This window comes from Bacillus sp. RZ2MS9, from assembly GCF_001816185.2.
In the GTDB taxonomy this organism is placed as follows: Bacteria; Bacillota; Bacilli; order Bacillales; family Bacillaceae_G; genus Bacillus_A; species Bacillus_A cereus.
Genome location: NZ_CP049978.1, coordinates 1,559,902 through 2,482,647 on the forward strand (window position 1 = coordinate 1,559,902; position 922,746 = coordinate 2,482,647).

Genomic DNA, 922,746 nt, shown 5'->3' on the forward strand with positions numbered 1-922,746 from the left:
CATGCTACTTTATTACGTAAGGCAAGAGAAGAAAATGAAACTGTAGTTTTAAGTGTATTTGTAAACCCACTACAATTTGGCCCAAATGAAGATTTAGATCGATATCCTCGTGATATTGATAGAGATGAAAATGTAGCAAAAGAAAACGGTGTAGATTATTTATTTTATCCGAGTGTAGAAGAAATGTATCCAGCAGAACAAACAACAACGGTAGAAGTTGTGAAGCGCACGGACGTATTATGCGGTCAACAAAGACCTGGTCATTTTGCTGGTGTTGCAACTGTACTAATGAAACTATTTAATATTACGCTGCCAAAGCGTGCTTATTTCGGTATGAAAGATGCTCAACAAGTTGCAGTAATTGAAGGGTTTGTAACTGATTTCAATATTCCAGTTACAATCGTACCAGTTGATATTGTAAGGGAAGAAGATGGTTTAGCGAAAAGTTCTCGTAACGTGTACCTATCACAAGATGAACGTGAAGAAGCTCTTCATTTATACCGCAGCCTATGTATAGCGAAAGAAAGAATTGAGGCAGGTGAACGTAATCCCGAAATCATTACAAATCTTGTGAAAGAGTATATTGAGACGCATACGAAAGGCACTGTAGATTATGCAGATTTATATGCATATCCGTCATTAACAATGGTAGAGAAAGTCAAAGGAAGAATCATTTTAGCTATTGCAGTTAAGTTTGAAAATGTAAGATTAATTGACAATATAACATTAACAGTTAAATAAGGGGGAGCATCTATGTTTCGCACAATGATGAGAGCAAAGTTACATCGTGCAACTGTAACGGAGGCAAATTTAAATTATGTAGGTAGTATTACAATTGATGAAGACTTAATGGATGCAGTAAATATTGTAGAAAACGAAAAAGTCCAAATTGTAAATAATAATAATGGTGCTCGCTTAGAGACATACGTTATTAAAGGGGAACGCGGTAGTGGTGTTGTTTGTTTAAACGGTGCTGCGGCAAGGCTTGTACAACCAGGGGACAAAGTAATTATTATTTGTTATGGGCTAGTTACGGAAGAAGAGATTCATAAACAAGAACCAAAAATTGCAGTATTAGACGATAATAATCAAATTATTGAAATGTTAGGTGCTGAAAAAGCGGGTACGATATTATAAGTAGAAAGGCTATCTCCATTGCGGAGATAGCTTTTTTGTGCATCTTTTCATTAAGATGAGATAAAACGTGGTATAGTAACATTATATAAATTATTGTTGTTTGAAAGGTAAGAAATTGAGGTGTTACATATATGAGTAAGCGTTATGTCGTTGTTGATTTAGAGACGACAGGGAACTCCTGGAAAGATGGGAAGGATAAAATTACCCAAATTGCAGCTGTTGTAGTAGAAGATGGAGAGATATTGGAGATTTTTTCGTCTTTTGTTAACCCAAAGAGAGAGATCCCACCATTTATTACAGAATTAACAGGGATTGATGAAAGTCTTGTAAAACAAGCCCCGTTATTTCAAGATGTAGCCCCGATGATTGTTGAGCTATTACAAGGTGCGGCTTTCGTTGCGCATAATGTTCACTTTGATTGGAATTTTTTAAATGAAGAATTAAGGCAAGCTGGATATACAGAAATACATTGTCCGAAAATCGACACGGTTGAATTGGCTCAAATTCTTTTGCCGACAGCCGATAGTTATAAATTACGTGATTTAGCTAAGAAGCATGAACTAGAGCACGATCAACCACATCGTGCGGATAGTGATGCTCTTGCAACAGCGGAATTATTTTTACAATTTTTAAATGAAATTGAAAAGTTACCACTTGTCACGTTGCAATCGCTTTATGAATTAAGTGATGTGTTCCAAAGCGATATAGCTGATGTGCTTTCTGAAAATATTTTAAAGAAAGTAATGCACGGTAAAGAAGATATAGCGGAGTATGAAATACATCGAAATATTGCGCTGAAAAAGCGGAACTATTCCTTAAACCTTGGAGAAACGTGTTCATCAAAGTTTGATGCTTTCTTGAATAAAACGATGGATAAATTGGAATCACATATGCCAAAGTTTGAAAGAAGAGAAAGTCAACAACTGATGATGAAAGAGATATATACGGCGTTAAGAGATTCTCGTTTTTCACTAATTGAAGCGGGTACAGGAACAGGAAAGACTCTTGCTTATTTGCTTCCTAGTCTTTATTTTGCAAAGAGAAAAGAAGAACCTGTCATTATAAGTACACAAACGGTACAACTCCAACAACAAATATTAGAAAAAGAAATTCCGTTATTACAAAAAATAATGCCATTTTCATTTGAGGCAGCTCTTCTAAAAGGAAGAAAGCATTATTTATGCTTACATAAATTTGAGTATGCTTTGCAAGAGGAAGAAAAAAATTATGATATGGCACTTACGAAGGCGAAGATTTTAGTTTGGCTATTGCAAACTGAAACAGGTGATCGAGACGAATTAAATATTCCTGAGGGCGGAAAGTTACTTTGGAATCGTATTTGTAGCGATGCCTATAGTCCAGGTGGTATGCAAAGTAATTGGTTTAGTCGTTGTTTTTATCAGCGAGCGAAGAATAAAGCTTTATTTGCAGATATCGTTATTACAAATCATGCGTTATTATTTCAAGATTTTTCAAGTGAAGAACCGTTGTTTGCTTCATGCGAACATATTATTTTTGATGAAGCTCACCATATTGAAGAAGCTGCGAGTAGAACATTGGGTGAACAGTTCTCTTGTATGTATTTTCAATTGGTTATATCTCGTCTTGGGACGCTAGAAACAGAAGATGTACTCTCCAAAGTATATAAAATGATGAAAAAATCAGAGCAAGCATCTCGTTCAACTTTCCGTATGATAAGTTATAGTTTGAAGGAACTTAAGTTTGATGCGGATGAACTCTTCCAAATGTTACGTACTTTTATATTTAAACAAACAAAGCAAGAGCAAGGAACGAATAATATGCCGCTCATCTATAGGTATAACGCAGAACTAGAAAAAGGTAAGTTGTGGGATAGTATCGTCGAATTAACAAATCGTTTTATATATGAATTAAGAAGGGTAGTAACTGCTCTTGAGAAGCAAGTGGATATATTGCAAAGTAAGTTAGAATGGGAGATGCATGTTGTAACAGGTGAATTTATGCATTTAATTGAGTTGCTGAGAAAGATGGCAGAATCATTACAGTTACTCGTATTAGAAAAGAATTCGTATGTAACTTGGATGGAGACTGAAACGAAAGGGACGATTCATTCAACAGTTCTATACGCACAGCCTGTCCATATTGGTGAAAGATTTGCTGATGAATTTTTAACAGAAAAAAAGAGTGTTATTTTTACATCCGCAACACTAACAGTTAACGATACGTTTGATTATATAAAAGAGGAACTTGGTTTACATGATTTCGCTCCAAATACTTTAAAGGTTCCGTCACCATTTCGTTATGATGAACAGATGAAATTAATGGTTTCAACGGATGTACCTTTTATTAAGCAAGTAAGTAATGAGCGATATATTGAATCTGTATCGGAACATATTGCAAAGATAGCAAAAGCCACAAAAGGCAGAATGCTCGTTTTATTCACTTCGTATGAAATGTTAAAAGAAGCGTATGCGAATTTAAAAAATAATGATGAATTAGAGGGTTATTTATTACTCACCCAAAGTGTGAATAATAGAAGTCGAAGCCGCTTAATTCGAAAGTTTCAAGAGTTCGACAAATCAATTTTATTAGGGACGAGCAGTTTCTGGGAAGGAATAGATATTCCTGGAGATGCCTTAAGTTGTCTTGTTATAGTCCGTCTACCATTTACACCTCCTCATCAGCCGATGATGGAAGCGAAAGGTGAGTGGCTAAAAAATCAAGGTGAAGATGTATTCGCTAAATTAGCGCTCCCACAAGCAATATTACGTTTCAAACAAGGATTCGGCCGCTTAATTCGAACGAATACAGATACAGGAACGGTAGTAGTGTTAGATCGTCGTTTGACGAGTTCTTCCTATGGAAAACGATTTCTACAATCGATCCCTAACGTACCTCTTTATGAAGGACCATTAGAAGAATTGTTAGTACAATTAGAAGAACCATTAAATGAATAAAAATGGAAGAAAAATACGCCTGAAGTACTTATAAACTTCAGGCGTAAAAAATGTGGGTAGGAGGAATTTTATTTTTCTTACTTCTTGTATACAAAATGTGTTGGTTTTCGACTTGAAACCTTTTTTTGCTGTACATGTCCTGCTATAATAGATGGGTGATGAAGCAGGGGTTGTAAAGAATGTACTCTTATTGTAACCGCATTGCGTTCTTCTATAATTAGAAATTTTTGTGTAACGGAGGAGTTTTTTCATGGATAAGAAAATCGAAGTACTATCAACGACGCGTATTAAATATTCGTCGGATTTGTATAAAATTGTTGATAGTTTAAATCGTACGTTAAAAGAGCAGGACCTCATGTTCGGACTAGCATTAGACGAAAAAGATAAAGAAACAGCTGTATTTACGATTTACAGAACGTAGTGATACAATGAAAAAGTGGATTTTTGCAATCATTATTGTTATCGTTGCTAGCGGAATATATGGGGCGTATGTTTATAATAAAGCGATGGGAAAGAAAATTCCAAAAGAGTCGAAATTTGTAGAAATTGCTAAAGAAAAAGCAAAGCTTACAAAGGTGAAATCTGTTGATTATTACAACGGAAAATCTGCATATATAGTCGTGCAAGGTACAGATGAAAAGGGAGAACAACTTATCGTTTGGGTGCCTGAGAAAAAAGGGGATACTGTAGTAAGGAAAAAGAGCGAAGGTATTTCTGAAAAAGAGGCTATACAAAGAACAATAGAGCAAGTCGGCAATGAAAGTAAGGAATCAAAAAGTAAGCCGAAAGAGATTATGAAAGTGAAATTAGGCTTTGAAAATGATGTACCACTATGGGAAGTTACATATATTGATGATGACAATCGTTATAGTTATTACTATCTTGAATTTAAAGATGGAAAATTTTTAAGACGATATAGCATTGAAAAATAGATGTAGGGGGAACTACAAATGAAATTAGCAAAGCGAGTAGCTGCTTTAACACCGTCTTCAACTTTAGAAATTACAGCAAAGGCACAAGCATTAAAAGCAGAGGGTCATGATGTAATTGCATTAGGGGCAGGGGAACCTGACTTTAATACACCAGAGCATATTATGGATGCTGCACATAAAGCGATGTTAGAAGGGCATACGAAGTATACACCAACAGGTGGATTACAATCGTTAAAACAAGAAATTGTGAAGAAATTTACTCGCGATCAAGGTATTGCGTATGATCCATCTGAAATTATTGTATGTAATGGTGCAAAGCATGCATTATATACATTATTCCAAGTATTACTTGATGAGGGAGATGAAGTTATCATCCCAACTCCTTACTGGGTAAGCTATCCAGAGCAAGTAAAGCTTGCTGGCGGTAAGCCGGTTTATGTAGAAGGTTTAGAAGACAATGAGTACAAAATTACAGCAAAGCAGCTGCGTGAGGCAATTACAGAGAAAACGAAAGCAGTTATTATTAATTCACCGAGCAATCCAACAGGAATGATTTATAGCAAAGAAGAATTACAACAGCTTGGAGAAGTATGTTTAGAACATGATATTTTAATCGTTTCTGATGAAATTTATGAAAAATTAATTTATGGTGGCGTAGAATATACTTCAATTGCCCAGCTTTCTAATGCATTAAAAGAACAAACACTTATTATTAATGGTGTATCTAAATCTCATTCTATGACAGGATGGCGTATTGGATATGCTGCAGGAAATAAGCAACTTATTAAAGCGATGACGAACTTAGCAAGTCATAGTACGTCAAACCCTACTTCAATCGCTCAATACGGCGCAATTGCGGCATACGCAGGCTCACAAGAACCTGTGGAAACAATGCGCCAAGCCTTTGAAGAGAGATTAAACATCATTTATGATAAATTAATTCAAATTCCTGGCTTTACTTGTATTAAACCGCAAGGTGCATTTTACTTATTCCCTAACGTAAAAGAAGCTGTAGCTTTATCAGGATATGCAACAGTTGATGATTGGGCAAAAGCTCTATTAGAAGAGGAAAAAGTGGCTCTTGTACCAGGTACAGGATTTGGTGCTCCAAATAATGTTCGTTTATCATATGCGACATCTCTTGAACAAGTAGAGAAAGCATTAGAGCGCATCCATACATTTATGAAAAGTAAAGTGCAAGCTTAATTTTATATTTCATTCATGTAATATAAAAAACCTCCCTATTAATGGGGAGGTTTTTTTGACGGATTGTGGCAAAAAGAAATAGCTAAAGGTGTGTTATACTAGAGAGCGAGGTGTTTGGTGATGAAAAAGAAAATGATGTTACAGTGGTTTGAGCAGGGAAGCATTGCAATTCCAAAATTGCTTATGATGCATTATAAAAAATTAGGTTTAAATGAGACGGAATTTATGGTTGTACTTCATGTACACACATTTTTAGAATCAGGTAATTCGTTTCCGACTCCTTCAGAGATTTCTGAACGGATGACGATAACGGAAATGAAATGTATGGAAGTAATTCAGGCGTTGATTCAAAAAGGTTTTTTATCACTAGAAGGTGGACAAAGATCAGAAGCGATGATGTGCGAAAGTTATTCTTTACAACCGTTATGGGAAAAAATATTACATTTCTTAATGGATGAATCAATAGAGGAAGAGCAAAAAGAAAAAAAACAGCTACAAGTAAATTTATATACAGTATTTGAAAAAGAATTTGGAAGACCACTTTCGCCGTTCGAATGTGAAACGTTAGGGATGTGGGAGGACCAAGATCAACATCATCCAAATTTAATTCAAGCGGCTCTTAGAGAAGCTGTAATGAGTGGAAAACTAAATTTCCGATATATTGATCGTATTTTATTTGAGTGGAAAAAGAATGGAATTAAAACGGTAGATCAGGCTCAAAATCAAGGTCAAAAATTTAGAGCGAATCAACAAAGGGCACAACAAATGACAAAACAAGAGACGAAATTTACTGGAAAAGTGCCTTTTTATAATTGGTTGGAGCAGTAATATAGGAGGAAAAATATGCTTAACAAAACGCAAATCCGTTATTGTTTAGACACAATGGCGGATATGTATCCAGAAGCACATTGTGAATTGGTTCATGATAATCCATTTGAACTTGTAATCGCGGTGGCGTTATCTGCACAATGTACGGATGTACTTGTAAATAAAGTGACAAGAAATTTATTTCAAAAATATAAAACACCAGAAGATTATTTAAGTGTTTCTCTAGAAGAATTACAACAAGATATACGCTCTATCGGATTGTATAGAAATAAAGCAAAAAACATTCAAAAATTATGCCGAATGTTATTAGATGACTATAATGGAGAAGTACCGAACGATCGAGATGAACTTACGAAATTACCAGGTGTAGGAAGGAAAACAGCGAATGTTGTAGTTTCCGTAGCGTTTGGAATTCCGGCAATTGCTGTTGATACACATGTGGAGCGAGTGAGTAAACGATTAGCTATGTGTAGATGGAAAGACTCTGTGTTAGAAGTAGAAAAAACATTAATGAAGAAAGTACCAATGGATGAGTGGGGAGTTACACATCATCGTATGATTTTCTTTGGACGTTATCATTGTAAAGCACAACGACCGCAATGTGAGGAATGCAGACTGTTAGAAGTATGTCGTGAAGGAAAGAAGCGAATGAAGGTGAAATAAAGGATGGAACGAGTTATAGAAATACCGAAAGAATTTCACTGTTTACCATTTTTTAAAGAAAGTGTAAATTTAATTAAGTATCATACAGACAATTCTTTTGAAGAGATAATACAAAATACTTACTTTATATTTGATATTGAAAGACAGTATGAGCCATGGAAGGAAATTGAAAACAGCATTCCAGTGATGTTGAATGTATGGAAAAATAAGCATGAAGACATTGCTATACTGTTTCGAAATAGAAATAAGCAAGAGGCTGAGGGACCAATGATTCTTTTTGCAGCTCACTTGTTATCGGTTGTCTATTGGCTAAATGAACAACCTGTTCATAGTTTGAATGAAATGCAAATAAATACGAATAAATTAAAAGTGCAACCTGTTAATTTTATGGAAAGATATTCATTCATTATAAAGAAACCGAGTAATTATCATTCTTATATTCAATTAGCGCAGTTGTATATCGAAATAGAAAAGCTGTATGTAAAGAAAATGATAACAAAAAAGAAGTCCGCTTCTCGTTAAGAGAAACGGACTTCTTTTTTGTATATTAGGACTCTGTTGTAACAACAGCACCGTCTGCGTGAGGTGTATCTCCTCCGGGATTTTGGTGTTGCTGTTCTTGTTGTTTCTTAGCCTCTTCTTCAGCTTTTTTCTTGGCCTCTTCTTCAGCTTTCTTCTTAGCTTCTTCTTCAGCTTTTTTCTTAGCTTCTTCTTCAGCTTTCCTTCTAGCTTCCTCATCAGCTTTCTTTTGAGCTTCTTCTTGCTGTTTACGTTGTTGTTCTTGCTGTTGCTGTTCTTGTTGTTTCTTAGCCTCTTCTTCAGCCTTTTTCTTAGCTTCGTCTTGTTTTACTTTATCTTCATTAGCCTTTTTCTGGGCTTCCTCATCAGCTTTTTTCTTAGCTTCTTCATCGGCCTTTTTCTTAGCCTCTTCTTCAGCTTTTTTTGCATCTGGAGTTCCGCCAGGCGCAGTGAAGGATGCACCAACTGCTGGGCTTGTTCCAGTGCCTTTTTTCGCTACTACAGAGAAGCTGTAAGTAACACCTGGTTTAATACCACCAAGAGTAGCTGTCGTACCACTTATTGATAGGCTACCACTTGAACCGTCAGTTGCTTTATAGCTGGCTGCATATGCATCAACTTCTGCTGGTCCAGACCAGTTTAGTGTAACTGTGCTAGCGCCATCAAAAGTGACATTCAGACCACTAGGAGCATCTACTTTAATTTGTTTAATTGCATCTTTTTTCGCACCTTTTACGTATAACTCTCCGTTTATTTCTTGTACAGAAGAAGGACGTTCAAAGCGTGATTTATCTGTAGCGAATTTGCTCATCATTACTTGGAACATTTGCTGTGCAATTCTAGTGGAGCGATCGCTAACATAATTTTTTGGACCATCTTTTTCGTAACCGGTCCAAACAGCCATTGTGTATTGTGGCGTATATCCAGCAAACCAGCTATCTCTGTTTGCATCAGCTGGGATGTCATATTTTTGAAGAACTGATTCATCAAAGTTTTGTGTTCCTGTTTTACCTGCTACGTCAACACCTGAAACGTATGCTGTTGGACCTGTACCACCAGAACCAGGTTTTACTACGTCACGAAGAACGTCAGTAACCATATAAGCTGTATAGTCTTGCATTGCGCGATGTTCTTTCGGTTTAAAGCTTTTCTTTTTCCCGTCCGGGAAGGTTACTTCTTTTACGAAGTGTGGTTTATTATAGTTACCACTATTACCAAAGGTTGCATATGCACCTGCTACTTCTAATGGAGAACTATCGTTACTACCGATTGCTGTTGATTCGTAGACTTTTCCTTCTTTAAAGGTCATGCCTAAACCTTCAGCAAATTCTTTTGACTTATTAAGACCAACTGTTTGTGCTGTCTTTAAAGCTGGAATGTTTAATGACTTTTTCAAAGCTTCACGTAGTGAAACGTCACCTTTGTAACTCTTTGTTGCATTTTGTATTTTCTTACCATTGGAATACGTATACTCTGAGTCGTTTAATTGATGGTATGTAGACCATTGTAAATTTTCAATTGCCGGACCGTAGTCGAAAATTGGTTTCATTGTTGAACCAACTTGGCGTTTTAAATCAGTTGCCATATTATGACCTTTGAAAGTAGACTTACTTTCTTTACGTCCAGCACCAATTGCTCGAACTTCTCCAGACTGTGTATCCATAAATACGAATGACCCTTGGAATTGATCGTCCGGATACTTAATAAGATTGCCATCCATAATTTTGTCGGCGTAATCTTGAGCATCTTGATCAAGTGTTGTATGAATCGTTAAACCATCTGAACCGATATTTACATCAGGATATTCTTTTTCAACTTCTTTTACAACTGCATCTAAAAATGCTTGATACTTCATCTCAGTTACTTCTGAAGACGGTTGAAGGCCCTCAGTTACTGGAATCTTAACGGCGTTATTCATTTCTTCTTTTGTTATATAACCATGTCGATTCATTAATGATAATACGACATTACGACGATTTGTTGCTCGTTCAACATTTTCCTTTTTTGTTGGATCATAAATGTTTGGACCTTGGGGTAAACCAGCGAGCATAGCAGCTTCATGTAATTGCAAGTCTTTTAAATCTTTACCATAATATTTTTGCGCTGCTGTCGCAATACCGTATGAACGGTTACCTAAATTAATCTTATTTAAGTACATTTCTAAAATCTCATGTTTAGAGTATTGTTGCTCTAATTTGTAAGATAAGTACCATTCTTGCACTTTTCTTTTAGCAGTTTTGTCCATCGTTAGAAAGTAGTTTTTAACGACTTGCTGTGTAATCGTACTACCACCTTGGGAACCGAAACCACCAGTGACATTTTCCATAACTGCTTTTGTAGTTCGTTTAAAATCAATTCCATTATGATCATAGAAACGCGAATCCTCAGTTGCAAGAAATGCATTTTCAACTACTTTTGGAATTTGATCATAAGTAACATGTGTTCGTTTTTCAGCACCGTATTCATAGAAGAAATTTCCGTTTTTATCGAGAAACTTTGTTGATAAAGGATTAACAAGTTTGGATTTGTCTAATTTTGGAGCGTCCTTTACCATAACAAAGAAAGCGGAAACGCCGGCTACAAGACCAACGATACCAAGAAGTAGACAACCTATAAGGAATTTCTTGAAAAAGGAGCCTTTTTTCTTTGGTTTTTCTTCTTTATGTGTTTTTTTCTCTTGATTTTTCACATGATTTCGTTCTGTACGAGAACGATAATTATCTGACATTATACTTTCTCCTACCTTTCATTCTCTCCCCCAAAAGTCGAAAAAAGAGCCTTAGTGATGACTCTATCACGAAAAATAAACCATGTCTAGTACACGGATATAGTCAATCCGAGGGTGATAACCGCATGATAATAAGGATCCATGCTCTTCTATTTCTTCTTTCGTAATCGACTTGCGTCCACCAGTATTTTGACGATTCCAAAATGCAATAATATGTTTTGCATCTAGTAAATAAAATTCATCAAAAAGTGTAAATTTAATAATAACAAATGCAATTCCATTATGAGCAACGACTTGCTTCATATGTTCAATTTGATGAAGGTGGAAGTTTTGAAGTGGGAAACTAGTTTTATTTTTGGTTTCCTTTGCTTCAAAATCGATGTATTTCCCTTTGTATACACCGTTGTAATCTGTTGTAGAAGGTTGTTTAAAATACGCTTCTTTTACCACTGCAGCACTTCGAGCGGGGTAATCTACTTTTACAATTTGAAGAGGTGTAGGCTTTTTATGTACACATGCAATATTATGGGTTAAGTAATATTGATTTGTTTCATTCAATTCCTCTTCAAGGGACATACCTCTATTACTATAAGTATGTGTTTTTATAGGTGTTTTTTGAGGTTGTGAAGCTTGATTATACCTTTTTCCATTTGGGTAACGAATGGTCATAGTGTGTCCACCCCCAACTTGCTAAGAATTACTTACAAAGGTGATTATATCAAAAAATGAAAAAAGATGTGACCTTTTTGATGAAAGGTATGATGACTTATTTATGTTTACATGGAATGATTATATGAAAATTAAACAAAATCGAGAAAAAAATTTTTGTACAGAGGAAGAAAAAGCAATCATTCACAATATTAAAAAGAAAACAGAAATAGCTAATGTGGACAATATTTCTCGGACACAATCTTATCAAGAATATTATTTAAGAAATAGTGAAATCAGGTGGGCCTTTTTAGCGAGTATGGTTTCGAGAAATGCGGGCTGGAATATGACTGATTTAGAAGGGAGATATTATGCTACTGTTTTACCTAGAACGGTAAAAAAACATTTATTTCTTCTGTACGAACAGGCTAATTGGATTATTTTTTTAGATGCATTTCCTCAGCTATTATTGTATGAGGAAAGTAAGAAGAGACATGCACCTCTCTTTCATTTGTTGCAATACTTCAACGTATCAATTTTTATGGAAAAAGAATGGTTACTTTTCTGGGAAAGAAGAGATACGAATAGACTTATGACAGCGCTTATTATAAATGAACAAAATAAAATTCAAAAACCAGTCATTGAGAATACATATTTTAAAAAACATGTATTCCATACTGCACTTTTTAAAGTACAAGAAAGACTTCATATTAGTGCAGTTATCTTCCCAACAATTGAAGGGAGAATGTATGGGTTTTCGGTTTATCAATTTGAAACGTTACAAAAGCGTATAGAACTAGGAAAAAAATTAGCATGGTTATTGTTTCATCCAATTTATAATGGTTCGTTTTATAAGTTTGCACTGCAAACTACACATACTGGGTCTAGAGAAGATTATGAAGTTTACGCAAAGGAAACTCGAAAGTCTTATACGCCAACACTTAGAGATATTTATCCTGTTATTTTACATGAAGAAATAAAAATGAGAGATTGGTTTTGTGCAAATATGAAAATGAATGTGCTATTTGTACTTGAAGAACCTAAAGGGGAAGTTAATATAACAGAATGGTATAGAAGAAAGAGAGAACAAATCTATAGGCTATCTATCGTAAACCGTTTTGCTAAAAGGATCGATGAGTTCATGATATAATAAAAAAGAAGTCCCGTCTTCCATTTTGAAGACGGGACTTCTTAATTTGAAAAAATCCTGCTATGCGTGCTACAACTTTAATTTCAAAACGTAATGCTAGTAGGAGATTAAGGATGATTTGAAATTTAAATGTTCGTAATAAAGTCTCGCTTTATGTAGCAGGGAAGTTTGGGCCATCTAGCTTTGGATTGCCAGTCTCGGGTTTATTTTGTTGTTTGTTTTGGTTTTTCTTTTTTTCATTTTTGTTCTTTGCCATGGTAATACACCTCCTTTTTGTATTGTTACCATTTCTATAAATGACATACGAAATGATTTCTTTGACGAATAACAACTAGTTTTGTCATGTGGGCAGGAGTGGTGAATCATTCGGCGAAATTACATGACAAAGGAAAAGCAAAGAAGGAGGCGTTTTGTATATGGCGATGGTTCAGAAGGAAGATGTAATGAAAAAAATGGATCAAATGTTAAGTTCTCTCGATTTGCTGGAAATGAATATAGGGATTAGAATGAATCATGCATTAAAGGATGCGAGTGAAAAAATATGTAATAAGATAGAAATAACAGAAATGCATATTGAACATATGGAAAATAAATTAGTGCATCACGAAGAAAAAGGGAATTGGGTGAAGACATTTCAAACCGTCGTAGTGAGTGCATAATAAGGTGGGAAAGAAATGAAGAATGAAGCATTAATACAGTCTTCAGAAAAACTCATGCAGTATAATAATGAAGCGAATGTAAAAAAAAGAGAACTAACTGAATACGACTTTTATAAGGATATGAAACCGTTTGTAGATATGGTAGATGAGGAATTAAAGAAGTGGAAAGAACTAGCTTATACGTGGATTAAAGAAGAAAAGCCAAAGTATATACATGTACAGCAAATTGATCAAGTATACGATAATTTACAAACGAATGTGTTGCAATGCTTTGTAAATAAAGGTAAAGGTAAACGATTCTTTGAAACACACCAAGCCATTTCGTATACTTTGCAAAATATAGTTGAGCAATGTAAATAACAAGAGGGAGAGCCCTCTTGTTATTTTTATGCTTCTGTCATTGTTGTAGGTTTTGTTGCGCCGTTTATTTCTAATTCTTTTATTAATGTTCGATAATCTGATATGCATATTTTTCCTTCGAGATACCAATGTCTCGCAAAGTCTAATAATTCATTTGCATTCTCTGTGCAATACCCCTTTTTTTGAGAAAACGCTTGTTTTAAATCCCCTAATACCATGTTGATTCCTCCCCCATGAGAATCTTCTTCTTAATTATCATAGCATGGAAGGGTTTTCTTTTTTAATTTTTTAAAAATTTAAACTTCCGACAAAAATAGACATATATTCCATCACACATATTATTTTATAGGTACATATTATATATGTAGAAACTTATGTGAAGGAGGAGAGAATGCATGTTTCAACAACCTAACGTATACCAGCAAACGAATCCATATGCACAGCAAAATATGTACCAATATAATACGGATACATATTTACGGTATAATATGTATCCTTTCGAGCCTTATTATGGAAATCAAAATTATTATCAACCGTTTGAAGTGTCCTTTATGAATCAAGCTCAACAACCACAACAGCAGCAACCTTATGTGAATCAAGCTCAACAATCACAAGCTCAGCAACCATACATGAATCAACCACAGCAGCAGCCTTATATGAATTCGCAATATTATATGCCACCACCATCGCCGTATGCTAATCAACAAGCGATGTTTTATCCACCAAAACAACCGTACCCGACGCAGGGTAAGCAAAAGCAACAACAGCCAAGCCAGTTTTCTAGTTTTGTTTCTCAATTTAAAACATCAGATGGTAACTATGATGTAAATAAAATGATGAATACAGCTGGACAAATGATGAATGCGATGAATCAAGTGACAGGTATTGTAAAGCAAGTTGGAGGCTTTTTTGGTAAGTGATGTTGAAGGATTGTCTATAAAAACAATGTAAATGAAATAAAGGACTAGACAAATTTCCTTGTAATAAATGGGTATATATAACAAACGGCTTTCTCTCTTTTCTCATACTGTAAAGTGTAATCAGATTTTTTTAACGAGAGAGGAGAGAAAAAACTATGCATCATTGTCATCCTTGCTTTGGAGGGCATAAGCCTACAGGACCTATTTGTACGACTGCTCCTGTCATTCATCCGACGAAACAATGCGTAACACACTCTTTTTCAACAACGGTGGTGCCACACATTTTCCCAACACATACAACACATGTACATCATCAACAAATTAAAAACCAAAACTTCTTCCCGCAAACAAATTCAAATGTAAATGTTGTGGACCCAATCGACCCAGGATTCGGCGGCGGATGTGGACCGTGTGGCCATGGTCATCATGGACATCATGGACATCATGGACATCACGTATCACCATTTGGTCCAGGACCAAATGTATCTCCGTTTGGACCAAACGTATCACCATTCGGACCGAATATTGGACCAAACGTATCACCATTCGGTCCAAATATCGGACCAAACGTTGGTGGAATGTTTAAAAAGTAAATGATATGTTAGAACTAGCGAAATGCTAGTTCTTTTTTTGTAATTGGAGTGTTGATATGAAAGTTATTGCAGTAACAGGATATAAGCCATTTGAACTTGGAATATTTAAAAATGATCATCCAGGGGTGGAGTGTATAAAGAAAGCGTTACACCGTAAATTAACCAATTTTGTAGAAGATGGTTTAGAGTGGGTTATAATAAGTGGCCAATTAGGTGTAGAATTATGGGCTGCTGAAGTTGTTTTTGAAATGCAAGTAGAATATCCAGATTTAAAATTAGCGGTATTCACTCCGTTTTTAGAACAAGAAGAAAATTGGAAAGAAGATAATTGTGAATATTATGAATTTATCCTTTCTCAAGCAGACCATGTTGATAGTATCACGAAACGGAAGTATGAAAGTCCAGAGCAATTTAAATTAAAAAATCAATTTTTTATTGAAAAAAGTGATGCGCTTTTAGCGGTATACGATGAAGAAAAACCAGGAAGTCCCAAATATATTGTAGAAGCAGCAAAGAAAAAAGGAGAAATAGAAAATTATCACAGTTATTTCATTCTTTTTTCTGATTTACAAGATATAATAGAAGAGGAACAGTGGAATAATGCAGAGTAAATATGTAATATAGTACTCGTATATATGATTGACAAAAAGCATTGTTTCTGAAAAAATTTAGTTAATGAAAGTTTTGGTAAAAATTTGAGGTGAAGAAAATGATTTCGGATAAAATTAAATTAACAGCGAAAGATATTTTAGAAAAAGAATTTAAAACAGGTATGAGAGGTTATCAGCAAGAAGAAGTAGACAAGTTTCTTGATATGATCATTAAAGACTATGAAGCTTTCCACAAAGAGTTTGAGCAATTAAAGCAACAAAATGCTCGTTTAAAGCGTGAATTAGAGGAACAAAAACTAGCAGTAACGCAAGTTCCACAACAACCTGTACAAACACCAGTTGCACAACCAGTTTATAACAACACGAATACGGATATTTTAAAACGCTTATCTAACTTAGAAAAAGCTGTATTTGGAAGTAAGTTATACGAATGATGTAAGGTGGGAAAAGGTTTAAGCATTTTACATAGAAAAAAACGTTGCAAAATCTTTTTGTTTCCACTATACTAATGGATGTCATAACGTTTGGGTAATCGCTGCAACGCCAACGTTGTAGAGGAAAGTCCATGCTCGCACGGCCTGAGATGGCTGTAGTGTTCGTGCCTAGCCAATTCATAAGCTAGGGTATTCTGGCTGTAAGGCTGGTTTAACGGCAGGGAAAAAACCTAAGTCCTTTCGGATATGGTTTGACTACCTTTAAAGTGCCACAGTGACGAAGTCCTTGAAGAAATGATAGGAGTGGAACGAGGTAAACCCCACGAGCGAGAAACCCAAATAATGGTAGGGGAATCTTTTCCAAGGAAATGAACGACGGGAAAGGACAGGTTTTATAACCTGTAGATAGATGATTGCCACCGGAGTACGAGGCGTGGGCCGTTTGTAGTACAAAGGAACAGAACATGGCTTACAGAACGTTATGAACCAACTATGAAATAACTCAGCTCTCCTTTGTTAGAGGAGGGCTTTTTATTTGTATGAAGTTATAAAGTATGAGTTAAAATGGTTAATGAGAAAATTTTTCGTAAAATGTAATGATTAATAGGACCAATTGCTATTAATTATTGTTTGAATATACATAAGAGGTGAATGCAAATGGGAAAAGTTACTTTAATTGCAACAGCGGCAATGGGTATTGAAGCGTTAGTTGCCCGAGAAGTTCGCGATCTTGGTTATGAATGTCAAGTAGAAAACAGCAAAGTAACATTTGAAGCAGATGAAAAGGCGATTTGTCGCACGAATTTATGGTTACGTACTGCGGACCGTGTAAAAATTAAAGTTGGCGAATTTAAAGCAACAACATTTGATGAGCTATTTGAAAAAACGAAAGCATTAAACTGGGGAGATTATATTCCAGAGAATGGCGAATTCCCTGTTATTGGTAAATCTTTAAAATCTGAATTATTCAGTGTTTCGGATTGCCAACGTATCGTTAAAAAAGCTGTCGTTGAAAAATTAAAAACAACATATAAACGTACAACTTGGTTTGAAGAAGATGGTCCGTTATTCCGTATCGAGATTGCAATGCTAAAGGATATTGCAACATTAACAATTGATGCGAGCGGTGTTGGACTTCATAAACGTGGATACCGTATGGATCAAGGGGAAGCTCCGTTAAAAGAAACATTAGCTGCGTCTTTAATTAAATTAACAAACTGGAAGCCAGATCGTCCATTTGTTGATCCATTCTGTGGATCAGGTACAATTCCGATTGAAGCAGCATTAATTGGACAAAACATTGCACCAGGATTTAACCGTGGTTTCGCATCTGACGAGTGGGGCTGGGTAGGTAAACAAAACTGGCGTGAAGCTCGTCAAGAAGCTGAAGATTTAGCGAACTATGATCAACAATTACAAATCATTGGATCCGATATTGATCATCGTATGATTCGAGTTGCTCAAGATAACGCAGAAGAAGTAGGCTTGGGCGATTTAATTACATTTAAACAAATGCAAGTAAAAGATTTCACAACAAAAGAGGATTATGGCTACGTTGTAACGAATCCTCCATACGGAGAACGTTTAAGTGAAAAAGCACTCGTTGAACAACTGTACAAAGAAATGGGACAAGTATTCCGCCCATTAGATACATGGTCAGCGTATGTATTAACAAGCTACGAAGCATTTGAGAAGTGTTACGGAAAAGATGCGTCGAAGAAACGTAAACTGTTTAACGGATTTATCCGTACAGATTACTACCAATACTTCGGAAAACGTCCACCGCGTAATTCATAGTATAAAACTCCTCCAGCGCGCATATACTGGCTATTATGTAATGCGTAAAGGAGGAAGTGATATGGATAATTTCCAATTATCAATGATTCAAAAAGCTATTCACCGTACGTATGATGAGCTCGGAAAAGAAGTGGATAGTCAAGGTGCGATTGTAGATGAAATACAAAAAGCACAAGAAGAATATTTGTCAGCTCTTTCACATGAAACAGCGATTGATAAACGGTATTTAAAGTCATTAATATAGAAGAAAATTTTCCTTTTTCGAAAGGAAAATTTTTTTTCGTGAATTTCTATGTATTGCAACAGGGGAAAGTGGCTGCACACATATGAGTAGCGGTTGCTATTATCTTTTTATAGAAAAACTTTTTGGTTGGAGGCTAAGGATGTTTACTGAGAAGAGATTACCATTTGAAGTAGGAAAACAAGATAATTTTTATGATAAGTTGAATGAGTGGATTGGAGATGTGTTTTACGACATCCTTCCGGAAAAAGGCTTTGAAGAGCGTGATGAACAAATTTTTATGGCGTTTCAGTTAGAACGCGCTTTCCAAGAAAAGAAAGTTATGTTCGCAGAAGCTGGTGTAGGAACAGGGAAAACAATTGTATATCTTCTATATGCAATTTGTTACGCGCGTTATACTGGGAAACCAGCTATTATTGCTTGTGCAGATGAAACGTTAATTGAGCAGCTTGTGAAAGAAGAAGGGGACATTGCTAAGTTATCTGAAGCATTAGGGCTATCTGTTGATGTAAGGCTTGCAAAATCAATGGATAATTATTTATGCTTACGTAAACTTGAAGATGTTATGAGTGGACGAGCTCCAGAAGTAATTGAAGACGTATATTATGAATTACCACAATTCGTATTTGATCATGGTACAATGCAAAACTTTACTCACTATGGTGACAGAAAAGAATTTCCACTTTTAAATGACGAAGAATGGTCAAAAGTAAATTGGGATTACTTCCAAGATTGCTTTACTTGTGATTCTCGTCATCGTTGTGGACAAACTCTTTCTCGTGAACATTATCGTAAAGCAGCAGATTTAATTATTTGTTCTCAAGATTTCTATATGGATCATATTTGGACGTACGATGCTCGTAAGCGTGAAGGGCAAATTCCGTTATTACCAGAAAGTAGCTGTGTTGTATTCGATGAAGGACATCTTGTAGAATATGCAGCTCAAAAAGCTTTAACATATCGTTTAAAGCAAACGATGATGGAGCAACTTTTAACGAGATTATTACAAAACGATATTCGTGAAGAGTTTGCACATTTAGTAGAAGAAACAATTTGGCAAACAGAGCGATTCTTTGATGTGTTACAAGAAAACAAAAAAGAAATTGCCGGTTCTGATCGTTTAGAAATTACTGTGACAGAAAAAGTAACAGCTGAAGCAAAACGACTTTATGCGAAAATTGGTGAAGTCGGTGATGCGTTAGTATTTGAAAGTGAAATGCATACAGTAAATACGTATGATTTAAATATCGTTGATGAACATTTAGATGTATTAGAACATTCACTTCGTCTATTCATGCATGAGAAAAATGTAATTACATGGGGTGAAGAAGGTGATGGGGCCTTCACGTTAGTAATTATGCCACGTGCAGTTGAAGAAGTATTACAAGAGAAAGTATTCTCGAAGAAAATCCCGTATATCTTCTCATCTGCTACATTATCTAATAACGATTCATTCGCATTTACAGCAAATAGCCTAGGGGTAAAAGATTACTTATCATTCTCAGTTGCCTCACCATTTGATTATGAAGAGCAAATGGCAGTAAACTTACTATCGCATACGAAAGAAAATGAGTGGGAAAGAAAGTGTCAATATACACTTGAAAATATACAGAAAACAAACGGACGTACACTTGTATTATTCCGTACAACGCAAGAACTTGCAGCGTTTAAAGAATATGTAAGTAAAGAACAAATGTCAGTTCCGTTCTTATATGAAGGGGATCAAGAAATTAGTCAGCTCGTTTCTCGTTTCCAAAATGAAGAAGAGACTGTACTTTGTGCCGTTCATTTATGGGAAGGTTTAGATATTCCTGGTTCATCATTATCACATGTTATCATTTGGTCATTACCATTCCCTCCAAACGATCCTGTGTTTGAGGCGAAGCGTAAACATGTAAATGATCCATTCTGGGATGTAGATGTACCGTATATGATTTTACGTCTTCGTCAAGGGATTGGCCGTTTAATTCGTACGAGCGACGATAAAGGTGCTATATCAATCTTCTTATCTGATACAGAAGATGAGAAAGTGATAGAAGCGGTGAAAAACGTACTACCAGTAGAAGGTAAAGAATTATAAGGAGAAAGCTTGGCGCTTGCCAAGCTTTTTTTCTATTATAAAAGGAAATTAGATTTTCATGTCGAATTAAGTTTGAGGTAGAAAAAGGAGGTTTTTATACAATGACAGTAGCTACATATGAAGTAGAAAAACAATTTTTAACATACGTGAAGAAGATACAAAATTACGGAGAAGCATTAAGCTTAATGTTTTGGGACTTAAGAACAGGTGCACCCAAAAAAGGTGTGGACCAGCGCTCAGAAGTAATTGGTATGCTTTCATCGGAAGTGTTTGCTATGTCGACTTCAGATGAGATGGGAAATTATTTAGCAGAGCTTGAAGCTTTAATAAGTGAAGACAAACTTTCTGAAACGACGAAGAAAATGGTTGAAGAGTGTCGGAAAGAATATGATAGAAATAAAAAAATTCCACAAGCGGAATATGAAGCGTATGTGAAATTAGAAGCGAAAGCGGAAAGTGTGTGGGAAGAAGCTCGTGAAAAATCTGATTTCGAAATGTTCCGCCCGTACTTAGAAAAAATTGTTGAATTTAAAAAGAAATTTATTACATATTGGGGTTACGAAACATATAAATACAATACATTATTAGACATGTATGAGCCAGGTATTACAGTAGAAGTTTTAGATCACGTATTTGGTCAACTTCGTGAGCGCATCGTGCCGCTTGTAAAAGAAATCTCTGAGTCTAAAAAAGGATTAAAAACAAGTGCTTTATCGGAAAAATTTTCAAAAGAAAAACAAAAGAACTTTACATTAGAACTATTAAAGCAATTGAATTATGACTTTGAAGCAGGCCGTCTTGATGAAACAGTACATCCATTCGAGATTACATTAAATAGAGGGGATGTTCGTATTACGACACGCTATGACGAAAAGGATTTCCGCATGGCTGTGTTTGGAACAATTCATGAATGTGGTCATGCTGTATATGAACAAAATATTGCAGAGAAATTTGAAGGTACACCGTTATGTAGTGGAACATCTATGGGTATTCATGAGTCACAATCGTTATTCTTTGAGAACTTTATCGGCCGTAATAAATCATTCTGGAAGAAAAATTATGATTTATTAAAAGAGTATAGCAATGGTCAATTTGATGATATGTCAGTCGATGAATTTTATGATGCAATTAACGAATCGAAGCCGTCATTCATTCGTATAGAAGCAGATGAGCTTACATACCCGCTTCATGTTATGGTGCGTTATGAATTAGAGAAAGAATTATTTGATGGTACATTACAAGTGAAGGACTTACCAGCAGCTTGGAATGATAAGATGGAAGCATATTTAGGAATTCGTCCGGAAAATGATGCGCAAGGTGTATTGCAAGATGTTCACTGGGCTGGTGGCTCATTTGGATACTTCCCATCTTATGCGCTTGGTTACATGTATGCAGCGCAATTTAAGCAAAGAATGTTAAAAGACATTCCGAACTTTGATGCATTATTAGAAGAAGGAAACGTAACACCAATTCGTGAATGGTTAACAGAACATATTCACCAATATGGTAAAACGAAAAAGCCACTTGAAATTTTAGAAGATGTAACAGGCGAAGGGTTAAATGCAAATTACTTAGCAGATTATTTAGAAGTGAAGTATAAAGAAATTTATGAGTTATAAAAAAGAGCTGCTTACTTGCAGCTTTTTTTATAGGGGGATAGAAGATGGTTTATACATATACAGTAATGACGCAAGAAGAGGCGGAAGAGATTGCATATAACTGGCATTATAAAGGGGAATATTCCTTTTACGATATAGAGGCAGATGAAGAAGATTTAGCTGAGTTTTTAGAGGGTGAGAGTAGAGGGAATCATGTGTTTTCTGTGAAAGAAAATGGTACTCTCATTGGGTTCTTTACGGTTTGTAAAATAAATAATGGAACGGTTGATATAGGACTTGGAATGAGACCTGATATAACTGGCAATGGATTTGGTTTACAGTTCGTGAATGCTGGACTAGCTTTTAGCAAAGAAAAATACGGATGCAAATATATAACACTATCAGTAGCGACATTTAATGAGAGAGCGATAAAAGTGTATAAAAGGGCGGGATTTGAAGCGGTTGGAACGTTTATACAGAAAACAAATGGTGGTTGTTTTGAGTTCTTGAAAATGAACTATATATGTAAACGTGATTAAAAAACAGAGGGATCTTCTGTTTTTTTATTTTGATTTAGAAATATATGATACATATTGTTTACTTGTTGTAATTGAGGCTTTTGAAATTTTGGTAGAGGGTGTGTATGATAGAAGTTTAGTAGTAAATAGTAGGTTTAGCAAGGAAAGGTAGAGGTAGTATGATTACAATTAAAACGAAAAATGAAATAGATTTGATGCATGAATCTGGAAAATTACTTGCTTCATGTCATAAAGAAATTGCGAAAATGATAAAGCCAGGTATAACGACACAAGAGATTGATACGTTTGTTGAAATGTATTTAAAAAAGCATGGTGCCACATCTGAACAGAAAGGTTACAACGGGTATCCATATGCGATATGTGCATCTGTAAACGATGAAATGTGTCATGCGTTTCCAGCCGATGTTCCTTTAACTGAGGGTAATATTGTAACAATTGACACGGTAGTACACTTAAATGGGAGTCTTTCAGATTCTGCTTGGACGTATAGAGTTGGAAAAGTTTCTGATGAAGCAGAAAAGTTGTTGTTAGTAGCTGAGAATGCTTTGTATAAAGGGATTGATCAGGCGGTAATTGGTAATCATGTAGGAGACATTGGCTATGCAATTGAAAGTTATGTAACAAATGAAGGTTTTTCTGTCGCAAGAGACTTTACGGGACATGGGATTGGTAAAGAGATTCATGAAGAACCAGCAATTTTTCATTTTGGGAAACAAGGACAAGGACCTCAGTTACAAGAAGGAATGGTAATTACAATTGAACCGATTGTAAATATAGGTATGCGATATTCTAAAGTAGATTTAAATGGGTGGACTGTACGAACGATGGACGGGAAATTATCAGCTCAATATGAGCATACAATTGCGATTACAAAAGATGGGCCAATCATTTTAACGAAGTTGTAATTGGGAATGAAAGAGTTTGCAAAACTCGAACAAAGATAGTGGTTTTTAAAAATTTGTACGTGTTTTTTTGATAAATGCTTTTCAAAGCATAAAAAGTACGTTATAATCCTTCTATAAAATAAATAGTTAGCTACACTCATATAATCGCGGGGATATGGCCTGCAAGTTTCTACCGAAGTACCGTAAATACTTTGACTATGAGTGAGGACGAATATAATTGCTTGTTTAGCATTCTTTTTTTGCGAAACTCCAAAAGCGCGTCTCTCACTTGTAACGAGTGGTGGCGGCTTTTGGAGTTTTTTTATTGCATAAGAGGGGGAACAAATATGAAAGTATTACAAGAAAAGATTTTGAACGAAGGAAAGGTTTTATCTGGTGACGTATTAAAGGTAGATGCTTTTTTAAATCATCAAATTGATCCAGTACTTATGCAAGAAATCGGAAAAGAATTTGCTAAACGTTTTAAAGAAGAGAACATTACAAAAATCGTGACGATTGAATCTTCAGGCATTGCACCAGCAGTTATGGCTGCATTAGAGCTTGGTGTAAAAGTAATTTTTGCACGAAAACGTAAATCGTTAACGTTACAAGATAATATGTACGTTGCAAACGTATATTCATTTACAAAACAAGAAACAAATGAAATTTCATTATCTCGAAATCATATCGATGAAAATGATCGTGTATTAATCATCGATGACTTTTTAGCAAACGGTCAGGCTGCTTTAGGTTTAATGAGTTTAGTAGAGCAAGCCGGAGCGAGTATTGCAGGAATTGGAATTGTTATTGAAAAAGCATTTCAAGATGGAGGAAAGAAGCTTCGTGAACAAGGCGTTCGTGTTGAATCACTAGCAGAAATTGCATCACTTGATAACGGCACAGTTACATTTGTACAGCAAGAAACTGCGGAGGTGAAATAAACGATGAAGCAGCATCCATTTAAAATTGCATCGCTCGGTATGCAGCATATGCTTGCAATGTATGCTGGAGCAATTATCGTTCCGCTTATTGTGGGCGGTGGACTTGGTTTGAATCAAAAAGAGTTAACATATTTAGTCTCAATTGATTTATTAATGTGCGGCGTTGCGACAATTTTACAAGCATTATCAAATCGCTTTTTCGGTATTGGGCTTCCAGTTGTGCTTGGTTGTACATTTACAGCCGTTGGACCGATGATTGCAATCGGGAAACAATACGGTGTGTCTTCAATTTATGGAGCAATTATTGCAGCTGGGTTATTCGTTGTTATTTTTGCGAAATTATTTGGAAAACTTGTAAAACTATTTCCACCTGTTGTAACAGGATCTGTCGTTACAGTAATTGGAGTTACACTTGTTCCAGCTGCTATTAATGATATGGCTGGCGGAGTAGGAAGCAAAGATTTCGGAAGTCTTGAAAACTTAGCGTTAGCATTTGGAGTGTTATTATTTATCATCATTATGTATCGTTTCTTTGATGGATTTATCCGTTCCATTTCTATTCTATTAGGTTTGTTGTTCGGTACTATCGTTGCAGCGTTTATGGGGAAAGTAAGTTTGCAAGCGGTTGGAGAGGCGGATTGGTTCCACGGTATTCAACCATTTTACTTCGGTACACCAACATTTGAATTAACACCAATTATTACGATGATTTTAGTTGCTTGCGTAGGGATTGTAGAAGCAACGGGTGTATACTTTGCATTATCTGATATTTGCAATAAAAAAATCGGTGAAAAAGAATTAACAAAAGGCTATCGCGCAGAAGGATTAGCGATGGTGTTGGGTGGCATTTTCAACGCGTTCCCATATACAACATACTCTCAAAACGTAGGACTTGTTCAATTAACTGGAGTAAGAAATCGCGTTATTATTTATACTTGTGGTGGTATGTTAATCGTTCTTGGATTTATTCCAAAAATTGCAGCCATTACAACGATTATTCCGAAATCAGTACTGGGCGGTGCGATGTTAGCGATGTTCGGTATGGTTATGGCATATGGTATTAAAATGTTAAGTAGCGTTGATTTTGGTAAACAAGAAAATTTATTAATCGTTGCATGTTCTGTCGGAATCGGACTTGGAGTTACAGTCGTTCCTACTTTATTCTCACAACTTCCTGAAAATATTCGTATTTTAACAGATAACGGAATTGTACTTGGAAGTGCGTCAGCAGTACTTTTAAATATCGTATTTAATATGGTGCCGCAGCGTAAAGTGAAAGTAAAAGAAGAGCCGGTGTCTATGCAAAGTGCGGTAAGAGAAGCGTAAAAAAGCAAGGTCTCATTATGAGACCTTGCTTTTCTTTTTAAGTGGCATCATTTTTCCGTACGTACCAAGACGCCAAATGTACTCAAGTGGCCCGTATTGATAACGTGAAAGCCACCAGCGGCTAATAAAGATTTGTAACGTGTAGAAACTAATGCAGAATATTGGTCCAACCCATAATGGAGCAGGATAATAATTTTTAAGGAATAGACCAAATACAAGTAATGTAACAATTGTATGCGAGATGTAATTTGTTAATGCCATTCGTCCAACGTATTGGAATGGACGTAATAACGTTTGCCATTGTTCTTTTTGTAATAAACGCATTAGTGTGAAAATGTAGAATATGAATAACGTTTTTCCGCTAAACATTGTAAAGACCTGCATATAAATTGGTTCATAAAATGGTTTTGATAAGAAGTAACGGACCATGAAGAACCACATTGGTAATGTAAAAAGGAACATAATAATTTGCCATTTTTTAAGCTTTGAATCTAACTCTTTCGCGCGGCGGAAAATATCCTTTTTCCCGGCGTATAAACCAAGTAAAAACAGCCCAACTGTTTCTGGAAGCATAAGTAAATTTAATCCAATTCCATCAGCGTAAAATGCATGGAAACGATTTTGTATTTGTGACAGCCAATCTTCTAATGGCATGATAGGTAAGGAAAAACCTAGCTCTTCCTTTGGTACCAATGCAACTGTAATACCAGCCATTAGCATAATGAATTGAAAAATACTCAATAAAACGATAGCCCATATTAAAATAGTACGAGGTTCTCTCTTATAAAATAAAAATAAGAAAAATCCAGCAATCGCATAAGTATGTAAAATGTCTCCGTCCCATAAAAGAACGTAATGTAAGAAACCAAATAATAATAAAATAAGTAAGCGGCGAACAAATAAAATTTTCGGATGATCTGTTTTTGCTTCAGCACGAGTCATAAAAATGTAAAAGCCTAGGCCAAATAAAAACGAAAAGATAGTATAAAACTTTGTTTGAATAAACATATCGTAAAATAGACGGATATAGCTATCTAGCCCTTCATAAACTCCTGAAATATCACGTGAGTCAATCCCAGCGATAACAGGCCAGTTCACAAGAAAAATACCTAGTACAGCTATTCCCCTAATAATATCGATGGAGTGGATCCTCTCGCCTTGTGAAATATTTTGTGTCATTTTTTTCCTCCTTGTTAAGTAATTCCCTTTTATTATACAAAATGTAAGATGGAGGGGATAGGGGATATTTCCATTTTTTTAAACTGTTAAGTTATGTAGGATGAGATATAATAAGAGTGCACAACAAGTTTTAACCTTTTTCAAAACAGGCAGTAAAGCTCCTTCTTATAAGGAGCTTTCTTTATGAAAAGTGTTGATAATGATTCTCTTTAATGATAAAATATATTTAAAATTGATAATCATTATCAAAAAGGTTGGTGTGTAAGTATGGTATATGCATTAGTAGCAGGTACAGTCGCTGTATATGCAGTTATTGCGAAGTATGTTTTAAATGGAGTAGGAACAGCAAAATGAGTGATATGACATAAAATCCCTTTCATTTGTAAAAAGAATGAAAGGGATTTTTTATTTTTAATGAGAATATGCTGAAAATTTAGTATGATAGTAAAGTGAAACTGTAATCAATGGGTAGGTGTAACTCTCACTGGTTATGAGCTCGCAAATAGCGGGGAAAAGTATATACATCTTGGATAAAGGGGAACAAGGGGATGACAAACATAGTACAGACAAACGGTATGAAAAAACTTGTTTGTTTTTATGAAGAGTGGCAAAAACACGGCGATGCAGAGAATAGTTTAAAGTTGTTTGAGGTGATTCAAAAATATAAACAAGAACAGCTTATGATAGCGTTCTGTGGTCACTTCTCTGCAGGGAAATCAACGATGATGAATCATCTATATAAAGCGCAGTTGTTACCAACAAGTCCAATTCCGACAAGCGCTAACGTTGTCAAAATTGAAAAAGGAATGGATCGTGTTGTTGTAACGGTTAAATCTGGAGAACAGTACGAGTATGACGGTGCATATTCAGCTGAAGAATTAAAACAAATTTGTAAAGATGGTGATGAGGTAATTGGTGTTCACATTTATCGGAATGATGCGCCAATTCCTGAAGGTGTTATGTTAGTAGATACACCAGGGATTGACTCAACAGATGATGCCCATCAATTAGCGACAGAATCAACGCTACATCTAGCAGACGTAATTTTTTATATGATGGATTATAATCACGTCCAATCGGAAGTGAATTTGCAATTTGTTAAAGAATTGAAACAACGTAATAAAACGGTTTATCTCGTTGTCAATCAAATAGATAAACATAAAGAAAATGAATTGTCGTTTGAGAATTATAAAGATAGTGTAAAGCAATCGTTCTCTAACTGGGATATTGAAGTAGATGGAGTATATTATACGTCATTACGAATGATGAACCATCCACATAATGAAATTGGAAGCTTAGAAACGTTAATTACTTCTATTATGAAAGAAAAAGAGCAGTATGTAAGGACTGGAATGGAGCGAGAAACAGAATATTTAATGGGGGAACATTTCTCGTTTATTGTTTCTGAAAATGAAAAAGCTCTTTTGAAATATGAGGAAGAGTTAGCATCACCACTTTCTATTTCAGAGGTAGTTGAAAAGAAGGAAGAGTTAACGGAAGCGAAAAATCGTGAGGCAAGTAAAGAGTCTCATGTGAGAAATGAATTTATAAAAGGCCTACAAGCTATATTAGATAACGCGTATTTAATGCCATTTGAAATGAGAGAATTGGCAAATGCGTACTTAGAAACGAAATTAACAAAGTTTAAAGTCGGTTTGCTATTTGCGAAAGGAAAGACGGAGCAAGAAAAACAAAGGCGTGTAGAGGCGTTTTATTCTGCCCTTCAAAAGACTGTTGAAACGCAGCTTGATTTTCATGTGAAGGAATTTATTGTAGCCTTCTTAAAAGAAGAAGGATTGTTCACGGAGGAAATTGGGAAAGACATATATGGGTTAGAAATTGCTTTCGGACCAGAAATGTTGGCTGAGGTAATTAAACAAGGCGCAGGTTTCACAGGTGATTACTTACTTCTTTATACAGCGGATGTAGCGAATGAACTAAAGAAGCGTTATTTTATAAAAGCACAGCAAATTTTTGATAAAAGTGCGGTCGTTTTAAAGCAAAAGGTGAGGGAAGCAGTTGCTCGTATTGAAGAAGAGATTGAAACATATACGATGTTGCAAACGGCGAAAGAAACACAATTACAATACAATAACAATTTGGCGGCATATGAAGACTATTTACGAAATGTTTGGCACGGTCATGTTGCTACGCCTGAAGGTTTGCAAATAGATGAGATATTGCAAAGGGAAAAGCAAATTGTTAGTGAGAAATTTACACTACAAGAGCAGAAAATCGTAAATGATAACGTAGCGATTCATGAAGAAGAGCTGAAAGGAACGGCGGCTTTAAATATTCAGCGGATATTAGAGAAAGTGAAAAAAGCTGAAACGATATTAGAGCCATTGCCAGCGCTGAAACATGTACAGCAAGAGGTAATAGAGAAAAGAAGACGTGTAGAAACAAAACAATTTACAGTAGCGTTATTCGGGGCATTTAGTGCTGGAAAATCATCATTTGCCAATGCCTTACTCGGTGAGAAAGTACTTCCTGTATCACCAAACCCGACGACGGCAACGATTAATCAAATTTTGCCGGTTACAGAGGAAAAACCACATGGAACAGTAATTGTTCAGTTTAAATCAAAGCAAGCGTTATTAGAAGATATGAAAGCTGTTTATAAGCTGTTTCATTATGAGATTGCTACGTTAGATGAAGCGTTAGCACAAATTGATAAAGTTATGAAATATCCTTCACCAACTGGGAAGCAAAAAACAACATTTAGCTTTTTACGAGCGGTACAAAAAGGGTATGATGCAGTTTCTACTTATTTAGGAGAACAAGTACAAGTTACATTAGAAGAGTTCTCTGATTATGTAGCGAATGAAGAGAAATCATGCTTCGTTGAGTATATGGAACTTTATTATGATTGTGCTTTAACAAGGCAGGGAGTAGCGCTTGTAGACACACCTGGAGCGGATTCTATCAATGCTCGCCATACGGATGTTGCATTTCAGTATATTAAAAACGCAGATGCTATTTTATTTGTAACATATTATAACCATGTATTCTCTCGTGCTGACCGTGAATTTTTAATTCAGCTTGGTCGTGTAAAGGATACTTTTGCCCTTGATAAAATGTTCTTCTTAATTAATGCTGCGGATTTAGCAGAGTCTGAAGAAGAACTTGAAATGGTAAAAGGTTATATCGCAGATCAGCTACTGCAATACGGTATTAGAAATCCGCGTTTATTTGCAATTTCAAGTTTATGTGCGCTTGAAGAGAAACAAGGAAAGAATGTTGAAAAAGAGAAGTATGGTATTTTACAAAACTCTGGGATTACTAAGTTTGAGGAATCATTTACGTCCTTTATGATGAGAGATTTAATGCTTGTTTCTGTGCATGCTCTATATGGTGCGTTGCAAGGGGCAGATCAGCTTTTAGTAAACATGATAAAGGGTGCAAAGCAGGGGAATGAAGAGAAAGAGAAGCAAACGAAAAAATATGAAGCAGAGCGTGATCAACTACTTCATATCATTTCTTCATATAGTGTACTTGCTGAAGAACAGGCGATGCAAAATGAAGTGAAAGAGTTGCTTTATTACGTGCAACAGCGTCTATTCCTCCGCTATAATGATGTGTTTACTGAATTTATTAATCCGGCATCACTTCGAACGGATGGAAATGTGAAAACACAATTGCAACAGTGTGTTATGGAATTAGTAGCATTTATTCAGCATGATTTATTACAAGAAATGCGTGCGACATCATTACGCCTTGAAAAATGGATAGACGAAGCGATGAAGCGTGCAAAGGATGAAATTGTAGTGAACTGTAAAGTAGAAAATGAATCAATTTCTATGAATGGAACAGTGGAGTATGAATACAAAGATATTACACATAAAGAACCGTTCCCTTCAGTTGAAATAAAAGATTTCAAAAAAGCACTGGCACATTTTAAAAATGAGAAAAGCTTTTTTGAAAAGAATGACAAGGCTTTTATGCAAGAAGACGCTAAATCTGTATTAGAACCGCTCGTATCAAACTATGTAGCTGATGAAAAACATTTATTTGTTCATCATTATAAGCAAGAGTGGGATATGAAGTGGAATTTATTCGAAAAAGTGATGCAGCAAGATGTGATGAACTATTATGAAAGTATATTGTTTGCATTGGCTGAAACGATCGATGTATCTCTATATGAACAAAGTAAAGAACAATTGCAAAAGCAGTTAGTAGAGATTGAAAAAGAAATTTATGTTATATAGTCGTTATGAGAAAAAGATTCGTTCAATTTTCTTTTGAAGTACAGTATCTAAAGATTTTACAAATCCAGCAAATTCATCGGTAGAAATCATATGAGTAAGAACGAGTCGTCTGCCATCTGGTGTTTCACCGCATAAGACGAATGAAGAAAATTCATATGTTTTGTTTTCAACTACTAATTTTGGATAGGAATACGTGTCGCTTTTCTTCTTCTTTCCATCAATAGAGATGACGTTGCATTTTTTCTCATTGTTGTCCATGGTGAATCCCTCCTTTCTATTATTTATGGTAGACAAGGAGGGTTTAGAACAATAGAGAAGGGGGAATTTTTTATGTCTGTTGTAATAGAACGTATTCCAAAAGAGGCTATACCGAAGGCTTTATTGTTACTTGCTGATCCAAGTGAACGGCAAATAGCTACGTATGTACAAAGAGGATTAACATACGTAGCTAAGCAGGGGGGGAGCGTTATCGGTGTATATGTTCTTTTGGAAACAAGGCCAAAGACGATGGAAATCATGAATATTGCGGTTGCAGAGCATTTGCAAGGAAAAGGGATTGGGAAGAAGCTATTAAGGCATGCTGTAGAAACTGCTAAAGGATATGGTATGTCAAAACTTGAAGTTGGTACAGGCAATTCTAGTGTTTCACAACTTGCTTTATATCAAAAATGTGGATTTCGTATTTTTTCTATTGATTTTGATTACTTTTCGAAGCATTATGAAGAAGAGATTATTGAAAATGGGATTGTATGTCGTGATATGATCCGGCTTGCAATGGAATTGAATAAAAACGTATAACTATTTAGGGGGAAGAGAAGATGGAAGTACATAAAGCAATTACAGCACATTCTCGTAAACAAAATGAAAGTGTAAAAGCATGTTTACAATTAGATGCACAGCGTGAAGCAGCTATTGAAGCTGCCGTATCTCTTGCGTCAAATGGGAAAGAATTTTCGGTTGATGTCATTAATTTTGTAACGAAGCAAATTAATGATCTTGCAAAAAATGGTGTTACCTTGCAGCGTAAATATGTTACAGAAGAAATGGTTATGGAGTATGTAAGTCGTTTGAAAGAGAAAGAAGGTCGTTAAAGATGATAGTTACAGTCGAATGGTTACGTGAGCATATAGAAGATGAGAATGTCCGTATAATCGATTGTCGTTTTGATTTAGCGAATCCTAATTGGGGTAGAGAAAAGTATGAAGAAGGACATATTCCTCATGCGTTATATTTTGATTTGAATTTAGATTTATCAAGTCCTATAGCAGAACATGGTGGCCGCCATCCTTTACCAAATATTGAGGAGTTTGCAGACAAGCTTTCGAAGGCTGGTATTGATGAACATACGACAGTAATTGCGTATGACAGTCAAGCTGGTGCAAATGCTGCTCGTTTATGGTGGTTATGTAACTATGTAGGACATGAGAAAGTATATATATTAGATGGTGGTTTCCCTGCTTGGAAAGAGAATGGACTACCGACAACAGCGGAAATTCCTGTTGCTATACGAAAAACATTCAAAGCTAATATACAAGATCATATGCTTGTAACGATGGAAACGGTCAGAGAGAATATCCGTGCAGGTGCGGATGTTACATTAATTGATTCAAGAGAGCCGAAACGTTATGCTGGTGTAGAGGAACTTGTCGATCATAAAGCAGGACATATTCCAACAGCGGTAAACCATTTTTGGAAGGATGGAATGTTGCAATCAGGACAATTTAAGAATAAAGCTGGGCAACAAGAACGATTCCAAAATCTGTCGAAAGATAAGGAAACCATTGTATATTGTGGTTCTGGTGTTACGGCATGTCCAAATATCGTTGCATTAAAATTGGCTGGATTCCAAAATGTTAAATTGTATGCAGGTAGCTGGAGTGATTGGATTTCTTATCCAGAAAATCAAATTGCAAAAGAAGAAGATTAATCACTTGCATGCAAAAATAATTTGTATTAAAATAAGGTCACAAGCAAGAGATTGCTCGAAAAACTTTGTATTTTACACATTGGAAACAATGTGATAATATAACGACAAGTAAATAATACATCCTGCGGTGTGCGTAACTTATTTATGTCTAAAACCGATGTTAGTTATACGGAAGCTCAATATTTAGCGACCATCATCAAGCCTTCCTTGTGGAGGAAGATGTACGGTAACTGTGAGGGCATCCACCTGCGAGTAGCGGGTTTTTGGACATTTACGAGGAGCGGCACGTGCGGGGGTCTTATTTCAACTAACCTTATATAAAATTCCTACGGTGTACGTAGCTTATGCATGTCTTAAACCAATAAGTTTAATATGGAAGTTCAATATTTAAATGTAGCTAACATGCCATCTTTTTAAGAAGGAAGTTACAAACATTTGTGAGGGCATCCACCTGTGAGAGCAGGTTTATGGACATCTAGAGAGAACGGCATATGTGGGGCTATATAAAAACCTTACGTTTTATACGTAAGGTTTTTTTGTTGCATAGATATATTAATATTATCTTGATTCACCTGTGAAGTTTCCGTAATAAATGTAGCACTTTCTGTCTTCATCAATCTCTCTTGAATCCAAGGAGAATTCCATAGAAATGCCGTCTCGCTGAATATATATAATATCTGAATGAAGAGATGGTAAAATTTCTTCGTAGTTCCATACATCTTGACTATCTACTAAGCTTGAACTCGTTTCACTTAGTTCTCTAATTTCAAAACCGATGTGGGAGTATGTAGGGTCTGAAGGGTCATTGGCGAAAACTTCTTTTTGAATATAAATAACTGCTGTTCCGTCTGGATCAACCGAAGTTGCAGTAACAACATAAGTATTTTTCTCTTTAATAAAATATTCACAAGTCATGCGTGCGATAATTTCAGAATTAGAAATATTGGCGTAGTTCCATAAAGCAGGATACCCTTTCGTTTCATCATTAAGTCGATATTCTAAGCGCATTTTATACCTCTTTTTCCTTTTTCTTCTACTTTATCATGCCATCCTATATAATAGGAATAGAATTTAAAAAGGGGAGTGCGAAGGTGACAAAAACGAAATGGCTAGTAGGTGGTGTCGTAACGTCTTTAATGACTGGCACTTTATTTGGTTGCGCACAAGATCTTCCCCCAAAACCGAATGATAATAGTTGTTCTGATTGGGATTGGGATGATGAACTTGGGGTATGGCAGTGTGATGATAGTAGTTCAGGTTATCGTGGGCATTATTTCTATGGTGGGCGATACTATCAAAATAAATCCACTTTTAAAAATTCATCGGCGTTTAAATCGTATCAATCGTCTGCTGAATTTAAAGGTGGAATTGGAAGCGGCTCAAAGGGAGGATTTGGGGGCTAAAATATGTCGCAATACATAAGGGATCGAAAAGAATTTTATTTAAAATATCCGAATTTTTGGTCGGATTTATATGAATGTGAGTATAGTTTGTTTCATGTTTTTTCTATAACAAATCAGACTTTGGACCAATTACACTTAGCGACTGAACGAATGGGCAAAATATTTTTTAAGACTGCTAGACTGCTGCGTAATCTAAGTGACGAACAGCTTCTAGATCTTGGCTTTCCATCCCCGAGTTTATCATTCATTAGAATGAAAGGGCTTTATCCTGAATCTGTAATTTCGCGATTTGATTTTGCTGTAACAGAGGATAACAAAATCAAAATGCTTGAGTTTAATAGTGATACACCAACTTTTATTGTGGAATGTTTTCAAATGAATGGGAAAGTATGTGAAAATCTAGGCTATGATGATCCAAACTCGGATCAAGAACGATTGCTATCTTCTGGTGTAACGAAAGCAGTAATGGAAGCGACAAAGGGATTAGATAATCCAAATGTTGTTTTTACAGCACATCATGAACATATCGAGGATTGGAATACCACTATGTATTTAAGTCAGCTATGCCATGTTGAAAATAAAGTAGTGCCAATGTCAGAACTTAGAATTACAAAAGATGCTCTAGTTGATAAAGATGGGGCGAAGATTGATGTTTTATATCGCCAAACATATCCGATAGAAGATTTAATTGAGGATCAAGATCCTGAAACAGGAGATTTGGTAGGTGTGGAACTGCTGCAACTTGTAAAAGCCGGAAAGCTTTTTATAATAAATCCTTTGTCAGCATTTTTACTTCAGCCAAAATCAATTCAGTGTCTTATTTGGGGGTTAGCAGAAGAAGAGGTCTTTTATACAAACGAGGAACAACAGTGGATTAAAGAATATATGTTACCTACATATTTAGAACCAGATTTATTTTTAGGAAAAGGTTCTTTCGTTCAAAAACCTTCATTTGGTAGAGAAGGAGATACAATTACGATTCGCGATAAGGATGAAAATATTATGCTTCAAAATGCACATCAAACGTATAAAACTGCACTGCCGATATTTCAAAAGTATACAGAACTGCCAGTCGTATCCTTGGAAACAGAAAAAGGGATGGAGAAACTGTCCTATGTGTTTGGTTCTTTTTTAATTGCTGGAAAAGCGAGTAGTATCGGTATTCGCGCGGGAGAAAAGATTACAGGAAATGAATCGTACTATTTACCGGTAGGTATAAAAAGGAGGGGGAAAAATGATTAATTTTTTATTATATTTAGCAGTAACACTTGGACTTTTATGTATTGGTCTGTTCTTGATGGAAGTGACAACGAAAGTTAAGGAATTTAAGTTAATGGCTCAAGGTAATAAGGCGGTAAGCTATGTGCTTGGAGGGCGATTACTTGGGTTAGCTATCGTTTTATATTCGACAGCAGCTAATTCAATTTCACTTCTTGATATGATTTCGTGGGGAGCAGTTGGGATTTTGGCTCAAATTATCGTCTTTTATTTAGCTGAGTGGCTTACACCACGCTTTAATATAAACAAAAGTCTCGAAGAAGATAATCAAGCAGTCGGTCTTTTTCTTATGTTTTTATCGCTTTCAATTGGGATTGTAATCGCTGGTTGTATAACTTATTAAAAACTTTACGTTTAAACGTAAAGTTTTTTATTTTATCCCGCTATTTGCCGGGCAGCCCGATTGGTGAGGGCTAATAATCAGTGGCGGATGAACAAAACCCCCACTGATTAAAGTTTCACTTTATATACGTTAGTTTGCCATACCATTTGAAAAAATTGTAGGCTACGGTTGACATCTATTTTAAATAAGAGTAACATTTTCAATGTAATGAAAATAAGTCTCTGTTAGGTGAGGCTCCTGTATAGAGAAATGCTACTGCCCAAAAATGTCGAGAGACGCCAATGGGTCAACAGGAATGATCGAATTAAGGTTTTTCTTAACGTAGCTGGTAATGTACCTATGCTATACAGTGCTAAAACTCGGTGAGGGAGAGGTCCGTAGATTTCTAATTATATTAGAAATCGTTTATTTGTGTATGTAATGGCCGCTACTCTCTTAAGGGTAGGGGTCTTTTTTGTTACCAAGCTATGAGTAATTTCATATTATAAACTATAAAATTAAACGAGGAGGTGAGGAGCATGTCAAATTCTGACTCGGTTCCGTTACCCATATACTTCAAATCAAAAATATATGATGTAGGCAGGAAACGATTTGTTCCTCCCTCTATATTTATCACAATATAGCGTTTATAAAGCGCGAGACACTTTCACAGTAAAGTGGATAAATTGAGAAACAAAGCGTTTCTTCCTATGTTGTAAAGGAGGAGACGATAATATGTTATATGCAAACAAAACTGTGGGTAACACGTCATATAAACTAAGTAAAAAATCAATAAAAGAACAAACAATGCTCCAAAAAAATAAAGATTTATTAATTGAAATTGCAACAAGAGATGTAAAATCTGTATTTGCATATTTTAAAACAACAAGAGACGGACTATCAATGAAAGAGGCACAAAAACGTATTCAAGTATATGGCCGAAATGAACTAACTTCAAAAAGAGCACTTCTTGCAGAAGTAATGATGAAGCTAGGTGACATGATTCCAGGTTTTTCAAAACAACGTGTGTGTGATGAATTACAACGTGAAACGATTACTGTATCTAGAGTAGAATGTTCTAGTAGTACAGGGCTAAATAGTGAACTGAAAATGATGGAGATACCTGTGCAAGAACTTGTACCTGGAGATATGATTTTTCTTTCGGCTGGAGATGCTGTGCCAGCTGATGTACGTATTATTTATGCAGATGATTTATTAGTGAATGAGTCTGTATTAACGGGAAACGAAGCGAATATAGAGAAGTTTGAGAGCTGCTATCACCTTGAACGTAAACGGTTTATTCCATTAAAACGGATGAAAGATTATAATCCACTTGAGCTTGAAAATGTATGTTTTAAAGGTTCGCATATCGTTAGTGGAAATGCAAAAGCTATCGTTGTTTCTACTGGAAAAAATACGTATTCAGGCATCTTGCATACTTGTTGTAGTAGAACGTCTTAATGTGTTAATGATGCTAAATATACAAAAACAATGTATAATAGACAAAGTTGAGCAAAAACGTAGAATGGTAATCTATTTATATAACCTTACGTGATAACGTAAGGTTATTATTTTTTTAATAGGAGAGGAATTATGAAAAAAGTATTATTAGTTGATGGTATGGCACTATTATTTCGTGCTTTTTACGCAACAAGTGTCTACGGACAATTTATGAAACGACAAGATGGAACCCCTACGAACGGGATTCATGGTTATATGAAACACTTATTAACAGCTACGCAAGCGATCGAACCAACACATATCGTTACATGCTGGGATATGGGAAGTACGACATTTAGAACAGAATCGTTCTCGAATTATAAAGCAAATCGTGCAGCGCCACCAGAAGAATTAATTCCTCAATTTGATTTAGTGCAAGAAATGACTGCAAAATTATCCATTCCAGTTATCGGTATGAAAGGCTACGAAGCCGATGATTGTATCGGTACGCTTGCAAAACAATATTGCAATGAAGCTGAAGTTTATATTTTAACAGGTGATACGGATTTACTTCAACTTGTTGATAAGAGCGTTACAGTCATGCTTCTGCGTAAAGGAATTGGAAATTACGAATATTACACACCGGAGAAAATCATGGAAGAAAAAGGTGTAGAGCCGTGGCAAATCGTCCATGCAAAAGCTTTCATGGGAGATACAAGTGATAATTATCCAGGGGTAAAAGGTATCGGTGAAAAAACAGCGTATAAGCTTATTCAAGAGCATGGAACAGTATCCGCTGTACTAGAAAATGTAGAATCATTAACAAAAGCGCAGCGTACGAAGATTGAAAGTGATTTAGAGAACTTAAATATTTCGTTACAATTAGCCCAAATTCACTGTGAAGTTCCAATTTCATGTTCACTAGAAGAAGGATTACACACAATGGATGAAGAAAAACTTAGATTTGTTTGTGAAGAAATGAATTGGGGAAGACCTGAAATATTAATAAATATGCTATAAAAAGTTTGGGAAGAGGGATGTTGCATAAGTCGAACTTTGACTTGGTGACACCTTCTTTTTGTTTTTGTAAACAGTATTATAATAAATAAAATTATGTCGAACTCAATTTTAAATATATAAATATTTCGACAAGATATAATGATAAAAGTTGATGAAAATAATAACTTTTATCATGAAGTGAATTAATTTCAGCATAGTTTTAGATAATCATTTTTTCGTGTTCACAAAGTTGTCAGAAAATAAACGAGATTTTCATATGAAGTTCAAATAGAATTCACAACAATCAATTATTATAAGAACACACAGATAATTCTTTATCTTTTATATAAACCATCCCCCAAGGAGGACAATGAAAATGAGAAAAAAAGTGAGAAAATCTTTTAAACAATTATTAATTGAAAATAAACAATCACTATTAAATAATAAAGAAAATATGAAAGAAATTGAAGAGAGAATTGAGAAACGACATGTAGCATATAGTGGTGCCAGTAATTAAATAAAATAAAAAAGATAGCCTATGTAGGCTATCTTTTTTATTTTATATTGAAAAAACCCTATTCAGCTCTTTAATTTTGTAAATATGCAAGATATTTTTATAGCGTTTTTCTATCAATATTACTCATTTTTCGAGGTTGAAATTGGTATATACCAATTTTTGAGATTTTCTATTCAAAATATTACAAAAAATGTTACAATACACTCAAATTTATACTATAAAATCATTTTAATATGAAAAATTGGAATGAAAAGAAAGGAGAGGAATATGAATAAAGATGTCGCTTTGAAATGATTATTATCATTTCATTAGGAGTTGATGTAAAAAGATGAAAAGATACGAAGAATTGGACTCTATAAGAGGGATTTCTTCATTAGTAGTAATGATTGGTCATCATTTAATGATTTTTTCAGCATTTCAAAATTACAGTTATGAAGATAATAAACCATTTGTTGTGTATCTATTAAAAGAAACGCCTGCTCGTCTAATTTTTAGTAGTGGTAACGAATCAGTTATTATCTTTTTTGTTTTGAGCGGATTTGTTTTGTATGAATCTATTCAAAAAAACTATAGTAGCTATGGGTCATACCTTTTAAAACGTATATGCAGAATATATATTCCTTATATTGTGGCAATAATTATAGCTATTGTATGCCAGATTACAATTAGTGAATATGGTATTTCTTATTTAAGTGAATGGTTTAATCGCTCATGGACGATTGAAAGTTCTTCAAGCTTAATCGCACAACATATTTTATTGGTTGGGAAATATAATACAGATGCATATAACGGTGTGATTTGGTCACTTGTCCATGAAATGCGAATATCAATAATTTTCCCGTTAATTTTGATGATTTGCTTACGAAAAACGTTAAGGTGTTCATTACTATTATTGTTTAGTTTTAGTATATGTTCTGTCGTAATATTATTTTTGTTTCGCTCGGGCTTAACATTAACAAGCTATGCATTAACGTTGCATTATACGGTGCTGTTTTTACTCGGAGCACTAGTTGCGAAGTATAAAAATAATTTAATAGTTTTTTATAGTAATTGTACTAAAAATACGAAAATTGCATGGTTTTTATTTGCGATTTTACTTTTTATGTATGAAGGACTTATTGGAGAAATTAAAGTGCTCAATAATTTTATATTTCGAGACTACGTAGTGGCGATAAGTGCATGTTTATTTGTCATATTAAGTTTGTCAATATCAACTTTGTCGTCCTTGCTACATAATAAATATTTGTTATATTTGGGGAAGATTTCTTACAGTCTTTATTTATACCATATTATATCGTTGTTTTCCCTTATATACATGCTCCATGAAATATTACCGTTGCCTATTATTTTAATTTTTTCACTTGTTTTTTCGTTTATACTTGCAATGCTTTCGTATGTATATGTAGAAAAATTTGCATTCGGAGTCGGAAAGTATGTAACAAAACAAGTGGATAGAAGAGAGAAAGGGTTATCTGTAAAGAGTGAATTGCAGGATGTTATTCAGAAAAGGGCGGTGAAATAATTGAAGCAAGAAATGAGTATAAAAGATTTTCAACAATTACTGAAAAGAAGATTCGTAACGATTATTTTAACGATGTGTTGTTTAACCGCTTCTTTAGTTCTTATCTCTATGTATGTTTTAAAGCCGTCATATCAATATTCAACGCAAATTCTTGTTGGGAATTTAGATGAGTTTAATAAGGAAAATTCAACAAATAAAACACAAGAAAATAAGCAACTAGTAACATCGTATGTTGATATTTTAAAAAGCCCATTAATTATTTCAACAGTCAAAAAAACTTTGAAATTAGAGCAATCAAGTTATGAATTAGCACAAAAAATCTCGGTTGTGAATACGGACAACTCACAAATTGTAACTGTTACAGTAAAAGATTCCAATCCGAAAATCGTGAAAGACATTGTAAAGACATTGGCAGAGCAATCACAAAAAAGCTTTCAACAGTACACAAATGTACAAGGGGTGAAAGTATTAACTGATCCTGAGTTACAGGAACAGGCTGAAAAATTGTTTCCGAAATTTCAACTGATCATTCCTATTTCTTTAATTGTTAGTTTTTTTGTTGGGATAGGTTTAGCTGTATTTCGAGATTATTTTGATGAACGTATATACACGGAACAGGATTTAGAGAAAATAACAACAGTCTCTGTTATTGGTCACATAAATATGGAACCAAATAGAAAAAAGAAACCTACAGAGGTTGATAAAAAATCATCTATATATCGAGGTGAACATGTCGATGTTTAGAACAAAGAAGCAGCTGCCATTCAATTTGCATGATGATCTGATGAAAGAGCAGTTTTATACGGTGTATCACGAGCTGAAAAAATCCGGAAAACAACTGTTCACAGTTAGTTCAACGAAGGACAGAGGTGTTGTTGCCTCGCTTATAGTAAATATGGGTCTAGTGTTTGCGGAAATGAAAAAAAAGGTGTTACTTATTGATGTGAATTTTTCTGACCCTAAACTACATGTATTATTACAAAGTGATCACATGATAACAGTAAACGATATAATAAGCTCTTCCTCCTGCAATTATGAATCTTTTTCTAGTAGTTTGTCTAATTACTTATATTGTATTCCTGCAAAAAAAACAGTACATACAGGGACGCCTTTAGTTGCTATGGATGAATTTGATAATGCGATTGCTAAGTGGAAAGAAGATTTTGATTACATTTTCGTTTATTCTTCTGAAGTATTTGAACTTCCTGCTACGCACATTATTGCAGGGAAATGCGATGGAGTGGTTTTAGCAGTTAAAAAGCAAAAAGATTCATTACGTACAGTGCAAAAAGTAATAGCGGATATAAATAGGAAAGAATGTGAATTAATAGGTATAATTTTATATTCTTGAATGTGGGGGTAACGATCCATGATTCGTGAAACAAATCAAGCCAAGTTGTATACGATTCCGGCTCAAGAAAAGCCTAGCATATTGAATCGAAGTGTAAAACGCTTGTTTGATATTATATTTTCAATCATATTGTTACTATTAACAATACCAATTATGTTGTTCTTTTGTATTATGATTACCTTAGAAACATCAGGGGCTCCAATATACTTTCAAGAACGTTTAGGTATAAACGGGAAGAAGTTTAATGTATTTAAATTAAGGTCGATGGTAAAGGATGCTGAAATGAACGGACCACAATGGGCAAAAGAAAATGATCAAAGAATTACAAAAGTTGGATTGTTTATAAGAAAAACGAGAATTGATGAATTACCACAGCTCTTAAACATTTTAAGAGGAGATATGTCTTTTGTAGGCCCTAGACCAGAGAGAGAGTTTTTTTATAATGAGTTTGATGCGTATATTCCAGAATTTAAGGAACGTTTAATAGTAAAACCAGGATTAACAGGATGGGCACAAATAAATGGAGGGTATAATCTTGATCCAAAGGAAAAGTTGAGGCTGGACATGGAGTATATTGAAATGAAAACATTTCGGATGGACATCCGTATTTTATGTAAAACCGTTTTAATTGTATTGAACGGTAATGGTGCAAGATAAATATATATGTAAACAAACAACATATGTAAGTAGGTTACTTGCAAAGGAGAACTTGTATGGGTAGATCTATTCTAAGCAATATTATCCATCTATTTTATAGTACGATTTTAGCTAACCTTCTTCAGGCCGTCAGTTTAATTGTTTTAGCAAACTTTTTTAACGCACAACATTATGGGATGTTTAGTGTTGCCATAGCAGTGACGTTTGTTATGTTATTTTTTACAGACTTAGGACTTAGTAATACGTTTCTTCGAGAAGGGGCAAAGGATGGAGCAGATTTAGAGCAGATTTTATCATCGTATATAAAAATAAGGATGATTCTACTTATTTTTGTTTCTATCATCGGTTATATTGCTATTCATTATATGTATGCGGATAAAAATTTAATTTATATGATGATAAACGTAATGTTTTTCATGTTAATAGGATTAACTTGGCAAAACATAGGGATTGCCTATTTTCAACTGACGGAACGTATGAAGTATATAGCGCTCATAAAAGTTGTATCAGCATCAGTTGTCATTATAATTACATGTTTTTGTATTTTCGGAGAGTTACCGGTGTATGTAACAGCTCGCTTATATGCTTTTGGGTATATGATTGGTGGTTTATTCAGTATATATATCATGAGAAGAAAGACGAAAATGAATATGAAAGTCGTAATTCATAAAGCGTTATTTTGGCAATTAACTCCCTTTATTATTAGCGGTTTTTTAATAATGAGTACGCCACAATTAGCGCCTATCTTGCTTAACTATACATTGCCATTAAGTATGGTAGGTGTTTTTGCAGTGGCGTACCGGATGCCGGCAGCTTTATATCAAGTACCAGGGGTAATTGCAGGTGCATTTTTTCCGGTGCTCTTTAAGCATTATAACCAGAATAATATAGAAGAGCATACGAAATTAAATTTGCTTCAAATTAAATCAATGGCGATTGTAGGAATATGTATGACGATCGGTTTATATCATTTAGCACCATACTTTATTTCTATATTTTTTCATGAAGAATGGAGCAATGCAGTAGAACCACTCAGAATATTATCATTTCTTATTGTGCTACAAAGTTTAAATATTGCCATTGCTGACGGTTTAACGACGAGTGGTTGTCAAAATAAGAGGACTGTTGTGCAGTGTGTAGCATTGGTGATAGGTGGGGTTATGCTTTATAGCTTTAGTAGTCTTGGTGGAGTGATAGGAGCGGCATACGCTATGGTTTTATTTGAAATAGTCGCTTTAGTGGGATATATAGCGGTAAGTGTAGTGAAGAAAAAAATTGTATTCCAAATTGTAATACCGTATACAATTTATTTTGGTGTAACCTTTATTGGAGTGCAATATATATTGCATACATATCATTTAATTGCGCTTGTTCTTAATATACTAATTGTAGTAGCTGCCATATTCCTATATGATTATGAGCTAAAAAAACTTCTTCTTTCTTTTATAAGAAAAATACGCAAAAAGGATTATATTACGAAACAGGGGATATAGCCTATGGAAAATAATATGAAAGTATCAATGGGATGGATTATTCTTCTAATATTATTTGTCATGTTAAGTAAATACAATTTATATATTGGATTTTCATTGAAGATATATATGATTTTTTTAGTCATATATTTTTGTTTAACAATTAAAGACTTTTATATTCAAAAGTTATATTTTCATGAAGTTATATTTTTACTGTTTTATTTCATTTATTGTTTAAGCGGAATTCTTTCTATGTATTTAAATGCTAGTATTCGTATGATTTTTGGCGTGCTACTCGTTTTAGGATGCTATTTTATAATGAGGAATTTATTGGGGAATACTGAAATAGTGGTACTTGAATCATCTATTGCTTATGTAGGAGTAGTATTTAATGTTGTAAGTCTAATACTATATATAATTGGTTTACAATACTTTAGTTTATACGGTGGAGAAGAGAGAGAAATTTTTGCTGGGTTATTAGTGGATAGAGGATATCCACGATTAATTGGATTGCTAGATGATCCTAACATTTTTATTTTTTATAATACAATATTTTTTATGTACTATATGACGAATTTACAAAATATTACTAACATCTTAGGATTGATTTTATGTGTTACGACAAGTCTATTAACCTTTTCAAGGGGCGGTATATTAGCGCTTGTACTTGTCGTTTTTGTATATATATGTATGTCTAGTTTCGCCAAAAAAATAAAAATAATTATGAGTTTAGTATTGTTTAGTGTAGTTATTTTTAGTTTATCGAATAGTGTAATGGGGGGCCAATTAGATGATATATTAAATAAACGAATTTCTGATTTTTCCCATGATAATGGAAGTGGTAGATTTACATTATGGGAAGCTGCTTTTAAATATTATTTATCCAATCCATATATTGGAATCGGTGCTTTTAACTTTTCGAATTATTATGAGTATCAATTTAATGAAAAATTATATGTACACAATACATTTTTAGAAATTTTGTCTGAATCGGGTACAATTGGTTTTCTTCTATATAGCGCGTTTTTATTCATATTAATGTTCAAGCTAGCGCAGCATACTTTGTTTCGTGAAAAACCATATCTTCTATTGACTATGATTGCATTTTTATTTCAGATGATGTCATTGTCACTCATTATTAACGAAGCGTTCTTTTTATTTTTAGCAGTTGTTGTGAAGTATATTTCAATATATGAAGGAAGGGGAAAGATAGATGGTAAAATGTCTATCAGCACATAACGAGCCGCCTTATGTTTCTGTAATAACACCTTCTTATAATAGTATACGATTTATAGGTGAGACAATTTCATCTGTACAGAATCAATCGTATGAAAACTGGGAAATGATTATCGTTGATGACGGTTCAACCGACCAATCTGCCGCAAAAATTAAAGAGATAATAGAAGGAGACTCACGAATTAGGTTATTATCATTAAAAGAAAATGTTGGTGCTGCTAAAGCTCGGAATTTAGCGATCCAAGAGGCAAGAGGAAGGTACATTGCCTTTTTAGATAGTGATGATATATGGTTGCCACATAAATTGAAGACACAATTGTTATTTATGGAAGAAATGAATATAGCTTTTTCATATGCGTCGTATAGTTTAATTGATGAAAATGGTAATGAATTAAATCGTGAAGTGAGTGTACCAAAATCTGTTGACTATCATTATTTAGTAGGAAATACAATTATCGGGTGTTTAACAGTGATGATTGATCGTGAAAAAATTCCGTATGTCGAAATGCCTAGTATACAGCCGGAGGATACAGCGTTATGGCTGAACTTATTACATGAAGGGTATGAAGCAAAAGGGATACAGCAAGTGTTAGCAAAATATAGAATTGTTACAAATTCTGTTTCGAGAAATAAAATTAGAGCAGCTTTTCGGTATTGGAAATTGTTAAGGGAACAAGAACGACTGAATTCGGTGCAAATTTTTTACTATTTTAGTAAGTATGCTTATCATGCTTATAAAAAAAATAAAATCAATGTAGTTGGGAAGACGCAATTATGAACATACTGTTGATGACAGATAAATTGATAACTGGCGGAGCCGAAAATTATTTCTGTAAATTAGAAAATAATTTGCATTATGAGGATTTTAAGATTTATACAGCTGCAGGTGATGGAGAACTATATGAATCCCTTACTAGAAAAGAAAATTTTATCTTACTTAGTCGATGGAATCATTTGAGAAATATTTATTATTTACGAAACGAAATTTGTAAACGAAAGATAGAACTTATTCATGCAAATAGTTTGCGAATGGTATTATATGCTTTTCTACTTCAAAAGTTTATAAAAAAAAAGATGAAAATTGTTTATACGAAACACAATGTAACGATATTAGAAAAGAAAATGCCAACGCTTTTTCGGTATTTCATGAATAAATATGTGAACAATATTATTACAGTAAGTGAGTTTGAAAAGAACAATTTAATTTCAATTCATGTAGCAGAAGAAAAAATAAATACAATTTATAACGGTGTTGATATTGAAAAGTTTTTATTCCAGCAGAAAAAGAAAGAATCTACATATAAAATAGGGATATTAGCTAGATTATCCAAAGAGAAAAACCATCAACTATTTGTCAAAATTGCAAATGTATTGAAAAAGAGAAATGATTTTATGTTTTATATTGCTGGTGATGGACCAGAGAAAGAATCGATTATGAAAGAAATAGAAAAATATGGATTGCAGCAAAGGGTGAAGATGCTAGGGAATATTTCAGAGCCGCATGAGTTTATAGGGAATATGGACGCCTTACTTTTATTATCTTTTCGTGAAGTGTTTCCAATGGTAGTAATTGAAGCGATGGCTACAGGGACACCAATTGTTTCAATAGATGTTGGTGGAATACATGAAGCGGTAATAGATGGAGAGTCAGGTGTTTTGATATCTGAATATTGCGAATCAGAATTCGCAAGTGCGCTTGAGGAACTACAAGGGAATGAAGAAAAGGTAACTGCTATTAGATTGAAAGCACGAGAGAAAGCAATGAGATATTTCTCGTTAACTAAAATGATAGAGGAAACGAAAAATATATATGAATTAAACAAATGACCGAGTAGGTCGTTTGTTTTTTTTATTATAGAAACTTTTAAGAGACAACTCACATATTATATGAAAAAGGTAATATGAGGAGTGAATTTATTTTGTCAGAATATATTTCATCCCAAGAAGATTGTGCGCCAGAAAGTAGCGTTCATATTGATTGTTTTGGCGCAGTTCCAAACTCGGGAAATGATAGCTCATTAGCAATTCAGCAAGCTATTGATTATTGTGTAGCGAATCGAATTTCGACGGTTAGAATTACAGGGATAAATACGTACAAAATTGTAAAGCCGATTGTTATTAAATCAAACGTAAGATTAGAGTTGGATCCTACCGTAACACTGCAAATTGATGGGGATTTTAATGCATTTGAGCTACAAAGTAACGCTTCGATAGTTGGTGGTACTCTTCAAGTTATAAATCCATTGTTTCAATCTGCTGTTATTTATGTTTCTGGTTCACAACAAATCGAAGTACCTAATCAATCTGTTATATCAAATATAAATATAATAAATACAACTCCATCGTATAAAGGAAAAGCTATATATTTTTATTGTCAAAAGGCATGGGATTTTATTAGTTTCTTTCAAGTTAAATTTATTCAAATTAAAAACTTTCAAACTGCAATACATTTGAAGACAGAATATATAAATGATATCAATACACCTTGCTGGATTAACGCCAATGTATTTCAATCTATATTTATTGATGGATGTGTGTATGGGATTGAAGTAGATGGAAATAGTGATTTGCCAAATGAAAGTTCAGGAAATACGTTTCATGATATTCAAGTGCAATGTAGACAACAAACGAACAAAGTAATTCGTTGTTCAGGTGCGTATAATACATTTGATTGTATGATCTGGGATACGTACCGAATGAGTAGTGAACAAATTGTCATTGAATTTTCTTCCAATTCTCATCGTAACTACCTTTTTTCAAATCTGCTTTCGACAACTATTGTAGATAAAGGACAATACAATGTTTGTAAGTCTACTTATGAAGAATCTCTACGAATTCAGTTACCTTTGACGTTAAATAGACCTCATTTAATAGGAAATCAAGATGATATTTTAGTAAATGCTCAGCAGAAATATAACGTTAAGCAAGTAAGTGGAAAAGTGCCGTACGGGGGAAATCTCACAAATTGCTTTAATTTAATAGATGAACAAAGTGTAAACTATATTGACGTTCCAGATAGTAATCCAGTTGTAATTGAACTGGATTTTACGAAAAAACCAATACAAATGTTAAATTGTTTTGGAATGTATTTTGGGTGGGGAGAGAGTCCAAAGAAAATTAAAATTGAATATGCATTAAGTGCAACTGGAAGTTGGGTTATCGCGTTGGATGTTCCATTAAATGTTGGCGATACAATTATATCGAATATGAAGGCGAGTCAGTTATATAAAGTTAGAATTACATTAAGTGGTTATTCTCAAGACCATAAGCGTTTTCGAATTAATCGTATCTTTGCAAGATCTTCTATGGAAAATGGGAGTGCTTGGTTAGCGACAACTGGAGGAAGAATGTTTGGAGATATTGAAATAGAGGCAAGTAAAGGTATAATCATGAAGACTGCTAGTGGAGTGAAATGGAAAGTTACTATTAATGAAGCTGGCCAACTTATTACGACTAAAATAACTTGAGATGGTGTTTAATCGTATATCATTGGACGAGTTACAACGTAGTGGAATATAGGTAATGAAAAAGAGATTGTAATTTGGTTTCAACCAAACTACAATCTCTTTTTTGTTTCAATTACTTCCACCAAATCCAAGTCCAAAGGTAATTTCGTACATTTCGAGGAGTAATACGAATGAAGCGCTCACCGTCAAAGAAGCAATTTAAATTTGGAAGTGTTTCATCTGGATTTTCTGAAACAAAGGTGACGATGTTTTCGTTACTTGTAACGGTTACTGTAATTGGTGGGTCGGTAGGTGAGACTTGAAGTTGTAACGAAATATTGGCTGTATTTTTAAAGGGATTATTAACAGGTGGACTTATTACTTGTACTGTGAATAACACGATAATTGTTTCGTTTGGTTCCAAATTAGTAGCGACTAGGAAACCGATATTCGGATTCGCTAGTGGAGAGCGTTCACCGTTAATAAAGACAGTGCCGTTTATAAATTGTAAACCTGCTGGAATAGTATCTTGTAATGAAATATTTGAGAGTGAAATTTCAGAAGTATTCGTAATGCGCACCGTGTAATCAAAATATTGATTTAAATAAGCAGAGCTGACGGAAGCATTTTTCGTGACTGTTGTAGTTATAAATTGAACTGGTATACGAACGATATTTGAATTAACAATGAAAGTAATAATTGGATCCTGTGGTGTCAATTGAAAGGCAGCGGTAACTGTTGCAGAATTTATAATTGTACTGTTTGAAGGAATAGAAGTTACGAGGACTTGAAATGTTATAGTTGCTACTGAATCTGCAGGTAAAGAGCCGATATTAATACCAGTGTCTGGACGAACATTTGGAACGGGAGTACCGTTAATTGTTACGCTGTTTTCTATAAATGTTGTACCAGCTGGAATTGTGTCTATAACAGAAGTGCTGATTGTCGGAATTGGGGAGTGATTAAATACCGCTAATGTGAATGTAATGATATCTCCTATAACGACAATAGATTTGTCAGTTGTTTTTTCAATACGAACCATTGGATCAATGACTGTCGTTGTAACGGTATTTGTTTGCTTTGTAATTGTAATAGGTGGTTTTGTTGGATCAATGATAACGGTATAGGAAACAGAAGCATCATTATTAATTGTAGATTGAAGAGTAGAAGAAGATATTGTCACTTGGAACGTAATAATAACAAATTCATTAGGAGCAAGATTTCCTAACGTAATACCATTTTCAGGATTCTCATTAGGCTGATTGATTCCGTTAATCGTAACACTACCAGCAACAAAAGTCGTATCTATTGGTACGGCGTCTATGGCAAGAAGGTCTTCAATCGTTACATTACCGCTATTCGTAATCGTAATTGTATACGTTAAAGTTTGACCAGGTAAGGCGTTTGTTACATCAGCAGACTTAAAAGCAATGACATTATCATTTTGGACAGTAGTTTTGACAGTATTTGTTGTAGTCGTATTTGTAACAGGTACGTTATTTGGGTTGACTATATAGTTAAAAGTAGTAATTGCGTTGTTGTTTAGTTCATTTGGTGTTGGAATAGAAGTCACAGTTACTTGGAATGAAACGATAGCATCTCCACCAATAGTTATAGTACCAATTGGTATGCCGCTTACTGGATTCACTCCTGGAAGAGTTTCTCCGTTTACAATGACGCTATTTTCTATAAACGTAGTACCTTGAGGAATAATATCTTGAATGATTACATCATTTACTGCAACATTACCGGTTTGATTTAGTGTAATCGTATACGTTAACGTATCACCAACCGTTGCAAATGCAAGGTCAACAGCTTTATTACTATTCAAATTCGCATGATTAATTTCTGTTAAAGCAGCTGATGAAATAATAGTTTCGGTAATAGGTGGTCGATTTGGTACCGTGTATTCATATTCAATTGTACTCGTGTTAGAGATTGGATTTGTTTGTGGAATCGAAGTAACCCGTACTTGGAATAGAATGGTTGCTGTCGTATTAGGCGGAATGTTATCAATTTGTATACCGTTAAGTGGATTGTCATTTGGCCGAGCGTTGCCATTCACGATAACACTATTCTCTATAAAGCTCGTATTTGCTGGGATGATATCTGTAACAATAATGTTTTCTACTTGTATATTCCCATTGTTTGTAATGGAAATAGTGTAAGGGATAATAGTTTGTAGGTCAGCATATTGGATAGGTGTTGTTTTTGTCGCAATTACATTAGCAGAAATAACTTCAGTGAAGGTAATATTGCTAGTGGATATTTGTTCTTCCACGTTTATTGTATAACGAGAAGTTGATTGATTTTGAACATGGCCACTAGCAGGAAGAGCTACGACGGTAACAGAAAATGTGACTGGGATAGAAATATTAGGAGCAATCGTTCCTACAAGTATACCTGCACTTGGGTTGGCATTAAGCTGAGGAATGTTATTTACTAAAACGCTACCATCAATAAAGGTTGTTCCATCAGGTATATTGTCTGTAAATACAACAGTAGTGGCATCCGTATTCCCTGTATTCGTTAAAGTTGTTGTATAAGTTAAAATGTCACCAATTGTTACAGAGGTCAAATCAACAGTTTTAAGTGAAATGATATCAGCATCATTAATTTGAACGAAAGTAGTATTGGAAGTAGTAGATTTTTGAATTGGCGCAAAGTCAGGATTGAAAATAAAGTCGTAAACGATGTTTGCAGTATTAGGTGTTGGATTTACAGCAGGTAAATTCGTAACGGAAACTTGGAATGTTATTGTAGCCATTTGACCTGCTACGACATTAGGAATGGAAAAGCCGATATTCGGATCTGCTGCAGGAAGTACAGTATTGTTAACTATTACACTTCCTGGAATAAATACTGTTCCATCCGCTATAGTATCTGTAAAAAAGATGGAGTTAGTTGTAGTCGATCCATTATTTTGAATGAATACTGTATATTCAATGGTTTCATCAATGTTAGCTAATACAGTATTAGCGGATTTTGTAGCAATAAGAATAGCATCAATAAATTGTATATTTGTACTATTGGAAGAGGTTGTTTCTGAAATTGGTGGTCCGCTTGGGTCTGGTCGATACTCATAGTGAATGACGGCGATATTATTAATGTTATTTTGTGGCGGTATAGAGACTACGCTTACTTGGAACGTAACAATAATCGTATTATTTGGAAGAATTATATCAAGATTAATACCGGTAATTGGATTTTCGTTAGGTCTTGGTACGCCATCTACAAGAATGCTATTTGGAACGAATGTGGTGCCAGAAGCAATTGCGTCAAGTAGGAGAGTATTTGTAATAGGTATTGTACCGGCGTTTGTAACTGCGACTGTATATGTGATGATTTGACCGATACGTGTAATGGATCTGTTAGCGGATTTAATTGCACTAACATTTGCCGTTCGCACTTCAGTATTTACTGCATTTGATAACGATCTACGCTGAATAATTGGAGAACTAGGGTCAATTTGGTATTCGTACGAAGTGTCTGAAATATTAATGACTGTATTGCCCTCTGGTATATTTGTAAGTTGTACTTGGAATGAAATAGTGACTGTTTCATTTGGTTGTATCGTGCCGAGAGTTACTCCGTTTTCAGGATTAGCGCCAGGCTGAGTTACATTATTTATTGCTAAGCTATCTTCAATAAATATAGTACCTTCCGGAATGTTATCAATGAACACGGTATTGTTAGCTGGAACGGTTCCTATATTTTGTAGTGTATTTGTGTAGGTAATAATTTGCCCGATTGATACAAAAGTTACATCCGCGCTTTTAACAGAAATAATATTTGCGTTTTGAAGTGATGTTGTAACAATGTTAGAATTTGCAGAGCGATTTACTGGTGGGGCTGTAGGGATACTTACATATTGGTAAGTTGCTGAAGATTGATTTACAATTTCGGTTTCAGTAGGTGGATTATTTGTTTGCACTTGAAATAGTATCGTTTTGGAACTATTTGCTGGAATTGTTCCAATCGGTATTCCGTTTTCAGGATTTAGACCTGGCTGAAGGACACCGTTAATTGTGACACTATCAGGAACGAATGTAGTCCCAGCTGGGATAGAATCTGTGAAAACAATATTTATTGCGTCAACATTACCGATATTTTTCACTTCAGAAATATAAAGTATAGTTCCGCCAATATCTACAGTTGTTGGATTGGATGTTTTTGTAATTGTCAATTGTGCTTGCACGAAATTTGTAATGACGATATTACTAGTAGATGTTTCAGTAATAGGCGGTTGCCCTGGGTCTGGTTGGATTGTATATGTTGTATTGGATTGATTTGTAATCGATTCTCGCGAGAATGAATCGTTAATAAGAATTTGGAACGAAATAAGGTGAGTATCGTTTGCTGCTAAGGTAGGTAAAGTAACACCTACATTTGGATTGGCATCAAGTATAGCTGTTCCATTAAGTGTAAAACTATTTTCTACGAATGTAGTATCTTGGGGAATCGTATCTGAAAATATGAGATTCGCAGCTGGAATATTTCCGGTATTTTCTAGTGTTATTGTGTAAGTCAAAATATCACCTGTTGTTGCTTGAGGTGCATTGACTGCTTTTAAAGAAAGGATAGTCGCATCCGAAATTTGTGTGAAAGCAGGATTAGACGTAATTGTTCGAGAGATGATAGGAGCAGTTGGATCGGCGATAAAAGTATAGTCAATACGGGCTGTATTAGAAATTGGGTTCACGCTTGGAATAGATTGAACGATAACTTGGAATGTTACAGTGACGTTTTCTGACGGTGCGATGGAGTTTAATGGTATTCCTACGTTAGGATTGGCACCTGGAACGGAAACACTATTAATAGTTACGCTATTCGGAATAAATGCAGTTCCTTCTGGGACCAAATCTGTTAAAGTAACTGTATTTGCAGTAGTATTTCCGTTGTTTTGAACGACTACTGTGTAAGTGATTGTACCGTCAGTAGATTGTACGAGAGAATCTGTACTTTTAATTACGGATAACGATGCATCAACAACAGCTGTATTAACCGTATTAGACGAGGATGTTGCTGTAACAGGAGGTTGACTTGGATCGACAATATACGTGTAACTTGTAAGTGCTTGATTTATAATCGCTCCTTGCGGTGGAATAGAACTTGCAAGAAATTGGAACGTAATAGTAGCGGAATCACCTGGTGCGATAATACCAACTGGAATACCGAGAGTTGGACTTGCATCTGGAAGTGAAATCCCGTTGAGCGTAACACTATTTGGAACAAATAATGCTCCTTCAGGAACTCCGTTAATGAGTAATACAGAGTTTGCAGGGAAGTTTCCAGTATTCGTTAATGATGCTGTATACGTAATTACATCCCCGATAGATACAATTGAACGATTTGCTTGTAAAACAGTTGTAACAGTCGCGTTATTAATTTGTGTTGAAGCGCTATTAGAATTTATCGTGCCTGTAACAGGAGGAGAGGCCGGATCAACGATGAATGCGTATTGAATAGATGCTACGTTTGTAATCGGATTTGAAGGTGGAGTAGATGTAACTATGACTTGGAAAGTAACGGTTAAGGAACTACCTGCGCTAACTGTTCCGATATTCACTCCGTTATTTGGATTTGCGCCTGGAATGGTACTTCCATTTACAGCAAAACTATTTTCAACAAAGGTCGTTCCAGTTGGAACTGGGTCTGAGAAATTTACATTCGTAGCGTTTGTATTGCCGTTATTTTGAATCGAAACTGTATAAGTGATCGTATCTCCAATATTTGCAAAGGCTGTATTAGCAGTTTTTACAGCTGAAAGTATGGCTGTATTAATAGAAGTAACGAAGACATTCGTTTCCACATTGCCAGGCTGAGCCAGTAATGCATTGCCTACGTTATATTGGAAGTTAACAAATCCTAAGTTTTGGAGTTCAGGTGTGAACGTTGTTGGATTACTTACGATTTGTACTTGGAATATGATTGTAACAGTTTGATTTGGATTGATTGTATTTATGCCAACACCGTTAATAATCGAAGCGGATGGTAATGGAGTGCCATCAACAATAACTGATCCTGCAACAAATTGTGTCCACGATGGTAAAGGGTCTGAGAATATAGCGTTGTTAGCAGGAATATTGCCTGTGTTCGTAATAGTCGTTGTATACGTAATCGTATCACCAATCGTTGCAAAAGTTTTATCTCCTATTTTAATAGTATTTAAAATAGCACTTTCAATTTTGGTTGTCACGTTGTTAGAAATAATATTTTTTGAAACTGGAGGATTAGCTGGATTAACGATATGTTGAAAGCTAACGCTAGCTTGATTAGTAAGTGGATTTATAGGCGGAATTTCATTTGCGATAATGTGAAATGCTACGATGACAGATTCGTTTGGCGCGATATCACCGATTGGAACGCCTGTAATGATGTCTGCATTTGGGATGCTAGTTCCGTTCAGTGTAAAGCTATTCGGTTCAAAGGAAGTTCCGTCTGGAATAAGATCGGTAAAAATAACATTCGTTGCACTAACATTTCCGCCATTTGTAATTGTAACGGTGTAGGTAATATCCTGCCCGATATCTACCGTTGATACATTTGAATTTTTTTGTGCAGTAAGGATAGCGCTATTAATTTGTGTTGTCGTTGTATTAGATTGATTGGAAGTTGTAATAGGTGGCTGGCTAGGGTCAACGACATAATGATATGTGGTAGAAGCAGAATTAGAAATAGAAATAGGATTAAGTGTTGGAAGTGTAATAACAGTTGCTTGGAATGTAACGATTGCCGTATTACCACCATTAATGGAACCAATATTTACACCAGTTGATAAATCGGCGTTTGGAATGGTTTGCCCATTAGCTGTGAAACTATTTGGAACGAAACTTAAATTGCTATCAAGAATATCGATAATAGTTACATCAGTTGCGGTCACATTCCCGGTATTAGGAAGGTTAAGTGTAAATGTTATTGTATTACCAATGTCCGCAAAAGTAAGATTTGCTGTTTTTGTGGTAATAATAGTTGCGTTGTTTATTTGAAGAAGTGTAGTGTTGGAAGTAGCTGCACTCGATGCCGGCGGATTACTTGGATTAACAGTAAACTCATACGTGGTTGATGCTGTATTTGGTGCAGGGTTACTAGGAGGAATGCTGTTCACTGTAACTTGAAAGACGATACTATATATTTCATTTGGTGGAAGTGTTGCAAGTAATACACCTGTATTTGGATTCGCGTTAGGTTGTAAAACACCATCGACAGTTAATGTGTTAGGAACAAATGTGAGTCCACTTGGTAATGCATCTGTGAATACAATATTAGTTGCATCGGTATTGCCTATATTGGTAATAGAAGTAGTATAAAAAGCAGTTTGCCCGATATCTGCAAAGGATACACTTTCATTTTTGGTCATAGATAATATGGCTTCTTTAATCTGTGTTGAAACAGGATTACTAATTGAAGTTTCTGAGTCAGGTGGTGAGACTAATTGATACGATGTTGATGAGAAATTTACAATTGGGTTTTCGGTTGGTAATGATGTAACAGTAACTTGGAACGAAACTGTTACTGTAGTCCCGGCTGTTATTATCCCAATATTCACACCGTTCGATGGATCCGCCTCACTTTGAGGAACTCCATTAATAGAAAATGTGTTTGCAATAAATGTAGTTCCACTTGGCACGGTATCTGTGAATATAACATTTTGTGCAGATGAGTTTCCATTGTTTGTTAAAGCGACAGTATAAGTGAGTGTGTCTCCAATACGACTAAAGGATTTATCGACTTGTTTTAATGAAAGAATGGTAGCTGTATTAATCGTAGTAAACACTGTGTTTGAAGTAACGTTTCTTGAAACAATAGGTGCATTGGGATCAGCAATAAATGTGTAAGAAGCAGTAGCGGAATTGGCAATAGGATTTTGAACAGGGGTAGAAGTAGCGGTAACTTGAAATGCTATAGATATTGAGCTGTTAGGAGCAATTGATCCAATCGTTATGCCTGTATTAGGATTCAATCCAATTTGTGTGAGTCCATTTATTGTAACGCTATCAGTAATAAATGTTGTACCATTTGGTATAAGATCCGTGAAAGTAATATTCGTTGCATTTGTATTACCGTTATTCGTTAAAATTGTCGTATAGGTTATGGTATCGCCTAGTGTTACAAGGGTTTGATCGACCGATTTTACCATCGTTATCATAGCATTTAATACAGGGTTTGTAGCAATATTCGTTGAAGTAGAGGTAGTAGCAGGAGCGCTGTTTGGATTAACAGTATAAGAATATAAAATTGTGTCATTACCCATAATTGAACTGGAAGGGGGAACAGAAATAACATTTACTTGGAAAGTAACAGTTACTGTTTCACCAGGAGCGATATTTGGTATGTTTACTCCAAGTGCTGGTTGCGCACTAGACTGCTGAACGCCATTTATTGTGACTGAATTTGGTATAAAGGTAGTGCTAGCTGGAATAGCGCTTGTGAAAGTAATATTCGTTGCGGCTGTATTTCCGGTATTTGTAATAGTAGTTGTATACGTAATCGTATCTCCAACTGAAACGATAGATTTATCAGCACTTTTTTGGGTTGTTAAAATTGCGCTATTGATAGTTGTCGAAACTGCATTAGATACATTTGTTTGTGATACGGCAGGTTGGCTAGGATCGACCACATGTGCAAATTGTACAGAGCTAGAATTAGAAATTGGATTTATACTTGGAATGTTTGTAACAAGTACGTTAAGAGTAATCACGGCCGTTCCATTTGGGTTTATATTTCCAATCTGAATTCCGTTAGCTGGATTTCCGATTTGCTGTGTACCAGAATCGTTTGTAAGAGTGCCAGATATGAATGTCGTTCCATCAGGTAAAGTATCCGTAAAAATTATATTTTGTGAAGTGACATTTCCAGGGTTACTTAATGTAATTGTATAAGAAATTGTATCGCCAATTGTTGCGAAAGTTTTATTTACAGATTTGATTGCCACAATTTCCCCAGAATTTATTTGTGTCGAAACTGGATTGGACGTCGTACTTCTTGAAACGAGTGGTAAGTTTGGACCTGTCATAAATTGATAATTAATGGAAGCGCTGTTTACAACCGGTGAGTTTGGTCCGCCTGGTCCAATTGTGAAAATTGGATTTGGAATGCTAACTACTTGCACACGGAAGGTAACGTTTATAAAATCTCCAGCAATAATATCCCCAATCGGTATCCCATTCGCTGGATTTACTCGAGGCAATAAAACTCCGCCTACTCGAACGCTATCTTCTATAAATACTGTGTTATTTGGAATCGGATCTGTAAAAATGATATTCGTAGCAGTTGCGTTTCCTATATTATCCAATAAAACAGTATACGTTAAAAATGAATTTCCAGGTGCTACGTCAGAAAATAGTCGATCTACACTTTTCGTTGCTTGAATAATCGCTTCGTTAATTTGAACTAAAGTTGGATTACTTGTAGCTGTTTCTGTCACCGGCGGCTGGGTAGGATCAATAATGATCGAGTATGTTGTGCTAGATTGGTTCAAAGTTGGGTTTGTAGCTGGTATTGAGCCAACGATAGCTTGAAAGCTAATTGTTGTCGTTCCTCCAACTGGAATTGAGTCTAAAGAGATTCCGCTATCTGGTCTAAATCCAAGTTGTGGGATTGTATTAATTTGTACGCTATCAGGAACGAATGAAAGTTCAGGTGGTAATATATCGATAAAAACAGGTGTGTTTGCTGAAGTATTTCCGCTATTGGTGAGGATAGTTGTATACGTAATTGTATCTCCAACAGCAGCAAAAGCACTGCTTGCAGTTTTTGTTGCGATAACGGAAGCAGTATTTACTTGTGTAAAAGTTTTATTAGATTGAACTGTTCGTGAAACTGGCGGTTCATTTATATCTACAATAAAGCTATATTGAAGCGATGATTTGTTCGGGATTGGATTAGGGTTTGGAAGTGTTGTAATGTTTACTTGAAAACTGAGTGTAGCAGATGCATTTGAATTCAAGTTACCAATATTGATACCGTTTTGTGGATTTGCATTAGTAATAGTTGTTCCATTTACCGTAAAACTATTTGGAATAAACGTTGTACCATTTGGAATTACATCTGTAAAAATAACATTGTTTGCGGTAGTATTACCGGAATTAGTAATGGTAGAAGTGAAAGTAAGTGTATCTCCAATAGTAGCGAATGTTGAATTGACAGTTTTATTTATAGAAAGAGTAGCATCAATAATTGGAGTAACCGTTGTATTCGTAATTGTACTATTAACAGCAGGTGATTGGTTGGGATTCACGGTATATTCATAATTTACAAGAGCATTATTTGTTAATGTGCCACTAGGTGGTATCGCTAAAATTTGTGCTTGAAAAGTAATGAATACAGTATCTCCTGGCGAAATATCTGCCAAGTGAATACCAAGTGATGGATCTAATCCTGGTTGTGGGACATTATTGATCGTTACGGAGTTTTGGATAAATGAAGCTCCTGCACCAAGCCCATCCGTTAAAACAGTCGCACTAGCAGGAGTATTACCTGTATTTGCTACTGCAATCGTATAGGTAACGATATCACCAATTGCAGCTGTCGGTGTATTCACAGACTTCGTAGCGACAATAGTAGCGTTATTAATTTGAGTTGTTATTACGTTACTTAACGTATTAGCGGATGCTGGAGGTAAGTTAGGATCTACGACGTACTGGTACGTTGTATTGCTTTGGTTCGGGATTGGATTTGGATTCGGGATGGAATTTACTTGCACTTGGAACGAAATTATCGTATTTGCATTCGGGTTTATTGGATCAATTGCTATTCCACTCGCTGGATTTACATTAGGTAGTATATTCCCATTTACTGTTACACTATTTGGAATAAAAGACGTCCCGCTTGGGATAGCATCTGTAAATACTATATTTGATGCAAGTGTGTTCCCGTTATTCGTTAAAGTAGTCGTGTACGTAATAATATCATTTACGTTAGCAAACTGTTTATCTACCGATTTCGTAGCGGCAATTGAGGCGTTATTAATAGTTGTCTGTACAGTGTTAGAAGCAACCATCTGCATTACAGCTGGTTTGGATGGATCATACGTATATTGGAATGTTGTGCCTGATTGATTTGTAATTGGATTTACAGCAGGGATAGTTGGTACAAAAACTTGGAATGCAACGGTGCGTGATGAATTCGCTCCTATCGTACCAATTGAAATGCCGGTAGCAGGATTTGCGTTAGCTACAGGGACATTATTAATCGTTACAGTATTAGGAATGAAGAGGGTACCCGCTGGAATGATATCTGTAAATGTTACATTAGCAGCAGGGATATTCCCGTTATTTGTTAAAATAGTCGCATATAGTATGACATCACCAATATCAGCGAAGTTTGTACTCGTTAGTTTTGTAGCAACGATATTAGCAGTATTAATTTGTGTAGTTACTATATTGCTAGCGGCGTTTCTAACAAGAGCAGGTAAGTTTGGATCAGTGATAAAGCTATATTGAAGTGAAGCGCTGTTTTGAATTGGGTTTGGTGAAGGTAGCCCATTTGCACTTATTTGAAACACAATCGTTGTAAAACCACCTGAAGGAATGGAGCCGACTTGAAGACCGGTACTAGGGTCTGCACCTTGTTGTAAAGTACCACCTATAAAAATACTATTTGGTACGATAGTGGAGCCATTAGGAATTATATCGGTAACAATAACATTATTTGCTATAGTATTTCCAAGATTAGCTAAAGAAATTGTATATGTGATTGGTTGCCCGACATCGGCGATAGTTAAATCTACTTCTTTGACAATCACTACATTTGCTAAATTAATTTGTGTACTTACAGTGTTACTTACAGATGTTTCTATAGTTGGTGGATCGCCCGGATTTAGAATAAAACTATACTGTGTACTAGATGAATTTAATGTTGGGTTTTGTGTTGGTAAAGAGGTGATGGTTACTTGATAAGAGACGGTAAGTGAGCCGTTAGCAGCAATGGAAGGTAGCGGAACACCTATATTTGGATCTGCGTTATTTTGGAGTACACCATTAATAAGAAAAGTATTTGGAATAAAGGTAGTACCGTCTGGATTCGTATCTACGAAAGTAGGACTATCAGCAGAAACACTTCCTGCATTCGTCAAAGTAACAGTATAAGTTAATGTATCCCCTACGGTAGCGAACGCTCGATTCACTGTTTTGGCTGAAATGACATTTGCATCGTTTACTTGAGTAAATGTAGTGGTTGAAGTAGTGTTTTTACTTACAGGTGAAGCGTTTGGATCAACGATAAAGTTGTAGGAGATAGAAGCACTATTCGAAATAGGATTTGGATTTGGAATGCTAGTTATTACTACTTGGAATGAAGCTGTAATTGTAGTATTAGCATTGATGCTACCAATATTGATGCTAGTTGGTGTAACGCCTGGTTGAGTAACACCGTTAACTATAACGCTATTTGGTACAAAGGCGGTTCCATTCGCAATTGAATCGGATAGTAATACATTGTTCGCTGCAACATTCCCATCGTTAGTAAGAGCAAAGGTGTAAGTTAATACATCGCTAACTTCCGCAAACGTTTTATCTACAGATTTATTAACGTGGAGATTTGCTAGTCTAATTGTTGATGTAACAGAATTAGAATTTGCTGTTTTTGAAGTCGGTGGCAAACTTGGATTTACAGTGTAAATATAAGAGGCGAAAGCATTATTAATAATAGGGTTTTGGGCAGTAATGTTAATGACTGTTACTTGAAAGGATAAGGTAAAAGTAGCTCCACCAGGAATTGTGCCGATAGGTAATGCAACGAGAGAATCTACATTTTGCAAAACTCCGTTTAGTGTTACAGTACCAGGATTTAATATCGTTCCATTTGGAAGTGGATCTGTTAGTTGTACGTTATTAGCGGCTGTATTTCCGCTGTTTGTAATAAGGATTGTATAACTTATCGTTTCGCCAATTGTGGCAAATTGTTTGTTAGTTGATTTTGTTAATGTTACATTCGCATTGTTAATTTGAGTGGAAACGAGATTAGAAGAAATGTTTTTTGTAACGGGTGATTGGCTAGGGTTGACGGTATATTGATAAGAAGCACTTGATCCGTTAGATACGACATTTGACGCGGGTATTGTATTTACTACTACTTGAAATGCAACATTTTTTGTTGTGCCGCTTGGGATGGATCCAATATTCACGCCGTTAGCGGGATTTGCGCCCACTTGTGTCGTGCCATCTATTGTTAAACTGTTTAGAACGAAAGTTGTTCCAGTAGGGATGACATCTGTAAAAATAACATTGTTCGCATTTGTATTACCGGTAGCTGTAAAGGAAACGGTGTACGTTAGTGTATCACCAATATCTGCAAAATTTTTATCTACTGCTTTCGTCATTGTTACAGTAGCATTATTCACTTGAGTGGAGACAATATTTGTCTTATCAGTCCCACTTACTGCTGGTTGATTTGGTACAGGAATGTATTGATATGTTGTTGTTCCACTATTTAATATTGGGTTTGTTTGAGGGATAGAAGGAACGAGTACTTGGAATGAAATAGTAGTAGTGGAATTTGCGGCAATTGACCCAATTGATATACCATTAGCGGGATTTGCGCCAGCTTGAGTAACTCCGTTCACAGTTACACTCCCTGGAATGAAAGTAGTCCCGCTAGGAATCGGATCCGTATATATCACATTCGTTGCAGCGATATTTCCTATATTAGCTAAGGCAATACTGTAAGTTAATGTTTCACCAATATCGGTAAAAAGTTTGTTAACTGATTTTGTTCCATTAATATCTGCGAGGTTAATTTGTGTTCCAGCAGAGTTGCTTGTTGCAAGACCATTAAAAGTTGTTCCTCCGGCGATTGGTGTATATTGAAATGTAATATTAGCAGTGTTAGAGATAGGATTTTGACTTGGAAGAGAAACGACAGTAGCTTGGAAAGTTACTGTACGAGAAGCACCATTATTAATTGTTCCAAGAGATATACCAGCCGCAGGATTTGCATTTGTTTGTGGTACGTTATCTACTGTTACAGTGCCGGGTATAAAAGAAGTACCGCTAGGGAGACTATCTATAAAAATAGCGTTATTGGCAGGAAGAAGCCCGGTGTTAGGGATAGTAACTGTATAAGTGAGAATATCTCCAATTGCAGCAACACTTTTATTCACGCTTTTCGTCGCTTGTATATTTGGTGAGTTTATATTAATTTGTAAGCCTACTGTATTTAACATATATGCGTCTCCGTTAGTAGTTAAACGGATTGCGGCGGATACTTGTGAGTTTGTTAAATAAGGAGAAATATCAATGGAAGTAATGTCCCAGCCCTGTCTTCCTGCGGAGATGTTTGTACTTGTAGAAGCACTTTGATTTCGCGTTCCGAATGTCCCTGTTGTATCTAAGTTTCCTGCAGCATTATTAACTTGAGAACCGAAGAAATTATTTATAGCATTGTTTGGTCCAGATAAAGCATTTAATGAACTGAAATTTGGTCCAAATAAAGCTTGATCCCCGGTTAAATCTGCATCTCCTTCGGTAGAACTTAAAAATAATCTCCCGCTTACTGGTCCTCCTGAAGGTGTTAAAAATCCAGAAACAGATACATCGGCACTACCAGTTTCTGCAGAAACACGGTTACCAGCTACATAAATGGTTAAGTTTCTTGCAGGTAAGGAACCATTTTGATAAGCGACAATGAGCGTCCATCCAGAAGAATTGATAGCCCCATTAGAAGCATCTAAAGGATCAACAAGTCCAGGGACAGAGCCGGTTGTATAAGAGCCAGATCCAGCAGCTTGAACGAGGGATGTTACATCTGCAGATCGTGTATAGAATCCAAATGTGACAGATCCAGAAACGAAAGTTTGATTTGAAGCTGTAATAGCCGAAGGGGTAATTGAGTATGTTGACACAGGTGTTGTGAAAGAAACAGGATTCCCTAAAATACTCGTAATGTTTTGATCACGAGATAAATAGTTTCCACCCCAAACGAGTTCTGCGTAAAGAATAGTACTACCAGCAGGGATATTTAAAATAGCGGTAGAACTATTTTGTGTATAGTTTAACGTTGTACCTGCAGGAAAAGTAGGTACTTGTAAAGCAGTATTCGTAGTTACGAATGCACCAATTGCACCGATTGTACCAGCACGGTTTTGATTACTAATTTTACTTAATCCTAAAGTATTACCTGTAATAGCGAGTGCGCCGTTAGTGGTGGTAGAAAATCGATTCGTAATGGGCATGTTGTCACCTCATTTCCAATATAGTCTTGGTCAAAATAGGATATGTGTGTGATAAATAAATGGAAACATGTACAAGTTGATTTGATAATAATGATTTAAATGTCTAGATAAGGGGATGGAGTATGATTGAATTGGAAATTAGAGTGGAGCGTCTTAGGGAAGCAAAAACAGGGAATATTGTATCATTATCTTCTTATATTGGGTGGGATTATAACAGAGAAGAAATTGAGACTATTTTTAACGCAGGGAATGTATACGGTGTTTGGAATGAGAGAGAGGAACTAATTGCTAGCGCGGCAATAATATTATATGGGGAGAAATTAGCGTCTATCGGAATGGTGATTGTACATCCAGATTATAAGGGGAGAGGGATTGGAAAGATAATAACGGAAGCGTGCGTTAAAAGCGTATCAGCTCATACCCCAATTATGCTTATTGCTACGGATGAAGGGAAACCTTTATATGAAAAGTTAGGATTTAGGGCAGTAAGTTATGTTTCTAAATACATATGTAACTCATACAATGCGAAAGATTATTGTGTAAGAAATGAAGATTATGTGATGAATTATGAAGAGGGTGATTTAGAAAAAATAATAAAAATAGATGAATATGCGTTTGGAACAAATAGAAAAGAGTTTTTAAAGAAAAGAATTATGCAAAGTGAACAGTGTATCGTTGTAAGGGACAAGGAACAAAATGTATTAGGTTACGGTTTAAGCATACAAACACCAGAAAATAAGATAATAGGGCCGGTTGTTGCTAAAAATGATGAGATGGCAATGAGAATTGTACATGATTTAGCAAGAGGGCATAATGGAAAATTAAGAATGGATGTACCAGAAGGAAAGAACGATTTCATGAAAGAATTAGAGGTTGCTGGTTTTAAAAAAGTGAATACACCACCAATTATGATGAAAAATAGTAATCGGTTATTAAAAAGAAATAGTGAACTATATAGTATTGCATCGCAAATTTTTGGATAAAAAAGAATCCTTTTAAATGAAGGATTCTTTTTTGAGCCAATTTAATCACGATATTGGTCATGAGTTGGCTGAAAGAGGTCTTCCTCGATATCTCGCACCATAGAAAAATGATCAACGTTATAATGACCGTGTAAAGTTTTATTGTGATGACCAATAATTTGTTCTGCAGACAATACGTTAGAATCAGTTGTTGAATGACCGTTTTTAATTAATGTAACGTCAAATCCTTGTACAGTTGCTGTCCTAACGGCAGTGTCAATGCAATGTTCTGTTTTACATCCGCCTATAACAATATGATTAATGTTTTCTTCTTTTAAAAGTTCAAGTAAAGAAGTACCGTAGAATGAATTGGTTGCTGCTTTATTAATAAAGATTGCAGACTGGGGTACTTGAATTTGATTATGTACTTCAAATCCTTCGCCACTACCAGAAGCAACATCGATATCTCTTACGAAAACAATAAGAGCATTTGAATCTATTGCTTTCTGGAGGGCTATATTTAGTGTAGATAATAGCTCGGTTTTACGAAAAACTTCATTTTCTTGCTCATTTCCATCAATTAATTCTTGCTGAGCGTCGATAATTAATAGTGCTTGTTTCATCGTGTCTCCCCTTTAATATGAAATAAGTTCCACTGTACATATTCCTTCAGATTATTAGAAAATCCTCCATTGTAAGAGAAGTAGAAGATTGATTTACAAAGTTGTCAAAGAAATTTCATTCTCATAGCGTGTAAAAACATGTATGATAGGAGATGGAGAATTTTTGAGTAGGTGGGAATAACATGCAAACAGTAGAAGATTATCTTTCATTCTTACATACGAAAGGATTTAAATTATCAGAGGAAGCACAAGGGTTTATTATGTTTGGACAAGGATATACTGGTGCGTCTGATGGGATTGTGAACGCAGCAATAGAAGCGACAATTAAACATCAATTGCAGTTTGATGGTAGTTATTTCGTTGCGTTATTAGAACGATTGAAAGAGGAAGAAATTACAGATAAAAAAAGCGCTAAGGCTTTTATGCGGAAGTTACAAGCGTAACTTCACGCAGCCTGCGCTTCTTTTTTTGTTTTGGAAGGTAATTCAACAAAAATCATGCCTAGAAAAATACATAGACATCCGATAATAGCAGAAATAGAAAGTTGTTCATTTGCAACGAGAACGCCTGTTAATGCAGCAAAAACGGGCTCCATTGCGAAAATAATTGCTACTCTCGTTGGAGAAGTGTGTTTTTGTGCCGATGTTTGAATGAAAAAAGCAATAGATGTTGCAAACAGGGCAGTTAGAAAGAGTGCGAATAAAAAGGATTGATTCGTCCATAGTGATACTGAAAATAACTTTTCCCAATCTTCAAACAAGAAAGCGCAAATAGAAGAAAATATACCAACAGCTAATACTTGAGATGTGCTTAATAATAAAGGTGATATTTTTTTAGAAAAGAAGCCGTTAATAAGAATATGGGCAGCGAAAGCGACTGCACAACCGAGAACAAGTATATCTCCTATATTTAATTGGAAAGAATCAGCAGCTGTTAATAAGTACAAACCTGTTGTAGCTACAGCAATACCAAGTACGATGAAAATGGTGGCTTTTTGTTTTAAAAAGATAAAGGATAAGATTGGGACCATAACAATGCTTAGCCCAGTTAAGAAACCTGCTTTTGAAGAAGTTGTATAGAGTAAGCCAAATGTTTGTAATAAATAGCCGACAAATAAGAAGAACCCAACTATTAATCCAGCTAAACTACTATGTTTTAATTCTTGTTTTGAAGTTTTCTGTGAGAAAATAATTTGAACGAATAATAAAATAATTCCAGCGAATAAAAAACGAATACCATTAAACGTAAATGGACCAACGAAAGACATAGCGTTTTGAACGACAACAAACGTAGCTCCCCAAATAAAAGAGACAAATAATAAAGCAAGAGGAGCAATCCACTCTTTTTTCACACTCATACCCCCGTTAATTTTGTAAGATAGCTTTTCTAGCTAATTCATCAGCTACTTTATTTTGACTACTTGGAATCCACTTAATAAAAAACAGATCGAAGTTTTTTATGTACTGTAGTGCTTCATCTAAAAGAGGTGCAAATATTTTATTTTTTGCGTATTCCTTTTCAAGAGCTCGCTCAACAAGCTGCGAATCTGTACGAAAAGAGACAGTGCTATAATTATGCTCAATGCAATATTTTAATGCTAGAAGTAAAGCGCGGTACTCTGCTTCATGATTGGACATTGTTCCAAGTGGTACTGATAATTGTACAGGCGGCTGAACGCCTTTAATAAACACTCCTGCACCAGAAGGACCAGGATTTCCTTTTGATGCACCATCAATATATACTTCAATCAAAATGAGAAACCTCCAAATTATAAGATTATCCCCTACTTAAATATTTTTTTGAAGTAGGGGATAGAGTAGTTATCCGATTGTGATGCTGTAACGACATGTAAATGTTTCATTCGCTTGTAAAGATTGAATTCCCTTTTTGTCCTTGAAATCTTTTGCTGGATTTACTTCATCAGCGATTCCATACCAAGGTTCAATACATAAGAAAGGTGCGTTATCCCCTGGTGTCCATACGCCGACAAATGGAAATTCATCAAATTCTACTTTTACAAATTTATTATGTTTATGAGAACGAATCGAAATTTCATTTGTATTCATATGTTCAAAAATAAGTGCATCATTTTTGAATAAATCGTATGTAAGTGGCAATTCAGTCGTATTTTCAGCGATTAATTGCTTTTTGTTTGAAAGATAAGGTCCTTCTAATACGCTTGTTTCTAAGCGTTCCGAACCATTAAACGATAAGTGATAATCTGTAAATGATTCACCGTCCAATAAAGGGAAGTTGAATCCAGGATGTGCGCCGATTGAGAAGAACATTTCTTTAGAAGTAGGATTGTTTACTTCATATGTTACATGAACACTTTGTCCATCTAGCTCATAAGAAACGAGTAATTCGAATTCGTATGGGTATTTTTTTAATGTTTCTTCATTACTAGTAACGATATAAGTGATCTTTGTTTCGCTTTGTTCTTTCACAGAGAAAGTAAGATCACGAGCGAAACCGTGTTGTGTTAATGAATATGGTTTACCGTCTACGTAGTATGTATTATCTACTAATCGACCAACAATTGGGAACAAAATTGGTGCACGGCGTCCCCAATAAGTAGAATCACCTTGCCATAAATATTCTATGTTGTCTTCTTTTAAGCGAACGCTCTGTAATTCTGCACCTTTGTCAGAAATGGAAACGATCACTTTTTCATTTTGAATTGTTGCTGTCATGAAGTGAAACCTCCTAAATTTTTCATATGTTTCATTATACGTTGTCTAAAAGGAAAAAGGTAGTTTATGATAGGAAATCTATTGACGAAAGAGGGGCTACCACGTAAAATATAATCTTGTTGCTTAAAAAACGAATAACGTGGTTCGAAACCATCCCACGTAAAAAAACTAAGGAGATTTTGTCATGAATATTAGAACATTAGTCGGTAATGGTATTTTAGCGGCATTATATATTGCTGTTTCTATGCTTATTCAGCCATTTGGCTTTACGAATGTACAGTTTCGTATTTCAGAGATGTTTAATCATCTCGTTGTATTTAACAAGAAAGCAATTTACGGAATTGTATTAGGTGTATTTTTAACGAATCTCTTTTTCTCACCTATGATCGCTTATGATTTAGTATTTGGAGTAGGGCAATCTATTCTTGCATTAGTTGCAACGATTATTTCTATGCGATTTATTAAAGGTGTTTGGGCTCGTATGATTTTTAATACAGTTATCTTTACGATTACAATGTTTATGATTGCAATTGAACTTCATCTTGCATTTGACCTACCATTTATGTGGACTTGGTTAACATGTGCAGCAGGTGAATTCGTAGTAATGGCGATCGGTATGCCTGTAATGTACTGGATTAATAAGCGAGTACAATTTGAAAGATTTATGTAATAGATGAAAGAGCTATTCCTTATATAGGATGGCTCTTTTTGTATGTGATTATATTGAATATAATACTGTGACTCTTGATAAAATATAATAAAATAAAGTGAGGCTTCAATTAGCCGGATAAATAAGAAGTCTTACATAAGGGGAATGTAGTATGAAATATAAAATTCATTGGTTGTATAAAACGAAGCGCGGATTGCAGACGGAATTAACGACAGAGTATATGAACATAGAAGAAGTACTTCAATTTGCAGAGGATTTTGAGAAAACAGGAAGAGTAAAAGAAATTTCATTTTATGATGAAATGGACGCAGAATGGTCATTAAAAGAGATGAAAAAGTTAAGTAAGCAAGTAGAGGAAGATCCCCAAGAAATACTCGTTTATTTTGATGGGGGATATGATGTGCAAACGAAAGAAGCTGGCGTTGGTATATGTGTGTATTATAAAAAAGGAAATACAAACTACCGGATTCGCCGCAATGCATATATAGAAGGTATATATGATAATAATGAAGCGGAATATGCATCGTTACTATACGGTATGAATATACTCGAGGAATTAGGGGTTAAGTATGAAGCAGTCACACTTCACGGTGATTCTCAAGTTGTACTGCAGCAATTAGCCGGAGAATGGCCTTGTTATGATGAGCATTTAAACCATTATTTAGATCAAATTGAACAAAAGGCGAAGCAAATGAAATTAAAACTTATATGTGAACCAATATCTAGAAAACAAAATAAAGAAGCACATCAATTAGCTACGCAAGCATTGGAAGGAACAGTTATTGATAGTCATAAAGAAATAACTGAATAGAGAGGTGCAAAGGTGGATAAAAAGCAACTCATTACAGAGGTAAATGACTTATTAGAAACGTATTGTGAAGGATGTTTCTTGCGAGAACATAATCGAAAGACAAATAGTAAATATTATGCCCATTCATTTTGTATACGGCAATGTACAGTTGGAGAAACATTGAAAAAGTATGGAGAACAGTTGTCATGAAAAAACATCCAGAGAAAATTCTCTGGATGTTTTTTAGTGTCTTGCTTCGTTTAGTTGATGCTCACATTTATTTAATTTCTTTTCCTCATTCATTAAAAATGGCTCATCTAAATCAGTTGCAACTGATTTCATAATTTCAAGCTGAGAGCGAGCTGCTTCTACAGCAGTAGTAGCATGCTCTAATGTATCTGGATCCATTGAAATTGTTGCTGATCCTACCATTTTTTGTGCTGTTTCTACACGGAATTTCACTTCTTCAAAATCATTTACTTCTGATCCCATTAATAATTCCTCCTTTGTATAGTGCGCATTTCACATAGTTTTTGCTCTGTAAAACGGAAATATACAAAGGAATAACAAAGGAGGTTACCAAGTAAGGCAACCTCCTGTTATATGTTGGATTAAAGTTTTACTACGTTAGCAGCTTGAGGTCCGCGGTTACCTTCAGTAATGTCGAAAGATACTTCTTGACCTTCTTCTAAAGCTTTGTAGCCGTCTCCTTGAATAGCAGAGAAATGTACGAATACATCGTCAGCGCCTTCCATTTCGATAAATCCAAAACCTTTTTCGTTGTTAAACCATTTTACTTTTCCTTGCATGTTACAATTCCTCCTAAAAGCGTTTACTATTTTCATTTAGTGAAATTCATTTTAAAAAATAATATAAACTAAAAATGCTATATTCTTGAATATTCTGCTAAATGATTAATTTAAATATACACGAATTGGGAGAATTTAGTCAAGTAAGCGATTTTATTTTTTTGTATTTTTAAATAATTTTCCAGTCAAATTTTTAAATAGGTATAGGACAGGCCTTGTACGTAATATTCTTAATTGAATGCTATACATAATGAGGTGAAAGAATGAATAAGTCTTACTTATTAGATAATGAAGGAATGAGAACGAGAACCGACATACCGGATTGGGTTGCAAAAGAATTTGAGATTTTTTCAAATGTTGTGTTAGAACCAACTTTTCCATGTTATTTCGGTTTAACAGCTTTGAAAAAGAATGAACTTCGTTATTCATTTCTTTCTCATAATGATTGGAGTCATTTGCCGCATACAATGTTATCTTTTTTAGACTTAATGAAAGAGAGACCGATTGTAAGAAGGGGCTTTTTCCTTTTTGTAGAACCGGAATGTGAAGAACGATCACTCGAATATTACCGTGATTCTTTTTGGAAAGTGTTACAGTATTTACATGAAAACGATAATCAAGCATGGCCAAAGCAAATTCCTGAAGACCCAGACCATTATTTATGGGAATTTTCATTTGGTGGTGAGCCAATATTCGCATTTGGAAATGCGCCAGCTTATAAACAACGAAAAACTAGACATTTAGGGAATTCTCTCGTTATTGGGTTTCAGCCACGCACTATTTTTGATGGATTAGAGGGAGATCGTCCTAAAGGAGCATATTCAAGACAAATGGTCCGTGAGCGAGTTGAAAAGTGGGATCAATTGCCGAAACATCCTAACATTAGTCATTATGGTGACCCAGAGCATCGTGAATGGAAACAATATTTCATAGGAGACGATGTAGAGCCAATAAAAGGGAAATGTCCTTTTCTTCATAGGATAGAAAAGTAAGAGCCATCATCTAGATGGCTCTTTTGTATATTTTGGATAAAAAAGGGTATTTTATTATGAAAGCTAGTCTATTTTTTAAAATTACATCATTAACTAGTAGTAAAGAGAGTAGAAAGGATAGAGCGATGATTGGAGCAATTATACAGCAAATTGTATTAGGTATATCATTAGCTGCGCCAGTAGGGCCGATTAATATTGAAATGTTAAAACGAGGAATTGAACGTGGTTTTTGGCACGCTTGGGTTGTTGGAATTGGTGGAATGACTGCAGATGTTTTATTTATGCTTCTCATTTATTTCGGTTTATCTTCTGTGTTTATGTATACATATGTACAAGCCTTCATGTATTGCACGGGTTTTTTCTTGTTATTTTATTTAGGATTTCAAAGTGTAAAACAAGGAATTTTCGAATCGAATATGGAATATAAAAAAGAAGAGGTAGGTGGCCTTAAGCAATCGTTTATGGCAGGATTTTTAATTGCGATATCCAATCCATTAAATCTTGTTTTTTGGTTTGGTATATACGGAAGTACACTTAGCTCATTACTTACGAAGGTAACGAAACAAGAAGCTTTTTTGTACAGTCTTTGCATTATTGTTGGTATTATTTTATGGAATTTAAATATTGCTTTTTCTGTACATTTTGGAAGAACTTTATTAAAACCAAAAGCGCTTGGCTACATAACAGCCGGAGCAGGTATTATTTTAGTAGGTTACTCTATACATTTTGCATACAAAGCTTTACAGTTGTTCACATAAGATTGAAGGGGAGATTTTTATGTATCGAACCACTATTGACGGAAAAGAAATTATAATTACGTTAGCGCCAAAAATCCGAAAAGAAATTACTGATAGAAATCCACTATATGAAGCGGTATTTCATAATGCTGCAAGATTGTTACAAACAAAGCAACCGACGTTTGCAGTAAATCATGAAATATTTGGGCTCATTATTGGAGAAGTGCAAAGAGGAGAAGTAACAGTGTTTGCAGTGGAACATATTATTCCGAAGCAAAATATATTTGGATCAAACAATTTTTTCTCGGCAATAGAACAGCAGGCAAATTTGTAAAGTGAATAGAATAAGAATAGAAAAGAAATAGTCGTAACGATATGTTGCGGCTGTTTTTTTGGAAAAGGGGGAAACAAGATGAAGAAAGTGGGGAAAGAGTTCTTTTTACAACATGATATTGTTATTATGTATAGCATTCTATTTATTTTCATTATTATTTTAAAAATGCAATTTTTTACGTGGTTTGGCATGTTAGCATGTATGTTTGGGATTGTTTTCTATACACTTAATGAATATATGACACATCGTTTTTTATTCCATATAAAGCCACCTAAAAACACATTTCTATTAAAAATGTTAAGAAGATTGCATTATGATCACCACGTATATCCAGATGATTTAAAACTTTTGTTTTTACCTGTATGGTTTAGTATACCTAGTTTTACTATATATTTACTTATAGCATATGGTATTACAAAAAGTGTTACTATTGCACTTTCATTTGGAATCGGAATGATTATTATGCTGCTCGTTTACGAATGGAAACATTATATTGCTCATAGACCGATTCGTCCCGTCACTAAGTTTGGAAGATGGCTAAAAAAACAACATATATTACATCATTATAAAAACGAAAAGTTTTGGTTTGGTGTTTCAAATCCAGTATTCGATTTTATATTTGGAACACTTAAAGACGGAAAAGATGTTGAGTTAAGCGAAACGGCTCGTAATTTAGAAAAGGAAAAAAAGACAAAAGTAGTGCGTTAAGCACTGCTTTTGTCTTAATGAGGATAAATAAGTAAGGTGTCACTTTATTTTGAAAAAGTATATTAAAAATTTAGGGGAAATTGCCGAAAAATGTCTATCAAAAAATCTTTGCATGAATGCATGGATTGTCTAAAATGAATATAAGTTTCTGAATATTTATAAAATTTAGTCTTTAGGTATGCAAGGGGTAAGTGTATTTTAAGTAAGAGAGGGGATCGGTTAATGAAACGAGACGATACGTCAGCACGTAAGTTGCAAAATGAGGTGAATTATACAGAGGTCGTTCAGTCGGAAGAATTTCAATTGTTATTAAATACGAAAAAGAAGTTTATCATTCCAATGAGTATTTTCTTTTTTAGTTTTTTTATCGCATTACCTATTCTAACATCGTATTCAAAGGTGCTTAATACACCTGCATTTGGAGACGTTACATGGGCGTGGGTATTTGCTTTTTCCCAATTTATTATGACATGGGCACTATGTATGATTTATAGCAAAAAAGCAGAATCATTTGATGAAATCTCCCGAAAAATTTTGCAAGATATGCAAAAAGGGAGGGGCTGAACTTGAATACTACTGCATTTGCACTATTTTTAATTATTGTTCTTGGTACGCTCGTCATAACCTATTTTGCATCGAAAAAAACGAAAAATGCGAGTGAATTTTATACGGCTGGAGGGGGATTAACTGGTTGGCAAAATGGTCTGGCCATTGCTGGAGATTACATGTCTGCTGCTTCATTTCTCGGTATAGCTGGAGCAATCGCATTAACTGGGTTTGATGGATTCTTTTATAGTATCGGTTTTTTAGTTGCTTATTTAGTTGTACTATATCTTGTTGCAGAACCGCTTAGAAATTTAGGAAAGTACACTTTGGCGGATATGATTGCAGCACGCTTTGACGCGAAAAAAGTTCGCGGAGTTGCAGCTCTTAATACGATGACGATTTCTATCTTTTATATGATTGCACAATTAGTTGGCGCGGGTGCACTTATTAAATTATTATTAGGGATTGAATATACGACATCTGTATTAATCGTTGGAACACTTATGACGGTGTATGTTATTTTTGGTGGTATGACAGCAACGAGCTGGGTACAAATTGTAAAGGCTGTATTACTTATGGCCGGTACGTTTATTATTTCTGTTATCGTTTTCGCAAAATTCAACTTCAGCGTGACTGAAATGTTTGCCCAAATGAAAACAGCTACACCATTAAAAGATTCATTTTTAAATCCAGGTGTAAAGTATAAGGATGGCCTTGATACACTTTCTTTAAATTTAGGACTAGTACTTGGTACAGCTGGATTACCACATATACTTGTCCGCTTTTTTACAGTACGTGATGCAAAAACTGCACGTCAATCTGTCGTATATGCGACATGGTTAATTGGTGCATTTTATATTATGACGATTTTCTTAGGATTTGGTGCGGCAGCGTTTGTAGGAAATGAAGCGATTATTAAAGCGAACCCAGCGGGTAATATGGCAGCACCTTTATTAGCCAAAGCGTTAGGTGGAGACTTCTTATTTGCTTTCGTATCAGCAATTGCTTTTGCAACAATTTTGGCTGTAGTGGCAGGTCTCGTATTAACGGCAGCATCAGCATTCGCTCATGATTTTTATAATGAGATCATTCGCAAAGGGAAATCATCGGAAAAAGAGCAAGTATCTATGGCTCGGTATGCATCTATTGGAGTAGCGATATTATCTATCATACTTGCATTATTTGCCCAAACATTAAACGTAGCATTTTTAGTATCATTAGCATTTGCAGTTGCAGCGAGTGCAAATCTACCAGTGATTTTATTTACAATATATTGGAAGCGTTTTAATACAACGGGTGCTATTTCCGGTATGATTGTAGGGCTCGTATCAGCAATTGTTCTCGTAGCGTTGAGTCCGAATGTTTGGAACCCTGTAGCTGGAAAAGCTATTTTTGTTGGGGAAGCGATATTCCCATATACGACACCAGGAATTATTTCAATTCCGCTCGGATTTCTTGCAGCATATTTAGGAACTGTTTTATCTAGTAAGAAAGAAGATGCAGCGAAATTTGATGAAATTCTTGTGAAATCTAATACTGGTCACGGTATTAGTGATGCGTCTTCACATTAAATAAAAGAGGAGCTTTTCGATAGATAAGAAAAGCTCTTTTTTCTTTTGTCATTTTCTTGTAAATATTACTGATTTGTAAGTAGGATTTGTCTTAATTTTGTGGAATGAAAATAGCAGGGAGAAATTTAAGTCATCATGGCACCAGCGCAGCTTTTGTGAAAAATAAGTTGTTATGGAAGGTGGAAGTAATGATGAAAACGAAGCAAACTGATGAATTATTAGCAAAAGATGAGCAATATGTTTGGCACGGAATGCGTCCCTTTAGTCCAAATAGTACAATGGTAGGGGCAAAAGCTGAAGGGTGCTGGGTTGAAGATATACAAGGAAAAAGATATTTAGATGGTATGAGTGGTCTTTGGTGTGTGAATAGTGGATATGGAAGAAAGGAGCTCGCAGAAGCGGCTTATAAGCAATTACAAACATTATCATACTTTCCAATGTCACAATCTCATGAACCAGCTATAAAGCTCGCTGAAAAATTAAATGAGTGGCTTGGGGGAGAGTATGTTATTTTCTTCTCAAATAGTGGTTCAGAAGCGAACGAAACAGCTTTTAAAATAGCAAGGCAATATTATGCGCAAAAAGGTGAACCACATCGTTATAAATTTATGTCACGTTATCGTGGGTATCACGGGAATACAATGGCGACAATGGCAGCGACGGGACAAGCGCAGCGTAGATATCAATATGAACCGTTTGCTTCAGGCTTTTTACACGTAACACCACCGGATTGTTACCGTATGCCTGAAATTGAAGGGCAGCATATTTATGATGTAGAATGTGTGAAAGAAGTCGATCGTGTTATGACGTGGGAATTAAGTGAAACAATTGCCGCTTTTATTATGGAACCAATTATTACAGGCGGGGGCATATTAATGCCACCACAAGACTATATGAAAGCTGTTCATGAAACGTGTCAAAAACACGGTGCCTTGCTTATTAGTGATGAAGTAATTTGCGGTTTCGGACGTACAGGAAAAGCATTTGGATTTATGAATTATGATGTGAAGCCAGATATTATTACGATGGCAAAAGGGATTACGAGCGCATATTTACCATTATCTGCAACAGCTGTGAAAAAAGAAATATATGAAGCATTTAAAGGGAAGGGAGAGTATGAATTCTTCCGACATATTAATACATTTGGTGGAAATCCAGCAGCTTGTGCATTAGCCCTTAAAAACTTAGAGATTATGGAAAATGAAAATTTAATTGAGCGATCTGCGCAAATGGGTTCCCTTTTATTAGAGCAACTAAAAGATGAAATTGGGGAACATCCGCTTGTTGGGGATATTAGAGGAAAAGGTCTATTAGTTGGAATTGAATTAGTAAATGATAAAGAGACGAAAGAGCCAATTGATAACGACAAAATCGCAAGTGTCGTAAATGCTTGTAAAGAAAAAGGGCTTATTATAGGACGAAACGGTATGACGACAGCAGGATATAATAACGTTTTAACATTAGCGCCGCCGCTTATTATTTCAAGTGAAGAAATTGCCTTTGTTGTTGGAACTTTGAAGACGGCGATGGAACGTATTTAATAAATAGAGAGAGGAGCGAGCTGTAATATAAGGCTCGCTTTTGTTTTTTAGTAGGAGGGGACTTTTAATGGAGAAATATGATCCTAACAAACATTATCACATCGGATATTATGAAGACGGATATGATTTAGAAGTGACGGCGTACAAAAGAATAAATGAACCAGTTTGGGATGCTTATCTTCCGCACTATGAGGTAGACGATTTTTACAAAAAAGTGGAGAAAATGAAGCTAGGTGAATATATAGATGACTATGGTATTAAAGTATATTCATTTAGTAATGACATCGATGATGAAGAAGCACGAACTATTTTTGAAAACTGGTTAAAAACGAATGGAATTGTTTAAAGATAAAATGAAAAAGGAGATTACTATCTTGTAAGATAGTAATCTCCTTTTCTTATTCTTATAGTAAATTTACTTACTTGCTTTCATTGCTTTATCTTTTGCACCAAAAGTGTATTTTAACATTGGTGGTGTAATCATTGTAGTTAAAATAACGACAATAACGATTGCTGTAAAGTAATCTTGTGCCAATAGACCTGAAGAAAGTCCTGTTCCTGCAATGATAAGTGCAACTTCACCACGAGAAACCATACCAGAACCGATAATTGCAGAAGACTTAGCATCAAATCCAGTCATGCGTGCACCAACACCACAACCAATTAGTTTCGTTAATACAGCGATTACTGTTAATGCTAAGATGAACCAAATTTGATTGCCAATACCGTCAAATGTAATATTCATACCGATACTAACGAAGAATACTGGAACGAACATAGCGTAAGCAATTGGTTCTACTTTCTTTTCTACTTCATGTTTGTAGTTTGTTTGAGAAATTGCAATACCAGCAGCGAAAGCACCGATAATACCAGCAATTCCTAATAGTTCGCCGAAATATGCGAATGAGAAACAGATGATAAGAGCTGCGCTCACGATAGACTCAGATACGCGCAGTGGTGACAACCAACGCATAATTGCTGGAACACCTTTCCATCCAATTAAAATAATAGAAGCGAAGAATACTACTTTCTTCAAGATAATCATTGTTAAGTTAACATCATCAGTGCCTAAGAAGCTCATTGCGAATGCTAATAAAATAACAACAAGAATATCATCAAATACAGCGGCTCCAAGCATCGTCGTACTTTCACGTGTTTTCATTTTACCTAAATCACGAAGTGTTTGTACGGAAATACTAACACTTGTCGCACATAGAAGTAATCCTAAGAATACAGCGTTTCCTTGTTCCATTCCCATAACAAGGCCGGAAACGTAACCACCTACGAATGGAAGAATAATACCTCCGAGTGCAACTGCTAAAGAAGAATTACGATTGGCGTTTAATTCTTCTAAGTCTGTTTCAAGTCCAGCCATAAACATTAGAAGAATAACCCCGACATTACTTAATTGAGTTAGAAGCTCTGAATTTTCAATCCAACCTAATACAGCTGGACCGATAACGATACCGACAATTAATTTACCTAGTACAGAAGGTTGACCTAATCTAACACTAAGATCACCAGCAAGCTTTGTACTTAATAAAATAAGTGCGATTTGAAAGAAAAATTCGAATTCCATCTGATCCTCTCCTCATCATTTTTAGTTTTATCATACGATTTCTCGGAATTTGCCTAATGAAAATATGTAAAACCCATTAAACAAAAGGGTCTGATTACGAGTTCTTTTGAACTTGTAATTTGAACCTGTAATTAATATATAATATATTTTGCAAAAAATCAATGAAAAAATGGGAGCTTTTTTAGAGAGAGACGGTGTTATTAGAGATATACATATAAGAATAGTGTGTGAATTTTTATATGTATGAAATAGTATGAAGTCCTTTTTCATTACAAATAATAAAGCCTAAATGCTATTTCACGAATTATAAATGTGAAAAGGAGGTTTTATCATTTGAATTCATTAAAAAATAACTTGTCTATTGTTGCTTTAGGTGGAGTAAATGAAATAGGAAAAAATATGTATGCTATCCAATATGAAAATGATATTGTCGTCATTGATTGTGGATCTAAATTTCCAGATGAAAGTTTATTAGGGATTGATTTAATAATTCCAGACGTCACATATTTGCAAGAAAATAAAGAAAAAATTCGCGGTTTAGTAGTAACGCACGGGCATGAGGACCATATTGGCGGAATACCATATTTTTTAAAACAACTAAATGTACCAATCTATGCAACAAAGTTAACGTTAGGTTTAATTGAAATTAAATTAAAGGAACACAATCTTCAAAATGATACGGAATTAATCGTTATTCATTCAGAATCAGAAATTGATTGTGGTTCTATTAAGGCAACCTTTTTTAAAACGAACCACAGTATTCCGGATTGTCTCGGTATTGTTTTTCATACACCAGAAGGTACTGTAGTACATACAGGTGATTTTAAATTTGATTTAACACCAGTAAATAATCAACATCCTGATATTCATAAAATGGCTAAAATAGGAAGTGAAGGTGTACTAGCTTTATTATCTGAAAGCACAAATGCAGAACGCCCAGGTTTTACTCCATCAGAAAGGTCAGTAGGAGAACGGGTAGAGGAAATATTTATGAAAGCAAATAGAAAAGTAATTATTTCTACATTTGCTTCTAATGTGAATCGTGTTCAGCAAATAGTTGAAGCTTGCATAAAAACAAATCGAAAATTGGCTTTGCTCGGGAGAAGTATGGTAAATGTAGTAGAAGTTGCTCTAGAGAAAGGGTATTTACATATTCCAGACGGCATGTTGATTGAAGCGAGTGAGATAAATCGTTTAGATCCAAAGCAGGTAGCGATACTTTGTACAGGAAGTCAAGGAGAACCGATGGCAGCTTTAGCGCGTTTAGCGAGTGGAAACTATAGACAAGTTGATATTTTACCAGAAGATACGGTTATTATAGCTGCGACTCCGATTCCAGGAAATGAACGTAACGTTTCAAGAATTATAGATAATCTATTTGCTTTAGGAGCAAAAGTAATTTATGGATCAGGTAGTTCTACTGGAGTCCATGTATCTGGTCATGCGTATCAAGAAGAATTGAAATTAATGCTCACTTTAATGAAACCTAAATATTTTATCCCAATTCATGGAGAGTTTAGAATGCTACATCACCATAGTTTGTTAGCAGAATCAATTGGTATTGAAAAGGAAAATATCTTTATCGTACGTAATGGAGATGTTGTAGATATTAGTAATGAAGTGGCAATTCAATCTAGAAGAATACAGGCAGGAAATATATATGTAGATGGATTAGGAATTGGAGATGTTGGAAATGCATTATTACGTGATCGTAAACAACTTTCAGAAGATGGAATGCTCGTTATAGTTATTACTTTTAATAAAGTGGATGGAGAAATAATTTCAGGTCCTGATATTATTTCTCGTGGATTTGTCTATGTTCGTGATTCAGAAGAATTTTTAAGAGAATTAAATAAATTAGCTGTTATTACAATTAATAATTTAAAGAAAGAGAATGTGAATAGCTGGGGTATTTTGAAAAGGGAGGTAAGAGAAGCGTTAGGGAAGTATATATATACAAATACAAAACGAAAGCCGATGATTCTTCCTATAATAATAGAGGTTTAATAGTAAAAAAAGAATTCTCGTATGGGAATTCTTTTTTGTTTTGAAGACAAAATGAACATATAATGAAATAAATAGAAATGGAAGGAAATAAAAGATGTTATTAAATAAACGTTTTACAATTGGAGAAATGGCAAAAATGCATAATATCGCAGAATCTACATTAAGGTATTATGATGAAAAAGGAATTTTTCATCCGTCCATTGTTGATCCTCAAACGAATTATCGTTATTATACAATCGATCAATTTTCACTATTAGATACGATTAAGTTTTTACGCCAATTAAACATTCCATTAAAGGAAATTAAAAAATATATTGATGAAAGAAATCCAGCATACGCACTCAATTTACTGGAAAAACAACAAGAGATGATGCTGAAGAAACAAAGAGAAATTGAGTATGCTTTAGCGAAAATGGAGCATAGAATTCATTTAATTAAGGAAGCAACAAAAGCAAAAGCTGAACAAATGGTAATAAAAGAGATCCCGCAGCGAAAAATAACAGCTATTGCGGTTGCCCCGAATACGACGGATGATATGTTTGAGTACTACATTCATTCGTTGCAAAAAAATATGAGGCAAATGGATGATAGCTTATTTTCTGGAGATATTGGTGTAACTGTTGCGAAAAAAGGGTTAATGCAAAATGAGTTTCAAGCATATAGCAGTGTATTTATTCTTTTGGATTATATGCCTTTTGAAGTACAGAGTTCAGATGAAATTAAAGAAGGTATGTTTGCCTGTGTATATCATCATGGGCCATATGAAGAAACTGATGAAACATATAAGAAGCTAATGAAATATATTGATCAAGAAGGATACGAAATAAGTGGAGATGCAATTGAGATTGCATTAATTGATTGGTCTGTAACAGAAGATCCTGAGGAGCAAGTAACAGAAATTCAAATTCCTATAATGAAAAAACAAAGCAATAAGTTATAGGACTCGTATAATTACAAATGAGCATCAAACGCGATAATTAAGTCACCTATTTTTTAATTCTCTATTGACCTTAAAGTTACTTGAAGGTTTAAACTAAGAAAAGAGAGTTGAAAAAAAGGAGCATATTAGAGTATGGAAGCAACAGAAAAATTAAGAGAAAAACCAATTAAAAGCTTATTTATTTCTTATTTAATACCAGCAGTTCTTGGAATGGTATTAATGTCAGTGAATATTGTAATTGACGCGGTTATGATTAGTAGAGGAGTTGGGGCGAACGGTTTAGCAGGAGTGAACGTGGCTATTCCAGCCTTTTCGATTTTCTTCTCTATTTCATTATGGATCGGAATGGGCGGGGCAACGTTATACTCCATTGCATTAGGTGAAAATAAACGAGAAAGAGCAAGGTCTATTTTTACTCAATCAATGACGGTAGCAGTTGTTATCGTAGGGATTTTAGCAGCGATTTGCTTATGGAGAATAGAAGATTTAGCATACTTATTTGGTGCAAACGAAGTGATTCTACCATATGCGTTAGACTATTTACACGTATTATTAACATTTGGAATGATATACGTTTTAGAAAATATTTTAAGTACATTTATACGAAATGATGGAAATCCTAATTTAGCAATGGCTGGTCTTGTTGTAACGGCTGTATTAAATATAGTGTTTGACTATATCTTTATTTTTATCTTTGGATGGGGCGTAACAGGTGCTGCCTCAGCGACTATTCTTTCGGCAGCGATTGGTTTCCTTGTATTATTAACCCATTTCTTTAGAAAAAGTAGTATTTTAAAGTGGACGAAATTTCATTTTGAATGGGATACGGTCAAACAAATTATGGTGATTGGTTTCCCAAGTTTTACAGCAGAAAGTACGGTTGCAATCGTAACGATTGGTTTTAATATCGCATTTGTCCAATATGCAGGAGAAGTAGGAGTAGCTTCCTATGCGATGGTGAATAGTATTCATGCAATGACATTACTATTATTCTTTGGTGTTGGAGCAGCATTACAGCCAATTGCTAGTTTCCATTACGGGGCAAATTTATCAGAGAGACTTCGTGAAGGATTGAAGTTTGCTGTGAAAATTGCAGTTGTCCTTGGAGGCGTTGCGATAATTGTCGGATTATTCTTCGGGAAATATATCATTGGTTTATTTGATGTTCAATCTCCAGAATTATTGGAGTTAACCTTAACAGGTATTAGTTTATTCTTTATCCAATACGTATTTTTAGGTTATAACATTGTGTATGGAGAGTACTTCCAATCAGTGCGACAAACGAAGAAATCAGTACTTATTATAATGAGCCGAGGATTACTATTTATTATTCCATTGTTATGGATTATGCCGAAACTATTTGGTATAAATGGAATTTGGCTCGTTATGCCAGTTGCAGAAGTAATGACAGCGATTATCGTATTTACGATGAATCGTATGAAACATCCTGTTCCATTAAATATGGCAGGAGAGAAAGAAGCGATATGATAAAAAATCCCCTTAAGCAATTAAGGGGATTTTCTTATTCCTTTAAACTAATAGCAAAAGATCCATCCGTTTCTTGAACAGAAGCAAAGGCAACGTTTTTAATATTTGTAATTCCTTTTTCTTTTAATTCTTTATATAACCATTTTTCATCTTTATGTATTAACTTTAAGTTATCATATTGAATTTGTGAATCGACGATAAGTGCAATTGGTAATCCAGCATACTTAACATCTATGTTTAAATCTTTTGGAGTTAATGGTACAAGTTCTCTTTTTGGTAAAATACTAATAGCGCCGTTCGCTTCTAAAATAGCGTATTCAATTTCATGAACACTTGGATATCCTGCAACGCGAAGATTAGAAAGCAGTTCTGCAATGGGGTATCTACTTTTTTGTAAGTTCTCAAAAATAATATCACCATGTTTAATTAAAATGATAGGGTGTCCGAGAATAAAACGATTTAGTTTGTTGAATAGGCTTAATTTTGTAAGGAGTAAATGTAAACATGTGATAACAACCATACCGAGAAATGCTTGTAAAGCACCAGAGACGGGTATGGCCTGGAAAGCTAAATAAGATAAAAAAATTATAGCCCCAAAATCATGAGGAGTTAGTTGCGCTAACGCGGATTTACCGAGTAACTTAAGCGATAGCAAAAATAAGATGAAAAAGAACGACACGTTACATAAAAAGAGAAGCAATAGAGACACTCCTTCGTGTAAAGTTGTACTTACTATTCCCGAAAGTAATATAAATATTACCTTTCAGAGGATAAATTAGGGTTTATTGGAATTTGTCTGTATACAAACAAATAAATGGATATTATCATGAAGGAAGTAAAAGAAAATAGGAGTATATGAATATGAGAAAGAAGAAAATAATGAAGGGCATTTTAGTTGTTATAATGATTTGCGCCGTGTATGCGGGGTTTTTACAATATCACATTTATAAGCATGGGCATATGAATGCAACATACGATGCTGATTACATAATTGTACTAGGATCGAAAGTAAATGGGACGAAACCATCTTATTCATTGCAATATCGTATTGATAAAGCAGCTGAATATTTAAAATCACATGAGAAAACAATCGCTATCGTATCTGGAGGACAAGGAAAAGGCGAAGACATTTCAGAAGCATTAGCAATGAAACAAGGACTAATAAAACAAAATATCGCAGAAGACCGCATTATAATGGAGGACAAATCTACGAGTACAGATGAGAATATTACATTCTCAAAACCGTTAATTCCAGCCGATATGAAAAAAGGTATGATCGTAACAAACGATTTTCACATGTTTAGAGCGAAAAAAATAGCGGCCAAACAAGGTTTACAATTAGAAGGTCTTCCGGCAAAAACACCGAAACCAATCATCATTCCATCGAATGTACGAGAATATTTAGCAATTACACAGTATTGGTTTATGAATCGAATATAGTGAAAGTGATCCCGTCTGAAACTCAGGCGGGATTTAGTTTGAGGAAAATCTTACAAATATGTCACGTTCGTGAAAGGTAAAGCGATAGTTTCTAGAATGATTTCCTGACATAATGAAGGTAACAAAAACTATTTAGAGGTGAATCGGATGAAAGGAAATAATATTTTATCTTCGTTATGTTACTTTAGTATCTTTTTTGCACCATTTTTACTACCAATTATCGTGTACTTTGTTGCAGAAGATGAAGTGAAGTATCACGCGAAAAAAGCATTTTGGTCACATGTTTTCCCATACGCAATCTTATTTGGAGGACTAGCAGTATCAGGCATGTACGGTTTAGGTTTCAATCAATCTGACGGTGCTGGAATTGGAATGGCTATCACATATGCAGTGTTCATTCTTGTAGGAATTTACTACTTCATTTGGAATATCGTAAAAGGTATTAAAGTTTTGAAAACGGCGTAATAAGATAATTATAATTTCATTTACCGTATCGATAAACGTTTTAAAAAAGGGCAATTCTTAAAGAATTGCTCTTTTTGTGCTTATAAGTTGTGAAAATTGAAAAAGATATGTTAATTTTTCATTATGAAGAGAAAAAAGGAGTGATTTTCATGAATGAGATCATACATAAGATGGAGCAACATGTTTCAGTTCGTAAGTATAAAGAAGAATCAATTCCGAAAGATGTAGTAGAAAAGATGGTGCATGCTGCGCAACATGCAGCTTCATCACATTTTGTACAGGCGTATTCTGTTATATATGTAACAGATCAGGAATTAAAGGCTAAACTAGCAGAGCTATCCGGAAATCGCCATGTGAAGGACTGTGCAGCATTTTTTGTTTGTTGTGCAGATTTAAAACGACTTGAAATTGCATGTGAAAAACATAGTACAGAGATAAAGTATGAGGGAGTAGAAGACTTTATCGTTGCGACGGTAGATGCTTCACTTTTTGCGCAAAACTTAGCACTAGCAGCAGAATCGTTAGGATACGGTATTTGTTATATTGGTGGTATTCGTAATAATCCGAGAGAAGTGAGTGAACTGCTTCATTTACCGGATAAAGTATATCCTGTATTCGGAATGACAGTCGGTGTACCAGATGAAGAACATGGAGTTAAACCACGTTTACCAGTAGCAGCAGTTCTTCATGAAAATGGATATGATGAACAAAAATATGATGAATTACTAAACGAATATGATGAAACGATGAACGCGTATTATAAAGAAAGATCATCAAACAAGAAAAACGTAACATGGACGGAATCAATGAGTTCGTTTATGTCTAAAGAAAAAAGAATGCATATGAAAGAGTTTTTAAGTGAAAAAGGATTAAATAAGAAGTGAGTAAAGAGGCAAACCTGTGATGCGGGTTTGCCTTTTTGAGAAGGAGAAATACCTAAGGCCAGAAAGTTGTTTATTCTTTCTGAACTTAGGTATTTTATTTGTTATCATATACATAAAAATAAAAATAAATAATTTTTTACAAAAGTGATAGAAAATGAGAATGAAATACCAATAGTAAGTAAAAGCGGCATAATAGCCGCTTTTTATCGTTTTATTTAGTATTTGATTTGAAATATTTTCCTTATGAAAGAAAGATTATTGCTAATTGTAAACTGTCAATAAAGTTATTTAAGTTTTGATATGGAATACCCCGCCGGAAAATACAGCAATAATTTCGTTTGAACATATCTGTTATTGCACGATCTAAAGCATCTTCTATAACAAGTTCAAACTTTCAATAAGAAGATAACCCCCTGTACAACTTAAAAGAATGTACGTAAATATTTTAAAAATCCGTTGATTAAGCCATTTAAAAATAATTTGACCTATAAACAAGCCTAAAAATACAATTGGAATGGCATAAAAACTTGATTCCCAAATGGTTTTGTTTGTGCCAGTAAAGAGTATTTGAGTTACTAGACTAATGAAATATATAAACAGATAAAAAGCTAATGTAGTTGCTCTTAACTTCTCTTTTTCAGTATTAGTTCCTGTAAAATAAAGTAACAGGGGTGGACCTGGCATACCGATACTTGTCGTTAAAAGACCAGATAATCCGCCAACTATGAAATCTCTAGATTGTGTTGATCTAACCTTAACGTTGCATATTAGCAACAATGTTAATAGTAAGAGTAGGATGCTAACTGCTAATTTAAAAGTGTTTATGTTAACGGAAATGAAAATTAAAATGCCAAAAGGAACACCAACTATACTTCCAAAAATAAACCTTTTCAGTAGAACAAAATCAACGTCCATTCTTATTTTCCAAATGAGTGAAATGGAGATAATTAAAGATAAAATAATGTTTATTTGTATAGCTTCTTGTGGTAGAAATAACATAAGTAAGAAAGGGGTTGCCATTATGGAAAAGCCAAAACCTGTACTTGCTTGCAGAATAGAAGCCACTAATATAATACATATGAAAAAGAATGTGATACCCAAAACAGCCCTCCTATTTAATCAAGTTTAACTAGTTAAAGTCTATTATTTAAGTGCAATGTTTCACAAACTTATTTGTATTTTAACATAAATATCTAGTTTTTTCTCAAATAGTGTTGCCATATAAGGCTCTTTAACTAAAAAATCTGACTTGTATTTTTAAACAATTTTATTATGGGGAAACAAATAATGAATGGGATCAAAATGTATTGATTATCATTAAATTATTCACTGAGATCCCCGCGATAAAACAAGAACAGCCATATAAAACTTACAAAAATACAGCATGTAGCTAATAAACAGCCAATCATTTGAGGAGAAAGAATTTCTAACAGCCCTCCTGTAAAAAACATCGATAACTGAATAAGAGATCCGTAAATGGAATAATGGAATGAAAAAACTTTACCTATCATATTTTCGTGTGTGTAAGTTTGAAGTAATGTCGTATCAAGTGGAACATTATCTCCTCTTTTATATAATTTTAGCCCTAGTGATTCATAAAAAGGTATTGATACTTTTAAGTTGCGGACAGGTAAATGTGCTTCGTAAAGACCTCTAATCATTGTAATCCCCCTTAGTAAAAATGTTTCTTATTCCATAGTAAACAATATGTTGCTAGTTGAAATTGCAAATAAGAGGGATATAAATTCATACGAAAGTATGAAAAAAAACAGCTCATATTTGAGCTGTTTTTCTATAGTTTTTAGTTCATTTTTCAAGGATAGGATATATTAATATCCGTATCCGCCGCCGCCCCAACAGCTACATCCGATGATGATTAGAAGGATGAATAGTACGATAAGCAAAGCAAATCCACCGCCGAAACCAGCGCAACTTCCACCATAACTCATATGTTTTCCTCCTTTTTAGTAAGTTAATCTATATGGTTCATGGACTACTATATACAGTATGTTTTTTGTATAGAAAACGAGCCAGTCTCATTTATAATTAGACAAATGCCTGTAGATTCATTAGGATTGCATGTTAGTGATTTGTAAATAAACCTTTACGTAATTCATAATTTAGGCATAAAAAATAAAAAATTGTAAAAAAAACCATTTTCTTATTTTTTTATGAGAGAATATGTACTATAATTTTACAAGTAATATTATGGGAAAAGGGAGTTTTAGTATAGAGATGGAGATGGGACAATTAAAAAATAAAATAGAAAACAAAAAGAAAGAGTTAATTCAACTTGTTGCGAGACACGGATTGGATCATGATAAAGTTTTGTTATTTAGTCGTGATTTAGATATACTTATTAATAAGTTTATGAACATAAAAGACAAAGTGCATAAATAAAAAATTTATAGTTTTTTATATTAAGATGTTTCACAGAAAGGAGAGGACAGTAATTGGAACATTTACAGGAAGAATTGTATAAACAAATAAAAGAAGAAAAAGGTACAGTTACAATTTTCTTAAAGAGTGGCGTTAGAATAGTAGGAGAAGTTGTTGGAGTGGATAAATTTACAGTTTTAATCTTAGTGGATGGAAAACAACAGCTTATTTATAAGCAGGCTATATCAACAATAATGAAATAAGACACTCTTGTTGAGTGTCTTATTTCATTATTGCTTGCATGCCTCAACATCAATGCCGGCAGCAATTAACTTCTTTTCTCCATCTTGTTCAATAATTTTTTGTAATTTAGATAGGAAAGAATCAAAGTTTGTATGCTTTGCTACTTGGAATGTCATTTTATGTTCAATTGGTAGCCACGTATCAATATCAGCTTCGTTATGTTGGATTTTCACCTCAAGTTTATCGAGTGCATTAGCAACTTTTGCTTCGTACGTTTTTTTCGCTTCAAACTCCATCCATAAGTCATATAATTCCTCGCCGAGAGAACCTGTTAACGTTTGTTTAATATTTAAAATAGCCTCCAGTTCATTTTTTTGTTTTTGTAGCTGTAATTCGTGACTATTCATTGTATCAAAAGCAGGAATATCACCAGCTTCGGCTTCGACTAGGTCGTGAATAATAACCATTTTAAGTAATTTCTCAATACTTACTTTTTGATCCAAATAAGGTTCAACTAAAATGGCCATTAGAGACATCCGCCATGTATGTTCGGCAACACTTTCTTGACGTCCGTTGGAAAGCCAGCTATGTCGCATTTCATATTTTAGTTTTTCTGCTAATGCAATGACTTGTAAAATGTTGTGTTCCATCGTGATCCTCCTCATTTATTCATACCATAATTCTAATATAGAAATGAAATGTGTCAATTTTATGAGTATATTGCGATAAACAGATGATAAGCGTATAATACATGTTATATGTGAAAACGTATTATTAAAATAAAAAAATGTTATATAAAAATGGAAAGGAAAGGGCAGAAATATGGGAGAGAAAAATCAAGTATTAGCTAGACCACAAAGAAGAAAAAGGAAGTTTGATATTTCTAGCCCAGTGGGCATTATAGTAGGTTTCATTATAGTGATAGCGGCAATTATGCTTGGTGGCGGTGGAATAAAAGCTTTCAAAAACTTTTTAGATATTTCATCTATTTTAATTGTCATAGGGGGAACAACAGCGACAATTGTTGTGGCATATCGATTTGGAGAAATAAAAAAATATACGAAAAGCATTTTTACTGTTTTACATAGAAGAGAAGAAGATTTAGAACAGTTAACGGATTTGTTTGTAGATTTTTCGAAAAAGTCTAAAAAGAACGGCTTGCTTTCTTTAGAGGTAGATGGAGAGCAAGTAGACAATCCTTTTATTCAAAAAGGAATTCGATTAATGTTAAGCGGTTACGATGAAGATGAATTAAAAGAAGTGTTATTGAAAGATATTGAAACGGAAGTGTATGAGTTAAGAAAAGGAGCAGCATTATTAGATAAAATTGGTGATTTTGCTCCAGCTTGGGGAATGATTGGTACGTTAATCGGTCTTATCATTATGCTCCAAAACTTACAAGATACATCGCAAATTGGTACAGGAATGGCAGTTGCGATGTTAACGACATTATATGGGTCTGTACTTGCGAATATGATTGCAATCCCTCTTGCGGAAAAAGTATATCGTGGTATTGAAGATTTATATACAGAGAAGAAGTTTGTAATAGAAGCAATTTCAGAATTGTATCGTGGACAAATCCCTTCTAAATTAAAGTTGAAACTGGATACATACGTATACGAAACAAAGGTAAGAAAGGTAAAAGGAGCAGCCTAATATTTCAAGGAGTGGTATGATGAGTAAAGGACCGCAAAAGGGATCGCCTCGTTGGATGACGACTTTTACAGATTTAACGATGTTATTATTAACTTTCTTTGTATTACTAGTTGCTACATCAAAGCAAGATGCAGTAAAATTGTCAAAGATGCTTGAAAAGTTTAGTGATACGGGGCAAGTAGATGCAAAAGTAATGGAAAATACAATACCGGATATTTCACATGAAAAAAATGATGAAAAAATGATTTCAAAAAAGAGAATGGATGAATTATATAAGAAGTTAAAAGCATATGTAGATAATAACGGTATTAGTCAAGTGAATGTATATCGAGAGGATACAGGGGTAAGCGTCGTTATAGTAGATAATTTAATATTTGATACAGGCGATGCGAACGTTAAGCCCGAAGCGAAAGGGATAATAAGTCAATTAGTTGGATTTTTTCAATCCGTACCTAACCCAATTGTTGTAGAGGGACATACAGATAGTAGACCTATTCATAACGAGAAATTCCCTTCTAATTGGGAGTTATCTTCAGCACGAGCGGCAAATATGATTCACCATTTAATTGAAGTGTATAATGTGGACGATAAAAGGCTAGCTGCGGTAGGATATGCAGACACAAAGCCAATTGTACCAAATGATTCACCGCAAAACTGGGAAAAAAACCGTCGCGTTGTTATTTATATAAAAGAGTAGTATATTATTATTTTAATAATAAAATAATAAAAACACGAAAATTCTTTTAAAAAAATATTAAATTTTATCATTTTATTTTGTATAATGAGTGAGAATGATAAGGTGAAATATTAAGATATATTTATACATAGAAGGAGAGAATTAAAAAGAATGGCACATAAAATTTTAGTAGTAGACGATGCGATGTTTATGCGAACGATGATTAAAAACTTATTAAAAAGTAATGCTGAATTTGAAGTTATTGGCGAAGCAGAGAATGGGGTAGAAGCAATTCAAAAGTATAAAGAACTTCAACCTGATATTGTAACATTAGATATTACTATGCCAGAAATGGACGGGCTTGAAGCATTAAAAGAAATTATTAAAATTGATTCAAGTGCAAAGGTTGTTATTTGTTCTGCAATGGGACAACAAGGTATGGTATTAGATGCAATTAAGGGCGGGGCAAAAGACTTTATTGTAAAGCCATTCCAAGCGGATCGTGTAATTGAAGCTTTAACAAAAGTAGCAAATAGTTAATATAGAAGGGGTGCCACAAGGAATCAAAACAGTGATAGCGGATCGACGTGTGGCCCCCTTTTTTCTCATTGTAAAACACTAAATTGTTATACATAAATGAAATGTTTGTTAGACAGGTAGGGGATAAAAATGCAAACAGATCTATTAAATATATTTTTCGAAGAGTCAGAAGAACATTTACAGTCGCTAAATGAAAATGTGCTAGTGTTAGAACAAAATCCTGCTGATATGGATGTTGTAGGAGAAATATTCCGATCCGCTCATACATTCAAAGGTATGTCTGCGAGCATGGAATTTACGGAAATGGCTGATTTAACGCATAAGATGGAAAATGTGTTAGATGAAATTCGTCATGGAAATATAGTTGTAAATGCGGATATTATTGATGTGATTTTTGAGTGCATTGATAATTTGGAGAAGATGGTTGCAGATGTGCAACAAGGTGGAATGGGCAATATTGATGTAGCCTCAACTAAACAGAAATTAGAAGCATTATTGAACGGCAATGTAGAAACTCCTACGGAACATATAGAGCAAAATCATATAGACACCGATGATGCAGTTTCGCATGAAGTGCATATAACAGTTGAACAGCAAGCGATTTTAAAAGCAGTACGTGCCATTATGTGTATTGAAGCATTGCAAAATATAGGGAATATACAAAAAACAGCTCCGAGTATTGAAGAAATTGAAGCAGATGCTTTCGGATTTGAATTTACAGTATTTATGGATACGGATTGTAGTATAGAAGAGTTGAAACAAGTAGTACTTCATGTTTCTGAAATTGAGAAAGTGGAAGTAAAGCAAGGAGAACCTATATCGAAGGAAGTAGCTTCTAAAAAAGTCGTGACACAAGAAGTTGTGCAAGTAGAAGAAAAGCTACAACCTGCTGTGGTTACGCAAGTAAAATCACCGATAGAGGCAACGAATCAACCTTCAAGTACTATGCCAGCTAAAAGTACTACAAAAACGAAAAATGCTAAAGTGGAGAATCGTTCAATTCGTGTTCAATTAGAGAAAATCGAAAGATTAATGAATATGTTTGAAGAAAGTGTAATTGAACGTGGGCGCATTGATGAATTGGCTCAAACGATTCAAAACAAGGAGCTAATTGAACATTTAAATCGATTAGGCGATATTTCAAAAGATATTCAAAATGTACTATTAAATATGCGTATGGTGCCGATTGAAACTGTGTTCAATCGTTTCCCGCGTATGGTACGTATGTTAGCGAAAGATTTAGGGAAAAAAATCGATTTACAAATTACAGGTGAAGGTACTGAAGTAGATAAAATTGTTATTGATGAAATCGGCGATCCGCTCGTTCATTTAATTCGAAATGCAATCGATCACGGTGTTGAAACTGTTGAAAAACGACGTGATGCAGGTAAAAATGAGACAGGTACGATTAAATTAGAAGCCTTTCATAGTGGAAATCATGTCGTTATTCAAATTACGGATGATGGAAACGGTATTAATAAAGGGAAAGTATTAGAAAAAGCGATTAAAAATGGCGTTGTAACTGAAGCGGATGCGAATAGATTAACAGATCGTGAAGTGTTTGATCTTATTTTCCAACCAGGATTTAGTACAGCTGAAGTTGTATCAGATCTTTCTGGACGCGGTGTCGGATTAGATGTTGTAAAACATACGATTCATAGTTTAGGTGGACATTTAATTATTGATTCTGAGGAAGGAAAGGGAAGTACATTTAGAATTGAACTTCCATTAACGTTGTCTATTATTCAATCTATGCTTGTTCAAACGAATGATAAGCGTTATGCTTTACCTCTTGGAAATATCGTTGAAGCAATTCGAATTAAGAGAGAAGACATCCAATCCTTACAAGGAAAAGATGTGTTAAATTATCGTAATCAAATTATTGAAGTGAAACATTTAAGTACTGTATTTGGTGAAAAAACAGTAGATGAGGCGTTTGCGTCATATGATGGTCAAATGGTTCCTGTGTTAATTGTTCGTAACACACATCGCAGCTATGGACTTATTGTAAACACAATTATCGGTCAAAGAGAAATAGTCTTAAAGTCATTAGGTGACTTCTTTGCAGAGAGTTCTAACTATTTCTCTGGTGCGACGATTCTCGGTGATGGACGAGTGGTCCTCATTTTAAACCCAGAAGGTTTATAATAGGAATGAAGGAAAGCTCCCCACTTGTATACAATTGGGGAGCTTTTTGGCTAATCATTACGAATCTAATAATGGGATACATAGTAACGTTTTATACTAATGAGTTTGCTAAAATAAAATAAGAGTTTATATTATTTGATAGAAAAACAGAAATGAGGAGGCAGGGAAAATGCCTGAGCAACACACAAAAGGGGATACGAGCACGATTGTGCTAGAAAAAGAAAATGAGCATTTAACGCCCCAAGAATGCGATATTCTTGGCGAAATTGCAAATATATCATTTGGTTCAGCTTCGACTGTATTATCAACAATTTTAAATAGGCAAGTAAGCATTACTGCTCCTCGTATAGAGTTGGTAGATTTATATGATTCAAGAGATGTCGAAGTTCCACATGTTGTATTAAACATTCATTTTACAAAAGGATTAGATATGGAAAACCTTCTTGTTCTTAAGCAAGATGTTGCATTGTCCATTGCTGATTTAATGATGATGGGAACAGGTGAAGTCGAGGACGGAAAAGAACTTGGTGAATTAGAGCTAAGTGCTGTACAAGAAGCGATGAATCAAATGATGGGATTCGCAGCTACATCTATGTCGGAATTCTTCCAAGATACAGTAGATATGTCTCCGCCGACGATTAAAGTTGTAAAGTTATCAGAAGAAATGGAGAAAATCTCTGAAATCGATGGGAATCATACGATTGTTAAAGTATCGTTTGATTTAAAGATAGATAATCTTGTAAACTCTAAACTTGTACAAATTGTTTCAGTTGAGCATGCGAAACAAATGGTAAATAAATTAATGCAATTATCTGGTGGAGTAGAAGAAACAGACGAACCAGCAGAAGTAGTGGAAACTGAGATTGTAGAAGAAGTTGAAAAAGAGCATTTAACACAAGAAGAGAAAGATGTGCTTGGTGAAATTGCAAATATTTCAATTGGCTCCGCTTCAACAGTATTGTCAACGCTTTTAAATCAGCCAGTTACAATTAGTACACCAAATGTGGAAGCAATCAATGTTCGTCATTATGATGGAGTACCAGTACCATTTGTTATTTTAAATGTCGACTTTGTTGAAGGGCTAAAGAATGAGAATGTATTCGTATTTACGAAAGATGTTGCCTTAACAATGGTAGATTTAATGATGATGGGAACAGGGGAAGTTGACCCAGAAAAAGAGCTTACTGAATTAGAACTGAGCGGTATTAAAGAAATTATGAACCAAATGATGGGTCATGCTGCTACGGCGATGTCAGAAATGTTTCAAGAAAAAATGGACATGACGCCGCCAAATGTTAAATTTGTAACGTTAAAAGAAGAAATGGAATATTTGGGAGAGTCAATGGAAGTGGACGAACTCGTTCAAATTACGTTCAATCTTGAAATTGGCGATTTGCTTCAATCGAAGATGTATCAAATTTTGCCAATTTCCGAAGCAAAAGAAATGGTAAGGCGACTTCTGTATCCGATGGTGGAAGAAGAAGAGATTGCCACAGAAGAAATTGAAGAAGAAAAAATTGTAGAACCAGTTGTGCAACCTATTGAATTTAAAGAAGTAAAACAAATGGAACCAGTATATATGGACACGTCCATTCTACAAAATGTAGAAATGAACGTGAAATTTGTATTTGGAAGTACAGTGAAAACGATTCAAGATATATTAAGTTTACAAGAAAATGAAGCAGTTGTACTAGATGAGGATATTGATGAACCGATTCGTATTTATGTAAATGATGTATTAGTGGCGTATGGTGAACTTGTAAATGTAGATGGATTTTTTGGAGTAAAAGTGACGAAATCACTATAAGGCATTGAAATAGGAGTTTGAACTAGTAGATGAAAAACGTAAAGTTTTTTCTAATGAGTTGGCTATGCATACATGTGTGCTTGTTCTTCCCCTTGCAAAGTCAGGCTGAGGAACAAATTGAGTCAGATCAAAAAATAAATGAAGTGAATGTACAAGAAGAAAATAAGGAATCTCAAGAATCGTCAGAACAAGTGGAAACGAAGCAAGATGAAGAGAAACAAAAAGAAGCAGAGCAACAAGAAGTAGAACAACAAGAAGTAGCAAATAAACAATTGAATGAAAGAAAGATAGAAACGGAACAGGGAATTATTACAGTAAATAAGCCGGAGCTTAAAGTTGGCGAAGAAGTGCGAATTGCTGTAGAACCAAATGGGAAAAACATTCAAAGTATGAAAGGTATATTGCAGCTACAAAAAAATGGCGAGCAATATGCGCAAGAAAGAATACTATCTTTTGAGTATGATGAAGAAACGAAGAGCTGGGTTGCTAACTATAAAGCAGGGAATTTTGATTTGCAAGGTGATTGGAATCTTCAACTCGTTCAAAGTTACAAAGAGAATGAGAAAGAAGAAATCGTAAAAAATGAAGTGAAAGTCCCGCTCATTCGTATTAAAAATGAAACGCCAACTATAGATAAAGAATTGCCAAAGTTACAGAAAGTTACTATTGATGAAGTAAAAGAGAACTTAGTTGAACGAAAACAGGGAGATTCTATACATATACGAGTAAAAGCGTTAGATATAGAATCGGTTGTAAAAGAAGTGCGCGTTACATTAAAAGGGAAAGAAAATAAAGAGCTTTCGTTTTTATTAGACTACAACAAGCATGATATGGATTGGCAAAAAGTATTTGAAATAACAGAAGCATTGCCGGCTGGGCCATACGAATTACTTGTAGAGATAATAGATGCAGCAGGTAATAAACTTGTTGAAGAAAGTGAATATACCATTTCTGTTTTGGCGCCAAAAAACGAAGATGATAAAAAGATAGAAGAGAAAGAGAAAGAAGAGAAATTAGATAATAAACTAGAAAATGAATTAGAAGATAAGAAAGAAAATGAGAAGCAAGAAGATTTGAAAATCAAAAACCCGCTTCTAGAAGAAAAATTGCCGGTTGTTCAAATTCCGAAGCAAGATGAGAAAGTAAATAAGTTTATAAAAGAACCGTTGAAAGAGAAAGAGGAATTTACTTACGTTATAAAAGAGCCGTTCGAAGACAACAAGGAAGTACATAAGGCGAAGGACCAAAAAGAGAAAAATAACAAACAAGTTGTCTCTAAAAAGAAAGAACAAAAAGAAGAAACGAAAGACAAGGAAGAAGAAAAAGGTGAACAGGGAGTACAAGCTTCGGATGTATTTACTATCATGTCAGGTTTGTTCGTACTGTTTTTAGTTTTAAAGAGTAATAAAGAATGGGGCTAATTATTTCATAGTAGTGGAGGCGCTTAAATGGAGATTAAACGTACGACAATTGAAGATAAGACGCTACAACCATTAAAACAGCCTGCAGCTATTTCGGAACATGAAATCCAGAAAGAACGAAAGCGTAGCAATTTAGTGTTTACTGGACAGTCTAAAATTATTTCGAAAAATAATGAGATAGGTATTTTACTTGCAAGTTTAAGTGATGGAAAGATTATGAAGGAAATGCTTTCTAAAGAGATGGATACAGTGTTACAACTTTTTAAAAAGTTACATACGTTATCTGAAGAAGGAAAGCAATCAGAAAAAGTGTTTGAACAAGTAATTAGAAGCCTGCAAGGACTTATTAAGCAGGCGCATATAAAAGAACTTCCTTTGTTAGATGGAACATATGATTTCGCTGAAGTGCAACTATCATTTGGTAGAAAAGTACATATTCCTTTACTAGATGTAAGTGCACTCATCTCTAGAGTGGAAAGTGATTCTTCAGAAGGAAATATAAATTTGATGGTAACGGTTATTACTGCTTATATAACGAAATTGTCTAACGAAACGATTTTAATTAGCGTTACAGACCGCATTGCTAAAGATCGGGATGTAAGTGTATGGAGAGCGCTTGCGGAAATGAACATGACACAATTATCACAGGCATTGAAACAAACGATGCAAGAACATAAATGGTCTATGACGTTTCTTTTTCTCTTCATATGGATTGTCGGTATTATTTTAATTCGAGTTATGTAAAAAGGTCGTCACTCCATTGTGACGACCTCTTTTATATTTTTTCGTAGAAGAATGTATCAAATCGCTGAAGATTGTAACGTTCGGGTGTTAAAATTTGTTCCGTACTACCAACAAATAGTACACCGCCTTTTCGTAAAGAACGACTAAATTTTTCGTAAAGTTTTATTCTTGCTTCTTCTGTGAAATATATCATTACATTACGACAAATAATCAAATCATAATTTGTATCGAATGACTGCATTAAAAGGTCATGTTGTTTAAACGAGACGTTTTGTTTAATGTTTTGATGCAATGAATATAGACCATTCTCTTTTGTGAAATGACGTTCTTTCAAATCAGTAGGTAATTCCTTTAACGAACGTTCTGTATATTGAGCGCGTTTTGCGGTTTCTAAAATATGAAAATCAAGATCTGTTGCTTGAATTTCAAAACGAAATGGAGCTAGATGCTTTGATAAAATTAAAGAGAGTGTATATGGTTCTTCACCAGCAGCGCAAGCGGCACTCCATACCTTTAATTTTCCGCTATTTTGTTCGAGTAATTTTGGTAGTGCTTTCGACTCTAAAGTTTGCCATCGTTCTTTATTTCTAAAAAACTCTGAAACGTTAATTGTAATATAGTCAATAAAATTTAAAAATAAATTTTGATCAGCGCGTAATTTGTTTAAAAAATTAGTGTAGTTTTCAAAGCCTTTTCTCGAAATGAAAGCATCGATTCTACGGCGCATTCTATCTTGCTTATACGAAGCGATATCCATATTGAATTGTTGTTTAAAACTCGCGATAAAATGATCATAATCTTGTTCAATTATCATATTTATAATAGGCACAATAATGATATTGTGCCTCCCCCTTTACATCATACGAATTTTTTGTTCAAAGCTTTTTTTCATTTGCTTTTCATGTAATCCTGGTAAATCATAAATGACAGCATCAATACCTGCTTCTTTTGCAACATCGACAGGGATGACAGATGTATGTTTGTCCCCATTATAAAAACAGAGAACTAAATCAGTGTCTTCAATAATTTGTTTAATAAAAAACATATAATCTGATCGGTAAATGGAGTCAGAAGGATGATCAAAAGCAATATATTCGGCTCCGTGTTTTTTTAAGTAATCAACGACTTCTTGAAATTCATCTGTTATTGCTTGCAATGGTTGCAGCGTGTAAAGGCATAAATTTTGAGCGAGTCTTTCATTCTCAACGAAAAAACGAAGAACCTCATTTTCGATAGATTTATAACATAATATGTAAATTTTATGTTTGTGAGCATAGTCAGTTAAAAATTTTTTAATTTCTTCTTGATCTAATGCTGTTAATTGATTTGAACCACAAAGGAAAATATTCATAGAATTGTGCCACCTCATGCTAAATTGTAACATATCTTTTATAAAAAATAACTGCAAAATATTACTGTTCAGAGTATAATTATAAATAACTGGATTTTACGATTAAGTTTAGGAAGAAATAAAAAAATAAATAGGTGATATATATGCTACGTTCTATCTCGCATAATCCAATTTTATCGCATATACCGCCTGCTACTCAAATGCCGAAAGAAGCAAATGTCAGGACAGGACTTGCATTTTCGGATAATTTGCATGCAGATCCGAAAAAAGATAAATTACTAGAACAAATGGAAGCTTTTGTCGATAATATTGGAGAAATTAAAGAGAAAATTGAAATGGAATTAACGCTTGATAATGTAATGGAATACAAAAATACAGTAAAATCATTTTTGAATTTTTACGTGGATAATGTATTGCAGTATAAAGATGTCATGTCTCGTCACCCGCGTTACGGATATTCACAGAAAATGACGATTGTGAAACAGGCAGAAATGGGATTGAATGAATTAGAAGATGTTATGAATTTAATTAATACGAAAACAGGACATTTAGAAATGTTAAATCAAATTGGAGAAATCCATGGTTTAATTGTGAATTTAGTCTTGTAAAAGGAAGGAAGCTATATGTACATACAATTATATGAAAAACTCGTTATTATTCAAAAAGCGTATGAAAATATTCAAGCGCTTGGAGAGCAAATATATGAGAATTTAAAAAATAAAAATGTAAATGCAGTTCAAAAATTGCAAGTAGAGCAATTGCAGTACATTGATGGTTTAAAAGGGTTATCAAGCTCATTAGAAGAAATGGTTGTTCAGTTCTGTAAAGAACAAGGAGTTGAAGCGTTTCGTGTAAGTGCGTTATTTTCGTATTTTTCTCAAGAAGAAATTGAAAAAATGGAAGAATTACAAAAAAACGTAACTGAATTAGAAGAGAATGTAAAAATGCTTCTTTTGAAAAATCAATATTACTTAAACGTACTATTAAAAACTACAGAAAGTATTGTGGATTCTGTTTCTGAATATAACTTAGAGCGAAACAATAATTCGCAAATCTTTATGAACGAACTATTGTAAAGGAGAAGTGAAGCTTTATGAGATTATCTGATTATAATACACCGCTATCGGGCATGTTAGCGGCTCAAATGGGGTTACAAACAACGAAACAAAACTTGTCTAACATTCATACACCGGGTTATGTGCGTCAAATGGTGAATTACGGATCTGTTGGAGCAAGCAATGGTCATACGCCAGAACAGAGAATTGGTTACGGTGTACAAACGCTAGGTGTTGACCGTATTACTGATGAGGTAAAGACGAAGCAGTTTAATGATCAATTATCTCAGCTCTCTTACTATAACTACATGAATTCAACTTTATCACGTGTAGAGTCTATGGTTGGAACGACAGGGAAGAATTCATTATCTAGTTTAATGGACGGTTTCTTTAATGCCTTTCGTGAAGTAGCAAAAAATCCAGAGCAACCAAACTACTACGATACATTAATTTCTGAAACTGGGAAGTTCACAAGTCAAGTGAATCGTCTTGCGAAAAACTTAGATACAGTGGAAGCACAGACGGCAGAAGATATTGAAGCGCATGTTAATGAATTTAATCGTCTTGCTGCTAGTTTAGCAGAAGCGAATCATAAAATTGGACAAGCGGGTACACAAGTGCCGAATCAACTTTTAGACGAACGAGATCGCATCGTTACAGAGATGTCTAAGTATGCAAACATCGAAGTATCTTATGAATCTATGAATCCTAATATCGCAAGTGTTAGAATGAATGGTATTTTAACAGTAAATGGACAAGATACATATCCACTTCAATTAAATAAAGAAAAAGACCCAATGTCAGTTGAGATTTACGGTTCAGAAATCTCTGTAACTAGCGGAGCGATAAAATCAGCGATTGATACGAAAGCAAAGATTGTTGATTATAAAAAAAATCTCGAAGACTTAATGAATTCAGTGAAAAATCAAGTGAATACAGTGATGGGAAAAGATTTCTTCGTTGGAGATTATGCAAAAGATATGAAGTTAAATCCAGAATTCCAAAAAGATGTTTCGAAAATGAAAATGTCTGCTGAAACAGCAAATAAACTAGCAGCAGTTACAGATGGAGATTATAAAGAAGGTCTTTCTTATAAACAAGCATTAGACCAATTTATAGTTCGTGTTGCATCTGATAAAAGTGCAGTAAATGGTTATCAAAAAATTCATGGCGATTTACTAGAAGGTATTCAGCAAGAAAAAATGAGCGTTGAAGGTGTAAATATGGAAGAGGAAATGGTAAATTTAATGGCCTTCCAAAAATATTTCGTCGCAAACTCTAAAGCTATTACTACGATGAATGAAGTGTTTGATAGTCTATTTTCGATTATTCGATAAGTGATAATAATTGATTGGAAATATATAAGGAGGAGATAGAAATGAGAGTATCTACATTTCAAAATGCAAACTGGGCAAAGAATCAGTTAATGGATTTGAATGTGCAACAACAATACCATAGAAACCAAGTAACTTCAGGGAAGAAAAATCTTCTTATGAGTGAAGATCCACTTGCAGCGAGTAAATCATTTGCGATTCAACATTCATTGGCGAATATTGAACAAATGCAAAAAGATTTAGCTGACTCAAAAAATGTATTAACACAAACTGAAAATACTTTACAAGGTATTTTTAAATCTTTAACAAGAGCAGATCAATTAACGGTACAGGCATTAAATGAGCCAAATGGTGAAAAAGAATTGAAAGCCATCGGTGCAGAGATTGATCAAATTTTAAAACAAGTTGTATATTTAGCGAATACGAAAGAGCAAGGTCGTTATATTTTCGGTGGTGATAGTGCAGAAAAGTCACCATTTACAGAAGATGGTACGTATCAGGGCGGAAAAAATGATGTGAACTGGCAATTAAATGATGGTTATGAATTAAAGGCATTTCGTAACGGAGAAGCATTATTATCACCGGTTATAAAAACGTTAAAACAGATGAGCGAAGCGATGCAAAAAGGTGACCAAAAAGCGTTACAACCGTTATTAGGAGAAAATAAGAAAAACTTAGATGGCATCATTAACCGTACAACTGAAGTTGGTTCAACAATGAACACAATGGAGACGTTTAAAACAATTTTAAGTGAGCAAAATTTAGCGCTTCAAGAAAACCGTAAAGAAATTGAGGATGTTGATTTAGCGGTCGCAATTTCTGACTTGGCATATATAAATGCGACGTATGAAGCGACGCTTAAAGCGGTTAGTACGATGAGTAAAACGAGTATTTTAGACTACATGTAATCTATAAGGAGTGAGAAAAATGGCAGGAACAACGATGACAGGTATTGGTGGTAGACAACAAATTTGGAACCTCGGAAATAATATGATCGATACTTCTAACTTCGTCGAATTAGAAATGAATGCTTTAGATATGAGAAAAACACCGTATACGAAAGAAAAGAATGACCTTACAAATGATAAACTACTATATACAAGTTTAAAATCAGAATTTAGTTCTTTTACACAAACTTTTAAAAACTTAGCGGCTTTTAAAGGAAATGAGAAAAAAGTAACGACAACACAAGACGGTTATATTAATGTAAAAGCTGATGGTGGTGCGATTGCAGGAACTTTTAATATGACGATTACACAGCTTGCACAGCGTCATCAAATAGCTTCAAATGACATTAAAGATATAAATGCGAAGCTTCCTAAAGATGAAACATTAAAACTAGGTGGTAAAGAACTAAAAGTAACAACTGATATGACATATAAAGATTTAATTAATAAGATTAATGATGGAGATTATGGCGTATCAGCTTATACACTTGGAAATAAAATTTTCATGACCTCGAAAAAAGAAGGAACAGATGGAGTAATTAAGTTTGAGGGGAACACATCTACACTATTTCAAGATATTGGTTTAGCTAATGCGGATGGCGTAGCACTTAATACAATCAATGAAGCGCAAAATGCTATGTATACTATTAATGGTATCAAAGGTGAAGGTTCTACTAATACAATTGAAGCTCTTCCTGGTGTGAAAATTGAGTTGTTAAAGGTAACTGAGCCGAAAGTAGAAGGAGCGCCAGATGCTGGTACAACAACAGATCCAAAAGCAAAAGGTATAGATCTAAAATTTACAGTAAATGACTCAAACGTAACAGATGCATCGAATGTTATTAAAAAAATGGTAGCTGATTATAATAAAGCTGTTTCTACAGTAGATATCTTTGCTGGAAAAGGTGGAGCTTTCCAAGGGCAAGCTATTATGCAAAGTGTACGTCAGGCAATGAACAATGTCGTAACATTTTCTCAAGATGGTAATTATTTATTCACATTTGGTATTCAATTAAAGCAAGATGGAACGATGGAAGTTAATGATGAAAAATTAACACAAGCATTAAAAGAAAAACCCGATGCAGCGAAGCAATTTTTCTTTAGTTCTAACGGTTTAGGAAAAATGATGGAAGAACCGCTTGATAAACTATTCGGTGATAAAGGTGTAGTCGGCGAGAGAGTTAAAAACATTGACTCACGTGTAAGTGATTTAGATAAAAAGATTAAAGATATTGAGACGCAAAACTTGCAAAAGCAAGATGAAATCGTGAAGAAGTATCAAAAGCTAGAGAGTACATTGGCGGCGCTTGATAGCCAACTAAAAACAATTAAAGCAATGACAAAACAAAAAAGTGATGATTAATGAAAGTTGAGGAAGTGATCGTATGCAAGCATGGCAACGTTATATGCAAAATGATATTATGACGAGTAATCCGATTAAAAATACAATTTTTATTTATGAAAGATGTATTGTAGAGTTTCGTAATTTAGAAGAACTTTTACATACTTTTAAACTTCAAGAAGGGGACGCACTTCTTGAAAAATTAGAACGTATTTTTGAAGAACTAAAGCTTCAATTAAACCCTGAGATTACGAAAGATTTATATGATAGTCTCTATGGTTTATATGATTGGATTAGCATTCAAATTCAAACGATGAAAGTAACGCGTGAAGCGAAAGATATTGATGCAATTGTGAAAGTGTTACAAGATTTAATAGACGGTTACCGCGGAGCACTTGAAAATGAACAATGATATTTATCGGACGTTTGTCAGCTGTTTTAATGAAATCGGTGAATTGCAAGTGTCAGACAGAGAGTTTGCTGAGAAGAGTGAGATGTTAAATCGCTGGATGATGACATTGGATGAAGAAACGCGTGCGCAAGTTGCAGCAGAAGTAAGCCCGTTCATTATTAAGGCAGCACAGCATATTCGGGATAAGCAAAAGATTTTGGAAGAAATGATTATGACAAATGATGGGCGAATGAAGGCTAATTCATTTTACGGTAAATATTAATAATAACGTCTGGAAACAGGTTCCCCTTTTAAAAGGGGGTCTATTCCTTCGTTTACACAAAGAACCCGCTGATTGAGGTTTCATTTTATGACTGTGATGAAATAATAATTGTAATCTAAATAATAGAAAAATGGAATTTAGTTTATATATTGAAATGTTCTATAGATTACTGTGTGTATACAGTTTTTTGCATTCTTTTTTATATTTTTGTATTTTTCTAAAGACAACAATGAAAAAATGGAATAAAATATGTAAGGGTACATAATAGTAAATATTTTAATAAACGCATATAAGAAAATAAATAATGAAGTGAAACTTCTATCAGTGGATCATTACGTTAGAAAAGGAAGGGTGTGGAATATGCCAGATTTAGTGAGTGATGTAAGCCATTATATGAATTATTTAGTAACGAAACGAAATACGGTTTCTAGTAATATTGCAAATGCGAATACACCTGGCTATAAAGCACAAGATGTAACATTTGCTGAGCAGATGAATAAAAGTAGTGCATTATATAAAAACAATGCGGCTGATTTAAAGAGTAATCCAGATTTATATCAAACGAATGAAATGCACTTGCCGACAGTAAATACGAAAAATACATATGCAAAGATTCAAACAAAATCAATGCAAACGAATAAAGACGGAAATAGTGTGGATGTAACGACAGAAATGCTAGATTTAATGAAAGCAAATCAGTTATACGGTATTTCAGTTAACGCAATTAATACACAATATGCAATTAACCAAGCGGCACGCGGACGTTAAAAGTAGAAGGAGAGACAACGGATGTTTCAGGCAATTAATGCAAGTGGCTCAGGACTAACGACAGCGAGAAAGTGGATGGAAGTTACTTCTAACAATATTGTAAATGCAAATACGACGGCGGCTCCGGGGGCAGATTTATATGAGCGTCGTAGTGTGGTGCTAGAATCAAACAATAGTTTTGCAAGTATGCTAGATGGGGCTCCTACTAACGGAGTAAAAATAAAAAGTATTGAAGCAGACAAAACGGAAAATTTAGTGTATGATCCGACGCATCCGCACGCAAATGAAGAAGGATATGTACGTTATCCCAATATTGATGTAACTGCTGAAATGACGAATGTAATGGTTGCTCAAAAAATGTATGAAGCGAATACGAGTGTATTAAATGCGAATAAAAAAATGCTTGATAAAGATTTAGAAATCGGCCGAGGATAAGGGGGAAGATAGTAATATGAAAATTCAACCAATGTTACATACACAACCATTTGGAGCAATTCAGTCAATTGGTGCACCGAAAACTGCTCAAACATCTGTAGCTCCGGAGAAAAAGTTTATTGATTTATTGGAAGATATGAATCAAACGCAAAACAATGCGCAAACAGCAGTATATGATTTACTAACTAAAGGGGTAGGAGAAACACATGACGTTTTAATTCAGCAAAAGAAAGCTGAGTCTCAAATGAAAACAGCTGCTCTCGTACGTGATAATCTTATTGAAAATTATAAGTCACTAATTAATATGCAAATTTAGGAAAGTGGACGGGTGTGTTTAAATGGAAAAGATGAAAAATGTTATTCAATCGTTAAAAACGTGGCATAAGTTAGTAATTGGTGCTGCGCTTTTAGCGATTGTAACAGGAGCACTTTTATACTTCACCTTGCCAGATAAATATGTTGTTGTATATCAAAATTTAAATGATGCAGATAAACAAGAGATTACAGCAGAATTATCGAAGTTAGGTGTCGATTACCAATTAGCGGCCGATGGTTCGATTCGTGTGCAAAAGAATGATGCTCCATGGGTTCGAAAAGAAATGAATGGGATGGGCTTACCGTTTAATTCGAAAAGCGGTGAAGAAATTTTATTAGAAAGCTCTCTCGGTTCAAGTGAACAAGATAAAAAAATGAAGCAAATTGTCGGTACGAAGAAGCAATTGGAACAAGATATTGTAAGAAACTTTGCGACAGTTGAAACGGCAAATGTTCAAATTACATTGCCTGAAAAAGAGACAATTTTTGATGAAGAAAAAGCAAAAGGAACAGCGGCGATTACGGTTGGAGTGAAGCGTGGACAATTGTTAACAGCTGATCAAGTTGCAGGTATACAGCAAATGATTAGTGCAGCGGTTCCTGGTGTGAAAGCAGAAGAAGTAAGTGTTATTGATAGTAAAAAAGGTGTTATCTCAAAAGGAGCAGATGAAGCACATTCTAGTAGTTCCTCTTCTTACGAGAAAGAAGTAGAGATGCAGCACCAACTTGAAGGTAAATTAAAGCAAGACATTGATGCAACGTTAATGACGATGTTTAAACCGAATGAATATAAAGTGAATACGAAAGTATCTGTAAACTACGATGAAGTTACACGTCAGTCAGAGAAGTATGGTGATAAAGGTGTACTTCGTAGTAAACAAGAGCAAGAGGAAAGCTCTACTGCGCAAGAAGGGGCAGATACGAAGCAAGGTGCTGGTATTACAGCTAACGGTGAAGTGCCAAACTACGGTACGAACAATAATCAAAATGGTAAAGTTGTCTACGATAATAAAAATGGCAACAAAATTGAAAATTATGAAATAGATAAAACAGTTGAAACAATTAAGAAACACCCAGAATTAACGAAAACGAATGTTGTTGTATGGGTAGATAATGATACGTTAGTAAAACGTAGAATTGATATGACAACTTTTAAAGAAGCAATCGGAACAGCGGCAGGACTTCAAGCTGATCCGAACGGTAACTTTATAAATGGTCAAGTTAACGTTGTAACTGTTCAGTTCGATCAGCCGAAAGCCGAAAAAGAGAAAGAGCCAGAAAAAAGTGGTATGAACTGGTGGTTATTCGGTGGAATTACAGCTGGCTTATTAGCAATCGGTGGTCTAGTATGGTTCTTATTAGCAAGACGTAAGAGAAAGAAAGAAGAAGAGGAATATGAAGAATACTTAGCAGAAGAGGAAATTGCTGCAAGTAATGAAAGTATCTTGGAAATTCCTGAAGAAAAAATAGTGCCAGAGCCAAAACCTGAACCAGAAGAACCGAAAGAACCGAAAGAACCTACGTTAGATGAACAAGTGCAGGATGCTACGAAAGAACATGTAGAAGGAACTGCAAAAGTAATTAAAAAATGGTTAAACGGACAGTAAGGGAGGAACAACGATGTTAGATGAAATCTCCTCCAAAGAAAAAGCTGCCATCCTTATTCGTACATTAGAAGAAGGGGTGGCAGCAAAAGTCATTGAATATATGACAGCTGAGGAAAAAGAAGTATTACTTCGTGAAATCGCAAAGTTTCGTGTATACAAACCAGAAACGTTAGAAAATGTACTAGGAGAGTTCTTATATGAACTAAATGTAAAAGAATTGAACTTAGTCACTCCAGATAAAGAATACATTCGTCGCATATTTAAAAACATGCCAGAAGACGAACTGGAAAAATTATTGGAAGATCTTTGGTATAACAAAGATAATCCGTTTGAGTTCTTAAATTCACTTACAGATTTAGAGCCACTTCTTACAGTGCTTAATGATGAGTCACCACAAACAATTGCAATTATCGCTTCTTATATTAAACCGCAACTTGCGTCTCAATTAATTGAGAGATTGCCAGATCATAAGCGCGTTGAAACGGTAATGGGTATAGCGAAACTAGAACAAGTTGATGGTGAGTTAATTAATCAAATTGGTGAGTTGTTAAAATCGAAATTAAATAATATGGCATTTAGTGCAATTAATAAAACTGATGGCTTGAAAACAATCGTAAATATTTTAAATAATGTTTCACGAGGTGTTGAAAAAACAGTCTTTCAAAAGCTGGATGAAGTCGATTATGAGTTATCTGAGAAAATTAAAGAAAATATGTTTGTCTTTGAAGACTTACTTGGTCTTGAAGATCTTGCGCTTCGCCGTGTATTAGAAGAAATTACAGATAACGGTGTTCTTGCGAAAGCACTTAAAATTGCAAAAGAAGAAATTAAAGAGAAATTATTTACATGTATGTCTTCAAACCGTAAAGAGATGATTCTAGAAGAATTAGATGGCTTAGGACCGCTTAAGATGACGGATGCTGAAAAAGCGCAGCAAACGATCACTGGTACAGTGAAAAAGCTAGAGAAAGAAGGAAGAATTATCGTTCAAAGAGGTGAAGAGGATGTCCTTATTTAAAAACAGAATTCCGAAGAATTCTGTTTCTTTTTCTGAAGAAACGTATGAATTACAATTTCCAAAACCAGCTTCAGTTCAAATAGAAGAGGAAGAATTACAAGCTGATCATGCAGAACTTCGCGCCCAGCAAGAATCGTTACATATGGAAATGAATCAGCTAAGGCAAGAGAAGCAAATGCTAGAACGAGAGCGGCAGCAGTTATTACAAGATAAAGAACAATTTCAAATGCATATTCATGAGCAAATGGAACAGATGGAAGCAGCGCGTGTGCAATTTCAAAAAGAACAACAAGAAACAGCGTATGAATGGACAGAGTTATTATGGGATCAATCTTTTCATCTAGCAGAAAAAATCGTGAATCAAGCGGTAGATTCACGATTGCTTGATGTGTTACCTATTTTAACTGGCATCGTGCAAACATTGCCAACTTCGTTTGAAAAATTAATCATTACAGTACATCCAGAAACGTTTGAACGTATTCAAGAAGAGAAGGAGAATACGAAAGAATATTGGTTACTACAATTAGTAGAATGGAAATATGATTTCTCCCTGCAGTTTGGTGAATTTGTTCTGGAAGAAGAGAAAGAGTTCTTTGAATTTAAATTTGCACCTATATTTGCGAAACTTCGTCAGAAATGGGAAGAAGAGAAGTTATTTGAGGAGCAAAATGTATGAGCCGCCTGTTAATGAATGAGAACGAAAAATGGAATAAGTTCATTGAAACACCGCTGTATACGAAAGTAGGCAAAGTTCATAGTGTACAAGAACAGTTTTTCGTAGCAAAAGGGCCGAAAGCGAAGATTGGTGATGTTTGCTTCGTTGGAGAACATAACGTCTTATGTGAAGTGATTGCCATTGAAAAGGAAAATAATATGCTACTTCCATTTGAACAGACAGAAAAAGTATGTTATGGAGATTCAGTAACATTAGTTTCAGAAGATGTTGTTGTACCACGTGGTAATCACTTGCTCGGAAAAGTGTTAAGTGCAAATGGTGAAGTGTTAAATGAGGAAGCTGAAAACATTCCATTACAGAAAATAAAACTAGATGCACCACCTATACATGCATTTGAACGTGAAGAGATTACCGATGTATTTGAAACAGGAATAAAATCAATTGATTCTATGCTAACAATTGGTATCGGTCAAAAGATTGGTATTTTTGCTGGGTCAGGTGTTGGTAAATCAACTTTACTTGGAATGATAGCAAAAAATGCAAAAGCTGATATAAATGTTATTAGTTTAGTAGGGGAACGTGGCCGGGAAGTAAAAGACTTTATTCGAAAAGAGTTAGGCGAGGAAGGTATGCGAAAAAGCGTCGTTGTTGTAGCGACGTCAGATGAAAGTCACCTTATGCAACTTCGTGCAGCGAAACTCGCAACGTCTATTGCTGAATACTTCCGTGATCAAGGCAATAACGTATTACTTATGATGGACTCTGTTACTCGTTTTGCCGATGCACGAAGAAGTGTTGATATTGCTGTTAAAGAGTTACCGATTGGTGGTAAAACACTGTTAATGGAAAGTTATATGAAGAAGTTGTTAGAGCGTTCCGGAAAAACACAAAAGGGATCTATAACAGGTATTTATACGGTGCTTGTTGATGGGGACGATTTAAATGGTCCTGTACCAGATTTAGCACGTGGTATTTTAGATGGACATATCGTATTAAAGCGTGAGCTTGCAACGCTTAGTCATTATCCTGCAATTTCAGTATTAGATTCAGTAAGTAGGATTATGGAAGAAATTGTTTCGCCACATCATTGGCAACTTGCAAATGAAATGAGAAAGATTTTATCAATTTATAAAGAAAATGAATTGTATTTTAAGCTAGGAACGATTCAACAAAATGAAGAAAATGCTTATATTTTTGAATGTAAAAATAAAGTAGAAGGCATAAATACATTTTTAAAGCAAGGTCGATCGGATAGTTTCCAATTTGATGATATCGTTGAAGCGATACAGCATATAGTATAAGGCCTCTGCATAAGAGGTCTTATTTTTTTGTTTTTTAATATTTCACAGATTTTTTTGGAAAAAAACTATATAATAGAAAAAGAGAACGTTATAATAGAAAGGGGTTATGAAAACAGGTGGATAAACAGCAGTACGACACAATAAAATTGCAAATAAACCAAGAAAAAGAACATATTTTAAAAGAAGTGTATGAATTAACAGCTGAAAAAAGAAAAATAGAACAAAAAAAAGAATATGATTTATATGTTGTGAAATCGCGTAGTAAAGTCGTACAAACTGGGCAACGTATTATGGCTGGCATGCTTTCTTCACATACGTTTTCACCTGAAAGAATAGAAGAATGGAATCGAAAAATTAAAAAAACGGAAGGTTTTATTCAAAAAAATGAAAGCCTTTTAGAGCAAGTAAAAGAAAAAGAACGTGTCATTGATGAGATGTATCAAGAAGATTGCAAAAAGCTTGCGAAAGCACAAGAAAAGCTGGAAGAAAAAATGCTTCTGGATTTGAAAATGTGTATGAATGGATGAGGTGAATGTAGTGATACAGTCTGTATTACCGGTGCAACAAAGTTTACCTCCGCAAAAAGAAAAAGGGCTAGAAGTACAATCAAAAAATGAAGATTCTTCATTCGATCGTACGATGAGAATGGAAAATAAAAAACAGCCGCAAACGGAGAAAATGAAACGAGAAGAAGCACCAAAAGAAGAGAGAAAAGATTATATTCTTTCTAAAAAATCGGTAACGGAAGAAGAACCTATTGTAAAGAAAGAAGAAAAAAAAGAGACAGAACAGTTGTTATTAGCTGTATCTGAGCAAATGGTTGCAATTGAGCAATTACATGTGCAGCCGGAATTGTTATATCAATACATACAAAAAATACAAGAGCTATATAAAGAATATGGCAATATTAAACTTAATGAATTACCTGCAGCTGAATTACAACAATTACAAGAACTTCTTTCAAATATGAATATCAAAAATGCCATATGTTTAGAAGATACAATGCAAATGGTATTAGACAAAATGAAGATGCCAGAGCAAACGATGCAAGCATTGAAGGTTGTAGAAACAGAAACTTGTAATATTGCAAAGGAACAAGAAGAGTTTAAAGACGTAGATCTTCCGAAACTTGAGAGCGATGATACAAAGGTAGAGTTGCCAGAAGTTGATGCATTAAACGATTCGAGCTCTGCAGGTGCAGAATTATTAAATAAAACGACGAGTACCGAACAAGTAGGGAAATCAAATAGTGGTGCTGAGAAAGTTTCATTACCTGACTTAGGAAAGAAAATGGAAGCGCAAGTAGAAGCGTTGCAAAAATTTGTAGTGAAACAAGAACGTGTTTTATTCCAGTTAAATCCAGAAAAACTTGGTACATTAACAGTGCTTATGAAAAAACACGGAGATCAAATTGACGTTCACGTAGAAATGGAAAAACACGATGCGAAAAAACGTGTTGAAATCATTTTTGATGAATTGAGATTAAAGTTAAAAGAAAAAGAAATCAATATTCAAATTAGCTATTCAGATAAAGATGAAAATCGCAAAGAACAGCGAGAACAAGACCAAAGGCAAAAACAGAAATTAGCAAATACAAATCATGAAAAACAACAATCAACAGAATTTGCGGGATTATTGGAGGAATAAAGCGTGCCAACAGTTGGATTAAATACAACGAGTACAAATCATATTCCGTTACAAGCAGGAGCGCAAAAAAGTAATGTACCTGTTAATGGTGTACAATCGCCAGTGCAACAAAGTAATGGAGTTTCAGCAGGAGCGCAAAAGACTCCTGGGGTAATGGGGAAAGATGATTTCTTAAAATTGTTTTTATCAAGTTTCCAACATCAAGATCCATTTAATGCGATGGATATGAATCAAATGATGAATCAGACAGCGCAGTTATCTCTTATGGAACAAGTACAGAATATGACGAAAGCAGTAGATAAGCTGCAATCAACGATGTATTCAACAGCACTTGATGGTGGAATGAAGTTTTTAGGGAAATACGTAAGAGGTGTTGACGGTGACGGAAACAAAGTAACCGGTCAAGTAGAAACGGTTCGTCTTGCGGAAAATAACGATGTACAGCTCGTTATTAATAATAAAGTTGTCTCTCTTCGTTTCGTTGAGAGAGTGTCTGATAAACCGATTGGGGAAACAAATCCAGAAGACGCAAAGAAAGACGATCAAAAAGTAACTGAAGAAGTAAAAAATACAAATTCATAAGGAGTGTCCATACGTTATGATTAAAGCGTTATATACAAGTATTACAGGGATGAATGCAACACAAAATGCATTAAGTGTAACTTCAAATAATATTGCCAATGCACAAACAGTAGGTTATAAAAAACAAAAAGCAATGTTTGATGATTTACTATATAACAATTCGATTGGTGCAAAAGGTGACGGTAAATACGCAGGAACGAATCCGAAAAGTATTGGTAACGGTGTGAAAATGAGTGGTACTGTTACGGATTATAGTGATGGTACAATTACGTTAACAGGTGGCAAAACACAAGCCGCAATGGAAGGTAATGGTTTCTTCGTTGTAGGTGATTCAAAAGGCGGAAATATGGAATTTACTCGTAAAGGCACGTTTGGGATATCTTCAGATTACTATATTACGAATACTGAAGGTCAATACGTATTTGCATACCCTGCAAATGAGGCAACTGGTGAAGTTGATTTATCTGGAATTCCAGGACCGTTGCAAATTCCAATGGGAACAGCAATTGGTGGTATTCGAACATCGAAAGGGACCATTAAAGGGAATATTCCAACTGGTGAAAAACAAATCACACAAGATTTACCTGTATATGATAATGCAGGGAATACATGGACAATGCGTGTAGAGTTTAAACAAACGAGCGAACATAATTATACATATAAAGTACAAATGCGTAATGACTCGAAAAAAGAAACAGAGTTTAAAGATGTTCCAGGTGCAGGTGGTAATATGACATTTGATGCTGTTGGAAATCCAAATCCGAAAGAGCAAGGAGCTAATATTCCATTTGATGGCGGCTCTATAAAATTAGACTTAAGCCATTTAACAAATCATCCAACAGATAAAACATTATCAGTAACAGACGTAGATGGTAGAGCAGCAGCGACGGTTAAAGATTGCTTCATTGCTGACGGTGGATACGTAATGGTAAAATATTCTGATGGAAGTATGAAATCTGCAGGCCAATTAGCTGTTGCGATGTTCCCGAACGAAGGTGGACTAATGAAAACAGGTAATGGTAACTATACGGCGACGAATACAACAGGTATTTTAGCTCTTGGTACATCTGGTCAAAACGGTGCAGGTAAAGTACGCGGTGGTGCACAAGAAGGTGCTAACGTAGATTTATCTGTAGAATTCGTTGACTTAATGTTATACCAACGCGGATTCCAAGGAAATGCGAAAGTAATTAAAGTTTCAGATGAAGTATTAAATGAAGTTGTAAACTTAATTAGATAATATATCGCATGGAAAAAATGTAATGGAGTAGAAAGGGTTTTTTATTCGTATGACAAGACAAGAGCGAATTTTACAATTGCCTTTTTTCGAAAATAAACGTGAACTTGCCGAGCAAGTATTAAAAATAGAACGAGAAGAGCATGTATATTTACCAGATCAATTTGAAATTAAGCAAGTGCCACCGTATTCATTTGGCGAAAAACAAGCAATCATTGGCCGTATCCATGAGTTTTATTTCATAAGTGTTGGTAGCGATAGTGTTTGGAAGTATCAACTGTTTAAGGATGAGATGAAGTGTCGTGAGTTTTTTGTTATGTTGCCTGATATTACGGATCAGCAGATAGCGTTTTGGTTTAATAACATAGAGTTATTGAAAAGTTCTTAAAAAGATCTAAAAAGCTCTTTTTAGGGTTGACGAGAGGACCCAGCGTTGTTTTTGAGCGGTTAGTGCCTAATAGGGCCTCGACTGGTGTGTAAGGACAAAGGTATGGAGAGTTACTAGGGTAGTATAAAAAGAGGTAAGCAAAGTTTAGTGTGGATAAACAGTTATGGTCCAGAAGAGCTCCTAGTTGTAAGAATAGAGCTATGGAGGCGTACTGAGATAGTTGGGGATGAGATAATCATTTCATAGTAGGACAGTGCCTTCTGGATAGTATGTGACAATAGATTTTTATAAAAGGAGAGGTGAGGAGGATGGCGCAAAATAAGTATCGCGTTACATTCATTTCGCCGAGTGAGGTTGAGCAGCGGACTGTAATGGCGGCGAATAGTTTGCCAGATTTAATTCGTAAAGTAGAAAGTATTATCGCAGATCCAAACGGTTATTTTGTGAATGATAAAAAAAATAATTGTTATTTTAAAGTGATTAAAGAAAATGTTACGTTTATTCAATATGAGTTACTATTTTCGGATAAGGAAATTCATATTGAAAAATTAAAACATATAGCACCGGTAGTATTAAAGCGATTATTCGAAAAAATAAATGACCCGGAATTATATGCACTCGCGCTACTTGATGTTGATATAGCAACGAAAGAATATGTGCTAGCAGAAATGAATTCTGAGCTGAGAATAAGAGTAGAGACGGAGCTTTCGAAAAAATGGGAAGCAATGCCGACAGAAATTGTAGGAGCGCAAGAAGTGTTATTAGAAGCACTTGCTTCGTTTATACAAGATTAATTGTTTTTTAATAAAATGAATCGTTCGACTATCTATATTTTTTATATAGGTAGTTGACTTTTTCTCTTTTATAAAGCTTAATAATTAGATATACGGAATTAATGGAAGGGGAGCGACACCTTTATGTCACAAGCACAAAGTATTTTATTAGAAAGCGGAACAAATGAATTAGAGATTGTTACGTATACTGTTGGTGAAAACCTATTTAGTATTAATGTTATGAAAGTACGTGAAATCATTAATCCATTCCCTGTTACAACTGTGCCAGAATCTCATCATGCAGTTGAAGGTGTTGTTCAAGTACGTGGTGAAATTTTACCTGTTATTAACTTGGCAATGGCTCTTAATTTAAAGTCAACAAAGCCACTTGATCAAACGAAATTTATCATCTCAGAATTAAACCAAATGAAAGTTATTTTCCGCGTGGATGAAGTACATCGTATTCAACGTATTTCGTGGGAACAAATTGATGAACCAGCTTCATTATCTATGGGACTAGAAGAAACGACATCTGGTATTGTAAAACTAGATGGAAAAATCATCTTATTATTAGATTATGAAAAAATTGTATGTGAAATTAGCGGCACTGGTTATGACAATAAATCAATTGCAGGGTTAGAACAAAAAACAGATCGAGCTGAAAAAGTAATTTACATTGCAGAAGATTCAGCGATGCTTCGCCAAATATTAGAAGAAACATTATCATCAGCTGGATATACAAAAATGAACTTCTTCAGCAATGGTGCAGAAGCGTTAGCGCAAATTGAAAAATTAGCGAAAGAGCAAGGCGAAAAAATGTTTGAGCATATTCACTTGCTAATTACGGATATTGAAATGCCAAAAATGGATGGACATCATTTAACGAAAGTGGTTAAGGATAGTGAAGTAATGAATCGTTTACCAGTCATTATTTTCTCTTCATTAATTACAAATGAATTATTCCATAAAGGTGAAGCTGTAGGAGCAAATGCCCAAGTAAGTAAGCCAGATATTCAAGAGCTAATTGGTTTAGTTGATAAGTTAGTGCTTTAAAAGCTTCTATTTAGCCGGAATAGAAGCTCTAGCCAAGTGTTGAGCGGTCAGTGCTTAATAGAGCCCTATGCGATGTTGAGATCAGATATATGGAGTGGTTATAGGTAAGTAGAAGAGCTGGTGTATAACATTTTTCTATTTAGTAGGAATAGAGGAACTACTTATGTAAGGAAGTTTTTCAGTGCTTAATAGAGTCTCATGCGATGTGAGTTCAGAGGTATGAAGTAGTTTTAGGTAAGAAGAAGTGAGACTTTGATTGAGGATTTGAAGACTGGGTTTATAACTCTATTCTGTTAGAGAGAGGAAGGAATTAGCCAATGCTACATATGGCTAATTCCTTTTTAGTATTCTATACTTTAAGCTGGTAGAAAAATGAAAGGTTTCTGGGGTGTTTGGTGCTGTATGTATGAAAATTCTTCATTTGAAGATTTTTGATTTAAAAATATAAGCAAACGTATTTTCGATTGTTATTTTAGTAATATTTCGTGGTAACGCAAATTTTTTCGGTGAAAAAACATTCGAAATACCATATAATATAATTAAATGTAATTAATATGCAATTTTGCATATTAATAAAAAACATTTTCCAAATTTTTATACTTTCTATACATTTTTGTATGTTTATTATTTGACAGATAATTTCGAACTGTTATAATATGGATATGTAAAAATTGCTATTTTCTTAAAAGACATGGGAGTCAGATGAGAATTGTGAAAGGATGAGGGGGAGTGGCACAGATTATGCATCACCACACAGCAATTAATGTATTAGGTCTTTTACAAAACATGTCAAATAATAAAATGAACGATATGCAACTAGAAGCGGAATTAAAAAAAATAGAAAAAGAATTCCAAGTAAAGTATGAAGAGTTAGTTGATTTACATAATAGAATGGTATTATTTCAAATAGATATAGAAAAAAATGGCGGGATGCGAGCATATGAAAAATCAGCAATTACATGGCTGAAGTCTGAACTAGAGCTACTGTATGAAGTGTATCAATTTTGTCAACGTCACGGGTTAAACATTTTAAATATTTCAAAATACGTAAGTAAAAATGAACTAAATCTTTTTCCAAAAACAGAAAGTCAATTGCAAAATACGTATTATAAATTGAAAAAACGTGAAATACCGTTTGAAAATATTGAAAAACAAAAACCAGGACGAAAGCGAAAATATATACCAGTAAAAGAGACAATCGTTGCAAGAAAACAAGAAAACGAGTACGAATTAAAAGAAGAAATCCAGCATAAAGAGGATGAAAAAAATCTTGTAACAGTTATATCTGGTATCGTTGATAACTTTGAAACAATTAATCAATGTAGTGAAAGGAAAGAAGACGAACTACATCAGTTTATGGAAGGTATTTATAAGCTTTCTAGCATGGCAGCAGGGCGTTCTAGAGAAGCAAAGAATACACGTAGTCTAGAAGGTGAATTGCAGTCGTTACAACTAGAAAATGAAAGGCTAAAACGAGAGAAAGAAGAGCTTGTACAAGATATTAAAGGCATGACGCAGCTTTTAATTCATTTCATTACAAGTTCTGATATTGATCAAATTCGTAAATTACCAACTTTCGTACAAGATTGTAAAATGGAATTACATAAACTCGGGCTATATAATGCACAAGACGGAAAAATGAAAATAATGGTTGACCGTAGCGGACAAGTTATGACGGTAACACAGTAATAAAATTTGGGTACAAAATAAAAGGGAGATACATAGTTTATATGTATTTCCCTTTTGTTTTGTATGGAATCGTTCCAAAGAAGGAAGATTCATTTTTATAATTGTAGTAGTTTAGAGACCATTTGCGGAATTTGGTTCGCTTGTGAAACCATACTAATTGCAACTTCAGTCAATAGTTTGAACTTTAAAAAATCACTCATCTCCTGCGCCATGTCTGCATCTTCAATTCGAGATGCAGCATCTGTTAACGCCATACTTTGATTATTTAAATTTTCAATATTAAACTGTAAACGATTTATCATTGCACCAAGGTCGGCACGATGAAGTGACACACTTTGCAAAGCCTCTTCGATTTTACGAATTGCCGCTCTTGCTTCTTGTTCCGTTGAAATCTTGATGTCATGTTGTGTAGGGGAAGGGGGAATATGTTTCGTCATATTTATTGTATGACCGATATCGTCTAATGTAATAGGGCGGTTTTGACCGTCAAATACGGATAAATCATTAAACTTAGTCGTCTCGCCAATATAGCCAATTTGTTCTGTTAAAGATTGAAACTCTTTATTCAGCGAATAACGGTTTTTATTCGAATTTGTACCGTTTGAGGATTGAACGGCCAAATCACGCATGTGCTGCAAAATATTCGTAACAGTTTGAAGTGCAGCTTCCGCCGTGCGAAGCATCGATATCGCATCCTCATTATTACGAATCGCCACGCGCATACCACTTGCTCTCGCATGCATACGAGTCACAACTGCAACATTAGCGGGATTATCCAAAGCGTTGTTCAACTTCTTACCAGTCGCCAAATGCTCCATTGACACATTCATACGTTTTTCATTCTCATACAACGACTGCCTAGCATTCATACTTAAAACATTCGTACCAATACGCATAATAGACACTCCTTATAGATTGATATAGTCAGTGTTCTAAAGCTAATAAACGGTTATGAAGAGAAAAAGAGACTTATGCTCACTTTATCTTTTTGTTTTCATACACGGAACGAGAATAAAATAGGCCCTGACCGCTACTAAATATGGCTAGAGCTTCTCTTTAAGCTAAAAAAAATCTTTCAATCTATCTATATAGAAAAAATAAACCTCTCTGCAAGCAGAGAGGTTTATTCAGGAAACTAACTCAAATGGCTTATTGTAATAATTTAGAAACCATTTGTGGAGTTTGGTTTGCTTGAGAAAGCATGCTGATACCAGCTTCGTTCAAGATTTTGAACTTAGTCATTTCAGACATTTCTTTCGCCATGTCAGCGTCTTCGATTTGAGAAGCAGCTGAAGCCATAGAAGAAGATTGGCTCTTCAGGTTGTTTACGTTAAAGTCAAGACGGTTTAATGTAGCACCTAGAGTTGCACGGTTAGATGCGATACTTTCTAATGCAGCATCAATTGACGCAATTGCAGTAGAAGCATCTGATGTCTCTTTTGTATAAGTACTATCTTTTTTAAATGCAGATGTATCAGTTGTAAGTGCATCACCAATTGCTTTTGCATTAGCAAGTGTTTGACCAGCAGGAGCATCAAATTTTGCTAATGCTTTTTCGATATTTTCAACTTCTGTAGAACCTAAGAATCCTTTTACTTTATCAAATCCTGCTTTGAAGCTTGCTACGTTAGCGATAGCACCTTTTAAGTCATCAGGATCAACAGAATCTTTATCTATACCCTTTAAAGCATCTGCAGCAGATTTTGTAGCAGTATGTGCAGTACCAAGTGCTGAAATATCTGCATCTGTCATTTTTAAGGTTTCTGCAGTAGTTCCTTCAATATCTAATTTATTAAGCTTTAGTGCCTCTGTAGAAACGTTAGCTAATTGAATATTCATCTGTTTGTTTGTATCAGCGTTATCCAACGTTTGAATTGCGATAGTTTCATTTGAACCATCTAATAGTTTTTTATCGTTGAATTCAGTATTTGTCGAGATGTAATCAATTTGTTGTTTTAAAGCACTGAATTCTTTATTTAAGGCTGCTTGGTTTTTATCTGTATTCGTACCATTTGCAGATTGGTTTGCAAGGTCACGCATACGAAGTAAGATGTTAGATACTGAGTTCATTGCTGAGTCAGCTGTACGGATTAATGACATACCGTCTTGAGTGTTGTTAGCAGCTACTCCTAAGCCGTTTTCACGTGCACGCATACGAGTTGCGATTGCAAGACCTGCTGCATCATCAGAAGCGTTGTTGATACGCTTACCGCTTGATAAACGGTCCATAGCGTTGCTCATTTTAGCTTGGTTTTGGCGCATGTACTCTTGAGTACGCATGCTGTTAATGTTTGTATTAATTCTCATGTTAAGAAACCCCCATTTTTTTATATTGACTTTTCTGCAAATTGAAAAACGGTAATATGCGAAAAAATCAATTTCGAGATTTATTGTAATCCCTGTCATAGCGGGTGTCAACTAAAAATTCGAATTAATAAATATAAAAAAATAACAGTTTAACAATATATTCATTTTTTTATTACATAATTATTAAAAGGATTATTGCAAACTTTAAAAAAAAACTCTAATATTAGATTATCTTTGTTTACCGAAAAGGTGATATTATGATAGTTGGAAATATAGTAAAAGAAGTGCTTGCATATAAGAAAGGGCAAATTCAGCAAAAGCTAAGTAGTCCACAAGCATTCGTTAGTAGTCGTTTTCAAGAGAAGTTGCAGAGTGAACCTGCGAAGGAGACGAAGGCTACTACGCAGCCGGCAAACATAGAAGATATGAGTCAGCCGGTACAATCTACGAAAATAGAAGCGGTTGTTAATAAACCCGTAGAAACTATTAATAAAGTAGAGGAAGCGAGTAAGTCTGAAGAAAAGGCTGAAACGAAGAAAGCAGATGAAGTGCAAGTTGCGCAAAAAGAGTTTGAACGACGTTTCCCAGAAACGAAAAATGAGGCTGCTGATACGTGGGAATTAACGAAGAAGTATAATATTCAAAAAATACGTTCTTCCAATGAAGGGAAGTATGAGGATATTATTGATCGTGTAAGTCGTACATATGGAATTCCGAAAACGTTAATTCAAAAAATGATTGAAGTAGAGTCTAATTTCAATCCGAAAACGGTGTCACATGCCGGTGCGATGGGGCTTATGCAGCTTATGCCAGCGAATGTGAAGGAGATGGGTGTGAAGAATCCCTTTTCACCAGCTGAAAGTATTGAAGGTGGCGTGAAAGAGTTAAGCGGTTATTTAAAGAAAAATAACGGCGACTTAGTATTGGCACTTGCTTCTTATAATGCTGGTCCTGGGAATGTGAGAAAGTACGGAGGCGTACCGCCATTTAAAGAAACGCAAGGATATATTAAAAAAATATTAAATATCGACGTTTCAAAATAAGAAGTTTCATATATAGAGAGAACATGAAATTTTCGTGAACATGATATGGGAGTTGGCTAGATTTGAAATTACAAGATGATATTCCGTTAACAATTTATTTTGAAATCGGAAATACGAAAAAGAAAATTGAAGATCTGCTTCATATTACGAAAGGTACATTGTATCGTCTTGAAAATTCAACGAAAAATACGGTGCGTCTTATGCTTGAGAATGAAGAGATTGGAACCGGAAAGATTTTAACGAAGAATGGAAAAATGTACGTTGAAATCGTTGAATTGAAAAGGTAGGGAAGGGGATTGTCATGAGTGGCGAAAAATTAAGCCAAGAGCAAATTGATGCCCTGCTGAAGGCGGTAAATGAAGGCGAGGAAATGCCAGCTTTCGCACAAGAAGCAGGAAAGCAAGAGAAATTTCAAGAGTATGATTTTAATAGACCAGAGAAGTTCGGTGTTGAGCATTTACGTAGTTTGCAAGCGATTGCTTCTACTTTTGGAAAACAGACGTCACAGACGTTATCAGCGCGTATGCGTATTCCAATTGAACTAGAGCCTTCAACAGTTGAGCAAGTTCCATTTACGAGTGAATATGTGGAGAAAATGCCGAAAGATTATTATTTATATTGCGTAATTGATCTCGGTTTACCAGAGCTTGGAGAAATTGTTATTGAGATTGATTTAGCATTCGTTATTTATATTCATGAATGTTGGCTTGGCGGAGATAGTAAGCGTAACTTTACGATGCGCAGACCGTTAACAGCGTTTGAGTTTTTAACGCTTGATAATATATTCTTGCTTCTTTGTAAAAATTTAGAGCAATCATTTGAAAGTGTTGTTGCGATTGAACCGAAATTTGTAACGACGGAAACAGATCCGAATGCATTAAAGATTACGACAGCGAGCGATATCATTTCATTACTTAACGTAAATATGAAAACAGATTTTTGGAATACGACGGTGCGTATCGGAATTCCATTCTTATCTGTTGAAGAAATTATGGATAAGTTAACGTCTGAAAATATTGTCGAACATTCTTCAGACAAGCGTAAAAAGTATACGTCTGAAGTGGAAATGAAAGTAAATCAAGTGTACAAACCTGTTCACGTTGCAATTGGTGAGCAGAAAATGACAATGAGTGAGATTGAACAAATTGAAGAAGGCGATATTATTCCGCTTCATACGAAAGTTTCGGATGAATTACTTGGTTATGTAGATGGAAAGCATAAATTTAATTGTTTTATTGGAAAAGATGGAACGCGTAAGGCGCTCCTATTTAAAAGTTTTGTAGAGTAGGAGGATCCATATGAAGCATGAAGTATCTCCCGTGTCATTAATGGGATTAGAAGATTTTGCAGGAAAGCGAAATGAAGCAGGCAAAGCACATATTGATACTGTTTCAGATATTTCGATTGAACTTGGTGTAAAGCTTGGAAAGTCATCTATTACACTTGGTGATGTAAAGCAGTTAAAAGTTGGCGATGTTCTGGAAGTAGAGAAAAACTTAGGACATAAAGTAGATGTGTATTTAAGTAATATGAAAGTCGGCATCGGTGAAGCAATCGTAATGGACGAGAAATTCGGTATTATCATTTCTGAAATTGAAGCTGATAAAAAACAAGCGGCGCTTATGAAAGCGCAAAGTCAAATGCAAGATAAAGAGTAGAGGAGGAGTCATATGTCGTATATGACGACCTTATTTCAAGTCGTTTTACTGTTTGGTGCGCTCGGTTACGGTGCATATTATATGACGAAAAAGACGCGCAAACAGCAGTTTTTTAAGCAGGGTGAAAATGGACATATTCAAGTAAAAGACGGCGTGTATTTAAATCATCAAACGAGTGCCTTTTTATTTGAAGTGGACGGAAAGCAAGTGTTCACTGTTATTAGTAATAACGGTGTGCAGTCTGTGCAATTAACCGGAACAGGAAATCAGTTTCAACAAGCACTAGAAGACGCGGTAAAGACTGAAACGAAAAAAGTAGAGGATCCATCATGAGAATAAAGAAACAGTTATCATTATTAGCCGTTATTTTCGTATTTTCTATCGTTTTTTCAATTATTTTTGTAAATCCAGCGTATGCGGCCCCGAACGGTTTTATTAATTTCGAAAATGGAAAAGAGTTTACGAGTAATTCAAGTGTACAACTATTTGCGCTCGTTACCCTTTTATCATTATCTTCTTCTATCGTTCTATTATTTACACATTTTACTTATTTTATGATCGTTCTTGGGATTACACGTCAAGGACTTGGGGTAATGAATTTACCACCAAACCAAGTGCTTGTTGGACTTGCATTATTTTTATCACTCTTTACGATGCAGCCTGTACTCGGGCAACTGAAGAGCGATGTGTGGGATCCGATGACGAAAGAGAAAATAACAGTAAGTCAAGCTGCGGAAACGACAGCTCCTATTATGAAAGAATATATGTCAAAGCATACGTATAAGCATGATTTAAAAATGATGCTGAAAGTACGCGGAGAAGAGTTGCCGAAAGATTTGAAAGATCTTTCACTATTTACGCTCGTACCATCCTTTACGTTAACGCAAATTCAAAAAGGTTTACTAACAGGGATGTTCATTTATTTAGCGTTTGTATTTATAGATTTGATTATTAGTACACTTTTAATGTACCTCGGGATGATGATGGTACCGCCGATGATTTTAAGTTTACCGTTTAAAATACTCGTTTTCGTATATTTAGGTGGATATACAAAAATCGTCGACATTATGTTTAAAACGGTCGCCTGAAGCGTTTGATGCTATGTGATAGGAGTCATATAAATGAATACGTCACCAATTATAGATATTTTTCAAACCTTTTTTTATAAAGGGGTTATGATTTTAATGCCGGTTGCCGGCGTAAGTATGATTGTCGTTATTATCATCGCTGTCATTATGGCGATGATGCAAATTCAAGAGCAAACGCTGACGTTTTTACCGAAAATGGCGAGTATTGTCCTCGTTATTATCATTTTAGGTCCGTGGATGTTTCAAGAGTTAACGACGCTTATTTTAGATTTATTTGATAAAATCCCATCGCTATTGCGTTCGTACTAAGATAGGTGAACTGAAATGAATATGGAATTATGGGCGGCGACGTTTTTTGCGTTTTGCCGCATTACTTCATTTTTATATTTTTTACCGTTTTTCTCAGGACGATCTATTCCAGCTATGGCGAAGGTTACATTTGGGCTCGGTCTGTCGATTACAGTTGCCGATCAAGTTGATGTTTCTCATATAAAGACGGTTTGGGATGTAGCTGCTTATGCAGCGACGCAAATTGTCATTGGATTATCTCTTTCAAAAATTGTAGAAATGCTGTGGAACATTCCGAAAATGGCTGGACATATTTTAGACTTTGATATCGGTTTATCACAGGCGAGTTTGTTTGATGTAAATGCGGGCTCACAGTCTACTTTACTATCAACCATTTTTGATATATTTTTTCTCATTATTTTTATTTCACTTGGCGGCATTAATTATTTCGTTGCCACGATTTTAAAGTCGTTTCAATATACAGAGGCGATTTCAAAATTGTTGACGACTAGTTTCTTAGATAGTCTACTCGCAACGCTATTATTTGCGATCACATCAGCGGTTGAAATTGCTCTTCCGCTTATGGGAAGTTTATTCATCATTAACTTTGTTCTAATTTTAATTGCAAAAAACGCTCCGCAATTAAACGTTTTTATGAATGCATACGTAATTAAAATTACGTGCGGTATTTTGTTTATTGCGATGAGTGTACCGATGCTCGGTTATGTGTTTAAAAATATGACGGATGTATTACTTGAAGAGTATACGAAACTATTTAACTTTTTCTTAACGAAGTAGGGGGACGCGCATGGCAAAGGATAATAAAACAGAAAAGGCCACCCCGCAGAAGCGTAAAAAATCGCGTGAAGAAGGGAATATTGCCCGGAGTAAAGATTTAAATAATTTATTTTCCATTCTCGTATTAGCAGTTGTCGTTTATTTCTTCGGAGATTGGCTAGGGTATGAGATTGCGAATTCCGTAGCGGTGCTGTTTGATCAAATTGGAAAAAATACAGATTCAACCGAGTATTTTTATTTAATGGGGATTTTATTACTGAAAGTATCGGCTCCGATATTAATACTCGTATACGCTTTTCATTTATTCAATTATATGATTCAAGTCGGGTTCCTATTTTCTTCTAAAGTCATTAAACCGAAAGCATCACGTATTAATCCGAAAAACTATTTCACGAGACTGTTTAGTCGTAAAAGTTTAGTAGATATTTTGAAATCACTGTTTTATATGGGATTAATCGGTTACGTCGCTTACGTTCTTTTTAAAAAGAATTTAGAGAAAATCGTGAGCATGATTGGATTTAACTGGACTGCGTCACTTACTGAAATTATTAGGCAAATTAAATTTATTTTCTTAGCAATTTTAATTATTTTAATCGTTCTTTCTATTATTGATTTCATTTATCAAAAATGGGAGTACGAGCAAGATATTAAGATGAAAAAAGAAGAAGTGAAACAAGAGCATAAAGATAATGAAGGGGACCCGCAAGTTAAAGGGAAACGAAAAAACTTTATGCATGCAATCTTGCAAGGAACAATTGCGAAGAAGATGGATGGCGCAACGTTTATTGTAAACAACCCGACTCATATTTCGGTCGTACTTCGTTACAATAAACACGTTGATGCAGCACCAATTGTCGTTGCAAAAGGGGAAGATGAGCTCGCATTATATATACGAACGCTTGCCCGTGAACAAGAAATACCAATGGTGGAAAACCGTCCGCTTGCTCGTTCTTTATATTATCAAGTCGAGGAAGATGAGACGATTCCAGAAGATTTATACGTAGCTGTAATTGAAGTTATGCGCTATTTAATTCAGACGAACGAACTTGAAGTATAATAGCGCGTTTGGAGGAGATCTCTTTGTTTAAGATAGAGTCTGCAAGAACCTATTTTTCTATCTTTTTAGCAGCGTCATTCGTAGTGGCGCTCTTAATTCCACTTCCACCATTTATACTTGATATCATTATCGTTTTTCTACTAAGTATGTCAGTGCTTATTTATATGCGAGCGACAAGTATTAACGAGTGGGATGAATTAAAGTCATTTCCAACGATGTTGTTATTAATCGGGATTTTCCGCGTATCGATTAACGTTTCGACGACGCGAGCGATTTTGACAGATGGAAATGCAGGTCATGTTATTGAAGAGTTCGGCCAGTTCGTAATTGGCGGAAACTTATTAATTGGTATCGTTATTTTTACAGTATTAATCATATTCCAGTTTATCGTTGCAAACGGTGCGTCTCGTACAGCTGAAGTAGCAGCTCGTTTTACACTTGATTCTTTACCAGGGAAACAAATGTCTATCGATGCTGATTTAAACCAGCGTATTATTTCAGAAAAAGATGCACAAGCAAAACGAAAAAAATTAAATATGGAAACAGAGTTTTATGGAGCGATGGATGGTGCCGGAAAGTTCATTAAAGGGGACGTTATTTTCGGGATTGTCATTTTATTCGTAAACATTATTTTCGGTTTAATTGTCGGAATGATGCAGCAAGGGATGAGCTTTGCAGATGCGGCTCTTCATTACACGCAGCTAACTGTCGGTGACGGAATCGTAAACCAAATTGGATCGCTAATGCTTGCAATTTCAACAGGTATTATCGTAACTCGTGTATTTGACGGCTCACCAGATACAGTAACAGAAGGTATCTTTAAAGAGTTATTAGCGCATGAAGTCGTTGTATATGCGCTCGGTGGTTTATTTATCGCAATGGGTATTTTTACTCCGCTACCGTTTCTACCATTCGCACTCGTTGGCGGAACAATTATCTTCTTAGGAATTCGTAATAAAAATCGAATAAAGAAAGAAAAAGAAGACGAGCTTCAAAAAGAAATAGAAATGATCCAAGGCGAAGATGAGCAACTGCAACAAGTAGAAGATTCATTTGGAGTATTTACGGATAAATATCCAATTATAGTAGAACTCGGTTTAGATTTAGCAGCACTTGTAAAGCAGAAAATTAACGGGGAAACAGCTCGTGATAAAGTTGTTCTTATGAGGAAGTCGATTATTACTGACCTTGGTATTAACGTTCCTGGAATCAACTTTAAAGATAATACGAGCTTTAGGCCACGCGGACGTTACATTATTCGTATTAAAGGTGCGAAGGCGGCTGAAGGTGTTTTAAAATCAGGTTATTTATTAGCACTGAAAACACCGAATGTAATGGCTGATTTAGATGCAGAGCCAGCGAAAGATCCAATTTTCGGTGAAGATGGATATTGGATTTTAGAGCATATGGTGCAAGATGCACAAATGAAAGGCTATCAAGTGTTAGAGCCACTTAGCATATTAATTACACATTTAGATGTTGTCGTTAGACGTAATCTTCATGAATTAATTCAGCGCCAACATGTAAAAGACTTAATTAACTCGCTTGAAAATGATAATGGCGTTCTATTAGAAGAGATTAAGAAAAAAGAAATTGATTTATCACTTGTTCAAAATGTTATTAAACAACTTCTAAAAGAAGGTATTTCTATTCGTGATTTACCAACAATTATTGAAGGTATTATTGACGGCAAAGAAATTTATCAAAACCACGTGGATGGTGTAACATCATTTGTTCGTGAATGTATTTCAAAAGTTATTTGTGAAAATGCGAAAAATCCGGACGGAAAAATATATGCAGCGCTCTTCTCTGATTCAATCGAGTTAGATGCGGATGTTGTGAATAATTCATATCAAGGTTACTTATTAAACTGGGATTTAGATTTAGAAACACGTGTCGTTGAGCAAGTGCAGCGCGTCTTTAAGCAAGCACGTTTAATGGGAAGAGAACCAGTGTTATTAACACGTAGAAAAGATTTTAGATTTGCGATTGTAAGACTGCTAGAACGTTATCAAGTGGAAGCACAAGTACTTTGTATTAGTGAATTAGCACCAGAAATTGTTGTGGATCAAATTGCCTATATTGAATAGTAGGGGGTGAAGTAATGGAAAGTACAGAAAAGAAAGAAGCGTTAATGCGAATAAAAGCAGCTTCGAAAAATGAATTGTATCGAAAGTTATTTGACCAATATGGTACAGATTATTATTACGTTGTCGATGAAAGTGTAAAACGAAATATACCGTTTTTTTGGAAAAAGGATTATGAAATGTTAGTTGCATTTCCAGAAGAAAAACAGGAAGAAGTGAATGAAGGTACAGCTCAATTTCATGAACAGTTAATGGATGTTGTGAATGATCCTTCAGAACAAATTGTGAAGGCGAATGGAATTCAATCAGTACTGCACAATTTAGAAAACGTAACGACTTCTATGTCATACGCGGCGATGCAAACAGGAAATAGTGAAGAATGGGCAAGAAAAAAAGAGAAACTATTAAAGCTGTTTGAAAAAGGAATTGTCGTGGTGAAACAGACGAAAGAAACGGAAGTAACGAAAAAGAAAAAAGTTGTGAAACAAGTCGTTCCGGTAAAGAAAGAAGAAGTAGTTACAAAGAAAGAAAACCAAGAATCTGTACCGTTTATTATTCAAAAAGTAATTCGGATGCTAGAACAAAACGATGTGGAACAATATTTCATTCATGCATATGCTGAAAAGTTAAAAATAAAGTTTGAAAATGCGACGATGATTACGGAAGAAGAAGTTATCAGGTACATATTGGAAGATATGAAATCTCATTTCAATACGGAAAACGTCTTTGAAAAAGAAGTACAAACAATTGCATTAATCGGTCCAACTGGCGTTGGTAAAACGACGACACTGGCGAAAATGGCATGGCAATTTCACGGTAAGAACAAAACAGTTGGTTTTATAACGACCGATCATTCGCGCATAGGGACAGTGCAGCAATTGCAAGATAACGTAAAGACAATTGGATCTGAAGTAATTGCTGTGCGTGATGAAGCTGCAATGACAAGAGCGCTTACGTATTTTAAAGAAGAAGCACGCGTCGATTATATTTTAATTGATACAGCAGGGAAAAATTATCGTACGTCAGAAACAGTGGAAGAAATGATTGAAACGATGGGACAAGTAGAACCAGATTATATTTGTTTAACGTTATCAGCTTCAATGAAAAGTAAAGATATGATTGAAATTATTACAAACTTTAAAGATATTCATATAGATGGTATTGTGTTTACGAAATTTGATGAAACAGCAAGTAGTGGCGAATTGTTGAAAATTCCAGCAGTATCATCAGCTCCTATTGTATTAATGACAGATGGCCAAGACATAAAGAAAAATATACATATCGCTACAGCTGAACATTTAGCAAAACAAATGTTACAAACATCGTAGAAAAGAGGTGAAGAATAAGGCGCTTGCCTTATTCAAACGAATATGAACGGTCTTTATATAGGTTCTATGGGCATGATGAATTACATGCAGCGCATTAATGTTCATTCGAATAACGTTGCAAATGCTCAAACGACAGGATTTAAAGCAGAAAATATGACGTCTAAAGTATTTGATGTACAAGACACATATCGCCGCGGAGATGGGGCGGTAACAAATATCGGTTCGGTCGATTACGCTGTAGTACCAGCTGCAACGCATGTTAATTTAGTACAAGGAAATATACAAATGACAAATAGCGCTACAGATTTCTTTTTAGATGACGGCGCGGCCGGCACAACATCATTTTTTGTTACTTCTAAAAATGATGAAACGTTTTTAACGAGAGATGGTAGTTTCACATTAAATAGTGATCGATATTTACAAACATCTTCAGGTGCTTATGTTATGGATGTTAATAATGAGCGCATTCGTATTCCTGAAAATGTTGAGTTCTTCGTATCTAATAATGGAGAAATTTATAGAGAAGTTAACGATGGAACTTTGCAAAAACCAGATATTAAGAGAATAGTAATTGCACAGTTACAAACAAAAACAGTAGATGCAGAAACGAATGCACGTCTCGTGCAACGTGAAAACAAAAGCTTTACACTAGCAGAAGGAAACATTGCTAATTTACCGAACGGAACAGGAATAGTAAAAAATCATATGCTAGAAAATTCAAATGTAGATATGACGAAAGAGATGGCCGATCTTATGACAGATCAAAAGATGATTCAAGCATCACAGCGTGTTATGACGTCATTTGATAAAATTTATGAAAAAGAAGCGAATGAAATATTGAGATAGTGGACTCCTAATAAAGGAGTCTTTTATTAATTTTAAATTTCAGAATTATCAATTGACTTCACGGAGTTTCTTTTTTATATTAGTAGGTATAACTATAACTACTAAAGAGGTGAGAGTATGACAACGGCATTATATTTAGAAGATGTATACAAAACGAGTTGCGAAACAGAAGTGATAAGAGTAGAAGGGAATAAAGTATTTGTAAAAGAAACAGTTTTTTATCCAACTGGTGGAGGACAGGAATGTGATACGGGTGTCATTGTACAAGATGGGTCTGTATTTGAAGTTGAAAAAGTAAAGAAGGAGCAAGGAGAAATAGTTCACTATATAAAAGACCAAGCACAAGTAAAGTTAGGTCCAGTTAAATTAGAGATAAATTGGGAAAGACGTCATAATTTAATGCGTCATCACTCTTTACTGCATCTTATCGGAGCTGTTGTTTATGAAAAGTATGGAGCTCTATGCACCGGAAATCAAATTTATCCTGATAAAGCACGTATCGACTTTAATGAGTTACAAGAGTTATCGAGCGTGGAAGTAGAAGAAATTGTTGAGGAAGTGAATAAACTTATTAAGCAAAATAAAGAAATTTCCACTCGTTATATGAGCCGCGAAGAAGCAGAAAATGCTGTAGGAATGATTAAAACAGCAATAAATCTCCTGCCAACTACTATCCAAGAAATCCGCATTGTTACAATTGAAAATTTAGACGAACAAGCTTGTGGAGGCACACATGTGAAAAATACGAGTGAAATAGGAACACTTGTTATTGATAAAGTAAAAAGTAAAGGGAAGCAAAATCGTCGTTTTGAAGTAAGAGCGATTTAGATTGTGAGGGGTTACCGATGGATGAAATTATAAAGGAATTACAAAAGTTGGGATTTTCCCAATATGAATGTAAAGCGTATATTGGATTGTTAAAACATTCCCCAGTAACAGGCTATGAAGTAAGTAAACAAACAGGAGTACCTCGTTCTATGATTTACGAGGTACTCGGTAAGTTAATGGATAAAGGAGCGGTGCATATTGTACCTTCTGAACCAGTTAAATATGTACCAGTACCAGCTACCGAATTAATGAATCGAATGCGAAAAGACTTTGAAAAGTCCTTTGAATTTTTAGATGAGAAATTAAATTGTTTAGAACAAGAGCGACAAATAGATGTAATTTCGCATATTCGCTCAAATGATCGTGTTTTAAAAGAAATATGCAATATAATTGGTAGAGCAAAGGAAGAGTTATGGATTTCTGTATGGGAAGATCAAGTGCATGAAATTGAGCCATACATACATCAAAAGGAAGAGGAAGGTGTGAATATATTCTCAATCTTATTTGGAGCTCCAGAAACAAAGATAGGAGCGACATTTCACCATAATTATATGACGCCCCACGTTGTTGAAAAGAGAATGGGTGGTCATTTAACTGTTATTGCTCGTGATGGAGAGGAAGTATTAATTGCGAACTTTTCAAATGATAGCACTTCATGGGCCGTTACAACGTATGACCCAGCGCTAGTTCTCGTTGCGACAGAGTATGTGCGGCACGATATTATGGTTGAAGAAATCACGAAGGAATTTGGGGCGGATAAGTTAGATACGTTATGGCGTGAAAATATAGATTTAGTTCATGTCGTAACAGGAAAACGAACTTTAGAAGGAATGGAGGATGATAGAGATGAGTAAAGCTCAGGCACATGTAGCTTTGCAGAGTGATGATACATTTCAGCAAGGAGTAAAAGATTGTTTACCAACTGTATTTGGTTACTTGAGCATCGGTATAGCAGCTGGTGTAATTGCAAAAACAGCTGGTTTCTCCATCATTGAAATTGCGTTTATGTCCACTTTAATTTATGCAGGTTCTGCCCAATTTATATTAGCTGGTATGTATGCAGCCGGTGCTCCTGCTTCCGCAATTATTTTTACTGTATTTTTTGTTAACTTGCGCCACCTTCTTATGAGTGCTGCGCTTGCGCCATACTTTATGAAACTGCCTCTATTTAAAAACTTACTAATCGGTTCTCAAATTACAGATGAAACTTTCGGCGTTGCAGTGCAGCATGCAGCGCAAAAAGGATATTTAGGTGAAAGATGGATGATAGGGCTTAATGTAACAGCGTATTTAAATTGGATTCTTGCTACTATTATCGGCGGGCTATTTGGTGAGTGGATACCAGATCCACATACATACGGCATGGATTATGCATTACCAGCGATGTTTATCGGATTATTTGTTCTTCAGCTCATAAGTAGTAAACCGAAACTAGCAATTCATTTAAGTGTTGCAATTGTAGCGATTATTATCGCATACGTTTCACACCTATTTATGCCAGATAGTATAGCGGTTATTATCGCAACCTTACTAGCTGCGACGATTGGAGTGTTGATTGAAAAATGGAAATGAGATTAGATGTATTATTACTTTTACTAGCAGCAGGAGCTGTCACAATCGTGCCACGTATTTTACCTCTACTCGTATTTAGCAAACTACAAATTCCTGACTGGGGTTTAAAATGGTTAAATTACATACCAATTGCGATATTAGCAGCGCTTTTAGCACAAGTTTTATTTATGCATGAAACGATGCAGTGGGATTATCTTATTGCAGCAATTCCAACATTTCTTGTAGCGATATATACTCGTAGTTTATTAGGTACAGTATTAACGGGAGTGGTTGTGATTATTTTGTTACGTTTCCTTTTCTAAAAAGGATTCAGCTCATATAATAGCGAAAAGTGTAATAACATGAAAAATATAGGGGTGGTGTTATGATACTTTTAACGATAGGAGCAATTTTGTTAACGTTGTTTATTTTCTTTATTATCGGTTTCGTTACGTTTATGATGTTTGTTGATAAGGCGACACCTCAAATATATTATACACCTTGTGAATCAGTGACAGTGAAAACTAAAGGTAAACATAGAAGGAAGAAAAGTTGAATGTTAGCTTTTCTTCCTTCTTCTATTACATCCCCGAAATAACTAACAACAATAATCCAAATAAAAAACTAGTCAAGGAAAGAAAACCGATACATATGGAGAATACACGATTATTTCCCCATTCACGCCAGAAAGTTATAAAACCTAAAATACAAAGGAAAAACCAAATGGGTAAGAATATGAACTCACTAATTTTCTCGGGAAGTAACGAATAAAAAGTTGTTACATATAAGATCCAATTAGTAAAAAATAAAATGCAAACGATAATAGATTGTAAGTGGGGGCGGTTGAAAAATCCTCCTTTTTTTACGGTTATAAAAATGATAGTTAGCGCTGAGATAAAGGCAATGAGTATGAAAACAGGTAAGAGTAATGTCAGCGTCATTTGAGTCTCCTTCATAAGCTTGTTTTTATCCTGCATTAACGGGCAGTAAGACCCCCTCCTCAAAATTCAGCGTAAGAAAAGAGGTTATGTGGGGGATGAACAACCCCCACTGATTAAAGTTTCACTTTACAAGAAATGAATCTATTAAATTGTATGCTTGTTTTGTAGAGTGCTCGTTATATTTTTCAGTGTACGGATTTAGAAATCCATGTTCACCGTGTAGTTGTTTTATTTCTAATAAAGGATTCTTTTGTTGCTGCAATGTGTGAATTAAAGAGGATACTGAAAAACTAGATTCTTTTTCAGGGAATATAAGTAATGTAGCGCATGTAGGCTTTATGTGGACATAGTCGCGTATACGAGAACCGTAACATCCGATAATAAAATCTATTTTCGGATTGTTACTACATAGCCATGAGATGGTAGCTCCAACACTAAAGCCTATAAGTCCAATATGTGTATAACTACTAGAAAGATGAGAAATGAATTCTTCAATTTGCTTTTTTCCATCATCAAATCCAATATGATTTACAAAATATTCATATGCTTTTTCTTCATCACGATAATGAAATGCATGTTGTAAGTGTAGAAGATTAGGACAGAATACATCTATATGAGATGAAGTAAAGTGCTGGGTAACGTGATGCATATGGTCGTTCACACCATATATTTCATGAACAATAACGAGAGCTAATTTTTCCTTCATAGTTATAAAGTACCTCTATGAAACTTAAATTCTTTCTCAACAAGACAAATACGCAGGTGGAAGTTTTCATACCATTGCTCACGACCTCTTTTTTTCGCTTCTTTATGTAAGGTGTTCTTTTTCCAATTTTCAATCGCATCAAGTGATTCCCAATAAGAAATTGTTATTCCGAGTCCAGAATTACCTCGTGCACTTTCTACACCTAAAAATCCAGATTGTTGCTTTGCAAGTTTCTCCATTTCTTCGGCAACGGTATTATAGTCAGTTGTATCATTTGATAAATTAGAAGTGAATATAACTGCATAATAAGGCTTGTTTTTTTCTAAATTAGATGCCATTATTTTTCCCCCTTAATGTATAGTACGAATAATTAATCCATAGTTTGTATTTTAGCAGGTCACAAAAAGAAAAGAAGTAGAAAATTCTTATTTTTTCAGCTCATGTAAAATAAAGGATTGAAGAACTTTATAATAAGTAATCTGAAAGAAGAAAAATGCCACTTCAAAAGAGAAGTGGCATTTCTTATATTTCCTCTAAGCTATTAACTGGAACAGTTAATTCGCGTCCTGGGTTTTTTACTTCATATATGCGGGCGGTTTCATTGCTTTCATCGACGTGTTGAATCATAACAGGCATGCCTTGAAAATTGACATTGGCTTGTTCTGCTGACATAGAAAGCTCTATTGCACGTTGTATATTCATTTATATTCCTCCCATCATTATTATCTTTGTTAAAAAAGAGGAATAATATACCATTTAGAGACATTCTTAAAGTTTTTGTATTATTTGTAATGTTTCTTTAATAAATGAAGTGAAGATGGAATCAGGATAGCTATCTATTGCTTGAACGGCTTCTTTTGCCTCTTTTAAGGCAGATTTTTTATCTTGAAGTTCTATATAGCAAAGGGCACGATAAGACCCAGCTGTTAATACCCACGATTGATCAAGTGGATGACTCATATAATCTGGTATGGTAGCGTGTTTTAATATTGCCAAAGCTTCCTTATAACTTTTTAAGCCATACAAAGATTTTCCTTTTTCAAGATAATATAATCCATCGTCTTGAAAGATTGGTTCATCTTTTAGTTTTTCTCGAAATTGTTCTAGATGTTTTAATGCGATTGTATATTCATTAGTAATTGTGTTGTAATAGTATGCTTTTAAAATATCAATAATTGCGATGGATAGAATATCTTCTGTAAAAATGGCAAATTGCTCAGATTTTTTTATGTAATATAAATATTGTTCTTTATCAGCTGTAATGACTTTTTGGTAAGATAAAATCCGGTAAAATTCATCTGTTTTATAATACACTTGATGCTTTTTTGAAAATGCAAGTGCATCTAAAATGACTTTTTCACATTTTTCATAATTGCCGTATGCGAGTAAAATAATGGCTTCTTTTAAGTATAGTTGTATATGTGTAATCAGATCCATTTCTAAATTCTTTGCTTTATATTCATCACGAATTGTAGCAATCATCTGTAAACATTCTTTATATTTTTTACGTTTGAAGAGCATATAGTAAAACAGTAGTTTCGTTTCAGTGCTTTCTCGATATAAAGTATATTTTTCAAATATAGAAACAGCAGTTTCAACGTAATATTCAATATGATAATCGTTCATAATAACTGCTCCTGTTAGGAACTGTTTATATAAGCGAGCTGTATTTAAAGTAGAAGGTAGCTCTGTTTGAACGATAGGTAGTAAAGTCTTGTATACTTCATCGCATTTATTTGCTTTTATTAATGGCTCCATTTTTTGAATGAGTTCTACAATTTCTCCTTCATCTTCTTCTAATAAAAAGCTCATTTCACATTCAAGTTTTTCAGCAATATATTGTAATGTTTTCATAGAAGGTGTAGCTTTTCCATTTTCAATTTGACTAAGCATACTTTTTGTCAGTTCCGAACCTACCAGCTCTGTTTGTGTAAGCTTTTTTTCTTTTCTTAATGTTTTAATTTTTTCGCCGAGAGTTGCCATATTATTGCTCCTTTATATTTAAAAAGTTAAATTATATTTAACTTTATGTTGTGGAAATCGGAAAATTGATTATATAATAAGTTTAACACAATTTAACTTTTAAGGGGAGAGAGTCAAAAATGGGAGATATAAGTATAGGACAACATGATTCAAGAATGAAGATTGCAACGAGAAACATCATTTTAATGATGATTGGAAAAATGACGTCTTTATTAGGCGCAGGTATTTATACGTTCGCAATGGGGTTATACGTATTAAAGACTACTGGTTCAGGGATGGGGTTTGCAACTACGCTCGTTTGCGGATCACTTCCAAGGATGATCTGTGGTCCAATTGCTGGTGCTGTAGCAGATCGCGTCAATCGAAAATGGCTTGTCATTGGTACTGATTTATTAAGTAGTTTAACGATGCTTAGTATGTTTATTCTTGCTACTATATTTGGACCATCACTTCTTTTTATTTATATTTCAGCAGCATTATTATCAATTTGTGCAAGTTTTTATTCCGTTGCATTAACTTCGTCTATTCCGAGTTTAGTAGATGAAGGACGTATTCAAAAAGCGAGTGCTTTAAATCAAACGGCGGCTTCTTTATCAAATATTTTAGGGCCGATTATTGGCGGGATTGTATTTGGTTTCTTTTCAATTCAGTCGTTCTTTTTGTTGAATAGCATTACATTCTTTTTAGCAGTTATTTTGCAATTATTTATTGTATTTGATTTATACAAAAAAGAAGTGGCTGAGAGTAAAGAGCATTTCTTGACGAGTATAAAAGAAGGTTTTTCATATATAAAACGAAAACATGAAATATATGGTTTAATGAAAATAGCATTGTGGGTAAACTTTTTTGCGTGTGGTCTAACCGTTGCACTTCCATACATTATCGTACATACATTGCATTTATCTTCAAAGCAACTTGGTACTGTAGAGGGAATGTTAGCAGTCGGGATGTTAATTGGTGCGATTGCTTTATCGGTGCGTAAAGAAGTGAATAATCCGTTTCGTTCAATTTATACTGGACTGTTTTTGTTTGCAGGTTTAAGTTTATGTACAGTCTTTCCGTTGTTAGTTATCATTCCAAAAGTAGCAAGTTTTATTTACTATATTGCTTTTATGATGTTAACTGGTATAGCAATTATGATTGTAAACATTCCAATGCAAGTACATATGCAAAAAACGACAGATCCGAGCTACCTAGGGCGTGTGTTTGGCCTACTTGAAACAATTGCGACTGCAATCGCACCACTTGGTATGATTGTATATGGACTACTATTAGATATGTTGCCAACTAGCATTGTTATGATGACATTAGGCGTAGGTTTATTGTTAGTTGTATTAGTAGGAGTAAAGAAGCATGTAATGAAAAAGCAAGTGGATGTGTCTGTCTAAAAGGAAATGTGACTTAATAAAATAAAAATGACTAAATTAGTATTTTAGTTTTTGAAACTCTTTTTCATGTATGTTAAAGTAAAGTGAGCTTGCAAAGAAAAGGAGACAACAGCATGAAAAAATTAAGTTTTGTTATGCTTTTTCTATTAGTCGTAATGGCTGGATGTAGCAATTATGACACATATATTGAAACAGGTATGCAATCATTGAAAGATGAAAAATATAGTGATGCAGCAATGTGGTTTGAAAAAGCAGAAAAAGAGAAACCCGGGAATGAAGCGAAATTATATAAAGAAATGGCCGAGAAAATGGATCACGGAGCAACAGCATTAAAAGACGGTAAGTATTTAGAATCGAAAGACATTGCAAATGAAGTGTTACAAAAGAAAAAAGATGATGAACTTGAAAAAGCTGTAACATCAAATGCAGAGAATATGCTTCAAAAAGCAAAAGATGTGGAAGAGAAAGTAAATGAAAGAGTGGCAAAGCGTAGAAAGGTAGAAGAAGAAGGAATCGATAAAATTATTAAAGCTGTCGATAGTATAGATGAAGTGAAAGAAAAAGAGAAGAAAGTATCAGAAGCATTAGATAAGGCTGAAGAGGCGCAAGCAAAAATTGAGGCAAAGAAAAATAAATAGATTTATAGTTTAAAAGGCTGTCGTGCATAACGACAGCCTTTTAATTTTTTGTTGCAAATGAAGTGATGCTCTGTAGTAAAAAAGAAATGATTTTAGAATTCCATCTGTCCTCATGATGAATCGTATAAATATTACGCTGAAATTCAAATTCAGGGATTGGTATATAGCATAGCTCATTTCGTTGTATTTCTTGTTCGATAGCAAGTTTAGAAATCAAGGCAATTCCATTACCATATTTTAAAATTTGTTTCATCGTTTCTAATGAATCTAATTCAATTTCTGATTGGAATGTAATGTTGTGCGCTAACGTCCATTGTGTAAGTAAATCTCTCGTTGTAGATGGGTTACGATGCAATAGTATGCGTTCCTTTTCTATATTTTGTAACGATACATTGTCTTTCTTTGAAAAATGATGTTCTTTGGAAAAAGCAAGAACAAGTGTATCGGGCATTATATTCGTTTGTTTTAAAAGTGGTTCATCAAATGGAGCAGCGGAAATTATCCCAAGATCGATTTCGTGATTTTGTAGCATCATTCGAATTTCAGGGGCTGTTTTCACTAGTAGCGTTATTTTTATATTGGGAAATTCACATTGAAATTGATGAACGACTGCTGGCAAAAGATAAGTCGCTGGTACATAACTAGCGCCGATTGTTATAGCGCCTTTATGAAAATCTTTAAACTCTTGCGTGACACGTCTAGCTTCTTTCATAAGTGCATCTATTTTACAAGCATAATGGTGCAAAGCCTCACCAGCCTCTGTTAAGAAATACCTTCCAGAACGTAATTCGAATAAAGACACACCGAGTTCTTCTTCTAAGCTTTTTATATGAAAAGTAATAGTTGGTTGTTTAACGCCAAGTTTTTCTGCAACGATTGTAAGCTTTTTGTATTTCTTAATAAGTACTACAATTTCTAATTTTAAGAGATTCATTATGAATTGCCGCCTTTTTTATTTTAACTATAGAAAAAATCTATAGAAATAAATAGTTTATTAGAAGTTTTTTAATTTAATCTTTACAGTACATTAACATTAAGTATAAATCTTCCATATAGAATGAAAGCAGGTTAAGAATGAGGGGAGAGAGGTGAGACGATGGATATTAAAATTAATGGATTAGAAAAAACATTTGGAAAAACACAAGCGTTAAAGCCGTTGCAGATTGTAATGAAACAAGGGGAATTCACTACACTTTTAGGACCTTCGGGATGTGGGAAAACGACTTTACTTAGAATGATAGCAGGACTTGAAGAACCGGATAAGGGAGAAATATATTTTGGAGACCAGTGCATGTATTCTGCTACAAAAAAGATAAAGACATCTCCTCATGAACGGGATATCGGTATGGTATTTCAAGATTTTGCTTTATGGCCGCACATGACTGTTTTTGAAAATGTTGCATTTGGTTTAAGGGCTACAAAGCAAACGAATCATTTACGAGAAAAAGTAGAGGATGCGATAAAGCGAGTTCGCCTGCAAGGTATGGAGAAAAGGTATCCACACGAACTTTCTGGTGGACAGCAACAACGTGTCGCATTCGCTAGAGCAATTGTAACAAAACCTCATTTTATTTTGTTTGATGAACCGCTAAGTGCACTCGATGCAATTTTGCGAGAAGAAATGAGAATAGAGCTTATGGATATCGTTCATTCCATTGGTTTAACTGCACTGTATGTCACTCACGATCAAACAGAAGCAATGTCAATGTCAGACCAAATTATTGTCATGAAACAAGGAGCAGTATTACAAAAAGGAACACCCGAAGATATTTATGTGAAACCGTCTCATGAATTTGTTGCCAAATTTGTTGGTAAGGCGAATTGGCTTGTAGAGGGTAAAAAAATGGTTCGTCCAGAGCATGTGAGCTGGACGAAAAATGAAGTGTGCGAAATGTATACAGGTGAAATTAAGCACGTTACATATGTAGGAGAACGGTATGAAATAAAAGTAAACATGGGGGCACTCGGAATATGGACAGCTTATCACAATAGTAAATTAAGCATCGGGAAACCAGTATCGTTATATGTACCAAAAAAATGTATTCATCATATAGGGGGAGAATCGTATGAAGAAATTCAGTTCGCTTAAGTCTTTATTTGTATGTACTTTACTATTTTCTACTGTAGTAACAGGTTGTAGTTCAAAGACAGGTAATGCAGATGCAAAAAGTAAAAATATGAATGAAAAGAAAATTGTTGTATATAGTGCAGGGCCAAAAGGGTTAGCAGAAAAAATTCAAAAAGACTTTGAAAAGAAAACTGGTATAAAGGTGGAAATGTTTCAAGGGACAACTGGTAAAATTTTAGCGAGAATGGAAGCTGAAAAGAAAAATCCAGTCGTTGACGTTGTCGTACTCGCTTCCTTACCAGCGATGGAAGGATTAAAGAAAGAGGGTCAAACGTTAGCTTATAAAGAGGCGAAACAAGCTGATAAGCTGCGTTCTGAATGGTCAGATGATAAAGGACATTATTTCGGGTATAGTGCTTCAGCATTAGGGATTGTGTACAATACAAAAAATGTGAAGACGGCACCTGAAGATTGGAGCGATATAACGAAAGGAGAATGGAAAGGGAAAGTGAATCTTCCAGATCCAGCACTTTCAGGTTCAGCTTTAGACTTTGTAACAGGATACGTGAAAAAGAATGGACAAGATGGATGGAATTTATTTGAGCAGCTTAAGAAAAATGAAGTTACAGTAGCAGGAGCAAATCAGGAAGCGTTAGACCCAGTTGTAACAGGTGCGAAAGATATGGTCATTGCGGGTGTTGATTATATGACGTATAGCGCAAAAGCAAAGGGTGAACCTGTTGATATTGTATATCCAAAAAGCGGAACAGTTATTAGCCCACGTGTAGCTGGGATTATGAAGGATAGTAAAAATGTTGAAGGTGCAAAAGAGTTTATTGATTATTTATTATCCGATGATGTACAAAAACAAGTTTCTAAAGCGTATTTATTGCCTGGTAGAACAGATATAAAAGCTGAAAATAGACCAAATGTAGAAGAGATTCCAGTATTAAATATTGATTGGAAAACAGTTGAGAAAGAGCAAGATGAAATAGGAAAACAATTTAAGAAAGTATTTCAATAAGATGGTGATTCCATGGTAAATCGATTCGTATCAGTAAGACAAGTTGGAATGACGGTAGCGTTATTACTTGTGGCGATGTTAATCGTCATTCCACTTTTTCTTATTTTATTTTCTAGTGTATATGAAAATAGCAGTTGGAATTTTTTAAAGCCTTTTGAAGTGATGCAGAGTGGTGGATTAGCTGGGATTTTTCTAAATTCGATGCTTCTAGGTGCACTCGTTGTAATAGGTGCTACAATATTTGCATTTCCATTGGCATTTATTATGAGCAAAACAGATGTAGGAAAGTATAGTAAGTTAGATATTGTTTTTATGATTCCATTTATGACACCGCCGTATATTGGATCGATGGGCTGGATTTTGTTCATGCAACCTAACGGCTATTTTGAACAATTTTTCCCGATGTTAAAGACAATTTCATCATCGTTTTTTAGTTTAGGAGGTATGGTATTAATTATGAGTCTGCATTTATTCCCATTCCTTTATTTCATGCTGAAAAACACGTTACTTCAGATTGGGAGTAGTAAAGAAGAAGCTGCAGCAGTTCATGGCGGAAGTTTTTTCTATCGCTTAAGAAAAATAATATTGCCGTTATTAGTATCAAGTTATGTAATGGGTGCTTTACTCATTTTCGTAAAGACGATTGCTGAATTTGGAACACCGGCTACATTCGGACGTAGAATAGGATTCCACGTGTTAACATCAGAAATTCATAAATTTATTTCGAGTTGGCCAATTGATTTCAGTAGTGCAACAGCATTATCTTCTTTATTACTTAGTGCTTGTATGCTCATTTGGTATATGCAAAATGTATTGAATCGAAAGTATTCATATGCAATGGTTAGTGGAAAAGGTGTGAAATCTAAAAGATATACTTTGTCTATATTTACGCGCGTTGTAGCATGGATGTATGTAGTTGGTTTATTAATCGTATCAATTGGAATTCCATACTTTTCTATACTTATTGCTTCTTTTTCAAAATTAAGAGGCGGCGGTTTACATGTAAATAACTTTACAACAAGTCATTATGAGGCATTGTTTACAATGGGGTCTCCGGGATTAGAGGCTTTATGGAATAGTTTTCTTTTTTCACTCGTAACAGCGATTATTGCGGTAATGATTGGAGTCTTTTTGGCACTTATGATTCGAAAGGGGAAAAAAACCTCTGAAAAATGGCTTGATATGTGCGGTATGTTACCGAATATGGTACCAGGAATCGTTATGGTTGTAGGTCTTATTCTATTTTGGAATTCACCATATATGCCTATGTCAATTTATAATACACCAATCATGGTTATCGTAACGTATGTTGTTCTGTTTTTACCTTACACGGTGCAATATGTAAAATCATCACTCGGACAAATTGATAATTCTCTCGTGCAGGCAGGAAGTATTTTTTCTGGAAATTATATTTATATTTTTAGAAAAATAATATTGCCTCTTATTATCCCAGGCATTCTTGCCGGATGGGCGATGACATTTACAATTTCAATAAGAGAGTTAGTAGCATCACTTCTCGTATTACCTCCATCAGTAGAAACGTCAGCAACGTTTATTTTTGCTCAATTTGAACAGGGTGAAGTATCTATAGGAATGGCGATGGCCGTTGTTTCTGTTGGACTTACAACAATGTGCTTATTACTGCTGCAACATATGGAGCAAAAGCGAAAAGGGGTAGCATGATGAGAGTGGAAGTATGGGGAGGAGCAGGAGAATACGGTCGCTCTTGCTATTTTGTAAAAAATAAAGAGACGAAAATAGTATTTGATTGTGGTATTAATCGATCTTATGAGGATGGTTATCCAAAAATAGAGAGAGAAGCTGTTCCATTTTTAGATGCGGTATTTTTATCACATATTCATGAAGATCATACGATGGGTTTACCTTTATTAGCGAAGTATGGCTATAAGAAAAAAATTTGGACGACTCGTTATACGAAGGAGCAACTGCCGTTATATTATGAAAAATGGAGAAACTATAATGTGATGCAAGGATGGAATTTACCTTATAGCGACCAACATATAAAAGATTTAAATTATGTATGTATTGATGAGATTAGCAACCCAAATGAATGGTTACAAATTACTCCTACATTGCGGTTTCAGTGGGGGTATAGTGGGCATGTATTAGGAGCTGTTTGGTTTTTAGTTGATATGTGTAATACATACGTATTTTATTCAGGCGACTATTCAGCAGAGTCTAATATACTACGAGCTAATTTACCTGAGAAATTGGGCCACAATATAAAAGTTGCAATTGTAGATGCCGCTTATCACACAGATGATGTTTCGCAAAATGAAAGATTAGACGATCTATGTGCAGAAATTGAACGAGTTATGCAAAATGAAGGAATAGCATTATTACCGCTGCCACAACTTGGTAGGGCGCAAGATATAGTATTGTATTTATATGAACGATATAAAGAATTTCCGCTTATAGTAGATAAAGAAATTTTGGCTGGATTTGAAGAGATGTTCATATATAAAGGTTGGATAAAAAATAATGAAGAACTTAAATGGATTATGGAGAGTTTAAAAAGAAACATAATAGTTATGGATAATGACATTAGTATGCAAAATAGTTGCGGAATAGTTGTAATGAGTGATGCGAATATGCAAACGAAACGAGCACAGTTATACTATGAACAACTTCGGAATGAAAAACGGAATGCCGTTATTTTTACTGGGCATATTGCGAAAGGGAGTTTTGCAGAAAAAGTTATGAAAGAACATGTAAGGAGTACATGTAGGGTGAAGCGAGTTCCGTATAAAGTTCACCAAAGTATAAGAGACGTTAAAGAGATGTTAAATACATTATTACCAGAACATACAGTGTTAGTGCACGCTTTGAAAGAGGATACGGATCGATTACAACAAAAGCTAAGTACAGCAGGGTATGAAAATGTATATTCACTTGGAATGGAACGTATAGAAGTCATTTGAAATGTAAAGGGGATAGGTATATGAAAAAAGTATTTGTATTCGTAAGCATTTTCTTTTGTTGTTTCCTTTATAACGTTAAGGAAGGGTTTGCAGCTAGTCCAATGAAACCTAGTTTTGAAGTAAAGTTATTATTGAAGCCAGAACAAGTATTAGGTGATAACAAAGAGATGAAGCAAGAGGTGCTAGAACATTTCCAGGCTGGTACAAAATATGAAAGAATACAAGTGCAATTTTTAGATACTGCGAATAAAAGTTTAAGCAAGGAAGGTTGGTTTGCTAGAATTCGAAAGAAAGAATTTAGTAAAGATTTTGAATTAACATATAAAAAAAGATATCCTATTCCAAATGGTGTAATTCAAGATGCACTAGAAGTAGCTAAAAAAGAAGGATTCGATAGTAATACGGATAGTTATGAGGCGGAAATAGATTGGGGATTTGAGAAGAAAACATTAAGCATTTCAAATAAGAAAAGTTACAGCGCTAAAGGATATGGGATACTTGATTTACCAAATGAACAAGCTGCTCAAAACATGTTAATAGAAAAATTACCAGGGAAAATGAACAAATGGTTGTATACAAATTGGGGAGAGGAAATGTTAAAGAGTTCCCGTATTTACGGTCCTGTATTAATGAAACGATATACAGGAGAGTTTGAAAACATAAAAGCAAATATTGAAATTTGGCCATTAAGTAATACCGGAAAATTAGAAGATGACTTCGTAATAGAAGTGTCATTTAAAACAAATGAAGAAAGTATTGCGACAAAGCAAAGGGAATTATTAATGGCGAGTTTAGAGAAAAAAGGCTGGTTGTTACCGAAAGATAGTTTGAAGACAGAGCTTATTTTTCAGTAAATGAGAAAAAAGGAATCCATATTTCGTGGATTCCTTTTTCCAATATATGAGTATTAAGCTAAGTCAGCTGACACGAACATATCACTATTTTGAAGGTTTTTAGAGCGTAAACTATAAGCAACTACCTTCTTTTTATATTGTTTTACAACATCAACATGCTCCTCGTGACTATAAATATAAAATGTAAAATTCTTTTTGCCACGTTTTGCATTGATAATTAAAGGCGTACCCTCATTGTGTGGTGGTGCATAATAGCGATCTAAAAATAAACCTTCGTTAAAATCATGAATAATTTTTGATTTCTGTTCGCCTTCTACGTTATTTCCATGAATTGTAATAGTCACATTCTCTTCTTCAAGTTTTGGATGTGTTTCGTACTTGCTAATAATGGATTCAATAACAGTGTTAGGAAGGCTAGAAACGATAATTTTAAATGCTCCAAATACAACTAACATTACAATAAACCAAGTCGTCATAGTATATCATCCCCTTTATTCTATTTAATAATATAACTCATATGGTAATAGTACATATGGTGAAGTTTTGTATAATTTGTGAAAAATATGCCATTTTCACGAACGAAATGTTAGAAAAATCAATTTTGTTACAAAAAGTTGAAATCGAAGTATTTTAAAAGAAAAAGGTTTATAATAAAAATATAACTAATAACCACATTACTAATTATAAGGAAGTGTAACTATGAGTACTGTAGCAATCGTATATGGTATTATTCTTTCCACAATTATTGTTTTGTTTTTCGTTGGGGTTTCACGTTATATTCATAAATGGAAAGAAGGCGTTGCGAAATTAAATCACATTGAAGAAGAACTTAGTGATTTAATGTTACATCATGGTAAGTAAACATTTATTTTTTAACTAAACAATGTGAAGAATATCACAAAACGTGCTTTCCTAATGAAGGCATGTTTTTTTGTTATGTGAAAGTTAGACATATTCATGAGAGTTTCCATACAATACAGTGTGAAATAAAAAAATGATTCTTTGTTTGTAGGAATATTTATTCGTTTTTGTATAATTTTGTAATTCGGTTCGGTATAATTATGATATAGAAGGAAATTTGTTAGAGGGGGTATATTGTGAACATATTAAAGATTATAGGAATAATTGCAGGAGTCATTATAGTAGCTGTTATAGCTTTCTTTGTTATTATGAATTACTATTTGTCAAAAGAAGATCCTGATTACGTATTAAAGTACATAAAAGAACATAAAGAAGATGAAACATGTTCATTACTTATTAAAAGAAATGGAGAAGTATTAACTTCTATAAATGAAAATAAAAAATTGCCATTAGCAAGTATGGCAAAAATCATAATAGCAGTTGAATTTGCTAAGCAAGTGTCAGAAGGAAAAATCAATCGTGATGAACAAATTTCATTGCAGGAGCTAGAAAAATATTATGTTAAAAACACTGATGGTGGGGCACATCCTGATTGGTTAGAAGATGCAAAAGCGAGAGAATTAGTGGAAAATGGACAAATCGCTTTAGAAGAAGTTGCAAAAGGAATGATTCATTATAGCTCTAATGCAAATACGACATATTTGTTAGATAAGCTTGGAATAGAAAGAGTAAATGATAGTTTAAAAGAGTTAGAGCTTACTAGTCATGACAAGTTCTCTTCGTATACTGCTTCACTATATATGAGAGGGTATGTAGAAAAAGAGCTTCATGAGCCAAAAAATCAATCGTTAGAAATGATACGTAACATGTCAAAGGAAGAATATAATAAACATGTGTTACAAATTCATGAATGGATGAAAGATGAAGAAGAATGGAAAAAACGGGATATTCCATTAAAGGTAGATATGGAATTTCAGCGAATTTGGTCAGATCGATTAGTGGGTGCAAACGCTAAAGATTATATGAGTATAATGGAAAAGATAAATAGTAGAAATTATTTTCCAAAATCAATGCAAGAAGAGATCGAGAACATTTTCAGAGGAACAGTTAAAAATAGTAAGTTCGAATATGCTGGTCAAAAAGGTGGTTCTACCGCATTCGTATTGACAAAAAGCTTGTATACTACAGATAAGAAAGGGGATAAAGTAGAAATTGTCATTATGTTTAACGATATAGAAGATCAAGTTTCATATCAAAAACTGAGAAATAATATAGATTATTTTATTCAAGATGCTATAACAGATGAAGAGTTTGGAAATAAATTATAATGAAATAATTTTATTATGTAAACAAAGGGGCACTTATGAAAAGTGCTCTTTTGTAATACAGGATTTTCCAATCTTATTATTGAATATAGATGGAAAATAAGATTGGAGGTTAAAAAATGACAACAATATATTTCGTTCGCCATGCCCATTCTACATATACAAAAGAAGAACGGGAACGACCTTTATCTGAAAAAGGGCACTGTGATGCAGAAAATGTAACGCATTTATTAAAAGATAAACATATTGATGTTGTTATTTCTAGTCCTTACAAAAGAGCAATCCAAACTGTACAAGGAATTGCGAATACATATAAATTATCAATACAAACTGAAGAAGATTTGCGTGAAAGATTATTGAGCACAGAGCCAGTATCAAATTTTAATGATGCTATGCAGAATGTGTGGAAAGATTGGAGTTTTGCATACGAAGGCGGAGAATCGAATACTGTAGCACAAAAGCGCGCTGTAATATGTATACAAAATATATTAAAAAAATATGAAGGTAAGAATATTGTAATAGGTACGCATGGAAATATTATGGTATTACTAATGAATTATTTTAATTGGAAATATGATTTGGAGTTTTGGAAAACACTTCATATGCCTGATGTGTATAAATTAAATTTTGATAAAAATCGTTTCATTTCTGCTGAAAGAATAGAGAAAACAGGTCATCGGTTAAATATTTTGTAAAAGTTTATCAAAAAAAGAGGAAAGAGAGAAGTTATTGTAGAAGTATGACTTTGTAACATAAAAATTATATGTTAAAGGAGGCTGTTTACATGTTTGAGAAAGAGAAAGAAGGGCTTATTGAAGTTCACAACGTATATGAAATTGCACCAGCAGATGGAACAATTATTGGTATGGCAACAGAAGAAGAAATGGAAATTGCTGCTGAACTAGAGCTGCAGTACTATGCCCATTCTCGTTTGCTAGAAGCAAATATTCAGTTAGACGGTTCCTCCTATAAAGAGTTACTTCAGGAGTTCCAGGAGTACGAAAGAAAATCAATGAGCTTTTGGCGAGCAATACATAAGCGTTTAGCTGTGCCATGGGCATGGGTATTACGTATTGATGTTGCGAATGGCCCTATTTATGTAAGTAATGGGAATGCTTATTACGAAGAAATCGATGATGAAGAAGATTATGAATAGATAAGTAAGGAAGCAACTTTAGTTGCTTCCTTTTTTTATTTATAGAGATTGAACAGCCCCAATAATAATATCAGGCCGATCAATTTCGATTCCGTGACCAGCATGTTCGGCAAGTATATATTGGCTATGTATTGAGAGTTGTAATTGTTCATGGATCAGTTCTTGCCACATTGCTTCAAGTTGTGTTGCTTCCTCTTTTGGCATGCCACCATTAGTCAATTGAGTAATAGAATATTGAGGATCTCTACCGATAACGATTAATGGTATTTCTAATGTTTTACATAGCTCTTTTAGTGAGAGAGCACAGTTTTTCCACTCCGATAGTTCAGAAGCTGTCGCTTTATATAATGAAGGCGAGGTAGAGAATCCAATTTGCTGTTTTGATTGATCGGTGAGAATAGGTTTTAGTTCATTATAAAGTGTGTCTACATCCATTTTGGAGTATGTATTATATTTTTCAAGCCACATATCATCCGAGTCAGTTTGATCAGAAATTGGTAAATGAAGTTCATCTAAACGGTGTAAGTTCATCGAAGTAGAATCAACTAAAATAAGTGCTTGCAGCTTATCTTCATGTAACATCGCAAAATGTTGTGCACATAATCCTCCATAGGAATGACCGATTAGAATAAATGGCTCTTGAATAGCTAGTTTGTTTAGTAACATATGTAGCTCTTTTGTAACTTGCCTTATTGTACGTGGCTGATTTCCTAGCTCACTTTTCCCGTAACCTGGGCGATGGTATGAAACGACTGTAAAGTGCTGTGAAAGCTTTTTTATAATAGGAAGCCAATCATAAAATGAGCAACTCATTCCGATTTGAATGACTACAGTTTGTTTACCACCTCCTTTTATATGTACTTCTATATTTTGCCCCATTATTTCTACAAATTTATGAATGTTAATTCCCCCTAAGCTTGAAATAATTTTTGAAAAGCAAAAACGATACACCAAACACCTATACCGAGTAGGGCAGATGTACTAAGTGTAAATGAATTTTTTAAACCAATATAGACGATAAATAATAGTAGTGCTGATGCGGGGAATCCATATAATACCCCTAAAGCAAATTGACTCAATTCTTGTTTATTCCCGCCTTCAAATGAAATCCAAAATAGACTAAGTAAACTCACGAGAGGAAGGGCAGCAATAAAGCCACCTATCGTACTGTAGTGTTTAGCGACTTCAGTGATAACGCCGATAATAAGTGCCGAAACGATTACTTTAACGAGGAAATGCATATTTTGCCTCCTTCGCTAATAACGAAAATGCTTTTTCAATTAATTGTTGTTCTTCTTTTGATAACTGTGATTCTAATATTTTTATCTTTTCTTTATCTAGTAAAGTATGTTTTTCTAATACTTCAATTCCTTCAATTGTTAATGTAAGGTTTACCACTCTTTCATCTTTTTTATTTCTCTCTTTAACGATGAACCCCTTTTGAATAAGGCGCTTTATATGTTCAGATGCTGTGTTATGAGAAAGGCTAAGCTCAGTAGCGACTTTTCCAATTGTTATATCTTTCTCACGAGAAACGATTTGTAAAATACGAATTGCTTGGTGGGAAAGATTGTCCTCGTATTCGTATCGTAAGTGATAATAAATGCTCTCCCAATGTTGATTAATGTTGTTCATAATAATAAAATCCCCTTTTTTATATCGTATAGTAAGATATATTCGTTGTTTTAGAAATAAAATCCTTTTATTTGGATAAAAAATGTTGAAAAAGTTTATTTTTATTGAAATATAAGGTAATCTATGTGTAAAGGTATACATTTAGCAAGAGAGAGGATGATAGTTGTGAATACATTCAAATGGATGAGTCATGAACAGATGTATGTAGATGAAATACATGTTGAAAAATGTGGTCCTCTTTCAGTCGGCGTATATGGGGGAAATCAAGAAAGTGATGCATATGAACGAGGAGATGCGGTACTTGCTTGGTGGGACCCTGAATTACAATTTGAATTTGTTATGATTTTTGATACACACCACAAAACAAAAAATATTGATTATATAATAGAAGCGATTTCAGAAAGAAAAGAGAAATTAAAAGAGTTATTTTCCTATCCAATACATTTAGCTTTTCATCATACACATATGTACTTATTAGCGTTATTTACAGATGAGTTATTTATTAAAAAGTGTGATCAAGATGATGAGGAACTCGCTTGCTTAATTTGTTTACGAAAAGGCGAATTTTTATATTGGTTATCAGTTGGTGATTGTTTCGCGTATTTATTCCATTCTGAGAAAACGAAAAATGGAAAAGGACGATTAAATAAACGGAAAAATTACGAATATATTGGCAGGAAAAATATTTTTGCAGCAAATACACCTTGCTTTACGTCAGGTGTAAGAGGATTAGAAAAAGGAATGAATCACATTGTAATGGCAACGGACGGTATTTTAGAGTGTGACAAACGAAGGTTTGATGATGATCAATCTTTAGTAGAAATATTACACGACGGAAATAGCTTGCAGATTGAGCCCGTATTAACAAATGTACTGCAGTGGAAAGGTAGAGACTGTGCCACGATTATTGGATGGTCTATTGATACTGATAATAAACAATGTGCTAATTAATATAAAAGGAGTTCAAGGTTTTTATCCTTGAACTCCTTTTTGTTAAGCAATATGGATGTGATATGTTTTCAACCATTCATTTACTTGTAGCATATACTCCATGGCACTTCTTGCTTCAAAATTGTTAATCACTTTATTACTTTGATCAGCAATTGAAAGTAAGATGGAATGGTTAATAAGTGAGAAAATAGGATTGTTTTTATTGTTACACATATCAAGTGTTAAATTACGGATTGTTTGTAAGTAGTGTGGATCTTGTGAAGTTGGATAAGCGCTTTTTCTTCTATTGCGTACATCGTCAGGTAAAGCTGGTTGTAGTGCTCTACGTAAAATGCCTTTTTCGATATTATCAATACTTTTTATGTTGAAAGGAACATTCCATAAATATTCAACTAATCTATAATCGCAAAACGGTACACGAACTTCAAATCCAACAGCCATACTCATACGATCTTTACGGTCAAGTAAGAAAGGAAGGAATCTTGTTAAAAATAAATAAAACATTTGACGTTGTTTCGCGGATTTTTTACTTTCGCCTTCAAGAGTAGGTACTTCAAGTATCGCTTCTTGGAATCGTGTATCAATATAGTCTTCTAGATTACATTGGTTACTTACTTCATTTAGTAGAAGAGGAGATGTATTTTTCCAATTTGTTAGCCAAGGAAACTTATCTACATATAGTAGTTCTTCTTGATGAAACCAAGGATATCCACCGAATACTTCATCAGCCGATTCGCCGGATAAAGCTACGGTCGCATCTTTTTTCATTTCGCAAAATAGTAAATATAGTGAAGTTTCCATTTCACCAGCACTCGGTAAATCTTTTGCATGAAGGGGAACGAATAAGTGATTTGCTAATTCTTCAGCATTCACAATGATATCATGATGCGCTGTCCCGACATGTTCAGAAACGCGTTTTACCCAAGGAGCGTCTAAACCAGTGCGAGCAAATGTCAGTTCGAAATCTTTTGCGCTATTTACAAAGTCAACAGAATACGTATGAAGTGTTTTATTTTCAGCAGCAAATTCTTTACCCGCAAGTGCAGTAATACCGCTAGAGTCTAATCCGCCTGATAACATACAAACGAGAGGAACATCGGCAATTAATTGTCTTTTTACTGTATCTTGTAAAATAGATAAAATATGCGAAGATGTATCTTCTATAGAGTCTGTATGGAACTTACTTTCTAAATTCCAATACTTAGTAACTACTTTTTTATGACGTGTAAATGTTATAGAATGTCCAGCACGTACTTCTTGAATATGTTTAAAGACACCACATCCTGGAGTGCGAAATAAGCCTAATCCAAATATTTCATTTATTCCATTCGCATCAATTTCAGCAGGGACAGATGGATGCGCTAATAATGCTTTAATTTCAGAACCGAAAATAATACTGCCATTTCTTTCTGTAAAAAAGAGTGGTTTTACACCTAAATGATCTCGTGCTAAAAACAATTGTTGCTTCTGATCATCCCATAAGGCAAAAGCGAAAATTCCGTTTAAATGTCGTACGCAGTCTTCTTTCCATTCTAAATAAGCATGTAGTAATACTTCTGTATCTGAATGGGTTTCAAATGCATGCCCACATTTTTGAAGCTGCTCTCTCAGTTCACGGAAATTATAAATTTCTCCATTATAAGTAAGAGCATACGTATAATCACCAGCACGAAATGTCTTAGGCTGTGTCCCGCCTTCTGGATCAATTACAATTAAACGCCGGTGTGCAAAGGCCGCATGAGGTGAAAACCAAAATCCTTCAGCATCCGGACCACGATGCTCAATACTATTTGCCATCTTTTTTAAAATAACATGTTGATTTGAAAGGTCTTCTTTCCAATCTACCCAACCTGTAATTCCACACATACACATCTCATCTCCTAATTTTTAAAATAGATTAATGAAATAAAATGTACACTAAATTAAAGAGTGACTATATAAATAGTGTACTACATGAATTAAATTACAGACTTGAGAAAGTTTTCTTTGAATGCATAGTTATGTGAGAAAATGGCTAAGGGAAAGTATTCCATTACATACAAAAAATAAAAAAGATGAGAGAAAAAATTTTCTCAGACGTTATATATGGTGTAAAAGCTTTTACAAAACAATAAGGGGAATCGCTACATGAAATCAAATGAGAAAAATTTTATAAAAAGATTACAGCGGCAAAAAGAAGACGCGTTAGAATTCGTTGTCGATACATACTTACCACTCATAAAGGGGATCACGCATAAAGTTCTACTTCCCATTCAAAATGATGGACTCATAGAGGAATGTATAAACGATATATTTCTTTCCATTTGGAATAACGCAAATAAATTCCATGGAGAGCCGAGTGATTTTAAAAAGTGGATTGCAGCGATTGCGAAGTTTAAAGCAATTGATTATTACCGGAAATCGACTAAAACAGTAGAAATCATTTCAGATGAGTTTCATATCAGTACAGAAAAATCAGCAGAAGACGAATTAATCGTTATGGAAGATAGGGAAGAATTATTGAAGCTCATTAATCAATTAGAACCGCTAGATCAAAAGGTGTTCATTATGAAATATTTACTTGGTATGAAGACAGAGGAAATAGGTGACAAGTTAGGATTAACTCGGGCAGCAATTGATAATCGAGTGTACCGGGGGAAAAAGAAACTACAACAAAATGCTACGAATATTAGTTTTGGAGGTAGTGCAATATGAAAGACATTTATGAACTATTAAATGATATTGATATAGATGAAAAAGAACTAGAAGAAATTGAGGCTTCTGAAATTGAAAAGGAAAAAGTAAAACGAAATGTAAAACAATCGATACGTACGAAGAAAAAGATGAAAAGTTGGAAAAAAGGTGTCGCTGCTGCATCAATTTTAGTAGGGTTATCGGTTGCAACTCTTGGTATCGGTTTTCCTACATATGCCGGGGGATTGCCAATTGTAGGTGACATATTCCGATTTTTAGATAATGGTAGAACGGGGTTATATGAAAATTATAAGGAATTTTCGACTGAGTTGAATATGACAAAAGAGAGTAATGGGGTTAAGGTTACAATTAATGATGTAATTTCTGATGGCAGAACATTATCTATAACGTATTCACTGGAAAGTGAGCAGGACTTAGGGGAGGATCCTATCATATTAGGTGGATTGGATATAATGGACGCTCATGGTAGTTCAGGCAGTGGTAAAATGACTAAAGTTACTGAAAAAAAGTATGTAGGTATGGTAACAACGACGCATCATGATAGCAATAAAAAGGACAAAGTAAACTTTAGATGGAATATAGAGAGAATAGAGATGCCAGATAGGAAAAAATCAATACAAGGTAATTGGAATTTCGCGTTAACTGTAAAATCAGTGGATAGTAAAGAGAGAACAATTGGTGGGAGTTCAGAAAAAGAAGGTATAAAAGCAAATATGGAAAAGGTCGCAATATCGCCAGTTTCATTTATTCTTTATTACAATCAAGAGGTTTCTAAGGGCGCGAGGAAAGAATGGGATAGTGTAGATGTTGAATTGACGGTTAAGGATGATTTAGGGAATATTTATTCGGGTGAAGGAAATGGGGGAAGTGGCAACGATCCTTACAATATCCATTGGAGTGCCACCTTCCAAAAACTAAACGAAAATGCAACAAAGCTTATCGTTACACCTCGCGTGCACTTGCGAGTACATACACCTGAAAATCATGGTGGAGTAGAGTATGTGAATGGGAAAGAGAAGAAAATAGAAGTGCCGAAAAAAGAAGCGAAGAGTAAAGATATTGTGTTAGATGATATTGTCATTGATTTAAAGAAATAAAAGAGAGACTGCCTAAAATCATTTAGGCAGTCTTTTTTCGTTAAGAACTAGTGACGAATAGTGCATGCGGATGCTGCGTTTTATACTCATCTTTCCACGGAATGTTTAGTTGTTCCCACGATTCGCCGCTATCATTGGATTGAAAGACGCCATTGTTATTTAACGTGTAAAACGTATGTGGTTCGGCTTCGTTTGTAGCAAACATCGAAATGACTGTACCGATTGCAGATGGTAGTCCTTGTTGTACTTGCTGGAAAGGAGTATCTTTCGTTTTTCGATAAATATAAGACTCATAAGGGATACGATGATGAGCGAGATCAGCACTTGGCGCGGCAGAAACGAGAATCGTATCACAATCAGCTGGATCAATAGCCATGCTGTATAAATAATGATGTTCAAGTCCTGCACTACATGAGATCCAGCTGTTTCCATTGTTATAACTCTCAAGATAAGCACGATCAGGTCCGCCCATAAATCCGTCACCACATGATGCATAAAGGCGATTTGGTGCTTCAGGGTGCATAAGTAATTGATGAGCATCGATAGGAGCACCGAATTTTTTATCAATCCATGTATGCCCTTTATCATTACTTTGAATAACAGCACCAGCTTCGATTGAAACGTGTATTGTATTAGGGTTGTTTGGATCAACTGTAATCCAGCGTACGTGATGGGTAAAAGGTCTAGGCGGGAAAGCCCATGTATAAGAAGATAATAATGATTTCATATTTTTAAGTTCAGTCCACGTTTCACCACCATTTTCAGAGCGAAATAAAGCGCTCGGTTCTGTGCCGACATAAACGACCCCATATCCGTTAACTTGTTCATTTGAGCTTATTGTTATGGAAGTGATAGAGGAGTGCAAAATACCATCTTCTTTAGGGAAATCAAAGTAACGATAAGAATCTCCAATTGGTCGCCATGAATCCCCACTATCGTCACTTAACCATAGACCTCGTCCAAATGTTCCGCAATATACACGATTCTTTTGAAATGGATCAACAGCGATACAGGTAGGTTGCATATTTTGTAAGTGATAAGTCGTTTCATAGTTATCATTGTGTTCTTTCACTACAACAAGTTCACGTTCCATACAGAGAAATAAACGTTTCATTTAAGTAACCTCCTTAAAAATTCTTTCATTAGTAAACAATATGAAAATAAAAAAGAAGTAGTCTTGTTTTATTTGAGAAAAAGGGATTGTTTAAAAAATAGCGAAGTGTGTATACAGAGGAAGCGGGCGTTTACAATCAGTCAATTCGGGATAAAGATGGGGAGTTTGTTTCATACTAACATACAGATATTGTACTTAAAGGAGTATAAGTATGGGACATTTGCATGATCATGGTCATTCAAAAAATAAAAAGGCGTTACTAATTGCCTTCCTACTAACAACAAGTTTTATGATTGCAGAAGTTGTTGGTGGATTTGTAACAAATAGCTTAGCACTACTATCTGACGCGGGGCATATGCTAAGTGATGCAGTATCTTTAGCTTTAAGTTTACTTGCGTTTAAACTCGGAGAAAAAACAGCAACAACTGCGAAAACATACGGGTATAAGCGAGTCGAAATGTTAGCAGCATTATGTAACGGTGTCGTTCTTATTGTCATTTCGGTATACATTTTTATTGAAGCAATCCGTCGTTTTAAAGAACCAGTTGAGATTGCTAGTAATGGGATGCTCATTATTGCAGTCCTTGGTCTGCTTATTAATATTTTATCAGCTTGGATATTAATGAGAGGCGGAGATGTGAAAGGTAATTTGAATTTAAGAAGTGCTTTCCTGCACGTACTAGGCGATCTATTGGGTTCCGTCGGAGCGATTATTGCTGCGTTACTTATTAAATTTTTCGGATGGACTGCTGCAGATGCGATTGCTAGTATTCTTGTGTCTATTTTAGTCATTATTAGTGGATGGCGTGTAACACGTGATACGGTTCATATATTAATGGAAGGTGCACCACAGCACATAAATGTTGAAGAGGTAAAAAGTACGTTATTAAATATTCCGATTGTCAAAGAAGTTCATGATTTGCACATATGGTCTGTCACATCAGATTTTCAAGTATTAACATGTCATCTTATTATTAAAGGGAATGAAACGCAAAGTGTATTAAAAGAGGCTACGTACGTATTAAAGGAGAAATTTCATGTAGAACATGTCACCATTCAAGTAGAAATAGATGGTGAATTTAATCATGATGAGACAACTTGCAAAGTATGAAAGAAAAAGGATAAGAAAAAGTGTCATAACATTTTTCGCACGGCATACATATATATAATGTGGCCACAAGTACTTTGCAAGGTAAATATTTCATGAAATTACTTTACTTATAAAGAGTCATCTTTTATAATCAAAAGTGGTAATTGATAGAGATTATCATTTTCAATGATCGTAGAAAGGAGTTTTTTAAAAGATGAGTAGTCAACTCCGTTTTGCTGTTGAAAATCGTAAGAGGCATTTAATTGATGAGTTAATTGGAGCAGGTGTGTTTAAGATTCGCGACCGACAATTATACGAGCTGTCTTTAGAGGAATTGGAAAAAGAGTACGAAGATATGGAAGATTATGCGAATATTCAGGTGTAGCTATATAGATTAGTAAAAGGAGAGCTGGTTACGATTTTGTGTAACCAGCCCTCTTTTTATTTCGTAGAAATTATTTTTTGTATTTCTTTCATGGGACGGAGCCAGTTTTGGGTCATTATTTGTTCCATTTGTTTTTCGTCCTGCTTCTGTAATGCTTGAATGATAGAGTGATGTTCTTCAATAGATTGACTTGCTGGAACAAAGTTTTGGAAAAACAAATATTCAAGACGTAAAACGTGAAGTTGCATATTTTCTAGAAAGGGTTCAATATATTGGTTTTTAGCAATAGAAGAAATTGTATTGTGGAATTGTATATCTAATTCTAAAGCTTGTTTTGCGTCTTTTTTCTCTATAGATTGCTGAAAATGCTCATTTATTTCAGAAAGTAGTTGAATATCAGCGTTTGTAATGTTTTGAAGAGCTTGCTTTCCTATAATAGAGTGAAGACCAGCCATCGTTTCATAAATGATAGATACGTCGTCTAACTTAATAGGAGCAATTTTCGTTTTTTGCCCTGGTACCATTTCCACTAATCCAGAAAGCTCTAATATTTGAAGTGCTTCTCTTACAGGTGTTCTGCTTACTCCTAGTGCCTCAGCCAATTCCCCATCATTAATTTTTTCATTGGGCTTCAGTACACCTTCAATAATCCAATTTTGTAGTTGATTTAAAACGAGTGATTTTGCTGAAACTCTTCCTGGTTTTTTATAATTTTGAGGGACAGGCATAGTGAATTCAATCCTTTCATTGTATATTTTCCTTTTTTGCATGAACAAGCTTTAATTTTTGTTTCCCTTCATCCGGCTTTTGGCTTAAGATGAGCACCATTACAATGACACAAAAAGCGCCTAATAACTGAAAAGATTGAAATGGCACGTGTAATATAAGTACAGAAGAAATAATAGCTGCGAGTGGTTCTGTGCAACCAAATAATGTTGTTTCTTTCGGAGTCAGGTATCTTATGCTGTCTAAGTATAAATAAAAGGCAATAAGTGTCCCGAAAATGACGACAAATGTGATGAGCGGTAGGGTACTTAGTTTTACATATTTCATAGTTGATAATAAAATGAATTCGTTTGTAGAAATAAAGTGTACAATCGTTACACCAATACCCCCAATAATCATGCCCCATCCAACGATAACGGAGGAAGAACATTTTTCTAACAATTCCTTTGAATATAAACTATAAAAAGCGAGAGATAATCCAGATAAAACACCCCAAATAATAGCTGGTGTAGAAACAGCCAAGTTATGAACAGACCCGTTTGTTAGTAAGAGAAAAGTGCCTACTAATGAAAGGGTAATTGAAATGAAATCAATTTTTGATGGACGAACGTTCCATTTGAAAAGTAAGTATACAGTGATGAATATAGGAGCTAAATATTGTAATAATGTTGCCACGGCAGCATTTCCTTCTTTAATTGAAGCGAAATACGTATACTGTACAGCAAGCATACCGAATAGACCAAACAAAATCATTTTAATAGCATCAGATTTTTGTTTCCAAATGCCAAATATCTCTTTTTTTCTCGTTCCGAATGAGGAAATAATGAGCAAAATAATTCCAGATATAAGTAAACGGATCGTAACTAACCATTCGGTTGAAACATTGTCATATTGAAAAAGTTGTTGTGCAGCTGTACCAGACAAGCCCCATAAACAAGCACCGATTATGACCATTATAATTCCTTTTAATCGATTTGAATCCATATGATCTAAAATTCTCCTTTCTAAAAATACAAATTGAATACAATATGCAATATATCACAGAACGACTCGTTAATAAACTGAAATTTCTAATTTGTTTTTTATGTATAGTAAAATATTGTAGAGGAGGGGGAGTATATGTTAGCTGGATTTTTAGTTTGTTTATTTGTTGGGTTACTTATCATTTTTTTAGGGTATCAAATACATGTGAAAAAGAGGTTGTTTTTGTTAGCAGGATATCAAGAAGAAACGTTTGTTGGAGATAAAAATAAATTAGCGAAGCTTTCAGGAGCATTTTCTTATATAGTTGGAGTTGCTACTATAATATTACCGCTTGGCTTAGAAAAAATAGGTAATGTAGTTGGTATCGTATATGCTATATTAATTGTTTTAGGTACAATTGTATTCATAATTAAAGCAAACTTATTAAATAAGAGTACTATAAAGTAAAAAGGCTTCATTCTACTGAAGCCTTTTATTAATTGTTATGAAGTATAAGTAAAAGCTGGAATAGGATCAACAAATATATCCCAATCTTGTTTCATTTCTTTCTCTGTTAATAGACAACTATCTAATGATTGTTCAATTAAAGAACGGTTCATATCAATTCCGATAAATACGAGTTCGGTTATTCGATCTCCATATTGTTTATCCCAGTTTTTCAATACTTCTGGTTCTTCTGTAATCATTTGATTTCTTTCAGTTTCAGGTAATGCCGCTATCCACTCACCGGCTCCTTGAATTGTAATAGAGGAACCTGCTTGAGATAGAAGCCCTATCATATTATTACGAGATGCCAGCCAGAAGAATCCTTTCGCTCTTACAACATCTAAAGGCCATCTTTCTAGCCAATTCATAAGGCGCTCGGGATGGAAAGGATATTTGCGGCGGTAAACAAAGGAATTGATACCGTATTCTTCCGTTTCCGGTGTATGATGGTCACTATTTAATTCTTGTATCCAGCCGGCCGATTGACTAGCTTCTTCATAATTAAATAGATTTGTGTTTAAAATTTCTTGTAATGGTACTTTGCTAAACGAAGATTCAAGAACTTTTGCATTAGGATTTAATTTTTTTAGTAAATGATGAAGCTCTATCACATCTTCTTTTTCTAGCAAATCTATCTTATTAAGAATAATTACGTTTGCAAATTCAATTTGATCTATTAATAAATCAATAACTTCCCGGGTATCATTCTCATCGATTGCTTGTTTTCGGTCTAATAAACTTTCTCCATCTGCAAAATCATCCCAAAATCTATTTGCATCTACAACTGTAACCATCGTATCGAGGCGACAATTTTTCGTTAAATCAATGTTAAGAACTTCGTCTGTATAAGTAAACGTTTGAGCAACTGGAATAGGCTCACTTATACCAGAAGATTCAATAATAATATAGTCAATATCACCATTTTCCACAAGACGATTCACTTCTATCATTAAATCTTCTCGTAGTGTACAACAAATACAGCCATTTTGAATCTCTACTAGTTTTTCCTCCGTACGTGAAAAACCACCCTTTTTTATAAGAGATGCATCAATGTTTACTTCGCTCATATCATTAACGATAACAGCTACTTTTAAGTTATTCTTATTAGTCAAAATGTGATGTAGTAAGGTAGTTTTTCCAGATCCTAAAAAACCACTTAATACAGTGATAGGTACTTTTTTCATGAAACGATCTCTCCTTTAAATCGTAATGATTACGTTTTATATTAAACGATAGGAAAAGAAAAATCAATAATAAATCATAATGATTACGATTTAAGAATAGAAATAGACTATAAAATTTGTGCTGTAGTATGAAGCATTTGGACAAGCACATGTTTACATGTAAATAAAATGGAGGCGAGAAGCTTGGTCTTTAATAGAGTTTCAAAAGAATTAGTAGGCATAGCTCTTATCGCTATGTTTCTCTTTTTATTATTTTTTGTAGATTTTACAAGTCTAGTAAATTTGCACACAAATATACCGCAGGAATGGCTGAATGTGAATACGGTATTTTTAAGTATCATTTTTGAAGCAATACCTTTTATTTTATTAGGGGTAATTGTTTCTTCATGTATTCAAGTGTTTGTGACGGAAGATATGATTCAAAAAGTCATGCCGAAATCTCCAATTGTTGCAATGATTCCAGCAGTATTTGTGGGAGTTCTTTTTCCAATGTGTGAATGTGTCATTATACCAATTGTAAGAAGACTCATTCAAAAAGGGCTACCACTTCATGTAGGCATTGTTATTTTATTGAGTGCACCCATTATGAATCCAGTTGTTCTTTTATCTACTGTATATGCGTTTCCAAAAAATGATTACGTTGTATATGCACGCTTTGGGATAACAATTTTAGTTGCTCTATTTATAGGGCTAATTGTGTATTACTGCTATCGCGAAAGAAATGTTTTAAAAGACGTAGAGGTTTCAGTTCAAATAAGCAAAAAAAAGAGTTGGAAAGATGTTATGAATCACACTGTAGATGAGTTTTTTGATACTGGTAAATATTTATTGATAGGTGCTTTTTTAGCAAGTGTATTTCAGACGTTTTTTGATCGGAATATACTGGATGCAGTAGCACATAACGAAGTAATTGCCCCTTTTATTATGATGGGATTTGGTTATGTTTTATCAATTTGCTCTGCAGCCGATGCTTTTATAGCTGCATCTTTTGGACATGTTTTCTCGGTAAAGGCACTTCTCGCATTTCTTGTGTTTGGGCCTATGCTTGATATGAAAAATACGTTAATGCTATTTGCGTATTTTCAAAAGAAATTTGTATTCTTTTTGATGGGAATTGTCATTGTATCTGTGTATACCATCCTGCAAATCATAATGTTATAGGAGGTGAGAAAGAATGGAGAAAGAGGAGCAGAAGGCGTATCATCGCTATATACGTGGCATTATTTTAATTGGTTTAGCAATGCTCTTATTTAAACTACTTGTAACAGGAAATATTTATAATTTTATCGCTCCAAAAATGATCAAATTTACGTATATAGCTTTTGTAGTAATTTTAATTTTTGGTATTGTACAAGTTTGGGGAGATGGAAGAGAAAAACAGCATGATTGTAATTGTTGTAAACATCATACAACATCAAAATCAGGGATAAAAAGTTTCTTTGTATATGTTTTATTTGTTGTTCCGATAGTTAGTGCTTTTCTCTTTGGAAGTGTAACAATTGATGGAAGTTTAGCAGGAAAAAGGGGTATGAATCAAAGTGTACAGGCGAGAAGTCTGGAAAGAAACGAAAAAGAGGGGAAACAGGTTAAGTTTGATGAGCGAGAAGTATTAGTTGATTCAGAAGAAACATCAAATTTAGCAACGACTTATAAAACGGAAGAGCAAGTAGTAAAAAGTATGTTAGGACAGCGTAAACTACAAGTAAAGGATAAGGATTATGTTCAAACAATGAATGTAATTGGTCAAAATATTAATTGGTTTAAAGGGAAAGAAATTACATTTTTAGGGTTTATATATAAGGATAAAGATGTGACGGGGAATAAAGCAGTAGTGGCTCGATATGGCATAACTTGTTGTATTGCGGATGCATCAGTCTGGGGGATGATTGTTACCGGGAAAAATATTGAAAAAATTCCAGAAGAAACATGGGTGAAAATAACAGGATTATTAGATGAAACGACATATAAAGGAACAGTCTTTCCACTTGTAAAAGTAAACAAAATCGAGAAAATTAATAAGCCAACTGACCCATATGTATATGATGCTTTACCTCAATAGAAAAGAATAAATTCTTCATATTTTCATGAAATAGAATCATAATCAAGGCGATAAAAAAATAAAGATAAGAGTAATTTGGTTTGTTAAAAATATGTGCAGAAGGAGTTATGCGATGAACTGGGTTACTCATAAACCATCATTTGAATTTGAAACATTTAGTCCTATTATTCGGTCACAATCTGCGTGGAGTGGACATTTAGATTTTGCATATGACTTAGTACGATTTGAAAAACCAGAAACTTTAGTTGAGTTAGGTACACATTTAGGAGCTTCCTTTTTTAGTTTTTGTCAGGGAGTAAAAGATGGAGGGTTATCGACTAAATGCTTTGCAGTAGATACTTGGGCTGGAGATGGGCATACAGGTCCATATGGAGAAGGGGTTTTTCAAATAGTAGAAAAAGTAGTGAGCGATAACTACCTTAATATAGGAAATTTAATTCGATCTACTTTTGATGATGCTGTAGACCGGTTTCAAGATGAAACGATAAATCTTTTGCATATTGATGGCTATCATACGTATGAAGCTGTTTCTCACGATTATAATACATGGCTACCGAAAGTCGCGAAAAACGGTATTGTATTATTTCATGATATTGAAGTTAGAAGTAGTGATTTCGGCGTATATAAGTTTTGGGATGAGGTAAAAGCGAAGTACCCTCATTTTCAATTTGCGCATTCATATGGACTGGGAGTGTTATTTCCGAAGGGTTGTAGTGATAAGTTTGAGGAAATACTTAAAAATAAAGAAGAAATACAAAATATGTATAAATAAAGGTAGGGCATGCATCATTTTAATGATGTGTGCCCTATTTTTTATGTAGAAAATAATGGTGTGAATTAAAAAGCGAAGATAGTTGTAAAAAGTTTTATTGCAGCAAATATTAAAAAAGTTAGTATGGGATTTTTCTTTGTAAATAAAGTGAAGCTTTAATACGTTCATATCAATTCGGAATTTTACAGTAGTTAATTTCTTACCTAAGTGCTTTGCACTTACTGAATTTTGAGACGGGGGTCTTATTGGCCGAAAATATCGGGATAAATAAAAATACAACATTTTTTATATTTTTCATTGCGAAAAACGTAATCTACTTTTACAATAGAAAGGGTTGTGAATATATTATACTGGAAAAATAAATCGAAATAATATGAAAATTTTGTTTTGTCTTCGCTAATTGTATATTACATACATGTAAGACGACATACGTCATGTTATCGACTTGTAAGGAGAGAAAAAAATGAAAAGTGTAAGATTACCATCGATGCTAGAAATCATAGTTCTTTTATTACTATTTCTTGCTGTTGTCTTTTCCTTCCAAACGATTTTTGATCTCCCAATTCAATTAGCGCTATTTATTTCATGGTTTTTAGTAATTGCGCTTGGATTAAGATTAGGATTTCGTTATCAAGAATTGCAAGATGCAATTACGAAAGGGATTTCTAACGGATTAGAAGCGATACTGATTTTAGTTGCAGTAGGTGCTTTAATTGGAACATGGATTGCTGGTGGGGTAGTACCAACATTAATCTATTATGGATTAGAATTTATTCACCCTAGCATATTCCTATTAGCAACATTAATTATTTGTTCTATAACTTCTATCGCAACAGGAACGTCTTGGGGAACAGTGGGAACAGCAGGTATTGCTATGATGGCGATTGGTGAAGGACTTGGTTTACCACTTCCGCTTGTTGCTGGTGCAGTTCTTTCAGGAGCTTATTTCGGCGACAAATTATCACCACTTTCTGATAGCACAGTTCTTGCAGCTTCTATGGCGAAAGTAGATGTTATTGCTCACGTTCGAGCTATGCTCGTATTAGATGTTCCAGCTTATATTATTACTAGTATTATGTTTACTGTAGCTGGTTGGATGTATGGCGGCGATAATGTAGATTTGAATCGAGTAGAATTTTTAAAAGAAGCTTTATTAAAGCAATTTGATATTAAAATATGGATGCTTGTTCCGGCGGTCATTGTTATCGTTCTATTAGCGATGAAGAAACCGTCTATGCCAACAATTGCAATGGGAGCTTTAATTGGTGCAATTTGGGCAACCCTTTTCCAAGGGATGAACTTTGGAGAGGCGATTGGAACAGCTTATAACGGATTCTCAATTCAATCTGGTGTTGAGTTTGTTGACAAGTTATTAAACCGTGGTGGAATTAACGGCATGCTTGGCTCAGTAGCCGTTATTATTTTCGGTTTAGGATTTGGTGGATTACTTGAAAAACTAGGTGTTTTAAAAGTAATCGTATCAAAATTTGAGAAGAAATTAAATTCTGCAGGTAATGTAACATTGTCTACATTAATCGTGGCATTCTTAGCTAATATATTTGGTTGTGCGATGTATGTATCACTAATTTTAACACCAAAAATTATGGAAGATAGCTATGATAAATTAAAAATAGACCGTCGTGTATTAGCGCGTAACTCAGAAGTAGGTGGAACGTTAACTTCAGGTATGGTTCCGTGGTCTGATAATGGTATTTTTATGGCTGGTATTTTAGGTGTAGCAACGTTCTCATACGTTCCGTTTATGTGGTTAAGCTTCGTATCGTTAATTTTAGCAGTTATTTACGGATATACAGGCAAATTCATCTGGTATGTAGATGATGCCGATAAAGGAAAGCAAGCATCATAAAATAAAAATCACCTTCTACAATATGTAGAAGGTGATTTTTTTATTTTTTAATAGCATTTGCTGAAGTTATTTCATTCTCATATTTAGCAATTTTTTGTTGTATCTTTTTTAAGTTTTTTTCAGTGTCTTGAATGAGCTGTAAGACATTGGTCTCCTGTTGTTTCATTAATTCTAACCTTTGAAGGATGGTAGATTCTCCTTCCATAGACCAGTCGATAAATTGTTTTATTTTTTGAATTGGCATACCAGTGTTTTTTAAACACAAAATCATCTCTAAATATTTCAGTGCTTCTTCATCAAAAACTCAATCTCCTTTTTCGTTTCTTTGCAGAAAAGGAAACAGTCCTTGTTTATCGTAATAACGTATTTGAGAAATAGTTAAGTGTTGCATTTTGGCGACTTGCCCAATTGTATAATACATATCATTCATCCTTTTATTACCAAGGTATAATGCCATCTTTGTTAAGTATTTTACCATTATAGTTTGTTTCACTTAATGCATATTTAATAATAATTTTAGCACTTTCAGTGGTTGTATGGCCACCGGGGGAATTTCCATTAAGATCCGTAGTTGTAAAACCAGGAGTTACCCCAAATACTTCTGGACCGTTAGTGGCAAATTCTTTACTAAAAGCTAATGTTATAGTAGGTTACAATGGAAAGGATACAGCCTAAACTTAAGTTTAGGTCAAGAGGAATTTTTTTAAATAAATATAGAATATCTATATATAAGAGTGAGAATTCTTATCATTTAAGAGAAAGTCTGTTATTATAAGAGATGTAGGTATTATATTTTCAAGGGGATGAAAACATGGAGTACAGAATTGAAAGAGATACATTAGGAGAAATAAAAGTTCCAGCTGATAAATTATGGGCAGCACAAACACAACGTAGTAAAGAAAACTTTCCAATTGGAACAGAGCAAATGCCGCTTGAAATTGTAAAAGCATTTGCAATTTTAAAGAAGAGTGCAGCGCTTAGCAATCAAAAATTAGGAAAGCTATCAGAAGAAAAAGCAGAAGCAATTGTAGAAGCTGCGGATGAAGTGATTGCAGGGAAATGGAATGAACATTTTCCGCTTGTCGTATGGCAAACAGGTAGTGGTACACAGTCAAACATGAATGTGAATGAAGTAATTGCAAATCGTGGGAATCAAATTTTGAAAGAGAAGGGATCTGACGTACATATTCATCCGAATGATGATGTGAACATGTCACAAAGTTCAAATGATACATTTCCAACGGCGCTTCATGTAGCTTGTGTAATCGCAGTAGAAAATCACGTATTACCAGCAATTACGAAATTAAAAGAAACTTTAGCAGAAAAAGTAACTGCATTTGAACATATTATAAAAATTGGTCGTACACATTTACAAGATGCAACGCCGTTAACTTTAGGGCAAGAAATTAGCGGATGGCACCGTATGCTTGAAAAAACAGAGCGTATGATTGCAGAGAGCAATACATATATGAAAGAGTTAGCAATTGGTGGAACTGCGGTTGGAACAGGTATTAATGCTCATCCTAAATTTGGTGAGATGGTATCAGAGGAAATTAGTCAATTTACAGGTAAACAATTTGTTTCTGCACCAAATAAGTTCCATGCATTAACGAGCCATGATGAAGTTGTATATACCCACGGTGCATTAAAAGCATTAGCTGCGGATCTAATGAAGATCGCTAACGATGTACGTTGGCTTGCAAGTGGTCCACGTAGTGGTCTTGGAGAAATTATTATTCCAGCAAATGAACCGGGAAGCTCTATTATGCCAGGTAAAGTAAATCCAACGCAAAGTGAAGCGTTAACGATGGTTGTAGCGCAAGTAATGGGGAATGATGCAACAATCGGATTTGCTGCGAGCCAAGGTAACTTTGAGTTAAATGTATTTAAACCTGTTATTGCTTATAACTTCTTACAATCAGCTCACTTATTAGCGGATGCAATTGTTTCGTTTAATGACAATTGTGCAGTTGGTATTGAAGCAGATGAAGAAGTAATTAATGAAAATGTGAATCGCTCACTAATGCTTGTAACAGCGCTAAACCCACATATCGGATATGAAAATGCAGCGAAAATTGCGAAGCATGCTCATAAAGAAGGATTAACTTTAAAAGAAGCAGCATTGCAATCTGGGCTACTAACAGAAGAGCAATTTGATGAAATTGTAGATCCAAAGAAAATGATTGCTCCAAAAGAGTAATAGAAAAAGCCAGGGTTCTTAGTATAGAATCTTGGCTTTTTTGATGTTCATTTTTATGTTTCATCTACTTGCAATACTACAAGCTTCAAAATATATTATTTGTTAGCAGGCGTATTCATTACTTTCATCTGTGGGCAGTTCTCTTTTAAGAGTGAAATGAATTTTTCTTCTTCTAGTGGTATGAAAGTGGTCACTGAGTCAAATAAATTGTAATGGATTTCTAATTGTTGTCTAGTCCATTTTTTTGAATGAAGTTTTTTACCAGAGTATTTAACGTGACGAATATCTTCAAATGGAATTTCAGTATGAAAAATGAAACCGTGTTTTACAACAAGAGATGATTCCGTTACGTTGTAGTGAGAGAAATAGAATGAAGAAAGATTCACGATATTTAGCAGCATCATGAGAGTGAAAAAAATAGAATTTTCATTTTGGAAGAATAACGAAACGAAAAAAATAATTATAAATAATGTAATGAAAATGACGTGAAATGGATTTTTTTTCGCTTTAAATTTCAAGTTAGTCACCTCGGTATACTTGTTCTTTAACTAAATTAAATCATAACATTGTGATAAAACGTGTGAATATGCAGAATTGCATATTCACACGTTTTATTATTCATGTAAAATTTCTTGATGGGATAAATTCAAAAGAAGTTTTGTAATAGTGGAGTGGCATAAAGTGACTTACAAGAATAGAAAGATAGCGTTAGTCATAATTAGTTTTATGATGATTATGAGTAGTTGTGCTAATAAATTTGTTGACGATAGAAATCGAAAGCATACATTTGTACAAGCAAGTAAGGTTTTAGTAGAGACTGTAAATAGAATATATAAAAAGTAAAGGATGTTTTCTTATACGAAAACATCTTTTTTGTAGTTAAAATTGAATACTGAAGTTTTGTAATGAGTGAATACCAGTTCCATATTCACTAATCGCATATGCGTTCTGTGCAATTTACTTAACGGTAAACCAAGGGTCTTGAAGAATATTCATGTTCTATTTTACATCCTATAAAATGAATTTGTATAAACATATTCGCTTTTCGTTGTATTAAATCCTTTCGATAGATGTTTTTATAAAAGTTTATAAAATGGGCAAACGAAACGTTGAAATGTTTGTTTGTGTTGTGATAAGATGATGAAGTAATAATAAACGATATAGCGATTTGTTTGGTTTTTAAATAAACATTTTGAAGGAGTGTTTAGTATGAGCGATATTTCAGAGAAGTTTTGGGATGCGTCAATAGAGGAATTAAAGAAAGGGTATGTGTTTGATGAAGAAAAAGAGGGGTACATTTGCTTAGCTTGTGGTGAAACATTTATTAAAGGTGTTATTTATCAAGATAATCAAGTTTTGTATGAAGCAGAGAAGTTCGTCCAATTGCATATTCAAAATGAGCATACGTCTATGTTTGATTATTTGCTAAATATGGATAAGAAATTTACTGGATTAACGGATTTACAAAAGAAAATGGTTCAGTTTTTCTATATGGGACTGAATGATAAAGAAATTGTAAAAGAGTTGGATGGCGGAAGTACATCAACAATTCGTAATCATCGATTTACACTGCGAGAGAAAATGAAGCAAGCAAAAGTATTTTTAGCGCTAATGGAATTATCAGAAGAAAAATCAAAAGTACAAACCAAATTTGTACCAATTCATAGAACAGCAACGATGGTGGATGATCGATACAATATTACGGAAGAAGAAAATGATGAAGTATTAAAAGCTCATTTTACAGAAGGGTTAGATGGACCTCTCTCTAAATTTCCGAAGAAACAAAAGCGTAAATTAATTATATTGCGTCATTTAGTGAAGAAGTTTGATAGTAATAAAAAGTATACTGAAAAAGAAGTAAATACAGTGATAGAAAATGTATACCCTGATTTCGTAACGTTAAGAAGATATTTAATCGAATATGGATTTTTAGATCGAACAGCCGATGGAAGTCAATATTGGGTGAAGTTATAATCATATGAAAAGAAAATGAATAGAAGCACAGTATTATAACAACTATACAAAGAGATAGATATTGAAAATAGATTTTTAAGAAAAGGAGAAATGAAATTTGAAACCACCTGCAGATAACAATAAAGAAGGTGCGGAGTCACATAAGTTGGAAAGTGAGAGTAAACCAATTTGGAAATCGATGTCGATGTTTTTAGTACCGTTATTATTAAGTAATGTACTACAATCAGTTGGACAATTATTTGGTATGGTAGTAGTAGGAAGATGGCTTGGAGTTAATGATTTAGCGGCCATATCAGCATTCTTCCCATTATTTTTCTTGCTCGTTTCATTTGTAATTGGTATCGGTTCAGGGAGCTCTATTTTAATTGGTCAGGCGTTTGGTGCTAAAAACGAAGATCGTTTAAAAGCTATCGTTGGTACGACGCTGACATTTACCTTTATTATTGGAGTTGTGTTGGCGATAATAGGAAGTATTTTTGCGATGGATATTATGCGTCTAATGGGAACGCCAGAAAATATTATTGAAATAAGTGTACATTATGCACGGATTTTATTTATATCGATGCCAGTATTATTTTTATATTTCGCATATACAACATTTATGAGAGGTACAGGAGATTCTAAAACGCCATTTTACTTTTTAATTGTAAGTACAGCACTAAATATGATTTTATTACCAGTTCTTATTTTTGGATGGTTAGGAGCTCCGAAATTAGATGTGTATGGAGCAGCCTATGCATCTGTTATATCTACAGTTATTACGTTTATTGTCATGCTTGTGTATTTAAAGAAGAAAAATCACCCATTACAACTAGATGGAACAGTTAGAAAATACCTTCGAATGGATGGAGAGTTATTAAAGCTATTGCTAAGGCTCGGTATACCGGCAAGTATAAATATGATATTAGTTTCATTATCTGAGATTGCCGTAATCGCATTTGTAAATCGTTACGGTTCGGATGCAACAGCTGCTTACGGCGTTGTGAATCAAGTTGCAAGTTATGTACAAATGCCAGCAGTTAGCCTTGGTATTACAGTTTCTATTTTTGCAGCACAATCAATTGGGGCGAATCAATTTGATCGATTGCAGAAAGTTGTGAAGGCCGGAATTATTATGAACTACGTCATCGGTGGTGTGTTAATATCTCTTATTTATTTATTCTCAAGAGACATTTTATCACTATTTTTAACGAGTCAAACTACAATTGAAATTGCTCATAGCTTAGTTATGATTACGTTATGGAGTTATTTAATTTTCGGTCATGCACAAATTATTAGTGCGACAATGCGAGCGAGCGGTACAGTACTTTGGCCAACTGTTATTGGAGTTGTTTCAATTTGGCTTGTAGAAGTACCCGTAGCATATTATCTTTCTTACCATACAAGTCTTGGAATAGAAGGTATCTGGATTGGGTATCCAGCAGCATTTATTGTCAGCTTACTATTGCAGTATGCATATTATAAGCTTTCATGGCAAAAGAAACGAATTACACGATTAGTTAGTTAAATAGAAAAATGTCCCTAAGTTATTAGACTTAGGGACATTTTTTCGTAAGTGCAGGTTTACAAATAGCTTTTTAAAGTTATATCAAAATGTTGTCTAATGAGTGTTTTATCACTCATATAAAACTCCCACGCTTTTTCCGGTTCACCGATAATCTCAAAGGATTCCTCTGTAATATATAAAGCGCAATTATCCTCCAGTGCAATTCCTTCTATATTCCCTTGATGATTTTGTAAAAAGGAATGGAAGGCGTTCATTCTGTTTAATTGATTATAATGTGGACAAAATCTTTTATTAACAATACCCCATCCGTTACTCTCTATATAACCAGAACCTTCATAATCTGATCGGATACTAGACGTGAACCAACACATAGCACCAGCGCTATAACCAGCAATAAGTGTTCCTTGTTGCAGAGCTAATAATAATTTTTCATCAAGTCTATGTTCTTTCCATTGCGTAAGCATGTGAATATAGTTTCCGCCACCTAGATAAATTAAATCGGCTGAATGAATCATCTCCTCTATTTCATACTTAGAAGGTGAATCTGTTGTAATGCGTAAAATTTGTACTTCACAATGTAATTGTTTTTCAAACGTGTCTAAAAATAATTTTATATAGCTTTCATCATCATGACTAGCCGTTGGAATAAACAATACTTTTGGATACTGTTTATTTGTTAATTCTATAAGGCGTTCATTAATAGGCAAGTGATTTGAATCTTGTAAATCACCGCCACCAATGACAGCTAATTTCATAGTAAAGCACCACCTAATCATTTTTGTTATATAAAAATTCGATAGAAGAGAGTTACATTCCTTCCGTAATGTAATCAATAATTAGAAAATGTAGCTTAAGTATATCGGAATAGTAAAGAAACTACTGACTATATATACCAATACATTAGAAACCATTCATTGATATATAATATTTCATACTAATGTTTCAAAAAATGGAAAAAATATGTTTAAATAGATGTAATGAAGCATTCATTCATATTGAATTTATACTTATATTTTAAAAGGGTATCGGAAATAATAGCGATTTTCTAAAACAGTTTTTACTTTTAATAGGAAGTTGTATTACAATATGGTAAAATTATTTCAATATATTTATTTAATATGAAATACAAAGAAGGAGCGTGAAAAAAGTGGATTTTCGATTTGAATTTACAACGAAGCTGAAAGAATACTTAGACGATGAGAAGGATGAAAAAATAATAAAAGATGGACATAGAGATGTAATTTTTCACTATTTATATGCGTTAGAGACTGAAATTGGCGTTGTTAAAAATCCTAATTTTACTTTTTTTGCATCAGGAAGACGTTCACATATAGTGTTAGAAAACGTTGAATTTAAAACAGAAGTAAATGTAAAAAGTAATATAATTGAAATTACAAAAATAGTGGATAATGTAGTTATTCCGTTAGATACTATCGTAGCGAAGGATCGGGAATTATTTGCCCTTGGGCGTAATGAGAAGTTTAGTGTACAAATATTAGAGCAGTATCTCTTTGATACATTTGGAGATAAGTTAGGCTTATAATGAATAGAATGAGGTACGTATTTATAGGTAGTGAATTTTAGTTTGTATTACTTGCGTTTGACCTCTCATTTAATTTGTACTACAATTCGTAGTGTGAAAGGAGTCATACGATGTTTACGCAAAACTATAGGTTAAATGAGCAAGGATTAAATCATTTCTTTGGACCGCTTGAAGCGAAGATTATGGAGATTATTTGGTCTACTGAAGGTATTACTATTAAAGAAGTCCAGCAGAAATTAAGTGAAGAATCGCCTGTGAATTTTAATACTGTTATGACAGTTATGAACAGGTTAGTAGAGAAATTACACTTAGAAAAACAGACTGTGAAAAGAAGTGGCATATATCGTGCTATACAAACGAAAGAAGAATTCTTATCCAATCAAACGAAGAAAATGACACAGGAATTAGTGGGGGAATTTGGAGATTTAGTTATAACACATATGATAGATGAGTTAGAGCAGGCTGATCCGAATTTAATAAAAAAATTAGAAGACAAATTGAATCAGTTAAAAAAAGAGGATCGATGAAATGAAATGGCAAATGCGTAAAATCGTATTGTTAGCGCTCATTGTTAGTACCCTCTTTTTCAGCTTGTTATTGTATTATGTTACATATCCATTTCTCTTTCAAAATAAGGCATTCTTCCTTTCAAAGTTTTGCTTGTTTCAGTTAGAAAAACATATGAAAGAACTATCAATGGTTCGTATTATAATAGCGGGGTTATTATTAATTACTGTATTGATTGTGTGTAAAAGAATTTGGCGGCAATTTTTCTATAGTAAAAAAGTACAAAAAGTACTTATCCCATTTATTAGAAAAGGGAAACAAATATATATACTGCCGACTGCGGAAGTTGCAGCGTTTACAATTGGATTATTCCGTCCGAAAGTTGTCATGTCGGAAGGTTTGCTTCAGATGTTTTCAGATGAAGAGATTGATGCGATTATTTTCCATGAAGAATATCATCAAAATAATTGGGATCCGCTAAAATTATTTTGTTTTACGTTATTAGCAGAAGGAATGATGTACATCCCGATATTAAAAGAATTGTTACAACGATATCATACGTATCAAGAGTTAGCAGCAGATAAATATGCGATGCAAAAAATGGAATCTTCATTTGAGTTAGGTAGCGCGTTATTAAAATTAATTAAAATAAAGACAATGGAAAATCGATGTGTTACAGCTTCATTTGCAAAAACAGCAATAAATTTACGAATCGAGCAAGTGTTAAATGAAAAGGTTGCTAAGCTTACTATTCCGTTACATACGAACTCGGTATATGTAACAGTAGGGTTATTCTGTGTATCGATTGTACTTATTGTCGGAGAGTGCATATAGCCTCTTTTTTTTAGGGTAAACACTACCCTATGTAGTGTGGATAGAGTGTTGTCATTTATATCATTATACTTTTTATCGCTATATATATCTTATTTATCATATATTACAGGTATTTTATTGTATACAAATCAAATGACGGAAATGACAGCATTCTTTATTCGTCTATTCGGTGGATTTACAGGTTTTTAAAAATGAGGAGGAAGAAAAGTGAAGAAACTAATTGCTATTATACTAGTAGGTGCTCTCGTTTGGGCGGGGGTTAACTTTTATAATTCAAAGAAAGAAGAAAAGGAAAGAAAAGCAAAGCAAGCAGAGTTACAAGAGAAAGAAGTATTACCACAAGTAGGTTTTAAAGCACCTGGCATCACATTAAAAGGATTAGACGGAAAGTTGCAGTCGTTAAATGATGCCAAGGGAAAACCATATATTATTAATTTTTGGGCATCATGGTGTGGGCCGTGTGAAATGGAGGCACCTGACTTAGTTCATATGTATGATAAATATAAAAAGGATGTTGAAATTTTTGCGGTGAATGCAACTGTTAGTGACCCAGTACAAGAAGCAAGCGCATTTGCTAATCGCTATGGATTTGAGTTTCCGGTTCTACTAGATATGGACGGAGTAGCTGGACTAGATTATAAAGTATTCTCTTTACCGACGACATTTTTTGTTAATAAAGATGGAATTATAGTAGATCATGTACGAGGTGTATTACCACCAGATCAATTAGAAAAGAAATTTAAGAAATTGATTGAGAGCTAAAAGGGGATTTCGTGATGATGGAGTGGATCGTGAGATTACAACCCGTATCTCTTATAATTGGAAGTCTATTTGGATTTATGTTGATGAAACGAAAGATGAGGCATCAAAATGCATCATATGAAAAAATGATGGATGCCGTAACAAATGCGTTTATTATCATCGTATTTGTATGGAAGTTTGCACCAGCAATTTTAAATCCTGTATGGGCTTTTAAATCGCCATTGCAAGCATTATTAGCTACAGGAAGTATGCAACATATTGTAGTAGGATGCGTAATTGCTAGTGTATACATTGTTTGGAAAAGTAAAAAGGAACAATTTTCGCTTCGTATTTTACTTGATGCATTGCCTTTTGGTCTGTGTGTAAGTATTATCTTTTATTTTCTATTACATCATGAAGTAGGTGTACAAACGACACTACCATGGGGAATGAATATATATGAATCTAAATTTTTGTATCATCCTATTTTCGTATATGAGATTATCCTCAACCTTTGTATAATGGGCTTGTTATGGATGAAAAATGAAAGGCTCGGAAATGGAAAGAATATAAGTATTTTTTTAATTGTTGAGGGGTTTGCTCAAATTATTATTTCGCTTGTTAGTGAACAAAATTCGGTACAGTTTGGTCTATCAGCACAGCAAATAATGAGCTTTTGTATTATTAGTTTAGGGATTTTGTTGGTGCCGAAAAAATAAAAGATATCCATGTACAGAGAGTATCTGTGTATGGATATCTTTTATAAGCGTATTTCTTCATCATATGCTAAATCATTATATTGTAGAAACCTAAAAACCCCTTTATTAGGGGTTTTTAGGTTTCTACAGGTCTGCATGTGTTTCTTGTTTATCTGTATCCCATTTTGGAAGTTGTTTTGCTTGTTGATTTTCAGTGAAATTATTAAAGCCAAAAGCAAGTATGCATGTAAAGGTTAAAATAGCTAAACTAATCTTTTTCATTATCTTAGTGCCTCCTTAGTTAATAATTTTTGTTTTGCTTCGTAAGTTTTGAAAAAATATTTTTGAGATTTCTCTATTTTATTCACTTTATGAAATTCTACTGCTAATAATTCGTAATATTCTTGTGCATAATCGTATAATTCTTTACTGTTAAAATATGTGGTGCCTGCAATGATTGCGTTTTCTAAGTCGTCTAGAATACCAGTGTGTTGTGTTTTTAAGATAGTGAAATGGTGTTTATATTCTTGATTATTTAATTCATTACAAATTTCTAAGCCTTTTTGAACCCAATCGTTTGCAAGTTCTTTTTCATTTAAACTAAAATGTTCTTTGGCTTGTAGAAAATTGGCTTTTAGGTGTTTAGGTAATTTGTTTGTAACTATTGTAAGATGTCTAATAGCAAGGGTTGATAGATTTTGAGAAGAGTAGAGCCAACCTAAGTTATTTCGAACTTTTAAGATTAGTGTATCGTCTTTCAGCTTTTGTAAAATATTGATTGCTGAATTATAGTTCTCTTCGGCTTGTTCGAATTGTTTTAAATAAACAGAACATGAGCCTAAAATGTTTTCGCATAGAGCTATTTTAATTTCATAACGTGGATATTTTGAGAAAATCTCTTTCGCTTGATTTGCATAATTGATTGCTGTAAGTGGTTTGTTTGTATGGTGATTAAATATAGCAAATTTATATTTATATTCAGCTTCTTCTAGTTCGCCTGGTACATGTTTTAAAAGGGATTCAGCTTTTTCGTATTCTTTTTTTGCTTCATCATAATTTCCAATAATGGTAGCATGTTCAGCTTTAAAAAAGTGATAATAATAAGTAATAAAGTCTTCAGTTATTGGATTGTCTAAACGAACAATTTGACTAAAAGTATCATACTTAATGTTTGTCCAATCGGTTAGGACCTTATATTTAAAGTTTAGTAGGGAGTAGTAAAGCGATAGATTTTGATCAGCTTCAATTTTATTAATCTGTTTCTCTATTTTTTCTTTTAATTGTTTCGCTTCAATTAATTGCTCCGCCACCATTACTTGATATAAAATGTTTAATTCGTTGACAATCTGTTCATGCCCTTTTAATAACACACTCATTATATATTCCCCCATCCGATAAAAGTATCCTAATTTAATTATTTCTATAATAGCAAAATAGAAGAAGTATAAGAGTAATTTTACCATATTTTTCAACAAAATTCTGAAAAAATAATTAATTTTTACGTATTTCTTATTTTTATGTGAATATTACAAGTGCCTCTGGTAGTGGTGGGATGAATCTGACTCATGATACGTTAGCATCAATGGGAGGGATAGCTTCACTTGTAAAAATGTTTTTAGGAGGATTGTTCGGATTGGGTCCAACTGTTAAGTTTTTAACAAAAATTTCACTTTCTTATTTAATAAAAACAGGATAATCCGCATTTTATAAGAATCATCCTGTTTTTATTGATACATTAAAAAATCGGCGGAGTAACAGAAAACAAAACAATGGCATTTTTTTTAAAATGATTCACCCATTTATGCTTTAAATAAGCAGGTATCTTTACACTGTCGCCAGTTTCTAATACGTATTCTTCCTCATTTAAATATAATGTGATTTTCCCATCTAAGACAAATGCTAATTCTTCTCCTTTATGTTCTAGCACATTTTCTGATGAAGCTGTATTAGGCGGGACGGTCATAATTGCTGTTGCTAAATTTCCAGTGAAATCAGGTGAAAGCATTTCATATGATAAATTATCGATAATCATTTTCTTTCGTTTATGGGAACGTACAATTAAATCGTCTGTATTTGTATCTTCAAGTAAAAAGCTAAATGTTGGCACATCAAGAGCTTTAGCAAGCACTTTTAATGTTTGAATAGAAGGGTTAGCGGACCCACGCTCAATTTGACTTAACATAGATGGTGTAATATCGGCCATCTTTGCTAGTTCTTTACTAGTTAAACCTTTTTCTTTTCTTTGTTTTTCAATTTTTTTACCAATATCTATATTTTCCATAATGAAAATCTCCTTAAGGATTATTAAATTATATTTAAATAAATTAAATTAAAATTAACTAAAGTTAACGATTTGTGTTAAACTATATTAAAATTAATTTAATTATAATTTATTATATGGTGAGCTACAAGGATATAAGGAGGAAACAAAATGAAAGAAATAGGGGCATTACAAGCAAAATACCCATTAGTGAATAAACTTATTGCAACAGAAGAAGTATTTTGGATAAATCCAAACATAGAAAAGTATGAAAGGGCAATAAAAGATTCACCACTTAATGAAGAGAATGTAAAAGATGCGGAAGAGAGATTAAAGCGTTTTGCACCATATATTGCGAAAGTTTTTCCTGAAACGAAAGGGACGAATGGCATAATCGAATCACCTTTAGTGAAAATATCTTCTATGAAAGAAGCTTTAGAGACAAATTACAAGCAACCTATTTTAGGAGAATTATTATTAAAATGTGATAGTCATCTTCCGATATCAGGATCAATTAAAGCTAGGGGCGGCATTTATGAAGTGTTGAAACATGCTGAACAACTAGCTTTGCAGCACGGTATGTTAACAGAAGAAGATGATTATTCCATTTTAGATAGTGATACATGTAGAGAGTTTTTTGCCAAATATTCAATTGCGGTCGGTTCAACAGGAAATTTAGGGCTAAGCATTGGGATTATGAGTGCGAATCTAGGTTTTAAAGTAACGGTTCATATGTCAGCAGATGCGAAACAATGGAAAAAAGATTTATTAAGAAGTAAAGGTGTAAACGTTATTGAGTATGAAGCTGATTATAGTAAAGCAGTAGAAGAGGGGCGTCAGCAAGCAGATGCCGATCCTAGCTGTTATTTTGTAGATGATGAAAATTCCCATGATTTATTTTTAGGATACGCAGTAGCAGCATCGCGATTACAAAAGCAATTAGAAGAGTTAGAGGTTGTAGTAGATGAAAATCATCCTTTATTTGTTTATCTTCCGTGCGGAGTAGGAGGCGGACCTGGCGGGGTAGCATTCGGTTTAAAGTTATTGTATAAAGACAACGTGCACTGCTTCTTTGCGGAGCCTACGCACTCTCCATGCATGTTACTCGGTTTAATGACAGGACTTCATGATAAAATTGCTGTTCAAGATATCGGGATTGATAATGTAACAGACGCGGACGGACTAGCGGTAGGAAGACCGTCTGGATTTGTCGGTAAAACGATGGAACCATTTTTGAGTGGGAATTACACAGTAAGCGATGAAGAGTTATATAGATTGTTAAAAGAACTAGCTGACACGGAGAATATTTATTTAGAGCCTTCTGCACTAGCAGGTATGATTGGGCCAGTGAAAGTATGTAAAGAAGATGAGTATTTACAAAAGCAACAGTTAACAGAGAAGGTGAAAAAAGGTACTCATATTGTGTGGGGAACGGGTGGAAGTATGGTTCCAAAAGATGTAATGAATGAATATTATAGGAAAGGTTTGGAGTTAACGGTATAAGAAAAATGAGGCTAATTGTAGCCTCATTTTTTCATGTACATAAAAATCTTTGTTATTTTCACAATAGTTCTTTATAGTATATATAAAGGATAACTAATATTGAATAAATACAACAAAAAAGCTTTATTTTACATAATAAGAGGATGTGTATACGATGTCATTACAGACTAAATATATAGCGGGTATTTCGCTTGGGGTTATGGGTGTAGGCTTTGCGGCTTCTATCCCTTTTCAAGGAACGATAGCTGGAGAGATTATACAAGGGGGATTTGAAGCTGGGTTAGTTGGCGGGCTTGCAGATTGGTTCGCAGTTACAGCATTATTCCGTCACCCGATGGGAATTCCAATTCCGCATACAGCTTTGTTACCTAAAAACCGTAAACGAGTAACGAAAGGGCTCATCAATACGTTAGAAAATGAGTGGCTAACGAAAGAAAGTATTACGAATAAAGTAAAAGAAATGCAGCTAGCACAAATGGTGCTACAAATTGCAGAGAGAGAAATGCAGTCTGATGCTGTGAAAAAAGGCATTGTAACGATTGCTGAGAAGGCGATTGTTTCAATCGATACAGAAAAATTAGCGGTTATTATTGAAAAAGAATTAAAGACGTATTTACATACAATTAATACAAATAACATTTTACAAGTGCTTGTTGATCAATTAGTTGTGCAAGAATATGATGAGAAGACACTTGATTACATATTAGTGAAGGTAAAAGAATGGACAGCGCAAGATGAAGCTCGTTACCAGCTCGGTAGCTTAGGTATGAAGGCGATGGAAAATATAAAAGTAGATGGATTCTTGCAGTTTACTTTGAAATCATTTATGAATATTGTGGATGAAGATAAAATTGGCGGCATTTTGCAGAAGTTTATCATTAGTAATATTAACAGCTTACAAGAGGCTGATAATAGCACAAGACAACTTATATTAGCGAAGATTCGTCAAGAGATTATCAATGTAAAAGAAAATGAAGCCTTATTACAGGAATTAGAAAATTGGAAAGAAAAGTGGCTTGCGAATTGGAATGCTACTGACAAAATAAAAGAGATGCTAGAGCAAGTACAGCAAAGAGCAGTTGCTTTTGTAAATAATGAAGAATTTGCTGATAAATATGTTATTCCATTTTTACAAAAACAAATGAATAAAATAAAAGAAGATGAACAAACTGTTCAAAAAATAGAGGAGTGGTTACAAAAGCAAGTTGTCACACTTGTGGAAAAGAACCATTCGAAAATCGGTAAGCTTGTACAAGAAAACCTTGATAAGTTAGATGATAAAACGTTAATCGAAATGATTGAAAATAATGTCGGTAAAGATTTGCAGTGGATCCGAGTGAACGGGGCGGTTTGCGGATTTATGATTGGATTAGTGTTAGAAGGAATTAAAGCGATTATATGAGAAAAACCTTCCGCAATTGCGGAAGGTTTTTTATTTTTCGAGAACACTCATATTCAAATTATAAGCTTTCTCAATATTTAACTTGTATGTCCCATTTCCAGTTTTAATCGAATTTTTATACCAATGTTCTTGGGTGTTTAATTCTGGATGTTCTTCTGAAGAAGTATTTTCGTTTTTCGTTAAATCTTCTACTTGTTCCCAAGGTGTACTTCCATGTGTTTCTTTTTGATTCGTTACTGCTGTTAAAGAAACATCACTCTCTTTTGCAAGATGGACAGACACTCTTGAGCTTTCCTGTACAAACCAATTATTTTGCAATTGACCTGGATAAAGAGATAGTTCGTTATTTGAAGCACGGATTTCCACATTTTTATTTTGCGGAAGAACAAGCGTTGGTTTCACCTGTGGTGCTGAATTAAATAACGTATGCTGAACAGGTAATGATTTTAAAGTGATATACATCGTTTCTCCAGCCGTTTGAACTGAAAGGAAATCATCTCGTTTTAAATTGAGTTTTTCATTTGCTTTCGTTGTCATTTCATAAGTTCCCAAAAGATGAATTTGATTTGTATTATTTCCCTCTATCGTTAGAGGCTGATGTCCTGCATCTACTACGATTTTTTTGATAGATTCAGGTATATCAAATTGTCCGTCTGGAATATTACTCGTTTGCCTCGTTGTATTAATAGAATGACGAACTTCTTCTAGTAATCCAGTTGATAATAAACAGTAAAAAGCAATCCCGACACTTCCTAAAACGCCGATAAAGAAAATACTAAAAATATCATATTTAATAAAAGATTGCTCTTTTTTAGAGAATAGAAGGTATAGTAAAACTTCAGCTCCAAGTATGATAAGTAAAACTGGCCACCATGCAGTTAGTGTATCTAATACTTGAATTCCTTTTACGACTGAAAAAAGTAAAAAGCATCCTAACGATATAATAGAAAGCCCCATTGAGAATGTTCCAACACGCCATGTTCTCATTCTTTTGTACCACCTTTGTTTTCTTTATTTCCAAGTAACAATTTAAAGCCGCCGCCAATTAAGAGGAGTGCAACGATAGATGTTTGGAAATAGCGATAATATAGCTCGCTAAGATGAATGTTAAATATAGTTGCAAAGTAATCATTCAAAATAGGAAGGACTGTTTGATCTAATAAATAATAACCACCGAGTGTAATTAACCCGATACCGATCCATCTTTGATGATTGATAAAATAATCAATGATAGGCTCGTCATTTACACGTTCTTTTCCATACTTTGCAGTTTGCTGTAAAGCGTCAAAGAAGCTATAGAACCAAATGATTGGAACTAAAAATAAAAACGCAGAAAGTCTTAATAAATCGAGTAAATATATTGAAAGTAAAAAGGCTGCCATAAGCTGAAGGCCGCGGCGTTGTAAGCCTAAATACATATGTCCTGCTCCGGGGAACATCGCTAAAATAGAAGCGAATGTTTTATTCTTCTTTCCTTGTTCACGATGTTCTTCAAACTCTTCGAAAATAGTACGATCATCTAGTTGCTCGCCACGTTCTTTTTTCTGTAGTTGCTGAACAACGTCAAAGAAATTATAAATCCATAAAACAGGTAACGTAATAAGGAAGATAAGAAAACTTTCTTGCGATGTTAAAAGTGCAACGAAAATGATCATACTTCCGATTCCTGTGCAAGCTACTAAAAATGTAAGTCCGCGTTGCATAAGTCCTAATTGGAAATGGCCAAGCCCAGGGATGATGGATAAGAGAATGATATAAAATCGTTCGCTCTCTTTAGAGGAATTTATCACTTCTCCAGCTTCTTGCTTTTTCGTTTGGTTTATAATGGTGATAACTAAATCTAGTAAGTTAATTACCCATAGAACAGCTAGTAAAAATAGAGAAAGAAAAGCAATATCACGTTCTCTTACTACTATGGTACAAAATACTGCAAAGGAGAATAGAAATAGTGATCCCCCGCTATATAAAATAAACCGTCCTAGCTTTTTTAAGTATAAATGTCCAAGCCCAGGAATTAGCCCTAATACAAGTGCTAAAAAGGGATTTTTATTCATGCTTTGAACCTCCGTCCTTTTTCGATGTGTCTACCGATTTGTTTACAATTTGTTGTGAAATAGAAGACTCGTTATGTTTTGAAGATTTCTCTAAATTTGATGTCGCTGTAAAAATATACTGAAATAAACCACTTACCATAAAAATAATTGTAGCCGCAGTCGCAATTATGTAATGAATGATCGTGCGCTTTAGTGAGGTTGTTTTTATATTTTCATTAGACTGTAGTGTTTCAAAATTAATTTGCGTCATAACTTCGTTCGTAAATGAATCATCATTTATCATTGGAAGGTTTTCATGTTGTTCATCAATACTTTCCATATAAAGTGCTAAACAATGATCACATTCATAAAGATGTTCTTCCATAGATTCACGTTCATTACTTTCTATAAAATCTAATGTATAATTGCGCCAATCTTCTTTTGAATAATGCATCATAGAAACTCTTCCTCCTTCCAATGTTTTTTAATCCATTTTCGTGCTCGATACAGTTTCATTTCGACTGTTTTTACTTCGATGTTTTCCTGTAAAGCAATTTCTTGATAGCTCTTTTCTTCTAAGTAATGTGCGAGAACGACGTCACGGTAATTTTCTGGAAGTTCTCTCAGTTTTTGAGCAATGAGTAATTTTTGCTCTTTCGTCAATAATAAAGCCTCAATATTATGAGAGGACTGTATATTTTCCTCAGCTTCTTTACATAAGGAGAGTTCTTCACTTTCTCTAGCTTTCTTTCTCTTATAATCAATAGCGTGATTGGTGGCAATACGTGCCATCCACGTTTTTAATCCGCGAAATTGATAATTTGGGAGAGAGGTGTGAATTTTTACGAATACTTCTTGTGTAACATCTTTCGCATCTTCTTCATGTCTTAAAATAGAAAAGATAACTTGAAAAATATAATGACGATATGTTTGTACAAGGATACGAAAAGCATGCTCGCTTCCTTGCTGTGCTTTTTCAATTAATTGTTTTTCCTCAATCGGTCTCTCCCTCCTTTTTGACGCATTCTATTATATAGACGTAAAGAATGATAAGTCACCCTACACATTTTGTAAAAAAAGAATAATATATTTTTTGCGGGAGAGCTAGATGAAAAAAGGTGTGAAAAAATGGTAAAGAGAAGTATATAATGAGCAAGTAGGAAATGTTACACGTAGAAAGGATGTGAATGTTAGTAGGGCAAGGTCCATACTAACAAACATGAAAATTAAAATATTAATAGCAGATGATAACTCTTTTATTAGAGAAGGCATGAAAATTATTTTAAATACATACGAAGAGTTTCAAGTAGTAGATACTGTAAATGATGGGGAAGAAGCTGTAGCGTATTGTAAAAAGCATGAAGTTGATATTGCTCTTTTAGATGTTCGTATGCCAAATATGAACGGGGTAGAGGCGACGAAGTTCATTTGTGAAGAGACGAAAACAAAACCGCTTATTTTAACGACGTTTGATGATGATGAATATATTTTGGATGCAGTAAAAAATGGAGCGAAAGGTTATTTATTAAAAAATAACGATCCGGAGCGTATTCGTGATGCGATAAAAGGAGTATATAACGGTCAAACTGTTATGCAAGATGTTATTCTCGATAAAATTAAGTCTAATTTAATGGAAAGTAAAGAGGAAGAATGTAAAATTGATAAGAGCCTTTTCACAGAAAGGGAGCTTAGTATTATCGCATTAATTGCAAAAGGTTTCTCAAATAAAGAAATTTCGAAACAGCTTTTTATATCTGAGGGAACAATTGCAAATTATATTACGTCAGTTTTAGGGAAAACTGGACTTGAACATCGCACACAAATTGCGATTTATTACTTAACAGGGAAAGTAGATTAATGATATGGAATTTTGGTTAACTGTAAGTAAATTAATTGTCTTTTTATATATTGTGTTCAGTTATATTTACGCAAATATAGCAAATTTACCGTGGGTTATATTTACTTTACTTATTTACCTCTCTGTAAACGTAATGATTTCTATATTTAAAAAAGATACGTATAAAAAAATATTAATCTGTATGTCCATTGGCGTAGTTATGTTATTTACATGGAGGGTTCATCCATTTTTTATTTTGTTTTTACCTTTGAACTTATACGAAATTACATTCTATTACATAGAAAAGAATTGGCCACGCTTTGTCGTTATGATGCTCCCAATTACGATTGCAGATGAAAGTATTCGAATGACTTATGGATTAATTGTTGCATTTTCTTTTCTCGTTTTAACTATTGCAGATCGATATATATCGCGTGTAGTAAAGCTTGAATCGCAAAATGATAAGATGCGAAAAGATATGCAACGACTTACGAAAAGCTTACATGAAAATAAAGAGTACATAAGACAATCTGAATACACATTTAAGCTAGAAGAGAGAAATCGGTTATCGCAAGAAATTCATGATAAAATTGGTCACTCGATGACGGGTGCGCTTATTCAAATGGAAGCAGCAAAAAGGTTAATGGAAATAGATAAAGAAAAATCTGCGGAGTTATTACAAAATGCAATTCACATTTCAAAAGATGGAATTGAAAGTATTCGCATTACATTAAAAAATATGAAGCCACCAACTGAGCAAATTGGTATTCATCGTATGAAATTATTCATAGAGGAATTTGCCGGTAAGAATGATGTGAATATTCCTTTTGTATATAAAGGGAACTTAGATATGATTTCTCCCATTCAGTGGAAAATTATCGGTGAGAATGTTACAGAAGCACTAACAAATGCAATGAAATATGCTGATGCTACAGTTATTTCTATAGATATTCATGTGCTTAACAAGATGGTTAAGGTGCAAGTGAAGGATAACGGAAAAGGGGCAGCTCTTGTTAAAAAAGGTCTCGGTATTATGGGGATGGAGGAGCGAACAGCTTCAGTAAACGGAAAAATTATTGTAGATGGAACAAGTGGCTTTTCAGTGACGATGTTGTTGCCGATATAAGAGAATGGGACGAAGATGAACCATCTCATATGAAAAAAGTGAATAATCTCATGTGAAAAGAATGAACTTCTGCACTGAGCAGGTTCATTCTTTTTGTTTATACTAAAAGCAGAGAAACCGAAATAGGGGTGAAATGATGAATACATTAGAAATTAAAAATTTAACGAAAAAATTTGGTGATTTCATCGCAGTTGATAATATGTCTTTATCTATTAAAGAAGGAGAAATATTTGGCTTTTTAGGATCGAATGGTGCTGGTAAGAGTACAACGATTAATATGATTGCTGGTTTGTTAAGAAGTAATGAAGGCGAAATTAGCATACTAGGAAAAAATATAAAGAAACATAACCGATTTGCGAAGATGAATATCGGTATCGTTCCGCAAGATATTGCGATTTATGAAGAGTTAACTGCCTATGAAAATGTGAAATTCTTTGCTGGGTTGTACGGATTACGAGGAGCCGAATTAAAAGCTAGGGTAGAGGAAGCTCTTCAATTTGTAGGACTTAGTGATAAACAGAAAAGCTATCCGAAGAACTTTTCTGGCGGGATGAAACGAAGACTGAATATCGCTTGTGCGATTGCTCATAGACCGAAGTTAATTATTATGGATGAGCCGACAGTTGGAATTGATCCACAGTCAAGAAACTACATTTTGCAGTCAGTACGTAAATTAAATGAAATGGGAAGTACGATTATTTACACGAGCCACTACATGGAAGAAGTAGAAGAGATTTGTACGAAAATCGCAATTGTCGACCACGGTAAAGTGATTGCAGAAGGTACGAAAGAACAGTTAAAAGCGATTATTACAGATACGAAAGATATTTGGATTGAAGTGAAGTCAGTAGAAAATTTAGATGTAGAAAAGTTAAAAGAGATAAACGGTGTGAAAGCTGTTCAAATTGAAGAGAACGTAATCAAGGTAAACTCGGATGCAGGATTAAATAATTTAAATCAAATTATTCAGCATTTCATTAATCATGACATTGAAATTCGTTCGTTAGAGGAGCAGGCTCCCAACTTAGAAACAGTATTTCTTACGTTAACCGGAAGAAACTTACGAGATAAATAAAAGGTAAATGAAGAAAAGGTAAAGGGAGGTTCATCAATTGAACATCTTCAATATTGCAATTATGCATATTAAAAGAGATTTCAGAGACGTAAGAACTTTAGTTTTTATGTTAGCATTTCCGATTGTACTTATGCTTGTGTTAGGAACAGCGTTAACCAACGCATTTAATAGTGATAGTCATTCGATTAAAGATATACAAGTGCTATATAAAGATGAAGCGAGTAGCACGTTTTCTCAATCATTTGCAGCATTTACGAAAGAAGTGGATAAATCAGGTATTCATTTTAAAAAAGCTTCCGGCAGTATAGATGGGAAAGAAGAAGTGAAGAAAAATAAATATGCTGCTTATGTAGAGTTAAATAAAGATGGTGCAAAATTTTACGGAAGTGACAAAAGTAGTATTGAGGGGAGTATTGTGGAAGGAATGCTTACAACATTTGTTGATAAGTACAATGTAGCGGTCGAAGTTGCAAAAGTAGATCCTACTAAGGTGAGCACAGTTATTTCAAACGGAAACCATAATGATTATATAAAAGAAACATCTTTACAAGCTGCGAAAAAACCAGGTTCTATGGATTACTACGCGGTTGTAATGACAACGATGATTGCACTGTATGCTGCGATGGGAGCGAGTTCTTTAATTCGAGGAGAACGAATACGTAAAACAGGAGATCGTCTCATTGCTGCACCTATAAGTAAAGCTGAAATATTCATTGGAAAAGTACTTGGTAGCCTAGTAGCAAATGCCCTGTGCATATTACTCGTCATGTTATTTAGTAAATTTGTTTTTCAAGCGAATTGGGGCGACCATCTTGGAATCATATTTCTTATTTTATTAACACAAGTCTTTCTAGCAATTAGCTTCGGTTTAGGAATCGGATATATCACGAAAACAGCTGAAGCGTCTAGGGCAATTATTATGGTTGTTGTGCAATTAGCTTCTATTTTTGGAGGTGCATATTTCGTAGTAGAAGAAAATTTCGTTACGAATTTATCGCCATTAACTTGGGCAAATACAGCTGTTATGAAAATTATTTATGCAAATGATGTAGGGGCAGCACTACCAGTCATTTCTTTAAACATTGGAATTTCAGCACTCTTTTTATTAATTGCAATTATTGCATTACGTAGACGGGAGGGGCTATAGTATGAAGGATATTTTATGGCTCATACAAAAAACGTTATCTGTGCTTTTGAAAAATAAAAAAAGTTTACTAATTATAATTAGCTTGCCGATAATAGGGACACTCATTTCCTTCTCGATATACGGAAATGCAGGGCAAGGAACGTTAAATATCGGGATTGTAAATAAAGAAAATGAGCCGATAGCAAATGATACGATAAAGTTTTTAGAAGGATTAAATCATGTGAATGTGAGTAAGGTTAAGGAGTCTCAAATAGAAGATAAACTCACTTCCAAAAAACTTGATGGAGTTATTACATTAGATTCTGGTTTTTCAAAAAGTGTTCGAGAAGGGAAACCAGAGCATATTGAAATTTCATCGATTAAAGGTGATCAAGTAACAGGATTTATAAAATCATATTTATATAATTATATTGATAATATAGCAGCTATTAGTAAAGTAGCCGGAACAGATCAAAGCACATTCGACAATATGTACGCAGGGTATCAAAAAAGTTCATTTAAAATGAAAACTGAGACACTAGAAGATACTTCGAAAAATAAAGATATGACAAATCAAACGATGGGTTACCTTATTATGTTTATGCTGTTTTCAGCAGCGAACTTATCAGGTCATATTTTAAAAGAAAAAGAGAATAGAACGTACTTTAGACTATTATCAACGCCGATAGATGGGAAGAAGTTTATATTATCTAATGTCGGAGTAAATATGATAATACTAACAGTACAAATTTTGATTACAATCCTATTCCTAACGAATGTTTTTCATACGAATATCAATATGCCTTTCATAGTGATGATGGGCGTACTAATGCTATTTGCATTAATCGCAATTGGAATATCATTAGTCCTTGTAGCTTTTTCGAAAAACTCAGCATCGGCAAATGCGATGCAAAATATGATTATTGTACCAACATGCTTACTTGCTGGATGTTATTTCCCATATGACATTATGCCAAGTGCAGTACAAAAAGTAGCTAATTTTCTTCCGCAGCGCTGGTTGTTAGATACGATATCAAAACTACAGCAGGGAATACCATTCTCGGAGTTGTATTTAAACATTTTAATTTTATTCGCTTTCGCAATTGCATTCTTCTTAATTGCTATTTATAAGTTTGGAAGAAATAATGACGCGAGAAATTTTGTTTAATGTGAAAAGGTGTGGCTTAATGCCATACCTTTTTTGTTTGAAACTTAGAGTATCTTTTGTAGTATAGGAATGCTTTTGTAGAGCACTTCGTTATGTGAAGCATGCAAAACATATTTATTTCCCTCTAGAAGAAAAACGCTATGTAGAACAGCGTTACCGTCACCATGTTTTGTAAGTAAATCACCGACGACTTTGCCGTCTGTCCATTTCAGTTTGGAATGTGAAGGGACGACTTGTAAATATTGAGTTGTTTCCTCTCCATCTCCGGCAATGAGTGTCGTTTCAATATTTCTTTTTTGTATAATAAATCTATTTGTATTTAATATATCGAGGAAAGGGTTTTTCGTTTTCATCTTACTATAAGGAAGAAATGTAATAGAAGAGTCGGATTTTATAAATAAATAATTTCCGTAATCTTTACAAGGAATAACATCTTGTAATCCTGGAAAGTAAATGTGTATCGCCTCAACTTTATTCATTTTATGTAAGATGCTTAAGTAACAAATATATTGTTCCATATAAAAATGAACGATATTTATTTTAGAAGAGGCATGGATAGGGAGACTGCCTCCAGTCCAATAACTATAATTTGGTGGAGATCCAGCGTTTGGTGTGCAGAGTATTATAAGTTGATTCACATCATTTTTATATTCGTCACTTTGAACGTAAGAACGTCCAAGAAGGCCGCCCATACTATGACAAATTAAATTTAGTTTATCGCAACCTGTAATCTTTTTAGCATAAGCAATCGTTTGTAATAAATATTTTTGTGTAGAAAGAACAATACGCTGCCGCCAGTCATAAAAACAGATGAACAAGTCTTTATTTCGTTCGTAGCCCATACTTTCTAGCATCATGATGAATGGTTCGTAAACAAATGCAGAAAGTCCAAAACTCCAATTACCAGTGCCGGGAATAATAATATTGCTCATTGAACCGAAAAGACCTGGGATAAAAACAATAGGAGTTTTTCTTTTTCTCATATTCATATCTCCTTTAACTGTTTAGTATCAATAAAAATAAGAAATACATTTCGTATGAAAACATATTTAAATGAAACACTACGAAATAGTAAGGAATATGATTGGAAGGAAACCAAAATGATTAAAAAAATATTAAGAGTTACTTCTATTATTATTGCTATTTTCGTTTTTATTGTAATTTGTATGCATATCGATGTTACCTTAGGTAGGAAAATGGAAGCTGGAAAAAACATGCCGACAGAGTATGCGCCTCATTATAGTGATTTTCAATTATATGTAGAAGGGAAATCATTATATGAGCAGCTATTTGAAGATATTAAAAAAGCGAAAAGCTCTATCTACACTTATTTCTTCATTTTGTCGGATGATAAAAGTAGTCATACTTTTTTAAACTTATTAAAAGAGAAGGCAAAAGAAGGAGTAAACGTCTATTTATCAGTTGATCGCATTAATGATTTATCATTTGAAAGAAAGATGATAAATGAATTACGGGAAAGTGGTGTGCATTTTACATATAGTAGAAAACCTGCATTGCCATTCGGATTTTATTCACTTCACCATCGTAATCATCGCCGTATTACGACGATTGATGGGGATATTGGCTATACAGGCGGATTTAATATAGGAGATGAGTACTTAGGGAAAGATAAGCGATTTGGATATTGGCGTGATTATCATGTACGGCTTAAAGGAGAAGGAGCAAAAGATTTAGAACAGCAATTCGCTTTAGATTGGAAACGAGATACGAAAGAAGAGATAAAGAGGAGTACGAATAAAGCTAGTAAAGGGAATACATTACATACTATGACTAGTTACAATGGGCATTACGTTGCTGAAAAATATATAGAGCTCATAAAACAAGCTCAACACTCCATTGTAATTGCAACGCCGTATTTTATAGCAAAAAATAAAGAATCCATGAATGCTTTAATCGCAGCAAAAAAGCGTGGTGTTACAGTAAAAATACTTTGGTCATATAAACCAGATCTACCTCTTATAAAAGAAGCGGCGTATCCATACATACGTCAAGCTGTTAATAATGGGATTACTGTATATGGGTATAAAAAAGGAATGTTCCATGGCAAATTAATGCTTATTGATAATGAATTAACCGTTATTGGTACAACAAACTTTACTTCGCGTAGCTTCAATATAAATGATGAAATGAATTTTTATATTTATGGTGGTCCTATTGTAGGACAAGTTAATAAGGCGTTAACAGAGGATTTTCATGATTCGAAAGAAATGACGAAAGAGTTTTTTGAAAAGTTATCTTTTTGGGAGCGTTGTAAGGAGAAAGTGGCGGGATTGGTTGAGTTCTATTTGTGATGATGGATTAGAAAAGGGTGCCTACAAAAGGCACCCTTTTTGGTGGGAAATCATTATTTTTCATGCACAAGCATCGTAACATCATCATTAATCAACGTCCCCACATGTTCACCTAAACATATTTTTTTCATCACTCCAGGCTCATCAAAGTTAAAGACATGTGCTGGTAAATTGTAGTCCCGGGCAAGCAGTAATGCCGCTTGATCCATGACTTGTATATTTTGTCTAACGACATCATTATAGTTTAGTTTGCTGTACATTTTTGCTGATTTGTTATGCTTTGGATCACTTGTAAAAACACCGTCGACACCTTGTTTTGCGACTAATATGGCATCACTATTCATTTCGATGGCTCTTTGTACACTTGGATAATCTGTTGTCACGAACGGTTGCCCGTTTCCGCCTCCAAAGATAACGATATAGCCGTTATCTAAATGGTGGACTGCACGTAAGCGAATGTATGGTTCAGCTACTGCATTAAATGGAATGGACGTCATAACGCGTACTTCTCTATTTGTTTTACTTGTTAAAACACCGCGAAGCATTAAGCTGTTAATGATTGTACCTAGTGTACCGATATTATCAGCTTCTACGCGATCAATTCCCCACTCTTCAGCTAGATGCCCCCTAAAAATGTTACCGCCACCGATGACGATGGATACTTCGATACCTAAATCAACAATGGATAAAATTTCGTTTGCGATATGTTCTAATCGTTTGGAGTTAAAGCTATTTCCAGTTTGATCGGCAAGTGCACCGCCGCTTAATTTAATTAAGACACGTTTATATGGCCTCATAACAATTCCCCCTATATAGATCGCAATAAAAAAGGAACAAAGGCGAATGCCTTTGTTCCTTTTTAAGAAAATGAAAAAGAAAAGAAGAAGATAGGACGAATTGCTTTGTATAGTTTTTCATAACATCCACTCCTTTTCATTTTGATTTGTTTTAAGTATATATCTTTTTGATTATACGAAACAATCTGATTACTTATCAAGTTTATTTTATCGTTTTTTAACAAAATGGTGTCAATGAAAAAAAGAAGAAAAATATTTGAATTTTTTGTGACGAACTTGTAGGTTTTTGTATGATTTTGTAGGTTCGCTTATAAGATGTGTGAGTAGCTTTTATAAATTCAAATTGAAAGCGTTCGCATGAAGGGGATGAACATAAATGAAAAAATTCGGATTGGCAACACAAATTTTTGTCGCGCTTGTTTTAGGGATTGTAGTAGGGGCAGTCTTTTATGGCAATAAAACGGCGATTTCTTATATCACACCAATTGGGGATATATTTATTCACTTAATTAAGATGATTGTAGTACCAATTGTTATTTCAGCATTAATTGTTGCAGTAGCTGGTGTAGGAGATATGAAGAAGCTTGGGAAACTGGGTGGTAAGACAATTCTTTATTTCGAAATTATTACGACGATTGCCATTTTAATGGGATTACTTGCAGCGAATATATTCCAACCAGGTACTGGTGTTGATATGAGTAATTTACAGCAAAGTGATATTTCTTCTTATAAACAAACTGCAGATGCAACAGAGAAGAAAGGTTTTGCTGAGACAATTGTTCACATTGTACCGAAAAACGTATTTGAATCGATTGCACAAGGTGACCTATTACCGATTATATTCTTCTCAGTATTATTCGGCTTAGGAGTTGCGGCAATTGGGGAAAAAGGAAAGCCTGTCTTTAACTTTTTTGAAGGCGTACTCGAAGCCATGTTTTGGGTTACAAATCAAGTTATGAAATTTGCACCATTTGGTGTATTCGCATTAATTGCCGTTACGGTTGCAAAATTTGGTGTAGCAACACTACTTCCGCTAGGAAAACTAGTGCTAGCTGTATACGTAACTGTTATACTATTCGTTGTGATTGTATTAGGTATTAATGCACGAATGGTTGGAGTAAACATTTTTACATTAATAAAAATTTTAAAAGAAGAATTGATTCTTTCATTTACGACAGCAAGTTCAGAAGCTGTTTTACCTAATATAATGAGAAAAATGGAAGAGTTCGGTTGTCCAAAGGCAGTTGCCTCTTTCGTAATTCCGACAGGTTATACATTTAACTTGACTGGATCGGCTATTTATCAAGCGTTAGCGGCATTGTTTGTTGCACAAATGTACGGTGTGCACATGTCACTAACGGAGCAAATAACGTTATTATTCGTTCTCATGTTAACATCCAAAGGTATGGCGGGAGTTCCAGGTGCATCGTTCGTTGTTGTATTAGCAACGTTAGGTTCAATGGGGTTACCACTAGAAGGTATCGCATTAATTGCGGGAATTGACCGCATTTTAGATATGATTCGCTCATCTGTCAATGTATTAGGAAATGCATTAGCGGCCATTGTTATGTCGAAGTGGGAAGGCGAATTCGATAATGAGAAAGCAAAACAATATGTAGAAACAGTCAAAGAAACAAAAGCAGCATAAGAAATCGTTAAGGAGTGAATAATCATGGCAACATTAACTGAAGTTAAAAATGGTGTTCGAATTGAAAAAGATTTTTTAGGTGAAAAAGAAGTACCAAACTATGCATACTACGGCGTACAAACAATGCGTGCAGTTGAAAACTTCCCAATTACAGGATACAAAATCCATGAAGGTTTAATTAAAGCGTTCGCAGTTGTAAAAAAAGCTGCAGCGCTTGCGAATACAGATGTAGGAAGATTGGAATTAAACAAGGGCGGTGCGATCGCAGAAGCTGCTCAAGAAATTCTTGATGGAAAATGGCATGATCATTTCATCGTAGATCCAATCCAAGGCGGAGCGGGTACTTCAATGAACATGAATGCAAATGAAGTCATTGCCAATCGTGCTCTTGAATTATTAGGAATGGAAAAGGGAGACTATCATTATATTAGTCCAAATAGTCATGTAAATATGGCCCAATCAACAAATGATGCATTCCCAACGGCGATTCATATCGCAACGTTAAATGCATTAGAAGGCTTATTACAAACGATGGGTTATATGCATGATGTATTTGAATTAAAAGCCGAACAGTTCGATCATGTGATTAAAATGGGACGTACACATTTACAAGACGCTGTGCCAATTCGCCTTGGACAAGAATTTAAAGCGTACTCACGTGTACTTGAACGTGATATGAAACGCATTCAGCAATCACGTCAACACTTATATGAAGTGAACATGGGAGCAACTGCAGTTGGTACAGGCTTAAATGCAGATCCAGAATATATTGAAGCAGTTGTAAAACATTTAGCTGCAATTAGTGAATTACCGCTTGTTGGTGCAGAAGATTTAGTAGATGCGACGCAAAATACGGATGCTTATACTGAAGTATCTGCAGCGCTTAAAGTATGTATGATGAATATGTCTAAAATCGCGAATGACCTTCGCTTAATGGCATCAGGTCCACGTGTTGGCTTAGCGGAAATTATGTTACCAGCTCGTCAACCAGGTTCATCTATTATGCCAGGGAAAGTAAACCCTGTTATGCCAGAAGTAATTAATCAAATTGCGTTCCAAGTAATTGGTAATGACCATACAATTTGCCTTGCTTCAGAAGCAGGACAATTAGAATTAAACGTTATGGAACCAGTACTTGTTTTCAACTTACTTCAATCGATTAGCATTATGAATAACGGTTTCCGTGCCTTTACAGATAATTGCTTAAAAGGAATTGAAGCGAATGAAGATCGCTTAAAAGAGTATGTTGAGAAAAGTGTAGGAATTATTACAGCCGTGAACCCTCATATCGGTTATGAAGCAGCAGCTCGCGTTGCGAAAGAAGCAATTGCAACAGGCCAATCCGTTCGAGAACTTTGTGTGAAAAATGGTGTATTGTCACAAGAAGACTTAGAGTTAATTCTAGATCCATTCGAAATGACACACCCAGGGATTGCAGGAGCAACTCTTTTAAAGAAAAATTAAAAGAAGAGGGGGACAATCCCCTCTTTTTTGTTTACAATATAGAAATGCTATATATGAATAGAGGTAGGGATGTTATGAGCAAGTTTACAGTAGCTTCTAATGGTGCATTAGAAACAACATTAAGAGGAGCAGAAGTATTATCAACACCACTTTTAAATAAAGGGGTAGCTTTCACACAAAATGAAAGAGAAGAGTTAGGTTTAAAAGGGTTATTACCGCCAGCGGTTTTAACGTTAGAAGAACAGGCACGCCGAGCATACGAACAATTTAGTTCTCAGCCGGATGATTTATTAAAGAATGTATACTTAACTGCGTTACATGATCGAAATGAAGTATTATTTTATCGTATATTAACAGATCATTTACGTGAAATGTTACCGATTGTATATACACCAACTGTCGGTGTAGCAATTCAAAGATATAGTCATGAATATCGTAAACCACGTGGTGTTTATTTATCAATTAACGATCCATCAGGTATCGAAGAAGCATTCACGAATATCGGTGCAACAGCTGAGAACATTGATTTAGTCGTTGTAACAGATGGAGAAGGCATATTAGGAATTGGTGACTGGGGCGTTGGTGGTATTAACATCGCAATCGGAAAATTAGCTGTTTACACTGCTGCAGTTGGAATCGATCCTAGTCGTGTATTACCGGTAATTTTAGATGTAGGTACAAACCGTGAGGAGTTATTAAACAATCCATTTTATATTGGAAATCGTCACCCTCGTATAACAGGTGAAGCTTACGATGAATTTATTGATACGTTTGTACAAGCGGTAAACAAACAATTCCCGAAAGCACTTTTACATTGGGAAGACTTTAGCTCTCGTAACGCACGAAAAATTTTAGATAAATATCGTCATGATGTTTGTACGTTTAATGATGATATTCAAGGTACAGGTGCAGTTTCACTTGCGGCAGTATTATCGGCAGTGAAAGCTTCTGGTGTACCGCTAAGTGAACACCGCGTTGTTGTATTTGGTGCTGGTACGGCTGGAATCGGTATCGCAGATCAAGTTAGAGATGCGATGGTCCGCGTAGGCGTATCTGAAGAAGAATCATATAAGCGTTTCTGGTGTATTGATCGTAACGGGTTAGTTACAGATAATATGGAAGATCTTCTTGATTTCCAAATTCCGTACGCAAGAAAAGAAGCAGAAGTAAGTGAGTGGAAAGAAAATGATGTGATCGGACTTGCTGAAGTTGTGAAACATGTAAAACCGACAATTTTAATTGGTACATCTACTGTTGCAGGTGCATTTAAAGAAGAGATTATTAAAGAAATGGCTTCTCACGTAGAAAGACCAATTATTTTACCAATGTCGAATCCGACGCCACTTGCTGAAGCAAAACCAGCAGATTTAATCGAGTGGACAGAAGGAAGAGCGTTAGTTGCAACAGGAAGTCCATTTGAACCAGTTACATATAACGGTGTAACGTATGTGATTGGACAATCAAATAATGCACTTATTTTCCCAGGTCTTGGTCTTGGAACAATTGTAGTACGAGCAAGTGTCATGACGGATGGAATGTTCGCAGCAGCTGCTGAGGCAGTTGCAAGTATGGTAGATACAAGTCAGCCAGGAGCACCTATTTTACCAGAGGTCGAAGAATTACGTAATATCTCAGAAATGGTTGCAATTGAAGTAGCTAAAGTTGCAGTTGCAGAAGGTGTTGCAAGAGTGAACTTAAGTGATAACGATATCAAGATGGCAGTGAAAGAAGCAATGTGGAAGCCAGAGTATCGCCAAATAAAAGCGGTAGAAAAGGTTAGAATATAGAAAAAAAGCCCGTTTATAACAATAAGCGGGCTTTCGCTTTTACTACTGAAAAAAAGTATAGGAAGTGTCACCTTTGAATTGGAATCAATTATGGAAGAAAGATATGTCCCTTTTAATTATATTAATGGTCGTTGTTCCGATTGCTGGGGAGCTGAACTTTCATCCCTTTAATGATACGTTTCGAGTTAGCTTCGGTACACCGCTATTCTTCTTTTTATTATTATTTTTAAGAAGAGTACCAGCAGGAGTTGCAGGTATTCTTGTTGGTATATCTGTAGTCTTATTCCGAGTATGTCTTGACTGGATCATGCAAGGTTCATTTCATATGACAGAATCATTTTATTTGCGTTATCCTGTGTTCTTCTATTATTTTATTTATGGCAGTTTTTTTTCGCTTTGCAGGGTAAATAAGTTCCATCAGAAACCAATCATTATTGGATGCCTTGGAATTTCAATTGAAATTGTTGCAAGTATGTCAGAACTTGCGTTTTATCACATGTTAGTACTAGGTACAATAATAACGATTTCTGAAGTAAATAAACTCATCATTATTGCTATTTTTCGTAGTTTCTTTGCACTTGGTTTTTTAAATATGATGAATTTATATGAAACGAAATTAAAAGAATCGCAAGTTCGAAAAGAAAATGAAAATATGTTAATGCATCTTTCTAATTTATATGTGGAATCTGTTCATTTGAAAAAGACGTTACAAAATGCGGAGTTAATTACACAAGAAGCATATCAACTATATCGAAATTTACAAGTAAGCGCTGATTCAAGTAGTAAAACAGCATTGAAAATAGCGGGGGAAGTGCATGAAATAAAAAAGGATAATCAAAGGATATTTGCAGGATTATCTAAACTGTTATTAGATAAAAATGTGGCTGAATATGTAGAAGGACATGAGTTAGCAGAAATGATTGTTAGAATAAACGAGAAGTATGCTGAAATGCTAGAAAAGGATATACGTTTTTCTAAACATATAGAAGGTGAGCATGCTGCATACCACGTGTATACAGTTCTATCAATTTTTAATAACCTCGCTGCAAATGCAGTTGAAGCAATTGAAGATAAAGGTGTCATTATTATTAAGCTATATAAAAGAGATCAACATATATTTTTTGAAGTAATTGACGATGGACCTGGTATTGCACAAAAATATAAGAAATTAGTATTTAAGCCAGGATTTACTTCTAAGTATGATCAAACGGGAACACCGTCAACTGGTATTGGGCTTTCTTACATAAATGAAATGGTAACAGAACTAGGCGGAGAAGTGAGATTAGAAGGCCGAGAAAATAAAAGAGGATGTAAGTTTATCGTTTGTTTACCAGAGGGTAGTTTAAAGCGGGAAGGGGAATAGATTTGTTTTATTATATCGTAGACGATGATGAAGTTTTCCGTTCGATGCTTTCGCAAATTATTGAAGATGGAGATCTTGGAGAAGTAATTGGTGAGGCGGATGACGGAGCTTTTATTGAGGCGGATCAACTAAATTTTAAAAAAGTAGATATTTTATTTATTGATTTGTTGATGCCGATGAGGGACGGAATTGAAACAGTTCGTCACATTGCGTCAACTTTCACGGGGAAAATCATTATGATTTCTCAAGTGGAATCGAAGCAGCTTATAGGTGAGGCATATACACTTGGTGTAGAATATTATATTACAAAACCATTAAATAAAATCGAAGTTGTATCTGTTGTACGCAAAGTGATGGAGCGTATTAGATTGGAGCGTTCTATACACGATATTCAAAAATCATTGAATAACGTGTTTCAGTGGGAAAAACCGCAATTGCGTACTGAACCAGTGCAAGAAGGAAAAAAGATAGGGGATTTAGGGCGCTTTTTACTATCAGAACTCGGTATTGCGGGAGAGAATGGAAGTAAAGATTTACTTAGTATGCTGGAATATTTATATGGTCAAGAAAAGGCACAGACATTTGAGTTTGGCTTTCCTGCGTTAAAAGAAATTTTCCATCATATTACGATAAGAAAATTAGGGGATTTAGCTTTAGAGGCGGATATTGATAAAGAGAAAAAAGCGTCTGAACAAAGAGTACGTCGAGCTATTTATCAGTCGTTAAATCATTTGGCTTCTTTAGGATTAACAGACTTTTCAAATCCAAAATTTGAAAGCTATGCTCCAAAATTTTTCGATTTTACCGTAGTTAGAAAACGGATGACAGAAATGATGAAAGATGAACTCGCATCTTCTGGTCATACGCGAATTAATACGAAAAAGTTTATTCAAGTGTTGTATTTTGAGGCGAAGAGGTTGATGGAGATAGAGTGAAGAAGATGCTTATAAATAAGCATCTTCTTTTGTTAAATCAACATTTTATATTTTCTCGTGGAGCATGTAAAATGTTAAGTAAGAGAAAATGGTTTTATATTAAGGAAGTGTCAAAGCAATGAGTTTCACATTGAATAAATCGATTATTAAAGAAGTGTGCGGAGAGACCTCATATAAAAGAGGTGAAGCCTATTATAAATCAAATAAAGTGATAATAGATCAGTACGATGAAAATAAAGAAATTTGTGAGGCGACAGTAAAAGGGAACGAGGATTTCCATGTTACAGTAGCAAAAGCCAAAAAGGGTGATGTTGTTGCAAAATGTAGTTGTCCTTCATTAGCGTCTTTTCAAACGTACTGTCAACATGTTGCAGCAGTATTAATACAAATAAACTATAATCAACAAACAGGTAGAATGAGCTCCACTAGTAGCAGAAATGATCAATTGACAAGTGGTATGTTTCAGCTGTTTGCAGACAAACCACTGAGGCCAAAAAGTAAACAACACCGTTTTGATACACGTGAAATATTAGATATTGAGTTTATATGTACACCAGTAGCTACGAGAAGTGGTGGGGCTCTTCTTGGAATTCAATTGAAACTTGCCAAAGTGTATTTCATAAATCATATTAGAGAATTTCTTTCTAAGGTGGAGAAAAGGGAATCTTTTCATTGTTCAAATGAATTTACATATACACCAGATGTACATAGTTTTAAACAAGAAACGGATGCGATTATTCAGCAGCTCATTAAAATGTATCATAACGAAAAAATGTATGAAGATACGCTAGAAGTACATGCGAAACAAGATGAAAGTATGATATTTATACCACCAGCTTCATGGAAAGATATGCTCTCTTCACTTTCTAAAGTTGAATATGTACAGCTGAAACAAAATGAACAACTGTTTCAGGGATTACAAGTTTCAAAAGGGTTGTTGCCGTTACACTTTGAATTTACGAAGGGAAATAATGGCGGATTTACACTTCATATAGATGGTTTAAATCGTGTACAAGTTATGGATATGTATAACAATGCACTTTACGATGGGAAATTATATCACTTACACATTGAAGATTGTATGCGACTTATTGAATTACAAAAGATGATGAGTCGCTCAAATAGTAATCAGTTTTATATTCCAGAAAGTAAGATGGAACATTTCGTCGCGAAAGTTGTACCAGGATTAATGAAGCTCGGAACTGTACACATTGATGAAGTAATATCGGATCGTGTTGAAACACCTTCGCTAAAAGCGAAATTGTATTTAGACCGCGTGAAAAATCGCTTATTAGCAGGTCTTGAATTTCACTATGGGAACGTCATGATTAATCCGCTAGAAGAGGATGGACAGCCGTCTGTTTTTAATCGTGATGAGAAAAAGGAAAAAGAGATTTTAGACATTATGAGTGAAAGTGCTTTTGCAAAAACAGAAGGCGGTTACTTTATGCATAATGAAGAAGCTGAGTATAATTTTTTATATCACGTCGTGCCAACATTAAAAGGTTTAGTTGATATTTATGCGACTACAGCAATCAAATTGCGAATTAGTAAAGGGGATGCAGTTCCTCTTATTAGAGTGAGAAGAAAAGAAAGAATTGATTGGTTGTCATTTCGTTTTGATATAAAAGGAATACCAGAAGCAGAAATTAAAGGTGTATTAGCGGCCCTTGAAGAGAAACGTAAATATTATCGATTGGCGAATGGTTCGTTTTTATCGCTAGAGAGTAAAGAGTTTAATGAAATTAATCAGTTTATAAAAGAATCAGGTATTCGGAAAGAATTTTTACATGGAGAAGAGGTAAATGTTCCACTTATTCGGAGTGTAAAATGGATGAACGGACTTCATGAAGGTAATGTTTTAAGTTTAGATGATTCTGTTCAAGAGTTAGTAGAAAACATTCAAAACCCGAAAAAGTTAAATTTTGCTGTGCCAAATACTTTAAATGCAGAAATGAGAAAGTATCAAGTATATGGGTTCGAATGGATGAAAACACTTGCTCATTACCGTTTTGGCGGTATTTTAGCAGATGATATGGGACTTGGAAAAACGTTGCAAAGCATTGCTTTTATAGATTCTGTTTTGCCTGAGATTCGAGAAAAGAAACTACCTATATTAGTCGTTTCACCATCATCTCTTGTTTATAATTGGGTTAGTGAATTGAAAAAATTCGCCCCGCATATTAGAGCAGTTATTACAGATGGAAACCAAGCAGAGCGCCGGAAAATTTTGAAAGATATAACGGAATTTGATGTCGTAATTACGTCATATCCATTACTGAGAAGAGATATAAGATTATATGCAAGACCATTTCATACACTATTCCTTGATGAAGCGCAGGCGTTTAAAAACCCTACAACGCAAACGGCAAGAGCTGTGAAAACAATTCAAGCTGAATACCGTTTTGGGCTAACGGGTACACCTGTAGAAAATTCATTAGAAGAGCTATGGTCTATCTTCCATGTCGTCTTCCCAGAATTATTACCAGGAAGAAAAGAGTTCGGTGATTTAAGGCGTGAAGATATAGCGAAGCGAGTGAAACCATTCGTATTAAGACGATTAAAAGGGGACGTATTAAATGAGTTGCCAGAGAAAATAGAGCACTTACAATCATCGGAGTTATTACCCGATCAAAAGAGTCTCTATGCTGCTTATTTAGCGAAGCTCAGGGAAGAAACGTTAAAGCATTTAGACAAAGATACGTTACGTAAAAATAAAATTAGAATTTTAGCTGGTTTAACGAGATTGCGACAAATTTGTTGTCATCCTGCTTTATTTGTTGATGATTACAAAGGAAGTTCAGCTAAATTTGAACAACTGTTAGAGATTTTAGAGGAATGTAGAAGTACAGGAAAGAGAATATTAATTTTTTCTCAATTTACGAAGATGCTTTCCATTATTGGTCGTGAGTTAAATCACCAAGCAATTCCATACTTTTATTTAGACGGGAGTACACCAGCGCAGGAACGTGTAGAGCTGTGCGATCGGTTTAACGAAGGAGAAGGGGATCTATTTCTCATTTCTTTAAAAGCTGGTGGTACCGGACTTAATTTAACTGGTGCAGATACAGTAATATTATACGATTTATGGTGGAATCCAGCTGTTGAACAACAAGCGGCCGATAGAGCGTATCGAATGGGGCAAAAAAATACAGTGCAAGTTATAAAGCTAGTAGCCCACGGAACAATTGAGGAGAAAATGCATGAACTGCAAGAAAGTAAGAAAAATTTAATTGCTGAAGTGATTGAGCCGGGAGAAGAAAAATTAGCATCCATCACGGAGGAAGAAATACGAGATATTTTAATGATTTAATATGAAAAAGCTATGCTTTCACATGTGAAAGCATAGCTTTTTGTTGTAATAATTATATTTTGTTTTGTGCAAAGTAAAGAAATCAAATGTTATTTAAATTACTTCTTTGTACCTTTACTTTTGTATGGCTTTGCAGCTGCCTTTTTCTTTGCACTTGATTGCCAACGGTTCCATCCTTTACTTCCTGTACCTTGTCCTACACCTTTTTTCGGTTTTGCCTTCGTTTTACTCATATGATCACTCCGTTATTTAAAAATCTTATTTGATAATAGTCAATGATTTAGAAAATACTCTTTATAAATGACTATGATTGCTTTAAGTAAAAATAAACTGCTTGAATGCTATAGTATATCATGAAATTGCAAGTAAACTGAAAGGAATTATAAAGAAAATGAAAATAATAAGAAATACTGCGGATTCTATATTCCGAACGATCACATTAATTATTGTGTATACGTTAGTTTCGGTCAGTGAAACATTTTTTGGATTGACGAGGCAGAAAAAGTAAAGATGTTAAATTAACAACAATCAATAAAGCCGTAAAATAAAGAATTGAAAAATATTTTAAAACTTTTTGTTGACTTTCTTTATTTTTTGTATAGAATAATCATTAATAAAATGTTTCAGAGATGTGACAACAAAACGACTATGAAAGGACGAGTAGTAGTAGGACGTAGTTTAAGCGAGTCAGGGGTGGTGTGAGCCTGATACGAAGCCTATTATGAAGAACCTCCTGGAGTTGCTAACCGAAATCCTTTATAGGAAAGTAGACTTAGCCGGGAACTTCGCCGTTACAAGAAGAACAGTATCGAGATATTTCATCTCCGTATTGTATAAGTGAGCAACCTCTGTTGCTAATTTGGGTGGTACCGCGGAACCAAAGCCTTTCGTCCCAGTTTTTTGGGAAAGAAGGGCTTTTTTTGTTGGCTTCTTTTCACAACATCCAAACATTTTAGGAGGAAACCACCATGTATCAATCATTAATGACAGTAAGAGAGACTCAAATTGCAATTAAGGAAGTTAAAACATTTTTCGAGGACCAATTAGCAAAACGCCTTGAACTATTCCGCGTATCTGCACCATTATTCGTAACGAAAAAATCAGGATTAAACGATCACCTAAACGGTGTAGAACGTCCAATTGAATTTGATATGTTACATTCAGGAGAAGAATTAGAAATTGTTCATTCACTAGCGAAATGGAAACGATTTGCATTACATGAATATGGATATGAAGCTGGTGAAGGTTTATATACAAACATGAACGCGATTCGTCGTGATGAAGAACTTGATGCAACGCATTCCATTTACGTTGACCAATGGGATTGGGAAAAAATCGTTCAAAAAGAATGGCGTACTGTCGATTACTTACAAAAAACAGTACAAACAATTTATGGAATATTCAAAGATTTAGAAGATCACTTATTTGAAAAATATCCGTTCCTTGGAAAGTATTTACCGGAAGAAATTGTTTTCGTTACTTCTCAAGAATTAGAAGATAAATATCCAGAATTAACACCGAAAGATCGTGAACATGCAATTGCGAAAGAACACGGTGCAGTCTTCATTATCGGAATTGGTGATGCACTTCGTTCAGGTGAAAAGCACGACGGACGCGCAGCTGATTATGACGATTGGAAATTAAACGGTGACATTTTATTCTGGCACCCAGTACTACAATCTTCATTTGAATTATCATCAATGGGAATTCGTGTTGATAGTAAATCACTTGATGAGCAGTTAACGAAAACTGGTGAAGACTTCAAACGTGAGTATGATTTCCATAAAGGTATACTAGAAGACGTACTACCATTAACAATCGGCGGTGGTATTGGACAATCAAGAATGTGCATGTACTTCTTACGTAAAGCTCATATCGGTGAAGTTCAATCTTCTGTATGGCCTGACGATTTACGTGCAGCTTGTAAAAAAGAAAACATTCATCTGTTTTAATAGAAGTGAGGGAATAGCTTAAATATAGAGCTATTCCCTCTTTTTTATAAAACATTACTTATTTATTACCGAGTTCTTCCGCTAAACCGATTAAAATTCCTTCGACTCCACGAATGTAGCAGAGACGATACGAGTTCTCATACTGAACTACTTCACCAACGAGCTCTGCACCATGCTTAGTGAGTCTCGATACCATTTCGTCAATGTCTTCAACGGTGAACATGACGCGTAGATAACCGAGGGCGTTTACAGGAGCATTTCGGTTATCTGATATAGTAGGTGGGGTGAGAAATCGCGAAAGTTCAATTCGGCTGTGGCCATCTGGAGTGACCATCATAGCGATCTCTACGCACTGAGAACCGAGTCCAGTTACGCGACCAGCCCATTCACCTTCGACATTGGCTCGACCTTCGAGATTCAAGCCAATCTCCTCAAAGAAAGAGATTGCGTTATCAAGGGATTCTACAACGATGCTGACATTGTCCATTCGTAGTAATTTGTTTTTTGCCATAGTCTTATCTCCTTATGTATAAAAGTCTATTATTTAATTATCCTCATAATTATACTACTAAGTAGTTACAAATTCCTTTCAGTCAAAAACACCTTGTCACAGTATAGGAAAATGTGACAAGGTGTTTTTTAATATGTCATATAGCATCGTGTTAACGAACAGCTTTTTATTTAATAGGAAGGTAATACATTAATATGATTTTTTTAGCATTACTAAATATATCAGATTAGCTCATTTGCACTAAAGGCTCAATTTTCGCCATAAATGATTGATGCAGCGCCTCAACGCCTGTTACTAAATGAAGGCGGTCAATAACGACAGACACTTTAATTTCTGATGTACTTACCATTTTAATATGAATATCTTCTTCTTTTAAAGTAGTGAACATATTTGCAGCGACACCTGGGTTAGATACCATGCCAGATCCTACGATTGATACTTTTGCTAAGTGATTTTCATGTTCTACAGATTCATAGTGAAGAGTTTCTTGATTTTGTTCCAAAACTTCTAAAGTTTCTCTTAAATCATTGGAATGAATGGAGAAGGAGAGGTGTACAGTTCCTTCATTTGTAATACTTTGAATGATGATATCTACATTAATGTGTGCTGCTGCTAATGTAGAGAAAACTGTTGAAAGCGAGCCTTGTTCTAATCCTTTAATTGTGACACGTGTAATGTTATCCTCAAATGCAATACCTTTAACGATTGATTGTTGTTCCATGTTACATTCTCCTTTTACAATTGTTCCGTTTTCTTGTTCCATACTTGAGCGAACTTCTAAAACTACATTATGATTTTTAGCAAACTCAACAGCGCGCGGGTGTAATACGCCAGCACCGAGATTAGCAAGCTCTAACATTTCGTCATAAGAAATTTCGTCTAATTTGTAAGCATCTTTTACAACTCGTGGGTCCGTCGTATATACACCTGTCACATCCGTATAAATATCACATTTTTTTGCTTTAAGTGCAGCAGCTAATGCGACAGCAGTCGTATCAGAGCCACCACGGCCAAGCGTTGTAATTTCATTTTCTACACTTATACCTTGGAAACCAGCTACGATAACAATCGTACCTTCAGCAAGATAAGATTGAATACGATCTGTATGAATGTCAGTAATCCGTGCACTACTATGTACAGATTCTGTCGTAATACCTGCTTGCCACCCTGTTAATGAAATTGCATGATAGCCTTTTGCTTGCAGTGCCATTGTTAATAATGAAATAGTTACTTGTTCTCCTGTAGATAGAAGCATATCCATTTCACGTTTACTTGGATTTTCTGTGATAGCGTTAGCGAGTGCGACAAGTTCATCTGTGCTTTTTCCCATTGCTGAAACGACAGAGACAATGCTATGACCTCGTTCATATTCTTCAATAATTAAATTTGCTACATGTTGAATGCGTTCGACGCTTCCGACAGAAGTGCCACCAAATTTTTGAACAATTGTTTCCATTACAAATTCCTTCTTTCGTCTATTTTTAAGAATAGATTAGGAAATATATAAATCCCAATACTCCTGTAGTTACCAGAAAGACAAACAAAAAACACCATCTCAAATAAGTGAGGATGGTGCTGTTACAGGAAAAGGGAAACAGAAAACGGAGCTAATAAAAAAACCGCCAAAAAAGGAATATCATAAAAAAATGATATCTCTTTTTTGTAGATAGCTCTTCATACGTACACGTCTGTACATATGACAGTTCTGTTTCTATTCGAAAACAGCCCCAATTGATAAATGCAGAGAAATTTATCAATTTCGGCAATACTTCCTTTCATCTAAGTTCATAGACATCTCTGTGTCTCCATTAGAATACTCATAAGTATCGCAACCTCTATCTCACGTTTTAGGCGAGAGTGTTTGATTTATGAAGTTGTTGGTAACATTTGTTTTATAATAATTTAAATTTTTCGTGGAATCAAGTGTTTTATATATATTTTAAAAATTCTTTCTTTTTTTGAGGAAGTTTGTGAAAAATGTAGCAAAATAAATTCATTGCATGTACATTAAACTTATAGTGCATAGGAGGTGGGGAGAATGAAAAGGAAACAGCCTATTTATGTTGCGACAAAAATGAACACGACGATGGAAAAATTATGGGAATATACGCAAGAACCAGATATACATACAGAGTGGGATGCTCGCTTTACTGAAATTTCGTATTTAGAGAAAAAAGAAGGAGAACCACAGAAGTTTTTGTATAAAACAAAGATTGGATTTGGGCTTGAAATAGTTGGAGAAGGGGAATCAATAGGTGAAATAAGAAAAGATATTTTAATGCAGTTATGCAGTTTGATGAAAACGAAAATGAAATTGTAGATTATTTTGGTGAACCACATTTACTCGTCTCTACACTGCATTTTCATATCGATGAGTTAGGGGCAATGCATATTTCTTCAAAGAAACAATGGTTTTATATGTTTGGAAGAAAAATGCCGTTACCAAAATTTTTGTATGGTGAAGCAAAAATTGTTGAAAGTTATGATGATGAACTACAATGTTTCCGAATTCATGTACAAGTACGAAACCCGTTAATTGGATCGCTTTTTTCATATAAGGGAACATTTGTGGAAAGGAAATAAACGATATGAAAAATATAATATTTGGGCTTGCTTGCTATGTTGTTTTTCTAATATGTGAGTGGTCGAATATAAATCCTGTTGAAGCAATTATATTATTATCTGTTTTATTATTTATACCAATGTCATTTTGTATTATTGATAAAAGAAAAAGAGATGGATCGCAATTATTATTTTATAAATCCGTATCATTTTTATATCCAATCGCAGCAATTTGTGCAATGCTAGCTTTCGTCACAAATCAATATGTATTTGCGCTAGTTTGGTTTGTATATACAGGAATTGTTGCGTTATTTGGTGTAAGTAGATTGCTAGAAAGAGGATGGAAGCCGTTAGAAGAGATCGCCATAGATAGTGCGTTTATTTATTTGTTTTTAGGTGGTTTTTGGTTTTCTGCTTCAGTAGCAAAACTTTCAATTATGCATTTTAGCTCTGACATTGTTTTACTCACAGCTGCACATTTTCATTACTCGGCGTTTCTATTGCCATTATCAGCTGGTTTAATAGGGAGAAAAAGAGAAAAGAGAAGTGAAGTGTATGATGTTATTATGTTTATCATCATGATTTCACCTATGACAGTTGCAATAGGAATTACATACTCAAGAATATTTGAATTTTTTGCAGTGTTCCTATATTTATGTGCAATTTATGGGTATGGATTTTACGTTTGGAGAGCAAAATTTAATGCTATCAGTGCAAAGATTCTTCTAATCGTTTCGTCTAGTACACTCATGGTTACAATTATGTTCTCACTTATATATTCATACGGGAATTTGAAGCATGTCTTGACGATTACAATTGCTCAAATGGTTTGGATTCATGGTGTTGTCAACGGAATTGGAGTAGCGTTACCGGCATTTATCGGCTGGGTGATTGAAAAGAGTGTTCCGAATTATAAATACTATGGGAAACCAATGAGTAAGTTAAGAGGAAATGTGGCAATTGGTGAGGCTTATTTATATAGCAGCAATTTAGTAGACAGTAAGGAATACAACGGTTTAGTTGATAAAGTAAATGACTTTCATAGTGAGGCATTTGATGTGACGAAGGTTCCTTTAAGTATTATTCATTTTTATGAAAATACAGTAGAGTATGAATTGCAATCGAATATTAAATGGGCTCGTTGGTTCCGTCCGTTCGCACTTTGCTATGAGAAAATGAGTAAGCGTGTAGAACAAATACATTTAGGAATGGGCGGCAATTGGGAAACGATGCATGGCTCTATCATTAGTGTCATAGATGAGAAAGATGGAAGAGAGAATGTAAGGGCTTGGCTAAGAAAAAATGAAGCAGGTAAATCTATTTTTGTAGCTCTTTATTCAAAGCATACAAATAAGAATGAGACATATATGAATATCGCCTTACCTTTACCTTATTCGAATATGACTGGTATTTTGAAACTATATAATGATAGTCATGATTTAATTATTACTAGTAAGTTAAGAGAAAATGGTCAGGGAGATGAGGGGATTTATTTACATACTCGGTTCTTGACAATCCGTTTACCGTTAGCAGAGACTTTTATTATAAAAGAGCGCACGGATCACATACTAGAAGCTAATCATAGAATGTGGATATTTGGAGTTAAGTTTTTAGAAATTGATTATAAGATTAAGAAAGTACAGGAGAAGTAAGAAAAGCTTGGAGAGATTCCAAGCTTTTTTACGTATGTGTAATTGTTATAGCAACTTGTTTATCTAGCTCATTATCCCAAACACGTTGAATTTCAAAGGTGCCTTTTTCAAAAAATAATGGGAATCTTTCTTTAAACCAATCTTGCATAGGAAGCTTTAGTGCTGTATCGATTGGTATCCATAAGAAAGACTAAGCCCTAAAGAAATTAGGACTTAGTCTTCATTAAATACAAATGTTTGTTTCATTTTTTTACCTTCATTTACCGGATGGCCATTGTAAGAGAAATTCTTTTCTTCCCAAGTGATTACAACTTTAAAATTATGACTATTAAAGTCTAATGGGAATACCATGTAGTCAAAGCTTGTATGACTTTTAGAAATATTTTCATTAGGTGTAGTAGGTTTAAAGGTAGCTTTAGAGGTAGGGTTGTTATCAAGTATTTCCACAGATACGTTTGATACATCATGACCGATGTTTTTTACGAGTAAACTATACGTATCAAATACACCTTGCTTTGGCTGGATTGCTTGCTTGTTTGAGTTATGAGATTTATCAATTTCGACATACCATTGTTTAGACTTTGACGCAATCGGTAGTGACTGAAATGTGTAAGCACTAGCTTGTATTGGTAGTGCTAAGCATAAAAGTGTAAAGAGAGTTAATATTTTTCGTTTCATTTTTTTAGAGCTCCCATTCTTTAATGGATTTACTTGTTATTATCTTCTTTTTACGAGTAAATATACCATATAATGTAAAGTGGCTATAAGAGTAGTGAATCAATATCTTATTCAATACTCTTATAGCCGGCATAATTACGTATGTAGTAAAAAAGAATAAATTTGTTTTTCTATACTTAGATTGCTGCCCTTTTTAAAAGGACTATTTTTACGTTTTAATAAAAAGAATATACTAAGAGTTCAGTATAAATTATTTATTTTAATGTAGTTAAATGTGCTTATATATGTGAAATTAGAGAAGGAAGCTGTGTAGAGATGTTTCTACACAGTTTTTTTAGGATATGAAAAAATTACCAAAAATATGTTAAAATAACATTGTCATACAACAAGGGGGATTTGTTTTATGGAAAATGGACATCTTGCTAAAGTAGACTTAACGAAAAAAATTGAATCAAAATCTAAGTACAATAAGAAATTAGAAAAATATCAAAGGCGCTTATTAGCATTACAGCAAATTTTGAAAGAAGAAAAAATCGCGGTTATGCTTGTTATGGAAGGATGGGATGCGGCTGGTAAAGGTGGGGCAATTAAGCGGGTGACGGAACATCTTGACCCGCGTGGGTTCCAAGTAAATCCAATTGGAGCGCCTGCACCTCATGAGAAACGTTACCATTATTTGCAACGTTTCTGGCGCAAAATTCCACAGTACGGGCAAATCACCATTTTTGATCGCTCATGGTACGGTCGTGTGTTAGTTGAGCGTGTTGAAGGATTTGCTACAAAGGAAGAGTGGATGAGAGCATATGATGAGATTAATGATTTTGAAAAACTACTAACAGATGACCATTACATAATAGGGAAGTTCTTCTACCATATAAGTAAAGAGGAACAGTTAAAGAGATTCAAAGATAGAGAGAAAAATCCTTTGAAAAGATGGAAAATTACAGACGAAGATTGGCGTAATCGTGAAAAATGGGATGAGTATGTTGAAGCAATGGAAGACATGTTTGAAAAAACAAGTAAGCCAAATGCAAAGTGGCATATTATTGAAAGTAACGATAAATTGTATGCTCGTGTGAAAACGTTAAAAATTATTATTTCATTCATTGAGGATTATTTCTTAGAACATGGTATAGAATTGCCTTCTTATTATTATGAAATGAAAGAGGATATTGAAGTTTTGCAAGGTGTAGGTGTTAAAGAGTAAATAAGAAAATGGCCCTGTGAATTGGTGAAACCAAATTATGGGGCTTTTTTATTTAGAAACATTTTACAATTAACAGAATAAGGTATATAATCAATAATCATATTAACAATGTTAATATGATTATTGATTATATACTATGTGGGGGTTTTACTTTGAAGGGAAGAGATGTTGTTTTAGGTTTATTAATGGAAAAGGAATTGTCTGGTTACGATATTAAAATTGTGTTTGAAGACGTATTTACTCATTTTTTTGATGGAAGTTTTGGAATGATTTATCCAACGTTACGACAATTGGAGAATGAAGGGAAAATAAAAAAAGAGGTTGTCATGCAAGAGGGGAAGCCAAATAAGAAAATGTACTTTATTACGGATGAAGGACGTGAAGAGTTTTATCAATACATGCAGACGCCTATAGAGAAGGATGTTTTACGTTCGGATTTTTTAATGAGAATGTATTTTGGCAACTATAGTGATGATGTAACAATAAAAAAATGGATTAAAGATGAAATTGAAAGAAAAGAAGCGTACATTGCAGATCTTCGATTGAAATATGAAAAGTGGAGAGTAGGTATTACTTTCGTCGAAGAAATTTCACTAGATGTAGGTATTGCATCGTATAGTGCACAAGTGGAGACTTTGAAGAAAAAATTAGAAGAGTTAGAGGCGAAAGAAAACAATAAAACAGAAGAATGAAAAACGCATTCACAATAAATAAAGGGGTATATAAAGATGGAGCAATCAAAGGGTATTAAGATTGTCTTTTTAATGTGTCTAGGTATCTTTCTTTGTATGATTGATACGACAATTATGAATATAGCTTTACCGGTAATACAATCGAGTGTAAATACTTCATTAGAAAAGATGTCTTGGGTATTAAATGTTTATACAATGACGATTGCAGTACTTGCCATTCCGTTAGGGCGGATAGCTGATATCTTTGGAAAAGCAAAGATGTATATTCTTGGTCTGGTGATTTTTGGGGGTGGATCGGTACTTTGCGCTTTTGCTAATACAGGTGATTTTCTTATTTTTTCTCGTTTTATACAAAGTATTGGGGCAGCAATTTTATTTCCAACAAGTATGGTAATTGGTGTATCAGCTATGCCGTTAGCTAAAAGGCATGTTGCACTTGCGATTTTAGGAGTAACACAAGGATTGTCAGCTGCTATGGGGCCAGTAATAGGTGGAATTATTACGCAAAATTTAGGATGGAGATGGGTGTTCTTCGTTAATGTTCCGGTTTGTATAATAGGAATCGTGTTATGTTGCATCATGCTACAAATAAAAAATGAAGAACGTATTATCTCAAAAATAGATTGGATAGGACTACTATTAAGTAGCACAGCAATTTTTTCATTTACTCTCATATTAGTAAAAGGTAATACATGGGGATGGCAAAGTAATATTGCTTTGTCTTGTTATGCAATTAGCACTATTTCTCTTATTCTATTTATTTTAGTAGAACGAAAGATTCATAACCCAATGGTGAATTTAAAGTTATTTCAAGATCGAATGTTTGTCGGAGCGTCAATCGTTGTTATATTGAGTAATTTATTTTTAATTGGAGTTACTGTATTGCTTCCAACGTTCTTGACGAAACTACAAGGTCGAACGGAAATTGAAGCGGCTTTTTTAGTGACACCTATTTCAGCGATGATATTTTTTGTCTCACCAGTTGCAGCAACTTTAATTAAAAAACTCGGAAAAGTAACTATTATTTTGTCAGGATTTCTTGTTATGGGGCTTTCCTACTATTGGTTGCAAATGATTGATGTTCATTCAACAAATATAGAAATTATTATTCCATGTATGATATTAGGTGTCGGATATGGCTTAGTAGTGGGGCCAATTACAGTTTTAAGTGCGTCTTCGTTTGAAGGAGAATTATTAACTGCTTCTCAAAGTGTTGTATCAATGTTACGACAGGTTGGAATTGTATTGGCGGTCGCAATATTTGTCTCTAACTTAACTCATAATTTAACTATAAATAAAGAAAAAGTATATCATTATGCAGAAGAAAAGGTGCGGAATATTCATGTGAATAGTACTGAGCAAACTGAAATTTTACAAATGACTAAAGAAAAAATAGAGAATCAAAGTTTAGAGTCGAATATAAATAAGAAACAAAATGCAATGACAATGGGATTAAGTAAAGAGAAAAAGGAAGAATTGATTCGCGACAAGACGGATGAAATATTAAGAAAAGTTCCAGTAGAATATAGGGATGTAAAAAGAGAAGAAGTTATGAGGCAAGTAACAAAAGAAGTTGAAAAACAAGAGGAAAGTATAAAGAAAGAGGTACTCACATTTTCGAATGATGTGAATCATTATGCCAAGAATCAGATGGCAATGAGTTTTACAGATTTATATAAAGCAAGTGTGCCAATTATTTTAATTTGTGCTTTCGTAAGTTTGTTGTTTTGGGAAGGAAGAGCTTTGAGTAAAAAGAGAAGGGGAAGGATAGTAGAAGAAGTGTAAAGGGAAACAGGCTGCTATTAGCCTGTTTTTTCATTGTTTTCTCCTTGCATATTGTGAATAGTAGTATTTTTAATATAGCATGGGATAAGTCGAGTATGATTAGAAAGTTTTTTAGAATGAAAGGGATGAATGGAAAATGCCATTGAATATGTAACGTTATACATAGTACATTAACAAGGGGGATTAATTTTAAAAGGAGGATGGGGAATTGCTAGATAAGGCAGGGGCTTTAATAGATAATTATGTGTACACAGAAGAAGAGCAACAAAAACTATACAAACGAACGTTAATAATCGTCAGCATTTCACAAATGTTTGGCGGTGCAGGACTAGCTGCTGGTATTACAGTGGGAGCACTTCTTGCGCAGCAAATGCTTGGAACAGATGCATTTGCAGGATTACCAACTGCTATGTTTACATTGGGATCGGCATTAGCAGCTTTCATAGTAGGGAAGCTTTCGCAACGATATGGACGCCGGATAGGTCTTGCAACAGGGTTTATAGTAGGTGGATTTGGAGCAATTGGTGTTGTAATGGCAGCTTTAACGAATAGCATTATTCTTTTACTTATTTCTTTACTCATATATGGTGCCGGTACAGCCACGAATCTACAAGCTCGTTATGCAGGTACAGATTTAGCAGATAAGAAGCAGAGAGCAACGGCTGTTAGTATTACGATGGTAATGACGACTTTCGGTGCAGTTGCAGGACCAAATTTAGTAGGAGTAATGGGTAGTTTTGCGCATTCAATTGGAGTTCCTAAACTTGCAGGTCCGTTCATACTATCGGCAGCAGCATTTATACTGGCGGGTCTAGTTCTTTTTGTTATGCTTCGTCCAGATCCGTTAATTATTGCTAACATAATAGAAAGATATAAACAGGAACATACATATAAAGGACAACCAATAACAGACGAAGCGAAAGAAAATAAACGAGGTATTACAGTTGGAGCAATCGTAATGATACTTACGCAAATCGTGATGGTTGCGATTATGACGATGACGCCAGTTCATATGGGACACCACGGTCACGGTTTAAGTGCAGTAGGACTTGTGATAGGTTTTCATGTAGGTGCAATGTATCTTCCATCTCTCGTTACAGGAATGTTAATTGATAAAATTGGCCGAACTACAATGAGCATAGCTGGTGGAGTGATTTTACTTGCAGCGGGTGTCATAGCTGCGATAGCGCCAAGTGATTCTTTATTACTATTAATCGTTGCTCTGTCTTTACTTGGGCTAGGATGGAACCTCGGATTGATTAGTGGTACAGCACAAATCGTTGATTCCACAACACCGTCTACACGTGCTAAAACACAAGGGAAAATAGATGTTTTTATTGCGCTAGCTGGAGCTTCTGGTGGAGCGATGTCAGGTATGGTAGTAGCGAATTCAAGTTATGCGGCATTGTCATTGGCTGGAGGCGTGTTAGCGTTATTACTTATTCCTGTTGTGATATGGTCTCGAAAAGGGGCAAGAAATTAAATGAAAAAGAGGTTCTAGTTACTGACTAGAGCCTCTTTTTATACACTTAAATTAAATTCCACTCTACAATAAGCCCTAAATGTGTAAGACCACCACCGAATCCGTATAGTAAAAGTGTGTCTCCATTATTTAACTTTCCTTCTTTTATAGCTAAATCTAGAGCGAGTGGAATGGTGACTGAAGAGGTATTCCCCATATATTCCACGCTCGTTAATGTTTTTTGTATTGGAATTTGAGATTTTTCGCAAATAGATTCAATCATTCGTAAGTTAGCGCTGTGGGGTATGAACCAGTCTATATCATCCCCTTGCATATTTGCGTTATGTAATAAATTTTTTATGCCTTTTGGCACTGTTCGTGTTGCCCATTTATATACTTCTCTTCCATTTTGAACGATTTTTTCATTTGTTTGCAGTGGTGTGCCATTCATAGTAGTAGATAAGTTTGTTCTATATAGATGAATGCCGCCATCACCGTTTGTTCCCATGTGAGCAGCGATAAAGCTTGGGGTGTCTTCATCTCTTTCTAATAAAATAGCTCCAGCACCATCACCGAATAAAATACAGGTCGTTCTATCGGTATAATCAGTAACTTTAGATAATGTCTCTGTCGCTACGACAAGTATTTTTTCATGTGATCCAGAAGTGATTAAGCTATTACCGACGTGTAGTCCATATGTAAAACCAGCACAAGTTGCATTTAAATCAAAAGCTAGTGTATGAGGTATGTTGAAGTATTGTTGTATTTGGCAAGCAACACTAGGGAAAACGTAATCAGCAGTAGTAGTAGCGACAATGATACAGTCGACATCTTCTAAGTTTTTCTTATATGTTGTACATAAATTTTTAATTGCTTTAATGGCTAAGTTTGAGGAATATTCTTCTTCGCTAGCGATTCTTCTTTCCTTCATTCCTGTTCTTTGTACAATCCATTCATCATTCGTATGGACCATCTTTTCTAAATCGTTATTAGACAATATTTGATCTGGAACATAAGTACCAATTGCAGTAATACGAGATTTAGAATGCATAGGAACATCTCCTAATTTTTATTTTTATAACCTGATACTAATATTAGGTTATAAAAATGTCAATATAGATTTTTGTTGTATTAAAACGATAATACTTAACTTACTATGAAGGAATTTGGCGAGTGCTGTAAAAATAATATACGAGAAGTTTCTAAAATTGATAATTGCTTTTGTTATTTTTATTGTGAGAAAAACTCGCAAAAAATGACGATTAAAGTAAAAAAATAACGATTTTCTTTAGTGTGATATAGGTTGTTAAACCTTGTGAAAGCGAATTACTTATGCTACACTTTATGTAACTTAAAATGAACGGAGGGGCTTCCTTTGATCTTAATCAGATTACGTCTCAATACTTTGTGCCAATAATTGAATAGCGCTCAAAGGCTCTGTCTGTGTACAGAGTGAACGGGATTGGTCTGCCTATTTTAAAGGAACCCTTTATTAAGCTTATATGTGAAAAAGAGGGAGGGACGAATACGCCCTCTTTTTGTTTTGCCTTTATAAATAGAATGGGATTGTATAGGTGAACGCTTATTGTGGATACGTATACGATCTTGGGACTTTTTGACTATAAAATAGGATGAAAGCATAGCTTTCTTCTATTTCTTTGGTGAACCCTTATCCGTTTACGAAAACACAGGCAGCGACCTGTGTTTTTTATTTTACGTAATCGAAATGGAGGAATAAATATATGGAAGAAGTATTACAAAGAGCAGTTTTAGTTGGAGTAAATGTAGGTAATGAAGATGATTTTGCATATTCGATGGAAGAGTTAACAAATCTTGCGGAAGCTTGTGATGTAGAGGTAATTGGGCAAGTAACGCAAAATTTACAACGAGTAAATCCATCGCATTATATCGGAAAAGGAAAGATTGAAGAAGTAGCAGCGTATGTACAAGAAATAGATGCGAATATGGTCATCTTTAATGATGAATTATCTCCTTCACAAATTCGAAATTTAGAAGAGGATTTAGATTGTAAGGTAATTGATCGCACCATTTTAATTTTAGATATTTTTGCGCAACGTGCGAAAACGAAAGAAGCACAGCTACAAGTAGAAGTAGCACACCTTCAGTATATGATGCCTCGTTTAATCGGTCTTCGTGAATCGTTAGGGAGACAGAGTGGCGGCGTTGGTACGAAAAATAAAGGTGTCGGTGAGAAGAAGTTAGAGTTAGACCGTCGTAAAATTGAAGAACAAATTTCAGTTTTGAATAAAGATTTAGAAGCGCTCGTTGCCCAGCGTCAAACGCAGCGAAAGCAACGTAAGAAAAATGAAATACCTGTTGTAGCATTAGTAGGCTATACGAACGCAGGAAAATCAACGACGATGAATGCAATGCTTGAAATTTATAATGGTACAGAAGAAAAACAAGTATTTGAAAAAGATATGTTATTTGCGACGTTAGAAACATCTGTACGAAATATTGATTTGCCAGATAATAAATCATTTTTATTAACGGATACAGTTGGATTTGTAAGTAAATTACCACATCATCTTGTGAAGGCGTTCCGTTCAACGTTAGAAGAAGTAGCGGAAGCAGATTTACTTATTCACGTCGTAGATTACGCAAATCCAAATTATGAACAATTAATTGATATTACAAATGAAACGTTAAAGAAAATTGGAGTAGAAAATATTCCAACGATCTATGCTTATAACAAATCAGATATGGTGGATGTTGAAATTCCGAAAGTACAAGAAGACCGCGTGTATTTATCTGCGAAGAAACATGTTGGAATTGAAGAGCTTGTAGAAATGATTCGTTCCCATATTTATAAAGAATATACGAAATGTGAAATGTTAATTCCGTACGATCAAGGACAGGTAGTTTCGTATTTCAATAATCATGCGCACGTTTTATCAACGAGTTATGAAAATGAAGGTACGAAACTAGAAGTGGAATGTAAGACGAGCGATTACGAGAAGTATAAGCGTTTTGCAATTTAATGTAAGAGGCAACCCAGTTTGTGATTGGGTTGCCTTTTTCTATAATGTTTTACTGCTGAAAGTTACAAGGATGCAAGTCAATGATGGGAGTTAAGTTATATTTCTGGAAAAAGAAATGAAAGCAGTATAGAATAGAAATGTTTCAAAAGTCAGAATTTATTACACCTACTGTAATAAATATATATTTTGTACAGAAAGGAGCGATTCACATATGCAGGCAGTTTCACAAAAAAACACAGTAGAAACACCGACAATATATCGAATATTATTTGCGATTAGTTTCGGACATTTTTTAAATGATTCAATGCAAGCAGTTGTGCCGGCGTTGTTTCCTATTTTGGAAAAAACGATGAATTTATCCTATATGCAAGTAGGGTGGATTGCGTTTGCGTTAAATATGACGTCATCGATTATGCAACCGGTGTTTGGTATGTATTCAGATAAGAAGCCGTCACCATTTTTATTACCACTCGGTATGTTTTCAAGTATGCTTGGAATGATTGGACTCGCGTTTGCACCAAACTTTATTATTGTTATTATTTCTGTTTTATTTATTGGCTTAGGTTCCGCAGTCTTTCATCCAGAAGGCGCTCGTGTTGCGTATATGGCGGCAGGTGCAAAACGAGGGTTAGCGCAAGCGATTTATCAAGTTGGGGGAAACACGGGGAATTCTTTAGCTCCTATTTTTACAGCGCTAATTTTCGTTCCACTCGGTCAAATTGGTTCATTAGGTTTTACAGCATTTGCAGCAGTAGGAATTGCATTATTAATTTTCGTATCGAATTGGTACAAAAATGAATTAGCAACCGGCGCTGTAAGAAGGAAGAAGAGAGCTGCGCTTGAGGCGGAAAATGCAATTGTAAGTACACACATTAAATTTGTTATTATACTTCTTGTTTTTCTTACTTTTGTGCGCTCTTGGTACGGTGCCGGTATCGGGAATTTCTATCAATTTTACTTAATTGAGCATTATGGTTTATCTATAAAAAATGCCCAGTATTTCGTATTCGCATTTATGATTGCTGGTGTGTTAGGCACTTTCTTCGGGGGACCGTTAGCAGATCGATTTGGTAAGAAAAACATCATCGTATTTTCAATGTTAGGTTCAGCGCCACTTGCGCTGTTATTACCACATGTCTCACTTGTGTGGGTCGTACCTTTATTTTTATGTATCGGTTTTATTAGTTCAAGTAGTTTTAGTGTAATTGTTGTATACGCGCAAGAGCTTGTTCCGGGAAAAGTAGGGATGGTATCAGGTCTAATTGTAGGTCTTGCGTTCGGCCTTGGTGCTCTAGGTGCTGTAGTACTAGGAAAGTTAGCTGATATATATAGCCTTCAATTCATTATGATATTATGTAGTTGTTTACCGTTAATTGGACTTACTTCATGGTTATTACCAAGTGATAAGAAAACGATAGAATAGGGGATGCACTATGAAATTATGTGAAAACGTAACAGAATTAATAGGAGATACACCTGTCGTCCGATTATCTAAATTTATTCCAGAAGACGCAGCGGACGTGTATGTGAAACTAGAAATGTTTAATCCATCACGTAGTGTGAAAGACCGTGCTGCTTATAATTTACTTCACGTTGCAGAAGAAAATGGTCTCATTAAACCAGGGGATACAATTATTGAACCGACAAGCGGGAATACAGGAATTGGTTTAGCGATGAACGCAGCAGCTAAAGGGTATAAAGCGATTTTAATTATGCCAGACAATATGTCAAAAGAGCGTATTAATTTATTGAAAGCATACGGGGCAGAAGTAGTTTTAACACCAGCAGAACAAAGAATGCCAGGAGCAATTGCGAAGGCGTTAGAACTGCAAAAACAAATACCGAATAGTTTTATCCCGCAACAATTTGAAAATCCAGCTAATCCGAATATTCACCGTTATACGACTGCACTTGAAATTTACGAACAAATGGAGGGAGAGCTTGATGCTTTTGTTGCAACGGCAGGAACAGGCGGAACGATTACAGGGACTGGTGAAACGTTAAAAGAGAAATTGCCAAACTTATATATTGCAGTAGTGGAACCGAAAGGATCTCCCGTTTTATCCGGTGGTGTACCAGGTCCTCATAAACTAGTAGGAACAAGCCCAGGATTTATTCCGAAAAACTTAAATACAGAAGTGTATAACGAAATTATTCAAATTGCAGACGAAGAGGCTTTAACGACAATGAGAAACTTAGCTAGACAAGAAGGATTATTAGTTGGGCCATCTTCTGGAGCATCTGTTTACGCTGCAATCATGATAGCGAAACGTCTAGGCGTTGGTAAAAAAGTTTTATGTATTGCGCCTGATACAGGTGAACGTTATTTGAGCATGGGGTTATTTGAATAAAAAGGATAGAAACACCTTAATAGTGAATAGCTGCTATTAAGGTGTTTGTTTTATCGAATGAAGAGGGGGAGAAGAACAATGAAACTATTAAAACCAATCCATGAATATAGTGAGCGTATTACGGCGTATAGACAAGCGTTTTTACACTCAGGGGAACAACCACATGGAAGTAGTTCTTTACAAAACTTTGATTCTCTTGATGAATGGTTTGAAAAAGTGAGTAAACAAGAACTAGGAGAAAATTTACTAGCTAATCGAGTGCCATCTAGTCAGTTTTTAAGTTTTGAAAAAGGGGAACTTATAGGTTTTGTGAATATTAGACATAGATTAAATCCAGAATTATTACGGGAAAGCGGTCATATTGGATATAGTGTCCATCCGAATAAACGTCGCCACGGTTACGCTACGAAACAACTACAACTTGCATTAGCTGAAGCGCAAAAATTAGGATTGCAGAAAGTATTAATAACTTGCGATAAATCCAATATCGGTTCTGCTAAAACGATTCAAAAGGTTGGAGGTGTGTTAGAAAATGAAGTAGTTTCTTCTCGTACTGGTGAAGTTATTCAGCGCTATTGGATAGAAATATGATTAAGTAGGAATTTGAAAAGGTAATGCAAGCTGTAATATCGAAATAGATAAATGAAATATAGGGGATTACTGCAATTTTAGGGGGAAATGAAATGGGATTAAAAGAGAGAGCGATAGAGATGTCAGAGATTTATAGGCAAAATCCGAAAGTAGAAGCTATTATTTTAGCGGGTTCAGTAGCTAGAAAGCTTGAAGATGAACATTCAGATATAGAATTACATATTTTATGGTCAACACCGCCGGAAGATGAGGATCGTAGGGCCCCTATTTATCATATTGATGGGAAAATATTATCGTATCATCCGTATGAGGAAGAAGAATGGTCGGAAACGTATTTAACGAAAGAGGGAATTAAATTAGAGATTAGTAACTTTTTAACAGAGACAGTAGAGAAAGTAATTTCGGATGTGGTGGATCAATATGATATAAATTATGAAAAACAATGTATTGTATCATCCATTCATGATGGTGTTAGTTTGTATGGAGAAGGGAAAGTGAATGAATTAAAAGAAAAAGTAGCGGCATATCCAGATGAACTAGCAAAACTGATGATTTCAGAAAATCTATGGTTAAGTAATCGTTGGCACAATCGAAAGGCGCTTTTAAAACGGAAAGATTGGCTTATGCTTTATGACGTTATTTGCGAAGTACAAAGGAACGTATTCGGTGTTTTATTTGGTTTGAATAAAATGTACGTACATCATCCAGCGTTTAAATGGATGCCTAATAATGTGGAACGAATGACTATTAAACCTGAAAAATTATATGAACGTATGGCGGACACATTAATAGGGAATCCAGAAAAAAGTGTGCAGGAGTTAGAGTTGCTAATAGAAGAAGTGTTGCAACAAGTTCATACATACGCGCCAGGAGTAAATGTGGATGAGCAAGAAAAATCTATTTTTTATTTTGTGAAATAGAAAATAGTAATAAGGGGGAAGTTATGGGTTTTTTTAATAGGTTTTTTAAAAAAGTTGAAAAAGTAAATGAGCAAGAAGCTACTCTTCATGAATTAAGTGAAGAATTGTATGTTGAATCACCGGTAGAGGAAGCGACTAGTTACTGGGTATCAATGGCACAAAATATAATTGTTAATGCTGTAAAAGCGGCTGACAATGATGTGGAACGTGCCTTCGTGTTATTGAATTTGAAGAAAGGTGAGGCTTCATTTGATATTTTTTATCAAATAAATGGGCAATTGTATTTCTGGGATCAGCTAGAAAATGAGACGATAAGAAATAGAATTCAGAACGAGTTGTTACCGCAAGCTCCAGAAGTTTCCAATGCAGTAAATGAGCAATTTCGTGGAGCTGATCACCCTATAATTTCGTTCGCACAATTGCAGTTTGAATGGGAAACGAAAGCCTGGTTCTCACATATAATTTGGGAAGATAGCCTTGCTGCTCAATTGCCCAAAACTCAAATTCTAAATGAATGGTTTCGTGTAATTAAAGAAGAAACGAAAAATAGACCACTGGATAGTGATGCGAAATTTTCTTGGTATCCATCAAACTCTTAAAAAATGAATACAGAGAGACAGGTTATGTTTCTAGATGATTTGTATTATTGAATAAGTATCAATAATACGTAATTCTTTTTCTATTGCCTGTTAGAATTCGCTATGTACTAAGCTACTTGTTTTCTAAACTAAAACTTATATTTCGAATTTTTAAATAGATTGTAATACATAAAAATTCGAAATATAAGTTGACACTATTTTTAATGTGTGATAAAAATGATAGTAATCAATTCGGAAAATAATATTTGGGCAATGAAAGGGTATAGTAGTGAATATCTCCCTATTTCAGAGAGCTGATGGTTGGTGTGAATCAGTATATAGATTATTCATGAAGTTCGTCCTGGAGCATCTTTCATAAATCTCATATTTTGAGGAAATGAAAGACGGTAGTTTATACCGTTATCAAATAAAGTGGTGAAGATTTTTTCACAACTAGGGTGGTACCGCGATATTTATCGTCCCTACGTATTTACGTAGGGACGTTTTTTATTTAGGTCCTAACTTTGGTGTGGCTTCATAACTAGGGTGGTACCGCGATATTTTATCGTCCCTACGTTTTTGCGTAGGGGCGTTTTTATTTAGGTGGTTTCTTAGTGTTCTTCACAACTAGGGTGGTACCGCGATATTTTTGTCGTCCCTACGTATTTACGTAGGGGCGTTTTTTTATTATTAGGGAGGAAGTGAACGTATTAGAAAAGAGTATTGATAGAACAATATAAATACCGAATTGTAACAAAGAAAAAGAGATAGAGAGGAGATTAACAAATGAATTCACAGCAATGGACATCGAAATTAGGTTTCGTATTAGCTGCAGCAGGTTCGGCAATTGGTCTTGGGGCGATTTGGAAATTCCCATATATGGCCGGCATTGGAGGAGGCGGAGCGTTCTTCCTAATTTTCATCGGTTTCACATTATTAATTGGTTTACCGCTATTATTAGCTGAATTTGTTATTGGAAGAAGTACACAAAAAGAGGCTGTTGATGCATATAGAGAGATTGCTCCTAAAACGTTATGGCCTTGGTTAGGTAAATTAGGAATTGTAACATGTTTCATATTACTTTCTTTCTACAGTGTTGTGGGAGGCTGGATTTTATTATACTTATGGAATGCAATTACAGGTAGACTATGGGAAGGAAATGGGGCATACGAAGCTACGTTTGGTGAAATCATTTCCAATCCATATTTAGCAGTTGGGTCACAGCTATTATTCATCCTAATTACTATTTTCATCGTAAGTAAAGGTGTACAAAATGGTGTTGAAAAAGTAAATAAATATTTCATGCCAGCATTATTCGTTTTATTCTTTGTTTTAATCGTTCGTGCACTTACGTTAGATGGTGCTGGAGAAGGAGTTCGTTTCTTCTTACAACCTGACTTCTCACATGTAACATCAGAAGTTATATTATACGCAATGGGGCAATCGTTCTTCTCGTTATCTGTCGGGGTAGCCGTTATGGTAACGTATAGCTCATACTTACCGAAAGAAGAAAGCTTACCACGTTCAGCATTTTCTATTGTGGCCTTAACTCTTGTTATTACATTACTTGCAGGACTTGCAATTTTCCCAGTTGTGTTCGCATTTGGAATGGAACCATCTCAAGGACCGGGACTATTATTTATCGTATTGCCAGCTATTTTCAGTAAAATGGCATTCGGAAAATTATTCTTCATCGTTTTCTTATTACTATTCTTCTTCGCTACGATTACATCAGCAATTTCGATGTTAGAAATTAGTGTTGCATCGTTAACATCAAAAGGTAAAGGGAAACGTGAAAAAATGGCCTTAATCGTAGGGTTATTAATCTTCGTTGTTGGGGTACCATCAGCGTTATCATTCGGTATATTAAGTGATCTGAAGATTTTCGGGAAGACAGTCTTTGATTTAGCGGACTATGCGGTAAGTAACGTATTAATGCCACTTGGTGTATTATTAGTTTCTATCTTTGTTCCTTTAAAAATGAAGAAAGATGTATTAATGAAAGAGCTAGGTGTAAGTAAAAATAAAGGTTATAAACTATTCATATTATGGTTATTCTTACTTCGTTATATCGCACCAATTGCGATTATTATCGTATTCTTAAATGTACTTGGCATTATATAAAAAAAGGTAGCGTATCATACAAAGATACGCTACCTTTTTATTTTGCTCTTTTTTGCAATTCATTTACTGTTACGAACTGATAGCCCTTCTTAGATAAAATTTCGTGCTTTAAGAAGGGTGTGGATGCAAGGAGAAGGAATTTATCATATAATAAAATGCAAAAGGTATATTAGGAGGTGTTTATATGGCGATTATAATTCAATTGCCAGACACTGCAACGTCTCATGCAAAGCCAAGTATGGAAATGGCGATACTTTGCGTGAGGTAGACAAGTAATATACAATCGCCTATATGAGCTCGTATCATTTTTTATATTTGGCTTTGCACCTTATTGAAATGAACCATAAAAAATAAGGGGCGAGCAGAAATGAAATACGTAAAAGCTAATGCTGTTTTACCGGAGAGTTTAATTACTGAAATTCAAAAGTATATACAAGGTGAAACAATTTACATTCCGAAACAAGAAACGAAACATTATAAATGGGGTACACGATCTGGCGGAAGAAAACAATTAGATGAAAGAAATAAAGCAATTAAAGAAGCGTTTAAAAGTGGGATTGCTATTCATCAACTTGCAGAAGAATATTTTCTTTCTGGGGAAACGATTAAAAAGATTGTGTATTCTAAATAAGAGGAAAAGAGTCTGATTCATATATTACTTTGAATCAGACTCTTTTTGTTTTATATGTATTGGATATATGAAGTGTGAACGGGCATGATAATAGAAAAAATGTGCCGTTTTTTTATTAAATGCTATACAGAACATTTGAAGAGTAGAAAGGTGAACATATATGAATCATATTGGACAAATAACGATAGAGCTTTTAATTGGTTTTTTTGTTCTATTAATTGCTACAAAAATATTAGGGAAAACACAAATATCTCAGCTAACGCCCTTTGATTTTATTTCTGCAATCGTCCTAGGTGAGCTCGTTGGAAATTCAATATATGATCCTAAAATTAAAGTATGGTCTATTTTATATTCAGTATTTGTTTGGGTAATTTTAATTTATACTATTGAAGTGATAACACAAAAAGTAAGAGGGACAAGAAGGTTTTTTGAAGGATATCCTTCAATTATTATTCGTAATGGAAAGATTGATCGTGAACAATTAAGCGTAAATCATTTGGATATAAACCAATTACAACAAATGCTTAGGCAACAAAAAGATATATTTTCAATCCGAGAAGTTGAATATATGATATTGGAACCTAACGGAAACATAAGCGTTTTGAAAAAAAGTAAATACGAATCTCCTACTGTAAATGATTTAAGTTTAAAACATAAGCCTGTATACTTACCAATTTCATTAATTAGTGATGGAAAAGTAGTTAAGGATAATTTGAGGGAAGCGGGATTTGATGAAGGGTGGCTTTATAAACAAATAAAGCAAAAAGGAATTACTAAATTTGAAGACGTATTATATGCGGAATGGAAAACGGATGATGGCTTCTTTTGTCAGGAAATGCAGCGGTAGAGAATGAGTGATATATGTAATGTTTGTTTCTAAGTTATCTTTTACATATCAAAAAACGTAATCATTGTATACAATAAAACTAGATCAACAATTTGTATGGAGTGATAAAGATGGAAGCGTTTATTAGAAGTGATCAATATAATTTTATAAAATCACAAGCTTATATTTTAGCAAACGGGCATGCAACGGCAAATGATAGAGGTGTAATTCAAGCGTTAAAATCGCTTGCGATTGAAAAGATAATACATGTATTTGAGAATTTAACGGATGAACAGAAAGAGTTAATTGATACGGTATTAACAGTTCAAAATAGAGAAGATGCAGAATCATTTTTAATGAAAATAAATCCGTATGTAATTCCGTTTCAAGAAGTTACAGCACAAACATTAAAAAAGTTATTTCCTAAGGCGAAAAAGTTAAAACTTCCTGATATGGAAGAAATAGATATGAAAGAAATATCTTATTTAAGCTGGATTGATAAGGGATCAAGCAGGAAATTTATTATAGCGAAAAATGATAAAAATAAATTTGTTGGTCTGCAAGGAACGTTCCAAAGTTTAAATAAAAAAAGCATTTGTTCATTATGTCATGGGCATGAAGAAGTAGGAATGTTTTTAGTTGAAATTAAAGGCGATGTACCAGGAACTTTCGTTAAAAAGGGAAACTACATTTGCAAAGATGGTGTAGCTTGCAATCAGAATATGAAATCGCTAGATAAATTGAACGATTTTATTGACCGCTTGAAGAAATAACGAGAAAACCTCTAGTATTTAAACTGGAGGTTTTTATTTTTTGAAGAAGTAAAATAAGCTTTCTTTGTAAATGTAGATTTATAATGAAATTTGATAAAAATATCTATTATGATACAGTTGCTTATATGCAAGGAGGTAAAACATGGATTACCTTTTATCGAAAGAAAAAGTGAAGCGATGGCCCAAAGATATGATAGCGGCGGGGCGTTGTCATACTGTTGGCCTTAAATCGGATGGCACGGTAGTCGCGGTAGGTAATAATGAATTTGGCCAATGCGATGTAGGTAGCTGGCGCGACATTCGGTTGCCTGGCAAATAGTCAATTTACAATAAATGATTAGTAATATTATTCTATTTTAGGAGTAATTATGGAATAGGATATGTAGAAAATAATTAAACTTAAATCTACTGAATAAGAATCTCTTTTGAAAAGGGATTCTTATTATTTTTCATAAAATGAGGGCCTAAATGGAATTTTTGAACAAACTATATTTCAAAATTACAGTAGAAGATATAAATAAAGTATAGAGGAGATAAAGGAATGCTTAAAAGGTTTTTACTTTCTTTACCGTTTTTACTTTCTTTACCGGATGTTTTACTTATATGTATCGTTCTTTACATAACGTACACAAATTCTTTTAGCTTTGGACAAATGTTAGTAATTTCAATTGCAATCGGAATCATTGGTGGTCTTGTTATAAGGATTGGTAACGATGTATTTATGTATATAAGGTGGACAATGAAAGAGAGGAAATCTTGAATACGTTGTATTGCTATTAGGAGGAGATGAAATGACTAAGAAAAAGAGTAGAGTGAAAAATGAAGTAGCGCTTTGGGCATTAACAGCGGTTGTTCTCATCATTGTATGGTACTTTTATCAAAAATAAAAACGCATCGTATTAAAAAAGCACGATGCGTTTTTATTATTTTTTTTGCCAATTTTCTTTAATAAAGTCTTCACGACCAGATTCCTTTTGCTCAGTAGCATATTTCTCTGGATTCTTTTTATAGAAATGTTGGTGGTATTCCTCTGCTGCGTAAAAAGGTGCAGCAGGACGAATTTCAGTCACGATTGGATCTTTAAACATACCGCTTTCTGTAAGAGCTTGTTTTGATTTTTCAGCAAGCCCTTTTTGTGTTTCGTTATGATAAAAAATAGCGGTACGATAAGATGGACCACGGTCAAAAAATTGTCCGCCATCATCAGTTGGATCGATTTGTGGCCAATATAAGTCTAGTAATTTCTGATAAGGAAAAATAGAAGGATCGAATGTAATTTGAACAACTTCTAAATGTCCAGATGTTCCAGCTTTTACTTGTTCATATGTTGGGTTTTCTACATGACCTCCTGCATAGCCAGAAAGTACTTTATGAATACCAGGAAGTTCATCAAATGGTTTTACCATGCACCAAAAGCAACCGCCTGCGAAGGTTGCGAGTTCGTATGTTTTTTCGGACATTGCTGTAATCCTCCTAAATGTATATGTTTTATATAGTATTATATAAATTGTTTTATTGCGCAATAAAAAAGATTTGAAAATATATGTTTTTTATAAACAAGATCCTCCGCTCACATCAATTAATTGTCCAGTTACCCAGCGGCTGTCTGGAGAAGCAAGGAATGCAGCAGTATCGGCAATGTCTTCTACTTCACCTAAGCGATTGAAAGCGGAAATAGTAGTAGCGTACTGCTTCATCATCGGGTCGCTCAAGAGTTCTGCATTCATATCTGTTTTAATAAATCCTGGAAGTATTGCATTCACCGTTATTCCTCGTGCTCCAAGCTGTTTTGCTAGCGTAAAAGTCATTGTATTAATAGCGCCTTTCGTCATGCTATATGCAACAAAATCAGGTAAAGAAATGCGGGTGGCAGCGGATGAAATATTAATAATTCGGCTATTGTCACGTAAACGTGGCAGTGCTTGTTGAATGATAAAGAATGGTGCTTTTGCATTTACTGAAAACATTCTATCAAAAAATTGTTCAGTCGTTTCTTCAATAAAAGCACCAGGACCAATGCCAGCATTGTTTATTAAAATATCAAATTGTGTTTCACCAGTGCGCTTTTGTAATTCAGTATCTAAAGCGTTATAAAGGTTTTCTACACCGTGTAAGGATTCTAAATTTGCGCCGATAGAAAAAGCTTGGCCACCATCTGATCGAATTTCATGAACAGTTTCTTCAGCGTCATCTTTTCGATTACCGTAATGAACAGCAACCAATGCACCGTCATTTGCTAAACGTTTAGCGATCGCTCGTCCAATTCCTCGGCTTGCTCCTGTAACTAACGCTACTTTCCCTTTTAACATAGTTTCCTCATCTCCTCATAAACTTTATAAGTTTTTCTTTATGTAGTAATGCAAACATACTTAAGTAATATATGAGCGTATGTAAGTAATGCATTCCAATTTTGATTTGAGAAAAATAAATAGAATGAATTTTGATTTTTTTGAGAAAACATGTTGACAACGAAAAGAACAACGTCCTATAATACGTGTAACAAATAAAAGTTAATTAAGAATTTTCTAACTTTATATGTTGTATATGCAAAGAAGAGGAAAGTAGATGATTATGATCGTTTCAGAGAGCTACTCCAAGGCTGTGAGGGTAGTAACAATCAAATCATTGAAGATCACCTCGGAGCATCGCTTGCGAAAGGGAAACTGAGTAGAGGGCGGCGGCATCGTCTCCGGTAAAAGGACGGAGGTCTGATTGGACCTACAAAGCTTATATTTCGTGAGAAGTATAAGGAAGCTGAGTGGTAACGCGAAACTCTCGCCTCAGCAATCAAAGCTACTAAACTGTAGTAGTTGATTGCTGAGGCGAGAGTTTTTATTTTTAAAAATAGAAGAAGAGAATGCGTAGAAGAGGAGAGTAAATGATAAAGATTGTTTCAGAGAGCTGCCCCGAGGCTGTGAGGGTGGTAACAATTCAATCATTGAAAATCACCTTGGAGCACTACTTTTGAAAACTAGTAAAAAGTAGCGGGGTTGTTCCCGATAGAAAAACAAAAGTCTAATTGGACTTGCAGAGCTTATGTTTCGTGAGAAGTATAAGGAAGCTGAGTGGTACCACGATTCCCTCGTCTCAGCAATGGATTGCTACAAGTATGTAAGTAATCGATTGTTGAGACGAGTATATTTTTAAGGTTTATATACTGAATATTCTGTTAAAATTACTCATCTCAGCAATCGATGTAGAAATAGATTGCAAAAATAGAGAAAAAAGAGGAGCGATGTGAGATGGGAAACCAGTACATTTACATGAATGGGGAATTTGTAGAAAAAGAAAAGGCAGTTGTTTCAGTGTATGATCACGGTTTTTTATACGGAGACGGTGTATTTGAAGGGATTCGTAGTTACGGAGGAAATGTATTTTGTTTAAAAGAACATGTGAAACGATTGTATGAATCAGCGAAATCTATTTTACTAACAATTCCAATGACGGTAGAAGAAATGGAAGAAGCAGTTTTACATACACTCCAAAAAAATGAATACGCTGATGCTTATATTCGCTTAATTGTCTCAAGAGGAAAAGGTGACTTAGGACTCGATCCGAGAAGTTGTGTGAAGCCGAGCGTAATTATCATTGCAGAACAATTAAAGTTATTCCCACAAGAATTTTATGATAATGGGCTAAGCGTTGTATCTGTTGCATCAAGACGTAATACGCCAGACGCGTTAGATCCACGTATTAAGTCAATGAATTATTTAAATAACGTACTTGTAAAAATTGAGGCGGCACAAGCAGGAGTGTTAGAGGCTCTTATGTTAAATCAACAAGGATATGTTTGTGAAGGTTCTGGCGATAATGTTTTCGTTGTGAAAGATGGAAAAGTATTAACCCCGCCATCCTATTTAGGGGCATTAGAAGGTATTACGAGAAATAGTGTTATCGAGCTATGTGAACGACTGAGTATTCCGTGTGAGGAAAGACCATTCACTCGCCATGACGTATATGTAGCGGATGAAGTATTTTTAACAGGAACAGCAGCGGAGTTAATTCCAGTTGTAAAAGTTGATTCGAGAGAAATTGGAGATGGGAAACCAGGAAGTGTAACGAAACAATTGACCGAAGAATTTAAAAAATTAACGAGAGAAAGAGGAGTACGTGTTCCCGGGCTGACGGAAAGCTTAGCATAAATAAGGAGAGGAGTTAATTGAAATGAAGCAGCAGTATACAGCGTATGAGAAGTTACAGTGTGAAGAAATGACAGGCGCTGGGCACGTGATTCAAGGTTTGAAGAAATTGGGTGTAACGACCGTTTTCGGCTATCCAGGCGGAGCGATTTTACCAGTATACGATGCGTTATACGAAAGTGGTTTGAAACATGTTTTAACTCGTCATGAACAAGCTGCCATTCATGCGGCTGAAGGATATGCGAGAGCTTCTGGGAAGGTCGGGGTAGTCTTTGCTACCTCTGGCCCAGGGGCGACAAATTTAGTTACGGGCTTAGCAGACGCTTATATGGATTCGATTCCTTTAGTTGTCATTACCGGCCAAGTTGCAACGCCTTTAATTGGTAAAGATGGATTTCAAGAAGCGGATGTTGTCGGAATTACAGTACCTGTTACGAAGCATAATTACCAAGTTCGTGATGTAAATCATGTATCACGAATTGTGCAAGAAGCTTTTTACATCGCCAAAAGCGGACGACCGGGACCAGTATTAATCGATATTCCAAAAGATGTTCAAAATGCAAAAGTCACCAGTTTCTTTAATGAAGAAGTTGATATTCCGGGGTACAAACCAGAACTTGTACCAGACAGCATGAAACTTAGAGAGGTGGCTAAAGCAATTTCAAAATCAAAGCGTCCACTTCTTTATATTGGAGGAGGTGTCATTCATTCAGGTGGATCCGATGAACTCTTCGAATTCGCAAGGGAGAACCGTATTCCAGTCGTTTCAACTTTAATGGGACTTGGTGCATATCCACCGGGAGATCCATTGTTTCTAGGGATGCTTGGTATGCATGGGACATACGCTGCTAATATGGCGGTAACAGAATGTGATTTACTACTTGCATTAGGTGTTCGCTTCGATGATCGTGTAACAGGGAAATTAGAACTTTTTTCTCCGCACTCGAAAAAAGTACATATTGATATTGATCCTTCTGAGTTTCATAAAAATGTAACTGTAGAGCATCCGATTGTTGGTGATGTGAAAAAAGCGTTACACATGTTGTTACATATGTCTATTTATACACAAACAGATGAATGGCTTCAGAAAGTAAAGGCATGGAAAGAAGAATATCCACTTTCTTATAAGCAAAAAGAATCTGAGTTAAAACCACAGCATGTGATCAACTTAGTAAGTGAATTAACGAATGGTGAAGCGATTGTCACAACAGAAGTAGGACAGCATCAAATGTGGGCTGCTCACTTCTATAAAGCAAGAAAACCTCGGACGTTCCTTACCTCTGGAGGATTAGGAACAATGGGGTTTGGGTTCCCAGCGGCAATTGGTGCTCAGCTTGCAAAAGAAGAAGAACTCGTCATTTGTATTGCAGGTGATGCTTCTTTTCAAATGAACATTCAAGAACTACAAACAATTGCTGAAAATAATACCCCTGTAAAAGTATTTATTATAAATAACAAATTTTTAGGGATGGTAAGGCAATGGCAAGAAATGTTTTATGAAAATCGTTTATCAGAGTCAAAAATTGGCTCACCAGATTTTGTGAAAGTGGCAGAAGCTTATGGAGTGAAGGGATTAAGGGCGACAAATTCAACAGAGGCGAAACAAGTGGTGTTAGAAGCATTTGCTCACGAAGGTCCTGTCGTAGTTGATTTTTGTGTAGAAGAAGGTGAAAACGTATTTCCGATGGTTCCGCCAAACAAAGGGAATAACGAAATGATTATGAAGAGGTGGGAAGAATGAGTCATACTTTTTCACTCGTTATTCATAACGAGCCAAGTGTCTTATTACGTATAAGTGGAATTTTTGCTCGGCGTGGCTATTATATTTCTTCTTTACATTTAAACGAAAGAGATACGAGTGGCGTTTCTGAAATGAAACTCACAGCAGTTTGTACTGAAAATGAAGCGACATTACTTGTTAGTCAGTTGAAAAAATTAATTGATGTACTGCAAGTAAATAAATTATAAGGGGTGTATGGAGTATGAAAACGTATTATGAGAAAGATGCAAATGTAGAGTTATTACAAGGGAAAACAGTTGCGGTAATTGGTTATGGATCTCAAGGGCATGCGCAGGCACAAAATTTACGTGATTCAGGTGTGGAAGTTGTAGTTGGTGTTAGACCTGGTAAATCGTATGAAGTAGCAAAAGCAGATGGATTTGAAGTAATGTCTGTTTCAGAAGCGGTTCGAACCGCACAAGTTGTACAAATGTTATTGCCAGATGAACAGCAAGCACATGTATATAAAACAGAAGTAGAAGAGAATCTCCGTGAAGGACAAATGTTACTTTTCTCACATGGATTTAACATTCACTTCGGCCAAATTAATCCGCCAAGTTACGTAGATGTAGCAATGGTTGCGCCAAAAAGTCCAGGTCATCTCGTTCGCCGTGTATATCAAGAAGGAAATGGTGTTCCGGCATTAGTCGCAGTGCATCAAGATGCAACGGGAACAGCGCTACATGTAGCATTAGCGTATGCAAAAGGTGTAGGTTGTACACGGGCGGGTGTAATTGAAACGACATTCCAAGAAGAAACCGAAACGGATTTATTCGGTGAGCAAGCTGTACTTTGCGGCGGGGTAACTGCACTTGTAAAGGCCGGGTTCGAAACGTTAACGGAAGGTGGATATCGTCCTGAAATTGCATACTTTGAATGTTTGCATGAATTAAAGCTAATTGTTGACTTAATGTACGAAGGTGGATTAACGAATATGCGCCATTCTATTTCAGATACGGCAGAGTTTGGAGATTATGTAACAGGATCGAGAATTGTTACAGATGAAACGAAGAAGGAAATGAAGCGTGTTCTGACAGAAATTCAGCAAGGTGAATTTGCGAAGAAATGGATTTTAGAAAATCAAGCAGGGCGTCCGACGTATAACGCAATGAAAAAAGCAGAACAAAATCATCAATTAGAAAAAGTGGGAGCAGAGCTTCGTGAAATGATGAGTTGGATTCATGCACCGAAAGAATTAGTAAAGAAATAGAGTAAGAGAGTATAAATGAAAAATATGTAAGAGGGGATTTGACAAGATGAGAAGTGACATGATTAAAAAAGGTTTTGATAAAGCGCCGCACCGTAGTTTATTAAAAGCAACTGGTTTGAAAGATGAAGATTTTGATAAACCTTTCATAGCGATTTGTAATTCTTTTATTGAAATTATTCCAGGGCATAAACACTTGAATGAGTTTGGGAAACTTGTAAAAGAGGCAGTTCGTGCGGCAGGTATGGTACCATTCGAATTCAATACAATTGGAGTTGACGATGGTATTGCGATGGGACATATCGGTATGCGTTATTCTCTTCCGAGTCGTGAAATAATTGCAGATTCAGTAGAAACGGTTGTAAATGCACACTGGTTTGACGGCATGATTTGTATCCCAAACTGTGACAAAATTACACCAGGTATGATGATGGCTGCACTACGTATTAATATTCCGACTGTGTTTGTTTCAGGCGGCCCGATGGCAGCAGGAAAAACATCTAAAGGAGAAGTTGTGGATCTGAGTTCCGTTTTTGAAGGAGTAGGAGCTTATCAATCTGGGAAAATTTCAGAAGAAGAATTAAAAGATATTGAAGATCATGGCTGTCCATCTTGTGGCTCTTGTTCGGGTATGTTTACCGCGAACTCTATGAATTGTTTATGTGAAGTGTTAGGTTTAGCTCTTCCTGGTAACGGGAGTATTTTAGCAATTGATCCAAGACGTGAAGAGTTAATTAAACAAGCAGCAGAGAAATTGAAAATTTTAATTGAAAGAGATATTAAACCAAGAGACATTGTAACGGAAGAAGCAATTGATGATGCGTTTGCGCTTGATATGGCGATGGGCGGTTCAACAAATACAGTGTTGCATACATTGGCGCTCGCGCAAGAGGCTGGATTAGATTACGATATGAACCGTATTGATGCCGTTTCAAGACGTGTACCACATTTATGTAAAGTAAGCCCTGCTTCCAATTGGCATATGGAAGATATTGATCGTGCGGGCGGGATTAGTGCAATTTTGAAAGAGATGAGCCGGAAAGAAGGAGTACTTCATCTTGATCGAATAACTGCTACGGGGCAAACATTAAGAGAAAATATTGCTGAGGCAGAGATTAAAGATAAGGAAGTTATTCACTCTCTTGAAAACCCTCATAGTGAGGAAGGAGGATTGCGTATATTAAAAGGCAACCTTGCGAAAGATGGAGCGGTTATTAAAAGCGGTGCAACAGAGGTAAAGCGTTTTGAAGGACCTTGCGTTATTTTTAATTCACAAGATGAGGCACTTGCTGGCATTATGCTTGGGAAAGTGAAAAAAGGAGATGTAGTTGTCATTCGTTATGAAGGACCAAGAGGTGGCCCTGGTATGCCAGAAATGTTAGCACCAACATCAGCAATTGCTGGAATGGGATTAGGTGCTGAGGTTGCATTATTAACGGATGGACGTTTCTCTGGAGCTTCACGTGGAATTTCAGTAGGACATATTTCACCAGAAGCAGCAGCTGGTGGAACGATCGCACTTCTTGAACAAGGGGATATTGTATGTATTGATGTTGAAGAACGCTTGCTAGAAGTAAGAGTGAGTGATGAGGAATTAGATAAGCGTAAAAAAGAATGGAAACGACCAGAACCGAAAGTGAAAACTGGCTGGCTTGGACGTTATGCACAAATGGTAACATCGGCGAATACAGGGGCTGTTCTGAAAATCCCACATTTTGATTGAGCCAATTTAAAAAAGATAAGGATGATATATAATGGTGCAAAAGGTAAAGGAGAGAGTGAAAATTGAAGATATCTTAATGGCTCATAATTGCATGAAAGATATCGTTATTAAAACACCGTTACAACGTGATACAGTTTTATCTGAGAAATATGATTGTGACGTTTATGTAAAACGAGAAGATTTACAATTAATTCGCTCTTTCAAAATTCGTGGTGCATACAATTTGATTCAAAGTTTACCGAAAGAAAAGTTACAAAACGGTGTTGTTTGTGCAAGTGCTGGTAATCATGCGCAAGGAGTTGCTTATACATGTAATTTATTGAAGATTCCGTCGAAAATATTTATGCCCACAACAACACCGAAACAAAAAGTATCACAAGTACAATTTTTCGGTGGTGATTTCGCAGAGATTGTATTAGTTGGTGATACATTCGATAGCTCTTTCCAAGAAGCACAGTGTTATTGTGAAGAAAATAGAATGACATTTGTTCATCCGTTTGATGATCCGTATGTAGTTGCTGGTCAAGGGACAGTGGCAGTTGAAATTATGCATGATATGGAGAAACCGGTTGATTATATCTTTACGGCAATCGGCGGTGGTGGATTAGCATCAGGTGTTGGTACATATGTAAAAGGTGTTAGTCCTACTACAAAGGTTATTGGTGTAGAACCGATGGGAGCCGCCTCTATGAAAGAGGCTTTTCTTCAAAATGATAATGTCGCATTAGAGAAAATAGATAGTTTTGTTGATGGGGCAGCGGTTAAAAAGGTAGGAAAGTTAACTTTTGAAACTTGTAAAGATGTAATTGATGACATCGTTTTAGTACCAGAGGGGAAAGTTTGTACGACGATTTTAGAACTGTATAAGAAAAATGCGATTGTAGCTGAACCGGCTGGTGCACTCTCTATTGCAGCACTTGATTTATACAGGGATGAAATAAAAGGTAAAACAGTTGTATGTACGCTAAGTGGTGGAAATAATGACATTGATAGAATGCAAGAAATGAAAGAACGATCTCTCATTTATGAAGGGTTAAAGCATTATTTCATCATTGAATTCCCACAGCGTTCAGGCGCGTTAAGAGAATTTCTTGATAAAGGATTAGGGCCAGAAGATGATATTACTCGTTTTGAGTATATTAAGAAACATAATAAGGAAAATGGTCCAGCATTAGTCGGAGTAGAATTAAAACATAAAGAAGATTATGAGCAATTAATTACTCGCTTTAAAGAAAATAATATTCAATTTATGGAGCTTAATAAAAACCCTGTTTTGTTTGATTTGCTTATTTAATAGAAGGGAAGAATAAGCATCTAAATAAAAAAGATAGATACAAGCGAGGAAATATAGTGCTTGTTCTATCTTTTTTATAGTTAAACTAGATACTCATTAAATTCAAGAAGAATAAAGCTAGTTAACCAAAAAAATATCGCAATGCGAATAATTACATACATAGTAAATTCAAAGGTAGTAAGTTTTCGTTCGCGTTTTATTTTTTTTAGAAATCTAACAGAAAAAACTGAACATAAAAGTAGAACGGCTATAGACATTTTATAAATATTTTCTAACAAACTTACATTTTCTAATAAGTTTTTCAGCATGTTTATCACCTATTCTGTAAAGTAGATTACAGAGAAATAGATCTTGAGCTGTCTAGTTTCGTTTATTTTTTATTTTCCCTGTATCATCAATTTCTACATCAGTTGAAATTGTTTGTAAATATTGAAGAGCTTTTTTCTTTTCTTCCTCATTTACAGGGGAAACTTGGTTGTTGCGAATGATATAAGGATTGAATGACATTTGGACATCCTTTCCTTTAAAAGTTAAAGTTAATACGCCAGTTTCGGCGCTTTTTCCATTCACATAACTTGGGAATAAAAAGTTACCTAATGAGTAAGCGATAGGAACTTTATTATAATACTCAAACCCTTGTAACCAATGTGGATGGCTTCCGACAATCGCGTTAGCTCCTGCTTCAACCATTTTAGGTACATATTGCTTTTGGTATTCTACCGGACGGTTTGATTTTTCAACGCCCCAATGCATATAGACGATTAAATAGTCTGCATCTTGTTTTTGTTCTTTAATTGTTTTTGTTACAAGATTTAAATCATAGCCATTCGCAACGCCAGGTTTATTCTCACGAGCTACCCAATTAGAATCAGGCATAAATCGAACGAAGGAAAGAAATTTAAACTTTTTCCCTTTTACGGTCATTTCTCGTGCTGTATATGCATCTTTTGCATTTTTTCCGGCTCCAATGTAAGGGAACTTTAATTTTTCTACGTGAGAAATCGTATCTAATAATCCATCTTGCCCATAATCAAGTGTGTGGTTATTCCCAATATTTACGATGTCATATCCAGTGTTTTTAATAGCTTGTAGTGTAGATGGATCACTTTTAATCCAAAACAATTGCCCAGGTGCTTTCTTTTCTTTCGTTGTAAATGCCGATTCTAAATTCACAAAAGAAATATCAGCTTTTTTTATTTCTTCTTTTACATGTTGGAATGGATAATCAGCCCCATTCTTTTCAATTATAGGACGTAATTGCCAATCAAACATTGTATCACCAGAGAAGGTGAGTGTGATTTCTTGGTCTTCTATTTTCTTTTCGCTTTTTGAAGCGGTTTTACTAGATTTGTTTTGTAAATCGTGTTTGTCTTTTGCTTTTGAAATAAAAGAGTAATTGATTAATAAAACAATCGGTGTAATGAAAAAGGCTATTAACAAAAATCGTTTTAGTAAAGTTTTCATATATACCTTCCCTTTTAATATTATCCCGCAATTAAATTAACACTGAATCTATTAAAGGTAATTAAAGTTACAAAAAAACAGCGGGTTATGTAGCGGAAAACATTTGTTAATATTCTCAATATTAAGTTAACATATAGATAACCTGTAAATCAATGTATAAACCAAAATATAGAAATAAAGAATTCGAAGGGTGAAGAATGAGAAATGGTTATATTAGGAGCAGTTGTAAATGGGATTTGTATTATATTTGGTACTTTACTTGGTAAATTATTTAGTAGGATTCCAGAAAGTATGAAAGGGACGATAATGAACGCAATCGGTTTAGCGGTTACTGTGCTTGGGCTTCAAATGGCATTAAAAAGTGAAAACTTTCTTGTTGTCATACTGAGTTTAGTGATTGGTACGGTAATTGGAGAATGGTTACAATTAGAAGAAAAGTTAAAACATTTAGGGGATTGGCTAGAAAATAAAGTTGGATCGAAGGGGAAAGGAAGCATATCAGAAGGTTTTGTAACAGCTACTTTAATTTTTGCAATTGGTGCGATGGGGATACTTGGTGCACTTGACAGTGGGATTCGCGGAAATCATAATATTTTATTTACCAAGGCAATTATCGATGGATTTATTTCTATTATATTAACGACAACTCTAGGAATTGGCGTAGTATTTTCGGCGATTCCAGTTGTTTTATATGAAGGTGGTATTGCAGTTTTTGCAACACAAATTAATAGTTTTGTCCCGGAAGAATTAATGAACCAATTTATAGTGGAGATGACGGCTACGGGCGGCATTATGATATCTGCTATTGGATTGAACTTGCTTAGTATTATTAAAATCAAGGTGGCAAATTTACTTCCAGGTATATTGGTAGTAGGTGTAATTGTTTCAATTATTTATGGTTACGGTTTGTTAGTAAATTAGTAGAGGGTGGAAACACATATGGAGGAATTTCAATTTACAAAACGTGTGCATAAAATATTGGAGATTGCAGCAGAAGAGAGTGAGTATAACATAATTCAACCAGTCCATCTGTTCATAGGTATGTGTAAAGAAGGTACAGGAGTTTGCGCTGAGTTATTTATGTATTTGTTTCATAAAGTCGGTCCAGATTTTTTAGAAAAACTTTCGTTACGAAAACGATTCGATTTACATCATCAAGAGTATAAAAAAATAGGGCAATATAAACTATCTTATAAGGCGATAGAAATTTTACAAATAGCGAAGAAACGTATGGAACGCTTTCAGCAAGTAGTAATCAATGAAGGACATGTTATGTATGCATTATTTCGTGTAGATACAGATATTGGTGAATTTATACATATACAAATGCAAAAAGATATATTACGTATTACAGCTGCACCGAGAGACTTAGCGGTTGATTTAAATAGTTTTAAATCTATTTATAATACATTATTTTGTCATGTAAGAAGAGCTAGTCCTTCTGATTTTGATAAGTTATCACGATTTGTGGCGGCTGAATTTGGTGAACGGTGGTTACAGTCGGTTGATTACGGATTTCGGACATATAATGAAAAGTTACCTATCTATATTGCACAGCAGGAGGAAGTAATAGTTGGTTTCGCCTGTTACGATGTAGTGAGAGGAAAGAAAGGATTGTTTAGTCCAATGGGCATAGCGAAACAAAATCGTGTGAAAGGTGTAGGAAAAGAATTATTGTATCATTGTTTATATAATATGAAGCAAGATGGATATGAATATGCGATTATTGGACAAGCAGGTCCCATTGAGTTTTACGAGAGAAATTGTAATGCTCGTTTAATACCGATAGATAATAAGTAACCAACTTCATATAGAGGAGTTGGTTTTATTATGAAAATGATGTAGAGATGTAGTGGTTTTTACTAGAAAATAGCGGGTTTTGTAGTAAATCTTGCATAAAAAGCAAATTACTAAACTTTTTACAAGAAAGGGTGTAGAATGGGTATCTAAAGAAAGAAGGTGTGAAAATGGCCAGCTGGAAACGAAATTTAATGATTTGTTGGCTAGGTTGTTTTACCACTGCAGCCGGTATGAGTTTAGTAATTCCTTTCTTATCTTTTTATATTGAGGAATTAGGAGTAACTGGCACTTCAAGTATTGCACAGTGGTCGGGACTTGCATTTGGTGTAACATTTTTAATGGGTGCGATCGTATCGCCAATATGGGGAAAGCTTGGTGATATACATGGACGGAAACTGATGCTTATTCGTGCTAGCCTCGGTATGGCGATTATTATGACGCTTATGGGGTTTGTAACGGATGTATATCAATTAGTCGCACTAAGATTTTTAATGGGAGCAGTATCTGGTTTCCTTTCAACCGCAATGACATTTATTGCAGCAGAAACTCCGAAAGAACATTCAGGTTGGGCAATTTCTACAATTTCAACTGGTGGCGTGAGCGGTTCTTTACTTGGTCCATTACTTGGTGGATATTTGTCTGAGTTAATTGGAATGCGTCATGTCTTTCTTGTTACAGGAGCTTTTTTATTCCTTTCCTTTCTCATCGTTTTTTTCTTCTTGCATGAAGAAAATCACTCTGCTCAAGCAAAAAAAACACAGCCGAAAAAAGTATGGACGATGGTCCCAGCGAAGCATTTAATTATTAGTTTATTTGTAACAACATTTATTATTCAACTTGCTAATATGTCAGTTCAACCAATTGTTACATTGTACGTGAAAAATTTAGTAGGTCCTCATACTGCACATATAGAAACAATTGCGGGAGCAGTTATGTCAGCAACAGGATTAGCCGTTATTTTGGCAGCACCAAGACTAGGAAGATTATCAGATCATATCGGTCCTCAAAAAACGTTAGTTGTAGCGTTATTTGCTGCAGGAATTATTTTTATCCCGCAAGCATTTGTAACCTCAGCTTGGCAACTATTAATTCTTCGATTTTTATTAGGTATCGCACAAGCAGGATTATTACCTTCCGTACAAACTCTACTAAAACAACATACACCAACCCATGTTACGGGACGGATATTTGGATATAATCAATCATTTCAGTTTTTAGGAAATATGATTGGTCCAGTGCTCGGGGGACAAATTGCAGCACATGCAGGCTTCCGATATGTTTTCCTCTCTACATCATCACTATTATTTATTGCGTGTATCTGGGTTTATTTTCATAATAAGAACGAAGAGGTATCAGAGAAACGACATTTGGAAGTTAGTTAACTAAGTGAATAAAAAAAGGATGAAGCAATGATTGCTTCATCCTTTTCTTTAAAATTTAAGACATAGATAGCTTAATGTACCAAGCTCATAACTACGGTGAATGACTTCACCCCTATTTTTACCACTTCCCATAGCGATAAATAAAGGAACAAAATGTTCTGCTCTTGGTACTGCTAATTGTGCATGAGGAGCATTTTTCTCCCAATTAAACAATGCATCTTTATCGTTATGCTGCATATGTTTAATAATCCAATCATCAAATTCAATTGCCCATTTTTCAGGTGTAGTTTGATTCCATTTCAAAGCTCGTAAGTTATGGACGGTAACACCACTCCCGATTACTAAAATATCTTCTTGTCCGAGTCCTTTAAGTGCTTCTCCAATTTCAAATTGTTCTTTTGCAGAAAGGAATGGATTGACTGATATTTGCACGACAGGAATATTTGCTTCTGGATACATGCGGTGCAGGAGTGTCCATGAACCATGATCTAAACCTCTCGTCATATTATGATGGACTGAAATACCTTTGTTCTTAAATTTTGTTTCTAACATAGATGCAATGCTAGAAGAGCCTTTCGCACGATATTTAATTTCATATAACTCAGGGGGAAAACCTCCAAAATCATAAATTGTTTCATACTCGTTATCTGATGAGGAAATCGTTAATACTTCACTTTCCCAGTGAGCAGTGAAAATAACAATTGCTTTCGGTTTATATGTTTCTCCAAGTGTTTTTAAAAATCGTGTATAGTCTGTATCTTGAATAGCGAGCATAGGCGAACCATGTGCTAAAAATAATGATGGCATCATAATAGTAGAAACCTCCTAAAAATTATATAGTTACTTTATGTAAGTAACTATATAATTTTATTTTCGGTTCGTCAACATAATAGTTATTGAGCTAATTGGAAAAGTGAGTCATTTGTCATAATGAAGGCAATTGCATATAATACATAGTAAGAAAAATGAATCGATATTCATTTTTAAAGATACATAATAGAGTTGGGAGCTGACGAAATGAACGTACAGGAAAGTTTCGTTACGGCATTGGATGGATCAGAAATTTATTTACGCAAGTGGTTGCCAGAAGGTAAACCGAAAGGGATTATTCAAATTGCACATGGTATGACAGAACATGCAGGTGTTTATACAGACTTTATTGCTGCGTTATTAGAAGCAGGGTATGGTGTTTATGCACATGATCATAAAGGTCATGGGAAAACAGTGAAAAGAGAAGAAGATTATGGTCATTTTAAACCAAATGTAGGTTGGAATGAGGCTGTGTCTGATGTTATTTTTGTATCAGAAACGGTAAGAAAAGAGCAGACATGCCCGTTATTTTTACTTGGTCATAGTATGGGTTCTTTTTTATCAAGACGTGCTGTGCAACTTAGAGGCGAATTATATGATGGATTTCTGATTTCAGGAACAGGTGGAAATCCAGGGCTTTTAGGAGCTATTGGTCATAAAGTAGCAACAATCGAAATGAAATTGCGTGGTGCAAAAACGAAAAGTCCAATGTTAAACTTTTTATCTTTCGGAAACTTCAATTCGAACTTTAAGCCAAATCGTACAAAATTTGATTGGTTATCTTCAGATAATAATCAAGTTGATAAATATATTGCGGATCCGTTATGTGGTTTCATTTGTACGACGAGTTTTTACCGAGAATTATTTTCTGGTGTATTAGAAGTAAATAAACTAGAAGAATACAAGAAGACGCCAAAGAATCTTCCAATACATATATTTTCTGGTGATCGTGATCCTGTTGGCGATATGGGGAAAGGTGTAAAAGAAGTATATGAAAACTATAAAAAATGTGGTGTGAAAGACGTGACACTACGTTTATATGAAAATGGTAGACATGAAATGTTTCATGAAGTAAATAAGGATGAAGTATTTAAAGATTTAATTTTTTGGTTAGATGCGCATAATAAATGAGAAAGATAATCCCAAACTGTTTGTAGTTTGGGATTATTTATTTTACAGAAATACGGGCAATAAATTCTTAAATTCACTTTACTTAATAAAAAATAAATCTTATTCTATAGTCGTTAAAAAATAAAGAAATATTGTATGAGAGGAAACCTCACTTTTCTGAAGTGAGGCTTTTTGTAGTAACGAAGTAATAGTGAATAAAACTAATTTTAAAAGTAACTTAAAATCAAACTTTTTATAAAGCAACAGATGCTCGTTCATAATAGTAGTATAATAGTGAATGAGGTGTTAATAGAATGGAAGATAGAACATTAGGTTTATTACTAGATGTTGTTGGTGAATTATTTTCAGATGAAATTTCAATTGCTGTTTCGAATACGAAAGAATATATTTACTATCGGCCAAGTAAACGAATTGATTTAAAGATTAGCGCTGGGGATTCTATAAAGGAAGGAACGATTGCTCATAAAGCGATGGTGATGAATCAAAAAACATCTGAGTTTATGAATCGGGATGTTTTTGGTATTCCTTATCATGGAATGGCTGTACCATTTTCAAACAATGGAAAGCTTGAAGGGTGCGTAACGGCAATTTATCCAGCTTTAACGGATGGAAAGTCAGTCGTTACTTTAAAAACAACAGATGGCTGGATTCCGGTTCCTTTTTCAAAGGTTATGTATTTAGAGGCTAAAGATAAAAAGACGTACGTGAATTCAGAAGAGTTATCAGGAACACATAAATACTCTCTGCAAGAATTCGAATACTTGCTTCCTAAAGATTCATTTATTAGATGTCACCGTTCATTTATTGTAAATGTTAATCATATTAAAGCGATTTATCCTGATACCCATTCTACTTTTGTACTTTCGATGGATAATGGTGAGAGAGTACCAGTTAGTCAATCATACGCTAGTTATTTCCGTAAGCTTCTAGGATTCTAAATTTTTCTGCTTTAGAACCTAAATTTGCTGTTCTGTCTGAATTTTCGGCATTGTATACTAAAATCCCTATTTTGATAGTGTAAATGTGTAAAATAATTATGAATATTCAATGAGAGAGGGATTACATATGGAGAATAATTTAGATAGAATCAGAGATCAACGTCTAAAAGATCGGGTAGTTACACCTGAAGAAGCAGCTTCCTGGATTCAAAGTGGAATGACTTTAGGCTTAAGTGGGTTTACACGTGCAGGTGATGTAAAAGCAGTCCCATTTGCGCTTGTAAACCGAGTTAAGAATGATGAATCTTTTAAAGTAAATGTTTATACTGGGGCTTCTTTAGGCTCGGATGTAGACAAATTATTTGCTGAGGCAGGAATTTTAGGGAAAAGATTACCTTTCCAAGCTGACGCGACGATGCGAAAAGGAATTAATAACGGAGACTTTTTATTTGTGGATCAACACTTATCTCATACAGCAGAGTTACTCCGCGCTGACGTTCTGGATATAGATTTCGCTATTTTGGAAGCGGTTGCGATTACAGAGGACGGAATGATTATTCCAACCACTTCAATTGGAAATTCCTTAGCGTTTTCCTTAAATGCTAAGTCTATTATTATTGAAATGAATATGGCTCAATCCACGCAATTAGAGGGACTACATGATCTATATGAACCAGGTAAACAAGGGGAGAGGCTTCCAATTCCGCTTGTGAAAACAGATGACCGAATTGGAACAATCGGTATTCCAATTGATCCTGAAAAAGTAAAGGGAATTGTGTTTACGAATCAATTGGATTCGCCATCGACAATTGTTCCTCCGGATGAAGAAACGGTCATTATGGCACAGCATTTAATAGAATTCCTTCGAGAAGAAGTTAAAATAGGGCGATTAACAAATCGTTTAGCGCCGTTACAATCAGGAATTGGTTCAGTTGCTAACGCAGTATTGCATGGAATGTTAGATTCAGAATTTGAAGATTTAGAAGTGTATTCTGAAGTTTTACAAGATGCAGTTTTTGATCTGATGGATGCTGGAAAAGTCAATTTTGCTTCTTGTTGTTCTATCACGCTTTCTGAAGAGAAAATGCAACAAGTATTTTCTAACTTTGAAAAATATCGTGACAAATTAATGATGCGTCCGCAAGAGATTTCCAATCATCCTGAAATCATTCGTCGCCTTGGATTAATCTCAATTAATACTGCATTAGAATTAGATATATACGGAAATGTTAACTCTACTCACGTTTTAGGTACAAAAATGATGAATGGAATTGGTGGGTCTGGTGATTTTGCAAGAAATGCACGCCTAGCTATCTTTGTTACTAAATCGATTGCGAAAGGTGGTAACATTTCAAGTATTGTTCCTTTCGTTTCTCATGTAGACCATACTGAACATGATGTAGATGTTATTGTTACTGAACAGGGGTATGCCGACTTAAGGGGACTTGCGCCAAGAGAAAGAGTGGAACTTATTATTGAGAATTGCGCACATCCAATGTATCGTGATCAACTACGTGCTTATTACGAAGAAGCAAAAACAAGAGGTGGACAAACTCCTCATATTTTAGAAAAAGCTTTTTCTTGGCATACGAATTATGCTAAAAATGGAACAATGCTTGAAGCGGTAGTAGAAACTGTATAGGTTTGTATCGTACGAAATAGTAAAACGAATGAGTGAGTTTGAAGATTAAATTTTAGAAAAAGAGAACACCAACTTTTAGGGATGGTGTTCTTTTTCTTTAAAAAAATTGTATTGGTTATAATAAAGATTTATAAAAATAACCTCTAATTTATGAAAAAAAGGTTTTTTGAAGTGCTTTCCGAATCAATTTAGTAGTTTACATATCGAAGGTGAGGAGAAAGAATCATGAAGATAAGAGAAGCGTTATTAAGTGAAGCAAATGAATTAAGTGAATTCGCACTACAATCAAAAGCAACGTGGGATTATAGTGAAGAATTCATACTTGCTTGTAAGGAAGATTTAACAATTACAGAAGAATACATAAAAAATAATTTTGTATATGTTTTAGAAAACGATAATGCGAAGATTGGTTTTTTCTCATTTTTACGTAATGATAAAGCTCTCGATTTCTTGTACATTCATCCTGATTACAAAGGAAAAGGTTACGGGAAAATACTTTGGGAGTACGTAATAGAAAAAGCCAATGAACTAGGATTAAAAAGTTTTACAATTGATAGTGATCCGAATGCAAAAGGATATTACTTGAAAATGGGGGCACAGTTAATAGGAGAGACACCATCAACTGTCTTTAAGGGTCGTGTACTGCCTCTTTTGAAATATGATGTGTAAAACTATTAATAGTAGGGGAAGATTAGAATGGATGATGTAAAGGAAAAAAGAATATATGAAGCACTAATAAAATCGTGGTCGATTGAAACGAGTTCAAAGTGGACAATTGAAAACCCAGCAAAGGGACAGTGTGGTGTAACGGCTCTAGTCGTTCAAGACATATATGGAGGAGAAATTAAAAAGACAAAAGTAAGAGAGGTATGGCACTTTTATAACTTTATAGATGGGCAGAGATTTGATTTTACAGAGACTCAATTCAATGGGAAATTGAATTATATGGATGTGGAATCAAATCGGAAAGAAGCATTTGCAGATACAAATGAAAAACAATATAGCATTTTGAAGGAAAAAGTAACGAAAGAATTCAAATTATCTTTTGACTCTTAATCTTTAATAAGTTACTATAATGGTGGTAACTTATTAAAGGGAACTTCATAGAGTTGAAAGGGGAAATACTTTTGAAAACAACTTATGTAAACGCTACAATTGTAACGATGAATGAACAAAACGAAGTGATAGAAAATGGATATATCATTGTAGAAAATGATCAAATTATAGATGTAAAGAGCGGAGAATTCGCTAATGATTTTGAAGTAGATGAAGTAATTGATATGAAAGGAAAGTGGGTTTTACCAGGGCTTGTAAATACACATACACACGTTGTAATGAGTCTCCTAAGAGGTATTGGCGATGATATGTTATTACAGCCGTGGCTTGAGACGAGAATTTGGCCACTGGAAAGTCAATTTACTCCCCAAATTGCGGTCGCTAGTACGGAATTAGGATTACTTGAGATGGTGAAAAGTGGTACAACATCATTCTCTGACATGTTTAATCCAATTGGAGTAGATCAAGACGCAATTATGGAAACGGTATCAAGGAGCGGGATGCGAGCTGCTGTTTCAAGGACTTTATTTAGCTTCGGAACGAAAGACGATGAAAAGAAAGCGATTGAAGAAGCTGAGAAATATGTGAAGCGTTACTATAACAAAAGTGGCATGTTAACTACGATGGTTGCACCACATAGTCCATATACATGTAGTACAGAATTGTTAGAAGAGTGCGCACGGATTGCAGTAGAGAATCAAACGATGGTTCATATCCACCTTTCTGAAACAGAGCGTGAAGTACGTGATATTGAAGCACAATATGGAAAACGTCCAGTAGAATATGCAGCGAGCTGCGGATTGTTTAAACGCCCAACAGTTATTGCACACGGTGTAGTATTAAATGAAGATGAGCGTGCATTTTTAGCAGAACATGACGTTCGAGTAGCTCATAATCCGAATAGTAATTTAAAACTAGGTTCTGGTATAGCGAATGTAAAAGCGATGCTAGAAGCAGGAATAAAAGTAGGAATTGCAACAGATAGTGTTGCATCTAACAATAATTTAGATATGTTTGAAGAAATGCGCATAGCGACTTTACTACAAAAAGGTATTCACCAAGATGCAACAGCTTTACCAGTTGAAACAGCTCTTACACTTGCGACTAAAGGGGCTGCTGAAGTAATCGGGATGAAACAAACAGGATCACTTGAGGTTGGAAAATGTGCTGATTTTATTACGATTGATCCATCTAATAAGCCGCATTTACAACCAGCAGATGAAGTGTTATCACATCTTGTGTATGCTGCTAGTGGAAAAGATATAAGCGATGTAATTATTAACGGAAAACGTGTCGTTTGGAATGGCGAATGTAAAACGTTAGATGAAGAGCGTATTATATTTGAAGCAAGTCGTTATAAACGAGGTTTGCAAAGATAACTAATTATGTGGCAGTTGAAAAAGCTATCCTTTTAAAAGGATAGCTTTTTTCTTGAACGAATAAATATTCAAAAGAATGTCGCATCTTTCTGTTCATATTTCTGCTATAATATATAACGCTTTATAATATTTTATACTTAAGGAGAACAACTCATGAAGCGAAAAAAGAGCCATTTAATGGTAATGGCACTTGTTACATCTTTATTATTAACAGCTTGTAATAATAAAGCGAATAAAAGTGATACAGAGGTTAAAAAACAAGTGTTAAATGTAACAGTATCAGAAGAAATTCCTTCTCTGGACACTGCGAAAACGATGGATGGTACATCAGCACACGTTATGCAAAACATATTTGAAGGGTTATATGTATTAAATGATCAAGATCAGCCTACTCCAGCAGTAGCAAAATCGTTTAAAAGAAGTGAAGATGGTAAGAAATATACATTTAACTTGCGTAAAGATGCAAAATGGTCAAATGGAGATAATGTAACAGCAAATGATTTTATATTTGCGTGGAAACGTGCAATTAACCCTGAAACGGCATCTCAATATGCATACATGCTCTTTTATGTGAAAAATGCGAAAGAGATTAATAAGGGAACAATGCCTCTTGATGCACTTGGGGTTAAAGCAATAAATAATTATACGTTAGAAGTTGAACTCGAACAGCCGGTTCCGTATTTTTTACAGTTGTTAGCACTACCTATATACTTACCACAGCATGAATCATTTTTGAAAGAACAAGGAAACAATTATGCATTGGAACCTAGTAATCTCATATATAACGGGCCATTTGTATTAGAAAAATGGAAGCATGAACAAGAGTTTCAATTAAAGAAGAATGCTGCATATTGGGATCGAAAGAAAGTGAAATTAGACGAAATAAACTTTCATATCGTAAAGGATACAATGACAGCTGTAAATTTATATGAAGCCGGAGATTTGGATCGAGTACCTATTAATTCGCAAATTGTAGACAAGTATAGAGGGAATAAGGAATTACATATGTCGAGTGATCCTGGAATTGCCATGCTTCGTTTTAATGAAAAAAATACCGCGTTAGCAAATAAAAAAGTGCGTCAATCTATTTCATTAGCGTTAAATAAAGATGATTTTGTTGCTCACTTTATTAATAACGGAGCAAAACCTGCAAGCGGGCTTGTACCAGTTGGTCATGTAAATGAAGTGACCGGTAAAGATTTTAGAAAAGAAAACGGAGATCTTTCTTCATATGATTTGCAAAATGCGCAAAAGATTTGGAAAGAAGCGAAAAAAGAGCTTGAAGTAGAGCAAGTAAACCTCGAGTTTTTAACGTTTGAACAAGATAATGCAAAACGGATGGCAGAATATATAAAAGGTGATTTAGAAAAGAATTTGCAAGGAATCGCGATACAAATTAAACAACAGCCATTTAAGCAAAAATTACAGTTAGAACAAGCAGGTGATTACGATATAACTATGGCAAATTGGGGGCCTGACTATAAAGACCCAATTAGTTATTTAGAGTTATTTACGACAGGGAATCTGAATAATAAAATGAATTATTCTAATGTTCATTACGATGAATTAATAAAGAAAGCGAAAACGGATTTTGTACTAGATACGGAAAACCGATGGGAAGCGTTGCGAGAAGCCGAGCAGGTATTATTAGAAGATGCTGCGGTAGCGCCGCTTTATCATATTGGCTCAGCATATGTACAAAAGGATTATGTAAAAGGAATTGAAAAGCATCAATTTGGTGGTATTTATACTTATAAGAATGCTTATATTGCTAATGAATAAATACAAAAAACCTTACTTTTTAAAAGTAAGGTTTTTTACACATGAATTCTATTAAACCGATTTTAATAAAGCGTAAAAATTCGTATCATATGGGACATCATCTTGATACATATAATTTTTTAGAACGCCTTCTTTTTCAAAGCCTAATTTTAATAGTACTTTATTGGAAGCTTCATTTTCAAGAAATACAATTGCTCCAATCCGCTTTAAATGAATCGTATGGAAACCGTATGATATAACCTCAGAAACAGCTTCAGTCGCATATCCTTTTCCCCAGTGTTCAGGCAAAAAGGCATAACTTATATTGGCTCGTTTATGCTCAGAAGACCAATCGTGAAAACCAATGGTACCAATGAGTTCTTTCGTGTCTTTTAATTCGATTCCCCATTTTATACCGCTTCTTGCATTGTAACTCAACTTAAAATTATGAATGATTTGCTTCACTTGATCAATATCTTGTAACGGTTTTTGGCCATAATAGCGCAGTACATTAGTATTAGAAAAGCATTGTAGTATACGCGGTGCATCTTCTTCGGTAAGTTCTCTTAAAATGAGTCTTTCAGTTTTTAATAAAGGAAACATATTTTCGCTCCTTTTCACATGAAAATAGAATGTATTTGTTATTATATAATTTAATCTGAAAATAAAGATTATTCAAGGCGTAAGGAAGTTATTGGCTGGAAATAGATTATAAAATTTATTTTAAAAAGACTTTATAGGATTAATACAAATAATGAAAAAAGGGTATTCCAAATTAAAATTGGAATACCCTTTTTCATTATCCTACAAATGTTTGATACAGTAAGAAGATATTTAAAATGATAACGAGTGCTGCAATTATCCAAGCGATAAATGTTGTTATACGGTGGTTAACGAGTGCACCCATAATCTTTTTGTTACTTGTAAAAATAATAAGTGGTACTAGCGCAAATGCAATACCGAATGATAAGACGACTTGGCTCATGACTAGAGCGTAAGTTGGATTTACACCTAAAGCGATAATAACTAATGGTGGAATCATTGTAATAAATCGGCGTAAGTATAACGGAATATGCATGCGAATGAAACCTTGCATAATAATATCACCCGACATTGTACCGACAGAAGAGCTAGATAGTCCTGCTGATAAAAGTCCAATCCCAAATAATGCAGCCGATACAGGACCTACTAAATTGGTAAATTGAGTGTAAGCAACATCTAAATCTTCAACGTGCAAGCCGTTTTTAAAGAATAGTGCAGCAGCAACAATTAACATACTTGCATTAATTGCTCCAGCAATAACCATTGCAATAATAATATCGATAAATTCGAAACGAAAAATCTTTTTCTTTTGTTCGTCAGTTGTTCCGACCACGCGGCGTTGTGTTAATGCAGAATGCAAGTATATTGCATGTGGCATAACTGTTGCACCTAAAATCCCTGCTGCAAGTAATATACTGTCTACACCTTGGAATTTTGGAATAAATAGTCCTGAAAGAAGGGGACTTAATTCTGGTTTTGCATAAAAAACTTGAATCCCAAAAGCAATTACTACAATGAAAATCATTCCTGTAATAATAGCTTCTAGTGGACGAAATCCTCTACGTTGAAACTCAAGAATAATAAATGATCCGGCTGCAGTAATTAAAGCGGCAGGTAGCATCGGGATTCCAAATAGTAAGTAAAGCCCCAAAGCAGCTCCAATAAATTCCGCTAAATCTGTAGCCATAATAACTAGTTCACCTTGTATCCATAAGCCGATAGACACAGGCTTTGGAAAGTTTTCACGAGCTATTTCGGGTAAATTGTTTCCTGTAGCAATTCCTAATTTAGCTGATAAAGTTTGGATTAATACAGCCATTAAGTTAGAAGCGAGTATAACCCATAATAGTAAATATCCATATTGTGAACCAGCTGCGATATTTGTAGCAAAGTTGCCAGGATCAATATAAGCAACGGACGCGATAAAAGCGGGTCCTAAAAATGGTAACAGTCTTTTCCAGCCTTTTGTTTCTCCACTTAAAGCTAAGTGAGCTGATTGTACAGTTGTACTTTCAGAAGGGAGATGTTCATCTTTTGTTATATCTTTATTCATAGTAGTTTTCCCCTTTAAAATGTTAACTTGATGAAATTATTGTATTTATTCTTACTCATTATTTCAATACATTTAAATATGTTATATGGTAATTTCATTTGAACACGAAAGTTTCCTTAATGCAAATTATATGCCTTTATACAATGGATGGTGTGATAACGTAAAATGAATTGGGAGTTTATGGTGTGATGACATGGGGAAACATAGTGAATTAAAGGGCTGTTTTTGAAATTTATGTGAACATAAAGCCGATAATACAGCATATTAATTGATGGAATTGCATTTGTATGATATATAATATATTGGGATTACAACATAACCATAGTGTTTTGGTGTGTAATCTTGTTTTTTATTTTTGTTAACTGATAGAAAATAGTATAAAGAAAAGAAAATGGGATTCATTTTCTTATTATATATGTTTTGATATGAACGTTAACTTATACATGATTTTAAAAATTAGATAGGTGGTAGAAATACATTGGCAACTACAAAACCATACAGAGTATTACTATATTACATGTACACAACAATTGAAAACCCAGAAGAATTCGCGGCAGAGCATTTAGCATTTTGTAATTCACTTGAATTAAAAGGAAGAATTCTTGTAGCAAAAGAAGGTATTAACGGAACTTGTTCTGGAACTGTAGAACAAACAGAGAAATACATGGAAGCAATGAACAATGATCCACGTTTTGATGGCATCGTATTTAAAATAGATGAAGCTGATGGTCATGCATTCAAGAAAATGCACGTGCGTCCTCGTCCAGAGTTAGTTACACTTCGTCTAGAAGATGACATTAACCCACACGAAATAACTGGGAAGTATTTAGAGCCAAAAGATTTTTATGAAGCAATGAAACAAGAAGATACAGTTATCATTGATGCACGAAATGATTATGAATTTGATTTAGGCCACTTCAAAGGTGCGATTAAACCTGATATCGAATCCTTCCGTGAATTACCAGATTGGATTCGTGAAAACAAAGAAGTACTTGAAGGTAAAAAGATTTTAACTTATTGTACAGGCGGAATTCGTTGTGAGAAGTTTTCTGGTTGGTTAGTTCGTGAAGGCTATGAAGATGTAAGTCAGCTTCACGGCGGAATTGTAACGTACGGAAAAGACCCAGAAGTACAAGGTGAGCTTTGGGATGGACAATGTTACGTGTTCGATGAGCGTATCGCTGTACCAGTAAACCAAAAAGAACATGTTATCGTTGGTAAAGACCACTTTACAGGTGAACCTTGTGAGCGCTATGTAAACTGTTCAAATCCAGAATGTAATAAGAAAATTTTATGTTCTGAAGAAAACGAAGCGAAATATTTACGTGCATGTTCTCATGAATGTCGTGTAAGTCCACGTAACCGCTACGTAATACAACATGAATTAACGGAAGAGCAAGTAGCTGTTGCATTAGAGCAAATCGAAGCAGGGAAGTAAACTGAATTCTTATAGTAAAAGGGGTACTCCAAGTTTAATTTTGGAGCACCCTTTTTTTATTATACGGTTCTGTCATTTGTCGGTTTTTGTCGGTAAGTCGATATATAAAAAAATCGCTGATATATTTCGAGTTGCGCCGATATAATCGGAAAATCGCTGATAAAAATTTCACTTACTGCAGCGCACCAAGAATTTGAAAATAACTTTCTTTAATTTTTATCTTCTTTCTCTTTAACGGCAGAAAGTACAGTTTGTTTTACCCAAGCTTTTCTTCGTTTATGCTGTAAACCCCATTGGTATAAACTTTGGGCTCCTAAAATAAGTGAAATGACAATGCCGCTAATCGCAATTAATAGAGCGAAAAATTCAAGAGGTGACGATATTTTGTTTGAATCGGTGTTTCTTAAAAGGTCAATCATAGTAAACCCTAACATTTGGCCCACTACAGAGTAGAGCGTTAAAATTAATAATAAGAGGCTATCTTTTTTAGAGGCGACATTTTCTTGATATTTAAACAAACTATCAAGATTTTGTTTCGCGTTCGAGTATAGAACCTCAATATTAAAAAGTTTTCTTAAGCGGAAGAAAATATCTTCACTTTGTGATTGGGATACTAATTCTAAAGAAAAATAATTAGCAGTGAACGAATTGATCGAATAAATTAATTTCTCTATTTCATTAGTATCTTGTTCAATGTTTAGCTCAGCATAGGCGTTTGCCATTTTTAATAAAACAATTTTATGGAATAGGTTTAATAATAAAGCGTAATAAAATTCCCCGTACATTTGACTAGCAAGTTTAGCGATTTCGCGTTCTCCTTCATTTGTTACACATGTAAAAATATGTTCTTCCATTATGAAATAACGATTTGGAGCCCATCTCTGGTAAGCGTGTTTTTTTAAATAGTCATGAATGTAAGGAAGGTTATTTGCACTCACATATGGCTTACCATCACTTGTTAATCCGGAAAGACTAGAAGTACGATAAACATCCACTTCATTAAGTTCCATACCTTCTTTTAGTGACAATAAAGTTTGGACGTACATTCTTTGGTCTTCGAAGAAAGGGAAGGTTTGAAAGTATGAACTTCTTAATCTCTTCTTTTCAAAGAAATCAGTTACGCCATGAAATAAATAACCAAAAATGAATTTTTCAACTTGGGAATACTTTTTTCCGTTACATTCAATACAAATAGTCTCATTTGTATCATTTTTAGTTTCAAGTACACGGAAGCGAGCAGCGAATTCGATTGCTTCAGATAAAGTCATGCTTGGAGCAGTGTTTACTTCTGTTCGAATTGTTAAGAAGCCAAGTTCATAAGGACAAAGTGTTACATCAATAGAGTGTATCTTGAATGGGATTGAAATAAGGTTTGTTGTTAAATGTCCAGTTAAGTTAAGGTCCTTTGAATAACGTTGCAAGCCCTTTTGATGCTCTGAGTGAGGAAAGAGAATTTTATTTGTAAATGAAAGATAGTATGCTTCCATATTTTGATGTGAAACTTTAAACTCCCCATAATATGTATTTTCATCATAGAGATGATCGAGCCGAAAAGGACGGAAATCGTTTTTTTGTAAGAAAGGGAACATATTTTGTTCATATCCAGCTTTAAACGAAAACGGGAATATAAATTGAAATATAGCTGTTGCTACATCTTTTTCCTCAATTGCTTGTATTGCCTCCATCTACATTGTTTCCTTTCCATATATGCTATAGAAACAACATGCCCAAATTTATTTGAAAATAACCACTGTTTTATACTCGATTGAGAGTGAAAATTCAGCTTATTTAGCAGAGGACATGTATAATGTTATGTATACTAAAAGTTATAAAATTGTATTTTGAAAAGGGGGATGCTGTATGCGGATTTTAGTATTAGGCGCTGGTGGAGTCGGAGGATTTTTTGGTGGCAGATTAGTCGAAAAGGGAGAAGATGTTACATTTCTTGTTCGTAGTAAACGGAAAAAACAATTAGAGGAAAGAGGACTTGTAATCCGAAGTGTTAACGGGGATTTCTCTTTCCAACCGAATTTAATAACGAAAGAAGAGAGAACTTCTCCATTTGATGTCATTTTATTTTCAACAAAAGCGTATCACTTAAACGAGGCAATTCAAGATTTGAAGCCGTTTGTTGGCGAAAATACTGTAATCATTCCATTGTTAAATGGTATCGCTCATTTATCGCTATTACAAAAAGAATTCGGCGAAGAAAAAGTACTTGGCGGTTTATGCTTTATCGAGACGACGTTAAACGATCAAGGAGAAATTGTACAAACTAGCGCTGCCAACAGACTTGTGTTTGGAGAAATTAAGTCTCAAAATTCAGAGAGAGTAAAGCATATTTCTAAAGCATTTGCAGGTACGAAATCTAGTTTTGTTTTAAGTGAAAATATTACGCAAGATATGTGGCATAAATATTTATTTATTACTGTAATGTCCGGTGTGACAACGTTAATGCGTGCACCAATTGGACCAATTCGTGAAAGTGAAGGCGGCCGTGATTTTATCCGTAATGTATTTGAGGAATCTGTACAAATTATGAAAGTATTAGGAGCTCCAATAAAGGTTAATATTGCCCAGGAACATATGAAAACAATTGATAAAATTTCGTATGATATGAAGTCATCGATGCAACGTGATATGGAGAAGGGTTCGTTTATTGAAGGGAAGCACTTGCAAGGATATTTACTGGATGTAGCAGAGCAGTTTTCTATAGCGGCACCATTATTAGGCACTATATATCAAAATTTAAAGGTGTATGAAGAGATGACCTTTAACAGATCTGTAATAGAATTAGATGTATGAAAAAATAAAAAAGATAGCAATATATAAGTGTATTGCTATCTTTTTTATTTTTTTGTATGACAAATTATTTATTTCTTTTCGTTCTATCTGTCAAATTTATTTCCTGTTCACGTTTACCATATAACTGATTAATTTCATTTGCTACTGCATCTAAATATGAATCGGAAAAAATAGGCTTCTTTTCTTTAGACATATGGGTCTCCTTTGCGGATTTTTTAGTATTCATTATGTATATTTCTCAGTGGATTATGCACAATCATTTTAATTTTTTTCTTATTAAAAATTTTTGTTTACTTTTTGAAAATAAAGGAGTATTATAATCCACAGTTTCAATTTTCTAAATCGCTGAAACCGCATGGTACGGGGGACCCGTTTTTACGGATTAGTACATAATCCGATGGGGTGAATCCTTAAAAAAGGTAGGGCTACTCATAGGCCCGAATCCGACAGCTAACCTCGTAAGCGTTATATTGAGAAGGAAGGTGGAGCTTGTGCGACAAAAAAAATAATGTCTACAAGTCTATTTCGCTATGGCTTGTAGACATTTTTTGTTTTCTGAGTAAATAGTTTACTGGCTGCAACAAGCAGAAAAGTTCGTACAAAATTATTGGAGAGTGGACAGCATTGGTTTCATCTATTAAAAGATTTTTAATTGGAAGACCGTTAAAATCAACGGAGCTTGGAGAACAAAAGCTTAATAAAACGAAAGCTTTAGCTATTTTATCTTCTGACGCATTGTCATCAGTTGCTTACGGTCCAGAGCAAATTTTAATTGCTTTAGCAGGTGTTGGAGCGATCGCTTATTGGTATTCCATTCCGATCGCTGTTGGGGTATTAGTATTATTGACAGCCCTTATTTTATCTTATCGTCAAATTATTTTTGCTTATCCGCATGGCGGGGGAGCGTATGTTGTATCAAAAGAAAATTTAGGGATGAATCCAGGCTTAATTGCTGGAGGATCTTTATTAGTTGACTATATTTTAACTGTTGCGGTAAGTGTGTCCGCTGGTACAGATGCAATTACGTCTGCGTTTCCTAGCTTACATGCACACAACGTAATTATTGCGGTTATATTTGTTATATTAATTACGATATTAAATTTAAGGGGAGTAACTGAATCAGCTTCCGTTTTAGCATATCCTGTTTATTTATTCGTTTTAGCACTATTTATATTAATTGGTGTGGGCATATATAATATTTTAACTGGCCATGTTTCACCCACTTTACATGCGCCAATTGGTACACCAGTTGCAGGGATTAGTTTATTTTTATTACTAAGAGCATTTGCATCAGGTAGTTCTGCTTTAACAGGTGTTGAAGCAATTTCAAATGCAATTCCGAACTTTAAAGATCCTGCGCCAAACAATGCTGCAAAAACATTGCTTGCAATGGGTGCATTACTTGCTGTGTTATTTTCAGGAATTGTATTTTTAGCTTATTATTACGGAGTGACTCCGAGTAAAGAAGTAACAGTTGTTTCTCAAATTGCTGAACAAACATTTGGACGTAATTTCATGTACTATTTCATACAAGGTACAACAGCTTTAATATTAATTCTTGCTGCTAATACAGGTTATTCTGCATTTCCTTTATTAGCGGTTAACCTTGCAAAAGATAAATTCATACCGAGAATGTTTACGATTAGAGGAGACCGCCTAGGTTACTCAAACGGTATTATTATACTTGGAGTTGCTTCGATTATTTTAATTGTAGCTTTCCAAGGGCAAACAGAACATTTAATTCCACTATATGCAGTAGGTGTATTTATTCCATTTACACTTTCTCAAACAGGGATGGTATTAAAATGGCTTCGCGAAAAGCCTGAAGGATGGGCTTTAAGATTAACGGTTAATTTAATTGGTGCAGTTATTAGTTTTATCGTAATGAGCATGTTCTTTTTAACTAAATTTGCACAAGTTTGGTCGATTCTTATTTTCTTACCAGTTATTATCTTCTTATTCCATCGAATTAAGAAGCATTATGATGCAGTGGGTGATCAATTAAGTTTAAAAACTTGCGAGCCTCTTATTCCAATTGAGGGGAATGTAATTGTCGTTCCTGTAGCAGGTATGACGCATGTAGTAGAAAATTCATTGAACTATGCGAAATCGCTTTCGGCAGATCAAGTTATCGCAGTATATGTTGCTTTTGACAGAGAAGAGGAAAAGAAATTTGAGGAGAAATGGAAGAAGTGGCAACCTGAAGTAAGGCTTGTTACATTACATTCTCATTATAGAAGTATTATTCAGCCGCTAACGAAGTTTATCGATACAGTGCAATATAAGGCAAGTGAATCGAATTACCGTGTTACGGTCGTTATACCACAGTTCATTCCGAAAAAAGGTTGGCATAACATTCTTCATAATCAATCCAGTTTACTTATACGTGCGTATTTACTTTATAAAAGAAATGTTGTTATTACGACAGTTCCATATCATTTGAAAAAATAAGAAAATTTTTTAAGGATAGCTTCGCGAAAATGAAGCTATCCTTTTTGTGTATATGCTATGCATAATTGCATATGGGGTTAAAAATTATACTAATATAACTTCATTGGTTATTTGAAAGTAGTGTTTTCTGTTGTGATATGTAGATATTTCAATCGATAAAGTGAATCGGATTATATTTTGAAATAAGGACATGAAAGCTTGAAAATAAAGGGAATGAAAATACTTCTTTACGATATATAAACAGCTGTGTTTAAATGACCTTACAGTACAAAACTTATATGAAAACAAAATGAAATTTCATATTTACGTATGTTGTTTAGTTTAAAATGAATAATATTTTTATGTAATATATTCACTGTGTGAATGTGGGGATTTCGATGAAATAGAAAATTTATACAATATTATTCATACTAAACACATATGAAAAATAATGAAATGTTTTGTGACGATAAGTAAGTACTGTAGCAATACGAGAGAGGTGGTTCATACATAGATCACGTTGAGAACGTTCTCTATTTTAACCATCTCAAATTATGGGCAAGAAAATAGAATAATAAAATGCGATAGTAATAGTTGCTAATACATAGGAGGAGTTAAAGTGAAAAAGACTTTAATTACAGGGTTATTGGTTACAGCGGTATCTACGAGTTGCTTCATTCCTGTAAGCGCTTACGCTAAGGAGGGGCAAACGGAAGTGAAAACAGTATATGCGCAAAATGTAATTGCTCCAAATACATTATCCAATTCAATTAGAATGTTAGGATCACAATCACCGCTTATTCAAGCATACGGATTAATTATTTTGCAACAGCCAGACATTAAGGTAAATGCGATGAGTAGCTTAACGAATCATCAAAAGTTTGCAAAGGCGAATGTACGAGAGTGGATTGATGAATATAATCCGAAGCTAATTGACTTAAATCAAGAGATGATGAGATACAGCACTAGATTCAATAGTTATTATAGTAAGCTCTATGAACTAGCAGGAAATGTAAATGAAGATCAGCAAGCAAAAACAGATTTTATGAGTGCATATGGAAAATTACAATTGCAAGTACAGAGCATCCAAGAGAGTATGGAGCAAGATTTATTAGAGTTAAATCGATTTAAAACAGTATTAGACAAAGATAGTAACAACTTATCAATTAAAGCCGATGAAGCAATAAAAACACTGCAAGGATCAAGTGGAGATATTGTGAAATTAAGAGAAGATATTAAAAGAATTCAAGGGGAAATTCAAGCTGAACTAACTACTATTTTGAATAGACCTCAAGAAATCATTAAAGGTTCTATTAATATCGGTAAACAAGTATTTACAATCACAAATCAAACTGCACAAACGAAAACAATCGATTTTGTTTCTATCGGTACTTTAAGTAATGAAATTGTAAATGCTGCAGATAGTCAAACGAGAGAAGCAGCTTTTCGCATTCAGCAAAAGCAAAAAGAGTTATTGCCACTTATTCAAAAGTTATCACAAACTGAAGCAGAGGCGACTCAAATTACATTCGTTGAAGATCAAGTAAATAGCTTTACAGAATTAATTGATCGTCAAATTACAACTTTAGAAACGTTATTAACGGATTGGAAAGTTTTAAATAATAATATGATTCAAATTCAAACAAATGTTGAAGAAGGCACGTATACAGACAGTAGTTTACTTCAAAAACATTTTAATCAAATTAAAAAAGTAAGTGATGAAATGAATAAGCAAACAAATCAATTTGAAGATTACGTTACAAACGTTGAAGTACATTAAATAGAAAAATAATTAGCGATATAGGGAGAGAAGAAAAATGACAAAAAAACCATATAAAGTAATGGCTCTATCAGCACTTATGGCAGTATTTGCAGCAGGAAATATTATGCCGGCTCATACGTATGCAGCTGAAAGTACAGTGAAACAAGCTCCAGTTCATGCGGTAGCAAAAGCTTATAATGACTATGAAGAATATTCATTAGGACCAGAAGGCTTGAAAGATGCAATGGAAAGAACAGGTTCAAATGCTTTAGTAATGGATCTGTATGCTTTAACAATTATTAAACAAGGTAATGTTAACTTTGGAAATGTATCGACTGTTGATGCAGCTTTAAAAGGAAAAGTGATCCAGCACCAAGATACAGCTAGAGGAAATGCGAAGCAATGGTTAGATGTATTAAAGCCACAGCTTATTTCAACGAATCAAAACATCATTAACTACAATACAAAATTCCAAAACTATTATGATACTTTAGTTGCTGCGGTAGATGCAAAAGATAAAGCGACTCTTACGAAAGGCCTAACTAGATTATCAAGTAGTATTAATGAAAATAAAGCGCAAGTGGATCAGTTAGTAGAAGACTTGAAAAAATTCCGAAATAAAATGACGTCGGATACGCAAAACTTCAAGGGTGATGCAAATCAAATTACATCTATATTAGCTAGTCAAGATGCAGGGATTCCACTTCTGCAAAATCAAATTACAACGTACAATGAAGCAATTAGTAAATATAATGCAATTATTATCGGTTCATCTGTTGCGACAGCTCTAGGACCAATTGCAATTATTGGTGGTGCAGTAGTTATTGCTACGGGCGCAGGAACACCGCTAGGAGTCGCATTAATTGCAGGTGGTGCAGCAGCTGTAGGCGGTGGTACAGCTGGTATCGTATTAGCGAAGAAAGAACTTGACAATGCACAAGCTGAAATTCAAAAAATAACTGGACAAATTACAACTGCTCAATTAGAAGTAGCTGGGTTAACGAACATTAAAACACAAACTGAGTATTTAACAAATACGATTGATACTGCAATTACAGCGTTGCAAAACATTTCAAACCAATGGTATACAATGGGATCAAAATACAATTCTTTACTTCAAAATGTGGATTCAATTAGTCCAAACGATCTTGTTTTCATTAAAGAAGATTTAAACATTGCGAAAGATAGCTGGAAAAACATTAAAGACTATGCAGAAAAGATTTATGCTGAAGATATTAAAGTAGTAGATACGAAAAAAGCATAATCGAATACGAATCGTTAGGGCGTTAAGTGTTGATGAATGATTTGAAGCTCCTGTTCAGTTGTGAGCAGGAGCTTTTGATATCCTTATAAAGAGAATAGGTGAAAAATATGCAGAAAAGATTTTATAAAAAATGTCTTTTAGCGGTAATGATTGCTGGGGTGGCAACGAGTAACGCATTTCCTTTACATCCTTTTGCAGCAGAACAAAATGTAACGGTGCTACAAGAAAATGTGAAAAACTATTCTCTTGGACCAGCAGGATTCCAAGATGTAATGGCACAAACGACATCAAGCATATTTGCAATGGATTCATATGCAAAATTAATTCAAAATCAACAAGAGACGGATTTAAGTAAAATAAGTTCGATTAATAGTGAATTTAAAGGGAATATGATTCAGCATCAAAGAGATGCAAAAATTAATGCAGCATATTGGTTAAATAATATGAAGCCTCAAATTATGAAAACAGATCAAAATATTATAAATTACAATAATACTTTTCAATCGTATTATAATGACATGTTAATAGCGATTGATCAAAAGGATAGTGGAAAATTAAAAGCGGATTTAGAAAAGTTGTATGCGGATATTGTAAAGAATCAAAATGAGGTAGATGGATTATTAGGAAATTTGAAAGCTTTTCGCGATAGAATGGCGAAAGATACAAATAGTTTCAAAGAGGATACAAATCAGTTAACAGCGATATTGGCAAGTACGAATGCTGGTATTCCAGCTCTAGAGCAACAAATAAATACATATAACGATTCGATTAAAAAGAGTAATGATATGGTCATTGCTGGTGGCGTACTTTGCGTAGCTCTAATAACATGTCTTGCTGGCGGGCCGATGATTGCGGTTGCGAAAAAAGATATCGCAAATGCAGAAAGAGAAATCGCCAATTTAAAAGATAGAATTTCAGGAGCACAAGCAGAAGTCGTAATTTTGACTGATGTAAAAAATAAAACAACAAACATGACAGAAACAATTGATGCAGCAATTACAGCACTACAAAACATATCAAATCAATGGTATACAGTAGGTGCAAAGTATAATAATTTATTACAAAACGTAAAAGGAATTAGTCCGGAAGAGTTTACGTTTATAAAAGAAGATTTACATACAGCGAAAGATAGCTGGAAAGATGTAAAGGATTATACAGAAAAATTACATGAAGGTGTGGCAAAGTAAACAGTGGACTAGTTCTGCTGTTTATTTTTTATCCTGTTTTTTGTGAGAGTTGAGCTTGCAATTATATATAAGTTTGTCATGTGTTTTATCAATGTGGCTATTGGGTAATAGTTAATCAAATTGATACGAATAACCTAAATAAATTTCTGATCAAGTCTTTTATATGTAATGTTTTAATGAAAAAAGCTATACTGTAAGCAAAACTAAAAATTGGAGAGGAAATACTACAACATGGAAAATTATTTGTTATTTATCCTTACAGCAATGTTAATCATAATGATGCCTGGTCCTGGTTTTGCGCTAGTTACAAAAAATACTATCTCGCATGGTAAAAATGGCGGGATAAAGACTGTTTTAGGAACGATATCTGGAATGATGATTCATACAATAATGGCTACGTTAGGACTTTCTGCTATCTTAATGAAATTTGCTATGTTATTTACATTTATAAAATATGCTGGGGCTGTTTATTTAATTTATTTAGCTGTAAAGTCAATTAAAAGTGCCTTACATAAAAAAGAAGATATGTCAGGTTCAGCAGAAATGGACTCTAAGGATATTGGGGCAATTAAAAGCTTTAGACAAGGATTTACTACGGCAATTTTAAATCCAAAAACCGCTGTATTTTTCCTTAGTTTTTTACCCCAATTTATTGTGAGTAATCAAAATCATTTCTTCCAATTTCTTTTGTTAGGACTCACATTTACGACTTTGACAGCAATATGGTATTTACTTTACATCTCACTCATACGTCAATTAAGAACTTTTTTAAGAAAAGAAAGAGTGAACCGTACAATAGAGGGTATTACAGGCGCCGTATTATTAGTATTTGGAGTTAGATTGTTTTTCCAAAAATAAATATGTAGATAAAACGAGAAATAAAAAAGTTGATTATTTCTCGTTTTATTCTTTAAAATCTGCAACAGAATCAGGATTTCCCCTCAAAGTATAAATTCCAAGAGGAACCGTTTTTTTATTTACTTATATACGCACAGCTGTACCACTGACAGCAACCATTAACATTCCATCACGAACAACTTCGTAATCTACGTCAATACCAACGATAGCGTTCGCACCTTTTTCTTTTGCAAGTTCTTTCATTTCGCCCATTGCAATATCACGAGCGTCTTTTAGTTTACTTTCATAAGCACCAACACGGCCACCTACAACATCACGAACGGAAGCGAATACATCGCGGACAATATTTGCACCCATAATAGCTTCACCATTTACAATATCAATATACTCAATAATCTCTTTACCTTGAATTCCAGAAGTTGTTGTTACAATCATGACTGACACTCTCCTAATATTTTATAATTTTTGATTAGCTTTCTTATGTCATAGAAAAAGTAGTTCTGGTGCCAAAAATGCTTGATAGAAACATAGAATATTTTTGGCATCAGAAACAAGTCTAGTTTCTTACAGAATGAAAGCAAGGCAATTGTTTAACATATGTATCGCTATAACATATGCAATGGATCTTTTAGAAATAAGATAAGCCGCAGTAAGTATCAACGATCCAGGTAAATAAATAGCAATATCCGAAAGTTGGTTCGTATGAAGAAGTGTAAAAATCATAATCGAAATGATAGATGCAATAGCAGTACCAATATGGTAAGAAAAACGATTTATTAATATGTGGCGAAACACAATTTCTTCAAGTATTGGACCCAGAATACCAAATACAAGCAATGTAAATACAAGAGGTACCTCTGCACCCGTTTCAAGGAGCTGCTCTTGGTTCTCTGGTTGACCAGTTGCTAGAAAATGCATAACACACTGTTCCACAATTAACGTAAATAAAACTACCATAGGAATACTTACTATTTTCAAAATTGTCTTCTCTTTAAAATAAGTAAAACTTTCAATAATTTCTTTCCTAAAGTAAATGATTCCTACAATAGCAGGTACAGTAAAACCGATGGCACTAAGAACAAATTCTGATTCAACTAAATTGACATTAGCTAAAAGTGATATGCCAAATAGTATGTACAAGCCAATTTGAAATGGTACAAACAGTGTAAAGATTATTAGCATAATGATTTCTTTTTTATTCATTTTTATAAAGTTCACTGTATTGCCCCCATAATTAAATTACCTATAATTTTTGATTTTTCTTTCTGCATAACGCTCTCCTTCTAAATATATTTATATAAGATTCTAAACCGGACGGTTCGGTCTGAATCGAAATCTAATGATACTACAAGTTTCTAGTTTTTTAAACCCTTTTTATAAAGTATTAACAAAATCAAAATGGAAAAAAGCAAATATATTTATATTTCAGTTGCTTTGTTACAATTTAATTCCAGTAATCATTAATGGTTAATCTTTTATAGAATGAAGTGAAAGTGGGAGTAGTTCAAACACTTTAGCTAAACATATTGATAAAAATTATATATAATAATCATATGTCTATACATTAAAATTAACTATATATTTTTACACCTCTACGATTTTAGATAAAATTAGTTGTATAATATGACTGAATTAAACAATTGGTCATGTTGTTTTGACGGAAAATTCACTTAATTCATGTAGGTAATACAATTTGATTAACTTCTTTTCAAACTGTATTCTTTGAGGTTTCCATAAGATAGGGATTGATAAGATATTTCTGTTCCAAACTTATTTATACTTACAAAAAAATTAAGAAAATAGAGGGTAAACATTACCTAGAATATTAGGATCGTTTTCATTAGGAGGATTACAAAGCATGACTAAAGTTGATAAGGTTAAAGAAAAAATTATTGAAACATCTTTATATTTATTTAATACTAATGGGATAACTCGCACATCCATTCAGGATATAATGACAGCTACTGAACTACCTAAAGGATCTATTTATCGTAGATTCAAAAGTAAAGAAGAAATTGTCCTTGCTGCCTACGACAAAAGTGGTGAGATTATGTGGAGTCATTTTCATAAAGCAATGGAAAATAAAAAAACAGCAATTGATAAAATCCTTGCAATTTTCCTTGTATATCAAGATGCAGCTAATAATCCTCCTATTGCTGGAGGCTGTCCATTACTTAATAGTGCCATTGAAAGTACTGGAGTATTTCCAGAATTACAAAAAGCAGCAGCAAAAGGTTATGATGATACAGTAATGTTAATGGCTTCTCTCATAAAAGAAGGAATAGAGAAACAAGAATTTAAAGAAGATATAGAGGTTATATCACTCGCTTCCTTTCTTGCCTCTGCAATGGAGGGGGCTATTATGGCAAGTCGAGTATCTAACGATAATATACACCATCATTATTTTATTGAACAAATAAAACATCATCTTTTCACTTATTCTAAATAAGTGAGAACTTGCATTGTTTCCATCCAATTTTTATAAAATTAAATTGAGTAAATACCCCTTATAAATAGTAACTTCTGTTTATAAGGGGTATTTGAATAGACTTTAGCAAAGGGAGCTTTTTACACGTTGTTTGGATTATTTCACTAATACGAACTTTAGTTGAAGAGCAAGCCATAATGAAAAAGCTGTTTTAATATACTAATTATGTATCATATGTTAAAAAACTTATGTTATTTTGTTTTTCTAAGTTTATAGCTAAGAAGAATATAAGAATTAGAGGAGGGGGAAAATTGAAATTTTTTACGATATTTGCATCAAGGAATGATACAAGTGATATAGAAGGTTTCATTACTCAAGTTTTTCAAAATGGGTTTAAGGTTGAACGCAATAAAAATGAATATACGATTCAATCGAAAAGACTATTTGGCAAAAATAAAATTATTATTCGAGTGGATTCTGAAGAATCATCTCCTGATTATTTTTTCAATAATATTCCTGGAATGATGCACATGTACGATCAAATCGAATTTCAAGAAGAACATCTTAAGAAGATGGTTTTGGCACAGATTTCTGTAATTAATACCATAATCGCTATAGAGACGAAGAAGGATTATAGTGATGAATACGTGGAGCTGTTTCTTAAATTACTTAATGAGGTGAACGGTATTGGTTTTATTCCTGATCGAACTCTCATCGGGAAGGATGGAAAAGTAATTGTATTTCCGGATGGATCCTCTGGTCCTTCAGAATTTACTCCTCAAGCATGTACGAACAAAATAAGGGGACAGAATAGTACTTCTACCGATGGGGAGAAAAGAAAACAGAAATCGATAAGCTATCTGCAAGATAAAGGGATTCTATATATAGAAGGATTGCCTCAATTGCCTCCTTTGACAAGTATTCAATTAAGAAGCCGAGAAGAGATTACGAAGAGAGCAGTAGCTTTGTTAATTGTCATACAATATGCTTGTGATGTTGCCCAAGAAGGAGATTTGAAAACTTCCAAAGAGTTCGTCATGGAGCTGCTGAATCAATTTGATGTGGTTGAATCATTAACGATGCAGGAAAGGAATTTTCTAAATTCAGAGGAACCTGATGAGAAAGAAGCGATACAGATTGCATGGCAGTATGAAGCCCAATGGGTTTTGCTTTGGTCAATAGGCCTCGTGAATACACTGAAATTCCCAAGAGAAATCTGTGACTGTCATTATGCAATTAAACTTGTTTCTGATTGTAGTTCTTTTAATGAATTTTATCAAAAAACAAAATTGCGAAATGCAGAAGAAATTTTGGACGAGGCCGACCTTATTTATCGGCTTCATTGGGCTTGTGTACATGATAGAATTAATGCGAGAGAAGCAACTGCAGGTATGCATGAAAGTATTGTTATTGAAAGACGAAGAGGCTTGTTTTGGCTAATCAATTATAAAAATGAAGATTGGGATTGTATCTCCATGGATACATGATCCATATTCTTTGTCTGTAGAGCATTTGTATTCTAGATAATCGAATTATTGCTTCATTAGTTTAATCCCTTATAGAAAAACGGGCGAAAATGCCATAGATAGGAGAAAAAATAGTCTTTGATATCCTAAGCCTCATATACAACTTGAACGGCTTTGTTATCGTTACTACAGAAAAAATGTGAATTAAATGTTAATTGATTTACATGTTTCAAGCGTATCTATATTGAGTTTGTAAATCTACACAATAAGTTTTCATTATATATTAAGTGTAGTAGAAGTTCAGATAGATAAAATTCGGTAGTCGAATTTTTTTGCATAAAGCTGTATAATGCTTGTAACGAAAGGGAAATACAGGAAGGGATTTGTAATGAGTTACTATGGAAAAAGATAAACAACAATTAAGCGTTGAAGTTGCAAGATTATATTATCAATCAGATTATAGTCAGCAAGAAATTGCTAACAAATTAAATATTTCAAGACCAACAATTTCTAGATTGTTAAAGTACGCGAAAGAAAAAGGGTTTGTTCAAATTAGCATCGCTGATCCATTTGCGGATTTAGATAACGTCGGGAATTTATTGAAAGAAAAGTATAACTTATTAGAGGCACATGTTGTATTTTCTCCAGTTCCGGAATATGCAACGATTACAGAGTATATTAGCAAATATGCAGCTGAGTATATGGAAAAGACGGTTAAAAACGGTGATATTGTTGGTGTAAGCTGGGGAATGACGATGTATGAAATCGCTAGAAAAATCGTACCGCAACATGTAAAAGGGGTAGAGGTTGTTCAGTTAAAAGGTGGTATTAGTCATTCGAGTGTAAATACATATGCGAATGAAACAATCGCTTTATTTGCAGATGCTTTTCAAACGACGCCAAGAAATCTACCCCTTCCAGTTATATTTGATAATGCAGTGACGAAAGAATTAGTAGAGCAGGATCGACATATTCATCACATTATCGAAATGGGGAAACAAGCGAATATTGCAATTTTCACTGTAGGAACAGTTCGAGACGAAGCGCTATTATTCCGATTAGGTTATTTCGATAAGGATGAAACGAGTTTACTCAAAAAACAATCGGTCGGTGACATTTGTTCACGATTCTTTGATGGGGACGGAAATATTAGTAGTGAAGAAATTAATAAGCGGACCATTGGAATTGAGTTAGAAGAACTGAAATTAAAGAAACGTTCTATTTTAGTTGCAGGTGGTAATAGAAAAATCAAAGCAATTGATGGTGCGTTACGTGGCGGGTATGCAAATGTATTAATTATCGATCAGCATACAGCAAAAGAATTGTTACATTATCAAAAAGATTAGAAATAAAAGGCGTTCTCAAGATGTTAATTTTGAGAACGCCTTTTATTTTGTTATGTATGAATGATAGGAGTTTTTTTGAACACAAATTGCCTTTTTAAAAATAATTATGGATATGGAGATACATACTACCATTGTTAACATAAAAATTTTGATTATATATTTGAAATGTTCTTTGTTAGAATGCGCTTTATTTACTACAAGAAAATTCCTTTTAAAAAAGAATGAACAAAATTTCAAAAGTGTATTTACATTTGTTCAACTAAGAGTTAGAATGAAGTTGTTAAAAGATATGAGGAGTGAAGATAATGAACATTGCAAAGTTAATTGACCATACAATTTTAAAAGCTAATACTACTAAAGAAGATGTTATGAAAGTAATCGAAGAAGCAAAGGAATATAAATTCGCTTCTGTTTGTATTAACCCAACATGGGTAAAATTAGCGGCTGATGAACTAGCTGGACATGATGTAGACGTTTGTACTGTAATCGGTTTCCCATTAGGAGCAAGCACGACTGAAACAAAAGCATTTGAAACAAAAGATGCTATTGCAAAAGGTGCAACTGAAGTTGATATGGTAATCAACGTAGGCGCTTTAAAAGATGGTGACAACGAACTTGTTGAAAAAGACATTTATGAAGTAGTACAAGCAGCAAAAGGAAAAGCTCTTGTAAAAGTAATCATTGAAACTTGCCTATTAACAGATGAAGAGAAAGTACGCGCTTGTGAATTATCAGTAAAAGCTGGTGCTGACTTCGTAAAAACTTCAACTGGATTCTCAACTGGCGGAGCAACTGCTGAAGATATCGCATTAATGCGTAAAACAGTAGGACCAAACGTTGGTGTAAAAGCATCTGGCGGTGTTCGTACACGTGAAGATGCAGACAAAATGGTAGCTGCTGGAGCTTCTCGCGTTGGAGCAAGTGCTAGTGTTGCAATCGTATTAAATGATGCAAAAGGTGCTACAGATAACTACTAATCATTAATGAAGTGAAGAGCAATAGATACACAAAGTAAAGTGTATCTATTGCTTTAATAATTGAAAAAAATGTAAGCGGATACGAATGGGAGGAGACGGCTTATGAAATACTTAATTGGTATTTTTGGCCTCGTATTGATTTTAGGTATCGCTTGGCTTGCTAGTAATAATAGAAAGAAAGTCAAATATCGCCCAATCATAACGATGGTTATATTACAATTTATTTTGGGGTTTTTATTATTAAATACAAGTGTAGGGAATATATTAATTAGCGGAATAGCAGATGGTTTTGGAGAGTTATTAAAATATGCCGCTGATGGTGTGAATTTCGTATTTGGTGGATTAGTAAATCAAAAAGAGTTTTCGTTCTTTTTAAGTGTATTAATGCCAATCGTATTTATATCAGCTTTAATAGGTATTTTGCAACACATTAAAGTATTACCTATTATTGTGAAATCTATCGGTCTAGCATTAAGTAAAGTAAATGGAATGGGGAAACTAGAATCATATAATGCAGTTGCTTCTGCGATTTTAGGACAATCTGAAGTGTTTATTTCAGTTAAGAAACAATTAGGGTTATTGCCAGAGAAAAGAATGTATACATTATGTGCATCTGCAATGTCTACCGTTTCAATGTCTATCGTCGGATCATATATGGTGTTATTAAAACCGCAATATGTTGTAACCGCTTTAGTGCTTAACTTATTCGGTGGCTTCATCATTGCTTCTATCATTAACCCGTATGAAGTTACTGAGGAAGAAGATATGTTAGAAGTACAAGAAGAAGAGAAAAAGACTTTCTTTGAAGTATTAGGGGAATACATTATTGATGGATTTAAAGTTGCGATTACAGTAGCAGCTATGTTAGTCGGTTTCGTTGCTCTTATCGCATTCATTAATGCAGTATTTAAAGGTGTAATCGGTATTTCATTCCAAGAAATTCTTGGTTATGTATTTGCACCATTTGCATTTATTATGGGTGTACCTTGGCATGAAGCAGTTAATGCCGGAAATATTATGGCAACAAAATTAGTATCGAATGAATTTGTCGCTATGACAGATTTAGCACAAGGAAACTTTAATTTCTCAGATAGAACGACAGCGATTATATCTGTATTCTTAGTTTCATTTGCAAACTTCTCTTCAATTGGGATTATTGCAGGGGCGGTTAAGAGCTTAAATGAAAAGCAAGGGAATGTAGTCGCAAGATTTGGTTTGAAATTACTATTCGGTGCAACATTAGTAAGTTTCTTATCAGCAACAATCGTTGGCTTATTATTTTAATAGATTCGTATCATATAAAAAGGAATGGTGATTGTAATGAGAATGGTAGATATTATTGCAAAAAAACGTGACGGCAAAGAATTAACGACTGAAGAAATCAAATTCTTTATTAATGGATATACAGACGGAAGTATTCCTGATTATCAAGTGAGTGCGCTTGCAATGGCAATCTTCTTTAAAGATATGACAGATCGCGAACGTGCAGATTTAACGATGGCGATGGTTGAGTCTGGTGAAACGATCGACTTGTCAGCAATTGAAGGAATTAAAGTAGATAAACATTCAACTGGCGGTGTTGGTGATACGACAACATTAGTATTAGGACCATTAGTAGCTGCTTTAGATGTACCAGTAGCAAAAATGTCTGGTCGTGGTTTAGGACATACAGGCGGAACAATTGATAAATTAGAAGCGGTAGAAGGATTCCACGTTGAAATTACGAAAGAGCAGTTCATTGATATTGTAAACCGTGACAAAGTAGCTGTTATTGGACAAACAGGAAACTTAACACCTGCAGATAAAAAGATTTATGCATTACGCGATGTAACAGGAACGGTTAACTCAATTCCTCTCATTGCAAGTTCAATTATGAGTAAAAAAATTGCAGCAGGTGCTGACGCAATCGTACTTGATGTAAAAACAGGTGCTGGTGCATTTATGAAAACAGAAGAAGATGCAAAAGAATTAGCACATGCAATGGTACGTATCGGAAATAATGTAGGACGTCAAACTATGGCTGTTATTTCAGACATGTCACAACCGCTTGGTTTTGCGATTGGTAACGCTCTAGAAGTAAAAGAAGCGATTGATACGTTAAAAGGTGAAGGTCCAGAAGATTTAACAGAATTAGTACTTGTATTAGGTAGCCAAATGGTCGTACTTGCGAAAAAAGCAAATACGTTAGAAGAAGCTCGTGAAATGCTAATTGAAGTGATGAAAAACGGAAAAGCAACTGAGAAGTTTAAAGAGTTCTTAAGCAATCAAGGCGGAGATAGCTCAATTGTAGACAATCCAGAAAAAATGCCACAGGCGAAGTATGTAATTGATGTACCTGCAAAAACTTCAGGTGTTATTTCTAACATTGTTGCAGATGAGATTGGTATTGCAGCTATGTTACTTGGTGCAGGTCGTGCAACGAAGGAAGATGAAATCGATTTAGCAGTAGGATTAATGTTACGTAAAAAAGTTGGCGATGCAGTAAAAGAAGGCGAGCCATTCGTAACAATCTACGCAAATCGTGAAAATGTAGAAGATGTAAAAGCAAAAATTTATGAGAACATCTCTATCGCTGAAACAGCAGTGGCTCCTAAATTAGTTCATACAGTTATTACTGACTAATCATCATTTCGTTTACTTTGAGGGGGAAATAATATGGGTAAGAAAAAATATATTGAAGAAGCAAACAAGATGTTATCGAAAGCGTATATTCCGTATTCTAAATTTCCTGTTGGCGCAGCGTTAGTTACGAAAGAAGGGAAAATCTATACTGGTTGTAATATAGAAAATGCTTCTTACGGTTTATGTAACTGTGCAGAAAGAACAGCAATATTTAAAGCAGTATCAGAAGGTGAGCGCGATTTTAGTTACTTAGTTATTACAGGAGAAACTGATGGACCGATTTCACCATGTGGTGCGTGTAGACAAGTAATTGCTGAATTCTGTGATCCGAAAATGCCTGTATTATTAACGAATGTAAAAGGTGATGAAAAAGAAGTGACTGTTGAGCAGTTACTGCCAGGTGCTTTCTCAATAGAAGATTTAAAATAAATTGAAAAGCCATTCTACAATTATTATTTGTGGAATGGCTTTTTTATTTTCAAAAATTGAATGTAATATTTTGTTCATACTCCGTTCATAAACTTTGCTTAAAATAATTGCAGCGAATATAGAAAGTTTACAACAGGAGGAATAGAATGAAGAAATTATATAATGCGGCATTTATTTACTTAATTATTGGTTTATTATCAGGTGTATTTGCAAGAGAGTATTCGAAAGCACAAGGAATTAAAGGATCCACAATGTTGCAATTAGTGCATACACATGTATTAGTGCTCGGTTTTGTATTCTTTTTAATTGCTTTAGCCTTATGTAAAGTGTTTCATGTACAAGAAACAAAGAGCTTTTGTGCATGGTTTGTTGTTTATAATGTAGGAGTAATCTTTACTATTGCTACAATGCTATGGAGAGGTCTTCTACAAGTAAATGGAACTGACTTTTATGGTTTAAGCCATATGGCTGGATTAGGTCATGTTATTATAAGTGTCGGGCTCGTTTGGTTTATGATTTTGCTCAAAAAGTCTTTTAAGTAGATAGGAGTGGGAAGAGTATGATAGCACTTTTATCAAGTATTTTAGCGGTTTGTATGGCTGTTGGTGTCATGTTTCTGCGCTTTAAAGCAGCGAAAAAACCGGTAACGAAAAAGAAAATTATATTGCCGCCAATTTTTATGAGTACAGGCGCAACGATGTACTTTTTACCAGAGTTTCGATTAACATCGTTAGAAATAATAGAAGCAATTATTGCAGGGCTTATTTTCTCTGTATTTCTTATAAAAACAACGAAGTTTGAAATAAGAGACGAACAAATATATATGAAACCGTCAAAAGCATTCATATTTATTTTAGTAGGCTTATTAGCTGTACGCGTGGCATTAAAGTCATATTTAAGCCAATCAATTGATTTGGCAGAGTTAAGCGGCATGTTTTTCTTACTTGCATTTGCGATGATTGTGTCGTGGAGAATTGCGATGTATCGCTCGTTTACTAAATTAAAAAAGACAATAAAAAGAGTTGGAATTTCTATATAGGAAATCCAGCTCTTTTTATGTTTTATTAAAATTCTTTAGCTCGGAACTCATTTGCTTAATTTTAAACGTATTTGAGCATCTTGTAATGCAGCAGGTGTAACGTTAAGACCATTTTGATCAACAATTTTTGTGTTTAATAAAATGGAATCTAAGCTTCCACGAAATGTTTGTGTATAGTTTTGGCGCAACATTTGTTGTTCTTGTTTTTCATCAACTGTTAATCCATTCGCTTTTTCTTTTTTTGACAATTCGTTAATACGGAATAAAATGTTTTTCATTTGTTTCACCTCTAGTTAGATTTAATTACATTAGCTACTTACTAATGTATAGTTATTGTAACCTATCTTTTAATAAGTGTCAATGTCTATAAAATGCTTTGTTTTGTATGTGTATGGATGAGAGAGGATGTAAATGAATACTAATACTTGAAATAGAAAAGATGCTAATATACAATACTATGGTAGGGTATAAAGAGTTGTTGTTTTACATTATGAAAGTAATAAGTAAAAAGGAGTATGCAATAATGAATGCAGTAATTTCAAAGAAAGAAACAATCATCTCATATACGATTGCTATTTTATTTATTTTAGCTATGGTAACAGCTGGTGTGTTATTAAATGATCCGGAAGTCATTTTGCCGGAAATAGCAGCGATGGCAATTGCTTTATGGGCGTATCGTGAGCCAGGATGGTTAAGACAACCAGAAAAAATCTTTATTGCACCGTCAATAACAGCTGTTATTGGTTTTGCAGTGAATCAAATGGATATTTCCTATATAGGAAAAGTTAGCTTAACACTTATATTAATGATATTGTTTTTATGTGTTATTCAATCCAATTTAGCACCATCCATTGCGACAGGTTTATTACCGTTAGTAACAAATGCGACGGAATGGTCATTTGTTATCGCGGTATTTGCTTTAACATTTATTTTAATGATAGGTGTTCTTATATTTAAATTGAACAACGGTATTGAGCGAAAAGTGCAAATACAGTATAAATATATGACTGTATTTCTAATACTAAATTTCGTATGGATCAGTTTATGCTGGATAACTGGTTATGAACAATTAGCAGTTATTCCACCAATATTAGTTGTTGTGTATGAATCACTTCAAAAGCCGATGTATAATGAAAAAATGGCTTTTAAACAAATATTAGTATTAACTGCATCGGCAACTGTTGGAACTTTATTGTATTTTGCAATTGATTCATGGATTGTAGTCACGTTATTAAATATGATATTAATGGTTATTTTATTAAAAAGCGTTGGAGTACGTATTCCAGCAGCGTATGCATTTCCATTATTACCACTCGTATTTCCTGATGAAATGATAAAAATGTTACCAGTAGCTTCATTTGTTGCGGGAGTATTTTTATTTGGTGCAGTACTACTGTATAAAAAGTGGGAGATGAAGCAAAAGGACATGTAGAAGAGTTAAATATAATTTTTAAAAAAGGTAAGTTCAAATGAATTGAACTTACCTTTTTGTATGTATTACCAATATAGAGCAGTATCATAAAGTCCGATTAAAATAAGGAGAACACCGGCTATACGTTGAATGTTTTTTCCTATTTTTCGGCTCTTTTTAAGTAGTGCCCCATTTAATCCTAGATAGGAGATGATGGACATTAATACGACGATAGGCAGAGCAGTTCCTATCGAAAAGAATGTAGGAAACAAGTACCCGTAATTATAGGGTAAAGATAAAGGGAGTAACGTTCCGAAAAATAGCACAAACATAGTCGGACAGAAAGCTAAAGAAAAGAAAAAACCAAGTAAAAATGAGCTGACTTCATTTTGTTTTCGAATAAATTTAATAGGGAAAAGGGTAGAGAAGAAATTTCTTCCTCTTATAATATCTGATAATATTAGACCTATTATTATTAATAAAGGTCCGATCAGTTTGCGTAACCATGGGAAATACAAAGTTAATGTTTGTTGAATTTCTTTTCCTAATAACCAGACTAAAAGTCCAAGTGTCGTAAAAGCTATTACTTTTCCTAAAATGAATAACAGTATATGTTTCCAGGTATGTCCCTTTTGTAAAGATTGATTTCCATAAAGTGTAATAGCGCTAATGTTTCCTGTTAATTGGCAAGGAGCAAGTGTACCTACAATGCCTAATAAAAACGCAAATAAAAGAGGTACAGATTTCGTAGCATTCGCGACATCTATTAAAGGAGACATGAGTTGATAGCTCCATGCACTAATTGTTGAAAACACGTCATATTCACCTTTCTAATTTAATTGTAATGTTCCCTCTTTAGTAATCTGTTTCCACGTTTTACCCTCATCGGTAGAAAGGAACACATTTGCTTTCATTGTAGCAAATGCGATTTCAGCTGAATTTTGAGGGTTTTGTGAAATATACATAATTGCATCTTTAGAATCTAAAAGTGGAATTTGTATGTTTGTTTCTTCATTTGTTGCAATTGATTTCTTCGTTACGATTTGCTTATTGATAGGGGCGTAAATAACATCTTCATTACTTAATGTAACTGCGGTCGATTCAAGTGATTTGGAGAATAGTTCAAACTTATTTCCATAATCCGTAGATAAATATACACCGTCTTTAGCACTTACCACGACTACACTAGATTGATCCGGATGTACTGAAAAGGAATGAATCGTACTTGAAAGACCTTTTAACTTACTGTTTTTCCAATCTTGTCCGTTGTTCGTACTGAAATAAAAACCTTGTTGTAATTTAGAATTTGGACGCTCATTGTATAAATAAATTGCTTCCGTATTATATCCGACAGCAAGGTTATGAAAATCAGATTCTCCGTAAAACGCTAGCTTTTCAAGTGTATTACCGCCATCAGAACTTTTCATTAATCCTAAAGGATTTTTTAAATCTGCTCCTGGTTCAGGATGACCGCTGGCAAAGAACCCGTTCTTCGTTGCCTGAAACCCCATATAATCATGTAATCCAGTCTTAGTTTCAAGCCATTTTCCATTTTGATAAACTTTTATCCCGCTATGAGTGGCGATAGAAACCCCAGATATATTTCCTGCATAGCCAATTCCGTGAATGTGCTCGATTTTTCCAGATGTAGTTTCTTTATAGAAGTTTTGCGGACTCGTATTTGCTGTTTCTATATTTTTTGACTCAGATTGCACCGTTTCTTTCTTCACGGGTGCTGTTTCGGTGTTGCTAGAACATCCAGTAATTATGAATAAGGAAGTAATTGCTAACCCTGTTGCTACATAATGTTTCAAAGTTGTGGCTCCTTTCCTATATATGAGATTTTAAGTATATGGAATAAATGTCAAGAAATTGTGGAGTGGTATGCATAATGTAGATTAGATGGGCACTAGTAAGGGGGGATTTTCTTTTTTCTATGAGTACTATTAATTGTCGAAAAATTGTAACAATAATAAAATGAATTGATTAGATCATTAGTTTTTTAATCATACATAGAACGCTAGGGGGATTATCATGAAATCAACATTTTTTGCTCAAAATAGAGAACGATTAGCAAACACATTACCAGAGGGGTCTATTACGATTTTATTTGCGGGACAAGCACCGCATATGTCAGCTGATGCACATTATAAATTTGTACCGAATCGTAATTTTTACTACTTAACGGGAATCGATGAACCAAATGTTATTTTTATGCTGAAAAAGGTTGGAAGTAGTGTTGAAGAAACACTTTTCATTGAAAAGTCAGATCCAGTAATGGAAAAATGGGTCGGTAAAACAGTTTCTAACGAAGAAGCAGAGAAAATTTCAGGTATAAAGAAAGTTGTATATTTAGATAGCTTTGAAAAGACAATGTCAAATATACTTTTTACAGAAAATGCGAAGCATCTATATTTAGATATAGAACGTCGTGATTGGAATGGTACGGAGACAAAAACATTAGCATTTGCTAAACATGTAAGAGAAAAATACCCACACGTAACAATTGGTAATGTATATCCGAACATTTGTGAATTACGAGTATTTAAAACAGAGGAAGAAATTGAAATTATTAAAGAAGCGATTGCTATAACGAAAGACGGTATTTACAACGTACTTAAGCATGCAAAAGCAGGCATGATGGAGTATGAATTAGAAGCACAATTTGATTTTACACTGAAGTCATCTGGCATTAAGTACCATGCGTTCAATACAATTTTGGCGAGTGGGAAAAATGCTACAGTTCTTCATTATGAAGATAATGATGCACAAATTCAAAATGGTGACTTAGTATTACTAGATTTAGGTGCTCAAAAAGACTACTATAACGCTGATATTAGTTATACATTCCCGGCAAATGGAACATTCTCTAGTCGCCAAAAACAAATTTATAATATTGTATTAAAAGCATTAAAAGAAACAACAGAGATTATTAAGCCAGGATTAAAGTTCGCTGCATTAAATGAGCATACAAAAAAGGTACTGGCAGAAGAGTGTAAAGCAATTGGTTTAATTCAAGAAGATGAAGAGTTATCAAAATACTATTATCATGGTGTCAGCCATTTCCTTGGTTTAGATACACATGATGTAGGAACATATAAAGATAGAGTGTTAGAAGAAGGTATGGTTATAACAATTGAACCTGGTCTTTATATTGAAGGAGAATCAATTGGAATTCGTATTGAAGATGACATTCTTGTAACGAAAGACGGGTATGAAAACTTGTCAAAAGATATCATTAGGGAAGTTGAAGAAATTGAAGAATTTATGAGTGTAAATAATGAACATGTAAAAGGAAACCAAGCTGTAGTTAAATAATAAAAGAGTCATCACTAATTTATTTGAACTTTATCTCGAATCGTGGACAATTAAAAAATCCATGATTCGGGATAGGGTTCTTTTCTTCGAAATACTAATCTTTAATTATTAATCCTAATAAAGTAGCAAACTGAACAGCTTGATATGTCGATACTTTACATCCTCTTAAATCGTTCACTGAAACTGTAAGTGTATCAAAGGTAGAAGAACTAATATCTATCCCCTTCAGTGATGTCTGATCAAAATTAGCTTCATCAAGACTACATAATTGGAATTCAACTTTTTTAAGTTTACAGTCAAAAAAATCTGCATTATTTAATGAAGTTTCATTGAAGATGATTTTTTCTAGTTTAGAATTTCCAAATGCCGCTAAATTCAAAATTGAATTCTCAAATTTAACATTTCCTAAGCTAGATCCTGTGAAATTTACTCCGATTAATTTACTGTTTTTAAATTCGACTCTGTGAACAGAAGAATTACTTAAATTAACATTTGATAAATCACAGTTTTCAAAACAAACATCTGTAATATCAATATTGCTAAAGTCTGTATTAGTAAACTTACAGTTTTTTATCACCGCATCATATAACCGCACTCTATCTACAGATTCATTTTCGAAAGTGGAGTCTATAATTTCACACACTTCCAATGTTGGATCTTCTTCATAAAAAATATCTTGAAAATTCTTTGAAGATAACTCTGGTGAAATTTTTGGTCTATCAATTTTCATCGTATATCAATCCTCTTCTATTTGATATATTTGTGTAATTTGAGTCCATTGTCTGTGAGGAACATTAGTTCTTATTATACAGAAATCTAAGTTCTTTTGTGAAGAGCATTTTAGCTGCATTTTTCTTATTTAATAATAGCAGTGTTATTGTTTCTTAAGAAATAACGTCAAAACAAATACGAGAACGGCTAATATAGTCGCTACAAGGAAAGCATTTTGTATTACTAAAATATTCGTCTCTTGTAATGTCTCCGCTTTTAGTAATTTTCCAATTAGCTTACGTAAGAGCTAATTACATCTCCTTATTTTCTTGAAAATCAACTTCTATAATGATTTTGAAAAAGAATAAGGAGGGATTGTCCATGAAGCGAGTTGTATTAGCAGCCGTTACTGTCTCTGTAATATTTTTAATTGCTGCCTGTTCTGTGACGACAAATACAACAAATGATCATAAAAATATGAATGATAACAAAACACTACAGACTGAAACAGCTACAACACCATTGAAGGTTGAAAAAGGGCCAGAAGTTACTTTAATAGCGAAAGAAGAAAAGCAAAAATTAAGTAACGGTGTTATTGTTCCAGTCTGGACATTTAATGGCTCATCTCCTGGTCCAGAAATTCGAGTGAAAAAAGGTGAAAAGGTGAAAGTGACATTAAAAAATGAATTATCTGCACCAGTATCTATTCATTGGCATGGATATCCTGTCCCAAATAACATGGATGGAATTCCGGGCGTGACACAAGATGCAGTTGAACCAGGAAAAAGTTTCACTTACGAATTTGAAGCGAACGTACCAGGAACGTACTGGTATCACTCGCATCAAGATGCTGTAAATCAATTAGATAGAGGTTTGTATGGAGCGCTCATTGTAGAGGATACAAAGGAAAAATATGATAAAGATTACACATTACTGTTGGATGAATGGGTTACAGATAAAGAAGAAATTAAAAAGCAGTTAAAAGAAATGACAAAAGGGCAAATAGGTAATAAATCTAAAGGTGATGAAAATACGAAAAAGAATGATGATAAGAACGGCATGGATCATTCTGGTATGGACATGGGCAGTGATCAAAAAGACTCTGGCAATATGGCAGGAATGGACCATGGAAATATGAAGATGGAAGGTCATGATATGAGTATGTATGATTTATTCACAATCAATGGAAAAAGCGGTGATTTAGTAGTGCCATTGAAAGTGAATAAGGGAGATAAAGTTCGTCTTCGACTTGTTAATGCTGGTTATCTATCACATGATATACATGTTCACGGTCATGATATAAAAGTAATTGCGACAGATGGTCAACCAATAAACAATCCAAAAGTTATAAAGGATAAAGTAATTTCAATCGCACCGGGTGAACGTTATGATATTGAATTTACTGCTAATAATCCTGGGAAGTGGTATGTTGAGGACCATTCAAAAAATAAAGGTGCAAAAGGAATGAAAGCTGTTATTGAGTATGATGGCAGCAAAGAGATGAAAGATAAAGCAGATGAAAAGGGAAAATTAGCGAAATTAGATATGACGAAATATGGTGCTAAAAAATTAGGTAGTTTCACGTTAAATCAAGAGTATACTGCCACATATAATATGGACTTAAATACGCAAATGAATGAAAATGAAATGGTATATACAATTAACGGAAAGGTATTTCCGGATATTGACCCAATTCAAGTAAAAAAGGGTGATTTAGTAAAAGTGAAATTGGTAAATCGTTCTAAAATGGATGATCACCCAATGCATTTACATGGTCACTTCTTCCAGGTGTTGAGTAAAGATGGAAAACCGATAGAAGGTTCTCCGATTGTAAAAGATACATTGAACTTAAAACCAGGAGAAGAATATGAAGTAGCCTTTGTAGCAGACAATCCCGGTGAGTGGATGTTCCACTGTCACGACCTACATCATGCTTCAGCAGGGATGGTAACGGAAGTGAACTATACAGATTATAAATCTGACTATGTTCCAAACCAAAACATTCCTAATAAGCCAGAATAATAGGAAGCAGTTATCCTATGGATAGCTGCTTATTCATTTTTGTTGCAAGTACTAATTTATATGTTGATTATGCCCAGGTGAAGGTGCAGGAGTATGATGTGGGAATGTCGCGAATACGGCAACTATAATTACTACACTAATTGAAAGTAATAACAAAAAACGCTGTTGGATAAAAGTAGAAAAGTTCTCCGATAACAATTGAATCACACAGGACATAGTAATCGTTATAGTAAGTAAAAGGCTAATGAACAATATACTATGAGCTTGTTGAGCGTTTAACATTTCTGTAATCATTGCTCCCATCATACTTGCCATTAATCCAGAGAACAGTCCTTCTAAAGCAGTATATAGGTGAAAACGTAGACCCACTAAAAAACCGATAAAACCACTAATTAAAATAGCAAGTAAAGTAGAATATAGTAATTCCCCCTTAAAGAGAATGCCTAAATAAAAACCAATACTTAAACCGATACTCATACTAAAAGACATAATAAATACCATATACTCCATTAGGGTACCCTTACGTTTAGAAATATTGGATGCAATAAGAATTGAGGTACAGCAAAGTGTTAAGGTAGTTAACGTATAAGCAAACATTATAATACCTCCTTGTCCTATCGTTCATTTCATCATATGTGTACTTATGATAATTTATATCTGCATATTATCTGCACAATTTCATAGATGTAAGCAAAGGAACGCTTGATTTTTTAGGGCGTCTTTTTTAATTGTAAGCATGTGAAAGAAATTGTTATATTATGAGTTTCTATTGTGAAGCCATAAAGAATAAGCGTATAATATTATAGGTCTCACATTTGCGAGACAAACCGCGAATGATAAATAAGATTGTTGTTTTATCATCGCTTCTAAACATATAGACAATGAAAGTAACACTGGAATACAGATAGGGAGTTATAAAATGAAATTAATTATTGCCGAGAAACCAGATCAAGGGTTGGCTCTTGTTTCACAGTTTAAATATCGCCGGAAAGATGGATATTTAGAAGTAGAAGCAAATGAGTTATTTCCAAATGGAGCGTACTGTACATGGGCAATTGGTCATTTGACGCAGTTATGTAATCCAGAGCATTATCACGCAGAGTGGAAAAAATGGTCACTTAATACATTACCGATGATTCCAGAGCGTTTTCAATTTGAAGTAACAAAGTCAAAGTATAAGCAATTTAACGTTGTGAAACAGCTGTTACATAATCCACAGGTAACAGAAATTATTCACGCAGGCGATGCTGGGCGTGAAGGGGAACTAATCGTACGAAATATTATTAATCTTTGTAACGTGCAAAAGCCGATGAAGCGTCTATGGATTTCGTCTTTAACGAAGCAAGCTATTTATCAAGGGTTTAAAAATTTACTTGACGAATCAGATACAATTAATACGTATTACGAAGCATACACAAGATCTTGTGCTGACTGGGTTGTTGGTATGAATGCATCACGTGTGTTTAGTATTTTGCTAAAGAAAAAAGGAATGAATGATGTATTTTCTGCTGGTCGTGTCCAAACACCAACGTTAGCATTGATTGTAAAGCGTGAGAAAGAAATTGAAAACTTTAAGTCAGAGCCTTTCTGGGAAGTATTTGCAACCTTTAATATAGAAGGAAAGAAATATGACGGAAAATGGGAAAAGGATAATGAATCCCGCTTAAAAGACCCTGATATGGCGAATAAAATTGCGGCATTTTGCCAAGGGAAACCGGCTGTTGTGAAGGAAATGAAAACGGAGCGTAAAGAGTTTCAGCCGCCGCTTTTATTCAACTTATCATCACTGCAAGCAACGGCAAATAAAGCCTTTAAGTTTTCACCGAAAAAGACGCTTGATATAACGCAAGCACTCTATCAAAAAGGGATTGTTTCTTATCCACGTTCAGATTCTAACTATGTTACACAAGGAGAAGCAGCGACGTTCCCTGATATTTTACAGAAGTTAAGTCAATTTGATGAATATAAAGGCTTATTACCGGCACCAATTGAATCCATTATGAACAATAAGCGTTATGTGAATGAAAAGAAAGTAACAGATCACTACGCAATTATTCCGACAGAGCAAGTTACAAACCCAAGCAGACTATCAGGTGATGAAAAGAAAATATACGATATGATCGTAAGAAGGCTTATTGCAGCTCATTATGAAGTTGCAATCTTTGACTATACAACGATTGTAACGCTTGTAGATGAACGTGCTGAATTCATTTCAAAAGGAAAACAGCAAATTCAAGAAGGTTGGCGTAAAGTTATTTTCCAAGACGATAAAGATGACGAAACCATTCTTCCAATTGTAGCTGAAGGTGAAGAAGGAAAAGTTGTAAAGGTGAAAGTGAAAGAAGGAAAAACACAGCCACCGAAGCGTTATACAGAAGGACAACTTATTACGTTAATGAAAACAGCCGGTAAGTATTTAGAGAATGAAGAGCTAGAGAAGGTATTGAAGAAAACAGAAGGTTTAGGTACGGAAGCGACCCGCGCGGGTATTATTACGATGTTGAAAGACCGTAAATATATAGATGTAAAGAAAAACCAAGTGTATGCGACTGATAAAGGAAAAGTATTAATTACCGCAATTGGTGACAAAATACTAGCTTCACCGGAAATGACTGCGAAATGGGAACAACGTCTTGCGGAAATTGGTGAAGGTACAGCATCACCAGCAACTTTTATGGAACAAACGAAAAAGCTATCAGCTAAAATTATTGAAGATGCAGTGGAAATGTCTGAGAAGTGGGATTTCACTGGACTACATGTTGAATCGATTGAACGAAAAGGATCGAAATTTACAACGGGTAAAAAGGTTGGTAGCTGTAAAAAATGTGATGGCGATGTAATTGATAAGTCAACGTTTTACGGTTGTTCTAACTATAATACAACGCAATGTGATTTCACCATTTCAAAGAAGATATTAAGTAAAACAATTTCGCAAAAGAATATGACAAAGCTCTTAAAAGGTGAAAAGACCGATTTAATTAAAGGCTTTAAAAAGGGCGAGAAAACGTTTGATGCGAAATTAGAGTGGAAAGATAATAAGATTAATTTTGTATTTGAGAATTAATTTGTTAAAAGAGCATGACATAAAACTGTCATGCTCTTTTGTTTTTCTTTGAAATGAAATTTAACGATAAAAAAAATGCTTTAAATAATAAAATTTTATTGTAAAACGATAAATTTTATATTAAAATCAAAATCATAATAAATGAGTGAAGTACTTTTGTTAAAAGGTAACAATCTTATTTTTTTAATTAGAGGAGGTATAATTATGAACAGTAACAATTTGATTGTTAAACATATGGATAACCCCCATGAGTTGGAGAAGATGTATAGAAAAGATCCGAAAGCTTTTAAAAAAGCATTCTCACAAGCATGGGACCAAACCCCTGATTCCCAGGTTCTAGCTGCTTGGTATGAAAGGTTGCATTTCAAGGAGAAAGTAAATAAAGAAAAAACATCTTTGTTTCAAAAAGGTTTCTTGTTCATGGGCCTTTTAGCTATTCTGGCCGGCATAAGCACCAGGATCATTTTCCACTTTGTTGAGCAGGAAGCAATTGCTCCAATAAACTTGGCTTTTGGTGTAATTCCCTTTATTGCTGCTTATTTTGTTTACAATAATAAGCCGAAAAAAAGTATTATTTATTCCCTTATAGCGTTATTCCTAGTTTCCGGGGTGTATCTTAATACGTTGCCAATAAATTATAAAGACAGTACCATACTTGCTTATTTACATCTTCCTATATTTTTATGGGTCTTAGTAGGGCTTGCGTTTACAGGAAATGAATATTCAAAAGGCGGTACAAGATTAGCCTATATTAAATTTAATTTAGAATATTGTCTTCTCTACGGGAGCATGGCAGTGAGCGGAATGATACTAGCAATATTCACCATGCGTTTGTTTAGCTTTGTTGACTTAGATATAGGAGAATTCTATTTTAGTAATGTTGTTTTATTTGGAGCAGCGGCTCTCGCTATTGTGGCTGCATACTTAGTATCAATGAATCTTAAGCTTGCTAAAAATATTACACCATACATATCTAAAATCTTTAGTCCGCTTGTCCTGGTCACATTGTTTATTTATCTTATAACGATAATTTTGGTCGGGAAAAACCCGTTCTTGGATCGTAATTTCCTAATGGCATTCAACGGAATACTGCTTGGTGTATTGGCTGTTACTATATTTTCTATCGTTGAGAGTGACTCGGACGAGAAAAAGAACATTTCAGATTATATAAATTTTTCCTTAATTGTTCTGGCACTTATTATTGACACTGTCGCATTGTCAGCCATAGTATTCAGACTTTCTTCTTACGGGATTACGCCTAATAGACTTGCTGTTTTAGGAGTAAATGTACTGATTTGGGCAAATCTCATTTGGATTATGTTTTCCTATATGCGTTTCTTGCAAAACAAATCAGGACCGACAGCTATCCAAGATGCCATTACGAAGTATTTGCCAATCTACGGACTTTGGGCAGCTTTCGTTATATTTACGTTTCCTATCATTTTTAATTAGAAAGGATCTGTTAATGTAACGAAAGGTTAATTCTCTATAACATATAAAATTTTTAGAGCCCATCGATTTATAATTGGTAGTATTATGTTTGTAGTTTCGGTAATTTCATTTGTAATGATAAATAAGAAATAAGTATTGTATGTAATCTTTCCATAATAAAAAACGTCCCAAAATGGGACGTTTTTTATTATGCGTATTGCCGTTTTTTCTTAATAAGCAACAAAACTTGTGACACACAAGCTAGTACTGGTAACTCAATCAATGGTCCAATAACGAGTGCAAGTGCGATAAGAGGTTCGTCTGGAAAAGCGGTTACAGCGATAGCGAGTGCAACAGGTGAGTTTCTTGCTAACGTTGTTAAGCTTAGACTTACTGTATCTTTGTAAGATAAATGCATCATGCGCCCGATAAATTGTCCTAGTAAAAAATTAATGATGAAGAACAATAGAACAGGAACGAGTAATAATAAAACAACATTCATATTTTGTAGTAAATATTTACCTTGTGATGCAAACATCGCTACTATTGCTAAACTTAAAAATACAATTTGAGCAGAGCTGAAAAACGGAATGAGTTTATTCTCGAGAGTTTCAGCTTTTTTCATTTTATTCATAATGAACTTTGTAGCGTGTGCAAGTATAAATGGTAAGACGATTACGATAACAATACTTTCTACTAAAACAGAAATCGCTACAGTTTTCATGACACCAGCAAATAAAAATAAATAAATGGGAAGGAGTAGAACTTGCAAAATTAAATTTACAGGTAAAATTGCAGTAGAAAGTGCTACATTACCTTTCGCTATTTCAGTAAAGATTAAGTACCAATCTGTACATGGAGTAACCATTAACATTATAAATCCAACCCAAAGTGCTGGATGATCGGAAAGAAATAGTGCTCCTAACCCCCAAGCGAGTAAAGGTGTCCATAAGAAGTTAATAGTAAGACTTGTTCCAGCAAATTTTAAATTGCGAAATCCGTTTTTTATTTCTTTTAATGGAATGCTGAGGAATAATCCATATAGCATGAAAAATAAGAAGGGGACAATAAATTTGTCTGAATACGTATGTATCATATTAAATTGTCCGAGTACGATGCCGCATGTAACAGCAAAAAGAATAATAAAAGTTTGAATCTTTTCTATAGTGCTCATGAATAAATCCTTTCTATATATGAATTTTCCTCTCTAAGTTTATTATACAAGTAATAAAGATGTATTTGGTGTTCAATTGTATCTCGCTTAATATTTTTAAGTCGAGATTTTATTTTTTATTAAAAGTTACTTGACTAAAGTAAGTGACTATATTACAATCACTTACATAAGGTAATTAAATAACAAAAAGTTGCAATGGCGTAACTTAAGGTATCTATTGGAACTTTTTCTTAGAATAAGAATTTTTATGATGATGAATAATGAATATGAAAAGAAAGATTAGGTGAAGAAAATGGGACTATTTAGCTCATTATTTGGTAAAAAAGAAGAAAATAAGAATGTAGAGGGGAATAAAAAAATGTCAAAAGTATTATTTGTAAAAGCAAACGATCGTCCAGCGGAGCAAGCAGTTAGTTCAAAAATGTATGAAACATTTGTAAGTACTTATAAAGAAGCAAATCCAAATACAGAAATTACGGAATTAGATTTATTTGCATTAGATCTTCCTTATTACGGAAATATCGCGATTTCAGGTGGATATAAACGTAGCCAAGGTATGGAGTTAACAGCTGAAGAAGAGAAGGCAGTTGCTACAGTAGATCAATATTTAAATCAGTTTTTAGAAGCTGATAAGGTTGTATTTGCATTCCCATTATGGAACTTTACAGTACCAGCACCATTAATCACATATATTTCATACTTGTCTCAAGCTGGAAAAACGTTTAAATATACAGCAAATGGCCCAGAAGGTTTAGTTGGTGGTAAGAAAGTAATTGTGTTAGGTGCTCGTGGTTCAGATTACTCTTCAGAACAAATGGCTCCTATGGAAATGGCAGTTAATTACGTAACAACTGTACTTGGATTCTGGGGAATTACAAATCCAGAGACAGTTGTAATTGAAGGACACAATCAATATCCAGATCGTTCACAACAAATTGTTGAAGAAGGTCTAGAAAACGTTAAAAAAGTAGCAGCAAAATTTTAATTCATGATAGTAAATGGAAAAACCAACATGGATGACCATGTTGGTTTTTTAGTCTATTTTTCATGTTAAAAAATGTATATTTATAAAATAAAAGAAAAGTTCGAAAATAGTATTGCAAAATATTATATAGCAAACTATAATGAATTCAAGAATAGTTGATACTTAAATTAAATATTCAGAAAATTCAATTAGTTAAAATTGGAAAATGAGATAAGGAAATTTGAATGGGGGTTATATTATGGCGAATAAAGTACCGTTTTCGTTCATAGTAGTTATTGGATTAATGTTATTTGCACTATTTTTTGGAGCAGGAAATTTAATTTTTCCAGCGATGCTTGGTCAATCAGCAGGAGAGAATGTATGGATTGCTAACGCTGGATTTTTAGTAACTGGTGTTGGATTACCATTACTAGGTGTACTAGCATTTGGTTTTTCAGGTAAAGATGATTTACAGTCATTAGCAAGTCGTGCTCACCCAGTGTTTGGGATTGTATTTACAACAGTTTTATACTTAGCGATCGGTCCATTATTTGCAATACCGAGAACAGGAAATGTATCTTATGAAATTGGTCTTAAGCCGTTTATGCCAGAGGGAGTAGGTTCTACACCTTTAATTCTTTTCACAATTATATTCTTTAGCATCACTTGTTTTTTTTCGCTAAATCCCGCGAAAATTGTCGATATTGTTGGAAAAATTTTAACGCCAATTAAGTTGACTTTCATCGGTATTTTAGTAATCGTTGCTTTTATACATCCGATTGGAGATATGCAAGCACCAGTGGAAGCTTATACATCACATGCATTCTTTAAAGGATTCCAAGAAGGATACTTAACGATGGATACGCTTGCATCATTCGTATTCGGGATTATCATCATCAATGCTATTAAAGAAAAAGGTGCGAAAACGAAAACACAAATTATGGTCGTTTGTGCAAAAGCGACAATTATTGCAGCATCTATTTTAGCAATTATCTATACAGCACTTTCTTATATGGGTGCTTCAAGTGTTGCAAAGCTTGGACATTTAGAGAACGGCGGAGAAGTATTAGCGAAAGTTTCTAACTACTATTTCGGATCATATGGCGGAGTATTATTAGGATTAATGATTACAGTAGCTTGTTTAACAACTAGTGTGGGACTTGTATCAGCATGTTCTTCATTCTTCCATAAGTTATTCCCAAATGTTCCTTACAAAGCAATTGCAATCACGCTATGTGTATTTAGTGCAATTGTTGCAAACGTAGGATTAACACAATTGATCGCAGTTTCTGTTCCAGTATTAACAGCAATTTATCCACTAGCAATCGTATTGATTTTCTTAACATTCTTCCATTCATTATTTAAAGGAAGAGCTGAAGTTTACCAAGTAAGCTTAATCGTAACATTTATCATCAGCTTATTTGATGGATTAAGTGCAGCTGGAGTTAACATTGAAGTAGTAAGCCAAGTGTTCACTAAATTCCTTCCGATGCAGGAAGTAGGATTAGGCTGGATCTTCCCAGCGATTATCGGTGGATTTATCGGATATGGCATTAGCATTTTAAAAGTGAAAAACCAAGTTCAACCAGCAACTAGAGCGGATAAGAAAATAGGTTAAATAAAAAAAGTTATAGACTTGTTTCTATAGCTTTTTTTGTTACTATTAATAATGAGAAAAAATAAAGTAGTAAGGGAAATAAAATGAAAAAAACAATTGATCATATCGGAATCGCAGTTCGTGATATAGATAGTACGATACGTTTTTATGAACAGGTGTGAAGTGACAACAAAGTTGTATACTTTACAAGAAGGTTGTTCATTCTACAACAAAGTTATACATGGTACATGAAAGATGTACACTTAAAATAATATAAGATTATATGGGAAAAAGCATAACTTTAAGTTATGCTTTTTTGCAATTTCAAAAATGGAATTTAAGGGGATTTTGAAGAATTAGTAAAGGTTAGAGTTCTATGGTTACAGAATGATTTTTAATTATTAGGTTAAATATTAAATGGAAATTTGAAGGAGAGTACCAGTTACTAATTTAAGATTTCTTTATTAGATCTTTATATAGAAAATAAAAAAAGAGCCTGTCCCTGAAACAAGCTCTAGCTACAAGAAATAGCGTAATTGAGATGTCTATATATTACCATTTACTGAATGGAAATTCTAGGTGTATTATGTTGAGAAATAAATTATAGGTATCTTAATGAAAACTTCAATTGAGATTAAATAAAGTCCCTAAATATAGGGCGTTAAAGTTTTAATTAACTACGTGTGAAGAGAAGTTTTAAAATATTCTTTTATGGGGAAAAACAATGAGAAAAACTATAAAACAGCATTTTTTATGAAAATTAAGTATGTAATCAGTTCATGATAGAAGAAAGAAATGGTTCAGTTTATAAAAAATTAATTTAAGTGTATTTTACTTTGCAGCAAATATACTTCTTGGAAAAATAGAGACAAATGTTATATGATAAATTTAAGAGATTGGGGGAATGAAACTTTGAACGAGTCATATACAGCAGAAGAAGCTGCAAAGAAGTTGAAGATATCTAAATTAACTGTTTATGAACTTATCAAAAGAGGGGAACTGCCATCTTATCGAATAGGTAGGCAAGTTCGAATTGATGTAGAAGATCTACAGAAATACATAGAGCAAAGTAAAACAGGAAGCCTAAAAAATTCCGCTCAATTATCTGAAAAACATAATTTAACGAATGCAATTGTAATTAGTGGACAAGATATGGCATTAGACATACTAGGAAAATATATGGAGAGTAGTATGGGAGAAAGAATGCTAAGAGCATATGATGGAAGTCTTACAAGTTTGATTCGTTTGTATAAAGGTGAAGGAAGCATAGTCAGTCTACATCTATTTGATGGTGACACTAAAGAGTATAACGTTCCCTATACTAAGAGGATATTAACAAATTCTCAGTATATAATCTTTAATTTACTTTTAAGGAACGTAGGGTTTTACGTACAAAAAGGGAATCCAAAAAATATAAAGACTTGGGAAGATTTATGTAGAGAAGATGTAAAAATAGTAAATAGAGAAGTTGGAGCGGGTATACGAGTTTTATTAGATGAACAGTTACGTATTCATAATATACATAGAAAAAAAATTAAAGGCTATGATTACGAAGAAAGTAGTCACTTTAGTATTGCAACTAGTGTAGCTATGAATAAAGCGGATGTGGGAATAGGGATTGAGAATGTTGCCAATATAACAAAAGTTGAATTCGTTCCATTAATAAAAGAACAGTATGATCTTATAATCTTAAAAAATGAGAGTAATGTTAAAATCATTAATGAAATTAAAGAAATACTGCATTCAACAGAATTTAAACAAGAACTAGAGTCTATTGGAGGATATGATTTAACATTGACAGGAGAAACTATATATGAATCTTTTTAGTTAGATTTAATGTCTTGTTTTTATTTATAATAATAAGATATAAAAGTTTATTATGTGTTTATAGATGGGATTTATACATAGAAAAAGACTGCTTTATATGAACTGAACCCAAAAAATTAGACAAATATATTAAGCAGCTACTAAGGATTGAACTCTGTATTGCACAGGGGACAATCCTTTTAGTTTTGTTTTAATTCTTTTGTGATTGTAGTAATGAATATAAGTTTCTAGTTCTTGCTTAAATTGTTCCATACTTTCAAACTCTTTAAGATAAAGTAATTCAGACTTTAATAAGCCAAAGAAATTTTCCATGACTGCATTATCTAAGCAATTTCCCTTACGGGACATACTTTGGATAACGTTATGTTTTTTAAGCGACTGATGATATTGTCGCATTTGATAATGCCAACCTTGATCCGAGTGTAAAATAGGAGTTTCCTTATCATTCAAACATTGAAACGCCTTATTTAACATTTTAGAAACAAGGGAATAGGCAGGTCTATGTTCTATATTGTAAGCTATAATTTCTCCGTTATATAAGTCTAAAATGGGTGATAGATATAGTTTTTTACCATGTAAGTGGAACTCCGTCACATCTGTTACCCATTTCTCGTTTGGTTTTGATGCGTGAAAATTACGTTTTAAAATATTAGGAGCGAATTTCCCGACAGTCCCTTTATATGAACGATATTTTTTCAATCGAACAAGACATTTTAATCCCAGGATATTCATTAAACGTCGAACGGTTTTATGATTTAATGCATGGCCTCGATTACGTAATTCCAATGTAATACGACGATAACCATACCTCCCAAAATTCTCACTAAAAATCTCTTTAATTAATTCTTTAACTTTCTTATATTTATCTGGACGTTTCGCTTGTTTCATCCAGTAATAATACGTACTACGAGCGATATTAGCGACTTTCACAAGGTCAACGACCTTATATTTATGCCTTAATTCATAAATCAATTGCGCTTTGTCTTGGTCTGTGATGTTTTCTTCTTTTGAACTAAGGCATTCAACTTTTTTAAATAGTCATTTTCCATACGCAGACGTTCATTCTCTGCTTGTAGCGCTTCTATAGAACCTTCAAGAAATACTTCGTTTTGTTTTAAATGTTGTAGCTTAGCTTTTTCTTTGGCCATGGTTAGATGCCCCTTTTTCTTTGATTTTAGGGCATCTAATCCTTCTGTTTCATAAGCTACTTTCCATTTTCGGAGTGTTTCGCAAGAAGGAATATTAAAAAAAGCAGCTGTTTCTCTCAGAGATGTCCCATTTTCATTCATATAATGAATTACATCTAGTTTATACTCGAGAGGGTAAGTTGTATAGCGTTTTTCAAACGCCTTTTCCCCTGAAAATTCAAACCGTTTAATCCATTGATAAAGTTCTCTAGGATGAACCCCTATAGAATTAGCAATGGTTTTTCCGCCTTCCGTACCTTCTAGATATCGTTTTACTGCTTGTATTTTATCTTTTGAAGAAAATTTAGCCATAAAAAATGCACCTCCAATTGTTAATTATGTGTCTAACAATTGGGGTGCACTTCATATAAAGCAGTCTTTTTCTATGTATAAAGAATTACTAATTAATAAGATAGTATATAGTTCAATAAGAATAATAGACCGATAACACAAATAGTTTTGTTTAATTCTTTTCTTTTTCCAGTTAGAAGTTTTATTACTGGATAAAATATAAAACCAAAAGCTATACCATCAGCTATATTGTAAGTCAGTGGAATCATAATAATTGTAAGAAAGGCAGGGAAATATTCCGAGAAATCATCAAAGTCAATCTCTTTTATGCTTTTTAACATTAAACTTCCAATGATAATTAGAATAGGTGCAACGGCTCCATCTGGAATCATTTTTATAAAAGGCATAAAGAAAAAAGAGATAAGAAATAGTAATCCAACAAAAATAGAGGATAAACCGGTTTTTGCACCAGCAGCTATTCCCACAGCACTTTCTAAACCAGCTACAGTAGAACTAGTACCAAAAACCCCAGCAAAAATGTTAGACATCCCAGTTGCCTGATAAGCTCGATTGAAACGTTTATTATCATTTTCAAAACTTTGTATGGTTCCTAGATTTTGAAATAATAGAATCATTGTTAAAGAAAAGGTAGCTGTCCAAAAGGATGCATTTTTCACTTGTGTAAAAGAAAAAGCATTAAACACAGCTGGGTAATGCTCATATAAAGATCCCATATTATAGGAAGGATCTAATTTTGTAATGCCACAAAGGGCTGCAACCAATGTGCTAATTCCTATAACGATTAAAAATCCACCTCTGATATTATAAATAAAAAGGATTACAGCTAATGCCAGTGTAAAAATTGTAAGTAATGTATTTGCTTTAAATAGGTTATCCAATCCAATTATTGTTACAGAAGAATCTGTAATAAGTCCACCTTTCTGAAGTCCGATAAAGGTCAAAAATAGGCCAATCCCTACAGTAATAGCATTTTTTAAGGAGTGTGGAATAGAGTTGATTAAAAGTCTAGAAAAAGGTGTAAATGTAATCAGTGTGAAAATAATGCCTGATACTAATACGACGCCTAAAGCTTCCTGCCAATTTAGTCCTAAAGATTGAACAATTGTATAGGAAAAGAATATATTTTCTCCCATTCCAGGGATAATTACGAGAGGGGAATTTGCCCAAAAACCTATTATAAGGCAACCTAAAAAGCATGTTAGAGTAGTGGCTACTACAGATGCCTCTGTACTAATCCCTGCGTCCCTTAATATGGAGGCATTTACAATCACTATATAAGAAACAGTGAAGAAACTTGTTAGAGCAGCTAGTAATTCTTTTTTTATGGTTGTATTGTAGTGTGTCATATTAAAGTGAGTATAAATCCATTCTGTCATGACATAAGTCTCCTCTGTTCAAATTTTTTATACATTAACTGGATACTTCGTTTTTATTGTGACTTTCAAAGTTGAAATTGTTCTAAATCCAAAAGTATCGTTCCATTCTAAATCGTCAATAATAAGTGACTTATCTTCTATAAAAGGTTGTATGGTATTTAAAAATACTTTTAGTGATTTTCTTGTTAGATTTGCACCGGCGCAGTAATGAGAACCAACTCCAAAACTTAAGATTGGAGGGGTGTTTGATCGTTTTTGGCATTCATTTGGGTTTTCATATTTACTCTGATCTCTATTTCCAGAAGAGATAAACAAAATAATTCTATCACCTTTATTAATGAGTTTATCTCCTAAAGGTATATCTTCATTAGCAACACGTGCACAATAGGGAAAAGGGCATTCCATTCTTAAAGATTCTTCAACTATATTTTCTAATGTTAGTAAACTGTAAGGGTTATTATGAGGTAATTTATCATTCTGCGTTTGTATGTAAAGATACATTAATGTTTTTACAGCACTAAGAAATGGTTCATGTCCATCTACTGTTACATTTGCGATTAGGGCTAAACTATCTTCTACTTGATCTACATTTTTCAGGATTAAATCGAATAAACCGTTTTTTTCGTATTTTTGTTGGTCACGAATTTCAGAAATAATACTATAGGTTTTATCAATAGAGTGAACAGTTTTTTGTGAATCTTCGAAACTAGGAACCGGAATCCAAAGGAAATCCACAGCTTTAAAAGCTTCGTGTAGAATTAATTTATAATCGTTTACATCTAGGCCCAATAAATTAGCAAGAGTGTTTTCTGTAAACGGTATAGCTATTTCATTAATAACGTCAATGAATTCATTATCTTTATTCAGAGAATTCAATACTTTGAGTGTAGAAGATTTAGCTAACTCTTCTATAATAGAGTTTGTTAAATTGATAGGTACTTGTACGTGTTTACGCAATTCCTTATGCTCAGGATTATCCATATACATTAACCATCTAGAGTAAAAATTAGAGAGTTTATCTTTATACTCAACAGGTATATCTAGCTTTTCGATGAATTGTTTTTTTCGATTAGCCTTTAATCGAGAATCTTTTAATAGTTGAGTGATATTGGTGTAATCAAAAACAAGCCACGCATTGAGTTCTTTATCCCAAATAATATTTTCTGTAGCTAAGGCCGCTGTATAAAATTTATATCTATCTTCGATGATTTTTTTTATAGTACTGTTAGTCATTTCGTCACTCCTAGATTCACTTTTATTTGTAATATTAATTTTCTTGTAATTGATATTTCATATTATTGTGAGTGATCTGGTTGCTGGAAGAGAAAAGATAAAAAATGCTTAAAAAATATATATTTATAGATATGGACCTATTTTCCAGTTATAACTAAATTATATTAAACAATAATTTTAGATATAAAACAATACTTATTTTAACGAAACATAACTAAATATAACAAAACATAACTGGATATATATTTGTTTAATTAATTCAGAATATTCTTCATCTTGTTTGTTAAGATGATGATTTTTATGATTAATGAAGTGAAAATCTTTTATTAAATTGTAAGACTATCAAGGGTTGTAACTAAGAAATAAAGCTACCAAAAGGTTTTTATCCTGAAAACAAAGAAAAAAATAATTTTGCAATTAATAGAATTGATATGATATGTTTTCTTTGTTAATAATTTGAAAAATCTACATAGTCTATTAAATTTATGTTTGATTTATTTTAAAGACATTATAGATAAGCAGAGGGGAAGGTAGATGATAGATCAGCATTGGGTAGAGTGAATAACTGTGAGTAACTTAAAGTAAAATCACTTTGTTTATTTTTGAGTTATTATATAATCTAGGAGAAGTAAGAAGGGGAGTGCAAATTTTGAAATTTGTCTTTGATTTAGATGGTACAATTTGTTTTAAGGGAAAACCAGTTTCAGAAAAAATTCTTGCATGTTTAGATAATATTAGTAAAAATGGTCACGAAGTTATATTTGCTTCTGCAAGACCTATTCGTGACATGCTACCTGTGATACATTCGCGCTTTCACGAATATACATTGATTGGCGGAAATGGATCTTTAATTTCTCAAAACGGAAAATTAATTTATTCAAAAGAGTTCGAGAAATCGCAACTAAAAAAGGTTCTTGCTTTGATAAATGAATTTCAAGCAACTTATTTAATTGACGGTGACTGGGATTATTCATATACTGGTCCAGATAATCATTCTATACTTAATAATCTAGATCCAGCTAAACTTGCTAGATCTGTTAAGGTGACCTCTTTAAATTCGATAGTTAAGATTTTAATCCTTACAGCAAGCGACATGGAAGAACTATCGAAGAGTCTAAGTTTATTAGATGTTGTTGTGCATAAACATAGAAATGAGAATGTAATAGATATTAGTCCAAAAGGTATTCACAAATGGAATGCACTGCAGGTATTAGGTGTCAAAGAAGGGGAATATGTGGCTTTTGGAAATGATGCGAATGATATAAGTATGTTCGAACATGCTGCATATTCAGTAATGGTTGGACATCATCCAGAATTAGCGCCATTCTCTAAAGAAAGCATCCCTATGGACATAGAATACGAAATAGAGATCATAAATAGGTTAGAGAAACTTTCTGAATTATACAGCCTAAGTCATAATTAAATGTTTAAAAATCCATTAATATATTTTTAAATTATTAGATGTGGAATAATTAAATATTGTAAAATGAAAAATATCCCTTTGGATGATCAAATCCAAAGGGATATTTTCCTGATTTTACCTTAAATTAACTGTTTGATTGTTAGTACAGCTTGGTAGCCAAAGTAAATACCAAAACAGATTAAAATAACACCTGCTGAAATGGAAATCCATTTCATTACAGTAGCGTTTACAAAGCGTCTACCAAAATGTATGGATGTAGCCATGAATAAATCCCATAGCATAATACCTGCAAAAATAGCTGTACTATACCATAGTGCTTGTTCTTTTCCAATTGTATTTATTGCACTAGTAAGAACAGAACCGTAAATTCCTATCCAAAATACAATATTTAATGGATTTGAAATCGCAATTGCAAATCCTGCTAAAAAAGATTTTAGAGGATGTTCTTTGTCCCCAGTTAAAGAATGGTGTACTTGTTTAGGAGCATCCTTAATACTTTCATATCCTAAGTAAAGCATGGTAATAAAACCAAAAATCCAAATACAAAGTTGAGCAATTGGAGTTGTTAAAAAAGTGGAAATCCCAAAATAAATGAGTAACATCATAATTACATCAGCTGACATAGCGCCTAATCCTACAAACCAAGCACTCCAAAATCCATTTTTAATGCCTTTATTTATTTGAGCCACATTGATTGGGCCCACAGGAGCAGACAGGGAAACACCTAACAATATATAACTAAAGATCATGCTAATCATGTTTTTTTACACCTGTAATCGGACATCTCATTACACTTTCTTCATTTGTTTCAGGTAAAATATACTGTTTCCACTCATGTGAATTTTCAGCACCATAATCACCTATATCTGGATGCATTGAAATATTATCGTAGGCTAATAAGCGTTTCCTAATAACTTTACGGACTTGTTTTCCTTGTTTGGTATCACCTGTAATATCATCTAAGGTTCCGCGGGGTTGAAGGGTAATTTCAAGACCATTTTCTGTATATCTGCTTTGTCTTTCAGCATAGATAGGTGCTCGGCAAACTACAAATATAGGTTCTCCAGCAAAACAAAATTCCCATTTGGCATGATAAGGATCTGTTGGGATTTCTGGATTCCATGGTTCGGGATCATTTTCGATTAAAAATTGTAGTACATTCCAAAATTGTTTTTTATATTCTTCTGCTAGTAATTGCTTACTTGAGGGTTTGAAGAATATCACTAGCGTAGTCCGCTTGGCAATTTGCTGATATGTCTTTATATATTCATAAATCCCATCTCTAAGCTTTAGCAGCTCTTTTTGATCATAAGCTGAGTCAATAAAAAGATATCTGGACCAACCATGTTTTTCGGAATCTACTGCAAAATAGCAAGGAAACGGTTTAGAATTATCCATAATACTTTTGTGGAAACTGTTGTAAGCGTGTATTTTCCAGTTTTCTAAGAAGTCATTGTTCTTTTCATCAAGAATTCTATTCTGATTATACAAATAAGATTTGGTTAATTGGATTACCACTGTAATCTCTCCTTCTTGTGAGTATAAAATCATTAATTGTTTTCATAAATTAAAATGTTGTTTTTCACTATATTTAAAATTTTATTGATATCCTCTGTGTGTATCTCAATTGTTAACTCAGGTACGCCTGGAGATAGTAGAAATTTATTATAATTATAGATCTTTTTATCTATAATAAGGGTAACCTCATCCTGATATCCGAAAGGGGCTACACAACCGGGGACACAGGAAGTCTTTTCAATCAACTCTTCAGCTGAACAAATTGAAACCCTCTTGCCAATTAGTTCTTTCATTGATTTTGAATCTAATTTCTCGCCTTCAATCGTAACTAGTACATAATTATGTCCGGTTTTATCTTTTAGAAATAAACTTTTACTTGGAACTCCTTCTAAATTAAATCTTTTTCGTATTTCTCTATCTGTATCATAATCCAAATTGGGTTCATGCTCGTATTGCTGATAAGAAATATTAGCTTGATCTAATAGCTGTATCACATGATTATACATAATTATCCTCCTTTATGATCTATGAAAAGGCACTTATAAAGTAATAGGATTGGGTATCAAAAAAATTCAATATAAGGGTTATACTGGAAGCTTTTTTAATATGTTAAACTTTTTCACTGAAAAAAGGTATTGATAAAATTTCTTTTAAATACAGAAATTCTGATATGATTTTATTTTTGAAAATTAAGGAAAATTATTTAGATATTGAATAAGAGAATTTGTTTTTAAAGATTAAAATGTATCATTTAATGTTTTGCATGTGGTTTTCTTAGGTTTGTTACAACAAGGATTGTCCTCTATATAATTACATATTGCTCTCGGTAGGAGTATTTAGGGCTTGGTTTGCTTCTTTTTTCATTATTAACAAAACAAGTATTATACTAATAATCAGTGAACTAACTCCAACTGATATGAAAGATGAGAATTGAAAAATTTTAACGTCCCAGAACAAGCCGGACAGGTAAGCTCCTAATGCAGCACCTATACCCATGGTAAGAACTGTGTAGGTAGTTTGTCTTTGGCTAATTAAATCTTGGTCTGCATTTAAACTTAAAATGTTCATAGCACAAATGTGATATAAAGCAAAGGTAAAAGCATGCATTAACTGTGAAATTACTAATAAAGTGATGCTTCCGACAAAAAGTTCTATTAATGTCCATCTTAGAATACCTAAAATAGAGCACAATAAGAGAATAGATGAAACATTCATATATTTTAGAAGCCTATGACCATAAGCGAAAGTAACAATTTCGCATATAACTGCAAAAGCAATTAATGAACCTATTGCAAAACCAGTATAATTATTTTCCAACAACTTAATAGAAAAGAATCCATAATAAGGTGCATGTGTTAATTCAAATAAGAAAAATACAGAATAAAAAAGCAAAAGTTTTCTTTCAATAAAAATACTTTTTGATTTTTTTTTCGTAACCTCAATTGGTTCAAGGCGAATTAGTAGAATAGAGGAAATTAACAACATAAATCCTAAAAATATTAATATAAACCAAAAAGATAGTGGGCCGAATTTAATAAGGGCATGACTTGCCCAAACTGAAAAGAAAATAAATCCGATGCTTCCCCACATTCTAATGGTTGAGTATCGTTTCATGTCACCATTTAATTTTGATAATGAAATGGTTTCTATGTTGGGTAAAATAGATATCCAAAAAATATTTAGTAAGGAGAGTGCTATAACTATAGCCAAGCTATTTTTAACTTGAGTACCAACAAACAGAACGACTAAAAGGAGGACGCATTGTATAAGGTATATGCTTGCTAAATTTCTATTTAGTTTTGATATCAGTAGGAATACATATGGTCCTAGTATTCTGGCTAGAATTGAAATGCCAAGGATTATCCCTATCTCTTTGCTACCAAAGTGTAATTGATTTAAAAAAAGGCCGGTTAGCGGAACTACAATAGCAAATGTTGCAAAGTATGAAAAGAAAGTAAAGGAACAGTACTTATCAAATGTTTTCATTTTTATCCACCTCTTTATTAAGATTGGTATTGTTATAGTAGTGATTGATCTGTATTAAGAACGTTTTTTTATAAGTTTGTAGCAACTTGTACTTGAAATTAATATATTCAGTTCTTAAGTGTATTTTATAATGCGGTTTAAATAATTTTTCTCCCAATGATTAGTGGTTTGTAAATTGGAAAAATAATACATTTAGTGATCTTCCACATGCTTGAAATAATTCTTAGTGTCTGGCGTATTTTCAACAGTAATATTTTGGAGAGAAGCCTTTTGTGTTTGTTCCTTCATAGATTAGAAAGTTATTTAATATACAAGTAAATGGTTTATGTTTATAGACTGTATTTTTAACTGAAAGGAGGTAATAGTTCTTATAATGAAACCAGTTCAGTATAAAATTCTACAGGCTATCCAACCAATAAACTTCTTTTAAAAACATACTAATTTGAAGTTATGTTCCACATTGAGTATTTCGAATTTATTGTTGGTAAATGTAAGTACGTATTAATATGAAATCAATTGTAACACCTCCTTTTTTATTATTCTGAAAATACAAAAAGAAGTATACAATAATTTTGATTTAATTGGAATATATTTCTTCGCAGAATTTAATGTATAACGGATTATAACTAAACATAATTAAAGATAACTAGATATAATTAAGTTTGAGTATTTTCAGTTTTTTTTTTCGCAAAAAATTTCTCTTATGAAATAAAATCGCATAATTCGACATGGGATATTGTTATTTTATAAACATTTATTACATTGTTTTTAAAAAAATGAGGATCCACAATACTTTATTTGTTTAAATTGAGTGGAAATTATTGTACAAATGTTTCTCAAAAATTAAATCTGAAAATATAGAAAAATTAGAATTTAAACTATAGTGAGAATGTTGTGGTATGTTCTGTTTGCGAGAATTAAATTTTGTACAAGTAATGCTTTTGGTAAAAGGAGGAGATACAAGAGTACTTTTTTGTAGGTAATTTATTTATTGTCTTTTATTAAGAAGGGAGAAAAATTATGAAAACAATTAAATCATTTTTATTATGTGCTGTTTCTGTTTTTATGTTCGCAATTTTTACAGGATTCTCTCCTGCTCTGGCGGAAGAAAATGTTAATAAAACTGAGATAAAAGTATTTGCTGCTGCAAGTTTAAAAGATGTTTTAGAGGAAGTTACAGCTAATTATGAGAAAACTCATGGAAATGTAAAGTTTACTTTCACTTACGGGGGTTCAGGCTCACTTCAACAAATGATTGAGCAAGGTCAATCAGCAGATCTATTTATCTCCGCTGCCGAAAAAAATTTCACTCCTCTAGTTAAAAAGGGGTATATCAATCCGAGCCAAGCTATTAATTTTTTAGGGAATGAATTAGTATTGGCAACACCAATTGAAAATAATATTGTGCATAGTTTTTCAGACTTGAACACAAATAATGTGCAAAAGATAGCTATTGGTAATCCTGCAACAGTACCTGCTGGAATGTATGCAAAACAAGTATTTGAAGGGCTGAATCTGTATGAAGTTTTAAAACCTAAATTTGTATTAGCAACTGATGTAAGACATGTATTGTCGTTGATCGAAACGAAGCAAGTTGATGCTGGGCTTGTATATAAGACAGATGCACTCATTTCACCTCAAGTAAAAATAGTAGATACAGCAGATTCTAGTTTACATGATCCTATTATTTATCCAATGGGTGTTCTTAAAGCGACACCGTCTCCAGTTGAAACTACAGAATATTATAACTATCTTCAAACGGACCAAGTAAAAGAAGCATTTGTAAAATACGGATTTTCAGTGCTAAATCAGAAACAGGGATTAAACAAAGCAGCATAAACATAAATTGTAGATTTTGTACAAACTTAGAGTATCCACCATTAGATAAAAAATATTTAGTGGTGGATACTTTCTTGTTTTGTAAATATCAAATTAAGTATTAACGATAATTAGATAAATAAAGAAGTTTTAATTCTTTTTTAGGAGCTACTTAAAATGAATTCTATGTTTGAAGTTGTCATATGTGATTTAGATGGTACTTTGCTAAACAATAATAAAGAGATTAGTAATAGGACATTAAAGACTATACAATCTTTAAATCAAATGAAAATACCTGTTATTCTCGCAACGGCAAGAGCACCAAGAGATATAGAAACTTATTTAAAAGAATTAGCACTTGATACTCCTAGCATTTGTTATAATGGGGCATTAATTTTTGATAATAGAAAAAGTGAAATACTTACGTCTAATATGATTGATATTTCCATAGTGAAAAAATTATTTGAAGTATTAAGAGAAGAAAAAAGCATTGAAAATTTTTTAGCTGAAAAAAATAACGAATTTTGGGTGGATGTAATTGATAAAGATGTACAGTGCTGGATTGATGCGGGTTGTCCACCACATGCAATAGGATATCCATCTACTTTTTTAGATGACCATTTATCTAAGTTGATCGTTAGGGGAAATACCGAATTTATTATCAGAATTTTAGAAAAACAATTCAAAGAACACTTAATTTATACATTTTCTGACTCCCGTAAAGTTTGGTTAGAAATTTTGTGTAAAAATGCAGGGAAAGCAGCGGCTGTAAAGTGGATAGCGAATCACTACAGTGTCCCACTTTCAAACATAGTGGCCTTTGGTGATGCAGAAAACGATATTGGAATGTTAGAACTAGTTGGTATGGGGGTTGCTATGGGGAACTCTGGAAAAGATGTGCAATTAAGAGCGAATTGTATTGCACCAACAAATGAAAATGATGGTGTAGCACACACTTTACGTGGGATTTTTTCTATATAAAGACTATAACTTATAAAGGGAAAGGATAGAATCTAATGACGAAAAACGGTTTGTTATATACATGTGGTAAATCAAAATCGATGTATCATGGTGAGGAAAATGATTCAATTATCATGCATTTTTTGGATAGTGTATCTTCTTATACACAAAATAAAAATGCTCGAATTATAGGAACTGGAATACTAAGATGTGAATTTTCTTCTCACATATTTGAGTTGCTCCATAAAAAAGGGGTACCGAATCATTATATATCCAATATAGGAATGGGGAGAATGAAAGTTAACAAATTAGATATGATTAAATTGGAGATAATTCCTCGAAATATTGCAGCTGGTTCAATTGTAAGGAATTATCCTATCCAATATGGACAAGTTTTTAATCAGCCTATTTTAAAGTTAGACCTCAAATATTCAAACGATCCGATGATGAATTCCGATTACATTGTTGCAATGGGCATTGCTACTAAAAGAGAAATAGAAGTTATACGAGAGATAGCTTTTGAATTAAATGCTATTTTAAAGGGTTTTCTTTTGGAAAGAGGAGTAAAATTAGTTGATTTTAAGTTCGAAATGGGAAGAAATGCAGCAGGTGAGTTGGTAATAGGAGATGAAATTTCTCCAGATGGTATGCGTCTTTGGGATATAGAAACAAACCAATCTCTAGATAAAGATGTATTTCGTTACAACAAAGGAGACTTGGTACATGCTTATGAAGAAATATTGAAACGTATAATGCCAGTAGAGAGTATGAAATAATAAGATGAATAATGTAGATGTGAATTTTATTGAATACTCAACTGATACAGCTAGTTTTGAGTTATCTCCAGAGAGAAAACCGGTTTTATATGTAAATCCAGGTCAAGAAATCTCAATGGAGATAATGAATGCATTTTCACAAGAGACGGATAATGAAGAGGAACTAAATAATGTAATTAATAAAGGCAAACATCATCCGTTTACAGGGCCAGTTTATATCAATGGAGCATTGCCAGGAATGACAGTAGCTATAAAAATTAAAAATATTCATTTAGCAAAGCATGCATATACATGTATTTCACGTTCTTCAGGAGTGTTGAAGGGGCAATTCACAGAACGAAATTATAAGAAAATAGAGATTAAAAATAATAGGATAGATTTTGAGGGAATTGATTTACAGGTTAGACCTAGCTTGGGAGGAATAGGACTAGCTGATCCCTTTAGAACAAGAAATGGTGCGACATGTAAATACGGAGGGAATTTAGATATCCGTTGGTTGGTTGAAGGAACAACAATTTATTTACCAGTAGCTGTCGAAGGTGGTTTATTATACGCTGGTGACTTACATGCTCTACAAGGAAATGGAGAACCCTCAGGGATTGCTTTAGAGGCATCAGGCACTTTACAAATAAATGTAAATATATTTGAAAATAATATTCCTACTCCCATTTTACAGGTAGAACAAGGGCTTGTAATAATTGGCTTTGGGGAGACATTTGAAGAAGCTGTTAAGATGGGCGTAGATATTTCTACAAAGATAATAGCTCAAGCAAATCATATGAATAAGGCAGATGCCTACATGTTATTGGGATGTACTTCGGACATTGTTATTGGGCACTTAACAGGGAGAATTAAAAGTGTAGGAGTGTTAATTCCATTTGAAGTTTTACGTATAGAAGATGTACTGATTAAAAAGTAAACAAAGAAGAAAATGAAAAATTATTAACATTTGATTTTATATTTTCTATGAAGAGAGGAATCACTTTGTCAGTTAATGAAGAGTTTATTACAATTGCTCTTTCAAAGGGACGCTTATTATCAGAAACCTTGCAGATTCTAAGAGCAAGTGGGATTAATATCCCCTTAGATTTAGAAAGTTCGCGTGAACTGTGTTTTGAGTTAAGTGAACAAAATTTGCGCTTTATCTTGGTGAAATCAGTAGATATTTTACTTTTTTTAGAGAAAGGAATTGCTGATTTAGGCGTTGTAGGAAGTGATTTACTAATAGAAAAGGGTGAAGGTTTTGTAGATATACTTGATCTTAAAATTGGCCAATGTGAACTGTGTGTTTGTGCAAAACCTGGAATAAATATAAGAGATGTAAAATCTGTAGCAAGTAAATATCCTGTAATTACAAAGAGATATTTTGATCAGCAATACCATGATATAGAAGTGATACATTTAAATGGTTCGGTGGAAATTGCTCCAGTGTTGAATATGGCGGATTGTATTGTGGAAATAGTGCAGTCAGGTAAGACACTTGCTGAAAATGGATTAATAATCTATGAAAAAATTGAAGAGATTTCAGCAAAAATAGTTAAAAGAAAAAAATCATTATATGAAAAAGAAAAACAAATTAATGACTTTTTAGCAAACTTTAATAATTATTTTTATAACATTAATGTGCCATCTAAGTTATAAAAATAACATTTTGAGAAAATAGGTGGTGTTTTGAAGTGAAAATAATAGTAATAACTGGTGCAAATCGCGGTTTGGGATACGGAATTGCAAAATCATTTGCGGAAAAAGGGCACAAGGTTATTGGATTGAATCGGACTTTGTGTAAAGAAGAATGGTTAGAAGAAATTAAATGTGATCTTTCACAAAAGATAGATATTGAAAAGTCTGTTGCCGAGATAATTAGAAGATATGGGAAAATAGATATATTAATAAATAATGCAGGTATAAGAAGATTTAATAACATTTCAAAGATAACAGAACAAGATTGGCAAGACAGTATAAGTACAAATCTTTCAGCCCCATTATGGTTGATTCAGTTTACTGCCCCTATGCTAAAGCAGAGTAAAGGGCTAATTATATTTATTGGAAGCCATGCGGGTGAATACTACTTTGAGCAAGGTGTTGCATATTCAAGTACAAAATCTGCTTTGCATGCAATGGCAGAGGCAGCAATCCAAGATTTAAGGTATGAAGGAATACGGGTTAGTCACTTATCCTTAGGGGCAATTGCCAATAGGTCCATGGAAAATGATGAATGGAAAATGCGCCCAAGGGATATAGGTCAATTGGCTGTCGCTATCTCAGAATTACCATCCAGCATAATGCCTGCTTTTGTAGAAGTTCGACCTTCTATGCCAAATAGGTCTCCAATCTCTGGATTGGAAAGATTACAGTATATATAAGTATTATGGCGATACTTTATTTTTTAATTCCCCATTTTTTACGGAAATGGGGGAGTTTTTTGTATTTAAAGGAAAAAACTGAGAAATTCTATGATATATCTACTATCTTAATGTAAGAATAATAGAAAACGTATATATTACAAAAAGAGTAGGGGAAAGCATCTAGAAATATTTATGTACTTTTATATATAATGGTACAAGTAATGATATATATCATTAAATTAAGGTAGTATAGTATCATATTGTAATGAAAGAGGAGCTTGTATGATGGAATTACAAGTTAGTCCCATCATACACTGATGTAAGGCTGTGATCCTTAACCTATAGTCCACTTTCTCTGACACACATATGCACTTAAATCAAGATGGTTGGTCCCCATGCCTACCAAGTTAAGGAATGCATTGTCCTTAAAAGCGAAAAAGGTGAATAGAATTCCTAAGGCCAGCTATAAATAAAATTTTTGTTTTGGGGATATTTCAAATTATTAGCTTGATAGGAATGCAAGGTAGTCCTATGTATTTTTAAAAAAAGACACCCTTAAGGTGCCTTCAACAATTTGAATTACTGTATTTGCTAGTTGGCAGGGGATGGAATTCGAGATGCTGCAAAACGTGTGCCGTTACCTGCTAAAAATTGACCAGCTATACTAGGTGTAGCAACTACTTCAACTATATCCCCAGCATTTAATCTTAAGATATCAACTGTTTCCACAATATTATCTCTTGTAATGCCTACTACATTTACTGCGCCATGGCTTTCCTTATCGGGTCCAATAGACACACCATTTACTGAGATAGATACAGTTATCTGATAAGGAGTGGTTACTACAGTTGGTTGAAAATGAACAGATCCAATAATGTTATATACCCCATCTTTTCTAGGAATAAATCTGGATGTAGTAGTATTATATTCATTTGCCAAATCAAATTGTTCATTCTGATAAAATACCTGAATCGTTGAATTGGCTTCAACTGCTTGGTTAGTAGCACTAGTAGCTCTGAATGCTGATTCCCTTGTATTATCTTTGTTTGAATCGCAACAATCTACATGTACTTTGACATAAGAATCATTACATTTCTTATATGATGAATAATCGTTACAATCCTCAAAATGATACTTTTTGCGCTGTTTATTCCACGAACAATCGTTATATTTCTCGTAATAGTTGTATTTACCCATTCTATTAAAACATCCTCCTTTCATTAGTAGGGTTACTACTAATAAATGTGGCTTGTCTTTTATTTGGAACGGCTTTTAAAGTTTTTAGACGCATATAATGATTTGTTAATTTAGTGGTGCTACACCATCGTCATCAAGCTAACAAAACCGAGATACCCCCCAAACCGAAAAAATAGGAGTATCTCGGTTATATATATTTGACCATAATCTCTTATTTATATACTGCTAGTTTTTGTAATAGTTGTTCTTTTATAACCGGCCATTCGCTTGCGATAATACTATAAACAACGGCATCTCTTATATAACCGTGGGGCAATTTTCTTTCATTTCGCAATACACCTTCTTTTACAGCACCCAGTCTTTCAATTGCACGCTGTGCTTTTTCATTTCGTAAATCAGTTTTTATTTGCACACGTAACATTTGTAATTCTTCAAAAGCGTATTGCAATAACATATACTTACACTCAGTATTTATACTTGTACGATGTACACTTGGATGATACCATGTTTGCCCAAGTTCAACCGTTTTATTATCATTCGAAATACTGTACAAACGTGTGCTACCTACAATTTCATTCGTTTTTTGATCTACAACAACAAATGGTAAATCAGTTCCCTCTTCAAAACCTTTTAGTGCTACTTGAACATACTGCTCCATATCTTGATAACTATCCATTGTAGATATTAAATACATCCATATTTCTTTATTTCCTTCCACAATGGTAAATAAACTTGCGACATCATTTACATGCATTAATCGTAACATAGCTCTATCATTTACTATTTTCATAAACTATTCTCCTTTTGTATAGGTGTTTCAGTAGTTAGCATTTCAGAATCATTTTTTGAATGATTCTTTAGGTTAGATATAAGCTGGATGATTGTCTATAATATTAAAATTATTAAGCATTTCCCTCTTATTACCATTTTCATATAATTATATCTATCTCAAAAGGTCCACCATATATATTTTTTCTTTGACTAGTGGAATAGTTCTTCACACCATTCCTGTAACTTTTTTATAAACATCATAATCTTATTTTAAATCTACCTTGATTGCTGTAATCATCACTATCAAGATAATAGAAACAAGTTATCCAAAACACTAAATACGAGAAACATATAAAAATGGGGGTATTATGAAATTTTACGCATCATTGCCTACTGATAACGAAGATTATGTAAATATATAAAGGTAACAGAAATAACTATTAAACGACTATATACGAAACCGCTACAACGCTATAAAGCTAATTTTTCGAACTATCTATAAAGTGAAAAAGACGTTATCCTTTCTGTAGGACTATAGGAAGGATAACGTCTTTGTATGTCTATTTCTGTATCTGATGAATTACAGCTATTTGCTCAAGAGATTCAACACTTTTTATCTCCAAATATTTTACGAGACCTTGCTAGAGATGTTGTGCTACCCCATCAATATAAAATAGAAAAAGTATGACTTGTTGGAAAGGACAAAGTTTTTTTATTTAATAGCATTAAAGTTTCTTAGGGTGAGGAAATTCTTTTAACGATTTTTAGACAATTTGAGACATTTATTATAATTCAATATTTATAGTATGTATTGAAAAATACGTTGCACTTATTACTTAATGTTGCTATTTTCTACGAACTCAGAGAAATTATGAAGAAACTTTAGAATAAATTGTATTATATCCCATTATGTTTAGTTAGTAGAGAATCTGATTATTTTTGATGAGTGATTTATAATAAAAAATGGTTTATGTAATTATTAAATTACCATATCAAGCCATACCAAACAACACCGAACCGAACCCAGCCGGGGGGATACCATGCCAAGCCCAACCTGATTAAATGACCTATTTCTTCAGCAATAGGGGGGTCATCTCCTATTGAACAGCTTAAACTGTTTCGACACTGAAAAATAGGGGGTTATATACCTTATGATATATAACTATCTTGAAACAAAACACTTGTTTCTATAGCTTTTTTTGTTACTATTAATAATGAGAAAAAATAAAGTAGTAGGGGAAATAAAATGAAAAAAACAATTGATCATATCGGAATCGCAGTTCGAGATATAGATAGTACGATACGTTTTTATGAAAATGTGTTACTAGGAACTTTAATAGATCGTTACGTAAGTGAAGCTCCTGGTGTGGAAAGCGAAGTAGCCATTCTTGAAGTGGATGGAGATAGAATTGAATTACTTGCACCGACAAATAATACGACATCTCCAATTGCCCGTTTTATTAAACAAAAAGGTAAAGGTGTTCATCACGTTGCGTATCGAGTAGATGATTTAGATGTGGCTTTAGAGGAATTGAAAGAACAAGGAATTCGAACGTTAGAGCATACACTTCGGATTAATAAGCACGGTAGAAGATTAATATATCTTAACCCAGCGGATACAGAAGGAACGATTATCGAGTATTGTGATTATCCGGAAGAGAAATAGAAGAAGGATATTTTTAAAAAGGTGTTACGTTATTACGTAACACCTTTTTATTTATGCATTTCACATTTTCTTCACAAATGATTCACGATAACTTTTCTTCTTTGATAACTTACATAAATATATTTTATGATATAATAACAATCGACTTTAAAAATGTAAGTTGTATCTATAGTGATAGTTACTATTATATTAGAAGTTTAGAGGTGGAAGAGAAATAAGAGTTATACTTTATAGAAGTTTATATTTAATCAGGTTAATATTTCGCCCGAGAATCAAACTTCGGAAGTTAAAGTAATGAAAATAGAGCGATGAGGAAGAAAGAAGTGAAATGAGTGTGAAAGTAATGAGAAGATTAGGGACATGGTTATTACTTGCATGTGTGCTTATCATATTGATACCGAAAAGTGCATCTGCTCATGCGTACGTTGTGAAATCAAACCCTATGGAAAATGAAACGTTGAAGAGAGCACCATCTGTTGTGAAAATTGAATTCGATGAGGACATACAAGTTTCACGTTTTAATACATTGTACGTGAGAGATACATCAGGTAAAAGAGTCGATTTAAAAGATGCTCATATTGATAAAAAAAATAAAAAACTATTAGAAGCCGGATTAAAAGAAAATCTCAAAAATGGTCTCTACTCTATTCAGTGGAAAGCTATTTCAGCTGATGGACATCCAATTCAAGGGGTTATTCCATTCCGTATTGGATTAGCAGAAGCGGGAACAGACGATGTACAGGTGGAAGAGATGGGGTATGTCCCGCAAATCGATATGATTATGGAACGTGGAATTTTATATGCGAGTTTCTCGCTATTTTTAGGAGTTCTCTTCTTTAATCTTATTATGTATAAAGGGAATGCAACCTCGGTTCGATCAAGGAGTAAGAACATAATATGGATCTCCTTATTTGGGATATTTATTAGCTTGTTATTCAACCTACCATTGCAAGCGAAAATAAATGCTGATGTTTCATGGCTAGAAGCATTCAATCCTTTACTATTAAAAGAAACATTACAGCTTTCTGTTTTTGGTTATGTATGGATTACTCAAATGGTTCTCATTAGTACGCTTATAATTGTTACGTATTTTGCGGTGAAGCATGAGAAGTTTTCGTCGTTTAAAGTATGGAGTATTCCAATACTATTGTTTATAGGGCTACTTGTTATGAAGGCCTTTAATAGTCACGCATACGGTTTAAAGTTTAAAAACATTGCTGTCGTTATGGATTTTCTACATTTATTAGCAGCTTCATTATGGGTTGGTGGTTTATCATCTATTATTCTTCTTTTACGTAAAGAGGATAACAAGTGGCATATGTATTGGGATATGATTAAGCGTTTTTCACCGTGGGCAACAGGTGCTGTCATCGTGATTTTAATAACAGGCCTTTTTAACAGTACATTTTTTATTCCAACAATCCACTCGTTATTTGATACGAAGTATGGATTGGCTTTATTAACAAAGATACTATTATTTATTTTCATGGGGATATTGGGAATTATTCATTATGTGAAAGGGAGAATGCGAGCGCAGCAAGGATTAGGAGCTACGGTGAAAGTAGAGTTTGTCATTGGAATTATCATTTTCGTAATCGTAGCTTTTATGACAAACGTACAAACACCACCGATGCCTCCTACTGGACCATTTACAGAGAGTAAGCAATTAGATAATGGATATGAACTTACGCTAAATGTAAGTCCGAATAAGGTAGGACAAAATAAATTCCATATTACACTAAAGGACGAAAAGGGACAGCCTGTTACTGATATGGAACAAATGATATTGACGACTCAATCATTAGATATGAACATGGGAAAAGGTTCATTTAAAGTTTCAGTAGTTTCACCAGGAGAATATGAAGCAGAAGGTATGTATATTAATATGACAGGAAACTGGAATATACATGTTCATGGATTAACAAAATCTCTTGATAGTTTCGATACAGATTTTAAATTTATTGTCGGTGGCAGATAAAAAGAAGCTATGTATGAAAAGGAGCTAATAGAAAATGAAACGTATAAAAAAATTAGGAACAACAATGATCGCAACAATTATTGCAATGGGAATGTTTTCGTTACCTGTTAGTGCGCACGTCACTGTAAAACCAGCAACTTCTGACGTTGGTTCTTGGGAGACATATACGATAAAAGTACCAGTTGAAAAAAATGTAGCAACAACAAAAGTTACACTGAAAATACCGTCTGGAGTAGAGTTCCAGCAGTATGAACCAGTGCCAGGATGGAAAGTTGAGGAGCAAAAAGATACAGCTGGAAAAGTTAAAACTGTAGTATGGGAAGCAACAGGAGAAGGGATTTTACCCGGTCAGTTCCAGCGATTTACTTTCGTCGCTAAAAATCCGGATAAAGAGCAAAAAATAGCTTGGGACGCATATCAACAATATAAAGATGAAGAAATTGTTGAATGGACAGGCGATGAAAAAGCTGAAAAACCGCATTCACTTACTACAATTGCAAAAGGTACGTCATTAACAGGAGAACATGGTGAAGTGTCTAGTGTAGAAAAAAATGAAGGTACTAGTAATATGCAATTGATAGCAATTGTCTTATCTATTTTTGCCATAGTATCGTCGGTAAGTGCGTGTGTTTTTGTAGTACGTCGTAAAAAGTAAGACGTAAGAAAGAGCCTACAAACAGTAGGCTCTTTCTTACGTTTATTTCAATTCAACTTGCTGCCTTACAGCAAGTGTTTTCGGTTTTATATTTACAAAACAAATACTCACAACAATAAATAATAGTCCGATGAATAAGCTAATGGTAATAGCCTCATGTAAGAAAATTGAACTTACAATAATAGCTATTAGTGGAATGAGGAATGTATAAGCCCCAACTTTACTTGCTTCACCAGCTCCAACAAGTGTGAAGTATGCAAGCCACCCCATTGCAATAACAAAGAATGAAATAAAGAGAAGTACGCTAACAAATGGCATACTCCAAGCGATACTAGACCAGCTTTCAAACTCTGAACCAAATCCAATTAAGCAAAGACCACCAATAATAAGCTGAAGTGTTACCATCCAAATGGCATTAACACGGTGACCAGTCTTCTTAATGAATACTGTGCCAAGTGCCCAGCCAATAGCGCATCCTAACGCGAGAAGGATTCCAATGATAGAAATATGTCCTGTTAAACTGCTAGAGCTAATAACACCTACACCAATAAATCCGAGAACAAGCCCGAAAATTTTCAAGCCGTACATTGATTCTTCAAGCCATATCCACGAGAAAATACCGAGTAAAACTGGTTGTAGAAATACAATGGCGGAAAATAACCCAGCAGGCATATATTGAAGGCCGACAGTTTGTAATCCGTAAAATATAATGATGTTAAGTAAAGAAGAAATAACGTATAAATGCCACGTTTCTTTTAAATGTAACTCTTTGTATTTCGGTAATGCGAACAGGAGTAAAATGAATCCTCCAATTAAAGTTCGAACGCCTGCAAATAAAACAGGTGGTGTATAATGCAGGGCAAACTTTGATAAAGGCCAATTGATTCCCCACATGAAAACGAGAAAGGTAAGGATGATGGCCGTCTTAGTTCGAGAAAGCTGTGTCACTGAAAGACCTCCTTGTTGTTATTCATTTCACTATGATATGATATCGACTGTAATAAATAAAATGAATCTTTTTTATGAGGAGTATAAGTGATTAGTTATGACCATTACACAACTGCAAGTATTAATAAAAACTGTTGAGTTAGGTAGTTTTACGAAAGCTGCCAGGGTATTAAATATGACGCAGCCAGCTGTTAGTCATGCGATTTCAAGTATTGAGTCAGAGTTAGGAGTTACTATTCTTATACGTGATAAGCGAAAAGGGCTCCTCGTTACGGATGTAGGAAACAGGATTCTTGTACATATTAGAGAGATTTTGAACGGTGTAGAGAAGATTGAACAAGAAGTTGCGATGGAGAAAGGACACGAAGTTGGGACGATTCGAATTGGTAGTTTTCCGAGTGCTTCTGCACATTTCTTACCCAAAATGATAAACCTTTTTAAGGAGAAGTATCCGAAATTAGAAGTGGTTCTTTGTGAAGGAACGATTAAAGAAGTTGAAGATTGGTTAGTATCGAGGGTTATTGATATAGGAATTGTTATTTTGCCTAATAAAGATATGGAGATTGTTCCATTAACGAAGGGGAAAATGGTTGCTATCTTAAGAGAGGATCATCCTCTCTGTAAGAAGGACTCTATTACAATTAGTGATTTAGAGAATGAACCAATCATATTATGTAAGGGCGGATACGAACCACCTATTATTGATATGTTTAAACAAGCAAACGTACCACTTCGGGCTGAATATGTAATTTCGACAGTTACTACAGCTTTAAATATGATTCAAGAAGGATTGGGCATTGCAATATTAGCTGAATTATCTTTAACGAATTTACCAAAAAATGTGCAAACGAGAGAATTGGAACCACAAGTATGGAGAGAAATTGCTTTAGCTGTTCCTTCATTAAAGGATTCTTCAATCGCTGTGCAGCTATTTATTGAAGAATTTCAATCGCTATTTGCAGAATAAAAAGAGGTGTCTCATATATCATAATGGGACACTTTTTAATTTACTTATAAAAAATCTATGAAAAGGATTGACTTATTTTTTAGTTGTAACTATAATGATTACATCGAGGTGGTGATTACGATGAAAATTAGTAGCCGCTTTTCCATAGCTGTTCATATTTTATCTATTTTGAAAAACAATCCATCTTCACTTTGTACTTCAGACTATATGGCTGAGAGTGTTAATACAAATCCAGTAGTCATTCGTAAAATCATGTCGTACTTGAAACAAGCTGGCTTTGTTTACGTAAATCGTGGACCGGGTGGCGCGGGATTACTAAAGGATTTATATGAAATCACATTGTTAGATGTGTATCATGCAGTGAACGTAGTCGAAGAAGACAAGCTATTTCATATTCACGAGAAACCGAATCCAGATTGTCCAATTGGTGCGAATATTCAAGCGGTGTTAGAAATTATTTTAATTCAAGCACAATCCGCGATGGAAGAAGTTTTGAGAAATATTACAATGGGGCAGTTGTTTGAAACTTTGCAAGAAAAAATGAATGCTTAAATCATATTTATATTTTTTTGTCATTAATGTAACCGATTTGATTACAACAATAAAGGTAAGGTGTAAAAGTTATGACTGTAAAAATGAAAGTATACTCAGATTTTATATGTCCGTTTTGTTTTTTAGCAAAAGGTCCATTAGATGAGGTAGCGAAAGAGAAAAATGTAGAGATTGAATGGATGCCATTTGAATTACGTCCAAGTCCATATTCAAAAATAGATCCATGGAATGAACCAGAAAAATTAGGTTCATGGGATGCTTTCATTCTTCCGACAGCGAAGAAGTTAGGAATTGATATGCGCTTGCCACGTGTTTCACCGCATCCATATACACATTTAGCTTTCGAAGGATGTCAATTTGCGAAAGAACGTGGACTAGGTAATGAGTATCATCACCGCGTATTCACAGCATTTTTCCAAGAAGAGCAAAACATTGAAGATATTGATGTGTTAACAAAATTAGCGGTAGAAGTAGGACTTCCTGAGGCGGAATTTAAAGATGCTTTAGTAACTCGTAAATATAAAGAAAAGCATCAAGAAGCAATTCAACACGCATATGATGAAGCGAATATTATGGCTGTTCCAACTGTCATGATTGGAGATGAAGTCATTCAAGGGCTTGCTAGTAAAGAAACACTAGAAAGGGTCATTGATAAAGAAATTGAAAAGGATAAAACAAATTCATTTGAAGGTATGCAATGTAATACCGATGGATATTGCTAATTCGCTTGTTATGAAATAACAAAATAAATTATAAAACAAACATTTGGAGGAATTAAAATGTCAGCAACTACAACAAACTTAAAAGAAGCAATCGTGAACCGCCGTTCAATTCGTAAAGTAGCAAAAAACGATGCAATTACGAAAGAAAGAATTGAAGAAGTGTTAAAAACAGCTTTACACGCACCAACATCTTTCAATATGCAAAGTGGTCGTATGGTTGTATTAATGGATGGAGAGCATGAAAAGTTTTGGGATATCGTTAAAGAAACACTAAGAGCCCGCGTACCAGCAGAAAACTTTGAAGCGACTGTAGAAAGACTAAAAGGCTTCCATGCAGGTGTAGGAACAGTTCTATTCTTTGAAGATCAAGCAACTGTAGAAAAAATGCAAGAAAATGCGCCATTATATAAAGATCAGTTCCCATTCTGGTCTCATCAAGGAAATGCGATGTTACAACATACTGTGTGGATGCTATTATCTGCTGAAGGAATTGGAGCGTCATTACAACATTACAACCCAATCGTAGATGCTGAAGTGAAAGAAACTTGGAACATTCCGGCAGAGTGGAGCTTAGTAGGTCAAATGCCATTTGGTGAACCAAACGAACAACCAGCAGAAAGAACGTTCTTACCTACTGAAGATGTAGTGAAATTTTATTAAGAAATACAATATGTAACGAGAAGGAAGCTGTGCTTAAAAACAGCTTCCTTTTTTGTAGTGGTGTTAATTTATGCGTATTTAGGGAAGAAATATAAGAAATAATACGGTGAGAAGGGAATTAGAAAAATGAATGATGAGAAAAAATATACAGTGGTAGGTACTGATGTTGAGGAAGTAAAGCGTTTAAATAAAAATTCAGGGTTAACGTATAATCAAGTGAAAGAAATGTTAGCAAAGCAAATGCAAAAAAAGAAGTAATTAGATTGAAATCTTTCATTTTTCCATTTAGCATTTTGATTGGAGAGAGTTAAGTAAAAGGTAACTCTCTTTTTTGTATAGCTAACCATCTTATAGAGTGGAGGAAGCAACATGAAGAAATGGGTAAAGGTAACGCTGTCTATCACTGGAGGCATTGTCTTATTAGCGTGTGCTGGTGGATATTACGTGTATAAAAATTATTTTCCAAAGGAACCTGAGCGTATTGTATATGATAAAGAAAGAGTGCTACAACCGATACATAATCAGCTTAAAGGAATCAATATAGAAAATGTAAAGATAAAAGAAAAAGAAGTCGTAAATGCGACTGTAGATGAGCTTCAAAAAATGATTGATGATGGAAAGTTGTCATATGAAGAATTAACGAGTATTTATCTCTTTAGAATACAAGAACATGATCAAAATGGAATAACATTAAATTCTGTTACAGAGATAAATCCTAATGCGATGGAAGAAGCAAGAAAGTTAGATCAAGAGCGGGGTAGAAACAAAAATTCGAATTTATATGGTATTCCTGTGGTTGTAAAAGATAATGTACAGACGGAAAAAGTGATGCCGACTAGTGCAGGAACTTATGTATTAAAAGATTGGATTGCAGATCAAGACGCAACAATTGTGAAGCAGTTGAAAGAAGAAGGAGCATTTGTTTTAGGAAAAGCGAATATGTCTGAGTGGGCGAACTATTTATCTTTTACAATGCCAAGCGGGTATAGCGGGAAGAAAGGACAAAATTTAAACCCGTACGGTCCGATTACATTCGATACTTCAGGATCAAGTTCAGGATCTGCTACAGTAGTTGCAGCAGATTTTGCACCGCTTGCAATTGGAACAGAAACGACGGGATCGATTGTTGCACCCGCGGCGCAGCAATCAGTAGTTGGGTTACGTCCATCTTTAGGTATGGTAAGCAGAACAGGAATTATTCCGTTAGCTGAAACTCTTGATACAGCAGGACCTATGGCAAGAACGGTAAAAGATGCAGCAACATTATTTAATGCAATGATAGGTTATGACGAAAAAGATGTTATGACAGAAAAAATGAAAGATAAAGAAAGAATTGATTATACAAAGGATTTATCGATAGATGGATTAAAAGGGAAAAAGATAGGGCTTCTTTTTTCTGTAGACCAACAAGATGAAAATAGAAAAGCAGTAGCAGAAAAAATTAGAAAAGACCTTCAAGATGCAGGTGCGATATTAACTGATAATATCCAGTTAAGTGCTGAGGGTGTAGATAATTTGCAAACATTAGAATATGAGTTCAAACATAATGTAAACGACTATCTTTCACAGCAAAAGAATGTACCGGTAAAATCGTTAGAAGAGATTATAGCGTTTAATAAAAAGGATAGTAAAAGACGAATAAAATACGGACAAACATTAATTGAAGGGTCTGAAAAATCTGTTATAACGAAAGAAGAGTTTGAAAACGTAGTGCAAACGAGTCAAGAAAATGCAAGAAAAGAGCTAGATAGGTATTTAGTAGAAAAAGGTTTGGATGCTCTAGTTATGATTAATAACGATGAAGTTCTTCTATCAGCTGTAGCTGGTTATCCGGAATTAGCGGTTCCTGCTGGATATGATCAAAATGGAGAACCAATCGGTGTAGTGTTTGTAGGGAAACAGTTTGGTGAAAAAGAGCTTTTCAATATTGGATATGCGTATGAACAGCAGTCTAAAAATAGAAAATTACCTAGTTTATAAAAGATTATATGAAAAATAACTGGAATCTAACAATATGAAAAGAAAAAAAGGATTCTTCTCAATTAGTAAGAAAGATTGTCTATAGGAGTTCATAAAATGTAATATATTCAATTTCCATCCATTGAAGGGGGAGGTTAATTCTTAATGAATGAAGTAAAGAGTTTTTTTCGAAGTAGAGGGTTTCAACGGTTTCTCGTTTTAATAATAGTAGCGCTTGTATTATACGCATTAAAAAGTATGATTAATTTAATATTAATTACGTTTATACTGACGTTTTTAATGGATCGATTTCAACGTTTTATTTCAAGAAAATTGAAAGTAAACCGGAAAATTGTTATTGCATGTTTATATATAATACTAGTTTCCTTTATAGGCACAACGTTATATAAATATTTACCTGTGCTGACGATACAAATTTCACAATTAATTTATCAGTTTAAACTATTTTTTCAAAATCCACCTGATAATGAAATCGTTAAATATGCACTTTCGACAATTAATGGGATGGAAGTATCAAAATATATAGAACAAGGTGTAGATGTCATCTATCAATCGATAGCAAATATAGGGAAGGTAAGTTTACAAATATTATTATCTCTAATTTTAAGCTTATTTTTCTTATTAGAAAAAGAGCGTATTATTACATTTACATCTAAGTTTAAAGATAGTAAGTTAAAAATCTTTTATGAGGAAATTGCATATTTTGGTGAAAGATTTGCAAGATCGTTCGGCAAAGTAATTGAGGCTCAGTTTTTAATTGCCGTTGTAAATTGTATTCTTACTGTCATTGCATTAATCGTTTTAGGATTTCCACAGCTACTTGTATTAGCTGTTATGATTTTCTTACTAGGGTTGATTCCTGTTGCAGGTGTGATTATTTCTTTGTTTCCACTTTGTATCATTGCTTACAACGTAGGCGGAGTTATGTACGTAGTATACATACTCGTATTCATAACAGTAATCCATGCTCTTGAAAGTTATTTTTTAAATCCGAAGTTTATGTCTGCAAAAACAAATTTACCAATATTCTACACATTTATGATTCTTATCTTCTCAGAGCATTTCCTCGGAATATGGGGGCTTATTATCGGGATACCAATCTTTATCTTTTTATTAGATGTACTTGATATAAATAATGAGGATGCGACTAAAAAATAAGAAATGATAGAAAATCACTAAAAAGTCATAGGAGATAATGAAAATAAAAAGCAATCCAAAATAAATTGGATTGCTTTTTATCTTAATTAAAGAACCGGAGCCATTGTTTCTTTCAATACTTGAACAGAGTGATCGAATTTTAATTCTTCATCTTCACTTAATTCAACCTCTAAAATTTCACGAACACCGCCGCGATTTAAAACAGCAGGTACCCCGATATAAACATCTTTTTGACCGTATTGACCTTCTAAGTAAGCTGATACAGTTAATACACTATTTTCGTCGTTTAAAATTGCTTTTGTAACACGTAGAAGTGACATACCGATACCATAATAAGTTGCGCCTTTACGCTCAATAATATGGTAAGCTGCATCACGGACGTTTATGAAAATTTTGTCTAAATCTTCTTGATTATACGTGTTGTCTTTTTCAAGCAGTGTTTGTAGTTTTTGGATACCAACGGAAACATGGCTCCAAACTGGAAGTTCAGTATCGCCGTGTTCTCCGATAATATAAGCGTGAATGTTGTGTGGACCAATATCGAAGTACTCACCTAACATATAGCGGAAACGAGCAGAATCAAGCGTTGTACCAGAACCGATTACACGTTCTTTCGGTAAACCAGATTCTTTCCAAGTTACATAAGTTAAAATATCTACAGGGTTTGTTGCGATTAAGAAGATGCCATCAAATCCGCTATCCATAATACTGCGAACGATTTGTTTAAAGATTTTGGCGTTTTTCTCAACTAAATCTAAACGTGTTTCGCCTGGCTTTTGTGGTAATCCAGCTGTAATAACTACAAGGTCAGCATCTTTACAATCTTCGTAGCTGCCTTTCCATACTCTAGTTGGAGCTGGGGCGAATGGAACAGCATGACTTAAATCCATTGCTTCCCCTTCAGCTTTTGCTTCATTTACATCGACTAAAACAAATTCTTCAGCTACGGCTTGGTTAATCATGCAGTAAGCATAACTACATCCAACTGCTCCTGTTCCTACTAATACAACACGGTTAATACCTTTTTTCATTTCAAAATTCCTCGCAATTTCATTGGTTTTGTTATGTAAGATAATACGTCTTACTTCTATAGAGTCATATCTAGTTTATTACATTTTATAAAAGATATTCAAGTATTTGAAAATGTATCCGTGCAAATCTGCGAACAAAACATAGGAATTCAGTGAACCGAATATAATTCAGTAAAATCCTTTGTAAAAGGGGAAATGGTATGGGGAACCCATTAACAATGGAAGAAATGCTTCATATTATTCATGCAGGGCTTGTTAAAAAGAATAACCCAAAACGGATTACGATTGCAGGTGCAGGGATTTCTGGATTAGTTGCAGGTTCTTTATTAAAAGAGGCTGGGCACGAAGTAACGATTATAGAAGCAAATAACAGAATAGGTGGCAGAGTGTATACGATTCGGGAACCATTTAGTGTGGGTTTATATTTTAATTCGGGACCGATGAGAATCCCTGATACCCATAAGTTAACCTTAGCGTATATTCATAAATTTAAACTACCTTTAAACCTTTTTATAAATAAAACTTTTGCAGATATCATTTATACGAATAACATTCAAACGAGATTGAATGTGTTTGAAAATGATCCAAGTGTACTTGAATATCCGGTTTTGGATAAAGAAAGAGGAAAAACGGCAGAAGAGCTAATGATTGAGGTATTAGAACCAATACTAAATTATATTAAGAAGGATCCTGATAAAAACTGGCTTATCGTTGAAAAAAAGTATAAAACGTATTCGCTTGGTTCATTTTTAATGGAGTATTATTCAGATGGTGCAATAGATATGATTGGGGTACTTCTTGATATGGAAGCTTATATGGGAATGTCCTTAATTGAAGTATTACGTGAAATGATTTTCTTTACTTCAACAACGAAATATTATGAAATAACTGGTGGAATGGATAAGTTATCGAATGCATTCTTACCACAATTAAGGGAACATATTTTAATGCAGTATAAGGTTGATAAAATTATACAAGAAGATAATAAAGTAATGTTACAAGGAAATCATGAACAAACGTTAGAGCAATTTACAATAACAAGTGATTTTGCTATTATTACAATTCCATTTTCAGCGTTAAGGTTTGTAGAAGTTCAGCCATACTATTTATTCTCTTATTTTAAAAAAAGAGCAATTCGTGAATTAAATTATATTGCTGCAACTAAAATTGCAATAGAGTTTAAAAGTAGATTTTGGGAGAAAGTGGGACAGTGTGGAGGTAAATCTATTACTGATTTACCGATACGTTTTACATACTATCCGAGTTATGGCATTCATACTCCAGGACCAGCTATCGTTATAGCAAGTTATACGTGGGCAGATGAGGCGTTAACATGGGATAGTCTCCCGCAAAGAGATCGTATTCGTTACGCATTAAAAAATTTAGCGGAAATATACGGTGACATCGTCTATAGTGAGTTTGTCACTGGAACATCTTTTAGCTGGAGTAAAAATCCGTATTCTTGCGGTGCATTTACAGCTTTCGAACCAGGCCAAGAGCTCGAGTTATTTCCGTATATTACACCACCATCTGGAAAAGTACACTTTGCAGGAGAGCATACGACATTAACACATGGATGGATGCAAGGGGCAATTGAGTCTGGAGTTAGAGTTGCATATGAAGTAAATGAACAGTGAATCTCTTATATTTACAAATGGTCATTCTTTTAATAAAATGATAAATATAAATCGTAATTATTACGCTTTGAATACATTTGAAGTAAAGAAATGGATGGTCGGTTGAATGAATAAAGTGGAGATTCATATATTAGGTGGTTTTTTAGGTAGTGGAAAATCAACATTATTACAAAATTTATTGTTAGCAGAGAAAAAGAAGAATAGAAAAGTTGCAGTATTAATGAATGAAATTGGTGAATACTCGGTAGATACAGATATTATTGGAAAAGAGAATGTTTTAAGAGAACTTCTTAAAGGATGTATTTGTTGTACATTAAAAGAAGAGCTTGAAATACAATTACATTCGTTATACCAACAAGAAAGACCAGATGTAATTTATATAGAAACGACAGGTGTTGCGCATCCAATTGAAGTGTTAGACGCGTGTGTCTCGCCAATTTTAGCTCCTTTTCTGGAAGTGAAATCAATTGTAGTCGTTTTAGATGCAGTAAGGTGGTTAAACCGAAGTATATTAAGTGCAAATGTACAACAGCTATTGCATGAGCAACTTAAATTTGGTAGTCACATTCTTGTTAATAAAGCAGATTTACTAACAGATGAAGATAAGAACACAGTATTTGAAGAAGTAAAGGCAATAAATGATCATGCGAAAATGTATGAGACAAAGTATTGTAATATATCTTTAAAAGATATAGAAGAAGCAGAATTTCCAAATGATGAGGAACATGAGACACTACATGTCAAACAGCATTTACATATACAAACGATGACATATCAATTTACGAAACCGATTGATCAAGACAAATTATATGAATGGCTTTCGAATTTACCAGATAGTATTTATCGAGTGAAAGGTTTTGTGAAATTCCGTGGAGATAAATACCCTCACCTATTCCAATATTCGTTCGGAGTACCAACTTTATTAGAACAAGACTTCGGTTTCCCGACAAACTTAGTAGTAATAGGAGAAGGACTAGATAAGAAACAATTGGCTGAAGGGTTAGAGAAAGTAGAACTTAACTCTAATTAAGGTGAAAAGACTAACTTAAAAAATAAGTTAGTCTTTTTGTATGATCATTACTGAAATGAAACAGTATTTTCAATTGGATTGCAGAATATATATTGATTGTATGTCCGTTTCCATTACATAGGAAGGTGATTATATATTTGTGCCGAATGTAGAGGGTACTACAAGAGTTTTCCATTATCTATCGAATTAGTTAGTCATGATTACGGACAGGGGATTTTGGCGTGTTTGATTCTATCAGAAAGTAAAGTATGGGGAGGATCACAATGTCGATGAAAAAACGTAAGTGGCTAAAGACAATGTTTACTGGTTGTGTTTTAGGTTCGTTATTAATAACGGCAGCTTGTTCAGGAAAGAAAACAAGTACAGAGGATGAAAAAACGATTAAGGTAGGAGTTCTTGCTTCTTTAACAGGACCGCTAGAATCGTATGGAAAACAAACAGTGAACGGATTTGAATTAGGGTTAGACTATGCAACTGGTGGAACTGGGAAAGTAGATGGGAAAAAGATTAAGTTTGTTGTAGAAGATACAGAAACGAAAGCTGATGTAGCAGTTAAAAAAGCTACGAAGTTATTAGAAGAAGAGAAAGTTGATTTTTTAGTTGGATCGTCTAGTTCAAGTGATACGTTAGCGGTTTTACCACTGGCCGGGGAATATGAAAAGATTATGGTTGTAGAACCGGCAGTTGCGGATAGTATTACCGGGAAGAACTGGAATAAATATATTTTTAGAACTGGAAGAAGTTCCTCACAAGATGCGATTGCAGGAGCAGCGGCAATTGCGAAAAAAGGTGTAAAGATTGCGACATTTGCCCCAGATAACGCTTTTGGTCGTGAAGGGATTGCTGCATTTAAAGCGGGTGCGAAAAAATTAGGTGCGAGCATTGTGAATGAGCAATACGCGGATACAAATTCAACAGATTTTACAGCGAATATTCAAAATATCATTAGTTCAAAACCAGATTATTTATTTATCGTTTGGGCAGGGGCAAATTCACCTTGGAAACAGTTGAAAGATATGAATGTGGAAGCGCAAGGTATTAAAATTTCTACAGGTGCGCCAGATATACCAGCATTAAAAACAATGGATGCATTAGTAGGTATGCAAGGTTTTTCTGTATATTATCACACACTTCCAAAAAATAAAGTGAATGATTGGCTAGTTGAAGAGCATAAAAAACGTTTTAATGGTGTAGTGCCAGATTTGTTTACAGCGGGAGGAATGTCAGCAGCAATTTCTATTGTAGAAGCCTTAAAGAAAACAAAAGGTGATACAGATGTAGATACCTTGATTAAGAAAATGGAAGGAATGGAATTTGATACACCGAAAGGAAAGATGAAGTTTAGAGAGAAGGACCACCAAGCGATGCAGACGCTGTATTCTATCACATTGAAAAAGCAAGATGGTGTTGATTATCCGGTGCCAGTGTTAGAGCGAGAATTAACGATGAAAGAAACAGAACCACCAGTTCAAAATAAATAGACTGAATTTTCTGTTGTTTTTGTATAAAGAGGGGGGACCCTCTTTATACATATTTCCTTCATACTCACGGCTTTAAAGGGAGGGATTTCGTGACACATTTGCTAGAGACGAAAAATCTTAGTGTATCTTTTGGTGAACATCAAGTTATTAAAGATGTAAATTTAACTGTCCAAAAAGGAAAGCTCATTTCTATTATCGGGCCAAATGGTGCGGGGAAGACAACATTATTTAATTTACTAAGTGGACAGATTTCACCTACAACAGGTGAAGTGTATTTTAAAGGGCAAGATATTACAAAACTATCGATTTCAGATCGAACACGCTTAGGAATCGGTCGCTCTTTTCAGCTTACAAACATATTCCCAGAATTAACGGTACTTGAAAATGTCCGTTTAAGTGTTCAATCATTCGTACAAGATTACTATAGTTTTTTCCCGAGTTCAGCAAAATTAAAGCAACAAGTTGGAGAGGCGAGACGTTTCTTAAAAACAGTATTACTTCACGAGAAAGAGAACATATTAGCGAAAGATTTGGCACATGGAGAGAAAAGAAAGCTAGAACTTGCGATGTTATTGGCTTTAAAAACGGATGTGTTATTACTTGATGAGCCGACGGCAGGTATTTCGGTTGAGGAAGTCCCTGCTATATTACAAGTGATTGAAAATATTAAGAAACATCCAGAGAGCACAATTGTACTTATCGAACACAAAATGGATATGATACTAGGTTTGTCAGATCATCTTATCGTTTTATTTCATGGAGAGTTATTAGCTGAAGGATTGCCAGAAGAAATTATGAAAGATGAGCGTGTACAAAGTGCTTATTTAGGGGGATTATATAGTGGCACTATTACAAGTGAATAATATAGAAACGTATTTAGATCAGTTTCATATTTTGCAAGGAGTATCTCTTGCTGTTGAGAAAGGGACGATTACTGTACTGTTTGGTAGAAATGGGGCAGGGAAAACAACGACATTACGTTCAGTGATGGGATTTCACCGCATTGCAGATGGTGAAATTTATTATGATAGTGCAAAAGTAAGTGGATTACCTACACATTTAATTTCAAGGAAAGGAATAGGGTATGTACCAGAAAATCAAGGTATTTTTCATGATTTGACAGTAGAAGAAACATTCGCTCTTGCTAGGGGAAAAGGTGAGGAAGTAGAAGGGAAAATAGAGTGGATGCTGGAACTATTTCCGGATTTAAAGCAGTTTTGGAATAAGAAAAGTGGGCTCTTGAGCGGAGGGCAAAAGCAAATGTTGGCTATTTCAAGAGCGTTTATTAATAGTGATGGATTATTACTTATTGATGAACCGAGCAAAGGGCTATCCCCGATAATGGTGGAGAAATTAATGGTAGCTATTTTGAAGATGAAAGAGAAAACAACAGTTTTACTTGTTGAGCAAAATTTTATGATGGCTAGTCAAATTGGTGATTATTTTTACATTATGGATAACGGACGAATTGTTCATAACGGTTTTATGAATGAATTAAAAAAGGATAAGGAAATGTGTCATAAATATTTAGGAATCTCTTAACATGAATCCGAGGTGAAAAGGATGGATGTGTTAATCAATTTATTTGTAAATGGGATTTCAACAGGGATGCTCATTTTTTTGTTAGCATCAGGTCTTTCACTTATTTTCGGTCTAATGAGCGTTTTAAACTTTGCACACGGTGGTTTATTTGCATGGGGAGCATTTACAGGTGTTTGGTTATTTAATATGACAGGAAGTTATATATTAGCTTTAGTTGGAGCAGTAGCCATGGGAATGTTCCTAGGATTTATTTTAGAAAGGTTTCTTATTAGACCGGTATATGGAAATCATGTTCGACAGCTGCTCGTTACGCTTGGAGGAATGCTCGTTCTTAGTGAGTGTATTAAAATATTTTGGGGGCCAAACCCTATTAGTGCAAAATTACCGTTATGGTTACAAGGAAGTTTTACATTCGGAGGTATTATATTAATTAAATATCGTCTATTTGTTATTTTGATTGGGATAATTATTTACATCGCACTACTACTATTACTCAAAAAGACGAAGATAGGTCTTATGATCCGTGCAGGTGTAATGGATAAAGAAATGGTTCAAGCGCTTGGTATTAATGTAAAAGCGATATTTTCTTTCGTCTTTTTATTAGGAGCAGGGATGGCAGCTTTGGGAGGATTCTTATTAGCACCGTATTCGGGCGTTATTTTCGCCGAGATGGGCATGCAGTATGCAATTTTAGCTTTTATAGTAGTAATTATCGGTGGATTAGGAAGCGTACAAGGTTCAGCTATTGCTTCTTTAATTGTTGGATTAGCTGGTGCTTTTACAGCGTATTTTATACCAGATTTATCACTTGCAATTAATATGTTAATGTTACTATTTTTCTTAATAGTGAAGCCAACTGGACTTGTTGGTGAAAAGGGGTGAAATGGTGAACAACACATCGGACCGAATTAAAGTATACTTCGGAGTATGTATGCTCATTTGTTTAAGTGTATTTCCGTTCGTAAATGATTCACGGAGCCTGTTAATTTTGTTCACTCAAATCTTCATCTTTGCTATTTTTGCAATGAGTTTTGATGTATTGCTTGGGTATACAGGAATTGTATCGTTCGGTCATTGTATGTTCTTTGGGATAGGAGCATATGGGGTAGCGCTTTTATTTGATCGACAAGGCGTATCAATAACGAACTTTTTAATTGGAATAGTAGCTGCAATTATCATTTCAGCAATAGTTAGTTATATAATTGGTTTACTTTCTTTACGGCTGAAAAGTCATTTTTATGCGATGCTAACACTTGCTATTTCACAGTTGTTTTTCGTACTTGCTGAAAAATGGCGTGGGCTTACTCACGGAGGAGATGGTTTTACATTTGGGGTACCAGAAATATTCCGTGATCGTTTTACTTTTTATTATGTATCACTTGTATGTTTATGCTTCATTTTTATTCTATTACGTCTTTTTACAAAGTCTTCTATTGGAAAAGTATTAAAAGCAATTTCACAAAATGAGCAACGTGTTGAAGCACTAGGATATAAAGTGCTTCATTATAAAATTATTGCTAGCATTGTTGCAGGAGTAGTAGCTGCGATTAGCGGTGGTTTATTTGTTATTACATTACGTTTTGTTAATACGACTGTATTTTCAATTGAAATGACATTAAATGCATTATTGATGACGATGATTGGTGGGGTTGGAACGTTAATTGGAGCAATTGCAGGAGCTGGAATTATTGAATCACTAAAATATTATTTATCAGAACTAGCGACGGAATATCCGATTTTTGAAAGATGGACGATTATTCTAGGTTTATTGTATATTATCGTGCTACTCGTTTTTCCGAAAGGATTGGTTGGGACAGTTAAGGGACTGAAGAATATGAAACGGAATAAGAAGGAGAAAAGCGCAGAAGTGGAGCAAAATGTGTGAAAAATCAATTGTATAGAATATGAAAATCCCTCTTTTAGATTCATAAAGGAGGGATTTTTTATTAACCAAATAGTTCATCAGGGATTTGTTTGAAAGAGTTTTGATTTGTAAAAAAATGAACAGCTAATTTCTCAACTGGAACATCTTCAATTGGTACCAATTTATCATTTTTAATCGGCAAAAAGGCTATCCCTTTTCCGTCCTGAATAAACTCTTCCATAAGCGAATAAGAATCTAATTGTTGAAGTTGACGCTGAGATAAATTATTTTCTTTTAGAAATTGTATCGTCTTATTTCTAAAAGGACACTTTTTGTCATTACTAACGAAGAAGAGTTCCTTTGAATAGTCAATGATACATTTTTCTTGATCTTTTAGTAAGCCTATAGAAATTGAAGTAGTAAATACTTTTTTAAAACCTGCACCAGAATCATCCTCATAAGTGATGACCATATCAACTTTTTGTTGCTGCAGTAATTTTGGCAAATGACTACTATTTTCTACATATATTTGATAATTCATGAAATTTTCTTTAATACGCTTACTTAAATAATTAGTCAAAATCGATTGTGACGTCGCGATTATATAAGAAGACCCACTTGTTTTAATTTTATCTTTCGCTTCTTCTAATAGAGTTAATATTTGATTCGTGTAATCTAATAAAATGTCACCAGCAGGTAACAAGGAAACACCTTTGTTATCTCTATGTAGTAAAGGCGTTTCTAATTCTTGTTCTAATTTTTTGATTCGCTCAGTTACGTTCGGTTGAACATATCCTAACTCTTTAGCAGCTTTACTAATAGAACCCTCACTGGCCACAGTTTTGAATATAATAAGATCATTTATTTCCATATATCTCAGCCCCTTATGCACTATCATTATAAATGATACCAAACATAATTTATACCTATTTTACGTTAGCTACTTATCGATTTATCATAATGTATATAAGATTGAAAGCGAGTGATAAACATGATTGGAATGCAATATAAGGTCATTTTGCCAAAGGATTATGACATGGAAATTATTAAGAAAAGGGTAAAGGATAATGGTTATAAAACTGATGGTTTCCAAGCACTAAATTTTAAAGCTTATTTAATTACGGAAACGGAGAAAGACGGGAATTTTTATAACTGCTATGCACCTTTATATATTTGGAATCGTCATGAAGGGATGAATAAATTTATCTTTGAAGGGTATTACGATAACATTTTACAATCTTTTGGATGGCAACAAATAAATATAGGTGTTCCATTAGTGGTTAATCTAAGTGATGGATTTAAGAAAAGTAGATATGTTGTTGAATATGCAGGAAGTATTTCTCAAAGTAAAACACTGATTGGGACTCAATTAAAAACGATGAATGAAAATGTACAAAACAACGAAAAGTGTTTAGGGAATGTAATCGTTTATAATCCGGATAAATGGGGGTATAGTAGGTTTAATTTTTATGAAGAGAAGCCTGAAATTGCAGTGAATAAAGGTGTTACAGTATATGAGATTTTACACATTTCACGATGAAATTTTGTTGCATATAAAAAAATAAGAAAAGGAATGAAAATCTATGCCTTTTGTGAAGATTTATTATCCTGAAAACATATTAAATGAAGAAGAGTTGGAAAAAATGGGTGAATGTATCCATCTTTCATTAATTGAACATTTTAACATCCCTGAAAATGATTATTTTCAAATGTTCTTACCCTACCAACAAAACAAATTTTTATATAATCCATATTATTTGTTGGAAAGAGGAGAAAAGAGAACAGAGAATATGATTTATGTTTCTATTACATGTGGACCGGGAAGAACGGTGCAACAGAAAAAAGATTTGTATCAATCGGTATCCTTAAAAATTACGGAATATTCCGGCGTTAAAACCTCGGATATTTTTATTACACTAAATGAGACAGCTGCTGAAAACTGGTCATTTGGTCAAGGAATAGCACAAATGGTGAAAATAAAGGGAGAAAAAAATGAAAAATGAACTTATTGAAGTACATATTAAAAAGAAAATGAGAGAAATGGCACCTGCATTTGCTCATTATAGTGAAAAGATATTATTTGAGGAAGTGTGGCGGGATGCCACTTTAACATTAAGAGAAAGAAGTTTGTGTACTGTGTCAGCACTAATCAGTCTCGGTAATACAGAACAATTACAATTTCATCTGAAGCTAGCTAAACAAAATGGGGTTATGGAGAATGAATTGGTTGCATTAATAACACATATGGCTTTTTACGTTGGTTGGCCAAAAGCTATGGCAGCTTTAAATATAGTAATGAATGAAAGGAAAAGTTAAGAATAATGATAAGTAAGAATTCATGTTTATATGAATTCTTACTTATCATTATTTATGCAATACTCTATCGATATATTTATTACATTTTTTCTTGCTTTTTTATCACTTGCGTAGTAAAGTGATAGTAAGATGAACGCTAGGAAGTGACAAAACATGCGTGATAATACGATAGGATCATTAATATGGTTACGTTTAATACGATTTACGAACCAAAGTAATCAAATGTCAAATGAGTTTTTAAAACGTTTTGATTTAACGACAGCTCAATTTGATGTGCTTTTGCAAATACGTACGTATCAACCACTAACACAAATGGAGTTAGCTGAAAAGGTAACTGTTACACAAGGTGGCATTTCTCGAATGTTAACTCGTCTTGAAAAAGAAGGATATATTGTACGAAAACAAGATTGGAAAACGAAAACAATTAGTCTTACAGAGCAAGGAGAAGCAGCTTTAGAGAGAGCATTGCCAGAGCAACTTGCATTTCAATCTTCGTTTTTTGATGATGTATTAAATGAAGAAGAGCAGAAAATATTATATGAGCTGATGACGAAAGTTCATAAGCATAGTGAGAAAAAAGAATTACCGCAAGAGTAATTTTTTTTACATTATCAATTGACTAATCAAGTGAAGGTGTAGGTAATACGTAGATATACCTGACTTACCAACGTTTTTAGAAAAAAACTAATACTACTTTATTAAAGGGGAGAGTAACTATGGAAAAATACCGTATAGATATAAGAAAAGGAATTGAGTTTGGATTATATTCAATTGGTGATCATGTTTTAAATCCACATAATGGGGAGAAAATTACGCCAGAGAAAAGAATTCACGAACTAATTGATACAGCTAAGTTAGCAGATGAGGCAGGGCTTGATGTGTTTGCTGTCGGTGAAAGTCATCAAACACATTTTACAACGCAAGCTCATACAGTTATTTTAGGTGCGGTCGCACAAGCTACGAAAAATATAAAAATTGCAAGTTCAGCAACGATATTAAGTACATCTGACCCAGTTCGAGTATATGAGGATTTCGCTACAATTGACTTGATTTCTAATGGACGTGCAGAAATTGTGGCTGGTCGTGGATCTCGTATTGGGGGATATAGTTTACTTGGTTATGACGTGAATGATTATGAAGAATTATTCGAAGAGAAGATGGATCTTTTATTAAAAATTAATAACGAGGAACATGTCACATGGAATGGACAGTTCAGAGCACCGCTCGCACATGCATCGGTTATTCCGAGAGCGAAAAATAATAACTTACCAATTTGGCGTGCGGTTGGAGGTCCACCAGCTAGTGCAATTAAAGCAGGACGCGCGGGTGTGCCAATGATGATAACAACACTTGGTGGTCCAGCAATTAACTTTAAAGTGTCAGTAGATGCTTACCGCGAGGCTGCTCAGCAAAGCGGATTTGATTCAGCTAGTTTACCAGTTGCGACAACGAGTTTATTTTATACGGCAAAAAATTCACAAGATGCACTTAGTGAATATTACCCTCACATTAATGCTGGTATGCTTACACTGCGCGGTGGTGGGTATCCGAAACAGCAATTTACAAATGCAATAGATTACCGTGATGCTTTAATGGTTGGTAGCCCACAACAAATCATTGAGAAAATGCTGTACCAATATGAATTATTTGGCCAACAACGCTTTATGGCACAAATTGATTTTGGCGGTGTACCATTTGATAAAATTGAGAAAAATATTGAATTAATTGCTACTGAAATTTTACCAGCCGTTAGAAAACATACAGCAAAATAAATAAAAAAACTGAGAGTCTAATCGACTTTCAGTTTTTTTTATTTGTTCTGGAAAAATGACAAAAAAATGAACTTTTAGTCGAGGAAGAGGGAAGTTATTTTCTATTTTTGAATAACATTATTTCGAGTTTGAATTTTAAAAATACATTTTTCTCTTGACAAAAAACAAGCGTTTATCGAGGGTAGTTTCGAGGACATTTTTTCGGGTGAAAGTCAAGTGTATGAAGAGAAAAACGATTGTTTTATAGATATAAAAGTAAGAAGTATATTGAAAAAACACATTTTGCTAATGAGAAAAATCTGATTCAAAAAAATGACAAAAGACATATTTCAGACAAAATGATGTCAATAATACGTCAAAAATAACCTGAATTTACTATGCAGGTATATTATACAATTCGATTAACGAATAAAACACTACAGAAATAGTGAAAAGGTAAAAAATAGCATTACAATAGTTTGAAAAACTGAAACTTCATATTTTTCGACAATACATACAAAATGTTTTTGTCTTTTCGTATTTCTTAATAATTGAGTTTGATAAGATTGCTCAATTAACTTTTATTATAAAAACTATGAAGGAAGTGATTTTAGTATGGAAACGCTCGAATTGGCACGAATACAGTTCGCATCAACAACGATTTTCCATTACTTTTTTGTTCCGCTGTCAATTGGTTTAGCTTTTATTATTGCGATCATGCAAACGTTGTATGTGGTAAAAGGGCAAGAAGTATATAAGAAGATGGCAAAGTTTTGGACGCAATTATTCCTTATTAACTTTGCAGTAGGTGTAGTAACAGGTATTTTACAAGAATTTCAGTTTGGTATGAACTGGTCAACGTATTCACGTTTTGTAGGTGATGTATTTGGTCCATCACTTGCGATTGAAGGATTACTGGCATTTTTCATTGAGTCTACATTCCTGGGTTTATGGGTATTCGGTGAGGATAAATTACCGAAGCGAATTCACTTAATGTGTATTTGGCTCCTTTCAATTGGAACGATGTTATCAGCATTCTGGATTTTAACTGCAAGTGCATTTATGCAGTCACCTGTCGGGTATGAAATGGCAGCTGATGGTCGTGCGCAAATGAATGATTTCTTAGCCATTATTCAAAACCCACAACTATGGGTACAATTCCCGCATACAATTACAGCGGCAATTGCAACAGGTGCATTCTTTATTGCTGGTGTAAGTGCATGGAAAATTACAAAAGGACAAGAAACTGTAGTATTTAAAAAATCTTTCCGAATTTCTATCATTGTTGGAACAATTACAACGGCGCTTGTATTATTCTTCGGTCATGCACAAGCGCAACAATTAATTAAGACACATCCAATGAAGATGGCGGCAGCTGAAGCGCTATGGAATACAAGTGAGAATCCAGCACCATTTACAGTATTTTCGAAAATTGATACAGAGAAGAAAGAAAATTCGTTTGAAATTCAAATCCCTTATATGCTAAGTCTATTATCGTATGATAAGTTTAGCGGTCAAGTTGAAGGGATGAATCAAATTCAAAAACAATATGAGGAAAAATATGGACCTGGAGATTATATTCCTCCAGTGCATACAATGTTTTGGAGTTTTAGAGCGATGGTAATGAGTGGAACATTCATGCTTCTTCTAGGAGCTTACGGATGGTTCTTATCAAGAAAAGATCGTTTAGCGGAAAAAACGTGGTATTTAAAATTAATGGTGTATGCAATTTCTCTTCCATTCATCGGTAATACAGTAGGGTGGATTATGACTGAAATGGGTCGTCAACCTTGGGTTGTATTTGGTGTAATGAAAACAGAAGATGCTGTATCACCAAATGTAACATTCGGTGAAGTATTATTCTCACTTATTTCATTCACATCAATGTATTTAATTATGGGTGGAATTTGTGTGTACTTATTTGTTCGTACCATTAAGGGCCACAAGAATAAGAAAACGAAAAAGGATTATCAAAGCCATGATCCATTTGATAAGGAGGAAGAGTATGTTATCTCTTAATGAGTTATGGTTTTTAGTTATTGCAATCTTGTTTGTTGGATTCTTCGTACTGGAAGGTTTCGACTTTGGGGTAGGAATGGTTTCGAGGTTTTTAGGAAAGAATGATTTTGAAAAACGAGTTTACTTAAATACAATAGGACCGTTCTGGCACGCGAATGAAGTATGGCTTGTTTGTGCTGGCGGAGCGATGTTTGCGGCATTTCCGCACTGGTATGCAACTTTATTTAGTGGTTTTTATATTCCATTTGTATTTATGCTTCTTGCTTTAATTTTAAGAGGTGTTTCCTTTAAATTTCGTGCGAAAATAGATAATCATAAATGGAAGAGTGCATGGGATTGGGGGATGTTTATTGGAAGTATGTTACCTCCTATCCTTTGGGGAGTTGCGATTGCAAACTTTATGGTAGGTGTACCTATTGATGAGAGTAAAAATGTTGTAGGTGGATTCTTGCAATTACTTCATCCATTTGCGTTACTTGGAGGAGTAATGTTTCTCCTACTATGTATTGTTCACGGATTACAATTTCTTACGATACGTACAACTGGTAAATTGAGAGAACGTGCACGAATTGCTGCAATAAAAATTGCACCATTTTCATTAATTACACTTCTTGTTTTTGCTGGTGTGGGGTTATGGAAAACCGACATTTTCACTGCTCATGGAACAGAATGGATTATGGTGCCAATCGGAGCTTTTGTAGCACTATTAGTGTCCACTTTATTAAATAAAAGAAGAAGAGATGGTTGGGCTTTCTTTATGACGAGTTTAACAATCATTTTACTAAGTGCGAGTGTATTTATCGGTATGTTCCCACGTGTTATGATTAGCTCTTTAGGAGCAATGAATGATTTAACAATTTACAACGCAGCATCAGGAGCTTATGCATTAAAACTTATGACTTACTTTGCGATTGCTATTTTGCCTTTCGTTATCGGAAGTCAAATATGGAGTTATTATGTATTTAGACAACCTGTTAAGTCAGACAACGATTTGGAGTACTAATGAAAAGAAAAAGAGGACTTCCGTCTTATCCCGGTAGCCGTATTTTATATGTAGTGTTAACGATTATTAGTATTTTAGAAGCTTTTAGTATTATTGCGCAAACAATCTTTTTAGCACGAGCTATTACGTTTTTATTTCATGGAGAGACAGTACAAACAATATTAAGTGAAATTGTTTATTTTGGTATCGCGTTTGCAGCGCGTCACATAGTAGTTCGAACATCACAAATATTAGTGGAACGTTTTGCTGAAAAAACAGGGTCGTTACTAAGAAAACAACTAATAGAGGCATATTTCACATTAGGTCCAAGGTATGTTCAAACTGTTGGAACTGGTCATCTGGTTACCTTATCAATTGAAGGGATTGAGAAATTTAAAACATATATTGAATTAACGATTCCTAAAATGATTAGAAGTAGCATCGTTCCAGGTCTAATTGTACTATACGTTTTTACGCTAGATATTGAGTCTGGAATCATTTTAGTTGTAACGATTCCTATCGTGATCATATTTATGATTCTTCTCGGATTGGCAGCGCAAAAAATGGCAGATAGTCAGTACGAGATATATCGTGTACTTTCGAACCATTTTGTAGATACGTTAAAAGGTTTAGAAACATTAAAGTATTTAGGGAAAAGTGAACAGCACGAAGGAAAGATTGAAAAAGTAAGTAAAAGGTATAGAAAAGCAACGATGCGTACTTTGCGAGTTGCTTTTCTTTCTTCTTTTGCATTAGATTTCTTTACGAGTTTATCAATTGCGTTTGTGGCAGTTGGATTAGGGATACGTTTAATAGATGGAACGATTATACTATTACCAGCCCTTACAATTTTGATTTTAGCTCCGGAATATTTTCTGCCGATTAAACAAGTGGGAGCAAATTATCATGCGACATTAGATGGACAAATTGCGATGGAGCAAATAGAAGAGATTTTGCAACAACAAAAAGGAATACAAAAGAAAGATTTAAATGAAGATATAGTATGGAATGCCTCTAGTAGCTTGAAATTACAAGACATCAAAGTTAATAATACTGAATCTGAAAAGGCTATATTAGAAGGAATTAATTTTACTTGGGAAGGTAACGGTGCTATTGGTGTTATTGGTGAAAGTGGTGCAGGCAAATCGACGTTAATCGACGTATTAGCAGGTTTTTTATCTCCTTCGAGTGGAAAGATGTTAGTAAATGGTGTAGAAGTTGATGGATCTACTCGTGAAGATTGGCAAAAAAATATCGCTTATATTCCGCAGCAACCTTATATTTTTCCGCTTTCATTAAAGGATAACATTCGTTTTTATGAAACAAATGCAACAGATGAAGAAGTTGAAAGAGTTATTAATGAAGTCGGCCTTCGTTCACTCGTTACATCACTTCCAAATGGGATGCACGAAAGAATTGGAGAAGGTGGACGTATGCTAAGTGGCGGACAAGAACAGCGTGTTGCTATGGCGCGTGCGCTTTTAAGTAAAAAACCAATCATTTTATTAGATGAGCCTACGGCACATCTTGATATTGAAACCGAATTTGAAATAAAGCAAGCGATGTTACGTCTATTTAATGGAAAGTTAGTATTTTTAGCAACCCACCGTCTACATTGGATGAAACAAATGGACCATATTCTTATTTTAAATAAAGGGGAAATGAAAGAAAGTGGGACGTATGAAGAACTTTTAGAGAATGAGACATTACATTTTCATAGGGAAGAGAGGGGAGAGAAATGAGTAACTGGGTTAAACCTTATATAAAACAAAATAAAGGTAGAATGACTTTAACTATTTTCCTTGGTCTTCTTGGAATTAGTTCAGGAGCGATGTTACTTTTTATTTCAGGTTATTTGATCTCAAAATCTGCCCTTAGACCAGAAAATGTAATGGCTGTATATGTTCCTATTGTTGCAACAAGAGCGTTTAGTATAGGGCAAGCTGTATTTCATTATATAGAGCGCTTAGTCGGACATGATGTCGTACTACGTATATTAGAAAAAATGAGAACGAGGCTATATAGAATAGTAGAACCACAGGCGTTATTTTTCCGTTCTCGATTTCAAACGGGTGATATGTTAGGAGTGTTATCCGAAGATATAGAGCATTTGCAAAACCTATATTTACGTACAATATTTCCTAGCATATTAGCGCTAGTTGTTTATAGTATCTTCGTACTTGTTATCGGTGCATTTGATTTTGTTTTTGCACTTATTGCAGGTTGTATGTTAGCTATTATCGTTTTTCTTCTTCCATTTGTATCATTACTTTTGATGAAGAAACATCATGTTACTTTAAAGCAAGGAAGAAACCGTTTGTATCAACAACTGACAGATGCTGTTTTTGGATTATCTGATTGGCAAGCAAGTGGTCGTAAAGATGAATTTATTAATGAGTATGTAAAACAAAATGATCAGTTGTTAAAAATCGAAAAGAGAGTGAAACGCTGGTATCATATTCGGGACAGTATCATTCAATTAGTAGTAGGTATTGTAGTTATTTCGATGATCATATGGACTGGGAATGAAGCGGCAAGTGAACAAATTGCTCCTACAGTTATCGCAGCTTTCATATTAATGACTTTATCTGTAACGAACGCGCTTATTCCTATTGCAGATGCCATCGATCGAATACCGTCGTATGTAGAATCTACCCATCGTCTTAATGGCGTAGAAAGTGATAGTGTTTTACATGATGAAACGGATTTGCATGGAGAGAAAGATTATATTGAACCAAAACATGTAGATATTGAACTGAATCACGTATCGTATAGTTATCCAGATAGTAATGAGATTGTATTAAAAGATGTATCATTACAAATAAAAGCAGGGAAGAAAATTGCTATTTTAGGGAGAAGTGGGACAGGGAAATCTACTTTACTAAAATTGTTAACAGGGGCGTTAAGCCCAGTAAATGGCCAAGTTGTACTAAATGGTGAACGAGCTCATACGAATCTTTTATCTAAATATATTTCTGTATTAAATCAAAAGCCGCATTTGTTTGATACGACAATTGGAAATAATGTACGAATTGGCAAACCAGAGGCGACGGATGAAGAGATATGGAAAGCTTTAGAGAAAGCACAATTAGCTTCACATGTTACTTCTCTTCCAGACGGATTACAAACAAAAATGCATGAAATGGGAAAGCGGTTTTCTGGTGGAGAAAGACAAAGGGTTGCTTTTGCTAGAACTCTTATGCAAGAAACACCAATTATTGTACTTGATGAACCGACTATCGGTTTAGATCCAAAAACAGAATTGTCTTTAATTGAAACAATGTTTTCTGCAACGGAAGAAAAGACGGTTATTTGGATTACGCACCATCTTGTAGGAATAGAACATGTAGACGAAGTTATATTCCTTGATCGTGGCCAAATTGTCATGCAAGGTAGTCATAAACAACTTCTGAAAGAAAATGAAAAGTATCGTAAACTTTATGAGTTAGATAAAGGAATATAATTTGAATAAGCAATAATTGTAAAAATAGCTACGCCTAATGGTGGAGCTATTTTTTTTGTTAGATTGCAGGTGTATATGATTGTTACGAATTAAAAATGAATTTCATATTATACATATAATGGAGGGGATGTACATGAAGGAGCAATATAAAATCATTGTTTTAAGTGATGAATTATCAGGGGATAGGATTCGAAATACGTTAGACAAAAATAAATGTAAAACAATAGTTCATGTTGTGGACGTTTCAGATGTTGTTCGTCTAGAAAGTTCTTTTCAATATATAGTCATTTGGAGAGGGGACGCAGAAAAACTTACAAATGACTTGATAAATAGGGGCGTGCAAAGTTCAAAAATTATTAATTTAACAAAATACATGTATGAATGGAAGGATAAATTAATTTCTATCTATCAAATAAATCCGGATCTTATGTCTTTATACATTTCTATGAAAAAAGCAAAGAGTGATCCGACGTATGAATTGTTTGCTACCGGTTTGTCTTATCCGCATTGTGGCATAAGTACGGAGCTTCTCTCAAAAAAGTCAATAAAATTAACACTTCCATCGCAAGATCTATACTATGATTATTTAATAGCGTCACAACTTTTATCAAACAATCATTCATTTCAATATTGTTTAATAGGAATAGCCTATTTCTCGTTTTACTTTGATATGTCGTTATCCTCCGAATCATATAGAATTCACAAAGTATATTATCCATTGTTTCAAGATGGTCATCATACTGTAGTTCACTCTCCTCTACCCACTGATGGATTCTCCCATCTAAATACTCCGAAACCACTTCTTTCTATTTTTAATTTGCATTTTGAATATATTTTATTAGATGAACTAAAAGATGAATCATTGATACTGCCTTGGATAAATGCTGAATGGAATACTACTCCTCTTCATATTCCTTTTGAAGAACACGGGAAAATAAGAGCAGCTTCACATGCTAAATTGGCGTATCCTCAAACTTTAGTTGAAAATAAAATAATTTTTAAAAAATATTTAGAATTACTGTTAAAAAATGATATAAAACCATTAATTGTTGTATTCCCAGTTACTTCACATTATTTCAATTGTAGTAGTAAGAAATTAAAAGAAGATTTTTATAAAGTTATAAATGATTTTCAAACTCAATATTCTTTTCAAATTATAGATCTATTTGATTCACCATTATTTTGTGATGATGATTTTTATGATAGTGATCATATGAATAAAAAAGGTGCAAATAAAATGTCCGCATTATTAAATATGTTTATTCAGGAACGAAAAGTATGATAATTTGTTTCATGTTTGCATAAAAGTATATAGGCTCCATACAGTTAAAGTAATGTGATTTTTGTGTCGCGTATATAAATAATATGCGAAGAGGTGAGAGAGTTAAAATGAGAACTCGTATTGAAAGAACTGAAGAGGTGGTAGAGCAACTTCCGTTGGTAAGTGTATTAATTCCTACGTATAATCGTCCTCGTTACTTTGAAAAGGCGCTATGTAGTGTGTTAGAACAAACGTACCCTAATATAGAAATTATAGTTGGAGATGACAGCACGAATGATGAAACAGAAAAAGTGTTACAAAAATACTTATGTGATCATTCAAATATTATTTATATAAAAAATAGATCAACTCTCGGACAATTTGAAAATGCGCTAATGTTATTTAATGAAGCGAACGGTGAATATATAAATTTTTTAATGGATGATGATGTATTTCATGTGAATAAAATTGAAAAAATGATGAAGTATTTTTTCGATGATTTAGATAATGAAATTAAGCTTGTAACATCTCATCGTCAAGTCATTGATGATAAAGGGAAAGAGCTACGACATATTTATTCGACTGTCCGTTTATTTGAAGAGGATACCATTATAGCGGGAACAGAATTAGGAAATAAGGTAATTGTGGATCAAAAAAATTATATTGGAGAACCGACAACAGTTTTATTTCGTAAAAATGATTTACAAGAACCGTTTGGGATTTTTGATAAGAGGCGGTATTTATGTAACGTAGATATAGCTTCATGGTTATCTTTATTAAGTAAAGGAAAAGCTGTATATATAGCAGAGACACTTAGTTACTTTCGATTACATCCAGATCAACAGTTAAATGAATCTAATAAAATGATGGATGGGTTAGAAGATTTTTCACACAGTATTATAGCAGGAGAACAATATGGTTTCTTATCCACTGAAAAAGAGTTAGACAAAGCGATAACTAATTTTCTAGATTATGCAAGAAGGATAGTTCCATCATCAATATTATATACATTAGACTATTACCAAAAAATTAGAGCGAAGAAAATAAACATAGAAAAGAAAAAACAACATATAAATAATAATTCTTCTTTACCGAAAGTAAGTATACTTATTCCTGCATACAATAGACCTTATTACTTGGAATTAGCACTCAACAGCGCTTTGAATCAAACATATGAAAATATTGAAATTATTATTTCTGACGACAGTACAAATAATGAAGTCAATGCTATGATTCAACCGTACTTACGTGAATATGAGTGTATTACATATGTAAAAAATGAAACGCCGTTAGTTGCCGAAAACTTTAATAAGTGTGTAGAACTTGCGAATGGGGACTATATAAACTTTTTATTAGATGATGATTTATTTCATCATGAAAAGATCGAGAGAATGATGAAATACTTTTTGGCGTTAGAAAATATTTCATTTGTGACGTCATATCGTGAACTGATTGATGAGAATGGAGAGATATTACCACCTTCAACATTAAATATGAAAATCGCGAAAGAAACTACACTTTTTGAAGGAAAAGAATTAGGGAATTATATGTTAAAAAACTTGAAAAATGTAGTTGGTGAGCCGACAACTGTTTTGTTTAATCGGAATTTGTTTGACGGGAAGTTTGGATATTTTAAAGGAAAGGCTTATTCTGCTATTAATGACATTGCAACTTGGCTAGATATGATGAGGAAAGGAAAAGTAGTTTATATACATGAACCTCTTAGTTATTTTAGACAGCATAGTGGACAAAATCAAAAACAAATGCATTTTATTTTAATGACAATTGAAGAGTGGATTGAATTAATTATAGATGCATATAATAGTGGGTTTTTAAGCTCCGAAAGTGAGTATAAAGAGAGTTTATCTTATTGTTTAGAAAATGCGGGATTTATAGTTAAGGATGCAGTAAGAAATGGCGAACTAGATCAAATTTATAATGAAAAGATAAAAAAAGGCTTAAACAAGTTAGTTGCTCATATGTTTGAGAAAGAATGTTGTTATTGTCAATATTGCAATCAACAATTTGAAAAATTTTCACCTTGGCCAGCACATTATGATTTTCCGAAATATAAATTTGAAATGTGGAATAAAGATACAGGGATATGTCCAGTTTGTAATTCGATGGATCGTGAAAGATTGTACCGTGCGTACATTGAAACGGAAACGGACTTGTTAAATAGAAACTATACAATGCTTCATATTGCACCTGAAGCAAAGTTAAGAGATTGGTTTAACGAGTATAAAAATATTACGTATGTATGTGGTGACTTAGAACCAAAGGATCCATTAATGAAGGAAATTGATGTTACAAGAATTACATATGATAGTAATACTTTTGATGTAATATTATGTAGCCATGTGTTAGAACACGTTCCTGATGATGACAAAGCAATGCGAGAGTTATATAGAGTGTTAAAGCCAAATGGATGGGGAATTATTCAAGTACCAATCGTAATGAATGTAGATTTTATTATAGAGAATGAATTAATTGTAACACCACAATTGAGGAAATTAGCTTTTGGTCAAGAAGATCATGTGAGAATTTACAATCAATCGGGATTTATTCAACGATTAATGAATGCAGGATTTAAGGTAGAATTATATAACATAGCGGAAAAACAAGGAATGAAAAGTGCTAGGAAATTTGGATTATCTGAAACAGATATGCTCTATATTGTCCGAAAATGATAGGAAGGAATAGATAGATATGGAGAATATTCCTTTTTTACGTGCTTCAACTGTACCTGTAAGTGAGTATTTGGACGAATTGAAGGAAATTGATACATCTCACATATATACGAATTATGGACCTATAAATCAACGTTTTGAGGAAACAATTATGTCGTCATTTTTTCAAAACAGGGGAGCTGTTACAACAGTAGCAAACGCAACGTTAGGGTTAATGGCGGCTATTCAACTAAAGAAAAGAAGAAAGGGAAAGTATGCTCTCATGCCTAGCTTTACATTCCCTGCGACTGCCTTAGCCGCTATTTGGTGTGGATTGGAACCTTACTTTATTGATATTTCAATAGATGATTGGTATATGGATAAAACCGTACTTTTGGATAAGATAGAAGAATTAAAAGAAGAAGTTGCGATTGTTGTCCCGTACGCCACTTTTGGATCATGGATGAACTTAGAAGAATATGAAGAATTAGAGAAGAAGGGGATTCCGGTTGTCGTAGATGCGGCGCCGGGATTTGGATTAATGAATGGAGGGATGCATTACGGTCAAGATTTTAGTGGAATGATCGTATATAGCTTTCATGCAACAAAGCCATTCGGAATTGGTGAAGGAGGGCTCATATATAGTAAAAACGAAGAAGATATACAACGTATTAAAAGAATGGGGAATTTCGGATTTGATAAAAATCGTGAATGTACGATGATGGGGTTTAATTGTAAAATGTCTGAATACGCAGCAGCTATTGGGATTGCGACTATAAAAAAGTGGGATCAAAAATTAAAAGAACGTACCCGTATTTCTGAATGGTATAAACAGTTGTTACAAAATACTGGGTTAATGAAAAAAGGGTGGAAAGTCCAAAAGACAGAAGCAGTTATTCACCAATTTATGCCTATCATTTGTCCAGAAGAAGTTCGCAACATACAAGTAATTGAAGAACTGAAAAAACAGAAAATAGAAGCTAGATTATACTTTTCACCATCTTGCCACCAACAAGTTCTTTTTAAAAACTATAAGTCGACAGATTTAACAAAAACGAATAAAATAGTAAAACGAATCGTAAGTTTACCTTTATGGGAAGGAATGACGAAAGAACTAGTAGAGCAAATTGTAATCTGTTTAGAGCAGAAGGTGGTGTCGGTAGATGAATAGTTTTTATAGTCAAGAAGAACTAAAGGAAATTGGATTTTTATCTGTTGGGAAAAATGTATTGGTTAGTAAAAAAGCAAGTATATATAATCCGAGTGCTATATCAGTTGGCAATCATGTAAGAATTGATGATTTTTGCATTTTAAGTGGTAAAATCACAATTGGAAGTTATTCGCACATATCAGCGTATACAGCGTTATATGGAGGGGAAGTTGGGATTGAAATGCATGATTTTGCAAACATCTCAGCTAAAACAATCGTATATGCAGTACTTGATGATTTCAGTGGAAATACATTAATGGGGCCAACCGTCCCGAATCAATATAGGAATGTGAAAGCAGAAAAAGTTATTTTTAAAAAACATGTGATTATTGGTGCTAATTCTATTATTTTTCCAAATGTAATTGTAGGAGAAGGTACGGCAGTCGGCGCGATGAGTATGGTAAAAGAGAGTTTAGATGATTGGTATATTTACGCTGGAGTTCCCGTAAGGAAAGTAAAACCTCGTCAAAAAAAGATGCTAGAGTTAGAAATTGATTTTTTAAAAAGCATTTATTCTTAACAAAAAAGAATGAATGCTTTTTATTTTTATCCCGCTATTTGCCGATAAAGAGTCGACTGGTGAGGGCTAATTAAAGTTTCACTTTATGATAGAGCAGAGTGTATCTTAACTTATTATGTTTTAAATTTTGCTGACCAAGGCAATACTGAGCCATAGTGAATGTAAAGTTGGAGGGCGAGCGTATATGTTTGATGAGGATGGGATTGTTTTAATTATGGAACCAGCTGATGAAAGAAATTTGAGGAGATTTATTTTTTCAGTGCCAAAGTCAGTGTATGAAAAGAAGGGGCTTACATTACACTATGGAACAGCTATAGGACAAGGGTATATGGATATAATTGAAGATATTATAAGCGTGCATATAGAAATAGATGTTGTAACGATAATAGGGCATGTAAGAGGGTAAATAGCTATTTGAAAAAGGTTATAAACAATTTAGCTAGAAGTTATGTATAGAGAAAATTACAGACAATTATAAGGACGAAGGGGGTCTAAAATGAAAATAAAATCAATTGTATTAGTATTCATAGTTTCAATTGGTTTAATGGGATGTTCAATAGTGGAAGAAGGAAAGAACTCCATAGATTATGCTCAAAAGGCGACAGACTATGTAAATGAAATAAGTGCATTTGCAAATGATGCACCAGCATTAGCAGAAAAGGCCGTTAATGATAGCGAGGCTCGAAAAGAATTAGAAACGAAGCTTAGTGAAATTAAACAAGATATACCCGCATTCAATGAATTAACGCCACCTGATGTAGCAAAGGATCTTCATCAACAAATCGTCGGATATAACGAAAAGTTAAATACGTTAATTGATACGGCGAAGACAAAGATAGAAGAAGGCAAAGTGGATGTAGAGCAATTTAAAAACTCTGAGCTTATGCAGACGGTAGATCAAGTTCGAGATTTGAAAGATAAAGTGCAAAATTTAGGTCAATAGTAAAAAGCTCCGTTTGTGATAAACGGAGCTTTTTACTATTGGATACAATAAACGATTACACCAACGATAATAATCATGTTGCCGATGAGTTTACGTTTCGTTATTTTTTCTCCTAGGAAATACCAACCAAAAATTAATATGATGATATAACTTAAGGATTCTAATGCTGATGCTTGTTTTAATGCCATGCCCTTCATGGCGATAACATTTAATCCGGCGTTAATTACAAATAAAGAGTAGCCGATAATAACATAAGGATTCACATATTCTTTTATTCTAGAATCGTATTGTTGCAAAGTAGCTTTTTTTAATAATATTTGTGAGTAATTAGCTAAAATTATCCCGAAAATAAATAATAACATATAACTATTCATCTTTTGTCACCACCACAATCCCGACGATAATAATAGCTGCACCAAGTAAATGATTCCACTGAATAGTATCTCCAAATAGAAATACTGACCAAAGCATTGACCACAGTATAATAATTCCGCGATGTGAATATGCTTTTGAAATTTCGAAATGTTTAATTACTTGTTGCCATAAAATTGCATATCCGAATAAAAGTATAACTAGTCCGAAATAAGCAACAAAAAATGAGATGGAAGCAATGGGGAATTTAGCTGCCCATTTCATGTAAACCATAATGATAGAATATATCAAAAAAGCTACATGTAAAAATACGTAATTTTTAATAGTTGGTTTCATTTATTCACTCTCTTTTGCATATAAATATATATTTATACCTAATTTTTCTAATGATATATATTGGAACGTATTTTGTTTAACCTTTCACATTCCAAATTATATAGTATCATGGCTTTTATTGTAAAACAATAGAAGCTATCTATGAATTCATTTTTTCCAAGGTTCTACAATATGTATCGTTTTATTTGTTGCATCCAACTCTACTTGAACACCGATAGGTATGGTAATCATGGGATGTGTATGACAACAATCGAAGTCAGCTAGAAAAGGAATTCTTTGATTTTGAAGTACTTCTAATAGTATTTCAAAAGGTTTTCGATTTGTACCACAATCATCAAATTGCTCATGTTTTCCAAGAATGATACCTGAAATTTTATCGAATACACCGTTAATTTTAAGTAATGAAAAGCTTCTTTCAATAGTAGCTGCATCTTTTGAACTGTCCTCAATGAAGAGAATGTCGCCTTCTTGAATATGTGGCATATAGGGGCTACCCAAAATTCCTTGTATCGTGTTTAAATTCCCGCCAATAATACGCCCAGTAGCTTTTCCATCAATTACTGAAATCCAATCGTTTGGTCGAAGTTCTTTCTCCTTCGTCTTTTCTTCCCAATTAATAAATTCATCTGACCAAAATAATGGTTGTTTTATATGATAAGGAAGAGAATGATCATGTAGTAAAGTTTCAGCAAAATATTTGTATGTGCAATCAACAAAAGGTTCAAATTCGCCAAAGGAAGGGACGAGAGCTGGTCCATAAAATGTAGGGATTCCTGTTTTGGCGTAAATTCCTAGTAATAAAGCAGTTGCATCTGAATACCCAATCATTATTTTAGGGTTCTTTAGAAAAGCATCATAATCAATATAAGGTAATATTGAATTTGAATTCATCCCACCAATTGTTGACATAATACAAGAAACATTAGGATTTCTTATCAAGACATTTAGCTCCTCAGCACGCTCTTGTATACTACCAGAACGATAAAAATCATATCGACCTGTTAATGAACCTTCTAATATATGAAACCCTTTCTGTTGTAAGTAAGATTTTGCTCGTTCAAATCTTTTTGGAGAAGTGTAGGTTACTGGTGAAGAAGGGGAGTAGATCCCAATTGTGTCTCCGTATTTTAATGATTTTGGAAGTAGCATTTGTATGAATCCCTTCTATTAAATAGTTTATCTCGCTATTTGACGGGTAGCCCGATTGGTGGGGCTGATTAAAGTTTCGCTTTATTTACGAGATTTTATTATTGAATATTCTTACGTTTCAATATTGTAAGTTTAACATAAATAAATTAAAATAATCATTGCTGTATATGAATAAATATACCTTTTACCTTGACTATATAAAGGAATTGTTGTTAAGGTTAAATGTGAGTGTATAAAAGGTTTGCTAAAGGAGTTTTGAAATGAATCGGTTAAAATGGGGAAGGATGACAGTCCTATTAGTTATTATTTTAGGGATATGTTGGTTCTTATTCCAAGGAAATCAAAAGAGCATAGCGAATGTAGAGGGACAACCTTTGCAAGTGGCAGAACTACCTAAAGCAGGATTTACTGAAAAAGTAGTCCCGCCAAAGTACATCCCACCAGAAATTAACGCAAAAGCAGCTATGATTATCGATGCGAGTGATGGAGATATTATTTATCAATATAATGAAAATGAAGCTTTTGCACCGGCTAGTATGTCTAAGATGATGACAGCGTATCTCTTACTAGAGAGTATACATAACGGGAAAGTTCGCTGGGAAGATCCAGTAAAAATGAGTGCGAAGGCGGCACAAACAGAAGGAGCGAGAATCCCAGTACAAGTTAATGACACATTAACTGTTAAAGATTTATATCATGCATTAATGATTGAGTCAGCTAATAATTCGGCTGTGGCTTTAGCAGAACATATGGCAAAATCGGAGAAAGATTTCGTTCAGCTTATGGATGCAAAAGCGAAACAGTTAAAAATGTCGGAACATGCTAAATTTGCAAATGCTTCTGGATTACAAGAGCCAGATGGAAGTGAAACAAAAATGACGGCTGGTGATGTAGCACAATTGGCGTATCATCTTATAAAAGATTATCCGGAAATATTAGAAGTGACTCACTTACGCCAAAGTCAGCTAGCATTTAATAATATTAATGTTATAAGCACAAACGACATGTTAAACAAAAATAATAAAAGTTTATATATAGAAGGAATGGACGGACTAAAGACTGGATTTACAGATAGTGCAGGATACTGTTTTACTGGGACTGCAAAGCAAGGTGATAATCGAATTATTACAGTGGTCATGGGGACATCCAGTAAAACAAAACGTTTTACAGAGACAAATAAGTTAATGTCGTATGCATTTGGATTAGTTAATTAAGTAAGTAAAATACGAATCTAGATCGCTACATAAGTAAGACTGTTTGTTGTTACTAATTTTAGATAACAACAAACAGTCTTTTTATTTTAAAAAGGAAAAAGCTTCTAAATATAAGTGTTATTATTTGAGTTTGTTTGTTGCTGTGATATTATAAAGTTATAAGCTTATTAATAATAAGTTTGAGGGGCGTAATATGATATATACATATAAAATAGCCTCAATTGAAAATTGGAGGGAATTATGATGGCAAAAGATTTTTACTCAGCAATTGAAGACAGAAGATCTATTTATGCAATTAGTAAAGAGCAAGTAGTTTCTGATGAGAAAATTCAAGAAGTGATTTATCATGCTGTAAAACATACACCTTCAGCTTTTAATTCTCAAAGTGCTCGCGTTGTTGTTTTATTAGGAGAACAACATGATAAATTATGGGATATTACGAAAGAAACGTTACGAAAAATTGTACCTGAAAATAACTTTGCACCTACTGAAGAAAAAATGAATGCATTTAAAAGTGGTTATGGAACGGTTTTATATTTTGAAGACAGTGAAGTAGTGGAAAGCCTTCAAGCTAACTTTGCATTATATAAAGATAATTTCCCAACTTGGTCTCAGCAATCATCAGGAATGTTACAATTTGCAATTTGGACAGCTTTAGAAATTGAAGGGTTTGGTGCTACGTTACAGCATTACAATCCGCTAATTGATGAAGAAGTGAGAAAAGAGTGGGATGTTCCAGAGAATTGGAAACTTATTGCGCAAATGCCATTTGGTAAACCGGTAGTACATGCTGGTGAAAAAGAATTCCAACCGCTAGAGGACCGTGTGAAAATTTATAAATAATTTAAAAAGGTGAACAGGAATATAACCTGTTCACCTTTTTTATACGTAATAAGGGTTTTTTTGTCCTGCATTTTTTATCTGATTTTTTAATTCGTTTTTACGTGTTTCAATAGCTGATACTTTTTGTAATGTTATCATTGAAACGAATTGAATAAAAGCATAGTATAGCTCTATGTTTTTTTGTATTGGATCATCTATTATATTTCTCACAAATATGCCTCCTCTTTTTATTCCAATAAAACCCCGCATTAATGGGCAGCCCGAGTGGTGAGGGTTAATAATTAGCGGAGGATGTATAAAACCCTTCCTGATTAAAGTTTCATTTTATAAGGGAATGAAACTTTAATCAATTCGCTAAAATTCTTGTTTATTAAAATATGTATATAATACTATAAATATCCTATAAATTCCATTGTGGGAAAAAGAGAACAGTTGATATAGTGTGTGTTTTCTTTAAAGGAGAAATGGCTTTTGTGAAATAAATCTTACAATTCGTCAAATTATTTCAAAATTGTAGATAGTATAGAAATTTAGTTTTCTAAAAATATTATACTATTGATAAATAGAGTGATTTTTGTCATGATGAAAGTATACGTCATGTAAGGAGCTTTATAAGGAAATACATACTTGAGTTTGTATTAGGTTAATAGAGTTTTTTATAATAGATAGAAAAGGGATATTTTATATTAAAATATTAAATAGAATGTCGAATTTTCATGCGATATATAAGAAATTTGAAAAAAACATTGCAAAAACATTGTGTTTAATGATAAAGTTCACATGAAGTTCACACGGATTTCACTTTGTTCATTTAAAATGAACTCTGTGTGAAAAATAAAACTCTTGCTAAAAAATGGAACTGGATGAATATTTTACTTTGATAATATTGTAAAGTATTAAAGTTTTAGTTTTTTTTTAAGAGGATAGTAGGGAAAGGAAGTAAAGACAACTTATGAAAAAAGTAATTGCAGGTTTAGCAGCAGCTTCTGTAGCTGGCGTTGCAGTTCCAGGAATGGATTCTGCTCATGCACAAGTTTCAAATGAAGCGCTAAAAGAAATTAATGGACAAACTCAAACTCAAACTCAAACGACTGTAACTGAAACAAAAACTGTAGAAACAACTTCTGAATTAAAATACACAGTAACTGCTGATGTATTAAATGTTCGTTCAGGTGCTGGTACAGGACATAACGTTATTTCTAAAGTAAAATCAGGCCAAGTGCTACAAGTAGTTGGACAAGAAAATGGTTGGTTCAAAGTAAACGTAAATGGTCAAACAGGTTATGTAAGTGGTGACTTCGTAACGACTGGTGGCAAAACAGGAACGACTGTTCAACAAGGAACAGGTACTTACACAGTAAACGTTTCTTCACTTAACGTACGTACAGGCCCAAGTACATCTCATACAGTATTAGGTTCTGTAAACAAAGGTAAAACAGTACAAGTTGTAGGTGAAGTACAAGATTGGTTTAAAATCAACTTCAATGGTGGAACTGGATACGTAAGCAAAGACTTCGTAACAAAAGGTGGTTCTGCTGTATCTAACGAAACACAACAACCAACTACAAACAACAATACTACAACAGTTCAAACTGGTGGTTCTTATGTTGTTAACACTGGTGCTTTAAAAGTACGTACAGGCCCAGCTACATACAACGCTGTAATCGGTGGAGTAACAAATGGTAAAGTATTAAACGTTACTGGTGCTGAAAATGGCTGGTACAAAATTAACCATAACGGCCGCACAGGTTACGTAAGTGCAGACTTCGTTAAGTTTGTAAAAGGCGGAGTAAACAACGTTACAAATAACAATAATGTTACAAATAACGTTCAACAACCAGGTAAAGACGTACAAAAACCAACAACAGGTGGAGATACATCTTCAATCGCTGGATTCGCTAGATCTTTAGAGGGTAAACCATACAGAACTGCTGGTACAACACCTGCTGGTTTTGACTGCAGTGGTTTTATTTACTATGTATTAAATAAAACAGGTCACAACATAGAGCGCACAAATGTTAAGGGATATTGGGCTCAGTTAACAAAAACTAACAATCCACAACCAGGAGATTTAGTATACTTTAGCAATACTACAGAAGCTGGTGGTTTAACTCATATGGGAGTTTATTTAGGAAATGGTAAGTTTATTAGTGCGGAAACAACTTCAACAGGTGTGAAAATTAGTTCAGTAAATAATTCATACTGGAGCAAACATCTAACTGGTTACACAAAAGCATACTAAGAAAAAGTAGTTTTATATACTTTTCGTATAGAGAAAAGGCTTTCCAAGGAAACTTGGGAAGCCTTTTTATAGTTGAATAAATTGGAAGTTCAATAGTTTTTATTTTAACTTTCCATTTAAAAATCGATCATATAAGTCATGGAAATAGTTAGGACGAAATAAGTTCGCTGCATGTCCCGCTAACGGTATTTCCTTATATAGAACGTTAGGCAAAATAGATTTCAAATCAAATAGACAAGATTTATAGAGATGATCATGCTCTCCCATTACCCATAGTATAGGGTGAGGAAGTGATTTTAATTTAGATTTTAAATCGAATTCTAATCGATGTCGTAATGACTGGGCAATTATGGATGAATGTAATTGTAATCCGAAACGGTAGTAAATATTTCTTGAAATGACTGCGAACGGATTTGCTTTTAGTATACCACTTGGAAAAATAGTATTTGCGTATTGAGAGAGCCATTTAGAGTATTCATCTCCTCGCTTCTCCCAAAAATTTTGAAATACATTATATAAACGAGAAGGGTTATTGTAATGTCCTCCAATATGACAAATACTTAATACTTTTTCTGGATGCATTTGCGCAAAAATTGTAGAGATGTAACAGCCGTAACTTAGCGCACAAATATGAGCTTTTTTAATACCTTCTTGTTCATATAAGTTTAATAATTGATCTACGAGGCGCTGTAATGAAAAGTCGATTGCTTCACCTTTATCATCACCGTGACCTAATAAGTCATAAGTTATAATGTTGTAGGAGGCGGAAAATCGTTTTTGCTCTTTTTTGAAGGCGCGACGATTACCAACTAATCCATGAATAAAAATAATTGTTTCCTTTTCAGAATGTATATTTGTTTGCAAAAAGGATACTCCTTTCACTAACTGGAGATTTATATCGTGTTTTAAATTATTTATCTATAATTTACATAGAATAATATTAAGTACCAGGTAATAATATCAGATGTTTATATCTGTTGTAAAGATGAGTTTTTATGTATATTTTGTAAAAATAGAAAAAGTGTGTTTACATTCAGTTTACATTTGTATCGTATTCTAATTTTAGAAAGAACAGTTTTGTTTAATATGAGGAGATGAACAGGAATGGAAGTTAGAAATGAAATAAAGAAAAAAGGGAGTTGGAGGCAGTTTTTACGCCTTATTCAAGATACAAATCCTCCGAAAGGAATTTTAGTTTTTGCGTTGTTAATGAGTTTGCTTTCTACGGGAGCGAGTTTATTTATTCCTATGCTGACAAAAGGATTAGTAGATAATTTTTCGCTTTCTTCAATTAGTGCAGGACAAATTGTTGGGTTAATTGCTTTCTTTGTAATGCAAACTATTGCGGCAGGGTTGTCTATATATTTACTAAATTATATTGGGCAGAAGATTGTAGCGGGACTAAGAGAACGTTTGTGGAAAAAGGTACTTATCTTGCCGGTATCTTATTACGATCAAAATAGAACAGGTGATACGATTAGCCGTATGACGAATGATACAGGTGTTGTGAAAACGTTAATTTCTGAGCATTTGTCAAACTTATTAACAGGTGGTATTTCAATTGTTGGATCGTTAATTGTATTATTTGTTTTAGATTGGAAAATGACTGCGTTACTTTTAACGGTTATTCCGTTGTCTGTGTTAATTTTAGTTCCACTTGGACGAAAAATGTATAAGATTTCAAAAGCGCTTCAAGATGAAACTGCATCTTTTACAAGTGTGTTAACGCAAGTGTTATCAGAAATTCGTTTAGTGAAATCTTCAAATACAGAAAAGAGAGAATATGAAACGGGTAATACAGGTATACAAAAGTTATTACAATTTGGTTTGAAAGAAGGAAAAGTGCAAGCATTAATTTCGCCAGTTATGTCGTTTGTTTTAATGGCACTACTTGTTATTATCGTAGGGTATGGCGGGATGCGAGTTTCTAGCGGTGCATTAACAACCGGTGAACTTGTAGCGTTTATTTTGTATTTAGTTCAAATTGTAATGCCAATGAGTCAATTATCTATGTTCTTTACACAATTCCAAAAGGCAATTGGTGCAACGGAAAGAATTAGTACGATTTTAGAATATGAAGTAGAAGATCATGAAACTGGTGTGAAAGTGACAAATGCTAAGCAACCGATCGTTCTTGAAAATGTACATTTTGAGTATAACGAAGAAGAGCAAGTTTTGAAAAATATTGATTTCACAATTGAATCTGGAAAAGTGACAGCGATTGTAGGACCAAGTGGTAGTGGGAAAACAACGTTATTCTCATTACTGGAACGTTTTTATGAGCCAACTAGTGGCGCCATTAAATTAGGGGAAGAATCAATTACGAGTTATTCATTACAGTCATGGCGACGTCAAATCGGTTACGTATCACAAGATAGTCCGTTAATTGATGGAACAATTCGTGATAATATTTGTTATGGCGTCGAGGGCGAAGTAACGGATGAAGAAATTGAAAAAGTAGCAGCAATGGCATATGTTGATGCATTTATTCATGACTTACCAAACGGTTATGCAACAGAAGTTGGAGAACGCGGTGTGAAGCTTTCTGGGGGACAAAGACAGCGAATTGCCATTGCCCGAGCGTTACTTCGAAATCCGCAAATTCTTATGCTAGATGAGGCGACTTCAAGCTTAGATAGTAAATCTGAGTCTGTCGTTCAAAAAGCGTTAAATAACTTAATGAAAGGCAGAACAACGTTAGTGATTGCGCATAGACTTTCTACTGTTGTAGATGCAGATAAAATTGTCTTTATTGAAAAAGGGAATCTTACAGGTAGTGGTACGCATGATGAATTATTACAGACGCATGATATGTATCGTGAGTTTGCAACGCAGCAATTGAAAATTAAAGAGGGTGCATTATAAAATGAATCATCAGCGGGAAGTTTACTCCACTGATGATTCATTTTTAAACAATATATTAGATGCTAAGTAGAAAGGAAATGGTTCCTTTGATACCTAAAATTTTAATAGTAGATGACGATCCACACATTAGAGAACTCGTTTCTGTATTTTTAGAACGAGAAGGTTTTCAAACATATGAGGCAATTGATGGAGTAGATGCACTTCAGAAAATAGATGACGTAAAAGTCGATATGGTTATTCTTGATATCATGATGCCAAATATGGATGGATTTGATGTATGTTTTGAATTAAGAAAATACTATGATATCCCGGTTCTGATGCTAACTGCCAAAGGGGAAACATCACAAAAAGTAAAAGGATTTCACCTTGGGACAGATGATTATCTTGTAAAACCATTTGACCCTATAGAATTAGTAGTGAGAGTAAAGGCATTATTGAAACGTTACCAAATTACAGTTTCCCAATCGATTCAAGTTGGAAATGTATTATTAAATCGTAAAACATTCGAAGTTACATCTGGAGAACAAACGGTTACATTACCGTTAAAAGAATTTGAGCTGCTCTTTACTTTAGGGTCTAAATCGGGAAGAACTTGTTCGAGAGAGCAATTAATTGAAGAAATATGGGGATATGATTTTGAAGGGAATGAACGTACATTAGACGTTCATATTAATCGGTTACGTGAGAAGTTTCAAGAAGAGCAGTCGAAATTTAGTATTAAAACAATAAGAGGATTAGGGTATCGCTTAGAGGTAAGTAAATGAGAAAAAGAAAACGAATGAGTAAGTTGAAGATGCTGAAAGTATTTGGAGCGGTATTAGCGCTCTTTTCTTTTCTTACTATAATTTGGTCTATCGCATTTTATGTAGCAACTAGTATATTGAATGCTTTTGACGTAAACGTATCGCCGTTTGTTGCTTTTCTAATTAGTGATATGGTCGGTTTTGTCTTTATTATTCTTATTTGGACATTGATTGGAATATTAATGAGACCAAAACGAGAGGCGATGATTTGGACTATTATTGAACCGATACAAAAAATTGCAAAAGGAGACTTCTCCGTAAAAATAAGAAATGAAGAAAAGTATGATGGTGAAATTGGCGTGCTCGTAAAAAGTATAAATGATATGACAGATGAACTGAATACGATGGAGAAAATGAGACAAGAGTTTGTATCGAATGTTTCTCATGAAATACAGTCACCGTTAACTTCTATAAAAGGATTTGCTAGAGCACTACAAGACGATAATCTTTCGGAGGAAAAAAGAAAGCATTATCTTACCATTATTGAAACTGAAACAACGAGATTATCTAAACTAAGTCAAAATTTACTAAAGCTAACTCTTTTAGAATCAGAAGAGTATACACCAGAAAGAGTGAGCTATCGATTAGATCAACAATTAAAGCAAATTGTGTTAAATAGTGAACCACTCTGGGCTGAAAAAGAAATTGAGTTAGAACTAGATTTAGAAAAAGTATATGTTATTGCTGACCAAGAAAGTATGAGTCAAGTGTGGATTAATTTAATTCATAATAGTATTAAATTTACTCCAAGCGGTGGTACGATTACTATTCAGTTAAAGGAACATGAGACAGTAGTGGAAGTGCGTATCCGTGATTCAGGAATTGGTATATCAGAAGAACAGAAACAACATATTTTTGAGCGTTTTTATAAAGCGGATTCTTCACGAAATCGTGCCTATGGAGGAAGTGGCTTAGGTTTAGCTATTGTAAAGAAAGTACTCGACCTTCATCAAGGAGAGATAAAAGTGGAGAGTGAGGAAGGAAAAGGTACTGAATTTATTGTGCGTATGCCGAATCATGAAGAGAAATAGTGTTAGAAGGAGAACCTTCTAACACTATTTCTCTTTAAAAATGCATTTACCGTTACTGCAATTATATTGATAAGCTTTTCCTTCGCTTTTCATACTCATACACTCCCCTATGCTGGATTTGTTTTTATTTTACATGAATAATGGTAAAAAAATGAAACTTATAAATAAAAACTTTCTATAGTTACCTACAAGTAACCTACGCACATGAAAGTGCATCATTGCCTTTTTACATAAACATAGATACAATTTTAATATAATACATAACTGAGATGATTAAGGAGTGTTATACTTGGCAGAATTATTACAAGGTAAAAATGCTTTAATTACAGGAGCAGGTAGAGGGATTGGTCGCGCTGTAGCAATCGCATTAGCGAAAGAAGGCGTAAATGTAGGCTTATTAGCTCGTTCAGAAGAAAACTTAAAAGCTGTAGCAAAAGAAGTAGAAGCAGAAGGTGTAAAAGCTGTTATTGCAACTGCTGATGTTTCTTCATATGAAGAAGTGACGACTGCGATTGAAACGTTAAAAAATGGTTTAGGATCTATCGATATTTTAATTAATAACGCTGGTATTTCTAAATTCGGTAAGTTTTTAGAACTAGACGTTGCTGATTGGGAAAAAATCATTCAAGTAAACTTAATGGGGGTATACTATGCAACTCGCGCAGCTTTACCGAGCATGATTGAACAACAATCTGGTGATATCATTAACATTTCATCTACAGCAGGACAAAAAGGTGCACCTGTAACAAGTGCATATAGTGCTTCTAAATTTGGTGTCCTTGGTTTAACAGAATCGTTAGCGATGGAAGTTCGCAAACATAACATTCGTGTAACAGCTTTAACTCCAAGTACAGTAGCAACTGATATGGCTGTAGATTTAGGATTAACTGATGGAAACCCTGATAAAGTAATGCAAGCGGAAGATATTGCAGAATTTATCGTAGCGCAGCTGAAATTAAATAAACGTACATTTATTAAATCTGCTGGGCTTTGGTCTACTAATCCATAGGAATTAAATTTAACTTTAAAAGAAGGGATATCTATTCTGTAAGGGGTAGATGTCCTTTCTTTATTTTTTGTATTCGAGACAGAATTTTCGGTATAATTAAAAGTGAATGGTAGAAAGCATTGGGAAATTGAAAGGAATGGCAGTTGTAAAAGAGTGATGTAAGGAGGAAAAAGGGATGAAAAAGAAGTTTCAAAAATTATAACATGTATCGTGTATAACGAGATTAGCTCGTGGACCTCCAGTATACATAGCATTATATTGTATATTAAAAAATTGGAGGCTATAAATAGATGAGAACTGAAAAAGAAATGCTAGACGTAATTATAAATATAGCAAAAGAGGATGAAAGAATTCGAGCTGTCATCATGAATGGATCGCGTGTAAATCCAAATGTGAAAAGAGATTGTTTTCAAGACTATGATATTATGTATGTTGTAAATGATATACAATCTTTTACGTCTAATCATAATTGGGTTCATAGATTTGGAGAAATAATGATAGTACAAATGCCAGAAGAAATGTCGTTAGTTCAACCAGATGAAGATGGGAAGTTTCCATATTTAATGCAGTTCATGGATGGGAATCGGATTGATTTAACGCTAGTTCCAGTTGAGTTAATAAAAAAGTTCGTTGGACAAGATAGTTTAAGTAAACTGCTTCTTGATAAAGATAATTGTATGGAAGGATTCCCGCCAGCAAGCGATAAAGATTACTTAATAAAAAAGCCTACAGAAAAAGAGTTTTTAGATTGCTGTAATGAATTTTGGTGGTGTAGTACAAATGTGGCAAAAGGGTTATGGAGAGAGGAACTTTCTTATGCAAAAGGAATGCTTGAAGGACCAGTGCGAGATATGTTCATCGTAATGCTAGAATGGCATATTGGTATGAAAACAGACTTTACAGTTAATACAGGGAAGTTTGGAAAGCATTTCGAGCAATATATTGAAGAAGATATGTGGGAGCAATTTAAAAGGACATTTTCTAATGCTGAATATGAAAACATATGGGATTCATTCTTTGTCATGGGTGATTTATTTAGGGAAGTGGCGAACGAAATTGCTAACACGTATGAATATCAATATCCGCAAGATGATGATGAGAAAGTGACGAACTATTTAAAACATGTGAAAGCTTTGCCGAAAGATAGTACATCGATTTATTAATAATATAAAGCAGCAAGACTGTCCTAATTAAGGACAGTCTTATTTTTGTTTATGAATAACAATTTCTCTAACAAAGTGCAGATGAATCACATATGAAAATTTAGGGAGGTTTTTTATCATGTATTATTTTTATTCGCCACAAATGTTTACTCCATATCAATGGGGACTAGAACGAGATGTTTCGTATGCTTATATGCCATATAACTCATTTTATTATGGAGACTATATAAGTTCATTGCCATACGTATATACCCCTCAAAACTATGAAGTACAAATGAAAGCAGATGATCGTGGATCGTGGACACCATTTTCATGGGTTGAAAAATATGCGTACGCATTTTCAGGACCGTACAATAAAGCGGAAGTAGCTCTTACATTTGATGATGGACCAGATTCAGAATTCACGCCAAAAATTTTAGATAAGTTAAAACAACATAATGTAAAAGCGACTTTCTTCTTACTTGGTGAAAACGCAGAAAAATTTCCGAACGTAGTAAAGCGTATTGCGAATGAAGGGCATGTAATTGGTAATCATACGTATAGTCATCCGAACTTAGCGAAAGTAAATGAGGATGAGTACCGTAATCAAATTATAAAAACGGAAGAAATATTAAATCGTTTAGCTGGTTATGCACCGAAGTTTATACGTCCGCCATACGGTGAAATACTTGAAAATCAATTAAAATGGGCCACAGAGCAAAATTTTATGATTGTACAGTGGAGTGTTGATACGGTTGATTGGAAAGGTGTGAGTGCTGATACGATTACAAATAATGTGTTAGGGAATTCATTTCCTGGAAGTGTCATCCTCCAACATTCAACACCAGGTGGGCATTTACAAGGATCTGTAGATGCACTAGACAAAATCATTCCGCAGTTAAAAACGAAAGGGGCACGTTTTGTAACACTTCCAAGTATGTTCCAGACATCAAAAGAAAGAAAGTGAATGTGTTATAAATTAGGAAAATAAGGTTTATGTCGTATAATGAAAGTGTAAGTTAGGGGGGATATAATTGATTTATGCACTAGTAAACATAGGAATAAGCATATTGATTAGTATTATTTTTATATTTGCGGCAATTGTTCTTCAAAAAAATCCACCGACCGATATTAATGCGGCATATGGTTATCGTACGAAACGATCTATGAAAAATAAGGAATTATGGGGTGCGGGTAACAGGTATAGTGCAGAAGTGATGAAGCAAAATGGATTCATCATGATGTTAATTGGAAGTGTTATTAGTATACTGTTTAGATACTCCCATACAACGTTAGCTATAATGATCTTTATGCTAGTACTAATCATTCGCTTATTCATACGAGTAGAAAAAAGATTGAAGGCACTTGAGCAATAATGAAAAATAGGACTTCACGCAATATAATGCTAGGAGTCCTATTTTATTTATAAACTATTATTTTCTAGTAAGTCTTTTCCTTGTTCAACAACAAATTCATAGTATGCAAGATCATATGGATAAATATCATCAAAAGTTATCGTTATCGGTTTATTGCTCAAAACAGAAGTAGCTGTAAAAGATGAAATTTCACTATTTAATAGTTGTAGAAAAGAAGTTGCATGTATTTTCATCACATCGTCTACTTCTTCACCTGGTGCGAATGGAAGTGGATTGATGACATTGTGAAAATACATATGACAAAATTCACGATCAGTAAGATTTGAAATTTCATAATCTATTTTAAAGATTCCTTTGTATACTAAATCAGTAGTTTGAAAGGAAAGCCCCAATTCTTCTTCGATTTCACGAAGACCACCAATTTGTACATCTTCATCATGCATAATATGTCCAGCTGAAGTAATATCCCATATAAGTGGAGCTTCTTTTTTATTTTTAGAGCGTAATTGGAAATATAAGAATATATCTTTAGCATCTTTTTCTACAAACCAACAATGAAATGTTTCGTGCCAATCACCGTCACGATGCACTTCATCCCGTAATTTCTTCCCAAGTGTATTTCTTTCAGAATCAAATATTGTTAACCACTCTGTCATTTTAATTCCCCTTTCTGCAAATTTTATTATACAATATTCGTATTGAATTTTGGGAAAATAAAGAAAAAGGGGCGATTATAAGTGGAGATAGAGCGTATGGAAATAAAATCGATTATTTCAACAGAGGAAGAGTTACGGAAAATATTGGGGAAACCAAGTGAGCGAGCATTGAAAAAAGTTATTTCATCATTAGACCACCATTGTGTAGATTTCCTTTCTAAATCTCCTTTTCTAGTATTATCTACTGCAAATAAGTTGGGGGAGTGTGACGCCTCGCCGAGAGGAGACGCACCTGGATTTGTATACGTACTCAATAATAATAAAATTATCATTCCAGAAAGGCCAGGAAATCGTCGTATAGACTTTATTTTGAATATTATTTCAAATCCACGTGTAGGACTAATCTTTTTTATTCCAGGTCTTGGGGAGACACTTAGAATAAATGGCCGAGCGTATATTACAAACGATGAAGAAATTTTGAAAGAAATGCAGGCGAATGGACGTAATCCGTTGCTTGGAATTGTTGTTGAAATAGAAGAGTGTTACATTCATTGTGCAAAAGCGTTTATTCGTTCGAAGATGTGGGATCCAGAATCTTGGTTACATAAAAAAGAGTTACCTTCAGCAGCAAAAATGTTGTTAGAGCATGCGAAAGTGAATGCTTCAGAAGAAGATGTTGCACGTTCTTTAGAAGAAAGTTATACAAAAAGATTGTATTAAAAATTTTATTGATATAATTTTGTAAGGTGAGTATGTACGGGTTTTAGAATGGGGATTTATCCCGCATTAACGGGCAGTAACACCCCTACCTCAAAAGTCAGCGAAAGCAAAGAAGTTAGGTGGGGATCAACTGCCCGTAAAAGCCCGATTGGTGAAGGCTAATAATCAGTGGGGATGAACAAAATCCCCACTGATTAAAGTTTCACTTTATATATGAACCGTTGATTTATAAACTGGAGAAATGACAAAATAGGTAAATTGAGTGGCAGTTGCATAATGCTATTGTGAAATATAATAAAAAATTATTTTGAAAATAGTTAGTAAAAATAGGCTTGCTTTTTAAAAATTTGATAACTATAATAAGTTAACAAATAGACATGAACGAAAAAGTAATGATAAGGACACGAAATCATTTTTACGGTTTACAGAGAGGGAAGCCAAGGGTGTGAGCTTCCTAACACGAGAAATGATTTTACCACCTTTGAACTTCAATAGTGAACGAGTAATCTAGTAATTATTGGCGGTATCAGCCGTTATCTGAACTTGAGCAATCTAGAAGGAGATACGTCTAGATTGGAACAAGGGTGGAACCACGAAAACACATTCGTCCCTTTCCTAGGGATGAGTGTGTTTTTTATGGTATAAGAGATTGAAAATTTGAAATAATTAAAAATAGTATTGATTTTGTTTTTTATGCGAGTATAATGAGTTAACAAATAAACATGAACGAAAAAGTAATGATAAGGACACGAAATCATTTTTACGGTTTACAGAGAGGGAAGCCAAGGGTGTGAGCTTCCTAACACGAGAAATGATTTTACCACCTTTGAACTTCAATAGTGAACGAGTAATCTAGTAATTATTGGCGGTATCAGCCGTTATCTGAACTTGAGCAATCTAGGAGAAAATACGTCTAGATTGGAACAAGGGTGGAACCACGAAAACACATTCGTCCCTTTCCTAGGGATGGGTGTGTTTTTTTACTTTGAAAGGAGGTGCGGTAATATGAAACGATTTATAAGTACGGAAATAACCACCACCTGCATGACAAAAAAGCAGAGTAAGGTGATTTATAGATGTAATAATTAAACTTTTAGGAGGAGATTAGAAGATGAATAACGTTATAAATGTTGGGGTATTAGGTTTAGGTACGGTCGGAAGTGGTGTTGTTCATATTTTGAAAGAACATTATAAAAAAATCGCACTTGATACAGGATACGAAGTGAAAGTGAAAACAGTCGTTGTACGTGATTTGGAAAAAGAACGCGATGTTTGTATTGACGGGATTGCAGTAACAAGTCATGCAGATGAAGTTCTAAATGATTCAAATATTGATATTGTAGTAGAGGTAATGGGCGGAATTGAAGAAGCAAAACAGCATATTGTTAAGGCTTTACGAAATAAAAAACATGTCGTAACAGCAAATAAAGATTTAATGGCTGTATATGGTGCAGAGCTTCTTCAACTGGCGAACGATAATGATTGTGATTTATGTTACGAAGCGAGTGTAGCGGGCGGTATTCCAGTGTTAAGAGGACTAACTGATGGGCTAGCATCAGATCAAATTGAAAAAATAATGGGAATTGTAAATGGTACAACAAATTATATGTTAACAAAAATGAGTCAAAATGGATGGTCTTATGAAGAGGCTTTACAGGAAGCACAAAAATTAGGCTTTGCAGAATCGGATCCGACAGCAGATGTAGATGGACTAGATGCGGCGAGAAAGGTAGCAATTCTTGCAAACTTAGGTTTTTCGATGAATGTTTCATTAGATGATGTGCAAGTAAGAGGGATTCGAAAGGTCGAAAAAGAAGATTTACAAATGGCTGAAAAGTTAGGATTTACTATGAAGTTAATTGGTAAGGCTGAAAAACAAGGACCAGCCATTCATTTAAGTGTAGAACCGACGCTTTTACCGAGCCAGCATCCATTATCAAATGTGAATAATGAATTTAATGCGGTGTATGTCCATGGCCAAGCGGTAGGAGAAGTGATGTTTTATGGACCCGGAGCTGGGAAGTTACCGACTGGTTCTGCTGTAGTAAGTGATATTATTTCAATCGTTAAAAATATGAATCAAGTTCCGAAAAATAAAAGTGCGTTAAAAGAACCAGTTCCTTATGAATTACAAGGTGATGAAGAAGTAGTTTCGAAATATTTCTTACGCATTTCATTACAAGATGAGCCTGGGATGTTACAAAAAATAACAGAATGTTTCGTTAATTATTCTGTAAGTTTAAAAGAGGTTATTCAATTACCTTTAAACCGTGAACTGGCAGAAGTCGTTGTTGTGACACATCGAACTTCCAAGTATCAATTTGAACGAGTTTTAGAAGCGATAGAAGCTGTCGCAAGTGAAATAAACAGTTACTACATTATTGAGGAGGAAAAACAATATGTATAAAGGACTATTAAAACAATATGCGTCTTATTTACCGGTGAATGAAAATACACCTGATGTCAGCTTAATGGAAGGAAACACACCACTTATTCCATTATTAAATATATCAAAACAATTAGGGATTCAGCTATATGGTAAGTACGAAGGAGCGAATCCGACAGGTTCTTTTAAAGATCGTGGTATGGTCATGGCAGTTGCTAAGGCGAAAGAAGAAGGTTCAGAAGCAATCATTTGTGCATCAACAGGTAATACATCAGCATCAGCTGCAGCATATGCGGCACGTCTTGGGATGAAATGCATTATCGTAATACCGGAAGGAAAGATTGCACATGGAAAATTAGCGCAAGCGGTCGCTTATGGAGCTGAAATTATTTCAATAGAAGGGAATTTCGATGATGCGCTTAAGGCTGTAAGAAATATTGCTGCAGAAGAGCCGATTACGTTAGTAAACTCAGTAAATCCTTATCGAATTGAAGGGCAAAAAACAGCAGCGTTTGAAATTTGTGACCAATTGCAAAATGCACCAGATGTTCTAGCTATCCCTGTTGGGAATGCAGGGAATATTACAGCGTATTGGAAAGGCTTCTGTGAATATGAGAAAGAAAAAGGTTATAAAAAGCCAAGAATTCATGGCTTTGAAGCGGAAGGAGCAGCTGCAATTGTAAAAGGACATGTAATTGAAGAGCCTGAAACAATTGCAACAGCGATTCGCATCGGTAACCCAGCAAGTTGGTCGTATGCAGTAGAGGCTGCCGAGCAGTCTCGTGGTGAAATAGATATGGTATCAGATGAAGAAATTTTACATGCGTATAGGTTATTAGCAAAAACTGAAGGAGTTTTCGCTGAACCAGGATCAAATGCTTCATTAGCCGGCGTAATTAAACATGTTCAATCTGGGAAAATCAAAAAGGGAGAAACAGTTGTTGCGGTATTAACTGGAAATGGTTTGAAGGATCCTGATATCGCTATTTCTTCAAATCAACTAGACATCGCAAGTGTGTCAAATGATATAGAACAAATTAAAGATCATATTAAAGGGGTGATTATGTCGTGATACCATTTAGCGTTCGTGTCCCTGCTAGTACGGCGAATGTTGGTCCTGGATTTGATTCAGTTGGAATAGCTTTGTCATTGTATTTAGGTGTGGTGGTTAAAGAAAAAGCTGATAAATGGCAAGTAATCCATTCCTTTGAAGAATCAATTCCGACAGACGATAAAAATTTAATCGTTAGCACGGCATGTAAAGTATGTCCTTCTATATCACCCCATATAATAGAAGTTACTAGTAATATCCCATTAACGAGAGGGCTAGGAAGTAGTGCATCAGCGATTGTAGCTGGGATAGAGCTTGCGAATCAACTAGGCAATTTGAACTTAACTGCTGATCAAAAAGTTCAAATTGCTACAAATTTTGAAGGACATCCTGATAATGTTGCTGCTTCTATATTAGGTGGAACTGTAATTGGAGCACTTGATGGAAAGGATGTTTCCGTCGTAAGAATTGAGAGCAAGGAATTGGGTGTAATTTCTCTCATTCCGAATGCAGAATTAAATACAGATGAAAGTCGATCTGTATTACCAAAGATGTTTCCGTTTCATGAGGCAGTTAAAGCTAGTGCGATAAGTAACGTATTAGTAGCTGCATTATGTCAAAAGCGGTGGGAAGTTGTAGGTGAAATGATGGAGAGAGACCATTTTCACGAACCATATCGTTTAGAACTCGTACCATTATTACCATCTATTCGTAAATGCGCAAAAGAATTTGGTGCGTACGGCACAGCACTTAGTGGTGCGGGGCCATCTATTTTTATATTAACGCCATATGAGAAGCGTCAAGAAATCGCTGAGCAATTAGCGAGAGTATTTACAGATATGAAAGTATGTGAGCTTGAAATCGACCATAAAGGTATTATTGTAAATAAGGAAGAGCATATTGGAACGTAAAGAAAGCTGGCATGGCTAGCTTTCTTTACGTTGCAAACCTATTTTAAATTAGGTTTTTTCGGAAAAATATAAAACAAATGTTGATTTTGAATAATGTAAGTAAAGAGTGCATTCATTTTGGAGGTGATTAAATGAATAAAGAGTCACCAGAAGAAAAAAGAGAGCGTATGAGACAAAGTGAATTAAAAAGTAATCCTACGGGTTCTTTACGTGACGGACTCAATAGAGCGGAAACGGGTAGTCCAGTTGATATAGCAGGCGGTATGAATTGGAAAGGTACAGGAATAATCATTTTAGTACTACTTTTAGGATACATTGTATACACTTATTTTTTCAGTTGAAGAATGCTTGTTAAAATTTTGATTTGTTTAGTTTCATAATTGTTGAGAAAAAATGTAGTTACTGTATTACATATCTTCTAAGCGAATTATAGTTGTTCATATCAACTTTTAATACTCCAAACAGAGCTAGCAAAATGCTAGCTCTATTATTTTTTGCCACATTCCTGTAACAAAGCATCTGTATATTCATTGGTGGAGGTGCAGAGGATGAAAAAAACGATAGCGATATGTCTTCTTACAACTATGTCGTTTTCGACTTTAGTCGGTTGTGACGTAAAAGGTAGTAATGCTGTACAAGAGTCTAAAATAAAGAAAGCGACGTATAAAGATTTTACTTATGATGTAAATCCAGAAACATTCACATTAACTGTAGAACATGAGGGGGCAAAGGAACAGGCATCACAACCCCTACCGAAAATGAAGGTATCGAATGTAAAAAAAGAAAAGGATCGTACATCGTGGGAATATCCAGATCAAAAAGTAAAAATAAAATTAGAAAAGAAAAAAGACCACTTAAACATTGAAGTGGAATCGACTGGTGCAGAAAGCTTTACATGGCCGAAAGTAGAAGCTGAAAATTATACACTTCCGTTATGGGAGGGTAAGCAAATTCCGAGCAATGATGAGAATTGGAAGAAGTTTTTAAAGGATGATGCATATTCATTTGCTGAATCATTTTCTATGAAGTTTTTCGCATTAAATGGTTCGAAATATTCAATTGTATATATTGCAACGAATATGTTTAATAATGAATTGAAATTTCATTCGGATCCGAAAATAGGATTTGATTTTACACATGAATTTCCGAGCATAAATAAAAATAAAACATATGGATTTCAATTATATGTGACAAATAATGATGCGGTAAGCATTGCTAAACTGTATAAGGATGATATTGTTCGAAAAGGTGAATTTAAAACATTACAAGAAAAGGCTAGAAAAAATAAAGAAATCGAAAAGTTATATGGAGCGGCGCATTTTTATTTTTGGAATCAAAATGGTTTATTAGAAAATAATATAAATTGGCCAAAACTAAGGGAGCAAATAAATAGCCCGCTGTTTAGTCATATAAAAGAACTTATTCAAAAGAATAGTTCCGAGCCTGGGGAACTGAATGTATTGGATCAAGTAAGTAAACAAGATTTCATTGATAAGTATCAAAAAAATGTTATTTTACGTTATATAAACGAAGTATTATCGATGAAGGAATTTTATAAAGAGGATATTTTTCAAAACGTTAATCAGGAAGCTAGTGTGCTATTAAAGAAAGGTGTAGGTCACTTAACGAATACAGAATTGTATAGCTTAAATAAGCATTTATTAAAGTCGCTACTTGGTGATGCGGTTGAAGAGGTAAGTAAATGGGGTAATGCAGATGGAACGGATATATTAAAGGAAATGAAAGAGGCAGGAATAGAAAAAGCGTGGATTGGTCTGCCGAACTGGGAACAAGGATTTATGCAACCTAATTTCGTAACAAAAGCTAAGGAAATGGGGTATTTAGTTGGTCCGTATGATTCGTATCATTCCATTCACGAAAAAAGTGATAAAAATTGGAACACAGCATCCTTTAATGACCCGTCATTATACGAAGAGGCTACTGTAACGAAGAAAAACGGAGAAAAGGTGCAAGGCTTTTTAGGAAGAGGTCGCAAGTTAAACCCGACTTTATCGCTGCCTAGTGTAAAGGAACGCATGAATGATATATTACAAAATGGTCCTAAATATAATTCATGGTTTATTGATTGTGATGCGACAGGTGAAATTTACGATGACTATTCAGCGAAACATATAACGACGCAAGAGCAAGATTTAAAAGCACGTTTAAAACGAATGGACTACATTGCGCAAGAAAAGGGTATGGTCGTTGGTTCTGAAGGCGGAAATGATTTTGCTAGTAGTACGATTGCATTTGCACATGGAATTGAAACACCTGTTATTAAATGGGACGATGAAGATATGCGGAAAAATAAAACAAGTCCGTATTATGTCGGTGGATATTGGTCACCAAATCAAAATGTGCCTGAAAAATATGCAAAACAAGTACCATTGAAAGAAGAATATAAACAAGTATATTTAAACCCAGTATATTCGGTACCATTATATAAATTAGTATACAATGATTCCGTTATTACAACACATCATTGGGAATGGGGAAGTTTAAAGGCAAAAGATGAAGTTGGAAATCGAATGCTGTCTGAATTATTGTATAATGTTCCTCCGTTGTACCATTTAGATGAAGTAGAGTGGAATAAGCATAAAAAAGAAATTACAGAGCATCTAAAAGTTTGGAATGAAGTTCATGAAAAAGCAGTAAAAGAAGAGATGACGAATTTTGCGTATTTGTCAGAAGATAAGCTAGTACAATCTGTTTCTTATGGAAAAGATATTAAAATCATTGTGAACTTCTCAAATGAAGACATGGAAGTAGAAAAAACAAAAATAAAAGCAAAGTCGGCTTACATTGATAATCAGGGGAAGAAAAGCGTGTATACGCCGTTTGAGAAATAATAACGTCAAATATACTGTATTCATAGAGATTTTATAATTAGCTGGATTCTTTATTCATATCGTTTGTTAAGAAAAAGACATCCTAATTTAAAATGAAAGAGTTAATAAATTTGTAAATTTATATGTTGCGAAGTGCTAAATTTTTGAAATTGGTAAATAGTGACTTGCCAAAAATAAGTACGAGAGTATAATGTGAAATGGAATACGTATTGGGTTTAAGTAGTAACCTTACAAAATTGTAAGGTTAGTGAAAGGAAATTCAATATGAAGATAAATAGACTTACATTATACTTGGTAAAGAGAAAGAGAGGCGAATGGGTATGAGCTCTGAATTAGAACAAAATACGAGAAGTAATAAAAAGCGTTCTAAAAGAAAGTCAATAAAATGGTTCATATTAATTCCATTTTTCCTACTTATTTTTGGAGGAGTAGGATATGGCTCGTTTATATATAATAAAGCAAAAGCTGTTGTAAATGATGCGTATGCAAAAATTGATAAGTCATCAAAGCGTGATAAAGAAGTCGAACCTTTAAAGGATAATATTTCAATATTAATCATGGGTGTAGATGGAAGTGAAATGAGAAAAAGCCAATATGGCGAAGCAGTTCGAACAGATGCACTTTTATTAGCAACAATTAATAAAGATGATAAGTCTGTTAAGCTAGTAAGTATTCCACGTGATTCACGTGTTTACATTCCAACTAGAAAAAAATTAGATAAAATTACTCATGCTCACGTATTTGGTGGCGTAGAAAGCACACGCGATACGGTGGAAAGATTTTTGAATGTACCTGTTGATTATTATGTGAAGTTTAACTTTGAATCATTCGTACAAATTGTCGATTCAATTGGTGGTATTGATATTGATGTACCAGTTACTTTCACTGAACAAGATAGTAAAGACCAAGCTGGTATGATCCATTTAGAAAAAGGTTACCAACATTTAAATGGAGAACAAGCTCTTGCACTTGCAAGAACGCGTAAAATTGATAGTGACGCAATGCGTGGACAGAGACAGCAACTTGTAATAGAAGCAATTGCTAAAAAAGCGATGTCTGTTCAATCAATTAGCAAAATGGGCTCTTTACTAGATGCGGTTGATAAAAACATGAAAACGAACTTAACATTTGACGATATGCTTGCTATTACAAAAAATATGGCAGGATCTAATTTGGAAATGGAAAAAATGCAAATAGAAGGTACAGATAAACGTATCGGTGGTATTTATTATTACATTCCAAATGAAAAAAATGTAAAAGATATTTCCAAAAAATTAAATGATCATTTAGGTGTAACGCCAAAATCAGTCCGAAACGAATAATAAAAAAAGATTGGCTTTTGCCAATCTTTTTTTTGGAATGTATTTGTAACTTTTCTGTAACGATTTTTTAGTTTAGAAAAATTATACTCATATGTATGAGTATAATGGATAGGTAAAAAAGTAAAAGGACATATTCAAAATTTGTGGTAAGGAAAGATATCATATGCAGAAATGGTTAAGCATGATGGGAATTATCTTTATATTGACTGGATGTAAAATGTCTGAAGCTCCAACAAGTCTAATGGAAGCTCCTACAAATGAAAAATGGATTAATGAATTAAAGGAACAAATTGATAAAGATTTACCTGTTAATTATCGCTTACTTACTCCAATGTCTAACAAAGATAAACAGATGATTTGGTCAATGAATTTTAAACAAGATAATAAGAAAGAAGCCATCTTATTTTATAAATTGCCGAATGAAGATCATAGCGTATATTTAGCCGTATATGAAGAAATCGGAAATGGCTGGAGAATAAAGTCCACACATAAATTTGATGGAGGAGATGTAGATATCGTTGAAGTCGGTGATTTTACAGGGAACGGGAAGAGAGAGTTGTTAATCGGAATCTCTGTAAATCGTGAATCGTTAGAACATGTTATGTATGTTTTTTCGGAAGAAAATGAAGAGATGAAGGAAATATATAATCGAAGTTATACGAAGTTATTCATAGAGGATCTAAATGAAAATGGACTGAAAGATATAAGCCTTGTTACATTTGAAAAAGATGAGAAGCTGACAGTTGAGTTCATGGAACAATTTAAGACTTTATCTGAAGTGTCATACGATCCATTTATAAATAGTATTCAAAGAATACAAATGGGTCGTATATCTAAATCACTAAAGGCGGTAGTAATTGATACAGGAGTTGGCGCTCATTCAGGTATAACTTATGTAGCAAAATTTGATCAGGATCATTATGAAGTATTGCCTATAGATGGGAAAGAAGATTTATTTAATGAATATGTTGTAGAAAGTAAAGATGTTAATGAAGACGGCATTATTGAATTTGTTCGTACTGTACGTCCAAAAGGTTGGGAAGATAAATCACATGGTGATAGTCCGCTTTTTGAACGTTACATACAGTGGAGTGAATCTGGAATTAAACCAATTGAAGAACGATATATAGATATAGAAAAAGGATATTATGTGAAAATTCCTAAAGAGTTAATAGGGAAAATTACAATACCAGATCAGCAAAAAGAATCAAATTCTCAAAAGTTTTTGGATACAAGAACAAATGAAATATGGCTTGAAGTTCATATTTTTAAGCGGAAAGAATGGTTCAATATAAAAGGCTACAGCGCAGCAATTAAAACAGCTTCTCACGTATATGCAGTACCGAAGCAATCGAAATTTGAAAAAGTGAAAGCATATATAAAACCGCTAGCGGATTATCAACAAGAGTAGGAGGTGGGAATTATGTCAAAAATTTTAGTTTTAGAAGATGAATTAACAATCCGTAGCTTTATTGTTTTAAATTTAAAACGTGCTGGATTTTATGTAATAGAAGCTACTACTGGAGAAGAAGCGTTACAGATTTTGAGTGAACAAACTGTTGATATAGCACTGCTGGATGTTATGTTACCGGGAATTGATGGTTTAGAAGTTTGTAAGGTTATCAGGAAAAAAAATGAAAAAATGGGTATTATTATGTTAACCGCACGTGTACAAGATGAAGATAAGGTGCAAGGACTAGGAATAGGTGCAGATGATTATATTGCAAAACCGTTTAGTCCAGTAGTATTAACTGCACGTATACAGTCTTTATTAAGAAGAATAGAAGTACATGAAGAAAAAACGAATATTGTTACGTCAGGTCCATTTTCGTTAAATATTATAGAAGAAAGATTGTATAAAGATGGACAATTAGTCGATTTAACACCTACAGAGTATATGATATTACAGTATTTAATGAATCAGGCTTCAAAGCCAGTTTCGCGTGATGAAATTTTAAATATGATTTGGGGAACTAATTACGTAGGTGAAACGAAAGTAGTAGATGTAAATATGAGACGGTTACGTCAAAAAATAGAATGTAATCCATCAGAACCTGAATTTATTCTTACGGTGTGGGGAAAAGGATATGTGTGGAAGGAAAGTATAAGATGAAACGGAAAGTGACTCTATATTTTATGACGGTCATTACACTTATGCTTGTATTATTTGAAGTTGTATTTTCAGTCTCAATTTATCGATACTATTATAATGGTATTGTGCAATATATAGAGTCTCATGCGAAAACGAGTACACGTTTTTTTTCAGAATACAATTCACTATACTTTATTCGATTACAAGAATATAGTGGTGACATAATTAGTAGCTTTCAATTAGAAGGAACAGAATTACAGTTAATTGATCGTCACGGCTCGGTTATACAATCTTCAATTGGTGAAAAGGTAGAAGATAAAGTGAATATTCCACAATCATTATTAGAAGGTGAAATGTATAATCAAGTTACTACGAAAGGTAATAAAAAACAACTAGAGGTGCTAAGCCCACTTATACATCAAGGACAAACTATTGGTGTTTTAAAATATACGACTGTTTTAACAAATGTAAATAAAAAGATTATTGAAATCATTACGTTTACTATTTCTGTAGGTATTGTTATTTCGGGAGTTGCCTTCTTAATTAGTAGACGTTTGGCAAATTCATTTGTTGAGCCAATTGAATCCATTATTCAAGCCTCTTCACAAATTGCAGAAGGCACATTAAAGCAAAAAATTAAAGAAGATTATCCTGGAGAATTAGGTGACTTGGCACATAGTTTAAATTATATGGCCTATAAAATAGATAAGGCTGAGCAGATGAAAAATGAATTCATTGCTTCTATTTCGCACGAAATACGAACGCCTTTAACAGGAATTAAAGGTTGGAGTGAGACGTTAAAAACAGTAGATCATTTAACAGAAGAAGAAATAAAGCAAGGTATGGGCATTATTTCAGGTGAGACAGATAGGTTAATTCATTTAGTAGAAGAATTGCTAGATTTTTCAAGATTACAATCAAATCATTTTAATTTATATAAACAAAAGGTGCAATTGTACGATATACTAGAGGAGACGATTTGGCAATTAACTCCTAAATCGGAAGAGAAGGAAATTCAATTTATTACTACTATAGATCGAATTGAATTGATGGGAGATCGAAATAGGCTAAAGCAAGTTTTCTTGAATATTGTTCAAAATGCAATTAAGTATTCACATGAAAAAAGTACAATACACATTGAAGCGACTAAAATAGAAGGACAAGCAGTGATTAAGGTAAGAGACGAAGGGATTGGAATTGCTAAAGAACATTTACCATATATTGAGCAATCATTTTACCAAATTAATAATCATGCTGCAGGTGCAGGTATTGGTTTAGCTATCGTTAAAAAAATGGTAGACCTTCATGGCGGTGCGCTTAGTGTTACAAGCAAAGAAGGAATAGGAACAACAATTTTGATAAAACTCCCATTATAATACAAATAAAATCTATTTATATGGTGAAATAAAAATAAATAGATGTATAATTATATTGGGCGATTTATATATAAGATTAATAGGGAGAGGAATTCGATAGAATGGAAAAAGCTTTAAAAATTAAACAAATAGTAGTCGTTTTAATAGCGATTGCCGCAGTAGCTATTGGGTATTACATGTTTCAATCAATTACTTCACCAGCAAAAGCTGTTGCGAAACAAGAAAATGTAGTGCAGCTTGCAAGTGAACAGCCGAAAGTTGAAATGAATAAAACGGCACCAAGTCGTTTTAATGGAAAAGAAAGAAAAGTTGCTTATCTTACATTTGACGATGGGCCAGGGAAATATACGGCTGAATTATTAAATACGCTAAAACAACATGATGCGAAGGCGACGTTCTTTTTAATTGGAGCGAATGTAAAAGAATTTCCTGATTTAGTGAAACGTGAAAATGCTGAGGGTCATTATGTAGGCATGCATAGTATGACACATAATTTCGCAAAGTTATATAAAAATGGCGAGTATGTAAATGAGATGAAAGAAGATCAAGGTTTAATCGCTAATATTATTGGGAAATCACCTAAATTAACACGTCCTCCATATGGTTCGATGCCTGGATTAAATGAAGGTCTTCGAAATAAAGTGGTAGAAGGCGGATTTAAAGTATGGGATTGGACAATTGATTCATTAGATTGGAAATACAATAAAATGCCAGTTGATGCAGCTGCAGCACAAATTGCTCAAAATGTATTAACAAACGCAACAAAACCACAAGAAGTAATTTTAATGCATGATATTCACCCGCAATCAGTTGCTGCTGTGCCAGCAATTTTAAAAGGGCTAAAAGAAAAAGGTTATGAGTTCGAAGCTTATCATGAAGAAAGTCACTTCCCAGTGAACTTCTGGCATGATAACCGTATGTAATGGAGGAATGAACGTTGAAGTATGGAAAAGTAGCAGTAGTTGGAGCATTATCAGTAGGACTTTTAACAGGTTGTTTCGGTGAAAAGCCAGAAGAAAATCTATATACAGCTTTTGAAACAGCAGCAACACAAGAAAAATCTTTAGTGGATGAAGCAAAAAAATTAGAGCAGTTAGAGAAACAAGGGCAAGAATTATATGCTCAAATTTTGCAAGAAGGTAAAGATCATAATGAAGCAGTTGTGAAGAAAATAGAGCAAGCTACTGCAAATGTAGATGATCGTGAAAAAGTATTGAAAAGTGAGAAAGAAATGCTAGAAAAAGCACAGAAGGAAACGAAATCTGTTCAAAGTAATATAGAGAAGATTGAAGATAAGAAGTTACAAAAACAAGCAAAAGCAGTAGAAGAGTCGTATAAGAATCGTTATGATGCATTCCAAAAGATGAATGAAAATTACACGAAAGTGTTAGCGACTGAAAAAGAACTGTATGAAAAATTAAAAGTAAAAGAAACGAAATTAAAAGAAATCGGTGAAAAAGTTAAAACTGTTAATGAATTAAATGTGGAAGCACAAAAGTCGAAAGAGCAGTTTAACAAATTTACAAAAGAGTATAATGACAGTAAATTAGCATTCTACAAAGATGCAGAAATTAAGATTAAAGATCAGAAATAAAGAAGAATCTAAAGTGTAATAAAAAGCCGGAGAAACATCGTTATAAATGTTTTTTCGGTTTTTTACGTTAAATGAATAGAAAAGACTGGAATTGATATCATAAAAGAGTTATAGTGAGTTATTCTAAGGGAAACATTGTAAAGTAAGGAGAATGGGAATATGTCATATGAATTTTTACTCAAATTAGGTTTAGCACTCTTTTTAGGATTATTCATCGGGATAGATAGGCAGCTAAAGAATAAACCACTGGGTGTGAAAACAAGTATGGTTATTTCTGTAGCAAGTTGTTTAATTACGATGGTTTCAATTGAATCTGTGCATGTATATTCTGTTCCAGGACATACAAATATGGATCCGATGCGACTGGCCGCTCAAATTGTTAGTGGAATTGGTTTTCTTGGCGCAGGTGTCATTTTACGAAGAAGTAATGACGTTATTTCTGGATTAACAACAGCTTCTATGGTGTGGGCTGCTTCAGCTTTAGGGATCGCAATTGGTGCAGGATTTTATTTACAAGCGACAGTTGCTATGGTTTTAATTATTTTAGCGATTAATGTACTTCCGCAACTTGTGAAAATTGCAGGACCGTATTCATTAAGACAAAAGGATTTATCTATAAAAATTACTGTTAAAGAGCATCATGAGTTAGATGGTATATTTAAGCAAATTAAAAATTTAGGCATGCATGTGAAACGCGTGAAAATTAAAGATATAGATAGTGGAGCATTTCAGCAACTGGAGATGGTTATTTTAGCTCCAGAAGATTTATATACAACAGAGTTATATAGTTCCCTGAAAGAGATTGATCGAGTAGTTTCAGTTGAAGTGGAAAGTAGATAATTGTGATAAAAAAGAGTGAAGTTCAAATTCACTCTTTTTTATTTGGATTTTTAAGGAATGAAATTGATATAATGATGAGTAATAAGGGGGGAGAAATGATGGGAATACATATTAGAAGAGCAATAAAGGATGATATACCAGGTATAGCAAAGGTGCATGTTGATAGTTGGAAGACAGCGTATAAAGGGATATTTGCTGACGAAATTCTAGATAATATAGCATATGAGAAACGAGAAAAACAATGGGAAGATATTTTTCAAAAAGAAGGTAATCATCAATTTAGATTTGTAGCAGAGAATTTAAATGGAGAAATAGTTGGATTCATCGATGGGGGAGTAGAAAGAACTGGTACATATAATTGTGATGGAGAATTATATGCAATCTACCTTTTACAACAGTATCAAGGAATGAAAATAGGACAAAAGTTATTTCAAGCGTTACTATCAGAATGTGTAAAGAATGATATGCAATCACTTTTAGTTTGGGTTGTTACGAATAATCCTTCTAAAAAGTTTTATGAAAAATTTAACCCAGAAAAAATTGATACAAAATTTTTAGAGCGATTACAGGTAGAAGAGACAGCATATTGCTGGAGAGATATAAATAATATTATTATGTAAACTTTATGTTTGAAAGAGGTATACCAATTAAGGTATACCTCTTTTGTTTAACCATTTTGGATAGATTACTAATGAAAAATAGTAAGTATGTAGTTTGAAGCTGAGTATTTTTTTTGTGTATTTTTAACTAGATTAAAGAAAAGGGGGAAAACAAGGAAAATTAAATCAGATAAAAAAATTCTGAAATATACTCTTGAATTGAATATTATTATCAATTAGAATCATAATTGATAACGACATTCAATTATCGTTTATTATATAAAATTTCGATAGCTTTAATATAAAGAGGAGGACCAACATGCAGCTTGCGAAACAAATCGCAGAACATGCAACATTACAAAGCTTTTTAAACTGTTATTTAAGAGAAACAGGGAGTGGAGAATGGATTACAGAGGATGAAAGAATGAAAAGTATCTTCAGTAATACGTTGAATAGAGATACAGTCCCCACATATTTATGTTGTCGGCTATCGGCACAGAACGTTACTTTGTATGGAGAAGTTATATATAAATCATCAACAGATCGCCATTTGTTTGGAGAACAATTTTATTATCAAATTGGAGATAGTAATTCCGTTATTACAGCAGATTACGTTACAGTTATTACGTTTTTAATAAAAGAGATGTCGATCAACTACGGAGAAGGAACGAATCCTGCGGAACTTATGCTTCGAGTTATCCGCAGTTGTCAAAATATTGAGGAATTTACAAAAGAGAGAATAGAAGATACATCCGCATTATACGGTTTCCATACAACTTTTATAGAAGCGGAGCAGTCTTTATTATTTGGGCATTTAACTCATCCTACACCAAAGAGTAGACAGGGGATATTGGATTGGAAAAGTGCAATGTATTCTCCAGAATTAAAAGGGGAATGTCAGCTTCATTATTTTCGGGCACATAAAAGTATAGTAAATGAAAAATCATTATTATCAGATTCTACAACAACGATTATAAAAGAAGAATTAAGTAATGATGAGATGGTTAGTAAGGAATTTATAGCGAAGTACTGTAAGGAAGATCAATATGCATTAATTCCAATTCATCCGCTTCAGGCAGAATGGCTCTTGCATCAAGCTTACGTACAAGATTGGATAATTCAAGAATTGCTTGAGTATATTGGTCCTGTAGGTAAGTATTATATGGCAACATCATCACTAAGGACGCTATATCATCCCAATTCGAAGTATATGCTTAAGTTTTCATTTCCGGTGAAAGTAACGAATTCAATGCGTATTAATAAACTGAAAGAACTTGAGAGTGGTCTTGAAGGGAAGGAAATGTTAAATACGGCTATTGGTGAAGTACGAGAAAGATTTCCAGGATTTGATTTTATTTGTGATCCAGCCTTTATTACATTAAATTATGGAACACAAGAATCTGGATTTGAAGTGATTATTCGTGAGAATCCTTTTTATAGTGAACATGCAAACGACGCAACATTAATTGCTGGGCTAGTTCAAGACGCTATACCTGGGGAGCGTACGCGGTTATCGAATATTATTCATCGCCTAGCAGATTTAGAAAGTAAAAGCTGTGAAGAAGTAAGCTTAGAGTGGTTTAGACGATATATGAATATTTCTTTAAAGCCAATGGTATGGATGTATTTACAGTATGGTGTTGCATTAGAAGCTCATCAGCAAAATAGCGTTGTTCAGCTAAAAGATGGTTATCCGGTCAAATATTATTTCCGTGATAATCAAGGATTTTATTTCTGTAATTCAATGAAAGAGATGCTTAATAATGAATTAGCTGGTATTGGAGAACGTACTGGAAATTTATATGACGACTATATTGTGGATGAGAGATTTCGTTACTACTTAATTTTCAATCATATGTTTGGCCTCATTAATGGTTTTGGCACAGCAGGATTAATTAAGGAGGAAATTCTTCTCTCGGAATTAAGGTCTGTACTTGAATCATTCCTTCCATATAACCGGGAACCTTCTACATTTTTAAGAGAATTATTGGACGAAGATAAGTTAGCGTGTAAAGCAAATTTACTAACGAGATTTTTCGATGTCGATGAGTTAAGTAATCCATTGGAGCAAGCTATTTATGTGCAAGTACATAATCCACTCGTTAGAGAAGTGGCTGTTCGTTCATAAATAACGTTAAAATTTCACGTAATACAAATAATGGTATTTTGTCATAAGGTGGAGGGTTTTATGAGAGTGGACATGTATCATACGAAAGTATTGAAGGCGCTCGAATCAGAAGATTACATTTCAGTACGAAGAAGAGTGCTACGTCAATTAGTAGAATCGTTAATTTATGAGGGGATTATTACACCGGTTCGCATAGAAAAAGAAGAACAACTTCTTTTTCTAATACAAGGACTTGATGAAGAAGGCAAAAGTGTCACGTACAAATGCTATGGCAGGGAACGGATGACATTTGGACGTATTTCGTTAGACTCATTAATAGTAAGAGTTCAAGATGAACAGCAAGAAATACAATCTGTCTCGCAATTTCTAGCAGAAGTTTTTCGGGTTACTAGTGTAGAACAAGCTAAATTAGATTCTTTTATACACGAATTAGAACAAACAATATTTAAAGACACGATTGCACAATATGAAAGAAATAATAAGAGAGAATATACTCAAAAATCTTACGATGAGTTTGAAAGCCATTTAATAGACGGCCATCCATATCATCCTAGTTATAAAGCACGTGTTGGATTTCAATATCGTGACAATTTTCAATATGGTTATGAATTTATGCAGCCAATAAAACTCATATGGATTGCAGCGCATAAGAATTATGCGACTGTAGGTTATGAGAATGAAGTGATGTATAACAACCTTTTAAAAGAGGAGATTGGCGATCGTAAATTAGAAGAGTTTATGGAACGAATTCGTAATAAGGGATGTAATCCAAAACAGTACGTGTTTATACCTGTTCACCCATGGCAGTGGGTGAATTTCATCATTTCAAATTATGCGGATCATATACAGGGGAAATTTATTATTTATTTAGGAACATCTGAGGACGATTATTGCGCGCAACAGTCAATGAGAACATTAAGAAATATTACGAGTCCAAAGAAACCGTACGTTAAATTATCGATGAATTTACTCAACACTTCAACACTTCGTACGCTGAAACCATACTCTGTTGTGAGTGCACCAGCAATATCAAATTGGTTAAATGATGTTGTAAGTAATGACGCCTATTTAATGGATGAAGCACGTTTAATCTTGTTAAATGAGTTTTCCAGTGTAACGTATGACACGAATAAAAAAGCTATATATGGTTCATTAGGATGTATTTGGCGCGAAAGCATTCATAAGTATTTAGATGCACAAGAAGATGCAATTCCTTTTAATGGTTTATACGCTAAAGAGAAAAATGGTACACCAATTATTGATGCGTGGTTGAATAAATATGGAATGAAGGATTGGCTACAATTACTTATTCAAAAAGCGATAATACCAGTTATACATCTTGTTGTAGAGCATGGCATCGCACTGGAATCACATGGACAAAATATGATTCTAGTCCATAAAGAAGGGGTGCCTGTTCGTATTGCGTTAAAGGATTTTCATGAAGGGCTTGAGTTTTATCGTCCATATTTGAAAACGGTTGACAAATGTCCCGACTTTACTAAAATGCATAAAACATATGCGAATGGAAAAATGAATGATTTCTTTGAAATGGATCGCATTGAATGTTTGCAAGAGATGGTGTTAGATGCACTATTCCTGTTTAATTTAGGAGAATTAGCATTCGTACTTGCGGATGAATATGGATTGAAAGAAGAACATTTTTGGATGATGGTTGTTGAAGAAATTGAAAATCATTTAAGAATATATCCACATTTGAAAGGTAGATTTGAAAATATTCAATTATATGCACCTACATTCTATGCTGAACAATTAACGAAACGTCGATTATATATGGATCTGGAATCGCTTGTTCATGAAGTTCCAAATCCATTGTATAGAGTAAGACAACTTATGAAACAAAAATCAGCTGTTACAGGGGGAAATTATGCTAATCGTTAATAAACAAGAGTATAGCAAAAGTGATTTTGAATCGAGATTACAAGTTTATGAGGAAATGGAACAATTTAAAGAAGCAGAAGGAAATAGATTTGCACTTTGTCTGAAAGATCCATTCGATATTATTACGATTGTGTTTTTCTTAAAAGAAAAGAAATCATCAGTATTACTTATACATGAAGATACACCAAAAGAAACAGCTATTGAAATGGCAAAGCGTGCAAATTGTGTAGGAATTTTATATGGAGAATATGGCGATTTTACAAAATTAGAAGTAGGGAACTTTTTACTAGAAGAGCCTTCTTTATTGCAATATAGTTCTGGAACTACAGGGGAACCGAAACTAATTCGTAGAGCATGGACGGAAGTTGATACGGAAATTACCGCTTATAATGAAGCTTTAAACTGTGAAGTAGATGAAGTGCCAATCGTTATGGCTCCTGTTTCACATTCATACGGACTAATATGTGGTACTTTATCAGCAATTAAGAGGGGGAGCCAGCCTGTAATCATTACGAATAAAAATCCTAAATTCGCATTAAATATAGTTCGCAATACAGAAAAACATATTATATATGCAGTACCACTTATGTTACACATTATGGGGAGTTTTCCATTAGGAACGTTCCAGTTTCATAAAATTATGACATCAGGATCGCCTTTGCCAGAAGCACTATTTTATAAACTAAAAGAAATGACAACATATATGATGCAGCAATATGGTTGTTCTGAAGCAGGTTGTATTAGTATATGTCATGATATGAAGAGCCATTTAGATTTAGGAAACCCTCTACCTCATGCGAGTATAAGCATAGGTTCAGATGAAAATGCACCGGAAGAAATCGTCGTGAAAATGAATGATAAGGAAATCTTCACGAAAGATTTAGGGTATAAATCTGAGCGTGGCATTCATTTTATGGGGCGTATGGACGATGTAATTAATGTTTCGGGATTAAAAGTCTTTCCTATAGAGGTAGAAGAAACGATGCTTCGATTGGAAGGTGTTCAAGAGGCAATTGTATATCGAGGGAAACATCCTGTCATGGGCGAAATAGTTAAAGCGAAAGTGATCTCTCATGTTGATCCAGTACAAATAAGAGAATGGTGTATTCAGCACTTACCTTCTTATAAAGTTCCCCATGAAATTGAAAGTGTAAATGAAATTCCTAAAAATAAAACTGGAAAAGTAAGTAGAAAGTTACTAGAGATGGGAGAGGTTACAACATGAGACGGGAAGCGTTAAAGAATGCCGTGTTAAAAATTATGATAGAAAAAATGGAACTGAAAAATGTAACGCATTTAGAAGAAACGATGCGCTTAAATCAAGATTTATATATAGATTCGGTAATGATGTTACAGCTTATTGTATACATAGAAATGGATGTAAAGCTATGCGTTCCAGAGGATGAGGTAGATCCAAAGGCATTTCTTACTGTAGGATCTTTGCTTGATTTTATGGAGGAGTTACAGGAAATAAATGTGAATAACTAACCTTTAGGAAAGTGGATGAGAGTATGACTTCAATTAAAGTGCACTGTTTAGTGAGTTGTTTTTGTGAAATTATAAAAAGGCGTAGCGACATTGATTTTCGTCCATTTTATTTTGGACTATGGGATGGAGATTTTGATATAACAGAAGGCGGAATTATTTCATATCACTCTGAAAACATTAACCATGATCATTATTTACTTTGGTTTGAAAAATTGTACGGTATTAAAGTAAACGAATGGTATGATCATGCAAAAGATAAAGATAGCAATGTAGAAACGTTTTTAGAATTAGTAGAAAACAAGCCGGAAAATCGTTATGTCATTGTAATGGTTGATATGTCTCTATTACCAGAGAGGGAAAATAAATTTCATCAAAAACCGTTTCCACATTATTTAATGATATCAAAAACAGAGAAAGAAGAAGAGTGGTTCATGCTAGATCCTGATTTTCGTTGGGAAGGAAATATGGAAAGAGAAAAAGTACTTCACTCTATTCAAGATAACCCATTTGGTGGAGGGTATTTCATTGATATAGAAGGAATTGGGGAGCCAACGCAAGAAACAGTATCTAGTTATTTCACAGAAACATTCAAAAAGAACGACAATGAACTGACTATGGAGCTGAAAAATTTAATTGTAAAAATGGCAAATGAGGAAGAAGGATATGCGCTTTCTGGACTTGTAGCAGCAGTAAAACAAATACCAGTACTTGCAATTCGTAAATATAGTTATGAGCATGCCTTTGCATACTTCCGTGAAACGTTGCAATATTCGGAGCAAGAATTTGATTATTGGTGTGATCGGGTAGAGGATATTGTACAAGGATTTACAAATGTACAGTATCGTGCAATTAAAATGGCAATGACGAATAATAAAGGTATGCTAGTATCGATTATTGAAAAACTGGATGAAATGAATGCAATTGAACTGCAAATTAAGAAGGAATTAGAGAGACAGTTTCTATCATGGAAAGGTATGAAAACAAATCAGTCTGTCGCAACTTTTTAATAAGCTAACTGAATTTAAGATAGGGGAGTTTAATGCTATGAAATATTCGCTATGTACCATTTCATTTCGTCATCAATTAATTTCATTTACTGATATTGTTCAATTTGCATATGAAAACGGTTTTGAAGGAATTGAATTGTGGGGGACTCATGCACAAAATTTGTATATACAAGAACGCGAAACGACAGAACGAGAATTGACTTTTCTAAAGGATAAAAACTTAGAAATTACGATGATAAGTGATTACTTAGATATATCATTATCAGCAGATTTTGAAAAAACGATAGAGAAAAGTGAACAACTTGTAGTACTAGCTAATTGGTTTAATACGAATAAAATTCGCACGTTTGCTGGGCAAAAAGGGAGCAAGGACTTCTCGGAACAAGAGAGAAAAGAGTATGTGAAGCGAATACGTAAGATTTGTGATGTGTTTGCTCAGCACAATATGTATGTGCTGTTAGAAACACATCCCAATACACTAACAGACACATTGCCTTCTACTATAGAACTATTAGAAGAAGTAAATCATCCGAATTTAAAAATAAATCTTGATTTTCTTCATATATGGGAGTCTGGCGCAGATCCAATAGACAGTTTCCATCGATTAAAGCCGTGGACACTACATTACCATTTTAAGAATATATCTTCAGCGGATTATTTGCATGTGTTTGAACCTAATAATGTATATGCTGCAGCAGGAAGTCGTATTGGTATGGTTCCGTTATTTGAAGGTATTGTAAATTATGATGAGATTATTCAGGAAGTGAGAGGTACGGATCTTTTTGCTTCCTTAGAATGGTTTGGACATAATGCAAAAGAGATATTAAAAGAAGAAATGAAAGTATTAATAAATAGAAAATTAGAAGTAGTAACTTCGTAATGTGAAATGATGTGAGAGTCTCGTTTTAGAGTCTCTTTTTTTATGGTAAAAAATAACCAAAAATTTCCATGTATTTTAATTTGAATTTAACACAATTTATATATAAATAAGGAGGTGATTGGTAATGGCTAGAAATCGTAATTCTAATCAATTAGCATCACATGGAGCACAAGCAGCTTTAGATCAAATGAAATATGAAATTGCACAAGAGTTTGGTGTACAACTTGGCGCTGATACTTCTTCACGTGCAAACGGTTCTGTAGGCGGTGAAATTACAAAACGCCTTGTAGCGATGGCAGAACAACAACTTGGTGGCGGATATACTCGCTAATTGTAGAAGGTTATAGGAGAAAGGAAGGATTCTTCCTTTCTTTTTTTTTCAATTAATTGGTATGGATATATTGTGAACTGGATTCAAAGAATAGGAATAATACTATAATTTCCCCAATTTCTTTTGTTGTGAATGGGAAGTAGTAAAGATGTAATAGCCCTGGTGGAATGAAAAGTTACGTTCCAGCGGGGCTATTATATGGTAAGAAATATATGATGAAAGGTTTCGAAGCCAACATGTTAAAAAAAGAAAACTGTTGTTTAATTGCGCTTGCATCAGTTCCACTTGTTATGACATTAGGGAATTCAATGCTCATCCCAATTCTGCCGACTATTGAAAAGAAATTACATATTTCATCGTTTCAAGTATCCATGATTATTACAATTTACTCTATCGTAGCCATTCTACTTATACCGATTGCTGGTTATTTATCAGATAGATGGGGACGAAAGATGGTAATGGTTCCGAGTTTGCTGATTGCAGCTATAGGAGGAGCGATAACTGGTTGGGTATCTTGGAAAGTTGATAATCCCTACAATTGGATATTGATTGGTAGAGCGATTCAAGGTATTGGTGCTGCTGGTGCAATGCCAGTTGTTATACCGTGTGTTGGTGATTTATACAAAGACGAAAAACAAGTTAGTACAGGTTTAGGAATCATAGAAACATCCAATACATTTGGGAAAGTGCTGAGCCCTATTTTAGGGTCTGCTCTTGCTGCCGTTGTATGGTTCTTACCATTTTGGGCGATTCCAATTTTATGCGTAGTATCAATTGTTTTATTACTTGTTCTAGTAAAGGCAAAGAAACAAGAAGGAGAAGTACCACCACTTAAAGAGTTTATAAAATCTATTCTGTCTACGTTTCGAGAAAAAGGAAGATGGTTAATTGCCATTTTTGCATTAGGTGCAATTATTATGCTTATTTTATTCGGAATTCTCTTTTATTTGTCGACTATACTGGAATCAAAGTATGACATTCATGGTATATGGAAAGGGTGTGTGCTTGCTATCCCGTTACTTGTACTGTCACTTAGTTCATATATGGCCGGTAAAAAAATTGGAGATAATCAAAATGTTATGAAGAAGTGTATCTATATTGGTTTTTTAATGGCAGCTGCATCAGTCATCATTCCTTTATTTATAAAAGGGATTTATTTACTACTTCTTTGTCTCGTTATTATGGGGATAGGGATTGGTATGGCACTCCCATGTTTAGATGCCCTCATTACACAAGGAATTGAAAAGGAGCAAAGGGGAACAGTTACGTCATTTTACAGTTCAATGCGATTTATCGGTGTAGCAGCTGGACCACCTTTATATTCTTTTTTCATGAAAGGGGCGGACCATGAAGTGTTTTATTTGACTAGTATTTTCGCTGCCATTGGTGCTGTCATAGCAATCATTTGGATTAAACCAGCAAAGGATGCAAAGGCGGTAAAACAGAAACCGGAACCTACTTCATAATTTGTAAGAGAATTGCATGATGTTTTGAGTAACATGCAATTCTCTTTCGTTCATTAAGAATAAATAACTTGTTTTAACATATAAAGTGCGACACCCCATATGATGAGACCAGAAAATTTATTTAATAATAAAATTGTCTTTCCGGTTGAGTCTAGTCTTTTTAGAAATTTCCCCGCTAAAGCTAAGCTTATAAACCAAATCCAAGAAACGATAATAGTTGCAAGTGTGAAAGCCCATTTTTCACTTCCTATGTATTGAATAGAATTTGTTCCAATTACACCGATTGTGTCTAAAATAGCATGTGGATTTAATAACGAAACTGATGCTGCGAAAAGGATTTGCTTTTTTAAGGGCATACTTTTTTCTTGTGTTACATCGTTGGAAGGGCTACTTCTCCAAATAACAAAGCCCATGTATAGGAGAAAGAAAAATCCAATTATATATAATGAGTTAGTTAGCCAAGAAAAAGTAAGGAGTACAAGGGAGACACCTTGCACTGCAATCAATATGAGTAACGTATCACATATAGAGGCAGTTAATACTACAGGGGCTGCCCTCCAAATGTTTGGTTGGCTCGCACCTTGGTTAAAGACAAAAACATTTTGTACACCTAATGGAATGATAAGTCCAAATGCAAGAATGATACCATGAATAATTGCTTCACTCATCATATTACCTCCTATTTTAATTCATTATGATAGTGTATATTGTATAGAAGAAATGAAAATTTGTATCCATCCATATGGTTGGGGAGGTTACCAACCAAAAAGAATATAAGGTGATATGATGGAAAGATTCGTTTGGAAACCGGATATGTCTCTAGCGACGCCGCTGTATAAACAAATAGAAACGTATATAAAAGAAAGGATCGTTAATGGAGAATGGACCGTTGGAACGAAATTACCTTCACAAAGAGATTTGGCCCATACATTTGGTGTGAATCGAAGCACAATTGTAATGGCTTTCGATGAACTAGTTGCGAAGGGATATATTGAAGGGAATGGCAGGAAAGGAACAATTGTTGTAAATAATAATGAGAATGTTTCAACTTACGCACCCCCGCCTAATTGGCAGTCTTATGTAGAAACAGGACTTCATTATCCGAATCTCCCAGCTATTCAAGAGATTAATCAAGCTGAATTTTACCCACATGTAATTCGGTTAGGAACAGGTGAGCTCGCGCCGAGTCTCTTACCTGAGAAAAAGATGAAAGAAATTATGAATAACCTTTTAAAGTCAAATGTGACGCTTGGGTATGAAGAGCCGAAAGGAAATCTTTATTTAAGGGAAAAGATTTCCGAATACTTAAAGGAGCATGGCGTATATGTATCTCCTGACTCTATATTAATTGTTTCAGGAGCAATTCAAGCGCTGCAACTTATTTCTATGGGGCTTCTTTCGAAAGGGGCATCAATCTTATTAGAGAAACCATCCTATTTATATTCGCTTAATGTTTTTCAATCAGCAGGAGTACGTTTAATTGGAATCCCAATGGATGAAAGCGGGTTACATACATCATATATTAAGAAATATAAGAAGCAATTTAATGCCTCTATTTTATATACAATCCCGTCTTTTCATAATCCAACGAACTTTAGTATGAATGCGAAGAAACGAATAGAAGTGATGGAAATATGTAATGAAATTGGATTACCTATTATAGAGGACGCAGTGTATCAAGACTTATGGTTTGATGCACCTAGTTCGAAACCTTTAAAAGCCTATGATAAAAATGGAATCGTACTACATATTGGAAGCATGTCCAAAGTAATTAGTCCAGGTTTAAGAATTGGATGGATTGTTGGACCCGAGCCAGTAATTCAAAGATTGTCAGACATAAAGATGCAAACAGATTATGGTTCAAGCACTATATCCCAGCAAATTGCAGCAGAGTGGTTTACAAATGGTCTATATGATGAGCATTTGCGATTTGTAAGAAGTGAATTGAAAAAACGAAGAGATTTTATGTTACTAATGTTAGATAAATATCTTCGTGAAATAGCAACTTGGCATGAACCAACAGGCGGGTTTTATATATGGGTACATATAAAAGTACCCATTTCATATCGCAGTTTATTTGATAAAGCTCTGCAAGAAAAGGTTTTATTAAACCCAGGTACTTTATATGATAGAAGTGCAAATCAATTTTTGCGCCTATCGTATTCATACGCAACGTTAGAAGAAATTGAAATAGGTATAAAAAAACTTGCACAACTAATGAAAAAGTAAGAGGAGAAAGTAATGAAACAATATGTAATTTGCCAAATGATCAATGGAGAAAAATATTTAGCTGCTTATGCGGAGACGAAGCAAGAGGCGATTGAAAAAGCAGAACTGTTAGGATTAAGAACGGGAAATCGTTACATAGTTATAACTGCAGAAGAAGCCGAAGGCTTAACGTATCCTTAAACAATGTATGAGATTATATAGGAAGTAAATAAGTCTAGTAATATAAGAATTTACTAGGCTTATTTACTATTAAGTTGTTAAACGTTCTCGTATTTATACGCAAAGTAATAATATTATGAGTCAAGTTGACGAAAAAATCGATTTGTCTTTCGGTCTTGATTTCCTTTTCTATACTCATCAATATATTGCCTAAAGTTCCATGCTTGTAAAAATTTATTAGCAGAGTTATAACCAGAATTGTAAAGCCAGTCTTTTTCTTCCTTCGTCAGTTCAAAATTAGTACTTGTAATCGTTCCTGTTGGAATTGTAATCGTTCTTGCTTTTGATTCCTTATCTAAATGACGTAAATCATGAGCTTGCATCATTGTTTTAAATAGTCCTTTGAACATAGAAATAGGCTCGTTATAGTGAGCAGGGTCAGCTTGAATCTCATCTTTTACAAAATGAAATCCGAAAGTCGGCCAGCGAGGAGCGGTAGGTGAATCGAAGATCCAAATTGGATAATTACTTAGAATTCCTCCGTCAACCATATAACAAGGCTGCTTCCATTTTGGAGTTCTCCATTTTACGGGTTCAAAGAAGAAGGGGATTGTACTACTCATTCTTACCGCTTTAGCGATAGAGAAGCGATAATTTAAAAATCCATAGTTTGGTAAGTCGTCAGGAAAGACAACCATTTTACCATTACTAATATCAGAAGCGATGATTTTGAGTTTGTTTAGATCCGGTAAATCAGTAAATAAATGAACACCTTTTTTTCGAAGTAATTCTTCAATCCATTCTTCTATAAATACATTAGAGTATATACCTAGAGTAGTCCATGCACTTAGTCCTTTTCCGATAAAGGGGATTTTGTCAATAAAGGTTTTCTTCGTAAATTTGTTATAATCGATATCAGTTATAATGGTTTTTAGCTCTGAACAAGAATATCCTGCAGCTAAAAGTGCCGCGATAATTGCACCAGCTGATGTTCCAGCTACACGTTCCCATTCATAACCTTTTTCGGCTAACGCGCAAATTGCCCCAACATGCGCAATACCGCGCACACCGCCTCCTTCAAAAACACCATCAATCTTCATTAAACATACTTCCTTTCAAATAAAAGATTTGGAAATGGCAAAAAAGCACGTATTGTACGTGCTTTTTTACAATGGTTTTTAAGTTTACTAGCAGCCTACAAAGCCGCCCCAACAGCTAGCTCCGATGATGATTAGAAGGATGAATAAAACGATTAATAAAGCGAAACCTCCGTAACCACAACCACCACAGCTACCGCCGTAACCGTAACCGCCGCAACTATATCCGTAACCCATGTGGAATTCCTCCTTATATTAAAAATAAAAATGAACGAGGGGAAAATGTACTGGAAGAACTAAAGAACTATCGTGTTTGTAGGAACAATGTATAGTATGCTTTTTTAAACTTGTTCGCGTACGAAGGATAAGCCCGTTTTTTGGAGGCTTGTTGATTTTGTAAAGAATGAAGTATAATCTTTGTACTATGATATAAATAAGTATGTAAATATAAGGAGAATTTATGAATAAAAAAATTGAAGTATTAATTGATAAATATGAACTAACACACTTGAAAGAGGAACTTATTAATACTGTATTTCCTTGTATAAAAGTTGTGCCAAAGCAGCAGGAAACTGTTGCGATAGGTAGTTCGAAAATGGGAGGAGTTCCTGATTTACCAGCTTTATTTGAATATCCAAAGCATAAAGGAAATCCACTACAATTTATCGCGCAATTTAACTTAAGTGATTTACAAAACGTTGGTATGGATCACAATCTTCCTAAGGCGGGGATGCTGTATTTCTTTTGCATTGAAAATTATTTTGAAGAAAATGTCAAGCTAACAGAGGCTGGGGGTGTACTTTATTATGATGTTCCTGTAGAGCAATTACGAAGAGGAAATGAAGTACAAGCGAAATATAACCAGTGTGCAATTACTTTTGAACTGACATACAAATTACCAGAACTTTTCATTGAAGATGAGGCTGATTCAGATCGTTTCTTGCAATTACTTGAAGAGCTAATTCCGGATAACTACGATAACCATCAAATGTTTGGTGAGCCATTCTCTGTACAAGAAGAAGTGTTATATGAGACGGGAGAATATATGGGAGTAGACCCGCAGCAAATGACTCTTTTATTCCAAATTGATTCAGATCATAAAAATTGTAATATGGTTTGGGGAGAACTAGGGATGCTATATTTCTGTATTAGTAATGAAGATTTGAAAAATCAACGTTTTGAAAATACATGCTGCGTATTACAAACATGCTAATGAAAAAAGGTTGTTCTTTTAAAAAGAACAACCTTTTTATGTGAATTAGTTAATATGCATAATCTCATATGACCTATACGAAAAAGTATTGTATACTCTGAAACTATACGATACTTTTTCGTATAGTTATAGAATATAAGGAGTGACAAGATGGGAAAGACAAGTAAGTATGTGACAGCTGCCGCACTTTGTTCAACTATAGTAATGGGAGGCTTACAAGCGTCATCTGTATCTTATGCAGCTACAAATCCGACTACAGTGACAGCACAATCAGATGTAAAGTTATTAGATGATTTCAGAAAAGAATTAAAAAAACAGATTGATAATCGAGAAGAAAATATTACAATCACATATAAAACAAAAGATAGAAATGCTAGAAATATTATGGATCAATTGTATGGTGAGTTTAATAAAATTGTAGATGCTGATGAGTATGTAAAATATAATGTAGCGTCTACTAGATATTCCATTAAAGGAATGCCAGGGGACTATACGTTTACACTGCAAGTAAAATACCGTGAATCAAAAGAACAAACTCAATATGTAAAAGCTCAGGCGAAATCAATTGTTGGATCAATTGTAAAACCAGGGATGGATGAGCATGAGAAAGTAAAAGCTATTCACGATTACGTTGTTAAGCATGTGTCTTATGATACGTCTTATCAAGCGTATACAGCATATGAAGCATTAGCGAATCGTTCTGCCGTTTGCCAAGGATATACATTATTAACGTATGAGTTGTTAAAAGAGGCAGGTATTCAAAATCATATTGTAACAGGCACAGGAAATGGACAAGCTCACGCGTGGAATTTAGTGAACATTGAAAACAAATGGTATCACCTAGATACTACATTTGATGATCCAGTACCAGATAAAGCAGGGCGTGTAACTTACTCATATTTTAATATGTCTGACGAACAGTTAAGTAAAGATCATGAATGGGATCGTAGCAAATATCCAGCGGCAACTACAAGTTATTTTGGTGAATTAACAAATAAAATAAAAGCTGGTAGCTCAAAAACTGTCGTATATGAGCAGATGTTAAAAGAAACAAATTTACAATACTTATCTGCAGAATACGGAGCAGAAAATTATAATGAATTTAAGAAAAAGTTGCAGCAACAGTTTGCAGCCAAGCCAGAAAAAGTAGAAGTGCGATATAAGCAGTCCATGGATGGAACGATGCAAGATATAAAGAAAGTATTAAATGAAATAAATTGGCCAAAAGGTGCAAAGCGTGTGTCTTATCAAGTAGCGCCTTACAGTGCATTGGCGGGTTATTCATTAGCGACAATTACATTTACGTATTAAGCAATGGGAAAAAGCATCTGTAAAAGGTGCTTTTTTTATTAATTGATTGCTTTTGAATATTAAGAATTGTGTGATAGAATAAATGGATAAGGATGTGAATGTGGAATGAACTTGTTCGAAAGTAATATTTTTACATTGATATATACTTGTTTAGTAATCGGACTTATCGTTTTGTTTTTCATATCATTTACTTTGTTTATTAGAAGAGTATTACAAAGCAGTGCTGCAAAGAAACACCACGTGATTAATATGAACCAGAAGCTAGATCGAATCATTGAATTGCTTGAAAAAGATAAGAAATAGCGATAGAAGAGGTATGAAAAGGGGAAAGAGAATGGCCAATTATATAAAAGAATTACGTGAAAAAGTAGGACATGATTATGTTTTCTTAAACTTTGCCGGTGGTTGTGTATTTAATAAAGAAGGAGAAGTATTACTGCAAAAAAGAGGAGACTTTAACGCTTGGGGATTTCCAGGTGGTGCAATGGAGATAGGAGAATCAGCTGCGGAAACTGCAATCCGAGAAATAAAAGAAGAAACCGGGTATGATGTAGAAATAAATGAGCTTATTGGAGTGTATACAAAATATTTTCAATCATATCCAAATGGAGACAAGGCTCAGTCAATTGTGATGTTCTTTTCTTTCTCAATAGTTGGAGGTGACAAAAAAGTAGATGGTGATGAAACGCTGGATTTGAAGTTTTTCCCGTTAGACGACATGCCACCGTTATTTTGTAAACAACATGAAGATTGCCTGCAAGATTTATTGGAGAAAAGAGTAGGGGTATATCGTTAACATATAAAAAAGAAGCTAAATGAAGATTAGCTTCTTTTTTATGTTTCATTTATTTCCACCAATCATCAAACATTGACGCTGGTACTTGTCTTTTATGCTCACTCACTGTGTAACGTTTTTCAATTTTCTCTGCAACGTCAGCTGGAACTGCTTTACCTTCTAAATAATCATCTAATTGATCATAAGTAATACCTAACTCTGTTTCATCAGCTTGACCTGGTTTTTCATCTAATAAATCAGCTGTTGGCATTTTTAAGTAAAGTCGCTCGTCTGCACCTAACTCTTGTAATAATGCACGTCCTTGGCGCTTCGTTAATCCCGTTAATGGTAATAAATCTGCACCACCATCTCCGAATTTTGTAAAGAACCCTGTTACAGCTTCTGCAGCGTGATCTGTTCCGATAACAAGTAGCCCTTTTTGTCCACCAATTGCATATTGAGTAACCATACGGATACGTGCTTTCACGTTACCTTTATTGAAATCTGTTAATGATTCACCCAATAAGTTTTCATATTGATTTGAAAAAGCATCAACAGTTGAAGCAATATCAAATGCAACAGATTGATCTGCTTGAATGAATTGTAATGCTAATTGTGCATCATCTTCATCTTTTTGTACTTTATAAGGAAGACGCACTGCGATAAACGTTGCATTACCACCTTCGTTACGAATTTCTTCAACTGCAAGTTGTGCTAAGCGTCCTGCTAATGTAGAGTCTTGTCCGCCGCTAATACCAAGTACAAATCCTTTTGCACCTGTTTTTTTTACATAATCCTTTAAGAAATCAACTCGTTTACGAATTTCAATTTTTGGATCAATTACAGGCTGAACATGTAATGCTTTCATAATCTGTTCTTGTAATGTCATTATGTTTCCTCCTATTCATATTAAAGCGGTAATTAAGTTTATATGTATAATGGTACATACTTCTATCCTTTATTATTTCGCAAAATTAACGAATATACAATAGGATGTGTGTATGAATATGAATGTAGTCATTATAAATAAAGTACTACGTATAAGCAATTTTTTAAACCTTTCAAAAATGTAAGGTTTTTGTCATTTGAATCGATGGAAGGTATTTCCGCACTTTACTAATATAAAAACATAGATAGTAGAAGGGCGGAGAAGTAATATGAACATTAGAGAACTAGCATATCGGAATGTAACCCGAAATAGACGGACATACTCAGCCTATTTTTTGAGTAGTGCATTTGCAATTATGGCCTTTTTTGTGTATTCATTTTTTGCGTTTCATCCGGCATTAAGTGCAGGAGAATTAGGTCAGTACGTATTCGTAAGTATGTCTTTTGCACAGTCTATTATTTACTTATTTACATTCTTCTTTATTTTATATTCGATGGGAATGTTTTTAAAAACGAGAAAGCGTGAACTAGGAATTTTAATGATGCTAGGTATGACGAAATATCAATTAAAGCGTCTGATCTTTTTTGAAAATATTATGATTGGAATAGGGGCAATTATTTTTGGTATTCTTTCAGGTATGTTATTTTCAGGGGGATTACTATTTGTCGCTCCGATGATATTGAAACTAGATATCTCCTTATCCTATTACATACCGATGAAAGCAATTGTTGTAACGAGTATTATGTTTTTTATTTTATTTATGATCATATCATTGTTTAGTGCAGGAATGATTCGTAAAAATAAGATTATGAAGTTGTTTAGAGGATCGGCAGAGGCGAAACCGGAACCGAAAGCATCAATCATTTCTTCCATATTAGCAGTAGTATTGCTTAGTGCTGGCTATGTAGGAGCTCTTCTATCACATGGAGCAATGGTATTTATTATGATGATTCCTGTTACAACGGTAGTTATTATTGGGACGTATTTGTTGTACAAGCAGCTGAGTGTCTTTATTATTCGATTATGTAAAAAAAGTAAACGTTTCTATTGGACACAGACTAATATTATTACGTTATCAGATTTAGCGTATCGCATGAGAGATAACGCAAGAATGTTCTTTATTGTAACCATTATTTCTACTGTAGCATTTTCCGCAATAGGGACATTAGTTGGCTTCGCATCCATGACGAAAGGGATAATGGAGAGACCGATTTCGTTTCATTACCATTCTAAGCAAGGGAATAGTAACGAATCACAGCATATACAAATGATTGACAAAGGATTAAAGAAACATAGTATAGCAGCTTCAAAAACTAATATTTCAACAAAGAAAACGGAGGAACAGTCGTTAAGAAGCGCCATTTTTATAAAAGAATCAGACTATAAGAAATATGCAAAGTTAACAGGAGAACCATTTAATACTGTAGCAAATAAAGAAGTTGTATTTTTGTCAGCTAATATACCAGGGCCAACGATGAAAGAAAGAAAAGAAATTACTTTACCTAATATGAATGAAAATTTAAAAGTGAAAAAAGTTACTTCATCTTCATTGGGGAAAATATTAAGAGGAAATGTTTATGTAATCTCTAATAATCAATATGATTCATTACAAGATGGGTTTATAGAGACAAAAGATTATATGTATAAAACTGAAAGAACGAAAGATGAGATTGAAATTGGTAAAGAGCTTACGCATCAAATTAAACCGTATCAAGAATATTCAACGTTTAGTGCGGAAGAGTACGAGCAAAACCAAAGTTTACAAATTGCAGGACCGATTTTATTTGTAGGTTTCTTTATTGGTATAGTATTTTTCGTTTGCGCAGGAAGTTTCCTTTACTTCCGTTTATTCTCCGATTTGGAGGATGATGTTCGTTTGTTCGAAATGATTCGTAAAGTTGGATTGACAAGTAGGGAATTATCGAAGGTAGTTACAATTCGATTGGCGCTTTTATTCTTCGTTCCAATTGGTGTTGCAACATTACATGGAGCAGTAGCCTTAACGGCGTTAGGGCAAATGTTTGAGTACTCATTGTTTAAAGAAAATACAGTTGTATTAAGTATTTTCATAGTTATTCAAGTTGTATACTTCTTACTTATAAGATCCCGTTATGTAAAACAATTGAAAGAGAGATTACGTATGCATTAAATGTGTTTTTTTAACTCGAGTACAAAATTTTCTAAAAAGAGGCAAGTATTGTCAAAAAGTGATAAAATGGAAAAAGCGAGGTGAAAAAATTAATAGAGAGTAAGGGGGGAGAAATATGAAAGCAACAGGAGTTATTCGAAAAGTAGACGAATTAGGACGAATTGTTATCCCTAAAGAATTACGCGATGTATTGGGAATACAAATCAAATCACCGCTTGAAATTTTTGTAGAAGCAGATAAAATCATTTTACAAAAATATCAACCTTACAATGCTTGCCAAATCACAGGTGATGTTTCAGGGCAGAATATTACATTAGCAAATGGAAATATTACAGTTGGCATAGAGGGAGCGGAATATTTAGTAAAAGAAATAGAAAAGTTTTTAAACAAGAGTGAGGTTTAGTCTTAATTTATATTATTTTTCAAATACATATCATTCTTTTAAAAGACTGTAAGAGGACCATTAATTGGTCCTCTTATTTTGGTTATTAGTTGAACGACTCGGGTTGTTACTTCCTACAAATCATAGGGAAAATAAAGAAGTATTATAGAGGTAGTAAATGATGTTGAGAAATATTTGAAAAGAAGGAAAACAAAAAGAATAAAACGAATGTTACATTTACACGTATTCAAAAGTGGTCTGAAATGAAAATAATACATTTTCAGGAGGGATTACGATGAGTAGTACAGTGAATAAACAAAAAGGTATACAATTGATTCCGTTTACCGTAAATAAGGTGGTAGAACAAGTAAATGAAATTCCACCAGGTGTACAACTGATTCACGCTCCGCAAGTATGGGAAAAGAGTGTGAAGGGGCAAGATGTAGTCGTTGCCGTATTAGATACAGGGTGTGATACTAATCATATAGATTTAAAAGATCGTATTATCGGCGGAAGAAATTTCACAAAAGATTATGAAGCTGATCCAAATGTGTATCTTGATAATAACGGACATGGTACTCATGTTGCGGGAACGATTGCCGCGACTGAAAATGGTGTCGGTGTATTAGGAGTTGCACCACTTGCTAAAATGTTAGTATTAAAAGTTTTAGCGGGAGATGGTTCTGGAAGTTATGAGCAAATTATTGAGGCAATTCATTATGCTGTAAATTGGAGAGGGCCGAATCAAGAGAAAGTGAGAATTATTTCAATGTCACTTGGTGGTCCGCAAGATGTTCCAGAATTACATGAAGCAATTCAAAATGCGGTAAAGCAGGATGTTCTCGTTGTATGTGCTGCTGGAAATAATGGAGATTGCGATGATGAAACAGAGGAACTAGACTTTCCGGGTGCGTACTCCGAGGTAATTGAAGTTGGTGCCGTTAATTTAGAGCGGAAGATTGCATGTTTTAGTAATTCAAATCAAGAAATTGATCTAGTAGCGCCAGGTGATGAAATATTATCTACGTATCCAGAAGGAAAATATGCTGTGTTAAGTGGAACTTCCATGGCGACGCCGCATGTTGCTGGAGCGCTCGCCTTGCTCATTAAACAGTGTGAGAAAGAATACGGTCGAAAGTTATCGGAGCCGGAAATATATGCACAACTCATTAAAAGAACTGTACCTTTAGGGTACGAACGTACATCTGAAGGGAATGGATTAATAGATTTATTAAAAGAATAGCCATATAAAAAAACATCTCATATTCATATGAGATGTTTTTTTATATGGCTCTGTCGCATGTAATACTTCCCTATTTAAAGAGTCTTATTGTTGTTGAATACTTTTTCTTTGTTTTATTTTTTGTGACAGGAATTTTGTTTGTATTAATGATGAGGCACTTACAAAACATGTCTAGTGTAGCAAGAGGAACAGGAGCCGCGCTTGCAAATGCTTCTATGTATATTGGTCAAATGATTGGTGCGGCAATAGCTGGAATGTTATTTGCGACATCTCACAATTTTATACTTATAGGTAGTTTTACTGCGTTACTATATATAGGAGCTTTATTTTTGTTTAGAAAAAGTGAAAAACTTACTGAAAATAGTGAAACAGGAATTGTATCATAAAGCTTGTATAAATATTTCGCAAATCAGAATTAATAAGAGTGTGAATACATGAATGTGCTTTTAATTAAAGTGGTTACTAAAAGTATAGAGATAGTAGAAGAAATGTATTGTAACAAAGTTATGAGGAATCAAAAAATAAAAATCCCTATAAAGATAGGGATTTATATATCGGCATATAGTTCCTTGGAAAAGGATATACTTAGTTTAGCATATCGGACTACTTATATTTGTGAAATAGATGTGAAAGTAATGTGAAAAGTATTGTAATAAAAAGCACTGTTTTAGCTAATGTAGCTAAAACAGTGCTTTTCTCTTTGATTGAACAGTTGCAGCATTTTCATCATGTATACCTGCATCTTTTATAATTCGTTGTTTTGCTTTATTTAATAGATGGTTTACTGCTTCGCCAAAATAGTTAGCTTCGCTTTTTGTGCGGGCTTCTCGTAAACATTTATAGTTTTCTAGCAGTTCCTCTTTTTCGGAGTTTGTTAAGAAATCTTCTATTTTCTTTTTTGTCATACGAAACACCCTTTCTCCTGACAAACGACGCAATAGAAAATATTTATTTCTCATTATAACAATAATTTTAAAAGAAAGTATACACTAACGTCGCAATAATTTGTCAATTTCTTGAATCTTCTCATCAGCTTTCCCAATTTGCGTATTTTTAGCCTGTTCGCCACCAAGAGCTTGATGTAGTAAAAAAGTTTGACCGGAAATAGCAGTTACAATGGATACTTTTATAATTTCTTTTATTGAGGTGACATCGAATAAAACGAGCCCAAGAAGTGCGGCTAGGCTACCAGTAAAAATATCAGTTAAAAATCCAAAATGAAAAAATGTTTTCAAACGGCGTGGAAGCAATAACTTACCTTGGTTATTGATTAGATGGGAAACGAAGCCGGTAATGCCACCAACGAGAACAGCGGTTAGCCATTGATACATTTCCATCGAATCCACTCCTTTTAGTGAATAAGATTCGATTATTTTATATTGATTCCTTTTAATATTTCATATAAGCATATTGAGAAAGTTTGTTTGGGTATATTTTTATTCAAATTAATTATAACAGAAAATTTAGATAGATTTCAGTCTATTATATGAATCATTTTTACAATAATATGAATGCAGAAAGGGGTGCGTGATATGAATATAGATTATCGAATAAGAAGTGTAGATGGTTATACAAAAAAAATAGGGGAATTAGTAAGCCTGCTTGAGCATACGAGAGCTGTAACATTAGGCGAAGTAAAAAAATTATCAGTTGAGCAATTAGATTTAATTATGCAAAGCAGCGGAAATTCAATTGGCGCCTTATTAAAGCATATAGCAGCTATTGAAAAAGTTCATCAGCTTATTTCATTTCAAGATCGTGACTTTACAAAAGAAGAATTAGAAATATGGGAAGATGCACTGTATTTAGGGGAAGCGGGTAGAGCAATCCGTGGTCATGAAATAAAGTATTATGTACAACTTCTACAAAGTGTTCGAGAAGAATCTCTGAAGTATTTAAGTGAACAAGGTGATGAGTGGCTCATGTCAGAAAGAAAGTGGCCTAACGGTGTAGCATATAACCAGCACTATCTATGGTTTCATGTGCTAGAAGATGAAATTAGTCATCGAGGACAAATTAGAATGCTCAAAAACAAGTTATTTGAAAATTACGTAAAATAATGTAGCTTTTTATAGGAGAATTCCATATAATGAGAATAATTAAAATAAGAACGGGGTGATGTATTATGGCGAAAATAACTTATATGAATAATCAACCAAATACAAAGGTGGATGGAAAGGGCGATATTATATAAGGTAATTCGCAATCCTTCCACTTAGTACAAACTAGGGAGGATATTTATTTGAATCAAAATATTTTAGAATCTTTCGGCTGGGATTCATTTTTTGAAGAACAAGTTACAGAGAAAAATTATGAAGTAGGTCGTATTTTACTTGAGCATAAGCATATATATCGCATTATTTGTAATGATGGTGAATATATGGCAGAACTGTCTGGGAAGTTTCGGCATGAAGCGATTACGAAAGGCGATTATCCAGCAGTTGGTGATTGGGTGTATATAAAGAAAATAGAAGATGAAAAGAAAGCGATTATTCATCGTATTTTCCAGCGAAGAAGCTCTTTCTCAAGACAAGAGGCTGGAACAAGAACAGAAGAACAGATTATAGCAGCAAATGTAGATTATTTATTTTTAGTGAATGCACTTAATCATGATTTTAATGTTAGAAGGATGGAACGTTATTTATTATTAGCGTATGAAAGCGGCGCTATGCCAGTTATTGTTTTAACAAAGAGTAGTATATGTAATGATGTGGAAGAGAAAATTGTAGAAACGGAAGCTATAGCAATTGGTGTTCCTATTTTCGTTGTTGATAGTTTAGAGCATACAGGTATAGATTCGTTGAAACAATTCGTTTCTTCAGGGAAAACAATTGCTTTAGTTGGATCATCAGGGGTAGGAAAGTCAACTTTGTTAAATGCTCTAATAGGAATTGATGTAGCAAAAACGGGAGATATACGTGAAGAGGATAGTAGGGGGAGGCATACGACAACGCATCGAGAATTATTCCAATTGCCTAGTGGCGCTCTCGTGATTGATACGCCTGGCATGAGGGAATTGCAACTTTGGGAAGGCAGCGAAGCGATTCAAACAGCATTCTCTGATATTGAAGAACTTGCGACAACATGTCGTTTCCGTGATTGTAAGCATGAGAATGAACCAGGATGCGCGGTGTATAGTGCAATTGAAAACGGACTTATTACGATAGATCGTTTGAAAAGCTATAAAAAATTACAAAGAGAACTGGCGTATTTTATGAGGAAACAAGATGCAATCCTTGCCAGAGCAGAGCGTGATAAATGGAAGAAAATTTCTAAACAACATAAAAAAATGTAAAAACCAAAGGGGCCCCTTTGGTTTTTTCTATTTGTAAATTTTATAATAATATTATTCATATATATAGACAAAGGGAAATTAATTGTTTAAACTTTACAAAGTATTCACCATAATAGGTTATGAAAATAATAATTAAGGAATGGGAAATATTTATAATTAACTCAATTTAACTTTTAAATTTGAAAATTAGGAGGTTCATAATGGGTAAACTATTAAATTTGTTTCGTGATATGAAAGTAGCAAAAAAGCTATTAATTTCATTCTTTGTAATTTTAATTGCAGCCGTTTCTATAATCGGGGGCATGTCTTATCAAACTGCTAAAAAGAATTTTGAATCACAAATTACGAGTAGTGCTAACGATAATATAAAAATATTAGATAATTTAATCAATCAAATGATTGAAGCAAAATTTAACGATGTGAATAACTTTGCACGAGTAATTCAAGGGAATATGTATCAAGGGGATAATCAGGATGAGCTAAGAAAGACATTATCTCAGTATATCAATTTGAATATAGATGTTGAACAAGTGTATGTTGCCGGTAATGATAAGAAATTTGTACAGGAACCAAATATACAAATGGCAGCAGATTATGATCCAACAACACGACCTTGGTATAAAGATGCAGTGGCAAAACAAGGTGGTATTGTTGTTAGCGAGCCATATAAGGCAAAAGGAAATGGACATATTGTCGTAACGATTGCAAAACAAACAGAAGATAAAAATGGGGTTGTTGCGCTAGATTTAAGTTTAGACAATTTATTAAAAACAACAAAGTTAATCAATATTGGTAAAAAAGGATATGCCTTCATTTTAGATGGAAAGCAAAAAATCATTGCTCATCCACAAGAAAAATCAGGGGATAAAGCAGCTGATTCTTGGGCAAAGAAAATTTATGAAGATAATCATGGTGCTTTTACATATTCTTATGGTGGTAGTGAAAAGAATATGGTATTTGCTACAAACGTAAAAACAGGTTGGAAAATTGGTGGGACGATGTACGCAACTGAAGTAATTGAAGCTGCTCAACCTGTATTTTATAATATGTTAATTGTTATGCTTATTTCGTTAGTAGTAGGTGGAGTACTTATTTATTTTGTGACACTTTCAATTACGAAGCCTTTAAAGAGACTAGTTATCACTTCTAAAGAAATAAGTGAAGGGGATTTAACGCAAACAATTGAAATTCATTCTAATGATGAAATTGGTCAACTTGCGAAAGGTTTTAACGAGATGACAAATTCATTACGGACGTTAATTGGAAGGATTAACACTTCGGCAGGACATGTTGCAGCAGCATCAGAAGAACTAACTGCAAGTGTAAGACAAGCGAGTGAAGCAACTGAGCAAATTACAACAGCAATGGATGAAATATCAAGTGGGGCAACGACGCAAACAACAAGTGTAGAAAATGGTGCTATGTTACTGTTTGATGTAACGGAAGGAATTCAGCATGTAGCAAATAGTTCATCATCTATTAATATCGCTTCTGCTCATACTCGTGAAAAAGCAGAAGATGGTGGGAAACTAGTAGGAAGAACAGTAAACCAGATGCAGTCTATTGCAGAATCGGTTTCACAATCAGATGCTGTTATACAGTTATTAAATAATAAATCAAAACAAATTGGTGATATATTGGAAGTAATTCAAAACATTGCAGATCAAACAAATCTTCTAGCTTTAAATGCGGCAATTGAAGCGGCAAGAGCTGGTGAACATGGAAGAGGTTTTGCAATTGTTGCAGATGAAGTACGTAAATTGGCAGAGCAGTCTAGCATATCTTCCAGTGAAATTAGTAAATTAATAGGCGAAATACAAGACGATATGGGTAAGACAGTCAAATCAATGAATCATGTAAATGAAGAAGTTCAATCTGGACTTGTTATTGCAAATGAAACGAAGCAAAATTTTGCTGAAATTTTACAATCTACAAATGAAATAGCTAATCAAATTAAGACGATGGTTGAAACGGCTAATGGAATGTCAAAAGGGGCAAATGAAGTATCTATTTCAGTAGGACAAATTGCAATGACAGCACAAAATAATGCGACAAGCACACAAAATGTTGCGGCTTCAGCTGAAGAACAGCTAGCTTCGATGGAGGAAATTGGATCAGCGGCGGGTACGCTATCTCAAATGGCTGAAGAATTGCAAGTATTAATTGAGAGATTTAAAGTTTAATAGAGAACAGACTCCCCCTAGTAGCATTATGACACTAGAGGGTAGTCTGTTTTATTATGTAAAATCAAATGGAGATGTAAACTTCCTTTATGACGTTTAAAATGGTATTTTGCATAATATTTGTCGAAAAATAGAGGTGTTTGTTAGCTTTGTGTATAATTATTAACCTATAGAATACAAATAAAAGGAGAGTATTATGGGAGTGTATTGGGGGACAAAAAGACATTCTTGGCTTAGTTACGTCTCATTTTGGCTAAGTATTTCATTTTTTATTGTTTTTCTAATTGAAGTGTTTATATTAAAAACACTTTCGAATAGCTCGGTGCAAATTGTTAAATATTTTTATTTTATACTTGTACCAGTAAATATTTTTCTTAGTTTAAAGTTACTATTTAAGAAGAATGAAAAGAAAGCGTTACCTATTTTTAGTTTCATTGTCTCATTATTATTTGCAATTTTAATAATCGTATTAGTTTTAGCAGCTATAGGGAAGTTCTTTTAAGGGGAGTGGTATAAGTCACTCTCCTTTTTTATTTGTGGTAGTCTTACTATATGTAAAAGTGTGAATGCTGTGAGCTAATAAAAGCGGAGAGTAGACAATATTTGCATGGATTAAAGTCTGTCGTTATTTGAACTTGTAAGAGTGTATGGAGTAATGAGGTAATATACATAATAATGGAGATAGAATTAGTTATTTTATAAGTGTGTATGAAGCAAATGAATACGGTAAGAACGGTGATATATGGTACAATAGCTATGGATAGTGATAGAGATAAAGGGTATATAAAATACTCATCGTTTTTTAGTAAGAGAGGGGTTATCTTATGCTATACGAGGATTTGGAGACATTATTTCAAACAGCTCCGAAAGAAGATAGAGGCGGATGGAAATATATAATCCAAGAACAAAATGATACATTTAAAATTGGTGATGAAATACTGAAAAATCAAATGAGTGTCGAATTGTATTTTAATGAATACGATGAGGTGAAAATCACTTTATATAAAGATGGAATTCCCATTACGACTATGCAAAAAATTACGATTTCAAAAGTTGAATTAGACGAAGATGAAGAAGGTATTCAATTTGTTTTAGAACGCATGCCTAGTCGAATGATTCGGTTGCAGTTAAAGCCGTATTTAGCATTAGAAATGGGACCGTACTGGGAAGTATGTGATGATTGTGAATGAACATAAAAAAGCATCCAATAACATGGATGCTTTTTTATGTTTTTTGAAGTTGTTTAAACGCAATGATTGGAAGTATAACAATACTTACCCATCCGATGATAGGATATAGAATGTGAAGTAAGTCACTGTAACCGATGTAACTAAAGCAATAACTAATTAGTAAAATGAAGAAAATAATATTGTGATTTTTCCACCCAGTAATAGATTGCATCTGTTTTGTCATTCCGAACACATTACCAACTAAAGTTGTGAAAACTTCACCGAAAATAATGAGAACGAAGAAGAAGTGAAAAGTTGCATTAAATCTTCTTATGACTTCAGCCATTGGGATGTTATATTGATAAAATTGATCGACTGATAAGATTGCTAAATGGCTGCATAATAAAATTAAAGAAAGTCCAGCACCACCTAAAATCCCACCCAAAAAAATGGCTTTTCGATCCTTTACTTCACTGGCTAATGGGACGAGAACACTTTGGGCGAGAGAAAGGTTTAAGGCGACATATGTAATAGGGCTAGTAATCCATTTCATATTCCAGCTCTCTGCAGGAATAGTGTTATTAATAGGAGGTGTACCGTGAAAAAAGGTTGTAATAGCAAGTCCGATAATAAAAATCATCATAATAGGTACGACAAGTGTATTTACTTCAAAAACACCTTGTAACCCGCGGCTACTTATAATGAGACAAGCGATAACTGTAATGAGAATACCGAGTTGTCTTGGTAAGCGAAGTTGCTCTTCAAATACTGCACCAGCCCCTGATAACATAACGCTCGTTACGCCGAATAAAACGAGTAATAATAATGTGTTTACAACATTCCCAAATACATCCCCAAATAAATATTTGTTAAATTCTTGCGCTGAAAATGCCCCGATTTGTGATGAAAGTAACATCATCTTTGTGCCAAGCCAAATAAAAAAAAATCCACTTACACATATGCCAATTGTCCCGTATAATCCATTCACTGTGAAAAATTCAACAATTTCTCGTCCAGTAGCAAATCCAGCTCCAACGACAGTTCCGATATAAGTAGCAGCTACTTTCTTTGCTACTTGCCATTGTTGATTGTCCATGTTATCCCTCTTTCTACTATGATGAGCTTGATGTACTATTATGCATATGTATGAGCTTGGACAATTAGACGTATGAAGTGGTTGAAAAAATACATGAATTAAATGATATTAGGGAAGCATTAAAGGTGTTAAAACTTTGTTACATATAAGCCAATTGTTCGAAAGGAAAGGGAATGTATGGTAAAATGTAATTAAGTTATTAAAAGATAAACATTACAAAATGATAAGAGGAGTGATTGTATGAGTACGAAAACAAATGTTGTTGAAGTATTAAACAAGCAGGTAGCAAACTGGAATGTGTTATATGTTAAATTACATAATTATCACTGGTATGTGACAGGGCCACACTTCTTTACATTACATGAGAAATTTGAAGAGTTTTATAATGAAGCTGGAACGTATATTGATGAGTTAGCAGAACGTATTTTAGCTTTAGAAGGTAAACCATTAGCGACAATGAAAGAATATCTTGCAACATCTAGTGTCAGCGAAGGGACAAGCAAAGAATCTGCAGAAGAAATGGTGCAAACATTAGTGAATGATTATTCTGCACTTATTCAAGAATTAAAAGAAGGTATGGAAGTTGCGGGTGAAGCTGGCGATGAAACATCAGCTGACATGCTGTTAGCAATTCATACAACATTAGAACAACATGTATGGATGCTAAGTGCATTCTTAAAATAACGATAAAAAATATAAAAAAACCCATTGAAAAATTATTTCAATGGGTTTTTTATGATTTTTCAGTTTTCTTTTATGCTATAATATAGTAAAAAGGAGGCGATGCGATGTTTCGCTTTTTCAGAACTGGAAAAGAAGAGCGGGAAATTACGAAAGATGAATTAGAACAAGCGATGGCTCAGTTTTTAGAAACGAATGCTAATATCGTTTATACAGTATTAGTAAATGAAGATTATACAGTAAATTATGATTTGTTAAAACCGTATTTACCTGCATTTCCAACAAATGATTTTCTCATAACGAAGGAAACGCTTGAGGTATTTGAACATACAGCAGAAAATTTAAACCTAGTGAAAGAAATTGATGTCGTACAAAAGGCAGTAGATCAATACGTAACAGAAAAAGAAATGTTCCCAATTGTTGAAGGTAGCGAAGATCGCCTCATATGTGGAATGAAATTAGGACCTTACTTAAATCGTAGCTTAAAAAGAGACTTATATATTTCAGAAAAACATTATTTAGTTTCAAGTAAACCAGATAGAAAAAAACAAAAGAGTGGGTAGACGTAATGAAAACAACAATACATATATTGTTGTCTTTTTTTGTTTGTTAAAATATTGATTTTTCAGTCTATTCTTATTTATACTAAATGTATTGGACAGGGAAGAGCAACTATTAAGCATCATTTTGAGAATAAGGTATTGTTAGCGTGGGTTATACAAAGTGGTATAAAGATTCGCAAAATAAATATTATAAAAAGTTGCGGGGGAATTGGTACATGAAAAATAGTATGACTTACATTCAATTATTAAATGAAACGTTACGTTGTTATGCAAATAAAGGAAGTTTTGAAGCGTACAATTATATAATGGAAAACGCTACAGGTGTAATAGGGAATGAGGCGCAAATATATAATTTTAAGTATGCACTCGCAAGTGCATCGGGACTTGAAAAAGAAGCATTACATTTAATGAGAGAGGCCATTATAGAAAAGGGATTCTGGTATGGAAATGAGTATTTAATTTCCGATGAAGATTTAAAATCACTACATAAATTTGAAGAATTTCATACAATGGTGCAATTATGTAAAGAAAGAGAAGAATTAGCACATAAAAAGGAAAGACCAGATGTGAAATATATATACAGTAAGAAAGAGGGAAATCTACTATTTACATTGCATGGTAACCAAGAAAATATACAAATAGTAGAACCATATTGGAAATCTGTTTTGATACAAGATTATATGTTAGCTTTACCACAGTCTTCACAAATTGAGTTTTCAGATGGATTTGTTTGGGAGGACATAGAGAGAGGGAAAGAGGAATTAAAAGAGCATTACAATAAGTTTATAGAAAATCATACAGTAGAAAGTGTAATCATTGGTGGTTTTTCTGCAGGGGCGAGAGTAGCTTTATATACGATTTTACAACAAGATATAAATGTAGATGGTTTTGTTTTTATGGCACCATGGCTTCCCGAGATTGAAGAATGGGATGAGTTGCTAAGAGTGCTGAAGGATAAACATATAAAAGGATATATAGTATGCGGGGATCAAGATGAAGATTGTTTCGAATCCACGCAGCAATTTGTACAACTATTAAGAGAGAAAAATATAGAACATAAGTATAAAGTTGTGCCTGACTTAGATCATGATTATCCTATTAACTTTGAAGAGCTATTAAAAGAAGCTATTGAATATATAGGAAATGAAAACAATAAGTAGTAAGAAAAAGAGATGCATCACATGTGATGCATCTCTTTTTAGAATTATAAATTAAAAGCATTTGCTAGTAAGCGATAAGAATTTAATTTATGTTCAAATTGATGAGTAATCGTGACAATCATAAATTCGTCAGTATTGTATGCTTTGCTTAAGTTTATTATTTTTTCTTTTACAGAAGACGGATCACCAACAATCATACGTTGACGATTTTCTTTTATACGGAATAAATCATAAGCGCTGTATGAATAATTTTGAGCAGTTTCAATAGAAGGTGTACCAGTAGTTCGTTTTCCTTGCTCTAATAATAAGATTGATAGATCTAAACTAGAAGCAATTTTTTCCGCTTCTTCATTTGTTTCTCCGCATATAACAAAGATGGCAACGATTGAATTAGGCTTATCTCCTAAAAATGAAGGCTCATATTGTTCTTGGTAAGCCCTCATAACTTCAGGGCCTCCGAAGCCGTTAATAAATTGTGCAAATGCGAAAGAAGCTCCGTTGTTTGCAGCGATTTTAGCGCTCTCTCCGCTAGAACCGAGCATCCACATTTCAGGAGACGTTGGGATAACTGGAGTGGCTTTTAAGTTTGCATAGTGATGGTTTTCTGGTACTTGATCATGTAAGTACATTGCAACGTCTGCAATTTGTTCTGGATATTGATCAAGTGAGACCATTTTCCCTTCTTGAAGTGCGCGAGTTGCTATTGGCATACCACCAGGTGCTCTACCAACACCGAGATCGATGCGGTTCGGATACAATGCTTCTAGAACACGGAAATTTTCAGCAACTTTATATGGGCTATAATGCGGTAACATAACACCACCTGAACCGACTCTAATACGGTCCGTTTTTGCGGCAATATGAGAAATAAGTATTTCTGGACTTGAACCAGCTAAGCTTACGGAATTATGATGTTCGGATACCCAAAAACGTGTGAATCCGAGTTTTTCAACTTCTTGTGCAAGCGTAACTGTATGTGAAAAAGCTTGGGCTGCTGTGCTACCATCTGAAATAGGTGATTGGTCTAATACACTTAACTTGATCATAGAATATACCTCTCAATCTTAATGTACATCCTATTATATATTTACTTATGAAAAATGCGTAGTGAAATGCTCAAAATGAAAAGCGGATAATCTTATTTCCGCTTTTAACGAGAAAATCCGCGTTCATAATGATTCATTTCGACTAGATTTAAAATATATTCATAGTTGTCAATTTCACGCTTTAGTTGTTCACGTTCTTTTTCAGATAGTGTCATATTGCTAAGTTTTTTACATAAGTTTTGTTTCTTTAATTCTAAATGTTTTTTTGTAGCATCGTAGTCATAAGTATGTTTCATTTTTAACCACTCCTTCTTTGTAGTTGCTATATTATACGAAGTATAAAGAAAAGTGAGATCTGTCTCTTATGTACTTTTAGTGAATATTCAAATTGCAATGGTGTTATGTTTATGGGGATTTATGAATAAAATGCACTAAACCACTAACGTCCATTTGATGAAGTAAGGGGTGGAATTGTGCAGAAAGATATAATGTATAACACTGAAATGGATGAAGCGTTAAAAGTTATAGATAAAGGATTGAAGAAGACGATAAGCCCAAAACAGATTATTGTAGTGGGAGCTGGTATGGCTGGGTTAGTTTCAGCATCTTTATTAAAGGCTGCAGGACATGATGTGAAAATTTTTGAAGCAAATAACCGGGTAGGTGGCCGTATTGAAACAGTGAGAATGGAAGATACCGGATTATATTTAGATGTTGGAGCAATGAGAATTCCGTATTCGCATACATTAACGATGGCATATATAAGAAAATTTGGGCTACAGGTGAGTCCTTTTATTAATAGGAATGAGACGGATATTATATACGTAAATGGACGGAAAACGACGTTAAAACAATATGAAAAAGATCCAAGTATTCTAAGATATCCTGTGGAAATGAATGAAGTTGGAAAAACGTCAGAGGAATTATTATTGTTAGCGGTACAGCCCATTATAAATTTTATAAAAAAGAACCCAGAAAAAAATTGGGATATTGTTGTAAAGGATTTTGGGAGATACTCTACTGGACAATTTTTAAAGTATCATCCTTATCAGTATAATACTTACTTTTCGCCAGTAACAATTGAGATGATTGGTGTTTTATTAGATTTAGAAGGTTTTTTGGAACGGTCGTTTGTAGAGACTTTACGCTTTCTATACATTATGCAAGAGGAGAGCGGATTTTGTGAAATTGTGGGCGGGAATGATAGATTGCCAAAGTCATTTTTACCGCAATTAGAAGAGAATATTATATATAATCAAAAATTAATGAAGTTACATCAACACGATAATGGTGTGACAGCTTTCTATCGGAACGAGGAAACTTTTGAATATAGTAGTATTACAGGAGATTTAGTTATTGTTACCATTCCGTTTTCGACAATGCGTTTTGTAGAAGTAGATCCGTTTGATTCTATATCTCATGAAAAATGGAAAGCAATTCGTGAATTACATTATATGCCTGCGACGAAAATAGGAATTCAATTTAAAAGCCGATTTTGGGAAGAACAAGGACAATTAGGTGGCAGAATTATAACAGATTTGCCAATTCGTTATGCCTATTATCCAAGTTATGGAATTGGGGAGAAAGGACCGGCTATGATGTTAGGTAGCTATACATGGTCTTATGACGCGTTGTTATGGGATGGTTTATCAAAAGGGGATCGTATTTATTACGCATTACACAACTTAGCAACAATATTAGGTGGTCAAGTGTATGATGAGTTCATATCTGGAATTTCAAAAAGCTGGACATTGGATCCGTATGCGCTTGGAGGATTTGCACTTTTTCAAGCAGGTCAAGAATCTGAGCTGCAACCAGCGATTGTCAAACCAGAGGGGAGAATATTCTTCGCTGGAGATCATACAACGCTATATCACGGATGGATTCAAGGTGCGATTGAATCTGGAATTCGTGTAGCGGTGGAAGTGAATGAGTAAAAGGTTTTCAATTCAGAAAATTCTTTACTATATAACTTCAGATGGATATTATTATATATAAAAGAAATATAGGGAGTGTTTACAGTGAATCCGTTATTATTCGATTTTCCTTCTGAATTTTATACTGACAGACTTTTTATTCGAATGCCGAAACCAGGAGATGGTAAAGTTGTATATGATGCAATTCAGGCTTCAATACAAGAACTAAAACCTTGGATGGTGTTTGCACAAAAAGAGCAAACAGAGCAAGAAGTAGAAGAAAGTATTAGAAAATCACATATTCAATTTTTGCAACGTGAGGATTTAAGATTACTAGTATTTTCGAAAGAAACAGGTGAATTTATTGCTTCAGCCGGATTACATCGTATTAATTGGAATATACCTCAATTTGAAATCGGATATTGGATTGATACAAGGTTTAGCGGAAAAGGCTATATGGTAGAGGCTGCGAAAGGTATAACGGATTACGCTTTTTCTGAATTAAAAGCAAATCGTGTAGAAATTCGTTGTGATTCTTTCAATAAGAAGAGTAGAGCGATACCTGAGAAATTAGGTTTTAAGTTAGAAGGTACGTTAGAAAGTGCGAGTGTTGCGGTAGATGGAAACGGATTAAGAGATATGTGTGTATTTGCCATGACTAGAAATACATATGAAAAAGAAGAGCTGTAAGAAAACAGCTCTTCTTTTTATGCATTATGGTACAGGATGTCCATTAGAGCTTTCGAAAATTGTAAACCATTGTTGACGGTCTAAGTTAACTTTTGTAGCAAGAGCGGCAGTTTTTACGCGATCTAATTTACCAGAGCCAACGATTGGTATCATATTAGCTGGATGAGCAAGTAACCAAGCATACATAACCGTATCTATACTAGAAACACCTAGCTCAGTAGCAACTTTTTGCACAGTTTCACGTACACGTACGGCGCGTTCTGATTGACCAGTAAAGATCTCCCCACCAGCAAGAGGTGACCAAATCATTGGATTGATTCGTTTTTCTTGGCATAAATCAATTGTCCCTTTTTCAAAATGCTCAAGCTGCAATGCAGAAACTTCAATCTGGTTCGTAATAAGCGGGAAATCTAAGTACGAACTTAACATATTAAATTGTGAAGGTAAGAAGTTAGATACACCGAAGTGACGAACTTTCCCTTCTTGTTTTAATTGTGAAAATGCTTTTGCCACTTCATTTGGATCCATAAAAGGATCGGGACGATGAATAAGTAATACGTCAATATAATCTGTATGTAAATTTTTAAGTGATGCTTCTACACTTTGCATAATATGCTCTGCACTAGTATTGTAGTGAGCAACATATCGCTCTGGAAATTTCGGGGATGGGGGAGCGATTCCACACTTTGTAATAATTTGCATGTTTTCTCGTAAGGAAGGCTTTAATTGTAAAGCTTCGCCAAATAACCCTTCACACGTATATGCGCCGTAAATATCAGCGTGATCAAAAGTAGTGATTCCCATATCCATACAATCTTCAATGAAAGAAAGTAATTCTTGTTTCGTCATATTCCATTCTGCTAAACGCCAAAATCCTTGAATAATACGAGAAAATTCTAGCGTTTCAGCCATTTGAACTCGATCCATTATAAGTACCCCCTTGATGAATAATAATGTTTTGAAAAGGCTTTCTTACTACATGTTATTATATAGTTAATTAGGTGTACAGACAATAAATATGTTTTGCTATAAAAACGATTTTTTCTATCATGCCTTTCGAGAGGACTCCCATCTCTAAACGTAAATGAAGGTGGTGAGGTGAATCGAAAGGAATATTTTATTTTTGAGAAAAAAACGGAAACGTATGTTCTTTTTTTGCTATAATATCCTTAACAAGGAGGTGAATAAAATAGCAAAAGAAAATCCATCAAACTATAAAACTCTTCAAATCTGGATAAAAAAAGGGCATCGTATGTATTCTTATTTTCAAGAATGTTGTCATAACGCTAAGAATATGTACAACACCACAAACTTTTATATACGCCAGGTGTACACTGGATTAACACAAGAAAAAGAGTTGCAGCCTTTGCAAAAAGAAGTTCTGGATAATATTCATAAAAATATTGGGAAGATGAATGACACACAACGTCTTGTCTATCGGAAGAAATTGGAAAAAGAGAAAGTAAAGCCTAAAGAAGAACAGAAAGAGATTACATGTAATTTGTTTTCAGAACCTAATTTTGAAAAACCTTATGTAGATTACAACTTTCTAGATGCACTATTTAAGGCTATGATTCAAAATGATTATCGAGCTTTGCCTACGCAATGTAGCCAGTCCATCATGAAAGGTTTGTTCCAAAATTGGAAATCTTTTTTTGCTAGTTTAAAAGACTATAAAAAGAATCCAAACAAATATGATGGAATGCCTAGGATTCCAAAGTATATTCGTTCTTCTGAAAAAGAGATTCTGTATACAAACCAAGATTGCATCATTAAAAACGGTAGATTTTTAAAGTTTCCAAAGACGAAATTGCAATTAAATATTGGGAAACTAGGTTTCACTGAAGGTAAACTGAAACAAGTTCGTGTGATTCCAAAATACAATGAATATGTAGTGGAATTGGTAATTGATGTTCCTTCTGAACAACAAATGATTGAAGAGAATGCTCGTTATATGAGTATTGATTTAGGGATTGATAACCTTGCAACCATCGTAACAAACACAGGTATGAAACCTGTCCTTGTTAAGGGCAAACATGTCAAAAGCATAAATCAATATTACAACAAAATGAAGAGTCATTTTACAAGCATTCTTAGAAATGGAAAACAAACGAATGAAGGACCTTTTACTTCTAAAAGGATAGAAAAACTTCATCAAAAACGTTACTTGAAAATAAAAGACGTCTTCCATAAAGTTAGTCACCACATCGTAAAACTAGCTCAAGAAGAAGAAGTTTGTAAAATCGTTATTGGTCAAAACAAAAGTTGGAAACAAGAAACGAATATGGGAAAAAGAAATAACCAATCGTTTTGTCATATCCCGCATAATTTACTGATTCAAATGATTACATACAAAGCAAATGCTGTAGGCATTCAAGTTGTTGTAACTGAAGAATCATATACATCGAAAGCAAGTTTTCTGGATAACGACTTCATTCCAACGTATGGAGAAAATGACCAAAATACAACTTTTTCAGGAAAACGAATAAAGCGCGGTATATATCGTTCAGCAAATAAAACTTTAATTAATGCAGATGTAAATGCTGCGGCTAACATTTTACGAAAAGTAATCCCAAATGCATGGACAAATGGGATAGAGGGGTTAGGCGTGAAACAGCTCGCTAATGTGTTAACTCCCCTGACGTTAATCGTCCGTTAGGTCGAAACGTTAGAAACCCCCACTTCAAGCTTTGTTAAGTGGGGGAGTGTTCATATGCTATAATGTAGAAACATATAGCTATAAGGAGATGTACGAAATGATTCCAGTAACAATATTAACTGGTTTTCTTGGATCTGGGAAAACGACATTATTAAATCGTATTTTATCAGAAAATCACGGTAAGAAATTAGCGGTGATTGTAAATGAAATAGGGCAAATTGGCATTGATAATCAGTTGATTATGAATGTGGAAGAAGAAATTATGGAAATGACAAATGGCTGTTTATGCTGTACTGTACGTGAAGATTTACTCGTTGCTTTAAAACAGTTACTGGACGTAAAAGCGGAAGGGAAAATGGATTTTGATGGTTTAGTAATTGAAACGACTGGCCTTGCAAATCCAGGCCCGATTATTCAAACATTCTTTTTAGATCCAGTCATTCAATCTGCTTACCAAATTAACGGTGTTGTAACGGTAGTAGATAGTTATCATATACATAAACATTTTGAAAAAGGATTAGAAGCAAAAGAGCAAATTGCGTTTGCTGATGTCGTTTTAGTAAATAAATTAGATTTAATTGAAGAGAATGAGAAAGAAAATCTCTTGCATGAAATTCAAGGAATTAACCCGACTGCAAAGTTAATTGAGGCGACTAACTGTGAGGTAGATATACCATCTTTATTACAAATCCAAACGTTTAAAACGAAAGATACGTTGCAAATTTACCCTCATAAAGAACATAACCACTTAGAAGGTGTGAAATCATTTGTATTACGTGAAGAACGTCCGCTGGATTTACAAAAGCTTAATGAGTGGATGTCAGCTGTCGTTCAAGAGCTAGGGGAATATTTATATCGTTACAAAGGAATTTTATCGATAGATGGAGTAGATAAACGTATCGTTTTCCAAGGTGTACATACGTTATTTGCTGCTTCGTACGATAGAGAGTGGCAAGAGGGCGAAGAGCGAGTAAGTGAAGTAGTTTTTATCGGAAGAGATATTAATAAAGAGTGGTTCCAAGAACATTTCGAGGAGTGTGTGAAATAAGTCTGCGTAAATTACAGGCTTATTTTTTATGAGCATTCTATTAGATTGCAAAACAGAATTAAATAAGGGGGAGAAACTAAAAATTGATAAATGTATAATAAAAAGCCTGTTTTCACAGGCTTGTATTTTCGTCTATTAGTAACTCCATTACAACACCTACAACTGGACCTTCATCATCAATATCCCCATTTAAGCGGAAACCAAATGATTCATACAGTCCCATTGCAAGTTTGTTGTCTGGATGTAAACTTAAGTAAATTATTTTGCATTCAAATTTTTCTTGTAAGAATTGAATGAGTAAGCGAAGGAAACGTTTTGCGTATCCTTTTCCTTGATATTGTTGGTCAATCATAAAGCGATCGAGCCATACACTTTTATGTTTTACTGAATACCATCCATACATTGCGTATCCTACAAGTGTTTCTCCATCATATAAACCTACTGACGTTCCGTTTCCTTCATATAATGATTCTGCTAAAGAAAACGCGTTACTTTCAATAAATTGTTGCTGATCTTTTGCGACGTCTAAAGCAACTACTGAACGCCAATTTTTTGCTGTTACTTCACAAATGTGAAGATTCATAATTCCAACTCACCTTCTAAATTAATATAGCTTTAAAGCTAATATGGATAATTTTACTTGTTATTTTGGTCAAGTCAAGGATAAATACATAAAAAGGCAGCTGAATAACAGATTCAGCTGCCTAGAAAATATAATGGATTAGTTTGTTGCTTCTTTCAATGTATTTACGTTTTCTTCCATTAAAGTGAAGTAATCTTTATTATTTTTTGCATCATCTTCAGAAATAGTAGCTAAGTGATTTAAGCGTAAAACTTTTGTACCAGTTTCTTTTTGAATTACGGATGCTACTTTTGGAGTAGAGAATGTTTCGAATAAAATATATTTTAGATTATGTTCTTTTACTGTTTTTGTAATGTCAGCAAGCTGCTTTTGAGATGGTTCATCAGAAGCTGAAATTCCAGCGATAGGAATTTGTTTTAGGCCGTATCGTTGTTCCCAGTAACCATAGGCAGCATGAGAAACTAAAATTTCTTTCGTTTTTGCGTTCGCTACAGCTGCCTTAAATCCATCGTCTAAATCAGTAAATTTAGTTTGAAGTGCTGCAAAGTTTTTTTCGAATTCTTGTTTATGTTCAGGTTGTAATTCTACAAGTGCATTTTTAATTTTTTCTGCCTGTTTCATTGCTAGAGTAGGATCTAACCAAACATGCGGGTCTTTATCGTGATGATGTTCATCTTCTTTATGGCCATCTCCATGATCATGATGCTCTTCTTCAGTAGAAGCACGAAGCTCAATACCTTTAGATGCATTTACAATTTTAACATTTTCTTTTTGTAATGTTTTTTCCATTTTTTCAGCAAATGGTTCTAATTCAGCGCCGTTATAAACAAATAAATCGGCTTTTGCAACTTGTACTGTTTGTTTTTGACTTGGTTCAAATGTATGTGAATCTGCACCAGGTGGGTAAATCGCTTCAACATTTACATAGTCGCCACCGATTTTCTTTGCGAAATCAGCAAGTGGGAAAATCGTTGTATAAACTGTTAGCTTTCCATCTTTCTTGGCATTACTTTCTTTTTTATTTGAGCAGCCAGCGAAAATTAAGGTAAAAATAAGTAAGAATGAAAATATAGTCAATCTTTTAGGCATGAAGTTCTCCTCTTTTCTTTTTTACGGATATATTTTCCCCAATTATAGAAGAAAAATATCATTTTAATACAAAACGGAATAATTACGTTTTAGTTTGCGAACTTAGTATAATACATCTTTAATAAAGTTGCAATAAATAATAATCATTCCGATTTGTTTTTGTTATAAAGTTGTCAAATATAGGTGTATTATTTTTGCAAATGCATGCATATGTGACAACGCTGTTTTCATATATTGAAAAGGAGGTAAAGAGGGGGATGAGCGCTTGGGTTACTTAATGGAAGCTATTTTATTAATATTAGCGGTAGTATTGCCATTATCTTTCGTATTAATTTTTTTAAGAAGATTAATAAGTAATTTAGGGGACGCTACAACAATAACGAAATTACAAGAGAGAGATGAGAAAAAAGAGTGAGTAAAGCACTATGCGTACGCATAGTGTTTTACTTGTGGTAAAATAAGAGCAGGAAACTCCTAAAGGTTGTATTTTACTGAAGGAGAGAAAAGTAAAATAAGAGGTATATGCATATATGAATAAGCGAACAGCGTTAATACTTGGTGCAAGTGGTTTAGTTGGACAAGAGATAACGCGTCTATTACTTGAATCAGATTATTACGATTCGGTTACTATTTTTGTAAGAGAGCCAATGCAATTGCAACATGAGAAGTTACAGCAGAAACAAGTTGATTTTTCGGTATTAGAGGAATATAAAGAGTTCTTTGCTGTGGATGATGTTTTTAGTTGCTTAGGAACAACAATAAAAAAAGCAAAAACAAAAGCAAATTTTAAAAAAGTAGATTATGAATATACGTTACGGGCTGCGTGTTTAGCTGAAAAACAAGGGGTACAAAATTTCCTTGTCGTGTCTTCTATGGGAGCGAATCCTAAATCATTCTTCTTTTATTCACAAGTGAAAGGAAAAATGGAAGAAGAATTGCAAAAGTTAGTGATTGGTGGTATTCACATTTTTAGACCATCATTATTAGTAGGAAATCGACAAGAATTTCGTTTCGGCGAACGAATGGCTGAAAAGTTATCTCGTATTATTCCGTTTATCTTTAAAGGAGCTTTCAAAAAATATAAACCAATTTCAGCTAAAGATGTGGCGAAAGGGATGTATATAACCGCGCTGCGAGAAGAATCGGGTATCCATACTTATAATTCAAATGAAATTACAACGATAGAATAAATAAAACCGAGAAGAATGACTTCTCGGTTTTATTTATTCGTATGAATTTTTCCTGGTGCTCGCTTATATTGGTGAGGTTCTTGCAATTCAAAGCCAAGTTCATTGGCCGCTATTCTCGGAAAATACGGATTGCGAAGTAATTCACGTCCGATGAAAATTAAATCTGCTTCGTTATTATTTAAAATTTGCTCTGCTTGTACTCCGGTCGTAATCAATCCAACTGCACCAGTTGCAATGTTAGCATGCTCTTTAATATGTTTGGTATATTGTACTTGATAACCGGGATACACATCAATATGTGCTGGTACAACTGCGCCAGAACTACAATCGATTAAATCTATTCCCTGTTCTTTCATCCACTTTGTATACTGAACATAATCTTGAACTGTTAACCCGTCAGGATGATAATCATTTGCTGAAATACGGACAAATAACGGCCCGTCCCAAACTTCATTTATCGAGTCAATGATTTCGCGTAAGAAACGATAGCGGTTTTCAGGTGAACCACCATATTCATCAGTCCGCTTATTGGAAAGCGGAGAAAGAAATTCATTAATAAGATAACCGTGAGCACCGTGTATTTCAATAACATCAAATCCAGCTTGTTTTGATCGTACAGCAGCTTGCTGAAAAGCTAATACAGTATCTTTAATTTGGTGTTTGCTCATTTCTATTGGCATTTTCATTGTTTCATTAAATGGAATGGCTGAAGGAGCTAACGCATCTGTTTCTAATTCTGCTTTTCTTCCGGCGTGAGCGAGTTGAATGGCAGCTTTTGCACCATTATCATGTATAAAAGTAGTCGTTTTATGTAAGCCTTCAATTAGGTTGTCATCCCAAATGCCTAAGTCTTTATTTGAAATTCGACCTTCAGGTAACACGGCTGTTGCTTCAATCATAACTAAACCAACTTGACCGGCAGCTCTTGTTCCATAATGAATGAGATGGAAATTCGTTACTTGGCCATTCCCGTTTTCCGATGAATACATGCACATAGGTGACATAACAATCCGGTTTTTTAATGTAACGTCCTTAATTGTATAAGGTGAAAAAAGTTCGGAATTCATCCAATAGCCTCCTAGATTGAATTTTCTTACATTGTATCATTCTCTTTTTTGTTTCTCTAATAAAACGCTTATACGAAAAATTTTGTATATTCGTGTTACAATGACTAATATGAACTGAATTGGAGGATGGCATATGTACCAGGCTTATTATGAAAGCGAAGTAGGTTTGCTTGAAATTACAGCGAATCAAGAAGGAATTACGTCTGTTATATTTGTTGATGAACGACAAGAAGAAAATAAAAATGAAATGATAGAACAATGTATAAATGAGTTAGATGAATATTTTAAAGGGGAAAGAAAAGAGTTTACGGTCCCGCTGTCTGCGGAGGGAACAGCATTTCAAAAAAATGTATGGGATGCACTTTATACTATTCCGTACGGCGTAAGTGCTTCATATTTAGATATTGCAGAGAAAGTTGGAAATACAAAAGCTGTACGGGCAATAGGAGGGGCAAATAGTCGGAATCCAATTTCAATAATTGTTCCATGTCACCGTGTAATAGGGAAGAGTGGAAAGCTTGTTGGATATGCTGGTGGTTTATGGAGGAAAGAGTGGTTATTAAAACACGAAGGTATTTTGAAATGACGTATGGATGGGAAGAGGGATTGTTTTGAAATGTATAAATTGTGGGCAACCTTGCGAGGAGGAACAGTTAAATTGTGCAAGTTGTCAGCGAAACTTGGATAATGAACAAGATGAAGGTAGCTCGTTAATAGATAAAGAACTAGAAGTATATGTAGGGAGACAATATCCGTATTACAAAAGGAAATGGGAGCTTGAGAATAAGCGGATTGCTAGGTGGAGCTGGAATGGTTGGGCTGCTATTTTCAATATAGGCTGGCTAGGATATCGTATGTATTATGTACCAGCTGCTTTATTTATGTTGTTATTAGTAGCGTGTGATGCATTTTCGTATTATATGGGATTTAATGTAGCGTTGCCAATCATTAATATGGTGCCTCTTACGTTTTTATTACTCATTTTTATTCTGTTTGGAATGGGGATTTTTGCAAATGGATTGTACTATCAATTTGCGGAAAGACGTATATACCGAATAAAAGCAAGAGAAATAAAAGATAAATCAGTTGAAAACTATCTAATCAATGATAGCGGCGGAACGAGCAAAATGGGAGCGACAATTGTTACTATTTTAGCAGTTGCTAGCATATTTTTTAGTCATTTCTTTTTTCCGACTGATCGAGACGTTATTCAAAAGGTTCGTACAAGCTCGCTTTATGAATATCCTTTCTTTTCAATAGGTGAATCTTTCGAAAATTATTTTCAAAATTCAGGTTGGATATATTATCGTGGAACGGAAGGGTTAGAATTAGTAGAATTCCAAGGATATAACACCGGAACGCCAAGACAAAAGGTGAAGATTCAATTTGTTGTCGATTATAAATTAGGTGAAGTGGAACCATACTCATTTATGGTTAATGGTGAATCTAAAACTGAAGAAGAGTTTTTGAAGCTAATGGAAGAAATATTTAAAGTTCAAAATCCATTTGATATAGAGGATGGATTACAAGTAAATGCTATTCAAGAAAGCGGCTGGAAAGAAATTTCCGATCGCTTTTTTCTATGTTTGTTAAAATAAATATTTAAAATAATCAGAATTTTTTGTATAATAAAATATATTATATAGGATTTAACTTATACATATAGATTGGGGGAAGGAAGAATGAAGAGAAAGACAACAACAATTGCTGCACTTGCGTTAACGACGAGTGTATTGGTTGCAGGGTGTGGGAATGGTGAGAAGGCTTCGACAACGAAGAAAGAATCGAATAAGGGAATGGCCGATAAACAAGTTTTAAATTTGCTAGAAACAGCTGAAATTCCTTCAATGGATACATCTAAATCAACGGATTCTGTATCTTTCCGTGTATTTGTAAATGCAATGGAAGGTTTATATCGTCTAGATAAAGATAATAAACCAACACCAGGTATGGCAAAAGATGTGAAGATTAGTGAAGATAAAAAGACATATACATTTGAATTACGTGATGCGAAATGGTCAAATGGTGATCCAGTTCGAGCACAAGATTTTGTATATGCATGGCAACGTACATTAGATAAAGCAACAGCGGCAGAATATGCATTCATTTTATTTGATGTGAAAAATGCACAGAAAGTAAATAAAGGAGAATTACCATTAGATCAACTGGGTGTTAAAGCGAAGGATGATAAAACGTTGGTAGTAGAATTAGAGCAACCAGCACCTTATTTTCTTGAGCTTACGTCGTTCCCTACATTTTTCCCATTAAATGAAAAATATGTGAAAGAGCAAGGAGATAAATACGGATTAGAAGCAGATAAATTAGTATATAATGGACCATTTACAATGAGTCAATGGAAACATGAACAAAATTATCAGTTAAAGAAAAATCCTAATTATTGGGATAAAGATACTGTAAAGTTAGACGAAATTAATGTAAGTATTGTGAAGGAAACAAGCACGGGAGTAAATTTATATGATAGTGATCAAGCAGATCGAGTTATTTTAACTTCTGAATTTGTTGATAAATATAAAAAGAATAAACCAGATGAATTTAAAACGAAGTTAGACCCGCGCATATATTTCTTACGTTTTAACCAAAAAAATGCAACATTTAAAAACCAAAAAGTACGTGAAGCGATTGATTTAGCATACGATAAAAAAGGAATTGCTGATGTCATTTTAAATGACGGTTCATTGCCAGCATATTTCTTAGTACCTGAAAAATTCACGACAGGTCCGGATGGAAAAGATTTCCGCTCTGTAAATAAAAACTTCCGTGATAGTAAAGATAACGCAGAGAAAGCAAAAAAATTATGGGAAGAAGCGAAGAAAGAGCTTGGTCAAGATACAATTACGGTTGAATTACTAAACGATGATAACGGTAGCCGTAAAAAAGTAGGCGACTTTATTAAGGAAGAACTAGAGAAAAACTTGCCTGGTATTAAAGTGAATTTGAAACAGCAACCATACAAGCAGAAGCTAGATTTAGAAAAGAAATTCCAATATGAATTCTCATTATCTGCATGGAGCCCTGATTATCCGGATCCAATGACTTATATTGATATGTTTGTTACTGGAAGCTCATTTAATGAAATGGATTATTCTAATCCGAAGTATGATGATTTAGTAGCGAAATCAAAAGGAGAGCTATTAAAAGATGATAAAGCACGCTGGAATGCACTTGCGGAAGCTGAAAAAATCTTAATTGGTCAAGACGCAGCAATTTCTCCTACGTACCAACAAAGTACAGCTTATTTAGAGAAGCCATTTGTAAAAGGCATTGCTAACCATACGTTTGGCGGGGACTTCAGTTATAAATGGGCATATATTACAAAAAAATAGTATAATAAAAGATGAGTGAATTTTCGCTCATCTTTTATTTGTATAAGGAGGAATTATAGTTGTTAAGAGGAATCAATCATATTTGTTTTTCGGTATCTAATTTAGAAAACTCTATTATGTTTTATGAAAAAGTATTAGAAGGAGAATTATTAGTTAAAGGAAGAAAATTAGCTTATTTTAACATATGTGGAGTATGGATAGCGCTTAATGAAGAGACGCATATTCCGAGAAATGAGATTCATCAATCTTATACGCACATTGCATTTTCTGTTGAACAAGAAGACTTTAAATGTCTAATACAGCGATTAGAAGAAAATGATGTTCATATTTTACAAGGAAGAGAACGTGATGTAAGAGATTGCGAATCTATATACTTTGTTGATCCTGACGGTCATAAATTTGAGTTTCACTCAGGGACACTGCAAGACCGTTTAAATTATTATAGAGATGAGAAACCTCATATGACATTTTATTAGGGAGGGATAGCATTTGCATGCACTTGTAATTGGTGGGACAGGAATGCTAAAGAAAGTTTCTATGTGGCTTTGTGAGAAAGGATTTTATGTTTCTATTATTGGACGAGATGAAGTGAAATTAGAAAATGTTAAGCGAATGAGTTCTGCACCAGAAAATATTACATGCCTTTCGTTAGATTATCATAATGATGAAGATGTAAAGCTAGCTATTAAAAGTACAATTAAGAAAAATGGCCCGATCACATTAGTTGTTGCATGGGTACACACAAGTGCAAAGCATGCACTATCAAATATTTGTAAAGAACTAGATTTGTCGTCTAAAACATATAGTTTATTTCATATTTTAGGTAGTAAAGCATCACGTATGCCTGCACAAAAAATAGGGAGTACGCGATGTATTTATCATAGAATTATTTTAGGTTTTATTTTAGAAGATACATATGGAAGATGGCTTACTCATGAAGAGATAGCTGATGGAATTATAAAAGGGATTGAAAGTAAACGAGCGGAGTGGATTGTAGGGAGAGTTGAACCGTGGGAATTACGACCAACATGGTGAGGGGGAGTAAGAAATGAAAACAACTATATATGTAACAAGGCATGGTGAAACAGAGTGGAATGTAGCGAAGCGAATGCAGGGACGGAAAAATTCTGCTTTAACTGAAAATGGTATAGTTCAGGCGAAACAATTAGGAAATCGAATGAAAGATTTACCAATCCATGCGATTTATAGTAGTCCGAGCGAAAGAACACTTCATACGGCAGAGTTAATAAAGGGGGAACGTGATATACCCATTATAGCGGATGAGCATTTCTATGAAATCAACATGGGTATATGGGAAGGACAAACAATCGCGGATATAGAAAAGCAATTTCCAGAAGAAGTACATCTGTTTTGGAATGAGCCACATCTTTTTCAGTCAACATCAGGCGAAAATTTTGAGGACGTTTATGAAAGAGTAATTGAAGGGATGCAGCTTCTTTTAGAGAAGCATAAAGGACAAAATATATTGATTGTGTCTCATGCGGCAGCAGCAAAATTACTTGTAGGGCATTTCGCGGGAATTGAAATAGAAAATGTGTGGGATGATCCATTTATGCATAGTGCCAGTTTGAGCATAATAGAATTTGAAGAGGGTATTGGTAAAGTGAAACAATTTGCAGATATAAGTCACTTTCAATAAATGTAAAAAAGGCCGCAAAACGGCCTTTTTTTGGGTGGTATAAAAACTAGCAGTTACGTTTTTTATACCAGAAGTGATCGAATTTCTTATTTTTGCAAGATGGGAATTTATGTCTGCCATCTTTGCAATCGTTCCATTTCTTTCCGTCATCACACGAATCGTCGCAAGAGCCACCGTGTCCATTAGGGAAGAATTCGCATTTTTTACAGTAACATCGTTTAGTCCAGTAAAATTTCTTTTCAAAGCGTACACATTTTGTAACGAATGTACAATGCTTTCTACGAGTACGTTTTGTAACTAAAACGCATTCTTTTCTACGCGTTACTTTCGTAACGAACGTCCATTTTTGCACGCGAACACGAGTACATTTTGTAACAAATGTCCACTTTTTAACGTGAGTACATTTTGTAACGAACGTACAATGTTTCACGCGAGTACATCTTGTTCTTGGGCATTTACAATCTTCGTTACACTCTATTTTTGTAGTGCAATCATCATCGCACTCAAAAGTACTTGGATCTTGGTGTAAGAAATCCTCCATCCCAGCACTTTTGATTTCTTCAACAGCTTTTCTAATATCACGTTTCATAGAAATCCTCCTTATCATGTATTAAAGTGAAAAGGTATTCTTTTTCCTTAACATGATATGTATGTAGGCATCTTTCTGAACAGGACAAGAGTGTAATTTTATATAAATAGATGATTGCGGATGTATGGACAAGACAAGGCGCATACATTGAATGAAGAGAACTGAGAAGGGATGAGAAAACATGCTGCCTTCATATGATTTTTTTGTTCATCCAATGTACTTAGTGGAATTGAAAAAGGACATTTGGTCAGATAGTCCAGTGCCAGCAAAATTAACTTATGGAAAAAAGAAGTATGATATTGATATCGTATACCGAGGAGCTCATATTCGGGAATTTGAGAAAAAGTCTTATCATGTTATGTTTTATAAGCCTAAAAAATTTCAAGGTGCGAAAGAGTTTCATTTGAATTCGGAGTTTATGGATCCGTCTCTCATAAGAAATAAATTATCTTTAGATTTTTTTCATGATATTGGTGTACTTTCGCCAAAATCACAACATGTATTTATAAAAATTAATGGTCAAATTCAAGGTGTGTACTTACAGTTAGAATCGGTTGATGAAAATTTTTTAAAAAATAGAGGATTACCGAGTGGTTCTATTTATTATGCAATAGATGATGATGCGAATTTTTCATTAATGAGTGAACGAGATAAAGATGTTAAGACAGAGCTCTTTGCGGGTTATGAATTTAAATATTCGAATGAAAATAGTGAAGAACAACTGAGTGAATTTGTATTTCAAGCGAATACTTTGACGAGGGAAGCCTATGAAAAAGAAATTGGGAAGTTTCTACATGTAGATAAATATTTACGATGGTTAGCAGGAGTTATTTTTACGCAAAACTTTGATGGTTTTGTTCATAACTATGCACTATATCATAACGATGAAACAAATTTATTTGAAGTTATACCGTGGGATTATGATGCGACTTGGGGGCGAGATGTACAAGGGAGACCGCTTAATCATGAATATATTCGCATTCAAGGGTATAATACGTTGAGTGCAAGATTGCTAGACATACCTGTATTTAGAAAGCAGTATCGAAGTATTTTAGAAGAAATATTAGAAGATCAATTTACAGTTTCGTTTATGAGGCCGAAAGTAGAAGGGTTGTGTGAATTGATTCGTCCATATTTACTACAAGATCCATACATGAAAGAAAAATTAGAAACATTTGATCAAGAGGCTGATATGATTTATGAATATATAAATAAGAGAAGAAAGTATATACAAGACCACTTACATGAATTGGATTAATTTTGAAAGAGATTGAAACGTTATCAATCTCTTTTTTTTGTATAATAAAGATGTATCAATGAAAATGAAGTAATATATTTGATAGAGAATGGGGATGCGGATATATGACGATTAAATGGATTGATTGGGTAAAACAAATACAATCTATAGCTCAAGCGGGTTTAACGTATTCTAAGGATGTGTATGATATTGAGCGTTTCCAGCAATTACGAGATATTTCTATTTCAATGATGTCACATTACACGAAAACAGATTGGGAAGTCGTAGAGAAATTATTTGCAAGTGAGACAGGCTATCAAACACCTAAAGTTGATATAAGAGCTGTTGTTTTTCAAAATGAAAAGTTATTATTTGTGAAAGAAAAAAGCGATGGGAAATGGGCATTGCCAGGTGGATGGGCTGATGTCGGTTATACGCCAACCGAAGTTGCAGCAAAAGAAGTTTTCGAAGAGACTGGTTATGAGGTAGATCATTTTAAGTTACTAGCTATATTTGATAAAGAAAAACATCAACCATCTCCATCGGCGACGCATGTATATAAGATTTTCATTGGATGTGAGATTATTGGTGGAGAAAAGAAAACTAGCATTGAAACAGAAGAGGTGGAGTTTTTTGGTGAAAATGAATTGCCTAATTTATCAATTGCTAGAAATACAGAAGACCAAATTAAAGAGATGTTTGCCTACATGAAAGACCCGCAGAAAGAGAAATTAATAGATTAATCCTGCTTGAATTGTACATATTGTTAAAATGAAGATATTGGCAGATTGCAGCCTTTATGTAATAATGGGATGGTATGTGAAGAAAAAAGGAGATAAAAAAGAACATGTTAGCAAACATAATAGATCAGTTATTGCAATTTTTTGCAAGCTTAGGTTACTTTGGAGTAGCTCTTGCTTTAATGATTGAAGTAATCCCGAGTGAAATTGTACTTTCGTATGCTGGCTTTTTAGTAGCAAATGGTAAAATTAGTTTTGTGGGTGCAGTTATCGCCGGAACGATTGGTGGTACTTTAGCGCAAATCTTTTTATACTGGCTTGGATACTACGGAGGGCGTCCGGTTGTAGAGAAATATGGGAAATATCTACTTATTAATAAACATCATTTAGACATAGCGGAAGGTTGGTTTAAGCGTTATGGAGCAGGTGTAATATTTTCTGCGCGCTTTATCCCAGTAGTACGTCATGCGATCTCTATTCCAGCAGGACTAGCTAAGATGCCATTAAAACTATTTACACTTTATACGGTTGTAGCGATCATTCCATGGTCAATTCTATTTATATACTTAGGTGAAAAACTTGGTGGGAATTGGCGACAAATTAAAGAGTATGCATCTGATTACACACATTACATAATTATAGGAGCTGTTCTTTTTATTGCTCTATACTTTGGTTTAAAGTATTTCAAAAAGAAAAAAGCAGCGCGTTAAAGTCAATGATTTTTCATTGGCTTTTTTTGTTTGTTTCGGTTCTAAAGAAAAGGAGTTGTCCATAATGTGTAATAATAAAGCGTAGCGGAGGAATGTGATGAAAGGGTCACCGTTTATACGTGGAACGATATTTTTAACGATGGCAACGATGATATCAAAAATGTTAGGGTTTATATATGTTATACCATTTACAGCGATGGTCGGTACGAGTGGTTACGTTCTATACACATATGCATATCGTCCTTATACCATCATGCTCAGCATAGCAACAATGGGATTACCGCTAGCTGTTTCAAAGATGGTATCAAAATATGATCAACTGAATGATTATCATACGGTTAAGAGAGTGTTGAAAAGTGGAATCGTGTTTATGTTTATAATGGGAGTCATTTCGTGTTTTACGTTATATATGCTAGCTCCGCATTTAGCTAAACTTGTCATCGATGGGAATGATCAAACGGGGAATAGTGTAGGAGCGGTTACTACTAATATTCGAATTGTAAGTTTTGCGTTAATACTTGTTCCAGTAATGAGTTTATTAAGGGGCTTCTTTCAAGGATTCCAATCGATGGGGCCTTCTGCATTAAGTGTAGTTGTGGAGCAATTTTTTCGGGTTTTAACCATTTTAATAGGAAGCTTTGTCGTTTTATATGTTTTAAAAGCTTCTGTTTCGCTAGCAGTTGGTATTTCAACGTTCGGTGCCTTTATGGGAGCTGTAGGTGGATTAACTGTTTTAAGTGCGTATTATATGAGAAGGAGAAGGCACTTAAAGAAAAAAGAAATGGCAAGTATACCACAAACAACGAAATCTTTTTTCTCGCTTTATAAGGAGCTCTTTACATATTCTATTCCATTTGTTGTAGTAGGCTTAGCAATTCCGTTGTATCAGACGATTGATACATTTACAATTAATAAACTACTTATACAGATAGGGTATATGCAAGGCGAAGCGGAAAAAATTAATGCAATAATTGGCCTTGTTCAAATGGTTGTGCTTATCCCGGTATCCGTTGCGACAGCTTTTAGTATGTCTCTCGTACCAGAGATGACGAAAGCTTATACAGCAGGAAATACGAAGCTATTGTACAAACATTTTACGAGAACAAATGTATTAGTAGTAGCGATTACGGTACCGGCGGCAATTGGAATGATGGTGTTAGCCAAGCCTGTATATACCCTTTTATTTGGTGCTGGAAATGATCCAGAGATGGGGAGAATCATTTTACAGTATTATGCTCCTGCTTGCATACTATTTTCTCTTTTTACAGTAACGGCTGCTATGCTACAAGGAATCAATCAACAGCAGAAGACGGTGCTAGGACTAGTGATTGGAATTATTGTGAAGATAGTTTTAAATATTGTATTGCTTCCGTATTTCGATTATGTAAGTTTTATCATTTCAACATACGCGGGCTATACGATTTCAGTCGGGTTTAACTTGTGGATGCTTTCTAAATATGTTATAAAGGCAACATAAGCTTTTAAGGCAGAGAGCACTCTGTCTTTTTCTATGTTTATCCCGCTCTAACGGGCAGTAAGATCCTCATCTCAAAATTCAGCGAAAGAAAAGAAGTTTGGTTGGGGGCGGGCAGCCTGTAAAAGCCCGATTGGTGAGGGCTGAAAATCAGTGGGAGGGATGAAGCCCCCACTGATTAAAGTTTCACTTTATAATATTTTTCTTATAAAAACGTTTTCAAAATAATTTTTCTATTGAAATTTAAACGTATGTTTCATATGCTGAGAATGGCGGTTTAAAAACTGTGATTTAAGAGAGGTAGATTCCTACATGTAAAAAGAATCGGGGTGATAGTATGTTAAATATATATTTAACAGACCGAAACGGAAAACTACAAGAGATTGAGGAAATGCAAAAGGGGTGCTGGATTAATGTACTTCATCCAACAGAAGAAGAAATTCAATATCTAGTACAAACTTTAAATGTAGACTTAGATTTCATTAAAGACCCTTTGGATGATGAAGAACGCTCTCGTATTGAAAAGGAAGACAATAATACTTTAATTATCGTCGATATTCCGACAGTTAGACATGACGAAGAAGGAAATTCGATTTATGACACGATTCCAATAGGTATGATTGTGATGCCGGATTGTTTTGTTACAATCTGCTTAGAAGAGAATCCAATTTTTGAACGTTTTATTAATCAACGTATTAAAGAATTTTATACGTTTAAGAAGACGCGCTTTGCACTTCAGCTCTTATATACAATTTCTACTTATTATTTAAGATACTTAAAGCAAATAAATCGAAAAACAATTGATTTAGAGCATCAATTAAATCAGTCAATGAAAAATAAAGAGATTTTCACATTGTTAGGCCTTGAGAAAAGTTTAGTATACTTTACAACGTCATTAAAGGCTAATAAAATTGTAATTCAAAAGTTAATGCGTAATAGTACATTTTTAAAAATGTATGAAGACGATCAAGATTTATTAGAAGATGTATTAATTGAAAATAAACAGGCTATTGAAATGGCGGAAATATATAGTCACATTTTAAGTGGAATGATGAATACTTTTAGCTCCGTTATATCAAATAATTTAAATAGTGTTATGAAACTGTTAACGTCAATTACGATCATTTTATCTTTACCGACGATGGTTTCTAGTTTCTTTGGAATGAACGTAAAGGTTCCGTTTGAAGGAGAAGCCCACGGTTTTGTAATTGTACTCATCATATGTGTAACACTATCTTTCACGTTAGCTTTTGTTTTTTGGAAGAAACGTTACTTTTAACGATAAGAAAGCTGCTCTAGCATAGTTATACAACTACGCTAGAGCAGCTTTTTTGCTATGAAATCTCAAATTTTAAATAGAATATAACTTGTACAATGTAATGTATATAAAGGGTATGTATTCCATATAAGCCTTGTTCAATTAATGAAATGGGGTTAAAATTACATATTGTTAATGAAAAGTTGGAGGAAATACATCATGGAATTGTTTCAATTACCGAAAGCATTCCTGCAAATGAATACAATTTTTATCTCCATATTGATCGAAGCACTTCCTTTTGTGCTCATCGGTGTATTTATTTCAGGATTCATTCAAATGTTCGTGACAGAAGATATGGTGGCAAAATGGATGCCGAAGAACCGATTTCTGTCTGTTTTATTAGCTACTTTTTTAGGCATGTTGTTTCCAGGTTGTGAATGTGGAATTGTTCCGATTGTAAGACGATTAATTGGAAAAGGCGTTCCACCATACGCAGGGATTGCATTTATGTTAACTGGACCTATTATTAATCCAGTTGTATTATTTGCTACTTATGTTGCCTTTGGGAGTAGTATGCACATGGTATGGTATCGTTCTATTGTAGCGATTATCGTAGCCATTATCGTTGGAATTATATTATCCTTTATGTTTAAAGAACATCAATTAAGAGATAATCACTTCCCAGAAGTGAATAATAAGCGTCCACTGCGTAAAAAAATGTGGGATGTATGTACACACGCTGTTGAGGAATTCTTCTCAATGGGAAAATATTTAGTACTAGGTGCGTTAATTGCAGCAGCAGTACAAACGTTTGTACAAACTTCAACACTTCTTGCTATTGGACAAGGTCCGTTTTCTTCATCAGCTGTTATGATGGGACTTGCTTACATTTTATCACTTTGTTCAGAGGCAGATGCATTTATCGCTTCTTCGTTCCAAAGTACGTTTTCAACAGCTTCACTTGTCGCGTTCCTCGTTTACGGACCGATGGTGGATATTAAAAATATGTTTATGATGCTTGCGACATTTAAAACGAAATTTGTAATTGTTGTTATAGTTACAGTTACTCTTGTTGTTTATGCAAGCTCACTACTCATTTATGCGATGGGGTGGTAGGTTATGTTTCGAGTATATATATTATTAGGTTTTACAATATTAATTGCGCAGCTTCATATTTCCGGTAACATTACGAAGTATATCAATATGAAGTATGCCTATTTATCAACAACAGCAGCAATTATTTTAGGTTTCTTAACGATTGTACAAATTATCGTCGTTTTCCAAAAAGAACACCAAAAGGAAAAAGAGAAAAATGATTGTAGTTGTGACCATGGTCATTGCGGACATGATCATTCAAAAGATGAGAATACATGGTGGAAAAAAGCATTTTCGTACTCATTGTTTTGTTTTCCAATTATCTCAGGGTTATTTTTCCCAATTGCGACGCTAGATTCGGATATTGTTAAAGCGAAAGGGTTTCACTTTCCTGTTGCACAAGCAGAAAGTAAGGATCCATTTATGACAAGACAATTTCTAAGACCTGATACGAGCATTTATTACGGGAAAGAAGGATACCGCGGTGTAATGGAAAAAGGGAAGAAAGAGTTTGTTACGAAAGATAATATTAATTTGAAAGATGAAGACTTCCTAAAGGGTATGGAAACAATTTATAATTATCCTGGCGAGTTTACTGGAAAAAAATTATCTTTTAAAGGGTTTGTTTTTAGAGATGATTCTTCTAAAAAAGAACAATACTTCTTATTCCGTTTCGGTATTATACATTGCGTAGCAGATTCTGGCGTGTATGGTATGTTAGTGAAAAAGCCAGAAGGCGTAGAGTGGAATAATGATGACTGGATTCAAGTAGAAGGAGAGATAACTACTGAGTTTTATCAGCCGTTTCATGCGAATATTCCTGTATTAGAAGTAACAAAATGGAATAAAGTTGAACAGCCGAAAGAACAATATGTATTTAGAGGAGCCGATTGATAAAATCGGTTCTTTTTTGTGGACTAAAAGTTCTGAATGTTGTTAATATTAAACGTGTAGTTCATTTAGTATAGTGATTATTGAAATATTAGGGATAGATCATTAAAGGGGTGATAACAATGACAGAAGTAAAGGGGAAAACAGCCAATGAGTCAAGGGTGTTCAAAACGAGCCGAGTCTTCCCAACAGATTTAAATGATCATAACACGCTATTTGGTGGGAAGATATTAGCGGAGATGGATATGGTTGCTTCTATTTCAGCATCCAGACATTCAAGAAAGGAATGTGTCACAGCATCTATGGACTGGGTCGATTTCTTACATCCTGTTCGTTCTTCAGATTGTGTTAGTTATGAATCTTTCGTAATTTGGACGGGAAGAACTTCGATGGAAGTGTTTGTGAAGGTAGTGGCTGAAGATTTAATTTCAGGTGAGAAGCGTATAGCGGCAACGTCATTCGTTACTTTTGTGGCACTTAGTAAGGAAAATAATCCAGTTCCTGTACCGCGTGTTATCCCTGAAACCGAAGAAGAGAAAGAATTACATCGTATTGCTGTGTTACGTGCAGAACAGCGTCATATACGTAAGGCAGAGAGTAAGAAAGTAGCCACATTGTTAACCTTTTGAGATGAATATTTAGCCATTTAAGTTACTATAGCAGTCGGAAATGGTTTTAAAATGAAAAGCGGACACCTAAAATAGGTGTCCGCTTTTATAGTTTTTTCATCCACATATCATATGACAGTAGCTACTTAGCAGAAGCAAGCAGCACCGACGATGATTAAGAGGATAAATAATACGACTAATAGCGCAAATCCATTACCATGTGCGAAGCCCATTGTTATTTCCTCCTTTTATTTTAAGATACAACATACAATATGCAAATGAGCTATTGTTTGATATGGACATATATCATGCAATGACATATTTTCTTGAATGATAATGTAATAAAAAAGGGAAGATATAGAAATAACAGTAAGTGGAGAAAGGAATTTATCCATGAAGCACTTTTTCGCTATAATCCTTTGTTTAATAGGTGTATTCATTTGGATGAACATCGATGTGGAAATGGGGAAGGAAATGGCTAGTGAATATGAATTAGGACAAGTTCGATTAGGTGAATTTCAACTATATACGAACGGTGAAGAGTTATATAGAAAATTATTTGACGATATAAACGATGCAGAAAAGTATATATATATCCATTTTTATATTGTAGGAAAAGACGAAATAAGCCAAGATTTTTTACAGTTATTAGAGAAAAAAGCATCTAGCGGAGTAGAAGTGAAATTGTCAGTCGATCGGGTAGGCGGATATAAGCTGAAGAAAAAGGTAATTAGCCGATTAAAAGAAAACGGTGTGAAGTTTACATTTAGTAAAAAACCGAAACTGAAAAATATGTTCTATTCTTTGCATCAACGAAATCATAGACGTATTGTTACGATAGATGGAAAGGTATCATACGTCGGTGGCTTTAATATCGGAAAGGAGTACCTTGGACAAAATCCAAAGTTTGGGCCATGGCGTGATTATCACGTGCGCATCCATGGTGAGGGTGCAGCGGATATGGAAAGAAAGTTCGCCGAAGATTGGAAAGAAGATACAGGAGAAAAAATGCCTATACATGAAAGTATACCTACATTAGGGAATGTGAAATATCAATATTTATTTTCAAATGGAAAAGGCTTATGGGAAAAATATGGAGCACTATTAAAGCAGGCTAAAAAGTCTTTAATTATCGCTACACCATATTTTGTACCAAGTAAAGAAATGGTGAAAGAGTTAAAAGCTGCATTAAATCGTGGTGTTAATGTGAAAATTCTCGTGCCATTTAAAAGTGATGCCATATTGTTAAAACAAGCTGCCTATCCATATTTGAAAGATATGTTACATGCTGGAGCGGAGATTTATCAATATCGAAATGGATTTTTTCATGGGAAAGTAACAATTATTGATGGAGAAATTGTTGATATTGGGACAGCGAATTTTGATAATAGAAGTTTTTATTTAAATTGTGAGTCTAACTGTATCATATATGATAAAACCGTTGTTGATGAAGTATGGAGTCGATTACAGGTAGACTTTCATAAATCAAAACGATTTTCTGAAGAAGATTTTGAGAAAATTAGTAGATGGGATTGGTTTTTAGCAAGAATAGCGAATGTTTTAGCATCATATTTATAGTATATGGACGAAAGAGAAGGGAGGCGCTTTAATGGACTGTATGAAAGAATTAATGAGATATAGTTATATACTAATATACAAGGTTGGAGAGTATGCTGGAAAGGTCAGAGACGAAGAATTAAAAAATCTATTACAGCACCATTTACCATATATGTTACAAGCATATAATGAACAAGTAAATTTTCAAGAAGGAGAGAATGTGCAACATATAACCTGTGAAACAACGGAGTTTGATTTGCATGAAATGGAAAAGGAAACAGTTAGTAAATATACAGGGGATATTCATATTGCAACCAGTTATATTGCGCACTTGAAACGATTAGCTTTAAAGTTTGCTCAAGTTGCAGTGGAAGTTGCTAATCCAGAGTTTCGCTCATTTTTGGAAAATTGTTTCCTGAAAATGAACCGTTACGCTTATAGTGTGTGGCAATATGTTATGAAGAAGGAATATAAGATTACACATCTATATGAAAATGAAAAGTTTGCATGAGAAACTAAGGCGAAATGGTATGCGCCTTAGTTTTTTTACGTCCATTGAGAGAAAAAACTAGTTTTATTGTGTATCGATTGGAAATGAAATATATAAATTAAAATTAGGATTTGTTATCAGAAGATTTACAAAAATTTACCGTATATTTACTGTTTTTCAATCTCTCCTTTAAAAATAGAGAGTAATATGAGGTTGTACATATTCTATCACAAGGAGGAAACGCAAATGAATAAATGGGTTAAATCATTAACTGCTATGGCACTTGCAAGTTCTTTATTAATGGTAGGTTGTAGTAAAGGTGAGGACAAGAAGAAAGAAGACGACACAACAACACAACAAGAGGATAAAAAGGATAAAGAAACAAGCGGAACCGAGAAGTCTACTGATTCTAAAGAAAAGAAATAAAGTAATAATAAAGCTTCCTCTCATATATGAGGAAGCTTTTTTGTTGTAAATTGACTGAGATTATTGAAAAATAGAAAGAGAATGAAAGAGGGGGAAAACAAATGAAAGTATGTATATTGGGAGCAACAGGACGAGTAGGTTCAAACATAATTAATTTAGCATTAAAGGATTCAGCTGAAGTGACTGCATTAGCGCGTGATTTAAATAGAATAGAAATACAACATGAAAGGCTACGAGTGATAGAAGGTAATGTATTGAACGAAAATGATATAAAGAAAGTGATAGAAGGAAGCGATATAGTAATTAGTGCACTTGGAACGGATCAAAATGGAACATTAGGGAAGAGTATGCCACAAATCATTAAGCAAATGGAAGAAGAAGGAGTTCGTAGAATCATAACAATAGGAACAGCTGGTATTTTACAAGCAAGAACAAATCAAAATTTATATCGTTTTCAATCAACGGAATCAAAAAGGAAAACGACAACGGCAGCGGAAGATCATTTGGCTGCATATAAAGTACTAAGTAATAGTAATAATTTATGTTGGACAGTTGTTTGTCCGACACATTTAATAGATGGTGAGGCGACAGAGGTATATCGAACTGAAAAAGATATATTGCCAGAGGGTGGATCAAAAATTACAGTGGGTGATACAGCACACTTTGCATGGGATCTATGTAAGAAAAACATATATGAAAATAGTCGAGTAGGTATTGCATATTAAAAAACCATCCCGAAGTCGGGATGGTTAAAAGATGATATAACACAAGAAGATGATAATCATAATGATTTGGAGAATTGCTTTCGCTACTGTACTGCTTAAAAAACCAACTACAGTAGCGGCTCCAACTAGAAAGGCATCTTTTGGCGCTTTTTTATGCACTAGTTCTGTTATAAATACTGATAAGAACGGTATGATAATAAGTCCGAATGGTGGGAAGAAGAACGATCCGACAATGATAGAAATCATTCCGACACGTTCGCCCCATTTAGAACTACCGTATTTTTTTAAGAAATATCCATTTGCAATAAAATCAGCAACGAAAATGAAAAGAGTAAAAATGACTTGAATAATCCAAAAAGAAGTTGTTAATTCGCCTCCATTTATACCGAAATGGTAAATCAAATATCCAGCCCAGACAGCTAGTATGCCAGGGATAATTGGATAAATAAAGGCGAGAAATGAAACAACGAAACAGGCAATGATACAAATTGTTAATAAAACAGTCACTTTATAGCTCCTTTTTAATATCTAGTTTATGTACAGCAACTTTTTTGACTTGATGGCCATCAAGTTCTAATACTTTAAATTGAAAACCAGCATATTCAATGGAATAGCCAGCTTCAATATTTAAGTCAACTGCTTGAGAAAGAAGCCATCCTCCGATTGTATCTAAATCACTATCATCAATATGTAGGCCAAACATATCATTTACTTCAGAAATAAGCACCTTTCCATCTAAAACAGTAAGCTTAGGTGTACGCTTTTCAATCATAGGTGATTCATCCGCATCGAATTCATCTTGAATTTCTCCAATGATTTCTTCAAGAATATCTTCCATCGTTAAAAGTCCGGCAGTACCACCATATTCATCCATAACGATTGCCATCTGAACGCGATTTTTTTGAAGATGGACTAACGTTTTACGAATTGGAACTGTTTCAAATACAGTTAGAACAGGATGTATATAAGATTCAAGTGGTTTATAAATACCTTTCGTTTGATCATGGAATACTTCTTTCGTATTGATCATCCCAATGATATCATCTTTATCTTTTTCGATAATTGGATAGCGTGTATATTTTTCAGTAGCGACGATATCCATATTTTCTTCTAACGTATTTTCAGTAGATAAGCAAATCATTTCGGTACGAGGAACCATAATTTCTTTTGCAACTCGATCATCAAATTCAAAAATGTTATTTACATATTTATATTCGGTTTGGTTTATTTCACCGCTTTTAAAACTTTCACCTAAAATGAGTCGCAATTCCTCTTCAGAATGAGCAAGTTCACTTTCTTTCGCAGGTTCTAATCCGAGTAATTTTGTGAAAAATATAGCTGTACTATTGAGTAGCCAAATGAATGGGTACATAATTTTATCAAATAAAATAAGCGGTCTTGCAAATTTGAGTGTGATCGCTTCTGCTTTTTGAATTGCGAAAGACTTTGGAACTAATTCACCTAATACAACGTGGAAAAATGTAATAACACTAAAAGCGATAACAAAAGATAAAGTGTTAGCCATTGTTCCAGTAATATTAATTTTTTCAAAGAGCGGTCGTAGTATATGCTCCACAGTTGGTTCACCAAGCCAACCAAGCCCTAAAGAAGTGATTGTAATTCCGAGCTGACAAGCTGATAAATAAACATCTAAATTAGATAGGACGCTTCTTGCAGCTAAAGCTTGTTTATTACCTTCATTTGCAAGTTGGTCAATTCGACTTTTTCGTACTTTTACAACAGCGAATTCTGATGCAACGAAAAAGCCAGAAATAAGAATAAGTACAAAGATGAGAAAAATATTTAATATGTCCAAGCGTGTTCTCCATTCCAAGGTTTGGAATAAAGATGTCACCTCCTGCAATTATGTTATACTTTTATAATAAATCCAAATGAAAAGAATAGTCAAAGGAAAAGGGTAAATATTGGTATGTTTCTGTAATAGTTTTTGAATTTGCTGTTATTTTGTCCGCTATACAAAAGGAATAACCCCCTACTTTTAGATTATAGAGGGTTATTTTAAATTAAGGTTTTGGAACACTTCTCGTCAAAGTGTATGACTGTTGTTTGGAGTAGTTTGTGGTCCATAGTGTTTGAAGGAAAGAAAGTATGCTATATGGGATATAGAGTAGTAATAAGCCGATTGTAACAATTATGGGTGAATTTCCGCCAAATTGAACGATAAATTGTAACAGTCCATTTGCATGAAAAACGCATTCCATAAAAACGAATGAAAGAATAATGGAACCTAAAATTGATTTATGATTCGAAGTAAGCGCCAAAAACAATGTATCCACAAGAAAAGAATCATGTTTTATTTCATATTCATTTGTGTTTTTTAAGAAAGGAATCCATTTTTTTACTGCTTGCATAACGATAATCATGGAAGTACTACATACGATGATAAATGATGAGTAGTAAGGAAGGTTTATAAATTGTGCGATGTATAGAAGTAGTAATAAGACTGAACATTGTAATACTACAGTGCAAAAAGAGTAAGGTATCCATTTCAATACAGTAGTAAACTTTTTAAACGAATTAGGTAATTTGAAAAATAAATGGCCGATACCCAAACTTATGAAAAATCCGATCGCAAGGGTAAAAGTAAAACGAACAATTGATATAAAATATATTTCCCATATGTAAGGGAATAATGGTGTTGAATGATTAGAAGTATGTATCATTTGGTTTGCTGAGAAAAAGATAGATTCATGCATCCAATCAACCTTTGGAATTGATATAGAAGAAAGCTGTGCGAAGTTTTGAAAAATGCTAATAAATCCATTTTGATAAGAATAATTGTGTGTAATAAAAAGAGCTGGAATAGGACTTATGGCAAAAATAACAATAATACCAATTATAAATTTACATATATGTGAGCGTAATAAGGACATATAACCACCTACTCTTAGAATATTCAGAAAATTCTTATTCTTATTTTAGCTTTTTTTGAAAGAAGTTACAATATATTTTTCATTCAGTAATTCAGAGAGAAGATTTGATAGCAAAAATATGCAAGTGAAGGATTCATGAATAAATTATGACAAGAAAATGAATAATTTTCAGAAAAATAAAATAAATTATTTATTTTTTTCTGAAAATATAATATAGTTATGGCACAGAAAGTATTTTAACATAAGGAGGCTTTTTATGAGGATTAAAGGGAATTACGTGCCGAAAAGGGAAGTTTTACTGTGCTCAAGTTCGATTACGATAGGGGAAGCGTTAGAGCATTTAAATAAAACGGGGTATCGTTGTGTACCAGTTTTAGATGAAAAAAAAGAGAAATTTTTAGGGAATATATATAAAGTAGATATTTTAGAATATAAAGGATCACTTGATGAGAGTGTAATACAATTATTAAACGATAAAGAAGGATTTGTGAGAGAAGATTCATCTTTCTTTAAAGTATTTTTTACAATAAAAAAATTGCCTTATTTATCAGTAGTTGATGAAAAAGGGGTTTTCCTTGGAATTTTAACGCATAAAAAAGTTTTTGAGTTATTAGAGGATGCATGGGGTGTTCACTCTAGTAAATACTCTGTCATGATTGGAACGCAAGACTATAATGGAGCAATCCAAAAGTTATCGACAGTTTTAAAGAAATACACTGGTATTCAAAGTTTGATGACTTTTGATAATGATGCCTTATTAGTTCGTAGAATTATGTTTACATTAGGAGAAGAGTTTAACGACGGTGAATTAGAGACATTATTGAAAGATTTAGAAGATCACGGATTTAGAGTTGTGTATGTGGAAGAGATGAAAAATCCACGTGAAGTTGAAACGATAGAGTAACATACAAAAGCCATCTAAATTATATTAGATGGCTTTTGTATGTTACGTGTATAAAGTTATTTGAAAATAACGATCGAATAATAGGTGAGATTATAACAATATTTGTGTAAGAGAATAAAAAATGTAGATAATTTCGATTTTCAAAAAAATCAATTTGAAAATATGTTTTTATTTTGCAACTAAATATGTTACTATATGTGTGATAAAAACAAAGAGGTCTGACATCTATACTCCACATAATAATACTCTAATGATTTGAAAATTCAAAAAAATCAAAATTTAAAATAATAATTGTATTAATGATTAGAGTAAAAATAAGGGGAATGGAGAAATTATGGAGAAAGACACTGCTTTGTAAGGGGCATATTTTATCATCTTGAGCAGAGAGGAGGATGCATAGCATATTGTAAAATATAGAGATAAACAATGAAAAAGTGCTATGCAAATGAAGAGCATGAAGGGACGTTTAAGGCCAGGTGATACGGTAGCAATTGGTTTAATGCTATTTGCATTATTTTTAGGAGCAGGAAATTTAATTTTTCCGCCAGTTTTAGGTCAACAAGCAGGAGAGAATGTTTGGATTGCTACAATAGGATTCCTTGTAACGGGAGTCGGATTACCCCTACTAGCTGTAACAGCTGTCGCGTTTGTAGAGGGGGACTTGAAAGCGCTATCTTCTAGAGTCCACCCTATATTTGCGTTTATTTTCCCATTGATTAGTTATTTAGCAATTGGACCATTTTTCGCGATTCCTCGTACTGGAGCTGTTTCGTTTGAAATGGGTATGAAGCCGTTTTTATCAGAGGCAATGGTTTCAGAGTGGTACATGCTATTTCTTTTCACGATAGTTTTCTTCGGAATAACGTGGTATTTATCATTAAATCCATCTAAATTAGTGGATTGGTTCGGAAAGTTTCTTACACCATTATTAGTATTAATTGTCGCTGTTATTGTCGGAAAGGCAATTATTGATCCAATTGGAGAGCCAGCTGCGCCGTTAGCTGCTTACAAAGAAAATGCTTTCTTTGGTGGATTTATTCAAGGATATTTAACGATGGATGCAATTAGCGCGCTCGTATTCGGAATTGTCGTTGTACAAGTTATCCGCTCTAAAGGGATAAAAGAGAGTAGTCAAATTGCAAAAATAACAGTAGTATCAGGTATTATCGCTGTACTTGGTTTAACGTTAATTTATTTATCGCTTGCTTATCTTGGTTCAACAAGCACATCACTTGGTATCTCAGAAAACGGTGGTCTTATTTTAACGAATGTTGTAAATGAGCTATATGGGACGAGTGGTAAAATTTTATTAGGGCTTGTTATTATACTCGCTTGTTTAACAACTTCTGTTGGGTTAACATCTGCGTGTGCGGGTTTCTTTACAAACTTATTCCCAAAACTTTCGCATAAAACGATTGTAACAATGGTATGTGTATTTAGTTTAATTGTATCTAACCTAGGTTTAACACAATTAATCGCAGTAACATTACCTGTGTTAATGATCATTTATCCAGTTGCAATTGTATTAATTGTACTTTCGTATTTCCATAAGTGGATTGGGAAGCGTAATACAATTTATATTGGAGCTATTTTAGGTGCATTGTTAATTAGTTTCTTTAACGGTTTAGAAAGTGCGAAAATTAAAATTGACGCGATTTCTAATGTACTACAAATGTTACCGTTATATAACGAAGGAATCGGATGGTTAATTCCATCATGTATTGGCGGGATTCTCGGTTTCTTCTTCTATAAATCAAATGAATCAAGTGAATTACAAAAGAAAGGTGCTTAGGCACCTTTCTTTTTTTGAAGGGGATTTTTGTATTTTGTCTAAGTAATAATTGGGGGGAATGATAAATGGCTAATTTTGAAGATTTTTTAAATTTGGATTTGAGAATTGGAACTGTAATACATGCAGAGGAATTTAAAGAAGCGAGAGTACCAGCGATTAAACTAGCAATAGATTTTGGAGAAATCGGGATAAAGCAGTCAAGTGCTCAAATTACGAAAAGGTATAGTCCAGAAGATTTAATCGGTCAACAAATCGTTGCTGTTGTAAACTTTCCACCAAAGCGTGTAGCTGGATTCAAATCAGAAGTGCTTGTGCTTGGTGGTGTTCCTGAAGCTGATGATGTTGTGTTACTTCAGCCTAATATGAAATTGCCAAATGGAACAAAAATTAGCTAGGGTGAAGGTAGGGGCTAATATGGATATCGGACGAGAATATTTACAATGTGCGATTTCGAACTTTAAAGCAACAAAGAAACAAGGGGAACGGGCACTTTCTCAATTATCATATGAACAAATACAATGGTCTTCTCATGAAGAAACAAATAGTATAGCGATTATTATTAAGCATCTGCACGGTAATATGCGTTCTAGATGGACGGATTTTTTAACGTCTGATGGTGAAAAAACAGATCGTAATCGAGATGGTGAATTTGAAGGATGCTATCATTCAAAAGAAGAAACCCTTATAGCTTGGCAAGAAGGATGGAAATATGTTTTTAATACGATGAATACTTTAACGCCGGAACACTTATTGAAGACGGTATACATTCGCGGTGAAGCACATACTGTCATGCAAGCAATTGAAAGGCAAATTGCTCATTATGCATTGCATATTGGTCAGATTATTTACATTGGGAAGATATTAAAAGAAAACGAGTGGGAATGTTTAAGTATTCCGAGAGGTCAGTCTACGCGTTATGTAGAGAAAAAACGTTCAACATAATAATAAGAAAGAAACCGATAAAAAATGGGAAAAAAGAAAGTCAGCCAAATAATAGATGGTTCTGTAATCATAAGAATACTGCCAAAAATAAGTCCATATATAATAAGAAAGAAATTGAAAAGTGTATTCACAGGGAGAAATCGTGAGATAAACACTTGCTGTCGTTTAAAACAATCACTGTGAAATAAATAAAAGCGGAAGTACCATGTGGCTGTAATAAGGTCTTTCTTTCTCACAATTCTTTTTTTGCATGTATGACAGATAAATGGTGGTTGCATTTCATTACGCTCCATTTTTTATTTTCATAATAATGTGAGACAAAAGTAGGTACAAAGTGTATGTTCCTATATACGCTCCTGCAATAAGGAAAAATGGATTCAGTAAAATTCCATGAATGCTCGTCATGAAAACTAAATCTTGTATTAAAACATCGTATATATTAATGGAAATAATTATACCGAGTACATACAGTGCCAAGTACGCAGAAATATGTAGCACAATAGAGATTTTTGGTTGCTTAGCGGACAAATAAAAAATGAATGATAGAGCGATTGGTAATATTCCTATTAATAGCTTCAATTCATTTCACCTCATTAACAATATAGCCGAAATTTTAACGGTCTATTCTCTAGGGCTTGTACATAACTTGAAATAGAGAGGTGATAGTATGAATCGGGGCTTTTTTTTTATGAAGTTTACAAGTATGCGTAAGTTAGTTTTATTTGTTATTACTACAATGCTAGCGACTTTTTTTCTTATTAGTATGATGGTAACCTCTATGAAAGAGACAAAGTCAACGTATTTATATAATTGGTTAAATGAGTTATCGATGAATGGTTACATGTATGTACTTGGAAAAGAGAATCATTATTTTACACAGGAGTATCGAAATTTGAATCAAGATTTTTCAATTTCTTCTTTTCTCTTTTCTATGGCTACAAATATTCGCTTTAATGATGTACGCAGTTTCGTCGGGAAAGAGCTCCCGGGGTTTGGTAAGTACGATACAGAAATTGTTATTGCGGGTGAGGGTACAAATTATTCTAACTTACCGATAGAGTCGAGTGTTCCTCTTGAAGAAGTGGTGAAGGAACGGACTAGTGGAACTGGACAAGTACCTAAACAAGATACGAGTAAAGAGAAAAAACAGCCGTCCCAAACGACTGGGAAGAGACAAGTTGCGTTTATTTATCATACACATAGCTGGGAATCTTATTTACCTTTACTTAACTTAACGAATGACCCGAATCCGAATAAAGCAACGAGTTCTGTATCGAATATTTCTATATTAGGAGATCGTTTCCGTGAACAACTAGAAGGTGAAGGGATTGGAGCTACTAACGATAAGAGTGATGTTGGTCAAAAGTTAATAAGTAAAGGTTTAAACAGTAATAGTTCGTATAAAATGTCACGAGAAATTGTGCAGCAAGCTATGGCTGGAAATAAAGATCTTCAATACTTTTTTGATTTGCATCGTGATAGTGCCCGAAAGAATGTAACGACAAAAACAATTGGAGATAAGTCATATGCAAAGCTTGCATTTGTAGTAGGGAAAGGAAATAAAAACTATGAAAAAAACTTACAATTAGCGACAGCTTTACATGAGGCGATTAATAAGAAATATCCAGGAGTGAGTCGTGGGGTCATTCAAAAAGGGTTCCAGACAGGAAATGGAATCTATAATCAAGACCTATCAGGACAAGCAATATTAATTGAAGTTGGCGGTGTAGATAATACAGAGGAAGAATTGAATCGATCAATTGATGCACTTGCTAAAGCATTTGGTGAATATTTTTGGCAGGCAGAAAAAGTGAATGGATAAAGTGAAACGTGAATTAGCCAGGACATCTATCGATAATTATTAGCGCACTTCAATCTTGAAAAAACGTAAGTGTAATGCTTGCGTTTTTTCTTTGTAATGGTGAGACGTCACAGAATAGACATAATTTGTCGTTGTTATAGTAATATCGAAATTTGTCAATTTATAGTAGGAGATTTACAAAGGAATTTTCGGGAAAGTAGAGAAAATCTTTTTATAAGGAAAACTTTTTATTATGAAACTGGTAGGGTGATTGAAGTGATTAGGGAAATCGAAATAGAAGATGCAGCATCATTTTTGCAATTAAGTAAGCAATTAGATGAAGAAACGAAGTTTATGCTATATGAACCAGGAGAAAGGAAAACTACAGCTGAGCAACAAGAAAAAATGATCCATCGATTTATGGAAAATGAATATGCAACAATATTTGTAGCAGTTGAAGATGAGAGGATAGTAGGTTTTATATTAGTGAATGGAAATAACATTCAAAGAAAGAGGCATGTGGCAAGCATTGTAATTGGTATTTTGCAAGAGTATAACGGGCGAGGTATTGGGACTAGATTGTTTAAAGAGGTTGAGAAGTGGGCAAAATTACATGATGTATGGCGTTTAGAATTAACAGTAATGGCCCACAATACAAGAGCTCAGGCACTATATAAAAAAGCTGGATTTGAGAAAGAAGGTGTCAAAAAAGCTGCTCTTATTATCGATGGAAAGGGCATCGATGAGTATGAAATGGCCAAATTATTAAAATAAGAGGTCGTTATATGAAAAAAAGATGGGCACTACTTGGTATTGTAGCTGCAATAATTATTATTGGAGTAGCAGGAATCAATTATAAAATGTATAAGGATAAGCAGGCGCGGGAAGTAAGTGTAAATAGCATATTTCCGAAAGCGAAAGAAACGATTGCTAATATGGATGGGGATATTGCGGTAATTAATAATCCGAATTCAATGCTTGTACTTGTAAATAAAAGTAGGCGTTTACCAGATGGGTATAGACCGCCAGATTTAGTTATTCCGAAAGTGCGCTACTCTAGTGAAGGTGATCAAGAAAAGAAAAAGATGAGAAAAGAGGCAGCGAGGGCGCTTGAGGATATGTTTCAGCAGGCTGACAACGAGCGTATTTTTCTTTTTGCAGTTTCTGGATTTAGATCTTTTGATCGACAAAAAGCATTAAATACGATGTATAAAAAACAAGACGGGGAAGCAAAAACAGCAATGTCTAGCGCGGTTCCTGGCACAAGTGAGCATCAAACTGGACTAGCTATGGATATTACGTCTCAATCTGCTAAATTTCAGTTAGAGACGGTTTTTGGGGAAACGAAAGAAGGTCAGTGGCTTTCTGAAAATGCCCATAAATTTGGTTTTGTTGTTCGATACACAAAAGCGAAAGAAACGATTACGGGTTATCGGTATGAACCATGGCACGTAAGGTATGTGGGAAATCCACAAGCTACATATTTGTATGATAATCAACTGACGCTTGAAGAAGTAACAGAGTAAATGATTGAGGGGAGAGACGTATAATGACGATGTTATATAAGAAAAAAGTACATGCATATATTACAAGAGAAAAAGAGGGGGTTATGCAATTACTTGTTTTTAAACATCGTGATATACATGAAGCTGGTATTCAAGTGCCAGGAGGAACGGTTAATGAAGGTGAAACGTTAGAAGCGGCTATATTGCGTGAAGTACAGGAAGAATCCGGATTGCGTCATTTATGCATAGAACGTTTTTTAGCAGATTACATCATACATATGAAAGAAAAACAGGAATATGAAAAACGCCACTTTTTTCATGTAACTTTACTAACAGATGTAAAGGATACTTGGGAACATATTGTAAGTGCTGGTGAGGAAGATAAAGGATTAGTATTTTGCTACGAATGGGTTGATATTGCAAAATGCCCTGAATTAGCTGGGAAACAAGGTGAGTTTTTACATTTGTTAGATGAAGTATACGCACAGTAATGTAAGAGTCTGAAGCGAAGTTTAATCTGTTTCAGACTTTTTTTATTTTTCGGGAAATTAAAGGTGTTTAAATAAGGATATTGAATTTCTTTAAAGGGATATTAATTAAGCTAGCTTATGCTTTTGAACAAGCGACAAAGCATAGAAAAATCCCCAACTTATCATGAATAGAATAAACAAAGAGGACAGGAATCCCTGTCCTCTTTGTTTTAGTGATTAAATTGAAATATCGTTCTGCTCTGTCTTATGATATTTTAATAAACTAAAAGATAAACAAGCGGAACATAAAATAAGAATAGAAGCGATGATATAAATTGTACGAACACCGAACATATCAGTAATAATGCCAATGCTAAGCATAGATAGTCCAGAGGCTGTTGAAAGAAGTGCACCATGTGCTGTATACATTTTGGATAATAAAGCAGGGGCGACACTTGATTGTAAAACAGTCGTTTGGGAAATATCTCTAATTTGATAACATGGTCCCATTAGAACACATAGAAAAAGCGCAATAAATCCGCTGCTTGTCATACCGTATAAAAATGTAAGAATACTAAACATAAGAGAGCCAATCGACATAGATCGTATTAAATTGTTTTGAATATAGGAACTCATTTTCCAGGCTAATAGACCACCGATTAACGTGCCAACATAATAACTTGTATTAATATATCCCCACCATTCTTCGCCCTTATGAAGGATAGTCGTAACGTATGCCATCGTAATAGCACCAATCCATATTGTCCCTGCGAAAGTTTCGATTAAGTCCATATATGTAACGGTACGGAGAGAAGGATTTTGAAATAGGAGTTTCCAACCTTCCAATAAAACAGTACTTTTGGAAGAGGGAGAATCTGCTATTCTTTCAGTATGTATGGAACGTAATGAAAAATGTAATGCAATGCATCCGAAAATCATTAAAATGTTATTAATCATGAGTGTAGAAGTAGTGCCAATGAGAAGAACGACAATACTCGTAAATGAATAAGCAACGGCTTGCACAATTTGTGTTGAAAAGGAAAAGATACTATTTACTTTTACTAATTTTTCTTTCGGTGTAAGGCGCGGAAGAATACTGTATAATAACGGAGCACTCCACCCACTACATAATGAAATGACAAAAATAAAAGTTAATAGAGCTATAATGTTTGTGGATAAGACCGGGAACAAAATCATTAATAATAGTAAAAAGACTGTTTTCAGCCATTGGAGCGTATATAACAGCGTATAAGATGGAAAACGATTTATTATAAGTGGTGCAGAGATGTTAGCAATTAGATTTGTGATAACTTGTAATAATGGAAAAAGAGCAGTAATAGTAGCTGATTTAGTTGCTATATAAATATGAGTTGTAATAATCATTACATATACGATGTCAGCGAGAGTAATGCATATTTTGGAACCTAAATAGTAGATTAGTGACAGGTTTCTCAATAAGATTATCACCTCTATAAAAAATAGTATTTAGTAATTAGAATAATTGTAATTTAAAAATTAAAATTTTTAAAGAATTTAATTTTTTGTCACTTTTTGAAAGGGATTTTCATGTATAATGAAGAATATATTGATATAGTATTATATTAATGATCATTGTAACAGTGAGTATGTACAATAGCTTGTAGCAAACGCCCAAGTGTAAGAAAGGGCGGATAAACCATTCTTTTCTTCATATACATATAGAAAATGAGAAAGAAAGTGAGGGTTGCATATGGCTGCTTGGGTAATTTGGTTTATAATAGCTGGTATTTTATTTATCGCAGAAATGTTGTCGATTACATTTTACATGCTTTGGCTTGGAATTGGAGCTGTTGTCGGAGGTCTTATTGCTTTGTTTGCTCCTGATGCACTACTGTTACAAGTTACTGTTGGTGCAATTGTAAGTTTAACTTTGACATTCTTTACGAAAAGAATTTCAAAAAACTTTCGAGAAGCAAAAGGTTTTACTGATACAGTAGATATGCTTGTTGGTAAAAAAGGGATTGTTATGCAAGCGATTACAAATGAAGCGAATGGTATTGTGAAAGTGGATGGAGATACTTGGACAGCTATTGCAGATTCTTCAATTGATGCTGGAGAAAAAGTCGTTGTTATAAAGAGGCATAGTACTATATTACAAGTGAAAAAGGAGAGTGAATAAATATGGTAGCATTAACGTTAACGATTATATTCGCACTAATTGTAGTTACATTTATCGCATTAACAATTAAAATTATTCCTCAGCAAAAAGTTGGGGTTGTTGAAAGATTTGGTAAGTTTCAACGTATCATGCACCCAGGGTTAAATATTTTAATACCAATTGTAGATCGTGTTCGTGTATATCATGACTTACGTATTCAACAAACGAATGTACCACCGCAAAAGGTAATTACGAAAGATAATGTTCAAGTAGAAATTGATACTATTATTTTCTATCAAATTGTTGAACCAGAACTTGCGACATATGGTATTTCAAACTATGAATATGGTGTTCGTAATATTACTTCAGCAACGATGCGTCAAATTATCGGTAAAATGGAACTGGATGAAACGTTATCTGGTCGTGAAAAAATTTCAACAGAGATCCGCTTAGCGCTTGATGAAGCAACAGAAAAATGGGGCGTACGTATTGAACGTGTCGAAGTTGTTGATATTAACCCGCCAAAAGATGTGCAAGCATCAATGGAAAAACAAATGAAGGCTGAGCGTAATAAACGTGCGATTATTTTAGAAGCTGAAGCAGCAAAACAAGATAAAGTCCTTCGTGCTGAAGGGGAAAAGCAAAGTAAAATCTTGATGGCTGAAGGGGATAAAGAAGCGCGTATTCGCGAAGCTGAAGGTATAAAAGAAGCAAAAGAATTAGAAGCGCAAGGGGAAGCAAGGGCAATTGAAGAAATCGCAAAAGCAGAACAAAATCGTATTGAATTGCTTCGTGAAGCGAATTTGGATGAGCGTATACTTGCTTACAAATCATTTGAATCATTAGCTGAAGTTGCAAAAGGACCAGCAAATAAAGTCTTTATTCCGTCTAATGCAATTGAAACACTTGGTACTCTCGGGGCAATTGGAGAAATATTTAAAGAAAAACAAGTGAAGAAACTACCTTCAAATGATACAGGAAAAGAACAATAAAAGTGAGGAAGAGAAATGGGATACCATTTCTCTTTTTTTGCGTATATTCCGAAAAGCTTGTACATATCCATGTATAAAGAAGGTGATGCAGTGAAAAAGTATGCAACTCGAATACATGGGAAGAAACTGATTTCGTTACTCCTTTTATATGCGCTAATAGTAATTATGATAGCGTCGATTTTGACGTCATTTTTACATACAATGAAATCAAATTATGCAAATCAATGGTTTGGAAAAGTATCGATGCAAGGTTTTGTTCAAATGATAGAAAGTGAGAATCGCTATTACGGATTTGATTATTTTAAGAAGAATAAAAGAGAGTCAGTTGGAAATTTAATGTTCTCTATTGCGACAGATTTGAAAATTAAAGATTTAAGAACATTCGTCGGTAAAGAAGTACCTGGTATGTCAAAGTATTATTCTAATATTATCGTAGCTGGGGAAGGGACAAACTTGACGAATATCCCAAATGAATCTAGTGTACCGATTGAAGAAGTAACGAAAGAACGGGAAATAGCAAAAGATAAAGTTACAGAAGCGGAAAAGAATAATCCGGTTCAGAAAAAGAACGGAGCGAAAAAAGGTGAAAGTGCAGTATATATTTATCATACACATAGCTGGGAATCCTTCTTTCCATTATTACCAGGGGCAACTGATCCATCTAGCCCAGATGTAAATGTGTCTTTACTAGGGAAACGTATGAAAGAGCAACTTGAAGGACAAGGAATTCCGGTAGTTCATGATAAAACGAATATGGGTGATTTATTAGCGAGTAAAAAGTGGGTATGGTATCAGTCATATAAAGCGTCTCATGAATATGTAAAAGAAGCATTAGCACAAAATAATAAAATTGCGTTTCCGATTGATATACACCGTGACGATCAGCGTAAGAAAGTAACAACAAAAGTAATTAACGGAAAATCGTATGCAAGATTATATTTTATAATTGGGATGGAAAATGAAGGCCGTGCTGAAAATGAAAAAATTGCAAGAGCCATCAATAGTTATTTAGATGAAAACTACTACGGATTAAGTAGAGGGATTTTTCCAAAGTATAAAAAAGATGGAAATGGCGTTTATAATCAAGATTTATCGAAAAATGCGATGTTAATTGAAGTTGGTGGTGTTGATAATACGTTAGATGAATTATATAACACAATTGATGTGTTAACAGAAGCGTTTAGTAAATATTATTGGAATGATGCGGAAAAAGTGAATGGATGAGGGACGGGAGACCGTTCCTTTTTTATTTTCGAATCTTAAAAAGTGATATAATGGAATTTTATGAATGTTAAATAAAGGGAGAGAGAAACATGCAAATACTACTAATACGCCACGGAGAATCAGAAGCTGATATTTTACATGTGCATGAAGGTCGAGCTGATTTTGAGTTAACTGACAAAGGGAGACAACAAGTACAAAGACTTGTACAGAAAGTGAAAGAAGATTTTGCGCCAGATTTCATTTGGGCAAGCACATTAAAACGCGCTCGTGAAACGGGTGAAATATTAGCAGAAGCAATTGGTTGTCCAATTCAATTAGAAGAGGAATTAATGGAGTTTAATAATGGAGTGCAAGCAGGCTTATCATTTGAAGAAGCAAAGAAATATCCAGAGCCAAAGTTTCTTCATGACCGTTTTGAAAACGGAGAATCATTTATTGAGTTTCGAATGAGAATAGAAGGAATCTTTTCTAAAATTATGATAGAGAATACATATGATCGAATTGCAATTGTTGCCCATGGAGGCGTAATTAATAGTCTATTACGTGCATTTTTCAAAATGCCAATTTCAATGGACTACTATTTCAAAATGGGAGATACGGGAATAAGTTTAATTGAAATTGAGGGTGAACAAAAAACGGTGCATTTCATTAATGATACGAATCATTTGGACGGGATGTAAAGACTTATGTACAAAGTTGTATTTTTCGATGTTGACGGTACGTTATTAAGTGAGATTGATAGAAGCATGCACGAAAGTACAAAAGAAGCGATACGAAGGTTAATAGATAAAGGAATTCACGTAGTTGTTACAACTGGAAGACCGTATAGTTTATGCTCACAATTTAAGGAACTAGGTATAAATACGTTTATTTCAGCAAATGGTGCACATATAAAATGTGGGAAAGAAGTTATACATAAATCAGTACTTTCAAGCGAAATCGTTCATGATATTTCAAATTTTGCTGAATTACATGGTCACAGTGTTTCTTACTTTACAGAAGAATTTGCAATGAATAATATTGCTTCCAAAGATGAACGTGTCATGCGAGCGTTAAATGAAACTTTAAATTTAGAGCGGTATCCTGACAAAGTTAGAAACTTATCAGATGAGATGTATTGCATATGTCTGTATGCTGATGATACAGAAGCTCAAAAATTCATTGAAAGATATCCAGCACTTACGTTTGAGCGTTTTCATGGTTACGTTATAAATGTATTGGAAGATAGTAAAGTATCGAAGCTAACTGCAATTCAAAAAGTATTGGAACATTTAAACATTAGTAAATTAGAAGCCATTGCTTTTGGCGATGGTGGAAATGATATTGAGATGTTGCAGTATGTAGGATTAGGAGTTGCGATGGGAAATGGTGGAGAGGAGTTGAAGAGAAGGGCTGATTTCGTTACAACGAAGGCGAGTGAAGGCGGAATTTCTTATGCCTTAAAGAAGTTGCGAATTATTTAAAACTAATAGTTAGTCAGTGTGAAAAATCCTGTTTTAATAATGGCTTTTGTTAATATGTATACTGTTTTAGGGAATTATTTGAGCTCTCCTACTTACAATTTAACTGCAGAACAAATCCTTTATTTTCGCTTAGCAGGGCTGTTTGGTATGTTGCTGTCACCACTTGCAGGTCTTTTAACAAAGAGGTTTGAAGTAAGGAAAGTTCTTCAAGGAGGATTGTTGATTGTTATTTTTAGTCTAAGTTCAATGGGCTTTGTTTCGGATCTATCTCTACTTGTAATGATGAGTGTCTGTTTTGTAATAGGTATTGCTATATCCGTTCCGTCTTTAGTTTCTCTTGGAGGTCAATTAGGAGGGAAAGCAAGGGGAATATACTTTTATTTTATTTTTAGGTACTAGTATAGGACCTATCATTTCTATTTATCTTATGAAAATAGGAGGTTATGCTCAAACATTTATTTTATTAGGAATGATACTTTTTATTGGTTTTGTAGCTAATTAATGAATGAGTGGAAAATCACTCAAATAAAGGAATGCGAGGATCTTTCATATGCTCGCATAATAAAATATGAATTTGTCCACGATGATGATAAAAGTGTGCAACGATTTCAAGTAACCATTCAAAGCGCGAATAAGAAATCCCCCAATAGGCAGTCATAACTTTTGCTAATTCTATTTGGGAGTAGGAAAGAAATGTTTTAGAGAGAAGGTTGTATCCTTCAATCATCGTTTGTTGCATGTGAGCAACTGTTACGGGTGTATGTTCTATATAAAAGGTATGTAATTCTTTTTCTGAAATACCATTTAAAATGAGTAAATCAGCATGACAAATAAGAGAAAGATGTGCACACATTTCAAATAATGATCGTTTTGAGTGAATCGGTTGTATTTTTAAATCGTTTTCACTATATTGGTTAAGCATATAAATAGAAGTATCAATAGCAACTTTTAGTTGATGCAATGCAGATTGAACAAACATTGTAATTCTCCTCGTCTCCGTATATAATAGTTTCTTGAGGATATTATATCATACTCAAAATTCCGAAAATTCTAGTAGTTTGACTAGCATAATGAAAAGTATTATATTGTAAAAGGTCATATGAAACGTGAAATAGAATGGAATGCAATTATTGAGTTAGGAGTTAGACCAATGAGTTTGAAATATGGAAGAGATACAATTGTAGAAATTGACTTAAATGCTGTAAAACATAATGTAAAAGAATTTAAAAAACATGTAAATGATGAAGAAATTAAGATGATGGCTGCTGTAAAAGCGAATGGGTATGGCCATGGGGCAGTTGAAGTTGCCAAAGCTGCAATTGAAGCGGGAATACATCAACTTGCAGTTGCATTTGTAGATGAAGCAATAGAATTAAGAGAAGCAGGAATTACTGTACCAATTTTAATTTTAGGATACACACCAGTAGCGGCTGTAGAAGATGTAATTCAATATGACGTTATGATGACTGTTTATAGAGTAGAAGATTTACATGGTATAAATGAAATTGCAAACCGTCTTCAAAAGAAAGTACAAATTCAAGTGAAAATTGATACAGGAATGAGTCGTATCGGTTTACAAGAAGAAGAAGTTAAACCATTTTTAGAAGAATTAAACCGTATGGAGTATGTAGAGGTAGTAGGGATGTTTACGCATTACTCTACGGCAGATGAAATCGATAAATCATATACGAATATGCAAACAAGTTTATTTGAAAAAGCTGTTAATACAGCGAAAGAATTAGGAATTCAAATACCATATATTCATAGTTCAAATAGTGCGGGATCAATGGAATTAAGTAACACATTTCAAAATATGGTACGCGTTGGAATAGGAGTGTACGGTATGTATCCATCAAAAGAAGTGGATCATTCAGTCGTTTCTTTACAGCCTGCGTTGTCGTTAAAATCAAAAGTAGCTCATATTAAACATGCGAAGAAGAATCGTGGTGTAAGTTATGGGAATACGTATGTAACAACTGGTGAAGAATGGATTGCGACTGTACCAATTGGTTATGCTGATGGTTATAATCGTCAATTATCTAATAAAGGCTATGCGTTAATTAATGGGGTTCGAGTACCTGTTATTGGCCGTGTTTGTATGGATCAGTTAATGTTGGATGTTTCAAAAGCGATGCCAGTACAAGTAGGAGACGAAGTAGTATTCTACGGTAAACAAGGTGAAGAAAATATCGCAGTAGAAGAAATAGCGGATATGTTAGGTACAATAAACTATGAAGTTACATGTATGCTAGATAGAAGAATTCCGCGTGTCTATAAAGAAAATGACGAAACAACTGCAGTTGTAAATATATTAAGAAAAAACTGAATCATTTCGATTCAGTTTTTTTATTTTTTTATTCATATCAAATGCGAATATACCCTCGTTATGTAATACGGAGTAAACTTTGTGAAACACACTTTTTAGTTCAACTAAATTAAACTATCACCGGCAGAGATGACCAGTCCCGCAACAAAGATCTAATATACGAGAGTAGGGAAGAGCATCTTGTAAAACGAGGCTGGATGGGAGTATTCAACAAAATGTCCCCAATGTTTATTATAGATGTCTGCTAAAATATCATAATTAGAATAAATTGTTTTGTTAACATATGTATTCACCTAAAAATTCATTAAATTATAATAGTCATGCCTCGTTTTAATTTCAAAACCACATTGTGTATATAGTTTTAAAGCGTGGATATTTTTCGTTTCGACGTCTAATTCAATTGTTGAAACTCCTTCTGTAATAAGGGTATGTACTATATTACAAAGAATATCTTTTCCGTATCCTTTACCTTGATAAGAAGGATGAACGGCGAATCCTGATAGTGTAGTAGATTGCTCTTGTTTAGAAACTGTAATTGTTCCTATCACTTTTCCAGCAATAAAGGCACTGTAAACTTGATGGGAAGATGAATTCATCATTTTTTGTAACCATGTAGTCGTATTTTCTACTGAATCACCAAAAGCTTTACTAGAAATTTTAATAAGATCAAGAAGTGATTCTGAAGGTGCAAGAGTAAGCTGTATATTATTATCTGTTGTTTTTTGAATTTCGTTTGTTTTGCACTCCATACTATATTCACTATATAAATATGGTAACTTCATATGTTTTACAAATTCATTCCCAGAAATAGAATCCCCATTAATAATAAGAAGAGCTTCATCTGTCTCTCTATTTTGTATTTCTTTCATTGCAGTTTGTAAAAGGATAGTTCCGAAACGTTGTTTTCTAAAATGAGGATGTACAAAGCCTATTAGTTCAAGCTTTGTTGGTCTTTCGAAATCATACATATTTAAAGCGCCAATTAATTGAGTACCGTTATAAAGAAGAAAATCGTTTATATAATCTTCATTTCGATTTTTTAAAAAGTTGATATGTAAATCTGAAGAGTAATCAAGATTGTCTTGTTGCCCACAAATATAAGCCAAATCCTTCATTTGCTGTATTTCACTTTCTGTTACAGAACGCTTTTTCTGAATATCCATTGTATATTCCCTCTCATTCGTATTTAAAAATAGGATGGGTGACTTAACCATTTTTTTAATTCCACATTACCTTGCACAGATAACAGTCGGTATAAATAACGATAAGGCTGTCTATATTCTTCTAAGTGAGGAATAGACATAATTGTTTCGTAACCACTTTTAAAGGCATGTGCTTTTTTCTGTAAATTCTATAAATTCATTATATAACAGATGATGTGTTATGAGGATAAAGATAAAAAGATAGACAGCATACTTACATTTATAGTGAAAACTCATTAAAAATATTATATTTCTCTATTTTTGTATGAATTGTCTAAAAATAATGGTGGTAATACTTGAATGTAAGACTCGTATCTTTAAATCTATGAAGAGTAAAAGTAAAATTAAGCATTCATTTATAAGATTGTGAATCACAATAATGTAGACTATAGAAAATATTTCTCAATAATAAAATGAAGAGAAAAGCATGAAGAAGTAGAATGCATTCATTTATAATAGACTTAAATTAATTAATATAATTAATTGTTAATTTTATTATATTAATTGGATAGGAGAGAATGTTATGGCAAATGTACTCGTAATAAATTTTCCTGGGGAAGGTCATATTAATCCGACTTTAGCTATTGTAAGTGAGTTAATTCAGCGAGGGGAAACAGTTGTTTCTTATTGTATTGAAGATTATAGAAAGAAGGTTGAAGCAACAGGTGCGGAATTCCGAGTGTTTGAGAATTTTCTCTCTCAAATTAATATTATGGAACGAGTAAATGAAGGTGGGAGCCCTTTGACGATGCTATCTCATATGATTGAAGCATCAGAGCGTATTGTTACTCAAATTGTAGAAGAAACAAAAGAGGAAAAATATGATTATTTAATATATGATAATCATTTTCCAGTAGGACGTATTATAGCGAATATTTTACAATTACCAAGCGTTTCATCCTGTACAACGTTTGCTGTTAATCAGTACATTAATTTTCATGATGGGCAAGAATCGAGACAAGTAGATGAAATGGATCCATTATATCAATCTTGTTTAGCGGGAATGGAAAGATGGAATAAGCAGTATGGAATGAAATGTAATAGTATGTATGATATTATGAACCATCCTGGTGATATTACGATTGTATATACTTCAAAAGAATATCAGCCACGTTCAGAGGTATTTGATGAATCGTATAAATTTGTAGGTCCATCAATTGCTACTCGAAAAGAAGTGGGGAGTTTTCCTACCGAAGATTTAAAAAATGAAAAAGTGATTTTCATTTCTATGGGAACAGTTTTTAATGAACAACCTGCTTTGTATGAAAAATGTTTTGAAGCGTTTAAAGATGTTGATGCGACAGTCGTATTAGTCGTTGGTAAGAAGATAAATATAAGTCAATTTGAAAATATCCCGAAAAACTTTAAGTTGTATAATTATGTCCCGCAATTAGAAGTTTTACAGCATGCTGATGTATTCGTGACACATGGTGGTATGAATAGTTCGAGTGAAGCGTTATATTACGGTGTTCCATTAGTTGTAATTCCGGTAACAGGAGATCAGCCATTCGTTGCAAAACGATTGACTGAAGTAGGGGCAGGAATAAGACTTAATCGCAACGAGTTAACTTCTGAATTGTTACGTGAGACTGTAAAGAAAGTAATGGATGATGTGACGTTTAAGGAGAATAGTCGTAAAGTGGGAGAGTCGCTTAGAAATGCCGGTGGATATCAAAGGGCAGTTGAGGAAATATTTAAATTAAAAATGAAGCCGTACGTAAAGATTAAATAGATGTTAAAACACACTTACTTTTAATTTGTAAGTGTGTTTTTAGTATTACGCGTTACATGTGTTACATAAAAATAGCGATAAAGGAGAAACTTTTGTGTATATAAATCGATACCTTTGAATTAGTAGTAAAATTACGTTAAAATAATACTAAGAAAATATATAAGTTTTGGGGGTAATGAATGAAGAAAGTATTTGAATACGTATTATTAACAATTGGCTCAATTATAGTAGCAGGTTCATTAGAGCTTATTTTAGCACCTAATGGATTAGTAGATGGCGGGGTAACGGCTATTGCTATTATGGCAAATAAAGTCGCAGGATTGCCGCTTTATGGTGTGTTCTTAGGAATTAATATCCCAATTTTATTATTTACTGCAAAAGTAATGGGAAAGAAATTTTTTATCCGTACATCTTATGCGAATGTAGTTACAACACTCGGATTAATTTATTTAAAACCATTTCCAGCAATTACGACTTCTGAGTTATTAATTGTACTTTATGGTGGAGTACTGTTTGGAATTGGTGTTGGGATTGTTGTTAAAATGGGTGGAGCAATTGACGGTTCGGAAATGTTAGCAGTTTGGATGAATAAACACTTTAATGTACCGATTAGTACATTTTTACTTGCAGTAAATGCAGTTATTTTCATCTTTGTTGCCATTTTATTTTCAATCGAACAAGCGATGTTCTCATTAGCAATTTTCTATATTGTTACGAAGATGATTGATTTTATATTAGATGGTATTAATCAAGGTAAGAGCGTTATGATTATTTCTGGTAAGAATAAAGAAATAGGCGATTTACTTATGAAAGAATTGCAACTATCTGTTACGTATCTACATGGAGAAGGTGGTTTTTTAGGGGAGCATAAGAGAATCATTTATTGCATTACAAACCGATTCATTTATCCGAAAATGAAAGATCTCGTTCTCTCTGTAGATCCAGCCGCTATAATCGAAGCTTCCTATTCAACAGAAACGACTGGTGTGAAACGTCCGGGAAGGAAAGCTAGGTCAGGTGAATAACTAGAAGAAGGCTGTCCAAAAAGTTATTTTGGAACAGCCTTCTTTTTTATTTTGTTGAATTGTTAACATGTTACAAGTTAAATCCACTGTTAAAAAGTTTCCTTGCAACTAGGAAACCAAGCGTCTTTTAATAATCTAGCCAACGTTTCAATTTTATTTTCTGGAATACTACCAAAGCCGAGTAATACGTATGATTCCTTACGTAAATCATTCACGAAATCATATGGAGAAAGTGGGTATAATTTAACGCTTTGTTTTTTAGCGGATTCAATCAGTTCATTTTCATTCATACTGTTATGGACACATAAAACAATATGAAGTCCGGACTGTTCGCCAAGAATTTGAACATTAGCCCCCATTTCTTTCATAATGGATTTTACTAACGCATGATGTTTTCTTTTATATAGTGTACGACTCCGATTAAGGTGACGTTCCCAATTCCCGCTTTGTATAAAGTTAGCAAAAGCAAGTTGTTGTATTGTAGCGACTGTTTGTTTGAAAATTCCATGCAGTTCTTGATATGTTTTTAAAAGGTGTGGTGGTAAAACAACATATCCCATTCGTAAAGAAGGTAAAAAAGATTTTGAGAAAGTCCCCATATAAATAACGCGTTCATTTGAATCAAGACTTTGTAAAGAAGGAATCGGCTTACCAGCGTAGCGAAACTCTCCATCATAGTCATCTTCAATAATGTATCCGCTGCAATCATTAGCCCACTTTAACAATTCTAATCTTCTAGATAAAGGCATAATAATCCCGAGTGGAAATTGGTGTGATGGTGTAACGTATGCGACATTGGAATTTGTATTGTATAAACTAGAAATATCAATACCTTTTTCATCCAATGGTATGGGATGAATTTGTCTATCACAGCTTTTAATGATTGCGTGTATACGGTGAAATCCAGGGTTTTCAATGCCGTATTCTTTTGTAGGGCCAAGCAGTTGAAGTAGTAGCCAGAGAATTGGCTGCGTTCCGGCGCCAATCACAATTTGATCAGGTGAAGAATGGACACCGCGAGAATGATATAAATATGTTGATATATGCTCTCGAAGAGCGAATTCACCTTGAGGGTCTTCTTTGGCAAATAGTGCATTTTCGTATGTAAGTATGGATTCTTGTAATGCTCGTTTCCAATTTGTAATCGGAAATGCATTTTGATCAATAAGTCCTTGGCTACAATCATATTCAAATTTTTCGTCTATCAAATTGCTCGTCTTCTTTGCTGCATTTCGCTTTTTATTTGGGATAACGTCAATATCGAAATTTGCTACAAAAATACCACGTTTCGGTTTACTTTCTACATAACCTTCAGCTAATAATTGTTGATAAGCTGATTCAACAGTAATGCGGCTAATATTAAGTTGTGATGCTAAATTTCTGTGTGAGGGTAGACGTGTGCCGACAGAAATAGTCCCTTGTATAATTTCAGCTTTTATATATTCGTAAATTTGCAAGTAAATAGGTGTGTTACTTTGTAATTGCAATGGGATAGTAAAATCCATATAAAACTCTCCTTTAAAACTGGCCTTATAAAAAACACTTAAACTGTCACTTAAGTGAAGGGCAGTTACTTTCTATAATAATGATATAACATTTAGAAAATTAAATAAATAGTTAGAGGAGAGTTAAAAATGAATGTTAAAGAAGTAGTAACAGAAGAGCAATTACATGAAGTATTACCTGTTTTACAGCAATTACGAATGAAACTTTCAAAAGAGGAAACAAGCTCTTTATTTCGAAATATGAAAGAAGAAAATTATAAACTATTTTCGCTGCGTAATGAGAATGATGAAGTTGTTAGCCTTGCAGGTGTAGCGATTTGTACGAACTTTTATAATAAGAAACATGTTTTCGTATATGACCTTGTAACAGCAGAAGCACATCGTTCAAAAGGACATGGGAAAGTATTACTCTCGTATATAGAGAACTGGGGAAAGGAAAACGGATGTGAGTCTATCGTCCTCACGTCAGCATTTTCAAGAATTGATGCTCATCGTTTTTATGAAAGAGAAGGGTATGATAAGGTGAGTTATTCTTTTTATAAAGAATTATAAAAAATAAGAAGAAGCTGTCCTGCAAAAGTTGGGAACAGCTTCTTCTTATTTTTTAAGTTATTATTGAACCGTAAATAGGTTGTAAGTTATGGTATATGTATTTGAAAAGGTTATATAGTGTATTTTGTCGAATTGTTTTAATTTAATAAAGAGGATGATTGGAGCGCTTATACTTGAAAAAAATAAAGAAACTATCAATCCCTAATGATGCTAGAGTTATTGTCATATCTGATATTCATGGAGAATTAAATCTTTTAAAAGAAGCACTACATAAAGTTAACTTTAAAGATGAAGATTATTTAATTATTAATGGAGATCTTTGCGAGAAAGGACGAGATAGCGTAGGCGTAGTAAACTACGTTATGAATCTTGTAAAGAACAATTCAAAGGTTCACGTTGTTGAAGGGAATTGTGAAGTTTTAGTTGATGCTCTTCTAAATGAAAATCCTGGTCTTATTAATTATTTATGTACGAGGAAGCATTCAATTTTTAATGAATGGCTAGAGCAATTGGGTTTTTCAGTTCATGAGGGCACTTCAATTCGTGAAGTGAAAGAAGCATTGTTAAGTGAATTTTCACAAGAACTATATTGGCTAACAGAGTTGCCAACAGCGATTGAAACAGAAGATTATATTTTTGTGCATGCCGGTCTAGAAGATAGAGTAGATTGGAAAGAAACTGAGCGCAAAAATGCGATAGCAATGCCGGAGTTTTTCAATCAATCACATAAAGCAAATAAGTATGTAATAGTCGGTCATTGGCCTGTCGTGAACTATTCTGAAGAAGCACCGTCTAATAATCCAGTTATTGATAAGGAGAAAAAAATTATTGCAATTGATGGAGGAAATGCAATTAAAGAAGCAGGGCAATTAAACGTATTTATTATTCAGAGGAAACAAACGGGCGATACGTTTTCTTATACATATGTAGACTATTTTCCAGAGTACGAAGTAATAGCGGATTTTAATGCGAATTCAGAAATGCAGGGCGGAGTGACATATCCGTATTATTACATAGAGCCTATCGAGAAGATGCAAGATTACACCGTATGTAAACAAAAGGAAACGAATAATGTGCTCACTGTAAAAAATGAATATATGAAACAACTTAAGTCAGGTGAATATACAGTGAAAACCGATATTTCTTGTGCGCAAATAAGCGTTAGGAAGGGAGATATCGTTTCTCTCATTGATGATAGCTGTTCAGGATATGATTTAATTAAAAAAGATGGCGTAGAGGGTTGGATAGAGAAAGGGATTTTAGTTGAGATAGAAAAAGTGAAAAATAAAACATTAAGCTGAAATAGGAGGGATATAACCTCCTATTTTTTTAAAGGAGTAGATTGCTTGCTGTCTTTAATAAGTAAATAAATCGTACTCGGCAGAATGATAAGCGTCATTCCTAAAAGAATTGCTAGTATAGCATAACCTCTATAGGGAGCAGAAACGATAAAAGGAAGTATCGCTAAAAAAATACCTGCTATCATCATTGAAATACTACTAATATTTGAAGCTCTTTTTTCAAGGTGCTTATCATTCCATTCTAATGAAACGGTTGATTTAGTCGTATCAATTTTGGAACTGAAATAACCTATTAATATAAATAAAAGCCCTAATGCTAAAAATATGAAATGATCAAGAGGAAGTGAAAAGCCAAGAGCGATGAGGACGATGACAATATCGACAAAAAATAAGAATAGTAACATTGTGTTGCCGATCCAATGGAGAAATTTTTGGTTACTCGCTGCTTTAGATAAAGCTAAAAATACAAAGAATAAGAAGGAACATATAATTATATTTACGATTACAAAAGTGCTTTTATCCATTGTTGATGTAGGCGTTCCATTAAAGTCCCATTTCGTAACAATACTTAATGGTAAGAAGAAATAGAGAATAATATTTGTCGTAACAATAGTAAGAAATAAAGCAATACTAAATCGTTTATTCACTGAATCACCAGCTTTCTAAATCAATAATTGGTATCTAATAACAAAATTATACAATATAATAAATGATATTAGTTTTGATTTTTCTGAAAAAATATTATAATTATATATGAAATAAAGAGGAATGCAGGAGGGAATTATGCAAAACGTTGTATTAATGGGGAAGAAAGTTACAATTCGTACAATTGAAGAATCAGATATAAAAACATTATGGAATATCATATTTAAAGAAGAAAGCCCAGAATGGAAGAAATGGGATGCGCCATATTTCCCGTTCTCAATGCAAGAATACTCTTCCTATAAAGAGAAGATGCAAACTCGTTTGAAAGAAGAACCACTGTCAAATTTAATTATAGAAAATAACGGTCAAATCATTGGGACAGTCGGGTTTTATTGGGAATATAAACCGACGCGTTGGTTAGAGATGGGGCTTGTGATTTATGACCCAACATACTGGAATGGTGGATACGGTACAGAAACATTGACATTATATAGAGATTTGCTATTTGAAAAAATGGAGATTGGTAGAGTAGGAATCACGACTTGGTCTGGCAATGAACGAATGATGAAAGTAGCGGAGAAAATAGGAATGAGCTTAGAAGGTAGAATGCGAAAGTGTCGTTATTATAACGGAACATACTATGATTCTATTCGAATGGGAATGATTCGTGAAGAATGGGAAGCGCTATGTGTAACGAAGGGATGAGAAAGAGTGTACGCTATTATTGCTACATTTGATCGTGTATTTACTAATAAAATTACAGAACTGCAAAATGAATTAACGAATATAATGGGAACAAATCAATTAGCTGGAGTAGAACCTCATATTACGATTGCGGATTATAATGAGTTAGATGTTCATTTGTATATGGAGAAACTAGGGGAGTTTGTAGCTATTCAAGAAAATATGGACGCAGTAACTTTTCCTTCTGTTGGAATTTTTCCTACTAATGGAACGGTCTTTCTAGCACCGACTGTTACCGATGAATTGTTAAAACTTCATCATTCTTATCATGATTATTTTAAAAATTTTCATGACAATCCAAATTCATATTACGTACCGGGAAAATGGGTTCCGCATTGTACGATTGCAAATAGATTACATACAAAGCAGTTTTTAAGTGTAATGGAATATATTTATGAAAAATTTGATTTTACAACAGCTTCAATTGAGAAATTAAAATTAATTAAGGTGAATTATGAAAATGGTTTTGCCGTTTCTTCTAGTATATTAGCAGAATATAATTTAAAGAGAATGGAGACATCGAGATGACATATGTAATTAGAGAAATGAAGCAAGAAGACATTCACGCTGTACAATCAGTAGCAAAAATAGCTTGGCATGATACATATGAAGGCATTATTCCAAGAGAAATTCAAGACAGTTTTTTAGACGAGGCATATTCTGATGAAAAAATGAAATATCGTCTTAAAAATACACATTTATTCGTTGCGGAAGAAGAGGGAGAAGTAATAGGATTTGCTAACTTTTCACCTGTTAGACTACAAAATGAAGCGGAATTAGGTGCGATTTATTTGTTACCAGATCAGCAAGGAAAAGGGATTGGAAGTGCTTTATTACAAAGAGGGATTAAGGAATTAAATGGGATACGTAAATTGTACATACATGTAGAAGCAGCAAATGAAAAAGGAAAACGCTTTTATGAAGCGAAAGGTTTTGCTGAATTAGAGCAATTTGAAGAAGACTTTGAAGGACATATGATGCAGACAGTAAGGATGGTTTTATATGTATAAGGAGGACTAGCAATGAAAATTTTTGATTTTAGTGAAAAAGTAGGAAAGCACATATCAGTATTTCAATCTAATTTCATAATGTCGAAAATAGTAAACCATAGAGGGAATATACATATCGGTGCTATGCATTTACACGAGAATGGAATCATCGGTAATCATGAAGCAGTTGTATCTCAACTGCTTCTTATTGTGGACGGAGCAGGATATGTATGTGGGGCAAATAAAAAAAGATAAAGGTAGAGGCGGGACAAGCTGTGTTTTGGGAGAAGGGAGAGCTCCATGAAACAAGTACAGAACAAGGATTAACGGCAATTGTTATGGAAGCGGAGAATCTTGAACAAGGGATAGTAATGCCTATTATTCAAGGGGAGTTGTGAAAAATGATAATTAAGGCGAATCAAGAAGATACCAATGAAATATTAAAATATACGGCTCAATCGCTTTTTGAAGGGACGAGAGGGAATTGTCAATTAAGTACCGAGAAAGCGATTGAAATTACAAAGCCGATTGTAGAAAAAGGAGCGTATTATTTAATCATTAAAGAAGCAAATAAAGTAATGGGATGGATATTAATAGGGGAAAATACAGACTATTTTTCTCGTGAAAAACTTGGATTTATATATGAATTGTACGTTTTCCCAGAATATCGCGGGAGAGGATTATCGCGTGAACTGATGGAAGCTGGTATTAAGGAATTAAAGGAGAAATATTCAGAAATTAGGTTGAATGTATTTACTGGGAATTTTGCAAAAAAGATGTACGAAGAGTTTGGGTTTGTTGAAAGGCAGGTAATTATGACTTTGAAGTGAGTAGAATAGTCTGAATGAGAGAAGAGAAAATAATGATTTAGTGGCTACTTTATCGCTGGAATTTAAAGCGAATAAGTATAAAATAGATGGTTTGCCTTTATTTTATAGTAGATTTATAGAGTGTGCTTAAAAAACAAATAAATTAGTATTATACAATATATCGTTATTATAGTAAAAGAGAAATTTTGGAAAAATATCATTTTTTTGTTTAGAAATTTTTAAATTATTGATATAATCAATTTGTAGAATTGATTATTGGTTAATTTTACTATTTTTTAATTTTAAGGGGGATTTAATAATGGCAGGACAAATTCGTATGTCACCAGAGGAGCTTAAATCGAAAGCGACTCGATATGGACAAGGTGCAAATCAAATTGAGGACATTTTACGTCAACTACAAAACTTACAAAATGAATTAAGAGGAGAATGGGAAGGTCGTGCTTTCGAAGGTTTTGACCAACAGTTCAATCAATTAAAGCCAAAAGTACAAAACTTCGCACAGCTATTACAAGAAATTAATATGCAGCTTAATAAAACTGCAGAAGCTGTTGCTAGACATGACGAAGATCTTTCTCGTAATTTCGGTCTACAATAAGACAGATAAAAAGAAATATATAATTTAGCCATGCAACCATACGTTGTATGGCTAAATTACTTTAAAACTAGAGTAAGATACGAAGTCTTTCATTAGATAGACTCGCAGTCGCAGGAGTGATAAGTAGTGAAAAAGTTCAAATGGAGCATCTTGTTGTTTATTATTTTAGCTCTTGTACTATCGACAGGGGTCTCCTATTTAGCATTAAATCAAAATGTTAAGAAAGCTAATGAGAATACTACACCAAAAATGACAGTTGCGTTGGTAAATGAAGATCAGGGCACTGTATTTGAGGGCAATAAAATAGCGTTTGGAGATCAATTTGTTAAAAATGTAAATAAAAATACGAAACAAGAATGGTACGTAGTTAGTCGCGGGGTAGCGGAAAATGGATTGAAAAATAATAATTACAATATGATGATTGTTATTCCAAATGATTTTTCTAGGAAAGCAGTTGCGATTGATTCAGAGATTCCAGAGAAATTAACGTTAAACTACAAAGTAAATGCAACTGGGAATAAGGATTTGAAAGCTGAGGCAGAAAATACAGCTTCTGTTATTTTAGAAGATTTCAATAAGCAAATAATCGACGTTTATTTTGCGAGTATTATCGGTAAGCTACAAGGTGCACAAGATAATATAGGTAAAATAATTGAAAAAGGAAACGTTCAAACAACTATGTATAAAAAAGATATACATAGTCCGTTAGCAAATTACACAAATCAATTTAAAACAGTACAAGATTATACAGGTGTTTCTGTTAATAGTTTCAAAGGATTTCAGGATGTTTTAAAAGGTTTCGGTCAAGCGTTAGATGAAGGGAATAAATCTAACAGTACGTATTTAGATGGTTTTAATAACTTTCAAAAAATGCAAACTGATAACAATTTGTTAGCGAATAATTTCACAAATCAATTCAATCAATATATGAATGATATGAATACAGGCGATGCTTTAAAGCAATTAAGTGCATTGGAATCAGCTAATAAAAGTATTTCAAATCAATTTACGTTTTCAGAGAAAGAACCAAATATTTTAACTGATGCTGCAGCGATTCAAAAATATTTAGCAGATGTAAAAAAACAAGTATCTGAATATGATACAGAACTTGCAGGAAAGTTAGAAAGTGATATTCAAGAGACGGTAATTAAGAAGTTAAAGCAATCTATGTCGAATGATGGAAAGCAAGAAATCTTCATAAATACATTAATGAAACAACCAGATGCTCGAATAAAGAAACAAATCGAGAATTTAATTGCGAAATTACCTAGTTTAAACATGGAAGAAATCGGTCAAAGTGATTTGCCAGATACAACGAAATTACAACTGCAAAATGTAATTCAATTTACAAAAAAATATAATAAAGAAAATAATTTTTATTATGATCCTGTAAATAAAATATCTTTAGGAAACGCTATTAAAGAAGTAAAGGATAGACTTTATACAGAGGGAATTACATTTAGTGATACTGCGAAAGTAATTAAAATGGAATCTGCACAAACTTTGAAGATAAGTATTCCGGAAGAGTTTGAACTATATGGAAGTACAGAAGCTTTGAAGATAGATGATGTGGATTACACAAGTATGTTTCTGGAGAAAAACGGAGAAATCACTATACCTCCTCGTAATGAAGGGGATATAAAAATTAATCTGAATGTGAAGTTAAAAGATCCAAACATCAATATAGATGTTTTCTCTCCTGTAATGTGGCAGTGGGAATTGAGTGGGACTCATAAACCTGAAAAAGAAAAACCTAACAAAGAAGATAAAGGAACACAAACGGAAAATAGCAAGGTGGAAAATGTGGTTCATAAATCACAGTATGGCATAATGCCGTTAGTACACAATGCTAAAAACCCTATTATTAAAAAAATGGAAAACACAACAGGGAAAGATAACGGAACTGGAGGAAACCCAGGAGGCGGAACGGGGAAAGATAACGGAACCGGAGGAAACCCAGGAGGCGGAACGGGAACAGACAACGGAACCGGAGGAAACCCAGGAGGCGGAACGGGAACAGACAACGGAACCGGAGGAAACCCAGGAGGCGGAACGGGGAAAGATAACGGAACCGGAGGAAACCCAGGAGGCGGAACGGGAACAGACAACGGAACCGGAGGAAACCCAGGAGGCGGAACGGGAACAGACAACGGAACCGGAGGAAACCCAGGAGGCGGAACGGGAACAGACAACGGAACCGGAGGAAACCCAGGAGGCGGAACGGGAACAGACAACGGAACCGGAGGAAACCCAGGAGGCGGAACGGGAACAGACAACGGAACCGGAGGAAACCCAGGAGGCGGAACGGGAACAGACAACGGAACCGGAGGAAATCCAGGAGGCGGAACGGGAACAGACAACGGAACCGGAGGAAACCCAGGAGGCGGAACGGGAACAGACAACGGGACCGGAGGAAATCCAGGAGGCGAAACGGGAACAGATAACGGTAAAGTTACTGAAAGTACAACGAATCAAGTAGTACATCAAAAAGCAGAAGTATTAACAAAAAATATATCTAGTGTATTAATAAAAGAAGCAGTAGATACAGTCGAAAGTTATCAAGGTTTAATGAGCCTTTACGAAATGTATTATGGGATTGATTTAAGAACGAAAGATGTAGGTCCTAAGTTAGAAGAGGGAAGTTTAGATGCAATTGCGACGGATCAATCTTTGTACTACGTATTAAATAAACAAAGTTTAATTGATTTAATTTCAAATCTTGTTTCATCAAGTATTACTACAGAAATAAAGCAAGATATGTCAGGTTTAAAACAAAAAATAAACTCTTATCAACAATCTATTACTAGTGCGGATCAAAATTCTATGCTACTAGCGGAGAAATTAAATGGAACGACGCAACAAGCAACTAGTATGAATGAAAATTTAGGAGAGTATTTAAAAGGTTTAGCGAAATGGCGTGAGAATAGCTTAAAGCTAGTTGAAGAGCAGCAAGTATTAACAACAAATCATGCCGGTGAGCAAACAGCTATTTTATCGTTAGATTCTGGTATTAAATCATTAATGATGCAAAGTCAGTCATTGGTCGAAAGTTCGAAGCATAGTTTAGCAACTTCAGACGATGTATATAAAACATTTGATCAAATTAATGGACAAGCAAAAGAAATTCAAGACAGCGGAACGACAATTGTTTCAAAAGCTGATCTATTATTAAATGACTTTACGAAGAAAATGGAAGATGATAAATCATTCTCCAAAAACTTTACGAAAATTTTAGCGAATAGCCGTATTGGAGATCGTCAAAATGAGATGCTATATGACTTTTTAGCTAGTCCAGTTCAAAAGCAAAATGATGGAGTAATTGTAGCAGGAAATGCTTTTACACCGTACTTAATTGTATTAACTTGTTTCATTGTTGCATTATTTACAGCATACGCAATTGCGAATCAAGAAAAGAAACGAATGCAATCAGATCATTTTGAAGAGAAATTCTCATTAATTGATATGAATGTACCAACTACAGTAGTAGCTTTCGGTATATCAATTGTGGAAGGGATTAGTATAGGTATCATTTCTGGGCGTCTTTTAAAGTTCGGTCAGGATCAAAGTTTACTATGGATTGCGTTCATCACATTTATTATGATGGCGTTTGTATTGGTCTCAACCTACTTATTACGACAAATAAAAATGGTAGGAATGTTTATACTATTAGTATTTTTAAGCATGTACCTATTTTTAACTGAGGCAGTTGGAAGTAAAGTAGATCAAATGTCGTCTGTCGGAAAGATACGTCAATTCTCACCGCTTCAGTATATAGAAAGTTTTCTAAATGATTTTATTAGTGGTAAAGATACTGGGAAAGTTATTTTTGTCGTATTGTTTGTAATTGCCATTATTGGATTGGTTAGTAATCTATTTGTATGGCATAAGAAATGGGAGGAAAAAGAAGTAAATGATCAAACAATGGAGCATAGTGGCTAAGTTATCATTTCTCTCTATCCTTTTACTGTTTGTCGCGCTACCGATAAGGAGCGCGGCTGACAGTTATCTTGGTGATGATGGGAAGATTAAGTTTAAAGTGGATCGACTTGAAGAAAGCGACCAAGAAAAAAATAAAAAGGAACATAAAGAAACAGAATTAGATAAAGCATCGATTGAGTTATTTAACAAAGATATTGAGGAAGAAATTGAGAAAAAGAAAAAGAAAGAACAAAAAGATATGGAAGCTTTGCGAGATTCTCTTTTTACAAAAACAAAAGAGAATAATAGTGTTAAAGATACGAAAAATAGTTTGTTTAGCAGTGAATACATTGTCAGAAAAAGTGCAGATGAAGTAGCAAGTAATGAAACAATGAATGAAGAGCCAATTAGTATAACAATAATATTATTATTTGGCGGTGGCATTCTACTTATTTGCATCGGTATTTATACCGTTCTTCGTAAAAGTTGGAGGTAAAGCGATGGCAATACAAACACATATCAATGTGACAGTAGATTTTAGTAAATGGAATGGAAATACATATGATTTGCGTATTCCGAATCATCAATCTATTAAATATTTATTGAAAAACTTATTAGATACGCTAAAGATTGATAATCATGAAGGTTCGCATTTTGTGATTAAAGTGAAAAATAAGTCAATTGTTTTAACAGATAATGATCGTTTAATTGATCACCAAATAACAGATGGAGATATTTTGCAAGTTTTATAAAGAATATTTTTTACTTTTAGTTATTTGAAAATAAGTTATTACGGGTTATAAAGAAAAGGAGAAGAGGATAAACATGACGGAAAAAATAATTCAAATTGATGCAATGAACTATCAATTTCAAATAGAAAAAGAAAATTGGAAATTGGAGATGACCAAATCTCAAACACGTATAAAAGACTTCCGTCAATTCGATATAATTACGGGCGTATCATCTGAATTTGTACCATTAACAATAGAAGAAACGGATGATATGTTTACGTTTCTATATCAAGTAGATAAAAAATTATATAAGTGGGACGATCTTAGCCGTTTTAGAAGAAATGAGAAATTAAGACTACTTCGGAATGTTGCGCAGTTTCGTAAATATTTAAATAAACGAATCACGTTCTTTTTACATCCAGACAATATAGTTTTTAATGCTAATTTAATACCAAGTATTATACATAGAGGAATTCGAGATATTGTTCCGCCAACCCCGTTATTAGAAGAGCAATTTTTAACACAATATAAGTGTCTAATTATTGCTTTATTCTCCCAAAAACATAACTTTGATGATTTGTATGCTGGGTTACTAAAAGATGCAAAAGAAACAACATTTGAACAGACCGTTGCTCAAATGGAAAGCTTAGATGCATTACTGCAGTTTCTTGATGACAGCTTTGAGAAGGAACAAACAAAAACAGAAAAAAATATGCAGTTAGTACCTAAAAAAAGCTATAAATCGTTTAAATACTTAGCTTTTTCCTTCATAGCGGCGACAGTTATTTTAGCTGCTCCTTTAATATATTTCACTTTTATAAAATTTCCTTACCAAAATAAATTGTTAGAAGCAAATGCAAGTTTTATAGCAACTGATTATGACAAAGTCATTACGCAATTGAATGAAGAGGAGTTTGAATCATTACCGATTGCATCTAAATATGAGTTAGCATTTGCATACATTACAGCTGAAAAACTAGGTGAAGCTCAAAAGAAATCAATTATGAAAAATATTAGTTTGAAAAGTGATGAAAAGTATTTGCTGTATTGGATGTATAACGGAAAAGGTAATTTTGATAAATCATTAGATTTAGCTAAGACACTTGATGATCCTCAGCTTATTATGTACGGCCTTGTTAAACAAATTGAATCACTGAAAAATAATCCAGATTTATCAGGGGAAGAACGTGATCAAAAGTTAAAAACATATGAGCAACAATTAGATGAATATAAAAAGAAATATGGCAATTCATCAAACGATAAAAATTTGTCGGACACAGAGAAAAAAGAGTAAGCAATTGATGAGACAGTTGAAAAGGAGCAGTGAACACGGATGGAGCAACTATTAGTATTGACTTATGGAGACAAAATATATAAGTGCACATTACATCCAAATGAGCAATCAATAGTGTCGATTGGAAAAGAGTGGACAAATGATATTACGAATCCAAGTTTAGAACAAGAAGTAGAGTTAAAGTGGAATAATGAAGTAAATGCTTGGATGGTACAGGATCAATTAATAGAATTCAATAAGGAAATTGAGATTGGGAAAACAAGAGATGTGAGCTTGAAAATCTTTATATCTATTGTTGGCACAACTAAAGTGTTTGATATTGGAACGAAACATTCTCTTACAGTGAGTCAAAACGATTACGATGATATTTCTATTACCGGGACTAGTGTAGATTTAATGCTATCTCGCGAAACGTTGTACGATTCTTTTAAAGTGAACGTGTATGGCGGGGATGTATTTCATAATTATACGAAGTTAAAAGATAGCGTTATGTTGGAATCAGGAGACGTATTATATTTTGATGGTATTTTATTGGAGATTGGTAGTGAAGACATTCAAGTACTTTCTTCAGAAGATAAAGTGAAATCTGAGTTACCTATTTTAGTAGAATCAGAAACAAATTATCAAAGTGGTTATCCAGACTATCATCGTTCACCACGTATTATTTACCGTGAACCAGAAGAGAAAATGACAATTGCAAAGCCTTCAAGTATGCCATCAAAACCAACGGAGCATTTAGCAAGAATCATTGCACCTTCACTTGTCATGATTGTCGTAACCGTATTACTTGCTATTTTCATGAAATATGGAATGTTTATTATCGCATCGATTGCGATGACATTAGTAACAATCATTGTTTCTGTCACATCGTATATAAAAAATTTAAAGCAATATAAAGTCGATATTGTTGAACGAGATAAAAGCTATAGAGAGTATATAAAACAAAAAACGAAAGATTTACATGCAGAAAGTGAAAAACAGCGTCACGCATTACATTATCACAATCCAAATGTAGAAGTAATACGTAATATGGCAGTTCAAGTAAATCCTCGAATTTATGAAAAAACAATGTTACATCATGATTTCTTAACATTTAGCGTTGGAACAGGACAAGCTAATACGAGTTTTGAAATTCAATTTAATGAAGAAGAATTTAGTCAAACGAAAGATGAATTAATTGATATAGCACGTGAACTAAGACAGCGTTATCTATCGTTGGAAGATGTACCAGTTGTAACAGATTTAATGAATGGACCAGTCGGTTATATTGGTCAACGCTCTTTAGTGTTAGAGCAATTACAATTATTAGTTGCACAAACGGCTTTATTCCATAGTTATTATGACTTGCAGTTTATTACTATTTTTCCGGAAGAAGAAAAAGAAAAATGGGATTGGATGCGCTGGTTACCTCATGGAAGTGTTCGCGATATAAATGTACGTGGATTTGTATACCATGATCGTAGCCGTGATCAAGTGTTAAATAGTTTGTATCAAATATTGAAAGAACGAAAATTAAAACTAGATGAAAAAAGTTCTACTAATGAAAAAATGTACTTTGCACCGCACTATGTCGTTCTCATTACAGATGAAAAACTAATATTAGACCATGTTGTTATGGAATTCTTTAATGATGATCCGAGTCAATTAGGTGTATCACTCGTATTTGTACAAGATGTTATGCAAAGTTTACCGGAGCATGTGAAAACGGTAATAGATATAAGAGATGCAAAACAAGGGAACATCATCTTAGAGCAAGGAGAGCTTGTTAACCGTCAATTTAAACTAAATCACGTACCGAAAGGGTTCAATTTAGAAGATATTTCACGGGCATTAGCACCATTAAATCATTTGCAAAACTTAAAAAATAGTATTCCAGAAAGCGTAACATTTTTAGAAATGTACGGCGTTGAAAAAGTAAAAGAACTGAATATCACAAGTCGTTGGGAGAAAAATGCAGCGCATAAATCTTTAGCTGTACCACTTGGATTACGTGGTAAAGAAGATATCGTAAACTTAAACTTACACGAAAAAGCACACGGACCACACGGATTAATAGCAGGTACAACAGGTTCAGGTAAATCGGAAATTATACAATCGTATATTTTATCTCTAGCAGTCAATTTTCACCCGTACGAAGTAGCCTTTTTACTAATTGACTATAAAGGCGGCGGAATGGCGAATTTATTCAAAAACTTACCGCATTTATTAGGAACAATTACGAACTTAGATGGAGCACAAAGTATGAGAGCGCTCGCATCAATTAAAGCTGAATTACAAAAAAGACAACGATTATTTGGCGAAAATGATGTAAACCATATTAATCAGTATCAAAAACTGTATAAAGAAGGCTTAGTAAGTGAACCGATGCCACATCTATTTTTAATTAGTGATGAATTCGCGGAACTGAAGTCAGAACAACCAGAATTTATGAAAGAGTTAGTTTCAACAGCGCGTATCGGTCGTTCACTCGGAATTCATTTAATATTAGCTACGCAAAAACCAAGTGGTGTTGTAGATGATCAAATTTGGAGTAACTCGAAATTCAAACTAGCACTAAAAGTTCAAAATACGTCAGATAGTAATGAAATTTTAAAAACACCAGATGCTGCTGAAATTACATTACCAGGACGTGCTTACTTACAAGTTGGGAATAATGAAATTTATGAACTATTCCAATCAGCTTGGAGCGGAGCAGACTATGTAGAAAACAAAGAGGATAAAGAACATTTAGACGCAACAATCTATGCAATAAATGATCTAGGACAATATGAAATATTAAGTGAAGATTTAAGTGGACTTGGTAGCAGTAAAGAAGTAATAAGCGTACCATCTGAACTGGATGCTGTTATTGACTACATTCACGATTACGCAGAAATAAATGAAATTGAAGCATTAGCAAGACCGTGGTTACCACCACTTCCAGAAAGCGTATATTTACAAGACTTACATGCTATTCAGTTCAAAGAAGCATGGACGAAAGAAAAGAAACCATTACAAGCAACAATTGGCCTACTAGATCAGCCTGAATTACAATCACAAACACCATTAACACTAGATATTAGTAAAGACGGACACGTAGCGGTCTTCTCAAGTCCAGGCTACGGAAAATCAACATTCTTACAATCAGTCATTATGGATGTAGCTCGTCAGCATAGTCCGGAGCATTTGCATGTGTATTTAGTGGACCTTGGAACAAATGGTCTTCTACCTTTGAAAGGATTACCTCATGTAGCGGATACGATTACGATTGATGAATCTGAAAAATGTTTAAAGTTTGTTGAAAGATTAACTCAAGAAATGAAAAATCGTAAACGATTATTAAGTGAATATGACGTTGCAAATATTGAAATGTATGAAAAGGCAAGCGGGAAAGAAATACCACATATTATTATTGCAATCGACAATTATGATGCAGTAAAAGAAGCGAAGTTCTATGAAAGCTTTGAAATGCTAATTATGCAAATTGTCCGAGATGGTGCAAGTTTAGGAATTCATACCTTAATTAGTGCAGGGCGACAAAATGCACTTAGAATTCAATTGTACAATAATATTAAAATCCAAACTTGCCTATATATGATTGATCAAAGTGAAGTAGCTAGTATTGTAGGGAGATCTGATATAAAAGTGGAAGAAACAGCAGGAAGAGCGTTAATAAAACTAGAATCTCCTACATTATTCCAGGTTGCACTACCTACGAAAGCAGAAGATGAATTACAGCAAATTCAATTATTACAACAAGAAGCAAATGATATGGATCGAGAATGGGATGGAGAACGTCCGAAGGCAATTCCAATGATGCCAGAAGTGATTGATATTGCTACTTATCGTAAAAATAAAGACGTTACAAAAGCTCTACAAGCAGCAAGAATTCCAATGGGGCTTGATTTTGCAAACGTAGAAGTTGTAGCTCATGATATTGCAGTGAATGATCATTTAATGATTTATAGTGTAGATGATAGTATGAGAAAACAAATTGTATCTAGCATCCTATCTCAATTGAATAAAGATTATTTTGAAAGTGTGACGTTGGTGGATACAGCAGAGTATAGTTTCGTTCAATATAAAGACGATGTGACGCACTACATTGTAGACGAAAATGAAATCAATATGCATGCGAAGTATTGGATGGAAGTAATTCGTGAACGAGCTCTTGAATTAGCACAAGCAAGACAAGAAGGTAGAGAAATTCCTGCATTCACAAAACAACTCATTATCATGACAAATGTTGAAGAGTTTAGTAAATTTGTTTATTTAGAAATGGAGGATGCAGCGACTTTAATTGATTTATCTCGTACAGTAGGTATTTACTTTGTATTAGCAGGTCACCACGACTACATGGACCGAAATCGTGAAGCTCTACCTATGAAAATGAGAAGTAAACTAACAGCAGCAATTATCGCAATGCCATTAAATGATCAAAGTATCTTCAATATAAAATATATAAGCAACGAAGCACCATTAGGTAAAGATGAAGTGTATTACTATCAAAAAGGGAACATAATGAAACTAAAAATGCCTAGAGTAACTAACGAGGTGACAGTATGAAATTAAAAAAGAAAGCTAAGGTGATGATAGTCGTGTCAATAGTGGCAAGTTTATTAAGTGGATGTGGTTTTGGGGAGACAAAGATAGAGTATGAGAGATTAGTAGAGGCATTGGATGAAGGGGACATGAAGACAGTTATGTCTGCGAGTGATGATGGGTATGCGTATGTGAAAGAAGAGGTTAGGGATAGCACTTTTATTGAGGATAATAATAAGCAAATAGGAGTAGTTTATCAAACAACGCAAGGTATTTATAGTATTAAAGATAATATTCTTTTTGGTGAGGCACAAAAGAAAGTCAATACTCCAGTTGAGGATGAAAAACATAGTGACAACCCACAATATAAAGAAGAAGTTGTATTCAAGTCAGATATAAGATACGAAAATGGACAGCTAGAAGCTTCAAATCGAGGGGAAGATATGTCTAATATAAAATTAATGCTCAATAGAGTGCAAGGAATAAAAGAATTGAAACCAAATGTGAATAAAAAAAGCTTCAGCCAACCAGCTACGATAAGCTATAATTTATCAGAAACTCAATTTAAAGAGCTATTTAATGGGAATTTAGGATTAGAGTATGAGAAGTTTAGTTATGCAACACTACTAATTGAATTTAATTCTGCTAAGGATACAAAGGAAAATCCGATGGAAATAACAGAGATAACAATTTCGATAGGCTATAAACAAAGAAATGAAGAAAATAATATGATTAGGCATGATCAAGAAATAACAACATATTTACATAATAAAGAAGAAAATAATCGGAAATCAAAAAAAGATTACTTACAATATGAAAAGAAATTTAAAGAAAGCCATTAATATATAAGGGGGAGAATATGGTGAATGAGGAAGATTATAAATTAAGTAGTGATGTAGGAAAATTAAGATTATCGGCAAAAGATATTTATGATTATAATGCACAAGAAAAAAAATATAATAATTCTGATCCAATAATAAATAAACAGAAGTTACAAGACAACTTTAATGCTAATATTATAGCTTCTGATGATATTCATTCAGTAACTGGATTTGGGGCGTATGCTTTAGAGGATAGAAACACGCATGAAATTTTCATTGTATACGTTGGAACCCAACCGAGCCAAATAGGTGATTTAGCAACCGATGGAGCAATTGGGCTACATAATTTAACTAATTCACCTATATTGGGGTCATTAGCGGAATTTCAGTATAGTCAAGCAGAAAAATTTTATGAAAAAGTCAAGGCGAAGAATAAAGGAAAGAAGATAACTTTACTAGGGCACTCCTTAGGTGGCGGAGCAGCGAATACAGTTGCATTAAGACATCAAGAAGATAATATAAACGTATTAGCTTTAAATCCTGCGCCTGTTTTAAATAAAGATGTGGTTAAGTACGGATACGGAACCAATATGAAAAATTGCCGCAGTCTTATAAATGAATATGATCCTTTGTATGGCGCCATTAAGGCCGCAGATTTTGTAATACCTGGACAGGTTTATAAAATGGAAAATGGGGAAGGGCATTCTTTTTTATATGATCCAAAGTTTTATTCTAGGAATGGGAATGTAGCAATAGATAAATTGAAAAAGGTTAGCGAAACAGGATTTGATTGGAAATTTGGTTTTTTAGAAATATCAGAATCTGCTGGGGACCTATATAAAGGAATCACTGGAAAAAAAACATTAAGTACAACAGAAGAAGTTGTAGTGGATTTAGTGGTAAATGGAACCCCAGTCAGTGCAATTCTAGTTGCAATAACAGTAGTGGGAGATACTAGTGCTCTAGCAACAAAAATAGCAAGTATAGGTGTAGAAACAGGAAAAAAAGCTTTGAAATTTAGTAAGGAAGTTATACAAGAAGTTAGAAATCAGGTGAATGCGGCTGTGGATTGGATAGAGAATAAATTAGCAAAATGTAAGGAAAAGGTACTTGAAGTGTTAGAATCAGTATTTAACGCAGCTGTAGATTTTTTAGTAGGATGCATCATTCTTTATTTATCCCGTGATGAAATTATAGCAATTGCAAAAGAAGTAGCATCTTCTCTTGTTCAAGATATTTTAGATGTATTTAAAGGTGACTTTGAAATTGATACAAATATTGCTTCAATTGCTGGAGATTATGTAAGAAGCCATCGCCAATCATTATTAAACTATTTTATGAATGATGGTAGTAGAGGATTAAATCGTTCATTATTAGTAGAGATTTCCAGAGATGTGAACGAACTTTCAAATGATTTAAAAGAGTTAAGTCAAGATGTAACAGATGCGGTAATTTCTATGATAGCAAAAGATGAAGAGTTAGCTTCGGTTTCCTATTATTGATAAATGTTAAGGAAGGGGGTATGAGGATGGATTTACATATGATAATGTCGAGGGTTCATAGTACATTTCCGGACAGTGGTGGGCGAGATCAAATTATTAACGTTGTTATGCAACTTGAAAAAGCAGCTGTATCTTTGACAGGAGATATTAGAAGATTAGAAAGTAGTATTGATAATAGTTTGCAAGGTAAAACACGTGATGCTTTTATTGATCGTATCCGCCAATTAGAAAAAAGGCGACAAAAAATAGAAGAGAAAATTATCGTATTAAAAGGATCGGTGAATTAATATGAAAGATTATATGGAGAAAGTTTTGCCTTTAGGAAGTGTAGTGAGGTTGAGTACTGAGGAAGAAAAAGATGTAGAGTATGTAATTACTACAAGAGGAATACTTCTCGATGAAGACACTTTCTATGATTATGGTGGGGTATTACACCCAGTAGGTTTGACGGCAGAGACATATAAATTATTCAATGACTTTGATATTTTAGAAGTGAAATTTGAAGGGTATAAAAATTCTATTGAAGGAAAATTTGCTCATAATTTTAAAATATGGCGAAATGAATTTGTAAAAACGATAAAGAACAAGGCTGAAAATAATAAGTAACAATTATTAATAAAACAAGGGCTATAATATATTTAGAAATAAATAGACTTTCCTCTTCCAACATGGAAAGAGGAAAGTCTATTTTTGATTGAATAAGAATCTAAATATCTAGTATTACGTGGGAACAACATGAAAAGGAACGCCACGAATTTATAGCAAATAGAAAAAGAATAAGAGAGAAAGAGCAAAGGCGAAACAAAAGCTGAAATGAAAGTTATAAATGATACTTGTAAACTTATATTGAAGATAGAATGAATACATTATTCATAAATTAACTAGTAAAGGGAGGAATGTAAGATCTTGAATAAAGATTCTAAAGCCGTAAAAAAAGAAAAAGGTTTTTTTTGAAGGTGTAATAGCACCTATTATTGCTGGGATTATGTTTATTTTTTTAATTCTATATAAAATAGCAGAGTTTCTGGGGAAGTGGCTCATTATTTTGTCAATACCGAGCTATATTGTTACTATGTTTATTTTTTTATACCAGAAAGAATATGGAGGTGTATTGGTTTGTGGAATAGGCTTAATACTAATGCTATCGCTGTATTTTGTGTTTGTTAAAAAAAGTAAAAAAGGCTAGTTTAATATGAAATATCAAAACATTTATTTATTTCTAGTTTGTTTACAAATATAGAGTTAATACATGATTTTAGAAAAGATGGTGTAATTATATGTGGAATATAAAAGAAAAAGATTTAGATGAATTTAAAATAACATGTAGAAATCGCTTAAGCCCAGAAGACTCTGTGGGGTTTATGTTTGGAGGAATAGTTTATAGTTCATTATTCATGCTTTTTATTTTGGTAGCATTAATTAAGATTGGCTGGGGTTACTATCCGACTCTCTTTGACAAAATAATTGTTAGTATTGAATTAGTGTTATATGGTTTGCAAGTAATCTTTTTCATTCTATATCTAATTCCAAAAGCTCGTTTCAAATATCAAAAGTTGCAAGCATTTGTGATATTATTATTTGCATTTCAGCTAGGAACTATAGGATTCACATTATTTATACTTCCAGCAATTTCGAATTATTCAATTGATCAAATTACATTATTGTATGTGGGTTTATTGTTTCTAGGAGCAGTTTTTGTTCATCTGGTGACAACGATTGATACCTTTAAACAAGCAGAGAGTGGAGCATTTAGTATGGATGAAAGAGCAACTTCATTTTTTAGTAAAACAAAAGGCAATGCAATGATTGGTGTTACGATATATGTACTAGTCCTTCTTATTTTAATTTATTTTCATAATAATTATGAAACAGGGGTTTTAGTGGGGTATATGGCAGGAACTCTTGTAATGTACGCAGTAGCCATAGGTGCAGCAGAGTTCCAATTATTAGCCTATTGTAGATTTAAATTTCCATCATTTTATATTTCGTGGGAGGAACATGAAAGGGAACGTCAGGAATTCTTAAAACGTTATAAAGAGAGGGAGGAAAAGAAAGTGAAAGAAATAAAATAAGTTTTGGTTTCTGAAAATTCGAATAGAATATATAAGCAATTAAGGATTATATATAAATCAATGCTATTAAAAATTAAAGCATCTTCAATATAATCTGTACGAGTAAGTAAATATCAGTAAGTAAAGGTGAGATGTATTACTTTCCAAAAAGGAACATAATGAACTTAAAAATGCCTAGAGAAATCAACGGGGTGTCAGTATGAAGTTAAAGAAGAAAGCTAGGATGATGATAGTTCTGTTAATAGTATCAAGTTTATTAAGTGGATGTGGTTTTGGGGAGACGAAGATAGAGTATGAGCCATTTGTCAAAGCTTTGGATGAAGGTGACATGAAAAAGGTTATGTCTGCGAGTGATGATGGATATGCGTATGTGAAACAAAGAGGTATATATAGTACATATGAGCAAAAGGAAGATGGAGAGCATAGTAAAACAATCTATCAAACTTCGAAAGGCATATATAATACGAAAGATAAAAGTTTATATGGAAATACAACACAAGAAATTACCTCGGAAGTATATAATAAAAATTATAAAGAAGAAGTTAATTATAGTACAAATATTATGTATAAAAATGAAAAGGTGCAAAGTCCGGATTCAAATCTAGATGTTTCATATGTGAACTTAATTGTAGATCGTTTAAAAGGGATAGGGAAACTAAAGATGAAGCCCGGGGATGATATAAAAAAGTTTGATCAGCCTAGTACTGTTGGATACAAACTAACTGAATTAGAGTTTCAGAGTATCATTAATGATAAGTTGAAAATACAATATGATGAATATGATGGTGGATCAATCGCATTGCATATTGATTCTAAAAATGGTTCAAAGCAGATATTGGAAGTAAGTATTGTAATAAATTATAAGAAAAGAAATGATGAAGGCAAGTTAGTAAAATACATATCACAAATACATACATCTTTTGATAGTCACCAAGGTAATAACCAAGATGCGAAACAGGAATATATTGATTTTAAAGCAAAGTATAATAAGACGCAGTAATATTTAGAAGGGCATTTGTACGTAAAGATAATAGCGACATAAGTGTGATAAATGTTTCATAAATATAGTGGAAAGAATTTGAGGATAAACGCCCCAATTGCTGGAGTAGATGCAACAACTGGGGCGTTTATCTGTCTAAATTTAGCTTGAATACATGACATGTTTTAGTTAGGGGCATGGCTTTACAAGTAGTTTCTTCATAATAACGGTGTGGGGTTTTTGTGTAATCAGCTTTTATTGCTAAGTTACAACTATTTTCGTTTATAGAGTATCTCTTATTATCGATACATCGTCCACATTCCAATGTCTTTAAATCCTAGTCGTTTATAAATTCGTCCAGCAGCTGGATTGTTATAAAATAAACAAAGTGTTCGGCCTTCTTTCGTAAAGTCTTGGATCATTTTTTGTAATATGAGTGAAGCGTAACCATTTCCGCGATAATTCGGGTGTGTACATACACCAACTACCATAGCGGATAATGAATTTTCAGCGGAAGTAGAGGCGGATGCGATGATCACGCCATCTTTTTCAATATAGTATGTGCGTCCTGTATTTGTTTCGATAGCCTGCCTTAATATTTTCTCTGATTCATTGGTAGTCGGAAATTCAGCGATGTCACTTCGTAATTTCATAATTCGTTCTATATCATCGAGTGAGGCAAGTTTAATTGTTTCATGAATAGGCGTGTCAGGTAAGTTGTTGTCATTTAGACATTCGCAAAAATACATTTCATTTTTAGTACCTAGTTGTATATTTGAAGCAGTTTCAAATCGTTCTACGATAGTTGACTTACCAGAGAGTTTAAGCGGCTTATATGCGGAAAGAAGTGCCTCATAATCAGTGGTAACAAAGTCTTCTTTACTATATGGTATAAATGAATCGTGGAATCGGAGTAAAATTGATTTTAATGTTCCATTCTCTTTAAATACTCCCCATAGTTCTTGAAAATCTGTGTCATAACCGAAAGCTTCAATATCTCCAATAATAAACAAGTTAAGGGCTGCTTCTTCTTTTAGGTAAGCGAATACTTGTTCATGATCTTTCTTTGTTAATTTTCGCATCATAACGAATCGACCTCTTTTTTATTTTTCTAAATATTACAACTTAAGTTTTTTGAAATCAATATTAAATTTTATGTTTAGTTCACAAACTTTCGGAAAAACTAGGAAAGATATGACAAAGGAGGTTATGAACGGTGGATCATCCAATTCAAGGGTTAATGAAAGCAGCAATGGAAAATTTAAAAGAAATGGTTGATGTAAATACGATTGTTGGAGAGCCTGTTCAAACGGCTGACGGTGGTGTGGTGTTAACGGTTTCTAAAGTAGCGTTCGGTTTTGGAGCAGGAGGTTCTGATTTCCAAACGAATGATGGACAAAGAGCGAACGGTAACGCTGCATTTGGTGGCGGTAGCGCGGGTGGTGTTTCTATTACACCAGTAGCATTTCTTGTGGTGAATAAAGATGGAGTAAATATTCTTCATCTACAAAATGCGACACATTTAGCAGAAAAAATGATTGAATTAGCTCCACAAACAATTGATAAAATTCAATCGATGTTCCAAAAAGAAGAAAAGAAAGAGGGAAATCATCATCCTCAAAACCCTGATGAAATCCTTTAAAAACGCCTGCTTATGAGCAGGCGTTTTTTCTTGTAATCACTATGTAATAAAACACATGAAATTGTAAATAGTTTTTGAAGTTTTTTCTATGTTTCTAAAATTTTTCATGTTAAAATATGCTATAGAATTGAAACATATAAAACGAAGGTGGCTAGGTGCTTTGTCTGGAGGATCTGACCAAGTAAAGAATATGATATATATTAATGGTAATCGTCGAGGTCATTGTTTTATTACATCAGGAATTACGTTTAAAGAGTTTGCGAGTAACATCCCTTCACCGCTTCATCAAGTGTTGCTTTTGAAGCACAACTTTGAATGGACGGATTTTCATTATCATACTTTATTTGAATATGTTGAGGAAGAAAATATACATAAGTTAATTCAAGCAGAGATTGATGAATTTGATGAATTTTGTTGGGTAGATTTTGATGATGCAAGCGATTTAGATGAATTAGAGCCGAAAGAAATTGCAGAATTATTATATTTGGCTCACAAAAAAGAACCACTTGCAAGAACATTCTTTCCGCTGTTGAAAAATCGATTTGTTTATTTTTCACATGATGACGGATGGTACAACAAAGTGTATTATCGTAGAATTGCTGATTTTGTAGGAATGTTAAGTAAAGTCATTCCGTATAAACTCGGTGCTTTCGGTAAGAAACGTTTTTCTTTCTTCCAAAAATCAAAAATTTTCCCAGCAATTTCAAAAGAATTGATCATGGGACTGATTCCACTAATGGAAGATGGTCTTTACATAGATCTAGCAGGGAAGATTGAGTCAAGAAGAGGTCTTGAAATTCCGGTATATGTAGTTGGTTCGTATGAAAGTACGGATGAGGTGTTAGATAATATCGATGAATTGAAAGAGGAAGCAACAGAAACAGGTTGGCTCATTTTTGATAAGAAAGAACAAGAGTGGCAATGGGTTGTTGACTAAGAAAACTTGGCGTATGAAGTCAAGTTTTCTTGTCATTTGAAAGGAGTACAAATGAAGAAATATTATACAATTGTGGGTATTATAAGTATTATTCTCGTGGCAATATTACTTATAACTTGTCCGAAAGAATCAGATTTTAAAGTGTATGTACAGGATAAGTATGCGTTGAATTGTAATGAGAGTAGTTTTGAATGCACGCAAAATGTAGATGGTAAAAAAGAAAAACTACAATTTGAAAGTACAGATGCACGAAATGGTGTATTCTTTATGACTGTAAAGCAAACATTTAAAACAGAAGCTGGTGTTTCAAAAGAATATAGCGGAGTAGGAATGTTTGGTACATTTCTTTTTGTTTCAGAGAAGACTTTCTAGTAATAGAAGGTCTTTTTTTTATGCTTATGTTCATATAGATGAAGTAAGACAAGCATAGGAGGGGTATTGATGAAGAACACATGTATCGTTTGCGGTGGTGAGGAGTTTTTTTCCTCAACGTTATATGCACGTACGAAACAAGATTGGGCATATGCACCAAACATGTATCGATTTGAAAAAGTATTTATTGAGCATCGAGATGAAGAAAATTATCCAGTGTTTCAAGAAATTACAGCGAAACATTGTTGTGGATGCGGCCATATTATGTTGTATCATGAATGAACACACCAAGTATGACTTGGTGTGTTTTTTTAAAACGCTGACAAAGCAAGCGGATAAAGTAAAGTAAATAAAACAGAAAAACTACCAAAACCAATGGCTGTATATCCAAGTGTTCTTGCTCCGAAATTGACAGCTAATAGGCCAACTAAAATTGCTAGGGAGCCGAGCGTAACTGGATAAAAAGCAATGGAGAATAACGAAAGAAATAAAGCGACATAGCCTACCATTGCACCGGTATTTGTACCTTCTATCTCATTTGCAATTTCTTTACGCTTATGTCTAATTGGAATGCCAGCTGGTGATATTTCAGCTGCATACTCTTCGTTTTTTTCACCACTTTTAAAATGATGATTTCTTTTTCTTCGCATGTACATCCCTCTCTTTCAATTGGGTGTACCTATAGTATCTTTCATAAAGAGAAGAACATGAGTATGAGTTAAACCCAAGTAAAGCAAAAAATGGAGAATACGTATTCCATCGTTAACATATCCATCTCCTATTGAAGATAAAGTGAGGGATTTTTTCCATCACGACTGATTATCAGCCAGCAACAATTGGATTTTTATGAGCAGTTCTCTCCCATTAACTGGTCCGCATCCATTGAATTTTGAGGAAGGTGTCTTACTGCAAGCGGGATAAAACAGGAATTTTGGAAAATGATGTAGAATGAAATGAGTGATAAAGCGTGAAGGTAGGGGAATGCATGACGAAATTTAATTGGCATGAATCAGCAGAAAAGAAATGGGATAGTAGCGCAGAGTTTTGGAATCAAAATAGTCAAGAGATGTGGGACAGTGGTAGCAGAAGTACAATTATTCCGTTTTTTGAACAATACGTAAAGAAAGAAGCACAAGTGCTCGATGTTGGTTGTGGTGATGGGTACGGTACATATAAATTAAGTAGCGCAGGCTATAAAGCAGTGGGAGTAGATTTATCGGAAGTGATGATTCAAAAAGGTAAGGAGCGCGGAGAAGGACCGAATTTATCTTTTATAAAAGGCGATCTTTCTGCATTACCATTTGAAAATGAGCAATTTGAATCAATTATGGCAATTAATTCTTTAGAATGGACGGAAGAGCCATTACGAGCGTTAAATGAAATAAAGCGTGTGTTAAAGAAAGATGGATATGCATGTATTGCAATTTTAGGACCGACAGCAAAGCCACGAGAGAACAGTTATCCTCGCTTGTATGGAAAAGACGTTGTTTGTAATACGATGATGCCTTGGGAATTTGAACAGTTAGCGAAAGAACAAGGTTTTAAAGTTATAGATGGCATCGGCGTATATAAGCGCGGAGTAAATGAGAAGATGTTAGGTCAACTACCTACAGAGTTACAACAATCGTTAACATTCTTATGGGTATTTATGTTAAAAAATGTATAAAGAAATGAAAGAATTTTTAGGAGGTAAATAAGTGCAGAAAATACAAAAAACTGATACAATATCATCAGAACCAATTAAAGGGGGACTAGGGTATATGACAACTACTACAACAGTGAAATCCGATATTGAAATCGCACAAGAAGCGAGTATGAAGAAGATTCAAGAAATTGCAGCTGATTTAAATATTTTAGAAGATGAATTAGAGCCATACGGACATTATAAAGGTAAGTTATCTCTTGATATTTTTAAGCGCTTACAAGATGAGGAAGACGGTAAAGTTGTTTTAGTAACAGCAATTAACCCAACTCCAGCTGGAGAAGGTAAATCAACAGTAACAGTTGGTTTAGGTCAAGCTTTTAACAAAATTGGTAAGAAAACAGTAATTGCACTTCGCGAACCATCTCTTGGACCAACGATGGGGTTAAAAGGCGGAGCAGCAGGTGGCGGTTTTTCACAAGTCGTACCAATGGAAGACATTAACCTTCACTTTACTGGAGATATCCATGCGATCACAACTGCCAATAACGCATTAGCAGCGTTTATTGATAATCATATCCAACAAGGAAACACACTTGGAATTGATACGCGTAAAATCGTTTGGAAACGCTGTGTTGACTTAAATGATCGTGCCCTTCGTAACGTAGTAATTGGTCTTGGTGGACCTGTACAAGGTGTACCACGTGAAGACGGTTTTGACATTACAGTAGCATCTGAAATTATGGCCGTGTTCTGCCTTGCAACAGATATTCAAGACTTAAAAGCACGTTTATCTCGCATCGTAGTTGCCTATAACTTTGCAAATCAACCTGTAACGGTTAAAGATTTAGGTGTAGAAGGTGCGTTAACACTATTATTAAAAGACGCATTAAAGCCGAACTTAGTACAAACGTTAGAAAATACACCAGCTATCATTCATGGCGGACCATTTGCGAATATCGCTCACGGTTGTAACAGTGTTATCGCTACAACAATGGCAGCAAAATTAGGTGATTATGTTATTACAGAAGCTGGATTCGGTGCTGATTTAGGCGCTGAGAAGTTTTTAGATATTAAAGCTCGTGCAGCTGGCATTAAACCAGAAGCAGTTGTTATTGTTGCGACGATTCGTGCGCTTAAAATGCATGGCGGCGTTGCAAAAGATCAATTAAAAGAAGAAAATGTAGATGCATTAGCAAAAGGTATGGAAAACTTACAGAAGCATGTTGAAACAATTCAAAGCTTTGGAGTGCCTTTCGTAATTGCAATTAATAAATTCATTACAGATACAGATGCAGAAGTTACATACTTACAAGAGTGGTGTAATGAGCGTGGCTATGCAGTATCCTTAACAGAAGTTTGGGAGAAAGGTGGCCAAGGCGGAGTTGACCTTGCTGAAAAAGTACTAAAAGAAATCGAAAAAGGTGAAAACAACTACGCACCACTTTATGAATTAGAATTACCATTAGAAGAAAAAATTCGTACAATTGCTCAAAAAGTATATGGCGCAAAAGATATTGAATTTGCTCCGAAAGCACGTAAGCAATTAGCTCAATATGAAGGAGAAGGTTGGAGTAATCTACCAGTTTGTATGGCGAAAACACAATACTCTCTTTCTGACGATGCAACAAAATTAGGTCGTCCATCTGACTTTATCGTTACAATTCGTGAGTTAAAACCATCTATCGGTGCAGGCTTTATCGTTGCGTTAACAGGTACAATGTTAACAATGCCAGGTCTTCCAAAACAGCCAGCAGCACTTCAAATGGATGTAAATGAAGATGGAAAAGCAGTAGGTTTATTCTAAAAGGTTGTAATTCATCTCGTTTATCTGTAAACTATATATACATCAAGTGGCGCCTTTCCATCGAAAGGCGCCTGTTTTTTGGAGGAAATTATGTTTGATCCAACTGCTTTTGACAATTTAAAAGTAATCGTAGAAGGTGCTGTGTATGATTTTGATCTACATGGAGATATTCTTGTAACAGATCGAAAAGATATGATGGATCTTGCTTCATTAAGTCGTATATATCATATCTCATTTCAATTAACAGAACCGTTTGAACCATTAGTAGAAGCAACATTTTCATTATCTGTGGATGCAAAGAACTTGTCTGGTGAAATACTAGAAGTGCCTCAGTTTACACCAGGTTGTGAAATGAAGCTAGCATTTTCATTCCCGTTAGAACAACCAGAAGTAAAATGCGAAGAAATTGAAACATTAATGCGTTCTATATGGGGAAAAGAAAGAATGATTATGCAGAAAGTTTCATACGAATATAATAAGCAAGCGATTTCATATCATAATAAGGTAGAGGTTCTATTTCAAAAAGCGATTACAGAAGACCATGTTGATGATTTAATAGCTGTTATTTCACACATGATAGAAACGGTGCGAACAATACAGCATTTTCTTCAAAAATAGAGATAAAGGAGAAAAACAAATGATAAAAGATATGCAACCATTTTTACAACAAGCTTGGGAGAAGGCTGGTTTTAAAGAGTTAACTGAAATTCAAAAACAAGCGATTCCAACTATTTTAGAAGGACAAGACGTTATAGCTGAATCTCCAACTGGAACAGGAAAAACATTAGCGTACTTATTACCACTTTTACATAAAATTAATCCTGAAGTAAAACAGCCACAAGTTGTTGTTTTAGCGCCAACACGTGAACTTGTAATGCAAATTCATGAAGAGGTTCAAAAGTTTACAGCAGGAACTGAAATTTCAGGTGCATCTTTAATTGGTGGTGCAGATATTAAGCGCCAAGTTGAAAAATTAAAGAAACACCCAAGAGTAATTGTCGGTTCACCAGGCCGTATTTTAGAATTAATTCGTATGAAAAAGCTAAAAATGCATGAAGTAAAAACAATTGTATTTGATGAGTTTGATCAAATTGTAAAGCAAAAAATGATGGGCGCAGTGCAAGATGTAATTAAATCAACGATGCGCGATCGTCAATTAGTATTCTTCTCGGCGACAATGACAAAAGCGGCAGAAGATGCGGCACGTGATTTAGCAGTTGAACCACAATTAGTACGTGTAACACGTGCAGAATCAAAAAGCTTAGTTGAGCATACGTATATCATTTGTGAGCGACGCGAAAAAAATGATTACGTAAGAAGAATTATGCATATGGGCGATGTAAAAGCAGTTGCTTTCTTAAACGACCCATTCCGTTTAGATGAAATTACTGAGAAATTGAAATTCCGTAAAATGAAAGCAGCGGCTCTTCATGCAGAAGCAAGTAAACAAGAGCGTGAAGCGACAATGCGTGCTTTCCGCGGAGGGAAATTAGAAATTCTACTTGCTACTGATATTGCAGCGCGCGGTATCGACATTGACGATTTAACACATGTAATTCACTTAGAATTACCAGACACAGTAGACCAATACATTCACCGCTCAGGACGTACTGGACGTATGGGTAAAGAAGGAACTGTCGTATCTCTTGTAACTCCACAAGAAGAGCGCAAATTACTGCAATTTGCGAAAAAACTAGGCATCGTATTTACGAAGCAAGAAATGTTCAAAGGATCATTCGTAGAAACGAAACCGAAAGCACCAAAGAAAAAGAAACCAGCATTTACTGGGAAGAAAAAGCCTAGATAAATGATGGAGAAGGCGTAACTATTTGTAGTTACGTCTTTTTTGTTTGTAAACAAGCGATAATGGGAATTGTATTAGTGTTTTTAATGTGCCTATCATATATATGCTTCTACTGGGAGTATCGAAAAAAGGGTAGTTTATTTATTTGGTTTATACGAGGAAATAATATAAAAAAGTCAAATATTAAAATGATGCGAAATAATAAAAAGAAGGTACACATATGGATAGGAAATTAGGAATGTTTTTGAATACGAAACATATTGAAGTAAACGAAGGAATACAAAAAGCAAGGGAATGGGATTTAGAATATATTCAATTATATGCTATGAATCCGACTTTCAACTTAGCTAACATCTCAAAGATACAATGGAATACATTAAAAGAAAACTTATCTTTTAATGAGATTCAAGTCCCATCATTAGCAATTAGCTTCGGAGAAAATGGAATAATAGGAACTGAAGCTGAATGTGTAATAGAGAGTTTTAAATATATTACTGATAAAGGGTTAGGGTTAGGAGCTAACGTAGTAACAGCCCATATTGGGAAAATCCCTGATGATGAAAATAGTGAGTACTATGATAAAATGCTACGTGTTTGTTATGAGATAGGGGAATTAGCGTTCAAATTTGGAGGATTCTTCGCCATTGAGACGGGATCTGAAAAAGCAATAGTATTAAAACGATTTTTAGAAACTGCAAACTCGAAAGGACTAGCTGTTAACTTTGACCCAGCAAATTTAATAAGTGATGTAAATGAAAATCCGGGAGAAGGTTTATTACTATTAAAAGATTATATAGTACAAACTCATATTAAAGATTGTAAAGAAGTGAAAAGTGATCGTTCAACTAAGTATATAGAAGTCGCAGCAGGGAATGGTGAAGTAGATTTCGATATATTCTTCAAAGTATTAGATAAAATTGGATTCGACGGATATAACATGATTGAAAGAAATGATTATTTTGATGAACTGGATGGGATGAGTCAGTCGATAAATTTTGCAAAGAAGTACATACCAACTCAAAAGGAATAACGATAGTATTTGTAGAAAGCTACATAGAATATAAAAACCATTAGGGGGAAATGTAATGATCCATAAAGTAGGACAAATTATGTTATATGTAAATAATCAAGATGAGGCAGTAAATTTTTGGACGGAGAAGGTAGGGTTTCATGTAGTTGCAGAGGAAGATAATAAGCAAGGAATGAGATGGATTGAAATCGCTCCGAAAAGCGGTGCGGAAACGAGCATTATATTACATAATAAAGAAGTTATTTCGAAAATGAGCCCAGAATTGAATCTTGGTACACCGTCTTTAATGTTCTTCTCAGAAAATCTTGATCAACTATATACAGATTTAACAAATAAAAATGTTACTGTTGGAGAAATGGTAACTATGCCTTCTGGTAAAGTATTTAACTTTGCTGATAGCGAAGGGAATTATTTTGCGGTTATGGAGAAGAACCAATAATAATATTGCTATGTGAAAATCCCCCTCAAATATATTTGAGGGGGATTAAATTTTTGAAGTGGATTTTTCATTAGAGAGTTGTTTAATAAAAAATACTCCTTTTTCAATAGCTGTCTCAATATAGCCAACGATTTGATCAAACGTAAATACTTGTAAGTCTTCATGCAAATGTTGCTTTGGATACAACATATCTTCAAAAAGATACTTTCGAAAAGCTAAAACGTTTTCTTTAGAAACCTCTTCAATATCCACAATGTGAGCCTCTTGATTGAGAAGAGAGAAAAGCTGTTGTTCTTGATCGTAATGATGAAGCAACTTTGCATTTAACAATTTAAAATCGTTATAGTACAGGGGTGCGATAGTTTCGTCATTCTCTATTCTATTTTTTAGCCAAGGTAGAAAAAATCCACTTAGCCAATTATCATCGGCAATGAGGTGGGTATAATAGCCTAAAATAAATGGGGAATCTATATGTGATTCATATTTATGAAAAAATGAATCATAATCTATTCTTCTCGTATAGTTCTTCGTTGTACCGGCATAAAAATGTGAGGTTCCTTTTTCTTTTTTTGAATGAACAGCATCAGGGGCTACAGCTCCAAGTAAGAAAGAAGTCTTATCGTGAATTGATAGTTTCTCAGCAATACCACTAGCGATAATAACATGCATAATTCGTGATCCCATGAATGCCACCTCTGTTTCCAGTATTCATTTCAGGAAGAGGACTAAACAGTTAGTATTACTTTCCCTGTACTTTTTCTACTTTCGACCCATTCATGTGCTTTCCCTGCATTTTGAAGTGGAAAAGATTTCGTAGCCTTAATTTGTAAACGTCCGTCACGCAAATAACGGAAAACTTCATTTGCAGTTTCTTGGAGCAGTTCAGGACGTTTTTTTCGTGTGGTTCCAAAGCTAAAACCGAGTATAGAGCGGCAACTTGCATGTAAATCTTTCGTTTGAAAGTTACCAATTTCACCGCTAGCATTACCGAAATGAACGAGGCGACCGTAATAAGCAAGGCAGTTTAAACTTCTTTCAGAAACCGTTCCAGAAATAGAGTCTAAAATTACATCAACCCCTTCACCATTTGTCAGTTCATTGACTTTCTCTACAAAATCTTCATCTTGATGACAAATAACATAATCAGCTCCAGCATCTAAAGCAATTTCTTTTTTTGCTTCACTTCCGACAGTGCCTATAACTGTTCCAGCCTCTAATAGTTTAGAAAGTTGAATAGCAGTAGTGCCAATTCCGCCAGCAGCCGCATGAATGAGTACAGATTCACCTTGTTGAAGCCTTGCAACATTTGCGAGTAAATTATAGCTTGTAAAAGATACGATTGGACAAGCGGCTGCAGTTTGAAAGTCAACTTCATGGGGTAATACGAAAGTAAGATTTTCATTTGCAACAACGTATTCTGCGTAAGATCCATTTTGAGGAAAAGCAATGACACGTTGTCCAGGGTGAATATTTTTCACATGAGAACCGACACGTTCTACAATACCAGTGGCATCTATACCTGGAATAAAAGGTAGTGCTTTATTTCCTTTTTTACCATAACGTGATTTAATATCAGCGAAATTTACACTAGTAGCAACAACACGAATTAAAACTTGATCTTCTGAAATAGCCGGTATATCCAAATCTGTATATTTCATCACTTCAGGACCACCGAACGACGTTACAACGATAGCTTTCATCATATATCCTCCTAAATTTGACTATATAAATTATTTTAAATCTTTATCAGAAATTGGAAAATTATATAATAGTTATGTGTGGTTATAAGTGAAGCTTATGAACTCAATGAATCATAATATTAATTTATATAAAAAAACTTTAAAAAAATCGAACGAAATATGAATTACCTGCCAATATATAGTGTAAGACAAAGGAGGGCTGGAATATGAAGGGTGAAATAGATTACGCACATTTAATCCAATTAACTTTATCAGGAAATAAAGAAGCATATAGCAAGTTGTATGATAAAACGATTCAAGAAGTATATAAAACAGCACATTTTTTAATAGAGGATAAAACGGATGTAGATGATGTCGTTCAAGAAATATACATACAACTATATGAATCGCTTCGTAAGTATGATAGCGAGAAGCCATTTCGTCCTTGGCTAATTGGACTTGCGATTAAACAAATTCACTCTTATAGAAGAAAGAGGTGGATGCGACTACGAATTATAAAAAAAGCAGAAGAGCAAAGAAAGTCAGTGCAAATTGATTTTTCTAACGATGTTGTAAGTAAAATATCAAACCAAAAACTAATTGAACTCATTCATAAATTACCGTATAAATTGAAACAAGTTATTATCTTAAGATACTTACACGATTATTCACAAGAAGAAGTAGCACAAATATTACATATTCCAATTGGTACTGTGAAATCTAGAATTCACGCAGCATTAAAGAAACTACGTCAAAAAGAGCAAGTAGAAGAAATCTTTTTAGGAGAGGTAGGGAATGTGAAATGAGTTTAGATTGTAGAGTTAGAGAATCTATACAAGAAGAATCGAAGGGAATTGTTGCCCCGCCGGAGTTAAAAGAAAAAGTAATTGTTCAGATTAAAATGAATCGCGGAGGGAACAAAAGGAAGAAGCGTCTTATTGCAGGAGTGCTTGCGGCAGCATTTTTAATCCCGACGACTGGTTTTGCGTATCAATCTATTATGGCGGATGGTATATACGGATCTTTCGAGAATTTAAAAAAACATGCCGGAACGATGACATTAGAGGCGTATATGCGTTTTAGTGCAAAATTATCAGAGGCGAAAGATGAAATGGGTACGAAGGAATATGAAGAGTTTACAAAAGAACTAAAAAAATTAACAAATGCAAAACTTACTTACGGAGATTCGAACGGTAATATTGATTATGATCAATTATTACCGGCTAAAAAAGAGGAATTGAAAAAGGTGGTAATGGAGCTTCATCCGTATTTTGATAAATTAAATGGCCATAAGTCTAGTAAAGAGGTATTAACTCCTGAAGAGTATGAACAATATATGGAAGCATTAATGTCATATCAAACCGTTTTAGTAAAAACGAAATCGAGTGGGGGGATAACAATAGAAGAAGTACCTGAAGCGTACAAAGAAAGATTTATTAAAGCAGAGCAGTTTATGGAATATGTAAATGAAAAGGTGCAATAATTAGAAAAGCTCATAGCCTTAGCTTTGAGCTTTTTTATTGAAACAAAAAAGAGTGTTCAATTATACTTTTTCATATTTGCATTATCTTTTTGTATAAAACAATCTAAAAGGGAATAACCAGCTATTAAACTAATTATCGTAACAAAAGTTGTATTTATTAGAATAATATTAACTAAATAAGGTAGGTATTCTGCAAGTGGTGAAAAGAGTAGTGCTGGGGAAAAGGAAATGAATAGTGTAGGCACTGTAATAGCAATAAATTTATCCGGTTGAAAGCTCCAGTTTTGTTTACTTGTTTCGCGATTAATAGATTGAAGGAATCGTAATAAAATGCCAAATATAAGAGGGAAGAGTGTAAAGTAGAATAATCTTGGATAAACGTTAAAGTTCACTTGCGTGTCTGTATCTAAATAAAATTGAATTTTTACTCCTACAAATAATAATAAGACGATAAATAATGTAAAGCAGAGGTATAGCATCACTTTTTGCATTATATTCCACCATCCTTTACTCAAAATATATTCAAAAAAAGAAGAGATATACAATAACTACTGTTGTATATCTCTTCTTTTACTGTTAGTTAATAGTGGAGTTTGCTTTTTCTTGCTTCGTGAAATAATCAATAATGCCCATTGCACTAATTTCTATATCTAGATGTAAAATATTATAAACGGAATGATCTGATGGAACGTTTAACTTTGTAAGATGAGAAGAGATTTTATCCATTAACAAAGTTTGTAAAGCTTTAGTCGCTTCATCGAAATCATTATACTTTTCAAAGACTTCCTTACCAGTCTGAACGAAAATAGGTAGCCAATGTTCCAGTTGATTGTATACTTCTGTAACATGAGAGGATGCGCCGTAATGACCGAAATAAATAGTATCTACATCCATACTTTGAATATGATTTTTAGAAGCAATCATCGCATCTGGTTGAAATTGTGAAGGGGACGTTGATGGTAGATACAGTTCTACACCAACGTTTGCGAGTTCTCTATAATAAATTCCAATTGTATCACCAGTGAAAATCCCGTTTGTTAATGAATCGTGAATGCTAATATGGTGCTTCGCATGTCCTGGTGTATCGTAAAATGTAAGGGTGCGGTCTTTTGCAATTTTTAACGTATCACCATGTTGTACAATATGAACACGTTCTTCTTCAATTGGAAGAATTGGATCAAAGAGTTTATCGAAATCTTCTTTGTAGACAGCTTTTGCACCTAAAATGAGTTTTGTTGGATCAATCATATGACGAGCACCACGAGAATGCACATATAACGTAGCATTTGGGCACTTCTCCATCATTAAACCAGCTGCGCCAGCGTGATCTAAATGCACATGTGTAACGATAATGTTTTTAACATCGTTTAAATCAATATGTAATTGTTGTAAGCCGTCTAAAATATACGGAAGAGAAGGGGCTGCACAAGTTTCAATTAAAGTAATATCGTCACCTAATAAAACGTACGTACCTGTTCGTTCATTATGCTGTAAATCGAAATCATCAATAAGATATAGGTGAGAAGATAATTGCTCTACTTTTTTCATATTTACCACTCCTTATATACTGCATGTTTCTATTATACGATAAAATAGAAAAAAGGCAGAAAACGAAGCTCGTCTTCTGCCTTTTTGTAATATTATTATTTCGTTTGTTGTTTATTAATAGACATAATGAACAGTCCAACAATCCCGCCTACTAATGGAAGCATAATCTCTCCTGCTAAATTAAAGTAGGAGCTTAAGAATAAACCATTTACATCGATTACCCAGCCAGTAACATACAATAACATCATATATAGTACGAAATAAAACTCGCGATTTGAAATCGTTTCATGTTGTGCAGTTTTCATAATGGACACCATCCTTTTCTTTTATAATGGAATATAAACTGTCACATTTTGTTCACATTTCAATTGTAAAACTTTCCATCATAAAAGTCTAGTAGTATGTGTCGAATTTTGAACGAAAATAAAGCGCTATAATTATATCTTATAAGTACGTAATAAGAGATGTATATTCACGAATGTAGTATAGTATAAACATAGAATGATAGTGAAGAGAGGGGCAAAGACAATGACAGTTTATGATTTTTCAGCTAAAACAATTACCGGTGAAGAAAAATCGTTAAAAGATTACGAAGGAAAAGCACTTCTTATTGTAAATGTAGCTAGTAAATGTGGTTTCACACCGCAATATAAAGGATTACAAGAGGTGTATGATAAATATAAAGACCAAGGACTTGAAATACTCGGATTCCCTTGTAACCAATTCGGAGGACAAGAACCAGGTACAGAAGCGGACATTACTAGTTTTTGTGAATTAAACTACGGTGTAAACTTCCCAATGTTTGCAAAGGTTGATGTGAAAGGTGATAAGGCTCATCCTTTATATACATACATGACAGAACAAGCACCAGGTTTACTCGGTATGAAAGCAGTGAAATGGAATTTTACGAAGTTTTTAATCGGAAAAGACGGGAAAGTAGTAGGGCGTTTTGCGCCGCAGACGAAGCCGGTAGATTTAGAGGTTGAGATTGAGAAGGTACTTGGAGAATAATTAGGAGTTTCACTTTATTAAAAAACGTCTCAAAGAACAATGTAGTTCTTTGAGACGTTTTCTTTAAACTCACATTTTCAAGATTAAATTACTGTATCAAAGCCATCTGATTTAGGTAGAGAAGCTGCTTTTTTCATAAGCACTTCCCATAAGTGTACGGATTTCTTCCATTCTGCTGCAACCTGCCCCTGTTTATACATAGCATTCTCATAACTGGCAGTAAGTTGTTGCATATCGGCCGAGTTGTAAAGTGTATCGATATGGAGAGCGTATTCTCGGAATGTTTGACTTTCACCCCGTGGCATGCCAATTCTCGCAAATTGTTTTAAAAGTGCACCGTAAGCTTTTTGATAAACAGCATCATCCTTTCGGTATTTATAGAAATGAATAATAAGAAATGTCCTCCATATCATTCTAGTGGTAAAGAGAATGTATCCCATAATACTAATTAGTATCGTAGAGAGGAATACGTACCACCAAGACAAACTAGTTTTAGAATTTGTGACCTTTTTAGTAGAAGCGTCTTCTGTATTTTTTATTAAACTTTTAAGTTTTGCTTCATTATTTCGTTGTTGTATTTGCGTGTTATTAGAATTATTTGCTTCGCTATTTTGTGAAATAGGAGCAGGCGTATTATTTATAAAATTATAGGGATTAGTAAATCCTTTTGTTGGTTCGAATGGAATCCATCCGTATCCTGGGAAATATACTTCGACCCAAGAGTGTGCATTATCGTTCGTGATTGTATAAACATCCTCACCTTCTGCAGAGGCAAGTGCATTGTCAAGAGTTCCTTCTGTATAGCCTTTTACCCAGCGAGCAGGAATCCCAACAGAACGAAGTAGTACAATCATAGACGTCGAAAAATTATTACAGTAGCCGCTTTTTGTATCGAAAAGGAATTGATCTACATAATCTTGGCTTTTGGCAGGGAATAAGACATTCGTTGATTCGTATGTAAAAGAGTTGTCTGTAAAGTAATTTTCAATAGCTAATACTTTATCATATCGGTTGTCTTTATCATTTGTAAGATTGACAGCCAAGTCTTTTACGCGCTGTGGTAATGACTTGGGAAGTTGTGTGTACTTTGTCATAAAATAAGGATTTGTTTCTTGACCTTCATTTGTTTTTACAGCTTTCAAGTTTTCTATGGAAAACTCAGGGATCTCATATGTTACTTTATACGAATGTAAAGTAGTAGAAGAGTCTCCATTCATTGTATAAATTTTTTCTGAAAACGGGTCAACACTGTATGATACATCAGAAGCAGCCTCAACTGATACTAATCCTGCTGGATAGGTAAGGTGAGGGTAACTTTTTTGCATGGTAATTGTTGCCTCAGTCGTTTTCGTTTTTGTATTTTGTTCGTACCAGCTTACGACGTCGTTTTTATTTTTAAAAGAAATCTTTTTCGGATTTTCAGAAATTACCCAGCCTTTTCCTGTATAAAAATCTTTTGTTTCTACTCTCCAATATTGTTTGTTTTGCGTTCGTGCTGTGAAAACAATTGTAGGATCCGCCTTAAAAGGACCGCCTAATCGCGAGTCATCTAAACCATACCCAATTGTAGAAACTTTTTGTTCTTTACTTGCTTCAGATGTGTTGAATTTTAAAAAATCCATTGGGTTTGGCCATTGAGGGCCAAATTTTGGAGCAAAGTATGCAATGGTTGCTAATAATACGATAAATATTGTAAGTGGTCTAAGTAATTTTGAGATTTCTCTAGCATAATTTTGTAAGTGTTCACGTTCTTTTATTCGTTCTACTTGAAGAAGACTAAGCATAAAAAATCCGATGACAACAGTTCGAATAATAGCGTAGTTTGCATTGTATAAATGTAAGTTATGAAAAGTTGCGATATAAATAATAGTCAATACAAGAAATAGAAACCCACGTTTTTTATGAATAATCCAAAATGAAGTGAAAGAACTCAAAAACCAAAATGAGAGAAAAAATAAAACCGTCGGAAAAACTGGAGAAATATCTAGTAAATTCCCTTGGAAAAATAGGGAGGAATTTCGAGACATATCAGAAAAGAATGTTGTTAGCCAAGATGGATTTATAAAAGCATTTTTATAATATAGGGAATGAATGATAAATAGGACTGTGACAATTTTTATTGGAATCTGCCACCTCGTTTGAAAAAAAGAGAGAGCGAAGCAAATTCCTATAAATGTTACGAAAATATCTAATCTACCTACATTTGTAATACCTATAAGAGGTCTTAGCCATTCTAGTAAAAGAAGAAATACACATGCATGCATAAAGAATCTGTTCGTATCCCACTTGTATTTTGTTTGTAATGTTATCATTTGCTCACCTCAAAAAACACGTTTGTATACCGGTTTTCATAAACCGTGTTTACAAATATTTGTCGTTTTTTTAGAGTTTCTATTATACTGATTTCTCGGTGTGAAAGTTGATTCGCTTTTTCTTTCACGACAAAAACCATACATTTTCTATTTTTTATAGCAGCACAATCAGCCGCCTTTTGAATATCGGGAGAAAGATTACTGGTCACGAGTATAACCGTGACGGGCTCATAAATTTTTCTTAGTTCCATGTTTACACTCTGGGAGAGCGGGAATACACTGTCTGCTTGTACTTTTGCTAAATGACAAAGGATTTGTTGTAACTGCGTATCTCCATTGTCTAAAGGGAAAATAGTTTGTTCTTTTCCGATAGACACGAATGATGCTGGTGAATTTTGTTTCAAGACAGCCCTTACGATAGAGGCAGTAAATGTGACGACTGATTCGAATAGAGGAGACTCGGTTCTGTCTATGAATATCATGATATTATGGCTGCGCTGTTGTTCAAACTCTTTTGTCATAATATTGTTTGTTCGTGCAGTTGCTTTCCAATCGATCCATGAAAAGCGATCGCCAGGTTTATAGTCTCTGACACCGACCGAGATTGTAGAGTCTTTTGCTGAATTTATATTTGCTGAAAGCGCTCCTTGTTCGAAATGATTTTCCAATTGTCGATACGCTATATCTACATACTGGGGATAGACTAAAAATGTATTTGGAACTGAAAAAGTTACTTCTTTCTCTATCATGCCGAATAAATCGCCGGTTTTGACACGTACGCTTGAAAAAGTGTGCTCGCCTCTAGGGATTGTGTCAATAACATATTGAAACGAAATATTTCGTTCCAATCCTGGGAAGAGTACTACCTTATTCATCTTTATTTGTTTACAACTTATAAATTGTGGTGGCAGTTCATCTTCTATAACTAAATAAAGTAAGGGAAAAGGAAATTTTCTTTTTATTGTAATCGTGCTTACAAATTGTTCTCCTACTACATATCCATTCTGGTTTGTTATTCGCTTTACTTCAGCGTCCCGTAAAGCGTAGAAGGGGAGTAGTAGCGAATAAAGAGCAATGGGAATTATGCTGTAAAACAAAAACCAACTGACAAACCCGCCTTGAAACATAGCGTACATAAATGTTAAGACTAGGCATAAAGGGAGTAGCGATAACTTCATAACGTGATATAGCGCTCGCAGCATTCGTTTCATCAAGGGTTCATCGCCCTTTGAGTAGGCACGGTAGTTCGTGCAACGATTTTTGCGATAACTTGTTCGCCAGTTATTCCTTCAAATTTTGCTTCCATTTTTAGAATGAGCCTATGCGCTAAAACGTAAGGAGCTAAAAGTTTAACATCGTCTGGAATAACATAATTTCTGCCATGGATAAATGCATAAGCTTGTGAAGCTTTCATTAAAGCAATTGAGCCACGTGGACTTGCACCTAGCTGTATAGAACTGTACGTACGAGTCTGATTAACAAGCTTTACAATGTAATGCTTAATTGCTTTGTCCATACTTACTACCCGTACGCTTTGTTGTAAATAAAGTAATTCTTCTATTGTAGTAATGGTCTGTAATTGAGAGAGTGGATTTGTTTTTTCCATCCGGTTTAAAATTTCAAATTCTTCTTCTGGTGTAGGATATCCCATTTTTAGTTTCAATAAGAAACGATCGAGCTGAGCTTCTGGTAGAGAATATGTTCCTTCATATTCGACCGGATTTTGTGTAGCCATGACAAAGAACGGCTTTGGTAAAGATCTTGTAATACCATCTATTGTAATATTGCCTTCTTCCATACATTCAAGTAAAGCAGATTGTGTCTTTGGAGATGTACGATTAATTTCATCAGCAAGTACAAAATTCCCCATAATTGGTCCAGGCTTGAACTCAAATTGGAGCTCTTTCGGATTATAAATAGAAACTCCTGTTACATCTGACGGCAATAAATCAGGTGTAAATTGAATTCGCTTATAATCAGCATCAATGGATTTAGAAAGAGCACGTACTAGCATTGTTTTTCCGACACCAGGAACATCTTCTAATAGCACATGACCTTCAGCTAAGAGAGCTGTCAAAACTAAGATGGTTTCTTTTCGTTTTCCGACCATTATTTTTTCAATATTATTGATTATTTTTTCTACAGTGGGATGTAATGAATCAAGCTGGGGCATCGTAATCCTCCTAATGTTATTATCGTTTTCTAATCAATTTAGTGGACATATTTCTAATTCTATATGTAGACAGTAAAGGTCTACCTTAAATTCTGAGAATATTCAGATTATTTATTTCGATTACATCTAGTATAATTGTTTCCGTAACTAAGGGCAATACAGTAAATAATGATTTGTAGTTTTATGTAAAATCAGACTCGATATAAAATAATAACATTGGGAAAAATTTTTTTACATACAATTTATACTCTTTTCCTTATAGCAGTTTTGAAATAATATCAAAACTCTTTTTCTTTTGCAAAATAGTCGATACCTCAAAATACCATTCTCCTAATAATCACGATTAACCATAACCTTCACAACGGAACAAAAGGTTTTCTCACAAACTTATTCTCTAATAAATTTTTGACAATCTCTTGAACTGTGCGAAATGTCACATCTGTATTTTACAACCTCTCTTATAGTAAGGGTATGTAAGAGAGACGTATTAAAGGAGTGAACAGTATGAAGAAAAAAACTTCAGCACTAATGAGACGTTTAAAATATTTTTCACCAATAGATCGTTATAACGATAATCATACACAAGAAACATATGAAGATCGCGAATGGGAAAATGTGTACAGAAAGCGTTGGCAGCATGATAAAGTAATTCGTTCTACACACGGCGTGAACTGTACTGGTTCATGTAGCTGGAATATATATGTGAAAGATGGAATTGTAACTTGGGAAGGGCAGGAGCTTAACTATCCGACTACAGGTCCTGATATGCCAGATTTTGAACCGCGAGGATGCCCACGTGGAGCAAGTTTTTCTTGGTACATTTATAGTCCACTTCGTGTGAAATACCCTTATGTACGTGGTGTTCTTTGGAATATGTGGCAAGAAGAATTGCAAAATAACGAGTCACCATTAGAGGCTTGGAAAAGCATTGTGGAAAACCGTGAAAAGGCACGTACGTATAAGCAGGCGCGTGGTAAAGGGGGATTCATTCGTGCGAATTGGGATGAAGTATTACAACTCGTTTCAGCCTCTCTACTTTATACAGTAATTAAATACGGGCCAGATCGAAATGTTGGCTTTTCACCAATTCCAGCTATGTCGATGTTAAGTCATGCTGCTGGTAGTCGCTTTATGCAACTTATGGGTGGACCGATGCTTAGCTTCTATGATTGGTATGCGGATTTACCACCAGCTTCTCCTCAAATTTGGGGCGATCAAACAGATGTACCGGAAAGTAGTGACTGGTATAACTCTGGGTACATTATGACATGGGGTTCAAATGTACCAATGACGAGAACACCAGATGCACACTTTTTAGCAGAGGTTCGATATAAAGGAACGAAAGTCGTTTCTGTCAGTCCTGATTTCGCTGAATCAACAAAGTTTGCGGATGATTGGATTAGTGTGAAACAAGGTACAGACGGTGCACTTGCGATGGCAATGGGGCATGTAATCTTACAAGAATTTTACGTAGATAATCAAGTGGAATATTTCACAAAGTATGCGAAGCAATATACTGATTTTCCTTTCTTTGTCACATTGAAACAAAAAGGAGATCAATTCGTTGCTGATCGGTTCTTAAATGCTTCTGATATTGGACGAGAAACGAAGTTAGGGGAATGGAAACCTGTTCTTTGGAACGAGAATACGAATGATTTTGCAACACCTCACGGCACAATGGGGTCACGTTGGGATAATGAAAAGAAATGGAACTTGCGTTTAGAAGATGAAGAAACAGGTGAAAAGATTGATCCACGTCTTTCTTTACTTGGAATGGAGGATAGTGTTCAAACTGTACAAATTCCGTACTTCTCTGATGATGGAAACAAAATATTAGAACGTACGATTCCAGTGAAAAAGGTTATGACAGAAGAGGGCGAATTGTTCGTTACAACTGTATACGACTTAACGTTAGCAAATTACGGTGTGAACCGCGGGCTTGGCGGACAAGAACCGAAAGACTTCAATGATGACATACCGTTTACACCTGCATGGCAAGAGAAAATGACAGGAGTAAAACGTGAGCTTATTATTCAAATCGCTCGTGAGTTCGCACAAAATGCTGTTGATACGAATGGTCGCTCAATGATAATTGTCGGAGCGGGTATTAACCATTGGTTTAACTCTGATACGATTTATCGCGCCGTTTTAAATCTTGTTCTTCTCGTTGGAGCACAAGGTGTAAACGGCGGTGGTTGGGCTCATTATGTTGGTCAAGAAAAATTAAGACCAGCAGAAGGATGGCAAACAATCGCGATGGCAAAAGATTGGCAAGGTCCACCGAAATTACAAAACGGTACATCCTTCTTCTATTTCGTAACAGATCAATGGCGTTATGAAGATACACCTGTTGGACATTTAGCATCACCAGTTGAAGGTAACTCTCGTTATCAACATCACGGTGATTACAACGTATTAGCTGCACGACTTGGCTGGTTACCTTCTTATCCAACATTCGAGAAAAATGGAATTGAATTATATAAAGAGGCTGTTGCTGCTGGTGCAACAACGCAAGAAGAAATCGGAAAATATGTTGCACAAAAATTAAAAGAAAAAGAACTGAAATTTGCGATTGAAGATCCAGATAACAATAACAACTTCCCGCGCAATTTATTCGTATGGCGTGCGAATTTAATTTCGAGTTCTGGTAAAGGACATGAATATTTCTTAAAACATTTATTAGGTACAACAAACGGGTTAATGAATGACGACAGTGATTCATTACGACCAGAAGAAATAAAGTGGCATGAAGAAGCGCCAGAAGGGAAGCTTGATTTACTCATTAATTTAGATTTCCGTATGGCTGGAACAGCACTGTATTCTGATATCGTCTTACCTGCTTCAACTTGGTACGAAAAACACGATTTAAGCAGTACAGATATGCATCCATTTGTACATCCATTTAATCCGGCAATCGGTTCACCGTGGGAAGCGCGCTCTGACTGGGATATTTTCACTTCACTTTCTAAAGCTGTGTCAGATTTAGCGAAGAAAATTGATCTTGAACCAATGAAAGAAGTTGTTGCAACACCACTTCTTCATGATACACCGCAAGAATTAGCGCAACCACTTGGCAAGATTAAAGATTGGAGTAAAGGTGAATGTGAACCAATCCCGGGTAAAACGATGCCACAAATTCACGTTGTTGAAAGGGATTATAAAACGATTTATGACAAAATGACTGCGCTTGGACCAAATGCCGGAAAACAACCGATTGGTACGAAAGGGATCTCTTGGTCAGCAGAAAAAGAGTATGAGCAATTAAAGAGCAAATTAGGAGTCGTTCGAACGGATTCTATCGCGAAAGGTTGTCCAGACATCAAAGAAGCAATCAATGCTGCTGAAGCGGTATTAACACTATCTTCTACAACAAACGGTCATATGGCAGTAAAAGCATGGGAAGCACTTGAAAAACAAACAGATTTAAAACTACGTGATTTAGCAGAAGAACGTGAAGAAGAATGCTTTACATTCGAACAAATTACAGCACAACCGAAAACAGTAATTACTTCTCCGGCCTTTACAGGTTCAGAAAAAGGTGGACGACGTTACTCACCGTTTACAACAAATGTGGAACGTCTCATCCCTTGGAGAACGATAACTGGTCGACAATCTTTCTACTTAGACCATGACATGATGAAAGAATTTGGTGAAACGATGGCAACATTTAAACCAATTCTGCAACATAAACCGTTCCGTAAATCACGACCTGAAGTAGAAGGGAAAGAAATTACATTAAACTATTTAACACCGCATAATAAGTGGTCGATTCATAGTATGTACTTCGATTCATTACCGATGTTAACGCTATTTAGAGGTGGTCCAACTGTTTGGATGAATAAAGAGGACGCTGCTGAAGCGGGTGTTGCAGATAATGATTGGATTGAGTGCTTTAATCGTAACGGTGTTGTTGTAGCGCGTGCTGTTGTAACGCACCGTATACCGAGAGGAATGGCATTTATGCATCATGCGCAAGATCGTCACATTAACGTACCTGGTACGAAATTAACAAGTAATCGCGGGGGAACGCATAATAGTCCAACTCGAATTCACGTAAAACCGACACATATGATTGGTGGATATGGTCAATTAAGTTATGGATTTAACTATTATGGTCCAACTGGGAACCAGCGTGATTTAAATGTTGTAATCCGTAAACTGAAGGAGGTAGATTGGCTTGAAGATTAAAGCACAAGTCGGAATGGTAATGAACCTAGATAAATGCATCGGCTGTCATACTTGTAGCGTAACATGCAAAAACACCTGGACAAATCGTCCAGGTGCTGAATATATGTATTTCAATAACGTAGAAACGAAACCAGGTATTGGTTATCCGAAACAATGGGAAGATCAGGAGAAATATAAAGGCGGCTGGGAATTGAAAAATGGTGAAATTCAGCTAAAATCCGGTTCGAAAATGAAACGTCTTATGAATATTTTCCACAATCCAGATCAACCAACGATTGATGATTACTTTGAACCTTGGAACTATGATTATGAAACGTTAACAAATAGTCCGCAGCGTAAGCATCAGCCAGTTGCTCGTCCGAAATCAGCAATTACAGGCGAATTTATCGACAAAATTGAATGGGGTCCAAACTGGGAAGATGACTTAGCAGGCGGACATATAACTGGATTGCAAGATCCAAACGTAAAGAAAATGGAAGAAGAAATTAAAACAGATTTTGAAAACGTCTTTATGATGTATTTACCACGCATATGTGAACATTGTATGAATCCATCTTGCGTATCATCTTGTCCATCTGGTGCGATGTATAAGCGTGAAGAAGATGGAATTGTTCTTGTAGATCAAAATGCATGTCGCGCATGGAGATTCTGCGTATCATCTTGTCCATATAAAAAAGTGTATTTTAACTGGCAAACGAATAAAGCTGAAAAATGTACAATGTGCTTCCCACGTATTGAAGCTGGTATGCCAACAATTTGTTCAGAAACATGTGTAGGACGTATCAGGTATATTGGAGTAATGCTATATGACGCTGATAAAGTAAAAGAAGCAGCTTCTGTTGAAGACGAAAAAGATTTATATGAATCGCAGCTTACTGTTTTCCTAGATCCAAATGATCCAGAAATAGCAGCTGAAGCGAAAAAACAAGGCATTCCTGAAGAATGGATTAAAGCAGCACAACAGTCACCTATCTATAAAATGATTATCGATTGGAAAATTGCTCTGCCTCTTCACCCGGAGTATCGTACAATGCCGATGGTTTGGTATATCCCTCCGCTTAGCCCAATTATGAACATGGTGGAAGGGAAAGGTAGTAACTGGCAAGCAGAAGAGGTTTTCCCTGCAATTGATAATATGCGTATTCCAATTCAATATTTAGCGAATTTACTCACTACAGGGGATGAATCACACATTCGTCTTACATTGAAAAAAATGGCTGTTATGCGAACATATATGAGAGCACTGCAAATTAATAAAGAGCCAAATGAAGCTGTATTAAAAGAACTTGGTTTAACGAAACAGGATGTAGAAGATATGTATCGTCTTCTTGCCATTGCGAAATATAAAGATCGCTTCGTTATCCCGACATCTCACCGTGAACAAGTGGCAGATTTATATAGCGAACAAGGAAGCTGTGGTTTATCATTCACAGGTGGTCCAGGCTCTTGTATGACAATTTCTTAAATAAAGGGGGCAGAAAATTATGAGACAAAGTTTACAAACAGCTTTTTCTTGTTCTTCTTTTCTTCTCTCCTATCCTGAACTAGGGTGGAGAGAAGCTGTAACTGAATTGCAAGAAGAGGTTGAAACAATAGAACAGGAAGACGTTAAAGCGTCACTTACAGCCTTTATAAAGCAAGCGCTAGATAAAACGAATGATCAACTCATTGATAGTTACGTATATACATTCGATTTTGGTAAGAAAACAAATATGTATCTTACTTATATGAACACTGGTGAACAAAGAGAAAGAGGTATTGAATTACTGGAGTTAAAACAGCATTATAAAAAATCTGGTTTTGAAGTAACAGATAAAGAATTACCTGATTATTTACCGCTATTGCTTGAGTTCTTTGCAAATGCAAATGAGATAGACAGTGAACCAATTATGAGTAAATACACGGAGAATATACAAGCGTTACACGTTCAATTAAAAGAAGCAGACAGTATGTATGAACCAATTCTTGCGGCTGTTCTACTCGCTATCGAAACATGGGGTGTACAGACAAATTAGAAAGGAGAGTTGTTAAAATGATGGATCAATTTCTATGGGTATTGTTTCCCTATATCATTTTTGCAATCTTTATCGGTGGACATATTTTTAGATACAACTATGATCAATTTGGATGGACATCAAAATCTAGTGAACTATTAGAAAAGAAGATGCTCCGGGTCGGGAGTCTATTATTCCACTTTGGGATCATGTTCGTAATTGGCGGTCATGTTATGGGAATTTTAATTCCAGAAGCTGTATACCGTTCAATAGGTATCTCTGAGCATATGTATCATGTAGTAGCAATTAGTTTCGGACTTCCGGCAGGTGTTGCTTCTATTATCGGTTTAATTATATTAACGTACCGCCGCGTAACTGTAAAACGTATCATTGCAACGAGTACAAAGGGAGATTATATTGCGCTTATTTTATTACTTATCGTAATGCTAGCAGGGCTTTCTTCAACATTTTTAAATATCGATTCAAAAGGATTTGATTATCGTACAACGATTGGCCCTTGGTTCCGAAGTCTCTTTATTTTCCAACCGAAAGTTGAATATATGATGGAAGTACCAATATGGTTTAAAATTCACATTCTCGCAGGGATGGGGCTTTTCGCAGTGTGGCCATTTACAAGACTTGTACATGTATTTAGTGCCCCAATTAAATATGTAAGCCGTAGTTATGTGATTTACAGAAGACGTATTCCTAATGAGTTGAAAAAATAATACTGCTGTAAACGGATAGGAGCTAATGGTTAAAACGAAACGAGGTCTAATATGGAAGGCCTCGTTTTTGTTTACATAGGGAATAAACGTTAATAAGTAGTTTAAATTGAAAAAAGATTAGCATCTAAATAAGATGCTAATCAATGCTACAAACAGAAGCAGAGCAATCTTCACAAGCAATTTCACATTTTAAAAATTGTAAATCGTGGATTGTAATCTTTCCTTTATGAATTGAAATTGTACCTTGCTTTTTTAATTCATTTAACATTCGATTTACACTTTCACGTGAAGTTGCACAGAAATTAGCGAGTTCTTGATTCGTTAATGGTAAATCGATGAGAATACCATTTTCTTTTAATACACCGTAACTATTTGTCATTCGTATAAGAGTAGAGTACAGGGCACCTTTTTTGCCGTGTAATACTAAATCTCGGAACTTCGTTTGCATTCTTCTTAAATGTTCACTAATCCATTTCATAAATTCAAATACAAGAGCGGGTTTTTGGAGTAATGCTTTTTCTAACGCTTCACGTTTTATTACACCTACTTCAACATCTTCAAGACATTTTGAGTTTAATAAATATTTTGCATTATCCGTGAACAATGTTAATTCTCCAATAATGTCATATTCCGAACAAATTCGAAGTGTTAATTCTTGTCCGTCAGCACTAAGTTTACTAATTTGTACTTTCCCTGAGTGAATGATATAGAGTTCTGTTGCCTCCATACCTTCTTGAAAAATAAAACTACCTTTTTTTATCTGCATTTTATATTCAACAGATGCAAGTAATTCTTTTAAATCTTGAGATAATGTCATACTGTTTGCCACAGTGATCACCTTTCTTCTTATAAGCAATACATTTCCTATTTTGAGTGTAAGTATGATGAAAATGCAAGAGCTATTTAAAAATAAATTGAAATTTCAATGACCGTAAGGAGGAGTAGCTAAAGATGTGAACAAAATGCGAACAGATTTGTGAAAATTTTTTGAATGGGGAAAGTGATGTGAGAAAAGTCACATTGAATATGTAGCTTCTTTTTTATAATGAAGGCAAATAAAAAAATGAAAACTTACTAAGGATTGCAGCAGAAAAGAAGGGATATAGATGCACGAGAACATGAAAGATTCTTTAAAGCGGCCACTTCAAGATTTACGCATTTCAGTTATTGATCGTTGTAATTTTAGGTGCACATATTGTATGCCTGCTGAAGTGTTCGGACCTGATTATGCTTTTTTACAGGAAGAGTGTTTATTAACATTTAATGAAATAGAAAGGTTAGCTAGATTATTTATAAGTATGGGAGTTAATAAAATTAGGCTTACTGGCGGTGAACCTTTATTGCGTAAAGACTTACCGAAATTAATTGCAAGACTTACAAATCTAGAAGGCTTAAAAGACATTGGACTCACAACAAACGGAATTCATTTAGCAAAACAAGCTAAGGCGCTAAAAGACGCGGGATTAAAACGTGTAAATATTAGTTTAGATGCGATAGAGGACCATGTCTTCAAAAAAATTAACGGAAGAAATGTAAGTACAAAACCTGTACTGAAAGGAATAGAAGCAGCAAATGCTGCTGGATTAGAAGTAAAGGTAAATATGGTCGTAAAAAAAGGGATGAATGATAGTCAAATTCTTCATATGGCGCGTTATTTTAAAGAAAAAGAAATTCAGCTCCGTTTCATTGAGTTTATGGATGTAGGCAGTACAAACGGATGGAATTTTGAAGAAGTCATTACGAAGGAACAATTAATAGAGAAAATTAATCGTGTATATCCAATTGAGCCCGCTCAGCCTCGTTATTTTGGAGAGGTTGCGAAATTGTATCGATATGTAGGGAGTAATGCAGAAGTTGGATTTATTACTTCTGTTTCTGAGTCATTTTGTTCTTCTTGTACGAGAGCTCGTATTTCGGCAGACGGCAAGTTTTTCACATGCCTATTTGGAGCGAAAGGAACGGATTTGCGAACGCTTCTTCGAGAAAATATTTCTGATGCATCACTATTAAAAATTTTAAATGATACATGGCGATATAGAACAGATCGATATTCAGATGAAAGAACGGTTGAGAATACAAGTAAACGTCCAAAAGTTGAAATGTCTTACATTGGTGGATAGTGAAAGGAGGATTTCTTATGCAAGAGCGTTATTCAAGACAAGTGTTGTTTTCTGGAATTGGTGAAATGGGACAAAGAAAAATAAGAGAAAAGCATGTGCTCCTAATCGGTGCGGGTGCGCTAGGAGCTGCGAATGCAGAAGCACTTGCTAGGATGGGAATTGGGAAATTGACAATTGCTGATCGTGACTACGTCGAATGGAGTAATTTACAGCGGCAGCAGTTATATACAGAAGAAGATGCGCAGCAGTGTAAACTAAAAGCAATTGCAGCAGCAGAACATGTAAGAAAGATTAATTCTGAAGTGGAAATTGTACCAGTTGTAACAGATGTCACAATGCGAGAAATAGAAGAGTTAACAAAAGATGTGGATCTCATATTAGATGCGACTGACAATTTCGATACGCGTCTACTTATAAATGACATTTCACAAAAAGAAAATATACCTTGGATATATGGCGGATGTATTGGGAGTTACGGTGTAACGTATACAATTCTTCCTGGGAAAACACCATGTTTTCGCTGTCTAATGGATCATCCTATGGGCGGTGCAACATGCGATACAGCCGGAATCATTCAGCCAGCTGTACAAATGGTCGTTGCTCACCAAGTTACAGAGGCGATGAAAATATTGGTGGGTGATTATGAAGCATTAAGAGGGACGATGTTGTCATTTGATATTTGGAACAATCAATATCTCTCATTAAAAGTAAATAGACAGAAGAAAAGTACATGTCCTTCTTGTGGGAAATCACGAACGTATCCAAGCTTAATATTTGAAGCGCAAATGAAAACGGAAGTGTTATGCGGACGGAATACAGTTCAAATCCGTTCAGGAATAAAGAGAAATCTTAATTTAACCGAAATTCAAAAACGATTACAAAAAAGTGTACATGTCAAAAAAACGCCTTACTTACTATCATTTCTAGTTGATGAATATCGTTTTGTTTTATTTATAGACGGTAGGGCATTTATTCATGGGACAAATGATGTGAAAATAGCAAAACGATTATACGCCAAATATATAGGATGAACAGAAAAATCGTTTTTTCCTTATTAAAACGAGGTGAAAAAGAATGTTAGATAAACGTATACCAATTCCAGTAGCAGAAGCAGTTGCTCGTGTAATGAAATATGCCTACCAAGGTGAAATGGAAAAGGTTTCTCTTATAGAAAGCTACGGTAGAACACTTGGAGAAGATGTTATTGCAGATCATGATGTTCCGCATTTTGATCGCTCTCCATACGACGGGTTTGCGATTCGAGCGGAAGATACAAAAGAAGCGAGTAGTAGTAACCCCATTCAATTTGAAGTAATTGGCGAAATTGGAGCAGGCTTTGTTTTTACAGAAGAAGTGAAAGAATTTCAAGCTGTCCGTATTATGACAGGTGCCGCAATTCCGGAAGGGTGTAATGCGGTTGTTATGTTAGAGCTAACGGAAGGATTTGAAGAAAACGAAAAGATTTATATGGTATTAAAACGCTCTTTCTCTTCTGGCGATAACATTTCTTTTAAAGGAGAAGATGTAAACCAAAATAGCATCCTTGTGAAAAAAGGGACTGTTATTAATCCTGGAGTAGCAGCGCTTCTTGCTACGTTTGGTTATAGTTCCGTACATGTTATAAAACAGCCGGTTATTGGAATTGTAACAACAGGAAGCGAACTGCTTGAAGTACATGAACAATTAAAGCTAGGGAAGATTCGAAATAGTAACTCTTATATGATTGCTGCTCAAATTGAACGAGCCGGCGGAGTTGTACAGTATTATGGGCAATTCGCTGATGATTTAGAGACGTGTTATAACACTGTAAAAAAAGCGATGAAAGAAGTCGATATTTTAATTACAACTGGTGGCGTTTCGGTAGGAGATTATGACTATTTACCTGCTATTCATAAGAGGTTACAAGCTAATATACTTTTTAACAAAATAGCGATACGACCAGGAAGTGTGACAACTGTAGCTGAGGTAGAAGGAAAACTACTATTTGGTTTATCTGGTAATCCTTCTGCTTGTTATGTCGGATGTGAGTTATATGTTCGACCAGTCATTGGAACATATTTGCATAGGAAAGATCCACACATTTATCGTGCAGAAGCAATTTTACAAAAAGACTTTTCGAAAGCAAATCCGTTTACTCGTTTTGTAAGAGGGAGAGTGGAATTTGTAGATGGTCAATTACAAGTTACACCAGTTGGTTTAGATAAATCTAGCGCAATTTCTTCACTTGCAGAAGCGAATGCATTTATCGTTTTGCCGGGGGGAACGAGAGGATTTGAAGCCGGAATAATCGTTTCGGTACTGTTATTAGAATCAAACGTCGGAAGTGAGTGGCCGTGGGATGAATCGCTTCGATCATATAAATAATAGAAAATAGATTGCTAACTTATACAAAGATAAGAGGTGCAAAATGACACATACGTATTATGAAGTAATTGATACACCTATTTCAATTGAGGAAGTTACAAACAAAGTAATTCGTCGTGAGTGTGGCGCAGTTACTACTTTCGTTGGTACTGTTAGAGAATTTACGAAAGGGCGTCGTACGCTACATTTAGAGTATGTAGCATATAAAACAATGGCAGAAAAACAACTTGAGAGAATTGGTACTGAAGTAGGAGAGAGGTGGCCTGGGACATTTGTCGCCATTACACATCGCATTGGTACATTACAAATTTCTGATCTTGCTGTTGTCGTCGCTGTTTCTACACCACATCGGAAAGCAGCCTATGAGGCGAACGAATATATTATGGAGCGTATAAAACAAATCGTTCCAATTTGGAAGAAAGAATTTTGGGAAGATGGTGAATCATGGGTTGGTGATCAGTTAGAGAATGTAGCATATGAGAATGGTGAGCCTGAAGAGGAGATGAGAATATGATTGAAGTACTATTATTTGCACATTTACAAGAAGAAGTAAGTAAGCCAGCATTACAAATCGATTGTGAAAATATTACAGTTGCTGAACTAAAGAAGGTACTCATTAAGAAATACAACGTAGCGATTTCAAATGAAATCATGGTGGCTATAAATGAAGAGTATGCAAATGAGAATGACATCATTCAAACTGGTGATACTGTGGCGATGATTCCGCCAGTAAGTGGTGGTTGATTCTTTTCGACCTAATCATGTTACGACGTGATTAGGCTGGAGAGAATGAATATAACTATGCATACATAGGAGGGAACAGGATGAAAAGTCCTAATTTTCAATTAAGTTTACAAACTTCTAATCTAATTATAGGTTTTATGGTATGGGTCATTTTATCATCATTAATGCCTTATATTAAAGTGGATATCCCATTAACTGCGGGGCAAATTTCTATGGTCACAGCAGTACCCGTTATTTTAGGTTCTGTTCTTCGCATTCCAATTGGTTATTGGACAAATCGTTTCGGAGCAAGAAAATTATTCTTTATTAGTTTTATTCTATTATTACTTCCTGTCTTTTATATTAGTGTTGCCAATTCTATGATGGATTTAATTATTGGTGGATTATTTGTAGGAATCGGTGGTGCTGTATTCTCTGTAGGAGTAACTTCTTTACCAAAATACTTTCCGAAAGAGAGTCATGGTTTTGTAAATGGTATTTACGGTGTCGGTAACGCCGGAACAGCAATTACTTCATTTTTAGCGCCTGTTATCGCAACTTCAGTTGGCTGGAGAACGACAGTACAATGTTATTTAGTTTTACTTGCAGCATTTGCACTTATGAACTTTTTATTAGGTGATCGTAGGGAGAAAAAGGTGAATACACCATTAATGGAACAAATAAAAGGTGTATATAAAAATGAGAAACTTTGGTTTTTATGTATCTTTTACTTTTTAACATTCGGATCATTTGTCGCATTTACAGTATACTTACCAAACTTTTTAGTATCTCACTTCGGATTAGAGAAAGTAGATGCTGGTATGCGAACTGCAGGATTCATCGTACTCGCAACAATTATGCGTCCGATTGGTGGTTGGCTCGGCGATAAGTTTAATCCATTTAAAATATTAATCTTCGTATTTATCGGTTTAACACTTTCAGGTATTATTTTATCATTCATGCCTAGTATGAACGTGTATACATTTGGTTGCTTACTAGTCGCATTTTGTGCAGGCATTGGTAATGGTACAATCTTTAAACTCGTTCCAATGTACTTCTCAGAACAAGCAGGTATTGTAAATGGACTCGTTTCAGCTTTAGGTGGACTAGGAGGGTTCTTCCCGCCCCTAATTTTAACATTACTATTCCAACTAACAGGCCATTATGCAATTGGATTTATGGCATTATCAGAAGTCGCACTTGCTTGTTTAATCATTACAGTGTGGATGTATAGTCAAGAAAAGCTGTTAGTGATGTTAAAGAATCATTAATAAGGAAAAAGAACCATCCCAAAGTATTTTGGGATGGTTCTTTTAGTAATAGGCTTCAACATGTTTTTATTGATCTCTCAATAAACGCTTATTTTCTATAAGAATGTGCTTTTAAAATGAAGATGTCAAAAGTTATTCAATTAAAGGGCAGATTAGTTAAGGAAATCTTAAATCTATTCTAAAGATCGAACTCATTTTTAGAATGCAAATATTTAATTGAATCGGGATGTTTAGATGAAAAAAATATAAGTCCACTCAAGATAAACAAGTATCAGGTGTGTTAGGTAGTTTAAGCGACAAGTATAGGATTGATGCAAGTATCCTTCGCATAGTAACTGCATTATCAGATTTTTTTAGGGCCAAATTTTTTGGTAAGGTTAATGGATATTGTGAAAAAGTATACTTAAAATAAAGAAGATAGTTTAGGTCAATAAGATAAAATTATGAATTTGTATAAATAATCCATAATTTTCTTTATGAGTTATATTTGGTATGTTAAAGAAAAGAGAGGAGAGGGGAAATGAAATAAGAATTTTTGATGCACATTTTCATATTATTGGTTTAAGTTTTCTGATTATTGAGAATTGAAGGGGTTTCCGACTAATTAAATGTGATTCATATTTAGTAAAGTGTTTAATCCAACTAAAATATATTTAGAATGAGGTTTTAAATGTTTGTTTTTATTATACTAGACGTAATATTACCAATATTAATATTAATGCTGATTGGTGCAATCTTACAAAGAAAGTTCCAATTTAACTTAAAGCAGCTTTCTACACTTATTACTTATTGCTTAATGCCAGCGGCTGTATTTGTGAATATATATGATATTCGTATAGAGACAGGTTTGTTGCTCCAAATAATATACTATTTAATGCTTTATAGTCTGAGTCTGATCATAGTAAGTCATTTCATTTCAAAAACATTAAAGTTAGAAAAAGGAGAAAGTGCAGCTCTAAAAAATAGCATTTCGTTAATGAATTCCGGTAATTATGGGTTACCAGTAAGTCAATTGATTTTCAGTCACAATCCAGTGGGGGTTTCCATTCAGATTTTTATTGTGATTTTCCAGAATCTTTTAACTTATTCATATGGGATATATAACTTACTATCAGCAACAAAAACAATCGGAGGTATTATTCAATCATTTCTAAGACTGCCTGTATTTCATGCGCTCGTATTAGGGGTTCTCTTTCAATCTTTTAAAATTCAAATACCTAATTCTATCTTGCTACCTCTTAATCAGCTTGCGAATGGTTTTGTTGCAATAGCACTCATATTGCTAGGGGCGCAATTATCCAACATTAAACTTAATTTTTTCCATCGAGTCATAACATGGGCTTTAATTGGAAGGTTACTGATGGGACCATTATTAGCACTTGCTGTAATATACATACTAAACATCGATGGTATTGTTGCACAATCGTTATTTATTGCAAGTTCTTTTCCTACTTCAAGAAATACATCAACCATTGCTATGGAATATCAAATAGAGCCTGAATTACATGCACAAATCGTTTTATTTTCAACAATTTTCAGCATTATTACAGTAACTGTCGTTATTTATTTATCATATATTTTGTTTTGAATATACGTGCAAAAACGAAAAGATTTGAGGCGGTAAATGATGGACAGAAGTCCTATAGATATGAGAAGAAAGCAGTCTTTCATATATTGGGTGTCGTTTACAATTGTACCATGTTTCAAAATCTAGTGACTTAATTCAAAAAAAGAAACTTATTAGGGTTTATTTCGTATGGAAATCTTTAAAGTATTTACATATAGACTTGCGAAAAAAAGACACAATCTCGCTTATAATTAAAGTTATATGAGCTTAGGGTGATAGCGATGGGGTGGGAGTGTCAAGTAAGAATTTTATGCATAATTGCCACTAAGGGAGATGATTAAAAGTTGAGTAAACAGAATATCAGCACAATAGTTTCAGGAGATTTGATTGTTACCCATCTAATTGGCCAGATTAATACAGAGGATGTGTATGAATGGTTTAATGATTTTGAGCAGGTTTGTCAGCAATTTATTTCTGAGGGTCGGAAATACAAATTGTTGGTGGATAGAAAAGGGTATACCCCAAATCATTTTTCTGTTCAAAAAGTATGGAAAGATAAGTTCTTCAATGAAACCATTTTGAATCATAGTAAGGCAATTGCATTTCTTCTTGAAGAAGGAGAGATACTGAAGTATTTGCAACAATCCAATACAAAAGAATCCGTGGAGTTTTTTGATGATTATGAACAAGCGCTAATTTGGTTGAATGAATATCCAATATAAAAACTGAATAGAAAGAGTTGCTCGTAATGTTACACTTGTCATGAAATTTATTTGTTTACAAGTTGCAAACACCATTTATTTTCTTCATAGATTGCTTGTGAAATAAAAGAACGGAACTACAACAAAAAGAACAAACGTCCCCTAAAAAACGTTTGTCCAAAGGTAATTACTATTTTAACTAAGAAATAGATTACAATTTATGTGTACGAGAAATCTTTTTTATAAGTTTAGGCAATATAGATGTTAGTTCTTGCTTCAAACGCTTCGTAAATGATGGATCTTTACCAGAAGTTGAAATAGTGACAACATATTCATTATTTCTTATAATGCCAGGTGTGTGAAAAGATGATTCTGTACCATCACTTACAACGTTAACCCACTGGAAATCATGAGCGGCCTGTTTGACCATCATATTTACAGCGTGTTGATTTGTAGCTGCATAAATAAGGTGAGCATCTTTAATATCATCATTACTAAAAGCTTTTTGCTTCCAAGTAATATAAGAAAGTTCCTTCATTTCCTCGCAAATTTCTGGACTGACAACAGTGACGAAAGCGCCTGTATCTTTTAATCCAGACGCTTTTCGATATGCAATTTTACCTCCACCAATGATAACAACCACTTTATTTTGTAGATTAAACATAAGAGGGTACATGTTATACATATATGCATTCCTCCATTCGTTCTAACAATGTTAGTTTCATATATGTATCAAACTGAAGACAGTTACAAGTCGTAACATGATTGTATTTTTTTGTATGCAATTCAATTTTTTGAAGTAATAATCCGGTAAAGAGAAGGTATGGCATGACATATACATGGGACGCAGTCGATGTTATATCCTTGAGCTCAACAGCAAAAGAGGGAGTTCCTTTCGTTAAAAAGGAACAGGATACTGGCATACCAAGTTTTCGTTCGATGGCTGCTCCGATTTGTTGTAACTCATGTATCGGTTGTGTATCACTACTGCCTCGTCCTACGAGTAAAATACTACTATTTTGCATTGGCATAGCTTCACGTATTCTTTTCACTACAAGTTCCACCATATGTGGATGTGTACTAAAAGGAGGTACAACTGAAAATGTTATTTGTGGATATTTCTTTTGTAGTTGTTCTATTTCAAAAGGAATATCACGTTTATAGTGAGCTGCTGCAAATAATAAAACAGGTACAATCATTATTTCAGTTGCGCCCTCTAGTAATGTTTCTGTAACTGCATCCGAAATGGTAGGTGTCGTTAGTTCTAGGAAAGCAATTTTTTGAATTCTTTCGTTACGTTCTTTTATAACAGATTGAACAAAATGAATGAATTGTTCATTACCTTCTTGTAGCCGGCTCCCATGCCCAACATATATAATTCCTTTCATCGCAGCACCAAATCTTTCTTCATAATCATGTTTTGTAATTGCTCATCTACATGATGAAATCCAACTTTATTCGCATAGTGTAAAGTTGGAACGTCGGTATACGAGAAAGGGAGAGTAAGGATATCGATAAAGCCAAGTCGTTTTATTTCTGATAAAAATGTATCAATTGAGGCACGCCCTTCAAACACAATGCTTCCCCATGAGAATTCAGAAAGCATACGAGAATGAACTTCATCGAAGCGATCGTCAATAGTATACGCATGAGTCATCATATAAGAACCGGCACCAATTTTTTCTTGAATAACAGCAATTCGGTTAATGTTTCGTCCTAAATAAATCGTTGAATTCGAAGAAAATTGCGCAGGTTTACTTAACAATCCATATTGCATGAGCTTTTCTTGAATAGAAAGATTCATATACTGAAGTTCTGCCTGTAAGGAACGAATATCTTTATGATATTTACTGCATGATTGCATTAAGATGTCTACACTGTCAGCGGAACAAAATACAAGACGATCAACGGTAAAAATCATATTGATTTGTTCAGAGGTTAATGTGTATTCTTTCTTTTTGAAAGTTGGAATTTGATATATTTCTGCACCGGACTCTTGTAACATTTGCTTTATTGCGCTTTTTTTATTTGTTGCAGATGCAAATAAAACTTTCTTGCCGTGCAATGGCTTGCGTTCTTTCCAAGAGATTTGATCCCGTAAGGAAACGACATCACCAACAATTGTCATAGAAGGATTAGAAATATTTTCGTTTTTGACAATAGAAACAATGGTAGACAGTGTCCCTGTGACAACGCGCTGTTTACCAGTTGTACCCCATTCAATGACTGCTACTGGCGTATCTTCTTTTTTTCCTGCTTGTAGTAAGTTTTCACAAATTGTAGGTAAGTTTTTTATACCCATGTAGTAGGCAATCGTGTCGCTATTGTAAGATGAATTATATTTTCCATGATCGGTTAAAGGACCTTTTGCATGTCCGGTTAATAAAGTGACACTATTACTGTAGTCACGGTGGGTGAGGGGAATACCTGCATAGATACTAGCGGCGATGCTAGATGTAATACCTGGTACAATTTCATATGGAATATTTGCTGATGCTAAAGTTTCTGCTTCTTCACCAACACGGCCAAAAATAGATGGATCTCCGCCTTTTAAGCGGACTATGATTTTTCCTTCTTTCGCAAATTGAAGGAGGTGTGCGTTAATCATTTCTTGACGCATAGTATGATTCTTTGGCATTTTTCCGCAATAAATAAGTTCACATGTTTCTTTTGTATAATTAAGAAAGGAAGGGTTTAATAAGCGGTCATATAAGACGATATCTGCACGATTTAAGCACTCTATCGCTTTTTTTGTAATAAGCCCTTCATCACCTGGTCCTGCACCAACTAAATATACATATCCGTTCATATTCGCACCTCGTCTATTTTTATTTAAAAGGAAGCCAGGGGAGGCTTCCTTTTTTAAATTACATGTATATATAAATATCCCCGTCAATAACTTCTACTTCATACGTTTGAATACAACCGTCATCAGGTTTTTGAACTTCACCTGTTAGTAGTGAAATTTTCCAATCATGTAGGGGACAAAAGACGAATTCTCCAGATACAATACCTTCCGCTAATGGCCCTTTTTTATGAGGACAACGATTTTCTACAGCTCGAATATCGCCATTTGAAAGGCGGAATAGGGCGAAAGACATACCTTTCATTTGCACCTCTTTACCGATTTGAATAGGAAGGTCTTCTGCACGCATAACTTTTATTTTTTCTTTCGTTTGTATCATATAGATCACAGCTCCTTATTTCACAGTTTCTACTTCATACATCGCTTTTAATGATTTCGTTTCTAGTGCTTGTCCCCATGCTTCTTTATATGTGCCACGAGCTTTTTGGAAACGTTCATTTAACTTGGTGACCATATTTGCATCTTGCAGTATTTCCTTTATGTGATCGAAGCCTAATCGTTCTGTCCAGTAGGCAGTACGCTCTCCATAAATACCAGTTTCACGATAATATTGCATGTAAGCTGTAGCGATGCGAAGGACATCATCTTCAGTAGGGACAATCATTACAAAATCAGCTTCGCGTACTTCCGTACCACCATTTCCGCCAATATAAAGTTGGTATCCATTTTCGACACAAACAACGCCAAAATCTTTCGTCAGTACTTCCGCACAGTTACGTGGACAGCCCGTTACACCCATCTTCATTTTATGAGGTGTATCTACCATTTCTAATGATTGTTCAAGCAACATACCAAGTCCTAATGAATCTTTCGTACCGAAACGGCAGAAACGAGAGCCAACACATGATTTTACATTACGAAGAGATTTTGAATACGCATATCCAGAAGCCATATTTAATTCAGCCCATACGTTAGGTAAATCTTGTTTCTTAACACCGTATAAGCCAATTCGGCTCGCACCTGTAATTTTCACAAGTGGAACATCGTACTTTTTCGCAACTTCAGCAATTTTCATTAAATCATCTGCTGTTGTAACGCCTCCGTACATACGTGGAATAACAGAGAAGGTACCATCGTGCTGGATGTTACCATTCATTCTTTCATTCACGAAACGGGATGATTTATCATCTTCATATTCTTCTGGAATCGCCATACGTAAATAGTAGTTTAAAGCAGGACGACATTTCGAACATCCATCTTCATGTACAAAACCAAGAACGTTTCGTACTTCTTTTGGAGATTTTAAACCTTTCTCATGAATGGCCGCTACGACTTCATCACGTGATAAAGGTGTACATCCGCACATACCGGTAGACTGTGCAGAAGCATCAAAAGCATCTCCAAGTGTATGAGATAAAACTTGTTCTACAAGCGGACGACATTTACCACAAGACCCTGCGGCTTTCGTACAGGCTTTAACTTCTTCAAAAGTCTTTAACTCCTGTTCTAAAATGGCGTGAACGATTGTGCCTTTCGTAACACCATTACATCCGCAAATTGTGTCATCCGCACTCATAGTAGCAACGTCAAGTTCACATTCTTCACCAGCTTTGTGAAGAATGGAAGCTGGTGTATATTCTTGTATATCTTCTTCTTTCTTTAATATGCTAAAGAGGCGGGTACCGTCAGCTGTATCACCGTATAAAACGATACCGACGACTTTATTATCACGAATTAATATTTTTTTATAGGAACGTTTACATTCATTAAAGATGGATATTGCTTTCGTTTGATCATCTTCATAAATTTGGCCAGCAGAGAATAAATCACAACCAGCAACTTTTAATTGTGTACCGACGATACTGCCCGAATATCCATCAGTTTGTAAATTTGTTATATGTTTTGCTAATATCGCACCTTGTTCATAAAGAGGAGCAACAAGTCCATATGCGATACCGTCATGCTCTGCACATTCTCCAACTGCATAAATGGACTCATCATTTGTTAGCATATAGTCATTGACTACAATACCGCGATTTACAATTAGACCAGCATCTTTTGCTATTTGCGTATTTGGCCGTATTCCGACAGCCATTACGATTAAATCACAATCTACAACTTCACCGTCTTCAAATTGAATGCCCTCGACATGGTCTGTACCAAGAATTTTTACAGTTTTCTTTTCCATTAAAAACTTCATGCCTTGTGCTTCTAAATCTTCACGCAGAAGAGCAGCTGCTTTCGTATCTAGTTGTTGCTCCATTAAGCTAGGCATTAAATGAACAACATGTACGTCCATTCCTAAATCAATTAGACCTCTTGCGGCTTCTAAACCGAGTAACCCGCCACCAATGACAACGGCCTTTTTCTTTTCTTTAGCGGTATCTATCATAAATTGTGTATCTTCAATAGTTCGAAATCCTGTTACACCAGAAAGTGCGGAACCTTCAACAGGTAAAATAAAAGCACTAGAACCTGTTGCGATAATGAGCTTGTCGTATGTAAGAGTACGCTTCTTTTCTGTAATAATAATTTTTTCTTCTCGGTTAATACTTTGAACTCTTTCATTCGTATACAAAGTTATTTCGTTTTCTTCATACCAACTGTATTCATTCATAATGATATCTTGTATATTTGTTTTGCCTTGTAAAACATGAGAGAGCATAATGCGGTTGTAGTTTGGATGCGGTTCATCTCCAAAAATAGTAATCTCATATGAATCACTATCATGTTTTAAGATTTCTTCCATACAGCGAATGCCAGCCATACCATTTCCGATCATAACTAAACATTTTTTCATTTTCGTTTCCCCTTTTTATGTGAAATATTGAACAAAGGATTATATTTTTATTATAGAAAATCAAATAAGGGGGAGATGTGATATTTATCACATCTTTATAATGATTCACAAATTGTTAAAATTCGGTTTTATGTGAAGGGGATGTGAATATTTTTCGCGAAACGAAAAAGCAGGCCATAAGTATTTACACTCATGTCCTGCACTTGATTTATGCTTTCGTAATGGCACGCGGAAATAAAATATTATTTTCTAAATGAATATGCTCAAATAAATCAGACTCTAGCGCTTCGAGGCGTTGGTAAACAAGTCGATAAGTACCGCAAGCGCCTTCTGGAGGAGTAAAGTCATTTGTCACTTTACGAAGTTCTTTTATAATATTTCCGGCATGATTGTGCTCATTTTCTAGTTCATCCACTACTTTACGTAACTTTGTATAATTTTCATCAGTTGGATTTTGTTCAAATTCTAAAATTAATGGGAAATCTTCCATTTCTTCTTTAATTAAATGCTGTTCTAATTCCATTTTAAGTTCATGAAATAGCTTATGAATTTGAGCTAAATGAGGCTGACTTGCCCCATGAACACGTAATACTTTTGTCACATATGGACTTAACTGTGGTAATTCTTCATTTAAATAGCGATGATGCTTATTTATAACATAATCAATCAATTCACGATAAGAAGCATTTTTCCAATCAATTTCCGATTCATTTAATCGTTTCGTATTATGATAAAGCGTATTTAACTCTGTAAGCACTTCAGTAGCTGATAAATTTCTTTCATGAATTGCATCAATAAGTGGCTTATTACCGCCACAACAAAAATCTATTCTATATGATTTAAAAAGATCACTAGCTTTCGGAAATTGTGTAACAATCTCACCAACAATTGAAGTTTCAGTAAATGTATGTTCCATATGAATGCCTCCATAAAGTTTTAATGTAATATCTAAATTAAGAATAGCGATAAATTAAAATCTATGTAGTGATTGAAATCACTTATTCTGTGTCGTTTTTGAGAATAATAAGAAGAATGTTATTAAAATAAGGGGGAAAGTAATAAGTGGTAATATTTTACGTTAATAAAAAAGAAGCTTAGTAAAAGCTTCTTTTTTATTACTATTTTTCACATGCAATTCCATCGCCATCACGATCAAGATGAGAGCTATAACCTGGTTGCCCTTTATGTAAAGGAGCTTTCCCAGCTGCTCTAACTGCAGCACAATTTTTGTAGTATGCACTATCAGTATTACCATTAGCTGGTTGTGTTTGAGCTTGCTGTGCTTTTTGTTCTTCTTGTTGTTTACGAGCTTGTTCATCAGCCTGACGTTTTTGTTCTTCTTGTTGTTTACGAGCTTGTTCATCAGCCTGACGTTTTTGCTCTTCTTGTTGTTTACGAGCTTGTTCATCAGCCTGACGTTTTTGCTCTTCTTGTTGTTTACGAGCTTGTTCATCAGCCTGACGTTTTTCATCCTCTTGCTTACGAGCTTGTTCTTCGGCTAGACGCTTCTCATCTTCTTGCTTTTGAGTTTTTTCGTCTGCCTCTTTCTTTTCTAGCTCTTTTTTCTGTTCGCTATCTTTTGGCTCTTCATTATTAGAGGCAACTTTTGTACTAGTTGCTGTCGTTTTTTCAGAAGAAGGAGCTGAAATACCTAATAACGCAACAAAAATGACAAATAATACAGCTGTAATAATAAATTGTTTTTTCGCTACACCTGTTTTCTTAATAACAGATAAGATTGCTAGAACAAGGAAGAATATAAATAGAATGAAACTTAAAGTAGAAAAAAACTCGACGACGGGGTGTTCCGATTTTGTTGTACCGGCCGTTATTAATATAATAGAAATCATAAAAAGAATAACGGTAGGACGTCCATATTGTTTTGCTTTTCCATTTTTCTTAAAGAATGAAATGATACATAAGATTAAAAGAATAAAAGCAATAAAAAATAAAGCTGCACCAATATTACTTAAAATCGACATTTTCATACCTCCATTTGTAAGATTCTTCTTATTGATTATATAGGAATTTATTGGATATTACACGTTTTGTATAAATTTAGAAAATTAATATTTTTAATAGATTCATAAACATTTATTTTATATATAAGGAAAAATGGATATATTTCCTATTACTTTTTGAAAGAGATTTCATAAATTATAGTATATCGATTGAAAGGAGGAGATTTGAATGGAATTTCAATTGTTGGTAACTTGTATATTACAAGAAGGTAATGCTTACTTTTTAGTAACGAAGGTAGATGATGTTATTACGTTAAAAGTACCGATTACTGCGGGAGTAGCAGGTTTATTTTTAGCTTTAGGTGTACCAAGATGTTCTTAATTTAAATCTATAGTAGAAGAGGAAGGGACATGCCTTCCTTTCCTACTATTACATAATATAATTATGTAAACTTAAATATCATATTTGTGATAGCACGTTTGAAATGGACATGCATATACTATAATGTTTCATTGGATGTTAGCGGTGAAAGGTAGTTTTAATAAGTGCATCCAGTGATATTTTTAAGCTATGAAAATAAAAGAGGTGCTATTATATATGAAAAGAAAAACATTGGATATTCCAGTTACATTGCGAAGAGAGTGGTTTTTAATAGAGTTAGCTCATTTAACGAAAAAATATGGAATTGAAATTGCAACTAGTAAAATGGATGCTGCACCGTTTTTAAGAGATCAAGTTACGGAGTCAAAGATAGGGAAAGGGCTACAATACGATAAATATGATGATGAGTATATAATTGAAAATTAAAGGGTAACAACAAAATTAAATTAATTTATAACAAAATATAAAATAAAGCAGATTCTAAATATAGAATCTGCTTTATTATGAAATACTTGTAGTCAACTAGCCTCTTTCTAGTGTTTTTCCTACATATTTCTCTTGCGTTATTCCAAAAGAGTCACGAAGAATGCGAGCATAATCTTTAGATTCTATTGGTCGTTTATTTTTGGTGCCTTTAAAGGTTTCTGTATAATTTTTATTTGTTAATGATATGTGACCATAAGTAGTTAATTTACAAGTGATAGCTCCTTTATTAAAAGGAGATTCTTTATGCTCTACAATCACTTTTTGAATCTTATTCACTTTTTTCTCATCTATTGGATCTACAGTGAAAGCATAGCCTATTTTCCATTCGTTTGAAGGTTCAGATTGTAAGAAACTTGTAGATTCCCCGTTAGCTCCTTTTCTCATTTCTAAAATATGCGTACCTTTTCGAGTATTTCGCTTACGAATTCGATATTCTCCTGTTTGAGAGGAGATGACTTCTCCGTTAAAAGGGACTGGATGTAAAGGGAGATGAGATGCAAAACCTGCATCCACAACATAATCTTTATCCTCATGACTTAATATGATAATGACATGACCATCATCGGGTTTCCATTTATTATCGTAAAGGTCATAAACAGTACCGGCTACTTTGTATACTTGAAACCCACAATCAATTAAAAAATAATACAATAGGGAGTTTAATTCATAACAAAGTCCACCTCGTTTTTGAATAAGTAACTTTTCTATTAAGTTATCTTTTGAGATATTTTTAATAGTACCAGCCATAATATCAAGATTTTCATAGGGGAGGATCATTCCCATTTTTAAGAGAATTTCATCTAAATCATCAAGTGTTATTTCTTTTGCAGGAATTTCTAAGCGTTTAAAAAACTCCTTTTGTAATTTGGTCATCATAAAGTATTCTCCTTTCTTTTTACAGAATTTTCTTCTGCTCACCGATAGGTTAGTACTTCTAAAAAGTTAATTCAAGTGTGCGGAAATTATCATAATATATGTTTCTGGAAATATGATTTTCTATTCGGAAATTTCAGTTTAATTTTTAATCGTAGGAAAGTCTTATAATACAAGCTCCTTTAAAATTAGTTTGTATTTAATGAAAAGAAAGTACATATCTTTATTATATTTTTAAATAACTAACTAGTAATAAAATGTTTTTTTACTAAAATTTTTTCAAGATTTGTATGCTTTATATAAACAATAATGATTTAAAAAATATCTGGGTGTAGCGAAGTTAACAATTATTGAGAAACTTTTTTGTCGTATTCTATCAAAAGGAAGAGGTAGAAACAAAGAGAATAACGAGAGTTAAGGAAGAGGGTATACAACTAGTAACCTTCTAAAAATAGGGCTAACATCTTTTAAAAATAAAAGATTAGCTATTATTAAGGAAGGGAAAATATAAAATATTATAAAGAACACCTTCTTTCAAAAAAATAGGGGGAGTAATATGCGACTGATGAGAAGATGTGTGGCCTTACTAATTGTATTTTTTATCATGGCTCCAACGATTAGCACAAATGTACAGGCAGAAGTTGTAAAAGAGCTTGGAAAGGGGTTTCCTGATACAGAAGTATTCACACCTGGAGAATGGTTTTTAGGCCAAAAACCTGCTAATTATGATGAGAATAAACCGCCAATTCTCTTTGTACAAGGAAGAAATGGTAATGCTGATAGTTGGTATGGAAAGACAGTATATCATGATATAAATGATATGTATGATTATGCTTTAAAAGCAGGCTATCAAACAGTGTTTATACAATTGTATGATGCTGCAGGGAAAGGTTCGGCTAGTCAGTGGGATAACGGAAAATTGTTAGCACAAAAACTTGAAGAAATATATAATTATTTCGGTAAAAAAGTTAATATTGTAGCGCATAGTAAAGGTGGTATTGATACACAAGCCGCATTAGTTGAATATGGTGCGAATCGATTTGTTGGAAATGTTATTACACTTGCTACACCGCATCACGGCTCAAATTTAGCAGATTTGTCATATAGTTGGTGGGCAGGTTGGCTTGCTTCTATATTAGGTCAAAAAGATGATGGTACGTATTCGTTACAAATAGGTGAAATGGCAAAGTTTCGTTCAATAATAGATAACAACCCAGCAGCTAAATTAAACCGTTACTATACGGCTACTGGAACTAGCTGGGGGCCAACATTTTCTGCATTATCTATGGGCGGGTTATATTTATCATCGTACGGTTCAAATGATGGACTAGTAAATGAATGGAGTGCGAAGCTATCGTACGGTACACATTTATTTACAGATTCCAGATTTGATCATGACAATATAAGAAAAGGATCAGCTGTTTTTGCACGAATTGAACCATATTTACGTACGACAAATGTGGGATTACCAGCTTTAGTAGCATCCAGCACTAGTTCAAATGAAGATCTAGAACAATTAAATACAACTTCAAATCAAAATATTTTAGGAGGCGAATTACCACAAAATCAGTGGATAGAGCAAACCGTTACAGTTGATAAAAAAGCGGAAGGAATCGTTTCTATACTAACTGCTTCTTCTGATGTAGAAGTACAAATGGTATCTCCAAAAGGAAAAATCTATGCAAATAAAGATAGCGCTATAACTACTGGTGAAGGCGAATCTTTTTTTAATGGGGCGACAATTAGAACGTTTAAGTTTGATAAATTAGAAGTAGGCGAATGGAAAATCAAAATGATGGCGAAGCAGTCGAAAGATGCATATTTAGTTGTAAGCGATTACAAGGATGACGCACCATTTGTTCTTCGAATGCCTACAAAAGTTAAAATAAATAAACCTGAGTATAAACTGAAAAAATCACCTGTAGCACCTGAAATGAAAGGGGATCTTTCCATAACAGTAAGAGTCGTTAATAAAGAAGGTAAGTTAGTCTCTGAATTTAATGAATTACAAAATGTTAATACGAATACATTTACAGGTGCTTTGAAAGATATAAAACAACCGGGAGTATACAACGTTACGATGGATATAAAAGGGATGAATAAAGAAGGAAAACCATATAATCGTACGATTGTTAAGTCGGTTTATGTAGAGAAATAAGGAAGAATAAATAAGTATAATAAAAAGTGCAGAAATCTTGTGTTAGAAAGAATTCTGCACTTTTTTATGTGGGGAGAGATAATAAAAGTTGAAAAAACTGTTATTCAATAAAAAAAGATGCTGAAATAGCATCTGAATGTGAAGAAATAATTTTAACTTAGTTTTGTAACTGTTAATTCAACTGAATTTATACCATTGTCACAAGTTACAATACTTTGACGATTAAAACCACTATTATTTCTAAGTTGAAGAGTTGAATTAGCAGGCACTGTAACAATTGTTTCGCCAACGAGTTGAAGACATTCGTTATTTGATGAAGTATTCATTTGAATAGCGAAGTCACCTTGACTATTAGCAAGTGGATTGTTATTTAAAAATATAGTTATGACTGGGATATGTGGAAATACAGGATTTAAAGTAGTATTAATACTGGAAATGAACGAAACTCTATAATCACCAGCTTGTCTAAAGTGTATAGTAGTAGGATTTAGTAAGGAAACACCTCCTGCTAAAGGTCCAACGTGATTAAATGGAAAAGGATCTCCAAAAGGAACAGTTATAAATTCAGTTTGCCAAAAAGTTCCGTATGCAGGACAGCTTCGTTTATGTGAATGGTCACATGAACATTTTTTATTTGAACTGGAAGAAGATTTGCATGAGCATTTTTTATACGAGTTTGAAGAATGATAGTATGAACCCAAAATATTACCTCCTATTCTTAATAAATTTAAACCACATAGTAGTTTATGAAGATGAATCACAATTGGCGTGTATGCTTGTACTATAAAAGGAGATAGATTTGGAATATAAAGTGGTCAAATGATGAAGTGTAGTATTTGGGTATTACCTGTAACACCTTTTGAAGATGACAAGGTTTATAATTTGATAGAAAAATAAATGGAATTTCTAAATAGATTGAAGTAATGAGGAAACGTTTATCCCGCTATTTTCCGAGCAGTAAGACTCCCACCTCAAAATTCAGCGAAAGCAAAGAAGTTAGGTGGGGGATGAATTAAACCCCCACTCATTAAAATTTCACTTTACTATATTTATTTAGTCTGACAAAACAGAAATATTACCTTTAGCTGTATGGATGTTATCATTTGGTGAAGTTATAATATTTATCTATATTTACATTAGGTTATTCAGTTTATTTTTTATTTGCGTAGCTGAGCAGGAAAAAGTCAGAAAATATAGAATAATGTACATATGAAGCATCGTTTGTTTTTGGTGTGAATAGTAATTAAAGATACGCTAAAATATTTAAAATTGTAACGAAAGAGAGATTAAATAATAGAGGGAGCAACTTACATGGAAAATATATTAAAGGTATCTTCAAAATCAAGCCCAAATTCAGTCGCAGGTGCAATAGCAGGAGTACTAAGAACAAGTGGTAATGTGGAAATTCAAGCGATTGGGGCTGGAGCTATAAATCAAGCGATTAAAGCAATTGCGATTGCAAGAGGGTTCGTCGCTCCAAGTGGTATTGACTTAGCTTTTGTTCCAGCGTTTCAAGAGATTTCTATCAATAATGAAGAAAGAACAGCGATTAAATTAATTGTAGGCCCTAGAAAGAAAAGGTCTTAGTAGAAGAGAGCGTTACTATAAGGGAAAAAGGCCAATAGACTTCCCAGGTTAGATACGCTATTTTATGTAACCGATCCTTGGGTGTGGACACGGCATTATACCGGACTCATGTCTGTTAATTTCTCCTTAAATTTAGCGCGTGTTCTAGATACTTAAAAATGCCAAATCCTTTGTGATATAAGGGATTTGGCATTTTTGATGTTTTTAAAAATAAACAACCTTAAAACTGCTCATTTAGAAGATTTAGTTTTAGTAGCGGCCATTGAACGTTTTTATGATAGTTTACCTGATAAATGGTCTTTCTAATTCTTGCAGCTATAGACTGTTCGTGTTGGTATCTATTCAAGTCAATTTTATTACGCTCCATAACCTTTGTTTTAATTTGATTCAGTGTTCCTGCTCCATCTAGTTCGGTTAATATTGCTATAATTTCATCTAGCCATGAAGTGCTGTTGGACATACATATACCTCCTAATAAAACATGTGTACTTATTTTTATTTTAATCTTTTAAATTTATATACTCATATATTGATTCAACAAAATTAGCAAAATATAAATCTATTGATAATATTATTAAAGCGTTGAATGAGAGCTTTATTCTTTCTGAGGATGAGCAAGAGGAAGATATGTATCAAGCTAATATTGATTCGGATTTTAGTAAAGTAAAGATTGCAGAAGAAGAGAAACCGGAAAATCGAAAAAAAACTAAAATGGAATCTGGTAGGGAAGTATGGCCTCGTGATCCGAAAAAAGCTAAACAAGCTATTAAACAGGCAGAATTTAAATGTGAAATAGATGACACACATGAAACATTTGTATCGGAAGCCAGCCGAAAAAATTATATGGAGGCCCATCATCTAATACCGTTAAGAATGCAACATGATTTTGAAAATAGTTTAGATGTTGTTGGAAATATAGTTAGTATATGTCCGAACTGTCATAGGTTGATTCATTATGGAAGAGACAAAGATAAGAAAAAAGTTTTAGAACTTCTCTTTGAACAAAGAAAAGATTCTTTGAAGAAGTTTGGTATTGAGGTATCTCCCGAAGAGCTCTTTGGATATTATGGAATTCTAAAATAAGAATATTCATAGCTATAAGTGAAGGTAGAATGTTTTATACTTAAACATAGGTATTATTGTGATGGGAATTTAAATTTCGTCTTTTGAAAGTATCAATAAACTGTATTATTTTTATAGAATTATATTTTTTTATTTTGCTCTGCTTTATAGCAGAGCTCTTTTTTTGTCGTGCAAAAGCCACCTATATATGTAGGGTAAAACTTCACATACCGTATATATTTTATTAATTTATAAGGACATTGTTATGGTGGTATTTTAAATCTTTATATATTATTTTTATGATTTATTTGTTAAAATATTCTTCTGTTACATTTTTAATAGAAGGAATGATTATTTTGAAAAAAATAAAGATGATTATTGGTCTTACAGGTATTTTATCTGTAATAACAATACCTACAGTAGCAATTGCAGTTGCGAAGGATGTATCTAAATTAGAAGAGGTTATAAAAGAAACAACGAAGTTAGGAATGAGTTTAGTTATAGGGTTAATCGCTATTTCAATAGCTTGTATAGCTCTTCTGTCTAAGAGAAAAAGAAATTTAGATAAACAGTATTATTTAGATTATTTGATGCTAATGATGGGAATGTTAGTGCTCTTTTTTCTAGTTTTTCTTTTTGGATATATTCCGATAAAAACTAACTTTGCAATTGCTACAATTATCATGTATTTTGTAATAACTTTTGGTTTAATAGTATTAGCAGTTTCAGATACATATAAAGTCATAAAGAAAACTTTGGAATAAAAACCATCTAAATTAATAGATGGTGTTTGTTTCATAGAAAAAATAATCAACAAAACAAACACAACTCAAACCAGATATTTCAAGATGGGAACGTTCGTTTTAGGTTTATCCTGTTTAGGTTGAAATGAACAAACCAATTTATCAGTATTTTTATTCCCTTGTTTACATGTGCTGAAAATGAATGATATCATGCAGCTAGAATGAATGTGATATATCAAAGGGAAAGGGGTAGTACTGTGAAAAGAATAGATATGGTTCCAAAACCATTTTTTGAAACTGTTGGTCAACGAGAAACAACGTATCGTATATATGGCCATGCGATGGGGAAAGAACCTGTGCTGTTTCCTGAAGTATTTAATTCATTAAAAGAAACTAGAAAATTCATTTATAAGTATGCTCATGTTAATCCTGAATGGCTAAATAACAATGGTGATATTAATGAGTATAATAATAAACCTTCAAGACCCGATAAAGATGATAAATGGTATAAAGGTGTTATTGAACAAGAATATAGAAAGTACTCTGATTTCAATGATTGGAAGAAATGATTATTAAAGTAGCGAGTTCGCTGCTTTTTTTATTTTGGATAAAAAAAGAACTGTTGGAGTTTGCTGTGAGGTGGTGTGGGTGGAAGATGTGAACATAGATGTTCCTACATGCTCTGTATGTAACGAACCATGTATGTGGACGTTAAAAATGCCATTAACGATTACTCATTTTGATAAAACATATATCCGTGAAGCAAATACGGATAATTCTCATATATGTATTGAGTGTTTAGAGAAGGAAGTGCAAACAATTGGATAAGGGGGCAGGTGTTATGTAATTATGGCCAGATAACGAAGTCCAGACCGTAACAAAGCGTATGAAATATTTAAAGAACATAACGGTGATATTACGAATCGTAAAATTTCCGAACTATTGTCTACATCCGAAAAAACTGTAAGTGAAAAAACGGTTGGAGGATGGAAATCCAAAGATGGATGGATAGACAAATTAAATGGAGTACTCCAATGAAAGATACGGAGTACTCCAAAAAGAAACCAGGAGCACCCAAAGGTAATAAGAATGCTGTAAATAATCGTGGTGGAGCCAAAAAGGGTAATAAAAATGCTGTCGGTAATTCCGGAGGATCTGCTCCACTGCGTAATGGTAATGCTGTTAGTCATGGTTTATATAGAAAGTATTTACCGCAAGAAATATATGATTTAAAAGAAGAATTGACAGAAGCGGTTAATAATGATTTTTTAACAATCATTTGGGACAGCATTATGCTGCAGTATACTCAAATCATTCATGCTCAACGTATCATGTTTGTTAGAGATAAAGAGGACATGACAAAGGAACTGCGAAAGAAAAAGCTCACTGAAAGCGGATTTGAGGAAGAATGGGAAATTCAATTCGCCTGGGACAAGCAAGCTAGTTTCTTAAATGCCCAATCGAAAGCAATGTCAACATTAGTAAATTTTATTGAAAAATATGATAGGCTAGCTAATACAGAAGAACAAAAACTACGAATAGAGAAACTCAAGAAAGAGATCGCTGCTATTAAAGTTGATGGTGATACTAATCAGAATACAGAAGACTGGAAAGAGTCTCTTATGAAGATAGCAGAGCGCAGACGTAAACAAAAGGAAGCGGAAGCTAATGAGTAATACAGCTTTTAGTGGATTTATGGAGATTATCGATGTTTATTGGGATGATCCAGTTGCGTTTGCTGAAGATATGCTAGGTTTTTATCCTGATGAATGGCAAAGAAAAGTTCTTATGGATTTAGCACAAAGTCCTAAGGTTTCTGTTCGTTCTGGTCAAGGTGTTGGTAAAACAGGTCTTGAGTCAGTTGTTGTTATTTGGTTCCTCTGCTGTAGACCGAACCAAAAAGTTATTTGTACAGCTCCTACAAAGGAACAGTTATTTACAGTACTTTGGGCCGAAATAGCTAAATGGTTAGAAGGTAGTGCAGTTAAAAATCTTCTTAAATGGACTAAAACACGAGTATACATGATTGGCAGTGAAGAACGTTGGTTTGCTACTGCTAGAACAGCAACGAAGCCGGAGAATATGCAAGGTTTTCACGAAGACTATATGTTATTTGTATGTGATGAAGCTTCTGGTATAGCAGATCCTATTATGGAAGCCATACTTGGTACTTTATCTGGTGCAGAAAATAAATTGTTTTTGTGCGGAAACCCAACAAGAACAAGCGGTGTTTTTTATGATTCTCATAATCGTGACAGAGATTTATATAAAATACATAAAGTCTCTAGCTTAGATAGCCCTCGAACCAGTAAAGACAATATAGAAGTATTGAAAAAGAAATAGGGTGAGGGTTCGGACGTTTGGCGTGTACGTGTACTTGGTGAATTTCCTAAAGCAGAAGCAGATGCATTTATCCCGTTAGAAATTGTAAAGCAAGCAGCATCTTGTAAAGTAGAGCCGACTGGTGAAACACTTGACTTAGGTGTTGACGTTGCGCGATTTGGTGATGATGAAACTGTAATTGCTCCAAGGATAGGAAATAAAGTCTTTAAATTATTAAACCACTATAAACAAGATACTATGGAAACTGTTGGTCATGTATTGAAATTAGCTAAGGAATACATGGCAAAGTACAAGCAGTTAAAAAGAGTGGATATAAAAGTCGATGATAGTGGTGTTGGTGGTGGTGTTACGGACAGATTGAAAGAAGTTATTAAATCTGAACGATTACCATTCAAAGTATATCCGGTTGTGAATAACGGGAAGCCGCTTGATGATGAGCATTATGGTAATGCAGGTACAGAAGGCTGGGCCGTTGTAAGAGACTTACTTGAAGAGAATATGAAAGCATTTATACAGGGTGAAGAACCTACAATGGAGATTCCAAATGATGAAAAAATGATTTCTCAATTTTCTAGCCGTAAATACAGAATAACAAGTAGAGGTAAGATTGCATTAGAGCGAAAAGAAGAAATGAAGAAACGCGGATTGCAATCACCCGATAGAGCAGCACTGGTGGCTGCTAGAAGTAAACTTATATATGAGGGATTAAAAAATGTTTCTGTTCCTATTTTCATTTGGGATAAGGTATTTTTAAAGGCACCATCTTTAGAAGGAAATATAATATTTACATCATTTTTTATGGGAGATAACGTAGATGGATTAAGAGCAAAATTTGATGGCCTTTACACATATAGAGGTTCAAATTTTGTAATTGGCGATATCGTTGAAATTTCTCAAGATGGAGAAGTCAGAAATATAAATTATTTAACACCTACTACTCAAGTGTATGGGGTTCATTTTCAGAGTACAACATTGCATTAAGAGTAGAATAAGGCTGGTGATTTTATGACAATAAAAGGCATAATAATTTAACCAAAAACACTGTATCCAACCGTACAACGTAAACCACAAATACGCAAAGGCTCAAAATTAGAAATCAGTGACATGTATATTACAGGGGTGAGGCAAACCGCCACACGAAAAGGGGTTATGTTTAATTTCTCCCGAAACGAAAGTAAAACTACTGAAAAAGCAGTGATGAAACCACCACGTACTGAACCACTAGAATACGCGTGGAAGAAAATGAACATATAACTTTATCGAAATTGAGCGTGCTGCAGCAGGCTTTTTTATTTTGGTCAAAATTTGAAAGGAGGTGAGAACTTGGAAAGAATTCACGAACTCATCAAGGCATTGAATATAAGCGACGTTATTACAAGTACTCAATTTAAAGTAGGTGGTGCTATAGGCGGTGGATTAGGAACAATAATTAATTTGTTATATGGTAAAGCGAACTTAATTTGGATCTCGATTTACTGCTGGATTATCATGCTCGACTGGATTACTGGTAGTAAGGCTTCAAAACTAGATGGAACATACTCATCACAATATGGAATTGAGGGCATCACGAGAACCGTGGTGCTTTTATCATTACCAGTTCTTGCACATTTATTTGATATTGCTCTTAAACTACCTGATTTCTTTTTCTTCATGGTAGTCGGTGGATTGAGTTACCACATTTTTAATAGTTTCGCAGCAAACTGTGCACGAATTGGCTGGGGAAAATGGATTCCTGCATGGTTATTAGAAAGTGTAGCGTCCGAAATACAAGCAAAAATCGAAAGAAGTGATGCACGAAAGGAAAAACATAATACCAAATAAAAAAATACATGCCTTACATAAGGAGAGCATTGTCAAAAGACGGTGCTCTTTTTGTTTGGCAAAAAGGGGGAAATACACAATGAAAAAACCAATTAAACTATTTAGCTCATTATTTATGATTCTATTGCTCTTATTTTCGTTTGCTACAGCTTCTTGGTCTGATAAAGACGTAGCAGGAACGGTAGATGAAGGGCTTGGATTTACTATTGATGCTAAAGTATCCGTTAATGGTTCACCACAATACAAAGTACACAACAGTAAAGGCGTAACATACTATATAACTGCAAATGAAGCCTATGTGTATGTGAAGTAGAGAAAAGGTCTACTCATATGAGTAGACCTTTTTTATAAGTTTCAAGAAAATAACATACTAATAACTATTTAGAATAATTTTCAAACCCCTTGCTAATAACTACAAGTCCTATTATGAAAGAAAGTGTTCTTATTATTAATTCAGTAACTAGCAAATCACCCATAGTCTTTGAAACATCATATAATTCACCAGTAATAATAATTGGTGCCATGATTATTAGTATTCCTATTAGAATTTGAATGAACAGAATATATTTAGGTTGCAGAGAGATCACCTCCATTAAATTAGCATGTATAATGAACTTAACATGTAATTAAGAAGTAATCGATCATTTAAAAATTTATCAACTTTAAAAATATACATATCCTTCTTTATAAGTATATTTATAGTGACTCGTCGCATAAGATGCACTAAAACCTACACTTCCTGTCTTCCCTACAGTAATGGATACATTGCCATTAAAAGTAGTTGTGCCATTATTATGAAAATCACCATTAACAATATAGAAAATTCTGTTAGGATCCTCTAAATTCGCTTGAACTGTACCACTGAACGTTTTAGAAAGACCATTTGCATCTCTATTCATATTGATATGTTTTATTTCCTTAATACCCCTGAAGCTTCCACCCCATTCATTTGTTTCACAATAAAACCTTAATGAAGGGCTATAGAAAGGTGTTACTGAAAAATTGGTTGTTAGTGTTCTGTACGTAGCGGCAAGTGTTGCAGCAGATGATTGTCCACGAGCTTTCCCCTGAGCCATGAGTTGCTGAGAAATTTCTTCTCTAGGTTTATTGGTATCTGCAGCAATTTGATTAACAAGTTCCCCAAACGTTAGTACCTCACCTATTTGTACATTCGATTGATCTGTTAAATCTAATACATTACCTTTTTTTATAGTAGAATCAACTGTGTTATTCTCAGCTGCGCTTGCAATTGTTCCTCCTCCGAACATAGCAAGAGATAATCCTGCAACACTTAAAACTTTACTAATCTTTTTCATTTTTCATACCTCCTAAAATATTAATTAAGACAATATCATGCTAATTTACCTTTATTTGTTAGCATAATTCAGATATTAACCCCGAAATAATGGGAAATAAATACTTATAAACCAAATAATTACCAAAACTTTTCGACAAATAAGGTTCACGCTATACCATTACTAGCATTACAATTAGTTTTATATAGATAATTCATTCTTTACAATCTAACGATTTACCGATGTTTTTACGTCAATTGATAAAAATAAAATTAAATATTCTGAATATTATTTATAAAATTGTTTTTTGCAACTTATTACAATTAAACTTTGTTATGATTGTTTTTATATAAACTAAATAAAGGAGATTATGATATGATAATTCTGAATAATGAAAAAGTTACTAGACTATTAAATGAATGGTATAAGGTTATTCTATCTAAACAAATAACAAAGGCGACAAGAATGAAAGAAGAAGTTGATGAAAAGATTAGTGTCTTAATGGTCGAACAAAATCGAGATTTACAAGATCAAAATCTCTTATTGTACTATTCCTTATTAGATTATAGTTATAAAGTGTTAATAAATAAATCATATGTAACTCGTAGTGATTTTGATGCAGTTGAAAAACTTACAACAAAAACTATTGATGAGTATTTAAGATACTACTACCATTTCTATAAAGCTGTGCATAACACTATGATTGCTAACTATATGGAAGCGATGGAGCAATTTGAAGAAGCTGAACGACTTTTAGAGTATATTCCTAATGACATTGAAAAAGCTGAATTTAATTATAAACTTGGTGAACTATATTACCACCTTCAACAACCTTTATTAACAATTAAGCATGTTATGAAAGCAAAAGACATATACAAAAAACATGAAGATTATGTAATAAATCAAATTGAATGCGATACAATCCTAGGATTGGCAAGTGTCACTTTAAGTCAGTTTGAACAAGGAGAAGAGCTTTTTGTTAAGTGCTTGGATATGGCTAAAAAACATAACTGTACTCGACTAATTACCTTAATTCAATACAACTTAGGTTTTCTTTATGCAAAACAAGGTATATCCGCAACTGCAATTCGACATTTAATGGATGTGTATAAATCTGAAAAACCATATCATAAAACTGTATTCTTACTGGCTCGAGAACATTTCAAAGTAAATGAAATTGAAAAAGCACAAGAATTTTTGACTCAAGGCTTTGAATTAGCTGATGTTGAATATACACATCATTTACGAATACTTCGAGCACAATACGATGAAAATTATAAGCAGAATCTAGAAACAACGATTGCAGATGGACTAGATTACTTTGAATCCCAAAAACTTTATGGATTTATGGAAGAGTACTCTGGAATTTTAGCGAAAAAACTTTATCAAGAAGGTAATCATGAGAAGGCTAGCCAATACTTTAATATATCTTATGATGCTAAAGAATTACTTCAGAAGGGAAGTGCGTTAAAATGAAAAAAGTACTAATAGGATTTTTTAGTTTTGCTGCTGTTTTAACTATTGGAAGTTTTACAGAATCTTTTACATCACAAGCTGATCATGGTAGACCACCTGCACCACAAAGACCAGATTATATTTCTAATGTGGCCGATTTTGATCACGGTAGACCACCTGCGCCGGCATACGAATACGGCGATACTTATATTGATCATGGTGAGCATATCTAAAACAAAAAGAGGACGTGATATATACGTCCTCTTTTTGTTTTATTTTAATTACGACCGAATTATATTTGAAATAATATAAAGGATAATGTTCTAGTATATCAATTCCATCAATAATAATGTCTGCGTGTGGCTTGCTATCAAGAAACTGTCCAAGTGTCAACAGGAAAAAGTGTTAGTTTCTCATATAAATCTCATAATTGAGAATTGGTTTAAATAACCGGTGCAACAACAGCGAAATGCGATTCGTATATTTGCACACATTTTGTTCACGTACTATATAAAAAAGTATGAAAATCTATAAAAATAATTATTTCAATAAAATTTGTTTTAGATATTAAAAAGTGCCAAAACCCTTGTGGCATAAGGGGTTTGGCACTTTTGTGTTTTTTATATTTTATCAAATAAACAATTCTAAAACTGTTCATTCTTCTCCCAAGATTCAACGATATAATGTGCGATCGTCGGATTGAAGCCTTTACCAACTAAAAACATAATCGCAGCAACTTCTGTTAATGCGTGTTCATGTGATGTATGTTTTGCTTCATTTAAACCGTAATCTACCCATGGTTTTACGAAATCTAGTACGGGTTTCTTGAAAGGTAAAAACTGTGTACCGACAACTTGTTGAATTTGTTGTTGTGTTGGTTCAGTAATTGGTCCAGGTGGTAAGATTTGTGGTTGTGTAATGTCTAGTGTTGGTCCAGGTGGTAAGATTTGTGGTTGAGTTGGATCTATTGTTGGTGGTTTAGGTGGTGAGACACGTGCGTCGTAGTTTGGTTGATACATTTGTTGTTGGTATTGCGGTTGTTGTGGTTGAGTTGTGTATGGGTTTTGTGGTGCTGCATATGGATTTTGTTGATATTGTTGTTCTTGGTTTTGTGGTGCTGCATATGGATTTTGTTGATATTGTTGTTCTTGGTTTTGTGGTGCTGCATATGGATTCTGTTGATATTGTTGTTCTTGGTTTTGTGGTATTACATATGGATTTTGAGGATATCGCTGTTCTTGATTTTGTGGTGCTGCATATGGATTTTGAGGATATTCATAATTTGGACGTGTGTCATATGGATTTTGTTGAAATTCAGTTTCTTGGTTTTGCGTTGTTGCATATGGATTTTCGTCATATTGTGGCTCTTGCTGCTGTAACTCTTGTTCTTCGTATTGTTCTGTGTATCTCTGTTCTTGTTGTTGAGGATACAATGGTTGCCTTGGATAAGGCGGTTGATTATTATAGAACATGTTTATTCCTCCTTCATGATGATGCCTACCACCTAGTGTATGGGCGGACAAGAAAATATGTGATGAAAAAATGCGGGCGTGTTACAATAAGTAACTGGGTGAAGATAAAATGACAAAACAAGAAAAAATTCAAAAAACAATTACTTTTGTAAAACATATTTTAGAAAAAGATGCGAGTGGGCATGATTGGTATCATATTGAACGTGTACATAAAATGGCGATTTCTTTATCTGAGCAAGAAGGTGGAAATCGTTTTATAATTGAAATGGCAGCATTACTTCACGATGTGGCAGATGAAAAGCTAAATGAAAGTGAAGAAGCAGGAATGAAAAAAGTTTCTGATTGGTTAGAAGAGCTACGTGTTGAAGAAGAGGAAAGTAAACATATTCTTCATATCATCGCCAATATGTCTTATAAAGGTGGCCATGGCGGCACAGTAGAGTCACTTGAAGGGAAAATTGTTCAAGATGCGGATCGTTTAGATGCTCTTGGCGCAATAGGAATTGCTCGTACATTTGCATATGGCGGGACGAAAGGGAGATTAATGTATGATCCAACTATTCCGCCGCGTGAAGAAATGACGAAAGAAGAGTATAGAAAAAATAATGATCCATCTTTAAATCATTTTTATGAAAAACTTTTGAAATTAAAAGATTTAATGAATACGAATGCAGCAAAACAAGAGGCTGAAATTCGTCATCGTTATATGGAACAGTTTATTGAACAATTTATGAAAGAGTGGAATGCACAAATATGAAAATGTTAACTGTGGAGAACTTATCAAAATCATATGGAGAAAAGCCGTTATTTGATGGATTATCATGTAGTATTACAGAAGGACAACGTGTCGGAATTATTGGTGTAAACGGAACTGGTAAATCGACATTATTAAAAATTATTGCAGGATTAGAAACTCCTGATACAGGTGATATGACGCATTCACGTGGGTATACAATTAGTTATTTATCACAGCAACCAGAGTTTGATGAAAAACTGACAGTATTAGAGCAAGTGTTCCATGGTGATACACCTTTAATTCGTCTTCTTCGTGATTATGAAAAAGCACTATTAAATATTGAAAAAGATCCAAGTAATGAAAAAGTACAGGAACAATTGTTTGCAGTGCAGCAACGTATGGATGCAATGAGTGCATGGGAAGCAAATGCAAATGCGAAATCTCTTTTAACGAAATTAGGAATTACGGACTTCACTGCAATTGTTGGGAATTTATCTGGTGGACAGAAAAAACGTATCGCAATGGCACAATGTTTTATTGAAACACCGGATCTATTAATTTTAGACGAGCCTACGAACCATCTTGACCATGAGACAGTTGAATGGTTAGAAGAATATTTAGCGAGATATACAGGTTCGGTATTACTTGTAACCCATGATCGTTATTTCTTAGATCGTGTGACGAATCGTATTTTTGAATTAGATAATGGTAAACTATATAGCTACGAAGGAAACTATAGTACATTTTTAGAAGCGAAAGCACTTCGTGAAGAGCAAGAATTGGCACAAGAATCGAAACGCCAAAATTTATATCGTCGTGAACTTGCTTGGATTCGTCGTGGTGCAAAAGCCCGTTCTACGAAACAAAAGGCGCGTATTCAGCGTTTTGATGAGCTAAAGGCACAAGAAGGACCAGCTGCAAAACAGTCAGTTGATATTGCACTTAGCGGTAGCCGTCTTGGGAAAAAAGTACTTGAGTTAAAAGATGTAACGAAAAAATTTGGTGATAAAACGGTATTAAACAACTTTAATCATATTGTGAAACCAGGCGATCGCATCGGAATTATTGGAGCGAATGGAAGCGGGAAATCTTCGCTATTAAATATGCTTGCAGGTAAGTTATCTCCTGATAGTGGTGAAATTGAAGTTGGACAAACTGTAAAAGTTGCTTATTATACGCAAGAAAATGAAGAGATGAATTTAAATCAGCGTATGATTGAATACATTAAAGAGATTGCAGAAGTTATTCATACGACAGATGGAAAAGTAATTGGTGCATCTCAAATGTTAGAACGTTTCTTATTCCCGACGCATTCACATGGTACACCACTTGGTAAACTATCTGGTGGTGAAAGAAGACGTTTATATTTATTACGTATTTTAATGGGAGAACCAAACGTACTTTTACTTGATGAACCTACAAACGATCTAGATACACAAACATTAACAGTACTAGAAGATTATTTAGAAGATTTCCCAGGTGTCGTTTTAACTGTATCGCATGACCGTTACTTCTTAGATAAAGTAGTAGATGAACTGTTCATCTTTACTGGCGGAGGCGAAGTGCGTGAATTCCTAGGTAGTTATACAGATTATTTAGAAATGGAAAAAACGAGAGAACTTATGGAGAAAGCGGAAGTTCAAAAAGAGAAAAAAGTTGTAGAAGAAGCTCCAAAACAACAACGTAAACGTAAACTTTCATACAATGAACAGCGTGAATGGGAAACGATTGAAGATACAATTGCCGAACTTGAAGAGAAAATTGAGTCAATTGGAGAAGAACTTGCGAAAGTTGGATCTGACTTCACAAAGGCACAGGAATTATCTGAAGCACAGCAGAAAACAGAAGAAGAGCTAGAAAAACAGATGGAAAGATGGAGTGAACTATCAGACATCGTTGAAGGATTAAAATAAAAACAAGCTGCATATATTGAAAAGTAAAGAGAAAAACTTTACACTATTGGTAGAACCTATTTTAGGAGGGAAAAAATGAGAACATCTAATCCAATGTTGAAAAAAGAGGCATTCCGTAAAGAGGGAGCAAGCGCTTCTGCGATGACGATTGGCGGAACAGTAGGCAAAACGTTCATTATGCTTATCTTGCTACTTGCAACGTCTGTCTATTCATACATACAGATGATGCAGGGGACGATGAAGATGCCAGTATTAATTGGTGCTTTAATCGTTGCGGCAATCATCGCATTTGCGTCTATGTTCTTCCCGCGCATTTCACCTTTTGGTGCACCAATCTATGCAGCGGTAGAAGGGGTTGTGTTAGGAAGTATTTCAGCAGTTTATACAATGAAATTTGGCGATTCTATCGTTTTAAATGCTGTATTACTAACAATCTCAATTCTATTTGCAATGTTAGTGTTATATGCAACACGCGTAGTAAAAGTAACGGATAAATTCCGTACAGGCGTTATGGCAGCAACACTTGGAATTATGGTTATGTATTTAGTCGTATTCCTACTAAATATGTTTGGTGTAACTGTTCCATACATTCACCAAGGTGGTACAATCGGTATTATTATTAGTGCAGTTGTTATTGTAGTTGCTGCATTAAACTTATTACTAGATTTCGATTTAATCGAAAATGGTGTACGTAGTCAAGCTCCGAAATATATGGAGTGGTACACTGCGATGGGACTAATGCTTACATTAGTATGGTTATACTTAGAAATTCTTCGTTTCGTTTCTTACTTTACGAAAAATGACTAATAAAAAATCCTGCATGAGAAATGCAGGATTTTTTTATTTTTAAAGATAAATTGATTTTATGGTATAATATGGATATTGGTAACTTGAGTTAAGGGGGGATGGAATATGATGAAAGAGAAGAAAGGGATTATGAAAAAGCTATTTTCTAAAAGTTTTTTCATAGAACTAGATGATGCTTTAACGTATCCATCATCAAAAGTCATTACTTCAGCAATAGAGAGATATGCGGCTGAATGCAATGAAAGACTAAAATTTGAGAGTAAAGTTAAACAGATTACTTTCTACTTAGAAAATGTAATGTACCGTGCTGAAATAAAGATGGCTCGCGGAGGATATTACATATCTTGTACTGAAGTGTAATAAATTTTGAAACTATACATGTTTGAACTATGTATGGTTTCTTTTTTTGTTTTGTAAGGTCCAAAATAATACTTTCTACTTACGGATATATCATTTTGTGCTTTTTACCATTCAAACATTTCTCCTTACAATGAAGAAAAACATGTGAGGTGGTATAACTTATGATGAATCGAGTTGTATTAATCGGTAGATTGACAAAGGAGCCAGAATTATACTACACAAAACAAGGCGTCGCTTATGCACGAATATGTGTTGCGGTGAATAGAGGATTTCGAAATAGTTTAGGTGAACAACAAGTCGATTTTATTAATTGTGTCGTTTGGCGCAAATCGGCTGAGAATGTAGCTGAATATTGTAAGAAGGGGTCGCTCGTTGGGATTACAGGGCGTATTCAGACTAGTAATTACAATGATGAACAAGGCAAGAGAATATATAGAACTGAAGTTGTGATTGAGAGTATTACCTTTTTGGAGAGAAGGCGGGAGGGGGCATCGTAATAAAAGGTGATTTTAAGTAATAGCTTCGGAAAAAATTGTGGAAAGTATTTTAATAAACTTAAAGAGGGGATACCGCCAGCTTTTTTGAAAAAACAAGTAAAGAGTATACAAAATTTTATAACGTTTTTTGGCTAATCCAGTAACAAACGAGAATCGTAAAACCCATCACAGGATAGGAATGTATAAAAAGATGAATCGAGTGATAGAAAATAAAAAAAGGGATTCCTTCTGAGAGTAAGGAATCCTCCTTTTTGTTGCTACCGATAATAGGACGTTATGTTAACTTTACATGAATATGTTATACAATAGATAAAAAAGAGATGGGGAGAACAATGAGTATAAACTATCCATTTAAACCAAAATCAAATCGTTATTTAGTACCAGGACAATTTTGGACTATTCCTTTAGATAACAGTAAATTTGCATGTGGTAGAGTAATTGAAACAGATCCAAATAGTAGAAGGTGATTTTTAGCAGGTTTGATGGACTGGATCGGAGATAGCCCACCTATGGCTGAGAATTTAAAAGGTTGTAAAACGTTAATACAAATAGATGTTCATATTAAAACCATTCATGAAACAGCATTGGATGGTTTTATAAGTGGCTATCGTTCATTAGAATTAGATGGAATTGAAACAGAGTATTTCACTTCACAAATGGTTCATGATGAGAATTGTATGTTAATGAAAGGATATTCAGTACTTAGACAGGCGACCAAAGAAGAAGCAGATACGTATGATCAGTTCGGTTACGCAGGTTACATGATGATTAAATGTTACGCAGAAGATTTATTAGCAAATAAATAACTTCCAATAACGAAAATTATGTAAATAAGCTATCCATATGGATAGCTTATTATATTTTTTTGCTTAGCGTGTTTTTTTCAAAAATAATGGCGATGCCTCAAGAAATGGATAAAAAATAAAAATCATCGGAAACGAAAGCTTTTAAAATCCCGTTCCTAATTTAAAATGTAAAAAGAATGAAATAGTATGGTAGCGGGAAGAAAGTAGTAAAATTAAGCATCCGAGTAGGAGTATAGAGTGATAACATGTTACAATACAGCTAAGAACATGCAATAAAGGAGAGTTTTTTACGTGAAGATTAAAGCAATTGAACCGACGCCAAGTCCAAATACAATGAAAGTTATTTTGAATGAAGTATTACCATCAGGAGCGCGTAATAATTATACAAATGAAAATAAAGAACAAGCACCAATGCAAGTGCAAGAAATTTTGAAAATTGAAGGCATTAAAGGTGTATATCATGTAGCCGACTTTTTAGCAGTGGAGCGAAATGCGAAGTATGACTGGAAAGTTTTATTACAACAAGTTCGTGCTGTTTTCGGCGAAGAAGTAGTGGAAGAAAGTGAAGAACAACAACTTGCTCATTTTGGAGAAGTGAAAGTGTTTGTTCAAATGTTCTTTACAATTCCAATGCAAGTAAAGTTAACAGATGGAACGACGGAAGAACGTGTTGGTTTACCAGATCGTTTTAAAGAATCAATTATGAAAGTGCAAATGTCTGCACCAAACGTTGTAAAAGAGCGTAAATGGGTGGAACAAAGTACACGTTACGGTAATTTTGAAGAAATTGGGAAAGAAGTAGTGGAAGAGATTGTTGCTGCTTATTCAGAAGAACGTGTAAATGAAACGGTTAAAGAATTATTAAATCAAGCAGGTGCTGTTGAAGTAACGATTCAAAAGCGTGAGCCATATAAAGTAACAGAAGAGATGATGAAAGATTCTGACTGGAAAAACCGTTTTGCAGCATTAGAACAAATGGATCCTACTGAAGAAGATATTCCAGTGTTGAAGATGGCGTTAGATGATGAAAAAGTTTCAATACGCCGCTTAGCAACAGCGTATTTAGGTATGGTAAAAGGTGATGAAGTATTACCGTTATTATATAAAGCGTTGTTAGATCGCTCTGTAAGTGTTCGCCGTACTGCAGGAGATTGTTTATCAGATGTAGGTGATCCGGCAGCGATGTTCGTTATGATTAAATCTCTGAAAGACCCAAGTAAATTAGTACGCTGGCGTGCAGCGATGTTCTTATTTGAACTTGGAGATGAAAGTGCGATTCCAGCATTAAAAGCAGCGCAAGATGATCCAGAGTTTGAAGTAGCGATGCAAGCACGTCTAGCATTAGAGCGTATTGAAGGCGGAGAAGAAGCAAAAGGTTCTGTATGGAAACAAATGACGGAGTCACGTAAAGGGGAATAATGCATGATTGTTTTCTATGATAGTTGGTGTCCGATGTGTACGGCCGTTGCAGAACGTACGAAAAAATTAGATAAAAAGGGTAAGATGAAATTTGTTTCATTTCGAAATGAAGATGTAGTTGAGAAGTATGAGCTTTCTCAAGAACTACAAAGTAAGATGGAACAAAGACTGTATATTTTAAAAAATAATAAGTGGTATGACGGTATTCAGAGCATAGATGTATTAGCAAAGGCCGTTCCATCTTATTGGTTTGCAGTTCCTTTTATAAAGTTATCTATCGTACTTGGTTTTGGAAGTAAAGTATACGATTATATCGCTAATAATAGAAAACTTGTTCCAGTGGGACATTGCCGCGGTGGGGTTTGTGAAATCCCTACAAAAAAATGAAATCATCGTTATCTTTCTTTTGCACCTATTAATAGAGCGTGATATGATGAATTTGGAATGAAAGTTGAAGGAGAGATTACAAGATGTCAAATGCTTATGAAGAATACATGCGCCAAATGGTAATCCCAATGCGCCAAGAGTTAGTGCGTTCTGGGTTTGAAGAGTTAACTACAGAAGAAGCTGTAACAGAATTTATGGAAAATACATCAGGTACAACTTTAGTAGTTGTAAACTCTGTTTGTGGTTGTGCAGCTGGTTTAGCACGTCCATCAGCAGGTCAAGCGGTTGTTCGTGCTGAAAAACAACCTGATCATCTTGTAACTGTATTCGCAGGTCAAGATAAAGATGCTACTGCAAAAATGCGTGAATACTTCGGAGAAATTCCTCCATCTTCACCATCTATGGCATTATTAAAAGGAAAAGAAGTTGTTCACTTCATTCACCGTCATGAAATTGAAGGTGCAACTATGGACGAAATTATTACGAACTTAGAACAAGCTTTCGAAAAGAATTGCTAAAGAAGGGGGAGAGTAAATCTCCCTCTTTTCTTTATATAGAGGTGAAACAATGATCGTAACAACAGCAGGAAGAACGAATAAAGAAATGACAGATTATGCAAAGCTGGTAGCCGCAGAATTAAATGCTTCTTTCGTTAAACGTAATGACATACCAGTACATAAGCTGCATGAGCAGTATGAACAAGATGTGCTTGTCGTAGGGAAGAACCGATTAGCTATTTATCCGAAAGGTACGGAAGAATCGTTTTTCTTTCATCCGAACTCAGCGATGTTTCGTGTGAAAAGGTTAATGCGTGGAGAACACGATCCGTTTGTACAAGCCACGCAATTAGAGAGAGGAATGACAGTGTTAGATTGTACGCTCGGGATGGCATCAGATAGTATTGTAGCTAGTTATGTTGTTGGTGAAAGCGGAAAAGTAACAGGACTTGAAGGCAATGAGTATATGGCTTATATTATGGAAAATGGTTTGAAAACATGGTCTTCATCCGTTTCTGAAATTGATGAAGCAATGCAAAGAATTCAAGTAAAGCAAACGGAGCATTTTTCATTTTTAGCGCAATGTGAAGACAATAGTTACGATGTCGTTTACCTTGATCCGATGTTTGAAGAAACTGTCATAGAATCCGACGGAATTAAAGGATTAAAACACTTCGCTTTGTATCATGATATTACTGATGAAACAATTGCGGAGGCAAAACGAGTGGCGAGAAAACGTGTCGTTTTAAAAGATCATTTTCGTAGTTCTAGATTTGAAAAACACAATTTTTATGTATACAAAAGAAAAAGTGCTAAGTTTCACTTTGGTGTAATTGACCCTTGCTAATTGTTTGAAAAGATGTATAATAAGCAATAATTAATTAAATATACTGTCTGTGATGAAGAGAGTAGTCTTTTTTAGAAGGAAAGCGAGCTAGGGATGGTGTGAGCCTAGTACGGAAGAAAAAGATGAAGCGCACTTCGGAGATGCTTCTTGAACGAATAGTAGAGAAAGCCGAGGCCCCCTGTCCTCGTTATAAACGGGAAAGTGGTTCGTAACGAACAACAAGGGTGGTACCACGGGTTAAAACTCGTCTCTTTTTTAGAGACGAGTTTTTTGTGTTTTAAAAAATAAGGAGGTTGTATCATGGATTATAAAATGCAGTTTGTGGAAAGTTTATCTAATATTTTCACGAATGAATTAACGCAAAAACAAATTTTAGATTTAATTGAAACACCGAAACAAGATGAATTTGGAGATGTAGCGTTCCCATGCTTTTCATTAGCGAAGCAATATAAAAAAGCACCAGCTCTTATCGCAAAGGAAGTTGCTGAGAAATTCAATGATCCGTTTTTTACGAAAGTAGAAGCCGTTGGTCCTTATGTAAATGTATTTTTCAATCGTGAAACTGTAAGTGATGCAGTATTAAAAACAGTTTTAGCGGAGAAAGAAGAGTTCGGTCAAAACCACTTTGGCTGTGAAAAAACAGTAGTAATTGATTATTCCTCTCCTAATATCGCGAAACCTTTTTCGATGGGGCATTTACGTTCTACAATGATAGGAAATTCGCTGAAACATATCGCTGAAAAATGTGGCTATGAAGTTGTAGGGATTAATTATATAGGAGATTGGGGAACACAGTTTGGAAAGTTAATTACGGCTTATAAAAAATGGGGAAATGAAGCAGTAGTTAAAGAAGATCCAATACGTGAGCTATTTAAGTTATATGTCCAATTCCATGAAGAGGTAAAAGACGACGAAGAACTAGAAGAAGAAGGACGTGCTTGGTTTAAGAAATTAGAAGAAGGTGATGAAGAAGCGGTAGAGCTTTGGAATTGGTTCCGTCATGAGTCCCTTAAAGAATTTTCTCGCATTTATGAACTTCTCGGCGTAGAATTTACTAATTTTCAGGGAGAAGCATTTTATAATAATTTAATGGAAGATTTTATTGGGATTTTAGAAGAACATGAGTTGCTTGAAGAATCAGAAGGTGCATTAGTCGTTAATTTAGAAGAAGAAGGAATGCCGCCTTGTTTAATTAGAAAATCAGATGGTGCGACGATTTATGCAACGCGTGACTTAACGGCAGCTTTATATCGTCAAAACACTTATGGGTTTGATAAAGCGCTATATGTTGTTGGTCCAGAACAAAGCTTACATTTCAATCAATTTTTCACCGTATTAAAAAAACTTGGCTATACTTGGGTTGATGGTATGGAACACGTACCGTTTGGCTTCATTTTAAAAGATGGTAAGAAAATGTCGACACGTAAAGGAAGAGTTATTTTACTTGAAGAAGTACTCGAAGAAGCAATCGAACTTGCAAAACAGAATATTGAAGAGAAAAATCCAAACTTAAAACAAAAAGAAGTAGTAGCAAAGCAAGTCGGTGTTGGTGCAGTCATCTTCCACGATTTAAAAAATGAGCGTATGCATAATATCGAATTCTCATTAGAAAATATGCTGAAATTTGAAGGAGAAACAGGACCTTACGTACAGTACACACATGCACGTGCTTGCTCTATTTTAAGAAAAGAAAGTGTAGAATTTGAAACATGTACGTTTGCTTTAAAAGATGATTATAGCTGGAGTGTCGTAAAATTACTTAATAAATTCCCTCAAGTAATTGAAGCAGCTTTCAATAAAAATGAGCCATCTATTATTTCGAAATATATATTAGATGTAGCACAATCATTCAATAAATATTACGGTAATGTTCGTATATTAGAAGAGAGCGAAGAAAAAGACAGCAGACTCGCATTGGTTTATGCTGTGACGGTTGTATTAAAAGAAGGATTACGTTTACTTGGGGTGGAGCCACCTGAGGAGATGTAACATAGTAGTAAACTGACAAACTGGGTCTAGTATAAACCTGGTTTGTTTTTTTATTGGATATATATTTTTTTTGCAAAATCAATTAAAATCTTTTTAGAGAGGGTGATTCATATTGATTCGAACTTTTATTTTACAAATTCCTTGTCATAGAAGATTAGATAGGAGTTTTTTTAAACTACAAAAGTACATACCTTTATGTGCGCGTTGTACAGGCATGCTTATTGGTATTTTAATGTTTCCAATTTATTTTTATATGACACCTTCATTTCTTTTGGCAATCATACTATCATTTTTCGCTCAAATTCCGTTACTTATCGATGGGTTCACCCAAAAGTGGAAATGGAGAAGTAGCTCAAATTTGCTAAGAATAACTACTGGTGTATTAAGCGGTAATGGTATGGGATTATTCATTTCCTCTAGTGTTATATGGATATTATCTTAAGATATATAGTAATGGAGGTATTTACATAGATGTTCTGGATTTACTTAATTCTAATTTTTATTTCAGGTGGAAGTGGAATTGGTTTTATGATTCAAAATAAGTATACAGAAGCAATAATAGCTTTTGTTATTTGTATACTATTGTTTGGGCTACTGTATTATTATCTTAAGAGAAACAAAAGAAAGAGAAAAGCAGATTGTGACGATTTAGACTGTACGGATTGTTTTGATTGTGATTGTACTTGTTAAATTTTTATTCCAAATAAAAAGCTAGTGTATTATTAAAAATACACTAGTTTTTTTGCTTTGAAATTTTAAGAAAAGTGTAGGAATACGGCTATTATATAGAGAACTTTAGTTTTGTATATAAAAGGAGGCGTTAGATGTTGGAAACGTATGATTGGAACAATAAACTAACATATTTAAAAAACACGAGAGATTTATATTACAACGACGATTATGTAAGCTTTTTAGTAAATACAGTTTGGAAGATTACTAAGCCTGTACATATCGTTGATTACGGTTGTGGATATGGTTATTTAGGATTAGTATTAATGCCATTACTCCCAGAAGGTTCAAAGTATACAGGTATTGATAGTGGAGAAACATTATTAGCTGAAGCCAGAGAGTTGTTTCGTTTACTTCCGTATGATTCAGAATTTCTTGAAGGAGATGCTACAGAAATTGAACTGAACGATAAATACGATATAGCAATCTGTCATGCTTTCTTATTACATATGACTACTCCAGAAACAATGCTACAAAAAATGATACATTCAGTTAAAAAGGGTGGAAAAATAATCTGTTTTGAACCACATTGGATTTCTAATATGGCTTCTTATTTACTAGATGGGGAGAAACAATCGGAATTTATTCAGCTAGGTGTTTTGCAGAAATTATTTGAAAGTGATACGCAAAGAAATGGTAAAGATGGCAATATAGGCATGAAAATACCGATATATTTAAGTGAATTAGGTGTGAAAAATATTGAATGTAGAGTAAGCGATAAAGTGAACTTTTTAGATTCAAATATGCATCACAATGATAAAAACGATTTGTATCAATCATTAAAAGAAGAGGGGATTGCAGGTGATCCGGGTGATAAGCAACAATTTGTAGAACGTTTAATAGCCAGAGGATTAACATATGATAATGCGCTAGCTCAATATGAAGCTGAACTACGATTTTTTAAAATATTTCATGTGTATTCTTCTTTTGTATACGCTCCCAATATGAAAATTACATTTGGTGACATAGTTTGTTAAAAGGTATGATGTATAAGGCTTGTCGTTTAATGTCGATAAGTCGATATTCGACATATAATCGCTGATATATGTTAAGAATCGGTCGATATAATTTGAAAATCGCCGATAAAATGAAAGAATCGCTGATATATTTGAATTATCGCCGATATAATTTTATGTACTAATTTCAGCTTCTACAAGATTAAAACCGCATGTTACGTTATTCCATATAATTAAACAAAATACGGAGAAAAACAATCATTTTTACTATATTTTGTTATAAATTTGAATAATATTAATTAATAACATCTATTATAAGAGATTTTAGTTGAATACATACTATATGGTGTGTAAAATCTAAGCAAGTAGCAGTTTAAATATAAATTCGAGGTGAATGCATGCTAGATTTTAAGCAGTTAGAAACTTGTTTAAAAGACAAGAGATTTGTAGATGGATTACAGGAAATAAATAATGAAATTGCATATATAAAAGAAACGAATACTTTATCCTCTGTGAAGAATTGGCTTGCCAATATTCCTTCGCATAAGGAGTTCGATATATTAATTCGCCTTACTGATGAAGGGCTTATGCACCAATACAGTTCATTCCTCATTCGTTACGCTTATAAAAAATTCCCAAATATGAGAACGCTCTCTTTATATTGTGATGAGTTAATTGATGAGCGGAAAATTCTTGAAGCGGAGCAGTTGTTAAAATCTTCTTTAGAAGAGTTAAGTAAAGAAGAAATAGATGCAGATTTTTTAGCGAAAACATATTTTACGTTAGTACGATGTCTTTTAGAAATGAAACGAAACGAAGAAGCGTTAATGTATATGCAAAAAGCAGAGGAGTACAGTGCACGCGCAGTGTTTGATAAATGGGGCTACGTTTATATGCATACAGGTGAATGGGAGAAAGCGGAAAAACAATTTATTGCTGGCATGCAGCATGAAGATTGTGAAGAGTTATCTACCTATTTATTATCACAATTGTATGCGAATAAAGGAGAACAAAAACGCGCGATACAGTTAATCGATGATGCGATTGTAAAATTCCCACAAGTACCATATTTTCATTTTGAGAAGATAAAGTATTTATTAGATTTAGAGCAATATGAAGAGATGTTAGCGGTAATAGATAACATAAATACTCAGCTGCCATATCATGCCTATAATACTTACTTTGTACATTTACGTGCAGAAGCGCTGTACAAAATGAATAAATTTGCAGATTTACAAAAACTATTAAAAGAAGAAAAGAGTTTAAAAGAATCTTTATATCATAATTTAGAAAAAAATCCGGATGGAAAAAAGGTTCACTTGCCGATAGTTCCTATTGTACAAAAGGATAATTATTGTGTTCCGACAAGCTTAGAGATGATGTTGCGTATATGGGGAGAGAAACGTACACAAGATGAAATAGCAGAGTTTATTTTTGATATGACAGGTTCGAAGTTTTCAGATACTGTTTCTTATTTAGAAGAATTAGGTTATGAATATCGTTATTTTAAAGGGAATGAAGAGAATTATAAGAGACTGATTGACGAAGGAATTCCTGTTTTATTAAGTATAGATATTGAGCATGCTTCACACGTACAAGTTCTATCTGGATATGATGATACATTGCAAGCTTTCTATGTTCAAGATCCAAACTTTATAGAACCAGTTCTTGTGGAATATAGTAAATTACAAGAAAAATATCGTTATACAGGCTGTTTAGCAATCACGTTTGTTCCGAAAGAAAAGAAGGAGCAACTAGCGTTTCTAAGTGAAGAAGAAAATCGTTACTTTAAATCTATTTTTTCTCTTACGGATCATTTAGATGAACATGACAAAGAGGGAATTAGTAACTTAGTACAATTTTTAAAAGAAACGAGTGATAATCCAAATACGTGGTTATATACGATAAAGCACTTAGATGTTGAAGTAGATAAAGAATTTATTTTATATTGTATTGATAAGTTAATGGAAAAGTTTCCGAACTCGGACTTTGTTAAATTGCATGGTGCACAGTGTTTTATTCGTCTTCAAGAAGTAGAGAAAGCGGAGCAAATGCTGACAAGCGTTGAGAAGAAAAATAATCGTGCTTTATATCATTTAATAAACGGAAGATATGCGTTTGAACAGGAAAGTTATCTAGAAGCGATTTCAAGCTTTCGTTCATCGTTACAATTAGACGCAGATCAGCCTATTGCTTGGAGTTTTCTCGCTTTATCCTATATGTATATTGATCAATCTGAAAAAGCATTGCAATACTCTCAAGTTGCGTTAGAGCGTAGTCCTGAAAGGTTCACTTTAACAAATCACGGTTTAATATTAATAGATTTAGAAAGATATGAAGAAGCATATGAAATCTTTAATGACTTGTTAAAAGAGTATAAATATGAAGCGCATGTATGGTATGAACGAGCGAGATGTGCACATCAACTAGGGAAATTATATTTAGCAATAAAAGGGCTTAAAGTAGCGATTCATTTGGATAGTAATGCACCTTACATTTATACGAAACTTTCGGAAATATACGAATCTGATTTGAAGGATGAGGAAAGTGCGAAAGAAATTTTATTAAACGGTATTGAGAATTGTGATGATAAAGCACCTCTTTACGTAAAATTAGGTGACTATCATTTTCAAAATGATAGCTTGGAAGAAGCAGAAGTATTGTATAAGCGTGCTTTAGAAGAAAATGATGAGGATGTTTATTCTCACTTCGGACTTACACAAGTTTATATGGCAAGAGAACAATATAAGGAAGCAAAAGAATATATTCTTGGTCTTGAGAAGCAAATTGAAAAGAGCCAAGATTTCCTCATGAATGCAGGAATGGTTTTATGGGATGCTGAAATTGAACTTGGTGGAAATGAAGAAGGATTTAAAGTAGCGCTATCTAAGTTAGAAAATGGTATAAAGAAAAGTGATTATAATGTAGCAAGTGCGTTAGATGAATATGTGAATCGAATTAAAGGAACGGAATTTGTACAACGAGGTATAGCATTTTTAAGAACGTTACACAAAGAAAGAAATGAAGTAAGTGAGTACGGTTGTTATGCAGGTATTTTGTATGAATCTATTGGACAGTACGGCCAAGCGATGAAAAGATATAATAAGGCGATAGAACAAATGGAAACGGCATTACCGTATTACCGAATTGGCGAAACACTTATGGCATTAGGGCAATTGACGGAAGCAAAGCAGGCGTATGAAACATGTTTAGAGCTTGATGGGAATTTCGTAGGTGTACATTTACAGCTTGCGGAAATATACGAAAAAGAAGAAAACCGTTCTAAAGAACAAAGTCATATGGTTCAGGCGATGAAAGAAGAGCCGTTGCATATTAATATGGAATATTTGGCACAGCTTTCAGTAGAAATGAACCTTCAGGAAGAATTGCTGATTGAACTAGAACAATTAGCGGACGAAGTACCTGAAATATGGCGTTTAGATGCGATTGCATATGTGTACGGAGCGATGAATGAAACAGATAAAGAACAAGCACAGATTGAATACGCGCTACAATTAGATGGTGAGCATATAGAAGTACTATATCATTATGCAAAAGTATTAGTGAAAAAAAGAAATGTAAAAGCAATTGAAGTTGCAATGAAAGTAATACAAAAAGATTTTGATAATGAACGTATATTTGATGTTTATGTAAAAGCAGTAGAGCAACATAAAAAATTGTCTAACATACGAGATTTTCTTCATACGTTAAAGGTGAAAAAAGCAGAAAGAAGTACAGCATTCATGTATGCTGCAGCTGCGGTTACGGAAATATGGATTGAACGCCAGCTGCATGAACAGCCGAAACGATCTATCATTACGAGAGCTTTTTATCGTATGAAAAATCGTGCGAAAGAAATTTCAATGGTTACTATGATAATTGATTTATATGAAATCTCTTTAAAGTTAAATCCGAAAAATAGTATGGCAGCACAGCGATTTGCGCTATTTTATGAGAATGTCGAGATGAATAAAGAAGCAATAGAGATTCTACACACGTCACTAGAAAATAAATGGGATTATGACGTAGCGAAGCAACTTGTAAATCTTTTCGTTGAGTGCGAGGAAGAAGATATGTTAAGAGATGCTTTGGAATTAACGAAACAAATGGTTCGAGAACTACCAGATGATTATGATACTCTTCTTCTGCAAGCACAAGTATTCTTTAAAGCAGGGGAAGAAAGAAAAGCAGAAAAGATTATCTTACAATTAACAGAGCAAACACCGTTTGTAAGTAGAGCATTTCTTGCTTTAGGAGAAATATATCAAAGTCAAGAAAGGTTTGAAGAGGCAATTCAAGTATTAGAAAATGCTTCTGTACATCATCCAAATGAAACAGCAATTCTTCTTTCTTTAGCATCTTCATATCATGGTGTCGGTCAAACGATAAAGGCAGAAAAAATAACAAATGAAGTATTAATAATTGACGCGAGTGATTTGTTAGCAAGATATGATCGTGCTTGTTATTTAGCGCAGTTAAATAGAAATGAAGAGGCGAAGGAAGAGCTTGAATTTGTCCTTCGTGAGGATGAATCGGGATTCTTTGCTGAACTTATTGAGGATGATGAAAATTTAGCAGCATTGCGAGAATTTGAAAAGTAATTGTATAAGAATAGGGAAAAAAGATAAGGATATATTTTGAATTAGTTGACAATTAGTTGCTAAATGGCATAAAATAACTTTTAACAAAGTATACAAATCTGAAGACGAGAAAGAGTAAAATAGTGAGCTGCTCTCCAGAGAGCCGGTATATTGCTGAAAGCCGGTGTGCAGACGTTATTTGAAAATCATCTCCGAGGAGCCGAGGCTGAAAGTAAGTAAGCCCGGACGGATGTCTACCGTTACAAAGAACACGTATGATAGTACGTTGCTAAGTGCTATTAGTGAAAAAGCTAATAGAATTAGGGTGGTATCGCGGGTAAACCCGTCCCTACTTTATAGGGACGGGTTTTTTGTGTGCTTTAAAATATTCAAAGGAGTGATTGTATATGGAAAAAGTAGATGTAAAAGAATCAGCTGTAGGAAGAGAAATGCGAATTCGCAAACAGTGGAACGAACAAAATATTTTCGAACAATCAATTCAGAATCGAGAAGGCGCACAGTCTTTCGTATTTTATGAAGGACCACCAACGGCGAACGGACTACCGCATGTAGGTCATGCACTTGGACGAACAATTAAAGACTTAGTAGCAAGATATAAAACGATGGCTGGTTATAAAGTGTTAAGAAAAGCGGGATGGGATACACATGGTTTACCTGTAGAATTAGGCGTTGAGAAGCAACTTGGTATTTCTGGTAAACATGAGATCGAAGAATATGGCATTGAACCATTTATTCAAAAGTGTAAAGAGAGTGTTTTCACATATGAGAAGCAGTGGCGTGAATTCACTGAAAGTATTGGTTATTGGGTAGATATGGATGATCCATATGTAACTTTAAAGAATCCATATATCGAAAGTGTATGGCATATTTTGGGGACAATCCATGAAAAAGGATTGTTATATAAAGGACATAGAGTTTCACCATACTGCCCAAGCTGCCAAACCTCATTGAGCTCACATGAGGTTGCACAAGGGTATAAAACAGTAAAAGATTTAAGTGCAACTGTGAAGTTTAAAGTGAAAGATAGTGAAAATGAGTATTTCTTAGGTTGGACCACAACACCTTGGACACTTCCAGCAAACGTTGCGCTTACTGTCCATCCAAATATGGAATACGTTAAAGCAAAACAAGAAAGTCATGTATACATTGTTGCGAAAGAACGTGTACAAGAAGTATTAAAAGAGAACTATGAAGTATTATCTGTTCATAAAGGCGAAGAATTATTAAACACATCTTATACAGCGCCATTTCCGATGAAAGAAGTTACAAATGGTTACCGCGTTATTGCAGCAGATTTTGTAACGGGAGATAGTGGTACAGGACTTGTTCATATTGCTCCAGCATATGGAGAGGACGATTATAGAGTCGTTCAAAGTGAAGGATTGTCATTCTTGCACGTTGTAGATGAAAAAGGTGAGTATACAGAAGCGGTACCATTTTTGAAAGGGAGATTTGTAAAAGATTGTGACGTGGATATCGTTCGTTATTTAGCGAAGGAAGGTTTACTGTATCATAAAGAAAAATATGAACATAGCTATCCGCATTGCTGGCGTTGTGATTCACCACTACTTTATTATGCAGGAGAAAGTTGGTTAATCCGAACAACTGCAATTAAAGATACATTTTTACAAAATAATGATTCTGTTACTTGGTATCCGGATCATATGAAACATGGACGTTTTGGTAAGTTTTTAGAAAATATGGTGGACTGGAATATTAGCCGAAATAGATATTGGGGAACACCATTAAACGTGTGGGAATGTGAAAGTTGTAATCATCAGTTCGCACCGAAGAGCATTGCCGAATTAAGAAAGCATAGTACGAAAGAAACACCGGAAGATTTGGAATTGCATAAGCCGTATGTAGATGAAGTGCAAGTCTGCTGCGAGAAATGCGGAGGAACAATGAATCGTACACCAGAAGTAATTGATGTTTGGTTTGATAGTGGTTCTATGCCATTTGCACAATATCATTACCCATTTGAAAATAAAGAGTTATTTGAAGAGCAGTTTCCAGCGGATGTTATTGCAGAAGGAATTGATCAAACACGCGGCTGGTTTTATAGTTTATTAGCAGTATCAGCACTATATACAGGAAAAGTACCGTATAAACGAGTGTTATCACTAGGGCATGTTTTAGATGAAGAAGGGCAGAAAATGTCTAAAAGCAAAGGAAATGCACTAGACCCAGTTGATTTAGTAGATAAATTTGGTGCAGATGCGCTAAGATGGGCTTTACTTGTTGATAGTGCCCCGTGGAATGCGAAGCGTTTTTCTGAAAGAACAGTACTGGAAGCGAAATCTAAATTTGTAGATACATTAGTCAATGTGTATAGCTTCTACGTTTTATATGCAAATTTAGATGAGTATAATCCGAAAGAAACGTATGATGTAAAGCTTACGAAATTAGACGAATGGGTATTATCAAGATTGCATAGTACAACGAAAAAAGTGAGAACGGCACTTGATGATTATCAATTTACGAATGCAGCTCGTGAAATTGCAGCACTTGTAGATGAAGTGAGTAACTGGTATGTAAGACGCTCACGTAATCGTTTCTGGGAATCTGGTATGAACGCTGAGAAAGTAGCTGCGTATGAGACACTTCATGAAGTACTTGTAACAATTAGTAAATTAATTGCACCATTTACACCATTTGTCGCGGAAGACATTCATCTGAATTTAGAAGGAAGCAGCGTTCATTTAGCCGATTATCCAGTTGTAAATGAATCATTACTTCAGCCGAAATTAGAAGCGGAAATGGATGCTGTTTTACAAGTTGTTGAACTTGGAAGAAGTAACCGTAATCAGCATTCTTTAAAAGTAAAACAGCCGCTAGCAGAACTTGTATTACTTGAGCATAACGAGAATGATATGGATTGGGAATCTTATCGTGATATCGTTATGGATGAGTTAAATGTAAAAGCGTTCCATGTTGAACTCGATGAAACAAAATACACATCATATCAATTGAAGCTTAATTTTAAAACAGCGGGGCCGAAGTTCGGTAAAAATGTGAATGCAGTGAATGGTTGGCTAAAACAATTATCACAAGAAGAAGTGCAAAACTTTGTATCAACAGGAAGAGCAGTTTACGAAGCAACACCAGGAGAAGAAGTAGTTGTAACTGCTGAAGATGTGCTAGTTGAGAAAGTTGCAAAATCAGGATTCTCTAATACGACTAACGGACAATATACAGTTATGTTAGATACGAATGTAACGGAAGAATTGTTGCAAGAAGGAGTAGCGCGTGAATTCATTCGTGCGGTTCAAGAATATCGTAAACAGTTGAATTTACCAGTTAATTTACGAGTCGATGTTATTCTTGATACAGAAGTAGAGCTACAGCGAACGTTAACGAACCATAAAGATTTATTGGAAGAAAACTTACTCGTTAAACAATTTACATTTGGTCACTTAACGAACGAAGACGATGAACTTTCTTTAGGTGAAACAAAACTTAGAATTAAATTAAGTGCAGCTAATTAAAGAAAAAAGGAAGTTGGAATGATTCCAACTTCCTTTTTGTATGATGGAAATTTATCCGGCTAATTTCCTCATAATCCATTCGATAGGACCACTAGCAATTGTCTTTTTTCATAGCGTACCGAACACAATACCGTAGAAATATATTTCTACAGTATTGTGTTCAATTCATACATAAATATTGAGAAAATTTCACTTACCCTAAATGGAAAGGTAATAGAAGTGTTCATAGAGAATTACTCGTAGATTCAATTTTTATCCATCCGTTTTGCGGGGAATGATTGCCTAGTGGTAATGGGATAAGGTTGAGCTACTTTATTAGGGGGAGTGGTTCTATGTTTAATAAAAAAATGGTGGCAATGGCAATGACCGTGCCGTTAGTAATGGGGACGATTTCTACGGTTTCGGCATTGGAAAAACAACAGCAAGTAAAGTTAGAAGCTTATTCGCCACAGAAAAAAGCAACTGAATATTTAAAAGAAAATGCTGCGCAGTATGGATTGAAAACAGATCTTTCAGACTTGCAATATATTTCTACAACAGAAACATCAGTAGCTTCATATGTTAGGTTCCAACAAGTTGTTAATGGTGCACCTGTATTTTCAAAACAAATAACAGTTACGCTTAACGGAGAGGGAAAGGGAGTACTCGCTGTTTCTGATTATCAGCCTGTTACAGGTGTGAAGGAAGTAACGACAAAAATTAGTGAAAAAGATGCAATACAAAAATCAATGGCGTATGTTGGAGAAGCAAGTGAGCAAAATTTATGGGCTCCTACAGATAAAGAGTTCGGATATATTGTTGAAGAAGGAATTGCTCGTCCAGTATATAAAGTTGTAGTCCATTCTAATAATCCATTTGGTGCATGGGAAACATTTATTGATGCAGAAAATGGAAAGTTAATTAAAAAGGTTGATATAAACCGAAAAGCTGAAGGGTCAGGAAAAGTATTTTTACCTAACCCAGTCGTATCTAGCGGTAGTAAAGTAGGCTTAAAAGATAATAACGATGCAGATTCAACAGCTCTAACGAACCAACTGAAAACTGTTACGTTAAAAGGTTTAGATGGAACAGGATTTTTAATTGGAGAATATGTAACGATTTCTTCAAAAGCGAAAACAAAATCTACGAATTTACAATTTAACTATACACGCGCAAATGATAGCTTTGAAGATGTTATGTCGTACTATCATATCGACACATTGCAACGTTACATTCAAAGTCTAGGTTTTAAAAATATTAATAACCGTTCGATAAAAGTGAATGTTAATGGTACAACTGATGATAACTCATTCTATTCTCCATCAACAAAAGCTTTAACTTTCGGTACTGGCGGTGTTGATGATGCAGAAGATGCTGGTATTATCGCACATGAGTATGGGCATTCGATTCAAGATAACCAAGTTCCTGGCTTTGGTAGTTCAGCAGAAGGTGGAGCGATGGGAGAAGGATTTGGCGACTTCTTAGGTGCTACATATGAAGATGCAGTATCGACTACTGGATATGGTAAAGCATGTGTTGGAGAATGGGATGCGACTGCTTATTCTAGTTCAGATCCGACGTGCTTACGCCGATTAGATACGAATAAAGTGTATCCGAAAGATATTACAAATGAGGTACATGATGATGGGGAAATTTGGGCACAAGGCCAATATGAAATGGCACAAGCATTTGGACGTGATGTAGCAACGAAAATTATTTTACAATCGCACTGGTCATTAACACCAAACTCTAAATTCAGTGATGGAGCAAAAGCGATTAAGCAAGCGGATGCTCTTTTATATGGCGGACAACATGCTGCTGATATCGATCGCATTTGGGCAGCGAGAGGCATTAGTACGAATTAATATAAAAAGTCGTGGCATTTATAAGCCACGACTTTTTAATTTGCTTACGAACTGGTACTAGTAAATAAAGCTATATCAATGATAGTGTGAATATATCCGTATCCCATTTACTTTTTAGCTTCTTTAAAAACAAAATGCTCTTTAAATTTTCTAGATTCAACTTTTTGACCATTTCGCATCGATCGGAATGGGTGTTCTTGCCATGTAATAATAACATCAACTTCATCTGCTTTTGTAGCAACGGGTAAATTAGCGTGTTCAAATCCAGTTTTTCCACTTGCCAAACGACTTTCCTTTAGGGAAAAGAGTTCATATTTCGTTTTCTTATTTGGTTCGTTGCGGAATACTTCGACGTTTACATTATATACTTCACTATTCCCGACATTCTTTACTGAAAAATGATATGTTTGAAATTCATCTTTTTTAGCTTGAAGCATATTCTTGTTTGTTTTTTTCGGTTTATCAATATTCACTTGCCATTGATCAGAGTTTTGAGAGATTGGTAAAGATTTTGGTGAATAGGCATACGTTTCGTTTACTACAATTAAGCAAAACAAAAGGAGAAAGAAACTAATTGCTTTTTGCATATACACACCTCGCGTTAAAATTTTTATTAATATGCGTAAATGAATTAGTTTTTATGTAAAAATTGGAAAATATTAAAGGTGTAATTTTGGATGTAATACATAAGAATATGTATTACAAAATTAACTTTTCACACTTTAGAAGAAGTTAGGAGTTATAAAACCAGAATGTTTCAAAAAAAGCTTGCGTTTTATAAGGTGAGGAGTTAGAATACTCTGTAAATATAAAAAGTGATGATCAGGAAAAGTACATGGTGCAAAGGTCTACAGAGAGCAGCCAGTTGCTGGGAAGGTTGCGATACCGCATGATGGAAAGACACCTGTGAGTGTTGCTTTGAACGTGATTATTAGTAAAAGCAAACGGTACCTACCGTTATCAGGGCTAAGATGGTCAGTATGACAATTTGGGTGGTACCGCGGAAAAAATCCGTCCCTATTTATAGGGGCGGATTTTTGTATTCTTTGAAAGGGGGTGAGTGACCGTGGATGATGACGATGACAACAATAACGTAAATAAATATAAAATTACTGGAGGGAAAAATAATGGATTCAATAATGAAGCGTTCACTCACAAAAGAATGTACAAAGCAAAGTGGAAAGGTTGTATTACTTCAAGGATGGGTAAAAAAGATTCGACATCTTGGAAATGTTAGTTTTTTATTATTACGGGACAGAACAGGAGTAATTCAATGTGTATTAGAAAATGAATTGGCTGGATATAAAGTTGATGTAGAAAGTGTCGTCCACGTAATTGGTGAAATAGTCGAAACATCGAAAACAGAATTGGGTGTTGAAGTACTTGCTCATGAAGTGAAAGTAATAAACGGTGCAGAGCCACTTCCATTTGAAATAAATAAAAAGAAGTTACAAGTTGGCTTAGATCAACTACTTAATGAGCGAGTAATATCATTAAGGCATGAGCGAACCGCAGCGATTTTTAAAGTGAAATCTACACTCGTTCAAAGCTTTAGTGAATTTCTTATAGAGAACGATTTCACACGAATATTTACGCCGAAAATTGTTTCGCAAGGGGCAGAAGGAGGAGCAAATGTTTTTAAGCTTCCATACTTCCAAAAAGAAGCTTATTTAGCACAATCACCACAGTTCTATAAGCAAATGATGGTGGCAGGTGGGTTAGAACGAGTTTTTGAAATTGCACCTGTATATAGAGCGGAACATCATAATTCTTCCCGTCATTTGAATGAATATATATCGTTAGACGTAGAGCTTGGTTTTATTCATGATTTTTATGAAGTGATGCAACTAGAAACGGATGTTTTACGATATATGTTTCAACAAGTAGCGAAAAAATGTGAAATAGAACTACAACTATTACAAATAGAAGTACCTGTTATTACTGAAATACCTAAAATTACATTGTTAGAAGCACAAGAAATTTTGAAAAGTAAGTATCGTAAAGAATCTCCTGTAGGGGATTTAGATACAGAAGGTGAAAAGTTACTAGGGAAATATGTGAAGGAAATATATAATAGTGAATTTGTTTTTATTACGCATTATCCGAAAAAAGCGAGACCGATGTATACGATGCCGAATAAAGAGAATCCAGCTATTACTGATTCATTCGACTTATTATATAAAGGATTAGAAATAACGTCAGGGGCACAGCGAATTCATAATTATGAAATGTTACTCGCTTCGTTTAAAGAAAAAGGATTACACCCAGATAAATTTCAATCTTATTTAAATACATTTCGATATGGTTGTCCACCACATGGAGGTTTCGGAATTGGGTTAGAAAGGGTTGTATATAAACTTTTAGAATTAACAAATGTACGAGAGGCGAGTGCTTTTCCGAGAGATTGTACTCGTCTCATACCGTAAAAAGAATCTTCGCGATTATCGCGAAGATTCTTTTTTTATAGTTCGTTTGAAAAGGTGAAAATATAGACTCTTTCTTTTTCTAATAAGCTTAGTAAAAGTCAGTTGAAATATGAACCATTTCGACAAAAAAATCAATATACCCTTGACAGTTACAAATATAACAGATATACTTCATATTAATTTCAAAAGAAAATATATTCTAAATATTAAAATGTGTTGAATAGGAGTAGTAAGGTCATGTATTTGTACAGAGAGCTATGGGTTGGTGTGACATAGTCAAATAACATCCTGAACTCGCCTAGGAGCAGTAAGGTGGAACGGAATTACATTCTTAGTAAATCTTAACGGTTAACCTTCGATATTAGGTTTGTAATCAAACGATTACTACTAAGGTGGATTCATAATGGAATCAATAAGGGTGGTACCGCGTTAAGTAAATGGCTTAGCGTCTCTTTATATAGAGATGCTAGGCCATTTTTTTATTATATGGAAGAAGAAATGGAGGGTTTATTTGAATAGGTTTATAAAATTTATTTATTTATATAAAAAGATTTAATTAGGAGGAAAATGAGATGAAACAGACGGAGCAATGGACTTCGAAATTAGGTTTTATAATGGCGGCAGCCGGATCAGCAATTGGACTTGGTGCGATATGGAAGTTCCCTTATATCGCTGGGAAGAGTGGGGGAGGAGCGTTCTTTTTAATATTTATATTATTTACTGTTTTAATTGGACTACCGCTACTTATAGCTGAATTTATGATTGGACGCAGTACGCAGAAACAAGCAGTTGGAGCATTTAAAAGCATCGCACCAAATACGGGATGGCATTGGATTGGACGCCTTGGTGTTGGAACTTGTTTTATACTACTTTCGTTTTATAGTGTTGTAGGTGGATGGGTATTAATTTATTTATTCAGAGGAATAACTGGACAACTGATTACTCCAGGACAAAATTACGGTACATTATTTACTGAAACAATTGGGAATCCTGCTTGGGCTATTATGGGACATTTCGCTTTTATGTTCATTACGATATGGGTTGTATCAAAGGGTGTACAAAACGGAATTGAAAAAGCAAGTAAATATATGTTGCCAGCATTGTTCGTTTTATTTGTCGCTCTTATTATTCGTTCGTTAACACTTGATGATGCAATGAAAGGTGTGAAGTTTTTCTTACAACCAGATTTCTCAAAGATTACTTCGGAAAGTATTTTGTTCGCAATGGGGCAATCATTCTTTGCAATTAGTATCGGGATTTCAATTATGGTTACGTATAGTTCCTATTTAAATAAAAAAGAAAGTTTACCAAAATCAGCAATAACAATTGTTGGATTAAATTTATTTGTTTCATTATTTGCAGGTCTTGCTATTTTTCCAGCCGTATTTTCATTAGGAATGGAGCCAACAGAAGGACCTGGATTACTATTTATCGTATTACCATCTGTATTTAGTCAAATTCCATTCGGTGGATTTTTCTTAACAGTATTTCTTGCACTATTTACATTTGCGACATTAACATCAGCATTTTCTCTACTAGAAACTGTTGTTTCAGCATTAGCAAATGGTGAACAAGAAAAGAGAACGAAATTATCATGGATGATCGGTTTCGGCATTTTCTTGGTAGGTATACCATCAGCGTTATCATTTGGATTATGGAGTGATATTACGATTTTCGGAAAGAATATTTTTGATGCAGTAGACTTTTTATCTAGTAATATATTAATGCCACTTGGAGCACTATTTATTAGTATTTTCGTTTCATTCAAAATGGAGAAGAAGGTACTAGAAGCAGAGTTTTTTGTAGGTGGAAATTATGGAAAGAAAGTATTTACTTGTTGGGCATTTTTACTTCGATTTGTAGCACCACTTGCAATAATTATCGTCTTCTTAAATGTAATAGGAATTATTTAATATTAAATGTTATAATATTCAGTAAAAAAGGGGGGTGGTGATCATAAAGGAAAATTTGATAGAAGCAGGGAAATACATGAATATTAGAGGGAAAAAGCTATACGTTGAAACACATGGAAATCCTAAAAATAAGCCAGTCTTATACTTGCATGGTGGACCAGGAGAAAGTTGTTATGATTTTTCATTTCATCAAGCGGAACGTTTAAAAGATTCTCTATATGTAATTATGATAGATCAAAGAGGTGTTTGTCGCTCAGAAGAAATAACTGAAGACGAAGCTTTTGGATTAAATGATTTGATTGAAGACTGTGAGGAATTAAAAAAAGTATTACAAATTGAGAAGTGGTCTATAATTGGACACTCTTTCGGTGGATATGTAGCATTGCTTTATGCGTCGATATATCCAAGTTCAATAGAGAAAATAATATTTGAAGGACCAACTTTTAATTTTGCATTAACAAGTAGGGCTTTGTTACAAAAGACAGGACATTTATTAAAAAAGTATGGAAAAGAAGAAATAGCAAAAGAATGCTTTGCTTATTCATCTAGCGATGCTAGTTCAGAAGAGTTGTTAGAAGCTTATATAAGATTAAGCGCTGAATTAGAAGAAAAAAGAATGGAGATTTACAATAATAAGGAAAATAGGACAGATGAGAGTTTATACAGTGATGAAGAGTGGGAAATATTTTCAAATCGCTCCAAAATTCACTTTGATAGATTAAAATTAGAGGGAGCATGTCATACATCATTATTATCAAAAATAAAAGATGTACAAAATCTAATGTTATTAATAGTAGGAAAACATGATGTAGTAACGTGTGAAGAACAAATTAAAACATTTAATAAAGATGCCCGAAACGGCAAGTATATCGTATTTGAAGAGAGCGGTCATTCACCTCATTATGAGGAAGCAGATAGATTTGCAGAAACAGTCATACATTTTTTGAAATGAAGAAAAGGGTGCTTCTATAAATGAGAGGCACCCTTTCTAAATTTCTGGATATGTGATTGTGATGTTAGGCCACTTACTTTGCCAATTCTTTTTTATAACTCTGTTTTTGTACATATGTAATCGTTCTTTCGATTCAAGAAAATGAGCTGTTGGTTTCACTTGTAAGGAAAGGACATCTTCAATACCACATGGGGCTGTTAAGATAACGTTGTTTAGTTCATCAAGTGTAACTCCTAAAGCCGTTGCTGTTTCAGGGAATTTAGAAATAGCATTAACAGAAGAAGAATATGGTGGCATATTATTCACTACATGCATACGAGCTTGATTTTTTACAGACCAAGGGATAGTAGCATCAATATTCATTAATTTCGTTTCTAATGATTGTTCGTATATCTCATCTTGATGTAGACTATCATAATAAATCACATCAACATCAGGCATAGCCGTTTTAGCTTCATAGTCATGTAAAGTATCCCAAATTTTAGAACGAACAAATCCGGCACAAATCCACCAATCAGGTAGCTCTAGTGATTTTGCCATTTGTAATACATTCATCATCCATTCGTCGTTTTCTATTAAGCGAATTATATCTTTCTCTGTTTTGATCTTCATTGATAAATTCACCTTTCTAGTAAATTAATGCATCAGTTCAATAATCCATAAAATCCAGTAAGCACCTGGTACAAATAGCAGTTGTGCTAATAATGTGCCGAGAAGTCTAGAAATCATTAGCCAACCATACATTTTACTCATAGATTCAGCACCGCTTTCTGATTGTAGAGCACGTTCTGTTAAAAGAGCAATGCGTGGATCGAGTAATACAGTTAATAAAATAGTGGCGAAACCATTTACAAGGCCAGAAGCTGTACTTGCATTTGTTGCATAATCTGGATTTAAAAAAGAAGCGTAAAGGGCTGAAAGTACCCCTGCTGTATAAATAGCAGTAGCAAACATGTTAATAAGCATAATACGCTTTGGAATACCACCGATACGCAGTCTATGAATCATTTCTAACTTTGGAAAACGGACATATTTTTTTGTGTACTTTAATTTTTGAATGTTATTCGTTTTCATCATTCGAATGAAAGAACCGTCTGTTTCAAAGTTTTGAATGACATATCCAAATAATTTTGTCAAAGTTGGATAAAGAATGATCGCGATTAAAGTACCGATAGAAGCCGATAATAGTACGAGCCGTATAATATGCTCTAAATTAATAGAAGAATCTAGTTTTGCTTCATCGACAATACCACCGATTAAAAAGGCTTGTAGTAAGTTTGATGTTCTTGAAATAAGTAACACCATTCCTACAACAGACAAGGCAACCGCAATCTTCTTTAAACGTACTCCAGCTAATCGAATACTATAAGAGCTTGTTTCAACTGCGTGGATCACAATTGTGAAAGCCATTATAAAAATTAACGTAATTGACATTTGTTTCACCAGTTTCTATTAAAATAATTGTAACTTTTTTACTGTATCATATCTATCGTATTTTGTAACTGAAAGTATGTGACATATGGAAATTGATTTTTCGAAAAAATAGATAATAATAGTATAATAGGGAGAAGTGGAAGAGATGTTAGCACTTATTTATACAGCAAATTAAGTGGAGGAATGAAGCATGTATAAAACATTTCTATTTGATTTAGATGGAACTTTAACGGATCCGAAAGAAGGGATTGTAAACTCGGTTTTATATGCATTAAAAAAAGTAGGAATTGAAGAAGTACATATAAGTGAGTTAGATTCATTTATAGGTCCTCCTATTCAGCAATCATTCATAGAGAGATATAATATGAGTGAAGGAGAGGTTGAACGTGCTGTTTTTTACTTCCGTGAGTATTTAAAGCAGCGTGGATTGTTTGAAAATAATGTATACGAGGGGATTCTGAAGCTCTTGCAACAATTAAAAAGTTCAGGGAATCGCATATTCGTAGCAACTTCAAAGCCCACTGTATTTGCGAAACAAGTTATAGAGCATTTTCAATTAACGAATTATTTCGAAGACATCATTGGAAGTAATTTAGATGGTACGAGAATAAAAAAAGAAGAAATAATTGCTCATATTTTACAAACACATGAAGAACTAAATAAAGAAGAAATGATAATGATTGGTGATAGAAAGCACGATATAATAGGTGCAAATCAGAATGGAATTGCTTCAATTGGTGTTTTATATGGCTATGGCTGTGAAAAAGAACTGACTGAAGTTAGTGCGACCTACATAGTGAAAGATGTTGAAGAACTGTATCATTTTTGTGTAGAGAAAAATTTAATACAGCAGTAAATATAGATTCTAGCAATCCCTTTATAACGTATGACGATGAATTCGTTTCTGTTTAAAGGGATTTTTCATATGTAATCGAATAATTATAATTAGACATTTTTAGCATAAAAATTTGTATGAATAAGAGGAGGGATGTCAGAATTAAAAGGTTAGTAGAAATTTATCAATAAAATTTAGAATATTCTGTTTAATGGAGGGGTAAAATTGGAGTTAGTTATTATATTATTAGCACTAAGTTTACTTATGTTCGTAGCATACAGAGGTTTTTCTGTTATTTTATTCGCGCCGATATTTGCATTATTTGCAGTATTTTTGACAGAACCTAGTTATGTATTACCTTTCTTTTCTAATATCTTTATGGAGAAAATGGTTGGATTTATAAAATTATATTTTCCTGTGTTTTTATTAGGAGCAATATTTGGAAAAGTAGTGGAAATGTCAGGAATTGCAGATTCTATCGCAAAAACAATTATTGAGTTAGTTGGTGAAAAACGTACTATATTAGCGATTGTATTAATGGGGGCTATTTTAACGTATAGTGGTGTTAGTGTGTATGTAGTAGTGTTTGCTGTTTATCCGTTCGCAGCTAAGTTGTTTCGACAAGCTAATATTCCAAAGCGTTTAATCCCTGGAACGATTGTTCTTGGAGCAGTAACGTTTACAATGGATGCGCTACCTGGATCACCACAAATTCAAAATGTAATACCTACAACATTTTTTAAAACGGATATTTATGCTGCACCGATACTTGGGATTGTAGGAGCAATTTTTGTTCTTACATTAGGTTTACTATATTTAGAGAGTAGACGTAAGAAGGCAAAAGCAGCAGGTGAAGGATACTTTGGTTTTAATGATGGAAATACTGAAATGGCAGCATCTGTGCAATTAGAACAAAAAAATATGCCATTAATTAATAACATTGAAATTACAAGAGCACAACAACTTATTGCATTTATACCACTTATTTTAGTAGGTGTAATGAATAAAGTGTTTACTATTATGATACCGAAGTGGTATCCAAGCGGTTTTGATTTTTCTGCAATTGGTATGAAAGCATTTGGAAAAGTAGAATTAAGTGCAGTAGTAGGAATTTGGTCTGTAGAATTGGCACTTATTATAGGGATCTTAACAACGTTATTATTATATTGGAAGCGAGTAGTAACAGGTTTCCAAGCTGGATTGAATACAAGTATTGGTGGAGCGCTACTTGCAACGATGAATACAGGAGCTGAGTTTGGATTCGGTGGTGTCATTGCAGCACTTCCAGGCTTCGCAATTATGAGAGATGGCATCTCTGCTACTTTCACAAATCCGTTAGTGAATGGTGCAGTAACGACGAATATTTTAGCTGGAATTACAGGCTCGGCATCAGGAGGAATGGGAATAGTATTAAGCGCAATGGGAGATAAATTTATTGCAGCGGCCAATCAATTTGATATTCCATTAGAAGTTATGCACCGTATCGTATCAATGGCATCAGGAGGAATGGATACACTACCACATAACGGGGCTATTATTACTATTCTTACAGTAACGGGATTAACACATAAACAGTCATATAAAGATATATTTGCTATTACTATTTTGAAAACGGTTGCTGTATTTTTAGTTATCGCATTCTATACTTTAACAGGACTCTATTAAAAAATTTGAATCGTAAAGATTCATCAAATCGATAATTTATATTATAAAATATTAATTAGGATAAGAAGGGGTGGGGGACTTGCAAGAGGTTTCTGAGTTTCGTATGCCAAAGTCGGTATTATATGGAAGGAATTCGCTTGAAAAACTGGGAGAACAATCAAAAAAGTTAGGGAAAAGAGCTTTTATAGTTACTGATACAATTATGGAGAAATTAGGATATGTTGAAAAGTGTATGCAACAACTAAATAAGAAAGGTATTATTGTTAGCACATATAATAAAGTGGATGCTGAGCCTACAAATATACACGTATTAGAAGCGTTATCTCTTTGTAAAGAGGAAAAGTGCGATTTTATTATCGGTATTGGTGGTGGAAGTTGTATTGATGCTGCGAAAGCGGTAGCGGTTTTATATACAAATGGTGGAGAAGTTGAGGATTATGTCCAAAAGGATATTGAAATAGAAAACAATCCACTACCACTTATTGCAATTCCAACAACTTCTGGTACTGGTTCGGAAGTTACAAGTGTAGCAGTAATTACGAATAAAAAAACAGATGTAAAAATAATGATGAAGCATCCTAGTTTTATACCGAAAGTAGCAATTATAGATCCAGTTTTGACAAGTTCGTTACCACCACAAATTACGGCAGCAACAGGAATAGATGCGTTATGTCATGCGATTGAAGCTTATATTTCTAAATTTTCACAACCACTTACAGATGTACTTGCTCTTTCAGCTATTGAAAGTATTATGAAATATTTACGTATAGCATATGAAGATGGACATAATATGGAGGCAAGAGAAGCGATGATGATTGCTTCCTTACAAGCTGGAATTGCATTTTCGAATGCATCAGTTACATTAGTTCATGGAATGTCAAGGCCAGTGGGAGCATTATTTCATGTACCGCATGGAATATCAAATGCCATACTATTACCTACAGTGTTAGAGTTTACAAAAACAAGTGCAGTGAAAAGGTTAGCAAAAATTGGACGTAACTTAAATAAGGATTTGTATTCGAATTCTGATGAGGAAGTAGCAGACTACACGATTGGGGAAATAAAAAAGCTTTGCTATGATCTTCGTATTCCAAATTTAAAAGAATACGGTATCGATGAAATTGAATTTGAAAATGCTATCTCTAAAATGGCATCAGATGCAATTGAAAGTGGTAGCCCAGCTAATAACCCACGTGTTCCATCATATGATGAAATCAAAGAGTTGTATCGAGAGTGTTTTAATTATAAGTATAAAGAATTTATAAAAATATCAGATTATTAATTTCAGAATATTCTATAAAAATTTCCTTGGAAATGAAAGTACAATTATTCTATATTATTACGTTAAAACAAGACTTTATATTCCAAACTTAAAGTCTTGTTTTATTGTGTATAATATACATAATAAAACGTTGTTATTAGTTTTATAAAAAAAGTTTAGGTAGGTGTTTATATGAAAACGATAGGTCTTATAGGTGGTATGAGTTGGGAATCAACTTCTGAATATTATCGAATTATTAATGAAGAAATAAAAGAGAGATTAGGAGGGCTACATTCAGCAAAATGTTTGATTAATAGTGTGGATTTTGAAGAGATTGAACGATGTCAGTCTAGCGGAGATTGGGATGGTGCTGGAGAAATTCTAGGGAATGCGGCATATTCATTACAAAAGGGAGGAGCAGACTTTATAATCATTTGTACAAATACAATGCATAAGGTAGTTGGAAAAATAAAGGCCAAAATTGATATTCCAGTCTTACATATTGCTGATGCAACTGCAAAAGAAATTAAAAGAAAAGACATTCAAAAGGTTGGTCTGCTTGGAACTAAATATACAATGGAGCAAGATTTCTATAAGTCACGTATTGAAGAGCATGATATAAAAGTAATAGTACCATCAGAAAAAAATAGAAAAGAAATAAATAAAGTAATATATACAGAATTATGTTTAGGAAAAATAGTATCTCAATCTAGAGAATATTATAAAAGAGTCATCGAAGAGTTAGTGCAAAAAGAAGCACAGGGAATCATATTAGGTTGTACAGAAATAGGGTTATTAATAAAGCAAGAAAACGTATCTGTCCCGATATTTGATACAACTCATATACATGCAATTGAAGCAGTCAAGGTAGCTCTAGATAGAGTATAATTATATTATGTAAACTTTATTCGTATATCTGGAAAACATTCAGAAAATATTTTATAATGTAAGTGGTTACATTTAAGGGGGAATGCGTATGTTTTCAGTTCAACCAATCGCATTTGTACATAATGAAAGAAAGGAAATAAAAGATGATGAGTGGGGAGAAGTAAGATCTCGTATAACTTTAACTGAAATGTATGCAGAAGAGAGTATACAAGGGGTTGAAGATTTTTCTCATATTGAAGTTGTTTTTTATTTTCATAAAGTAACTGACGAGCAAATTCAGTATTTTGCTAGACATCCTAGAAATAATAAGGATTATCCTGAAGTAGGTATTTTTGCACAGCGCGGGAAAAATCGCCCAAATCGCATAGGTGTAACAATTGTAAAGGTGATAAAAAGAGAAGGTAAATCAATTATTGTTGAGGGATTAGATGCTATTGATGGCACTCCTATATTGGATATAAAACCAATAATGAAAGAGTTTATGCCGACAGAAGAAATACACCAGCCTAAATGGGCAACGGATATAATGAGACAGTATTGGAAGGGGAATGGAGTAAAATGAGAATATATGAGGCAACAATTGCAGATTTAGATGGACTAGCATCAGTTTTTAATAACTATCGCATGTTTTATAGGCAAGATTCTGATTTAGAAGGGGCAAAAGTATTTTTACGAAATAGAATTGAGAAAAAAGAGTCTGTTATTTTCGTAGCAGTTGAAGACGGCGAATATATTGGGTTCACGCAACTATATCCATCATTTTCTTCTATTTCAATGAAAGAATTATGGATTTTAAATGATTTATTTGTACAAGCGGCGAAGCGTGGAGCCGGAACAGGTAAAAAATTATTAGAAGCTGCTAAAGAATACGCATTAGAAAATGGAGCAAAAGGTGTAAAGCTGCAAACGGAGATTGATAATTTATCAGCACAACGATTATACGCTGAAAATGGTTATTTGAGAGATAATCGTTATTTCCATTACGAATTAACGTTTTAAAAAATTAAGTTGAAAGAGACATTTTCAAGAAAAAGAATTTCTTTGTAATGAGAAATTCTTTTTTATTTTTGCCTAAATTAAAAAATATGACGAAAATAAAACGATATTTATTTATTGTTAAACAATAAATGTTGTGATAAAATTATGTTGCCATTAAATAAGTGAGGTATTGTAAATGAATCTTAAACGAAGTTCAACAACGTTCTTAAAAGTAATTATTTTTCTTGCTGGAATTTCAGTACTTGCTTTATGCATATTTTTAGTGCCGGAAATGGCGAATTTCGCAGCAAATTTGTATCCTAATATTGCTCCGATGAAATATCTTGTTTTCATTGTGATGTATGGAGCAGCTGTGCCTTTTTACGTTGCTCTTTATCAGGCTTTCAATCTTTTACAGTACATTGATGAGAACACAGCATTCTCGGAATTATCAGTAAAGGCGTTAAAGAATATAAAGCGCTGTGCAATTACAATCAGTGGTTTGTATGTATTAAGTTTGCCACTTTTTCATTTTATAGCGAAAAAAATGGACCCTCCTATTGGGCTAGTGGGACTCATTATCGTTTTTGCTTCGCTCGTTATCGCCGTTTTTGCTGCTATCCTCCAACGACTTCTACAAGAGGCAATTAACATAAAATCAGAAAATGATTTGACGGTCTGAGGTGGCGGATATGACAATCATTATTAATATTGACGTCATGTTAGCAAAACGAAAAATGAGTGTAACGGAGCTTTCGGAGAAGGTTGGAATTACGATGGCGAATCTTTCTATTTTGAAAAATGGGAAAGCAAAAGCGGTTCGTTTTTCAACATTAGAAGCGATATGTAAAGCTTTGGAGTGTCAGCCAGGGGATGTTTTGGAGTATAAAAACGATGAGAATACTCAATAAAAACAGATAACAAATGTAAATAATAGAAGTCAATAAAGAAGGGATAGCCACTAAGCTATTCCTTCTTTACGTTAATTGCTGTTACTAATAAAAAATATAATTTGAATTGCAATGTTTGCGTATCAAAAGGGAACTTGCTACCTTTTGAGGTGATCCGTTTTGTGGAAGACAATTATTTGCCAAAAAGGCTATTTAAACTATGTTTTAAATTATTTCGAGTGAATCAAAAACTTCATTTGTATTATAGTTGATTTAAAACCCAGTTCGTTGCATCTTCAAAGTTATCTGCAATGTAGTTTGGTTCAATATGTGCCCATTTGTCTCGGTACGTATGCAAAGCATCATACCCAGCGCCTGTTCGGACTAGAATCGTAGTCGCATTTACTTTTGCTCCTGCAACAATATCAGTCCAGCGATCACCAACTACAGCACATTGTGTTAAATTAAGTCCATGTTTTTTTGCTGCTTTAAGCAGCATGCCTGTACTTGGTTTACGGCATTCACAACCATCACCGTGTTTATGAGGACATACATAAATATCATCAAAACCGAAGCCTTCTAATTCTTGTACAAAATCGGCTACAGTTGCAATTCCATCTGCGATACCAGGTTGATTTGTGAAAGAGAAAATTTTTATATTTTTAGCTTTTAGTTTTTGCAAGGATGTTTTTGTGAATGGAAATAATGAAAAAGATCCTGGATAATGTATTGTAGTGTCACCACCAATTGTACCGTCACGATCAATGAAAATTGCTTTAATGTTTGTCATAGTTATAGTCCCTTCAATTTATAAGTAGTTTAAAAATGTTTTACAAATCTGTAGCCATTTACTTCATATCCTAATTTTTTGTAAAAAGGATGAGCTTCTACTCTTTTTGTTCCACTAACTAGCCATGTGCCAATGCAATTATGTTTCTTTGCTAATTGCTCGGCATAATCCATCAACACTTGTCCAATGCCTTTCCGTCGTATGTTAGAATCAACGCTAATAATTGAAATCTCTCCATAACGTGTTACATCTTCTAAATTTTCACGTATACGAAATCCAAGTAATCCAAATATAGCTTCTTCTTCCTCGTAAACATATAAAAAATCAAACGGACTCATTTGTACGAATTGTAATCGGTTGTTCATATCTTCATAGGAAATAGAGGAACCTTTTAATTCTTTCGTTAAAGAACAAAGTGCGTCTATATCATCTATCGTTGCTTCACGAATTTGAAAAGACATATTATCCACTCCAATAAAATGTAATCAAACATTTAATATTCTGTTAAAAAATGTTTTTTCCTGCTATGAAAATAAATATTTTATAATGATATATAGATAGTTATATGTTATTCTTTTCCTTGATTGTATTAGAAATGGAAAGAAGGGGAATGCATGTTAAAAGTAAATATCCGCTCAGCTGGATATGAAATAGGCGAAAAAATAATTCATGATATAGCTTTTTCTATCGAAAAAGGTGAACTAGTTGCTCTTATTGGAGCAAATGGTGCTGGGAAGAGTACGACGATTAAAACGATACTCGGATTACTTGTAAATATGGACGGTGAAATATCATTCGGTGAAAAGAAAAATCCGTATGCATACGTACCAGAACATCCAACATACTATGATTACTTGACGCTCTGGGAACATATTGAATTATTAATGGCAGCTCGTGGAAGTGAAATGGGAAGTTGGGAAGAACGAGCGGAACAATTATTACATACTTTTCGAATGAATAAGCATAAACATGAGTATTTATCAAAGTTTTCAAAAGGCATGAAACAAAAATCGATGCTAATATTGGCGTTTTTAACTGAGCCAGATTTTTATATCATTGACGAACCTTTTATCGGTTTAGATCCGGTAGCTACGAAAGAGTTTTTAAATTATTTATATAAAGAAAAAGAGCGCGGGGCAGGAATTTTACTTTGTACGCACGTATTAGATACTGCTGAAAAAATTTGTGAAAGATTTTTACTCATTTCACAAGGTACATTAGTCGCAGATGGACATTTAGAATCTATTCAAATATTAGCGGAAATGCCGGGTAGTTCATTATTAGACTGCTTTGATGTAATTGTAAGGCGTGAACAACATGATTAAACAACAATTTTATAAGAGATTACGCCATGAACTTGAGCGGAAATGGAAGTCTATACGTTCGGTAACAGATTGGACAGTCGCATTATATATTATTATTCCAGCACTTATATTTATGGGAATCTATTATCGATCGCTATGGATAAATGAATTATCAACGGAAGAGACGATTTATTTGGGATTAGGATTACTCGCATTTTATCTAGTAACATATCCAAGAGGAGTTCGTTCATTTTTTGAGCAAGCGGATAGTTTATTTTTAATTTCGTATGCAACACATATGCGAAAATTAGTCCAGTATGGCATGATGTACACATTTGTTCGAATAGCGATAACGAATATAATAGTAGTCGTTATTATGTTACCGGTGTTGATGAAAAGTATCGAAGTAACAGAGATACAAGTCCTATTATTTTGGGTATTCTTTACTATATTTCGATTTATGTTGTCGTTGTTAACGAGATTTGTTCATGTACATGTGGGGAAACGATGGGTTTTATGGATTGTAAAAAATGTAGTATTTTCTATGAGCGTGTCCTTTTTTGGAATTAGTTTATTTTTTATTTATAAAAATCCGTTGTATTCAATTTTATTTATCGGTCTAGTAATTTTCTTAAGTAGTGTATTAGTAAAAGAGAAAATGAATTATAAAAAGTTCTTTTTTAAAGAAATCGAGAAAGAAAAGGAGGAAAGCATGCGCTGGACGAGCGGAATTATGCAAGTTGGTGGTCATGCGGCTAAACCGAGTAGTTCGAATAAAAAACCGTGGATGTTTCCGCGCTCTAAAAGACTTTTAGGGAAAAAAGCTGATTCTCGTATTGTCGAATCTTTTTTGAAAGAATTTTTCCGTACAAGTACTGCACGAATATTTTATATTCAAATTGTATGTATCAGTACTGCAAGTATAATTATGACTCCAAGGTGGATTGCAGCTATTGTTCTCGTATTTGCTGTAGTTGCAATTTCTCGCTATGCACGTGATTATTGGAATGAATTTACGAATAAGATGTTTCTTCGTTTATATTGTGATGAAGGGAAATTACTATTGTTAAGATGGAAGGCAGATCGTTATTTACTACTACCAGCAATACTTTTATATGGAATAGTTATACTTTCACAGTTTTATTTATTGCCAGCTGTGATCAGTGGCATTGTTTTTATTTTATTAATTGTATGGATTGTATTTCTACCATTAAAAAAGAGCCATTGACGGCTCTTTTTCTAGTCTGTAACACATTGATAAATAAAATATACTAAAACGAGTATGCTTGCGGCGGAATACATGACATCTAAAGTCATTCAAGTGCCTCCTCAATATCGTGGTATTAATATTGTATGAAATCTTACAATTTCATATTCAAGTGAAAAATATGTGAACGTTAACAAAATTGTAAAGTGCAAAAATTACAATCATTTTGTATAATAGAAGAAACCACCGTTATATAAAAAATAATGAGTGAAAGGGGAGGGAACATAAATGCCAAATTGGTTTAGAAAAACCTTAGTCGCATTAATTACCGTATTTACATTTGGTTTAGTGACGCCTCCTTCCATATTGCTTGATAATGCCAAAGCTGCGGACAAGCCTACGAGCACAGCTGGGCAACAAAGTTTGGAGAGTACGTCCTATACATATGAAGAAACGAATGACAGGTTAACCACCGATACTTTTATTACTTATGCGATGCAAGAAGCAGAGAAGCAGTCGATGCAAAAGTTTGGTACTAAAATTGGTCCAGTAATTGAAGATGAATTTAAAGATGTAATATTACCAAAGATTGAAGAGGCAATTGCTGAGCTTGCTAGTGATGTACCAGAAGATTCACTACAATCATTAGCGATTTCTCAAAAACCAGCTGGTGGGAATAATGAAAAGATTTTTCATGTCTACGATACGAAATCAGGAAATGATTTATTGCGTTTCCATGTAAGAAGAGATCATCCACCGCAAGATGGTTATTATTTTAATTTCCATTATCATCGTTTTGATGATGGATACTCAGGACATCATGAGTTAGGAAATATTTATTGGAATACGAATGTACCGCCGAAATGGCTTTCTTAAAAAGAACAAGAGAAAATCTTGTTCTTTTTTATTTTTATAGAAGGGACAGACAACCATGTTGTTGAATAACATAGGTTTAGAAAAAAGAAGCAAAGGGAGTATGGGAATGCAAAAATATATTGTTTTTGACTTTGATGGCACATTAGTAGATTCACAAAATATATTTGTACCAATTTATAATCAAATTGCTGAAAAGCACGGATATAAAACGGTAAGAGAAGAAGAAATTGAGTATTTACGCAAGTTAACGATGGCGGAGAGATGTAAACAACTCGATGTACCACTGTATAAACTACCGATATTAGCGCTGGAGTTTTATAAATTGTATCAACCTGCTATAAAAGATCTTATTTTGTTCCATGGGATGAAGGAAGTATTAGATGAACTACATAAAAAAGGCTACGGAATTGCAGTCATATCATCGAACTCAGAAGAGCATATTCGGGCGTTTTTACAAAAGAATGATATAGAAAATATACAAGAAGTGTATTGTTCTAAAAATTTGTTCGGTAAAGACAAGATGATAAAAAGATTTTTAAAATCGAAAAAGATAACAGAGAAAGATATGTTATATGTCGGTGATGAACAGCGAGACGTAGCAGCGTGTAAAAAGGCTGGAGTGAACGTAATTTGGGTATCTTGGGGATATGATGTTATTGAAACAGTGAAAAAAGATGCACCAGATTACATGGTTCATAAGCCGATGGAAATTGTGCAAGTAGTACAAGGAGCGTATTCTTAATATGAATACACTGCGAGCAGGCATTCATCATATTGAATTTTGGGTAGCAAATTTAGAGGAGTCCATTTCTTTTTATAATAAGTTGTTTTCTATAATTGGGTGGAGAAAGTTAAATGAAGTAGCATATAGCACAGGAGAAAGTGAAATATACTTTAAAGAAGTAGATGAGGAAATTGTAAGGACGTTAGGGCCTAGACATATTTGTTATCAAGCTATTCATAGAGAAGTAGTTGATGAAGTAGCAGATTTTCTTTCTAGTACGAAAGTGAAGGTAATACGTGGTCCAATTGAAATGAATCATTATTCGGAAGGTTACTATACGATTGATTTTTACGATCCGAATGGATTTATTGTAGAAGTTGCCTATACACCAAATGCAGAAATGTAAGAGGAATAGATATGAAGATAATTACAGCACGGCAAAGCAATATACAAATAGTAAAAGATGCAGCGAATATTGAAGAAATTTCTAAAGGTTTCTCTCCAGATAAGAAATATGTAATTACGAATGCAAATAATGAAAAATATTTATTTCGGACAGGCGATATAAAAGAGTATGAAAGAAAGAAAATAGAGTTTCAAATTTTAAATGAAATGGTAAAACGTAACGTACAGGCACAAAGGCCAATTGAAATAGGTATATTGGAAGAAGAAGGTGTATGCTATAGTGTTTTTTCATATTTAGAAGGGGAAGATGCGAAGAAGCTATTGCCTACGTATTCACCAAAAGAACAATATGATATTGGTATAGAGGCAGGAAAAGATTTAGCAAAAATGCATACATTTGAAGCTCCTAAGGATATACTTCCATGGTATGAAAGAGCTATGAAAAAACATAGTAAATATGTAGAGGTATACAAAACATGCGGAATAAAAATAAAAAATGATGATAAAATCATAAAGTTTATAGAAGAAAATGAAATATATTTAAAGAGCCGCCCGAATCGATTTCAACACGATGATTTTCATTTATAAAATATAATTGTACGAGATGGAAAATATGTAGGTGTTGTTGATTTTAATGGCTATGACTGGGGCGACCCAATTCATGATTTCGTAAAAATTGCACTGTTTGCAAGGGATATTAGTATTCCGTATTCAATCGGACAAATAGAAGGATACTTTAATAGGAAAATACCAGAGGAGTTCTGGAAATTATACACGGTGTACGTTGGCATGACAGTTTTCTCCTCAGTTGTCTGGACATTACGAGCAGCGCCGCATATGTTAGATGATATGTTAGAGCGTCTTACTATAGTTTTAGAGGATCATAATAACTTTGAGTTATCGAAGCCAATTTGGTTTCAACCAGATAAGATTGATATGAAATAGAAAAGGTAGGTGTGATTCGCACCTACCTTTATTTTTTAACATCAAGATACTTATTTAATTTTCTTAAATGTAAGCGGCTGAGTACTTAATGTAGCTGGTACATGTAACTGAAGGGATGGGAATTCACCACTTACATTTATTTCATAAGCGAATAATAAGCTCATTTTCATTTGGAATAAGTCAACTTTTGTGGAGAAGATGTCGTAATGATGATGCCCTAATTGAATATCCATTTCCATAAATTGTACATATAACGAATCATCTCGTTTGTATACTTGTAATGTTCCGTATGCAGGATGTTCAAAAGTACCAGTATAATCCTCTAACTTGTGCGAAGGTGTAGTCCCTTTAATTTGTTCAGGGAGGGATTCAGTTGCTTCTTTCATCATTTCCTTCATTTTTTTAGTATCTTCTACAGCACGTTTATGCCAATCAATGGATTCTAATTCAAGTAGTTCGTCATAAATTTGATTAGCGAGATAAGTAGGAAGTAATGTTCCTCCAGCATTCGTTAAAATGACAAGGCCTATGTTTTCTGTTGGTATGAATGAAACAAGCGCTGAAAATCCATCGATATTACCGCCATGATGAATCACTTTTTTACCACGATAAGCGCTAATAAACCAACCAAGACCGTAACTATTTAATGGAGATTCAGGGAGTGATAAAACCGGTTGGTCTGGAATTGAATTGTGTGGTGTATACATTTGTTGTAATAATTCAGAGGAGATTAATTCATGATCTCCAAATTTTCCTTCATTTAAGTGGAGAAGTACCCAATTTGCCATATCTTCAATTGTGGAATTAATACACCCAGCAGCGCCAACTGTATCGATGTTACGGAATGGAACTGCTTTTATTTCACCGTCATTTTCAATGTAAGGTAAAGCGTAATCATCTGTAGTTTGTGAATCGTTAACAGAGAAGTTTGTATGTCTCATATTTAAAGGTTCTAAAATATGTTCTGTAGTGTATTGCTCCCACGTTTGATTTGTAATGTTTTCAACAATGTAGCTAATTGTTGCATACATTAAGTTGTTATATAGAAATGCAGTCCGGAACGGTGCATCAAGTGGTAAATGTTTTATTTTTTCAACGAGATCTTTTCGAGATAAGGAAGAACTGTACCAAAGAGCCTCATGACGACTCACTCCAGTTCGATGAGAAGCTAAATCCCGTCCTGTAACTTGTGAGCTAGCAAGTAGTTCAGATAAAGTAAAGTTAGGTATATAAGACGGGACAGGAGCATCCCAATTAAACTTTTTTTGCTGTGCTAACAAGCTTAATGAAAGTGTACCAAACGCTTTCGTTGAGGAACCGATTGCGAATCGAGTATTCGGTGTAACAGCCTCTTTTGTTTCTATATTACGATAGCCGAAACCTTCTGAAAGAATAACTTCACCGTCTTTTATAACAGCGACAGCAACACCAGGAACATTTAAATCCTTCATCATTTTTTCAACCGTGGTTTGTAAAGAAGTCATAACAGGTGTTTCAATTTTAGACATATTTCTAACCTCCAAATATAAATTTTGATCTACCGCACTATACTTTCGGTAATAGAAAATGAAAACCTTTTAAAATATGGAAAGTTAATAATTTTGTAAGAATTAGCGCAAGAAATTTTATTAATTAAGATTATTAAATTTACCATTTTTCATGTTATGATAAATTCCATATACGATTGAAAGAAGGTTTTCCTACATATGAAACATGCTGAAAATGAATACTTAAATTTATGCCGCCATGTAATGGAACATGGTACGAAGAAAGAAGATCGTACAGGGACAGGAACTGTATCTGTATTTGGATATCAAATGCGTTTTGATTTGAGCAAAGGATTTCCTTTATTAACGACAAAAAGAGTACCATTTCGCCTTGTAGCAAGTGAACTACTTTGGTTTATGAAAGGTGATACAAATATTCGCTATTTATTGCAGCATAATAATAACATTTGGAATGAATGGGCGTTTAAGAGCTGGGTAGAAAGTGATGAGTATACTGGTCCTGACATGACTGATTTTGGTCTTCGCTCACAACAAGATGAAGAATTTAAAGTACAGTACGATGAGCAAATGGAATTGTTTAAAAAGAACGTTTTAGAAGATGATGAGTTCTCAAATAAATATGGTTATTTAGGAGACGTTTACGGTAAACAATGGCGTGCTTGGAAAACGACAGCTGGTGAGACACTTGATCAATTAAAAGATGTAATTGAAATGATTAAAAAAACACCAGACTCACGTCGTTTAATCGTTTCTGCTTGGAATCCTGAAGACGTACCGAGTATGGCATTACCGCCTTGTCATACATTATTCCAATTTTATGTAGCGGACGGAAAACTTTCTTGTCAGCTATATCAAAGAAGTGGTGACATATTCCTTGGAATTCCATTTAACATCGCAAGTTATTCACTACTAACACATTTAATTGCACATGAATGTGGTCTTGAAGTAGGAGAATTTGTTCATACAATTGGAGATGCACACATTTATACGAATCATTTTGAACAAGTAGAAAAGCAATTGGCACGTGAACCACGTCCATTCCCGAAACTTACATTAAATCCAGATGTGAAATCTGTGTTTGATTTTGAAATGGAAGATTTAACGATTGAAGGATACGATCCGCATCCAGCAATTAAAGCACCGGTTGCAGTATAATTGTAGAGGAGATGAAAAAATGATTGTTTCATTTATGGTCGCGATGGACGAAAATAGAGTAATTGGTAAAGATAATAATTTACCTTGGCGTTTGCCGAGTGAATTACAATACGTGAAGAAAACAACGATGGGCCACCCGCTTATTATGGGAAGAAAGAACTATGAAGCGATTGGTAGACCACTGCCTGGAAGACGTAATATTATTGTAACTCGTAATGAAGGGTATCATGTTGAAGGCTGTGAAGTTGTTCATTCTGTAGAAGAAGTATTTGAACTATGTAAAAATGAAGAAGAGATTTTTATTTTTGGCGGAGCGCAAATTTACGATCTCTTTTTACCTTATGTAGACAAGTTATATATAACAAAAATCCATTATGCATTTGAAGGAGATACATTCTTCCCAGAAATGGATATGACAAATTGGAAAGAGATTTTTGTAGAAAAAGGTTTAACGGATGAAAAAAACCCGTATACGTATTATTACCATGTATATGAGAAGCAACAATAATAAAAAAGATTGATGTGAGAATTCACATCAATCTTTTTATTTGTATTCACCAATATAAGTTTATAGATGAGATTCGATAGTGCTATAATGATAGGTAGCATGTAAAAATGCTAAAATTTTCAAAAGTACTAATATAGAAAGAGGAGGAGAATCGATTGAGAAAGATATGGGGGATTCTTTTTCTTTGCTTAACATTCATGTTAGTTGGATGTGGTAAAGAAGAAAAACCACAAGAAGCGTTTGATACATATGTAAAAGCGTGGAATAAACAAAAATTTGCAGATATGTATGATCAACTATCAAAAAATGCAAAAAAAGATATTTCAAAGAAAGAGTTTACTGAGAAATATGAAAAAATTTATTCTGGTATCGAAGTGAAAGACTTAAAGGTAGAAACAGGGGAAGTAAAAGAAGATAAAAAAGATGAAGGTCCTGTTCCTTTTAAAGTAAGCATGGATACAGTTGGTGGTAAAATCACATTTGGTCATGAAGCAAAAATGGTAAAAGAAAAAGATGGAGATAAAGAATCTTGGAAAATAGATTGGACTCCTGATTTTATTTTCCCTGGCATGACGAAAGATAGTAAAGTGCGTATGCAGACAACACAGCCAAAACGTGGTGAAATATACGATCGTAATGGAAAAGGTCTTGCAACGAATGGGAAAGCTTCTGAAATCGGATTGATTCCTGAAAAGTTAGGCGATACTGCTCCGCAAACGAAAGAAACAGTAGCGAAGTTATTAAATATGTCTGTAGAAGAAATTGATCAAAAATTAGCTGCTAAATGGGTAAAACCAGGGTATCTCGTACCAATTGGAATTTTGCCTGAAGGGGCAACACAAAATACGTACATTGATTTACCAGGTGTTTCAACAAAACCTGTAAATGTTCGTACATATCCGTTAGGGGAAGCGGCAGCTCATCTGACTGGTTATATTGGAAAGGTAAATGCTGAAGATTTAAAAACGCTACAAAAGAAAGGCTATCAAGCTGATGACCCAGTTGGTAAAGCTGGCTTAGAGCAAGTATTAGAGGAAAAGCTACGCGGTAAAAAAGGTGGCCGTGTCTTTGTAGAAGATGCGCAAGGAAAAGAAATTAAAAATTTAGCAAAAACAGATGCTGTTGATGGAGAAAATGTAACTTTAACTATTGATAGTGTTGTTCAAGAAAAAACGTATAATGAAATGAAGGGCGAAGCTGGTTCAAGTGCAGCAATTAATCCGAAAAGTGGAGAAACAATTGCACTAGTAAGTAGTCCAGCATATGATCCTAATATAATTGCACGAGGGACATCGAAGGCACAACGCGAAGCTTGGAATAATGATCCGAAAAAACCAATGACAAATCGCTTTACACAATTGTCGGTACCAGGTTCTGTATTTAAACCTATTACAGCTGCAATTGGTCTTGAAACGAAAACGATTGATCCAAAAGAAGAGTTGAAAATTGAAGGATTAAAATGGACAAAAGATTCTTCTTGGGGTAATTACTATGTAACGCGTGTGAAAGATGCAAATCCGATTGATTTTGATAAGGCGATGAAATACTCGGATAATATTTACTTCGCACAAGAAGCTTTAAAAATCGGAAAAGACAAGTTTATGAGTGGAGCGAAAAAATTCGGATTCGATGAGAAACTACCAATTGAATATGGATTCCCTGCTTCTAAAATTGCAAATGACGGCATTAAAAATGATATTCAAATGGCAGATACGGGATATGGACAAGGACAAGTATTAATGACTCCTCTTCATTTAGCTTTAACGTATGCGCCGATTGTAAATGATGGAACGATTCCGTCACCGTATATTATTAAAACAGATAAACAACCAAAAGCTTGGAAAGAAAATGTAATTTCTAAAGGAAATCAGGATATATTAAAAACTGCAATGACGAAAGTAATTAATGATCCAGATGGTACAGGGAAAATTGCTAAAATTGATGGCATGACTCTTGCTGGAAAAACAGGTACAGCGGAATTAAAAGTATCAAAAGAGGCCGAAGGAAAAGAACTAGGTTGGTTCGCTGCATTTGATTTAAATTCACCAGATATGGTCATTACAATGATGATTGAAGATGTAAAAGGTAGAGGCGGGAGTAATATTCCAGCTGAAAAAGTAAAACATGTATTTCAAAAATAATATGTAATAGAAGGCTATCTCTATAAGTTGTAGAGGTAGCCTTTTTATACGAAAGAATTCTTAATATCTGTATACTAAATTTTAAGGAAACAAAGTAAATCATTAACTTACGAAAAAAAAGTAGCTATTTTTTATTGACATTGATTAAAACTTTTTGTATTATACTTACATAAGGTAAGTTATTAACTTTTAAAAAACAAATCTTGAATTAAAGATAAAGAGAAAAAAGGGAGAGAATACAATGACAAAAGTACTATTTATCACAGCAAATCCAAATTCAGCAGAAGGTTCTTTCGGAATGGCAGTAGGGGAGGCTTTCATCGAAGCTTATAAAAACGAACATCCACAAGACGAAGTTGTAACAATTGATTTATTCAACACTACAGTACCAGCAATTGATGCAGATGTATTTGCTGCTTGGGGTAAATTTGCAGCAGGTGAAGGCTTTGAAGCTTTAACTGAAGTTCAACAACAAAAAGTAGCAGCAATGAACACAAACTTAGAAACATTTATGAATGCAGATCGTTATGTATTCGTAACTCCAATGTGGAACTTTAGCTATCCACCAGTAGTAAAAGCATACTTAGATAACGTAGCAATCGCAGGTAAAACATTCAAATATACTGAAAATGGTCCAGTCGGCTTATTAGAAGGTAAAAAAGCACTTCACATTCAAGCAACAGGTGGCGTATATTCTGAAGGAGCATACGCAGCTGTAGACTTCGGTCGCAATCACTTAAAGACTGTATTAGGATTTGTCGGTGTAAATGATACTGAATATATCGCAGTTGAAGGTATGAATGCAAACCCTGAAAAAGCACAAGAAATTAAAGAAGCAGCAATTGCTAATGCTCGTGAATTAGCAAAACGTTTCTAATATAGAATGCTTAAAAAGTCCAAACACTTGCTGTTTGGACTTTTTTTCTTCTTTTTCCTTCGTTTGTCTAGTATAATGAAGGTCGGAATGATAATAGGTGGGGGTTCTGTATGATTCAAACGTTTTTTAAAATCTTTTATTTAATTTTAATCGTAATTGCGATTACACCGAGAATGTGGCGTCTTAAAAGACAAGTAAATACGATGGCGCCAAAAGAAAAAGACAATGCTGTGTATAAAACGACAAATTGGTTTGGTAAGAAAATGGTACGTGTAGCTGGAGGGGCAGTAGAAGTGAAAGGACTTGAAAATGTTCCGAAAGATAAGCCAGTACTAGTTGTAAGTAATCACCAAAGTAATATGGATATCCCTGTTTTACTAGGTTACTTAAATAAACCAATTGGATTCGTTTCAAAGGCAGAGATTAAAAAGTTCCCAGTTGTACCAACTTGGATGGAACTTATGAATTGTGTATTTATGGATCGTAGCGATCGTCGTCAATCTCTTCAAGCGATTAAAGATGGAATTGAACTATTAAAGAATGGACATTCTATCGTAATTTTCCCTGAAGGAACGAGAAGTAAGGGCGGCGAAGTTGGAGAGTTTAAGGCTGGTAGTTTTCATCTTGCAGTAAAGTCAGGTGTAGCAATTTTACCTGTAACGTTAGATGGTACATATAAGATGTTTGAAGCGAATGGAAATCGTATGAAGCCAGCTCATGCAACAGTAACAATTTCTAAGCCGATTACACCTGAAGATTATGCGAATATGGATATTAAAGAATTAACGAAGCATACACAGGAAGTTATCGCATCACAATTACATAAGTAATAAAAAAGGATTCAGCTTATAGTAAGCTGAATCCTTTTTTATTATGCTGTAGGTAAGACATAAAAGAGTACACAGAAGAACATCATCGCACTACCACCTAAAACGAACAGGTGCCATATGGCATGGTTGAAAGGTAGCTTTTCCCAAAGGAAGAATATAGCTCCGACAGAATATAAAATTCCACCTGCTAAAAGTAGTGAAAAACCATGTCCAGTTAGATTTTCATAAAGTGGTTTAATGGCAACGATTATGAGCCAACCCATAATGATGTAACATAAAGTTGAAGCCTTTATAAAGCGACGTACAAAGAAAATTTTGAAGACGATACCTCCGATTGCTAGTGTCCATATTATAGCAAGCAACGTCCATCCTAATGGGCCACGAAGTGTAATAAGTAGAAAAGGAGTATACGTGCCAGCAATCAATAAGTAAATGGCTGAATGATCTAAAATAGTAAATATTTTTTCTACTTTAGGATGATGAATGCTATGTAGCAATGTTGAAAACAAGTACAGTAAGAACATGCTTACACCATAAACAGTAAATGCAACTACAGCTGATGCGGTACCGTGCTTAGAAGCATGAATAATCAATATGATTAAGGCAGGGATGCTTAAAATGGCACCGATACCATGTGTAATTGCATTTGCAATTTCTTCTTTTACAAATTGGGTCATTCGTGTCATTTTTTCAGTCATAATGCAAATCCTTTCTACTATCATAAAATAATATGTCATTTCCCTTACCATATCATACACAAGAACAATAGAAAATGAAATTTGTATAATTGATTATATTTTTGAATTTTTTTGACAAAAGACAATGGATTTGTTGACGTTTTCAAACTTTTTTGACAAAATAAAATTATGTAATAGTAGGACAAGGAAACTACTAATAAAGGGGATGGGGAAATGTTTTCAAATATTGGCTTTCCAGGGTTAATTTTAATTTTAGTAGCAGTACTCATTTTATTTGGACCTAAAAAATTGCCGGAAATCGGGAAGGCTTTAGGGGAAACGTTAAAAGAGTTTAAAAAATCAACGAAAGAATTGACAGATGACGCATTTCAAGAAAAGGAAAAGAAAGAAAAAATGTAGTGTATTTTCCTTGTAATGGATAAATAAAGTGTGGTGAACGAGATGGAAGATCGGGAAATGAGCGTAGTAGAACATATTGTTGAGCTTCGAAAAAGAGTAATATATACGGTGTTATCCTTTGTACTATTTTTAATTATTGGATTTACTTTTACAAAGGATATTTATTTTTGGCTTGTAAAAGATTTACCAATGAAATTAACTGTTCTCGGTCCAAGTGATGTATTGTGGATTTTTTTCTCGATTGCTACAGTATTTGCTATCGTTTGTACAATTCCTTTTGCTGCTATACAAATTTGGTTATTTGTAAAACCGGGTTTACATCCAAATGAACAAAAGATGACAATAATGTATATACCGGTATTGTCTATATTATTTCTCGCAGGTTTATGTTTTGGATATTTCATTGTAATGCCGTTTCTATTTCACTTTTTAACTACGATAGGTAATGAAATGTTTAATACGATGTTTACGACAGAAAAGTATTTTCATTTTGTACTTAATTTAACAGTTCCATTTGCTGTGATTTTTGAATTGCCAGTCGTTGTAATGTTTTTAACTAGTATTGGAATACTTACGGCGGAATTTTTAATAAAAATAAGAAGGTATGCTTACGTAGCATTAATTATCATTGCATCTTGTATATCACCGCCAGACTTTTTATCTCATAGTTTAGTTGCAGTGCCGCTTATTTGTATTTATGAAGTAAGTATTGCGTTATCAAAGGTTGTTAGTAAGAGGAAAAAGAAAAGAGAAGAAATGCAGTCGAAAAGTGCCTCGTTATAAAGGCACTTTTTTATTTATTTGTTATACTATAGCTATAAACGTATACAATATATAGAAGAAAAAAATTATAGAATCTCCAAAATTTAGACAAACTTTGCGCTTTTATAAGCTTATACTAAATGTATTAAACAATTGATGGATAATGAGATTCCCGTCTCAGAGATATTTAGGACGGGAAGGTGAATTAGGTGGAGATGAATAGAGTATAAATCTTCTAGCCATAAGGACTACAGAAATCATATAAGTCTGATTTTACTCCACTTTAAACAACGTGTTACAGCGCAAAGTAGAGGAAGTTCAAAAATCCAATGAAAAAGAGGATTGATATTGTGATTACGAAAAGTTTTTATTTCACTCATTCAACAGGGGATTGCATTAAAATATTCGAAATCCCTGTCCTACAGGCACAGCATCCATTATCGTTTCTAATTCAGTCTCGTCTTCAATTATTTATTGCAAAAATTCAAAAACAAAAACACCCAAGATTTTCGTATTCTTTCCGTGAATATTTACAAAATTGTTTGAAGTGGAATGATTATTTAAATGTATATAAAACAAATACCCTTGAAAAAAATGCATGATACGAAGTACGGACAGGGTTAGTAAACTCTGTCTTTTTCATTTTAGATATGAAAATATAATTAATTTGATGAAATTTCGTTCCAAATTGTTGAAAGCAATGGGAATACTAGTATAATAACAAGGAGAGCGTATTGGAAAGGGAAGAAGTATAGTATGCAAAAAATTAAAATTGTAACAGATTCAACGGCAGATTTATCACAAGACGTAATCGAAAAGTATGACATTCATGTTTTACCATTATCAATCTCTGTAAATGGACAAACATATTTAGATCGCGTTGATTTACAACCTGACGAATTTATTGAAGAAATGATTAAATCAGAGGAATTACCAAAAACATCACAACCAGCTATGGGTACATTTGTAGAAATGTATGACAAGCTAGGGGAAGATGGAAGCGAAGTCCTTTCTATCCATATGACAAGTGGAATGAGCGGTACTGTAGCAACTGCAAATAGCGCTGCATCAATGACTGATACAAAAGTAACAGTTGTTGATTCTCAATTTATTACACATGCTTTAGCATATCAAGTAATTGAAGCTGCCAAAATGGCAAATGACGGACGCTCACTAGAAGAAATTTTAAAACGTGTAGATGAAGTAAGAAAGAATACTCGTTTATATGTAGTAGTGGATACATTAGAAAACTTAGTGAAGGGTGGACGTATCGGTAAAGGAAAAGCGTTTATCGGTTCGCTACTTAATATAAAGCCGATTGCTAGTCTTGAAGACGGTGTTTATAATCCTGTAACGAAAGTTCGTAGCCAAGGCCAAATTGTAAAAACATTAGCTAAGTTATTTGAGCAAGATACGGCTGGAAAAGTCGTAAAAGCTGTTGCAATTCCGCATGCGAAAGCAATTCCTTTAGCTGAAAGTATGAAAGCGGCGGTTGAAAAAGTGAGTGGATTTGCTCAATCAGAAATTTTCTATACAACGCCTATTATTAGTACTCATACAGGTCCGGGCGCAATCGGATTTATGTATTTAGCAGAGTAATAAAAAAGCTACTTGAAAATATATTTCAAGTAGCTTTTTTATGTAAATAGAAAGTAAGAAATAAGAAGAGCTACACAGGCACTACCGCTAATGATATAGCGAGTCTGTAAATATTCATTCATAGAAAACACCCTTTATCCCGCTATTTGCGGACAGTAAAACTCTCTACCTCAAATTTAGCTGGAGCAAAGAGGTTAGGTAGCGGGCTGCCCGTAAAAGCTTGATTGGTGAAGGCAAATAATCAGTGGGGATGAAGAAATCCCACTAATTAAAGTTTCACTATAGGATTTTCTATATTATATGTTGGATATAGAAAATCAGTCATTACGTTACACATGTAAAGTTTCAATTTTTTCGTTTATTTGCTTATCATTTGTTGCGTTACTATAAATAAAAGTTTGACCTAAAAAGAGTACATGCAGTTGTTCCCACGGTAACATGCGCAAATTCCAATTATTTCGAAGTCTAGTTATTGCTTCACGAGGTGTTTCATCGGCGAGTGCAAAAGCTCCGTAATGCATTGGTATAAAATGTGTAGCGTTTAAATCTAAATAAGCTTGCACGGCCTCTTCAGGTGAAACATGAGATACTTTCATAAACCATTCTGGTTCATAAGCGCCAATGGGCATAAGAGCAATATCAATTAAAAAGCGTTCACCAATTTCTTTGAAACCTTGGAAATAGCCACTGTCGCCACAAAAATATATGGTTTCCATAGTCGTTTCATTATCAATAATCCATCCGCCCCAGTGAGACGTATTCATATCAAATAAGAATCTTCTCGTCCAGTGCTGAGCAGGTACGAAGTGAAAAGAAACTTCGTTAATTATCGTACTTTCCCACCATTTATACTCTTCTACATGTTTAAATTTCTTACGAGTAAATAATTTTTTTAATCCAATAGGTACAAGATATAGAACATCATCATTCAACTGACGAAGAGTTGAAAAATCTAAATGATCATAATGACCATGTGAAATAAGGACAATATCAATTTTAGGTAGTGCTTCTATAGAGAGTCCAGGTTCTGTAAGTCTTGGAACTAGCTTTAATTTATTAGCCCATACTGGATCTGTTAATATATTAAGTCCATTCGTTTGGATAAGAAAAGTGGAATGCCCAATCCATGTGATAGTCGTTTTTTCAACATTACTTTGCAAAAATGCACTTTGTTTAACGGGTGATTGTTCTACTAAGAAAGAAAAATCTTTTTTGTTTTGCTTTCGTTCTTTACGCCAGCGTAAAAAAGAGCGAATTGATTTTTTTGTACTAACATTATCCATATTTTCATAGCGCTTTGCCATGAACATCACCTCATTTAAAATCGTTGTATTTGTATTGTACCGAAATGTTGTTAAGGAATACAGTGTAAAACATGGATTAATGTTTAAGGAATTGTTAAAAAATAGGGAGAGGTATTTACAAAAGTAACAATGAAATTAGTTTTATCACTTTTATTTAGAGAAATAATAGTAAAAAAATATATTTTGTCTAGTAATTCGCTTGAAATAAAGAAGTAACATACGTAAATTCGTACGATTTCGTGAACAAATGTAGTAAACAATTTTCTCGTAGTGTTAACTTTTGTTATTATAAACATAACCTATTTAAATTTAGGATAGAGAAAAGAGGTTTATAAATGAAGCGTTATCAAAAAATAATTGGTCTTATGGTTGTATTTTGTCTCTTTGTACTTGCTGGATGTAGTGAATCAGGTTCAAAGCTTCGTAAACCATTAAATTGGGATTTAGAAACCTTCCAATTTACAAATCAAGATGGAAAGCAATTTGGTACAAAAGATTTAAAAGGGAAAGTTTGGGTTGCAGATTTTATGTTCACAAATTGTCAGACAGTTTGTCCACCAATGACTGCAAATATGGCCAAGCTTCAAAAGATGGCAAAAGAAGAGAAATTAGACGTTCAGTTTGTTTCATTTAGTGTAGATCCAGACCTTGATAAGCCAGAAAATCTGAAAGCTTTTATTCAAAAGTTTACAGAGGATACTAGTAACTGGAATTTATTAACGGGGTATTCGTTAGAAGATATTACAAAGTTTTCAAAAGATAATTTCCAATCACTTGTTGATAAGCCGGAGAACGGTCAGGTCATGCATGGGACATCATTTTATTTAATTGATCAAAACGGAAAAGTAATGAAAAAGTATAGTGGCATTAGTAATACGCCATACGAAGACATTATACGTGATATGAAGCGATTAGTGGGTTAAAAATAAGGGTGCATAGCACCCTTATTTTTTTTGTATTAGTCTATCGATAAAATGTCATGTTGCTGGGGAAGTTTCGGCGCACGAATTTCTAATACGCCGTTTTGATAAGAAGCTTTTGCCGCTTTTTTATTAATTGAATACGGCAATTTAATCAATCTTGATGCTTCTGAAATGGAACGTTCTCGGCGATAATAGTTATGGGATGTTTGTTCTTCTTCTTCTTCAAGTATCTCTTCTTTTACAGAGACTTTTAAGTATTCACTTTGTATTTCAATTTGGATTTGTTCTTTTTGTATACCTGGTAGTTCAGCTGTAACAACGAGTTCTTCACCAACTTCATATAAATCTACAGGGAATGTTAATAAACGGTTTCCTTTTTGGAAAAAATGATTTAAATCAGCGATTACATTGCGAAGAGGTGTTTGCTCGAAGAAATCATCAATTTGCTTTAAGTAATTACGAACCGGTGGGCGAGAAGAATCTTTTTTTTCTTCACTCATGGTATTCCCTCCTAGAAATCAATTTGCAATATCATATGACAAAAGCGGAGAAAGGTGAGTGCCTAGTTTTCATGTTTTCATAAAAAATTGTTAAAAATGTGAAATGGAGTGATTTTTTTATAGTTTTTGGTCGCCATATTCAGTTGATTATGCTAGTATAAATAGGGTTGATATAGTAGTATAGAGACAGAATGAAAACTGAAAGAGGGTAAGAAGTATGTGTGGTTTTGTAGGATGTTTATGTGAAAACCCTAGAGAGTTTTCAGAAACAGAAAAACATCAATTTGAAAATATGAACACGATGATTTTCCACCGTGGTCCAGATGACGAAGGATATTTTCGTGATGAACATGTACAATTTGGCTTCCGCCGTTTAAGCATCATTGACTTAGAGGCAGGACATCAGCCGCTAACTTATGAAAATGATCGATATGTAATTATTTTTAATGGTGAAATTTACAACTATGTAGAATTACGTGAAATGTTACTTGAAAAAGGTGCAACGTTTGCAACGCAATCTGATACAGAAGTTATCATTGCATTGTATGCACATATGAAAGAAAAATGTGTAGACTACCTTCGTGGTATGTTTGCATTTATGATTTGGGATCGTGAGGAAAAGAAACTTTTCGGTGCACGTGACCACTTCGGTATTAAACCTTTATACATTGCACAACAAGGTGATACTACATTCTTCGCATCTGAGAAGAAAAGTATTATGCATGTGATGGAAGATAAAGGCGTTAATCCAACGTCACTACAACATTACTTTACGTACCAATATGGTCCAGAGCCAGAAACGTTAACAATTGATGTTAATAAAATCGAGCCTGGTCATTATTTCGTAAAAGAAATCGGTAAAGAGATGGAAATCCATCGCTACTGGAAACCTTATTTCAACGCTTCAAGTGCAACGAAAGAGGAGCATATCCAAGCAATTCGTGATGTGTTATATGATTCAGTAAAAGTGCATATGCGTAGTGATGTACCAGTAGGTTCATTCTTATCTGGTGGTATCGATTCATCTATCATCGCTTCTATCGCAAGAGAAATGAATCCAAATCTTTTAACATTCTCTGTTGGTTTTGAGCAACGTGGTTTCAGTGAAGTTGATGTTGCGAAAGAAACTGCTGAGAAATTAGGCGTTAAAAACCATAACGTATTCATTTCAGCGAAAGAATTTATGGATGAGTTCCCAAAAATCATTTGGCATATGGATGATCCTTTAGCTGATCCAGCAGCTGTACCATTGTACTTCGTTGCGAAAGAAGCACGTAAACATGTAACAGTTGTTCTTTCTGGTGAAGGCGCAGACGAGCTATTTGGTGGTTATAACATTTACCGTGAGCCAAACTCACTAAAAATGTTCTCTTACATTCCTAGCCCAGGTAAGAGCGTTCTAAAAGCATTAAGTGGTGCTCTTAAAGAAGGATTTAAAGGTAAGAGCTTCCTAGAGCGTGGATGTACACCAATTGAAGAGCGTTACTATGGAAATGCTAAAATCTTCCGTGAAGAAGAAAAAGCTGAATTAATGAAGTATTACAATGAAAGTGTTAACTATATGGATATCACGAAACCATTGTATAACGAGATTAAAGATTATGATGATGTAAGTAAAATGCAGTACATTGACATGTTCACATGGCTACGCGGTGACATTTTATTAAAAGCTGATAAAATGACAATGGCAAACTCATTAGAACTTCGTGTACCGTTCTTAGATAAAGAAGTATTCGATGTTGCATCTAAAATTCCAACTGAATTTAAGATTGCTAACGGAACTACGAAAGCTATTTTACGTGAAGCAGCACGCGGAATCGTTCCAGATCACGTATTAGATCGTAAAAAACTTGGATTCCCAGTACCAATTCGTCACTGGTTAAAAGACGAAATGCATGATTGGGCTATAAATATTATAAACGAAAGTAAGACAGAGCATTTAATCGACAAACAGTATGTATTAAACTTACTGGAAGCACATTGTGCAGATAAAGGCGATTATAGCCGTAAAATTTGGACTGTACTTGCGTTTATGGTATGGCACCAAATTTATGTTGAGCATAAATACGATACGAATAAGTTCCATGAAGAAACAAAACGTGCGTATAGCTTAGTTTAATTAGAAAAACCTTAAGATCGCATACGGTCTTAAGGTTTTTTTCATAAATAGGAAGTATTATTGATACAATAATAGTAAAAGGATGGACAACATATGATTACGTTTGAGAAAGTTACTGTAGAAAATGAAAGCGTTGTTAAAGAAATGTTTAAATCGCATAGTTTAGGTGAGAAAAAGGTACAGTACTGTGTGAAAGTTGATGATACATATATTGGTGTAATAGATTATAGTGTACAAGAGGAACGGGCTGTTTTATCACAGCTAATTATTCATTTTGATTATCAAGGTTACGGTTATGGTACAAATACGTATTTTACATTTGAAGAAATGATGAAACAAAGAAATGTGAAAGAAATAACAGTGCTACAAGAGGAATTAACAGAAAAGGCGAAGTCTTTCATAGAGAGTTTTGGTTTTGCTTCAGAAGATGAAGAGTATGTAAAGAAAATATAACGATGATTATTTATGCGATACAATAAATATAAGGCAGGTGGATGTATGACGATGACTTCTGGTCTTGTATTAATTGGAGGGTGCTTTATAGTAGCAGAATTATGTCATATAATCATTCGGAAAAGAATGAGTAAGAAAAAAAAGCCGTATGAATTACAATACATCCCTGTCTTTTTCATTATGTTTTGTATGCTTAGTACATTACAAAATTTAATGAACTTTCCACCACTTGTAAATGTTTTTTTAAAGTTTGGTTTACTTTATAGTGGTGTTGGAATAGCACTTTTATTTATTTTATTTTGCATACGTTATGTTCACTATCAATCGTATATATTTATTTTAAATTGGTTAAAGCAAGATGATAGAAACCGCCTTACATAAGGCGGTTTTTTTATTTGCAATTGTAACAGAACCTGTACATTTCACATAAAATAGGACGAGTAGAAATGCAAACATATTACAAGAAAGGGGCGGGGCAATAAAATGAAACTTGTTATAGACGCAGGGCACGGTGGATATGATTCTGGTGCTGTTGGTAATGGTTTAGTAGAAAAAAACTTAACACTTCAAATTGCTAGACGCGTTCGAGACATTTTAACGGTAAATTACCCAATTACAATTAAAATGACACGTGATAGTGATGTGTTTATTTCTTTATCGGAACGTGCTAATATTGCTAATGCTTTCAGTGCGGATTATTTTATTTCATTTCATATTAATAGCGGCGGGGGTACAGGTTTTGAAAGTTATATTTATAATGCGTTATCCAATAGCAGCACTGCATATGCAAAGCAACAAAAAATGCATACAGCTGTCAATCCTGTATTAACAAAATATGGTCTTCGTGATCGAGGAGCAAAAAAAGAAAATTATGCGGTATTAAGAGAAACCGCAATGGATGCAATTTTAACTGAGACTGCTTTTATTGATACAGCGTTTGATGCAAATTTATTAAAAAATCCACAATTTATTGAAGATCTAAGTCAAGCGTATGCAAATGGAATAGCAGCTATTTTTGGAGTAGCTCCAAATCCACAACCTCCTAACCCACAACCGACACCTCAAACGAAGGGAATCGCTTATATTCTTGGGAAAAATGTAAATTTAAGAAATGGTCCATCAACTTCTTCCTCAGTTATTCGTCAATTAAATTCTCCAGAATCTTACGTTGTATATCAGGAAAGTAACGGATGGCTAGATTTGGGGAATGGACAATGGGTGTATAATGATCCTTCGTACATTAATTTTGTAAAGACAAGCAATAGTGATGGAAGCCCGATTGGGGTTGCATATATACAAGGGATGAATGTAAATTTAAGAAGTGGTCCATCAACTACATCTGCAGTTATCCGCCAATTAAATTCTCCAGAATCTTATTTAGTATATATAAATGAAAATGGTTGGTTAAACCTTGGTGGAAATCAGTGGGTATATAATGACCCAGCGTATATTAAATATACTCAATATTAGGAATTGAAATGATAATGCAATATGGATGCGTATCCTTGTTATGTATAACAAGGATGCGCATTTTAATAACAACATTTATTTTCATACTTATGCACTATATTTTAAAAAGAAACATTAGAAAAGCGGATAGAATCTAAAAAGTATATATTAAAAAAGTTTTCTTATATACATTGACAATGTATGTAAGATACATTAATCTTTAAATGTTAATGATAATCGATTTCATCTAGGGAGGACATATGATACATACTAAAAAACTAATTATGTTCTGCATTATGATACTCATGGTTGTAATTGCAGGATGTAGTAAAGAAGAGAAAAAAGAAAATAATATATCAGCGAAAGCAAAAGATTCATATACGGTAAAGCATGCAATGGGTGAAACGACAGTAAATGGTACACCTAAAAAAGTTGTTGTTTTAACAAATGAAGGCGCAGAGGCTCTCCTAGCTGTGGGCGTAACGCCAGTGGGGACTACGAAACCACGTGCTGGTGATGAATGGTATCCTCATTTAGCGAAAGAGTTAAAAAACACGGAAGTTGTAGGAACTGAACGTGATATTAATTTAGAGGCTGTAATGAAGCTTAAGCCAGATTTAATTATCGGAAATAAAATGCGTCATGAAAAAATATATGATCAGCTAAAAGAAATCGCACCAACTGTTTATGCAGAAACATTACGCGGTGATTGGAAAGAAAACTTTACACTTTATACAAAAGCTGTAAATAAAGAAAAAGAAGGGCAAAAAGCTCTTGATGATTATAAAAAACGCATTGAAGGAATGAAAGAGAAGTTAGGCGATAAATTGAATTCTAAAGTTTCTATTATTCGTTTCGTGCCAGGTGATGTTCGTATTTATCAAAAAAACTCATTCTCGGGTGTTGTTTTAAATGATATTGGATTTAAACGACCACCATTACAAGATAAAGATGATTTTGCGATAAAAGGAATTACAAAAGAGCAGATTCCAAATATGGACGGAGACTACTTATTCTATTTCACGTCTGATAAAGATGCAGATAAGAATAATGAAGGAAATTCGTTAGCGAAGGAATGGACAGAAGATCCACTCTTTAAGCAACTACAGGCTTCTAAAAATAATAAAGTATTCCAAGTAGATGAAGTGATTTGGAATACAGCAGGTGGTATTGTAGCTGCAAATCTTATGTTAGATGATATTGAAAAATATTTTCTGAAGTAAATGAATAGTCGAGTGCATCCCTTTAAATAAGTGATGCACTTTTTTGTTTGTTAAAATACAGAAAATTCCTTCTTTTGAGTGTAGATAAGTTGTACAATTAAAACAATCATGTGATAAAGGAGTGGGGAAGAATGAAAGCTACTCATAAAGATTGGATTTTATTTAACGGAAGAATTGTAAATACGAAGGAAGAACAGCCGATGATTCCATTAGAGGAGAGAGGCTTTCAATTTGGTGATGGTATATACGAGGTATTCAGACTATATGACGGGAAGCCACATTTATTAGATTTACATTTAGAACGATTCTTTAACTCTATGGCAGAAATAAAACTAATTCCACCATTTACGAAGGAAGAATTAGTAGAAGAGTTATATCAAATGATTGAAAAAAATCAGTTTCAAGAAGATGGGAATGTATATTTACAAATATCAAGAGGTACACAACCGCGCAATCATGTATATGAATCAGATTTACAACCGACATATTTTGCAAATCTTGTTTCGTTCCCAAGACCAGTTGCTTCAATGGAGGCAGGGATTAAGGTGACAGTAGAAGAGGACATCAGGTGGAAGTTTTGCCATATAAAATCTTTAAATTTGCTTCCTAATATCATGATCAAAAACAAAATAAATGAACAAGGGTATCAAGAAGCAATATTAGTACGAGATGGTATTGTGACCGAAGGGTGTCATTCCAATTTCTTTATCGTGAAGAATAATAAGTTGATTACACATCCAGCGGATTATTTCATTTTACATGGTATTACACGTCACTACGTAATTACATTAGCGAAAGAGTTACATATCGATGTAGAGGAACGAGAGTTTTCATTACAAGAAGTATATGACGCTGAGGAGTGCTTTTTTACAGCGACGCCACTTGAAATATTCCCAGTCGTTCAAATTGGTGATGAACAGTTCGGGGCTGGTGAAAGAGGACCAATTACGAAAAAACTACAAGCTGCATACGAAGAGAGTATTCGTTTGTTTAAAGTGACAAATTAATCATGAAGAAAAAAGCTGGTATTCTTCCGGCTTTTTTTCATGATATAATTCAAGCATAGGACAAGTTTTGAAAACGCTGTAAAAAGGGGATTTAATATATGAATTATGAAGATTTTAAAGAAGTAATTCACGGAAGACGAAGTGTTAGAAAGTTTACAGATCAAGAAGTATCTACTAATGATATAAAAGAAATAATTGATTGTGCTCGTTACGCACCGAGTGATACGAATTCACAAACGTGGGAATTCTTAGTTATCATGAATCGAGAGAAGATTAAAGAAATTGAACAAATGACATGGGATGCATTACATAAACTTGCGGCAAAAGCAGCAGAAAATGGAGAAGAGAAAGCAGGGAAATTACTTACACGTTCTTTCGGACCATATGCAACAGCTTTCTCGGAGGCACCAGTATTAATTGTATGTTTGGCAACACCATATGAATCAAAGTTCCGTGAAAAGATATTTGATCCAATTGCTTTTGTTCCAGATTCCGTTTGGGAAGAAGAAGGCATTAAGAGTAGCTGTTTAGCGGCACAAAACTTAATGTTAGCTGCACATGCAAAGGGACTTGGTACTTGTCCAATGACAGGGCCAGTATTGCTAGCTCAAGATGAACTGCGCCAATATTTACAAATTGCGCCTGAAAAACAAATAAATATGGTTATTTCACTCGGATTTCCGAAAGATAAACCGAAGAAACTTCCAAGAAAAGAAGTAGATGAGATTACAACGTTTGTTTTTTAATTGCTGTATAGAAAAGACATTGAACTAACAATGTCTTTTTATTTTTGAGGGTATGTAATTCATATGTTGGGCTAAAATGATAGATAAGAGGGAATTACTATTTATTTCATAAAAAAAATTAATGTTCTATTAAGGAAAGTATGATACATTAATCGTGAGCAAGATTCTATTTGTTCATGAAAGTGTTGAAAGTAGTCTCAAAATTTAAAAGTTATTTTTGTATAATAAATTATAATGAAGTTACAGGGGGGATGAATTTTGAAAAAATTCATAATCACTGGATTGTCTGTATTGTTATTAGTTGGTTGCGGTGCTCCACAGGAAAAAGAGGACGCGCAATCAAAACAGGAAGAACAAGTTGTAAACGCAAGTGATGAGAATATGGTTGTATTTCCTGAAGGAGCAATGTCAATTGGAGAAGGGAAAGTAAAAGTTATTACCCCAGATGGTACTTCTGAAAACGGCAATATACCGACTGTATTCATCAAAAAGGATACGTTAATTCAGCAAGTTGAATTAGAACTTTCTAATTTTCAAAGTGATAAAGAAACATTCGTATTTGTAGATCAAATGTATACAGATAAACATCAAGTAACTAGTACAACGCAGACAACAGTGCAGTTAAAAGAAAAAACGCTGGAAACAGGTAGTCATACAATTACTGCAGTTCAGTATGAAAACAATGACCCGAAAGGAAAGGTTATTAGTTTTAATCAAGCAACATTTGAGACAAAACCTGCGTCTTAACAAGAATAAAAAGTACATTACTCAAAAAGTAGTGTGCTTTTTTGTTTGGACTAGAGTGTGCAAGAGTGAATAACTTATTTCATTTTCTAATACGATTAAATAGGAAGTAATCACTTGTTACTACTATGACAGAGAAAGAGGTTGAAGATGTGAATCGGTGTATTCGTATCGTCTTGATAAGTATGATGATGGCAGTATTTTGGTTTACGATACAAGAGATGATTCAAGCTACGCTCAATTATCAAATTCATGACTTATCAATAGGAGCTATTTGTTTTACCATTGTTTATCTATTATATCCCGCACTAACGGGCAGTAAGACCTTACCTTAAAACTCGGTATAGGTGAGGAGATTAGGTGGGAGATCAACTGCCTGTAAATGCACGATTGATGAGGGCTGATAATCATTGGAGATGAACAAACTCTCCAATGATTAAAGTTTCACTTTATGATAAACTCGGATTAAGGTGAGTTTTGCAAGAAAAATGTAGGTATTTCATTTGAAATGTCGAATAGTACATACGATGTCATAATAACAAATTTTCTATTGTTTACTGTGAAACAGGAGAAGGAGAGATAGTAATGAAACGAGCTCTTATAAATATTGATTATACATATGATTTTGTAGCTGAGAAAGGCGCTTTAACATGCGGGAAACCAGGACAGGAAATTGAGAAGGAAATTGTACATATAACGAAGCAATATATTGAAAATGGAGATTACGTTGTCTTTGCTATTGATAAACATGAAGAAAATGATGTATATCATCCAGAATCAAAGTTATTCCCGCCTCATAATATAGCTGGTACAAATGGAAGAGATTTGTTTGGTGAATTACAAGATGTGTACGAAACATATAAAAATGCAGAGAATGTATATTACATGGATAAAACACGGTATAGTGCATTTGCAGGAACAGACTTAGAGATGAAGCTAAGAGAAAGAGGAATAGCAGAAGTTCATCTTGTAGGTGTTTGTACTGATATTTGTGTTCTTCATACAGCAGTAGATGCTTATAATAAAGGGTTTAAAATTGTTGTTTATGAAAAGGCGGTTGCATCTTTTAATGCACAAGGGCATGAATATGCACTTGGACATTTTAAGTCATGCCTACATGCAGAAGTGAAGTGAAAAAAGAGGCCTTTAAAAAAGGTCTCTTTTATTTGTCCTTGTTCATTGAAAACAGCTACCGCAACGCCTAATAAATTGAGTGGTCTTGATCCGACAACTTCTCTAATTTCTTCGATATACCCCATTGTAGGTAACCTCATTAAGGAAAAATAAGAGCATATAAACTATTCGTTATTATATAAATATATTCCTCTTTATAAATGTAAGAGATGTCAAATATCTCATGTGTTTTATTTGGTAAAATATACATCAAAAAAGGTCAAACAAAAACTTTGACCTTTTTTGACCAAATGTTATAATAAAGGCAGAAAGAGATAATCTTTCATTCATAAATAATAAGGAGGAAAAAATATGCGTAATTTATTTCCAGAGATAACAAAACGTCAAAATGGTATTTTTGATTTTGGGCCTTCTTTATTAGAAGGGATGACAGATGCTTTCTTTAAGCCACTGAACATGGATACTTTTAAAGTAGATGTTCATGAGCAATCTGATAAATATACTGTGAAAGCAGATTTACCAGGTTTTCAAAAAGAAAACATTCAAGTTGATTTTGAACAAGATGTATTAACGATTCAAGCAACTAATCATAATGAAGTAGAAGAAAAAAATGAGAATGGCACATATATTCGTAAAGAACGTTCTATAGGTTCTGTAACTCGACGCTTTAGTTTTAAACAAGTTGAGGAAGAAAATGTTAGAGCAAATTATAAAGATGGCGTACTGACAATTGAATTGCCAAAATTGAAAGAAGAAAAAAGTAGTAAGACAACAATTAATATCGAATAAAAGAGCTGATAAATTCAGCTCTTTTTTTACGTAGTTAATGAATAAATGAGTTGAAATCGTAATGAGATGAATAAAGTTTTAACGTATAAAAAAATTTCACGATTTGCTCCCCCTTAGGTTATTAAAAAGGGTATATTTAAAGGGAAAGGAAAAAGAACAGCTAGACATACTGTTTAAAGTGAATTAGTAATAGAGTCAAAATACATAGTAAGGGTAGCGGCATTTTAGATTAGGATAATAGATTTTTCTGGAACAAACTTAGGCGATTATGAATGTTTTAATTAGTAAGGAAGTGGTTAAATGAGCGTATTAACGTATACGGAAGAATTTTTTAATTATGTAAGAGAGTTTTTACTTTTAAGATTTTTACTATTTGCTTTAGTTTTAATCATTATTTCTTTTGTAATAAACCGTATTATTGATTGGTTTTTTAGGAAATCAAGCTTTTTTGATGAAGAGGTAGAGCAGACGATTCAAAGTGTAATTCGATCTATTTTTAGATATATCATTATCATCAGTCTTATCATATATTTAATTAGCCAATTTGTAGATATAAAAAGTATTATTGCAGGTGCAGGGATAGCTGGAGTTGTCATCGGTTTTGCTGCACAACAGATGCTAAAAGATGTTATATTAGGCTTTGCAAGATTAGCGGACAAAGAGTTTCGGGTTGGTGATTTTGTAACTTTTAACGGAACAAATTCAGGAACTATTGAAGAGATTAGTATTCGTTTTATGCAAATTCGTGAATGGTCAGGAAAACTACTTACCATCCCGCACGGAGAGATTAGAACGATACAAAATTTTAATAAAGGATGGATGCGTGTAATTGAACGCATCACGGTAAGTTATCAGGAAGATCCAACAAGAGTGAAGGAATTGTTAGAAGAAGTATGTGTTATATGCAATGAAAAATTGAATCAAACTCTTTATAGAGTAGAGGATGAGGCTGTTGAACCATTTAAATACGTCGGTGTTACAGACTTAAATCCTAACTTGAAATATGTTGGCTATGAATTTTGTATTACAGGTTTAATAAAGCCAGAAGATTATTTTGAAACTTCTAGACAAGTAAGATTTGAATTAATGTCTATGTTCCATAAAAATCAAGTGCAAATGCCAGCAGCGAATATGGTTGTTACTACTGAAGGTTTACAGCATATCCATGGTGGACAATCTTTATCGGACAGCTAAAGTAGAATCGTTTGTTAACAAAAATTCTGCTTCCAACATTGGATAGAATAACAATAATAAAATGATTGATATAAAGAAAGGGCTGAAGGAATTCGGTTCTTTTTTTATTTATAGAATTTAGAAATTTCTTAATGTTATAATTGTAGTTGGTGATGAGAATGAACTTTGAAGAAAAAGAGATGCGTCGTTTAGAAGCATTAAAAGAAATTGCTGAATTATTAAATGAAGCAACAAACTTACAGGATATGTTAGAAAAAGTGTTGCATACATTGTTACAAGTAATGAATTTACAAACAGGGTGGATATTCTTTATTGATGAAAGTGGAAAGCACAGTATGCTTGTAGACGAAAATTTACCAGAGGCTCTTACGTGGCAAAAGAAGAAGCCGATGTGTGAAGGAAACTGTTGGTGTGTAGAACGTTTTGTGAATGGGAGATTGGAAAAAGCGACTAATATTATTGAATGTAAGCGAATAGAAGATGCAATTGAATGTAATTGGGGAGAGACAGAAGATGTTACACATCATGCGACAATTCCGCTTAGGTCTGGATCAGAAAAATTTGGTCTACTAAATGTGGCTGCACCTCATAAGACTCATTTTTCTGAGGAAGAGTTAGCATTATTAGAATCAATTGCATTTCAAATTGGAACGACAATACAACGTATTCAATTAGTTGAGAAAGAACGTAAATATGTAGTGGTAGCGGAAAGAAATCGACTTGCACGTGATTTACATGATTCAGTAAAACAATTGTTATTTTCTATTATGCTAACAGCGAAAGGTACTCTGAATATGACGCAAGATAGAGAATTGCAAGAGATGTTAAGTTATATTGGGGAATTATCACAAGAAGCATTACAAGAAATGACGCTATTAATTTGGCAATTAAGACCTGAAGGATTGGAGAAAGGATTAGCAGAAGCAATTCAAAATTACGGGAAGTTATTAGGAGTTCAAGTGGAAGTTCGAATTGATGGGATGGTTTCAATTGGGGATGAAATAGAAGAAGTTTTATGGCGTATTAGCCAAGAGGCGCTACATAATTGTAAAAAGCATGCTTCGTGTGAAAAGGTACATATTCTTTTGAAAATAGAAAATAACCAGTTACATTTTTACATAGAAGACAATGGAATAGGATTTATACAAGAACAAGTAAGGGAATCAGCACTTGGCCTGAAAAGTATGAAGGAACGTATTCAGTTAATGAAGGGATCGTTTCAAATTATAACAGAGCTGAAAAAGGGTACAAAAATAGAAATTCAATTGCCGATTTGAAGGGGAGAATAAGGTTGAAGATTAAACTGCTACTAGTTGAGGATCATCATATCGTTCGAAGAGGACTTGTATTCTTTTTGAAAACGAGAGAAGAATTTGAAATTATTGGGGAAGCGGAAAATGGCGAAGAGGCATTACATTTCGTGCAAAAAGAAAGACCAGATGTCGTACTAATGGATGTATCGATGCCGAAAATGGATGGAATTGAGGCAACAAAACGTCTAAAGCAATATGATGAGACAATAAAGGTACTTATATTAAGTAGTTTTTCAGAGCAAGATTATGTTATACCAGCACTTGAAGCTGGAGCAGATGGTTATCAATTAAAAGAAGTACAACCTGAGCAACTTGTCGCTTCTATTATTGCAGTACATCAAGGAAATGCGAATTTTCACCCGAAAGTAACACCTGCATTAATGGGGCGTTCTGCAGTAAAGAAGGAAGTAGAAAATCCTTTTTCAATGTTAACGAAAAGAGAGCAAGAGGTACTTCGCGAAATTGCGAAAGGAAGAAGCAACAAGGAGATTGCAGCAGAACTTCATATTACAGAACAAACTGTGAAAACACACGTTTCAAACGTTTTAGCTAAATTGGAAGTGGATGATCGTACGCAAGCCGCATTATACGCAGTGAAACATGGAGAGAATTATTCATAAGCATGAATAATTCTGTTATATCGTATGACAGAATACATAGGAGCAATTAAAAATTATAGTAATCCCTAATATAGGTTTTTCTTCTTTCGATAATTAGGTACAATAAAGTGAAACTCTAATCAGTGGAGGACCATCCCCACTGATGATTAGTTCAACTAATCGGTTTTTACAGGATAAAACTACGATGGAAGGGGAGGATATGCTATGCCTGGTACAAGAAGTGGGATTGGAAAGATTCAGGCTTCGTTAAATGGTTTATCACCGAAATTGCGAAGTATTGCCGAACATATTTTGAAACATCCACAAGATGTTGTACATAAATCTATTACAGAATTAGCTGAAGTTACGAATAGTTCCGAAGCTACGATATTTCGCTTATGTAAAAACCTTGGTTTGCAAGGTTTTCAAGATTTAAAGATTACATTAGCTCGTGAAATTGTACATACACCGATGCAAAATATCCATGAAGAGGTATCAGCAGAAGATAGTATGGTAACTGTTGCTAAAAAAGTTTTTCATTCGCATATTACAGGACTGCAAGATACTTTACATTTGCTTAATGAAACGGCACTTGAGCAGGCTGTACGAGCCTTACAAGAAGCAAGTCGAATTGAGTTTTATGGAAATGGTGGCTCTGGTATTATTGCAATGGATGCGTATCATAAGTTTATGAGAACGGGTATTTCTTGTATCGCTCATACTGATTCGCATTTTCAAATTATGGGGGCAGGTTTACTCTCGGAAAATTCAGTTGTTATTGGTATTTCTCATTCTGGTAGCAATAAAGGATTACTTGAAGCGTTAGAAGTAGCGAAAGCAAGAGGAGCCAAAATTATTGCGATTACGAGCTATAAGAAATCAGCATTAAGTCAACTTGCTGATATAACGTTATATACATCAACACGTGAGACTGAATTCCGCACAGAAGCAAGTTCATCACGATTAGCACAGTTAAGCTTATTAGATACTTTGTATGTAGGGTTGTCGTTGCAGCGACAAGAGGAAACTCTAAAAAATTTACAAAGTATACGTGAAACGATTTCGATGAAGCGAATATAAAAAAAGCTCTTCAAATGAAGAGCTTTCAGACTGTAGACAAACTATTTTTGGAGAGTTCAAATGCTAAAAATAGTTTGTTTCTTATTTTAGGGATAATTTATCCAATGGAATTTATATGTAGTGCTTTCTATACTATAATTTACTATAAGTGAGGAAGGTGTCTTATGAAAATATCTGTTTATGTTGCAAGTGCATTTAGCAAGGATCATAAAGGCGGAAATAAAGCAGGAGTGGTATTTATTGAGAATACATTGACCACTACTCAAAAAATGGAAATAGCCAAACAACTGGGCTATGCGGAAACCGCATTTATATCAGAATCTGAAATTGCTGATTATAAATTTGAGTATTTTACACCAAAAGAAGAAGTTGATTTATGTGGTCATGCCACAATTGGCTCTTTCGCGATACTGATGCATTTAAATAAACTTTTCAGGAATCGCTATACGATTGAAACGAACAGCGGTGTTCTTACTATTACTATAAAAGATGACATCATATTCATGGAACAAAATAAACCGATATTCTATGATGTTGTATCTCCAAACGAGTTCATCGACTGTTTTGATAGTAAAGATATAGAAAATAAATACCCAATTCAAATTGTCTCCACGGGCTTAAAAGATATTTTAATTCCTATAAAAAGCGAAACACAATTACATGCACTGCAACCTAATTTTGAAAAAATTAAAGAAATCAGCAAGTATTATAATGTTGTCGGGATGCATCTATATACTTTTAATGACAATCGAATTATATGCAGAAATTTTGCTCCGCTATACGACATCAATGAAGAAGCAGCGACTGGAACTTCGAACGGTGCATTAGCTTGCTACCTTTATGAACAGGACTACTTGAAAAAAGAAGTCTATGTATTTGAACAAGGTTATTCTTTACACTCGCCTTCTGAAATATTAGTTAAATTAGCAACCAATAGCAAAAATAAAATAGAAAAAGTTTATGTTGGTGGCAAAGGATATTACTGTGAAACTAAGTGTTTACATGTAGAAAATATTGAGTGAAGAGCTTTTTTATCGGTGAGAAGTTTGTTAATTTATTTTGTTTTAGAAATATGTGACTTACTTATAGTCAATGATAAACTCTCATTTTTAAAAATTTAAAATAAAGACCGATTTGTGTAATAATTCAAATATTGTTCATAATTTCACAAGTTGTTTATGAAGTGTCATGTTATGATGAAGATGTAATGATGATTGAACACTTAAATTTGGTAGAATAACTAGCCAAAGTAGTGAAGAAAGTAGTTGTGAGATAAACTCATTAAAATGCTAAAACACTAAAGGGGAGATCACATATGAAAGCAGTAGTGGTTAATAAAAACAGCAAAGCAAACATCGAAGTGATTGACAAAGAATTACGTCCGTTACACTCAGGTGAAGCGTTAGTAGATGTAGAGTATTGTGGAGTTTGCCACACTGATTTACACGTTGCGAATCATGATTTTGGTAACACTGATGGCCGTATTCTTGGTCATGAGGGTGTAGGTATTGTTACGAAAATAGCTGATGATGTTACTTCACTAAAGATAGGTGACCGTGTAAGTATTGCATGGATGTTCCAATCTTGTGGACGTTGTGAATATTGCGTAACTGGTAGAGAAACATTTTGCCGTGAAGTTAAAAACGCTGGTTATTCAGTGGATGGTGGTATGGCTGAACAATGTATCGTTACAGCTGATTATGCGGTAAAAGTACCAGAAGGATTAGATCCTGCTCAAGCATCATCAATTACTTGTGCTGGTGTAACTACATATAAAGCTATTAAAGTATCAGATATTAAACCTAGTCAACCTATTGTAATCTATGGCTGCGGTGGATTAGGTAACTTAGCTATCCAATATGCTAAAAATGTATTTGGTGCAAAGGTAATCGCAGTAGATATTAATGACGACAAATTAGCCTTAGCGAAAGAAGTTGGTGCTGATATGACTATCAATCCAATTTCTCAAGGTCCTGCTGATAAAATTGTGCAAGAGGAGTTTGGTGGCGCTTATGCTGCGGTAGTAACAGCAGTCTCTAAAGTAGCCTTTAACTCAGCAGTTGATGCAGTACGTGCTTGCGGTAAAGTAGTTGCAGTAGGGCTACCAGTAGAAACAATGGACTTAAACATCCCACGACTTGTACTGGATGGAATTGAAGTAGTTGGTTCTCTAGTTGGTACTCGTAAAGATTTGGAAGAGGCGTTTATGTTCGGGGCAGAAGGAAAAGTAGTGCCGGTTGTTCAAACTTGTTCTCTAGATAAAGTACAAAATGTATTCGAAGAAATGGAACAAGGTAGAATTCAAGGGCGTATGGTAATTGATTTTAAAAAACATAATTGTGATTGCAAATAATTCACTTTAAATATAAAAAGCATGAGTCTAGCAAAGGACATGTAAAAAAGTTAGACAGTATAAGAAGATGATCCCTGTATTTAATAGGGATCATCTTCTTTATTTTCTACTAATATCAATGCCAATTAATACTTGATTAATGAGAAATGATTAAAGGTTTACTTTATTTGCAAACGAAAAGGAATCTTTATGTTTAACAAATTTTTTATGATCTGGAACGTTTTGAATTGCTACAATTTGCGAATCTCTTGCTTTCAGTGCATCTTGAATCCCGATGGTCATAAGCTTAATAAATAGAATCGTAATAAAGAATGAAGCGAGAGTATAAAAAATAATCCACCATGAAAGATTCATTTCATTACGATTTAATCCAATAAGACCTGCCCAATCATTAGATAGAGAAACAGGTTTGAGCACTCCGTCATAGAGTTCACGCATTTGTATGCCACCAATTACAATGTTAAGCAACGCTAAATGGATAACGAGTATGAGTGTTTGGACGATATGTTCCATAAATAATACAAATAAGCGGTCAAGTAATAAGACTCGTAAGTGTTTTTTAATAATATGAAAACGACTAGCCCCCAGTAATTGTGAACTTAAGATGTAATCTTGTTTCATAAATTCATCAACCTCTGAGGATATGTATAAAGAAAGTGTAGGCAGAGCGACAAAAATAAGTACGAGTACTTGATAAAACGTAAATGAAATATTTGGATCTACCCCATCAGCATTTGATGTGATTATAATATTAACGGGCGTGATGAGTATGAATGCGATAAATAGAGTTGGAATATAATAAAAAACTTCTGAGCATGACTGGAAAAATCTCTTGAGTTTTGGAGCAAATAAACTTAAGAGGATTCCTATACATGTTCCGCATAAAATTCGAAAGAAGCTAATTGCCATGGCCAATAAAATAGTGAATTTTGCTCCTTCTACAATTTGTAAGAAAATAGACTCTCCAAAACGATCAGATCCAAAAGGTGGAATTAACGATGGCGGAAAGGGGGCCTTTCCAAGTAATTCGTTATTGTCATTGTAAAGTAACTGAGGAGGTTTTGGGATGTTATCTTTAAAGAACCAACTATAAATAAAACTAGCTGAAATAAGTATGAATAGATAAGTAAAGCCGATTAAAAAGCGTTTTGATTTCCAAATAGATTTCATAATGATACTCCTTTCAATTGCTTTTTCCATCTATTCATCATGAATGAGACTATTTGGAAAATGGCGTAAAATGGTAAAACAATCATAACAAGTGTGATAAATGCAGCTGGAGGTGAAACAAACGCCTTATTAAATAAAAATTGAATAATGCCTTCCATATTAAAAACAAATTCTAAAATGAATAAATTAGAAAGTAAGAAAACAAAAATCGTTTTTAAATGGTGGAAGAAGTGGATAGATATATTTTTGAATAAATGAATGCATAGTATATAACTTGATGAAAGGCCTTTTCCATATGCAACCTCTACGTAATGTTTTCCTTGCTCTTCTTTTATGTATAACACCATCATCCGAAACATTTGTAATGTAGGTAAGACAGCTAATGATAAAATAGGGAGTAAATAAGCTCGATTTTCATTAAAAGAAATAATAGTGACAGGAGATTCCCCAAATTTCTGAAGTACCCATATGAAAAATATTTGCAAACAAATCATCATCATCATATCAGGGACAGCTTCTAATATGAACACAATTCGGTTTATCCATTTTTTTATATAATCTTTTGCTAAAAAATAAAAAAATGCCATGCTAGATGATAAAAAGAGAGCAAGAAAAAAGGCTAAAAATAATATAGTAAATGAATATAGGTAAGGTTCTAAAACAGTTGGAAATAATGGTGTTTTTTTGAAATGGCCAAACTTCGGGTCTGATCCTATAATCACTAATGATTCAGGGGAAAAAACCTGTTTTAACATAGTAACGGTCTGATTAAAAAAATAAATTGGTTGAAAGGTAAATCCTTGTTGAGTGATAAATAAATAAGGTAAATTTAATAATAGTAAGAGTGATAAAAGAATTGATGAAAGCTTAATTGTGAATTGAGATATTTTATTTAACATTAAATCCCTCCGACATCTTTTTACAACATTATACAATAAATTAAGTGTTATTGTTTTTATTTTTCTGAAAAATAAAAATACTTTCGGTTTTATAGTATGCAAGATATATTTACAAGATAAAAAAGTGATAGTAGGGGGCCACGCTCTATGTTTATCAAGATAAAAGACTAGTGAACCTAAAACAATAAATAAGAGCAAAATGCACAGAATTCTCATTCTGCGGTTAGTTACTTTTCTTGGCTTGATGGTGATGTTACGTGACCGCTAAAAATGAATATTGCTTTTCAACTCTTTCTTCAAGCAAATAAGTAGAACGTATGGAGGACTATGTATGTGTTGTTAATGAGAGGAAAGGGTGTATTGCGTAACGAATATAACGTAATTTTACCGCATGGAAAAGCTAAATGTAGTATATAAGTGAAATGGAATGAGGGGATTTATTTTTTGATATGAAGAAAATTTTCTTTTTATAACTTGATAAATGAAAAAATATTTTATATACTAATTCATGTAAACGGTTTACTAAATCGTATTTTGCTAGAAATGAAGGGAAGATTCGCATGGAAACAAGGGGGAGAGTAATCGGGATTGATATCGGTACCACAAGTACAAAAACGGTTGTGTTCACAGAAAAAGGAAAAGTCATTGCATCACATGCAATCGATTACCCAATTATTCAACCGAATGTAGGATGGGCTGAGCAAGATCCTGATGTAATATGTGCCGCTGTATACAAAAGTGTAAGCGTTGCCATTGGAAAAGGTAATGTATTACCAGAAGATATTTCTTCAATCGGTATTAGTACAGCTATGCACGCATTAATTGCAGTAGATGAAAATGGTGCGCCATTAACGCGTTCTATCATTTGGGCAGATAATCGAAGTACGAAGCAATCAGAAAAATTATTACAACAAATGAATGGGCATGAAATTTATAGACGTACAGGTACACCGATTCATCCGATGTCACCACTTTCTAAATTGTTATGGATGAAAGAAGAGGAACCAGAGTTATATACAAGTGCCTATAAATTCATTTCCATTAAAGAGTATGTGATTTACCAATTATTTTCACGCTACGTAGTTGATTATTCGATTGCTTCTGCTACGGGGTTATTTAATTTAGAAACATTAAACTGGGATAAAGATGTTTTAACTATGTTACATATGTCACCAGAAAAATTATCAACCCCTGTACCAACTACATATATTTTATCAGGTATGAAGCCAGAATTAGCACAGAAGATGGGGATAAGTGCAGAAACACCAATTGTCATCGGAGCAAGTGATGGGGTTCTTGCAAATGTAGGAGTTGGTGCGATATCACCGGGTGCGGCTGCAATTACGATTGGAACGAGTGGTGCGGTTCGAACAATCTCATCGAATATAAATACAGATGAGAAAGGGAGAACGTTTTGTTACGCATTAACAGATGAGCACTGGGTAATCGGTGGTCCAACGAATAACGGCGGAATATTACTGAGATGGTTACGTGATGAATTTGGTAGTCCAGAGCAAGAAGTAGCAAGAAAGCTCGGCATTGATCCTTATGATTTATTAATTAAATATGCAGAAAGCGTACCAGCTGGAGCGGATGGGCTATTGTTCTTACCTTTCTTATCTGGAGAACGCGCACCTTACTGGAATGCAAATGCTCGTGGTACATTCTTTGGAATCAATCTTCAGCATAAGCGAGAACATTTTATACGTGCAGTGATGGAAGGTGTTTGTATGAGTGTATATTCAGTAGCACTCGCAATCAGGGATTGTACAGGGCCACTTACTGAAATACGAGTTTCAGGAGGGTTTGCAAAATCTGCATTTTGGAGACAAATGTTGTCCGATATGATGGGAAAAGAATTGCTTGTACCTGAAAGTCATGAAGCATCTGCGCTTGGGGCAGCGGCAGTTGCTTTGTATGCTGTAGGAAAAATTGATTCTCTTGAAGAGGTAAAGGATTGGATTGATATTGTCCATCATCATGTACCGAATAAAGAAAATACGGCTATATATTTAGAAATGTTTTATATGTATGAACGACTTTACAATCGCTTGAAAGAAGAATTTGATTGTATAGCTGCTTTCCAACGTAAAAAATAGGGGGATTGGGAGAAATGGTAGTTGGGATCGTACTAGCGGCAGTTGTCATACTACTTTTACTTATTACGGTAGTAAAATGGCATCCATTTGTCGCATTAATTTTAACAGCAATTGGTGTAGGATTAGCAATGGGAATGCCTTTAATTGGAACTTCACCAAAAGATCCAGGAATTATTGATTCTATTAAACTAGGACTTGGTAATACGTTAGGATTTTTAGCAATAGTTTTAGCACTAGGAACGATGCTTGGAAAAATGATGGCCGAATCTGGTGGTGCTGAACGTATCGCTAACACATTAATTAATCGTTTTGGGAAGAAACGAGTTCACTGGGCGATGATGTTCGTTGCATTTTTAGTAGGGATTCCGGTATTTTTCCAAGTTGGATTTGTACTATTAATTCCGTTAGTATTTACAATTGCGTTAGAAACTGGGGTATCACTTATTACAATTGGTATTCCGCTAGTAGCAGGACTATCCGTTGTGCACGGACTAGTGCCACCGCATCCAGCGGCAATGGCGGCAGTTGGTATTTTTAAAGCAGATGTGGGGAAGACAATTTTATATGCGTTAATTGTCGGACTTCCAACTGCAATTATTTCAGGTCCACTTTACGGGAAATGGATTGGTGCTCGTATACATAAGGAAGTACCATTAGATATAGCGGAGCAATTTATTGAAAAAGATAATAAAAAAGAGCTTCCAAGCTTTTGGAATACATTGTTTACAATTTTACTTCCAGTATTTCTTATGCTTGGTGCATCAATAGCAGAAGTTGCATTAAATAAAACGAGTCAACTAGCACAAGTATTACACTTTATTGGAGATCCGATTGTGGCTTTATTAATTGCAACCATTTACTCTTTCGTTAGTCTTGGATATGCAAAAGGTTTCTCAAAAGATAAAGTGTTACAATTTACAAATGATTGCCTTGGACCTATTGCAAACATATTGTTAGTGATTGGTGCAGGCGGAGCATTTAATAAAGTATTATTAGATTCTGGAATTGGAACGACAATTGCAGATATGGCGAAAGAATCACATATTTCACCGATATTATTAGGGTGGGGAATTGCGGCACTTATTCGAATTGCAACTGGATCGGCAACTGTTTCTATGATGACAGCAGCTGGTATTGTTGCGCCGATTGCAGCAAGCACACCAGGTGTAAATGTTGAATTATTAGCACTTGCAACTGGTGCAGGGTCATTAATTTTATCACACGTGAATGATTCAGGATTTTGGATGATTAAAGAGTATTTCGGAATGACTGTGAAAGAAACATTATTAACATGGACTGCAATGGAGACTATATTATCTGTAGTAGCACTTGGGCTAATTTCGATATTAAATATATTTGTATAGAATAGGAGATTGATTAATATGAAACTAGGTTTAATTGGATTAGGAAAAATGGGATTCCCATTAGCTGAACACTTATATGAAGACAAGCATGAAGTAGTTGTATACGATGTAAATAAAGAGCTTGTTGAAAAGGCAGGAAAACTAGGAATTACTGCACGTCATACATTAAAAGAAATGATCGCTGAACTAGAAGCTCCTCGTACAATTTGGGTAATGGTGCCTGCAGGAGAAGTTGTAGAGTCAGTACTAAAAGATGTTTATCCGTTATTAGATGAAGGTGATATCGTTATTGAAGGCGGAAATTCATTCTATAAAGATACGTTACGCCGTGCTGAAGAAGCAAAAAGCTTCGGATTACATTATGTAGATATCGGTACATCAGGCGGTGTAGAAGGAGCTAGATACGGTGCTTGCTTAATGGTTGGTGGAGAAAAAGAAATTTACGACCAATTAGAACCTTTATTTAAAGATTTAGCAGTAGAAAATGGCTATTCTTATGCTGGCCGTGTTGGTAGTGGTCATTTCTTAAAAATGGTTCATAACGGTATTGAGTACGGCATGATGCAAGCAATCGCTGAAGGATTTGAAGTACTAGATAAGAGTGACTTTGATTTCAATTATGAAGATGTTGCAAAAGTATGGGCGAATGGATCAGTTATCCGTGGTTGGTTAATGGACTTAACTGAAAAAGCATTTGCAGAAGATCCGAAACTAGATGGCATTAAAGGTGTAATGAACTCTTCAGGAGAAGGAAAATGGACTGTTGAAACTGCACTTGAACTTCAAGCTGCAGCACCAGTAATCGCTATGTCATTATTTATGCGCTATCGTTCTCAGGAAGATGATACATTCCATGGAAAAGTAGTTTCAGCACTACGTAATCAGTTCGGTGGACATGAAGTTGTGAAAAAATAAGGATGTTTTTGAAAAGAAACTTGTGCATAAGCGCAAGTTTCTTTTTTATAGTTTAAGAAATTACTAATTTAAAAATACCAATCAATCATTGTTTTTTTGTCACAAATGACAATAACCTCCTCTTAGACTTTGAAATGTACGGATTCCCGCATTATGTTTTTTTGTATTGATTGTATCAAATATAAAGCGCTGCATGAAATATATCTCAACATAAAAGTAAGAATAAATAAAATGAAGTTTTCATAAATAGTAAAAGGGTGCTTATGTCATCAGTATAGCTAAGAAATGTTGTTACATATGAGAAGAGCGTGTTAATAAAATATGAGGTGGTTAAATGGGAAATGAGCAAGTGAAGTCTGTAAAGAAAGAAAAAAAGTTATGTCTTTGTATGATCGTCAAAAATGAGTCTAGAATTATGGAAAGATGTTTAAATGCAACAAAATCAATTGTAGACTTTGTTTCTATTTGTGATACTGGATCGACGGATAATACGCCTGAAATTATTGAAAATTGGTGTAAGGAAAATGAGATACCTGGGACGGTTCATCATGAGCCGTTTAAAAACTTTGGTTATAACAGAAGCTTAGCTGTTTCGTTAGCGCAAAAAACATACCCAGAAGCAGATTATTTATTAATATTAGATGCGGATATGATTTTAGAGGTCGATCCGAATTTCGATAAAACGAGCTTAACGGAAGATCATTATCTTACATTACAATATGATGTTCATATTAAATATTGGCTTACACGTCTTTTGAAAGCTTCTTTACCATGGAAATCTGTCGGTGTTACTCATGAGTATTGGGATATAGATCGTTCAAAAGTTGGAGCGAATTACAATACGAGGGTAGCTCGGTTAGAGACTCTTGTCGTGAATGATCCCGGAGATGGCGGGAGCAAAGCTGATAAATTTGAAAGAGATGAGAGGTTGTTGTTACAAGGAATAAACGACCCAGAAACAACGCCAGATTTGCATATAAGATATTTATTTTATTTAGCTCAGACTTATTTTCATTTAAGTCAATTTGAGAATTCAATTAAATGGTATAAAAAACGAGTGGAAGCAGGAGGATGGGTTGAAGAGGTATTCTATTCGTTATTGCGAATAGGATTTTGTTATGAGCAGTTAGCAAATCGTTCAGCAAATAAACAAAATGAAGTGACAGATGCTGATGAAAAAGAAACTGTTAAAGGGCAAGAAGAGCAATATTTAGCATTAGCTGTTTTTTATTTTCAAAAAGCTTGGGAATATAGACCAACCCGGGCTGAACCATTATACCAACTTGCAAGGTTGTATCGATTACGATCTCAAAACAATATTGCTTTGATGTATGCTCTGCAAGGGAAGGAAATTCCTTTTCCAAAGGATGATCTACTATTTGTAGATTATCATGTGTATGATTACTTATTTGACTATGAAATTTCTATTAGTGCTTTCTATATACCTCATAAAAAACATTTAGGGGCGGTGTCGCAAAAGTATTTGGAATCGATAAAAGAAAAGATTCCATTTCATATAGCAAATATAGTAGAGAATAATGCGAAATTTTATTAAATACATTTTCGATTAAAGGAGTAGTGGAGTAATCATGGAATTAATGCGATGGGCGATTGAACTAGGAGAATCGGTGCATGGAAATACGTATGAAGAATTGATGCCACTACTAGACTATTATTATGATCGTGATCATTTAAAAGCGTATTGTATCGCAAATCTTCTTTTAAATATGGATGTATTAGATGAGGACCGGGAAAGAATCGAATTAAGAAGATGCATTGCTGCTTATTATGCTGGATTATATAAAGTAGCAAGAAAACATGCAAATGAGTTGGTACTTAAACATCCAGATGTAGATTTATATAAAAATAATTTAAGATTAATGGAAGTTTATTTGAATAAAGAATATGATTATTGTCTTTTTATATGCCCAAAGACATACGGTAGTTTCATAGATGTTGCGCGAGCTTTAAAGTGGCGGTTGGAGCAGGAGGGAAATACAGTAATTATATCAGAAACAATACTGGAAAATGCAAAGAATACAGTTGTTTTTGGAGCACATACATACGCATATAACCCGAATCTTCTTACGAAAGATGCAATTATTTATAATTTAGAACAGCTATACGAAGGAAGTCCATATGCGCATCCCCTTTATTTAATATTATTAAAAGATAGAGTGATTTGGGATTATAGTAAACAAAATATAGAATGGCTTCAACAAAAAGGGGTAGGAAAAGAAATAAAACATGTAGAAATGAACTATGCTCCAACTTTGGAAATAAAAAAAGATGCGTTTGAAGATGAGATTATTGAAGATATTGATATTCTGTTTATAGGTGCTCTTAATCCGAGGCGACAAGCTATTTTTGATCATCTAAAAGCGATTGCCCCGAATTTAAATATAGTTTTTAAAAATAATGCGTGGGGAATTGTTAGAAATGAATTGATTGCTAGAGCTAAAATTATATTAAATATTCATTTTTACTTATCAGGAATTCTTGAAACACCTCGCGTGTCTTATGCAGTTGCGAATAAGAAATTTATTATTTCCGAAAATAGTAATCCAGAAGATGAGGTAGAGTGGCCAGGAATTGTATTTACTCCGTACGAAAAAATAATTGAAAACGTAATGAAATATATAGAATTACCAGAAGAACGGAAAAGATTAGCGGAAAAAGCATATAATCATTTTGAAGCAAATGAAAGTTTAGGTACATTGAGCATGAGAGATGAATCAAAGTAATTGTACGAAACTCATACGAAAGTATGAGTTCTTTTTTGTTTATCATACTATTTTATGAAACAAGTTAACTCTTTATATTGTGTTTTGTATAGAAATTTCTGATAATATATAAGTAGAACTTGAAAACAAAGGGGAGAAATAATCATGAAACTAGTCGTTATTAACGGTACACCAAGAAAATTTGGTAGAACTCGCGTGGTGGCAAAATATATTGCGGATCAATTTGAAGGGGAATTATATGATTTAGCAATTGAGGAGTTACCTTTATACAATGGAGAAGAGTCGCAACGTGATTTAGAGGCAGTAAAAAAATTAAAAACGTTAGTGAAAGCTGCGGATGGGGTTGTATTATGTACACCAGAATATCATAATGCGATGAGCGGTGCGCTGAAAAACTCTTTAGATTACTTAAGTAGTAGTGAATTTATTCATAAACCAGTTGCGTTGTTAGCGGTTGCTGGTGGCGGTAAAGGTGGAATAAATGCATTAAACAGCATGCGAACGGTCGCTAGAGGTGTTTATGCAAATGCAATTCCAAAACAAGTTGTGCTTGATGGATTACATGTGCAAGATGGTGAACTTGGGGAAGATGCAAAACCATTAATTCATGATGTAGTTAAAGAATTGAAAGCATATATGAGCGTATATAAAGAGGTGAAAAAACAACTAGGAGTGGAATGATATGTCCTCACTTTATCATGATTCTCGCTTGTATTACATTCTAGGAGCCAATAGTCTATCTGCTATTGGTTCCGGAATTGTTATGATAACGATTCCTTGGCTGTTAATTAAAGAGAGTGGAGGAGAGACAACATTTGGTTATGTTTCTATCATTGCAACCCTCATTATGTTTTTATTAACACCATTCATTGGGCAAAGTATTGATCGTTTTTCAAGAAAATCTTTATTGCTATGTAACGAAGGAATCGGAATAATGGCTATATGGGGATTTGTTGGGCAACCTTATCATTCTATTCACTATATTCTTATTTATATAGCCGGATCATTCTACTATTTATTATTTTATCCTACAATATTTGCGTTCAACCAAGAGATATTTCAAGCAGAACATTATAAAAGTTTAAGTGGAACGATGGAAATACAAGGACAGTTAACACAAGTTATTTCTGGAGCGGCCGCGAGCTTCTTAATTGAAATTGTATCTTTGAAGTGGATTTTGTTAGTAGACATGTTAACTTTTGCTGGAGCATTTTTTCTTTTCTTATGTATACCGTACGTAAAGAAAAAAGAAGTGAAAAGAAAAATAACATTTAAGAAGCAATTGTTTGAAGGAATTCACTTTATGAAAAAACGTCCTAAGCTCTTTTGGTTCTTACTGGCCACTTATATGCCGTTTATAGGTGTTATGATGGCAAATTATTTAATACCAGTTTATATTTCGGATATACTTAAAGCCAATGCCTCTGTATACGCAATAGAGGGGATGATGTACGGTGTCGGAGCGGTTGTTGCAGGAATCTGTATTCCACTCATAATGAAATATGTAAAAACAGAAGTTTCAATCGTTATGACGATGTTCATTTATGTAATTTCAATTACCGCAATGATTATTGAACCTTCCGTAATTTTCTTATATGGACTTGCAATTTTTCAAGCAGTTGGAAATGCGGGTACAAGAGTGGCGAGAAATGTATTGATGATGGAGGAAATTCCAAACGAAGTAATGGGACGTGTAGACAGCTTATTTCGCCTAATTGGTACTGGAATACGAATTGTATTATTAATGCTGTTTACAGCGGGTGTATCTAAAGCCGGAGTAATGCTTCCGTTTTACGTATTAAGCTGCATATTGATCTTCTCATTAGGAATCGCTATTTATTATGTACTATCACAACGTAAAGTAGCGGCGAATGTTTCTAATAAATCAATCGTTTAAAAAAACACTTCTGCCTCCCTTTCTTTTTCTATATAATAAAAAGAAAGGGAGTGCAAACTTATTTATGAACAAATGGATCTTTCTTATCATTTTATTATTACCGCCACTATACATCATTTATATGACGTTTCGAATGAACAAAGTTGCTCGTGAAAAGTTGAGCTATCACTCTCCGTATGTTCTTATACTGGGTGCAAAGTTATTTGGAGATAGACCGTCTTTATCTCTTCAAAATCGTTTGGATGTAGCGTTGGAATATTTATTTTCCCATCCTGAAGCGAAAGTAATTGTTTCAGGTGGTCAAGGAGAAGATGAAGATATACCGGAAGCTCACAGCATGAGAAACTATTTAATGGCGCGCGGTATAGATGAGAGTCGTATTTTAATAGAAGATCAATCTACAAATACGTATGAAAACTTAAAGTTTAGTATGGATTTATATAATGTGAAACATGCAGTAGTTGTAAGTAATACGTATCATTTATATCGAACGAAAATAATTGCAAAGCGTTTAGGCATGAAGATGGAGGCACTAGCTGCTGAAACACCAATTCGTTCTAAGAGAAAAATGTATGTTCGCGAATATGCTGCTATAATGAAAACAATATTGTTCGACCGTTAGAGCTCAAATGTGAGCTCTTTTTTAATTTAAAAGCGTATCATTTGAAATGAATGCCATATTCCATCAAAATAAAGGAAACAACAGTAAAGGAGTTGTATTTGTGATTCAATTTAATCATGTGTCAAAATCGTATGAAGATGGCACGAAAGCAGTGGATTCATTGCATTTAGAAATTAAAAAGGGAGAATTTTTTGTTCTCATCGGTCCGAGTGGATGCGGGAAAACAACGACAATGAAGATGATTAATCGTTTAATCGAAACGACTGAAGGATCGATTTTAATCGATGGAAAAGATATTCAACAATATAATATAAACGAATTACGTTGGGATATAGGATACGTGTTGCAACAGATTGCTTTGTTTCCTCATATGACAATCGCTGAAAATATTGCAGTTGTTCCTGAAATGAGGCAATGGAGCAAAAAAGAAATTAAAGCACGCGTCGATGACTTGTTACATATGGTTGGATTAGAGCCGGATATATATCGAGATCGTATGCCTGATGAATTGTCAGGAGGACAAAAGCAACGTGTCGGTGTCGTGCGAGCATTAGCCGCAAACCCGAAAATCGTTCTTATGGATGAACCATTTAGTGCGTTAGATCCATTAAGTAGGGAACAGCTTCAGAAGGATATTGTACAGTTGCAAAAAAAGATTCAAAAAACAATCGTGTTCGTAACACATGATATGCAAGAAGCATTATCACTTGGAGATCGCATTTGTATTATGAAAGAAGGAAAAGTTGTTCAACTAGATACACCAGAAGGAATTATACATAATCCGAAAAATGAATTTGTAGAGGAATTCATTGGAAATCGTGGGCGAACTTGGTATGAGGGGAAAAGTGTAGCAGATGTATTGCCGCTTGATCAAAGTGTGCAATTAAAAGGGCAGGCGCTATCATTACATTCTTCTTTACAAGAAGCTTTAGTTCGTGTGCGTGATGAGGAGGTCGTTCCAGTTGAAAAAAACGGTCAATATATTGGAGCGTTAACAAGTCGTCACATTGTCAATTACATTGTTGAACAAATGAAGGAAAGAGGCTAAACAGTGACTAATTTTATACAAACGTTCCAAGAACGAAAAATAGAATTACTAACTGCATTAAGTGAGCATTTACAAATATCGCTTATTTCATTATTTTTTGCAGTAATTATAGCGGTGCCACTTGGCATCTTATTAACAAGAAAAGAACGAATGGCTGAATTTATAATAGGAACTTCTGCAGTAATGCAGACAGTGCCATCACTTGCATTACTCGGACTATTAATTCCATTAGTAGGAATCGGAAAACTTCCAGCGATTATCGCATTAGTTGTGTATGCACTATTACCTATTTTACGAAATACATATACAGGAATAAGGGAATTAGATGAATCTTTAATAGAAGCCGCGAAAGCTATGGGGATGAATAGTTGGAGAAGATTGTGGAAGGTAGAACTTCCTCTTGCATTGCCTATCATTATGGCTGGTATTCGTACAGCGATGGTATTAATTGTTGGAACGGCTACATTAGCAGCTCTCATTGGTGCAGGTGGGCTCGGTAAGCTTATACTATTAGGTATAGATCGAAATGATCATGCGCTTATCATTTTAGGGGCCGTACCAGCCGCGTTACTCGCTTTATTCTTTGATATAGTACTTCGCATACTTGAACGACCGAAACGCTCTTCTAAGCGTGTTATATTGACGATATGTATTGTTTGTATAATGATTGCTTCTCCATTTCTTTGGAGTACAGAAAAGAAAGATATTGTTATTGCGGGCAAACTTGGATCAGAACCTGAAATTTTAATTCAAATGTATAAGCAGCTTATTGAACAAGATACAGATTTACACGTACAATTAAAACCAGGTCTTGGGAAAACAGCATTTGTATTTGAAGCGTTGAAATCAGGAGAAGTAGATATATACCCAGAATTTTCAGGAACAGCTTTATCTACTTTCGTGAAAGAAGAACCAAAGAGTACAAATCGTGATGAAGTATATGAGCAGGCTCGCATTGGAATGGAAAAGAAATATAATATGATTATGTTGAAGCCAATGGAGTATAACAATACATATGCACTAGCCATGCCGAAAAAAATAGCAGATCAAAAGAATATAAATACAATTTCTGATTTAGGGAATGTTGCGCAGGAAGCCAAAGTAGGATTTACATTGGAATTTGCTGATCGTGAAGATGGTTATAAAGGAATGCAAAAATTATATAACTATAAGTTCTCGAATGTTAAAACGATGGAGCCGAAGCTGCGTTATAGCGCAATTGAATCTGGAGATGTTAACGTAATTGATGCATATTCAACAGATAGTGAATTGGAGCAATACGGACTGAAAGTGCTAAAAGATGATAAAGGGTTATTCCCACCTTATCAAGGAGCACCATTATTAAGAAAAGAAACGTTACAGAAATATCCTGAACTTGAAAAGGTATTAAATAAATTATCTGGAAAGATTACAGATGAAGAAATGCGAAAAATGAATTATGAAGTTAACGTAAATGGTAAAAGTAGTGAAGAAGTCGCAAAACAATTTTTACAAAAAGAGAAGTTACTTCGTTAAATTTACAAGAAATATACAAATTTATATGTTTGAAATGGCCGTTCATTACAAAATGAGCGGTTTTTTTGTGCATACTTATACATTTTTTCAAAAAAGTATTCCATTTTTGCTCATTTTCTTTTAGAATAAGTAATGTTTTCCTGAAAAAATATAAGAGAAACGTCTATTAGAGAAAAAGGTGACTTTAATAGTTGAACGAACATAACACCTAGAATGACAGATGGGGTGGTACAAATAGAAAAGAAGTTAGGATTTTTTCCATTAATCGCATTAGTAGTTGGAACAATGGTTGGTGGCGGTGTTTTTAGTTTACCGCATGATTTAGCAGTAGGAGCAAACAGTGGTGCAATAATAATTGGCTGGTGTATTACAGCGATGGGAATGATTCCACTTGCGCTCGTATATCAAACGTTAGCAAGACAAAAACCGGAACTTGAAGGTGGAATTTATAGTTATGCACGTGCTGGTTTCGGTGAATATATTGGATTTAATAGTGCTTGGGGATATTGGCTAGCAGGAATCTTAGGTAATGTCGCAACAATTATGTTACTGTTTAGTACATTAGGTTATTTCTTTCCAATTTTCAAAGGAGGAAATAATGTTGCGTCTATCGTTGGGGCATCACTTTTATTATGGACACTTCATTTTTTAATTTTATTTGGAATTCGTGAAGCTTCTATTATGAATGTGATTGCAACAATAGGGAAGTTAGTTCCAATCGTTTTATTTATTGTTGTAATGGTAACAGCCTTTCGCTGGGACACATTTACACATGATTTTTGGGGAGAAGGAACGATCTCACTTTCCGCTATACTTGGTCAAGTGAAAAATACAATGCTTGTAACACTTTGGGTTTTCATTGGAGTTGAAGGAGCAGTTGTATTATCTGGAAGAGCGAAGAATAGTCGAGATGTTGGAAAGGCAACAGTATTGGGACTTATTTTAGTAATGTCCATTTATATTTTAATTTCTGTCCTGTCAATGGGAGCTATGACAAGAGGCGAACTTTCTGTGTTAGAAACCCCTTCAATGGGGCATGTATTAGAGCACGTTGTTGGTCCATGGGGTGCAGTTGCGATTAACATCGGATTAGTTGCTTCACTTGTCGGTACATTAATTGGTTGGTTTTTACTTGTTTCTGAAATTTCTCATGTGGCAGGAAAAGATGGCGTATTTCCGAAAGTCTTTACGAAAACAAATAAAAAGCAAACACCGCACATGGCATTATGGATTTCAAATGGTGTTGCCCAAACTATATTTATCATCGTTTTGTTTTCGGAATCAACATATCAAATTATGTATTTCATTGCCTCAACATCAATTTTATTACCATATTTATTATCAGCGTTATTCCAATTTAAATTAGTCATTACAAACGAGCTAAAAGACGCTAAATTAAAAAATGGAGCGTTAGCTTTAATTGCTTCTATTTACTCTGTATGGCTTCTTTATGCAGCTGGTTTAAAGAATTTACTACTCGTTTCAATTGTGTATGGAATTGGAATTATTGTTTACACATTTGCAAGAAAAGAACAAGGGAACCGTTGCTTTGTAGGTGCAGAGAAGTATGTGATGTGGGCAATTATTGTTGCGGCTATCACATCCATATATATGTTATTAACTGGAAATATAAAAATGTAAAAAGTCCTTTTCATTTAAAGGGCTTTTTTCTTTGTTTAGAGAATATTTACTACATAAGATATTCAGGAGGGATGAGAATGGAAGAAAAAGAACAGTTGTCTAGAATAATTGATTTAGCTAGTGAGTTAAGGAAAGTATTAGTGCAAGAATCTTTTTTTAATCATCATCCTGAACTAAGAGGAGTCATTGAAAATTTAGCAAGTTCTGTTGAAAATTTGGCGGAATTACAAATAAGTAAAGATGAAAACGCTGAAGATCGATTACGTTACGTACTTGCGAAAATGAAAATTGCTCATAATGCAATTTTACAAGAGAAAAAAGCATTTCCTTCTCATTAATATAAGTTTTTATTTTGAACCTGGCGGATAACGTCAGGTTTTTTATTTCTAGTTTTTCGTTTCTTTCATACACTAAGAATAGTATGAAAAAAGAAGGTGACTAAGGTGAAATTACATAAAGCTCTTCAGCCAAGTTTTATAAAACGAATGTACTATATGAGATTTTTAGGGAAATTTACAAAAGCTGAGAAAGAGAAGAGTGGAGAGAATTTCTTTGTACAATGCTTATCGCCAATACCATTCACTTTACAGGAACAATTTACAAATGAACCATATGTATTTGAAGGGTTATGTAGCAATAAAAAGAATGAAAAAATCTTTTCGGAATTAAAGAAGAGGAAATTAGAAAAGCAACTAGTAATGTTTCGTCTTTATTATGAAAGAGGAAATGTATACGTGGAGTTAATATGTACAGAAGAACCGAAAGAAATAGCAAGCAGCTATAAAATGATTCCGGCACCTAAAGTTACAAATAATAAAAAAAGAGAATCTTTAGAACGAAAACTTAGCAACGGTTATTTATCATTTCTTATGCCAAAATTTCCGAAAGACTTTGAGCCTCCCGAATTATTGTGGCACGATGGAAGACTTTACGGAAACATATCCCTAAAGTCATCAATTAGCTCAATTGCCTATTTTGAACAGAAACGTGAATGTAAATATATAAACTGCAGTGACTGGACGAAGTATGTAGAAATAGCGGTAGAAGATCAATTATATTTTGTAAGTGATTATGTGTATGAGCAATTAAAAAAACGAATGCATGAAGAAGGTAAGCTAGTTGAAGTAGAGGATATAAAAGTACAAAAAGATGAATGGGAATGGGATGAGCGTGAATCGTCTTTTTTACAGTATGTACAAAGTATGGTGCATAATAAAGGGTTATATTTGGATGAAACGGATATTTATAATTTCCATATAAGTGTAAAAACAAATATGTTAACGATTCTTGGTGGTATACCGGGCGTTGGGAAATCACGGTTTGTGCAAACTTATGCAGAAGCATTAGGGTTACAGTATGGGGAAGAGTTGGTTTGGATTCCGATTTCGCCATCGTATCAAGAACCACATGATTTACTTGGTTACCTTCATCCAAATGGTACTTTTATTGAAAGTGAAACGAAGTTAGTTAGGACGTTAATGAAGGCGAAAGAAAATCCAAATCAACTGTATATAATCGTTTTTGATGAAATGAACATGTCTCATATTGAGCATTGGTTTACTCCGTTTCTATCTGTTCTTGAACTTGAAACAAAAAATCGTATTTTAAACTTGTATGAGGGTGTACAGGACATAGAGAATTCAATTCCATCAACAATTGAAATTGGAGAAAATATTATATTTGTAGGTACTGTGAATTTTGATGAAACAACAAAAGAGCTCTCTGATCGATTATTAGATCGAACGAACCTAATAACGTTACAGAAAATTCCGTTTTGTGAGATGGACATGGAACAGGGGAAAGTCGTATTACATCCACCTTTGAAAGTAACAGCGGGAGAATTTCGGATAAATTGGATGAGAAATAAAGCGATGATTGAAGTGTTTTCTGAAGAAGAATTAGAGCTATTAGATAAGTTGCATGTCGTATTGTCATCACATGACGCGTCTAAGGGAATTTCTTTCCGATGTGCAAATGCAATTGCGAATTATTTGCAAAACATACCTTTCCAAAATAATCATACCTATATGATCAGTAGAGAAGAGGGGTTTGATTTACAAATAAAGCAGCGTGTATTGACGAAAATCAGAGGGACCGAAATGATGGTTGGGCCTTTACTTTCTGAAGAAGCAAAAAGGGGGGCGACCTTAGTACCTCTTTTGCAATCTGCACTTGCAAACAGAGTATCTACATTTGAACACTCTTTAGCATATATACGAGAAAAACGTAGAGAACTGGAGCTGTATGGATATGCAAAATGAAGGGCGTTACGAAACAAAAATCGTTGATACGAATGAAACGCTCCCTTTTGTATTAAAGTTAATCATTGGAAATGAGGGGAAAGGAGATTATATTTTATTAAATCGTCTTTGTACATCTACTACAGCATTAGTTCAATGTATTTATAAAGTACAAGAATTAAAACCAATAAGATTGCAGTACAATTATGAAATTCCAATGAATATTACTTTTATATGGAATAAAGTATATGAGGGACAGAAAAATATAAAAGAGGCTCAATATGAAATAAATGAAAAAAAACAAAGAGTATTAATATATGAACATGGGAAAACAGAATTCTTTTATCCATGGCGCTGTGGTTTATACCATTTTGAAGTGCGTATAGAAGATACAACGTATTATGGCGCATTTCAAATCGTACCGAAAAACTTTTTTGATGATCAATTTGAAATGATTCAAGACTATGTGAAGTCAATTTTAAATGAGTTGATTTTGGATAGAGGTTACTATAAAAAGACCTTCTCTGCACTTAGCGATATTGAGGATTCTTCTTATTTAGTGTTACTTAGAAAGTTACCCCAAAAAATGAAAATGATAAAGCAAATCTTTAAGAAAATAGAATCAAGCTCAAAATTTATAAATGAATATAAATGGGAAGGAAAAGAGCGAAGGCCAACAAGAAAAGGAACTATAGTGGCAGAACGAAAACCTTATGCCAAACATTATAATCGTAAGTTTATGGAACAAAAAAATAGTAAGGAAAATGCATTTCTTAAATATAAAGCGATGCAATTTTATCATTATTTAATTGAAGCAAAAAGTTTTTTACGTCAAACAATTGAAATCTTAGAAAGAGAAAAAAAGAAAAAATCAGAAGAGTTTCAAGCCGTAAAAACGATTATACAAACAATTGAGCGTAATGGATCGGTAACTGATAGAGAGAAGCAAAAATATAAAAATATACATTTACTAAAAGAAGCCGATTTACGAAAGAGCTCAATGAAAATACAAGAATATAAAATATTGGCGCATATTGTGCATGAAAATGTACAATACTTTCAAATGTTAATGCATTCTTCGTTTTGGAGGGAAGTTACCGAAACAAGTAACATGAACTTACATGATTTACCGATACCACATCAACAATTACTACATCATTTAGAAGTACTCCCGCAATATACGGATCAATCTCCATCGTTATTATTTGTTTATAAGCCAACGTTTTTAGTGTATGAATATTACGCTTTTTTTATCGTTATTTCAATTTTAGAGCAAATTGGTTTTGAAGCTAGAAACTCTATCCGTGAACAAATACAAGAACATTTTTATGTAGATGGATTACAAGATGGAACGACAGTAGTTTTAGAACGAGATGATATAAAGATGCATGTCGCATTTAATGACTTAATTGAAACACATCCTCTTATTGCATTAAGTAAAGGTAGTAATTTTTACAATGGTGAGGATACGAAGAAGCCAGATATTCGCTTAGACTGTTATGTAAAAGAAGATGGGAAATACGTATATAAATCTTCTATTATTATTGAAGTGAAGTATAGTCCAATGTACAATATTTTTCAGCACGTCGGAAATACGAAAGCAACTGAGCAAATGTATAAGTACTGGTCTATAAAGTATGTAGAAGAACAGGATGGAAAGCGAGTCTATTATCGAAGGTCAATTTATGAAGTCATTTGTGTATATCCAGGAAGCCATATGCATAGTAAAAAAATTGAGTCTGGATGCGGTGTTTTCTTGCAGTTATATCCATATAAGACGAAACAAGGGGAAGAGAAATTAGCTGGAAAACATGGGATGGTACAAATTTTTGAAAAATGGTTAAAAAGCATTAAGAAGTAAAAGAAATCCTTTTTCATAAAGGATTTCTTTAGATTAAGAAGAATTATATGCTGTATGGAAAAAAACATAATGTAATTTAGATTTGAAAAGTGATACAAATGTGTTATTAAAAGGAATGTGAGCGCGGGATAAAAGTCGATTAAATTGGAATCTAATTCATTTTGCAGAATATAATAAGTCATAAATATTTTTAGTTGCATACGAAGATTTGTTCTTATATGATAGATAGTGAAAGCGTTATCAAAAACAGAGCGGCGATGGGAAAGGCGGTTAAATATGTTCCAGCGTGTTCAAACAAAGGAAGAACATTTTGGGTTCGAGCAACTATGGGGAGATTTTTGTGAAGAAAGAAACTTAATGTTCGTAGAACGTAATTTAAATCCATCACGATTTTTATTAATAGAAGATGAACATCCTATTGGTACAGTAGAATGTATTAAGTATACGGTACCTGAACAATCAAATTCTGAGTTTTTCTATCCGTTTTCTAAAAATGATTTAGTAAAAGATTTGAAGAATGTATATGAAATAGGCAAGTTAAGTATTTCGAAAACGTCTCGTGGGAGAGGACATTTCAAAAGGCTAACAGCTATTTTATTTATACATGCGTTAGAAACAAAAGCTGAATGGTACATTGCAGCAGTAACAAAAAGAATGTATATGTATTTACTTACACTTGGTTTTCCAATTGAACCAATAGATAATCCTTTTCAGTTTCATGATACTTTACAAGGTGTACCAGTAAGAATTCATGCTCGAAAAGGGGTTACGCATTTGTATTCTTTAAAAGAATTTCGTGATGTGATTCAAGGGAATGCTCATGCACAGGCATTAATTGCAGAATACAGTAAAAATATTATGTTAATGAAATAAAGCGAAGTGAATATGTATAATAAAGAGAATAATATTTATATAGGATATAACTCTTCATTAAAAAAGACCCTTATTATTTTAATAAGGGTCTAAAAATTATAATCCAAATATACTAAAAATCATTTTGCGGCGCTTCGGTTTCTTTTCTCGTTCATATGTTGGTTTTGAATCAGGAGTAATATAAATGGGTTCTTCTTTCGTTAGGGCAGCTTCTAACTTTTGAATTCGCTCTAACATTTCCTCCATTTCACGACGGTGTTGTAAAAGTTGGTACGTGACGACATCATTTGCCTTATCTTGCATTTGTTCTTCCATTCGATCAAGTCTTCTCGTAATAGTGTTTAATTGATCAGCTAATTGCTCAAAATCATTGGGTAATATGTTTTGAACAATTGTATTAACTTGAGTTTTTAATTCCTCAACTTCATTTGAGGAAGCCTTTTGAGTAGATTGAGAATTTTGAGATTGCTCTATTTGAAATCGATGGTGTTCTAACATTTGATCGACATCCTCTTGTGTGAAAATAAAGTGGCCATATTTGTTTTTCTCTATCGTAAGATTTAATTGTTGTGCGATCCGGACAACAGCCTTTGGGCTAACACCTAATTTCTTTGCGATAAATGGTGTTTTATATTCCAAAATAATCCCTCCTATATATATCCTGTTGAATGATTTCGAGCTATGAAGTAAGTTCCCTTCTAGTGCGACAAAAGAAGTGTGGAATCGGCAAAGAAAGTGTTTTTTCACGAAATTGAGTTGAGAAGAATAGTTCGTTTAAATAAAAATGTTTTATCGTAACATTTAGAATAATTTGACTAGTGTAAATGAATTAGATTATCATAATGATAAATATCTTTTTTATGTATGCATATAATATATAAAAAGGTGGTTGCTAATGTAGAATTTTGTTAGAGTATTAGAATGCTTACTTCACTTGAATAAAATTAAGTAGGAGGTGGCTTCCTTGCTTACAAAGTAAGTAAGGAAAAGTATTTGGACATATATAGTATAAGTATAGTGATTGTTTTAATTGCTTTAACGGCATTTTTCGTTGCAGCAGAATTTGCAATTGTTAAAGTGAGAAGTTCACGAATTGACTATTTAATTGCAGAAGGAAATAATCGTGCAACATCGGTCAAAACAGTCATTACAAACTTAGACGAATATTTATCTGCTTGTCAGCTGGGAATTACTGTTACAGCTTTAGGAATTGGGTGGTTTGGTAAACCTGCGTTAAAGCAAATGTTTGATACGCTTTTTGCAAATTGGAATATCTCTACTCAACTAGCAGACATTTTTGCTGTAATTTTAGTGTTTTTGTTAATTACTTTTTTACATGTTGTAATAGGTGAATTGGCCCCAAAAACATTTGCAATTCAAAAATCTGAACAAGTGAGTTTACTTGTTTCTAAGCCGTTAATTTTCTTTTATCGTATTGCATTCCCATTCATTTGGCTATTAAATGGTTCAGCTCGAATCATTACGAAGCTGCTAGGGCTGAAACCGCCGAAGGGACATGATGAGGTTCATTCAGAAGAAGAATTACGGTTGTTAGTTTCAGAAAGTTATAAAAATGGTGAGATTAATCAATCTGAATATAAATATGTGAATAAAATTTTTGAATTTGATGATCGCATTGCAAAAGAAATAATGGTACCTCGAACTGAAATGAATATTATAAGTAAAGAGATGCCTGCTGAAGAAGCTTTGCAAAAAATGTCTCGTGAAAAATATACAAGGTATCCAGTTGTTGATGGCGACAAAGACCACGTAATAGGTTTTGTGAATTTTAAAGATATTTTTACTGAATTTGTACAACATAAAGCTGTTAATAAGAAGACAGTAGAGCAATATATGAGACCAATTATTTTAGTTATCGATTCTATTCCAATTCATGATTTGTTTTTAAAAATGCAAAAAGAAAGAACACATATTGCTATATTGATAGATGAATATGGTGGAACATCTGGACTTGTTACTGTTGAAGATATTCTGGAAGAAATTGTTGGAGATATTCAGGATGAGTTTGATACGGATGAGCAGCCAGAAATTCAAAAGGTTAGTGAAACGAAGACGATACTAGAGGGAAAAGTACTTGTTAGTGAAGTGAATATGTTATTTGGTTTAGGGATTGATGATGATGGTGTTGATACAATCGGTGGTTGGATTTTAACGAAGAATATAGAGATTGCTGAAGAGGATTCCATTGAAATTGAAAATTATAAGTTTTGTGTGAAAGAATTAGATGGACATTATATAAAAAGATTAGAAGTTACAAAGATAGTAGAATCGATTGTTATTTTAGAAGATGAAAAACAAATTTCGTTACAAGAGCAAATTAGCTCGTAAACTCTGCTATATAGCAGAGTTTTTTTGAGCATAATGTTTTTTGAGGGATAAGGGCTATGATACAATGACATAAGTCAAACCTTTCACTAGGTGAAGTATTGTTGTATACATATATTTGGAAGGAGAAGAAGTATGAAAAAGCATTTATATATAAATGGAGATTGGAAATCTGTAAACACGTATAAACCATTATATGCACCATATTCTGAAGAAACATTAGCGGAAATTGCACAAGGCACGGAAGAAGATGTAAAAGAGGCTGTTACCGCTGCAAAAAATGCAATGACAAAAATGAATACATTATCTGCATATGATCGTGCGACTATTTTAGAGAAAGTTGCACAAAAAATGGATGAAAGAAGAGAAGAATTTGCAGAGATTATTGCAAAAGAAGCTGCAAAACCAATACGTGCTGCAAGGGGAGAAGTAGATCGTACTGTTCAAACATACAAATTTGCAGCTGAAGAAGCGAAGCGTATATATGGTGAGACATTGCCATTAGACGCCGCACCTGGTGCAGATGGGCGTATTGCATATACAATCCGAAAGCCGATTGGGGTTATAGGGGCTATTACACCATTTAATTTCCCATTAAATTTAGTAGCGCATAAAGTTGGACCAGCAATCGCTGCCGGAAATACAGTTGTATTAAAGCCAGCTGATCAAACGCCATTATCATCTTATGCATTAGTTGAGTTATTTGAAGAGGCAGGATTGCCAAATGGAGCTTTAAATATCATTTCTGGTCCTGGCTCCACGGTTGGTGAGGCAATCGTCAAAAATGATTACGTTGCTTCTATTACTTTTACCGGAAGTCCAAAAGTTGGAATCGGAATAAAACAAAAGGCTGGGCTAAAACGAGTTACGTTAGAACTAGGCTCAAATGCTGCTGTTATCATTGATGAAGATGTAGAGTTAACAGATGAAATAATTGAACGTGTAAAATGGGGAGCATTTGTTAATAATGGGCAAGTTTGTATTTCAGTACAACGTGTTTTTGTACATGAAACGAAAATGCATGAATTTCTTTCGAAGCTAAAGAAAGCGATGGAATCAGTTGTTGTTGGTGATCCACTGCTTGAGGAAACGGATGTATCAGCTTTAATTTCAAAAAGAGATGTAGAGCGAATTGATATGTGGGTTCAAGATGCAATTAAGGAAGGAGCAACTGTTTTATGCGGTGGTAAGAAGCGGGATGCAAGAATTTTTGAACCGACTGTATTAACAAATGTTCCAAATCATGTATCTGTGCAGTGCCAAGAAGTATTCGGTCCACTCATGACAGTAAATACATTTAAAGAATTTGATGAAGCGATTGAACAAGTAAATAATTCGCGTTACGGCTTACAGGCAGGTGTATTCACAAATAATTTATTTAAAGCAATGCGTGCAATTGATGAGCTAGAGGTTGGTGGTGTCATGATTAATGATATCCCAACGTTCAGAGTAGATCATATGCCTTATGGTGGTGTGAAAGAAAGTGGTACGGGGCGTGAAGGAATTAAATATGCAATAGAAGAAATGACAGAAATGAAATTAGTATGTATTAAAAAATAAAATAGAAAAACTTAAAACTTGCACTAAAAAACGAGTAGGAAATGTTTACGATTCCATACTCGTTTTTTACGCTGCTAGTAACTATTTAATTAAGTGTAACTTTTACTTCATTTCTTGTTTGAAAATAGTATCTTCTACATAAATTTGTTCTTTATCTACAGCAGTAGCATGAGTTAATACTAAACCGATTGGTGTTTTTGTATCTTTATTTTGAACAATTGTAAAAGGAACATTTTTTTCGTTTGCTAATTTAATGTATTTTGATAAATGTGGGTAAGCAATGCCACCATTTAGGAGGAGTTGTAATGATTGAGAAGGGCGCATGCTACCCGCCACTTCAGAGTATACATTACTTTGCATTACTTGACCGATCGTTAAAGCGATTTCCACACGCTCACGTAATGTAGTTAAATACATATTACGTTCTTCTGGTTTGTTTTGCTTTTGGCCGTAAATGCCTTCTTGGAGATAATCTTCCACATTTTTATTTACCATATTTTTCACACCTTTCATTTTCTATTGTACGCAAGAATTAAAAATGATGCAAAAAAAGTCGTTTTGACTACGGAAATAATGAAAATATGTGAAGGAAAAAGGGGATTTGCATACAATTAGTTAAATAAGAAAGAAAAAATAATTTTATCAACAGAAATTAACAAAATGTGACAAAAATCTATTAACGAATCGTATTTTTTGTGTTAATATTCAAAATATAAAGGGTATTCGTCGTATGGAAATGGAGGGAATGGAGGTTTTTCCAATCGATAAGGATATTAAAGAAATATTTTGTTCACACTTGAAAAACAATAGGCACCAATTCGTAGAGAACTGGAAAAACAAAATGATAATTTCCGAAAAAGATCCATTTAAACTAGAAGTAGTTCAAAATGGAGAGGATTTACTAGAGTTAATTATCGAACTTACTATGGAAGATAAAGATATAAATTATCTTCAACCGTTATGTGAGAAAATTGCTATTGAACGTGCTGGAGCAGATGCGAATATTGGAGATTTTGTTTATAACGCAAACGTGGGAAGAAATGAACTTTTCGAAGCGATGTGTGAATTAGATGTTAGTGCTCGTGAATTGAAACCAATTATGGCAAAAATACATACTTGTTTTGACAAATTAATTTATTATACCGTTTTAAAATACTCGGAAATTATATCGAAGAATTTAGAGGAAAAACAGCAATATATTAACGAAACACATAAAGAAAGACTGACGATTTTAGGACAAATGTCAGCTAGTTTTGTACATGAATTTCGTAATCCGCTTACTTCCATTATGGGGTTTGTCAAATTATTAAAGGCAGATCATCCGAGTTTATCGTATTTAGATATTATTTCGCATGAATTAGATCAATTAAATTTTCGTATTTCGCAATTTTTACTCGTATCAAAAAAAGAAATGTGGAATGAATCGGAACGGTTTTGGCTTAATGACTTGTTTCAAGACATTATACAATTCTTATATCCGAGTTTGGTCAATGCGAATGTTTTGATTGAAAAGAATTTACCGTATCCAATTCCGCTTGTTGGTTATCGGAGTGAAGTGAGACAAGTATTTTTAAACATATTAATGAATTCAATTGATGCTCTTGAATCAATGAAAGAAGAACGAAAAATTATCATTGATGTATTTGAAGAAGATCAAGCTATTCGAATTGTGATAAAAAATAATGGACCAATGATTCCAGCTGAAAATGTAGAAACGATTTTTGAACCATTTGTAACTACTAAAAAGTTAGGAACTGGTATTGGATTATTTGTATGTAAACAAATTGTGGAAAAACATAATGGATCCATTATGTGTCGATCAGATAACGATTGGACAGAATTTCAAATTGCATTTCAAAAATAAACAGTCTACACCAATGAATGGTGTAGACTGTTTTAATTTGTGAGTATAACGGCTTCTAATTTAGGATCTTTAGTTGAATAACCTACTATTGAAATTGTATAAATAACATTTGGTTCAACATTGAATTTCGGTATAGTCAATAAAATGTTTTTATTATCTGCGAGTGAAATTTCAATATCTGCTGTACCAGGGCTAACTTGCAAAAAATCGGTTCTTTGTTTAAAGAGTACATTTTCAAATAAATGATCTCCATCTTTTAAATCTACATTTACAACAGGGGTATCTGGAGAGAAATGTGCAAAGCGTATTTTTGCTTGACCAGCTGGTAAATGTGTATTATCAAGTATAGGTTGTAATTGTAGGTGATTATCACTATTTATTGCAGCAAGAGTATAAGTATGATTTCCCATTATTGGTACCAACGCTGAAAAGATTGGAGTTTCATTTCCGACAGGAACAATATCTATACGGTATTTACCTTGCACTAATGATAAATAAGGGCTGAATTGCTTAAATGAAATATTTTTAATAACCTTTTGTCCGTTTACTAAAATGTCAACCGCCGGTATATTTGGATCGGCATGAAAAATTCTTATATGTGATGGTAAAGCAGCTTCTTGTGAGTCTCTTGTTTCATACGCCTGTACAAGTTTTGATAGTGCATCGTAATATTTCATATATAATTCTATATATTTTTTAGGGTTACGAAACTGATAGTAACGTGCGAGCTGTTCGTATTGCGTAACTTCTTGTCCATATTTTTCGATTTCAGATTGAGACATGAACATTCCTCCTTTGTCATCATTAAAACTATATGCGAAGCAAGAAAGCGGTTATGCAAAAAAAATGATTTTATAAAGGGAAAATTAAAAAGTGACAACAAATATGTTTTCATAAAGAGGTGCTGGTGCTTACGAGAATTTCACAGAGTAAAGCAGTACATATGACTGTACGAAAGTAAAATAAATGCCAAATTGAAAGTGCATTTCAATTAACATATTGAATACATGTCCAAAAATCGCTAGAAAACTAGGGATTTTTTTAATTATAGGCAAATACACATACAAAGTGATAATTGTCCTACATAAATTATAAAGGAAAGATACTTTGAATCTGAGGAAAGGAGTGCCACTTCGGGATAGGGATATCCCGATAGTAATTGTGAATGAAGTTATGAAAAGGTTTTGTGTTATAGACTGTAGGATGAATTTGTAAACTTCATTTTTCTATTTATTTTAGCAATTGATAGTATTAACCCATAAGAGAGCGTCATGACGAACTGATTAGTGTGGTTAATCGGTTCTTTTTTTATAGTTTAAAAATGAAAAGTTTACATAATGAATAGGAATCTGAATTGATTAGTAAGGTGGGTGTCGAAATTTGTTTTAAAATATGCAATTTAAAGTAGGATAATAGGAAGGAGTTTAACGGGAGTTCCGTCGAAGTGTACAGAATGTCGGTATTTAAGGACAGCTGGCATTATGCTATAAAAACATTTGGTGATGCAGTCATTTCATATAAAAAGGAGGGTCATTTGGGCGTATAGAAAAGGGTTGGTCTTCGGTTTTTTAGTTCTGAATTTTCTGTTTTATAAAATTTTTTAAGCACTCATTTGTATATTTTATAATAGTTTTTTGATAAATTCACTGCTTTTGCAGAGGATTCTTTTTTATGAAAGAAACGTCAATTTTCTTCATATATATATACAAATTGGAGAAATGGGGGAGCGCTATGCGCGATTACTTAATTAAACCACTTGTTGGTCAGCCGTATCCAATGATTTCACATGGAAAAGGTGTTTATTTGTATGATCAAAATGGCAATAAATATTTTGATGGTTCGTCAGGAGCAATTACGGCAGGTATTGGGCATGGCGTAAAGGAGATTGCAGACGTTATTAAAAAGCAAGCTGAGGAGATTGCTTTCGTTTATAGATCACAGTTTACGAGTGAACCAGCTGAAAAATTAGCGAAGAAGTTAAGTGATTTAAGTGTAGGAGATTTGAACTGGAGTTTTTTTGTAAATAGTGGTACGGAAGCGAATGAAACAGCTATGAAAATTGCAATTCAGCATTTTCAAGAGCGAGGTATTCAAGGGAAACATAAAATTTTATCAAGATGGATGAGTTATCACGGTATTACGATGGGTGCTTTATCAATGTCTGGGCATCCACTACGTAGACAACGTTTCGTATCTATTTTGGAAGATTATCCGACTATACCAGCTCCATATTGTTTCAGATGTCCTGTTCAAAAGGTATATCCAACTTGTCAGCTGGCATGTGCGACTGAACTAGAAAGATCAATTGAAAGAATTGGTGCAGAGCATATTGCTGCTTTTATTGCTGAGCCGATTATCGGAGCAGCTGGAGGCGCGGTTGTTCCGCCGAAAGATTATTATAAAGTCATTAAAGAGATTTGCGACCATTACGATATTTTATTTATTGCGGATGAAGTAATGACTGGGCTTGGTCGTACTGGAGCATGGTTTGCGATGGAGCATTGGGGCGTAGAGCCGGATATTATGACACTTGGTAAAGGGTTAGGAGCGGGATATACACCGATGGCAGCGACAGTTGTAAGTGATCGTGTTATGGAACCAATATTACGTGGATCACGTTCAGTAATGAGCGGTCATACGTTAAGTGCAAATCCATTGTCTGCAGCAACGGCTTTAGCTGTTATTGAATATATGGAGAAACATAATCTTCCTGAAAAAACAGCAGAAAAGGGAGAGTATTTAATAAAAGGCTTACAGAAAGTTCAGCAACAATCGACAATCATTGCTGATGTGCGCGGAAAAGGGTTGCTAATCGGAGTAGAATTGCAACCGTTTACAAAAGCGTCAGAGCTTATTTCAGTTGCAGCTAAAAACGGCCTGCTTTTATATCAAGCAGTTTCAGGGCAAGCAGGAAAAGAAGATAGTGCACTGCTTGTAGCACCGCCAATGACAACTACATATTCCGAGTTAGATGAATTACTTTCAATTTTCTCTAAAAGTGTGGAAGAGATGATGCAAAAAGGAGGGCATAGTATCGCATGACAACTATTACAAATACATTCGGTAAATTAAAAGAAATTGAGGAAGTAATTTCTTTGTTCCATGATGATATGACATTAATGTTTGGGGGATTTGGAGGGATTGGATCCCCTCCATCTTTAATACAGGCAATTTTAGAAAAAGGCGTTACAAATTTGAATTTGATTGGAAATGACACTGGATTTCCTGATGTAGGTATCGGTCGTCTTGTTACAAATGAAAGAGTTAAATCACTAATTACTTCTCACATTGGCTCCAATCCAAATGCAGGAAGGCAACTAAACGAGGGAAGATTACAAATTGAGTTTTCTCCGCAGGGAACATTAGCAGAGCGCATTCGCGCTGGTGGCGTTGGTCTTGGTGGTGTTTTAGTTGATGTTGGTGTTGATACGATTGTGGAAGAGGGAAAACGAACAGTTGAAATGAATGGTAAGACTTACTTAGTTGAAACAGCATTAACTGCTGAAGTTTCAATTGTATATGCAAAAAAGGCAGATCCGTTTGGTAACCTTGTATTTGACAAAAGTGCACGAAATATGAATCCTCATGTAGCGATGGCTGGGGATATAACAATTGTAGAAGCGGAAGAAATAGTCCCGCTTGGAAGTTTAGATCCAGAGGAAATTGTCGTTCCAGGTGTTTTCGTAAATTATATTGTACCGTCGGAAGGAGTGAACTGGAAATGGGTATGGGCGTAGAAGTGAGGGATAAGATTGCTAGGCGTGCGGCGAAAGAAATACAAAATGGTATGATTGTAAATTTAGGTATTGGCATACCATCGCTTGTACCAAATCATTTGCCTGACGATATAAATGTTATGTTTCATGCGGAAAATGGAATCGTGGGCATGGGACCAACGCCAAGTAAAGGGAATGAAGACGAAAATTTGTGTAATGCAGCAGGTTTACCAACTTCTCTTATAACAGGAGCGAGTTATTTCGATAGCTGCACAGCGTTTGGGATGATTCGAAAAGGTTTGCTAGACATAACGATTCTTGGTTCATTACAAGTAAGTGAAAATGGCGATTTAGCAAACTGGATTGTACCTGGAAAACGTGTTCCAGGTATTGGTGGAGCAATGGATTTAGCACAAAAAGCGAAGCGGGTCGTTGTTGTGATGAATCATGTTGATAAGTACGGAAATGCAAAAATTGTTTCAGAGTGTACATTGCCATTAACTTCAAAGAAATGTGTAGATTTAATTATTACTGATATGGCAGTCATGGAGGTAACTCCGAGTGGACTTATATTACAAGAATTAATGAGCCCATACACAGTAGAAGATGTAAAACGACATACAGAAGCTGATTTTCAAATTAGTTCTAACTTACTAGTAATTGAATGAAGGGAGATGTAATATATGGAGCAATTAAAAAAGCAAGTTTGTGATTATATTGAGAGCCATGAAGAGGAAAGTGTGAAATTTTTAAAACGATTAATTCAAGAAAAGAGCGTATCTGGTGATGAAAGCGGTGCGCAGGCAATTGTGATTGAAAAATTACGTGAATTAGGTTTAGATCTCGATATATGGGAGCCCTCCTTTTCTAAAATGAAAGATCATCCTTATTTTGTATCACCCCGTACAAGTTTTTCAGATAGCCCAAATATTGTAGCAACTTTAAAAGGAAGTGGCGACGGGAAATCTATGATATTAAATGGGCATATTGATGTAGTTCCAGAAGGGGATGTGAATCAGTGGGAACATCACCCTTATAGCGGTGAGAAAATAGGGAATCGTATATATGGCCGTGGAACGACGGATATGAAGGGCGGAAATGTCGCACTTATGCTTGCGATGGAAGCGATCATTGAATCTAGTATTGAATTAAAAGGAGACATCTATTTTCAAAGTGTAATAGAAGAGGAAAGTGGTGGAGCAGGGACATTAGCAACTATATTACGAGGATATAAAGCAGATGGTGTCATTATTCCAGAGCCTACTAATATGAAGTTTTTCCCGAAACAACAAGGTTCCATGTGGTTTCGTCTACGTGTAAAAGGGAAAGCTGCACACGGTGGAACGCGCTATGAAGGGGTTAGTGCAATTGAAAAAAGCATGTTTGTTATAGAACATGTAAGAAAGCTAGAGGAGAAAAGAAATAGTCGAATTACAGATCCGTTATTTAAAGGAATTCCAATTCCAATTCCAATTAACATTGGCAAAATTGAAGGAGGGAGTTGGCCAAGTTCTGTTCCCGATGAATTAATTTTAGAAGGAAGATGCGGTGTTGCGCCGAATGAGACTATAGAGGCGGCAAAAGAAGAGTTTGAGAATTGGATTGTTGAATTAAATGATGTGGACAATTGGTTTGTTGAAAATCCGGTAGAAGTAGAATGGTTTGGAGCGAGATGGGTTCCTGGTGAATTAGAAGAAAATCATGAACTCATTACAACACTTCATCATAACTTTGTTGAAATCGAAGGGAACGAACCAATTATTGAAGCATCTCCGTGGGGGACTGATGGAGGTTTATTTACACAAATTGCAAACGTACCAACAATAGTATTTGGTCCAGGAGAGACGAAAGTAGCACACTATCCAAACGAATATATAGAAGTTGATAAAATGATAGCTGCCGCAAAAATTATTGCATGTACATTACTAGATTGGTGTGAGGTGAAAAAATGAAATACTATGAATCTTTTAGAGAACAGACGAATTGTTATACAGTAGAAGGCGTTTTAGATTATTTTAATAAACGTATCCGGGTAGATCACTATACAGGAAATGTTGAAAGTATTATACAGACAATTGACGAACTAGCAGAGAAACATTCTTTCACTAAATGTATTATTAAAGGAAAGGGAGAGCATGTTTCAACATGGCTCTCTTTCGGTTTTTTGTTGGAAGCAACGATACCTCATTATTTTCAAGGACACGATGCATACTTTTTTGTGAAATATAATAATGATGAAAGACGAAATAGTATGCATTGGACTGAGGAAGATACTATATTAAGCGGTGTAAAAGGAAAAGAAATAAAAGAAAAAGTAGTTCCAGAGAAATTTTTGCTGAGAAAAGCGACTGAAGAAGATGCAGAAGAATTAGCAACTGTCTTCGGAAATGTATTTGAAGTGTATCCGACACCTTTAAATGAAGCGAGTTATGTATTACAGACGATGAAAGAAGACGATACAATTTACTACGTGTATGAATTTGAGGGGAAAATTATTAGTACAGCATCTGCAGAAATGAACATAAAGGAAGGGAATGCAGAATTAACGAATTGTGCTACTTTACCTGAATATCGTAAACATGGATTTATGAAAAGTTTATTAATTAAATTAGAGGAAGAGCTTCGAGAAAGATCTATTTTCTGCTCCTATACAATTGCTCGATCGCTTTCTTTCGGAATGAATGCTGCCTTTCATCAATTAGGCTATACGTATACAGGAAGACTGGCGAATAATTGCTACATTTTCGATAAGTTGGAAGATATGAATATATGGGTGAAAGATCTATCTAGTTATTCGAAAGCAGTAAAACTTCCGTCTCAAAATTTGGCTGTAAAGCAAAACAGTTAGGTGGAGCTGGGTGTTCGAAAAGCTGTACTAATTAGAGTTTCGAGTTATCTAATGAAAATATAAAATTGGTCAAAATTATAGAACGGAATCGTCATGCTTACAATCGCACATAGGTGTGCTGAAAATCCGGCATGTAATTGCCGGATTTTCGGCAAGAGGGGGGATGACATTGCTAGCAGTTTCGACACAAGAAGTCATTGAAGCGATTTTGGGCAGTATTGATGAGGCTATACACGCTGTAGATGAAAATGGAATTACAATATTTTATAATTCTGTAGCTGCAAAACACGATGGATCCAAGATTGAAAAAGTGTTAGGGAAACATCTGTTAGAAGCGTTCCCGTCTTTATCAAGGGAAACGAGTACATTGATGAAAGTACTAGATACAAAAAAACCTATCGTACATCAGGTACAACATTATCAAAATTTAAATGGTGAAGATGTTTGTACAGTAAATACGACGTTACCTATTTTTATAGATGGGAATATTGCTGGGGCTGTTGAAATTGCAAAGGATTACTCTACAATTCAAAAACTTACTGACACAATTGTTGACTTACAGTCGAAAATAAAGCGATCATCTAGAAAAAAAGTGATTAAAAAGCACGCTGCATTTGAGACGATAGTGACAAATGATACGCGGTTTAAACAGACGAAAGAGTTAGCACAAAAAGTAGCACCAACAGACGCGAATGTTTTAATATATGGTGAAACAGGAACAGGAAAAGAACTGTTCGTACAAGCAATTCATGAAGCTTCTAAAAGAAAAAACAAGCCATTTATTGCACAAAACTGTGCAGCTTTACCAGAGTCGCTATTAGAAAGTTTATTGTTTGGAACGACAAAAGGAAGCTATACGGGAGCGATTGAAAGAGCTGGGCTATTTGAACTTGTTGATGGTGGTACATTATTTTTAGATGAACTGAATTCAATGCCTCTTGATTTGCAGGCAAAAATGTTACGAGTGTTAGAAGATGGAGTCATTAGAAGAATTGGTGATAATAAGACGAGAAAAGTAGATGTTCGTGTTATTACCGCAATGAACCAGCCTCCAGAAATATGTTTACGAGAGAATAAAATTCGCACTGATTTATATTATCGCTTAAACGTATTTTCATTATATATCCCACCGCTTCGTGAAAGAACTGAGGATGTACTATTATTAGCATCTTATTTTTTGAAAGAATATAATAAAAGTTATAAAAAAGGTGTACTTCAAATTGATGAGGAAGCGAAAGATAGACTGCAAGCTTATCAGTGGCCTGGAAATGTCCGGGAGTTAAAACATACGATTGAACATGCTGTTATTATTGCAGAAGGGAATACATTGACAGCCAATTGTTTACCACGTACATTCCGGAAAGAGAAGTTTTCGAAGAAGAAGGGTATAATGCCACTTAGAGAAGCACTTCATCAAACAGAAAAAGAATTAATAGATCAAGCGTTGATTGAAACGGAAGGGAATATATTACAAGCCGCAAAAATGTTGGGTATCCCTCGTCAAACGCTTCAATATAAACTGAGCAAGTACGACAAAACCGCCGAATAATCGGCGGTTTTTGTGTGTTTGCACGAATAAAAGAGCGTTTACATATATAAAAAGTAATGAATATGATGTTAAGTATTGATTTCATACAACGCTTAAAAATATTTTTTTGCTTATGTAATAGGGTTCTCCGCACATTTACTTATCAACAATGTAAAGTTGGCATAACTATTGCTTATATAAAGGATGAGCGTATAAAAAGGGGGAATAGCAATGTTACATGATGTATACAAACCAAATCGTCACTGGAAGGATATCGAATTATGGAAAGATGTTACTGAAGAGCAATGGAATGATTGGGTTTGGCAATTAACGAATACGATCAAAACGTTAGATGACTTAAGAAAAGTGATTAACTTAACACCTGAAGAAGAAGAGGGCGTTAAAATTTCAACGAAAACGATCCCGTTAAACATTACACCGTACTATGCTTGGCTAATGAATCCTGATGATCCACGCTGTCCGATTCGGATGCAATCAGTACCGATTTCGGAAGAGTTATATAAAACAAAATATGATTTAGAAGACCCACTTCACGAAGACGAAGATTCACCAGTTCCAGGGCTAACACATCGTTATCCGGACCGTGTACTATTCTTAGTAACAAATCAATGTTCTATGTATTGTCGTTACTGTACACGTCGTCGTTTTAGTGGACAAATTGGAATGGGTGTACCGAAGAAACAATTAGATGATGCAATTGCTTATATTCGTGAAACGCCACAAGTACGAGATGTATTAATCTCCGGTGGTGACGGACTTCTAATTAACGATAAAATTTTAGAATATGTATTAAAAAATTTACGAGAGATTCCGCATGTTGAGATTATTCGTATCGGAACGAGAGCACCAGTAGTATTCCCACAACGTATTACAGAAAACTTATGTAACATTATTAAAAAATACCATCCAGTATGGTTAAATACACATTTCAATACATCTATTGAAATTACTGAAGAATCGAAAAAGGCATGTGAAATGTTAGCGAATGCTGGTGTTCCAGTCGGAAACCAAGCAGTAATTTTAGCTGGTATTAACGACAGCGTTCCAATTATGAAAAAACTTATGCATGACTTAGTAAAAATCCGTGTACGTCCATACTACATTTATCAATGTGACTTATCTGAAGGTATCGGTCACTTCCGTGCACCAGTATCTAAAGGTCTTGAAATTATTGAAGGTTTACGTGGACACACATCTGGTTATGCTGTTCCGACATTCGTTGTTGATGCGCCAGGCGGAGGCGGTAAAATTGCACTTCAACCAAACTATTTAATCTCACAAAGTGCAGATAAAGTTGTACTTCGTAACTTTGAAGGTGTTATTACGACGTATCCAGAGCCAGAGAGCTATATTCCAGGAAGAGCGGAAGGATACTTTAAAGAGATTTATCCGAACTACGAAGAAAAACGTTCAGATGTTGGTATCGCAGGTCTTATGAGCGATAAGAAATTTAACCTCGTTCCAGACGACTTACAGCGTATGAACCGTCGTAAAGACTACGAAGATAATGATACGCATGCATCTTTAAAAGATAAACGTGATAAGCGCGATCAATTAAAAGATAAAAAATATCAAGCACAAATGGCTAAGTTAGAAGAAAACGACAAAAAAACTGAGGGTGATGCAGTATGAATTGTATGTGGTGTGACAGTACAGAAGCGAAAGAAAGCTTGAATACTGTATATTGGGAATTACCAGATGGTACGAAAGCCATTGAAATCCAAGAGACACCATGTATTTCTTGTTCCTCGTGCGGGATGGACTATCAATCAGACCATACAGTAAAAGAAATTGAAGATCAATTATTCTTAATTTACACGAAAGATTTACCAAAACAACTAACATATGAAGAATTAATGGGAAGACCGCGTCTATTAAAAAGAAATTATTTCGACTTTTAACCAGCTTTTATGCTGGTTTTTTTCTTTTTTGCCTTGTATAATGTACCCAAGTTAGAAAGGTAGGGAATATTTTTGAAAAAGACATTTTACCATTATATGATGAAGCATCGTGCAGCTTTATTTAGAAATGAAATTTCAGATTTAGCAGAGGCGATGTATGATGATTTAAGTTTTCCGAAGCAATCTGAAGACTATGATGAAATTAGTTCATACTTAGAGTTGAGCGGAATGCTAGAAAGTATGTCTATATTTGATGAAGCCTGGGATTTATACATACAAGATAGATAAAAACTATTTGAAAACATACAGAATACATTACTTTATTTAAAGTGAAGTATTCTGTATGTTTTTTTATACGAAATTTGTTGATTTGAAGCTAGTCTAGTTACTAGCTTTTTTTTGAGTGTAACGTAAATTTTATAAGATTATAATTTTTATTGAAAAAATTTATGAATATAAGCTTCTGTGATAAGCGTTTTTATGTAGGTTGCATATACTGATATCAAAATCACGACGTCAAAAAAAGGAGAGATAGAGATGGCAAGAAAAAAACAACCTAAATACAACGTAGGGGACATAGTCGTGATTACGCTATATGGAACCGTTGGGAAAATCACAAATATGAAGGTTTTAGATGGAGTTTATGTATACGAAGTCAATAATCACGATGGATTTTACGTAGAGCAAACGCTGCAGCACGTTACAGAGCAAGATATGAAAAAGGGCGATACGGAGTGGATTGAATTAAATTATAATTTCACGTTTGGTGATCTTGTGCAAGTAACTGGATATGATAAAGACGTTTTCCGTATTGTTGGTTTTCGTACAGAAGTATGGAGATATAAGAATGACGCATGGGAAGATACAATTTATGAATTGTCACGGATTACGGATGGTGAATGGTTAGAAGCGGATGAATCAGATTTAACGTTACTAGCCAATGCTCAAACGGCAAATGCAATTTTGAAGAAAATGAAACAAGATAAAGCAGGTATGAATAAATTGGATTTAGGAAAGTTAAAGTCAATTAACAACTCGAAAAAAGTGAGTGTTAAGACGAATCGTCAAGAAATCATTGATGGATTACTTGACATTTATAACGATTATCAATTATTGTTCGATACATTTAAAGATGAAGAATATAAAATTGTAATGGATGTTGTTCATAATTATTTAGTTAAATTGACAGAGAAAAAATAGTTAACTAGAAAGAGAGAATAAATTGAACAACAACATATGCAGTATAAGGTATGCCTACAACTATTAAAAAAATAAAAAGCCACTTTATAAGAGAGTCTGCCCATTGATCTTCATGCATGAACTCTTCTTTTGTTTGTCCTACTTCATATTGATTTTCCATTATTATTTCCCCCTTTGAATAGCTTGTACTACAATCGTATGCATCTCGTCCAAAGCTTATGACCTATAAAAAAATAAAATCTATTTTTCTAATCTCATATACATAATTTTGAGATTTTTTCATAAAACAGAAATAAAGGAGTGATGCTCATGAAGGAAATTGAAGTCGTGATTGATACGGAAGAGATTGCGGAGTTTTTTTATGAGCAACTAATTGAAAGAGGGTACGTCCCAAAACGAGAAGAAATTGAAGATCTCGCAGATATTACATTTGAGTATTTATTAGAGAAATGCATGATTGATGAAGTTTTTGATGAAGAGGATGAATGAAAGTAACGACGGGCATAACTCGTCGTTTTTTACTCTTTACAAACCTGTCACAAATATAGTCAATAATTATTGATATAATGAAAAGAAAATTTTACTCAAGAGGTGAAGGAATGTTCAAAAAAATTATTGATTCTTTATTAGGAAAGAAAAAATATCGTTCGTATTCAAGTAGTGATTATCGTCGTAGAGGGCGCTCGTATTCAAGTAGCGATTATAAACGACGTTCATCTGGTTATGGACATCAACATTATAAAAGAAAACGTAAAAGCCGTAGCTTCTTTTCAAGTAGCTGATGAAATGGCGTCGTGTACTAGCATTATTTGATAGACCACTGCGAAAAAATACAATTGTTGCAGAGCGTTATAAAATTGAATCAGTAATTGGAATGGGCAGTTATGGGGTTACATATGTCGTTAATGATTTACAAATAAATAGATATAAAGTCTTAAAACAATTAAGACAAAGTAAACAAAGATATGAGTCTGGTAGAAAATCATTTGAACAAGAGAAAATGATTTTACAAACATTAAATCATCATGCAATTCCTAGTCTATATGATCATTTCATATGGGAGAAAAAGAGCTTCTTTGTGATGGAGTACATGCCTGGTAAAAATTTTGAAGATTATATTTTCATAGATGGGTATGTATATACAGAACGTGAAGTTTTTGAGATTTTATATGAAATATTAGAAATTGTATCGGTGTTTCATAGTGAAGGCATTATTCACCGAGATTTACGCATTCCAAACATATTAATGAAAGAAAATCAAATTAGTATTATTGATTTTGGATTAGCTAAATGGAAAGGTGAGGATGATGAGCGAGCTACAACTTACGAAGGTGAACAAGCTTTGATGCGAGAAGTTCAATTTCGTAGCGACTTTTATGCGCTCGGTCATTTCTCATTATTTTTATTATATGCAGGATATGAATCTAATGAAAAACAGGAAAAACCATGGTACGAAGAATTAACTTTGGAAAATTATAATCGCGAAATGCTTATGCGAATGTTACAAATAAAAACGCCGTACTATGAGAATGTACAAGATTTAAAACAAGATGTAGCTTCTGCTTTAGAAAGGATGGAGACTCCATGTTTCAAAAGTTTTTAGCAAGCGTTGGTATTGGAAGTGCAAAGGTAGATACTGTTCTTGAAAAAGATGAGTATATTGTTGGGGAAGAAATAGTTGGAAAGGTTCATATAACTGGAGGTTCAGTTAGCCAACAAATTGAAAGCATTTACTTAACATTATCGACGTCGTATGTACGAGAAGTGGATGATAAAAAAGTAACAGCAACATATGATTTAGAGCGAGTACGCTTAACCGAACCTTTTTCTGTAGAACCAAATGAAACAGTTGACATTCCATTTTCTTTTCCAATGCCAATTGAAGCACCACTTACACTTGGTATGAAAACGGTTTGGATTCATACAGGTCTTGATATTAAACGTAGTATAGACCCAAGTGACCGCGACTACGTTCAAGTGTTACCTAATGCATTATTAAGTAGTGTTTTAGATAGTGTAAATGAATTAGGGTTTAAAGCACGTCATATAGAATGTGAAGAATTACCGCATCGATTACGTAAACAAGTTCCATTCGCACAAGAATTTGAGTTTATTCCGGTTTCTGGAGAGTACTACGGCAGATTAGATGAATTAGAATTATTAATTTTGCCACGTGCATACGACCGATTAGAAATAATTATGGAAGTAGATAGAAAATCACGTGGATTAGCTGGTTTATTCGCTGAGGCACTTGATCTTGATGAGAAGGTTATTCGCTTCACTGTAACAAGAGAAGATATCCCTGAGATGAAGCAAAAAATTAATAATTATATTTTTTAATAAACTATGCATAAAAAAGAAATGGAGAGGAAAACTAAAACAACCGCTCCATTTTTTTGCATAGTGAGGTTATGTATGTGAAACGATATCGACATTTATACTTGCTAAGTTTTACGTTACTCATTTGTTTTGTCGTATTATCACTTTCGTATCATACCGCTTGTATTGAGAACTTTGACAATATAGTCGCACATTTTATTCAAAGCTTTCGAAACGATTATTTGACGACCTATTTTACTTGGGTGTCTTTTATTGGTTCCAAAAGAATATATTTTCCATTACTCATTATTCTTGTAATGTATTTTCTCGTTAGAAAAAAGTTGCTTAGTGCGTTGCTTCTAACAATTAATTACTACGGATCTCGTTATTTAAACAGTATGCTTAAACTATGGTACGAACGAGCAAGACCTGATGTCACGCAGCTTGTTACTGCAACTGGATATAGTTTTCCGAGCGGTCATACGATGAATGCTACTGCTTTTTTAGGATTTATTGCATACGTCACAATTACTGAAGAACGTATTTCGTTGCATAAAAAATTGTTAATTATTCTTATAGCAAGCTTTGTTGTATTATCTATTTCAGTTAGCCGAATATATCTTGGCGTGCACTATCCATCTGACATATTAGCAGGATGGGCAGCTGGTGGTAGCTGGCTCGTTTTATGTGTTATATTCCATAAAACGTTCATAAAAAAAGAACCTATGTCATAATAGGTTCTTTTTTCATTGGCTCAACATGAATGTGTGCATGGTAAATTCCAAACTTTTTGCGAAGCATAGCTTCGATGTTGTCGGTAATACAGTGACTTTCTCCAACATCCATGCGAGCATCTACTTCAATTGTAATATCAACGTACGTTTGATTCCCGTACATACGTGCTCGAATATCTACAATGTTTTCCACACCGCCAATATGCTCAATAGCATCAGCGTATTCTTCCATTTTATCAGGATCAATTCCATCTGTAAGCATATGAGAAGATTCTACGAAAATCTCCCATGCAGTTTTACAAATAATAAGACCGACAATTAAAGCGGCAATAGGGTCTAAAATAGGCATTTGGAACTGAGAACCGACAATACCTACTACAGTACCAATACTTACGAGCGCATCTGATAAATTATCCTTTGCAGCGGCTTCTAATGATTTACTTTTTGTTCGTGCTGCAATTTTTTTCGTATACAAATACACGCAATACATAACGACAGCAGAAAATAAAGCAACCCATGCAGCGAGTACATTGGGCGCTGCTTGTTTCGGATTTAAGAAAGATTGAATGGCACTAATAACAACTTCTAATCCGACTGTTGCCATAATGAAGGACGCAACAAGTGATGCGATTTGTTCGGCACGCGAATGCCCATACGGATGATCTGGGTCACGAGGTTTACGAGATATTTTTAGACCAATTAATATTGCTAAAGAAGCACCGATATCCGTTAAGTTATTTAAACCGTCAGCGCGTAATGCGCTAGAGAGGGTAATATAACTGATGATGATTTTCATAGAGGATAAAAATATGTAGGCCATAATGCTGACAATAGCGCCTTTATCAGCTTCTTTATGAGAAAGAGTATCCATTTTAATCACTCACCTTTCTTTAAAGGAATTTCTTTCTATAAATAGAGTATCAAACGAAAGTCGTGTGGGTCTATACAAACATTGTTGACGTTTTATAGCTTTTTAAGAAGGGGATAACAAAGTTTCGTGAAGGAAAAATATGTTGAAAAGTACAAAGTCAGGGTGTAAACCTAATTAGAGTCTATTTACTAAAGAGATAGGAGGGGAGATGGATCAAGAAACGAATACTTTTCTTACTACATATTATTCTTATCATGACAAGGTGTAATTCATTAAACGAGGAAAAACGTCAAAAGATAATTATGAAAAAAGATGAAAGCCCTCTGGAAAATATTTTCCAGAGGGCTTTCATCTTAGTATGCTTCTAAAAACTCAGTAACTTGCTCTTCTGTTTTTGCGTTAGCACTATGTAAGTGGCCTAGCTTCTCACCGTTTTGGTATACAAGTAAACTTGGAATACCCATGACTTGATACTCTTCAGCGATACTTGGAAACTCATCTTTATTAATAGAATACCATTCAAATTTATTGAACTCTTCCATTACATCTCCGATAAAGTTGTCCATACGTACGCAATCTGGGCACCATGTAGTAAAGAACTTAACAACTACTGGCTCCTCGCTTGCGATGATGTCTTTGAATTCTTGTTCTGTTTTAATTTCTTTCATAAGTAAAACTCCTTTCAATATCACACGAATTTATATGCAAAATTCGCATTTGCAAACATGTTGCAAACTTATTATTTGTTTTTTAGTTTTGTAATTCGTTCACACTTATAAAATTGTATGTAACATGACTGCGCTACTAAGTGTGAAAATAACGGAACCTCACTTTTCTTTATAAGCTTTTTCCAGGGTTGTGTCAAACTTTTGAATTTTATACAGAAATTAAAGAAGCCCAAACTTTGATTGAGTATGGGCAGAGTGACTAAAATTAATTGCTTATTAATTTCGAATAAATATTTAAATCGATAAGCTTTCCAGCTGATTTTTCGCTTTTTCTCAGAGTACCTTCAAAAGTAAAGTTTAATTTTTCTAATACTTTTACGGAATTTACATTTGCTGGTTCAACTTTTACAAAAATTGAATCAGGTTAGAAATTATATGGTTGTAATGGGAATTGAGGGATATGAATAAAAAAATTGTATCCCGCATTAACGGGCAGTAAGACCTCCACTGATTAAAGTTTCACTTTATTAGGGATTTGCCTTAAACATTTATTACAGTCAAGAATATTTATAATAATATGAACTAAAAAAGGTCCAATTTTTGTAATGTTGGAGGGGAGTATTGTGGACATAACTCAAAGCGTGGCAAGAATAGTGGTTAATGGGAAAGACCTTTCTTTCACTTCAGTTCAAACCTCTGCATGGAATCATGGACCTGTAAATGATTTAATCGTTACGACGAATCAGAGGGTGAATGAGCTTTTTCAATTCATGTGGTCACAAGTACCGGTTACGATGTCGATATATTTTCTTCAAGGGGCGGATTTACTTAGGTTCGTTAGGGTTGCTGGAATCGATGAGCGTGTAACAGGAGAATATGTATATCATTTCATTTGGTAATAAGAAGAATTCAAAGTAGTCTAGCAGCTACTGTTTTATTTTGTCATTTGAATATAAGCGAGCGGACTAGCTTATAGTACCTACTGAAATAAAGAATCATAATATAATTTGTAATAAATTATACGGAAGTGAGTTGAAGATCATGTTTTATTCATATTTTAATTCTGAAGCTGGCATGCGACCAGCGTATGGTACGTCTATAACATATAGTGGAGCACAAAGTACAGTCCAAGCTATTCAACAAGCATTGCAAATGCAACAACAAATGCAGCAGCAAGGAGTACAACCATATTACTCATCCGTAGAGTATTTTTACCCAGTACATCATGTTACACCGTACGGAAGTTCTTTTCTTACTATTCCATATGGAACTATATACAACTTATAACTAGTAAGGAATGAAGTGGTTTATATAAATAAGGGTGCAGATTAATAGCGCCCTTATGAATAAGAAAAATAGCTAGTCCAAACCTTATAAATCAATCTTACATAATATGTAGTAATAAGTTTGAAAGGGGAATTAGTATGTCTTGTTATTACTACTGTAAGTATTGTAAGGAGTATAAAAAGAAGCATCATGATTGTTGTAAGAACACTAGTAAGTGTCATGATAATAAGGACAATCTTGTTAGAGCATCGGCATTTAGAGCTAGAAATACTGTGAATCAAAATGTTCCTGCTAATACTTTTGTGAAAGTGTTATTTCAAAATGAACAATTTGATTTAGCGAATGAGTATAATCCAGCAACATCTATTTTTACGCCGAAGACTAAAGGAGTATATTCTATTATTGGAACGATTGGTTTCTTTCCAAACGATCCAACTTTAAATTATAGAGCGCGTGTAGAAATTCGTGTGAATGGAAACGCAGCGATAGCTATCGATAATGACTTTTTTGGTCCAATAAGTTTTGGAAATGTCGTAAGTGTTTCGACGATTGTTCAATTGAATGCAGGGGATGAAGTTGAGATTTATGCACAAAGTAGTATAGATGGGGTTTTAAGTCCTTTAGAAGATGGGGCACATTTTGAAGCAGCAAGATTTCCTTCTCCAATTAAATAAAACAGATAATTAAATGTTTTTTAGTAGGTTTAGTTAATCCCCTTACCAAATGGTGGGGGAATATTATTGTTTTTCTAAAATATATAAGTAAATAGGTAAGTGTAGTTTAATTTGTAGGGGCTTCAACCTTCTTCAGATAATGAACAAAATAATATGCAAATAAGTAACATGCTTGTGAAAACTCATTGTTAGTAAGTTTACTAGTTTTCTTATTGAACAGAAAGACGGAATACATAAAAGATCGTATCATTACGTTTTTTCTTTACTATATAGAAATTACATATTGAACATAGATTTGTGTAGGGAATCCTAATACACTGAAAAGAATAACATAAAGGCGATTACACTATATAAAAACAAAATCAATCCTAAGATGAGTAGTATTGGATGCAACTTGAACATATTTGACCTCCTTGAGTATATAAAGAATTTTAATATATTGTTGGTCAATTTAGAAGGGGGACGGTTACATAAAAAAAGAGCATACATAAAAAGTATGCTCCAAAGAAAGATAGGTTTTATGAGTGGATAATCTCCATACGATAATATATGTTCTATTAATAAAAACGTGTAAAAAATCAATGAATTATCAATGGAATATCATAAAATGAGTAATTTTAATTTAGGAATGCAGTTATTTTCTTTCTCAGTTATCTTTAGGTAACAAAGTTGTGAAAATCGTGCATTATGCGGACTAACAACGGGATAACGATCGTACTTCAGTTACATATTTCTGAAAGTCTGGATATTGCGTGATAGTTTGACATTTAGGGGTGCATAGTTGATTAATTATAGACACATTTGTAATTACTTCGTTACAAGGACCGAAAAATGTAACTTTTAGTTTTGAATTTGGTGGAATTTTAAACACGATAGGTTTTTTTTCCATGAAATCAGCTCCTAATATTGAGTATTATAATTTAAAGGATATAGAGTCGTATTAGTATAATATGAAATTTCAGTGGATTTGCTTATAATAAAGAATTTCATAGTAGTAAAAGTGCTTAAAGATGTAAAGGGGAAATTGAGAATGTGAAATAAAATGTTTAATTAATATAACTAATGCATTTTTTAGTTTGTTACATATTATGTTAGTAAGAATGGTATAAGGAGGTAGTATAAAATATTGGAAGAAAATGTACAAGCTCAGCTTTCGCCACCGTGGATCACATATTTTAATGAATTAAAAAATTCAACATTTGACTTAATAATATATAGAAAATGAGTAGTGATTTTTATTAACTGAAAGGGAATTGATACTGGAAGTTTTAAGTTAATAATATAAGAGGATTTTTTCTAATATCTATAAAAATGTTCAATACTTAAATTGATAGGATGAGACTACATAACAAATAGTAAGGTATATTTCGAATATGAGAATATTTTTTGTGACATACATGTTAAAGCTAATAGAAATATTTCTGAAAGAGAATATATTTTGAAAAACAGTAAAGATTCTTTTTACTTATATTATAGATAGCTAGTTTTAGAGAGCTGAGGCTTACAATAAAACTAGCTATGAATAGGACATTCAAAAGGAGCTGGAATGTATGGGGTATATTGTAGACATTTCAAAATGGAATGGAACTATCAATTGGGATATTGCAGCATCTCAGCTAGATTTAGTGATAGCTAGAGTTCAAGATGGCTCTAATACGGTGGATTTTATGTATCAAAATTATGTTAGTGAAATGAAAAAGCATAGTATCCCATTCGGTAATTATGCTTTTTGCCGTTTTATATCTATTGCTGATGCAAAGAAAGAGGCACAAGATTTTTGGAATCGTGGTGATCAATCTGCTAAGTTTTGGGTAGCGGACGTAGAAGTTCAAACGATGGTAGATATGCAAGGCGGGACACAGGCATTTATTGATGAATTACGCCGTTTAGGTGCGGAAAAAGTAGGATTATATGTAGGGCATCACACGTATCTATCATTTGGAGCACGTAATATTGAAGCTGATTTCGTATGGATCCCTCGTTATGGAGGGAATAAGCCAGCATATCCATGCGATATGTGGCAATATACGGATTCAGGGAATGTTCCTGGGATTGGGAAATGTGATCTGAATCGATTAGTAGGAAATAAGTCACTTTCTTGGTTTATAAATTCGAACAAAGCAAATCAATCTAACATAGTGTATACACAGCAACCAAATGGCATTGGTATTGCAGTTTCGAAATATCCTGATGGATATGGAATAAATTTATATGAAAACCCCATGAATCCTCAATTTACAGGTACACTCACTCAAAAAATTCCATATTTAATCTTAGCAGGTTATTGGGGAGGCGGTGAGCAAGATATGATTTGTTTAGGGAACGATAAGCAGTGGGTATATTTAAAACATTTTAATGTGAAATGGTTTTATGCAACTTCAAAATATCCTGTCGGTTACGGAGTAAATTATTATGAAGAGCCTGAATGTATGAATTATAAAGGAAACATAGATGGATCGACATCTTTTCGAGTGTGGGGTAGAGTGGGAAAGGCGGTAGATATCGGACAGAATAGTTGGATACCTGAAAAACATGTAATTATTAAGCAACTATAGAAGCTATATTTTTTTGAGAATTATATAAAGAGCCTTCTTACTATGCATAGTAAGAAGGCTCTTTATATTTAAAAATGAAAATACATGATACATAGTCAACTCATATGAAATGAATTACATGTAGAAAACACACTGTTTTCACAATGACTGTGTATAGTTAATTTGCATAATGATAAAAGTGAGGTATTTGAATTGAAAAAGAAGAAAATATTTATTGGAACAATTATTTCATGCATGATGCTAGCATTATCTGCATGTGGTTCCTCAGACAACGTAGTAACATCAAAAGTAGGAAATGTTACAGAGAAAGAATTAAGTAAAGAATTACGACAACAATATGGAGAAAGTACTTTATATCAAATGATGTTAAGTAAGGCATTGCTAGATAAATATAAAGTTTCAGATGAGGAAGCAAAAAAGAAAGTAGAAGAAGCAAAAGATAAAATGGGTGAAAACTTTAAATCGACTTTAGAACAACTTGGGTTGAAAAATGAAGATGAATTAAAAGAAAAAATGAAGCCAGAAATTGCATTTGAGAAAGCAATTAAAGCAACAGTTACAGATAAAGATGTGAAAGATAACTATAAACCAGAAATGAAAGTAAGTCACATTTTAGTGAAAGATGAAAAAACGGCTAAAGAAATAAAGGAGAAAGTAAATAATGGTGAAGATTTTGCTGCCTTAGCAAAACAGTATTCAGAAGATACTGGTTCAAAGGAACAGGGCGGGGAAATATCTGGTTTTGCCCCTGGACAAACAGTGAAAGAATTTGAGGAAGCTGCGTATAAATTAGATGCAGGCCAAGTAAGTGAGCCGGTTAAAACAACTTACGGTTACCATATTATTAAAGTGACGGATAAAAAAGAATTGAAGCCATTTGATGAAGTAAAGGATAAAATTCGTAAAGATATAGAACAACAAAGACTACAAGATACGACAGGTAAATGGAAACAACAAGTAGTCAATGATTTATTGAAAGATGCTGATATTAAAGTGAATAATAAAGAATTTAAAGATACATTTAAATTTCTAGAAAAGAAATAATGACTGTAATCATAATTAGAAAAGGGAACTCATATAGAGTTCCCTTTTTCTAATTAGTGTGTGAGTTATAAATAGATAGTAAGACAATACAATATTACATTTAAATATTAAGAATTACAATGGAAAATTATGGATTATAATTATTTCAACGAAAGTGGATATTCTACGGTTTTCATTATGCAAGTTTATTACATATATTTACTCTTTAATAATGGATATCGAACATAATTTAAAAAATAATACATATAATGTTTTTGAATAAATATTTAACATGGATAATTAGTAAAAAGCTGAGCATTCGATTGGAAAGGATGTTCTTTTTCATATGAAAATTTTAGGATAAAGAATGAATCGTTTTAAACGCGTCATTTACCACATCAATAAATTAAGGTGGTGGAGAATATATGAAAGTAATCTTTCAAGGAGAGGGCGGCGCGAAAATTTTTGAGTCATATGATGAAAATGTAAGTGATTTATTAGCTATATTAAAAGAAACGAAAGGGATTAAAATCGGGATGGTTGAGTATAAAGTGTTAAAGTACGAACTTAATTATTTTCGTCATCCGAAAAAAGCGGATACAGAGAGAGAGTTACATATAATAGTACAACCTAAGTATATGTAATAAAATATAATAATAAAAATCATTGATTCAGTTTTGTAAAGTTCCATAGAGTATGTAAGAAAAGAGAGTGTTGTAAATGCTCTCTTTTCTTATGCTTTGTGAGTTCGTTCATCATAGTATATGTTTTCAGTTATAGATGGTTAATAAACGATAAAAATTTAAAACTTTTTCGTTTAGGCAGGGATTTTATATTTAAGTAAATAAATATACTATGAAGTATTTTTTATACGAATACTGGAGGAGTATAAAATGAGTTTAGCAAGTTACATAGGCTGTAATGTAGAAATTCCGTTAACGGATCCGGATTCTAATAATCTAATTGTTTTTGGACCGTGTTTTTCAGATGAAAGTATGCTTGAAATTGTACAAGATTATCAATTCCAAACAAATTACACATATGAGGTTTCAACTAGTTGGGGAATTGAACTTGTCGAGTGGCAAAATGTAAAGGAAAAAAAGAAGCGAAAGAAAAACTTTTAACTTTATGGAAGGTTATTTGGAAGATAGAGACTATTTCGAATTATTTAGTTGTTGGGTTGGTGATGAAGATAAGGAACGAGTAGGGGAATTGAACTTAAAAATAAATCATTTTAATATAGATGAATTATGTATTCCAGAAAGAACATTAGTTAGGATAGAAAAATAAGCTTTGAAATATTTTTTAGAAAAAGGCGATTTCACTTTGGGTGAAGTCGCCTTTTAGTTGTTATATGCATGTTATATAAGAAATGAGAAGTTTATTTGATAAAGGAAAAAAGTATGGAGATAAATAAAATTATGTTTTTTGTTAAGAAATAATAAGTATGGCTCTTCTCAAAAGAACGTAAGTTCGTGTATAATAGGAACGGATGTTCTTTTGAGAAGTAACCTAATTATAGTTTAGAAGTAAATTCGAGTTTAGTAAGTATTAAAAATAACTAAGGGATAGTATGGCTAAATAAATGTATAAATGATCAAGGAGATAAAAAATGAACGATGTAAAGATACAAAAAGAAGAAAGAGAGTGGGTTCCGTTTACAGTAATGTCCGAACAACTTTTAAATATGAGAAAGATTATTGGAGAGAAATTAAAAGTACAAAAACCGCTTTTAACAAATGAAGAAAAAGAGAGAATTTCTGATAAATTATTAACGTCATTACTGTCTGAGAAAGAAATATTGGTAACATATTTTGAAGATGGTTACATACTAACAAGCTACATGACTGTTGTACATATCAATCCGGTAAAACAAATTGTAATTTGTACAGACGCCTTTTATAAAACTTACGTATTTAACGCTATGGATATTATTGAAATAACGTAAAAGAAGCTGAGTATTAAATGGCAGCTTCTTTTATTTCTGAAATAATACAAGAAAAAGCAGCTAGCTTCGTGCTAGCTGCTGAGCCCCAGGGAAAGGGAGAAAAAGATAGGGTACTCCAAAATCGACAAGAGCTGTCAAACAGCCTGATTATAGTATAGACAAATTAAAATTTTCTATACAGAAAGTTGAACATAAGATTAGGCTGTACCCACTTGGTTTTGATCTGCAAGGTCAGAATCAAATGTATTGGTCGCGCTAACACCGCTAAAAGTATTAACAACAAAACCAACGTTTGATGCGCCGGAACCATTATAAGCTTTCGTATTTTCTTTCGGAGATACGTTGTAGAAATCACCTAAGTTAAATGATCCATTGCTATTTTGTACAACTAAATTTCCTACAACTGATGGCATAATTTTCACCTGCTTTATAATAAGTTGTTAACATTACTATATGGAGTTATAGTCCAGATGGTTCATACAATAAAAATTGTGGAATAGTAAAACGTTTGGAGCGTGGATTTCAATAAAAGTGTGTTAAAATTAATATAATAAAGTTGAGTAATTTTTTGAAAAAATTTGTATAATTGATATATATGAAAATAAAGGAGGCAAAATGTAATGAAAGATATTATGAAAAAAGTTGATTTAACAGATGCCAAATCAAGTAATCTTGTTGCATTAATTTATAGTAATGAAGTTATATTAGTTGAAGACGCATTTTGTCCAAATGAAATAAAATTAAAGTTTAATGAAATTGCAATTTTATCTGCAATTAAAACAGCTCATATTGCGAAAGTGTCTATTAGGAAAGAACTTGAAGCGCTTTTTCATGATACGGGTGTTATATTAGTGAAACAAAATGTTGATTATGGTAGTAGCCAATCTATTACCATGCATTTTGAGCAATTTAAAAAATTGCAAGATGAGATTGAACATTTAAATAAGAGTATGTAATAAAGCAGCTAAATAAAGGTTCTATCATAAAGGTGGAATGTGTTGTGTTGAAAAAGTGGTTTAGAAATTATTTGGGTGAATCGCATTGTAAACATAAATATATTTTTATTAAGATGCAGGATAATGAGGATTTTAAAAAAGGTACATTAGGTGTAGTTTATATTTACCAGTGTGAGAAATGTGGAAAAGAGAAGTTGAAATATAAAAATAATAATGAAATAAACAATGAATTTTTAGATATATAGCAAAAAGTAACCATGATGGTTACTTTTTTGTTTATGTATGCAATATCAAAACCATTACTAAAGTATGAGTTGAGTTGATACTATAGTAAATCGCTGAATAAAAATGAAGAGAGTAAGATATAGGGAAGGAGGATGAGAGAAATGAAGCGAAAAGAAATTAGTAAATCTGTAATTATTACAGGTGTGACACAAGGGTTAGGACGTGCGATGGTTGATCGATTTCATGAATTAGGGTGGAACATATATGGTTGTGGACGTTCAAAAGATAAAATTGAAGAACTAAAAAAACAGTACAGTAAAATACATGATTTCCAAGTAATTGATGTTTCAGATTCTCAGCAAGTTAATAACTGGGCAAATTGCATATTTAATAGACATACGGCTCCCGATCTGATAATAAATAATGCATCGATTGTAAATCAAAATGCACAACTTTGGAAAATTACGGCTCAAGAATTCGAAAATGTAATGAATGTAAACGTGAATGGTGTAGTAAATGTAATAAGAGCGTTTGTTCCCGCAATGGTAGCTAGGAAAGAAGGAATTATCATTAATATGAGTTCTAGTTGGGGGAGAGAAGGTGAAGCTGAGCTTGCGCCATATTGTGCCTCGAAATTTGCAATTGAGGGTATCACTAAATCTATGGCCCTGGAATTACCCCATGGCATGGCTGTAGTTGCTTTAGATCCTGGGGGGAGTATTAGTACTCCAATGCTGAAGTCATGTGCGCCACAATATATAAATGAATCGCCTACACCTGAAACTTGGTCACATAACGCAATTGAATATATATTGAATATAACAATAGATAAAAATGGAGATTCATTGACATGCCCAGCATGCGTATAAAAAGCACCTTTAAGGTGCTTTTTATATTAGTAGCACATTAGATCATTCACAAAATTACATCTGAAAAATAAAATAAAAGATTAAGGGTGAGATTTGTTTGTTTTGAAAGCTTTAGAAAATATTTGAATAGGTGATAAAAATGAATCCAAGCAGTTTAAAATTGACAGGGGCATGGTTTCAAGTAGGGGGGAATCTTACAGCTGCTATTGGAACGACAAGAGGATTTATTGGAGAAGAGAAAGTTGAATCGGAACTTGTTATTGTAGGAAGCTCATTACAAGCCCTCGGGTATATATTACAAATCATTGCGAGCAATTATGATGATGGGGAAGAAAAAAGAGAAAATCAAAATATAGGCTTAGAGAATCAAAGTAAATTACTTGATCAGATAGGAATTGAGTTATTAGCATTAGGCAATATATCAAATGTAATAGGAACATATTTTAATATAAATGAACAATTGAAAGAAAATGATTATCTTATCATTACAGGGAACAGTTTACAATCGATCGGTGCTTTTTTAGGAGTAGAAGCAGCTTTGGTGGATATAAATGTATTACAGAAAATTATTATACTGGGTAACTCCATGCAAAGTTTAGGGGCTGGATTACAAGCGTATCAAGGTGTTTTAAATGTATTGAAAGATGAGAAAGAAAATAAAGATAATATTTTTGATAAGAAGGATGAGAGAATCATTGCACTCATTGGTATTTGGATACAAGCGATAGGAACGTTAATTTCCGCAATTGGAATAACTGCAATAGAGGAAGAAAATAGGCTAGAAAACAATAAAAAGTCTGAAATACTTATATAAATAGAAGGAGATACATTGATTTTAGAGGCAGGTTAAGATTAAAATGGTAGTAGGTTTTTTTGCGTATATTTTGAAAAGTGATATATAAAATACAAAATAAGGAGTTTTCAAGGGATGATGTATTTATTAGCAATTCTTCTTCCACCTGTTGCTGTATTATTTTGTGGAAAACCAATTCAGGCAATCATAAATTTCATATTAACATTAATATTTTGGGTTCCAGGAGTTATACACGCAATTCTTGTAGTGCATGATAAAAAAGCTGATCAGCGTTTGAAAAAACAAATTCAAGCATATGATGAAATTAATAAGAGAAATCGAAGATAATTCATCTGCCAAATGTTTTTAAAAGAAAGGAGGATTAACCTCCTTTCTTTTTTAGTGGGTGTTAAGTTTAAATTTTTGTGTGGCGGAAAGAATTTTTAATGTAAGTATTATGATAATAACTTTTAGATTGTGCATGTAATAGGCCAGTATAAATGCTTTCTGGTACATTAAAGAAATCATACATACCATGCTTTAATTGGATTCGCAAAATCATAGAAAAAGGATTATAACCAACAGCAACTATATTTTTTGAGGTAACCGGAGATAGCTTCATTATTATGCAACTCCTTATTTTTCATTTTTAATAATTCTTTGTAGGTAACGGTATTGTGGTGTTGAAATCTTTATAATTAAAGAGGTATTATACCAATATTCAATATATTTAATATTGGTTATACGTAATTATAAGTAAGTTCACACGAAGTTCATATCGATATGCTATTTTTATTTCACCTTTGATTTATTAATAAGAAAATATTGACCATTTGAAAAAAAGGTATATTATTTATACGAGGTAATAAAAATTCACTTCTTTCATTATTATGCTAAAAGGGGCAGCATTATTAGAAAATTAGAAGTGAAAATAGTATGTATAAGAGCCATTCTAAAATTTGTAATCTGTGAATTGGGAAAATATTGAATGCTCCAGGTCAGTACACTTTCTTGCCTAAACGTATTTACGAAAGTGACCTCAATATTTTAAATTAAATCAACGGGAGAATTGAAAGGCAGGAGAAAGTAACATGTCAGAAAATTATCGTTCTCGCGAGGAGCGACGACAAGTTAAAAAGAAAAAACAACCAGCTTCTAAAACACAAAAACCAAAAGGTAAAACATCATTTTTCCGCAAGTTTTTAATTACTTGTTTATTACTTGGTATTGTAGGTTTAGTGGCGGGGGTTGCTACCTTTTTCGTAATGATTAAGGACGCACCAAAACTGGAAAAAGCAAAACTTGTTAATCCGTTATCCTCAAAAATTTATGATAAAAACGGGGATTTGGTATATGAATATGGAAAAGAAAAAAGGACGAATGTTACGTATGATCAAATACCTAAATTAGTAGAAAATGCATTTTTAGCGACAGAAGATTCACGTTTTTATGAGCATAGCGGAGTAGACTTTAAAGGTACTGCCCGTGCTGTTTTAGTGAGTCTTAAAGGAGATTATGGCTCTCAAGGTGGAAGTACGATAACGCAGCAAGTTATTAAAAACTACTTCTTATCTATGGATAAAACACCAAAGCGTAAGGCGCAAGAAATATATTTAGCTTATAAGCTAGAACAACAGTATTCAAAACATGAAATATTAGAGATGTACTTAAATAAAATTAACTTAGGTAATCGTTCATATGGTATCGCAACAGCAGCACAAAACTACTATGGTAAAGAATTGAAGGACTTAACATTACCAGAAGTTGCGATGCTTGCAGGTTTACCGAAAGCACCGAATAACTATGATCCAACGAAAAAAGAAAATGTTCAAAAAGCAACAGAAAGAAGAAATGTTGTTCTAAGTTTAATGAACCGACATGGATATATAACAAACCAGGAAATGGAAGAAGCATCAAAAGTTGACGTAGAAAAGGGGCTTAAGCCTGCAGCTCAACTACAAACAATGCCATACCCTGCATTTATGGATGCAGTTGTGAAAGAAGTAGAAAAAGAATTGCCAGATGCTAATATTGGTTCTGACGGTTTAGAAATTTATACAACGTTAGATCCGAAAGCACAGAAACTTGCTGATAATATTTTAAATAATAATATCATTGATTATCCAAACGATAAATTCCAAGGTGCATTCACATTTATGGATACGAAAACAGGAGAAGTTCGTGCTATAGGTAGTGGCCGTGGAGAAAATAAAGCTGTATTTAAAGGGCATAATATGGCAATTGAATTAGATCGTGCAGCTGGTTCAACGATGAAGCCAATTTTCGACTATGCTCCTGCAATTGAATATTTAAAATGGGCTACGTATCATCAAATCGATGACTCTCCATTTAAGTATTCAACGGGTCAAGAAGTTCGAAATGCAGATAGAAGTCATATGGGTCCAATTACGATGCGTGAAGCATTAAAAATGTCGCGTAATATTCCTGCAATTAAAACTGCAAAAGAAGTAGGGATTAGTAAATCAAAAGAATTCTCTGAGAAACTAGGTATTACATTTAATACAGCACCGACAGAATCGACAGCGATTGGTACAAATGAAGTATCGCCAACTGAAATAGCGGGTGCTTATGCGGCATTTGGTAATGAAGGTAAATATACGAAACCGCATTTTGTTAAGAAAGTCGTTTATCCAGACGGTAAGTCACAAAGTTTTGGACAAAAACCAAAACAAGTTATGACAGATTCTACCGCATACATGATTACTGATATGCTTCGTTCTGTAGTTACATCGGGTACTGGTACATCGGCAAATGTAGGCTCTTTAGATGTAGCTGGTAAAACGGGTACGACAAACTATTCATCAAAGCAATTAGCTCAATATAAAATTCCAGAAAGTGCAACTCGTGATAGTTGGTTTGCTGGATATACACCGCAATATACGATGGCAGTATGGACTGGGTATATGAAAGATGGTAAAGACGAGTATATTAGTAGTAAAAATACGAAAATTGCACAGTTAATCTTTAAAGAAATGATGAGCGAAATGGCTACAGATAAATCACGCTTTAAAATGCCAAGTAGCGTTATTCAAGAAGGTAGTGAGCTACGTATAAAAGGTGAAAAACGTGATTCATCGCCAAATACTAGCGTACCGGATACAACGGAGCAACCAAAACAAGATCAACAGCAAAAAACTGAAGAAGAGAAAAAGCAAGAAGAATTAAAGAAACAAGAAGAACTGAAAAAACAAGAAGAACAAAAGAAACAAGAGGAACTTAAGAAGCAAGAAGAACAAAAGAAACTAGAAGAGCAAAAGAAACAAGAAGAACAAAATAATGGAAATGGCCAAGGAACGACACCTCCAGCAAATAACGGAGGAGGTCAAGGAAATACGACACCTCCAGCAAATAATGGAGGAGGTCAAGGAAATACGACACCTCCAGCAAATAATGGAGGAGGTCAAGGAAATACGACACCTCCAGCAAATAACGGAGGAGGTCAAGGAAATACGACACCTCCGGCAAATAATGGAGGAGGTCAAGGAAATACAACTCCACCAGCGACCACACCACCAGAGACTGGCGGTAATGCAGGAGAGACCCCTGCTAATAATGGGCAATAAGAAAAATTTATAAAAAATATTAAAAAGCACTTAAGATTTGTGAAAATTACAATCTTAAGTGCTTTTTTCGTTTAAATGTAGTAGCTATGAAATGATGTGTTTTAAATGTTAAACGTACCATAAAAATTTTGAAAATAAATTGATGGAAAATGATAAAAGACTTGAGCCTGAGGTAGTGGAGCGTGGCTAGGATGATAAAAGGTAGTGCTACTTGGATGGGCACCATGATGCCAAAATGAAGGGGTAGCTTGACCTGGTGATTGGTATTGTTGCCAAATTGCTGGAAGTTCAATGCCGACATCGGAACTTGCTGTATGAACGGCGGGGGCATGTATTTCGGGTATCGAAGGAACCGCGACAGTTACTCTTGATGATAATACCCACATAAAATAATCACTCCTAAGTTGTGATAATAAATTAGTATATTCTTTTCACACGTATAAAGGTACATATATAGGACTTTCGTTTAAAATATGCGTACAAAGTCTTAAGACTAATGTAAGCTGATGGTGGGCTATTTAATATGAAAAGATACGTCTATTTGCGGAGGGAAAAGAGATAAAAAAAATATACAATGAGGGTGTTAATCGTAATATTTTACGAGTGTATGGAGGTATTTTTATGGAACGATTATGGACGAAATCATTTATTCAAATGACTTTCGCAATGTTATTTTTATTTACAGGATTTTATTTACTTGTTCCAACGCTCCCGCTCTTTATTAAAGAGATAGGTGGCAATGAATCGCAAGTTGGACTTATGATGGGGATGTTTACAATAGCTGCTGTTGTAATACGACCGATTATTGGAGGAATGTTAGATCAATATGGTAGAAGATCCTTTATTATTTTCGGACTCATCTTTTTTGGCTTAACGATGTACTCCTATAATATAGCATCGACTATTGTCCTTTTAGCTGTTTTACGTGTTATTCACGGAGTAACATGGGCTGTTTCTACAACAGCTGTTGGAACAGCAATAACGGATATTATTCCAGATTCACGCCGCGGTGAAGGTATGGGTTGGTATGGGATGGCGATGACAATTGCAATGGCGATTGGACCTATGATTGGATTATGGGTTGTGCAAAATTATTCATTTGATGGTCTATTTTTATTAGCGACGTTGTTATCTTTTATGGCAGTTGTATTATCATTAATAACGAAGATCCCATTTACGCCACAAAAAGAAAAAGGGAAAATTCAGCTATTTGAGAAATCCGTATTAACAATCACGATTGTAGTATTCTTTTTATCGTTTGCATATGGAGGAATAACAACCTTTTTACCGTTATTTGCATCATCAATTCATGTAAACCCGGGAACTTTCTTTCTTGTATATGCAATTGCATTAACAATTGTAAGACCAATTTCAGGGAAACTATTAGATAAGTATGGAGAAGTATTCATCATACTTCCAGCATTATGTATTACTATTTTAGCTATAGTTGTTTTAACTATCTCAAATGGTTTGATAGGTGTAATTATCGCAGCAACATTATACGGTATTGGATTTGGTTCAGCGCAGCCAGCTTTGCAAGCGGCAATGCTTACAATTGTTGATCCGAGTAAAAGAGGAGTTGCAAATGCTTCATTTTTTACAGCGTTTGATTTAGGAATCGGGTTAGGTGCTATTTTACTTGGAGTTGTTTCACAAATGTTTGGTTATCGTATTTTATTTTCAGGGAGTGCAATTTCAGCATTGATAGCCTTAATTATTTTCGTCTTCTTTGTAAAACAACGATTAGGAAAAAAAGAGTTTGCGTAAACTGGAGGAATAAAGATGAGAATTTCAATTGATCGTAAAGCTCTGCAATGGTTCCAGGAAGAATTACGTATAAAGCACGGTGAATCTGTACGTTTTACTGTAAGGTACGGAGGGGATAGTTCAATTCAGCCCGGATATTCTTTAGGGGTTGTTGCTGAGAAACCCGATGGCGAAATAGTGTCAGTTGAGAAGGAAGGTATTATATTTTTTGTAGATTCTGATGATCTTTGGTATTTTCAAAACTATGATTTATTTGTAAGTTATCATGAGGAAATGGAAGAAATTCAATTTAATTATGTAAAATAATAACTTTATTAAAAATGAATAAGTTTTATATAAAAATTATATTTAAGAGATAGTGAAATAAATATCATATAGTAACGAGCTGTATTTATGTACAGCTCGTTTTTTCTATTTCTCAAATAAAATTAGAATAATTGTATATTTGGCGGTGTTATATGAAAAATCTTTATATTTTGTTTTTGAAAATACGCAAAGAAGTCTATCCTTTCTTTATAAAATATAAGAATTATTTTCAAAAAATTGTATTGTTACAGTAAGAAAAGTGTAGGAAACATATCATTATAAAATAAATTGAAATCTTCTAAAAACTCTGATACATTGAAATAGAAATGTAGTTTCACAATATTGTAAAGGCTTACAGTTATGTGCACGAAGATCTATTAGGATTGGAGGAAATAATGATGAAAGCTGAAGAGAAATTTTCCCCGGGATTAGATGGTATAGTGGCAGCGGAGACGAAAATCTCGTTTCTTGACACAGTAAAAGGTGAAATTGTAATTCAAGGGTATGACTTAATCGAACTCTCAAAAACAAAAGAGTATTTAGACATTGTGCACCTTTTATTGGAGGAACACCTACCGAATGAAGATGAAAAAGTAACACTTGAAAAGAAATTAAAAGAAGAATATGCAGTACCAGAAGGTGTATTCAACGTACTAAAGGCATTGCCTAAAGAGACGCATCCCATGGATGGATTACGTACAGGTGTGTCAGCGTTAGCTGGTTACGATAATGATATCGAAAACCGCTCGTTAGAAGTGAATAAAAGCCGAGGGTACAAGCTGTTAAGTAAAGTGCCAAACATTGTAGCAAATAGCTATCATATTTTAAATAATGAGGAGCCAATTGAACCTCTTAAAGAATTATCTTATAGTGCGAATTTCTTCTATATGTTAACTGGTAAAAAACCAACTGAACTTGAGGAAAAGATCTTTGATCGTTCCCTTGTTTTATATAGTGAGCATGAAATGCCAAACTCTACATTTACAGCTCGCGTTATTGCATCAACACAATCAGATTTATACGGCGCTCTAACAGGTGCAGTTGCATCTTTAAAAGGAAGTTTACATGGCGGTGCAAATGAAGCGGTTATGTACATGCTTTTAGAAGCTGGTAATGTTGAGAAATTTGAAGAGTTATTACAGAAGAAACTATATAACAAAGAAAAAATTATGGGCTTTGGACACCGTGTTTATATGAAGAAGATGGATCCAAGAGCACTTATGATGAAGGAAGCTTTAAAACAGTTATGTGATGTAAAAGGTGATTATACACTATATGAAATGTGTGAAGCTGGAGAAAAGATTATGGAAAAAGAAAAAGGAATTTATCCAAATCTTGATTATTATGCAGCTCCAGTATATTGGATGCTAGGTATTCCAATTCAACTTTACACACCAATCTTCTTTAGCTCTAGAACAGTGGGGTTATGTGCGCACGTTATTGAGCAACATGCAAATAATCGTTTGTTCCGTCCTCGTGTAAATTATATTGGCGAGCGACATGTACTTAGTAAATAAGAACAACTGGGGAGTTGTTAGCGCCGCCCGCCAGATGGGTGTTTGACCGACACCCATCATTAATAATAACGAATTTTCGACAGAAAGGGAAGAATAGCATGATTAAAACAAATGAAATTAAGCAAAAAGATGCATTATTAGAAGAGATTACCGATTATGTATTAAATAAAGAGGTTACTAGTGCAGAAGCATTCAGTACAGCTCGTTACGTATTACTTGATACACTTGGATGTGGAATTTTAGCACTGCAATATCCAGAATGTACGAAATTACTAGGACCAGTTGTACCAGGAACAATCGTGCCAAATGGTACACGTGTACCAGGTACGTCTTATGTACTAGATCCAGTAAAAGGTGCATTTAATATCGGATGTATGATCCGTTGGTTAGACTATAACGATACTTGGCTTGCAGCAGAGTGGGGACATCCATCTGATAACCTAGGCGGAATTTTAGCAGTTGCAGATTATATTAGCCGTGTTCGTATTTCAGAAGGAAAAGAAGCTTTAAAAGTACGTGAAGTATTAGAAATGATGATTAAAGCACATGAAATTCAAGGCGTGCTTGCTTTAGAAAACAGCTTAAACAGAGTTGGTCTTGACCATGTATTATATGTAAAAGTAGCAACAACTGCAGTAGTTGCGAAAATGCTTGGCGGAACACGTGAAGAAATCTTTAATGCATTATCACATGCGTGGATTGATAATTCTAGTCTTCGTACATATCGTCATGCTCCAAATACGGGCTCACGTAAATCATGGGCTGCAGGTGACGCAACGAGCCGCGGTGTTCATCTTGCAATGACTGCTCTAAAAGGTGAAATGGGTTATCCAACAGCATTATCTGCGCCAGGATGGGGATTCCAAGATGTATTATTCAATAAACAAGAATTAAAATTAGCAAGACCACTAGAGTCATATGTAATGGAAAATGTATTATTTAAAGTGTCATATCCAGCAGAATTCCATGCACAAACGGCTGCAGAATGTGCAGTGAAGTTGCATCCGGAAATTAAAGAGAGATTAGATGAAATTGACCGTATTACAATTACAACTCATGAATCAGCAATTCGTATTATTGATAAAGAAGGTCCATTAAATAACCCAGCTGATCGTGATCATTGCTTACAATACATTACGGCAATTGGTTTATTAAAAGGAGATATCGTTGCAGACGATTATGAAGATGCAGTCGCAAACGATCCACGTGTAGATGAATTACGTAATAAGATGGTTGTTGTTGAAAACAAACAGTACAGTTTAGATTACCTTGACCCGAACAAGCGCTCAATCGCCAACGCTGTTCAAGTTCACTTTAAAGATGGCACAGTAACAGAAAATGTGGAATGTGAATATCCACTTGGTCACCGCTTCCGTAGAGACGAAGCAATTCCAAAAGTTGTTCAAAAATTCACTGCAAATATGGCAGGTCATTATTCTAGTAAGCAACAAGAACAAATTCATGAAGTTTGTTTAAATGAAGAAAAACTAGAAAATATGAATGTAAACGAATTTGTAGATCTATTCTTAATTTAATAATAGGGGGAATTTAGAATGGCTTGGGTTGTGAAAAAGCAGTCAACACAAGAGGAGCTTGCGAATCGATTCGGAGCTTTAGTAGAAGCAAATGAAATTTTGCAAATTCCAGGTGCTCATGACGCAATGGCGGCTTTAGTTGCAAAAAATATAGGTTTTTCAGCTCTTTATTTATCAGGAGCTGCTTATACTGCAAGTAAAGGCTTACCAGATTTAGGTATCGTGACGTCTACTGAAGTGGCTGAGAGAGCAAGAGATTTAGTAAGAGCTACAGACTTACCTGTTCTTGTTGACATTGATACAGGATTTGGTGGTGTACTAAATGTGGCGAGAACAGCTGTAGAAATGGTGGAAGCGAAAGTAGCAGCTGTCCAAATTGAAGATCAGCAATTACCAAAAAAATGTGGACATTTAAATGGTAAGAAACTTGTTACTACAGAAGAATTGGTTCAAAAAATTAAAGCGATTAAAGAAGTTGCACCGAGCTTATACATTGTAGCACGTACTGATGCTCGCGGCGTTGAAGGATTAGATGAAGCAATTGAAAGAGCAAATGCATATGTAAAAGCAGGTGCAGATGCAATTTTCCCTGAAGCGCTTCAATCAGAGGAAGAATTCCGTCTATTTAATAGTAAGGTAAATGCACCTTTGCTTGCAAATATGACTGAATTTGGAAAAACTCCATATTATAGTGCAGAGGAATTTGCGAATATGGGCTTCCAAATGGTTATTTATCCTGTAACTTCACTTCGCGTTGCAGCGAAAGCGTATGAAAATGTGTTTACTTTAATTAAAGAAACAGGCTCTCAAAAAGATGCACTTTCTAATATGCAAACGAGAAGTGAATTATACGAAACAATTTCATATCATGACTTTGAAGAGTTAGATACTGGTATTGCAAAAACAGTATTATCAGAAGATCAATAGATAAAGCAGCGAAGGCGATGAAAATACATCTTTGGCAAAATAAAATGCTTGATGTGAAAAATCATCGCCTTCTATTTTCAAAAAAGATATTCCACTCATCGTAGACGAGCATAAGCAAAAAGCTATGAAATCCGAATGATAGGGGGATACATATGGAGAAAACGAAGTTACCATGGGATGAATTTTTTTCACTTAATAAAGATATAAATCATACTTACTTTACACCAGAAGATTTTTCAGGTGATGAAGATTTAATCGCAAAAACGACAGAACAATTCGTTAAACAAGAAATTGTTCCACAAATGGAGAATATTGAACAACATAACTATAAAGTTTCTCGTCAATTATTTGAGAAAGCTGGGGAACTTGGATTATTAGGCATTGAGGTACCAGAAGATTATGGCGGGTTCGAGTTAGGAAAGGCTGTCTCAGGTCTTGTAGCAGAGAAAATGGGGTACGCTGGTGCGTTTAGCGTTTCTTTTAATATACACGCTGGTGTCGGTACATTACCTTACATATATTATGGAACGAAAGAGCAAAAAGAAAAATATTTACCGAAAATCGCATCGGGAGAATGGATTGGGGCTTATGCTTTAACGGAGCCAAATGCTGGTTCGGATGCATTAAGCGCAAAAACAAGCGCCGTATTAAATGAAGAGGGAACAGCTTGGAAGTTAAATGGTGAGAAGCAATGGATTACAAATGCTCATATGGCAGATGTATACGTTGTTTTTGCGAAGACAAATAAAGGAATGACAGCGTTTATTGTCGAAAGAACATGTGAAGGTGTATCTATTGGATTAGAAGAAAAGAAAATGGGGATTAAAGGTTCTTCAACAGCGACTCTTATTTTAGAAGATGTTGTCATCCCTGCTGAAAATGTTTTAGGGGAAGTTGGGAAAGGGCATCACGTAGCCCTTAATATTCTTAACTTTGCTAGACTTAAACTTGCTTTTGGAAATATTGGAACAGCAAAACAAGCAATTGGTTTGTCGGTTCAATATGGAAAAGAGCGAAAACAGTTCCAAACGGAATTAGTAGACTTTACGATGATTCAAGAGAAAATTGCAAATATGATCATTGCTACATATGGAGCAGAAAGTGCAGCTTATCGTACAGCAGGTGTAATCGATGAAGCAATTCATGAGAGCGATGAAGATCTTATGAAGAAAATGTCCCAATTTGCAATTGAATGTGCACTGAATAAAGTAAATGCTTCTGAAACACTTGCTTATATCGTAGATGAAGCTGTACAAATTCATGGTGGTTACGGTTATATGCAAGAGTATGAGGTAGAACGATTATATCGTGATGCAAGAATTAGTCGTATTTTTGAAGGAACGAACGAAATTAATAGATTAACAGTTGCTAAAATGTTAATGAAGCAAATCGAACAATTAGAAGATACTGAAGTAGACAGTGATGTAGCAAATGTAGAAAGAAACCATCGTTACATTTTATTAGCGAAAAAATTGTTGAAACAATCTTTGAAAACGCTCTCTAAAACTCCAGGTCTAAAAATTGACCAAGAACAAGAATATTCACGTGTAATATCAAATATGTTGACGGACGTGTACATCATGGAATCAGCGTTTTTACGTACGAGAAAAGCAGTACGTAAAAATGGAGAGGAAAAAGAACGTACGAAGCAACTCATAACGGATGTTATTTGTGAAGAAGGATACCGTAAAGTAGAAGAAGCGGCGATTTCTGTACTTTCAGCAGCTGTCACAGAAGAACAAGATAGAAATGTGATTTTAGCTGAAATCCGTCAATTATTAGTACCTTTATACACGAACGTATTTACGAAGAAGAGAGAAATTGCGAAAGCTATTATAAATCGTGGGAAATATATTGTGTAAATAGGAGGAAAGCGATATGAAAAAGATTGGTTTTATCGGTTTAGGTAACATGGGTCTTCCAATGTCAAAAAATCTAGTTAAATCAGGTTACACAGTATATGGCGTGGACTTAAATAAAGAGGCGGAAGCGTCCTTTGAAAAAGAAGGCGGAATTATCGGTCTATCAATCTCAAAACTAGCAGAAACATGTGATGTAGTTTTTACAAGTTTACCTTCACCTCGCGCTGTTGAAGCGGTATATTTTGGAGCAGAAGGATTATTTGAAAATGGTCACTCGAATATAGTTTTCATTGATACAAGTACGGTATCGCCGCAGTTAAACAAACAATTAGAGGAAGCTGCAAAGGAAAAGAAAGTAGACTTTTTAGCAGCACCTGTGAGCGGTGGTGTAATCGGAGCCGAAAACCGAACATTAACGTTTATGGTTGGTGGATCAAAAGAAGTATATGAGAAAACGGAATCTATCATGGGCGTACTAGGCGCGAACATTTTCCACGTTAGTGAGCAGATTGATAGTGGTACAACTGTTAAGTTAATTAATAACTTATTAATTGGTTTTTATACAGCTGGTGTGAGTGAAGCTTTAACATTAGCGAAAAAGAACAATATGGATTTAGATAAAATGTTTGATATTTTAAATGTAAGTTACGGTCAAAGTAGAATTTATGAACGTAATTATAAAAGTTTTATAGCACCTGAAAACTACGAGCCAGGATTTACTGTGAACTTATTGAAGAAAGATTTAGGATTTGCAGTTGACTTAGCTAAGGAAAGCGAACTCCATTTACCGGTAAGCGAAATGTTATTAAACGTATATGACGAAGCGAGTCAAGCTGGATATGGTGAAAACGATATGGCTGCTTTATATAAGAAAGTTAGCGAGCAATTAATTTCTAATCAAAAATAAATTATACAAAGGAGAGAATACAATGATTACAACTGAAATTAAACGAGTAAAAAATCACATTAACGGTGAGTGGGTTGAATCGACAGGTACGGAAGTAGAAGCAGTTCCAAATCCAGCGACTGGAAAAATTATCGCTTACGTTCCACTATCTCCAAAAGAAGATGTTGAAAAAGCTGTTGAAGCGGCAAAAGCAGCATTCGAAACATGGTCTAAAGTACCAGTTCCAAATCGTTCAAGAAATTTATATAAATATTTACAGCTATTACAAGAAAACAAAGATGAGCTTGCAAAAATCATTACGCTAGAAAATGGTAAGACGCTAACGGATGCAACAGGTGAAGTACAGCGTGGTATTGAAGCGGTAGAACTTGCAACATCTACGCCAAATTTAATGATGGGTCAAGCACTTCCGAATATTGCTAGCGGAATTGATGGATCGATTTGGCGCTACCCAATCGGAGTTGTTGCTGGTATTACGCCGTTTAACTTCCCGATGATGATTCCGTTATGGATGTTCCCACTTGCAATTGCTTGCGGTAATACATTCGTATTAAAAACATCTGAAAGAACGCCACTTTTAGCGGAGCGACTTGTAGAATTATTCTATGAAGCAGGTTTCCCAAAAGGCGTATTAAATTTAGTACAAGGCGGAAAAGATGTTGTAAATAGCATTTTAGAAAATAAAGATATTCAGGCTATTTCGTTCGTTGGCTCTGAGCCGGTAGCCCGTTACGTATATGAAACAGGTACGAAACACGGAAAACGTGTACAAGCGTTAGCAGGTGCGAAAAACCATGCGATTGTAATGCCAGATTGCAATCTTGAGAAAACAGTACAAGGTGTAATTGGATCTGCATTTGCAAGTAGTGGAGAGCGCTGCATGGCATGCTCAGTAGTAGCAGTAGTGGATGAAATTGCTGATGAATTCATTGATGTATTAGTAGCAGAAACGAAAAAATTAAAAGTAGGCGATGGCTTTAACGAAGAGAACTATGTTGGACCATTAATCCGTGAATCTCATAAAGAGCGCGTTTTAGGCTACATTAATAGCGGTGTAGCAGATGGGGCAACTTTATTAGTAGATGGCCGTAAAATTAATGAAGAAGTTGGAGAAGGTTACTTTGTAGGTGCGACAATCTTTGATGGCGTGAATCAAGAAATGAAAATTTGGCAAGATGAGATTTTTGCTCCAGTATTAAGCATTGTACGAGTTAAAGATTTAGAAGAAGGTATTAAACTAACAAATCAATCTAAATTTGCAAATGGTGCAGTTATTTATACGTCAAACGGTAAACATGCACAAACGTTCCGTGATAATATCGATGCTGGTATGATCGGTGTAAACGTAAATGTCCCAGCACCAATGGCATTCTTCGCATTTGCAGGAAATAAAGCGTCATTCTTTGGTGATTTAGGTACAAATGGTACAGATGGCGTTCAATTCTATACACGTAAAAAAGTTGTAACTGAGCGCTGGTTTTAATATAAAATAAACAGCCAAATTAGTTATTAAATGAAAACCACCACTATTAATAGTGGTGGTTTTCATCTTGTTAATTACTTTTTTCAAAAGCAAGTTTAATACCAAAACCAATTAAGACGACTCCCGTTAACCCTTGAATATAACGCTGCGTCTTCGGTTTTTTCATAAAAGCACTAATTTTATCAATTAAAAATATATAAAAAGCGAACCAAATGGCTGTTAAAACGAGGTAAGTAAGGCCCATTACGAGTAGTTGGATAAACGTATTATGATTTGGATTTAAAAATTGCGGTAAAAACGTTAAAAAGAATACTGCAACTTTAGGGTTTAATAAATTCGTAAGAAACCCTTGTCGAAAGCAAGAGGTGTGTTCATCTTCATTATTTAAAGATATATCGTTCGTATCAATGCCTTCTTTATTTCTTACTGCTAAAAGGGCTTTAATACCAATATAAATTAAATATAGAGCCCCAACGTACTTGAAAATAGAAAATAAAAGAGCTGACTTTACAATAAGTGCAGAAAGACCAATTACAGCAGCTAAAGTATGAATTAATAGTGCAATACATGTACCAAACACTGTTTTCACTCCACCGACTTTACCAGCAACCAATGTATTTTTCGTAGCCATTGCTGTATCTGGACCAGGTAAAATGATAAGGCAAATAGACATAATGATGAAAAGAAGATAATTTTCTATCATAGTCGCCCCTCCTTTTTATTTTTAGAATATTTGATTAAAATCAGTGTAGCACAAAAATGGATTTAATAAAATTAAATTTTGTTAAAAATAATTAAATAAAAAAGGCTATATAGTAGCTGTAATTACACTACTATATAGCTTCGATTTTATACCGCTATTTGCGGGTAGTAAGATTTTCACCGCACAAGATTTAGCTGAAGCAAAGAAGTTAGGTAGGGGATGAACAAAACATCCCCTCATGACAATTTCATTTTATGCATTAAGTAAGTTAAAGAAACGATTCACATCTTCTTCTGAAACGTCACTTAACTGTTTATATTTATAATTCGGATTTTGATCTTTATCAACGACAACGGAGCGTACTCCCTCGAAGAAATCTTCATGTCGCATGAAATTTTTAGCAAGTATAAGGTCCGTAGCGAAACATTCTTCAACGGATTTATCTTTTCCATCAATAAACTGTTTTAATGTTACTTTTAGTGAAATAGGGGATTTTGATAACAGTGTTTCTTTCGTTTTTAGAGCAAAGGAACTTTCATCTTTCTCCAATGAATGGATGATTTCTTCAATTGTATCGAAAGCAAAATGTGAATTGATTACTTCTAATGAAGGAGCAAGCTCGCTTTCTAAGTTTGGAGCAGTTGCAAATGTACGAATAACTTCTTTTAAATTAGTATGTACATCATCTTCTTTATGCCAATTTACACTTTCAAGTTCAGTAAGAAACTCTGGTAATGAATCAGATGTCATAAAGTAATCAGCAGCATTAATAAATAATACGTCAGAAGCTTTTAAAATAGATGCTGTTAAAGCAACGAATCGTCCTGTATATCCAGGCGCTTTATTTAAGAAATATGCAGCTCCGACGTCTGGGAAGAAGCCAATATTCATCTCTGGCATTGCCCATTTCGTACGCTCAGTTACAATGCGATACTTCGCACCATTTGTAAGACCGACACCACCGCCCATTACAATTCCATCTAAACAAGCAATAATCGGTTTTGTATATTGATAAATATATGTATCAATTTCATACTCTTCTTCAAAAAAACGTTCTGCATGTTGCAATGCCACTTCATTGGAACGCGCTTCATAAAGAGTTTTAATGTCGCCTCCTGCACAAAAACCTTTTGTGCCAGCTCCTTTTAACACGATAAGTGCAATACGCTCATCGTGTTCCCACTCTTTAAGTTTTTGTCCGATAGGTTGTAACATGTCATAAGATAAAGAATTAAGTGCTTTTGGACGGTTTAAAGTAATTGTCGCAACGCCGTTTTCACTAACAGAAAATAAAACTTGTTCAGTCATAATGCATCCTCCCTTACATATCTTCTTATTCTTAATTCTTGATATGTACTGAAATGTCCTTTATAAATTTTGTCAAAAGTTGACGGTAAATATTAATTTGGTCACTGCATATTTTGACGAGTTATCTTTGCAGGATTTCAGAGACTGAGGGGGAATATTACAACATTACTGTAAGTGTAATTATTTGAAGTTATAATGATAAAAGCGCTATTATATAGGTGTGAAATGTTCATTATCAATTCTAAAAGTGTGTTTGAAGAAAAAATAAATCGTACAATTGTAATAAAAAATTTTACACTGAATTAGAAATAGAGAAAGGAGAAATCGGAATGCCAGGACCTTTACTATTGTCGGTTATTATTTTGTCTTTTTTAATGATAGGAATAACGCAGTATTTTCATCATACAGATACGACAGAAGAAGTGAAGGATAAAGTACGTCTCGTATTTCCGATTTTTATAATATCTATTTCATTCTGTATTTTATTAAATAAAGATGGCTACATTGTCGCAGTGTTCTCATTTTTCGTCGCAATCGTCTTAATTACCGTTTTATATTATGTAATGAAAGACTTTATACAAAAATAAAGATGTCATAATAGGCATTTTTATTTTGGGGAAAATATAAAATTTCACATACCGTATTTTATATAAAATACATAAAGCATATAACAATAGAAAAGTGTGTACTTTGCTGTGTATGTACTTGTCAATCTTGCATAGCCACTATACTATTAAAATGTAGAGATTATAAAAAGGGGTTGTATCTATCATGAAATTTGAGATGCACACAAAAATTATTTCAAATGAAAAAGAAGTAAGATTACATATTGAAGAAAATATATTTCAATTAATATTGGATGGTTATCACTTATTTACAGTTCAAGAAATATTACCTTTATATAAATCAAATGAAGAAAGAATTGGAAGTGCAACGATATTGAAGCTAGAGTGGGAGAACGGAAAAACTACAATAAACTATCAACTCGTTTCACTAAAATCAGTAAATTAAAAGGAGTAGAAAAATATGAAGTTATTTCATACAGCGGATTGGCATTTAGGGAAGCTTGTTCATGGCGTGTATATGACTGAAGACCAAAAGATTGTATTAGATCAGTTTGTACAGGCTGTTGAAGAAGAAAAACCAGATGCTGTAATTATTGCAGGGGATTTATATGACCGAGCAATTCCACCTACAGAAGCAGTAGACTTATTAAATGATGTGCTGCAAAAAATAGTTATTGATTTGCAAACACCAGTTATTGCAGTAGCTGGTAATCATGATAGTCCGGATCGTATCCATTTTGGAAGTAGTTTAATGAAAAAACAGGGATTACATATTGCAGGTCAATTTCAATTCCCGTATGAACCTGTCGTACTAAATGATGAATATGGAGAGGTTCACTTCCATCTAATACCGTATGCAGACCCAAGCATAGTAAGGCACGTGTTGAAAAATGAAGACGTACGTTCTCATGATGATGCGATGCGCATTTTTATGAATGAGCTCTCTGAAACGATGGATAAAGAAGCTAGACATGTATTTGTTGGACATGCATTTGTAACTTCTTCAGGAGAAGCGGAGGAGAATACAAGTGATGCAGAAAGACCACTTTCAATTGGTGGTGCTGAATATGTAAATAGTCATTATTTTGATAAGTTTCATTACACAGCGCTTGGACATTTACATCAAGCGCATTTCGTACGTAATGAGACGATTCGATATTCAGGTTCACCACTTGCCTATTCAATTTCTGAAGAGAAACATAAAAAAGGTTATTACATTGTAGAACTGAATGAAACTGGTGAAGTAGCAATTGAAAAAAGATTACTTTCACCACGTCGTAAAATGCGAACAGTAGAAGCGAAAATAGATGAATTATTACAGCACCCAGTAAGTGAAGATTACGTATTTGTAAAATTATTAGACGAAAACCCTGTCTTACAGCCGATGGAGAAAATACGATCTGTATATCCAAATGCAATGCACGTTGAAAGAGCGATGCAAAGACGAGAACTCACAGATACAAATGAAGTAACTGTTTCAAGACATAAAACGGATGATTTATCTCTTTTAAAGGCTTTCTATAAAGAAATGAAAGGGTTAGATTTATCAGAAGAGAAAGAACGCCTATTTATAGATGTATTACAAACAGTGCAAGAACGGGAAGGTGAACGAGGATGAGACCGATTCAGCTTATTATGACAGCATTCGGGCCATATAAACAGAAAGAAATAATCGATTTTGAAGATCTTGGAGAACATCGTATTTTCGCTATTTCTGGGAATACAGGAGCTGGAAAAACAACGATTTTTGATGCGATTTGTTATGTGTTATATGGTGAGGCTAGTGGAGAAGAACGTAGTGATACGAGCATGCTTCGAAGTCAATTTGCTGATGATAATGTTTATACAAGTGTTGAATTAACCTTTCAGTTAAAAGGGAAACGCTATGAAATAAAACGACAACTTGGACATAAAAAACAAGGGAATAAGACCATTACAGGACATGCAGTAGAATTATATGAAGTTATTGATGGAGAAAACGTTCCAGCCGTCGATCGTTTTCATGTAACAGACGTAAACAAAAAAGTGGAAGATTTAATTGGGTTAAGTAAACATCAATTTAGCCAAATTGTTATGTTACCCCAAGGGGAATTCCGAAAACTATTAACATCTGAGACGGAAAACAAAGAAGAGATTTTACGTCGTATTTTTAAAACGGATCGTTATAAATTAATGCGTGAGTTACTTGACCAAAAACGAAAACAATGGAAAGACGTCTTGCAAGAAAAACAAAAAGAGAGAGAGCTCTATTTCCGTAATGTTTTTAAATTACCAATCCGTGATGGAGCATTATTAGAGACATTAGTGGCACAAGAACATGTAAATACGCATCAAGTAGTAGAAGCGTTAGAACAAGAAACAACCGTGTATAAGGCAGAGGTTGAGCAATTACAAGTAGAACAAGATGTTCAAACGAAGCAATTAAAGGATGCAGAAACACGTTTTCATGCAGCAAAATCTGTAAATGAGAAATTTATAGATTTACAACAAAAGAATGAGAAATATAACAATTTACAAGAGAACCGTGCAGCAATTGAAAGGAAAGAAAAATCCTTTAAACGTGCGGAACAAGCAAAGCGCTTATTACCATTTGAACAATGGTATGAAGAAGCGATGGAAAATGAGCAGAAAGCTGAAAGTTTGTTAAAACAGATAATCGTCAAACAAGAACAGATAATGAACAGCTTTGAACTTGCTAAGGAGAAGTATGAAGTAGTAAAGAATAAAGAAGCTGAAAGAGAAGATGCTAAAAAGCTTGTTCAAAGATTAGAAGAGTTACAAGCGATCATTGAATCATTAGCTGAGAGAAAGCTGAATTTACAAAATGCCGAAATTCAAATAGGGAAATTAAAAGAAAGTATGCAAAAGTTAGATCAACAACTAGAAGAGCATACAAACCAAAAACAGAGAATGTCTGATGAATTGCAGCAATTAGAACAAGCACTTGAGCAATATGTAGCTAAAGTGGAAGAACTAACGAATATGCGAGAAGATGCAAAAGTTTTAAAACAAGCATATGATGTTTGGCAAGAAAAACAAAAATTCGAGCAAGAAAAAGAAGCGGCAACTAATAAAATGCAAGTGGCAGTTCGTGCATATGAAAACATGGAGCGCCGCTGGTTAAGTGAACAAGCTGGTATATTAGCTCTTCATTTACATGACGGTGAATCTTGTCCGGTATGTGGTAGTACGAGTCATCCACAAAAAGCTACAGAGCAAAGTAATGCGATCGATGAAAAAGAGTTAAACGATTTAAGAGATAAGAAGAACATTGCTGAAAAATTCCATGTGCAAGTAGAGGAGAAATGGAATTTCTATCGACTACAATATGAACAAGTGATAGAAGAAGTTGTGAAGCGCGGCTACAATTCGGAAAAATTAGTTGAAACATATAGTGCACTTGTTCAAAAAGGAAAACAATTAGCTGCAGATGTTAATACGTTAAAAGCAAGTGAAGAAACACGTAAGCAGATTGCTGCGAACATGAAAAGCGTAGAAGAAAAAATAGAAGAACTTCAGAAACAAAAACGAGAATTGGAAACAATGCAGCACCGTACAGAAATGGAGTGTATGCAACTTCGTACGTCATATGAACATGATAAACGAAATATTCCAGAAAACTTACAAACAGTACAAGCTTGGAAAGCACAGTTTGACCAAGCTATGCAGGAACTTAGGTTAATGGAGGACGAATGGAAGGAAGTGCAGGAAGCGTATCAGCATTGGCAAAATGAAAATATACGTATTCAAGCAGAACAAAAAGGTGCTTCTAATCAATTTGAAAGTGCAAAATTAAAGAAAGAAGAGACTTTCGCACGCTTTATGAAAGAGCTAGAACAAAGCGGGTTTACAGATGAATTCACGTATAAAAAAGCCAAATTAAGCGATCCCGAGATGGAGATGTTACAAAAAGAAATTCAAGGTTATTATTCATCGCTTGAAGTGCTTGCAAAACAAATTGAAGAGTTAAACTCAGAATTAAAAGATAAAGAGTATATGGATATTACATCTTTAGGTGAACACATAAAAGAACTAGAAATTAATCTCGATATCATTAAAGAAAAACGTCAACGTGCGCAAAATGCGGTAACATATATTTCTGATTTACATGAAAACATTAGACGTATTGACGAACAAATTCACGAGGAAGAAAAAGCCTTCCAAGAACTTGTTGATTTATATGAAGTAATGAAAGGTGATAACGAAAGTCGTATATCATTTGAACGTTACATCTTAATTGAGTATTTAGAACAAATTGTTCAAATCGCAAACGAACGACTACGTAAATTATCAAATGGACAATTTTATTTAAAACGAAGTGAGCGAGTTGAAAAAAGAAACCGTCAAAGTGGATTAGGTTTAGATGTGTACGATGCATACACTGGCCAAACACGCGATGTAAAAACACTATCCGGTGGAGAGAAATTTAACGCATCACTTTGCCTAGCGCTAGGAATGGCAGATGTCATTCAAGCATATGAAGGCGGTATTTCCATCGAAACGATGTTCATCGATGAAGGGTTCGGTTCATTAGATGAAGAATCGTTAACGAAAGCGGTAGATGCCTTAATTGACTTACAAAAATCAGGCCGATTTATCGGTGTCATCTCACACGTTCAAGAGCTGAAAAACGCAATGCCAGCTGTATTAGAAGTAACGAAGCAAAAGGATGGGTGTAGTCAGACTAGGTTTGTGGTGAAGTAAGCTTAGAAAATGGAGTAGGGAATCTACCGATACTTTTAGTGTCATATGTATGAATAATAAAACGTCGTCTCTTCATATTGGAGGCGACGTTTTATTTTATAAAATATCTATGAATTATCTGTAGAAGGCGGCGTATTCTCCAAACGATTATAAGTTTTAAAGGCTGAAATTGCTGAGATAACCCCGCCTACTAAAAATAAAGCGGATCCTCCAACTAAGATGATACGACTGACATATGTTTCCCGTGCTTCTTCGACTTCTTCTTGTAACGCTGTAGGCATATGAATCCCCCCTTTATAAAAGTTGTTTTATAAATAGTATATACAAACGCCTAAAATGTGTTAAAATAACTGATGATTTTATGCAGTGGGTAATTAGATGAGTAGGATGTGAGTGGCTAAATAAATCTTCATCATAAATTTATGCGAACTTCACATAGAGCACATATTAACATTGTATTATGTATATGTACCAAATAAATAAATAAAGTGAATGTAAGTTCTGTTTTCAAAAATTTAAAATCCTTTTATTTCTATATAAAAGTTTTAATCAAGGGTTTTAAAAAATTTGGAAATAGATCTTATGAATATGGAATTCATATAAAAGGGGAATGTCTTATGACAACATATACGAGTGAAATGAGAAAAACTTTAGTTTCAGAAGAAGATGTAGATATTTTAAAAATTATGGCGCATCCAATCCGACTGCAAATTGTAAATGAATTAAGTACGAGAAAAACTTGTAATGTAACACAATTAACAGAGTTACTGAATATTCCGCAATCTACTGTTTCACAACATTTATCAAAAATGAAGGGTAAAGTGTTACGAGCAGAGAGAAGAGGTTTAGAAATTTATTATCATATTAACAATTTAAAAGCGAGTAAGATTGTTAATGTTTTAGGGTATATAAACTAGTGAAATATTTTCATATAAAATAGCCCCTGCTGTTGAGCAGGGGCTATTTTGCGGTGTTTTATGTATTTGTATTTAAAACTTTATAGTTTTTATGATTTACAATTGTTCGATCGAATTCAAAAGTACCACCGCTTACATTTGTAATTTCAACTAAGACCGATTCAGTATAAAGTTTTAATACAGATCCTGTAATCTTTAAATTATTTCGTTGAAAAAGTATAGTATCCCCTACGTTTGCTTTCATAGTACCTCCTCATTAAAGACAGAAATATTTTTTATTATTTATATTAAACCACGGATAGATATATTAGTGAATATTTAGTTTTATTTATTGGAAAAAAATTTGTTCTCTAATAGAAGAGTATAAAGTACTCCTATGTTAAAAGTTATATTTTATTTAAGTTTATCCCGCTATTTGTTGGGCAGTAAGACCCCCGCCTCAAAATTCAGTGGAAGCAAAGAAGTTAGGCGAGGGCCCTGTTGCCCGTAAAAGCCCGATTGGTGAGGGCTGATTAAAGTTTCACTTTTTAAAAAAGGGTTCAAAAACAAATGTAAATCGAGCTTATACAAAAACTACTTATTAAATAACTGTTACGTATTTAATAAGTAGTTTTTGTATTTCATCCTTCGTTTTTTGTAACTGATTCTACGTTTTTGACGCTCTGTCTTGTAAGTGCTTACATAAACGAAAACATCTTATACAATGAAGGTGTCAAATCAAAAGAGGTGACCAAAATGAACATAAAAAAAATAAATTTAGCGAATAGCATTGAAATAGAAAGAGGAGGCGGAAAGGTATGAAAAAATCAACTGTTAATCCATGGCTTGTTGTCCTTGGCACAGTTATAGTACAAATGGGGCTTGGGACGATATATACATGGAGTTTATTCAATCAGCCTTTAGTTAGTAAATACGGTTGGAGTCTTAACGCTGTTGCGATAACTTTCTCAATTACTAGTCTTTCTTTAGCATTTTCAACTTTATTTGCGAGTAAATTGCAAGAAAAATGGGGACTTCGTAAACTTATTATGATAGCTGGATTAGCATTAGGACTAGGATTAATACTTAGCTCACAAGCATCCTCATTAATATTACTTTATGTACTAGCGGGAGTTGTTGTAGGTTATGCAGATGGTACAGCATATATCACTTCACTATCAAATTTAATAAAGTGGTTTCCAGAGCGTAAAGGTTTAATTGCTGGTATTTCTGTCTCTGCATATGGTTCAGGTAGCTTAATCTTTAAATACGTTAACGCACAGTTGATTGAATCAGTTGGTGTATCCCAAGCATTTATATACTGGGGTTTAATTGTTACAGCTATGATTGTAATTGGTGCTTGTTTAATCCATCAAGCTGCAGATCAAGGAGCAGTTCATGAAACAAAAACTGAGGAATACACAACGAAAGAAATGTTAGGCACAAAACAAGTATACTTATTATTTATCATGTTATTTACATCATGTATGAGTGGCTTATACTTAATTGGTATGGTAAAAGACATTGGTGTTCAACTTGTAGGACTTAGCGCAGCAACAGCAGCTAATGCGGTGGCTATGGTTGCAATCTTCAATACATTAGGTCGTATCATTTTAGGACCGTTATCGGATAAAATTGGGCGTTTAAAAATCGTTACTGGTACTTTTGTTGTTATGGCGAGTTCAGTCTTAGTTCTAAGTTTTGTAGATTTAAATTATGGTATTTACTTCGTATGTGTAGCAAGTGTAGCGTTTTGCTTTGGTGGAAATATCACTATTTTCCCAGCTATTGTTGGTGATTTCTTCGGTATGAAAAACCATAGTAAGAACTACGGAATTGTGTATCAAGGATTTGGATTTGGGGCGCTTGCAGGTTCCTTTATCGGTGCACTTCTAGGTGGATTCAAACCAACGTTCATGGTAATAGGTGTATTATGTGTCGTGTCATTCATTATCGCAATTTTAATTCAAGCACCTAAGCAGAAAAAAGAAAAAGAAGAAGAGTATCGCAGCGTAGCATAAGTATATAAATCTTCTATAACAATATGATTACGAAAAAGCATCCTATTCTATTAATTAGGATGCTTTTTTTATGAGTTATTTTAACAAGGTTAAATTACTTTTATGATTTTCATAGATGTAAAAGTGAGTGAAATGCCTATTTGGATTATATTGAAATACAATAAATTGATACATCGTATTCGAAATATATATTAAATCTTAAATGACAAAAAAGACATTCATTAGTATTTGTAAGATATATTTTCAGAAAAATATTGAGAAAATATATACTTGAGTTTTTCATAAAGCATTGTAAATGAACGTATCTCTAGTTTAGTTTCTTCAATTTTAAAAAGAGGACTTTGAATTTTATTTATAATATAAGTACTTTTAATGCGTTTACATATGATTTTATTAAGAAGCATTAAAATGGTTTATCTGAAAAATAAAAAAAGATTGACAAGTTCATTGAGAAACATTATCATTTCGGTGTAAGATGTTAAATGAAAAACATTATCAATAAAATGGATTTTAAAGTAATGCGCACTTGACCAATTAGTTTAGTAAGTGTATTATTTTTTACAACACAACTGATAATGAAAATCAATATCATCGGTGTTGCTTAATGAAATTAATGTTTATGTGAAAGGATAGAGAAAATGAACTTAGGGGAATTTGATGGGAAAACAGTTTTAGTAACAGGTGCAGCACAAGGCATAGGCAGTGTCGTTGCCAAAATGTTTTTAGAAAGAGGAGCCACAGTTATTGCGGTTGATCAAAATGAAGAGGGGTTAAATGTACTCTTAAATCAAAATGAATTAAACAATACACGTATGAAAACGTTTCGTTTAGATGTGAGTGATAGCGCCGCTGTTGAAGACATGGTAAATCATATTGCAAATGAAATAGCGCCAATAGATATTTTAATAAATGTTGCAGGGGTTTTACGTATGGGACCAATTCATTCGTTAAGTGATGAAGATTGGAATAAAACATTCTCTGTAAATACGACAGGGGTTTTCAATATGTCCCGAGCGGTAAGTAAAAATATGATGTTAAGAAAATCGGGGGCAATTGTTACAGTCGGTTCAAATGCGGCAAATACGCCAAGAATGGAGATGGCTGCGTATGCTGCGTCAAAGGCCGCAACGACGATGTTTATGAAATGTTTAGGACTAGAGCTTGCGGCATACAATATACGCTGCAACTTAGTTTCTCCAGGTTCTACTGAAACTGAGATGCAAAGATTACTATGGGCTGATGAGAATGGAGCTAAAAATATAATTGCTGGTTCTCAAAATACATATAGACTCGGAATTCCATTACAAAAAATTGCACAACCTTCAGAAGTTGCTGAAGCAGTGTTATTTTTAGCCTCAGATAGAGCAAGTCATATTACAATGCACAATTTATGTGTTGATGGCGGTGCTACGTTAGGAGTTTAATAAAAATTCAGGAGGTTATTATATTATGAATGAACATATAGCTGTAAAGGAATTGTCAGAAAAACTTTTAGAAGATTATAAGACTGAATCTTCATTCTTTTTCGCTTCACCAACTCGAACGATATTAGCAGAAGGAGAGTTTACTACAGTAAAGCATCGTGAAATTGAAAGTTTCCCAGAGCTTGTGCAAGCGACATTAAGTAATGCGAAACAAGCTGGAAGTCCAAATCCTATCGTTGTGGGTGCTTTGCCATTTGATCGTAGAAAAGAAGTCCAACTCATCGTACCAGAATATAGCAGAATTTCTGAGCGTTTACAATTGGATACAACAAATCAGCTTGAAACAAATGAGAATGTAACATTTGAAATGACACCAGTGCCAGACCCTGAAGTTTATATGAATGGTGTGAAGCAAGGAATTGAAAAAATACAGGACGGTGATTTAAAGAAAATCGTTCTATCCAGATCGTTAGATATTAAATCTTCCGAAAAGATTGATAAGCAAAAACTTCTGCGAGAATTAGCAGAGCATAATAAGCATGGTTATACATTTGCTGTAAATTTACCGAAAGATGAAAAAGAGAACAGTAAGACGCTAATTGGAGCAAGCCCTGAATTACTTGTTTCACGTAATGGTATGCAAGTTATTTCTAACCCGTTAGCTGGTTCAAGGCCACGTAGTGAGGACCCAGTAGAAGATAAAAGAAGAGCAGAGGAATTACTTTCTTCGCCAAAAGATTTACATGAACATGCGGTAGTAGTTGAAGCGGTTGCCGCTGCACTTCGTCCGTATTGTCATACATTACATGTTCCAGAAAAGCCATCAGTTATTCATAGTGAAGCGATGTGGCATTTGTCTACAGAAGTGAAAGGTGAACTTAAGGATCCAAATACTTCTTCTTTACAATTAGCAATTGCCCTTCATCCTACGCCAGCAGTTTGCGGAACTCCGATGGAAAAAGCAAGAGAAGCTATACAGCATATTGAGCCATTTGACCGCGAGTTCTTTACAGGAATGCTAGGATGGAGCGATTTAAATGGAGATGGAGAATGGATTGTTACAATTCGTTGTGCTGAAGTACAAGAAAATACACTTCGTTTATATGCAGGAGCTGGAGTTGTTGCTGAGTCAAAACCAGAAGATGAGTTAGCAGAAACATCAGCTAAGTTCCAAACAATGCTAAAAGCTTTAGGGCTAAGAGATAGTTCACTTAATGAAAAATAGGGGGAAGAAAGAATGCTAGTAGGTTATACAGAATGGCCAAAAGAATTTGCCGATCGTTACCGAGAAGCAGGATGTTGGCTTGGTGAAACATTTGGAGGAGTGTTAAGAGAGCGGGCTGAGAAATATGGAGATCGAATCGCGGTTGTAAGTGGTAAGAAACATATAACATATAGTGAACTTAATAAAAAGGTAGATCGTTTAGCAGCAGGTTTACTGAATTTAGGAATAAAGAAAGAGGACAGAGTTGTAATCCAGTTACCTAACATTATCGAGTTTTTCGAAATATGTTTTGCACTATTTCGAATTGGAGCGCTTCCTGTCTTTGCACTACCTTCACATCGAAGCAGTGAAATTAGTTATTTTTGTGAGTTTGGCGAGGCGAGCGCTTACGTTATTTCAGATAAGGCTCTCGGTTTTGATTATCGAAAATTAGCAAGAGAAGTGAAAGAGAAAGTGCCAACTTTACAACATGTAATTGTAGTGGGAGAAGAAGAAGAGTTTGTGAACATAAATGATCTGTATATGGATCCCGTCTCATTACCAGAAGTTCAGCCAAGTGATGTTGCATTTCTCCAATTATCAGGAGGCACAACAGGTCTTTCTAAATTAATTCCTAGAACACATGATGACTATATTTATAGTTTACGTGTTAGCGCTGAAATTTGTAATTTGAATGCAGAAAGCGTCTATATGGCAGTTCTTCCAGTAGCACACAATTACCCAATGAGTTCTCCAGGGACATTTGGAACTTTCTATGCGGGTGGAAAAGTGGTATTGGCAACTGGTGGTAGTCCAGATGAGGCCTTTGCTCTTATCGAAAAAGAAAAAGTTACAATTACAGCGCTCGTTCCGCCATTAGCAATGATTTGGCTTGATGCTGCATCTTCTCGTAATGCCGATTTATCAAGCCTAGAGGTTATTCAAGTAGGTGGTGCTAAGTTTAGCGCTGAGGTTGCAAAACGTATACGTCCTACATTTGGATGTACGTTACAGCAAGTGTTCGGTATGGCGGAAGGATTAGTGAACTATACAAGATTAGATGATCCGGAAGAATTTATTATTTATACACAAGGTAGACCAATGTCTGCACTCGATGAAGTACGAGTTGTTGATGAAAATGACAACGATGTACAACCTGGCGAAGTAGGTAGTTTATTAACAAGAGGTCCATATACAATTCGTGGTTACTATAAAGCCGAAGAGCATAATGCACGATCATTTACAAAGGATGGATTTTATCGCACAGGTGATCTTGTAAAAGTAAATGAACAAGGATACATCATTGTAGAAGGAAGAGATAAAGATCAAATTAACCGCGGTGGTGAGAAAGTTGCTGCGGAAGAAGTTGAAAATCATCTATTAGCACACGATGCGGTCCATGACGTAGCAATTGTATCTATGCCTGACGATTATTTAGGTGAACGCACCTGTGCTTTTGTTATAGCTCGCGGACAAGTTCCAGCAGTAAGTGAATTAAAAATGTTTTTAAGAGAACGTGGTATAGCGGCTTATAAAATTCCAGATCGAATTGAATTTATTGAAGCATTCCCGCAAACAGGAGTCGGAAAAGTCAGCAAAAAAGAACTACGTAAAGTCATTGCTGAAAAGCTTATTACAGTAAAACAATAATAAAAACCGGAAGGAAGTGATTAGATGGCTATCCCATCTATTTCAGTATATAAAATGCCAATTGAATCAGAACTACCAAAAAATAAAGTGAATTGGACACCAGATCCGAAACGTGCAGTACTTTTAATTCATGACATGCAAGAATATTTTCTTGATGCATATAGCGATAAAGAATCACCAAAAGTAGAACTTATTTCAAATATAAAAATGATAAGAGAAAAATGTAAGGAACTTGGTATACCAGTTGTTTATACAGCACAACCTGGTGGGCAAACGTTAGAACAACGAGGTTTATTACAAGACTTTTGGGGTGACGGTATACCTGCTGGACCAGATAAAAAGAAAATTGTTGATGAACTTACTCCTGATGAGGATGATATATTCCTCACAAAATGGAGATATAGTGCATTTAAAAAGACAAATCTATTAGAAATTTTAAATGAACAAGGAAAAGATCAACTCATTATTTGCGGTATTTATGCACATATTGGCTGTCTTTTAACAGCTTGTGAAGCATTTATGGATGGTATAGAGCCGTTCTTTGTAGCAGATGCAGTTGCTGATTTTTCACTAGAGCATCATAAACAAGCATTGGAGTATGCATCTAATAGATGTGCAGTAACGACATCAACAAACCTACTGTTAAACGATTTACAAAGTGTAAAAGATGATGAGAGTGAAGGAATCACTATACAGGAAGTGCATGAACTAGTTGCACAACTACTTCGTGAGCCAGTAGAGAGTATTGATATTGATGAGGACTTATTAAATAGAGGGCTTGATTCGGTCAGAATTATGAGTTTAGTAGAGAAGTGGCGTCGTGAAGGGAAAGAAATCACTTTTGCACATTTAGCAGAACGTCCAACTGTTGCAGGTTGGTACAGTTTACTATCTTCACAAACAGCACAGGTGCTGTAACAAATAGACTACATAATAAAGGGGTAGTAAAGAATGCCTAACAGTCAAAAGATTCGTCATTCGTTATCATCTGCGCAGTCTGGTATGTGGTTTGCGCAACAATTAGATCCGCTTAATCCAATTTACAATACTGGGGAATATGTAGAAATAAACGGAAATATTCATCAAGAAATTTTCGAATTAGCTGTACGTAAAGTTGTAATGGAAGCAGAAGCACTTCATGTTCGCTTCGAGGAGGATGAAATTGGCCCATGGCAAGTTATTGAAGAATCACAGTTTCATATGCATTTTATTGACGTTCGTAAAGAAGAAAATCCTGAAGAAGCTGCTAAAGTATGGATGAAAAATGATTTATCTATGCCAGTCGATTTGAAAAAAGATACATTATTTACTGAAGCACTTATTCAAGTTGAAAATAATCGTTTCTTTTGGTATCAGCGCATCCATCACATTGTGATGGATGGCTATGGATTTTCACTTCTTAGCCAAAAAGTGGCGAATGAGTATACATCACTTATAGAAGAAACAAACAAGAATGAAAAGCCGTTTGGTTCTCTTACAAAAGTCGTGCAAGAAGATATTGAGTATCGTGAGTCTAAAAAATTTCAGGAAGATCGTACTTTTTGGTTAGAAAAATTTGCGGATGAACCAGAAGTTGTAAGCTTGGCAGAGCGAGCACCGAGAACATCAAATGGATTTTCACGAGAAACAGCTTATTTATCTAGTTCTAGCACGAAAACTTTATTAGAAGATATCAATATTTCGTTAACAAGTTGGCCGGAATTCATTGTCGCTGTAACAAGTATTTATATGCATAAGTTAACAGGTGCAAATGATATTGTTTTAGGTTTACCGATGATGGGACGTCTAGGTTCGGTATCTATTCATACACCAAGTATGGTAATGAATTTAGTGCCACTTCGTATTACAGTAACTCCCAATATAACTCTTGCGGAATTATTGCAGCAAGTTTCTAAAGAAATCCGAGATGTACGTCGCCATTATAAATACCGTCATGAGGAATTAAGAAGAGACTTAAAGTTACTAGGTGAAAATCAAAGGTTGTTTGGACCGTTAGTGAATGTTATGCCTTTTGATTACGGGCTAAATTTTGCTGGAAATCGTGGTATTACGCATAATTTATCAGCAGGACCTGTCGATGATTTATCAATAAATGTATATAAACGTTTTGATCAAAATGAGCTAATGATTCATTTTGATGCAAATCCTGAAGTATATAATGGCGCGGAGCTAGCATTGCATAAAGAAAGATTTATGAGTCTATTTGAATTAGTAGTAAATAATTATGAGAAAAACGAGTCGATTGGAAAAATAAACATTACTCTGCCTGAAGAAAATCATAAAGTTTTATTGGAATGGAATGAAACGAAGGAAGACGATGAGTTACTTAGTCTGCCTATATCATTTGAAAAACAAGTGCAAAAAAATCCCAATAAACTAGCCATTACTTGTGACGGTGTAAACCTTACGTATAAAGAGCTAAATGCACGAGCGAATGAACTAGCACATTATTTAGTAGAAGAAGGAATACGACCAAACCAGTTTGTAGCTTTAGTATTCCCTAGATCAATAGAAATGGTAGTTAGTATGCTAGCAGTTTTAAAGGCTGGTGCAGCGTATTTACCAATAGATCCAGAATACCCAGCAGAAAGAATTAATTATATAGTAAATGATGCAAAACCAGTTTGTATCATAACACATTCATCTGTTTCATCTAAGTTAGTTATAGAAAATGATATGAAAAAAATTGTATTAGATGAAGAAGAAACGAAACTAGCGTTACATACATATTCTCGTATGAATATAGCATGTAAGAATGATGTATCACTTTTAAACCCAGCCTATACAATATATACTTCAGGCTCAACAGGAAACCCAAAAGGTGTAATTGTTCCTATGAGAGGTTTAAGTAACTTTTTAATGGCTATGCAACAAAAGTTTTCATTAAATGAAAATGATCATTTATTAGCAGTTACAACGTTTGCGTTTGATATTTCTGCTCTAGAAATTTATTTACCTCTTATTAGTGGTGCAAGTTTAACAATTGCGCAAAAAGAAGACATACAAGAGCCATCAGCATTAACGACACTTTTACAAGAAGAAAGAGTGACCATTATGCAGGCTACACCGACGCTTTGGCAGGCGTTAGTAACTGATTATCCAGAGAAGCTACAAGGGCTAAATATACTAGTTGGTGGTGAAGCTCTTCCAGCGCATTTAGCAAATAAATTAAAAGAATTAGGTTGCTCAATAACTAATTTATATGGACCAACTGAAACGACGATTTGGTCTACTTTTATGAACATTGATGAAGGTGAAAAGGGTATACCTCCTATTGGAAAGCCAATTTGCAATACAGAAGTGTATGTATTGGATGCAGGGTTACAACCAGTTCCACCTGGAGTTATTGGGGAATTATATATTGCAGGGGAGGGACTTGCAAGCGGATATTTAGGAAAACCTGAGTTAACAGCTGAACGGTTTATTGCAAATCCTTATGGAGAATCAGGGAAGCGCATGTACCGTACAGGAGATCTTGTGAAATGGCGTAGTGATGGTGCGTTAGAGTACATTAGTCGCGCAGATCATCAAATTAAAATTCGTGGATTCCGAATTGAATTAGCTGAAATTGAAACGGTATTACAACGACATAAAAATATTCAACAAGCGATAGTAATGGTACGAGAAGATCGTCCAAATGATAAGCGCATCATTGCGTATATCGTTGCAGAAGAAAAGGAACCGATTAATCTTTCAGAAATTCGTTCTTATGTTTCAGAAAGTTTAGCGAATTATATGATACCATCAGCATTTGTTGTGCTAGAAGAATTACCATTAACGCCAAATGGTAAGGTGGATAGAAAGAAATTACCTGCTCCTGATTTTAATGGAATGCACAATGAGAGAGTTGCTAGAAATCCGAAAGAAGAAATATTATGTGATTTATTTGCAGAAGTACTTGGTGTTTCTCGAATTAGCATTGATGATAATTTCTTTGAAATGGGTGGACATTCACTTCTCGCATCTCGTTTAATGGCAAGGATTCGTGAAACGTTAAGTGTGGAATTAGGAATTGGGAAACTATTTGAATCACCAACTGTTGCCGAACTGGCGAAACAATTAAACGATGCAAAAAGTGCAAGACCAGCTATTCAGAAAGCAAGTAGGCCAAATGAAGTTCCACTTTCATTTGCACAGCGCAGGTTATGGTTCTTAAATTGTTTAGAAGGTCCAAGTCCTACTTATAATATTCCGCTAGTCATTCGTATGAATGGAATATTGAATCGGGAAGCATTACAAGGTGCTTTTTATGATGTAGTTGAGAAACATGAAACACTTAGAACAATTTTCCCTAACGTATTAGGTAGTTCCTATCAGAGAATTTTAGATATGGAAAACTTAAATCTAGAAATGGTTATAACTAATACATGTAAAGATGAATTAGAAAGTGTACTTTCAGAGGCGGTAAGATATAGCTTTAACCTCGATTTTGAGCCGGCAGTTCGTTTACAACTTTTTACAGTGAGTGAAAACGAACATGTATTATTAATTTTATTACATCATATTGTAGGTGATGGCTGGTCATTACAGCCGTTAACGAGAGATTTTACAGTGGCGTATAAAGCACGATGTCAAGGTGACAGAGTTCAGCTGGAGACACTACCAGTTCAATACGCGGATTATGCACTTTGGCAACAGCAATTGCTAGGTGATGAAACGACACCAGAGAGTCTTATTTCAACACAATTAGATTTTTGGAAAGAAGAACTTAAAGGTTTACCAGACCAAATGGAGTTACCTACAGATTTCCAGCGTCCAATTGAGACGAGTTACCGCGGGGAAACAATTCATTTTCATATAGATGAAGGTATGCATAGTAGGTTAGTAGAGCTTGCACGTAAAAATGGAGTTAGTTTGTTTATGGTATTGCAAGCAGGGCTTAGTGCACTATTTACAAGATTAGGTGCAGGCACTGATATACCAATTGGAAGTCCGATTGCTGGAAGAAATGATGATGTACTTTCAGATATTGTTGGTTTATTTGTAAATACATTAGTGTTACGTACAAATACGTCAGGAGATCCAAGTTTTAAAGAATTATTAAATAGAGTGAAGCAGGTAAATCTTGCAGCTTATGAAAATCAAGATGTTCCATTTGAAAGGCTTGTTGAAGTGTTAAATCCAGTACGTACTCGAAACAGCCACCCGTTGTTTCAAGTTATGTTAGCTTTTCAAAATACACCAGAAGCAACGTTTCATGTACCAGGTTTAGAAGCGAGCCTTGAAATTCAAAGCGTCGGTTCTGCAAAATTTGATTTAACATTTGAAATTAGTGAGAGTAACGGGGGTGATGGTACTCCGAACGGTTTACATGGATTACTAGAGTTTAGTACCGATTTATATAAACGTGAAACGGTTCAAAAACTAATAGAACGATTCATTTTGTTATTAGATGATGCAGCTACAAATCCGGATCAATCAATTGGCAGATTAGAAATATTAACTGTAGCAGAGAAAAATACAGTGTTAGAAAAGTGGAATGGTGGTTTTCAAATTGCACCAGAAATGACGTTGCCACAATTGTTTGAAAAGCAGGTTTATATAAATCCAAATTCTATTGCTGTTGTCTTTGAAGATAAGAAATTAACTTATGAAGAGTTAAATAGAAAAGCAAATAAAATAGCTCGATTCCTAATAGCAAAAGGGATTGGTCCTGATCAACTCGTTGCTTTAGCGATGCCAAGATCATTAAACATGGTTGTAAGCTTATTAGCTGTTCTTAAAGCTGGTGCTGGATACCTTCCGTTAGATCCAGATTACCCAGCAGACCGTATTTCATTTATGCTACACGATGCGAAACCAACATGTGTTTTAACGAATTCAGAAGTGGAAATTGAATGTGATGAGGCACTAAAAGTTTTAGTTGATGATGTAAAAGTAATAGCAGAAGTTGAGAAATATAGTGAAGAAAATATTGATGAAGTGGAACGCATTAAGCCATTATCTCCATCACATATTGCTTACGTTATTTATACGTCAGGCTCAACGGGTAGACCGAAAGGCGTTATGATACCTCATCAAAATGTAGTAAGACTTTTAGGAGCAACTGATCATTGGTTCCAGTTTGACGGAAACGATGTTTGGACGATGTTCCATTCATACGCTTTTGATTTCTCGGTTTGGGAAATTTGGGGACCTTTATTATACGGAGGACGTTTAGTTGTAGTGCCACATACTGTAAGTCGCTCACCGAAAGAATTTTTACAGCTTCTTGTTAAAGAAAAGGTTACGGTTTTAAACCAAACTCCATCAGCGTTCTATCAATTGATGCAAGCAGATCGTGAAAATGAAGAGATTGGCCAAAAATTATCTTTACGATATGTTGTTTTTGGAGGAGAAGCACTTGAGCTAAGTCGCTTAGAAGATTGGTATAGTCGACATCCTCATAACGCACCAAAGCTTATTAATATGTACGGTATTACGGAGACGACAGTACATGTTAGTTATATTGAATTAGATGAAACTATCGTCTCTTTACGAGCAAATAGTTTAATTGGGTGCAGTATACCTGACCTTAAAGTGTATGTGTTAGACAACTATTTACAACCAGTGCCACCTGGAGTAGTTGGAGAAATGTATGTTGCAGGTGCAGGGCTTGCGCGTGGATATTTAGGAAGAGCAGGATTAACGGCTGAACGCTTTATCGCAGATCCATTTGGAAAGCCAGGTACAAGAATGTATCGTACAGGAGACTTAGCTCGCTGGCGTCATGATGGGACGCTAGATTATATAGGACGTGCAGATCATCAAATAAAAATTCGTGGGTTCCGAATTGAATTAGGAGAAATAGAAGCAGTCATAATGAAGCACCCTAAAGTTGAGCAAGTAGCCGTTATTGTACGGGAAGATCAACCAGGGGATAAACGGTTAGTTTCTTATATCGTTGCATCAAATAATGAAGCGATTGATACGAATGAAATGCGTCAGTTTGCTAGTGGTAGTTTACCAGATTATATGGTTCCATACGCTTTTGTAGTAGTAAATGAGTTACCTTTAACTCCAAACGGTAAATTAGATAGAAAGGCATTGCCAGCTCCAGAATTTATCGCATCATCTTCTAGTCGTGGTCCAAGAACACCGCAAGAAGAAATGTTATGTGACTTGTTTACAGAAGTGCTAAGTGTACCTCAAATTGGAATTGATGACGGATTCTTTGATCTTGGTGGCCATTCACTCCTTGCAGTGCAGCTTATGAGCCGCATGAAAGAGGCGCTTGGAGTGGAACTAAACATTGGCACTTTATTTGCAGCACCGACTGTTGCAGGGTTAGCTGAAAGACTTGAGATGGGGAATGGTCAAAGTGCACTTGATGTGTTGCTTCCATTACGAGCAAGCGGGGATCAATTACCACTATTTTGTGTACATCCAGCAGGTGGATTAAGTTGGTGCTATGCAGGACTTATGAAATCTTTAGGAACAGATTATCCAATTTATGGTGTGCAAGCACGTGGTATCGCTAAAAATGAAGAACTTCCAAAAAGTTTAGAGGAGATGGCGGCGGATTACTTGAAACATGTTCGTGAAGTACAGTCTTATGGACCATATCGTTTATTAGGTTGGTCGCTTGGAGGAAATGTTGTGCATGCAATGGCGGCGCAACTACAAAATGAAGGGGAAGAAGTAGAATTACTCGTTATGCTTGATTCTTATCCTGGACACTTCTTACCGAATACGGAAGCGCCTACTGAAGAGGAAGCGTTAATCGCATTACTTGCTTTAGGCGGATATGACCCAGATAACATGGATGGTAAACCACTTACAATGGAAAGTGCAGTTGAAATCCTTCGTAAAGATGGAAGTGCATTAGCAAGTCTTGAAGAAGAGACTATATTGAACTTGAAAGAAACATATGTAAATTCAGTAGGGTTGTTAGGGAAATATGTACCGAAAGTTTATAACGGAGATATCTTATTCTTTAGATCTACTGTTATACCAGACTGGTTTGATCCTATTTCTCCAAATACGTGGCTAAATTATTTAGATGGGCAAATTGTACAGCACGATATTGATTGTAGACATAAAGATCTATGTCAGCCAGGTCCACTTACGGAAATTGGACAAGTATTAGCGAAATATTTGCAGAATAAGAAAGGGGTAAGTAGAGTATGACGAATCCATTTGAAAATGATAATTACACATATAAAGTATTAATAAATGAGGAGGGCCAGTATTCTCTCTGGCCTGCTTTTCTCGATGTACCTATTGGCTGGAATGTCGTATATGAAGAAGCTAGTAGGCAGAGTTGCTTAGAATATGTTGAATATAACTGGAAAGATTTGAATCCACAAGGTAATCAAGTTCGCGAAAAAACATTAGTAGGAAAACGATAATGAAAGAAAAACTAAATCCAAAAGTAGTTGTAAGTATCGTTTATATAACTGCGATGTTTATGGCTGCGATGGACGCAACGATTGTAAATGTAGCACTGCAAACGATAAGTAGAGAACTACAAGTACCTCCATCTGCAATGGGGACGGTGAATGTTGGATATTTAGTTAGTTTAGCTGTTTTCCTTCCGATTTCTGGTTGGTTAGGAGATCGTTTTGGTACGAAAAGAGTATTTTTAATTGCTCTTTTCGTATTTACAATTGCATCTGCTTTATGCGGAATGGCTAACGATATTACTTCATTGAATATTTTCCGTATTATTCAAGGTGCTGGCGGAGGGCTTTTAACACCGGTTGGAATGGCGATGTTATTTCGAACATTTTCACCCGAGGAAAGACCGAAGATTTCCCGGTTCATTATACTTCCAATTGCTGTAGCACCAGCAATTGGTCCTATCATCGGTGGTTTCTTTGTAGATCAAATGTCTTGGCGTTGGGCATTTTATATTAATCTACCGTTTGGAATCGTTGCATTGCTATTTGGACTTCTATTTTTAGCAGAACATGTTGAAAAATCAGCTGGTCGCTTTGATTCGCTCGGCTTTATTTTATCAGCACCAGGATTTGCGATGCTCATATATGCACTCAGCCAGGGACCATCAAAAGGGTGGATTTCTCCAGAAATTATGAGTACTGGGATAGCTGGGGTTGTATTCATTACATTGTTTATAATTGTAGAACTGAAAGTAAAGCAACCGATGTTAGATTTACGCTTATTAAAAGAACCAGTCTTTAGAAAGATGAGCATTATATCATTATTTTCATCAGCTGGTTTATTAGGAATGTTATTTGTTTTTCCTCTTATGTATCAAAATGTGATAGGAGTTTCCGCACTGGAATCAGGACTTACGACATTTCCAGAGGCGATTGGATTAATGATTTCTTCACAAATTGTGCCATGGTCATATAAGAAATTAGGAGCTCGAAAGGTAATTTCTATTGGATTAATATGTACGGCGGTTATATTTGTTTTATTGAGTTTTGTAAATCACGATACGAATCCGTGGCAAATCCGGGCATTATTATTTGGTATCGGTATTTTCTTAGGCCAATCTGTCGGTGCGGTTCAATTTTCTGCCTTTAACAATATCACGCCGCCTTCTATGGGGAGAGCGACTACTATATTCAATGTGCAAAATCGACTAGGTTCAGCAATAGGAGTAGCGGTTTTAGCTAGTATACTAGCTGGTTTTGGAGGTAATAACGTTCAATCCGATTTTTTACCATATCAAGCAGCATTAATTGGGTCAGCAATATTTTTGCTCATAGCACTACTATTTTCTTTACGTATTTCCGATAAAGAGGTAATGTCAAAGAAGAAAGAAAAAACATTATCTGTATCAGAAAAAGAGAAAGTACTTGTCAATGAATAACAATATACGTATGCTTTTTTATGAAAATTGATATTCGTTGAATAAAGGAGAGTTTACATGATAGAAAGTAAAGTTGTAGATTCTATTCCAACTTTGAATGAGAATGATTGTCAAATATGGTGGGCAAGAATTTCGGATTTACAATCATGGCATTACAATTTACTAAATGATATAGAGCGAGAGAAAGCAAATTCGTATCATCATTCGGCAGATCGAGCTCGTTTTATAATAGGTTGCGTAATAAGTAGATTAGTTCTCGGCAAGATACTTTCTATGTCACCAGTCCAAGTACCAATTGATCGAATGTGCTCAGTATGTAAATTGCAGCATGGAAGACCACAATTACCAGAAGGTATGCCGCAATTATCCGTTTCGCATTCAGGTGAGTGGGTTGTCGTTGCATTTACAAAATCTGCACCTGTTGGCATAGATGTAGAACAAATGAATCCAAGTATAGATGTTATGAAAATGGCAGAAGGTGTATTAACAGACATTGAAATAGCGCAAGTTATGAAACTGCCAAATGAACAGAAAATAGAAGGTTTTTTAACATATTGGACTCGAAAAGAAGCGGTGCTGAAAGCGACAGGTGAAGGACTAATGATTCCACCAGTACATATTACAGTATCAGCTCCAAATGATCCTCCAAACTTGTTGGTTTTTAAGGATAGACAAGAGTTAGCAAGTAATACAATGATGGAAGATGTAAGGCCTAGTTTAGATTATAGGGCTTCTGTTGCAATATTCAGTAAGGAAGTGACTGAAATTACGCAATTAGACGCGGCAGCACTTTTAAATCTTAAATAAAAAAATTACAGAAGAGGTGTTCCTCATGTTAGTAGCGGAAAATAGAAAGAATGAATTCATTTATAATGTACAAGCAATTAAAAATATTTTATTTTCTGGAGATACATCATCCATTCATGCTTTAGAAAAGCTTTTAAATGATACAGTTCAGTTTGATGTTCTTGAACAAGAGGCACTTGGTAGACAGTACATTCCGAAAGAAGCAAAGAATTTCTTTGATAAAGATGGAACATTTCTTTACCGTGTATCTAATGTTAGTTATAAAGGAAAGGTGTTATCTGAAAATCTAATTTTTGCAGACACTTCGTTTTTACCGGACGCAATAAAGAGTGAATTAGAGAGTGGAAATATTCCTGTTGAAAAGCTCATAGAAAAGATGGAAGTAAGAAGAAACGTATTATATGAAGGATATCAGCCATCTGGAAATATTATTGAATTGTTTGATGGATGTTCTGTTACAGCGAATGTGTATCCAACTAGAAAGTATCAAATTGTAAGTAACTGCAAATGTGTATTTTATATTTGTGAAGTGTATCATGCAGAGAATATAAAGCAATTGCTTAAATAAAAACAAGAAACCAGCCTATAAAATGGCTGGTTTCTTGTTTTTATTTAACAGCTTCTTTTAATTCTTTACCCGCTTTAAATGCAGGAACTTTACCAGCGGCGATTTGAATTTCTTCGCCAGTTTGCGGATTACGTCCTGTACGAGCAGATCTTTCGCGTACTTCAAAAGTTCCAAACCCGATTAGTTGAACTTTATCTCCAGATTGTAATGCATTAGCAATTGTGTCAAATACGGATTGTACAGCTGCAGAAGCGTCCTTTTGAGAAATATCAGCTGATTGAGCTACGTTTTTAATTAATTCTGTTTTGTTCATGTTTTCACCTCATAAAAAAATTTTTGGAATGAATGTTTTAGTATAATAGATAGTAAAGATAAAGCTATCACTATGATTAGAAAGAATACTATATAATTATGTTAATTTCGTTGCAAGAGACTGAATCCCTTCTATTATTTAGGGATTAATTAAGAATCGATGCATATAAAAAGCTTTAATATGAGGATGAGGGGGAGTATACGAATGATTTTTCGTGAAAAAAATGAGAAGGAAAGTATTTTAATTCGTCAACATGATCATGGTTTTTTAGCTGGAGAGATTGCAAAGCATATAAAAGAAGACTTTTTTGAAGATAAAACATATTTAAAAGAAACAGTTGATGCAATATATGAGCATGACAGAGGATGGATAGAGCTTGATAAAGTACCAGTTTTGAATGATGCTAAAAATATTCCATATACATTTATGGATTGTCCAAGCCCATTACGTTTTGTTTTTTATACGATTGGATTGAATGAAATTGAAAATTCTAATCCATACGGGGCATTGCTTTGTAGTAAACATTTTTTATCATTTCCACTAAACGAGGAAGATGAAGAGATGATGTCATTTTATAAACATGAATTAGAACGACAAAAAAGAATTTTGAAAACGTTAACAAAGGAACAGTTTGCGATGTTCGATAAGCATTATAGATTATTAAAGTTTTGTGATGAACTTTCTTTATACGTATGTATGAATAAGCCTGGTGTCAAAAAGAAAGATGAAATTGACTTATTTAAAGATGGTTTTGAAGGAACAGAAATGTTTAATAGTAAAGAGGAGAAACTTATTCAAGCTGAATGGGTGGACGAGGAAACAATTCGGATTACACCATTTCCATTTCAAACGGAATTTTATACGTATGTAAAATATAAAACGATAAATAAGCATGAAATGAAAGAAAAAGGGATTGCAAAGGCTGATAGAGAATCAGAAATGAAGAAACAAACCATTCGTTTCATACAATAAGGAGGTAATATAAATTGAAAGATTATATATTAAAACAGTGTGATTACCATGCTTGGGCTAATACTAGATTATTCAATCGATTAAAAGAGTTACCAAACTATGAGACAATTTTTAATGAGCAGATACAGAGTGTATTCCCATCCATTAAGGATACTTTTGTGCATATTTATATTACAGATCAAGTGTGGTTACATATATTGCATGGTAAAAGTATGAATGAAGCAATACAAGACCGAGAAGAGTTACGAAAACAAATTGAAACTAAATCGTTACATGAATTAGAAAAAATGTTTGAAAACATGGCAAATCAATATAAAGAGTTTTTAATTACAATACAAGATGTGAATGCTGTATTTGTTATTGAGAATCCATACGTAGGGAAATTAGAAACTTCGATTTTAGAATTAGTGCAACATGTCGTAAATCATGGTACATATCATAGAGGAAATATAACAGCGATGATTCGTCAACTTGGTCATTCATCGACAATGATGGATTTTGTACTGTATTTACATATGGTTAAAAAGCAGGGAGAGTAATATAGTTTGTAAGAAGGAGAGGCTTTAATTATAGAAGTCTCTCCTTCTATTTTATTCTGCATTCATGGTAGATCGACTGATTAAAGTTTTCTTAAGAAGCTTTATTTTCTTGTAATTGCTTAGCGTATTGTACAGCCTTATATGCATTGACTCTACCGTTTTTCCAGTACGTACCTGTACCACTAATTTTATCAGTAGTAGACTCAATAATTTGGCGGATTTGTGTATTGCTATATCCTTGATTTGCTAAAAGAGCTGCGACTCCTGCAACATGAGGTGTTGCCATAGATGTACCACTTAATGATTGATACGTGCTTCCTTTATATGTTGAATATATATTTGAACCTGGTGCTGCAACATCTACCCAGCTACCATAAGTAGAGAATGAAGATTTTCTATCTGATTGATCTGTAGAAGCAACTGCAATTACTTCGCTGTAATAAGCAGGGTAATTAGCTTTTGTATTTCCAGCATTTCCAGCAGCTGCAACTATAACAGAGCCTTTATTCCATGCATATTGAACGGCTTGTTGTAATGCAGTACCACCATTTGGAGCTCCTAAACTTAAACTAATTACTTTTGCACCCGAATCAGCAGCTTCTCGAATACCTTGCGCTACAGCATCAAGAGTACCACTTCCTTGATTATCTAATACGCGGACAGCATAAATTGAAGTTTGTGGGGCAACACCAGCAATTCCGACGCTGTTATTCGTAAGTGCTCCAGTAATTCCAGCGCAATGTGTACCATGACCATTACCATCATCAGATGTATTGTCGTTATCAACATAATCATGCCCATAAATTACTTTCGAAGCCAGATCAGGGTGTGAGCCTTGAACTCCTGTATCAATAATAGCTACTTTTACACCAGGATCACTTCGTTGGCTATCCCAAGCTTGTGGAGCTTGAATCTTTTGTAACCCGTATTGATTATTAAAATATGGGTCGTTTGGAGTCCAAAAGGCGTGAACGTAATAATTCGGTTCTGCATATTCCACATCTGGATTATTTTTATAGCTCTTTATTTTTTCTTTTACAGTACCTTTTGAAAATTGTACGACTTCAAAACCTAACTTATCATCTTTAGATAAGACATTAGCTCCGACAGATTTATGAAAAGATTGCACATTACTTAAAGATGCATTTTGTTTGAACTTAACGATTAATTGGTTAGGAACGTAATCAGTAGATGATGCTTCAGCGCTTGAAGTATTCGTGTTAAAGAAGAAACCACCAATAATAAATGACAAAACAGATAGGAAAACGATGATTTTGTTTTTCAAAAGATTTTTCCTCCCTTTTCTTGGATGAGTTTTTCAGTGACACCTTAATGTCGCATTCCTTTTCAACTATATAGTTAGACCATACGATTTATGACATTTATGTGAAAAACTTTTGAAGGAATAAAAAGGAGTAAATATTGATATAAATATATTTTTAATGATAGTAATTAAGTAAAAGAGGAGATGAAAAAAGGAACGCTCATCATGTATGAGTCATTCCTTTTTTCATAGATTAACTTGCCTGTTTTTTATTATTTTCTTTCAATTTCTCTGCTTGTAAAAAGCGATTCGTTTCAGCAACAACAATACTACTTAATCCAATTAGACCAATCAAGTTTGGAATTGCCATAAGTCCATTTGCAATATCAGCAAATGTCCATACGATTCCTAGCTTTAAATTAGCACCAATTGCAATCATAACAATAAAGATTGCTTTATAATATTTAACTGCACTTTCTCCGAATAAATAAGCTACACATTTTTCTCCATAATACGACCAGCCTAAAATAGTAGAGTAGGCAAATAAAATAATTGCGATACCGAGAATCATACTACCAGCAGTACCAAATACAGATTGGAATGCAAGTGTTGTAGCTTCAACGCCAGTTTTACCAGATCTCCAAGCACCTGTAGTAATTAATACTAGTCCTGTAATTGTACATACAATAAACGTATCTAGAAAAGTACCAGTCATTGAAACTAAAGCTTGCTTTGCAGGCGAATCAGTTTTTGCCGCCGCCGCGGCAATAGGTGCACTCCCTAAACCAGCTTCGTTCGCAAATACACCACGCGCCATTCCGATTTGAATAGCTGATGCAACTGTTGCCCCAATAAAACCACCAGTAGCTGCTGTACCATTAAATGCACCAGAAAAAATAAGTGAAAATGCTTCTGGAATTTGGTCGTAGTGATAGAAAATAATTATAAGACCAGCAATTATATAAAAGAAAGCTTTAATAGGAACGACATATCCCGTCACTTTCCCAATTTTTTTTACACCGCCTAAAATAACAATTGCGATTAAAAATGACATTACTATACCAGTTAAAGCAGGAGGGAAAGAGAAATTAATTCGCATTGCCTCTGCAACTGAGTTAGATTGCACCATATTACCAATACCGAAAGAAGCAGTTGTGCCGAATATAGCGAATAATACTGCCAGCCATTTCTTACCTAAACCACGCTCTAAATAATACATTGGTCCACCTGAATATTCACCATTTTCATTACTAACACGGTATTTTACTGCAAGTATTGCCTCGGCATACTTTGTTGCCATACCGAATAAAGCGGTAATCCACATCCAAAATATTGCACCAGGACCACCAATTGTAACAGCTGTTGCAACACCGGCTATATTTCCCATACCAATCGTTGCGGCCATAGCTGTCATAAGTGCTTGGAAGTGACTAATATCTCCAGAAGAAGAGGTATCTTCTGATTTTTTAAATGCTAGTTTGTGAGCGTATAATAGTTTACTAAACTGTAAACCTTTTAAACGCACTGTGAGAATGATACCTGTTCCAACGAGTAGCAACAAAGTTGGTAATCCCCACACGTATTGATTCATTTGTTCTAATACTTTACTTACTGTCTCCATCTTTATTCTCCTTTATTTAGAAAAAATAAAAACCACTTCAAGTAAATGAAATGGTCTCTGGAGAAACAAGGGATAGAAAAATAAACCGATACAAATCGGCATTTTCTTTCGCTTGTCTCTGTCCTTTTACCTGAGAGATTATCCGCTATAGTAGCGGATTTGCTCCTTCGGTGCTCGTTTTCCTCCACGCTCTATGAAAGCGAGAGGGAGTCTCTCCAGAGATTCGTCCCCATGCAGTTCTACTTGTAACCAAGACCTGAGAGTTTCAAAGCTGGTATAACAACTTTTTGCCCCGTCGGTAGATCAATAGACCTTCTCCTGAATGGTTCATCCGAATTATAAAATTTATAAACACATTGATTGTAAATCAATAAAAACATTATAGACATACAAATTGTGAATTGCAATCATTTTTTATTTTAAAATAGTAAATAGTTTTATTTTTTTGTAAGTCCTAATTTATCTTCAACTTCATTTAAAGTAGATAAAGCGATGACAATATGTTGATCCGCAAGTCCTAAAGCTTGTTTTGTTTTTTCAATAGTTTCATCGGTTGGAGTAGAGTTATTTGCTCCGTCTATAATTAAATTTGCTGCATTTTTCATGAAATTTGATGCGGATTTAAACTGAGTTGTGAATTGAATTAGTTGTTTTTGTATATCTATATCTGCTATATTTTCTTCAATTTTAAGCGTGTCTATTTCGTTCATAATTGTTTCGTACTGCTTGGAAACAGCACTCATTGTAACTAATAGTTTATTTCGATCTACTGAATCTCCATTCGTGTTAATCTCTTCCCAGGCAGGTAACCAATCTTTTTCGATGATGTCATTATAATGAGTAGTCAATTCATTAATTTTAGGTTGTAATTTAGTTTTGAAAGTTTTTGTATCCGCTGTTTCTACAGTTGCTTTTTCGTTGTTATTTTTAACATTAGTAACATAGAAAATCGTACCGAAAATGATGAAAATAGAAATAACAACTGTCCATTTAGTAAAAAGTAATTTCTGCAATATGTAACGCCTCCAAAATTTAAAAACTTATAATTATAATATATAATAATGATGTTGTTTTAAATAGAGAAAATAGGTTAGAAATGATTTAAAATATATCTTTTCTATACATAAATAATTAAAGTTAGTAAAATGATGAAAGTTATATGTGAGAAAAGAGGGTTTTTAGTGAAAATGAATAGAAGAAAACTAGTTTCAATTATTTCAATGGCTATGTTATTAGTTGGTGTAGTTGCATTCATATTTATGAATAAAGAATCTAAAATTAAAGATTTTCCAGTGCCAATGTCAGCAATCCATATTAACGATGATAAGGAAGAGGACTATCAATATATAAGTGTAATGCCAATTACAAAGGCGAGTGGATGGGAGAACTTAGGGGAAAACGGGCATACTGTTAGTTTTAAAAAAGGGGAGCGGAAGGTAACGGTATTACATTATCCAGGAGAAATTACGTATTATTTATTTGAGAAAAAGATGAATAAGGGAGATTAGCTAAAGATGTAATTCATTAAGAGTTACATCTTTTTCGTTCTGAATTATTTGAAATTAAATTCGATAGATGTTTTGATAGATGTAGTGATAAATATGATTAGTTCTATATGTCTATAAAGAGTATTAGGGTGATTATAAAAATATTATGCGAACTAATTATTGTGAGAAGAAGATAAATTATATGCTAAAGGGGGAATTAAAAATGCTACTAAAAACAATCTACTGTAAGGTGGAAGAAGAGAAAAAGGAATTGTTTTCAAATGCGCAAGGAAAATGGCGTGATATACGGCACCTAGATGGTTTTCATGGACAATTTGGTGGATGGTATGAAGATGAGGCATGTGTATTTACTTTATGGGAAGATAGAAGTACATATCAATCATTTATGAATGGTGCTCACGATACAATTTATTTAAATAGTAATCAAGAGGATACGTTTCTTTCATGTGAAATTGAATTATTTCAAACGTTGTATGATATAACTGATACGCATTTGAAAGACGTTGTTACAGAAGGATCATTCGTAAGAGTTGCTATATGTGATGTAAAGGTGGAAAAGGAAAATCATTTTTTACAGAAGCAAGAAACAATTTGGAATAAAGGAATGGAAAAAGCAAAAGGAATGTTAGGTGGAGTAGTTGGGAAGTCTTTAAAAAATGAAAATCGTTACATAGTGTTAACGTATTGGAAAGATGAAAAGACGCATCAACATTATGTGGAAGAGATTTTCCCAGGTTTATATAAATTAGCTAATATTCATGAAGAGATAGAAGAGATAAAAGGAAAACAAGCTGTATGTAAGGAAGAATGGCTTGTATATTAAACGCTGAAAAAGTGCATAAATGAATGTATAATAAAGATATTTTCTTATAAACAAGTAATTAATAGAAGACGTTATATACCCTTTCATGTTAATATATTTAAGTTATAATAGGAGGCTTACCCTTTTGTATTGTACGGTAGAAGCAGTGTGAGCTTGAAATTTTTTTTAGAAAAGGATGTGCCTAATTTGCGTATCAATAAATTTATTAGTGAAGCTGGAAAAGCGTCTCGACGTGGAGCGGATAAACTAATTAATGAGAGAAGAGTAATTATTAACGGTAAGGTTGCAAAAATTGGTGACCAAGTGAACCCAGGTGATGATGTACGAGTAAATGGAGAGCAGCTTCGAATTGCTCGAGATCACGTATATATCGCTTTAAATAAACCAGTAGGTATTACATGTACGAGTGAAAAATCAGTAAAAGGTAATATTATTGATTTAGTGAATCATCCTTTACGAATTAGTCACATTGGACGTCTTGATAAAGACTCTGACGGTTTAATTTTGTTAACGAATGATGGCGATATTGTTAATGAGATTTTACGTGCTGAAAACAAACATGAGAAAGAATATATCGTTTCAGTAGATAAGCCAATTACACCTGATTTCTTAGAGAAAATGGCAGCGGGTGTTAAAATTTTAGGAACAAAAACGCTTCCTTGTGAGATTACACAGTTATCAAAATATGAGTTCCAAATTATTTTAACACAAGGGCTAAATCGCCAAATTCGCCGTATGTGTGAAGCTTTAGGTTATCAAGTATACACGTTAAAACGTACGAGAATTATGAATATTGAATTGAATAATTTACCAGTTGGGCAGTGGAGAGATTTAACGAAGAAGGAGAAAAGACGTCTATTTGCAGACTTAAATTACGAACCACAAGATTGGTAAAATTGTGAAGTGAAACCAAAAAAAATTGGTTTCGCTTTTTTAAATTAAATAAATAATTTTTTTAAACACTTGCAAAAATAAAATGAATAAGATATATTAAATAACAATAAATGGATGTTTTACAAAAAGCAAAGAAAAGGACACGAGTTATTTTACCCGGTTATACAGAGAAGGAAGGAAAGCTGAGAACTTCCTAACGCAGAAAAATAACTTACCACCTTAGAGCTGCACTAGGGAAATTAAGTATCTAGTGCCGTGTATGCGACGTTATCGCAAAAGAAGCCATTATGTTTTTTTGTGATGGGAATCTGGGTGGAACCACGGATATAAGCATATTCGTCCCTATATTTAGGGATGAATATGCTTTTTTGCATTCAATTTCATAATAAGCGAAGAAAAGGACACGAGTTATTTTACCCGGTTATACAGAGAAGGAAGGAAAGCTGAGAACTTCCTAACGCAGAAAAATAACTTACCACCTTAGAGCTGCACTAGGGAAATTAAGTATCTAGTGCCGTATAAACGACGTTACCGTAAAAGAAGCCATTGTTTGTTTACAATGGGAATCTGGGTGGAACCACGGGTAAAAGCACGCTCGTCCCTATTTTAGGGATGAGTGTGCTTTTTATTATGAAATGGAGAGATGAAAAATGAAAGAACAAATGATTGAAATTAAATTTCCAGATGGTAGCGTTAAAGAATTTGTAAATGGAGTTACTTTAGAAGAAATTGCTGGATCCATTAGCAGTAGTTTGAAAAAGAAAGCAGTTGCGGGGAAAGTAAATGATGGATTATATGATTTACGCCGAAATATTGAAGAAAATGCGGAAGTGGAAATCATTACTATAGATTCAAATAAAGGGGTAGAAATTGCAAGACACTCCGCGGCACATATTTTAGCGCAAGCTGTAAAAAGATTGTATGGTGATATAAATCTTGGAGTAGGGCCTGTTATTGAAAATGGATTTTATTATGATATGGATCTTCCAAGTAGTGTAAACATAGAAGATTTACGAAAAATCGAAAAAGAAATGAAAAAGATCATAAATGAAAATATAAAGATAGAACGAGTTGAGGTTTCTCGAGAAGAAGCAGCTAAACTGTTTCAAGAAATGAACGACCGCTTGAAATTAGAACTTTTAGAAGCAATTCCTAGTGGGGAAAGTGTAACACTATATAAACAAGGTGAATTTGTAGATTTATGTAGAGGACCACATTTACCATCTACAGGTTATTTGAAAGCATTTCAATTAACTCACGTTTCCGGTGCATATTGGCGAGGTGATAGTAATAACCAAGTGCTTCAGCGCATATATGGTGTTGCATTCTCTTCTCAAAAAGAATTAGAAGAGTATTTACATTTCGTTGAAGAAGCAGCAAAAAGAAATCATCGTAAGTTAGGCAGTGAGCTTGAGTTATTTATGTTTTCTGAAGAGGCTCCGGGAATGCCGTTTTATTTACCGAAAGGACAAATGATTCGTAACGAATTGGAAGCATTTTTAAGAGAAATTCAAAAAGAGTATAAGTATCAAGAAGTACGCACTCCGTTCATGATGAACCAAGAAGTATGGGAGAGATCAGGGCACTGGGGACATTATAAAGATAATATGTATTTCTCTGAAGTAGATAATAAAAGTTTTGCATTAAAACCGATGAACTGCCCAGGGCACATGCTTATGTTTAAAAATAAATTGCATTCTTATCGTGAATTACCGATTCGTATGTGTGAATTTGGTCAAGTACATCGTCATGAATTTAGTGGTGCGTTAAACGGATTATTAAGAGTACGTACTTTCTGCCAAGATGATGCACATTTATTTGTAACTCCAAAACAAATTGAAGATGAAATTAAATCAGTAATGGCGCAAATTGATTACGTATATAAAACTTTTGGATTCGAATATGAAGTAGAGCTTTCTACTCGTCCAGAAGATTCAATGGGTGATGATAAATTATGGGAGCAAGCAGAAGCGGCATTAGAAAATGTATTACAATCGCTAAATTATAAATATAGACTAAATGAAGGTGACGGTGCATTTTACGGGCCGAAAATTGATTTTCATATTAAAGATGCTTTAAATAGAAGCCACCAGTGCGGAACAATCCAGCTTGATTTCCAAATGCCAGAGAAATTTGATTTAAATTATATAGATGAAAATAATGAAAAGAAAAGACCAGTTGTTATTCACAGGGCAGTTTTAGGGTCATTAGATCGCTTCTTAGCAATATTAATTGAGCACTTTGGAGGTGCATTCCCGGCATGGGTGGCACCAGTTCAGGTGAAAGTCATTCCAGTTTCGAATGCAGTTCATGTACAATACGCAGATGAGGTTGCGGATAAATTAGCACAAGCTGGTGTTCGTGTCGAACGAGATGTGCGAGATGAAAAATTAGGATATAAAATAAGAGAAGCACAAATGCAAAAAGTTCCTTATATTCTTGTTATTGGGGATAAGGAACTGGAGAACGGAGCTGTAAATGTACGTAAATATGGGGAAGAGAAGTCGGAAGTGGTTACTTTAAATGTATTTGCGGCTAGTATTGAAGAGGAAATAAAGAATAGAAAATATTGATTGTAAAGAAAACACACTATTAGCAATTAGTGTGTTTTCTTTTTTATCTTACAAAAATGTAAGGTAAATGTAAGCGAAATCGAGGGAACGAGTTGTAGAAAAATGAGAATATGAAGTAGGAAAAAGGTTCATGTTACAGGTGTAACTCTTCTTGAATGAATAATTAAAAAATTCTTAAGAATTCACATGACAAAATAATAAGAAATATGTGAGAAATTAATTTTATACAAAAGGGATGGAGTGAAAGAGATGTCAACAAATGTAGTTACTGTAGAAAGTGTAGAAAAAACGTATGGGAAAAGAAATGAGAATCAGTCAAAAGCATTAAGGGGTGTATCGTTAAGTATTAAAGAAGGAGAATTTGTCGGGATCATGGGACCTTCTGGTTCTGGAAAAACGACTTTACTTAATGTGATAAGTACACTTGACCAAGCGACAGGTGGTAGTGTGACAATAGCTGGTACAAATATTACTTCTATGAAGGGCAATGCGTTATCTGATTTTCGCTCTCAAAAATTAGGTTTCATTTTTCAAGATTTTAATCTTCTAGAAAACTTATCAATTTATGAAAATATCGCTTTACCACTTTCTTTGCAAGGCGTACCGTCAAGTGAGATTACTGGAAAGGTAAATGACGTTGCGAAGAAATTAGGCATCACCGAAATTTTAACAAAATATCCGACGGCTGTTTCTGGAGGACAAAAGCAAAGAACAGCGGCGGCAAGAGCTTTAGTACATAATCCAGCAATTGTATTAGCAGATGAACCGACAGGTGCGCTTGATAGTAAAAACGCAAAAAGTTTATTAGAAGCAATGCAAGATTTACATGAAAATCATAATGTAAGTATTTTGATGGTTACACACGATGCATTTAGTGCAAGTTATTGTGAGCGTATTTTATTTATTCAAGATGGTCTTCTTTATAAAGAATTAAACCGTCAAGGTACTCGAGAGAATTTCTATCAAGACATTTTAGGTGTGCTCGCTCATATGGGCTCAGCTGCTGAGTCTAAGTAGGGGGCGAAACTATGTTATTTAAATTATCACGTCATAGTATGAAAAAGATGTTAAAAGATTATATGGTTTTACTTATTGGCCTCGTTATTAGTATTAGTATTTTCTACATGTTCCAAACGATGGCGATGAATAGTGAATTTACGAAAGATAATAGCCTAATTAGTAGTATTAGACTCGTCTTTTGGGTAGGTGCAATACTATTATCTTTCATTACTGTATTTTATATTATATATGCCAACTCTTTCTTACTCACGTTAAGAAGAAAAGAACTCGGTATGTACATGATGCTTGGTGCGAAAAAGAAAAAAGTAGCACAGTTATTATTTATTGAAACATTCGGTATGGGGATTGTCAGTATTATTATCGGTATTTTAGTAGGGATGTTACTTGCAAGTGTAGCAGGAAACTTTTTAATGAATGGAATGGAAATTTCAGCAAAAGGTAGTTATGCATCTGTATACACACCAGCAATTTTAGTCACAGCTATTTTCTTCTTAATACTATTTTTCATTACTGGCTTAATGAACAGTGTCCGATTGTTACGTAAAACTGAATTAGAGTTAATTCGTGAAGATGAAACACTAGATGAAGTGAAGAAAAGTAAAACTCGCATTATAATAATGACAGTACTTGGTGTATTACTAGTAAGTACAGGGTACTATTTTATGATCAATGTAAAAATATATGCTGAATTAGGTTTTATTATAGCAACCATCGTTACAACACTTGGAACATATTTTATCTTTAGTTCATTACTTCCATTTTTTGTGATGAAAATTAAGGGGAATAAAAAACGAAATGAAACTGGTCTAAATAGTTTTACATATGCACAGCTACGCTTTCGAGTAAATAGTTTATCGAGAGTATTAGGTACTGTAGCAATGTTAATTGCATTAGGCGCAGGTGCGATGACGGCAGGTATGGCGTTCCAAAAAAATGTAGGTATTATGACAGACTTTTCTCGTGTATATGATGTTGTAATTCATGATCCGAATGATCAAGACAAAGCTGCCTTAAAAGAAATGGAAATTGTTGAAGAAAGCAAGTACAAATATAAAGTAGATGGAGAAGCGGTTTATTATTTACGTAACGACTTAACTGCGAAACCGCCACTTGTTTCAGACCATTTTGATACAAAAACTTTAAAAGAGCCTGTTCGCAAACGTGTGACTGAACCTTTAACTGAACCTGTATATTCAGCTTTAGAGGCTCCTGAATTAGCAAAATTCCCTCATATGCCAAAGGATTGGGAAGACGCAGTTGTAAGAGAGATACAAATTACGCATAATCAATTTAGCGGAAAACCAGTAAGAATTGCAGACGAAGAGCATTATAAAGGGATTCAAGGAACAGAACATACTGTAACATTAGCAAAAGTAGATGATATGAAAAAATATAAACCGTTATTGATCGAAATAGATAAGAGACAAAAAGCACAAATTGAAAAAGCAACAGGTGAAAAGGTAGACTTATTTACGAAAATGACAATTTATCAGTTTATGAACAGCTTCATGAGCGGAACGATGTTTATGGGATTTTTCCTCGGAATTGCCTTTTTAGCAATGATGGCAAGTTCCCTTATGTTCAAAATATTAACAGGTGCTTCTCGCGACGTACGCCGTTATGAAATGTTACGAAAAATTGGTGTGAGACGTAGTATGTTAACGAAAAGTATATATAAAGAAATTTCATATTTATTTATCTTCCCAGCGATCATTGGCATTTCTCACGTTTTAGTTGGGCTTAACTTATTCAGCTTTATATTAGTTGACCCGTTTGTGAAAGTGTGGGTGCCAATAGGAATCTTCTTAGTCATTTATTTCATGTATTACTGGATAACTGTTCAACTTTATAAAGGTATGGTAATGCCGAAAGAAGAAGTAGCTAAATAGTTTATGAAAAGAGTCCTTGTGTTGAGAATAAGGGCTCTTTTTTATGTTTTTTATAAAGAAGGAAAAGATTGGATAATGGTCGAAAAATATAATGTAACTTCCAAGAAATTACTAAAATAATACTATTTTGTCGAGAGAAAGGATACGAAGTATGAAAGAAATGCTACAGTTATTTCGCAACAAAGTGTATGCACGTTTTTTCTAGCAAATATTTTAGAGCGACTCGGTTCTATGATTGCTGGAATTTTTTTAATGTTTTATTTGCTAGATTAATACGGAAAACAACCAGTTTACGCAACGATGACACAAATTATGATTGCATTACCTGCATGAATCTTTTTTCTATTAGTAGGGACAGTAGTGAATCGTTTTGATAGACAACGTATATGTACAGTAAGTAACATATGTTGTTCGCTCTGTAATATTGGAATCCTAATTTCGCTTTATTACGGGATGATTATACTTGTCTTTATATTTTTATTTTTGGAAAATGCATGTATACAATTTTTCTCTCCATTAGAACAATCGATGATACAGGGAGTAGTTGAATCAGACCAATACGGTGCAGCAGCGGGTATTAATCAAATGGTAAATAGTTTGTATGCTTTGTTTGGTGTAGGAATTGCAACGATGGTGTACTGGACTTTTGGGATTTATCGTGTTTGGTTGATTATTTTTTGTTACGTGTTTATTCCAAGCTATTTTACTAAGTGGGAAAAAGCGAATTAAAGGTATGGTTGAAGAGGTTTGTTTTTTCTGAATATTCTTTTTTAAAGGGGTAATAGTTATGTTGATGCGAACTGCTAAGTGGTGTGGGATTACTTGTTTACAATTATTCGCTGCAATTCTATGTATAATCTGTTTAGGTGCGCTCCCTCGATTATTTAAGGGATTACAAATTGATTTAATTGGTTTTTGGAACACGATTGTGTTTATTGGAGGAAAGTTACTCCAACCTTGGGAAATTACATATGGATTTCGAGATTCGAGGAAATTATTTCCGCAAATATGGATTCATTATTTAGAGACAATGTTTGTATTTATTTCGGCATTTTTACTGTCATTACTTATTGCGTATGTCCTCGTTGTGTGGGTATTACAACGGTCTCAATCAAAGCAACGAATGTGGAATGGGATTTTTGTTGTACTTGAAAGCATCCCAGATATTTTAATAATTTTATTATCGCAACTTCTAGTCGTAATAATCTTTCAAAAGACAGGCTTTATGCCAGTAAAACTAGCGGGGATTGGGGAGGAAAGGGCTCGCCTATTGCCAATAATATGTCTAACTTTGCCTACAACACTATTATTTATTAAGCTACTACTATTACGTTTCAGAGAAGAATTAGAGAAAGATTATAGTATATTTGCTAAAAGTAAAGGGCTTAGTTTACGACATATTTTAACAAATCATATTTCAAGAAATGTTTTGTTAACAACAATCTATTATGCAAAAACAAATATTTTATTTATGTTATCAAATTTATATATTATTGAATGGATATTTAATACGTACGGTATGTTTGTTTTTGTAAAAGAAAATTCGAAATTAGAAATATTTACAGTAAGTTTAATTATATTATACGTACCGCTTTTTATACTATTTCGTTTATTACATACGTTTTTACAAAATGTAATAAAGGAGCGTGTTTAGCATGTGGCAAGTTGTAAAAAGAGATGTGAGATTTTGGTTTGGTGTTACTTTTTTAAGCGTACTTATGATTGTTAGTATTGGAAATACTTTATTTTTCGATGGGAATATCCGTGAACTTACGATGATGTATAACGAAAAAGGAGAACTAGAGGCTGCTCCATTTTCACCGTCGAATAAATTTTGGTTCGGTAGTGATGAGAAAGGACGCGATCTTTTCCAGCTAATAATAGAAGGAGCGAAATGGACAGTTGGTGCGAGCGTAATTATAGCGATTCTACGAGTTATAGTTGGAGGAGGTATTGGTTTGCTTCTTGGTATGTATAGCAAACGTTCTTTTCCAGTTATAGCATCTTTTTTTGATCCGTTCAGCATTGTACCTATGGTTATGATTTCTTTTTTTGTGTTAAAGGAAGTTTTAGTGTTTGAAAATGGGACAGTACCAGAGCCGTTTCATTTAAGGGTAATATTTCAAATGGTTATCCTTACATGTTTAGCGGTACCAACAATTATGTTATATACAGCGCAGGAAGTCCGTCGGATAAAAAGAGAAGAATTTATGATGGCAGCAACTGTGCTTGGGGGCAGTAAATGGCATAGAGTGAAAAATCACGTATGGCCACACGTATTACCATCATTTTTTTTACTTGTTGCTCAACAATTTGTGAGTACTTTATTACTTCTCTTGCATCTTGGCTTGTTAGAGTTATTTTTTGGTGGAACAATTATCTTTGGTACAGAGGCAGATAGTGTAACAAAAGAATGGACCGGCCTAATTGGTCAAAACTTCCGTCATTTAACTACTCATACATGGATTGTACTTATACCGATTGCTTTTTATAGTATGACAATTTTAGCTGGAAATCTAATTAGTAATAGCATGCAAGATGCGATTAAGTTAGGAAATGTGAGAAAGCTAGAGAGGGAAAGTAAAGAATTACAAGTAGAGAAACAAGTACAACCAACTATGAATGACTTTTCTTTTTATAGAGAGATACAAAAATAAAAAAGATAGCTGAAGACAAATTGTTTTCAGCTATCTTTTTTCGTTTAAAGTGGAGGTAAATCAATCTTACCTTCTTCAAATAATTCTTTTATCATATGCTTCGTATAACCAGCGGCTTGACCAAATGTGATTTTTGCTGGCATTGGTGCTTCGTTAGCATCTACAACTACATCAATAATACAAGGTTTATTTTGTTTTACTGCATTTTCGAAAGCGGGAAGGAGTTCATCTAAATTCTCAACACGGTATCCAATACCTCCACACGCCTCTGCATATTTTGCAAAATCTGGGTTCGTTAAGTCTGTTTCGAATTCGATATTACCCATAACTTCTTGTTCAAATTTAATCATCGCAATTTTATTATTGTTTAATACGACGACAACGATTGGTAATTTATATTTTACAGCTGTTACGAAGTCATTCATCGTCATTCCAAATCCACCATCACCACAAACTGCAAATACTTGTTTATCCGGGAAAGCAATTTTTCCAGCAAGAGCACCAGGTAAACCGCAACCAAGTGTTGCGAGCCAGCTAGAAATGACAAATTGCTGGTTTGTCATACGGAAGTGTCTTGCGGTCCATACTGTTACATTTCCAACATCGACTGATAGAATTGCGTCATCATGTGCTACTTGCTGCAGAGCATGCATAACGCGTTGTGGTTTAATTGGAATGGAAGAGTCTTCTTCTTGATCGTGTAATTTATCTTCCCACTTTTTCATCATTTCTTGGTGCTGTTCTAAGAAGGAATGATCTGTGTGTTCTTTAACATTTTCAATTAACCATCGTAATGTTTTATCAGCATCACCAGCTAAACCAATATCTGTCGCATAACGTTTCCCAATTTGGGCAGGATCTGTATCGATATGAATTGTTTTTGCTTTTTCAGGTAAGAAGCCGGTGAACGGATAAGAAGTACCGACCATAATTAAAGTATCTGCATGCTTCATTGCTTCATAAGAAGGTTTCGTTCCAATTAATCCTAATCCACCGATACAAAGAGGATGCTCATCAGGAATAATTCCTTTAGCAGGTAATGTAAGTACGATTGGAGCACCAATTTGTTCTGCTAATGCAAGTAAAGATTCTCTCGCATGTTTTGTTCCTTTTCCAGCTAAAATCACAGGCTTTTTCGCTTCATTTATTGCGAGTTTCGCTGCATCTAAATCTTCTTTTTGTGGAAACAACTCAGGCAAAGTAAAAGAAGTATTTGTAACACGGGCACCATTTTTCACTTCAAATTTCGGGACATCATCTGGAATAGTAAGAACGGATACACCTTTTTTCGTATAAGCCATTCGAATTGCTTGATTCACTACGGCAGGTAGTTGCTCTGCTGACATAATACGCTGGTTATAAACCGCAACATCATCAAACATTCTTTCTAAATTTACTTCTTGGAAAAAGTCCGTTCCAAGTAAATCGGTTTCTACTTGACCTGAAATTGCTAGAACAGGGGCTTTATCGAGTTTCGCATCATATAAACCATTTAATAAATGAATAGCACCAGGTCCTGCAATTGCCATACAAACGCCAAGTTTTCCTGTTAATTTCGCATAGGCAGCCGCTGCTAATGCACCAGCTTCTTCATGGCGAACTTGAATGAATTTAATTTTATCTTGTTTTTTTCTTAAAGCTTCAATGATAGAATTAATGGAATCTCCAGGCATACCGTATATGTGCTCTACTCCCCAATCAATTAATAAATCAACTAATGCTTCACCTGCTGTTTTCCCAAACATAATTGTTCCTCCTTATAATAGGTAGATAACATTATGTTTTGAATAAAAAGGAAAAATATACAAGTAAGAAATTTATCTAGTTATTTGTAATCCAAGAATCAGTGTGGGAGGAACAAAAGTTTCACTTTAGCAACTTTAATGATGACCAGCGAATAAAGTGAACACTGTTATTAGTAAAAAACCACTAGTTGCCCACATTAGAAATGTAAGGAAAGAGAGCTGTTTCTTAGCTTTCCAAAGCATTTCATGAATTGTGACATATCCAAGTGAACCAATAGCACTTCCCATAATGAGGCCTTGCAGGTGAAGAGCTTTTCCTTCCATCAAAATGCCAAAAACTGTGCCAGTACCGAGAATAAGAGAAAGTAATAAAGTCGTTAATAAAAAGGAAATATATTTATGTTTTGTAAAAAGAAATGGAATAATTAAAGCTAATCCTTCTGGAATATGGTGAACGACGATTGCTATTAAAAAGGGAATGGCAGAGTCATTATGATTTATAAAAGCTGTACCTAACGCAAATCCACTCGGTATATTATGAATAAATATAGCGAAAGAGAGAAAAAGAAAGGTTTGCCATGCTTGTTGATCTTTTTTATGTATCATTGGATGGTGACAATAGTTATCTAATAAGCCCATAACTAAAATACCGATAGCTATACCAAGTATAGGTCCAATCATTTCATAGCTTGAAAATGTTTCAGGAATAATTTCAAGTGATAATAATCCGAATAAAATACCGCCACATAATGCGTATAAACGATGCATCTTTTCTTCAATGAGTTGGCGTGTTGCTACTCCAACAGCACCTCCTAATAGTAATCCACCGAGCGAAAAAAATGTTACAATCATTGGAATCCATAAACGTTCCATAGTATCACACTCCGATTCTATTCCCTTATTTTTAGCTTACGAAAAGGAAAGTTAGATTAGTCCAAGTAATTGTGTTTGATTATAGAGAAAAAAGTAGTGATTCGTTATAATTTATATATTAATTTTAAGTGAGAAAATGAAAAGGGGAATTGGTTATGCAACAAATTAAAAAAATAGGAAACTCATTTTGGTATATGACACCTGTTTCTGAAACAGATAGACCTATCTTAGGAATGGTCGTTGGACAAGAAAAAACGTTAATGATTGATGCAGGAAATTCAGAAGAACATGCACAATTATTTTTAGAAATGTTAAAAGAACAAAATGTATCGAATCCTGATTTTGTAGCATTAACGCATTGGCATTGGGATCATATTTTTGGATTATCTGTATTACAGAATGCATTAACTATTTCGCAGGCTGAAACGAAAAAAGAAATTCAGGCAATAGTATCTTATGAATGGACAGATGAAGCGTTGGACGCACGCGTAAAAGAGGGTACTGAAATTGCATTTTGTGCGGATTGTATCAAGAAAGAGTTTGAAGAAAAAGCGAGAAATATTAACATTATTCCTCCAACCTTAACGTTCCAGGATCAAATGGAATTAGACCTTGGTGAAGTGACATGCGTGTTAAAACATGTGGGCGGAGATCATGCGCATGATTCAGTTGTTATGTACATAAAAGAAGAAAAGATATTGTTTGTAGGAGATTGTATATATGCAGATATTTTTTCTTCAAAGTGGAACTATACGACGAAAAGAACGTTTAAATTGATAGATGAATTAGAGAAATTTGATGCTGAGACATATATTCTTTCTCATGGGGAAGCGATAAATCGAGAGGAGTTTTTACAAGAGATTCGCATGTTAAAAGCAGTAGGAACTTATACAGAAGCTCATAAGGGCGATGAAGAGAAGATAAAGGCAGCGTACAAACAAGAGCTAGATAGAGAATTAAATGCAGATGAGTTAGAAACAATAACGTATTTTGTCAATGGTTATGAAATGAATAATCTGTAAGACACTACATTAATCAAATATAATTAAATTGCACAAAAAGAGTATTGAAATTTAATTCAATACTCTTTTAAATATTAAGTTCCAAGCAATTTCTAAATTTTTTGGCTGGTTCATCATCTGGATTTATACCACTTTCAAAACTGGTAGTGAAAGGTAACCACTGCCAATCTTCGCATCCTACAAAAGCTACCCTTGACCAATTCTCAATGAATTCAATGAAATTATTCGCAATCTTATACCCATGTCCTTCTCCATCGTCGTGGCTTAGGTAAATTATCGGAGCATCTATATCATCTTTCATATCAAATGCTAAATAATCTCCATTTCCCACTTCACAAAATGCTAATTTGTTGTGCCAAACTACATCATATTCATCATCCATATTTGAAAAAACCTCGTCAACCAAGCCTTTACGTTCTTTTTCGAATTCAGAAAGACTTTCTAAACTCCAGTGAGGTGTTCCGCAAAAAATATCAGTAAATTCATTTGGTAGCTCTACATCGTCAGGTAAAAACCAGCGTAAGCTAAAATTTCCTGAGAACTCTAAAAGTACTTTTTTGAAGCTATTTGGTAGTTTAATACCCAGTTTTTCTTCTACTTGGATTATTTGTTCAAGGGAAGATGGTTCATCTATACAAACTTCTTGAACTTCACCACCTATGTATTTAATTCTAGAAGTTATAATTTCTATTCGTTCTTTTAGTAACTCATAATCCATCTTATCACCTCATGTTATATTAATTAAAGTATATCATTCTTAATAAATTTTTTCGTGTTATTAAGGTTTTTAGTAGAAGCTTTCTTTGCTAATTCAGTAATATATTCAAAGAAAACATCATGTTTTACATCATAAACGACATTTACAGGTCGTCCATCAGTAGTTTCTTCTGTACGTCCTTGGCTTGGTCCGTATGTATGAACGATACTATTAATCGTTTCAGTTTTTGCAAGGCTAGTGTTTCCGACAAAAGCGGTAGTTAGTACATCCCATAAATAGTAAGTAGAGTTCGTTGAGAAGTGAACGAGAGGAGGAACCATTGCATAGCATTGACCAAGGAAATCCATACCAATATACTTTCGCTCTTTTGCCCACTGTTCACGTATGTTTATAGTTAACGGAACTTGGTTTGTACTTTCTAGTGTCACTAAGTCGATTTTAATTTTTGCATCCCATACACGAGCCACTGCTTCAGGGTCCCAAAACGAATTCCACTCAGCTGTTCCATCATGCTCTGGTTCATGTACATTGCCAGCTTTAAGAAATGTACCACCCATCCAAACGAGGCGTTCAATTTTATCTTCGATTATGGGAGCTTCATATAATGCACGAGCAAGGTCAGTTAGGGGCCCAGTAAATAATAAAGTTGTTTTTCCTTCCGTTTGTAGAAGCGTTTCTATTAAATGATGATGCGCGGGTTTTGCCACCACGGGTGTTACAACTTTTCCAGACTCATTTAAAATTGGTAGAGCATCTACATAAAATGCATGCATCCGCCAGTCTTTCGGAAACGGGTTTTGCCCGCGAGAGTTTGAAGCGGCTACGGCAATATTACCTTTGCCGAAGCGATCGATAATTTTACGACTGGCAGACATTGCGGGTTCTAAATAGCAGTCTGCTGGGATAACAGATACCCCCGTAAGTTCAATGTTTTCCATTTGAAGTAATAAAAATAATGAAATTAAATCATCTACGCCGCCATCATGATTGAAGTACACTTTTTTCTTCATTGTAATCTCCATCCTATATGATTTAGTTAGAAATTAAATATGAATTGAGGAAAAGTCATCAATAATTTCCACCACTTCAATTTCTCCATTAATCAGTAGCTCAGGAAGATCATTTCTAATATTTCCTTTCCAATACTCTCTAGCTTGTTCGATTTTTTGAGAAAAAGGAATTCCATCTTCTTTCGGTAAAAGATTCCCGTCACCTTCAAAAGAATTTCCGATCACTCGTAGTTTAACAATCTGTAAAACTTCTCGATTGTAAGAATCAAATAATGTTTTCCATTTTAAAGCATCTTCATAGCTTTTTGAAGCGTATAAACAAGATAACCTGGAAGGGTATTCAGGGAATTCTTGTAGTCTAACCATTTCTACAATTGTTTCTCTAACTGCTCTAATTGTTTGATCCATATAACTCATAACTACTTTAGTATTTTCATTATTTATATGTAATTCGTTATTTTTATAGTGTTTATTTAAAATTTGTATGCCATCTTCACCACTAGCATTTAATTGTTCTCTTTCAAAAAAGAAGTGATATAGAGTATTGTGTTGATTTTTGTTAAAAAGAATGATTTGTCCGATATGCATTTTTTTCCTTGTTACGATGTGATATGCGTAAAATTCTGCTTCATTCATGGTTATCCTCCTAGTAATAGTGTAATGCAATGTTAAATTTAGTAATTCAACATTGCGATATATATAACCTCTATAAGTAAAAGTGAGAATTTGAGTAGAAAGGAAAAAATGAAAACGTTTTAAATTTGTTCACAAAATGTTCACTTACGAAGGGGTTTCCAATGTCGATATAATGACAAAGACTCAAAGAGAAAGGATGATGAAATTTGCCAACAACAAGAAAGGAAAACCTCCAATTTGGCATGATGATGTGCCTTGGGATGGTTATCGTAATGACGTTTTACAATTTACTAATGAATGAAACAGGAGGACAAATTTATATTAAAGAGATTGCATTAGAACTATTAATTGGCTTTATTATTGCACTATTAATTGAAATATGTATCGTTGGACCTTGTGCGAAAAAAATTGTATTCATATTGCCATTTGATAAATCTAAAAAAATAAATATTATCGTTGCAATGGCGACAACTATGGTAATTGGAATGGTGTTCTTTATGTCATTTTTCGGTATGGCTATGATGTATTTACATGGTGGACTACAAGGAGATTCATTTGTTTCCATTTATTTTTCGATTTTTATTAAAAATTTCATAATGGCATATCCATTACAATTAATTATTATGGGACCGCTTGTACGTTTCTTATTTGCAAAGTTTGTTATGAAAAAGAAATCTTTTAATGTAGCGTAATTTTCATTTATAAAACATTATATATAAATAATAAAAAAACATATCTCGCATTTTTGAGGTGTGTTTTTTTGTTCATTCCAAGTTATTTTCATAGTGATGTGACATTTGTCCTTTTGCCATTATAGGATGATGGTTTTTAATTAAGTCAGAAATAAAGGATGAGGAGATGATTTTTTGAAAGGTATTATATTTGCTATTTTTGCGGGGATATTTATAACACTTCAAGGAACCTTTAATGCGAAACTTAGTTCACATATCGGTATATGGTCGACGAGTATTATAACCCATTTAATTGGATTCAGTATTGCAACAACTGTATTTTTGTTAAAGAAAGAAGAGAAAATAACGGATTTAAAGAGTGTGAAAAAAATATATTTAGCAGCGGGTGCATTTGGTGGATTCATTATTTGTGCAGAAACTATGGCGATATATGCACTAGGAGTTACATTGACAGCTGGCACACTTATGGTTGCTCAATTGTTAACGGCAACAGTTATTGAAATGAAAGGACTGTTTCATATAAAAAAGATACAGATGGAGAGATATCATATTGTGGGAACAATAATAATGATTATAGGTATTGTTGTATTTAATATGTAAATGAAAGGAGAAATGAATATGGAGGATAGATCAGGTTTAATTACGCATTATTTGAAAACCAATAAAACGCTCGAGGTTTTTTCAGAAATAGATACAGCTTATTTTCAATTAAATCACTTTGAAAAAGGCGAGCTCATTTGCAATATAGATGACGAAATGGATCGTTTATATTTTGTTGTTAAAGGTAAAGTAAAAGTTTATACGATTACACCTGAAGGGAAGAAACTAATTCTTCGCTTTATCAATCCATTGGCCATTGTTGGTGATATTGAACTAATTCAAAATAGCAAAGCACATAATGTCGTTGAGGCTTGTTCAGATGTTGTAGCAATCTCTATTTCTAATACGGTTATTAGAAACAAGTTATTACATGATCCTATATTTATGAAGTTCTTGCTTGAAAACATTGCGAACACGTTAAAAATATCGACTCGTTTTACTGCTCTTAATTTACTTTATCCTGTAGAAGTACGTGTAGCTAGTTATTTGCTTTCAATTTCAACAGATAGTAACGGGAATATGTATAAAGGGGATTTGGATGCAACTTCAGTAACGAGTATTGCAGATTTTATAGGGGTAAGTTATAGGCACGTAATTCGGGTATTACAAAGATTTTATAATGAAAAACTAATTGAAAAGAGTAATGGAGTTATTGTAATTAAAGATTTTTCTAGAATGAAGGAAGTCGCTAAAGATAATATATATGAGCAATGAAAGGGAGAGGAAGATTTTGATTGGATTTAGTTTAGCTATATTAGCAGGAATATTAATTAGCGTACAATCTGTTTTTAATGCAAAAGTAAATGAAAATGTAGGACAGTGGTTAACAACTACATGTGTCCTTGGGATAGGTCTCATTAGCTCTATTCTATTTTATATCATTACAGAAAACAGTATTAGCATTAAAGTGTATACTGCAAATTATTTGTTTTATGTAAGTGGACTGTTTGGTATCGGGTTAATTATTTGTATAATGGGTGCAATAAAGAGTCTAGGTCCAGCATATACGGTGCTAATTAGTCTTATTACTCAATTGGTTGTTGCGTTATGCATTGATACATTTGGATTATTTGGAATGGAGAGCATTCCATTACAAATAAATAAATTAGTTGGTATAGGTTTATTAATTGTGGGAGTAGGAATTTTTAAAAATCTATTTTTGAATAAGAAAGCTATTCATATAAATGAGGATAGTGTCTAAAGGATATAAAGGGGAAAAGTGTGAATGGTCAGAACTTATACATTTAGATAGTAATAAGTGAGCGATGAGGAGAGAGGATAAATGAATCAGTTAATGTTGCAAGATGGTGTACATGATTTGGAAATCGGTGAGATTCAACATTTTAGCTCCTACGTAAAGTGCATGCAAGATTTTATCCCGCTATTTGTCGGGCAGTAAGACCCCTACCTCAAAATTCAGCGAAAGCAAAGAAGTTAGGTGGGGTTCGGGCTGCCGTAAAAGCTCGATTGGTGAGGGCTAATAATCAGTGGGGGATGAGCAAAGCCCCCACTGATTAAATTTTCACTTCACAATTATGTTTCTGCCTTTGATTTTATTGAAATTAACATTTATAACCTAAGTATAAATGTATTGAGCTCTTCTTTACTTATTATTTTTTGAACCGTAAATGAACAAACTTCAACATTTTTATTAAGTTTACAATTCTCATCATTATACGCGTACTACCGTCCCAATCTTTATTTGTAGGTATATCTTTAAAGAAAGGGGAGCAGCTTAATACTTTTATTGTAGAGGACCATTTTTCTATTAATTTTGGATTGTTTACGTAAAAATACATCATAGCACCATTATTACCGGATTTCTTTACAGTAGCATTCGAAAGATTCAGTGCGAACTTTGATTCAGCGTCAAAATATAATTCTCCTCCAGGGAAACGTTTTGACATAGCGACTACGATCTTTTTTAAATCTTCTTCTTTAAAGTAATAAAACACACCTGCTGATATAAAAAGAATACCGTCGTTTGAATTATATTTTATATCGTCAAACCAAGAAGTATCAAATAGTGATTTAGCAATGCTAATGTTTCTAGGCGTATCTTCAATTAAAGTTTTGCGAAAAGAGATTGCATCGGGCAAATCAAGGTTGTACCAATGTATTGTACCGTTATCGATTCTTGAAAAAGTAGTGTCTAGTCCGGAACCGATGTTTACAATAGTAGCATTCGGGTGTTTTATTATAAATTGTTTTATCGTATCGTCAATTTTTCGTGCACGGGTAATGTATGTGATACATCCGTATTCGCCAAATATATTTGCTATTGTTGAGAAGTCAAAATTACATTCTTTAATAATTCGAATAGCCTCTATATCATCTAAAATATCCTTATTTTTCTCACTGCCATATGCTCTTCCCCATAAGGGAATAAGCATCGTACCTTGCACGGATTGTAAATCTAATTCTTTAGCCATGAAACATCCTCCGTTTAGTAATAAACAATATATTTAGTCGTTATTTAACATTTTTGAGAGCATTGTATTTGTTTTATATAGTCCATAAGTTAAATCCCGCCTATCTTCTTCAGATAACTTTTCGAGGTTTACTGTGAAATTATTATATATTTGTTTCCATCTCTCATAATGTACTTTTTCAGCTTTTTCTGTCAGAGAGATTAATATAGCTCTTTTGTCTACCATATCTTTCTTTTTTATGATGTATCCGTTTTGTTCTAAGTTACGCACTGTTACACTTAATTGTTGTTTAGGGATGTTTAAATAACTAGCAATCATTTTTAAATTTACAGGCACCTTTTGCTGGGCGATATACTCTACTACATGTTGTTCTAAATGTGTAAATTCTGAGGATTTCTCCGATAGTAATTTAAAAGTACCTGACATATTTAATAATAAATTCATGTATTCGTTTAATAATTCGTTTTGGTTCATTGTTTTTGATTCCTTTATGAGTTTAGTTATTATTTTATTACTAAATTCAATATAAATCAATTAAAATTACTCTTTATAGTAAATGAATGTTTACTAATAACTGTTTTTTGAATTTATGTGGACTGAATTATGAGGATGCGAGAAGTGGTTTTAGGGAACAAGAATATAACCGAATATAAAATATTACTAAACGTATATAACTAATGAATACAATGTCTTTTTCAGTTATTAAGTTGTAAATCATTTTATGATAAAATCTTTTACATAATTTAATAAAGGGGTAGTATTTAATGGGTTATTTCTCAAATGGTTTATTAGTTTTGTTTGTGCTTATCGTATGTAGTTGTATAATTTTTGGTTGATAATATAATGAGAGTCTTATATAAAAGAAGTTATCTTAAGTGAGATAACTTCTTTTTATTTTATATTGAGAAGGAATTCTATCTTTCTTATTGAAGTTTGTTCTAGTTATTTTTACATCGATCAGATTTGTGTAAAGGGAATTTTATGAAATATAAACAAGCCAGAGAATAGGGAGTGTTTACATGGAAAATAGTATACGCTACACAAGTGAACACCCTACAGATTTTAATGGATTATTATCCTTATACGAATCTTTAGGATGGAATTCTCTTAAATTAACGGTTAACGAGTTAGAACGAATGTGTAAGCAAAGTTGGTATGCAATTTATGTTTTTGATGATAAGAGGTTAGTAGGGATGGGGCGTGTCATATCAGATGGAGTCATAACAGGCATTATTTGTGGAGTTAGTGTATTGCCAAAATATCAGTCTAGTGGCATCGGAAAAGAAATAGTGAAACGATTAATCCAGCACTGTGAACAAAACAAGGTTATTCCACAACTTATGTGTGTAGAAAAATTGCAATCTTACTATGAATCTATAGGGTTTGAAGCATTCTCTATTGGGATGACAAAACATATTATAAGATAGAGGTGCTTTATCCTGCTATTTGTCGGGTAGTAAAACCCCACGGATTAAAGTTTCACTTTATATTTTCAGTTTACTTGTACATATTTTCAAACTTCAACATAAAGGAGAATGGCTGTATGGAGATTGCTAAAGGAGTAGAAATGTTACAACTTGAATTTCAAGAATTTGTTATTCATCCAATTCTTTTATGGAATGATGAAATGGCAGTATTAATAGATACGGGTTTCCCAGGACAAATTGAAGATATACAAGTAAAGATGGAAAAGGTTGGGGTATCATTTGATAAGTTAAAAGTCGTGATTTTGACGCATCAGGATATTGATCATATAGGTAGTCTTCCAGAATTGTTGCAGCGCTGTCGAAGTAATATTAAAGTTTATGCGCACGAACTAGATAAGCCATATATCGAGGGGGGATTTACCTTTATTGAAGGACGGAAATGTAGAGAACCGACCAAAAGGAAAAGTGAGTGATACTGTGATTGACGGGTAAGAACTTCCGTATTGCGGTGGAATACTAATTCTTCATACTCCAGGGCATACTCCGGGTCATATTAGTTTATATTTGAAACAAAGCAAAATTCTTATTGCAGGAGACTCTATGTATAGTGTGAATGGGATGTTAGGAGGAATTCACGCCCCAACAACTATAAATATTAAGGAAGCAAAGCAGTCTTTGAAGAAGTATTTAAATTTACATATTGAATCTGTAGTTTGTTACCATGGGGGATTAAGTAAGGAGAATATAAATGTTCAACTTCAAAATTTGTAAAGTTAAAATGGAGTTTTTTGTTAAGTGACGTTGAAGTATAATCTGGTTATTAGTATATAAATAAATTATAAAAGGGCATGTTTGAAAAAATTCAAACATGCTCTTTTATTAAAGCAAATCAGTTTAATATGAATGACCTAATCCGTTCCAATAAAAAGAAACGATTTCTTGTGCTAATTCATCTATATTTGCAAGAATAGGATTGTGATTTTCATCTTTAAAATTCCCAATTGATAATAAAGATACGAAAGCATGAGCCGCAAATTTAGCGTTTCCTTTCGGAATTTCTCCGATGTGCATCGCATTATCGAGTGCTTTTTCTAGTACTTCATACATATTATCTTCAGCATTTTTTAATTGTTTCAATTGTTCTTCAGATAACGACAGTTTTGCATCTTTCATAAAATTTTTCATATCAATATCCATCGTTGCGTGTAAGTAAACTTTAGCGAAGTCTAATAATCTTTCTTCTAAAGTTTTGTTTGTAGAGAGTATTTGAGACATATTCTCACGTATACGTACCATCATTTCGATCATAGTAGCGGTAAATAAATCGGCTTTTGTTGAATAGTAATAGTAGACAGTTGCTTTCGTAACACCACAAACTTTTGCGACCTCATCCATAGAAACGACTTGATAATTTTGTGTAAGAAATAAGCGGGTTGCTACTTCTAAAATGGTTTCTTTTGTAGATTTTGTATTTTTATTTTGACGCGGCCTTCCGAGAGGACGTTGTTTTTGTTCCAAATACATTCGCTCCTGACATTTATGATTGAGATAATTATAACATAATTTTCAATCATTCTTGATTAATTAACCGACCAGTATATATAATTAATAATGGAGGAAAAAAGGAAGGTGGGTTTTTATGAAAAAGCACCCGTTACATATGTTAGGGAGGCTTGTAGCAGGGAGAAATACGCAGTGGATCACTTTATCGGTGTGGGTTCTTATTACATTATTACTTTCATTTACGTTACCACAAGTAAACAGTACGAAAGAACCGAATCCGAAAAATTTACCTGAAACAGCTATGTCACAGCAAGCGGAAGCGCTTATGAAAAAAGAGTTTCCGAATAATGCAGGGAATCCATTGTTAGTAGTATGGTATAGAGATGGTGGATTACAGTCACAGGATTATAAACTCATACAAGACGTTTATAAAGAGTTAAAAGCTAGTCCTTTAAAAGAACAATCAACGTTACCACCATTTGATACAATCCCAGAGCAAGTATTATTAAAAAGTGCGTCAAAAGATGGTACATCATTTGTTACACCGGTATTTTTTAATAAATCTGCTGGTACGGATATATTAAAAGGAAATCTTGAAGAGTTTAGAAAAATAGTGAATAGTAAGGTGGATGAAGATCCATTTAAACAAAAAATAAGTGAATCTGGTTTACATGTTCGATTATCAGGGCCTGTAGGTATTCAAACGGATGCAGTTAGTTTATTTAGTCAAGCAGATGTGAAATTGTTAGTGGCTACTGTACTACTAGTGTTAGTTTTGTTAATTTTACTGTATCGTTCACCAATTTTAGCGATTTTACCTATACTTGTTGTTGGCTTTGCATACGGTATTATTAGTCCTACACTCGGTTTTTTAGCTGATCACGGATGGATTAAAGTAGATGCCCAAGCGATATCAATTATGACAGTATTATTGTTTGGCGCTGGAACGGACTATTGTCTATTTTTAATTTCGAGATATAGAGAGTACTTGTTAGAAGAAGAAAGTAAATATAAAGCATTGCAACTTGCGATTAAAGCATCTGGCGGTGCAATAATAATGAGTGCGTTAACTGTTGTACTTGGATTAGGAACATTACTACTTGCTCATTATGGTGCCTTTCATCGATTTGCAGTACCATTTAGTGTTGCTGTATTTATAATGGGAATCGCGGCTTTAACGATTTTACCAGCACTATTATTAATTTTCGGTAGAATTGCATTTTTCCCGTTTATACCGAGAACAACTTCAATGAATGAGGAGTTTGCAAGAAAGAAAAAGAGGGCTGTAAAAGTTGGAAAATCAAAAGGCTCCTTTAGTAAAAAACTTGGAGATGTAGTAGTACGAAGACCGTGGACAATAATTATGCTAACTGTGTTTGTATTAGGTGGATTGGCTTCGTTCGTACCACGTATTCAATACACATATGACTTATTAGAATCGTTTCCAAAGGATATGCCTTCTCGCGAAGGGTTTACGTTAATTAGTGATCATTTCTCGGCTGGTGAACTAGCACCAGTAAAAGTGGTTGTTGATACGAAAGGAAAAGAGCTTCCTATTAAACAAGAACTAGAGAAATTTCCTTTCATAAATACAGTGAAAGAGCCAAAAGAGGGAAAAGAAAATAAGCAAATACAAATGTATGAAGTTTCTTTAGCGGAAAATCCATACTCAATTGAAGCGTTAGATCAAATTCCTAAATTGAAAAGTAATGTAGAAAAAGTATTAAAAGATGCTGGGATTAGTAATGCTGAAGAGCAATTGTGGATTGGTGGAGAAACAGCTTCATTATATGATACAAAGCAAATTACTGAACGTGATGAATCAGTAATTATTCCAGTAATGATTAGCATTATCGCTTTACTATTACTTGTCTACTTACGATCGGTTGTTGCGATGATTTATTTAATTGTAACTGTCGTTTTATCATTCTTCTCAGCGTTAGGAGCAGGATGGATATTGCTTCATTACGGTATGGGAGCGCCGGCCATTCAAGGTGCGATACCGTTGTACGCATTCGTATTTTTAGTTGCTTTAGGTGAAGATTATAATATCTTTATGGTTTCAGAAATATGGAAAAACAGAAAGACACAAAATCACTTGGATGCAGTAAAAAATGGTGTAATACAAACAGGTAGTGTTATTACATCGGCAGGTTTAATTTTAGCAGGAACTTTTGCAGTGTTAGGTACACTTCCAATTCAAGTATTAGTTCAATTTGGTATTGTAACTGCAATTGGCGTATTACTAGATACGTTTATCGTAAGACCGTTACTTGTACCCGCAATTACAGTTGTGTTAGGCCGATTTGCTTTTTGGCCAGGTAAACTTTCAAGAAAGAGTGAAGAAATACAAAAGGTGGATGCATAGTTAAAAAAGCCAAGGGTATTTTCCTTGGCTTTTTTCAATGTAGTTAATTAATTTTTTGAAGTCAAATCATCAGCTGCAGCGTGATCAGCATCTTCAATTGTTGTTTCGGGCATTCCGTATAAGCCGTTCATTGCTTGTTCTTCAATAGTAAGGTTTGCAGTATTATTATTTTGAATAGATGTAGTATTTTCAGTAACATTTTCTTTTTTATTCATATTTTTGTTATTCATGTATGTATCCTCCAAATTTCATTTGATTTATCTATAGTATGTGGATGGATTTCAAGAAATATGTGAATTGATTCTTACATATGTTATATAATTAAATAAATAATTAGGGTGAAATGTAAACTGTTAGGAGTGAACAATTATGGTGAAAGCAAGGGAAATAGCCTTCTAAAATAAAAAGAAAATTTTAGGGGGCTATTAGAATGAAGTTTCATGTAATTGATAGAGAAGATTGGAATAGAGAGCAGTATTTTGAGCATTATTTAAAGTTGAAATGTACATTTAGTATGACTGTTAATGTTGATATCACGATGTTATTAGAGGAAGTATATCAAAAGGGAATAAAATTTTATCCCGTTTTTATATATTTAATTTCTAGAGTAGTAAATAATCATAAAAAATTTCGAACATGTTTTAACGATGAAGGAGTTTTAGGCTATTGGGAGGAAATGATACCGAGTTATACAATCTTTCATAAAGATGATAAGTCTTTTTCAAGTATATGGACGGATTATTCAAGTGATTTCCGCACTTTCTATAAAAATTATGAAGACGATATGAGATGCTATGCTAGTATTCATGGTCTTTTCACGAAAGAAAATATTCCTCCTAATGTATTTCCGATTTCTAGCATACCTTGGACTAGTTTTACTGGATTTAATCTTAATATTAATAATGATGAAAATTTTCTATTGCCAATTATAACTTGTGGGAAATATTTTAACGAAGGAAATAAGGTTATGCTACCAGTTTCATTGCAAGTACATCATTCGGTTTGTGATGGATATGATGCGAGTCAATTTATAGAAGATTTCCAGCAGTTAAGTAACACTTGCAACGATTGGCTTAAGTAATATCTAATTTTTAATTATATAAAGTGAAACTTTAATCAGTGGGGTGTCAGCCCCCGCTGATTATTAGCCCGACCCCCACCTAACTTCTTTGCTTTCGCTGAATTTTGAGATGGGGGTCTTACTGCCCGGCAAATAGCGGAATAAAATTGAAAATGAATAAAAGAAGAGACCATGTTGATATTACATGGTCTCTTCTTTTATTCATTAATACTAAGTAATTGTGGAAAATATAGGGTGATTTGTAGTTTAATAGTAAAGAGAGTGATTAGTATTAATTTTCTTTGTTTTTAAAATTTTAAGTATGTAAATGTTTAACAGGGGGGAATAAAGTGAAATTCGTAAGCATTGAAAAAGATGAAATCTTAATTGGGGATATGGCAAAATTGTATTGTAAAGTATTTGAGAAAATAAATTTCAATGAAATGATCGAGCGAATGAATAGGCATATAGAATATACAGGTTTTAAAGGTATAGTAGCAATAAATGATGAAAATGAAGTAGTTGGCTTTACTTATGGTTATCGCTCAATCGAGGGACAGTACTATAATCAATTAATGAGAGAAGCGTTACATCTAGAGCAAGTAGACGAATGGTTGCAAGATTGTTTTGAATTTGTAGAGTTAGCAGTTCACCCACAATATCAAAATAAAGGTCTTGGAACGAAATTACATAATGAATTACTAGAAGGGCTTTCAAATAGAACGAGTGTTTTAACAACACAAATAAACAATGAAAAAGCACGTTCGTTATATGAAAGATTAGATTGGGTAAATGTTTTAGAGCCATTTCATCCAAGTAAAAATGATGTTCCATATGTAATAATGGGAAAAGTATTAAAAATAAAAGTGAATTGATAATTATGGCATTCACAAAAATGGTTGGTTTGTAATAATGAAGGGGAAAACGAAAATGACGAGAATATCTATAGAAAAAGCTACAATTTTAGATGCTGAGAAATTAACAGAAATAATGAAAAGAACATTTGATGCAGAAGCAAAACAATGGCTATACGGCCAAGATGATGTCATTGATTATAACATTCAACCGCCAGGGTATTCTTCAGTTGAAATGATGGAATATTCCATTGAAGAATTGGATTCTTTCAAAGTTGTAATGGATAAAGAAATAATTGGAGGGATAATAGTTACGATTTCTGGTAAGTCGTACGGTCGAATTGATCGTATTTTTGTAGATCCTGTTTATCAAGGAAAAGGAATTGGATCACATGTTATGAAATTAATAGAAAAGGAATATCCAAACATAAAGATTTGGGATCTCGAAACATCTAGTAGACAAATTAATAATCATCACTTTTATAAAAAGATGGGCTACCAAATGATTTTTGAATCGGAAGATGAGTATTGTTACGTGAAAAGAATAAAAACAAGCTCAAACAAAGCGAGTGTAGTTACAAATAAAGATATGAAAAATAGTCAATACGAAAACTGTAATTTAGCGAATACAGGGTATTATCAAGTGAATTTAAAAAACAGTTCATTTGTTGGTAGCAATATAATAAATATGAATATGAGTAATTGTAATGTAAGTCAATCAAAGTTTAGAAATATAAATTTTAGATGGTCATCATATACAGATTTAAATCTTTCTGGCAGTAAATTTAATTTGGTGACTTTAGGTGGAGTGCAATTTAAAAATACAAGTCTCGGAGATGAGAAGGAACCTATTGTATTCGATAAATGTGATTTGGAAGGCAGCACTATAAGTAATAGTAATCTGAAAAATATTGAAATAGAAAATTGTAATATAGTCGGCATGAAACTAAATGGTATTCCAATTGAAAATTTGCTTAATTTATATAACGAGGCGAAAAGCTAACCAAATCCATATAGTTGTTAATCTTTTTGGAAATTAAGTATTATATCGAAATAATTATGTAAAAATGACATAAAGAAATACGAGTGAGAAGGTCATTCATACACGTTTCTAGAATACACACAAACAAATATATTGTTATTTATATGGAGGAGAGAAAGATGGGGATCAACGTTAGAGCAGTAGAAATACAAGATGCTAGAGCAATTCATCGTATATGTATACAGGATGACGTTTTACCGTATATGGTTTTCTTACCTAGCATGCGTGTAGAAGCTATGGAAAATAGAATTCGAAATTTAGCACCAAATCAATTTGAATTTGTTGCAGAATATGATGGAGAAGTTGTTGGATTTGTAGGTTTAACACAAAGTCCGGGCCGAAGATCTCATTCAGGCGATTTATTCATTGGGGTAGACAGTGAATATCATAATAAAGGAATTGGGAAAGCACTTCTTATGAAGATGCTTGATCTGGCTGATAATTGGTTAATGTTAGAGAGAGTAGAACTAGGTGTGTTAGAAACGAATCCAAAAGCAAAAGCTTTATATGAAAAATTTGGATTTGTAGAAGAGGGAGTAAAGATAGGGAATTTGAAAGCTCACGGAAAGTTTATTAATGAAATTATGATGAGTCGTTTTAGACCGAATGGTTTAATTGTACATAATTAAATAGTTAAAAGCATGACAGTATACTGTCATGCTTTTTCATTAGAATTTGGCTGTAATAAAAATAATACTAAACCAATAAAAATAACGGTAATTCCTAGTCCTTGTTGTAAAGAAATAGTCTCATGTAATATAAAGTACGCTAGCATACAAGTGCCAATTGTTTCACCTAAAATACTCATTGAAATTACAGTAGCACTCATCCATTTTAATAACCAATTAAAAATGGTTTGTCCTAAAATTGTAGCAATGAAAGCTAATCCAATAAAGCACAACCAAGTTTGTGTAGAGTAATGGATGAAAGATTCTTGTTGCATGAAAGCAAATATGCCAAGAAAGCCAGCACTACTTCCATAACTAATTACCGAATATGGTATAAGTGACAAATCTTTACGAACGTGTTGGCTAATGAAAAAATAAGCAGTAATGATACCGGCAGCGATAAATGCTAAAATATCTCCATATAAAGCTTCTCCACTAATTCGGAAATCTTGCCAGCCAATGATGATACTACCTGAAATAGCGATGAGGCAACCAATAACCGCTCCTTTCGTAAATCTCTCCTTAAATAAAAAATAACCACCAATCATTGAGAACAAAGGTTGTAACGTTACGATAACTGTAGAGCTTGCTACAGAAGTATATTGTAATGATTCAAACCATAGTACATAATGTGCAGCTAAAAATAGCCCAGATGTGAATCCGAATGTCCATTGTTTTTTCGTTAAAGTTTTTAGCTCATTTCGACTATTTTTATTAAATAGTAATAACGGTAACAGGATCAGTGTGGCAAAGAATAATCGGTAAAAAGCAATGATTGTCGCAGGAGCATCTGCCAATTTTACAAAAATTGCTGAAGTTGATAAGGCGAATACACCAAAAAATAAGATGAAATATGAAAGAATAGGTGATTTCAAAGTTTGTCCCTCCGATAGATTGTTTATTATAATAAACTTAATGCGATATAATGTACAAAGGTAAGTATATAAGTCCCGGAGATAATAGGAAAGGATTATTTGCCTTTGTTTAGTATGTCAGCACAAAGACAATGAAATATGCATTATGATGGACGAAAGGAAGTTTTACTATGATACATGATAGGCTTGGACAAACGGTATTAAGTTATCGTAAGAAAAATAATATGACAATTCGTGAATTCGCTGAGTATGCAGGGATTAGTACGTCACTAATTAGCCAAATTGAAAGAGGACATGCTAATCCTTCTTTAAATGTTTTGGAGTTAATTGCAAAAGCATTAAATGTACCGCTGTTTACACTTTTTATTAATGATATCGATACAGATTCGCTCATTTCTAAGAAAAAAGATCGAAAAAAAGTATATCGGGAAAACAATGATCATATTGTATATGATGTATTAACACCTGATTTTATGAAAGCACGTATTGAAATGTTAATGATGGATTTAAATAAACAAGCAAACACAACAGAAAGTCATTATTCCCATGAAGATAAGGAAGAGATTGCTGTTATTATGAAAGGGGAAGTGTACGTAGAATTGGAGGGAAAAGAATATTTTTTAGAAGAAGGCGATGTTGTACGTATTCCACCAAATGTGAAGCATCGATTTTTGAATAAAAGTGATGAATCGAATCACATTTTATTTGTACTGACACCATCTTTAGGATGAAAATATAGTGATTTTAACTAGAGGAGAAAGAAAATGGAAAACAAAAGTATTTTAAAAGGCGGCCTTTCAATTATTTCTCAATGTAAAAAAGAAACAAATGATATTTGGCATGCGCATTTTGGAGCAGCTGCAATTGCTAGTTATTTTAATCATATAAAGAGAGCTCCAAATTATAAAGATATAACATTAGAAAAATTCCGGTATGTTATTCATTCTTAATGAACGTCAATAATCTGTAAAAGGAAGCTTAATCTAGTTTCTTTTTTTGTTAGTAGTATATTATTTTTTCAAATATGTAAGATTTTACATGCGTATTTTACTTTTACTAATTATGTAAGTAGGCTATACTGAAATACATACATTTTATTTTTGGAGAGATGTAAAACGACATGGAACTAGCGAAATTGGAAAAAGTAATTGAAATAAAAAAAGAAGAACTTTTATACTTAGTATCGGATTATGGAATTCAACATGAAAAAGTATTGGCATTGAGTCAAGAATTAGACAAATTAATCAATTACTTTATGTTTTTAAAATAAAGAGAACTATGACGTGGTTTGTATATGTTATAGTTCTTTTTTATTAGGTAATTTGAAAATATATTCAAATATATTGTCTAATTTCTTACAGAATGCGCAACTTGCTAGTCGAATATAAGGACTTTTGGTTATAATAAAAAGGAATTATTAATTGTATCGGTTAGGAGCGCAGCACATATGAAAACAGTTGTTGTTATCGGTGGAGGTATAACGGGACTTTCTACTATGTTTTATTTAGAAAAATTAAAAAAGGATTATAATATTGATTTAAATTTAATTCTTATTGAGAAAGAAGAGTATTTAGGTGGTAAAATCCATAGTGTGGAAGAAAAGGATTTCATTATGGAGTCAGGAGCGGATTCAATCGTTGCTCGTAATGAATATGTTATGCCACTTGTAAAAGATTTAAATTTAGAAGATGAAATGGTATATAATGAAACGGGTATTTCTTACATATATTCTGAAAACATGTTACATCCGATTCCTTCTGATACTATATTTGGGATACCGATGAGCGCCCAGTCTTTGTTTAGCAGTACGCTAGTCTCAACGAAAGGGAAAATCGTAGCTTTAAAAGATTTCATAACGAAAAATAAAGAGTTTACGAAAGATACATCACTTGCTCTATTTTTAGAAAGTTTCTTAGGGAAAGAGTTAGTGGAAAGACAAATTGCTCCTGTACTTTCAGGCGTATATTCTGGTAAGTTGAATGAGCTTACAATGGCATCTACATTACCGTATTTACTGGATTATAAAAATAAGTATGGAAGTATTATTAAAGGTTTTGAAGAGAATAAAAAACAATTTCAATCAGCAGGAAATAAAAAATTCGTATCATTTAAAGGTGGACTATCTACGATAATTAATCGCTTAGAAGAAGTGCTCACTGAAACTGTCGTAAAAAAAGGTGCTATAACGACGGCTGTAAGTAAACAAGAAGATCGATATGAGATTTCTTTTGTAAATCATGAAACAATACAAGCTGATTATGTTGTTTTAGCAGCTCCGCATGATATAGCACAAACTTTATTACAGTCTAATGAGTTAAATGAGCAGTTTAATACATTTAAAAACTCATCTCTTATAAGTATTTACTTAGGATTTGACATACTAGATGAACAACTACCAGCTGACGGCACAGGATTTATTGTAACGGAAAACAGTGATTTACATTGTGATGCTTGTACATGGACAAGTCGAAAGTGGAAACATACATCGGGTAAACAAAAATTATTAGTAAGAATGTTTTATAAGAGCACCAATCCGGTATATGAAACAATCAAAAATTATAGTGAAGAAGAATTAGTACGAGTAGCTTTATATGATATTGAAAAGAGTCTCGGAATTAAAGGTGAGCCAGAAGTAGTCGAAGTTACAAATTGGAAAGATTTAATGCCGAAATATCATTTAGAACATAATCAAACGGTTCAAGCATTGCAAGAAAAAATGACGAATCTTTATCCAAATGTATATTTAGCTGGTGCCTCATATTATGGTGTCGGAATTGGTGCGTGTATTGGAAATGGAAAGAATATAGCCAATGAAATAATGGCTACATTAAATAAATAATACTGTAGAATAAATAAAAACTGTTCCTTCAGCAAAATGGAGGAACAGTTTTTATTTATTTTATTTGAATGGAAATTGTATTGTTTTTTACATTGTTTTCTTTTAATGTTAATGTTATTTCTCCAGACTCTTTAAATGAATACGGTGATAGTTGATAAATATCTTTTATATCATGTTTTTCTTGTAATTTATTTACCGGTATTGATACGATATTTGGCTTCCATGTTTCTTGTTTTCCTGAAGGATATTCTATAAGTATTAACGGATTTTTTAACTGTATTGTTTTCCAAGAGACGAAATATAGTTGTACTTCTGTATCTTTTTTTAATAATTCTTCGGAGAAATAACCGAATTCGCCTACATTACCGAAAACAGTATAGTTTTGATTTTTTAATTTAATATCTAAATAACTAGGTTGATATGTTACCGCATGATAAGTTCCATATGAAAGTGAGAGTATGACAGCGATTAAAATACCGATTGAAAATGTCCTAAAGCTATTACCTTTAAAGCTAGTCATCATGAATGAGTTTGGTGTGAATTTTTTTGCGAATAAAAAAATAAGTAATATGAGTAAGAGGGATAAGCCGATGAATATATACATAGGAAATCTTCACCTCCACAATAAAATAATACATTAACTATATTTTACCATAAATGTATGGGGTAGGTTGGTTGTTTAGAAGGAGAAAATGAAGAAACAATTTCTTTACAGTTCTTGATAATTTAAAATTCGATTTATGGAAATTATAGCGTCATGTTTGAGGTGCAATCAGAAGGTATCTAATTCGTGTATATAGAATTAAGAGAGAATGTGCCATTAGAAATGTTTGATTTATGGAACAATAAGGACTTTACTAATTATACATATTTTTTCTGATATAATGAATGAGTAGAGAGAAAGGAGTGATCCTATGGCATTTCCTATACTAGAAACAGAACGCTTACGTTTAGTTGAAATAGAACAATCTTATTGTCAAAAAATATATGAAATCTTTTCATTGGATGAAGTGACGTGTTACTACGGTATGAATTCTTTTACGGAGTTTGGACAAGCTTCACGTATGATCGAATCTTTTTCAAAAAATTACTTTGAGAAAAAGGCAATACGATGGGGAATTGTGTTAAAAGAAACGAACGTTTTAATAGGAACAATTGGACTAAACAATTTACAATTATGGAGTAAACGATCTGAGATTGGATATGATCTGCATCCTCGCTATTGGGGAAATGGTTATGCTTCAGAAGCAGCTGGAGAAATTATTAATTATGGATTTAAAGATTTAGGTTTGTTTAGAATTGGAGCTATTACATATCCTGAAAATGTTACTTCTTGTAGAATGTTATCTAAAATTGGCTTCCAAAAGGAAGGGCTATTGCGCGGATATATTCATCAAGGAAATAAGCAACACGATGCATTATTGTATTCTATAGTGCGAACTGATGTTGAGGACATAAATTTATAATAAAAAAAACCTCTTAATTAAAAGAGGTTTTTTTTATTATAAATTAACCTAATTTAGGTAATAAACGTTCTCCGCTTTTCATGCTACTTTTACATAAAGGGCATTTAGGCTCTTCTTCAAATGAAAAGTTCTTTCTCATCCATCCTAAACAATCCTCTGATTCACATTCCCAAACAGGGGTTTGTTCTGGTGGTACTTCTGCTACATCGTTCTTTCGATTGCGATACATGTAACCACTCCTTTTATGTAAAAAATTTTAGTTATATATTAAAAAGGTTGTTAACCTTGCTGGTAACAACCTTTTTATTGTTTGAATTATAGCTTTACAACGTTTTTAGCTTGAGGTCCGCGGTTACCTTCTTCAACTTCAAAGCTAACTTCTTGACCTTCGTCAAGAGACTTGAAGCCGTCGCCAGTGATAGCTGAGAAGTGAACGAATACATCGTTACCGTCTGCAACTTCGATGAAACCGAAACCTTTTTCGCTGTTAAACCATTTTACTTTACCTGTTAATGTCATGGTAATGCCTCCTAAAAGTAGAAAAATTACAATATGATCGGCCTTATTTGAATGAAAATAAAATTTCACATATTATCAAAAACCCATAAGGAGTACAAACTGTCCCCGATTGATACTTGATAATATGCAAAGAAAATATAGTGTTAAATTGACCTTAATTACTATTTTACAACAAATGGTGGGAAATAGCAAGTGCTGGTAATACCACTGAGTAATCTGGGTGATAATAGTAAAGGCGCAAAGGCACCTCTTTTATTTATATATTATTCCTAATTGGGATTTATGCAAAATCATGTAAGAAAAACTTAGAGTAAATATTAATAATATATTTTTCGTGGTAAAATATGGTTGGTTACTGTTGGTAGTTAAATATTATAAAAGGAGAAAAGAAAGTGAAAAATAATTCATTTATAATAATTGAAGCAGCAAAAGCAGGGAGAAAAAAGGTCCATCCAGTCTTTGCTGTAATATTAGCCATTATATTTTTGACTTTAGGCGAACTTTTTATGTTATTTATGTTATTTTTACCGAAAGCTGAAACGATATTCATGAAAGGTATTTATGACAATGTTAGAATGGTGTTAACGTTTGGCGGAGCTATATTTATTTTATTTATATGGGTTCGTTTTGTAGAAAAAAGACCTTTTTCATCCATTGGCTTTTGGAAAGAGAAATGGATGAGAAAGTATTTAAAAGGTGCGTTAATAGGGTTTTTATTTATTTCAACGCCAGTTATTCTACTATTATTAATGGGGAGTGTGAAATTGCAAGTACAACATATTACCTCAACAGTGATAGTAGGAATAGCAGGATCTCTAGTTGCATTTTTAATACAAGGGGCAACGGAAGAAATTATTGTACGAGGTTGGTTATTCCCGGTTCTTTCTGTTAGAAGTCGTATATGGGTTGGAATAATTGTAACTTCATTTTTATTTGGATTTCTTCATCTACTTAATCCAGGAATTACAATATTATCTATATCGAATATAATATTAGTGGGTGTTTTCGCAGCTTTATATGTATTGAAAGAAGACGGTCTGTGGGGAATATGTGCATGGCACTCAATTTGGAACTGGGCTCAATATAATGTATATGGTTTTGCAGTTAGTGGCACAACTGTATATTCTACTCCAATTTTTAAGTCTATAACAAATGGACCAGAAATATTGCATGGAGGCGCGTTCGGAATTGAAGGTAGTATCATTACAACAATCATGCTCACTGTCGCTTCAATTGTTTTATGGAGAAAGTTATGGGGAAGAAAAGCGAAACAACGAAATTTTAGTTAATGAAAGAGGGAGAAACTATGGGGATAATAGCATTTGAGGGAGCAAGCGCTGTTGGTAAAAGTACCACGTGCCGTGAATTAGAAAAGAATTATGGTGCTTATATAATACCTGAAGTGAATTCTTTATTTGAAAGGCCAAAAAATGAACATAGAACATGGTATTTTGAAAAACAAGTTGAGCGCTGGAATATAGCTGTTCAGAAGTCAAAGCAATATGAATTAGTAATACTCGATGGCGATATTTATCAGCCACTTAGTTATAATTGGTGTTTTCATTTTGATATATTTAATCAGCCATTATCTTTAATAGAAAATTTTTATAAAGAAAAGATGATAAATAGGGAAATTGGCTTTCCGGATCAATATTTTTATTTATATACGAACGATGAAGAACTTAGAAAGCGGAAAGTATCTGATGAGACGAAAAGAAGAAGAAACTTTGAAAAACATTTACATATATCAAAATCGTTTCAGCGTTATTATGAAAATTTAAATACTGTTACAGATGGGTATTGTAAATTAATTGAGGCAAAAAGTGTAAGAAATAATGAATTAGAAATAGTGAGAAACTCACAAAATTTGAACGTGTGTGAAGAAAGACGTTTTGATGTTTCGAAGTTAGATGCTATTACGAAGTGGTTAAAAGAAAATCGTGCATAAAGTAAAACAACGAGTGTTGTAGAACGCCCTCGTTGTTTTTTGTTTCTTTATAAATATAAAGGAAAAATTTGTAGAATATTTTCATTATTTAACAGAATAATCTTTCAATTTTAAAGGAAAAGAAATACAATATGAGGAAGTATATATAAATAATATGATAGGGGATGGGATGCGATATTTTGAATGAAGTAACAGTTTTTATATAAGAAATAATTAGGTAGTCAGAACGGAGATATTTGGGAGGAAACAAGCGAGATGAAAACATTTTTGAAAATAATAGGTGTTATAGCTGGTATGGCGGTAATTGGAGTAGGTTTAACATATGGTATGCTGCATTATTTAAATAATAGTAAACCAGCTGCGAAAAAGGCATCACCAGCTGCTCCAGCAGTAGAAGTATTAGCTGATAGTAACGTAAAAGCAGAAGATGCAAAGCTTTTAGAAAATGGAAATTATTCATTGCCGAATAGTGGTTTTAATAAAAATTTTAAATGGACAGATGAGAATATACAGACAGCATTACATGAAATGGCACATCAAAAAGCGAAAGCTGATCAAAAGTGGGGCTATATTTTTATTACACAAGAGCGGATTGAAAGCTTAATTGATATTGTAAAGAGTAATGATCTTGTACAGGGAAGTACATATGTAGAAATTTTAGAACGATGGAAACAAGGAAAATATGAAAAGGTTGATGGGGATCATAATAAGATTTGGAAATTACAAAGTGGGAATTTAGGAGAAGGAAAAGGAGTAATGTCGGAAGCTGAGCAAAAAGAATTAATTAATCAAGTGTTTATGAACAAAGGTACATATTCAGGTAGTAAATTAATTGCAGGTGGGGGACAGACTAATAAATAGTATACTAATTAATGAAAGAGAGTAATTGCTTATTAGGCAATTACTCTTTTTCTATGTACGTCTTAATATTTTAGTCTCGTTCAAGTAAGGAAAGGAACGATTGTAATACCGGGGAAATCCATCTAGATTTATGATAGATTACATAACTTTGAATAACTGTTGGAGTTTCGATAGGTTGAAAACATAGTTGTCCTTTTTGGCAACTTTCTTGTACAACGATATAAGGAAGAATTGAAATGCCTAACTCACACATAACGGATTGTTTAATGACTTCAACATTGGAAGTTTCAAATGTTTTAGCTGGAATATTTCCACTTTGACATAAAAAACGATCTACCATTGGCCTATAGCCGCAGCTTTGTTCTGTAAAAATGAACTGGGTGTCCTGTAATAACTGGAATGGATTTGTATGTGCAGCGGAATGATCTGGTAAAATCCATCCAAATATTTCATTACTCAAAGTACGCGTAATAAAATCATTATGTTCTATACTTTCTCCAATTATGAAGATAACGTCTGTTTCTCCTTCACGTAATTTTTGTAATGCTTGTTCATTTGTGTTTGTTTCAAGTACGATATTTACTTTTGGATTTTTCTGTTTGTAAGTACGTAATAATTGTGGTAATCGGTATACCGCTAATGATTCATTAGATGTAATACTTAATGTACCTTCTAAATAATCTGTATTTTGGGGGATTTCTTGCGCTTTTTCATATATTGAAAGTAATTCTAATGCATAAGGATGAAATTGATGACCTGCTTTTGTAAGTAGCACTTTTTTCCCTAACCGATCGAAAAGAGGAATATGTAAATCGTTCTCTAAAGCTTTCATATGTGCTGTAACAGTAGATTGCGCATAACCTAGCGCATGCGCAGCCTTAGAAAAATTACCATACTTCACAATGGCGCAAAATGTTTTAACATGTCTCATTTCCATAAGCGATCCCTCTTTTATTATCATGATTTGTGAATGATTATATCATGTATTTTAATTTTCCAAATGATTAAATTCTGTATAAAATGAAATTGTAGAAATATTCATTCAGGTAATATTGGAGGAGAAAAGATGATCAAAAAGGGCTATCATGTAGCTGTTGTTGGGGCTACAGGTGCGGTAGGACAAAAAATTATTGAACTGTTAGAGAATGAAATGAAGTTTAATATAGTTGAAGTTACATTGCTTTCGTCAAAACGATCCGCCGGTAAGAAAGTAAGATTCAAAGGACGAGAGATAATTATAAAAGAGGCAAAAACAACTAGCTTTGAAGGTGTAGATATTGCCTTTTTTAGCGCTGGGGGAGAAGTATCTAGACAATTTGTAACTCATGCAGTTTCTAGTGGTGCGATTGTAATTGATAACACAAGTGAGTACCGAATGGCGCAAGATGTACCGCTCGTTGTTCCGGAAGTGAATGCGCATACTTTAAAGCAGCATAAAGGTATCATTGCAGTTCCAAATTGTTCAGCATTACAGATGGTAACAGCACTTCAGCCGATTCGAAAATCATTCGGTTTAGAAAGAATTATCGTTTCAACATATCAAGCCGTATCGGGTTCTGGCATTCATGCGATTCATGAATTACAAGAGCAGGCTAAGTCTATGCTTGCTGGTGAAGAAGTGAAAAGTAATATATTACCGGCGAAAAAAGATAAAAAACATTACCCAATAGCGTTTAATGTACTGCCTCAAGTAGATATATTTACAGACAATGATTTTACTTTTGAAGAAGTAAAAATGATTCAAGAAACGAAGAAAATATTAGAAGATGAAAACCTGAAAATGGCAGCTACTTGTGTACGTGTTCCAGTTGTATCAGGGCATTCAGAATCGGTTTATATAGAACTGGAAAAAGAAGCAACCGTTACGGAAATTAAGGAAGTATTAATGGATGCACCAGGTGTTATTTTGCAGGATAACCCTAGTAAACAGCTGTATCCAATGCCATTATATGCAGAAGGGAAAATAGATACATTTGTCGGAAGAATACGTAAAGATCCTGATATGCCAAACGGATTCCACCTCTGGATTGTTTCTGATAACCTATTAAAAGGTGCGGCTTGGAATTCAGTTCAAATCGCAGAGACTTTAGTAGAAAAGGGAATACTTTAATCTAGTTTGAAAAACCGGGGAATCGATAATCATTTTCCGGTTTTTATCCCGCTATTTGCTGGGCAGTAAGACCCCTACTGATTAAAGCTTCACTTTATTTAATAATTGTTTTCTTTATTTCGCCCAACTTTAATTTAAATTAGTCGTTATTGAATTTTTATAAATATCTACTTTATGTGCAGTGAAGCGTAAGGTTTTGGATTCTGCATGAATTGTTAGGTTAATAATAATCGATAACGGCATTTCGCCCGTTTTCACAATATCTTCTATAGCAATATACTCATTTTCTGCTTCGTTATAATAAACAACAGAACGAATTACTGCCTCGTTATTTTCAATGTCAATTTCACACATCATAGGGAATTTTTCACCATTATGTAAGAATAGTTCGCCTAGTACGATTGAACCGTTTAGCTCCTCTGTAAAATTAGTAGTTGCTGCTGGTTTTACCCATGTTTCGTCATGTTCTTCGTTTTCCTCTTCATCTATTGCCCATTCCCAAATGGGGTTTTGTTTTAGGTCTTCAATAGTTAATTCATCAATTGGTTTGCAATTGCTCATACATAAATCCTCCTTTTGCTTTGATAAATAAGTTTCTTAATCTCAAAAATTAGATGATTGCTTACGAGTAAGTTCAATATAGTATTTTGCTCATTTGATATTAAACTATTTTATTTTGAAGTAAAGCTTCTGTAGCAATATTAACAAAAAAATAATTATTTAGTAAATAATTATTAGTGGAGGTTTTAAAGTGGCATGGAGTTAAGGTAAGGTAGTAAAAAACATCAAGAATGAATGGGATTCATTTGGTACGATATGGATATGTTTAATAAGAGGGGGAATTTGATGTATCAAGTAAAGGGGTATTTTTCATCGCTCAAAGGAAGTCATTATGAAATTGGTAAGCAACAAGGTGAATTTGTGAAACAACATTCTTATCTTATTCCGCAATTTATAGAGCAAGAAAACTTAATATCGCATAACCATTGGACAGAATCTAGAAATATATTAAATCAATATTGTTCTGGAATTAATGAAGAAATTGAAGGTTTTTGTGAAGTGTTAAAAATTCCTTCAAAAAATATGATGTATTACTATCAAACACTATTGAAAGCAGGTTGTAGTCATTGTGCAGTATTACCTAAAAAGACAGATTCAACTCACACTTATGTATTAAGAAATTATGATTTGTCACCAGTAATAGATGATATGCGTTTTTGCTCGACGTATGTTGAAGGTGCGTATGCACATAGTGGCTTTTCTACTCAATATTTTGGTCGAACAGAAGGGGTTAACGAACATGGATTATCTGTTACATTTTCAGCATGTGGTCAACCAGTAGGAAACATTGCAGGTTTAAGAAAGCCAATGGTAAATGGTTTACAGTGTTTTGCGGTAATTCGATTGTTGCTGGAGAAATGTAAAAATGTGCAGGAAGCTAAATCACTAATAGAAGAAATACCAATTGCTAGTAATATTAATTTAATAGTAGCTGATCCTTTAAACGCAGCACATATTGAAATATTTGACGGTCATAAATCCACAACAACGATTGATGGTGACAACCAAGCTTTTATTGTATCAACAAACCATGCAGTTAGTTCATCAATTCAGAAATTAAATAATAGGAAATTAGAACAATCTACAAAGAGATATCATGTTTTACATGAGCATTTAAATGGATATGAACAAGTGAGCATAGAGTCTTTAAAAAAGTTAGTAGAAGAAGAATATCCTGATGGACTGACTGTACATAACTATGAAGAATGGTTTGGAACTTTACATTCTGTATTATTCGATTTACATGATCGTACAATGAAGATTTGTTTCGGATCACCACTTTTAAACGACTGGTACTCATTGAAAGTTGGAGGAAGTATGCCGTTTTCTGAGGTGAACGTGAACTTTAAAAATAAAACTTATACTGACTTTTGGAGGGAAGATAAGAATGAATTGATGCCTAAAAGATAAATGAGATAAGATGATAATGAAGAGAGTGCATTTACACTGGAGGGATTACCAATGCTAAAAGTTATGTTACCATTTGTTCTTATCTTTTTTCTTGTTATTGCGATGTATATTGCTTATCAAAAGAGAAAAAAATCTGGGATAAAAGGATTGAAAAGTGCGTTAACTTCTATTTGCTTCTTTTCACTCGCAATTTTAAATATGTTTGCATATTGGTTTCACTTTGGCGGTGCTTTTACTTGGTTATTTTCAATTGCATTATTGCTAGTTGGTGCATATTTTACTAAATATATTCCAATATCTAAAAAGGTACATTAAAATCTATAAGAGTTTAATATAATGTTTACTTTGTTTTGAAAAGAGATTATTCTACTAGATCGTTGTGAAACGGTTTCATAGGATAATCTCTTTTGTTTAGTTTTGGAAAGAACGTACTGTACTTTTTAGTTGCTCAATAAATTCTCGAGTTGCAGCACACATATATTTATCTTTTCTATAAATTAGCCCTATTTCAATTGTTGGAGTAGGGTTTTCTATTTTAATAGCTTGAATGTTTTTATTTTGTAAAAAGTCTATATATGGTTTGGGTAACACTGTAATTCCCATTCCTTTGGAAACCATTTGGATTAAAGATTCCATCGTGCTAATTTCTAAAATTGGTCTTGGTTTAAAGTTGAATTTTTGACAATGAGATGTAATTAGTTCGGTTAAAAAGAAATTTTTAGGTAAAAGAATTAAAGGGTAGTTTTGTAATTCAGCAATAGATACATGATTACGTTCAGCTAATCGATGACCAGTTGGCACGACTAATGTAAGATCGCTTTTGTATAGAGGGATAGAGATAATCTCTTTATCTTGCACCGGGAGAAATGTAATTCCAATATCTAGTTCGTTTCGTAATAATTTTTCACGAATATCTCCTGTGCGAAGCCCTAATACAGAAAGCTCTATATTGGGATATAAATTATTGAAATTTAAAATAGTTAGTGGTAGTAAATAATTTAGGACGGTTAACAAAGCCCCTATTGTTAAGGAACCTTGCTGTAATCCGTTTAGGTCTTGAATAGCTGAACGAGCTTGTTCGACTTCATGAAAAATGGTTTTACTATGTGATAATAAAATCTTCCCTGCTTCAGTTAAAGATATTTTTTTACCAATTCGATCGAAAAGTGGCATTCCTACTTCATGCTCTAATGCACGTATTTGTTGACTTAGAGAAGGCTGTGAAATATTTAATTTCTCAGCTGCTTTTGTGAAATGTAATTCTTTTGAAACAGCTAAAAAGTATTCAAGTTGTCGTAATTCGATTGGAATCACCTCAAGTATAATAATAGGTTATACCTATCATTATTATATAAATAATTGAATTGAACAATGATTTTAAAGGTTTTATAATCATCTTTATATAGCAGAGAGGGTTGTAAAAATTAATTGAGAGAAAATACATGTAACACCTTTAAAGGAGGAAATAGAATGGCTAATGAATATCAATTATTATCTTTAAATATAGGATTACCAAAAGAGGTTACATACGGTGGAAAGGTAGTTCATACAGGCATAAATAAGAAACAAGTAAAGGAACCGGTATATTTATCCTTTGTAAAATTTAATGGGGATGGACAAGCTGACTTAGTTCATCATGGAGGAGTAGATAAAGCAGTTTGTGTTTATACTGGTGATCACTATCCATACTGGGAAAAAGAATTGAATCAAGATCTTGTATATGGGGCTTTTGGAGAAAATATAACAGTTAGTGGTATGAGCGAAGAGGATGTTTGTATTGGTGATACATTTGAGCTAGGACAGGCAATCGTACAGGTAACACAACCAAGGCAACCTTGTTTTAAATTAGCAAAAAAATATAATATTCCAAAGTTACCACTATATTTTCAAGAAACAGGATATACAGGATTTTATTTTCGTGTATTAAAAGAAGGATGGGTATCATCAGTCGACACCTTAAAAAGACTACAGTCTGATCCAAAAGGTGTTTCAGTAGCATTCGCTAACCGTATTATGCATAAGGAAAAACAAAATATTGAAGGGGTAAAAAGGATATTAGAAGTAAATGCACTTTCAAATAGTTGGAGAAAGTCTTTTGAAAAGCGTATAAGTGGAGAAGAAATTAATACGAAGGAAAGACTTGAAGGGATAAAAGAATAAAAATATTTTATTATAAATAGTGTATTTCTATTAGTAAAAGCTAATTAGAAAGCGCTATTTTTATAAAATAAACTAATTAATATCCGAAAATCTTAATATTTTTTTATTCGACTTATTTTCAAATAGTCGAAACATAAAATTAATTAGACTTTTTTTTTATGTTTTATGATAGTATATTGATTGGTAAGACCTCTATTTTTAAGAGTAGGTCATATAAGTATATCTAATTTAATGGAATTTAACATTTGGAGGTACAACATGGGGAATGTTGAAAAATTGGCAAGTCTTCTAATAGAAGAACCGAAAAGGGAGCAGTTATTTCCTTTATTTGAAGAAGTGTTTGGAATTACAACTCAAACATTGAATGATTTTTCGGATAAAGGATATTGGGATGATACATATAAAGCTTTATCATTTTTACAAGAAGATAAAGTGATTGCAAATGTTGCGGCATTTTCACTCCCATTATTAATTAATGGTGAAAAAATAAATGCGGCGGGTATTCAATCAGTAATGACACACCCTAATTTCCGTAGACAAGGGCTAATGACACAATTAATGAGTAAAATGATAGAAGAAATTGATAAGAAATGTGAATGTGCATTATTGTTTACGGAAAAACCTGAACTATATACAGCATTTGGATTTAAAATTGTGCAGGAATATTTGATGACTATACCATATGATAAAAATATTAATAATAACCATTCACTACTTAAAAAGTTAGATTTCTATAATATAGAGAATAGACAGTTAATACATGAAACGATTGATAGTAGCCAAAGACTTTCAAATAGTTTTTCAACTTTAAACTTCCATCCTTCATTTTATTTGAATATGTATGATTCGGAATGGAATGAGAAATTGTATTATTCAGAGAAACTAGATGCTTTAATCGTTTATGAAGTAGACAATGAAAAGTTGAAATTATTTGGAGTATTTGCGCCAGTACTTCCGGTTTTAGATGAATTATGTGGAGAAATCAATGAAAGGTTTACGGAAATCGAATTTTATTTTTCACCGGATCAATTAGGGGTTGAGGATGTACAGTTTACAGAATTACAGTCTAGCAAGTATTTAATGGTTCGAAGTGATAAAGAGTTAGATTTTAAAGGTTATAAATTCCCAGTATTAGCGGAGTTTTAAATATTTGTATAAAGGTTTTATTATGGAGGAACTATGAATATATCATATATACCTAAACATGTTGAGCAGCTCACTATAATGAATGTCCCTGAATATTATAAAATTAATGACAAGCAGGCGTTTATTGTCCGTTCGAAAGCAGAAACAGATTTTTGGCTTAAAACACATTATGGTTTTGAAGTCATGAATGGTCATGTATTTTATAATGAAATGATGACAGACTTTCAAGCTGAAGTACAATTGTGTATGAATCCAAATTCAAAATACGATCAAGCAGGTCTTTTTGTTATGATTTCGGAAAAGTGTTGGTTGAAAACTTCATTAGAGTATATTCCAGATGGCCCTTCTCATTTAGGAGCTGTCGTAACGAATAATGGATATTCTGACTGGTCAACGCAAGATTATCCAACTGAAGCAGCTAAGCAACAACTTCGTTTTCGAATTATTCGAAAACGCGGTGATTATACAATATATGTGAAAAAGAGCCATCAATGGGAACAAATAAGAATCGCTCATTTAATGGAGGATATAGGGAATGAGCCTATTAAAATAGGTTTTTACACGTGTAGTCCTTCTAAAAATAAGGGATTTGAGACTGAGTTTTTAAATTTTACAATTGAAGAAATATAGATGAAAAAACCGTATTCTTTTCATTAAGAATGCGGTTTTTGTATTTACATAATATAAAGCACATTTATTGACCAGAAAGTCATTAATACTTATCATTTAATAATGTTAAATATTAATTTGCATAATATAATAAAAGTAATGAAGAAATTACAAAAAATATCAATTAAATAAGAAGGGATATGAATTATTCAGTGGTAATTTCATGGGAAAAGGAGATTATGTATGAAATCATTTCGTAAGTTATTACAGTATTTAAAACCATACATGTTCTTCGCTATTATTGGACCGCTATTTATGGTACTTGAGGTTGCGATGGACTTAATTCAACCGACTATTATGCAACATATCATTGATGTTGGGATTGCAAATCGGGATTTAAATTATGTAATAAAAATGGGGCTTCTTATGATAGGAGCAGCAGCACTCGGTTTAGTTGGAGGGCTTGGGTGTATGATGTATTCTACAAAAGCAGCTGTTAATTTCGCTACTGACATACGAAAAGATGTGTTTGCGAAAATAGAAACATTTTCTAGTAATAATCGTGATTCATTTGGAACAGGTAAATTATTAACGATCGTGACGAATGATATCACTTCCATTCAATCAGCAATGACAATGACATTACGTGTTCTCGTTCGTGGTCCGCTGTTATTTATGGGAAGTATAATTATTGTTTTTGTAACAGCAAGAGAGTTATTTCCAATATTACTTGTAGTTGTTCCGATTTTATTACTTGCGATTATTTTAATTGCAAGCAAAGCAAGTGGTACATTTAAAAAGGTGCAAGAGGCATTGGACAAAGTGAATACAAAGTTACAAGAAAATTTATCTGGTGTACGTGTTATAAAAGCGTATGTAAGACAAAAATATGAAATCGCTCAATTTGGAAGTGTAAATACAAATTTAACGAAGATAAATATTCGAGCTGTACAACTTATTTCTTTAATGATGCCAATCATTATGCTAGTTGTAAGTGGCGGGATTGTCGCAACATTATGGATTGGTGGAGAAAAAGTATTCAATGGAACGCTTCAAGTAGGAGCGATTTTGGCATTTATTAATTACTTGAATATCATTTTAATGTCACTTATGTCGATTAGCATGGTATTTATTCAAATTGCGCGAGCTTTTCCATCTGCGGATCGTGTACAGCAAGTGTTAAATACCGAGGTTAATATTATAAGCGCAGCTAATGCAATCGAACCTGAGAAAATCGAGGGGAATATCGAATTTAAAAATGTTAGTTATAGCTATACGAAAAATAATGAATACGTTTTAAAAGATATTTCGTTTAGCATACAAAAAGGTGAAAAAGTAGGGATTATTGGATCAACTGGAAGTGGTAAATCTACCTTAGCGAAACTGTTACCACGTCTATATGATGTGGATCAAGGTGAAATATGTATAGATGGAATAGATGTTAAGACATATGATTTGCAAAAACTCCGTGCTTCAATAGGGTTTGTACCTCAGAAGGCTTTGTTGTTCTCAGGTAGTATAGAAGAGAATTTACGTTATGGTAAAGAAAATGCAACACATGATGAGCTGGAAGTAGCAGCTGCATCAGCTTGTGCGACTGAGTTTATCAATAAGCTGGAAGAATCTTATCAATATAATTTAACACAAGGTGCGACAAATCTATCAGGTGGACAAAAACAACGTGTATCAATTGCAAGGGCACTTGTGAGAAAACCACCGATTCTCATATTAGATGATTCTACATCAGCAGTTGATGCAAAATCAGAGGCTACTATTCAAACAGCTTTAAAAACAAAATATAAAGGCACAACGACTTTATTAATCGCGTCCAAAATTTCTTCCATAATGGATGCGGATAAAATACTTGTATTAGATAATGGTGAATTAGTTGGCAATGGTACACATGAACAATTGTTAGAACGAAGTGAGGTTTATCAGGAAATTTATCTTTCCCAAGGTGGTAATTTGCATAAAGAAGGTGGGGAAGAACATGCGTAATTTTCAAGGGCAATTTGCTAATAAAGGTGGACGAAACACACCAAAGATGGGAAAAGCTAAAAATGCCCAAGGAACTGTAATGCGGATATGGAACTATATGGGCTATCAAAAAGCTGCTCTAATGTTTGTTATATTTCTAGTCGTTGTTACTACTTTACTTGGATTATTAGGTCCCTATTTTATGGGAGTCATTATAGATCAATATATTGTACCGAAAGATTTAAGTGGTACAGCAAGAATGTGTATGTTACTTATCGCGATTTACGGTGTAACTGTACTTTTAACATGGTTACAAACATTTGTCATGATTAACGTTGCATTAAAAACAATTCAAAAAATACGACAAGATATTTTTGAGAAAATCCAAACGCTTTCTTTACGGTTCTTTGATGTGCGTTCTCAAGGTGATTTAATGAGCCGTGTGACAAATGATATAGATAATTTGAACCAAGCTTTGACACAAAGTGTTGTACAAATTATTTCATCAGCGCTAACTTTTATAGGTGTAACGATTGCGATGTTCGCCTTAAATTGGATTTTAGCAATTGTAACTTTAATTACAGTACCTATTATGTTTTACGTTACAAAAAAACTAGTTGCATATAGTGGTAAAAACTTTGCGAAGCGTCAAAAAGATTTAGGTGAATTAAATGGATTTATTGAGGAAGCAATTACAGGTGCGGATGTTACGACGTTGTATGGAAAAGAAAAAGAAACTGTACAAAATTTCAATAAAATTAATGAACAGCTAAGAGTTTCAGCTACGAAGGCTGATACATTTTCAGCTTTTATTTTTCCAAGTATGAACTTTATTAATAACTTAGGTATGGGGCTTGTCATTGGGACTGGATCAGTTATGGTCTTAAACGGAATGACAACAGTAGGTGTTATTGCGGCTTTTATTAATTATTCTCGTCAATTCTCAAGACCGTTAAGTCAATTTGCGACTTTAATGAATACAATTCAAGCGGCAGTTGCTGGTGGAGAACGTGTTTTTGAGATTATGGATGAGGTACCAGAAATTCAAAATAAAAAAGACGCATTTGTTGTACAAAATTTACAAGGGCATGTTGCACTTGAGAATGTTTCATTTGGCTATGCAGAGAATAAAACGATTTTAAAAGAAGTGAGTCTTAAAGCGCAGCCAGGAGAGACAATTGCTTTAGTTGGTCCGACTGGATCAGGGAAAACAACAATCATTAATTTGTTAACTCGCTTTTACGATATACAGCAAGGACAAATTCATATTGATGGAAAAGATATAAAAGATTATGATATTAATTCTTTACGAAGTAAAATAGGAGTAGTTTTACAGGATACGTATTTATTTGCTGGTTCGATTATGGATAATATCCGTTATGGACGCTTAGATGCTACTGATGAAGAAGTTATCACTGCAGCTAAGGCAGCATCTGCACATTCTTTTATTAAGCATTTGCCAAATCAATATGAAACAGAAATTGCTTCAGAAGGATCGAATTTAAGTCAAGGACAAAAACAACTTCTTGCGATTGCACGAGCAATTTTAGCAGATGCAGATATATTAATTCTCGATGAAGCGACATCTAATATTGACACAAGAACAGAATTACAAATACAAGCAGGGCTAAATAATTTAATGAGAGGTCGCACAAGTTTTGTGATCGCTCACCGACTTAAAACAATTGAAAAAGCAGATCAAATCCTTGTTATAAAGGATGGAAGAATTTTAGAAAGAGGGAATCATGAGTCTCTTATGGAAGATAGAGGGTTTTATTTTGATCTGTATACGAGTCAGTTTAAAATTTAATAAAAAAAATGAGGTTTCTCTAGAAAAGAGAAGCCTCATTTTTTTATTTGTAAACTTTATGAATTACTTTTCTAACCAAATTAATTATCCGACCTGAAAAATACTTATACTTGCAGATACATTTGTTAAAGAGCCACCATCACTATTTGAGAGAGTGATAGTACCTGCTGAAGAGGTGTTATTTATTAAAGTCAATGTTGAAGGAACAACTGTTACGGTAAAAGCAGCAGTACCTTGATTTATTGTATGTGGTGACCCCGTACCAAAACGTCCACCTGAAATTGGTGTACCATTTAGTTGGAGGGAGAATTGGTTTTCGCGAGAAGCTTGTAATTGAAACTCTGCTACATATGTTCCTAGTGTATTAATTATAATGTTTCCAGTACCTGTGATGTGGCTAAGGGCAGTTCCTGTTATAGGTCCATTTGTGTTAAAAGTAACACTACTTCCTACTGCAATTGATTGGTTAGTAGTATCAAAAACATATAGATAGTTTGTTAATCCTACACTAGCCGCCCCGGTAGGCCCAGTGGAGCCAGTAGAACCAGTAGGCCCGGTGGAACCAGTGAAGCCAGTAGGCCCGGTGGAACCGGTGAAGCCAGTAGGCCCGATGGAACCAGTGAAACCAATGGAGCCAGTAGATCCAGTGGAACCGGTAGCCCCGGTAGCTCCAGTAGCCCCAGTAGCCCCAGTAGCCCCGGTAGTCCCAGTGGAGCCAGTAAGTCCAGTGGAACCGGTAGGTCCAGTAGGTCCAGTGGAACCGGTAGGTCCAGTAGGTCCAGTGGAACCGGTAGGTCCAGTAGGTCCAGTGGAACCGGTAGGTCCAGTAGGTCCAGTGGAACCGGTAGGTCCAGTAGGTCCAGTGGAACCGGTAGGTCCAGTAGGTCCAGTGGAACCGGTAGGTCCAGTAGGTCCAGTGGAACCGGTAGGTCCAGTAGGTCCAGTGGAACCGGTAGGTCCAGTAGGTCCAGTGGAACCGGTAGGTCCAGTAGGTCCAGTGGAACCGGTAGGTCCAGTAGGTCCAGTGGAACCGGTAGGTCCAGTAGGTCCAGTGGAACCGGTAGGTCCAGTAGGTCCAGTGGAACCGGTAGGTCCAGTAGGTCCAGTGGAACCGGTAGGTCCAGTAGGTCCAGTAGGTCCAGTAGGTCCAGTAGCCCCGGTAGATCCAGTGGAACCAGTAGCCCCGGTAGTCCCAGTGGAGCCAGTAAGTCCAGTGGAACCGGTAGGTCCAGTAGTCCCAGTAGTCCCAGTAGTCCCAGTAGTCCCAGTAGTCCCAGTAGCTCCAGTAGCCCCAGTGGAACCAGTAGGTCCAGTAGGTCCAGTGGAACCGGTAGGTCCAGTAGGTCCGGTAGCTCCAGTAGCCCCGGTAGTCCCAGTAGTCCCAGTGGAACCGGTAGGTCCAGTAGGTCCGGTAGAGCCAGTAGCCCCAGTAGAGCCAGTAAGTCCAGTGGAACCGGTAGCCCCGGTAGAGCCAGTAGCCCCAGTAGCCCCAGTAGCCCCAGTAGCCCCAGTAGCCCCAGTAGCCCCAGTAGCCCCAGTAGCCCCGGTAGTCCCAGTGGAGCCAGTAAGTCCAGTGGAACCGGTAGAGCCAGTAGGTCCGGTAGCTCCAGTAGTCCCAGTGGAACCAGTAGGTCCAGTGGAACCGGTAGCTCCAGTAGCCCCGGTAGCTCCAGTAGGTCCGGTAGCTCCAGTAGCCCCGGTAGTCCCAGTAGTCCCAGTGGAACCGGTAGGTCCAGTAGGTCCGGTAGAGCCAGTAGCCCCAGTAGAGCCAGTAAGTCCAGTGGAACCGGTAGTCCCAGTAGGTCCAGTGGAACCGGTAGTCCCAGTAGGTCCAGTGGAACCGGTAGTCCCAGTAGGTCCAGTGGAACCGGTAGTCCCGGTAGCTCCAGTAGCCCCGGTAGCTCCAGTAGCCCCGGTAGTCCCGGTAGAGCCAGTAAGTCCAGTGGAACCGGTAGTCCCAGTAGGTCCAGTGGAACCAGTGGAACCAGTGGAACCAGTGGAACCAGTAGCTCCAGTAGAGCCAGTAGCCCCAGTAGTCCCAGTGGAGCCAGTAAGTCCAGTGGAACCGGTAGAGCCAGTAGCCCCGGTAGTCCCAGTGGAACCAGTAGGTCCGGTAGCTCCAGTAGAGCCAGTAGCCCCAGTAGGTCCAGTGGAACCGGTAGCTCCAGTAGGTCCGGTAGAGCCGGTAGCCCCAGTAGGAGAATGTGGGAGAATAATACGGTTAATATCTAAAAGTGAAAAGTTAATGAACATATCTTTGTTTTGATAATCTATCGAAATCACCTCACTAGCATGTTTAAAGAAATAGTAAAGTAATAATTTTTATAGGTATTTCATTTCTATATTATTAATGCAACTTATTTTGGAAACAGTAAATAGCTATCATGACTATAGGGTATTAATTTTTAACCTAAATTTTAATAAAACCTTTATAAAGATAAAGAGCGCTTTTAAAGGCGCTCTGAGACAAGTTTCATGTTGAAAAAGGGAATTGAGGATATTATGTGCATACTGTTTTAGAATGTTGTAAATTTTTAATTAAAAATAAAAGGATCTTATAAAAATTTAAAATTTGTATTATTAGATAGTCACCATACAATAAAATATGCTTTTTTGATATAAATGTGTGTCAAATTTACCAAAATATATTTTGGCATGCATAAGAAAATTAAAATACTTTGTTAGCAAATAATAGCGGCTTCAGTGACAGATGGTAGAAAGAGTTTATGTGGTATTGTAATAATTTCAAGCGTAATTTGCGCTGAATATAGGAGTATTTGAGTTAAATCTAAAGCGAGTGTTAAAAGTATTATGAAGCTTGTAAGAATTACAAAACTACCCCAAAAGAAACTTTTTGAAGTGTTGCGGAAATCTTTTATTAAGGAAAAGAAAGAAAAAGATGCGGTAACAATAAGAATGAAAATTTTATGCTTATCAGACATTATAACCCTCCCAAAGAACAGTAATTTACATTATACTGTATTTTTCAATATTATTATAAAAAGATTTTAAAGTGAATGATAAGAAAAAAATAAAGCCATAACTTAAGACATTAGTTTAGGTTCTATTGTTTGAATACTTTGTTTTAGAAGGTATATAATCTGAAATTGAAAATTTTCCAAATGAATTGCCATTTTTTATTTCTAATCCAACATCAGGTACTCAATGAAATGGTATGAAAGATTATAGGCTGGTGATACGACATTAAATAAGAGGAATTTGCGCGCAGCAAGAGTCCTAGCTCAGATTTCTACTAGAGAAAAATATTTAGTTGGAGTTGATATGTTAATAAAAAACGGATGGATGTGGAAACTAAATATTCATGACATTAAGGATAAAGGTCAGGAAATATAATTTGGTATTCTGGGAATAACCGGAGGTCCGTAGTTAAAGTTGCATAGAATTTGTATTTTGTTTCTAATTTTTCAATTGTTGTTAAGTGATGAGAACCTAGTCCACGCTGTACACTATGTTGAGAAAGAGTCGGCCCAATTTGTAATTTTCGTTTTTTCATTGCATCGTTCCATGGACTATAAAAAAATTTAAAAATAAAAGCAGGTTCCATGTAAATGCTATAAGGATAATGCGAACCATGTCTCCCGACTCTATAGTTCCCGTGCGAATTATTGTGAATTAATCTACCGTTAAGATATAGTTGGTTTGGATTAGGTTGAATTATTATGCCGTGATAACGTTGTTTAACAAGCGGAGAGCTATATCTTGGATTAGTGTAGCCATGAGTCGGTTCGTCAATCATCATAATCATTCTTATTGAAAACATATTGCCACCCATAGTGCTAAGTGATTTGAAAAATTGTTCTTTATTATAACAGCACAGGAATTCTGTCGTATTCAATACCATTTTCCATCCTGTAATTTCTCTTTCAATTTCCATAACTTCTTGATCAACTAAATAAGCATCAAATTCGAGTGATTTTGAGTTTCGTATTTCCCAATTAGGAGCGAATGTTTTACAGATTTCAACTGAACGATCAGTGGATCCACGATTAATAAGAATGCCATGATCAAATAGCTTTGTATGGTGCATTAACCACCATGGAAGTAAATATTCTTCATTGTAAAAATGAGAAATTAAAGTAGTCTTAATCAAAATCACCTCCGTATTTAACCTGTTTCTTATTTAATATGATATGGAAGGAAACCTATTGTTAGAAGGTTTCCTCTTAAAAGCTTTAAACCACATAGGGTATGTGGATGGATTAGTATATAAAGTAGTCTGATTGATAAAGAGTGGTATTAAAAAGTACAAAATCTAAAATGAGCATCGAATTAGTGTATAACGATTGAAACAGCACTGAAAACTAATAAAACAGCCATAATGATGTTGAATAATTGGTTATGTTTTACTAATATTTTTTGGAATATTGAACCAAATAAACTCCAACTAAATGTACTTAGTAAACCGACTATACCTAGAAATAATGAGAAAAGCAGAAAACTTGAATATGAATTGTAGTAGGGGAGTATGAAAGTCGATACTACAGTCAGTCCGAATAATATCCCTTTAGGATTAACGAATTGAAGAGAAATCCCCACAGTGAATAAGTTTTTATTATCTTTTTCAACGGGATTCGTACTGCTTTTACTAGTAAGTATTTTAATAGCTAAATATAACATATACGCTACACCTAAAATTTTTAAAGGGAATTCGATTATGGGTAAGATATTAAGTAGTACAACATTAAAGAAACTACATAAAGAAGTGAGGATGAAAAAACCAAAAGCTACTCCGAAGCAAAAGTTTATGCTTCTCTTTAATCCATGTTGATTTGCGTATGTCATAGCTAAGAAATTGTTAGGACCAGGTGTGAAGCTACTTATAAATACAAATAACAAAAAAGAAAATATAGGCATTTGACCCCCCCTAATTATTTTTGTATGTTATAATGACCGAAAAGAACAATATAACGTGTGCTTTTTATTATACATAACAGTCGTTATATTGTATATAGTGTGGGAGTGTTTTTTATGGAAGAAATTCAACTTATACTAGCGAAAAATTTAAAAACTATAAGAGAAAAAGAAAAATTAAGTTTGGAAAAAGTTTCCCAATTAACAGGTGTGAGTAAAACGATGATTGGACAAATTGAAAGAGGAGAATCAAGCCCGACACTAACAACAATATGGAAAATTGCAAATGGCTTGAAAGTTTCTTTTACCTCTTTAATCAACAATCCTCAGCCTGATACGAAAGTGATTTTAAGAAAAGATATTCAAGCATTGTCTGAAGACAATGGAAAATATAAAGTGTATCCTTCTTTTCCTTTTCAAGATGATAGACATTTTGAAATGTATACAGTAGAAATAGAAACAGAAGGGAAATTAAGTTCAGAAGGGCATAAAGAAGGCGCAGAAGAATTTATTACGGTATTTGAAGGTGAATTGACAGTAGAAGTGAATAACTGTCAATATACATTAAATAGTGGAGATTCAATTCGTTTTAAGGCCGATAGATCACACTCTTATTATAATTTAGGGGAATCTTTGACTCGATTAAGCATGACCATTTATTATCCAACTGCATAAGTTTACATTTATAGTAACAAAAGATAAAACCATCTTTAAGAGATGGTTTTTATTTTTTATTACTCACAAAAAAAGACACTCATCTGAGTGTCAACATAGTATTGCTCTCGCGTATAGGATTGGAGTACGTTTCTCAAATACGTATTGAGATGGTTCGTAAAAAAGAAACTGTCTTCATATTTAATGTAACATCGGTGGAAGTCAGTGTAAATTGATAATATATATACGGAAAATTTAGTATAGATAGTTTCTACTATGAATATAGTGCAATTTGTTCTTTAATGCGCCACCACTTTTATGAAATAATTGGGAGGTTCTTATCATGACAGACTTAGTATTTAATAATGTTTATTAGAAAAAGAATGAATCATTTTTAAATCGATTCGTATAATTGTTAGAGAGGCACCTGTTGAACCACCTCCAACCAAATTAACGATGTATAATACGCCGAATAATTGAAGTGAAATTGTAGTATCGGCAATTAAATTATTGTTATAATTTGAAGTTGATATAGCGGGAGAAAAAATAGAACCAGGAAGTGGAGTAGAAGCGTTTAATAGTAGTTTTGTTCCAGCGAGTAGAGCAGTTGTCGTATTAACTTGATAGGTTAAATGATATCTTCTGGTTACAGGAATTGTAAATATATCGTTTGAGGCGTTAACTGTAAAATTACCGAGGCTTTGGTTATTAGAAAGAGGAATATTAGTTCCGCCTAATATCACAGTGATGGGATCACCTAATTTATTATTAGCGAACATAGAGTTTGTTGTAACTATTGACCCAGTATTTCTGGTAGGTTCAGTAAGTCTGTATGGAAGAATAATTTCAAGAGTCGTTGATACTAGTTTTTCTATTCTTTTTTCATTTTTATCTTGAGTATAAATTACCTCATTTTTAAATGAGAATGCAATAAGTTTCGTGTTTTTGGAATGGGACTATCATTTTATTATATTAATAGGAGTTATAGCAACGGTAAAATGTTTAATAACTGTATGAATCATTTGGAAAGAAAAAAGAATAGTTATGAAAGCATTTCTTAATAATAGACTCATACTTATGTAAGTTAATTAAAAATATGTGGAATGAGGAATTAAATTGAAGCGGAATGATAAATTATCAATAAATAAAGGTAAGATAGAACCTGAGAATATTGGACCTACATTTTCAGCTCTTCCACCAATATATATTCCAACAGGAGAAACGGGAGCAACAGGAGCAACAGGAGAAACGGGAGTAACAGGACCAACGGGAGTAACGGGAGCAACAGGACCAACGGGAGCAACAGGACCAACGGGAGCAACAGGAGCAACAGGAGAAACGGGAGCAACAGGACCAACGGGAGCAACGGGAGTAACAGGAGCAACGGGTGTAACGGGAGCAACAGGAATAACAGGAATAACGGGAGTAACGGGAGTAACGGGAGTAACGGGAGCAACGGGATCAACAGGAACAACGGGAGTAACGGGAGTAACGGGAGCAACAGGAGCGACAGGAGTAACGGGAGCAACAGGAGCGACAGGAGTAACGGGAGCAACAGGAACAACAGGTCCTACTGGGGGGATTGGCCCTATAACAACAACTAATTTGCTATATTACACGTTTTCAGATGGAGAGAAACTTATATATACAGATGCAGATGGCATAGCTCAATATGGTACAACGAATATACTATCACCTACTGAGGTTTCATATGTAAATTTGTTTATCAATGGAATTCTGCAACCACAACCATTCTATGAAGTTAGTACTGGTAAACTAACTTTATTGGATAACCAACCACCATCGCAAGGTTCTTCAATTATTTTACAATTTATTATTATTAATTAAAAAAGACAGATTCTTAATGTGAAAAGGAATCTGTCTTTTTTGTTCTGAATTACATTCGGTAACATTAAGTGACGATAAATTCAATTGTAATTGGAATTCCGCCGTCTAATGCATCCCCACCAGGAATTGTAATAGCACCAGTAGGACCAGTAGTAACACTGGAGTTCACGCTTGGTTGAAGAATACCGTTCACATATAAGTTGTAATACGTGAAAGTCGGAAAAGCGGTTGCAGTAGTACCCGCATCGTTTAAACAAGCTGTGGCAGCAATTGCAAAAGCCGCACCTGTACCTGTGCCGGCTCCTAGTGTAGATGTAAATCTTCTAGATGCCATAAATGGTTGAATGATAGGCAATTAATTTTCACTCCTTACAATATTTTATTAGAACGAAGTATAAAATAACTTGTCCACTATATTGTATGAGAGTTTTTTATAATAGAAACGGCTTCCCCTTTAAAAGGGGAGCCCAATTTTAGTAAAGAAGTGTTCTTTATGTATATGAAAAAATGATGTTGTTACTTGCGGAATATATGTAAATCGTAAATTCGGTTTTTGTATTCAAATTAAAATGTGTCTTTGAACCTAAGAGATAAACGTGGAAAAATAAAATAAACTCTTAAGTTTAGGTATTTAATCTAAGCAGTCAATTATTAAAAACATATAATTAATATGTGAGTCATGAACATAATTAAATAGCGTTTGCAAGTTTAATTATATTTCATGTTTCCTATTTTAAGTCAATATATAACACATACTCTTTTACAACTTTATGATCCTTATAATAGGAAAAACTCAAATATAAAACAAGTAAGGAGGACATAAATGACAAGTAATAATTGTTTCGGTCATAACCACTGCAATAATCCGATTGTTTTCACTCCAGAGTGTTGTAACAATCCACAAACAGTTCCGATTACTAGTGAGCAATTAGGTAGATTAATTACTTTACTAAACTCTTTAATTTCGGCTATTGCAGCGTTTTTTGCAAATCCAAGTGATGCAAACAGATTAGCTTTACTCAATTTGTTTACTCAACTATTGAACTTACTAAATGAATTAGCACCTTCTCCAGAAGGGAATTTCTTAAAACAATTAATTCAAAGTATTATTAATTTACTACAATCTCCTAACCCAAATCTAAGTCAATTACTTTCTTTATTACAACAATTCTACAGTGCTCTTGCACCATTCTTCTTCTCTTTAATTATTGACCCTGCAAGTTTACAACTTTTATTAAACTTATTAACTCAATTAATTGGTGCTACTCCAGGAGGCGGCCCAACAGGTCCAACAGGTCCAACAGGTCCAGGAGGCGGAGCAACGGGAGCAACAGGAGCAACGGGAGCAACAGGAGCAACGGGAGCAACAGGAGCAACGGGAGCAACAGGAGCAGGAGTAACAGGAGCAACAGGAGCAACAGGATTAACAGGTCCAACGGGAGCAACAGGCCCAACAGGAGCAACAGGAGCAACAGGTCCATCAGGAGTAACAGGAGCAACAGGCCTAACAGGAGCAACAGGAGCAACAGGAGCAACAGGAGCAACAGGTCCAACAGGAGCAACAGGTCCAACGGGGGCAACAGGTTTAACTGGTGCAACAGGCTTAACAGGAGCAACAGGTGCAACTGGTGGCGGAGCTATTATTCCGTTTGCTTCAGGTACAACACCAGCAGCATTAGTTAATGCGTTAGTAGCTAATACAGGAACTCTTCTCGGATTTGGATTTAGTCAGCCTGGTATAGCGTTAACGGGTGGAACAAGTATCACATTAGCATTAGGTGTAGGTGATTATGCATTTGTAGCACCACGCGCAGGAACTATTACGTCATTAGCAGGTTTCTTTAGTGCAACAGCAGCATTATCTCCATTATCACCTGTTCAAGTGCAAATACAAATATTAACTGCACCTGCAGCAAGCAATACGTTTACAGTACAAGGTGCACCTCTATTATTAACACCAGCATTTGCCGCAATAGCGATTGGTTCTACAGCATCAGGAATCATACCTGAAGCTATTCCAGTAGCAGCTGGGGATAAAATACTGTTATATGTTTCATTAACAGCAGCAAGTCCAATAGCTGCAGTTGCTGGATTTGTAAGTGCAGGTATTAATATCGTTTAATTTGTTACAATGTTTAGTAGGAAATTAAACAGGGGTTTGTATATAGTCCTTCCTAATAAATTTAGGAAGGACTATATTTTTTAGGAAAATAAGTAATAAATTAATTGAACAATTACTCTTTGTTAAGTTCGTATAAAAAAGTATAATTTACCCTTTCTCATTTAAGTAATAAGTTATGTAACTTTAAAAATTTCCAATCAGTAAAAAAAGATGAATTCTTTTAAAAAAGAATTCATCCATAAGATAAACTATTTATTTTTATTACAGTTACATCCTTTTTTCTTTACATAGCCTTGCTCCGCTAAGTCTCTTTGCGATTGGGAATTGGAAGATTGAGAATTGGAAGATTGAGAGGATGCTGAAGAGCTACTATTTTTATTATAAGAGTAGTTTTTTCGATAGTTATAATTACTCATAGTACTATCACCTCCAATTTAATATATAAATATTATATGTATGTCCACTATCAATTGTTACTATTTTTAATAGGAAGAGAAGATACAATAAAAAAATCTCCTTGGTATTTTCCTAGGAGATAAATGATGATTCTTTTGAAAATTTACAAATTAATAGCCCCAGTAAAGAGGGAAGTAATAAGAATCTTGGTGATGCGGATTATGTTGTTGAGCGAGGGGCTGGGTTGGATAATTTTTCATTTCACGGTTTTGATTGCAGTTTGACGGAGGACCAATTACAGTAGTTGATTGAATAGGGGAAACCGCTTGTTTCCATTGTTGTTCATTGAGGCAGTAAGTATGTGCCATCATATGAGCAGGAGTTAATCTTAAAATATCAGAACCGAAAATAACTTCTGGCGCTGGAGCATTGAAAATAGCTAATAAATGAGTATTATTTGCTGTAGCAATTTCATAATGCCACCACGCTTGTGGAATGTTGGCAACTTGCCCGGGTTTTATCGGTAAGTTTAATATTTGATTCGTAAATGGATTAAGTAAAGAAACAACAGCAGCCCCTGAAATACAATAAACAAGTTCAGCTGCATTTTGATGAATATGTGGTTCTACAACATTTCCTGTACTTAAATAAATATCTAATAAAGAAGTATTTTCTAAAGTATTTAATTGTTTAATACCAAGTACATTTATATAATTTTGGGCATCTTTCCGAAAAAAATTACTTTTATTTACATCATAAGTAAAATTGGTTGAGGGGGAGGTATAGTCGATGTTGGCAGTCAATTGTATTACCCGCCTTTCTATAGGTAAGTTAGGTTACAAAATTAGGATATGTGTCTAGTCTTTGTTTTGTGCTGTTGTCGGTAGCTTAATAAATTCACTTATTCCATAAAGAATAAGGTGTTAAGACCAAACTATATTCGTATTCCCATTCATACTTTGGATTGATGGAAAAAAGTAATGAAAATGTTAATTTAAAATTACATCAATCATTTATAAGGAGTGAATGTTCATGTCATTTAGTGAAATGATTAGAAATGAAGTACTCAGCTGGGCGGGTGTTTCTGAAAAACCGCATCGATTTGGTGGTATTGAAATAAATTATGGCAAGAAAGAACTTGGCCATCTTCATGGTGATAAATTAGCTGATTTACCATTTCCGAAGTTAAAGCGAGATGAATTAGTGAAGCAAGGCTTGGTAAAACCACATCACGTATTACCTGAATCAGGATGGATCAGTTATTATTTAAAGAGTGAAGAGGATATTCCATTTGCAATTGAGTTATTTCGTATGCAATATGATCGAATTAAAAAGTAATGAAATAAAGTAGGATAATAAAAATTTATTTTTATGTCACATCCCTCCTTAATCGTTCGTCTTGTATGTAGAACGATTAAGGAGGGATTTTATTATGAATACATTTGATATAGCAATTGTTGGCGGTGGGCTTGCTGGATTAACAGCATCTATATATTTAGCGAAAGCTGGAAGGAAAGTGATTGTATTAGAAAAGTCCAGTCAATTCGGTGGCCGAGGGATGACTACAAATAAAAATGGAATCTGCATGAATCTTGGTGCACATGCTTTATATAGAGGCGGGGCAGCGTTTATAACTTTTAATGAGCTTGGTATGACTCTTCCAGGTGGAATACCATCTACAAAAGCACATGGAATATGGAAAGGGGATATATTCACTATCCCAACAGATTTTTACTCAATTTTATCAACACCACTACTTTCTTGGTCTGCAAAAGTACAATTCTCACGTCTTATGATTCGTTTAGGAAATTTAGATGTAGGAGAAGTTCCGAAAATGAGTCTAACTACATGGGCAGAAAATGAAATAAAAGATCCAATGGTTCGCAATATATTTTATGCGCTATGCCGAACAACAACATATACGTTTGCTCCTACAATACAATTAGCATCATCTGTACTAAAGCAAATACAGCTTTCTATAAAAGAGGGAGTGCTTTATGTAGATGGTGGTTGGGAGACGATAATAACAAAATTAAGAGCTATAGCGAATGATATCGGGGTGCAGTTTTTGGCTAAAAAGCATGTTGTGGAAATTGAGCATTCCGAAGGTAAACAAAGAATACATTGTGTTGATGATGAGGTTTTTGAAGTAGGCGCAGTCATCGTGACGACTCCGCCGAAAGAAGCTTGTAAAATAATAAAAGGTGCAGAAGGAACAAGTTTGCATAGATGGAGTGAACAATCTGTACCGGTTACTGTTGCTGCATTAGATATTGGCTTGAGACAATTACCCAATCCTACACATCAATTTGTATTAGGATTAGATCAACCTATATTTTTCACAAATCAATCGAGAGCAGCTAAATTAAGTGAAGATGGATCAATTGTAGTGAGTCTAATTAAGTACTATAATCCTGTACTCGAGATGAATCATATTCGTGATGATAAAGAACAGTTGGAAAGTACGATGGAGTTGTTACATCCAAATTGGAAAAGAGAAGTTGTTGCACAGCAATATTTACCGAAAATAACAGTAGTACATGATTTTCCTCATATTGACCGTGTTGAAAAAGCGGGCCCTAATATACCTGAAATGCCAGGTGTTTATGTTGCAGGAGATTGGGTAGGGCATGATGAAGTATTAGCTGATGCTGCGGTAGCAAGCGGGAAGCGTGCAGCATTATACATTTTAAAGCAATATGAAAGTGAGGCAGTTCATCATGGAAACGGAGCAGTTATATGAAGCGTATCAACCATTATTATTTTCGTTAGCATACAGAATCCTTGGGAGTGTTATGGATGCTGAGGATATCGTTCAGGATGTATTTATCTCGCTAAATAATATAGAAGATCCTCAATCTATAGAAAATATGAAAGCATATTTATGTAAGATGGCGACAAATCGTTCAATTGATAAATTACGATCGGCAGCGCATAAACGTAACGTGTATGTAGGGATGTGGTTGCCAGAGCCAATTGTAGAAGAGAGTGATGAGCCATCAAAGTCATTTATAATGAAAGAATCCCTTTCCACCGCATATTTATTACTTTTACAACAATTATCTGAGGTAGAAAGGATTGTTTTCATATTAAGAGAAGTTTTCAGTTATGAATACGAAGAAATAGCTTCAATTGTTGATAAGAGTAGTGTAAACTGCAGGAAGATCTTTCAACGTGCACGAAAAAGCATGTTGGAGAAACCGAAGCAATCAAAATTAAGCACGGAGAAAATGGCTTCTTATGTTGAAAAGTTTGTATCATCATTACAGTGTGGGGATGCGGAAGGTATGTTAGAAGTATTAAAAACAGATGCTATACTCAAAGCTGATGGTGGTGGTAAAGTTACGACTGCGATTAACCCGATTTATTCTGCGGATCGAATTATACGTTTGTTCTTTGGGATTGCACAACGATTGACAGAAGAGTACACTGTTGATTTCAAAATGGTCAATGGTATACCAGGAGTTATAGTTACAATAAATAATAAAGTAACTTATGTTCTTTCGTTTGTATTTGAGGATGAGAAAATTTCAAATATTTATATGATGGTTAACCCTGAAAAACTTATGCATTTAAATGTAAAAATATAAAAAAGCGCATTTCTTCAGAAATGCGTTTTTTATTATTTTTCTAACATTTCAAGAGGTACATCTTTTTCGCCAGCTACCTCAAATTTAATTTCCCCGTCTTCTTCATAAATACGTGTAATAATCGGTATAGTAATCATTAATTTTTTATGCTGCTTTCGTTTTCTAGCAGCATCTAAGCTAATCACGTTCATTTGTAAGCATCCTTTCTTCTGGAAATATATAGACAAAGAAAATGCGTCCGAAAAGGGCGCTTAATTGAATTTGAAATACCGATTCATTTAAATGGGGTTTATATAATTTAATAACTGCAATTTTAATATGAAATAATATAAATGGAATAATTGCACGTAGAAATTAACTTTACCAAAAAACGAAACAATATGCTATAAAAAAATTCAAATCTTTGTCATATAATAGGAAAAAGGTCTTTGTTTCGCATATAATGAAAGTAGACGGGCAGCAAGAGCTTTTTCATCATATTGCTTTGGAAAGGCGATGAAAAAAATGGATACGTTAGATTCATTATTATTTCAACTTGAACAATATGGAGAAGAGCATGATCGAAATAAAAAAACACGGGAAGAAAAATTACGGAATATTACTCGTGAGATGGGGCAATTTTTATCAATTTTAGTAAAAGGGTGTAGCGCAAAAAACATTTTAGAAATCGGAACTTCTAATGGCTATTCTACATTGTGGTTAGCTAATGCGGTAGAAGAAACAAATGGAAATGTAACAACTGTAGAGCTTTCTTCAGAACGAGTTGGAGAGGCACTTGTCAATTTTGAAAAGGCAAACCTTTTACAAAGGATTGATGTTCATAATCAAGAAGCAGGGGCATTTTTAGATGCGCAATTAGATCATTCATTTGATTTTATTTTCCTAGATTCAGAGCGTACGCAATACATGTGGTGGCTTGAGCATATAAAACGCATTTTACAACCAAAGGGTTTTCTTGTTGTTGATAACGCAACCTCTCATGCAAATGAATTAGCCGAGTTTAAAAAAATGATAGAAGAAGATGAAATGTTTGAAACGGTGTTATTGGCATTTCAAAATGGAGCATTCGTAGCGCGCAAGAAGAAATAGGAGTGAGCGCAATATAATTATCACATTGAAAAAGGGTGTATGTCAAAAGATTGAGTACAGAAGGATAGGAGAACATAATTTATAGTAACATACGAAGAATCCGCCTTCAGCATGTCGTTCTCTAGGTCTTAAGTCTGAGGAAAATTATGTTGTTTACAGGTATACTTATAGTAAGAAACAGGGAATGACTGCATAAACAGGCATTTCTAAAAAAATCGATTTCAAGCAATCAGAATGTATATGAAATACGATATAATAGATGAAATATAGTGCATATAAATTCGCACATATAAATAAAGGAGCGATTTTGTTGACTGAACTCGAGAAAAAAGAACCTGTATCGATCGTGAAAGATAATAATGTAGAAGTAGTAGTTGATACAGTTATAAAAGATGCAGAATTAGAGGAACTGAATAAAGAAGCTGATCTTTATGTACAAAAGTTAAATAGCGAGCAAAATACAGATTTATCAAAAGTATTGTCTCAGCTAGGAGATTTAGGAGATAAAGAGCAACAAGCAGCAGGACAAACGTTGTCAGCATTAAAACGTCCTGTAACAGCGATGATGAATGGAAAGAACGAAGAAATTCCAAATACATTGTTAGAATTACGAAAAGTGGTATCAGAACTTGATCCGAATTCATTAAAAGCAAGTGGTATGAAGAAAATTATGTTTAAAGTATTCAAGAAAAATCCACTTGAAACATACGTGCATAAATATCAATCTATAGATAAGCAAATTGAGGAGATTATAAGATCCCTTCTAATTGGTCGTGACAACTTACAAGAAGATACAGTTGGTCTTGAAATGCTTAAAGAGCAATCGCATGATAAAATTCACGCTCTTGATAAGCAAGTATACTTAGGGAAAAAACTTGCTGGCATGCTGGAAGCTGAGAAACAAAATCCAGAACGTCAAAGAGATATTCCATTAATTAACGATGCGTTAGAAAAGATACTTGTACGTACACGTAATATGCAGCAAGCGAAAAGTGTTTTATTACAATCTATCGCATCTGTAGACATTATTAAGAAAAATAATGAAAAGTTAACAGAGGCAATTCGTAATGCAATTACGATGACGCAAAACGTTGTAACGGTTTCAGCTGCTATTCAGTTAGCGTTAACAAATCAACGGAAAACAATCGATGCAGTGAATGCGACAAATGAAGCAATTGAATCGATGGTATTAAGTAATTCTCAAGCGTTAAAACAAAATACAGAAGAAACGACAAAATTGCTTGAAAACCCTGCTATTAGCATGGATAAATTACGTGAATCATTCCAAAATGTGTTCGCTGCAATTGAAGCATCTGAAAAATCGTCAGAACGTATTATCGAGTCAAGTAAGAAGTTCGTTATTGAACTAGACACATTTAATGATGAGATGAAGCAGAAACTCATTCAGCGTCCAAGGAAATAACGGATTATTAGAGGAGGTGAACAAATGAGTTTCATTCAAACAGTATTATTACTACTCGGTACATTGCTTTTAATAGCATTTACTGTCGTTGTTTTAGTCGTATATTTCGGACGGAAGCTGTATTTTTCATGGACGAAGCCATATAAAAGAGCGCAAGATTCTTTAGACAAGTTATCAAACAAATCAATACCGTTTCTACAAGAATTTACACAACATCCACTGTTTTATCGCTGGATTCGCACTGAAGGAAAGAAAGAACAAAATACATTAAATACTCTATTTTGTGCATCAGGTCAACGTACGAGAGAACAAGTCTTCTCGATGTTACCGAAAGAAAAGCAGAAAAAAGTGCATGTAATGGCAAAAACTACGAAAAAGCTTACGAATGAAGATATTGATGTAGCTGCGATGAAAGTGAAAGATTTCTTAAGACAAGAGACACAGCAAACTGTAAAACCGACAGACTTATCATTTTACAAATTGTATTTTTATGACCGTTATCCAGACGCATTAAATACAATTCAAGCGTATAAACGCTCAATAAATCCTTCATTACAAAGAACGGTTGATGATATTACAATTTCAGTATTGAATGCACTTCCGTACTATCAAGAGCAACGCATGTTTGAACAACAACATAAACTTGAAACGTTCTTAATGAAAGATTTAACGGCCATGTTATCGTTGGTAGTACAATTACCACCTTCACAAAGACCAGAGAAAGAAGAAGAACTGAAAATCTACTTGGAAAATTTCCAAAAAGAAATGGAAGTAGTAGAGCGAGATATTCGCGACTCAATTGATCACGATTTAAATGTGAAGATGAGAGCAGCGACTGAGAAGTTTAAGAATAAATAACAAAAAGCGCCTTAAAAGCTAAGTATCACAGCTTTAGGGCGCTTTTTGTTATGAGATTTTATTTTGCACTAACGGTAGTATGACTAGAAGCCACACTTTCATTATGCAATCGATCAACTGCAGTTACGACATACGTATACGTTTCTCCAGAAATAGCGGTTTTATCTACATAAATTTCTCCAAGTGTTGTTTTTCTTACAGTAGTAAGTAAATTTTTCGGATTTTGTATATCCACTTCATTTTTCCCATTCGCGCGGTAAATAGCGTAATAAGCAGAATCATTATCTCTATTGTCAATGATGCCAATTGCAATACCTTCATTTCTTGGAATGGCACCTTTTAAAGTCGGTTGTTTTGGTGGATCATGATCAATCCAAGGCATAGGCGGGATTAATGCAGGATGTTTATATATGTCTTTTGAGAGTCTATCTTTAACTCCAAGTGGATTGTTATTAATATCTTTTAAGCTAAAATGCATACTACCTTTTATTTCAGGATATAGCCGGTTTAATGCAATTTGTCTTGGATATTCTTCTGGATCAGACCAAGCAGGGACGGAGTTATTATTAATTTTATAGGCCGCTTGACCGATGTATAGGTGAATCGGTTTGTTATTTGTTTCTTTAACCCACCAATCTACTAATATGTCATATGCAGCTGGGGTGAAACCTATATTCCAATATATTTGCGGTGTAATGTAGTCAATATATCCTTTTTGTATCCACTCACGTGTGTCAGCATAAAGGTCATCATAGTTTCTTTGGCCTGCGGTTGTGTTAGAGCCAGTCGGATCGTCAGCTATATTTCTCCATACGCCGAACGGACTAATGCCAAACTTTACATATGATTTTTCTTGTTTTATAGCAGTATTTAAATCTTTTACAAGTTCATTTACATTGTTACGTCGCCAATCTTCTATATTTGTAAATCTACCGTTATTATATGTTTCGTACGTTTTCTGATCTGGAAATTCTTCACCGGCTACTTTATATGGATAAAAATAATCATCCATATGCAGCGCATCAATATCGTAATTTTGCACGATTTCTAAAGCACCTTCTGTTATAAATTTTTTCACTTCTGGAATACCGGGATTGTAATATAACTTTCCGCCATAAGGGACAACCCAATTGGGATGTTGCCTTGCAGGGTGATTATTTGATAATCGATTTATATCGGTGTGATTCATCGTTATTCGGTATGGGTTAATCCAAGCGTGGAATTCTATATTTCTTTTATGAGTTTCTTCAATCATAAATGCAAGCGGGTCATAACCAGGATCTTTTCCTTGTGTTCCTGTAATGTATTCAGACCAAGGACCGTAATTTGAAGGATAGAAAGCATCAGCGGTTGGTTTAATTTGTACAACAACTGCATTCATACCAGTGCTTTTTACATCGTCTAATAATCTTATAAATTCTTGTTTCTGTTTTTCAATGGGTAAGCCAGTTTTTGAGGGCCAATCAATATTCAGAACAGATGCAATCCATACAGCACGTAATTCATGTTTTTTGTATGCAGTATTTACTTCAGCATAAGTAGAGTGAGGGGGAATGAAAGAGAAAGGGATGAACAAGATGACGATACAACATATCATTAATAAACGTTTAACGATCATTTATACGCCTCCCTATCATATGATTATTTAAAATAATATAGGAGGCGAGGTTGACTTTGCAATAGAGAAAATTGCATATTGAAACATTAATTTAATAGGAAAAATATTTTTAATGAAATTTACTTTCATTATAACTAAATTCATTTACTACTTCATATGCTTGTTAGTAAAGTGAAACTTCCTTTCATTTGAAGGGTAATAAATTATAAGTATAGGAGGATTAATAAATGAAAGTTTTGTTCGTCTGTTCTGGAGGAATGTCCAGTGCAATTGTTGTAAACGCTTTAAAAAAAGAAGCGGAGAAAAATGGTGTGAACATGGAAGTGCATGCAATTGGAACGAATGAGGTAGAGGAAGAAGTAAAGAATGGCTGGGATGTCGTAATGGTGGCACCTCAAATAAGACACCGATTTGACTCTGTAAAAAAATTTGCAGAGGAGGAATCTATTCCGTGTGGCATCATTCCACCGCAAGCATACACGCCACTTGGAGGCCCGACTTTATTAAAAACTGTAAATGAATTAATTAGTTAGGAGGAAGCGTTATGAATAAGTTTGTCACGTTTCTTGATAAAAACTTATCTGGCCCGATGGCAAGGCTTTCTGAGCAGAGGCATCTACAAGCAATCCGTGATGGAGTTATTTCGGCGTTACCATTTATTATAGTAGGAAGCTTTTTTTTAATAGTAGCATTTCCACCACTGCCGAAAGATAGTTTCATATCGGTTTGGGCATTAAAGAATCAAACAAGTATATTGATACCATATCGTTTAACTATGTTTATTATGTCCTTATATATAGCATTTGGAATAGGATATAATTTAGCGAAAAGTTATAAATTAGATGCTTTATCAGGAGCACAGCTTGCGGTATGTTCACTACTTTTAACATTAACGCCTGAGTTAATTGATAAAAAAGGATTCATGCTTCCGATGACAAATCTTGGAGGTCATGGATTATTTGTGACGATGATCGTCTCTATTTTATCAGTTGAGATTTTAAGGTTTTGTAAGAAGAATAACGTAACGATAAAAATGCCAGAACAAGTACCACCGTCAGTATCACGTTCATTTGAAGCACTTATACCTGCAGCATTCGTTATTATTATGATGAGTCTTATTACAGTCGTTTTTAAAGTTGATTTACATTACGTTGTAGATAAACTAGCCGCACCGTTAGTAAAAGCTGGTGATAGTTACTTTGGCGTTATTATACCTGTATTTTTAATTACGTTTTTCTGGTCTTTCGGGATACACGGAGTATCAGTTGTAGGTACTGTGGCAAGGCCACTTTGGGATGTGTATTTAGGAAAGAACGGTGAAGCTGTAGCAAGTGGAGCGAGTCATTTTCCGTTTATTGCACCAGAACCGTTTTATCAATGGTTTATTTGGATTGGTGGTTCGGGCGCAACGTTAGGGCTTGTGTTAGCTATGATTGTATTTGGTCGATCAAAATATTCGAAAGCATTATCGAGAACGTGTATTGTTCCGGGGATTTTTAATATAAATGAACCGGTTATATTCGGTTTGCCGATTGTATTAAATCCAATTTTAATTATTCCTTTCGTCATTACCCCGTTAGTAACAGCTACTATAGCGTATGCTGCAACCGCAATGGGATTTGTAACACCAACGCATATTATGCCGCCATGGACATTACCTGCTCCAATTGGTGCATATTTAGCAACAGGTGGAGATTGGCGTGCGATTGTATTAGTTTTTATAAATATAGCAATATCGTTCCTTATTTATTTACCATTCTTTAAAATGTACGACAAAAATATGCTTGAAATCGAAAAGAATGGTGACGGAGAGTCGGTTAATCCTTAATCTGCATGCTGTTATTTTGAGTGATAGACTTTTTGTCTATCACTTCTTTCACATTAAAACTAGAAAGGGGGAAATAGAATGAATATAAAATTTAGTTATAAAGGTGTGTTTTTATTACTATTTGGAGTGATTTGTGCAAATTTACTTTTTGTCCCTTTATTAGGCATGCTAAATTTATCACAAATGCATAGTATTTGGCTCGTTACAAGTATTGCGGCAAGCGTTTTGCTTACGGTAGTTGTTTCTTTCATTGATGGATCGTTTGCATCGAAAGCTCAGTTGTTTTTTAGATTTATATTGTTTTCGATTGGTTGTACGTTGGTTACTTACATGATTGTTTTTTAGTAAATAGGAGGTCATGCATGTTATGTATGTTGCAGGGGTAATGTCCGGTACTTCGTTAGACGGAATAGATGTAGCACTCGTTCATATAGATGGAAGCGGTGTAGATTCTAAAGTTGAACTCATCCATTTTACTACTGTGCCATTTTGTAATGATATGAAAAATGATATCCAGCAGGCATTATCAATAGAAAATTCAAATGTACAACTTATATGCAGTTTGAATTTTAAACTCGGTTTACGCTTCGCAAACGCTGTAAAGAAAGTTTGTAAAGAGGCCAATTTTCCTTTGAGACAATTAGATTTAATTGGTTCTCACGGACAAACGATTTATCATCAGCCACAGCAAGATGGAGGTATGATTCCTTCTACATTACAAATTGGAGAACCAGCAATTATAGCGTATGAAACGAATACGACGGTTATTTCTAATTTTCGAACGATGGACATGGCAGCTGGAGGACAAGGAGCACCACTTGTACCATATTCAGAGATTATTTTATATCGTCACCAAACTAAAAATAGACTACTACAAAATATCGGCGGGATTGGTAATGTGACTGTAATACCAAGTCAACTAAGTGAGAAAAGCGTTATAGCATTTGATACAGGTCCAGGTAATATGGTAATGGATGAAGTATGTCAAAGGTTGTTTCAGTTGTCATATGATCAAAATGGTAACATTGCAAAACAAGGAGTAGTTGTAGAAGAGGTTTTGACATATTGTATGAATCATCCATTTTTGAAAATGAATCCACCGAAATCAACTGGTAGAGAACAGTTTGGAGAAGAATTTGTCAGTGAGTTATTAAAGCGGTTTGAAAAGCATAGTAAAGAAAATATATTGACGACTGTCACAAGGTTTACAGCAAGTTCAATTGTTTATCATTATAAGGAGTTTATTCTGCCGTATTATGAAATCGATGAGGTAATTCTAGGTGGTGGCGGAAGTTATAATGATACACTTGTAGAAATGATACGGCATGGATTGAAAGAAGAAAAATGTGCATTATTCCTTCAAGAAGATATAGGCTATTCTTCAGAAGCGAAGGAAGCAATCGCCTTTGCCATTTTAGCAAATGAAACATATCATCGTAATCCGAGTAATGTGCCGAGCGCAACAGGTGCAAAGGAATCTGTAGTTTTAGGGAATATAACATTCCCTCCAATTTGAAATGAATGAGGCGAATAGATGAAATATATGATTGGAGTAGACGGCGGGGGAACAAAGACAGAAGCAATTGCATTTGATAAAGACGGAAATGAACTTGTAAGAGCTACAAGTGGTTTTGGAAATATATTAATAGATTTTGAAGAAGTTCTTGTGCATATTATGGAGGTGATTGATCAATGCCAGAAAGGTGTATTAAATGGGCATTGCGTTTGTATTTGTTTAGGATTAGCGGGTGTAAGTGGAGTAAATACGAATGAATTAACATTACGTCTAAAGAAGAAGTATGGAACACCAATTGAAGTTTTTAATGATGCGATGATTGCACATGCAGCTGTTTTAAAAGGAAAAGATGGAATTTTAACAATTGGCGGCACAGGTGCAATTTGTCTTGGAAAGAAAGGAGAAGTGTACGAGTATAGTGGTGGATGGGGACATATTTTAGGAGATGAAGGAAGCGGATATTGGATTGCATTACAAGGTTTAAAAAGAATGGCGAATCAATTTGATCAAGGAGTTGCACTTTGCCCATTAAGCTTAAGGATTCAAGATGAATTTCAACTTTTGACGTCGTCTCATATAAAAAGACTAGTTTATAGTTCTTCAAAAGATAAAGTTGCAGCAATCGCGCCATTAGTTATTCAGAAAGCGAGAAATGGGAATGATGATGCACGTGAAATTATCTTGCAAGCTGGAAAGGAATTGGCAAGGATTACAGTAAATGTTTATAACAAGTTGAACTTTAAGCACTCAACGCCAATTGCAGTAAGTGGCAGTATATTGCGTTTAGTTCCTGAAATATTTGCTGTATTTAAGAAATGCTGTGAAGAAAGTATGAAAGAAATTACATTCGTATCACAAGCAGAAATGGCAGTGAAAGGAACATATTATTTAATGAGGGATATATATTTTTAAAAATAGCGTATGAGAATTTTTGTATGATTTGTAAATATATGATGTTAAAATGTATAAAGGGAAGTGGATAAAAAAGTACAATATACATAGTTCATGAATATTGTATAAGTACTTCCATGTAGAAAGTGAATGATTATATGATTAATAGTATGCAGTTTTTGTATTTGGTCGCTTCTTATTTATTTGGGAACATATTGACCGCTTATATAGTAACGAAATGGAGATATAACGTTGATATCCGAGATGAAGGAAGTGGGAATCCCGGCGCAAGAAATATGGGGCGTGTATATGGAAAAGGATATTTCATCGCTACATTTTTAGGTGATGCAATTAAAGGGGCAATCGTAGTTTCTATTGCAAAATACCTTTTTGGAGATTCTACATTTGTAATGTTAGCTTTACTAGCTGTTTTACTGGGACATATTTATCCAATTGTATTTAAAGGCAAGGGCGGAAAAGGCATATCAACATTTATTGGAGGATTAATCGCATTTGATTATTTGATAGCGCTTACTCTTGTTGCTGTTTTCATTATATTTTATTTAATTTTTAAAGGGTTTAATAAGCCAGGGTTAATTACAATTGCTTGTTTACCAGTTTGCATGATTTTGTATTCTTATTCTATTATTACGACTATTTTAAGTGCTTTTATCATTGTGCTTATTTTATATGTAAATCGAGACTGAAACGAAATTTTAATAAGTGGAGTAAATCTCCACTTATAATTTTTATTAAATACATAAAGGAGATAAGCCATGGGGTTAATTTATAAAGTTGCTGATCAAGATCGGGAATTTGAACGTATACATAAATTGAATTATAAAACATTTGTAGAAGAAATTCCGCAACATGAAGAAACGAAAGAGCGTGTTCGTATAGATCGCTTTCATGATGAAAATACATATTTAATTTGTTTAGATGAGGATAGATTAGTAGGTATGGTCGCAGTGCGGGGAAAACGACCATTCTCGTTAGATTATAAAATCTCAAATTTAGATATTTATTTGCAAGAGCATGGAGAAAAAGTGTATGAAATTCGTTTACTTTCAGTAGAACGTGAATATAGAAATGGAAGAGCGTTGTTAGGATTAATTCGTTTTCTACATCGTTATTTGCTTCTAAATGGATATGAATTAGCACTCATTTCTGCAACAACACGTGAACTACCTTTATATGAGCAAATGGGATTCAAATCTTTTCATACGTTAGTTGGTACAGAAGAAGCAGCCTTCCAGCCAATGTATGTTACTCCTGCTATGTTTGAAGAGTCGAGTGTTGGAGGGATTATGACGAAAGAATATACGTTTTTACCTGGTCCAGTAGATATTGAAGAGAATGTTCGAAAGGCATTTTCTACGCGGCCTATTTCGCATCGCTCTAAGTCATTTCAAGTGATGATGGACAATGTGAAAAAACGGTTACTTCACATGACAAAAGCAAAACATGTACAGCTTATGTTAGGAACAGGGACGTTAGCAAATGATGCGATTGCTTTACAGTTACGTTCTTTAAAAGGGAAAGGACTAATATTAACAAATGGAGAATTTGGAAATAGATTAGTTGGACATGCAAAACGAGCACAATTACATTTTGATACGTATAAAAAAGAAATGGGAGAGCCGTTTATTTATAACGAATTAGAAGAAATAATAATAACTGGAAATTATGAATGGCTTTGGTTTGTTCATCATGAAACATCTACTGGAATGTTAAACGATTTAAACGAGCTAAATACTCTTTGTAACGAGAATCAAATAAAACTATGTGTAGATTGCATAAGCTCAATTGGAGCAATACCATTAGACTTGAAGGATGTGTATTTTGCGAGTGGTGTTAGCGGTAAAGCGATTAAATCATATACAGGAATTTCTTTCGTTTTTTATAACCACATTGTAAAAATAAACGAGGCTGTGCCAGCCTATATGGACATTGGCATGTATGAAGAAAATGAAAGCATTCCATACTCACAATCATGGAATTTAATTTATGCATTGCAAGAAGCGTTGAAGAGATTTGAAGATGAAAAGGTATTTGTAAAAATTAAAGAGACATACGAGTATGTTGAAGAAGTTATTACTGACATGGGCTTAAAGCTTGTTTCACCTAAAGAACATGCCGCGCCAATTATACTTACTATTGTATTAAGCGAAGACCATTCTTCTAAAGTAGTAGGCGATGCATTAGCATTACAAGGATACATCGTTCATTATGAGTCATCTTATTTACAAAAGAATAATTGGATCCAAATTGCATGTTTAAATCATTATAAAGAACGCGATATGAAAAGGATGTTAAATTGTTTGCAAATGTGTTTATTTCAGAGTGGGGTACATATATAAAGATTTTTTCTTTTCGTATAAAGGAGCTACGACTTACGAAAACTTAGAAATAGAACTTTGGAAGAGGTGTCAGTATGATAACTAGAAAACTACCATTACATATAGACGATATTAAAAAAGCTCACAAGATTCTAGATAGAAATGCTCGTAAAACGCCATTAGTAAAATCTTTTTATTTGACTAGTAAAACGGGCGGAGAAATACATTTGAAATTAGAAAATATGCAATTAACGGGTTCTTTTAAATTTCGTGGCGCATTTAATAAAATGTCACGGCTCACGGATCAAGAAAAAGAAAGAGGTGTAATCGCATGTTCAGCAGGTAATCATGCACAAGGAGTTGCATTATCTGCTCATTTACTCGGTATTAAGAGTAAAATTGTTATGCCAATTTCTGCACCTCAGGCAAAAGTTGAAGCAACAAAAGGATATGGATCTGAAGTGATTTTACATGGTGAAACCTTTGATGATGCAAAGGTAAAATGTGAAGAAATTATAAGGGAAACAGGTGAAACATACTTACATCCATATGATGATGTAGAGGTAATGGCTGGTCAAGGTACAATTGGATTAGACATTCTTGATGATATGTGGGATGTAGATACTGTCATTGTACCAATAGGTGGAGGCGGAATTATTTCTGGTATTTCTGTAGCATTAAAATCTTTTAATCCATCCATTAATATAATTGGTGTCCAAGCAGATAATGTTCATGGAATGAAGGCATCTTACGATAAAGGCGCAATCGTAGAACATTATGAGGCCCCTACTATTGCAGATGGTTGCGCAGTTAAAATACCAGGAGAATTAACATTTGAAATTGTAAAAGAATTAGTAGATGATATTGTAACTGTATCAGAAAAAGAGCTGGAAGTAGCGATGAAAGATTTATTACAACGTGGGAAAGCTGTTGTAGAAGGTGCAGGTGCATTAGCAACTGCTGCACTTCTTGCAGGAAAAGTTGATAGTTATATAAAAGGGAAAAAAGTAGTGGCTGTTATATCTGGTGGGAACGTGGACTTACAGCGCATATCAAGTGTATGTGAGCACTTTTTTGTCGCTAATGAAGTGAAATAGTTTTATGAAAGAAGAGCTAAGAGAAATAATCTTAGCTCTTACTTTTTGTCTACCATTTACTGTAAGTAGCAATAAACTTGCAGAATTTGCTGTCTAATGAATTGTTTTATTTAAGCGCCTATTTTTACACATATCTTTAATGTTACAATAATTATTTCAATATTGTCGAAACGTAAGCAGAAATTTAATATAATAGTTTTAATGTGCTAATGAGCGGTGAGGAGGGCAGGTCATGAATAAAGAAGAACAGGTCATGAACGGTTTCAGGGAATTATATAATAAGCTGGTTTGGCTTAATAAAGATAAGATGGAAGAAGGCCTTAAAGGGTTTAAGTCTTCTGAAGTCCACTGTATTGAATATATTGAAAACAATGCAGATTCTAACGTGACACAACTCGCAGAGGCTTTTTATGTGACTCGCGGTGCTATAAGTAGAATGACTAAGAAGCTCATACAAAAAGGCCTTGTTGAAAGTTACCAAAAGTCAGAAAATAAGAAAGAAATTTATTTTAAGCTTACCGAACAAGGGAAAGAAATTTATAAAATCCATGAAAATCTGCACAAAGAGTTTCAAGAGCGGGATAAAGCTGTATTTGAGCAAGTAACTGAAGAAGAATTCGACAGTATAATTAGCTTTGTGGAAAAGTATAGTAGACATTTGGATGCAGAAATAAAGAAACAAGGTATACATATTAAATCGTAATACATTTTAATAATAAAATGGCAGCCTTACTCTAATATGAGAATAGGCTGCTTTTTTATTATTTTATCTTTGTTGACTAATCAACAAAACAGGGTTATCATTTTGTTGACAAAGCAACAAAAAATTTTAAGGAGAGAAGTTAAATGTCTATATTTAGATCACAAAATGAAAGGGAAACTGAAAAAAGCATAGATAAACATGCGTTACTATTCGGACTTATTTCTGTATTTCTTTGTGGTATAGGTTTCAGTATCATCATGCCTGTAGTCCCATTCTTAGTACAGCCATATACAAGTAATCCGGAAGAACAAGCATTAGTTGTTACACTACTAACTTCCGTCTATGCGGCCTGTGTGTTTTTAGCTGCTCCAGCACTCGGGGGTTTAAGCGATAAGTATGGCCGTCGTCCATTACTTTTAATATGCTTATTTGGTTCTGCAATTGGGTACTTAGTTTTTGGCATAGGAGGAGCTTTATGGGTATTATTTGCTGGACGGATAATAGAAGGTATAACAGGTGGGAGCATAAGTACTATCTTCGCATATTTTGCAGACATCATTCCGAAAGAGCAGAGAACGAAATACTTTGGATGGGTGAGTGCAGTTGTAGGTGCGGGAACTATTATTGGACCAACTCTTGGGGGGTTACTTGCAAAGTTTGGTCATTCTGTACCTTTATACTTTGGAGCGTTCATAACTTTATTAAATGTTTTATATGGTATGAAATACATGCCTGAGAGTCTTGACAAAAATAACAGGTTAAAAGAGATTACTTTTGTAAGGTTAAATCCTTTTGCACAGCTAGCAAATATACTTTCCATGAAAAATTTAAAATGGTTACTTATCTCAGCGTTTTTACTTTGGATACCTAACGGATCTTTACAAGCAATTTTCACGCAATTTACAATAGATACTTTCAGTTGGAAACCTGCATTAATCGGACTTATGTTTTCAATTTTGGGCTTTCAAGACATTGTTTCACAAAGTTTTATCATGCCAAAGCTTTTAATCAATCTTAGTGATAAACAAATAGCTATTCTTGGGATGGTTTCGGAGATTATAGGATACAGTTTTATTGCGGCATCAGCTTTGTTTTCACTCTATCCACTACTAATCGTTGGAATGCTAATGTATGGTTTTGGGGATTCAATTTTCGGGCCTTCATTCAACGGGATGCTTTCAAAGTCTGCCAGTTCTAGTGAACAAGGAAGGATTCAAGGTGGAAGCCAATCTATTCAAGCTTTAGCAAGAATGATTGGTCCTATTCTTGGAGGACAAATCTATGTATCACTTGGTCATGCCGCACCTGCTTTTATGGGTATGATTCTTATAGTAGCGGCAATAGCAGTTTTGTATAAGGGAACGTATGAAACTGTATAACAGATAGATATAAGAACAAATAAAAGGGAGTCAGAACTTAGGAACAAGTGCTGATTCCCTATTTGTTTACGGTTTGAGAGCTAAGAGAAATGCTTTTGTTTAGGAATTTATTCTGCTATGCTCTCATGGTGAAGGGTAATATTCAGTGAGGTGGAACTATCATTAATTACAGTTAGCTTTATTTGAAAGTAAAAAGGTAGGTAAATGACTAGATAATTTCATTATGCTTGTGCTGAAGTAAATAATGACTCCATCTTTACTTTGCTCTTTTCTCGAATTTCAGCATCTGCGTGTCTCATAACGTATTTATGCGCTACAGCGATTGCTAAAACATCATCTAATAACCCAATCCCAATAATAGCAGCTATATCTGGAATGAAATCGATTGTTAATACGTAATAAGATAAAGCGGCTAATATTATGAATTTCGCTTTAGTAGGTAATTCTTTCTTTTTCATTGTGTAGAATAAAATAATACTTTCATATACGCTAGATTTACCGAGGTTTACAGAGCTTTTTTTGAACTTTTTCCAAAGTGTCTGTTTCTCCATATGAACGCTCCTTTTACAAAAACATAGATTTTTTAAAAGGATGGACAAAGAAGTGAGAGATTAATCAATTTTATTGTTTTTCTTAATTATATATTTCCATAAAAATAGGGGATTACCTGTTCAAAATAATATAATGTGGATTATACAATGATTCACAGTGTTTCATTACATAGTATGCAAGTAGTATTTGTTAAATTAAACAATTTGCAAATGGTATCTATCTAAAGAAGATTTCACCGAAGGTTTTAATTACTTCTAAAAGGATAGGGATTGTACGTCTTATTAGTGAAGCGCTGCAATATAAGGTACATAATAATAAAGGTATATTACTGCAAATAAAGCTTATTCATCTAAAACGTCATATTTTTACGATTAATGAACTAGCAACCTTGTTCTTGCTATATCCTTCACCTGTAAATTTTTCACTACTATATTATTGACATACAATAAATGGTTAAATGTTTCTAAAAGGTTTTGTAAACAAACAAAATTCTCAGATTGATACGAAAATGCTATAAAAAATAATAAATATATCTAATGCACTATTAGAATTTTTTCATATTATAGTATTGAGAATTGTATAAGGAGGTGGAAAAAGAATGGACGAGCGTGTACAACCTCAACTTTCACCGCCATGGATCACATATTTTAACGAACTCAGAAATTCGGTAGGGGCTGATCCAACTGTAACAGTAGGTCCGCTAATACCGACTGATGGAAATTTTATTATTTTAGTACAAACTACGGATTTTGAAAAAGCGATTGCATTAGCTACACTTCTTAAACCTACTGTGCAATTTGGCAATGTAAATGTAACTATTGTTGTTAGTGTTATTGGGGATGGAATTGTAAACCCAATTCCTTGTCCTTTAGATGCTTTTGAAATTGCACACCTTTTTCAAGTAGCTTTAGAAAGCAACTTGTATTTTGAGCAAGTTGTTGTGCAACCGCAGTTCCCAGGTGGAGCGAATGTTGTTTTTCCGGTTTTTGCTGCAAAAGTGATTCAGTTTTTTAATGATGATATTTCTAATCTATGCCAAACTTTCACAGAAGTCGCTGCAAAAGTTTTTCGTGATGTAATGAATGATGCTATATGTGGTATACCAATTTTATACTCGACAAGTTGTAGTACAAGCACTGAAAATGTATAATTTATTGATGAAAAAACTTTTCACAAAAAAGAAATACAACTGAATTTGTTCTATTAATTTAAAAGAGACATTTCTAATTTAAGGAGATGTCTCTTTTATTACATATGAAAATTACGAAACGGATACTTGTCCAATAAGGGTAAAATTCATTTATAAAAAGTAACAGCTTAGGTTAAGAGTGAAAACCCTGTCTATGATTTTACAGACGAACTTGCTAACACATATGAGAAATAGATATAAAATAACTTTGGTATCCACATTTAAAAATAGAATTAACTAATAAAAAACGTTAAAACAAAATACTGATAAAAAATTTTTTAATATGTATAGTAAAATGTATGTGGACGAAGTGGTTATTATTAAATATTGAATAGGCGGTATGGGGGAAGAAAAATGAAAATAATAGAACTACCAATTGAATTCGAATTTAACGGGCAAAAACAATGTATTTATCCAAGTTTAATTATATTACATAATGAATTAACGTTAGTCGATACAGGATATCCAAGTTTTTTACCTTTAATTGAAAATGCAATATTAAAACATGGATATGAGATAAAAAACTTAAAAAATATAATTATTACTCATTATGATGATGATCATATAGGGTCTTTATACGATTTTAAAGTGAAATATCCTCAAATTAATGTTATTGCTAGTGAAATTGAATCTAACTATATTAGTGGTGATATAAAATCAGAGAGGTTAGTTCAAGCTGAAGAAATGTTAGAACGTATGTCAAATGAAGAAAAAGAATTTGATAAATGGTTTATACAACAGTTAAAAAATATAAAACATATTTCCGTCGATGAAAAAGTGCATGATGGTCAAATGATTTTGAATAATGAATGTCAAATAGTAGCGACGCCAGGACATACTTCGGGGCATATTTCATTATATTTTCCGAATTTAGATTGTGTAATTACGGGAGATGCGGCTGTTCAAGAGAATCGTGAGTTAGTAATAGCTAATCCGAATTTTTGTTTAGATATAGAAAAAGCGAAACAGTCTTTAAATAGGATTAAAAGTTTTAAAGCAACACAGTATTATTGCTATCATGGAGGAAAGCTTACTGTATAAATTAATGAAAATCGGTCTTTCCTAAATCGAAAAGATCGGTTTTTAGTTCATATATTTTGCGATTTCAACCAAATCAGTAACATTATATTTCGGTAAAATTGAAATATATATGTAAAGAAGAATATATATAATTTGAGCAAGAGTATAGGGGGGGAAGATGGGTTCGTTATTTGATGTAATAGCAGATATCATTTTATTTTATCCTCGAAATGACATGAAATTGAAACACCATATCGCAAAATTAAGTGAATTAGAGTGGTTTCGAAATCTACATGAAGATCCGAAGTATACAAGTTTAATTTGGAGTAATAGAAAAATTAAAAGGTATATTTTTACTTCTATAAATATGGAAGCATTAATAAAATCTGAGAAAAAGCAAAAAGAATTTGTTCATCTAGTACAGGATGAATATAAAAAAAGAAGATAAGAATTTTTTTATTTTTCATATTTGGCGAAACAAATGGTACAATGAAAGCTAATGTGAAAAATAAGGAAAAGAAGTGGTCTATTTGAAAAACTTTTTAGAATTAGGAATTAGTGAAACTTTTAATCATACATTACGTGAAAATGGAATTACAGAAGCAACACCAATTCAAGAGAAAGCGATTCCGGTAATACTGTCTGGTAAAGATATAATTGGTCAAGCAAAAACTGGAACAGGTAAAACACTTGCATTCGTGTTACCGATTTTAGAAAAAATCGATCCAGCGTCTAGTGATGTTCAGGCTTTAATTGTTGCACCAACAAGGGAGCTAGCACTGCAAATTACAGCTGAAATTAAAAAAATGCTTGTTCAAAGAGAAGATATTAATGTACTAGCGATTTATGGTGGGCAAGATGTAGCACAACAATTGAGAAAATTAAAAGGTAATACACATATTGTTGTTGCAACACCAGGACGATTATTAGATCATATACGACGTGAAACAATTGATTTAAGTAATCTTTCAACGATTGTACTAGATGAAGCGGATCAAATGCTTTATTTTGGTTTCTTATATGATATTGAAGACATTTTAGATGAGACACCAGGTAGTAAACAAACGATGTTATTCTCAGCAACGATGCCAAAAGATATTAAAAAATTGGCGAAGCGTTATATGGACGAGCCGCAAATGATTCAAGTACAAAGTGAAGAAGTAACGGTAGATACAATTGAGCAGCGTGTTATTGAGACTACAGATCGTGCAAAGCCAGATGCACTTCGTTTTGTTATGGATCGTGATCAGCCATTTTTAGCTGTTATTTTCTGCCGTACAAAACTTAGAGTAAGTAAACTGTATGATAATTTAAAAGGACTAGGTTATAATTGTGCTGAACTTCATGGTGATATACCTCAAGCGAAACGTGAAAGAGTTATGAAGAGTTTCCGCGAAGCTAAAATTCAGTACTTAATCGCAACGGATGTAGCAGCTCGTGGACTTGATGTAGATGGTGTAACGCACGTATTTAACTTTGACATCCCTGAAGATGTAGAAAGTTATATTCATCGTATTGGCCGAACAGGACGTGCAGGTGGATCAGGTCTTGCAATTACGTTCGTTGCAGCGAAAGATGAAAAATATTTAGAAGAAATTGAAAAAACGCTTGGTGCACCAATACAAAGAGAAATAATCGAACAACCGAAGATAAAACGTGTAGATGAAAATGGAAAACCGGTACCAAAGCTGGCTCCGAAGAAATCAGGTCAAAATCGTCAAAGAGATAGCCGCGAAGGTTCAAGAAGTGAATCAAGACGTGATTCAAGAAATAGCTCAAGAAGTGATTCAAGAAATAATTCGAGAAATAGTTCTAGAAATGAAAATAACCGATCATTTAATAAGCCAAGTAATAAAAAAGGTAGTACAAAGCAAGGTCAGCAAAGACGTGGCCGTTAAATAGTTATAATTGTAAAAGAGTCGCAAAATATTGTGGCTCTTTTTTTGTTTGTATACAACAAGGATGATGGCAAGAAAAAAACAAAATTTCATTCACCGCATTTGAAATTTATAAAGGGAATTTTATAGTCCAAAACCATTAGTGCAAGGGTATTACTATCATTCAGCAGAACACTTTGGTTAAAAGAAAAGGTATTGAAGCGAGCGAGTATTTTCATTATACATTCCGCAATTATTGAAATAGAACAAGAGAAGTTTATGAAGGATTAAACTCGTATTGGTGTACGATCGTTGGAAACTGGAAAACTAATTTGTTAGTTTTGATCGATGAGGAACTCGGGAAGCACCACTGCCATCCTTATGGGGAAATTGCTTACGACGACGATGAAGGTAATGTAGTGATAATATGCGAAATAAGAAAAAAGGACTAGCAGTCGTACCTGCCGTCCTTTAATAGGAGAAAAAGTAATCTTGTTTAGAACTACGCATAAACAGAAAATCTGCTTGTAATTAGTTTTACCCTAAATATACGTGTCTATACAAAAAAGGGATAAGTAAAAAATACTTATCCCCGGAAGGGAAATCCCAAGTACCAAAATGGCTCGTATTGGTCTGCAGGTTCAAAAGTAGTATATGTAAAACGAAAAATCTCATACAAAAAGCAGACAACGATTTTGGTTGTCTGCCAGTGAGTTCAATGAGTTAGCTAATTGTGATAATTTGCATCCCCATTGCGAGAAGAGTGAAGCTGCTAGTTCAAACAGCTTGTTGGTATTATTTTCGATTTCTAAAAAAATATACATCAAAAGAAAGAGGTATTAGCCGTGGACACGGCGGCTTGAAAATAGTATGTATTTTTATTTGAAAAATATTCAAGGGGTGAAGAAACATGGAATGTTTAATAAAGGTGTTTGTTTTATTAATCAGTTAATTAATAAAACAAAATAGTTATTTGGGAGAAAGGGAAAATTAATATGAGATGAATTGAAGCTGTTGAAAAATTACTTGAAGTGATGAAAGAATGCTTTTGGAACGGAACATCTTTAAAGGGTGAAGCTAATGATTTTAATATTGTATCTTGGCTGATTGAAGAAGCGACGCGTAAAACAAAATAAAGATTTCATTTTGTAGCAATGGAGAATAGATATGTGTACTTATTGGGGGAAAGTAGATAAAGAGTTCTTTAAGAGGTAAGAACCGGAACAAAATAAAAGAGCGGCTAGCAAAAGCTAACTGCTCAATACAAGGAGATACAGAGAAGACTACTTTAAATGAATGTTGGCATACAGCCCACATTCAGTATTGACCGAATATTTATTTTAAATTCAATTTATTTAAAGTAAACATCCCAACAGATAAAATGGTTGCGCCTGCTACAGAACCTAGCCAGTCTCTCCAGCCTAATGTATTTAAAGATGCATCTGTTAAATCCGTAATTAAGAAGATAGCAAACATTAATACACCAAATGCTAAGCATCCCCAAAATGTTTGCAAATATTTAATAATCTTCTTTCGGAACTTGCTCATATAAATCACCCTTATTAATAATTTATATTTTTATAAATAAATTATTACATATACAAAAATTAAAAGTGCGAAATATGCAATATTACATATTGGAACTCAACAAAATACTCCATTGATAAGTACATAGATCGAACGGAGGCATCGTTCTTTTCCTAAAATGAAAGGTGACGATAAGAAACATGAGATACGTTTTAAACAAATTGAGCGGACGTTAAAAAATAAAAATTTATAAAGGAAATAGAAAGTATGGTGTTGTATATGTACGATAATAGGAAACTTTTTGCAAACTAAACATATAATTTTAATAGACCGACAGTCGGTCTGATGGGAAGGAGAACTTGAATGCGAATTGTAAAGGAGTATGAGGAGCGTAGAAAGGAAATTTTAGAAACAGCTGAGCGTTTGTTTCTTACGAAAGGTTATACGAAAACAACCGTGAATGATATTTTAAAAGAAATTGGTATAGCAAAGGGGACGTTTTATCATTATTTTAAGTCGAAGGAGGAAGTAATGGATGAAATCATTATGAGGATTATTAAAGAGGATGTCACTAAGGCGAAAAGGATTGTCTCCAATCCCGATATCCCCGTTTTAGATAAGTTATTTAAAATTTTAATGGAACAATCACCAAAATCAGGAGATGTCAAAGAAAAAATGATTGAACAATTCCATCAACCAAATAATGCAGAAATGCATCAGAAAAGTTTAGTGCAATCCATTATACATTTATCTCCTGTATTAACGGAAGTTTTAGAGCAAGGAATAGAAGAAGGCATATTTTCTACTCCATACCCACAAGAAACAATTGAATTATTACTCTCTTCAGCACAAGTCATATTTGATGATGGTTTATTCCAGTGGAAACCGGAAGAAATGATGAGAAGAGCTAAGGCTTATATTAAAATGATGGAAGTATCTGTTGGAGCGAAAGAAGGGTCCTTTGATTATATGATCGAGGTTTTAATGAAACAGAAATAGCTTTTTTCTGTTTGGGTGTTATAGACCGGCAGTCGGTCTAGACTAAATGAAGGATGTGATGAAGATGCCAGCAAGTATTCAATCTTCCTTGAAAGATTTTCACTTAATGGTAAGTGGTCAAATTATTACTATTTTAGGTTCAACACTATTACGTTTTGCACTGTCTTTATATGTGCTAGATATAACAGGACGTGCCGATATATTTGCAGGGTTATATGCCATAACGAGTATCCCGTTTTTGTTAGCTCCTCTTGGCGGAGCGATAGCAGATCGTTTCAACCGCCGTAATGTAATGGTCATTTTGGATTTTATAAACGCTGCTATTGTATTAAGTTTTATAGTTTTGTTATTAACTGAATCGGTATCTATTTTATTGATTGGAGCAATTATGTTTTTACTAGCAGTCATTAGTGCAATGTACTCACCAGTTGTTATGGCAAGTATTCCGCAATTAGTTCCAGAGAAAAAGTTAGAACAAGCAAACGGTATCATAAATGGTGTGCAAGCATTATCTAATATAGTTGCACCTGTACTAGGAGGAATATTATATGGCATAATTGGTTTGAAAATGCTCGTAATAACAAGTTGTCTTGCTTTCTTTTTATCTGCAATTTTAGAAATGTTTATTACAATACCTTTTATAAAAAGAGCGCAAGAAAGCCATATCATACCGACAATTGTAAAAGATATGAAAAAAGGTTTTCTTTATGTTTTAAAGCAACCTTTTATTTTGAAGGCTATGTTACTTGCAGCTTTATTAAACTTAATTTTGACACCGTTATTTGTTGTTGGAGGACCTATTATGTTACGAGTAACTATGCAGAGTAGCGATACGATGTATGGAATTGGAATGGGATTAATTGATTTTGCAACCATATTAGGGGCATTGTCAATCGGTTTCTTTGCTAAAAAGTTACAGATGAAAACATTATATAATTGGATGCTTATCATAGCTTTATTAGTAATGCCAGTGGCACTATCAGTTACACCGTTTATTCTTAATTTAGGATACTATCCACCATTTATCCTCTTTATACTTTCTTCTCTTCTAATCGCAATGATTATGACAATTGTATCCATTTATGTGATTACTGTAGTCCAAAAGAAAACACCAAATGAAAATCTAGGAAAAGTGATGGCATTTATAACAGCGGTATCTCAATGTATGGCACCAATTGGGCAAGTCGTATATGGTTTTATGTTTGAAGGATTCAGTACGAAAATTTATTTACCTATATTTGCTATTAGTTTCATAATGATAATAATAGCGGTGGTGACGAAGAAAATATTAAGAAATGAAGGGAACTAGCTTCATATGCTTAGAGTATTAGCGAAACCCAATCCTAATCAATTCTTCATCATTTATTTCAATTACGAACCTATATTCTTTGTCTAATAGCCAGTAATAAAAACTGACTGCATCAACGTCAACTAGTGATTGGAATACTTTATCAAGATTTGTACTTACTACAGGGATTTCATAGCTATCCCATATTATAAAAATCTGTTCGTCAAAATCTAGTTGGTTTGCTCTAATAAGGGAAATTAGTTGTTCTTTGTTCGAAGCTATGAATTGATTATCTATCTGTTCCCAATCTATTCTTCCCGAGACAGTTATAGGAAATGAATTCATTAAAATAGTAGCAATCTGCTGGCTTTTTTCTTGGGAGAAAATGAGAGTTTCGTTTCCTAGGGATTCAAGGCATTCACTAAACAAAGGGTTTGTGTCATTGTTGTTTTTGGTTTTCAGTGCTCTTAACTTTTGTCGCAATTTCCATTGTCTTGACGATCTATCATCCATTTTTAACATTCCTTATACAATTATTTAAGAATGAGTATAGCATATAAGGGAAGTCTTTATGAAAAGGAACTTTTTAAATATAAATTAAACAAAAGCGTTATTTGAAAAAAAGCCTTTTAAGGAAAGATAAGAGGCCATCAAAAAATATAACAACATGAAAATTTTATATTATGTATATACAATTTAAAGAGTTAGTGGAAATAATAAAATGTATAAAATTCTTATAAAAAAGCCCTAGGATTAGGGGATCTAGGGCTTCCTCTGTTGGTATATCTCACACGACATTATAAAAAGAAAAGAACTTAATGAAGATAACACATGAATGTTTCGTAAATGTATCAAAAAAGTGAACAAAAGCGTTATTTTAAGGACCATGATATATCATCAAGGGCTTTATAAATATAACTATACATTCGGTAAAAGAAATATTTTGGATTGTATTTTTGTTTCCAGTTCATAATAATCACCTCTCATACAAATAGTTTAATTATATTATAAGGTTATTAAAGAGAATGTTAAGAAAACTTGATATGAATTAAGGTGAATTTAAACAAACCAGTAATTGTAATTAAAAAGCAGTTAGCTTTTGCTAGCTGCTTCACTCACTGGGAGTTTTTTTATGTAATTTAGATAAAGAAACTAGCCATTAAAAATATTGCTTCTATCAAAATTAGAGAATCAACTAAAATCAAGAACTGTTTTTTCTGTAGCTTTTGAAATTCCTTTATTAATCTAAAAACTGCACTTATTCCGAAACAGATGTATAACAAAATCATTATTATTTTTAGTATTACTAACATTCCTAATATAATTAATTAAGTATCAGAAAATATATCCAAATAAGTTTTTAACAAAAAACTTATTTAAATAGAAAATGCCAGCTGAAATGTCAAGGGTGTATCAGCTGGCACTGAAATAGATATTAAATTTTAATATTAGGTTTTTTAGTTCGTACTTTTGTTCTTATTTCTAGAAGAGATTGTACCAAATATTGCTCCGGACATTGCTCCGATCAAAGTCATAAAAATTGCACTCCATACTGCAAATGACATAATTACACCTCCTAATAATAAAATGCTGCAACTATGTTTTTATTATATATGAATTTTAGTATGTTAAGTGGGGGAAAAGTTAGAAAATTAAACAAAACCGTTAATTAAATTAAAAAAAGAGCCCCGCGATAATGGCTGCAAGGCTTCATAAGGTCGAGTTATGTCGTACTCACAAGGGATTTTAACATGAATGTTGTGGTAAACATACTGGTAAATGTATCTAATTTATTTAGAGCATTTATTTTAAACCAAAACGCTATTTGATAAGTATATGTAAAAAAAGAGCGCCTTGTAAAGGCACTCTTTGCAAAGTCTTTTGTCTACTGTCGTGTTTTTATATTTACAATTCAGTAGCTTTGAAAGTTTGTTATTTTTAACAAAAATTTAATTTTATGGAACTGAAAACCCTAGTTTCTTAGGGTAATGGTATAACAGCCAAATATATTTTATTCTTTTATATCGTAACTTAATTTTACGTTAAAAACATCAGGTAAGTGTAACCAATTGCAGAAAATAAAAGAGCAGCCAGCAAAAGCTAACTGCTTGGTTCTCCAAGGGGAAAGGAGAAAGGTTAGGGATTTCATTAAATGAGTTTTGGCTATTGCCTACCTATATTATTAACGGAATATTGAGTTTTATTCACGAAGAACGATGTTTAACTTAATGCATAGCCAACAATCAAAGTTAGTGTTAAAAACACTGATAATACCAATGTTAGTAAGACTGTTGCTACACTTCTAAGCATCGCAATCCAATTATTCATCTTAGAAAATCCTATGATGTCTGCAAAAAAGTTCCTATTGCTAAAACTAGTAATATAAACAAAGGGTGAATGTGTAATAAATCCGTGAAAAATTTGAATAGTTCAAGTGAAATTTCAAAATATAAACGGAATAGCCCAACGCAAACTAAAGAACAAATAAAGGATCATAGATTGATGTTATGCTTCATAGCTTTCTCCTATGTTATCAAAATAGTTTTACTCAATTTTAATGGAAAATAAAAGAAAAAGATAGCGGTTATAAATTAAAATGAATTTTTTAACAAAATAGATCCTTTGAATAGAAAGTGAAGTAATGTAGGAGTTTTTTCTTTGTTTGAAAGTTCAAAAAGATATATAATAATTTTCTGACTATTCATTTGTGGAGGGGTATTAATGAAAAATGAAACGTTACACACACAAGAAGACATTTTAAAAATGCTTGATTCATTATTAAGACCTGCAGAACCATTTTGGAATGAATTTTATGAGAATAGAGAAAAGGATGTTCCATTTTTTGAAAATGTTCCAGATGAGAACCTAGTTTCGTATATACAAAAAGAGAGAGTTTCAAAAGGGAAAGTATTAGAATTTGGATGTGGTCCAGGTAGAAATGCCATTTATTTAGCGACTCAAGGATTTGATGTAACAGCAGTGGATTTATCTGTAGAAGGCATTAATTGGGCTAAAGAAAGGGCATTGGCAAAAGAGGTAGCAATTCATTTTATTTGTGATTCAATTTTTAATTTAGAGGTTCAAAACGAATTTGATTTTGTATACGATTCGGGCTGTTTGCATCACATTCCACCGCATAGAAGAATAAATTATGTGGATTTAATTAAAAACTCATTAAAATCGGGTGGTTATTTCGGATTAACATGTTTTGCGGCAGGTGATTTAGATGAGCGAAATGGATCGGAAATAACAGATTGGGACGTATATAGAGGGTGGAGTCTACAAGGTGGTCTTGCATACTCGGAAGAAAAGTTAAGAGAGATATTTAAAGAATTTGAGGTAATTGAGATTAGAAGAATGAAACAAATGAAACAACCGAAAGAAATGTTTGGAGAATCATTTCTTTGGACAGCATTATTTAAGAAGAAATAATAAAGTAGATAATTGACAAACTCATCGTTTTTATAGACAATATATTAAAAGGAACGTACGTTTGGTTTTGTTGGCGTATGTTTTACATAAATACATAACAAGGGGCTGTCTCCATATGAGTAACGCAAATCAAAAAATTACTACATTTTTAATGTTTGAGGGCAAAGCTGAGGAAGCAATGAATTTTTATACGTCACTATTTGATCAATCAGAAATTGTAAGTATTTCTCGCTACGATGAAAATGGACCTGGTAAAGAGGGAACTGTAATTCATGCAACTTTTACGCTAAATGGCCAAGAGTTTATGTGTATTGATAGTTATGTAAATCATAATTTTACATTCACTCCAGCTATGTCTCTTTATGTAACTTGTGAGACAGAAGAAGAAATTGAAACGGTCTTTCATAAACTAGCGCAGGATGGAGCGATTCTTATGCCTTTAGGTTCTTATCCGTTTAGTAAAAAGTTTGGCTGGTTAAATGATAAGTATGGTGTATCTTGGCAGTTCACTCTTGCTGAATAAAAAAAGAAAAAGCGTAGCTTATTTGTTTAATGGATTTAGTTAAAAGCTTGAAAAATGAAATAACATAAAAAAGCGTTCCAACTGTCAACAGATTTGGAATGCTATTTTTATGTGGAAGTGAGTTGTTTAAAACTTACCAATTCTACGATTATTTTAAATGAATGGAATAGATGTATAATTTTTTGTCTTTTTAGAATTTTTAGCGATTATTAGCTTTTATCTGTTAATATAAATATAGACAACTATGTATGAACTATCAGGCGGGTTAATAGAAAAAGGAAAGCATAAATAGTTAATAAGTTTACACTTAAAATGCAACTAGATTGTTAGGAGGAATAATTGTAATGGATACTACACAACAAAACAGTAATGCATGGGATAAGAAGGTGGAAGAAGGTTCTAGATACACGCAGTCTGTAAGTAGCGAGATTATTGAGAAAAGCAAATCAGGTGAATGGGAGATTACAGTCACTACGGAAAAATCAGTTCCTAGAGAATGGTTTCCAAAGTCATTAGATGGATTAAAGATACTTTGCTTAGCATCAGGTGGCGGACAACAAGCACCAGTTCTATCTGCTGCTGGAGCAGATGTAACAGTTACTGATATATCTAAGAAGCAATTGGAACAAGATGAAAAGGTAGCAAAACGGGATGGTTTAACTTTAAAAACCGTACAAGGAGATATGTCAGACCTTAGTGATTTTGAGGAAGAATATTTTGATATTGTTGTAAATCCTGTGTCTAATTTGTTTGTCAAAGATGTTCATCTTGTATGGAATGAAGTTTCTAGGGTTTTAAAGAATAAAGGTGTTCTTATTGCTGGATTTACAAATCCGTTACTATGGATTTTTGATGATAACCAAGAGCAAAAAGGTATTCTGGATGTTAAACATTCAATTCCTTCATCAACATTGGATTATTTACCAGAGGATGAAGTTCAAGATTACATCGATTCAAATCAAACAATAGAATATGCGCATACTTTAGAAGACCAAATCCAAGGCCAAATTGATGCTGGTTTTGCTATAACAGGTTTTTATGAGGATGATTTTGGTGGAACAAGGATATTAGATAAGCATATTAAAACATTTATTGCGACAAAAGCTATAAAATTAAAGATGGATTAAGAATTTTTGCTTGTCGCACGGGGCGTTAGTCGAAGAAGGCTCTTAAAATAGAAAAGGATGGTACTTTCCATCCTTTTCCTTATGTATTTTGAGTGTCGAAACTATTCTCAAAACAAGTTTTACACTACTAGTTGTATAATTAGGTTATGCTTTTATATTAAGAATTTTGCTGACCGAATCTTTTCCCGAGTTTAGCTAACAATTCAGGTTGATCGCTTTGGCTCATTATAACTTCAATAAAGATAAGTTGATTCTTATTAAAAATTATATTTGCTAAGGTTTCTGCTAATTCTGCTTCATTTTCTACTTTAAATGTTAGACTTTTTTCTTCTGATCCAAATATCATTGATAGTTTATTGTAATCCCACATCTGTATGTCATTATAAAGTTGGTTTTGTCCGTGAATGGCACGTTCAACAGTGTATCCGTTGTTATTGATTAAAAATATAATCGGTTTTAAATTTTGACGTAGTATAGTTGATAACTCTTGGGCAGTTACTTGGAAAGAACCATCACCAATAATTAAAATGTTGCGCCGTGATAAATTGGCGAGCTGTGTACCAAGTAGAGCGGGCAGTGTATATCCGATAGATCCCCATAACGGTTGTCCTACATATGCAGTGTTATTAGGTAGAGGGATAGCAGCACTACCAAAGAAAGGTGTTCCTTGCTCTACAATTAAGACGTCGTTTTCTTGTAAGAAATGGTACATTTGCTGCCAAAAACGTTTTTGTGTGACCATTTGTGCTTTTGGATTGAACTCTTCAGTAAAAGGTGATGATTCTAAAATAAATGGCTTAACGTCAAGGGTATCTTTATTACGATGCTCAATTGAATCACTTAAATGTTGTAAAACATCCTGCATTACAACTGGACCGTATTTTTCATCTATAATTTTCACAGTGTAGGGATGGATTTCCATAACTTGTTCTTTTGTAAAACCTTGTGTGAAGCCGCCTGTAATAGTATCAGTTAACTTCACACCAATACTAATAATACAATCAGATTCATCAATTCTTTTTCGCAAGTACGGAGAACTTACATCACCAGTATAAACCCCTATAAATTGAGGGTGTTTTTCTGGGAATATTCCTTTTCCCATACTGAACGTCGCGATGGGAAACCCAGTTTTTTCTACGAATTGATGTAAATTTTCTTTAGCGTGAAATCGATCTACTTCAAAATCAGCTAAAATAACAGGTTTTTTGGCACTATTTATTTTTGAAATGGCATGTAGAAGCATTTTATTTAATGCTTCTTTATTACTTAAAATAGGTTTATTTATAATAGGTTCTGTCGGTTTATTAATTGGTTTATTATACACATCAATCGGCAAATTAATATGAACAGGGCGTTTTTCATTCCAACATGCACGTAAAACACGGTCAATTTCCTCAGCAGCATGCTCAGGTGTTACATTTGTTTGTGCTATAGTGATTTCTCGATACATATTGGAAAAGTGATCGAACTTTCCATCTCCTAACGTATGATGGACGATTGCTCCATTTTCCATTATTTTTGTTGGTGGCGTACCTGTAATTTTTATAACTGGCACGTGTTCCGCATATGAGCCAGCAATACCGTTAATAGCGCTTAATTCTCCAACACCGAAAGTAGTAATAAGAGCGGCGATTCCTTTTATGCGAGCGTACCCATCTGCTGCATATGCAGCATTTAATTCATTACAATTGCCAATCCACTTTAAATTTTTATGTGCTACCACATCATCTAAAAAGGCAAGATTATAATCACCAGGAACCCCAAATATATGTTCAATTCCTAATTCGTGTAGTCTATCCAATAAATATGTACTTACAGTATATTGTTTTTTCAAATGAATCATCTCCTAATTATGCAATGAATGTTTCAATAGACTGAACAAGTTCTAATGCGTTGATTAAAATATTCATTACTAGATTGTGGTATAATTTACATACAGGGGGAAAGTAGATGACACAACATAAAGAAGAACAGATGAATGAGGCATTAGCATTATTTTATTTTGCATATAAAACATTTACTGAAAAGCCAGATGAAATTATAAAAGAATATGGCATTCAACGAGTACATCATCGAATTTTATTTTTTATCGCACGTTTTCCAGGGATAAGTGTAAATGAGTTATTATCACTATTAGAAATAAGTAAGCAAGCGCTCCACGGACCGCTACGTCAACTTGTGGAAAAGGGCTTAATTGAGAGTAATGAAGCTATGCATGATCGACGTGTGAAACAGTTGTCTTTAACAGAAAAAGGTACAGATTTAGAGAAAAAACTGAGTGATGTACAAAGACAACAAATGGGTGCTATTTTTTCAAAATTTGGTGAATCATGTGAGGACAATTGGCACCAAGTTATGAATGAAATGGCAAATAGCCGATCAGGTTTTGATGCTTGGATATCGAAACGTGAAATACCAGTCGATCAAAAATAATGAAAAAACTTCTGTTTTTATCGTTTGAAAAAGAACAAATTTTATCCATACATTTGGCAACTATCGATTGGTCATAGAGTGAATGGATAAAAAGATACATTACTAGATACTTTATACGTGTACGCAATGGAACAATAAAATTCACATTTCCGAAAGGGGAATTATAATGATAAAACTTGTACTTATTCGTCACGGACAAAGCTTATGGAATCTTGAAAATCGCTTTACTGGATGGACAGATGTTGATCTATCAGAGAATGGATTAAGTGAAGCGAGAGAAGCAGGAGCAATATTAAAGAAAAACGGATATACTTTTGATGTGGCTTATACATCTGTATTAAAACGCGCAATTCGGACGTTATGGATTGTACTTCATGAGATGGATCTTACTTGGGTTCCAATACATAAATCTTGGAAGCTAAATGAAAGACATTATGGTGCATTGCAAGGGCTGAATAAAGATGAAACTGCTCAAAAGTATGGTGAGGAGCAAGTTCATATTTGGAGAAGAAGTGTTGATGTAAGACCACCGGCTCTTACTGAAGACGATCCTCGATATGAAGCGACCGATCCAAGATATAAAACACTCAAAAAAGGTGAATTTCCATTAACTGAATGTTTAGAGGATACGGAGAAGAGAGTACTTGCTTATTGGCATTCAGAAATTGCGCCGACATTAAAAAGTGGTAATAAAGTAATTATTTCATCACACGGTAACACAATTCGCTCGCTAGTAAAATATTTAGACAACCTTTCAAGTGATGGTGTAGTTTCATTAAATATTCCAACTAGCATTCCGCTTGTTTATGAATTAGACGAAAACTTACGTCCGATTCGTCATTATTATTTAAGTATGGATGGAGAAGTACCTGAAGGGGAAATTCCGAAACATATTTCTTTTTAATACGAAAATTTGAAATGAATGCTTGTCTACATATACAATATAGACTCATGGTAAAGTGAAATTTTAATCAGTGGGGTCTTACTGTCCACAAATAGCAGGATAAAAGACGTGGTACCTTCTAATATATATGCGATGTAGCTAATTTTAGAAGCTTGTCCACGTCTTTTGTCATAAAGAGAGCAGCTTGCGCATGTAATGATATCGTGAGTAGTTTTTGAATGGAGGGTGATGTGATTAATGATCTCTAACATTCGAATTGGCTTATTTGTTTTAGCGATTGTCTTTGTAGTCCTTGTTTTCTTTTATTGGAAAAATGAAGAGTTGTACGAGGAGAAGAAGCAACGTATTAGAAAGACTTGGTATGGTTTGTTTATCATATCTGTCACCGTGTATTTCATGATAAAAGGAATCGATTTAACCCTCTGGAAAAATCTTTTAATGTTTACTGCAATGGTTATTTTTGTTGATATTGCGTTCATTTTAACGCCTAATATTTCAGAAATATGGGGTGCGAAATTTAGCGATATTGGCAAGACAGTTCAATCCATAAAACGATCATTAATTGCATCTAAAGCAAGAGGAGAAATATACACGACAATTATTCAAAATGTTAATCCAGCAGTATTCGGTACGATGGAATGGCATACGGAAGAGGAATATACAAAGAGCTTAAATGCATTTTTAGATTCATATGGGGAAAAGATTGGCGCGAAAATTGTTGTTTTTGAAGCTGCGAAGGAATTAAATACAAACTTTCGTGGTATTCGCTCACAATTTAGTATTATCGTCCCGTTAGAACATATCGAGCAATTGAATGAGCAGAAAGCGGTGCAAGTAGAAAATGTCGGGATTATACCAGCAAAAATAGTAAGTGACGTTTTCATTGTTATTGATGGAAAGAAAAATAACCTGCAAGATCGGGATTTTGAAAATGTATATAATTTAACAATACATCATAGTTATTTTAGTAAATAAGGACAGAATCTTTTTCTGTCCTTTTCTTCTATACATAAATTAAAAACAAAATCCGACAAAGTTGAATAAAATTGGACAATCATTCCTACACTAGCATGTAGAGGTGATTGTAGTGGTAAAAGATTATGACAATGATTTTTTTAAAGAAGATAACGAAGATACAACAGATTTCTCTTTAATAAAAGGGGATACGTTGCAGCAAGTAGAAGAATTAGAAGAAGAATTAAAAAGAAAATCATAAGTGTACACTCTTTCTACATTTGCTATATAATATAAATAAAAGGTTGTATCTTTTTGAAAAGGGGGAGAAGAGATGGCTGAAGTCAATGTACAAAAGTCTTCGTTTTTTAAAGAAAAAAAAGAAGAATCGAATACAGATTTCTCTCTTGTGAAAGGTGCATTAACGGAGAATATAAATCGGTTAGAGAAACTGATGAATAATAGTAGTTCAAAATATATACAGGTGAAAAGAACAAAAGAAAATGCATAGAGCATTTTCTTTTGTTTTTTATTTAATAGTAAACTTATCTTTTACTTTTTTAGGTAAATCTGTTTTCTGAATCTCTTCATAGGACTTTACTTCAATTGATGATATTTCATTGTTGCTATTATCATCTTGATCTACATAAAGGCGTAAAAACGCGTCTTCATTTAATTTATGATTGTTTTCTTTTTTTGTACTTCTAAATGTAATTTGTTTTTTGACGCCATCTTCATCATATGCGGACAGCGTATAGTTTCGTAAGTTTCTATGATCTACTTTTTCGATAGTTCCTTCGCCTTTTATCTGCATGTAATATACATCTTTACCAATTCTATTTAGTGACGCTCTCTCACAGCCAATAGTAAAACTAAAAAATAATAAACATAGTGTAATAATTGCTAAAAACTTTTTCATTTTCTTTATCTCCTTTAATGTGTTTCTTTAAAAAGTATACGACTATTATTAAATAAGAAAAATCGATGTAGATTGCAACGCCCTTACAATGTTGTAAGAGTGTTGTACATAAAATGAACAATAGAAGTTAAAAGAAAGATAAAATAATGAATCATGGTATAATGATATGAGACTTACATATTATTTTTTCATTTTGAGAGGAGCTTGAAAAATGTATTCTACTTTAGAACAATTAACAAAGCACCCTGTATTTTTTCATTTTGCAGAAATTTCAAAGATTCCTAGAGGATCAGGTAATGAAAAGGAAATTAGTGATTATTTAGTGGGCTTTGCAAAAGAGCGTAACTTAGAAGTCATTCAAGATGAAGCATTAAATGTCATTATTAAAAAAGAAGCAACAGCTGGTTATGAAAATGTACCAGCTATTATTATTCAAGGTCATATGGATATGGTTTGCGAAAAAAATCAAGCAACAGTACATGATTTTGAAAAAGATCCAATTGAATTACGAATCATTGGGGACATGTTATATGCAAATCAAACAACTTTAGGTGCTGATAATGGTATTGCAGTTGCGTATGCATTAGCTTTATTAGATTCAAAAGAAATTCCGCATCCAGCACTTGAAGTCGTTATCACTACTGAAGAAGAAACGACAATGGGCGGAGCTTTTGCTATTGATCCAAATCATTTTGAAGGAAAGATATTTATAAATATTGATTCTGAAGAAGATCATAAATTACTTGTAAGTAGTGCAGGTGGTGCGAAAGCTGTTGAAACAATTCAAGTAATTTGGGATGAAACGCCAGCGAATATGGATGCATACCGTATATATGTTGGTGGTCTAAAAGGCGGCCATTCTGGTATGGAAATTGATAAACAACGCGGTAATGCGAACAAAGTATTAGGACGAGTATTACGTGATTTATCAGTACATACGGAGTTTTACATAAGTGAAGTTCACGGCGGATTAAAAACGAATGCAATTCCGCGTGAAAGTGTAGCTACAATTTTAATTCGTACAGAAGATGTAGGACAAGTAGAAGAAAAACTAGAATCATGGACACGTGTATTACAAGAAGAAATGCGTGCTGTTGATCCAGATGTTCATGTTACACTGACAAAATTGGATGAAAAAGTTGAAAAAGTATTTGCTAAAGAGACACAAAAGCAGCTTATTTCATCATTATTCTTAATTCCAAATGGCATTCAAAGTATGAGCATGGATATTAAAGGTCTTGTAGAAAGTTCAACAAATTTAGGCGTTATTGAAACGTTGCAAGATGAAATTAAATTACGTAACGAAGTGCGAAGTTCTGTAAGTAGTTTAAAACAACATGTTGCAGAAGAAATCAAATATATTGCTGAATTAGTTGGTGCTACATTTGAAATAGAGTCAGAGTATCCAGAATGGCCATACAATCCAAACTCACAAATTCGTAATTTATTTGAGAAAGTACATCAAGAAAAATACAATAAAGAAATTGAAATCTTCGCTGTACATGCGGGGATTGAGTGTAGCGCATTCGTTCAAAAGATGCCTGAATTAGATGCAATTTCATTCGGACCAGACATTTTCAACGTCCACACTCCAGATGAACATATCAGTATCTCTTCTGTAGTGAATAACTGGGGATTCTTCATTGATGTAATGAAGGGTACGAAAGAATTAGCTAAGTAATAACGACGAAATAAAAAGGAGTCTATAAAAATTTATAGGCTCCTTTTTTGTATTGGAATTTATCCCACTATTTGCCGGGCAGCCCGATTGGTTCAACTAATAATCAGTGGGGGATGAATAAAACCACTACTGATTAAAGTTTCACTTTATGAGAAGTCATTTTTCGTTAGTATGTAATATTAAGCTTGAACAATTAATAAGGATGAATTGTTGATGTTTTTTAGTACTGATGAAGGGGTGGAGAAATGAAGGGAAGAAATCATTTTATTGTTTGTATGTTTTTATTGTTTTTCACATTTAGTTTTATTGGTGTTCAGAAAATAATAGCAGAAGAAGTTGAATTTTCAGGAACAACAGCTCCATTGAATGTAAATGTTAGAGAGGCAAAAAGTTTAAATGCAAATATTGTAGATGTGATTCCCGGAAATACAAAAGTATCTTTTAAAGGATGGGAGTATGGTGAAGCGGTTAAAGATTACTGGACAGGAAATTTAGATAATCGTTGGTTTTATTATTTTAAAGATGGAAAAAAAGTATATGTAACGTCAGCGTATATTAATGGAAATCCCCCAAGTACACCAACAGACCGTAAATTATCTGTACCTAACATATTACAAGAAAGATCAAATTGGTGTTGGGCAGGCACTTCGGTTTCAGTTTTAAATTATTTTGGGAAAACTCCTTCACAAGATCAGTACGTTAGGTATGTTAAGGGTGGATCATATAATAATCCTGCAACTTCACGTGAAATACAATATGGATTATCGGGATATGGTGTTAGCTCAGCTATAAGTTCTGGAGCAAAATCTTATGATTGGTTCAAAAGTCAAATTAATAGTAATCAGCCGATGATTGCACTCATTATGTGGCAAAATGGAGCTAACATCGGACACTTTCTAGTACTTGATGGATTTTATAAAGGGACAAATGGAACAGATTATATAACATACATGGACCCTTGGTATGGTGATCATTATAATCATAATTTCAGTACGTTCCATAACAATAATAATTTTTGGTGGAGTGAAACTGTTTATAATATCCATGCAAACTAATAATATTAAAAGCGGGGGTTCATAAATGGGAAAACTACTTAAGCTTGTGATACTGTGCATGTGCTTAATGACCGTTATTATTTTCGCTAGTAAAATTAGTTATGCATCAAAAAATAAAAGTGAATCAGTACAATCGATCGCATTAAAAGATTATCAATATAGTAAGGGAAGTTCTTCTGAAAATTTAAGTTTTGAAAAAATAACAACATCTCCATTTTCGTTACCAATCTATGAAACAATTCCAGCACAGCAAATTTTAAATAGCTCTGAATTTAAGAATTTACTATTACCAACAAATGAAAAGCTGTGGTTTATTATGAAGGGTGAGCAGCCAGAAGGACTAATTGTTGCGAATGATACTGAACCGATTCGAACGGGCGGAGAAAATAGAAGTAAAGATTTATATGGATTATATAAAGCAATAAAAAATAATACAAATGAAACAAAAGATATTAGTTATTTCGAATTTGAAGGGCAAGGAATATTGGTAGTAAATCAAAATAATGATCAAGAAATATACCTTAGTAAAGGTGCCGCTGCCATATTAAAACTTCCTGCTGGTCAAAAAGTATTGAGCAGTGAAGTAATACAGAAAATGAAAGAGAGAATTGTAACTGGTTTTGAATAGTGGTAATATCTGATTTTTTTGTTTATACAAGGTTGAATAGGGAACAGGATCAATGGTAGCATTAGGGCATCTTTACTGTTTGAAACCTAATAGTGTATATAAAAAGGTTAGAGAAGTTAATTCTCTAACCTTTTTATATTAATGTCTGAAATTTAAAAAGTGATGGAGTAAACCAAATAATAAAAGTTTGTCTGCTCTTCTATTTTTATTTGCAATTTAAACTCGTTATATTCAGCTATCTATTGTACAACCTTTTTACATAGCTGAATTTTTTTATTTGAAAATAAGGGTGCATCTATAAAACCATAATGATAAACTAAAATACCTAATTCCACTCTAGAATTAATATGCCATTTTTCTTTAATATGATTAATTATCGTTGAAATTCTTCGAGGGGTAACATATATTTTTTTTGAAATTTCTGCATCTGTGTATCCTTTTGCTACATAAATAGCCACTTCTAACTCTCTTTCGGTCAACATTCTTTTCATAAAATACGCTCCTTCGAATTTATTTATATAAAAATCAAAAGAAACTATTAAAAGAAATAAAGGTGAAAAATCATATTTATTTTAATCCGGCTATTTGCGGGTAGTAAGACTCCGACCTCAAAATTTAGATGTGGCAAAGAAGTCGGACTCCCTGTAAAAGCCTGCCTGGGGTGGACTAATAATCAGTGGGGGTGAATAAAACGCACATTGATTATTAGTGAACCATATTTTAATAATTTCTCGTATTGTGATACAAGTTTGTAAAAGAAACTATAAATCCATATAATTAGTAATTGTAACTATATCAATTTTACATTACATTAAAAGTTGGAAAATATTCTTATACTCATAAAGTGTTACATTTGAGGGAGGAAAGATGGAATTCTACAATCTTGGTATTATTATTAAAGAACTTAGAAAGAAAAAAAACATGTCACAATCTGAATTATGTCATGGAATATGTTCACAAAGTCAAATTAGTAAGATAGAAAAAGGTATTATTTATCCATCTAGCATATTGTTGTATCAATTATCTGAAAGACTTGGTATTGATCCAAATTATATATTCGCACTAACCAAAAATAAAAAAATAAAATATATTGAAAATGTAAAATGTGTAATGAGAGATTGTGTAAAACAAAAACAATATAATGAGCTTTATGAAATAGTAAAAAAAGAGAAAAATGATAATAATTTCCAATCGAAAGAGGATAAACAATTTTTATTATGGCATGAAGCGATTGCTATATATTATGTAAATGGAGCAACAAGTAATGCTTTTGACATTTTAAATAGAGCACTAAAACAAACCTTAAGTAGTACTAACTTTTTATCAGAAAAAGAAATAAGCATAATGAATTCAATTGCTATAATACATGCAGAAAATGAAGAGTATGAGAAAAGTATAAATATATTAAAACAAAGTTTAATTAATTTTAATAAGATAGAATTTCCTAGAGAAAAAGAAATCAAATTAAGACTCATTCATACGTTAACAAAATGTTTACACCTTGCAAATCAATATGAAGAAGCAATAAAGTATAGTGAAATAGGTATAAAATTAGCCATAAATATGAATACTTTATACTTATTAGGTGAATTGTTTTTTGAAAAAGGTGCAATTTTATTGAAAGTTCAGCACTCTAATGAAGTTGGTTTAACAGACATAAAAAAAGCATTATTTATATTTGAACTAACTGAAAGAAAACAATATATAAAAATGATCAAGGAAAAATATATTAAAAATCAAGAATAAACAAGAAAGAATTTTAACATAAACTATTCCTAATTGTTATTTATTTCTAAAAAAAGTACTGTAATACGAACTATTCCTAATTGTTGTTTATTGCTAAAATGAATACCGTAATATTAGATAAATATAAAGGGTGGCATTTTATGAAATCAAGAGGAATTACTCGTAAAGCAGATAGTATGGGGCGTATTGTTATTCCAATGGAAATAAGACGGAGTTTAGGAATTGTAGAAAAAGATTCTCTTGAAATGTTTATAGAAGAGGATCAGATTATTTTACGAAAATATCAATCTCCAAGAGCTTGTGCACTTACAGGAGATATTTCAGACAGCAATATTTCGTTAGCGAATGGGAAGATTATCGTAAGTCCAAACGGGATGGAACTGTTAATAAAGAAGTTACAGCAATATCTTTTAAAGTAAAAGATAAGTAAGAACTTTAAAATAGAATATACTTGGAAAAAGTCCTCTATTCATTTAGGGGGCTTTTTTATTGTTATCAATAAAATTGAGAGGCCGTAGTTGGTTCAATGGAATACGGATTACCTTATAAATAGTCTGACTATTTTTTATAAAAAAACTATTTATTTACATTTTTTTGTTTCGTGTTATATTTTTAATGTTAACATAGTTGTATTGAAAATTCTGATTTTAAAATTAGGAAAACTTTAGAAAATGAAATACTCTTACTTGAATTGAAAATCATATAAACATAGTTTGAAAGTAAAGTATGAAAATGAATCAGATTTTCAAATTAAATTTGCCAAATCAATGGAGGTTCGTGGGGGAAATGTAACTAAGAAGAAATCTCTTATACTCCATGTTTTTTATTTGTAAATCGGTAATTCTAATAGCTCTGACGAAAAGTAAAGGAGTAAAAAAGAAGTGGATAGTTTGTTTAATAGAAGATAGGGTGTAAAAAATAAAACAACGGAGGTTTTATAATGAATAAAGGAATACTGCAGATTACAGAAATTGAAGAAATTACTATTCCGAATCTATTGAAGGATAAAATGAAGAATCTGATAGAAAATGAATTAAAAACTCATAATCCTTATACTTGTGATCAAGAAATAGCAGCATATTTTTCAAAAGAGTGGCTTAATTGTTTGATTGACTATTCAAAGAAAACTCCGAATTCAGACATGAAAAATCTACTACATATGATAAAAATAGCGAATTGTGGTGGGAACGTACCGCCTATCCTTATTAAAAATACTCCATGTGATCCTATAGAAACACTATTACCTGGGGAAAATCGCAGAGGTTTTAATTATGGTGAAGACGAACACGATAGAATGAAAAAATATTTTTATGCAGAATGGGTCACCTGGCTTTTTGCCACACTTTTTAATTATGATGCTTTAATTCACCCATCCGAACATGCAGGGAAAAATAGATTTCATCTCATTTCACCTTTAAACAACGATGAAGTTTTGCGAAATGTCGGTGCAAGCACCGGTGGCGGGAACTTTTATCAACATAACGATGCCACAGTGTATACAGATATGAAAGACCAATCAGATATTGAAGCAAGATTGAAAACATTCAATACGAATTTAGAAATTGTATCAAATAGACTTAATAAATCCGTGGAACGAATAGTGTCTGAAATTACTTGTGGAAAATTTACTAGAGTTGATGCTCTTTTATTAAAAGGAGTGTTAAATTTAAAAACTCAAACTCATATTGGAACGCCAAAATTACTTCAAAAGCATCTTGAAGAAAATTTCTTCAGTAAAGATGACATATTGGCGATAAGTAAAATGCCTATTGCTCATATCGCAGGAATGGCTGATGGTGAAATATCGGGATTTGTAGGGGAAATAAACCAAATTATATTTTTAGATGATAATGGTGATATTATTGCAACTTGTTTAAATGGAGCAGAGAATAGATTGATTTATGTAGGAGAAAGTGAAGAAGAAAAATTGAAATTTGACATGTTTTTAGAACTCTTACGAACAACGCCTACTTATAAGGTTCCACTTACATCTGAAGATTTATTACTTATACCAAATTCATACTATGGTAAACAAACAAATGTAACTCATGGTAGAGAAAGGTTATCTGAGGAAGAATATAAAATCCCGATTGGAAATAATAAATACGGAAGAAGAATTGTTTGCAGGCAATACGTTTCCAGCCGATTACGTGATCAGAAAGAAAGTTACTTTAAAGATTTAATTAACTAGTTTAAAGAGAGGAGGGAAGATGGGGAGGTTTGGGGTATAATAGCTCAAGCCTTCCCATATTCTTTGTATGGATTTTACTATTGAATTACTCATACTACTATTTTTAGTAGCTGTATTAGCAGGATGGATAGATACGATTGCTGGAGGCGGTGGTATGATAACTATCCCGATAATGTTATTAGTAGGTATGTCTCCTTCTGTAGCGATAGCAACTAATAAACTGCAAGGGAGTAGCGGAACTCTCATGGCAACAGTGTTTTTTATTAAGAAGAAAGAAATTAATCTTAAAGAAATGCGTTTGTCCATCTTAATGACCTTTTTTGGATCAGTTTTCGGTGGATGGCTTGTTTTACAGATACGAGCAGAATATCTAATTATGATATTACCTTTTTTACTTGTTTTTATTGGCATTTATTTTCTATTATCTCCAAATATAGCAAACGAAGATCGACCGAGAAAAATAAGTATGTTGTTGTTTGCGTTAACAGTGGCTCCGTTACTGGGATTTTATGATGGTTTCTTCGGCCCAGGAACAGGTAGTTTAATTGCTTTAGCATTCATTCTCTTATGTGGATATAGTGCTACACGGGCGACTGCAAATGCTAAGATTTTGAACTTTACAAGTAATTTCGCTGCTTTGTTGTATTTTATTATTTTTGGCCAAATCGATTGGACAATTGGATTGATTATGATGCTTGGTCAAATAATAGGATCATATATTGGGGCGAAGATGGTGCTTACAAAAGGGACGGCATTAATACGACCAATAGTGGTTATTGTTTGCTTTGTCATGGCAATTAAGATTTTTTTACAAAATATGAACTAAATGTAATCAATATATTATTTGTATCAAAGTTAGAGTGTTTTCATGTTCCTATTGCAGTATTACGCTGTTTAAGATGTGTTCAAAATTACACAATTTGACTAGTGTAATGTATTGCGTTATGCTTTTTTATAGTATAAAAGAAAGGCTTGAAGATAATGATTCGTCGTTTGAGAAAGCTAAAAAATGTAGCAGTCGTAGTAAGCTTCTAAGTAAATAGCAATATATATAATACTTAGAAGCGAGGAATAAAGTTATGAAGCATCCATTATTTAATCATTGGTCAGAAACAAAGTATATAAAAGATATAGTAACAAATCCACTCATTGAAGTAGGAGAGTACTCCTATTATTCAGGCTATTATAGTCATCAAAATTTTGAAGATGGCTGTGTAAGGTATTTGTGGGGAGATGCTAAGTCCCAAGCACTGTTCAATCCAATTGAACAGATGGGATGGCACCTTGACAAACTCATTATTGGGAATTATGTTTGCATAGCAAGCGGGGTAGTCATTTTAATGGGTGGTAATCATAATCATCACTCAGAATGGATTACAGTATATCCATTCGCTGAGCAAATTAAACAATCATATGAACCTAAGGGAGATACAGTCATTAAAAGTGATGCTTGGATTGGAATGAATGCTATAATAATGCCTGGCGTTACTATTGGTGAAGGTGCAATTGTTGCTGCAGGATCAGTCGTAAGTAAAGATGTTCCGCCGTATACAATAGTTGGTGGAAATCCTGCTAAGGAAATAAAGAAACGATTCACTGATACAGAAATAAACATGTTAATGGAAATGCGTTGGTTTGATTGGGATAGGAAATTGATTGAGAAGGCAATTCCGCTGTTATCTAGTCCATCCATCGAACCATTATTTGCTTTTTATAAAAATGAAGTGAAAAATAAATAAATCAGTTAGAAAAACTACATCCAGTATAGGGTGTAGTTTTTTATTTTTTGTAAATGTGGAACAAATGTATTATTTAGATTGTCTATTAACTGTAATCCTAAAAAAATATGAAAGTGTGAATCATTTTGAAAAATATAAGGGGATTAAAAATAAGGATATGTGTGGGAATACAAAGTATTAGCGCACCTAAAAATGTCGGATGAGATGGTCTATATGAAAGCGATTCAAACGTTTTATATGTATATACAATTTGAGAACACTTTCTATTTTTTTGCGGGATTATGTTAGAATAACGCTTTTTTTAAGTACAAAGAAATTGGAGGTAACAGAAGTGAAAGGTATGTTTTGCAATAGAGTTATTGCAATAGTAACAGTGCTTACAATATTTTGTAGCATGGTCGTTACAATTGGAAAAGCAGCAGCGGAAACAGATCCTGCTATAGACGTTGAAGCAGGGTCAGCAATTTTAATAGAAGCAAATTCTGGAAAAATTTTATATGAAAAAAATGCAGATGAATCATTGGCAATTGCTAGTATGACAAAAATGATGAGCGAATACTTAGTTTATGAAGCGGTGGATAAAGGAAAACTTAAATGGGATCAAAAGGTTAAAATCTCTGAATATGCACATAAGATTTCGCAAGATCGTTCACTATCAAATGTTCCATTAGAAAATGGTGGCTCTTATACGGTAAAAGAGTTATATGAGGCAATGGCAATTTACTCTGCAAATGGTGCAACAATTGCTTTAGTTGAACAGATTGCTGGTAAAGAGGTCAATTTTGTAAAAATGATGAACGATAAGTCAAAAGAGTTTGGTATGAAAGACTATAAGTTTGTAAACTCTACCGGCTTAACAAATCAAGATTTAAAAGGATATCACCTAGAAGGGACAACTCTAGACGAGAAAAATAAAATGTCTGCAAGGGATTGTGCAATTTTAGCACAACGTCTTATTCAAGATTTTCCCCAAATATTAAATACAGCAAAAATTCCTAAAAAAACATTCCAAGAGGGTGGTAAATATCCAATTGATATGGCGAACTTTAACTGGATGTTAAAAGGTTTAATTAAGCAATATGAAGGTGTAGATGGTTTGAAAACAGGAACGACTCCAGAAGCGGGAGATTGTTTCACTGGTACAGTAGAAAGAAATGGTATGCGCCTAATTTCTGTAGTGATAAAAGCAAAATCTCATACGGCACGTTTTGATGAAACAAAGAAATTATACGATTATGGATTTGCGAATTTTGAAGTGAAGAATGTCTACGGAAAAGATTCAGTAATAAAAGGACATGAAACAGTTCGAGTGGCAAATGCAAAAGACAAAGATGTAGTAGTTCAAACGAAGCAAGCTGTTTCACTTCCAATGCCGAAGGGCAATAAAGACATTTATAAAAAAGAATTTAAAGTATCGAATACGGAACAAGAAGCGCCTATTAAAAAAGGTGTAACAATTAGTAAAATGATTATCTCGTCTAAAGATAATACAGATCCTGGGTTCTTATCAGGTAATTCATTACAAATAGACCTTGTAACAAAATCTGATGTGGAACAAGCAAATTGGCTTACACGTTTTATACGTAAAACAGGATCTTTTTTTAGTGGTATGTGGGATCGTACGATTGATATAGTAAAAAGCTAATTTTATAGGATACAACTAAATATTAGTTTGAAACAAAAGGTTTCAAAGCACTATAGATTCTTATGTGGATAGCTTGGAATGTTAGGGTGTAATTTTTTCTTCTTACTTTGTGCATTGCAATGACACTACTTTTTTCTATAGTTTCGTATCATTTAATCGAAAAGAAATGTATCAACTGGGCAAAACAAAGAACAACAAATTTTTTGAAAAAAGTATAATTCCTAGAGGGATTTTATTTCTTTAGTAAATATACGAATATGACCGATTCCTTAGTATACTTGGGAATCGGTCAATTTTGGATTCTAAATGTAAATATAGTAAAGTGGAATATAATTGAAATCGAAAACCACTTAGAAATAACAATTACGGTGTGAGCTATTGTATAGTATAGATATGTTTAAAAATAAAGGGGGAATACATATGTGGAAGCGATTTGTAGCAATTGGTGATAGTTTTACAGAGGGGATAGGGGATGAAGTTGAGGGAATTGCATTAAAAAGCTGGGTAGATCATTTTGTTCAACTGTGTGAAAAAGATATAGAATATGCCAATTTTGCAAAGCGTGGGTTAGTAACTGAAGAAATTCGCTTGCAGCAATTGGAAAAGGCGTTAACTTTTAATCCAGATTTGGTTAGTCTCATTGCAGGGGCAAACGATGTTTTAAAAGGACGTTGGAATCATGATGCATATAAGAACGATATGGAATTTATGATAGATACATTAAGTAAAGCAGGGGCTGATATTATTATAGCAAACCTTCCTGATTTTACAGTTAGGCTTCCTTTTGCTTCTGAAAAAAAACAAGAAATAAAAGAACAATTATTAGAGGCAAATGAAGTTATACATTCACTGAGCAGAGAGTATAAGCTTCATCATGTTGATTTTTGGAATCATCATTTAGTTAATGACAATACGCTTTGGTCTAAGGATTTAATTCATCCAAACTCAAAAGGATATGTAAAAGTTGCTGAATTAATTTTTAGTAGTTTGCCTGTACAGAAGACAAAATAATAGTTTGCAATGTAACGAATATGATATTAAGTGTATGAAGCTATGTTTTTTAGTAAATGGAAAGAACTAAACATTTAGCAAACAAAGCGTTTCTACGATATATTTCTACAGTAGTGCACAAATACAGAATCACAAAGAAAGATCACTTATGGAAATAGGTGGTCTTTAAATGTTTTTATAACTAAATTAGTATATACTGTATTACTAACAATTTCGTACTACATAAAAATTAAGTTCTCTTATAGAAAAACTGATTTTATATTATCTTAAAATATAATAACATGTTCAAATGATATTTTGGGTATGTATCCTAATTGTGAATGATGTGTAATTTTTTTTGAAGTATAAATATCCAATAAATAAAATAGGTAGTAGGTGCAGAAGTATTAATACTATATTATTCAATTCTTGTTATGAGTTCATTAGTGATTGGTAATATTATATTTTTATTATCAACTTTAGTTATTGGAATTAATTTGCATAGAAAATATGTAGGATAAGAAAAAATAAATATACTTTATTGTATATTTATTTTTTTGTTTAGTAGGATTTATAGTCTCTATAAACTATTATGTTAATAAAATTAAAAAACTTAATTCTTGATATCCTTATGGCTAAAACTATCTATAAAATGACAATATAACTAAATAATTGTTTGGTATGATTTGTGGATTTAGTTTTTTATCCGAATTTTCTGATTCAAATATTTCAACTTTATGAATATAGTAGGTGAAATATTTGTGTGATAGTATTTGAGATAGAAAAAAGCCAACTTTAAAAAGGATGTGAATTGAATGTGCAAACGACTGTAAAGGGTTATATTAAGGAAACGTTTAGCCGTTATTAGTGTAAGGTAAAGATATATTTTGTAACAGTTGATATAAAAATGAAGAAATAGGTGCGCTTTCGTTTGTCTGACTATTTTAAATATATGAAAAACAAGAGTGGTTTGAGTTTTGACGATGTTAAATTCTAGGTGAGATGTCAATAATGATTAATTAAGTTTAATAAAGAGGTACCTTATACGCAAAAGCGTTTATATTAGTAACCTAAGGAGCTTGCTTTTATGAAAACTACTGATTCAAAAGGCCTATTAGGAAATAGGGTTTATTTACAAGTTTTCTCTGCCTATTCATTGCTTATGCTTGGTGTTTTTATTGATATGTTAGCGATTATGACTATAGTTGGGTTTGAATGGGAAGTAGATCCTACTATGATTGGATTGATTCCTGTTGCATATGCACTTCCTGGAATTATTTTTGGCTCATGGGCAGGTGTTATTGCAGATCGTTTTAGAAAAATTCCAATTATGATGTTCTGTAATCTAATGGTTGGTCTAATAACAATTTCTCTTTTATTTGTACAAGATATCCACTGGCTCTTAGTGGCATTAATGATTCGTTCCATTTTTATTGTTTTCTATTATCCTGCACAGCAAACACTAACAAGACAGATTGTATCCCCGGACTTGCTTACTAAAGCAGTAAGTATCAACGGAATAGTAGAGCAGGGTACAAAGATAGTAGGCCCACTTATAGGGGGCATGTTGCTGAGTTGGTTTCAACCAGAGTTCTGCCTCATTATAAGAGCTATAAGTTGTTTATTAGCTACTTTAGTTTTGATACCCACAATAAAATTTAAAGAAACTATATCGAAAGAATTTGTTGAAAAGCAAAAACAAAGTACTTGGACCGCTTGGGTACAAGGGTGGGGTTATGTGTTATCTAATCGGATAATATTATCAACCATGATTTTCGTTACAATAGCCATGGCAGTATTACAATTAGTAGACTCACAATTCCCAACTTTATTTAAGAGCTTATTCCCACATGATAAAAGTAAAATGGGATATATCATTTCTATTATTGGTCTTGGCGGAATACTTGGTGCATTACTAACTCAGAAATTAAAACAATTTCAATATGGCTGGGTAGTATGTGGAGGTATGGTTTTAATGGGAATTGGTTTTGGGGGGATTGGTTTGATAACGCCCGGTACGGTCTTCGTTTTAGCCTATTTAATTAGTTTTATCGCTGGTATTGGAAGTGGGCTGATGCTTGTATCTAATCAAGTCATATTACAAATAGAATCCGATCAAGATCAAGTAGGAAGAGTATTTGGTATACAAAGCAGTTTAACAAACGCAGTTTTAATTATTTCCCCTGCTATGAGTGGCCCATTAGTGCATTTGTTTGGAGTAACTCAACTCTATGTTTATGGAGGGATTGGGCTTGTTATTATTGGAGTAATTGGAGTTTCACTGCAGAAATATTTATGGGCTAAACATAAACACGAACCTATAAGAGCAAATAATTTTTGAAGGGAAGATTTTTATGACCAATGAGGAATGTTATCCATTAAGCCATCCGCAGCGAAGAATATGGTATACAGAAGTTATTCATTCTGATAAAGGAATATGTAATTTAAGATTTTTATTTAAACTTCATCGAAAAATGAACTATTCAAAATTAAACCAAGTTGTGAATCGCGTTATCAGTGAAAATGACGGTCTGTGCATTAGGTTAAAAGAAAATGGGCATCAAGAACCTAAACAATATTTTATTAAACATGAAGAACAAGAATTTGAGTTTTTTGATTTCAGTAATGTGGAGAATACAAATTTGCTTGAGGAATGGATTGAGCAGAAAGCAAAAGAAACGTTTACATTATTTAATTCGAATTTATACTATTTCGCTTTAATAAAATTAAACGATAATGAATGTGCGGTCTTTGGAAATGTTCATCATATTATTATGGATGGTTTATCAATTCAAATATTTACTGAGCAGATTGCAAAATATTATTATGACATGCATAACGAGAATGAGGAAGGCGAAATTAAAAATTCATATGTTCAATTTCTGACTAATGAACAAACATACTTGAATAGTAGTCGTTTTCAAAAAGATCAAAAATTCTGGTTAGAGGAATTTAAAACACTGCCATCTGTGACCGGGTTGAAGCCTTATAATACGTACCAAGTTAGTACCAAAGCATCACGTGAGACGTTTATATTAACGGAGCATTTGAAGAGAAAGATAGAAAAATTTTCTGAAGATTACAAATTTAGTTTATACACCCTTTTTGTTGCTGCTTTCTCGTTGTCCATGTATCGGTGGACCTCATCGCTTGATATTGGTTTAGGAATGGCTTACGGCAACCGTATGACTAAAATGGAACGAAAATTGATTGGAATGATGGTGAGTACAGTTCCTTTAAGAATGGATATTGATCCAGAAGAAGAAGTACTTTCATTTATTAGTAGGGTGTCCAGAAAACAAAGTAAATCATTAAGACACCAGAAATATCCATTTGATTTGTTATTAAAGCAGATTAATAAAGAGAATAACAGTAATGTGAGACTTTTCGGAACTACGATTGATTATAGGGATCGTGATGAAAGTGGTGACTCACTATGGATTCCAAACCGTGAAGAAGTACAAGATTTTGCAGTGCATATTGAAAATCTAATTGATATAGACTCTTTACATGTACATATTGATTATCGTGAGGAGCTATTTTCTAAGGAAGAGATAGAACGATTCTTTAACGTTATGCTAGTGATACTGGAAAATATTTTTGAAAACCCAAAGCAGAAGGTGGCTGAAATAGAAATCATTTCTGAGGAGGATAAAAGAAAAAGTTTAGTTGAGTTCAACAATCCTAAACTGGATGTCCCGCCTCAAGCAACTATTCATGAAATGTTCGAATGGCAAGCGATGATTTATCCAAATGCTATTGCAGTTACGTATGAAAAAGAAAAAATTACTTATAAGGAGCTTAATGAACGTGCAAACCAGTTAGCTCATTATCTGCAGAAAAAAGGAGTAGGACCTGATACTTTAGTTGGACTGTGCGTTGAACGTTCCCACGAGATGATTGTAGGTATTTTAGGGATTTTGAAGGCTGGTGGGGCTTATGTCCCACTTGATCCAACATATCCAGAGCAACGACTTCAATATATTTTAGAAGATGCTAGCATTCAGTTATTCGTAACGCAAGAAAGTTTAAAAGAATTGAACTGGTTACCAGAAAATGTTGAGTCGATTTGCCTGGATCGTGATCAAGATGAGATTGGGAAAGAAAGTAAGACTTTGCCGGTTTCTAGTGTCGGTCCCCAAAATCTGGCATATGTAATCTATACTTCGGGATCAACGGGAAATCCAAAGGGCGTTATGATAGAGCATCACAATGTCATTCGGTTATTTAAATCGACGGATTGTTGGTATCAGTTTAATGAAAAAGATACTTGGACGCTTTTTCATTCGTATGCATTTGATTTCTCAGTATGGGAAATTTGGGGAGCATTATTATATGGTGGAAAATTAGTTGTTGTTCCGTACTGGATTAGTCGATCACCTAAGGATTTTTATCAATTATTGGTGGAGGAAGAAGTCACAGTTCTAAATCAGACACCTTCCGCATTTCGACAATTAATACAAGTGTGTGAACAAGAAGATAAGAATAAAAATTTGCAGCTGCGTTATGTCATATTTGGCGGAGAAGCGTTAGAACCTACTAGCTTGTTACCGTGGTTTCAAAGGTATGGGGAGAAAAACCCACAGTTAATTAATATGTATGGAATTACAGAAACTACAGTTCATGTTACATATTATCCAATTACTTTAGATGATGTGCAGCAGGCTTCAAGAAGTAATATTGGAAAGCGGATTCCCGATTTAGAAGTGTATATACTAGACGCTTATCAACAACCTGTTCCTATAGGTGTTGATGGTGAACTTTATATTGGCGGGGCAGGGCTTGCACGTGGGTATTTAAATAGACCTGAATTAACAGCAGAGCGTTTTATATCTCATCCATTTAGTAGTGATCTGAAAGCAAGATTATACCGGACAGGAGACTTAGCGAGGTATTTGCCAGATGGGAATCTAGATTATCGTGGAAGAATTGATCATCAGGTTAAAATACGTGGTTTCCGAATTGAGATTGGGGAAATTGAGTCTACTTTACATACATATGCATATGTAAAAGAGGTAGTTGTAATTGTAAGAGAAGATCAGCCAGGCGATAAACGATTAGTAGCATATGTTGTAGGAGATGGAAATGTAGATGCGTGGAGAGAGTATCTTAAAGCGAAACTACCAAGTTATATGGTTCCTTCGGGATTTGTGGCGATGGAAGCTATTCCACTTACAGCTAACGGTAAAGTTGATCGTGAGGCCTTACCTATGCCGGAGGAAACGCAGATTAATAGTGAATGTGTTGGCCCTCGGAATAGTAACGAACAGATACTAACTACCATTTGGAAGAGAGTATTAGGTGTTAAAAAGGTGGGAATCTATGATAATTTCTTTGAAATTGGTGGCGACTCGATTCTCAGTATTCAAATCATATCTCAAGCAAGTCAAGTGGGGTTAAAACTTACTCCAAAGCAAATGTTTGAATGCCCAACTATCGCTGAGCTGGCACAAGTGGCTATAGAAACGCAGGGAGTACAAGCGGAGCAGGGAATTGTGATAGGTGATGTGCCTCTTACTCCAATTCAGTGCTGGTTCTTCGAGCAAGAACATCCACATACAGAGCATTGGAATCAATCAATGCTTTTAAGAGTAAAAGAAAGATTGGATGTGAAATTACTAGAGGGAGCGATATTAAATTTACTGAAACATCATGATGCTTTACGTTTCCGGTACGAACAGTTACCAAACGGAACGTGGAGGCAGAGAAATGAAGGGACTGATGAGCTGTCAGTACTCCATGTTGTAAAACGGAATCAAGTTAATGAAAAAGAGTGGAATAAAATAATACAAGAAGAGATGAATATTCATCAAGCTAGTTTCAATTTAATTACTGGTCCGTTAATGAAAGTAGTGTACTTTGAAGATAACTTGACTGAAAATGATCGAATATTCTGGGTGATACATCATTTAGTAGTAGATGGAGTGTCATGGAGGATTCTATTGGAAGATTTACAGGTGGTATATAACCAGATGAAACAAGGTCAAGAAATTCGCTTACCTGCGAAAAGTACATCTTTTAAAGAATGGTCTGAACGACTTCAGACATACAGTGATTCGGGTATTTCAAAAGAAGTAAAGGATTATTGGAATGAACAAGTAGAAAAAGAAACGATGAAAATTCCAATGGACTATCCAATACAAGAAACGACAGATGAATCGATTGATCAAGTGACGGGGACTTTAGGAATAGAAGAAACACAAGCATTGTTTCACGAAGTTCTAGTCACTCATAAGACAAGGATTGATGAGGTACTATTAACGGCATTAGGACAAGCTATCGTCGATTGTACAAATCAGCAAACCGTTTCTATTCATCTAGAAGGACACGGGAGAGAAGAGATGATTGAAGGTATTGATTTATCAAGGACAGTGGGCTGGTTCACGAGTATTTATCCCGTTCATCTCAATTTTCAAGGAACTCAGACACCTATTGAAGGGTTAAAGGCAGTCAAAGAGCAATTGCGTCGAATCCCAAATCGCGGAGTTGACTATGGTATTTTACGTTACTTGAATAAAGGATTACTTCCGTTTTATCAGCAAAAGCCTTCAATAAGCTTTAACTATTTGGGCCAATTTGATCAGGTGTTTTCAAGGGACTCTTTGTTTATGCAAGAGACAGGATTTACATTTTTAGATCATGCTCCAGATTCCAAACCATCTCATCTAATTGATGTTATCGGAATGGTGAAAGATGAAAAGTTACATTTTATTTGGATGTATAGTAGGGAACAGTTTTCTAAATTAAAAATTCAAGTGATAGCAGATGGTATGTTGAGGCATCTTCGTCAACTTATAAATAAACCAACAACAGAGTCTGCTTTTACGGTATCAGATTTTGCTGATGCAGAGGATCTTACGGAAGAAAGCTTGAGCAAAGTATTACTTAAATTAACAAAGAAGAGGGTGTAAAAATGGGAGACGTTATTGATATATATGGTTTATCACCTTTGCAAAAAGGAATACTGTTTCATACTTTATACGATCAAGATGATGAACATTCTTTTTCCTATATTGTACAAGTAGGTTTCTTGCTCGGGGGGCAATTGGATGTTGATACTTTTGAAAAGGCTTGGGAATATGTTATTAATCGACATGAGGTTTTACGTTCAGTATTTGTATGGGAGGAAGTAGAAAAGCCACTACAAGCGGTTTACCAACGTCTTCCTTTTACTATTCATCAAGAGGATTGGAGCACCTATCCACATGAGGAAAGGGTGAAGAAATTACAACAGTTTTTGAATGTAGATCGTAGAAAAGGATTTTTATTGGATGAAGCACCATTGATGAGAGTCACTGCGATTAAAGAAGCAAAAGAGGAAACGAGAATTATTTGGACACATCATCATATTTTGCTAGATGGATGGAGTGTGTCATTGGTCTTTAGTGAAGTGATGGAAGTTTATCTCAAGATGATAAAGGGAGAATTATTGACTCTTCCTAAATCTCTTCCTTATAAAAAATATATCCAGTGGATAAATAAACAAGATCAAAGTCAAGCAGAGGAATTTTGGAAAGAAGAATTAAAAGGGTTCTATGCACCTACGCCATTAGCAATGGAAAGAAAGGATCAAGGACAAGAGAAGGGCTATGGAGAGTGTGTTTATCAAGTATCTGAGAAACTTACTGAGAAGTTACAAGAGTGGGTACGAAATAGTCGATTAACGTTGAATACGTTAGTACAAGGTGCATGGGCTTATTTGATGAGTAGGTATAGCGGTGACAGTGACGTCGTATTTGGCGTAACTAGCGCTGGACGTCCTACTGATTTAATGGGAGCAGAGAATATGGTGGGGCTATTTATTAACACATTACCTACCAGAATTCGATTAACGGATAATACATCAGTAGTAGATTGGCTTCGTAAAATACAAATGAAAGAAATGGAACGAAGACAGTATGAGTATAATTCGTTGATAGATATTCAAGGCTGGAGTGAGGTTCCGCGAAATAGCTCCTTATTTCATACCTTGTATGTGTTTGAAAATTATCCAATTCAAGGTGAGAGAAATGATGATTTAAGATTACTAGATGTTACAAGCACGGAACAAACAAATTATCCTTTAACACTCATTGTAATGCCCGGTAAGAAAATTACTTTAAAGTTGATGTATGATCGAAGCTATTTTAATGAAGAAACAATAAATCTGATTCAGAATCACTTATTGCAAATATTAATTCAGATGACGAAGAGCCTAGATTCAAAACTATTTGAAATTACTCATTTAACAGAAGAAGAACAGATACAGTTACTAGAGGAATGGAATCATACTCAATTTAATTATTCGGCTGAAGGCATGATTCATACGATGTTTGAGGAGCAAGTTAAAAAAACACCGGAAGCAATCGCGGCTAGTTACGAAAATGAACAAATTACCTATAAAGAGTTGGAGAAGCGTGCAAATCAGCTAGCTCATTATCTACAAAAGCATGGTGTAGGCCCAGAGTCTCTAGTTGGGGTATATATGGAACGTTCATTACAAATGATGATAGCGTTATTAGGTATTCTAAAATCAGGAGCAGCGTATGTTCCACTTGACCCTACTTATCCAGAGAGTCGACTTCGATATATATTAGAGGATGCTGGAATCGAAGTACTAGTGACGGAAGAGAATTCTAAAAATTTGTTTGTATCTGAAAATATAGAAACGATTTGTATGAATAAAGATTACACTGCAATTGAAAAAGAAGAATCAACCCCATGTATAAGTGGTGTAACAGGAGAAAATTTAGCGTATGTTATGTATACTTCAGGATCTACAGGGAATCCAAAGGGAGTAATGATTGAGCATCATTCAGTAATTAATTATCTAGAATGGATGCAACATAAATATCCGCTTTCTGAAAAGGATGTGGTCTTGCAGAAAACGCCATTCTCATTTGATGTCTCTGTTTGGGAATTGTTTTGGGGCATTCACGTTGGTGCAAGTGTATCTTTCCTACCTCCAGGTGGAGAAAAAGATCCTTCTATTATAGCTGAAGTGATTAAACAACATCAGGTTACTATAGTTCAATTTGTACCTTCGATGTTATCTGTTTTCTTAGACCACTTCAATCATATTGAATTGAACATGAATTGTTCGTCCGTACGCCATGTATTTTCTGGTGGAGAAGAACTAAGTTCAGGGTTGGTTAGACGATTTCAACAGAAATGGAATTATAGTGGACAAGTGAAATTAACCAACTTTTATGGGCCAACTGAAGCCACTATTTATGTGAATGCATTTGATATTCAGCCTAATCAAGAATTTGTTTCTATTGGGCAGCCAATACAGAACACGCAATTATATGTATTAGACCAAAATCAACGCTTGCAATCAATAGGAATTGAGGGTGAGTTATATATTGGTGGTGCTGGTTTAGCACGTGGATACTTAAATCGTCCGAATCTTACTGCTGAAAAATTCGTTTCGCATCCATATCGATTTGGGGAACGACTATATCGAACAGGAGATTCAGTAAGATATTTAACTGATGGGAATTTAGAATTTATAGGTAGAATGGACCACCAAGTCAAAATGCGTGGTTTTAGGATTGAATTAGGAGAAATTGAAGCGACTTTAGAAAAATGTTCGTTTATTAAAGAGGCTGTCGTATTAGTTAGAGAAGATCGTCCAGGTGATCAACGATTGGTTGCATATGTAATAAGCGATGGAAATACCGAGGAGTGGAGAGAGTATTTACAAAAACAATTACCAAATCATATGATTCCAGCGCACTTTATAGATTTAGAACACTTCCCGCTTACTCCAAATGGGAAAATTGACCGAAAGGCCTTGCCAGCACCTGATGAGCAAGCTATTGAAGATTTAAATGTGCTACCTCGGACGCCATCGGAAGAGCTTATTGCCTCGGTTTGGAGTCAAGTGTTAGGAACAGAAAATATTGGCATTCAGGATTCCTTCTTTGAACGTGGTGGGCACTCACTACTTGCTACTCAAATTGTCTCTAGATTGCAAGAAATGTTCCAAATTAAAATTCCATTACGTGAACTTTTCAAGCACGATACAGTGGAAGCATTGGCGAAACGAGTGGATCAGTTACGAAAAGAAGATAAAAAACGAGAGGTTGCTCCTCTTGTACCTATGAAACGAGAAGAAGTTATCCCACTTTCCTATGCGCAGAAACGTCTATGGTTTATTGATCAATTAATGCCAAATAGTGCTATGTACAATATTCATGCAGCGTGTCGCTTAACAGGTAAATGGTCAATTGAAGCATTGGAGGTCGGATGGAATCAATTGTTGGAGCGTCATGAATCATTAAGGACGACAATTCTAGAACAAGAGGGTGAACCTTTTCAACAGGTTCAATCTCATGTGTTCAGGCATATTCCTCAAACGAATCTAACAGATCTTTCTTTGGAAGATAGGGAAAGAGAAATGAAACGCCTTATTCAAAACGAGGCGGAGGAACCATTTCATTTTGGACAAGGTCCTCTGATTCGAACACGAATATTGAAAGTGGACAGGGGAGAATGGGTTCTCATTTGTACGATGCATCATATTATTTCAGATGGATGGTCAATGGGAATCTTACTTGAAGAATGGATGGCTTTTTATGAAGGAGCACTAACCGGAAAACCAGTGGAATTGAAGGAGTTATCTATCCAATATGCAGATTTTGTCATGTGGCAGAAGGAATGGCAAAAAGAGGAGAGTTTGAATCAGCATCTTCAATATTGGAAGGAAGAATTATCTGGGGAACTACCGGTTTTACAATTACCGATGGATCGTCCTCGACCTGCAGTTCAAACCCATCGTGGTGCAAGTCAGTCCTTAATAGTGGCGAATTCCTTACAGGAAAAGCTCAAAGATTTAAGTTTGCAAGAAGGATGCACTTTATTTATGACATTGATGGCAGCGTATCAAAGCTTCCTTTCTCGTTATACAGGACAGGACGACATTATAGTTGGAAGCCCCATCGCTAATCGAAATGTGAAAGAGATTGAGGGATTAATAGGATTCTTTGCAAATACGTTAGTTTATCGAGCTGATTTCAGTGGAAATCCGACGTTCCAAGAACTATTGTCGCAGATAAGAAAAAAAGCACTAAAAGCATACGAGTATCAGGACATCCCATTTGAGAAAGTGGTAGAATCCGTAAAACCTGAACGGAATACAAGTCATTCACCAATATTCCAAACTATGTTTACTTTACAGAATACGAAACAAGAGTTTCTTCAGCTATCCGAAAGACAAATGGAACTCATGGAAAGCCATGTTTCTGTTGCCAAATTTGATTTGAGTTTATTTGCTTCTGAGACGGAAGAAGGATTATCACTAACCTTTGAATATAATACTGATTTGTTTAATGATACAACCATTAAACGTATGGTAAATCATTTTGAACATTGGTTAAATCAAATTGCCTCTTATCCAAAATGTTTATTATCAGAATTGAATATGTTATCGAAAGTGGAATATAAGCAACTACTAGAGGAATGGAATGAATCAGCCGTTATAGATATAGAAGATAGTACGATTCATACAATGTTTGAAGAACAAGTGGAAAAAACACCAGAAGCAATTGCAGTAGTGTGCGAAGATGAAGAACTAACATATCGAGAGTTGGACGAACGCTCGAATCAGTTGGCACATTATTTACAAAAAAATGGTGTAACATGCGAAACATTGGTTGGGATTTGCGTTACACGTTCATCCGAGATGATTGTCGGTCTCTTAGGAATTATGAAGGCGGGAGGAGCATATGTCCCAATTGATCCAGCGTATCCGGAAAGTCGACTGCAGTACATTTTAGAAGATGCTCAAATAAAGGTACTGGTGACACAGGAAAAGTTACAACAAAAAATGGTTATACCTACATTCGTTAACGTCATTTGTATTGATCGTAATCGAGCAGAAATAGAACAAGAAGTTACTACGGTATGCACGAGTGAAGTGACGGGTGATAACTTAGCCTATATTATCTATACTTCAGGTTCCACGGGAAATCCAAAGGGAGTAATGATTGAGCACAGGAATACAGTAACAATGATTCATTGGGCGCATCATACGTATTCTCGAAAGGAATTAGCGGGAGTATTAGCTTCAACTTCACTATCTTTTGATTTATCCGTTTTTGAAGTATTTGTTCCCTTAACGATGGGTGGTAAGGTGATTGTCGCTGAAAATGCTCTACATCTAGACAAGTTGTCTACCAAGGGTGTGACTTTGGTTAATACTGTGCCATCGGCAGCAAAGGAACTGGTTCGAGCAAAAACAATTCCTTCTTCAGTAAAGGTAATGAATTTGGCTGGAGAACCGTTACCATATCCGCTTGTTCAAGATTTATACGAGAGAAGTACGATTGAGAAGGTGTTCAACTTATATGGACCGTCTGAAGATACTACGTATTCCACGTATCTGGAATTAGAAAAGGGTGTCATGCATAGGGTACCACCAATTGGTAAACCAATCTTCAATACAGAAGTATATGTATTGAGTGCTGAACAAAAAATGGTTCCAATTGGTGTAGTTGGTGAGTTGTACATTGGTGGATCAGGGTTAGCACGTGGATATTTAAAACGCCCTGACTTAACGAAAAATCGATTTATACCGCATCCGTTTAAAGAAGACGAGCGAGTATACCGGACTGGAGATCTAGTAAGGTATTTGCCGGATGGAAATTTGGAGTATGTCGGACGAATTGATCATCAGGTGAAAATTCGTGGGTTCCGGATTGAACTAGGAGAAATCGAAGCGGTATTACAAAAGCATACATTAGTTAACGAAGCTATTGTGATGGTGCGGGAAGATTATCCTGGCGATCCACGTTTGATTGCCTATGTTGTAGGAGACGGTGATTCTCAAAAGTGGCGTGATTATCTCAAGGACCAACTACCAAATTATATGATTCCATCCTATTTTGTTGGATTAAATGCATTTCCACTCACTCCTAATGGAAAAATTGATAGGAAGGCTTTACCAGCACCAGAGAAGCAGGAGATAGCGAGTTGTTATATTGCTCCTCGTACGTCTACGGAAAAAACAATTGTTTCAATATGGCATGAAGTTTTAGGCATGGAAAACATCGGAATTCAAGATTCGTTTTTTGAAATTGGTGGACATTCATTACTTGCTACGCAAGCTGTTTCCAATCTTAAAGAGGCTTTTGGAATCGAGATACCATTGCATGATTTATTTATGTTTCATACGGTGCAGCAATTGGCAGAACAGATTGATCAATTGCTCGATAACAAAAATCAAGAAATGCAGAATGATAGTAAGGAGAATATAAGCCTTCAAGATTATATTCAAAAAGAAGCAGAAGTGAGTAATGATGAAGAATTACTGGAACTGCTTAAGCAATTAGAAGAGTTATCAGAGGAAGAAGCACAAGGGATATTTGAGAGTAATTTGATTGAGGAAGGGGTAAAAAAATGAGAAGTGATTTACTTGCAAAGCTGAGTTCACTTTCTCCTGAGAAGAGAGCATGGCTTCAGAAGCAAATGCAAAAAAAGGAGAATAAAGAAGCACTCCCGTTGTCTTATGCACAACAACGTTTGTGGTTTATGGACAGATTTAACCCAAACAGTTCTTTATATAATATTCCAACCGTATGGCATCTAAAAGGAAATTGGATACCTGAAGCATTAGAGAAGGGATTCAATCGACTCATTGAACGTCATGAATCATTACGAACTGTTTTTAAAGAAATAGGAGAACAGCCTGTGCAACAAATTGTCGAATTCCTTCCTAGAGCATTACCTGTAAGGGATTACTCTCAACTTCCTCTAGAAGTAAAAGAAAAAGAGGTAGATAGTTTAATTGCGAGAGAAGCGCAAGAACCATTTGATTTAATGAATGGTCCTTTAATTCGTAATCAGCTTGTTCAATTAGAGAAGGATGAATGGTTATTACTGTGTACGATGCATCATATTATTTCTGATGCTTGGTCCATTGGTATATTCATGAATGAATTCCTTGCTTTCTATGAAGAAGAAACGGGCGGAAATCCTGCTAAATTAAGTTCATTATCTATTCAATATGCAGACTTTGCGAAGTGGCAAAAGGGGTGGTTGCAAGGTGATGTGCTAAATCGTCAGCTTACGTATTGGCAGGAAGAATTGTCTGGTGAGCTTCCTATCTTACAACTGCCAGTGGATCGACCTCGACCGGTTAAGCAGACTTACTCTGGGGCTGCGCATCATGTGATTTTTCCTTATAAATTGCTCAGTCAATTGAAGGATATAAGTCGACAAGAAGGATCTACTTTATTTATGACTTTAATGGCCGCATACCAGAGCTTTCTTGCTCGTTATACGGGACAAAAAGATATTCTAGTTGGTAGCCCGATTGCAAATCGGAACCATAAGGGAGTAGAAGGATTAATTGGTTTCTTTGTTAATACGTTGGTTTATCGATCAGATTTGAGTGGCACCCCTACTTTTCGGGAGATTTTGAACCAAACAAAGAAAAAGGCGTTAAAAGCTTACGAATATCAAGATATACCATTTGAAAAAGTGGTAGAAGCTGTGCAACCTGAACGAAGCATGAGTCATTCTCCTATATTTCAGACCATGTTTACGCTACAGAATATAAAACAAGAACGACTAGATTTGCCTGATAGAAGTATTGAAATGGTAGAAAGTAATATGTCTATTGCTAAATTTGATTTGAGCTTAACTGCCTATGAAGTGGAAGAAGGTCTATTCGTCTCATTTGAATACAACACGGATTTATTTGATAGTAGTACCATTGCACGTATGGCAGGACATTTTGAGAACTGGCTAAATGAAATCACGTATCATCCAGATGAATCATATACAAAGCTGTCAATGTTATCGGATACTGAGCAAAAACAACTCCTAGAAGAATGGAATGATACGGACGTAGTTTATGGTCATGATTGTATGATTCATGAGCTATTTGAGCAGCAAGTTGCACGGACACCTGACGCAGTGGCGGTAGTTTATGAGGGTGGAAAGCTAACGTATCAAGAACTAAATGAAAAATCGAATCAATTGGCACATTTTCTACAAAAACGAGGTATCGGACCTGAATCATTGGTTGGTATATGTATTGAACGTTCTCCTGATATGATTATCGGTCTCTTTGGGATTTTGAAGGCAGGTGGGGCTTATGTCCCACTGGACCCAAGTTATCCTGAAAACCGCCTGAGATATATTTTGGAGAATTCACAAATTCAAGTGCTGTTAACAAAAGAGGCACTACAGGACTGGTTACCTAAAGATATTCAAGCAATTTGTTTAGACCGGGATCAAGTGATGATTTCTAAAGAGAGTAATTTAGCTCCGGTAAGTGGAGTAACAGCAAATAACTTGGCCTATATTATATACACTTCGGGTTCGACGGGAAATCCAAAGGGGGTAATGATTGAACATCATTCCGCTATCAACCGCCTACAGTGGATGCAGAAAAAATACCCATTGTCCGAGGAGGATACAATCCTACAAAAGACACCGTTTTCATTTGATGTTTCTGTATGGGAATTATTTTGGTGGTCATTTGTAGGAGCACGTGTTTGTTTACTTCCACCAGGAGGAGAGAAAGATCCTGCGGTGATTGAGGAGTATATTGAACGATATCGCGTGTCCACCATACACTTTGTTCCGTCGATGTTATCTACTTTCTTAGATTATATGGAACTATATAATTCGAAAAGGGATGTATCGTCTTTAATTCAAGTTTTTACTAGTGGAGAAGCGTTAAACACTGAGCATGTTCGCCGGTTTAAGGGGATCTTTTACAATGTTCAGCAAACAAAGTTAATTAACTTGTATGGTCCTACTGAAGCGACTGTGGATGTGACTTATTACGATTGTGATTTAGAAAAAGAAGCAATGATTATTCCGATTGGTCGTCCAATTGATAATACAGAGTTGTATGTGTTAGATCAATATCAACAAGTGGTCCCGATTGGTGTGGCAGGGGAACTTTACCTTGGAGGAGTAGGATTGGCACGTGGCTACTTCAATCGACCGGATTTAACTACTGAACGTTTTATTCCGCATCCTTTTAAGGACGGGGAACGATTATATCGAACGGGTGACTTGGTGAGATATATGAATGATCGTAACTTAGAATATATTGGAAGAATAGATAACCAAGTTAAAATTAGAGGATTCCGAATTGAATTGGGAGAAATTGAAGCAGCTTTACATGATCACTCATCTGTAAAAGAGGCAGTCGTGTTGGTGAAGGAAGAACGACCAGGAGATAAGCAGTTAGTAGCTTATGTAGTGGGTGAAGGGGATGCTGGAGAATGGCGTGAATATCTCAAGAAGCAATTACCACATTATATGGTTCCGGCATACTTTTTCCAAATTGAAGGTATGCCACTCACTCCAAATGGTAAAGTGAATCGGAAAGCATTATTGGAATTAGAAGAACAGTTCATAAGTGAAGATATTACTTCATCACGAACACCAGTGGAGGAGCTCATCGTTTCAGTTTGGAGCCAAGTGTTAGGAATAAAAAATATTAGTGTTCAGGATTCCTTTTTTGAAATCGGTGGTCATTCACTACTAGCTACTCAAGTAGTGTCACGTTTACAGAGAATTTTTCAAATCGAATTACCAGTACGTGAACTATTTGAATATACAACGGTGGAGTCACTGGCAAAGCGATTAGAACAGTTACGTAAAGGAGATAAAAAACGAGAGATTCCGCCACTAATACCAATGAAACGAGGAGAAGCTATTCCACTATCTTATGCCCAACAACGTTTATGGTTTATTGATCAATTTACACCTAATAGTGCCCTTTACAATATGCCAATGGTATGCCGTCTTACAGGGAATTGGCTACTTGAAGCATTGGAAACGGGATGGAATCAACTAATAGAACGTCATGAATCACTGCGGACGGTCTTTCAAGAGGTGAATGGTCAACCCGTACAGCAAATTGAACCGTATGCTTTTCAATCAATTCCGAAAACGGATTTAACTATGCTTTCTTCTGAAGATCAAGAAGAAGAAGTTAAACGTTTAATTCAACAAGAAACAGAAGTACCATTTGATTTAACAGAGGGTCCATTAATCAGGACAAGTATTTTGCACGTGGGAGAGGAAGAATGGATACTCCTTTGTACTCTACATCATATCATTTCAGATGGATGGTCAATGGGAATCCTACTTGAAGAATGGATGGCATTTTATGAGAAAGCAACGGATGGAAAGGTAGCGGAACTTGAACCATTACCGGTTCAATATGCCGACTTTGCTCAGTGGCAAAAAGGATGGTTAAAGGAGGAGGTGCTTGATCAACAACTCCAATATTGGAGGGAAGAATTGTCTGGGGAGCTTCCTGTACTCCAACTTCCTGTGGATCGCCCGCGTCCCGCAATACAAACTCATCACGGGTCGACATACACTATGGTTCTGCCAAGCACGCTACATGATAAATTGAATGAACTTAGTCGAAAAGAAGGGGCTACGCTCTTCATGACGCTTTTAGCTGCATATCAAAGCTTTCTATCTCGTTATACGGGACAAGAAGATATTCTGGTCGGAAGCCCAATTGCGAATCGGAATTATAGAGAAATTGAAGGACTAATTGGTTTCTTCGTTAACACGCTGGTTTATCGAGCTAATTTGAGTGGTAGACCGACATTTCAAGATGTACTGTATCAGGTTCGTCAAAAGGCATTGAAGGCGTATGAATATCAAGATATTCCATTTGAAAAAATTGTAGAAGTTGTGCAACCGGAGCGAAGTACAAGTCATTCGCCAATTTTCCAGACTATGTTCATCTTGCAAAATATGAAACAAGAGTTACCGGTGTTATCTAGTAGAAGTATTGAGATGATAGAAAGCCATAGTCCAATTGCAAAGTTTGATTTAAGTGTAATGGCAGTTGAGACGGAAGAGGGATTACTTTTTACTTTTGAGTACAATAAGGATTTATTCAATGCTACTACTATTGAACGGATGGCAGGACACTTTGAGAAATGGCTACATGAAGTTTCTCATCGCCCACAAAATCCGTTGCATGACCTGAGCATGCTATCAGAAACCGAGCGTACTTTGTTATTAGAAACATGGAATGACACTGTAATGGAAATGTCCCATCAGGGTCTTATTTGCGACAAATTTGAGGAGCAAGTAGCAAGGCGTCCTGATGCGATTGCGATAGTTGATCAAACAAAACAGTGGACTTATGGTGAATTGGATACACAAGCAAATCAGTTGGCAAATGTTTTACAGCGAAAGGGAGTAGCCCCAGAGTCAGTGGTAGGGGTTTATCTTCCGAGATCAGCTGAGCTGATGGTAAGTTTACTAGGCATTTTAAAAGCTGGTGGAGCTTATGTCGTTTTAGATCCGTTGTATCCAAAATCAAGGTTAGAATACATGATTGAAGATGCAGGAATTCAATTTGTAGTGACGGCGGAAGGACAAGACGGACATTTCGCACACGTCGAAATGGTGAGGTTAGAAGAATTAACGGTGGAAAGCGTAATCGCACCTACACGTCAAATAAATCCAGAGAACTTAGCCTATATTGTTTATACCTCTGGTTCTACAGGAAAACCGAAGGGTGTAATGGTTGAATATCGCTCATTAATGAATATGGTTTCTTGGCATCAGGAAGTTTATCATATTTCAGCAGAGGATCGTGCGACTCAGATTGCAGGGGTTGCTTTTGATTCGGCTGTCCAGGAGATCTGGCCGTATCTAACTGCTGGCGCAGCACTCTACTTGTCAACAGAGGAACTGAGAATTAATCCAGAAGCACTAAGGGACTGGCTCATTGATTCACGAATAACAGCTAGCTTTGCACCTACGCCTATTCTGGAAAGGCTCTTGAAATTATCTTGGCCAGATAAAACGGATCTTCGTTTTATCATTACTGGTGGGGATCAATTAACGCAGTACCCATCTAACGATATTCCTTTTGCGGTAATTAATCAGTATGGTCCATCGGAAAATACCGTTGTTACCACAGATTGTTATGTACCTGTAGGAGTGACAACAGGTACGCCATCGATTGGTCGACCGATTGCAAATACAGAAGTTTATGTGTTAGATTCTCATCTTCAGCTAGTACCAATTGGCGTAATTGGAGATCTCTATATTGGAGGGAAGAGTCTTGCACGTGGATATGCTAATCGTCCGGATCTTACAAAGGAAAAATTTATTCCACATCCTTTCAAGTCAGGAGAACGTCTCTATTATACAGGAGACAAAGCAAGTTATCTTTCTGATGGTAATCTCCAGTTCCATGGACGTATAGATGACCAAGTAAAAATTCGTGGTTTCCGGATTGAATTGGGAGAAATAGAAGCTGTTTTGCAGGCACATTCTTCTGTGAAAGAAGCAGTTGTATTGGTACGAGAGGATAATCAAGGTGATAAGAGATTAGTAGCTTATGTAGTTGGTGAAGGAAGTGTCCATGAATGGCGAGAACATCTACAAACACATTTACCAAATTACATGGTTCCAACAAACTTTATTGAGATGGAATTTTTACCACTTACACCGAATGGAAAACTTGATTTGAAGGCATTGCCTATACTTAGTGAACAATCCGCTGAAAATACTGTATACCCAAGAACTCCGCTGGAAGAACTTATCGCTTCAGTGTGGAGTCAAGTGCTAGGAATAGGAGACATTGGTGTTCAGGATTCTTTCTTTGAGCTTGGTGGTCACTCTCTACTTGCTACACAAGTGGTCTCACGCTTACAGGAAGTCTTTCAAATCAAATTGCCAGTACGTGAACTGTTCGAATATTCAACGATCGAGGCATTAGCGAAACGAATGGATCAGTTACGTAAGGGGAATGAAAAACGAGAAATTCCACCATTGGTGCCGATGGAACGTGGAAATAATATTCCACTATCTTATGCCCAACAGCGCTTATGGTTTATTGATCAATTTGCACCTAATAGTGCACTTTATAATATGCCAATGGTATGCCGTCTTACAGGGAATTGGTTACCTGAGGCATTGGAGTTGGGATGGAATCAGTTGATAGAGCGTCATGAATCTTTGCGGACTGTATTTTATGAAGAGGATGGCCATCCTGTGCAGCAGATTCAACCGTACGTTTTTCGTCCGCTTCTGCAAATGGACTTAACTAAGCTTTCATTAGAGGAGCGAGAAAGAAAGTTGGAGCAATGGATTCAAACTGAAGTCGAATCTCCATTTGATTTAGAACAAGGGCCATTATTCCGTGGGAAACTCATAAGAATTTCAGAAGAAGAATGGGTTCTTCTGTGTAATATGCATCATATTATCTCGGATGGGTGGTCGATGGAAATCTTGCTTCAAGAATGGATGGCATTTTATGAGAATGCGATTGGTGAAAAACAAGCAGAGCTGCAACCACTACCAGTTCAATATGCCGATTTTGCTCAGTGGCAAAGAGACTGGTTGAAAGATGAAGTACTATATCAACAGCTTGCATATTGGAAGGAAGAATTATCTGGTGAGTTACCAGTCTTAATGTTGCCAATGGATCGTCCGCGTCCGCCAGTGCAAACCCATCATGGATTAACTCATAATGTTTTGTTGTCACGCTCATTACTGGATAAATTAAACGAACTAAGTCGTCAAGAAGGGGCCACACTTTTCATGACCTTATTGGCATCGTATCAAAGTTTCCTTGCTCGTTATACGGGACAAACGGATATTATTGTTGGTAGCCCAATTGCAAATCGAAATTATCGAGAAATTGAGGGGCTAATTGGTTTCTTTGTCAACACTTTGGTTTATCGAGCTGATTTAAGTAATGCACCGGCATTTCAAGAGTTGTTATCTCAAGTACGGATAAAAGCATTGAAGGCGTATGAGTATCAAGATGTTCCGTTTGAGAAAATTGTAGAGGTTATCCAACCTGAACGAAATACAAGCCATTCTCCGATTTTTCAAACCATGTTTACTTTGCAAAATACGGGACAGAAGCTACCAGAACTACATGGAAGAAATATAGAAGTAATGGAAAGTAATGCTCCGATCGCTAAGTTTGATTTAAGTTTAACTGCTGCAGAAGTGGAAGAGGGTTTATTACTTACTTTTGTTTATAGAACTGATTTATTTGACAGCTTAACTATTGAATCCATGGCTGAACATTTTGGGAACTGGTTGAATGTAATCGTGGAGAATCCTGATAAATCATTAGCTAAGTTGCCTATATTATCAGGATTACAGCAAAAACAGTTGGAAGAGTGGAATAATGGTGCTGTAGCATATCCACAGGAAAGTACAATTCATCAGCTGTTTGAAGAGCAAGTAAATCGTACACCTGATGCGGTAGCAGTGGTAGATGAAAAACAGCAGTTAACGTATCGAGAGCTGAATGAAAAAGCTAATCAATTGGCCCACTATCTTCAGCAATGCGGAATTGGGAATGAATCATTGGTTGGACTTTGCTTTGAGCGTTCAATTGAGATGGTTGTTAGTATTATGGGGATTTGGAAGGCTGGAGCAGCCTATGTTCCATTAGACCCATCATATCCAGAAAGTCGCCTACGATATATTTTGGAGGACACTGGAATCCAAGTATTAGTTACGAACGAGTCATTGAAAGATTGGATACCTAAAGAAATCAAGATAGTTTGTCTAGATAGGGATCAAACAATGATTTCGCAAGAAAGCATTCTTTCACCAAAATGTGAAGTAACAGGAGAAGACTTAGCGTATGTTATCTATACTTCAGGATCAACGGGGAATCCAAAGGGTGTCTTGATACAGCATCATTCTGTACTAAACTTGTCGTATGGTTTACAAAAAGAGGTTTTCGAACATGAGATACCATCTAACATGCATGTCGGTTTAAATGCGTCAATTGCCTTTGATGCATCTATCCAGCAATTACAAATGCTGCTTTATGGTTCAAGTTTGTATATTATTCCGAATGAAGTACGAAGTGATCCGGAACAGTTTGTAGCTTATATTAGGGAGAACAAGTTAGCAGTCTTTGATATAACACCTTCAATGCTTCAATTACTTATAGATGCCGGATTGTTAGAAACGTACGATGGTGTTCATGTTCCAAGTAAGGTATTGGTTGGCGGCGAAGCGATTATGCCGTCATTATGGGAACAGCTAGTAGAGACTGATAAAATACAGTTTTATAATGTATATGGTCCTACAGAATGTACGGTTGATGCAACATGCTATCATATCAAAAAAGATAGTAAGAGAGTAACAATTGGGCGTCCATTGCCTAACATCCACACTTATGTATTAGATAGAAATAGGTTGCCAGTTCCAGTTGGTGTGATGGGGGAACTTTATATCGGAGGAGCAGGTCTAGCAAGGGGGTACTTGAATCGTCCAGAGTTAACATCCGAACGATTTATTTCTCATCCATTCAAAGAAGGCGAGAGGTTATATAGAACAGGTGATCTTGTGAGATATCTTCCTGATGGTAATATAGACTACTTAGGAAGAATGGATAATCAAGTGAAGATTAGAGGATTTCGAATTGAACTTGGAGAGATTGAGTCGACTTTACAAGAGCATGACTTGGTAAAAGAGGCAGTTGTAATGGTTAGGGAAAATCAGTCGGGAGATAAGAGGCTGGTAGCTTATGTAGTGGACGAAGGCAGTTTAGAAGAATGGCGAGAGTATCTTAAAACAAAACTGCCAATCCATATGATACCTTCCTACTTTGTCGAAATGAAAGAATTACCGCTAACCATAAATGGAAAGATTGATCGGAAATCGTTACCTATACCAGATTATCAAGGAACACAAGAAGGATACGTGCCCCCAAGAAATGAACGTGAACATAAGCTTTCTATCATTTGGGAACGTGTGCTAGGTTCAAAACGTATTGGTATGAATGATAACTTCTTTGAAATTGGTGGAGATTCAATTCTTAGCATTCAGATTGTCTCGCGCGCGAAGCAAGCTGGTTTACAATTGACACCAAAACAAATATTTGAACACCAAACGATTGCTGAGTTGGCGCAAGTAGTCAAAGAAGAACAAGGTGTACAAGCTGAACAGGGAATTATAACTGGAGAGACGATACTTACACCTATTCAGCAAAGGTTTTTTGCACAAAATCATCCTAACCCACATCATTGGAATCAATCCATGTTCTTTAGAACGAAAGAGAAATTGGACATAGGATCACTGGAAAAGGCGGCAGGTAACCTTCTACTTCATCATGATGCTCTGCGTTTAAGATATGAACGTTTACCTAATGGGGTTTGGAAACAGTGGAATGAAGGAATAGAAGAACAATTGATGCTTACTGTCATTTCATTAGACGAAGTACCGGAAGCTGATTGGCATCAGGTTATTCAAAAAGAGATTAATGTTGCACAAGAAAGTTTGAATTTACATGATGGTCCGCTAATGAGAATGGTGTATTTTGATGAAGGTGAGCACGCTGGCCGATTATTTTGGACAATTCATCATTTAGCCGTGGATGGTGTTTCTTGGCGAATTTTATTGGAAGATTTGCAAACAGCATATACGCAAGTAGTCCAAGGTCAGAAAATTCAATTACCTATGAAGAGTACATCTTTTAAAGAATGGTCGGAGAAATTACATCATTACGCTGAAACTGGACTATCAAAAGAAGTGCTACATTACTGGGAGGAGCAGGCTGAACAAGACGTAGTTAAATTGCCGGTAGATGGTACTATAAGTAATCCAGTAAGCGCAGTAACTGAGGAAATTACTGTGGTGTTAAATGAGAATGAGACCCGTATGTTATTGCAAGAGACTTTAAGCACTCACCGTGTCCAAATCAATGAAGTATTATTAGCAGCATTGGTACAAGCTACGGCAGCATGTACGGGGCAGCCGACATTGAGCGTAGATTTAGAGGGACATGGTCGAGAAGAGATTATTGAAGATGTTGATTTATCGAGAACTGTGGGATGGTTTACAAGTATTTACCCAGTTCATTTAAATATTACTAGTGCTAATACGCCAATTGAAGCATTAAAAGCAGTTAAAGAACAAGTTCGCAAAATTCCTAATAAGGGTGTTGATTATGGGGTGTTGCGTTACATGAACGCAACAATGTGTGAGCAATTAAGCTCCCAATATACACCGTCTATTAGTTTTAACTATCTTGGACAATTTGACCAAATGTTTTCTAACGATGCAATGTTTATTCCGGAGAACGAATTTAAGCGTTTAGATCATGCTGCCGGTTCCAAGCGATCGCATGTAATTGATGTAATTGGGGTTGTAACGGATGGAAAACTTCAGTTCACTTGGGTATACAATGTTGGACAATTTGCCAAATCAACGATTCAAAGTATTGCACAGAATATGCTATATCAACTGAGTACATTGATTCAATTTTCAGATAGAGAATCTGCACTGACCATTTCGGATTTTGCAATGGCTAATCTTAGCCAAGAAGGTTTGACAAATGTACTAAACAAAATGCATCGTGGAAAGAACAATCAGATTACTGATTTATATCCACTATCATCTTTGCAAGAAGGTATGATTTTCCACACATTGCATGACCAAGGGGATGAACATGTTGCACCGTATATAGTGCAATTGAGTTTTATGATTCGAGGAAAAATGAATATTCCTACATTTGAGCAGGCGTGGAAATCTGTAATTCAGCGGCATGAAATTTTTCGTACAGCATTTGTATGGGACGGAATTGAAAAACCTGTACAAGTGGTGTATGAAAATATCCCATTTAAAGTGAACAAAGAAGACTGGCGTACAATGACAAGTGAAGAGATAGAGGAAAAAAGAAAAGTCTTTTTGGCATTAGATCGAAAACAAGCCTTCCAATTTGATGAAGCACCATTGATGCGGGTAACAGTCATTCAAGAAGGTGAGGAAGAATATCGGATTGTTTGGACCCATCACCATATTTTACTGGATGGATGGAGTTTACCATTAGTATTTAATGAATTACTTACAGTCTATCAGAAGAGAATGAATGGAGAAGCTGTGAAGTTACCTAAGTCCTCACCATATAAGAAATATATCCAATGGTTAAGAGAGCAAGATAAGGAGCAGGCGGAACAATTCTGGAGAGAGAAGCTAAAAGGTTTTACTGCGCCAACTTTGCTGGGCTTAGAAAGTAAAGAGGAAGAAAAAGGTTACACAGAGAAGGTTACGTATTTATCAGAAGAGCAGACTCAAGCGTTACAAGGATGGGCGAAACGCAATAAACTTACTTTGAGTACAGTAATTCAAGGTGCATGGGCATATCTCATGAGCCGATATAGTGGAGAAAATGACATTGTTTTTGGTGTAACAAGCTCAGGGCGTTCTACGGAGATTATTGATGTTGAAAACATCGTAGGTCCTTTCATTACAACGTCACCGACGCGAATTCAATTGATGGATGATATAAAATTAATAGATTGGTTGCAGAAGATACAAGAGGAAGAGATAGAAAGAAGACAATATGAGTATGCTTCTTTGACAGAGATTCAGGGGTGGAGTGAAGTTCCTAGAGGAATACCGCTGTTCAATAGTTTATATGTGTTTGAAAATTATCCAGTGAAAGAGGAGTCTTCAGAAAATCTGGAAATTGGTGAATTGGAAGGGGTAGAACAAACCCACTACCCATTAGGGTTAGCTGTAGTTCCAGGAATCCAGTTATCGTTAAAGTTAATGTATGACCGTAGTAAGTTTAATAGAGTAACCATTGAACGAATGCTGGGTCATTTACACAAAGTGTTAATGCAAATGCTCAAAAACATTGATCAAAATCTATCGGAGCTAGTATATATTACGGAAGCTGAACAAAGAAAGCTATTGGAAGAATGGAATAATAATACTATATCCTATCCACGTGAGAATGCAATCCATCAACTATTCGAAGAGCAAGTAAATCGTACGCCTGACGCGTTGGCAGTGGTAGATGAAAAACAGCAACTAACATATCGAGAGCTGAATGAAAGAGCTAATCAATTAGCCCATCATTTACAGAAATGTGGAATTGGGACAGAGTCATTAGTTGGCCTTTGCTTTGAGCGTTCAGTTGAGATGGTTGTTGGTCTCATGGGAATTTGGAAGGCTGGAGCAGCCTATGTTCCATTAGATCCATCGAATCCGGAAAGCCGCCTACAATATATTTTAGAAGACACAGGAATTAAAGTGTTAGTTACAAATGAAGTATTACTAGGTTGGATTCCTAAAGACATTAAGACAGTTTGCCTAGATAGGGACCAAGCAATGCTTTCTCAAGAAAGCAAACTTTCACCAATATGTGAGGTAACAGGGGAAAACTTAGCGTATGTTATCTACACTTCTGGTTCGACAGGGAATCCAAAGGGAGCTTTAGTACAGCACCATTCTGTAATAAACTTATCATATGGTTTACAAAAAGAAGTTTTCTCACATGAGATACCTAGTAATATGCGCGTTGGTTTGAATGCATCAATTGCCTTTGATGTATCTATTCAGCAATTACAAATGCTGCTTTATGGTTCAAGTTTATATATTATTCCAAGTGAAGTTCGCACTAATCCAGAACAATTTGTGTCCTATATTAGGGAGAATAAATTGGAAATGTTTGATATGACACCTTCATTACTTCAATTACTAATAGATGGAGGATTGCTAGAAATAAGTGCTGATGTTCATGTACCAAGCAAGATATTGGTCGGTGGTGAAGCAATCATGCCGTCATTATGGGAACAGCTAGTAGAGACTGAAAAGATTGATTTTTATAACGTATACGGTCCTACAGAATGTACGGTTGATGCAACATGCTATCATATCAAAAAAGATAGTAAGAGAGTAACAATTGGACGTCCGTTGCCGAACGTTCAAACTTATGTATTGGATAAAAATTTGTTACCTGTTCCAGTTGGTGTAACAGGTGAGCTATATATTGGGGGTGCAGGTATAGCGAGAGAATACTTGAATCGCCCAGAATTAACAGCAGAGCGATTCATCCGTCATCCATTTAAGGAAGAAGAACGTTTATATCGTACGGGAGATTTGGTTCGTTATTTACCTGATGGTAATTTAGATTACTTGAGAAGAATTGATAATCAAGTGAAAATTAGGGGCTTTCGTATTGAACTTGAAGAGATTGAAGCGAGTATAGAGAGGCATCCATTGGTAAAAGAAGCAGTAGTTTTGGTAACAGAGGATAAATTAGGAGAGCAGAGATTGGTTGCTTATGTAGTTGGAGATGGTAGTATGCATGAGTGGCGTGAGTATCTCAAGACACAAGTACCAAATTATATGGTTCCCGCTCACTTTATTAAGGTAGACGAGATTCCTCTTACAACAAATGGCAAAGTTGATCGAAAGGCATTGAACAATTTAACTATTCATAGAGAAAATAACTTCTCTACACCAATCATTCCAAGGGATGAAATTGAATATCAGTTGATTAAAATCTGGCAGGATGTGTTACAGATAGAAGATGTCTATGTAAATGATGATTTCTTTAATAGAGGAGGACATTCTCTCCTTGTAATTAAATTAGTTTCAAAAATTAGGGAGAAGTTTGGAAAAGAGATTAAGGTGTCAACATTGATTAAGAATCCAACATTGGAAGGAATCGCATGCCTTATTCGTGATAAGCATGATATGACGAAATCAGTAGCAGCGCTAGTTCCACTACAAGAATCAGAAAAAAGCCCTTTCTTCTGTGTTCATCCGTTTATGGGGAATGTATTCTGTTACATTCAACTAGCAAGATTACTTAAGAACCATTGTTCATTTTATGGTTTACAGAATCCTCTTATAGAAAAGGGAGAAATTGATGAATTGACCTTGCCGGAAGTAATTCAACTTTACATTGAAGAAATCAAACGTGTCCAGCCAGAAGGTCCATATCGTCTTGGAGGATGGTCTTTAGGCGGTGCGATTGCTTATGAAATCGCAACTGTACTAAAGAATCAAGGTGAGGAAGTTGAGTTGTTGATACTAATGGATACTAAAGTACCTTCAGAGCAGGACTATAAAACAACGGAGGATATGCTCTCATATATATATGAGCATTTCATTCCTAGAGATCTTACTGAGCAGGGGGAAGGCCTCTTCCATGAACAAGATATGCTTGTAGAGCGATTAATTATGGAAGGAGTACTCCCGCCTGATGCAGATCTTATGAATTTGAAGCAAGTTATCAATGCTCATAGGAAATGCCTGAACATAATGGCAGATCATGATTTAATACCATACTCTGGAGAAGTTCTCTATTTTAGTGCTGAGGAAGGAAAAGAGTTGTTTACAGATTGGGGACATTTATTAAAAGGAAGAGTAAATAAGTATTCTGTCCCTGGATCACATGAGGAAATAGTAGACTTCCCCGCAGTTGAAAAGATAGCTAAGTACCTATTAAATGAATTTGAAGGGATAAAAGAAACATCCCTTTCATTAACTGAAAAGTAGAGAGTGCAAAAGATGCAACGCTATGAACGAAAAGGGCAGCCTAATAACTGCAAATAAAGTGTAGGCAATAATGAATATATCAAGAGTATTACTTTTTAAGAGGATAATGTAAAAAGTAATTGGTAGAGACATAGAAATCTTTGTAATAGAAGCGAATGCCTGATGATATTACTGAGGAAAGGTGCATATTTTCATTGATATGTAAATATGCACCTTTTCTATTGTATTTGCAATTTAATAAAGTTAATTTGAATTTATGTAACGCACATATATGAAGCCATCTTTTAAAAAAGGAAGTGATTTATCATACACATTCAAGCTGTGAAAATACCAAAGAATATTGAAAGTCATTTGTTTAAGCAACTTAGTAACTTAGTTTCAAATGAGAAGAAAGAACGAATGAAGCGTTTATTAAACTCATGTGACGTTAATAGGACCCTGATAGGGGATTTACTAATCCGATCTCTAATCTGCCAAAAGTATAAAATTAATAATGAAGAAATTAGATTTAAATATAATGAGTATGGAAAACCTTTTGTTGAAAATTTTTCTGACTTTCATTTTAATCTGTCACATTCAGGAGAATGGGTGGTTTGTACTACTGCTAATTTTAATGTGGGTATTGATATAGAAAAGATTTCAGAGATAGAGGCTCTTAAATTAGCAAAAGAATTTTTTTCAGCGGATGAATTTTATGATATATCTAATATGAATTCTGATGAACAAATTAATTGTTTTTTTGATTTATGGACATTAAAAGAAAGCTATATAAAAACGATTGGAAAAGGGCTTTATACCCCATTAAATTCATTCTCTATAAAAAAAGAATCACGAACTTTAATTTCATACAAGAATATACCTAAAAACTTTTACTTTAAACAATATAACATTGATCCAAATTATAAGTTATCTGCTTGTGCAACAAGGGATGAATTTCCGCAAGAGATAATAATTAAAGACATTTATGCAATTTGCCAAAATATATACAAATTTGAAAGTAAGGAGAAAATCAATGCAGAAGACTAAACTTTTTTGCTTTCCACATGCTGGGGGATCTGCGTTTAGTTACGCAAAATGGAAAAATCACTTTAATCCATATATTGAGGTAGTCCCGATAGAGTTAGCTGGTAGAGGATATAGAATTGAAGAAAACTTGTACCAAAGTATGGAAGAGGCAGTAAATGATGTCTACAATAAAATAGTTATGCAGATAGATGATTCGCCCTACATTCTATTCGGGCATAGCATGGGAAGTTTGATCGCCTATGAAGTAGCCAGAAAAATAAAAGATTCTAAAAACGTATCGCCTGAATTTCTTGTTTTGTCCGGTAGAAATCATCCAAATAGTAAAATAAAAAATATCCGACATAATCTTTCTAATGAGCAATTTAAAAGAGAAGTTATTGCAATGGGAGGTACACCATCTGGGGTACTGCAATCAGAAGAATTAATGGAGATTTTTCTCCCTATTCTAAGAGCAGATTTTAAAATCGTTGAGACGTATATTCATGACAAAAATACACAACCATGTGATATTGATTTTCTTATATTTAATGGGGAAAATGATGAATTTACTACATATGATCAAGTAATAAAATGGGAACGATACACAAGTAAAACGTGTACTTTTCATTCTTTTGAAGGTAATCATTTCTTTCTAAATGAAAATATTGAAGAAATAGCAAATAGTATTAAAAGAAAGTTAGATTCTAAAAGATTATCAAATAGTTTTTAGTTTTTTAAGTATACTCATAGCTAACAAAGAAAAATATGAAAGATGAAAAATACAGGCATTGCTGAAATTTTATTGAATATATGCATAGAATCCTAAATGAACTGTTTAAAGGCAGAGACTCTAAGCAAAATGTATATGAATTAACTTTAGTTTAAGTTGGCTTTACCTATAATACCATTTAGAGTCTTTATTATACTTAGTACAAAGTACATAACAGTTAGGGATGCTGTATGTAAAGCTAATGAATATGTGAAGTGAAAAGGCCGACTCTTATAATTATGAGTGGGCCTTTTGGTTTTATGGATATCAAATTAGTGAGCAACATTTCAAAGCGTATCTTGTGATATAACTAAGTAGATTTTTTTAAACAAGGGGATGATGAGATGAATAAATTGAAGGGGAAAATTGCATTAGTAACAGGGGCTAGTAGAGGGATAGGTCGAAGTATTGCCTTACATTTGGCACAGGCTGGTGCGTTAGTCGTTGTTCACTATAGTAAAAGAAAAGAAGAAGCAGAAAGTGTAGTGGATAAAATTTAAAAAGATGGAGGTTCCGCATTTGCGATTCGTGCAGACTTAAGTACTTTTAATGGCATTAATAAATTGTATTCAATGATGGATCAATCTCTTCAAAAATATATAGGTGATACTACATTTGATATCCTTGTAAACAACGCTGGAATTGGGCAGGTGTTAACGATAGAGGAATTTACGTTTGAAATATATGTAATGTTTAGATACCTAAAGGAGTCTACGTTTTGTTAGTAGGGTCTTTCTAGCTAATGATAAGGTACCAGCAAATAAACTATTTTGTCTAATTGACAAATAGAAAGTTTACATAACGTTTTTCTGGTAAACAATTATGAGTCAAATAGTGTGATCAATTAAGTTATTTAGTCCTAAATCATAAGATTTTAATACAAAATACTATAATTTGATTAATAATAGTAGTGAAAAAAATATTAAATATATCTAAGTTTTAAAGCGAATATTAGAAACTGGTGTACCGCATTCTTATTTCAATAGCACATATGCAAGTATTAAAGTCCAGAACTCATCTGGTAGCGTTATGTACAATAAGGAAATTATGGGAAATAGACAACAAAATGCTGAAACGCAAACAGTACCTGTAAAAGAGGGAGATTATATAGAATTTACTCATATAGGAGGGGAAGCAGCAAAGGAAAAAAACACGCGCGACTTTAACTAACCTTGAGAATGGAAAACAGGAATATATCGGAAAGAAAAGAACATATGGGGTTACATCTACAGGATTAATAAGACAATAAACGTATAAAAAAGTTGGGGAAATCCCCAACTTTTTTATACGTTTTAGTCAAGAAGATTCCTTCTTCAAGGAATGCGAAGTGAGTAGGTAGAGGTAAATTGGCTTCGAATAAGGTATGGCAGGAAGCTTTATCAATAAGTATGCAAATATTTAAAAAACTAATTTTTATACAAAAAGTGTATACTTACGACAAAAAAATTTACCTTAACCAACAATTTTGCTTTTAGTAAATTTAAGGTGTGTAATTAATATACATTTTTCGAGGAAAACGCAGAATTCTGTCAAATTATCTTCATTTACATGACTGTGAAAGTGGTATAAAAATGAAGCATATCCAAAATTATTAAAGGGGCTGAAAAAATGATTAAAAAACTTATTATTGGTTCTGTTGTTTTAGGAACAGCAATAGGAGTAAGTAAACCTACATTTGCTTCAACAAATTATTCTCCATCACAGTTTCAAGATAGGGGAGATGCCCAAGTTCAATCAATACCATCGCCATGGCAGTATTTAGGGCAAACCTCTAGGGAACTTCAAATTAAAACTAAGGATCAAAAAGTGCTTGCTTTTGAATTAGCAAAAGAAGCTCCATTTTACGAAGATGAATTAGTGGATGTGTGTTTTGCAATCTTAAGAGAAAATGTAGATGTAGTATATTGGACAAGTAAGGAATGGGCTAGATTTGAAGTAGGAAATTACGAGTTTAAACATGAAATGAAAATTTATAGAGATAAAGAACGTCAGCAATTAATTACTTCAATAGAATCATAAAAAAAGAAGCTATCTTTAGTAAGATATGCATCCAATAATGTAGACAGGAAAAGAGAGCACATAAAACTGTTGCGATATTGGAAAGTAAACTAAAAAAACAAGTATAATTACTTGTTTTTTTTAGTTACAGTAATTATTTAGAAGGCTTAGCTTGTATATGTTCACATATATTTATTGGATAACCATAATCCTCTCTATACTATGATTGGGATACAAAAGCTAGAAAGGTATCAATCCATTTATTCTTAAATTGAATTACCATTCCTCCGTCATGGTAGGTTTCGTTATATTTTGAAAAAACACTTCACAAACAATATGTATTACTTTATGGGAACATTATTAAATTTGAACGATATTAACAATGCTTTGTTGATAATTAGCTAAAAAAGTATTGTACGATTAAATGCATTGTGTTACATTTTTGTTACAAGTTTGTTGCGAAATGTTATAATTATTTCTATATCATTTCCTTTTGTTTCCTTAATGTTACGAAAGGTATAGATGTTTTATGTGTATAGGAGTGTGTGTAGTAAAGAGTCTGAGTTGAAAATACGTGCACACTTTAAATTTCCTTTCTGTCTGAATGAAGAAGACTACCAACTAATTAAAGGGTTCAAAGTAACAACTTTAAATAAAATGTGTTTCCTTTCCCACACACAATTGAGTACATATTTAAAGTACAGCCTAGTTGCTACACTGACTCTTGTACATATAAACATTAAGGTGAAATAGAGATAAGGATTTATTACATAATAAGCATTACTTAGCTAAACGTAAAAATATTATCTGTGCATTTTTATGAAATGTTAAAATGCCTAGATGATATTTTTTGAAGATTTCTTGGATGTGTTTATGAATAACAATTTCTAATACTTAATGATTCTCTACTACTGCAATATCCAATAATTTATGTAATAGGATTTATAAGGTGTATGTACATTCACTTATATAGGGAAAATGAGGTTTTTCATATGAAGTATAGTTATAAAATGTTTATATTTATTTGGACAATTATTTTATTGTTTTTTCTGCTTTATTATGGTTACAGTGAAATTTCCGAAAACGAGCAAGTGCCAGTCATAACAATCAAACAATAAAAATAAGAAATACTACAAAAGCAAAACATAATAAAAATAGATACCCGAAAATGTTTAAGAACAGGAACAATTACATGCATAAACAACCTTACGATTTCCATGCATACCCCACGTCATTTGGGCAATAGGGGAAAAGTATTATTATTTGGCGTGCGCAATCTTCCATCACTAGTAGAAACGGAAAGTTCCGTATCCCTGCTGAAGGAGGAAGATGTCTACCTGCCAGGGGGCGGATCTATTCAGCATCTAGAAATATTGGAATTAAAAGTGTAGAAAACAAATAGTGAAAAGGGAACATATCTTGTGTTTCCTTTTTTATTCTTGTAGATAAGTCTGGGGAGAAAACGGGGATTTCTGCACGTAACATAGATCTCATCGGTATACTAATTGTGTTTTACGTATAGCTGGGAGTTGGTGTGATGGTATTTGCAATGGATGTGAGATTCCGTCATTCTTTTCATGAAATTGAATCATTAGACATTCCAAATATATTGTTTCCGAGTCAGTGCAGGAAATTGTATCAAGTGATTGGAATCGGCATTCAAGAAGAATTCCGCAATCCCTATGTCATTATAAAAGAGCAACATGGTTCCGTTACATTCCGATTACCAGAAGAATTATCAACATGGGTGCAGAACAAATTATTACTTGTTAAAGGGGGCCAGTTTGTTTCCATACTGCATTTCAGTTAGCCATGCGAAGTTTTGTGCCATTTTTTGATCTCGGATATAAAAAGAATAGTCTGTCAGGTTAGGTGAGGAGATGCCACCTCTGACTTTCACATCATACGTAGGATGTGGTGTAACTTGAATCAATTCAGATTTATGATTCTGAATAAACATTCTAACCTTTTCAAACTTGCTAATTACGGGTTGTATCTCCATTTTAAACCGATCATAGGGATATGTTTTATTTTTATTGTAATACCTATCCAGTTCAATCAACTCTGACACTGCTGTATCAAATTCACTCTTTACTTCAGGATTTACTTTTTGCAACCATTCTTTTGCATAAGAGCGGAATGAAGATTTATAAAACAAATTCATATCAAAACCAGCTAATGTGAGTGGCTTTCCTTTTTCTTTTTGTTCTTTCATATAGGTAAATAATTGTTCAAGTTCCTCAGTTTTCCATACAGAGTATAAGGATTGTTTCATCGCTTCTGTAGCGGTTGAGTTATCAAAATTTTGCTGAACAGCTGCTGCTTCCCAAAGCCCTATTTCAAATGCAATCACATCATATTCAAGGTGTAACAGCTTGGGAGGAAGTGCTGGAAGACGGGATCCCTAAGAAAGCAAAAAAACTTGGTGTGAAATAATCAGTTATTTGTGATGGTGGATTCTCCTAGGTGGAGGGTTCGCCGTTTTTTATTATATGTTATGTTGTAGTTTTTATATAAAGCATATTGAAAAGATGGATTAAATCTTCTGGAATGATGTCTCCATAATTAATAACTTGTACAATAACCTTTCAATTATCACTAAGTCCATTCATATCAACAAGTTGTCCCATATATCCCTTTGTAGCAATATCTTTTAAAGTACGCTAAAAAATACCCTTTATTTTATCTTTATCTTATCTTTACCTTATCTTTAAATTTTTATATTAAACTTAAAACCTTAAAGTATTGATGTTTGAGACTAAAAAGGGCGGGAGATAGATGTTCATTACATAGTTTGTAAATAACCAATTACCTTTGAAAAATTAAATTTTTTATACGAGGAGGAATATATGAAGGATACAAGTAAAAAACAAATTATAAAAGTGTTCCTTATTAGTATTTTAGGCTTAGGAATAATACTTGGAATGCTATATTTTAATCATAAAACCAATATTCAAAAAAATAAAGCGCTAGCCACCGAAAAACGTGTATTGCAATATGAATCTACCTTGAAAAAAGAATTAGAAAAATATAATTTAGGAGAGAAAACAGCAGTTTTATTAGGAATTATGTACCAAGAGAGTAGAGGTGAGGGAAACGACCCAATGCAGTCATCCGAATCACTTGGATTAAAGCCAAATGAAATTCAAGAGACAAGCTTGAGCATTAAACAAGGGGTAAAGCACTTTGTTAAAATGTACAAGTATGGAACGGAAAAAGATGTTAGCATGGATACAATTATTCAAAGCTATAATATGGGGCCAGGGTATATTGATTTTATTGCTAGTCAAGAAGTTAAACAACACTCGGAGGATTCGGCCAAAAAATTTTCTAAGATGAAAGTTGATCAAAATCCAGCAATGTATACTTGTGGTGGAAATAAAAATAATTTTAGGTATCCATATTGTTATGGTGATTTCACATATGCCACAAAGGTAAATGGAAAAACAAAACTTATTGAAGAACTTCTTCGAAATGTACATAGCTCTTCTAAATAAGTTGCAGAATGAAATATAATGATACCGTCAGTCATTAACAATAATATCTAAGAAAAAACTATTTTATTTCTTAATTCACATAATTTTCAAAAATAAATTCTGTAGATGTTAATATTTGTTATATAATATATTTGTCAAAGCATTACCCTTGAAGTTTCTACGGTCAATCTGTAAGATAGTTTGTTTGGTCCTTATATTCGCCTTAAACTAAAAAGAACTTGTAGAGATTCCTACAAGTTTTTTTGTTTTAAGGGTTAAATGTGGATTTCAAATATAGTTGTAATTTTTTGAGGGGGAAAAGTAAATGTTTATAAAAACAGAAAGGTTATTAATACGGAAATTTGAGTTCAAAGATTGGCAAGCTGTTCATGAGTATACATCAGATATCAATGTTATGAAATACATACCTGAAGGGGTTTTTACTGAAGAAAATACAAGAAACTTTGTGAATGAAGACATTGGTGAAAACGCTAAGAACTTTCCTGTAGTATTAATTGATAAAGATATTCTGATTGGTCATATAGTTTTTCATAAATATTTTGGTGAGCATACATATGAGATTGGTTGGGTGTTCAATCCTAAATATTTCAATAAAGGATATGCTTCTGAAGCAGCACAAGCTACATTGGAATATGGCTTTAAGGAAATGAAATTACATAGGATTATAGCGACATGTCAACCACAAAATACCCCATCATATCGAGTAATGGAGAAGATTTGAATGAGAAGAGAAGGCTATTTCAGGAAGTGTATACCACATGGGAATGAATGGTGGGATGAATATTATTACGCTATTTTAGAAGAAGAGTAGTGTTTCAGAATGCATCATTTAAATTGACACTCTTATTCCTAAATAGGCAAGTTGACTATCTTTATTGGGGATTCTTGCTACTAAAGGCGAAGTTTATTTTCAGTATCGCTGACGTGCAAAACTTTGTATAATCTGATCTTATCTCTAAATCACAACTGTTACCCCATCACCATCAAGTTAAAGTTTCGTTTTATTTTGCTAACTTGATGGTGATGTGACGTAACCTTAATTATTTAAAAATTTTAAAAAGGCCCCTTAGTCATGTTAAAGGGACCTTGATCACGCAAATGATCTGTAAACCAATTCATTTTTGATATACAGATCATTTGTATAATAATTTTTATAAATAATTGCTAAATAGTGAATTTACATAAATGCTTTTAGTAGTTCTTGAATTAATGGGATTGCTCCACCTATAAATTTTAAAACTGCCATTGCGATTTCCATATTATTCTCTCCTCTTTTTCGTATTAAGATGTAATAAATCTTTATAACCTTATTATAGTAAGCGCTTACAATTATAACAATACATTTTCGTATGCAATATTGCATATTTATACATTAGATCTCTATTATTCATTTTTTAATGGTACTATAGCGAGGTGAGAGTCTTTAAGGGTTCTGCTTAATAGGAGGAAATATGGAAAGAGTGCAAGCGATTTACAGTAATCAAAAATTTAAGAGTTGGGTTAAACAGGTATTAGCTGTAGGAGGAGTAATAGGGTGCTGTTATTTGGTGTTATATGTTTTCTGTTTCTTAGTTATCATGTAAATAGTATACAACTAAACTAGTAGAGTCTTGCCTAGAAAGGTAAGACTCTTTTATTGTAGTACCTGGAGATGAGCAAACTACATACAATATCTCTCAGGTTTTTCAGATCACTTTGTACGGTTTCTTGTTTAGAACACTAATTCCTATCATTGAAAACAGAATTCTATGGATAAAAAATATGTTTTTACTAGATACATATTAAAAAGACAAGCATAAATTATATTAGATTTTGACAAAGTCTTTTTGATTTCGAAAAGGATTTAAATCTTACTTATAGATTTGATTCCTTTTTATATAATATAATCCTTATATTGATACGTAAATATAATACAGTAATAATGATTTAAAAGCAAGAATTTTAGTAGCGGTACGTTCACACATCCATCAACTTAAGATTTTAAAGTAGCTCTTAAACAAAAAAAATTCTTTTTTGAATTGATAGTAAACAAGAAAGGTTGGCAAATCAACAACTAAGAGACTTCTTCAGGAAAGCTAATAAGGGGTTATTACAGAAACATTGCAGTAGATTTTGTCTGCTCCTTTACTGAAAATCTACCTTAAACCAAACTCCATAAAAATATTTGTTCCCCATTGCACCCATACCTGCTAGTTGCATAACTTACTTCGTTACTTCAGCATTTGTCCTTATCCGGTCAATCTCTTCAATTTGTTCTAATAGTTCTAGTTCAACTACATCTGTTGAAGCGATCCTTAATTGAAATTCGGTATGAAAATCTTCATTCTTATCTTTAAGAGCTATCAATTCCTTACTAGAAATATTTGATACATTGAAATATTCTTACATGGTATAATTTTCTTGATGATTTTGGAACTAGAAGGGGTTTAAATGATGGGAAACTTTCAAAGTAATTTTCAAACGGCTACACAAATTGCTACACAAATGAAAAATGCATCGGATACAATTCAAGGTGCGACAAGTCGTTCTATAAAAAAGGCGAGCCGTACTACACTATCTGTTAATGCTCAAGCGCAAGGAGCGAATCAACAAATGCTAGATTTGACTAGACAATTTTGTAGGGCCTTTCAACAAGCAATTGATAATATTCATTTAGTAGCTAAGGATTTTGAAAGAATGGATAACGAACTACAAAAGACATTTCGCTAATGTGGCAACCTACGGTAAAGGGAGAAGGGTAGGGAGAATAAGATGAGTCAAGATGTAGAAAAGCAAATAAATGAATTTGATCATGAATTACGGATAGTATTTGAAAAACAGGATCGAAATCAAAAGGAGATTCAAATCCAGAGACAAGCAGAAATGGACTTTCACGAATTGAGAAATCGAAATAATCGTTTATTTAATAGGATTTTAGAAACATGGCATGGTGATAAAGACGTTTCTCATTTTTTTATGAATAAGCTTCAAGAGTCGCAACATATTGAGCGGAAATTAACATTGGAATTGGAAAATCAAAAAGAAAGATTACTTAAAGAAAGACGCAATCTTATTGATTTAGAAACCGACCTTACTTATCGGCAACAGCGATTAAAAAGGGAGTACAAAGCATGAGTTTAAATATGTATTTAGGGGAAGTACAAAATCAGACCCAAAGTATGAATGCTGTATGTGTCGCTACTATCCAAGCTATGGAGCAAGCAATCCAATCAATTGATACCTTTGCAACTGATACAGTTTTACAAGGGCAAACATATAGTAGTGCAAAAATATTTTTTGTCCAAACTTTTCGTCCTTTAGCACAAGGTATCATTTATTTATGTGAAGAATTAATCCGTCAAAATGATGCATTTCCAAGCGATTTTCAATCACAAGTTGCTTCCACAGATGTCATTGAACAAGAAATAAGAGAGCAAATTCAAGAAATTAATCGAATGATCTCAAGTATAGAATCGATTAGTATTGCTACAGTGTTGCCTGGAATAGATGTCATAGTTATTATTTTAGTGGAGATGAGAAAAAAACTGCAAGAAAAATTAGAGCATCTATATGAATTTAACTATACGTCCAGTAATAACTACAACACAGCTCTTCAACTAGTGGCTAGTATTACTGCCGGCCTTGCTGAAGTCCAAAGTGGAAAAGGCTTTAGTCCTGTAAGTGGTACGTTTAGTACACAAGGATTAAATATGGATTGGACCATTTCAATCCAAGAAATTGCTGATGAAAGAAAACGTCAAGTTGATAATCTTTTAAAGGAAGGATCAATAGAAGAGGGAGCGGTGTGCAAGAAACCTCCTGAAAAATCTACTTCTGAAAAAATTATAGATGGTATTTTAGAAGGTACGGGTCAAGCAGTTGAAGATACAATAGATGGTGTTGTGGCACTTGGTAAATGGGAAACATGGGAGACATGGGGTACGCTGTTACGCATTTAAATGAAACCTTACCTGCTATGTGGAACGCATTATCAGATTCGTTTATTAATGATGTAATAAATGGGGAAGCTGAAAGTCGTGCTAAGTGGGGAAGTTATGCTTTTACACAAATTGGACTTGGACTTATTGGTGATAAGGGGATAAGTAAAGTCACTACATTAGCAAAAGGTGCAAAATTCTCTACAGGAGTGTCTTCTTTCGCAAATAAATTGCCACTGACGGATCGGTTGGCATTTGCAGGTGCAAGTGGATTTGGAAGCAATCAAATAAAAAGTTTTGAAGTCTTACAAAAAGCTCGTGAAACATTTATGTTTTCTATGACTGGTAGAAAAGGTAGAGTTAAGGATGTACAAGATGTAATTCAGGAATATGCAGATAAAGTACTTGATAGGGTAACTGTAGAAAAGGAATATCCTAATTCTTATACGGCATCTCAAGTGTTACGTGAAGAACTAAAAGATGCTGGAATTGATCCGCCTCCATACCATAATGCCGCACATCATATTGTACCGTGGAACGATGGTAGGGCTGTGGAAATACAAAAATTAATGAAAGAGTTTGAAATAGATCCTAACTCTGCTGCTAACGGAGTATTTTTACCTGGATATCGAGCAATAGATAGTAAATATGTAACTACGGAGGCAATGCATATAGGTAATCATGGACCTGAGTATATAGAATTAGTATATAATACGCTGACAGAGATTAAAGAGTTTGGTGGTACTCAAGCTGATGCTGTTGCAGCGCTCCAAACAATCAGAGAAGGATTATTAGATGGCAGTATAAAACTAAATCAACCAAAGTAATAAAAATTGAGTAAGTAACAGATCCTGTAGGAGGGAAAGTATGAAGATTTGGGAATTAAAAAGTAAGTTTAATAACTATGAGTCTTTCCAGTTATTAAATTTTGAAGAAGATCACAAAAAATATATTGATGGAAAAATAAATTCAGTAACTCATTTAGCAAATTCATGGGGAAATATATATATAGAGTGTATTGAAGGAGATATTCATAGTGATTTCCCTAAATTTTGGGGAGGAACTGGTGCTCCAATGATTAGTGAAAAAGCCAAGCAAGTACTTGAACCTTTAATAGGTGATAATGTTGAATTTTTACCACTCTTACGCAATTCAACTAGTGAGGTATATTACTTGGTCCACGTGTTGAATGTACTAGATGCAATTGATGGTGATAAATCAATCTTTAAAAAACTGATTACAGGCCTTATAGTAGGTTGTGAAAAGTTGGCATTTGATTTTAATATAGTTCAAAATGAAATGATTTTTAAAGTTTACATAAATGGAAAAATTCATCCGACGGTTGTCTTTATTTCAGACGAGTTGAAGGCTCTTATTGAACAAAGTGAATTAAAAGGTTTTGAATTTATTGAAGTATGGGATTCAGAAGAACTTTCGTAAAGAAATTTAATAAAATCACATCAGATTAATGATGTTAATTAATACCTAAGAGAGTAATAAATAAAATAGAAGAAGCTTATGTATTTGCATAAGCTTTTTCTTATGGTTATGTATAAAAAGGCATACTAATCAATATTGAATATATATTTTGAGGTTGCAAAGTAAGTGGTGATTGTGCTCCAGGGCATAAAAATATAGCTGCTGATAATCGAATACAATCACATCATCCTATACAAAATGAATGGGCTAAAAGATGGGCTATTAAGGGTGGATTTGATTATAACGAAAAGAAAGCTCAAGCAATACTTTTACCATCAAGTTCTGGTTTACCTCATGCGAAAATTTCTGCTATGCAAAGAAAGCGAAGAAGGCTTGAAGGATATGATACTGATATAAATTATGAATTTAATGTAAGCTATAGAGAAATGATTGAGGCAGGAGTTGATCAGAAAACTGCAAGAAAAGTATTGGTAGATGCTTATAAATATTTTGATAGTTTGGGAGGTTTTGTGAAAAAATGATAAATTTATCTAATGTTTCTGGTTTAATAAAAAATAAGCCAGCAAATGATATTGAAATTCAAGAAATAGAAGATGTAATGAAAGTTGAATTACCAAATGTACATAAAGATTTATTGAAGTATACAAATGGTTTTTCTATAGGTGGAGGATTAATAATTTATGGTACTGATGATATTATAGAAAGAAATGAGACTTGGGAAGTAACAGAATATGCAAATGGTTATGTTGCTATTGGTGATGATGGTAGTGGCAATGTTTTTTTTATGTCGCAAGGTGCAGATGTACGAGAAGTAAGAGCTGTTGATTCTGGTGATATGAATCCAAATCATGCCACTGTAGTTACATTAGATTTTATTGAATGGGTAAATACGGGTTGTTTGAATCAAAAAATACAGAAAATAAAAGAAGAAATCCCAGATACGTGTAATATAGTGTTAATAGAAATTCCTAATGGAGGATTAAAAGATTTAGTAAAGATAAAAAGTGTACTCGCACTTGATATTTCAACAGGGGAACTATTAAAAGGATTGAAAAACCTTCCTTTTACATTAGTAAAAGGAGCTCCATATGGTAAAGCAAAAAAAATAATTGAAAAATTAGGATCTATTGGTTTAGCACTAAATATAATACCAAATGAAAGAATCTTTTAGCTGGAATAAACAACGAGTAAAGGTAGCTAGAATTCATGAATACATATCAAATACTAGAAAAGATTACTTGGATAAAATTTCAACTGAAATCATCAAAAATCACGATGTTATCGGTATAGAGGATTTGCAAGTATCGAATATGTTAAAGAATCATACGTTAGCAAAAGCAATTAGTGAGGTATCTTGGTCGCAATTTCGATCCATGTTAGAATACAAAGCAAAATGGTATGGCAAACAAGTTATTGTCGTATCGAAAACATATGCTTCCAGCCAATTATGTTCTTGTTGTGGATATCAAAATAAAGACGTTAAAAATCTAAACCTACGTAAATGGGTTTGCCCTTCATGTCAAACACATCATGATAGGGATATTAACGCAAGTATCAATCTAAAGAATGAAGCGATAAGGCTTCTAACCGTAAGGACTGCGGGGTTAGCCTAATCAATTAGAGTTCGATAGAACTCTTTACTTAGGAATCCCTCACTTCTAAACGAAGTGAAAGTGGGGGGAGTTCAAGTGAGGAATTAATTCATCAAAATGATGTGTTTCCAAGAGATTTTCAATCACAAGTTGCTTCCACAGATGTCATCGAACAAGAAATAAGAGAGCAAATTCAAGAAATTAATCGAATGGTCGCAAGTATAGAAGCGTTTAGTATTGCTACAGTGTTGCCTGGAATAGATGCCATGGTTATTGGATGGTAGTTTAAAACTAAATTAATTTAACCAATCATAGATACTTAATAATTAAATTCTGAAGGAGTAAAAAGGTATGAAAATTTGGCAATTAAAAAGCTTATTTGATAACTATCAATCTTTTCAGTTACAACAAAATTTAAACGATGAAAAAGAGGTTATTACTGCTACCTCATATGAAGATTTAAATTTAACAGTGGCTTCGAAAATTACAGCTCAAGAGATTGATAGTTTTATTGCAAAATATCATTCAGATAGTCCCTTAGTTGGACATGGACAAGATTTTATCAATGCGCAAAATCAATATGGCGTGAGTGCTCATTATTTAGCGATGCGATTTTAGAATCTGGATACGGAAAATCAGAAATCGCATATCAAAAACATAATTTATTCGGTCTACGTGCATATGATGGAGATCCGTTTAAATATGCGAAATATTTACCAAGCTACGGCGATAGCATTGCTTATAATGCTAATTATGTACGAGAAAGATATTTAGAAGAAAGTGGTATGCATTATAACGGGCCAACATTAACTGGCATGAATGTGAAATATGCATCAGATAAAGGCTGGGCTAAGAAAATTGCAGGCATTATGGAACGTATTAAACCGTTTCGTGTAGAAGACTATACATATGCAAAAAAATTATCAAAGAATCCTGAAACATTAGATGTCGAAGCGTTATCAAATGAAATTCCGTATAAAATGTATGCAGACGGTTCAAGCTCAAATGTTGTATCATCAGCTACTTACTACCAGGTACCTTATCCATTTAATTTGAAAATTAAAAGTAGACCAGATGTAGCTGTCGAGGAAAATAAAGTTGGTACAGTAACTCCTGGAGCAACCATCTTTATGTATCGTGAAGATCCAAATGGATGGGTAGAATTCTCTTTTGAAGCTAATGGAGAAAAATATTGGACATTAAAAAATAAATTAAGTATGTAATTAAAAAGATCTATTGCACTAGTTTTAAAAGTATGGGATTGTACAATTGATTCTCTAGATTGGAAATACAGTAAAGTACCCGTTGATGTAGTAGCTGCAAAGATTATTCAAAATGTTGCGCAAAGTAGGTTCATTTTCAGCACTATCTCCTGGTTCACCGTAATCTTTAATGATGTAATATTCCTTATCTTAAATGTATATATTGAATATATGAATATATTGTGTTATGATGTGAATTAGAAACTCGCGTGTTTCAAATACAACATTTTTATCTTCTTGATGACCTCTTATCTTTCCGTAAGAGGTCCTTTTTTATCCCTCCGTATTGCATAGCCGCTAAAATACTATGAAAAGATACTAGAGACTACTACAATGTGATATTCTCTAGTATTTTTTCTTTATCCATATTATCTATTGTTGGGTAATCGATGAATTATTAATTTTTGTATGATTTTCACAAAATAACTTTGAACCATTATTTATTTCAATATAAAATAATAAAGGGGTATATATGAATAGATATGTCCTTTTTATGTGATGATATTGCGAATTGAAGCGTAATACTGAAACGGTAAACGAGAAGAATCAGTGCCGAAACAGATAGTAAGGAAAGTAAAACAGTAACAGCAGACAATACTTATAATGAAAACGTTCATAATGGACTGTCTATGGATGGAGAAAAAATACGAAAAGATAAAAGGGGCAAATGAATATGAACAGAGCCTTTAAAGGTACCGTATTAGCAGGGATAAGTGTGGGTTTCTTGCTAACTGGTTGTACAATAGAAACATATGTCCTAACGCAGTCCAGAATATAAGCAAGTAGATTAAGTATTCTAAGCAGATAAATGAAGACTATAGCGATGAAGAAATTGAAAGACAACTAAGAGGTATAGCATCCTGACTTTCTAAATAACATGAGTGTTTCTATAGAATGAATCCTTAGGAGGGCTATTGTGGAACCTTTAATCAATGCTATTTTATACTTTGTATTTTTATTTGGAGCACTGTTTCTTATACTGGGTACTGCATTGGTTTTATTAATCGTGGCTGCATTACCAGTAATCTGGAAGAAGAATCTATCATTCCTAATGATTAGTTTAGGTATAAATATACTTGTCATTCCATTGTCTTTTTTTATTGGCGGGATGGCAACAGATTCCCCTGGTAGTACGATGCACGATTTTTGGGAAGTATTTTTCTTTATTCAGGTATTTCCGTTTCCCCTAGTACTGCTATCTTTAGTTTGGTGGCTTGTGCGTCGAAAAAAAGCAAAAGTTCATGTATAGTGTTTTTAATGCAAATAAGCTGTCTGTTTGGGCAGCTTATTATATTTATTACTAAGCGTGATTATTTCCAAAATGAATGCAATACCACTATACAGTTAAATTGAAGGTGAAACATATTGAAATCTTATCAAACTTTAGCTCACTTGTATGCATTAGGACTAGGCTGCGGACTTTGGAATAGAGAGGAGGTTATTTCATGGTGCGATAGGTTGATTGAAGCAAGTGATCACCCGCCATATGAAATTATGGAGATATCTTTAATGTCTAAAGCAAAGCTGATATATATAGAATCGGCTTTACTGTCATATAGCCGCATAGTTGATGAAAAACCCTTGGTAAACATCCTTCTTTCAGTCTTAAATGAAAAGTTAGTAGCTCAGAAATGGAATATTAAACAAGCGATTACTTGCTCTACTCGATTACTAGTAAATAGAGGCCTGTATTGGGAAGAAGAATATTTTGATTTATACAGCCTTAATGATAGCTATGACTTAGCGCAGGAAGGTATCCATTTTAATGAAAAAGATGTAATTTCTGCTTATATCGATATATTAGATGTTTTTCGCATCCATTTTAACGAGTTTGAAGATCTCTATTTACAAGTCATGAAACAGAAGTGGCAAGGGTAGAAGGCAGGAAAAAGAATCATTGAATCGTAAGAGTTATTTCCTGTATTTATCACCAAATTTATCTAGCCAAGACAAATCTGTCTTCGTGTTGATGAATTTTTGTCTCTTAATAGCTTAATGCTATCGTTTTTAATTTTTCCGACAGCCAGCAAAGTTAGCATGTTTAATGCATAATCAGACGCCTGTAAATGAGCATTACTATTTAAATTTTTACCAGAGAGTAATTTAGTTAATTAGTAGAAAAAGGAAGGGGCCTATTTGGCTCCTTCCTTTTTCTCATACATACATAACGCTTGTTGACAACTTATGAAATAATAGCATTCATCGCTATTAAAATATAACATTAAAAGCAATTAATTAGATATGTAATTTTGCATATATTGTACTATTTCATGAATAGGAACAAAACTATTTATTCCTTTCTGTATGGAGACAAATAGATTTAGGTTTACTTGGGGTAAGAAGACCTGATCATTGATTGCTGGTTAAACTATATTTCTACGTATTTGAAACAAATTATTTCACTGAATTGTATGTTAAAGAGAGTGAGGGATTTATGAAATGTAGATTATTCCTTGATTTCTTATTCGTGATTTTACTTGGACATCGGAAAAGAAGTTACGTTATATACGATTTCAAAAGGGGATATTATTCAGTGCATCCAAAGATGCGCTCCGTTTCCTGTTTCCTATCCTACTAAATTACCATTCCAAGCAAATTTCTTCTCTTTCAAACAATTCATCCATTGAATAAAGATAATTCGGCCATACGTATCGGAGGACATGAAACTTTCTTAATACCATTTGGAATATATTTCAATATACTTCCGATACTATAACAGATTGAAAATTTCTTTATTGGAGGTATATAATGGCATATCCATTTCGTAACTTAGTATTTGAAGGTGGCGGGGTAAAGGGAAGCGCTTATATAGGTGCCATCCGTGCACTAAATGAAGAAGGGATTTTACCAGAAATACAACGATTTGGAGGGACTTCAGCAGGAGCGATTACTGCATTACTTTTAGGTCTTTCCATTCCATTCGCAGATCTTGTAAAAATCCACAAAGACATGAATTTCAAAGCGTTTAAAGATGATGATTTTTCGATTGTACAAGATAACATTCGTTTATTTTTTGATGGTTTTGGTATCTATAAAGGGGATTTCTTCACTGAGTGGGTAGGAAAGATCGTTGAAAAGTGGACAGGGAGTAAGGACACAACTTTTCAGCAGTTGTATGACAAAACAGGAAAAGACGTGTTTTTCCAAGGAACGAACGTTTCTACACACCAGCTTCGTACGTTTTCTCGCGAAACGACACCTGATGTCCCGTTAGTAGTTGCTGTGCGGATTTCGATGTCCATCCCATTCTTTTTTAAATCTGTGGAATGGGATAAAGATTATTATGTAGACGGAGGTGTACTCGATAACTACCCAATTCGTTTATTTGATCGGAAAAGTTTTGTGAATAAAGAGGAACACTTCACGACCACAGATACGATTGACGAGGTTAATAAACTGATAAGCAATATAGAGGATCATTCTACACTAAGAAGCTTACACACGAAATACAATGCATCTTTCTTTGATCCTACAGATGAAATTGTCTACAACAAAGAAACACTTGGTTTCCGTTTAGAATCTCAGGCGGAGGTTGCCATGTTAAAACATATCGCAACCTCAACAGAACATCATATTGGCCATTCTCTTATTCATTTTGCATGGAATTTGTCTCAAACCATGATCAAAGGTCATGAGAGCGGAAAAACCACCAAAGAAGATGCTGCCCGCACTGTATTTATTAATACATTCTTTACGTCGTCGTTTAATTTTGATATCACAGAAGAAGAAAAGAAAACACTCATGAATTCAGGTTATACTTCTACTAAAGACTATCTACATCAGTTTAATACGTCTGAAGTAAAATTGTTTAATCGACCATAAAGCCGAGTGCAATGCACTTGGCTTTTTTTTATCGTCCTGTAAATTCTTTTTTTAGTAGCTAATAAAAATTTAGATAGACTATGCATAGAACAAGAGAGAGGAGATAACAGAAAGTAATAAATATAAGTTTTGATGACTTCTTATTTTGTAAAACTAGGGTGTAGAAAGGGTGAAACAGGTGGAAGAAAAACGAATTATGATTTATACAATTTTTTGGCTAACACAGTACAAAAGAGAACCTTAGAACGGTGGATAGGAATGTATCAAAAAATGAATAGAGTAGCAAGGCGGATTTATTGTGGAAGTAGGGATTTTCCTTTTTCTTTCTACTGATAATAAAGCGTTATGTAGACTGGGGATGTATAAGGTATTCATTGCTATTCCTTCAAAATGCTGATGTTACATCACATTAAAATAACCTCTAATTTAAGTATTGAAATTCTCTAAATCTCGATGTATTATATTCTTGTATTTTCTCACTTTGCGAAGCCTAGAAAACATCATCACTTCTGAAAGAACTCGAACTCTAGCCGGTTCTTTGAATTTACTTGAACTTATTTTTGAATCATTGTATTATATTTTCGAGTCTTACTCATATAAATCATTATCAGGAGAATCTGCAAATTTGCAGGTTCTTTTTTATTTTATTGAAAGTAAAATTTTAGCCAGTCGTTTATTTTCATATTGTTGGTTTTTATACGTGTTTGGTAAAAAATCAATGTGTTGCAAAAAAATACTATGCTGAAATCTAGTTCGGTATAGCAATGTGCATATAAAAGATCTCACTTTGCTATATCCCCTAAAAAGAGTCATAAAAATCTATATTTTTTTAATTCAGTTGCATACTACAAAACTTCTTTTAAAAGAAATGTATGTACATACACATTATATTTTGTTCCATAACTCTCTAACTTTCGTTCACGATAGTCTGTTAAGTACAGGATTATTGGCGGGTGGTGCAATAGGTGCAGAAGATGTGAAAACAAATGAAAAAGTACAAGTTGCTGTTGCAGGTAAAGAGGGAAATATGACGTATAAAGAAATTGATAAAGCGGAATCTCCATTGTTATTTGGAATGTATCCTTTATGTTAAGATCCTAATAAGAAGTTAGTTTTTTTTGATAATTAATATTTATACAAAATGTATAATTAATATACTAAAACGTTTTTAAATTTTATTAATGTATTCCTTTTCATCTGAATGAATTATTTATTGCAACAGGTTTCCCGTTCAAAACAAGATGTTCAAACAAAAGACAATATAAGTATCTTTATAATGATTTTTCAATATAATCAATGTGTTTATGAAAGGAACTCTGTGTTATTTTTGCTTTTTTACTAACTAATACAGCTTCAAACAAAGGACACAATTGCTACATACTAAGTATAATTTATTACCTATTCAAAATTCTGTCTATTCAATCTTTCTAAAAATAAAAAAAGATTAAACTTATAAATATACAAGTTATAATGAGGGCGTCGAGACACAATTTATTACCTCTAGAGAAAATATCAAACCTCGTTTTGGATTAAAAATTCTAAAGAACTTGCCAGTAATTTTTTAAAATTGGACATACTGATATGATTACTATACGGAGGATAGCGGATTAGAAGGGAAGTTTATTCAACTCAATAAAGAAAGCGTTATCAAACAAAACTTGTTTTGAATCGATCATTCTAATAACTTAGATTCAACTACAGCTAAAAATAATAAATTATGGGGGTGCTTATATGAACATGAATGTAGCATCTATTAAAGAAAAAAAGATTGTTAAATACAAAAGTTGTTTTGATGTGATTGGGCCCATAATGATAGGCCCTTCAAGTTCACATACTGCAGGTGCTTTGGCTATTGGAACAGTTGCTAATAAATTATTTCAAGGTCTTCCTAAAAAAGTTGTGGTAAAGTATTATGAATCATTTGCTGAAACCCATAAAGGTCACGGAACTGATTTTGCAATTATTGCTGGTATATTAGGCTTAGCTGCTGATGACAGCAAAGTGCCAGATGCTATTAAAATAGCAGAGTCTAAGGGAATTGACATTACCTTTATTGAACAATTGGGTAATAGTCCTGCTGGTCATCCAAATACGGCAGATGTATATGCAGAGGATGAAAGTCGAAGTATTAGAGTAATGGGTATTTCGGTCGGTGGTGGGTTGATTGAAGTCAAAAATGTTGAAATTGATGGATTTAGCTTAAATCTGCAGGGGCCATTGCCAGTTGTTATTGCGATTTCAGAAAGAGCTGACTTTGAATTTGTTTTACGCAGGATCTTTAAACAATATGATGTGGAAATTAACAACTTTCATAGTTTGGAAGATAAAACAAAATATTTATATGCATTCGCTTTGGATTCGATATTGCCAGGTAATGCTCAGAAGGAATTAGGAGATTTAAGCAATATAGCTAATCTTATTATTTTTTAGTCACATTAAGGAGTGAAAAATATGTATATGGCCATAAAAGAAATTGTGGATGCAGCTAATAAAAGCCAAAAGCAAATTTATGAATTAGCAATCGAACAGGAAATCAAACAAACTAAAACTTCTTATGAAGAAGTATGGAGTAAAATGGAACGAAATTTAGCGACTATGCAACATGCAATAAATAAAAGTATCGAGGGCGACGGTGTATTTTCTCCAACAGGTTTGACCGGAGGGGATGCTGTAAAAATTAAAAACTATCGAGAAAATAGGAAAACTCTTTCTGGAGATTTGATGGTGTTAGGGATTCAAAGTGCTATCGGTGTTAATGAAGTAAATGCTGCATTAGGAGCTATTTGTGCAACTCCAACAGCAGGTGCGAGTGGGACGATTCCGGGAGTCCTATTTAGTATTAAAGATACGTTGCAGTTAAGTCATGAAGATATGATTCATTTTCTATTCACTTCAGCGTTATTTGGAACGATAGTCGCAAACAACGCTTGTATTTCAGGAGCGTATGGAGGATGTCAAGCTGAAGTAGGAAGTGCCTCAGCGATGGCGGCTGCAGCTGCGGTAGAAGCTGCGGGTGGAATGCCACAGCAATCTTCTGAAGCTTTTTCGATTGCATTACAAAATTTACTCGGTTTAGTTTGTGATCCGGTCGCTGGTTTGGTAGAAATTCCTTGTGTAAAGAGAAACGCCATTGGAACGGCAAATGCTTTAGCAGCAGCGGACATCGCATTAGCTGGCGTAAACAATCTCATCAATGCTGACGAAGTGATTGAAGCCATGTATAGAGTTGGAAGACAGATGCCTCGCGAATTAAGAGAGACAGGTTTAGGTGGTATTGCAGCTACACCTACAGGAATTTCCATTAAAAATAAAATCTTTGGGGAGAAACAATCAAATCAATAAGTTATCGAATATATTGTGAAGTTTTTAACAATCTTTACTCTATTGTTCGCCTAAGGATGTCTGTATATTGGGGGAGTTATCAATAAAATATACTACTATATAATTAAAATATTTTATAAGTGGTAACAAACCCTTCAGGTTGATGCTTCGCTAATTTTTTGATTTTTATTAACCTAGAAGAGGGATATTCGTTGTGGGGCACTATATAAGCTATTCATTTTTCAAGAACGGTCTATATTCCTATATCTTAAAAAAAGAATTAAGAATAGGACACAAGGAGGAATTATTATATGGATGGGAATACTGCAAAAAACATAGAATTTCAAGCTGATAACACTGCAGTAAAAAATGAGAAATATCTAGACCCTAAAAAGTGGCATAAACAGGATACTACCTGGGCATTGAGCCTTTTTGGAACAGCAATTGGAGCAGGAGTACTCTTTTTACCGATTAATGCAGGTTCAGGTGGTTTATTATCATTGCTGTTAATTACATTACTTGCATATCCTGTTATGTATTATTCACATAGGGCGCTTGCTAAAATGATTTACGCTTCGAACTCTGCCGATGAGGGGATTACAGGTACAATAAGAGAGTATTTTGGAAATAAGGCAAGTATCATTTTTAATCTTGTATATTTTGTCTCCATTTATACGATCGTGCTGATGTACTCGGTCGCACTTACAAATACCGCTAGTAGCTTTATCGTGCATCAATTGCACATGTCGGAGCCTCCAAGGTCCATTTTATCGCTTGTTTTAGTACTCGGTCTTATCGCTATACTAAATTTTGGTCAAGATATAACTGTAAAGATCATGAGCATGCTAGTGTATCCTTTTATAGCTTCTCTACTTTTTATCGCAATATCTTTGATTCCACAGTGGAATACGTCAATGCTTAGTTTTTCAGCTGTTTCTACTGCTTCAACAGGAACAGGATATTTAGGAACGATATGGATGATACTTCCAATTATAGTATTCTCGTTTAATCATTCGCCTATGATTTCGTCATTTGTTATGAAACAGAGAGCTACGTATGGAATAGATGCTACTGATGCTAAATGTGCTCAAATACAAAAAGTTTGTTATATTATGACATTCGTAGTTGTTATGTTCTTTGTTTGGAGCAGTACCTTAAGTCTGACTCCAAATGATCTTAAGGTGGCAAAAGAACAGAACTTGTCAATCCTATCATATCTTGCTAATGAGCTTAATTCGCCAGTAATCACTATTGCAGCTCCTATCATTGCATTTGTGGCTATTACAAAGTCGTTCCTTGGTCATTATATAGGAGCGTATGAGGTAATGCGTGACATGATTATCAAGTCCAGTAAAAAACGTGGGAAAGATATAGGAGAAAAAACAGTTAAGACAATGATTCTTACTTTTGTCGTATTAACATGCTGGTATGTTGCTTATACAAATCCAAGTATTCTTGGAATCATTGATGCCCTTAGCGGTCCGCTAGTTGCTGCTATCTTATGTATACTACCAATGTATGCAATCCATAAAGTATCAGTACTTGCTAAATATAAAGGGAAATCTAGCAATGTATTTGTCATTATTATAGGTATTCTTACTGTCCTAGCAAGTATTAAGTCATTATTCTAATCCACTATTGTTAGTATCGATGCAAAAACCGTGGGATATGGAAAAAAGAAAGATTCTTAACAGAACTGAATTCTATATTGTTAAACTAAAGAAATCATGGTTTTGGACAAACTCCTCACATTGGAGAGTTTGTCTTTTTTTATCATTTTAGCCAAGAAGACCCCTTCCTCAAGGAACGTAAAATAAGTAGGTGGGAGATGAATTGGCTAAAATGATAAACTGGTGACCCCGTATGTAGAAGTAAAAAAGGGGGAAACTATTGTATAATTATCGATAATTTAGGGGGCGCCAAATGAAACATAATAAAGAAGTAACACTTGGGGATTACGTTCAATTTTCATATCGTAAAAATCATAATTTGAAATTAATGGGATTTGTGGTGAATGTTTTACAGAATACAATTGTTGTAGATATTGCGGAAAGAATGGATATCGAGGTAGATGATTTTAGGCAAGTTGTAAAGCATGGTTATTATAATAAAGTGGTTCATAAGCAAATAAAGAATAGTGTTTCATAAAAAGTGCTCCTATATATATAAATTTAGGAGCACTTTTTATGGAGAGAATTTTCGCAAAGATTTTTTTGTCTGAGGTATAAAATTTTCATATAAAAATACGTTTTGAAGATATTTTCTTATTTGTTAATTAATAATTTTTTCAATCTTTATAGCTGTTATGGATTTAAAATATTATTCATAAGAATTTCACATAATTTTATTAAAAAGAAAAATACTAATACTTGTTTTAATACTTTACTTCGAGTCATTAAAACAAATTTACTAACTACGAAACAAGGAGGCATCACTGTGGACATTCGTGAAGGATTAATTCCAACAGCTTTAGGTACAGCAGTGACAGCAGCAGGTTATGCTCTTAAACAAACTCGTGGAACTAATAAAATGATTGCAAATACAGTATTTGGTTTTGGTTTAGCACACGTCGTTTTAGGTGTAATCGATCTTGTTGAACATCGTCGTTAGAACGAAAGGCAAGCATTGATATATGCTTGCCTTTTTGGGAGTACATTTATTATTCATTTTTCAAAATATGTTTGTATGGCGTAATCATTATCAATGTAATTAAATAGTTACACTACAAGGAAATTAGAAAGTAAAACTGTGAGCATTGAATTTTATGAAATGAGATGGTGATGGAATGGAATTTTCTTCTGAAAGTAATACGTATCATGCTGGTGACATTGTTTATATTTTTTACCGAAATCCTCATACTCAAGACGTAGCTAACATACAAGCTGCAGCAGTTGTAAATAATCCTGAAAGACCTAATGAATTAGCACTATTTCTTTACGAAACGTATTATCCACTAACAAATGAGATGGCTATATATGCTACCGAAGATGAGGCAAACCAAGCTTACACTTACTATTATGGTGATATTTCAGAGGGGATGTTAGAATGAATAAGCCATTTATGCCTAAGCTCGTATATTTTGAACCGAAAGCATTGGATTATCCTTTGGGGAAAGAGCTGTTTGAGAAGTTTTCAAAGATGGATGTTGAAATTCGACATACTACTTCCCATAATCAAGTAAGAGATTTGCCAGGGGATAACGATTTTCAAAAGTATCGAGTAGCAAAATCCACGCTGGTTGTTGGTGTTAGAAAAACACTGAAATTCGATACTTCCAAGCCTTCAGCAGAGTATGCAATTCCTTTTGCAACGGGATGTATGGGACATTGTCATTATTGTTATTTACAAACAACGATGGGAAGTAAGCCTTATATACGAACGTATGTAAATGTTGAAGAAATTTTAGATGCTGCTGATAAATACATGAAAGAGCGTGCACCTGAAGTAACAAGATTTGAAGCGTCGTGTACTTCAGATATTGTAGGAATCGATTATTTAACGCATACCCTTAAACGGGCCATTGAGCATTTTGGAGAATCTGAATATGGGAAATTGAGATTTGTTACGAAATTCCACCATGTAGATCATTTACTTGATGCTAAACATAATGGAAAAACAAGATTTCGCTTTAGTGTAAATGCTGATTATGTGATTAAAAACTTTGAACCAGGAACTTCTCCCTTAGCTAAACGAATTGAGGCAGCAGGAAAAGTAGCTAGAGCTGGATATCCTCTTGGTTTCATTGTAGCTCCTATTTACCTGCATGAAGGCTGGAAGGAAGGATACTATCATATGTTTGAACGCCTAAATGCTGAATTACCTCTTGATGCACGGGATGATATTACATTTGAATTTATTCAACATCGTTTTACAAAGCCAGCTAAGAGAGTAATTGAAAAAAACTACCCGATGACAAAACTAGAATTAGATGAAGAGAAAAGAAGGTATAAATGGGGGAAATATGGAATCGGAAAATACATTTATCAAAAAGAAGAAGAAGAGGATATAAAAAACTATCTGTATTCCTATATGAAACAGTTCTTTCCTAATGCAAAACTAGAATATTTTACATAAAAGAAACGAACAAAATTCATTACATCATCAATCTAAAAAATTACTCACTCAAAAAAGTGGTATTGGTCAACAATTCGCTAATAAATCATTTGAAAAATTTATATACGAAAGTCTTTTATGTAAAAATATGTTTCATTATGAACTGAATCCCAACAGTTAAACAGAAAAATACAGCGGTTGTATGAATATAAGTCCGGTATTGTACCGGGCTCATTCTTTTTAACGTTGCATCAATTCTTTTGTGAACATATTAATTTGAACATGTTTAAAAACGAACCATCTTTTGACAATGGTATTAGCGCTTTAGAAAGAACTTTCATAAAAAATGGTACTAATAATCCCTCCAAGTATTACTCCCATAGTAGAACCTAATAACAAAAATCTAATTGTTTAATTAGTAATTCTAATCTACCATTTTTTGCTGTACTATCAACTAAAGAAACAGTAAATGGTTGTTGAAACATATTAGAAAATCGAGCAATTAAAGACATAATATTATATTTAGCAAAAGCCGATGCAACTAAAGCTAATTTCGCTCCAACAAGTTGAACTCCATATCCTAAAACTTCTATAGAAGTCATAAGCATTAAAAATAAAAAGATACAAATTACTTTAAAAGTAATAAACTCCATAATTATACCCCTTAAGTTTCTATAAATACATAACTCAATATTTTCATTAAAATATAAATCAATTTCTATTTTATAATCAAAAACTATACTCCTTTATTTTGAATGATGGCATCACCTTTTATTAGAATTGTCCCTTGGTTTAGCAAATGTTTTTTTGTAAATAATATATTTGTTAAACCATTAATTAAGGGGGACTAGTATGCCGCAGGATCGAAAAGAAGAAGTGCAAAACGATACATATGAAGGAAAAGAGGTTATGCCAGATAATCCACAATATCTACCGCGTCACGTGCAAATGGAGCTGCCTCCCGAATTTTCTATAAATCCTCTTTTTGCCCGCAAAGGAGAATCAGTCGTTCCGCGCTTTCACATGCCTGATGAAGGCATGTTACCAGAAACAGCGTATCAAATCGTCCATGATGAAATGACTCTTGATGGCAATGCACGCTTGAATCTTGCAACATTCGTTAGTACATGGATGGAACCTACCGCAGAGCACTTATATGCTAAAGCATTTGATAAGAACATAATTGATAAGGACGAATATCCACAGACAGCTGAAATTGAGGAGCGGTGTGTCCGCATTTTAGCCAACCTCTGGCATTCCCCCAGCCCTCTTACAACTATGGGCGTTTCAACAACTGGATCGTCGGAAGCCTGTATGCTCGGGGGGCTTGCGTTAAAGAGACGCTGGCAAAATGCACGAAAAAGAGAGGGTAAGCCGGTGGATCGGCCTAATATTGTGTTTAGTTCTGCTGTTCAAGTCGTTTGGGAAAAATTTGCGAACTATTGGGAGGTTGAACCACGCTATGTGAAGGTTAGCCCTGAGCATCCCCGATTAGATCCTCAAGGGGTCCTTGCAGCCGTGGATGAAAATACGATTGGTGTGGTACCGATTCTCGGTGAGACTTATACCGGACTTTACGAACCGGTTGCCGCCATTGCAAAAGCGTTGGACGATTTACAGGAGAGGACGGGACTCGACATTCCTATGCATGTAGATGCGGCTTCGGGCGGATTTATAGCACCGTTTCTTCAACCAGATTTAGTCTGGGATTTTCAGTTGCCGAGGGTGAAGTCCATCAATGTATCGGGACATAAATATGGATTAGTCTATCCTGGCTTGGGTTGGATAATTTGGCGGGAAGCTGATGATCTCCCCGATGATTTAATCTTCCGCGTCTCCTATTTAGGCGGAAACATGCCGACTTTTGCCCTGAATTTTTCACGTCCTGGCGCACAAGTGCTCCTACAATATTACAATTACCTGCGTTTGGGGAAAAGTGGGTACTATGATGTCCAAAGGGCTTCTCAGAAGGTCGCTCTTTTTCTTAGCAAGGCGATTCAGGAGATGGAACCGTTTGAACTTTTGTCCGATGGTTCGGATATTCCGGTTTTCGCTTGGCAACTGAAAAAAGGTTACACATTAAACTGGAACCTTTATGATTTATCTCGACAATTGCGTGTGTTCGGCTGGCAAGTACCCGCATATCCATTGCCTCCAGATCTAGAAGCAGTGACGATTATGCGCGTTGTGGTTCGAAACGGATTTTCTATGGATCTCGCGCATTTATTTTTGAGGAACCTCAAACAGGCCGTTGCCTTTCTGGATTCCTTGGATGGACCTATGCCACATGATACGAAATGTGATAATGGGTTTCATCACTAATTAGGGAGCAGCTCTCGTCGTCGTTAAATTGAGCTCAACACCCATAACTTTTCGAGCTATCGACTGGGAAGTGGTACAGAAAAGCTGATGGTTTCAACCAAGGGATACATGATGATAGGTGATGAACAAATTGATGCCTGAGGGCTTTACAATATCAAATCATACGCCTAGTTTTCAGAAATCTATTGGCTTTTCTTCTGGTTTCAAAAGACACAATTCAAATCTGTTGAAGAGTTAAAGAAATTTGTAGCTAGTATTTCCTTTTGGGAGGTACCATTAGCTGCTTTAGGAGTTACTCCACCATTACATTGGATTTTAGCGGATAAATGGGGTAAATCTATTGTATTAGAATCGACAAGGAGTAGTGACTAATAGTCCTGAGTTTAATTGGCATTTATAAAATTTAAGACAATATATAGGTCTTAAATCGCAGCCATGCGCGGGGGATGTACCATTAAGTGCTTTTGGACCAGGTTCAGGTTCAATGGGACTTAATGGAGATTTCACCCCACCATCAAGGTTTATACGGGCAGCGTATGGTAAACAAAATATTCAGGGTATAGATAACGAAGAAGAGGGTATATCGGTCATTTTTCGTATTTTGTAAAATTGTGAGGTTCCAAAAGGAGGAGTAATAACGGAAGAAGATACATTAGATAATACTATTTATACAAGCGCAACGTGCATGGAGTCTGGTACATATTATTACCATATCTATGATTGTAGATAAATTATTGCCCTTCGATATTAGTAACAGGATAGCTGCTTAACGATAAAAATGAATTTGCCAATTTTCTTGCAAAATGTAACGGGTGCTCTACCGATTGGATATGAATATACATAATTAAGGGATTCATGTATAACCAGTGATTATGTAAAGCACTGACAATAATTCCTTGTTGTACAATTGATTTCATAAATGCAGGGATCTCTTCTTGTAGAACCGCGATTTCTCCTAAATTTAATGCATTGCCATTTTGATCCAACGATTCAAAACTTACTCCGACGGGAACTACATAGGCACTTGGTTTTCCTTGAACCAGGACCTTAAAATTGCGGTGAAAAGACACCGAACAACCACCTTGATTTATTTTACTCTTTCCTTTAAGAATTGCAGCAAATTGATCAGAAATGAAATTTAAATTAGACATAAGTTCAATTCCTTTCTCGTGCTAAATTTATTCATTTAGAAATTTAATTTAAAAAATGTAGTTCCTTCTTTTAAAGAAAAGAACTACTTATAAACAACTTTTCTCTAAAATAAACAGGCCGATATGTGCAATTTGTACCCTGTTTATTTTAGAAGAAATATAAATGCTATTTCCCAACAAACATAACTTAATGAACCCTTTCTATATATCATTATAAAGAACTCATAAAGTAGGCAATTGTACATCTTTATTTTATGTAGGTTAGATAAATATGTGCCTTAATAAGTCTGTGCTTTCTTTATGAAATTCTTATTGGTAATTAAACAATAAATTTAATATATTTTAATGATTGTATAGGGTAAAACTTAAGTTGTTTTTTCATTTTCTCTTTTACAATTGCTTGTGGTCCTTTGTTAAAATTGTAGTAATATATTGAACTGTATATAAAGATAGATATTTTAAATTTTTCATCCTAAAATAACTTACTATATCTAGCTAAAAATGTTGTTTTTTCAATGAAGAAGTAAATTTTGGGTGTATGGTTTATTGGTTATATTAAGTGTTTTGTTAATGTTAAACATAACTCTTATTGCACATACATTTTTTTAGATCGAAAAGAAGAGTTTATTCGTCTGTCAAATTCTATGTTAACTGGTAAAACAGACTAATTTTAGATGAAAGATTCTATAATAAATCTGGAGAAACAAAAATAATTAAAAACATTTGAGCATGGAGATAAAAAACGCTTAACGAAGGATATTTCAAAAGAGATGGAGCAAAGGATTCAAAAATCAATACAGCTTGTTCAAAAAAAATATAAGGTGGATGTATTAGCATTAGGAGAAGTATATAAGCGGAATAATTATAAAGAATGGAAGAAAATAAGTAAGAATTGGGATCAAGGTGAAAATTATTTTAGTAATGCTGACATTAATGTTTATGTTCATCTAGTAATTGAACATTCAGGCTCAGCTTTACCGAAGAGAGTGAAATAAGGTGATTTAAGTCGTTAGCGGATTAGAAATACGCTAAACGATATTAATGCTGGTTCTGCATTTTCAATCAGTGCAGACTTATGTACTTTAAACGTGATTAATAAATTATATTTGGCTTATTATGATCCTTTGGTTAGCACTAGTTAGAGTTATAGTAAAAATATTAAGCAGAAACGACTTATTTTTAATAATAAGAGGAAATATGTTACTGAAAAGTAAGGAGACAAATTATTACTTTTTTAAAGAGTAATTAGGTCCGTACAATGACGCATTAAAGTGATTCATAAGGGATTCTGAATGCTAAGAGAGTGAGAATGAATTACAAAAGAAAGGTGCATAGGCGCCTTTCTTTTTTTGAAGGGATTTTTTGTTACGAGTTATTACAAAATTGGGTTCAGGGGGTACTATAAAATTTTAGCTTGATGGCGATGGGGTAGCATCCACGTCTATCAACATCACTACACCTATATTTAATACTGCGTTACGTGCCTTTAATCAAGTGAAAAACAAGACCCATTTTGTAAAAACTGAAACCAACGTTTTCTAAACTGAACTTGAGCCATATCTGCATGAACATGGGCCTCCATTTTTAAAGCTTCTGGTATAGGTCTAGGATGTTGACTTTCTACAATAATTTGATCCTCTTTTAGTACTCTTAAACTAAATTTAGCTAAAATTTGGTCTAGTAAAGGGAAGTACTTTAAAAATGTCCTTCCGGTATATCCCATAATTAATGTCTCTTCTTCATCAATTGGTGTAAACGTAATGTACTGAATAAATGACTCATTCTCCTGTTTGCCACTGTGAAGCATCCACTGATGTGGGAATTTGTATTCAAGGTAAGCATTACCATTTGAGAATATAAACTGATCCAGTGTTCCCTCCAGCTTATAATTGGTTGATTCGGCTTTTGTTTTTCTACCAATCGTTTTTTTATGTACATAAGCAAGATGAGCAATATCCAGCACAGATTCGATTGATCGAGTAAGGTGTGCATTCCAAGTGGCGTGGAAGAAAGAGAGTTTAAAAGGAGTGTTCTCCATTACATGAAAAGTTTTCCATTCAGGTGGAGTTTCCTCACTATCAGGGTATATCCAAATCAACCCAATCTTTTCTTTTACAGGGTATGAGAAGGTATGAGCAAATTTCGGGATAGGTTTATTGGGTTGGGATGGAATTCTTACACAAGTACCACAACTATCGAACTCCCAACCATGGTAGGGACAGACTAGTTTACCATTTACTACTTGTCCCAGTGATAAGTCAGCGCCACGATGAGGGCAGTAAGGTGATAGAGCCTGAACTTCGCCTTTTTCATCCCGATATAATACAAAATCTTTGCCAGCAACTCTTTTTTTTACTGGAATCTTTTTTATATCTTTTGCATAACTCACAGCATACCAATTACGTGGGAATACTCTATTTATATTTAGAGTCATTTATTTTCTCCTTCTTTTTATTCACCTAGTAGATATTAGTGGTGTCTACTGTATACTGTCTATTCTATGCTATAAAATATTTTAAATGTTCGTTTAAAATTAATAAATCTACAGTTTGATCAAATCATTATGAAAGCCTGTATAATCTCTCTAAATGTAACAAAAATGACTATAGTACAATAGATTTTAAAAAGGAGAAAGTCTTATTTTATTGAAAATTGAGATATTAAGCAATATTCCTATTGCTATTAAATTCACCATTAAAGAGCTGCCACCAAAACTTACAAATGGAAATGGAGTACCTGTAAGAGGAAATAGTCCCGTAATACCACCTAAATTTACAACTGATTGCATACCAATCATACATCCTATACCAATTGCTATAAAACTGCCGAAAGGATCTACACATAATTGTGCAATTTTTAAGGAGCGAAGTACTATAGTCAAAACTCCAACCAATAGAATAAATACACCAATAAATCCTAGTTCTTCAGAAACTATTGCCATTATAAAATCAGTGTGTGGTTCTGGAAGATAACCTGTTTTTTGTATGCTATTTCCAAATCCACGACCAGTGATTCCTCCAGAGCCCATGGCAATAAAAGAGTTTACAAGCTGGTATCCATTTCCTTGCGCATCAAGAAAGGGATTGAAAATCGTAGTAATACGTGTCTTTTGAACTTCTGATAAACTATATTGAATCAAATAATATAAAATAGGTAACCATAAAATAGAACCGATGGTAGTTCTTTTGATTAGTAGATTTATATTTATTCCTGAACAAAGAAATATGCTAAAACCTATACCTAATATTAAAAGTGCAGATCCTAAATTTGGTTGTTTAAAGATAAGAAAAAAAATTGTAGCTAAAAAAAATAAAAGTTTTCCGATACCACTCCAGTTATTTTTAGCTTGTTCTTGTCGCAATGCAAAAAAACGGGCTGTTACAAGGATTGTTCCTAACTTAAGAAATTCAGCTGGCTGTATTCCAAAGATCCATGATTGAGCATTATTTACCACTTTTCCTTTCCATAAAACCATAATTAATAAAAAAATCCCCCCAACCATAATACAGATTGAGACTATTCGTTTTTTCCATATTTCATATGGGAGTAAAGCACAAATTATTAATCCTAGTGTTCCTAAAAGTAGCTTTGTTAATTGAGAATCAACAAAATGTCTACTGTTATAACCGTAATGTTGAACAGCGACAATGGAGCTTGCACTATACATCATGATAATACCTAAAGTACATGTTATGAATAGAGGAAGGAGCAATAGATAATCGATTTTTAATATTTTTTTCATTTTAATATCCTCCTGATTTAAAACAAAACATAATATTACATTTGCTAATGAATAGAATCTTGTTCTCGTTAATTACTAAATATGACTTTTGTTTAGGAAGATTCTATCGCTTATTCCCTGTTTTTTACGCAAAAATCCCCCTAGTATGTAACTAGAGGGATTCAAAATGGCATGACTAAATAAGGCTTTTTTCCCTCTAGTAGAGCTTTGGCACTATACAACGTAAAGTAATGAAAATTCATTACTTAGCTATCTTAAGAAGAGCCTTAATCCGACAATTCCTGTTCTACCCATTGGCGTCTTTCGACATTTTTGGGCAATAGCCTGTGTTTGCATAGGAGCCTCACCTAACAGGTTAAGCAATATAAATTTTATGTGTTTGTTTCGTGTAGCAAGCATAAATATATTTTTTTTGCTTGTCAAGCAACCATATTGCTAATTTTATTTGTTTTATTGCTTTATAGTCCTTTGAGAAATGATATGAAAAAATGTCTGTAATCATTCTGTATAAGTACATATTTTTGACTTGTAGTGTATCGTTTGATTAAGTAGTTTAACCATATAAATTTGATAAACAGTAAAGAAGATTTTAATCATAAAAGAAGATTTTTTGTGAATGTTCTTTTTGTATACAGAATGACTAATTATTCATCTTTTGTTATAAAGTTGGAATTTGATTAAAAATAATAAGTTTCATATGTTTTATTACGTTTCTTCGAATTAAATCTATTTGAATTCTATGTTTTTTAAGGGGAATTTTAAATTTATAATAAAATATAATTTCATTTTCTATAAAAGATTTTTTTATAAATGGAATTGAAAGTCAGTTGACAAATATTAAATTCTGGTTTAAATTTTGAAGTAATTCAATAAACTTTGTTAGGTGAGGCTCCTGTATAGAGAAACGCTGCTGCCCAAAAATGTCGAGAGACGCCAATGGGTCAACAGGAACGGTCGGATTAAGGCCCTTCTTAATGTAGCTGGTTATAAAAACCTATGCTATACAGTGCTAAAACTCAACGAGGGAGTGGTATACGATTTGATAGAAAGGCACCTCTGTGATTTCGGCAGAGCTGTCTTAATAATCATTTATTTGTATTGTGAAAAAACCTTTACTCCTTTTTGAGTAAAGGTTTTTCTGTTTAATGTTATTTATTTTTATCTTGTCTATATTCAAAAAGGAGGTAATTCTAACTAATGAATTGATTGCAATGTAACTATTATTGCTCTAATAAAAAATTTAAGACAGATAAAATAAAACAAAACCACTCATGAAACTCTAGAGTCTCCCTTAGCAATATGAGGAGGAGTTAACATGAAGAAATTATTAAAGGAATTACTTATAACCCAAAATAACTTGGATGCAGAGAAAGTTTTACGTCTTCCGTCGTATGATATTGCGCAAGAAGTAAAACAGTTTTCAATTGAAGATCAAGTCATATTACTAAATACGATTCCTGTATTAAAAAGCTCTAAAGTTCTTCAATATATGAGTGCAGAAGAAAAATATAATATCTTAATTCACTTATCTGAAAATAAAGCTAAAAAGTTACTGAATTTACAACCGATTGATGAATTAGTAGATTTACTTCTAGCGGTTCATCCGGAAGAACAGGCTAAATTAATGGCGTATCTAGATAAAATTACAAAACATAACGTAAAAAAATTAATGACTTTCAAACCTGAAACGGCAGGAAGTCTTGTTACAAGTGATTTTGTTGCAGTTAGAGGAAATTGGTCAGTAAAAATGACATTGAAGTACATTAGGGAACATTCTGAAAATGTAGAATCAATATCTTATAGTTATGTTCTTGATAGTCATGGTTATCTTGAGGGAATCGTTTCCATACACGAGTTATTACTAGCAGCAGATGAAGAGATATTATCTACTATCATGATGCCAGAGGTAATTTCAGTACACGCTGAAGTTGACCAGCAAGAAGTTGTAAAAAAGCTACTGAATTATAATTTAGCAGCAATACCTGTCACAACAGCAAATAATAAAATGATTGGTATTATAACATTTGATGACGTAATGAATGTTATGGAAGCAGAAGCTACAGAAGATATTCAAAAGTTAGGCGGAAGTGAACCATTGAATCAATCTTACTTTGAAGCTAGTATTTGGAGCATTTTCCTAAAACGTCTACCATGGTTATTACTTCTTTTTGTTGCTGAGGCATATACAGGTACAGTATTAAAGTATTTTGAAGACGAAATTGAAACTGTAGTTGCCCTTGCTTTCTTTGTTCCATTATTAGTAGGTACTGGAGGGAATACAGGAACACAGGTTGTAGCAACAATTACTCGTGCAATTGGTATTGGAGAGTTAAAATTTAAAGACATTTTCCGTGTAATGAAAAAAGAATTTGCAATTGGTATGCTTCTTGGACTTGCACTTGGGATAGCTGGGCTCATTCGTGCTTATATGTTAGGAGTTGGAGCAGAAGTTGCGCAAGTTGTAGCAATTACTTTATTATTTATTGTTATTTGGGCTTCTCTTGTAGCAGCTGTTTTACCTTTAATTCTAAGAAAATTAAAACTAGATCCTGCAGTTGTTTCAGGTCCATTTATTACAACATTTGTTGACGGAACAGGATTAATAATTTACTTCATGGTTGCAAAAACGTTATTAAATTTATAAATATACACTAAAAAAACGAAATCCGGAATAAGTGTGTTGCCTTAATTGCTAAAACATAGTGGGGAATTCAGGCATGAGGAAATCAAACACTTTTGTCTTTAGATAAATAATATTTTAATGGATTTATTGAATGTAATGAATGCTGGAGGATAAAACTATGAAACATCTAAGAAAAATCTTCAAACGAATTTTGCTTCTATTTTCTATTTTAATGATTATTGGTGTAGGAATACTATTTGGTACTAGCTATGGCCGAGAGCTTCGTATAACAATCGCTGGGAGTATATTAACTTCTCAGCATCCACAATATGCGAAATATACATTCCTATCCCAAAAGGAACTAGATAAACTGCAAGATAGAATTAATCATCCAAAATGGTCAAACAGTGATGAGCATATTTATAAAAAAATAGTAGGAAAAAGATTAGAAGAATTAAAAAATCAGCCATTAGAAATTGATGTAGAAACAATTAAAAGTAATAAAGATAGTCGCTTTCTTTTCGAAGGAAAGTTAGTAACAATTAGTAATCCTTTCAATGTTAAACTTGTTAGCCATCAAGGAACACAGGGTGCTAACAGGGGAGAAAAAATTAGTGTAATGGCAAAACGTAATCATGCACTTGTTGCTGTGAATGCAAGTGGATTTGCTGACGAAACAGGAAGGGGTGGAGGAAATGTTGCTACTGGAATTGTGATAGAAAATGGGAAAGCTATTGATACAAATATGGATAGAAATGCCCCTACAATTATTACGGGATTAACAAAGTTTGGTCAAATGATAACAGGAAATTATTCTACCCAACAACTGTTGGATAAACAAGTCGTTTCCGCAGCTGGATTTATGCCACAGTTAATTGTAAATGGAGAAAAAATGATTACAGAAGGAGACGGCGGTTGGGGGTCGGCTCCAAGAAGTATTATGGCCCAAAAAGAAGATGGTACAATTATGTTTCTAGTTATTGACGGTAGACAGACACATAGTATAGGAGCTACGTTGAAAGAGTGTCAAGATATTCTATATGAAAAAGGAGCTATAAATGCAATGGCAATGGATGGAGGTTCTTCTGCTACGCTATATTTAGGAGGAAAGATTATAAATTCACCGTCTACATTATCCCATGAAGATCGTTATTTACCGAACGCTTGGGTGGTAACAGCAAACCAAAAACAAAAAATAAAGATGACAATTGATGGGAGAAAAATAGATACCAAAACATCAGATGAATTTGATGCGAACATTTCAACGAATTTATGAATTATTAAAAATAGAACAAATACATGATTTTTATCTCGTTAGTTGGAAAATTAAAATTATTTTTTAAAATTAGAAATTATTATTTCATATTCATGATTTGCACAATATCAAACGAGAGTGATGAGGATTCCAAATTTACGGAATTCTTATCACTCTTTTTTAGTTTTTTGTAAATATGGAACAATATCCTTACTTTCACTGTCTATTAAGCGTTAAAACATTTTTTATTAAATAAATTAAGAAAGGAATCATCATTTTTAACTAAGGGAGAAGATTGAATTGAAAAAATTATGGATGCTGCTTTTCGTTTGTTTCGCGGTTATGTTGGTAGGATGTAATAAAAACGAACCGCCAAAACAAGCATTTGAAGAATATATCAATTTATGGAATGATAGAAAATTTACAAATATGTATGATCATTTATCAGATCATGCAAAAAAATCAATTTCTAAAAAAGAATTCACAGAAAAATATCAAAAAATCTATGAGGGGATTGGAGCTAATAATTTAAAAGTTAAAATGAAAGGAGAGAATACGAAAGATAAAGAGCTTTTTCTTTTTGAAGTTAAGATGGATACCGATGTAGGATCAGTTTCATTCATCCATGAAGCAAAACTTGTGAAAGATAAAGAGTCTTGGAAAATAGATTGGACGCCAGACTTCATTTTTCCAGGAATGAAAAAAGATTACAAAGTACGTATGCAAATAGAGCAAGGAAAACGCGGAGAAATATATGATCGAAATGGAAAAGGGCTTGCAACGAATGGTAAAGCGACTGAGGTTGGAATTATTCCAGAGAAACTAGGCGAAACAGCAGCGCAAACGAAAGAAATAGTAGCACAATTACTTGATATGTCTATAGAAGAGGTCGAACAAAAGCTCACAGCAAAATGGATAAAACCAGACTCCTTTGTACCAATTGGTATTTTAAAAGAGGGAACCAGACAGAATGATTATATTGAATTAGAAGGAGTTTCATCTCACCCAGTAAATATTCGTACGTATCCATTAGGTGAAGCAGCGGCACACTTAACTGGATACATAGGAAAGGTGAATGCGGAGGAGTTAAAATCACTTCAAAAACAAGGTTATCAAGCAGATGATTTAGTAGGTAAGACCGGTTTAGAGAAAGTGTTAGAAAATAAATTGCGTGGTGAAAAGGGTGGACGCGTATTTATAGAAGATGAGAAGGGGAAAGAGATTAAAAACGTAGCAAAAAAAGAAGCAAAAGAAGGAGAAAATGTTACGTTAACAATTGATGCTGCAATTCAAGAAAAAATCTTTAATGAGATGAAAACTGAAGCAGGGTCTAGTGCAGCGGTCAATCCTAAAACAGGTGAAACAATCGCACTTGTAAGTAGCCCTGCTTATAATCCAAATATAATAGTTAGAGGAGCATCGAAAGCCCAACGAGAAGCATGGAGTAACGACTCGAAACTACCAATGACGAATCGCTTTACACAAGCATTTGTACCAGGTTCCGTATTTAAAACGATCACAGGTGCAATTGGTTTGGAAACAAACACAATAAATCCGAAGGAAGAATTTAAAATTCAAGGATCGAAGTGGACAAAAGATTCGTCTTGGGGAAATTACTATGTAACGCGTGTAAAGGATGCAAGTCCAATTGATTTTGATAAGGCAATGAAGTACTCTGATAATATTTATTTTGCTCAACAAGCTTTGAAAATGGGAAAAGATCAGTATGTAAATGAATTTAAAAAGTACGGATTTCATGAAAAATTACCAATCGAATACGAACTTCCTATTTCAATCATTGCAAAAGATGGGATAAAAAACGATATTCAACTAGCAGACACGGGCTACGGACAAGGACAAGTACTAATGACACCACTTCATTTAGCATTAACATATGCACCGATTGTGAATGAAGGGAATATTCCGTCGCCACATCTTTTAAAAGAAGCAAAAGTAGCAGGGAATTGGAAAGAAAATGTGGTTTCTAAAAAGAATCAAGAGATATTAAAGAGCGCATTAATTAAAGTCATTAATGACCCTGATGGCGCAGGAAGAATTGCAAAGGTTGATGGTGTAACGCTTGCTGGTAAAACTGGTACAGCAGAACTGAAAGAGTCGAAAGAAGCAGACGGAAAAGAACTGGGATGGTTCGCAGCTTTCGATGCAAATGCGCCAGACATGATTGTTACAATGATGATTGAAGATGTAAAAGGAAGAGGGGGAAGTAACGTTCCAGGTGAAAAAATAAAACATGTATTTCAGAAATAATACTTAATTATAAGGTGAATTTTTCACTAAATTTATTACATGTTTGCTTAACTCAAAGATATAGATTGGGGGAAATATAGAACAATTAAATTTCAAAAAAGCATTCTTTCTAATCGAGAATGCTTTTTTGCTGTCATTCTAGAAAAGTTGACATTGTTAATGGTAAATAGAAGGGAATAGCAAATTGAAATGGACAAGTGGAGTGTTACGTTAAATTCAAAAAACAGATTTTCATGAGTAGAATTTTATCATTGTATGCTTTACTTGTTTTTTAGTAGTATTATTCTGCTTGAAAAAGATAAACAATGGAACAAATGAAACTTGTATCTTGTCTATATATTGAAACCATAATAAAAGTGAGGGCAGTTTTTATGTTTATTCAAATAAGTTTGAGGTGTGGAAATGGAACAGACGTTTATTGAAAAGTGTAATCATGATGAGCTGGACTATGTTATAAAAGACTATTGGCAAGATGTATGGAATTATTCATTTATTATTACGAAAGATCCACACTTATCAGATGATATCACGCAAGATGTATTTATAAAGGTGTTTAAAAATTGGAATTCATTTCGAAAGGAGTCATCTATTAAAACGTGGATATTAAAAATCACAAGAAATACGGCAATAAACTATTTGAAATCCTCTTATTTTAAAAGGATATCTTTAATAGGATTTTTTAGTGACGATAAGCAATCCCTGTCAGCAGAACAAGAATTTTTTAAGCAAGAAGAAATGAATGATGTGTGGAAGGTTGTATTAGAACTACCTAAAAAGCACCGTGAAATAATTATATTGGACGCAAAATATGAATTATCTTATGAAGAAATGGCTGAAACATTAGGAGTATCCATTGGAACTGTAAAATCGAGATTAAGTAGAGCAAGAAGTAAGGTTTCAAAATTAATAGGGGAGGGTAGTAGTGATGAACAATAAACAAAATCCTGACTGGTATAGAAAAATAAAAAAAGGGCCAATGGAGAATCGTAAAGATGAAGAAGAATTTATTTCTAAAATAAAGCAGTCTATATATGAAAATAATGAAGTGGATTTTGTAAAACATAAAAGACCATTTCGTAAAAAAGCATTACCTATTGTAGTTGTTTTGGTTTGTACAATGTTATTTTTCATTGTTCAACAACCTTGGCTTGATGATAATAAATCGCCGGTACAAAGTAGTACTCAAATTAAGCCTAAAACAAAAGATGAGTCTGCTCAAGATCCATCATTAAAACAATTTATGAATGAACTATATCAAAGTACGAACTCAAAAAATGAAAATAACTTGTACAAAGCGTTAAATGATGAAGTTCTATTTAAAGGAAAGAGTTATAGGAAGGATGAACTGAAGTTTGATGAAGATATTTTTCATGAGTTGCAAGTCGCCCTTACAATGGGAGGAGAGTTTGCAAAAGATACAAAGCAAGTATATAAAGTACCAAGTGGATTGACAGAAAGTAACCAACCAAACCAAGCGCATTTTATATATGCAACTGTTACTGGAAATAAAACGAAAATTTTATCTGAACCAAAGCGAGAATCACAAGTTTTATATGAAGTATCTAATGAAATGGTAAAAGCTTGGATTCCAGAAAAAGTACAGAATAATGGATATATAAAAATTTCGACAATTAACGGTAATACTGGATATGTACAGAAAGAGTACGTTTTAACTGATATTAAATATTCATTTATGTTCGAAAAGAATAATGAAGGAACATGGAAAATAATAAATATAGATTCTATATGGTAAAAGAGGAAGGTTCACTTTAATGAACCTTCCTCTTTGTTTTTATTCTCTTTTTGAAGAGTATTCCAGTACTCTAAAATTTCTGATGTAACGAGAGCGGCAATGTTTTTTTCTGAATTACTACCAGGGATAACGACAGAAACGGCAATTTGTGGATCTTCCGTAGGAGCATATGCAATGAAAAGAGAGTGATTTATCATTCTTGCTTGCTCATTTGGAAAACCTGTAATACCTGTTTTACCTGCGACGTCAAAGGGCAACTTTTTAATTTCCTCTATATTTTGACTCATCCCACCTTGCACGACACTCCAAAAGTTCATCGGGTAACGATTTGAACTTTCTAAAATGGGTTTAAACTTTTTGGTTTCCTTACCATCTTGACCAATAATCGCACTTACGATTTGAGGTTTATATTTGTCGCCTTTACTTGCCAAAGTTGCTGCATATTGAGCGAGTTGAAGAGGAGTATGCACTTCATTTCCTCCCCAAGAGGCATTTAATAAAGCTGAAATCCCATTTTCAAATTTATTAGATGGATGGAATTCATATTGTCCGTCTTCTTCAAAGGGTAAATCAATCCCGGTTTTAGAACGTAGGCCGAATTGCATTAAATAATCTGTCCATATATGTGCCACTTTTTCTATATTCCCATTATTTTGGTTGAATAGGGGCAGAGCTACTTTTGCTGTCATAAATGTGTTAGATGAATTAATGATAGCCTGCCTCGGTGTAATCTCCCCTGTTGGTGTTCCAGGCGCATTCGTAATGTTATTTTGATTATCATACTGAAAAGTACCTTTATCTAAATAAGTATCTTCGGGTTGGAAAAGCTTTTCATTTAATCCAATTAAAATAGTGAGTGGTTTTATAGTAGAAGCCATATTTACATAAGATTCACCATACTTTAATTTTTGAATTGCTTTATTTTGCGAAAGAGATTTAATGTTTTCTTTTCTAGAAGATACATGTGTATTTAATATATTTGGATTAAAAGCTACCGAGTTGGCCATAGTTAAAATTGCGCCAGTTTTTGCATCGCTCACTATAGCATAACCAGCTTTAGCATCAGGTGTTTTCTTAATTTGAGATTTTAATGCTTCTTCTGTCTTTTGCTGCAACTCAGAGTCTAAAGCTAGCCGCACATCTTTTCCTTTTTGTACTTTTTGAATGTTCCATAAGAACTTTTTATTATTCAATTCAAAAATAAGAGTTTTGCCTGGTTTTCCTTTTAAATCATTTTCATATTGCAGCTCAATCCCGCTTTTTCCAACAGCTATATGCTTGGACTTAAGGTCATTTTCTACATACCCAATTACTTGTGAACCAATTTCGTGTTTAGGGTAATATCGAATCCATTCATCTTTAATTATTACATTATTGGGTTTGTTTTTGTTTATGAATGCAAGTTCATTCTCATTTATATCAGAGTATAACGGTATATCATTCATAGTCTTCTTTTTACAAGATTGTTGTAATTGAGATTTTATGTTCTCTGTAGAAATATCATGTTGAAACTCGCTTGAAAATTGGTTAAAAAAAGCTAATGTGTTTGATGTATCTTGTTTCGATAGCTTTTCATCATTAGAAGTGCAATATAGAGACTTAACTTTCTTATTTGTAGCTAGCATTACACCATTTTTATCAAAAATCTTTCCTCTTTCAGCTGAAGAAGTTGCGATAGTAATTGAAATGAAGTTGATTTTTAATAAAATTAGTAAAATCAAACCTACAATAGAAAGAACCGCAAAAAATCTCCATCTTCTTGTATGTAACATATAACCCTCCCTTATGTAGCCTATTTCATCTTATATTTAATTATTTTTTTTGTAAATGTGGAACAACTTTATTGTTTAGGTTGTCTATTAAGTATTACAGCATGAAGAAAGGAATAATTAGCATGAAAATTTACTAGCAAGTTTATATGTAAGTTTAATAAGAGTTATTATACAGTTTAGCACTTCTAATGCAAGTGGCAAAAAAAATAGAGAGAAAACAAGAAGGGAGAGTTATTAATTCCGTAGCTAAACGACAAGGAATGGTTGCTTACAAGGATTAAGAAAAAAATTGAGGCGATATTTATAACCGATTATCGGTATCTAATATATAAGGAATGCTTTTAGTATTTGTAGCAATTCCTGAAAGGATTAAATGGAGGATTTATGAAAGGACAAAAAGGCAAGAAGCAGAAGACATATATATCTATTCGATTAAATATAATGTTCCTTTGCATATTTGTACTATTCTCAGCTATTATTATGCAGCTAGGAAAGGTACAAATCGTTGAGGGAGAGGCTTATAAGAACCAAGTGGAAAGTAGTCAAAATGCAATAACTAGTATTCCAGTTCCACGTGGACAAATTTTAGATCGAGAAGGGAAAACAGTTGTTAATAATAAATCTCTTCGCACAATTACGTATACAAGGGTGAAGGGAATTACGAGTGAAGATATTTTAAAAACAGCAAAAGACTTGGCGAAAGTACTTGAAATGCCTGAACAAGATATAAATAAATTAACAGATATCGATAAAAAAGATTTTTGGATGCAGTTGAATTCGAAACGTGCGGAGACAAAGATTACTAAGAAAGATATAGAAAAGTTTAAAGAAAAGGGTATAGAGGGAAAAGAGTTAGATAAAAAAATAGAAGACTTAAGACGAGGTCGGGTTACAGAGGTAGAATTAGCAGAATTAACAGCACAAGATTTAAAGGTGTTAGCTATTAAAAGTAAAATGAGTTCAGGTTATCAACTAACACCACAAATCATTAAAAAAGATGTAACAGATGAAGAGTATGCGCGGATAAGCGAAAATCTTGCGAATTTTCCAGGAGTAGATGCAACTGTTGATTGGGAACGTAATTATGTAAACGGTAATTTATTTCGTTCTGTATTAGGAAATATTACGAGTAGTGAAGAAGGATTACCGAAAGAAAATTTAGATTCTTATTTAGTACGTGGATATAACCGTAATGATCGTGTTGGAAAAAGTTATATTGAACAACGATATGAAGATGTATTACACGGCACAAAAGAAGAAGTGAAAAATATTACTGATAAATCAGGAAACATTGTTAGCACAGAAATAATCTCTAAAGGAAAAAGTGGTAATAGTTTAACATTAACGATTGATATGGAATTACAAAAGAAAGTGGAAGAAAGTATAGAAAAAAACTTGAGAGCTTTTAAGAGTTCAGAGCCACTGCTCGATCGAGCTTTTGTTGTCATGACGAATCCAAATAACGGACAAATTTTATCAATGGCAGGCAAAAAGATTGTAGAAAAAGAAGGGAAAATAGAGGTTGAGGATTTGGCATTAGGAAACATGACAACTTCGTATGAGCTAGGGTCAGCTGTAAAAGGTGCTACTTTATTAACTGGATATGAGACAGGGGCAATACATCCAGGAGATCAATTTTATGACGCGCCGATGAAATTTAAAGGTACACAAGCTAAGAAATCGTGGAATGTATCCGGATTTGGTAATATTAATGATTTACGGGCTTTACAAGTATCTTCGAATGTATACATGTTCCAGACAGCTTTAAAAATTGCGGGAGTCAATTACGTACCAAATGGCTCATTGGATATTAAACAAGGAGCATTTGATACGATGCGCTATTATTTCAAGCAATTTGGTTTAGGTGTCCCAACAGGTATTGATTTACCGAATGAAATAATTGGACAAACGAGAAAAATAGATAGTCAACCTGGGTTTTTACTAGATTTTTCTATCGGTCAGTATGATACGTATACGCCGTTGCAATTAGCGCAATATATTTCAACGATTGCGAATGGTGGTTATAGAATGCAACCTCAAATTGTACAAGAAATACGAGAACAATCAATAAAAGAAGAGGTTGGCAAAGTTATACGTTCCATAGAGCCTGTCGTATTAAATCGAATTGATATGAAGAAAGAACATATTGATCGGATAAAAGAAGGGTTTAGATGGGTATTCCAAGAAGGTGATGGAACTGGCGTGAAATATTTCAAAAACGCGCCATATAAACCAGCAGGAAAGACAGGAACAGCCCAAACTGTATATGGTGGAGATGACCCGATTGGTAGAAATGCAAAAGGAGAACGTATGGAATGTTACAACTTAACGTTAGTTGGATATGCTCCATATGATAATCCAGAAGTAGCATTTTCCGTAGTAGTTCCATGGCTTCATGATGATAAAAATGGAATTAATTCTATAATTGGAAAGGAAGTATTAGATGTATACTTTGATTTGAAACAGCAACGTATACATGGTGAAGCTACTAGTACAGGTAGTTCTAAGCAAAATTAGAGTACTTTTCTCAGGGAAGAGACCCTGTTCATATAAAGCCATTTATAAGTAAAAAAATGAAATATGAAATAAGAGATAGAGGCGTCGTAGCTACTATCTCTTATTTTGTTAATAACTCTCATACTAGCTATAATTTTTTTAGTTTATGGAACAAATTTGGTTCGGTGATTGTCTATTATGTGTACGTATAAAAAGGTGCTAAAAATTTGGAAGGAATGATGATTTTGAAAAATAAGAGGATGCTAAAAATAGGAATATGCGTTGGTATATTAGGTTTAAGTCTTACAAGCCTAGAAGCTTTTACAGGAGGGGCACTGCAAGTTGAAGCGAAAGGAAAGACTGGTCAAGTGAAACATAAAAATCAGGCAACGCATAAAGAGTTCTCTCAACTTGAGAAAAAATTTGATGCTCGATTAGGTGTATATGCGATTGATACTGGTACAAATCAAACAATCTCTTATCGACCTAACGAAAGATTTGCCTTCGCATCAACCTACAAGGCTTTAGCTGCGGGAGTATTACTACAGCAAAACTCAATTGATTCATTAAATGAAGTAATTACATATACGAAAGAAGACTTAGTGGATTATTCACCTGTTACAGAGAAACATGTAGATACTGGAATGAAACTAGGAGAAATTGCTGAGGCAGCTGTTCGTTCAAGCGATAATACTGCAGGGAACATTTTATTTAATAAAATAGGAGGACCGAAAGGATATGAAAAAGCGCTTAGGCATATGGGGGATCGGATTACTATGTCTGATCGCTTTGAAACAGAATTAAACGAAGCTATTCCAGGAGACATTCGTGACACTAGTACAGCGAAAGCTATTGTTACGAATCTTAAAGCTTTTACGGTCGGAAATGCACTTCCAGCTGAAAAACGTAAAATTCTTACAGAGTGGATGAAAGGAAATGCTACAGGGGACAAACTTATTCGTGCAGGCGTACCAACTGAATGGGTAGTTGGAGATAAATCAGGTGCTGGTAGTTACGGGACAAGAAATGATATTGCTATCGTTTGGCCTCCAAATAGAGCACCAATTATCATCGCAATTTTATCTAGTAAAGATGAGAAAGAGGCAACCTATGATAATCAACTCATTGCAGAGGCAACTAAAGTTATAGTTAAGGCTCTTAAATAGTATTTTAGTTTTCGCATTTTTAACATGAAAGTATTAAAAGTATAAAGTTAGAAAACGACTCTTTTCTTGTGATAAGAGTCGTTTTTGTATTCTTATTATTAAAAAGGTAAAAGTAAAAATATAACGAATATATATGACATATCTCATACGAAATTTCATGTACTGTATTATTATATTGATTTAAATAAATTTCAAGAAAGTATAATATAATTCAGTTAGCATATAGAAGTGTTTGATGAGAATGTAAAGGAGAAAATATGAAAAAGAAAATTAATAGAATTGTAATGATTATTTGTATATTAGTAGGTTTTACAATCTTTTTATATTTACAGAACAATTTAATAAGTATAACTGAGGTTAAAATAACCTCTAGTAAAATACCATCCTCTTTTAAAGGGTATAAAATTCTACAAATTTCAGACTTACACAATAAAAAATTTGGCGATAATCAAGATGTGTTAATTCAAAAAATAAAAAGTATAGACCCAGATATTATTGCGATTACGGGTGATTTAATTGACAGTAAATCATACGATGCAGAAGTGAGTATGCAATTAATACAAAAAATGGTAAATAAGTATCCTGTATATTTTGTGACAGGAAACCATGAACAATGGTCTGGAAAGTATAACAGTTTAGAAAAAGAGTTGAAGAAATATGGTGTCAATGTTTTAAGGAATGAACATGTAGGCATTCGAAAGGGTGAGCAAGAAATAAACTTGCTAGGTATTGATGATCCAGAGTTTGTTACTGGAAACCGTGATGAAGGAAATATTATAATAGATGAAATTAAAAAAGCAAAAATTGAAATGCAGCCAGATAGATATAATGTATTATTATCCCATAGGCCTGAATTTATAAAGGAATATACGAATGAGAGGTTGGATTTGGTTTTATCGGGACATGCTCATGGAGGGCAAGTTAGATTGCCATTTATCGGTGGATTAGTTGCTCCAAATCAAGGTGTTTTACCTAAATATACAGCAGGTTTATATGTAGAACAAAATACATCAATGGTAGTGAGTAGAGGATTAGGAAATAGTATCATTCCGCAAAGAATTTTGAATAGGCCAGAGATTGTAGTCGTGCAGTTAAATTAAGCTGTACGATTTTTTTATACAAAAGTGAGTAAAGAGATTTTATGTATTTTGCAGGAGTTAACATTACAATTTTGTTAAAAATTTTCTACGTTACATAAAGTAACAAAATTTGACCCTGATTGTTTGTTATAGTGTAAATAATCAAAAAACTTAAAATTTGTCGAGTGAAAATTGTGATAAGTAATTCATGTAAAAAAACTTAAAGGGGTGTACACATGCATAAAGAATATGAAATTGAAGAATACACAGCGATTGAGGAACAAATACATTATTATTGTAAATGTTTATTAGTAAGTCATCCTGATCAAATAATAAAGTATTTAGAAAAAAGGTTAGAAAAATATGCAGAAACATTACAATATGCACATTTATATCCTGACACAGTTATTTTACCGTTACAGCAATTAGTTATTGAATATTCTTTAGATGTTGCTAGAATTCGGAAGTATATGAATTTAAAAACGTAAAGTGAAATTTATAGTTTAAATGAAACAGAGTCGACTTTAGGAAATGAAATTCTAATGTCGACTCTGTTTCATTGTTTAATATCGTTGATTGAACATACATACTAATCAATGAAGTTTGACATATAATTAAGCAAGGGTAAAATAAAAGTGAGTACTCACTCATTTTATTGGAAAAGGAGGATGAAACGTGCAACAACCTTCCATTATTTTACGGACTGTATCAAAAAGTTTTGGAAAAAAAGAAGTGTTACACAATCTTTCATTGCAAGTTGAAAAAGCAGAAATTTTTGGTTTTGTTGGACCTTCTGGATCGGGGAAAACAACGCTCATTAAAATGATTGCAGGTATTAATGAGGCAACGAAAGGTGAAGTGCTTGTTAATAATACTAATATGCCTAATTTAAATGAAATGAAAAGAATTGGTTATATGGCCCAGGCGGATGCATTATACGAAGAATTGTCAGCATATGAAAATGCAGATTTTATAGCAACGATGTATGGACTAAAGGGAAAACGTAAAAAGACAAGAATTGCAGAGGTTTTTGAACTTGTACAATTGTCACAGTATATGAAAAAGCAAGTACAACAATTTTCAGGTGGAATGAAAAAACGCTTATCATTAGCAATAGCGCTCCTTCATGAACCAGAAATATTAATTTTAGATGAGCCTACAGTGGGGATAGATCCGCTTCTTAGAAAAACGATTTGGGAAAAATTTTATGATCTTAAAAAGAAAGGCACAACGATTATTGTAACGACGCACATTATGGATGAAGCTGAATTTTGTGAGCGTCTAGGGTTAATTAGAGAAGGGAAACTAGTTGCGGTTGGAACAACTGAAGAATTGAAAAAACGCGTGTCATCTGGACGGATTGAAGATGTCTTTTTGCTAGAAGAGGTGGTGCCATCATGAGAGTTACTGGTGTAATTATACGTATTATTCGTCAGTTTTTTCGAGATAAGCGTTCGTTAGCAATGATGTTTGGAGCGCCGATGTTATTACTTTGGCTTTTGTCACTAGTGTTTACACAGAAAGACTATATACCGCAAATTGCTGTTGTTGATATGCCCGCTCAAATAGTAAAAGTGATGAAAAATCAAGAAGCGTCAATTTATGAATACAGTAAGGAAAAGGCGATTTCTGAGTTGGAAAAACAAAAGGTAGATGCAGTATTTCGAATAGAGAATGGAAAAATGAAACTTCTGTTGGAAGGTAGTGATTCGTCAAAAAATCGTGCTGTACTTCAAGTATTGCAAAAAAGCACAGAGAAGAATGATGTATCGATTATGAAACCTGAAGTAAATTATTTACATGGCTCTAAAGACTTTACGATGTTTGATGGGCTTGGTCCTGTATTAATTGGTTTCTTTACATTTTTCTTTGTATTTATATTATCAGGTGTATCTTTCGTAAGAGAACGTTTAAGTGGTACGCTAGAAAGGTTATTATCCACCCCAGTAAGAAGATGGGAAATAGTCGCAGGTTATATTATTGGTTTTGGAATCTTTGCCTTTATACAATCCATTATTATCGTAAGCTTTTCCGTTTATATTTTAGATTTATACGTAGCTGGCTCCATATGGCTAACGCTACTTATTACATGTATGCTCTCTTTAACTGCACTAACATTAGGTACGTTTTTATCGGCATACGCAAATAATGAATTTCAAATGGTCCAATTTATACCGCTTGTTATTGTGCCACAAATCTTTTTTTCTGGATTGTTTCCAATGGAATCTATGAATAAGTGGCTACAAATGTTAGGGAAAGTATTTCCACTCACATACGGCGCTGACGCAATGAGACAAGTGATGATTCGGAATCAAGGGTTTACAGAGATTGCATTAGATCTTACTGTATTATTACTTTTTTCACTATTATTTGCAGTAGGAAATGTATTTGCTTTAAAGAAACATCGCAAAATATAATAATAACAAAAAGGAGCTTTATAAATGCAGAAGGATTGGCTGGAGGAATTAATAGCTGCAACTAATACGGATAAACGAAATGAACGTCAAATGCGAATATTAGAAGCGGCTGTTGATATGTTTGGAGAAAAGGGATACGCTTCAACTTCAACAAGTGAAATTGCAAAGCGTGCTGGTGTAGCGGAAGGAACCATCTTCCGCTACTATAAGACGAAAAAAGATTTATTACTAGCGGTCGTAATGCCAACTTTAACTAAGTTCGCTGCACCATTTTTCGTACAAACCTTTGCAAAAGAAATATTTAAATCAGAGTATGAATCGTATGAAGGACTTTTAAGGGTTGTAATTCATAATAGATTTAAATTTGCTCAAAAACACTTTCCTATGATAAAAATATTAATTCAAGAAGTACCATTTCAACCAGAACTAAAAAATGAAATACAGCAATTAATAGAAACAGAACTGTTTTCACATTTCAAAAAATTGATTGTGAAATTTCAAGAAGAAGGAGAGATTATTGAAATACCGTCATCTTCCGTATTACGTCTTACTTTATCAGCTGTATTAGGTTTATTATTAACACGATTTTTATTATTGCCTGAAGAAAAATGGGATGATGAAGCGGAAATTGAAAATACGATTCAATTTATATTGTATGGATTAACTCCACGAATTTAAGCGTTGAAATGTGAATTACATACATTACTTTTAAGTAAAAATAAATCGCCTTTAAAAAGGCGATTTATTTTCATTATATATTTTTGATAAATAAGTACTTGTTTACTAAAAACATTCTAAATCAGCGTGTTTCTTTGTCTCTTCTTCTAAGACCTAATAATCCTGCTAGTCCTAATAAACCAAGCCAAGCCCAATTATTATTTCTATCACGATTATCATTTAAATCATTTGTTGTATTGACATTTCGAGTTCTCACATCATTATTAACTCTGTCTAAGTTATTGTCATTTACTCGAGTTGAAATATCAGTGTTATTCACTCTATTCATATTATTTCCATCGTATTCAGCTTGCGCAGATGTACCTAAAAACATAATAGATAGTGCTAAAACACTTAAAATAGATGATAATTTCTTTTTCATAACAATTCCCTCCTTTCTTAATCATTAATTTCTCCGGAGCATCTGTGTATTATTCATTTCACAATATCTAAACCAGTATAATAGGGCGCACATTTATTGAAAATAGAGTTGAATGATTGTTAATATATTATTGGATATATATTTCTCATAAAAATAAATGAATCAAACTTTGCTTAAAATGTTAATCTTAGTACAATTTATAGTATACGGACTAGCACTAAGGAGGTAATGAGATGCGACAATTTGCAAAACCTACAATCGTCGTAAGTAAATGTTTAGAATTTGATGCTTGTCGATATAATGGAGAGATGATTCCAGATGTAACAATACGAAATTTGCAGCCATTTGTTACATTTATACCTGTTTGTCCAGAAGTGGAGATTGGATTGGGAACTCCTCGTGAAACGATACGAATTGTAGAAGAAAATGGTGAGAACAGACTTGTGCAACCGTCGACACGAGAAGATGTAACTGAAAAAATGGAGCAGTTTTCAAATGACTTTTTACAAACGATATCGGATGTGGATGGTTTTATTTTAAAGAATCGTTCACCAAGTTGTGGTACGCGTGATGTGAAAATTTATTCTGGTTTTGAAAAAGCGCCCGCAAAGGGAAAAGGATCGGGCTTATTTGGCGGAGCAGTAGTAAAAAAATTTTCGCATCTTCCTATTGAAGAGGAAGGCAGATTGTCGAATTTTATTATTAGAGAGCATTTCTTTACAAGACTATTTACAATCGCATATTACAAAATGATTAAACATAATAAAAATATGAAAGACCTTGTATCGTTTCAGTCGGACAATAAATATTTATTTATGGCATATAATCAAGTGAAACAAAAGGAATTAGGGCGTATAATTGCAAATCACAAAAATGAAAAGATTGAAGTTGTATTTGAAAACTATGAGAAGACTTTATATGAATTATTTATGCGCACACCCCGCTATACATCGAATGTAAATGTATGCGAGCACATTTTTGGATACTTTAAAACAAAGCTAAAAAAACAAGAAAAAGATCATTTTATAGAACTGTTACAAAAGTATGCAGAAAAGAAAATACCACTTAGTAGTTTACTTACAATTTTAAAATCATGGGCCATTCGATTTGATGAAAAGTATTTATTAAGACAAACGTATTTCGAACCATACCCTGAAGCATTAGTAGAAATTTCTGATTCGGGAAAAGGTAGAGATTATTAAACAATAAATTACATAATTCGACACAAAATATCCTATGTTGTTGTAGAACAATGTAGGAATTTTTTTGTGCATTAGTACAGAATCTGTTTTAAAATTAAGTTATGACAGAATTATAGCAATTGTCTAACTAATATTCTTGTCTTTTAAGTTGTTATGTTTGTAGTAGAAACTCGCACGCTGTCGAAACTCAATATTCGATAAGGGGTGTGTAGCGGAATGGAATTTACTCTAACTCGCGAAAAACAAATGATTAAAGAAATGGTACGTGACTTTGCTGAAAAGGAAATCGCACCGAAAGCTGTATATTATGACAAAACTGCAGAGTTTCCATATGAAACATTTCAAAAAATGGGCGAACTAGGATTATTAGGCATCCCATTCCCAGAAGAGTATGGAGGTTCAGGTGGCGATACTGTATCGTATGCGTTAGCAGTTGAAGAAATTGGTCGCGCTTGTGGTGGCACTGGTTTAAGCTATGCTGCAACAATTTCATTAGGTGCTTCTCCAATTTATTATTTCGGTACAGAAGAACAAAAACAAAAGTATTTAGTTCCAATGGCGTCAGGTAAAACATTAGGTGCCTTCGGATTAACGGAGCCGAATGCTGGATCAGATGCAGGTGGTACTCAAACGAAAGCGGTACTAGATGGCGATGAGTATGTAATCAGTGGTGAGAAGTGTTGGATTACAAACGCAGAGTATGCAAATACAATTATTGTAACCGCTGTCAACGGTGTTGAAGAGAATGGTAGAAAACGCATTTCAGCATTTATCGTACCTACTACTAGTGAAGGATTAACGATTTCTAGTCCTTACGATAAAATGGGCGTTCGCGCTTCTAATACTTGTGAAATCGTACTTGATGGTGTTCGTGTACCGAAAGAAAATATTCTTGGTGATGTAAATAAAGGTTTTAAACAATTTTTATATACACTTGATGGAGGACGTATTTCAATCGCAGCATTGGCAGTTGGTATTGCGCAATCAGCCTTTGAACGTGCATTGCAATATGCGAAAGAACGTCAACAATTTGGAAAGTCAATCTCTAATTTCCAAGCGATTCAATTTAAATTAGCTGATATGGCGACTGAAGTAGAGCTAGCACGCAATTTAGTACATAAAGCAGCTTGGTTAAAAGATAACGATAAACCTTTCGGTAAAGAAGCGGCAATGGCAAAACTATTTGCATCGGAAGCGGCAAGCCGTATTGCGAATCAAGCAGTACAGATTCATGGTGGATATGGCTATATGCGTGAATATGAAGTTGAACGACATATTCGTGATGCGAAACTATTAGAAATTGGTGAAGGAACTTCTGAAATTCAACGTCTCGTAATTGCTAGACATTTAGGATGTAGATAAAAGGGAGGAATCACTATGTTTCAAAAAATATTAATTGCGAATCGCGGGGAAATCGCTGTTCGTATTATGAAAACTTGTCAAAAACTTGGCATTCGCACTGTTGCTATTTATTCTGAAGCAGATGAAAATGCCCTTCATGTGAAAATGGCAAATGAAGCTTACTTAGTAGGTGGACCGCGTGTCCAAGAAAGCTATTTAAACCTTGAAAAAATTATTGAAATAGCTAAGAAGACAAATGCAGAAGCAATTCATCCGGGTTATGGTTTATTATCAGAGAATCCGTCTTTTCCGGTTCGCTGCAAAGAAGAAGAAATCGTATTTATCGGTCCTTCAGAAGAAATCATTACGAAGATGGGAAGTAAAATCGAATCACGTATCGCAATGCAAGCAGCAGATGTCCCAGTAGTCCCAGGTATTACTACAAATATTGAAACTGCTGAAGAAGCAATTGAAATTGCAAAACAAATTGGTTATCCATTAATGCTTAAGGCATCCGCAGGCGGCGGAGGCATTGGTATGCAGTTGATGGAAACTGAGCAAACGCTCACCAAAGCGTTTGAAAGTAATAAAACAAGAGCGCAAAACTTCTTCGGTAACGGAGAAATGTATTTAGAGCGATATATAGCAGACGCGCATCATATTGAAATTCAGCTTTTAGCAGATACACATGGTAACACAGTGTATTTATGGGAGCGTGAATGTTCGGTACAGCGCCGAAATCAAAAAGTAATCGAAGAAGCACCTTCACCATTTTTAGATGAAGGTACACGAAAGGCGATGGGAGAAGTTGCTGTACAAGCTGCCAAAGCACTTGGTTATACAAATGCAGGTACAGTTGAGTTTCTTGTAGATGATCAGAAGAACTTCTATTTCTTAGAGATGAATACGAGATTACAAGTAGAGCATCCAGTGACAGAAGAAATTACGGGATTAGACCTTGTAGAACAACAACTTCTGATTGCAAGTGGAGAGAAACTATCATTTACTCAGGATGATGTAAAACGTAGTGGTCATGCCATTGAAGCTCGTATTTATGCAGAGGATCCGAAAACATTCTTCCCGTCACCTGGGAAAATTACAGATTTAACATTACCGTCAAATGTACGGATTGATCACTTCTTAGAAAATCATGTAACGATTACACCTTTCTATGATCCAATGATTGCGAAAGTCATTGCACATGGCGAGACTCGTGAAGAAGCAATTTCAAAATTACATGATGCTCTAGAGGAATTAAAAGTAGAAGGTATTAAAACGAACACACCAATGCTACTGCAAGTTTTGGAAGACGAAGTGTTCAAAGAGGGTATTTATACAACAGGCTTTGTAACGAAACAGCTCGTTAAAAAATAAGATTTAACAATATTAAGGGGGAAAAAATGATGACGAAAGTATACGCATCGATGGCAGGAAACGTTTGGAAGATTGTTGTAGGAGTAGGAGATACAGTAGAGGAAGAGCAGGATGTCGTCATTTTGGAATCTATGAAAATGGAAATTCCAATCATTTCAGAAGAAGCTGGCACAGTTATGAAAATTAATGTGCAAGAAGGCGATTTTGTAAATGAAGGAGATGTATTATTAGAAATTGAATAGGGAGATATAGGGGGAAGCGAATTGAAACTACCTAATTTTGCTGTCATTAAAGAAGTCGGGCCACGTGATGGCTTACAAAATGAAAAAAAGATTGTTGGCACAAAAGATAAAGTAAAATGGATTCAACTACTTACAGAAGCAGGATTGTCGTATGTTGAAGTTTCCTCATTCGTTCACCCAAAATGGGTCCCTGCATTAGCGGATGCAAATGATGTATTTTCTGAGCTGAAAAGGGATCCAAATGTTACATATGCTGCGCTTGTTCCGAATCAAAATGGTTTGGAACGAGCTTTTTTGCAAAATGTAGATGAGGTGAATGTTTTTTTATCAGCAAGTGAATCTCATAATAAAAGTAATATTAATAAATCGATTAAAGAAGCATTAGTTGTAATTGAAGATATAACAAAACAGGCATTATTCGAAGGGAAAAAGGTAAGAGGCTATGTTTCTACTGTATTTGGATGTCCTTATGAAGGGGATATAAGTGTCGCAGCAGTTGACGAATTATGTAATCAACTATTTTCATACGGCATTTATGAAGTTTCTCTTGGGGATACAATCGGTGTAGCGAATCCATTACAAGTAGAACAAGTATTAGAACATCTATTAAAGAAGTATGATGCTTCGCAGTTTGCCATGCATTTTCATAATACGTATGGAATGGCTCTAGCGAATGTAGTTAAATCATTAGAATACGGTATTACAACGTTTGATAGTTCTTGTGGTGGACTCGGGGGCTGCCCTTATGCACCAGGAGCATCAGGTAATGTTGCCACTGATGACCTAGTACATATGCTCCATAAATTAGGAGTCCAAACGAATATAGACGAAGAAAAGTTATTGAGAGCTAGTCAATTTATTCAAAGTAAGTTGAATATCCAATTACCGAGTCATGTGTATAGAGCGCTTCAACATAAAACGATAAGTAGGTGAGAAGATGCTACAATTACAAAACATTTCAGTTGATTATGTAACACCTCACGTTGTAAAGATTTCGTTATATCGTGAAAGACAAGCAAACTCATTATCTTTAGCGTTATTAGAAGAGTTACAAAACATATTAACTCAAATAAGTGAAGAGTCCAATACGCGTGTAGTTATTCTAACAGGTGCTGGTGAAAAAGCATTTTGTGCTGGTGCAGATTTAAAAGAGCGTGCCGGTATGAATGAAGAACAAGTTCGCCATGCTGTTAGTATGATTCGCACTACTATGGAGATGGTTGAACAATTACCACAGCCAGTTATTGCTGCTATAAATGGAATTGCACTTGGTGGTGGTACGGAATTAAGTTTAGCTTGTGATTTTAGAATTGCTGCTGAATCTGCAAGTCTTGGTCTTACTGAAACGACACTTGCAATTATACCAGGAGCAGGTGGTACACAGCGCTTACCGAGATTAATTGGTGTTGGTAGAGCGAAAGAATTAATTTATACAGGTAGACGTATTTCAGCGCAAGAAGCAAAAGAATACGGTTTAGTAGAATTTGTTGTACCAGCTAATTTACTTGAAGAGAAAGCGATTGAAATAGCAGAGAAAATTGCTAGTAATGGACCTATTGCTGTTCGATTAGCAAAAGAGGCAATTTCAAATGGTATTCAAGTTGATTTACATACCGGATTACAAATGGAAAAACAAGCGTATGAAGGTGTAATCCATACGAAAGATCGAATAGAAGGATTACAGGCATTCAAAGAAAAACGCAAACCGATGTATAAGGGGGAGTAAATATGTTAGACCAAAAACAACAATCTAATTCATTTGAAGAACGAGTTGAAACAATTAAACAAGGCGGGGCACCGAAATATCATGAGCAAAATAAAGCAAAAGGAAAATTATTCGTTCGAGATCGTTTAGCGCTTCTATTTGATAATGGCGAATATGTAGAAGATGCATTATTTGCTAACTGTGAACAAACAGGCTTACCTGCGGATGGCGTTGTAACGGCAACGGGTAAAATACATGGTCGTACTGCGTGTGTAATGGCCAATGATTCTACTGTAAAAGCTGGATCATGGGGATCACGCACAGTTGAAAAGATTTTACGTATTCAAGAAACAGCTGAAAAACTACGTGTTCCGTTATTTTATTTAGTTGACTCTGCTGGAGCGCGTATTACAGATCAAGTAGAAATGTTCCCAGGGCGCCGCGGTGCAGGAAGAATCTTCTATAATCAAGTGAAGTTATCAGGTAAAGTTCCTCAAGTATGCTTGTTATTTGGACCTTCTGCAGCTGGTGGTGCGTATATTCCAGCCTTTTGTGACGTTGTAATGATGGTAGAAGGAAATGCATCTATGTATTTAGGATCTCCTCGTATGGCTGAGATGGTTATCGGTGAGAAGGTAACTTTAGAAGAGATGGGCGGAGCTCGTATGCATTGCTCTGTATCAGGATGCGGAGATGTTTTATGTAAGACAGAAGAAGATGCGATTACACAAGCAAGACAATACATTTCATATTTTCCAAATAACTACTTAGAAAAGACTCCATTGGTTACACCTCAAGAACCGAAACAATTCGATAAAACGTTAGAACAAATCATTCCAGAAAATCAAAATGCTCCTTTCAATATGAAAGATCTCATTAATAGAGTTATTGATGAAGGTTCATTCTATGAAGTAAAAAAATTATTTGCTCAAGAGCTAATTACAGGCTTAGCACGTATTGATGGTAAGCCAGTTGGTATTATTGCAAATCAGCCGCGTATGAAGGGCGGCGTATTATTCCATGATTCAGCTGATAAAGCTGCTAAGTTTATTAATTTATGCGACGCATATCATATTCCATTATTATTCCTTGCGGATGTACCAGGATTTATGATCGGTACAAAAGTAGAGCGTGCTGGTATTATTCGCCACGGTGCAAAAATGATTTCTGCAATGAGTGAAGCGACTGTACCGAAGATTTCTATCGTTGTTCGTAAAGCATATGGCGCTGGTTTATATGCGATGGCAGGTCCAGCATTTGAACCAGATTGCTGTCTGGCATTACCGACAGCTTCTATTGCGGTAATGGGTCCAGAAGCTGCGGTTAATGCTGTATATGCAAATAAAATTGCAGCTTTACCAGAAGAAGAGCGTGCTAGCTTCATTGCTGAAAAACGTGAAGAGTATAAGAAAGATATTGATATATACCACTTAGCATCAGAGATGGTGATTGATGGTATTGTTCATCCAAACAATTTACGTGAAGAGTTAAAAGGACGTTTCGAAATGTATATGAGTAAATATCAAGTATTCACAGATCGTAAACATCCTGTATATCCAGTTTAAAAGCCCTATTTAGGGCTTTCTTGCTCAAAAAGTTAAGGAGGGGAAAACATTGAAACAAGCAGTTTGGTTTCCAACAGAAGAGTACAAGGAAAAAACACGTTTATATGGTTGGATGAAATCATTGGGATATGAAGACTATGAAATTTTTTATAATAAATCTATTGAGGAAACAGCTTGGTTTTGGGGAGAGGCAGAAAAAGCAGTAGGCTATCAATGGATGAAACCTTATACAGAAGTGTTAGATTTAGAAAATGGTACACCGTTTGCACAGTGGTATAATGGCGGAACATGTAACGTTGTAGAATCAGCTTTATCCCGCTGGCTTGCGGATGAAGAGACGAGAATACAGCCAGCACTTCAGTACGAAGGGGAAAATGGAACTTCAAAATCATTTACATATGAAGAGCTTGACAACTGGGTAAGCCGTGTTGCAAATGGTTTGAAACACGCGGGTATTGAGAAAGGTGACCGTGTAACAATTTATATGCCGATGATTCCAGAAACAGTTGTTGCGATGCTAGCTGTAATGAAAATCGGAGCAATTATTTCACCAATATTCTCAGGCTTTGCGTCTGATGCAGTTATGACACGTGTGCAAGCGGCAGGTTCAAAAATGATTATTACCGCAGATGGATTTTCACGTCGCGGTAAAATTGTTTCTTTAAAAGATGAAGTAGATAAAGCTTGTGAACATTGCCCAACTGTTGAAAAAGTTGTTATCGTTCGTCATGCAGGAAATGATTTTACACCACATAACTATGACTTTTCGTGGAGTACGCTAGAAAAAGAAAAACCATTCATACATGCAGAGGAAATGCAAAGTGATGATCCATTGATGCTCATTTATACATCAGGAACGACTGGTAAGCCGAAAGGAACAGTACACACGCATGCAGGATTTCCTTTGAAAGCAGCTTTTGATGCAGGATTTGGAATGAATATTAAACAAGGTGATCGTGTATTATGGGTAACTGATATGGGCTGGATGATGGGGCCGTTTCTATTATTCGGTTCACTCATTAATGGAGCAACGATGGTTATGTACGAAGGTGTTCCAGACTTCCCAGAAGCAGACCGGTTATGGGAGACAGTTGATAAATATGAGATTACTCATCTAGGTATTTCGCCAACGTTAATCCGAGCATTAATGGCAAAAGGTGATGAGTATGTCAATAAACATTCTTTAAAGAGTTTGGAAGTATTCGCATCAACAGGAGAACCTTGGAATCCTGATCCATGGATGTGGCTGTTTGAAACAGTTGGAAAAGGAAATGTTCCAATCTGTAACTACTCAGGTGGAACTGAAATCTCTGGTGGGATTTTCGGTAATGTTCTTATTAAGCCAATCGCACCGATTAGTTTTAACGCATCTTTACCAGGAATGGCAGCTGTCGTACTGGATGATCAAGGTAAACCAATTCGAGATGAAGTCGGAGAATTATGCTTAGAGAAACCTTGGGTAGGTATGACGAAAAGCTTCTGGGAAGATGATGAACGTTACGTGAACACATATTGGTCACGTTTTGAAAATAAATGGGTCCACGGTGACTGGGTCATTTACGATGGTGAACAATATATCATCACAGGGCGTTCAGACGATACGTTAAATATTGCAGGTAAACGTATTGGACCTGCTGAATATGAATCTATTCTTGTGAAACATAACGATGTAATTGAAGCTGCTGCAATTGGTGTACCTGACGAAGTAAAAGGTGAAGTTTGTCATTGTTTTGTAGTATTAAGAGATCATGTAACATTCACAGGAGAATTAAAGAAAGAATTAATGAGTTTAGTAAACTCTCATATTGGAAAAGCGTTGTGTCCTAAAGACATCCACGTTGTAGAAGATTTACCGAAAACACGTAATTCTAAAGTAATGCGCCGTGTTATTAAAGCAGCTTACTTAGGAAAAGAATTAGGTGATTTATCATCGCTTGTAAATCCTGAAGTAGTTCCGTTTATTCAGGGGTTACAGTCTAGTAAATTATAAAATTAGAAAGGATCTCTGTATAAATAGAGATCCTTTTTTATGTTTATAAAAAGAAAAGAAGTGAATTTGATGAAGAAGAAAAATTCTACTATTAGTGTTAAGTATGTCTGTTTTATAGTTTTTATTAAAATACGATACTGTGGCATGTTTATTCATTGGAGTAATTAAATTTTGTTAAGGATGAAATTCAATAAAAGCGTTATTTTAATAGGCTGTTACGAAATTTAATTTGAAAGGCACATCCAAATGATAAAAAAAGAGCACTATAAAATCAGTGCTCTTTTTATTAGAAATTGCTTAGTTCTTAAAAATAAAATCATTACGGACAATTCACAATGGTAATAATGACGCTAGCCATTGTTCCAGGAGAATCAAGAAGAGAAGCAGTAACGGTTACTGTTCCAGGCCCATTAGCGGCTAGAAATACAGCGGTAAAGTTACCTGAGGCATTGGTAATGACAGCAAGAGGAACCATGAAAGCAAGAGATGGGTTACTAAACGAAAAACTGACCACTACCCCTGGAGTAGGAATACCGTTTACTAATACTTGACCCGAAAAAAATAAAGTATTATTTCCTTGAGTGGATACACATGCTGTGGTTTCGTTAGAAGTCAAGGTAATAGATGCAGGTCCAGCAGGAAGATTAAATCCAGTTGGTCCAGTTGGTCCAGTTGGTCCAGTTGGTCCAGTTGATCCAGTTGATCCAGTTGATCCAGTTGATCCGGTTGGTCCAGTTGATCCAGTTGATCCAGTTGATCCAGTTGATCCGGTTGGCCCAGTCGGTCCAGTTGATCCGGTTAATCCAGTAGCTCCTGTAGAACCGGTGGGACCGGTAGGGAATTGAAAAGGTTGAACAGTTGGAAGTGTAGGTCCAATAGAACCGGGATTAAGTGCAGCAAAAGATAAAAACTCGTCCATTATTTATCACCTCTAAAAATCGTATTACTAATAGTAAATGTAATGATAGAGCAAAGTGAAACGGACAAGCGGTTTTATTTTAACAAATTAAACAAAGTAGTTATATGATAGAAAGAGAGATTAGTATGATTCCTTTAGAAATTAAATATAAAAAGGCGATTATCTTCAAATCGCCTTTTAGGTAATGCCGTGTAATTTTATTCAGTTATTTGAAATATAGTTTCATTCGGTTTGGAAAATCCATACAGTTTCCTTGCGAATTTTAAAATTTCTTCTTCACTACTTGTTAAAGCCTTGACATCCTTGTTAAGGGAATGACCATCCTTCTTTACAGAAGATAATTTTTGTTGTTCCGTATTAAGTGTGATTTGTTTTTCTTTAATCATTTCTTGTTGGTTATTCAGAGAATATTGAAGGACAAAAATTATAGGTAATATAAAAGCCAAAGTAGTTATAATACGGCGTCTTGTTTTTTTATACTACCTTGTTGGGTATTAGGATTCACTTGCTGTGAGGGTATATTAGGATTTGATTGGTGTGATGATACTTTTGGGATGTTTCCCATTAAAATGCCTCCATTACTGATTGTCGAATTTAAACCGTTTAATAGTATTATAAATGTTCAATAAGGATTTTAGAAGATATTTTAATATAGGTGAGTTTTGTAAAGTTTAAACAAAATCTTTATTTAAATAAAAGAAACCCCGCTTGTCTCTGGGGTTTCTGAAGGCAATGAAAGTACTCGACTAATTAAAGATTCCATGAATTTTTTGCTGAAAATACTGGTGAATTCGTCTGAAGTAATGAGGGCATCTAAAGTTTTATACGTACGTGAAGTAATTAAAAATCGATTTATAAGAGTTAGCTTGTTTTTTCTTAATAGCCCACCTAATCAGTAAATACATATGTCTGTTGAAATCTTTACGTGTTCATTGATAAAAAGCTGATTATATTCAGTCAGCTTTTTGTATAATACATTCTAGTATTTATCGGTTCCAAAAGACATATTCTTTCCTTTAAGTTGGCATCGAAAATATTACCAATTTTTCCTTTTACAATGGCAACAAATAAAGAAACATTTACAACGACACTTATTTCGTTTAGAACTCCAATCATCATCACGATGACACTTTTCTTTAGATTTCCACCAATCATCATTACAATGTTTTTCCTGAGAACTCCAATCGTCATCACAATGACACTTTTCTTTAGATTTCCACCAATCATCATTACAATGCTTTTTCTGAGAACTCCAATTATCATCACAATGATGTTTTTCTTTAGATTTCCACCAATCATCACAACAATGCTTTTTCTGAGAACTCCAGCAATCATTTTTCCAGGACATTTATTTCTACCTCCTTTCAATAGTGTTCATATTATTCTATGTTTTAATAAAAAAATGGCTTGTTTATTAACCTACTATTTTATCTTTATATGATAGAGTGTCTTCTACTCGATATAGAATTCATACAAACTATGCTAATTTTTAAGAGAAAGTGGAGAGAACTACTACTAGTTATGGTATTTTTCAATAAACACTTGTTGAAGAAAATGTTCTGATTACAAATAATATCTTATTTTCGAGTACGCTTTTTAAATGTATATTTCACAATGAAAAATGGGAAATCCACAAATAAAGTCTATGTATATGTGAGTTAATGGGAAAATCTAGTGTGTTTTTAAGGGGCGTCTTATTTAAAAGAAAAAAGGTTTGTTTTAGAAAGTGGTGTCTAAACATTAAATGGAGTAGGACTAAATTCACGGCCGCTCATTAAAAAGCTTTTAATTAGGAGAAGTCTGTTTTTATAATGAATAATGAAAAGAAAGTTTGGTACAATTGTTTGTTTTTTTCTTTTTATGTGTTTGCCTCGTACCCTTTTAAGCTAGTGGACATACTTTACTAATAGAAAGGATTAGGGGGTGAGGTATTGGGTTCTCGATTTAATAATTGTAAAAAGAAGTGTACATGTAAACAAGATGATTGTTGGGAAGTATTCGAAGAGTGTAAAAAAGAACAGCATGAGAAATGTGATAATTCTTGTGTACAAGGAATTAGAGATGAACTTAAGAAATTAATTAATCGAACAGTTCAAATTAATACAGAGGGACGTACTTATGTAGGTACTGTTTCGTCTGTAAGTTGTGATGTAGTTAGGCTTGCGGCTATTCCTGGATCGGTTGGAGTAATTATTTCCATTTGCAAAATTGAAGCAATTTTCCCACCGGTTACAACGGTTACTGCTGACTTTGATTTTAATGGTATTGATGTAGCAAACAAAGCATAATTATGCTGCTTTTTTGTAAAGCCATTCACATGAATGGCTTTATTTTAATTTTATATAAAAGGAGAATATATTCTTTATATAGAAATAAGTTTGAGGTTATAAAGCATGATGTACGAAAGGAGCAAGGAAGTGATTAAACTAGAAAGCTTTAAGAAATCTGATTTTAAACAATTAATAAATTGGATTAATTCCGAAGAATTTCTAATACAATGGTCAGGAAATGCATTCACATTTCCTTTAGACGAACAGCAATTAGAGAAGTATATAGAAAGTGCAAATACACTCGCTTTCAAAGTGGTAGATGAAGAGACTTCAGACGTTATTGGACATATTTCGCTTGGGCAAATAGATAATATTAATAAGTCCGCTAGAATTGGAAAAGTATTAGTTGGTAATACGAAGATGAGAGGACGTTCTATAGGAAAACATATGATGAAAGCAGTACTTCATATTGCTTTTGACGAATTAAAACTACATAGAGTAACTCTTGGTGTGTATGATTTTAATACATCGGCCATTTCATGTTACGAAAAAATAGGGTTTGTAAAAGAAGGCTTATTAAGAGAGTCAAAAAGAGTAGGAGAAACGTATTGGAATTTATGGGAAATGAGTATGTTAGAATATGAATGGAAGAAGTAGCAACGATAGTAATTTATAATTATATTATGTTAACAAAGGGGTTTGGTGGGTATAGTGGATAATAAAACAAAAATAATTTCAATTGCAGCTGTTTCGGGGGGAGGTAAAACTACAATTACAGAAAGATTAAAGCATAAGTTTAAAAACTCAAAAGCTCTATATTTTGATAGTTACACATTTGATAAATCTCCTGCTGATATTTGTAAATGGATTGATGATGGGGCGAATTACGACGAGTGGGTATTAACACCATTAATTCATGATATTGAGCAACTTATACAAAATAATACCTTAGACTATATTATTGTAGATTATCCTTTTGCATACTTAAATAGTGAGATGCGAAAATTCATTGATGTAACTATATTTATTGATACGCCTTTAGATATTGCGATGGCTAGAAGGATTTTGCGAGATTTTAAGGAAGGTACAATAGATGAAATACATAATGATTTGGAACATTACATGACATATGCGAGAAAAGCTTATTTAGAGGCAATTCATACTGTTAAGCCGAATTCAGATGTCATATTGGATGGTTCTTTATCTGTAAGTGAAATAATTAATCACGCTGTAGAGGAACTTGGCCGAAGAGAAGTGATTGTCAATGGTTAAATGTATAGAGGAATATATACAAGTTGCTGATTTTAAAATGTATACGAAAATATTCCAAGGAAAGAAGCAGCAGCCTGTTATTATATTGGAATCAGGCTATGGTGATTATTCGAAGGCATGGAATCAAACTGCTGAAGAACTGACGGAATATGGTACGGTACTTACATACGATCGGGCTGGATTAGGCAAAAGCGGGAAGAGTTCCAAGAAACGTATTAGTTCTGAAATGGTAAAAGATTTGAGAACATGCTTAAATCTTTTACAACTGAAGCCACCTTATATTTTTGTAGGACATTCTTTTGGTGGTATAAATGCACGTTTATTTACTGATTTTTATCCTGAAGATATGTTGGGAATAGTTTTGGTTGATTCGACACCAGAAAATTATAAAGAAGCATTTTTGCCAATCATGTCTCCAGAATTTCAAGAAGCTTACTATAAACAATTTGTACATGAAAGTTCTTATGAAGAGTTTATGTTTAGTCTGGGTGAAGCAGATAAATATTGTCAGTCGACGAGAGATATTCCACTCGTCGTGTTAGCTGCTGGTAAAAAAGCTTTTTATTCGCAAGATGCACAAATAAAATGGTTACAATTGCAAGAAGAATTATTAAGATTATCAAACAAAAATAAACTAATAATTGCAGAACAAAGTGGTCATTATATTCAAAAAGATGAGCCACATTATATAACAGATGCTGTTAGGTGGATAATTGAAGTAAGAGAGAGATAAATGTGTACACTTTATTTCAATATAATTGGCAAGTAAGAGATGATTGGTTTAAGTGGTGTGAACAACTTTCAGAGGAAGATTTACTTTGCAAACTGGTGGTATTTTAGAAACATTATTTCATATTGTAGATGTAGAGTATAGTTGGATTAGTGCTCTTCAAGGATAAGAAGATAGAGAACAGCAATTTAAAGATTATCAATCGATTCAAAAAGTGAAAGCGTTATTTAATTTATATAAACGAGAACTTGAAGTTTTTTTGCAGTCATAATTATCTAGCCTAGAATGCTAGCACACTTAAAATAAGCCGTATAAAAAGTTAATCATTGTGTGCTTTGATTATATAATGTCGGCGAAATAAATAGTGTGAAGGACAGCTATCTTAACAAGTGTTTCCTGTAACGTTCATATACTTTAATTTTTTATAATTAATTAAATTTGAATTTTGTTTGTTGTTAAGAAAAGGTGAGAAGAAAATAAAAAAAGAGGGCTAATGCCCTCTTTTTCTTTTAATTTGGTAATTAATCACAGATTGGTATCCCAAGCACTCTTAGAGCTAATGCTACTTGAAGGGAAATCTCTAATCTAGCAATTTCAATACCAGCTACTGAAAGAACTAAAAAAGGTTGTCCGTTTACAAATACAACGCAACTATCCATAGTTAAACCTCCTTTCTAGTAATTTACTATAGTATATGAGTAGAACTTTAAAATGTAATAGTTCAATTGTTGGATTTAATAGAATTAATAGATTAACCCATTTAAACTAAACAAACGAACACAACGAAAGGAAACAGAGATGGATGTATGCCTCAAAAAACATAGGTTTTAAGACATGTAATGGGATATGAAATTCATCATATTGGTCAGCTGTCTGTATGGGCGAGGAAGTTAAACTTGCAACCAGTTTCAGCAAATTTGAAGAGGATGATAGAATTAAAAACCGACTTGCATCTTAAGCGCAAGTCGGTTTTATATATATAAGAAGATTTCTTAATTGAAATCCTCGGATTTTTTCTGACGTATATGTAAAAACATTAAGGTGGTAATGATTAAAAAAATCATTATAGTTTGTATAATTAAATTTTTAAACTGAAGCAATATTGTCCAAGATGTAAGGGCGTCTTTAAAAGCTTGGAGTGCAGAGTACGAGGAAGGATCAAAACCATACTGTAGCAACTTTTTTGTTTCAATAAATGAAATGTTTTCTTCATCTGCATCTAATATTACTGAAATTAGTCTAGTATCTCCAAGTTTTGCTGTACTGACAAAACTATAATTACCGTTAGTTGAAAAACTAGTTTGTAAGCCATCAACACCTTGAAGTTTAATGTTTTCATTAAGGGAATATATCATTTTATTCGTATTGAAAACCTGGGAATCTTTGAAGGTAAATTGGTAAGAGGTTAGTTTCGTAATATTCAATACATCTGGAAAATCTTTTACTAATTTTGCTGCTAGTTTAGCTGCGTCTATCGCTGTTGTAGTTGATTGTTTATTTGTATTATTATTAATTCCAGTAGAGTTTAGAAATGGAGATGGTTGTAATAACTTTAGTTCTTTTGCTTTTTTATTCATTAATATTGTAAAGTTATCTTCATTTCCAGCAATGTGTTCTGCTAGAGCGAGTGCAGAACGATTATTCCCTGCCAGTAGCAATGCATGAAGTAAATCACGAACCGTTGTTTTATCATTCGATGTTACTTGTATAGGGCTTGTTTCTACTCGGAAAACTTCGTTACTTATTTGTACTAAGTCATCTAACTGTATTTTTCTATCATTTAGTTGCTCCAATACGATATATTCTGTCATTAATTTAGATAAAGCAGCTGATTGTACCGGAGTTTCTTCATTTTTTTTATAAACAATTTCACCTGAATTAGCATTTATTAAAATAGCTGATTTAGCTTGAATAATCGGACCATTTACATAAAGATAAAAATATAAAACGATAAGTGCGGTAATAAAAAAAGATAATAATAAAATAGCGAATTTCTTTAAGAATTGCATAAGCGATCCTCCTATTATGACATCAATACTAGTATTGTAAAAAGGAATGCTTAATTAGGAAGAAAGAAAAGGTAAAGAATTTCTAAAGAATTATAAAGGATTATTAAATTTTGGGTATTAATGGAAAAAGTTCAATTTCTTATATGATAAGAAATTGAACTTTTTATTTATAATATTAACATTTGTATGGGAGTAGTTTTACAGTGAATGTTGTTTTTTCATCATCACTATATACTTCAATTGTTCCTTTATGCAATTCGACTATACTTTTTGCAATAGCTAATCCAAGTCCAGATCCACCAGTGTTTGTAGAGCGAGATTTCTCAACGCGATAAAAACGTTCAAAAATATGAGGTAAATCCGTACTAGGAATAGGTTGTCCGTAATTTGTTATATCAATTGTAATCATATTATTGCTTTCATAAGCAGTAAGGTCAATATAGCGACCTTCGCTTCCATAAGCGATAGCGTTTATAATAAGATTTTCAAACACACGCACTAATTTTTCACCATCAGCTAATACCATGAGCTTTTGAGATGGGAAAGAAGGTCGACATTCTATATTTGCTTCTTGAAATTGTATACGGAATTGAACAGTTAATTGCCCAAGTAACTCTACTATGTCAATAGGGACAGAATACAAGCTTAACTCTTTATTTTGAACACGTGTATATTCGAACAAGTCATTCATTAATGCATTAAGACGAGTTACTTTATCGTAAATGACTTGAATATAGTATCGCAATTCTACTTCATCTCTATAATTATCATGATGGATTAAATTTACGTATCCAACTATAGAAGTAAGGGGAGTGCGTAAGTCATGTGATACATTTGTAATAAGTTCACTTTTTGCTTGTTCCGCTTGTCTTTCTTCATCAATGGAGACTTTTAATTGTTCAACAATTTCATTGACCCCGATTGCTAATTCTTCTAGATAATTATGATTTACAATAGAAACTTTATGATTGAAGTTTCCATTTGCAATATAACGAATTTCTTCTATCATTTTTTTAATACAAGTTTCATAGTAAAGTTTTTTCTCGTGACGATAAAAAATGTAAAGATAGGATGAAAAAATAGAAAATAAAAACAAATAAGATACAATCATCATCCATAACGATTCTTTAATCCCTTTATACTTTTCATAACCAAAAATTCGAATGAATTCTTTACCGAGTTCAGTTAGAGTAAGTGAACTCTCAATTACACTCGTAACGAGGCGATAAATAATTAATTCAGTAATAGGCGTGAGTGTGATAGCTAATAAGAGCCAAAAAATAAGTTTCCATTTAGGGATATCTTTTAATATATCAAATGCTTCATTTCTCAATTTTATAGCCAACTCCCCAAACAGTGTGAATAAATTTTTCTCCATTTATTACTGTTTCAAGTTTATCCCGTAAGTTGCTAATATGGACCATTACAGTCTTATTTGAACCGTAACCATCTTCATTCCAAACGCGTTCAAAAATTTCTTCTGAACTAAATACTCTTCCTGTATTACTTGCAAGCAAATATAAAATATCGAATTCAATAGAGGTTAGTTTAATATACTCTCCATTTACTTTAACAGTATGATTATGTTTGTGTATTTCAACAGAGCGAATACGAATAATACCATCTTCATTCTTTTGCGAAGTAGCGTTTTGGAAAGATGATCTTCGTAATAAAGCTTTCACTCTTGCTACTAATTCTAATGGATTGAATGGCTTGATCATATAATCATCGGCACCTGTCATAAGACCTAATATTTTATCCATATCTTCTGCTTTTGCACTAAGCATTAGAATTGGTACAGTATTATTTTCACGCACTTCCTGACAAACTTCTAAACCGTTTCGCTTTGGCATCATAATATCCAAAATCATAAGGTCAACTTCATATGTAGAAACCTTTTGCAATGCTTCATCACCATCATAAGCTTTATAAATGTTATAGCCTTCATTTCGCAAATAAACAGCAAGTAATTCAACAATTTCTTTATCATCATCAATAATTAATATGTTTTTATTCATTGTGTAGTTCCTTTCCTTACAAATCATCAACATTACTATAATATCAAACATTTATGTACTTGTAGCGATGATTCTGTATAAAATTTCATGTAACGTATTAAAAAGGAGTAAAAAGATTAATAACGAATATAAAATAACGAGGATATTTAGATTCTACATTATAATGAAAGTTAGTTATAAGGGGGATTTTCTATGTTATGTAATGATATATATTCATTTACTCCAACTGGAAAAATAGAAAATGATATTAAAGCTTTTCTACTAAAATATAATAAAGAGTTTACATATAAACATTCAATTCGTGTGGCAAATGAGGCAAAAAAGATTGCAGAAAAGTTTCACGTAGATAAAGAAAAAGCAGCAATTGCAGGATATTTACATGATATTAGTGGCATTTTTCCGAACGAGGAGCGGATTGCAGTTGCTGAAGAATTTGGTGTAGAAATAGTGGAAGCAGAAAGAAAGTTTCCTATGATCATTCATCAAAAACTATCGAGAGTAATCGCAAAAGAAATATTTAAAGTAGAAGATGAAGAGATTTTAAATGCAATTTGTTGCCACACAACGTTGCGTAAACATGCAACGAAGATGGATTTAGTATTATTTGTTGCAGATAAAATAGAATGGGATCAAAAAGGGACACCACCATATTTAATAGAAATAAAAAAAGGATTGGAAAAATCTTTGGAAAAAGCAGCTTTTGTATATATTTCATATTTGTGGGAAAGGAAAGATACATTGAAAGTTATACATCCATGGCTAGAAGAAGCATACTGGGATTTAAAAGGAATTGTACAGTAGAAAGGACAAGGAAATGCAATTAAAAGAATATGTGAATCAAACATTTCCAGGAGTTACATTAGTACCCTACTTATATTCTTAGTGGGAAAATCATTTACATTTTGATTTTGGAAAAGATAAATATCAAATTGTAGAAGGAACCGACGATTTAAATATGGAATACTTTTCTCAACTATATACATATAATAAATTCTTATTTGAAGACATATTTTCAAAAGAAGATGTAGTGTTTGTAGTGACAAATGTTTATAGATTTAAAAAGGAAAACATAAAAACTCCACAGAAAATAAATGTATACAATAAATATATTAAGAAAAGAGATTTAAGATTTCATATAAGACAAGAAACGTTACCGTTTCTATTTGAAGATGAAGAAGCAGATTTATATTGTACATATCAATTTTCTTTAAAATGTCTTGCGGAAGGTATTAAGTATAAATTGCTTATACAAGCTGCTAATTATGAGGATTTCTCTGCTCTGTATCCTCGATTTGGACGAAAAAAAGAAATTTCTTATCCAAATGTATTTCTCATAAATGCAACGAAAGATATTATCATGTTTATGTATGATGATAGAGGAAGTGAAGTAATTGGGAAGAATAAAGAAATAATACGAGATTTATATAAGAAATATAAAGAATGGATTCTAGATTATGAATGAGAAAGTATAGATAACTCATTTAAATGACAATAGGGGAAGTGAAGCGTGTAATGAAACGTATTGCAATTGTCTCTGCATGGGAACCAGAACTGACGTATTTGCATCAACATTATCCAAGTGAACGTGTTGAAAAAAGAGCAGCTTGGGAATTTCATTTTCATACTATTAATGAGCTGGAAATTATATCAGTTGTTACTGGTGTCGGTAAAGTAAGCTGCGCTAGTTGTGTACAATTGTTAATTAGTGAGTTTCAGCCAGATGAGCTGTTTATGACAGGAATATGCGGAAGTTTATCAAACAAGGTGAAAAACGGTCATATTGTAGTCGCACTAAACGCAATACAACATGATGTTACTGCTGCTGGTTCAGGAGAAGATGTTTTTAATTTATATAACGGTAGAACAGCACCTATTGAAACAACAAAATCACTTGTAAGAAGAATAAAAAAAATACGATCGTATGATCCGATACATTTCGGTACATTTTTATCAGGAGATCAACGTATTCGTAGTTCAGAAATGAGATATTTACTCCATACCGTATATGGAGCATTGGCAGTTGATCAAGAAGTAGCAGCTTTCGCCTATGTATGCCAAATAAATAAAAAACCATTTCTCTGTTTAAAAGCTGCTTCAGATCAAGCAAATGATAAAACGAAAGAAGAACAAAAAATCTTTAAAATGCTAGCATGTGAAAGAGCATGTGAGCATTTAATTGCTTTTTTACGTGTTTATGAGGTTAATGTAGTAAATAATAGATAGTTTGTTATAAAACAAATCAATAGTGAGTTATATGTAGGGAAATGTCCGCTCATTTCAAATTAAGAGCTGAAATTTATAATAGATGGAATATATTATATGGGTACACGTTGAGTTTAATATAAGCAGTTGGAGGGCAATTTTATATGATTCAATATAAAAGGTGTAGTGAAGTAAATATTGATTTAGTATATGAAGCTTTTAAAGATGGATTTTCAGATTACATTATTAAGATGGAGGTTTCAAAAGAGGATTTTATACAACGTTTTTTGGGACCAGAAGGTAATTTGCTAGAACATTCTTTTCTTGCTTTAGAAGAAGGCAAATCTGTTGGCGTAATACTAGGTGGCATAAAGGATTATGAAAGTATAAAGACTATGCGCTGCGGAACATTAGCGGTTCATCCTAATTACCGCGGTATTGGTGTGAGTCAAAAATTATTTGAACTGCATAAAGAAGAGGCGATTCAACATGGATGTAAGCAACTTTTTCTCGAAGTCATTGTAGGAAACGACCGAGCGATTCATTTTTATAATAAGTTGGGCTATGAAAAAGTGTACGATCTTTCTTATTATAATTTAAATGATTTGACTAAAATAAAGAATAAAGTTTGTAAGGATATTGAAGTAAAACAATTAGAATTTCCAACTTTTAAAGATGAAATTCAGAAATGGTTAAACTTCCATATAAATTGGCAAAATGATATTGATTATATCAAAAAAACAAATAATGTATTTTATGGTGCATATGTTGATAATGACTTAAAAGGCTCTCTATGCGTAACTGAACAAGGTAAAATTAGTTTTATTTTCGTAGACAAAGGTTATAGAAATATTGGTGTTGGGATGAAATTATTACAAGTAGCAAGAGAAGAATTAAATTTATCAAGTTTATCAATTGGGTTTCCTAACAATAATTTATTAGAGGGTTTTTTTAAGAAATGTGGATTTGAAAAGAATGCTTTAGCGCAATATGAAATGTATTTATTACTCTAAGAGCGGAAAGATTTATTCTTTTCGTTTTTTATTTTGCTGTTATGTTGGTAAATGCTCCGCAATTATAATTTATAATGAGAGGGATTTTGTTTATCCTTAAGTTATTTTTTAAATTGTCAATTTCTTGCTAATAATTTTCTTTGTATAATATTCTAATTTTATGTAGAATAGATACGATGGGAGGGGATGAAATGAATAATGGATTAAAGTTTAAGATTTTTGAATTGCATTGTCTCGTTCAAAAGACTTATTCTGATATTAAAATAGCATGTGATATTGCTATTTATCAAGAAAACACTTCTAAATATTTAATTTCATTAGGATTTTTAAATAAATCATATATGACTTATATAGAAGCAAAAAGATTCTATCGCGAAAATGAAGAGCTTGTAAGTGTAGAATTTGATAATTTTTTTGATATGTATGATAAATTAGAAAATGAATTAAAACAAGTTATTTCAACTGAAGATAAAAATCCTTCATCGCTACATAACAGATTTGATCAGTTTCAGCAGAAAGTTGAAAATATAAATGACCTAATAAAAGTATTGCAAAATGCTCGTTAATGAATGCTTTTTTCTTTTTTGTATAGAAATTATGTATTAAAAACATTTTAGGGATATTATATATTGAAGAGGTGGCTTTTGTAGATTACAAAAGTCATCTTTTTATGTTAGGAATAGATTGTATACATTTTAGCAGTTTCATATAAATAATAGAAATTTATACGAGGTAAATACCATGGGAAATAAAAAAGAAATAGCTATAGTTGCATTAACAACAGGATTTGTTTTAACAAGTGTAACACCATATGGAGTAGGTCATGCAGAGGAACCTGGTCAAATGCAAGTTGAAATTCAAGAGGATTCATTCCGTACAGGTGATCTTACACAACCATCAAAAAAGGCGCCAGAGAATGTAGTGAAAGATGCACTTAAGGAAAATACGGAGCATGCTTTGTCTCCAAAACAAGTTAGTGCAGAAACAGGAGTAGATTACAAGGTTCTTCAAAAACGCGGTTCTTATGATGGAACTACACTTGTGCGCATGCAACAAATATATGAAGGAAAAGAAGTGTATGGCCACCAGTTAACTGCTCACGTAGATAAAAAAGGTATTATTAAAAGCATTTCAGGAGCTAGCGCACAAAATTTAACACAAGAAGATTTAAAGAAACCTATTAATTTATCAAAAGAAGAAGCGAAACAATATATTTATAAAAAGTACGGAAACGACATTAAATTTATTTCTGAACCAGAAGTTAAGGCGGTTATTTTTGTTGATGAAAATCATGGGCAGGCTAGCAATGCATATCAAGTTACATTTGCTGCTACAACACCAAATTATGTATCTGGAACTTATTTAGTGAATGCTCATAATGGCGATATGTTAAAAGATATGGTACAAGAATCAAGTTTGAAAATAAGTGAAGAGTATGTTGAATCCGTTAAGGAAAATAAAACTAGCAATTTCACATCATTAACTGGAACAGGAAAAGATGATTTAGGCGTAACTCGTACATTTGGTATTTCTAAACAGACCAGTGGGAATTATGCGCTTGCTGATTACACAAGAGGGCAAGGAATTGAGACATATGATGTAAATTATAGAGATATTACAAATGAAGAAAGTTATTATCCTGGCATACTAGCAACTAGCGCTTCAACAACATTTAATGATCCAAAGGCGGTAAGCGCTCATTTCTTAGCAACAAAGGTATATGATTTTTATAAAGAAAAATATAATCGTAATAGTTTTGATAATAAAGGAAAAAAAGTAGTTTCAGTTGTACATGCATGGGATTCTGGAGGGACAAATGATCCTGAAAATTGGGAGAATGCATTTAGTACTAATATTAATAACATCAGTATGCTTTTATATGGAGATCCTATGGTAAAAGCGTTCGATATAGCCGGTCATGAATTTACACACGCAGTTACATCAAGTGAATCTAACCTTGAATTCTCAGGAGAATCTGGGGCAATTAACGAGGCATTATCGGATATTATGGGAACGGCTATAGAGAAATACATAAATAATGGGGAATTTAACTGGACAATAGGAGAGCAAACTGGATCGACTTTTCGTAATATGAAAAATCCAACTGCAATTAATTTTTCAGAAGGACTACCGTATCCCGATGATTATAGTAAATATAATGATTTAAATGGAGAGGATTATGGAGGCGTACATTTTAATTCAAGTATTATTAATAAAGTTGCGTATTTAATTGCACAAGGTGGTACTCATAACGGTGTAAATGTAAATGGTATTGGTGAAGATAAAATGTTTGATATTTTCTATTATGCAAATACTGATGAATTAAACATGACTTCTGATTTCTCTGAATTGAAATTGGCATGCCTTAAAGTCGCAGCTAATAAATATGGAACGAACTCAATTGAAGTTCAAGCAGTCCAAAATGCTTTTGATGCGGCAAAAATTACAGGAGCGGTGAAAGAAAACGAAAAAACAGCAGAAAACCAAGCTCCAGAGTTAACTGTACCGTTTACGATTACACTACGTGTAGGTGATACGTTTGATCCAATGAGAAATGTAAAAGCTGTTGATAAAGAAGATGGTGATTTAACAAATAAAGTAAAGCATAAAGGCGATGTAGATACTTCAAAACCAGGTACATACATTGTGGAATACCTGGTTGTTGATTCTCAAGGGGGGAATGCAACGGCTACACAGACTGTAATTGTAGAGGGAAATGGCGAAACATCAGATTTAGAACCTAAATTAACAGTGCCTGTTGGAGCGACAATTCATGTAGGAGATTCATTTGTTCCAATGGCAGAAGTATTAGCTATCGATAAAGAAGACGGTGATCTTACTTCTAAAATCAAAGTTGATGGTGAAGTAGATACAAATAAAGCCGGTACTTACGTATTAAAATACACAGTTACAGATTCAAAAGGCCATGAAGTAACGGCGAAGCAAACTGTAACGGTCAAAGTTAGAGAAGAAGTTAAAAATGATAAACCAATACTAAAAGTACCTGCTACAACTTCAATTACTGAGGGTGATCAATTTGATCCGTTGATAGGAGTATCAGCTACTGACAAAGAAGACGGTGACCTTACTTCTAAAGTAGCGTATGAAGGAACTATAGATACAAATAAAGCCGGTATTTATGAAATAATATATAGTGTAAGAGATTCCGTGGGCAATGAGGTAAATACGATACAAAAAGTATTAGTGAAAGATAAAGAAACTAGCAAACCTAATGGTCTTGCTAATAAGACAAATAACAATAATATCTCAAATAACAGTAATACCGATAAAAAAGAATATACATATAAGGAGCTGCCAAAGACGGGTGTAAGTACAACTAACAGTGCAGCAATCGGCATATTGATGATTATTGCAGGTACAGTACTCACTTTGATTCGCAAATTTAGAAAGATACAAAAATAATAGTAGGGATCATTCGTTTGAAGAAAAGAGTTCATTATTCAAAAGAAATAAAGTAGAAAGTAAATAAAACGAAATATGGATTTTTTACTTATTAAGATTTTAATAGTTAAGCGGTACATTTGGCTTTTATAAAAATTTGCAGTTGGATACTATTCTGTCTACAGAACTATATTACATAAAAAACACGTTACTATTCTCATTAAAATAAAAGAATAGTAACGTGTTTTTTAATTTGAAAATAGTATAAATCCTATAGCTCATGAATATAGGAGTACTTCTAATTTGCCATTGATAAGTTACTGAAAACACTTTGTTTTAATGGAAGTGTCACTCTAAATGACAACATGAGATTTTCGGTATTTACCAGGTGTTTCATTGGTGAATTTTTTAAAAATTTTAGTGAAATAACTTTGATCGCTAAAATTAAGCGAAGCGCATATATCTGATAAGGGATAGGTGGTGAAAGTTAATAATTTCTTTGCTTCTTCGACTCGTTCACGTTGAATGTACTCAATTAATGAAATACCGACTTCTTTTTTAAATAATATAGATAAATAATCTGAATTCACATTTGCAAATTTAGCAAGTTGTTTAACAGATATTGGATTGTAAATATTTTTAAAAATGTAGTTTTTACAAATAGCAATAGTCTGTGAATGTTGCTGTATTTTTTGTGCCTTTACACGGTCTGCAAAGGTACAAAAAGCATTTTTTAATAAATCCCAAACAGATTCTTTGTCTTTTAAATCTTCTGTTCTTTGAATATGTAAATCATAAATTTTGTAAGCAATCCCAGATGGAAGTCCCCCTTTTATCGCATATCTAGTAGCGAGCGTGATGGATGAAATACAAATGTTTTTATGACGTCTTAATTGATGGAATGAAGATAAAGATGAAAGAGTCTCTTGTTGGAATTCGTAATAATATTTGAGGACGGTTTCTTTATCCCCGTCTTCTATAGAACTAAGTAGTTGCTGCTCTATATATAAATTATGATAAATGGATTCGTCTTTTTGCATTGAAATATATA

879 protein-coding genes, 3 other RNA genes, 48 pseudogenes, 8 riboswitches and 11 other annotated features (2 of these 949 cut by a window edge) are annotated in these 922,746 nt (G+C 34.1%); of the genes and pseudogenes, 701 read left to right on the forward strand and 229 right to left on the reverse strand.

Going from position 1 to position 922,746, the window contains the following annotated elements:
* The 9 genes from panC to BHV55_RS08145 all read left to right on the forward strand — a co-directional run.
* Positions 1 to 741, forward strand: the 3' portion of a protein-coding gene (gene panC / locus BHV55_RS08105) for a pantoate--beta-alanine ligase (RefSeq protein WP_000707027.1). The gene continues 108 nt to the left of window position 1, outside the view; 741 of the gene's 849 nt are visible here — the last part of the coding sequence; the start codon falls outside the window, past its left edge; the stop codon is at positions 739 to 741.
* A 12-nt stretch (positions 742 to 753) separates the two neighbouring features.
* Positions 754 to 1,137 (forward strand): aspartate 1-decarboxylase, encoded by a 384-nt coding sequence (gene panD, locus BHV55_RS08110; RefSeq protein ID WP_000490182.1) that lies wholly within the window; start codon positions 754 to 756, stop codon positions 1,135 to 1,137.
* Positions 1,138 to 1,268: 131 nt separating this feature from the next.
* Positions 1,269 to 4,073 carry an ATP-dependent DNA helicase DinG gene (gene dinG / locus BHV55_RS08115; protein WP_000044955.1) on the forward strand — a complete coding sequence of 935 codons (2,805 nt, stop codon included), beginning with the start codon at positions 1,269 to 1,271 and terminating at the stop codon, positions 4,071 to 4,073.
* A 250-nt stretch (positions 4,074 to 4,323) separates the two neighbouring features.
* Positions 4,324 to 4,494: a YpmA family protein gene (locus tag BHV55_RS08120; protein ID WP_000358352.1), complete on the forward strand. Its 171-nt coding sequence runs from the start codon at positions 4,324 to 4,326 to the stop codon at positions 4,492 to 4,494.
* Between the two features lie 7 nt (positions 4,495 to 4,501).
* Positions 4,502 to 5,005 carry a cell wall elongation regulator TseB-like domain-containing protein gene (locus BHV55_RS08125; RefSeq protein ID WP_000758739.1) on the forward strand — a complete coding sequence of 168 codons (504 nt, stop codon included), beginning with the start codon at positions 4,502 to 4,504 and terminating at the stop codon, positions 5,003 to 5,005.
* 18 nt (positions 5,006 to 5,023) lie between these two features.
* The gene (aspB, locus tag BHV55_RS08130; RefSeq protein WP_000761560.1) at positions 5,024 to 6,211 is read left to right on the forward strand and encodes an aspartate transaminase AspB; all 1,188 of its coding nucleotides are present in this window, start codon (positions 5,024 to 5,026) and stop codon (positions 6,209 to 6,211) included.
* A 120-nt stretch (positions 6,212 to 6,331) separates the two neighbouring features.
* Positions 6,332 to 7,039 carry a DNA replication protein DnaD gene (gene dnaD / locus BHV55_RS08135; protein WP_000728542.1) on the forward strand — a complete coding sequence of 236 codons (708 nt, stop codon included), beginning with the start codon at positions 6,332 to 6,334 and terminating at the stop codon, positions 7,037 to 7,039.
* Between the two features lie 15 nt (positions 7,040 to 7,054).
* Positions 7,055 to 7,702, forward strand: a complete 648-nt coding sequence (gene nth, locus BHV55_RS08140; RefSeq protein WP_000933034.1) for an endonuclease III — start codon at positions 7,055 to 7,057, stop codon at positions 7,700 to 7,702.
* Positions 7,703 to 7,705: 3 nt separating this feature from the next.
* The gene (locus BHV55_RS08145; protein WP_000442652.1) at positions 7,706 to 8,224 is read left to right on the forward strand and encodes a YpoC family protein; all 519 of its coding nucleotides are present in this window, start codon (positions 7,706 to 7,708) and stop codon (positions 8,222 to 8,224) included.
* 25 nt (positions 8,225 to 8,249) lie between these two features.
* On the opposite strand, the gene BHV55_RS08150 is transcribed toward BHV55_RS08145, so the two are convergent.
* Both BHV55_RS08150 and recU read right to left on the reverse strand, forming a co-directional pair.
* The gene (locus BHV55_RS08150) at positions 8,250 to 10,949 is read right to left on the reverse strand and encodes a PBP1A family penicillin-binding protein (RefSeq protein ID WP_001283099.1); all 2,700 of its coding nucleotides are present in this window, start codon (positions 10,947 to 10,949) and stop codon (positions 8,250 to 8,252) included.
* Positions 10,950 to 11,015: 66 nt separating this feature from the next.
* Complete coding sequence (gene recU, locus BHV55_RS08155) at positions 11,016 to 11,618, reverse strand: Holliday junction resolvase RecU (protein WP_000155598.1); 603 nt, start codon at positions 11,616 to 11,618, stop codon at positions 11,016 to 11,018.
* Between the two features lie 103 nt (positions 11,619 to 11,721).
* Between recU and BHV55_RS08160 the strand changes: the two genes are divergently transcribed.
* Positions 11,722 to 12,747, forward strand: a complete 1,026-nt coding sequence (locus tag BHV55_RS08160; RefSeq protein ID WP_000495656.1) for a DUF2515 domain-containing protein — start codon at positions 11,722 to 11,724, stop codon at positions 12,745 to 12,747.
* A gap of 151 nt (positions 12,748 to 12,898) precedes the next feature.
* On the opposite strand, the gene BHV55_RS27730 is transcribed toward BHV55_RS08160, so the two are convergent.
* The gene (locus tag BHV55_RS27730; protein WP_001987054.1) at positions 12,899 to 13,078 is read right to left on the reverse strand and encodes a hypothetical protein; all 180 of its coding nucleotides are present in this window, start codon (positions 13,076 to 13,078) and stop codon (positions 12,899 to 12,901) included.
* An 85-nt stretch (positions 13,079 to 13,163) separates the two neighbouring features.
* Here BHV55_RS27730 and BHV55_RS08165 point away from each other — a divergent pair, with 85 nt between their 5' ends.
* Together BHV55_RS08165 and BHV55_RS08170 are read left to right on the forward strand one after the other, a co-directional pair.
* Positions 13,164 to 13,406 carry a hypothetical protein gene (locus BHV55_RS08165; protein WP_070757132.1) on the forward strand — a complete coding sequence of 81 codons (243 nt, stop codon included), beginning with the start codon at positions 13,164 to 13,166 and terminating at the stop codon, positions 13,404 to 13,406.
* Positions 13,407 to 13,421: 15 nt separating this feature from the next.
* The gene (locus tag BHV55_RS08170) at positions 13,422 to 13,766 is read left to right on the forward strand and encodes a YppE family protein (protein ID WP_000786940.1); all 345 of its coding nucleotides are present in this window, start codon (positions 13,422 to 13,424) and stop codon (positions 13,764 to 13,766) included.
* 26 nt (positions 13,767 to 13,792) lie between these two features.
* Here BHV55_RS08170 and BHV55_RS08175 read toward each other — a convergent pair whose 3' ends face one another.
* Positions 13,793 to 13,984 carry a YppF family protein gene (locus BHV55_RS08175; protein WP_000242652.1) on the reverse strand — a complete coding sequence of 64 codons (192 nt, stop codon included), beginning with the start codon at positions 13,982 to 13,984 and terminating at the stop codon, positions 13,793 to 13,795.
* A 177-nt stretch (positions 13,985 to 14,161) separates the two neighbouring features.
* On the opposite strand from BHV55_RS08175, the gene BHV55_RS08180 reads away from it, so the two are divergent.
* The 13 genes from BHV55_RS08180 (at position 14,162) to pbuX (ending at position 25,730) form a co-directional block, all read left to right on the forward strand.
* Positions 14,162 to 14,686: a YppG family protein gene (locus BHV55_RS08180; protein ID WP_000487626.1), complete on the forward strand. Its 525-nt coding sequence runs from the start codon at positions 14,162 to 14,164 to the stop codon at positions 14,684 to 14,686.
* Positions 14,687 to 14,841: 155 nt separating this feature from the next.
* Complete coding sequence (locus BHV55_RS08185; protein WP_000546267.1) at positions 14,842 to 15,279, forward strand: CotD family spore coat protein; 438 nt, start codon at positions 14,842 to 14,844, stop codon at positions 15,277 to 15,279.
* Positions 15,280 to 15,335: 56 nt separating this feature from the next.
* Positions 15,336 to 15,890, forward strand: a complete 555-nt coding sequence (locus tag BHV55_RS08190; protein WP_070757131.1) for an SLOG family protein — start codon at positions 15,336 to 15,338, stop codon at positions 15,888 to 15,890.
* A 98-nt stretch (positions 15,891 to 15,988) separates the two neighbouring features.
* Complete coding sequence (gene gpsB, locus BHV55_RS08195; RefSeq protein ID WP_000622431.1) at positions 15,989 to 16,324, forward strand: cell division regulator GpsB; 336 nt, start codon at positions 15,989 to 15,991, stop codon at positions 16,322 to 16,324.
* Between the two features lie 86 nt (positions 16,325 to 16,410).
* Positions 16,411 to 16,801, forward strand: an RNA gene (gene rnpB / locus BHV55_RS08200) — RNase P RNA component class B.
* A gap of 180 nt (positions 16,802 to 16,981) precedes the next feature.
* On the forward strand, positions 16,982 to 18,121 hold the full coding sequence (locus tag BHV55_RS08205; RefSeq protein WP_000521223.1) for a THUMP domain-containing class I SAM-dependent RNA methyltransferase: 1,140 nt from the start codon (positions 16,982 to 16,984) through the stop codon (positions 18,119 to 18,121).
* Positions 18,122 to 18,182: 61 nt separating this feature from the next.
* The gene (locus BHV55_RS08210) at positions 18,183 to 18,365 is read left to right on the forward strand and encodes a DUF3921 domain-containing protein (RefSeq protein WP_000368570.1); all 183 of its coding nucleotides are present in this window, start codon (positions 18,183 to 18,185) and stop codon (positions 18,363 to 18,365) included.
* Between the two features lie 139 nt (positions 18,366 to 18,504).
* Positions 18,505 to 20,442, forward strand: coding sequence for an ATP-dependent DNA helicase (locus BHV55_RS08215; protein ID WP_000493698.1), 1,938 nt, complete (start codon positions 18,505 to 18,507; stop codon positions 20,440 to 20,442).
* A 101-nt stretch (positions 20,443 to 20,543) separates the two neighbouring features.
* Entirely contained in the window at positions 20,544 to 22,061 is a 1,518-nt protein-coding gene (gene ypwA / locus BHV55_RS08220; RefSeq protein WP_000215064.1) for a carboxypeptidase, read from the forward strand.
* Positions 22,062 to 22,105: 44 nt separating this feature from the next.
* The gene (locus BHV55_RS08225) at positions 22,106 to 22,579 is read left to right on the forward strand and encodes a GNAT family N-acetyltransferase (RefSeq protein ID WP_000263212.1); all 474 of its coding nucleotides are present in this window, start codon (positions 22,106 to 22,108) and stop codon (positions 22,577 to 22,579) included.
* 158 nt (positions 22,580 to 22,737) lie between these two features.
* Complete coding sequence (locus BHV55_RS08230) at positions 22,738 to 23,484, forward strand: type I methionyl aminopeptidase (RefSeq protein ID WP_070757130.1); 747 nt, start codon at positions 22,738 to 22,740, stop codon at positions 23,482 to 23,484.
* A gap of 116 nt (positions 23,485 to 23,600) precedes the next feature.
* Positions 23,601 to 23,702, forward strand: a riboswitch (purine riboswitch).
* A gap of 108 nt (positions 23,703 to 23,810) precedes the next feature.
* Positions 23,811 to 24,404 (forward strand): xanthine phosphoribosyltransferase, encoded by a 594-nt coding sequence (locus BHV55_RS08240; RefSeq protein ID WP_000866483.1) that lies wholly within the window; start codon positions 23,811 to 23,813, stop codon positions 24,402 to 24,404.
* A gap of 3 nt (positions 24,405 to 24,407) precedes the next feature.
* Entirely contained in the window at positions 24,408 to 25,730 is a 1,323-nt protein-coding gene (pbuX, locus tag BHV55_RS08245; RefSeq protein ID WP_000809222.1) for a xanthine permease PbuX, read from the forward strand.
* Between the two features lie 15 nt (positions 25,731 to 25,745).
* Here the strand turns inward: pbuX and BHV55_RS08250 are convergent, their stop codons facing one another.
* Positions 25,746 to 26,909: a DUF418 domain-containing protein gene (locus BHV55_RS08250; protein ID WP_070757129.1), complete on the reverse strand. Its 1,164-nt coding sequence runs from the start codon at positions 26,907 to 26,909 to the stop codon at positions 25,746 to 25,748.
* A 548-nt stretch (positions 26,910 to 27,457) separates the two neighbouring features.
* On the opposite strand from BHV55_RS08250, the gene BHV55_RS08255 reads away from it, so the two are divergent.
* Positions 27,458 to 31,117 (forward strand): dynamin family protein, encoded by a 3,660-nt coding sequence (locus BHV55_RS08255; protein WP_048568856.1) that lies wholly within the window; start codon positions 27,458 to 27,460, stop codon positions 31,115 to 31,117.
* Positions 31,118 to 31,120: 3 nt separating this feature from the next.
* Here BHV55_RS08255 and BHV55_RS08260 read toward each other — a convergent pair whose 3' ends face one another.
* Positions 31,121 to 31,375 (reverse strand): DUF3931 domain-containing protein, encoded by a 255-nt coding sequence (locus tag BHV55_RS08260; protein WP_000369740.1) that lies wholly within the window; start codon positions 31,373 to 31,375, stop codon positions 31,121 to 31,123.
* 72 nt (positions 31,376 to 31,447) lie between these two features.
* Here BHV55_RS08260 and BHV55_RS08265 point away from each other — a divergent pair, with 72 nt between their 5' ends.
* The 5 genes from BHV55_RS08265 to ssrS (BHV55_RS08285) all read left to right on the forward strand — a co-directional run bounded on the left by BHV55_RS08265 (position 31,448) and on the right by ssrS (BHV55_RS08285) (position 33,548).
* Positions 31,448 to 31,915, forward strand: a complete 468-nt coding sequence (locus BHV55_RS08265; protein WP_000117686.1) for a GNAT family N-acetyltransferase — start codon at positions 31,448 to 31,450, stop codon at positions 31,913 to 31,915.
* 20 nt (positions 31,916 to 31,935) lie between these two features.
* A complete protein-coding gene (locus BHV55_RS08270) occupies positions 31,936 to 32,208 on the forward strand; it encodes a YpbS family protein (RefSeq protein WP_000451810.1) in 273 nt (90 codons plus the stop codon).
* A 2-nt stretch (positions 32,209 to 32,210) separates the two neighbouring features.
* The gene (locus BHV55_RS08275) at positions 32,211 to 33,044 is read left to right on the forward strand and encodes a sulfurtransferase (RefSeq protein ID WP_000637562.1); all 834 of its coding nucleotides are present in this window, start codon (positions 32,211 to 32,213) and stop codon (positions 33,042 to 33,044) included.
* 116 nt (positions 33,045 to 33,160) lie between these two features.
* Positions 33,161 to 33,343: non-coding RNA, 6S RNA (gene ssrS / locus BHV55_RS08280), on the forward strand.
* A gap of 21 nt (positions 33,344 to 33,364) precedes the next feature.
* A non-coding RNA gene (gene ssrS, locus BHV55_RS08285) (6S RNA) lies at positions 33,365 to 33,548 on the forward strand.
* Between the two features lie 54 nt (positions 33,549 to 33,602).
* Here the strand turns inward: ssrS (BHV55_RS08285) and BHV55_RS08290 are convergent.
* A complete protein-coding gene (locus BHV55_RS08290; RefSeq protein WP_001235520.1) occupies positions 33,603 to 34,052 on the reverse strand; it encodes a hypothetical protein in 450 nt (149 codons plus the stop codon).
* Positions 34,053 to 34,135: 83 nt separating this feature from the next.
* On the opposite strand from BHV55_RS08290, the gene BHV55_RS08295 reads away from it, so the two are divergent.
* From BHV55_RS08295 to BHV55_RS08365, 15 genes are all read left to right on the forward strand, one after another.
* A complete protein-coding gene (locus tag BHV55_RS08295) occupies positions 34,136 to 34,447 on the forward strand; it encodes a hypothetical protein (RefSeq protein ID WP_000169030.1) in 312 nt (103 codons plus the stop codon).
* Between the two features lie 3 nt (positions 34,448 to 34,450).
* Positions 34,451 to 35,689: a glutathionylspermidine synthase family protein gene (locus tag BHV55_RS08300; protein ID WP_000084940.1), complete on the forward strand. Its 1,239-nt coding sequence runs from the start codon at positions 34,451 to 34,453 to the stop codon at positions 35,687 to 35,689.
* Positions 35,682 to 36,068 carry a DUF350 domain-containing protein gene (locus BHV55_RS08305; RefSeq protein WP_000606857.1) on the forward strand — a complete coding sequence of 129 codons (387 nt, stop codon included), beginning with the start codon at positions 35,682 to 35,684 and terminating at the stop codon, positions 36,066 to 36,068. Before BHV55_RS08300 ends, BHV55_RS08305 begins: the two co-directional genes overlap by 8 nt.
* Positions 36,069 to 36,281: 213 nt before the next feature.
* Positions 36,282 to 36,447: riboswitch (M-box (ykoK) riboswitch) on the forward strand.
* 335 nt (positions 36,448 to 36,782) lie between these two features.
* Complete coding sequence (locus BHV55_RS08310) at positions 36,783 to 37,508, forward strand: P-type ATPase actuator domain-containing protein (protein WP_070757128.1); 726 nt, start codon at positions 36,783 to 36,785, stop codon at positions 37,506 to 37,508.
* A 132-nt stretch (positions 37,509 to 37,640) separates the two neighbouring features.
* A complete protein-coding gene (locus BHV55_RS08315; protein WP_000757075.1) occupies positions 37,641 to 38,507 on the forward strand; it encodes a 5'-3' exonuclease in 867 nt (288 codons plus the stop codon).
* A gap of 355 nt (positions 38,508 to 38,862) precedes the next feature.
* The gene (locus tag BHV55_RS08320; protein ID WP_001228048.1) at positions 38,863 to 39,003 is read left to right on the forward strand and encodes an FbpB family small basic protein; all 141 of its coding nucleotides are present in this window, start codon (positions 38,863 to 38,865) and stop codon (positions 39,001 to 39,003) included.
* A 328-nt stretch (positions 39,004 to 39,331) separates the two neighbouring features.
* A complete protein-coding gene (locus BHV55_RS08325) occupies positions 39,332 to 40,525 on the forward strand; it encodes an acyltransferase family protein (protein WP_000833054.1) in 1,194 nt (397 codons plus the stop codon).
* Complete coding sequence (locus tag BHV55_RS08330; protein ID WP_000807055.1) at positions 40,526 to 41,269, forward strand: YveK family protein; 744 nt, start codon at positions 40,526 to 40,528, stop codon at positions 41,267 to 41,269.
* The gene (locus BHV55_RS08335) at positions 41,256 to 41,876 is read left to right on the forward strand and encodes a CpsD/CapB family tyrosine-protein kinase (RefSeq protein WP_070757127.1); all 621 of its coding nucleotides are present in this window, start codon (positions 41,256 to 41,258) and stop codon (positions 41,874 to 41,876) included. The genes BHV55_RS08330 and BHV55_RS08335 overlap by 14 nt, the downstream gene beginning before the upstream one ends.
* 18 nt (positions 41,877 to 41,894) lie before the next feature.
* A complete protein-coding gene (locus BHV55_RS08340) occupies positions 41,895 to 42,533 on the forward strand; it encodes a sugar transferase (protein WP_000617650.1) in 639 nt (212 codons plus the stop codon).
* Positions 42,534 to 42,589: 56 nt separating this feature from the next.
* A complete protein-coding gene (locus tag BHV55_RS08345) occupies positions 42,590 to 44,026 on the forward strand; it encodes an oligosaccharide flippase family protein (protein ID WP_070757126.1) in 1,437 nt (478 codons plus the stop codon).
* Between the two features lie 3 nt (positions 44,027 to 44,029).
* Positions 44,030 to 45,244: an O-antigen ligase family protein gene (locus tag BHV55_RS08350; RefSeq protein WP_070757125.1), complete on the forward strand. Its 1,215-nt coding sequence runs from the start codon at positions 44,030 to 44,032 to the stop codon at positions 45,242 to 45,244.
* Positions 45,219 to 46,019: a glycosyltransferase family 2 protein gene (locus BHV55_RS08355; protein WP_000237686.1), complete on the forward strand. Its 801-nt coding sequence runs from the start codon at positions 45,219 to 45,221 to the stop codon at positions 46,017 to 46,019. The genes BHV55_RS08350 and BHV55_RS08355 overlap by 26 nt, the downstream gene beginning before the upstream one ends.
* On the forward strand, positions 46,016 to 47,068 hold the full coding sequence (locus tag BHV55_RS08360) for a glycosyltransferase family 4 protein (RefSeq protein ID WP_001023684.1): 1,053 nt from the start codon (positions 46,016 to 46,018) through the stop codon (positions 47,066 to 47,068). Before BHV55_RS08355 ends, BHV55_RS08360 begins: the two co-directional genes overlap by 4 nt.
* Before the next feature lie 92 nt (positions 47,069 to 47,160).
* On the forward strand, positions 47,161 to 48,708 hold the full coding sequence (locus tag BHV55_RS08365) for a glycoside hydrolase family protein (RefSeq protein ID WP_070757124.1): 1,548 nt from the start codon (positions 47,161 to 47,163) through the stop codon (positions 48,706 to 48,708).
* Positions 48,709 to 48,820: 112 nt separating this feature from the next.
* Here the strand turns inward: BHV55_RS08365 and BHV55_RS08370 are convergent, their stop codons facing one another.
* Positions 48,821 to 63,859 (reverse strand): DUF11 domain-containing protein, encoded by a 15,039-nt coding sequence (locus tag BHV55_RS08370; RefSeq protein ID WP_070757123.1) that lies wholly within the window; start codon positions 63,857 to 63,859, stop codon positions 48,821 to 48,823.
* A gap of 122 nt (positions 63,860 to 63,981) precedes the next feature.
* Between BHV55_RS08370 and BHV55_RS08375 the strand changes: the two genes are divergently transcribed.
* Positions 63,982 to 64,842 (forward strand): GNAT family N-acetyltransferase, encoded by an 861-nt coding sequence (locus BHV55_RS08375; protein WP_070757122.1) that lies wholly within the window; start codon positions 63,982 to 63,984, stop codon positions 64,840 to 64,842.
* 41 nt (positions 64,843 to 64,883) lie between these two features.
* Here the strand turns inward: BHV55_RS08375 and BHV55_RS08380 are convergent, their stop codons facing one another.
* Positions 64,884 to 65,444 carry a cysteine hydrolase family protein gene (locus BHV55_RS08380; RefSeq protein WP_000806320.1) on the reverse strand — a complete coding sequence of 187 codons (561 nt, stop codon included), beginning with the start codon at positions 65,442 to 65,444 and terminating at the stop codon, positions 64,884 to 64,886.
* Between the two features lie 182 nt (positions 65,445 to 65,626).
* Here BHV55_RS08380 and BHV55_RS08385 point away from each other — a divergent pair, with 182 nt between their 5' ends.
* Entirely contained in the window at positions 65,627 to 65,887 is a 261-nt protein-coding gene (locus BHV55_RS08385) for a DUF6123 family protein (RefSeq protein WP_001195212.1), read from the forward strand.
* A gap of 2 nt (positions 65,888 to 65,889) precedes the next feature.
* Here BHV55_RS08385 and BHV55_RS08390 read toward each other — a convergent pair whose 3' ends face one another.
* From BHV55_RS08390 to BHV55_RS08400, 3 genes are all read right to left on the reverse strand, one after another.
* Entirely contained in the window at positions 65,890 to 66,795 is a 906-nt protein-coding gene (locus BHV55_RS08390; RefSeq protein ID WP_000712602.1) for a DMT family transporter, read from the reverse strand.
* Between the two features lie 13 nt (positions 66,796 to 66,808).
* Positions 66,809 to 67,195, reverse strand: coding sequence for a reverse transcriptase-like protein (locus BHV55_RS08395; RefSeq protein ID WP_000573878.1), 387 nt, complete (start codon positions 67,193 to 67,195; stop codon positions 66,809 to 66,811).
* A 69-nt stretch (positions 67,196 to 67,264) separates the two neighbouring features.
* Positions 67,265 to 68,137: an aldose 1-epimerase family protein gene (locus BHV55_RS08400; protein WP_000127395.1), complete on the reverse strand. Its 873-nt coding sequence runs from the start codon at positions 68,135 to 68,137 to the stop codon at positions 67,265 to 67,267.
* Between the two features lie 133 nt (positions 68,138 to 68,270).
* Positions 68,271 to 68,315: riboswitch (PreQ1 riboswitch) on the forward strand.
* 6 nt (positions 68,316 to 68,321) lie between these two features.
* Here BHV55_RS08400 and BHV55_RS08405 point away from each other — a divergent pair.
* From BHV55_RS08405 to BHV55_RS08415, 3 genes are all read left to right on the forward strand, one after another.
* Complete coding sequence (locus tag BHV55_RS08405; RefSeq protein WP_001026471.1) at positions 68,322 to 68,807, forward strand: QueT transporter family protein; 486 nt, start codon at positions 68,322 to 68,324, stop codon at positions 68,805 to 68,807.
* Between the two features lie 151 nt (positions 68,808 to 68,958).
* Positions 68,959 to 69,618: a ribonuclease H family protein gene (locus BHV55_RS08410; RefSeq protein ID WP_000875555.1), complete on the forward strand. Its 660-nt coding sequence runs from the start codon at positions 68,959 to 68,961 to the stop codon at positions 69,616 to 69,618.
* Positions 69,619 to 69,630: 12 nt separating this feature from the next.
* Entirely contained in the window at positions 69,631 to 69,807 is a 177-nt protein-coding gene (locus BHV55_RS08415) for a zinc-finger domain-containing protein (protein ID WP_000358801.1), read from the forward strand.
* A 33-nt stretch (positions 69,808 to 69,840) separates the two neighbouring features.
* Here the strand turns inward: BHV55_RS08415 and BHV55_RS08420 are convergent, their stop codons facing one another.
* Together BHV55_RS08420 and cspB are read right to left on the reverse strand one after the other, a co-directional pair.
* Positions 69,841 to 70,089 carry a DUF2564 family protein gene (locus BHV55_RS08420; protein ID WP_000534392.1) on the reverse strand — a complete coding sequence of 83 codons (249 nt, stop codon included), beginning with the start codon at positions 70,087 to 70,089 and terminating at the stop codon, positions 69,841 to 69,843.
* A gap of 119 nt (positions 70,090 to 70,208) precedes the next feature.
* Positions 70,209 to 70,406, reverse strand: coding sequence for a cold shock-like protein CspB (gene cspB, locus BHV55_RS08425; protein ID WP_001161731.1), 198 nt, complete (start codon positions 70,404 to 70,406; stop codon positions 70,209 to 70,211).
* 263 nt (positions 70,407 to 70,669) lie between these two features.
* Between cspB and BHV55_RS08430 the strand changes: the two genes are divergently transcribed.
* The 8 genes from BHV55_RS08430 to BHV55_RS08465 all read left to right on the forward strand — a co-directional run bounded on the left by BHV55_RS08430 (position 70,670) and on the right by BHV55_RS08465 (position 77,181).
* Positions 70,670 to 71,398 carry a YqcI/YcgG family protein gene (locus tag BHV55_RS08430; RefSeq protein WP_001043762.1) on the forward strand — a complete coding sequence of 243 codons (729 nt, stop codon included), beginning with the start codon at positions 70,670 to 70,672 and terminating at the stop codon, positions 71,396 to 71,398.
* 14 nt (positions 71,399 to 71,412) lie between these two features.
* Positions 71,413 to 72,156 carry a LysE family transporter gene (locus tag BHV55_RS08435; protein ID WP_001196839.1) on the forward strand — a complete coding sequence of 248 codons (744 nt, stop codon included), beginning with the start codon at positions 71,413 to 71,415 and terminating at the stop codon, positions 72,154 to 72,156.
* Positions 72,157 to 72,175: 19 nt separating this feature from the next.
* Positions 72,176 to 72,469 carry a hypothetical protein gene (locus BHV55_RS08440; RefSeq protein ID WP_000286362.1) on the forward strand — a complete coding sequence of 98 codons (294 nt, stop codon included), beginning with the start codon at positions 72,176 to 72,178 and terminating at the stop codon, positions 72,467 to 72,469.
* A 78-nt stretch (positions 72,470 to 72,547) separates the two neighbouring features.
* The gene (locus BHV55_RS08445) at positions 72,548 to 73,177 is read left to right on the forward strand and encodes a sterol desaturase family protein (protein ID WP_000755396.1); all 630 of its coding nucleotides are present in this window, start codon (positions 72,548 to 72,550) and stop codon (positions 73,175 to 73,177) included.
* Between the two features lie 222 nt (positions 73,178 to 73,399).
* The gene (locus BHV55_RS08450; protein ID WP_000817366.1) at positions 73,400 to 73,741 is read left to right on the forward strand and encodes a DUF485 domain-containing protein; all 342 of its coding nucleotides are present in this window, start codon (positions 73,400 to 73,402) and stop codon (positions 73,739 to 73,741) included.
* Between the two features lie 2 nt (positions 73,742 to 73,743).
* Positions 73,744 to 75,294, forward strand: coding sequence for a solute symporter family protein (locus BHV55_RS08455; protein WP_001098233.1), 1,551 nt, complete (start codon positions 73,744 to 73,746; stop codon positions 75,292 to 75,294).
* Positions 75,295 to 75,485: 191 nt separating this feature from the next.
* Positions 75,486 to 76,835, forward strand: a complete 1,350-nt coding sequence (locus BHV55_RS08460; protein ID WP_000850959.1) for an aspartate aminotransferase family protein — start codon at positions 75,486 to 75,488, stop codon at positions 76,833 to 76,835.
* A 67-nt stretch (positions 76,836 to 76,902) separates the two neighbouring features.
* Positions 76,903 to 77,181 carry a DUF3986 family protein gene (locus BHV55_RS08465; protein ID WP_000417070.1) on the forward strand — a complete coding sequence of 93 codons (279 nt, stop codon included), beginning with the start codon at positions 76,903 to 76,905 and terminating at the stop codon, positions 77,179 to 77,181.
* A 69-nt stretch (positions 77,182 to 77,250) separates the two neighbouring features.
* Here BHV55_RS08465 and BHV55_RS08470 read toward each other — a convergent pair whose 3' ends face one another.
* Complete coding sequence (locus BHV55_RS08470) at positions 77,251 to 78,414, reverse strand: cation:proton antiporter (protein WP_000393892.1); 1,164 nt, start codon at positions 78,412 to 78,414, stop codon at positions 77,251 to 77,253.
* 333 nt (positions 78,415 to 78,747) lie between these two features.
* On the opposite strand from BHV55_RS08470, the gene BHV55_RS08475 reads away from it, so the two are divergent.
* From BHV55_RS08475 to BHV55_RS08485, 3 genes are all read left to right on the forward strand, one after another.
* On the forward strand, positions 78,748 to 80,421 hold the full coding sequence (locus tag BHV55_RS08475) for a ribonuclease J (protein WP_048567444.1): 1,674 nt from the start codon (positions 78,748 to 78,750) through the stop codon (positions 80,419 to 80,421).
* Between the two features lie 94 nt (positions 80,422 to 80,515).
* The gene (locus tag BHV55_RS08480) at positions 80,516 to 81,361 is read left to right on the forward strand and encodes a MerR family transcriptional regulator (RefSeq protein ID WP_000925910.1); all 846 of its coding nucleotides are present in this window, start codon (positions 80,516 to 80,518) and stop codon (positions 81,359 to 81,361) included.
* 132 nt (positions 81,362 to 81,493) lie between these two features.
* On the forward strand, positions 81,494 to 82,849 hold the full coding sequence (locus BHV55_RS08485) for an MATE family efflux transporter (RefSeq protein ID WP_000388390.1): 1,356 nt from the start codon (positions 81,494 to 81,496) through the stop codon (positions 82,847 to 82,849).
* A 34-nt stretch (positions 82,850 to 82,883) separates the two neighbouring features.
* On the opposite strand, the gene BHV55_RS08490 is transcribed toward BHV55_RS08485, so the two are convergent.
* The gene (locus tag BHV55_RS08490) at positions 82,884 to 83,549 is read right to left on the reverse strand and encodes a DUF421 domain-containing protein (RefSeq protein ID WP_000923922.1); all 666 of its coding nucleotides are present in this window, start codon (positions 83,547 to 83,549) and stop codon (positions 82,884 to 82,886) included.
* Positions 83,550 to 83,710: 161 nt separating this feature from the next.
* Between BHV55_RS08490 and BHV55_RS08495 the strand changes: the two genes are divergently transcribed.
* The 3 genes from BHV55_RS08495 (at position 83,711) to nfsA (ending at position 85,638) form a co-directional block, all read left to right on the forward strand.
* Positions 83,711 to 84,289, forward strand: coding sequence for a YdcF family protein (locus BHV55_RS08495; RefSeq protein ID WP_001227676.1), 579 nt, complete (start codon positions 83,711 to 83,713; stop codon positions 84,287 to 84,289).
* 147 nt (positions 84,290 to 84,436) lie between these two features.
* Complete coding sequence (locus BHV55_RS08500) at positions 84,437 to 84,754, forward strand: magnetosome magnetite crystal formation protein family (protein WP_000678055.1); 318 nt, start codon at positions 84,437 to 84,439, stop codon at positions 84,752 to 84,754.
* Positions 84,755 to 84,903: 149 nt separating this feature from the next.
* The gene (gene nfsA / locus BHV55_RS08505; RefSeq protein WP_061113519.1) at positions 84,904 to 85,638 is read left to right on the forward strand and encodes an oxygen-insensitive NADPH nitroreductase; all 735 of its coding nucleotides are present in this window, start codon (positions 84,904 to 84,906) and stop codon (positions 85,636 to 85,638) included.
* 375 nt (positions 85,639 to 86,013) lie between these two features.
* On the opposite strand, the gene BHV55_RS08510 is transcribed toward nfsA, so the two are convergent.
* The 3 genes from BHV55_RS08510 to BHV55_RS08520 form a co-directional block, all read right to left on the reverse strand.
* The gene (locus BHV55_RS08510) at positions 86,014 to 86,739 is read right to left on the reverse strand and encodes a sulfite exporter TauE/SafE family protein (RefSeq protein WP_000513081.1); all 726 of its coding nucleotides are present in this window, start codon (positions 86,737 to 86,739) and stop codon (positions 86,014 to 86,016) included.
* Between the two features lie 221 nt (positions 86,740 to 86,960).
* Positions 86,961 to 87,299 carry a VOC family protein gene (locus tag BHV55_RS08515; RefSeq protein WP_044584273.1) on the reverse strand — a complete coding sequence of 113 codons (339 nt, stop codon included), beginning with the start codon at positions 87,297 to 87,299 and terminating at the stop codon, positions 86,961 to 86,963.
* Between the two features lie 168 nt (positions 87,300 to 87,467).
* Positions 87,468 to 87,587: a YjcZ family sporulation protein gene (locus tag BHV55_RS08520; protein ID WP_000120179.1), complete on the reverse strand. Its 120-nt coding sequence runs from the start codon at positions 87,585 to 87,587 to the stop codon at positions 87,468 to 87,470.
* Positions 87,588 to 87,819: 232 nt separating this feature from the next.
* Between BHV55_RS08520 and BHV55_RS08525 the strand changes: the two genes are divergently transcribed.
* Positions 87,820 to 88,038: an aspartyl-phosphate phosphatase Spo0E family protein gene (locus tag BHV55_RS08525; RefSeq protein ID WP_000291688.1), complete on the forward strand. Its 219-nt coding sequence runs from the start codon at positions 87,820 to 87,822 to the stop codon at positions 88,036 to 88,038.
* Positions 88,039 to 88,091: 53 nt separating this feature from the next.
* Positions 88,092 to 88,280: an RNA chaperone Hfq gene (gene hfq, locus BHV55_RS08530; protein ID WP_000400665.1), complete on the forward strand. Its 189-nt coding sequence runs from the start codon at positions 88,092 to 88,094 to the stop codon at positions 88,278 to 88,280.
* 27 nt (positions 88,281 to 88,307) lie between these two features.
* On the opposite strand, the gene BHV55_RS08535 is transcribed toward hfq, so the two are convergent.
* Positions 88,308 to 88,910 carry an HD domain-containing protein gene (locus tag BHV55_RS08535; RefSeq protein WP_003312897.1) on the reverse strand — a complete coding sequence of 201 codons (603 nt, stop codon included), beginning with the start codon at positions 88,908 to 88,910 and terminating at the stop codon, positions 88,308 to 88,310.
* 172 nt (positions 88,911 to 89,082) lie between these two features.
* On the opposite strand from BHV55_RS08535, the gene BHV55_RS08540 reads away from it, so the two are divergent.
* The 7 genes from BHV55_RS08540 (at position 89,083) to BHV55_RS08570 (ending at position 97,252) form a co-directional block, all read left to right on the forward strand.
* On the forward strand, positions 89,083 to 89,916 hold the full coding sequence (locus BHV55_RS08540) for a flagellar motor protein MotP (protein WP_065704461.1): 834 nt from the start codon (positions 89,083 to 89,085) through the stop codon (positions 89,914 to 89,916).
* 19 nt (positions 89,917 to 89,935) lie between these two features.
* Positions 89,936 to 90,613 (forward strand): OmpA family protein, encoded by a 678-nt coding sequence (locus BHV55_RS08545; RefSeq protein WP_000033627.1) that lies wholly within the window; start codon positions 89,936 to 89,938, stop codon positions 90,611 to 90,613.
* A 150-nt stretch (positions 90,614 to 90,763) separates the two neighbouring features.
* The gene (locus BHV55_RS08550) at positions 90,764 to 91,132 is read left to right on the forward strand and encodes a response regulator (RefSeq protein ID WP_000940568.1); all 369 of its coding nucleotides are present in this window, start codon (positions 90,764 to 90,766) and stop codon (positions 91,130 to 91,132) included.
* A gap of 129 nt (positions 91,133 to 91,261) precedes the next feature.
* Entirely contained in the window at positions 91,262 to 93,280 is a 2,019-nt protein-coding gene (locus BHV55_RS08555; RefSeq protein WP_070757121.1) for a chemotaxis protein CheA, read from the forward strand.
* 169 nt (positions 93,281 to 93,449) lie between these two features.
* Positions 93,450 to 95,087: a flagellar motor switch protein gene (locus BHV55_RS08560; RefSeq protein WP_001115014.1), complete on the forward strand. Its 1,638-nt coding sequence runs from the start codon at positions 93,450 to 93,452 to the stop codon at positions 95,085 to 95,087.
* A 29-nt stretch (positions 95,088 to 95,116) separates the two neighbouring features.
* On the forward strand, positions 95,117 to 96,508 hold the full coding sequence (locus BHV55_RS08565; protein WP_070757120.1) for a transglycosylase: 1,392 nt from the start codon (positions 95,117 to 95,119) through the stop codon (positions 96,506 to 96,508).
* A gap of 27 nt (positions 96,509 to 96,535) precedes the next feature.
* Complete coding sequence (locus BHV55_RS08570) at positions 96,536 to 97,252, forward strand: hypothetical protein (RefSeq protein WP_000403962.1); 717 nt, start codon at positions 96,536 to 96,538, stop codon at positions 97,250 to 97,252.
* 31 nt (positions 97,253 to 97,283) lie between these two features.
* On the opposite strand, the gene BHV55_RS08575 is transcribed toward BHV55_RS08570, so the two are convergent.
* Both BHV55_RS08575 and BHV55_RS08580 read right to left on the reverse strand, forming a co-directional pair.
* On the reverse strand, positions 97,284 to 98,066 hold the full coding sequence (locus BHV55_RS08575; protein WP_000582874.1) for a CheR family methyltransferase: 783 nt from the start codon (positions 98,064 to 98,066) through the stop codon (positions 97,284 to 97,286).
* Positions 98,067 to 98,105: 39 nt separating this feature from the next.
* Positions 98,106 to 98,603 (reverse strand): flagellar motor switch protein FliG, encoded by a 498-nt coding sequence (locus BHV55_RS08580; RefSeq protein WP_070757119.1) that lies wholly within the window; start codon positions 98,601 to 98,603, stop codon positions 98,106 to 98,108.
* A 143-nt stretch (positions 98,604 to 98,746) separates the two neighbouring features.
* Here BHV55_RS08580 and BHV55_RS08585 point away from each other — a divergent pair, with 143 nt between their 5' ends.
* The 22 genes from BHV55_RS08585 (at position 98,747) to BHV55_RS08690 (ending at position 117,444) form a co-directional block, all read left to right on the forward strand.
* Positions 98,747 to 99,211, forward strand: coding sequence for a YaaR family protein (locus BHV55_RS08585; RefSeq protein ID WP_000946323.1), 465 nt, complete (start codon positions 98,747 to 98,749; stop codon positions 99,209 to 99,211).
* A 15-nt stretch (positions 99,212 to 99,226) separates the two neighbouring features.
* Positions 99,227 to 99,679 (forward strand): hypothetical protein, encoded by a 453-nt coding sequence (locus BHV55_RS08590; protein WP_000275882.1) that lies wholly within the window; start codon positions 99,227 to 99,229, stop codon positions 99,677 to 99,679.
* A gap of 17 nt (positions 99,680 to 99,696) precedes the next feature.
* Complete coding sequence (flgK, locus tag BHV55_RS08595; RefSeq protein ID WP_030024825.1) at positions 99,697 to 100,995, forward strand: flagellar hook-associated protein FlgK; 1,299 nt, start codon at positions 99,697 to 99,699, stop codon at positions 100,993 to 100,995.
* 41 nt (positions 100,996 to 101,036) lie between these two features.
* Entirely contained in the window at positions 101,037 to 101,900 is an 864-nt protein-coding gene (locus BHV55_RS08600) for a flagellar hook-associated protein 3 (protein WP_001266403.1), read from the forward strand.
* Between the two features lie 19 nt (positions 101,901 to 101,919).
* Positions 101,920 to 103,302 carry a flagellar hook-associated protein 2 gene (locus tag BHV55_RS08605; protein WP_000929291.1) on the forward strand — a complete coding sequence of 461 codons (1,383 nt, stop codon included), beginning with the start codon at positions 101,920 to 101,922 and terminating at the stop codon, positions 103,300 to 103,302.
* Positions 103,303 to 103,324: 22 nt separating this feature from the next.
* Positions 103,325 to 103,693 (forward strand): flagellar export chaperone FliS, encoded by a 369-nt coding sequence (locus tag BHV55_RS08610; RefSeq protein WP_001149516.1) that lies wholly within the window; start codon positions 103,325 to 103,327, stop codon positions 103,691 to 103,693.
* Complete coding sequence (locus tag BHV55_RS08615) at positions 103,683 to 103,955, forward strand: hypothetical protein (protein WP_001058088.1); 273 nt, start codon at positions 103,683 to 103,685, stop codon at positions 103,953 to 103,955. The genes BHV55_RS08610 and BHV55_RS08615 overlap by 11 nt, the downstream gene beginning before the upstream one ends.
* Positions 103,956 to 104,264: 309 nt before the next feature.
* The gene (flgB, locus tag BHV55_RS08620) at positions 104,265 to 104,723 is read left to right on the forward strand and encodes a flagellar basal body rod protein FlgB (RefSeq protein ID WP_372588481.1); all 459 of its coding nucleotides are present in this window, start codon (positions 104,265 to 104,267) and stop codon (positions 104,721 to 104,723) included.
* Positions 104,724 to 104,744: 21 nt separating this feature from the next.
* Positions 104,745 to 105,158: a flagellar basal body rod protein FlgC gene (gene flgC / locus BHV55_RS08625; protein WP_000484680.1), complete on the forward strand. Its 414-nt coding sequence runs from the start codon at positions 104,745 to 104,747 to the stop codon at positions 105,156 to 105,158.
* A 16-nt stretch (positions 105,159 to 105,174) separates the two neighbouring features.
* Positions 105,175 to 105,474: a flagellar hook-basal body complex protein FliE gene (fliE, locus tag BHV55_RS08630; protein ID WP_069604190.1), complete on the forward strand. Its 300-nt coding sequence runs from the start codon at positions 105,175 to 105,177 to the stop codon at positions 105,472 to 105,474.
* A gap of 22 nt (positions 105,475 to 105,496) precedes the next feature.
* Positions 105,497 to 107,080 (forward strand): flagellar M-ring protein FliF C-terminal domain-containing protein, encoded by a 1,584-nt coding sequence (locus tag BHV55_RS08635; protein WP_070757118.1) that lies wholly within the window; start codon positions 105,497 to 105,499, stop codon positions 107,078 to 107,080.
* A gap of 13 nt (positions 107,081 to 107,093) precedes the next feature.
* The gene (fliG, locus tag BHV55_RS08640; RefSeq protein WP_000883364.1) at positions 107,094 to 108,098 is read left to right on the forward strand and encodes a flagellar motor switch protein FliG; all 1,005 of its coding nucleotides are present in this window, start codon (positions 107,094 to 107,096) and stop codon (positions 108,096 to 108,098) included.
* Positions 108,085 to 108,774, forward strand: a complete 690-nt coding sequence (locus BHV55_RS08645; protein ID WP_000051691.1) for a FliH/SctL family protein — start codon at positions 108,085 to 108,087, stop codon at positions 108,772 to 108,774. Before fliG ends, BHV55_RS08645 begins: the two co-directional genes overlap by 14 nt.
* Positions 108,771 to 110,075, forward strand: a complete 1,305-nt coding sequence (gene fliI, locus BHV55_RS08650; protein WP_000088695.1) for a flagellar protein export ATPase FliI — start codon at positions 108,771 to 108,773, stop codon at positions 110,073 to 110,075. The genes BHV55_RS08645 and fliI overlap by 4 nt, the downstream gene beginning before the upstream one ends.
* A gap of 116 nt (positions 110,076 to 110,191) precedes the next feature.
* A complete protein-coding gene (locus tag BHV55_RS08655; protein WP_000360855.1) occupies positions 110,192 to 110,602 on the forward strand; it encodes a hypothetical protein in 411 nt (136 codons plus the stop codon).
* Positions 110,603 to 110,612: 10 nt separating this feature from the next.
* Complete coding sequence (locus BHV55_RS08660) at positions 110,613 to 111,722, forward strand: flagellar hook-length control protein FliK (protein WP_070757117.1); 1,110 nt, start codon at positions 110,613 to 110,615, stop codon at positions 111,720 to 111,722.
* 3 nt (positions 111,723 to 111,725) lie between these two features.
* Complete coding sequence (locus BHV55_RS08665) at positions 111,726 to 112,304, forward strand: flagellar hook assembly protein FlgD (RefSeq protein ID WP_001143460.1); 579 nt, start codon at positions 111,726 to 111,728, stop codon at positions 112,302 to 112,304.
* A 16-nt stretch (positions 112,305 to 112,320) separates the two neighbouring features.
* Positions 112,321 to 113,544, forward strand: coding sequence for a flagellar hook protein FlgE (locus BHV55_RS08670; RefSeq protein ID WP_000588321.1), 1,224 nt, complete (start codon positions 112,321 to 112,323; stop codon positions 113,542 to 113,544).
* A gap of 49 nt (positions 113,545 to 113,593) precedes the next feature.
* Positions 113,594 to 113,929 (forward strand): DUF3964 family protein, encoded by a 336-nt coding sequence (locus BHV55_RS08675; RefSeq protein ID WP_016122222.1) that lies wholly within the window; start codon positions 113,594 to 113,596, stop codon positions 113,927 to 113,929.
* Between the two features lie 308 nt (positions 113,930 to 114,237).
* On the forward strand, positions 114,238 to 114,723 hold the full coding sequence (locus BHV55_RS08680; RefSeq protein ID WP_000068301.1) for a hypothetical protein: 486 nt from the start codon (positions 114,238 to 114,240) through the stop codon (positions 114,721 to 114,723).
* Positions 114,724 to 114,846: 123 nt separating this feature from the next.
* On the forward strand, positions 114,847 to 115,755 hold the full coding sequence (locus BHV55_RS08685; protein WP_000075943.1) for a chemotaxis protein: 909 nt from the start codon (positions 114,847 to 114,849) through the stop codon (positions 115,753 to 115,755).
* Positions 115,756 to 116,496: 741 nt separating this feature from the next.
* Positions 116,497 to 117,444, forward strand: coding sequence for a DNA-binding domain-containing protein (locus BHV55_RS08690; protein WP_070757116.1), 948 nt, complete (start codon positions 116,497 to 116,499; stop codon positions 117,442 to 117,444).
* A gap of 95 nt (positions 117,445 to 117,539) precedes the next feature.
* Here the strand turns inward: BHV55_RS08690 and BHV55_RS08695 are convergent, their stop codons facing one another.
* Together BHV55_RS08695 and BHV55_RS08700 are read right to left on the reverse strand one after the other, a co-directional pair.
* Positions 117,540 to 118,340: a flagellin N-terminal helical domain-containing protein gene (locus BHV55_RS08695; RefSeq protein ID WP_070757115.1), complete on the reverse strand. Its 801-nt coding sequence runs from the start codon at positions 118,338 to 118,340 to the stop codon at positions 117,540 to 117,542.
* Positions 118,341 to 118,593: 253 nt separating this feature from the next.
* A complete protein-coding gene (locus BHV55_RS08700; protein WP_070757114.1) occupies positions 118,594 to 119,751 on the reverse strand; it encodes a flagellin N-terminal helical domain-containing protein in 1,158 nt (385 codons plus the stop codon).
* A 257-nt stretch (positions 119,752 to 120,008) separates the two neighbouring features.
* Between BHV55_RS08700 and BHV55_RS08705 the strand changes: the two genes are divergently transcribed.
* From BHV55_RS08705 to BHV55_RS08785, 17 genes are all read left to right on the forward strand, one after another.
* A complete protein-coding gene (locus tag BHV55_RS08705; RefSeq protein ID WP_070757113.1) occupies positions 120,009 to 120,794 on the forward strand; it encodes a lytic transglycosylase domain-containing protein in 786 nt (261 codons plus the stop codon).
* A 62-nt stretch (positions 120,795 to 120,856) separates the two neighbouring features.
* Positions 120,857 to 121,081: a flagellar motor switch protein FliN gene (locus tag BHV55_RS08710; RefSeq protein WP_000775712.1), complete on the forward strand. Its 225-nt coding sequence runs from the start codon at positions 120,857 to 120,859 to the stop codon at positions 121,079 to 121,081.
* Positions 121,082 to 121,095: 14 nt separating this feature from the next.
* Positions 121,096 to 122,082, forward strand: coding sequence for a flagellar motor switch protein FliM (fliM, locus tag BHV55_RS08715; RefSeq protein ID WP_000012356.1), 987 nt, complete (start codon positions 121,096 to 121,098; stop codon positions 122,080 to 122,082).
* Positions 122,083 to 122,092: 10 nt separating this feature from the next.
* Positions 122,093 to 122,452, forward strand: coding sequence for a flagellar motor switch protein FliN (fliN, locus tag BHV55_RS08720; RefSeq protein WP_000680010.1), 360 nt, complete (start codon positions 122,093 to 122,095; stop codon positions 122,450 to 122,452).
* 12 nt (positions 122,453 to 122,464) lie between these two features.
* Positions 122,465 to 122,785 (forward strand): hypothetical protein, encoded by a 321-nt coding sequence (locus tag BHV55_RS08725; RefSeq protein ID WP_000121178.1) that lies wholly within the window; start codon positions 122,465 to 122,467, stop codon positions 122,783 to 122,785.
* Positions 122,782 to 123,540: a flagellar type III secretion system pore protein FliP gene (locus BHV55_RS08730; RefSeq protein WP_001220582.1), complete on the forward strand. Its 759-nt coding sequence runs from the start codon at positions 122,782 to 122,784 to the stop codon at positions 123,538 to 123,540. Before BHV55_RS08725 ends, BHV55_RS08730 begins: the two co-directional genes overlap by 4 nt.
* A 33-nt stretch (positions 123,541 to 123,573) precedes the next feature.
* Positions 123,574 to 123,849 (forward strand): flagellar biosynthetic protein FliQ, encoded by a 276-nt coding sequence (locus tag BHV55_RS08735; protein WP_001098085.1) that lies wholly within the window; start codon positions 123,574 to 123,576, stop codon positions 123,847 to 123,849.
* 15 nt (positions 123,850 to 123,864) lie between these two features.
* Entirely contained in the window at positions 123,865 to 124,626 is a 762-nt protein-coding gene (locus BHV55_RS08740) for a flagellar biosynthetic protein FliR (RefSeq protein ID WP_001055702.1), read from the forward strand.
* Positions 124,627 to 124,636: 10 nt separating this feature from the next.
* On the forward strand, positions 124,637 to 125,683 hold the full coding sequence (gene flhB, locus BHV55_RS08745) for a flagellar type III secretion system protein FlhB (protein ID WP_001040114.1): 1,047 nt from the start codon (positions 124,637 to 124,639) through the stop codon (positions 125,681 to 125,683).
* Between the two features lie 23 nt (positions 125,684 to 125,706).
* Complete coding sequence (gene flhA, locus BHV55_RS08750; RefSeq protein ID WP_000472585.1) at positions 125,707 to 127,773, forward strand: flagellar biosynthesis protein FlhA; 2,067 nt, start codon at positions 125,707 to 125,709, stop codon at positions 127,771 to 127,773.
* Between the two features lie 14 nt (positions 127,774 to 127,787).
* Complete coding sequence (gene flhF, locus BHV55_RS08755) at positions 127,788 to 129,098, forward strand: flagellar biosynthesis GTPase FlhF (protein ID WP_061655901.1); 1,311 nt, start codon at positions 127,788 to 127,790, stop codon at positions 129,096 to 129,098.
* Between the two features lie 42 nt (positions 129,099 to 129,140).
* Positions 129,141 to 129,944 carry a flagellar basal-body rod protein FlgG gene (locus BHV55_RS08760; RefSeq protein WP_001013939.1) on the forward strand — a complete coding sequence of 268 codons (804 nt, stop codon included), beginning with the start codon at positions 129,141 to 129,143 and terminating at the stop codon, positions 129,942 to 129,944.
* 117 nt (positions 129,945 to 130,061) lie between these two features.
* A complete protein-coding gene (locus BHV55_RS08765) occupies positions 130,062 to 130,772 on the forward strand; it encodes an alanyl-tRNA editing protein (RefSeq protein ID WP_048568537.1) in 711 nt (236 codons plus the stop codon).
* A gap of 17 nt (positions 130,773 to 130,789) precedes the next feature.
* Positions 130,790 to 131,626, forward strand: coding sequence for a TrmB family transcriptional regulator (locus BHV55_RS08770; protein WP_048568538.1), 837 nt, complete (start codon positions 130,790 to 130,792; stop codon positions 131,624 to 131,626).
* The gene (locus tag BHV55_RS08775) at positions 131,619 to 132,344 is read left to right on the forward strand and encodes an AzlC family ABC transporter permease (RefSeq protein ID WP_000030474.1); all 726 of its coding nucleotides are present in this window, start codon (positions 131,619 to 131,621) and stop codon (positions 132,342 to 132,344) included. The genes BHV55_RS08770 and BHV55_RS08775 overlap by 8 nt, the downstream gene beginning before the upstream one ends.
* Positions 132,335 to 132,646 (forward strand): AzlD domain-containing protein, encoded by a 312-nt coding sequence (locus BHV55_RS08780; RefSeq protein WP_048568539.1) that lies wholly within the window; start codon positions 132,335 to 132,337, stop codon positions 132,644 to 132,646. Before BHV55_RS08775 ends, BHV55_RS08780 begins: the two co-directional genes overlap by 10 nt.
* Positions 132,647 to 132,708: 62 nt before the next feature.
* Positions 132,709 to 132,879, forward strand: coding sequence for a DUF3951 domain-containing protein (locus tag BHV55_RS08785; RefSeq protein WP_000602244.1), 171 nt, complete (start codon positions 132,709 to 132,711; stop codon positions 132,877 to 132,879).
* A gap of 25 nt (positions 132,880 to 132,904) precedes the next feature.
* Here the strand turns inward: BHV55_RS08785 and BHV55_RS08790 are convergent, their stop codons facing one another.
* From BHV55_RS08790 to BHV55_RS08810, 5 genes are all read right to left on the reverse strand, one after another.
* On the reverse strand, positions 132,905 to 133,264 hold the full coding sequence (locus BHV55_RS08790; RefSeq protein WP_048568564.1) for a hypothetical protein: 360 nt from the start codon (positions 133,262 to 133,264) through the stop codon (positions 132,905 to 132,907).
* Between the two features lie 121 nt (positions 133,265 to 133,385).
* On the reverse strand, positions 133,386 to 133,970 hold the full coding sequence (locus BHV55_RS08795; RefSeq protein ID WP_048568540.1) for a dienelactone hydrolase family protein: 585 nt from the start codon (positions 133,968 to 133,970) through the stop codon (positions 133,386 to 133,388).
* A gap of 2 nt (positions 133,971 to 133,972) precedes the next feature.
* Positions 133,973 to 134,308 carry an antibiotic biosynthesis monooxygenase family protein gene (locus tag BHV55_RS08800; RefSeq protein WP_003312864.1) on the reverse strand — a complete coding sequence of 112 codons (336 nt, stop codon included), beginning with the start codon at positions 134,306 to 134,308 and terminating at the stop codon, positions 133,973 to 133,975.
* A gap of 184 nt (positions 134,309 to 134,492) precedes the next feature.
* Positions 134,493 to 134,672: an H-type small acid-soluble spore protein gene (locus BHV55_RS08805; protein WP_001025731.1), complete on the reverse strand. Its 180-nt coding sequence runs from the start codon at positions 134,670 to 134,672 to the stop codon at positions 134,493 to 134,495.
* A gap of 66 nt (positions 134,673 to 134,738) precedes the next feature.
* Positions 134,739 to 135,953 (reverse strand): helix-turn-helix domain-containing protein, encoded by a 1,215-nt coding sequence (locus tag BHV55_RS08810; protein WP_048568541.1) that lies wholly within the window; start codon positions 135,951 to 135,953, stop codon positions 134,739 to 134,741.
* A gap of 119 nt (positions 135,954 to 136,072) precedes the next feature.
* Between BHV55_RS08810 and BHV55_RS08815 the strand changes: the two genes are divergently transcribed.
* On the forward strand, positions 136,073 to 137,341 hold the full coding sequence (locus BHV55_RS08815) for an MFS transporter (protein ID WP_070757112.1): 1,269 nt from the start codon (positions 136,073 to 136,075) through the stop codon (positions 137,339 to 137,341).
* A 113-nt stretch (positions 137,342 to 137,454) separates the two neighbouring features.
* A complete protein-coding gene (locus BHV55_RS08820) occupies positions 137,455 to 137,979 on the forward strand; it encodes a COG3014 family protein (RefSeq protein ID WP_048568543.1) in 525 nt (174 codons plus the stop codon).
* A gap of 40 nt (positions 137,980 to 138,019) precedes the next feature.
* Here BHV55_RS08820 and BHV55_RS08825 read toward each other — a convergent pair whose 3' ends face one another.
* A complete protein-coding gene (locus BHV55_RS08825; RefSeq protein ID WP_001050594.1) occupies positions 138,020 to 138,913 on the reverse strand; it encodes a LysR family transcriptional regulator in 894 nt (297 codons plus the stop codon).
* Positions 138,914 to 139,075: 162 nt separating this feature from the next.
* Here BHV55_RS08825 and BHV55_RS08830 point away from each other — a divergent pair, with 162 nt between their 5' ends.
* From BHV55_RS08830 to BHV55_RS08850, 5 genes are read left to right on the forward strand one after another with little or no spacing between them, the layout of a single operon-like run.
* Positions 139,076 to 140,068 (forward strand): ABC transporter ATP-binding protein, encoded by a 993-nt coding sequence (locus BHV55_RS08830; RefSeq protein ID WP_048568544.1) that lies wholly within the window; start codon positions 139,076 to 139,078, stop codon positions 140,066 to 140,068.
* Positions 140,046 to 141,071 carry an ABC transporter substrate-binding protein gene (locus BHV55_RS08835; protein WP_048568545.1) on the forward strand — a complete coding sequence of 342 codons (1,026 nt, stop codon included), beginning with the start codon at positions 140,046 to 140,048 and terminating at the stop codon, positions 141,069 to 141,071. The genes BHV55_RS08830 and BHV55_RS08835 overlap by 23 nt, the downstream gene beginning before the upstream one ends.
* Positions 141,072 to 141,083: 12 nt before the next feature.
* On the forward strand, positions 141,084 to 142,754 hold the full coding sequence (locus tag BHV55_RS08840; RefSeq protein WP_070757111.1) for an ABC transporter permease: 1,671 nt from the start codon (positions 141,084 to 141,086) through the stop codon (positions 142,752 to 142,754).
* A complete protein-coding gene (locus BHV55_RS08845) occupies positions 142,751 to 144,013 on the forward strand; it encodes an MBL fold metallo-hydrolase (protein WP_070757110.1) in 1,263 nt (420 codons plus the stop codon). Before BHV55_RS08840 ends, BHV55_RS08845 begins: the two co-directional genes overlap by 4 nt.
* Before the next feature lie 20 nt (positions 144,014 to 144,033).
* On the forward strand, positions 144,034 to 144,867 hold the full coding sequence (locus BHV55_RS08850; protein WP_048568548.1) for a hypothetical protein: 834 nt from the start codon (positions 144,034 to 144,036) through the stop codon (positions 144,865 to 144,867).
* A 53-nt stretch (positions 144,868 to 144,920) separates the two neighbouring features.
* Here BHV55_RS08850 and BHV55_RS08855 read toward each other — a convergent pair whose 3' ends face one another.
* Positions 144,921 to 145,343, reverse strand: coding sequence for a YfmQ family protein (locus BHV55_RS08855; protein WP_000214592.1), 423 nt, complete (start codon positions 145,341 to 145,343; stop codon positions 144,921 to 144,923).
* Between the two features lie 41 nt (positions 145,344 to 145,384).
* Here BHV55_RS08855 and BHV55_RS08860 point away from each other — a divergent pair, with 41 nt between their 5' ends.
* The 5 genes from BHV55_RS08860 to BHV55_RS08880 all read left to right on the forward strand — a co-directional run bounded on the left by BHV55_RS08860 (position 145,385) and on the right by BHV55_RS08880 (position 148,209).
* Positions 145,385 to 145,501 (forward strand): hypothetical protein, encoded by a 117-nt coding sequence (locus tag BHV55_RS08860; RefSeq protein ID WP_001987133.1) that lies wholly within the window; start codon positions 145,385 to 145,387, stop codon positions 145,499 to 145,501.
* Between the two features lie 65 nt (positions 145,502 to 145,566).
* Positions 145,567 to 145,728: a hypothetical protein gene (locus BHV55_RS08865; protein WP_000108701.1), complete on the forward strand. Its 162-nt coding sequence runs from the start codon at positions 145,567 to 145,569 to the stop codon at positions 145,726 to 145,728.
* A 236-nt stretch (positions 145,729 to 145,964) separates the two neighbouring features.
* Positions 145,965 to 147,056: a serine hydrolase gene (locus tag BHV55_RS08870; RefSeq protein WP_048568549.1), complete on the forward strand. Its 1,092-nt coding sequence runs from the start codon at positions 145,965 to 145,967 to the stop codon at positions 147,054 to 147,056.
* A gap of 116 nt (positions 147,057 to 147,172) precedes the next feature.
* Entirely contained in the window at positions 147,173 to 147,748 is a 576-nt protein-coding gene (locus tag BHV55_RS08875; protein WP_000208268.1) for a histidine phosphatase family protein, read from the forward strand.
* Between the two features lie 89 nt (positions 147,749 to 147,837).
* Positions 147,838 to 148,209: a hypothetical protein gene (locus BHV55_RS08880; protein ID WP_000461766.1), complete on the forward strand. Its 372-nt coding sequence runs from the start codon at positions 147,838 to 147,840 to the stop codon at positions 148,207 to 148,209.
* Between the two features lie 39 nt (positions 148,210 to 148,248).
* Here the strand turns inward: BHV55_RS08880 and BHV55_RS08885 are convergent, their stop codons facing one another.
* Genes BHV55_RS08885 through BHV55_RS08895 form a run of 3 tightly spaced genes read right to left on the reverse strand, consistent with a single transcriptional unit; the run spans position 148,249 to position 149,844 of the window.
* Positions 148,249 to 149,160, reverse strand: coding sequence for an alpha/beta fold hydrolase (locus BHV55_RS08885; protein WP_139147408.1), 912 nt, complete (start codon positions 149,158 to 149,160; stop codon positions 148,249 to 148,251).
* Entirely contained in the window at positions 149,121 to 149,450 is a 330-nt protein-coding gene (locus tag BHV55_RS08890) for a DUF3147 family protein (protein WP_048568551.1), read from the reverse strand. Before BHV55_RS08890 ends, BHV55_RS08885 begins: the two co-directional genes overlap by 40 nt.
* Positions 149,434 to 149,844, reverse strand: a complete 411-nt coding sequence (locus tag BHV55_RS08895; RefSeq protein ID WP_001059785.1) for a MarR family winged helix-turn-helix transcriptional regulator — start codon at positions 149,842 to 149,844, stop codon at positions 149,434 to 149,436. Before BHV55_RS08895 ends, BHV55_RS08890 begins: the two co-directional genes overlap by 17 nt.
* A gap of 123 nt (positions 149,845 to 149,967) precedes the next feature.
* Here BHV55_RS08895 and BHV55_RS08900 point away from each other — a divergent pair, with 123 nt between their 5' ends.
* Positions 149,968 to 150,795 (forward strand): PP2C family serine/threonine-protein phosphatase, encoded by an 828-nt coding sequence (locus BHV55_RS08900; protein WP_001999549.1) that lies wholly within the window; start codon positions 149,968 to 149,970, stop codon positions 150,793 to 150,795.
* Positions 150,796 to 150,837: 42 nt separating this feature from the next.
* Here the strand turns inward: BHV55_RS08900 and asnB (BHV55_RS08905) are convergent, their stop codons facing one another.
* Positions 150,838 to 152,661 (reverse strand): asparagine synthase (glutamine-hydrolyzing), encoded by a 1,824-nt coding sequence (asnB, locus tag BHV55_RS08905; RefSeq protein ID WP_000333936.1) that lies wholly within the window; start codon positions 152,659 to 152,661, stop codon positions 150,838 to 150,840.
* Positions 152,662 to 152,922: 261 nt separating this feature from the next.
* Between asnB (BHV55_RS08905) and BHV55_RS08910 the strand changes: the two genes are divergently transcribed.
* Both BHV55_RS08910 and BHV55_RS08915 read left to right on the forward strand, forming a co-directional pair.
* Positions 152,923 to 153,489 carry a sigma-70 family RNA polymerase sigma factor gene (locus tag BHV55_RS08910; protein ID WP_000840007.1) on the forward strand — a complete coding sequence of 189 codons (567 nt, stop codon included), beginning with the start codon at positions 152,923 to 152,925 and terminating at the stop codon, positions 153,487 to 153,489.
* Positions 153,486 to 154,586, forward strand: coding sequence for a DUF4179 domain-containing protein (locus tag BHV55_RS08915; protein WP_003312848.1), 1,101 nt, complete (start codon positions 153,486 to 153,488; stop codon positions 154,584 to 154,586). Before BHV55_RS08910 ends, BHV55_RS08915 begins: the two co-directional genes overlap by 4 nt.
* A gap of 40 nt (positions 154,587 to 154,626) precedes the next feature.
* Here BHV55_RS08915 and BHV55_RS08920 read toward each other — a convergent pair whose 3' ends face one another.
* On the reverse strand, positions 154,627 to 155,700 hold the full coding sequence (locus BHV55_RS08920; protein ID WP_000825299.1) for a WD40/YVTN/BNR-like repeat-containing protein: 1,074 nt from the start codon (positions 155,698 to 155,700) through the stop codon (positions 154,627 to 154,629).
* 211 nt (positions 155,701 to 155,911) lie between these two features.
* On the opposite strand from BHV55_RS08920, the gene BHV55_RS08925 reads away from it, so the two are divergent.
* Positions 155,912 to 156,811 carry a cation diffusion facilitator family transporter gene (locus tag BHV55_RS08925; protein ID WP_000509923.1) on the forward strand — a complete coding sequence of 300 codons (900 nt, stop codon included), beginning with the start codon at positions 155,912 to 155,914 and terminating at the stop codon, positions 156,809 to 156,811.
* A 193-nt stretch (positions 156,812 to 157,004) separates the two neighbouring features.
* Positions 157,005 to 157,175, forward strand: a complete 171-nt coding sequence (gene fbpA / locus BHV55_RS08930) for a Fur-regulated basic protein FbpA (protein WP_070757109.1) — start codon at positions 157,005 to 157,007, stop codon at positions 157,173 to 157,175.
* A gap of 56 nt (positions 157,176 to 157,231) precedes the next feature.
* On the opposite strand, the gene BHV55_RS08935 is transcribed toward fbpA, so the two are convergent.
* Both BHV55_RS08935 and BHV55_RS08940 read right to left on the reverse strand, forming a co-directional pair.
* A complete protein-coding gene (locus BHV55_RS08935) occupies positions 157,232 to 157,903 on the reverse strand; it encodes a GntR family transcriptional regulator (protein ID WP_070757373.1) in 672 nt (223 codons plus the stop codon).
* Between the two features lie 16 nt (positions 157,904 to 157,919).
* Positions 157,920 to 158,885: a DMT family transporter gene (locus tag BHV55_RS08940; protein WP_000378083.1), complete on the reverse strand. Its 966-nt coding sequence runs from the start codon at positions 158,883 to 158,885 to the stop codon at positions 157,920 to 157,922.
* Positions 158,886 to 159,020: 135 nt separating this feature from the next.
* Here BHV55_RS08940 and BHV55_RS08945 point away from each other — a divergent pair, with 135 nt between their 5' ends.
* A complete protein-coding gene (locus tag BHV55_RS08945) occupies positions 159,021 to 159,332 on the forward strand; it encodes a DUF3784 domain-containing protein (protein ID WP_000879376.1) in 312 nt (103 codons plus the stop codon).
* Positions 159,333 to 159,367: 35 nt separating this feature from the next.
* Here BHV55_RS08945 and BHV55_RS08950 read toward each other — a convergent pair whose 3' ends face one another.
* Positions 159,368 to 160,555, reverse strand: a complete 1,188-nt coding sequence (locus tag BHV55_RS08950; protein ID WP_070757108.1) for a GTP-binding protein — start codon at positions 160,553 to 160,555, stop codon at positions 159,368 to 159,370.
* 168 nt (positions 160,556 to 160,723) lie between these two features.
* Here BHV55_RS08950 and BHV55_RS08955 point away from each other — a divergent pair, with 168 nt between their 5' ends.
* From BHV55_RS08955 to nhaC, 4 genes are all read left to right on the forward strand, one after another.
* Positions 160,724 to 161,716: a permease gene (locus tag BHV55_RS08955; protein ID WP_210436362.1), complete on the forward strand. Its 993-nt coding sequence runs from the start codon at positions 160,724 to 160,726 to the stop codon at positions 161,714 to 161,716.
* Positions 161,717 to 161,729: 13 nt separating this feature from the next.
* The gene (locus tag BHV55_RS08960) at positions 161,730 to 162,614 is read left to right on the forward strand and encodes a TIGR03943 family putative permease subunit (protein ID WP_000409931.1); all 885 of its coding nucleotides are present in this window, start codon (positions 161,730 to 161,732) and stop codon (positions 162,612 to 162,614) included.
* Between the two features lie 112 nt (positions 162,615 to 162,726).
* The gene (locus tag BHV55_RS08965; RefSeq protein ID WP_001104673.1) at positions 162,727 to 163,386 is read left to right on the forward strand and encodes a class I SAM-dependent methyltransferase; all 660 of its coding nucleotides are present in this window, start codon (positions 162,727 to 162,729) and stop codon (positions 163,384 to 163,386) included.
* Between the two features lie 463 nt (positions 163,387 to 163,849).
* The gene (gene nhaC / locus BHV55_RS08970; protein WP_000843992.1) at positions 163,850 to 165,253 is read left to right on the forward strand and encodes a Na+/H+ antiporter NhaC; all 1,404 of its coding nucleotides are present in this window, start codon (positions 163,850 to 163,852) and stop codon (positions 165,251 to 165,253) included.
* Positions 165,254 to 165,293: 40 nt separating this feature from the next.
* Here nhaC and BHV55_RS08975 read toward each other — a convergent pair.
* Positions 165,294 to 165,674, reverse strand: a pseudogene (locus tag BHV55_RS08975) (MerR family transcriptional regulator).
* 16 nt (positions 165,675 to 165,690) lie between these two features.
* A pseudogene (locus BHV55_RS08980) lies at positions 165,691 to 165,897 on the reverse strand (SDR family NAD(P)-dependent oxidoreductase); the annotation flags it as partial.
* Positions 165,898 to 166,064: 167 nt separating this feature from the next.
* Between BHV55_RS08980 and fumC the strand changes: the two are divergent.
* Positions 166,065 to 167,453, forward strand: a complete 1,389-nt coding sequence (gene fumC / locus BHV55_RS08985) for a class II fumarate hydratase (RefSeq protein ID WP_000456608.1) — start codon at positions 166,065 to 166,067, stop codon at positions 167,451 to 167,453.
* A gap of 95 nt (positions 167,454 to 167,548) precedes the next feature.
* Here fumC and BHV55_RS08990 read toward each other — a convergent pair whose 3' ends face one another.
* The gene (locus BHV55_RS08990; RefSeq protein ID WP_000669070.1) at positions 167,549 to 167,971 is read right to left on the reverse strand and encodes a PH domain-containing protein; all 423 of its coding nucleotides are present in this window, start codon (positions 167,969 to 167,971) and stop codon (positions 167,549 to 167,551) included.
* Between the two features lie 163 nt (positions 167,972 to 168,134).
* Here BHV55_RS08990 and BHV55_RS08995 point away from each other — a divergent pair, with 163 nt between their 5' ends.
* The 3 genes from BHV55_RS08995 to BHV55_RS09005 all read left to right on the forward strand — a co-directional run bounded on the left by BHV55_RS08995 (position 168,135) and on the right by BHV55_RS09005 (position 170,934).
* Positions 168,135 to 168,296, forward strand: a complete 162-nt coding sequence (locus tag BHV55_RS08995) for a hypothetical protein (protein ID WP_070757106.1) — start codon at positions 168,135 to 168,137, stop codon at positions 168,294 to 168,296.
* Positions 168,297 to 168,662: 366 nt separating this feature from the next.
* Positions 168,663 to 169,427, forward strand: a complete 765-nt coding sequence (locus BHV55_RS09000) for a DUF2087 domain-containing protein (protein ID WP_001280276.1) — start codon at positions 168,663 to 168,665, stop codon at positions 169,425 to 169,427.
* Positions 169,428 to 169,524: 97 nt separating this feature from the next.
* Positions 169,525 to 170,934, forward strand: coding sequence for an MATE family efflux transporter (locus BHV55_RS09005; protein ID WP_000804128.1), 1,410 nt, complete (start codon positions 169,525 to 169,527; stop codon positions 170,932 to 170,934).
* 56 nt (positions 170,935 to 170,990) lie between these two features.
* Here the strand turns inward: BHV55_RS09005 and BHV55_RS09010 are convergent, their stop codons facing one another.
* On the reverse strand, positions 170,991 to 171,689 hold the full coding sequence (locus BHV55_RS09010; RefSeq protein WP_000762121.1) for a peptidase E: 699 nt from the start codon (positions 171,687 to 171,689) through the stop codon (positions 170,991 to 170,993).
* 392 nt (positions 171,690 to 172,081) lie between these two features.
* Here BHV55_RS09010 and BHV55_RS09015 point away from each other — a divergent pair, with 392 nt between their 5' ends.
* The 6 genes from BHV55_RS09015 to BHV55_RS09040 all read left to right on the forward strand — a co-directional run bounded on the left by BHV55_RS09015 (position 172,082) and on the right by BHV55_RS09040 (position 175,278).
* Positions 172,082 to 172,477 carry a DUF3942 family protein gene (locus tag BHV55_RS09015; protein ID WP_000347526.1) on the forward strand — a complete coding sequence of 132 codons (396 nt, stop codon included), beginning with the start codon at positions 172,082 to 172,084 and terminating at the stop codon, positions 172,475 to 172,477.
* 110 nt (positions 172,478 to 172,587) lie between these two features.
* Positions 172,588 to 173,004 carry a BlaI/MecI/CopY family transcriptional regulator gene (locus BHV55_RS09020; protein ID WP_000495075.1) on the forward strand — a complete coding sequence of 139 codons (417 nt, stop codon included), beginning with the start codon at positions 172,588 to 172,590 and terminating at the stop codon, positions 173,002 to 173,004.
* 1 nt (position 173,005) lies between these two features.
* On the forward strand, positions 173,006 to 173,818 hold the full coding sequence (locus BHV55_RS09025) for a M56 family metallopeptidase (protein ID WP_070757105.1): 813 nt from the start codon (positions 173,006 to 173,008) through the stop codon (positions 173,816 to 173,818).
* 48 nt (positions 173,819 to 173,866) lie between these two features.
* Entirely contained in the window at positions 173,867 to 174,007 is a 141-nt protein-coding gene (locus tag BHV55_RS09030; RefSeq protein WP_162495423.1) for a hypothetical protein, read from the forward strand.
* A gap of 18 nt (positions 174,008 to 174,025) precedes the next feature.
* Entirely contained in the window at positions 174,026 to 174,580 is a 555-nt protein-coding gene (locus tag BHV55_RS09035; protein WP_000733185.1) for a TlpA family protein disulfide reductase, read from the forward strand.
* 17 nt (positions 174,581 to 174,597) lie between these two features.
* On the forward strand, positions 174,598 to 175,278 hold the full coding sequence (locus BHV55_RS09040) for a prolipoprotein diacylglyceryl transferase family protein (protein WP_070757372.1): 681 nt from the start codon (positions 174,598 to 174,600) through the stop codon (positions 175,276 to 175,278).
* 123 nt (positions 175,279 to 175,401) lie between these two features.
* On the opposite strand, the gene BHV55_RS09045 is transcribed toward BHV55_RS09040, so the two are convergent.
* The gene (locus tag BHV55_RS09045) at positions 175,402 to 175,539 is read right to left on the reverse strand and encodes a hypothetical protein (RefSeq protein WP_000724010.1); all 138 of its coding nucleotides are present in this window, start codon (positions 175,537 to 175,539) and stop codon (positions 175,402 to 175,404) included.
* Positions 175,539 to 176,633, reverse strand: coding sequence for a response regulator aspartate phosphatase (locus tag BHV55_RS09050; RefSeq protein ID WP_000114846.1), 1,095 nt, complete (start codon positions 176,631 to 176,633; stop codon positions 175,539 to 175,541). The genes BHV55_RS09045 and BHV55_RS09050 overlap by 1 nt, the downstream gene beginning before the upstream one ends.
* 143 nt (positions 176,634 to 176,776) lie before the next feature.
* On the opposite strand from BHV55_RS09050, the gene BHV55_RS09055 reads away from it, so the two are divergent.
* Positions 176,777 to 176,953, forward strand: a complete 177-nt coding sequence (locus BHV55_RS09055; RefSeq protein WP_001999537.1) for a hypothetical protein — start codon at positions 176,777 to 176,779, stop codon at positions 176,951 to 176,953.
* A 39-nt stretch (positions 176,954 to 176,992) separates the two neighbouring features.
* On the opposite strand, the gene BHV55_RS09060 is transcribed toward BHV55_RS09055, so the two are convergent.
* Complete coding sequence (locus BHV55_RS09060; RefSeq protein ID WP_016117549.1) at positions 176,993 to 177,538, reverse strand: helix-turn-helix domain-containing protein; 546 nt, start codon at positions 177,536 to 177,538, stop codon at positions 176,993 to 176,995.
* Between the two features lie 150 nt (positions 177,539 to 177,688).
* On the opposite strand from BHV55_RS09060, the gene BHV55_RS09065 reads away from it, so the two are divergent.
* Positions 177,689 to 179,020 (forward strand): D-serine ammonia-lyase, encoded by a 1,332-nt coding sequence (locus tag BHV55_RS09065; RefSeq protein WP_070757104.1) that lies wholly within the window; start codon positions 177,689 to 177,691, stop codon positions 179,018 to 179,020.
* A gap of 154 nt (positions 179,021 to 179,174) precedes the next feature.
* Positions 179,175 to 180,422 (forward strand): DUF445 domain-containing protein, encoded by a 1,248-nt coding sequence (locus BHV55_RS09070; RefSeq protein WP_070757103.1) that lies wholly within the window; start codon positions 179,175 to 179,177, stop codon positions 180,420 to 180,422.
* Positions 180,423 to 180,452: 30 nt separating this feature from the next.
* Here the strand turns inward: BHV55_RS09070 and exsE are convergent, their stop codons facing one another.
* Genes exsE through BHV55_RS09090 form a run of 4 tightly spaced genes read right to left on the reverse strand, consistent with a single transcriptional unit; the run spans position 180,453 to position 183,454 of the window.
* The gene (gene exsE, locus BHV55_RS09075) at positions 180,453 to 181,409 is read right to left on the reverse strand and encodes an exosporium protein ExsE (protein ID WP_001261429.1); all 957 of its coding nucleotides are present in this window, start codon (positions 181,407 to 181,409) and stop codon (positions 180,453 to 180,455) included.
* Positions 181,406 to 182,476: a hypothetical protein gene (locus BHV55_RS09080; protein WP_001039119.1), complete on the reverse strand. Its 1,071-nt coding sequence runs from the start codon at positions 182,474 to 182,476 to the stop codon at positions 181,406 to 181,408. The genes exsE and BHV55_RS09080 overlap by 4 nt, the downstream gene beginning before the upstream one ends.
* Positions 182,469 to 182,912: a hypothetical protein gene (locus tag BHV55_RS09085; RefSeq protein ID WP_000972351.1), complete on the reverse strand. Its 444-nt coding sequence runs from the start codon at positions 182,910 to 182,912 to the stop codon at positions 182,469 to 182,471. Before BHV55_RS09085 ends, BHV55_RS09080 begins: the two co-directional genes overlap by 8 nt.
* Positions 182,909 to 183,454: an RNA polymerase sigma factor gene (locus BHV55_RS09090; RefSeq protein ID WP_306461541.1), complete on the reverse strand. Its 546-nt coding sequence runs from the start codon at positions 183,452 to 183,454 to the stop codon at positions 182,909 to 182,911. The genes BHV55_RS09085 and BHV55_RS09090 overlap by 4 nt, the downstream gene beginning before the upstream one ends.
* A 220-nt stretch (positions 183,455 to 183,674) precedes the next feature.
* Here BHV55_RS09090 and BHV55_RS09095 point away from each other — a divergent pair, with 220 nt between their 5' ends.
* The 5 genes from BHV55_RS09095 (at position 183,675) to BHV55_RS09115 (ending at position 188,787) form a co-directional block, all read left to right on the forward strand.
* Positions 183,675 to 184,313: a response regulator transcription factor gene (locus tag BHV55_RS09095; protein WP_070757102.1), complete on the forward strand. Its 639-nt coding sequence runs from the start codon at positions 183,675 to 183,677 to the stop codon at positions 184,311 to 184,313.
* A 4-nt stretch (positions 184,314 to 184,317) separates the two neighbouring features.
* Complete coding sequence (locus tag BHV55_RS09100) at positions 184,318 to 185,418, forward strand: sensor histidine kinase (RefSeq protein ID WP_000397678.1); 1,101 nt, start codon at positions 184,318 to 184,320, stop codon at positions 185,416 to 185,418.
* A gap of 136 nt (positions 185,419 to 185,554) precedes the next feature.
* Positions 185,555 to 186,493 (forward strand): ABC transporter ATP-binding protein, encoded by a 939-nt coding sequence (locus BHV55_RS09105; RefSeq protein ID WP_001093820.1) that lies wholly within the window; start codon positions 185,555 to 185,557, stop codon positions 186,491 to 186,493.
* Positions 186,494 to 186,530: 37 nt separating this feature from the next.
* Positions 186,531 to 187,640 (forward strand): ABC transporter permease, encoded by a 1,110-nt coding sequence (locus tag BHV55_RS09110; RefSeq protein ID WP_001020151.1) that lies wholly within the window; start codon positions 186,531 to 186,533, stop codon positions 187,638 to 187,640.
* 1 nt (position 187,641) lies between these two features.
* Entirely contained in the window at positions 187,642 to 188,787 is a 1,146-nt protein-coding gene (locus BHV55_RS09115) for an ABC transporter permease (RefSeq protein WP_058839107.1), read from the forward strand.
* Positions 188,788 to 188,831: 44 nt separating this feature from the next.
* Here the strand turns inward: BHV55_RS09115 and BHV55_RS09120 are convergent, their stop codons facing one another.
* Positions 188,832 to 189,770 (reverse strand): esterase/lipase family protein, encoded by a 939-nt coding sequence (locus BHV55_RS09120; RefSeq protein ID WP_070757101.1) that lies wholly within the window; start codon positions 189,768 to 189,770, stop codon positions 188,832 to 188,834.
* Positions 189,771 to 189,887: 117 nt separating this feature from the next.
* Here BHV55_RS09120 and cls (BHV55_RS09125) point away from each other — a divergent pair, with 117 nt between their 5' ends.
* Positions 189,888 to 191,099 carry a cardiolipin synthase gene (gene cls / locus BHV55_RS09125; RefSeq protein WP_048568562.1) on the forward strand — a complete coding sequence of 404 codons (1,212 nt, stop codon included), beginning with the start codon at positions 189,888 to 189,890 and terminating at the stop codon, positions 191,097 to 191,099.
* Between the two features lie 53 nt (positions 191,100 to 191,152).
* On the opposite strand, the gene pyrH is transcribed toward cls (BHV55_RS09125), so the two are convergent.
* Positions 191,153 to 191,896 (reverse strand): UMP kinase, encoded by a 744-nt coding sequence (pyrH, locus tag BHV55_RS09130; protein WP_001248059.1) that lies wholly within the window; start codon positions 191,894 to 191,896, stop codon positions 191,153 to 191,155.
* Positions 191,897 to 192,272: 376 nt separating this feature from the next.
* Here pyrH and BHV55_RS09135 point away from each other — a divergent pair, with 376 nt between their 5' ends.
* From BHV55_RS09135 to BHV55_RS09160, 6 genes are all read left to right on the forward strand, one after another.
* Positions 192,273 to 193,544 carry a cation:dicarboxylate symporter family transporter gene (locus tag BHV55_RS09135; protein WP_000713291.1) on the forward strand — a complete coding sequence of 424 codons (1,272 nt, stop codon included), beginning with the start codon at positions 192,273 to 192,275 and terminating at the stop codon, positions 193,542 to 193,544.
* A gap of 24 nt (positions 193,545 to 193,568) precedes the next feature.
* Complete coding sequence (aspA, locus tag BHV55_RS09140) at positions 193,569 to 195,008, forward strand: aspartate ammonia-lyase (RefSeq protein WP_000224190.1); 1,440 nt, start codon at positions 193,569 to 193,571, stop codon at positions 195,006 to 195,008.
* Between the two features lie 74 nt (positions 195,009 to 195,082).
* On the forward strand, positions 195,083 to 196,795 hold the full coding sequence (malS, locus tag BHV55_RS09145; protein WP_016109742.1) for an oxaloacetate-decarboxylating malate dehydrogenase: 1,713 nt from the start codon (positions 195,083 to 195,085) through the stop codon (positions 196,793 to 196,795).
* 64 nt (positions 196,796 to 196,859) lie between these two features.
* A complete protein-coding gene (locus tag BHV55_RS09150; protein ID WP_083320146.1) occupies positions 196,860 to 198,158 on the forward strand; it encodes a sensor histidine kinase in 1,299 nt (432 codons plus the stop codon).
* A gap of 2 nt (positions 198,159 to 198,160) precedes the next feature.
* Entirely contained in the window at positions 198,161 to 199,093 is a 933-nt protein-coding gene (locus tag BHV55_RS09155) for a response regulator (RefSeq protein WP_070757099.1), read from the forward strand.
* Between the two features lie 118 nt (positions 199,094 to 199,211).
* Positions 199,212 to 202,406, forward strand: a complete 3,195-nt coding sequence (locus BHV55_RS09160) for a DEAD/DEAH box helicase (protein ID WP_070757098.1) — start codon at positions 199,212 to 199,214, stop codon at positions 202,404 to 202,406.
* A 98-nt stretch (positions 202,407 to 202,504) separates the two neighbouring features.
* Here BHV55_RS09160 and BHV55_RS09165 read toward each other — a convergent pair whose 3' ends face one another.
* Positions 202,505 to 202,639, reverse strand: a complete 135-nt coding sequence (locus tag BHV55_RS09165) for a DUF3934 domain-containing protein (RefSeq protein WP_000047588.1) — start codon at positions 202,637 to 202,639, stop codon at positions 202,505 to 202,507.
* Positions 202,640 to 203,045: 406 nt separating this feature from the next.
* Positions 203,046 to 203,304 (forward strand) — a binding site (T-box leader).
* Positions 203,305 to 203,374: 70 nt separating this feature from the next.
* Here BHV55_RS09165 and asnA point away from each other — a divergent pair.
* Complete coding sequence (gene asnA / locus BHV55_RS09170; protein ID WP_000284914.1) at positions 203,375 to 204,358, forward strand: aspartate--ammonia ligase; 984 nt, start codon at positions 203,375 to 203,377, stop codon at positions 204,356 to 204,358.
* Positions 204,359 to 204,416: 58 nt separating this feature from the next.
* Here the strand turns inward: asnA and BHV55_RS09175 are convergent, their stop codons facing one another.
* Together BHV55_RS09175 and BHV55_RS09180 are read right to left on the reverse strand one after the other, a co-directional pair.
* Positions 204,417 to 204,869, reverse strand: coding sequence for a VOC family protein (locus BHV55_RS09175; RefSeq protein ID WP_001107261.1), 453 nt, complete (start codon positions 204,867 to 204,869; stop codon positions 204,417 to 204,419).
* Positions 204,870 to 205,095: 226 nt separating this feature from the next.
* Positions 205,096 to 206,325, reverse strand: a complete 1,230-nt coding sequence (locus BHV55_RS09180) for an aspartate kinase (RefSeq protein WP_000448032.1) — start codon at positions 206,323 to 206,325, stop codon at positions 205,096 to 205,098.
* 203 nt (positions 206,326 to 206,528) lie between these two features.
* Positions 206,529 to 206,715, reverse strand: a riboswitch (Lysine riboswitch).
* 192 nt (positions 206,716 to 206,907) lie between these two features.
* Here BHV55_RS09180 and BHV55_RS09185 point away from each other — a divergent pair.
* The 3 genes and pseudogenes from BHV55_RS09185 to BHV55_RS09195 all read left to right on the forward strand — a co-directional run.
* Positions 206,908 to 207,165 (forward strand): annotated as a pseudogene (locus tag BHV55_RS09185) (hypothetical protein); the annotation flags it as partial.
* Positions 207,129 to 207,452 (forward strand): annotated as a pseudogene (locus BHV55_RS09190) (DUF4166 domain-containing protein); the annotation flags it as partial. The pseudogenes BHV55_RS09185 and BHV55_RS09190, both read left to right, overlap by 37 nt.
* Positions 207,453 to 207,457: 5 nt before the next feature.
* Positions 207,458 to 209,083 carry a YndJ family protein gene (locus BHV55_RS09195; RefSeq protein ID WP_070757097.1) on the forward strand — a complete coding sequence of 542 codons (1,626 nt, stop codon included), beginning with the start codon at positions 207,458 to 207,460 and terminating at the stop codon, positions 209,081 to 209,083.
* A gap of 28 nt (positions 209,084 to 209,111) precedes the next feature.
* Here the strand turns inward: BHV55_RS09195 and BHV55_RS09200 are convergent.
* Both BHV55_RS09200 and BHV55_RS09205 read right to left on the reverse strand, forming a co-directional pair.
* Positions 209,112 to 209,267 (reverse strand): annotated as a pseudogene (locus BHV55_RS09200) (DNA mismatch repair protein MutT); the annotation flags it as partial.
* A gap of 29 nt (positions 209,268 to 209,296) precedes the next feature.
* On the reverse strand, positions 209,297 to 209,761 hold the full coding sequence (locus BHV55_RS09205) for a hypothetical protein (RefSeq protein ID WP_000823343.1): 465 nt from the start codon (positions 209,759 to 209,761) through the stop codon (positions 209,297 to 209,299).
* Positions 209,762 to 210,164: 403 nt separating this feature from the next.
* Here BHV55_RS09205 and BHV55_RS09210 point away from each other — a divergent pair, with 403 nt between their 5' ends.
* The 4 genes from BHV55_RS09210 to BHV55_RS09225 all read left to right on the forward strand — a co-directional run bounded on the left by BHV55_RS09210 (position 210,165) and on the right by BHV55_RS09225 (position 214,928).
* The gene (locus BHV55_RS09210) at positions 210,165 to 210,968 is read left to right on the forward strand and encodes a polyphosphate kinase 2 family protein (protein WP_000427320.1); all 804 of its coding nucleotides are present in this window, start codon (positions 210,165 to 210,167) and stop codon (positions 210,966 to 210,968) included.
* A gap of 152 nt (positions 210,969 to 211,120) precedes the next feature.
* Positions 211,121 to 211,660, forward strand: coding sequence for a PadR family transcriptional regulator (locus tag BHV55_RS09215; RefSeq protein WP_070757096.1), 540 nt, complete (start codon positions 211,121 to 211,123; stop codon positions 211,658 to 211,660).
* A gap of 36 nt (positions 211,661 to 211,696) precedes the next feature.
* Positions 211,697 to 213,445: an MDR family MFS transporter gene (locus BHV55_RS09220; RefSeq protein WP_070757095.1), complete on the forward strand. Its 1,749-nt coding sequence runs from the start codon at positions 211,697 to 211,699 to the stop codon at positions 213,443 to 213,445.
* A gap of 208 nt (positions 213,446 to 213,653) precedes the next feature.
* Positions 213,654 to 214,928, forward strand: coding sequence for an MFS transporter (locus BHV55_RS09225; protein WP_070757094.1), 1,275 nt, complete (start codon positions 213,654 to 213,656; stop codon positions 214,926 to 214,928).
* Between the two features lie 46 nt (positions 214,929 to 214,974).
* On the opposite strand, the gene BHV55_RS09230 is transcribed toward BHV55_RS09225, so the two are convergent.
* A complete protein-coding gene (locus tag BHV55_RS09230) occupies positions 214,975 to 215,958 on the reverse strand; it encodes a ketoacyl-ACP synthase III (RefSeq protein ID WP_000555756.1) in 984 nt (327 codons plus the stop codon).
* A 691-nt stretch (positions 215,959 to 216,649) separates the two neighbouring features.
* On the opposite strand from BHV55_RS09230, the gene hflX reads away from it, so the two are divergent.
* The 12 genes and pseudogenes from hflX to BHV55_RS09290 all read left to right on the forward strand — a co-directional run bounded on the left by hflX (position 216,650) and on the right by BHV55_RS09290 (position 227,463).
* Entirely contained in the window at positions 216,650 to 217,909 is a 1,260-nt protein-coding gene (gene hflX / locus BHV55_RS09235; RefSeq protein WP_000393282.1) for a GTPase HflX, read from the forward strand.
* 211 nt (positions 217,910 to 218,120) lie between these two features.
* Positions 218,121 to 219,332 carry an MFS transporter gene (locus BHV55_RS09240; protein WP_001149411.1) on the forward strand — a complete coding sequence of 404 codons (1,212 nt, stop codon included), beginning with the start codon at positions 218,121 to 218,123 and terminating at the stop codon, positions 219,330 to 219,332.
* 10 nt (positions 219,333 to 219,342) lie between these two features.
* Positions 219,343 to 220,260 carry a cysteine synthase A gene (gene cysK, locus BHV55_RS09245; protein ID WP_000762279.1) on the forward strand — a complete coding sequence of 306 codons (918 nt, stop codon included), beginning with the start codon at positions 219,343 to 219,345 and terminating at the stop codon, positions 220,258 to 220,260.
* Positions 220,261 to 220,338: 78 nt separating this feature from the next.
* Entirely contained in the window at positions 220,339 to 220,851 is a 513-nt protein-coding gene (locus BHV55_RS09250) for a GNAT family N-acetyltransferase (protein ID WP_000771279.1), read from the forward strand.
* Positions 220,852 to 220,943: 92 nt separating this feature from the next.
* On the forward strand, positions 220,944 to 221,771 hold the full coding sequence (locus BHV55_RS09255) for a DUF4037 domain-containing protein (protein ID WP_000523213.1): 828 nt from the start codon (positions 220,944 to 220,946) through the stop codon (positions 221,769 to 221,771).
* A gap of 23 nt (positions 221,772 to 221,794) precedes the next feature.
* Entirely contained in the window at positions 221,795 to 222,370 is a 576-nt protein-coding gene (locus tag BHV55_RS09260; RefSeq protein WP_000505545.1) for a hypothetical protein, read from the forward strand.
* Between the two features lie 243 nt (positions 222,371 to 222,613).
* Positions 222,614 to 222,836 (forward strand) — a binding site (T-box leader).
* Positions 222,837 to 223,135: 299 nt separating this feature from the next.
* Entirely contained in the window at positions 223,136 to 224,473 is a 1,338-nt protein-coding gene (locus BHV55_RS09265) for a sodium-dependent transporter (RefSeq protein WP_001088184.1), read from the forward strand.
* 367 nt (positions 224,474 to 224,840) lie between these two features.
* Positions 224,841 to 225,104, forward strand: a complete 264-nt coding sequence (locus BHV55_RS09270) for a CD3324 family protein (RefSeq protein WP_000878325.1) — start codon at positions 224,841 to 224,843, stop codon at positions 225,102 to 225,104.
* Between the two features lie 160 nt (positions 225,105 to 225,264).
* Positions 225,265 to 225,951: a DUF421 domain-containing protein gene (locus BHV55_RS09275; RefSeq protein ID WP_001015535.1), complete on the forward strand. Its 687-nt coding sequence runs from the start codon at positions 225,265 to 225,267 to the stop codon at positions 225,949 to 225,951.
* A 110-nt stretch (positions 225,952 to 226,061) separates the two neighbouring features.
* Positions 226,062 to 226,703, forward strand: coding sequence for a FusB/FusC family EF-G-binding protein (locus BHV55_RS09280; RefSeq protein ID WP_000387064.1), 642 nt, complete (start codon positions 226,062 to 226,064; stop codon positions 226,701 to 226,703).
* A gap of 142 nt (positions 226,704 to 226,845) precedes the next feature.
* Positions 226,846 to 227,004: pseudogene (locus BHV55_RS09285) on the forward strand (RCC1-like domain-containing protein); the annotation flags it as partial.
* 240 nt (positions 227,005 to 227,244) lie between these two features.
* Positions 227,245 to 227,463: a hypothetical protein gene (locus BHV55_RS09290; RefSeq protein WP_070757093.1), complete on the forward strand. Its 219-nt coding sequence runs from the start codon at positions 227,245 to 227,247 to the stop codon at positions 227,461 to 227,463.
* Between the two features lie 163 nt (positions 227,464 to 227,626).
* Here BHV55_RS09290 and msrA read toward each other — a convergent pair whose 3' ends face one another.
* Both msrA and BHV55_RS09300 read right to left on the reverse strand, forming a co-directional pair.
* The gene (gene msrA / locus BHV55_RS09295; protein WP_001291887.1) at positions 227,627 to 228,163 is read right to left on the reverse strand and encodes a peptide-methionine (S)-S-oxide reductase MsrA; all 537 of its coding nucleotides are present in this window, start codon (positions 228,161 to 228,163) and stop codon (positions 227,627 to 227,629) included.
* A 90-nt stretch (positions 228,164 to 228,253) separates the two neighbouring features.
* Entirely contained in the window at positions 228,254 to 229,012 is a 759-nt protein-coding gene (locus BHV55_RS09300) for an SDR family oxidoreductase (protein WP_000911808.1), read from the reverse strand.
* A gap of 544 nt (positions 229,013 to 229,556) precedes the next feature.
* Positions 229,557 to 229,796: a binding site (T-box leader), on the forward strand.
* Between the two features lie 149 nt (positions 229,797 to 229,945).
* On the opposite strand from BHV55_RS09300, the gene ilvE reads away from it, so the two are divergent.
* Genes ilvE through ilvA form a run of 6 tightly spaced genes read left to right on the forward strand, consistent with a single transcriptional unit; the run spans position 229,946 to position 236,846 of the window.
* Positions 229,946 to 230,845 carry a branched-chain-amino-acid transaminase gene (gene ilvE, locus BHV55_RS09305; protein ID WP_000528156.1) on the forward strand — a complete coding sequence of 300 codons (900 nt, stop codon included), beginning with the start codon at positions 229,946 to 229,948 and terminating at the stop codon, positions 230,843 to 230,845.
* Positions 230,846 to 230,867: 22 nt separating this feature from the next.
* Positions 230,868 to 232,583 carry an acetolactate synthase large subunit gene (ilvB, locus tag BHV55_RS09310; protein WP_070757092.1) on the forward strand — a complete coding sequence of 572 codons (1,716 nt, stop codon included), beginning with the start codon at positions 230,868 to 230,870 and terminating at the stop codon, positions 232,581 to 232,583.
* The gene (locus BHV55_RS09315) at positions 232,580 to 232,810 is read left to right on the forward strand and encodes an ACT domain-containing protein (RefSeq protein ID WP_000019916.1); all 231 of its coding nucleotides are present in this window, start codon (positions 232,580 to 232,582) and stop codon (positions 232,808 to 232,810) included. Before ilvB ends, BHV55_RS09315 begins: the two co-directional genes overlap by 4 nt.
* Positions 232,811 to 232,824: 14 nt before the next feature.
* Positions 232,825 to 233,832 (forward strand): ketol-acid reductoisomerase, encoded by a 1,008-nt coding sequence (ilvC, locus tag BHV55_RS09320; protein ID WP_044795702.1) that lies wholly within the window; start codon positions 232,825 to 232,827, stop codon positions 233,830 to 233,832.
* A 46-nt stretch (positions 233,833 to 233,878) separates the two neighbouring features.
* Positions 233,879 to 235,552 carry a dihydroxy-acid dehydratase gene (ilvD, locus tag BHV55_RS09325; protein ID WP_001255817.1) on the forward strand — a complete coding sequence of 558 codons (1,674 nt, stop codon included), beginning with the start codon at positions 233,879 to 233,881 and terminating at the stop codon, positions 235,550 to 235,552.
* Between the two features lie 31 nt (positions 235,553 to 235,583).
* Entirely contained in the window at positions 235,584 to 236,846 is a 1,263-nt protein-coding gene (gene ilvA, locus BHV55_RS09330) for a threonine ammonia-lyase IlvA (protein ID WP_000250323.1), read from the forward strand.
* A gap of 80 nt (positions 236,847 to 236,926) precedes the next feature.
* Here ilvA and BHV55_RS09335 read toward each other — a convergent pair whose 3' ends face one another.
* Positions 236,927 to 237,154 (reverse strand): hypothetical protein, encoded by a 228-nt coding sequence (locus tag BHV55_RS09335; protein WP_000916802.1) that lies wholly within the window; start codon positions 237,152 to 237,154, stop codon positions 236,927 to 236,929.
* A gap of 52 nt (positions 237,155 to 237,206) precedes the next feature.
* Positions 237,207 to 238,310: a CapA family protein gene (locus tag BHV55_RS09340; RefSeq protein WP_070757091.1), complete on the reverse strand. Its 1,104-nt coding sequence runs from the start codon at positions 238,308 to 238,310 to the stop codon at positions 237,207 to 237,209.
* Between the two features lie 204 nt (positions 238,311 to 238,514).
* Between BHV55_RS09340 and BHV55_RS09345 the strand changes: the two genes are divergently transcribed.
* The 3 genes from BHV55_RS09345 (at position 238,515) to BHV55_RS09355 (ending at position 241,492) form a co-directional block, all read left to right on the forward strand.
* Entirely contained in the window at positions 238,515 to 239,231 is a 717-nt protein-coding gene (locus BHV55_RS09345; RefSeq protein ID WP_070757090.1) for a DUF554 domain-containing protein, read from the forward strand.
* An 18-nt stretch (positions 239,232 to 239,249) separates the two neighbouring features.
* Entirely contained in the window at positions 239,250 to 240,110 is an 861-nt protein-coding gene (locus BHV55_RS09350; RefSeq protein ID WP_070757089.1) for a GNAT family N-acetyltransferase, read from the forward strand.
* Positions 240,111 to 240,277: 167 nt separating this feature from the next.
* A complete protein-coding gene (locus BHV55_RS09355) occupies positions 240,278 to 241,492 on the forward strand; it encodes a multidrug efflux MFS transporter (RefSeq protein ID WP_070757088.1) in 1,215 nt (404 codons plus the stop codon).
* 48 nt (positions 241,493 to 241,540) lie between these two features.
* Here BHV55_RS09355 and BHV55_RS09360 read toward each other — a convergent pair whose 3' ends face one another.
* Positions 241,541 to 242,302 carry a DODA-type extradiol aromatic ring-opening family dioxygenase gene (locus BHV55_RS09360; protein ID WP_070757087.1) on the reverse strand — a complete coding sequence of 254 codons (762 nt, stop codon included), beginning with the start codon at positions 242,300 to 242,302 and terminating at the stop codon, positions 241,541 to 241,543.
* Positions 242,303 to 242,509: 207 nt separating this feature from the next.
* Here BHV55_RS09360 and BHV55_RS09365 point away from each other — a divergent pair, with 207 nt between their 5' ends.
* The 7 genes from BHV55_RS09365 to BHV55_RS09395 all read left to right on the forward strand — a co-directional run bounded on the left by BHV55_RS09365 (position 242,510) and on the right by BHV55_RS09395 (position 250,230).
* On the forward strand, positions 242,510 to 243,433 hold the full coding sequence (locus tag BHV55_RS09365; RefSeq protein WP_048568880.1) for an alpha/beta fold hydrolase: 924 nt from the start codon (positions 242,510 to 242,512) through the stop codon (positions 243,431 to 243,433).
* Positions 243,434 to 243,726: 293 nt separating this feature from the next.
* Positions 243,727 to 244,371, forward strand: a complete 645-nt coding sequence (locus tag BHV55_RS09370) for a LytTR family DNA-binding domain-containing protein (RefSeq protein ID WP_000390208.1) — start codon at positions 243,727 to 243,729, stop codon at positions 244,369 to 244,371.
* A gap of 127 nt (positions 244,372 to 244,498) precedes the next feature.
* Positions 244,499 to 246,013, forward strand: coding sequence for a succinyl-CoA:acetate CoA-transferase ScpC (locus tag BHV55_RS09375; RefSeq protein ID WP_000429821.1), 1,515 nt, complete (start codon positions 244,499 to 244,501; stop codon positions 246,011 to 246,013).
* A 225-nt stretch (positions 246,014 to 246,238) separates the two neighbouring features.
* Complete coding sequence (locus tag BHV55_RS09380; protein WP_000701894.1) at positions 246,239 to 246,682, forward strand: GNAT family N-acetyltransferase; 444 nt, start codon at positions 246,239 to 246,241, stop codon at positions 246,680 to 246,682.
* A 27-nt stretch (positions 246,683 to 246,709) separates the two neighbouring features.
* Positions 246,710 to 247,069 carry a YunG family protein gene (locus BHV55_RS09385; RefSeq protein WP_000342912.1) on the forward strand — a complete coding sequence of 120 codons (360 nt, stop codon included), beginning with the start codon at positions 246,710 to 246,712 and terminating at the stop codon, positions 247,067 to 247,069.
* A gap of 53 nt (positions 247,070 to 247,122) precedes the next feature.
* The gene (locus BHV55_RS09390; protein ID WP_139147407.1) at positions 247,123 to 248,448 is read left to right on the forward strand and encodes a bifunctional S-methyl-5'-thioadenosine deaminase/S-adenosylhomocysteine deaminase; all 1,326 of its coding nucleotides are present in this window, start codon (positions 247,123 to 247,125) and stop codon (positions 248,446 to 248,448) included.
* A gap of 153 nt (positions 248,449 to 248,601) precedes the next feature.
* A complete protein-coding gene (locus tag BHV55_RS09395; RefSeq protein ID WP_070757085.1) occupies positions 248,602 to 250,230 on the forward strand; it encodes a peptide ABC transporter substrate-binding protein in 1,629 nt (542 codons plus the stop codon).
* Between the two features lie 51 nt (positions 250,231 to 250,281).
* On the opposite strand, the gene BHV55_RS09400 is transcribed toward BHV55_RS09395, so the two are convergent.
* Positions 250,282 to 250,812, reverse strand: coding sequence for a GNAT family N-acetyltransferase (locus BHV55_RS09400; protein ID WP_000484219.1), 531 nt, complete (start codon positions 250,810 to 250,812; stop codon positions 250,282 to 250,284).
* Positions 250,813 to 251,008: 196 nt separating this feature from the next.
* On the reverse strand, positions 251,009 to 252,304 hold the full coding sequence (locus BHV55_RS09405) for an Nramp family divalent metal transporter (protein WP_070757084.1): 1,296 nt from the start codon (positions 252,302 to 252,304) through the stop codon (positions 251,009 to 251,011).
* Positions 252,305 to 252,782: 478 nt separating this feature from the next.
* Here BHV55_RS09405 and trhO point away from each other — a divergent pair, with 478 nt between their 5' ends.
* Positions 252,783 to 253,742, forward strand: coding sequence for an oxygen-dependent tRNA uridine(34) hydroxylase TrhO (trhO, locus tag BHV55_RS09410; protein ID WP_070757083.1), 960 nt, complete (start codon positions 252,783 to 252,785; stop codon positions 253,740 to 253,742).
* Positions 253,743 to 253,951: 209 nt separating this feature from the next.
* Here the strand turns inward: trhO and BHV55_RS09415 are convergent, their stop codons facing one another.
* Complete coding sequence (locus BHV55_RS09415; RefSeq protein WP_000387423.1) at positions 253,952 to 255,427, reverse strand: hypothetical protein; 1,476 nt, start codon at positions 255,425 to 255,427, stop codon at positions 253,952 to 253,954.
* Positions 255,428 to 255,602: 175 nt separating this feature from the next.
* On the opposite strand from BHV55_RS09415, the gene panE reads away from it, so the two are divergent.
* Positions 255,603 to 256,547, forward strand: a complete 945-nt coding sequence (gene panE / locus BHV55_RS09420) for a 2-dehydropantoate 2-reductase (RefSeq protein ID WP_001221910.1) — start codon at positions 255,603 to 255,605, stop codon at positions 256,545 to 256,547.
* 64 nt (positions 256,548 to 256,611) lie between these two features.
* On the opposite strand, the gene BHV55_RS27660 is transcribed toward panE, so the two are convergent.
* The gene (locus tag BHV55_RS27660) at positions 256,612 to 256,740 is read right to left on the reverse strand and encodes a hypothetical protein (protein ID WP_000031873.1); all 129 of its coding nucleotides are present in this window, start codon (positions 256,738 to 256,740) and stop codon (positions 256,612 to 256,614) included.
* Between the two features lie 140 nt (positions 256,741 to 256,880).
* Positions 256,881 to 257,027, forward strand: a riboswitch (cyclic di-AMP (ydaO/yuaA leader).
* Between the two features lie 144 nt (positions 257,028 to 257,171).
* Here BHV55_RS27660 and BHV55_RS09425 point away from each other — a divergent pair.
* The 5 genes from BHV55_RS09425 (at position 257,172) to BHV55_RS09445 (ending at position 264,048) form a co-directional block, all read left to right on the forward strand.
* The gene (locus tag BHV55_RS09425; protein ID WP_000254887.1) at positions 257,172 to 258,998 is read left to right on the forward strand and encodes an APC family permease; all 1,827 of its coding nucleotides are present in this window, start codon (positions 257,172 to 257,174) and stop codon (positions 258,996 to 258,998) included.
* A 598-nt stretch (positions 258,999 to 259,596) separates the two neighbouring features.
* Positions 259,597 to 260,757 (forward strand): non-hemolytic enterotoxin NHE subunit A, encoded by a 1,161-nt coding sequence (gene nheA / locus BHV55_RS09430; protein WP_000751832.1) that lies wholly within the window; start codon positions 259,597 to 259,599, stop codon positions 260,755 to 260,757.
* A 37-nt stretch (positions 260,758 to 260,794) separates the two neighbouring features.
* Positions 260,795 to 262,003 carry a non-hemolytic enterotoxin NHE subunit B gene (gene nheB, locus BHV55_RS09435; RefSeq protein WP_000162975.1) on the forward strand — a complete coding sequence of 403 codons (1,209 nt, stop codon included), beginning with the start codon at positions 260,795 to 260,797 and terminating at the stop codon, positions 262,001 to 262,003.
* Positions 262,004 to 262,110: 107 nt separating this feature from the next.
* Positions 262,111 to 263,190 (forward strand): non-hemolytic enterotoxin NHE subunit C, encoded by a 1,080-nt coding sequence (gene nheC, locus BHV55_RS09440; RefSeq protein ID WP_001171989.1) that lies wholly within the window; start codon positions 262,111 to 262,113, stop codon positions 263,188 to 263,190.
* 231 nt (positions 263,191 to 263,421) lie between these two features.
* Positions 263,422 to 264,048: a LysE family translocator gene (locus tag BHV55_RS09445; protein WP_000432999.1), complete on the forward strand. Its 627-nt coding sequence runs from the start codon at positions 263,422 to 263,424 to the stop codon at positions 264,046 to 264,048.
* A gap of 123 nt (positions 264,049 to 264,171) precedes the next feature.
* On the opposite strand, the gene BHV55_RS09450 is transcribed toward BHV55_RS09445, so the two are convergent.
* Positions 264,172 to 264,483, reverse strand: a complete 312-nt coding sequence (locus BHV55_RS09450) for a heavy metal-binding domain-containing protein (protein WP_000637518.1) — start codon at positions 264,481 to 264,483, stop codon at positions 264,172 to 264,174.
* A gap of 129 nt (positions 264,484 to 264,612) precedes the next feature.
* Positions 264,613 to 265,266 (reverse strand): CPBP family intramembrane glutamic endopeptidase, encoded by a 654-nt coding sequence (locus BHV55_RS09455; RefSeq protein WP_001009302.1) that lies wholly within the window; start codon positions 265,264 to 265,266, stop codon positions 264,613 to 264,615.
* 640 nt (positions 265,267 to 265,906) lie between these two features.
* On the opposite strand from BHV55_RS09455, the gene BHV55_RS09460 reads away from it, so the two are divergent.
* From BHV55_RS09460 to BHV55_RS09500, 9 genes are all read left to right on the forward strand, one after another.
* Complete coding sequence (locus BHV55_RS09460; protein ID WP_000169647.1) at positions 265,907 to 266,497, forward strand: TetR/AcrR family transcriptional regulator; 591 nt, start codon at positions 265,907 to 265,909, stop codon at positions 266,495 to 266,497.
* A 290-nt stretch (positions 266,498 to 266,787) separates the two neighbouring features.
* Positions 266,788 to 267,963: a DUF4272 domain-containing protein gene (locus BHV55_RS09465; RefSeq protein WP_070757082.1), complete on the forward strand. Its 1,176-nt coding sequence runs from the start codon at positions 266,788 to 266,790 to the stop codon at positions 267,961 to 267,963.
* A gap of 377 nt (positions 267,964 to 268,340) precedes the next feature.
* Positions 268,341 to 269,288 (forward strand): DNA-binding transcriptional repressor DeoR, encoded by a 948-nt coding sequence (locus tag BHV55_RS09470; RefSeq protein WP_000409782.1) that lies wholly within the window; start codon positions 268,341 to 268,343, stop codon positions 269,286 to 269,288.
* A 305-nt stretch (positions 269,289 to 269,593) separates the two neighbouring features.
* Positions 269,594 to 270,265 (forward strand): deoxyribose-phosphate aldolase, encoded by a 672-nt coding sequence (gene deoC / locus BHV55_RS09475; RefSeq protein ID WP_001017441.1) that lies wholly within the window; start codon positions 269,594 to 269,596, stop codon positions 270,263 to 270,265.
* Positions 270,266 to 270,367: 102 nt separating this feature from the next.
* Positions 270,368 to 271,549 carry a NupC/NupG family nucleoside CNT transporter gene (locus BHV55_RS09480; RefSeq protein WP_000876173.1) on the forward strand — a complete coding sequence of 394 codons (1,182 nt, stop codon included), beginning with the start codon at positions 270,368 to 270,370 and terminating at the stop codon, positions 271,547 to 271,549.
* A 36-nt stretch (positions 271,550 to 271,585) separates the two neighbouring features.
* On the forward strand, positions 271,586 to 272,887 hold the full coding sequence (locus BHV55_RS09485) for a pyrimidine-nucleoside phosphorylase (protein ID WP_001983022.1): 1,302 nt from the start codon (positions 271,586 to 271,588) through the stop codon (positions 272,885 to 272,887).
* A gap of 33 nt (positions 272,888 to 272,920) precedes the next feature.
* Positions 272,921 to 273,316, forward strand: coding sequence for a cytidine deaminase (locus BHV55_RS09490; RefSeq protein ID WP_000516778.1), 396 nt, complete (start codon positions 272,921 to 272,923; stop codon positions 273,314 to 273,316).
* Positions 273,317 to 273,462: 146 nt separating this feature from the next.
* Complete coding sequence (locus BHV55_RS09495) at positions 273,463 to 273,858, forward strand: DUF2871 domain-containing protein (RefSeq protein WP_000737863.1); 396 nt, start codon at positions 273,463 to 273,465, stop codon at positions 273,856 to 273,858.
* Positions 273,859 to 273,875: 17 nt separating this feature from the next.
* Positions 273,876 to 274,355 (forward strand): CcdC family protein, encoded by a 480-nt coding sequence (locus tag BHV55_RS09500; RefSeq protein WP_070757081.1) that lies wholly within the window; start codon positions 273,876 to 273,878, stop codon positions 274,353 to 274,355.
* Between the two features lie 47 nt (positions 274,356 to 274,402).
* Here BHV55_RS09500 and BHV55_RS09505 read toward each other — a convergent pair whose 3' ends face one another.
* Positions 274,403 to 274,633: a DUF896 domain-containing protein gene (locus BHV55_RS09505; RefSeq protein ID WP_000789773.1), complete on the reverse strand. Its 231-nt coding sequence runs from the start codon at positions 274,631 to 274,633 to the stop codon at positions 274,403 to 274,405.
* A gap of 245 nt (positions 274,634 to 274,878) precedes the next feature.
* Here BHV55_RS09505 and BHV55_RS09510 point away from each other — a divergent pair, with 245 nt between their 5' ends.
* The gene (locus tag BHV55_RS09510; RefSeq protein ID WP_070757080.1) at positions 274,879 to 275,787 is read left to right on the forward strand and encodes an HPP family protein; all 909 of its coding nucleotides are present in this window, start codon (positions 274,879 to 274,881) and stop codon (positions 275,785 to 275,787) included.
* Between the two features lie 65 nt (positions 275,788 to 275,852).
* On the opposite strand, the gene BHV55_RS09515 is transcribed toward BHV55_RS09510, so the two are convergent.
* On the reverse strand, positions 275,853 to 276,581 hold the full coding sequence (locus BHV55_RS09515) for an urease accessory protein UreH domain-containing protein (RefSeq protein ID WP_238143103.1): 729 nt from the start codon (positions 276,579 to 276,581) through the stop codon (positions 275,853 to 275,855).
* A gap of 15 nt (positions 276,582 to 276,596) precedes the next feature.
* A complete protein-coding gene (locus tag BHV55_RS09520; protein WP_070757079.1) occupies positions 276,597 to 277,580 on the reverse strand; it encodes a F510_1955 family glycosylhydrolase in 984 nt (327 codons plus the stop codon).
* 220 nt (positions 277,581 to 277,800) lie between these two features.
* Between BHV55_RS09520 and BHV55_RS09525 the strand changes: the two genes are divergently transcribed.
* On the forward strand, positions 277,801 to 279,084 hold the full coding sequence (locus tag BHV55_RS09525) for an aminopeptidase P family protein (protein ID WP_000842970.1): 1,284 nt from the start codon (positions 277,801 to 277,803) through the stop codon (positions 279,082 to 279,084).
* A 94-nt stretch (positions 279,085 to 279,178) separates the two neighbouring features.
* On the opposite strand, the gene BHV55_RS09530 is transcribed toward BHV55_RS09525, so the two are convergent.
* A complete protein-coding gene (locus tag BHV55_RS09530; RefSeq protein WP_000687273.1) occupies positions 279,179 to 279,814 on the reverse strand; it encodes a pentapeptide repeat-containing protein in 636 nt (211 codons plus the stop codon).
* Positions 279,815 to 280,176: 362 nt separating this feature from the next.
* Here BHV55_RS09530 and BHV55_RS09535 point away from each other — a divergent pair, with 362 nt between their 5' ends.
* A complete protein-coding gene (locus BHV55_RS09535; RefSeq protein WP_070757078.1) occupies positions 280,177 to 281,817 on the forward strand; it encodes a multicopper oxidase family protein in 1,641 nt (546 codons plus the stop codon).
* A gap of 51 nt (positions 281,818 to 281,868) precedes the next feature.
* Here the strand turns inward: BHV55_RS09535 and BHV55_RS09540 are convergent, their stop codons facing one another.
* The gene (locus tag BHV55_RS09540) at positions 281,869 to 282,414 is read right to left on the reverse strand and encodes a hypothetical protein (protein ID WP_000458530.1); all 546 of its coding nucleotides are present in this window, start codon (positions 282,412 to 282,414) and stop codon (positions 281,869 to 281,871) included.
* A 322-nt stretch (positions 282,415 to 282,736) separates the two neighbouring features.
* On the opposite strand from BHV55_RS09540, the gene topB reads away from it, so the two are divergent.
* Both topB and BHV55_RS09550 read left to right on the forward strand, forming a co-directional pair.
* The gene (gene topB, locus BHV55_RS09545; RefSeq protein WP_000766766.1) at positions 282,737 to 284,881 is read left to right on the forward strand and encodes a DNA topoisomerase III; all 2,145 of its coding nucleotides are present in this window, start codon (positions 282,737 to 282,739) and stop codon (positions 284,879 to 284,881) included.
* Between the two features lie 204 nt (positions 284,882 to 285,085).
* Complete coding sequence (locus BHV55_RS09550; protein WP_070757077.1) at positions 285,086 to 286,333, forward strand: DUF4153 domain-containing protein; 1,248 nt, start codon at positions 285,086 to 285,088, stop codon at positions 286,331 to 286,333.
* 187 nt (positions 286,334 to 286,520) lie between these two features.
* Here the strand turns inward: BHV55_RS09550 and BHV55_RS09555 are convergent, their stop codons facing one another.
* Positions 286,521 to 287,486, reverse strand: a complete 966-nt coding sequence (locus BHV55_RS09555) for an arsenic resistance protein (protein WP_000103811.1) — start codon at positions 287,484 to 287,486, stop codon at positions 286,521 to 286,523.
* Positions 287,487 to 287,778: 292 nt separating this feature from the next.
* Here BHV55_RS09555 and BHV55_RS09560 point away from each other — a divergent pair, with 292 nt between their 5' ends.
* The 4 genes and pseudogenes from BHV55_RS09560 (at position 287,779) to BHV55_RS09575 (ending at position 291,874) form a co-directional block, all read left to right on the forward strand.
* On the forward strand, positions 287,779 to 288,471 hold the full coding sequence (locus BHV55_RS09560) for an FMN-dependent NADH-azoreductase (protein WP_070757076.1): 693 nt from the start codon (positions 287,779 to 287,781) through the stop codon (positions 288,469 to 288,471).
* Between the two features lie 238 nt (positions 288,472 to 288,709).
* A complete protein-coding gene (gene brnQ / locus BHV55_RS09565; RefSeq protein ID WP_001284783.1) occupies positions 288,710 to 290,068 on the forward strand; it encodes a branched-chain amino acid transport system II carrier protein in 1,359 nt (452 codons plus the stop codon).
* A gap of 83 nt (positions 290,069 to 290,151) precedes the next feature.
* A pseudogene (locus BHV55_RS09570) lies at positions 290,152 to 290,226 on the forward strand (VOC family protein); the annotation flags it as partial.
* 700 nt (positions 290,227 to 290,926) lie between these two features.
* A complete protein-coding gene (locus tag BHV55_RS09575; protein WP_070757075.1) occupies positions 290,927 to 291,874 on the forward strand; it encodes a helix-turn-helix transcriptional regulator in 948 nt (315 codons plus the stop codon).
* Positions 291,875 to 292,003: 129 nt separating this feature from the next.
* Here BHV55_RS09575 and BHV55_RS09580 read toward each other — a convergent pair.
* The 3 genes from BHV55_RS09580 to BHV55_RS09590 form a co-directional block, all read right to left on the reverse strand.
* Positions 292,004 to 293,373 (reverse strand): IS3-like element ISBth167 family transposase gene (locus BHV55_RS09580; RefSeq protein ID WP_085962495.1). Its coding sequence is split into 2 segments (ribosomal slippage): positions 292,004 to 292,908 and positions 292,908 to 293,373, totalling 1,371 coding nucleotides; the frame shifts between segments, so codons are not numbered across the junction.
* Between the two features lie 92 nt (positions 293,374 to 293,465).
* Positions 293,466 to 294,749, reverse strand: coding sequence for an NCS2 family permease (locus tag BHV55_RS09585; protein ID WP_000141340.1), 1,284 nt, complete (start codon positions 294,747 to 294,749; stop codon positions 293,466 to 293,468).
* A 27-nt stretch (positions 294,750 to 294,776) separates the two neighbouring features.
* On the reverse strand, positions 294,777 to 295,982 hold the full coding sequence (locus BHV55_RS09590; protein ID WP_070757585.1) for a cytochrome P450: 1,206 nt from the start codon (positions 295,980 to 295,982) through the stop codon (positions 294,777 to 294,779).
* A gap of 649 nt (positions 295,983 to 296,631) precedes the next feature.
* Between BHV55_RS09590 and BHV55_RS09595 the strand changes: the two genes are divergently transcribed.
* Entirely contained in the window at positions 296,632 to 297,405 is a 774-nt protein-coding gene (locus tag BHV55_RS09595) for an HAD-IIB family hydrolase (protein ID WP_070757581.1), read from the forward strand.
* 119 nt (positions 297,406 to 297,524) lie between these two features.
* On the opposite strand, the gene BHV55_RS09600 is transcribed toward BHV55_RS09595, so the two are convergent.
* The 4 genes from BHV55_RS09600 to BHV55_RS09615 form a co-directional block, all read right to left on the reverse strand.
* On the reverse strand, positions 297,525 to 298,163 hold the full coding sequence (locus tag BHV55_RS09600; protein WP_070757579.1) for a LysE family translocator: 639 nt from the start codon (positions 298,161 to 298,163) through the stop codon (positions 297,525 to 297,527).
* Positions 298,156 to 298,923 (reverse strand): YqcI/YcgG family protein, encoded by a 768-nt coding sequence (locus BHV55_RS09605; protein WP_000236657.1) that lies wholly within the window; start codon positions 298,921 to 298,923, stop codon positions 298,156 to 298,158. Before BHV55_RS09605 ends, BHV55_RS09600 begins: the two co-directional genes overlap by 8 nt.
* Positions 298,924 to 298,955: 32 nt before the next feature.
* Positions 298,956 to 299,429, reverse strand: coding sequence for a YbaK/EbsC family protein (locus BHV55_RS09610; protein ID WP_070179208.1), 474 nt, complete (start codon positions 299,427 to 299,429; stop codon positions 298,956 to 298,958).
* A 304-nt stretch (positions 299,430 to 299,733) separates the two neighbouring features.
* Complete coding sequence (locus tag BHV55_RS09615; protein ID WP_000846434.1) at positions 299,734 to 300,909, reverse strand: MFS transporter; 1,176 nt, start codon at positions 300,907 to 300,909, stop codon at positions 299,734 to 299,736.
* A gap of 1,020 nt (positions 300,910 to 301,929) precedes the next feature.
* Between BHV55_RS09615 and modA the strand changes: the two genes are divergently transcribed.
* From modA to BHV55_RS09645, 6 genes are all read left to right on the forward strand, one after another.
* Positions 301,930 to 302,748: a molybdate ABC transporter substrate-binding protein gene (gene modA / locus BHV55_RS09620; protein ID WP_070757575.1), complete on the forward strand. Its 819-nt coding sequence runs from the start codon at positions 301,930 to 301,932 to the stop codon at positions 302,746 to 302,748.
* 156 nt (positions 302,749 to 302,904) lie between these two features.
* The gene (locus tag BHV55_RS09625) at positions 302,905 to 303,708 is read left to right on the forward strand and encodes a Cof-type HAD-IIB family hydrolase (RefSeq protein ID WP_001087478.1); all 804 of its coding nucleotides are present in this window, start codon (positions 302,905 to 302,907) and stop codon (positions 303,706 to 303,708) included.
* Between the two features lie 35 nt (positions 303,709 to 303,743).
* Positions 303,744 to 304,463, forward strand: a complete 720-nt coding sequence (locus tag BHV55_RS09630) for a phosphoribosylaminoimidazolesuccinocarboxamide synthase (protein WP_000164571.1) — start codon at positions 303,744 to 303,746, stop codon at positions 304,461 to 304,463.
* A 4-nt stretch (positions 304,464 to 304,467) separates the two neighbouring features.
* A complete protein-coding gene (locus tag BHV55_RS09635; protein ID WP_070757573.1) occupies positions 304,468 to 305,382 on the forward strand; it encodes an acetamidase/formamidase family protein in 915 nt (304 codons plus the stop codon).
* Positions 305,383 to 305,447: 65 nt separating this feature from the next.
* Positions 305,448 to 306,104, forward strand: a complete 657-nt coding sequence (hisG, locus tag BHV55_RS09640) for an ATP phosphoribosyltransferase (RefSeq protein ID WP_000115577.1) — start codon at positions 305,448 to 305,450, stop codon at positions 306,102 to 306,104.
* 35 nt (positions 306,105 to 306,139) lie between these two features.
* Positions 306,140 to 306,826, forward strand: coding sequence for an SDR family NAD(P)-dependent oxidoreductase (locus BHV55_RS09645; protein WP_061457063.1), 687 nt, complete (start codon positions 306,140 to 306,142; stop codon positions 306,824 to 306,826).
* Positions 306,827 to 307,399: 573 nt separating this feature from the next.
* Here the strand turns inward: BHV55_RS09645 and BHV55_RS09650 are convergent.
* Positions 307,400 to 308,005: a hypothetical protein gene (locus tag BHV55_RS09650; RefSeq protein WP_070757571.1), complete on the reverse strand. Its 606-nt coding sequence runs from the start codon at positions 308,003 to 308,005 to the stop codon at positions 307,400 to 307,402.
* Positions 308,006 to 308,216: 211 nt separating this feature from the next.
* Positions 308,217 to 308,795, reverse strand: a complete 579-nt coding sequence (locus BHV55_RS09655; protein ID WP_070757569.1) for a GNAT family N-acetyltransferase — start codon at positions 308,793 to 308,795, stop codon at positions 308,217 to 308,219.
* Between the two features lie 1,227 nt (positions 308,796 to 310,022).
* Between BHV55_RS09655 and BHV55_RS09660 the strand changes: the two genes are divergently transcribed.
* From BHV55_RS09660 to BHV55_RS09670, 3 genes are all read left to right on the forward strand, one after another.
* Positions 310,023 to 310,442, forward strand: a complete 420-nt coding sequence (locus BHV55_RS09660) for a VOC family protein (protein WP_000750850.1) — start codon at positions 310,023 to 310,025, stop codon at positions 310,440 to 310,442.
* A gap of 328 nt (positions 310,443 to 310,770) precedes the next feature.
* Positions 310,771 to 312,420: a copper resistance CopC/CopD family protein gene (locus BHV55_RS09665; protein WP_070757566.1), complete on the forward strand. Its 1,650-nt coding sequence runs from the start codon at positions 310,771 to 310,773 to the stop codon at positions 312,418 to 312,420.
* Positions 312,421 to 312,454: 34 nt separating this feature from the next.
* Positions 312,455 to 313,075 carry a YcnI family copper-binding membrane protein gene (locus BHV55_RS09670; RefSeq protein WP_000821400.1) on the forward strand — a complete coding sequence of 207 codons (621 nt, stop codon included), beginning with the start codon at positions 312,455 to 312,457 and terminating at the stop codon, positions 313,073 to 313,075.
* Between the two features lie 42 nt (positions 313,076 to 313,117).
* Here the strand turns inward: BHV55_RS09670 and BHV55_RS09675 are convergent, their stop codons facing one another.
* Positions 313,118 to 314,023 (reverse strand): DMT family transporter, encoded by a 906-nt coding sequence (locus BHV55_RS09675; protein WP_000192805.1) that lies wholly within the window; start codon positions 314,021 to 314,023, stop codon positions 313,118 to 313,120.
* Between the two features lie 97 nt (positions 314,024 to 314,120).
* On the opposite strand from BHV55_RS09675, the gene BHV55_RS09680 reads away from it, so the two are divergent.
* From BHV55_RS09680 to BHV55_RS09705, 7 genes are all read left to right on the forward strand, one after another.
* On the forward strand, positions 314,121 to 314,990 hold the full coding sequence (locus tag BHV55_RS09680; RefSeq protein WP_000156771.1) for a LysR family transcriptional regulator: 870 nt from the start codon (positions 314,121 to 314,123) through the stop codon (positions 314,988 to 314,990).
* Between the two features lie 120 nt (positions 314,991 to 315,110).
* Complete coding sequence (locus BHV55_RS09685; RefSeq protein WP_000704082.1) at positions 315,111 to 315,542, forward strand: Rrf2 family transcriptional regulator; 432 nt, start codon at positions 315,111 to 315,113, stop codon at positions 315,540 to 315,542.
* Between the two features lie 71 nt (positions 315,543 to 315,613).
* The gene (locus BHV55_RS09690) at positions 315,614 to 316,264 is read left to right on the forward strand and encodes a DsbA family oxidoreductase (protein WP_030025100.1); all 651 of its coding nucleotides are present in this window, start codon (positions 315,614 to 315,616) and stop codon (positions 316,262 to 316,264) included.
* 57 nt (positions 316,265 to 316,321) lie between these two features.
* A complete protein-coding gene (locus BHV55_RS09695; protein WP_001277011.1) occupies positions 316,322 to 316,924 on the forward strand; it encodes a nitroreductase family protein in 603 nt (200 codons plus the stop codon).
* Between the two features lie 126 nt (positions 316,925 to 317,050).
* Positions 317,051 to 317,182 carry a hypothetical protein gene (locus tag BHV55_RS27665; protein WP_000997344.1) on the forward strand — a complete coding sequence of 44 codons (132 nt, stop codon included), beginning with the start codon at positions 317,051 to 317,053 and terminating at the stop codon, positions 317,180 to 317,182.
* A gap of 111 nt (positions 317,183 to 317,293) precedes the next feature.
* Entirely contained in the window at positions 317,294 to 318,904 is a 1,611-nt protein-coding gene (locus BHV55_RS09700) for an amidase family protein (RefSeq protein ID WP_070757564.1), read from the forward strand.
* Between the two features lie 144 nt (positions 318,905 to 319,048).
* Positions 319,049 to 320,062, forward strand: a complete 1,014-nt coding sequence (locus BHV55_RS09705; RefSeq protein ID WP_001006597.1) for an AI-2E family transporter — start codon at positions 319,049 to 319,051, stop codon at positions 320,060 to 320,062.
* 86 nt (positions 320,063 to 320,148) lie between these two features.
* Here BHV55_RS09705 and BHV55_RS09710 read toward each other — a convergent pair whose 3' ends face one another.
* The gene (locus BHV55_RS09710; RefSeq protein WP_000715321.1) at positions 320,149 to 321,093 is read right to left on the reverse strand and encodes an L-lactate dehydrogenase; all 945 of its coding nucleotides are present in this window, start codon (positions 321,091 to 321,093) and stop codon (positions 320,149 to 320,151) included.
* A gap of 200 nt (positions 321,094 to 321,293) precedes the next feature.
* Here BHV55_RS09710 and BHV55_RS09715 point away from each other — a divergent pair, with 200 nt between their 5' ends.
* The 7 genes from BHV55_RS09715 to BHV55_RS09745 all read left to right on the forward strand — a co-directional run bounded on the left by BHV55_RS09715 (position 321,294) and on the right by BHV55_RS09745 (position 328,668).
* Positions 321,294 to 322,730: a flavin monoamine oxidase family protein gene (locus BHV55_RS09715; RefSeq protein WP_070757562.1), complete on the forward strand. Its 1,437-nt coding sequence runs from the start codon at positions 321,294 to 321,296 to the stop codon at positions 322,728 to 322,730.
* Positions 322,731 to 322,836: 106 nt separating this feature from the next.
* Positions 322,837 to 323,760 (forward strand): CobW family GTP-binding protein, encoded by a 924-nt coding sequence (locus BHV55_RS09720; RefSeq protein WP_001044941.1) that lies wholly within the window; start codon positions 322,837 to 322,839, stop codon positions 323,758 to 323,760.
* A gap of 263 nt (positions 323,761 to 324,023) precedes the next feature.
* Complete coding sequence (locus tag BHV55_RS09725; RefSeq protein WP_000062005.1) at positions 324,024 to 325,241, forward strand: substrate-binding domain-containing protein; 1,218 nt, start codon at positions 324,024 to 324,026, stop codon at positions 325,239 to 325,241.
* 89 nt (positions 325,242 to 325,330) lie between these two features.
* Positions 325,331 to 326,104 carry an ABC transporter ATP-binding protein gene (locus BHV55_RS09730; RefSeq protein ID WP_000149337.1) on the forward strand — a complete coding sequence of 258 codons (774 nt, stop codon included), beginning with the start codon at positions 325,331 to 325,333 and terminating at the stop codon, positions 326,102 to 326,104.
* Positions 326,082 to 326,783, forward strand: coding sequence for an ABC transporter ATP-binding protein (locus BHV55_RS09735; RefSeq protein WP_001196696.1), 702 nt, complete (start codon positions 326,082 to 326,084; stop codon positions 326,781 to 326,783). Before BHV55_RS09730 ends, BHV55_RS09735 begins: the two co-directional genes overlap by 23 nt.
* Positions 326,784 to 326,804: 21 nt before the next feature.
* The gene (locus BHV55_RS09740; RefSeq protein ID WP_000382787.1) at positions 326,805 to 327,665 is read left to right on the forward strand and encodes a branched-chain amino acid ABC transporter permease; all 861 of its coding nucleotides are present in this window, start codon (positions 326,805 to 326,807) and stop codon (positions 327,663 to 327,665) included.
* Positions 327,666 to 327,714: 49 nt separating this feature from the next.
* A complete protein-coding gene (locus BHV55_RS09745; RefSeq protein ID WP_048568923.1) occupies positions 327,715 to 328,668 on the forward strand; it encodes a branched-chain amino acid ABC transporter permease in 954 nt (317 codons plus the stop codon).
* A gap of 61 nt (positions 328,669 to 328,729) precedes the next feature.
* Here BHV55_RS09745 and BHV55_RS09750 read toward each other — a convergent pair whose 3' ends face one another.
* Complete coding sequence (locus BHV55_RS09750) at positions 328,730 to 329,518, reverse strand: LysR family transcriptional regulator (protein ID WP_065704346.1); 789 nt, start codon at positions 329,516 to 329,518, stop codon at positions 328,730 to 328,732.
* Between the two features lie 120 nt (positions 329,519 to 329,638).
* On the opposite strand from BHV55_RS09750, the gene BHV55_RS09755 reads away from it, so the two are divergent.
* The 15 genes from BHV55_RS09755 (at position 329,639) to BHV55_RS09825 (ending at position 345,781) form a co-directional block, all read left to right on the forward strand.
* Positions 329,639 to 330,187: a DUF4865 family protein gene (locus BHV55_RS09755; protein WP_070757560.1), complete on the forward strand. Its 549-nt coding sequence runs from the start codon at positions 329,639 to 329,641 to the stop codon at positions 330,185 to 330,187.
* A gap of 43 nt (positions 330,188 to 330,230) precedes the next feature.
* Positions 330,231 to 330,650 (forward strand): tautomerase family protein, encoded by a 420-nt coding sequence (locus tag BHV55_RS09760; protein ID WP_001117234.1) that lies wholly within the window; start codon positions 330,231 to 330,233, stop codon positions 330,648 to 330,650.
* Positions 330,640 to 330,963, forward strand: coding sequence for a carboxymuconolactone decarboxylase family protein (locus tag BHV55_RS09765; RefSeq protein WP_000787197.1), 324 nt, complete (start codon positions 330,640 to 330,642; stop codon positions 330,961 to 330,963). Before BHV55_RS09760 ends, BHV55_RS09765 begins: the two co-directional genes overlap by 11 nt.
* A 153-nt stretch (positions 330,964 to 331,116) precedes the next feature.
* Entirely contained in the window at positions 331,117 to 331,560 is a 444-nt protein-coding gene (locus BHV55_RS09770; RefSeq protein ID WP_001205523.1) for a MarR family winged helix-turn-helix transcriptional regulator, read from the forward strand.
* A 119-nt stretch (positions 331,561 to 331,679) separates the two neighbouring features.
* A complete protein-coding gene (locus BHV55_RS09775) occupies positions 331,680 to 332,735 on the forward strand; it encodes an LLM class flavin-dependent oxidoreductase (protein WP_000417535.1) in 1,056 nt (351 codons plus the stop codon).
* A gap of 594 nt (positions 332,736 to 333,329) precedes the next feature.
* Complete coding sequence (cydA, locus tag BHV55_RS09780) at positions 333,330 to 334,733, forward strand: cytochrome ubiquinol oxidase subunit I (RefSeq protein ID WP_070757558.1); 1,404 nt, start codon at positions 333,330 to 333,332, stop codon at positions 334,731 to 334,733.
* On the forward strand, positions 334,720 to 335,736 hold the full coding sequence (cydB, locus tag BHV55_RS09785) for a cytochrome d ubiquinol oxidase subunit II (RefSeq protein ID WP_000950083.1): 1,017 nt from the start codon (positions 334,720 to 334,722) through the stop codon (positions 335,734 to 335,736). Before cydA ends, cydB begins: the two co-directional genes overlap by 14 nt.
* On the forward strand, positions 335,736 to 337,457 hold the full coding sequence (cydD, locus tag BHV55_RS09790; protein WP_058840158.1) for a thiol reductant ABC exporter subunit CydD: 1,722 nt from the start codon (positions 335,736 to 335,738) through the stop codon (positions 337,455 to 337,457). The genes cydB and cydD overlap by 1 nt, the downstream gene beginning before the upstream one ends.
* Positions 337,454 to 339,178, forward strand: coding sequence for a thiol reductant ABC exporter subunit CydC (gene cydC / locus BHV55_RS09795; protein WP_070757556.1), 1,725 nt, complete (start codon positions 337,454 to 337,456; stop codon positions 339,176 to 339,178). The genes cydD and cydC overlap by 4 nt, the downstream gene beginning before the upstream one ends.
* A gap of 133 nt (positions 339,179 to 339,311) precedes the next feature.
* Positions 339,312 to 340,460 (forward strand): hypothetical protein, encoded by a 1,149-nt coding sequence (locus tag BHV55_RS09800; protein WP_061139432.1) that lies wholly within the window; start codon positions 339,312 to 339,314, stop codon positions 340,458 to 340,460.
* A gap of 107 nt (positions 340,461 to 340,567) precedes the next feature.
* Positions 340,568 to 343,129 carry a glycosyltransferase gene (locus BHV55_RS09805; protein WP_070757554.1) on the forward strand — a complete coding sequence of 854 codons (2,562 nt, stop codon included), beginning with the start codon at positions 340,568 to 340,570 and terminating at the stop codon, positions 343,127 to 343,129.
* Between the two features lie 19 nt (positions 343,130 to 343,148).
* Complete coding sequence (locus BHV55_RS09810; protein WP_070757552.1) at positions 343,149 to 344,279, forward strand: DegT/DnrJ/EryC1/StrS aminotransferase family protein; 1,131 nt, start codon at positions 343,149 to 343,151, stop codon at positions 344,277 to 344,279.
* Positions 344,272 to 344,838, forward strand: a complete 567-nt coding sequence (locus BHV55_RS09815; RefSeq protein ID WP_070757550.1) for an acyltransferase — start codon at positions 344,272 to 344,274, stop codon at positions 344,836 to 344,838. The genes BHV55_RS09810 and BHV55_RS09815 overlap by 8 nt, the downstream gene beginning before the upstream one ends.
* 184 nt (positions 344,839 to 345,022) lie before the next feature.
* Positions 345,023 to 345,244, forward strand: a complete 222-nt coding sequence (locus tag BHV55_RS09820; protein WP_000459099.1) for a hypothetical protein — start codon at positions 345,023 to 345,025, stop codon at positions 345,242 to 345,244.
* Between the two features lie 90 nt (positions 345,245 to 345,334).
* Entirely contained in the window at positions 345,335 to 345,781 is a 447-nt protein-coding gene (locus tag BHV55_RS09825; protein ID WP_000695229.1) for a DUF6376 family protein, read from the forward strand.
* Between the two features lie 35 nt (positions 345,782 to 345,816).
* Here BHV55_RS09825 and BHV55_RS09830 read toward each other — a convergent pair whose 3' ends face one another.
* The 3 genes from BHV55_RS09830 to BHV55_RS09840 form a co-directional block, all read right to left on the reverse strand.
* Entirely contained in the window at positions 345,817 to 346,155 is a 339-nt protein-coding gene (locus tag BHV55_RS09830; RefSeq protein ID WP_001089868.1) for an EamA family transporter, read from the reverse strand.
* Entirely contained in the window at positions 346,148 to 346,489 is a 342-nt protein-coding gene (locus BHV55_RS09835; RefSeq protein ID WP_000805125.1) for an EamA family transporter, read from the reverse strand. Before BHV55_RS09835 ends, BHV55_RS09830 begins: the two co-directional genes overlap by 8 nt.
* Positions 346,490 to 346,636: 147 nt before the next feature.
* Entirely contained in the window at positions 346,637 to 347,638 is a 1,002-nt protein-coding gene (locus tag BHV55_RS09840; protein WP_000926324.1) for a S66 family peptidase, read from the reverse strand.
* Between the two features lie 260 nt (positions 347,639 to 347,898).
* Between BHV55_RS09840 and BHV55_RS09845 the strand changes: the two genes are divergently transcribed.
* Together BHV55_RS09845 and BHV55_RS09850 are read left to right on the forward strand one after the other, a co-directional pair.
* Positions 347,899 to 348,852, forward strand: coding sequence for a D-alanyl-D-alanine carboxypeptidase family protein (locus BHV55_RS09845; protein WP_001080871.1), 954 nt, complete (start codon positions 347,899 to 347,901; stop codon positions 348,850 to 348,852).
* A gap of 240 nt (positions 348,853 to 349,092) precedes the next feature.
* Complete coding sequence (locus tag BHV55_RS09850; RefSeq protein ID WP_001987122.1) at positions 349,093 to 349,695, forward strand: nitroreductase family protein; 603 nt, start codon at positions 349,093 to 349,095, stop codon at positions 349,693 to 349,695.
* Positions 349,696 to 349,734: 39 nt separating this feature from the next.
* Here the strand turns inward: BHV55_RS09850 and BHV55_RS09855 are convergent, their stop codons facing one another.
* Entirely contained in the window at positions 349,735 to 349,905 is a 171-nt protein-coding gene (locus BHV55_RS09855; protein WP_065223521.1) for a DNA mismatch repair protein MutT, read from the reverse strand.
* Positions 349,906 to 350,647: 742 nt separating this feature from the next.
* Here BHV55_RS09855 and entFM point away from each other — a divergent pair.
* Positions 350,648 to 351,937, forward strand: coding sequence for an enterotoxin EntFM (entFM, locus tag BHV55_RS09860; protein ID WP_070757548.1), 1,290 nt, complete (start codon positions 350,648 to 350,650; stop codon positions 351,935 to 351,937).
* Between the two features lie 99 nt (positions 351,938 to 352,036).
* On the opposite strand, the gene BHV55_RS09865 is transcribed toward entFM, so the two are convergent.
* Positions 352,037 to 352,801, reverse strand: coding sequence for an alpha/beta fold hydrolase (locus BHV55_RS09865; protein ID WP_001194306.1), 765 nt, complete (start codon positions 352,799 to 352,801; stop codon positions 352,037 to 352,039).
* 240 nt (positions 352,802 to 353,041) lie between these two features.
* On the opposite strand from BHV55_RS09865, the gene BHV55_RS09870 reads away from it, so the two are divergent.
* From BHV55_RS09870 to hitS, 3 genes are all read left to right on the forward strand, one after another.
* Positions 353,042 to 354,802 (forward strand): ABC transporter ATP-binding protein, encoded by a 1,761-nt coding sequence (locus BHV55_RS09870; RefSeq protein ID WP_000453861.1) that lies wholly within the window; start codon positions 353,042 to 353,044, stop codon positions 354,800 to 354,802.
* 86 nt (positions 354,803 to 354,888) lie between these two features.
* Entirely contained in the window at positions 354,889 to 355,566 is a 678-nt protein-coding gene (hitR, locus tag BHV55_RS09875) for an envelope stress response regulator transcription factor HitR (protein ID WP_048568907.1), read from the forward strand.
* Entirely contained in the window at positions 355,563 to 356,636 is a 1,074-nt protein-coding gene (gene hitS, locus BHV55_RS09880; RefSeq protein ID WP_001231621.1) for an envelope stress sensor histidine kinase HitS, read from the forward strand. The genes hitR and hitS overlap by 4 nt, the downstream gene beginning before the upstream one ends.
* Before the next feature lie 24 nt (positions 356,637 to 356,660).
* Here hitS and BHV55_RS27870 read toward each other — a convergent pair.
* Positions 356,661 to 356,729, reverse strand: a pseudogene (locus BHV55_RS27870) (DUF3139 domain-containing protein); the annotation flags it as partial.
* 196 nt (positions 356,730 to 356,925) lie between these two features.
* On the opposite strand from BHV55_RS27870, the gene BHV55_RS09885 reads away from it, so the two are divergent.
* From BHV55_RS09885 to BHV55_RS09900, 4 genes are all read left to right on the forward strand, one after another.
* The gene (locus BHV55_RS09885; protein ID WP_000818985.1) at positions 356,926 to 357,645 is read left to right on the forward strand and encodes a 3-ketoacyl-ACP reductase; all 720 of its coding nucleotides are present in this window, start codon (positions 356,926 to 356,928) and stop codon (positions 357,643 to 357,645) included.
* 290 nt (positions 357,646 to 357,935) lie between these two features.
* On the forward strand, positions 357,936 to 358,808 hold the full coding sequence (locus BHV55_RS09890) for an aminoglycoside 6-adenylyltransferase (protein WP_070757546.1): 873 nt from the start codon (positions 357,936 to 357,938) through the stop codon (positions 358,806 to 358,808).
* Between the two features lie 118 nt (positions 358,809 to 358,926).
* Positions 358,927 to 359,754, forward strand: a complete 828-nt coding sequence (locus BHV55_RS09895; RefSeq protein WP_048568910.1) for a peptidoglycan-N-acetylglucosamine deacetylase — start codon at positions 358,927 to 358,929, stop codon at positions 359,752 to 359,754.
* A 70-nt stretch (positions 359,755 to 359,824) separates the two neighbouring features.
* Positions 359,825 to 360,163: an SdpI family protein gene (locus BHV55_RS09900; protein ID WP_048568924.1), complete on the forward strand. Its 339-nt coding sequence runs from the start codon at positions 359,825 to 359,827 to the stop codon at positions 360,161 to 360,163.
* A gap of 47 nt (positions 360,164 to 360,210) precedes the next feature.
* On the opposite strand, the gene BHV55_RS09905 is transcribed toward BHV55_RS09900, so the two are convergent.
* Positions 360,211 to 360,819, reverse strand: coding sequence for an NUDIX hydrolase (locus BHV55_RS09905; protein WP_048568911.1), 609 nt, complete (start codon positions 360,817 to 360,819; stop codon positions 360,211 to 360,213).
* A gap of 81 nt (positions 360,820 to 360,900) precedes the next feature.
* Between BHV55_RS09905 and BHV55_RS09910 the strand changes: the two genes are divergently transcribed.
* From BHV55_RS09910 to bcbE, 22 genes are all read left to right on the forward strand, one after another.
* Positions 360,901 to 361,539 (forward strand): pyridoxamine 5'-phosphate oxidase family protein, encoded by a 639-nt coding sequence (locus tag BHV55_RS09910; protein ID WP_070757543.1) that lies wholly within the window; start codon positions 360,901 to 360,903, stop codon positions 361,537 to 361,539.
* A gap of 383 nt (positions 361,540 to 361,922) precedes the next feature.
* Positions 361,923 to 362,154: a binding site (T-box leader), on the forward strand.
* 113 nt (positions 362,155 to 362,267) lie between these two features.
* Positions 362,268 to 362,499: a binding site (T-box leader), on the forward strand.
* Positions 362,500 to 362,650: 151 nt separating this feature from the next.
* On the forward strand, positions 362,651 to 363,946 hold the full coding sequence (locus BHV55_RS09915) for a homoserine dehydrogenase (protein WP_001066899.1): 1,296 nt from the start codon (positions 362,651 to 362,653) through the stop codon (positions 363,944 to 363,946).
* The gene (gene thrC, locus BHV55_RS09920) at positions 363,939 to 364,997 is read left to right on the forward strand and encodes a threonine synthase (protein ID WP_000276439.1); all 1,059 of its coding nucleotides are present in this window, start codon (positions 363,939 to 363,941) and stop codon (positions 364,995 to 364,997) included. Before BHV55_RS09915 ends, thrC begins: the two co-directional genes overlap by 8 nt.
* The gene (gene thrB / locus BHV55_RS09925; protein WP_070757541.1) at positions 364,994 to 365,887 is read left to right on the forward strand and encodes a homoserine kinase; all 894 of its coding nucleotides are present in this window, start codon (positions 364,994 to 364,996) and stop codon (positions 365,885 to 365,887) included. The genes thrC and thrB overlap by 4 nt, the downstream gene beginning before the upstream one ends.
* Positions 365,888 to 366,018: 131 nt before the next feature.
* Positions 366,019 to 366,228, forward strand: a complete 210-nt coding sequence (locus tag BHV55_RS09930) for a DUF6366 family protein (protein WP_001031483.1) — start codon at positions 366,019 to 366,021, stop codon at positions 366,226 to 366,228.
* 207 nt (positions 366,229 to 366,435) lie between these two features.
* Positions 366,436 to 368,739 (forward strand): glycoside hydrolase, encoded by a 2,304-nt coding sequence (locus BHV55_RS09935; RefSeq protein ID WP_000750825.1) that lies wholly within the window; start codon positions 366,436 to 366,438, stop codon positions 368,737 to 368,739.
* Positions 368,740 to 369,059: 320 nt separating this feature from the next.
* Positions 369,060 to 370,061: an LCP family protein gene (locus BHV55_RS09940; RefSeq protein WP_001987131.1), complete on the forward strand. Its 1,002-nt coding sequence runs from the start codon at positions 369,060 to 369,062 to the stop codon at positions 370,059 to 370,061.
* A gap of 163 nt (positions 370,062 to 370,224) precedes the next feature.
* Entirely contained in the window at positions 370,225 to 371,472 is a 1,248-nt protein-coding gene (locus BHV55_RS09945) for a hypothetical protein (RefSeq protein ID WP_070757540.1), read from the forward strand.
* Positions 371,473 to 371,484: 12 nt separating this feature from the next.
* A complete protein-coding gene (locus BHV55_RS09950; protein WP_070757538.1) occupies positions 371,485 to 372,174 on the forward strand; it encodes a response regulator transcription factor in 690 nt (229 codons plus the stop codon).
* Positions 372,171 to 373,529 carry a sensor histidine kinase gene (locus BHV55_RS09955; RefSeq protein WP_048568915.1) on the forward strand — a complete coding sequence of 453 codons (1,359 nt, stop codon included), beginning with the start codon at positions 372,171 to 372,173 and terminating at the stop codon, positions 373,527 to 373,529. The genes BHV55_RS09950 and BHV55_RS09955 overlap by 4 nt, the downstream gene beginning before the upstream one ends.
* A gap of 101 nt (positions 373,530 to 373,630) precedes the next feature.
* Complete coding sequence (locus BHV55_RS09960) at positions 373,631 to 374,452, forward strand: peptidoglycan-N-acetylglucosamine deacetylase (protein WP_000409482.1); 822 nt, start codon at positions 373,631 to 373,633, stop codon at positions 374,450 to 374,452.
* 14 nt (positions 374,453 to 374,466) lie between these two features.
* The gene (locus BHV55_RS09965; RefSeq protein ID WP_000873565.1) at positions 374,467 to 375,123 is read left to right on the forward strand and encodes a YkyA family protein; all 657 of its coding nucleotides are present in this window, start codon (positions 374,467 to 374,469) and stop codon (positions 375,121 to 375,123) included.
* Positions 375,124 to 375,282: 159 nt separating this feature from the next.
* Entirely contained in the window at positions 375,283 to 375,963 is a 681-nt protein-coding gene (locus BHV55_RS09970) for an MgtC/SapB family protein (protein WP_000119510.1), read from the forward strand.
* A 95-nt stretch (positions 375,964 to 376,058) separates the two neighbouring features.
* The gene (locus tag BHV55_RS09975) at positions 376,059 to 376,583 is read left to right on the forward strand and encodes a GNAT family N-acetyltransferase (RefSeq protein WP_025966232.1); all 525 of its coding nucleotides are present in this window, start codon (positions 376,059 to 376,061) and stop codon (positions 376,581 to 376,583) included.
* A 298-nt stretch (positions 376,584 to 376,881) separates the two neighbouring features.
* Complete coding sequence (locus tag BHV55_RS09980) at positions 376,882 to 378,690, forward strand: IucA/IucC family protein (RefSeq protein ID WP_070757536.1); 1,809 nt, start codon at positions 376,882 to 376,884, stop codon at positions 378,688 to 378,690.
* Positions 378,691 to 378,750: 60 nt separating this feature from the next.
* Positions 378,751 to 380,589 (forward strand): IucA/IucC family protein, encoded by a 1,839-nt coding sequence (locus tag BHV55_RS09985; protein WP_070757534.1) that lies wholly within the window; start codon positions 378,751 to 378,753, stop codon positions 380,587 to 380,589.
* Positions 380,576 to 381,814: an AMP-binding protein gene (locus BHV55_RS09990; protein ID WP_000909579.1), complete on the forward strand. Its 1,239-nt coding sequence runs from the start codon at positions 380,576 to 380,578 to the stop codon at positions 381,812 to 381,814. The genes BHV55_RS09985 and BHV55_RS09990 overlap by 14 nt, the downstream gene beginning before the upstream one ends.
* Positions 381,811 to 382,077 (forward strand): petrobactin biosynthesis protein AsbD, encoded by a 267-nt coding sequence (gene asbD / locus BHV55_RS09995; RefSeq protein WP_001250561.1) that lies wholly within the window; start codon positions 381,811 to 381,813, stop codon positions 382,075 to 382,077. The genes BHV55_RS09990 and asbD overlap by 4 nt, the downstream gene beginning before the upstream one ends.
* Positions 382,078 to 382,100: 23 nt before the next feature.
* Positions 382,101 to 383,084 (forward strand): DUF6005 family protein, encoded by a 984-nt coding sequence (locus tag BHV55_RS10000; protein ID WP_070757531.1) that lies wholly within the window; start codon positions 382,101 to 382,103, stop codon positions 383,082 to 383,084.
* A gap of 37 nt (positions 383,085 to 383,121) precedes the next feature.
* Entirely contained in the window at positions 383,122 to 383,964 is an 843-nt protein-coding gene (locus tag BHV55_RS10005) for a sugar phosphate isomerase/epimerase family protein (protein ID WP_000877670.1), read from the forward strand.
* A 124-nt stretch (positions 383,965 to 384,088) separates the two neighbouring features.
* Positions 384,089 to 384,295, forward strand: a complete 207-nt coding sequence (locus BHV55_RS10010; RefSeq protein ID WP_000113545.1) for an alpha/beta-type small acid-soluble spore protein — start codon at positions 384,089 to 384,091, stop codon at positions 384,293 to 384,295.
* Between the two features lie 236 nt (positions 384,296 to 384,531).
* Positions 384,532 to 385,761, forward strand: a complete 1,230-nt coding sequence (gene bcbE / locus BHV55_RS10015) for a bacillibactin exporter BcbE (protein WP_033667350.1) — start codon at positions 384,532 to 384,534, stop codon at positions 385,759 to 385,761.
* A 53-nt stretch (positions 385,762 to 385,814) separates the two neighbouring features.
* On the opposite strand, the gene BHV55_RS10020 is transcribed toward bcbE, so the two are convergent.
* Entirely contained in the window at positions 385,815 to 386,429 is a 615-nt protein-coding gene (locus BHV55_RS10020) for a LysE/ArgO family amino acid transporter (RefSeq protein WP_001287305.1), read from the reverse strand.
* Between the two features lie 118 nt (positions 386,430 to 386,547).
* Here BHV55_RS10020 and BHV55_RS10025 point away from each other — a divergent pair, with 118 nt between their 5' ends.
* Together BHV55_RS10025 and BHV55_RS10030 are read left to right on the forward strand one after the other, a co-directional pair.
* Complete coding sequence (locus tag BHV55_RS10025; RefSeq protein ID WP_000439399.1) at positions 386,548 to 387,990, forward strand: aminotransferase-like domain-containing protein; 1,443 nt, start codon at positions 386,548 to 386,550, stop codon at positions 387,988 to 387,990.
* Between the two features lie 12 nt (positions 387,991 to 388,002).
* Complete coding sequence (locus BHV55_RS10030) at positions 388,003 to 388,170, forward strand: DUF3933 family protein (protein WP_000816389.1); 168 nt, start codon at positions 388,003 to 388,005, stop codon at positions 388,168 to 388,170.
* A 113-nt stretch (positions 388,171 to 388,283) separates the two neighbouring features.
* On the opposite strand, the gene BHV55_RS10035 is transcribed toward BHV55_RS10030, so the two are convergent.
* Complete coding sequence (locus BHV55_RS10035; RefSeq protein WP_000686789.1) at positions 388,284 to 389,249, reverse strand: patatin-like phospholipase family protein; 966 nt, start codon at positions 389,247 to 389,249, stop codon at positions 388,284 to 388,286.
* Between the two features lie 87 nt (positions 389,250 to 389,336).
* On the reverse strand, positions 389,337 to 389,483 hold the full coding sequence (locus tag BHV55_RS10040) for a YjcZ family sporulation protein (RefSeq protein WP_000540425.1): 147 nt from the start codon (positions 389,481 to 389,483) through the stop codon (positions 389,337 to 389,339).
* A 223-nt stretch (positions 389,484 to 389,706) separates the two neighbouring features.
* On the opposite strand from BHV55_RS10040, the gene BHV55_RS10045 reads away from it, so the two are divergent.
* The 4 genes from BHV55_RS10045 to BHV55_RS10060 all read left to right on the forward strand — a co-directional run bounded on the left by BHV55_RS10045 (position 389,707) and on the right by BHV55_RS10060 (position 392,566).
* Complete coding sequence (locus BHV55_RS10045) at positions 389,707 to 390,459, forward strand: YwqG family protein (RefSeq protein WP_070757529.1); 753 nt, start codon at positions 389,707 to 389,709, stop codon at positions 390,457 to 390,459.
* A 150-nt stretch (positions 390,460 to 390,609) separates the two neighbouring features.
* Positions 390,610 to 391,770, forward strand: coding sequence for a transglutaminase domain-containing protein (locus BHV55_RS10050; protein ID WP_070757527.1), 1,161 nt, complete (start codon positions 390,610 to 390,612; stop codon positions 391,768 to 391,770).
* A gap of 105 nt (positions 391,771 to 391,875) precedes the next feature.
* A complete protein-coding gene (locus tag BHV55_RS10055) occupies positions 391,876 to 392,073 on the forward strand; it encodes a DUF4083 domain-containing protein (protein ID WP_001048102.1) in 198 nt (65 codons plus the stop codon).
* A 31-nt stretch (positions 392,074 to 392,104) separates the two neighbouring features.
* Positions 392,105 to 392,566 (forward strand): NUDIX hydrolase, encoded by a 462-nt coding sequence (locus BHV55_RS10060; RefSeq protein WP_000024999.1) that lies wholly within the window; start codon positions 392,105 to 392,107, stop codon positions 392,564 to 392,566.
* A gap of 49 nt (positions 392,567 to 392,615) precedes the next feature.
* Here the strand turns inward: BHV55_RS10060 and nadE are convergent, their stop codons facing one another.
* Positions 392,616 to 393,434, reverse strand: coding sequence for an ammonia-dependent NAD(+) synthetase (nadE, locus tag BHV55_RS10065; protein ID WP_000174891.1), 819 nt, complete (start codon positions 393,432 to 393,434; stop codon positions 392,616 to 392,618).
* Between the two features lie 268 nt (positions 393,435 to 393,702).
* Here nadE and BHV55_RS10070 point away from each other — a divergent pair, with 268 nt between their 5' ends.
* The 5 genes and pseudogenes from BHV55_RS10070 (at position 393,703) to BHV55_RS27735 (ending at position 397,849) form a co-directional block, all read left to right on the forward strand.
* On the forward strand, positions 393,703 to 395,583 hold the full coding sequence (locus tag BHV55_RS10070) for an FtsX-like permease family protein (RefSeq protein WP_070757525.1): 1,881 nt from the start codon (positions 393,703 to 393,705) through the stop codon (positions 395,581 to 395,583).
* Between the two features lie 115 nt (positions 395,584 to 395,698).
* The gene (locus BHV55_RS10075) at positions 395,699 to 395,986 is read left to right on the forward strand and encodes an AbrB/MazE/SpoVT family DNA-binding domain-containing protein (RefSeq protein WP_000648325.1); all 288 of its coding nucleotides are present in this window, start codon (positions 395,699 to 395,701) and stop codon (positions 395,984 to 395,986) included.
* Positions 395,987 to 396,260: 274 nt separating this feature from the next.
* Positions 396,261 to 397,208, forward strand: coding sequence for a serine protease (locus tag BHV55_RS10080; protein ID WP_000099756.1), 948 nt, complete (start codon positions 396,261 to 396,263; stop codon positions 397,206 to 397,208).
* A 56-nt stretch (positions 397,209 to 397,264) separates the two neighbouring features.
* Positions 397,265 to 397,594 (forward strand): annotated as a pseudogene (locus BHV55_RS10085) (MFS transporter permease); the annotation flags it as partial.
* A gap of 48 nt (positions 397,595 to 397,642) precedes the next feature.
* On the forward strand, positions 397,643 to 397,849 hold the full coding sequence (locus tag BHV55_RS27735) for a hypothetical protein (RefSeq protein WP_001101741.1): 207 nt from the start codon (positions 397,643 to 397,645) through the stop codon (positions 397,847 to 397,849).
* A gap of 39 nt (positions 397,850 to 397,888) precedes the next feature.
* On the opposite strand, the gene BHV55_RS10095 is transcribed toward BHV55_RS27735, so the two are convergent.
* Positions 397,889 to 398,113, reverse strand: coding sequence for a hypothetical protein (locus BHV55_RS10095; RefSeq protein WP_000162602.1), 225 nt, complete (start codon positions 398,111 to 398,113; stop codon positions 397,889 to 397,891).
* Between the two features lie 84 nt (positions 398,114 to 398,197).
* The gene (locus BHV55_RS10100) at positions 398,198 to 398,545 is read right to left on the reverse strand and encodes a DUF4257 domain-containing protein (RefSeq protein ID WP_070757522.1); all 348 of its coding nucleotides are present in this window, start codon (positions 398,543 to 398,545) and stop codon (positions 398,198 to 398,200) included.
* 195 nt (positions 398,546 to 398,740) lie between these two features.
* Between BHV55_RS10100 and BHV55_RS10105 the strand changes: the two genes are divergently transcribed.
* The 5 genes from BHV55_RS10105 (at position 398,741) to BHV55_RS10125 (ending at position 403,876) form a co-directional block, all read left to right on the forward strand.
* A complete protein-coding gene (locus BHV55_RS10105; protein ID WP_070757520.1) occupies positions 398,741 to 399,268 on the forward strand; it encodes a DinB family protein in 528 nt (175 codons plus the stop codon).
* Positions 399,269 to 399,450: 182 nt separating this feature from the next.
* A complete protein-coding gene (gene rsgA, locus BHV55_RS10110; protein ID WP_001073075.1) occupies positions 399,451 to 400,503 on the forward strand; it encodes a ribosome small subunit-dependent GTPase A in 1,053 nt (350 codons plus the stop codon).
* A gap of 200 nt (positions 400,504 to 400,703) precedes the next feature.
* Positions 400,704 to 402,686, forward strand: coding sequence for a methyl-accepting chemotaxis protein (locus tag BHV55_RS10115; protein WP_000517294.1), 1,983 nt, complete (start codon positions 400,704 to 400,706; stop codon positions 402,684 to 402,686).
* 196 nt (positions 402,687 to 402,882) lie between these two features.
* Positions 402,883 to 403,188, forward strand: a complete 306-nt coding sequence (locus tag BHV55_RS10120; RefSeq protein ID WP_000539571.1) for a hypothetical protein — start codon at positions 402,883 to 402,885, stop codon at positions 403,186 to 403,188.
* A 322-nt stretch (positions 403,189 to 403,510) separates the two neighbouring features.
* A complete protein-coding gene (locus BHV55_RS10125; RefSeq protein ID WP_000965059.1) occupies positions 403,511 to 403,876 on the forward strand; it encodes a DUF3979 family protein in 366 nt (121 codons plus the stop codon).
* A 34-nt stretch (positions 403,877 to 403,910) separates the two neighbouring features.
* On the opposite strand, the gene BHV55_RS10130 is transcribed toward BHV55_RS10125, so the two are convergent.
* On the reverse strand, positions 403,911 to 404,951 hold the full coding sequence (locus BHV55_RS10130) for a YkvI family membrane protein (protein WP_070757518.1): 1,041 nt from the start codon (positions 404,949 to 404,951) through the stop codon (positions 403,911 to 403,913).
* Positions 404,952 to 405,191: 240 nt separating this feature from the next.
* Here BHV55_RS10130 and BHV55_RS10135 point away from each other — a divergent pair, with 240 nt between their 5' ends.
* The 3 genes from BHV55_RS10135 (at position 405,192) to BHV55_RS10145 (ending at position 407,355) form a co-directional block, all read left to right on the forward strand.
* Complete coding sequence (locus tag BHV55_RS10135; protein ID WP_000105199.1) at positions 405,192 to 405,635, forward strand: Dps family protein; 444 nt, start codon at positions 405,192 to 405,194, stop codon at positions 405,633 to 405,635.
* 104 nt (positions 405,636 to 405,739) lie between these two features.
* Positions 405,740 to 406,195 carry a DUF3939 domain-containing protein gene (locus tag BHV55_RS10140; protein ID WP_000488209.1) on the forward strand — a complete coding sequence of 152 codons (456 nt, stop codon included), beginning with the start codon at positions 405,740 to 405,742 and terminating at the stop codon, positions 406,193 to 406,195.
* Between the two features lie 215 nt (positions 406,196 to 406,410).
* Complete coding sequence (locus tag BHV55_RS10145) at positions 406,411 to 407,355, forward strand: alpha/beta hydrolase (protein WP_070757516.1); 945 nt, start codon at positions 406,411 to 406,413, stop codon at positions 407,353 to 407,355.
* Between the two features lie 44 nt (positions 407,356 to 407,399).
* Here the strand turns inward: BHV55_RS10145 and BHV55_RS10150 are convergent, their stop codons facing one another.
* Both BHV55_RS10150 and BHV55_RS10155 read right to left on the reverse strand, forming a co-directional pair.
* Positions 407,400 to 408,401 carry an LLM class flavin-dependent oxidoreductase gene (locus BHV55_RS10150; protein ID WP_000594042.1) on the reverse strand — a complete coding sequence of 334 codons (1,002 nt, stop codon included), beginning with the start codon at positions 408,399 to 408,401 and terminating at the stop codon, positions 407,400 to 407,402.
* A 104-nt stretch (positions 408,402 to 408,505) separates the two neighbouring features.
* On the reverse strand, positions 408,506 to 408,697 hold the full coding sequence (locus tag BHV55_RS10155) for a DUF3896 family protein (RefSeq protein ID WP_000683359.1): 192 nt from the start codon (positions 408,695 to 408,697) through the stop codon (positions 408,506 to 408,508).
* 177 nt (positions 408,698 to 408,874) lie between these two features.
* Between BHV55_RS10155 and BHV55_RS10160 the strand changes: the two genes are divergently transcribed.
* Together BHV55_RS10160 and BHV55_RS10165 are read left to right on the forward strand one after the other, a co-directional pair.
* Complete coding sequence (locus tag BHV55_RS10160) at positions 408,875 to 410,338, forward strand: flavin monoamine oxidase family protein (RefSeq protein WP_048568920.1); 1,464 nt, start codon at positions 408,875 to 408,877, stop codon at positions 410,336 to 410,338.
* An 84-nt stretch (positions 410,339 to 410,422) separates the two neighbouring features.
* Positions 410,423 to 411,007, forward strand: coding sequence for a GNAT family N-acetyltransferase (locus tag BHV55_RS10165; RefSeq protein WP_070757514.1), 585 nt, complete (start codon positions 410,423 to 410,425; stop codon positions 411,005 to 411,007).
* Between the two features lie 24 nt (positions 411,008 to 411,031).
* Here the strand turns inward: BHV55_RS10165 and BHV55_RS10170 are convergent, their stop codons facing one another.
* Positions 411,032 to 411,934, reverse strand: coding sequence for an aldo/keto reductase (locus BHV55_RS10170; RefSeq protein WP_000376357.1), 903 nt, complete (start codon positions 411,932 to 411,934; stop codon positions 411,032 to 411,034).
* A 262-nt stretch (positions 411,935 to 412,196) separates the two neighbouring features.
* Between BHV55_RS10170 and BHV55_RS10175 the strand changes: the two genes are divergently transcribed.
* On the forward strand, positions 412,197 to 413,666 hold the full coding sequence (locus BHV55_RS10175; protein WP_001040871.1) for an RNA-guided endonuclease InsQ/TnpB family protein: 1,470 nt from the start codon (positions 412,197 to 412,199) through the stop codon (positions 413,664 to 413,666).
* A 97-nt stretch (positions 413,667 to 413,763) separates the two neighbouring features.
* Complete coding sequence (locus BHV55_RS10180) at positions 413,764 to 414,714, forward strand: CobW family GTP-binding protein (protein WP_000613422.1); 951 nt, start codon at positions 413,764 to 413,766, stop codon at positions 414,712 to 414,714.
* A 112-nt stretch (positions 414,715 to 414,826) separates the two neighbouring features.
* On the opposite strand, the gene BHV55_RS10185 is transcribed toward BHV55_RS10180, so the two are convergent.
* Positions 414,827 to 415,297, reverse strand: a complete 471-nt coding sequence (locus BHV55_RS10185; protein WP_001048677.1) for a GNAT family N-acetyltransferase — start codon at positions 415,295 to 415,297, stop codon at positions 414,827 to 414,829.
* A gap of 138 nt (positions 415,298 to 415,435) precedes the next feature.
* Positions 415,436 to 416,386, reverse strand: a complete 951-nt coding sequence (locus tag BHV55_RS10190; RefSeq protein WP_001126151.1) for a metal ABC transporter substrate-binding protein — start codon at positions 416,384 to 416,386, stop codon at positions 415,436 to 415,438.
* Positions 416,387 to 416,651: 265 nt separating this feature from the next.
* Here BHV55_RS10190 and BHV55_RS10195 point away from each other — a divergent pair, with 265 nt between their 5' ends.
* Together BHV55_RS10195 and BHV55_RS10200 are read left to right on the forward strand one after the other, a co-directional pair.
* Positions 416,652 to 416,801 (forward strand): hypothetical protein, encoded by a 150-nt coding sequence (locus BHV55_RS10195; RefSeq protein ID WP_000540932.1) that lies wholly within the window; start codon positions 416,652 to 416,654, stop codon positions 416,799 to 416,801.
* A 115-nt stretch (positions 416,802 to 416,916) separates the two neighbouring features.
* Entirely contained in the window at positions 416,917 to 417,576 is a 660-nt protein-coding gene (locus BHV55_RS10200; protein ID WP_001042736.1) for an oxidoreductase, read from the forward strand.
* 29 nt (positions 417,577 to 417,605) lie between these two features.
* Here BHV55_RS10200 and namA read toward each other — a convergent pair whose 3' ends face one another.
* Complete coding sequence (gene namA, locus BHV55_RS10205) at positions 417,606 to 418,643, reverse strand: NADPH dehydrogenase NamA (RefSeq protein ID WP_070757512.1); 1,038 nt, start codon at positions 418,641 to 418,643, stop codon at positions 417,606 to 417,608.
* A gap of 133 nt (positions 418,644 to 418,776) precedes the next feature.
* Between namA and BHV55_RS10210 the strand changes: the two genes are divergently transcribed.
* From BHV55_RS10210 to BHV55_RS10235, 6 genes are all read left to right on the forward strand, one after another.
* Entirely contained in the window at positions 418,777 to 419,229 is a 453-nt protein-coding gene (locus BHV55_RS10210) for a methylated-DNA--[protein]-cysteine S-methyltransferase (RefSeq protein ID WP_061654779.1), read from the forward strand.
* 7 nt (positions 419,230 to 419,236) lie between these two features.
* Complete coding sequence (locus BHV55_RS10215; protein WP_083320191.1) at positions 419,237 to 420,241, forward strand: DUF2628 domain-containing protein; 1,005 nt, start codon at positions 419,237 to 419,239, stop codon at positions 420,239 to 420,241.
* An 84-nt stretch (positions 420,242 to 420,325) separates the two neighbouring features.
* Positions 420,326 to 421,987, forward strand: coding sequence for a peptide ABC transporter substrate-binding protein (locus BHV55_RS10220; protein WP_000824281.1), 1,662 nt, complete (start codon positions 420,326 to 420,328; stop codon positions 421,985 to 421,987).
* 59 nt (positions 421,988 to 422,046) lie between these two features.
* Entirely contained in the window at positions 422,047 to 422,463 is a 417-nt protein-coding gene (gene fosB, locus BHV55_RS10225) for a FosBx1 family fosfomycin resistance bacillithiol transferase (protein WP_000943769.1), read from the forward strand.
* Between the two features lie 13 nt (positions 422,464 to 422,476).
* Positions 422,477 to 423,022, forward strand: coding sequence for a short-chain dehydrogenase (locus BHV55_RS10230; RefSeq protein ID WP_016117649.1), 546 nt, complete (start codon positions 422,477 to 422,479; stop codon positions 423,020 to 423,022).
* A 13-nt stretch (positions 423,023 to 423,035) separates the two neighbouring features.
* Positions 423,036 to 423,647, forward strand: coding sequence for a phosphoserine phosphatase 1 (locus BHV55_RS10235; RefSeq protein WP_070757508.1), 612 nt, complete (start codon positions 423,036 to 423,038; stop codon positions 423,645 to 423,647).
* 46 nt (positions 423,648 to 423,693) lie between these two features.
* Here the strand turns inward: BHV55_RS10235 and exsB are convergent, their stop codons facing one another.
* Positions 423,694 to 424,236, reverse strand: a complete 543-nt coding sequence (gene exsB, locus BHV55_RS10240) for an exosporium protein ExsB (RefSeq protein WP_000817485.1) — start codon at positions 424,234 to 424,236, stop codon at positions 423,694 to 423,696.
* Between the two features lie 181 nt (positions 424,237 to 424,417).
* Here exsB and cotH point away from each other — a divergent pair, with 181 nt between their 5' ends.
* The 8 genes from cotH (at position 424,418) to BHV55_RS10280 (ending at position 432,270) form a co-directional block, all read left to right on the forward strand.
* On the forward strand, positions 424,418 to 425,494 hold the full coding sequence (gene cotH / locus BHV55_RS10245; protein ID WP_000937997.1) for a spore coat protein CotH: 1,077 nt from the start codon (positions 424,418 to 424,420) through the stop codon (positions 425,492 to 425,494).
* Between the two features lie 104 nt (positions 425,495 to 425,598).
* A complete protein-coding gene (locus BHV55_RS10250) occupies positions 425,599 to 426,216 on the forward strand; it encodes an NUDIX hydrolase N-terminal domain-containing protein (protein ID WP_000153584.1) in 618 nt (205 codons plus the stop codon).
* A 104-nt stretch (positions 426,217 to 426,320) separates the two neighbouring features.
* Positions 426,321 to 426,923, forward strand: a complete 603-nt coding sequence (uptA, locus tag BHV55_RS10255; protein ID WP_000880691.1) for an undecaprenyl phosphate transporter UptA — start codon at positions 426,321 to 426,323, stop codon at positions 426,921 to 426,923.
* A gap of 97 nt (positions 426,924 to 427,020) precedes the next feature.
* Positions 427,021 to 428,400 (forward strand): putative polysaccharide biosynthesis protein, encoded by a 1,380-nt coding sequence (locus BHV55_RS10260; protein WP_000678847.1) that lies wholly within the window; start codon positions 427,021 to 427,023, stop codon positions 428,398 to 428,400.
* A gap of 334 nt (positions 428,401 to 428,734) precedes the next feature.
* A complete protein-coding gene (locus BHV55_RS10265; protein ID WP_000932389.1) occupies positions 428,735 to 429,676 on the forward strand; it encodes a magnesium transporter CorA family protein in 942 nt (313 codons plus the stop codon).
* 198 nt (positions 429,677 to 429,874) lie between these two features.
* Positions 429,875 to 430,771: a permease gene (locus BHV55_RS10270; RefSeq protein WP_070757506.1), complete on the forward strand. Its 897-nt coding sequence runs from the start codon at positions 429,875 to 429,877 to the stop codon at positions 430,769 to 430,771.
* Between the two features lie 3 nt (positions 430,772 to 430,774).
* Entirely contained in the window at positions 430,775 to 431,644 is an 870-nt protein-coding gene (locus BHV55_RS10275; RefSeq protein WP_070757504.1) for a TIGR03943 family putative permease subunit, read from the forward strand.
* A 119-nt stretch (positions 431,645 to 431,763) separates the two neighbouring features.
* On the forward strand, positions 431,764 to 432,270 hold the full coding sequence (locus BHV55_RS10280) for an acyl-CoA thioesterase (protein WP_000141164.1): 507 nt from the start codon (positions 431,764 to 431,766) through the stop codon (positions 432,268 to 432,270).
* Positions 432,271 to 432,395: 125 nt separating this feature from the next.
* Here the strand turns inward: BHV55_RS10280 and BHV55_RS10285 are convergent, their stop codons facing one another.
* Positions 432,396 to 432,482 (reverse strand): YjcZ family sporulation protein, encoded by an 87-nt coding sequence (locus BHV55_RS10285; protein ID WP_000505094.1) that lies wholly within the window; start codon positions 432,480 to 432,482, stop codon positions 432,396 to 432,398.
* A gap of 160 nt (positions 432,483 to 432,642) precedes the next feature.
* Between BHV55_RS10285 and cls (BHV55_RS10290) the strand changes: the two genes are divergently transcribed.
* From cls (BHV55_RS10290) to BHV55_RS10305, 4 genes are all read left to right on the forward strand, one after another.
* A complete protein-coding gene (cls, locus tag BHV55_RS10290) occupies positions 432,643 to 433,827 on the forward strand; it encodes a cardiolipin synthase (RefSeq protein WP_070757502.1) in 1,185 nt (394 codons plus the stop codon).
* 31 nt (positions 433,828 to 433,858) lie between these two features.
* Positions 433,859 to 434,317 carry a spore coat protein gene (locus BHV55_RS10295; protein ID WP_000340535.1) on the forward strand — a complete coding sequence of 153 codons (459 nt, stop codon included), beginning with the start codon at positions 433,859 to 433,861 and terminating at the stop codon, positions 434,315 to 434,317.
* Between the two features lie 225 nt (positions 434,318 to 434,542).
* Positions 434,543 to 434,722 carry a hypothetical protein gene (locus BHV55_RS10300; protein WP_001045960.1) on the forward strand — a complete coding sequence of 60 codons (180 nt, stop codon included), beginning with the start codon at positions 434,543 to 434,545 and terminating at the stop codon, positions 434,720 to 434,722.
* Between the two features lie 101 nt (positions 434,723 to 434,823).
* The gene (locus tag BHV55_RS10305; RefSeq protein ID WP_000861654.1) at positions 434,824 to 435,447 is read left to right on the forward strand and encodes an NAD(P)-dependent oxidoreductase; all 624 of its coding nucleotides are present in this window, start codon (positions 434,824 to 434,826) and stop codon (positions 435,445 to 435,447) included.
* Between the two features lie 24 nt (positions 435,448 to 435,471).
* Here BHV55_RS10305 and BHV55_RS10310 read toward each other — a convergent pair whose 3' ends face one another.
* The 3 genes from BHV55_RS10310 to BHV55_RS10320 form a co-directional block, all read right to left on the reverse strand.
* A complete protein-coding gene (locus tag BHV55_RS10310) occupies positions 435,472 to 435,954 on the reverse strand; it encodes a DUF456 domain-containing protein (RefSeq protein ID WP_070757500.1) in 483 nt (160 codons plus the stop codon).
* Between the two features lies 1 nt (position 435,955).
* Positions 435,956 to 437,263, reverse strand: a complete 1,308-nt coding sequence (locus tag BHV55_RS10315) for a hemolysin family protein (RefSeq protein WP_000353738.1) — start codon at positions 437,261 to 437,263, stop codon at positions 435,956 to 435,958.
* 208 nt (positions 437,264 to 437,471) lie between these two features.
* Complete coding sequence (locus tag BHV55_RS10320; protein WP_000055258.1) at positions 437,472 to 438,341, reverse strand: hypothetical protein; 870 nt, start codon at positions 438,339 to 438,341, stop codon at positions 437,472 to 437,474.
* A 256-nt stretch (positions 438,342 to 438,597) separates the two neighbouring features.
* Here BHV55_RS10320 and cbpA point away from each other — a divergent pair, with 256 nt between their 5' ends.
* From cbpA to BHV55_RS10340, 4 genes are all read left to right on the forward strand, one after another.
* On the forward strand, positions 438,598 to 439,245 hold the full coding sequence (gene cbpA, locus BHV55_RS10325; RefSeq protein WP_001220526.1) for a cyclic di-AMP binding protein CbpA: 648 nt from the start codon (positions 438,598 to 438,600) through the stop codon (positions 439,243 to 439,245).
* Positions 439,246 to 439,699: 454 nt separating this feature from the next.
* Positions 439,700 to 441,037 carry a branched-chain amino acid transport system II carrier protein BrnQ4 gene (gene brnQ4 / locus BHV55_RS10330; RefSeq protein ID WP_011110049.1) on the forward strand — a complete coding sequence of 446 codons (1,338 nt, stop codon included), beginning with the start codon at positions 439,700 to 439,702 and terminating at the stop codon, positions 441,035 to 441,037.
* A 65-nt stretch (positions 441,038 to 441,102) separates the two neighbouring features.
* Complete coding sequence (gene csaA, locus BHV55_RS10335) at positions 441,103 to 441,432, forward strand: chaperone CsaA (protein WP_001263016.1); 330 nt, start codon at positions 441,103 to 441,105, stop codon at positions 441,430 to 441,432.
* Positions 441,413 to 441,979 carry a DUF1572 domain-containing protein gene (locus BHV55_RS10340; RefSeq protein ID WP_139147416.1) on the forward strand — a complete coding sequence of 189 codons (567 nt, stop codon included), beginning with the start codon at positions 441,413 to 441,415 and terminating at the stop codon, positions 441,977 to 441,979. Before csaA ends, BHV55_RS10340 begins: the two co-directional genes overlap by 20 nt.
* On the opposite strand, the gene BHV55_RS10345 is transcribed toward BHV55_RS10340, so the two are convergent.
* Both BHV55_RS10345 and BHV55_RS10350 read right to left on the reverse strand, forming a co-directional pair.
* Positions 441,952 to 442,257, reverse strand: a complete 306-nt coding sequence (locus tag BHV55_RS10345; RefSeq protein WP_002164560.1) for a hypothetical protein — start codon at positions 442,255 to 442,257, stop codon at positions 441,952 to 441,954. The genes BHV55_RS10340 and BHV55_RS10345 overlap by 28 nt on opposite strands.
* Before the next feature lie 4 nt (positions 442,258 to 442,261).
* Entirely contained in the window at positions 442,262 to 442,558 is a 297-nt protein-coding gene (locus tag BHV55_RS10350; RefSeq protein WP_000770736.1) for a hypothetical protein, read from the reverse strand.
* 88 nt (positions 442,559 to 442,646) lie between these two features.
* Here BHV55_RS10350 and spoIIP (BHV55_RS10355) point away from each other — a divergent pair, with 88 nt between their 5' ends.
* From spoIIP (BHV55_RS10355) to BHV55_RS10370, 4 genes are all read left to right on the forward strand, one after another.
* Entirely contained in the window at positions 442,647 to 443,801 is a 1,155-nt protein-coding gene (gene spoIIP, locus BHV55_RS10355) for a stage II sporulation protein P (protein WP_001079280.1), read from the forward strand.
* Positions 443,802 to 444,056: 255 nt separating this feature from the next.
* Positions 444,057 to 444,554, forward strand: coding sequence for a GNAT family N-acetyltransferase (locus tag BHV55_RS10360; protein WP_000617573.1), 498 nt, complete (start codon positions 444,057 to 444,059; stop codon positions 444,552 to 444,554).
* Positions 444,555 to 444,565: 11 nt separating this feature from the next.
* Positions 444,566 to 445,306 (forward strand): M15 family metallopeptidase, encoded by a 741-nt coding sequence (locus BHV55_RS10365; protein ID WP_000747647.1) that lies wholly within the window; start codon positions 444,566 to 444,568, stop codon positions 445,304 to 445,306.
* Between the two features lie 23 nt (positions 445,307 to 445,329).
* Complete coding sequence (locus tag BHV55_RS10370) at positions 445,330 to 445,776, forward strand: NUDIX hydrolase (protein WP_000178289.1); 447 nt, start codon at positions 445,330 to 445,332, stop codon at positions 445,774 to 445,776.
* A gap of 216 nt (positions 445,777 to 445,992) precedes the next feature.
* Here the strand turns inward: BHV55_RS10370 and BHV55_RS10375 are convergent, their stop codons facing one another.
* Positions 445,993 to 447,210, reverse strand: coding sequence for an MFS transporter (locus tag BHV55_RS10375; RefSeq protein WP_070757496.1), 1,218 nt, complete (start codon positions 447,208 to 447,210; stop codon positions 445,993 to 445,995).
* Positions 447,211 to 447,484: 274 nt separating this feature from the next.
* Between BHV55_RS10375 and BHV55_RS10380 the strand changes: the two genes are divergently transcribed.
* The 6 genes from BHV55_RS10380 to BHV55_RS10405 all read left to right on the forward strand — a co-directional run bounded on the left by BHV55_RS10380 (position 447,485) and on the right by BHV55_RS10405 (position 451,970).
* Complete coding sequence (locus BHV55_RS10380) at positions 447,485 to 447,913, forward strand: NfeD family protein (RefSeq protein ID WP_000741974.1); 429 nt, start codon at positions 447,485 to 447,487, stop codon at positions 447,911 to 447,913.
* A 2-nt stretch (positions 447,914 to 447,915) separates the two neighbouring features.
* Positions 447,916 to 448,884 (forward strand): SPFH domain-containing protein, encoded by a 969-nt coding sequence (locus tag BHV55_RS10385; protein ID WP_000226253.1) that lies wholly within the window; start codon positions 447,916 to 447,918, stop codon positions 448,882 to 448,884.
* 15 nt (positions 448,885 to 448,899) lie between these two features.
* Positions 448,900 to 450,108 (forward strand): stage II sporulation protein P, encoded by a 1,209-nt coding sequence (gene spoIIP, locus BHV55_RS10390; protein WP_306418678.1) that lies wholly within the window; start codon positions 448,900 to 448,902, stop codon positions 450,106 to 450,108.
* Between the two features lie 89 nt (positions 450,109 to 450,197).
* Positions 450,198 to 450,788, forward strand: a complete 591-nt coding sequence (locus BHV55_RS10395) for a histidine phosphatase family protein (protein ID WP_070757494.1) — start codon at positions 450,198 to 450,200, stop codon at positions 450,786 to 450,788.
* 6 nt (positions 450,789 to 450,794) lie between these two features.
* Positions 450,795 to 451,571, forward strand: coding sequence for a Cof-type HAD-IIB family hydrolase (locus tag BHV55_RS10400; RefSeq protein WP_000278964.1), 777 nt, complete (start codon positions 450,795 to 450,797; stop codon positions 451,569 to 451,571).
* Positions 451,572 to 451,610: 39 nt separating this feature from the next.
* Entirely contained in the window at positions 451,611 to 451,970 is a 360-nt protein-coding gene (locus tag BHV55_RS10405) for an MFS transporter (RefSeq protein ID WP_003284084.1), read from the forward strand.
* Between the two features lie 118 nt (positions 451,971 to 452,088).
* On the opposite strand, the gene BHV55_RS10410 is transcribed toward BHV55_RS10405, so the two are convergent.
* Complete coding sequence (locus tag BHV55_RS10410; RefSeq protein WP_000498004.1) at positions 452,089 to 452,550, reverse strand: DinB family protein; 462 nt, start codon at positions 452,548 to 452,550, stop codon at positions 452,089 to 452,091.
* Between the two features lie 171 nt (positions 452,551 to 452,721).
* On the opposite strand from BHV55_RS10410, the gene alr reads away from it, so the two are divergent.
* Positions 452,722 to 453,897 carry an alanine racemase gene (alr, locus tag BHV55_RS10415; RefSeq protein ID WP_021727885.1) on the forward strand — a complete coding sequence of 392 codons (1,176 nt, stop codon included), beginning with the start codon at positions 452,722 to 452,724 and terminating at the stop codon, positions 453,895 to 453,897.
* A 30-nt stretch (positions 453,898 to 453,927) separates the two neighbouring features.
* Here the strand turns inward: alr and BHV55_RS27425 are convergent.
* From BHV55_RS27425 to BHV55_RS10425, 3 genes and pseudogenes are all read right to left on the reverse strand, one after another.
* Positions 453,928 to 454,190: pseudogene (locus tag BHV55_RS27425) on the reverse strand (class I SAM-dependent methyltransferase); the annotation flags it as partial.
* The gene (locus tag BHV55_RS10420) at positions 454,191 to 455,060 is read right to left on the reverse strand and encodes a GNAT family N-acetyltransferase (RefSeq protein ID WP_070757492.1); all 870 of its coding nucleotides are present in this window, start codon (positions 455,058 to 455,060) and stop codon (positions 454,191 to 454,193) included.
* Between the two features lie 23 nt (positions 455,061 to 455,083).
* Positions 455,084 to 455,242: pseudogene (locus BHV55_RS10425) on the reverse strand (nitrate reductase); the annotation flags it as partial.
* Positions 455,243 to 455,622: 380 nt separating this feature from the next.
* On the opposite strand from BHV55_RS10425, the gene BHV55_RS10430 reads away from it, so the two are divergent.
* Positions 455,623 to 456,831 carry a macrolide family glycosyltransferase gene (locus BHV55_RS10430; RefSeq protein WP_000024467.1) on the forward strand — a complete coding sequence of 403 codons (1,209 nt, stop codon included), beginning with the start codon at positions 455,623 to 455,625 and terminating at the stop codon, positions 456,829 to 456,831.
* Between the two features lie 179 nt (positions 456,832 to 457,010).
* Positions 457,011 to 457,856 (forward strand): YitT family protein, encoded by an 846-nt coding sequence (locus BHV55_RS10435; protein WP_000755125.1) that lies wholly within the window; start codon positions 457,011 to 457,013, stop codon positions 457,854 to 457,856.
* 89 nt (positions 457,857 to 457,945) lie between these two features.
* On the opposite strand, the gene pdxR is transcribed toward BHV55_RS10435, so the two are convergent.
* Positions 457,946 to 459,361 (reverse strand): MocR-like pyridoxine biosynthesis transcription factor PdxR, encoded by a 1,416-nt coding sequence (pdxR, locus tag BHV55_RS10440; RefSeq protein WP_070757490.1) that lies wholly within the window; start codon positions 459,359 to 459,361, stop codon positions 457,946 to 457,948.
* A gap of 129 nt (positions 459,362 to 459,490) precedes the next feature.
* Here pdxR and BHV55_RS10445 point away from each other — a divergent pair, with 129 nt between their 5' ends.
* On the forward strand, positions 459,491 to 459,913 hold the full coding sequence (locus BHV55_RS10445) for a GNAT family N-acetyltransferase (protein WP_001101112.1): 423 nt from the start codon (positions 459,491 to 459,493) through the stop codon (positions 459,911 to 459,913).
* Positions 459,914 to 460,086: 173 nt separating this feature from the next.
* Positions 460,087 to 461,214: a metallophosphoesterase gene (locus tag BHV55_RS10450; RefSeq protein ID WP_000721385.1), complete on the forward strand. Its 1,128-nt coding sequence runs from the start codon at positions 460,087 to 460,089 to the stop codon at positions 461,212 to 461,214.
* Between the two features lie 20 nt (positions 461,215 to 461,234).
* On the opposite strand, the gene BHV55_RS10455 is transcribed toward BHV55_RS10450, so the two are convergent.
* A complete protein-coding gene (locus BHV55_RS10455) occupies positions 461,235 to 461,861 on the reverse strand; it encodes a DUF1648 domain-containing protein (protein WP_070757486.1) in 627 nt (208 codons plus the stop codon).
* A gap of 136 nt (positions 461,862 to 461,997) precedes the next feature.
* On the opposite strand from BHV55_RS10455, the gene BHV55_RS10460 reads away from it, so the two are divergent.
* The 19 genes and pseudogenes from BHV55_RS10460 (at position 461,998) to BHV55_RS10545 (ending at position 480,876) form a co-directional block, all read left to right on the forward strand.
* Positions 461,998 to 462,564: a GNAT family N-acetyltransferase gene (locus BHV55_RS10460; RefSeq protein ID WP_070757484.1), complete on the forward strand. Its 567-nt coding sequence runs from the start codon at positions 461,998 to 462,000 to the stop codon at positions 462,562 to 462,564.
* A gap of 6 nt (positions 462,565 to 462,570) precedes the next feature.
* Positions 462,571 to 463,131: a 2'-5' RNA ligase family protein gene (locus BHV55_RS10465; RefSeq protein ID WP_070757482.1), complete on the forward strand. Its 561-nt coding sequence runs from the start codon at positions 462,571 to 462,573 to the stop codon at positions 463,129 to 463,131.
* Entirely contained in the window at positions 463,128 to 463,613 is a 486-nt protein-coding gene (locus BHV55_RS10470) for a GNAT family N-acetyltransferase (RefSeq protein ID WP_000222825.1), read from the forward strand. The genes BHV55_RS10465 and BHV55_RS10470 overlap by 4 nt, the downstream gene beginning before the upstream one ends.
* A gap of 12 nt (positions 463,614 to 463,625) precedes the next feature.
* Positions 463,626 to 463,997 (forward strand): annotated as a pseudogene (locus BHV55_RS10475) (cupin).
* The gene (locus BHV55_RS10480) at positions 463,994 to 464,422 is read left to right on the forward strand and encodes a GNAT family N-acetyltransferase (RefSeq protein ID WP_070757480.1); all 429 of its coding nucleotides are present in this window, start codon (positions 463,994 to 463,996) and stop codon (positions 464,420 to 464,422) included. The pseudogene BHV55_RS10475 and the gene BHV55_RS10480 overlap by 4 nt, the downstream one beginning before the upstream one ends.
* 298 nt (positions 464,423 to 464,720) lie before the next feature.
* A complete protein-coding gene (locus BHV55_RS10485) occupies positions 464,721 to 465,017 on the forward strand; it encodes a WXG100 family type VII secretion target (protein WP_000918601.1) in 297 nt (98 codons plus the stop codon).
* A 126-nt stretch (positions 465,018 to 465,143) separates the two neighbouring features.
* Positions 465,144 to 468,956: a type VII secretion protein EsaA gene (gene esaA / locus BHV55_RS10490; RefSeq protein WP_246874075.1), complete on the forward strand. Its 3,813-nt coding sequence runs from the start codon at positions 465,144 to 465,146 to the stop codon at positions 468,954 to 468,956.
* Entirely contained in the window at positions 468,928 to 469,431 is a 504-nt protein-coding gene (essA, locus tag BHV55_RS10495; protein ID WP_000595658.1) for a type VII secretion protein EssA, read from the forward strand. Before esaA ends, essA begins: the two co-directional genes overlap by 29 nt.
* A gap of 4 nt (positions 469,432 to 469,435) precedes the next feature.
* Positions 469,436 to 469,687, forward strand: a complete 252-nt coding sequence (locus tag BHV55_RS10500) for an EsaB/YukD family protein (protein ID WP_001007571.1) — start codon at positions 469,436 to 469,438, stop codon at positions 469,685 to 469,687.
* A 73-nt stretch (positions 469,688 to 469,760) separates the two neighbouring features.
* On the forward strand, positions 469,761 to 470,960 hold the full coding sequence (essB, locus tag BHV55_RS10505) for a type VII secretion protein EssB (RefSeq protein WP_000136618.1): 1,200 nt from the start codon (positions 469,761 to 469,763) through the stop codon (positions 470,958 to 470,960).
* A gap of 39 nt (positions 470,961 to 470,999) precedes the next feature.
* Positions 471,000 to 471,281: pseudogene (locus BHV55_RS27875) on the forward strand (FtsK/SpoIIIE N-terminal domain-containing protein); the annotation flags it as partial.
* A pseudogene (gene essC / locus BHV55_RS10510) lies at positions 471,276 to 475,505 on the forward strand (type VII secretion protein EssC); the annotation flags it as partial. The pseudogenes BHV55_RS27875 and essC, both read left to right, overlap by 6 nt.
* Positions 475,502 to 476,323, forward strand: coding sequence for a DUF3952 domain-containing protein (locus BHV55_RS10515; protein ID WP_025710417.1), 822 nt, complete (start codon positions 475,502 to 475,504; stop codon positions 476,321 to 476,323). The pseudogene essC and the gene BHV55_RS10515, both read left to right, overlap by 4 nt.
* Before the next feature lie 17 nt (positions 476,324 to 476,340).
* Positions 476,341 to 477,804: a lipase family protein gene (locus tag BHV55_RS10520; protein WP_025710416.1), complete on the forward strand. Its 1,464-nt coding sequence runs from the start codon at positions 476,341 to 476,343 to the stop codon at positions 477,802 to 477,804.
* 26 nt (positions 477,805 to 477,830) lie between these two features.
* Entirely contained in the window at positions 477,831 to 478,091 is a 261-nt protein-coding gene (locus BHV55_RS10525; RefSeq protein ID WP_000363091.1) for a hypothetical protein, read from the forward strand.
* 1 nt (position 478,092) lies between these two features.
* A complete protein-coding gene (locus tag BHV55_RS10530) occupies positions 478,093 to 478,410 on the forward strand; it encodes a DUF4176 domain-containing protein (RefSeq protein ID WP_000656387.1) in 318 nt (105 codons plus the stop codon).
* 300 nt (positions 478,411 to 478,710) lie between these two features.
* A pseudogene (locus BHV55_RS10535) lies at positions 478,711 to 478,990 on the forward strand (hypothetical protein).
* A 91-nt stretch (positions 478,991 to 479,081) separates the two neighbouring features.
* Complete coding sequence (locus BHV55_RS10540) at positions 479,082 to 479,876, forward strand: hypothetical protein (RefSeq protein ID WP_070757476.1); 795 nt, start codon at positions 479,082 to 479,084, stop codon at positions 479,874 to 479,876.
* A 199-nt stretch (positions 479,877 to 480,075) separates the two neighbouring features.
* Positions 480,076 to 480,876, forward strand: coding sequence for a DUF3952 domain-containing protein (locus tag BHV55_RS10545; RefSeq protein WP_030025444.1), 801 nt, complete (start codon positions 480,076 to 480,078; stop codon positions 480,874 to 480,876).
* A 278-nt stretch (positions 480,877 to 481,154) separates the two neighbouring features.
* Here BHV55_RS10545 and BHV55_RS10550 read toward each other — a convergent pair whose 3' ends face one another.
* Positions 481,155 to 481,940: a GNAT family N-acetyltransferase gene (locus BHV55_RS10550; protein ID WP_048567943.1), complete on the reverse strand. Its 786-nt coding sequence runs from the start codon at positions 481,938 to 481,940 to the stop codon at positions 481,155 to 481,157.
* A gap of 131 nt (positions 481,941 to 482,071) precedes the next feature.
* On the opposite strand from BHV55_RS10550, the gene ytfJ reads away from it, so the two are divergent.
* The 4 genes from ytfJ to BHV55_RS10570 all read left to right on the forward strand — a co-directional run bounded on the left by ytfJ (position 482,072) and on the right by BHV55_RS10570 (position 484,088).
* Complete coding sequence (ytfJ, locus tag BHV55_RS10555) at positions 482,072 to 482,497, forward strand: GerW family sporulation protein (protein ID WP_000349986.1); 426 nt, start codon at positions 482,072 to 482,074, stop codon at positions 482,495 to 482,497.
* 160 nt (positions 482,498 to 482,657) lie between these two features.
* Positions 482,658 to 483,434: an oxalate:formate antiporter gene (locus tag BHV55_RS10560; protein ID WP_000014087.1), complete on the forward strand. Its 777-nt coding sequence runs from the start codon at positions 482,658 to 482,660 to the stop codon at positions 483,432 to 483,434.
* A gap of 51 nt (positions 483,435 to 483,485) precedes the next feature.
* Positions 483,486 to 483,806, forward strand: coding sequence for a hypothetical protein (locus tag BHV55_RS10565; RefSeq protein ID WP_000761174.1), 321 nt, complete (start codon positions 483,486 to 483,488; stop codon positions 483,804 to 483,806).
* A 69-nt stretch (positions 483,807 to 483,875) separates the two neighbouring features.
* Positions 483,876 to 484,088 carry a hypothetical protein gene (locus BHV55_RS10570; RefSeq protein ID WP_000798747.1) on the forward strand — a complete coding sequence of 71 codons (213 nt, stop codon included), beginning with the start codon at positions 483,876 to 483,878 and terminating at the stop codon, positions 484,086 to 484,088.
* Between the two features lie 29 nt (positions 484,089 to 484,117).
* On the opposite strand, the gene BHV55_RS10575 is transcribed toward BHV55_RS10570, so the two are convergent.
* Positions 484,118 to 484,456: a hypothetical protein gene (locus tag BHV55_RS10575; protein WP_001253201.1), complete on the reverse strand. Its 339-nt coding sequence runs from the start codon at positions 484,454 to 484,456 to the stop codon at positions 484,118 to 484,120.
* 335 nt (positions 484,457 to 484,791) lie between these two features.
* Between BHV55_RS10575 and BHV55_RS10580 the strand changes: the two genes are divergently transcribed.
* The 6 genes from BHV55_RS10580 to BHV55_RS10605 all read left to right on the forward strand — a co-directional run bounded on the left by BHV55_RS10580 (position 484,792) and on the right by BHV55_RS10605 (position 490,528).
* Positions 484,792 to 485,472, forward strand: coding sequence for a class I SAM-dependent methyltransferase (locus BHV55_RS10580; protein WP_000160049.1), 681 nt, complete (start codon positions 484,792 to 484,794; stop codon positions 485,470 to 485,472).
* Between the two features lie 94 nt (positions 485,473 to 485,566).
* A complete protein-coding gene (locus BHV55_RS10585; protein WP_013141915.1) occupies positions 485,567 to 487,255 on the forward strand; it encodes a formate--tetrahydrofolate ligase in 1,689 nt (562 codons plus the stop codon).
* A gap of 90 nt (positions 487,256 to 487,345) precedes the next feature.
* Entirely contained in the window at positions 487,346 to 487,873 is a 528-nt protein-coding gene (locus BHV55_RS10590) for a hypothetical protein (protein WP_000460219.1), read from the forward strand.
* Positions 487,874 to 487,892: 19 nt separating this feature from the next.
* Positions 487,893 to 489,062, forward strand: a complete 1,170-nt coding sequence (locus BHV55_RS10595; protein ID WP_000588613.1) for a DEAD/DEAH box helicase — start codon at positions 487,893 to 487,895, stop codon at positions 489,060 to 489,062.
* 217 nt (positions 489,063 to 489,279) lie between these two features.
* Positions 489,280 to 490,089: a sugar phosphate isomerase/epimerase family protein gene (locus BHV55_RS10600; RefSeq protein ID WP_000375207.1), complete on the forward strand. Its 810-nt coding sequence runs from the start codon at positions 489,280 to 489,282 to the stop codon at positions 490,087 to 490,089.
* A gap of 55 nt (positions 490,090 to 490,144) precedes the next feature.
* The gene (locus BHV55_RS10605) at positions 490,145 to 490,528 is read left to right on the forward strand and encodes a VOC family protein (protein WP_000581467.1); all 384 of its coding nucleotides are present in this window, start codon (positions 490,145 to 490,147) and stop codon (positions 490,526 to 490,528) included.
* 45 nt (positions 490,529 to 490,573) lie between these two features.
* On the opposite strand, the gene BHV55_RS10610 is transcribed toward BHV55_RS10605, so the two are convergent.
* Together BHV55_RS10610 and BHV55_RS10615 are read right to left on the reverse strand one after the other, a co-directional pair.
* Complete coding sequence (locus BHV55_RS10610) at positions 490,574 to 491,212, reverse strand: zinc dependent phospholipase C family protein (RefSeq protein WP_000535630.1); 639 nt, start codon at positions 491,210 to 491,212, stop codon at positions 490,574 to 490,576.
* A gap of 41 nt (positions 491,213 to 491,253) precedes the next feature.
* Positions 491,254 to 492,228: a quinone oxidoreductase family protein gene (locus BHV55_RS10615; RefSeq protein ID WP_070757474.1), complete on the reverse strand. Its 975-nt coding sequence runs from the start codon at positions 492,226 to 492,228 to the stop codon at positions 491,254 to 491,256.
* Between the two features lie 206 nt (positions 492,229 to 492,434).
* Between BHV55_RS10615 and BHV55_RS10620 the strand changes: the two genes are divergently transcribed.
* Both BHV55_RS10620 and BHV55_RS10625 read left to right on the forward strand, forming a co-directional pair.
* A complete protein-coding gene (locus tag BHV55_RS10620; protein WP_000675563.1) occupies positions 492,435 to 493,013 on the forward strand; it encodes a sigma-70 family RNA polymerase sigma factor in 579 nt (192 codons plus the stop codon).
* Entirely contained in the window at positions 493,010 to 493,690 is a 681-nt protein-coding gene (locus BHV55_RS10625) for a DUF3600 domain-containing protein (protein WP_070757472.1), read from the forward strand. The genes BHV55_RS10620 and BHV55_RS10625 overlap by 4 nt, the downstream gene beginning before the upstream one ends.
* A gap of 56 nt (positions 493,691 to 493,746) precedes the next feature.
* Here the strand turns inward: BHV55_RS10625 and BHV55_RS10630 are convergent, their stop codons facing one another.
* From BHV55_RS10630 to BHV55_RS10640, 3 genes are all read right to left on the reverse strand, one after another.
* The gene (locus BHV55_RS10630) at positions 493,747 to 494,181 is read right to left on the reverse strand and encodes a hypothetical protein (RefSeq protein WP_070757470.1); all 435 of its coding nucleotides are present in this window, start codon (positions 494,179 to 494,181) and stop codon (positions 493,747 to 493,749) included.
* 85 nt (positions 494,182 to 494,266) lie between these two features.
* Positions 494,267 to 495,238: an MBL fold metallo-hydrolase gene (locus BHV55_RS10635; protein ID WP_000754966.1), complete on the reverse strand. Its 972-nt coding sequence runs from the start codon at positions 495,236 to 495,238 to the stop codon at positions 494,267 to 494,269.
* 95 nt (positions 495,239 to 495,333) lie between these two features.
* Entirely contained in the window at positions 495,334 to 495,543 is a 210-nt protein-coding gene (locus BHV55_RS10640) for a DUF3925 domain-containing protein (RefSeq protein WP_000844984.1), read from the reverse strand.
* A gap of 223 nt (positions 495,544 to 495,766) precedes the next feature.
* Here BHV55_RS10640 and bsaA point away from each other — a divergent pair, with 223 nt between their 5' ends.
* Positions 495,767 to 496,249 (forward strand): glutathione peroxidase, encoded by a 483-nt coding sequence (bsaA, locus tag BHV55_RS10645; RefSeq protein WP_000219434.1) that lies wholly within the window; start codon positions 495,767 to 495,769, stop codon positions 496,247 to 496,249.
* Positions 496,250 to 496,332: 83 nt separating this feature from the next.
* Here bsaA and BHV55_RS10650 read toward each other — a convergent pair whose 3' ends face one another.
* Genes BHV55_RS10650 through BHV55_RS10660 form a run of 3 tightly spaced genes read right to left on the reverse strand, consistent with a single transcriptional unit; the run spans position 496,333 to position 500,734 of the window.
* Positions 496,333 to 498,561, reverse strand: a complete 2,229-nt coding sequence (locus BHV55_RS10650; RefSeq protein ID WP_070757468.1) for a transglutaminase TgpA family protein — start codon at positions 498,559 to 498,561, stop codon at positions 496,333 to 496,335.
* Positions 498,558 to 499,772: a DUF58 domain-containing protein gene (locus tag BHV55_RS10655; protein WP_070757466.1), complete on the reverse strand. Its 1,215-nt coding sequence runs from the start codon at positions 499,770 to 499,772 to the stop codon at positions 498,558 to 498,560. Before BHV55_RS10655 ends, BHV55_RS10650 begins: the two co-directional genes overlap by 4 nt.
* Entirely contained in the window at positions 499,772 to 500,734 is a 963-nt protein-coding gene (locus tag BHV55_RS10660; protein ID WP_070757464.1) for an AAA family ATPase, read from the reverse strand. The genes BHV55_RS10655 and BHV55_RS10660 overlap by 1 nt, the downstream gene beginning before the upstream one ends.
* A gap of 504 nt (positions 500,735 to 501,238) precedes the next feature.
* On the opposite strand from BHV55_RS10660, the gene BHV55_RS10665 reads away from it, so the two are divergent.
* The 4 genes from BHV55_RS10665 to narI are packed head-to-tail and all read left to right on the forward strand — an operon-like array spanning position 501,239 to position 507,644.
* Positions 501,239 to 504,922 carry a nitrate reductase subunit alpha gene (locus BHV55_RS10665; protein WP_000730780.1) on the forward strand — a complete coding sequence of 1,228 codons (3,684 nt, stop codon included), beginning with the start codon at positions 501,239 to 501,241 and terminating at the stop codon, positions 504,920 to 504,922.
* Entirely contained in the window at positions 504,912 to 506,387 is a 1,476-nt protein-coding gene (gene narH, locus BHV55_RS10670) for a nitrate reductase subunit beta (protein ID WP_000692665.1), read from the forward strand. The genes BHV55_RS10665 and narH overlap by 11 nt, the downstream gene beginning before the upstream one ends.
* 19 nt (positions 506,388 to 506,406) lie before the next feature.
* Positions 506,407 to 506,937 carry a nitrate reductase molybdenum cofactor assembly chaperone gene (gene narJ / locus BHV55_RS10675; RefSeq protein ID WP_001249923.1) on the forward strand — a complete coding sequence of 177 codons (531 nt, stop codon included), beginning with the start codon at positions 506,407 to 506,409 and terminating at the stop codon, positions 506,935 to 506,937.
* A gap of 17 nt (positions 506,938 to 506,954) precedes the next feature.
* Entirely contained in the window at positions 506,955 to 507,644 is a 690-nt protein-coding gene (narI, locus tag BHV55_RS10680) for a respiratory nitrate reductase subunit gamma (protein ID WP_000969225.1), read from the forward strand.
* 136 nt (positions 507,645 to 507,780) lie between these two features.
* On the opposite strand, the gene BHV55_RS10685 is transcribed toward narI, so the two are convergent.
* Positions 507,781 to 508,473, reverse strand: coding sequence for a Crp/Fnr family transcriptional regulator (locus BHV55_RS10685; RefSeq protein WP_000013866.1), 693 nt, complete (start codon positions 508,471 to 508,473; stop codon positions 507,781 to 507,783).
* A gap of 277 nt (positions 508,474 to 508,750) precedes the next feature.
* Here BHV55_RS10685 and moaA point away from each other — a divergent pair, with 277 nt between their 5' ends.
* The 9 genes and pseudogenes from moaA to BHV55_RS10730 all read left to right on the forward strand — a co-directional run bounded on the left by moaA (position 508,751) and on the right by BHV55_RS10730 (position 516,411).
* Positions 508,751 to 509,764 (forward strand): GTP 3',8-cyclase MoaA, encoded by a 1,014-nt coding sequence (gene moaA / locus BHV55_RS10690; protein WP_000545029.1) that lies wholly within the window; start codon positions 508,751 to 508,753, stop codon positions 509,762 to 509,764.
* Positions 509,765 to 509,781: 17 nt separating this feature from the next.
* Entirely contained in the window at positions 509,782 to 510,795 is a 1,014-nt protein-coding gene (locus BHV55_RS10695; RefSeq protein WP_070757461.1) for a molybdopterin-synthase adenylyltransferase MoeB, read from the forward strand.
* A gap of 43 nt (positions 510,796 to 510,838) precedes the next feature.
* Positions 510,839 to 512,128: a molybdopterin molybdotransferase MoeA gene (locus BHV55_RS10700; RefSeq protein WP_070757459.1), complete on the forward strand. Its 1,290-nt coding sequence runs from the start codon at positions 510,839 to 510,841 to the stop codon at positions 512,126 to 512,128.
* A gap of 43 nt (positions 512,129 to 512,171) precedes the next feature.
* Positions 512,172 to 512,642, forward strand: a complete 471-nt coding sequence (locus BHV55_RS10705; RefSeq protein ID WP_000149980.1) for a molybdenum cofactor biosynthesis protein MoaE — start codon at positions 512,172 to 512,174, stop codon at positions 512,640 to 512,642.
* Positions 512,639 to 512,872, forward strand: coding sequence for a molybdopterin converting factor subunit 1 (gene moaD, locus BHV55_RS10710; RefSeq protein WP_000573682.1), 234 nt, complete (start codon positions 512,639 to 512,641; stop codon positions 512,870 to 512,872). Before BHV55_RS10705 ends, moaD begins: the two co-directional genes overlap by 4 nt.
* An 80-nt stretch (positions 512,873 to 512,952) precedes the next feature.
* Positions 512,953 to 514,122, forward strand: a complete 1,170-nt coding sequence (narK, locus tag BHV55_RS10715) for a nitrate transporter NarK (RefSeq protein WP_000841858.1) — start codon at positions 512,953 to 512,955, stop codon at positions 514,120 to 514,122.
* A gap of 238 nt (positions 514,123 to 514,360) precedes the next feature.
* Positions 514,361 to 514,489, forward strand: a pseudogene (locus BHV55_RS10720) (PspC domain-containing protein); the annotation flags it as partial.
* A 303-nt stretch (positions 514,490 to 514,792) separates the two neighbouring features.
* Entirely contained in the window at positions 514,793 to 515,710 is a 918-nt protein-coding gene (locus tag BHV55_RS10725; RefSeq protein WP_000497500.1) for an AEC family transporter, read from the forward strand.
* 323 nt (positions 515,711 to 516,033) lie between these two features.
* On the forward strand, positions 516,034 to 516,411 hold the full coding sequence (locus BHV55_RS10730) for an STAS/SEC14 domain-containing protein (RefSeq protein ID WP_000043362.1): 378 nt from the start codon (positions 516,034 to 516,036) through the stop codon (positions 516,409 to 516,411).
* 190 nt (positions 516,412 to 516,601) lie between these two features.
* On the opposite strand, the gene BHV55_RS10735 is transcribed toward BHV55_RS10730, so the two are convergent.
* From BHV55_RS10735 to BHV55_RS10765, 7 genes are all read right to left on the reverse strand, one after another.
* Entirely contained in the window at positions 516,602 to 517,075 is a 474-nt protein-coding gene (locus BHV55_RS10735) for a precorrin-2 dehydrogenase (RefSeq protein ID WP_070757457.1), read from the reverse strand.
* Positions 517,068 to 517,778 (reverse strand): sirohydrochlorin chelatase, encoded by a 711-nt coding sequence (locus tag BHV55_RS10740; protein WP_000676191.1) that lies wholly within the window; start codon positions 517,776 to 517,778, stop codon positions 517,068 to 517,070. Before BHV55_RS10740 ends, BHV55_RS10735 begins: the two co-directional genes overlap by 8 nt.
* Positions 517,775 to 519,199 (reverse strand): uroporphyrin-III C-methyltransferase, encoded by a 1,425-nt coding sequence (locus BHV55_RS10745; protein ID WP_001014970.1) that lies wholly within the window; start codon positions 519,197 to 519,199, stop codon positions 517,775 to 517,777. Before BHV55_RS10745 ends, BHV55_RS10740 begins: the two co-directional genes overlap by 4 nt.
* 58 nt (positions 519,200 to 519,257) lie before the next feature.
* On the reverse strand, positions 519,258 to 519,575 hold the full coding sequence (nirD, locus tag BHV55_RS10750; protein WP_000616682.1) for a nitrite reductase small subunit NirD: 318 nt from the start codon (positions 519,573 to 519,575) through the stop codon (positions 519,258 to 519,260).
* Positions 519,576 to 519,590: 15 nt separating this feature from the next.
* Entirely contained in the window at positions 519,591 to 521,996 is a 2,406-nt protein-coding gene (gene nirB / locus BHV55_RS10755) for an NADPH-nitrite reductase large subunit (protein ID WP_070757455.1), read from the reverse strand.
* A 208-nt stretch (positions 521,997 to 522,204) separates the two neighbouring features.
* Positions 522,205 to 522,912, reverse strand: coding sequence for an iron-sulfur cluster repair di-iron protein (gene ric / locus BHV55_RS10760; RefSeq protein ID WP_000401360.1), 708 nt, complete (start codon positions 522,910 to 522,912; stop codon positions 522,205 to 522,207).
* Positions 522,913 to 523,114: 202 nt separating this feature from the next.
* Positions 523,115 to 523,978, reverse strand: a complete 864-nt coding sequence (locus BHV55_RS10765) for an excalibur calcium-binding domain-containing protein (protein WP_000025810.1) — start codon at positions 523,976 to 523,978, stop codon at positions 523,115 to 523,117.
* Between the two features lie 208 nt (positions 523,979 to 524,186).
* On the opposite strand from BHV55_RS10765, the gene exsG reads away from it, so the two are divergent.
* Positions 524,187 to 524,339, forward strand: coding sequence for an exosporium protein ExsG (gene exsG, locus BHV55_RS10770; RefSeq protein WP_000395679.1), 153 nt, complete (start codon positions 524,187 to 524,189; stop codon positions 524,337 to 524,339).
* A 216-nt stretch (positions 524,340 to 524,555) separates the two neighbouring features.
* Positions 524,556 to 524,765, forward strand: coding sequence for a hypothetical protein (locus tag BHV55_RS10775; RefSeq protein ID WP_000824207.1), 210 nt, complete (start codon positions 524,556 to 524,558; stop codon positions 524,763 to 524,765).
* 96 nt (positions 524,766 to 524,861) lie between these two features.
* Here BHV55_RS10775 and BHV55_RS10780 read toward each other — a convergent pair whose 3' ends face one another.
* Entirely contained in the window at positions 524,862 to 525,701 is an 840-nt protein-coding gene (locus BHV55_RS10780) for an arylamine N-acetyltransferase family protein (protein WP_000988429.1), read from the reverse strand.
* Positions 525,702 to 526,254: 553 nt separating this feature from the next.
* On the opposite strand from BHV55_RS10780, the gene BHV55_RS10785 reads away from it, so the two are divergent.
* Positions 526,255 to 527,856: a lipase family alpha/beta hydrolase gene (locus BHV55_RS10785; protein WP_070757453.1), complete on the forward strand. Its 1,602-nt coding sequence runs from the start codon at positions 526,255 to 526,257 to the stop codon at positions 527,854 to 527,856.
* 152 nt (positions 527,857 to 528,008) lie between these two features.
* Here BHV55_RS10785 and BHV55_RS10790 read toward each other — a convergent pair whose 3' ends face one another.
* The gene (locus tag BHV55_RS10790; protein ID WP_000536153.1) at positions 528,009 to 528,557 is read right to left on the reverse strand and encodes a hypothetical protein; all 549 of its coding nucleotides are present in this window, start codon (positions 528,555 to 528,557) and stop codon (positions 528,009 to 528,011) included.
* Positions 528,558 to 529,167: 610 nt separating this feature from the next.
* Here BHV55_RS10790 and BHV55_RS10795 point away from each other — a divergent pair.
* On the forward strand, positions 529,168 to 529,443 hold the full coding sequence (locus tag BHV55_RS10795) for a stage V sporulation protein S (RefSeq protein WP_000427801.1): 276 nt from the start codon (positions 529,168 to 529,170) through the stop codon (positions 529,441 to 529,443).
* Between the two features lie 220 nt (positions 529,444 to 529,663).
* On the opposite strand, the gene BHV55_RS10800 is transcribed toward BHV55_RS10795, so the two are convergent.
* Positions 529,664 to 529,903 carry a hypothetical protein gene (locus tag BHV55_RS10800; RefSeq protein WP_000071988.1) on the reverse strand — a complete coding sequence of 80 codons (240 nt, stop codon included), beginning with the start codon at positions 529,901 to 529,903 and terminating at the stop codon, positions 529,664 to 529,666.
* 167 nt (positions 529,904 to 530,070) lie between these two features.
* On the opposite strand from BHV55_RS10800, the gene BHV55_RS10805 reads away from it, so the two are divergent.
* The 10 genes and pseudogenes from BHV55_RS10805 to BHV55_RS10850 form a co-directional block, all read left to right on the forward strand.
* On the forward strand, positions 530,071 to 530,526 hold the full coding sequence (locus BHV55_RS10805) for an HNH endonuclease (protein WP_070757451.1): 456 nt from the start codon (positions 530,071 to 530,073) through the stop codon (positions 530,524 to 530,526).
* A 239-nt stretch (positions 530,527 to 530,765) separates the two neighbouring features.
* A complete protein-coding gene (locus BHV55_RS10810) occupies positions 530,766 to 531,269 on the forward strand; it encodes a hypothetical protein (protein ID WP_168369337.1) in 504 nt (167 codons plus the stop codon).
* Positions 531,270 to 531,505: 236 nt separating this feature from the next.
* A complete protein-coding gene (locus BHV55_RS10815; protein WP_070757448.1) occupies positions 531,506 to 531,817 on the forward strand; it encodes a hypothetical protein in 312 nt (103 codons plus the stop codon).
* Between the two features lie 79 nt (positions 531,818 to 531,896).
* Positions 531,897 to 532,076 (forward strand): hypothetical protein, encoded by a 180-nt coding sequence (locus tag BHV55_RS10820; RefSeq protein WP_070757446.1) that lies wholly within the window; start codon positions 531,897 to 531,899, stop codon positions 532,074 to 532,076.
* 63 nt (positions 532,077 to 532,139) lie between these two features.
* Positions 532,140 to 532,924, forward strand: a pseudogene (gene terS, locus BHV55_RS10825) (phage terminase small subunit).
* Positions 532,917 to 534,272: pseudogene (locus tag BHV55_RS27350) on the forward strand (DEAD/DEAH box helicase family protein); the annotation flags it as partial. The pseudogenes terS and BHV55_RS27350, both read left to right, overlap by 8 nt.
* Positions 534,255 to 534,583 (forward strand): annotated as a pseudogene (locus BHV55_RS27740) (hypothetical protein); the annotation flags it as partial. The pseudogenes BHV55_RS27350 and BHV55_RS27740, both read left to right, overlap by 18 nt.
* Positions 534,584 to 534,632: 49 nt before the next feature.
* Positions 534,633 to 534,845, forward strand: coding sequence for a hypothetical protein (locus BHV55_RS27745; protein ID WP_341473470.1), 213 nt, complete (start codon positions 534,633 to 534,635; stop codon positions 534,843 to 534,845).
* Positions 534,846 to 534,914: 69 nt separating this feature from the next.
* Entirely contained in the window at positions 534,915 to 535,412 is a 498-nt protein-coding gene (locus BHV55_RS10845; protein WP_070757444.1) for a phage holin family protein, read from the forward strand.
* 139 nt (positions 535,413 to 535,551) lie between these two features.
* Positions 535,552 to 535,725 (forward strand): annotated as a pseudogene (locus BHV55_RS10850) (N-acetylmuramoyl-L-alanine amidase); the annotation flags it as partial.
* 64 nt (positions 535,726 to 535,789) lie between these two features.
* Here the strand turns inward: BHV55_RS10850 and BHV55_RS10855 are convergent.
* Positions 535,790 to 535,936, reverse strand: a complete 147-nt coding sequence (locus BHV55_RS10855; RefSeq protein WP_168369338.1) for a hypothetical protein — start codon at positions 535,934 to 535,936, stop codon at positions 535,790 to 535,792.
* 138 nt (positions 535,937 to 536,074) lie between these two features.
* Positions 536,075 to 536,728: a hypothetical protein gene (locus BHV55_RS10860; RefSeq protein ID WP_000724008.1), complete on the reverse strand. Its 654-nt coding sequence runs from the start codon at positions 536,726 to 536,728 to the stop codon at positions 536,075 to 536,077.
* 354 nt (positions 536,729 to 537,082) lie between these two features.
* Between BHV55_RS10860 and BHV55_RS10865 the strand changes: the two genes are divergently transcribed.
* Positions 537,083 to 538,183, forward strand: coding sequence for a response regulator aspartate phosphatase (locus BHV55_RS10865; RefSeq protein ID WP_000584829.1), 1,101 nt, complete (start codon positions 537,083 to 537,085; stop codon positions 538,181 to 538,183).
* Positions 538,180 to 538,395 carry a hypothetical protein gene (locus BHV55_RS10870; RefSeq protein WP_000756629.1) on the forward strand — a complete coding sequence of 72 codons (216 nt, stop codon included), beginning with the start codon at positions 538,180 to 538,182 and terminating at the stop codon, positions 538,393 to 538,395. The genes BHV55_RS10865 and BHV55_RS10870 overlap by 4 nt, the downstream gene beginning before the upstream one ends.
* A gap of 411 nt (positions 538,396 to 538,806) precedes the next feature.
* Here BHV55_RS10870 and BHV55_RS10875 read toward each other — a convergent pair whose 3' ends face one another.
* The gene (locus BHV55_RS10875) at positions 538,807 to 539,634 is read right to left on the reverse strand and encodes a hypothetical protein (protein WP_070757438.1); all 828 of its coding nucleotides are present in this window, start codon (positions 539,632 to 539,634) and stop codon (positions 538,807 to 538,809) included.
* 109 nt (positions 539,635 to 539,743) lie between these two features.
* Between BHV55_RS10875 and BHV55_RS10880 the strand changes: the two genes are divergently transcribed.
* The 18 genes from BHV55_RS10880 to BHV55_RS10965 all read left to right on the forward strand — a co-directional run bounded on the left by BHV55_RS10880 (position 539,744) and on the right by BHV55_RS10965 (position 561,510).
* The gene (locus BHV55_RS10880) at positions 539,744 to 540,391 is read left to right on the forward strand and encodes an HD domain-containing protein (protein ID WP_070757436.1); all 648 of its coding nucleotides are present in this window, start codon (positions 539,744 to 539,746) and stop codon (positions 540,389 to 540,391) included.
* Positions 540,388 to 542,283, forward strand: coding sequence for an ABC-F family ATP-binding cassette domain-containing protein (locus BHV55_RS10885; protein WP_044584408.1), 1,896 nt, complete (start codon positions 540,388 to 540,390; stop codon positions 542,281 to 542,283). The genes BHV55_RS10880 and BHV55_RS10885 overlap by 4 nt, the downstream gene beginning before the upstream one ends.
* A 75-nt stretch (positions 542,284 to 542,358) precedes the next feature.
* The gene (locus BHV55_RS10890) at positions 542,359 to 543,090 is read left to right on the forward strand and encodes a Bax inhibitor-1/YccA family protein (RefSeq protein WP_001260655.1); all 732 of its coding nucleotides are present in this window, start codon (positions 542,359 to 542,361) and stop codon (positions 543,088 to 543,090) included.
* A 105-nt stretch (positions 543,091 to 543,195) separates the two neighbouring features.
* On the forward strand, positions 543,196 to 543,450 hold the full coding sequence (locus BHV55_RS10895) for a DUF4318 domain-containing protein (protein WP_000975131.1): 255 nt from the start codon (positions 543,196 to 543,198) through the stop codon (positions 543,448 to 543,450).
* 161 nt (positions 543,451 to 543,611) lie between these two features.
* Positions 543,612 to 543,947, forward strand: coding sequence for a single-stranded DNA-binding protein (locus tag BHV55_RS10900; RefSeq protein ID WP_000982015.1), 336 nt, complete (start codon positions 543,612 to 543,614; stop codon positions 543,945 to 543,947).
* A gap of 332 nt (positions 543,948 to 544,279) precedes the next feature.
* Positions 544,280 to 544,414, forward strand: a complete 135-nt coding sequence (locus BHV55_RS27430) for an Imm26 family immunity protein (protein WP_000026685.1) — start codon at positions 544,280 to 544,282, stop codon at positions 544,412 to 544,414.
* Between the two features lie 15 nt (positions 544,415 to 544,429).
* Positions 544,430 to 544,753: a hypothetical protein gene (locus BHV55_RS10910; protein WP_000383793.1), complete on the forward strand. Its 324-nt coding sequence runs from the start codon at positions 544,430 to 544,432 to the stop codon at positions 544,751 to 544,753.
* Between the two features lie 291 nt (positions 544,754 to 545,044).
* The gene (locus BHV55_RS10915; protein ID WP_000692580.1) at positions 545,045 to 546,172 is read left to right on the forward strand and encodes a conserved virulence factor C family protein; all 1,128 of its coding nucleotides are present in this window, start codon (positions 545,045 to 545,047) and stop codon (positions 546,170 to 546,172) included.
* 3 nt (positions 546,173 to 546,175) lie between these two features.
* Positions 546,176 to 546,559, forward strand: a complete 384-nt coding sequence (locus tag BHV55_RS10920; protein WP_000634887.1) for a thiol-disulfide oxidoreductase DCC family protein — start codon at positions 546,176 to 546,178, stop codon at positions 546,557 to 546,559.
* Positions 546,560 to 546,642: 83 nt separating this feature from the next.
* Positions 546,643 to 547,077: a BrxA/BrxB family bacilliredoxin gene (locus BHV55_RS10925; protein WP_000063706.1), complete on the forward strand. Its 435-nt coding sequence runs from the start codon at positions 546,643 to 546,645 to the stop codon at positions 547,075 to 547,077.
* Between the two features lie 49 nt (positions 547,078 to 547,126).
* Positions 547,127 to 547,903: a class I SAM-dependent methyltransferase gene (locus BHV55_RS10930; RefSeq protein WP_070757434.1), complete on the forward strand. Its 777-nt coding sequence runs from the start codon at positions 547,127 to 547,129 to the stop codon at positions 547,901 to 547,903.
* A 40-nt stretch (positions 547,904 to 547,943) separates the two neighbouring features.
* Positions 547,944 to 548,158: a binding site (T-box leader), on the forward strand.
* A 45-nt stretch (positions 548,159 to 548,203) separates the two neighbouring features.
* On the forward strand, positions 548,204 to 549,892 hold the full coding sequence (argS, locus tag BHV55_RS10935; RefSeq protein WP_070757432.1) for an arginine--tRNA ligase: 1,689 nt from the start codon (positions 548,204 to 548,206) through the stop codon (positions 549,890 to 549,892).
* Between the two features lie 112 nt (positions 549,893 to 550,004).
* Complete coding sequence (locus BHV55_RS10940; protein WP_000621475.1) at positions 550,005 to 550,334, forward strand: DUF2085 domain-containing protein; 330 nt, start codon at positions 550,005 to 550,007, stop codon at positions 550,332 to 550,334.
* Positions 550,335 to 550,363: 29 nt separating this feature from the next.
* Entirely contained in the window at positions 550,364 to 550,582 is a 219-nt protein-coding gene (locus BHV55_RS10945) for a hypothetical protein (protein WP_000498601.1), read from the forward strand.
* Between the two features lie 137 nt (positions 550,583 to 550,719).
* Positions 550,720 to 551,598: a class I SAM-dependent methyltransferase gene (locus BHV55_RS10950; protein WP_033685790.1), complete on the forward strand. Its 879-nt coding sequence runs from the start codon at positions 550,720 to 550,722 to the stop codon at positions 551,596 to 551,598.
* Positions 551,599 to 551,975: 377 nt separating this feature from the next.
* Entirely contained in the window at positions 551,976 to 556,178 is a 4,203-nt protein-coding gene (locus tag BHV55_RS10955; RefSeq protein ID WP_048567952.1) for a bacteriocin-processing peptidase family protein, read from the forward strand.
* 92 nt (positions 556,179 to 556,270) lie between these two features.
* Positions 556,271 to 556,511 (forward strand) — a binding site (T-box leader).
* Positions 556,512 to 556,564: 53 nt separating this feature from the next.
* Positions 556,565 to 559,666 (forward strand): isoleucine--tRNA ligase, encoded by a 3,102-nt coding sequence (gene ileS / locus BHV55_RS10960; protein ID WP_070757430.1) that lies wholly within the window; start codon positions 556,565 to 556,567, stop codon positions 559,664 to 559,666.
* 332 nt (positions 559,667 to 559,998) lie between these two features.
* Positions 559,999 to 561,510, forward strand: a complete 1,512-nt coding sequence (locus tag BHV55_RS10965; protein WP_000482274.1) for a M36 family metallopeptidase — start codon at positions 559,999 to 560,001, stop codon at positions 561,508 to 561,510.
* Positions 561,511 to 561,617: 107 nt separating this feature from the next.
* Here the strand turns inward: BHV55_RS10965 and BHV55_RS10970 are convergent, their stop codons facing one another.
* A complete protein-coding gene (locus BHV55_RS10970) occupies positions 561,618 to 562,097 on the reverse strand; it encodes a hypothetical protein (RefSeq protein WP_001167912.1) in 480 nt (159 codons plus the stop codon).
* Positions 562,098 to 562,319: 222 nt separating this feature from the next.
* Positions 562,320 to 562,532: a binding site (T-box leader), on the forward strand.
* Positions 562,533 to 562,637: 105 nt separating this feature from the next.
* Between BHV55_RS10970 and aspS the strand changes: the two genes are divergently transcribed.
* From aspS to BHV55_RS10985, 3 genes are all read left to right on the forward strand, one after another.
* Positions 562,638 to 563,936, forward strand: a complete 1,299-nt coding sequence (gene aspS / locus BHV55_RS10975; protein WP_000377345.1) for an aspartate--tRNA(Asn) ligase — start codon at positions 562,638 to 562,640, stop codon at positions 563,934 to 563,936.
* A 207-nt stretch (positions 563,937 to 564,143) separates the two neighbouring features.
* Positions 564,144 to 564,392, forward strand: a binding site (T-box leader).
* A 116-nt stretch (positions 564,393 to 564,508) separates the two neighbouring features.
* Positions 564,509 to 565,849: a sodium-dependent transporter gene (locus tag BHV55_RS10980; protein ID WP_070757428.1), complete on the forward strand. Its 1,341-nt coding sequence runs from the start codon at positions 564,509 to 564,511 to the stop codon at positions 565,847 to 565,849.
* A gap of 76 nt (positions 565,850 to 565,925) precedes the next feature.
* Entirely contained in the window at positions 565,926 to 566,801 is an 876-nt protein-coding gene (locus BHV55_RS10985) for an alpha/beta fold hydrolase (protein ID WP_070757587.1), read from the forward strand.
* 36 nt (positions 566,802 to 566,837) lie between these two features.
* On the opposite strand, the gene BHV55_RS10990 is transcribed toward BHV55_RS10985, so the two are convergent.
* Both BHV55_RS10990 and BHV55_RS10995 read right to left on the reverse strand, forming a co-directional pair.
* Positions 566,838 to 567,413 (reverse strand): nucleotidyltransferase family protein, encoded by a 576-nt coding sequence (locus tag BHV55_RS10990; RefSeq protein WP_000695357.1) that lies wholly within the window; start codon positions 567,411 to 567,413, stop codon positions 566,838 to 566,840.
* A gap of 24 nt (positions 567,414 to 567,437) precedes the next feature.
* Positions 567,438 to 568,235: a lipid II flippase Amj family protein gene (locus tag BHV55_RS10995; RefSeq protein ID WP_000028915.1), complete on the reverse strand. Its 798-nt coding sequence runs from the start codon at positions 568,233 to 568,235 to the stop codon at positions 567,438 to 567,440.
* A gap of 190 nt (positions 568,236 to 568,425) precedes the next feature.
* On the opposite strand from BHV55_RS10995, the gene BHV55_RS11000 reads away from it, so the two are divergent.
* The 8 genes from BHV55_RS11000 (at position 568,426) to BHV55_RS11035 (ending at position 574,773) form a co-directional block, all read left to right on the forward strand.
* Positions 568,426 to 569,091, forward strand: coding sequence for an HAD family hydrolase (locus tag BHV55_RS11000; protein WP_000278478.1), 666 nt, complete (start codon positions 568,426 to 568,428; stop codon positions 569,089 to 569,091).
* A 204-nt stretch (positions 569,092 to 569,295) separates the two neighbouring features.
* Positions 569,296 to 570,735 carry a GntP family permease gene (locus BHV55_RS11005; RefSeq protein WP_000424329.1) on the forward strand — a complete coding sequence of 480 codons (1,440 nt, stop codon included), beginning with the start codon at positions 569,296 to 569,298 and terminating at the stop codon, positions 570,733 to 570,735.
* A 79-nt stretch (positions 570,736 to 570,814) separates the two neighbouring features.
* Positions 570,815 to 572,017 carry an iron-containing alcohol dehydrogenase gene (locus BHV55_RS11010; protein WP_070757426.1) on the forward strand — a complete coding sequence of 401 codons (1,203 nt, stop codon included), beginning with the start codon at positions 570,815 to 570,817 and terminating at the stop codon, positions 572,015 to 572,017.
* A gap of 171 nt (positions 572,018 to 572,188) precedes the next feature.
* Positions 572,189 to 572,884 (forward strand): aspartate/glutamate racemase family protein, encoded by a 696-nt coding sequence (locus BHV55_RS11015; protein ID WP_070757424.1) that lies wholly within the window; start codon positions 572,189 to 572,191, stop codon positions 572,882 to 572,884.
* An 88-nt stretch (positions 572,885 to 572,972) separates the two neighbouring features.
* A complete protein-coding gene (locus BHV55_RS11020) occupies positions 572,973 to 573,446 on the forward strand; it encodes an SAM-dependent methyltransferase (protein ID WP_000493255.1) in 474 nt (157 codons plus the stop codon).
* A complete protein-coding gene (locus BHV55_RS11025; RefSeq protein ID WP_001223866.1) occupies positions 573,443 to 573,883 on the forward strand; it encodes a GNAT family N-acetyltransferase in 441 nt (146 codons plus the stop codon). The genes BHV55_RS11020 and BHV55_RS11025 overlap by 4 nt, the downstream gene beginning before the upstream one ends.
* A 175-nt stretch (positions 573,884 to 574,058) precedes the next feature.
* The gene (locus tag BHV55_RS11030) at positions 574,059 to 574,544 is read left to right on the forward strand and encodes a DUF2975 domain-containing protein (protein ID WP_001050149.1); all 486 of its coding nucleotides are present in this window, start codon (positions 574,059 to 574,061) and stop codon (positions 574,542 to 574,544) included.
* 10 nt (positions 574,545 to 574,554) lie between these two features.
* Positions 574,555 to 574,773, forward strand: coding sequence for a helix-turn-helix domain-containing protein (locus BHV55_RS11035; RefSeq protein WP_000152535.1), 219 nt, complete (start codon positions 574,555 to 574,557; stop codon positions 574,771 to 574,773).
* Positions 574,774 to 575,014: 241 nt separating this feature from the next.
* Here the strand turns inward: BHV55_RS11035 and BHV55_RS11040 are convergent, their stop codons facing one another.
* Positions 575,015 to 575,542 (reverse strand): HAD-IIIA family hydrolase, encoded by a 528-nt coding sequence (locus tag BHV55_RS11040; RefSeq protein WP_000181772.1) that lies wholly within the window; start codon positions 575,540 to 575,542, stop codon positions 575,015 to 575,017.
* A gap of 29 nt (positions 575,543 to 575,571) precedes the next feature.
* Positions 575,572 to 576,003 (reverse strand): GNAT family N-acetyltransferase, encoded by a 432-nt coding sequence (locus tag BHV55_RS11045; RefSeq protein ID WP_000009776.1) that lies wholly within the window; start codon positions 576,001 to 576,003, stop codon positions 575,572 to 575,574.
* Between the two features lie 153 nt (positions 576,004 to 576,156).
* On the opposite strand from BHV55_RS11045, the gene BHV55_RS11050 reads away from it, so the two are divergent.
* From BHV55_RS11050 to BHV55_RS11075, 6 genes and pseudogenes are all read left to right on the forward strand, one after another.
* Positions 576,157 to 576,867: an ABC transporter ATP-binding protein gene (locus BHV55_RS11050; protein WP_000921904.1), complete on the forward strand. Its 711-nt coding sequence runs from the start codon at positions 576,157 to 576,159 to the stop codon at positions 576,865 to 576,867.
* Positions 576,860 to 578,074 (forward strand): ABC transporter permease, encoded by a 1,215-nt coding sequence (locus BHV55_RS11055; RefSeq protein WP_070757422.1) that lies wholly within the window; start codon positions 576,860 to 576,862, stop codon positions 578,072 to 578,074. The genes BHV55_RS11050 and BHV55_RS11055 overlap by 8 nt, the downstream gene beginning before the upstream one ends.
* Before the next feature lie 267 nt (positions 578,075 to 578,341).
* Entirely contained in the window at positions 578,342 to 578,929 is a 588-nt protein-coding gene (locus BHV55_RS11060) for a YpjP family protein (RefSeq protein ID WP_001134421.1), read from the forward strand.
* Positions 578,930 to 579,035: 106 nt separating this feature from the next.
* Positions 579,036 to 579,671: an HAD family hydrolase gene (locus BHV55_RS11065; RefSeq protein WP_001987851.1), complete on the forward strand. Its 636-nt coding sequence runs from the start codon at positions 579,036 to 579,038 to the stop codon at positions 579,669 to 579,671.
* 1 nt (position 579,672) lies between these two features.
* A complete protein-coding gene (locus tag BHV55_RS11070; protein ID WP_001094668.1) occupies positions 579,673 to 580,059 on the forward strand; it encodes a VOC family protein in 387 nt (128 codons plus the stop codon).
* Between the two features lie 11 nt (positions 580,060 to 580,070).
* A pseudogene (locus tag BHV55_RS11075) lies at positions 580,071 to 581,003 on the forward strand (aminoglycoside phosphotransferase family protein).
* Positions 581,004 to 581,053: 50 nt separating this feature from the next.
* Here the strand turns inward: BHV55_RS11075 and BHV55_RS11080 are convergent.
* Positions 581,054 to 582,511, reverse strand: coding sequence for a serine hydrolase (locus BHV55_RS11080; protein ID WP_070757420.1), 1,458 nt, complete (start codon positions 582,509 to 582,511; stop codon positions 581,054 to 581,056).
* Positions 582,512 to 582,709: 198 nt separating this feature from the next.
* On the opposite strand from BHV55_RS11080, the gene BHV55_RS11085 reads away from it, so the two are divergent.
* The 5 genes from BHV55_RS11085 to BHV55_RS11105 all read left to right on the forward strand — a co-directional run bounded on the left by BHV55_RS11085 (position 582,710) and on the right by BHV55_RS11105 (position 588,022).
* On the forward strand, positions 582,710 to 583,666 hold the full coding sequence (locus BHV55_RS11085; RefSeq protein ID WP_000679609.1) for a thymidylate synthase: 957 nt from the start codon (positions 582,710 to 582,712) through the stop codon (positions 583,664 to 583,666).
* Positions 583,667 to 583,685: 19 nt separating this feature from the next.
* Entirely contained in the window at positions 583,686 to 584,174 is a 489-nt protein-coding gene (locus BHV55_RS11090; RefSeq protein WP_000637207.1) for a dihydrofolate reductase, read from the forward strand.
* A gap of 155 nt (positions 584,175 to 584,329) precedes the next feature.
* A complete protein-coding gene (gene pbpC, locus BHV55_RS11095) occupies positions 584,330 to 586,315 on the forward strand; it encodes a penicillin-binding protein 3 (protein ID WP_070757418.1) in 1,986 nt (661 codons plus the stop codon).
* A gap of 241 nt (positions 586,316 to 586,556) precedes the next feature.
* On the forward strand, positions 586,557 to 587,192 hold the full coding sequence (locus tag BHV55_RS11100) for an FMN-dependent NADH-azoreductase (protein WP_000170025.1): 636 nt from the start codon (positions 586,557 to 586,559) through the stop codon (positions 587,190 to 587,192).
* Between the two features lie 110 nt (positions 587,193 to 587,302).
* Positions 587,303 to 588,022 (forward strand): lysophospholipid acyltransferase family protein, encoded by a 720-nt coding sequence (locus BHV55_RS11105; protein WP_000616577.1) that lies wholly within the window; start codon positions 587,303 to 587,305, stop codon positions 588,020 to 588,022.
* A 41-nt stretch (positions 588,023 to 588,063) separates the two neighbouring features.
* On the opposite strand, the gene trhA is transcribed toward BHV55_RS11105, so the two are convergent.
* Entirely contained in the window at positions 588,064 to 588,720 is a 657-nt protein-coding gene (gene trhA, locus BHV55_RS11110; RefSeq protein ID WP_000136889.1) for a PAQR family membrane homeostasis protein TrhA, read from the reverse strand.
* A gap of 213 nt (positions 588,721 to 588,933) precedes the next feature.
* On the opposite strand from trhA, the gene BHV55_RS11115 reads away from it, so the two are divergent.
* From BHV55_RS11115 to BHV55_RS11130, 4 genes are all read left to right on the forward strand, one after another.
* Complete coding sequence (locus BHV55_RS11115; RefSeq protein WP_000492443.1) at positions 588,934 to 589,119, forward strand: twin-arginine translocase TatA/TatE family subunit; 186 nt, start codon at positions 588,934 to 588,936, stop codon at positions 589,117 to 589,119.
* Positions 589,120 to 589,161: 42 nt separating this feature from the next.
* The gene (gene tatC / locus BHV55_RS11120; protein WP_000390120.1) at positions 589,162 to 589,902 is read left to right on the forward strand and encodes a twin-arginine translocase subunit TatC; all 741 of its coding nucleotides are present in this window, start codon (positions 589,162 to 589,164) and stop codon (positions 589,900 to 589,902) included.
* Between the two features lie 329 nt (positions 589,903 to 590,231).
* On the forward strand, positions 590,232 to 590,483 hold the full coding sequence (locus tag BHV55_RS11125) for a DUF2535 family protein (RefSeq protein WP_000629012.1): 252 nt from the start codon (positions 590,232 to 590,234) through the stop codon (positions 590,481 to 590,483).
* A gap of 154 nt (positions 590,484 to 590,637) precedes the next feature.
* Positions 590,638 to 591,480, forward strand: a complete 843-nt coding sequence (locus BHV55_RS11130; protein WP_001169470.1) for a DegV family protein — start codon at positions 590,638 to 590,640, stop codon at positions 591,478 to 591,480.
* 329 nt (positions 591,481 to 591,809) lie between these two features.
* Here BHV55_RS11130 and BHV55_RS11135 read toward each other — a convergent pair whose 3' ends face one another.
* Complete coding sequence (locus tag BHV55_RS11135) at positions 591,810 to 592,784, reverse strand: MBL fold metallo-hydrolase (RefSeq protein WP_001129628.1); 975 nt, start codon at positions 592,782 to 592,784, stop codon at positions 591,810 to 591,812.
* A gap of 335 nt (positions 592,785 to 593,119) precedes the next feature.
* Here BHV55_RS11135 and BHV55_RS11140 point away from each other — a divergent pair, with 335 nt between their 5' ends.
* Complete coding sequence (locus tag BHV55_RS11140) at positions 593,120 to 593,707, forward strand: SCO family protein (RefSeq protein WP_000833335.1); 588 nt, start codon at positions 593,120 to 593,122, stop codon at positions 593,705 to 593,707.
* Positions 593,708 to 593,742: 35 nt separating this feature from the next.
* Here BHV55_RS11140 and BHV55_RS11145 read toward each other — a convergent pair whose 3' ends face one another.
* Positions 593,743 to 594,207 (reverse strand): Hsp20/alpha crystallin family protein, encoded by a 465-nt coding sequence (locus tag BHV55_RS11145; RefSeq protein WP_001288085.1) that lies wholly within the window; start codon positions 594,205 to 594,207, stop codon positions 593,743 to 593,745.
* Between the two features lie 217 nt (positions 594,208 to 594,424).
* Here BHV55_RS11145 and asnB (BHV55_RS11150) point away from each other — a divergent pair, with 217 nt between their 5' ends.
* The 10 genes from asnB (BHV55_RS11150) (at position 594,425) to BHV55_RS11195 (ending at position 603,082) form a co-directional block, all read left to right on the forward strand.
* Positions 594,425 to 596,326: an asparagine synthase (glutamine-hydrolyzing) gene (gene asnB, locus BHV55_RS11150; protein ID WP_000333816.1), complete on the forward strand. Its 1,902-nt coding sequence runs from the start codon at positions 594,425 to 594,427 to the stop codon at positions 596,324 to 596,326.
* A gap of 93 nt (positions 596,327 to 596,419) precedes the next feature.
* Entirely contained in the window at positions 596,420 to 596,779 is a 360-nt protein-coding gene (locus tag BHV55_RS11155; RefSeq protein ID WP_061139347.1) for a GNAT family N-acetyltransferase, read from the forward strand.
* A 51-nt stretch (positions 596,780 to 596,830) separates the two neighbouring features.
* Positions 596,831 to 597,160 (forward strand): hypothetical protein, encoded by a 330-nt coding sequence (locus BHV55_RS11160; protein ID WP_000200459.1) that lies wholly within the window; start codon positions 596,831 to 596,833, stop codon positions 597,158 to 597,160.
* Between the two features lie 102 nt (positions 597,161 to 597,262).
* Positions 597,263 to 598,249 carry an N-acetylmuramoyl-L-alanine amidase gene (locus BHV55_RS11165; RefSeq protein WP_000779890.1) on the forward strand — a complete coding sequence of 329 codons (987 nt, stop codon included), beginning with the start codon at positions 597,263 to 597,265 and terminating at the stop codon, positions 598,247 to 598,249.
* Between the two features lie 239 nt (positions 598,250 to 598,488).
* The gene (locus BHV55_RS11170) at positions 598,489 to 599,451 is read left to right on the forward strand and encodes an ABC transporter substrate-binding protein (RefSeq protein WP_000581991.1); all 963 of its coding nucleotides are present in this window, start codon (positions 598,489 to 598,491) and stop codon (positions 599,449 to 599,451) included.
* Positions 599,452 to 599,582: 131 nt separating this feature from the next.
* Positions 599,583 to 600,458 (forward strand): D-amino-acid transaminase, encoded by an 876-nt coding sequence (gene dat / locus BHV55_RS11175; protein WP_044584419.1) that lies wholly within the window; start codon positions 599,583 to 599,585, stop codon positions 600,456 to 600,458.
* Positions 600,459 to 600,556: 98 nt separating this feature from the next.
* Positions 600,557 to 601,204 carry a nitroreductase family protein gene (locus BHV55_RS11180; RefSeq protein WP_001105283.1) on the forward strand — a complete coding sequence of 216 codons (648 nt, stop codon included), beginning with the start codon at positions 600,557 to 600,559 and terminating at the stop codon, positions 601,202 to 601,204.
* Positions 601,205 to 601,462: 258 nt separating this feature from the next.
* Positions 601,463 to 601,951, forward strand: coding sequence for a putative periplasmic lipoprotein (locus BHV55_RS11185; RefSeq protein ID WP_000713496.1), 489 nt, complete (start codon positions 601,463 to 601,465; stop codon positions 601,949 to 601,951).
* Positions 601,952 to 602,076: 125 nt separating this feature from the next.
* Entirely contained in the window at positions 602,077 to 602,283 is a 207-nt protein-coding gene (locus BHV55_RS27750) for a hypothetical protein (RefSeq protein ID WP_000136534.1), read from the forward strand.
* Positions 602,284 to 602,533: 250 nt separating this feature from the next.
* Complete coding sequence (locus tag BHV55_RS11195; protein WP_000816758.1) at positions 602,534 to 603,082, forward strand: cysteine hydrolase family protein; 549 nt, start codon at positions 602,534 to 602,536, stop codon at positions 603,080 to 603,082.
* Between the two features lie 29 nt (positions 603,083 to 603,111).
* Here BHV55_RS11195 and BHV55_RS27435 read toward each other — a convergent pair.
* Positions 603,112 to 603,207 (reverse strand): annotated as a pseudogene (locus BHV55_RS27435) (DNA mismatch repair protein MutT); the annotation flags it as partial.
* 226 nt (positions 603,208 to 603,433) lie between these two features.
* Between BHV55_RS27435 and BHV55_RS11205 the strand changes: the two are divergent.
* From BHV55_RS11205 to adhP, 7 genes are all read left to right on the forward strand, one after another.
* A complete protein-coding gene (locus tag BHV55_RS11205; RefSeq protein WP_001245053.1) occupies positions 603,434 to 603,871 on the forward strand; it encodes an Hsp20/alpha crystallin family protein in 438 nt (145 codons plus the stop codon).
* 300 nt (positions 603,872 to 604,171) lie between these two features.
* Complete coding sequence (locus tag BHV55_RS11210) at positions 604,172 to 605,065, forward strand: mechanosensitive ion channel family protein (protein WP_070757416.1); 894 nt, start codon at positions 604,172 to 604,174, stop codon at positions 605,063 to 605,065.
* 158 nt (positions 605,066 to 605,223) lie between these two features.
* Positions 605,224 to 606,342 carry a two-component system sensor histidine kinase CasK gene (gene casK, locus BHV55_RS11215; protein ID WP_001008465.1) on the forward strand — a complete coding sequence of 373 codons (1,119 nt, stop codon included), beginning with the start codon at positions 605,224 to 605,226 and terminating at the stop codon, positions 606,340 to 606,342.
* Between the two features lie 14 nt (positions 606,343 to 606,356).
* Complete coding sequence (gene casR / locus BHV55_RS11220; RefSeq protein ID WP_000694629.1) at positions 606,357 to 606,998, forward strand: two-component system response regulator CasR; 642 nt, start codon at positions 606,357 to 606,359, stop codon at positions 606,996 to 606,998.
* Positions 606,999 to 607,202: 204 nt separating this feature from the next.
* Positions 607,203 to 608,057, forward strand: a complete 855-nt coding sequence (locus BHV55_RS11225) for a MurR/RpiR family transcriptional regulator (protein ID WP_001119646.1) — start codon at positions 607,203 to 607,205, stop codon at positions 608,055 to 608,057.
* Positions 608,058 to 608,221: 164 nt separating this feature from the next.
* Positions 608,222 to 609,079, forward strand: a complete 858-nt coding sequence (locus BHV55_RS11230) for a PhzF family phenazine biosynthesis protein (protein ID WP_000704316.1) — start codon at positions 608,222 to 608,224, stop codon at positions 609,077 to 609,079.
* A 293-nt stretch (positions 609,080 to 609,372) separates the two neighbouring features.
* Positions 609,373 to 610,410 carry an alcohol dehydrogenase AdhP gene (gene adhP, locus BHV55_RS11235; protein ID WP_000649109.1) on the forward strand — a complete coding sequence of 346 codons (1,038 nt, stop codon included), beginning with the start codon at positions 609,373 to 609,375 and terminating at the stop codon, positions 610,408 to 610,410.
* A 150-nt stretch (positions 610,411 to 610,560) separates the two neighbouring features.
* Here the strand turns inward: adhP and BHV55_RS11240 are convergent, their stop codons facing one another.
* On the reverse strand, positions 610,561 to 611,580 hold the full coding sequence (locus tag BHV55_RS11240; protein ID WP_058839560.1) for an ABC transporter permease: 1,020 nt from the start codon (positions 611,578 to 611,580) through the stop codon (positions 610,561 to 610,563).
* On the reverse strand, positions 611,577 to 612,479 hold the full coding sequence (locus BHV55_RS11245) for an ABC transporter permease subunit (protein ID WP_048567965.1): 903 nt from the start codon (positions 612,477 to 612,479) through the stop codon (positions 611,577 to 611,579). The genes BHV55_RS11240 and BHV55_RS11245 overlap by 4 nt, the downstream gene beginning before the upstream one ends.
* 560 nt (positions 612,480 to 613,039) lie before the next feature.
* On the opposite strand from BHV55_RS11245, the gene gntK reads away from it, so the two are divergent.
* Genes gntK through gnd form a run of 3 tightly spaced genes read left to right on the forward strand, consistent with a single transcriptional unit; the run spans position 613,040 to position 616,857 of the window.
* Positions 613,040 to 614,578 (forward strand): gluconokinase, encoded by a 1,539-nt coding sequence (gntK, locus tag BHV55_RS11250; RefSeq protein WP_048567966.1) that lies wholly within the window; start codon positions 613,040 to 613,042, stop codon positions 614,576 to 614,578.
* Positions 614,579 to 614,592: 14 nt separating this feature from the next.
* Positions 614,593 to 615,942, forward strand: coding sequence for a GntP family permease (locus BHV55_RS11255; RefSeq protein WP_048567967.1), 1,350 nt, complete (start codon positions 614,593 to 614,595; stop codon positions 615,940 to 615,942).
* An 18-nt stretch (positions 615,943 to 615,960) separates the two neighbouring features.
* Entirely contained in the window at positions 615,961 to 616,857 is an 897-nt protein-coding gene (gene gnd, locus BHV55_RS11260) for a phosphogluconate dehydrogenase (NAD(+)-dependent, decarboxylating) (protein WP_000765995.1), read from the forward strand.
* Between the two features lie 111 nt (positions 616,858 to 616,968).
* Here the strand turns inward: gnd and BHV55_RS11265 are convergent.
* A pseudogene (locus tag BHV55_RS11265) lies at positions 616,969 to 617,052 on the reverse strand (DUF2711 domain-containing protein); the annotation flags it as partial.
* A 139-nt stretch (positions 617,053 to 617,191) separates the two neighbouring features.
* Between BHV55_RS11265 and BHV55_RS11270 the strand changes: the two are divergent.
* From BHV55_RS11270 to BHV55_RS11325, 12 genes are all read left to right on the forward strand, one after another.
* Positions 617,192 to 618,412: a glycosyltransferase gene (locus BHV55_RS11270; RefSeq protein ID WP_000526236.1), complete on the forward strand. Its 1,221-nt coding sequence runs from the start codon at positions 617,192 to 617,194 to the stop codon at positions 618,410 to 618,412.
* A 34-nt stretch (positions 618,413 to 618,446) separates the two neighbouring features.
* Positions 618,447 to 619,601, forward strand: a complete 1,155-nt coding sequence (locus BHV55_RS11275) for a CgeB family protein (protein ID WP_070757415.1) — start codon at positions 618,447 to 618,449, stop codon at positions 619,599 to 619,601.
* Positions 619,602 to 619,745: 144 nt separating this feature from the next.
* Positions 619,746 to 620,282, forward strand: coding sequence for an NADPH-dependent FMN reductase (locus tag BHV55_RS11280; protein ID WP_000780355.1), 537 nt, complete (start codon positions 619,746 to 619,748; stop codon positions 620,280 to 620,282).
* 1 nt (position 620,283) lies between these two features.
* Positions 620,284 to 621,498 carry an MFS transporter gene (locus BHV55_RS11285; RefSeq protein ID WP_070757414.1) on the forward strand — a complete coding sequence of 405 codons (1,215 nt, stop codon included), beginning with the start codon at positions 620,284 to 620,286 and terminating at the stop codon, positions 621,496 to 621,498.
* 64 nt (positions 621,499 to 621,562) lie between these two features.
* Positions 621,563 to 622,120 (forward strand): YdcF family protein, encoded by a 558-nt coding sequence (locus tag BHV55_RS11290; RefSeq protein ID WP_001987388.1) that lies wholly within the window; start codon positions 621,563 to 621,565, stop codon positions 622,118 to 622,120.
* A 100-nt stretch (positions 622,121 to 622,220) separates the two neighbouring features.
* Positions 622,221 to 623,168: an ABC transporter ATP-binding protein gene (locus BHV55_RS11295; RefSeq protein WP_048567968.1), complete on the forward strand. Its 948-nt coding sequence runs from the start codon at positions 622,221 to 622,223 to the stop codon at positions 623,166 to 623,168.
* A gap of 3 nt (positions 623,169 to 623,171) precedes the next feature.
* Positions 623,172 to 624,683, forward strand: coding sequence for an ABC transporter permease/substrate-binding protein (locus tag BHV55_RS11300; protein ID WP_000181014.1), 1,512 nt, complete (start codon positions 623,172 to 623,174; stop codon positions 624,681 to 624,683).
* Positions 624,684 to 624,896: 213 nt separating this feature from the next.
* Positions 624,897 to 626,324: a basic amino acid/polyamine antiporter gene (locus tag BHV55_RS11305; RefSeq protein WP_000129448.1), complete on the forward strand. Its 1,428-nt coding sequence runs from the start codon at positions 624,897 to 624,899 to the stop codon at positions 626,322 to 626,324.
* Between the two features lie 77 nt (positions 626,325 to 626,401).
* On the forward strand, positions 626,402 to 626,662 hold the full coding sequence (locus BHV55_RS11310) for a hypothetical protein (protein ID WP_000391445.1): 261 nt from the start codon (positions 626,402 to 626,404) through the stop codon (positions 626,660 to 626,662).
* 105 nt (positions 626,663 to 626,767) lie between these two features.
* On the forward strand, positions 626,768 to 628,585 hold the full coding sequence (locus BHV55_RS11315; RefSeq protein WP_070757413.1) for an AAA family ATPase: 1,818 nt from the start codon (positions 626,768 to 626,770) through the stop codon (positions 628,583 to 628,585).
* Positions 628,575 to 630,425: a hypothetical protein gene (locus tag BHV55_RS11320; RefSeq protein ID WP_048567970.1), complete on the forward strand. Its 1,851-nt coding sequence runs from the start codon at positions 628,575 to 628,577 to the stop codon at positions 630,423 to 630,425. Before BHV55_RS11315 ends, BHV55_RS11320 begins: the two co-directional genes overlap by 11 nt.
* 276 nt (positions 630,426 to 630,701) lie before the next feature.
* A complete protein-coding gene (locus BHV55_RS11325; protein ID WP_016512876.1) occupies positions 630,702 to 631,298 on the forward strand; it encodes a hypothetical protein in 597 nt (198 codons plus the stop codon).
* A 96-nt stretch (positions 631,299 to 631,394) separates the two neighbouring features.
* On the opposite strand, the gene racA is transcribed toward BHV55_RS11325, so the two are convergent.
* On the reverse strand, positions 631,395 to 631,937 hold the full coding sequence (gene racA / locus BHV55_RS11330; protein WP_000456021.1) for a chromosome-anchoring protein RacA: 543 nt from the start codon (positions 631,935 to 631,937) through the stop codon (positions 631,395 to 631,397).
* 354 nt (positions 631,938 to 632,291) lie between these two features.
* On the opposite strand from racA, the gene BHV55_RS11335 reads away from it, so the two are divergent.
* Together BHV55_RS11335 and BHV55_RS11340 are read left to right on the forward strand one after the other, a co-directional pair.
* A complete protein-coding gene (locus tag BHV55_RS11335; protein ID WP_001987328.1) occupies positions 632,292 to 633,647 on the forward strand; it encodes a hemolysin family protein in 1,356 nt (451 codons plus the stop codon).
* Between the two features lie 132 nt (positions 633,648 to 633,779).
* A complete protein-coding gene (locus tag BHV55_RS11340; RefSeq protein ID WP_070757412.1) occupies positions 633,780 to 635,204 on the forward strand; it encodes an aldehyde dehydrogenase family protein in 1,425 nt (474 codons plus the stop codon).
* A 102-nt stretch (positions 635,205 to 635,306) separates the two neighbouring features.
* On the opposite strand, the gene BHV55_RS11345 is transcribed toward BHV55_RS11340, so the two are convergent.
* Positions 635,307 to 635,699 (reverse strand): YueI family protein, encoded by a 393-nt coding sequence (locus tag BHV55_RS11345; RefSeq protein WP_000247557.1) that lies wholly within the window; start codon positions 635,697 to 635,699, stop codon positions 635,307 to 635,309.
* Between the two features lie 235 nt (positions 635,700 to 635,934).
* On the opposite strand from BHV55_RS11345, the gene BHV55_RS11350 reads away from it, so the two are divergent.
* Positions 635,935 to 637,068, forward strand: coding sequence for a BA2291 family sporulation histidine kinase (locus tag BHV55_RS11350; RefSeq protein WP_000425086.1), 1,134 nt, complete (start codon positions 635,935 to 635,937; stop codon positions 637,066 to 637,068).
* Between the two features lie 32 nt (positions 637,069 to 637,100).
* Here BHV55_RS11350 and BHV55_RS11355 read toward each other — a convergent pair whose 3' ends face one another.
* Positions 637,101 to 637,850 (reverse strand): DUF4397 domain-containing protein, encoded by a 750-nt coding sequence (locus BHV55_RS11355; RefSeq protein WP_048567972.1) that lies wholly within the window; start codon positions 637,848 to 637,850, stop codon positions 637,101 to 637,103.
* 949 nt (positions 637,851 to 638,799) lie between these two features.
* On the opposite strand from BHV55_RS11355, the gene BHV55_RS11360 reads away from it, so the two are divergent.
* The 10 genes from BHV55_RS11360 (at position 638,800) to BHV55_RS11405 (ending at position 648,282) form a co-directional block, all read left to right on the forward strand.
* Positions 638,800 to 640,110: an aspartate aminotransferase family protein gene (locus BHV55_RS11360; protein ID WP_001205882.1), complete on the forward strand. Its 1,311-nt coding sequence runs from the start codon at positions 638,800 to 638,802 to the stop codon at positions 640,108 to 640,110.
* Positions 640,107 to 640,805, forward strand: a complete 699-nt coding sequence (atoD, locus tag BHV55_RS11365) for an acetate CoA-transferase subunit alpha (RefSeq protein WP_000208107.1) — start codon at positions 640,107 to 640,109, stop codon at positions 640,803 to 640,805. Before BHV55_RS11360 ends, atoD begins: the two co-directional genes overlap by 4 nt.
* Positions 640,790 to 641,452: a CoA transferase subunit B gene (locus BHV55_RS11370; RefSeq protein ID WP_000525278.1), complete on the forward strand. Its 663-nt coding sequence runs from the start codon at positions 640,790 to 640,792 to the stop codon at positions 641,450 to 641,452. The genes atoD and BHV55_RS11370 overlap by 16 nt, the downstream gene beginning before the upstream one ends.
* Positions 641,453 to 641,467: 15 nt before the next feature.
* Entirely contained in the window at positions 641,468 to 642,736 is a 1,269-nt protein-coding gene (locus BHV55_RS11375) for a peptidase (protein WP_000436691.1), read from the forward strand.
* Entirely contained in the window at positions 642,733 to 643,632 is a 900-nt protein-coding gene (gene ablB, locus BHV55_RS11380) for a putative beta-lysine N-acetyltransferase (RefSeq protein WP_070757411.1), read from the forward strand. The genes BHV55_RS11375 and ablB overlap by 4 nt, the downstream gene beginning before the upstream one ends.
* Before the next feature lie 163 nt (positions 643,633 to 643,795).
* Positions 643,796 to 645,181: an arginine utilization transcriptional regulator RocR gene (rocR, locus tag BHV55_RS11385; protein ID WP_011110073.1), complete on the forward strand. Its 1,386-nt coding sequence runs from the start codon at positions 643,796 to 643,798 to the stop codon at positions 645,179 to 645,181.
* 210 nt (positions 645,182 to 645,391) lie between these two features.
* Positions 645,392 to 646,813 carry a lysine 2,3-aminomutase gene (gene kamA / locus BHV55_RS11390; RefSeq protein WP_000902142.1) on the forward strand — a complete coding sequence of 474 codons (1,422 nt, stop codon included), beginning with the start codon at positions 645,392 to 645,394 and terminating at the stop codon, positions 646,811 to 646,813.
* Positions 646,810 to 647,082 carry a YokU family protein gene (locus tag BHV55_RS11395; protein ID WP_000995763.1) on the forward strand — a complete coding sequence of 91 codons (273 nt, stop codon included), beginning with the start codon at positions 646,810 to 646,812 and terminating at the stop codon, positions 647,080 to 647,082. The genes kamA and BHV55_RS11395 overlap by 4 nt, the downstream gene beginning before the upstream one ends.
* Before the next feature lie 72 nt (positions 647,083 to 647,154).
* Positions 647,155 to 647,370 (forward strand): YozE family protein, encoded by a 216-nt coding sequence (locus BHV55_RS11400; protein ID WP_000750717.1) that lies wholly within the window; start codon positions 647,155 to 647,157, stop codon positions 647,368 to 647,370.
* A 249-nt stretch (positions 647,371 to 647,619) separates the two neighbouring features.
* Complete coding sequence (locus BHV55_RS11405) at positions 647,620 to 648,282, forward strand: hypothetical protein (RefSeq protein ID WP_000101499.1); 663 nt, start codon at positions 647,620 to 647,622, stop codon at positions 648,280 to 648,282.
* 4 nt (positions 648,283 to 648,286) lie between these two features.
* Here the strand turns inward: BHV55_RS11405 and BHV55_RS11410 are convergent, their stop codons facing one another.
* A complete protein-coding gene (locus BHV55_RS11410; protein WP_000431486.1) occupies positions 648,287 to 648,442 on the reverse strand; it encodes a DUF3930 family protein in 156 nt (51 codons plus the stop codon).
* A 149-nt stretch (positions 648,443 to 648,591) separates the two neighbouring features.
* Between BHV55_RS11410 and BHV55_RS11415 the strand changes: the two genes are divergently transcribed.
* The 5 genes from BHV55_RS11415 to BHV55_RS11435 all read left to right on the forward strand — a co-directional run bounded on the left by BHV55_RS11415 (position 648,592) and on the right by BHV55_RS11435 (position 651,335).
* A complete protein-coding gene (locus tag BHV55_RS11415; RefSeq protein ID WP_000658451.1) occupies positions 648,592 to 648,771 on the forward strand; it encodes a YozD family protein in 180 nt (59 codons plus the stop codon).
* Positions 648,772 to 648,881: 110 nt separating this feature from the next.
* On the forward strand, positions 648,882 to 649,064 hold the full coding sequence (locus BHV55_RS11420) for a hypothetical protein (RefSeq protein WP_000473371.1): 183 nt from the start codon (positions 648,882 to 648,884) through the stop codon (positions 649,062 to 649,064).
* Positions 649,064 to 649,885 (forward strand): serine/threonine protein kinase, encoded by an 822-nt coding sequence (locus tag BHV55_RS11425; RefSeq protein ID WP_070757410.1) that lies wholly within the window; start codon positions 649,064 to 649,066, stop codon positions 649,883 to 649,885. The genes BHV55_RS11420 and BHV55_RS11425 overlap by 1 nt, the downstream gene beginning before the upstream one ends.
* Entirely contained in the window at positions 649,867 to 650,622 is a 756-nt protein-coding gene (locus BHV55_RS11430; RefSeq protein WP_000486631.1) for a sporulation protein, read from the forward strand. Before BHV55_RS11425 ends, BHV55_RS11430 begins: the two co-directional genes overlap by 19 nt.
* A 77-nt stretch (positions 650,623 to 650,699) precedes the next feature.
* Positions 650,700 to 651,335, forward strand: a complete 636-nt coding sequence (locus tag BHV55_RS11435) for a phosphatase PAP2 family protein (protein WP_000833370.1) — start codon at positions 650,700 to 650,702, stop codon at positions 651,333 to 651,335.
* Here the strand turns inward: BHV55_RS11435 and BHV55_RS11440 are convergent.
* The 3 genes and pseudogenes from BHV55_RS11440 to BHV55_RS11450 form a co-directional block, all read right to left on the reverse strand.
* Positions 651,325 to 652,206 (reverse strand): cation diffusion facilitator family transporter, encoded by an 882-nt coding sequence (locus BHV55_RS11440; RefSeq protein ID WP_000380385.1) that lies wholly within the window; start codon positions 652,204 to 652,206, stop codon positions 651,325 to 651,327. The genes BHV55_RS11435 and BHV55_RS11440 overlap by 11 nt on opposite strands.
* Positions 652,207 to 652,559: 353 nt before the next feature.
* Positions 652,560 to 652,874, reverse strand: a complete 315-nt coding sequence (locus tag BHV55_RS11445; RefSeq protein WP_000658787.1) for a thioredoxin family protein — start codon at positions 652,872 to 652,874, stop codon at positions 652,560 to 652,562.
* Positions 652,875 to 653,139: 265 nt separating this feature from the next.
* Positions 653,140 to 653,289 (reverse strand): annotated as a pseudogene (locus BHV55_RS11450) (GNAT family N-acetyltransferase); the annotation flags it as partial.
* 208 nt (positions 653,290 to 653,497) lie between these two features.
* Here BHV55_RS11450 and BHV55_RS11455 point away from each other — a divergent pair.
* The 3 genes from BHV55_RS11455 (at position 653,498) to BHV55_RS11465 (ending at position 654,835) form a co-directional block, all read left to right on the forward strand.
* The gene (locus BHV55_RS11455; RefSeq protein ID WP_118414474.1) at positions 653,498 to 653,773 is read left to right on the forward strand and encodes a hypothetical protein; all 276 of its coding nucleotides are present in this window, start codon (positions 653,498 to 653,500) and stop codon (positions 653,771 to 653,773) included.
* Between the two features lie 142 nt (positions 653,774 to 653,915).
* Positions 653,916 to 654,161, forward strand: a complete 246-nt coding sequence (locus tag BHV55_RS11460; RefSeq protein WP_048567976.1) for a DUF3947 family protein — start codon at positions 653,916 to 653,918, stop codon at positions 654,159 to 654,161.
* Between the two features lie 137 nt (positions 654,162 to 654,298).
* Positions 654,299 to 654,835: a C1q-like domain-containing protein gene (locus BHV55_RS11465; protein WP_002100961.1), complete on the forward strand. Its 537-nt coding sequence runs from the start codon at positions 654,299 to 654,301 to the stop codon at positions 654,833 to 654,835.
* Between the two features lie 694 nt (positions 654,836 to 655,529).
* Here BHV55_RS11465 and BHV55_RS11470 read toward each other — a convergent pair.
* Positions 655,530 to 655,724, reverse strand: a complete 195-nt coding sequence (locus tag BHV55_RS11470; protein WP_000412559.1) for a hypothetical protein — start codon at positions 655,722 to 655,724, stop codon at positions 655,530 to 655,532.
* Positions 655,725 to 656,385: 661 nt separating this feature from the next.
* On the opposite strand from BHV55_RS11470, the gene BHV55_RS11475 reads away from it, so the two are divergent.
* From BHV55_RS11475 to BHV55_RS11495, 5 genes are all read left to right on the forward strand, one after another.
* On the forward strand, positions 656,386 to 657,390 hold the full coding sequence (locus tag BHV55_RS11475) for a glycoside hydrolase family 25 protein (protein ID WP_070757408.1): 1,005 nt from the start codon (positions 656,386 to 656,388) through the stop codon (positions 657,388 to 657,390).
* A gap of 192 nt (positions 657,391 to 657,582) precedes the next feature.
* On the forward strand, positions 657,583 to 658,434 hold the full coding sequence (locus BHV55_RS11480; protein WP_000727342.1) for a peptidylprolyl isomerase PrsA: 852 nt from the start codon (positions 657,583 to 657,585) through the stop codon (positions 658,432 to 658,434).
* Between the two features lie 404 nt (positions 658,435 to 658,838).
* A complete protein-coding gene (locus BHV55_RS11485) occupies positions 658,839 to 659,057 on the forward strand; it encodes a hypothetical protein (RefSeq protein WP_000864279.1) in 219 nt (72 codons plus the stop codon).
* A 249-nt stretch (positions 659,058 to 659,306) separates the two neighbouring features.
* Entirely contained in the window at positions 659,307 to 659,537 is a 231-nt protein-coding gene (locus BHV55_RS11490) for a KH domain-containing protein (protein ID WP_000050517.1), read from the forward strand.
* A 488-nt stretch (positions 659,538 to 660,025) separates the two neighbouring features.
* Positions 660,026 to 660,361, forward strand: coding sequence for a YolD-like family protein (locus BHV55_RS11495; protein WP_070757407.1), 336 nt, complete (start codon positions 660,026 to 660,028; stop codon positions 660,359 to 660,361).
* A gap of 197 nt (positions 660,362 to 660,558) precedes the next feature.
* On the opposite strand, the gene gerPF is transcribed toward BHV55_RS11495, so the two are convergent.
* Positions 660,559 to 660,774: a spore germination protein GerPF gene (gerPF, locus tag BHV55_RS11500; RefSeq protein WP_001141569.1), complete on the reverse strand. Its 216-nt coding sequence runs from the start codon at positions 660,772 to 660,774 to the stop codon at positions 660,559 to 660,561.
* A 207-nt stretch (positions 660,775 to 660,981) separates the two neighbouring features.
* Between gerPF and BHV55_RS11505 the strand changes: the two genes are divergently transcribed.
* The 5 genes from BHV55_RS11505 (at position 660,982) to BHV55_RS11525 (ending at position 663,552) form a co-directional block, all read left to right on the forward strand.
* Complete coding sequence (locus BHV55_RS11505; protein ID WP_000651907.1) at positions 660,982 to 661,317, forward strand: hypothetical protein; 336 nt, start codon at positions 660,982 to 660,984, stop codon at positions 661,315 to 661,317.
* A 44-nt stretch (positions 661,318 to 661,361) separates the two neighbouring features.
* The gene (locus tag BHV55_RS11510; RefSeq protein WP_000915150.1) at positions 661,362 to 661,562 is read left to right on the forward strand and encodes a hypothetical protein; all 201 of its coding nucleotides are present in this window, start codon (positions 661,362 to 661,364) and stop codon (positions 661,560 to 661,562) included.
* Between the two features lie 141 nt (positions 661,563 to 661,703).
* On the forward strand, positions 661,704 to 662,411 hold the full coding sequence (locus BHV55_RS11515; RefSeq protein ID WP_070757406.1) for an SDR family oxidoreductase: 708 nt from the start codon (positions 661,704 to 661,706) through the stop codon (positions 662,409 to 662,411).
* Positions 662,412 to 662,550: 139 nt separating this feature from the next.
* Complete coding sequence (locus BHV55_RS11520) at positions 662,551 to 663,225, forward strand: DUF6944 family repetitive protein (protein WP_070757405.1); 675 nt, start codon at positions 662,551 to 662,553, stop codon at positions 663,223 to 663,225.
* A 114-nt stretch (positions 663,226 to 663,339) separates the two neighbouring features.
* Complete coding sequence (locus tag BHV55_RS11525; protein WP_070757404.1) at positions 663,340 to 663,552, forward strand: YqaE/Pmp3 family membrane protein; 213 nt, start codon at positions 663,340 to 663,342, stop codon at positions 663,550 to 663,552.
* Positions 663,553 to 663,619: 67 nt separating this feature from the next.
* On the opposite strand, the gene BHV55_RS11530 is transcribed toward BHV55_RS11525, so the two are convergent.
* The gene (locus BHV55_RS11530; protein WP_000777843.1) at positions 663,620 to 663,826 is read right to left on the reverse strand and encodes a KTSC domain-containing protein; all 207 of its coding nucleotides are present in this window, start codon (positions 663,824 to 663,826) and stop codon (positions 663,620 to 663,622) included.
* Positions 663,827 to 664,295: 469 nt separating this feature from the next.
* Between BHV55_RS11530 and BHV55_RS11535 the strand changes: the two genes are divergently transcribed.
* Positions 664,296 to 666,788 (forward strand): PBP1A family penicillin-binding protein, encoded by a 2,493-nt coding sequence (locus tag BHV55_RS11535; protein ID WP_070757403.1) that lies wholly within the window; start codon positions 664,296 to 664,298, stop codon positions 666,786 to 666,788.
* Between the two features lie 101 nt (positions 666,789 to 666,889).
* Here BHV55_RS11535 and BHV55_RS11540 read toward each other — a convergent pair whose 3' ends face one another.
* A complete protein-coding gene (locus tag BHV55_RS11540; RefSeq protein ID WP_000270101.1) occupies positions 666,890 to 667,174 on the reverse strand; it encodes a hypothetical protein in 285 nt (94 codons plus the stop codon).
* Positions 667,175 to 667,409: 235 nt separating this feature from the next.
* Between BHV55_RS11540 and BHV55_RS11545 the strand changes: the two genes are divergently transcribed.
* The 8 genes from BHV55_RS11545 to BHV55_RS11580 all read left to right on the forward strand — a co-directional run bounded on the left by BHV55_RS11545 (position 667,410) and on the right by BHV55_RS11580 (position 677,092).
* Complete coding sequence (locus BHV55_RS11545) at positions 667,410 to 668,555, forward strand: MFS transporter (RefSeq protein ID WP_000440662.1); 1,146 nt, start codon at positions 667,410 to 667,412, stop codon at positions 668,553 to 668,555.
* A 15-nt stretch (positions 668,556 to 668,570) separates the two neighbouring features.
* A complete protein-coding gene (locus BHV55_RS11550) occupies positions 668,571 to 668,861 on the forward strand; it encodes a HesB/YadR/YfhF family protein (RefSeq protein ID WP_001222842.1) in 291 nt (96 codons plus the stop codon).
* Between the two features lie 395 nt (positions 668,862 to 669,256).
* A complete protein-coding gene (gene mmgD, locus BHV55_RS11555) occupies positions 669,257 to 670,378 on the forward strand; it encodes a citrate synthase (protein ID WP_002041090.1) in 1,122 nt (373 codons plus the stop codon).
* A gap of 98 nt (positions 670,379 to 670,476) precedes the next feature.
* Positions 670,477 to 671,913: a 2-methylcitrate dehydratase gene (gene prpD / locus BHV55_RS11560; protein WP_000598123.1), complete on the forward strand. Its 1,437-nt coding sequence runs from the start codon at positions 670,477 to 670,479 to the stop codon at positions 671,911 to 671,913.
* Between the two features lie 18 nt (positions 671,914 to 671,931).
* Entirely contained in the window at positions 671,932 to 672,840 is a 909-nt protein-coding gene (gene prpB / locus BHV55_RS11565; RefSeq protein ID WP_070757402.1) for a methylisocitrate lyase, read from the forward strand.
* 152 nt (positions 672,841 to 672,992) lie between these two features.
* Positions 672,993 to 674,702 (forward strand): acyl-CoA dehydrogenase family protein, encoded by a 1,710-nt coding sequence (locus BHV55_RS11570; RefSeq protein ID WP_070757401.1) that lies wholly within the window; start codon positions 672,993 to 672,995, stop codon positions 674,700 to 674,702.
* Positions 674,703 to 674,718: 16 nt separating this feature from the next.
* Positions 674,719 to 675,609 carry an NAD(P)-dependent oxidoreductase gene (locus BHV55_RS11575; protein WP_000719408.1) on the forward strand — a complete coding sequence of 297 codons (891 nt, stop codon included), beginning with the start codon at positions 674,719 to 674,721 and terminating at the stop codon, positions 675,607 to 675,609.
* Between the two features lie 22 nt (positions 675,610 to 675,631).
* The gene (locus tag BHV55_RS11580; RefSeq protein WP_065704214.1) at positions 675,632 to 677,092 is read left to right on the forward strand and encodes a CoA-acylating methylmalonate-semialdehyde dehydrogenase; all 1,461 of its coding nucleotides are present in this window, start codon (positions 675,632 to 675,634) and stop codon (positions 677,090 to 677,092) included.
* A 70-nt stretch (positions 677,093 to 677,162) separates the two neighbouring features.
* Here BHV55_RS11580 and BHV55_RS11585 read toward each other — a convergent pair whose 3' ends face one another.
* Both BHV55_RS11585 and BHV55_RS11590 read right to left on the reverse strand, forming a co-directional pair.
* Entirely contained in the window at positions 677,163 to 677,795 is a 633-nt protein-coding gene (locus BHV55_RS11585) for a LysE family translocator (RefSeq protein WP_000572358.1), read from the reverse strand.
* A gap of 252 nt (positions 677,796 to 678,047) precedes the next feature.
* Positions 678,048 to 679,103 carry an enoyl-CoA hydratase/isomerase family protein gene (locus tag BHV55_RS11590; protein ID WP_000139776.1) on the reverse strand — a complete coding sequence of 352 codons (1,056 nt, stop codon included), beginning with the start codon at positions 679,101 to 679,103 and terminating at the stop codon, positions 678,048 to 678,050.
* Positions 679,104 to 679,432: 329 nt separating this feature from the next.
* Here BHV55_RS11590 and BHV55_RS11595 point away from each other — a divergent pair, with 329 nt between their 5' ends.
* The 4 genes from BHV55_RS11595 to BHV55_RS11610 all read left to right on the forward strand — a co-directional run bounded on the left by BHV55_RS11595 (position 679,433) and on the right by BHV55_RS11610 (position 684,373).
* Positions 679,433 to 679,690, forward strand: a complete 258-nt coding sequence (locus BHV55_RS11595) for a hypothetical protein (protein ID WP_001119404.1) — start codon at positions 679,433 to 679,435, stop codon at positions 679,688 to 679,690.
* Between the two features lie 184 nt (positions 679,691 to 679,874).
* Positions 679,875 to 680,114: a DUF2584 family protein gene (locus BHV55_RS11600; RefSeq protein WP_000667346.1), complete on the forward strand. Its 240-nt coding sequence runs from the start codon at positions 679,875 to 679,877 to the stop codon at positions 680,112 to 680,114.
* 15 nt (positions 680,115 to 680,129) lie between these two features.
* A complete protein-coding gene (locus BHV55_RS11605) occupies positions 680,130 to 681,287 on the forward strand; it encodes an exonuclease SbcCD subunit D (protein ID WP_000765150.1) in 1,158 nt (385 codons plus the stop codon).
* Positions 681,284 to 684,373 carry an AAA family ATPase gene (locus BHV55_RS11610; RefSeq protein ID WP_070757400.1) on the forward strand — a complete coding sequence of 1,030 codons (3,090 nt, stop codon included), beginning with the start codon at positions 681,284 to 681,286 and terminating at the stop codon, positions 684,371 to 684,373. The genes BHV55_RS11605 and BHV55_RS11610 overlap by 4 nt, the downstream gene beginning before the upstream one ends.
* A gap of 107 nt (positions 684,374 to 684,480) precedes the next feature.
* Here the strand turns inward: BHV55_RS11610 and BHV55_RS11615 are convergent, their stop codons facing one another.
* Entirely contained in the window at positions 684,481 to 684,654 is a 174-nt protein-coding gene (locus tag BHV55_RS11615) for a hypothetical protein (protein ID WP_001141667.1), read from the reverse strand.
* 336 nt (positions 684,655 to 684,990) lie between these two features.
* On the opposite strand from BHV55_RS11615, the gene BHV55_RS11620 reads away from it, so the two are divergent.
* Positions 684,991 to 685,290: an ArsR/SmtB family transcription factor gene (locus BHV55_RS11620; RefSeq protein WP_000214801.1), complete on the forward strand. Its 300-nt coding sequence runs from the start codon at positions 684,991 to 684,993 to the stop codon at positions 685,288 to 685,290.
* Between the two features lie 58 nt (positions 685,291 to 685,348).
* Here BHV55_RS11620 and BHV55_RS11625 read toward each other — a convergent pair whose 3' ends face one another.
* Entirely contained in the window at positions 685,349 to 685,534 is a 186-nt protein-coding gene (locus BHV55_RS11625) for a YkvS family protein (RefSeq protein ID WP_000646793.1), read from the reverse strand.
* Positions 685,535 to 686,087: 553 nt separating this feature from the next.
* On the opposite strand from BHV55_RS11625, the gene BHV55_RS11630 reads away from it, so the two are divergent.
* The 10 genes from BHV55_RS11630 to BHV55_RS11675 all read left to right on the forward strand — a co-directional run bounded on the left by BHV55_RS11630 (position 686,088) and on the right by BHV55_RS11675 (position 702,703).
* Positions 686,088 to 687,290 (forward strand): L-lactate MFS transporter, encoded by a 1,203-nt coding sequence (locus BHV55_RS11630; RefSeq protein ID WP_000750126.1) that lies wholly within the window; start codon positions 686,088 to 686,090, stop codon positions 687,288 to 687,290.
* 638 nt (positions 687,291 to 687,928) lie between these two features.
* On the forward strand, positions 687,929 to 688,714 hold the full coding sequence (gene dhbA, locus BHV55_RS11635) for a 2,3-dihydro-2,3-dihydroxybenzoate dehydrogenase (RefSeq protein ID WP_001048430.1): 786 nt from the start codon (positions 687,929 to 687,931) through the stop codon (positions 688,712 to 688,714).
* A 25-nt stretch (positions 688,715 to 688,739) separates the two neighbouring features.
* Positions 688,740 to 689,939 (forward strand): isochorismate synthase DhbC, encoded by a 1,200-nt coding sequence (gene dhbC, locus BHV55_RS11640; protein WP_070757398.1) that lies wholly within the window; start codon positions 688,740 to 688,742, stop codon positions 689,937 to 689,939.
* Positions 689,940 to 689,951: 12 nt separating this feature from the next.
* Positions 689,952 to 691,568, forward strand: coding sequence for a (2,3-dihydroxybenzoyl)adenylate synthase (locus BHV55_RS11645; protein ID WP_061139325.1), 1,617 nt, complete (start codon positions 689,952 to 689,954; stop codon positions 691,566 to 691,568).
* Positions 691,569 to 691,592: 24 nt separating this feature from the next.
* Positions 691,593 to 692,486: an isochorismatase family protein gene (locus BHV55_RS11650; RefSeq protein ID WP_001007253.1), complete on the forward strand. Its 894-nt coding sequence runs from the start codon at positions 691,593 to 691,595 to the stop codon at positions 692,484 to 692,486.
* 33 nt (positions 692,487 to 692,519) lie between these two features.
* The gene (locus BHV55_RS11655; protein WP_070757397.1) at positions 692,520 to 699,677 is read left to right on the forward strand and encodes an amino acid adenylation domain-containing protein; all 7,158 of its coding nucleotides are present in this window, start codon (positions 692,520 to 692,522) and stop codon (positions 699,675 to 699,677) included.
* Positions 699,674 to 699,898 (forward strand): MbtH family protein, encoded by a 225-nt coding sequence (locus tag BHV55_RS11660; protein WP_000184059.1) that lies wholly within the window; start codon positions 699,674 to 699,676, stop codon positions 699,896 to 699,898. The genes BHV55_RS11655 and BHV55_RS11660 overlap by 4 nt, the downstream gene beginning before the upstream one ends.
* Positions 699,898 to 701,328 (forward strand): MDR family MFS transporter, encoded by a 1,431-nt coding sequence (locus BHV55_RS11665; RefSeq protein WP_000660200.1) that lies wholly within the window; start codon positions 699,898 to 699,900, stop codon positions 701,326 to 701,328. Before BHV55_RS11660 ends, BHV55_RS11665 begins: the two co-directional genes overlap by 1 nt.
* A gap of 57 nt (positions 701,329 to 701,385) precedes the next feature.
* The gene (gene sfp, locus BHV55_RS11670) at positions 701,386 to 702,135 is read left to right on the forward strand and encodes a 4'-phosphopantetheinyl transferase Sfp (protein ID WP_000572999.1); all 750 of its coding nucleotides are present in this window, start codon (positions 701,386 to 701,388) and stop codon (positions 702,133 to 702,135) included.
* 25 nt (positions 702,136 to 702,160) lie between these two features.
* The gene (locus tag BHV55_RS11675) at positions 702,161 to 702,703 is read left to right on the forward strand and encodes a hypothetical protein (protein WP_000959119.1); all 543 of its coding nucleotides are present in this window, start codon (positions 702,161 to 702,163) and stop codon (positions 702,701 to 702,703) included.
* A gap of 40 nt (positions 702,704 to 702,743) precedes the next feature.
* Here BHV55_RS11675 and BHV55_RS11680 read toward each other — a convergent pair whose 3' ends face one another.
* Entirely contained in the window at positions 702,744 to 703,016 is a 273-nt protein-coding gene (locus BHV55_RS11680) for an HU family DNA-binding protein (RefSeq protein WP_001043905.1), read from the reverse strand.
* A gap of 204 nt (positions 703,017 to 703,220) precedes the next feature.
* Here BHV55_RS11680 and BHV55_RS11685 point away from each other — a divergent pair, with 204 nt between their 5' ends.
* Together BHV55_RS11685 and BHV55_RS11690 are read left to right on the forward strand one after the other, a co-directional pair.
* Positions 703,221 to 703,988, forward strand: a complete 768-nt coding sequence (locus BHV55_RS11685) for a DUF3891 family protein (protein ID WP_070757396.1) — start codon at positions 703,221 to 703,223, stop codon at positions 703,986 to 703,988.
* 14 nt (positions 703,989 to 704,002) lie between these two features.
* Positions 704,003 to 704,527: a DinB family protein gene (locus BHV55_RS11690; protein WP_000656271.1), complete on the forward strand. Its 525-nt coding sequence runs from the start codon at positions 704,003 to 704,005 to the stop codon at positions 704,525 to 704,527.
* Positions 704,528 to 704,618: 91 nt separating this feature from the next.
* On the opposite strand, the gene BHV55_RS11695 is transcribed toward BHV55_RS11690, so the two are convergent.
* The 3 genes from BHV55_RS11695 to BHV55_RS11705 all read right to left on the reverse strand — a co-directional run bounded on the left by BHV55_RS11695 (position 704,619) and on the right by BHV55_RS11705 (position 708,425).
* Positions 704,619 to 705,812: a S8 family peptidase gene (locus tag BHV55_RS11695; RefSeq protein WP_000790924.1), complete on the reverse strand. Its 1,194-nt coding sequence runs from the start codon at positions 705,810 to 705,812 to the stop codon at positions 704,619 to 704,621.
* 232 nt (positions 705,813 to 706,044) lie between these two features.
* Positions 706,045 to 707,412 carry an alanine/glycine:cation symporter family protein gene (locus BHV55_RS11700; RefSeq protein ID WP_070757395.1) on the reverse strand — a complete coding sequence of 456 codons (1,368 nt, stop codon included), beginning with the start codon at positions 707,410 to 707,412 and terminating at the stop codon, positions 706,045 to 706,047.
* A gap of 108 nt (positions 707,413 to 707,520) precedes the next feature.
* A riboswitch (glycine riboswitch) is annotated at positions 707,521 to 707,641 on the reverse strand.
* Positions 707,642 to 707,849: 208 nt separating this feature from the next.
* Positions 707,850 to 708,425 (reverse strand): hypothetical protein, encoded by a 576-nt coding sequence (locus tag BHV55_RS11705; RefSeq protein ID WP_016117773.1) that lies wholly within the window; start codon positions 708,423 to 708,425, stop codon positions 707,850 to 707,852.
* A gap of 132 nt (positions 708,426 to 708,557) precedes the next feature.
* Here BHV55_RS11705 and BHV55_RS11710 point away from each other — a divergent pair, with 132 nt between their 5' ends.
* From BHV55_RS11710 to BHV55_RS11750, 9 genes and pseudogenes are all read left to right on the forward strand, one after another.
* Complete coding sequence (locus tag BHV55_RS11710) at positions 708,558 to 708,920, forward strand: hypothetical protein (RefSeq protein ID WP_070757394.1); 363 nt, start codon at positions 708,558 to 708,560, stop codon at positions 708,918 to 708,920.
* Positions 708,921 to 709,122: 202 nt separating this feature from the next.
* Positions 709,123 to 709,743, forward strand: coding sequence for a YdbC family protein (locus BHV55_RS11715; protein ID WP_061139318.1), 621 nt, complete (start codon positions 709,123 to 709,125; stop codon positions 709,741 to 709,743).
* Between the two features lie 186 nt (positions 709,744 to 709,929).
* Complete coding sequence (gene rluF / locus BHV55_RS11720) at positions 709,930 to 710,637, forward strand: 23S rRNA pseudouridine(2604) synthase RluF (protein ID WP_001222170.1); 708 nt, start codon at positions 709,930 to 709,932, stop codon at positions 710,635 to 710,637.
* Positions 710,638 to 710,759: 122 nt separating this feature from the next.
* Positions 710,760 to 710,984, forward strand: a binding site (T-box leader).
* A gap of 36 nt (positions 710,985 to 711,020) precedes the next feature.
* Positions 711,021 to 711,243: a binding site (T-box leader), on the forward strand.
* Between the two features lie 44 nt (positions 711,244 to 711,287).
* On the forward strand, positions 711,288 to 713,210 hold the full coding sequence (gene thrS / locus BHV55_RS11725) for a threonine--tRNA ligase (protein WP_003311951.1): 1,923 nt from the start codon (positions 711,288 to 711,290) through the stop codon (positions 713,208 to 713,210).
* A gap of 249 nt (positions 713,211 to 713,459) precedes the next feature.
* Positions 713,460 to 714,227 carry an ABC transporter ATP-binding protein gene (locus tag BHV55_RS11730; protein WP_000106426.1) on the forward strand — a complete coding sequence of 256 codons (768 nt, stop codon included), beginning with the start codon at positions 713,460 to 713,462 and terminating at the stop codon, positions 714,225 to 714,227.
* 11 nt (positions 714,228 to 714,238) lie between these two features.
* Positions 714,239 to 716,119 carry an FtsX-like permease family protein gene (locus tag BHV55_RS11735; RefSeq protein ID WP_000897859.1) on the forward strand — a complete coding sequence of 627 codons (1,881 nt, stop codon included), beginning with the start codon at positions 714,239 to 714,241 and terminating at the stop codon, positions 716,117 to 716,119.
* Positions 716,120 to 716,270: 151 nt separating this feature from the next.
* A pseudogene (locus tag BHV55_RS11740) lies at positions 716,271 to 716,776 on the forward strand (MFS transporter); the annotation flags it as partial.
* Positions 716,777 to 716,906: 130 nt separating this feature from the next.
* Positions 716,907 to 717,773 (forward strand): ABC transporter permease subunit, encoded by an 867-nt coding sequence (locus BHV55_RS11745; protein WP_000929104.1) that lies wholly within the window; start codon positions 716,907 to 716,909, stop codon positions 717,771 to 717,773.
* 1 nt (position 717,774) lies between these two features.
* Positions 717,775 to 718,776 carry an ABC transporter permease subunit gene (locus BHV55_RS11750; protein WP_000267878.1) on the forward strand — a complete coding sequence of 334 codons (1,002 nt, stop codon included), beginning with the start codon at positions 717,775 to 717,777 and terminating at the stop codon, positions 718,774 to 718,776.
* Positions 718,777 to 718,820: 44 nt separating this feature from the next.
* Here BHV55_RS11750 and BHV55_RS11755 read toward each other — a convergent pair whose 3' ends face one another.
* Positions 718,821 to 720,521: a pyruvate oxidase gene (locus BHV55_RS11755; protein WP_061139314.1), complete on the reverse strand. Its 1,701-nt coding sequence runs from the start codon at positions 720,519 to 720,521 to the stop codon at positions 718,821 to 718,823.
* Positions 720,522 to 720,656: 135 nt separating this feature from the next.
* Complete coding sequence (locus BHV55_RS11760) at positions 720,657 to 721,394, reverse strand: ZIP family metal transporter (RefSeq protein WP_070757393.1); 738 nt, start codon at positions 721,392 to 721,394, stop codon at positions 720,657 to 720,659.
* A 155-nt stretch (positions 721,395 to 721,549) separates the two neighbouring features.
* On the opposite strand from BHV55_RS11760, the gene BHV55_RS11765 reads away from it, so the two are divergent.
* Positions 721,550 to 722,416, forward strand: a complete 867-nt coding sequence (locus BHV55_RS11765; protein WP_061139313.1) for an MBL fold metallo-hydrolase — start codon at positions 721,550 to 721,552, stop codon at positions 722,414 to 722,416.
* 67 nt (positions 722,417 to 722,483) lie between these two features.
* Here BHV55_RS11765 and BHV55_RS11770 read toward each other — a convergent pair whose 3' ends face one another.
* From BHV55_RS11770 to BHV55_RS11780, 3 genes are read right to left on the reverse strand one after another with little or no spacing between them, the layout of a single operon-like run.
* Entirely contained in the window at positions 722,484 to 723,134 is a 651-nt protein-coding gene (locus tag BHV55_RS11770) for an SMI1/KNR4 family protein (RefSeq protein WP_048567992.1), read from the reverse strand.
* Positions 723,135 to 723,157: 23 nt separating this feature from the next.
* Positions 723,158 to 724,156: a nucleoside hydrolase gene (locus BHV55_RS11775; protein ID WP_139147415.1), complete on the reverse strand. Its 999-nt coding sequence runs from the start codon at positions 724,154 to 724,156 to the stop codon at positions 723,158 to 723,160.
* Between the two features lie 21 nt (positions 724,157 to 724,177).
* The gene (locus tag BHV55_RS11780; protein ID WP_001001044.1) at positions 724,178 to 724,780 is read right to left on the reverse strand and encodes a DUF2441 domain-containing protein; all 603 of its coding nucleotides are present in this window, start codon (positions 724,778 to 724,780) and stop codon (positions 724,178 to 724,180) included.
* A gap of 206 nt (positions 724,781 to 724,986) precedes the next feature.
* On the opposite strand from BHV55_RS11780, the gene BHV55_RS11785 reads away from it, so the two are divergent.
* The 4 genes from BHV55_RS11785 to BHV55_RS11800 all read left to right on the forward strand — a co-directional run bounded on the left by BHV55_RS11785 (position 724,987) and on the right by BHV55_RS11800 (position 727,273).
* Positions 724,987 to 725,472 (forward strand): DUF2798 domain-containing protein, encoded by a 486-nt coding sequence (locus tag BHV55_RS11785; RefSeq protein ID WP_070757392.1) that lies wholly within the window; start codon positions 724,987 to 724,989, stop codon positions 725,470 to 725,472.
* Between the two features lie 174 nt (positions 725,473 to 725,646).
* Positions 725,647 to 726,072: a DMT family transporter gene (locus BHV55_RS11790; protein ID WP_044584443.1), complete on the forward strand. Its 426-nt coding sequence runs from the start codon at positions 725,647 to 725,649 to the stop codon at positions 726,070 to 726,072.
* Positions 726,073 to 726,090: 18 nt separating this feature from the next.
* A complete protein-coding gene (locus tag BHV55_RS11795) occupies positions 726,091 to 726,786 on the forward strand; it encodes a Crp/Fnr family transcriptional regulator (RefSeq protein WP_048567995.1) in 696 nt (231 codons plus the stop codon).
* Positions 726,787 to 726,802: 16 nt separating this feature from the next.
* Entirely contained in the window at positions 726,803 to 727,273 is a 471-nt protein-coding gene (locus BHV55_RS11800; RefSeq protein ID WP_000579027.1) for a DMT family transporter, read from the forward strand.
* Between the two features lie 409 nt (positions 727,274 to 727,682).
* Here BHV55_RS11800 and BHV55_RS11805 read toward each other — a convergent pair whose 3' ends face one another.
* Together BHV55_RS11805 and BHV55_RS11810 are read right to left on the reverse strand one after the other, a co-directional pair.
* Positions 727,683 to 728,504, reverse strand: coding sequence for a class I SAM-dependent methyltransferase (locus BHV55_RS11805; RefSeq protein WP_001040747.1), 822 nt, complete (start codon positions 728,502 to 728,504; stop codon positions 727,683 to 727,685).
* 33 nt (positions 728,505 to 728,537) lie between these two features.
* On the reverse strand, positions 728,538 to 728,978 hold the full coding sequence (locus BHV55_RS11810; RefSeq protein WP_001072998.1) for a MarR family winged helix-turn-helix transcriptional regulator: 441 nt from the start codon (positions 728,976 to 728,978) through the stop codon (positions 728,538 to 728,540).
* A gap of 545 nt (positions 728,979 to 729,523) precedes the next feature.
* Between BHV55_RS11810 and BHV55_RS11815 the strand changes: the two genes are divergently transcribed.
* Positions 729,524 to 729,931 carry a GNAT family N-acetyltransferase gene (locus tag BHV55_RS11815; RefSeq protein WP_070757391.1) on the forward strand — a complete coding sequence of 136 codons (408 nt, stop codon included), beginning with the start codon at positions 729,524 to 729,526 and terminating at the stop codon, positions 729,929 to 729,931.
* 116 nt (positions 729,932 to 730,047) lie between these two features.
* Positions 730,048 to 730,702: pseudogene (locus tag BHV55_RS11820) on the forward strand (MBL fold metallo-hydrolase).
* Between the two features lie 123 nt (positions 730,703 to 730,825).
* Here the strand turns inward: BHV55_RS11820 and BHV55_RS11825 are convergent.
* Positions 730,826 to 731,449 (reverse strand): TetR/AcrR family transcriptional regulator, encoded by a 624-nt coding sequence (locus tag BHV55_RS11825; RefSeq protein WP_000436025.1) that lies wholly within the window; start codon positions 731,447 to 731,449, stop codon positions 730,826 to 730,828.
* A gap of 121 nt (positions 731,450 to 731,570) precedes the next feature.
* On the opposite strand from BHV55_RS11825, the gene BHV55_RS11830 reads away from it, so the two are divergent.
* Entirely contained in the window at positions 731,571 to 733,802 is a 2,232-nt protein-coding gene (locus BHV55_RS11830) for an MMPL family transporter (protein WP_070757390.1), read from the forward strand.
* 47 nt (positions 733,803 to 733,849) lie between these two features.
* Here the strand turns inward: BHV55_RS11830 and BHV55_RS11835 are convergent, their stop codons facing one another.
* Positions 733,850 to 734,032 carry a DUF4021 domain-containing protein gene (locus tag BHV55_RS11835; RefSeq protein ID WP_001060657.1) on the reverse strand — a complete coding sequence of 61 codons (183 nt, stop codon included), beginning with the start codon at positions 734,030 to 734,032 and terminating at the stop codon, positions 733,850 to 733,852.
* 200 nt (positions 734,033 to 734,232) lie between these two features.
* Here BHV55_RS11835 and catA point away from each other — a divergent pair, with 200 nt between their 5' ends.
* The 4 genes from catA to BHV55_RS11855 all read left to right on the forward strand — a co-directional run bounded on the left by catA (position 734,233) and on the right by BHV55_RS11855 (position 737,387).
* Positions 734,233 to 734,883, forward strand: a complete 651-nt coding sequence (gene catA / locus BHV55_RS11840) for a type A chloramphenicol O-acetyltransferase (protein ID WP_070757389.1) — start codon at positions 734,233 to 734,235, stop codon at positions 734,881 to 734,883.
* A gap of 329 nt (positions 734,884 to 735,212) precedes the next feature.
* Positions 735,213 to 735,737, forward strand: a complete 525-nt coding sequence (locus tag BHV55_RS11845; protein WP_000673966.1) for a GNAT family N-acetyltransferase — start codon at positions 735,213 to 735,215, stop codon at positions 735,735 to 735,737.
* Between the two features lie 37 nt (positions 735,738 to 735,774).
* A complete protein-coding gene (locus BHV55_RS11850; protein ID WP_139147414.1) occupies positions 735,775 to 736,719 on the forward strand; it encodes a GNAT family N-acetyltransferase in 945 nt (314 codons plus the stop codon).
* Positions 736,720 to 736,877: 158 nt separating this feature from the next.
* Positions 736,878 to 737,387 (forward strand): GNAT family N-acetyltransferase, encoded by a 510-nt coding sequence (locus BHV55_RS11855; protein ID WP_000512616.1) that lies wholly within the window; start codon positions 736,878 to 736,880, stop codon positions 737,385 to 737,387.
* A 26-nt stretch (positions 737,388 to 737,413) separates the two neighbouring features.
* Here the strand turns inward: BHV55_RS11855 and BHV55_RS11860 are convergent, their stop codons facing one another.
* Entirely contained in the window at positions 737,414 to 738,301 is an 888-nt protein-coding gene (locus BHV55_RS11860) for a DMT family transporter (protein ID WP_070757387.1), read from the reverse strand.
* A gap of 170 nt (positions 738,302 to 738,471) precedes the next feature.
* Between BHV55_RS11860 and BHV55_RS11865 the strand changes: the two genes are divergently transcribed.
* The 4 genes from BHV55_RS11865 to BHV55_RS11880 all read left to right on the forward strand — a co-directional run bounded on the left by BHV55_RS11865 (position 738,472) and on the right by BHV55_RS11880 (position 741,140).
* Positions 738,472 to 739,032 carry a helix-turn-helix domain-containing protein gene (locus BHV55_RS11865; RefSeq protein ID WP_000581041.1) on the forward strand — a complete coding sequence of 187 codons (561 nt, stop codon included), beginning with the start codon at positions 738,472 to 738,474 and terminating at the stop codon, positions 739,030 to 739,032.
* A 33-nt stretch (positions 739,033 to 739,065) separates the two neighbouring features.
* Entirely contained in the window at positions 739,066 to 739,251 is a 186-nt protein-coding gene (locus BHV55_RS11870; protein ID WP_000428904.1) for a hypothetical protein, read from the forward strand.
* 170 nt (positions 739,252 to 739,421) lie between these two features.
* Positions 739,422 to 739,571, forward strand: coding sequence for an aspartyl-phosphate phosphatase Spo0E family protein (locus BHV55_RS11875; protein ID WP_000417698.1), 150 nt, complete (start codon positions 739,422 to 739,424; stop codon positions 739,569 to 739,571).
* Between the two features lie 177 nt (positions 739,572 to 739,748).
* Entirely contained in the window at positions 739,749 to 741,140 is a 1,392-nt protein-coding gene (locus BHV55_RS11880) for a protoporphyrinogen oxidase (protein ID WP_070757386.1), read from the forward strand.
* 55 nt (positions 741,141 to 741,195) lie between these two features.
* On the opposite strand, the gene BHV55_RS11885 is transcribed toward BHV55_RS11880, so the two are convergent.
* Positions 741,196 to 741,744 carry a hypothetical protein gene (locus tag BHV55_RS11885; protein ID WP_070757385.1) on the reverse strand — a complete coding sequence of 183 codons (549 nt, stop codon included), beginning with the start codon at positions 741,742 to 741,744 and terminating at the stop codon, positions 741,196 to 741,198.
* Positions 741,745 to 742,054: 310 nt separating this feature from the next.
* Between BHV55_RS11885 and BHV55_RS11890 the strand changes: the two genes are divergently transcribed.
* Positions 742,055 to 742,606: a GNAT family N-acetyltransferase gene (locus BHV55_RS11890; protein WP_000885392.1), complete on the forward strand. Its 552-nt coding sequence runs from the start codon at positions 742,055 to 742,057 to the stop codon at positions 742,604 to 742,606.
* 43 nt (positions 742,607 to 742,649) lie between these two features.
* Here BHV55_RS11890 and BHV55_RS11895 read toward each other — a convergent pair whose 3' ends face one another.
* Complete coding sequence (locus tag BHV55_RS11895) at positions 742,650 to 742,835, reverse strand: cold-shock protein (RefSeq protein ID WP_000286203.1); 186 nt, start codon at positions 742,833 to 742,835, stop codon at positions 742,650 to 742,652.
* Between the two features lie 86 nt (positions 742,836 to 742,921).
* Positions 742,922 to 743,125 carry a cold-shock protein CspD gene (gene cspD, locus BHV55_RS11900; RefSeq protein ID WP_000176366.1) on the reverse strand — a complete coding sequence of 68 codons (204 nt, stop codon included), beginning with the start codon at positions 743,123 to 743,125 and terminating at the stop codon, positions 742,922 to 742,924.
* A 392-nt stretch (positions 743,126 to 743,517) separates the two neighbouring features.
* Here cspD and BHV55_RS11905 point away from each other — a divergent pair, with 392 nt between their 5' ends.
* From BHV55_RS11905 to BHV55_RS11915, 3 genes are all read left to right on the forward strand, one after another.
* A complete protein-coding gene (locus tag BHV55_RS11905) occupies positions 743,518 to 744,414 on the forward strand; it encodes a CPBP family intramembrane glutamic endopeptidase (protein WP_070757384.1) in 897 nt (298 codons plus the stop codon).
* Positions 744,414 to 745,073: a nucleoside/nucleotide kinase family protein gene (locus BHV55_RS11910; RefSeq protein WP_002005064.1), complete on the forward strand. Its 660-nt coding sequence runs from the start codon at positions 744,414 to 744,416 to the stop codon at positions 745,071 to 745,073. Before BHV55_RS11905 ends, BHV55_RS11910 begins: the two co-directional genes overlap by 1 nt.
* 255 nt (positions 745,074 to 745,328) lie before the next feature.
* Positions 745,329 to 745,934: a PRK06770 family protein gene (locus BHV55_RS11915; RefSeq protein ID WP_000846982.1), complete on the forward strand. Its 606-nt coding sequence runs from the start codon at positions 745,329 to 745,331 to the stop codon at positions 745,932 to 745,934.
* Positions 745,935 to 746,004: 70 nt separating this feature from the next.
* Here BHV55_RS11915 and BHV55_RS11920 read toward each other — a convergent pair whose 3' ends face one another.
* Entirely contained in the window at positions 746,005 to 746,871 is an 867-nt protein-coding gene (locus tag BHV55_RS11920) for a LysR family transcriptional regulator (RefSeq protein ID WP_000425894.1), read from the reverse strand.
* A gap of 129 nt (positions 746,872 to 747,000) precedes the next feature.
* On the opposite strand from BHV55_RS11920, the gene BHV55_RS11925 reads away from it, so the two are divergent.
* The gene (locus BHV55_RS11925; RefSeq protein WP_000591702.1) at positions 747,001 to 748,044 is read left to right on the forward strand and encodes an aspartate-semialdehyde dehydrogenase; all 1,044 of its coding nucleotides are present in this window, start codon (positions 747,001 to 747,003) and stop codon (positions 748,042 to 748,044) included.
* Positions 748,045 to 748,173: 129 nt separating this feature from the next.
* Here BHV55_RS11925 and BHV55_RS11930 read toward each other — a convergent pair whose 3' ends face one another.
* Positions 748,174 to 748,605 carry a hypothetical protein gene (locus BHV55_RS11930; protein ID WP_070757383.1) on the reverse strand — a complete coding sequence of 144 codons (432 nt, stop codon included), beginning with the start codon at positions 748,603 to 748,605 and terminating at the stop codon, positions 748,174 to 748,176.
* A gap of 285 nt (positions 748,606 to 748,890) precedes the next feature.
* Here BHV55_RS11930 and BHV55_RS11935 point away from each other — a divergent pair, with 285 nt between their 5' ends.
* The gene (locus BHV55_RS11935; RefSeq protein ID WP_000285222.1) at positions 748,891 to 750,015 is read left to right on the forward strand and encodes a C45 family autoproteolytic acyltransferase/hydrolase; all 1,125 of its coding nucleotides are present in this window, start codon (positions 748,891 to 748,893) and stop codon (positions 750,013 to 750,015) included.
* A gap of 51 nt (positions 750,016 to 750,066) precedes the next feature.
* Positions 750,067 to 750,330, forward strand: a complete 264-nt coding sequence (locus BHV55_RS11940) for a hypothetical protein (protein ID WP_000921857.1) — start codon at positions 750,067 to 750,069, stop codon at positions 750,328 to 750,330.
* A 96-nt stretch (positions 750,331 to 750,426) separates the two neighbouring features.
* On the opposite strand, the gene BHV55_RS11945 is transcribed toward BHV55_RS11940, so the two are convergent.
* Positions 750,427 to 751,329, reverse strand: coding sequence for a LysR family transcriptional regulator (locus tag BHV55_RS11945; protein WP_000612234.1), 903 nt, complete (start codon positions 751,327 to 751,329; stop codon positions 750,427 to 750,429).
* Positions 751,330 to 751,485: 156 nt separating this feature from the next.
* Here BHV55_RS11945 and BHV55_RS11950 point away from each other — a divergent pair, with 156 nt between their 5' ends.
* The 5 genes from BHV55_RS11950 (at position 751,486) to BHV55_RS11970 (ending at position 757,717) form a co-directional block, all read left to right on the forward strand.
* Positions 751,486 to 752,175 carry an MOSC domain-containing protein gene (locus BHV55_RS11950; protein WP_001263003.1) on the forward strand — a complete coding sequence of 230 codons (690 nt, stop codon included), beginning with the start codon at positions 751,486 to 751,488 and terminating at the stop codon, positions 752,173 to 752,175.
* 258 nt (positions 752,176 to 752,433) lie between these two features.
* Positions 752,434 to 753,321, forward strand: coding sequence for a GNAT family N-acetyltransferase (locus BHV55_RS11955; protein WP_048568007.1), 888 nt, complete (start codon positions 752,434 to 752,436; stop codon positions 753,319 to 753,321).
* 33 nt (positions 753,322 to 753,354) lie between these two features.
* On the forward strand, positions 753,355 to 753,951 hold the full coding sequence (locus BHV55_RS11960) for a DUF1349 domain-containing protein (RefSeq protein ID WP_001027686.1): 597 nt from the start codon (positions 753,355 to 753,357) through the stop codon (positions 753,949 to 753,951).
* Positions 753,952 to 754,173: 222 nt separating this feature from the next.
* Positions 754,174 to 755,928, forward strand: coding sequence for an ABC transporter ATP-binding protein (locus tag BHV55_RS11965; protein WP_048568008.1), 1,755 nt, complete (start codon positions 754,174 to 754,176; stop codon positions 755,926 to 755,928).
* A complete protein-coding gene (locus BHV55_RS11970; protein WP_001243556.1) occupies positions 755,921 to 757,717 on the forward strand; it encodes an ABC transporter ATP-binding protein in 1,797 nt (598 codons plus the stop codon). Before BHV55_RS11965 ends, BHV55_RS11970 begins: the two co-directional genes overlap by 8 nt.
* 84 nt (positions 757,718 to 757,801) lie before the next feature.
* On the opposite strand, the pseudogene BHV55_RS27880 reads toward BHV55_RS11970, so the two are convergent.
* The 5 genes and pseudogenes from BHV55_RS27880 to BHV55_RS11990 all read right to left on the reverse strand — a co-directional run.
* A pseudogene (locus BHV55_RS27880) lies at positions 757,802 to 758,755 on the reverse strand (collagen-like domain-containing protein); the annotation flags it as partial.
* A 681-nt stretch (positions 758,756 to 759,436) separates the two neighbouring features.
* Positions 759,437 to 759,970 (reverse strand): annotated as a pseudogene (locus BHV55_RS27885) (collagen-like protein); the annotation flags it as partial.
* A 428-nt stretch (positions 759,971 to 760,398) separates the two neighbouring features.
* On the reverse strand, positions 760,399 to 760,659 hold the full coding sequence (locus BHV55_RS11980; RefSeq protein ID WP_070758085.1) for a hypothetical protein: 261 nt from the start codon (positions 760,657 to 760,659) through the stop codon (positions 760,399 to 760,401).
* A gap of 386 nt (positions 760,660 to 761,045) precedes the next feature.
* Positions 761,046 to 761,828, reverse strand: a complete 783-nt coding sequence (locus tag BHV55_RS11985) for a glycosyltransferase family 2 protein (RefSeq protein ID WP_000598285.1) — start codon at positions 761,826 to 761,828, stop codon at positions 761,046 to 761,048.
* Positions 761,829 to 762,007: 179 nt separating this feature from the next.
* The gene (locus tag BHV55_RS11990) at positions 762,008 to 762,592 is read right to left on the reverse strand and encodes a LysE family translocator (protein WP_001121281.1); all 585 of its coding nucleotides are present in this window, start codon (positions 762,590 to 762,592) and stop codon (positions 762,008 to 762,010) included.
* 57 nt (positions 762,593 to 762,649) lie between these two features.
* Between BHV55_RS11990 and BHV55_RS11995 the strand changes: the two genes are divergently transcribed.
* A complete protein-coding gene (locus BHV55_RS11995) occupies positions 762,650 to 763,264 on the forward strand; it encodes a helix-turn-helix domain-containing protein (RefSeq protein WP_100240153.1) in 615 nt (204 codons plus the stop codon).
* A 338-nt stretch (positions 763,265 to 763,602) separates the two neighbouring features.
* Here BHV55_RS11995 and BHV55_RS12000 read toward each other — a convergent pair whose 3' ends face one another.
* Positions 763,603 to 764,175: a BclA C-terminal domain-containing protein gene (locus BHV55_RS12000; RefSeq protein WP_070758087.1), complete on the reverse strand. Its 573-nt coding sequence runs from the start codon at positions 764,173 to 764,175 to the stop codon at positions 763,603 to 763,605.
* 184 nt (positions 764,176 to 764,359) lie between these two features.
* Here BHV55_RS12000 and BHV55_RS12005 point away from each other — a divergent pair, with 184 nt between their 5' ends.
* The gene (locus BHV55_RS12005) at positions 764,360 to 765,091 is read left to right on the forward strand and encodes a DUF4183 domain-containing protein (RefSeq protein WP_070758089.1); all 732 of its coding nucleotides are present in this window, start codon (positions 764,360 to 764,362) and stop codon (positions 765,089 to 765,091) included.
* Between the two features lie 64 nt (positions 765,092 to 765,155).
* Here the strand turns inward: BHV55_RS12005 and BHV55_RS12010 are convergent, their stop codons facing one another.
* Positions 765,156 to 765,446, reverse strand: a complete 291-nt coding sequence (locus tag BHV55_RS12010) for a DUF4183 domain-containing protein (RefSeq protein ID WP_001121647.1) — start codon at positions 765,444 to 765,446, stop codon at positions 765,156 to 765,158.
* A 468-nt stretch (positions 765,447 to 765,914) separates the two neighbouring features.
* Here BHV55_RS12010 and BHV55_RS12015 point away from each other — a divergent pair, with 468 nt between their 5' ends.
* Positions 765,915 to 767,213 carry an exosporium glycoprotein BclB-related protein gene (locus BHV55_RS12015; RefSeq protein WP_070758091.1) on the forward strand — a complete coding sequence of 433 codons (1,299 nt, stop codon included), beginning with the start codon at positions 765,915 to 765,917 and terminating at the stop codon, positions 767,211 to 767,213.
* A 248-nt stretch (positions 767,214 to 767,461) separates the two neighbouring features.
* Here the strand turns inward: BHV55_RS12015 and BHV55_RS12020 are convergent, their stop codons facing one another.
* Both BHV55_RS12020 and BHV55_RS12025 read right to left on the reverse strand, forming a co-directional pair.
* Complete coding sequence (locus tag BHV55_RS12020) at positions 767,462 to 767,629, reverse strand: hypothetical protein (RefSeq protein WP_002094006.1); 168 nt, start codon at positions 767,627 to 767,629, stop codon at positions 767,462 to 767,464.
* A gap of 150 nt (positions 767,630 to 767,779) precedes the next feature.
* Positions 767,780 to 768,412, reverse strand: coding sequence for a cupin domain-containing protein (locus BHV55_RS12025; protein ID WP_048568162.1), 633 nt, complete (start codon positions 768,410 to 768,412; stop codon positions 767,780 to 767,782).
* A gap of 229 nt (positions 768,413 to 768,641) precedes the next feature.
* Here BHV55_RS12025 and BHV55_RS12030 point away from each other — a divergent pair, with 229 nt between their 5' ends.
* The 3 genes from BHV55_RS12030 to BHV55_RS12040 all read left to right on the forward strand — a co-directional run bounded on the left by BHV55_RS12030 (position 768,642) and on the right by BHV55_RS12040 (position 771,199).
* Positions 768,642 to 768,947 (forward strand): luciferase domain-containing protein, encoded by a 306-nt coding sequence (locus BHV55_RS12030; RefSeq protein ID WP_000010319.1) that lies wholly within the window; start codon positions 768,642 to 768,644, stop codon positions 768,945 to 768,947.
* A gap of 94 nt (positions 768,948 to 769,041) precedes the next feature.
* Entirely contained in the window at positions 769,042 to 770,352 is a 1,311-nt protein-coding gene (locus BHV55_RS12035) for a phytoene desaturase family protein (protein WP_061113326.1), read from the forward strand.
* Positions 770,330 to 771,199: a sigma-70 family RNA polymerase sigma factor gene (locus BHV55_RS12040; RefSeq protein ID WP_000447144.1), complete on the forward strand. Its 870-nt coding sequence runs from the start codon at positions 770,330 to 770,332 to the stop codon at positions 771,197 to 771,199. The genes BHV55_RS12035 and BHV55_RS12040 overlap by 23 nt, the downstream gene beginning before the upstream one ends.
* Positions 771,200 to 771,231: 32 nt before the next feature.
* On the opposite strand, the gene BHV55_RS12045 is transcribed toward BHV55_RS12040, so the two are convergent.
* Complete coding sequence (locus BHV55_RS12045) at positions 771,232 to 771,390, reverse strand: hypothetical protein (RefSeq protein WP_001100984.1); 159 nt, start codon at positions 771,388 to 771,390, stop codon at positions 771,232 to 771,234.
* Between the two features lie 304 nt (positions 771,391 to 771,694).
* On the opposite strand from BHV55_RS12045, the gene BHV55_RS12050 reads away from it, so the two are divergent.
* The 3 genes from BHV55_RS12050 to BHV55_RS12060 all read left to right on the forward strand — a co-directional run bounded on the left by BHV55_RS12050 (position 771,695) and on the right by BHV55_RS12060 (position 774,569).
* Entirely contained in the window at positions 771,695 to 772,288 is a 594-nt protein-coding gene (locus BHV55_RS12050; protein ID WP_002005067.1) for an O-methyltransferase, read from the forward strand.
* 310 nt (positions 772,289 to 772,598) lie between these two features.
* Complete coding sequence (locus tag BHV55_RS12055; RefSeq protein WP_000137396.1) at positions 772,599 to 773,711, forward strand: toxic anion resistance protein; 1,113 nt, start codon at positions 772,599 to 772,601, stop codon at positions 773,709 to 773,711.
* Positions 773,712 to 773,735: 24 nt separating this feature from the next.
* Positions 773,736 to 774,569, forward strand: a complete 834-nt coding sequence (locus BHV55_RS12060; protein WP_000008378.1) for a DUF3974 domain-containing protein — start codon at positions 773,736 to 773,738, stop codon at positions 774,567 to 774,569.
* Between the two features lie 58 nt (positions 774,570 to 774,627).
* On the opposite strand, the gene BHV55_RS12065 is transcribed toward BHV55_RS12060, so the two are convergent.
* A complete protein-coding gene (locus BHV55_RS12065) occupies positions 774,628 to 776,187 on the reverse strand; it encodes a glycoside hydrolase family 10-like protein (RefSeq protein WP_070758093.1) in 1,560 nt (519 codons plus the stop codon).
* 227 nt (positions 776,188 to 776,414) lie between these two features.
* Between BHV55_RS12065 and BHV55_RS12070 the strand changes: the two genes are divergently transcribed.
* From BHV55_RS12070 to BHV55_RS12115, 10 genes are all read left to right on the forward strand, one after another.
* Complete coding sequence (locus tag BHV55_RS12070) at positions 776,415 to 776,720, forward strand: PTS sugar transporter subunit IIB (RefSeq protein ID WP_000865907.1); 306 nt, start codon at positions 776,415 to 776,417, stop codon at positions 776,718 to 776,720.
* An 11-nt stretch (positions 776,721 to 776,731) separates the two neighbouring features.
* Positions 776,732 to 778,015: a PTS sugar transporter subunit IIC gene (locus BHV55_RS12075; RefSeq protein ID WP_001032295.1), complete on the forward strand. Its 1,284-nt coding sequence runs from the start codon at positions 776,732 to 776,734 to the stop codon at positions 778,013 to 778,015.
* A gap of 78 nt (positions 778,016 to 778,093) precedes the next feature.
* Positions 778,094 to 778,360 (forward strand): hypothetical protein, encoded by a 267-nt coding sequence (locus tag BHV55_RS12080; protein ID WP_001021966.1) that lies wholly within the window; start codon positions 778,094 to 778,096, stop codon positions 778,358 to 778,360.
* 22 nt (positions 778,361 to 778,382) lie between these two features.
* Positions 778,383 to 779,531, forward strand: coding sequence for an anhydro-N-acetylmuramic acid kinase AnmK (gene anmK / locus BHV55_RS12085; RefSeq protein ID WP_048568159.1), 1,149 nt, complete (start codon positions 778,383 to 778,385; stop codon positions 779,529 to 779,531).
* Positions 779,532 to 779,549: 18 nt separating this feature from the next.
* Positions 779,550 to 780,443: a BadF/BadG/BcrA/BcrD ATPase family protein gene (locus tag BHV55_RS12090; protein WP_070758095.1), complete on the forward strand. Its 894-nt coding sequence runs from the start codon at positions 779,550 to 779,552 to the stop codon at positions 780,441 to 780,443.
* A 137-nt stretch (positions 780,444 to 780,580) separates the two neighbouring features.
* The gene (plsY, locus tag BHV55_RS12095) at positions 780,581 to 781,129 is read left to right on the forward strand and encodes a glycerol-3-phosphate 1-O-acyltransferase PlsY (RefSeq protein ID WP_070758097.1); all 549 of its coding nucleotides are present in this window, start codon (positions 780,581 to 780,583) and stop codon (positions 781,127 to 781,129) included.
* A gap of 69 nt (positions 781,130 to 781,198) precedes the next feature.
* A complete protein-coding gene (locus tag BHV55_RS12100; protein ID WP_048568156.1) occupies positions 781,199 to 782,782 on the forward strand; it encodes an aminotransferase class V-fold PLP-dependent enzyme in 1,584 nt (527 codons plus the stop codon).
* Between the two features lie 74 nt (positions 782,783 to 782,856).
* Complete coding sequence (gene tdcB, locus BHV55_RS12105; protein WP_000632959.1) at positions 782,857 to 783,858, forward strand: bifunctional threonine ammonia-lyase/L-serine ammonia-lyase TdcB; 1,002 nt, start codon at positions 782,857 to 782,859, stop codon at positions 783,856 to 783,858.
* A 232-nt stretch (positions 783,859 to 784,090) separates the two neighbouring features.
* Positions 784,091 to 784,561 carry a MarR family transcriptional regulator gene (locus tag BHV55_RS12110; RefSeq protein WP_001030901.1) on the forward strand — a complete coding sequence of 157 codons (471 nt, stop codon included), beginning with the start codon at positions 784,091 to 784,093 and terminating at the stop codon, positions 784,559 to 784,561.
* Between the two features lie 143 nt (positions 784,562 to 784,704).
* A complete protein-coding gene (locus BHV55_RS12115) occupies positions 784,705 to 785,940 on the forward strand; it encodes an MFS transporter (RefSeq protein WP_053513506.1) in 1,236 nt (411 codons plus the stop codon).
* Positions 785,941 to 786,161: 221 nt separating this feature from the next.
* On the opposite strand, the gene BHV55_RS12120 is transcribed toward BHV55_RS12115, so the two are convergent.
* Positions 786,162 to 786,491, reverse strand: coding sequence for a YkvA family protein (locus BHV55_RS12120; protein ID WP_000415089.1), 330 nt, complete (start codon positions 786,489 to 786,491; stop codon positions 786,162 to 786,164).
* A 599-nt stretch (positions 786,492 to 787,090) separates the two neighbouring features.
* Here BHV55_RS12120 and BHV55_RS12125 point away from each other — a divergent pair.
* The 4 genes from BHV55_RS12125 to BHV55_RS12140 all read left to right on the forward strand — a co-directional run bounded on the left by BHV55_RS12125 (position 787,091) and on the right by BHV55_RS12140 (position 790,599).
* Positions 787,091 to 787,642, forward strand: coding sequence for a hypothetical protein (locus BHV55_RS12125; RefSeq protein WP_000344486.1), 552 nt, complete (start codon positions 787,091 to 787,093; stop codon positions 787,640 to 787,642).
* Between the two features lie 393 nt (positions 787,643 to 788,035).
* Positions 788,036 to 788,722: an MBL fold metallo-hydrolase gene (locus BHV55_RS12130; protein WP_070758099.1), complete on the forward strand. Its 687-nt coding sequence runs from the start codon at positions 788,036 to 788,038 to the stop codon at positions 788,720 to 788,722.
* Between the two features lie 157 nt (positions 788,723 to 788,879).
* Complete coding sequence (locus BHV55_RS12135; protein ID WP_065704149.1) at positions 788,880 to 789,149, forward strand: hypothetical protein; 270 nt, start codon at positions 788,880 to 788,882, stop codon at positions 789,147 to 789,149.
* Positions 789,150 to 789,222: 73 nt separating this feature from the next.
* Complete coding sequence (locus tag BHV55_RS12140; RefSeq protein ID WP_048568153.1) at positions 789,223 to 790,599, forward strand: DEAD/DEAH box helicase; 1,377 nt, start codon at positions 789,223 to 789,225, stop codon at positions 790,597 to 790,599.
* 1,314 nt (positions 790,600 to 791,913) lie between these two features.
* Here BHV55_RS12140 and BHV55_RS12145 read toward each other — a convergent pair.
* Positions 791,914 to 792,126 (reverse strand): hypothetical protein, encoded by a 213-nt coding sequence (locus BHV55_RS12145; protein WP_000033153.1) that lies wholly within the window; start codon positions 792,124 to 792,126, stop codon positions 791,914 to 791,916.
* Between the two features lie 342 nt (positions 792,127 to 792,468).
* Between BHV55_RS12145 and BHV55_RS12150 the strand changes: the two genes are divergently transcribed.
* Positions 792,469 to 793,104, forward strand: a complete 636-nt coding sequence (locus BHV55_RS12150) for a TetR/AcrR family transcriptional regulator (protein ID WP_001223580.1) — start codon at positions 792,469 to 792,471, stop codon at positions 793,102 to 793,104.
* A 64-nt stretch (positions 793,105 to 793,168) separates the two neighbouring features.
* The gene (locus BHV55_RS12155; RefSeq protein ID WP_001111715.1) at positions 793,169 to 794,413 is read left to right on the forward strand and encodes an MFS transporter; all 1,245 of its coding nucleotides are present in this window, start codon (positions 793,169 to 793,171) and stop codon (positions 794,411 to 794,413) included.
* A gap of 18 nt (positions 794,414 to 794,431) precedes the next feature.
* Here the strand turns inward: BHV55_RS12155 and BHV55_RS12160 are convergent, their stop codons facing one another.
* Together BHV55_RS12160 and BHV55_RS27445 are read right to left on the reverse strand one after the other, a co-directional pair.
* Complete coding sequence (locus tag BHV55_RS12160) at positions 794,432 to 794,905, reverse strand: CDI toxin immunity protein (protein WP_053513514.1); 474 nt, start codon at positions 794,903 to 794,905, stop codon at positions 794,432 to 794,434.
* A gap of 1,707 nt (positions 794,906 to 796,612) precedes the next feature.
* Positions 796,613 to 796,878 (reverse strand): annotated as a pseudogene (locus BHV55_RS27445) (hypothetical protein).
* Positions 796,879 to 797,113: 235 nt separating this feature from the next.
* On the opposite strand from BHV55_RS27445, the gene BHV55_RS12170 reads away from it, so the two are divergent.
* The 3 genes from BHV55_RS12170 (at position 797,114) to BHV55_RS12180 (ending at position 799,474) form a co-directional block, all read left to right on the forward strand.
* Positions 797,114 to 797,824: a class I SAM-dependent methyltransferase gene (locus tag BHV55_RS12170; protein ID WP_048568152.1), complete on the forward strand. Its 711-nt coding sequence runs from the start codon at positions 797,114 to 797,116 to the stop codon at positions 797,822 to 797,824.
* 115 nt (positions 797,825 to 797,939) lie between these two features.
* Entirely contained in the window at positions 797,940 to 798,347 is a 408-nt protein-coding gene (locus tag BHV55_RS12175) for a VOC family protein (RefSeq protein ID WP_048568151.1), read from the forward strand.
* Between the two features lie 344 nt (positions 798,348 to 798,691).
* A complete protein-coding gene (locus BHV55_RS12180; RefSeq protein WP_000381800.1) occupies positions 798,692 to 799,474 on the forward strand; it encodes a class I SAM-dependent methyltransferase in 783 nt (260 codons plus the stop codon).
* A gap of 157 nt (positions 799,475 to 799,631) precedes the next feature.
* Here BHV55_RS12180 and BHV55_RS12185 read toward each other — a convergent pair whose 3' ends face one another.
* Positions 799,632 to 801,317 carry an alpha-keto acid decarboxylase family protein gene (locus tag BHV55_RS12185; protein WP_070758101.1) on the reverse strand — a complete coding sequence of 562 codons (1,686 nt, stop codon included), beginning with the start codon at positions 801,315 to 801,317 and terminating at the stop codon, positions 799,632 to 799,634.
* Positions 801,318 to 801,424: 107 nt separating this feature from the next.
* Here BHV55_RS12185 and BHV55_RS12190 point away from each other — a divergent pair, with 107 nt between their 5' ends.
* The 5 genes from BHV55_RS12190 (at position 801,425) to spoIISB (ending at position 804,276) form a co-directional block, all read left to right on the forward strand.
* Positions 801,425 to 801,907: a MarR family winged helix-turn-helix transcriptional regulator gene (locus tag BHV55_RS12190; RefSeq protein ID WP_000191888.1), complete on the forward strand. Its 483-nt coding sequence runs from the start codon at positions 801,425 to 801,427 to the stop codon at positions 801,905 to 801,907.
* A 166-nt stretch (positions 801,908 to 802,073) separates the two neighbouring features.
* Complete coding sequence (gene gpmA / locus BHV55_RS12195) at positions 802,074 to 802,811, forward strand: 2,3-diphosphoglycerate-dependent phosphoglycerate mutase (RefSeq protein WP_000594152.1); 738 nt, start codon at positions 802,074 to 802,076, stop codon at positions 802,809 to 802,811.
* A 237-nt stretch (positions 802,812 to 803,048) separates the two neighbouring features.
* Entirely contained in the window at positions 803,049 to 803,786 is a 738-nt protein-coding gene (locus BHV55_RS12200) for a type II toxin-antitoxin system SpoIISA family toxin (protein ID WP_000624977.1), read from the forward strand.
* A gap of 112 nt (positions 803,787 to 803,898) precedes the next feature.
* Entirely contained in the window at positions 803,899 to 804,027 is a 129-nt protein-coding gene (locus tag BHV55_RS12205) for a hypothetical protein (protein WP_000237818.1), read from the forward strand.
* A 72-nt stretch (positions 804,028 to 804,099) separates the two neighbouring features.
* The gene (spoIISB, locus tag BHV55_RS12210; RefSeq protein ID WP_000852629.1) at positions 804,100 to 804,276 is read left to right on the forward strand and encodes a stage II sporulation protein SB; all 177 of its coding nucleotides are present in this window, start codon (positions 804,100 to 804,102) and stop codon (positions 804,274 to 804,276) included.
* 18 nt (positions 804,277 to 804,294) lie between these two features.
* Here spoIISB and BHV55_RS12215 read toward each other — a convergent pair whose 3' ends face one another.
* Positions 804,295 to 804,684 carry a YxeA family protein gene (locus tag BHV55_RS12215; protein WP_000713866.1) on the reverse strand — a complete coding sequence of 130 codons (390 nt, stop codon included), beginning with the start codon at positions 804,682 to 804,684 and terminating at the stop codon, positions 804,295 to 804,297.
* Between the two features lie 211 nt (positions 804,685 to 804,895).
* Between BHV55_RS12215 and pepD the strand changes: the two genes are divergently transcribed.
* The 3 genes from pepD to BHV55_RS12230 all read left to right on the forward strand — a co-directional run bounded on the left by pepD (position 804,896) and on the right by BHV55_RS12230 (position 808,048).
* Positions 804,896 to 806,365, forward strand: coding sequence for a beta-Ala-His dipeptidase (gene pepD, locus BHV55_RS12220; protein WP_000287515.1), 1,470 nt, complete (start codon positions 804,896 to 804,898; stop codon positions 806,363 to 806,365).
* 245 nt (positions 806,366 to 806,610) lie between these two features.
* On the forward strand, positions 806,611 to 807,420 hold the full coding sequence (locus BHV55_RS12225; protein WP_000678509.1) for a papain-like cysteine protease family protein: 810 nt from the start codon (positions 806,611 to 806,613) through the stop codon (positions 807,418 to 807,420).
* 25 nt (positions 807,421 to 807,445) lie between these two features.
* The gene (locus BHV55_RS12230) at positions 807,446 to 808,048 is read left to right on the forward strand and encodes a hypothetical protein (RefSeq protein WP_000517260.1); all 603 of its coding nucleotides are present in this window, start codon (positions 807,446 to 807,448) and stop codon (positions 808,046 to 808,048) included.
* A 239-nt stretch (positions 808,049 to 808,287) separates the two neighbouring features.
* On the opposite strand, the gene BHV55_RS12235 is transcribed toward BHV55_RS12230, so the two are convergent.
* On the reverse strand, positions 808,288 to 808,539 hold the full coding sequence (locus BHV55_RS12235) for a response regulator transcription factor (protein WP_000827560.1): 252 nt from the start codon (positions 808,537 to 808,539) through the stop codon (positions 808,288 to 808,290).
* A gap of 376 nt (positions 808,540 to 808,915) precedes the next feature.
* On the opposite strand from BHV55_RS12235, the gene BHV55_RS12240 reads away from it, so the two are divergent.
* From BHV55_RS12240 to BHV55_RS12320, 17 genes and pseudogenes are all read left to right on the forward strand, one after another.
* Entirely contained in the window at positions 808,916 to 809,794 is an 879-nt protein-coding gene (locus BHV55_RS12240; RefSeq protein ID WP_000397984.1) for a helix-turn-helix domain-containing protein, read from the forward strand.
* Positions 809,795 to 809,934: 140 nt separating this feature from the next.
* Positions 809,935 to 810,213, forward strand: a complete 279-nt coding sequence (locus tag BHV55_RS12245) for an AbrB/MazE/SpoVT family DNA-binding domain-containing protein (RefSeq protein WP_000842216.1) — start codon at positions 809,935 to 809,937, stop codon at positions 810,211 to 810,213.
* A gap of 521 nt (positions 810,214 to 810,734) precedes the next feature.
* On the forward strand, positions 810,735 to 811,985 hold the full coding sequence (locus BHV55_RS12250; protein ID WP_048568149.1) for a hypothetical protein: 1,251 nt from the start codon (positions 810,735 to 810,737) through the stop codon (positions 811,983 to 811,985).
* Between the two features lie 67 nt (positions 811,986 to 812,052).
* Positions 812,053 to 812,811, forward strand: a complete 759-nt coding sequence (locus BHV55_RS12255) for a TSUP family transporter (protein WP_000347986.1) — start codon at positions 812,053 to 812,055, stop codon at positions 812,809 to 812,811.
* 253 nt (positions 812,812 to 813,064) lie between these two features.
* Positions 813,065 to 813,724: a CatB-related O-acetyltransferase gene (locus BHV55_RS12260; RefSeq protein WP_000682538.1), complete on the forward strand. Its 660-nt coding sequence runs from the start codon at positions 813,065 to 813,067 to the stop codon at positions 813,722 to 813,724.
* A gap of 331 nt (positions 813,725 to 814,055) precedes the next feature.
* Positions 814,056 to 815,369, forward strand: a complete 1,314-nt coding sequence (locus BHV55_RS12265) for a D-alanyl-D-alanine carboxypeptidase family protein (protein WP_048568148.1) — start codon at positions 814,056 to 814,058, stop codon at positions 815,367 to 815,369.
* A gap of 92 nt (positions 815,370 to 815,461) precedes the next feature.
* A pseudogene (locus tag BHV55_RS12270) lies at positions 815,462 to 815,587 on the forward strand (acyltransferase family protein); the annotation flags it as partial.
* Between the two features lie 202 nt (positions 815,588 to 815,789).
* Positions 815,790 to 816,380 (forward strand): SGNH/GDSL hydrolase family protein, encoded by a 591-nt coding sequence (locus BHV55_RS12275; protein ID WP_000265873.1) that lies wholly within the window; start codon positions 815,790 to 815,792, stop codon positions 816,378 to 816,380.
* A gap of 1,066 nt (positions 816,381 to 817,446) precedes the next feature.
* Positions 817,447 to 818,700, forward strand: a complete 1,254-nt coding sequence (locus BHV55_RS12280) for an MFS transporter (protein WP_048568147.1) — start codon at positions 817,447 to 817,449, stop codon at positions 818,698 to 818,700.
* 13 nt (positions 818,701 to 818,713) lie between these two features.
* The gene (locus BHV55_RS12285; RefSeq protein ID WP_070758103.1) at positions 818,714 to 823,270 is read left to right on the forward strand and encodes a non-ribosomal peptide synthetase; all 4,557 of its coding nucleotides are present in this window, start codon (positions 818,714 to 818,716) and stop codon (positions 823,268 to 823,270) included.
* A gap of 2 nt (positions 823,271 to 823,272) precedes the next feature.
* Complete coding sequence (locus BHV55_RS12290) at positions 823,273 to 829,743, forward strand: non-ribosomal peptide synthetase (RefSeq protein WP_070758105.1); 6,471 nt, start codon at positions 823,273 to 823,275, stop codon at positions 829,741 to 829,743.
* Positions 829,740 to 844,622: a non-ribosomal peptide synthetase gene (locus BHV55_RS12295; protein WP_070758107.1), complete on the forward strand. Its 14,883-nt coding sequence runs from the start codon at positions 829,740 to 829,742 to the stop codon at positions 844,620 to 844,622. Before BHV55_RS12290 ends, BHV55_RS12295 begins: the two co-directional genes overlap by 4 nt.
* 321 nt (positions 844,623 to 844,943) lie before the next feature.
* Positions 844,944 to 845,648, forward strand: coding sequence for a 4'-phosphopantetheinyl transferase family protein (locus tag BHV55_RS12300; RefSeq protein WP_000701216.1), 705 nt, complete (start codon positions 844,944 to 844,946; stop codon positions 845,646 to 845,648).
* Positions 845,635 to 846,357 (forward strand): thioesterase II family protein, encoded by a 723-nt coding sequence (locus BHV55_RS12305; RefSeq protein ID WP_001172937.1) that lies wholly within the window; start codon positions 845,635 to 845,637, stop codon positions 846,355 to 846,357. The genes BHV55_RS12300 and BHV55_RS12305 overlap by 14 nt, the downstream gene beginning before the upstream one ends.
* Before the next feature lie 383 nt (positions 846,358 to 846,740).
* Positions 846,741 to 847,082: pseudogene (locus BHV55_RS27670) on the forward strand (SDR family NAD(P)-dependent oxidoreductase); the annotation flags it as partial.
* Between the two features lie 253 nt (positions 847,083 to 847,335).
* Positions 847,336 to 847,645, forward strand: a pseudogene (locus BHV55_RS12315) (putative mucin/carbohydrate-binding domain-containing protein); the annotation flags it as partial.
* Between the two features lie 359 nt (positions 847,646 to 848,004).
* Positions 848,005 to 848,415 (forward strand): hypothetical protein, encoded by a 411-nt coding sequence (locus BHV55_RS12320; protein WP_070758111.1) that lies wholly within the window; start codon positions 848,005 to 848,007, stop codon positions 848,413 to 848,415.
* A 199-nt stretch (positions 848,416 to 848,614) separates the two neighbouring features.
* On the opposite strand, the pseudogene BHV55_RS27890 reads toward BHV55_RS12320, so the two are convergent.
* Positions 848,615 to 848,701: pseudogene (locus BHV55_RS27890) on the reverse strand (DUF2278 domain-containing protein); the annotation flags it as partial.
* Positions 848,702 to 849,931: 1,230 nt separating this feature from the next.
* Here BHV55_RS27890 and BHV55_RS12330 point away from each other — a divergent pair.
* The gene (locus BHV55_RS12330) at positions 849,932 to 850,204 is read left to right on the forward strand and encodes a hypothetical protein (protein WP_002164541.1); all 273 of its coding nucleotides are present in this window, start codon (positions 849,932 to 849,934) and stop codon (positions 850,202 to 850,204) included.
* Here the strand turns inward: BHV55_RS12330 and BHV55_RS12335 are convergent.
* Entirely contained in the window at positions 850,157 to 850,747 is a 591-nt protein-coding gene (locus BHV55_RS12335; protein WP_048568143.1) for an erythromycin esterase family protein, read from the reverse strand. The genes BHV55_RS12330 and BHV55_RS12335 overlap by 48 nt on opposite strands.
* A gap of 160 nt (positions 850,748 to 850,907) precedes the next feature.
* A pseudogene (locus tag BHV55_RS27450) lies at positions 850,908 to 851,030 on the reverse strand (vancomycin resistance histidine kinase VanS); the annotation flags it as partial.
* 213 nt (positions 851,031 to 851,243) lie between these two features.
* Between BHV55_RS27450 and BHV55_RS12340 the strand changes: the two are divergent.
* Both BHV55_RS12340 and BHV55_RS12345 read left to right on the forward strand, forming a co-directional pair.
* Positions 851,244 to 851,891: a lysozyme family protein gene (locus BHV55_RS12340; RefSeq protein WP_048568142.1), complete on the forward strand. Its 648-nt coding sequence runs from the start codon at positions 851,244 to 851,246 to the stop codon at positions 851,889 to 851,891.
* 304 nt (positions 851,892 to 852,195) lie between these two features.
* Positions 852,196 to 852,702, forward strand: a pseudogene (locus BHV55_RS12345) (GNAT family N-acetyltransferase).
* A gap of 366 nt (positions 852,703 to 853,068) precedes the next feature.
* Here the strand turns inward: BHV55_RS12345 and BHV55_RS12350 are convergent.
* Entirely contained in the window at positions 853,069 to 853,254 is a 186-nt protein-coding gene (locus tag BHV55_RS12350; RefSeq protein WP_001987408.1) for a hypothetical protein, read from the reverse strand.
* A 1,067-nt stretch (positions 853,255 to 854,321) separates the two neighbouring features.
* Between BHV55_RS12350 and BHV55_RS12355 the strand changes: the two genes are divergently transcribed.
* The 21 genes and pseudogenes from BHV55_RS12355 (at position 854,322) to splB (ending at position 871,319) form a co-directional block, all read left to right on the forward strand.
* Complete coding sequence (locus BHV55_RS12355; RefSeq protein ID WP_070758113.1) at positions 854,322 to 854,600, forward strand: TIGR04197 family type VII secretion effector; 279 nt, start codon at positions 854,322 to 854,324, stop codon at positions 854,598 to 854,600.
* A 42-nt stretch (positions 854,601 to 854,642) separates the two neighbouring features.
* Positions 854,643 to 855,005 carry a DUF3958 family protein gene (locus tag BHV55_RS12360; protein ID WP_070758115.1) on the forward strand — a complete coding sequence of 121 codons (363 nt, stop codon included), beginning with the start codon at positions 854,643 to 854,645 and terminating at the stop codon, positions 855,003 to 855,005.
* Positions 855,002 to 856,635 (forward strand): annotated as a pseudogene (locus BHV55_RS12365) (AHH domain-containing protein). Before BHV55_RS12360 ends, BHV55_RS12365 begins: the two are co-directional and overlap by 4 nt.
* 40 nt (positions 856,636 to 856,675) lie before the next feature.
* Entirely contained in the window at positions 856,676 to 857,248 is a 573-nt protein-coding gene (locus BHV55_RS12370) for an imm11 family protein (protein ID WP_070758118.1), read from the forward strand.
* A gap of 260 nt (positions 857,249 to 857,508) precedes the next feature.
* Positions 857,509 to 857,769: a hypothetical protein gene (locus BHV55_RS12375; protein ID WP_231130309.1), complete on the forward strand. Its 261-nt coding sequence runs from the start codon at positions 857,509 to 857,511 to the stop codon at positions 857,767 to 857,769.
* On the forward strand, positions 857,766 to 858,419 hold the full coding sequence (locus BHV55_RS12380; RefSeq protein WP_070758120.1) for an SMI1/KNR4 family protein: 654 nt from the start codon (positions 857,766 to 857,768) through the stop codon (positions 858,417 to 858,419). Before BHV55_RS12375 ends, BHV55_RS12380 begins: the two co-directional genes overlap by 4 nt.
* Positions 858,400 to 858,861 (forward strand): annotated as a pseudogene (locus tag BHV55_RS12385) (RNA-guided endonuclease TnpB family protein); the annotation flags it as partial. The gene BHV55_RS12380 and the pseudogene BHV55_RS12385, both read left to right, overlap by 20 nt.
* A 77-nt stretch (positions 858,862 to 858,938) precedes the next feature.
* Positions 858,939 to 859,115: pseudogene (locus tag BHV55_RS12390) on the forward strand (cytoplasmic protein); the annotation flags it as partial.
* A 127-nt stretch (positions 859,116 to 859,242) separates the two neighbouring features.
* Positions 859,243 to 860,063, forward strand: a pseudogene (locus tag BHV55_RS12395) (glucosaminidase domain-containing protein); the annotation flags it as partial.
* Between the two features lie 24 nt (positions 860,064 to 860,087).
* Positions 860,088 to 860,180 (forward strand): annotated as a pseudogene (locus BHV55_RS12400) (polysaccharide deacetylase); the annotation flags it as partial.
* Positions 860,181 to 861,018: 838 nt separating this feature from the next.
* The gene (locus BHV55_RS12405) at positions 861,019 to 861,351 is read left to right on the forward strand and encodes a hypothetical protein (RefSeq protein WP_044797405.1); all 333 of its coding nucleotides are present in this window, start codon (positions 861,019 to 861,021) and stop codon (positions 861,349 to 861,351) included.
* A 116-nt stretch (positions 861,352 to 861,467) separates the two neighbouring features.
* Positions 861,468 to 861,980, forward strand: a complete 513-nt coding sequence (locus BHV55_RS12410) for a protein kinase (protein ID WP_070758122.1) — start codon at positions 861,468 to 861,470, stop codon at positions 861,978 to 861,980.
* A gap of 870 nt (positions 861,981 to 862,850) precedes the next feature.
* Positions 862,851 to 863,924 (forward strand): patatin-like phospholipase family protein, encoded by a 1,074-nt coding sequence (locus tag BHV55_RS12415; protein ID WP_000331137.1) that lies wholly within the window; start codon positions 862,851 to 862,853, stop codon positions 863,922 to 863,924.
* Positions 863,925 to 864,792: 868 nt separating this feature from the next.
* Complete coding sequence (locus tag BHV55_RS12420; protein WP_180985142.1) at positions 864,793 to 865,017, forward strand: hypothetical protein; 225 nt, start codon at positions 864,793 to 864,795, stop codon at positions 865,015 to 865,017.
* Positions 865,018 to 865,655: 638 nt separating this feature from the next.
* Positions 865,656 to 866,354 (forward strand): serine dehydratase beta chain, encoded by a 699-nt coding sequence (locus tag BHV55_RS12425; protein ID WP_070758128.1) that lies wholly within the window; start codon positions 865,656 to 865,658, stop codon positions 866,352 to 866,354.
* Positions 866,355 to 866,375: 21 nt separating this feature from the next.
* Complete coding sequence (gene sdaAA / locus BHV55_RS12430) at positions 866,376 to 867,266, forward strand: L-serine ammonia-lyase, iron-sulfur-dependent, subunit alpha (protein ID WP_070758130.1); 891 nt, start codon at positions 866,376 to 866,378, stop codon at positions 867,264 to 867,266.
* Positions 867,267 to 867,556: 290 nt separating this feature from the next.
* Entirely contained in the window at positions 867,557 to 868,876 is a 1,320-nt protein-coding gene (locus tag BHV55_RS12435) for an aromatic amino acid transport family protein (protein ID WP_000348959.1), read from the forward strand.
* A 292-nt stretch (positions 868,877 to 869,168) separates the two neighbouring features.
* A complete protein-coding gene (locus BHV55_RS12440) occupies positions 869,169 to 869,393 on the forward strand; it encodes a DUF2187 domain-containing protein (protein WP_000682214.1) in 225 nt (74 codons plus the stop codon).
* Between the two features lie 288 nt (positions 869,394 to 869,681).
* Positions 869,682 to 869,855, forward strand: coding sequence for a hypothetical protein (locus BHV55_RS12445; RefSeq protein ID WP_000354585.1), 174 nt, complete (start codon positions 869,682 to 869,684; stop codon positions 869,853 to 869,855).
* A 175-nt stretch (positions 869,856 to 870,030) separates the two neighbouring features.
* The gene (locus BHV55_RS12450) at positions 870,031 to 870,294 is read left to right on the forward strand and encodes a transcriptional regulator SplA (protein WP_000396091.1); all 264 of its coding nucleotides are present in this window, start codon (positions 870,031 to 870,033) and stop codon (positions 870,292 to 870,294) included.
* On the forward strand, positions 870,291 to 871,319 hold the full coding sequence (splB, locus tag BHV55_RS12455) for a spore photoproduct lyase (RefSeq protein WP_001039638.1): 1,029 nt from the start codon (positions 870,291 to 870,293) through the stop codon (positions 871,317 to 871,319). Before BHV55_RS12450 ends, splB begins: the two co-directional genes overlap by 4 nt.
* Positions 871,320 to 871,687: 368 nt before the next feature.
* On the opposite strand, the gene BHV55_RS12460 is transcribed toward splB, so the two are convergent.
* Positions 871,688 to 871,951 carry a lipid II flippase family protein gene (locus BHV55_RS12460; protein ID WP_000394421.1) on the reverse strand — a complete coding sequence of 88 codons (264 nt, stop codon included), beginning with the start codon at positions 871,949 to 871,951 and terminating at the stop codon, positions 871,688 to 871,690.
* Positions 871,952 to 872,150: 199 nt separating this feature from the next.
* On the opposite strand from BHV55_RS12460, the gene gad reads away from it, so the two are divergent.
* Positions 872,151 to 873,620 carry a glutamate decarboxylase gene (gad, locus tag BHV55_RS12465; RefSeq protein WP_061139279.1) on the forward strand — a complete coding sequence of 490 codons (1,470 nt, stop codon included), beginning with the start codon at positions 872,151 to 872,153 and terminating at the stop codon, positions 873,618 to 873,620.
* Between the two features lie 207 nt (positions 873,621 to 873,827).
* Positions 873,828 to 874,347: pseudogene (locus BHV55_RS12470) on the forward strand (linear amide C-N hydrolase); the annotation flags it as partial.
* Between the two features lie 4 nt (positions 874,348 to 874,351).
* Here BHV55_RS12470 and BHV55_RS12475 read toward each other — a convergent pair.
* Positions 874,352 to 874,771, reverse strand: coding sequence for a DUF1259 domain-containing protein (locus BHV55_RS12475; RefSeq protein WP_000067577.1), 420 nt, complete (start codon positions 874,769 to 874,771; stop codon positions 874,352 to 874,354).
* Positions 874,772 to 875,505: 734 nt separating this feature from the next.
* On the opposite strand from BHV55_RS12475, the pseudogene BHV55_RS12480 reads away from it, so the two are divergent.
* Positions 875,506 to 875,766 (forward strand): annotated as a pseudogene (locus BHV55_RS12480) (Ger(x)C family spore germination C-terminal domain-containing protein); the annotation flags it as partial.
* Positions 875,767 to 875,947: 181 nt separating this feature from the next.
* Positions 875,948 to 876,016, forward strand: a pseudogene (locus BHV55_RS12485) (HXXEE domain-containing protein); the annotation flags it as partial.
* Positions 876,017 to 876,257: 241 nt separating this feature from the next.
* On the opposite strand, the gene BHV55_RS12490 reads toward BHV55_RS12485, so the two are convergent.
* Both BHV55_RS12490 and BHV55_RS12495 read right to left on the reverse strand, forming a co-directional pair.
* Entirely contained in the window at positions 876,258 to 877,205 is a 948-nt protein-coding gene (locus BHV55_RS12490; RefSeq protein ID WP_048568133.1) for an aromatic ring-hydroxylating oxygenase subunit alpha, read from the reverse strand.
* A 186-nt stretch (positions 877,206 to 877,391) separates the two neighbouring features.
* Complete coding sequence (locus BHV55_RS12495) at positions 877,392 to 878,513, reverse strand: FtsW/RodA/SpoVE family cell cycle protein (RefSeq protein ID WP_000722102.1); 1,122 nt, start codon at positions 878,511 to 878,513, stop codon at positions 877,392 to 877,394.
* Between the two features lie 185 nt (positions 878,514 to 878,698).
* Positions 878,699 to 878,875, reverse strand: a riboswitch (M-box (ykoK) riboswitch).
* 506 nt (positions 878,876 to 879,381) lie between these two features.
* A riboswitch (M-box (ykoK) riboswitch) is annotated at positions 879,382 to 879,547 on the forward strand.
* Between the two features lie 281 nt (positions 879,548 to 879,828).
* Between BHV55_RS12495 and mgtE the strand changes: the two genes are divergently transcribed.
* The 5 genes from mgtE (at position 879,829) to BHV55_RS12520 (ending at position 886,412) form a co-directional block, all read left to right on the forward strand.
* Positions 879,829 to 881,157, forward strand: coding sequence for a magnesium transporter (mgtE, locus tag BHV55_RS12500; RefSeq protein ID WP_048568132.1), 1,329 nt, complete (start codon positions 879,829 to 879,831; stop codon positions 881,155 to 881,157).
* 157 nt (positions 881,158 to 881,314) lie between these two features.
* Complete coding sequence (locus BHV55_RS12505) at positions 881,315 to 882,412, forward strand: phosphodiester glycosidase family protein (protein ID WP_070758134.1); 1,098 nt, start codon at positions 881,315 to 881,317, stop codon at positions 882,410 to 882,412.
* A gap of 279 nt (positions 882,413 to 882,691) precedes the next feature.
* Entirely contained in the window at positions 882,692 to 884,659 is a 1,968-nt protein-coding gene (locus BHV55_RS12510; protein WP_070758136.1) for a penicillin-binding transpeptidase domain-containing protein, read from the forward strand.
* A 402-nt stretch (positions 884,660 to 885,061) separates the two neighbouring features.
* A complete protein-coding gene (locus BHV55_RS12515) occupies positions 885,062 to 885,595 on the forward strand; it encodes an RNA polymerase sigma factor (RefSeq protein WP_000438327.1) in 534 nt (177 codons plus the stop codon).
* Positions 885,585 to 886,412 (forward strand): SH3 domain-containing protein, encoded by an 828-nt coding sequence (locus tag BHV55_RS12520; RefSeq protein WP_070758138.1) that lies wholly within the window; start codon positions 885,585 to 885,587, stop codon positions 886,410 to 886,412. Before BHV55_RS12515 ends, BHV55_RS12520 begins: the two co-directional genes overlap by 11 nt.
* Before the next feature lie 11 nt (positions 886,413 to 886,423).
* Here BHV55_RS12520 and BHV55_RS12525 read toward each other — a convergent pair whose 3' ends face one another.
* Positions 886,424 to 888,184: a peptidoglycan D,D-transpeptidase FtsI family protein gene (locus BHV55_RS12525; RefSeq protein ID WP_070758140.1), complete on the reverse strand. Its 1,761-nt coding sequence runs from the start codon at positions 888,182 to 888,184 to the stop codon at positions 886,424 to 886,426.
* Positions 888,185 to 888,568: 384 nt separating this feature from the next.
* Here BHV55_RS12525 and BHV55_RS12530 point away from each other — a divergent pair, with 384 nt between their 5' ends.
* From BHV55_RS12530 to BHV55_RS12560, 7 genes are all read left to right on the forward strand, one after another.
* Entirely contained in the window at positions 888,569 to 890,701 is a 2,133-nt protein-coding gene (locus BHV55_RS12530) for a peptidoglycan D,D-transpeptidase FtsI family protein (protein WP_048568129.1), read from the forward strand.
* 218 nt (positions 890,702 to 890,919) lie between these two features.
* Positions 890,920 to 891,846: a class A beta-lactamase Bla1 gene (gene bla, locus BHV55_RS12535; protein ID WP_070758174.1), complete on the forward strand. Its 927-nt coding sequence runs from the start codon at positions 890,920 to 890,922 to the stop codon at positions 891,844 to 891,846.
* 257 nt (positions 891,847 to 892,103) lie between these two features.
* On the forward strand, positions 892,104 to 892,946 hold the full coding sequence (locus tag BHV55_RS12540; protein ID WP_000727188.1) for a metallophosphoesterase: 843 nt from the start codon (positions 892,104 to 892,106) through the stop codon (positions 892,944 to 892,946).
* Between the two features lie 215 nt (positions 892,947 to 893,161).
* Positions 893,162 to 893,413, forward strand: coding sequence for a hypothetical protein (locus tag BHV55_RS12545; protein ID WP_000548621.1), 252 nt, complete (start codon positions 893,162 to 893,164; stop codon positions 893,411 to 893,413).
* A gap of 187 nt (positions 893,414 to 893,600) precedes the next feature.
* Complete coding sequence (locus BHV55_RS12550; protein ID WP_001187071.1) at positions 893,601 to 894,326, forward strand: ABC transporter ATP-binding protein; 726 nt, start codon at positions 893,601 to 893,603, stop codon at positions 894,324 to 894,326.
* Positions 894,323 to 895,342 carry an ABC transporter permease gene (locus tag BHV55_RS12555; protein WP_070758142.1) on the forward strand — a complete coding sequence of 340 codons (1,020 nt, stop codon included), beginning with the start codon at positions 894,323 to 894,325 and terminating at the stop codon, positions 895,340 to 895,342. The genes BHV55_RS12550 and BHV55_RS12555 overlap by 4 nt, the downstream gene beginning before the upstream one ends.
* 24 nt (positions 895,343 to 895,366) lie before the next feature.
* Entirely contained in the window at positions 895,367 to 896,020 is a 654-nt protein-coding gene (locus tag BHV55_RS12560; protein WP_001168188.1) for a TetR/AcrR family transcriptional regulator, read from the forward strand.
* Between the two features lie 121 nt (positions 896,021 to 896,141).
* Here BHV55_RS12560 and BHV55_RS12565 read toward each other — a convergent pair whose 3' ends face one another.
* A complete protein-coding gene (locus tag BHV55_RS12565; RefSeq protein WP_000728151.1) occupies positions 896,142 to 896,441 on the reverse strand; it encodes a WGxxGxxG family protein in 300 nt (99 codons plus the stop codon).
* Between the two features lie 233 nt (positions 896,442 to 896,674).
* Here BHV55_RS12565 and BHV55_RS12570 point away from each other — a divergent pair, with 233 nt between their 5' ends.
* The 10 genes from BHV55_RS12570 (at position 896,675) to BHV55_RS27460 (ending at position 906,705) form a co-directional block, all read left to right on the forward strand.
* Positions 896,675 to 897,643: a YbgA family protein gene (locus BHV55_RS12570; protein WP_001248645.1), complete on the forward strand. Its 969-nt coding sequence runs from the start codon at positions 896,675 to 896,677 to the stop codon at positions 897,641 to 897,643.
* Between the two features lie 216 nt (positions 897,644 to 897,859).
* Complete coding sequence (locus BHV55_RS12575) at positions 897,860 to 899,005, forward strand: acyl-CoA dehydrogenase (protein ID WP_000397282.1); 1,146 nt, start codon at positions 897,860 to 897,862, stop codon at positions 899,003 to 899,005.
* 15 nt (positions 899,006 to 899,020) lie between these two features.
* Complete coding sequence (locus tag BHV55_RS12580) at positions 899,021 to 900,358, forward strand: acetyl-CoA carboxylase biotin carboxylase subunit (RefSeq protein WP_070758143.1); 1,338 nt, start codon at positions 899,021 to 899,023, stop codon at positions 900,356 to 900,358.
* A 26-nt stretch (positions 900,359 to 900,384) separates the two neighbouring features.
* Complete coding sequence (locus BHV55_RS12585; RefSeq protein WP_001987345.1) at positions 900,385 to 900,600, forward strand: acetyl-CoA carboxylase biotin carboxyl carrier protein subunit; 216 nt, start codon at positions 900,385 to 900,387, stop codon at positions 900,598 to 900,600.
* Between the two features lie 21 nt (positions 900,601 to 900,621).
* Positions 900,622 to 901,533 carry a hydroxymethylglutaryl-CoA lyase gene (gene mvaB / locus BHV55_RS12590; protein ID WP_000775433.1) on the forward strand — a complete coding sequence of 304 codons (912 nt, stop codon included), beginning with the start codon at positions 900,622 to 900,624 and terminating at the stop codon, positions 901,531 to 901,533.
* A gap of 4 nt (positions 901,534 to 901,537) precedes the next feature.
* Complete coding sequence (locus tag BHV55_RS12595) at positions 901,538 to 902,326, forward strand: enoyl-CoA hydratase (protein ID WP_000939817.1); 789 nt, start codon at positions 901,538 to 901,540, stop codon at positions 902,324 to 902,326.
* Between the two features lie 2 nt (positions 902,327 to 902,328).
* Positions 902,329 to 903,870, forward strand: coding sequence for an acyl-CoA carboxylase subunit beta (locus tag BHV55_RS12600; RefSeq protein WP_000886744.1), 1,542 nt, complete (start codon positions 902,329 to 902,331; stop codon positions 903,868 to 903,870).
* Between the two features lie 49 nt (positions 903,871 to 903,919).
* Positions 903,920 to 905,860 carry an AMP-binding protein gene (locus BHV55_RS12605; RefSeq protein ID WP_000806459.1) on the forward strand — a complete coding sequence of 647 codons (1,941 nt, stop codon included), beginning with the start codon at positions 903,920 to 903,922 and terminating at the stop codon, positions 905,858 to 905,860.
* Positions 905,861 to 906,195: 335 nt separating this feature from the next.
* Positions 906,196 to 906,411 carry a hypothetical protein gene (locus tag BHV55_RS27455; protein WP_000236249.1) on the forward strand — a complete coding sequence of 72 codons (216 nt, stop codon included), beginning with the start codon at positions 906,196 to 906,198 and terminating at the stop codon, positions 906,409 to 906,411.
* Between the two features lie 45 nt (positions 906,412 to 906,456).
* The gene (locus tag BHV55_RS27460; RefSeq protein WP_070758145.1) at positions 906,457 to 906,705 is read left to right on the forward strand and encodes a hypothetical protein; all 249 of its coding nucleotides are present in this window, start codon (positions 906,457 to 906,459) and stop codon (positions 906,703 to 906,705) included.
* 17 nt (positions 906,706 to 906,722) lie between these two features.
* Here the strand turns inward: BHV55_RS27460 and BHV55_RS27755 are convergent.
* From BHV55_RS27755 to BHV55_RS12620, 3 genes and pseudogenes are all read right to left on the reverse strand, one after another.
* Positions 906,723 to 906,779: pseudogene (locus tag BHV55_RS27755) on the reverse strand (exosporium leader peptide-containing protein); the annotation flags it as partial.
* 197 nt (positions 906,780 to 906,976) lie between these two features.
* Positions 906,977 to 907,344, reverse strand: a pseudogene (locus BHV55_RS12615) (FtsB family cell division protein).
* A gap of 392 nt (positions 907,345 to 907,736) precedes the next feature.
* Positions 907,737 to 908,147, reverse strand: coding sequence for a hypothetical protein (locus BHV55_RS12620; RefSeq protein WP_170925778.1), 411 nt, complete (start codon positions 908,145 to 908,147; stop codon positions 907,737 to 907,739).
* A 563-nt stretch (positions 908,148 to 908,710) separates the two neighbouring features.
* On the opposite strand from BHV55_RS12620, the gene BHV55_RS12625 reads away from it, so the two are divergent.
* From BHV55_RS12625 to BHV55_RS27355, 5 genes and pseudogenes are all read left to right on the forward strand, one after another.
* On the forward strand, positions 908,711 to 909,067 hold the full coding sequence (locus tag BHV55_RS12625; RefSeq protein ID WP_000535577.1) for a hypothetical protein: 357 nt from the start codon (positions 908,711 to 908,713) through the stop codon (positions 909,065 to 909,067).
* 105 nt (positions 909,068 to 909,172) lie between these two features.
* The gene (locus tag BHV55_RS12630) at positions 909,173 to 909,706 is read left to right on the forward strand and encodes a GNAT family N-acetyltransferase (protein ID WP_000990082.1); all 534 of its coding nucleotides are present in this window, start codon (positions 909,173 to 909,175) and stop codon (positions 909,704 to 909,706) included.
* Between the two features lie 45 nt (positions 909,707 to 909,751).
* Positions 909,752 to 910,321 (forward strand): nucleoside/nucleotide kinase family protein, encoded by a 570-nt coding sequence (locus tag BHV55_RS12635; RefSeq protein ID WP_481748195.1) that lies wholly within the window; start codon positions 909,752 to 909,754, stop codon positions 910,319 to 910,321.
* On the forward strand, positions 910,314 to 911,054 hold the full coding sequence (locus tag BHV55_RS12640; RefSeq protein WP_000237653.1) for an alpha/beta fold hydrolase: 741 nt from the start codon (positions 910,314 to 910,316) through the stop codon (positions 911,052 to 911,054). Before BHV55_RS12635 ends, BHV55_RS12640 begins: the two co-directional genes overlap by 8 nt.
* A 2-nt stretch (positions 911,055 to 911,056) precedes the next feature.
* Positions 911,057 to 911,316, forward strand: a pseudogene (locus BHV55_RS27355) (DinB family protein); the annotation flags it as partial.
* Positions 911,317 to 911,572: 256 nt separating this feature from the next.
* Here BHV55_RS27355 and BHV55_RS12650 read toward each other — a convergent pair.
* Positions 911,573 to 911,710 (reverse strand): DUF3956 domain-containing protein, encoded by a 138-nt coding sequence (locus BHV55_RS12650; protein WP_000376554.1) that lies wholly within the window; start codon positions 911,708 to 911,710, stop codon positions 911,573 to 911,575.
* A gap of 165 nt (positions 911,711 to 911,875) precedes the next feature.
* On the opposite strand from BHV55_RS12650, the pseudogene BHV55_RS12655 reads away from it, so the two are divergent.
* Positions 911,876 to 912,034 (forward strand): annotated as a pseudogene (locus tag BHV55_RS12655) (DinB family protein); the annotation flags it as partial.
* A gap of 9 nt (positions 912,035 to 912,043) precedes the next feature.
* Here the strand turns inward: BHV55_RS12655 and BHV55_RS12660 are convergent.
* From BHV55_RS12660 to BHV55_RS12670, 3 genes are all read right to left on the reverse strand, one after another.
* A complete protein-coding gene (locus BHV55_RS12660; RefSeq protein ID WP_070758147.1) occupies positions 912,044 to 913,060 on the reverse strand; it encodes a D-alanyl-D-alanine carboxypeptidase family protein in 1,017 nt (338 codons plus the stop codon).
* Between the two features lie 175 nt (positions 913,061 to 913,235).
* Complete coding sequence (locus BHV55_RS12665) at positions 913,236 to 914,393, reverse strand: sensor histidine kinase (protein ID WP_001243309.1); 1,158 nt, start codon at positions 914,391 to 914,393, stop codon at positions 913,236 to 913,238.
* Positions 914,383 to 915,078 carry a response regulator transcription factor gene (locus BHV55_RS12670; RefSeq protein WP_001038807.1) on the reverse strand — a complete coding sequence of 232 codons (696 nt, stop codon included), beginning with the start codon at positions 915,076 to 915,078 and terminating at the stop codon, positions 914,383 to 914,385. The genes BHV55_RS12665 and BHV55_RS12670 overlap by 11 nt, the downstream gene beginning before the upstream one ends.
* 192 nt (positions 915,079 to 915,270) lie before the next feature.
* Between BHV55_RS12670 and yqeK the strand changes: the two genes are divergently transcribed.
* From yqeK to BHV55_RS12700, 6 genes and pseudogenes are all read left to right on the forward strand, one after another.
* Positions 915,271 to 915,879, forward strand: a complete 609-nt coding sequence (gene yqeK / locus BHV55_RS12675) for a bis(5'-nucleosyl)-tetraphosphatase (symmetrical) YqeK (RefSeq protein WP_000882443.1) — start codon at positions 915,271 to 915,273, stop codon at positions 915,877 to 915,879.
* A gap of 13 nt (positions 915,880 to 915,892) precedes the next feature.
* Positions 915,893 to 916,540 (forward strand): annotated as a pseudogene (locus BHV55_RS12680) (DUF3885 domain-containing protein).
* 23 nt (positions 916,541 to 916,563) lie between these two features.
* Positions 916,564 to 917,301, forward strand: coding sequence for a 5'-methylthioadenosine/S-adenosylhomocysteine nucleosidase (gene mtnN, locus BHV55_RS12685; protein ID WP_001987381.1), 738 nt, complete (start codon positions 916,564 to 916,566; stop codon positions 917,299 to 917,301).
* A 143-nt stretch (positions 917,302 to 917,444) separates the two neighbouring features.
* Positions 917,445 to 918,293 carry a GNAT family N-acetyltransferase gene (locus BHV55_RS12690; RefSeq protein ID WP_070758149.1) on the forward strand — a complete coding sequence of 283 codons (849 nt, stop codon included), beginning with the start codon at positions 917,445 to 917,447 and terminating at the stop codon, positions 918,291 to 918,293.
* 191 nt (positions 918,294 to 918,484) lie between these two features.
* Positions 918,485 to 918,859, forward strand: a complete 375-nt coding sequence (locus tag BHV55_RS12695) for a hypothetical protein (protein ID WP_001059023.1) — start codon at positions 918,485 to 918,487, stop codon at positions 918,857 to 918,859.
* Between the two features lie 175 nt (positions 918,860 to 919,034).
* Positions 919,035 to 921,716, forward strand: coding sequence for a M4 family metallopeptidase (locus BHV55_RS12700; RefSeq protein WP_070758150.1), 2,682 nt, complete (start codon positions 919,035 to 919,037; stop codon positions 921,714 to 921,716).
* A 332-nt stretch (positions 921,717 to 922,048) separates the two neighbouring features.
* Here BHV55_RS12700 and BHV55_RS12705 read toward each other — a convergent pair whose 3' ends face one another.
* On the reverse strand, positions 922,049 to 922,746 hold the 3' portion of the coding sequence (locus BHV55_RS12705) for an AraC family transcriptional regulator (protein WP_016110034.1). It continues 529 nt past the right edge of the window; 698 of the gene's 1,227 nt are visible here — the last part of the coding sequence; the start codon falls outside the window, past its right edge; its stop codon occupies positions 922,049 to 922,051.

Coding starts and splice junctions, on each gene's coding strand:
- prpD (WP_000598123.1), top strand. CDS start 670,477: ATGATTAAAACAAATGAAATTAAGCAAAAAGATGCATTATTAGAAGAG.
- BHV55_RS12700 (WP_070758150.1), top strand. CDS start 919,035: ATGGGAAATAAAAAAGAAATAGCTATAGTTGCATTAACAACAGGATTT.
- recU (WP_000155598.1), bottom strand. CDS start 11,618: ATGACCATTCGTTACCCAAATGGAAAAAGGTATAATCAAGCTTCACAA.
- BHV55_RS11940 (WP_000921857.1), top strand. CDS start 750,067: ATGCTAAAAGTTATGTTACCATTTGTTCTTATCTTTTTTCTTGTTATT.
- BHV55_RS12235 (WP_000827560.1), bottom strand. CDS start 808,539: ATGAAAAGAATGTTGACCGAAAGAGAGTTAGAAGTGGCTATTTATGTA.
- BHV55_RS11935 (WP_000285222.1), top strand. CDS start 748,891: ATGTATCAAGTAAAGGGGTATTTTTCATCGCTCAAAGGAAGTCATTAT.
- BHV55_RS08240 (WP_000866483.1), top strand. CDS start 23,811: ATGAAAGTATTACAAGAAAAGATTTTGAACGAAGGAAAGGTTTTATCT.
- BHV55_RS11055 (WP_070757422.1), top strand. CDS start 576,860: ATGATTAAACAACAATTTTATAAGAGATTACGCCATGAACTTGAGCGG.
- BHV55_RS12320 (WP_070758111.1), top strand. CDS start 848,005: ATGATTAAAAAACTTATTATTGGTTCTGTTGTTTTAGGAACAGCAATA.
- BHV55_RS11105 (WP_000616577.1), top strand. CDS start 587,303: ATGATTCAAACGTTTTTTAAAATCTTTTATTTAATTTTAATCGTAATT.
- BHV55_RS09700 (WP_070757564.1), top strand. CDS start 317,294: ATGAAGAAATGGGTAAAGGTAACGCTGTCTATCACTGGAGGCATTGTC.
- BHV55_RS11830 (WP_070757390.1), top strand. CDS start 731,571: ATGAAAAAGCACCCGTTACATATGTTAGGGAGGCTTGTAGCAGGGAGA.
- BHV55_RS11530 (WP_000777843.1), bottom strand. CDS start 663,826: ATGAAGCTATCTCCGGTTACCTCAAAAAATATAGTTGCTGTTGGTTAT.
- cotH (WP_000937997.1), top strand. CDS start 424,418: ATGCTGCCTTCATATGATTTTTTTGTTCATCCAATGTACTTAGTGGAA.
- BHV55_RS09805 (WP_070757554.1), top strand. CDS start 340,568: ATGAGAACTCGTATTGAAAGAACTGAAGAGGTGGTAGAGCAACTTCCG.
- BHV55_RS10665 (WP_000730780.1), top strand. CDS start 501,239: ATGAAGAAAAAAACTTCAGCACTAATGAGACGTTTAAAATATTTTTCA.
- BHV55_RS12350 (WP_001987408.1), bottom strand. CDS start 853,254: ATGCAATATTGCATACGAAAATGTATTGTTATAATTGTAAGCGCTTAC.
- BHV55_RS09120 (WP_070757101.1), bottom strand. CDS start 189,770: ATGAGAAAAAGAAAAACTCCTATTGTTTTTATCCCAGGTCTTTTCGGT.
- BHV55_RS11060 (WP_001134421.1), top strand. CDS start 578,342: ATGCCAAATTGGTTTAGAAAAACCTTAGTCGCATTAATTACCGTATTT.
- BHV55_RS08160 (WP_000495656.1), top strand. CDS start 11,722: ATGTTTACATGGAATGATTATATGAAAATTAAACAAAATCGAGAAAAA.
- pepD (WP_000287515.1), top strand. CDS start 804,896: ATGTATTCTACTTTAGAACAATTAACAAAGCACCCTGTATTTTTTCAT.
- asnB (WP_000333816.1), top strand. CDS start 594,425: ATGTGTGGTTTTGTAGGATGTTTATGTGAAAACCCTAGAGAGTTTTCA.
- BHV55_RS12505 (WP_070758134.1), top strand. CDS start 881,315: ATGAAACATCTAAGAAAAATCTTCAAACGAATTTTGCTTCTATTTTCT.
- BHV55_RS10500 (WP_001007571.1), top strand. CDS start 469,436: ATGGCAATACAAACACATATCAATGTGACAGTAGATTTTAGTAAATGG.
- BHV55_RS12340 (WP_048568142.1), top strand. CDS start 851,244: ATGAAGGATACAAGTAAAAAACAAATTATAAAAGTGTTCCTTATTAGT.
- BHV55_RS09340 (WP_070757091.1), bottom strand. CDS start 238,310: ATGAAAACTTTACTAAAACGATTTTTGTTAATAGCCTTTTTCATTACA.
- BHV55_RS08880 (WP_000461766.1), top strand. CDS start 147,838: ATGTTTGAGAAAGAGAAAGAAGGGCTTATTGAAGTTCACAACGTATAT.
- BHV55_RS10155 (WP_000683359.1), bottom strand. CDS start 408,697: ATGAAACATACTTATGACTACGATGCTACAAAAAAACATTTAGAATTA.
- BHV55_RS09815 (WP_070757550.1), top strand. CDS start 344,272: ATGAATAGTTTTTATAGTCAAGAAGAACTAAAGGAAATTGGATTTTTA.
- BHV55_RS27735 (WP_001101741.1), top strand. CDS start 397,643: ATGAATGTGCTTTTAATTAAAGTGGTTACTAAAAGTATAGAGATAGTA.
- cspB (WP_001161731.1), bottom strand. CDS start 70,406: ATGCAAGGAAAAGTAAAATGGTTTAACAACGAAAAAGGTTTTGGATTT.
- mgtE (WP_048568132.1), top strand. CDS start 879,829: ATGAAGAAATTATTAAAGGAATTACTTATAACCCAAAATAACTTGGAT.
- moaA (WP_000545029.1), top strand. CDS start 508,751: ATGCACGAGAACATGAAAGATTCTTTAAAGCGGCCACTTCAAGATTTA.
- ileS (WP_070757430.1), top strand. CDS start 556,565: ATGGAAAAAGTAGATGTAAAAGAATCAGCTGTAGGAAGAGAAATGCGA.
- BHV55_RS10020 (WP_001287305.1), bottom strand. CDS start 386,429: ATGAGTGAAGCAATTATTCATGGTATCATTCTTGCATTTGGACTTATC.
- BHV55_RS11770 (WP_048567992.1), bottom strand. CDS start 723,134: ATGGATTATGAGTTACTAAAAGAACGAATAGAAATTATAACTTCTAGA.
- BHV55_RS09745 (WP_048568923.1), top strand. CDS start 327,715: ATGCTCATTTGTTTAAGTGTATTTCCGTTCGTAAATGATTCACGGAGC.
- BHV55_RS10220 (WP_000824281.1), top strand. CDS start 420,326: ATGAAGAGAAAGACAACAACAATTGCTGCACTTGCGTTAACGACGAGT.
- BHV55_RS08575 (WP_000582874.1), bottom strand. CDS start 98,066: ATGATAATTGAACAAGATTATGATCATTTTATCGCGAGTTTTAAACAA.
- BHV55_RS12380 (WP_070758120.1), top strand. CDS start 857,766: ATGATAAATTTATCTAATGTTTCTGGTTTAATAAAAAATAAGCCAGCA.
- BHV55_RS12050 (WP_002005067.1), top strand. CDS start 771,695: ATGAAAAAAATGGATACGTTAGATTCATTATTATTTCAACTTGAACAA.
- BHV55_RS11100 (WP_000170025.1), top strand. CDS start 586,557: ATGACAAAAGTACTATTTATCACAGCAAATCCAAATTCAGCAGAAGGT.
- BHV55_RS11140 (WP_000833335.1), top strand. CDS start 593,120: ATGAAGCGTTATCAAAAAATAATTGGTCTTATGGTTGTATTTTGTCTC.
- BHV55_RS11070 (WP_001094668.1), top strand. CDS start 579,673: ATGAATACACTGCGAGCAGGCATTCATCATATTGAATTTTGGGTAGCA.
- BHV55_RS11020 (WP_000493255.1), top strand. CDS start 572,973: ATGTTTTCAGTTCAACCAATCGCATTTGTACATAATGAAAGAAAGGAA.
- asbD (WP_001250561.1), top strand. CDS start 381,811: ATGAGACGGGAAGCGTTAAAGAATGCCGTGTTAAAAATTATGATAGAA.
- mtnN (WP_001987381.1), top strand. CDS start 916,564: ATGACAATAGGGGAAGTGAAGCGTGTAATGAAACGTATTGCAATTGTC.
- BHV55_RS09105 (WP_001093820.1), top strand. CDS start 185,555: ATGAATACATTAGAAATTAAAAATTTAACGAAAAAATTTGGTGATTTC.
- BHV55_RS10470 (WP_000222825.1), top strand. CDS start 463,128: ATGACATATGTAATTAGAGAAATGAAGCAAGAAGACATTCACGCTGTA.
- BHV55_RS12080 (WP_001021966.1), top strand. CDS start 778,094: ATGAATATAAAATTTAGTTATAAAGGTGTGTTTTTATTACTATTTGGA.
- BHV55_RS08400 (WP_000127395.1), bottom strand. CDS start 68,137: ATGACAGCAACAATTCAAAATGAAAAAGTGATCGTTTCCATTTCTGAC.
- BHV55_RS12225 (WP_000678509.1), top strand. CDS start 806,611: ATGAAGGGAAGAAATCATTTTATTGTTTGTATGTTTTTATTGTTTTTC.
- BHV55_RS09470 (WP_000409782.1), top strand. CDS start 268,341: ATGGAAAAAGATAAACAACAATTAAGCGTTGAAGTTGCAAGATTATAT.
- BHV55_RS10520 (WP_025710416.1), top strand. CDS start 476,341: ATGGTGAATGAGGAAGATTATAAATTAAGTAGTGATGTAGGAAAATTA.
- BHV55_RS10780 (WP_000988429.1), bottom strand. CDS start 525,701: ATGATGACCAAATTACAAAAGGAGTTTTTTAAACGCTTAGAAATTCCT.
- BHV55_RS12250 (WP_048568149.1), top strand. CDS start 810,735: ATGAATAAAGGAATACTGCAGATTACAGAAATTGAAGAAATTACTATT.
- BHV55_RS09065 (WP_070757104.1), top strand. CDS start 177,689: ATGAAAGAAATAGGGGCATTACAAGCAAAATACCCATTAGTGAATAAA.
- BHV55_RS09585 (WP_000141340.1), bottom strand. CDS start 294,749: ATGACAGAATGGATTTATACTCACTTTAATATGACACACTACAATACA.
- BHV55_RS11880 (WP_070757386.1), top strand. CDS start 739,749: ATGAAAACAGTTGTTGTTATCGGTGGAGGTATAACGGGACTTTCTACT.
- BHV55_RS12515 (WP_000438327.1), top strand. CDS start 885,062: ATGGAACAGACGTTTATTGAAAAGTGTAATCATGATGAGCTGGACTAT.
- BHV55_RS08725 (WP_000121178.1), top strand. CDS start 122,465: ATGTCGTATATGACGACCTTATTTCAAGTCGTTTTACTGTTTGGTGCG.
- BHV55_RS08340 (WP_000617650.1), top strand. CDS start 41,895: ATGATTCGTGAAACAAATCAAGCCAAGTTGTATACGATTCCGGCTCAA.
- BHV55_RS11600 (WP_000667346.1), top strand. CDS start 679,875: ATGAAATTTGAGATGCACACAAAAATTATTTCAAATGAAAAAGAAGTA.
- BHV55_RS12015 (WP_070758091.1), top strand. CDS start 765,915: ATGACAAGTAATAATTGTTTCGGTCATAACCACTGCAATAATCCGATT.
- BHV55_RS10875 (WP_070757438.1), bottom strand. CDS start 539,634: ATGTTCTATAATAATCAACCGCCTTATCCAAGGCAACCATTGTATCCT.
- kamA (WP_000902142.1), top strand. CDS start 645,392: ATGTTACATGATGTATACAAACCAAATCGTCACTGGAAGGATATCGAA.
- BHV55_RS11085 (WP_000679609.1), top strand. CDS start 582,710: ATGAAACATGCTGAAAATGAATACTTAAATTTATGCCGCCATGTAATG.
- BHV55_RS11050 (WP_000921904.1), top strand. CDS start 576,157: ATGTTAAAAGTAAATATCCGCTCAGCTGGATATGAAATAGGCGAAAAA.
- BHV55_RS08765 (WP_048568537.1), top strand. CDS start 130,062: ATGACAACGGCATTATATTTAGAAGATGTATACAAAACGAGTTGCGAA.
- BHV55_RS11550 (WP_001222842.1), top strand. CDS start 668,571: ATGAGAATTTCAATTGATCGTAAAGCTCTGCAATGGTTCCAGGAAGAA.
- BHV55_RS08255 (WP_048568856.1), top strand. CDS start 27,458: ATGACAAACATAGTACAGACAAACGGTATGAAAAAACTTGTTTGTTTT.
- BHV55_RS08215 (WP_000493698.1), top strand. CDS start 18,505: ATGTTTACTGAGAAGAGATTACCATTTGAAGTAGGAAAACAAGATAAT.
- BHV55_RS11045 (WP_000009776.1), bottom strand. CDS start 576,003: ATGTCTTTTCAAATTCGTGAAGCAACGATAGATGATATAGACGCACTT.
- BHV55_RS10735 (WP_070757457.1), bottom strand. CDS start 517,075: ATGTATAACATGTACCCTCTTATGTTTAATCTACAAAATAAAGTGGTT.
- BHV55_RS09000 (WP_001280276.1), top strand. CDS start 168,663: ATGAGCGATATTTCAGAGAAGTTTTGGGATGCGTCAATAGAGGAATTA.
- BHV55_RS11040 (WP_000181772.1), bottom strand. CDS start 575,542: ATGACAAACATTAAAGCAATTTTCATTGATCGTGACGGTACAATTGGT.
- BHV55_RS11210 (WP_070757416.1), top strand. CDS start 604,172: ATGAGCGTATTAACGTATACGGAAGAATTTTTTAATTATGTAAGAGAG.
- BHV55_RS11620 (WP_000214801.1), top strand. CDS start 684,991: ATGACAACATATACGAGTGAAATGAGAAAAACTTTAGTTTCAGAAGAA.
- BHV55_RS08645 (WP_000051691.1), top strand. CDS start 108,085: ATGTCCTTATTTAAAAACAGAATTCCGAAGAATTCTGTTTCTTTTTCT.
- BHV55_RS08560 (WP_001115014.1), top strand. CDS start 93,450: ATGCCTGAGCAACACACAAAAGGGGATACGAGCACGATTGTGCTAGAA.
- BHV55_RS12045 (WP_001100984.1), bottom strand. CDS start 771,390: ATGAACGTGATTAGCTTAGATGCTGCTAGAAAACGAAAGCAGCATAAA.
- BHV55_RS10460 (WP_070757484.1), top strand. CDS start 461,998: ATGCAAAACGTTGTATTAATGGGGAAGAAAGTTACAATTCGTACAATT.
- cydD (WP_058840158.1), top strand. CDS start 335,736: ATGAAAAGAAAAAGAGGACTTCCGTCTTATCCCGGTAGCCGTATTTTA.
- essA (WP_000595658.1), top strand. CDS start 468,928: ATGATCAAACAATGGAGCATAGTGGCTAAGTTATCATTTCTCTCTATC.
- BHV55_RS09205 (WP_000823343.1), bottom strand. CDS start 209,761: ATGAAACGAAAAATATTAACTCTCTTTACACTTTTATGCTTAGCACTA.
- BHV55_RS11000 (WP_000278478.1), top strand. CDS start 568,426: ATGTATAAAACATTTCTATTTGATTTAGATGGAACTTTAACGGATCCG.
- BHV55_RS12215 (WP_000713866.1), bottom strand. CDS start 804,684: ATGAAAAAGTTTTTAGCAATTATTACACTATGTTTATTATTTTTTAGT.
- BHV55_RS08320 (WP_001228048.1), top strand. CDS start 38,863: ATGAGAAAAAAAGTGAGAAAATCTTTTAAACAATTATTAATTGAAAAT.
- BHV55_RS11815 (WP_070757391.1), top strand. CDS start 729,524: ATGGAAAATAGTATACGCTACACAAGTGAACACCCTACAGATTTTAAT.
- catA (WP_070757389.1), top strand. CDS start 734,233: ATGAAGTTTCATGTAATTGATAGAGAAGATTGGAATAGAGAGCAGTAT.
- BHV55_RS10515 (WP_025710417.1), top strand. CDS start 475,502: ATGAAATTAAAAAAGAAAGCTAAGGTGATGATAGTCGTGTCAATAGTG.
- BHV55_RS11610 (WP_070757400.1), top strand. CDS start 681,284: ATGAGACCGATTCAGCTTATTATGACAGCATTCGGGCCATATAAACAG.
- BHV55_RS12490 (WP_048568133.1), bottom strand. CDS start 877,205: ATGACTCTAAATATAAATAGAGTATTCCCACGTAATTGGTATGCTGTG.
- BHV55_RS10185 (WP_001048677.1), bottom strand. CDS start 415,297: ATGAATCTTCACATTTGTGAAGTAACAGCAAAAAATTGGCGTTCAGTA.
- BHV55_RS11230 (WP_000704316.1), top strand. CDS start 608,222: ATGAAAATATCTGTTTATGTTGCAAGTGCATTTAGCAAGGATCATAAA.
- BHV55_RS09280 (WP_000387064.1), top strand. CDS start 226,062: ATGGAAGCGTTTATTAGAAGTGATCAATATAATTTTATAAAATCACAA.
- BHV55_RS09300 (WP_000911808.1), bottom strand. CDS start 229,012: ATGTTAAAAGGGAAAGTAGCGTTAGTTACAGGAGCAAGCCGAGGAATT.
- BHV55_RS09765 (WP_000787197.1), top strand. CDS start 330,640: ATGAAAAATGAACTTATTGAAGTACATATTAAAAAGAAAATGAGAGAA.
- BHV55_RS08915 (WP_003312848.1), top strand. CDS start 153,486: ATGAAAGACATTTATGAACTATTAAATGATATTGATATAGATGAAAAA.
- BHV55_RS10000 (WP_070757531.1), top strand. CDS start 382,101: ATGACTTCAATTAAAGTGCACTGTTTAGTGAGTTGTTTTTGTGAAATT.
- BHV55_RS09535 (WP_070757078.1), top strand. CDS start 280,177: ATGAAGCGAGTTGTATTAGCAGCCGTTACTGTCTCTGTAATATTTTTA.
- BHV55_RS12020 (WP_002094006.1), bottom strand. CDS start 767,629: ATGAGTAATTATAACTATCGAAAAAACTACTCTTATAATAAAAATAGT.
- BHV55_RS12075 (WP_001032295.1), top strand. CDS start 776,732: ATGAATAAGTTTGTCACGTTTCTTGATAAAAACTTATCTGGCCCGATG.
- BHV55_RS08565 (WP_070757120.1), top strand. CDS start 95,117: ATGAAAAACGTAAAGTTTTTTCTAATGAGTTGGCTATGCATACATGTG.
- BHV55_RS10745 (WP_001014970.1), bottom strand. CDS start 519,199: ATGAACGGATATGTATATTTAGTTGGTGCAGGACCAGGTGATGAAGGG.
- BHV55_RS10180 (WP_000613422.1), top strand. CDS start 413,764: ATGATTCCAGTAACAATATTAACTGGTTTTCTTGGATCTGGGAAAACG.
- BHV55_RS10045 (WP_070757529.1), top strand. CDS start 389,707: ATGAATAAAAAAATTGAAGTATTAATTGATAAATATGAACTAACACAC.
- BHV55_RS12570 (WP_001248645.1), top strand. CDS start 896,675: ATGCGACAATTTGCAAAACCTACAATCGTCGTAAGTAAATGTTTAGAA.
- bsaA (WP_000219434.1), top strand. CDS start 495,767: ATGACAGTTTATGATTTTTCAGCTAAAACAATTACCGGTGAAGAAAAA.
- BHV55_RS11280 (WP_000780355.1), top strand. CDS start 619,746: ATGAAACTAGTCGTTATTAACGGTACACCAAGAAAATTTGGTAGAACT.
- BHV55_RS11395 (WP_000995763.1), top strand. CDS start 646,810: ATGAATTGTATGTGGTGTGACAGTACAGAAGCGAAAGAAAGCTTGAAT.
- BHV55_RS12245 (WP_000842216.1), top strand. CDS start 809,935: ATGAAATCAAGAGGAATTACTCGTAAAGCAGATAGTATGGGGCGTATT.
- essB (WP_000136618.1), top strand. CDS start 469,761: ATGACGGAAAAAATAATTCAAATTGATGCAATGAACTATCAATTTCAA.
- BHV55_RS10005 (WP_000877670.1), top strand. CDS start 383,122: ATGAAATATTCGCTATGTACCATTTCATTTCGTCATCAATTAATTTCA.
- BHV55_RS09575 (WP_070757075.1), top strand. CDS start 290,927: ATGATAAATTTAAGAGATTGGGGGAATGAAACTTTGAACGAGTCATAT.
- BHV55_RS09540 (WP_000458530.1), bottom strand. CDS start 282,414: ATGTTTGCTTATACGTTAACTACCTTAACACTTTGCTGTACCTCAATT.
- gntK (WP_048567966.1), top strand. CDS start 613,040: ATGGAAACAAGGGGGAGAGTAATCGGGATTGATATCGGTACCACAAGT.
- BHV55_RS09625 (WP_001087478.1), top strand. CDS start 302,905: ATGAATTCTATGTTTGAAGTTGTCATATGTGATTTAGATGGTACTTTG.
- BHV55_RS27665 (WP_000997344.1), top strand. CDS start 317,051: ATGAATGATGAGAAAAAATATACAGTGGTAGGTACTGATGTTGAGGAA.
- BHV55_RS09905 (WP_048568911.1), bottom strand. CDS start 360,819: ATGACAGAGTGGTTAACAATATTTGATTCTGAAAGAAATACACTTGGG.
- BHV55_RS10700 (WP_070757459.1), top strand. CDS start 510,839: ATGTTAGATAAACGTATACCAATTCCAGTAGCAGAAGCAGTTGCTCGT.
- BHV55_RS08480 (WP_000925910.1), top strand. CDS start 80,516: ATGTTATTAAATAAACGTTTTACAATTGGAGAAATGGCAAAAATGCAT.
- BHV55_RS08270 (WP_000451810.1), top strand. CDS start 31,936: ATGGAAGTACATAAAGCAATTACAGCACATTCTCGTAAACAAAATGAA.
- BHV55_RS12115 (WP_053513506.1), top strand. CDS start 784,705: ATGTCTATATTTAGATCACAAAATGAAAGGGAAACTGAAAAAAGCATA.
- BHV55_RS09820 (WP_000459099.1), top strand. CDS start 345,023: ATGTTTGATGAGGATGGGATTGTTTTAATTATGGAACCAGCTGATGAA.
- BHV55_RS08890 (WP_048568551.1), bottom strand. CDS start 149,450: ATGCATTTCCTCGTTAAAGTAATCGTTTCGGCACTTATTATCGGCGTT.
- BHV55_RS27455 (WP_000236249.1), top strand. CDS start 906,196: ATGGTAATAATGACGCTAGCCATTGTTCCAGGAGAATCAAGAAGAGAA.
- BHV55_RS12030 (WP_000010319.1), top strand. CDS start 768,642: ATGTCATTTAGTGAAATGATTAGAAATGAAGTACTCAGCTGGGCGGGT.
- BHV55_RS11930 (WP_070757383.1), bottom strand. CDS start 748,605: ATGAGCAATTGCAAACCAATTGATGAATTAACTATTGAAGACCTAAAA.
- BHV55_RS12435 (WP_000348959.1), top strand. CDS start 867,557: ATGGATGGGAATACTGCAAAAAACATAGAATTTCAAGCTGATAACACT.
- BHV55_RS10445 (WP_001101112.1), top strand. CDS start 459,491: ATGAATGTTAAAGAAGTAGTAACAGAAGAGCAATTACATGAAGTATTA.
- BHV55_RS12640 (WP_000237653.1), top strand. CDS start 910,314: ATGGTTAAATGTATAGAGGAATATATACAAGTTGCTGATTTTAAAATG.
- BHV55_RS09635 (WP_070757573.1), top strand. CDS start 304,468: ATGAATAATGTAGATGTGAATTTTATTGAATACTCAACTGATACAGCT.
- BHV55_RS11340 (WP_070757412.1), top strand. CDS start 633,780: ATGAAAAAGCATTTATATATAAATGGAGATTGGAAATCTGTAAACACG.
- BHV55_RS09100 (WP_000397678.1), top strand. CDS start 184,318: ATGGAATTTTGGTTAACTGTAAGTAAATTAATTGTCTTTTTATATATT.
- BHV55_RS09385 (WP_000342912.1), top strand. CDS start 246,710: ATGGATGATGTAAAGGAAAAAAGAATATATGAAGCACTAATAAAATCG.
- BHV55_RS11545 (WP_000440662.1), top strand. CDS start 667,410: ATGGAACGATTATGGACGAAATCATTTATTCAAATGACTTTCGCAATG.
- BHV55_RS09360 (WP_070757087.1), bottom strand. CDS start 242,302: ATGATGCCATCATTATTTTTAGCACATGGTTCGCCTATGCTCGCTATT.
- BHV55_RS08590 (WP_000275882.1), top strand. CDS start 99,227: ATGTACATACAATTATATGAAAAACTCGTTATTATTCAAAAAGCGTAT.
- BHV55_RS10580 (WP_000160049.1), top strand. CDS start 484,792: ATGACGAAATTTAATTGGCATGAATCAGCAGAAAAGAAATGGGATAGT.
- BHV55_RS11870 (WP_000428904.1), top strand. CDS start 739,066: ATGGAAAACAAAAGTATTTTAAAAGGCGGCCTTTCAATTATTTCTCAA.
- BHV55_RS09230 (WP_000555756.1), bottom strand. CDS start 215,958: ATGCATTCTAAATCTCGTATTACTGCAATTGGTACTTATGTTCCAGAT.
- BHV55_RS12290 (WP_070758105.1), top strand. CDS start 823,273: ATGGGAGACGTTATTGATATATATGGTTTATCACCTTTGCAAAAAGGA.
- BHV55_RS27660 (WP_000031873.1), bottom strand. CDS start 256,740: ATGTCTAAAGAAAAGAAGCCTATTTTTTCCGATTCATATTTAGATGCA.
- BHV55_RS08740 (WP_001055702.1), top strand. CDS start 123,865: ATGAATATGGAATTATGGGCGGCGACGTTTTTTGCGTTTTGCCGCATT.
- BHV55_RS09240 (WP_001149411.1), top strand. CDS start 218,121: ATGCAGGCAGTTTCACAAAAAAACACAGTAGAAACACCGACAATATAT.
- csaA (WP_001263016.1), top strand. CDS start 441,103: ATGGCTAATTTTGAAGATTTTTTAAATTTGGATTTGAGAATTGGAACT.
- BHV55_RS08960 (WP_000409931.1), top strand. CDS start 161,730: ATGGAGAAAGAGGAGCAGAAGGCGTATCATCGCTATATACGTGGCATT.
- BHV55_RS09210 (WP_000427320.1), top strand. CDS start 210,165: ATGGAAAATGGACATCTTGCTAAAGTAGACTTAACGAAAAAAATTGAA.
- BHV55_RS08430 (WP_001043762.1), top strand. CDS start 70,670: ATGAATAAGTCTTACTTATTAGATAATGAAGGAATGAGAACGAGAACC.
- BHV55_RS11355 (WP_048567972.1), bottom strand. CDS start 637,850: ATGTCTCAATCTGAAATCGAAAAATATGGACAAGAAGTTACGCAATAC.
- BHV55_RS12565 (WP_000728151.1), bottom strand. CDS start 896,441: ATGAAAAAGAAATTATCATCTATTTTAAGTGTTTTAGCACTATCTATT.
- BHV55_RS08515 (WP_044584273.1), bottom strand. CDS start 87,299: ATGATTAGAGGTCTTTACGAAGCACATTTACCTGTCCGCAACTTAAAA.
- flgK (WP_030024825.1), top strand. CDS start 99,697: ATGAGATTATCTGATTATAATACACCGCTATCGGGCATGTTAGCGGCT.
- BHV55_RS08800 (WP_003312864.1), bottom strand. CDS start 134,308: ATGGCATCTAATTTAGAAAAAAACAAGCCTTATTATGCAGTTATATTC.
- BHV55_RS09400 (WP_000484219.1), bottom strand. CDS start 250,812: ATGTTTCCTTTATTAAAAACTGAAAGACTCATTTTAAGAGAACTTACC.
- BHV55_RS12420 (WP_180985142.1), top strand. CDS start 864,793: ATGTATGTACATACACATTATATTTTGTTCCATAACTCTCTAACTTTC.
- BHV55_RS10995 (WP_000028915.1), bottom strand. CDS start 568,235: ATGTCAATTACGTTAATTTTTATAATGGCTTTCACAATTGTGATCCAC.
- BHV55_RS08450 (WP_000817366.1), top strand. CDS start 73,400: ATGAAACGAGACGATACGTCAGCACGTAAGTTGCAAAATGAGGTGAAT.
- BHV55_RS09845 (WP_001080871.1), top strand. CDS start 347,899: ATGAATCGGTTAAAATGGGGAAGGATGACAGTCCTATTAGTTATTATT.
- BHV55_RS08770 (WP_048568538.1), top strand. CDS start 130,790: ATGGATGAAATTATAAAGGAATTACAAAAGTTGGGATTTTCCCAATAT.
- BHV55_RS08835 (WP_048568545.1), top strand. CDS start 140,046: ATGAAGAAATTCAGTTCGCTTAAGTCTTTATTTGTATGTACTTTACTA.
- BHV55_RS10525 (WP_000363091.1), top strand. CDS start 477,831: ATGGATTTACATATGATAATGTCGAGGGTTCATAGTACATTTCCGGAC.
- BHV55_RS12495 (WP_000722102.1), bottom strand. CDS start 878,513: ATGAAAAAAATATTAAAAATCGATTATCTATTGCTCCTTCCTCTATTC.
- BHV55_RS11440 (WP_000380385.1), bottom strand. CDS start 652,206: ATGGATACTCTTTCTCATAAAGAAGCTGATAAAGGCGCTATTGTCAGC.
- BHV55_RS11410 (WP_000431486.1), bottom strand. CDS start 648,442: ATGGAAAATCAATATGAAGTAGGACAAACAAAAGAAGAGTTCATGCAT.
- BHV55_RS10545 (WP_030025444.1), top strand. CDS start 480,076: ATGAAGTTAAAGAAGAAAGCTAGGATGATGATAGTTCTGTTAATAGTA.
- BHV55_RS12190 (WP_000191888.1), top strand. CDS start 801,425: ATGACACAACATAAAGAAGAACAGATGAATGAGGCATTAGCATTATTT.
- BHV55_RS11205 (WP_001245053.1), top strand. CDS start 603,434: ATGCGTAATTTATTTCCAGAGATAACAAAACGTCAAAATGGTATTTTT.
- BHV55_RS10145 (WP_070757516.1), top strand. CDS start 406,411: ATGAAAAATAGTATGACTTACATTCAATTATTAAATGAAACGTTACGT.
- BHV55_RS09760 (WP_001117234.1), top strand. CDS start 330,231: ATGCCTTTTGTGAAGATTTATTATCCTGAAAACATATTAAATGAAGAA.
- BHV55_RS09775 (WP_000417535.1), top strand. CDS start 331,680: ATGGAAAAATACCGTATAGATATAAGAAAAGGAATTGAGTTTGGATTA.
- BHV55_RS11415 (WP_000658451.1), top strand. CDS start 648,592: ATGAAGGAAATTGAAGTCGTGATTGATACGGAAGAGATTGCGGAGTTT.
- gad (WP_061139279.1), top strand. CDS start 872,151: ATGCCGCAGGATCGAAAAGAAGAAGTGCAAAACGATACATATGAAGGA.
- nirD (WP_000616682.1), bottom strand. CDS start 519,575: ATGATACAAACGAAAGAAAAAATAAAAGTTATGCGTGCAGAAGACCTT.
- BHV55_RS11290 (WP_001987388.1), top strand. CDS start 621,563: ATGAACAAATGGATCTTTCTTATCATTTTATTATTACCGCCACTATAC.
- BHV55_RS09940 (WP_001987131.1), top strand. CDS start 369,060: ATGAGCTCTGAATTAGAACAAAATACGAGAAGTAATAAAAAGCGTTCT.
- BHV55_RS12200 (WP_000624977.1), top strand. CDS start 803,049: ATGATCTCTAACATTCGAATTGGCTTATTTGTTTTAGCGATTGTCTTT.
- adhP (WP_000649109.1), top strand. CDS start 609,373: ATGAAAGCAGTAGTGGTTAATAAAAACAGCAAAGCAAACATCGAAGTG.
- BHV55_RS11755 (WP_061139314.1), bottom strand. CDS start 720,521: ATGTTTGGGAAAACAGCAGGTGAAGCATTAGTTGATTTATTAATTGAT.
- BHV55_RS12125 (WP_000344486.1), top strand. CDS start 787,091: ATGGACGAGCGTGTACAACCTCAACTTTCACCGCCATGGATCACATAT.
- gpmA (WP_000594152.1), top strand. CDS start 802,074: ATGATAAAACTTGTACTTATTCGTCACGGACAAAGCTTATGGAATCTT.
- BHV55_RS10890 (WP_001260655.1), top strand. CDS start 542,359: ATGAGAACATCTAATCCAATGTTGAAAAAAGAGGCATTCCGTAAAGAG.
- BHV55_RS12415 (WP_000331137.1), top strand. CDS start 862,851: ATGGCATATCCATTTCGTAACTTAGTATTTGAAGGTGGCGGGGTAAAG.
- BHV55_RS11925 (WP_000591702.1), top strand. CDS start 747,001: ATGATCAAAAAGGGCTATCATGTAGCTGTTGTTGGGGCTACAGGTGCG.
- BHV55_RS09715 (WP_070757562.1), top strand. CDS start 321,294: ATGGGGAACCCATTAACAATGGAAGAAATGCTTCATATTATTCATGCA.
- BHV55_RS08955 (WP_210436362.1), top strand. CDS start 160,724: ATGGAGGCGAGAAGCTTGGTCTTTAATAGAGTTTCAAAAGAATTAGTA.
- BHV55_RS08435 (WP_001196839.1), top strand. CDS start 71,413: ATGGCTCTTTTGTATATTTTGGATAAAAAAGGGTATTTTATTATGAAA.
- BHV55_RS08170 (WP_000786940.1), top strand. CDS start 13,422: ATGAAGAATGAAGCATTAATACAGTCTTCAGAAAAACTCATGCAGTAT.
- BHV55_RS08780 (WP_048568539.1), top strand. CDS start 132,335: ATGGAAATGAGATTAGATGTATTATTACTTTTACTAGCAGCAGGAGCT.
- BHV55_RS10435 (WP_000755125.1), top strand. CDS start 457,011: ATGAAGAAAGTATTTGAATACGTATTATTAACAATTGGCTCAATTATA.
- BHV55_RS09655 (WP_070757569.1), bottom strand. CDS start 308,795: ATGAAAATAGTAAATGATAGAGCTATGTTACGATTAATGCATGTAAAT.
- BHV55_RS12110 (WP_001030901.1), top strand. CDS start 784,091: ATGAATAAAGAAGAACAGGTCATGAACGGTTTCAGGGAATTATATAAT.
- modA (WP_070757575.1), top strand. CDS start 301,930: ATGAAAACAATTAAATCATTTTTATTATGTGCTGTTTCTGTTTTTATG.
- BHV55_RS10655 (WP_070757466.1), bottom strand. CDS start 499,772: ATGAAACGAATGCTGCGAGCGCTATATCACGTTATGAAGTTATCGCTA.
- BHV55_RS11920 (WP_000425894.1), bottom strand. CDS start 746,871: ATGGAAATGAGACATGTTAAAACATTTTGCGCCATTGTGAAGTATGGT.
- BHV55_RS10305 (WP_000861654.1), top strand. CDS start 434,824: ATGAAAGTATGTATATTGGGAGCAACAGGACGAGTAGGTTCAAACATA.
- BHV55_RS12540 (WP_000727188.1), top strand. CDS start 892,104: ATGAAAAAGAAAATTAATAGAATTGTAATGATTATTTGTATATTAGTA.
- BHV55_RS10120 (WP_000539571.1), top strand. CDS start 402,883: ATGGGAGTGTATTGGGGGACAAAAAGACATTCTTGGCTTAGTTACGTC.
- BHV55_RS12185 (WP_070758101.1), bottom strand. CDS start 801,317: ATGATTCATTTGAAAAAACAATATACTGTAAGTACATATTTATTGGAT.
- BHV55_RS09975 (WP_025966232.1), top strand. CDS start 376,059: ATGATGGGAATACATATTAGAAGAGCAATAAAGGATGATATACCAGGT.
- BHV55_RS10900 (WP_000982015.1), top strand. CDS start 543,612: ATGATGAATCGAGTTGTATTAATCGGTAGATTGACAAAGGAGCCAGAA.
- pdxR (WP_070757490.1), bottom strand. CDS start 459,361: ATGGATTTTACTATCCCATTGCAATTACAAAGTAACACACCTATTTAC.
- BHV55_RS09825 (WP_000695229.1), top strand. CDS start 345,335: ATGAAAATAAAATCAATTGTATTAGTATTCATAGTTTCAATTGGTTTA.
- BHV55_RS11325 (WP_016512876.1), top strand. CDS start 630,702: ATGTTCCAGCGTGTTCAAACAAAGGAAGAACATTTTGGGTTCGAGCAA.
- BHV55_RS11505 (WP_000651907.1), top strand. CDS start 660,982: ATGAAAGATATTATGAAAAAAGTTGATTTAACAGATGCCAAATCAAGT.
- BHV55_RS08250 (WP_070757129.1), bottom strand. CDS start 26,909: ATGACACAAAATATTTCACAAGGCGAGAGGATCCACTCCATCGATATT.
- BHV55_RS10080 (WP_000099756.1), top strand. CDS start 396,261: ATGAGTAGTACAGTGAATAAACAAAAAGGTATACAATTGATTCCGTTT.
- BHV55_RS08300 (WP_000084940.1), top strand. CDS start 34,451: ATGTCGCAATACATAAGGGATCGAAAAGAATTTTATTTAAAATATCCG.
- BHV55_RS11165 (WP_000779890.1), top strand. CDS start 597,263: ATGAAACTTGTTATAGACGCAGGGCACGGTGGATATGATTCTGGTGCT.
- fliI (WP_000088695.1), top strand. CDS start 108,771: ATGAGCCGCCTGTTAATGAATGAGAACGAAAAATGGAATAAGTTCATT.
- BHV55_RS10600 (WP_000375207.1), top strand. CDS start 489,280: ATGGATAGGAAATTAGGAATGTTTTTGAATACGAAACATATTGAAGTA.
- BHV55_RS08540 (WP_065704461.1), top strand. CDS start 89,083: ATGGGAGAGAAAAATCAAGTATTAGCTAGACCACAAAGAAGAAAAAGG.
- BHV55_RS12255 (WP_000347986.1), top strand. CDS start 812,053: ATGGATTTTACTATTGAATTACTCATACTACTATTTTTAGTAGCTGTA.
- BHV55_RS12035 (WP_061113326.1), top strand. CDS start 769,042: ATGAATACATTTGATATAGCAATTGTTGGCGGTGGGCTTGCTGGATTA.
- BHV55_RS12180 (WP_000381800.1), top strand. CDS start 798,692: ATGGATACTACACAACAAAACAGTAATGCATGGGATAAGAAGGTGGAA.
- BHV55_RS09740 (WP_000382787.1), top strand. CDS start 326,805: ATGGATGTGTTAATCAATTTATTTGTAAATGGGATTTCAACAGGGATG.
- BHV55_RS11910 (WP_002005064.1), top strand. CDS start 744,414: ATGAAAGAGGGAGAAACTATGGGGATAATAGCATTTGAGGGAGCAAGC.
- BHV55_RS09600 (WP_070757579.1), bottom strand. CDS start 298,163: ATGATTAGCATGATCTTTAGTTATATATTGTTAGGTGTTTCCCTGTCT.
- BHV55_RS11810 (WP_001072998.1), bottom strand. CDS start 728,978: ATGAACCAAAACGAATTATTAAACGAATACATGAATTTATTATTAAAT.
- BHV55_RS09260 (WP_000505545.1), top strand. CDS start 221,795: ATGGGTTTTTTTAATAGGTTTTTTAAAAAAGTTGAAAAAGTAAATGAG.
- BHV55_RS09705 (WP_001006597.1), top strand. CDS start 319,049: ATGAATGAAGTAAAGAGTTTTTTTCGAAGTAGAGGGTTTCAACGGTTT.
- fbpA (WP_070757109.1), top strand. CDS start 157,005: ATGAGTAGTCAACTCCGTTTTGCTGTTGAAAATCGTAAGAGGCATTTA.
- BHV55_RS08860 (WP_001987133.1), top strand. CDS start 145,385: ATGGTAATAGTACATATGGTGAAGTTTTGTATAATTTGTGAAAAATAT.
- BHV55_RS09670 (WP_000821400.1), top strand. CDS start 312,455: ATGAAACGTATAAAAAAATTAGGAACAACAATGATCGCAACAATTATT.
- BHV55_RS10125 (WP_000965059.1), top strand. CDS start 403,511: ATGCTATACGAGGATTTGGAGACATTATTTCAAACAGCTCCGAAAGAA.
- BHV55_RS11345 (WP_000247557.1), bottom strand. CDS start 635,699: ATGGTAAATAAAAATGTGGAAGATTATCTCCAAGAAGGCATTTACGGC.
- trhA (WP_000136889.1), bottom strand. CDS start 588,720: ATGACTGAAAAAATGACACGAATGACCCAATTTGTAAAAGAAGAAATT.
- BHV55_RS10420 (WP_070757492.1), bottom strand. CDS start 455,060: ATGGATATTCAGAAAAAGCGTTCTGTAACAGAAAGTGAAATACAGCAA.
- BHV55_RS08485 (WP_000388390.1), top strand. CDS start 81,494: ATGGAAGCAACAGAAAAATTAAGAGAAAAACCAATTAAAAGCTTATTT.
- BHV55_RS11615 (WP_001141667.1), bottom strand. CDS start 684,654: ATGCCTACAGCGTTACAAGAAGAAGTCGAAGAAGCACGGGAAACATAT.
- BHV55_RS09180 (WP_000448032.1), bottom strand. CDS start 206,325: ATGGAAACAATTGTTCAAAAATTTGGTGGCACTTCTGTCGGAAGCGTC.
- BHV55_RS09695 (WP_001277011.1), top strand. CDS start 316,322: ATGTCAGCAACTACAACAAACTTAAAAGAAGCAATCGTGAACCGCCGT.
- BHV55_RS12285 (WP_070758103.1), top strand. CDS start 818,714: ATGACCAATGAGGAATGTTATCCATTAAGCCATCCGCAGCGAAGAATA.
- BHV55_RS11270 (WP_000526236.1), top strand. CDS start 617,192: ATGGGAAATGAGCAAGTGAAGTCTGTAAAGAAAGAAAAAAAGTTATGT.
- cydB (WP_000950083.1), top strand. CDS start 334,720: ATGTTATCTCTTAATGAGTTATGGTTTTTAGTTATTGCAATCTTGTTT.
- BHV55_RS08335 (WP_070757127.1), top strand. CDS start 41,256: ATGTCGATGTTTAGAACAAAGAAGCAGCTGCCATTCAATTTGCATGAT.
- casK (WP_001008465.1), top strand. CDS start 605,224: ATGAACTTTGAAGAAAAAGAGATGCGTCGTTTAGAAGCATTAAAAGAA.
- BHV55_RS09770 (WP_001205523.1), top strand. CDS start 331,117: ATGCGTGATAATACGATAGGATCATTAATATGGTTACGTTTAATACGA.
- cls (WP_070757502.1), top strand. CDS start 432,643: ATGAAGCACTTTTTCGCTATAATCCTTTGTTTAATAGGTGTATTCATT.
- BHV55_RS08850 (WP_048568548.1), top strand. CDS start 144,034: ATGAAAAAAGTATTTGTATTCGTAAGCATTTTCTTTTGTTGTTTCCTT.
- BHV55_RS11750 (WP_000267878.1), top strand. CDS start 717,775: ATGTGGCAAGTTGTAAAAAGAGATGTGAGATTTTGGTTTGGTGTTACT.
- BHV55_RS11590 (WP_000139776.1), bottom strand. CDS start 679,103: ATGACTGAACAAGTTTTATTTTCTGTTAGTGAAAACGGCGTTGCGACA.
- alr (WP_021727885.1), top strand. CDS start 452,722: ATGAGTTTGAAATATGGAAGAGATACAATTGTAGAAATTGACTTAAAT.
- asnA (WP_000284914.1), top strand. CDS start 203,375: ATGTATCAATCATTAATGACAGTAAGAGAGACTCAAATTGCAATTAAG.
- BHV55_RS09335 (WP_000916802.1), bottom strand. CDS start 237,154: ATGCTGAAAAACTTATTAGAAAATGTAAGTTTGTTAGAAAATATTTAT.
- BHV55_RS09495 (WP_000737863.1), top strand. CDS start 273,463: ATGAAGAAATTATATAATGCGGCATTTATTTACTTAATTATTGGTTTA.
- sdaAA (WP_070758130.1), top strand. CDS start 866,376: ATGTATATGGCCATAAAAGAAATTGTGGATGCAGCTAATAAAAGCCAA.
- gnd (WP_000765995.1), top strand. CDS start 615,961: ATGAAACTAGGTTTAATTGGATTAGGAAAAATGGGATTCCCATTAGCT.
- BHV55_RS12060 (WP_000008378.1), top strand. CDS start 773,736: ATGAGTTTCATTCAAACAGTATTATTACTACTCGGTACATTGCTTTTA.
- BHV55_RS10530 (WP_000656387.1), top strand. CDS start 478,093: ATGAAAGATTATATGGAGAAAGTTTTGCCTTTAGGAAGTGTAGTGAGG.
- BHV55_RS08670 (WP_000588321.1), top strand. CDS start 112,321: ATGATTAAAGCGTTATATACAAGTATTACAGGGATGAATGCAACACAA.
- thrS (WP_003311951.1), top strand. CDS start 711,288: ATGAAAGAACAAATGATTGAAATTAAATTTCCAGATGGTAGCGTTAAA.
- ilvA (WP_000250323.1), top strand. CDS start 235,584: ATGGTGCAAAAGGTAAAGGAGAGAGTGAAAATTGAAGATATCTTAATG.
- BHV55_RS08290 (WP_001235520.1), bottom strand. CDS start 34,052: ATGCGCTTAGAATATCGACTTAATGATGAAACGAAAGGGTATCCTGCT.
- sfp (WP_000572999.1), top strand. CDS start 701,386: ATGATAGAAAGTAAAGTTGTAGATTCTATTCCAACTTTGAATGAGAAT.
- BHV55_RS10970 (WP_001167912.1), bottom strand. CDS start 562,097: ATGCAAAAAGCAATTAGTTTCTTTCTCCTTTTGTTTTGCTTAATTGTA.
- BHV55_RS11970 (WP_001243556.1), top strand. CDS start 755,921: ATGCGTAATTTTCAAGGGCAATTTGCTAATAAAGGTGGACGAAACACA.
- BHV55_RS11130 (WP_001169470.1), top strand. CDS start 590,638: ATGCAAAAAATTAAAATTGTAACAGATTCAACGGCAGATTTATCACAA.
- BHV55_RS08525 (WP_000291688.1), top strand. CDS start 87,820: ATGTACTATAATTTTACAAGTAATATTATGGGAAAAGGGAGTTTTAGT.
- BHV55_RS08555 (WP_070757121.1), top strand. CDS start 91,262: ATGCAAACAGATCTATTAAATATATTTTTCGAAGAGTCAGAAGAACAT.
- BHV55_RS10565 (WP_000761174.1), top strand. CDS start 483,486: ATGAAGAAATATTATACAATTGTGGGTATTATAAGTATTATTCTCGTG.
- BHV55_RS09895 (WP_048568910.1), top strand. CDS start 358,927: ATGTATTATTTTTATTCGCCACAAATGTTTACTCCATATCAATGGGGA.
- nheB (WP_000162975.1), top strand. CDS start 260,795: ATGACAAAAAAACCATATAAAGTAATGGCTCTATCAGCACTTATGGCA.
- BHV55_RS11710 (WP_070757394.1), top strand. CDS start 708,558: ATGATGAAAGTTATATGTGAGAAAAGAGGGTTTTTAGTGAAAATGAAT.
- BHV55_RS10410 (WP_000498004.1), bottom strand. CDS start 452,550: ATGTTTGTTCAATCTGCATTGCATCAACTAAAAGTTGCTATTGATACT.
- BHV55_RS08910 (WP_000840007.1), top strand. CDS start 152,923: ATGAAATCAAATGAGAAAAATTTTATAAAAAGATTACAGCGGCAAAAA.
- nheC (WP_001171989.1), top strand. CDS start 262,111: ATGCAGAAAAGATTTTATAAAAAATGTCTTTTAGCGGTAATGATTGCT.
- narI (WP_000969225.1), top strand. CDS start 506,955: ATGATGGATCAATTTCTATGGGTATTGTTTCCCTATATCATTTTTGCA.
- BHV55_RS11715 (WP_061139318.1), top strand. CDS start 709,123: ATGCTACTAAAAACAATCTACTGTAAGGTGGAAGAAGAGAAAAAGGAA.
- BHV55_RS08310 (WP_070757128.1), top strand. CDS start 36,783: ATGTTATATGCAAACAAAACTGTGGGTAACACGTCATATAAACTAAGT.
- ypwA (WP_000215064.1), top strand. CDS start 20,544: ATGACAGTAGCTACATATGAAGTAGAAAAACAATTTTTAACATACGTG.
- BHV55_RS12150 (WP_001223580.1), top strand. CDS start 792,469: ATGCGAATTGTAAAGGAGTATGAGGAGCGTAGAAAGGAAATTTTAGAA.
- BHV55_RS09070 (WP_070757103.1), top strand. CDS start 179,175: ATGTCATTACAGACTAAATATATAGCGGGTATTTCGCTTGGGGTTATG.
- BHV55_RS09415 (WP_000387423.1), bottom strand. CDS start 255,427: ATGGAGGCAATACAAGCAATTGAGGAAAAAGATGTAGCAACAGCTATA.
- BHV55_RS12450 (WP_000396091.1), top strand. CDS start 870,031: ATGGAATTTTCTTCTGAAAGTAATACGTATCATGCTGGTGACATTGTT.
- BHV55_RS10150 (WP_000594042.1), bottom strand. CDS start 408,401: ATGATCAAGTTAAGTGTATTAGACCAATCACCTATTTCAGATGGTAGC.
- BHV55_RS08535 (WP_003312897.1), bottom strand. CDS start 88,910: ATGGAACACAACATTTTACAAGTCATTGCATTAGCAGAAAAACTAAAA.
- BHV55_RS10070 (WP_070757525.1), top strand. CDS start 393,703: ATGAACATTAGAGAACTAGCATATCGGAATGTAACCCGAAATAGACGG.
- BHV55_RS09505 (WP_000789773.1), bottom strand. CDS start 274,633: ATGAAAAACATTTTATTCCGTATTAACGAATTGTCAAAAAAAGAAAAA.
- BHV55_RS10610 (WP_000535630.1), bottom strand. CDS start 491,212: ATGGGATCACGAATTATGCATGTTATTATCGCTAGTGGTATTGCTGAG.
- BHV55_RS12425 (WP_070758128.1), top strand. CDS start 865,656: ATGAACATGAATGTAGCATCTATTAAAGAAAAAAAGATTGTTAAATAC.
- BHV55_RS12135 (WP_065704149.1), top strand. CDS start 788,880: ATGGGTTCGTTATTTGATGTAATAGCAGATATCATTTTATTTTATCCT.
- BHV55_RS08225 (WP_000263212.1), top strand. CDS start 22,106: ATGGTTTATACATATACAGTAATGACGCAAGAAGAGGCGGAAGAGATT.
- BHV55_RS09370 (WP_000390208.1), top strand. CDS start 243,727: ATGGAAGATAGAACATTAGGTTTATTACTAGATGTTGTTGGTGAATTA.
- BHV55_RS08730 (WP_001220582.1), top strand. CDS start 122,782: ATGAGAATAAAGAAACAGTTATCATTATTAGCCGTTATTTTCGTATTT.
- BHV55_RS08145 (WP_000442652.1), top strand. CDS start 7,706: ATGGAACGAGTTATAGAAATACCGAAAGAATTTCACTGTTTACCATTT.
- BHV55_RS08305 (WP_000606857.1), top strand. CDS start 35,682: ATGATTAATTTTTTATTATATTTAGCAGTAACACTTGGACTTTTATGT.
- BHV55_RS09980 (WP_070757536.1), top strand. CDS start 376,882: ATGCAGCTTGCGAAACAAATCGCAGAACATGCAACATTACAAAGCTTT.
- BHV55_RS08355 (WP_000237686.1), top strand. CDS start 45,219: ATGGTAAAATGTCTATCAGCACATAACGAGCCGCCTTATGTTTCTGTA.
- BHV55_RS10010 (WP_000113545.1), top strand. CDS start 384,089: ATGGCTAGAAATCGTAATTCTAATCAATTAGCATCACATGGAGCACAA.
- BHV55_RS11495 (WP_070757407.1), top strand. CDS start 660,026: ATGAACGATGTAAAGATACAAAAAGAAGAAAGAGAGTGGGTTCCGTTT.
- BHV55_RS10985 (WP_070757587.1), top strand. CDS start 565,926: ATGAATATTAGAGGGAAAAAGCTATACGTTGAAACACATGGAAATCCT.
- BHV55_RS09080 (WP_001039119.1), bottom strand. CDS start 182,476: ATGAATAAAAATCCCTTTTTAGCACTTGTATTAGGGCTAATTCCTGGG.
- dinG (WP_000044955.1), top strand. CDS start 1,269: ATGAGTAAGCGTTATGTCGTTGTTGATTTAGAGACGACAGGGAACTCC.
- BHV55_RS09685 (WP_000704082.1), top strand. CDS start 315,111: ATGAAAATTAGTAGCCGCTTTTCCATAGCTGTTCATATTTTATCTATT.
- BHV55_RS08610 (WP_001149516.1), top strand. CDS start 103,325: ATGCAAGCATGGCAACGTTATATGCAAAATGATATTATGACGAGTAAT.
- BHV55_RS12175 (WP_048568151.1), top strand. CDS start 797,940: ATGAGTAACGCAAATCAAAAAATTACTACATTTTTAATGTTTGAGGGC.
- BHV55_RS10060 (WP_000024999.1), top strand. CDS start 392,105: ATGGCCAATTATATAAAAGAATTACGTGAAAAAGTAGGACATGATTAT.
- pyrH (WP_001248059.1), bottom strand. CDS start 191,896: ATGAGGCCATATAAACGTGTCTTAATTAAATTAAGCGGCGGTGCACTT.
- BHV55_RS08855 (WP_000214592.1), bottom strand. CDS start 145,343: ATGACGACTTGGTTTATTGTAATGTTAGTTGTATTTGGAGCATTTAAA.
- BHV55_RS11895 (WP_000286203.1), bottom strand. CDS start 742,835: ATGTATCGCAATCGAAAGAACGATGTAGCAGAAGTACCACCAGAACAA.
- BHV55_RS11775 (WP_139147415.1), bottom strand. CDS start 724,156: ATGGAGATTACAATGAAGAAAAAAGTGTACTTCAATCATGATGGCGGC.
- rocR (WP_011110073.1), top strand. CDS start 643,796: ATGACATTGCTAGCAGTTTCGACACAAGAAGTCATTGAAGCGATTTTG.
- BHV55_RS12370 (WP_070758118.1), top strand. CDS start 856,676: ATGAAGATTTGGGAATTAAAAAGTAAGTTTAATAACTATGAGTCTTTC.
- BHV55_RS10300 (WP_001045960.1), top strand. CDS start 434,543: ATGAATAAATGGGTTAAATCATTAACTGCTATGGCACTTGCAAGTTCT.
- BHV55_RS11405 (WP_000101499.1), top strand. CDS start 647,620: ATGGCAAGAAAAAAACAACCTAAATACAACGTAGGGGACATAGTCGTG.
- dnaD (WP_000728542.1), top strand. CDS start 6,332: ATGAAAAAGAAAATGATGTTACAGTGGTTTGAGCAGGGAAGCATTGCA.
- BHV55_RS10200 (WP_001042736.1), top strand. CDS start 416,917: ATGAATAAGCGAACAGCGTTAATACTTGGTGCAAGTGGTTTAGTTGGA.
- BHV55_RS08440 (WP_000286362.1), top strand. CDS start 72,176: ATGTATCGAACCACTATTGACGGAAAAGAAATTATAATTACGTTAGCG.
- BHV55_RS10400 (WP_000278964.1), top strand. CDS start 450,795: ATGTACAAAGTTGTATTTTTCGATGTTGACGGTACGTTATTAAGTGAG.
- BHV55_RS11795 (WP_048567995.1), top strand. CDS start 726,091: ATGGAGGATAGATCAGGTTTAATTACGCATTATTTGAAAACCAATAAA.
- BHV55_RS11685 (WP_070757396.1), top strand. CDS start 703,221: ATGATTTTTCGTGAAAAAAATGAGAAGGAAAGTATTTTAATTCGTCAA.
- BHV55_RS11350 (WP_000425086.1), top strand. CDS start 635,935: ATGGAAATGGAGGGAATGGAGGTTTTTCCAATCGATAAGGATATTAAA.
- BHV55_RS10865 (WP_000584829.1), top strand. CDS start 537,083: ATGATAATTCTGAATAATGAAAAAGTTACTAGACTATTAAATGAATGG.
- BHV55_RS08190 (WP_070757131.1), top strand. CDS start 15,336: ATGAAAGTTATTGCAGTAACAGGATATAAGCCATTTGAACTTGGAATA.
- BHV55_RS10480 (WP_070757480.1), top strand. CDS start 463,994: ATGATAATTAAGGCGAATCAAGAAGATACCAATGAAATATTAAAATAT.
- BHV55_RS10740 (WP_000676191.1), bottom strand. CDS start 517,778: ATGAAAGGAATTATATATGTTGGGCATGGGAGCCGGCTACAAGAAGGT.
- BHV55_RS11135 (WP_001129628.1), bottom strand. CDS start 592,784: ATGGCAAAGCGCTATGAAAATATGGATAATGTTAGTACAAAAAAATCA.
- aspA (WP_000224190.1), top strand. CDS start 193,569: ATGGCAACATTAACTGAAGTTAAAAATGGTGTTCGAATTGAAAAAGAT.
- BHV55_RS12580 (WP_070758143.1), top strand. CDS start 899,021: ATGTTTCAAAAAATATTAATTGCGAATCGCGGGGAAATCGCTGTTCGT.
- flgC (WP_000484680.1), top strand. CDS start 104,745: ATGTTTCAGGCAATTAATGCAAGTGGCTCAGGACTAACGACAGCGAGA.
- anmK (WP_048568159.1), top strand. CDS start 778,383: ATGTATGTTGCAGGGGTAATGTCCGGTACTTCGTTAGACGGAATAGAT.
- BHV55_RS08460 (WP_000850959.1), top strand. CDS start 75,486: ATGAAAACGAAGCAAACTGATGAATTATTAGCAAAAGATGAGCAATAT.
- BHV55_RS11875 (WP_000417698.1), top strand. CDS start 739,422: ATGGAACTAGCGAAATTGGAAAAAGTAATTGAAATAAAAAAAGAAGAA.
- BHV55_RS11960 (WP_001027686.1), top strand. CDS start 753,355: ATGAATATATCATATATACCTAAACATGTTGAGCAGCTCACTATAATG.
- BHV55_RS08600 (WP_001266403.1), top strand. CDS start 101,037: ATGAGAGTATCTACATTTCAAAATGCAAACTGGGCAAAGAATCAGTTA.
- BHV55_RS10920 (WP_000634887.1), top strand. CDS start 546,176: ATGATTGTTTTCTATGATAGTTGGTGTCCGATGTGTACGGCCGTTGCA.
- BHV55_RS10370 (WP_000178289.1), top strand. CDS start 445,330: ATGACGATGTTATATAAGAAAAAAGTACATGCATATATTACAAGAGAA.
- bcbE (WP_033667350.1), top strand. CDS start 384,532: ATGTTAAAAAAAGAAAACTGTTGTTTAATTGCGCTTGCATCAGTTCCA.
- BHV55_RS11160 (WP_000200459.1), top strand. CDS start 596,831: ATGACTTCTGGTCTTGTATTAATTGGAGGGTGCTTTATAGTAGCAGAA.
- BHV55_RS09915 (WP_001066899.1), top strand. CDS start 362,651: ATGAATAACGTTATAAATGTTGGGGTATTAGGTTTAGGTACGGTCGGA.
- BHV55_RS10695 (WP_070757461.1), top strand. CDS start 509,782: ATGCAAGAGCGTTATTCAAGACAAGTGTTGTTTTCTGGAATTGGTGAA.
- BHV55_RS10925 (WP_000063706.1), top strand. CDS start 546,643: ATGTCAAATGCTTATGAAGAATACATGCGCCAAATGGTAATCCCAATG.
- BHV55_RS12595 (WP_000939817.1), top strand. CDS start 901,538: ATGCTACAATTACAAAACATTTCAGTTGATTATGTAACACCTCACGTT.
- BHV55_RS10570 (WP_000798747.1), top strand. CDS start 483,876: ATGAAGAACACATGTATCGTTTGCGGTGGTGAGGAGTTTTTTTCCTCA.
- BHV55_RS11585 (WP_000572358.1), bottom strand. CDS start 677,795: ATGATAGAAAATTATCTTCTTTTCATCATTATGTCTATTTGCCTTATC.
- BHV55_RS10910 (WP_000383793.1), top strand. CDS start 544,430: ATGGACTGGATCGGAGATAGCCCACCTATGGCTGAGAATTTAAAAGGT.
- BHV55_RS08520 (WP_000120179.1), bottom strand. CDS start 87,587: ATGAGTTATGGTGGAAGTTGCGCTGGTTTCGGCGGTGGATTTGCTTTG.
- BHV55_RS09750 (WP_065704346.1), bottom strand. CDS start 329,518: ATGGAAATAAATGATCTTATTATATTCAAAACTGTGGCCAGTGAGGGT.
- narJ (WP_001249923.1), top strand. CDS start 506,407: ATGAGACAAAGTTTACAAACAGCTTTTTCTTGTTCTTCTTTTCTTCTC.
- BHV55_RS09395 (WP_070757085.1), top strand. CDS start 248,602: ATGAAGCGAAAAAAGAGCCATTTAATGGTAATGGCACTTGTTACATCT.
- BHV55_RS10285 (WP_000505094.1), bottom strand. CDS start 432,482: ATGGGCTTCGCACATGGTAATGGATTTGCGCTATTAGTCGTATTATTT.
- BHV55_RS08325 (WP_000833054.1), top strand. CDS start 39,332: ATGAAAAGATACGAAGAATTGGACTCTATAAGAGGGATTTCTTCATTA.
- BHV55_RS10880 (WP_070757436.1), top strand. CDS start 539,744: ATGACAAAACAAGAAAAAATTCAAAAAACAATTACTTTTGTAAAACAT.
- BHV55_RS12560 (WP_001168188.1), top strand. CDS start 895,367: ATGCAGAAGGATTGGCTGGAGGAATTAATAGCTGCAACTAATACGGAT.
- BHV55_RS09890 (WP_070757546.1), top strand. CDS start 357,936: ATGAGAACTGAAAAAGAAATGCTAGACGTAATTATAAATATAGCAAAA.
- BHV55_RS11515 (WP_070757406.1), top strand. CDS start 661,704: ATGAAGCGAAAAGAAATTAGTAAATCTGTAATTATTACAGGTGTGACA.
- hflX (WP_000393282.1), top strand. CDS start 216,650: ATGGAAGAAGTATTACAAAGAGCAGTTTTAGTTGGAGTAAATGTAGGT.
- BHV55_RS09800 (WP_061139432.1), top strand. CDS start 339,312: ATGAAGGAGCAATATAAAATCATTGTTTTAAGTGATGAATTATCAGGG.
- BHV55_RS11375 (WP_000436691.1), top strand. CDS start 641,468: ATGGAGCAATTAAAAAAGCAAGTTTGTGATTATATTGAGAGCCATGAA.
- aspS (WP_000377345.1), top strand. CDS start 562,638: ATGGATTCAATAATGAAGCGTTCACTCACAAAAGAATGTACAAAGCAA.
- BHV55_RS09525 (WP_000842970.1), top strand. CDS start 277,801: ATGAAATCAACATTTTTTGCTCAAAATAGAGAACGATTAGCAAACACA.
- BHV55_RS09935 (WP_000750825.1), top strand. CDS start 366,436: ATGAAAAAAACGATAGCGATATGTCTTCTTACAACTATGTCGTTTTCG.
- BHV55_RS12160 (WP_053513514.1), bottom strand. CDS start 794,905: ATGGATGATAGATCGTCAAGACAATGGAAATTGCGACAAAAGTTAAGA.
- BHV55_RS08895 (WP_001059785.1), bottom strand. CDS start 149,844: ATGAACAACATTAATCAACATTGGGAGAGCATTTATTATCACTTACGA.
- BHV55_RS09560 (WP_070757076.1), top strand. CDS start 287,779: ATGGGACTATTTAGCTCATTATTTGGTAAAAAAGAAGAAAATAAGAAT.
- BHV55_RS08265 (WP_000117686.1), top strand. CDS start 31,448: ATGTCTGTTGTAATAGAACGTATTCCAAAAGAGGCTATACCGAAGGCT.
- BHV55_RS11980 (WP_070758085.1), bottom strand. CDS start 760,659: ATGTCTGATAAGCATAAAATTTTCATTCTTATTGTTACCGCATCTTTT.
- BHV55_RS10295 (WP_000340535.1), top strand. CDS start 433,859: ATGGACTGTATGAAAGAATTAATGAGATATAGTTATATACTAATATAC.
- BHV55_RS08570 (WP_000403962.1), top strand. CDS start 96,536: ATGGAGATTAAACGTACGACAATTGAAGATAAGACGCTACAACCATTA.
- BHV55_RS10785 (WP_070757453.1), top strand. CDS start 526,255: ATGCGACTGATGAGAAGATGTGTGGCCTTACTAATTGTATTTTTTATC.
- BHV55_RS08830 (WP_048568544.1), top strand. CDS start 139,076: ATGGATATTAAAATTAATGGATTAGAAAAAACATTTGGAAAAACACAA.
- ilvB (WP_070757092.1), top strand. CDS start 230,868: ATGAAGCAGCAGTATACAGCGTATGAGAAGTTACAGTGTGAAGAAATG.
- BHV55_RS11420 (WP_000473371.1), top strand. CDS start 648,882: ATGTTCAAAAAAATTATTGATTCTTTATTAGGAAAGAAAAAATATCGT.
- BHV55_RS11475 (WP_070757408.1), top strand. CDS start 656,386: ATGGGGTATATTGTAGACATTTCAAAATGGAATGGAACTATCAATTGG.
- BHV55_RS11445 (WP_000658787.1), bottom strand. CDS start 652,874: ATGAAAGAAATTAAAACAGAACAAGAATTCAAAGACATCATCGCAAGC.
- BHV55_RS08820 (WP_048568543.1), top strand. CDS start 137,455: ATGAAAAAATTAAGTTTTGTTATGCTTTTTCTATTAGTCGTAATGGCT.
- BHV55_RS11735 (WP_000897859.1), top strand. CDS start 714,239: ATGTTATTTAAATTATCACGTCATAGTATGAAAAAGATGTTAAAAGAT.
- BHV55_RS10280 (WP_000141164.1), top strand. CDS start 431,764: ATGACAGAAGTAAAGGGGAAAACAGCCAATGAGTCAAGGGTGTTCAAA.
- BHV55_RS10620 (WP_000675563.1), top strand. CDS start 492,435: ATGAAGGGTGAAATAGATTACGCACATTTAATCCAATTAACTTTATCA.
- BHV55_RS11660 (WP_000184059.1), top strand. CDS start 699,674: ATGACGAATCCATTTGAAAATGATAATTACACATATAAAGTATTAATA.
- BHV55_RS11760 (WP_070757393.1), bottom strand. CDS start 721,394: ATGGAACGTTTATGGATTCCAATGATTGTAACATTTTTTTCGCTCGGT.
- BHV55_RS09355 (WP_070757088.1), top strand. CDS start 240,278: ATGGCCAGCTGGAAACGAAATTTAATGATTTGTTGGCTAGGTTGTTTT.
- BHV55_RS12240 (WP_000397984.1), top strand. CDS start 808,916: ATGGAATTCTACAATCTTGGTATTATTATTAAAGAACTTAGAAAGAAA.
- BHV55_RS12170 (WP_048568152.1), top strand. CDS start 797,114: ATGAAAAATGAAACGTTACACACACAAGAAGACATTTTAAAAATGCTT.
- BHV55_RS10340 (WP_139147416.1), top strand. CDS start 441,413: ATGGAACAAAAATTAGCTAGGGTGAAGGTAGGGGCTAATATGGATATC.
- nth (WP_000933034.1), top strand. CDS start 7,055: ATGCTTAACAAAACGCAAATCCGTTATTGTTTAGACACAATGGCGGAT.
- gpsB (WP_000622431.1), top strand. CDS start 15,989: ATGATTTCGGATAAAATTAAATTAACAGCGAAAGATATTTTAGAAAAA.
- BHV55_RS09555 (WP_000103811.1), bottom strand. CDS start 287,486: ATGAGCACTATAGAAAAGATTCAAACTTTTATTATTCTTTTTGCTGTT.
- BHV55_RS09010 (WP_000762121.1), bottom strand. CDS start 171,689: ATGAAATTAGCTGTCATTGGTGGCGGTGATTTACAAGATTCAAATCAC.
- dhbC (WP_070757398.1), top strand. CDS start 688,740: ATGAATGAACATATAGCTGTAAAGGAATTGTCAGAAAAACTTTTAGAA.
- ilvC (WP_044795702.1), top strand. CDS start 232,825: ATGAAAACGTATTATGAGAAAGATGCAAATGTAGAGTTATTACAAGGG.
- BHV55_RS10075 (WP_000648325.1), top strand. CDS start 395,699: ATGAAAGCAACAGGAGTTATTCGAAAAGTAGACGAATTAGGACGAATT.
- BHV55_RS09250 (WP_000771279.1), top strand. CDS start 220,339: ATGAAACTATTAAAACCAATCCATGAATATAGTGAGCGTATTACGGCG.
- uptA (WP_000880691.1), top strand. CDS start 426,321: ATGTTAGCAAACATAATAGATCAGTTATTGCAATTTTTTGCAAGCTTA.
- hitS (WP_001231621.1), top strand. CDS start 355,563: ATGAGAAAAAGAAAACGAATGAGTAAGTTGAAGATGCTGAAAGTATTT.
- BHV55_RS08805 (WP_001025731.1), bottom strand. CDS start 134,672: ATGAATATACAACGTGCAATAGAGCTTTCTATGTCAGCAGAACAAGCC.
- BHV55_RS08260 (WP_000369740.1), bottom strand. CDS start 31,375: ATGGACAACAATGAGAAAAAATGCAACGTCATCTCTATTGATGGAAAG.
- BHV55_RS09530 (WP_000687273.1), bottom strand. CDS start 279,814: ATGAAAATTGATAGACCAAAAATTTCACCAGAGTTATCTTCAAAGAAT.
- BHV55_RS27430 (WP_000026685.1), top strand. CDS start 544,280: ATGAGTATAAACTATCCATTTAAACCAAAATCAAATCGTTATTTAGTA.
- BHV55_RS08580 (WP_070757119.1), bottom strand. CDS start 98,603: ATGAATATTTTCCTTTGTGGTTCAAATCAATTAACAGCATTAGATCAA.
- exsE (WP_001261429.1), bottom strand. CDS start 181,409: ATGAGAACATGGCGTGTTGGAACATTCTCAATGGGGCTTTCTATTATA.
- BHV55_RS11675 (WP_000959119.1), top strand. CDS start 702,161: ATGTTAGTAGCGGAAAATAGAAAGAATGAATTCATTTATAATGTACAA.
- BHV55_RS11890 (WP_000885392.1), top strand. CDS start 742,055: ATGGCATTTCCTATACTAGAAACAGAACGCTTACGTTTAGTTGAAATA.
- BHV55_RS09350 (WP_070757089.1), top strand. CDS start 239,250: ATGGAGGAATTTCAATTTACAAAACGTGTGCATAAAATATTGGAGATT.
- BHV55_RS12530 (WP_048568129.1), top strand. CDS start 888,569: ATGAAAGGACAAAAAGGCAAGAAGCAGAAGACATATATATCTATTCGA.
- BHV55_RS08380 (WP_000806320.1), bottom strand. CDS start 65,444: ATGAAACAAGCACTATTAATTATCGACGCTCAGCAAGAATTAATTGAT.
- BHV55_RS10405 (WP_003284084.1), top strand. CDS start 451,611: ATGGCTTTTGTTAATATGTATACTGTTTTAGGGAATTATTTGAGCTCT.
- BHV55_RS09045 (WP_000724010.1), bottom strand. CDS start 175,539: ATGAAAAAGATTAGTTTAGCTATTTTAACCTTTACATGCATACTTGCT.
- pbuX (WP_000809222.1), top strand. CDS start 24,408: ATGAAGCAGCATCCATTTAAAATTGCATCGCTCGGTATGCAGCATATG.
- BHV55_RS11305 (WP_000129448.1), top strand. CDS start 624,897: ATGACAGATGGGGTGGTACAAATAGAAAAGAAGTTAGGATTTTTTCCA.
- BHV55_RS09955 (WP_048568915.1), top strand. CDS start 372,171: ATGAAACGGAAAGTGACTCTATATTTTATGACGGTCATTACACTTATG.
- BHV55_RS11370 (WP_000525278.1), top strand. CDS start 640,790: ATGGGTATGGGCGTAGAAGTGAGGGATAAGATTGCTAGGCGTGCGGCG.
- BHV55_RS08375 (WP_070757122.1), top strand. CDS start 63,982: ATGATTGAATTGGAAATTAGAGTGGAGCGTCTTAGGGAAGCAAAAACA.
- BHV55_RS10190 (WP_001126151.1), bottom strand. CDS start 416,386: ATGCCTAAAAGATTGACTATATTTTCATTCTTACTTATTTTTACCTTA.
- BHV55_RS12475 (WP_000067577.1), bottom strand. CDS start 874,771: ATGTCTAATTTAAATTTCATTTCTGATCAATTTGCTGCAATTCTTAAA.
- moaD (WP_000573682.1), top strand. CDS start 512,639: ATGATTGAAGTACTATTATTTGCACATTTACAAGAAGAAGTAAGTAAG.
- BHV55_RS10870 (WP_000756629.1), top strand. CDS start 538,180: ATGAAAAAAGTACTAATAGGATTTTTTAGTTTTGCTGCTGTTTTAACT.
- BHV55_RS09315 (WP_000019916.1), top strand. CDS start 232,580: ATGAGTCATACTTTTTCACTCGTTATTCATAACGAGCCAAGTGTCTTA.
- spoIISB (WP_000852629.1), top strand. CDS start 804,100: ATGGCTGAAGTCAATGTACAAAAGTCTTCGTTTTTTAAAGAAAAAAAA.
- BHV55_RS12545 (WP_000548621.1), top strand. CDS start 893,162: ATGCATAAAGAATATGAAATTGAAGAATACACAGCGATTGAGGAACAA.
- BHV55_RS09375 (WP_000429821.1), top strand. CDS start 244,499: ATGGAGAATAATTTAGATAGAATCAGAGATCAACGTCTAAAAGATCGG.
- BHV55_RS08550 (WP_000940568.1), top strand. CDS start 90,764: ATGGCACATAAAATTTTAGTAGTAGACGATGCGATGTTTATGCGAACG.
- BHV55_RS09665 (WP_070757566.1), top strand. CDS start 310,771: ATGAGTGTGAAAGTAATGAGAAGATTAGGGACATGGTTATTACTTGCA.
- BHV55_RS10930 (WP_070757434.1), top strand. CDS start 547,127: ATGATCGTAACAACAGCAGGAAGAACGAATAAAGAAATGACAGATTAT.
- BHV55_RS09290 (WP_070757093.1), top strand. CDS start 227,245: ATGCTTAAAAGGTTTTTACTTTCTTTACCGTTTTTACTTTCTTTACCG.
- BHV55_RS08405 (WP_001026471.1), top strand. CDS start 68,322: ATGAATATTAGAACATTAGTCGGTAATGGTATTTTAGCGGCATTATAT.
- BHV55_RS11645 (WP_061139325.1), top strand. CDS start 689,952: ATGCTAGTAGGTTATACAGAATGGCCAAAAGAATTTGCCGATCGTTAC.
- BHV55_RS09380 (WP_000701894.1), top strand. CDS start 246,239: ATGAAGATAAGAGAAGCGTTATTAAGTGAAGCAAATGAATTAAGTGAA.
- msrA (WP_001291887.1), bottom strand. CDS start 228,163: ATGTCCGAAAAAACATACGAACTCGCAACCTTCGCAGGCGGTTGCTTT.
- BHV55_RS11605 (WP_000765150.1), top strand. CDS start 680,130: ATGAAGTTATTTCATACAGCGGATTGGCATTTAGGGAAGCTTGTTCAT.
- narK (WP_000841858.1), top strand. CDS start 512,953: ATGAAAAGTCCTAATTTTCAATTAAGTTTACAAACTTCTAATCTAATT.
- BHV55_RS08230 (WP_070757130.1), top strand. CDS start 22,738: ATGATTACAATTAAAACGAAAAATGAAATAGATTTGATGCATGAATCT.
- BHV55_RS10140 (WP_000488209.1), top strand. CDS start 405,740: ATGTTTCGCTTTTTCAGAACTGGAAAAGAAGAGCGGGAAATTACGAAA.
- BHV55_RS10805 (WP_070757451.1), top strand. CDS start 530,071: ATGTATCAAGCTAATATTGATTCGGATTTTAGTAAAGTAAAGATTGCA.
- BHV55_RS09050 (WP_000114846.1), bottom strand. CDS start 176,633: ATGAGTGTGTTATTAAAAGGGCATGAACAGATTGTCAACGAATTAAAC.
- BHV55_RS09960 (WP_000409482.1), top strand. CDS start 373,631: ATGGAAAAAGCTTTAAAAATTAAACAAATAGTAGTCGTTTTAATAGCG.
- BHV55_RS10380 (WP_000741974.1), top strand. CDS start 447,485: ATGGCTGCTTGGGTAATTTGGTTTATAATAGCTGGTATTTTATTTATC.
- tdcB (WP_000632959.1), top strand. CDS start 782,857: ATGATAACTAGAAAACTACCATTACATATAGACGATATTAAAAAAGCT.
- nfsA (WP_061113519.1), top strand. CDS start 84,904: ATGAATGAGATCATACATAAGATGGAGCAACATGTTTCAGTTCGTAAG.
- BHV55_RS11255 (WP_048567967.1), top strand. CDS start 614,593: ATGGTAGTTGGGATCGTACTAGCGGCAGTTGTCATACTACTTTTACTT.
- BHV55_RS09710 (WP_000715321.1), bottom strand. CDS start 321,093: ATGAAAAAAGGTATTAACCGTGTTGTATTAGTAGGAACAGGAGCAGTT.
- BHV55_RS08920 (WP_000825299.1), bottom strand. CDS start 155,700: ATGAAACGTTTATTTCTCTGTATGGAACGTGAACTTGTTGTAGTGAAA.
- malS (WP_016109742.1), top strand. CDS start 195,083: ATGAGCAAGTTTACAGTAGCTTCTAATGGTGCATTAGAAACAACATTA.
- BHV55_RS08760 (WP_001013939.1), top strand. CDS start 129,141: ATGAACGGTCTTTATATAGGTTCTATGGGCATGATGAATTACATGCAG.
- BHV55_RS08925 (WP_000509923.1), top strand. CDS start 155,912: ATGGGACATTTGCATGATCATGGTCATTCAAAAAATAAAAAGGCGTTA.
- BHV55_RS11425 (WP_070757410.1), top strand. CDS start 649,064: ATGAAATGGCGTCGTGTACTAGCATTATTTGATAGACCACTGCGAAAA.
- BHV55_RS08940 (WP_000378083.1), bottom strand. CDS start 158,885: ATGGATTCAAATCGATTAAAAGGAATTATAATGGTCATAATCGGTGCT.
- BHV55_RS09115 (WP_058839107.1), top strand. CDS start 187,642: ATGAAGGATATTTTATGGCTCATACAAAAAACGTTATCTGTGCTTTTG.
- cysK (WP_000762279.1), top strand. CDS start 219,343: ATGAAATTATGTGAAAACGTAACAGAATTAATAGGAGATACACCTGTC.
- BHV55_RS10725 (WP_000497500.1), top strand. CDS start 514,793: ATGTTTGTTTTTATTATACTAGACGTAATATTACCAATATTAATATTA.
- BHV55_RS08900 (WP_001999549.1), top strand. CDS start 149,968: ATGTGTAAAGGTATACATTTAGCAAGAGAGAGGATGATAGTTGTGAAT.
- BHV55_RS09590 (WP_070757585.1), bottom strand. CDS start 295,982: ATGACTAACAGTACTATAAAAAAAATCATCGAAGATAGATATAAATTT.
- BHV55_RS08705 (WP_070757113.1), top strand. CDS start 120,009: ATGATAGTTGGAAATATAGTAAAAGAAGTGCTTGCATATAAGAAAGGG.
- BHV55_RS08420 (WP_000534392.1), bottom strand. CDS start 70,089: ATGGGATCAGAAGTAAATGATTTTGAAGAAGTGAAATTCCGTGTAGAA.
- nhaC (WP_000843992.1), top strand. CDS start 163,850: ATGAAAAGTGTAAGATTACCATCGATGCTAGAAATCATAGTTCTTTTA.
- BHV55_RS09025 (WP_070757105.1), top strand. CDS start 173,006: ATGAAATGGCAAATGCGTAAAATCGTATTGTTAGCGCTCATTGTTAGT.
- BHV55_RS08825 (WP_001050594.1), bottom strand. CDS start 138,913: ATGAATCTCTTAAAATTAGAAATTGTAGTACTTATTAAGAAATACAAA.
- BHV55_RS10625 (WP_070757472.1), top strand. CDS start 493,010: ATGAGTTTAGATTGTAGAGTTAGAGAATCTATACAAGAAGAATCGAAG.
- BHV55_RS09650 (WP_070757571.1), bottom strand. CDS start 308,005: ATGGGTAAATACAACTATTACGAGAAATATAACGATTGTTCGTGGAAT.
- BHV55_RS09085 (WP_000972351.1), bottom strand. CDS start 182,912: ATGATGCATTATTCAAAAGAAGATTGGCGCAATTATACATTAGATTTT.
- BHV55_RS09870 (WP_000453861.1), top strand. CDS start 353,042: ATGGAAGTTAGAAATGAAATAAAGAAAAAAGGGAGTTGGAGGCAGTTT.
- BHV55_RS09135 (WP_000713291.1), top strand. CDS start 192,273: ATGAAAAAATTCGGATTGGCAACACAAATTTTTGTCGCGCTTGTTTTA.
- BHV55_RS09985 (WP_070757534.1), top strand. CDS start 378,751: ATGAGAGTGGACATGTATCATACGAAAGTATTGAAGGCGCTCGAATCA.
- BHV55_RS12555 (WP_070758142.1), top strand. CDS start 894,323: ATGAGAGTTACTGGTGTAATTATACGTATTATTCGTCAGTTTTTTCGA.
- BHV55_RS11065 (WP_001987851.1), top strand. CDS start 579,036: ATGCAAAAATATATTGTTTTTGACTTTGATGGCACATTAGTAGATTCA.
- BHV55_RS11030 (WP_001050149.1), top strand. CDS start 574,059: ATGAATCTTAAACGAAGTTCAACAACGTTCTTAAAAGTAATTATTTTT.
- BHV55_RS10765 (WP_000025810.1), bottom strand. CDS start 523,978: ATGTCGATTTTAAGTAATATTGGTGCAGCTTTATTTTTTATTGCTTTT.
- BHV55_RS12355 (WP_070758113.1), top strand. CDS start 854,322: ATGATGGGAAACTTTCAAAGTAATTTTCAAACGGCTACACAAATTGCT.
- BHV55_RS10100 (WP_070757522.1), bottom strand. CDS start 398,545: ATGGAAATGTATCAATGGCTAACCGCTGTTCTCGTTGGTGGCATTACC.
- BHV55_RS11630 (WP_000750126.1), top strand. CDS start 686,088: ATGAAAAAATCAACTGTTAATCCATGGCTTGTTGTCCTTGGCACAGTT.
- BHV55_RS12460 (WP_000394421.1), bottom strand. CDS start 871,951: ATGGAGTTTATTACTTTTAAAGTAATTTGTATCTTTTTATTTTTAATG.
- BHV55_RS10630 (WP_070757470.1), bottom strand. CDS start 494,181: ATGCAAAAAGTGATGCTATACCTCTGCTTTACATTATTTATCGTCTTA.
- ric (WP_000401360.1), bottom strand. CDS start 522,912: ATGGAACATACATTTACTGAAACTTCAATTGTTGGTGAGATTGTTACA.
- BHV55_RS11835 (WP_001060657.1), bottom strand. CDS start 734,032: ATGAATAACAAAAATATGAATAAAAAAGAAAATGTTACTGAAAATACT.
- BHV55_RS12600 (WP_000886744.1), top strand. CDS start 902,329: ATGTTAGACCAAAAACAACAATCTAATTCATTTGAAGAACGAGTTGAA.
- BHV55_RS09220 (WP_070757095.1), top strand. CDS start 211,697: ATGGAGCAATCAAAGGGTATTAAGATTGTCTTTTTAATGTGTCTAGGT.
- BHV55_RS10130 (WP_070757518.1), bottom strand. CDS start 404,951: ATGGACAATCAACAATGGCAAGTAGCAAAGAAAGTAGCTGCTACTTAT.
- fliM (WP_000012356.1), top strand. CDS start 121,096: ATGAGTGGCGAAAAATTAAGCCAAGAGCAAATTGATGCCCTGCTGAAG.
- BHV55_RS11885 (WP_070757385.1), bottom strand. CDS start 741,744: ATGTATATATTCATCGGCTTATCCCTCTTACTCATATTACTTATTTTT.
- BHV55_RS08700 (WP_070757114.1), bottom strand. CDS start 119,751: ATGAGAATTAATACAAACATTAACAGCATGCGTACTCAAGAGTACATG.
- BHV55_RS09165 (WP_000047588.1), bottom strand. CDS start 202,639: ATGAGTAAAACGAAGGCAAAACCGAAAAAAGGTGTAGGACAAGGTACA.
- BHV55_RS08585 (WP_000946323.1), top strand. CDS start 98,747: ATGCTACGTTCTATCTCGCATAATCCAATTTTATCGCATATACCGCCT.
- BHV55_RS08350 (WP_070757125.1), top strand. CDS start 44,030: ATGGAAAATAATATGAAAGTATCAATGGGATGGATTATTCTTCTAATA.
- flhF (WP_061655901.1), top strand. CDS start 127,788: ATGGAAAGTACAGAAAAGAAAGAAGCGTTAATGCGAATAAAAGCAGCT.
- BHV55_RS09990 (WP_000909579.1), top strand. CDS start 380,576: ATGCTAATCGTTAATAAACAAGAGTATAGCAAAAGTGATTTTGAATCG.
- BHV55_RS12230 (WP_000517260.1), top strand. CDS start 807,446: ATGGGAAAACTACTTAAGCTTGTGATACTGTGCATGTGCTTAATGACC.
- asnB (WP_000333936.1), bottom strand. CDS start 152,661: ATGTGTGGAATTACAGGTTGGGTAGATTGGAAAGAAGACCTTTCAAAT.
- BHV55_RS08675 (WP_016122222.1), top strand. CDS start 113,594: ATGACAAGACAAGAGCGAATTTTACAATTGCCTTTTTTCGAAAATAAA.
- BHV55_RS09680 (WP_000156771.1), top strand. CDS start 314,121: ATGACCATTACACAACTGCAAGTATTAATAAAAACTGTTGAGTTAGGT.
- spoIIP (WP_306418678.1), top strand. CDS start 448,900: ATGGGATACCATTTCTCTTTTTTTGCGTATATTCCGAAAAGCTTGTAC.
- BHV55_RS08685 (WP_000075943.1), top strand. CDS start 114,847: ATGTCACAAGCACAAAGTATTTTATTAGAAAGCGGAACAAATGAATTA.
- BHV55_RS11310 (WP_000391445.1), top strand. CDS start 626,402: ATGGAAGAAAAAGAACAGTTGTCTAGAATAATTGATTTAGCTAGTGAG.
- panE (WP_001221910.1), top strand. CDS start 255,603: ATGCGGATTTTAGTATTAGGCGCTGGTGGAGTCGGAGGATTTTTTGGT.
- BHV55_RS08175 (WP_000242652.1), bottom strand. CDS start 13,984: ATGGTATTAGGGGATTTAAAACAAGCGTTTTCTCAAAAAAAGGGGTAT.
- BHV55_RS11780 (WP_001001044.1), bottom strand. CDS start 724,780: ATGAATGAAGCAGAATTTTACGCATATCACATCGTAACAAGGAAAAAA.
- brnQ4 (WP_011110049.1), top strand. CDS start 439,700: ATGAAGGGACGTTTAAGGCCAGGTGATACGGTAGCAATTGGTTTAATG.
- BHV55_RS10265 (WP_000932389.1), top strand. CDS start 428,735: ATGTTAAATATATATTTAACAGACCGAAACGGAAAACTACAAGAGATT.
- topB (WP_000766766.1), top strand. CDS start 282,737: ATGAAATTAATTATTGCCGAGAAACCAGATCAAGGGTTGGCTCTTGTT.
- nirB (WP_070757455.1), bottom strand. CDS start 521,996: ATGAAAAAATGTTTAGTTATGATCGGAAATGGTATGGCTGGCATTCGC.
- tatC (WP_000390120.1), top strand. CDS start 589,162: ATGGAAGATCGGGAAATGAGCGTAGTAGAACATATTGTTGAGCTTCGA.
- BHV55_RS12330 (WP_002164541.1), top strand. CDS start 849,932: ATGGTATTTGCAATGGATGTGAGATTCCGTCATTCTTTTCATGAAATT.
- BHV55_RS08785 (WP_000602244.1), top strand. CDS start 132,709: ATGATACTTTTAACGATAGGAGCAATTTTGTTAACGTTGTTTATTTTC.
- fumC (WP_000456608.1), top strand. CDS start 166,065: ATGGAGTACAGAATTGAAAGAGATACATTAGGAGAAATAAAAGTTCCA.
- BHV55_RS11275 (WP_070757415.1), top strand. CDS start 618,447: ATGGAATTAATGCGATGGGCGATTGAACTAGGAGAATCGGTGCATGGA.
- BHV55_RS10385 (WP_000226253.1), top strand. CDS start 447,916: ATGGTAGCATTAACGTTAACGATTATATTCGCACTAATTGTAGTTACA.
- splB (WP_001039638.1), top strand. CDS start 870,291: ATGAATAAGCCATTTATGCCTAAGCTCGTATATTTTGAACCGAAAGCA.
- BHV55_RS10990 (WP_000695357.1), bottom strand. CDS start 567,413: ATGAAGATCAAAACAGAGAAAGATATAATTCGCTTAATAGAAAACGAC.
- BHV55_RS10115 (WP_000517294.1), top strand. CDS start 400,704: ATGGGTAAACTATTAAATTTGTTTCGTGATATGAAAGTAGCAAAAAAG.
- BHV55_RS11955 (WP_048568007.1), top strand. CDS start 752,434: ATGGGGAATGTTGAAAAATTGGCAAGTCTTCTAATAGAAGAACCGAAA.
- BHV55_RS08795 (WP_048568540.1), bottom strand. CDS start 133,970: ATGAAGGAAAAATTAGCTCTCGTTATTGTTCATGAAATATATGGTGTG.
- BHV55_RS09830 (WP_001089868.1), bottom strand. CDS start 346,155: ATGAATAGTTATATGTTATTATTTATTTTCGGGATAATTTTAGCTAAT.
- BHV55_RS08775 (WP_000030474.1), top strand. CDS start 131,619: ATGAGTAAAGCTCAGGCACATGTAGCTTTGCAGAGTGATGATACATTT.
- BHV55_RS09265 (WP_001088184.1), top strand. CDS start 223,136: ATGAATTCACAGCAATGGACATCGAAATTAGGTTTCGTATTAGCTGCA.
- BHV55_RS09850 (WP_001987122.1), top strand. CDS start 349,093: ATGATGGCAAAAGATTTTTACTCAGCAATTGAAGACAGAAGATCTATT.
- BHV55_RS08210 (WP_000368570.1), top strand. CDS start 18,183: ATGGATAATTTCCAATTATCAATGATTCAAAAAGCTATTCACCGTACG.
- mmgD (WP_002041090.1), top strand. CDS start 669,257: ATGATGAAAGCTGAAGAGAAATTTTCCCCGGGATTAGATGGTATAGTG.
- BHV55_RS11535 (WP_070757403.1), top strand. CDS start 664,296: ATGTCAGAAAATTATCGTTCTCGCGAGGAGCGACGACAAGTTAAAAAG.
- BHV55_RS10270 (WP_070757506.1), top strand. CDS start 429,875: ATGGAATTGTTTCAATTACCGAAAGCATTCCTGCAAATGAATACAATT.
- BHV55_RS12295 (WP_070758107.1), top strand. CDS start 829,740: ATGAGAAGTGATTTACTTGCAAAGCTGAGTTCACTTTCTCCTGAGAAG.
- BHV55_RS12670 (WP_001038807.1), bottom strand. CDS start 915,078: ATGAATAAAAACATATTAATTATTGATGATGATAAAGAAATTGTTGAA.
- BHV55_RS09840 (WP_000926324.1), bottom strand. CDS start 347,638: ATGCTACTTCCAAAATCATTAAAATACGGAGACACAATTGGGATCTAC.
- BHV55_RS11430 (WP_000486631.1), top strand. CDS start 649,867: ATGTTTCAAAAGTTTTTAGCAAGCGTTGGTATTGGAAGTGCAAAGGTA.
- BHV55_RS10980 (WP_070757428.1), top strand. CDS start 564,509: ATGAAACAGACGGAGCAATGGACTTCGAAATTAGGTTTTATAATGGCG.
- BHV55_RS09255 (WP_000523213.1), top strand. CDS start 220,944: ATGGGATTAAAAGAGAGAGCGATAGAGATGTCAGAGATTTATAGGCAA.
- BHV55_RS11990 (WP_001121281.1), bottom strand. CDS start 762,592: ATGCCTATATTTTCTTTTTTGTTATTTGTATTTATAAGTAGCTTCACA.
- BHV55_RS12130 (WP_070758099.1), top strand. CDS start 788,036: ATGAAAATAATAGAACTACCAATTGAATTCGAATTTAACGGGCAAAAA.
- dhbA (WP_001048430.1), top strand. CDS start 687,929: ATGAACTTAGGGGAATTTGATGGGAAAACAGTTTTAGTAACAGGTGCA.
- BHV55_RS10885 (WP_044584408.1), top strand. CDS start 540,388: ATGAAAATGTTAACTGTGGAGAACTTATCAAAATCATATGGAGAAAAG.
- BHV55_RS11700 (WP_070757395.1), bottom strand. CDS start 707,412: ATGGAGACAGTAAGTAAAGTATTAGAACAAATGAATCAATACGTGTGG.
- BHV55_RS09480 (WP_000876173.1), top strand. CDS start 270,368: ATGAAATACTTAATTGGTATTTTTGGCCTCGTATTGATTTTAGGTATC.
- BHV55_RS12360 (WP_070758115.1), top strand. CDS start 854,643: ATGAGTCAAGATGTAGAAAAGCAAATAAATGAATTTGATCATGAATTA.
- BHV55_RS12660 (WP_070758147.1), bottom strand. CDS start 913,060: ATGCAATTCTTAAAGAAATTCGCTATTTTATTATTATCTTTTTTTATT.
- BHV55_RS09690 (WP_030025100.1), top strand. CDS start 315,614: ATGACTGTAAAAATGAAAGTATACTCAGATTTTATATGTCCGTTTTGT.
- BHV55_RS12690 (WP_070758149.1), top strand. CDS start 917,445: ATGATTCAATATAAAAGGTGTAGTGAAGTAAATATTGATTTAGTATAT.
- cydC (WP_070757556.1), top strand. CDS start 337,454: ATGAGTAACTGGGTTAAACCTTATATAAAACAAAATAAAGGTAGAATG.
- fliE (WP_069604190.1), top strand. CDS start 105,175: ATGAAAATTCAACCAATGTTACATACACAACCATTTGGAGCAATTCAG.
- BHV55_RS10040 (WP_000540425.1), bottom strand. CDS start 389,483: ATGGGTTACGGATATAGTTGCGGCGGTTACGGTTACGGCGGTAGCTGT.
- BHV55_RS08635 (WP_070757118.1), top strand. CDS start 105,497: ATGGAAAAGATGAAAAATGTTATTCAATCGTTAAAAACGTGGCATAAG.
- BHV55_RS11460 (WP_048567976.1), top strand. CDS start 653,916: ATGTTTTATTCATATTTTAATTCTGAAGCTGGCATGCGACCAGCGTAT.
- BHV55_RS11520 (WP_070757405.1), top strand. CDS start 662,551: ATGAATCCAAGCAGTTTAAAATTGACAGGGGCATGGTTTCAAGTAGGG.
- BHV55_RS09610 (WP_070179208.1), bottom strand. CDS start 299,429: ATGTATAATCATGTGATACAGCTATTAGATCAAGCTAATATTTCTTAT.
- BHV55_RS08965 (WP_001104673.1), top strand. CDS start 162,727: ATGAACTGGGTTACTCATAAACCATCATTTGAATTTGAAACATTTAGT.
- BHV55_RS11115 (WP_000492443.1), top strand. CDS start 588,934: ATGTTTTCAAATATTGGCTTTCCAGGGTTAATTTTAATTTTAGTAGCA.
- BHV55_RS11155 (WP_061139347.1), top strand. CDS start 596,420: ATGATTACGTTTGAGAAAGTTACTGTAGAAAATGAAAGCGTTGTTAAA.
- spoIIP (WP_001079280.1), top strand. CDS start 442,647: ATGAATCGGGGCTTTTTTTTTATGAAGTTTACAAGTATGCGTAAGTTA.
- BHV55_RS11470 (WP_000412559.1), bottom strand. CDS start 655,724: ATGGAAAAAAAACCTATCGTGTTTAAAATTCCACCAAATTCAAAACTA.
- BHV55_RS11950 (WP_001263003.1), top strand. CDS start 751,486: ATGGCTAATGAATATCAATTATTATCTTTAAATATAGGATTACCAAAA.
- BHV55_RS08845 (WP_070757110.1), top strand. CDS start 142,751: ATGATGAGAGTGGAAGTATGGGGAGGAGCAGGAGAATACGGTCGCTCT.
- BHV55_RS12260 (WP_000682538.1), top strand. CDS start 813,065: ATGAAGCATCCATTATTTAATCATTGGTCAGAAACAAAGTATATAAAA.
- BHV55_RS08615 (WP_001058088.1), top strand. CDS start 103,683: ATGAACAATGATATTTATCGGACGTTTGTCAGCTGTTTTAATGAAATC.
- BHV55_RS11665 (WP_000660200.1), top strand. CDS start 699,898: ATGAAAGAAAAACTAAATCCAAAAGTAGTTGTAAGTATCGTTTATATA.
- BHV55_RS12695 (WP_001059023.1), top strand. CDS start 918,485: ATGAATAATGGATTAAAGTTTAAGATTTTTGAATTGCATTGTCTCGTT.
- BHV55_RS09835 (WP_000805125.1), bottom strand. CDS start 346,489: ATGAAACCAACTATTAAAAATTACGTATTTTTACATGTAGCTTTTTTG.
- BHV55_RS09405 (WP_070757084.1), bottom strand. CDS start 252,304: ATGAATAAAGATATAACAAAAGATGAACATCTCCCTTCTGAAAGTACA.
- ablB (WP_070757411.1), top strand. CDS start 642,733: ATGAAATACTATGAATCTTTTAGAGAACAGACGAATTGTTATACAGTA.
- BHV55_RS11745 (WP_000929104.1), top strand. CDS start 716,907: ATGTTGATGCGAACTGCTAAGTGGTGTGGGATTACTTGTTTACAATTA.
- BHV55_RS11540 (WP_000270101.1), bottom strand. CDS start 667,174: ATGTGGGTATTATCATCAAGAGTAACTGTCGCGGTTCCTTCGATACCC.
- BHV55_RS08180 (WP_000487626.1), top strand. CDS start 14,162: ATGTTTCAACAACCTAACGTATACCAGCAAACGAATCCATATGCACAG.
- BHV55_RS12525 (WP_070758140.1), bottom strand. CDS start 888,184: ATGTTACATACAAGAAGATGGAGATTTTTTGCGGTTCTTTCTATTGTA.
- BHV55_RS12280 (WP_048568147.1), top strand. CDS start 817,447: ATGAAAACTACTGATTCAAAAGGCCTATTAGGAAATAGGGTTTATTTA.
- BHV55_RS11360 (WP_001205882.1), top strand. CDS start 638,800: ATGCGCGATTACTTAATTAAACCACTTGTTGGTCAGCCGTATCCAATG.
- aspB (WP_000761560.1), top strand. CDS start 5,024: ATGAAATTAGCAAAGCGAGTAGCTGCTTTAACACCGTCTTCAACTTTA.
- BHV55_RS11145 (WP_001288085.1), bottom strand. CDS start 594,207: ATGAGTGAAGAAAAAAAAGATTCTTCTCGCCCACCGGTTCGTAATTAC.
- BHV55_RS09720 (WP_001044941.1), top strand. CDS start 322,837: ATGAATAAAGTGGAGATTCATATATTAGGTGGTTTTTTAGGTAGTGGA.
- BHV55_RS12440 (WP_000682214.1), top strand. CDS start 869,169: ATGAAACATAATAAAGAAGTAACACTTGGGGATTACGTTCAATTTTCA.
- BHV55_RS11805 (WP_001040747.1), bottom strand. CDS start 728,504: ATGGCTAAAGAATTAGATTTACAATCCGTGCAAGGTACGATGCTTATT.
- BHV55_RS08605 (WP_000929291.1), top strand. CDS start 101,920: ATGGCAGGAACAACGATGACAGGTATTGGTGGTAGACAACAAATTTGG.
- BHV55_RS09810 (WP_070757552.1), top strand. CDS start 343,149: ATGGAGAATATTCCTTTTTTACGTGCTTCAACTGTACCTGTAAGTGAG.
- BHV55_RS09195 (WP_070757097.1), top strand. CDS start 207,458: ATGAAAAATATAATATTTGGGCTTGCTTGCTATGTTGTTTTTCTAATA.
- BHV55_RS10605 (WP_000581467.1), top strand. CDS start 490,145: ATGATCCATAAAGTAGGACAAATTATGTTATATGTAAATAATCAAGAT.
- BHV55_RS11015 (WP_070757424.1), top strand. CDS start 572,189: ATGAAAACGATAGGTCTTATAGGTGGTATGAGTTGGGAATCAACTTCT.
- BHV55_RS11655 (WP_070757397.1), top strand. CDS start 692,520: ATGCCTAACAGTCAAAAGATTCGTCATTCGTTATCATCTGCGCAGTCT.
- BHV55_RS11170 (WP_000581991.1), top strand. CDS start 598,489: ATGATACATACTAAAAAACTAATTATGTTCTGCATTATGATACTCATG.
- BHV55_RS10575 (WP_001253201.1), bottom strand. CDS start 484,456: ATGCGAAGAAAAAGAAATCATCATTTTAAAAGTGGTGAAAAAAACGAA.
- fliG (WP_000883364.1), top strand. CDS start 107,094: ATGTTAGATGAAATCTCCTCCAAAGAAAAAGCTGCCATCCTTATTCGT.
- BHV55_RS12040 (WP_000447144.1), top strand. CDS start 770,330: ATGGAAACGGAGCAGTTATATGAAGCGTATCAACCATTATTATTTTCG.
- BHV55_RS10365 (WP_000747647.1), top strand. CDS start 444,566: ATGAAAAAAAGATGGGCACTACTTGGTATTGTAGCTGCAATAATTATT.
- BHV55_RS10050 (WP_070757527.1), top strand. CDS start 390,610: ATGGGAAAGACAAGTAAGTATGTGACAGCTGCCGCACTTTGTTCAACT.
- BHV55_RS08810 (WP_048568541.1), bottom strand. CDS start 135,953: ATGGCAACTCTCGGCGAAAAAATTAAAACATTAAGAAAAGAAAAAAAG.
- BHV55_RS09040 (WP_070757372.1), top strand. CDS start 174,598: ATGGAGTGGATCGTGAGATTACAACCCGTATCTCTTATAATTGGAAGT.
- BHV55_RS09275 (WP_001015535.1), top strand. CDS start 225,265: ATGAATCATATTGGACAAATAACGATAGAGCTTTTAATTGGTTTTTTT.
- BHV55_RS12650 (WP_000376554.1), bottom strand. CDS start 911,710: ATGGATAGTTGCGTTGTATTTGTAAACGGACAACCTTTTTTAGTTCTT.
- BHV55_RS10595 (WP_000588613.1), top strand. CDS start 487,893: ATGATAAAAGATATGCAACCATTTTTACAACAAGCTTGGGAGAAGGCT.
- BHV55_RS08345 (WP_070757126.1), top strand. CDS start 42,590: ATGGGTAGATCTATTCTAAGCAATATTATCCATCTATTTTATAGTACG.
- BHV55_RS12090 (WP_070758095.1), top strand. CDS start 779,550: ATGAAATATATGATTGGAGTAGACGGCGGGGGAACAAAGACAGAAGCA.
- BHV55_RS10135 (WP_000105199.1), top strand. CDS start 405,192: ATGAGTACGAAAACAAATGTTGTTGAAGTATTAAACAAGCAGGTAGCA.
- BHV55_RS08500 (WP_000678055.1), top strand. CDS start 84,437: ATGAAAGGAAATAATATTTTATCTTCGTTATGTTACTTTAGTATCTTT.
- BHV55_RS08495 (WP_001227676.1), top strand. CDS start 83,711: ATGAGAAAGAAGAAAATAATGAAGGGCATTTTAGTTGTTATAATGATT.
- BHV55_RS09615 (WP_000846434.1), bottom strand. CDS start 300,909: ATGAAAACATTTGATAAGTACTGTTCCTTTACTTTCTTTTCATACTTT.
- BHV55_RS09630 (WP_000164571.1), top strand. CDS start 303,744: ATGACGAAAAACGGTTTGTTATATACATGTGGTAAATCAAAATCGATG.
- BHV55_RS11025 (WP_001223866.1), top strand. CDS start 573,443: ATGAGAATATATGAGGCAACAATTGCAGATTTAGATGGACTAGCATCA.
- cspD (WP_000176366.1), bottom strand. CDS start 743,125: ATGACATTAACAGGTAAAGTAAAATGGTTTAACAGCGAAAAAGGTTTC.
- BHV55_RS12145 (WP_000033153.1), bottom strand. CDS start 792,126: ATGAGCAAGTTCCGAAAGAAGATTATTAAATATTTGCAAACATTTTGG.
- BHV55_RS08690 (WP_070757116.1), top strand. CDS start 116,497: ATGCATCACCACACAGCAATTAATGTATTAGGTCTTTTACAAAACATG.
- cydA (WP_070757558.1), top strand. CDS start 333,330: ATGGAAACGCTCGAATTGGCACGAATACAGTTCGCATCAACAACGATT.
- plsY (WP_070758097.1), top strand. CDS start 780,581: ATGATTAATAGTATGCAGTTTTTGTATTTGGTCGCTTCTTATTTATTT.
- BHV55_RS11575 (WP_000719408.1), top strand. CDS start 674,719: ATGAAAAAGATTGGTTTTATCGGTTTAGGTAACATGGGTCTTCCAATG.
- BHV55_RS08735 (WP_001098085.1), top strand. CDS start 123,574: ATGAATACGTCACCAATTATAGATATTTTTCAAACCTTTTTTTATAAA.
- brnQ (WP_001284783.1), top strand. CDS start 288,710: ATGGCGAATAAAGTACCGTTTTCGTTCATAGTAGTTATTGGATTAATG.
- BHV55_RS10540 (WP_070757476.1), top strand. CDS start 479,082: ATGTGGAATATAAAAGAAAAAGATTTAGATGAATTTAAAATAACATGT.
- BHV55_RS08150 (WP_001283099.1), bottom strand. CDS start 10,949: ATGTCAGATAATTATCGTTCTCGTACAGAACGAAATCATGTGAAAAAT.
- deoC (WP_001017441.1), top strand. CDS start 269,594: ATGAACATTGCAAAGTTAATTGACCATACAATTTTAAAAGCTAATACT.
- BHV55_RS12305 (WP_001172937.1), top strand. CDS start 845,635: ATGCAGAAGACTAAACTTTTTTGCTTTCCACATGCTGGGGGATCTGCG.
- BHV55_RS11090 (WP_000637207.1), top strand. CDS start 583,686: ATGATTGTTTCATTTATGGTCGCGATGGACGAAAATAGAGTAATTGGT.
- BHV55_RS09345 (WP_070757090.1), top strand. CDS start 238,515: ATGGTTATATTAGGAGCAGTTGTAAATGGGATTTGTATTATATTTGGT.
- BHV55_RS10095 (WP_000162602.1), bottom strand. CDS start 398,113: ATGACAAAAAAGAAAATAGAAGATTTCTTAACAAACTCCGAAAAAGAG.
- thrC (WP_000276439.1), top strand. CDS start 363,939: ATGTATAAAGGACTATTAAAACAATATGCGTCTTATTTACCGGTGAAT.
- BHV55_RS08165 (WP_070757132.1), top strand. CDS start 13,164: ATGGCGATGGTTCAGAAGGAAGATGTAATGAAAAAAATGGATCAAATG.
- BHV55_RS09945 (WP_070757540.1), top strand. CDS start 370,225: ATGCAGAAATGGTTAAGCATGATGGGAATTATCTTTATATTGACTGGA.
- BHV55_RS10235 (WP_070757508.1), top strand. CDS start 423,036: ATGAAAACAACTATATATGTAACAAGGCATGGTGAAACAGAGTGGAAT.
- BHV55_RS09485 (WP_001983022.1), top strand. CDS start 271,586: ATGAGAATGGTAGATATTATTGCAAAAAAACGTGACGGCAAAGAATTA.
- BHV55_RS08865 (WP_000108701.1), top strand. CDS start 145,567: ATGAGTACTGTAGCAATCGTATATGGTATTATTCTTTCCACAATTATT.
- ilvD (WP_001255817.1), top strand. CDS start 233,879: ATGAGAAGTGACATGATTAAAAAAGGTTTTGATAAAGCGCCGCACCGT.
- namA (WP_070757512.1), bottom strand. CDS start 418,643: ATGAATTCCGAACTTTTTTCACCTTATACAATTAAGGACGTTACATTA.
- BHV55_RS11850 (WP_139147414.1), top strand. CDS start 735,775: ATGAAGGGGAAAACGAAAATGACGAGAATATCTATAGAAAAAGCTACA.
- BHV55_RS11570 (WP_070757401.1), top strand. CDS start 672,993: ATGGAGAAAACGAAGTTACCATGGGATGAATTTTTTTCACTTAATAAA.
- BHV55_RS08370 (WP_070757123.1), bottom strand. CDS start 63,859: ATGCCCATTACGAATCGATTTTCTACCACCACTAACGGCGCACTCGCT.
- exsB (WP_000817485.1), bottom strand. CDS start 424,236: ATGAAACGTGATATTAGAAAAGCTGTTGAAGAAATCAAAAGTGCTGGG.
- BHV55_RS12275 (WP_000265873.1), top strand. CDS start 815,790: ATGTGGAAGCGATTTGTAGCAATTGGTGATAGTTTTACAGAGGGGATA.
- BHV55_RS10025 (WP_000439399.1), top strand. CDS start 386,548: ATGGAAAGATTCGTTTGGAAACCGGATATGTCTCTAGCGACGCCGCTG.
- BHV55_RS09270 (WP_000878325.1), top strand. CDS start 224,841: ATGAAATACGTAAAAGCTAATGCTGTTTTACCGGAGAGTTTAATTACT.
- BHV55_RS10615 (WP_070757474.1), bottom strand. CDS start 492,228: ATGAAAGCTATCGTTGTAACGTCGTTCGGTGGTCCTGAAGTGATGAAA.
- BHV55_RS11285 (WP_070757414.1), top strand. CDS start 620,284: ATGTCCTCACTTTATCATGATTCTCGCTTGTATTACATTCTAGGAGCC.
- BHV55_RS12575 (WP_000397282.1), top strand. CDS start 897,860: ATGGAATTTACTCTAACTCGCGAAAAACAAATGATTAAAGAAATGGTA.
- BHV55_RS10345 (WP_002164560.1), bottom strand. CDS start 442,257: ATGCAACCACCATTTATCTGTCATACATGCAAAAAAAGAATTGTGAGA.
- BHV55_RS10215 (WP_083320191.1), top strand. CDS start 419,237: ATGGGAAGAGGGATTGTTTTGAAATGTATAAATTGTGGGCAACCTTGC.
- BHV55_RS09460 (WP_000169647.1), top strand. CDS start 265,907: ATGACTAAAGTTGATAAGGTTAAAGAAAAAATTATTGAAACATCTTTA.
- BHV55_RS11035 (WP_000152535.1), top strand. CDS start 574,555: ATGACAATCATTATTAATATTGACGTCATGTTAGCAAAACGAAAAATG.
- BHV55_RS08360 (WP_001023684.1), top strand. CDS start 46,016: ATGAACATACTGTTGATGACAGATAAATTGATAACTGGCGGAGCCGAA.
- BHV55_RS09020 (WP_000495075.1), top strand. CDS start 172,588: ATGTTTACGCAAAACTATAGGTTAAATGAGCAAGGATTAAATCATTTC.
- BHV55_RS08465 (WP_000417070.1), top strand. CDS start 76,903: ATGGAGAAATATGATCCTAACAAACATTATCACATCGGATATTATGAA.
- BHV55_RS08275 (WP_000637562.1), top strand. CDS start 32,211: ATGATAGTTACAGTCGAATGGTTACGTGAGCATATAGAAGATGAGAAT.
- BHV55_RS09755 (WP_070757560.1), top strand. CDS start 329,639: ATGATTGGAATGCAATATAAGGTCATTTTGCCAAAGGATTATGACATG.
- BHV55_RS08680 (WP_000068301.1), top strand. CDS start 114,238: ATGGCGCAAAATAAGTATCGCGTTACATTCATTTCGCCGAGTGAGGTT.
- BHV55_RS08125 (WP_000758739.1), top strand. CDS start 4,502: ATGAAAAAGTGGATTTTTGCAATCATTATTGTTATCGTTGCTAGCGGA.
- BHV55_RS11765 (WP_061139313.1), top strand. CDS start 721,550: ATGCAACAAATTAAAAAAATAGGAAACTCATTTTGGTATATGACACCT.
- BHV55_RS09930 (WP_001031483.1), top strand. CDS start 366,019: ATGAATAAAGAGTCACCAGAAGAAAAAAGAGAGCGTATGAGACAAAGT.
- BHV55_RS09500 (WP_070757081.1), top strand. CDS start 273,876: ATGATAGCACTTTTATCAAGTATTTTAGCGGTTTGTATGGCTGTTGGT.
- BHV55_RS10590 (WP_000460219.1), top strand. CDS start 487,346: ATGTTTGATCCAACTGCTTTTGACAATTTAAAAGTAATCGTAGAAGGT.
- BHV55_RS11490 (WP_000050517.1), top strand. CDS start 659,307: ATGAGTTTAGCAAGTTACATAGGCTGTAATGTAGAAATTCCGTTAACG.
- BHV55_RS11525 (WP_070757404.1), top strand. CDS start 663,340: ATGATGTATTTATTAGCAATTCTTCTTCCACCTGTTGCTGTATTATTT.
- BHV55_RS11465 (WP_002100961.1), top strand. CDS start 654,299: ATGTCTTGTTATTACTACTGTAAGTATTGTAAGGAGTATAAAAAGAAG.
- BHV55_RS11730 (WP_000106426.1), top strand. CDS start 713,460: ATGTCAACAAATGTAGTTACTGTAGAAAGTGTAGAAAAAACGTATGGG.
- BHV55_RS08205 (WP_000521223.1), top strand. CDS start 16,982: ATGGGAAAAGTTACTTTAATTGCAACAGCGGCAATGGGTATTGAAGCG.
- atoD (WP_000208107.1), top strand. CDS start 640,107: ATGACAACTATTACAAATACATTCGGTAAATTAAAAGAAATTGAGGAA.
- BHV55_RS10430 (WP_000024467.1), top strand. CDS start 455,623: ATGGCAAATGTACTCGTAATAAATTTTCCTGGGGAAGGTCATATTAAT.
- BHV55_RS10855 (WP_168369338.1), bottom strand. CDS start 535,936: ATGGCACCAATTATTATTACTGGTGAATTATATGATGTTTCAAAGACT.
- BHV55_RS11680 (WP_001043905.1), bottom strand. CDS start 703,016: ATGAACAAAACAGAATTAATTAAAAACGTAGCTCAATCAGCTGATATT.
- dat (WP_044584419.1), top strand. CDS start 599,583: ATGAAAGCTACTCATAAAGATTGGATTTTATTTAACGGAAGAATTGTA.
- BHV55_RS10550 (WP_048567943.1), bottom strand. CDS start 481,940: ATGATGCGAAAATTAACAAAGAAAGATCATGAACAAGTATTCGCTTAC.
- BHV55_RS09365 (WP_048568880.1), top strand. CDS start 242,510: ATGAACGTACAGGAAAGTTTCGTTACGGCATTGGATGGATCAGAAATT.
- flhB (WP_001040114.1), top strand. CDS start 124,637: ATGGCAAAGGATAATAAAACAGAAAAGGCCACCCCGCAGAAGCGTAAA.
- BHV55_RS12120 (WP_000415089.1), bottom strand. CDS start 786,491: ATGGAGAAACAGACACTTTGGAAAAAGTTCAAAAAAAGCTCTGTAAAC.
- BHV55_RS12065 (WP_070758093.1), bottom strand. CDS start 776,187: ATGATCGTTAAACGTTTATTAATGATATGTTGTATCGTCATCTTGTTC.
- BHV55_RS10585 (WP_013141915.1), top strand. CDS start 485,567: ATGACAACTACTACAACAGTGAAATCCGATATTGAAATCGCACAAGAA.
- BHV55_RS10650 (WP_070757468.1), bottom strand. CDS start 498,561: ATGATAACATTACAAACAAAATACAAGTGGGATACGAACAGATTCTTT.
- BHV55_RS09970 (WP_000119510.1), top strand. CDS start 375,283: ATGTCATATGAATTTTTACTCAAATTAGGTTTAGCACTCTTTTTAGGA.
- BHV55_RS12100 (WP_048568156.1), top strand. CDS start 781,199: ATGGGGTTAATTTATAAAGTTGCTGATCAAGATCGGGAATTTGAACGT.
- BHV55_RS08875 (WP_000208268.1), top strand. CDS start 147,173: ATGACAACAATATATTTCGTTCGCCATGCCCATTCTACATATACAAAA.
- BHV55_RS11855 (WP_000512616.1), top strand. CDS start 736,878: ATGGGGATCAACGTTAGAGCAGTAGAAATACAAGATGCTAGAGCAATT.
- BHV55_RS27750 (WP_000136534.1), top strand. CDS start 602,077: ATGACAGAGAAAGAGGTTGAAGATGTGAATCGGTGTATTCGTATCGTC.
- BHV55_RS11080 (WP_070757420.1), bottom strand. CDS start 582,511: ATGTCTAAAATTGAAACACCTGTTATGACTTCTTTACAAACCACGGTT.
- gerPF (WP_001141569.1), bottom strand. CDS start 660,774: ATGCCATCAGTTGTAGGAAATTTAGTTGTACAAAATAGCAATGGATCA.
- BHV55_RS10635 (WP_000754966.1), bottom strand. CDS start 495,238: ATGAAAAAAGTAGAGCAATTATCTTCTCACCTATATCTTATTGATGAT.
- BHV55_RS08945 (WP_000879376.1), top strand. CDS start 159,021: ATGTTAGCTGGATTTTTAGTTTGTTTATTTGTTGGGTTACTTATCATT.
- BHV55_RS09660 (WP_000750850.1), top strand. CDS start 310,023: ATGAAAAAAACAATTGATCATATCGGAATCGCAGTTCGAGATATAGAT.
- BHV55_RS10250 (WP_000153584.1), top strand. CDS start 425,599: ATGACGATTAAATGGATTGATTGGGTAAAACAAATACAATCTATAGCT.
- BHV55_RS08815 (WP_070757112.1), top strand. CDS start 136,073: ATGGGAGATATAAGTATAGGACAACATGATTCAAGAATGAAGATTGCA.
- BHV55_RS09445 (WP_000432999.1), top strand. CDS start 263,422: ATGGAAAATTATTTGTTATTTATCCTTACAGCAATGTTAATCATAATG.
- BHV55_RS10640 (WP_000844984.1), bottom strand. CDS start 495,543: ATGAAAACTGCACAACATGAAACGATTTCAAATCGCGAGTTTTATTTC.
- BHV55_RS10260 (WP_000678847.1), top strand. CDS start 427,021: ATGAAAGGGTCACCGTTTATACGTGGAACGATATTTTTAACGATGGCA.
- BHV55_RS10800 (WP_000071988.1), bottom strand. CDS start 529,903: ATGTCCAACAGCACTTCATGGCTAGATGAAATTATAGCAATATTAACC.
- BHV55_RS10795 (WP_000427801.1), top strand. CDS start 529,168: ATGGAAAATATATTAAAGGTATCTTCAAAATCAAGCCCAAATTCAGTC.
- BHV55_RS11595 (WP_001119404.1), top strand. CDS start 679,433: ATGCCAGGACCTTTACTATTGTCGGTTATTATTTTGTCTTTTTTAATG.
- BHV55_RS11625 (WP_000646793.1), bottom strand. CDS start 685,534: ATGAAAGCAAACGTAGGGGATACTATACTTTTTCAACGAAATAATTTA.
- BHV55_RS11225 (WP_001119646.1), top strand. CDS start 607,203: ATGCCTGGTACAAGAAGTGGGATTGGAAAGATTCAGGCTTCGTTAAAT.
- BHV55_RS10105 (WP_070757520.1), top strand. CDS start 398,741: ATGAATATAGATTATCGAATAAGAAGTGTAGATGGTTATACAAAAAAA.
- nadE (WP_000174891.1), bottom strand. CDS start 393,434: ATGACATTACAAGAACAGATTATGAAAGCATTACATGTTCAGCCTGTA.
- BHV55_RS10320 (WP_000055258.1), bottom strand. CDS start 438,341: ATGTCCTTATTACGCTCACATATATGTAAATTTATAATTGGTATTATT.
- BHV55_RS08185 (WP_000546267.1), top strand. CDS start 14,842: ATGCATCATTGTCATCCTTGCTTTGGAGGGCATAAGCCTACAGGACCT.
- BHV55_RS12520 (WP_070758138.1), top strand. CDS start 885,585: ATGAACAATAAACAAAATCCTGACTGGTATAGAAAAATAAAAAAAGGG.
- BHV55_RS08315 (WP_000757075.1), top strand. CDS start 37,641: ATGAAAAAAGTATTATTAGTTGATGGTATGGCACTATTATTTCGTGCT.
- BHV55_RS10210 (WP_061654779.1), top strand. CDS start 418,777: ATGTACCAGGCTTATTATGAAAGCGAAGTAGGTTTGCTTGAAATTACA.
- BHV55_RS10895 (WP_000975131.1), top strand. CDS start 543,196: ATGATGAAAGAGAAGAAAGGGATTATGAAAAAGCTATTTTCTAAAAGT.
- BHV55_RS12585 (WP_001987345.1), top strand. CDS start 900,385: ATGATGACGAAAGTATACGCATCGATGGCAGGAAACGTTTGGAAGATT.
- bla (WP_070758174.1), top strand. CDS start 890,920: ATGATTTTGAAAAATAAGAGGATGCTAAAAATAGGAATATGCGTTGGT.
- BHV55_RS09095 (WP_070757102.1), top strand. CDS start 183,675: ATGAAAATTAAAATATTAATAGCAGATGATAACTCTTTTATTAGAGAA.
- BHV55_RS10705 (WP_000149980.1), top strand. CDS start 512,172: ATGACACATACGTATTATGAAGTAATTGATACACCTATTTCAATTGAG.
- BHV55_RS08445 (WP_000755396.1), top strand. CDS start 72,548: ATGAAGAAAGTGGGGAAAGAGTTCTTTTTACAACATGATATTGTTATT.
- yqeK (WP_000882443.1), top strand. CDS start 915,271: ATGTTATGTAATGATATATATTCATTTACTCCAACTGGAAAAATAGAA.
- BHV55_RS11240 (WP_058839560.1), bottom strand. CDS start 611,580: ATGAAATCTATTTGGAAATCAAAACGCTTTTTAATCGGCTTTACTTAT.
- BHV55_RS10485 (WP_000918601.1), top strand. CDS start 464,721: ATGGCAGGACAAATTCGTATGTCACCAGAGGAGCTTAAATCGAAAGCG.
- cbpA (WP_001220526.1), top strand. CDS start 438,598: ATGAGGATTAAAGGGAATTACGTGCCGAAAAGGGAAGTTTTACTGTGC.
- BHV55_RS08695 (WP_070757115.1), bottom strand. CDS start 118,340: ATGCGTATTGGTACGAATGTTTTAAGTATGAATGCTAGGCAGTCGTTG.
- BHV55_RS10275 (WP_070757504.1), top strand. CDS start 430,775: ATGTTTCGAGTATATATATTATTAGGTTTTACAATATTAATTGCGCAG.
- BHV55_RS09175 (WP_001107261.1), bottom strand. CDS start 204,869: ATGGCAAAAAACAAATTACTACGAATGGACAATGTCAGCATCGTTGTA.
- cls (WP_048568562.1), top strand. CDS start 189,888: ATGATTAAAAAAATATTAAGAGTTACTTCTATTATTATTGCTATTTTC.
- BHV55_RS11485 (WP_000864279.1), top strand. CDS start 658,839: ATGAAAGTAATCTTTCAAGGAGAGGGCGGCGCGAAAATTTTTGAGTCA.
- fliN (WP_000680010.1), top strand. CDS start 122,093: ATGAAGCATGAAGTATCTCCCGTGTCATTAATGGGATTAGAAGATTTT.
- BHV55_RS12070 (WP_000865907.1), top strand. CDS start 776,415: ATGAAAGTTTTGTTCGTCTGTTCTGGAGGAATGTCCAGTGCAATTGTT.
- BHV55_RS09725 (WP_000062005.1), top strand. CDS start 324,024: ATGTCGATGAAAAAACGTAAGTGGCTAAAGACAATGTTTACTGGTTGT.
- BHV55_RS11915 (WP_000846982.1), top strand. CDS start 745,329: ATGAAAACATTTTTGAAAATAATAGGTGTTATAGCTGGTATGGCGGTA.
- BHV55_RS11965 (WP_048568008.1), top strand. CDS start 754,174: ATGAAATCATTTCGTAAGTTATTACAGTATTTAAAACCATACATGTTC.
- BHV55_RS11180 (WP_001105283.1), top strand. CDS start 600,557: ATGAATTATGAAGATTTTAAAGAAGTAATTCACGGAAGACGAAGTGTT.
- argS (WP_070757432.1), top strand. CDS start 548,204: ATGGATTATAAAATGCAGTTTGTGGAAAGTTTATCTAATATTTTCACG.
- BHV55_RS11580 (WP_065704214.1), top strand. CDS start 675,632: ATGATTACAACTGAAATTAAACGAGTAAAAAATCACATTAACGGTGAG.
- BHV55_RS08840 (WP_070757111.1), top strand. CDS start 141,084: ATGGTAAATCGATTCGTATCAGTAAGACAAGTTGGAATGACGGTAGCG.
- BHV55_RS10860 (WP_000724008.1), bottom strand. CDS start 536,728: ATGAAAAAGATTAGTAAAGTTTTAAGTGTTGCAGGATTATCTCTTGCT.
- BHV55_RS08120 (WP_000358352.1), top strand. CDS start 4,324: ATGGATAAGAAAATCGAAGTACTATCAACGACGCGTATTAAATATTCG.
- BHV55_RS12630 (WP_000990082.1), top strand. CDS start 909,173: ATGATGTACGAAAGGAGCAAGGAAGTGATTAAACTAGAAAGCTTTAAG.
- BHV55_RS10955 (WP_048567952.1), top strand. CDS start 551,976: ATGCTAGATTTTAAGCAGTTAGAAACTTGTTTAAAAGACAAGAGATTT.
- BHV55_RS09950 (WP_070757538.1), top strand. CDS start 371,485: ATGTCAAAAATTTTAGTTTTAGAAGATGAATTAACAATCCGTAGCTTT.
- entFM (WP_070757548.1), top strand. CDS start 350,648: ATGAAAAAAGTAATTGCAGGTTTAGCAGCAGCTTCTGTAGCTGGCGTT.
- BHV55_RS10775 (WP_000824207.1), top strand. CDS start 524,556: ATGAAAAGAAAAACATTGGATATTCCAGTTACATTGCGAAGAGAGTGG.
- BHV55_RS10945 (WP_000498601.1), top strand. CDS start 550,364: ATGTTCTGGATTTACTTAATTCTAATTTTTATTTCAGGTGGAAGTGGA.
- BHV55_RS12155 (WP_001111715.1), top strand. CDS start 793,169: ATGCCAGCAAGTATTCAATCTTCCTTGAAAGATTTTCACTTAATGGTA.
- BHV55_RS09160 (WP_070757098.1), top strand. CDS start 199,212: ATGAGTTTCACATTGAATAAATCGATTATTAAAGAAGTGTGCGGAGAG.
- BHV55_RS11245 (WP_048567965.1), bottom strand. CDS start 612,479: ATGTTAAATAAAATATCTCAATTCACAATTAAGCTTTCATCAATTCTT.
- BHV55_RS11865 (WP_000581041.1), top strand. CDS start 738,472: ATGATACATGATAGGCTTGGACAAACGGTATTAAGTTATCGTAAGAAA.
- BHV55_RS10660 (WP_070757464.1), bottom strand. CDS start 500,734: ATGCCCCAGCTTGATTCATTACATCCCACTGTAGAAAAAATAATCAAT.
- exsG (WP_000395679.1), top strand. CDS start 524,187: ATGGAATTTCAATTGTTGGTAACTTGTATATTACAAGAAGGTAATGCT.
- BHV55_RS08935 (WP_070757373.1), bottom strand. CDS start 157,903: ATGCCTGTCCCTCAAAATTATAAAAAACCAGGAAGAGTTTCAGCAAAA.
- panD (WP_000490182.1), top strand. CDS start 754: ATGTTTCGCACAATGATGAGAGCAAAGTTACATCGTGCAACTGTAACG.
- BHV55_RS08545 (WP_000033627.1), top strand. CDS start 89,936: ATGAGTAAAGGACCGCAAAAGGGATCGCCTCGTTGGATGACGACTTTT.
- BHV55_RS11195 (WP_000816758.1), top strand. CDS start 602,534: ATGAAACGAGCTCTTATAAATATTGATTATACATATGATTTTGTAGCT.
- BHV55_RS10965 (WP_000482274.1), top strand. CDS start 559,999: ATGTTTAATAAAAAAATGGTGGCAATGGCAATGACCGTGCCGTTAGTA.
- BHV55_RS08790 (WP_048568564.1), bottom strand. CDS start 133,264: ATGACGCTGACATTACTCTTACCTGTTTTCATACTCATTGCCTTTATC.
- BHV55_RS10395 (WP_070757494.1), top strand. CDS start 450,198: ATGCAAATACTACTAATACGCCACGGAGAATCAGAAGCTGATATTTTA.
- BHV55_RS09060 (WP_016117549.1), bottom strand. CDS start 177,538: ATGGAAAATATAGATATTGGTAAAAAAATTGAAAAACAAAGAAAAGAA.
- BHV55_RS10170 (WP_000376357.1), bottom strand. CDS start 411,934: ATGGATCGAGTTCAAATGGCTGAAACGCTAGAATTTTCTCGTATTATT.
- BHV55_RS09510 (WP_070757080.1), top strand. CDS start 274,879: ATGAATGCAGTAATTTCAAAGAAAGAAACAATCATCTCATATACGATT.
- BHV55_RS09450 (WP_000637518.1), bottom strand. CDS start 264,483: ATGATTGTAACAACAACTTCTGGAATTCAAGGTAAAGAGATTATTGAG.
- prpB (WP_070757402.1), top strand. CDS start 671,932: ATGGCTTGGGTTGTGAAAAAGCAGTCAACACAAGAGGAGCTTGCGAAT.
- BHV55_RS08950 (WP_070757108.1), bottom strand. CDS start 160,555: ATGAAAAAAGTACCTATCACTGTATTAAGTGGTTTTTTAGGATCTGGA.
- BHV55_RS08385 (WP_001195212.1), top strand. CDS start 65,627: ATGCAAACAGTAGAAGATTATCTTTCATTCTTACATACGAAAGGATTT.
- BHV55_RS11320 (WP_048567970.1), top strand. CDS start 628,575: ATGCAAAATGAAGGGCGTTACGAAACAAAAATCGTTGATACGAATGAA.
- BHV55_RS10055 (WP_001048102.1), top strand. CDS start 391,876: ATGAACTTGTTCGAAAGTAATATTTTTACATTGATATATACTTGTTTA.
- BHV55_RS10035 (WP_000686789.1), bottom strand. CDS start 389,249: ATGAAGATTGATGGTGTTTTTGAAGGAGGCGGTGTGCGCGGTATTGCG.
- BHV55_RS08470 (WP_000393892.1), bottom strand. CDS start 78,414: ATGGAATTCGAATTTTTCTTTCAAATCGCACTTATTTTATTAAGTACA.
- BHV55_RS09550 (WP_070757077.1), top strand. CDS start 285,086: ATGAACAGTAACAATTTGATTGTTAAACATATGGATAACCCCCATGAG.
- BHV55_RS09490 (WP_000516778.1), top strand. CDS start 272,921: ATGGGTAAGAAAAAATATATTGAAGAAGCAAACAAGATGTTATCGAAA.
- BHV55_RS10030 (WP_000816389.1), top strand. CDS start 388,003: ATGAAACAATATGTAATTTGCCAAATGATCAATGGAGAAAAATATTTA.
- ilvE (WP_000528156.1), top strand. CDS start 229,946: ATGGGAAACCAGTACATTTACATGAATGGGGAATTTGTAGAAAAAGAA.
- BHV55_RS08410 (WP_000875555.1), top strand. CDS start 68,959: ATGAAATATAAAATTCATTGGTTGTATAAAACGAAGCGCGGATTGCAG.
- BHV55_RS11650 (WP_001007253.1), top strand. CDS start 691,593: ATGGCTATCCCATCTATTTCAGTATATAAAATGCCAATTGAATCAGAA.